This is a genomic window from Afipia sp. GAS231, assembly GCF_900103365.1.
GTDB lineage: Bacteria > Pseudomonadota > Alphaproteobacteria > Rhizobiales > Xanthobacteraceae > Bradyrhizobium.
In genome coordinates this window covers 6,352,385-7,275,130 of the sequence record NZ_LT629703.1, presented here as the reverse complement: position 1 = coordinate 7,275,130, position 922,746 = coordinate 6,352,385, and the positions used below count along the sequence as shown (strand labels likewise).

The 922,746-nt window shown below is 62.8% G+C and carries 846 protein-coding genes, 2 tRNA genes, 9 pseudogenes and 2 riboswitches (2 of these 859 only partly in view); of the genes and pseudogenes, 394 read left to right on the top strand and 463 right to left on the bottom strand.

Translation table 11 applies throughout. The features are described 5' to 3' along the window. From sufC to BLS26_RS34070, 3 genes are all read right to left on the bottom strand, one after another. Positions 1–512: the 5' portion of a Fe-S cluster assembly ATPase SufC gene (sufC, locus tag BLS26_RS34080; RefSeq protein ID WP_092516912.1), read on the bottom strand. 241 nt of this gene lie to the left of the window's left edge; the window shows 512 of its 753 coding nt (coding positions 1–512); its start codon is at positions 510–512; its stop codon lies beyond the left edge, outside the window. Positions 513–573: 61 nt separating this feature from the next. Further along, positions 574–2,055, bottom strand: a complete 1,482-nt coding sequence (gene sufB, locus BLS26_RS34075) for a Fe-S cluster assembly protein SufB (RefSeq protein WP_092516910.1) — start codon at positions 2,053–2,055, stop codon at positions 574–576. Between the two features lie 91 nt (positions 2,056–2,146). Next, entirely contained in the window at positions 2,147–3,304 is a 1,158-nt protein-coding gene (locus BLS26_RS34070; protein WP_092516908.1) for a cysteine desulfurase family protein, read from the bottom strand. 287 nt (positions 3,305–3,591) lie between these two features. Here BLS26_RS34070 and BLS26_RS34065 point away from each other — a divergent pair, with 287 nt between their 5' ends. From BLS26_RS34065 to BLS26_RS34055, 3 genes are all read left to right on the top strand, one after another. Then, a complete protein-coding gene (locus tag BLS26_RS34065; protein WP_074829094.1) occupies positions 3,592–4,239 on the top strand; it encodes an alpha/beta hydrolase in 648 nt (215 codons plus the stop codon). A 15-nt stretch (positions 4,240–4,254) separates the two neighbouring features. After that, complete coding sequence (locus tag BLS26_RS34060) at positions 4,255–4,767, top strand: DUF1697 domain-containing protein (protein WP_092516906.1); 513 nt, start codon at positions 4,255–4,257, stop codon at positions 4,765–4,767. A 105-nt stretch (positions 4,768–4,872) separates the two neighbouring features. Continuing rightward, positions 4,873–5,532 (top strand): oxidoreductase, encoded by a 660-nt coding sequence (locus BLS26_RS34055; protein WP_092516904.1) that lies wholly within the window; start codon positions 4,873–4,875, stop codon positions 5,530–5,532. 99 nt (positions 5,533–5,631) lie between these two features. On the opposite strand, the gene BLS26_RS34050 is transcribed toward BLS26_RS34055, so the two are convergent. Further along, positions 5,632–6,309, bottom strand: coding sequence for a glutathione S-transferase family protein (locus BLS26_RS34050; RefSeq protein WP_092516902.1), 678 nt, complete (start codon positions 6,307–6,309; stop codon positions 5,632–5,634). Between the two features lie 80 nt (positions 6,310–6,389). Next, positions 6,390–7,490, bottom strand: coding sequence for an anhydro-N-acetylmuramic acid kinase (locus BLS26_RS34045; protein ID WP_092516900.1), 1,101 nt, complete (start codon positions 7,488–7,490; stop codon positions 6,390–6,392). 175 nt (positions 7,491–7,665) lie between these two features. On the opposite strand from BLS26_RS34045, the gene tyrS reads away from it, so the two are divergent. The 3 genes from tyrS to BLS26_RS34030 all read left to right on the top strand — a co-directional run bounded on the left by tyrS (position 7,666) and on the right by BLS26_RS34030 (position 12,109). Continuing rightward, entirely contained in the window at positions 7,666–8,919 is a 1,254-nt protein-coding gene (tyrS, locus tag BLS26_RS34040; protein ID WP_092516898.1) for a tyrosine--tRNA ligase, read from the top strand. Between the two features lie 113 nt (positions 8,920–9,032). Beyond that, positions 9,033–10,280: an MFS transporter gene (locus BLS26_RS34035; RefSeq protein WP_092516897.1), complete on the top strand. Its 1,248-nt coding sequence runs from the start codon at positions 9,033–9,035 to the stop codon at positions 10,278–10,280. 134 nt (positions 10,281–10,414) lie between these two features. Continuing rightward, entirely contained in the window at positions 10,415–12,109 is a 1,695-nt protein-coding gene (locus tag BLS26_RS34030; protein ID WP_092516896.1) for a methyl-accepting chemotaxis protein, read from the top strand. 171 nt (positions 12,110–12,280) lie between these two features. On the opposite strand, the gene BLS26_RS34025 is transcribed toward BLS26_RS34030, so the two are convergent. Both BLS26_RS34025 and BLS26_RS34020 read right to left on the bottom strand, forming a co-directional pair. Then, positions 12,281–12,700, bottom strand: a complete 420-nt coding sequence (locus tag BLS26_RS34025; RefSeq protein ID WP_157676665.1) for a DUF3617 family protein — start codon at positions 12,698–12,700, stop codon at positions 12,281–12,283. 205 nt (positions 12,701–12,905) lie between these two features. Continuing rightward, positions 12,906–16,592 carry a DUF3971 domain-containing protein gene (locus tag BLS26_RS34020; protein WP_092516894.1) on the bottom strand — a complete coding sequence of 1,229 codons (3,687 nt, stop codon included), beginning with the start codon at positions 16,590–16,592 and terminating at the stop codon, positions 12,906–12,908. Positions 16,593–16,808: 216 nt separating this feature from the next. On the opposite strand from BLS26_RS34020, the gene BLS26_RS34015 reads away from it, so the two are divergent. Both BLS26_RS34015 and BLS26_RS34010 read left to right on the top strand, forming a co-directional pair. Continuing rightward, a complete protein-coding gene (locus BLS26_RS34015) occupies positions 16,809–17,615 on the top strand; it encodes a peroxiredoxin (protein ID WP_092516893.1) in 807 nt (268 codons plus the stop codon). Between the two features lie 110 nt (positions 17,616–17,725). Continuing rightward, on the top strand, positions 17,726–19,087 hold the full coding sequence (locus BLS26_RS34010; protein WP_092516891.1) for a M23 family metallopeptidase: 1,362 nt from the start codon (positions 17,726–17,728) through the stop codon (positions 19,085–19,087). A 102-nt stretch (positions 19,088–19,189) separates the two neighbouring features. Here the strand turns inward: BLS26_RS34010 and BLS26_RS34005 are convergent, their stop codons facing one another. Then, entirely contained in the window at positions 19,190–19,660 is a 471-nt protein-coding gene (locus BLS26_RS34005; RefSeq protein WP_092516890.1) for a GNAT family N-acetyltransferase, read from the bottom strand. A 37-nt stretch (positions 19,661–19,697) separates the two neighbouring features. Next, positions 19,698–20,933, bottom strand: a complete 1,236-nt coding sequence (locus tag BLS26_RS34000; RefSeq protein WP_092518950.1) for an ABC transporter substrate-binding protein — start codon at positions 20,931–20,933, stop codon at positions 19,698–19,700. Between the two features lie 192 nt (positions 20,934–21,125). Between BLS26_RS34000 and BLS26_RS33995 the strand changes: the two genes are divergently transcribed. The 3 genes from BLS26_RS33995 (at position 21,126) to BLS26_RS33985 (ending at position 25,602) form a co-directional block, all read left to right on the top strand. Further along, a complete protein-coding gene (locus BLS26_RS33995; protein WP_244541780.1) occupies positions 21,126–23,279 on the top strand; it encodes a carbamoyltransferase C-terminal domain-containing protein in 2,154 nt (717 codons plus the stop codon). Positions 23,280–23,613: 334 nt separating this feature from the next. Next, complete coding sequence (locus tag BLS26_RS33990; protein WP_157676664.1) at positions 23,614–24,906, top strand: hypothetical protein; 1,293 nt, start codon at positions 23,614–23,616, stop codon at positions 24,904–24,906. Positions 24,907–24,966: 60 nt separating this feature from the next. Beyond that, a complete protein-coding gene (locus BLS26_RS33985) occupies positions 24,967–25,602 on the top strand; it encodes a hypothetical protein (protein WP_157676663.1) in 636 nt (211 codons plus the stop codon). A gap of 528 nt (positions 25,603–26,130) precedes the next feature. On the opposite strand, the gene BLS26_RS33980 is transcribed toward BLS26_RS33985, so the two are convergent. The 7 genes from BLS26_RS33980 to BLS26_RS33950 form a co-directional block, all read right to left on the bottom strand. Further along, positions 26,131–26,622 carry a hypothetical protein gene (locus BLS26_RS33980; RefSeq protein ID WP_244541779.1) on the bottom strand — a complete coding sequence of 164 codons (492 nt, stop codon included), beginning with the start codon at positions 26,620–26,622 and terminating at the stop codon, positions 26,131–26,133. Positions 26,623–26,898: 276 nt separating this feature from the next. After that, positions 26,899–27,804, bottom strand: coding sequence for a DMT family transporter (locus BLS26_RS33975; RefSeq protein ID WP_092516887.1), 906 nt, complete (start codon positions 27,802–27,804; stop codon positions 26,899–26,901). A gap of 85 nt (positions 27,805–27,889) precedes the next feature. Then, a complete protein-coding gene (locus BLS26_RS33970) occupies positions 27,890–28,846 on the bottom strand; it encodes an NAD(P)-dependent oxidoreductase (protein ID WP_244541778.1) in 957 nt (318 codons plus the stop codon). A gap of 59 nt (positions 28,847–28,905) precedes the next feature. Next, a protein-coding gene (gene prfB / locus BLS26_RS33965; protein WP_157676662.1) for a peptide chain release factor 2 occupies positions 28,906–30,037 on the bottom strand; the annotation gives its coding sequence in 2 pieces (ribosomal slippage) (positions 28,906–29,967 and positions 29,969–30,037; 1,131 coding nt in all). 78 nt (positions 30,038–30,115) lie between these two features. Then, positions 30,116–32,608 (bottom strand): penicillin-binding protein 1A, encoded by a 2,493-nt coding sequence (locus BLS26_RS33960; protein WP_092516883.1) that lies wholly within the window; start codon positions 32,606–32,608, stop codon positions 30,116–30,118. Between the two features lie 84 nt (positions 32,609–32,692). After that, a complete protein-coding gene (locus BLS26_RS33955; RefSeq protein WP_092516882.1) occupies positions 32,693–35,194 on the bottom strand; it encodes a penicillin-binding protein 1A in 2,502 nt (833 codons plus the stop codon). Positions 35,195–35,430: 236 nt separating this feature from the next. After that, positions 35,431–36,750, bottom strand: a complete 1,320-nt coding sequence (locus BLS26_RS33950; RefSeq protein ID WP_092516881.1) for an N-acetylmuramoyl-L-alanine amidase — start codon at positions 36,748–36,750, stop codon at positions 35,431–35,433. Between the two features lie 717 nt (positions 36,751–37,467). On the opposite strand from BLS26_RS33950, the gene BLS26_RS33945 reads away from it, so the two are divergent. Further along, complete coding sequence (locus BLS26_RS33945) at positions 37,468–40,680, top strand: ribonuclease E/G (RefSeq protein ID WP_092518944.1); 3,213 nt, start codon at positions 37,468–37,470, stop codon at positions 40,678–40,680. Positions 40,681–40,754: 74 nt separating this feature from the next. Here the strand turns inward: BLS26_RS33945 and BLS26_RS33940 are convergent, their stop codons facing one another. From BLS26_RS33940 to BLS26_RS33920, 5 genes are all read right to left on the bottom strand, one after another. Then, on the bottom strand, positions 40,755–41,774 hold the full coding sequence (locus tag BLS26_RS33940) for an amidohydrolase family protein (protein ID WP_092518942.1): 1,020 nt from the start codon (positions 41,772–41,774) through the stop codon (positions 40,755–40,757). Between the two features lie 212 nt (positions 41,775–41,986). Continuing rightward, positions 41,987–42,655, bottom strand: coding sequence for an RraA family protein (locus tag BLS26_RS33935; RefSeq protein WP_092516880.1), 669 nt, complete (start codon positions 42,653–42,655; stop codon positions 41,987–41,989). Positions 42,656–42,732: 77 nt separating this feature from the next. After that, positions 42,733–44,061 carry a dicarboxylate/amino acid:cation symporter gene (locus BLS26_RS33930; protein ID WP_092516879.1) on the bottom strand — a complete coding sequence of 443 codons (1,329 nt, stop codon included), beginning with the start codon at positions 44,059–44,061 and terminating at the stop codon, positions 42,733–42,735. A gap of 161 nt (positions 44,062–44,222) precedes the next feature. Continuing rightward, positions 44,223–44,783: a biotin transporter BioY gene (locus BLS26_RS33925; RefSeq protein ID WP_371361054.1), complete on the bottom strand. Its 561-nt coding sequence runs from the start codon at positions 44,781–44,783 to the stop codon at positions 44,223–44,225. 116 nt (positions 44,784–44,899) lie between these two features. Continuing rightward, complete coding sequence (locus tag BLS26_RS33920) at positions 44,900–46,087, bottom strand: pyridoxal phosphate-dependent aminotransferase (RefSeq protein ID WP_092516878.1); 1,188 nt, start codon at positions 46,085–46,087, stop codon at positions 44,900–44,902. 196 nt (positions 46,088–46,283) lie between these two features. Between BLS26_RS33920 and BLS26_RS33915 the strand changes: the two genes are divergently transcribed. The 9 genes from BLS26_RS33915 (at position 46,284) to BLS26_RS33875 (ending at position 55,521) form a co-directional block, all read left to right on the top strand. Further along, on the top strand, positions 46,284–47,687 hold the full coding sequence (locus BLS26_RS33915; protein WP_092516877.1) for a M48 family metalloprotease: 1,404 nt from the start codon (positions 46,284–46,286) through the stop codon (positions 47,685–47,687). Between the two features lie 109 nt (positions 47,688–47,796). Next, entirely contained in the window at positions 47,797–48,564 is a 768-nt protein-coding gene (locus tag BLS26_RS33910; RefSeq protein WP_092516875.1) for a DsbA family protein, read from the top strand. A 266-nt stretch (positions 48,565–48,830) separates the two neighbouring features. Continuing rightward, positions 48,831–49,625 carry a DUF1236 domain-containing protein gene (locus BLS26_RS33905; protein ID WP_092516874.1) on the top strand — a complete coding sequence of 265 codons (795 nt, stop codon included), beginning with the start codon at positions 48,831–48,833 and terminating at the stop codon, positions 49,623–49,625. Positions 49,626–49,884: 259 nt separating this feature from the next. After that, on the top strand, positions 49,885–50,367 hold the full coding sequence (gene aroQ / locus BLS26_RS33900) for a type II 3-dehydroquinate dehydratase (protein ID WP_092516873.1): 483 nt from the start codon (positions 49,885–49,887) through the stop codon (positions 50,365–50,367). Positions 50,368–50,464: 97 nt separating this feature from the next. Beyond that, positions 50,465–50,962 (top strand): acetyl-CoA carboxylase biotin carboxyl carrier protein, encoded by a 498-nt coding sequence (gene accB / locus BLS26_RS33895; RefSeq protein ID WP_092516872.1) that lies wholly within the window; start codon positions 50,465–50,467, stop codon positions 50,960–50,962. A gap of 25 nt (positions 50,963–50,987) precedes the next feature. After that, positions 50,988–52,349, top strand: coding sequence for an acetyl-CoA carboxylase biotin carboxylase subunit (gene accC, locus BLS26_RS33890; protein WP_092516870.1), 1,362 nt, complete (start codon positions 50,988–50,990; stop codon positions 52,347–52,349). Positions 52,350–52,463: 114 nt separating this feature from the next. Next, a complete protein-coding gene (locus BLS26_RS33885) occupies positions 52,464–53,993 on the top strand; it encodes a CHASE3 domain-containing protein (protein ID WP_371360719.1) in 1,530 nt (509 codons plus the stop codon). Continuing rightward, positions 53,990–54,430 carry a response regulator gene (locus tag BLS26_RS33880; RefSeq protein ID WP_092516868.1) on the top strand — a complete coding sequence of 147 codons (441 nt, stop codon included), beginning with the start codon at positions 53,990–53,992 and terminating at the stop codon, positions 54,428–54,430. Before BLS26_RS33885 ends, BLS26_RS33880 begins: the two co-directional genes overlap by 4 nt. Continuing rightward, entirely contained in the window at positions 54,427–55,521 is a 1,095-nt protein-coding gene (locus BLS26_RS33875; protein ID WP_092516867.1) for a sensor histidine kinase, read from the top strand. The genes BLS26_RS33880 and BLS26_RS33875 overlap by 4 nt, the downstream gene beginning before the upstream one ends. Positions 55,522–55,542: 21 nt before the next feature. Here BLS26_RS33875 and BLS26_RS36985 read toward each other — a convergent pair whose 3' ends face one another. Both BLS26_RS36985 and BLS26_RS33865 read right to left on the bottom strand, forming a co-directional pair. Then, positions 55,543–60,135 carry an autotransporter domain-containing protein gene (locus BLS26_RS36985; RefSeq protein WP_244541777.1) on the bottom strand — a complete coding sequence of 1,531 codons (4,593 nt, stop codon included), beginning with the start codon at positions 60,133–60,135 and terminating at the stop codon, positions 55,543–55,545. Positions 60,136–60,360: 225 nt separating this feature from the next. Next, positions 60,361–61,806: a DASS family sodium-coupled anion symporter gene (locus BLS26_RS33865; RefSeq protein WP_244541776.1), complete on the bottom strand. Its 1,446-nt coding sequence runs from the start codon at positions 61,804–61,806 to the stop codon at positions 60,361–60,363. A gap of 113 nt (positions 61,807–61,919) precedes the next feature. Between BLS26_RS33865 and aat the strand changes: the two genes are divergently transcribed. Continuing rightward, positions 61,920–62,594, top strand: coding sequence for a leucyl/phenylalanyl-tRNA--protein transferase (gene aat, locus BLS26_RS33860; protein ID WP_092516865.1), 675 nt, complete (start codon positions 61,920–61,922; stop codon positions 62,592–62,594). 135 nt (positions 62,595–62,729) lie between these two features. On the opposite strand, the gene BLS26_RS33855 is transcribed toward aat, so the two are convergent. Then, the gene (locus BLS26_RS33855) at positions 62,730–63,746 is read right to left on the bottom strand and encodes a DUF2155 domain-containing protein (RefSeq protein ID WP_092516864.1); all 1,017 of its coding nucleotides are present in this window, start codon (positions 63,744–63,746) and stop codon (positions 62,730–62,732) included. A 263-nt stretch (positions 63,747–64,009) separates the two neighbouring features. Here BLS26_RS33855 and BLS26_RS33850 point away from each other — a divergent pair, with 263 nt between their 5' ends. From BLS26_RS33850 to BLS26_RS33840, 3 genes are all read left to right on the top strand, one after another. After that, entirely contained in the window at positions 64,010–64,789 is a 780-nt protein-coding gene (locus BLS26_RS33850) for an SDR family NAD(P)-dependent oxidoreductase (RefSeq protein WP_092516863.1), read from the top strand. Positions 64,790–64,895: 106 nt separating this feature from the next. Then, positions 64,896–65,843, top strand: a complete 948-nt coding sequence (locus BLS26_RS33845) for an alpha/beta hydrolase (RefSeq protein ID WP_092516861.1) — start codon at positions 64,896–64,898, stop codon at positions 65,841–65,843. Positions 65,844–65,879: 36 nt separating this feature from the next. Then, entirely contained in the window at positions 65,880–67,118 is a 1,239-nt protein-coding gene (locus tag BLS26_RS33840; RefSeq protein ID WP_092516859.1) for a sodium:proton antiporter, read from the top strand. On the opposite strand, the gene BLS26_RS33835 is transcribed toward BLS26_RS33840, so the two are convergent. Further along, positions 67,115–68,053: a GlxA family transcriptional regulator gene (locus BLS26_RS33835; RefSeq protein WP_092516857.1), complete on the bottom strand. Its 939-nt coding sequence runs from the start codon at positions 68,051–68,053 to the stop codon at positions 67,115–67,117. The genes BLS26_RS33840 and BLS26_RS33835 overlap by 4 nt on opposite strands. 112 nt (positions 68,054–68,165) lie before the next feature. Here BLS26_RS33835 and BLS26_RS33830 point away from each other — a divergent pair, with 112 nt between their 5' ends. The 4 genes from BLS26_RS33830 to BLS26_RS36145 all read left to right on the top strand — a co-directional run bounded on the left by BLS26_RS33830 (position 68,166) and on the right by BLS26_RS36145 (position 72,022). Next, on the top strand, positions 68,166–68,852 hold the full coding sequence (locus BLS26_RS33830) for a DJ-1/PfpI family protein (protein ID WP_092516854.1): 687 nt from the start codon (positions 68,166–68,168) through the stop codon (positions 68,850–68,852). 622 nt (positions 68,853–69,474) lie between these two features. After that, complete coding sequence (locus BLS26_RS36150; RefSeq protein ID WP_157676661.1) at positions 69,475–69,717, top strand: hypothetical protein; 243 nt, start codon at positions 69,475–69,477, stop codon at positions 69,715–69,717. 1,713 nt (positions 69,718–71,430) lie between these two features. After that, on the top strand, positions 71,431–71,820 hold the full coding sequence (locus BLS26_RS33815) for a hypothetical protein (RefSeq protein WP_092516848.1): 390 nt from the start codon (positions 71,431–71,433) through the stop codon (positions 71,818–71,820). Positions 71,821–71,845: 25 nt separating this feature from the next. Then, on the top strand, positions 71,846–72,022 hold the full coding sequence (locus BLS26_RS36145; RefSeq protein ID WP_154070753.1) for a hypothetical protein: 177 nt from the start codon (positions 71,846–71,848) through the stop codon (positions 72,020–72,022). Here BLS26_RS36145 and BLS26_RS36140 read toward each other — a convergent pair. Beyond that, a complete protein-coding gene (locus BLS26_RS36140; protein WP_157676660.1) occupies positions 72,019–72,156 on the bottom strand; it encodes a hypothetical protein in 138 nt (45 codons plus the stop codon). The two genes, BLS26_RS36145 and BLS26_RS36140, sit on opposite strands and share 4 nt — an antisense overlap. A gap of 452 nt (positions 72,157–72,608) precedes the next feature. Here BLS26_RS36140 and BLS26_RS33810 point away from each other — a divergent pair, with 452 nt between their 5' ends. The 3 genes from BLS26_RS33810 (at position 72,609) to BLS26_RS33800 (ending at position 75,890) form a co-directional block, all read left to right on the top strand. Then, complete coding sequence (locus tag BLS26_RS33810; protein ID WP_092516846.1) at positions 72,609–72,911, top strand: hypothetical protein; 303 nt, start codon at positions 72,609–72,611, stop codon at positions 72,909–72,911. 293 nt (positions 72,912–73,204) lie between these two features. Next, positions 73,205–73,624, top strand: a complete 420-nt coding sequence (locus BLS26_RS33805) for a hypothetical protein (RefSeq protein WP_092516844.1) — start codon at positions 73,205–73,207, stop codon at positions 73,622–73,624. 559 nt (positions 73,625–74,183) lie between these two features. Continuing rightward, positions 74,184–75,890: an adenylate/guanylate cyclase domain-containing protein gene (locus BLS26_RS33800; RefSeq protein WP_092516842.1), complete on the top strand. Its 1,707-nt coding sequence runs from the start codon at positions 74,184–74,186 to the stop codon at positions 75,888–75,890. A gap of 410 nt (positions 75,891–76,300) precedes the next feature. On the opposite strand, the gene BLS26_RS33795 is transcribed toward BLS26_RS33800, so the two are convergent. Beyond that, a complete protein-coding gene (locus BLS26_RS33795) occupies positions 76,301–76,711 on the bottom strand; it encodes an NADH:ubiquinone oxidoreductase subunit NDUFA12 (protein ID WP_092516840.1) in 411 nt (136 codons plus the stop codon). A gap of 291 nt (positions 76,712–77,002) precedes the next feature. On the opposite strand from BLS26_RS33795, the gene BLS26_RS33790 reads away from it, so the two are divergent. Further along, positions 77,003–77,566 carry a BA14K family protein gene (locus tag BLS26_RS33790; RefSeq protein WP_092518936.1) on the top strand — a complete coding sequence of 188 codons (564 nt, stop codon included), beginning with the start codon at positions 77,003–77,005 and terminating at the stop codon, positions 77,564–77,566. Between the two features lie 82 nt (positions 77,567–77,648). Here the strand turns inward: BLS26_RS33790 and BLS26_RS33785 are convergent, their stop codons facing one another. From BLS26_RS33785 to BLS26_RS33770, 4 genes are all read right to left on the bottom strand, one after another. Further along, entirely contained in the window at positions 77,649–78,086 is a 438-nt protein-coding gene (locus BLS26_RS33785) for a hypothetical protein (RefSeq protein WP_092516838.1), read from the bottom strand. 12 nt (positions 78,087–78,098) lie between these two features. Further along, positions 78,099–78,371 carry a hypothetical protein gene (locus BLS26_RS33780; protein ID WP_157676659.1) on the bottom strand — a complete coding sequence of 91 codons (273 nt, stop codon included), beginning with the start codon at positions 78,369–78,371 and terminating at the stop codon, positions 78,099–78,101. Then, positions 78,368–78,748, bottom strand: coding sequence for a DUF2089 domain-containing protein (locus BLS26_RS33775; RefSeq protein WP_197681297.1), 381 nt, complete (start codon positions 78,746–78,748; stop codon positions 78,368–78,370). Before BLS26_RS33775 ends, BLS26_RS33780 begins: the two co-directional genes overlap by 4 nt. A gap of 322 nt (positions 78,749–79,070) precedes the next feature. Continuing rightward, entirely contained in the window at positions 79,071–79,967 is an 897-nt protein-coding gene (locus BLS26_RS33770; protein WP_092516832.1) for a DMT family transporter, read from the bottom strand. A 178-nt stretch (positions 79,968–80,145) separates the two neighbouring features. On the opposite strand from BLS26_RS33770, the gene BLS26_RS33765 reads away from it, so the two are divergent. Then, a complete protein-coding gene (locus BLS26_RS33765) occupies positions 80,146–80,550 on the top strand; it encodes a response regulator (RefSeq protein WP_092516829.1) in 405 nt (134 codons plus the stop codon). Between the two features lie 16 nt (positions 80,551–80,566). After that, the gene (locus tag BLS26_RS33760; RefSeq protein WP_092516828.1) at positions 80,567–82,807 is read left to right on the top strand and encodes a CHASE3 domain-containing protein; all 2,241 of its coding nucleotides are present in this window, start codon (positions 80,567–80,569) and stop codon (positions 82,805–82,807) included. Between the two features lie 33 nt (positions 82,808–82,840). Here the strand turns inward: BLS26_RS33760 and BLS26_RS33755 are convergent, their stop codons facing one another. Further along, positions 82,841–83,737: a DMT family transporter gene (locus tag BLS26_RS33755; RefSeq protein WP_092516827.1), complete on the bottom strand. Its 897-nt coding sequence runs from the start codon at positions 83,735–83,737 to the stop codon at positions 82,841–82,843. 718 nt (positions 83,738–84,455) lie between these two features. Here BLS26_RS33755 and BLS26_RS33750 point away from each other — a divergent pair. Beyond that, complete coding sequence (locus BLS26_RS33750) at positions 84,456–88,199, top strand: vitamin B12-dependent ribonucleotide reductase (RefSeq protein WP_092516826.1); 3,744 nt, start codon at positions 84,456–84,458, stop codon at positions 88,197–88,199. 151 nt (positions 88,200–88,350) lie between these two features. Next, on the top strand, positions 88,351–89,958 hold the full coding sequence (locus BLS26_RS33745; protein WP_092516825.1) for an AAA family ATPase: 1,608 nt from the start codon (positions 88,351–88,353) through the stop codon (positions 89,956–89,958). A 114-nt stretch (positions 89,959–90,072) separates the two neighbouring features. On the opposite strand, the gene BLS26_RS33740 is transcribed toward BLS26_RS33745, so the two are convergent. Then, positions 90,073–90,327, bottom strand: a complete 255-nt coding sequence (locus BLS26_RS33740) for an ArsR family transcriptional regulator (RefSeq protein WP_371361053.1) — start codon at positions 90,325–90,327, stop codon at positions 90,073–90,075. Beyond that, complete coding sequence (locus BLS26_RS33735; RefSeq protein WP_092516824.1) at positions 90,291–90,647, bottom strand: hypothetical protein; 357 nt, start codon at positions 90,645–90,647, stop codon at positions 90,291–90,293. The genes BLS26_RS33740 and BLS26_RS33735 overlap by 37 nt, the downstream gene beginning before the upstream one ends. Before the next feature lie 157 nt (positions 90,648–90,804). Here BLS26_RS33735 and BLS26_RS33730 point away from each other — a divergent pair, with 157 nt between their 5' ends. Continuing rightward, a complete protein-coding gene (locus BLS26_RS33730; RefSeq protein ID WP_092516823.1) occupies positions 90,805–91,725 on the top strand; it encodes a PaaI family thioesterase in 921 nt (306 codons plus the stop codon). A gap of 260 nt (positions 91,726–91,985) precedes the next feature. Here the strand turns inward: BLS26_RS33730 and BLS26_RS33725 are convergent, their stop codons facing one another. After that, positions 91,986–92,303 (bottom strand): helix-turn-helix transcriptional regulator, encoded by a 318-nt coding sequence (locus BLS26_RS33725; RefSeq protein ID WP_092516822.1) that lies wholly within the window; start codon positions 92,301–92,303, stop codon positions 91,986–91,988. A gap of 96 nt (positions 92,304–92,399) precedes the next feature. On the opposite strand from BLS26_RS33725, the gene BLS26_RS33720 reads away from it, so the two are divergent. Continuing rightward, complete coding sequence (locus tag BLS26_RS33720) at positions 92,400–93,152, top strand: SDR family NAD(P)-dependent oxidoreductase (RefSeq protein WP_092518934.1); 753 nt, start codon at positions 92,400–92,402, stop codon at positions 93,150–93,152. 410 nt (positions 93,153–93,562) lie between these two features. On the opposite strand, the gene BLS26_RS33715 is transcribed toward BLS26_RS33720, so the two are convergent. Next, positions 93,563–93,964, bottom strand: coding sequence for a cupin domain-containing protein (locus BLS26_RS33715; protein ID WP_157676658.1), 402 nt, complete (start codon positions 93,962–93,964; stop codon positions 93,563–93,565). A 387-nt stretch (positions 93,965–94,351) separates the two neighbouring features. Here BLS26_RS33715 and BLS26_RS33710 point away from each other — a divergent pair, with 387 nt between their 5' ends. Then, positions 94,352–95,299 carry an IS110 family transposase gene (locus BLS26_RS33710; RefSeq protein WP_092515913.1) on the top strand — a complete coding sequence of 316 codons (948 nt, stop codon included), beginning with the start codon at positions 94,352–94,354 and terminating at the stop codon, positions 95,297–95,299. A gap of 33 nt (positions 95,300–95,332) precedes the next feature. Here the strand turns inward: BLS26_RS33710 and BLS26_RS33705 are convergent, their stop codons facing one another. Both BLS26_RS33705 and BLS26_RS33700 read right to left on the bottom strand, forming a co-directional pair. Continuing rightward, positions 95,333–95,575, bottom strand: a complete 243-nt coding sequence (locus BLS26_RS33705; protein ID WP_092516819.1) for a hypothetical protein — start codon at positions 95,573–95,575, stop codon at positions 95,333–95,335. A 400-nt stretch (positions 95,576–95,975) separates the two neighbouring features. Further along, entirely contained in the window at positions 95,976–96,245 is a 270-nt protein-coding gene (locus BLS26_RS33700) for a DUF2312 domain-containing protein (protein ID WP_092516818.1), read from the bottom strand. A 108-nt stretch (positions 96,246–96,353) separates the two neighbouring features. Between BLS26_RS33700 and pdxY the strand changes: the two genes are divergently transcribed. After that, entirely contained in the window at positions 96,354–97,208 is an 855-nt protein-coding gene (pdxY, locus tag BLS26_RS33695) for a pyridoxal kinase PdxY (protein ID WP_092516817.1), read from the top strand. 974 nt (positions 97,209–98,182) lie between these two features. Beyond that, positions 98,183–98,413, top strand: coding sequence for a hypothetical protein (locus tag BLS26_RS33690; protein WP_074828927.1), 231 nt, complete (start codon positions 98,183–98,185; stop codon positions 98,411–98,413). 71 nt (positions 98,414–98,484) lie between these two features. Here BLS26_RS33690 and BLS26_RS33685 read toward each other — a convergent pair whose 3' ends face one another. The 4 genes from BLS26_RS33685 to BLS26_RS36135 all read right to left on the bottom strand — a co-directional run bounded on the left by BLS26_RS33685 (position 98,485) and on the right by BLS26_RS36135 (position 100,383). Then, on the bottom strand, positions 98,485–98,664 hold the full coding sequence (locus BLS26_RS33685) for a hypothetical protein (protein WP_092516816.1): 180 nt from the start codon (positions 98,662–98,664) through the stop codon (positions 98,485–98,487). Between the two features lie 136 nt (positions 98,665–98,800). Then, on the bottom strand, positions 98,801–99,385 hold the full coding sequence (locus BLS26_RS33680) for a septal ring lytic transglycosylase RlpA family protein (protein ID WP_092516814.1): 585 nt from the start codon (positions 99,383–99,385) through the stop codon (positions 98,801–98,803). 214 nt (positions 99,386–99,599) lie between these two features. After that, on the bottom strand, positions 99,600–100,193 hold the full coding sequence (locus BLS26_RS33675; protein ID WP_092516807.1) for an NADPH-dependent FMN reductase: 594 nt from the start codon (positions 100,191–100,193) through the stop codon (positions 99,600–99,602). 46 nt (positions 100,194–100,239) lie between these two features. Next, a complete protein-coding gene (locus tag BLS26_RS36135) occupies positions 100,240–100,383 on the bottom strand; it encodes a hypothetical protein (RefSeq protein ID WP_157676657.1) in 144 nt (47 codons plus the stop codon). Between the two features lie 219 nt (positions 100,384–100,602). On the opposite strand from BLS26_RS36135, the gene BLS26_RS33670 reads away from it, so the two are divergent. After that, a complete protein-coding gene (locus tag BLS26_RS33670; protein ID WP_092516801.1) occupies positions 100,603–101,580 on the top strand; it encodes a hypothetical protein in 978 nt (325 codons plus the stop codon). A gap of 77 nt (positions 101,581–101,657) precedes the next feature. Here BLS26_RS33670 and BLS26_RS33665 read toward each other — a convergent pair whose 3' ends face one another. Next, positions 101,658–101,843 (bottom strand): hypothetical protein, encoded by a 186-nt coding sequence (locus BLS26_RS33665; RefSeq protein ID WP_172804751.1) that lies wholly within the window; start codon positions 101,841–101,843, stop codon positions 101,658–101,660. A gap of 122 nt (positions 101,844–101,965) precedes the next feature. Next, entirely contained in the window at positions 101,966–102,754 is a 789-nt protein-coding gene (locus BLS26_RS33660) for an SDR family NAD(P)-dependent oxidoreductase (RefSeq protein ID WP_172804750.1), read from the bottom strand. Positions 102,755–102,964: 210 nt separating this feature from the next. Here BLS26_RS33660 and BLS26_RS33655 point away from each other — a divergent pair, with 210 nt between their 5' ends. From BLS26_RS33655 to BLS26_RS33645, 3 genes are all read left to right on the top strand, one after another. Continuing rightward, positions 102,965–103,396: a hypothetical protein gene (locus BLS26_RS33655; protein WP_092516797.1), complete on the top strand. Its 432-nt coding sequence runs from the start codon at positions 102,965–102,967 to the stop codon at positions 103,394–103,396. Positions 103,397–103,525: 129 nt separating this feature from the next. Beyond that, the gene (locus BLS26_RS33650; protein WP_092516794.1) at positions 103,526–103,768 is read left to right on the top strand and encodes a hypothetical protein; all 243 of its coding nucleotides are present in this window, start codon (positions 103,526–103,528) and stop codon (positions 103,766–103,768) included. 167 nt (positions 103,769–103,935) lie between these two features. Beyond that, complete coding sequence (locus tag BLS26_RS33645; RefSeq protein ID WP_092516792.1) at positions 103,936–106,020, top strand: methyl-accepting chemotaxis protein; 2,085 nt, start codon at positions 103,936–103,938, stop codon at positions 106,018–106,020. A gap of 32 nt (positions 106,021–106,052) precedes the next feature. On the opposite strand, the gene BLS26_RS33640 is transcribed toward BLS26_RS33645, so the two are convergent. The 4 genes from BLS26_RS33640 to BLS26_RS33625 form a co-directional block, all read right to left on the bottom strand. After that, positions 106,053–107,213 carry an acyl-CoA dehydrogenase family protein gene (locus BLS26_RS33640; RefSeq protein WP_092516789.1) on the bottom strand — a complete coding sequence of 387 codons (1,161 nt, stop codon included), beginning with the start codon at positions 107,211–107,213 and terminating at the stop codon, positions 106,053–106,055. A gap of 12 nt (positions 107,214–107,225) precedes the next feature. Next, positions 107,226–107,903 (bottom strand): nitroreductase, encoded by a 678-nt coding sequence (locus tag BLS26_RS33635; protein WP_092516787.1) that lies wholly within the window; start codon positions 107,901–107,903, stop codon positions 107,226–107,228. Positions 107,904–107,959: 56 nt separating this feature from the next. Then, positions 107,960–109,594 (bottom strand): GMC family oxidoreductase, encoded by a 1,635-nt coding sequence (locus BLS26_RS33630; protein ID WP_092516785.1) that lies wholly within the window; start codon positions 109,592–109,594, stop codon positions 107,960–107,962. Between the two features lie 85 nt (positions 109,595–109,679). Beyond that, a complete protein-coding gene (locus BLS26_RS33625; RefSeq protein WP_092516783.1) occupies positions 109,680–110,555 on the bottom strand; it encodes an MBL fold metallo-hydrolase in 876 nt (291 codons plus the stop codon). 138 nt (positions 110,556–110,693) lie between these two features. Here BLS26_RS33625 and BLS26_RS33620 point away from each other — a divergent pair, with 138 nt between their 5' ends. Next, positions 110,694–110,894 carry a hypothetical protein gene (locus tag BLS26_RS33620; protein ID WP_092516776.1) on the top strand — a complete coding sequence of 67 codons (201 nt, stop codon included), beginning with the start codon at positions 110,694–110,696 and terminating at the stop codon, positions 110,892–110,894. After that, positions 110,891–111,145: pseudogene (locus tag BLS26_RS36975) on the top strand (hypothetical protein). The gene BLS26_RS33620 and the pseudogene BLS26_RS36975 overlap by 4 nt, the downstream one beginning before the upstream one ends. Here the strand turns inward: BLS26_RS36975 and BLS26_RS33610 are convergent. Continuing rightward, entirely contained in the window at positions 111,142–112,764 is a 1,623-nt protein-coding gene (locus tag BLS26_RS33610; RefSeq protein ID WP_092516770.1) for an ABC-F family ATP-binding cassette domain-containing protein, read from the bottom strand. The pseudogene BLS26_RS36975 and the gene BLS26_RS33610 overlap by 4 nt on opposite strands. Before the next feature lie 188 nt (positions 112,765–112,952). On the opposite strand from BLS26_RS33610, the gene BLS26_RS33605 reads away from it, so the two are divergent. Beyond that, positions 112,953–113,408, top strand: coding sequence for a hypothetical protein (locus tag BLS26_RS33605; RefSeq protein ID WP_092516767.1), 456 nt, complete (start codon positions 112,953–112,955; stop codon positions 113,406–113,408). 134 nt (positions 113,409–113,542) lie between these two features. Here BLS26_RS33605 and BLS26_RS33600 read toward each other — a convergent pair whose 3' ends face one another. The 4 genes and pseudogenes from BLS26_RS33600 to BLS26_RS33585 all read right to left on the bottom strand — a co-directional run bounded on the left by BLS26_RS33600 (position 113,543) and on the right by BLS26_RS33585 (position 117,064). Beyond that, complete coding sequence (locus BLS26_RS33600) at positions 113,543–114,373, bottom strand: tetratricopeptide repeat protein (RefSeq protein WP_092516765.1); 831 nt, start codon at positions 114,371–114,373, stop codon at positions 113,543–113,545. 46 nt (positions 114,374–114,419) lie between these two features. Continuing rightward, positions 114,420–115,105: pseudogene (locus BLS26_RS33595) on the bottom strand (substrate-binding domain-containing protein). Positions 115,106–115,111: 6 nt separating this feature from the next. Then, positions 115,112–115,816: a GrlR family regulatory protein gene (locus tag BLS26_RS33590; protein ID WP_092516763.1), complete on the bottom strand. Its 705-nt coding sequence runs from the start codon at positions 115,814–115,816 to the stop codon at positions 115,112–115,114. A gap of 210 nt (positions 115,817–116,026) precedes the next feature. After that, positions 116,027–117,064: a glutamine synthetase beta-grasp domain-containing protein gene (locus BLS26_RS33585; RefSeq protein WP_092516760.1), complete on the bottom strand. Its 1,038-nt coding sequence runs from the start codon at positions 117,062–117,064 to the stop codon at positions 116,027–116,029. A gap of 543 nt (positions 117,065–117,607) precedes the next feature. Between BLS26_RS33585 and BLS26_RS33580 the strand changes: the two genes are divergently transcribed. Continuing rightward, positions 117,608–117,814 (top strand): DUF2735 domain-containing protein, encoded by a 207-nt coding sequence (locus BLS26_RS33580; protein WP_092516758.1) that lies wholly within the window; start codon positions 117,608–117,610, stop codon positions 117,812–117,814. A 101-nt stretch (positions 117,815–117,915) separates the two neighbouring features. On the opposite strand, the gene BLS26_RS33575 is transcribed toward BLS26_RS33580, so the two are convergent. Then, positions 117,916–118,233 carry an MliC family protein gene (locus tag BLS26_RS33575; protein WP_092516755.1) on the bottom strand — a complete coding sequence of 106 codons (318 nt, stop codon included), beginning with the start codon at positions 118,231–118,233 and terminating at the stop codon, positions 117,916–117,918. A 100-nt stretch (positions 118,234–118,333) separates the two neighbouring features. Here BLS26_RS33575 and BLS26_RS33570 point away from each other — a divergent pair, with 100 nt between their 5' ends. After that, positions 118,334–119,080, top strand: a complete 747-nt coding sequence (locus BLS26_RS33570; RefSeq protein WP_092516753.1) for a tyrosine-protein phosphatase — start codon at positions 118,334–118,336, stop codon at positions 119,078–119,080. A 13-nt stretch (positions 119,081–119,093) separates the two neighbouring features. On the opposite strand, the gene BLS26_RS33565 is transcribed toward BLS26_RS33570, so the two are convergent. The 3 genes from BLS26_RS33565 to BLS26_RS33555 all read right to left on the bottom strand — a co-directional run bounded on the left by BLS26_RS33565 (position 119,094) and on the right by BLS26_RS33555 (position 120,749). Then, positions 119,094–119,717: a hypothetical protein gene (locus BLS26_RS33565; RefSeq protein ID WP_092516750.1), complete on the bottom strand. Its 624-nt coding sequence runs from the start codon at positions 119,715–119,717 to the stop codon at positions 119,094–119,096. 139 nt (positions 119,718–119,856) lie between these two features. Next, positions 119,857–120,060, bottom strand: coding sequence for a hypothetical protein (locus BLS26_RS33560; protein ID WP_092516748.1), 204 nt, complete (start codon positions 120,058–120,060; stop codon positions 119,857–119,859). Between the two features lie 104 nt (positions 120,061–120,164). Further along, entirely contained in the window at positions 120,165–120,749 is a 585-nt protein-coding gene (locus BLS26_RS33555; RefSeq protein WP_371361052.1) for an SGNH/GDSL hydrolase family protein, read from the bottom strand. A 262-nt stretch (positions 120,750–121,011) separates the two neighbouring features. Between BLS26_RS33555 and fabG (BLS26_RS33550) the strand changes: the two genes are divergently transcribed. Then, the gene (gene fabG, locus BLS26_RS33550) at positions 121,012–121,692 is read left to right on the top strand and encodes a 3-oxoacyl-ACP reductase FabG (RefSeq protein ID WP_092516744.1); all 681 of its coding nucleotides are present in this window, start codon (positions 121,012–121,014) and stop codon (positions 121,690–121,692) included. Positions 121,693–121,757: 65 nt separating this feature from the next. Here the strand turns inward: fabG (BLS26_RS33550) and BLS26_RS33545 are convergent, their stop codons facing one another. Continuing rightward, positions 121,758–122,465: a hypothetical protein gene (locus BLS26_RS33545; RefSeq protein ID WP_092516742.1), complete on the bottom strand. Its 708-nt coding sequence runs from the start codon at positions 122,463–122,465 to the stop codon at positions 121,758–121,760. Positions 122,466–122,657: 192 nt separating this feature from the next. On the opposite strand from BLS26_RS33545, the gene BLS26_RS33540 reads away from it, so the two are divergent. From BLS26_RS33540 to BLS26_RS33530, 3 genes are all read left to right on the top strand, one after another. Continuing rightward, positions 122,658–123,344, top strand: a complete 687-nt coding sequence (locus BLS26_RS33540) for a DUF2161 domain-containing phosphodiesterase (RefSeq protein ID WP_092518925.1) — start codon at positions 122,658–122,660, stop codon at positions 123,342–123,344. Positions 123,345–123,375: 31 nt separating this feature from the next. Beyond that, positions 123,376–123,675 (top strand): putative quinol monooxygenase, encoded by a 300-nt coding sequence (locus tag BLS26_RS33535; protein ID WP_092516740.1) that lies wholly within the window; start codon positions 123,376–123,378, stop codon positions 123,673–123,675. A gap of 86 nt (positions 123,676–123,761) precedes the next feature. Beyond that, complete coding sequence (locus BLS26_RS33530) at positions 123,762–124,064, top strand: hypothetical protein (RefSeq protein WP_092516738.1); 303 nt, start codon at positions 123,762–123,764, stop codon at positions 124,062–124,064. Between the two features lie 228 nt (positions 124,065–124,292). Here BLS26_RS33530 and BLS26_RS33525 read toward each other — a convergent pair whose 3' ends face one another. Together BLS26_RS33525 and BLS26_RS33520 are read right to left on the bottom strand one after the other, a co-directional pair. Beyond that, positions 124,293–124,904 carry a GNAT family N-acetyltransferase gene (locus BLS26_RS33525; RefSeq protein WP_092516736.1) on the bottom strand — a complete coding sequence of 204 codons (612 nt, stop codon included), beginning with the start codon at positions 124,902–124,904 and terminating at the stop codon, positions 124,293–124,295. A 146-nt stretch (positions 124,905–125,050) separates the two neighbouring features. After that, positions 125,051–125,449: a PaaI family thioesterase gene (locus BLS26_RS33520; RefSeq protein ID WP_092516734.1), complete on the bottom strand. Its 399-nt coding sequence runs from the start codon at positions 125,447–125,449 to the stop codon at positions 125,051–125,053. 129 nt (positions 125,450–125,578) lie between these two features. Here BLS26_RS33520 and BLS26_RS33515 point away from each other — a divergent pair, with 129 nt between their 5' ends. Continuing rightward, positions 125,579–126,361, top strand: a complete 783-nt coding sequence (locus BLS26_RS33515; protein ID WP_092518923.1) for a cobalamin-binding protein — start codon at positions 125,579–125,581, stop codon at positions 126,359–126,361. A 27-nt stretch (positions 126,362–126,388) separates the two neighbouring features. On the opposite strand, the gene BLS26_RS33510 is transcribed toward BLS26_RS33515, so the two are convergent. Next, positions 126,389–127,264, bottom strand: a complete 876-nt coding sequence (locus tag BLS26_RS33510; protein WP_092516732.1) for an ABC transporter substrate-binding protein — start codon at positions 127,262–127,264, stop codon at positions 126,389–126,391. A 97-nt stretch (positions 127,265–127,361) separates the two neighbouring features. Here BLS26_RS33510 and BLS26_RS33505 point away from each other — a divergent pair, with 97 nt between their 5' ends. Then, positions 127,362–128,318: a LysR family transcriptional regulator gene (locus BLS26_RS33505; RefSeq protein WP_092516730.1), complete on the top strand. Its 957-nt coding sequence runs from the start codon at positions 127,362–127,364 to the stop codon at positions 128,316–128,318. A 121-nt stretch (positions 128,319–128,439) separates the two neighbouring features. On the opposite strand, the gene BLS26_RS33495 is transcribed toward BLS26_RS33505, so the two are convergent. Further along, on the bottom strand, positions 128,440–129,726 hold the full coding sequence (locus tag BLS26_RS33495) for an ArgE/DapE family deacylase (protein WP_092516726.1): 1,287 nt from the start codon (positions 129,724–129,726) through the stop codon (positions 128,440–128,442). 140 nt (positions 129,727–129,866) lie between these two features. Between BLS26_RS33495 and BLS26_RS36435 the strand changes: the two genes are divergently transcribed. Together BLS26_RS36435 and BLS26_RS33490 are read left to right on the top strand one after the other, a co-directional pair. Continuing rightward, positions 129,867–130,019 carry a hypothetical protein gene (locus tag BLS26_RS36435; RefSeq protein ID WP_172804749.1) on the top strand — a complete coding sequence of 51 codons (153 nt, stop codon included), beginning with the start codon at positions 129,867–129,869 and terminating at the stop codon, positions 130,017–130,019. A 20-nt stretch (positions 130,020–130,039) separates the two neighbouring features. Beyond that, complete coding sequence (locus BLS26_RS33490) at positions 130,040–130,282, top strand: DUF6719 family protein (RefSeq protein ID WP_371361051.1); 243 nt, start codon at positions 130,040–130,042, stop codon at positions 130,280–130,282. A 24-nt stretch (positions 130,283–130,306) separates the two neighbouring features. Here the strand turns inward: BLS26_RS33490 and BLS26_RS33485 are convergent, their stop codons facing one another. The 5 genes from BLS26_RS33485 to BLS26_RS36425 form a co-directional block, all read right to left on the bottom strand. Then, positions 130,307–130,756 carry an ester cyclase gene (locus BLS26_RS33485; protein WP_092516722.1) on the bottom strand — a complete coding sequence of 150 codons (450 nt, stop codon included), beginning with the start codon at positions 130,754–130,756 and terminating at the stop codon, positions 130,307–130,309. Between the two features lie 34 nt (positions 130,757–130,790). Next, positions 130,791–132,017, bottom strand: coding sequence for a serine hydrolase (locus tag BLS26_RS33480; protein WP_092516720.1), 1,227 nt, complete (start codon positions 132,015–132,017; stop codon positions 130,791–130,793). A 131-nt stretch (positions 132,018–132,148) separates the two neighbouring features. Then, a complete protein-coding gene (locus BLS26_RS33475; protein WP_092516718.1) occupies positions 132,149–132,571 on the bottom strand; it encodes a hypothetical protein in 423 nt (140 codons plus the stop codon). Positions 132,572–132,628: 57 nt separating this feature from the next. Then, on the bottom strand, positions 132,629–132,790 hold the full coding sequence (locus BLS26_RS36430) for a hypothetical protein (RefSeq protein ID WP_172804748.1): 162 nt from the start codon (positions 132,788–132,790) through the stop codon (positions 132,629–132,631). A 219-nt stretch (positions 132,791–133,009) separates the two neighbouring features. Next, the gene (locus BLS26_RS36425) at positions 133,010–133,171 is read right to left on the bottom strand and encodes a hypothetical protein (RefSeq protein WP_172804747.1); all 162 of its coding nucleotides are present in this window, start codon (positions 133,169–133,171) and stop codon (positions 133,010–133,012) included. Positions 133,172–133,396: 225 nt separating this feature from the next. Here BLS26_RS36425 and BLS26_RS33470 point away from each other — a divergent pair, with 225 nt between their 5' ends. Continuing rightward, on the top strand, positions 133,397–133,672 hold the full coding sequence (locus BLS26_RS33470) for a hypothetical protein (RefSeq protein WP_092516716.1): 276 nt from the start codon (positions 133,397–133,399) through the stop codon (positions 133,670–133,672). A gap of 56 nt (positions 133,673–133,728) precedes the next feature. Here BLS26_RS33470 and BLS26_RS33465 read toward each other — a convergent pair whose 3' ends face one another. After that, on the bottom strand, positions 133,729–134,277 hold the full coding sequence (locus BLS26_RS33465; protein ID WP_092516714.1) for a CreA family protein: 549 nt from the start codon (positions 134,275–134,277) through the stop codon (positions 133,729–133,731). 239 nt (positions 134,278–134,516) lie between these two features. Here BLS26_RS33465 and BLS26_RS33460 point away from each other — a divergent pair, with 239 nt between their 5' ends. The 4 genes from BLS26_RS33460 (at position 134,517) to BLS26_RS33445 (ending at position 138,875) form a co-directional block, all read left to right on the top strand. Next, complete coding sequence (locus tag BLS26_RS33460) at positions 134,517–136,451, top strand: L,D-transpeptidase family protein (protein WP_092516712.1); 1,935 nt, start codon at positions 134,517–134,519, stop codon at positions 136,449–136,451. 79 nt (positions 136,452–136,530) lie between these two features. After that, on the top strand, positions 136,531–137,124 hold the full coding sequence (locus BLS26_RS33455) for a glutathione peroxidase (protein ID WP_092516710.1): 594 nt from the start codon (positions 136,531–136,533) through the stop codon (positions 137,122–137,124). A 195-nt stretch (positions 137,125–137,319) separates the two neighbouring features. Further along, positions 137,320–138,300, top strand: coding sequence for a polysaccharide deacetylase family protein (locus BLS26_RS33450; RefSeq protein ID WP_092516708.1), 981 nt, complete (start codon positions 137,320–137,322; stop codon positions 138,298–138,300). Between the two features lie 65 nt (positions 138,301–138,365). Further along, positions 138,366–138,875, top strand: a complete 510-nt coding sequence (locus tag BLS26_RS33445) for a dihydrofolate reductase (protein WP_092518921.1) — start codon at positions 138,366–138,368, stop codon at positions 138,873–138,875. Here BLS26_RS33445 and BLS26_RS33440 read toward each other — a convergent pair whose 3' ends face one another. The 3 genes from BLS26_RS33440 to aspS form a co-directional block, all read right to left on the bottom strand. Then, complete coding sequence (locus BLS26_RS33440; protein ID WP_092516706.1) at positions 138,876–139,328, bottom strand: DoxX family protein; 453 nt, start codon at positions 139,326–139,328, stop codon at positions 138,876–138,878. Positions 139,329–139,454: 126 nt separating this feature from the next. Further along, on the bottom strand, positions 139,455–141,764 hold the full coding sequence (locus BLS26_RS33435; RefSeq protein ID WP_092516704.1) for an NADP-dependent malic enzyme: 2,310 nt from the start codon (positions 141,762–141,764) through the stop codon (positions 139,455–139,457). Positions 141,765–141,837: 73 nt separating this feature from the next. Further along, positions 141,838–143,610 (bottom strand): aspartate--tRNA ligase, encoded by a 1,773-nt coding sequence (gene aspS, locus BLS26_RS33430; RefSeq protein ID WP_092516702.1) that lies wholly within the window; start codon positions 143,608–143,610, stop codon positions 141,838–141,840. Positions 143,611–143,802: 192 nt separating this feature from the next. On the opposite strand from aspS, the gene BLS26_RS33425 reads away from it, so the two are divergent. Together BLS26_RS33425 and rnd are read left to right on the top strand one after the other, a co-directional pair. After that, positions 143,803–145,278, top strand: coding sequence for a YdiU family protein (locus BLS26_RS33425; protein ID WP_092516700.1), 1,476 nt, complete (start codon positions 143,803–143,805; stop codon positions 145,276–145,278). 666 nt (positions 145,279–145,944) lie between these two features. Further along, positions 145,945–147,096 (top strand): ribonuclease D, encoded by a 1,152-nt coding sequence (rnd, locus tag BLS26_RS33420; protein WP_092516698.1) that lies wholly within the window; start codon positions 145,945–145,947, stop codon positions 147,094–147,096. A 161-nt stretch (positions 147,097–147,257) separates the two neighbouring features. Here the strand turns inward: rnd and BLS26_RS33415 are convergent, their stop codons facing one another. The 3 genes from BLS26_RS33415 to purM form a co-directional block, all read right to left on the bottom strand. After that, positions 147,258–148,409, bottom strand: a complete 1,152-nt coding sequence (locus BLS26_RS33415; protein ID WP_092516696.1) for an autotransporter outer membrane beta-barrel domain-containing protein — start codon at positions 148,407–148,409, stop codon at positions 147,258–147,260. 164 nt (positions 148,410–148,573) lie between these two features. Further along, entirely contained in the window at positions 148,574–149,224 is a 651-nt protein-coding gene (gene purN, locus BLS26_RS33410) for a phosphoribosylglycinamide formyltransferase (protein WP_172804746.1), read from the bottom strand. Between the two features lie 4 nt (positions 149,225–149,228). Further along, a complete protein-coding gene (gene purM / locus BLS26_RS33405; RefSeq protein WP_092516693.1) occupies positions 149,229–150,302 on the bottom strand; it encodes a phosphoribosylformylglycinamidine cyclo-ligase in 1,074 nt (357 codons plus the stop codon). A 152-nt stretch (positions 150,303–150,454) separates the two neighbouring features. Here purM and BLS26_RS33400 point away from each other — a divergent pair, with 152 nt between their 5' ends. The 4 genes from BLS26_RS33400 (at position 150,455) to ppx (ending at position 155,600) form a co-directional block, all read left to right on the top strand. Continuing rightward, entirely contained in the window at positions 150,455–150,997 is a 543-nt protein-coding gene (locus tag BLS26_RS33400) for a CDP-alcohol phosphatidyltransferase family protein (protein ID WP_092516691.1), read from the top strand. Between the two features lie 73 nt (positions 150,998–151,070). Continuing rightward, positions 151,071–151,748, top strand: coding sequence for a chromosomal replication initiator DnaA (locus BLS26_RS33395; protein ID WP_092516689.1), 678 nt, complete (start codon positions 151,071–151,073; stop codon positions 151,746–151,748). Positions 151,749–151,886: 138 nt separating this feature from the next. Beyond that, a complete protein-coding gene (locus BLS26_RS33390) occupies positions 151,887–154,085 on the top strand; it encodes an RNA degradosome polyphosphate kinase (protein WP_092516687.1) in 2,199 nt (732 codons plus the stop codon). 12 nt (positions 154,086–154,097) lie between these two features. Then, positions 154,098–155,600 carry an exopolyphosphatase gene (gene ppx, locus BLS26_RS33385; RefSeq protein ID WP_092516685.1) on the top strand — a complete coding sequence of 501 codons (1,503 nt, stop codon included), beginning with the start codon at positions 154,098–154,100 and terminating at the stop codon, positions 155,598–155,600. A gap of 33 nt (positions 155,601–155,633) precedes the next feature. Here the strand turns inward: ppx and BLS26_RS33380 are convergent, their stop codons facing one another. Together BLS26_RS33380 and BLS26_RS33375 are read right to left on the bottom strand one after the other, a co-directional pair. Beyond that, complete coding sequence (locus BLS26_RS33380; protein ID WP_092516683.1) at positions 155,634–155,843, bottom strand: hypothetical protein; 210 nt, start codon at positions 155,841–155,843, stop codon at positions 155,634–155,636. A gap of 144 nt (positions 155,844–155,987) precedes the next feature. Next, the gene (locus tag BLS26_RS33375; protein WP_197681296.1) at positions 155,988–157,205 is read right to left on the bottom strand and encodes a DSD1 family PLP-dependent enzyme; all 1,218 of its coding nucleotides are present in this window, start codon (positions 157,203–157,205) and stop codon (positions 155,988–155,990) included. 176 nt (positions 157,206–157,381) lie between these two features. Here BLS26_RS33375 and BLS26_RS33370 point away from each other — a divergent pair, with 176 nt between their 5' ends. After that, complete coding sequence (locus BLS26_RS33370) at positions 157,382–157,972, top strand: TetR/AcrR family transcriptional regulator (RefSeq protein ID WP_092516679.1); 591 nt, start codon at positions 157,382–157,384, stop codon at positions 157,970–157,972. Positions 157,973–158,084: 112 nt separating this feature from the next. Here the strand turns inward: BLS26_RS33370 and BLS26_RS33365 are convergent, their stop codons facing one another. Together BLS26_RS33365 and ndk are read right to left on the bottom strand one after the other, a co-directional pair. Then, positions 158,085–158,927, bottom strand: a complete 843-nt coding sequence (locus tag BLS26_RS33365) for a TerC family protein (protein WP_092516677.1) — start codon at positions 158,925–158,927, stop codon at positions 158,085–158,087. 108 nt (positions 158,928–159,035) lie between these two features. After that, entirely contained in the window at positions 159,036–159,458 is a 423-nt protein-coding gene (gene ndk, locus BLS26_RS33360) for a nucleoside-diphosphate kinase (protein WP_074828784.1), read from the bottom strand. A gap of 372 nt (positions 159,459–159,830) precedes the next feature. On the opposite strand from ndk, the gene BLS26_RS33355 reads away from it, so the two are divergent. The 3 genes from BLS26_RS33355 (at position 159,831) to BLS26_RS33345 (ending at position 162,462) form a co-directional block, all read left to right on the top strand. After that, positions 159,831–160,121: a sulfur globule protein precursor gene (locus BLS26_RS33355; protein WP_092516675.1), complete on the top strand. Its 291-nt coding sequence runs from the start codon at positions 159,831–159,833 to the stop codon at positions 160,119–160,121. A gap of 111 nt (positions 160,122–160,232) precedes the next feature. After that, positions 160,233–160,511 (top strand): hypothetical protein, encoded by a 279-nt coding sequence (locus tag BLS26_RS33350; protein ID WP_092516672.1) that lies wholly within the window; start codon positions 160,233–160,235, stop codon positions 160,509–160,511. Positions 160,512–160,581: 70 nt separating this feature from the next. After that, positions 160,582–162,462: an ABC-F family ATP-binding cassette domain-containing protein gene (locus tag BLS26_RS33345; protein ID WP_092516670.1), complete on the top strand. Its 1,881-nt coding sequence runs from the start codon at positions 160,582–160,584 to the stop codon at positions 162,460–162,462. Positions 162,463–162,488: 26 nt separating this feature from the next. On the opposite strand, the gene BLS26_RS33340 is transcribed toward BLS26_RS33345, so the two are convergent. The 3 genes from BLS26_RS33340 to BLS26_RS33330 all read right to left on the bottom strand — a co-directional run bounded on the left by BLS26_RS33340 (position 162,489) and on the right by BLS26_RS33330 (position 165,181). Beyond that, positions 162,489–162,992, bottom strand: coding sequence for a hypothetical protein (locus BLS26_RS33340; RefSeq protein WP_172804827.1), 504 nt, complete (start codon positions 162,990–162,992; stop codon positions 162,489–162,491). A 176-nt stretch (positions 162,993–163,168) separates the two neighbouring features. After that, the gene (locus BLS26_RS33335) at positions 163,169–163,621 is read right to left on the bottom strand and encodes a DNA polymerase III subunit chi (protein WP_092516668.1); all 453 of its coding nucleotides are present in this window, start codon (positions 163,619–163,621) and stop codon (positions 163,169–163,171) included. 60 nt (positions 163,622–163,681) lie between these two features. Further along, positions 163,682–165,181, bottom strand: a complete 1,500-nt coding sequence (locus BLS26_RS33330) for a leucyl aminopeptidase (RefSeq protein ID WP_092516666.1) — start codon at positions 165,179–165,181, stop codon at positions 163,682–163,684. 359 nt (positions 165,182–165,540) lie between these two features. Between BLS26_RS33330 and lptF the strand changes: the two genes are divergently transcribed. The 11 genes from lptF to BLS26_RS33275 all read left to right on the top strand — a co-directional run bounded on the left by lptF (position 165,541) and on the right by BLS26_RS33275 (position 178,758). Beyond that, positions 165,541–166,710, top strand: a complete 1,170-nt coding sequence (gene lptF / locus BLS26_RS33325) for an LPS export ABC transporter permease LptF (protein WP_092516665.1) — start codon at positions 165,541–165,543, stop codon at positions 166,708–166,710. Further along, positions 166,707–167,804, top strand: coding sequence for an LPS export ABC transporter permease LptG (lptG, locus tag BLS26_RS33320; protein ID WP_092516664.1), 1,098 nt, complete (start codon positions 166,707–166,709; stop codon positions 167,802–167,804). Before lptF ends, lptG begins: the two co-directional genes overlap by 4 nt. A gap of 98 nt (positions 167,805–167,902) precedes the next feature. Next, positions 167,903–170,299: an LPS-assembly protein LptD gene (locus BLS26_RS33315; RefSeq protein ID WP_244542050.1), complete on the top strand. Its 2,397-nt coding sequence runs from the start codon at positions 167,903–167,905 to the stop codon at positions 170,297–170,299. Between the two features lie 75 nt (positions 170,300–170,374). Then, positions 170,375–171,316 (top strand): SurA N-terminal domain-containing protein, encoded by a 942-nt coding sequence (locus tag BLS26_RS33310; RefSeq protein ID WP_092518915.1) that lies wholly within the window; start codon positions 170,375–170,377, stop codon positions 171,314–171,316. Then, positions 171,316–172,320, top strand: a complete 1,005-nt coding sequence (gene pdxA / locus BLS26_RS33305; protein WP_371360718.1) for a 4-hydroxythreonine-4-phosphate dehydrogenase PdxA — start codon at positions 171,316–171,318, stop codon at positions 172,318–172,320. Before BLS26_RS33310 ends, pdxA begins: the two co-directional genes overlap by 1 nt. After that, positions 172,317–173,183 (top strand): 16S rRNA (adenine(1518)-N(6)/adenine(1519)-N(6))-dimethyltransferase RsmA, encoded by an 867-nt coding sequence (gene rsmA, locus BLS26_RS33300; RefSeq protein WP_092516662.1) that lies wholly within the window; start codon positions 172,317–172,319, stop codon positions 173,181–173,183. Before pdxA ends, rsmA begins: the two co-directional genes overlap by 4 nt. 40 nt (positions 173,184–173,223) lie before the next feature. After that, entirely contained in the window at positions 173,224–174,282 is a 1,059-nt protein-coding gene (locus tag BLS26_RS33295) for an alcohol dehydrogenase (protein WP_092516661.1), read from the top strand. Positions 174,283–174,415: 133 nt separating this feature from the next. Continuing rightward, positions 174,416–175,630: an ABC transporter substrate-binding protein gene (locus BLS26_RS33290; protein WP_092516660.1), complete on the top strand. Its 1,215-nt coding sequence runs from the start codon at positions 174,416–174,418 to the stop codon at positions 175,628–175,630. A 106-nt stretch (positions 175,631–175,736) separates the two neighbouring features. Next, complete coding sequence (locus BLS26_RS33285; protein ID WP_092516659.1) at positions 175,737–177,098, top strand: caspase family protein; 1,362 nt, start codon at positions 175,737–175,739, stop codon at positions 177,096–177,098. A gap of 26 nt (positions 177,099–177,124) precedes the next feature. Further along, positions 177,125–177,658 carry a hypothetical protein gene (locus BLS26_RS33280; RefSeq protein ID WP_092516658.1) on the top strand — a complete coding sequence of 178 codons (534 nt, stop codon included), beginning with the start codon at positions 177,125–177,127 and terminating at the stop codon, positions 177,656–177,658. 155 nt (positions 177,659–177,813) lie between these two features. Beyond that, positions 177,814–178,758: a hypothetical protein gene (locus tag BLS26_RS33275; protein WP_092516657.1), complete on the top strand. Its 945-nt coding sequence runs from the start codon at positions 177,814–177,816 to the stop codon at positions 178,756–178,758. 15 nt (positions 178,759–178,773) lie between these two features. Here the strand turns inward: BLS26_RS33275 and gmk are convergent, their stop codons facing one another. From gmk to BLS26_RS33230, 9 genes are all read right to left on the bottom strand, one after another. Then, positions 178,774–179,427 carry a guanylate kinase gene (gmk, locus tag BLS26_RS33270; protein ID WP_092516656.1) on the bottom strand — a complete coding sequence of 218 codons (654 nt, stop codon included), beginning with the start codon at positions 179,425–179,427 and terminating at the stop codon, positions 178,774–178,776. A gap of 3 nt (positions 179,428–179,430) precedes the next feature. Then, positions 179,431–180,318 carry a YicC/YloC family endoribonuclease gene (locus BLS26_RS33265; RefSeq protein ID WP_092516655.1) on the bottom strand — a complete coding sequence of 296 codons (888 nt, stop codon included), beginning with the start codon at positions 180,316–180,318 and terminating at the stop codon, positions 179,431–179,433. A 120-nt stretch (positions 180,319–180,438) separates the two neighbouring features. Next, complete coding sequence (gene mltG, locus BLS26_RS33260; RefSeq protein ID WP_092516654.1) at positions 180,439–181,719, bottom strand: endolytic transglycosylase MltG; 1,281 nt, start codon at positions 181,717–181,719, stop codon at positions 180,439–180,441. A gap of 124 nt (positions 181,720–181,843) precedes the next feature. Then, positions 181,844–183,109, bottom strand: a complete 1,266-nt coding sequence (fabF, locus tag BLS26_RS33255; protein ID WP_092516653.1) for a beta-ketoacyl-ACP synthase II — start codon at positions 183,107–183,109, stop codon at positions 181,844–181,846. A 97-nt stretch (positions 183,110–183,206) separates the two neighbouring features. Then, a complete protein-coding gene (locus BLS26_RS33250) occupies positions 183,207–183,446 on the bottom strand; it encodes an acyl carrier protein (protein ID WP_027536714.1) in 240 nt (79 codons plus the stop codon). A 303-nt stretch (positions 183,447–183,749) separates the two neighbouring features. Beyond that, positions 183,750–184,487, bottom strand: coding sequence for a 3-oxoacyl-[acyl-carrier-protein] reductase (fabG, locus tag BLS26_RS33245; protein WP_092518911.1), 738 nt, complete (start codon positions 184,485–184,487; stop codon positions 183,750–183,752). A 21-nt stretch (positions 184,488–184,508) separates the two neighbouring features. Then, on the bottom strand, positions 184,509–185,462 hold the full coding sequence (gene fabD / locus BLS26_RS33240) for an ACP S-malonyltransferase (RefSeq protein ID WP_092516652.1): 954 nt from the start codon (positions 185,460–185,462) through the stop codon (positions 184,509–184,511). 103 nt (positions 185,463–185,565) lie between these two features. Further along, positions 185,566–186,591: a fatty acid desaturase family protein gene (locus tag BLS26_RS33235; RefSeq protein WP_092516651.1), complete on the bottom strand. Its 1,026-nt coding sequence runs from the start codon at positions 186,589–186,591 to the stop codon at positions 185,566–185,568. Then, positions 186,588–187,313 (bottom strand): TetR/AcrR family transcriptional regulator C-terminal domain-containing protein, encoded by a 726-nt coding sequence (locus BLS26_RS33230; protein ID WP_092516650.1) that lies wholly within the window; start codon positions 187,311–187,313, stop codon positions 186,588–186,590. Before BLS26_RS33230 ends, BLS26_RS33235 begins: the two co-directional genes overlap by 4 nt. A 348-nt stretch (positions 187,314–187,661) precedes the next feature. Between BLS26_RS33230 and rpsF the strand changes: the two genes are divergently transcribed. The 4 genes from rpsF to rplI all read left to right on the top strand — a co-directional run bounded on the left by rpsF (position 187,662) and on the right by rplI (position 190,147). Then, the gene (rpsF, locus tag BLS26_RS33225) at positions 187,662–188,159 is read left to right on the top strand and encodes a 30S ribosomal protein S6 (protein WP_092516649.1); all 498 of its coding nucleotides are present in this window, start codon (positions 187,662–187,664) and stop codon (positions 188,157–188,159) included. A 5-nt stretch (positions 188,160–188,164) separates the two neighbouring features. Next, positions 188,165–188,404: a 30S ribosomal protein S18 gene (gene rpsR, locus BLS26_RS33220; protein ID WP_002711478.1), complete on the top strand. Its 240-nt coding sequence runs from the start codon at positions 188,165–188,167 to the stop codon at positions 188,402–188,404. A 121-nt stretch (positions 188,405–188,525) separates the two neighbouring features. Then, the gene (locus tag BLS26_RS33215) at positions 188,526–189,500 is read left to right on the top strand and encodes a DUF2232 domain-containing protein (protein WP_092516648.1); all 975 of its coding nucleotides are present in this window, start codon (positions 188,526–188,528) and stop codon (positions 189,498–189,500) included. A 53-nt stretch (positions 189,501–189,553) separates the two neighbouring features. Continuing rightward, a complete protein-coding gene (gene rplI / locus BLS26_RS33210; RefSeq protein ID WP_092516647.1) occupies positions 189,554–190,147 on the top strand; it encodes a 50S ribosomal protein L9 in 594 nt (197 codons plus the stop codon). 69 nt (positions 190,148–190,216) lie between these two features. Here the strand turns inward: rplI and BLS26_RS33205 are convergent, their stop codons facing one another. The 3 genes from BLS26_RS33205 to BLS26_RS33195 form a co-directional block, all read right to left on the bottom strand. Then, positions 190,217–190,675 (bottom strand): PaaI family thioesterase, encoded by a 459-nt coding sequence (locus BLS26_RS33205; protein WP_092516646.1) that lies wholly within the window; start codon positions 190,673–190,675, stop codon positions 190,217–190,219. Further along, positions 190,675–191,277 carry a TetR/AcrR family transcriptional regulator gene (locus BLS26_RS33200; RefSeq protein WP_092516645.1) on the bottom strand — a complete coding sequence of 201 codons (603 nt, stop codon included), beginning with the start codon at positions 191,275–191,277 and terminating at the stop codon, positions 190,675–190,677. The genes BLS26_RS33205 and BLS26_RS33200 overlap by 1 nt, the downstream gene beginning before the upstream one ends. A gap of 129 nt (positions 191,278–191,406) precedes the next feature. Further along, positions 191,407–192,540: a hypothetical protein gene (locus BLS26_RS33195; protein ID WP_092516644.1), complete on the bottom strand. Its 1,134-nt coding sequence runs from the start codon at positions 192,538–192,540 to the stop codon at positions 191,407–191,409. 258 nt (positions 192,541–192,798) lie between these two features. Between BLS26_RS33195 and BLS26_RS33190 the strand changes: the two genes are divergently transcribed. Next, entirely contained in the window at positions 192,799–194,049 is a 1,251-nt protein-coding gene (locus BLS26_RS33190) for a cyclopropane-fatty-acyl-phospholipid synthase family protein (protein ID WP_092516643.1), read from the top strand. Between the two features lie 19 nt (positions 194,050–194,068). Here BLS26_RS33190 and BLS26_RS36130 read toward each other — a convergent pair whose 3' ends face one another. Further along, entirely contained in the window at positions 194,069–194,275 is a 207-nt protein-coding gene (locus tag BLS26_RS36130; RefSeq protein ID WP_157676655.1) for a transcriptional regulator, read from the bottom strand. A gap of 603 nt (positions 194,276–194,878) precedes the next feature. Here BLS26_RS36130 and BLS26_RS33185 point away from each other — a divergent pair. Further along, positions 194,879–196,381 (top strand): replicative DNA helicase, encoded by a 1,503-nt coding sequence (locus BLS26_RS33185; RefSeq protein WP_092516642.1) that lies wholly within the window; start codon positions 194,879–194,881, stop codon positions 196,379–196,381. Between the two features lie 47 nt (positions 196,382–196,428). Next, the gene (gene alr, locus BLS26_RS33180) at positions 196,429–197,673 is read left to right on the top strand and encodes an alanine racemase (protein ID WP_092516641.1); all 1,245 of its coding nucleotides are present in this window, start codon (positions 196,429–196,431) and stop codon (positions 197,671–197,673) included. Positions 197,674–197,708: 35 nt separating this feature from the next. Here alr and BLS26_RS33175 read toward each other — a convergent pair. Further along, positions 197,709–198,005 (bottom strand): annotated as a pseudogene (locus tag BLS26_RS33175) (transposase); the annotation flags it as partial. Between the two features lie 383 nt (positions 198,006–198,388). Between BLS26_RS33175 and BLS26_RS33170 the strand changes: the two are divergent. Continuing rightward, positions 198,389–198,754, top strand: coding sequence for a RidA family protein (locus BLS26_RS33170; protein WP_157676654.1), 366 nt, complete (start codon positions 198,389–198,391; stop codon positions 198,752–198,754). Here the strand turns inward: BLS26_RS33170 and BLS26_RS36420 are convergent. Then, positions 198,755–198,913 (bottom strand): annotated as a pseudogene (locus tag BLS26_RS36420) (transposase); the annotation flags it as partial. It lies immediately after the preceding gene. 194 nt (positions 198,914–199,107) lie between these two features. Between BLS26_RS36420 and BLS26_RS33160 the strand changes: the two are divergent. Both BLS26_RS33160 and BLS26_RS33155 read left to right on the top strand, forming a co-directional pair. After that, positions 199,108–200,238, top strand: coding sequence for a hypothetical protein (locus tag BLS26_RS33160; protein ID WP_092516639.1), 1,131 nt, complete (start codon positions 199,108–199,110; stop codon positions 200,236–200,238). A gap of 1,425 nt (positions 200,239–201,663) precedes the next feature. After that, positions 201,664–202,434, top strand: coding sequence for an exodeoxyribonuclease III (locus tag BLS26_RS33155; protein WP_092516638.1), 771 nt, complete (start codon positions 201,664–201,666; stop codon positions 202,432–202,434). Between the two features lie 2 nt (positions 202,435–202,436). Here BLS26_RS33155 and BLS26_RS33150 read toward each other — a convergent pair whose 3' ends face one another. Then, entirely contained in the window at positions 202,437–203,420 is a 984-nt protein-coding gene (locus BLS26_RS33150; protein ID WP_157676653.1) for a tripartite tricarboxylate transporter substrate binding protein, read from the bottom strand. 169 nt (positions 203,421–203,589) lie between these two features. Between BLS26_RS33150 and BLS26_RS33145 the strand changes: the two genes are divergently transcribed. Next, a complete protein-coding gene (locus tag BLS26_RS33145) occupies positions 203,590–204,561 on the top strand; it encodes a tripartite tricarboxylate transporter substrate binding protein (RefSeq protein WP_157676652.1) in 972 nt (323 codons plus the stop codon). A gap of 20 nt (positions 204,562–204,581) precedes the next feature. Here BLS26_RS33145 and BLS26_RS33140 read toward each other — a convergent pair whose 3' ends face one another. Together BLS26_RS33140 and BLS26_RS33135 are read right to left on the bottom strand one after the other, a co-directional pair. Continuing rightward, entirely contained in the window at positions 204,582–205,028 is a 447-nt protein-coding gene (locus BLS26_RS33140) for a cupin domain-containing protein (protein WP_092516636.1), read from the bottom strand. Positions 205,029–205,131: 103 nt separating this feature from the next. After that, positions 205,132–205,500, bottom strand: a complete 369-nt coding sequence (locus BLS26_RS33135; protein WP_172804744.1) for a GFA family protein — start codon at positions 205,498–205,500, stop codon at positions 205,132–205,134. Positions 205,501–205,829: 329 nt separating this feature from the next. Between BLS26_RS33135 and BLS26_RS33130 the strand changes: the two genes are divergently transcribed. Both BLS26_RS33130 and BLS26_RS36125 read left to right on the top strand, forming a co-directional pair. Further along, a complete protein-coding gene (locus BLS26_RS33130) occupies positions 205,830–206,714 on the top strand; it encodes a prohibitin family protein (protein ID WP_092516634.1) in 885 nt (294 codons plus the stop codon). A gap of 1,078 nt (positions 206,715–207,792) precedes the next feature. Next, positions 207,793–208,029, top strand: coding sequence for a hypothetical protein (locus BLS26_RS36125; protein WP_157676651.1), 237 nt, complete (start codon positions 207,793–207,795; stop codon positions 208,027–208,029). A 20-nt stretch (positions 208,030–208,049) separates the two neighbouring features. Here BLS26_RS36125 and BLS26_RS36120 read toward each other — a convergent pair whose 3' ends face one another. Further along, a complete protein-coding gene (locus tag BLS26_RS36120) occupies positions 208,050–208,199 on the bottom strand; it encodes a hypothetical protein (RefSeq protein ID WP_157676650.1) in 150 nt (49 codons plus the stop codon). 455 nt (positions 208,200–208,654) lie between these two features. Here BLS26_RS36120 and radA point away from each other — a divergent pair, with 455 nt between their 5' ends. From radA to BLS26_RS33105, 4 genes are all read left to right on the top strand, one after another. After that, the gene (radA, locus tag BLS26_RS33120) at positions 208,655–210,118 is read left to right on the top strand and encodes a DNA repair protein RadA (RefSeq protein WP_092516632.1); all 1,464 of its coding nucleotides are present in this window, start codon (positions 208,655–208,657) and stop codon (positions 210,116–210,118) included. 164 nt (positions 210,119–210,282) lie between these two features. Next, positions 210,283–210,912, top strand: coding sequence for a CvpA family protein (locus BLS26_RS33115; RefSeq protein WP_074828671.1), 630 nt, complete (start codon positions 210,283–210,285; stop codon positions 210,910–210,912). A gap of 31 nt (positions 210,913–210,943) precedes the next feature. Beyond that, on the top strand, positions 210,944–212,461 hold the full coding sequence (gene purF, locus BLS26_RS33110; RefSeq protein ID WP_092518907.1) for an amidophosphoribosyltransferase: 1,518 nt from the start codon (positions 210,944–210,946) through the stop codon (positions 212,459–212,461). Positions 212,462–212,639: 178 nt separating this feature from the next. Beyond that, positions 212,640–213,380 carry an SDR family NAD(P)-dependent oxidoreductase gene (locus tag BLS26_RS33105; protein ID WP_092516631.1) on the top strand — a complete coding sequence of 247 codons (741 nt, stop codon included), beginning with the start codon at positions 212,640–212,642 and terminating at the stop codon, positions 213,378–213,380. A gap of 118 nt (positions 213,381–213,498) precedes the next feature. Here the strand turns inward: BLS26_RS33105 and BLS26_RS33100 are convergent, their stop codons facing one another. Both BLS26_RS33100 and BLS26_RS36115 read right to left on the bottom strand, forming a co-directional pair. After that, the gene (locus BLS26_RS33100) at positions 213,499–214,491 is read right to left on the bottom strand and encodes an IS110 family transposase (RefSeq protein WP_244541773.1); all 993 of its coding nucleotides are present in this window, start codon (positions 214,489–214,491) and stop codon (positions 213,499–213,501) included. A gap of 157 nt (positions 214,492–214,648) precedes the next feature. Further along, a complete protein-coding gene (locus tag BLS26_RS36115; protein WP_157676649.1) occupies positions 214,649–214,921 on the bottom strand; it encodes a hypothetical protein in 273 nt (90 codons plus the stop codon). Positions 214,922–214,939: 18 nt separating this feature from the next. Between BLS26_RS36115 and BLS26_RS33095 the strand changes: the two genes are divergently transcribed. Continuing rightward, a complete protein-coding gene (locus tag BLS26_RS33095) occupies positions 214,940–215,887 on the top strand; it encodes an IS110 family transposase (protein ID WP_092517642.1) in 948 nt (315 codons plus the stop codon). A gap of 41 nt (positions 215,888–215,928) precedes the next feature. Here BLS26_RS33095 and BLS26_RS33090 read toward each other — a convergent pair whose 3' ends face one another. After that, complete coding sequence (locus BLS26_RS33090) at positions 215,929–216,489, bottom strand: TetR/AcrR family transcriptional regulator (protein WP_172804743.1); 561 nt, start codon at positions 216,487–216,489, stop codon at positions 215,929–215,931. A gap of 251 nt (positions 216,490–216,740) precedes the next feature. On the opposite strand from BLS26_RS33090, the gene BLS26_RS33085 reads away from it, so the two are divergent. Next, positions 216,741–217,091 carry a DUF962 domain-containing protein gene (locus BLS26_RS33085; protein WP_092516628.1) on the top strand — a complete coding sequence of 117 codons (351 nt, stop codon included), beginning with the start codon at positions 216,741–216,743 and terminating at the stop codon, positions 217,089–217,091. A gap of 442 nt (positions 217,092–217,533) precedes the next feature. On the opposite strand, the gene BLS26_RS33080 is transcribed toward BLS26_RS33085, so the two are convergent. Then, on the bottom strand, positions 217,534–218,496 hold the full coding sequence (locus BLS26_RS33080) for an IS110 family transposase (protein WP_091976312.1): 963 nt from the start codon (positions 218,494–218,496) through the stop codon (positions 217,534–217,536). Positions 218,497–219,385: 889 nt separating this feature from the next. Between BLS26_RS33080 and BLS26_RS33075 the strand changes: the two genes are divergently transcribed. The 3 genes from BLS26_RS33075 (at position 219,386) to BLS26_RS33065 (ending at position 222,339) form a co-directional block, all read left to right on the top strand. Further along, positions 219,386–220,435 carry a hypothetical protein gene (locus BLS26_RS33075; protein ID WP_244542049.1) on the top strand — a complete coding sequence of 350 codons (1,050 nt, stop codon included), beginning with the start codon at positions 219,386–219,388 and terminating at the stop codon, positions 220,433–220,435. Positions 220,436–220,537: 102 nt separating this feature from the next. Beyond that, on the top strand, positions 220,538–221,764 hold the full coding sequence (locus tag BLS26_RS33070; RefSeq protein WP_092516627.1) for an ABC transporter substrate-binding protein: 1,227 nt from the start codon (positions 220,538–220,540) through the stop codon (positions 221,762–221,764). A 179-nt stretch (positions 221,765–221,943) separates the two neighbouring features. Continuing rightward, positions 221,944–222,339, top strand: a complete 396-nt coding sequence (locus tag BLS26_RS33065) for a nuclear transport factor 2 family protein (protein ID WP_197681295.1) — start codon at positions 221,944–221,946, stop codon at positions 222,337–222,339. On the opposite strand, the gene BLS26_RS33060 is transcribed toward BLS26_RS33065, so the two are convergent. Genes BLS26_RS33060 through BLS26_RS33045 form a run of 4 tightly spaced genes read right to left on the bottom strand, consistent with a single transcriptional unit; the run spans position 222,340 to position 226,243 of the window. Beyond that, positions 222,340–223,590: a TCR/Tet family MFS transporter gene (locus BLS26_RS33060; protein ID WP_092516626.1), complete on the bottom strand. Its 1,251-nt coding sequence runs from the start codon at positions 223,588–223,590 to the stop codon at positions 222,340–222,342. Then, the gene (der, locus tag BLS26_RS33055) at positions 223,587–224,969 is read right to left on the bottom strand and encodes a ribosome biogenesis GTPase Der (RefSeq protein ID WP_092516625.1); all 1,383 of its coding nucleotides are present in this window, start codon (positions 224,967–224,969) and stop codon (positions 223,587–223,589) included. Before der ends, BLS26_RS33060 begins: the two co-directional genes overlap by 4 nt. A 55-nt stretch (positions 224,970–225,024) precedes the next feature. Then, positions 225,025–225,567 (bottom strand): hypothetical protein, encoded by a 543-nt coding sequence (locus BLS26_RS33050; RefSeq protein ID WP_092516624.1) that lies wholly within the window; start codon positions 225,565–225,567, stop codon positions 225,025–225,027. Between the two features lie 22 nt (positions 225,568–225,589). After that, positions 225,590–226,243 carry a tetratricopeptide repeat protein gene (locus BLS26_RS33045; protein ID WP_092516623.1) on the bottom strand — a complete coding sequence of 218 codons (654 nt, stop codon included), beginning with the start codon at positions 226,241–226,243 and terminating at the stop codon, positions 225,590–225,592. A 262-nt stretch (positions 226,244–226,505) separates the two neighbouring features. On the opposite strand from BLS26_RS33045, the gene BLS26_RS33040 reads away from it, so the two are divergent. Then, positions 226,506–227,366, top strand: coding sequence for a hypothetical protein (locus tag BLS26_RS33040; RefSeq protein ID WP_092516622.1), 861 nt, complete (start codon positions 226,506–226,508; stop codon positions 227,364–227,366). 134 nt (positions 227,367–227,500) lie between these two features. On the opposite strand, the gene BLS26_RS36110 is transcribed toward BLS26_RS33040, so the two are convergent. From BLS26_RS36110 to BLS26_RS33000, 8 genes are all read right to left on the bottom strand, one after another. Then, the gene (locus tag BLS26_RS36110) at positions 227,501–227,752 is read right to left on the bottom strand and encodes a hypothetical protein (protein ID WP_157676648.1); all 252 of its coding nucleotides are present in this window, start codon (positions 227,750–227,752) and stop codon (positions 227,501–227,503) included. A gap of 227 nt (positions 227,753–227,979) precedes the next feature. Then, positions 227,980–229,578, bottom strand: coding sequence for a class I adenylate-forming enzyme family protein (locus BLS26_RS33030; RefSeq protein ID WP_092516620.1), 1,599 nt, complete (start codon positions 229,576–229,578; stop codon positions 227,980–227,982). Between the two features lie 11 nt (positions 229,579–229,589). Beyond that, positions 229,590–230,411 carry a 3-methyl-2-oxobutanoate hydroxymethyltransferase gene (gene panB / locus BLS26_RS33025; RefSeq protein ID WP_092516619.1) on the bottom strand — a complete coding sequence of 274 codons (822 nt, stop codon included), beginning with the start codon at positions 230,409–230,411 and terminating at the stop codon, positions 229,590–229,592. A 1-nt stretch (position 230,412) separates the two neighbouring features. After that, on the bottom strand, positions 230,413–230,997 hold the full coding sequence (locus tag BLS26_RS33020; protein ID WP_092518893.1) for an NnrU family protein: 585 nt from the start codon (positions 230,995–230,997) through the stop codon (positions 230,413–230,415). A gap of 156 nt (positions 230,998–231,153) precedes the next feature. Next, the gene (locus BLS26_RS33015; RefSeq protein ID WP_092516618.1) at positions 231,154–231,753 is read right to left on the bottom strand and encodes a hypothetical protein; all 600 of its coding nucleotides are present in this window, start codon (positions 231,751–231,753) and stop codon (positions 231,154–231,156) included. A gap of 111 nt (positions 231,754–231,864) precedes the next feature. Then, positions 231,865–232,422, bottom strand: coding sequence for a TetR/AcrR family transcriptional regulator (locus BLS26_RS33010; protein ID WP_092516617.1), 558 nt, complete (start codon positions 232,420–232,422; stop codon positions 231,865–231,867). 57 nt (positions 232,423–232,479) lie between these two features. Continuing rightward, entirely contained in the window at positions 232,480–233,205 is a 726-nt protein-coding gene (locus BLS26_RS33005) for a crotonase/enoyl-CoA hydratase family protein (RefSeq protein WP_092516616.1), read from the bottom strand. Positions 233,206–233,464: 259 nt separating this feature from the next. Further along, the gene (locus tag BLS26_RS33000; RefSeq protein ID WP_092516615.1) at positions 233,465–235,084 is read right to left on the bottom strand and encodes a peptide chain release factor 3; all 1,620 of its coding nucleotides are present in this window, start codon (positions 235,082–235,084) and stop codon (positions 233,465–233,467) included. Between the two features lie 154 nt (positions 235,085–235,238). On the opposite strand from BLS26_RS33000, the gene sugE reads away from it, so the two are divergent. Continuing rightward, positions 235,239–235,553, top strand: coding sequence for a quaternary ammonium compound efflux SMR transporter SugE (gene sugE, locus BLS26_RS32995; protein WP_092516614.1), 315 nt, complete (start codon positions 235,239–235,241; stop codon positions 235,551–235,553). On the opposite strand, the gene BLS26_RS32990 is transcribed toward sugE, so the two are convergent. From BLS26_RS32990 to BLS26_RS32960, 7 genes are all read right to left on the bottom strand, one after another. Then, a complete protein-coding gene (locus tag BLS26_RS32990) occupies positions 235,554–236,558 on the bottom strand; it encodes an inorganic phosphate transporter (protein ID WP_092516613.1) in 1,005 nt (334 codons plus the stop codon). A gap of 14 nt (positions 236,559–236,572) precedes the next feature. Further along, positions 236,573–237,217 carry a DUF47 domain-containing protein gene (locus BLS26_RS32985; RefSeq protein WP_092518891.1) on the bottom strand — a complete coding sequence of 215 codons (645 nt, stop codon included), beginning with the start codon at positions 237,215–237,217 and terminating at the stop codon, positions 236,573–236,575. Positions 237,218–237,371: 154 nt separating this feature from the next. Further along, positions 237,372–238,340, bottom strand: coding sequence for a branched-chain amino acid ABC transporter permease (locus BLS26_RS32980; RefSeq protein WP_092516612.1), 969 nt, complete (start codon positions 238,338–238,340; stop codon positions 237,372–237,374). A gap of 1 nt (position 238,341) precedes the next feature. Continuing rightward, entirely contained in the window at positions 238,342–239,205 is an 864-nt protein-coding gene (locus BLS26_RS32975) for a branched-chain amino acid ABC transporter permease (RefSeq protein WP_092516611.1), read from the bottom strand. Positions 239,206–239,276: 71 nt separating this feature from the next. Further along, positions 239,277–240,497 carry an ABC transporter substrate-binding protein gene (locus tag BLS26_RS32970; protein ID WP_092516610.1) on the bottom strand — a complete coding sequence of 407 codons (1,221 nt, stop codon included), beginning with the start codon at positions 240,495–240,497 and terminating at the stop codon, positions 239,277–239,279. 39 nt (positions 240,498–240,536) lie between these two features. Further along, positions 240,537–241,280 carry an ABC transporter ATP-binding protein gene (locus tag BLS26_RS32965; RefSeq protein ID WP_092516609.1) on the bottom strand — a complete coding sequence of 248 codons (744 nt, stop codon included), beginning with the start codon at positions 241,278–241,280 and terminating at the stop codon, positions 240,537–240,539. Continuing rightward, positions 241,273–242,028 (bottom strand): ABC transporter ATP-binding protein, encoded by a 756-nt coding sequence (locus BLS26_RS32960; RefSeq protein WP_092516608.1) that lies wholly within the window; start codon positions 242,026–242,028, stop codon positions 241,273–241,275. Before BLS26_RS32960 ends, BLS26_RS32965 begins: the two co-directional genes overlap by 8 nt. A 372-nt stretch (positions 242,029–242,400) precedes the next feature. Here BLS26_RS32960 and BLS26_RS32955 point away from each other — a divergent pair, with 372 nt between their 5' ends. Both BLS26_RS32955 and BLS26_RS32950 read left to right on the top strand, forming a co-directional pair. Further along, on the top strand, positions 242,401–243,003 hold the full coding sequence (locus BLS26_RS32955; RefSeq protein ID WP_092516607.1) for a PAS domain-containing protein: 603 nt from the start codon (positions 242,401–242,403) through the stop codon (positions 243,001–243,003). A 5-nt stretch (positions 243,004–243,008) separates the two neighbouring features. After that, positions 243,009–243,632 (top strand): PAS domain-containing protein, encoded by a 624-nt coding sequence (locus BLS26_RS32950; RefSeq protein ID WP_092518889.1) that lies wholly within the window; start codon positions 243,009–243,011, stop codon positions 243,630–243,632. 79 nt (positions 243,633–243,711) lie between these two features. Here the strand turns inward: BLS26_RS32950 and BLS26_RS32945 are convergent, their stop codons facing one another. Next, a complete protein-coding gene (locus tag BLS26_RS32945; RefSeq protein ID WP_092516606.1) occupies positions 243,712–244,083 on the bottom strand; it encodes an ArsC family reductase in 372 nt (123 codons plus the stop codon). Positions 244,084–244,316: 233 nt separating this feature from the next. On the opposite strand from BLS26_RS32945, the gene BLS26_RS32940 reads away from it, so the two are divergent. Beyond that, the gene (locus BLS26_RS32940) at positions 244,317–245,840 is read left to right on the top strand and encodes an alkaline phosphatase family protein (protein ID WP_092516605.1); all 1,524 of its coding nucleotides are present in this window, start codon (positions 244,317–244,319) and stop codon (positions 245,838–245,840) included. A 49-nt stretch (positions 245,841–245,889) separates the two neighbouring features. Here BLS26_RS32940 and BLS26_RS32935 read toward each other — a convergent pair whose 3' ends face one another. Beyond that, a complete protein-coding gene (locus BLS26_RS32935; protein ID WP_092516604.1) occupies positions 245,890–247,209 on the bottom strand; it encodes a dicarboxylate/amino acid:cation symporter in 1,320 nt (439 codons plus the stop codon). A gap of 129 nt (positions 247,210–247,338) precedes the next feature. On the opposite strand from BLS26_RS32935, the gene BLS26_RS36415 reads away from it, so the two are divergent. Both BLS26_RS36415 and BLS26_RS32930 read left to right on the top strand, forming a co-directional pair. Continuing rightward, positions 247,339–247,497: a DUF5993 family protein gene (locus tag BLS26_RS36415; protein ID WP_172804742.1), complete on the top strand. Its 159-nt coding sequence runs from the start codon at positions 247,339–247,341 to the stop codon at positions 247,495–247,497. Positions 247,498–247,504: 7 nt separating this feature from the next. Next, positions 247,505–247,954 (top strand): disulfide bond formation protein B, encoded by a 450-nt coding sequence (locus BLS26_RS32930; RefSeq protein ID WP_092516603.1) that lies wholly within the window; start codon positions 247,505–247,507, stop codon positions 247,952–247,954. Between the two features lie 93 nt (positions 247,955–248,047). Here the strand turns inward: BLS26_RS32930 and BLS26_RS32925 are convergent, their stop codons facing one another. Next, positions 248,048–248,752, bottom strand: coding sequence for a glutathione S-transferase family protein (locus tag BLS26_RS32925; protein WP_092516602.1), 705 nt, complete (start codon positions 248,750–248,752; stop codon positions 248,048–248,050). A gap of 80 nt (positions 248,753–248,832) precedes the next feature. Here BLS26_RS32925 and BLS26_RS32920 point away from each other — a divergent pair, with 80 nt between their 5' ends. After that, complete coding sequence (locus tag BLS26_RS32920; protein ID WP_092516601.1) at positions 248,833–249,702, top strand: SDR family oxidoreductase; 870 nt, start codon at positions 248,833–248,835, stop codon at positions 249,700–249,702. A 15-nt stretch (positions 249,703–249,717) separates the two neighbouring features. After that, positions 249,718–250,392, top strand: a complete 675-nt coding sequence (locus BLS26_RS32915) for an HAD hydrolase-like protein (RefSeq protein WP_092516600.1) — start codon at positions 249,718–249,720, stop codon at positions 250,390–250,392. Here BLS26_RS32915 and BLS26_RS32910 read toward each other — a convergent pair. From BLS26_RS32910 to BLS26_RS32885, 6 genes are all read right to left on the bottom strand, one after another. Beyond that, complete coding sequence (locus BLS26_RS32910; RefSeq protein ID WP_092516599.1) at positions 250,325–250,879, bottom strand: 2'-5' RNA ligase family protein; 555 nt, start codon at positions 250,877–250,879, stop codon at positions 250,325–250,327. The two genes, BLS26_RS32915 and BLS26_RS32910, sit on opposite strands and share 68 nt — an antisense overlap. Positions 250,880–250,953: 74 nt before the next feature. After that, complete coding sequence (locus tag BLS26_RS32905; protein WP_092516598.1) at positions 250,954–251,634, bottom strand: GNAT family N-acetyltransferase; 681 nt, start codon at positions 251,632–251,634, stop codon at positions 250,954–250,956. A 22-nt stretch (positions 251,635–251,656) separates the two neighbouring features. Further along, the gene (locus BLS26_RS32900) at positions 251,657–253,375 is read right to left on the bottom strand and encodes a dihydroxy-acid dehydratase (RefSeq protein ID WP_092516597.1); all 1,719 of its coding nucleotides are present in this window, start codon (positions 253,373–253,375) and stop codon (positions 251,657–251,659) included. 91 nt (positions 253,376–253,466) lie between these two features. Beyond that, positions 253,467–253,811 carry a Lin0512 family protein gene (locus BLS26_RS32895; RefSeq protein WP_092516596.1) on the bottom strand — a complete coding sequence of 115 codons (345 nt, stop codon included), beginning with the start codon at positions 253,809–253,811 and terminating at the stop codon, positions 253,467–253,469. 1,301 nt (positions 253,812–255,112) lie between these two features. Further along, a complete protein-coding gene (locus BLS26_RS32890; RefSeq protein ID WP_092516595.1) occupies positions 255,113–256,669 on the bottom strand; it encodes a L,D-transpeptidase in 1,557 nt (518 codons plus the stop codon). A 137-nt stretch (positions 256,670–256,806) separates the two neighbouring features. Then, positions 256,807–257,253, bottom strand: a complete 447-nt coding sequence (locus BLS26_RS32885; protein WP_092516594.1) for a DUF2214 family protein — start codon at positions 257,251–257,253, stop codon at positions 256,807–256,809. Between the two features lie 169 nt (positions 257,254–257,422). On the opposite strand from BLS26_RS32885, the gene BLS26_RS32880 reads away from it, so the two are divergent. Together BLS26_RS32880 and BLS26_RS32875 are read left to right on the top strand one after the other, a co-directional pair. Next, complete coding sequence (locus BLS26_RS32880; RefSeq protein WP_092516593.1) at positions 257,423–259,378, top strand: alpha/beta hydrolase domain-containing protein; 1,956 nt, start codon at positions 257,423–257,425, stop codon at positions 259,376–259,378. A 260-nt stretch (positions 259,379–259,638) separates the two neighbouring features. Then, positions 259,639–259,887 (top strand): hypothetical protein, encoded by a 249-nt coding sequence (locus BLS26_RS32875; protein ID WP_092516592.1) that lies wholly within the window; start codon positions 259,639–259,641, stop codon positions 259,885–259,887. A 142-nt stretch (positions 259,888–260,029) separates the two neighbouring features. On the opposite strand, the gene BLS26_RS32870 is transcribed toward BLS26_RS32875, so the two are convergent. Continuing rightward, entirely contained in the window at positions 260,030–261,562 is a 1,533-nt protein-coding gene (locus BLS26_RS32870) for an acyl-CoA carboxylase subunit beta (RefSeq protein ID WP_092516591.1), read from the bottom strand. Between the two features lie 135 nt (positions 261,563–261,697). On the opposite strand from BLS26_RS32870, the gene BLS26_RS32865 reads away from it, so the two are divergent. Next, the gene (locus BLS26_RS32865; protein ID WP_092516590.1) at positions 261,698–262,165 is read left to right on the top strand and encodes a DUF4260 domain-containing protein; all 468 of its coding nucleotides are present in this window, start codon (positions 261,698–261,700) and stop codon (positions 262,163–262,165) included. 74 nt (positions 262,166–262,239) lie between these two features. After that, on the top strand, positions 262,240–263,241 hold the full coding sequence (locus BLS26_RS32860) for a dienelactone hydrolase family protein (RefSeq protein ID WP_092516589.1): 1,002 nt from the start codon (positions 262,240–262,242) through the stop codon (positions 263,239–263,241). Between the two features lie 120 nt (positions 263,242–263,361). On the opposite strand, the gene BLS26_RS32855 is transcribed toward BLS26_RS32860, so the two are convergent. The 5 genes from BLS26_RS32855 to BLS26_RS32835 all read right to left on the bottom strand — a co-directional run bounded on the left by BLS26_RS32855 (position 263,362) and on the right by BLS26_RS32835 (position 267,938). Beyond that, on the bottom strand, positions 263,362–264,018 hold the full coding sequence (locus tag BLS26_RS32855) for a carboxymuconolactone decarboxylase family protein (RefSeq protein ID WP_092516588.1): 657 nt from the start codon (positions 264,016–264,018) through the stop codon (positions 263,362–263,364). A 251-nt stretch (positions 264,019–264,269) separates the two neighbouring features. After that, positions 264,270–265,088 (bottom strand): penicillin-binding transpeptidase domain-containing protein, encoded by an 819-nt coding sequence (locus BLS26_RS32850; protein WP_092516587.1) that lies wholly within the window; start codon positions 265,086–265,088, stop codon positions 264,270–264,272. A gap of 92 nt (positions 265,089–265,180) precedes the next feature. Continuing rightward, on the bottom strand, positions 265,181–265,447 hold the full coding sequence (locus BLS26_RS32845; protein WP_092516586.1) for an EscU/YscU/HrcU family type III secretion system export apparatus switch protein: 267 nt from the start codon (positions 265,445–265,447) through the stop codon (positions 265,181–265,183). Continuing rightward, on the bottom strand, positions 265,444–267,066 hold the full coding sequence (locus tag BLS26_RS32840) for a flagellar hook-length control protein FliK (RefSeq protein WP_092516585.1): 1,623 nt from the start codon (positions 267,064–267,066) through the stop codon (positions 265,444–265,446). Before BLS26_RS32840 ends, BLS26_RS32845 begins: the two co-directional genes overlap by 4 nt. 98 nt (positions 267,067–267,164) lie before the next feature. After that, the gene (locus BLS26_RS32835; RefSeq protein WP_092516584.1) at positions 267,165–267,938 is read right to left on the bottom strand and encodes an ATP12 family chaperone protein; all 774 of its coding nucleotides are present in this window, start codon (positions 267,936–267,938) and stop codon (positions 267,165–267,167) included. 74 nt (positions 267,939–268,012) lie between these two features. Between BLS26_RS32835 and BLS26_RS32830 the strand changes: the two genes are divergently transcribed. Next, entirely contained in the window at positions 268,013–268,477 is a 465-nt protein-coding gene (locus BLS26_RS32830) for a hypothetical protein (protein WP_244541772.1), read from the top strand. Between the two features lie 154 nt (positions 268,478–268,631). Here BLS26_RS32830 and BLS26_RS32825 read toward each other — a convergent pair whose 3' ends face one another. Together BLS26_RS32825 and BLS26_RS32820 are read right to left on the bottom strand one after the other, a co-directional pair. Further along, the gene (locus BLS26_RS32825; protein ID WP_092516583.1) at positions 268,632–269,846 is read right to left on the bottom strand and encodes an amidohydrolase family protein; all 1,215 of its coding nucleotides are present in this window, start codon (positions 269,844–269,846) and stop codon (positions 268,632–268,634) included. 219 nt (positions 269,847–270,065) lie between these two features. Continuing rightward, on the bottom strand, positions 270,066–271,259 hold the full coding sequence (locus BLS26_RS32820; protein ID WP_092516582.1) for an RluA family pseudouridine synthase: 1,194 nt from the start codon (positions 271,257–271,259) through the stop codon (positions 270,066–270,068). Between the two features lie 193 nt (positions 271,260–271,452). Between BLS26_RS32820 and BLS26_RS32815 the strand changes: the two genes are divergently transcribed. Together BLS26_RS32815 and BLS26_RS36105 are read left to right on the top strand one after the other, a co-directional pair. After that, complete coding sequence (locus BLS26_RS32815) at positions 271,453–272,391, top strand: alpha/beta hydrolase (RefSeq protein WP_092516581.1); 939 nt, start codon at positions 271,453–271,455, stop codon at positions 272,389–272,391. A 158-nt stretch (positions 272,392–272,549) separates the two neighbouring features. Then, entirely contained in the window at positions 272,550–272,966 is a 417-nt protein-coding gene (locus BLS26_RS36105) for a hypothetical protein (RefSeq protein WP_157676647.1), read from the top strand. Positions 272,967–272,990: 24 nt separating this feature from the next. On the opposite strand, the gene BLS26_RS32810 is transcribed toward BLS26_RS36105, so the two are convergent. The 3 genes from BLS26_RS32810 to BLS26_RS32800 all read right to left on the bottom strand — a co-directional run bounded on the left by BLS26_RS32810 (position 272,991) and on the right by BLS26_RS32800 (position 276,271). Then, positions 272,991–274,325: a replication-associated recombination protein A gene (locus BLS26_RS32810; protein WP_092516580.1), complete on the bottom strand. Its 1,335-nt coding sequence runs from the start codon at positions 274,323–274,325 to the stop codon at positions 272,991–272,993. Further along, positions 274,322–275,716: a DegQ family serine endoprotease gene (locus BLS26_RS32805; protein ID WP_092516579.1), complete on the bottom strand. Its 1,395-nt coding sequence runs from the start codon at positions 275,714–275,716 to the stop codon at positions 274,322–274,324. Before BLS26_RS32805 ends, BLS26_RS32810 begins: the two co-directional genes overlap by 4 nt. A 177-nt stretch (positions 275,717–275,893) precedes the next feature. Beyond that, on the bottom strand, positions 275,894–276,271 hold the full coding sequence (locus BLS26_RS32800) for a helix-turn-helix domain-containing protein (protein ID WP_092516578.1): 378 nt from the start codon (positions 276,269–276,271) through the stop codon (positions 275,894–275,896). A 119-nt stretch (positions 276,272–276,390) separates the two neighbouring features. Between BLS26_RS32800 and BLS26_RS32795 the strand changes: the two genes are divergently transcribed. Next, entirely contained in the window at positions 276,391–277,404 is a 1,014-nt protein-coding gene (locus BLS26_RS32795) for a zinc-binding alcohol dehydrogenase family protein (RefSeq protein WP_092516577.1), read from the top strand. A 112-nt stretch (positions 277,405–277,516) separates the two neighbouring features. Here BLS26_RS32795 and BLS26_RS32790 read toward each other — a convergent pair whose 3' ends face one another. From BLS26_RS32790 to rpsL, 33 genes are all read right to left on the bottom strand, one after another. Next, entirely contained in the window at positions 277,517–277,813 is a 297-nt protein-coding gene (locus BLS26_RS32790; protein ID WP_092518885.1) for a DUF1330 domain-containing protein, read from the bottom strand. 8 nt (positions 277,814–277,821) lie between these two features. Continuing rightward, the gene (locus BLS26_RS32785) at positions 277,822–278,616 is read right to left on the bottom strand and encodes an SDR family NAD(P)-dependent oxidoreductase (RefSeq protein ID WP_092516576.1); all 795 of its coding nucleotides are present in this window, start codon (positions 278,614–278,616) and stop codon (positions 277,822–277,824) included. 301 nt (positions 278,617–278,917) lie between these two features. After that, positions 278,918–279,334 carry a 50S ribosomal protein L17 gene (gene rplQ / locus BLS26_RS32780; RefSeq protein WP_092516575.1) on the bottom strand — a complete coding sequence of 139 codons (417 nt, stop codon included), beginning with the start codon at positions 279,332–279,334 and terminating at the stop codon, positions 278,918–278,920. 162 nt (positions 279,335–279,496) lie between these two features. After that, positions 279,497–280,528 carry a DNA-directed RNA polymerase subunit alpha gene (locus BLS26_RS32775; RefSeq protein ID WP_092518883.1) on the bottom strand — a complete coding sequence of 344 codons (1,032 nt, stop codon included), beginning with the start codon at positions 280,526–280,528 and terminating at the stop codon, positions 279,497–279,499. A 113-nt stretch (positions 280,529–280,641) separates the two neighbouring features. Continuing rightward, positions 280,642–281,031, bottom strand: coding sequence for a 30S ribosomal protein S11 (gene rpsK, locus BLS26_RS32770; protein ID WP_027536798.1), 390 nt, complete (start codon positions 281,029–281,031; stop codon positions 280,642–280,644). A 124-nt stretch (positions 281,032–281,155) separates the two neighbouring features. Further along, entirely contained in the window at positions 281,156–281,524 is a 369-nt protein-coding gene (gene rpsM, locus BLS26_RS32765) for a 30S ribosomal protein S13 (protein WP_092516574.1), read from the bottom strand. A gap of 186 nt (positions 281,525–281,710) precedes the next feature. After that, positions 281,711–282,559, bottom strand: coding sequence for an adenylate kinase (locus BLS26_RS32760; RefSeq protein WP_092516573.1), 849 nt, complete (start codon positions 282,557–282,559; stop codon positions 281,711–281,713). 91 nt (positions 282,560–282,650) lie between these two features. Next, positions 282,651–283,982, bottom strand: coding sequence for a preprotein translocase subunit SecY (gene secY / locus BLS26_RS32755; RefSeq protein ID WP_092516572.1), 1,332 nt, complete (start codon positions 283,980–283,982; stop codon positions 282,651–282,653). Between the two features lie 145 nt (positions 283,983–284,127). Next, positions 284,128–284,616, bottom strand: a complete 489-nt coding sequence (rplO, locus tag BLS26_RS32750) for a 50S ribosomal protein L15 (protein WP_092516571.1) — start codon at positions 284,614–284,616, stop codon at positions 284,128–284,130. A 74-nt stretch (positions 284,617–284,690) separates the two neighbouring features. Then, positions 284,691–284,885: a 50S ribosomal protein L30 gene (gene rpmD, locus BLS26_RS32745; RefSeq protein WP_074832141.1), complete on the bottom strand. Its 195-nt coding sequence runs from the start codon at positions 284,883–284,885 to the stop codon at positions 284,691–284,693. Positions 284,886–284,920: 35 nt separating this feature from the next. Further along, positions 284,921–285,496 (bottom strand): 30S ribosomal protein S5, encoded by a 576-nt coding sequence (gene rpsE, locus BLS26_RS32740; protein WP_092516570.1) that lies wholly within the window; start codon positions 285,494–285,496, stop codon positions 284,921–284,923. Between the two features lie 62 nt (positions 285,497–285,558). Continuing rightward, on the bottom strand, positions 285,559–285,918 hold the full coding sequence (gene rplR / locus BLS26_RS32735) for a 50S ribosomal protein L18 (protein WP_092516569.1): 360 nt from the start codon (positions 285,916–285,918) through the stop codon (positions 285,559–285,561). Positions 285,919–285,929: 11 nt separating this feature from the next. Continuing rightward, positions 285,930–286,463: a 50S ribosomal protein L6 gene (rplF, locus tag BLS26_RS32730; RefSeq protein WP_027536806.1), complete on the bottom strand. Its 534-nt coding sequence runs from the start codon at positions 286,461–286,463 to the stop codon at positions 285,930–285,932. 15 nt (positions 286,464–286,478) lie between these two features. Next, entirely contained in the window at positions 286,479–286,877 is a 399-nt protein-coding gene (gene rpsH, locus BLS26_RS32725) for a 30S ribosomal protein S8 (protein ID WP_074276048.1), read from the bottom strand. A gap of 14 nt (positions 286,878–286,891) precedes the next feature. Beyond that, positions 286,892–287,197 carry a 30S ribosomal protein S14 gene (gene rpsN, locus BLS26_RS32720; RefSeq protein WP_074828504.1) on the bottom strand — a complete coding sequence of 102 codons (306 nt, stop codon included), beginning with the start codon at positions 287,195–287,197 and terminating at the stop codon, positions 286,892–286,894. Positions 287,198–287,241: 44 nt separating this feature from the next. Then, entirely contained in the window at positions 287,242–287,802 is a 561-nt protein-coding gene (gene rplE / locus BLS26_RS32715; protein WP_092516568.1) for a 50S ribosomal protein L5, read from the bottom strand. Further along, entirely contained in the window at positions 287,795–288,109 is a 315-nt protein-coding gene (gene rplX, locus BLS26_RS32710) for a 50S ribosomal protein L24 (RefSeq protein ID WP_074828498.1), read from the bottom strand. The genes rplE and rplX overlap by 8 nt, the downstream gene beginning before the upstream one ends. Continuing rightward, positions 288,109–288,477: a 50S ribosomal protein L14 gene (gene rplN, locus BLS26_RS32705; RefSeq protein ID WP_011473865.1), complete on the bottom strand. Its 369-nt coding sequence runs from the start codon at positions 288,475–288,477 to the stop codon at positions 288,109–288,111. The genes rplX and rplN overlap by 1 nt, the downstream gene beginning before the upstream one ends. Positions 288,478–288,559: 82 nt before the next feature. Beyond that, entirely contained in the window at positions 288,560–288,808 is a 249-nt protein-coding gene (gene rpsQ, locus BLS26_RS32700) for a 30S ribosomal protein S17 (RefSeq protein ID WP_009797129.1), read from the bottom strand. A 10-nt stretch (positions 288,809–288,818) separates the two neighbouring features. Beyond that, a complete protein-coding gene (gene rpmC, locus BLS26_RS32695; RefSeq protein WP_027536811.1) occupies positions 288,819–289,025 on the bottom strand; it encodes a 50S ribosomal protein L29 in 207 nt (68 codons plus the stop codon). A gap of 5 nt (positions 289,026–289,030) precedes the next feature. Next, entirely contained in the window at positions 289,031–289,444 is a 414-nt protein-coding gene (rplP, locus tag BLS26_RS32690) for a 50S ribosomal protein L16 (RefSeq protein WP_027536812.1), read from the bottom strand. Positions 289,445–289,473: 29 nt separating this feature from the next. Continuing rightward, a complete protein-coding gene (gene rpsC / locus BLS26_RS32685) occupies positions 289,474–290,172 on the bottom strand; it encodes a 30S ribosomal protein S3 (RefSeq protein ID WP_074828492.1) in 699 nt (232 codons plus the stop codon). Between the two features lie 17 nt (positions 290,173–290,189). Next, positions 290,190–290,576: a 50S ribosomal protein L22 gene (gene rplV, locus BLS26_RS32680; RefSeq protein ID WP_092516567.1), complete on the bottom strand. Its 387-nt coding sequence runs from the start codon at positions 290,574–290,576 to the stop codon at positions 290,190–290,192. Between the two features lie 10 nt (positions 290,577–290,586). Continuing rightward, a complete protein-coding gene (gene rpsS, locus BLS26_RS32675) occupies positions 290,587–290,865 on the bottom strand; it encodes a 30S ribosomal protein S19 (RefSeq protein WP_027536815.1) in 279 nt (92 codons plus the stop codon). A gap of 12 nt (positions 290,866–290,877) precedes the next feature. Beyond that, positions 290,878–291,711, bottom strand: coding sequence for a 50S ribosomal protein L2 (gene rplB, locus BLS26_RS32670; protein ID WP_092516566.1), 834 nt, complete (start codon positions 291,709–291,711; stop codon positions 290,878–290,880). A gap of 12 nt (positions 291,712–291,723) precedes the next feature. Beyond that, positions 291,724–292,023: a 50S ribosomal protein L23 gene (locus BLS26_RS32665; RefSeq protein ID WP_027536817.1), complete on the bottom strand. Its 300-nt coding sequence runs from the start codon at positions 292,021–292,023 to the stop codon at positions 291,724–291,726. After that, entirely contained in the window at positions 292,020–292,640 is a 621-nt protein-coding gene (rplD, locus tag BLS26_RS32660) for a 50S ribosomal protein L4 (protein WP_092516565.1), read from the bottom strand. The genes BLS26_RS32665 and rplD overlap by 4 nt, the downstream gene beginning before the upstream one ends. Before the next feature lies 1 nt (position 292,641). Beyond that, a complete protein-coding gene (gene rplC / locus BLS26_RS32655; RefSeq protein WP_074828480.1) occupies positions 292,642–293,361 on the bottom strand; it encodes a 50S ribosomal protein L3 in 720 nt (239 codons plus the stop codon). A 50-nt stretch (positions 293,362–293,411) separates the two neighbouring features. Then, positions 293,412–293,720: a 30S ribosomal protein S10 gene (gene rpsJ, locus BLS26_RS32650; protein ID WP_002712302.1), complete on the bottom strand. Its 309-nt coding sequence runs from the start codon at positions 293,718–293,720 to the stop codon at positions 293,412–293,414. 83 nt (positions 293,721–293,803) lie between these two features. After that, positions 293,804–294,994: an elongation factor Tu gene (gene tuf / locus BLS26_RS32645; RefSeq protein ID WP_092516564.1), complete on the bottom strand. Its 1,191-nt coding sequence runs from the start codon at positions 294,992–294,994 to the stop codon at positions 293,804–293,806. Positions 294,995–295,034: 40 nt separating this feature from the next. Then, a complete protein-coding gene (gene fusA / locus BLS26_RS32640) occupies positions 295,035–297,107 on the bottom strand; it encodes an elongation factor G (protein ID WP_092516563.1) in 2,073 nt (690 codons plus the stop codon). Positions 297,108–297,137: 30 nt separating this feature from the next. Then, positions 297,138–297,608, bottom strand: coding sequence for a 30S ribosomal protein S7 (gene rpsG, locus BLS26_RS32635; protein ID WP_092516562.1), 471 nt, complete (start codon positions 297,606–297,608; stop codon positions 297,138–297,140). A 15-nt stretch (positions 297,609–297,623) separates the two neighbouring features. Next, positions 297,624–297,995, bottom strand: a complete 372-nt coding sequence (gene rpsL / locus BLS26_RS32630; RefSeq protein WP_029584567.1) for a 30S ribosomal protein S12 — start codon at positions 297,993–297,995, stop codon at positions 297,624–297,626. Between the two features lie 685 nt (positions 297,996–298,680). Here rpsL and BLS26_RS32625 point away from each other — a divergent pair. Further along, a complete protein-coding gene (locus BLS26_RS32625) occupies positions 298,681–299,886 on the top strand; it encodes an NAD(P)/FAD-dependent oxidoreductase (protein WP_092516561.1) in 1,206 nt (401 codons plus the stop codon). A 6-nt stretch (positions 299,887–299,892) separates the two neighbouring features. Here the strand turns inward: BLS26_RS32625 and BLS26_RS32620 are convergent, their stop codons facing one another. Then, positions 299,893–301,023, bottom strand: coding sequence for a GNAT family N-acetyltransferase (locus BLS26_RS32620; protein WP_092516560.1), 1,131 nt, complete (start codon positions 301,021–301,023; stop codon positions 299,893–299,895). Positions 301,024–301,201: 178 nt separating this feature from the next. Between BLS26_RS32620 and BLS26_RS32615 the strand changes: the two genes are divergently transcribed. After that, on the top strand, positions 301,202–302,407 hold the full coding sequence (locus BLS26_RS32615) for an FAD-dependent monooxygenase (RefSeq protein WP_092516559.1): 1,206 nt from the start codon (positions 301,202–301,204) through the stop codon (positions 302,405–302,407). 46 nt (positions 302,408–302,453) lie between these two features. Here BLS26_RS32615 and BLS26_RS32610 read toward each other — a convergent pair whose 3' ends face one another. The 6 genes from BLS26_RS32610 to rplJ form a co-directional block, all read right to left on the bottom strand. Next, positions 302,454–304,505: an ABC transporter ATP-binding protein gene (locus BLS26_RS32610; RefSeq protein ID WP_092516558.1), complete on the bottom strand. Its 2,052-nt coding sequence runs from the start codon at positions 304,503–304,505 to the stop codon at positions 302,454–302,456. 162 nt (positions 304,506–304,667) lie between these two features. Beyond that, on the bottom strand, positions 304,668–306,722 hold the full coding sequence (locus BLS26_RS32605; protein ID WP_092516557.1) for an FAD-dependent oxidoreductase: 2,055 nt from the start codon (positions 306,720–306,722) through the stop codon (positions 304,668–304,670). A gap of 184 nt (positions 306,723–306,906) precedes the next feature. Continuing rightward, positions 306,907–311,106, bottom strand: coding sequence for a DNA-directed RNA polymerase subunit beta' (gene rpoC / locus BLS26_RS32600; protein WP_092516556.1), 4,200 nt, complete (start codon positions 311,104–311,106; stop codon positions 306,907–306,909). Positions 311,107–311,256: 150 nt separating this feature from the next. Beyond that, entirely contained in the window at positions 311,257–315,375 is a 4,119-nt protein-coding gene (gene rpoB / locus BLS26_RS32595; RefSeq protein WP_074828453.1) for a DNA-directed RNA polymerase subunit beta, read from the bottom strand. A gap of 477 nt (positions 315,376–315,852) precedes the next feature. After that, on the bottom strand, positions 315,853–316,230 hold the full coding sequence (gene rplL, locus BLS26_RS32590; RefSeq protein ID WP_092516555.1) for a 50S ribosomal protein L7/L12: 378 nt from the start codon (positions 316,228–316,230) through the stop codon (positions 315,853–315,855). A gap of 52 nt (positions 316,231–316,282) precedes the next feature. Then, positions 316,283–316,801, bottom strand: coding sequence for a 50S ribosomal protein L10 (rplJ, locus tag BLS26_RS32585; protein ID WP_092516554.1), 519 nt, complete (start codon positions 316,799–316,801; stop codon positions 316,283–316,285). Between the two features lie 680 nt (positions 316,802–317,481). Here rplJ and BLS26_RS32580 point away from each other — a divergent pair. Genes BLS26_RS32580 through BLS26_RS32570 form a run of 3 tightly spaced genes read left to right on the top strand, consistent with a single transcriptional unit; the run spans position 317,482 to position 319,262 of the window. Beyond that, positions 317,482–317,859, top strand: a complete 378-nt coding sequence (locus BLS26_RS32580) for a hypothetical protein (protein WP_092516553.1) — start codon at positions 317,482–317,484, stop codon at positions 317,857–317,859. Next, a complete protein-coding gene (locus BLS26_RS32575) occupies positions 317,852–318,397 on the top strand; it encodes a hypothetical protein (RefSeq protein ID WP_092516552.1) in 546 nt (181 codons plus the stop codon). The genes BLS26_RS32580 and BLS26_RS32575 overlap by 8 nt, the downstream gene beginning before the upstream one ends. Then, positions 318,369–319,262 carry a sigma-70 family RNA polymerase sigma factor gene (locus tag BLS26_RS32570; RefSeq protein WP_371360717.1) on the top strand — a complete coding sequence of 298 codons (894 nt, stop codon included), beginning with the start codon at positions 318,369–318,371 and terminating at the stop codon, positions 319,260–319,262. The genes BLS26_RS32575 and BLS26_RS32570 overlap by 29 nt, the downstream gene beginning before the upstream one ends. Here the strand turns inward: BLS26_RS32570 and BLS26_RS32565 are convergent. The 5 genes from BLS26_RS32565 to secE form a co-directional block, all read right to left on the bottom strand. After that, complete coding sequence (locus tag BLS26_RS32565) at positions 319,241–320,194, bottom strand: 2-hydroxyacid dehydrogenase (protein ID WP_092516550.1); 954 nt, start codon at positions 320,192–320,194, stop codon at positions 319,241–319,243. The genes BLS26_RS32570 and BLS26_RS32565 overlap by 22 nt on opposite strands. A 141-nt stretch (positions 320,195–320,335) precedes the next feature. Next, positions 320,336–321,028, bottom strand: a complete 693-nt coding sequence (gene rplA, locus BLS26_RS32560; protein WP_092516549.1) for a 50S ribosomal protein L1 — start codon at positions 321,026–321,028, stop codon at positions 320,336–320,338. 6 nt (positions 321,029–321,034) lie between these two features. Continuing rightward, the gene (rplK, locus tag BLS26_RS32555) at positions 321,035–321,463 is read right to left on the bottom strand and encodes a 50S ribosomal protein L11 (RefSeq protein WP_007602986.1); all 429 of its coding nucleotides are present in this window, start codon (positions 321,461–321,463) and stop codon (positions 321,035–321,037) included. A 156-nt stretch (positions 321,464–321,619) separates the two neighbouring features. Then, positions 321,620–322,150 carry a transcription termination/antitermination protein NusG gene (nusG, locus tag BLS26_RS32550; RefSeq protein WP_074828441.1) on the bottom strand — a complete coding sequence of 177 codons (531 nt, stop codon included), beginning with the start codon at positions 322,148–322,150 and terminating at the stop codon, positions 321,620–321,622. A 20-nt stretch (positions 322,151–322,170) separates the two neighbouring features. Beyond that, positions 322,171–322,362, bottom strand: a complete 192-nt coding sequence (gene secE, locus BLS26_RS32545) for a preprotein translocase subunit SecE (protein ID WP_092516548.1) — start codon at positions 322,360–322,362, stop codon at positions 322,171–322,173. A 376-nt stretch (positions 322,363–322,738) separates the two neighbouring features. Here secE and BLS26_RS32540 point away from each other — a divergent pair, with 376 nt between their 5' ends. The 3 genes from BLS26_RS32540 (at position 322,739) to BLS26_RS32530 (ending at position 324,801) form a co-directional block, all read left to right on the top strand. Further along, the gene (locus BLS26_RS32540) at positions 322,739–323,950 is read left to right on the top strand and encodes an ABC transporter substrate-binding protein (protein ID WP_244541771.1); all 1,212 of its coding nucleotides are present in this window, start codon (positions 322,739–322,741) and stop codon (positions 323,948–323,950) included. Between the two features lie 164 nt (positions 323,951–324,114). Then, complete coding sequence (locus BLS26_RS32535) at positions 324,115–324,441, top strand: hypothetical protein (RefSeq protein ID WP_244541770.1); 327 nt, start codon at positions 324,115–324,117, stop codon at positions 324,439–324,441. A 168-nt stretch (positions 324,442–324,609) separates the two neighbouring features. Then, positions 324,610–324,801 carry a hypothetical protein gene (locus BLS26_RS32530; RefSeq protein WP_092516547.1) on the top strand — a complete coding sequence of 64 codons (192 nt, stop codon included), beginning with the start codon at positions 324,610–324,612 and terminating at the stop codon, positions 324,799–324,801. 68 nt (positions 324,802–324,869) lie between these two features. Here BLS26_RS32530 and BLS26_RS32525 read toward each other — a convergent pair. After that, positions 324,870–324,945 (bottom strand) — tRNA-Trp (locus tag BLS26_RS32525). 162 nt (positions 324,946–325,107) lie between these two features. On the opposite strand from BLS26_RS32525, the gene BLS26_RS32520 reads away from it, so the two are divergent. Continuing rightward, positions 325,108–326,331, top strand: a complete 1,224-nt coding sequence (locus tag BLS26_RS32520) for a serine hydrolase (protein ID WP_092516546.1) — start codon at positions 325,108–325,110, stop codon at positions 326,329–326,331. Between the two features lie 149 nt (positions 326,332–326,480). On the opposite strand, the gene BLS26_RS32515 is transcribed toward BLS26_RS32520, so the two are convergent. Further along, a complete protein-coding gene (locus tag BLS26_RS32515; protein ID WP_092516545.1) occupies positions 326,481–327,248 on the bottom strand; it encodes an SDR family NAD(P)-dependent oxidoreductase in 768 nt (255 codons plus the stop codon). Positions 327,249–327,361: 113 nt separating this feature from the next. Next, positions 327,362–328,084: a histidine phosphatase family protein gene (locus BLS26_RS32510; protein WP_092516544.1), complete on the bottom strand. Its 723-nt coding sequence runs from the start codon at positions 328,082–328,084 to the stop codon at positions 327,362–327,364. Positions 328,085–328,221: 137 nt separating this feature from the next. Between BLS26_RS32510 and BLS26_RS32505 the strand changes: the two genes are divergently transcribed. From BLS26_RS32505 to BLS26_RS32495, 3 genes are all read left to right on the top strand, one after another. Next, entirely contained in the window at positions 328,222–329,007 is a 786-nt protein-coding gene (locus BLS26_RS32505) for an SDR family NAD(P)-dependent oxidoreductase (RefSeq protein ID WP_092516543.1), read from the top strand. Between the two features lie 845 nt (positions 329,008–329,852). Further along, positions 329,853–330,815, top strand: a complete 963-nt coding sequence (locus tag BLS26_RS32500; RefSeq protein ID WP_092509475.1) for an IS110 family transposase — start codon at positions 329,853–329,855, stop codon at positions 330,813–330,815. Positions 330,816–331,341: 526 nt separating this feature from the next. Continuing rightward, positions 331,342–333,543, top strand: coding sequence for a lytic transglycosylase domain-containing protein (locus BLS26_RS32495; RefSeq protein WP_092516542.1), 2,202 nt, complete (start codon positions 331,342–331,344; stop codon positions 333,541–333,543). A gap of 145 nt (positions 333,544–333,688) precedes the next feature. Here the strand turns inward: BLS26_RS32495 and BLS26_RS32490 are convergent, their stop codons facing one another. The 4 genes from BLS26_RS32490 to BLS26_RS32475 form a co-directional block, all read right to left on the bottom strand. Then, entirely contained in the window at positions 333,689–334,234 is a 546-nt protein-coding gene (locus BLS26_RS32490; protein ID WP_092516541.1) for a cupin domain-containing protein, read from the bottom strand. Positions 334,235–334,497: 263 nt separating this feature from the next. Next, positions 334,498–335,373, bottom strand: a complete 876-nt coding sequence (locus BLS26_RS32485; RefSeq protein ID WP_244541769.1) for a DMT family transporter — start codon at positions 335,371–335,373, stop codon at positions 334,498–334,500. A 199-nt stretch (positions 335,374–335,572) separates the two neighbouring features. Further along, positions 335,573–336,631: a phosphotransferase family protein gene (locus BLS26_RS32480; protein WP_092516539.1), complete on the bottom strand. Its 1,059-nt coding sequence runs from the start codon at positions 336,629–336,631 to the stop codon at positions 335,573–335,575. A gap of 152 nt (positions 336,632–336,783) precedes the next feature. Next, entirely contained in the window at positions 336,784–338,007 is a 1,224-nt protein-coding gene (locus tag BLS26_RS32475; RefSeq protein WP_092516538.1) for an acyl-CoA dehydrogenase family protein, read from the bottom strand. A 215-nt stretch (positions 338,008–338,222) separates the two neighbouring features. On the opposite strand from BLS26_RS32475, the gene BLS26_RS32470 reads away from it, so the two are divergent. Continuing rightward, the gene (locus tag BLS26_RS32470; protein ID WP_092516537.1) at positions 338,223–338,888 is read left to right on the top strand and encodes a TetR/AcrR family transcriptional regulator; all 666 of its coding nucleotides are present in this window, start codon (positions 338,223–338,225) and stop codon (positions 338,886–338,888) included. A gap of 97 nt (positions 338,889–338,985) precedes the next feature. Here the strand turns inward: BLS26_RS32470 and BLS26_RS32465 are convergent, their stop codons facing one another. The 5 genes from BLS26_RS32465 to BLS26_RS32445 all read right to left on the bottom strand — a co-directional run bounded on the left by BLS26_RS32465 (position 338,986) and on the right by BLS26_RS32445 (position 341,357). Then, entirely contained in the window at positions 338,986–339,405 is a 420-nt protein-coding gene (locus BLS26_RS32465; RefSeq protein ID WP_092516536.1) for a GFA family protein, read from the bottom strand. Then, positions 339,398–339,685: a hypothetical protein gene (locus BLS26_RS32460; RefSeq protein WP_197681294.1), complete on the bottom strand. Its 288-nt coding sequence runs from the start codon at positions 339,683–339,685 to the stop codon at positions 339,398–339,400. Before BLS26_RS32460 ends, BLS26_RS32465 begins: the two co-directional genes overlap by 8 nt. Positions 339,686–339,700: 15 nt before the next feature. Further along, positions 339,701–340,435, bottom strand: coding sequence for a DUF899 domain-containing protein (locus tag BLS26_RS32455; RefSeq protein ID WP_092516535.1), 735 nt, complete (start codon positions 340,433–340,435; stop codon positions 339,701–339,703). A 113-nt stretch (positions 340,436–340,548) separates the two neighbouring features. Beyond that, positions 340,549–341,031, bottom strand: a complete 483-nt coding sequence (locus BLS26_RS32450) for an SRPBCC domain-containing protein (RefSeq protein WP_092516534.1) — start codon at positions 341,029–341,031, stop codon at positions 340,549–340,551. Further along, positions 341,028–341,357, bottom strand: coding sequence for a helix-turn-helix transcriptional regulator (locus BLS26_RS32445; RefSeq protein ID WP_092516533.1), 330 nt, complete (start codon positions 341,355–341,357; stop codon positions 341,028–341,030). Before BLS26_RS32445 ends, BLS26_RS32450 begins: the two co-directional genes overlap by 4 nt. Positions 341,358–341,579: 222 nt before the next feature. Between BLS26_RS32445 and BLS26_RS32440 the strand changes: the two genes are divergently transcribed. Both BLS26_RS32440 and BLS26_RS32435 read left to right on the top strand, forming a co-directional pair. Beyond that, positions 341,580–342,239 (top strand): VOC family protein, encoded by a 660-nt coding sequence (locus BLS26_RS32440; RefSeq protein WP_092516532.1) that lies wholly within the window; start codon positions 341,580–341,582, stop codon positions 342,237–342,239. Positions 342,240–342,296: 57 nt separating this feature from the next. Then, positions 342,297–342,698 carry a cupin domain-containing protein gene (locus tag BLS26_RS32435; RefSeq protein WP_172804825.1) on the top strand — a complete coding sequence of 134 codons (402 nt, stop codon included), beginning with the start codon at positions 342,297–342,299 and terminating at the stop codon, positions 342,696–342,698. Positions 342,699–342,703: 5 nt separating this feature from the next. On the opposite strand, the gene BLS26_RS32430 is transcribed toward BLS26_RS32435, so the two are convergent. Both BLS26_RS32430 and BLS26_RS32425 read right to left on the bottom strand, forming a co-directional pair. Continuing rightward, positions 342,704–343,921 (bottom strand): MFS transporter, encoded by a 1,218-nt coding sequence (locus tag BLS26_RS32430; RefSeq protein ID WP_092516530.1) that lies wholly within the window; start codon positions 343,919–343,921, stop codon positions 342,704–342,706. A 166-nt stretch (positions 343,922–344,087) separates the two neighbouring features. Then, the gene (locus BLS26_RS32425; RefSeq protein ID WP_244541768.1) at positions 344,088–345,062 is read right to left on the bottom strand and encodes an alpha/beta fold hydrolase; all 975 of its coding nucleotides are present in this window, start codon (positions 345,060–345,062) and stop codon (positions 344,088–344,090) included. Between the two features lie 127 nt (positions 345,063–345,189). Here BLS26_RS32425 and BLS26_RS32420 point away from each other — a divergent pair, with 127 nt between their 5' ends. The 3 genes from BLS26_RS32420 to BLS26_RS32410 all read left to right on the top strand — a co-directional run bounded on the left by BLS26_RS32420 (position 345,190) and on the right by BLS26_RS32410 (position 346,944). Next, positions 345,190–345,813 carry a TetR/AcrR family transcriptional regulator gene (locus tag BLS26_RS32420; protein ID WP_092516529.1) on the top strand — a complete coding sequence of 208 codons (624 nt, stop codon included), beginning with the start codon at positions 345,190–345,192 and terminating at the stop codon, positions 345,811–345,813. Positions 345,814–345,844: 31 nt separating this feature from the next. Then, entirely contained in the window at positions 345,845–346,342 is a 498-nt protein-coding gene (locus BLS26_RS32415; RefSeq protein WP_092516528.1) for a peptide deformylase, read from the top strand. Positions 346,343–346,464: 122 nt separating this feature from the next. Beyond that, positions 346,465–346,944: a VOC family protein gene (locus BLS26_RS32410; protein ID WP_092516527.1), complete on the top strand. Its 480-nt coding sequence runs from the start codon at positions 346,465–346,467 to the stop codon at positions 346,942–346,944. A 107-nt stretch (positions 346,945–347,051) separates the two neighbouring features. On the opposite strand, the gene BLS26_RS32405 is transcribed toward BLS26_RS32410, so the two are convergent. The 3 genes from BLS26_RS32405 to guaA all read right to left on the bottom strand — a co-directional run bounded on the left by BLS26_RS32405 (position 347,052) and on the right by guaA (position 350,423). Then, positions 347,052–347,822, bottom strand: coding sequence for an alpha/beta fold hydrolase (locus tag BLS26_RS32405; RefSeq protein WP_092518876.1), 771 nt, complete (start codon positions 347,820–347,822; stop codon positions 347,052–347,054). A gap of 246 nt (positions 347,823–348,068) precedes the next feature. Next, positions 348,069–348,608: a GFA family protein gene (locus BLS26_RS32400; protein WP_092516526.1), complete on the bottom strand. Its 540-nt coding sequence runs from the start codon at positions 348,606–348,608 to the stop codon at positions 348,069–348,071. 219 nt (positions 348,609–348,827) lie between these two features. Further along, complete coding sequence (guaA, locus tag BLS26_RS32395; protein ID WP_092516525.1) at positions 348,828–350,423, bottom strand: glutamine-hydrolyzing GMP synthase; 1,596 nt, start codon at positions 350,421–350,423, stop codon at positions 348,828–348,830. Between the two features lie 139 nt (positions 350,424–350,562). Here guaA and BLS26_RS32390 point away from each other — a divergent pair, with 139 nt between their 5' ends. Then, complete coding sequence (locus tag BLS26_RS32390) at positions 350,563–350,937, top strand: nuclear transport factor 2 family protein (RefSeq protein WP_092516524.1); 375 nt, start codon at positions 350,563–350,565, stop codon at positions 350,935–350,937. Between the two features lie 243 nt (positions 350,938–351,180). Here BLS26_RS32390 and BLS26_RS32385 read toward each other — a convergent pair whose 3' ends face one another. Both BLS26_RS32385 and BLS26_RS32380 read right to left on the bottom strand, forming a co-directional pair. Next, positions 351,181–352,479, bottom strand: coding sequence for an RsmB/NOP family class I SAM-dependent RNA methyltransferase (locus tag BLS26_RS32385; RefSeq protein WP_092516523.1), 1,299 nt, complete (start codon positions 352,477–352,479; stop codon positions 351,181–351,183). 9 nt (positions 352,480–352,488) lie between these two features. Next, the gene (locus BLS26_RS32380; protein ID WP_092516522.1) at positions 352,489–352,911 is read right to left on the bottom strand and encodes an MAPEG family protein; all 423 of its coding nucleotides are present in this window, start codon (positions 352,909–352,911) and stop codon (positions 352,489–352,491) included. Positions 352,912–353,085: 174 nt separating this feature from the next. Here BLS26_RS32380 and BLS26_RS32375 point away from each other — a divergent pair, with 174 nt between their 5' ends. The 3 genes from BLS26_RS32375 (at position 353,086) to BLS26_RS32365 (ending at position 355,863) form a co-directional block, all read left to right on the top strand. Next, the gene (locus tag BLS26_RS32375; RefSeq protein WP_244541767.1) at positions 353,086–353,790 is read left to right on the top strand and encodes an acriflavin resistance protein; all 705 of its coding nucleotides are present in this window, start codon (positions 353,086–353,088) and stop codon (positions 353,788–353,790) included. A gap of 107 nt (positions 353,791–353,897) precedes the next feature. Beyond that, complete coding sequence (locus BLS26_RS32370; RefSeq protein WP_157676646.1) at positions 353,898–354,866, top strand: dienelactone hydrolase family protein; 969 nt, start codon at positions 353,898–353,900, stop codon at positions 354,864–354,866. A 160-nt stretch (positions 354,867–355,026) separates the two neighbouring features. Then, positions 355,027–355,863 carry a metallophosphoesterase gene (locus BLS26_RS32365; RefSeq protein ID WP_092516520.1) on the top strand — a complete coding sequence of 279 codons (837 nt, stop codon included), beginning with the start codon at positions 355,027–355,029 and terminating at the stop codon, positions 355,861–355,863. Positions 355,864–355,948: 85 nt separating this feature from the next. Here BLS26_RS32365 and BLS26_RS32360 read toward each other — a convergent pair whose 3' ends face one another. The 6 genes from BLS26_RS32360 to BLS26_RS32335 form a co-directional block, all read right to left on the bottom strand. Further along, the gene (locus BLS26_RS32360) at positions 355,949–357,160 is read right to left on the bottom strand and encodes an EAL domain-containing protein (protein WP_092516519.1); all 1,212 of its coding nucleotides are present in this window, start codon (positions 357,158–357,160) and stop codon (positions 355,949–355,951) included. Between the two features lie 94 nt (positions 357,161–357,254). Then, entirely contained in the window at positions 357,255–357,524 is a 270-nt protein-coding gene (locus BLS26_RS32355) for a hypothetical protein (protein WP_092516518.1), read from the bottom strand. Positions 357,525–357,611: 87 nt separating this feature from the next. Further along, complete coding sequence (locus tag BLS26_RS32350) at positions 357,612–358,382, bottom strand: SDR family NAD(P)-dependent oxidoreductase (RefSeq protein ID WP_092516517.1); 771 nt, start codon at positions 358,380–358,382, stop codon at positions 357,612–357,614. Between the two features lie 31 nt (positions 358,383–358,413). Next, positions 358,414–359,436 (bottom strand): NADP-dependent oxidoreductase, encoded by a 1,023-nt coding sequence (locus BLS26_RS32345; protein WP_092516516.1) that lies wholly within the window; start codon positions 359,434–359,436, stop codon positions 358,414–358,416. Positions 359,437–359,603: 167 nt separating this feature from the next. Next, positions 359,604–361,094, bottom strand: coding sequence for an IMP dehydrogenase (gene guaB / locus BLS26_RS32340; RefSeq protein WP_172804740.1), 1,491 nt, complete (start codon positions 361,092–361,094; stop codon positions 359,604–359,606). A gap of 311 nt (positions 361,095–361,405) precedes the next feature. After that, the gene (locus tag BLS26_RS32335) at positions 361,406–361,654 is read right to left on the bottom strand and encodes a hypothetical protein (protein ID WP_092516514.1); all 249 of its coding nucleotides are present in this window, start codon (positions 361,652–361,654) and stop codon (positions 361,406–361,408) included. A gap of 111 nt (positions 361,655–361,765) precedes the next feature. On the opposite strand from BLS26_RS32335, the gene BLS26_RS32330 reads away from it, so the two are divergent. Continuing rightward, positions 361,766–363,241, top strand: coding sequence for a DHA2 family efflux MFS transporter permease subunit (locus BLS26_RS32330; RefSeq protein WP_092516513.1), 1,476 nt, complete (start codon positions 361,766–361,768; stop codon positions 363,239–363,241). A 278-nt stretch (positions 363,242–363,519) separates the two neighbouring features. Here BLS26_RS32330 and BLS26_RS32325 read toward each other — a convergent pair whose 3' ends face one another. From BLS26_RS32325 to BLS26_RS32310, 4 genes are all read right to left on the bottom strand, one after another. After that, on the bottom strand, positions 363,520–363,996 hold the full coding sequence (locus BLS26_RS32325; RefSeq protein WP_157676645.1) for an SgcJ/EcaC family oxidoreductase: 477 nt from the start codon (positions 363,994–363,996) through the stop codon (positions 363,520–363,522). Positions 363,997–364,028: 32 nt separating this feature from the next. Then, complete coding sequence (locus tag BLS26_RS32320; protein ID WP_157676644.1) at positions 364,029–364,838, bottom strand: AraC family transcriptional regulator; 810 nt, start codon at positions 364,836–364,838, stop codon at positions 364,029–364,031. Between the two features lie 72 nt (positions 364,839–364,910). Beyond that, positions 364,911–365,600 (bottom strand): RlmE family RNA methyltransferase, encoded by a 690-nt coding sequence (locus tag BLS26_RS32315; protein ID WP_092516510.1) that lies wholly within the window; start codon positions 365,598–365,600, stop codon positions 364,911–364,913. 98 nt (positions 365,601–365,698) lie between these two features. Next, on the bottom strand, positions 365,699–366,736 hold the full coding sequence (locus BLS26_RS32310; RefSeq protein WP_092516509.1) for a Ppx/GppA phosphatase family protein: 1,038 nt from the start codon (positions 366,734–366,736) through the stop codon (positions 365,699–365,701). A gap of 200 nt (positions 366,737–366,936) precedes the next feature. Here BLS26_RS32310 and BLS26_RS32305 point away from each other — a divergent pair, with 200 nt between their 5' ends. Beyond that, complete coding sequence (locus BLS26_RS32305; RefSeq protein WP_092516508.1) at positions 366,937–369,312, top strand: xanthine dehydrogenase family protein molybdopterin-binding subunit; 2,376 nt, start codon at positions 366,937–366,939, stop codon at positions 369,310–369,312. Between the two features lie 208 nt (positions 369,313–369,520). Here the strand turns inward: BLS26_RS32305 and BLS26_RS32300 are convergent, their stop codons facing one another. Both BLS26_RS32300 and BLS26_RS32295 read right to left on the bottom strand, forming a co-directional pair. Continuing rightward, the gene (locus tag BLS26_RS32300; protein ID WP_092516507.1) at positions 369,521–370,129 is read right to left on the bottom strand and encodes a 2-hydroxychromene-2-carboxylate isomerase; all 609 of its coding nucleotides are present in this window, start codon (positions 370,127–370,129) and stop codon (positions 369,521–369,523) included. Positions 370,130–370,133: 4 nt separating this feature from the next. Then, positions 370,134–370,922, bottom strand: coding sequence for a hypothetical protein (locus tag BLS26_RS32295; protein ID WP_092516506.1), 789 nt, complete (start codon positions 370,920–370,922; stop codon positions 370,134–370,136). 156 nt (positions 370,923–371,078) lie between these two features. Here BLS26_RS32295 and BLS26_RS32290 point away from each other — a divergent pair, with 156 nt between their 5' ends. From BLS26_RS32290 to BLS26_RS32280, 3 genes are all read left to right on the top strand, one after another. Then, positions 371,079–371,576: a YaiI/YqxD family protein gene (locus tag BLS26_RS32290; RefSeq protein ID WP_092516505.1), complete on the top strand. Its 498-nt coding sequence runs from the start codon at positions 371,079–371,081 to the stop codon at positions 371,574–371,576. A gap of 9 nt (positions 371,577–371,585) precedes the next feature. Next, a complete protein-coding gene (locus BLS26_RS32285; RefSeq protein WP_092516504.1) occupies positions 371,586–373,397 on the top strand; it encodes an ABC-F family ATP-binding cassette domain-containing protein in 1,812 nt (603 codons plus the stop codon). 63 nt (positions 373,398–373,460) lie between these two features. Next, on the top strand, positions 373,461–374,543 hold the full coding sequence (locus BLS26_RS32280) for a D-TA family PLP-dependent enzyme (RefSeq protein WP_092516503.1): 1,083 nt from the start codon (positions 373,461–373,463) through the stop codon (positions 374,541–374,543). A 92-nt stretch (positions 374,544–374,635) separates the two neighbouring features. Here the strand turns inward: BLS26_RS32280 and BLS26_RS32275 are convergent, their stop codons facing one another. From BLS26_RS32275 to BLS26_RS32240, 8 genes are all read right to left on the bottom strand, one after another. Beyond that, the gene (locus BLS26_RS32275; protein ID WP_092516502.1) at positions 374,636–375,871 is read right to left on the bottom strand and encodes a TIGR03862 family flavoprotein; all 1,236 of its coding nucleotides are present in this window, start codon (positions 375,869–375,871) and stop codon (positions 374,636–374,638) included. A 101-nt stretch (positions 375,872–375,972) separates the two neighbouring features. Next, complete coding sequence (locus tag BLS26_RS32270) at positions 375,973–376,890, bottom strand: SDR family NAD(P)-dependent oxidoreductase (RefSeq protein ID WP_092516501.1); 918 nt, start codon at positions 376,888–376,890, stop codon at positions 375,973–375,975. Between the two features lie 114 nt (positions 376,891–377,004). Then, positions 377,005–377,484: a MaoC family dehydratase gene (locus BLS26_RS32265; protein ID WP_092516500.1), complete on the bottom strand. Its 480-nt coding sequence runs from the start codon at positions 377,482–377,484 to the stop codon at positions 377,005–377,007. Positions 377,485–377,499: 15 nt separating this feature from the next. After that, positions 377,500–379,233, bottom strand: coding sequence for an AMP-binding protein (locus tag BLS26_RS32260; RefSeq protein ID WP_092516499.1), 1,734 nt, complete (start codon positions 379,231–379,233; stop codon positions 377,500–377,502). 17 nt (positions 379,234–379,250) lie between these two features. Continuing rightward, positions 379,251–380,138, bottom strand: a complete 888-nt coding sequence (gene mmsB / locus BLS26_RS32255) for a 3-hydroxyisobutyrate dehydrogenase (protein ID WP_092516498.1) — start codon at positions 380,136–380,138, stop codon at positions 379,251–379,253. A 34-nt stretch (positions 380,139–380,172) separates the two neighbouring features. Then, on the bottom strand, positions 380,173–381,255 hold the full coding sequence (locus tag BLS26_RS32250; protein WP_092516497.1) for an enoyl-CoA hydratase/isomerase family protein: 1,083 nt from the start codon (positions 381,253–381,255) through the stop codon (positions 380,173–380,175). Beyond that, complete coding sequence (locus BLS26_RS32245; protein WP_092516496.1) at positions 381,252–382,397, bottom strand: isobutyryl-CoA dehydrogenase; 1,146 nt, start codon at positions 382,395–382,397, stop codon at positions 381,252–381,254. Before BLS26_RS32245 ends, BLS26_RS32250 begins: the two co-directional genes overlap by 4 nt. Positions 382,398–382,419: 22 nt before the next feature. Continuing rightward, a complete protein-coding gene (locus BLS26_RS32240; RefSeq protein WP_092516495.1) occupies positions 382,420–383,916 on the bottom strand; it encodes a CoA-acylating methylmalonate-semialdehyde dehydrogenase in 1,497 nt (498 codons plus the stop codon). 100 nt (positions 383,917–384,016) lie between these two features. Between BLS26_RS32240 and BLS26_RS32235 the strand changes: the two genes are divergently transcribed. Next, complete coding sequence (locus BLS26_RS32235; RefSeq protein ID WP_092516494.1) at positions 384,017–384,946, top strand: LysR family transcriptional regulator; 930 nt, start codon at positions 384,017–384,019, stop codon at positions 384,944–384,946. A gap of 111 nt (positions 384,947–385,057) precedes the next feature. Here the strand turns inward: BLS26_RS32235 and BLS26_RS32230 are convergent, their stop codons facing one another. Together BLS26_RS32230 and BLS26_RS32225 are read right to left on the bottom strand one after the other, a co-directional pair. Next, entirely contained in the window at positions 385,058–385,675 is a 618-nt protein-coding gene (locus BLS26_RS32230; RefSeq protein WP_092516493.1) for a TetR/AcrR family transcriptional regulator, read from the bottom strand. A 61-nt stretch (positions 385,676–385,736) separates the two neighbouring features. Next, the gene (locus tag BLS26_RS32225; protein ID WP_092516492.1) at positions 385,737–386,273 is read right to left on the bottom strand and encodes a PaaI family thioesterase; all 537 of its coding nucleotides are present in this window, start codon (positions 386,271–386,273) and stop codon (positions 385,737–385,739) included. 140 nt (positions 386,274–386,413) lie between these two features. Between BLS26_RS32225 and BLS26_RS32220 the strand changes: the two genes are divergently transcribed. The 4 genes from BLS26_RS32220 (at position 386,414) to BLS26_RS32205 (ending at position 390,529) form a co-directional block, all read left to right on the top strand. Beyond that, complete coding sequence (locus tag BLS26_RS32220) at positions 386,414–387,184, top strand: enoyl-CoA hydratase (RefSeq protein ID WP_092516491.1); 771 nt, start codon at positions 386,414–386,416, stop codon at positions 387,182–387,184. A 160-nt stretch (positions 387,185–387,344) separates the two neighbouring features. Next, positions 387,345–388,541, top strand: a complete 1,197-nt coding sequence (locus BLS26_RS32215; protein ID WP_092516490.1) for an acetyl-CoA C-acyltransferase — start codon at positions 387,345–387,347, stop codon at positions 388,539–388,541. A gap of 199 nt (positions 388,542–388,740) precedes the next feature. Next, complete coding sequence (locus tag BLS26_RS32210) at positions 388,741–390,033, top strand: MFS transporter (RefSeq protein ID WP_092516489.1); 1,293 nt, start codon at positions 388,741–388,743, stop codon at positions 390,031–390,033. A 61-nt stretch (positions 390,034–390,094) separates the two neighbouring features. Beyond that, the gene (locus tag BLS26_RS32205) at positions 390,095–390,529 is read left to right on the top strand and encodes a GNAT family N-acetyltransferase (RefSeq protein WP_092516488.1); all 435 of its coding nucleotides are present in this window, start codon (positions 390,095–390,097) and stop codon (positions 390,527–390,529) included. Positions 390,530–390,666: 137 nt separating this feature from the next. Here the strand turns inward: BLS26_RS32205 and BLS26_RS32200 are convergent, their stop codons facing one another. Both BLS26_RS32200 and BLS26_RS32195 read right to left on the bottom strand, forming a co-directional pair. After that, on the bottom strand, positions 390,667–392,226 hold the full coding sequence (locus tag BLS26_RS32200; RefSeq protein ID WP_092516487.1) for an acyl-CoA carboxylase subunit beta: 1,560 nt from the start codon (positions 392,224–392,226) through the stop codon (positions 390,667–390,669). After that, positions 392,156–393,142, bottom strand: a complete 987-nt coding sequence (locus tag BLS26_RS32195) for an IclR family transcriptional regulator (RefSeq protein WP_092516486.1) — start codon at positions 393,140–393,142, stop codon at positions 392,156–392,158. Before BLS26_RS32195 ends, BLS26_RS32200 begins: the two co-directional genes overlap by 71 nt. Positions 393,143–393,273: 131 nt before the next feature. Between BLS26_RS32195 and BLS26_RS32190 the strand changes: the two genes are divergently transcribed. Together BLS26_RS32190 and glsA are read left to right on the top strand one after the other, a co-directional pair. After that, positions 393,274–393,495, top strand: coding sequence for an acetyl-CoA carboxylase biotin carboxyl carrier protein subunit (locus tag BLS26_RS32190; RefSeq protein ID WP_092516485.1), 222 nt, complete (start codon positions 393,274–393,276; stop codon positions 393,493–393,495). A 236-nt stretch (positions 393,496–393,731) separates the two neighbouring features. Further along, positions 393,732–395,579 (top strand): glutaminase A, encoded by a 1,848-nt coding sequence (gene glsA, locus BLS26_RS32185; RefSeq protein ID WP_092516484.1) that lies wholly within the window; start codon positions 393,732–393,734, stop codon positions 395,577–395,579. A 101-nt stretch (positions 395,580–395,680) separates the two neighbouring features. Here glsA and BLS26_RS32180 read toward each other — a convergent pair whose 3' ends face one another. Next, positions 395,681–398,023, bottom strand: coding sequence for a Tex family protein (locus BLS26_RS32180; RefSeq protein WP_244541766.1), 2,343 nt, complete (start codon positions 398,021–398,023; stop codon positions 395,681–395,683). Between BLS26_RS32180 and BLS26_RS36410 the strand changes: the two genes are divergently transcribed. Then, positions 398,017–398,184, top strand: coding sequence for a hypothetical protein (locus tag BLS26_RS36410; protein ID WP_172804511.1), 168 nt, complete (start codon positions 398,017–398,019; stop codon positions 398,182–398,184). The two genes, BLS26_RS32180 and BLS26_RS36410, sit on opposite strands and share 7 nt — an antisense overlap. 66 nt (positions 398,185–398,250) lie before the next feature. Beyond that, the gene (locus BLS26_RS32175; protein WP_092516482.1) at positions 398,251–399,507 is read left to right on the top strand and encodes an Hsp70 family protein; all 1,257 of its coding nucleotides are present in this window, start codon (positions 398,251–398,253) and stop codon (positions 399,505–399,507) included. Between the two features lie 8 nt (positions 399,508–399,515). Here BLS26_RS32175 and BLS26_RS32170 read toward each other — a convergent pair whose 3' ends face one another. The 3 genes from BLS26_RS32170 to BLS26_RS32160 are packed head-to-tail and all read right to left on the bottom strand — an operon-like array spanning position 399,516 to position 401,177. After that, the gene (locus tag BLS26_RS32170; RefSeq protein ID WP_092516481.1) at positions 399,516–400,235 is read right to left on the bottom strand and encodes a class I SAM-dependent methyltransferase; all 720 of its coding nucleotides are present in this window, start codon (positions 400,233–400,235) and stop codon (positions 399,516–399,518) included. A gap of 38 nt (positions 400,236–400,273) precedes the next feature. Beyond that, complete coding sequence (locus BLS26_RS32165) at positions 400,274–400,717, bottom strand: nuclear transport factor 2 family protein (RefSeq protein ID WP_092516480.1); 444 nt, start codon at positions 400,715–400,717, stop codon at positions 400,274–400,276. Between the two features lie 22 nt (positions 400,718–400,739). After that, on the bottom strand, positions 400,740–401,177 hold the full coding sequence (locus BLS26_RS32160) for a carboxymuconolactone decarboxylase family protein (RefSeq protein ID WP_244541765.1): 438 nt from the start codon (positions 401,175–401,177) through the stop codon (positions 400,740–400,742). Between the two features lie 283 nt (positions 401,178–401,460). Between BLS26_RS32160 and BLS26_RS32155 the strand changes: the two genes are divergently transcribed. Beyond that, positions 401,461–403,194, top strand: a complete 1,734-nt coding sequence (locus BLS26_RS32155) for a DUF255 domain-containing protein (protein ID WP_172804739.1) — start codon at positions 401,461–401,463, stop codon at positions 403,192–403,194. Between the two features lie 412 nt (positions 403,195–403,606). On the opposite strand, the gene BLS26_RS32150 is transcribed toward BLS26_RS32155, so the two are convergent. The 6 genes from BLS26_RS32150 to BLS26_RS32125 all read right to left on the bottom strand — a co-directional run bounded on the left by BLS26_RS32150 (position 403,607) and on the right by BLS26_RS32125 (position 409,186). Continuing rightward, the gene (locus tag BLS26_RS32150; protein ID WP_092516478.1) at positions 403,607–403,966 is read right to left on the bottom strand and encodes a Zn-ribbon domain-containing OB-fold protein; all 360 of its coding nucleotides are present in this window, start codon (positions 403,964–403,966) and stop codon (positions 403,607–403,609) included. Continuing rightward, positions 403,963–405,099: a thiolase family protein gene (locus BLS26_RS32145; protein WP_092516477.1), complete on the bottom strand. Its 1,137-nt coding sequence runs from the start codon at positions 405,097–405,099 to the stop codon at positions 403,963–403,965. The genes BLS26_RS32150 and BLS26_RS32145 overlap by 4 nt, the downstream gene beginning before the upstream one ends. A gap of 142 nt (positions 405,100–405,241) precedes the next feature. After that, the gene (locus BLS26_RS32140) at positions 405,242–406,408 is read right to left on the bottom strand and encodes an acyl-CoA dehydrogenase family protein (protein WP_092516476.1); all 1,167 of its coding nucleotides are present in this window, start codon (positions 406,406–406,408) and stop codon (positions 405,242–405,244) included. A 10-nt stretch (positions 406,409–406,418) separates the two neighbouring features. Beyond that, the gene (locus BLS26_RS32135) at positions 406,419–407,621 is read right to left on the bottom strand and encodes a CaiB/BaiF CoA-transferase family protein (protein WP_092516475.1); all 1,203 of its coding nucleotides are present in this window, start codon (positions 407,619–407,621) and stop codon (positions 406,419–406,421) included. A 119-nt stretch (positions 407,622–407,740) separates the two neighbouring features. Next, the gene (locus BLS26_RS32130) at positions 407,741–407,938 is read right to left on the bottom strand and encodes a hypothetical protein (protein WP_092516474.1); all 198 of its coding nucleotides are present in this window, start codon (positions 407,936–407,938) and stop codon (positions 407,741–407,743) included. 78 nt (positions 407,939–408,016) lie between these two features. Beyond that, entirely contained in the window at positions 408,017–409,186 is a 1,170-nt protein-coding gene (locus tag BLS26_RS32125; protein ID WP_092516473.1) for an acetyl-CoA acetyltransferase, read from the bottom strand. A 347-nt stretch (positions 409,187–409,533) separates the two neighbouring features. On the opposite strand from BLS26_RS32125, the gene BLS26_RS32120 reads away from it, so the two are divergent. After that, a complete protein-coding gene (locus BLS26_RS32120; RefSeq protein WP_157676643.1) occupies positions 409,534–411,600 on the top strand; it encodes a hypothetical protein in 2,067 nt (688 codons plus the stop codon). Between the two features lie 32 nt (positions 411,601–411,632). On the opposite strand, the gene eda is transcribed toward BLS26_RS32120, so the two are convergent. The 7 genes from eda to BLS26_RS32085 form a co-directional block, all read right to left on the bottom strand. Further along, on the bottom strand, positions 411,633–412,283 hold the full coding sequence (gene eda, locus BLS26_RS32115; RefSeq protein ID WP_092516471.1) for a bifunctional 4-hydroxy-2-oxoglutarate aldolase/2-dehydro-3-deoxy-phosphogluconate aldolase: 651 nt from the start codon (positions 412,281–412,283) through the stop codon (positions 411,633–411,635). Then, a complete protein-coding gene (locus tag BLS26_RS32110; protein ID WP_092516470.1) occupies positions 412,280–413,215 on the bottom strand; it encodes a sugar kinase in 936 nt (311 codons plus the stop codon). The genes eda and BLS26_RS32110 overlap by 4 nt, the downstream gene beginning before the upstream one ends. A 33-nt stretch (positions 413,216–413,248) precedes the next feature. Beyond that, positions 413,249–414,235: a D-erythronate dehydrogenase gene (denD, locus tag BLS26_RS32105; protein ID WP_092516469.1), complete on the bottom strand. Its 987-nt coding sequence runs from the start codon at positions 414,233–414,235 to the stop codon at positions 413,249–413,251. A gap of 57 nt (positions 414,236–414,292) precedes the next feature. Beyond that, positions 414,293–415,222: a carbohydrate ABC transporter permease gene (locus BLS26_RS32100; RefSeq protein WP_092516468.1), complete on the bottom strand. Its 930-nt coding sequence runs from the start codon at positions 415,220–415,222 to the stop codon at positions 414,293–414,295. Next, positions 415,215–416,174 carry a carbohydrate ABC transporter permease gene (locus BLS26_RS32095; RefSeq protein WP_092516467.1) on the bottom strand — a complete coding sequence of 320 codons (960 nt, stop codon included), beginning with the start codon at positions 416,172–416,174 and terminating at the stop codon, positions 415,215–415,217. The genes BLS26_RS32100 and BLS26_RS32095 overlap by 8 nt, the downstream gene beginning before the upstream one ends. 66 nt (positions 416,175–416,240) lie before the next feature. Continuing rightward, positions 416,241–417,560: an ABC transporter substrate-binding protein gene (locus BLS26_RS32090; protein ID WP_092516466.1), complete on the bottom strand. Its 1,320-nt coding sequence runs from the start codon at positions 417,558–417,560 to the stop codon at positions 416,241–416,243. Positions 417,561–417,610: 50 nt separating this feature from the next. After that, on the bottom strand, positions 417,611–418,678 hold the full coding sequence (locus BLS26_RS32085; RefSeq protein ID WP_092516465.1) for an ABC transporter ATP-binding protein: 1,068 nt from the start codon (positions 418,676–418,678) through the stop codon (positions 417,611–417,613). A 191-nt stretch (positions 418,679–418,869) separates the two neighbouring features. Here BLS26_RS32085 and BLS26_RS32080 point away from each other — a divergent pair, with 191 nt between their 5' ends. The 5 genes from BLS26_RS32080 (at position 418,870) to BLS26_RS32060 (ending at position 423,899) form a co-directional block, all read left to right on the top strand. Next, entirely contained in the window at positions 418,870–419,901 is a 1,032-nt protein-coding gene (locus tag BLS26_RS32080; RefSeq protein WP_092516464.1) for a LacI family DNA-binding transcriptional regulator, read from the top strand. Between the two features lie 172 nt (positions 419,902–420,073). Next, entirely contained in the window at positions 420,074–421,888 is a 1,815-nt protein-coding gene (locus tag BLS26_RS32075) for an IlvD/Edd family dehydratase (protein WP_092516463.1), read from the top strand. A gap of 111 nt (positions 421,889–421,999) precedes the next feature. Next, a complete protein-coding gene (locus BLS26_RS32070) occupies positions 422,000–422,734 on the top strand; it encodes an SDR family oxidoreductase (RefSeq protein ID WP_092516462.1) in 735 nt (244 codons plus the stop codon). 18 nt (positions 422,735–422,752) lie between these two features. Next, positions 422,753–423,499, top strand: coding sequence for an SDR family NAD(P)-dependent oxidoreductase (locus tag BLS26_RS32065; RefSeq protein ID WP_092516461.1), 747 nt, complete (start codon positions 422,753–422,755; stop codon positions 423,497–423,499). A 4-nt stretch (positions 423,500–423,503) separates the two neighbouring features. Next, positions 423,504–423,899 carry a GFA family protein gene (locus BLS26_RS32060; RefSeq protein ID WP_092516460.1) on the top strand — a complete coding sequence of 132 codons (396 nt, stop codon included), beginning with the start codon at positions 423,504–423,506 and terminating at the stop codon, positions 423,897–423,899. A gap of 19 nt (positions 423,900–423,918) precedes the next feature. On the opposite strand, the gene BLS26_RS32055 is transcribed toward BLS26_RS32060, so the two are convergent. Beyond that, the gene (locus BLS26_RS32055) at positions 423,919–425,256 is read right to left on the bottom strand and encodes a hypothetical protein (protein WP_092516459.1); all 1,338 of its coding nucleotides are present in this window, start codon (positions 425,254–425,256) and stop codon (positions 423,919–423,921) included. A gap of 238 nt (positions 425,257–425,494) precedes the next feature. Between BLS26_RS32055 and BLS26_RS32050 the strand changes: the two genes are divergently transcribed. The 3 genes from BLS26_RS32050 (at position 425,495) to BLS26_RS32040 (ending at position 428,324) form a co-directional block, all read left to right on the top strand. Then, positions 425,495–426,175, top strand: coding sequence for a site-2 protease family protein (locus BLS26_RS32050; protein WP_092516458.1), 681 nt, complete (start codon positions 425,495–425,497; stop codon positions 426,173–426,175). A 45-nt stretch (positions 426,176–426,220) separates the two neighbouring features. Continuing rightward, the gene (locus tag BLS26_RS32045; protein WP_244541764.1) at positions 426,221–426,652 is read left to right on the top strand and encodes a hypothetical protein; all 432 of its coding nucleotides are present in this window, start codon (positions 426,221–426,223) and stop codon (positions 426,650–426,652) included. A gap of 451 nt (positions 426,653–427,103) precedes the next feature. Beyond that, positions 427,104–428,324, top strand: coding sequence for an ABC transporter substrate-binding protein (locus BLS26_RS32040; RefSeq protein WP_092516457.1), 1,221 nt, complete (start codon positions 427,104–427,106; stop codon positions 428,322–428,324). Between the two features lie 185 nt (positions 428,325–428,509). Here the strand turns inward: BLS26_RS32040 and BLS26_RS32035 are convergent, their stop codons facing one another. The 5 genes from BLS26_RS32035 to BLS26_RS32015 all read right to left on the bottom strand — a co-directional run bounded on the left by BLS26_RS32035 (position 428,510) and on the right by BLS26_RS32015 (position 434,146). Continuing rightward, a complete protein-coding gene (locus BLS26_RS32035) occupies positions 428,510–429,304 on the bottom strand; it encodes an energy transducer TonB (protein WP_092516456.1) in 795 nt (264 codons plus the stop codon). Next, the gene (gene exbD, locus BLS26_RS32030; protein ID WP_092516455.1) at positions 429,301–429,768 is read right to left on the bottom strand and encodes a TonB system transport protein ExbD; all 468 of its coding nucleotides are present in this window, start codon (positions 429,766–429,768) and stop codon (positions 429,301–429,303) included. The genes BLS26_RS32035 and exbD overlap by 4 nt, the downstream gene beginning before the upstream one ends. A 3-nt stretch (positions 429,769–429,771) precedes the next feature. Further along, positions 429,772–430,719 carry a tonB-system energizer ExbB gene (gene exbB / locus BLS26_RS32025; protein ID WP_092516454.1) on the bottom strand — a complete coding sequence of 316 codons (948 nt, stop codon included), beginning with the start codon at positions 430,717–430,719 and terminating at the stop codon, positions 429,772–429,774. 226 nt (positions 430,720–430,945) lie between these two features. Next, entirely contained in the window at positions 430,946–433,303 is a 2,358-nt protein-coding gene (locus BLS26_RS32020) for a TonB-dependent siderophore receptor (protein WP_244541763.1), read from the bottom strand. Between the two features lie 381 nt (positions 433,304–433,684). Continuing rightward, positions 433,685–434,146, bottom strand: a complete 462-nt coding sequence (locus tag BLS26_RS32015) for a MarR family winged helix-turn-helix transcriptional regulator (RefSeq protein ID WP_092516453.1) — start codon at positions 434,144–434,146, stop codon at positions 433,685–433,687. Positions 434,147–434,312: 166 nt separating this feature from the next. On the opposite strand from BLS26_RS32015, the gene BLS26_RS32010 reads away from it, so the two are divergent. Together BLS26_RS32010 and BLS26_RS32005 are read left to right on the top strand one after the other, a co-directional pair. After that, positions 434,313–435,485 carry an efflux RND transporter periplasmic adaptor subunit gene (locus BLS26_RS32010; protein WP_092516452.1) on the top strand — a complete coding sequence of 391 codons (1,173 nt, stop codon included), beginning with the start codon at positions 434,313–434,315 and terminating at the stop codon, positions 435,483–435,485. Further along, positions 435,482–438,628 carry a multidrug efflux RND transporter permease subunit gene (locus BLS26_RS32005; RefSeq protein ID WP_092516451.1) on the top strand — a complete coding sequence of 1,049 codons (3,147 nt, stop codon included), beginning with the start codon at positions 435,482–435,484 and terminating at the stop codon, positions 438,626–438,628. Before BLS26_RS32010 ends, BLS26_RS32005 begins: the two co-directional genes overlap by 4 nt. Here the strand turns inward: BLS26_RS32005 and BLS26_RS32000 are convergent. Further along, positions 438,609–440,105: an FAD-dependent oxidoreductase gene (locus tag BLS26_RS32000; RefSeq protein WP_244541762.1), complete on the bottom strand. Its 1,497-nt coding sequence runs from the start codon at positions 440,103–440,105 to the stop codon at positions 438,609–438,611. The two genes, BLS26_RS32005 and BLS26_RS32000, sit on opposite strands and share 20 nt — an antisense overlap. Before the next feature lie 213 nt (positions 440,106–440,318). On the opposite strand from BLS26_RS32000, the gene BLS26_RS31995 reads away from it, so the two are divergent. Beyond that, positions 440,319–440,846 carry an invasion associated locus B family protein gene (locus tag BLS26_RS31995; RefSeq protein ID WP_092518872.1) on the top strand — a complete coding sequence of 176 codons (528 nt, stop codon included), beginning with the start codon at positions 440,319–440,321 and terminating at the stop codon, positions 440,844–440,846. A gap of 111 nt (positions 440,847–440,957) precedes the next feature. Here the strand turns inward: BLS26_RS31995 and BLS26_RS31990 are convergent, their stop codons facing one another. Next, positions 440,958–443,246 carry an arylsulfatase gene (locus tag BLS26_RS31990; RefSeq protein WP_092516449.1) on the bottom strand — a complete coding sequence of 763 codons (2,289 nt, stop codon included), beginning with the start codon at positions 443,244–443,246 and terminating at the stop codon, positions 440,958–440,960. 154 nt (positions 443,247–443,400) lie between these two features. Here BLS26_RS31990 and BLS26_RS31985 point away from each other — a divergent pair, with 154 nt between their 5' ends. After that, the gene (locus tag BLS26_RS31985; RefSeq protein WP_092516448.1) at positions 443,401–444,051 is read left to right on the top strand and encodes a TetR/AcrR family transcriptional regulator; all 651 of its coding nucleotides are present in this window, start codon (positions 443,401–443,403) and stop codon (positions 444,049–444,051) included. Between the two features lie 78 nt (positions 444,052–444,129). On the opposite strand, the gene BLS26_RS31980 is transcribed toward BLS26_RS31985, so the two are convergent. The 6 genes from BLS26_RS31980 to BLS26_RS31955 all read right to left on the bottom strand — a co-directional run bounded on the left by BLS26_RS31980 (position 444,130) and on the right by BLS26_RS31955 (position 449,685). Beyond that, on the bottom strand, positions 444,130–444,846 hold the full coding sequence (locus BLS26_RS31980) for an ABC transporter ATP-binding protein (protein WP_092516447.1): 717 nt from the start codon (positions 444,844–444,846) through the stop codon (positions 444,130–444,132). Then, positions 444,843–445,610 carry an ABC transporter ATP-binding protein gene (locus BLS26_RS31975; RefSeq protein ID WP_092516446.1) on the bottom strand — a complete coding sequence of 256 codons (768 nt, stop codon included), beginning with the start codon at positions 445,608–445,610 and terminating at the stop codon, positions 444,843–444,845. Before BLS26_RS31975 ends, BLS26_RS31980 begins: the two co-directional genes overlap by 4 nt. Further along, positions 445,600–446,589: a branched-chain amino acid ABC transporter permease gene (locus tag BLS26_RS31970; protein WP_092516445.1), complete on the bottom strand. Its 990-nt coding sequence runs from the start codon at positions 446,587–446,589 to the stop codon at positions 445,600–445,602. Before BLS26_RS31970 ends, BLS26_RS31975 begins: the two co-directional genes overlap by 11 nt. Beyond that, a complete protein-coding gene (locus BLS26_RS31965) occupies positions 446,589–447,452 on the bottom strand; it encodes a branched-chain amino acid ABC transporter permease (protein WP_092516444.1) in 864 nt (287 codons plus the stop codon). Before BLS26_RS31965 ends, BLS26_RS31970 begins: the two co-directional genes overlap by 1 nt. Positions 447,453–447,535: 83 nt before the next feature. Next, positions 447,536–448,792 carry an ABC transporter substrate-binding protein gene (locus tag BLS26_RS31960; RefSeq protein WP_092516443.1) on the bottom strand — a complete coding sequence of 419 codons (1,257 nt, stop codon included), beginning with the start codon at positions 448,790–448,792 and terminating at the stop codon, positions 447,536–447,538. A gap of 176 nt (positions 448,793–448,968) precedes the next feature. After that, positions 448,969–449,685 (bottom strand): spermidine synthase, encoded by a 717-nt coding sequence (locus tag BLS26_RS31955; RefSeq protein WP_092516442.1) that lies wholly within the window; start codon positions 449,683–449,685, stop codon positions 448,969–448,971. A gap of 202 nt (positions 449,686–449,887) precedes the next feature. Between BLS26_RS31955 and BLS26_RS31950 the strand changes: the two genes are divergently transcribed. Then, positions 449,888–449,961 (top strand) — tRNA-Gln (locus BLS26_RS31950). A 104-nt stretch (positions 449,962–450,065) separates the two neighbouring features. Here the strand turns inward: BLS26_RS31950 and BLS26_RS31945 are convergent. From BLS26_RS31945 to BLS26_RS31935, 3 genes are all read right to left on the bottom strand, one after another. Then, positions 450,066–450,476, bottom strand: coding sequence for a tautomerase (locus tag BLS26_RS31945; protein ID WP_092516441.1), 411 nt, complete (start codon positions 450,474–450,476; stop codon positions 450,066–450,068). Positions 450,477–450,553: 77 nt separating this feature from the next. After that, entirely contained in the window at positions 450,554–451,369 is an 816-nt protein-coding gene (locus tag BLS26_RS31940) for a type 1 glutamine amidotransferase domain-containing protein (protein ID WP_244541761.1), read from the bottom strand. A 69-nt stretch (positions 451,370–451,438) separates the two neighbouring features. Continuing rightward, a complete protein-coding gene (locus BLS26_RS31935) occupies positions 451,439–452,254 on the bottom strand; it encodes an SDR family oxidoreductase (RefSeq protein ID WP_092516439.1) in 816 nt (271 codons plus the stop codon). A 123-nt stretch (positions 452,255–452,377) separates the two neighbouring features. Here BLS26_RS31935 and BLS26_RS31930 point away from each other — a divergent pair, with 123 nt between their 5' ends. After that, positions 452,378–453,325 carry a GlxA family transcriptional regulator gene (locus BLS26_RS31930; protein WP_092516438.1) on the top strand — a complete coding sequence of 316 codons (948 nt, stop codon included), beginning with the start codon at positions 452,378–452,380 and terminating at the stop codon, positions 453,323–453,325. A 339-nt stretch (positions 453,326–453,664) separates the two neighbouring features. Here BLS26_RS31930 and BLS26_RS31925 read toward each other — a convergent pair whose 3' ends face one another. Together BLS26_RS31925 and BLS26_RS31920 are read right to left on the bottom strand one after the other, a co-directional pair. After that, positions 453,665–454,810: an efflux RND transporter periplasmic adaptor subunit gene (locus BLS26_RS31925; RefSeq protein ID WP_092516437.1), complete on the bottom strand. Its 1,146-nt coding sequence runs from the start codon at positions 454,808–454,810 to the stop codon at positions 453,665–453,667. A 25-nt stretch (positions 454,811–454,835) separates the two neighbouring features. Further along, positions 454,836–457,985: an efflux RND transporter permease subunit gene (locus tag BLS26_RS31920; protein WP_092516436.1), complete on the bottom strand. Its 3,150-nt coding sequence runs from the start codon at positions 457,983–457,985 to the stop codon at positions 454,836–454,838. 123 nt (positions 457,986–458,108) lie between these two features. Between BLS26_RS31920 and BLS26_RS31915 the strand changes: the two genes are divergently transcribed. After that, positions 458,109–458,714 carry a TetR/AcrR family transcriptional regulator gene (locus BLS26_RS31915; RefSeq protein ID WP_092516435.1) on the top strand — a complete coding sequence of 202 codons (606 nt, stop codon included), beginning with the start codon at positions 458,109–458,111 and terminating at the stop codon, positions 458,712–458,714. Positions 458,715–458,743: 29 nt separating this feature from the next. Here the strand turns inward: BLS26_RS31915 and BLS26_RS31910 are convergent, their stop codons facing one another. From BLS26_RS31910 to dctP, 6 genes are all read right to left on the bottom strand, one after another. Continuing rightward, positions 458,744–460,240: an amino acid permease gene (locus BLS26_RS31910; protein WP_092516434.1), complete on the bottom strand. Its 1,497-nt coding sequence runs from the start codon at positions 460,238–460,240 to the stop codon at positions 458,744–458,746. Positions 460,241–460,767: 527 nt separating this feature from the next. Then, the gene (locus BLS26_RS31905; RefSeq protein ID WP_092516433.1) at positions 460,768–462,270 is read right to left on the bottom strand and encodes a malonyl-CoA synthase; all 1,503 of its coding nucleotides are present in this window, start codon (positions 462,268–462,270) and stop codon (positions 460,768–460,770) included. 47 nt (positions 462,271–462,317) lie between these two features. After that, positions 462,318–463,697: a malonyl-CoA decarboxylase gene (locus BLS26_RS31900; RefSeq protein ID WP_092516432.1), complete on the bottom strand. Its 1,380-nt coding sequence runs from the start codon at positions 463,695–463,697 to the stop codon at positions 462,318–462,320. A gap of 34 nt (positions 463,698–463,731) precedes the next feature. Further along, positions 463,732–465,090: a TRAP transporter large permease gene (locus tag BLS26_RS31895; protein ID WP_092516431.1), complete on the bottom strand. Its 1,359-nt coding sequence runs from the start codon at positions 465,088–465,090 to the stop codon at positions 463,732–463,734. Continuing rightward, complete coding sequence (locus BLS26_RS31890; RefSeq protein ID WP_092516430.1) at positions 465,087–465,641, bottom strand: TRAP transporter small permease; 555 nt, start codon at positions 465,639–465,641, stop codon at positions 465,087–465,089. The genes BLS26_RS31895 and BLS26_RS31890 overlap by 4 nt, the downstream gene beginning before the upstream one ends. Continuing rightward, complete coding sequence (dctP, locus tag BLS26_RS31885) at positions 465,638–466,657, bottom strand: TRAP transporter substrate-binding protein DctP (RefSeq protein ID WP_092516429.1); 1,020 nt, start codon at positions 466,655–466,657, stop codon at positions 465,638–465,640. Before dctP ends, BLS26_RS31890 begins: the two co-directional genes overlap by 4 nt. Positions 466,658–466,784: 127 nt before the next feature. Here dctP and BLS26_RS31880 point away from each other — a divergent pair, with 127 nt between their 5' ends. Further along, complete coding sequence (locus BLS26_RS31880) at positions 466,785–467,486, top strand: GntR family transcriptional regulator (RefSeq protein ID WP_092518871.1); 702 nt, start codon at positions 466,785–466,787, stop codon at positions 467,484–467,486. Positions 467,487–467,497: 11 nt separating this feature from the next. On the opposite strand, the pseudogene BLS26_RS31875 reads toward BLS26_RS31880, so the two are convergent. Next, positions 467,498–467,653: pseudogene (locus tag BLS26_RS31875) on the bottom strand (catechol 2,3-dioxygenase); the annotation flags it as partial. A 46-nt stretch (positions 467,654–467,699) separates the two neighbouring features. After that, a complete protein-coding gene (locus BLS26_RS31870; protein WP_172804738.1) occupies positions 467,700–471,515 on the bottom strand; it encodes a VCBS domain-containing protein in 3,816 nt (1,271 codons plus the stop codon). A 384-nt stretch (positions 471,516–471,899) separates the two neighbouring features. Between BLS26_RS31870 and BLS26_RS31865 the strand changes: the two genes are divergently transcribed. Together BLS26_RS31865 and BLS26_RS31860 are read left to right on the top strand one after the other, a co-directional pair. Continuing rightward, a complete protein-coding gene (locus tag BLS26_RS31865) occupies positions 471,900–472,556 on the top strand; it encodes a FecR domain-containing protein (RefSeq protein ID WP_092516426.1) in 657 nt (218 codons plus the stop codon). A gap of 107 nt (positions 472,557–472,663) precedes the next feature. Further along, positions 472,664–473,530, top strand: a complete 867-nt coding sequence (locus BLS26_RS31860) for a tetratricopeptide repeat protein (RefSeq protein WP_092516425.1) — start codon at positions 472,664–472,666, stop codon at positions 473,528–473,530. Between the two features lie 124 nt (positions 473,531–473,654). Here BLS26_RS31860 and BLS26_RS31855 read toward each other — a convergent pair whose 3' ends face one another. The 6 genes from BLS26_RS31855 to BLS26_RS31830 form a co-directional block, all read right to left on the bottom strand. Further along, positions 473,655–474,605 (bottom strand): catechol 2,3-dioxygenase, encoded by a 951-nt coding sequence (locus tag BLS26_RS31855; protein ID WP_092516424.1) that lies wholly within the window; start codon positions 474,603–474,605, stop codon positions 473,655–473,657. Between the two features lie 79 nt (positions 474,606–474,684). Beyond that, complete coding sequence (locus tag BLS26_RS31850; RefSeq protein WP_244541760.1) at positions 474,685–475,548, bottom strand: hypothetical protein; 864 nt, start codon at positions 475,546–475,548, stop codon at positions 474,685–474,687. Beyond that, positions 475,548–476,264, bottom strand: coding sequence for a PIG-L deacetylase family protein (locus BLS26_RS31845; RefSeq protein ID WP_092516422.1), 717 nt, complete (start codon positions 476,262–476,264; stop codon positions 475,548–475,550). Before BLS26_RS31845 ends, BLS26_RS31850 begins: the two co-directional genes overlap by 1 nt. A 12-nt stretch (positions 476,265–476,276) precedes the next feature. Further along, complete coding sequence (locus BLS26_RS31840; protein WP_244541759.1) at positions 476,277–477,254, bottom strand: tripartite tricarboxylate transporter substrate binding protein; 978 nt, start codon at positions 477,252–477,254, stop codon at positions 476,277–476,279. A gap of 16 nt (positions 477,255–477,270) precedes the next feature. Next, positions 477,271–478,143 carry an amidohydrolase gene (locus BLS26_RS31835; RefSeq protein WP_092516420.1) on the bottom strand — a complete coding sequence of 291 codons (873 nt, stop codon included), beginning with the start codon at positions 478,141–478,143 and terminating at the stop codon, positions 477,271–477,273. Positions 478,144–478,160: 17 nt separating this feature from the next. Further along, complete coding sequence (locus BLS26_RS31830; protein ID WP_244541758.1) at positions 478,161–478,877, bottom strand: TetR/AcrR family transcriptional regulator; 717 nt, start codon at positions 478,875–478,877, stop codon at positions 478,161–478,163. 128 nt (positions 478,878–479,005) lie between these two features. On the opposite strand from BLS26_RS31830, the gene BLS26_RS31825 reads away from it, so the two are divergent. The 5 genes from BLS26_RS31825 to BLS26_RS31805 all read left to right on the top strand — a co-directional run bounded on the left by BLS26_RS31825 (position 479,006) and on the right by BLS26_RS31805 (position 484,901). Further along, complete coding sequence (locus tag BLS26_RS31825) at positions 479,006–479,806, top strand: transporter substrate-binding domain-containing protein (RefSeq protein ID WP_092516418.1); 801 nt, start codon at positions 479,006–479,008, stop codon at positions 479,804–479,806. 77 nt (positions 479,807–479,883) lie between these two features. Continuing rightward, positions 479,884–480,861, top strand: a complete 978-nt coding sequence (locus tag BLS26_RS31820) for a tripartite tricarboxylate transporter substrate binding protein (protein ID WP_092516417.1) — start codon at positions 479,884–479,886, stop codon at positions 480,859–480,861. A gap of 238 nt (positions 480,862–481,099) precedes the next feature. Then, positions 481,100–482,332 (top strand): hypothetical protein, encoded by a 1,233-nt coding sequence (locus BLS26_RS31815; protein ID WP_244541757.1) that lies wholly within the window; start codon positions 481,100–481,102, stop codon positions 482,330–482,332. Continuing rightward, positions 482,332–483,453 (top strand): hypothetical protein, encoded by a 1,122-nt coding sequence (locus BLS26_RS31810; RefSeq protein ID WP_092516415.1) that lies wholly within the window; start codon positions 482,332–482,334, stop codon positions 483,451–483,453. Before BLS26_RS31815 ends, BLS26_RS31810 begins: the two co-directional genes overlap by 1 nt. A gap of 11 nt (positions 483,454–483,464) precedes the next feature. Next, positions 483,465–484,901 (top strand): triacylglycerol lipase, encoded by a 1,437-nt coding sequence (locus tag BLS26_RS31805; RefSeq protein WP_244541756.1) that lies wholly within the window; start codon positions 483,465–483,467, stop codon positions 484,899–484,901. Here BLS26_RS31805 and BLS26_RS31800 read toward each other — a convergent pair. Continuing rightward, on the bottom strand, positions 484,894–485,562 hold the full coding sequence (locus BLS26_RS31800; protein ID WP_244541755.1) for an ABC transporter ATP-binding protein: 669 nt from the start codon (positions 485,560–485,562) through the stop codon (positions 484,894–484,896). The genes BLS26_RS31805 and BLS26_RS31800 overlap by 8 nt on opposite strands. A gap of 36 nt (positions 485,563–485,598) precedes the next feature. Then, a pseudogene (locus BLS26_RS31795) lies at positions 485,599–487,419 on the bottom strand (putative bifunctional diguanylate cyclase/phosphodiesterase); the annotation flags it as partial. A gap of 571 nt (positions 487,420–487,990) precedes the next feature. Here BLS26_RS31795 and BLS26_RS31790 point away from each other — a divergent pair. After that, a complete protein-coding gene (locus tag BLS26_RS31790; RefSeq protein WP_092516412.1) occupies positions 487,991–489,730 on the top strand; it encodes an ATP-binding protein in 1,740 nt (579 codons plus the stop codon). A 123-nt stretch (positions 489,731–489,853) separates the two neighbouring features. Beyond that, the gene (locus tag BLS26_RS31785; RefSeq protein ID WP_092518869.1) at positions 489,854–490,432 is read left to right on the top strand and encodes a peroxidase-related enzyme; all 579 of its coding nucleotides are present in this window, start codon (positions 489,854–489,856) and stop codon (positions 490,430–490,432) included. A gap of 9 nt (positions 490,433–490,441) precedes the next feature. Here the strand turns inward: BLS26_RS31785 and BLS26_RS31780 are convergent, their stop codons facing one another. From BLS26_RS31780 to BLS26_RS31770, 3 genes are read right to left on the bottom strand one after another with little or no spacing between them, the layout of a single operon-like run. Next, positions 490,442–491,164 (bottom strand): 3-keto-5-aminohexanoate cleavage protein, encoded by a 723-nt coding sequence (locus BLS26_RS31780; protein ID WP_092516411.1) that lies wholly within the window; start codon positions 491,162–491,164, stop codon positions 490,442–490,444. Positions 491,165–491,185: 21 nt separating this feature from the next. Then, entirely contained in the window at positions 491,186–491,689 is a 504-nt protein-coding gene (locus BLS26_RS31775; protein ID WP_157676642.1) for a hypothetical protein, read from the bottom strand. Between the two features lie 36 nt (positions 491,690–491,725). Next, positions 491,726–492,352, bottom strand: a complete 627-nt coding sequence (locus BLS26_RS31770) for a ParB-like protein (protein WP_092516409.1) — start codon at positions 492,350–492,352, stop codon at positions 491,726–491,728. A gap of 111 nt (positions 492,353–492,463) precedes the next feature. Here BLS26_RS31770 and BLS26_RS31765 point away from each other — a divergent pair, with 111 nt between their 5' ends. From BLS26_RS31765 to BLS26_RS31735, 7 genes are all read left to right on the top strand, one after another. Next, positions 492,464–493,348, top strand: a complete 885-nt coding sequence (locus BLS26_RS31765; RefSeq protein WP_092516408.1) for an ion channel — start codon at positions 492,464–492,466, stop codon at positions 493,346–493,348. A 121-nt stretch (positions 493,349–493,469) separates the two neighbouring features. Continuing rightward, positions 493,470–493,808 carry a hypothetical protein gene (locus tag BLS26_RS31760; protein ID WP_092518868.1) on the top strand — a complete coding sequence of 113 codons (339 nt, stop codon included), beginning with the start codon at positions 493,470–493,472 and terminating at the stop codon, positions 493,806–493,808. Positions 493,809–493,991: 183 nt separating this feature from the next. Continuing rightward, positions 493,992–494,285, top strand: a complete 294-nt coding sequence (locus tag BLS26_RS31755) for an acyl carrier protein (protein ID WP_074832091.1) — start codon at positions 493,992–493,994, stop codon at positions 494,283–494,285. A gap of 9 nt (positions 494,286–494,294) precedes the next feature. After that, positions 494,295–494,768, top strand: coding sequence for a 3-hydroxyacyl-ACP dehydratase FabZ family protein (locus BLS26_RS31750; protein WP_092516407.1), 474 nt, complete (start codon positions 494,295–494,297; stop codon positions 494,766–494,768). Further along, complete coding sequence (locus BLS26_RS31745; RefSeq protein WP_092516406.1) at positions 494,761–495,963, top strand: beta-ketoacyl-ACP synthase; 1,203 nt, start codon at positions 494,761–494,763, stop codon at positions 495,961–495,963. The genes BLS26_RS31750 and BLS26_RS31745 overlap by 8 nt, the downstream gene beginning before the upstream one ends. 92 nt (positions 495,964–496,055) lie before the next feature. After that, positions 496,056–497,333, top strand: a complete 1,278-nt coding sequence (locus BLS26_RS31740) for a beta-ketoacyl-ACP synthase (RefSeq protein WP_092516405.1) — start codon at positions 496,056–496,058, stop codon at positions 497,331–497,333. Positions 497,334–497,352: 19 nt separating this feature from the next. Continuing rightward, entirely contained in the window at positions 497,353–498,288 is a 936-nt protein-coding gene (locus BLS26_RS31735) for a lipid A biosynthesis lauroyl acyltransferase (RefSeq protein WP_092516404.1), read from the top strand. A 117-nt stretch (positions 498,289–498,405) separates the two neighbouring features. On the opposite strand, the gene BLS26_RS31730 is transcribed toward BLS26_RS31735, so the two are convergent. From BLS26_RS31730 to BLS26_RS31670, 13 genes are all read right to left on the bottom strand, one after another. Beyond that, positions 498,406–499,512 carry a polyamine ABC transporter substrate-binding protein gene (locus BLS26_RS31730; RefSeq protein WP_092516403.1) on the bottom strand — a complete coding sequence of 369 codons (1,107 nt, stop codon included), beginning with the start codon at positions 499,510–499,512 and terminating at the stop codon, positions 498,406–498,408. A gap of 4 nt (positions 499,513–499,516) precedes the next feature. Then, on the bottom strand, positions 499,517–500,686 hold the full coding sequence (locus BLS26_RS31725) for an aminotransferase (RefSeq protein WP_092516402.1): 1,170 nt from the start codon (positions 500,684–500,686) through the stop codon (positions 499,517–499,519). 18 nt (positions 500,687–500,704) lie between these two features. Next, positions 500,705–501,034 carry a rhodanese-like domain-containing protein gene (locus BLS26_RS31720; protein ID WP_092516401.1) on the bottom strand — a complete coding sequence of 110 codons (330 nt, stop codon included), beginning with the start codon at positions 501,032–501,034 and terminating at the stop codon, positions 500,705–500,707. A 130-nt stretch (positions 501,035–501,164) separates the two neighbouring features. Continuing rightward, complete coding sequence (locus BLS26_RS31715; RefSeq protein ID WP_092516400.1) at positions 501,165–501,611, bottom strand: GNAT family N-acetyltransferase; 447 nt, start codon at positions 501,609–501,611, stop codon at positions 501,165–501,167. Positions 501,612–501,662: 51 nt separating this feature from the next. Beyond that, a complete protein-coding gene (locus tag BLS26_RS31710) occupies positions 501,663–503,588 on the bottom strand; it encodes a potassium transporter Kup (protein ID WP_092516399.1) in 1,926 nt (641 codons plus the stop codon). A 153-nt stretch (positions 503,589–503,741) separates the two neighbouring features. Next, positions 503,742–505,640 (bottom strand): potassium transporter Kup, encoded by a 1,899-nt coding sequence (locus tag BLS26_RS31705; protein WP_092516398.1) that lies wholly within the window; start codon positions 505,638–505,640, stop codon positions 503,742–503,744. A gap of 158 nt (positions 505,641–505,798) precedes the next feature. Further along, positions 505,799–506,629: a flagellar motor protein MotB gene (locus tag BLS26_RS31700; protein ID WP_092516397.1), complete on the bottom strand. Its 831-nt coding sequence runs from the start codon at positions 506,627–506,629 to the stop codon at positions 505,799–505,801. Between the two features lie 30 nt (positions 506,630–506,659). Continuing rightward, positions 506,660–507,433 carry a motility protein A gene (locus BLS26_RS31695; protein ID WP_092516396.1) on the bottom strand — a complete coding sequence of 258 codons (774 nt, stop codon included), beginning with the start codon at positions 507,431–507,433 and terminating at the stop codon, positions 506,660–506,662. A 75-nt stretch (positions 507,434–507,508) separates the two neighbouring features. Further along, a complete protein-coding gene (locus BLS26_RS31690) occupies positions 507,509–507,814 on the bottom strand; it encodes a hypothetical protein (protein ID WP_157676641.1) in 306 nt (101 codons plus the stop codon). A 31-nt stretch (positions 507,815–507,845) separates the two neighbouring features. Next, positions 507,846–508,565, bottom strand: coding sequence for an RraA family protein (locus BLS26_RS31685; protein WP_092516394.1), 720 nt, complete (start codon positions 508,563–508,565; stop codon positions 507,846–507,848). Between the two features lie 124 nt (positions 508,566–508,689). Further along, positions 508,690–509,580, bottom strand: coding sequence for a phosphatidylcholine/phosphatidylserine synthase (locus BLS26_RS31680; RefSeq protein ID WP_092516393.1), 891 nt, complete (start codon positions 509,578–509,580; stop codon positions 508,690–508,692). A gap of 66 nt (positions 509,581–509,646) precedes the next feature. Then, positions 509,647–510,345 carry a phosphatidylserine decarboxylase gene (locus tag BLS26_RS31675; protein WP_092516392.1) on the bottom strand — a complete coding sequence of 233 codons (699 nt, stop codon included), beginning with the start codon at positions 510,343–510,345 and terminating at the stop codon, positions 509,647–509,649. A 57-nt stretch (positions 510,346–510,402) separates the two neighbouring features. Continuing rightward, complete coding sequence (locus BLS26_RS31670; RefSeq protein WP_092516391.1) at positions 510,403–512,382, bottom strand: ABC transporter ATP-binding protein/permease; 1,980 nt, start codon at positions 512,380–512,382, stop codon at positions 510,403–510,405. Positions 512,383–512,594: 212 nt separating this feature from the next. Here BLS26_RS31670 and BLS26_RS31665 point away from each other — a divergent pair, with 212 nt between their 5' ends. Beyond that, positions 512,595–513,194: a TIGR00730 family Rossman fold protein gene (locus tag BLS26_RS31665; protein ID WP_172804737.1), complete on the top strand. Its 600-nt coding sequence runs from the start codon at positions 512,595–512,597 to the stop codon at positions 513,192–513,194. A gap of 12 nt (positions 513,195–513,206) precedes the next feature. Here BLS26_RS31665 and BLS26_RS31660 read toward each other — a convergent pair whose 3' ends face one another. After that, a complete protein-coding gene (locus tag BLS26_RS31660; protein WP_092516389.1) occupies positions 513,207–513,584 on the bottom strand; it encodes a VOC family protein in 378 nt (125 codons plus the stop codon). Between the two features lie 56 nt (positions 513,585–513,640). Further along, positions 513,641–514,477, bottom strand: a complete 837-nt coding sequence (locus BLS26_RS31655; protein ID WP_244541754.1) for an SMP-30/gluconolactonase/LRE family protein — start codon at positions 514,475–514,477, stop codon at positions 513,641–513,643. A gap of 337 nt (positions 514,478–514,814) precedes the next feature. Here BLS26_RS31655 and BLS26_RS31650 point away from each other — a divergent pair, with 337 nt between their 5' ends. Beyond that, entirely contained in the window at positions 514,815–516,488 is a 1,674-nt protein-coding gene (locus BLS26_RS31650) for a carboxypeptidase regulatory-like domain-containing protein (RefSeq protein WP_157676640.1), read from the top strand. Between the two features lie 142 nt (positions 516,489–516,630). Here the strand turns inward: BLS26_RS31650 and cimA are convergent, their stop codons facing one another. The 3 genes from cimA to cysS are packed head-to-tail and all read right to left on the bottom strand — an operon-like array spanning position 516,631 to position 520,144. Continuing rightward, positions 516,631–518,229, bottom strand: a complete 1,599-nt coding sequence (cimA, locus tag BLS26_RS31645; protein ID WP_092516386.1) for a citramalate synthase — start codon at positions 518,227–518,229, stop codon at positions 516,631–516,633. Continuing rightward, on the bottom strand, positions 518,226–518,738 hold the full coding sequence (locus BLS26_RS31640; RefSeq protein WP_092516385.1) for a GNAT family N-acetyltransferase: 513 nt from the start codon (positions 518,736–518,738) through the stop codon (positions 518,226–518,228). Before BLS26_RS31640 ends, cimA begins: the two co-directional genes overlap by 4 nt. Further along, positions 518,738–520,144, bottom strand: coding sequence for a cysteine--tRNA ligase (gene cysS / locus BLS26_RS31635; RefSeq protein WP_092516384.1), 1,407 nt, complete (start codon positions 520,142–520,144; stop codon positions 518,738–518,740). The genes BLS26_RS31640 and cysS overlap by 1 nt, the downstream gene beginning before the upstream one ends. A gap of 304 nt (positions 520,145–520,448) precedes the next feature. Here cysS and BLS26_RS31630 point away from each other — a divergent pair, with 304 nt between their 5' ends. Both BLS26_RS31630 and BLS26_RS31625 read left to right on the top strand, forming a co-directional pair. Further along, positions 520,449–520,772: a hypothetical protein gene (locus tag BLS26_RS31630; RefSeq protein ID WP_092516383.1), complete on the top strand. Its 324-nt coding sequence runs from the start codon at positions 520,449–520,451 to the stop codon at positions 520,770–520,772. A gap of 167 nt (positions 520,773–520,939) precedes the next feature. Then, entirely contained in the window at positions 520,940–522,109 is a 1,170-nt protein-coding gene (locus tag BLS26_RS31625) for a DUF2865 domain-containing protein (RefSeq protein WP_092516382.1), read from the top strand. A 10-nt stretch (positions 522,110–522,119) separates the two neighbouring features. Here BLS26_RS31625 and BLS26_RS31620 read toward each other — a convergent pair whose 3' ends face one another. From BLS26_RS31620 to BLS26_RS31610, 3 genes are read right to left on the bottom strand one after another with little or no spacing between them, the layout of a single operon-like run. After that, positions 522,120–523,871 (bottom strand): NAD+ synthase, encoded by a 1,752-nt coding sequence (locus BLS26_RS31620; RefSeq protein WP_092516381.1) that lies wholly within the window; start codon positions 523,869–523,871, stop codon positions 522,120–522,122. A 45-nt stretch (positions 523,872–523,916) separates the two neighbouring features. Continuing rightward, positions 523,917–524,270, bottom strand: a complete 354-nt coding sequence (locus tag BLS26_RS31615; protein WP_092516380.1) for a diacylglycerol kinase — start codon at positions 524,268–524,270, stop codon at positions 523,917–523,919. A 1-nt stretch (position 524,271) separates the two neighbouring features. Further along, positions 524,272–525,660, bottom strand: coding sequence for a class II 3-deoxy-7-phosphoheptulonate synthase (locus BLS26_RS31610; protein ID WP_092516379.1), 1,389 nt, complete (start codon positions 525,658–525,660; stop codon positions 524,272–524,274). A gap of 176 nt (positions 525,661–525,836) precedes the next feature. Between BLS26_RS31610 and BLS26_RS31605 the strand changes: the two genes are divergently transcribed. Beyond that, the gene (locus tag BLS26_RS31605; RefSeq protein WP_092516378.1) at positions 525,837–526,739 is read left to right on the top strand and encodes an alpha/beta fold hydrolase; all 903 of its coding nucleotides are present in this window, start codon (positions 525,837–525,839) and stop codon (positions 526,737–526,739) included. Between the two features lie 866 nt (positions 526,740–527,605). Here BLS26_RS31605 and BLS26_RS31595 read toward each other — a convergent pair. Next, positions 527,606–528,529 carry a 2-dehydropantoate 2-reductase gene (locus BLS26_RS31595; protein ID WP_092516376.1) on the bottom strand — a complete coding sequence of 308 codons (924 nt, stop codon included), beginning with the start codon at positions 528,527–528,529 and terminating at the stop codon, positions 527,606–527,608. A 109-nt stretch (positions 528,530–528,638) separates the two neighbouring features. Beyond that, the gene (locus tag BLS26_RS31590) at positions 528,639–529,490 is read right to left on the bottom strand and encodes a 3-hydroxybutyryl-CoA dehydrogenase (RefSeq protein ID WP_092516375.1); all 852 of its coding nucleotides are present in this window, start codon (positions 529,488–529,490) and stop codon (positions 528,639–528,641) included. A 1,291-nt stretch (positions 529,491–530,781) separates the two neighbouring features. Between BLS26_RS31590 and BLS26_RS36550 the strand changes: the two genes are divergently transcribed. Together BLS26_RS36550 and BLS26_RS31575 are read left to right on the top strand one after the other, a co-directional pair. Further along, a complete protein-coding gene (locus BLS26_RS36550) occupies positions 530,782–531,435 on the top strand; it encodes an AAA family ATPase (protein ID WP_197681293.1) in 654 nt (217 codons plus the stop codon). 97 nt (positions 531,436–531,532) lie between these two features. After that, the gene (locus BLS26_RS31575) at positions 531,533–533,911 is read left to right on the top strand and encodes a S8 family peptidase (RefSeq protein WP_157676639.1); all 2,379 of its coding nucleotides are present in this window, start codon (positions 531,533–531,535) and stop codon (positions 533,909–533,911) included. Between the two features lie 60 nt (positions 533,912–533,971). Here the strand turns inward: BLS26_RS31575 and gor are convergent, their stop codons facing one another. From gor to BLS26_RS31555, 4 genes are all read right to left on the bottom strand, one after another. Continuing rightward, positions 533,972–535,360, bottom strand: a complete 1,389-nt coding sequence (gene gor, locus BLS26_RS31570; RefSeq protein ID WP_092516372.1) for a glutathione-disulfide reductase — start codon at positions 535,358–535,360, stop codon at positions 533,972–533,974. 85 nt (positions 535,361–535,445) lie between these two features. Then, entirely contained in the window at positions 535,446–535,985 is a 540-nt protein-coding gene (locus tag BLS26_RS31565) for a DUF2059 domain-containing protein (protein WP_092516371.1), read from the bottom strand. A 33-nt stretch (positions 535,986–536,018) separates the two neighbouring features. Beyond that, positions 536,019–536,726: a ribose-5-phosphate isomerase RpiA gene (gene rpiA / locus BLS26_RS31560; RefSeq protein ID WP_092516370.1), complete on the bottom strand. Its 708-nt coding sequence runs from the start codon at positions 536,724–536,726 to the stop codon at positions 536,019–536,021. A 126-nt stretch (positions 536,727–536,852) separates the two neighbouring features. Next, the gene (locus tag BLS26_RS31555; protein ID WP_092516369.1) at positions 536,853–537,689 is read right to left on the bottom strand and encodes an SDR family NAD(P)-dependent oxidoreductase; all 837 of its coding nucleotides are present in this window, start codon (positions 537,687–537,689) and stop codon (positions 536,853–536,855) included. Positions 537,690–537,756: 67 nt separating this feature from the next. On the opposite strand from BLS26_RS31555, the gene BLS26_RS31550 reads away from it, so the two are divergent. The 5 genes from BLS26_RS31550 (at position 537,757) to BLS26_RS31530 (ending at position 542,757) form a co-directional block, all read left to right on the top strand. Further along, a complete protein-coding gene (locus tag BLS26_RS31550) occupies positions 537,757–538,443 on the top strand; it encodes an HAD hydrolase-like protein (RefSeq protein ID WP_092516368.1) in 687 nt (228 codons plus the stop codon). A gap of 151 nt (positions 538,444–538,594) precedes the next feature. Then, a complete protein-coding gene (locus BLS26_RS31545; RefSeq protein WP_092516367.1) occupies positions 538,595–539,041 on the top strand; it encodes a hypothetical protein in 447 nt (148 codons plus the stop codon). A gap of 175 nt (positions 539,042–539,216) precedes the next feature. Beyond that, the gene (gene moaA / locus BLS26_RS31540) at positions 539,217–540,245 is read left to right on the top strand and encodes a GTP 3',8-cyclase MoaA (RefSeq protein WP_092516366.1); all 1,029 of its coding nucleotides are present in this window, start codon (positions 539,217–539,219) and stop codon (positions 540,243–540,245) included. 374 nt (positions 540,246–540,619) lie between these two features. Further along, on the top strand, positions 540,620–541,159 hold the full coding sequence (locus BLS26_RS31535) for a TRAP transporter small permease subunit (RefSeq protein WP_092518851.1): 540 nt from the start codon (positions 540,620–540,622) through the stop codon (positions 541,157–541,159). Next, the gene (locus tag BLS26_RS31530) at positions 541,156–542,757 is read left to right on the top strand and encodes a TRAP transporter large permease subunit (RefSeq protein WP_092516365.1); all 1,602 of its coding nucleotides are present in this window, start codon (positions 541,156–541,158) and stop codon (positions 542,755–542,757) included. Before BLS26_RS31535 ends, BLS26_RS31530 begins: the two co-directional genes overlap by 4 nt. A gap of 50 nt (positions 542,758–542,807) precedes the next feature. Here the strand turns inward: BLS26_RS31530 and BLS26_RS31525 are convergent, their stop codons facing one another. From BLS26_RS31525 to BLS26_RS31515, 3 genes are all read right to left on the bottom strand, one after another. Then, a complete protein-coding gene (locus tag BLS26_RS31525; protein WP_092516364.1) occupies positions 542,808–543,254 on the bottom strand; it encodes a DMT family transporter in 447 nt (148 codons plus the stop codon). 37 nt (positions 543,255–543,291) lie between these two features. Next, entirely contained in the window at positions 543,292–543,921 is a 630-nt protein-coding gene (locus tag BLS26_RS31520) for an FMN-binding negative transcriptional regulator (RefSeq protein ID WP_092516363.1), read from the bottom strand. An 84-nt stretch (positions 543,922–544,005) separates the two neighbouring features. Continuing rightward, positions 544,006–545,490, bottom strand: coding sequence for a PLP-dependent aminotransferase family protein (locus BLS26_RS31515; RefSeq protein ID WP_092516362.1), 1,485 nt, complete (start codon positions 545,488–545,490; stop codon positions 544,006–544,008). Positions 545,491–545,548: 58 nt separating this feature from the next. Here BLS26_RS31515 and BLS26_RS36090 point away from each other — a divergent pair. Continuing rightward, a pseudogene (locus tag BLS26_RS36090) lies at positions 545,549–545,750 on the top strand (C4-dicarboxylate ABC transporter); the annotation flags it as partial. 4 nt (positions 545,751–545,754) lie between these two features. Here BLS26_RS36090 and BLS26_RS31510 read toward each other — a convergent pair. Then, positions 545,755–547,086: a HAMP domain-containing sensor histidine kinase gene (locus tag BLS26_RS31510; protein ID WP_244541752.1), complete on the bottom strand. Its 1,332-nt coding sequence runs from the start codon at positions 547,084–547,086 to the stop codon at positions 545,755–545,757. Position 547,087: 1 nt separating this feature from the next. After that, a complete protein-coding gene (locus tag BLS26_RS31505; RefSeq protein WP_092516361.1) occupies positions 547,088–547,762 on the bottom strand; it encodes a response regulator transcription factor in 675 nt (224 codons plus the stop codon). A gap of 402 nt (positions 547,763–548,164) precedes the next feature. Between BLS26_RS31505 and BLS26_RS31500 the strand changes: the two genes are divergently transcribed. The 3 genes from BLS26_RS31500 (at position 548,165) to BLS26_RS31490 (ending at position 554,343) form a co-directional block, all read left to right on the top strand. Next, positions 548,165–549,385, top strand: a complete 1,221-nt coding sequence (locus BLS26_RS31500; RefSeq protein WP_244541751.1) for an efflux RND transporter periplasmic adaptor subunit — start codon at positions 548,165–548,167, stop codon at positions 549,383–549,385. Between the two features lie 112 nt (positions 549,386–549,497). Further along, positions 549,498–552,746 carry an efflux RND transporter permease subunit gene (locus BLS26_RS31495; protein WP_092516360.1) on the top strand — a complete coding sequence of 1,083 codons (3,249 nt, stop codon included), beginning with the start codon at positions 549,498–549,500 and terminating at the stop codon, positions 552,744–552,746. A 31-nt stretch (positions 552,747–552,777) separates the two neighbouring features. Then, a complete protein-coding gene (locus tag BLS26_RS31490) occupies positions 552,778–554,343 on the top strand; it encodes an efflux transporter outer membrane subunit (RefSeq protein ID WP_092518848.1) in 1,566 nt (521 codons plus the stop codon). Positions 554,344–554,395: 52 nt separating this feature from the next. Here the strand turns inward: BLS26_RS31490 and BLS26_RS31485 are convergent, their stop codons facing one another. From BLS26_RS31485 to BLS26_RS31475, 3 genes are all read right to left on the bottom strand, one after another. Then, the gene (locus BLS26_RS31485; protein ID WP_092516359.1) at positions 554,396–554,668 is read right to left on the bottom strand and encodes a hypothetical protein; all 273 of its coding nucleotides are present in this window, start codon (positions 554,666–554,668) and stop codon (positions 554,396–554,398) included. 147 nt (positions 554,669–554,815) lie between these two features. Further along, positions 554,816–555,904 (bottom strand): TRAP transporter substrate-binding protein, encoded by a 1,089-nt coding sequence (locus tag BLS26_RS31480; RefSeq protein ID WP_092518847.1) that lies wholly within the window; start codon positions 555,902–555,904, stop codon positions 554,816–554,818. A 252-nt stretch (positions 555,905–556,156) separates the two neighbouring features. Further along, positions 556,157–557,245, bottom strand: coding sequence for a TRAP transporter substrate-binding protein (locus BLS26_RS31475; protein WP_092516358.1), 1,089 nt, complete (start codon positions 557,243–557,245; stop codon positions 556,157–556,159). Positions 557,246–557,526: 281 nt separating this feature from the next. On the opposite strand from BLS26_RS31475, the gene BLS26_RS31470 reads away from it, so the two are divergent. After that, complete coding sequence (locus BLS26_RS31470) at positions 557,527–558,180, top strand: hypothetical protein (protein ID WP_157676638.1); 654 nt, start codon at positions 557,527–557,529, stop codon at positions 558,178–558,180. 131 nt (positions 558,181–558,311) lie between these two features. Here the strand turns inward: BLS26_RS31470 and BLS26_RS31465 are convergent, their stop codons facing one another. From BLS26_RS31465 to BLS26_RS31455, 3 genes are all read right to left on the bottom strand, one after another. Then, a complete protein-coding gene (locus BLS26_RS31465) occupies positions 558,312–559,907 on the bottom strand; it encodes an alkaline phosphatase family protein (protein ID WP_092516356.1) in 1,596 nt (531 codons plus the stop codon). Between the two features lie 327 nt (positions 559,908–560,234). Beyond that, entirely contained in the window at positions 560,235–561,398 is a 1,164-nt protein-coding gene (locus BLS26_RS31460) for an Mrp/NBP35 family ATP-binding protein (protein WP_092516355.1), read from the bottom strand. Positions 561,399–561,456: 58 nt separating this feature from the next. Next, positions 561,457–561,894 carry a VOC family protein gene (locus tag BLS26_RS31455; protein WP_092516354.1) on the bottom strand — a complete coding sequence of 146 codons (438 nt, stop codon included), beginning with the start codon at positions 561,892–561,894 and terminating at the stop codon, positions 561,457–561,459. 232 nt (positions 561,895–562,126) lie between these two features. Here BLS26_RS31455 and BLS26_RS31450 point away from each other — a divergent pair, with 232 nt between their 5' ends. The 4 genes from BLS26_RS31450 (at position 562,127) to BLS26_RS31435 (ending at position 565,765) form a co-directional block, all read left to right on the top strand. Further along, positions 562,127–562,996 carry an NAD(P)-dependent oxidoreductase gene (locus BLS26_RS31450; protein WP_092516353.1) on the top strand — a complete coding sequence of 290 codons (870 nt, stop codon included), beginning with the start codon at positions 562,127–562,129 and terminating at the stop codon, positions 562,994–562,996. A 311-nt stretch (positions 562,997–563,307) separates the two neighbouring features. Further along, positions 563,308–564,909, top strand: coding sequence for a HAMP domain-containing sensor histidine kinase (locus BLS26_RS31445; RefSeq protein WP_092516352.1), 1,602 nt, complete (start codon positions 563,308–563,310; stop codon positions 564,907–564,909). Between the two features lie 36 nt (positions 564,910–564,945). Further along, positions 564,946–565,149 carry a DUF1289 domain-containing protein gene (locus tag BLS26_RS31440; protein ID WP_092516351.1) on the top strand — a complete coding sequence of 68 codons (204 nt, stop codon included), beginning with the start codon at positions 564,946–564,948 and terminating at the stop codon, positions 565,147–565,149. 28 nt (positions 565,150–565,177) lie between these two features. After that, the gene (locus tag BLS26_RS31435; RefSeq protein ID WP_092516350.1) at positions 565,178–565,765 is read left to right on the top strand and encodes a TIGR02281 family clan AA aspartic protease; all 588 of its coding nucleotides are present in this window, start codon (positions 565,178–565,180) and stop codon (positions 565,763–565,765) included. On the opposite strand, the gene dusA is transcribed toward BLS26_RS31435, so the two are convergent. The 9 genes from dusA to BLS26_RS31390 all read right to left on the bottom strand — a co-directional run bounded on the left by dusA (position 565,727) and on the right by BLS26_RS31390 (position 576,472). Continuing rightward, the gene (gene dusA / locus BLS26_RS31430) at positions 565,727–566,686 is read right to left on the bottom strand and encodes a tRNA dihydrouridine(20/20a) synthase DusA (RefSeq protein ID WP_244542048.1); all 960 of its coding nucleotides are present in this window, start codon (positions 566,684–566,686) and stop codon (positions 565,727–565,729) included. The two genes, BLS26_RS31435 and dusA, sit on opposite strands and share 39 nt — an antisense overlap. A 432-nt stretch (positions 566,687–567,118) precedes the next feature. Beyond that, positions 567,119–567,502, bottom strand: a complete 384-nt coding sequence (locus BLS26_RS31425; protein ID WP_092516348.1) for a cytochrome c family protein — start codon at positions 567,500–567,502, stop codon at positions 567,119–567,121. Positions 567,503–567,605: 103 nt separating this feature from the next. After that, the gene (locus tag BLS26_RS31420) at positions 567,606–568,604 is read right to left on the bottom strand and encodes an FAD:protein FMN transferase (protein WP_092516347.1); all 999 of its coding nucleotides are present in this window, start codon (positions 568,602–568,604) and stop codon (positions 567,606–567,608) included. 13 nt (positions 568,605–568,617) lie between these two features. Then, positions 568,618–569,160 carry a nitrous oxide reductase accessory protein NosL gene (locus BLS26_RS31415; RefSeq protein WP_092516346.1) on the bottom strand — a complete coding sequence of 181 codons (543 nt, stop codon included), beginning with the start codon at positions 569,158–569,160 and terminating at the stop codon, positions 568,618–568,620. Beyond that, a complete protein-coding gene (locus BLS26_RS31410; protein ID WP_092516345.1) occupies positions 569,157–569,984 on the bottom strand; it encodes an ABC transporter permease subunit in 828 nt (275 codons plus the stop codon). Before BLS26_RS31410 ends, BLS26_RS31415 begins: the two co-directional genes overlap by 4 nt. Further along, positions 569,981–570,886, bottom strand: a complete 906-nt coding sequence (locus BLS26_RS31405; RefSeq protein ID WP_092516344.1) for an ABC transporter ATP-binding protein — start codon at positions 570,884–570,886, stop codon at positions 569,981–569,983. Before BLS26_RS31405 ends, BLS26_RS31410 begins: the two co-directional genes overlap by 4 nt. Further along, a complete protein-coding gene (locus BLS26_RS31400) occupies positions 570,883–572,244 on the bottom strand; it encodes a nitrous oxide reductase family maturation protein NosD (RefSeq protein ID WP_092516343.1) in 1,362 nt (453 codons plus the stop codon). Before BLS26_RS31400 ends, BLS26_RS31405 begins: the two co-directional genes overlap by 4 nt. A gap of 14 nt (positions 572,245–572,258) precedes the next feature. Then, positions 572,259–574,214: a TAT-dependent nitrous-oxide reductase gene (gene nosZ / locus BLS26_RS31395; RefSeq protein WP_092516342.1), complete on the bottom strand. Its 1,956-nt coding sequence runs from the start codon at positions 574,212–574,214 to the stop codon at positions 572,259–572,261. Between the two features lie 17 nt (positions 574,215–574,231). Further along, positions 574,232–576,472 (bottom strand): NosR/NirI family protein, encoded by a 2,241-nt coding sequence (locus BLS26_RS31390; RefSeq protein ID WP_244542047.1) that lies wholly within the window; start codon positions 576,470–576,472, stop codon positions 574,232–574,234. A gap of 203 nt (positions 576,473–576,675) precedes the next feature. Between BLS26_RS31390 and BLS26_RS31385 the strand changes: the two genes are divergently transcribed. Beyond that, positions 576,676–577,569, top strand: coding sequence for a hypothetical protein (locus BLS26_RS31385; protein ID WP_092516341.1), 894 nt, complete (start codon positions 576,676–576,678; stop codon positions 577,567–577,569). A gap of 157 nt (positions 577,570–577,726) precedes the next feature. On the opposite strand, the gene BLS26_RS36085 is transcribed toward BLS26_RS31385, so the two are convergent. Both BLS26_RS36085 and BLS26_RS31380 read right to left on the bottom strand, forming a co-directional pair. Next, positions 577,727–577,867 carry a hypothetical protein gene (locus BLS26_RS36085; protein WP_157676637.1) on the bottom strand — a complete coding sequence of 47 codons (141 nt, stop codon included), beginning with the start codon at positions 577,865–577,867 and terminating at the stop codon, positions 577,727–577,729. An 87-nt stretch (positions 577,868–577,954) separates the two neighbouring features. Further along, positions 577,955–578,675, bottom strand: a pseudogene (locus BLS26_RS31380) (Crp/Fnr family transcriptional regulator). Positions 578,676–578,872: 197 nt separating this feature from the next. Here BLS26_RS31380 and BLS26_RS31375 point away from each other — a divergent pair. After that, entirely contained in the window at positions 578,873–579,190 is a 318-nt protein-coding gene (locus BLS26_RS31375; protein ID WP_092516340.1) for a cytochrome c, read from the top strand. Between the two features lie 100 nt (positions 579,191–579,290). Here the strand turns inward: BLS26_RS31375 and BLS26_RS31370 are convergent, their stop codons facing one another. Further along, complete coding sequence (locus BLS26_RS31370) at positions 579,291–579,677, bottom strand: hypothetical protein (RefSeq protein WP_092516339.1); 387 nt, start codon at positions 579,675–579,677, stop codon at positions 579,291–579,293. A gap of 247 nt (positions 579,678–579,924) precedes the next feature. Between BLS26_RS31370 and BLS26_RS31365 the strand changes: the two genes are divergently transcribed. Continuing rightward, positions 579,925–580,653, top strand: a complete 729-nt coding sequence (locus tag BLS26_RS31365) for a CBS domain-containing protein (protein ID WP_092516338.1) — start codon at positions 579,925–579,927, stop codon at positions 580,651–580,653. Positions 580,654–580,780: 127 nt separating this feature from the next. On the opposite strand, the gene BLS26_RS31360 is transcribed toward BLS26_RS31365, so the two are convergent. After that, positions 580,781–581,209, bottom strand: coding sequence for an HPP family protein (locus BLS26_RS31360; protein ID WP_092516337.1), 429 nt, complete (start codon positions 581,207–581,209; stop codon positions 580,781–580,783). Between the two features lie 347 nt (positions 581,210–581,556). Between BLS26_RS31360 and fixL the strand changes: the two genes are divergently transcribed. The 7 genes from fixL to BLS26_RS37335 all read left to right on the top strand — a co-directional run bounded on the left by fixL (position 581,557) and on the right by BLS26_RS37335 (position 587,141). Then, positions 581,557–583,098: a sensor protein FixL gene (gene fixL / locus BLS26_RS31355; RefSeq protein ID WP_092516336.1), complete on the top strand. Its 1,542-nt coding sequence runs from the start codon at positions 581,557–581,559 to the stop codon at positions 583,096–583,098. Next, entirely contained in the window at positions 583,082–583,705 is a 624-nt protein-coding gene (gene fixJ / locus BLS26_RS31350; protein ID WP_092516335.1) for a response regulator FixJ, read from the top strand. Before fixL ends, fixJ begins: the two co-directional genes overlap by 17 nt. A gap of 43 nt (positions 583,706–583,748) precedes the next feature. Next, positions 583,749–584,183 carry a response regulator transcription factor gene (locus BLS26_RS31345; protein ID WP_092516334.1) on the top strand — a complete coding sequence of 145 codons (435 nt, stop codon included), beginning with the start codon at positions 583,749–583,751 and terminating at the stop codon, positions 584,181–584,183. A 121-nt stretch (positions 584,184–584,304) separates the two neighbouring features. Further along, the gene (locus BLS26_RS31340; protein WP_092516333.1) at positions 584,305–585,000 is read left to right on the top strand and encodes a helix-turn-helix domain-containing protein; all 696 of its coding nucleotides are present in this window, start codon (positions 584,305–584,307) and stop codon (positions 584,998–585,000) included. A 74-nt stretch (positions 585,001–585,074) separates the two neighbouring features. Then, complete coding sequence (locus BLS26_RS31335; RefSeq protein WP_092516332.1) at positions 585,075–585,332, top strand: hypothetical protein; 258 nt, start codon at positions 585,075–585,077, stop codon at positions 585,330–585,332. A gap of 424 nt (positions 585,333–585,756) precedes the next feature. Beyond that, a complete protein-coding gene (locus tag BLS26_RS31325) occupies positions 585,757–586,164 on the top strand; it encodes a hypothetical protein (RefSeq protein ID WP_092516330.1) in 408 nt (135 codons plus the stop codon). Positions 586,165–586,292: 128 nt separating this feature from the next. Then, on the top strand, positions 586,293–587,141 hold the full coding sequence (locus BLS26_RS37335; protein ID WP_092516329.1) for a copper chaperone PCu(A)C: 849 nt from the start codon (positions 586,293–586,295) through the stop codon (positions 587,139–587,141). A gap of 2 nt (positions 587,142–587,143) precedes the next feature. Here BLS26_RS37335 and BLS26_RS31315 read toward each other — a convergent pair whose 3' ends face one another. The 5 genes from BLS26_RS31315 to BLS26_RS31295 all read right to left on the bottom strand — a co-directional run bounded on the left by BLS26_RS31315 (position 587,144) and on the right by BLS26_RS31295 (position 592,290). After that, positions 587,144–588,403, bottom strand: a complete 1,260-nt coding sequence (locus BLS26_RS31315; protein WP_371360716.1) for an NnrS family protein — start codon at positions 588,401–588,403, stop codon at positions 587,144–587,146. A gap of 495 nt (positions 588,404–588,898) precedes the next feature. Then, positions 588,899–589,447: a helix-turn-helix domain-containing protein gene (locus BLS26_RS31310; protein WP_244541748.1), complete on the bottom strand. Its 549-nt coding sequence runs from the start codon at positions 589,445–589,447 to the stop codon at positions 588,899–588,901. 113 nt (positions 589,448–589,560) lie between these two features. Then, on the bottom strand, positions 589,561–590,826 hold the full coding sequence (locus BLS26_RS31305) for a CaiB/BaiF CoA-transferase family protein (protein ID WP_092516327.1): 1,266 nt from the start codon (positions 590,824–590,826) through the stop codon (positions 589,561–589,563). Between the two features lies 1 nt (position 590,827). Continuing rightward, complete coding sequence (locus BLS26_RS31300) at positions 590,828–591,625, bottom strand: enoyl-CoA hydratase/isomerase family protein (protein WP_244541747.1); 798 nt, start codon at positions 591,623–591,625, stop codon at positions 590,828–590,830. Positions 591,626–591,798: 173 nt separating this feature from the next. Further along, entirely contained in the window at positions 591,799–592,290 is a 492-nt protein-coding gene (locus tag BLS26_RS31295) for a helix-turn-helix domain-containing protein (RefSeq protein WP_092516325.1), read from the bottom strand. A gap of 123 nt (positions 592,291–592,413) precedes the next feature. On the opposite strand from BLS26_RS31295, the gene BLS26_RS31290 reads away from it, so the two are divergent. From BLS26_RS31290 to BLS26_RS31275, 4 genes are read left to right on the top strand one after another with little or no spacing between them, the layout of a single operon-like run. After that, positions 592,414–593,133, top strand: coding sequence for a hypothetical protein (locus BLS26_RS31290; protein WP_092516324.1), 720 nt, complete (start codon positions 592,414–592,416; stop codon positions 593,131–593,133). Positions 593,134–593,157: 24 nt separating this feature from the next. Then, the gene (locus BLS26_RS31285) at positions 593,158–593,655 is read left to right on the top strand and encodes a (2Fe-2S)-binding protein (RefSeq protein WP_092516323.1); all 498 of its coding nucleotides are present in this window, start codon (positions 593,158–593,160) and stop codon (positions 593,653–593,655) included. Next, the gene (locus tag BLS26_RS31280) at positions 593,648–596,020 is read left to right on the top strand and encodes a xanthine dehydrogenase family protein molybdopterin-binding subunit (RefSeq protein ID WP_092516322.1); all 2,373 of its coding nucleotides are present in this window, start codon (positions 593,648–593,650) and stop codon (positions 596,018–596,020) included. The genes BLS26_RS31285 and BLS26_RS31280 overlap by 8 nt, the downstream gene beginning before the upstream one ends. Beyond that, positions 596,017–596,871 (top strand): xanthine dehydrogenase family protein subunit M, encoded by an 855-nt coding sequence (locus BLS26_RS31275; RefSeq protein WP_092516321.1) that lies wholly within the window; start codon positions 596,017–596,019, stop codon positions 596,869–596,871. The genes BLS26_RS31280 and BLS26_RS31275 overlap by 4 nt, the downstream gene beginning before the upstream one ends. Before the next feature lie 38 nt (positions 596,872–596,909). Here the strand turns inward: BLS26_RS31275 and BLS26_RS31270 are convergent. The 3 genes and pseudogenes from BLS26_RS31270 to BLS26_RS31255 form a co-directional block, all read right to left on the bottom strand. Then, positions 596,910–597,065, bottom strand: a pseudogene (locus tag BLS26_RS31270) (enoyl-CoA hydratase); the annotation flags it as partial. Positions 597,066–597,526: 461 nt separating this feature from the next. Next, positions 597,527–601,135, bottom strand: coding sequence for a bifunctional proline dehydrogenase/L-glutamate gamma-semialdehyde dehydrogenase PutA (gene putA, locus BLS26_RS31260; protein WP_092516319.1), 3,609 nt, complete (start codon positions 601,133–601,135; stop codon positions 597,527–597,529). A 115-nt stretch (positions 601,136–601,250) separates the two neighbouring features. Further along, complete coding sequence (locus tag BLS26_RS31255) at positions 601,251–602,255, bottom strand: dipeptidase (RefSeq protein WP_092516318.1); 1,005 nt, start codon at positions 602,253–602,255, stop codon at positions 601,251–601,253. Positions 602,256–602,471: 216 nt separating this feature from the next. Between BLS26_RS31255 and BLS26_RS31250 the strand changes: the two genes are divergently transcribed. Continuing rightward, positions 602,472–602,933, top strand: coding sequence for an Lrp/AsnC family transcriptional regulator (locus tag BLS26_RS31250; protein WP_092516317.1), 462 nt, complete (start codon positions 602,472–602,474; stop codon positions 602,931–602,933). A 131-nt stretch (positions 602,934–603,064) separates the two neighbouring features. On the opposite strand, the gene opgC is transcribed toward BLS26_RS31250, so the two are convergent. Then, positions 603,065–604,354, bottom strand: a complete 1,290-nt coding sequence (gene opgC / locus BLS26_RS31245; RefSeq protein WP_172804736.1) for an OpgC domain-containing protein — start codon at positions 604,352–604,354, stop codon at positions 603,065–603,067. A 555-nt stretch (positions 604,355–604,909) separates the two neighbouring features. Here opgC and BLS26_RS31240 point away from each other — a divergent pair. Continuing rightward, positions 604,910–605,572, top strand: a complete 663-nt coding sequence (locus tag BLS26_RS31240; RefSeq protein ID WP_092516316.1) for a response regulator transcription factor — start codon at positions 604,910–604,912, stop codon at positions 605,570–605,572. Here the strand turns inward: BLS26_RS31240 and BLS26_RS31235 are convergent. After that, positions 605,567–607,687, bottom strand: a complete 2,121-nt coding sequence (locus BLS26_RS31235) for an MASE1 domain-containing protein (RefSeq protein WP_244541746.1) — start codon at positions 607,685–607,687, stop codon at positions 605,567–605,569. The two genes, BLS26_RS31240 and BLS26_RS31235, sit on opposite strands and share 6 nt — an antisense overlap. A gap of 548 nt (positions 607,688–608,235) precedes the next feature. On the opposite strand from BLS26_RS31235, the gene BLS26_RS37330 reads away from it, so the two are divergent. After that, on the top strand, positions 608,236–608,598 hold the full coding sequence (locus BLS26_RS37330) for a hypothetical protein (RefSeq protein WP_092516314.1): 363 nt from the start codon (positions 608,236–608,238) through the stop codon (positions 608,596–608,598). Here the strand turns inward: BLS26_RS37330 and BLS26_RS31225 are convergent. From BLS26_RS31225 to BLS26_RS31165, 13 genes are all read right to left on the bottom strand, one after another. Continuing rightward, positions 608,571–609,221: a TetR/AcrR family transcriptional regulator gene (locus BLS26_RS31225; RefSeq protein WP_092516313.1), complete on the bottom strand. Its 651-nt coding sequence runs from the start codon at positions 609,219–609,221 to the stop codon at positions 608,571–608,573. The two genes, BLS26_RS37330 and BLS26_RS31225, sit on opposite strands and share 28 nt — an antisense overlap. Positions 609,222–609,246: 25 nt before the next feature. Next, on the bottom strand, positions 609,247–609,951 hold the full coding sequence (locus BLS26_RS31220; protein ID WP_092518844.1) for an SDR family NAD(P)-dependent oxidoreductase: 705 nt from the start codon (positions 609,949–609,951) through the stop codon (positions 609,247–609,249). Positions 609,952–610,095: 144 nt separating this feature from the next. Beyond that, positions 610,096–610,923, bottom strand: coding sequence for an enoyl-CoA hydratase-related protein (locus tag BLS26_RS31215; protein ID WP_092516312.1), 828 nt, complete (start codon positions 610,921–610,923; stop codon positions 610,096–610,098). Between the two features lie 49 nt (positions 610,924–610,972). Next, the gene (locus BLS26_RS31210; RefSeq protein WP_092516311.1) at positions 610,973–612,799 is read right to left on the bottom strand and encodes an AMP-binding protein; all 1,827 of its coding nucleotides are present in this window, start codon (positions 612,797–612,799) and stop codon (positions 610,973–610,975) included. 49 nt (positions 612,800–612,848) lie between these two features. Next, the gene (locus BLS26_RS31205) at positions 612,849–613,985 is read right to left on the bottom strand and encodes an iron-containing alcohol dehydrogenase (protein ID WP_244541744.1); all 1,137 of its coding nucleotides are present in this window, start codon (positions 613,983–613,985) and stop codon (positions 612,849–612,851) included. 108 nt (positions 613,986–614,093) lie between these two features. Then, positions 614,094–615,299 carry an ABC transporter substrate-binding protein gene (locus BLS26_RS31200; RefSeq protein WP_092516309.1) on the bottom strand — a complete coding sequence of 402 codons (1,206 nt, stop codon included), beginning with the start codon at positions 615,297–615,299 and terminating at the stop codon, positions 614,094–614,096. A gap of 73 nt (positions 615,300–615,372) precedes the next feature. After that, the gene (locus BLS26_RS31195) at positions 615,373–616,380 is read right to left on the bottom strand and encodes a nitronate monooxygenase family protein (protein WP_092516308.1); all 1,008 of its coding nucleotides are present in this window, start codon (positions 616,378–616,380) and stop codon (positions 615,373–615,375) included. 20 nt (positions 616,381–616,400) lie between these two features. Then, positions 616,401–617,588, bottom strand: a complete 1,188-nt coding sequence (locus BLS26_RS31190; protein ID WP_092516307.1) for an acetyl-CoA C-acyltransferase — start codon at positions 617,586–617,588, stop codon at positions 616,401–616,403. Between the two features lie 14 nt (positions 617,589–617,602). Next, on the bottom strand, positions 617,603–618,733 hold the full coding sequence (locus BLS26_RS31185) for an acyl-CoA dehydrogenase family protein (protein WP_092516306.1): 1,131 nt from the start codon (positions 618,731–618,733) through the stop codon (positions 617,603–617,605). A gap of 82 nt (positions 618,734–618,815) precedes the next feature. Continuing rightward, a complete protein-coding gene (locus BLS26_RS31180) occupies positions 618,816–619,997 on the bottom strand; it encodes an acyl-CoA dehydrogenase family protein (RefSeq protein WP_092516305.1) in 1,182 nt (393 codons plus the stop codon). 12 nt (positions 619,998–620,009) lie between these two features. Continuing rightward, on the bottom strand, positions 620,010–620,747 hold the full coding sequence (locus tag BLS26_RS31175; protein ID WP_092516304.1) for an SDR family oxidoreductase: 738 nt from the start codon (positions 620,745–620,747) through the stop codon (positions 620,010–620,012). Between the two features lie 44 nt (positions 620,748–620,791). After that, positions 620,792–622,336, bottom strand: a complete 1,545-nt coding sequence (locus BLS26_RS31170) for a class I adenylate-forming enzyme family protein (protein WP_371360715.1) — start codon at positions 622,334–622,336, stop codon at positions 620,792–620,794. 60 nt (positions 622,337–622,396) lie between these two features. Further along, positions 622,397–623,035 carry a 2-hydroxychromene-2-carboxylate isomerase gene (locus BLS26_RS31165; protein WP_092516303.1) on the bottom strand — a complete coding sequence of 213 codons (639 nt, stop codon included), beginning with the start codon at positions 623,033–623,035 and terminating at the stop codon, positions 622,397–622,399. Between the two features lie 206 nt (positions 623,036–623,241). Between BLS26_RS31165 and BLS26_RS31160 the strand changes: the two genes are divergently transcribed. Further along, on the top strand, positions 623,242–623,745 hold the full coding sequence (locus tag BLS26_RS31160) for a helix-turn-helix domain-containing protein (protein ID WP_092518831.1): 504 nt from the start codon (positions 623,242–623,244) through the stop codon (positions 623,743–623,745). A gap of 124 nt (positions 623,746–623,869) precedes the next feature. Here BLS26_RS31160 and BLS26_RS31155 read toward each other — a convergent pair whose 3' ends face one another. The 6 genes from BLS26_RS31155 to BLS26_RS31130 form a co-directional block, all read right to left on the bottom strand. Further along, a complete protein-coding gene (locus BLS26_RS31155) occupies positions 623,870–624,310 on the bottom strand; it encodes a Zn-ribbon domain-containing OB-fold protein (RefSeq protein WP_092516302.1) in 441 nt (146 codons plus the stop codon). Further along, complete coding sequence (locus BLS26_RS31150) at positions 624,307–625,509, bottom strand: acetyl-CoA acetyltransferase (RefSeq protein WP_092516301.1); 1,203 nt, start codon at positions 625,507–625,509, stop codon at positions 624,307–624,309. Before BLS26_RS31150 ends, BLS26_RS31155 begins: the two co-directional genes overlap by 4 nt. A 27-nt stretch (positions 625,510–625,536) precedes the next feature. Continuing rightward, on the bottom strand, positions 625,537–626,736 hold the full coding sequence (locus BLS26_RS31145; RefSeq protein WP_092516300.1) for an ABC transporter substrate-binding protein: 1,200 nt from the start codon (positions 626,734–626,736) through the stop codon (positions 625,537–625,539). 298 nt (positions 626,737–627,034) lie between these two features. Further along, complete coding sequence (locus tag BLS26_RS31140) at positions 627,035–629,434, bottom strand: arylsulfatase (protein WP_197681291.1); 2,400 nt, start codon at positions 629,432–629,434, stop codon at positions 627,035–627,037. A gap of 88 nt (positions 629,435–629,522) precedes the next feature. Next, the gene (locus tag BLS26_RS31135) at positions 629,523–630,215 is read right to left on the bottom strand and encodes a DUF2270 domain-containing protein (RefSeq protein ID WP_092516299.1); all 693 of its coding nucleotides are present in this window, start codon (positions 630,213–630,215) and stop codon (positions 629,523–629,525) included. Between the two features lie 63 nt (positions 630,216–630,278). Further along, a complete protein-coding gene (locus BLS26_RS31130) occupies positions 630,279–631,523 on the bottom strand; it encodes an anaerobic sulfatase maturase (RefSeq protein WP_092516298.1) in 1,245 nt (414 codons plus the stop codon). 217 nt (positions 631,524–631,740) lie between these two features. On the opposite strand from BLS26_RS31130, the gene BLS26_RS31125 reads away from it, so the two are divergent. The 8 genes from BLS26_RS31125 (at position 631,741) to BLS26_RS31090 (ending at position 639,155) form a co-directional block, all read left to right on the top strand. After that, positions 631,741–633,420, top strand: coding sequence for a GMC family oxidoreductase (locus BLS26_RS31125; RefSeq protein WP_197681290.1), 1,680 nt, complete (start codon positions 631,741–631,743; stop codon positions 633,418–633,420). A 34-nt stretch (positions 633,421–633,454) separates the two neighbouring features. Next, positions 633,455–634,651 carry a CaiB/BaiF CoA-transferase family protein gene (locus BLS26_RS31120; RefSeq protein WP_092516297.1) on the top strand — a complete coding sequence of 399 codons (1,197 nt, stop codon included), beginning with the start codon at positions 633,455–633,457 and terminating at the stop codon, positions 634,649–634,651. Continuing rightward, positions 634,648–635,352, top strand: a complete 705-nt coding sequence (locus BLS26_RS31115) for a nitroreductase (RefSeq protein ID WP_092516296.1) — start codon at positions 634,648–634,650, stop codon at positions 635,350–635,352. Before BLS26_RS31120 ends, BLS26_RS31115 begins: the two co-directional genes overlap by 4 nt. A gap of 165 nt (positions 635,353–635,517) precedes the next feature. After that, positions 635,518–636,348, top strand: coding sequence for a FadR/GntR family transcriptional regulator (locus tag BLS26_RS31110; protein ID WP_244541743.1), 831 nt, complete (start codon positions 635,518–635,520; stop codon positions 636,346–636,348). Between the two features lie 42 nt (positions 636,349–636,390). Beyond that, a complete protein-coding gene (locus BLS26_RS31105; RefSeq protein WP_092516295.1) occupies positions 636,391–636,891 on the top strand; it encodes a MarR family winged helix-turn-helix transcriptional regulator in 501 nt (166 codons plus the stop codon). Positions 636,892–637,156: 265 nt separating this feature from the next. Further along, entirely contained in the window at positions 637,157–637,498 is a 342-nt protein-coding gene (locus BLS26_RS31100; protein ID WP_197681289.1) for a hypothetical protein, read from the top strand. Between the two features lie 33 nt (positions 637,499–637,531). Further along, the gene (locus BLS26_RS31095; RefSeq protein WP_092516294.1) at positions 637,532–638,851 is read left to right on the top strand and encodes a Rieske 2Fe-2S domain-containing protein; all 1,320 of its coding nucleotides are present in this window, start codon (positions 637,532–637,534) and stop codon (positions 638,849–638,851) included. Further along, positions 638,841–639,155, top strand: coding sequence for a 2Fe-2S iron-sulfur cluster binding domain-containing protein (locus BLS26_RS31090; RefSeq protein WP_092516293.1), 315 nt, complete (start codon positions 638,841–638,843; stop codon positions 639,153–639,155). The genes BLS26_RS31095 and BLS26_RS31090 overlap by 11 nt, the downstream gene beginning before the upstream one ends. Positions 639,156–639,426: 271 nt before the next feature. On the opposite strand, the gene BLS26_RS31085 is transcribed toward BLS26_RS31090, so the two are convergent. From BLS26_RS31085 to BLS26_RS31070, 4 genes are all read right to left on the bottom strand, one after another. After that, the gene (locus BLS26_RS31085; RefSeq protein ID WP_092516292.1) at positions 639,427–641,568 is read right to left on the bottom strand and encodes an acetate--CoA ligase family protein; all 2,142 of its coding nucleotides are present in this window, start codon (positions 641,566–641,568) and stop codon (positions 639,427–639,429) included. Positions 641,569–641,632: 64 nt separating this feature from the next. Then, positions 641,633–643,867 carry an acyl-CoA dehydrogenase gene (locus BLS26_RS31080; protein ID WP_092516291.1) on the bottom strand — a complete coding sequence of 745 codons (2,235 nt, stop codon included), beginning with the start codon at positions 643,865–643,867 and terminating at the stop codon, positions 641,633–641,635. Positions 643,868–643,956: 89 nt separating this feature from the next. Next, the gene (locus tag BLS26_RS31075; RefSeq protein WP_244541742.1) at positions 643,957–644,760 is read right to left on the bottom strand and encodes an enoyl-CoA hydratase/isomerase family protein; all 804 of its coding nucleotides are present in this window, start codon (positions 644,758–644,760) and stop codon (positions 643,957–643,959) included. A gap of 84 nt (positions 644,761–644,844) precedes the next feature. Then, on the bottom strand, positions 644,845–645,600 hold the full coding sequence (locus tag BLS26_RS31070; protein ID WP_172804735.1) for a FadR/GntR family transcriptional regulator: 756 nt from the start codon (positions 645,598–645,600) through the stop codon (positions 644,845–644,847). A 170-nt stretch (positions 645,601–645,770) separates the two neighbouring features. Between BLS26_RS31070 and BLS26_RS31065 the strand changes: the two genes are divergently transcribed. From BLS26_RS31065 to BLS26_RS31050, 4 genes are all read left to right on the top strand, one after another. After that, positions 645,771–646,910 (top strand): acyl-CoA dehydrogenase family protein, encoded by a 1,140-nt coding sequence (locus BLS26_RS31065; protein WP_092516288.1) that lies wholly within the window; start codon positions 645,771–645,773, stop codon positions 646,908–646,910. 98 nt (positions 646,911–647,008) lie between these two features. Next, complete coding sequence (locus BLS26_RS31060; protein WP_092518823.1) at positions 647,009–648,172, top strand: ABC transporter substrate-binding protein; 1,164 nt, start codon at positions 647,009–647,011, stop codon at positions 648,170–648,172. A gap of 48 nt (positions 648,173–648,220) precedes the next feature. Further along, complete coding sequence (locus tag BLS26_RS31055) at positions 648,221–648,817, top strand: YbhB/YbcL family Raf kinase inhibitor-like protein (protein WP_157676635.1); 597 nt, start codon at positions 648,221–648,223, stop codon at positions 648,815–648,817. 63 nt (positions 648,818–648,880) lie between these two features. After that, entirely contained in the window at positions 648,881–649,606 is a 726-nt protein-coding gene (locus BLS26_RS31050; protein ID WP_157676634.1) for a YbhB/YbcL family Raf kinase inhibitor-like protein, read from the top strand. Between the two features lie 81 nt (positions 649,607–649,687). On the opposite strand, the gene BLS26_RS31045 is transcribed toward BLS26_RS31050, so the two are convergent. After that, positions 649,688–649,981, bottom strand: a complete 294-nt coding sequence (locus BLS26_RS31045) for a GYD domain-containing protein (RefSeq protein WP_092516285.1) — start codon at positions 649,979–649,981, stop codon at positions 649,688–649,690. Positions 649,982–650,072: 91 nt separating this feature from the next. After that, positions 650,073–651,308: an ornithine--oxo-acid transaminase gene (gene rocD, locus BLS26_RS31040; RefSeq protein ID WP_172804734.1), complete on the bottom strand. Its 1,236-nt coding sequence runs from the start codon at positions 651,306–651,308 to the stop codon at positions 650,073–650,075. Positions 651,309–651,696: 388 nt separating this feature from the next. Between rocD and BLS26_RS31035 the strand changes: the two genes are divergently transcribed. Further along, positions 651,697–652,167, top strand: coding sequence for an aminoacyl-tRNA deacylase (locus BLS26_RS31035; protein WP_092516283.1), 471 nt, complete (start codon positions 651,697–651,699; stop codon positions 652,165–652,167). A gap of 115 nt (positions 652,168–652,282) precedes the next feature. Further along, entirely contained in the window at positions 652,283–652,702 is a 420-nt protein-coding gene (locus BLS26_RS31030) for a CBS domain-containing protein (RefSeq protein WP_092516282.1), read from the top strand. A gap of 123 nt (positions 652,703–652,825) precedes the next feature. Here BLS26_RS31030 and BLS26_RS31025 read toward each other — a convergent pair whose 3' ends face one another. Next, complete coding sequence (locus BLS26_RS31025) at positions 652,826–653,626, bottom strand: AMP nucleosidase (RefSeq protein WP_092516281.1); 801 nt, start codon at positions 653,624–653,626, stop codon at positions 652,826–652,828. A gap of 163 nt (positions 653,627–653,789) precedes the next feature. Next, entirely contained in the window at positions 653,790–656,573 is a 2,784-nt protein-coding gene (locus BLS26_RS31020; protein ID WP_092516280.1) for a UPF0182 family protein, read from the bottom strand. A gap of 248 nt (positions 656,574–656,821) precedes the next feature. Between BLS26_RS31020 and BLS26_RS31015 the strand changes: the two genes are divergently transcribed. Beyond that, positions 656,822–657,568: a class I SAM-dependent methyltransferase gene (locus tag BLS26_RS31015; protein ID WP_244541741.1), complete on the top strand. Its 747-nt coding sequence runs from the start codon at positions 656,822–656,824 to the stop codon at positions 657,566–657,568. Positions 657,569–658,180: 612 nt separating this feature from the next. Here BLS26_RS31015 and BLS26_RS31010 read toward each other — a convergent pair. From BLS26_RS31010 to BLS26_RS31000, 3 genes are all read right to left on the bottom strand, one after another. Further along, positions 658,181–659,557: a UDP-glucose/GDP-mannose dehydrogenase family protein gene (locus BLS26_RS31010; protein ID WP_092516279.1), complete on the bottom strand. Its 1,377-nt coding sequence runs from the start codon at positions 659,555–659,557 to the stop codon at positions 658,181–658,183. Between the two features lie 112 nt (positions 659,558–659,669). Next, positions 659,670–661,496 (bottom strand): glutamine--fructose-6-phosphate transaminase (isomerizing), encoded by a 1,827-nt coding sequence (gene glmS / locus BLS26_RS31005; protein WP_092516278.1) that lies wholly within the window; start codon positions 661,494–661,496, stop codon positions 659,670–659,672. Between the two features lie 494 nt (positions 661,497–661,990). Beyond that, the gene (locus tag BLS26_RS31000; protein WP_244541740.1) at positions 661,991–662,653 is read right to left on the bottom strand and encodes a response regulator transcription factor; all 663 of its coding nucleotides are present in this window, start codon (positions 662,651–662,653) and stop codon (positions 661,991–661,993) included. Between the two features lie 583 nt (positions 662,654–663,236). On the opposite strand from BLS26_RS31000, the gene BLS26_RS30995 reads away from it, so the two are divergent. From BLS26_RS30995 to BLS26_RS30940, 13 genes are all read left to right on the top strand, one after another. Next, positions 663,237–664,160, top strand: coding sequence for a response regulator transcription factor (locus tag BLS26_RS30995; protein WP_092516276.1), 924 nt, complete (start codon positions 663,237–663,239; stop codon positions 664,158–664,160). Between the two features lie 643 nt (positions 664,161–664,803). Then, positions 664,804–665,523 carry a sugar phosphate nucleotidyltransferase gene (locus BLS26_RS30990; protein WP_092516275.1) on the top strand — a complete coding sequence of 240 codons (720 nt, stop codon included), beginning with the start codon at positions 664,804–664,806 and terminating at the stop codon, positions 665,521–665,523. Between the two features lie 72 nt (positions 665,524–665,595). Then, positions 665,596–666,732 carry a DegT/DnrJ/EryC1/StrS aminotransferase family protein gene (locus BLS26_RS30985; RefSeq protein WP_092516274.1) on the top strand — a complete coding sequence of 379 codons (1,137 nt, stop codon included), beginning with the start codon at positions 665,596–665,598 and terminating at the stop codon, positions 666,730–666,732. Continuing rightward, positions 666,729–667,427, top strand: coding sequence for a sugar transferase (locus tag BLS26_RS30980; RefSeq protein WP_244541739.1), 699 nt, complete (start codon positions 666,729–666,731; stop codon positions 667,425–667,427). The genes BLS26_RS30985 and BLS26_RS30980 overlap by 4 nt, the downstream gene beginning before the upstream one ends. Positions 667,428–667,442: 15 nt before the next feature. Beyond that, complete coding sequence (locus BLS26_RS30975) at positions 667,443–668,450, top strand: SDR family NAD(P)-dependent oxidoreductase (protein ID WP_092516273.1); 1,008 nt, start codon at positions 667,443–667,445, stop codon at positions 668,448–668,450. After that, on the top strand, positions 668,447–669,739 hold the full coding sequence (locus BLS26_RS36080; RefSeq protein ID WP_157676633.1) for a hypothetical protein: 1,293 nt from the start codon (positions 668,447–668,449) through the stop codon (positions 669,737–669,739). The genes BLS26_RS30975 and BLS26_RS36080 overlap by 4 nt, the downstream gene beginning before the upstream one ends. Beyond that, on the top strand, positions 669,717–670,979 hold the full coding sequence (locus tag BLS26_RS30970; RefSeq protein WP_157676632.1) for a polysaccharide biosynthesis/export family protein: 1,263 nt from the start codon (positions 669,717–669,719) through the stop codon (positions 670,977–670,979). Before BLS26_RS36080 ends, BLS26_RS30970 begins: the two co-directional genes overlap by 23 nt. Before the next feature lie 294 nt (positions 670,980–671,273). After that, positions 671,274–671,939, top strand: coding sequence for a helix-turn-helix transcriptional regulator (locus BLS26_RS30965; RefSeq protein ID WP_092516271.1), 666 nt, complete (start codon positions 671,274–671,276; stop codon positions 671,937–671,939). 269 nt (positions 671,940–672,208) lie between these two features. Continuing rightward, positions 672,209–673,429, top strand: a complete 1,221-nt coding sequence (locus BLS26_RS30960) for a glycosyltransferase (RefSeq protein ID WP_092516270.1) — start codon at positions 672,209–672,211, stop codon at positions 673,427–673,429. Continuing rightward, entirely contained in the window at positions 673,426–674,691 is a 1,266-nt protein-coding gene (locus BLS26_RS30955; RefSeq protein ID WP_092516269.1) for an O-antigen ligase, read from the top strand. Before BLS26_RS30960 ends, BLS26_RS30955 begins: the two co-directional genes overlap by 4 nt. After that, complete coding sequence (gene asnB / locus BLS26_RS30950; RefSeq protein ID WP_092516268.1) at positions 674,679–676,667, top strand: asparagine synthase (glutamine-hydrolyzing); 1,989 nt, start codon at positions 674,679–674,681, stop codon at positions 676,665–676,667. Before BLS26_RS30955 ends, asnB begins: the two co-directional genes overlap by 13 nt. Positions 676,668–676,672: 5 nt before the next feature. Further along, complete coding sequence (locus BLS26_RS30945; RefSeq protein WP_092516267.1) at positions 676,673–678,628, top strand: tyrosine-protein kinase domain-containing protein; 1,956 nt, start codon at positions 676,673–676,675, stop codon at positions 678,626–678,628. A gap of 7 nt (positions 678,629–678,635) precedes the next feature. Beyond that, positions 678,636–680,768 carry a polysaccharide biosynthesis C-terminal domain-containing protein gene (locus tag BLS26_RS30940; RefSeq protein WP_092516266.1) on the top strand — a complete coding sequence of 711 codons (2,133 nt, stop codon included), beginning with the start codon at positions 678,636–678,638 and terminating at the stop codon, positions 680,766–680,768. A gap of 312 nt (positions 680,769–681,080) precedes the next feature. Here the strand turns inward: BLS26_RS30940 and BLS26_RS30935 are convergent, their stop codons facing one another. Continuing rightward, on the bottom strand, positions 681,081–682,265 hold the full coding sequence (locus BLS26_RS30935) for an acyltransferase (protein ID WP_092516265.1): 1,185 nt from the start codon (positions 682,263–682,265) through the stop codon (positions 681,081–681,083). Positions 682,266–682,322: 57 nt separating this feature from the next. After that, complete coding sequence (locus BLS26_RS30930; protein ID WP_092516264.1) at positions 682,323–682,853, bottom strand: DsrE family protein; 531 nt, start codon at positions 682,851–682,853, stop codon at positions 682,323–682,325. A 515-nt stretch (positions 682,854–683,368) separates the two neighbouring features. Here BLS26_RS30930 and BLS26_RS30925 point away from each other — a divergent pair. From BLS26_RS30925 to BLS26_RS30915, 3 genes are read left to right on the top strand one after another with little or no spacing between them, the layout of a single operon-like run. Next, positions 683,369–685,462, top strand: coding sequence for a hypothetical protein (locus BLS26_RS30925; RefSeq protein WP_157676631.1), 2,094 nt, complete (start codon positions 683,369–683,371; stop codon positions 685,460–685,462). Between the two features lie 56 nt (positions 685,463–685,518). Further along, on the top strand, positions 685,519–686,544 hold the full coding sequence (locus BLS26_RS30920; protein WP_092516262.1) for a TAXI family TRAP transporter solute-binding subunit: 1,026 nt from the start codon (positions 685,519–685,521) through the stop codon (positions 686,542–686,544). Then, on the top strand, positions 686,541–687,155 hold the full coding sequence (locus tag BLS26_RS30915) for a type VI secretion system-associated protein TagO (protein ID WP_157676630.1): 615 nt from the start codon (positions 686,541–686,543) through the stop codon (positions 687,153–687,155). Before BLS26_RS30920 ends, BLS26_RS30915 begins: the two co-directional genes overlap by 4 nt. A gap of 40 nt (positions 687,156–687,195) precedes the next feature. Here the strand turns inward: BLS26_RS30915 and BLS26_RS30910 are convergent, their stop codons facing one another. Beyond that, positions 687,196–687,675 carry an HlyD family efflux transporter periplasmic adaptor subunit gene (locus tag BLS26_RS30910; protein ID WP_244541738.1) on the bottom strand — a complete coding sequence of 160 codons (480 nt, stop codon included), beginning with the start codon at positions 687,673–687,675 and terminating at the stop codon, positions 687,196–687,198. Between the two features lie 368 nt (positions 687,676–688,043). On the opposite strand from BLS26_RS30910, the gene BLS26_RS30905 reads away from it, so the two are divergent. After that, positions 688,044–689,384 (top strand): MFS transporter, encoded by a 1,341-nt coding sequence (locus tag BLS26_RS30905; protein ID WP_371361050.1) that lies wholly within the window; start codon positions 688,044–688,046, stop codon positions 689,382–689,384. A 117-nt stretch (positions 689,385–689,501) separates the two neighbouring features. On the opposite strand, the gene BLS26_RS30900 is transcribed toward BLS26_RS30905, so the two are convergent. From BLS26_RS30900 to BLS26_RS30875, 6 genes are all read right to left on the bottom strand, one after another. Beyond that, the gene (locus BLS26_RS30900; RefSeq protein WP_092516259.1) at positions 689,502–690,278 is read right to left on the bottom strand and encodes an SDR family oxidoreductase; all 777 of its coding nucleotides are present in this window, start codon (positions 690,276–690,278) and stop codon (positions 689,502–689,504) included. A 38-nt stretch (positions 690,279–690,316) separates the two neighbouring features. Beyond that, positions 690,317–691,519 (bottom strand): CaiB/BaiF CoA-transferase family protein, encoded by a 1,203-nt coding sequence (locus BLS26_RS30895; RefSeq protein WP_092516258.1) that lies wholly within the window; start codon positions 691,517–691,519, stop codon positions 690,317–690,319. Positions 691,520–691,578: 59 nt separating this feature from the next. After that, positions 691,579–692,541 (bottom strand): 3-hydroxyacyl-CoA dehydrogenase NAD-binding domain-containing protein, encoded by a 963-nt coding sequence (locus BLS26_RS30890; protein WP_092516257.1) that lies wholly within the window; start codon positions 692,539–692,541, stop codon positions 691,579–691,581. Between the two features lie 9 nt (positions 692,542–692,550). Continuing rightward, positions 692,551–693,315, bottom strand: a complete 765-nt coding sequence (locus tag BLS26_RS30885) for an acetoacetate decarboxylase (RefSeq protein ID WP_092518802.1) — start codon at positions 693,313–693,315, stop codon at positions 692,551–692,553. A 227-nt stretch (positions 693,316–693,542) separates the two neighbouring features. Continuing rightward, positions 693,543–693,965 (bottom strand): phasin family protein, encoded by a 423-nt coding sequence (locus BLS26_RS30880; protein ID WP_092516256.1) that lies wholly within the window; start codon positions 693,963–693,965, stop codon positions 693,543–693,545. Between the two features lie 138 nt (positions 693,966–694,103). Further along, positions 694,104–695,750, bottom strand: a complete 1,647-nt coding sequence (locus BLS26_RS30875) for a fatty acid--CoA ligase (RefSeq protein WP_092516255.1) — start codon at positions 695,748–695,750, stop codon at positions 694,104–694,106. A gap of 497 nt (positions 695,751–696,247) precedes the next feature. Between BLS26_RS30875 and BLS26_RS30870 the strand changes: the two genes are divergently transcribed. After that, positions 696,248–696,826, top strand: a complete 579-nt coding sequence (locus tag BLS26_RS30870) for a TetR/AcrR family transcriptional regulator (RefSeq protein WP_157676629.1) — start codon at positions 696,248–696,250, stop codon at positions 696,824–696,826. Between the two features lie 159 nt (positions 696,827–696,985). Here BLS26_RS30870 and BLS26_RS30865 read toward each other — a convergent pair whose 3' ends face one another. Both BLS26_RS30865 and BLS26_RS30860 read right to left on the bottom strand, forming a co-directional pair. Beyond that, on the bottom strand, positions 696,986–697,363 hold the full coding sequence (locus BLS26_RS30865) for a carboxymuconolactone decarboxylase family protein (RefSeq protein ID WP_027538924.1): 378 nt from the start codon (positions 697,361–697,363) through the stop codon (positions 696,986–696,988). Positions 697,364–697,405: 42 nt separating this feature from the next. Beyond that, the gene (locus tag BLS26_RS30860) at positions 697,406–698,749 is read right to left on the bottom strand and encodes an MmgE/PrpD family protein (protein ID WP_092516253.1); all 1,344 of its coding nucleotides are present in this window, start codon (positions 698,747–698,749) and stop codon (positions 697,406–697,408) included. A 176-nt stretch (positions 698,750–698,925) separates the two neighbouring features. Here BLS26_RS30860 and BLS26_RS30855 point away from each other — a divergent pair, with 176 nt between their 5' ends. From BLS26_RS30855 to BLS26_RS30805, 11 genes are all read left to right on the top strand, one after another. Beyond that, positions 698,926–699,819, top strand: coding sequence for an NAD(P)-dependent oxidoreductase (locus BLS26_RS30855; protein WP_244541737.1), 894 nt, complete (start codon positions 698,926–698,928; stop codon positions 699,817–699,819). Positions 699,820–699,854: 35 nt separating this feature from the next. Beyond that, positions 699,855–701,252: an MmgE/PrpD family protein gene (locus tag BLS26_RS30850; RefSeq protein ID WP_092516251.1), complete on the top strand. Its 1,398-nt coding sequence runs from the start codon at positions 699,855–699,857 to the stop codon at positions 701,250–701,252. A gap of 55 nt (positions 701,253–701,307) precedes the next feature. Continuing rightward, positions 701,308–702,258 carry a branched-chain amino acid ABC transporter permease gene (locus tag BLS26_RS30845; protein ID WP_244541736.1) on the top strand — a complete coding sequence of 317 codons (951 nt, stop codon included), beginning with the start codon at positions 701,308–701,310 and terminating at the stop codon, positions 702,256–702,258. Positions 702,259–702,260: 2 nt separating this feature from the next. Further along, positions 702,261–704,042 (top strand): ATP-binding cassette domain-containing protein, encoded by a 1,782-nt coding sequence (locus tag BLS26_RS30840; protein ID WP_092516250.1) that lies wholly within the window; start codon positions 702,261–702,263, stop codon positions 704,040–704,042. After that, positions 704,029–704,736 carry an ABC transporter ATP-binding protein gene (locus BLS26_RS30835; RefSeq protein WP_092516249.1) on the top strand — a complete coding sequence of 236 codons (708 nt, stop codon included), beginning with the start codon at positions 704,029–704,031 and terminating at the stop codon, positions 704,734–704,736. Before BLS26_RS30840 ends, BLS26_RS30835 begins: the two co-directional genes overlap by 14 nt. Positions 704,737–704,772: 36 nt before the next feature. Beyond that, positions 704,773–706,020: an ABC transporter substrate-binding protein gene (locus BLS26_RS30830; protein WP_092516248.1), complete on the top strand. Its 1,248-nt coding sequence runs from the start codon at positions 704,773–704,775 to the stop codon at positions 706,018–706,020. Between the two features lie 38 nt (positions 706,021–706,058). Further along, positions 706,059–707,294 (top strand): ABC transporter substrate-binding protein, encoded by a 1,236-nt coding sequence (locus BLS26_RS30825; RefSeq protein WP_092516247.1) that lies wholly within the window; start codon positions 706,059–706,061, stop codon positions 707,292–707,294. Between the two features lie 20 nt (positions 707,295–707,314). After that, a complete protein-coding gene (pcaC, locus tag BLS26_RS30820; protein ID WP_074827215.1) occupies positions 707,315–707,695 on the top strand; it encodes a 4-carboxymuconolactone decarboxylase in 381 nt (126 codons plus the stop codon). Between the two features lie 16 nt (positions 707,696–707,711). Beyond that, on the top strand, positions 707,712–708,485 hold the full coding sequence (locus BLS26_RS30815) for an SDR family oxidoreductase (RefSeq protein ID WP_092516246.1): 774 nt from the start codon (positions 707,712–707,714) through the stop codon (positions 708,483–708,485). A 141-nt stretch (positions 708,486–708,626) separates the two neighbouring features. Beyond that, entirely contained in the window at positions 708,627–709,343 is a 717-nt protein-coding gene (locus BLS26_RS30810) for a GntR family transcriptional regulator (protein ID WP_092516245.1), read from the top strand. A 51-nt stretch (positions 709,344–709,394) separates the two neighbouring features. Further along, the gene (locus BLS26_RS30805) at positions 709,395–710,366 is read left to right on the top strand and encodes a tripartite tricarboxylate transporter substrate-binding protein (RefSeq protein ID WP_092516244.1); all 972 of its coding nucleotides are present in this window, start codon (positions 709,395–709,397) and stop codon (positions 710,364–710,366) included. Positions 710,367–710,370: 4 nt separating this feature from the next. On the opposite strand, the gene serA is transcribed toward BLS26_RS30805, so the two are convergent. From serA to BLS26_RS30785, 4 genes are all read right to left on the bottom strand, one after another. Beyond that, positions 710,371–711,642 (bottom strand): phosphoglycerate dehydrogenase, encoded by a 1,272-nt coding sequence (serA, locus tag BLS26_RS30800; protein WP_371361049.1) that lies wholly within the window; start codon positions 711,640–711,642, stop codon positions 710,371–710,373. A gap of 224 nt (positions 711,643–711,866) precedes the next feature. Beyond that, positions 711,867–712,373: a bifunctional adenosylcobinamide kinase/adenosylcobinamide-phosphate guanylyltransferase gene (gene cobU / locus BLS26_RS30795; protein ID WP_092516243.1), complete on the bottom strand. Its 507-nt coding sequence runs from the start codon at positions 712,371–712,373 to the stop codon at positions 711,867–711,869. Positions 712,374–712,446: 73 nt separating this feature from the next. After that, positions 712,447–713,910, bottom strand: coding sequence for a PepSY domain-containing protein (locus BLS26_RS30790; RefSeq protein WP_092516242.1), 1,464 nt, complete (start codon positions 713,908–713,910; stop codon positions 712,447–712,449). 2 nt (positions 713,911–713,912) lie between these two features. Further along, positions 713,913–716,183 (bottom strand): TonB-dependent siderophore receptor, encoded by a 2,271-nt coding sequence (locus tag BLS26_RS30785; protein ID WP_092516241.1) that lies wholly within the window; start codon positions 716,181–716,183, stop codon positions 713,913–713,915. A gap of 110 nt (positions 716,184–716,293) precedes the next feature. Beyond that, a riboswitch (cobalamin riboswitch) is annotated at positions 716,294–716,500 on the bottom strand. Positions 716,501–716,641: 141 nt separating this feature from the next. On the opposite strand from BLS26_RS30785, the gene cbiB reads away from it, so the two are divergent. From cbiB to bluB, 3 genes are read left to right on the top strand one after another with little or no spacing between them, the layout of a single operon-like run. After that, positions 716,642–717,583, top strand: a complete 942-nt coding sequence (gene cbiB / locus BLS26_RS30780) for an adenosylcobinamide-phosphate synthase CbiB (protein ID WP_092516240.1) — start codon at positions 716,642–716,644, stop codon at positions 717,581–717,583. 24 nt (positions 717,584–717,607) lie between these two features. Then, positions 717,608–718,567, top strand: coding sequence for a threonine-phosphate decarboxylase CobD (gene cobD / locus BLS26_RS30775; protein WP_092516239.1), 960 nt, complete (start codon positions 717,608–717,610; stop codon positions 718,565–718,567). Between the two features lie 4 nt (positions 718,568–718,571). Then, the gene (gene bluB, locus BLS26_RS30770) at positions 718,572–719,195 is read left to right on the top strand and encodes a 5,6-dimethylbenzimidazole synthase (protein WP_092516238.1); all 624 of its coding nucleotides are present in this window, start codon (positions 718,572–718,574) and stop codon (positions 719,193–719,195) included. On the opposite strand, the gene BLS26_RS30765 is transcribed toward bluB, so the two are convergent. Both BLS26_RS30765 and cobO read right to left on the bottom strand, forming a co-directional pair. Beyond that, positions 719,192–720,637, bottom strand: a complete 1,446-nt coding sequence (locus BLS26_RS30765; RefSeq protein ID WP_092516237.1) for a cobyric acid synthase — start codon at positions 720,635–720,637, stop codon at positions 719,192–719,194. The two genes, bluB and BLS26_RS30765, sit on opposite strands and share 4 nt — an antisense overlap. 4 nt (positions 720,638–720,641) lie before the next feature. Next, complete coding sequence (cobO, locus tag BLS26_RS30760) at positions 720,642–721,265, bottom strand: cob(I)yrinic acid a,c-diamide adenosyltransferase (protein WP_092516236.1); 624 nt, start codon at positions 721,263–721,265, stop codon at positions 720,642–720,644. 37 nt (positions 721,266–721,302) lie between these two features. Further along, positions 721,303–721,506, top strand: a riboswitch (cobalamin riboswitch). A 100-nt stretch (positions 721,507–721,606) separates the two neighbouring features. Between cobO and BLS26_RS30755 the strand changes: the two genes are divergently transcribed. The 7 genes from BLS26_RS30755 to cobJ are packed head-to-tail and all read left to right on the top strand — an operon-like array spanning position 721,607 to position 729,494. After that, a complete protein-coding gene (locus BLS26_RS30755) occupies positions 721,607–721,966 on the top strand; it encodes a DUF1636 domain-containing protein (protein ID WP_092518797.1) in 360 nt (119 codons plus the stop codon). Further along, positions 721,963–722,997 carry a cobalamin biosynthesis protein CobW gene (cobW, locus tag BLS26_RS30750; RefSeq protein WP_092516235.1) on the top strand — a complete coding sequence of 345 codons (1,035 nt, stop codon included), beginning with the start codon at positions 721,963–721,965 and terminating at the stop codon, positions 722,995–722,997. The genes BLS26_RS30755 and cobW overlap by 4 nt, the downstream gene beginning before the upstream one ends. Before the next feature lie 6 nt (positions 722,998–723,003). Beyond that, positions 723,004–726,243, top strand: a complete 3,240-nt coding sequence (gene cobN / locus BLS26_RS30745; protein ID WP_092516234.1) for a cobaltochelatase subunit CobN — start codon at positions 723,004–723,006, stop codon at positions 726,241–726,243. Beyond that, on the top strand, positions 726,236–727,399 hold the full coding sequence (cobG, locus tag BLS26_RS30740) for a precorrin-3B synthase (protein WP_092516233.1): 1,164 nt from the start codon (positions 726,236–726,238) through the stop codon (positions 727,397–727,399). Before cobN ends, cobG begins: the two co-directional genes overlap by 8 nt. Further along, positions 727,399–728,028 carry a precorrin-8X methylmutase gene (locus BLS26_RS30735; RefSeq protein WP_092516232.1) on the top strand — a complete coding sequence of 210 codons (630 nt, stop codon included), beginning with the start codon at positions 727,399–727,401 and terminating at the stop codon, positions 728,026–728,028. Before cobG ends, BLS26_RS30735 begins: the two co-directional genes overlap by 1 nt. A 3-nt stretch (positions 728,029–728,031) precedes the next feature. After that, positions 728,032–728,763: a precorrin-2 C(20)-methyltransferase gene (locus tag BLS26_RS30730; RefSeq protein WP_172804733.1), complete on the top strand. Its 732-nt coding sequence runs from the start codon at positions 728,032–728,034 to the stop codon at positions 728,761–728,763. Further along, positions 728,760–729,494, top strand: coding sequence for a precorrin-3B C(17)-methyltransferase (cobJ, locus tag BLS26_RS30725; protein ID WP_092516230.1), 735 nt, complete (start codon positions 728,760–728,762; stop codon positions 729,492–729,494). Before BLS26_RS30730 ends, cobJ begins: the two co-directional genes overlap by 4 nt. Here the strand turns inward: cobJ and BLS26_RS30720 are convergent. Then, positions 729,470–730,228 (bottom strand): cobalt-precorrin-6A reductase, encoded by a 759-nt coding sequence (locus tag BLS26_RS30720; protein WP_371360714.1) that lies wholly within the window; start codon positions 730,226–730,228, stop codon positions 729,470–729,472. The two genes, cobJ and BLS26_RS30720, sit on opposite strands and share 25 nt — an antisense overlap. Between BLS26_RS30720 and cbiE the strand changes: the two genes are divergently transcribed. The 9 genes from cbiE (at position 730,227) to BLS26_RS30675 (ending at position 740,077) form a co-directional block, all read left to right on the top strand. After that, positions 730,227–731,432: a precorrin-6y C5,15-methyltransferase (decarboxylating) subunit CbiE gene (cbiE, locus tag BLS26_RS30715; protein WP_092516229.1), complete on the top strand. Its 1,206-nt coding sequence runs from the start codon at positions 730,227–730,229 to the stop codon at positions 731,430–731,432. The two genes, BLS26_RS30720 and cbiE, sit on opposite strands and share 2 nt — an antisense overlap. Continuing rightward, positions 731,429–731,797: a cobalamin biosynthesis protein gene (locus BLS26_RS30710; protein WP_092516228.1), complete on the top strand. Its 369-nt coding sequence runs from the start codon at positions 731,429–731,431 to the stop codon at positions 731,795–731,797. Before cbiE ends, BLS26_RS30710 begins: the two co-directional genes overlap by 4 nt. Next, positions 731,794–732,576, top strand: coding sequence for a precorrin-4 C(11)-methyltransferase (cobM, locus tag BLS26_RS30705; RefSeq protein WP_092516227.1), 783 nt, complete (start codon positions 731,794–731,796; stop codon positions 732,574–732,576). Before BLS26_RS30710 ends, cobM begins: the two co-directional genes overlap by 4 nt. Next, on the top strand, positions 732,576–733,898 hold the full coding sequence (locus BLS26_RS30700; RefSeq protein ID WP_197681369.1) for a cobyrinate a,c-diamide synthase: 1,323 nt from the start codon (positions 732,576–732,578) through the stop codon (positions 733,896–733,898). The genes cobM and BLS26_RS30700 overlap by 1 nt, the downstream gene beginning before the upstream one ends. Continuing rightward, positions 733,895–734,620, top strand: a complete 726-nt coding sequence (cobA, locus tag BLS26_RS30695) for a uroporphyrinogen-III C-methyltransferase (protein WP_092516225.1) — start codon at positions 733,895–733,897, stop codon at positions 734,618–734,620. Before BLS26_RS30700 ends, cobA begins: the two co-directional genes overlap by 4 nt. 87 nt (positions 734,621–734,707) lie before the next feature. Next, positions 734,708–735,385 (top strand): energy-coupling factor ABC transporter permease, encoded by a 678-nt coding sequence (locus BLS26_RS30690; protein WP_092518793.1) that lies wholly within the window; start codon positions 734,708–734,710, stop codon positions 735,383–735,385. 61 nt (positions 735,386–735,446) lie between these two features. Further along, the gene (gene cobF / locus BLS26_RS30685; protein ID WP_092516224.1) at positions 735,447–736,214 is read left to right on the top strand and encodes a precorrin-6A synthase (deacetylating); all 768 of its coding nucleotides are present in this window, start codon (positions 735,447–735,449) and stop codon (positions 736,212–736,214) included. A gap of 102 nt (positions 736,215–736,316) precedes the next feature. After that, positions 736,317–737,360 carry an ABC transporter substrate-binding protein gene (locus BLS26_RS30680; RefSeq protein WP_092516223.1) on the top strand — a complete coding sequence of 348 codons (1,044 nt, stop codon included), beginning with the start codon at positions 736,317–736,319 and terminating at the stop codon, positions 737,358–737,360. Next, the gene (locus BLS26_RS30675; RefSeq protein WP_092516222.1) at positions 737,357–740,077 is read left to right on the top strand and encodes a hybrid sensor histidine kinase/response regulator; all 2,721 of its coding nucleotides are present in this window, start codon (positions 737,357–737,359) and stop codon (positions 740,075–740,077) included. Before BLS26_RS30680 ends, BLS26_RS30675 begins: the two co-directional genes overlap by 4 nt. 1 nt (position 740,078) lies before the next feature. Here BLS26_RS30675 and BLS26_RS30670 read toward each other — a convergent pair whose 3' ends face one another. Together BLS26_RS30670 and BLS26_RS30665 are read right to left on the bottom strand one after the other, a co-directional pair. After that, positions 740,079–741,263: a lipid-transfer protein gene (locus BLS26_RS30670; protein ID WP_092516221.1), complete on the bottom strand. Its 1,185-nt coding sequence runs from the start codon at positions 741,261–741,263 to the stop codon at positions 740,079–740,081. Between the two features lie 83 nt (positions 741,264–741,346). Then, positions 741,347–742,000, bottom strand: a complete 654-nt coding sequence (locus BLS26_RS30665; RefSeq protein WP_092518791.1) for a winged helix-turn-helix domain-containing protein — start codon at positions 741,998–742,000, stop codon at positions 741,347–741,349. A 232-nt stretch (positions 742,001–742,232) separates the two neighbouring features. Between BLS26_RS30665 and BLS26_RS36075 the strand changes: the two genes are divergently transcribed. Beyond that, complete coding sequence (locus BLS26_RS36075; protein WP_157676628.1) at positions 742,233–742,700, top strand: hypothetical protein; 468 nt, start codon at positions 742,233–742,235, stop codon at positions 742,698–742,700. Here BLS26_RS36075 and BLS26_RS30660 read toward each other — a convergent pair. The 5 genes from BLS26_RS30660 to BLS26_RS30640 form a co-directional block, all read right to left on the bottom strand. After that, positions 742,687–743,523, bottom strand: coding sequence for an SDR family NAD(P)-dependent oxidoreductase (locus BLS26_RS30660; RefSeq protein ID WP_092516220.1), 837 nt, complete (start codon positions 743,521–743,523; stop codon positions 742,687–742,689). The two genes, BLS26_RS36075 and BLS26_RS30660, sit on opposite strands and share 14 nt — an antisense overlap. Before the next feature lie 64 nt (positions 743,524–743,587). Beyond that, a complete protein-coding gene (locus BLS26_RS30655) occupies positions 743,588–744,448 on the bottom strand; it encodes an alpha/beta fold hydrolase (protein WP_092516219.1) in 861 nt (286 codons plus the stop codon). Between the two features lie 13 nt (positions 744,449–744,461). Further along, positions 744,462–745,511 (bottom strand): hydroxyacid dehydrogenase, encoded by a 1,050-nt coding sequence (locus BLS26_RS30650; RefSeq protein WP_092516218.1) that lies wholly within the window; start codon positions 745,509–745,511, stop codon positions 744,462–744,464. Positions 745,512–745,537: 26 nt separating this feature from the next. Next, positions 745,538–746,434 (bottom strand): amidohydrolase, encoded by an 897-nt coding sequence (locus BLS26_RS30645; RefSeq protein WP_244541734.1) that lies wholly within the window; start codon positions 746,432–746,434, stop codon positions 745,538–745,540. Between the two features lie 4 nt (positions 746,435–746,438). Beyond that, positions 746,439–747,407, bottom strand: coding sequence for a tripartite tricarboxylate transporter substrate binding protein (locus tag BLS26_RS30640; RefSeq protein ID WP_092516217.1), 969 nt, complete (start codon positions 747,405–747,407; stop codon positions 746,439–746,441). A gap of 174 nt (positions 747,408–747,581) precedes the next feature. On the opposite strand from BLS26_RS30640, the gene BLS26_RS30635 reads away from it, so the two are divergent. The 3 genes from BLS26_RS30635 to BLS26_RS30625 all read left to right on the top strand — a co-directional run bounded on the left by BLS26_RS30635 (position 747,582) and on the right by BLS26_RS30625 (position 749,236). After that, positions 747,582–748,139 carry a thiamine pyrophosphate-binding protein gene (locus BLS26_RS30635; protein WP_092516216.1) on the top strand — a complete coding sequence of 186 codons (558 nt, stop codon included), beginning with the start codon at positions 747,582–747,584 and terminating at the stop codon, positions 748,137–748,139. An 8-nt stretch (positions 748,140–748,147) separates the two neighbouring features. Further along, positions 748,148–748,762, top strand: coding sequence for a thiamine pyrophosphate-dependent enzyme (locus BLS26_RS30630; protein ID WP_092516215.1), 615 nt, complete (start codon positions 748,148–748,150; stop codon positions 748,760–748,762). Positions 748,763–748,873: 111 nt separating this feature from the next. Next, the gene (locus tag BLS26_RS30625) at positions 748,874–749,236 is read left to right on the top strand and encodes a VanZ family protein (protein ID WP_092516214.1); all 363 of its coding nucleotides are present in this window, start codon (positions 748,874–748,876) and stop codon (positions 749,234–749,236) included. A gap of 97 nt (positions 749,237–749,333) precedes the next feature. Here the strand turns inward: BLS26_RS30625 and BLS26_RS30620 are convergent, their stop codons facing one another. Then, positions 749,334–749,723, bottom strand: coding sequence for a DUF1236 domain-containing protein (locus tag BLS26_RS30620; protein WP_092518789.1), 390 nt, complete (start codon positions 749,721–749,723; stop codon positions 749,334–749,336). A gap of 170 nt (positions 749,724–749,893) precedes the next feature. Beyond that, a complete protein-coding gene (locus BLS26_RS30615) occupies positions 749,894–752,023 on the bottom strand; it encodes an acetate--CoA ligase family protein (RefSeq protein ID WP_092516213.1) in 2,130 nt (709 codons plus the stop codon). Between the two features lie 217 nt (positions 752,024–752,240). Here BLS26_RS30615 and BLS26_RS30610 point away from each other — a divergent pair, with 217 nt between their 5' ends. The 20 genes from BLS26_RS30610 (at position 752,241) to BLS26_RS30530 (ending at position 769,014) form a co-directional block, all read left to right on the top strand. Beyond that, complete coding sequence (locus tag BLS26_RS30610; RefSeq protein WP_172804824.1) at positions 752,241–752,936, top strand: GntR family transcriptional regulator; 696 nt, start codon at positions 752,241–752,243, stop codon at positions 752,934–752,936. 61 nt (positions 752,937–752,997) lie between these two features. Further along, positions 752,998–754,728, top strand: coding sequence for an oxalyl-CoA decarboxylase (gene oxc, locus BLS26_RS30605; protein ID WP_092516211.1), 1,731 nt, complete (start codon positions 752,998–753,000; stop codon positions 754,726–754,728). Between the two features lie 60 nt (positions 754,729–754,788). Beyond that, on the top strand, positions 754,789–756,066 hold the full coding sequence (gene frc / locus BLS26_RS30600) for a formyl-CoA transferase (protein ID WP_092516210.1): 1,278 nt from the start codon (positions 754,789–754,791) through the stop codon (positions 756,064–756,066). 212 nt (positions 756,067–756,278) lie between these two features. After that, complete coding sequence (locus BLS26_RS36405) at positions 756,279–756,416, top strand: hypothetical protein (protein ID WP_172804732.1); 138 nt, start codon at positions 756,279–756,281, stop codon at positions 756,414–756,416. A gap of 266 nt (positions 756,417–756,682) precedes the next feature. Further along, positions 756,683–757,975, top strand: a complete 1,293-nt coding sequence (gene oxlT / locus BLS26_RS30595; protein WP_092516209.1) for an oxalate/formate MFS antiporter — start codon at positions 756,683–756,685, stop codon at positions 757,973–757,975. A 273-nt stretch (positions 757,976–758,248) separates the two neighbouring features. Next, a complete protein-coding gene (locus BLS26_RS30590) occupies positions 758,249–758,680 on the top strand; it encodes a CBS domain-containing protein (protein WP_092516208.1) in 432 nt (143 codons plus the stop codon). A 212-nt stretch (positions 758,681–758,892) separates the two neighbouring features. Then, positions 758,893–759,888, top strand: coding sequence for a nitronate monooxygenase family protein (locus BLS26_RS30585; RefSeq protein ID WP_092516207.1), 996 nt, complete (start codon positions 758,893–758,895; stop codon positions 759,886–759,888). A gap of 199 nt (positions 759,889–760,087) precedes the next feature. After that, positions 760,088–761,062: a zinc-binding dehydrogenase gene (locus tag BLS26_RS30580; protein WP_092516206.1), complete on the top strand. Its 975-nt coding sequence runs from the start codon at positions 760,088–760,090 to the stop codon at positions 761,060–761,062. Between the two features lie 42 nt (positions 761,063–761,104). Then, positions 761,105–762,193: a TRAP transporter substrate-binding protein gene (locus BLS26_RS30575; RefSeq protein ID WP_092516205.1), complete on the top strand. Its 1,089-nt coding sequence runs from the start codon at positions 761,105–761,107 to the stop codon at positions 762,191–762,193. A 155-nt stretch (positions 762,194–762,348) separates the two neighbouring features. Beyond that, positions 762,349–763,176 (top strand): PhzF family phenazine biosynthesis protein, encoded by an 828-nt coding sequence (locus BLS26_RS30570; RefSeq protein WP_092516204.1) that lies wholly within the window; start codon positions 762,349–762,351, stop codon positions 763,174–763,176. A 221-nt stretch (positions 763,177–763,397) separates the two neighbouring features. Continuing rightward, entirely contained in the window at positions 763,398–763,802 is a 405-nt protein-coding gene (locus BLS26_RS30565) for an ACT domain-containing protein (protein ID WP_092516203.1), read from the top strand. Positions 763,803–763,995: 193 nt separating this feature from the next. Further along, entirely contained in the window at positions 763,996–764,232 is a 237-nt protein-coding gene (locus tag BLS26_RS30560; RefSeq protein ID WP_092516202.1) for a hypothetical protein, read from the top strand. A gap of 8 nt (positions 764,233–764,240) precedes the next feature. Then, complete coding sequence (locus BLS26_RS36070) at positions 764,241–764,381, top strand: hypothetical protein (RefSeq protein WP_157676627.1); 141 nt, start codon at positions 764,241–764,243, stop codon at positions 764,379–764,381. Between the two features lie 113 nt (positions 764,382–764,494). Further along, positions 764,495–764,698 (top strand): hypothetical protein, encoded by a 204-nt coding sequence (locus BLS26_RS30555; RefSeq protein ID WP_092516201.1) that lies wholly within the window; start codon positions 764,495–764,497, stop codon positions 764,696–764,698. 89 nt (positions 764,699–764,787) lie between these two features. After that, the gene (locus tag BLS26_RS36065; protein ID WP_157676626.1) at positions 764,788–765,015 is read left to right on the top strand and encodes a hypothetical protein; all 228 of its coding nucleotides are present in this window, start codon (positions 764,788–764,790) and stop codon (positions 765,013–765,015) included. A 169-nt stretch (positions 765,016–765,184) separates the two neighbouring features. Then, positions 765,185–765,637 carry a MarR family winged helix-turn-helix transcriptional regulator gene (locus BLS26_RS30550; RefSeq protein WP_092516200.1) on the top strand — a complete coding sequence of 151 codons (453 nt, stop codon included), beginning with the start codon at positions 765,185–765,187 and terminating at the stop codon, positions 765,635–765,637. Positions 765,638–765,685: 48 nt separating this feature from the next. Beyond that, complete coding sequence (locus BLS26_RS30545) at positions 765,686–766,252, top strand: isochorismatase family protein (protein ID WP_092516199.1); 567 nt, start codon at positions 765,686–765,688, stop codon at positions 766,250–766,252. Positions 766,253–766,264: 12 nt separating this feature from the next. Next, positions 766,265–766,594: a hypothetical protein gene (locus BLS26_RS30540; RefSeq protein WP_092516198.1), complete on the top strand. Its 330-nt coding sequence runs from the start codon at positions 766,265–766,267 to the stop codon at positions 766,592–766,594. Then, entirely contained in the window at positions 766,591–767,799 is a 1,209-nt protein-coding gene (locus BLS26_RS30535; RefSeq protein WP_092516197.1) for an MFS transporter, read from the top strand. The genes BLS26_RS30540 and BLS26_RS30535 overlap by 4 nt, the downstream gene beginning before the upstream one ends. 303 nt (positions 767,800–768,102) lie before the next feature. Then, a complete protein-coding gene (locus BLS26_RS30530; RefSeq protein ID WP_092516196.1) occupies positions 768,103–769,014 on the top strand; it encodes a Ku protein in 912 nt (303 codons plus the stop codon). A 77-nt stretch (positions 769,015–769,091) separates the two neighbouring features. Here the strand turns inward: BLS26_RS30530 and BLS26_RS30525 are convergent, their stop codons facing one another. Beyond that, positions 769,092–771,914, bottom strand: a complete 2,823-nt coding sequence (locus BLS26_RS30525; protein WP_157676625.1) for a hypothetical protein — start codon at positions 771,912–771,914, stop codon at positions 769,092–769,094. Continuing rightward, entirely contained in the window at positions 771,904–772,908 is a 1,005-nt protein-coding gene (locus BLS26_RS30520) for an SIR2 family protein (protein WP_092516194.1), read from the bottom strand. The genes BLS26_RS30525 and BLS26_RS30520 overlap by 11 nt, the downstream gene beginning before the upstream one ends. A gap of 1,072 nt (positions 772,909–773,980) precedes the next feature. On the opposite strand from BLS26_RS30520, the gene BLS26_RS30515 reads away from it, so the two are divergent. Then, positions 773,981–775,357, top strand: a complete 1,377-nt coding sequence (locus BLS26_RS30515) for a cation-efflux pump (RefSeq protein WP_092516193.1) — start codon at positions 773,981–773,983, stop codon at positions 775,355–775,357. 262 nt (positions 775,358–775,619) lie between these two features. Further along, positions 775,620–777,914 carry a PAS domain-containing sensor histidine kinase gene (locus tag BLS26_RS30510; protein WP_092516192.1) on the top strand — a complete coding sequence of 765 codons (2,295 nt, stop codon included), beginning with the start codon at positions 775,620–775,622 and terminating at the stop codon, positions 777,912–777,914. Positions 777,915–777,926: 12 nt separating this feature from the next. Here the strand turns inward: BLS26_RS30510 and BLS26_RS30505 are convergent, their stop codons facing one another. Continuing rightward, positions 777,927–778,817 carry a LysR family transcriptional regulator gene (locus tag BLS26_RS30505; RefSeq protein ID WP_092516191.1) on the bottom strand — a complete coding sequence of 297 codons (891 nt, stop codon included), beginning with the start codon at positions 778,815–778,817 and terminating at the stop codon, positions 777,927–777,929. A gap of 241 nt (positions 778,818–779,058) precedes the next feature. Between BLS26_RS30505 and BLS26_RS30500 the strand changes: the two genes are divergently transcribed. Genes BLS26_RS30500 through BLS26_RS30480 form a run of 5 tightly spaced genes read left to right on the top strand, consistent with a single transcriptional unit; the run spans position 779,059 to position 785,064 of the window. Continuing rightward, positions 779,059–779,535, top strand: a complete 477-nt coding sequence (locus tag BLS26_RS30500; protein ID WP_092516190.1) for a formate dehydrogenase subunit gamma — start codon at positions 779,059–779,061, stop codon at positions 779,533–779,535. Next, positions 779,532–781,088, top strand: a complete 1,557-nt coding sequence (locus BLS26_RS30495; RefSeq protein WP_092516189.1) for an NADH-quinone oxidoreductase subunit NuoF — start codon at positions 779,532–779,534, stop codon at positions 781,086–781,088. The genes BLS26_RS30500 and BLS26_RS30495 overlap by 4 nt, the downstream gene beginning before the upstream one ends. A 9-nt stretch (positions 781,089–781,097) precedes the next feature. Beyond that, on the top strand, positions 781,098–783,986 hold the full coding sequence (gene fdhF, locus BLS26_RS30490; RefSeq protein ID WP_092516188.1) for a formate dehydrogenase subunit alpha: 2,889 nt from the start codon (positions 781,098–781,100) through the stop codon (positions 783,984–783,986). A gap of 3 nt (positions 783,987–783,989) precedes the next feature. Continuing rightward, the gene (fdhD, locus tag BLS26_RS30485) at positions 783,990–784,862 is read left to right on the top strand and encodes a formate dehydrogenase accessory sulfurtransferase FdhD (RefSeq protein ID WP_092516187.1); all 873 of its coding nucleotides are present in this window, start codon (positions 783,990–783,992) and stop codon (positions 784,860–784,862) included. Then, positions 784,849–785,064 (top strand): formate dehydrogenase subunit delta, encoded by a 216-nt coding sequence (locus BLS26_RS30480; protein ID WP_092516186.1) that lies wholly within the window; start codon positions 784,849–784,851, stop codon positions 785,062–785,064. The genes fdhD and BLS26_RS30480 overlap by 14 nt, the downstream gene beginning before the upstream one ends. 203 nt (positions 785,065–785,267) lie before the next feature. Here the strand turns inward: BLS26_RS30480 and BLS26_RS30475 are convergent, their stop codons facing one another. From BLS26_RS30475 to BLS26_RS36400, 14 genes are all read right to left on the bottom strand, one after another. Further along, complete coding sequence (locus BLS26_RS30475) at positions 785,268–788,222, bottom strand: bifunctional [glutamine synthetase] adenylyltransferase/[glutamine synthetase]-adenylyl-L-tyrosine phosphorylase (protein WP_092516185.1); 2,955 nt, start codon at positions 788,220–788,222, stop codon at positions 785,268–785,270. After that, the gene (locus BLS26_RS30470; RefSeq protein ID WP_092516184.1) at positions 788,219–789,685 is read right to left on the bottom strand and encodes an ATP-binding protein; all 1,467 of its coding nucleotides are present in this window, start codon (positions 789,683–789,685) and stop codon (positions 788,219–788,221) included. Before BLS26_RS30470 ends, BLS26_RS30475 begins: the two co-directional genes overlap by 4 nt. Continuing rightward, positions 789,669–790,349 (bottom strand): response regulator transcription factor, encoded by a 681-nt coding sequence (locus BLS26_RS30465; RefSeq protein WP_092516183.1) that lies wholly within the window; start codon positions 790,347–790,349, stop codon positions 789,669–789,671. The genes BLS26_RS30470 and BLS26_RS30465 overlap by 17 nt, the downstream gene beginning before the upstream one ends. A 287-nt stretch (positions 790,350–790,636) precedes the next feature. Beyond that, positions 790,637–792,241 (bottom strand): Do family serine endopeptidase, encoded by a 1,605-nt coding sequence (locus tag BLS26_RS30460; protein WP_092516182.1) that lies wholly within the window; start codon positions 792,239–792,241, stop codon positions 790,637–790,639. Between the two features lie 403 nt (positions 792,242–792,644). Further along, the gene (locus tag BLS26_RS30455; RefSeq protein ID WP_092516181.1) at positions 792,645–793,169 is read right to left on the bottom strand and encodes a DUF1993 family protein; all 525 of its coding nucleotides are present in this window, start codon (positions 793,167–793,169) and stop codon (positions 792,645–792,647) included. Positions 793,170–793,323: 154 nt separating this feature from the next. Then, positions 793,324–793,824, bottom strand: a complete 501-nt coding sequence (locus BLS26_RS30450) for a cytochrome c-type biogenesis protein (RefSeq protein ID WP_172804731.1) — start codon at positions 793,822–793,824, stop codon at positions 793,324–793,326. 4 nt (positions 793,825–793,828) lie between these two features. Beyond that, positions 793,829–795,811 (bottom strand): heme lyase CcmF/NrfE family subunit, encoded by a 1,983-nt coding sequence (locus tag BLS26_RS30445; RefSeq protein ID WP_092516180.1) that lies wholly within the window; start codon positions 795,809–795,811, stop codon positions 793,829–793,831. Then, positions 795,808–796,317, bottom strand: coding sequence for a cytochrome c maturation protein CcmE (gene ccmE / locus BLS26_RS30440; RefSeq protein WP_092516179.1), 510 nt, complete (start codon positions 796,315–796,317; stop codon positions 795,808–795,810). Before ccmE ends, BLS26_RS30445 begins: the two co-directional genes overlap by 4 nt. A gap of 33 nt (positions 796,318–796,350) precedes the next feature. Then, complete coding sequence (gene ccmI, locus BLS26_RS30435) at positions 796,351–797,454, bottom strand: c-type cytochrome biogenesis protein CcmI (protein ID WP_092516178.1); 1,104 nt, start codon at positions 797,452–797,454, stop codon at positions 796,351–796,353. Between the two features lie 140 nt (positions 797,455–797,594). Then, positions 797,595–799,001 (bottom strand): hypothetical protein, encoded by a 1,407-nt coding sequence (locus BLS26_RS30430; protein WP_092516177.1) that lies wholly within the window; start codon positions 798,999–799,001, stop codon positions 797,595–797,597. Between the two features lie 282 nt (positions 799,002–799,283). Beyond that, positions 799,284–800,660 carry a sensor histidine kinase gene (locus BLS26_RS30425; RefSeq protein WP_092516176.1) on the bottom strand — a complete coding sequence of 459 codons (1,377 nt, stop codon included), beginning with the start codon at positions 800,658–800,660 and terminating at the stop codon, positions 799,284–799,286. A gap of 93 nt (positions 800,661–800,753) precedes the next feature. Beyond that, the gene (locus tag BLS26_RS30420; protein ID WP_074831883.1) at positions 800,754–801,425 is read right to left on the bottom strand and encodes a response regulator transcription factor; all 672 of its coding nucleotides are present in this window, start codon (positions 801,423–801,425) and stop codon (positions 800,754–800,756) included. Positions 801,426–801,584: 159 nt separating this feature from the next. Beyond that, positions 801,585–802,283, bottom strand: a complete 699-nt coding sequence (locus BLS26_RS30415; protein ID WP_092516175.1) for a metallophosphoesterase — start codon at positions 802,281–802,283, stop codon at positions 801,585–801,587. A gap of 125 nt (positions 802,284–802,408) precedes the next feature. Then, positions 802,409–802,561: a hypothetical protein gene (locus BLS26_RS36400; protein ID WP_172804730.1), complete on the bottom strand. Its 153-nt coding sequence runs from the start codon at positions 802,559–802,561 to the stop codon at positions 802,409–802,411. 280 nt (positions 802,562–802,841) lie between these two features. Between BLS26_RS36400 and BLS26_RS30410 the strand changes: the two genes are divergently transcribed. Both BLS26_RS30410 and BLS26_RS30405 read left to right on the top strand, forming a co-directional pair. Further along, positions 802,842–803,822 carry a Ku protein gene (locus BLS26_RS30410; protein WP_092516174.1) on the top strand — a complete coding sequence of 327 codons (981 nt, stop codon included), beginning with the start codon at positions 802,842–802,844 and terminating at the stop codon, positions 803,820–803,822. A gap of 39 nt (positions 803,823–803,861) precedes the next feature. Then, positions 803,862–804,395, top strand: a complete 534-nt coding sequence (locus BLS26_RS30405; protein WP_092516173.1) for a hypothetical protein — start codon at positions 803,862–803,864, stop codon at positions 804,393–804,395. Positions 804,396–804,414: 19 nt separating this feature from the next. On the opposite strand, the gene BLS26_RS30400 is transcribed toward BLS26_RS30405, so the two are convergent. Together BLS26_RS30400 and BLS26_RS30395 are read right to left on the bottom strand one after the other, a co-directional pair. After that, positions 804,415–804,612, bottom strand: coding sequence for a hypothetical protein (locus BLS26_RS30400; protein ID WP_157676624.1), 198 nt, complete (start codon positions 804,610–804,612; stop codon positions 804,415–804,417). Positions 804,613–804,647: 35 nt separating this feature from the next. Then, on the bottom strand, positions 804,648–804,812 hold the full coding sequence (locus BLS26_RS30395; protein ID WP_092516171.1) for a Flp family type IVb pilin: 165 nt from the start codon (positions 804,810–804,812) through the stop codon (positions 804,648–804,650). Positions 804,813–805,030: 218 nt separating this feature from the next. Here BLS26_RS30395 and BLS26_RS36060 point away from each other — a divergent pair, with 218 nt between their 5' ends. From BLS26_RS36060 to BLS26_RS30385, 3 genes are all read left to right on the top strand, one after another. Next, complete coding sequence (locus BLS26_RS36060; protein WP_157676623.1) at positions 805,031–805,195, top strand: hypothetical protein; 165 nt, start codon at positions 805,031–805,033, stop codon at positions 805,193–805,195. A gap of 198 nt (positions 805,196–805,393) precedes the next feature. Beyond that, a complete protein-coding gene (locus BLS26_RS30390) occupies positions 805,394–807,028 on the top strand; it encodes a thiamine pyrophosphate-requiring protein (protein ID WP_092516170.1) in 1,635 nt (544 codons plus the stop codon). 50 nt (positions 807,029–807,078) lie between these two features. Further along, positions 807,079–807,675, top strand: coding sequence for a hypothetical protein (locus BLS26_RS30385; RefSeq protein ID WP_210186251.1), 597 nt, complete (start codon positions 807,079–807,081; stop codon positions 807,673–807,675). A 51-nt stretch (positions 807,676–807,726) separates the two neighbouring features. Here BLS26_RS30385 and BLS26_RS30380 read toward each other — a convergent pair whose 3' ends face one another. Together BLS26_RS30380 and BLS26_RS30375 are read right to left on the bottom strand one after the other, a co-directional pair. Beyond that, on the bottom strand, positions 807,727–809,301 hold the full coding sequence (locus BLS26_RS30380; protein ID WP_092516168.1) for an MDR family MFS transporter: 1,575 nt from the start codon (positions 809,299–809,301) through the stop codon (positions 807,727–807,729). Between the two features lie 198 nt (positions 809,302–809,499). Then, positions 809,500–810,015, bottom strand: a complete 516-nt coding sequence (locus tag BLS26_RS30375; RefSeq protein ID WP_092516167.1) for a YcgN family cysteine cluster protein — start codon at positions 810,013–810,015, stop codon at positions 809,500–809,502. A gap of 284 nt (positions 810,016–810,299) precedes the next feature. On the opposite strand from BLS26_RS30375, the gene BLS26_RS30370 reads away from it, so the two are divergent. The 3 genes from BLS26_RS30370 to BLS26_RS30360 all read left to right on the top strand — a co-directional run bounded on the left by BLS26_RS30370 (position 810,300) and on the right by BLS26_RS30360 (position 813,899). Further along, positions 810,300–812,585: a transglycosylase domain-containing protein gene (locus BLS26_RS30370; protein ID WP_092516166.1), complete on the top strand. Its 2,286-nt coding sequence runs from the start codon at positions 810,300–810,302 to the stop codon at positions 812,583–812,585. Between the two features lie 118 nt (positions 812,586–812,703). Then, positions 812,704–813,282 (top strand): DUF1214 domain-containing protein, encoded by a 579-nt coding sequence (locus BLS26_RS30365; RefSeq protein ID WP_092516165.1) that lies wholly within the window; start codon positions 812,704–812,706, stop codon positions 813,280–813,282. Next, positions 813,279–813,899 carry a DUF1254 domain-containing protein gene (locus BLS26_RS30360; protein WP_092516164.1) on the top strand — a complete coding sequence of 207 codons (621 nt, stop codon included), beginning with the start codon at positions 813,279–813,281 and terminating at the stop codon, positions 813,897–813,899. The genes BLS26_RS30365 and BLS26_RS30360 overlap by 4 nt, the downstream gene beginning before the upstream one ends. On the opposite strand, the gene BLS26_RS30355 is transcribed toward BLS26_RS30360, so the two are convergent. Next, on the bottom strand, positions 813,896–814,726 hold the full coding sequence (locus BLS26_RS30355) for an MBL fold metallo-hydrolase (RefSeq protein ID WP_092516163.1): 831 nt from the start codon (positions 814,724–814,726) through the stop codon (positions 813,896–813,898). The genes BLS26_RS30360 and BLS26_RS30355 overlap by 4 nt on opposite strands. 91 nt (positions 814,727–814,817) lie before the next feature. Between BLS26_RS30355 and BLS26_RS30350 the strand changes: the two genes are divergently transcribed. Beyond that, positions 814,818–815,678 carry a LysR family transcriptional regulator gene (locus BLS26_RS30350; protein WP_092516162.1) on the top strand — a complete coding sequence of 287 codons (861 nt, stop codon included), beginning with the start codon at positions 814,818–814,820 and terminating at the stop codon, positions 815,676–815,678. Here BLS26_RS30350 and BLS26_RS30345 read toward each other — a convergent pair. Together BLS26_RS30345 and BLS26_RS30340 are read right to left on the bottom strand one after the other, a co-directional pair. Further along, positions 815,675–816,403, bottom strand: coding sequence for a hypothetical protein (locus BLS26_RS30345; RefSeq protein WP_371360713.1), 729 nt, complete (start codon positions 816,401–816,403; stop codon positions 815,675–815,677). The two genes, BLS26_RS30350 and BLS26_RS30345, sit on opposite strands and share 4 nt — an antisense overlap. A gap of 72 nt (positions 816,404–816,475) precedes the next feature. Further along, a complete protein-coding gene (locus tag BLS26_RS30340) occupies positions 816,476–816,676 on the bottom strand; it encodes a hypothetical protein (protein WP_092516161.1) in 201 nt (66 codons plus the stop codon). 241 nt (positions 816,677–816,917) lie between these two features. On the opposite strand from BLS26_RS30340, the gene BLS26_RS30335 reads away from it, so the two are divergent. Continuing rightward, a complete protein-coding gene (locus BLS26_RS30335) occupies positions 816,918–817,892 on the top strand; it encodes a DUF2336 domain-containing protein (protein WP_092516160.1) in 975 nt (324 codons plus the stop codon). Positions 817,893–818,083: 191 nt separating this feature from the next. Here the strand turns inward: BLS26_RS30335 and BLS26_RS30330 are convergent, their stop codons facing one another. Beyond that, entirely contained in the window at positions 818,084–818,428 is a 345-nt protein-coding gene (locus tag BLS26_RS30330; RefSeq protein ID WP_092516159.1) for a DUF1491 family protein, read from the bottom strand. Positions 818,429–818,511: 83 nt separating this feature from the next. Further along, positions 818,512–819,207, bottom strand: coding sequence for a DJ-1/PfpI family protein (locus BLS26_RS30325; protein WP_092516158.1), 696 nt, complete (start codon positions 819,205–819,207; stop codon positions 818,512–818,514). A 104-nt stretch (positions 819,208–819,311) separates the two neighbouring features. Here BLS26_RS30325 and BLS26_RS30320 point away from each other — a divergent pair, with 104 nt between their 5' ends. Then, entirely contained in the window at positions 819,312–820,319 is a 1,008-nt protein-coding gene (locus tag BLS26_RS30320) for a GlxA family transcriptional regulator (protein WP_092516157.1), read from the top strand. Here BLS26_RS30320 and BLS26_RS30315 read toward each other — a convergent pair. Continuing rightward, a complete protein-coding gene (locus BLS26_RS30315; protein ID WP_172804728.1) occupies positions 820,288–820,977 on the bottom strand; it encodes a peptidoglycan-binding domain-containing protein in 690 nt (229 codons plus the stop codon). The genes BLS26_RS30320 and BLS26_RS30315 overlap by 32 nt on opposite strands. Continuing rightward, positions 820,970–822,775 (bottom strand): ATP-binding protein, encoded by a 1,806-nt coding sequence (locus BLS26_RS30310; RefSeq protein ID WP_092516156.1) that lies wholly within the window; start codon positions 822,773–822,775, stop codon positions 820,970–820,972. The genes BLS26_RS30315 and BLS26_RS30310 overlap by 8 nt, the downstream gene beginning before the upstream one ends. A 423-nt stretch (positions 822,776–823,198) precedes the next feature. Here BLS26_RS30310 and BLS26_RS30305 point away from each other — a divergent pair, with 423 nt between their 5' ends. Together BLS26_RS30305 and BLS26_RS30300 are read left to right on the top strand one after the other, a co-directional pair. Further along, positions 823,199–823,609, top strand: coding sequence for a DUF5330 domain-containing protein (locus tag BLS26_RS30305; RefSeq protein WP_092516155.1), 411 nt, complete (start codon positions 823,199–823,201; stop codon positions 823,607–823,609). Positions 823,610–823,700: 91 nt separating this feature from the next. After that, the gene (locus BLS26_RS30300; protein ID WP_092516154.1) at positions 823,701–824,132 is read left to right on the top strand and encodes a SufE family protein; all 432 of its coding nucleotides are present in this window, start codon (positions 823,701–823,703) and stop codon (positions 824,130–824,132) included. On the opposite strand, the gene BLS26_RS30295 is transcribed toward BLS26_RS30300, so the two are convergent. Both BLS26_RS30295 and BLS26_RS30290 read right to left on the bottom strand, forming a co-directional pair. Beyond that, positions 824,133–824,549: a MucR family transcriptional regulator gene (locus tag BLS26_RS30295; RefSeq protein ID WP_092516153.1), complete on the bottom strand. Its 417-nt coding sequence runs from the start codon at positions 824,547–824,549 to the stop codon at positions 824,133–824,135. Between the two features lie 183 nt (positions 824,550–824,732). Further along, positions 824,733–825,599, bottom strand: a complete 867-nt coding sequence (locus tag BLS26_RS30290) for a hypothetical protein (RefSeq protein WP_092518785.1) — start codon at positions 825,597–825,599, stop codon at positions 824,733–824,735. A gap of 356 nt (positions 825,600–825,955) precedes the next feature. On the opposite strand from BLS26_RS30290, the gene BLS26_RS30285 reads away from it, so the two are divergent. From BLS26_RS30285 to BLS26_RS30275, 3 genes are all read left to right on the top strand, one after another. Further along, entirely contained in the window at positions 825,956–827,605 is a 1,650-nt protein-coding gene (locus tag BLS26_RS30285; RefSeq protein ID WP_092516152.1) for a glycosyltransferase family 39 protein, read from the top strand. A gap of 108 nt (positions 827,606–827,713) precedes the next feature. Further along, positions 827,714–828,493, top strand: a complete 780-nt coding sequence (locus BLS26_RS30280; RefSeq protein ID WP_092516151.1) for a class II aldolase/adducin family protein — start codon at positions 827,714–827,716, stop codon at positions 828,491–828,493. 935 nt (positions 828,494–829,428) lie between these two features. Further along, positions 829,429–830,391 (top strand): IS110 family transposase, encoded by a 963-nt coding sequence (locus BLS26_RS30275; protein WP_092509475.1) that lies wholly within the window; start codon positions 829,429–829,431, stop codon positions 830,389–830,391. A 662-nt stretch (positions 830,392–831,053) separates the two neighbouring features. Here BLS26_RS30275 and BLS26_RS30270 read toward each other — a convergent pair. Together BLS26_RS30270 and BLS26_RS30265 are read right to left on the bottom strand one after the other, a co-directional pair. Further along, on the bottom strand, positions 831,054–832,085 hold the full coding sequence (locus BLS26_RS30270; RefSeq protein WP_092516150.1) for an IS110 family transposase: 1,032 nt from the start codon (positions 832,083–832,085) through the stop codon (positions 831,054–831,056). 286 nt (positions 832,086–832,371) lie between these two features. After that, positions 832,372–833,505, bottom strand: a complete 1,134-nt coding sequence (locus tag BLS26_RS30265) for an ABC transporter substrate-binding protein (RefSeq protein WP_371360712.1) — start codon at positions 833,503–833,505, stop codon at positions 832,372–832,374. Positions 833,506–834,168: 663 nt separating this feature from the next. Between BLS26_RS30265 and BLS26_RS30260 the strand changes: the two genes are divergently transcribed. Continuing rightward, entirely contained in the window at positions 834,169–834,921 is a 753-nt protein-coding gene (locus BLS26_RS30260; RefSeq protein ID WP_092516148.1) for an outer membrane protein, read from the top strand. Between the two features lie 246 nt (positions 834,922–835,167). On the opposite strand, the gene BLS26_RS30255 is transcribed toward BLS26_RS30260, so the two are convergent. After that, a complete protein-coding gene (locus tag BLS26_RS30255; RefSeq protein WP_371361048.1) occupies positions 835,168–835,764 on the bottom strand; it encodes a L,D-transpeptidase in 597 nt (198 codons plus the stop codon). A 478-nt stretch (positions 835,765–836,242) separates the two neighbouring features. Between BLS26_RS30255 and BLS26_RS30250 the strand changes: the two genes are divergently transcribed. Then, entirely contained in the window at positions 836,243–837,481 is a 1,239-nt protein-coding gene (locus tag BLS26_RS30250; protein WP_244541733.1) for an MFS transporter, read from the top strand. Between the two features lie 115 nt (positions 837,482–837,596). After that, positions 837,597–838,049 carry an energy transducer TonB gene (locus tag BLS26_RS30245; RefSeq protein WP_157676622.1) on the top strand — a complete coding sequence of 151 codons (453 nt, stop codon included), beginning with the start codon at positions 837,597–837,599 and terminating at the stop codon, positions 838,047–838,049. A gap of 51 nt (positions 838,050–838,100) precedes the next feature. Here BLS26_RS30245 and BLS26_RS36055 read toward each other — a convergent pair whose 3' ends face one another. After that, a complete protein-coding gene (locus tag BLS26_RS36055; protein ID WP_157676621.1) occupies positions 838,101–838,292 on the bottom strand; it encodes a hypothetical protein in 192 nt (63 codons plus the stop codon). A 238-nt stretch (positions 838,293–838,530) separates the two neighbouring features. On the opposite strand from BLS26_RS36055, the gene BLS26_RS30240 reads away from it, so the two are divergent. The 4 genes from BLS26_RS30240 (at position 838,531) to BLS26_RS30220 (ending at position 842,335) form a co-directional block, all read left to right on the top strand. After that, positions 838,531–838,773: a hypothetical protein gene (locus BLS26_RS30240; RefSeq protein ID WP_092516144.1), complete on the top strand. Its 243-nt coding sequence runs from the start codon at positions 838,531–838,533 to the stop codon at positions 838,771–838,773. A 342-nt stretch (positions 838,774–839,115) separates the two neighbouring features. Then, positions 839,116–839,316 (top strand): hypothetical protein, encoded by a 201-nt coding sequence (locus BLS26_RS30235; RefSeq protein ID WP_092516143.1) that lies wholly within the window; start codon positions 839,116–839,118, stop codon positions 839,314–839,316. A gap of 479 nt (positions 839,317–839,795) precedes the next feature. After that, positions 839,796–840,287, top strand: a complete 492-nt coding sequence (locus BLS26_RS30225; protein ID WP_244542045.1) for a hypothetical protein — start codon at positions 839,796–839,798, stop codon at positions 840,285–840,287. 56 nt (positions 840,288–840,343) lie between these two features. Continuing rightward, positions 840,344–842,335 carry an AI-2E family transporter gene (locus BLS26_RS30220; protein WP_244541732.1) on the top strand — a complete coding sequence of 664 codons (1,992 nt, stop codon included), beginning with the start codon at positions 840,344–840,346 and terminating at the stop codon, positions 842,333–842,335. A 341-nt stretch (positions 842,336–842,676) separates the two neighbouring features. Here the strand turns inward: BLS26_RS30220 and BLS26_RS30210 are convergent, their stop codons facing one another. From BLS26_RS30210 to BLS26_RS30200, 3 genes are all read right to left on the bottom strand, one after another. After that, positions 842,677–844,080, bottom strand: a complete 1,404-nt coding sequence (locus tag BLS26_RS30210; protein ID WP_092516140.1) for a M20/M25/M40 family metallo-hydrolase — start codon at positions 844,078–844,080, stop codon at positions 842,677–842,679. 48 nt (positions 844,081–844,128) lie between these two features. Continuing rightward, positions 844,129–845,463 carry a glycosyltransferase family 87 protein gene (locus BLS26_RS30205; RefSeq protein WP_092516139.1) on the bottom strand — a complete coding sequence of 445 codons (1,335 nt, stop codon included), beginning with the start codon at positions 845,461–845,463 and terminating at the stop codon, positions 844,129–844,131. Positions 845,464–845,530: 67 nt separating this feature from the next. Further along, positions 845,531–847,153, bottom strand: a complete 1,623-nt coding sequence (locus BLS26_RS30200; RefSeq protein ID WP_092516138.1) for a helicase HerA-like domain-containing protein — start codon at positions 847,151–847,153, stop codon at positions 845,531–845,533. Between the two features lie 346 nt (positions 847,154–847,499). Here BLS26_RS30200 and BLS26_RS30195 point away from each other — a divergent pair, with 346 nt between their 5' ends. From BLS26_RS30195 to BLS26_RS30140, 12 genes are all read left to right on the top strand, one after another. Next, positions 847,500–847,865 (top strand): hypothetical protein, encoded by a 366-nt coding sequence (locus BLS26_RS30195; RefSeq protein WP_092516137.1) that lies wholly within the window; start codon positions 847,500–847,502, stop codon positions 847,863–847,865. A gap of 55 nt (positions 847,866–847,920) precedes the next feature. Next, positions 847,921–848,328: a DUF4332 domain-containing protein gene (locus BLS26_RS30190; protein ID WP_092516136.1), complete on the top strand. Its 408-nt coding sequence runs from the start codon at positions 847,921–847,923 to the stop codon at positions 848,326–848,328. Between the two features lie 72 nt (positions 848,329–848,400). Then, a complete protein-coding gene (folP, locus tag BLS26_RS30185) occupies positions 848,401–849,279 on the top strand; it encodes a dihydropteroate synthase (RefSeq protein ID WP_092516135.1) in 879 nt (292 codons plus the stop codon). After that, positions 849,276–849,647, top strand: coding sequence for a dihydroneopterin aldolase (folB, locus tag BLS26_RS30180; RefSeq protein ID WP_092516134.1), 372 nt, complete (start codon positions 849,276–849,278; stop codon positions 849,645–849,647). Before folP ends, folB begins: the two co-directional genes overlap by 4 nt. 1 nt (position 849,648) lies before the next feature. Then, entirely contained in the window at positions 849,649–850,140 is a 492-nt protein-coding gene (gene folK, locus BLS26_RS30175; protein ID WP_092516133.1) for a 2-amino-4-hydroxy-6-hydroxymethyldihydropteridine diphosphokinase, read from the top strand. A 96-nt stretch (positions 850,141–850,236) separates the two neighbouring features. After that, positions 850,237–852,099 carry a methylmalonyl-CoA mutase subunit beta gene (locus BLS26_RS30170; protein WP_092516132.1) on the top strand — a complete coding sequence of 621 codons (1,863 nt, stop codon included), beginning with the start codon at positions 850,237–850,239 and terminating at the stop codon, positions 852,097–852,099. Between the two features lie 2 nt (positions 852,100–852,101). Further along, entirely contained in the window at positions 852,102–852,566 is a 465-nt protein-coding gene (locus BLS26_RS30165; protein ID WP_092516131.1) for a GFA family protein, read from the top strand. 137 nt (positions 852,567–852,703) lie between these two features. Next, positions 852,704–854,860, top strand: coding sequence for a methylmalonyl-CoA mutase (scpA, locus tag BLS26_RS30160; protein WP_092518782.1), 2,157 nt, complete (start codon positions 852,704–852,706; stop codon positions 854,858–854,860). Positions 854,861–854,975: 115 nt separating this feature from the next. Further along, positions 854,976–855,755 (top strand): RsiV family protein, encoded by a 780-nt coding sequence (locus BLS26_RS30155; protein WP_092516130.1) that lies wholly within the window; start codon positions 854,976–854,978, stop codon positions 855,753–855,755. 75 nt (positions 855,756–855,830) lie between these two features. Further along, complete coding sequence (gene meaB, locus BLS26_RS30150; RefSeq protein WP_092516129.1) at positions 855,831–856,817, top strand: methylmalonyl Co-A mutase-associated GTPase MeaB; 987 nt, start codon at positions 855,831–855,833, stop codon at positions 856,815–856,817. Positions 856,818–856,965: 148 nt separating this feature from the next. After that, complete coding sequence (locus tag BLS26_RS30145) at positions 856,966–857,610, top strand: pyroglutamyl-peptidase I (RefSeq protein ID WP_092516128.1); 645 nt, start codon at positions 856,966–856,968, stop codon at positions 857,608–857,610. A gap of 116 nt (positions 857,611–857,726) precedes the next feature. Further along, positions 857,727–859,097, top strand: coding sequence for a TIGR03808 family TAT-translocated repetitive protein (locus tag BLS26_RS30140; RefSeq protein WP_092516127.1), 1,371 nt, complete (start codon positions 857,727–857,729; stop codon positions 859,095–859,097). A gap of 107 nt (positions 859,098–859,204) precedes the next feature. Here the strand turns inward: BLS26_RS30140 and BLS26_RS30135 are convergent, their stop codons facing one another. The 4 genes from BLS26_RS30135 to BLS26_RS30120 form a co-directional block, all read right to left on the bottom strand. Then, complete coding sequence (locus tag BLS26_RS30135; protein ID WP_092516126.1) at positions 859,205–859,705, bottom strand: TIGR03809 family protein; 501 nt, start codon at positions 859,703–859,705, stop codon at positions 859,205–859,207. Between the two features lie 496 nt (positions 859,706–860,201). Continuing rightward, on the bottom strand, positions 860,202–861,935 hold the full coding sequence (locus BLS26_RS30130; protein WP_092516125.1) for a S8 family serine peptidase: 1,734 nt from the start codon (positions 861,933–861,935) through the stop codon (positions 860,202–860,204). A 42-nt stretch (positions 861,936–861,977) separates the two neighbouring features. Further along, positions 861,978–862,694 (bottom strand): hypothetical protein, encoded by a 717-nt coding sequence (locus tag BLS26_RS30125; RefSeq protein ID WP_092516124.1) that lies wholly within the window; start codon positions 862,692–862,694, stop codon positions 861,978–861,980. Further along, entirely contained in the window at positions 862,691–863,260 is a 570-nt protein-coding gene (locus tag BLS26_RS30120) for a sigma-70 family RNA polymerase sigma factor (protein ID WP_092516123.1), read from the bottom strand. The genes BLS26_RS30125 and BLS26_RS30120 overlap by 4 nt, the downstream gene beginning before the upstream one ends. Positions 863,261–863,700: 440 nt before the next feature. Between BLS26_RS30120 and BLS26_RS30115 the strand changes: the two genes are divergently transcribed. Both BLS26_RS30115 and BLS26_RS30110 read left to right on the top strand, forming a co-directional pair. After that, the gene (locus BLS26_RS30115; RefSeq protein WP_092516122.1) at positions 863,701–864,843 is read left to right on the top strand and encodes a GGDEF domain-containing protein; all 1,143 of its coding nucleotides are present in this window, start codon (positions 863,701–863,703) and stop codon (positions 864,841–864,843) included. A 63-nt stretch (positions 864,844–864,906) separates the two neighbouring features. Further along, positions 864,907–866,013 (top strand): DUF2336 domain-containing protein, encoded by a 1,107-nt coding sequence (locus BLS26_RS30110; RefSeq protein WP_092516121.1) that lies wholly within the window; start codon positions 864,907–864,909, stop codon positions 866,011–866,013. Positions 866,014–866,232: 219 nt separating this feature from the next. Here BLS26_RS30110 and BLS26_RS30105 read toward each other — a convergent pair whose 3' ends face one another. Both BLS26_RS30105 and BLS26_RS30100 read right to left on the bottom strand, forming a co-directional pair. Next, complete coding sequence (locus BLS26_RS30105; RefSeq protein ID WP_092516120.1) at positions 866,233–866,871, bottom strand: NrsF family protein; 639 nt, start codon at positions 866,869–866,871, stop codon at positions 866,233–866,235. 2 nt (positions 866,872–866,873) lie between these two features. Continuing rightward, positions 866,874–867,419: a sigma-70 family RNA polymerase sigma factor gene (locus BLS26_RS30100; RefSeq protein WP_092516119.1), complete on the bottom strand. Its 546-nt coding sequence runs from the start codon at positions 867,417–867,419 to the stop codon at positions 866,874–866,876. Positions 867,420–867,841: 422 nt separating this feature from the next. On the opposite strand from BLS26_RS30100, the gene BLS26_RS30095 reads away from it, so the two are divergent. Both BLS26_RS30095 and BLS26_RS30090 read left to right on the top strand, forming a co-directional pair. Further along, positions 867,842–868,489, top strand: a complete 648-nt coding sequence (locus BLS26_RS30095) for a hypothetical protein (protein ID WP_244541731.1) — start codon at positions 867,842–867,844, stop codon at positions 868,487–868,489. Between the two features lie 112 nt (positions 868,490–868,601). After that, complete coding sequence (locus tag BLS26_RS30090; protein WP_092516118.1) at positions 868,602–869,381, top strand: enoyl-CoA hydratase; 780 nt, start codon at positions 868,602–868,604, stop codon at positions 869,379–869,381. A gap of 128 nt (positions 869,382–869,509) precedes the next feature. On the opposite strand, the gene BLS26_RS30085 is transcribed toward BLS26_RS30090, so the two are convergent. Both BLS26_RS30085 and BLS26_RS30080 read right to left on the bottom strand, forming a co-directional pair. Further along, positions 869,510–871,372 (bottom strand): acetyl-CoA hydrolase/transferase C-terminal domain-containing protein, encoded by a 1,863-nt coding sequence (locus BLS26_RS30085; RefSeq protein ID WP_092516117.1) that lies wholly within the window; start codon positions 871,370–871,372, stop codon positions 869,510–869,512. Between the two features lie 98 nt (positions 871,373–871,470). Next, complete coding sequence (locus BLS26_RS30080) at positions 871,471–872,322, bottom strand: LysR substrate-binding domain-containing protein (RefSeq protein WP_092516116.1); 852 nt, start codon at positions 872,320–872,322, stop codon at positions 871,471–871,473. Between the two features lie 144 nt (positions 872,323–872,466). Here BLS26_RS30080 and BLS26_RS30075 point away from each other — a divergent pair, with 144 nt between their 5' ends. From BLS26_RS30075 to BLS26_RS30045, 7 genes are all read left to right on the top strand, one after another. Further along, the gene (locus BLS26_RS30075; RefSeq protein ID WP_092516115.1) at positions 872,467–872,754 is read left to right on the top strand and encodes a DUF1330 domain-containing protein; all 288 of its coding nucleotides are present in this window, start codon (positions 872,467–872,469) and stop codon (positions 872,752–872,754) included. Between the two features lie 36 nt (positions 872,755–872,790). Next, positions 872,791–873,411: a glutathione S-transferase family protein gene (locus tag BLS26_RS30070; protein ID WP_092516114.1), complete on the top strand. Its 621-nt coding sequence runs from the start codon at positions 872,791–872,793 to the stop codon at positions 873,409–873,411. A 366-nt stretch (positions 873,412–873,777) separates the two neighbouring features. Continuing rightward, positions 873,778–875,196, top strand: coding sequence for a TolC family outer membrane protein (locus BLS26_RS30065; protein WP_092516113.1), 1,419 nt, complete (start codon positions 873,778–873,780; stop codon positions 875,194–875,196). A gap of 130 nt (positions 875,197–875,326) precedes the next feature. Beyond that, on the top strand, positions 875,327–876,298 hold the full coding sequence (locus BLS26_RS30060) for an alpha/beta fold hydrolase (RefSeq protein WP_157676620.1): 972 nt from the start codon (positions 875,327–875,329) through the stop codon (positions 876,296–876,298). Between the two features lie 34 nt (positions 876,299–876,332). Then, positions 876,333–876,755, top strand: a complete 423-nt coding sequence (locus BLS26_RS30055; RefSeq protein ID WP_092516111.1) for a hypothetical protein — start codon at positions 876,333–876,335, stop codon at positions 876,753–876,755. After that, complete coding sequence (locus BLS26_RS30050) at positions 876,748–877,848, top strand: hypothetical protein (RefSeq protein WP_092516110.1); 1,101 nt, start codon at positions 876,748–876,750, stop codon at positions 877,846–877,848. The genes BLS26_RS30055 and BLS26_RS30050 overlap by 8 nt, the downstream gene beginning before the upstream one ends. Positions 877,849–877,876: 28 nt before the next feature. Continuing rightward, complete coding sequence (locus BLS26_RS30045; protein ID WP_092516109.1) at positions 877,877–878,212, top strand: hypothetical protein; 336 nt, start codon at positions 877,877–877,879, stop codon at positions 878,210–878,212. 92 nt (positions 878,213–878,304) lie between these two features. On the opposite strand, the gene BLS26_RS30040 is transcribed toward BLS26_RS30045, so the two are convergent. After that, positions 878,305–879,903, bottom strand: coding sequence for an FAD-binding oxidoreductase (locus tag BLS26_RS30040; RefSeq protein WP_092516108.1), 1,599 nt, complete (start codon positions 879,901–879,903; stop codon positions 878,305–878,307). A 131-nt stretch (positions 879,904–880,034) separates the two neighbouring features. On the opposite strand from BLS26_RS30040, the gene BLS26_RS30035 reads away from it, so the two are divergent. After that, a complete protein-coding gene (locus tag BLS26_RS30035) occupies positions 880,035–880,598 on the top strand; it encodes a hypothetical protein (protein WP_092516107.1) in 564 nt (187 codons plus the stop codon). A gap of 148 nt (positions 880,599–880,746) precedes the next feature. Then, entirely contained in the window at positions 880,747–881,715 is a 969-nt protein-coding gene (locus tag BLS26_RS30030) for an amidohydrolase family protein (protein WP_092516106.1), read from the top strand. Positions 881,716–881,720: 5 nt separating this feature from the next. Here the strand turns inward: BLS26_RS30030 and BLS26_RS30025 are convergent, their stop codons facing one another. The 3 genes from BLS26_RS30025 to BLS26_RS30015 all read right to left on the bottom strand — a co-directional run bounded on the left by BLS26_RS30025 (position 881,721) and on the right by BLS26_RS30015 (position 887,710). After that, positions 881,721–884,843 (bottom strand): efflux RND transporter permease subunit, encoded by a 3,123-nt coding sequence (locus tag BLS26_RS30025; RefSeq protein WP_092516105.1) that lies wholly within the window; start codon positions 884,841–884,843, stop codon positions 881,721–881,723. A gap of 30 nt (positions 884,844–884,873) precedes the next feature. Next, positions 884,874–886,118, bottom strand: a complete 1,245-nt coding sequence (locus BLS26_RS30020; protein ID WP_092516104.1) for an efflux RND transporter periplasmic adaptor subunit — start codon at positions 886,116–886,118, stop codon at positions 884,874–884,876. A 206-nt stretch (positions 886,119–886,324) separates the two neighbouring features. Next, positions 886,325–887,710 (bottom strand): CoA transferase, encoded by a 1,386-nt coding sequence (locus BLS26_RS30015; protein ID WP_092516103.1) that lies wholly within the window; start codon positions 887,708–887,710, stop codon positions 886,325–886,327. A 141-nt stretch (positions 887,711–887,851) separates the two neighbouring features. Here BLS26_RS30015 and BLS26_RS30010 point away from each other — a divergent pair, with 141 nt between their 5' ends. From BLS26_RS30010 to BLS26_RS29990, 5 genes are all read left to right on the top strand, one after another. Next, complete coding sequence (locus BLS26_RS30010; protein ID WP_074826823.1) at positions 887,852–888,139, top strand: hypothetical protein; 288 nt, start codon at positions 887,852–887,854, stop codon at positions 888,137–888,139. A gap of 244 nt (positions 888,140–888,383) precedes the next feature. Next, positions 888,384–889,154: an SDR family NAD(P)-dependent oxidoreductase gene (locus BLS26_RS30005; RefSeq protein WP_092516102.1), complete on the top strand. Its 771-nt coding sequence runs from the start codon at positions 888,384–888,386 to the stop codon at positions 889,152–889,154. A 216-nt stretch (positions 889,155–889,370) separates the two neighbouring features. Then, complete coding sequence (locus BLS26_RS30000) at positions 889,371–889,652, top strand: hypothetical protein (RefSeq protein WP_157676619.1); 282 nt, start codon at positions 889,371–889,373, stop codon at positions 889,650–889,652. A gap of 125 nt (positions 889,653–889,777) precedes the next feature. After that, positions 889,778–890,281: a helix-turn-helix transcriptional regulator gene (locus tag BLS26_RS29995; RefSeq protein WP_092516101.1), complete on the top strand. Its 504-nt coding sequence runs from the start codon at positions 889,778–889,780 to the stop codon at positions 890,279–890,281. A gap of 253 nt (positions 890,282–890,534) precedes the next feature. Beyond that, positions 890,535–890,807, top strand: a complete 273-nt coding sequence (locus BLS26_RS29990) for a PilZ domain-containing protein (protein WP_092516100.1) — start codon at positions 890,535–890,537, stop codon at positions 890,805–890,807. Positions 890,808–891,106: 299 nt separating this feature from the next. On the opposite strand, the gene BLS26_RS29985 is transcribed toward BLS26_RS29990, so the two are convergent. From BLS26_RS29985 to BLS26_RS29975, 3 genes are read right to left on the bottom strand one after another with little or no spacing between them, the layout of a single operon-like run. Beyond that, entirely contained in the window at positions 891,107–894,616 is a 3,510-nt protein-coding gene (locus BLS26_RS29985; protein WP_092516099.1) for an error-prone DNA polymerase, read from the bottom strand. Then, positions 894,613–896,427, bottom strand: coding sequence for a DNA polymerase Y family protein (locus BLS26_RS29980; protein ID WP_371361047.1), 1,815 nt, complete (start codon positions 896,425–896,427; stop codon positions 894,613–894,615). The genes BLS26_RS29985 and BLS26_RS29980 overlap by 4 nt, the downstream gene beginning before the upstream one ends. After that, positions 896,375–897,238, bottom strand: a complete 864-nt coding sequence (locus BLS26_RS29975; protein ID WP_092516098.1) for an ImuA family protein — start codon at positions 897,236–897,238, stop codon at positions 896,375–896,377. The genes BLS26_RS29980 and BLS26_RS29975 overlap by 53 nt, the downstream gene beginning before the upstream one ends. Positions 897,239–897,399: 161 nt before the next feature. Here BLS26_RS29975 and BLS26_RS29970 point away from each other — a divergent pair, with 161 nt between their 5' ends. From BLS26_RS29970 to BLS26_RS36050, 4 genes are all read left to right on the top strand, one after another. Next, complete coding sequence (locus BLS26_RS29970) at positions 897,400–898,638, top strand: putative DNA modification/repair radical SAM protein (protein WP_092516097.1); 1,239 nt, start codon at positions 897,400–897,402, stop codon at positions 898,636–898,638. 130 nt (positions 898,639–898,768) lie between these two features. Continuing rightward, complete coding sequence (locus tag BLS26_RS29965) at positions 898,769–900,205, top strand: UdgX family uracil-DNA binding protein (protein ID WP_092516096.1); 1,437 nt, start codon at positions 898,769–898,771, stop codon at positions 900,203–900,205. A 502-nt stretch (positions 900,206–900,707) separates the two neighbouring features. After that, on the top strand, positions 900,708–902,336 hold the full coding sequence (locus BLS26_RS29960; protein WP_092516095.1) for an inorganic phosphate transporter: 1,629 nt from the start codon (positions 900,708–900,710) through the stop codon (positions 902,334–902,336). A gap of 223 nt (positions 902,337–902,559) precedes the next feature. Next, complete coding sequence (locus BLS26_RS36050) at positions 902,560–903,216, top strand: hypothetical protein (protein ID WP_157676618.1); 657 nt, start codon at positions 902,560–902,562, stop codon at positions 903,214–903,216. A gap of 91 nt (positions 903,217–903,307) precedes the next feature. Here the strand turns inward: BLS26_RS36050 and BLS26_RS29950 are convergent, their stop codons facing one another. Beyond that, on the bottom strand, positions 903,308–904,480 hold the full coding sequence (locus tag BLS26_RS29950) for a M20 aminoacylase family protein (RefSeq protein WP_092516093.1): 1,173 nt from the start codon (positions 904,478–904,480) through the stop codon (positions 903,308–903,310). A gap of 253 nt (positions 904,481–904,733) precedes the next feature. Between BLS26_RS29950 and BLS26_RS29945 the strand changes: the two genes are divergently transcribed. Both BLS26_RS29945 and BLS26_RS29940 read left to right on the top strand, forming a co-directional pair. Then, positions 904,734–906,353, top strand: coding sequence for a GMC family oxidoreductase (locus BLS26_RS29945; protein WP_092516092.1), 1,620 nt, complete (start codon positions 904,734–904,736; stop codon positions 906,351–906,353). Positions 906,354–906,365: 12 nt separating this feature from the next. Further along, positions 906,366–907,283 carry an alpha/beta fold hydrolase gene (locus tag BLS26_RS29940; protein WP_092516091.1) on the top strand — a complete coding sequence of 306 codons (918 nt, stop codon included), beginning with the start codon at positions 906,366–906,368 and terminating at the stop codon, positions 907,281–907,283. 75 nt (positions 907,284–907,358) lie between these two features. Here the strand turns inward: BLS26_RS29940 and BLS26_RS29935 are convergent, their stop codons facing one another. Continuing rightward, on the bottom strand, positions 907,359–908,480 hold the full coding sequence (locus tag BLS26_RS29935; protein ID WP_092516090.1) for a hypothetical protein: 1,122 nt from the start codon (positions 908,478–908,480) through the stop codon (positions 907,359–907,361). Positions 908,481–908,800: 320 nt separating this feature from the next. Between BLS26_RS29935 and BLS26_RS36045 the strand changes: the two genes are divergently transcribed. The 5 genes from BLS26_RS36045 to BLS26_RS29910 all read left to right on the top strand — a co-directional run bounded on the left by BLS26_RS36045 (position 908,801) and on the right by BLS26_RS29910 (position 911,966). Further along, positions 908,801–909,037, top strand: a complete 237-nt coding sequence (locus BLS26_RS36045) for a hypothetical protein (protein ID WP_157676617.1) — start codon at positions 908,801–908,803, stop codon at positions 909,035–909,037. A 211-nt stretch (positions 909,038–909,248) separates the two neighbouring features. Continuing rightward, positions 909,249–910,199: a metallophosphoesterase gene (locus BLS26_RS29925; protein ID WP_092516088.1), complete on the top strand. Its 951-nt coding sequence runs from the start codon at positions 909,249–909,251 to the stop codon at positions 910,197–910,199. 15 nt (positions 910,200–910,214) lie between these two features. Continuing rightward, positions 910,215–910,553 (top strand): cupredoxin family copper-binding protein, encoded by a 339-nt coding sequence (locus BLS26_RS29920; protein WP_092516087.1) that lies wholly within the window; start codon positions 910,215–910,217, stop codon positions 910,551–910,553. Between the two features lie 91 nt (positions 910,554–910,644). Then, on the top strand, positions 910,645–911,205 hold the full coding sequence (locus BLS26_RS29915; RefSeq protein ID WP_092518772.1) for a sigma-70 family RNA polymerase sigma factor: 561 nt from the start codon (positions 910,645–910,647) through the stop codon (positions 911,203–911,205). Beyond that, complete coding sequence (locus tag BLS26_RS29910) at positions 911,202–911,966, top strand: anti-sigma factor (RefSeq protein WP_092516086.1); 765 nt, start codon at positions 911,202–911,204, stop codon at positions 911,964–911,966. The genes BLS26_RS29915 and BLS26_RS29910 overlap by 4 nt, the downstream gene beginning before the upstream one ends. 152 nt (positions 911,967–912,118) lie before the next feature. Here the strand turns inward: BLS26_RS29910 and hpnO are convergent, their stop codons facing one another. Further along, positions 912,119–913,510, bottom strand: coding sequence for an aminobacteriohopanetriol synthase HpnO (hpnO, locus tag BLS26_RS29905; RefSeq protein ID WP_092516085.1), 1,392 nt, complete (start codon positions 913,508–913,510; stop codon positions 912,119–912,121). Positions 913,511–913,613: 103 nt separating this feature from the next. Between hpnO and BLS26_RS29900 the strand changes: the two genes are divergently transcribed. Beyond that, a complete protein-coding gene (locus tag BLS26_RS29900; RefSeq protein ID WP_092516084.1) occupies positions 913,614–914,300 on the top strand; it encodes a DUF2147 domain-containing protein in 687 nt (228 codons plus the stop codon). Here the strand turns inward: BLS26_RS29900 and BLS26_RS29895 are convergent. Then, positions 914,268–916,856: an MMPL family transporter gene (locus tag BLS26_RS29895; protein WP_092516083.1), complete on the bottom strand. Its 2,589-nt coding sequence runs from the start codon at positions 916,854–916,856 to the stop codon at positions 914,268–914,270. The two genes, BLS26_RS29900 and BLS26_RS29895, sit on opposite strands and share 33 nt — an antisense overlap. A gap of 432 nt (positions 916,857–917,288) precedes the next feature. On the opposite strand from BLS26_RS29895, the gene ispH reads away from it, so the two are divergent. Continuing rightward, positions 917,289–918,218 (top strand): 4-hydroxy-3-methylbut-2-enyl diphosphate reductase, encoded by a 930-nt coding sequence (gene ispH, locus BLS26_RS29890; protein WP_092516082.1) that lies wholly within the window; start codon positions 917,289–917,291, stop codon positions 918,216–918,218. A 40-nt stretch (positions 918,219–918,258) separates the two neighbouring features. Next, the gene (hpnH, locus tag BLS26_RS29885; protein ID WP_092516081.1) at positions 918,259–919,419 is read left to right on the top strand and encodes an adenosyl-hopene transferase HpnH; all 1,161 of its coding nucleotides are present in this window, start codon (positions 918,259–918,261) and stop codon (positions 919,417–919,419) included. Between the two features lie 79 nt (positions 919,420–919,498). Here the strand turns inward: hpnH and BLS26_RS29880 are convergent, their stop codons facing one another. The 3 genes in view from BLS26_RS29880 to hpnE are tightly spaced (at most 59 nt apart) and all read right to left on the bottom strand, a layout consistent with a single transcriptional unit that may run on beyond the window. After that, positions 919,499–920,248, bottom strand: a complete 750-nt coding sequence (locus tag BLS26_RS29880) for a phosphorylase (protein ID WP_371360711.1) — start codon at positions 920,246–920,248, stop codon at positions 919,499–919,501. Further along, positions 920,245–922,206: a squalene--hopene cyclase gene (shc, locus tag BLS26_RS29875; protein WP_092516080.1), complete on the bottom strand. Its 1,962-nt coding sequence runs from the start codon at positions 922,204–922,206 to the stop codon at positions 920,245–920,247. Before shc ends, BLS26_RS29880 begins: the two co-directional genes overlap by 4 nt. A gap of 59 nt (positions 922,207–922,265) precedes the next feature. Beyond that, positions 922,266–922,746: the end of a hydroxysqualene dehydroxylase HpnE gene (gene hpnE / locus BLS26_RS29870; protein WP_092516079.1), read on the bottom strand. Its footprint extends 779 nt past the window's final position; only the last 481 of its 1,260 coding nucleotides appear in the window; its start codon lies off the right edge, out of view; it ends in the stop codon at positions 922,266–922,268.

Sequence of the window (922,746 nt, the reverse complement as noted above, 5' to 3'; positions counted from 1 at the left end):
AGGATGCACAGGCTGGGCTGGAACAGCGCCATCTGCAGTATTTCGTTGCGCTTCTTCTCGCCGCCGGAGAAGCCGACATTGACGCCACGCCGAAGCATGTCCTGCGGAATATTGAGGGAAGCCGCGACCTCGCGCACCTTCTTCAAGAAGTCCGGCGTCGAGAACTCGCTCTCGCCGCGCGCCTTGCGCTGCGCGTTGAGCGCCGTGCGCAGGAAATTCATGGTGGCGACACCGGGGATTTCGACCGGGTACTGGAACGCCAGGAACACGCCCTTGGCGGCGCGCACGTCCGGCGCCATTTCCAGGAGGTCTTCGCCCTTGAACAGGATTTCGCCGCCGGTCACTTCATAGCCCGGCTTGCCGGCAATGACGTGGGAGAGCGTCGACTTGCCGGAGCCGTTCGGCCCCATGATCGCGTGCACCTCGCTTGGATTTACGGTCAGCGACAGCCCGTGGAGAATCTCACGCTCCTCGACACGAACCTGCAGATTTTTGACTTCGAGTAGTGACATTATTTCATCCGTTCATTCTCGCCCGAGCAGCGCCGTAGGCGCGGCTCACAGGGCGATGGGTTTATCCAACCGAACCTTCGAGGCTGATCGAAATCAGCTTCTGCGCCTCAACTGCGAATTCCATCGGCAGTTGCTGCAGCACGTCTTTCACGAAACCATTGACCACGAGACCGACGGCTTCTTCCTGGCTCAAGCCCCGCTGCACACAGTAGAACAGCACGTCTTCTGAAATCTTCGACGTGGTGGCTTCGTGCTCGAACAGCGCCGAGGAATTCTTCGCTTCGACGTATGGCACCGTATGCGCGCCGCACTTGTCGCCGATCAACAATGAGTCGCAGGCGGTGAAGTTGCGGGCGCCGGTGGCCTTGCGGTGCGCCGTGACGAGGCCGCGATAGGTGTTCTGCGACACGCCGGCGGCGATGCCCTTGGAGATGATCCGGCTGGTGGTGTTCTTGCCGAGATGGATCATCTTGGTGCCAGAGTCGACCTGCTGATGACCGTTCGAGATCGCGATCGAATAGAATTCGCCGCGCGAATTGTCGCCGCGCAGGATGCAGCTCGGATATTTCCAGGTGATCGCCGATCCGGTCTCGACCTGAGTCCAGGAGATCTTCGAATTCCTGCCGCGGCAGTCGCCACGCTTGGTGACGAAATTGTAGATGCCGCCCTTGCCTTCGGAATTGCCGGGGTACCAGTTCTGCACCGTCGAATACTTGATCTCGGCGTCGTCGTGTGTGACGAGTTCGACCACGGCAGCGTGCAACTGGTTCTCGTCGCGCTGCGGCGCGGTGCAGCCTTCGAGGTAGCTGACGTAGGCGCCCTTGTCGGCGATGATCAGCGTGCGCTCGAACTGGCCGGTGTTGCGCTCGTTGATGCGGAAATAGGTCGACAATTCCATCGGGCAGCGCACGCCGGGCGGCACGTAGACGAACGAGCCGTCGGAGAACACAGCCGAGTTCAGCGTCGCGAAATAGTTGTCCGTGGTCGGCACGACAGTGCCGAGATACTTCTGCACCAGTTCGGGATGCTCGCGGATCGCTTCCGAGATCGGCATGAAGATCACGCCGGCCGCCTTCAGTTCCTTCTGGAAGGTGGTCGCGACCGAAACCGAGTCGAACACCGCGTCGACAGCGATTCGCCGCTCGCCTTCGGGGCGCACGACGCCTTCCAGCACCTCGACCTCACGAAGGGGAATGCCGAGCTTCTCGTAGGTTTTCAGGATTTCAGGGTCGATCTCGTCGAGCGAGCCGATCTGCTTCTTCGGCTTCGGCGCCGAATAGTAATAGAGATCCTGATAGTCGATCTTGGGGTAGTCGACGCGGGCCCAGGTCGGCTCGGTCATGGTCAGCCAGCGGCGATAGGCTTCCAGCCGCCATTCCAGCATCCAGGCCGGCTCGTTCTTCTTGGCGGAGATGAAGCGGACAGTGTCTTCCGACAGCCCCTTGGGCGCCTTGTCGGACTCGATATCGGTCTCAAACCCATATCGATACTGATCGACGTCGATGCGCCTGACGCGCTCGACTGTCTCTTGGACGGCTGGCATTCTTATCCTCCGCTCGCGGTTTCAAGGACCGCGGTGGATCAATCGCAAAAGTCGAATTCGAAGTTTTGCGACGAAACCGGCTTAGAACGGTTCAAGCTGTGTTTCGTCGCTGTCCTCTAAGTAAGCCATCGGCGAGCTTTCGCCAAGCCTCCAGGGTCATATCAATGTCTGCCTCGGAGGTAGACCAGCCCAGACTGAGCCGCACCGCTCCCTGTGCCAGGTCCTTGGGGAACCCCATCGCGTCAAGGACATGGGAAGGTTGGACCTTGCCGGAAGAGCAGGCGGAACCCGATGATACCGCAATTCCGGCGAGATCGAAGCCGATTACGGCCGTTTCGGCCTTAAGCCCGGGAACCGTGAACAGCGTGGTATTCGGCAGCCGTGGCGCGGCCTCCGAAAACACGATCATTCCCGGCGTCTGCTTCAGACCCCGCTCGAGGCGTTCCCTCAGCGCGCCTAGCCGGGTCGCATCCCCAGGCAGAGCGGCGATGGCTGCTTTGGTCGCGGCGCCGAAGGCCGCAATCCCAGCGACGTTCTCGGTGCCGGCCCGGCGCCCCAGTTCCTGGCCGCCGCCGCGCAACAGCGGCTCCAGGCCGTGCGCGCCCTCGGCCAGCACCACCGCGCCGGCGCCCTTCGGGCCGCCGATCTTGTGTGCAGAAAGCGTCAGCAGATCAGCCTTCAACAGATTGATATCAATAGATATTTTTCCCAATGCCTGGATCGCATCGACATGCAGCAGGCCACCTGCTTCATGCACCACATCAGCGACCTCAGAGACCGGCTGAACGGCCCCGGTCTCGTTGTTGGCGAGCATCACCGACACCAGCGCCGGAGACCCTGCGGCCAGCAAGGTGCGCAGGTGGTTGAGGTCGACCAGCCCCGAGCCGGTAACCTTGATCGTACCGATCGATGCAGCCGGAAATCGCCCGCCTGCCAGTACCGAGGTGTGCTCGATGGCCGAGACCAGCAACCGTTGCACGCCTTGCCCCGTCCCACGGCGCAGCCCCGGCGTCAGCGCCAGCGCGTTGGCTTCGGTGCCGCCTGAGCAAAACACCACGTCGTGCGACCGGGCCGCGACCGCCGCCGCAATGGCAGCCCGGGCATCCTCGACCAGCCGGCGCGCCTGGCGACCCTCGGCATGGACCGAGGACGGGTTACCGCTGATCTCCCATGCGGCCGTCATCGCCCGCTTCGCCTCAGGGCGCAGCGGCGTGGTCGCATTCCAGTCGAGATAGACTCGCTCAGACATCCCTACAATATTACCTTCATTCGTATGCCGACACATGGTGCACCTGCCGCATCGCTGCCAGCAGCCTTATGGCAATTGGGGATCGCCGCGTCTTCTGCAAACCGGGGCCAGCAAGTTCTTGGCTAACGCCTTGAACACACTTCGGGATGTTCAAGATGCTTGCTTTTTGCCCCTCGCCTCATGCTAGAACGCCGCCACCAATTCACCGGAAGCGCCGTTCGCGCATCTCCCAACGACGCCTGATCGTATCACCCCGCCAGATCACGTCCGTTGCCTAGGGATCATCAATGCCTGAAGTTATTTTCACCGGCCCCGCAGGCCGCCTCGAAGGCCGTTACCATCCGGCCAAGCAGAAGAACGCGCCGATCGCGATGATCCTGCATCCGCATCCGCAGTTTCACGGCACGATGAATCACCAGATCGTCTACCAGTGCTATTACGCGTTCGCGCATCGCGGCTTTTCGGTGCTGCGTTTCAATTTCCGCGGCGTCGGCCGCAGCCAGGGTTCGTTCGATCACGGCACCGGCGAATTGTCGGATGCGGCCTCCGCGCTCGACTGGGCGCAGACCATCAACCCGGAAGCGCGCGCCTGCTGGGTCGCGGGCTTTTCGTTCGGCGCCTGGATCGGCATGCAGCTTTTGATGCGCCGGCCCGAGGTCGAGGGTTTCATCTCGATCGCGCCGCCCGCCAACCTCTATGACTTCTCCTTCCTCGCGCCCTGCCCGTCGTCCGGCCTGATCGTGCACGGCGAAAAGGATGCGGTGGTGCCGCCAAAGGACGTCAACACGCTGGTCGAAAAACTGAAGACCCAAAAGGGCATCGTGATCGATCAGCAGATCATCCCCGGCGCCAACCATTTCTTCGACGGCAAGCTGCAGCCGCTGATGGAAACCGTGACCGGCTATCTCGACATGCGGCTCGCCAACGTCCGCTAAGCCATAGAGTTCGCCGTGGCCGCCTTCATTGCCTTGCTTCGTGCGGTGAATGTCGGCGGCACCGGCAAGCTGCCGATGACCGAATTAAAGGCGATGTGCGAGGCGCTGGGATTTGCCGGCGTCCGCACCTACATCGCCAGCGGCAATGTGGTGTTCACCAGCCGTAAATCCGAATCCGCCGTGAAGAAGGCGCTGGAAGCAGCGCTTGAAAGCTACGCCGGCAAACCGGTCGGCGTCATGGTGCGCACGCTCGCCGAGATGCAGGCCGTGCTATCAGACAATCCATTTCCGAAAGCGCCGGCCAACCGCACCATGGCGGTATTTCTCGATGCCCCGCCACCCGGCGATACGCTCAAAGCCGTCAAGGGCCGCAAGGATGAAGCGATCAAGCTCGGCCGACGCGAGATCTACATTCACTACGGCGATGGCATGGGGCAGTCGAAGCTGGTCGTGCCGGCGGCAAAGACCGGCACGGCGCGCAACATGAACACGGTCGCCGCGCTCGCCAAGATGGCGGCGGAATTGTAGCTGTGGTGGGTTAGGCGAAGCCGTAACCCACCACAACACGCGCAAGAAAAAGGTGGTGGGTTACGCTTCGCTAACCCATACAGCTCACTGCGAGACCAGCCCGACATGAAAAAGGCAATTGTCTTCGGCGCGACCGGATTTATCGGCTCGCATCTCCTGCGCGCACTGCTGGGCAACCCGGATTACGAACGGGTCATCGCCGTGGTGCGAAAGCCGCTGGCGCTCAGTCACGCCAAGCTGACTACGCTGATTGGCGACCTCGCCTTGCTGCCCGCACTGAAACCGCAACTGGTGGCGGACGAGGTCTTCATCGCGCTGGGCACGACGCGCAAACATACGCCCGATGAGGCGGAGTACTATAAAATCGATCACGATTATCCGGTGCTGGCCGCCGAGATCGCCAAGGCGAACGGCGCCAGGTCGGTGTTCCTGGTCACGGCCGTTGGCGCCAACGCCGGATCAAGCCTGTTCTATGTCCGCACCAAGGGTGAAGTGGAGCGCGATGTTCTCGCGCTGGATTTCGATCATACGCATATCTTTCGTCCGTCGATGATTATGGGACAGCGCGACGAGGAGCGGCCGGGGGAACGAATGATCATCGCCGTGTGGAACGTGATCAATCCGCTGCTCGTGGGACCGGTCGATCGGTATCGCGGACTGGACGGCGAGGAGATCGCGCGGGCGATCGCCAAAGCCGCGCAACATCAGACGGAGAAGGTGCGCATCTATCACTGGAACGAGATGGCCGCACTGCTGCGGGCGTGACGGTGCTTCGTAGGGTGGGTTAGGCAAAGCCGTAACCCACCGACAGAGCCAACCGCGTCTCGAGACCGCGGTGGGTTACGCTTCGCTAACCACCCTACGTCACGCCGCCAGCTTCAGCATATGCGCGTCGTGGCGGACCAGGAACGCATGCAGCAATTGCGGATAGTCCGCGCCGACGGCCGACCGCACGCTCGGGCGCTTGGCCAACTGCTCGCGCCACGCTCGCACCTTCGGCGTATCGGCAAACACCGAGAGATCGATCAACCGATCGAACACATCGAAGTAACGGAAGATCGGCGCGAACACCGCGTCCACCAAGGAGAACCGTTCGCCGGCAAAGAAAGGTCCCGCGCCGAGCGTACGCTCGACCTGCGCGAACTTGGCCGCGACCGCCTTGCGCTTGCTTTCGAACACCGCCGGATCGCCGGTGGTCTCCAGACCCCATAATTCGCCCAGGATCGTCGAGCCGAATTCCATCCAGGCCCGGTGCTGCGCCCGCTGCAGCGGGTCCTGCGGATGCAGTTTGGCGCCGCCTTGGGTGTCCTCGATGTACTCGCAGATCACGTTGCTCTCGAACAACGCCACCTCGCCGTCGTCGCTCGCAACCCGTAGCACCGGCACCTTGCCGAGCGGCGATATTTTCAGGAACCAGTCCGGCTTGTTGGCGAGGTCGATGTCGATGCGCTCGAACGGCACGCCCTTTTCGGTCAGCGCGATCACGGCGCGCTGCACGTAGGGACAAAGGGTGTGGCTGATCAAGGTCAATTTCGGCGTCATGACGATCTCGCTCCATGCATCTGCATCGAAACTAGATGCATCTGCATGTAGCCGTCAAGATCGATCCACGGGCCTCACCTTCACGGTCGCGCGATGACCCCGCCGGTCATGGGGATCGGCACCCCAGTGGTAGTGGGATAGCTGAGCGGAAAGCCTTTCAGACCGCGCGCGGCGAGGAAGCCGAAGGCCTGCGCCTCGATTGCATCGGAAGCCCAGCCAAGCGCGTCGGCCGCCTGTACGACTGCCGGCTGCAGCCGCTCGCGCAGCATCCGCATCATGGTCAGGTTGCGGGCGCCGCCGCCGGCCACGATCCAGCTTTTGGGCTCCTTCGGCAGCAGCGGCACCACCCGGGCGATCGCCTCGGCCGTGAACGCAGTCAGGGTCGCCGCGCCATCCAAGGGGTCCTTATCGCCGAGCTTGAGGGAAGCAAAGTCGTTGCGATCGAGCGATTTAGGCGGCGGCAGCGTAAAGAACGGCAGTTTCAGCGCGCGGTTGATCCAGCCCACATCGACCGTGCCCTGGGCGGCGGTACGCCCTTCGTTGTCAAAACGCTGATTGAGGAACTTGGACATGTAGTCGTCGAGCAGCGCGTTGCCGGGCCCGGTGTCGCAGGCGATCAGGGTGTCGCCGTCGATATAGGTGATGTTGGAGACCCCGCCGATATTAACCACGATGATCGGGCCCTCGCGCTCCAGCGACTGCGCCAGCGCCCGGTGATAGACCGGCACGAACGGCGCGCCCTGCCCGCCGGCCTCGACGTCGGCGGCGCGGAAATCATGCATGACCGGGATATGGATCGCCTTGGCCAGCGTGGCGGCGTCGCCGATCTGCACGGTCAGCCGGCGCTCGGGCCGGTGCAGCACGGTCTGGCCATGAAAGCCGACAATATCGATGTCCGAATAGGCCATGCGGTGCTGCGCGACAAAAGCGGCCACCGCCTCGGCATGGGCCGCGGTAACGGCCCGCTCGGCCTCGCGCAGGCAGCCGGGCCGGGCATCGCGCTGCGGCAGGTCGACCGCCTCATACAGCGCCTGACGCAGCAGATTGCGCTCGGATTCGGTATAAGGCCGGTATCCGGACGGCCCGAAGGCGCTCACCCGGCGGCCGTCGGTTTCGATCAAGGCGACGTCCACCCCGTCGAGCGAGGTGCCGCTCATCAGACCTAACGCCGTCAACATCATTGTCGTCGTGCCTTCGCAACGCCCTGCTCGATCCGTCCCGCCGACGACGACCAGCTTGTGCCAAACACACACATCTTATAATGCCACATCGGCGCGATTGCGGCAGCCTGTTCCGCTATGGTTCCCCGGATTGCTACAATTACCGTGAAAATAGAATGATCAGAGCTGCAGACCAATGACCGCATTTAAATCGGATTTCCTTAACATCCTGAGCGAACGCGGGTTCATCCATCAATGTTCCGACTTCGACGGCCTCGACGCGCTGGCCGCCAAGGGCGAGGCGACAGCCTATGTCGGCTATGACTGCACCGCGCCGTCGCTGCACATCGGCAACTACCTCACCATGATGATGCTGCACTGGCTGCAGGAGAGCGGCAACAAGCCGATCACGCTGATGGGCGGCGGCACCACCATGGTCGGCGACCCCTCCGGCAAGGATGAATCGCGCGCGATCCGCAGCGTGGCGGAAATCGAGGCCAACAAGGCCTCGATCCGCGGCGTGTTTTCAAAGGTGCTGCGCTACGGGTCCGGCCACAGCGACGCGATCATGCTCGATAACGCCGAGTGGCTGACCAGGCTGAACTGGATCGAGATGCTGCGCGACATCGGCCGGCATTTCTCCGTCAACCGCATGCTGACGATGGACTCGGTACGCCTGCGCCTCGAACGCGAGCAGGAAATGAGCTTCATCGAATTCAACTACATGGTCTGCCAGGCCTACGACTTCGTCGAGCTGTCGCGGCGCACCGGCTGCCGCCTGCAGATGGGCGGCTCCGATCAATGGGGCAACATCGTCAACGGCGTCGATCTCGGCCGCCGCATGGGCACGCCGCAACTGTTCGCGCTGACGACGCCGCTGTTGACCACCGCCTCCGGCGCCAAGATGGGCAAGACCGCGCAAGGCGCGGTCTGGCTCAACGCCGACCAGTTCTCGCCCTATGATTTCTGGCAGTACTGGCGCAACGTCGAGGACGCCGACGTCGTGAAGTTTCTAAAACTGTTCACGATCCTGCCGATAAGCGAGATCGCCAAACTCGCGGCGTTGCAAGGCGGAGAGATCAACGAAGCCAAGAAGATCCTGGCTACCGAAGCGACCGCGTTGCTGCACGGCCGCGACGCCGCCAATGAGGCAGCGGAGACCGCGCAGAAGACGTTCGAGCAAGGCGCGATCGCCGAGAACCTGCCGACCGTGGATATTCCGCGTGGCGAACTCGAAACCGGGATCGGCGTGCTCGCGGCCTTCGTCAAGGCCGGCCTGGTCGCGTCAAACGGCGAGGCACGCCGCCAGATCAAGGGCGGCGGCCTGCGCGTCAACGACGCCGCCGTTACCGACGAGAAGATGACGCTGGCGCCGTCGCACCTGACGCCCGAAGGCGTCATCAAGCTGTCGATGGGCAGGAAGAAGCACATCCTGCTCAAGCCTGCATAGGCGTATTCGTTTTTGAGCCTTGCCGGGGCACGCGGAAATGCGCTCCCTACAAGCGCGATCAGCAAAAGTGGCCTTCCGGTTTTGCGTCCGATCGCGCTTGGAAAAGTAAGGCGATGGATAAAGCGACGCCAGGGGGAGACACGACGGCGAAGCCGCTCAAGCCGGGGCGCGTGGCGCTCAACGTGCTGGCGCTGTGCTTTACGCTGTCCGTGCTCGGCCGCGGCCTCGGCGAGAGCTTTACGGTGTTCCTCAAGCCGATCTCGGAAGATTTCGGCTGGGACCGCGCCCAGGTGGTCTCGGTCTACTCGCTGACCTGGCTGGCCGGCGGCCTGATGGCGCCGCTGGTCGGCCGGCTGTTCGATCGCTCCGGCCCCCGCACCGTCTACGCGCTGGGCCTGGCGCTGCTCGGCGGATCCTTCCTGGTTGCGTCCCACGCGCAAACGCTCTGGCAGTTCCAGCTCAGCGTCGGCCTCTGTGTCGGCCTCGGCATTGCCTTTATCGGCAACGTCCCGAATTCGATCCTGCTCGGCCGCTGGTTCGGCCCGCGGCTGCCGACCGCGATGGCGATCCTCTATTCCGCGACCGGCGCCGGCATCCTGGTGCTGCTGCCGGCGTCGCAGGTACTGATCGACCGGATCGGCTGGCGCGACGCCTATCACCTGTTCGGCGTCGTGACGTTGTGCCTGTTGGTGCCGCTGCTCCTGATGCCATGGCGGCTGTTTGCCAGCGGCTCGCCGCACATCGCCAAGAAAGCCGATCCAGATTTCGTCGACTCCGGCTGGACGCTGGTCAGCGCGATCCGCCACCACGCGTTTTGGGCGCTGTTTGCGACGTTCTTCTTCACGGCGGTCGCGATGTACGCGATCACGGCACAGATCGTCGCCTACCTGATCGATGCCGGATTTCCGCCGTTGCAGGCCGCGACCGCCTGGGGCTTTTCAGGCATCGTACTGCTGTTCGGCATGCTCGGCATCTCCACGCTCGATGGCCTGATCGGCCGCCGGCCGTCGGTGCTGTTCAGCTACGGCGTCTCGATCCTCGGGATCGGCCTGCTCTGGCTGCTGCAATACTTCCCGAACTACTGGCTATTGACCGGCTTCGTGGTCTGCTTCGGCAGCATGATCGGCTCGCGCGGTCCGCTGATCACGGCGACCGCGCTCAACATCTTTCGCGGCGAGCGGGTAGGAACCATCTACGGCACCATCTCGATCGGCAGCGGCCTCGGATCGGGTCTGGGCTCGTGGAGCGGCGGCCTGATCCACGACTGGACCCACAGCTACAACGCGCTGTTCGCGTTCGCGCTGGTCAACGTGGTGCTGGGATTGATTCCCTTCCTGGTTGTTCCCGCGCTGCGGCGCTAGCCGATCCCGCGAAAATCCTTCGGTAGAACTACGCATCCTTGACGTGTCCAGGGACGCTTTCGCCCACTTTCACGATTGTTAATCTGATTCATGTTATCCGCCGCTGAACAGTTACTTTCCAGAAGAGGTCGCAAATGATCCCGCTCAGCCGATTGAAGATCCGCACCAAACTCGCCAGCATGGTCCTGCTGGCTGCGGTGACCATCTGCACGGTGATCGCGGTGTCGGCCTCGCTCAGCCGCAGCCGGATGCTCGACGACCGCGTCACGCAGATGCACGCGGCGGTCGATCTGCTGCTCGGCATGGCGCAATCGCTGCAGGACGAAGTTACTGCCGGGAAGATGACACTGGCGGAGGCGCAGGCCCAGTTCCGCGCACGCGGCCGCAAGATGTCCTTCAACAAGGGCCAGGGCTATCCCGTCACCTACAACGCCGACACCTCGATACTCCTCAACGGCGCCAATCCGCAGCTCGAAGGCAAGATCACCGGTGCGAAAGATTCGAACGGCGTCGTGATCGCCGATGCTCAGGTCGCCGCCGCCCAGAAGTCGCCCGAAGGCGGTACCACGTCGTATCTCTATCCGCGCCCCGGACAGACCGAGGCGGTTCGCAAGATGGTCTATGTCCGCAGCTTCGCGCCGTGGAACGTGGTGATGAGCTACGGTCTCTATGTCGACGACGTCGATGCCGACGTCAGCGCGCTGCTGATGCGGTTGGGTGCGATCGGCGCCGGCCTGCTGGTGCTGATGGGGTTGCTGTCGTGGCTGATCGCCCGTGACATTCTCGGCGCACTCGACCGCCAGAAGTCCCGGATGCAGCGCATTGCCGAGGGTCATCTCGACAACCCCGTCGAGGAGACCGGACGCGGCGACGAGATCGGTCGCATGGCCGAAACGCTGGAAGTGCTGCGCCAGACCGCAATGACAGCGCGTTCGCTGGAAGCGGAACAGGTCGCCTCGAAACAAAGGTCCGAGAACGAGAAGCGGCAGGCGATCATGGCGCTCGCCGACCGGTTTGACGCTTCCGTCGGCCAACTGGTCGGACGGATGGCATCGGGCTCGAGCGAACTGGAAACCACCGCCAAATCCATGACCGGCACGGCCGAGCGCACCAACCAGCGCGCCGCGCTGGTCGGCTCGGCCGCCAGCGAGGCTTCCACCCGCGTTCAGACGGTGGCCGCCGCCGCCGAAGAGCTGTCGTCGTCGATCACCGAGATCAGCCGTCAGATGGCGCAATCCGCCGCCATCACCGGCCGGGCCGTCGAGACGGCCCGCCGCACCGACGTCACCGTGCGGGCGCTGGCCGAAGGCGCCGAGCAGATCGAGCACGTCGCCGAACTGATTTCGAGCATCGCCAGCCAGACCAACCTTTTGGCGCTCAATGCGACCATCGAGGCCGCGCGCGCCGGCGAAGCCGGCCGCGGCTTTGCCGTGGTCGCGGTCGAGGTCAAGAGCCTCGCCAGCCAGACCGCCGAAGCGACCAAAGAGATCGGCACCCGCATCGCGCAGATTCAGGCCGCGACCAAGGAGGCCGTGGAGGCCATTCAGGGCATCACCGCCACCATCGAGGAAGTCTCCACCATCGCGACATCGATCGGCTCCGCGATCGAGGAACAGGGTGCTGCGACCGCCGAGATCGCGCGCAACGTCACGCAGACGGCGGAGGCGACCAAGGAAGTCACCAGCAATATCGGGGGCGTCAGCGCCGCCGCGAATGAAACCGGCGGCGCGGCCGGCCTGTTGCTGACGGCGGCGTCCGACCTCTCCAAGCAGGCCGAACAACTCTCCGGCGAAGTCAATGTGTTTCTGGCCGGCGTGCGCGCGGCCTGAGATCCTGGCTGGGCTAATTCGTACTATTCGTCATGGCCGGGCACAGCCGTCCGAAGGACGGCGTCGCTACCGCTCGCCTATGCCCGGCCACCACGTCTTAGTGGCTGCTGGCCAAAAATAACGTGGATGCCCGGGACAAGCCCGGGCATGACGAACTGAGCGCGGTCAGTGTCACTGGCATTCGCCGACACGCTCGCCTTCGATCTCTGTCTTCACATCGCTGATCAACTGCCCGGCCATCCGACCCTTGCTGATGACCGTGGCGGTGTAGTGGGACGGACTATCGAAGTTGAAGCTGCCCAGGACGTCAAGATCCAACTGTCCCCTGCATTGCAGATGCCACTTCAGAGTTCTGCCGGCCACTTCGGATTCCGCGGGTTCACACGTCGAATTGACGGTGCCGCTCACGGGGCCAAAGGTTTTGGCGACGTCGCCGGCCTGTTCGGGCGTGAGGCAACGCGCCTTCACCCCCGGCGGCGAGGTCGCGCCGTTCATCACTGTCGTTGACGTGACTTTCCATTGCCCGGGTTCGATCGCTAACTCGGATGCTCCGGCTGAAACGATCAGCACCAGCGAGCACAGCAACGTCATTCCGAGCTTATTCATTTGCATGTCTTTCGAGCGGCTGCCCGCGTCACGCCGGCTAATGCGCGGGTGTCTCCGCCGTCATTGCCTGCAACAAACGCGAAGCGTTTGTGCAAGGGAGCGAAGCGACGAAGCAATCCATTCTTCCTTGATGCGGCAAAGATGGATTGCTTCGCTCGCAATGACGTTGATGAGCTGGACTGCGACTGCTTCAATTATTCGGCGGGAATTCGATCTGGTTGTTCTGCTTGCCGGTATTGAACTCGAAAATCTTGCGCAGCAAGCCCGGCGCCATCGCCGAGATCGGATTGACGCGCATCACCGGTTGGGCCGGCGTGCCCACGACTTCATAGGTGACGCCGATCAGGCCTTCGTTGTTGCCGTTGCCGAGGAAAAGTCCGAGCACCGGAATCTGGCCGAACATGTTGTTCAGCCCGTACATCGGCACGAAGGTGCCGCTCATCCGGACCTGGTTGGTGACGCTGTCGATGCTGCCTTCGATGGTCGCGCCGATGGCCGGGCCTTTGACGACGCCGTCCCGGATGGTGAGCTGGCCGCTCTGGCGGGTGAATCCAGCGCGCAGCGCCGAAAACGACACGCTGCCCTGGCTGCCGGGCGCGCCGCCTGCGGCCACGCGCTCGAGCGAAGCCTCTCCCTTGATGGCGAAGTTATGAACGTTGATCACACCCTCTTTGGGGTTGTTTTCCGGCGTCGGCGGCTCCAGCGCCAACTGGAGCTGGCCGCCGACGATCTTGGAATAGAAGTCGTTGAAGCGGAAGAACGCGCCGGCGTCGTCGGTCTGCAGCACGATCACGTCGCGGCCTTGCCCTTGCCCTTGCGCGCGGGAGCGCAAATCCGCCGTCAGCGGCGTATCGCGCCCGACCTTGCCGGTGATCGCAAACGCCTTGATGTATCCGCTGCGCCGCGAGAATTTGGCATCGACGCTGCGCAGGGCCTCGCCGTTGAAACCCGCGACCGCGCCGAGCTTGAGATCGACATCGAAATCGATGTTCTTGATCTTGCTCTTGGCGTCGGCCTCCTTGCCGGAAATCGCCGATTTGAGGAAGCCGCGGCCATCGAACACGTCGCCGCGCATCGTGACCTTGACGACGCCGTCGGCGCCGCGTTCCGCCCTTAGCGTGGCCTTGTCACCTTCCGACGGCGCGTAGGTCGGGAAGTTCGCATTCAACAGGTCGCCGTTCGCATCGACTTCCAGCGATCCCTTGATCGAGACGCCGCCGCCATCGACGACGATGTCCTGGAACAGGGTCGACTGCTCCTTCTTGACCACCGTGAAGGTCGCCCTGCCGGATTTGCCCGGTACCTTGACCCAGCCGGGCAGGATGTTGTCGAGCTTCAACGACGTCAGATCGGCCTCGATGCCGACCTTGCTGTCGCGATCGCCGATCTTGCCGATCAGCTTGATCGGGATGGCGCCGGAGACAGCGGGTCCAAGGTCGAGCCCGAGGCGTGCGCGACTGGCGTCATCGAGCGTCGCCTGCAGCTTGATGTCGGCGTCGCCTTCGGCAGGCTTGCGATAATCCAGCGAGGCCGGCTGACCGTTGATCTTGACGTCACCCTTGACCTGATAGCCGGCGTTGTTGGCCACCACCTTCAGCGTGGTGGCTTCCAGCTTCTGGTTCATCACCAGTTTGTCGGCGGCAAATCCGCCGAGGTCGGCGGTTACGCTGTAAACGGTGTCGGCCTTGGTCAGCGCGCCAACGACCGGCAGCGCCAGCGAGAACGTGGCGGTCACCGTCCCCTTGCTGTTGTTCGGATCGATCAGGGTGCCGGAAACGTCGCTGATGCGATCAGAGGCGAGAATCTCGGCGGCGGCCGGCACCGGACAATCGACCCTGAACTTGACCCGCGAGGACACTGGCTTCGGCGCCATATCCGGCACCTCGAAGCTGAAATCCGAAATATTGATCTTGCGCCCGCCCGGCGTGTCGGCGACGCCTTGCCCGATAGTCACCGTCGCGGTTCGCCCGGTAACCCGCGCCTTCAAATCGGCATCGCGAACCGATGGCATGTTGTCCACCGGATGCACGGTGACGCCTGACGCGACGATGTTGACGGACAGCCCGTCATCCGGAATCGGCGGCCCCTTGCGCGACAGGTTGCGCACCGGCGAATTGACGCCGACTTCGATGCGCTGGAGCGTGCCGCGCTCGATCCGCTCGATCACCCATTCGCGCACTTCCGGCACGATCAGGATCGGCCAGATCCGTTTCAGGGCCGAGGCCGACATCGGCGTTCCCGCAAAGCCGAGCTGAAGGCGCGCTTCGCCCGCATAGTCGATGCTGCCCGTGCCGGCGATGCCGATCTCGCCATTGCTGATATCGGCCTGGGTCAGCAGCACGCGCTTCTTGTCGGTATCGAACCGCATGCCGATCGCGATGCGGTTGAAAATCAGCGGCTGGTCGTTGTCGTTGCCGGCCAGCACGATGGTGCCGCCGCTCAGGCCCGCCTGCCAGTCCGTGATATTGCCGTTCGGCGGTTCGAGATGGGCCAGCAACGTGACCCGGTTGGCGCCGGAAACGATCTTGAAGGGAGCGACCAGCACGCGCCGGCCGGAATCCCATTCGACGTTCATCTCGGCCGAATCGATCGCCATCGGATAATCCGGCGTATCGCTGTCGATGATGTGGCCGGCGCCGGCGAGGACCTTGCCGCGGAAATAGGTCGGCAGTCCGTCGCGGCCGAGTTCGCCCTTCAGTTCGCCCGATAGCGGCAGGTCGGCGCTGTAGGTGAGATCCTTGACCCGCATCGCCAGCAGAATATTGGCGGTCGGCACCTTGTCGGCGCGAAGATCGACCGATCGAACGCCGTTCTGCTGCGGACCGACCAGGACCCGAAGCGACCACGGGCGGGCGCCCTCTTCGCCCAAGCTCAGCGCCACCCCGCCGCCGCTCGGACGGCGCATGCTGAGGCTGATGTTCTCGAACGTCCATTTGTTGCCGCGCTGCTGGTCGTCGACCACCAGATTGCCGTTCTTCAAACCGATCTCGTTGAGGTTCTGTCCGTCGAGACCAGTCAGGCTCAGGCTGTCGAGCCAGTCGAGCCCGGCCAGCAATCCGTTCGGCGTATTCTCGGGGGTCGTTGCGCCGGCGGATGGCGCGCCCTGGCGGGGGAATGTGGGGGCAATGCCGGCGTCGCGCTTCGAGGTAACGCCGGTAGCGAGTGGCTTGGCGGTGTCACCGGCCGACACCGAGACCTGGCCGTCCGGGGTAATGCGTACCGCGAGTTCGGCATCGACCAAATTGAGGCTCTCGGCGCGGAGCCGGCCCATCAGGAGCGCGGTGCCGGACAGTCTCACCTCGGCCTTCGGCGCCGTGGCGACGATGGCGTGGTCACGATCGCGCACCACGATGTCGCGGATTCGCACCGCGATCCGGATCCGGCCGGCGCGCTCGATCTGGGTGCCGCCGACCTCGACCGTATTGCCGTTGCCGATATTGTCCTCGATCGCGGCCGCAAGCCACGGCGTCGCCATGTCGAGATTGATGGGCCCGGCACCGAGCCGCCACCACAGCCCGCCGAAACAGCTGGCGAAGATGACCGCCAGCACCGCAACGACGATCGCGATGCGCTTGACCCAGCGCCCGCCCGTAACCCACCGATTGATGGCTGTGAAATTATCGCCGATCCGGTGAAAGCCGGAATCGGAACGGGACAGCAATCGCCGCGCGCGGTGCCCCGCCGCCTCGTCGTTCTCCGGATCCCAGCCGGACTCATCATCCCATTGCGAGATTTGAGCCTCAGCACGCGGATTCGACCCTCCAGCAGATCCTTGGGGCGAAATATTCCTAGCCATTGCCTCTCGGTGCAGGCGCTGAGGTTGATCGCCGCCAAGGGCGCGCCCATCGATGGGTATCGAGCGCTCCTGTGCCGGCATCGCTGCCAATCCTCGATTAATACTGTTACTCGTGATCGGGCCCAAGGACTCTTTGGGATGCCGCTTCACGGGGCGGACGGGTGGTTCGTCGAATTCCTTGTAACCATACTCCGAGGCCATCAAACTTGCCCAGCAGCCGGAGCGAATCCGACGGTTCGGGACGTGACCCGCAATACCCTATTGATTGAGCCGCGGAAAGCGACGAAAGGAAGGCGTATGTCCAAGAAAACGCGCAAGAAATCCTCCACGACGTCGAGCAAGACATCCGCTGGAAAGCCCGCCGCGGCGAAGCCTGTCCGCACCACCGCCAAGGTACCCGCCAAAGCCCCGGCCAAAACAAAGGCCAAAGCCGGCAAGGCGGTCGCCAAGAAATCCGCCAAGTCGGCCAAAACGGCCGCAGCCAAAGTCAAACCGGCCGTAGCCAAAGAATCGCATAAGCCCGCCTCGAAACCGTTAAAGTCCACTCCATCCACTCAAAAGGTTGCCACTCAAAAGGTTGCCACTCAAAAGGTTGCCGCTCAAAAGCCCGCCGCCCCAAAGCCGGAACTGACGGCGACCGGGACCGAAGGCGGCAAGGCTCCGGGCTTCCGGCTGCCCCGCGACGGCGGCGACAGCATCTCGCTGGCCGACTATGCCGGGCAGAAGCTCGTGCTGTTTTTCTACCCCCGCGCCGACACCCCCGGCTGTACCCGGGAGGCGATCGACTTTACCCGCCTCCAGGGCGACTTCGCCGAATCGGGAACCGCCGTGCTCGGCGTCTCGGCCGACACGGTGAAGGCCCAGGAATCCTTCCGAGACAAGCATGAGCTTGCCGTTCCTCTGATCTCGGATGAGCGCCATGAGATGCTGGAGGCCTATGGCGCCTGGGGCGAGAAATCCATGTATGGCAGGAGCTTCATGGGGATCATTCGGACCACGGTTCTGATCGGCGCCGACGGCCGGATCGCCAAAATCTGGCGCAATGTCCGCGTCGATGGCCATGCCGACGAGGTCCTCGCCGCCGCCCGCGAGCTGACCAGCTAGTACTGCGCTTTAGAGGTTCCCATTTCCCAAATATTAACCATGAGAGGGTCAAATCGGCCGCACAAATGAGGCCGTCCCGGAATTCCTCTCCGATCGGCACGGGAGTGCCGATGTCGTACCGTACTGGTCATCATTCCGACCACCAGCACCATGATCAAAACCGGTTCCCGCCTCGCCGCGCAGCGGGCGCGCAAGCCGCGGTCGCAAACCCGGCTGCGGTGGCAAATGATGGCTATGCCATCGTCCATGCCGGCAAGCAGGTCCGGTTCGGGCCGGTGGTGTTCTGGATCGTCGTCGGCACGGTCGTCGTACTCGGGATGTGGTCGGCCGCAACCGCCACCTATTTCGCGTTTCGCGACGACGTCCTGACCCGGCTGATCGCCCGCCAGGCCGAGATGCAATACGCCTATGAAGACCGCATCGCCGAATTGCGGGCCAAGGTCGACCGCACCACCAGCCGGCAGTTGCTGGATCAGGAGCAGTTCGACCAGAAGCTCGATCAGATCATGCGGCGCCAGACCGCACTGGAATCCCGTGCCACCGCGCTCGGCGCGATCCCGGATACCGCAGCCACCGGCTCGATTCGGCCGCAGGCCCGTACCGGCACGGCAGATCAGCAGCCCGCCTCCGGCACGCCAAAGCCCTCCCCGATCAGCGACACCGTGATTTTCGTGGCGCCGCCGGATCGCGAAGCCCGCCTCGAATCGCGCGCGCCCGTTGCCGCCAAGGTGCAACCGAACCAGTTCGCCAAAGTTCAAGGCTTCGACAACGTTTTGGTTCGGCTTCAGACCTCGCTCGATTCGGTCGAGCGGCGTCAGATGGCCGCGCTCAGCGCGGTCGAGGACGGCATGGAATCACGCGTTCGCCGGATGCGCGGCGTGTTCACCGATCTCGGCCTCGACATGGCGCAACTGGAAGGCGCGACACCGCGCTCCGGCGTCGGCGGTCCGTTCGTGCCGGTGAAGCTCGGGGCCGACGCCGGCCCGTTCGAACGCCAGCTCTACCGCATCAACACCACCCGCGCCCAGGTCGAGCGTCTCAACCGGACGCTGGCGCTGGTGCCGTATCGCAAGCCCGTCATCGGCGAGGTCGAGTTCACCTCGGGCTTCGGCGTCCGCAGCGACCCCTTCCTCGGCCGCCCGGCCATGCACACCGGCCTCGATTTCCGCGCGCAAATGGGCGATCCCGTGCGCGCGACGGCGAATGGCAAGGTGGCGTCATCTGGATGGGCCGGCGGCTACGGCCGGATGGTCGAGATCGACCACGGCAACGGGCTCTCGACCCGCTACGGCCATCTGTCGGAAATCAACGTCAAGGTCGGCGATGTCATCAAGATCGGGCAAGTGATCGGCGCGGTCGGTTCGACCGGCCGCTCAACCGGACCGCATCTGCATTATGAAACGCGGATCGACGGTGACGCGGTCGATCCGCAGAAGTTTCTGCGCGCCGGCGTGCGGCTCAGCGCCGGCTGAAGACCTGCCGCTGGCAGGGCTGACACAAAATCGCGAAAACAACCCCATGCAAAGTAGAATGGGGCGCGAAAAAGGCCCAACCGGACCTTCGACGTTCTGCTCTCACGCCCCGATCGGGCGTTCCATGAGGGTGAGCGGCTGGCCGTTGTGAACCGTCCGGTCGAACGTCTTCCAACCCAGGCGCGCGTAGAGCGATTCGTTGTGCGGCGTGAACAGATAGAGCGTCTTGAATCCGAGACGGGCCGCTTCATCGACCGCGCGCAGCGACAACGCAGATGCGATGCTTCGGCCACGCATTTCTGGCGGCACGAATACGGACGACAGCCAGGGTGTCAGATGTTGGTGGGTCAACGTGGCAGCTAGAAGGCTTGCCGACCCGACAAGCTCCCCCTCCTCCGAAACCGCGATCAGCGCCATTGGAACACGATCCCTGTGCAAGGCGTCGCGCAGCCTGCTGACACGCTGCTCGAGCGTGCCGGCAGGATTCAGATAGCCGAACTGCGCGTGCTGCCACTGGGCGACTTGCGGAAGATGCATCTCCTGATCCGCAAGATATTCAGTCCTGATCGTCATGACGCAGGCTTCCGGTAAAGGGGCCAGCCGGGCTGACCTAGCGGGTCATCTCGTGACCGACCTCGCCCGTGATCACGTCACCGAACAGTTCCCAGGCCTCGCCGTTGAATTTCATCAACTGCATCTGCTCGATCGGAAAGTAATCGTCGGCTGACGTATTGACCATGATGCCCGGCAGCATCAGATCCGAGTGGAAGTTCTTCAGGCTGGCCGCCTGCTTCATGACGTTGTCGCGCGTCAGGTTGTCGCCGCATTGCTTGAGAACCTGCATCATCGCCTCGGCCTGGACATAGCCATAGAGGTTGTTGGCGTTGGTTTTGTCGCCATCAGGATAATACTTGTCCATGAAGGCGCGCCAGTTCACCACGGCCGGGTCCTTGTCCCAGGTCGGATCGGTCGGGTCCTTCAGATAGGCCGTCGAGATGATCCCCTTGGAATATTCGAGACCGGCCGGCTTCAGCACCGAGGCCACCGAGGTCGCGGTATTGGCGAGGAAGAATTTCGGCTTCCAGTTGAGTTCGCCGACCTTGCGGATCGCCTGCGCCGATCCCTTCGGCGCGGCCCAGGAGAAGAAGATGTCGGCACCGGAATCGTGCAGCGCCACGATCTGCGAATCGATCGAGGGATCGCTGACCTCATAGGACTTGTCTGATATGATCATGTTGACCTTGTCGCCGAGGCCGTCCTTCAGGCCCTTGAACTGGTCCTTGCCGGCGTCGTCGTTCTGCCAGAACACCGCGATCTTGCTGTTGGGGAAATTGTCGCGAATGTACTTTGCGTAAATCCGCCCCTCGCTCTGGTAGTTGGGCTGAAAGCCCATGGTCCACGGAAAATTCTTGGGATCGCCGAACTTGGTGCCGCCCGAGGCCACGAAGAGCTGCGGCACCTTCTTGGCGTTCATGTATTTCATGATCGCCGAATTCGAGGGCGTGCCGAGCGGCTGGAAAATCAGGAGCACCTCGTCGCTCTCGACCAGCTTGCGCGCCTGCTCGATCGCCTTGGGCGGGCTGTAGGCATCGTCGTAGGAGATGAAATCGATCTTGCGGCCGCCGATGCCGCCCTTGTCGTTGACCATCTTGAAGAACGCGGCTTCGGTCTTGCCGATCACGCCATACGACGACGCCGGGCCGCTATAGGGCATGATGTTGCCGATCTTGATTTCGCTATCGGTGGCGCCGGCATCGTATTTCTTCTGCGCACTGGCCGAAGTTGCAACGACAGCGGCGACGGCAAACGCCGTCAGGGCCAACAGGTTTTTTGAACGAACCGGCATCGTCTTCTCCCGCATGTATTATTTTGCCCAAGGCTTTTTTGCCCCAGCCTTTATTTGCTCAAGTGTCGCAAGTAGCACGCCCGCTGGCAAGCATGTGGTTATTCCGCCCAATGAAACGGCATTGTTGCCTGACGTGAATTGTGATTGATGCAGGATCGCGCCGTCACCTCCTTTTGATTGCAAGGCCCGCGGTTGGAACTGAACCCACGAATTGGTCCGCGACATCCAAAGCTCGCTGCCGCCGGATTCCGCGCCGCGCGCTGGCTGGCGGCGAAGACGATGGGGGCTGCGGGCTTTCATCAACTCGGCTCGGAATTCGCCGATGCGCGCATTGCCGCCATCCGCGAAAAACTTTCGCGCGGCGATACCGTCTATCTCGCGGGCCTCGGCGCGCCCGGCACGCACAATTCCGGCGTGGCGCTGGTCGAGGTGACCCGCGCGCGCGGACCACGCCTGATCGTCAACAACGAGGAAGAGCGCTTTTCCGGCAACAAGCACACGACAGAATATCCGCGCGCCTCGATCGACGCGATGGTCTCAGCGCTGCGCGGCATCGGCCGCGACATCGGCGACATCGACGCCTGGCTGACGAGCTGGGATTATCCGACGCTGGCGGGCACGCTGGCGCGCTCGGTGCTCGAGGAATTGCCGCAGAGCCTGAAACTGCTCCGCACCACGGAAGCCGCCGGCTTCGAGAGCCGCCGCCTCGAGCAGATGACCCGGACGCCGAAAATTCTGGCGCGCCAGCTTGGTCTATCGGAACGCGTGCCGCTGATCTGCCTGCCACACCACGACAACCACGCCTGGTTTTCCTATGCCGCCTCGCCGTTCACTGAGAACGGCGAACCGGTCGCGGTCGCCGTGCTCGACGGCACCGGCGACCAGGGCTCGATTTCGCTCTACGTCGTTGAAAACGGCGCGATGCGAAAACTCTATTGCAACGACAGCATGTTCGATTCACTCGGCGCGTTCTACAGCGTGATCTCGTCGACGCAGGGCGGTTGGACCTGGCTGTCCAGCGAAGGCCGCTATATGGGCGCCGCCGCCTGGGGCGACATGAACCGCGCCAGCAATCCGTACTATGCGCGGCTACGAAATGTCCTGCAGTTCGGCGACGGCGGCGAAGTGCGGATCAACCGCGCGATGGCCAACTGGTATTGCGATCCCTTCGATCACCCCTACAAGCCGGCTCTGACCGCCATCCTCGGCGAACCGCTCCGGCCCGACCAGCTCTGGAATCCGGATGCGGTGTTGCGGGTCGAGGACATCCATCATCGCCCCGACACCAGGGATCGCCTCGACAAGGCGGCGGCGACGCAACTGGTGTTCGAGGATGCGATGATCCATGTCACCGACCATCTGTTGCGCGTCACCGGTGCCAGCCGCCTGGTGCTGACCGGCGGCGTGGCGCTGAACGCAATCGGCAATATGCGGCTGCTCGAACATTTCGACGAGGGCTGGTTCGCCCAAGCGCAGCAGCGCAAGGCCCGCCTGCATCTATGGGTGCCGCCGGTGCCCGGCGATCCCGGCGTCACCATCGGCGCCGCCTGGCTGTTCGCGCATCTGGCAAGCGCGCCGCGCGGCGCGCCGATGACGCATGCGTTTCATTGCGGCCTGCCGCCATCGGCCGACGACATCACGTCCGCCCTCAAGGCCGATGACATTGCCTCGGAGCGCATTGGCGACGTCTCGACCCCGCAAGGCCGCGATGCTATCGCCGATCTGATGGCGTTCATGGTTGCCCAAGGCGGCGTGATCGCGCTGCATCAGGGTGCGGCCGAAACCGGCCCGCGCGCGCTCGGCCACCGCTCGATCCTCGCCAATCCCTGCGACGCTGAGGTGCGCGAGCGCCTCAACGAGCGCGTCAAATACCGCGAGGCCATACGTCCGCTGGCGCCGATGGCGACATTGGAAGCGGCACAGGAGTATTTCGATCTGCTGCCGGGCGCGTCGGACGCCGACTACAACGCCTACAATTACATGGTGCTGACGGCGCAATCGAAGCCGCAGGCGCGCGACAAGATTCCGGCGGTGATTCACGCTGACGGCACCGGCCGCATCCAGATCGTGCGCGAAGACGACGATCCCCTCACCTACGCCTACCTGAAGGCGCTCGGCCGTCACATCGGTGTGGAGGTATCGGTCAATACATCCTTCAACGTCGCAGGCCCGATCGCCCAGACGCCGCAGCAGGCGATCGAGACCCTGCGGCGCTCGAAAGGCCTCGACGTCGTGCTGCTGGTCGCCGGCGACGGCGCGGTATTTGCGGCGTGGCACGGCGGCGAGCGCGACAGCGGGCGGTTCACCGGGTGGCATCCAGCGTGGAAATCCGGCCGCCCCAACTAGGCCGTTTACCCATAGGCTTGGTGGCGGGACGCGACATTGTCCGCTTCGCTCACAAATTGACCGAGACCATGCGGCGACACGGCATGTCGTGAAGTGCCACCAAAAGTCATTACGGTATCCCGCGTGTTCATTGCGAAGATCGGCTGTCAGAGCCGACGCTCGAAATATAGAAAATGCGGCGGCGAGTACGGCGGACTGCACCAATTTTCCGGACTGTTAGCTGGCTCACAGTCGAGAATAGCCGATGGGCGTAGGCTTGTTCGATAGGAAATTCCGCTGGCGGATCGGCGAAGTCCCGGCACGGACCTAGCAACAGAGCAGTGAGGCTATCGCCATGTCACAAGTGATAATGATTCCCTATGACGGACAGGAAATCGGCCAAGGCTACAACACCGAAACCCGCGAAAGCATCGGCACTGCGCTGGACGTCACCAACATCGCCGAAGACCCGGCCGCAAACGGCCAGCAGGTGACGACGATTTTCGAAAGCGTCACCTCGCAGGAAAGCCTGATGGAGTCGCTCGGGATTTCCGCGTCGATGGACGTGCGCTATGGCCTGTTTTCTGGGGGCGCAAAGTTTGATTTCGCTCAGCAGCATGCGGTCAACTCATTTTCATCGTTCATCGCGGGCCGCTGCAATGTGCAGAATGCGATTCGACATGGCCACGGCTTCAAGCTGAACGACGACGCATCAGCCTTGGTAAGAGCGCAACGCATGGACGATTTCAAGACCGCGTTCGGCGACATGTTCGTACGCTCGCTGAAGACGGGCGGTGAATTCGATGTGGTGGCACGGATCACTTCGGTGAGCGAGGAACACCAGAGTAGCCTGAGCGCGAGCCTGCATGCTGAATACAACGGGCTGGTGGCCAGCGGCTCGTTCCAAGCGTCGTTCAATCAGGCGATGCGGGACACGAACAACCGCACCGAAGTTACGGTCTTCATGAGCCAAGCGGGTGGCATCGGCGGTCAGGCCTCGTTCACGGGCCCCGACGCAACCAAAATCCTCCAGCGGCTGAGCGATTTTCCGGCCTCCGTCCACGACCATCCGGTCGGCTTCGAAGTGGAGATCGCAAGCTACGACATCATTCCGATTCCGATACCCACGGCGGAAGAGCGTGAAGATCGCCAGCTGGTGCTGCAGGACTGCTTCAATCAGAAGATGGGTTTTCTCAAAGCCTTATCGGACCTCGATTTCCTGCTCAGCGAGAACGCGGACTTGTTTTTCGAGAACCTGCCGCCACAGACGGATCTGCTGAAATTCCAGGGTCAATATCGAGGCGCACTGAATGGCTTGATGGCGCACGCCATCAAGGTGTCGACCGGAAAGATGGACCCACCGCAGATGTTCGTCGCCAACCCGGCACCGCCACCCCTGAACTTCAGAAAGAAGCCCTTCAACACCGCGCCAGTGACGATTCCGAATTGGAGCGGGATGCGCGATGCCGAAGAGGGGCCAGATTCTGCGCCTGCGCTGGGGCTCAGTTTGATCGAGGTATTCTCGCTCATTGGCCATGGCAGTATGGGCGATGTGATGGGCATCAGCCCTCCGCCGGGCAGCTTAGTGCCCAGGGGCTCGTCCGTCACCGTCACCATTCAAAGAAACCCGGGCCCGCACGACACCTAGCCATTGGCCGGCGGTCTACCTTGTCATGCGCCTTTCTCGACGCCGCACCAGGAGGCACCCATGCTTGAGAATCCGTTTCTGCTCCCACCACAAGTGGAAAGCCCGCAATCGCGAAGTTGGGGGCGCGGGTTCGCCTTTGGCTTCCAAGGCCCGCCGGCCTCGCTACCGACGCCCGGCGATGTCGAGGACACCGACGCCTTTCAACAGGGCGTTGCAGCCGGGCAGGACGCGGCAACCAACGGCTTGGACGTCTTTCCGGATGCCTGCGTCGATCTCAATGCCGAGCGCCCCCCGGGGCTCGACCTGACCCCAGCGGGATTTGAGGCTATCACGATCGGCAGGGAGTTGTTTCACAAGGCGTTCGGCGGCGCGATCTTCAGTGCCGTGCTGCTCATCATCGATTTGTCGATCGGATTTCAAACCCATTTCGATGATCCCGCCGCGGCCATGCAAGCCGCAACCGGCGCACTGCAGCAGCTGCTAGCCAACATGGGAATCAGCGATTCGATGGAGCTATTCATTGGCGGCGGGGTCGACACCAATGTCGCGCATTGTGAACTCAAGCTCACGCCAGTGTTTCGATCTGAAAGTGCTGCTCGATCTGCGGCGCAGGCGCTCGGCAGGCCGAAGTTCCTGGTGGTGAGCTGGCGTACCGATCAATCCGGCGGAATGACTCTGGTTGACAGCAACTTTTGATCCTCTCTGTCGACGTAGTCGATCGGCGTCGGCCACGCCCCGTTTATCGTCTACCATGATGAGGTGAATTTCTGATCGCGGCAAGACTTGCCCGGGTCATTCACGACCGTGGCGCCTTTACCGGCGAGCGCGACAGCGGGCGATTCACCGGCTGGTATGCGGCGTGGAAATCGAGCCGCGCCAGCTAGGGCGTGTACTCATCAATCGAGGTTAGTGCGCGAACTCGATTCATGTCCGCTATCCCTGGTATTGCGGACTCACATCGGACATCGCCTCAGGTCCGAAAAGGGGCCATGAACGGAAGTGCCCGGTCACTCGATTACCTTGCCGCGCGCAGTAATTGTCCCTCTCATGACCAGAAAAAACCCCCGCCGAAGCGGGGGCAAGACGTCGAGCGACTTGGGTATTGAATAGAACAAACCACATTTAGGCGCGGGGATGGCGCAACACCGTTCACCTCAGATTAGCCCCACGATCACAGCAATAACTACGGGCCGCTGATCACAAGCTGCGGCCATAGCCGAAATATCACTGGGTCAATGTCTCGGCCGCGATCTTCTTCTTGAGATTTTCGCAGGTGTTCCGAACTTCTGTTGTCATCAACGAAACGGCCTCGATCTGCAGGAAGTAACGCTTGCCCTGGTCGCGATACCCTGCAGCGATCTCCTTGATTTCGGCGACCACGTTATGGACGCCTGCCACCATTGCCTCGCATTTGTTGGCGGCGTCCTGCAGTTCCGTTCCGAGGGCCTCGATCTCATTCACCGCCGCTTCGTATTCGCGCACCACGGCCTCGGCCGACAGCTTGCCAACCTCGTTGACGCCGTTCCGGTGCGCGACGTAGTCCGGCATCGGCGAGAGCGGCCGAACCGCGCCGCGCGGCCGATATGGACCCACCGTGCCTTTGATTTCGCGCTCCAATTGATCCAACTCAAATGGGGTACGGGTTAGGACGTCTGTACTAACACTCATACGAACACTCCATAAGTTGTTACAACAAATGAAGTTTAGCAAAATCAACGGATTTGTCTCGCTTTTCCACAGCTTTGAACAATGGAATTGTGCACCGCACAAGTGCACTTTCCATAAGCCGCACAAATGCACCATCCACAATATGTCAGACTTGGTTGCCGGGCCTGCCAACACCCCAGCTCATCATGCCCACCAACCTCATCACGTTGGGCCGCAATGCTGTCTTCTGCAAAGCAAGCGTGACGGCTGAAGACCCGCCACCGGGAACCGGTGGGCTTTGCCCAGTTCCGAATGGGAACTGCGCGGCGTATGCCTTGTCCACGCCTAACCCTGAAAGAATTTCAGAACCCGTCCATCGATCAACAACAGCGCGCTGCCGATCACCAGCGCGCCGGCAATCTCCTGCGCGGATATCTTTTCGCCCAGCACGAGATAGCCGAGCAGGATCGCGGTCACCGGGATCAGGAGCGTCACCAGCATGACGTTGGTGGCGCCGGAACGTCGCAGGATCTGAAAGAATACGATGTAGGCGAGCGCGGTCGACAGGGCCGCGAGACCGATCACCGCGAGCCAGGTCACGGCGGACGGCATCGGCAATTGCCAGGGACGTTCGATCAGTCCGGCGACAACAGTCATCATCACGGCCGAGGCCAGCATCTGGAATGTCGCGGTGCCAAGCGGCGGCGAGTTCGCAAGCCACCGCCGTGCCACCAGCGCCGACAATCCGTAGCTGAGGGCCGCCGCAAGACAGAGCAGGATGCCAAAACCCTGCCCGCTCTCGAACCCGAGGCCGTTGCCATGCAGAATGGCTACGCCGATCAGGCCCGCGACGACGCCCGCAATCCGGTGCGACTTCAACTTCTCCTCGCCGGGCACGGCCATCACCATGACGGTGAACAACGGCGTCGTGGCATTGAGAATCGAAGCCAGCCCGCTTGGGATATAGGTCTGCCCGAATACGATCAGCGAGAACGGCAGCACGTTGTTGAGAAGCCCGATCGCGAAAAACGGCTTCCAGCCGGACACGCCCTTGGGAAAGCGGATCCGGTAGAGCCACAGCAGCGGCAACAGCATGACGGTTGCGAGCGCCACGCGCAGGAAAACCAGCGTCAGCGGCGGCAATTCTCGCAGCACCACGCCGTTGAAAAAGAACGAGCCGCCCCACAGCACCGACAGCAGGCCGAGCAGTGACCAGTCGCGGGCGTCTATCGACGTGTTATCAGCGATCATCACGATTCTTATCTGCAATGACGCCGGTTTATTCCGCTGCGGCTGATATGCCCACCCGATTCCCGGACACGCGTTCGCGACGCGGCTATTTCGGCTGTGAGACGATCGCGATCATGCTGCCCTCGTCCTCGTCGGGCGCGTGGGCTTTCGCTTTCTCATAGGCGGCAAGCGCGGCGCGGCTGACCGGCACGCCGGGCAGCAGGCTCTCGGCCAGCGCCACCGCATAGGCCGCATCCTTGTGACGCAGCGCGGAGGTGAAAGAAGCGCCGGAGAAATCGCGCGCGATCATGCGTTTGGAGTGACGGATCACCTGCGGGCTCGCCACAGCACCCGTCGCCAGCGCTTCGCCCACCAGCTTCATGTCGAGGCCGGCCTGTTCGGCGATCGCAACGCCCTCGGCGAGGCTTGCGATCTGCACCGCCCCGATCAGGTTGTTGATCAGCTTGAACACGGTGCCGCTGCCGACCGCACCGAAATGGCGCACGGTCGTACTGAGCGGCAACAGATATGGCGCCGCCCGTTCCAGATCGGCCGCGTCGGCGCCGACCAAGAGCGTCAGCTTGCCGGCGGCGGCCGCTTCCGGCAGGCCGGTCACGGGGCAATCGATGTAGACGAGACCACGTCCGCGCAGTTCGCGCGCCATGTCGAGCGCATGCTGATGCGACACGGTCGAGCATTCGATCGCGAGGCTGCCCGGTTTCATGTTCGAAGCGGCACCGTCCTTGCCGAGCCAGACGCTGCGCGACGCGCCGTCGTCCGCCACCATCGTCACCACGGCATCGGCGCCGTCGGCGGCATCTGCCGGCGTTGATGCCCAGCGTGCGCCGCGCGCGATCAGGTCTTCGGCTTTCGCTCTGCTGCGATTCCATACGGCGACGTCGAAGCCGGCTTCGAGATAGCGGCCGGCCATGCCATGGCCCATGTTGCCAAGACCGATGAACGCGACTTTGGTCATGATCAGACTCTTTGTTTTGACGCGACTTCGCTCGAAAACGCTCTTAGTTTGTTTGACGCGTTTTCTACCGCAGATAAGTCTACGCAATCTGCGTAAACTTGATTGCTATGCGAACCGGTACCCACTTCGCTCGAAAACGCTATCGGTTAGTCCATATCCTCGACCGCGCCGGGCGAGGTGCCGAACGCGCGTTGCGCCAGCGTCGCCGCCATGAATTCATCGAGATCGCCGTCGAGCACGCCCGACGTATCCGACGTCTGCACGCCGGTGCGCAGGTCCTTCACCATCTGATAGGGCTGCAGCACGTAGGAGCGGATCTGGTGGCCCCAGCCGATATCGGTCTTGGCGGCCTGATCGGCGGCGGCCTGCTCTTCGCGCTTCTTCAACTCGATTTCATAGAGGCGCGCGCGCAGCATGTCCCAGGCCTGCGCCTTGTTCTTGTGCTGCGAGCGGCCGGCCTGACAGACCACCGCGACGCCGGTCGGAATATGCGTGAGCCGGACGGCCGATTCGGTCTTGTTGACGTGCTGGCCGCCGGCGCCGCCCGACCGCATGGTATCGGTGCGAACGTCTGACTCGGCGATGTCGATCTTGATGGAGTTGTCGACGACCGGAAAAATCGCCACCGACGAGAACGAGGTGTGCCGGCGCGCGTTGGAATCGAACGGCGATATCCGCACCAGCCGGTGCACGCCACCTTCGGTCTTCAGCCAGCCATAGGCGTTGTGCCCTGAGATCTGGATGGTGGCGGACTTGATGCCGGCTTCTTCGCCCGGGGTCTCTTCGAGATATTCGATCTTGAAGCCGTGCTTCTCGGCCCAGCGCGTGTACATGCGCAGCAGCATCGAGGCCCAGTCCTGGCTTTCGGTGCCGCCGGCGCCGGCATGGACTTCGAGATAGGAATCGAACTTGTCGGCCTCGCCGGACAGCAGCGCTTCCAGCTCGCGGCGGGCGACTTCCTTCTTCAGCGCCTTCAGCGCGTTCTCGGCCTCGGTGACCACGCCTTCATCGCTCTCGGCTTCGCCGAGCGCGATCATTTCAACGTTGTCAGAGAGCTCGCGCTCGACCTTGCCGATGCCTTCGAGCGCATCGACCAGCGAGGTGCGCTCCTGCATCAGCTTCTGGGCCTTCTGCGGATCGTTCCAGAGATTGGGATCTTCGGCGAGCTTGTTCAGCTCCGCGAGGCGTGCCGTGGATGCATCGACGTCAAAGATGCCTCCTCAGCAGCCCGACTGACTGCTCGATCTCTTCAACAAGGCGTTCGACTTCGGCGCGCATGGTCTCTCTGATCTGCGGTTGGACCGCCACTGGATGGTTGCGACGGATGTAGCGGCGTATGCCGCAAAGCGCAACGCTCTAGTAAAGGCTGCCGGTTCCGGGTCTCATGATGTCGCTGCCGACGTCGCCCGGCGTCCCCATCGGGAGCAGCCTGCCATCGTCGGCGCCGACGCCCATGACGGCGTAACTATCCGTCGGCGCGGTACCCGGCTTGAACGCCTCCAGGATGGTTTTGGTGCCGTCGCCGGGCCTGGCGCGCGCGCCGGTCTTGGGATCGACCTGCACCAGCCTCATGCCGGCGGGAATCTTGAAAGGGGTTGGCGGCTTGTCGGCAAGCGCGAGCTTCATGAAATCCTTGGCGATGGGCGCCGCGGTATGACCGCCCTGCGCCGCTCTTCCCAGGCTGCGGGGCTTGTCATAGCCGAGATAGAGACCAACGACGAGGTCCGGCGAAAAGCCGACGAACCAGACATCCTTTCCGTCGCTGGTGGTACCGGTCTTGCCGGCGATCGGCTTGCCCACTTCCCGCATCACCGACGCGGTGCCGCCCTGCACCACGCCTTCCATCATCGACGTGATCTGATAGGCCGTCAGCGTATCGAGCACCTGCTCGCGGCGATCGACCAGTTGCGGCTCGGGCTGGTTCTTCCAGCCCTCGGGCGCGTCGCAACCACGGCATTCCCGCGCGTCGTGCTTGAAGATCGTATGGCCGTAGCGGTCCTGGATGCGGTCGATCAGGGTCGCCTTCACGCGGCGGCCGCCATTGGCGAAGATCGAATAGGCCGTGACCATCCGCATCACCGTGGTTTCGCCGGCGCCGAGCGCATAGGAGAGATAGTTCGGCAATTCGTCATAGACGCCGAAGCGTTTGGCATATTCGCCGATCAAGGGCATGCCGATGTCCTGCGCCAGCCGCACGGTCACGGTGTTGATCGACCACTTGAGAGCCTCGCGAAGGGTGATGGGCCCGCGATATTTGCCGACCGAAAAGTTTTCCGGACGCCAGACGCCGGCCTGTCCCTGATCGATCTCGATCGGCCCGTCGACCATGATGCTCGAGGGCGTATAGCCATTGTCGATGGCCGATGAATAGACCAGCGGCTTGAACGTCGATCCGGGCTGCCGATAGGCCTGCGTCGCGCGGTTGAACTGGCTCTGGTCGAACGAGAAGCCGCCGACCATCGCCAGCACGCGGCCGGTCCACGGATCCATCGCGACCATGGCGCCGGACACTTCCGGCAGTTGCCGCAAGCGATATTGGCCTTCGACGACGTTGCCGTCCTTGCCGAACAGCGGATCGGCATAGATCACGTCACCCGGCGACAGAATTTGCGCCACCGAGGCCTGCGTCTTGCCGCGTGCCGCACCCACCGGCTTCGCCCATTTGACCCCGTCCAGTGGGATGAGGCCGGTTTGCCGGTCCCTGCTGACCGCGCCACCCAGTTCGTGGCCCGGCTGAAAACCGATCCGCGCAGACTGGTCGCTGGTTTCCAGCACCACGGCCATCCGCCATGGCGAGATGTCGGCCAGCGATTTGATGTCGGCGAGTTTCACGCCCCAATCGCCGGATATATCGAGCTTGCTCATCGCACCGCGCCAACCCTGCGCCTCGTCAAAGTTGACGAGGCCGGCGGCCATGGTCTTGCGCGCCATCACCTGCAGCTTCGGATCGAGCGTGGTGCGGACCGAGAGACCACCCTCGTAGAGTTTCTTTTCGCCGTAGCGCTCGAAGATGTCGCGGCGGACTTCCTCGGCAAAATACTCGCCGGCGAAAGTACGCGCGCTGTTGGACCGGTTGGTGACGACCAGCGGGTCCTTGCGGGCTTTCTCGGCTTCGGCCTGCTTGATCCAGCCGTTTTCCAAGAGGCGGTCGATCACGTAGTTGCGGCGTTCGATGGCGCGCTCGCGGTTGCGCACCGGATGCAGCGCGCCCGGCGCCTTCGGCATCGCCGCGAGATAAGCCGCTTCAGCGACCGTGAGTTCGTTCACCGACTTGTCGAAATAGACCAGCGACGCCGCGCCGATTCCGTAGGCGCCGAGCCCGAGGTAGATTTCATTGAGGTACAGTTCGAGGATGCGGTCCTTGGAATAGGCGCGCTCGATGCGCATCGCCAGCAACGCTTCCTTGATCTTGCGGGCGAACGACACCTCATTGGTGAGAAGGAAGTTCTTCGCGACCTGCTGGGTGATCGTCGAGGCACCCTGCGGACGCCTGTTCGAGCCGAAATTCTGCGCATACAGCACCACGGCGCGGGCCATGCCGGAGAAATCGATGCCGCCATGCTCGTAGAAGTTCTTGTCTTCGGCGGCGAGGAACGCGTTGATGACGAGCTTTGGAACGGCCTGGATCGGAAGATAGAGCCGGCGCTCCTTGGCGTATTCGCCGAGCAGCGCGCCGTCGGAGGCGTGCACGCGGGTCATCACCGGCGGCTCGTAATCCTGAAGCTGCGAATAGTCCGGCAGGTCCTTGGAGAAATGCCAGATCGCGCCGGCTGCGCCGGCAACGCCGACCAGAAACACCACCGTTCCCGCAGCGAACAGGAAACCAAAAAACCGCACCAGCAAGCGCATTACCGAAATTCCGTTCCAACTCTTGCAGTGCAACCTTCAGCGCCTGTCCTGGTGCGAACGCTCCAGACAAGCAGGCGATTGGGCCTAGTACAGCCCGCCGGTTCCCGGCCGCATGATGTTGCCGGCGTCAGGTGCGGTGCCCTGCGGGATGATCGTGCGCTGCCCGTCGGCATCGGCCACGCCGATGACGGAGTAGTTATCCGGCGGCGCCGTGCCCGGCTTGAACGCTTCCAGGATAGTGCGGCCGCCGTCGCCGGGACCGGCGCGCATGCCGGACTTGGCATCGACGCGAACCAGCTTGATGCCGGCCGGCACCTTGAACGGAATCGGCGGCTTGTCGGCCAGCGCGAGTTTCAGGAAGTCGCGGGCGATCGGCGCGGCCAGATGACCGCCGGTGGCGCCACGGCCGAGGTTGCGCGGCTTGTCGTAGCCGACATAGATGCCGACCACGAGGTCCGGCGAGAAGCCGACGAACCAGGCGTCCTTTTCATCGTTGGTGGTACCGGTCTTGCCGGCGATCGGCTTGCCGACTTCCTTCACGGCCATCGCCGTACCGGCCTGCACCACGCCTTCCATCATCGACGTGATCTGGTAGGCCGTCATCGGATCCAGCACCTGCTCGCGGCGATCGACCAGTTGCGGCTCGGGCTGGTTTTTCCAGCCGGCGGGCGCGTCGCAGCCGCGGCATTCGCGGGCGTCGTGCTTGAAGATGGTGTGCCCGTAACGGTCCTGGATGCGATCGATCAAGGTCGGCTTCACGCGACGGCCGCCATTGGCGAACATCGAATACGCCGTGACCATCCGCATGACCGTGGTTTCGCCGGCGCCCAGCGCATAGGACAGGAAATTCGGAAGTTCGTCGTAGACACCGAAACGCCGGGCATATTCGCCGATCAGGGGCATGCCGATGTCCTGCGCCAGCCGCACCGTCACCGTGTTCAGCGACTGCCGCAGCGCGTTACGCAGCGTCACCGGCCCCTGGTATTTGCCGGACGAGTAGTTTTCCGGGCGCCAGACGCCGGCGCCCTGCCCCTGGTCGATTTCGATGGGGGCGTCGACCACGACGGTTGATGGCGTGTAGCCGTTGTCCATCGCCGCCGAATAGACCAGCGGCTTGAACGACGAGCCGGGCTGCCGATAGGCTTGCGTCGCGCGGTTGAACTGGCTCTGGTCGAACGAGAAGCCGCCGACCATCGCCAGCACGCGGCCGGTCCAGGGATCCATCGCGACCATCGCGCCGGACACTTCGGGCAACTGACGCAGCCGGTACTGACCTTCGACGGGGTTGCCGTCCTTGCCGAACAGCGGATCGGCATAGATCACGTCGCCCGCCGCCACCACCTGCGCCACCGAGGTCGGCGTCTTGCCCTTTTGGGGTCCCGACGCGGCCTTGGCCCATTTCACGCCGTCGATCGCAATGATGCCGGTCTGCCGCTGCTTACTGACCGCACCACCGAGTTCGCGGGCCGGCTGAAAACCGATCCGTGCCGACTGGTCGGACGTCTCCAGCACCACGGCCATGCGCCAGGGCGAGATGTCGCTCAGCGATTTGATGTCGGCGAGTTTCACGCCCCAATCACCGGAGATGTCCAGCTTCGAAGGCGCACCACGCCAGCCGGTCGCCTCGTCGAAATTGACGAGGCCGGCCACCATGGTCTTGCGCGCCATCACCTGAATCTTCGGATCAAGCGTGGCGCGGACCGACAGTCCGCCTTCGTAGAGTTTCTTTTCGCCGTAACGCTCGAAGATGTCGCGACGGACTTCCTCGGCAAAATATTCGCCGGCGAAGATATGCGCGCCGTTGCTGCGGTTGGTGACGATCAGCGGATCCTTGCGGGCCTTGTCGGCGTCGGCCTGCTTGATCCAGCCGTTTTCCAGCAGGCGATCGATCACGTAGTTGCGGCGCTCGACGGCGCGGTCGCGGTTGCGCACGGGATGCAGCGCGCCCGGCGCCTTCGGCATCGCCGCGAGATAAGCCGCTTCAGCCACCGTGAGTTCGTTCACCGACTTGTCGAAATAGACCAGCGAGGCCGCGGCAATGCCGTAGGCGCCAAGCCCGAGGTAGATTTCGTTGAGGTACAGTTCGAGGATGCGGTCCTTCGAATAGGCGCGCTCGATGCGCATCGCCAGCAAGGCTTCCTTGATCTTGCGGGCGAACGAAACCTCGTTGGTCAAAAGGAAGTTCTTGGCGACCTGCTGGGTGATGGTCGAGGCGCCCTGCGGCCGGCGATTGGAGCCGTAGTTCTGGGCGTACACCACAGCGGCGCGGGCCATGCCGGAGAAGTCGATGCCGCCGTGCTCGTAGAAGTTCTTATCCTCGGCGGCGAGGAAGGCGTTGATGACGAGCTTTGGAACCGCCTGGATCGGCAGATAGAGCCGGCGCTCCTTGGAGTATTCGCCGAGCAGCGCGCCATCGGAGGCGTGCACGCGCGTCATGACCGGCGGCTCGTAATCCTGAAGCTGCGAATAATCCGGCAGGTCCTTGGAGAAATGCCAGATCGCCCCTGCAACGCCGGCGACGCCCACCAGGAACACGACGGTTCCGGCGGCGAACAGGAAGCCCAGAAATCGCACCAGCAAGCGCATTCGAAGTTCCGTTCCAACCTTGCGCCGTGATCAGCGGCCAGCAGCTAAAAATCTACACCAACGGTCAGCCGTTGTGCGGTCTATCAATCAACCGGGCCCACAATACAAATACTCCGGCACAATACTGGCCGATTCCGAAGACCCTGCGGTGGTTTTTTATACCTTTGCCGCTGTGGCCAAACTAGGGCTTGGACCAAACGAAGGCACGCTTTTCATTCGACTTTTAATTCGCCTTTTCATTTGGCGGCTCCGGCAGTTGCCAGCCGTTTGGCGAAAAATGCATCAATCGCCTGCGCCATCGATCCGACGGTCTTGGTGCGCCAGTTGTCCGACACCAGATGTTCGAGATCGCCCTTGTTGGAGACGTAGCCGAGTTCGACCAGAACCGACGGCACGTCGGGGGCTTTCAGGACCCGGAAGCCGGCCGATTTCAAAGGATGCTTGTGCATCCGCGCCGTGTTCTTCATCTCGCCCATCAACAGGCGAGCGAACCGGTTTGAAAACGTTCGCGTCTCGCGCTGCGCCAGGTCGATCAGGATGTCGGCGACTTCGGTCGGTTCGTCGGTGAGGTTCACCCCGCCGATCGCGTCGGACTTGTTTTCGTTCTCGGCCAGCCGCTCGGCCTCGGCGTCGGAGGCCTTGTCGGACAGCGTGTAGATCGTAGCGCCCTGGGCATCGCCCTCATGACGCGGCAGGGCGTCGGCATGGATCGAGACGAACAGCGCCGCCGACTGGGAGCGCGCCACCTTCACCCGGTCATTCAGCGGAATGAACGTGTCGTCGGTTCGGGTCATAACCACGCGGTACTTGCCTGATTTCTCTATTCTGTCGCGCAGCGCCAGGCCAAATCCCAGCACCAGGTTCTTTTCCATGACGTCGCCGCCGCCGGCCTGGGTGCCGTTGTCGATGCCGCCATGGCCGGGGTCGATCACGATCAGTGGCCTGGTGTCGTTCACTTGAACGGGCTTGGCCGTAGCCGACCCATCGGCCCGCGCCACAGCGGCATTGGCATCCGCAATCGCCGGCCGCAGTTCGGGGCGATTCTCCGGCGCCAGCAACTGAACGAAGGCGGTGCGGTCGACCTCCTCGAACTCGATGACCAGCCGGGGCGGCTGTTCGTTGGCAGCTTCCAGCACGTAGGATTTGGCGATTTTCGCCGGTCCCGTCAGATCGAACACGATTCGCGAACCGCCGGGCATGACGAGGCCGTAGCGGAACGCCTTGATCAGCCCCCGCCCCGCGGCCCCGGTTCCGGCCGCAAGCTTGAAGTTGACCTGGGGAATATCGAGAATCACCCGGTAGGGGTCGGCGAGCGCGAAGGCGCGAAACGAGATGGTCCGGTCGAGATCGAGGATGAAACGGGTCTGCTTGGCATCCCCGGCCAAGCGGGCGTCCGAGGCAATCGGGAAGCCCGCGGCGGGAACCGGTAAAGTCATCGCGGAACCCGTGGCGGGCCCCTCAGCCGCGCTTGGGCCGGCCGTTTCGGCGCACAGAAATGCTGCGGCGCACAACAGGCCGTATCCCAGCAAAACACGGTGATTTGCGCGGTTGGCCAACGATTCGGTGCCTCCGGAGACCCCTCAATACCGCATTAGAACCACAGGGTTAATCGGACCTTAAGCCCGTTGCCGCGAAAAGGGTTGAGTGTTGCCGTGCAGCGACGCTTAGCGGATGCTTCCCTTGCACGGAAGCCCCGATCCACGTATGTACGAGGTGCTGAAGGCTAATACTCCCGGTTGTGTCGCGTTCAGCCTCCCGGTGCAGCGCCGGATCCTTCGAAGTTGAAGTGTCCAGCGTCTTTCCCGATCCCTCCACGGCCAGCGCCGCGCGCGGCTGACACGGAGTGGCGGTTTCGAGCCCGAGCGGCGTCCGGTCCCAGGTATCTTTCTGCTCCAGGGACGGTTTGAGACATGGCAGAACCGATTATCCGGACCCAAAACGGTCCGATATGCGATGGCTGGCGGGCGCTTTGGCGCCGCGCCGGGGCTTTCAGCGAAGAGACAAGGCGGTATCTTTTTGCCGCCAACATGTTCAGACGGGCCGACGCTTGATGCGCCAGACTGTGTTGCCGACCAAGATCCACGGAACGATCGCGCCGACGCGAAGCGAAAGCTTCGCGCGTCGTCTCGCCCCGGTGGGACCCCGTTCGGTGCGGCGCCAAGGTTTGCGTTTTGGCCTTCCCCTCACCCCCGAATCAGGTGGACCGTCGCGTCACCGGGCCGCGCAATTTGCGCGCGTCCTGCTCCGCGCCCGCCGCCGTCAAGAGCTCCAAAATGCCCAACAAGATGTTGATCGATGCTACCCACCCGGAAGAGACCCGGGTTGTCGTGGTCCGCGGCAATCGCGTCGAAGAATTTGATTTCGAGACCGCCCAGCGCAAACAACTGCGCGGCAATATCTATCTCGCCAAAGTCACGCGCGTAGAGCCGTCGCTGCAGGCCGCCTTCATCGAGTATGGCGGCAACCGCCACGGCTTCCTGGCCTTCAGCGAAATCCACCCCGACTACTACCAGATCCCGGTCGCCGACCGTCAGGCGCTGATCGAAGCCGACGAACGCGCCCATCGCGAGGCCGAGGAAGAGAGCGAGAACCGCTCCAGCCACCGCCGCAGCGGCGGCCGCTCCCGTCATCGCAACGCCCGCCGGCGCGGCCATGGCGACCGCGTCCAGAGCGACGTCGTCGAGAACGCCGGCGTCGACCCTTCGCAGCCTCAGCAGCCCTATCCGGGGCAGGAGCATGCGCCGGAACATCCGCAAGAACATTCAGAAGGCCTCCACGCCGGCGAAGCCCACGGCGAGCATTCGCACACCGACGCGGAACATCACGATCACGCGCATGACCATGAAGGACATGAGCACGCGCACGATCATTCGCATGACCACGATCATGGCCATGATCACGATCACCAGCATGAAGATCACCATGCGCATGGTGACGACCATCACCATGAGCCTGTTGCAGCCGAAGCGCCGGCCGCTGAATCGAGCACCGCGACCCACGAGGCGCCGGCCGTTGCGATCGCGCATGAACTACCCGGCGCTGAAGCGCATGAGCATGCGCATGTCGATCACGCGCACGAACATGCCGAGGAGCACGCGCTCGAAAACGCCGCCCATGCCGACGACGCGCCGCATGGCGAGCACGCCGGCGAAGGGCACGAAGCCCACGCGCATGATGAGCATGCCGCCGCCCATGGTGACGGAAATCATGGCGACGAACATCATGACGATGAAGAAGACGATGGCGACGACGCCGAGGAAGAAGTCGTCGAATCCGTCGGCGGCGACGACGTTCTGGAAGAAGTTCCGGAGCGCGCCTTCCGTCCGCGTCGCCAGTACAAGATCCAGGAAGTCATCAAGCGCCGCCAGGTGATGCTGGTTCAGGTCGTCAAGGAAGAGCGCGGCAACAAGGGCGCTGCGCTGACCACCTATCTGTCGCTGGCCGGCCGCTATGCCGTATTGATGCCCAATACCGCCCGTGGCGGCGGCATCAGCCGCAAGATCACCTCGGCTCAGGACCGTTCGCGGCTCAAGGAAGTGGTGCAGGATCTCGACGTGCCGGAGGGCATGGGCATCATCCTGCGTACCGCCGGCGCCTCACGAACCAAGCCCGAGATCAAGCGCGACTTCGAATATCTGATCCGGATGTGGGAAACCGTGCGCGACATGACGCTGAAGTCGCAGGCCCCCACCCTCGTCTACGAGGAAGGCTCGCTGATCAAGCGCTCGCTGCGCGACCTCTACAACAAGGAAATCGACGAAATCCAGGTCGCCGGCGAAGCCGGCTACCAGGAAGCGCGCGACTTCATGAAGATGCTGATGCCCTCCAATGTGCGGGCGGTGCGCAAGTATGGCGACGGCCAGCCGCTGTTCTCGCGGATGGGAGTCGAGAGCCAGTTGGACGCGATGTTCTCGCCCACGGTGCAACTGCGCTCCGGCGGTTATATCGTCATCAACCAGACCGAGGCGCTGGTCTCGATCGACGTCAACTCCGGCCGCTCGACCCGCGAACACCACATCGAGGATACCGCGCTCAAGACCAACCTGGAGGCGTCAGAGGAAGTCGCCCGCCAGCTTCGATTGCGCGACCTCGCCGGCCTGATCGTCATCGATTTCATCGACATGGACGAGAAGCGCAACAACCGCGCGGTCGAGCGCAAGCTCAGTGACTGCCTGCGGCAGGATCGCGCCCGCATCCAGGTCGGACGCATCTCGCATTTCGGCCTCCTCGAAATGTCGCGCCAGCGTATTCGCGCCAGCGTGCTGGAAAGCTCGACCGAGCCCTGCGCGCAGTGCGGCGGCAGCGGTCACGTTCGCTCGGTATCGTCAGTGGCGCTGCAACTGCTGCGCGGCATCGAAGAGATCCTGATGAAGGGCGCCACCCACAATCTGGTGGTGCGGACCCGGACCGACGTCGCGCTCTATGTCCTCAACCACAAGCGCGGCCATCTGCGCGATCTCGAAAATTCCTTCAAGGTCTCGCTCGCCATCGTTGCCGATCCGACCGTGAGCGGCCAGCAGTCGTTCATCATCGACCGCGGCGAACAGGTGCATACGCTGGAAGCCGCCAAGGCGTTGCTGGCAGCGCAGGCCGCCGCCTCCCCGCCGCAGGTCGACGAGCCCTATGACGACGAGGAAGGGTTCGATCTCGAGACCGAAGGCGAAGTCGAAACCGAAGAGACCGAGGGTCTGGTGGAAGACGCCGTCGGCGGCGAAGAAGCCGGCGGCGAAACCGACGCGGACGGTCACCGTCGCAAGCGGCGCCGGCGCCGGCGCGGCCGCGGCGAACCCCGCGAGGGCGGCGCGCCCCGCGAGGACAATGGTGCCCCCCGCGAAGAAAACGATGCCATGCGTGTCGTGGCCGAAGCCATGGAAAGCCCCGGCACCGGCGACGACAGCGAATCCGACGAGGACGAAGGCGACGACCAGCCCGGCGTGGTTCGCGGCGATCAGCCGGCGAATGGCGAGCGCCGTCCGCGCCGCCGCGGTCGCCGTGGCGGACGCCGTCGGCGCGGCAACGGGCCGGAAGACGGTCTGGCCGGATCGATCGCGGACGAACTCGGGCCGACATCGGCTCCGGAAGCCGCCAACGCGGTGGCCGACTTCGACGGCGGCTCGTACGAGCCCGCCCCAACGCTGATCCAGCCCGAGCCGGCCTGGCAACCGGCGCAGCATGAACCCGCATCAGCGGCCTATGCTCCGCCTGAGCCGGTCGCGAGTGCGCCCACGGTTAGCGCCCCAGTGGTTGAAGAAACCACGCAGGAAGCCGACCGGGCCGCCGCGCGGCGCCGTTCGACCGTGCGCGAAAAGGTCAGCTTCGCGACCAGCAGCACCGTTCCTGCCGATCCGGCGCCTGTCATCAGCCACAGCGCGCCGGAGCCGGTCTCGGCTCCGGCACCTGCAGAACCCGCACCGGCCGAGAGCGGCGAAGCTGCCGCGCCGCGCAAGGCCGGCTGGTGGTCACGGCGCTTCGGCAACGGCGAGTAACGCCAACATTCAAAAAAAGAAAAACCGCCCGGCAAAACCGGGCGGTTTTGTTTTGTCCGTGCCTGGACGCGGCCTCAGCCGTCGAGCCTCGCGGACAGCCGCCCGTAGACGGCCCGCGCATTGGTTTCGAAGATCGCGCGCCGCTCAGCGGCGCCGAGCGCGGGCGACTGCTCGATGTAGCGCTTGGTGTCGTCGAAGGGATATCCGGTTTCCGGATCGATCCCCCTGACCGCGCCGACCATCTCTGAGGCGAACAGGATGTTCTTCGCCGGGATCACCTTCGTCAGCAGATCAATACCGGCCTGATGATAGACGCAGGTATCGAAGAACACGTTGTTCAGCAGCAGTTCCGACAGCGGCGGACGCTTCATGTCCTGTGCCAGCCCGCGATAGCGGCCCCAGTGATAGGGCACCGCGCCGCCGCCATGCGGGATGATGAACTTCAGCGTCGGGAAGTCGCGGAACAGGTCCGAGGTCAGGAACTGCATGAACGCGGTGGTGTCGCCATTGATGTAGTGCGCGCCGGTGGCGTGGAAGACGGAATTGGCGGAGGCGCTGACATGGACCATCGCCGGAACGTTCAGCTCGACCATCTTCTCGTAGAGCGGATACCACCATTCGTCTGATAGTGGCGGCTCCTTCCAGAATCCGCCTGACGGATCCGGGTTGAGGTTGCAGCCGACAAAGCCGAGTTCGTTGACGCAGCGTTCGAGTTCGGCAATGCAGTTTTTGGGCGCGACACCGGTCGACTGCGGCAACTGGCAGACGCCGGTAAAATTCTTCGGATAGAGTTTTGTGAGCCGGAAGATCAGGTCGTTCGAGACCCGCGACCACGCGGCGGAGATCGAGGCGTCGCCGACATGGTGGCCCATGCCGGAGGCGCGTGGCGAGAAGATCGTCAGCGACGTGCCGCGCTCGCGTTGCAGCCGCAACTGTGCGCCCTCGACGCTCTCGCGCAACTGGTCGTCGCAGATCTCTAACTCGTCGATACGAGGCGCCCGGGATGGATCGCCGATCGCATCAATTTGACGTTTGCGCCAATCGAACGGGGCCTTCGGCTCGGTGGTGTAATGCCCGTGGCAATCGATCACCAGGCTACTCGCCGCCGCGCCTGCGGACTTCGACCTGGCTCCCGCTGCCGCCTCGACATTGACCGGCGAAGCGGCGGCATCGGGGGATACCTCGTTGACCGCCATCGCCGCCAGCATGCCGGCCGGCGGCGCATAGCAGCCACAAGCGAGCCGTCGCGGCATGGCGTGACGGCCCGGCATTGCCATTCCGTTCGGCATGATCCGCTCCCTCTCGCTTAAGCGATGACGCCGAGCTTCTTCAGGCTGGCGTCGACCCAGCTACGGTCGCTCTTGCCGGCTTTGATCGCGGCGAGCTGCTTGGTTTCCGCCTCGTGCTTCGCGGTCGTGGCCTTCAGCACCTCCGCGGTGCTTCCAAAGGGAACGCAGACGATCCCGTCACCGTCGCCGACGATGAGGTCGCCGGGCTCGATCACCATGCCGTCGATCGCGATCGGGACGTTGATCTCGCCGGGGCCGTCCTTGTAGGGGCCGCGGTGGGTGACGCCGGCGGCGAAGATCGGAAATTTACCGGCATGGATCGTGTCGTAGTCGCGGATCGAACCGTAGATCACCATGCCGGCGATGCCGCGATGCTCGGCATGCGCGGACATCATTTCGCCGATCAGCGAATTGGTCAGGTCGCCGCCGCCGTCGACCACGATGACGTCGCCGGGTTCGGCGGTATCGATCGCCTTGTGCAGCATCAGGTTGTCACCCGGCCGCGTCTTGACCGTGAACGCAGGTCCGGCGAGCACGCCGCCGGCATGCATCGGGCGCAGCGCCGCGCCGCCCGCCGTCATCCGCGACATCGAATCGCTGATATTGGCGACCGGCAGCGCGCTGAACTTCGCCACCGTATCGGCGTCGACCTTGCGGGTTCGCTGCAGAATTCGAAATCCGATCAATTTCTCTCTCCCGTTTTTTATTGGCGCCGGCAGATTAGCCTGCCGGCGCCTTTTGAGCCGCAAAGGTCTTTAACGCGCTAATCGGTCGTGACTGCGGTCTCCATGTCGGTCGGATCGATCTGCCTGGTGAGGCTGACACGCAGCTTGTCCTGATCGAGCTCACCCTCCCACCACGACACCACCACGCAGGCGACGCCGTTGCCGCACAGGTTGGTCAGCGCGCGGCACTCGCTCATGAACTTGTCGATGCCGAGCACGATCGCCATGCCCGGCACCAACCGCGGATCGACCACCGCCAGCGTCGCCGCCAGCGTGATGAAGCCGGCGCCGGTGATGCCGGATGCCCCCTTCGAGGTCAGCATCGCGACCAGCAGAATGGTGATCTGCTGTCCGAGCGTCAGGTCGAAGCCGAGCGCCTGCGCAATGAACAAGGTCGCCAGCGTCATGTAGATGTTGGTGCCGTCGAGATTGAACGAGTAACCGGTCGGCACCACGAGACCGACGACCGACTTGGAACAGCCGAGCCGCTCGAGCTTTTCCATCAAGGACGGCAGCGCGCTTTCCGAGGACGACGTGCCGAGCACGATCAACAGTTCGTCCTTGATGTAGGCCAGGAACCTGAAGATCGAGAAGCCGACGATGCGCGCGATGACGCCGAGCACGACGAACACGAACAGCGCGGCGGTGAGATAGAACGTCGCGATCAGCCCCATCAGGTTCAGGATCGCACCGGTGCCGAACTTGCCGATCGTGAACGCCATGGCGCCGAACGCGCCGATCGGTGCAGCCTTCATCACGATCGAAATGACGCCGAACACCGCATGCGCGGCATCGTCGATGAAGGATCGAATGGTATGGCCGCGCTCGCCGAGCCCCATGATCGCGAAGCCGAACAGGATCGAGAACAGTAGTACCTGGAGGATTTCACCCTGCGCGAAGGCGCCGACCACGGTGTCGGGAATGATGTGCAGGAAGAAATCGACGCTCTTCTGCGCCTCGGCCTGCTTGGCGAAACCGGCGACGGCTTGCGCGTTCGCGCCCGCCCCGCCGAACCCCGAGCCGGGCCTGACGACGTTGCCGACGATCAGCCCGATCAGCAACGCGAAGGTCGAGACGATTTCGAAATAGACCAGCGCCTTGACGCCGATGCGGCCGACCTTCTTGGCGTCCTGGATATGCGAGATGCCAGATACCACGGTGCAGAAGATGATCGGCGCGATCACCATCTTGATCAGCTTGATGAAGCCGTCGCCGAGCGCCTTGATCCAGTCGTTGGTCGCGTAGGCGGGCTCAAGCCAGCCGAAAAGCGCACCGAGCACAATGGCAATCAGCACCTGAACATAGAGAACCCGGTACCAGGGCTTTGCCGCCTTCGCCGGTGCGTCCACCGCAATCGTTGCTGCCATGATGTTTACTCCCCCCTCAGAAAGTTTTTCCGGAGTTACGCGCATCGCGCGCGCTTCCGCTGATTTACAGCCAAATCAAATGGGCCAGCGAAGTCAATGCCATTACGCCGCGCGCCACTGATTCCAGACGGTATCGTTCTAGGCGCGCGGACGATATCGTTCTAGGCGCGCGGCGCGAACAGCCGCCGGATCGCCGGCACCAGCGTGGCGCCGAGCGCGTTCTTGACCAGCGATGCCGCGATAAACGGCGCGATGCCGACCAGCCACGCCTTGCCTGTGCCGAGCTTCATGCCGAACGCGAGCCAGGCGAAGCCTGTGCCGAGAATGAGGACGTGCCCAATTCCCATTGCGACGAACAGCCACAGCACCGACCGGTCCCAGCCGCGCTGGCTCAGCCAGCCCGTGGCGAACGCCGCCAGCACGAAACCGTAGAGATATCCCGCGGTCGGACCGACCAGCGGCGCGAGACCGCCGACGGGACCGGCGAATACCGGCAGACCGATCGCACCCTCGGCCAGATAGGCGATCACGGTAAGGCTGCCGAGCCGCCAGCCATAGGCGGCGCCGATCATCAGCACGACCAGCGTCTGCAGCGTCATCGGCACATAGGGCAGCGGCAGATTGACCTTGGCCGACAGCGTCAGCAGCGCGGTTCCGAGCGCAATCAGGATGGCGCCGCGCAAAACACGGAACGACCGGTCTTCGCGGCGCGGCCACAGCAGCTCGGCAAGCGGAAAATGCCTGACGGCGGCGGGATCGGACAGGGTTCTGGCGGACAAGGACAGTACTCCGGTTTTGAGGTCGCATGAAGGAAGGATGGATCGATGACGGCCGGACGCTAGCCGAGCCAGCGCGAGATGCGCGCTACCGCTTCGCGCATCTCGTCGGCCGAGCGCGCGTAGGAGAAGCGCACGAAGGCCCGGCCATGGATCGGATCGAAGTCGACGCCCGGCGTGGCCGCGACATGGGCCTTTTCCAGCATCCGGCTGGCGAATTCGAAACTGTCCGATGTGAAGTTGGAAACATCCGCATAGAGGTAGAACGCGCCATCGGCCGGCAGGAATTTTGTCAGTCCGGCCTTCGGCAGGCCTTCGATCAGGATGCGGCGGTTCGCCTCGTAGCCGTGCTTGATCGCCTCCATCTCCTCGCGCCCTTCGAAGGCGGCTTCGGCAGCGATCTGCGACAGCGTCGGCACCGAGATCGACAGGTTCTGCTGCAGCCGTTCGATCGGCCGCACCAGCGGCTCCGGCACCACCATCCAGCCGACCCGCCAGCCGGTCATGCAGAAGTATTTCGAGAACGAGTTGATCACCAGCGCCTGCGGTGAGAGCTCCGCGGCGGTGACGGCCGGAAACGCGTAATCGAGGCCGTGATAGATTTCGTCGGAAATGAAACGGATGCCGGCCCCCTCGGCCGCCGCGATCAGGCCGGTGAGCGCCTCGCGCGACATCATCGTTCCCGTCGGATTGGCGGGGCTGCCGACCAGCACGCCCTTCAGCGGCGCCTTGCGATGCGCCGCCAGCAACGCTTCCCCGGTCAGCGCATGGCGCGTCTCGTTCGTCGTCTCGATCAGCACCGGCTCGCAGCCGAGCGCCGTGAGGATATGGCGGTAAGGCGGGTAACCGGGCACGGTCACCGCAACCCGGTCGCCGGGTTCGAACATCGACAGAAACGCCAGGATGAACCCGCCGGACGAGCCGGTGGTGACCACGATCCGGTCAGGATCGACCGAACAGCCGTAAGTATCGCGGTAGTGCCTGGCGATGCGCGCCCGTAGCGAGGGAATGCCGAGCGCCGAGGTGTAGTCGATCCTGATCTCGTCGAGCGCCGCATGGGCCGCTGCGATCGCGACCTTCGGGGCGGAGGCCGCCGGTTGGCCGACTTCCATGTGAATGACATGCCCGCCCGCCGCTTCGATCCTTGCTGCGGCCGCCATCACGTCCATCACCATGAACGGCGGAACATCGCTCCGCGCCGACGGGGTCAGCAGGGTTTTCACGCGGTCTCTAAGTGTCGCTTCGTGCATCGATTTCTGCTATTTGGGAGGCTATCGCCGATATTGGGTTCCCGAACCGGTTACCGCCCCAGACTGGCCGCATTCGGTGGCTTGTTATAGCGTTTTCCGGCGAAGTGATACCGGTTCGCGACAAGAATTAGAACCGAACGGATCACGGCCAATCCGGACGCGCCCCATCTCCTACCGCCCCGACAAAAGACCGCTCATGCTGCTTCGTATCGCCTTTGCCAAGAAAAAGCTGAAGCTGACCGCCCTGACGGTGGCGGCGGCGCTCACCGTCGCGCCGATGGCAGCACTTGCGCAGGAGGGCAAGGGTCCGTCGTTCCTGCGGGACACCGAGTCCGAGCAGTTGCTGCGCGAATATACAAGGCCGATCCTGCGCGCCGCCGGTCTGGAAAAACAGAACATCCAGATGGTGATCATCAACGACAGCCAGTTCAACGCGTTCGTCGCCGACGGCCGCCGCATCTTCGTGAACTACGGCGCGATGATGCAGTCGGAAACGCCGAACCAGATCATCGGCGTGCTGGCCCACGAAACCGGCCATCTGGCCGGCGGCCATCTCGCCAAGATGCGCGAGCAGCTCGCGCAGGCACAAACCCAGATGATCATCGCCATGCTGCTCGGCGCCGGCGCGATGGTGGCCGGCGCGCGCGGCGGCGCCGGTAGCGGCCTGACCAATGCCGGCGCGGCCGCGTTTTCCGCACCGGGCGAAATGATCAAGCGCAACCTGCTGTCTTACGTGCGCCAGCAGGAAGAAAACGCCGACAAGGCCGGCGTGAAGTTTCTGACCGCGACCGGTCAATCGCCCAGGGGCATGTGGGAAACCTTCAAGCGGTTTTCCGACGAGAGCCTGTTCGCGGCGCGCGGCGCTGACCCCTACCTGCAGTCGCATCCGATGCCGGCCGAGCGCGTCCGCGCGCTGGAGGAACTGGCGCGCTCCAGCCCGTATTGGGACAAGAAGGACGACCCCGCTTTGCAGATGCGCCACGACATGGTGCGGGCCAAGATCTCGGCTTTCATGGAGCGGCAGGAAACCGTGTACCGGCGCTATCCGATGTCCAACACCAGCCTGCCCGCCCGCTATGCGCATGCCATCACCACCTACCTGCATGGCGATCTGCGCAGCGCGATCGCCCAGATCGACGGCCTGATCGCGTTGCAGCCCGGCAACCCCTATTTCTATGAGGTGCGCGGCCAGGCGCTGCTGGAGGGCGGCAAGCCGGCGGAAGCCATCGCGCCGCTCCGCAAGGCGGTGCAGCTCTCCAATAACGCCCCGCTCATGGAGATGTTACTTGGGCAGGCACTGGTAGCGGCTAATAATACCGCCAACACGGATGAGGCGATCACGATTCTTCGCGCGGCGGTGGCGCGCGAGACCGAAGCGCCGTTAGGTTTCTCGCAGCTTGCCATGGCCTATGGCCGCAAGGGGGACTACGCGCAGGCCGATCTCGCATCGGCACAGGCGGCCTACCTCCGCGGTGACAACAAGACCGCGCGCGACCTCGCTTCAAGGGCAAAGACCCGTTTTGCGATCGGGACGCCGGGATGGGTCAAGGCTGACGACATTGTGAGCGCCAAGCCGCTGCCGGGGCAGAGAAGCAACTAGAAATAAACCGGGTTAAGATAGATCAAGCTAGAACCGAACCGAAATTGAAACGTATTCCAAGAGCCGGCTTCACGACACCGCCGGGAACTCGCCGTAAAAGGATTTGCTGATGGCCTCGTTCCGTTTCCTCGCTCCCGCACTGCTGGCGCTCGCGCTCGGCGGCGTCCCGCTGCCCGCCTCGGCACAGAGCTTCAACGATACCCAGCGCGGCGATATCGAGAGCATCGTCCGGAATTATCTGATTGCGCATCCGGAAGTGCTCGAAGAGGCGATGACCGAACTGTCGAAGCGCCAGTCGGCGGCGGAAGCCGAAAAGCACGAGGCCGGCGTCTCCAAGAACGCCGATGCGATCTTCAACTCGCCGCGCGGCGTCATGCTCGGCAACAAGGACGGCGACGTCACCTTCGTCGAGTTCTTCGACTACAATTGCGGCTACTGCAAACGCGCGATGGCCGACATGATGGAACTGATGAAGGCCGATCCGAAGCTGAAGGTCGTGCTCAAGGAATTTCCGGTGCTGAGCGCCGGCTCGGTCGAAGCCGCCCAGGTCGCGGTTGCCGTGCGCATGCAGGATCCGACCGGCAAGAAGTATCTCGACTTCCACCAGAAGCTGCTCGGCGGCCGGGGTGCTGCCGACAAGGCGCGCGCGATGGCCGTTGCCAAGGAGGTCGGCCTCGACATGGGCAAACTGGAGAAGGATCTGGCGAGCTCCGAGGTGAAGAACACGATCGAGGAAAACTTCAAGCTGGCCGAAGCCATGGGCATGAACGGCACCCCGAGCTACGTGATCGGCAAGCAGGTCGTGATCGGCGCGGTCGGCGTCGACAGCCTGAAGGAAAAGATCGGCATCGCCCGCTGCGGCAAGGCGACCTGCTGACGCCTCGCCGATCCGGCGAACATCGATCCAGCGAAACGTCGAAAAGGCCGGCTTACAAGCCGGCCTTTTTGTTTGCGGCAATCTTCGGCAAAACCGTTCATCACCTATTCATCAAAAGCACCTGCATCAAGCGAACTTGCGTCAAACGCGCTCGAACAAAACCAGCTTGCACAAAACAAAATCGAGGGAACCGCAAATAGCAGGGAACATCGACCACCTCCCCCCGTTGTCGGTCGGGCAATGCATACACGTGAGGAGAACTACCTATGACTAATCGCTTTTTGATTTCGGTCGCTGCGGCGGCGCTGATCGCCGGAACCGGTTTTGCCAATGCGCAGGGCATGAACCGTGAAGGCAGCGGCGCTGCTGGTGGTGCCGCAACTCAGCAGACCGCGCCTTCGTCGGAGCGCGCCGCTCCGTCCGGCGCCATGAACCACGACTCGGCCGGCACAAAGGGTGCGGAATCCTCCGGCACCAAGGGCTCTGAAAAATCCGGCATGAAGGCGGAGTCCAACGAGAAGATGCCGGCTGCGAAGAGCGCCCAGGATACCAGGCCAGACACTAAGGGCGAGAAGTCGAAGAGCATCAGCTCCGAGAACGACTCGGCCAAGGGCGGCAAGGACATGAAGGCGGAAGGCCGCGACAGCAAGTCCGGCACGACGGCTGCCGAGGGCCGCGACAGCAAGTCCGGCACCACGAACGCTGCTGAAGGTTCCAAGACCAACGGCAACATGAACGCTCAGACCAAGACCGGAGCGGACACGAAGGCGCAGACCACGACGGGCAACGCCGCCACGTCGGCGACCGCGGCGCCGCCGGCCGAGAAGCGCACCCAGATCGTTTCCGCCATCAAGTCGGAGAAGATCGAAGAGACCACCAACGTCAACTTCAACATTTCGGTTGGCGCCACTGTCCCCGGCACGGTGCGTTTCCATCCGCTGCCGGCCCGGATCGTCGAGATCTATCCGGAGTGGCGTGGCTATGACGTGATCTTCGTGCACGGCCGGTACATCATCGTCCGCCCGCAGACGCATGAGATCGTCTACATCATCGAAGGCTAACGGCTTTCGCGCAGGCGAGGCTTAGCAGCCAACGCTTTGGGGGGTGGGCAGAGATGCCCACCCCTTTTGCGTGCCGGCCTGCGTGGTTGCCAAGCCATCTCCAAATATTGGTTAATCAATGATTTCCATAGGTTCCACAGGGCTTTTTACCAACCGGATGAGGCCGTTGGCAGGTCTTCCAGAGGCCCACAAGGCTTCCCCTTGGCCCCGTTGTTACCTATAACCCCGCGACCAACCCGCCCCCATTCAACGGAATCCGATGGCCCAAGCCTCCGCCGCAAGAGCCTCCGCCGCGACGATCTACGTGCTCAACGGCCCGAACCTCAATCTGCTGGGGACGCGCGAGCCGGAAACCTACGGCCACGCGACGCTCGCCGATGTCGAGAAGCTGTGCGCGGAAACCGCCGCGCAGTTCGGCCTCAAGGCTGATTGCCGGCAGTCGAACCGTGAAGGCGAGTTGATCGATTTCATCCACGAGGCGCGTGAGACAAAGGCGGCCGGCATCATCATCAACGCCGGCGGTTATTCGCACACCTCGATCGCGCTGCACGACGCCATCGTCGGGGTGAAAATTCCGACGGTTGAAGTACACGTCAGCAACATTCACGCCCGCGAGGATTTTCGGCATCATTCCTTCACCGCCAGGGCCGCCTTCGCGTCGCTATGCGGCTTCGGGATCGATGGCTACCGGCTCGCCATCAACGGCCTTGCCGCCAAAATCGGCGCCAAGGCCAAGACCTGATAGCCAAGCCCTGACTTCGAAGACCTGAGATCAGACGACCGACACCAAAGCCTGACGCTTCAGCCGTCACCCACATCGAGAATTCCGGATCAAGAGCATGGCGCGCCAGCCCGAGAACAAAGCCGCGGACAAGTCCTCCGCAAACTCCATCAGCAACGACAGTGCGCTCATTCGCGAGCTCGCGCTGCTGCTGGACGAGACCAGCCTCACCGAAATCGAGATCGAGCGCGCCGGCCTGCGGGTGCGGGTGGCGCGCACCATCACGATGACGGCCTCGATGCCGGCGAATTATCAGGCCCCGGCTTCCGTTGGCGCCGGCGCGTCCGTGACGCCTGCCGCCGTTGCCGATCTGGCAAAACACCCGGGCGTGGTGCCCTCGCCGATGGTCGGTACGGCCTATTGGTCGCCCGAGCCCGGCGCCAAGCCGTTCATCGAGGTCGGCAGCAAGGTATCGGCCGGCCAGACGCTGCTGATCATCGAAGCGATGAAGACCATGAACCAGATTCCCTCGCCGCGCGCGGGCACCGTGACGCAGATTCTCATCGAAGACGGCCAGCCGGTCGAATTCGGCGAACCCCTCGTCATCATTGAATAACGTTCGGCAACCTTCAGGCGCTGCGATGTTCGATAAAATCCTGATAGCCAATCGCGGCGAAATCGCCCTGCGCGTCTTGCGCGCGTGCAAGGAACTCGGCATCTCCACGGTTGCCGTGCATTCCACGGCGGACGCCGATGCGATGCATGTGCGCCTCGCTGACGAGAGCGTCTGCATCGGACCGCCGCCGTCGAAGGACAGCTATCTCAACATCCCGGCGCTGCTGGCAGCCTGCGAGATCACCGGCGCCGACGCCGTGCATCCCGGCTATGGCTTCCTGTCCGAAAACGCCCGGTTTGCCGAAATCCTCGGCGAGCACAATCTGCATTTCATCGGCCCGAAGGCCGAACACATCCGCCTGATGGGCGACAAGATCGAAGCCAAGAAGACCGCCAAGCGGCTCGGCATTCCCGTGGTGCCCGGCTCCGACGGCGGCGTCGGTCCCGAAGACGACGCGATGGCGATCGCGAAGGCGATCGGCTTTCCCGTGCTGGTGAAGGCTGCCGCCGGCGGCGGCGGACGCGGCATGAAGGTCGCACACACCGCCGACGAATTGATGATGGCGCTCTCGACCGCCTCCAACGAGGCCAAGTCGGCGTTCGGCGACGCCTCGGTCTATCTCGAGAAATACCTGCAGAAGCCGCGTCACATCGAAATCCAGGTGCTCGGCGACGGCCGTGGCGGCGCCATCCATCTCGGCGAGCGCGACTGCTCGCTGCAGCGCCGGCACCAGAAGGTGTGGGAAGAAGGCCCCTCGCCGGTTCTGTCGGCCGCTGCACGCGCCAAGATCGGCGCGACCTGCGCCAAGGCGATGCAGGACATGAAATATCTCGGTGTCGGCACCATCGAGTTCCTGTACGAGGACGGCGAGTTCTATTTCATCGAAATGAACACCCGCATCCAGGTCGAACATCCCGTCACCGAGATGATCACCGACATCGACCTCGTGCTGGAGCAGATCCGCATCGCCGCCGGCGGCGACCTGCCCGCGACGCAGGCTGAGATCGCCATCATCGGTCACGCCATCGAATGTCGCGTCAATGCGGAAAACCCGCAGACCTTCCGCCCCTCACCCGGCAAGATCACCCAGTTTCACCCGCCCGGCGGTCTCGGCGTGCGGATCGATTCCGCCGTCTACCAGGGCTACGTCATCCCGCCCTATTACGATTCCCTCGTCGGCAAGCTGATCGTCCACGGCAAGACCCGCGCCGAATGCCTGATGCGGCTGCGCCGGGCGCTTGACGAGATGGTGGTCGACGGCATCGAGACCACCCTGCCGCTGTTCCGCGCCCTGGTCCGCGAGCCCGGCATCATCGACGGCGACTATCATATCCACTGGCTGGAGCAGTACCTCGCCGGCCAGGCCGCGGACGGCAAAACTTCCTGAAAGAATACCACGGCACATGGAACCCATCGCCGCTCCCCGGCGTTGGGGCTGCATTGGGGTCCATTCTGCCAGGGGCATCTTGTTCCATTTTTTTCATGACGCGAGGCCATTGTGATGGCTGATGCCCAGCGCCGGCGCGCCATGGGACAAATCCTGCTGCTTGCGGCGGCATTATTGGTGCTGATTGCGATCAGCGCGTCCTCGGTCCTGCTGGTCAACAAATCACGGGAAGACAATGGCTGGGTCGTGCACACAGTCGAGGCGGAAAACCAGCTCTCCACCCTGCTGCTGCAGATCCGCCGGGCCGAGAGCGCCGCGCGCGGCTATCTGCTGACCTCCGAGCCGCGTTTTCTGGCGGAGCACGAAGCAGTGGCTGCGACCATCCTTCCCGATGTCGACAAGCTGATGCAACTGACCGGCGACAATTCGGTTCAGGGCGACAACGTCAAACGGCTGCGGCCGCCGGTCGAGGCGCGGCTGGCCGAATTCGCCCGAGCGGTCGATTTCGTCAAACGCAACGATATCGCCGGCGGCATCGCCATGCTCCGCGAGGCTGGCGCCAGCGATTCCGTCCAGAAAATCGGCGAAGTCGCGGACGCCATGCGCGCCGAAGAAAACCGCTTGTTCGCGATGCGCACGGCGACCGCCGACCGTACCCAGCAACTGGCCTCGATCGTGACCGTGGCCGGTTCGGGCCTCGTCATCGCGCTGGCCGGCATTTCGATCCTGCTGGTGCGACGCTCGGCGCGCGCCCGTGACGAAGCGGAAGTGCAATTGCGCGACAACAATCTCAACCTCGAGAGCACGGTCGACGAGCGCACCGCCGACCTGCGCGAAGCCAATGATGAGATTCAGCGCTTCGCCTATATCGTCAGCCACGATCTGCGCTCGCCGTTGGTGAACATCATGGGCTTCACCAGCGAGCTGGAGGAATTGCGCGGCGATATCTTCAGGCGGATCGCGGCGCTCGCCCGCACGCAATCCGCAGCCCCTCTGACCGCCGATAACGCTACCGACACCGCCGAACCCGTGCTTGAAGGCGCCGACAAGCAGCTCTCGGAGGATTTCACCGAGGCGCTGGGCTTCATCAAGTCGTCGATCGGCAAGATGGACCGGCTGATATCGGCGATCCTCAACCTGACCCGCGAAGGGCGACGCGAGTTCAAGCCGGAGCGGATCGATACCCGTGAACTGATGGAAGGCATCGTTTCGACGGTCGCGCATCAGGCCGCGGAAGCCGAAGCGCAGATCCGGATCGAACCGCTGCCCAATATCGTCAGCGACCGGCTGGCACTGGAACAGATATTCTCCAATCTGATCGACAATGCGCTGAAGTATCGGAGGAGCGGCGTCCCGGGCGACATCCATATCCGCGGCCGCACCAAGCTCGGCTTTGCGATCTTCGACGTCTCCGACAACGGCCGCGGCATCGACCCCAAGGACCACCAGCGCATCTTCGATCTGTTTCGCCGCGCCGGAACCCAGGACAGACCCGGCCAGGGCATCGGCCTCGCCCATGTCCGCGCGCTGGTGCGGCGGCTCGGCGGCACCATGTCGGTCGCATCGGAACTTCATCAGGGCAGCACGTTTACGGTCACGCTGCCGATCAAATGGAACAACACCAACCGGAACCGAGAGACATGAGCAATCCTGTCACCATCATCATGATCGAGGACGACGAGGGCCACGCCCGGCTGATCGAGCGGAATATCCGCCGATCCGGCGTCAACAATGAGATCGTGCCGTTCACGTCAGGTACAGACGCGCTGAACTACCTGTTCGGCAAGGACGGGACCGGCCTTGAGCACAAGGGCAACGCGCTGCTGATCCTGCTCGATCTCAATCTGCCCGATACCAGCGGCATCGATATTCTCAAACGGGTCAAGGAAAACAAATACCTGAAGGCGACGCCCGTCGTGGTGCTGACAACCACCGACGATTCCCAGGAAATCAAGCGTTGCTACGAACTCGGTTGTAACGTCTACATCACCAAGCCCGTGAACTACGAAAGCTTCGCCAACGCCATTCGCCAGCTCGGGCTGTTCTTTTCCGTTATTCAGGTACCGCCAGCCGCCACATGACCCCAGCGACGCCGACACTGCTGTATATCGACGACGACGCCGGCTTGGCGCGGCTGGTCGACCGCGGCCTGACGCGTGCCGGCTTCAAGGTCGTGCATGCGGAAGGCGGCGAGCAAGGACTGGCGCGGCTGGCGCAAGGCGGCATCGACGCCGTCGCGCTCGACCAGTACATGCCCGGTCTCGACGGCCTGGAGACGCTGGAGCGGATTCTCGCGATACCCGGCGCACCTCCGGTGGTGTTCGTCACGGCCTCGCAGGATTCGGCGATTGCGGTCACCGCGCTGAAGGCCGGCGCGGCCGACTATCTGGTCAAGGACGCGCAGGGCGAATTCATTCCGCTGCTGCAGGTCGCCGTCAACGGCGCGCTCAGGCAGGCCGCGATGCAGCGGGCCCGCGACGAGGCCGAAGCCGAGGTCCACGCTTCCCGCGACCGTTACGCGGCGCTGGCGGCCGAGCGCGAGGTGCTGCTGCGCGAGGTCAATCACCGCGTCGGCAACAGCCTGCAGATCATCGCGTCGCTGTTGCATTTGCAGGCCAATTCCGCGACCCAGGACGACGTCAAGGCGGCGCTGACCAACGCAATGGGACGCGTCGCCGCGGTGGCGCAGGTGCACCGCCGGCTCTACACCTCGCACGACCTGAAGAGCGTGTTGCTGAATCAATATCTCGAAGCGTTGCTGGAAGACCTCCGACGCTCCGCCGAAGGCAACAAGATGTCGCGGCTGACGCTCACCGCCGAACCGATCGAGATCGACCCGGATCGCGCGGTTGCCATCGGCATCATCGTCAACGAACTGGTGATGAACGCCGTGAAATATGCCTATCCCGACGGCGCCGGCCCGATCCATGTCGAGCTCACATCTGACGGTGACGACATCGTTCTGGCGATCGCCGACGACGGCGTCGGCCTCAACGTCAAGGTCGACCCGCGTTCGACCGGCATGGGCCAACGTATCGTCAGCGCCATGGCCTCCAAGCTGGAAGCCGATGTCGAACGCGATCCGGCCCATAGCGGCACTAGGATCGTGCTGCATTTCCGCCGCGTCCAGAAGCCGCCGGCGTCGAAATCGGCCAGCGCCGCGGCGAGCTGACCGCAACACCTTGATGCGACCTTACCACACGTACCTTACCGTCCCCCTGCCCGTGTAACTGGCGGTGACGTTGGAGAACTCGCCCTCGAAGGTCGCTGAGGCCGACCAGCCGCTCCGCCATATCAGCTCGGCGGAAGCACCCGCCAGCGCCGCATCGCTTGCCTGCGCCGCACCGTTCACGACAAAGGACGCGCCCGGCAGGGTCTGGAAGGTGGCGGCAACGGCGCGGCCGGGATTGTAGTCATGCGCCCAAGCCACCCGGCTGCGTAGTGTGAGTAGTCCTGTCGTCAACGCAAAGGATCGATCCGTGCGGAAGCCAAGCTCGGTGCGCGCATCCGTCACCGTCTGCGCGCCATACGCCAGCGCAAAATTGTTGGCGCCGAAGATCGCGGTTTCCGCATAGGCCGGCAGGAAGAAGCTCGTGAACTGCCCCGCTGCATAAGGCGCAATGCCGAACCACCGGGTGGCGAAGCGATAGCCGCCCTCGACGCGCCCTGACAGCGCGTTGGCGTTGAACTCGGCATGGAGCTTGTCGGCGATGACCAGGCGGTCGGCGGTGACGTCCTGCCAGCCATAGGCGAGCGCGGCCGAGACATAGGCCGCACCGGACGTATGCCGCACGAAGGCGCCGGCCTGGAACAGGTCGGAGCGGCCGGTGCCGCCATTGGCAACGCTGAAACTGGTACCGCCGCCGGCGAGAGCGAAGCCCGCAATGGTGTGCGGCGAGAGCAGATAGTCCGCGCCCGCGGCCATGCCGAAGATGCGGCTGGTGGTTCCGTTCGATCCCGTCACGGCATTGCCGTCGGTCGTCTGCGAGCCGCCGAGCGCGGAGGCCCATACGCTCCAGTGCGGGTCATAGAACTGGCGCAGCGGCGCCTTGGTGAAGACGGCGGCATAGGCGGCGCGCTCGTTTGCCGACAACCTTTGACCGCGCGCAGCATTGGCGCTGGCGCTATCGTCTTCGGCGTAACCCGTCGCGGGCGGCGGCGCCGGCGCGCGCTCACGTCCGCCGATGAAGGGATCGAGCAGCATCGTGACGAACTGCGTCATCGCCTGGAACGTCGTCTGCTGCGAGCCGGTCGCGCTCTCGCCCGCGACCTGCGACAGCGCCGATGACGTCAGCGTCGCAAAGCTGACGGGAATGCTGCCATTGGCGTTGAAGAAGCGGGACAGCACGTTGGCGACGTTCTGCTGGTTGGTGTTGAGGCTGCCGAGCGCGTTGTAGTTCAGCGACAGATTGAGAAGGACATTGTTCGCATCGTAGCTCAGCGTGCCCGGCAGCGTCGCCGGCAGATTGTTGATGCCCGCGAAGGTCCCCGTGATGCCGCCGGTTGCATTGAGGATCGTGTACCGCTTCGACACGGTCGTCCCGACCAGCACCGCATAGACCGTGCCCGCGAGCGCGGCGCTGCCCGTGACGTTGACGCGATCCGCCAGGTTGTTGCTGATCTCGACGAGGTAGGCGCCGGCGGTCGCGAACGCGAGGTTGCCCTGCACGGTAAGCGGCGCGCCGGGATTGGACGGCGCCAGCAGGCCACCGGGATTGATCGTGGTCGAGCCGACCGTGCCGCTGCCCGCGAGCACGCCGCCGGAATTGACTGATACCGCCGAGGCGATCGAGCCGGTCACCGAGAGTGTTCCGGCATCGACGCTGGTCGGGCCGGTGTAGGTGCTCTGGCCGCTCAGTACGGTGGTGCCCGGCCCTTCCTGTTTCAATTGGCCGGCGCCCGTGATGCTGCCGGCAAACGTGTAGATGTCGGATCGGTTGAACATGAGGAACTTGTTGGTCGAGGCGTTGCAATAGACATCGCTCGTGTCTGCGCAGAACGCGATATTGCCGCGTACGCTGCCGCTCGCACCACCATTACCGAGCACGAGCGCGCCATCCTTGATCGTGGTGCCGCCGGTATAGCTCGCATCGCCCGCGATCGTCAGCGTGCCGGTGCCGTATTTGATCAACGGACGCACGCCGACACTGCCGTCGGTGAGATACGACGCGTCCGGCCGGGAATCGTTGTTGGCAAGGCCGAATTGCAGCGTGGTGGCCTGCTGGAAGTAGCTGGTGACGTCATAGAGCACATAAGCGCCGGCGCCGATCGAGGACACCGCGAGCACATCGACCGCCGGGTTATAGGCCATCTGATAGACCAGCGCGTTAGGCAGGCCCTGGCCGAACGCACGCCAGTTCGACGGCGTCCCGTTGATATCGGCATCGGCGACCGTGATCGGGCTCTGCGTCGGCTGGATGATGCAGCCGTTCTGCACTCCGAGCGTGCAGGAAAGCGTCGTGTTCAGACCGCCGACGAGCAACGCATTGACGCCGTTATTGGCGATGAATTCGACCGAGGTCGGACGGGTGAAGCCCGCCGGCAACAGGCTCGACGCCACCTGGTTGAAGGTCGCGGCCGCACTTGTGTTGCTGGTCGTGTAATAGATGTTGGTGGCATCGGCCACATACAGGTGCGCGGAGCTCCGATTGTCGAACACGATACCGGTCGGGGTATCCCCGTTGTAGCCAGTGAGCTGGGCCAGCGAGTTGGTCGCGCCGGTGGCGCTGAACCAGACCGACCCGTTTGCGAAATTGTTGTTGGGATTCCCGGAAGCGCCGACGACGATGGCCTGCGTGTTGTCGTTTGCGCCATAGCTGATGACGCTCGGCGTACCGATTCCCACGGCTCCAAGATCGGTCAGAAACAGATTGACCGTGGTCGCGGTGGGGCCGTTGGCGCCGGACAGCGTGTCCTGCGTCGTGAAGACATTGGTGGCGCCGCTGATGGCAATCAGGCTGGGATCGACCCGGTTCAGGAGGAACAGCGCCGAGAAGGCCGGCCCCGCGTGCACGACGTCCACGCAGAACGTATAGGTCGGGCTGGCGGCGTCCGCGCATCTGATCGGAACGCCGCCGGGATGCAGCACGGAATCGTACGGCTGGGGATCCGCCACCGATCCATCCGCGTTGACAATCAGGCGGGACGGAAGCCCGAAATTCGCCGTGGTCGAGTAGATCGCGCTCTGTCTCGACGCCAGCGGCGTGGTCGGAGAATTGAGCGTGCGGTCGTTGATGGCAACATTGGTGCCGTCGCCGCCGTTGATGATATCGAACTGTCCGCTGCCCGCGAGGTGCTGCAACGCCGAGCCGTTGTCCTGCAGGGCGATCGCAACGCGCTTGCTGTTGGCGTCGTAGGCGACGGTATAGCCCTCGAACACGTTGAGGTTACCGTTCAAGCCCTGCCAGGTCCCGGTACCGCCCTGCCAGGTGCCGTCGCCTTGCGGATTGGTGCGCAGATAGATGCCGCCGTCGGTCGCCACGATCATGTTGCCGGCCGGGTCGAATGTGATCGCGCGCGAGTCGGAGTGGAGCGTGCTGGCGTTCTGGCCGGTGCCGGTACCTTCGAAGGTGAGGCTGGCGAGCGTCGTGACGTTGCTGAGCGGATCGTACTTCAGACGCTCGGCGACGCCCGAGGCCGAACTGTTGCCGTCACCCGTGAGATAGACGATGTTCTGGTTACCGGGATCGATGGCGATATGAAGATTCACCGGCGTCTGACCGAGGCCGGCGACGACGTTGGGTACATGGGTTAATTTATTCCAGCCGCCGGAGCTTGATGACAGGAACACTCCGGCGAGCGATTTCGTCGTGAGGTCGCTGACGGCGATCGCGACCGAATGGTCAGGACCCGCGGCAAGCGTGATCGTCGTTGGGTCACCGCCGGATACGATCAGGCGGTGGCTGTCGGTTTTTGTGAAGATCGACGTCCAGGTCTCGCCCATGTCGTGGCTGACATAGACGGCGGTCGCGCCAATGTTGCTGGAGTTCTTTACCGCGGCGTAGAAAGTGGTGGGATCGCTGGGATCGGCGACCAGCGAGGTCACGGCGCCGGCCGGCAACCTGCTGCTGGCAACGGTCGCCATATTTGTGAAGCTGACCCCGCCGTCGGTGCTGCGAAAAAGGCCATAGCCCGTGGTGCTGCCGTTGGGCGCCTGCACTTCGTATGTTGCAGCCAGGATCGTACTGCCGCGCACCATCGCGCTGACCACACTCTCGGGGGACCCAACACCCAGCGACAGCGCACTCCAGCTCGCACCGCCGTTGGTGGTATAGAGCAGTCCGGTCAGGGCGCCGCTGGCGCCATGGGCAAGGTTGAACTGGCTGTACTCGCCGTTGTCGGTCATGCCGATGCCCGCGATGATCGTCTTGCCTTTGGGGTCCATCGGATCGAGGCTGAGACTCGAGATCGACAGCGATGCCTGGTTGCTGGTGAGCGCCGTCCAGTTGGCACCGCCGTTGCTGCTCATCCAGATTCCGCCGTTGGGCGAGCCGGCAAATATCGTTCCCGCGCCAAGCGCCGGGTCGAGCAGCACCGCCTGCACGGCGCCGGCTGCGGTGCCGTTCGGCGTCAGGTCGGCGGCTCCGATCCAGTTGTAGTTGCCGAATTCAGCCGCCGGTCCTTGCGATACGAAGGTTTGATTGACCTGGACCTGGGCCTGCGGCTGAGCCTGAGCCGGGGTCTGCGCGGTAGCGGGATGCGTTGCTGCGACGGCGATCAGCAACGTCAGCGCAACCGTTACCGACGCCAAAGCCGCCTTTTCGAAGCGGCACGCCACCCACCCCATTGCACGCCCCAGAACGCGGGTCAGCCCATGCCCGGCCGCTTGTACCGACGTCCAACGCTAGTTCCGCGATTGGGAACCAGCAATGACATCTGCGGCAGGATGACGCGGTTTGGTCGAGGTTGTGTCATTTGCACCACGCCGAAGGATGGTGCTGCACGGCGATTCAGGGGATCGCCAGAGCGGCTATTCCCGTCGTGTTCGCCGTGCTGCCACGGGTCTTTTCGTCTACCCGATCACCTGCAGCCACGGCATCACGATCAGCAGCAGGCCGGCGAAATAGATCACGCCGAAGATCAGGCCGAACTTCCAGAAGTCACCCTTCCCGATGTAGCCGCTGCCGTAATACATCGGCGCGGGTCCGGTGGCATAGGGCGAGATCACCCCCATCAGGCCCAGCGAATAGACGCAGAGTAGCGTCAACGTCGGTATCGACAGGCCGGGAATGCTGGTGCCGACGGCGAGTACGACCGGCAATACCGCTGCCGTATGCGAGGTGATGCTGGAAAAGAAGTAGTGCACCCAGAAGAAGAACGAGACCAGCAGGATCATGCCGGTCAACGGGCTCATCGTTGCGAGCGGTTTTGCAAATCCCTCCGCCACCCATTTGATGAAGCCGATTTCGTTCAGGCCCGACGATAGCGTCAGCAGCGAGGTGAAATAGAAGAACACCTCCCACGCGGCCTTTTCGCGGACGATGTCGTCGAAGTCGATGACGCCGGTCAACAGCATCAGCGAGATCACGACGAACACGACCATGGTCGGGTTGATGAAATTCGATCCCAGCACCGGCAGGCTGATGGTCGGGTTGGAGCCGCAGATCCACAGGAACATCGCCAGCAGCACCAGGGCTGCCATGATCCGTTCACTGCGCGACATCGGTCCCATGGTCTTGAGTTCGCCCGCACTCCATTCGACGATCTCGGGGCTTTCCTTCACCTCCGGCCGGCACACCAAATAGCTCAGCAGCGGCACCAGGATCAGCAGCAGGATGCCAAGCGGCGCGAAGCCCGCGAACCATTGCGACCAGCCGACATCGACATTGACGATCTTCTTGGCGATCGAGAGCGCGGCCGCATTGGGCGCCAGCGCGGTGAGGAACAGCGAGCTCGTCACCGCGGTGGTCGCAAACGCCGTCCACATCACATAGGTGCCGATCTTGCCGGCGGTTGGCCCGGGTTCCGAGCCGTAGATCCTGGGAATGTTGCTGACGATCGGATAGACCGTGCCGCCGCTGCGCGCGGTGTTGGACGGTGTCGCCGGCGCCAGCACCAGATCGGAAAATGCCACGGCATAACCGAGCCCGATGGTGCTGCGGCCGAGCTTGTGGACCAGCAATAGCGCCAGCCGGCGGCCGAGGCCGCTCTTGCGGTAGCCGATCGAGAACACGAAGGCGCCGACGATCAGCCACACCGTGCTTTCGGCGAATCCGCCCAGCATCCAGCGCAACGACTTGTTGGGATCGTGTTCGACATAGCCCATGACGCCGGCCGCCGTCAGGCCGATGATGCCGACCGCGCCGACCGGCATCGATTCCAGGATCAGCCCGGTGATCACGGCCGCGAATATCGCAAAATAATGCCATTGATCGGCGTTGAGGCCGGCCGGCACCGGCACCAGATAGAGCGCAAGCCAGACGGCCAGCGGCGCGATGGTCTTCCAGGTAATTTTCACGAATGCCCCTCTTGTTTCCCCTGACGGCGTTCGCGCTGTCCCGATGTTCCGGACGCGCCGCCGTTTTCTTTGGAACGTAGCATAGGCCCGCTGCGTCCTGCTATCCTCAGCCCATGACATCGCGCGACTCTGCCGCTTCCGAAATCACGCCCGAGGTGCTGCTGCGGGCCTATGCCTGCGGCATCTTCCCGATGGCCGAAAGCGCCGACGATCCAACGCTGTTCTGGGTCGAGCCGGAACTGCGCGGGCTGATCCCGCTCGACGGCTTCCGCATCGCCTCGCGGCTGGCCCGCACCGTGCGTTCCGAAGCGTTTACCGTCACCGTCGACACCGCGTTCAAGGCGGTGATTGCCGGCTGCGCGGCGCCGCAGCCCGGGCGCGACGACACCTGGATCAACAAGCGCATCCGCGATCTCTATGTCGGGCTTTTCGAAATTGGGCACTGCCACAGCGTCGAGGTGTGGCAGAATGACGCGCTGGTCGGCGGGCTCTATGGCGTCAGCCTCGGCCGCGCTTTCTTCGGCGAGAGCATGTTTCACCACGCCCGCGACGCGTCCAAGGTGGCACTGGTGCATTTGGTGGCGCGGCTCAACGCCGGTGGTTTCGAATTGCTCGATACCCAATATGTCACCGAGCATCTGCGCAGTTTTGGCGCGGTCGAAATCCCCCGGCGGCGCTATCGCGCAATGCTGGACAGAGCGATATCAGGCGAGCCCGCGGATTTCATGCGATTGCCGGCCAGCATCAGCGGCGCGCAAGCACTCGCGATCATTGCCGAACGTGGCTAGCTTAGCGCGTGTCCCGGACGCGGTGCAGCGCCCTTGCGGTGCGCCGCAGAGCCGGGACCTAGAAGTTCACGAGAATGTCTGGATCCCGGGTCTGCAGCGCATCACTTCGTGCTGCGCAGCGCCCGGGACACGCGACTAGTTATTCCCGAACAGGCCGCCGAACAGCCCGCCCGGACGCTGTTGTTGCGGGGGCGGCGGCGGAGGCTGCTGCTGGAATTGCGGTTGCGGCGGCGGACCTGATGGGCGCGGCGCAGCCTGCTTCGGCGGCGCGGGCGGACGCTTCTGTGCGGGCGGCGGCGGTGGCGGTTTTGGCGGATCGGGCTGCGCAGAGACGATGGTCTGGTCGGGGACTTTGCAGTCGGTCAGCCAGATATCGTAAATCGGATGCTCGACGCCATGCAGGCCGGGGCTCGCGGCATACATCCAGCCGGAGAAAATCCGCTTCACCTCGCCCTGCAGCGTGATCTCGTCGACCTCGACAAAGGCGTCGGTGTTGGCGGCTTCCGTGGACGGGCGGGTGTAGCAGGCATCGGTCTTCACGCGCAGCGCACCGAACTGCACGGTCTCGCCGATATCCTCGTCGAAATTGATGATGCGGCCGGTGATCTTGTCGAGACCGGAGAAGCTCGCCTTCTTGTTGGTGATCTTGGTCGCCGGCGGCTCGGACACGACTTCGTCGCCCGGCTGCAGGGTCGCCGGTGCGCCCGGCACGCTCTTGGGCTGTTTCTGTCCGGGCGGCAATCCCGGCAACGGATTGGCGCCTGGCGGCGCATTGGCCGCGGCCGGCGCGCCGGGACCGCCCGGCTGGGGAGGCGCGACCGCAATGCCCGGCGGTGTGTTCTGCGGAATCACGGTGGTACCGGGCGGCGGCGCCAGCGGCTGCGATTGCACGCTTCCGGGCGCGGGAACGCCTTGGCCCGGCGGCGGCCGGTTCGGGGTCGGCAGCAGCCGGCCGCGCGGCAACTCCGGCACTTCCTCGTCGTCATCAGGGGCTTGCTGCGGCGGCTGATTGCCGCGCGGAATGGCGCCGGGCGGGCGCAGCGGCTGATCCGAAAAGATATTGCCGATCTGCGCTTGCGCCACAGGCGCAAACGAGATGGTCGAGGCGGCCACCAGGGCCGCAAAACCGGTCAGGGCAATGGTTCGAAACATTCTCGCGCGGCTTTAAAGGCGAATCGGGCTCGCGACATAGTACAGACAATATCCGCCGCTCGCGTACCCACCGGTTAACACGCCGAATACGGCGGGGAAAGGGCGGTTTCCCCACCCTTCCTGGCCCGCCGCCAGCCCCGCTGGTCAGGCTCACTAGTCAGGCTTGGCCACAAATGAAATAGTTGCGGCCGTTCGCGCCTGTTCCCCCGCGCGAAAACCACCAAAATCCGGGATAACCGGACGAGCCAGAGGAAACCCCTGACATGACCGATCGAATTCGCCTCGATGGCCGGGTCGCCGTCGTCACCGGTGCGGCCGGCGTCATCGGAACCGCCACCCTCCGCCTGCTGGCCGAGCGTGGCGCCCGCATCGTCGCCGTCGACCGCAAGGCGCAGGATCTGGCGGACGCCATCAAGGGCCTGCCGGCCTCCGCCGAGGCGCTGGCAATCACCGCCGACGTCACCAGGGAAGACGAGGTCGCCGACTATGTCCGATCAGCGGTCGACAAGTTCGGCACCATCGACGCCTTCTACAACAACGCCGGCATCGAGGGCGACATCAAGCCGATCCCGGAATATTCGCTGGAGAGTTTTCGCCGCGTGCTCGACGTCAATGTGGTCGGCGTCTTCCTCGGCATGAAGCATGTGCTGCCTGTCATGCTGAAGCAGAACAAGGGCAGCATCATCAACACCGCCTCCATCGCCGGCCTGATGGGCTCGCCGATGATCGCGGTCTACTCAGCCAGCAAGCACGCGGTGATCGGCCTCACCAAGAGCGCGGCGTGGGAATGCACCGGCACCGGCGTGCGGGTCAATTGCGTCTGCCCCGGCCTGATCGACAGCCGGATGCTCTCTACAATCTTGCAGGGCCGCAGTCCCGGCAACGAGCCGCCGCCGAACGAAAAGATCGTCGACCGCATTCCGGCGCGCCGGCTCGGACAGGCTTCCGAAGTCGCGTCCATCGTGGCGTTCCTGGCTTCCGACGAGGCCAGCTACGTCTCAGGTTCTGCTTACACGGTAGATGGCGGAAGGACCGCGGCTTGATGTTGTCGTTCCGGGGCGATGCGAAGCATCGAACCCGGAAGTTCGAACTTCCGGGTCTGGTCCTTCGGACCATCCCGGAATGACAGTTCTAAATGAGAGGTCTTCAATGCCCGTCGTTCTCGATCCCGATGCCGCCGCTGTATTCGCGGCTTTCCAGGCCGCCAACCGTCCGCCCTATGAATCGGTATCGCCAACCGTGGCGCGCGAGTTCTATCTGGCCGGCCGGCCCGTCTCCAACCCCGAACCGCCGGAACTGGAATCCGCCAAACCGCTGTCGATCCCTGCCCCGCTTGGCGCGATCCCGGCGCGCATCTACGCGCCGAAGACGCTGCGCAAGAGCAATGGCCTCGCGCCCTGCCTGGTGTTCTTCCACGGCGGCGGCTGGGTGATCGGCGATCTCGACTCGCATGACGTGGTTTGCCGCAAGCTCGCGCATGAAGGCGAGTTGATCGTCATCTCGGTCGACTACCGTCTCGCCCCCGAGCACAAATTCCCCGCCGCCGCCGATGATGCGATCGCGGCGACCAAATGGATCGCCGCCAACGCGACAACGCTCGGCATCGACGCGGCTCAACTCATCGTCGGTGGCGACAGCGCCGGCGGCAATCTCGCCGCCGTGGTAGCGCTGGCCGCGCGCGACGGCGACGGCCCAAAAATCGCCGGCCAGGTGCTGATCTATCCCGCCACCGATTTTGCGATGTCGCATCCCTCGCACCGCGAGCCCGAGACCAGCATTCTCCTGACCCATTCCGTGATCAAGTGGTTCTGCAACCACTATCTCACCGGCACCGCCGATATCGACAACTGGAAGGCCTCGCCCGCGCGCGCCAAGTCGCTCGCCGGATTGCCGCCGTCCTATGTCATGACCGCGGGCGCCGATCCCCTGCGCGATGAAGGCGACGAGTATGCCGCGCGGCTGAAGCAGGCCGGCGTGCCCGTGGCCTACCGGCATTTCCCCGGCCAGTTCCACGGCTTCTTCACCATGGGCAAGCTGCTGCCGCAGGCCAACGTCGCGCTGACCGAAATCGCAGGCTGGCTCAAGGCGCTGAAGTAACGCTAAGCTGGCCGCGTCAGGTCGAAGGGAATCGTTTTGGAAGCCTCCGCCTCCATCGAGGTCGCCAAGCACACGTTGCTGTCGTGCGGGCTGATCCTCGCGATCGGCACCATCGCCGGCTTCGTCGCGCAGAAGATCAGGATCCCCGACGTCGCGGTATTCCTGGTCACGGGGATTGCGATCGGCCCGCAGGCGCTCGGGCTGGTCGACATTTCAGCGGACTCAGCGTTGAACCAGATCATCCTGCTGTTCGGCGCGAGCTACATCCTGTTCGACGGCGGCGCGTCGCTGCGGCTCGAGGTGCTGAAACGAGTCTGGATCACTATTCTCGTCATCGCCACCGTCGGCGTGCTGATCACGGCGGTTATCACCGGCATTGCCGCGCACTACATCCTCGGCATTCCCCTGGTCACGGCGCTGTTGCTGGCGTCGACGCTGGCCTCGACCGATCCGGCGACGCTGGTGCCGATCTTTCGCCAGGTGCGGATCAGGGACCGTGTTGCGCAAACCGTAATGAGCGAGTCCGCGTTCAACGACGCCATGGGCGCAATTATCACCTTCGGCGTGCTGGCGGTGGCGACCGGCAGCGGCGAGTTCTCCTTCGTTGGGTCGCTGTTCAACCCCGCCAAGGAATCCGTCATCGGCATCGTCGCCGGCATCGGGCTCGGCTATCTCGCGGCCCTACTGATCGCGCATGAAAAGCTCGACTTCCTCGCCGAATACGCGCCCGTCGTAACGCTGGTCGCGGTCATCGGCGCCTACTTCGCCGCCGACGGCCTGCATGCGTCCGGCTTCATGGCGGTGTTCGTGTTCGGCATCGTGCTCGGCAACAAGGAAGTTTTCGGTTTCCGGATGGAAGCCGGCGAGACCCAACGGCTCGACGAGTTCGTGCAGACGACCGCGTTCATCATGCGTCTGTTCATCTTTATTCTGCTCGGCGCGCAGGTCGATTTCGCGCTGATGCAACAATACTGGCTCGGTGGTGCTGCCGTGGTCGCGGTGCTGATGCTGGTGGCGCGACCGGCGACCGTGTTCCTGTGCGCAGGGCCCGACCGCCGCGCGCGCTGGAGCGTTGCCGAACTGCTGTTCATGTGCTGGACCCGCGAAACCGGCGTCATCCCCGCCGCCCTCGCCGGCCTGCTGCTCGGCATGAAGGCGCCGGGCGCGCAAATGATCGCGTCCGTCACCTTCATCGCAATCCTGATGACGATCCTGATCCAGGCACCGACCACCGAATGGCTCGGGCGCCGGCTGGGGCTCCTGGAGAAACCTTAACCCGCCCGCGCCGCCCTTCTCAGCGATTGCGGCGGCTGGCCGAAGGCGCGGATGAAGGCGCGGCGCATCCGCTCCGGATCGCGAAACCCGGTGGTCTCGGCGACGCGTTCGATCGCCTCGCTGGAAGACTGCACACGCTGCCGCGCCACCTCGATCCGCAACCGCTCCACCGCCTTCGACGGCGTGGTGCCGGTCTCCGCGATGAAGGCGCGGGTGAAATGCCGCGAGCTCATGTTGGCCTGCTCGGCCAGATCCTCGACCGTGAGCGGCGCATCGAGATGTTCGCGTGCCCACGCCAATAGCGGCCCGAACCGGCCATTCGGCGCCTTCAATTCCAAGAGCGAGGAGAATTGCGACTGGCCGCCGCTGCGCCGGTGATAGAGCACGAGTTGCTTGGCGGTCTTCTGCGCGATCTCGTCGCCGAAATCCTCCGTCACCATCGCCAGCGCCAGATCGATGCCGGCGGTGATGCCGGCTGACGTCCAGATATTGCCGTCGCGGGTGAAAATCTGGTCGGCCTCCAGCTTCACCTTCGGATAGAGCTTGAGAAAATGCCGCGTCCGTTGCCAATGCGTGGTGGCGCGGCGGCCGTCGAGCAGCCCGGCTTCCGCAAGCACAATGGCGCCGGAGCAGACGCTGGCGATGCGAACGCCGCGTTTGGCCACGCCGCGCACGAAGGCAAGCGTCCGCGGACATCGCGCCGCCGCCTCGACGCCCTCGCCGCCCGCGATGACCAAGGTGGTGATCGCACTGGCCGACCTCATGCCCCGCGCCAGCATCTCGACGCCGGACGTGCTGCGCACCGGCCCCGGCGTCGCCGCCACGACCCTGATCGACGGCTTGCCGGTGGCATAGCGCGCCGCGATTTCGAACACCGAAATCGGCCCGGCTGCGTCGAGCAACTGGAAATCGGGAAAGACGAGAATGCCGATCATGGATCGCCATGTCCTTTAAAAGACAGATGTCCTGAAATGAGGGAAATATGGCATTTCGGACAACAGACGACCATGACAGGATGCCGACGTCAAGCCGACAAGGAGGATTTCGATGTCCGCACCGCTTCAGATTGGTCTCGTGCTGTTTCCGAAGGTGACCCAGCTCGACTTCACCGGACCGTTGCAGGTGTTTGCCAGCCTGCCCGGCGCCAAGGTGCATCTGATCTGGAAGCGGATCGAGCCGGTCGCCACCGACTCCGTGTTGATGCTGACGCCGACCATCACCTTCGCGGACTGCCCGCAACTCGACGTGATCTGCGTGCCCGGCGGCGTCGGCACCGACGACATGGTCAATGACGAGGAGATGCTGGCCTTCCTGCGAAAGCAGGCCGACGGCGCCAAATACGTCACCTCGGTCTGCACGGGATCGCTTGTGCTCGGCGCTGCCGGTCTTCTGAAGGGTTATCGCGCGGCGACGCACTGGACCGCGATGGATTTCCTCCCCGCCTTCGGGGCCGTCCCGACCAAAACGCGCGTCTGCGTCGACCGCAACCGCGTCACCGGCGGCGGCGTCACCGCGGGGATCGATTTCGCGCTGACCCTGGTCTCGCTGCTGCATGACCGCCGCACCGCGGAAGCGATCCAGCTCCGGCTCGAATACAACCCGGCGCCGCCGTTCAATTCCGGTTCGCCCGATACCGCGCCGCCGGAAGTGCTCGCCTTCATGAAGGACCGGATTGCCCAGGCGCAAATCCGCCGCGGTGAGATGATCGACCGCGCCGCGGCGAGGCTGGTGTAAGGCACACAGGCGCGTCCGGGACGAGCTATCCGCCACAACGCAAAGAAAAAGGCCGCCTGGTTTCCCAGACGGCCTTTCCTGTCCTACGGCGGCCACACATTAGCGGGCGATCTCAGAACCTCTGCACCGGGGGCCTATCTCCCGGCCGTATCCTGATCGGTGGCCGCTGCAAATCGGGGCAGTCGCGAACTGGAGCCCGACACCGACGCGATGGTCTCCCATCTCCGTAAGATGTCGTATTGAACCGCGACCACACGGAATGCTCAAGACTGCAGCGATAGATGTCCCCGCTGATCCCGTTGTTCACAGGGGGGATGAGGTCGGAGATCGTTGGCGCACGCACACGCCGACGACGTCACCGATGACACTCACCGCTCCTCGTCCGGATGCACCCAAACGTAAGGCCTGATGGCGCGGGTGGCGTGCGTGCCCAACGCCAGCGCCTACCTGAGACCAGCAGCCGACAAAACTTTAGGCTGGTTGCGTCTTAGGCGGGTGGAACGAATCCTCTCAGGCTAGTTTGAGTCGATAACTCAGGGACCGCGCTCCGTGAAGCCGCCCGGCTGTTACAGCCCCGTGTCATCCAGCCGGGAAATGCTTTCAGGCAAAGAAAGATGTTGCGATGACCGGCAAATACGCTCCGCCGGCAGTTACGATCCGGAGTTATCCGGATTCTCCGATCTGCGACGTCGTGGTTGTCGTTCGGGACCAGGAAATGATTCTCCACTGCCGTGACTATCGCCAGGCGACGCAATGGGCGCGCCTGGAACGTAAGACATACAAAATTCCCGAACCTGATACGGGCTTTCCAGCCAATGAAGAAGCCGACGACCTGCCACTTTTTTTGCGTTCAGATAGAAATTGACCACCTTCCCGCCCGGGATGAATGCCCGGATTGCAAGGGCAGCGGTCATTTTGAGCATCAATCCCCGTCGCTACATTTGGTACTAGCCTGCTCCGACCCTCAGTGGCCTAATTTGACTTTTGCAGTGGCCAAATTTGAATGCTCACTTCGGAACCGACCGCCGGGCAGCGGCATATTAGGATCGGCAGTGCTCTTAACCCTACGGTCAGGACCCGTAAGCCCGAGGTTGTGTCATGCAGCGTCGCCGATCCGCCCCTCACACATTTGAAGAAAACATCGCAGCCGAGAAATCCAAGCTGGAAGCCCAAGTCGCCAAGCTCAAGCCCGGTCCTCAGATGGACGGGCTCCTCAAAAAGATCAGAGCTAGAGACCGCATCTCACATGAGCGAGTGGCTTTCATCGCCCGGCTTGCAACCCCCGACTTAGCAGTAAGGCCGCCTCAGCTGGCGGCCTCTTTCGTTCTTCGTGGTGTTCGTGCGCTGCAGTTTTGCAACACCTGCCGTGTTCCTCTGGCTGGAACCACGGTTTTGACTCCCCGCTCATAAAAATTTGGCTCAGTCTTTGAGGACCGGGGCTGAACGGCGGATCAACCATTTTGTAAAACCAAATTATTTTGAGCCCGGTAGGTCGCAGCGCGAAAATGCCTGCGGCCTTTTAAGTTCGTGCGGGCCGTTGTGGTGCCGGTCGATCGGCACCGGCGCATGGACGACTCCGCCTGTCAAAAGAAACGGCCCCAGCGTAAGGGGGGCAAGGCTGAGGCCGTTCCGGATCAGTTAGCGCCGCGGCGGTGGGCGCACCCGACTATTCCAAGATTTTTCTTCGGCCAATGGTTCCAAGGACTCTTTCTTAATTCGTCAGAGCGAGGGTCCAAGTTCGCCTTGGTGCATTATCCGGCTGCCATGTCCGATGATTATGCAGCCAGGTTTCGCAAGCAGGCCGAGGAATGCCGAGAGGAGGCCGCCAAGGTGGTCAGTCCTATCGATAAGGAGGCGTGGCACCGGCTCGCCGAGGAATGGCTTAAGATGGCGCCCTCAGTCGATGCCTCAGTTGTGGAGGCTGCCTGCTCACTAACTTTTCGCGAATGAGCAAAATTGAACAGCGGCGGAACCGCGGTGGTTCCATCATAGTTCCATCACCGATCCGCTCCGGCCTCTACCGGTGACTGAGAGTGTTGCACTTCCGCCGGATCAAGGGATGCGTCACATGCCCTAGCTCATATTCGGCAAGACCCCTCGCTTCTCCCGACCGAGCGACCGCGCTGCCCAAAGTGTCAGGGCGGGCGCATGATGCTGGCCCGTATCGAACCCGGCCCCGCGGGGTCCGATCTGCGGACGTTTGAGTGCCCCAAGTGCGAGCACGTCCACAAGGTGCTGGCTCAGGATCCGTTCCAATCGGCCAATACTGGCTGGAGCCAAAGCGGATTAAGTCCACCCAAGTAAGGCCGCGTCAGTTGGGCCTCTCGCCGAGGCCCGCGACCGGAGCCGCGTGGTGCGGCCGGCAGCACAAAAACCGCCCGGGGATGAGCCGGGCGGCAGGTCGTTTCAGCGCGATCGGCGCCGGCGCTTCACGAAGCGCCCCTCTTCTCACCGTACCATGCCGCTTCATAGTGCGCCTTGAGTGCCGTGATTTCCGCTGTGTGCTTAACCGCAAACACCAGTTCCCGGTCCGTGGTTCCAGCTTCCCCTCGACTTGCTTTAGTGGTAACCATAATTCATGACCAAGTCAATTCGGGTTACCACTAAAAAGAAAAGGGGAAGGCCGGCCACGACCGGGCGCGGTACGCAAGTGGGCGAGCGCTGGCACCCCACTGAGCTCGCGGCGATCGATGCCTGGATCGCATCATCACCCGACAAGAACATTACCCGAGCGCACGCCATTCGCCGCCTGGTCGCGCTCGGGCTCAGGGTCAAGACGCCCGCGCAGCCCATCGGCAAGCCCGGCCGGAGATTGCGCGCTCAGGAGCTCGCCACAAAGGCCATCGAAAAGATTATCGATCCTGCCGCACCGCCGGAAGAACGCGCCCAGCGCCGGCGCAGGCTTACCAAGGGACCACCGGAGTTTCGCGAAGATCGGGTCGACCAGACCAAGGCGAAGGGGAAATGAGTTTCGAAAGCACAACGAGGTTGCCATGATTTCAGCCTTAATAGGAGTTTTGATTATCGTCGTCGTCGGCGCAATCTGCTTTTGGGCCATCGACAAGTTTGCCACCGATGGTCGACTAGCAAACCTGCTCAAGTTGCTCGTGGTGCTCATTTGCCTCGGCGCGATTTTGCAACGAGTACTGCCGCTGACGGGAACATATTAATCGACGGCATCCGCCCGCTTGGTCCAGCTCAGGCTGAAGACGAGGCCAAAGTCCTGATTGGAACGTTTTGGCCCGTAGCAAATAGTAGCAATGGCAATCGATTCCAGTTTCGCTTTTGGATCGAGCATGGACAAAGCGGCCGCCTATGCGATCTCAGCCTTAATCGTCGGCTTCGGTGTTTGGATCCTTATTGCCGGCCCAAGCTCCAGCGCGCCGGCTTTATGGATTTGCGTCGCTCTCGTCCCCATAGCGATCGGCCTCTGGAGCGCTTTCTGTGACACTTAAAAATCCATCCCCGTTTGGGGAATTCCTTGCGCGCACCCAGAACGCTCCCCATGTCCGGCGGGCTTCCAAGCCCCGGCCATAAAAGCTTTACGATCTTAAAGGTGCGAGCATTTATAAGTTGAATGGCGACCTACTTGGTCATTTGTCGGATGCGCGCAGCAAGGAGAAGCGTTTGGACAAAACGACCGACAAGCTGTTCCCGGAAGGTTAGGCGCGGTCTGCTGATTTGCTGATTTGACAATTCCCCACCGGGAGCTTTGTGCATTTGCGCGGGCGTCGGCCATTGGCAGTGGAGAGTGCGATGCACAAGACTACGGCCTTCGAACACGGCGGCAAGGTCTACGAAGTTCGCGCGATCCCGACGTTAAGCGGCTGGAAGGTTCGCATTTTCGTCGAGGGCATCCCGGCAAATGGCGTTACTTATTCGGTCGACTCCGAAGTCTATCAAGACGCCGCTCTCGACCGAGTGCCAGAAGATTTGGTGGCCGGGCTGATGGAAACAGCGGAGCGCGATTTTCGGCGCGGGCTTGCGCAGGAACTGATCACCGCTGAAAAGGCTACCGACGACGATATCGCGGCGGAAATCGATAAATTCAAACCATGAGACCGCCCCGGTACACGATCGTTGGCGCTGTTGCGAGATCCAGAAGCACAAGCTGGCGCGTTTCCCGTCTCGAAGGCTGTCCGACCACCGGCCAGCGCGGAAAGCGATTCAGACGGCCGGCGGGGTGGCAAGGATTGGATGCCTCCTCAAACGTATTTGTGATGAGGGCGGTCGCCCGAGGGCCGTACAATCGCCCACAATGAAGCAAAAGCTCACAGCCCACTGTCCACTCTGATAGAGGCCTGCGCCTCCGAGGGGGCGCGGGTTGGCTATCTCGAACGAGGAGCAACCCGATGTGTGACTATAGTCTGCACGCTGTAGCAACGCGCCCCGCCCAAGTTGGAGAGACGCTGATCACCACGACGTTCCGCGGGACTTCGACTCGCGGTTTCGCATCAGAAAGTGAGCCCGCCGTAGCGGTCTGCATGCTTCCGGGGACCGAACTGGCGTTCGCCGACGATGTCAAATACGACAACGGATGGAGGACAAAGGCAACCAATTTCCGAGTAGGGAAATTCGGCGCGATAGACCCAGCTGTTCCGCATCGTTACCATGATGCGATCGAATTTCCAGATGGAAGTAATGTACTCGTCACGCATCTCTCTGAAGGGCAGCGAGTGACCGTGCTGCAATTGCCCGTGGTTCATCAGGTTACGGAGCACGCGCAATCCGCTGCCGATACAAATGCGGCGGTACCGGTATCAGCTGGTTGAAAATGCCATGGGACACCCGCCGGCGTGAACCGGCGGGCGCTTAGTGACGATGGCGAGATGTTTTATCAGAGTTCGACGCCGACACTAGACTAGCGGGCGATTTCAGAACCTCTGCACCAGGGGCCTATTTCCCGGCCGTGTCCTACTCGGTGACCGCTGCAAATCGGGGCAGTCGCGAACTGGAGCCCGACACCGACGCGATGGTCTCCCATCTCCGTAAGATGTCGCATTGAACCGCGACGACGCCGAACGCTCAAGACCGCGGCGATAGATGTCCCCGCTGATCCCGTTGTTCACAGGCTGCCTGTGCGCGGCCCGCGCCAGCGGCTCGCCAGCGTCCGCTACGCCCCGATAGCCCCGGTCCTTGATTGCCTTGGCGATCAATGCCGTTGCTGCGCAGCAGCGAAACGACGCGATGTGCCAAAACCGGGCCTGCTTGCGCATCGCAGGCGTTGGGCGCCGGTGTTTGCTGAAGTCCGGTGGAACTGCTTAAATCCTGTCTCCGACTGAGGGCTAGCTCAATTCGAACGCGTCTTTCGATGTCGCGGGGGGCCGTCCAATGACGATCCGCAAGAAAATTTTTCTTCTTGCCGGCATCCTGCTGGCGCTGTTTGGCGCTGTGGTCGGCGTCCTCGCCATTGTTCAAAAGCTGGACAGCGATCAAATCAGCAACATCGCCGAATACGAACTGCCGCTGACGCGGCTGGTCGCAGAGCTCGATGTCGATACCGACAGGTACGAACTCGGTATTTTGCGTGCGCTGCGGCTCGATCCCCTGAATCCTCCAGAACTGGCGGCGGCAATTGCCGCAAAAAAGCAGGTCGGCGACGAATTGCGCGTCGATGCTGACGCGGCAACGGCATTGATCGCCAAGGCAATCAAGGACCGGGGCTACGGGACTTCGGAGCGCGTCGAACTGGCGCGCATCGAGGGAGCGTTCAAGTATCTAATCCGCAGCCTGGAGGGGTTTCTCGCTACTGGCGAGCAGGTAATGGCTGCCCTTGTCGATGGCCGGCGTGAGGATGCCCGGACGGCTTCGCTTGGCTTCGCCAAATATGCCCAGGCTTTCGGACCGGACCTTTCCGAGGTCCGCCTTAACCTCGCCGGTCTCACGGATCGCGCAACCCGCGATGTACTCGCCCGACAACGGCTTAACACTTACTTGAGCTTTGGCTTGTTCCTGCTCGCCTGCGGCATTGGCCTCGGCGTCAGCGCGGTGGGATCGGCGCGTGTCGTCGGAGGTCTTCGCCAGTTGGTCGTCGGCACCCGCGCCATCGAGGCCGGCTCGGTTTCGGAGCCGTTGTCGATCCTCACGCGTGACGAGGTCGGCGAACTCGCGCTGTCGTTTAATCGGATGGTCGAGGAGCTTCGCACGCGGGAGCGTATCAAGGATACCTTCGGCAAATTCGTCGACCCACGCATCGTCAGCCGTTTAATCGGCAGCGGCGCCGAACAGGCTGAGCGCCGTACGCTCACGATCTTTTTTTCCGACATCAAGGACTTCAGCGGCATCAGCGAGCAACTGACCGCGAGCGCCGTCGTCAACCTGCTGAACAGCTATTTCGGAACGGTCGCCGAGGTCATTCATGCCCATCGCGGCTTCATCGACAAATATATCGGTGACGCCGTCATGGCCTTTTGGGTCTCACCCTTCTCTGCCGGCGACGACCACGCCAGCGATGCCTGCCTCGCGGCGTTGGCACAACAGGAAGCGGTCATCCAGCTTCGCGCACAGTTGCCCGAGATCACCGGGATGCGACGCAATCCGCCCGAACTTGCCATCCGTATGGGCATCGCTACCGGCGAAGCCGTGGTCGGGACCATCGGCTCGGATTCGTCACGGTCCTATACCGTGATCGGCGACACGGTGAATCTCGCCTCGCGTCTGGAGAGTATCAACAAACTCTATGGCACCTCGCTCATCCTCAGCGAAGAGACCTATCGAACGGCCCAGCACGTCATTGAGGCACGCGAGCTTGATCTCATCACGGTCGCCGGCAAAACCGAGCCGGTCCGCATCTATGAAGCAATGGGCCGCGCAGGCGAGATCGCGCCGGAGCAGATTCAGCTTCGCGAGATGTACGCGAACGGCTTGGCCGCCTATCGCCGGCAGGACTGGGAAGAGGCGCAGCGGTGCTTCGAAAGCTGCCAGCTCGGCGACGCCCAAGATGGACCGTCCCGCCTGTTTATCGAACGTATCAGCCTGTTGCGCAGCAGTCCGCCGCCGGCCGATTGGGACGGGGTTTGGCATTTTAAGGAGAAATGACCGGAGACCGACATCCTGATTCAGCAAGGATGCGCCCAGTCAACCTTCTCGAAATAGCCCGGCTTGGAAGCACCACCGCGTCGTACGGCTCAGTTCCGTTCGGGTCCATTCGCCACCGCGTCGAATTGGCAGCATGTCCGGCCATGTCCGTTATCGCGCCGAAAGCGGCAGTAATCTTGCCTGTGCGTCCGCCACGCACGTGCTCGACAGTTTCTATGACAGGTCGATTTCCGCGCAATGCGCCACGGCTGTACTGCGTCTAAAAATGCGAGAGGCCGGCTCAACGTCGTGCCCCCGCTTCAACATCTATGCGGGGACATCCAGATCAAGCGGTCCTCTTCGCGTAGAGCCCAATGCGGTATTCCGTCGGGCACAACAGCGTTGCGCGCCGTGACGCCATGAACACGATTTTAGTTACCCGGCGTCCAGGCCTGGTAGTCGCCGGTGGCCTTGGGCCGGCGGCCGCTGGCGAGCGTCGAGCCGGACGGGCGATAGGCCTGCGGCGTGCCGGTCAGGTTCGGGATATGCGGCTTTTCCCATTCGCGCGGCGTGTAGCTCTCTTCGGTCGGCGCGACGTCGACGGTGTGATGCATCCAGCCGTGCCACTCCGGCGGGATCTTGGTCGCTTCGGCATAGCCGTTGTAGACGACCCAGCGCCGCTGGAAACCAAGCGTCGGGTCGATCTTGCCGCCCTTGGTGCGATAGTAGGTGTTGCCCTGCGCGTCCTGGCCGACCAGTTCGCCGAACCGCCACGTCCACAATTGCGTGCCAAAGGTCTGGCCGCTCCACCATGTGAAAAACTTGAGCAGAAACTGCTTCATAGGGACTCGGCCGGTTGGAGAGTACGTGCCGTTCTGATGCCATCGGCGGGCCGAATTGTCCAGACGGGGCGACGGTATCCCTGCCCTGTTCGAACCGGCGATTTCGGCGTCCCTGATGGCTGTTTGGAGGCCCCGCGCGTCAGCGGCGCATTGTCGCGGAACCGGCGCAATCTGTTCATCACGCATACAGTTCCTATCTGACAGGGTGAGCGGTGCGCACGATCGGTGCGCGGGCTCGGGAACGTCCACCCCCTGAAAGGGTTGGGCTATATCCCGCAGATGGAGCCAGGAATGATCAATCTTAAGGTTTTGAGTACCGCCGCCATATTGGCGCTGGTGTTGCCCGTGGTGTTGCCGAGCGCGAGCTTCGCCCAGGCTGTCCCCGGCTACAAGGGCGGCGGCGGTGGTGGCGCGAGAGCCCCCGGCGGCGGTGGCGGCGGCTTCAAGGGCGGCGGCGTTCCGCAAGCCGGTGGTGGCGGTGTTCCGCGCTTTAATGGCGGCGGCGGCGCGCCCGGCCCGCGCTTCAGTGGCGGTGGTGGCGGCGGTTATTACCGCGGCGGCGGCGGAGGCGGTTACTATCGCGGTGGCGGTGGCGGCGGCTTCATTCCCGGCGCAGTCGCAGGTGCTGTGATCGGCGGCGCCATTGCCTCGGGCGGCTATTATGGCGGCTATGGCGGCCCGGCCTACGCGTCCGGATATTATGATGACGGATCTTATGACGATGGTGCGGTGGCGGTGGCTCCGGCGCCCGCTGACGACGATTCCGTCGGCTATTGCATGCAGCGCTATCGTTCCTACGATCCGAACTCAGGCACCTATCTTGGCAATGACGGCTACCGGCATCCTTGCCCGTAACTCTTGCCCGTAACGGCATGGCTTCTTGAATTGGAAAGGCGGCGCATTCCTTGCGCCGCCTTCTTTTGTGCCACGAACGACCCTATTCGCAGAAAATCCGCACCTTGGTGCGTTCCTGATCGACATCGACCGTGAGGTCATTGAGCTGTTCGACTAATTCCTCAAGGTTTTCCGGCTTCAGCGCGTTGATATCGAACGGCACGCCGTTTTCGGCCATCGCAGCGTTCACCTTATCGCGGGCGTGCGGCGGGATGATGCTGGCGAGCCTCACGCCGGCGCGCAGCAATTGCATGGGGACGCGGACGTTGACCTTGGTCGGGCCGCCCTCATCCTCGTCGGTGTCGACGATGACGCGCAGATATTTCGACGGCGCCCGGTCATAGCCTGCGGGGGGCCGATTTGAGCTTTGCGGGGCATCGGCGTGTCCGCGCTCCAAGGCGGCGATCAGACGATCGGCTTCGTCGAGCGTGATCTTGCTTTCGGACAGCATCTGCAGAATGGAGCGACGATCTTCGATCATGGGGCATTCTCCTTAGAAGATATTGATGAGGATGGAGGCGTCCGGACTTTGGACTTCGACGCGGGTACCGTGGAGCGCCAGCAAGGTGCGGACGCCCTCGATCACGATGTGCGTGGGGTTCACCCCAAGGGGGTACGGCAGGAAAGCCGCGATGACGATCGCCAGCAGCAGGAGCGGCGACAGCAATATCAGCAGCGGCGTGAGCGGCAGCCACAGGCGAAAGCGTTTCGGCGCGGCAAACGCCTTCGAACGCCGGGCGCTGCTGGGTTCGGGCAACTGCATCATTTTCGTCCCTCCAGGACTTCGATCGCCTCGTCGGCCGTAATCTCGCCGCGCTTCAGACGCTCGATCACTTCGGCGCGCGGCGGTTTAGGATCGAGATCGACGAATTCGAGCCCACCCGCGATGCGGTTAAGGCGCGCCTTCACGGTCGGATAGCTGACGCCGAACACCTGCTCCATTTCCTTGATCGAGCCATGGCTGCGCAGGAAGGCTGCCACGAAGACCTGATCTTCCGCCGACAGCCGGGCAAGCTGCGGCAGTTCGAACGCGCCTTCGATCGCGATGCAGGAATCGATCAGGCGAACCCGTTCGACCACGAAAGATCGTCCTTGGGTGAGTTCAGTGAGGGCTTGCCAGTCGTCTGGTTTTATCTGCTTCAAGGGACAGCCTCTAATTGACCTTTTCAAGAGATACATTGAGTATTTTAATATTTCAAGCGGAATTTATAATAAAATTACTTTTTGCTGGCCTTCGATGTTGAAAAATGAATTTTTATCGAACGAATGCTAGCACACGGACGTTGCGCCGCCTGCCGGTACGGTGATCGGCGGCGCAATCGTTTCGCAGAGTTTCGGCTATTGCGACGGTCGGGGTTATCTCGGCGACGACGGCTACCGGCACCCCTGCCCGTCACGGCATCAGTGGCTCGGGAGTTCGAGGGGCGCCCATTCCGGTGCGCCGCCCTCTTCATTGCCAATTACCTTACGAACGCAGCGCCATGGCGACGCCGCCGAGCGTGACCACGAGCGCTCCGACCTCGCGCAGGCCCAGCGGCTCGTGCAGCATCGCCGCCGCCGCGAGCACGCCGACCACCGGCACCAGCAGCGTGCCGATCGACGCCGTCGCCGCCGGCAGCCGCTCCAATGCCGCGAACCAGCAGACGTAGCTCAGGCAGAACTGGATGACCGTCATATAGAGCATCGACGCCCAGCCGGTGGTCGAGAGATCAGCAAGCTGCGGATGCTCGACAGCAAGGCCGATGATCGCGATCGGCAGGCAGCCAAGGCCGATCTGCCACGCCGCCAGCGACAATGGCGGCATCGCCAACGGAAAATGCTTGGTCAACACGGTGCCGAGCGCGACGCACACCGCGCCCGCCAGCGCACACAGGATGCCCGGCAGCTTTTCAACGTTGGCCTCGAGGCCGCTGCCGCCGATCAGCACGACGATGCCGGCGAGCGCGACGGTCAGCGAGATCGCACGCAGCGGCGACAGCCGTTCGCCGAGAACAGGCCACGCCAGCAACGCGACCCAGACCGGGATCGAAATTCCGAGCACCGCGGCCTCGCTGGCGCTGAGCCAAAGCAGTGCTAATCCCATGAACGCGGTCCAGCTGCCGATTTGCAGCGTCGAGACCAGCAACAGGCGCAGCCACATCCGCCGCGGCACGCGCAGTTGTTGCTGCCGTGCGACCGCAATCAATGCGAGTGCCGCGGCGCCGACGATGCCGCACAGGCCGCGCGAGGACAGCGGCGGCCACTCGGTCAAGAGATGTTTCATGATCGGGAAGTTGAGCCCCCACCCCACCGATGCGACGGCGAGAAAGGCGAGCCCGAGCGGCGACGTTCGGGCGCGACCCGCTTGGCGAATGACGGACATGGTGAAACTGGATCTCGGCGGGAAGGCGTTGTTCTCGTTCTGACACAGCGCAGAGGAATTTGCGCCACGCCAATGCTATATGCACCATATCATACAGACGTTTTGTCGTGGTTCCGACTTAATCTCGGCATGGGCCATGCGAGTCGCCGGACCGCAGCCCGCTGGAGAAGGAATCATCGTGCCGCGCGTTCTCGTGGTGGATGACGACCCGATGGTGTGTGTCGCCATCGAGCTCTGTCTGACGCGCCAAGGTTTCGAGGTCACCGTCGCCGACGGTGGTGAGGCGGGAATGCGCGCCCTCGACTCATCCAGCTTCGACGTCATGCTGATCGACGTCTTCATGCCGCATATGCGCGGCTTCGAATCGATCCGGATGTTTCACGAGCGCTTGCCTGAAGTGCCGATCGTCGCGATGTCGGGCTACGCCTTCGCCAATACCGAGCGCGCGCCGGATTTCCTGCGCATGACCATCGAACTCGGCGCGGCATGCTGCCTGCGCAAGCCGTTCACGCCGAACGCGCTGTTGACCACGATAAACGAATGTCTCAACAAACCGACAGCTTCCGCGCGTTTCTCGAAATAGTGAAATAAAGCCGTCAATGCCGTCGCAGCGTATCATTCTTGGAATCGGCCTCGCGATTCTCCTGGCTATCAGCGCTGCCTCAATCGGCCTCGACCTTAAGTCACAGTACGACGCGGCGACCGTCAGTCGCGCGCTCGGGGTGTTGAAGAAGATCCCGGATATCGAGTTGCTGCTTCGGCGTGCCGAAAGTGCCGCCCGTGGTTTTGCGCTCAGCAAAGACCCGTATTTCCTCGGAGAACATCGCAATGCGAGCGAAGGAGTTCCGGCGGCCTTCGACCAGCTGATTGAGGAGATCAAGGACAATCCGGCAGAGAAGCAACTGCTCGAAGAGACCAAAGCCCTCGCAGTTCGCCGTGTCGAGATCTCCAGCGAGATGATCCGGCTTCAAACGGCGGGCGATACCGCGGGGGGATTGGCGCTGATGGCCCAAGCCGAAGGCCGCACGACGATGGAAAAGATCGGCGTGAACCTCGACAAGGCCATGGCCCAGGTAAGGACGCGCCTCGCGGATCGCTACACCGCTTCCCGCACCACGCGGCGCTTCCTGCTGGCCATCGATCTTGCCGGCACGGTCCTCATTCTCATCCTCGCCACCGTACTGATCCGGGCGTCCGGCCGATCGAGCCGCGAGCTGCAGAATTCACTGAGCGCGACGCAGGCTGCCAACGAATCGCTGGAGGCTGCGGTGGCCGAACGCACCGAGCATCTGGTCGCCGCCCACGAGGAGCTGCGCCATTCGACCGCGGTGCTGCAAAACACGTTCAACAGCGTGGCGGAAGCGGTGATCGTCCTCGACGCCAGGGGCGAGATCATCCTCGCCAACGAGGCGGCCAAGAAATTGTTGCAATACGAGCCGGGCATGAACGTCCGGGAATTGCGACGGCTGAGCGTCGCCTATCACGCCGACGGGGTTACGCGCCTGACGGCCCATGAAATGCCTTCCGAGCAGGTGCTGCGCGGCGAGCCGTTCGACGAGCAGGAAATCGTCATCCGCCCCGCCGATGGCCGCGATCCGCTCGATCTGGTGGTCAGCGGCCGGCCGCTGCGCGACGCCTCGGGGTCGATCAGCGGCGCCGCGCTGGTCTATCACGACGTCTCGCAGTGGCGCGAGACCGAGCGCAAGCTGCAGCAGTCGCAAAAGCTGGACGCCATCGGCAAGCTGACCGGCGGCGTCGCCCACGACTTCAACAACATGCTGACCGTCATCACCGGCACCACGGAAACGCTGGTTGCGAGTCTTAAGGACATGCCGACGCTGCAGAAGACCGCAGCGATGATCGACCAGGCGGCGGAGCGCTGCAGCGAGCTGATCCAGCACCTGCTCGCCTTCGCCCGCCGGCAGCCGCTGCATCCGCGCAATATCGACGTCAACGGCACCGTGCTCGATATCGCCAAACTGCTGCGCCCGACGCTCGGCGAGCAGATCGAGATCGACTCGATCCTCGATCAAGAAGTAGCCACCTCGCATATCGACGCCTCGCAGCTCGCCAACGCGCTGCTCAACATGGCGATCAACGCCCGCGATGCGATGCCGAACGGCGGCAAGCTGTTGCTGGAGACCCGCAACGTCGTGCTCGACGAGGCCTACGTCCAGGACAATCCGGACGCGCGGCCCGGCGCCTACGTGATGCTCGCCGTCAGCGATACCGGCACCGGCATGTCCCGGAAGGTGCAGGACAAGGTGTTCGAGCCGTTCTTCACCACCAAGGAGGTCGGCAAGGGCACCGGGCTCGGGCTCTCCATGGTCTACGGCTTCGTCAAGCAGTCGGGCGGCCACATCAAGATCTACAGCGAGCTCGGCCACGGCACCACGATCAAGCTGTATCTGCCGCCGGCCCGCGGCCAGACCGAGGCGCCGGCCATCGCGGCGGCGCCGCCGTTGCATGGCAACGAGACCATTTTCGTCGTCGAGGACGACGCTTTGGTGCGCAACTTCGTCGCCACGCAATTGCAGGCGCTCGGCTACCAGACGGTCGCAGCCGCCGACGGCGCGGCCGCGCTCGCCATCGTCGACCAAGGCGAACCGTTCGACCTGCTGTTCACCGACGTCATCCTGCCGGGCGGCATGACCGGCCGGCAACTGGCCGATGAAGTGGCGCTGCGCCGCCCCGGCATGAAGGTGCTCTATACGTCGGGTTACACCGACAACGCGATCGTGCATCAGGGCAAGCTCGACCCCGGCGTGCTGCTGCTGAGCAAGCCCTATCGCAAGTCGCAACTGGCCAACATGATCCGCCGCGCGCTAAAGGGCGCGTAGCGTAGTTTTTTTGTTTGATGCGTTTTCTTAATGTTACGAGCGCGTCGCCAGCACCACGCCGGCGAGCGTAAAGACCAGCGCCGCGATTTGCGTCAGCCCCAGTGGTTCGTGCAGCGCCATCGCCGACGCCACTACGCCGATCACGGGTACCGCCATGGTGCCGATCGCGGCCACCGAGGCCGGCAGGCGCGCCAGCGCCGCAAACCAGCTGACATAGGCGATGCAGAACTGGATCAGTATCGAATAGGACAACAGCCACCAGCCGAGCTGGCTGACTTTTTCGATATGCGTGGTCTCGATCAGAAGGCCGGCCACCGCGACCGGCAGGCAGCCGAGCCCGATCTGCCAGGCCGCCGCCGGGATCGGCGGCAGTTGCAGCGGCAGTTTCTTGGCGAGCACCGTACCGAGCGCGAAACCAACCGCACCGGTCAGCGCCATCAGGATGCCCGGCAGTTTGGCGGCGCTGGCCGAAAAGCCGTTGCCGCCCATGATGACCGCCAGCCCCGCAAACGCCATCACCAGCGCAAAGCTACGCAGCAAGGTCGGCCGTTCGCCGAGCACCGGCCAGGCCAGCAGCGAGGCCCAGACCGGCATGGTGTAGGCGATCAGGGCGGCTTCGCTGGCCGGCAGCCATAACAGCGCCAGCCCCATCAAGACCATCCAGCCGGTGACGTTGAGGACTGCCGCCAGCATCAGCCGCGGCCACAGATGTCGCTCGACCCGGAGACTCTGCCCCATCGCCAGCGCGAAAGCCGCCAGCAGCGCCGCGCCGATCACGCCGGTGGCCCCTCGCATGGTCAGCACCGGCAGCTCGCTCACGAGGTATTTGGTCACCGGCCAATTGAAGCCCCAGCCGACCGAGGTAATGGCGAGGAACATCAGGCCCGCGGGTGCGAGTCGCGCGGGCGCGTTTGGTGGCGGGTTGGTCATGAGGGGTACCGGGCCAAGAATCAGGGGGCCACCCTGCCGTCTATTTGGGCCCGCGACTATCGGGCGCCACGCATGTCAGGGCGGAACCTTCCGTAGGCCTACGTGAGTCTCGCCAGCGCAATCCTTTGGCTCGAATAAATACTTGCCCTGTGAACAGCGGGAGCAGTCAGATTTTGAGCCCGCCAAACAATTTTTTGCGCTTGGGAATCTGTGAGGACTCACTGATACTTGGACCCATCACAGGCGCGGCATTGACCCCTGTTATCCCCCTCTGTCCACCATATTTAGTATTTGATTCAGGAACTCGTACTAGTCCTTGACGGGCGAGACGGAGTTGGCCTAGTTTTCAGTCCGTTCGGCGCGAGTGTGTTTTGGGTCCCCGCCGGTCATCCCAAAAGGGTTCCGAAACGATCACTCCCGACGGCCGGTTGAGGCAGCGGGTGGAGGGCTTGTCTGCCTTCATTCGGGGTTCTTCGGGGCGCGAGAAACGGGCCGGAATAGGCCCAGCGTGAAGTGTTTGGGGCGTTGAATTGGAGCGGGTTCACGAAGGTGCGCAACGGCACCTGCGTGAGCTGAGAAACTGGACCGGATCCACCGGTTGAGCTGCGGATGGCGCGATCAGGGTTGTTGATGACAGCCATGGTCAGGGAGTCCGCTCAAGGAATAACATCCGGTTCCGCGGAAAGCGGTCCGGTCAAAGAAGAGACGGGGCACGACCATGCGAATCGAACGGCGCAACACCACTTCCGGCCAGTCACCCTATGCAGGGATTGATTTCAGGCTGACGACATCCGAGATCCGCAATCCCGACGGTTCGATCGTGTTCCGCCTGGAAAACGTCGAAGTGCCCCAGTTCTGGTCGCAGGTCGCCTCCGACGTCCTGGCCCAGAAGTACTTTCGCAAGGCCGGCGTCGCCGCACGCCTGAAGAAGGTCGAGGAAGAGACCGTGCCGTCGTGGCTGTGGCGCTCAGTGCCCGACACCGAGGCGCTGGCCGCCCTCCCCGAGAACGAGCGCTTCGTCAGCGAGCTCTCGGCCAAGCAGGTGTTCGACCGCCTCGCCGGCTGCTGGACCTATTGGGGCTGGAAGGGCAATTACTTCTCCTCGGAAGAAGACGCGAGCGCGTTCTTCGACGAGCTGCGCTTCATGCTGGCCAAGCAGATGGTCGCGCCGAACTCCCCGCAGTGGTTCAACACCGGACTGCATTGGGCCTACGGCGTCGATGGCCCCGGCCAGGGCCACTACTACGTCGATCCGTTCACCGGCAAACTGACCAAGTCCAAGTCGGCCTACGAGCATCCGCAGCCGCACGCCTGCTTCATCCAGGGCGTCGGTGACGACCTCGTCAACGAGGGCGGCATCATGGACCTCTGGGTCCGCGAGGCCCGCCTGTTCAAGTACGGCTCCGGCACCGGCTCCAACTTCTCGCGCCTGCGCGGCGAAGGCGAAAAGCTGTCCGGCGGCGGCCGCTCGTCCGGCCTGATGAGCTTCCTCAAGATCGGCGACCGTGCCGCGGGCGCGATCAAGTCCGGCGGCACCACCCGTCGCGCGGCCAAGATGGTCGTGGTCGACGCCGACCATCCGGATATCGAGACCTATATCGACTGGAAGGTGAAGGAGGAGCAGAAGGTCGCCGCTCTCGTCACCGGCTCCAAGATCAACCAGAAGCACCTCAAGGCCGTGCTGAAGGCCTGCGTCAACTGCGAAGGTTCGGGCGACGACTGCTTCGATCCCGAGAAGAACCCGGCGCTCCGCCGCGAAATCAAGCTCGCGCGCCGCAGCCTCGTGTCCGACAACGTCATCAAGCGGGTGATCCAGTTCGCCAAGCAGGGCTACAAGGACATCGACTTCCCGACCTACGACACCGACTGGGATTCGGAAGCCTACCTCACGGTATCCGGCCAGAACTCCAACAACTCGGTGTCGCTGAAGGACGATTTCCTCCGCGCCGTCGAAACCGACGGCGACTGGAACCTGATCGGCCGCACCAACAAGAAGGTGACGAAGACTCTTAAAGCCAGAGACCTCTGGGAGAAGATCGGTCACGCCGCCTGGGCCTCGGCCGATCCCGGCCTGCACTTCAACACCACCATGAACGACTGGCACACCTGCAAGGCGTCCGGCGATATCCGCGCGTCGAACCCGTGCTCGGAATACATGTTCCTGGACGACACGGCGTGCAACCTCGCCTCCGCCAACCTGATCACGTTCTATTCGACCACGACCAAGCGGTTCGACGTCGAATCCTACGAGCATCTGTGCCGGCTCTGGACCGTGGTGCTGGAAATCTCCGTGATGATGGCGCAGTTCCCGTCGCGCGCGATCGCCGAACTCTCCTACGAGTTCCGCACGCTCGGCCTCGGCTTTGCCAACATCGGCGGTCTGCTGATGACCATGGGCCTGTCGTATGACTCGAAGGAAGGCCGCGCGCTGTGCGGCGCCCTGACCGCCGTTATGACCGGCATCTCCTACAAGACATCGGCCGAAATGGCCGGCGAGCTCGGCACCTTCCCCGGCTACAAGAAGAACGCCCAGCACATGCTGCGCGTGATCCGCAACCACCGCCGCGCCGCGCATGGCGAATCCCGCGGCTATGAGGCGCTGGCCGTCAGCCCGGTGCCGCTCGACCACGCCTCGTGCCCGCAGACCGACATCGTCACCCATGCGATTGCGGCGTGGGACGACGCGCTGGCGCTCGGCGAGAAGCACGGCTACCGCAACGCCCAGACCACCGTGGTGGCGCCGACCGGCACCATCGGTCTCGTCATGGATTGCGACACCACCGGCATCGAGCCTGATTTCGCGCTGGTGAAATTCAAGAAGCTCGCCGGCGGCGGCTACTGGAAGATCATCAACCAGGCCGTCCCGGTCGCGCTGCGCACGCTCGGCTATTCCGAGGCTGATATTGCCGAGATCGAAGCCTACGCCGTCGGCCACGGCTCGCTCTCCAACGCACCCGGCATCAACGTCTCCACCCTGAAGGCCAAAGGCTTCACCGACGAAGCGCTGGCCAAGGTTGAAAAGGCGCTGCCGACCGCGTTCGACATCAAGTTCGCCTTCAACAAGTGGACCTTTGGCGAAGATTTCCTGCGCGACGTGCTGAAGCTCGCGCCGGAAGCGATTGCCGCCCCCGGCTTCGACCTGCTCGCCGCCGTCGGCTTCACCAAGCGCGAGATCGAGGCCGCCAACGTCCACATCTGCGGTGCGATGACCGTGGAAGGCGCGCCGCATCTGAAGGCCGAGCACTATCCCGTGTTCGATTGCGCCAACCCCTGCGGCAAGATCGGCAAGCGCTATCTGTCGGTCGAGAGCCACATCCGGATGATGGCGGCGTCGCAGCCGTTCATCTCGGGCGCGATCTCGAAAACCATCAACATGCCGAACGACGCCACCGTCGAGGATTGCAAGTCCGCGTATCTGCTGTCCTGGAAACTGGCGCTGAAGGCCAACGCGCTCTATCGCGACGGCTCGAAACTGTCGCAGCCGCTGAACTCGCAGCTCATCTCGGATGATGACGACGAGGAGGATACGACCGACGCCTATTACGACAAGCCGATGGCGGCGCGTACCGCCCAGGTCTCGGAAAAGATCGTCGAGAAGCTGGTCGAGCGCATCATCGTGATGCGCGAACGCGAGAAGATGCCGGATCGCCGCAAGGGCTACACCCAGAAGGCGGTCGTCGGCGGCCACAAGGTTTATCTCCGCACCGGCGAATATGACGACGGCCGGATCGGCGAGATCTTCATCGACATGCACAAGGAAGGCGCGGCGCTCCGCTCCTTCATCAACAACTTCGCCATCGCGGTGTCGCTGGGCCTGCAATACGGCGTGCCGCTGGAGGAATATGTCGACGCCTTCACCTTCACCCGCTTCGAGCCGGCGGGCCCCGTGCAGGGCAACGACAGCATCAAGTACGCGACCTCGATTCTCGACTATGTGTTCCGCGAACTCGCGGTCAGCTACATGTCGCGCTTCGATCTCGCCCATGTCGATCCCAGCGAGTCGAATTTCGACGCGCTCGGCAAGGGCGTCGAGGAAGGCAAGGAGCCGGATCCGTCGCACTCGACCCGTTATGTGTCGAAGGGCCTGACCCGCTCGCGCACCGACAACCTCGTCGTCATGCGCCAGGCCCCCAGCGACACCGACGCCCGCGGCTCGGGCAATGTCACCGCGATCGCCGGCCACGGCCCCTCTGCCCGCGTCTCCGACACCCTGGAAGGCGCGGTCGCGCTGAAGCAGGAAGTCCAGCACGATCTCTCTCCCACGGAGAAGCTCGAAGCGTTGCAGTGGAGCAAGACCGGCGCCGCGCAAGCCGCCCAGCCCTCCAAGGCCGAGCGTCGCGCCGAAGCCAAAGCCAAAGGCTACGAAGGCGAAATGTGCGGCGAATGCGGCCACTTCTCGCTGGTGCGCAACGGCACCTGCATGAAGTGCGATACATGTGGCTCGACGACGGGGTGTTCGTGATCTTGCGCTGAACGAACGTCATGCCCGGGCTTGACCCGGGCATCTACAAAAAAGGCCGCTCGAGAGAGCGGCCTTTTTCCGATCGATGAAACTGCAATGCTTCTTTCTGTCGAATTTGCGAAAATCCCATTTCCCAGATTGGGGCGTCCACATGACCTTCAAGTTTTCAATACCCACCCCGACCGGGCCGCTCAATTTCGAAGTGGAGACCGGAACATCACTCTTGTTTGTGGGGGCAAATGGAGGTGGCAAGACAAGACTCGCCACTAAAATTGAAGAGTTACTTGGAGAGACTGCCCATCGCATTTCTGCACATAGGGCTCTCGTTCTCAATCCTACAATTCCTAAGATAGCCGAGCAGGACGCCCTTTTAGGGCTCAGATTGGGTTATCACGGCGAAGGAGCGAGCATCATTCATCGACTAGGGCAGCGTTGGAAGGGGAAGGCCGCGACTCTCATATTGAACGACTACGACTACATACTGCAGTCACTTTTTGCCGAACAAGCGAACACCGCTTTGGATACACACAGGAACGCACGCGCGGGCGCTGGAAAGACTGCAACTGCCACAAAATTTGAGAAGCTCATTGAAATTTGGGATCGCATCCTTCCTCATCGAAAGCTCGATATCACAGGAGACGACATACAAACTTTTGTCGCAGATTCCGGTGTAAAATACAGCGCCGCCGAAATGAGCGACGGAGAGCGGGCAATTTTCTATCTTATCGGTCAAACGCTCGTAGCTGCACGCGATAGCCTCATCATCTTCGATGAACCAGAATTGCACATACACCGCTCTATCATGTCGCGACTCTGGGATGAACTTGAAGCGGCACGCCCCGATTGCGCCATGGTTTTTATCTCCCACGACCTAGAATTCGTGGCCTCGCGCGAGGGTCAAAAATACGTCCTACGTGACTATGATCCGGTTAACGGCTGGACTATCGAGGCTGTTCCAGACGATACGGGCTTTAGCGAAGAAATTACGACACTCATCCTCGGTAGCCGCAAACCAGTACTATTTGTTGAAGGCCGAGGCGACAGCCTCGATCAGGCCATTTACCGCGCATGTTATCCCAATTGGACTATAATCCCTCGCGGCGCCTGCGAGGAAGTTATTCATGCCGTGATCACCATGCGCGCGAACTCAAATCTAACGCGCGCAGCCTGTGCAGGTATAGTAGATGCCGACGCCTATGACGCCACGGAGATCGAATTCTTCAGGAAGAAGGGCATAGCTATTCTGCCCGTGTCAGAAATCGAGAACCTCTTTCTTCTACCGAGCGTGGTCGAAGCGATAGCTAAGAGCGAAGGTTATTTGCTCGAAGCTCTTCAAGCCAAGGTTTCTTCCGTCCTAGAAGAGCTCTTCGTACAGGCCGCTATTCCTGAGAATCAGACTCCTATAGTGATGCGGTACTGTCGAAGGCGGATTGATCGTACTCTCAAGAAAATCGACTTTGGTGACGCCGAAGACGTAGCGATGCTTGCCGCAGACTATGTCGCGCAAACTAGCGGAATTGACATTTCGGCTCTTGCGAAGATGGCATCGGAGAGTATTCAAGAATCTATCGCGGAGAAGAACGCTCCGGAACTTCTAAAATGGTATGATAACAAGGGTGTTTTGGGAATTGCCTGCAAAGCAAAGGGCACGACTAAGAATTTGTTCGAGCAATGGGTCGTCCGAGCATTGCGAAACAATATAGCACCTGAACTTTCGGATGCGATCAGAAGAGTTCTCCCGACTGTCGCTCCTAGCTGACCGAACGCCAACATGTATTTTTGGGTTGAACCCTCGCGAAGCTTATCACTCTCGAAAGCTACCAATACGCTGATGGCGTCTCGCTTCGCTCAATCCATCCTACGCTACTGAGTGCTACCCCTGCTCCGAAAATCCCAGAATCGTCTTCAGCAACTTCGGAAAGCGCGCGTTGATATCCGCTTCGCGGACGATGTTGCGGTGTTCGACGCCTTTTTTCGAGGTCTGGATCAATCCGGCTTCGCACAGAACGCGAAAATGGTTCGACAGGGTTGATTTGACCATGTCGGGGCACGGCGCTGCGGCCGTGCAGGACATGCAATCGTGCCTACGCCCTACCGCGTCGGCACCGGCGCCGGCGGACGCAGCGATGACCGTGACGACCCGGCGGCGGCTTTCGGCTTCGCCGCAGCGCGCGATGGGCCGCGCTTCGCCTCGTCGACGGATTCCAGATAGCTCGTCAGCGCCCAGGCCGAGCTGGAATTGCTGGCGTAGTGATCCTGCAGGAACAGATAGAGCGTGAGGCGGAACCGGCCCTTCGCGAGCCCGCGCGCGCTGCGATGGCAGGTCGCGCAGCTCTCGGCGAATATTTTTGGCGCCGGCTTGCTCTGATCGAGATTCTGCGCGACGGCTGGCGAACCGCCCAACGCGGCCGTGACGGCAACAACAAGAAGACTGCAGCCCGTTTTCATTGACGACATCGATTTGGCCGGTGGCTGAGCGGATGAGGGACCTGCCGCTTTCATGAGCGACAGCAGAGGCGAAACGCAATCTGGCGCCCGCCAGTGGCGAAATGTGGGCTGCCGCACCACCTTTGCCTGCCCGGCCTGCGTGGGCTAGAACCCCGGCATGTCCAGCCCTTCCACGCCCTCCACGCCCCTCCCGTTCGATCAACTTCTCCATGCCGTCGGCAGCCGCCGCTCGTCTTACGGCTACATCAGCGGGCTGGCGCTCGACCGCGCCGCGCCCGGCGAGGTCTGGACCAGCCTCAAGTACCGGCCGGTGTTCGTCGGCGACACCGAGACCGGCGTGATCCATGGCGGCGTGGTCACGGCGATGCTGGACGAGACCTGCGGTATGGCGGTGCAGCTCGCACTCGACGGCACCCGCTCGATCGCGACCCTGGACCTGCGGATCGACTACCAGAAGCCGGCGACGCCGGGGCTCGACATCCGCGCGCATTCGGTCTGCTACCGCGTCACCCGCTCGATCGCGTTCGTGCGCGCCACCGCCTACCAGGAGACCGAGGACGAACCGGTCGCCACCGCGACCGCCTGCTTCATGGTCGGCGCCAACCGCACCAACATGCTGACGCGACCGACCGAACATGAATTCGGCACGCCGCCGAAGCTGGAGGCGCCGGCCGATACCACCGGGCTGTTCGGCAACAGCCCGTTCGCGCGCTGGCTCGGCATTCGCGACCATGATGACGGCACGCTGGTGATGCCGTTCTCGCCACAGATCATCGGCAATCCGATCCTGCCCGCCATCCATGGCGGCATGACCGGCGCGTTCCTCGAAACCACCGCGATCGTCGGCGTCACGCGCGAACTCGGCGCGTCCGCAACGCCGAAGCCGATCGGCCTCACGGTGAATTATCTCCGCTCCGGACGGGCGCTCGATAGCTATGCCAGCGTCTCGATCGTCAAGCAGGGCATGCGCATCGTCGCCTTCGAGGCCCAGGCGTGGCAGGACGACCGCGCCAAACCGATCGCCACGGCGTTCGGGCACTTCATGCTGCGGCGGACGGCGGATACGGACGAGGAATAGCGCCTCGTCGTCATGCCCGGGCAAAAGCGCGAAGCGCGTCTTCGCGCTAGATGTCCCGGGCATCCACGCCTTTCTGTTATCAGCCGCAAGTAAGACGTGGATGGCCGGGACAAGCCCGGCCATGACGCTTTTCTTTTGTAGCCGGATGAGCCAACGGGTCGCGCGAATGCGCGCCCGATGACAGGCTCCACGATATCCGGGGCCGCTCTCACACCATCCCGGATATCGCTTCGCTCATCCGGGCTACGCGCTCATGCAGGCTATGCCTGCTCCGAAAATCCCAAAATCGTCTTCAGCAATTTCGGAAAGCGCGCATTGATATCCGCCGCGCGGACGACATTGCGGTGCTCGACGCCTTTTTTCGAGGTCTGGATCAGTCCGGCTTCGCGCAGAATGCGAAAATGGTTCGACAGCGTCGATTTGGCCATGTCGGGGCACGGCGCTGCGGCCGTGCAGGACATGCAATCCTTCTCTTCCATCAGGCTTTTGACGATGCGCAGCCGCATCGGGTCCGCGAGCGCTGCCAGCACGCCGGCCAATGTGATGTCCTCGCGCTGCGGATGAACGAATTGCACCATGCCTAAATATATAGCGCACCCCTTGAACACATTCAATAGTTCACTATTACTGAACTATTGAATAAACCACGCACCCGCGTGGATGAGGAGAGCAAGATGACCAAGAGACTTGAAGGTAAAGTGGCGCTGGTAACCGGCGCATCGAAGGGTATCGGCGCCGAAATCGCGGTTCGCCTCGCCGCCGAGGGTGCGGCGGTCGCGGTCAACTACAGCGCCAGCAAGCAGGCGGCCGAGCGCGTGGTCGCGGCCATCACCGCCAAGGGCGGCAAAGCCGTTGCCGTGCACGGCAATCTCACCGACGCCGGCCAGGTGAAATCGGCGGTGGCCGAGACCGTGAAGGCATTGGGCCCGATCGACATCCTCGTCAACAATGCCGGGCTCTACGAGTTCGCGCCGCTGGACGGCATTACGCCTGAGCACTTCCACAGGCATTTCGATCTCAACGTGCTCGGCCTGCTGCTGGTCTCGCAGGAAGCCGCAAGACACTTCAACGAGGCGGGCGGCAGCATCGTCAACATCAGTTCCGGCGTATCGACGTTGGCACCGCCGAACACCGCCGTCTACACCGCGACCAAGGCTTCGGTGGACGCCATCTCCTCGGTACTGTCCAAGGAACTGGCACCGCGGAAGATCCGCGTCAACACCGTCAACCCCGGCATGATCGCCACCGAAGGCGTGGTTTCCGCAGGGTTGCACGAAGGCGACATGCGCAAGTGGATCGAATCCGCCACGCCGCAGGGCCGGATCGGCAAGGTCGAGGAGATCGCGGCGGCGGTGGCGTTCTTTGCGTCGGATGATGCTTCGTACATCACCGGTGAAACCTTGCACGTGACGGGCGGCTTGCACTAGCAGCTCGCAACCCCTGCTCGTCATGGCCGGGCAAAAGCGCGGAGCGCGTCTTCGCGTAGACGTCCCGGCCATCGACGTCTTGCCTGCTACTGCTGAAGGAAGGCGTGGATGCCCGGGTCAAGCCCGGGCATGACAGGCACTGGCGCAAGTCGCAACTTGTTCTCGATCTGATTCAATTATGTTCGCAAAGAACGAATCGGAGTCGCAAAAATCGGCGCGGGCCAATTCTTAACAACACGTTCGCTTCGCGTTTGCGCGCGCCCTTTCCGTCATGGCCGGGCAAAAGCGCGAAGCGCGTCTTCGCGCTAGATGTCCGGGCCATCCACGTCTTTCTTGTTCGCGGGTAAAAAAAGACGTGGATGCCCGGCACAAGGCCGGGCATGACGAACTCTAGCATCTCGCGCGTTCAGTCAGTTTTCGCCTGCCGCCGTAAAAAACTTGGTGCCGTCGAAGAATCTGTTCGGACGGTTGAACACGGACAGGAACGTCGCTCCATTGGGCGCATGCGCGACGTGGATATTGCCGCCCGGCCGCCACACGAAGTCGCCCGGCCCGCAGCTTCCCTCGGCGTCTTCCAGCGAGCCTTCGAGCATGAAGGTCTGTTCGAGCGCGGTGTGCTCGTGCAGCGGCACCACGGCGCCGGGCGCCATCTTGAACAGGATGGTGGAGCGCCCCTCGTCATCGCTGTAGAGAATCTTCATCTCGATGCCGGCGAACTGCGTCGGCTGCCAGGGCATGCTTGAGGCGGCGACGATGGTCGAGCGAAGGTTTGGCGGATTGACAGGCGTTGAGGTTTTTTCGGGCTTGTTCATGGCTCTCGCTCCCTCGGTGCGGCTCATCTCCGTGAGCCGGCGGGAACGATGCTAGCACAAACGCGCCCGCCACGACAAAAGCCCGCGACGGATCGCGGGCTTTGTAGGATGGGTGGAGCGTAGCGATACCCATCATTTCACGGGTAGTATTGATGGGTATCGCTTCGCTCCACCCATCCTTGTAATAGCGCAATCGGTTATCGTCGGCCTGTTCCGAAAGGAATGGCCTGCCGTGGACGGCCATCCACGGCAGGCCGCTGGCGATCGGATCGAACCCATCCTGAGCAGTTTGTGGCTGCCCCGTAGCGTGATCGCGCCAGCACCTTCATCGGACCCGGATGGTTGCCGGAACAACTTGGTTCGCTTCACAAGGCGGGGTCGACGAAGATGACACAGACTATCATAACGACGGCTGGAATCGATACATCCAAGGCCAAACTGGACGTTGCTGTTCATGATCGGTCCGAGCGCTGGCGGGTTGCCAATGCTTTACCTGGCTGGCGCGCCTTGGCGGCCAACCTGTCCAAAGCCGGCGTGACGCGCGTCGGGATCGAGGCGACGGGCGGCTATGAACGCGGTGTGGTGGAGTATTTGCGCAAGGCGGGCTTCACCGTGCTGGTGCTGCAGCCGACCCAGGTCAAGGCTTTTGGCCGGGTCCATCTGCGTCGCGCCAAGAACGATGCGCTCGATGCGTTCTTGATCGCGGCTTGCACAGCGACACTCGATCAGCCGAAGACTGCGCCAGATCCTCGACTGGCACAACTGGCTGGATATCTGACCTTTCTCGAACAGATCGAGGAAGACATCGCGCGTCACAAGACCCGGCTCGAACATATCGACGAACCTGGCCTGCGGCGCATTGTTAACAGCGACATCGTCCGGCTGAAGGCACGACGGGCCGCGCAGATACGCGACATTGCCAAGCGACTTCGCGCCAGTGACGATCTTGCCATGCGACTCAATCTGGTGCTGAGCATTCCCGGCATCGGAGAACGCACGGCGCTGGCGCTTCTGATCCGCATGCCCGAGCTTGGGCAAGTCAGCCGCGAGGAAGCTGCAGCCTTGGCCGGCCTGGCTCCCTTCGACGACGACAGCGGAAAACATAAAGGCCTACGTCGCATAGCTGGCGGGCGAAGTCGCCTACGCCGCTCCCTGTTCGCGGCTGCCCTCCCAGCGGCCTTCCGCTGGAACAAGGCACTCGTCGCGCTCTATGCCCGCCTGACGGCCGCTGGAAAGGCCCACACCGCAGCGCTCATCGCTTGCGCCCGAAAGCTCCTGATCTACGCCAACACCGTGGTCCAGCGCGGTACGCCGTGGACCGAAAAAGCCGCCTAGCTCTTAATGGTTGCTACGTAATACGCACTACCGTCAGTGAATGGCCGCGGTCTTGGTCTTGTGCCGCGGCGTCAGCACGCTGAGCTGAACCGGCGAAGCCGACAGTGCAACCGGCGGCGCTTCGCTGACGCCTTCGGCGCCCATCACCTGAAGCTGCACGGTGGAAACCGGCAGGCCGGCCTTTTCGTAAGACGGCAACTCGGCCGCGACAGCGCCGGTCACAGCCGTCATCGCGAGGACAGCGGCGGCAGCGACGGACAGGGAAATCTTCTTCACGTCAGTTCTCCTTAATGGCTTGAAATACAGACTTATACGTCGCTTGTTGCATTGCAATAGTTCGTTGTTGCGATGCACAATATTGTGATGATAAGGTTGATTTACAGGTAACCGAATGCGGAACCGGTGGTTGGTCGCACGACCGGTTGTGAAGGTTCGGTGAAAATTTTGCAGGCGCCGCGGGCGGCGGATCGCGATCGGTGCGTCGTGCGCGCGTGAATGCGTTCGCTTGTGCTGAAAGCGATGTCGGCGACATGCACTTTGTAGCAACCACCAACTCCTCATGGTGAGGAGGCGCGCAGTTCGTCGGGCGGATTAGCGATAGCGTAATCCGCCAATGCGCGAAGATGGTGGGTTACGGCTTACGCCTAACCCACCCTACTTCATCGGATTGATCGGCTCAGGCCGCCTTCGCGGCCTTTTCCGGCGGCGCCGTATCCATCGCGCGCATGTAGAGATCGAGCAGGCCTTCGCGCTCGTCGCGTTCGTCCTTGTCCTGCTTCCGCAGCTTGATGATCTCCTTGAGGATTTTCACGTCAAACCCCTCGCCCTTGGCCTCCGCAAAGATTTCCTTCTTCTGCTCGTTCAGCTCCTGCAACTCGGCGTCGATGTTCTCGACCCGTTCGACGAAGGAACGAATTTTGCCGCCGGGAATGGTGATGTCTGACATGATGCCTCCGGGTTGATGAGGTCGTGAAAATGCCCGCAAACAAATAACCAATGTGTTAACCTCTCGGGCGCCCTCTCCAGGAACCTGGTCGTCTCCCAACTTGTCCCCATGAATGTGATTTCGATTCAGTCGCAGGTCGCCTTCGGCCATGTCGGCAACAGCGCTGCCGTGTTTCCGATGCAGATGCACGGCATCGATGTAACCGCGGTGCCGACCACGCTGTTGAGCAACCGGCCGGGCTACCCGACCCTCCGCGGCCGGGTGCTGGACGCCCAACTGGTTTCAGATTTGCTGCTCGGCATCGAGGAGCGCGGCGCGGTCGATGCGTGCAGCATGATCCTGTCGGGCTATCTCGGCTCGGCCGACATCGCAGCCGTAGTCGCAGACTTCGTCGCGCGCGCCAAGGCGCGCAACCCCGCGCTGCTCTATTGCTGCGATCCCGTGCTCGGCGATCGCGACCGCGGCCTGTTCGTGCAAACAGACATTCCGCCTGTCGTGCGCGACCGGCTCTGTCCGCTCGCCGATATCATCACGCCCAATCATTTCGAGTTCGAAGTTCTCGCAGGTGCCGCGGCCACGACAACCGCAGAGGTCATCGCGCAGGCGCAAACACTGCTGGCGCGCGGCCCGTCGACGGTCGTCATCACCAGCGCCGAATTGTCGGACACGCCGGACGGAGAGATCGAGACCCTCGCCGTCGAGGAAGCGCAAAGCTGGCGCGTGCGCACGCCAAAGCTTGCGATCAGCCCGTCCGGCACCGGCGATCTCTTTGCCTCGCTGTTCGCTGCCGCGCGCGTTCGGGGCAACACCACGCCGCAAGCGCTCGGCCACGCCGCTTCCGCGATCTTTGCCGTGCTGGAGCGCACCGCGGCTGCAGGCACCGAGGAAATGCGCATCGTCGCGAGCGCCGAACAGCTCGTTCACCCGAAACGGCGGTTTGATGCCGTGGCGATTGGAGCGTAGGCACCTTGCCCGCCCCGTCATTCCGGGGCGATGCGAAGCATCGAACCCGGAATCTCGAGATTCCGGGTTCGCTTCGCGCCCCGGAATGACAGCGGCGGATATTGCGAGTCGCCTTCGTTCGCAATGACGAATTGGCGATAACGGGTGCGACAAAGTAGCCCGACGGGCAAATCACCAAAAACCTGTCCAGCCCTTCGGACAAAAATATTTCCGTTGAGCCGTCGGGCAAATCAGGAGTTTAACTCCGCCCGTCTCGCGGCAACAAGAGGGGCGATCGCGATCGTCACGAACGTGCGGTGAGATGCGGTGGACGCGAGGCTGCGACTGACGAGCGCTGCCATTGCGTACGGTGAAATCGTTTGGGTCCGACGCCCCGGTGCTGGCGTCAAGTTGGCGGAAGCGAAAGCAGACCGCTGGCGATGGTGGCAAGAAAGCCGGTCACCAGGACGATCTCGTATAAGCCGTAAAGCCATTGCGTGGGGGAGGCCGGTGTGCTCACCGCTGAACCTGTATGCTCGTGGGCAGCATATCTCTTTGCAACACGCCTGCGAGACCGCGGGTGCAGCGCGCACCCGGTCTTCCCCGCGCCCTCTTCTCTTTCGGAGGGCCAACGAATTGCAAAACCTCGGGCGATCAGCGCCGCGAGAAGGATCTTTGCTGTCATCGCCCGCCTTCTGTTCATTCATGTCTCCGAACACCTGTCAGTGATCTCCGGAATAAACATCAAGCCGGGCGATCCAGTATTCCAGAGACGCCGATGATTGAAACGACAGGCCTCGGCGTACTGAATACCCGCATGCGCGGGCATGACAGTCGCCATCGGTCGGCTTTGAAATTCAAATACGAACTGAACGCGCGCAGCATGGCGTTGAGCTTCTCTCCCGTTCCGTGTGAGCTAGATCACGCACGCTCGGAACCTGATTTGGCCAACCTGCGACCAACAAGGCAGAACGCCGGCATCAGGAGATGCGAACATGACCCAGGTCTATTTTCACTGCTCGAACTCCCGCGAAGTCCGGATCGATCGATCCGGCGAAGCGGTCAGCGATCTCGCCGAAGCGCGCGACCGCGCGGTCGGCATCGTGCGATCGCTCATCATGCAGCGCGACCAGGAAGACTGGCGCGACTGGACCGTGCATGTCAGCGACTCCGACGACGAGATCTTCGTGCTCCCCTTCGCCTTCGTCCTCGGCAAGCCGCACTAGAGCATGATCCGGAAAACCGGCATCGCGCCGCGCCAGACGCCGGCAGACCTGATCGTCCCGACGCCGGCCGCTTACGCGGCCGTCCGCTTCTCGATGACCTTGCGAAAGTCGGTTGCGAGGCTGGCGTAATAGGCCGCCAGCACCTCGTAGAAGCTCTGCCCGGCCTTGTCCCTTGCTTCCCGCGCCTGCTCTTCGCACCAGGAGGCCCTGGCCTCGTACTTCTCCACCTTGGTCTGAAGCTCGGTCTCCATCACCACTACTCCACGCAACGAACACACCCCCTAATCGTATGTCGACAAAGGTCGAAAAGATGTCCGCGGCGAGGAAATTTCGTAGCGTTGGCGTGAGCAAGCCGTGACGGCGAGCAAGCCGGCAGGTCGCGCGGCTTTACCGCACCACATCGAGTCTTACGTTTGCGACACCCTTTCCGATCATTCCAAGTTCAGCCGCCGCCGAATGAGAGACGTCGACGATACGCCCGGGCACATACGGTCCGCGATCATTGACGCGCACCGTCACCGAACGACCGGACTTGACGTCGGTCACACGCAACATGGTGCCGAACGGCAGGGTCGGATGCGCCGCGGTCAGTTCGCGCGCGTCGAATTTTTCTCCGCTCGCGGTCTTCGTCCCCTCGCTGTAGAAACTCGCCAGCCCCTGCGACGCAGCTTTGGTTCCGGCGGCATCGTTGCGAGAAGCGAACGGCGTATGCTTCCGCGTGGCCACCACGCGCGTCTTCATCAGGGATGGCGTTCGATCGCGTTCCAGCGATGCCTGGCGGCTGGTGCGGAAGTCAGACCTTTGGCTGACGACAGAGGACTGGGCGCAGGCTGCGAGCGAAGCTGCCGCAAGAGCTACTGCCATCAGCCTGACGATTTTCCCGGCGCTGATGGGTGAGACCACACCGGCATCACGCTGTACGCGGCCTGCGACGTCGACGAACGAATGACCTGCAGCGTCGATGGACGACATGTTGCATCCCCAACTCGCGCCCCAGCCCAAGCCGAAATCCAACGGGTCCAAGGATCCCGACCCAATCCGGGCAGAAGCGAGGCGGCGTGCGATCAAAGGCGGCAGGATTCGCGCAATTTCACCGGCTGTGGTGATCAGGCCACAGCTATTGCCGTCTTTGGCCGTCTTTGGCCGTCTTTGCGCGATGCAGTGAAGACACGGAGTCCGCGTGGCACTAATACGGCGGCGGCTTCCTCGCCCGCTGCATCTTCGCCGCCTCCATCCACCACGACAGATCTTCCGCAAACCGCGGAAACGCGTGCGCCAATCCCTTGCCGCCGCCCTCGGCAGTCGGCTTGCCTTCTTCGGTCAGCGTCTGCGCAATCGGCCCGACCGCAAGGCTGCTCGAAATCACCACCATGCCCATCTCGGAGAGCGTGCCGTGCCAGGCCAGCGCCGCGCGGGCGCCGGAAAAACGCCCGGCCGAATAGCTCGCAATCGCCGCGGGGCGCCAGAACCATTCTTCGAGAAAATGATCGGTGAGGTTTTTCAACCCGGGCTGAATGCCCCAGTTGTATTCGCCGGTGACGAACACAAAACCGTCGGCGCCGCGGATCTTTCCGGCGAGTGTTTCCAGCCGCTCGGGCGCCTGCCCCTTCGGATGTTCCTTGTACATCCGGTCCAGCATCGGCAGATCGACCGCCTTGGCGTCGATCAATTCGACATCGTCGCCGCGGGCGCGAAACCCGTCGACGACGAAGTGCGCGAGCCGGATACCCATGCGGTCGGAACGGTAGGAGCCGTAGAAAACGAGAATGCGGTTGCCCATGGCGCGAGGCTAGCACGGCTAGCTCGGGCGGGAGAACTTCACCTGCTCAGTTGCTGGTCCAGTGTTCGCCCCTGCCCTGCACGCGAGTCTCGTTGGGCGGCAGCGACAGACCCCTGACGAAGCCGATCAGGCAAACCGCCACGAAGCCGAAGGCCCCGACCACGCCGATCCAGTGAAAAATGCTGTCCATGCCGCTACCTCTGACGGTTGGTCGCGGGGGATGGCCGAGGGGTTCACCCGGCCGCCCGGGCCCCCGGTTCCCGGCCCCCGGATGGCCGCAACCTCTCCACCTCAGCGCCTTGCTTTGGTCAAACCCGGCTGGCCGTCTGGAGCGGCCCTCGCGGCTTTCACCGCCACGATTCCGCGCGGGCCTTTCTGTTGATGACATTGGACTAAGTGAGGGACACCAATGCAATCCACGCCAAATCTGCGCGATACCGATCCGCACGATGTGTTCGTGATCGAACCGGACGCCTCGCTTGCCGCACGCGCCGACAAGGCGCCGCTCGATCTGCTGTACGACGTGCTGAGCGGTCCCGCGGCGCCGCGGCCGTCGGATTCCACTCCAGCACACGTCAGGCCGGACGCGGAGCTTCGCATCGCGCCCGATTTTTCCGCGAGCCCCGCCGCTCCCGCGTTGGAAACGGCCGTTCGCGCCGACGCCGTCGAGGATGACATCCGGCTCGGCGAGACCGAGATCAGCGCGCACCAGCCGAGGACGAGCAAGTTTGCAAGAGGCGCCGTGATGAGCCTGTTCGCGCTGGTGAGCGCCACCGGCGCCGCGGCCTGGCAGCACTATGGCGATGACGCCAAGGCCATGATGGCGAACTGGACGCCGCCGTTCGCGCTGGCGTCCCTGGCTTCAACGGCAAAACCTGCCACGACCGAGGCCGCGCCCGCCGTGCAGGCCGCCTCGGCTGATCAGGTTACGGCTCCGGCACAGCCTGCCGCGAGCGCTCCCGCGACAGCGGCCACCGCCGCGCCCGAGGCGACGCAGCAGTTGCAAGCGATGGCGCGCGATCTGGCCGCGATGGGCCAGCAGATCAGCGACCTCAAGGCGACCATCGAGCAGCTCAAAGCGAGCCAGGCCCAGATGACGCAAGCCCCGATATCACAAAGCCAGGTGGTGAGCCCGCCCGCACGAACCACCGAGGCGCGGCTCACGGAGCCCACAGCGCCGATAACCCGTCCCAAGATTGTGCCGCCGCCGCCGCAGCCGGCACATTCGACGGTATCAACCCTGGCGCGCCGGCCGAAGCAGGTGTTCCCCTACGCGCCGATCGCGCCCGCACCGCCGCCGCCGCAAACGGCCGCGGCTCCGGTACAGATCGCCCCGCAGGCCGAAGATGGCGGCCCCGTCGTGCGGCCACCGATGCCGCTGCATTAGGCGGCGGGCTTGTCACGCCGTAGCTCGGCTTGTCTCGCCGTAGCTCGAAGAGCGAAGGCGGAATGAGCGGAGGCCGGCTAGCTCTGATGCGGGCCGCGCATCATCTTGATGGCGTCCTCGACGTGGCGCCACTCCTTGGCCTCCTCGGCCTCGCCCTTGCGCTCGCAGGACTGCGCGTTCTGTGCCGCCTGGGCGATCGCGGTTTGGCCGTGCCGCTCGAACATCTGGCGCGCGATGCTGTGAATTTGCGTCTGGGACATCATATCGCTCTCCCTGATGTATTCGCGCGCGGCAATGGCCGCAGCGCTTCCACCCCTGAAAACGCCGGAAGCCGAGCGCGCGTTCCCGGAAGATAAGTTCACGATTCGACACCGGTTCCCGCGCCCTACAAATCTCCCAGCTCCGGCGGTTCGAACCAGTTCGTCAGCGACAGCCCGCCGTCGACCACGATCGCGGCCCCGGTGACGTAGGCCGAGACCTTGTTGGACAGCACCGCCAGCGCCATCGGCGCGAGGTCTTCGGCCGCCCCGAGACGGCCGAGTGGAATGTGCTTTGCGAGTTTGGGATCGGCAACAAAACCGCCAGCCGCGATGGCGCCGGGCACCAGCGCGTTGACGCGGATATTGTAGCGGCCAAAGGTCTTGGCCAGCTCCCGCACCAGCATCGCAAGGCCGGCCTTCGCGGTGGAATAATGCGGCAGATTGCGCGGCGTCCCGGCATGCAGCGAGGTCAGCAGCAGGAACGATCCGCCCACCTTGGCCGTGATCAGCTTCCGCGCCAGCGCCCGCGCGAGGTGAAAGCCCGCCTCGAGATTGACCGCATGCATCTGCGCCCAGGTCTCTGATGTGACCGCCAGCGCATGGTCGGTCTCCCGCCGCGGCGGCGAGGCTGAGTGCACGAAATGCGTCACCCGTCCGACGGCCGCTTCGGCATGCGCCAGCAGGGCATCGCGGGCGGTGGGATTAGCAAGGTCGCCGGTCCACGCCGATGCCAGCTCCGGCCGGGCTGAGGATTTCACCGCTGCCGTCACCGTGTCCGTGTTGACGTCGGCGAATACGGTTCGCACGCCCTCACCGACCAGCGCCTGCGCGATCGCGCGCCCGATGCCGTTGCCGGCGCCGGTGACCAGCGCCGCCTCGCGCGCGGGGTCGAATGGCGTGTCGAAAAGGCTCATGTCGGTGGCTCCCTGGGCATCCCACGTCTGACCTGCGAGCAAGCAAGACGTGGATGGCCGGGTCATCTAGCGCGAAGACGCGCTTCGCGCTACTGCCCGGCCATAACGAGAATGCCGGTTCAATTCGACACATCGCCCGCATCGACAGGTTGCTTTCGCCCGACCGGAAATCGGCCTATTGTCTCGGCCAGCAACCGGCGGGACCATCCGATGCGAACCCGCGTTCGAAAGTTTGCCCACGTTCTGGAACGCCTTGGCCTTGCCATGGCCGGCGCGGCGAGCGGGTTGTTCGTGGCGGCGCTGGTCGGAACGAGCGTCGCAGCCCTGACCAACCAGGCCTTCCTGCTGCTGATGATGCTCGGCGGCGCGGTCGGATTCTATCTCGGGATCGACACCCCGCCTCTGCCCTTCAAGGTCATCAGCGGCCAGCCCTCGGCCGGCGATTGGGTCGGCAAGATCGATACCCCGGAATTCCTCAGCGCGGTCGGCACCTTCCTCGCGGCGTTCTCGGCGTTTGCCTCCGTCGGTGTGATCGTGCTGCGCCACGATCCGCATATCGCCTGGACCTGGATGATCATGGCTGGATGGTGCGTCGGCGTCACCATGCAGACCGTCGCCGGCACCATCGCGCGCCGGCGATAGGGCCAGGCTGGAACCGGCGCGCGTTGGCGGATCGTTAAGCAAACGTCCGTGCGACACTCATGCCATCAAACAAATTCCACAATCTTTTCTAGGAAGAGAACTACCCATCATCCAAGACGGAGAACTTCGATGCGGTTCGGTCACGCCCTCTTCATCGCCTCAACGGCTGGCCTTCTCGCGCTGGCGGCTCCGACACTCGCCCGGAATGCCGATGGGCAAAAAGCCGGCGAGCAGCCGGCTGCGTCTTCCTGCCACGCCTACCAGATGGCCGCCGATGGATCGTGGACCGAATTGCCGTGTCAGGAGACCGGTTCCACGGGACAGCCGCAGCGCAAATCAGCACCGAAAAGCACTGACGACGAGACACACTGAAACGCGGGAAACGCTGTCGTAGCAGCGATGCCGCTGCGAACGCCGAATTGTTCGGCCGCATGCGGCAGTGTCACGCCGCCCCCGCCGCAAACGTAAACCCCGGATTAATTCACACCACCTATGATGGCTGTTCGCGCTCCCTCTCCATCGCAAATGGCTCAATTCCCATGAAAATCGGCACCCTTCTCACCGCCGCCATCGTTTCGCTGTCCGCCGTCGGCGGCGGCCTCGCCGTCTACGTGGCGGTGACCAAATACCAGACGATGGACAAGGTCTCGGTTGCGCAGAGCCGGCTTGCGGTGGTGCGGGCGGTCGGCGAGATCCCGCGCTACATGAACCCGGAGCGCGGCTTTGCCACCAACCTGCTGCTCGGACCGGCGTCGATCGATCCAAAACTGCGCACCGAGCTGAACGAAAAATACCGCAGGGATACCGACGGCGCACTGGCCAAAATGAACCAGATCCGCAATGCCCTGCCCGGCTCGCTCGAAGACGGCGCGGCCGTCGGCAGCGGGATCGAGGCGCTGAACGCCCAGTTCGCGGCGCTGCGCGTCAGCATCGACAAGGCCCTCGACGGCCCGGCCGAGCCGCGCAAGGACGCCGCCAAAAAGATCGTCGCCGACAACGCCGTCTTCAACACCGCCGTGACCAAGCTGCTCGACGAGCAGGTCCGCAAGATCGCCCAGCTCGACGGCGACGCCTACCGGCAGGCGAGCTATGCCAACATCGCCTGGACCCTGCGCGACGTCGGCGGCTACAATGCCAGCCTGCACAAGAACCTCGTCGGCGCCAAGCGCGCGGCGACAGACGTCGAAAAGCTGGATCTGAGCCGGTCACAGGGCCGCAACGACCAGATCCTGATGTCGTTGCAGGACCTGCGCAACAACCCTGCCACCCCGGCCAATATTTCTGCGGCGCTCGCCAAGATGAACGACGTCTATGTCGACAGTTTCGGCAAGGAGCTGAAGTTCGCGAAGGAAGGTGCTGTAACCGGCAAGTACGAACACGACCTCGACACCTACTTCGTGGAATCGCAGCGCGGTCTCGGCGCGATCATCACCGTGCGCGACGCCTTCTACGACAACGCCGAACATATTCTCGGCGACGCATATTCCTCCGCACGATTCAGTTTCATCGTGGCGCTGGCAGGCCTGATCGCCGTCGTCGCGGCAAGCGCCGGCATGATCGTGATGGTGCGCCGCCGCGTCTGCAAGCCGATCGTCGACCTCACCGCCACCATGTCGCGGCTCGCCAGCGGCGACATGACCGATGAGGTTTCCGGCGCCGCGCGTGGCGACGAGATCGGCGCGATGGCGGCTGCGGTCCGCGTCTTCAAGGACAACATGATCGAGGCCGAACGTCTCGCCGCCGAGAAGGCCGTCGAGAGCGACGGCAAGATGCGGCGCGCGCAGGTGCTCGACGAACTGACCCGCGCGTTCGAAGCCAAGGTAATCGAACTGGTCGGCGGGCTGTCGGCGGCCTCCTCCGTGATGGAGGACACCGCGCAGTCGATGTCCTCGACCGCGACCGCCACCAACCGCCAGGCCGCCGTCGTCGCCGCGGCCTCGACCCAGACCTCGACCAACGTCCAGACAGTGGCAAGCGCCACTGAGGAACTCACCTCTTCGATCTCGGAGATCGGCCGTCAGGTCGCGCAGTCCACCGAGATCGCGGCGCGTGCGGTCGAGAACGCCCGCCGCACCGGCGATACCGCGCGTTCGCTGGCGGAAGGCGCCCAGAAGATCGGCGACGTCGTGACGCTGATCCAGAGCATCGCGGCGCAGACCAACCTGCTGGCGCTGAATGCGACCATCGAGGCCGCGCGCGCCGGCGATGCCGGACGCGGCTTTGCGGTTGTGGCTTCCGAAGTCAAATCGCTGGCCGGCCAGACCGCGAAGGCGACCACCGAAATCTCCGAGCAGATCGCTGCCATCCAGTCGGCGAGCGACGAGACGGTGACGGCGATTCAAAACGTCGCCAACGTGATCGGCGAGATCGACCAGATCGGCACCGCGATCGCGGCTGCGATCGAGGAACAGGGTTCGGCGACCAGGGAAATTTCCCGCAGCGTCCAGGAAGCCGCGCGCGGCACCAGCGAGGTCAATTCCAACATCTCGGGTGTGCAGAAGGCGGCCGACGAGACCGGCTCCGCCGCGCAGCAGGTGCTGGGCGCGGCCGAGCAATTGTCGTCGCAGTCCAAGGATTTGGCCGGACAGGTCAACCGGTTCCTGTCGGAAGTCCGCGCCGCCTGAGGAGGCCGGGCTGACCCGAAGCCCGGGCCGCGCTATCCGCGCAGCCCCAGCACGCGCCGGGCGATCGCCTGACGATGGACCTCGCTCGGCCCCTCGTACATCCGCATCACCCGCGCCTTCTGCCAGAGCGCTTGAAGCGGAATTTCCAGGGTCATGCCGAGCGCGCCGAGCGTTTGCATGGCGTGATCGCAGGCTTCATAGGCCATCTCGGTCGCGAACACCTTGATCATCGACGCCTCCTGCTTGACGTCCTCGCCGCGGTCGGTCTTGTCGGCCGCGTCCTGCACCATCAGCCGGCATGCATGGATGCGGGTGGAAATATCAGATACCCACCACTGGACCGCCTGGCGCTCGGCGAGTTTGACGCCAAAGGTCTCGCGCTGCTTCGCATGTTCGCACAGCATGTCGCGGGCGCGCCGGGCAATGCCGATGCAGGTCGATCCCATTTCAAGCCGCCGCGTGCGCAGCCGCAACTGCATCGGCGCATAGCCCTTGCCGATTTCGCCAAGCACGGCCCCTTCGGGGATACGGCAGTCCTCGAACACGACCTCAAAGGTCGTGTGGCCGCCGATCATCGGGATTTCGCGTTCAACGATAAAGCCGGGCGTGCCTTTCTCGACGATGAAGGAGGTGATGCCGCCCTGCCGCGCGTCGTTGCCGACGCGGGCCATGACGATGACGAAATCGGCGGCGCGGGCGTTGCTGATCCAGATCTTGCGTCCGTTCAGTACCCATTGGTCGCCGTCCTTTACCGCGCGCGTCTTCATCGCAGCCGGATCGCCGCCGGCGCCCGGTTCGGAGATCGCAATCGCCGACACCATCCGCCCTTCGATGTAGGGCTGCATGTAACTCTTCTTCTGCGCCTCGGTGCCGACCGCTTGCAGCATCCGCAGGTTCGGCGAGTCCGGCGGCAGCACGAATGGCACGCAGCTGCGCCCCAGTTCCTCGTGTACCGCCGCCATGGTTCGCGCCGGCAGGTCGTGGCCGCCGAGATCTTCAGGCGCGTCGAGGCCCCACAATCCCAAGTCCTTGGAGACCGTGCGCAGCCGCTGCCAATGCGCATCCGTCAGTCCGTCGTGGCCGCCGCCGGGCAGTTTGGACTTCAGGTAATGCGGTTCGAGCGGAATCAGCTCGCGATCGACGAAACGCGCGACGGTGTCGCGGATCATCGCGGTCTCTTCAGAAGTCGTCATAGGAAGTGCCTCTCAGTCCTCAAAGCCGACATAGCGTACGAAATCGCCGTTCGGCTCGCGATCGGAGCGGACGGAATTGGCCGGAAAACTGTCGTCGGGATATCCCATCGCGACGCAGGTCATGATGACCTCTTCCTCGGGGATCGCTGCGACCTCGCGCACGATATCCGAGCGGGTGATGCCTTGCCCGTTGATGACACTGCCGAGCCCGCGGTCCCACGCGGCCAGCACCAGGCCGTAGCAGAGGGCGCCGAGATCGAAGTGACACACCGCGCCGGGATCCAGAATACGGTCGTAGGTCAGCACCAGCGAGACCGGCGCATCGAACTGGCGGAAGCCGCGCAGCACCCAATCCTGCCGCATCGGCTTGTCGTCACGCGCGATCCCCATCACCGCGAACAGTTTCTTGGCAACATCGACCTGCCGGCCGCGATGGACCCCCTGGTATTCCCCGTGGCTGACAATGTCGCGCTTCGGCTTGGCGCCGGCCATCATCTCTTCCATGTTGCGGCGGCGGACCTCCTCAAGCGGCTCGCCGGTCAGCACGTGGATATGCCAGGGCTGGGTGTTCATCGACGACGGCGCACGCTTGGCGACCTCGATAATGTCCTCAATGACCGCACGAGCCACCGCCTGCTTCTTGAAGCCGCGCACGCTCTTGCGCGTCTGCACCAGCGTTTCGAAATCCATTCGTTGCATCTGCGAGGCGTCCTGCAATCCCAAGTCTCTCTCCCATCGCTGCGTTGTTACGCCGCCGCCTTGCGGCTTGCTGCTTGCGCCAGCACCATCTCGGCGCATTTTTCGCCGATCATGATGGCCGGCGCGTTGGTGTTGCCGCTGGTCAATGTCGGCATGATCGACGCATCCGCCACGCACAGGCCCTCGATCCCGTGCACCCGCAATTCGCTGTTGACCACCGCCATCGCGTCCGAGCCCATTTTGCAGGTGCCGACGGGATGATAGGTGGTCTCGGCGTTGTTGCGAACCCAGTCAAGCAGTTCGTCGTCGCTCTGCAGCTTGACGCCGGGCGCGATCTCCTCACCGGTGACCTCCTTCAGCGGCGACGTTGCCATCAGCTCGCGGCCCTTGCGGATCACGGCGACGATGCCGGCGCGGTCATGCTCGGTGGAGAGGAAATTGAAGCGGATCGCCGGCGGCTCGGCGGGATCAGCCGATTTGATGTGGATGGAGCCGGTGCTTTCCGAGCGCAGCACGTTGGCGTTCATGGTGATGCCCTGGCGCTTCGCAACGCGCCGCTGGCGGCCGATCATCTCGTACAGGAACGGCAGGATCGAAATCGTCGCATCCGGAGTCTCCAGTCCCTCCCGGGTGCGGAAATAGATCCGGATCGGGACCGCGGTCCAGGCCAGAAATCCGGTACCGAACAGCGCGTATTTCAGCGCCTCGCGCGCCAGCCGCCAGCCGCGTGCATTGTCGTTGAAGGTGAGGTTACGCTCTTTGATCGCAAACTTGATCCGCGGCGAATAATGATCGCGCAAATTCTCGCCGACACCCGGCAGCTCGTGAACCGGTTTGATCCCGCGCGCACGCAGCAATTCGCCTCGGCCGATGCCGGACAACTCCAGCAACTTCGGCGAGTTGATCGCACCGCCGGAGACGATCACTTCGCGCGTCGCAAGCGCCTCGCGACGAACACCCTGGACCGAATAGCGCACGCCGACGCAGCGCTTGCCTTCCAGGATCAGCGCTTCCGCCATCGCGCCTTGCTCGATGACCAAGTTCGGCCGTCCGCGCACCGGATCGAGATAGCAGACCGCGGTGCTCTGGCGCTTGCCGCCTGATATCGTGACCTGCGACATGCCGACGCCTTCCTGGGTCTCACCATTCAGGTCCGGATTGAACGGCAGGCCGATGCGGCCGGCGGCCTCGATGATCTTTTCCAGCAGCGGCACTTTATTCCGCGGCGTATCGGTCACCCGCAGCAGCCCGTTGCGGCCGCGAAACTTGTCCGAGCCGCCCTCGTAACGTTCCATCTTGCGGAAAATCGGCAGCACGTCCTGATAACTCCAGCCGCGGTTGCCGAGCTGGGCCCAGTGGTCGTAGTCCTGCGCCTGGCCGCGCATATAGACCATGCCGTTGATTGAACTCGATCCGCCCATCATCTTGCCGCGCGGCACGTCGATGCGGCGTCCGCCCGAACCTTCATCGGGTTCGGACTTGTAGCACCAGTTCACCGCGGGATCGTCGATCATCTTGGAGGTGCCGACCGGCACCCGCGCCCAGAAGTGGCTCGATCCCTTGGTGCCGGCTTCCAGCAGCAGCACGCGATAGGCGCCGCTTTCACTCAGCCGGCTCGCCACCACCGCGCCGGCCGAACCCGCGCCGACCACGATGTAGTCAAAGGCGGCGTTGTCAGGCATGGCACGGTATCCTCTTCGGCGGGATTTCGATCACGGCAGGAAACCAGCGCGCGGACGCGATGGCAAGGGGTGCATGCCTCGCCTGCTAGTCGCGCTTGAACCGGTAGTCGAACCGATCGCCGTCCGCGGTGATGAGACCGACCGTCGGCGCTGGAAAATGAACCGGCAGGATCAGCGTGTCGGTACCGGCCACCGAGGCAAAGAACTTCCGGCGCGAAACCGCCGATTGCTTCGGATCCCAGTCGGGCTTCGCCGACCAGTCCGGCTCGCGGCACTGGATTGCGTGATGCATGAGGTCGCCGGCCACCACCGCGCGCTTGCCCTTCGAGAAGATGTTAACGCAGCAATGGCAGGGCGAATGCCCCGGCGTCGGCGTCAGCGTGACGGTATCGTCGAGCGCATAGTCGTCGTCGACCAGTACCGCTTGCCCCGCTTCCACGATCGGCAGGCAGTTGTCGCGAAACACCGTGCCGGGCGGGTTCGCACCCTTGGCATGCTCCGCCTCCCACGCGGCATATTCCCGCTTGTGGAATATGTACTTCGCGTTGGGAAATGTCGGCACCCAGCGCCCGTCGCGCAGCGTCGTGTTCCATCCGGTATGGTCGATATGCAGGTGGGTGCAGAAGACGTAGTCGACCTGCTCGAAGCTGACGCCGAGCGCGAACAATTCGTTGCGCCAACGCTCCTTGCCGGGAAAATCGAACGGCGCCGGATGACCCTTGTCCTCGCCGGTGCAGGTATCGACCAGGATGGTGTAGCGCGGCGTGCGAACCACGAAGGTCTGGTAGGTGATGAAGATCTTGCCGGAGGCGATGTCGAACATCTCCGGCTCCATGCCGGCGAGGTGATGCTTGAAAACCGCGTCGTCATAGGCCGGGAAGAAATCCTGCGGCCGCCGCCACGGCCCCTCGCGCTCGATCACCGCGTCGATGGTGATGTCGCCGATCCTGAGCTGCTTCATTCTTGTTCCCACATTTTTGCAGGGAGCGTATCGGGCGGCATCCGGTGGTTCAAGCCGGGCAGCCAGACAGGCTTCCCGGCACCACGAGCGGGAAATGACCGCCTTTTCCCGGCTCACGGCAAATGCTATTGTTCCGGCATGACAACCGCCGAAGATATTGAGAAGGCCGTAGAGAAGCTTGCTCCCCCCGAGCTTGCGCGCTTCCGCGCCTGGTTCGAGGCATTCGATGCCCAGCAATTCGATGCCGCTATCGAGCGTGACGCTCGCTCCGGCAAACTCGACGCGCTCGCGGATGAGGCATTGGCTGCGCACCGCGGCGGACGCTCGCGCGACCTGTGAGGCACTTTGCTTCAGAGAAATTCTGGGCAGCCTACGAGGCTTTACCGCTCGCGGTTCGCAAGCTAGCCGACGCAAACTATGCACTTCTGAAGGACGATCCGCGCCATCCGTCGCTGCAATTCAAGCAAGTCGGACGCTAGTGGTCCGTTCGTGTCGGTCTGCGCTACCGCGCACTCGCCGTTGAGGTCGATGACGGCTACCTCTGGTTCTGGATCGGCTCACATGCCGACTACGACAGATTGATCGGTTAGCTCCTCAACCCCGGCGCTTCCTGGCCGGTGCGCGCGACGTATTCCGAATAGCCGCCGCCAAACTGGTGAATGCCTTCGGGCGTCAGCTCCAGCACGCGGTTGGAGAGGGCCGCCAGAAAATGCCGGTCATGCGAAACGAACAGCATGGTGCCTTCGAACTCGGCGAGCGCGTTGATCAGCATTTCCTTGGTCGCGAGATCCAGATGGTTGGTCGGCTCGTCCAGCACCAGGAAATTCGGCGGGTCGAACAGCATGTGGGCCATCACCAGCCGCGCCTTCTCGCCGCCCGACAGCACCCGGCATTTCTTCTCGACGTCGTCACCGGAAAAGCCGAAGCAGCCGGCCAGCGCGCGTAAGCTACCCTGGCCCGCTTGAGGAAACGAATCTTCCAGCCACTGGAACACGGTGCGCTCGCCGTCGAGCAGGTCCATTGCGTGCTGGGCGAAGTAGCCCATCTTGACGCTGCCGCCGATCGCTACCGTGCCGTCGTCGGGTTCGGTCGAGCCCGCCACCAGCTTCAGCAGCGTCGACTTGCCGGCGCCGTTGATGCCCATCACGCACCACCGCTCGCGGCGGCGGATCATGAAGTCGAGGCCCTCATAGATGCTGCGGCTGCCATAACCCTTGTGCACGTTCTTCAGGCTGACGACATCCTCGCCCGAGCGCGGCGCCGGCAGGAATTCGAAGGCGACCGTCTGGCGGCGCTTCGGCGGCTCGACCCTCTCGATCTTGTCGAGCTTCTTGACCCGGCTCTGCACCTGCGCCGCATGCGACGCGCGCGCCTTGAAGCGCTCGATGAACTTGATCTCCTTGGCGAGCATCGCCTGCTGGCGCTCGAACTGGGCCTGCTGCTGCTTCTCGTTCAGCGCGCGCTGCTGCTCGTAGAATTCATAATTGCCGGAAAACGTCGTTAGCGTGCCGCCGTCGATCTCAACGACCTTGTTGATGATGCGGTTGATGAACTCGCGGTCGTGCGAGGTCATCAGCAACGCGCCTTCATATCCCTTCAGAAACTGCTCGAGCCAGATCAGGCTCTCCAGATCGAGATGGTTGCTCGGTTCGTCGAGCAGCATGACGTCGGGACGCATCAGCAGAATCCGCGCCAGCGCGACGCGCATCTTCCAGCCGCCCGACAGCGCGCCGACATCGCCCTCCATCATTTCCTGGCTGAAGCCGAGGCCCGACAAGGCCTCGCGCGCCCGGCCGTCGAGCGCGTAGCCGTCGAGCTCCTCGAAGCGGCCCTGCACTTCGCCATAGCGCGCGATGATCTCGTCCATCTCGTCGGCGCGATCGGGATCGGCCATCGCGGTCTCGAGCTCCTTCAGCTCGGCCGCCACGATACTGACCGGGCCGGCGCCGTCCATGACCTCGGCCACGGCGCTGCGGCCCGACATCTCGCCGACGTCCTGGCTGAAATAGCCGATGGTGATGCCGCGATCGAGCGACACCTGGCCTTCGTCTGGTGGTTCCTGGCCCGAAATCATCCGGAACAGCGTGGTCTTGCCGGCCCCGTTGGGGCCGACCAGGCCGATCTTCTCGCCCTTCTGGAGCGCCGCGGAGGCTTCGATGAAGAGAATCTGGTGACCGACTTGCTTGCTGACGTTATCGAGACGGATCATGGGGGCCTGAAAAGAGGAATTCGTTTGGCCGCTCTTATTCCATGTGGCGCGCAGGTGGAAGCCAATTCCGGCCTGTGCGGGAATAGGGCCGATATTGGCCCGATCCAGCTTCCGAACGGCCTATTTTTCAGCCCATGAGAGCCTGATGCCTGCGCGAACCTCGCGCCGTATCAGGCCGACCAACCCGCATGACAGTCCAAGACATCAGCGCAGAGATCGCGGCGATCATTGCCGAAGCTGCCCTGCTGCCGCTGCAGGACGCGGCGTACGCTGTGTGGCGACGGCGGTACCGGCTGGATACGCTGGAGGGGCGACCGACATCTGAACAGGTGCGGGCCTTTCGCGCCATGTCCCCGTCGGAACAGGCCGCCAACATGCGCCACGATCGCGATTTCGCTCACGAGGGCCCGGCCTTCATTCATCTGAAATCAGCCCAGCCCCGCGCCAGCGACGCAGACATCAAACAAGCCATCATCGCAGCCGTGCGGTTCGAGGACGCCTGCTTCAAATATTTCGTCGTCGACAGCACCGATTACTGGGACCGCTGCGTGCGGGCGGTGGCGCGGGCGGCCAAGGAAAGCCCGCTCTATCTCGAAAGCACCTATCAGCAGGCCCGCAACGACGTCGCCTATTACAACAAATGACGGGGGTTCTTCCCCTTGTCATACGCGGGCTTGACCCGCGTATCCATCAAACGTCGAAAGACTCTAGCGAAGAAAAAGATTCTAGCGAAGAAGATGGATGGCCGGGTCAAGCCCGGCCATGACCAGCCTTGCCGTCACCAGCACAAATTCGTCACCACGTTGCCGCGCTTGTCCTTGATCACATAGGGACATCGCGCCCGCTCCAGCGCCTTCTTGGCGTCTTCGTCCCCGAGCGCTGCGGCGCGCTGGTAATAGGCCTTGGCGGCGTCGGAATCTTTCGGTCCGCCGCGGCCCTCCTGCGCAAACGCCCCCATGCGCTCCAGCGCACCGGGATGATTTTGTGCCGCGGCCTTCTCGAACAGCGCGCGGGCCGCCACGTCGTCCTTGTCGCCGCCATTGCCCTCCGCCAGCATCATCCCGAGCTGGTACTGCGCTTCGGCATTGGTCTCCGCGCCCTTCGACAGCAACTCGCGCGCCCGCGCCGGGTTGGCCGCGGCCGCGCCGCCACCACCGAGTGCTGCGAGGTTGCTGACACCGCGCGGATTGCCGGCTTCGGCGGCGCGCTCGAACAGTTTTCGCGCCTGCGCCTCGTCGCGCGCGACACCGGCGCCCGTCCCATAGACGACGCCGAGTTCGACCATCGCCGAGGTGGAGCCTTTATCAGAGGCCTTACGCCAGGCTGCGATCGCTTCCGGCGTCTGCCGGTTGGCGGCATAGGCGCGTCCGAGCTGGTACATCGCCCGCCGCGAACCATTGGCGGCGACCTTGCAATATTTGATGGCGGTGGCGATGTCAGACGCCGCGACCTCAGGTACGCCCTTCACGTCGGCCGGCTTGTCGGGATCGGCAGGATCGGCGGCGACGCGATCGCACAGCACGAGATCGGCCGACTGCGCGTGCGCCAAGCCCGGCGTCGCAACGGCGACGACCGCAATGACTGCAAAGCTGAGAAACCTGATCTTCATAGGCAGCAAGTTGCGTCGGAGGCACGTCGAATTCAAGACCACAAATTCAGGGCTCGAGCCCGCTCGCGCGCAGCGCCGGTGCGACCTCCGGCGAGGCCAGATAGCGTAACAACTGGTCCGCCTGGGCAGTCCTGGGCGATGCCGCCATGCGCCCGGCGGAAAACACCGCAGGCGTCTGCAACTGATGCGGTATCGGCCCGATCACCTCGACGCCGGCAACCTGCTTCAATTCGCTGATCTGCTGAACGGCGAGGTCGGCCTCGCCGGCGACGAGCCGCTCGGCGGTAAAGCCCTGCGGGATGATGACCGCATGCGCGTTGATCTCGGACGCGATGCCCATGCGCTCGATCAGTTTGGCGAACAGGATGCCGCTGGCGCCGAGCCTGGAATACGCGACCGCACGGGCACCCAGCAGCGCCGCGCGAAGCGCAGGTTCGGTTGCGATGTCCGGATGTGGCTCGCCTGCCCTCACCGCAAGGCCGACATAGGACGCGCCAGGTCGACGCAGCTCGCTGACGCCACGCGTCCCTCGCGGACGACCTCATCGAGCCCCTCACGGGTCAGGATGACGACATCGGCGGCCTCGCCGGCGCGCAGGCGTTCCAGCAGCGCCAAGGTCGGCGCAAAATCAGCCTCGATGCGCGCGCCGCCCGACGCCGCGTATTGTCCGGCCAGACTGGAAACGGCGCCCTTCAGGGCCAGTGTCGAGAGCACGCGCACGAATTCGCTCATCGGGTGCTACAGCCGCCGCATCAGTTTCAGAACCGCGCTCAATCGCAGACTGCGCTTGCCGGCGAGCGCGGTGGCGTCGAGCAGCGCGCCCTCGCCGTCGCAGGTGCCGGAAAAACCGATGCCGACCTCGTGGCCACCGAACACGGGGTTCTCGCCCTTGGCCGGGGTGTGCTCCTGGTTGAGGATCTGGCCCTTCCAGCGGCCATTCTCCGAAGTGTAGCTGCCGATGTAGTAGAACGAGGCGTCGCCGCCGAGGATGCGCCCCTCGTTGAGCAGCATCACGCCGGTGAGGCCGCCCTCAACCCCGTCGAGCATGCGCAAATGAATGGAATAGAGGCCGTTGATGATCCCGTCTTCGCCGACGCCGCCGGCGATCGGGCTCGCCTCGTCCTCGATCGGCGTCATGACCGACTGGAACTTGACGCCCGGCAATTCCTTCAGCCCGCCTTCGAAGCGGTAGAGTGCACCGTCGGCCGCGCCTCGCGCCAGCAAGGTCGCATCGTCGGTTCCCGCCATCGCGCGGTAAGCCGGGTCCGGGTTGTGGCGGACGGTTTTGACCTCGATGGCGACACCGTCGTCGCTCTTCACATAGGAGCCGATATGGGCAAACGCCGAATTGCCGCCCAGCATCTTGCCGTCGCCCACATACATCACGCTGCGGCCGACCGCCTCGCCAAGCTGAAACCTGACCTTGTAAAAACCTTCAAACAATAGCCGCGTCCCCGCAAGCGCACGGCCCGTTGTCTAGCGCGGTTCATAACGCAGGGGAACGGCTTTGAGCCGGTACATTTGAATCAATGTCAGGGAATGATACCTCGTCCCAACAAGATGTCATCCAAACGCAATGATCCGCCAAAGCGGTTTCGCTTTGACGGATCAGAGTGGCAACCCGGGCGCCCCCACCCGGGTACGCTGTGTCGCTTAGGCTGCGGCCGACTTCTTGGCCGCCGGAACTTCGGCGATCGTCTTCAGGATCTGCGAAGCGATGGCGTAGGGGTCGCCCTGCGAGTTCGGGCGGCGGTCTTCGAGATAGCCCTTGTAGTCGTTCTTGATGAACGAGTGCGGCACGCGGATCGAGGCACCGCGGTCGGCCACGCCGTAGCTGAACTTGTTCCAGGGAGCCGTCTCGTGCTTGCCGGTCAGGCGCTTGTCGTTGTCCGGGCCGTAGACTGCGATGTGGTCCATGAGATTCTTCTCAAAGGCCGCCATCAGCGCCTCGAAGTAAGCCTTGCCACCGGTCTCGCGCAGATAGGTCGTCGAGAAGTTGGCGTGCATGCCCGAGCCGTTCCAGTCGGTGTCGCCGAGCGGCTTGCAGTGATACTCGATGTCGATCTCGTAGGTTTCGGTCAGCCGCTGCAGCAGGTAGCGGGCCATCCACATTTCGTCGGCGGCCTTTTTGGAGCCCTTGCCGAAGATCTGGAATTCCCACTGGCCCTTCGCCACTTCGGCGTTGATGCCTTCGTGGTTGATGCCGGCGAACAGGCACAGTTCGAGATGCTTTTCGACGATCTCACGTGCAACCGGACCGACATTGCTGTAGCCGACGCCGGTGTAATACGGGCCCTGCGGCGCCGGATAACCTGATGTCGGGAAGCCGAGCGGACGGCCGTCCTTGTACATGAAGTATTCCTGCTCGAAGCCGAACCACGCGCCTTCGTCGTCCAGGATCGTCGCGCGCCGGTTGGTCGCGTGCGGGGTGACGCCATCGGGCATCATGACTTCGCACATCACCAGAGCGCCGTTGGTGCGCGCACCGTCGGGATAAACCGCGACCGGCTTGAGCACGCAGTCCGAGCTCCGGCCTTCGGCCTGGTTGGTCGACGAGCCGTCAAAACCCCACAGCGGAAGCTGCTCCAGCGTCGGGAAGGACGCGAATTCCTTGATCTGTGTCTTGCCGCGCAGATTCGGTGTCGGCGTATACCCGTCGAGCCAGATGTACTCGAGCTTGTATTTGGTCATTGAGCCTCTCTTGAGTTTAATGCTGTTAAATGCAGGCAACTGAAGCCTTGGAGCTACCCGCAGACGTACCCGGCCACGTCAGGCCGGTTCCTACCAAGCAATTAAGGTGCCAGTCGCTGCAGCGCAGCACCCGTCATCCCCAGGAATGTCCAGCTCCTTTAGCGTGTTTCTTGATGCGACATAGGAGCGCGGCTGACATGCGCCCCGAGCGGCCAAATTGCAACTCCGGGGCCGGTTAGAGCCCGATTCTCCGGCAGTTCCCAAGCCCGCTCCCCCTGCCGATTAAAGCTGCGGCAGCTCCCCGGTGCATTCGTCGAGAAGTTCGGCAAGTGCCGGCAACCTTCGTGGCGGCTCAAGCGTTAGTCATCTGCCCACTGCCTCACGCGAAGCAAAACCAGAACTGCCTACGAAATATACATTCCCTGACTTTTTTTGATCAATTTGCATTCCCTGAGGGCAAGAACGATATCGCGGTGACGGTAACCACAAGAGAACGAGTCGGGCGCACCATCATGGTTCGTTCGATCTCAAGGAGAGACTGAGATGCTGACTACACGGGTAAATGAGGGGTCTGCCAAGATCTATCAATTCCCTGCCGGGGGCCGCGCGGCTCTCGGGGGACGTCGCTATGGCGACACCAGGACTGCCGCTTCCGAGTTTCCCGACCCGACGGTCAACCTCGCTGACTGCAGCGGCAGCTGGTACCACGCAGAGGCCATCCAGGAAACCAAGCCTGGGCGTGACCACTGATGCCTGCCAAATGTCTGACAAGGACGGCCCCAAGAGTTAGGGCGCCGTCGGAGAAGTAGAAAAGGGTCGGAACGAAATCGTTTCGGCCCTTTTTCATGTCCTCACGTCAGCTCGCAGGCCGTGGCCGGCCGTCTGACGTTCTTCAGCGTGGTTGCACCGGCCTTGGTCATCTTGAGGGTGACCCCGCTGCCGGTATAGCGCGATCCCGACAGCGCCAGCCGCTTGGCCAGCGTCACCGACCGGCCGTCGAGTTGCAGATGGGCGCGCGAATCGTACTGGAAGAACCCGACGATGAATTGCGTTCCATCAGCACAGCGATAGTTCTGAAAGCTGGTCTGCGCAAAAACCTGCGATGGCGCGGCGGCAACCCAAGCGGCGAACAAGGCCGCACCGAAAACCGCGATCTTCCGACAATTCATGTTTCGCCCCCTGACGGGTTCAGTATAGACGAGATGAGGGCGAACGACATGCCCCTGCCAGTCATTTCCCTGTCGTACCGGATTGCGAAAAGTCATCCCGATGTCAGAAGCCCCTGCCCGCCATCTCAGTCTTGCCGGCGCCAGCAATTTCCGCGATCTCGGCGGCTATCCCGCGCGCAACGGCCGGATCGTGCGCTGGCGGCAGATTTTCCGCTCCAACCATCTCGGCCACCTTACCGATGAGGATATCGCGGTCGTGCGCGGACTGGGCGTCAAAAGCGCATTCGATTTTCGCGGCACCGAAGAGCGCCAGGCCGCGCTGTGCCTGATGAACGATGTCACGGTGCATTCGCTGCCGGTCGAGCCCACGGTGGTCGCGGCGCTGCGCGCCATCGTAGCCAGCGGCACGCAACTGTCGACCGACCATGCCGTCGAGGTGATGCGCGGCTCCTACCGCAACTACGTGCAGGACAATACACCGCGCTTCCGCGCGCTGTTTGCCCATCTGCTGGAAGATAGCGCGCCGCTGGTGGTCCACTGCACCGCCGGCAAGGACCGCACCGGCTTTGCCTGCGCGCTGATCCTGCATACGCTCGGCGTGTCCGACGACGTGATCGCGGAAGACTATCTCTTGACCAACCGCTACTACCGCCGCGATCCGAACAACGGCAGCGAATTGCCCGACGACGTCAAGAATGTGCTGGGGACGGTGCGGGCGTCGTTTCTCGGCGCTGCGTTCGAGGCCATCGACGCCGACTATGGCGATCTCGAAACCTATCTTCGTGACGGCCTCGGTTTGGGCCGGCCCGAGCGCGCCAGCCTCGAGGCGCGCTACCTGCAGAGCTGAACAACAAGCCCGACTAATACGCTTTTGTGCGCTGTATCGACACGATCCGCCCCGAGAGTTTGCCCCCCTTCGCGACAACATCGACCTGCACATTGTAGTCCAGGCTGTCCTCGTCGCTCTTGGGCACATAAATTTCGGAAATGAGGCGGATACGTCCGCGGGCGTCGAGCGTGGCCGGCCGATAGTCGGGGATGCGGAAGGCATATTTGTCGCGCTTTTGCGCCGGCACCCTCGCCTTCGCCAATGTCGCTGACTTGACCAACTCGCGCAGGTCCAGCTTCGCTACGGTGGCGCCATCAATCCGGTAATAGGCAAGGGAATCGTTGTCCCAGCGGCTGTTCGCGACCTCAACGACGGCCCGGTTGTCGGGCGACCACGCCGCGGCGAGATCGTAACGGTTCTCCCGCATCTGGCCGATCATCCAATAGGTGCCGCCGAGCTTGGACAACACGACACCATCGGTGATGCGGACCAGGACGTTTTCGACATCGTAGTCGGGAATATCGTCGCCCTGCGGCTGGCCCTTCGCGGTGCGCCAGGCGAATGCGTAGGTTTTCGAGGGCGACGTGGTCGCGGCGAAGAGACGCAGCGCGTCCTTGCCGGTCCCGCAGATAAGATCGCCGGACTGATCGGCCACACAGGCATCCGCCCGCGCGGTCGTCGTTTGCGAAACGGACCATGCGACGAGAAGGGCTACGAATGTGAGGGCGTGGCGCACGGGCCCGAACCTAACCGCCCGCTGCCTGTCTCGTAAAGCCGCAGGATTGATCGGCCGGTCAGGCCGCCGCTTCCATTTCCTGTTCGGCATCGAGATCGGCGATGACCTCCTCGAAGGCCAAAATCGCGGTCTGAATCGCTGCGATCTGCATCAATTCCCAGCTACCGACCGGACCGCTGCGATTTTGCAGCGCAACGATCAAATCCCGCCGCTGCTCCTTAAGCTGAACAAGCGGTAAACCGTGATCCGGAAGACTTCTCATCGCAACCCCCCTGCCTCGACTGGAGTCCGCTTGTAGCGGAAGGGTTCTGCAATCGACTTACGCAAGTTGCGCAAATTTTATCGATCCGGCGTCATCCCGTAGTCTTACGTAGTTTTGTCGGCGGCCGCGACCATCAGCTTGATCTGATCGAACAGCACCTGGGTCACGTTTTGCGTTGCCCAGTCGCTCAGATGCAATTGCGGGCCGTCATTTGGATCGACCAACTCCCGCATCGCGACGTGCCAGGGCTGCATCAGCGTCCAGCGGCGGAACACATCGACTCCGGCGGCTTCAGCCAGTTCGGATATGCGCTTCACCATCTTGTCGGAGAGCGGCCTCTTCTCGTCCGTTACCACGGCGGTGGTGTATTGCGAATCCATCAGAATGACATCGGTCGGGATCGTGGACAGCAGCTTCAGGCCGTCGGCGATCGCCTTCACGACCGCTTCGAAGTCGAATTCGTTGCTGCGAAAGACGGCATTGGTGCCTACCTGCCAGATCACCAGCGCCGGCGCCTCCGCGATCACGTCGGACTGGATGCGCAGCATCTCCGTCGTCGCTTCTTCACCACCTGTCCCCCGGTTGATCACGTTGATCATCCGTTTGCCGAAACCGTCCATGAACTGGGTGCCAAACTCGTTCCTCAACATCAGCTCGAGCCGGGCGGGATAAGGCACCACCTGGAGCATGCCCGACGTCGACGAGGAGCCAAAAGCGACAATCTTTGTGTTTCGCTGCTTCAGGCTTCGTGCCAGATGCGGAAGCGGGTGCTTGAAGCCAACAATATCCTGCAGCGTATCGCCAGGCGCGGAGGTTTCTGCCATATGCCTGCCCTGTTGTGGGAGCGACTATCGGTGAGAATTGTTGGAAGCGAGAACTATTGGAAGCAATTTTTCCGAGCAAGGCAACCGGTATTCATCCGAACATTGAGGCCTGCCGGGGGGACAAATCATGGACGGTAAAGTCATTGTCGTGACCGGCGGGCTGGGCGCGCTCGGCCGGATCGTCGTGGACGAGGCGCTGGTTCGCGGCGCCCGGGTTGCGAGCGTCGACCACGCGCCCACGCAAGTCCCGGCGACGCCGGACCAGCTTGAACTCGGCGGCATCGACCTCACTGACGCGGCACAGGCCAAAAAGGCGATTGACGCCGCCGCGTCCCATTTCGGCAAGCTCGACGCGCTGATCAATATCGCCGGCGGCTTCGCATTCGAGGCGGTTGCCGACGGCGACCCCAAGACCTGGCAGCGCATGTACGCGCTCAACGTCACGACGGCGCTCAACGCCTCGCGCGCGGCGATCCCGCATCTTTCCAGATCCGCCGCGGGTCGGATCGTCAATGTCGGCGCAATGGGCGCGTTGCAGGCCGGCGCCGGCATGGGCGCCTACGCCGCCTCCAAGGCCGGCGTGCACCGTCTCACCGAAGCGCTGGCCGCCGAACAGAAGGGCAGGATCACGGTCAACGCGGTGCTGCCGTCGATCATCGACACCGCAGCCAACCGCGCCAGCATGCCGAAGGCCGATTTCACCAAATGGGTGAGCCCGAAGGAACTGGCCGACGTGATCCTGTTTCTCGCCAGCGACGCCGCCAGCGCGGTGACCGGAGCGCTGATTCCGGTCAGCGGTCGGGTTTAGTCTTGTCTTTTATTTTTGACGCGTTTTCTTGACGTGAACCGGTATCCACTTCACTCGAAAACGCTTTAAAGCGCCACCAGCTTCCTCAACACCGCCTTGAAGCGGATGCTGCGCTTGCCGGCGAGCGCGGTGGCTTCGCCTTCCGCGCCTTCGCCGTCGTAGGTGCCGGAAAAGCCGATGCCGACTTCATAGCCGCCGAACAGCGGGCGCTCGCCACAGCTCAAGGTGTGTTCGCGGTTGACGATCTCGCCTTTCCAGCGGCCGTTCGCTGCGGTGTAAGCGCCGATGTAATCGAAGAACGCGTCGCCGCCCCGGATGTTGCCATTCTGCAGCAGCATCACGCCGGTGTTGCCGCCATCGATGCCGTCGAGCATTTTGATGTGGATCGAGTAAAGCCCGTTGCCGATACCGGCAGGCCCGACCTTGCCGGCCGGCGGCGCGTCGGCGTCGTTGATCGGGGTCATGACCGCCTTCAGAACGACGCCCGGGAGCGCTGGCGCGCTGCCTTCGGAGTGCAACTCGTCGCCGCGAAACACGCCGTTGAACGTCATGGCGATGTTGTCGATCGGGTAGTTCGCGACATAATTCGGATCGTGGTTGTGACGCGTCATCATCAATTCGGACGAATAGACGCCGTCTTTCTCGGTGTAGCTGCCGACGAGAGACGAACCGGAGTTGCCGCCGTAAAGCTTGCCACCGGGCGTCGCGAACATCACGCCGCCGCCGCTGCCGCGCGGCGTCTCAAACCAGAATTTATACAGCCCCTGCAGCACCGTTGCATCGCTCCGGATCGGAAAAAGCCTGACCGCCTGGCGAATCGACGACCCGCAGGTTCCCGTAACTGGCGTTTGTCTTGTCCCGTCGGGAGCTTAGCCGCTCCGGCGCTGCCGGATCAAACGCTTTGCCGAAATTCCGCTAGAGTCCAGACAGTGAGTCGCGGTCGCTTTCCGCCGCCGGAGCCCATCTTGGAAACCGCGCTTTATCTGCCCGTTAAACGCTTCCTCGAAAAGCTCGGCTTCACCGTCAAGGGCGAGGTCGGCGGCTGCGACCTCGTGGCGCTCAGCGACGGCGATCCGCCGATCGTGGTGATCGGCGAACTGAAATTGACCTTCAACCTGGAACTGATCCTGCAGGCGGTCGACCGCGCCGCCGCCGCCGACGAAGTCTGGCTCGCGGCGAAATTATCCGCCCGCGGCAAGGGCCGCGAGAGCGACGCGCGCTATCGCAACCTCTGCCGCCGGCTCGGCTTCGGCATGCTGGCCGTCACCAATACCGGCGACGTCGAGGTGATCGTCAAACCGCCTGACACCGCCCCTCGCCGCAACCCCAAAAAGCGTTCGCGGCTGGTCGCGGAGCACCGGCGGCGCAAGGGCGATCCGGCAATGGGCGGTTCCACCCGCGCACCGATCATGACCGCCTATCGGCAACGGGCGCTGGCCTGCGCATCCGCGCTCTCGGGCGGGCCGCGGCGCGTAAAGGATCTGCGGCCGGAAATTCCCGACGCCGGCAAAATTCTGCTGCACAATGTCTACGGCTGGTTCGATCGCGCCGAACGCGGCGTGTACGTGCTGACCGATGCCGGGCGTGCCGCGCTGAAACGCTGGCCGCAGCAACCGATGGATTTGGGCGCCGCGAGCAATTCGGCGCCCTGACGACTGCAACGAAGAAAACGGGGGAAATCGCATGATCGTGGTTACCGGCAGCGTCACCGCACGGGCGGACAGCTTTGACGAAGTCCGCAAACTGAGCCTCGAACACGTCCATCGTTCGCGCACCGAGCCCGGCTGCATCTCGCATGCCGTAAATGTCGATTGCGAAAACCCGCTGCGGCTGGTGTTTTTCGAGCAATGGGCTGATCGCGCTGCGCTGCTGGCGCATTTCGCGGTCCCCGCCTCCAGAGATTTCGTCAAGTCGCTGCAGTCGCTGGCGGCGGCCGCCACCACGATCGAACTGTACGACGCTACCAGGCTGGAGAAATTGTAGATGCATGGCTGTATTGCCATGCAAATTTCATATTGCAATGCAACATAAGGGCACCTAGGTATCTCCGTAGCAGATGCGAGGCCCCGATGAGCGAAGACTGGAACACGAAATACGGCACACGGCGCGTGCGGCGCGATCCGCCGACGCTGGAGGAAGCCATCTTCGCCGCTGTCGGCATTACCGAAGATCCGCAGCAGCAGGCCGAAATCGCCGCTTCGCTGATGGGGCTGCCGTATGAAGACGTGCTGGCCGAAGTGAAAAAGACCGGACGCGCGATGGCGCGATCGGCCACCCGTGTCATCGCCGGCGAGCAAGGCGCGCAGCGCTCCATCGTCGTCGAACGCAAAGTTGTCCGCCGATTCGGCAACGACAAGCGTACCGGCACCTGAAAATCAGCTTGGGCTTAAAGCAATTCGCGGGTCTCTGACCCGCGAATTTGCGTTTGAGGCGCCTAGAGCCCGATTCTGATTGAATCAGAACCGGGCTCTAGCTTTTTGTTTTGACGCGTTTCTACCGCAGATAAAGTCTACGCAATCTGCGTAAACTTGATTGCTATGAGAACCGGTGTCCACCCACGGATCAAGTCCGAGGGCATGCTTCGCTCGGAAACGCTATTGTCAGGCGGCCCGGCCCCAGCCGGTCATGTTCATCAACATCTTCCAGTAGGCCCGATTGAAGTTCACGACGGCATCGACCGCGGTCGTGACCGCGGGCGGCGCCAGCGCCGTGTCATCCTGCTGGGTCAGGTCGATCGTGCCGGTGGATTCGCCGTGCCGGAAGACCAGATGCGCGCCGAACTTGCTGGCGAGCGCCCGCATCGCGTCGTTCTGCGCACCGGTGGTGATCCGCAGACTCTGGTAGCCCTTGGCACGCGCCTCCGCGATCAGCTTGCGGAAAAGGATGCTGCCGACGCCGCGCCGGCGTACCGACGTTTCGACGCTGAACGCGATTTCCGGCAGCGAATCCGGCGACTGATCCGGCGGATGCAGCTCCGCCGCACCGCGAACCACGCCGTTTTCAAAGAACGCAATCACGATCGTGCCGTCATTGGCGCACTTTTCGGCGTAGCGCTCGATGAAGCTATCGTCCATGAAGCCATGGAATCGGTCATGCCGGCTGTTGCGGTCGAGCCGCAGCAGATGGTCGCGCAACAGCGGCAATTCTTCCTGCTGGCTCAGTTTCCGAACGCTGCTGTCGGCAAGCGCTGCGGCGATAACGGTCAGGTACATAGTCTATCTCCTCTAAGAAAGCCCTCGAGGAGGCGTCGAATCCCTAGACCACCTATATTGTGCATCGCAACATTAATTTCAAGCCCTTGGAATGCCTCATCTAAAGTCAAATTCTGTTAACTAATTGTTAGGCAGCCCCGACTGTATCAGAGCACCAGTTGGGTCTGCATCACCACCGCAACCAGCTTGCCGTCCTCGGTTTCCAGCCGCGTCTGCCAGACCTGGGTACGCCGTCCCCGATGCACCGGGGTGGTGGTGGCGGTCACGGTCGAGCCCTCCTTGGCACCGCCGATGAAATTGGTCTTGCTCTCGAGTGTGGTGGTGCCCTTGGCATCCTCCGGCAGGTTGATGATGGTCGCCGCCGCGCCGACCGAGTCCGCGAACGCCATGATCGCGCCGCCGTGAATCGTATTGTGCAGCGTGCAGAGCTCCGGCCGAACCACCATCTGCGCCACCACGCGGTCCTTGTCGGCCGCGACGAAGGTCACGCCCTTCAATTCCGCGAACGGCATTTTCATCGACTGGATTTTTTCAAGCGGCGTCATTGGTCCTCCCGTTTTTGTTTGCTCGTCATACGCGGGCTTGACCCGCGTATCCATCTTCCAAATGAACGTTTTTCGAGATGATGGATTGCCGGGGCAAGCCCGGCAATGACGTCTGTGGTAATGGCAAGCATGCGCCAGTTCCCGCCCCGCCGGATCGTCTGCCTCACGGAAGAAACCGTCGAGACGCTGTATCTGCTCGGCGAGCAGGACCGCATCGTCGGCGTGTCCGGCTATGCGGTGCGGCCGCCACAGGTCCGGCGCGAAAAGACCCGGGTCTCGGCCTTCATCTCCGCGGACATTCCGAAAATTCTGGCGCTCGAGCCCGACCTCGTGCTCGCCTTTTCCGACCTGCAGGCCGACATCGCCGCCAGTCTCGTGCGCGCGGGCGTCGCCATCCATGTCTTCAACCAGCGCGACGTCGCCGGCATTCTGGCCATGATCCGTACCCTCGGCACACTGGTCGGTGCGGCCGCGCGCGCCGATCAACTCGCAGCGGGCTTCGAGCAACGCCTGGCGCGGATCGCTTCGACACCGCGGCCCTCGCCGAAGCCAAGAGTCTATTTCGAGGAGTGGGACGATCCGCTGATCAGCGGGATCGGCTGGGTGTCCGAGCTGATCGAAATCGCCGGTGGCGAAGACGTGCTGCCGAAACTGCGGCTTCAGCAGGCCGCCAAGGACCGGATCATCGCACCCGACGTGGTACGCGACGCCGCGCCCGATGTGATCCTCGCCTCCTGGTGCGGCAAGAAGGTCGTGCCTGATCGCATCCGGCAACGCCCGGGCTGGGGCGATATCCCGGCGGTGCGTGATAATCGCATCGTCGAGATCAAATCGCCGCTGATCCTGCAACCCGGCCCGGCGGCACTGACCGACGGGCTCGATGCGATCGTCGCGGCGCTGTGGCCGGCGTGACGCCCGCGCCGGAAGTCTTTCGGGGTGTTACTCTGCAGCAAACGAGATGGTGGATCGGTCGTATTCGCCCGCTCCCATCCGCCCCTCGGCAAAAATTCCGTGCTCCGCAATCCAGTCGAACGACTGTTCGTATACTTCCTTCGAATAGGTCTCGAACACGATCCGTTCGCCGGGCCCCCAGCTGCGCGTGTCCATGACGGCGTGGAACTGCTCTGGAAATTCGTTCTTGTAGTAGTGCGTGTAGAGCTCGGGCCGCAGATCGATATCGCGCTGGGCCGCCCGCAAGGCGCGGAAATAACGCCTGACATCTTCGGGCTCGACCGTGCCCTTGATCATGGCGGCGATCATGAAGGAAGTGTCGATCACCTTGCGGAATCCCAATTGCTCCGCGAGGTAATACGGCCCGTTGAACAGTGCGGCCGCGGGGCTCTTGCCCTCGATCAACTGCGACATCCGATGAAACAGCATGCCGTCCTCGAACGTCAGGTTGATCTCGCTTCGCGCCATGAACTGTTCGAGCGCCTGGATGGTCGAGTAATGGCTGCCGGACTGGAATCCGACCGAAATCGGAACGCCCGCGAGGTCGCGGGGGGTGCGTATCGGCGAATCCGCAGGCACGAAAATTCCTGAAGGCGCCACCGAATAGACGTCGGCATACAGCTTGGCATGGCCGTTGGAGGCCGCCACGTTCACGGTCCAGTGGCAGGCGCAACTGACATTGGCCTCGCGCCCCTTCTCGATGCTCTGGAAGGCGCCCTGATTGGCCTTGTTGTGATGCTGTCCCGCCGTCGAACGGATCAGTTCGCGAAATTCATAATCGAGGCCTTCGGCGCGGAAATAGCCCTTCTCGTCGGCAACCCATTCCTGCAGGCGAAAGTGCGGCTCGATGATGAATTTGCTCATGGCTTGCTCCCTGAATCGCATCATTTGACGTTTTCTGATTGACAGCAGGCTAGCTGATCAGCGTCACTCCCGCCATGTCAAAGCAGGAATAGATGATATGGCCGACCATGCATCATCCGAACTGAACCTGAAGGAGCTGCGAATTCTCAGCGCCCTGCTGCACGAGCGCAGCATCACCCGCACGGCGGAGTTGCTGACCACGACGCAGCCCGCCATCAGCAAGGTGCTGCGGCGTCTTCGCGCGCAATTTGCCGATCCGCTGTTCGTCCGTAACGGCCATGCCATGCAGCCGACCGCCAAGGCGCTGGAGATATCAGATCAATTGCGCATGCTGCTCGGCGCCGCCGACGGTCTGCGCGCATCCGCTGCGGCCTTCGATCCCGCGCAATCCGACCGCACCTTCAGCCTGCTGCTGACCGACGTCGGGATGATCCGCTTCCTGCCTCCCCTGATCGGCCATGTCGCTGACATCGCACCACGGATCAATATCCGGGCGATGCCGCTGGATTCGCGCCAGTTCGAACTCAAGCTGGAAGCGGGCGAAGCCGACCTGGCGCTCGGCGCCTTTGCGAAGGCTCCGCGTCATTTGCGGCGCCAGCGATTATACTACGACGGCTTTGTCACCGTGGTCCGCAACGGGCACCCCAGGATTACGGCGGCACGCTCGCGTGCCGGCTTTCTCGCGCAACGCCATATCCTGGTGACCGCGTCGGAGACCGGTCACGCCGCGCACGGCACGGCGCAGCGGGTGCTCACCGCGCAAATACCGCCATCGAATATCATGCTGCGGGTTCCGAGCTTCATCGCCGGCGCCATTGTTGCCGCCGAAACCGACGGTCTCGCCACCTTGCCGGCCAACCTGGCCAAACGGCTCGCGGCACCGCTTGGGCTGGTCGCGTTCGAAACACCGATCAACCTGCCCCGCATCGAAATCACGCAATACTGGCACGAGCGCTATCATCGCGACGCCGCGCACCGCTGGTTCAGGTCGGTCACCTCAGAGCTGTTTGGCACGGCCGCAAACACGCGTGGACGGAGCGCAGCATCCAGTTGATGCCGGTCCCGCGCGCGAACCAGAGCGTTTTCAAGCGAAGTGGACACCGGTTCGCGTGAAGAAAACGCGTCAAAGCAAGAATCTGGAGCCCCGTTCCGATTCAATCGGAACGGAAAAGGCTCTAGATCGCCTCCACTCCGCACCATTCCGCGATGAACAGCGCGGTCGCCTTGGTCGATTTGCGCAGCGACTCCAGGTCGACATATTCGTTGAAGCCGTGCATCGCCTCGCCGCTGGCGCCAAAACAAAGACTCGGGATGTTGTAGTTCAGGCCGTAGAACCGCGTGTCGGTCAGTGCGGTGAAGGCCTGCTCCGGCACCGCGCCGCCGCCGCCATAGACGGCCGCGAACGCCTTGCCGAAGGCGGCTTCCGGCGCCGCGGAATCCTTCAGCTCATAGCCTTCCGACAGAAAGCCTGACCACTCCACCTGCGGCGGATTGTTGGACAGGAAGCGATGGTCGCGCGCCGCAGCCGAAACGCAGGCCATGATTTCGGACTGCGCGTCGGCGACCGACCAGCCCGGCAGAATCGCAATGCGGCAATCGACGTCGCACCAGGCCGGCACGCTGGAAGCCCAGTCGCCGCCCTTGATGATGCCTGGATTGAAGTTGATGGGATGATTGACCGTGCCGAAATGATGATCCCGCTTGGCGCGCTCGTTCCACTCGGCTTCCAGTTTCTGCAGCGAATGGATCAGATGATAGGCGGCCATGATCGCGTTGGCGCCGGAGCCGGCCTCGTAGACATGGACGGGAAAACCGCGCACCTTCAGGCGAAACCAGATCACGCCGACCTGCGAACGTATCATCTTGCCGAAGGTCGGTTCGGGGATGAAGCAGGCATCGGCGCGATAGCCGCGCTGCAGGGTCGAGAGCGCACCGACGCCGGTGCTCTCCTCCTCGATCACCGACTGGAAATGAATCCGCGCCGTCGGACGCAGCCCCGCCGCCTTGATCGCATCCAACGCGTAGAGCGCACCGATGGTGCCGGACTTCATGTCGCAGGCGCCACGGCCATACATCCTGCCGTCCTTGATAACGGGCGAGAACGGCGGGTTCTCCCACATGTCGAGCGGGCCGACCGGAACCACGTCGCAGTGCCCCTGCAGGATCAGCGATTTGCCGGCATTGTTTTGCGGGCGGTAGGTGCCGACCACGGTGCGGGCCCTGGAAAAATCATGCTCGATCGGCCCGAAGCCGCGCAAATCCTTCAGATCCTCGACGTCGATATGCCAGTCATCGACCTCGTAGCCGCGCTGGCGCAGGAGATCGCCGATCATGTCCTGGCACGGTCCCTCGGCGCCGCGGGTCGAAGGGATCGCGACGAAATCCCTGGTGGTCGCGAGTTGCGCATCGAAGGCAGCATCGACGGCGTCGAGAATTTTTTGTTTGTTTTCGGTGGCGTTCATTACGTCAGTGTTCCCTGCTCGGTCGCTTGAGCCCCAATCAAAGCATAATCTGGAAGGAACTCCAGCACCTTGGATCGCTTTCAGAATCGGCACGCCGCCCGTACAGTCGCGGCTGCCCCATAGCCCCACGGAGACACCGGATGCCCGGAAATCGCAACGTCCTGTATCTCATCATCGGCGCGCTGATCGTCGGCGTCGGCGTGCTCGGCTACAATCTCTACCAGACCAAAAAACAGCCGGAGGGCGTGCAAATCAATCTTGGGCCCAACGGGCTGAAAATCGAGAGCAAGTGAGGAACATCGATTTGACGACCGTGAGGATTGCAACGGCCGCCCTGTCCTTGGGGCTCGTTCTGCTGCTCGGCACACCCGTGCTCGCGCAGCAGGTCTCGCGCGAGCAGGATATCGTCGATTTGCGGCTCGGCCAGCGCATCATGGTCGACGACGGATCGTGCCCGGCCGGGCAGATCAAGGAAGTCTCGGGCGCGAAGATGACGCCGACGGGTGTGGTGCGCTCCGCCAAATGCATTCCGCGGCTGGGACCCAAGAAACGGTAAGTCGCGCTGCGCGGGCCCTGCTCCCTAGAACATGCTGTTGCTGTTGGCAGGCTTCTCCGGAATCTCCTGCGCAACGTCCCAATGCTCGACGATCTTGCCGTTTTCAAGCCTGAAAATATCGACGATGGCGCGCCCTCGCGTACCCTTCTCGCGCACGCTGTGGACGTGCAGGATCACAAAATCGCCCTCGGCGAAGGCGCGCTTGATCTCGCTGTGTGAGTCCGGAAATTTCTCACGCAGGAAAGCGAGGAAAGCCTTGAATCCCTCGATGCCATCAGGCGCGGTCGGATTGTGCTGGACATAACGCGGCCCGAAGAATTTCGCGGCGGCGTCGAAGTCCTTCTGGTTGAGTCCGGTCTCGTAGAATTCGAGGACGGTCTTTTTGTTGGCCTCCTGTGTCGCCGCATCCGCCGCGAACGCCGAGGGCACCGCAAGCGTCAACAGGCCGACGAGACCGATCAGGATGGATCGCATGACAGTTCCTCCGTGCAACGAAACCGGCCGAAAGCTACCAGCTTCCGTATTGGCCGACGATACCGCGCCAGAGCGCGTCGCGCTCGCGGGCGAATGGTTCCTTGCCGACGCTGGCGTTCTTTGCCGCCGCCGTAATCACCAGCACCAGCTTCAGTTCGGGGTCGACAAAGATCGACTGGCCGTAGACGCCGAGCAGTGCGAACCGCCGCTTTTCGCCGGGAAACAGCCAGAACTGGTAGCCATAGCCGAAATACGGCGTCGCCTTGTTCGGCTTGAACGCATCGGGCTGGCGGTGCCAGTCGGTCGCATCGAGCAGATAGTCCTTCGGCACAATCTGCCTGTCCCCGACGGCGCCGTCATTGGCGAGCAGGATTCCAAGCCGGCCAAAGTCGCGCAGGATGGCGTTGAAATTTCCCGAGCCGGTCTCGGTGCCATCCCGGGTCTTGATCCAGGTCGCGTCGGCCTCCGCGCCCATCGGCTGCCACAGCCGCGGGGTCAGATAGTCGCTTAAGCTGGTGCCGGTCACCGCGCGCAGCAACAGCGTCAGCACCACCGTCTGGTTGGACGCGTAGTGGAATTGTGTGCCCTGCTCCACCTCGCGCGTCGGGAACGCGCGCAGCGCCGTGATGGAGTCGCGTGTCAGCCGGATCCGGTTGAACTTCGAACTGTCGTCGTTGCCGTCATAGACCTCGTTGAACGGCACGCCGGACGCCATCCGCAGGATGTTGCGGATCGCGGTTTCGCCATAGGGATTGCCGGCGAGATCCCGGACATATTTGGCGACGGTATCGTCGAGCGAGGCGATCTTGTTCTCGGTCAGCGCCATTCCGATGGCGAGGCTGACGATCGACTTCGCCATCGAGTGCGACACGAAGCGATCCGCTGCCGTCCGGTCGTATTGATAGCGTTCGGCCAGGAGCTGGCCGTCCTTGATCACGAGCAGGCCGGTCACGCGCTGGTGCGCCAGAAAATCGTCGAGCGAATAGGTCTGCTTTTCGAAGCGATAGGTGAGCTTCGGCTCGCTTGCGGCTTTGGGAAGCGTCAGCGGCGCGGCCGCCTTCCGCAAGATATAATGCGGCAGGAAACTGTCGAGACGGCTGAACGACCCGACCCGTACGCCTTCGTCGAAGAACCAGTTGGCAGCTTTGCCGATCGGGTAGCCCGCCGCCTTGCCGAGCAAATCCTCGTCAGGCGCCGCGCCGGCCGGAAGGGTCAGCGCGACAAGCACCGCGCATGAAAGCAGGATTCGCCCCGGCTGCATTGGATGACTCACGCAAAGGGATCGTCGACGGTCCACTGCTTACATTGGCAGCGACTGGCATGTCGAGCCCGCAAGCGGCTCGCCGCAGGGTCAGATCAGAGTGGTGGGGATGTTGGGTCCGAAGCGCGCGCTTACTGGTTCGTCGACGGTTCGAACATGCATTGCAGCGTTGGCTTGGCGATCTTGGTGAAGGTCGGTCCGATCTCGGATTGCTTCGACAGCGGCACCCAATCGGTCTCGATGGTCGGCACGCCGGTCTCGCTGATGCCGCGCAGCAGGGCTTCGCGGAGGTCGGTATCTTCCACAGTCGCGGCGGCATAGTCGTGCAGACAGCCGCAGACGGTTTCGGGATGCGCCCAGCGCCCGACCATATGAGGCGCGCACAGCCGCACGAACTCGCCACGCGGATCGGGGACCCGGAACAGGGAACGCAGGGGCATCGGCTGAAGCTGGGCCTGTACCTGGCCTTTGACTTGCGCTTGCGCCGAGCCGCCGACCAGAACGGAGGCGAAAACAAAGGCCGCGATCGCGGCAGAGCAAATACGAACAAACATTCAGAGCCTTTACCGGCGAATTTCTTGAGGCAATTTCGTGGAGATTGTCCGCTGCACTTACTTGGCCGCGACCAGCATCAGCTGGGGTGCCGAGGTGACTGCCGGGGAACCGTTGTAGGAGAAGGTACCGATGCCCGGCAGGCCGCTCTCGGACGAACCCGCCATTGAGGGACCAGCCAGGATGAAGGCGAAGGCGAGGATGAAGCTGATGGTCCGCATCTGACTGTCTCCGGTTTCGGTGCGGCGGTCCCCGCCGTTTCGTTGGGAGCTTGATAACCGTGAGCTGTTTCCGGATATCTGCGCCAAAAGGGGAAAATGGTTTCGTCGCGGCCGCGATTTGTTTCGTCAGTCGGGCGGGACGAAACATTGGCGATAAAAAATTAATGATTTCAGCGGAGTGACACGCTCCCCGATCGCAATTGGCAGGAGTTGGCCTGGTTACTGGCTAACCGCTGCCATAATCGCCGGCGCCGGCGTCACCACCGGAGACCCGCAATAGGCGAACGTTCCGACACCCGGCATGTCGCGATCGGCACTGCCTGCCATTGACGGACCGGTCAGGAAGAAAACCAGGGCGAACATGTAGCTGAGAACTCGCATCTGACATCTCCAACCATTTCGAGTACCATCTGGAGGTGAGACGCCCGCCGAACCAGGCGGGTTCGAGCCGACGAGGCGAGTTCTTAAGGTTTTTCTGTAACAGAAGCCGCTCGCAAACCGGGCCGGTCGTGAACCGAAGCTTCGGCAAAAACGACTCAGTCGGACGATGTGCAACTTTCCGAGTGAAGGCGCGTTGTAACCCCTCCTCAACAAAGGATAGCAGTCGTGGGCAATGGCAACATTGAAGTTGGCAAGCAAAGCCCGACCCGCAAACCCGGCCAGCCGGCGGTTGAACTGTCAGGGCGTAACGGCTCTTCCGAACAGCGGATCGACAGTTCCCTGAAGACGGAGCCGCTTTGTGGCGCGATGTCGCAACAAGGTGGTGAATTCCGCGGCAATCTATCGGCGCCGCAGAAATTCGTTCATCTGGTCGGATGCCGCGAGCCCAAGGCCGTCAGGGGCTCCGAGGTTCGCCAATATTCCAATCCGGCCAAGCGATAAGCCCCGGCTTATCAAGCAGTAAGCCCGAGCGGCTCGCCCGGGACCCGAACTAAAAATCACTGAACGAACTCACCGCACTTCTGGACCGCGGCATCGGCTGCCCCCCACGGCATGATCGGTACCGAGGAGGTCGAGTTTTTGGGTGAACCTTCGATCAGTTTATCCGAATAGACCATGTAGACCAGAACGTTACGCTTGGCGTCGCAGCCGCGTACGATCTGCATCTTCTTGAAGAACAGCGAGCGGCGCTGGCGGAACATGTCGTCACCCTGCCCCATCTTGTCCTTGAAGCGGATCGGCCCGATCTGGCGGCAGGCCAGCGAAATGTCCGAGACCTCCTCGGCGAGGCCCAGCCAGCCCTTGAAGCCGCCCTTCTCCGGTATCGTGAAGTGGCAGGCGACGCCCTCGACCTCGGGGTCGTCGACGCCATAGGTCGCCAGCTTGTCGTTCGGGCTAACCCACTTGAACACGGTCGAGCGGCGGAAGATCAGATCTGGCTCGTCGGCGGCCGAAACCGGGCTGGCCTGCCAAAATGTCAGCGCCAGCACCGCCAAGGCCACAATTCTCCACTTCCCGTCACACTTTACGATGGCCTTGGATGCCATTGATATCTCCACTGCAAAAGCCGCGAAACGCCTCGTTGGCTATGTAATGGCGGAATGCCCCACAGGAAGGCCGCCGGGCTCCAGCGGGTCTGCACGTTTAACGGAATGTGAGGCTTTTTTGCTACGCTCAGGGCGAAAAGCATCGGCCTTGGAAGGCTTACGCTGGTGAACGCTTTTCGCGTCTGCGACAACAAATGAATATTGGGCCACTGGATTCGAAGTTCTGGAATTCGAGGATTATGCGCGTGACCGAGTATCGGATTTTGAGTGCCTGTAGTGCGCACGTGAAGGTTGCGGACCAGCGGTCCAGAAGCGTCGGGTTTTGGCAGATTGCGGTGTTGACGGCGGCAGGCACCTTTGGCGCCGCCTCGCAGGCAGATGCGGCGCTGTTCTACTATCAGGACTCCGATTCCGGCTATTCCCGGCCAATGCCGTCGGCGCAGCCGCGGCGCCAGCGGAACACGCGAAAGAATTCAGCCGGCAAGCATCCGGCGGCGGAAAAGGAAACCGGCGCCAAGCCGCAGGGACCGCTGATCATTGCGGTCTCGATCGACAAGCAAAGAGTCCGAATCTACGACTCCAACGGGCTGTTCGCTGAAAGTCCGGTGTCCACCGGCATGAAGGGTCACTCGACCCCGATGGGCGTCTTCAGCATCATCCAGAAGCACAAGTTCCACCATTCCAACATCTATAGCGGCGCGCCGATGCCCTATATGCAACGCATCACCTGGTCGGGTGTGGCGATGCATGCCGGCGTGCTGCCGGGCTATCCGGCATCGCACGGCTGCATCCGCATGCCGATGGCGTTTGCCGTGAAGATGTGGAACTGGACCAGGATGGGCGCCCGCGTGGTCGTGACGCCTGGCGAGATGACGCCTGCCAGTTTCTCGCATCCGCTGCTGGTGGCCCAGAAGATCGCGCCGCAGCCAGTCGTTGCCGATGAGCCCAAAAGCGATTTGCCCAAGGCAGACATGCCGGCGGTGAAGAGCGACAAGGGCGCGGACGCCGGCTCGGCCATCAAGTCCGAGAATTCCAAGTCTGCGAATTCCAAGTCTGCGAATTTGGAGGGGAGCCTCGAACTCCGCTCGACCGTAGGTCACGCCTCTCCGCTCCGCACCGCGGATGCCAGCGGCGCGATGCCGGCCACGAATGTCGCCGTCACGATGTCAGATGCCACGGGTGGCAAGCCGGCTTCCAGCGAAGCCGTGAGTGCTGAAGCGAAAACCGAAGCGCCGAAATCAGAATCGAAGGCAGACGCGCAATCCACTCCTGCCAAGAGCGCCGATACAGTTTCGTCCGACAACAAGTCGGCGGAAGCATCGGTAGCCGACGCAAAATCCGACGAGACCGGGTCGGTCGAAAACAAGACCGACGAGGCGCCCGCGCAAGCCGCCATCACCGCCGCAGGCGAAGTGACGGCCAGCACGAAGATCGAAGACAAGCCGGTTGAGCCGAAGGTTCAAGCCAAGTCTGTTGACGCCAAGTCTGTTGAAGCCAAGTCGACTGAAAAGTCAGACGAAGTGAAGACCGAAGCGGCCAAGACGGAAGTGACCAGCGCCGTCGAACCGAAGGCTGTGGAAACCAAGGCCACCGAGACCACGGCTGTCGAAAAGCCGGCGGAGCCGGCCAAGGCGACTGCCGACGCGCCGGCGGCTGATGCGAAGAAAGATACGGCTCGCCTGCCCGGCGTCGAGAAGGCCGCGAAAGTCGAACCCAAGCGTACCGGCCAGATCGCGGTGTTCGTGAGCCGCAAGGACTCCAAGCTCTACGTTCGCCAGAATTTTTCTCCGCTGTTCGATGTGCCCGTGACCATCGCGCCGAGCGACCGGCCGCTGGGCACGCATGTCTTCACCGCGGAAGCCGACAAGAGCGACCCGAACCTGTTGCGCTGGTCGGTGGTGACGCTGCCGGTGACCGCCCGCAACGCAGCCCGCAATGACGATGACGATCGTTCGGCACGCCGTCGCAAGAGCGCGGCATCGCCTGCCGAGGCGAAGCCCCTGCCCACGCCGGATACCCCCGCCGAGGCGCTGGACCGCATCACGATCCCGCAGGATGCGATGGCGCGCATCACCGAGGCACTGACCACCGGTGGTTCGATCATCGTATCCGACCAGGGCATCAACCAGGGCGAAACCGGCGAAGGCACCGATTTCATCGTCTCGCTACGGTAATTCATAACGGCTTGTTGAGCGGCGACCCTTGCCGCTTTGCGCTATGCTTGCGGCTGTCGAACCGTAGCCCGGGCCATCCATGATCGACCGCAGAACCATGATGACGGCGGCGCTCGCGGCATTCGCTGGCGGGCCGGCGGGCAGACAAGCCTTCGCGCAAGCCGGCATGAGCCGGATCACCGCCTACGCATTCTCGTTTCCGGGATTGGCCGGCGGCGACATCCGGCTCGCCGATTATGCTGGCCACCCGATCCTGATCGTCAACACCGCCTCGCTCTGTGGCTTCACGCCGCAATATGGCGGCCTGCAGGAATTGTGGAGCGAGTTCCACGACCGTGGCTTGATGATCGTGGGCGTGCCCTCCAATGATTTCGGCAGCCAGGAACCGGGCGGCGCGACCGAGATCGCCGAGACCGCGCAACACCAATACGGGGTTACTTTCCCGATGGCCGCGAAAGCCGTCGTGAAGGGACCGAACGCGCATCCATTCTACAAATGGGCGGCCGAGGCGCGGCCGAAGGATGTTCCACACTGGAACTTCCACAAGTATCTGATCGGCGGCGACGGCTATATCGCCGACGTATTCCCGGAGTCCATTGAACCCGCCGATACCCGCGTGAAGACGGCAATTGCCCGGGCGCTGAGCCACAACGTCACCGAACGCAGCGGTTAGGCTGACGAGCGCCTTGGGGCAGCGAACCTGTCCCCTGAATTAACCGGTTGAACGACAAATCCGCAGGCGCGCATGACAGCCGTTGCCTTGGCGGGGCGGCTGCAACTAGGGTACGATGGGTTGGGGCAGGAAGCCGCCCGGACAACGGCACAAATGCCGATACCGGGAGCGGGATTCGAATTTAGGGAAAACAAGATGCGTATCGCGGCAGGCTTGATCTTTGCGAGCACGGTTTCGTTGCTGGCCTCGGGTTCGGTGTGGGCGCAAACGCCCCCGGCCAAGGGGGCCGCTTCTCCTCCCGCGGCGGCTCCTGCCGCGCAGGCGGCCCCCGCTCCGGCCGCAGCAGCAGCGCCCGCTTCCGCTCAACCCGCGCAGCCCGCGAGAGCCGCGTGCAACATCCCCGGCGCCCTCGGCGTCGGACGTACCGTCGAGATCGATACCACCGGCGGGCCCGGCTTCGGCTTCGAGCACTTCAAGCAGCTCGATTTCCTGCGCGACAAGGAAGTCGTGCTGACCTTCGACGACGGCCCGTGGCCGCTGAATACGCCCGCCGTGCTGAAGGCGCTCGCCGACGAATGCACCACCGGCATCTTCTTCTCGATCGGCAAGCACGCCACTTATTATCCGGAAATCATCAAGCAGGTTTACGCCTCCGGCCACACCGTCGGCACCCACACCTGGTCGCATGCGACGCTGACCAACAAGAAGCTGACCGAAGACCAGCGCAAGGAAGAGATCGAGAAGGGTTTCAGCGCGGTGAAATGGGCGCTGGGCGGCGTCTCGCCGTCGCCGTTCTTCCGTTTCCCGGCCCTGCAGCACCCGCCGGAAATGGTCACCTATCTCGGCGACCGCAACATCGCGATGTTCTCCTGCGACCTCGACTCGTTCGACTTCAAGGCGCGCAACGCGCAGGCCGTCATCGACGTCACGATGAAGAAGCTCGACAAGCTCGGCAAGGGCATCATCCTGATGCATGACTTCCACAAGCACACCGCCGAAGCCCTGCCCGACCTCTTGAAGAAGCTGAAGGCCGGCGGCTACAAAGTCGTGGCGATGAAGGCCAAGGCCCCGGTGCAGACCATCGCCAAGTACGACGAAGATGTCATCAAGGACGCCAAGTTGCCGACCGTGAGTTCGCGGCCGGTTTCCAGCGTCGTGCAGACGATTTCGGAATAATCGGCGGCGACAAGGCCGTGCCGGCGCTTAGCATCGAAGGTTACGTCATCGTGTCCGGCGACGGCATGCTGGCGAACGCCGATCGGGTGATGCCGGAGGGACTTAAGTTCGAGGGCGACAAGAAGTTCTTCACCGACGCGCTGGACCGTGCCGACCTGATCGTGCACGGGCGCAATTCGTTCGAGGACCAGCCGAATTCGCCGAAGCGTCAACGGGTCGTTCTGACCCGCAACGTCGATGCGATCGCACCCGATCCGTCCAATCCGAAATCCACGCTGTGGAATCCCGCCGGCGCTTCGTTCGAGGCTGCCTGCGAACGCGCGGGCGTAAGTTCCGGCACGGTCGCCATCATCGGCGGCCCCTACGTGTTCGGCATGTTCATGGACCGCTACGACACGTTCTGGCTGTCAATGGCGCCGCACGTGCGCCTGCCGGGCGGCGAGCCCTGCTTCCCGGGGGTGCCCGATCGTTCGCCGCAGCAGGTCCTCGCCGCGCACGGGCTGCGCGCCGGCGAGCCCCAAATGCTGGATGCGACCTATGACGTCAGCGTCACGCCGTGGCGGCGCAGCGCCTGATTAGACGTCGCCGTAAGCCGGTTCCGAGTTTCGCGGCCCGCGGCCGTAGCCCGCGATCATGAACAGCGCGCCGATGATCGACAGATTCTTCAAGGCCTCGATCAAGGTCTTGGCGTTGTCGGGCGGCGACTGGTTCCAGAAATCATGGAAGTAGAAGGTGGTGGCGAGCACGAAGAAGATCAGCAGGATCGCGAAAAACCGCGCCAGGAAATTCAGCGCGATCATCAGCCCCGCCAGGATCTCAAAGCCGCCGACGCTCATCGCCAGCAATTGCGGCAGCGGCATGCCGGTCAGCGTCTCCAGCTGCGACGTATAGGGCGCCAGCAGCGAGGGGATCGTCACCTTGGATGCGATGAAGTCCGCCGTTGCCGGAATGGCGAACAGCTTGGTCGCCCCGGTGTAGATAAAGAGCACCGCGAACAAAACGCGCCCGAAAGTAAATAACGCTGGCATGGGTCGGCCTCACTGAATTGGCAAAGCAAAATTGCAGGCGGAGCGAAACGATTATGGGCGTTTCGCTTCCGCTTTTCAAACGAACAAAATCGAAACCTTCCGCGCAGGAACCCGCGCGGAATAGAATTATCCAAACAGGGTCGGCTGCGTGCGGGTAGCGCGCTCCTGGGCTTCGACGGCGGCGACCGCCGTCATGTTCAGAATGCCGCGCGCCGTGACCGAGGGGGTCAGGATGTGCGCCGGACGCGCCGGCCCGATCAGGATCGGCCCCACCGGAAGCGCATCCGCCAGCACCTTGATCATCTGGTAGGCAACGTTGGCGGTATCGAGGCTCGGCATGATCAGGATGTTGGCCTCACCTTCCAGTTTGGAATGCGGCAGCACCAGTTTCCGCGCGGTCTTTGACAGCGCGGAATCGCCCTGCATCTCGCCGTCGGCCTCGATCTCGGGATGCCGCTCCTTCAGCAGCGCCGTGGCCTGGCGCATCTTGCGGGAGGACTCGGTATCGTAGCTGCCAAAATCCGAATGTGACACGAAGGCGACGCGCGGCTTCATGTTGAAGCGCTGGACGTGGATCGCGGCCAGTGCCGCCACTTCCGCAAGCTCTTCCGCGCTCGGATTCGGCCGCACCTGGGTGTCGGCGATGAAATGGGCACCCTTGCTGGTGATCATCATCGCCAGCGCGGCAAAGTCCTTGATCCCGGGCAGGAAACCGACGATCTCGCGGACATGGCGCAGATGGCTCATGTAGCGGCCCTCGACGCCACAGATCATGGCGTCGGCCTCGCCGCGGACCACCGCCAGTGCGGCGATCACGGTGTTGTTGGTGCGAACCACGGTGCGCGCAGCATCGGGCGTCACGCCATGCCGGCCCGCGACGCTGATATAGGTTTGCACGTAGGACCGGTAGCGCGGGTCGTCCTCGGGATTGACGAGGTCGAAATCCTGCCCGGCCTTGATCGAAAGCCCGAACCGCTTGATCCGGGCCTCGACCACCGACGGACGCCCGACCAGGATCGGCCGCGCCAGTTTTTCCTCGAGCACGACCTGGGTCGCGCGCAGCACGCGCTCGTCCTCGCCCTCGGCGTAGATCACCCGCACCGGCTGGGTCTTGGCCTTGGCGAACACCGGCTTCATGACAAGGCCGGAGCGGAACGCGAAGCGCTCCAGCAGCGTGCAATACTCGTCGAAATTCTTGATCGGCCGCGTCGCCACGCCGGACTCCATCGCCGCCTTGGCGACCGCCGGCGCAATCCGCAGAATCAGCCGCGGATCGAACGGACTTGGGATCAGCGAGCCCGGTCCAAAGCCCTGGGTCTCGCCGCTGTCAAAGCCGTGCGCTACCGCATCCGACGGCGGATCGCGCGCGAGCTGCGCGATGGCGTCCACCGCGGCGTGCTTCATTTCCTCGTTGATCGCGGTGGCGCCGACATCGAGCGCGCCGCGGAAGATGAACGGAAAGCACAGGACGTTGTTGACCTGGTTCGGGAAGTCGGACCGCCCGGTGCAGATCATGGCGTCGGGCCGGGCCTTGCGCGCCTCGTCCGGCATGATCTCCGGCGTCGGATTAGCCAGCGCCAGCACCAGCGGATGGTCGGCCATCGCCTTGACCATGTCGGGCTTCAGCACGCCGGGCGCGGAGACGCCGAGGAAAATATCGGCGCCGCCGATGACGTCGCCGAGCACGCGCGCGTTGGTCTTCTGCGCATAGACTGCCTTCCAGCGGTCCATCAGTGTGTTGCGGCCCTCATGCACGACGCCGTCGATGTCGCAGACCCAGATGTTCTTGCGCTGCGCGCCGAGCGAGACCAGCAGGTTGAGGCACGCAATCGCGGCGGCGCCTGCACCGGAGCAGACGATCTTGACGTCGGGCAGTTTCTTGCCGTTCAGCAGCAGCGCATTGGTGATGGCGGCGCCGACGATGATGGCGGTGCCATGCTGGTCGTCGTGGAACACCGGGATCTTCATGCGCTCCTTGAGCTGCGCCTCGATCTCGAAGCACTCCGGCCCCTTGATGTCCTCGAGATTGATGCCGCCGAAGGTCGGCTCCAGCGCCGCGACCACCTCGACCACGCGCTCGATGGTATCGGCGGCGATTTCGATGTCGAACACGTCGATCCCGGCAAACTTCTTGAACAGGACCGCCTTGCCCTCCATGACCGGCTTCGACGCCAGTGGGCCGATATTGCCGAGCCCGAGCACCGCGGTACCGTTGGAGACCACGGCGACCAGATTGGCGCGGGACGTCAGCGAAGCCGCTTCCGCGGGGTTATTGGCGATTTCGGTGCAGGCCGCCGCCACGCCCGGCGAATAGGCCAGCGCCAGGTCGCGCTGGTTGGCGAGCGGCTTGGTCGCCTGGATCTCGAGCTTACCCGGCCGCGGCAGCCGGTGATACGCCAGCGCCGCATCACGAAGATCATCAGAATAGGACGACATGCATTTCCCCCACGGGATTACCCGGCCCCGAATTTACCTTCGATGGCCGGTCTTCGTTCGGGCTATCTCGGCTCTAGCTTTGCGGCAGATTGAGACGGATGTGAAGCTCGCGCAACTGCTTCACTGCTACTTCCGACGGCGCGCCCATGAGTAAATCTTCGGCACGCTGGTTCATCGGGAATAGCGAGATTTCGCGCAGGTTGGTGGTGCCGCAGAGCAGCATCACGATGCGGTCGACACCGGCGGCCATGCCGCCATGCGGCGGGGCGCCGTACTGGAACGCACGATACATGCCGCCGAAGCGTTCGACGACGTCCTTTTCGCCGTAACCGGCGATCTCGAACGCCTTCACCATCGCCTCGGGCCGGTGGTTGCGGATACCGCCGGAGGCGATCTCGTAGCCGTTGCAGGTGATGTCGTACTGGAACGCCTTGATGGTCAGCGGGTCCTGCCCGTTGAGCGCATCGAGGCCGCCTTGCGGCATCGAGAACGGGTTGTGCGAGAAGTCGACCTTCTTGTCTTCCTCGTTGTACTCGTACATCGGGAAATCGACGATCCAGGCGAGCTCGAACCGCTCCTTGTCGATCAGGTTCAACTCCTCGCCGAGACGCGTACGTGCCAGGCCTGAGAATTTCCAGAACTTGTCGGGGTCGCCGGCAACGAAGAACGCCGCGTCGCCCTCTTTCAGGCCGAGCTGACCGCGAATGGCCGCAGTCCGTTCCGCGCCGATGTTGTTGGCGAGCGGGCCCGCGCCCTCGCCGCCCTCGCGCCACATGATGTAGCCCAATCCGGGCTGGCCCTCGCCCTGCGCCCACGAGTTCATGCGGTCGCAGAACGCGCGGCTGCCGCCGGTAGGTCCCGGGATCGCCCAGACCTGGTTCTTCGGGTCTTCCAGCATCCGCGCGAACACCTTGAAGCCGGAGCCGCGGAAGTGTTCGGAGACGTCCTGCATGATCAGCGGGTTGCGCAGGTCCGGCTTGTCGCTGCCGTATTTCTTCAAGGCTTCGGCAAACGGAATCCGAGGCCAGACCTTGGTGACCGGCTTGCCCTTGGCGAACTCCTCGAACACGCCCGTGATGACCGGCTCGACGGCCGCAAACACGTCGTTCTGCTCGACGAAGCTCATTTCGAGGTCGAGCTGGTAGAACTCGCCCGGCAGACGGTCGGCGCGCGGGTCCTCGTCGCGGAAACACGGCGCGATCTGGAAGTAGCGGTCGAAGCCCGACATCATCAGGAGCTGCTTGTATTGCTGCGGCGCCTGCGGCAGCGCGTAGAACTTGCCGGGATGAATTCTGGACGGCACCAGAAAGTCCCTCGCCCCTTCGGGCGAGGACGCCGTCAGGATCGGGGTCTGGAATTCGAAAAAGCCCTGCTCCTTCATCCGCTTGCGCATGGAGTCGACGATGGCGCCGCGGGTCATGATGTTCTGGTGCAGCCGCTCGCGACGGAGGTCGAGGAAACGGAACTTAAGCCTTATGTCCTCAGGATATTCCTGTTCGCCCGCCACCGGCAGCGGCAGTTCGGCGGCCGGACCCAGCACCTCGACCGCGCTGACATAGATCTCGATCTTTCCGGTCGGCAGTTCGGCATTGACGGTGCCCTCGGGACGATGGCGCACCTTGCCGTCGATCCGCACCACCCACTCCGAGCGGAACTTCTCGACGTCCGCAAAGGCCGGCGAATCCTTGTCGGCCACGCATTGGGTGATGCCGTAATGGTCGCGCAGGTCGATGAACAGCACGCCGCCGTGGTCGCGGATGACGTGGCACCAGCCTGAAAGACGGACGGTTTGGCCGATGTCGCTGTCGCGGAGCGCGCCGCATGTATGTGACCGGTAGCGATGCATGGAATTCCCAAAAATCGGATGTCGGAGGACAGGAATCGGGGGCCAAAGCCCGCGCGAAGTGCGGCAGGGTTTACCCGAGCCCGCGCGGGGCGGCAACCAAGGCCGGGGCTGTTTTGGGCGCAAAAACGGCCATTTCGCGGATAGTAAGCCCGAACCGTTTGCCAATTCCGGCACGGCGCCTATCTTTGGCTCATGACCGTCCATTTCCCGTTCCAGAACACCTATTCGGCGCTGCCTGCGAACTTTTTCGCCCGCGTGGCGCCGACCCCTGTGGCCGCCCCGCGGCTGATCAAGCTGAACCGGCCGCTGGCGCTGCAGCTCGGGCTCGATCCCGACCTGCTGGAGAGCCCGGAAGGCGCCGAAATCCTCGCCGGCAAGCGCCTGCCCGACGGTGCCGACCCGATCGCGATGGCCTATGCCGGCCACCAGTTCGGTCATTTCGTGCCCCAGCTCGGCGATGGCCGCGCCATCCTGCTCGGCGAAGTGATCGACGCCGACGGCATCCGGCGCGACATCCAGCTCAAGGGAAGCGGCCCGACGCCGTTTTCGCGCCGGGGCGACGGCCGGGCGGCCCTGGGCCCGGTGCTCCGGGAATACATCGTCAGCGAGGCGATGTTCGCGCTCGGTATTCCGACCACGCGATCGCTCGCGGCCGTGATTACCGGCGAGCGGGTCCAGCGCGAGACCATGCTGCCCGGCGCGGTGCTGACCCGGGTGGCGGCAAGCCATATCCGCGTCGGCACCTTCCAGTTCTTTGCCGCCCGCGGCGACACCGATGGCGTGCGGCAGCTCGCCGACCATGTGATCGCCAGGCACTATCCCGAGATCGCCAATGCCGAGCGCCCCTATCACGCTTTGCTCGCGGGCGTCGTCGCACGGCAGGCCGAACTGGTGGCGCGCTGGCTGCTGGTCGGTTTCATTCATGGCGTCATGAACACCGACAACTCCTCGATCTCGGGCGAGACCATCGATTATGGCCCGTGCGCATTCATGGACGCCTACAATCCCGCCACCGTGTTCTCCTCGATCGACGAACAGGGCCGCTACGCCTATGCCAACCAACCGCGCATCGCGCTGTGGAATTTGACGCGGCTGGCGGAATGCCTGTTGCCGCTGTTCACCGAGGACAAGGACCAGGCCATCGAACAGGCGCAGGCGATCCTCGGCGAATTCCCGGAAAAATTCACGACCGCCTATCAGGCCGGGCTGCGCCAGAAGGTCGGGTTGTTCACGGCGCGCGACGGTGACGAGGCACTGGTGCAGGACCTGCTCGACGCGATGGCGAAGAACGAGGCCGACTTCACGCTGACCTTCCGCGGCCTCGGCGATGTCGCGCTCGATGCCGGCAATGACAGCGTGCGGCGGCTGTTCGCCGATCCCGCAGCCTTCGACGAATGGGCGGCGCGCTGGCGCTTGCGCATCGCCGACGAGCCGCAGACGCCAGCCGAACGGCAATCCTTGATGCGCTCGGTCAATCCGGCCTTCATCCCGCGCAACCACCGCGTCGAAGCCGTGATCCAGGCCGCGATGAACAACGACGATTTCGCGCCGTTCGAGCAACTGATCGCGGTGCTGGCGAAGCCTTATGAGGATCAGCCTGATTTTGCCGAGTACGCCGATCCACCGCAGCCGGAACAACGCGTGTTGCAGACGTTCTGCGGGACGTGAGACGTCATGAGTTCCACACGGTAACTGTCATCCCCGCGTATGCGGGGATCCAGTACGCCGTGGCCTATCGGTTCGATCACTGCTGTCTCTGGAATACTGGATCACCCGCCTTCGCGGGTGATGACAGCTAGTGGCCTGTTAGGTCGCTCCCGTTAACCTCACTCCTTAAGCGCCCGTCCACCATTGCCCGCGCGGTTCCCGCCTTAACCACATCGCTTAACAACCCCTCAACACCCTCCCGACAAATCTAACGATCGGTTGGGGGAGAATTGCCGTGGACGCGTTTGCATTTGAATTCATGGGACTGGCGATGATCGCGCTGTGCCTCGTCGTGCTGGCCCTGCCGTCGGGCCGGCGCCCGTCGCGCAACATCCGCTACGAATAGGTTCCATCAGGCTAGAGCCGTTCCCGTTCCGATAGAATCGGAACGGGAACGGCTCTAGATTTTGATTTGACGCGTTTTCTTGACGCGAACCGGTTTCCACTTCGCTGGAAAACGCTCTGACCTGATCGCGGACGGATAAGACTGCGCCCGAACGCCGGCGCCAGGCAGAAAGCCGTGCCAAGCCCGAAATAAGCGGAAAATGCAGGCCTCAAATTTCCCCAAGACCCTTGACATATCAGCGCTTTCGGCAGAACGCCTAAGTCGAGCGCATTGGATTGTTCATGGATCTGATTACCACCACTGCCGACCTCGCGGTCGCTTGCACCCGACTGGCCCAGCATAAGGTCATCACCGTCGACACCGAGTTCCTGCGGGAGACGACCTACTACCCCCTGCTCTGCGTCGTGCAGATGGCGAGCGCGGACGAAGCCGTCGTGGTCGACACGCTGGCGGCGGACATCGACCTCAAGCCGTTCTTCGAGCTGATGGGCAACGAAGCGGTGCTGAAGGTGTTTCATGCCGCCCGCCAGGACATCGAGATCGTCTGGCACCAGTCCGGTACCATCCCGCACCCGATCTTCGATACGCAAGTGGCCGCGATGGTGCTGGGTTATGGCGACAGCATCGCCTACGACCAGCTGGTCGAACGCATCACCGGCCACCGGCCGGACAAGACCCATCGCTTCACGGACTGGTCGCGCCGGCCGCTGACCGACGATCAGATGCACTACGCGATCTCCGACGTTACCCATCTGCGCGACGTGTTCGCGGCGCTGGATGCCGACCTCAAGAAGCGCGGCCGCAGCGACTGGGTCAGCGAGGAGATGGAAGTCCTCACGTCGCCGAAAACCTATGATTTCCATCCCGAACGGGCCTGGGAACGGCTGAAGACGCGCGTGCGCAAGCCGAAAGAACTCGCGGTGCTGATGGAAGTCGCGGCCTGGCGCGAACAGGAAGCGCAAAGCCGCGACGTGCCGCGCTCACGGGTGCTGAAGGACGACGCGGTCGGCGACATCGCCACCCACGCGCCGACCAGCCTCGAGCGCCTCGCCAGCCTGCGTTCGCTGCCGAAGGGCTTTGATCGTTCCAAATGGGGCAGCGATATCGTCGCTGCCGTGCAGCGCGGGCTGGCCCGCGATCCGCACACGCTGCCGAAGATCGAAAAGCCGCGCGGCAATTCGAACGGGGCGGCGACCGTCGAACTCTTGAAGGTGCTGCTGCGGATGACGTCGGAGCGCCACGCCGTCGCCAGCAAGGTGATCGCCACCGTCGACGACCTCGACCAGATCGCCGCCGACGACAACGCCGATGTCGCCGCCCTGCACGGCTGGCGCCGCGAATTATTCGGCGAAGCCGCGATCGCGCTGAAACACGGCCGGCTGGCGCTGGCGATGGAAAAAGGCCGCGTCGTCAAGGTCGATCGGGGCGAATAGCGCCTACGCTAGCACGGCCTGATGGTTCGAGACGCGCGGCGTTGCCGCGCTCCTCACCATGAGGGTCAAAGATTCTCATCCTCGGCAAACTCAGACCTCATCCTGAGGAGCATCGCGAAGCGATGCGTCTCGAAGGATGAAGCCACCAAAGCGCCGGCTCATCACCACTTCAGCTCCAGCCCGACCGTGCCTTGGTGCGACTGCATCGCGGCGCGGAATTTTCCGTCGTAGTTGACGTAGACGCGGGCGGTGTTGGTCAGGCTCAGCGAGGCCGAGGCGCCGGCGTCCGCGCCGTAGCGGCTTTCGCCGATGCCCTGGAACGTGACGCTCTGGGTGCCGAGGCTGACGGTGACGTCGGAGAAATTCTGCACGAGGTTGTCGACGAACTTGCCGTAGGCCGACACGTCGAAAATCTTCTGGTCCAGGATCCAGTAGTGCCCGACCTCGGCGCCGACCAGCACGCGCATGCGGTCGACGGTCGCGGCCGTCGCCGTCACCGGATCGAGGCCGCCGAATTCCTGCAGCGACCCGGTTCTGGCGTGGACGTATTCCAACGCGCCCTTCGGCACGATGCGGTATTGGTCCTTCGACCAGTAATAGCTGATCTCGCTCAGCACGCCGTCGAGCCGCGCGTTGTAGCCCGCGGTCGCAGAGCCGAGACCGGTGTCGCGGCGCGAATTGATGTTGCCAAAGCCGTGCACTGCCGCGGTCGCCCAGGTCCACGGGCCAGAATCGACGGAAGCGGTAAAGCCGAGCTGGGTCAGGTCGATCGTCGCCGATTGCAGCGCCAGCGGCACGTCGATCGAGGTGCGGCTCTGGTCGACGGAGAAGCCTACATTGAAGCCGGGCACGACGCGCGCGCCGATCCCGGCCACGCCGCCCCAGGTCTTGCGGTTGTCACCGGCAAACAGGCCGAGCGGGCCGTTATTGGCCGAAATGCCGTAGCCTTCGAACCAGGTCCGGTAGCGCGGCGTGTCCGCGGCTTCCGAGGCGCCGCCGCCGCCCGGGTTGGTTCGCAGCATGCGGCTAAAACCGTTGGTCGACTGGTTGTTGAGCCGCTCCAGGAAATTGCTGCCGAGGTTGGTCACCGTCGCCCCCGATGCCACGGTCTCATCGACCATCAGCGGCGTCGGGGTCGGCGCCGGAGGTGCAGGAGGCACGACCGGCGGAGGGGCTACCGCCGCGGCATGGGCCGGAAATGCGGCAACGAATCCAAGCATCGGACCAAGCGCGAGGCAAAACAAAACCGTCCGAGCCAGGCGCAAGCCGTTGCGGGTTTTGCCTGCTCGCGAAGGCCGCGATAAGCCGTGCATGAAGCGAAATTCCCGGAAAAATCCGCCCGCTCGAAAATACGAAAAAACCGGTCAGCAGGCTCCCGATTTGCCCTCGTTTGGTCTGCAGCGTCAATCGGTTGGGAGGGAGTCGGCAGGTTGAATAAGCCGCATTGTGCTTCGCCGGCCACAGGCTGTGGCGGGAGCTATTTTGCGGCCGGCGAGATCAGCGTGCCCGATGCGGTACTGTCGGTGACCTTGCAGATATCGCCATCGAGACGAACCTTTCCCTCGGCGAGCAGCCGCAGCGCCTCCGGATAGATGCGGTGCTCGACGCCGAGAATGCGTTGCGACAGCGTCTCCGCGGTGTCGTCGTCGGCCACTCCCACCGCACCCTGCATCACGATCGGCCCGGCATCGGTCTCGGGGATCACGAAATGCACGGTCGCGCCGGAGATCTTGACGCCGGTCTTGAGCGCCTGACCATGGGGATCGAGCCCGGGAAAGGACGGCAGCAGCGACGGGTGGATGTTGAGCATCTTCCCGTACCAGCGCTGGACGAATTCGGCGGTGAACAGCCGCATGAAACCGCCAAGACAAATCAGCTCGACCTTGTGCGCATCGAGCTTGTCCTGCAGCACGGCTTCAAAACCAGCGCGATCCCGCCCGAACGGCTTGCTCTCGATCACCTCAGTCGGGATGCCGCTCGCTCGGGCTTTTTCCAGCCCGCCGGCATTGGCCCGGTTGGAAATCACGGCGACGATCTCGGCCGGGAAATCCGCAGCCTTGGCCGCGTCGATCAAGGCGACCATGTTGGAGCCGCGGCCGGAAATCAGAATGGCGACGCGGCGCTTCATGATGTCACTGCGAAAGGTCGAGATGACCGTTATAGACCACGCGGTGCTCACCCTCAGCCGGGATCACTTCGCCGAGCAGAGCCACGGTCTCGCCGGCTTGCGTGAAAATCTCGGTGACCGCTTCGATGGCGTCCGGCTTGACGATGGCGATCATGCCGATGCCGCAGTTGAAGGTGCGCAGCAATTCGAGTTCGGCGATGCCGCCCTGGGCCGCCAGCCACTTGAACACCGGCAAGACCGGCAGCCGCGCCAGATCGATGCCTACGCCGAGATGTTTCGGCAGCACGCGCGGAATGTTGTCGGTGAAGCCGCCGCCGGTGATGTGGGCGAGCCCCTTGACCGCACCGGTCTCGCGGATCGCGCGCAGGCATGATTTCACGTAGAGGCGGGTCGGCGCCAGCAGCGCGCCACCCAGCGTCATGACCGGCGAGAACGGCGCCGGCGCATCGAAGCCGAGACCGGAGATTTCCACGATCTTGCGTACCAGCGAGAAGCCGTTGGAATGAATGCCCGACGAGGCGAGGCCAATCACCGCATCGCCCGCGGCGATATCCGATGCCGGCAACAGCGTGCCGCGTTCGGCGGCGCCGACCGCAAAGCCGCCGAGATCGTAATCGCCGTCCTTGTAGAGCCCGGGCATTTCCGCGGTCTCGCCGCCGATCAGGGCGCAGCCGGATTCGCGACAGCCTTCGGCAATGCCAGCCACGATCGACGCCGTCGCTTCCGGATCGAGCTTGCCGCAGGCAAAATAGTCGAGGAAGAACAGCGGCTCGGCGCCCTGCACCACCAGGTCGTTGACCGACATCGCGACCAGGTCGACGCCGATGCCGCCATGCAGGCCGGTCTCGATGGCGATCTTGACCTTGGTGCCCACGCCATCGGTCGCGGCCACCAGGATCGGGTCCTTGAAGCCGGCGGCCTTGAGGTCGAACAGCCCGCCAAAGCCGCCGATTTCGGCGTCCGCGCCGGCACGCGCGGTGGCGCGCACCATCGGCTTGATCAGATCGACCAGGCGGTTGCCGGCATCGATATCGACGCCCGAATCCGCGTAAGTGAGGCCATTTTTGCGGTCGTTCATGCCCAAATTCCAGTAAGATGACGGCTGGTTACGAGGAATTCCGCGTTCCTGCAATGGCTCGCAAGCCCTGCCCGCATATACTATGTAGATAACAGCCGGACGGCCCCGCCAAGGGCCGGACCGGACAGTCCGGGAGCCGGGAAGCGACCGAGTTGAGTATTCCGAATATCATCACGCTGGGACGTATCATCCTGGTGCCAATCATCGTCTGGGCGATCGTCTCCAGTCAGATGGAAATTGCGTTCGCGATCTTTGTCATCGCCGGCGTCAGCGATGCCGTCGACGGCTTCCTCGCCAAGCGGTTCAACATGGCGAGCGAGCTCGGCGCCCTGCTCGATCCCCTGGCCGACAAGGCGCTCCTCGTATCGATCTTTGTCGCGCTCGGAATCTGGGGCGCGGTGCCGCGCTGGATCGTGATCCTGGTGGTGTCGCGCGACATCATGATCGTCACCGCCGTGATCGTGTCGTGGCTGTTCGACAAGCCGGTGCCGATGAAGCCCTCGATGGTGTCGAAGCTCAACACGGTGGCACAGGTAGCGTTCGCAGCATTGGTGCTGGCCTCGCTCGGCTTCAACTTCAAGCCGGCGCCGTACGACTGGATCCTGATGGGCTTCGTGACGGTCTTTACTTTGGTTTCGGTCTCGCTCTATCTCGTCGAGTGGGTACGGCACATGAGCACGATCGAAGCGAGATAGACGCGCTTTCTTAACGCGAACCAGTGCCCACTTCGTTCGAAAAACGCTATAGGTAGGCTTCCCGGAGACTTGCGTGGCAGTTCGCGTTCAACCCCGTCAGCTTGCTTTTGCTTTGCCGCATGCAGAGAGCCTGACCCGCGACAATTTTCTGGAAGGGCCGGCCAATGAGGCGGGCCTCGCGCTGATCGACAGCTGGCCGGACTGGCCGAACCGCGTCATGCTGCTGGTCGGACCTGAAGGTTCCGGCAAAAGCCATCTCGCCGCGATCTGGGCCGAAGAGGCCGGCGCACGCTCGACCTCGGCGCATGCGCTCAACGCCGCCGCTGTTCCCGGTGCGCTCGCCACCGGCGCGCTGGTGGTGGAAGATTTGCGGCCACAGGATTTCGACGAACGCGCGATGTTCCATCTGTTGAATCTCGCGCGCGAGGACGAGGTTTCGGTGCTGATCACCGCGCGCCTTCCGCCCATTGCGTTTGAGGTCGAACTGCGCGATCTCCGCTCCCGGCTGCGCGCGATTCCGATGGTGTCGCTGCTGCCGCCCGACGATCTCCTGTTTCGCGGCCTGATCGTCAAGTTCTGCGCCGACCGCCAGATGAGCATCGACGAGACCGTCGTGAGCTATCTGACCACGCGGCTGGAGCGGTCCTATGCCGCGGTCCGCCAGGCCATCGACCTCCTGGATACCGAAGCGCTGCGGCTGGGCCGGCCGGTAACCCGGGCGCTGGCTGCCGAATTATTGCGCAATGCCTGATCCGGCGGCGGCTACCGCCTTGACGGCGGAAGCTGGCGGAACATCAATGTCATTGAAACGTCATTCGCGTATCACATGGTTCGCGCTGACCCCGCGCTAAAGCCTTTTGCGCCCTCGGCTGAGATGGATCGAAGCTTCATGGAATCGGCACAAGTTATTGAAATAAAAGAAAAAGAGGCCAGCGCCGAGGCTCCTCCTGCGATCGCGACCAGCCCCGAGCGATTCATTAACCGCGAACTGTCCTGGCTGCATTTCAACCGCCGGGTGCTCGAGGAAGCCGTCAATCCAGGCCACCCCGTGCTGGAGCGGGTCCGGTTCCTGTCGATTTCCGCCAATAACCTTGATGAGTTCTTCATGGTTCGCGTCGCCGGCATCAAGGCGCAGGTCCGCGAAGGCATCGCCGAACGCAGCCCCGACGGGCTCACGCCGTCCGAACAGCTCGTCGCCATCAACAAGACCGTTTCCGAACTCGCCTCCGATCAGCAGGCGATCTGGAGCAACCTGCGCCCCACACTGTCCGAGCATGGCATCGTGCTCGTTGACGGCCACGACGTCACCAAGACGGAACGGAGCTGGATCGAGGATCACTTTCTCCGCAACATCTTCCCGCTGCTGACGCCGCTGGCGATCGATCCGGCGCACCCCTTCCCGTTCATCCCGAGCCTCGGCTTCACCATTGCGCTGCATCTGGCGCGGGTCTCTGACGGCAAGCCGATGAACGCGCTGATCCGCATGCCCGGCAAGATCGATCGCTTCATCCGCATGCCCGCGGGCAAGGACGGCGCGGTGCGGCTGATCACGCTGGAACAGGCTACCGGCCTGTTCATCGGCCGCCTGTTCCCCGGCTACACCGTCAAGGGCCAGGGCGCGTTCCGTGTCATCCGCGATTCCGAACTGGAAATCGAGGAAGAGGCCGAGGATCTGGTCCGCCTGTTCGAGACCGCGCTGAAGCGCCGCCGCCGCGGATCGGTGATCCGGCTCGAGATCGAGGCCAAGATGCCGGAAGAGCTGCGCGCCTTCGTGCAGCGCGCGCTGTCCACCGCCGACGACGAGATCTTCCTGGTCGACGGCGTGCTGGCGATGAACGAGCTGTCGCAATTGACCCGCATCGACCGCCCGGATCTCGAATTCGTGCCCTACGTGCCGCGCCACCCCGAACGCGTCCGCGATCATGGCGGCGACATCTTTGCAGCAATCCGGCAGAAGGACCTGATCGTCCATCACCCCTACGAATCCTTCGACGTCGTCGTCCAGTTCCTGCAGCAGGCCGCGCGCGACCCCGATGTCGTCGCCATCAAGCAGACGCTGTACCGCACGTCCAACAATTCGCCGATCGTGCGCGCGCTGGCGGAGGCCGCCGAGGCCGGCAAGTCGGTGACCGCGCTGATCGAGCTCAAGGCCCGCTTCGACGAGGAAGCCAATATCCGCTGGGCGCGCGACCTCGAACGCGCCGGCGTGCAGGTGGTGTACGGCTTCATCGAACTGAAGACCCACGCCAAGCTGTCGATGGTGGTGCGCCGCGAGGGCGGCAATCTCGCCACCTATGTCCACACCGGCACCGGCAACTATCACCCGGTGACGGCGCGCATCTATACCGATCTGTCCTACTTCACCTCAGACCCCACGATCGGCCGCGATGCGGCGCGGGTGTTCAACTACATCACCGGCTACGCCGAACCGAGCGACATCGAGAAGATGGCGGTGTCGCCGCTGACGCTGCGCAAGCGGATCATCGAGCACATCAAGGGCGAGACCAATCACGCCAAGCACGGCAAGCCCGCCGCGATCTGGATGAAGATGAACTCGCTGGTCGACCCCGATGTCATCGACGCGCTGTACGAGGCCTCGCAGGGTGGCGTGTCGATCGAACTGGTGGTGCGCGGCATCTGCTGCCTGCGGCCGGGCATTGCCGGACTGTCCGACAACATCCGGGTCAAATCGATCATCGGCCGCTTTCTCGAACACGGCCGAATCTACTGCTTTGGTATGGGTCAGGGCCTGCCGAGCACCAAAGCGGCTGTGTATATCTCGTCGGCCGACATGATGCCGCGCAACCTCGACCGCCGCGTCGAAATCCTCTGTCCGCTGCAAAATCCCACGGTGCATCAGCAGGTTCTCGAACAGATCATGGTCGCTAACCTGAAGGATACCGAGCAGAGCTGGCAATTGTTGCCCGATGGGTCTTCAACGCGTATGAAGGCCGCGAAAGGCGAAGAGCCGTTCAATCTGCACAATTACTTCATGACCAATCCGAGTCTGTCAGGCCGTGGAAAGTCTCTCAAGGAATCTTCGCCGCGCCGCCTCACCCGTCGGAACGAGCGTCAGCAATCGACATAACGGAGCGCGGCTGTGAAGCGGCCGCGCAAACGCACCTCCAGCGTCGCTGTCATCGACATCGGTTCGAACTCGGTTCGTCTCGTTGTCTATGAGCGGATGGCGCGCAGCCTTGTCACGATCTTCAACGAGAAGGCGCTGTGCGGGCTCGGCCGCGAGGTCCAGAGCACCGGCCTGCTGGCGGCAGACGCCGTCGCCAAGGCGCTGACGGCGCTGCGGCGATTTCGGGCGCTGTGCCGGATACAGCAGGTCGGCCGCGTCTACGCGATCGCCACCGCGGCTTGCCGCGACGCCGAGAACGGTGCCGACTTCATCGCCAAGGCCGAACGGATCTGCGGCGCGAAGATCGAGATTCTGTCCGGCCCGCGCGAAGCCAAGCTGTCCGCGCTCGGCGTCATCTCCGGCATTCACAATCCCGACGGCATCGTCGGCGACCTCGGCGGCGGCTCGCTGGAGCTGATCGACGTCCGCGGCAACCGCGTCCGCAGCGGCGTGACCTTGCCGCTCGGAAGCCTCGCGCTGCAGGATCTCGCCGACAAATCACTCAAGCGCGCCGAGCGCATCGTCAGGACTGAGCTCACCGACGTGGCGCAGCTCAAAGCCGGTCGCGGACGCACCTTCTATGCGGTCGGCGGCACCTGGCGCGCGCTGGCGCGTATCCACATCCTCCAGAGCGGCTATCCGCTGCGGGTGATGCACGGCTATTCGATTTCCGCAGCGGAAGCGCTGGATTTCGCGCGGCGCCTGCGCCGGCTCGCGGCGGCCAACATGCTGGCCAACATCGAAATCATCGCCGACGCCAGACGGCCGCTTTTGACCTATGCGGCGCTGGTGCTGGAATACATCATCCGCGTCGCCAAGCCGAAGACGATCGTGTTCTCGACCTTCGGCGTACGCGAGGGCCTGCTCTACGAGATGCTGCCGCAGCAGGAGCGCGACAAGGACGGATTCATCTGCGCCGCGCAGACCCTGAACGGATTGTTGTCGCGGTCCGCGCGCCATGCCGAGGAACTGGTCGGCTGGACCGACCGGCTGGTCCGGGTGGTGAAGCTGCGCGAGACCGAGGAAGACCGCCGGCTGCGCCATGCCGCCTGCTTGCTGTCGGATGTCGGCTGGCGGGTGCATCCCGACCACCGCGGCGAGGAAACGCTGAGCCTGATCACCAACGGCAATTTCGGCTCGATCAGCCACCAGGGCCGCGCCTTCGTCGCGCTATCGGTGTTCTATCGTTACGCCGGCCTGAGCGAGGAAAACGAGCCGCCGGCGCAGATCCGTGAACTGCTGCCGCCGGCGATGGTCGAACGCGCCCGGGTTCTCGGCGCCGCGTTCCGCGTCGCGCATCTGATCTCCGCCGCACGCACCGGCGTGCTGCCGGCGACGCATTTCCGCACCCGCGGCCGCAAGCTGATGCTGGTGTTCGAACACCGAATGGTCGATCTCGTCGCCGATCGCGTCGGCAGCCGCTTCAAGCAACTGGCGCGGCTGGTCGGGCGATCCGGATCGATCGTACGAAAGTAAGACTGAGCGAAGCACCATCGAAGTAGCGGCGCCTCAGACGCTGGGTCTGGCCAGTCCGCCTTCCAGTTCGGCCTTCGCGATATCAAAACCGCGCTGGCGACCCTCCGCAAAACTTTGGGCAACGGTTCGCGCAACGATCTCGGCATCGTCGGCCGAGAGTCCCTTGAGCGGTGCCAATGCGCATACGACCTTGCGTGCGCGCAAGAGGTCCATCTCTGTGACGAAGGGCGGTTTGAACGGCATTCGGCACCTCGGCCACCGCAGAAGGCGTCGATGCTAACATGGCCTGCAGCGCTCAGGTATGCGATCCAGTCGCCGAAGGCGGCATTTGGGCCGGGCTGATTGCATTGCTCGCTTGCACCTGCCGCCCTCGCATTGGACGGTATCTCAACCGGTTTGCGAATACGCCGGCCAGTAGTCCTGGATTTTTCCGCCGCGCACCGTGATCAAGTCGCCGAATTGCAGCAATAGGCCTTCCGTGATGGCCGGCCGCAGGAATACGTGGTCATCCACCTGCAACCCTACCGCAGAAGAGCCGTTGAGGTTTTCCTGATTGGCACTGTGACCGAGCGGTTTGTTGAACCGGAGGCCTTTAGGCGACGCGTATTCGGCAAGCCAGTAGCCTCCGTAAATGTAAAAGGTCTCGCGCTGGTTGACGTCCCACCACGAGAAGATCTTCGAATTGCCATCGAGCGCCGGGATCATCACGGGTCCGGTAGCTTTGAGCACCGGAGTGGCGATGAATGCAGCGGGCACGTGGCTGGCGAGTGTTTCCAGATCGTAGTGCGTGGGCTTGAGCAACGCGGTCCCGACCGAGACCTCGGTACTGATTTTTTCGGCTTCGTGCAGCTTGTAACTCGGACTGCCACCGGTGTTGAGCGTGAGGCCATCGTGCCAGAGCTTGGGATATTGGCTGCGCGTGTAGTCGACGAAGCCTCGATAGATCGCCATAACCTTGGTAAACAGCTCCTCGGCCGTCCCCAAAATATGAGGCACGCCCAAGCCGACATGTCCGTCATAGCCCATAAAGCCGGCAAACTCGAGTTGCTGCGGGTTGGCGCTGATGATGTCGAGCATCTGGCCCAGGGTCGCATTGCTGTCGACCCCGCCGCGATGCAGCCCGACATCGATCTCGATGTTGGCGCGCAGCCGGGTGCCGAGACTCTGGGCCAGCTGCAGGTATTGCTGCAGGCGCGCGGGCGTATCGATTAGCCATTGCAGTTGACGAGATGGGTCGAACGGGCCCCTCAGCTGCCGGTAGAAAAGCGACGCGGAGTGAACCGGCAGCGGTTTGCCCATCAGGATGTCGAAGTCGGGAAACACTTCAGCGTCGATATTGAGGAAGGGCTGATGAAAGGACATCAGCCGCCTGGCGCCGGAACGCTCGGCGACGTAGCGAATCAGCGAGCGGTTCGGCAGCGATTTCTCGACGATGCGGTAGTGCTTGGCGCCGCGGTGCAGCGTTTGTGTGACGAGGTCGAGGTTGCGGTCCATGCGGTCGAGATCGATGACCATGCAGGGCCGCATCGGGCCATTTTTCTTGAGCTCCTCGTTCAACGACCTGAAGTATTCGTCATACGGCGCGCCATCGTCGGTCGGGCGCAAGGCAAAGGCTCCCGCGCTGCCTAGCCCGAGCGTCCCAAGCGTGCCGAGAAGGAAGTTACGTCGTAACATGCGGCGCTCCGGTGTTTCGGGCTAACTTTACTGTACCGTCCAGACGGTATAGTAAATACGCGTCGGAAAGACAAGGGCGATCGCAAGCTCACGAACTGGCGGGTCAAATGCGCGAATCGAAGGCAACGAACAGCAGGCGGGGACGTCCCAGTGCCCGCGACAAAATTCTGGACGCCACGCTTGAGTTGATTGGAGATATCGGGGTGCCTGCCGTCACACTCGATGGCGTCGCGGCCCGGGCGGGTGTCAGCAAGGGTGGCTTGCTCTACCATTTTCGGTTCAAGGAACAACTCCTCGCCGCCGCCAACGAGCATCTTGTGCATCGACGCATGGCAGCGCGGGAGACCGAGGCAACACGTCTGCCCAAGGGCAGAGGCCGCCAGCTCAAGGCCTATGTCCTGGCGTCGGCAAATAACAGCCATGGAGACGACCAGATCAGCACGAAGCTGCTGGTGGCGGGGTCCATGACGGCAGAGGCTGCCGAGCCAATTCGTCGCTACTTCAAAGAGCGTTTCCCGCCCTTTGCCGATGACGTCGGCTTCGAGCGCGCCGCCCTGGTGCACGCCGCCACAGAGGGTCTGTGGTTCATGGACGTACTTGGCCTATCGCCGTTCTCGGCCAAACAACGGGCGCAACTTGTCAAAACGATTTTGTCCATTGCCGACGGCGCAACGCTGACGGCCGTCGATCCCAAATGATTGGCCGACAGCGGAACGAAAGCCGCTGCGACGACCGACAGCAACCGAGCCGGCGCGCCACGAAGGCGGCAAAGCTTCGACCACGCCCTAACTACCGGTTTCGCTCTAACCGCTACGCCGCAGTGGCGGATTGCGCGGCGTGCTTTTGCAGCGCGCGCTTGCGCCAGATCGCGCCGACGGCCAGCACCACGATGACGCCGAGCACGGCGCAAACCAGTTCGCCGCCGTTGCCGTGATTGGCAAAATGGGGTGCTGCGCCAAGCGACGCCAGCATCGAATCGAGCTTGGCGCCGAACGGACCCGCGAACAGCGCATCGAGTTTCGGATGAATGGCCGGGTCGGTGGCAATGACATCGCCGGCGATCCAGCCGAGCAGCGCGGCGCCGGCCCAGACCAGGATCGGCAGCCGCGACAGCAGCGCCATGATCAGGGCCGCGCCGGCGACGATCAGGGGAACGCTGATCGCAAGGCCCAGCACCAATAGCGGCACGCTGCCATTGGCGGCAGCCGCCACCGCGATCACGTTGTCGAGGCTCATGACGATATCGGCGACGACGACGATCTGCACCGCCGCCCACAGATGGGAAGCGGATTCGACGCCCTCCTCGTCTTCCTGCTCGGGCACCAGCAGCTTCGCTGCGATGACGACCAGCGCCAATCCGCCGACCAGCTTGAGGTACGGCAGTTCCATCAGGGTCGCGACGATGCCGGTGAAGATGATGCGCAGGATCACCGCGGCGCCGGCGCCGAGGATCATGCCCCACAGCCGATGCCGCGGCTCAAGCCCGCGGCAGGCCAGCGCGATCACCAGCGCGTTGTCGCCGGACAGCAGCACGTTGATCCAGATAATCTTGCCGACCGCGACCCAGAACGCCGGCTGGGTCATTTCAGTTTGAAACTGGGTGACGAACGCTCCGATGTTCGCCGGATCGAAGATCTGCCACAGCCAGTTCACGGCGCACCCTTCTTCGGCCTCGCGGGCCGCTTTGTTTGCGGCCTTGCGGCCATCTTCAGTTGGGCCTCGCGGCCGGTTTGGGCGGCGATTGCGCGCCGCCCATGATGTTTAGCCGACGATTTCGTTGCCGGAGAAAAACTGCGCGATTTCGATCGCGGCGGTCTCGGTCGCATCCGAACCATGCACCGAGTTTTCGCCGATCGACTTGGCGTGAACCTTGCGGATGGTGCCGTCGGCCGCCTTCGACGGATCGGTGGCGCCCATCACGTCGCGGTACTTGAGCACGGCGCCCTCGCCCTGCAGCACCTGAACCACGACCGGACCCGAGGTCATGAAGTCGACCAGCTCGCCGAAGAACGGACGCGCCTTGTGCACGGCATAGAAGGTTTCGGCCTGTTCGCGGGTCATGCGAATCCGCTTCTGGGCCACAATCCGCAAGCCCGCCTTCTCGATGATCGCATTGACCGCGCCGGTCAGATTACGCTCGGTCGCGTCGGGCTTGATAATCGAGAAAGTACGTTCAATCGCCATGTTTTCGTCCTTGCAAAACGCCGGGTGGGAGTTGCGGGGCTTATATCGGCGCCACCCCACGACGGCAAGCGACCCGATGACGCGTTAACCCATGGGTATTGCCTCGGGTTTTGCCATGTTTTCATGACGCGAACCGCGGCCCCCAAACCCCGCCACCCCAAAGCGCCAAGCGGCGGCAAATTACAACAATTTCACTTAGGTGAACCCTCTCTGAAGCCGCCGTCCCGGCATCGTTCAGCTTCGCCGGCCTAGGATCATCCACGATCGGACGCCTCCTTCAGCCCTTGTTCAACCCTTGGGCTGGCCAGAGGCGCCACGGGAGGCGATTTCACCGATGGCGCCTGGCAGCGCCGAAACCCTGAGGAGACGATCATGTTTCGCAAACTCGCGCTTGTTGCAGTAGCCGCGGCTTCGCTGGGCGTAGCCGCGTTGGCGCCGACCTCCGCCTCGGCCTGGGGTGGATGGCACGGCGGTGGCGGTTGGCACGGTGGTGGCTGGCATGGTGGCGGTTGGCACCGCGGCTGGGGCTGGGGCGGACCCCGCTTCTACGTCGGTGGCCCGGCCTATTACGGCGGCTACGGCTATGGCGGCGGCTGCTATGTGCGCCAGTTGGTCGGAACCCCCTGGGGCCCGCGCTGGAGGCTGGTGAACCGCTGCTACTGATCTGATTTGAGCTCCCCTGACTGAACGCCCCGGCCATCGCGCCGGGGCTTTTTTTGGTTTCGACGGAACCAATCGTTCGGAGGCCGCCCGGCCATCGGCACGCGAATGCATATGGCCATGCAACACGGAAACAAATTGGTCATCTGCGACTTGACCCAGCGAAAGATCATTGATCCCAGCGAAAAAAGGCGGGGTGGAACACGCAAGAGACCAATCATGAATGCTCAAAACAGTAGCGATTACGAATCAATCGACCACAAGACATCCCGCTCGATCTGCGATGCCGTCGGCGAACGGCTGCAGCAGCGCCTGCGCCCGGAAGCCGAGCTTCCGCAGCCGTTACGGCAGCTTCTCGATCAACTGAGCCGACGCGACGGCGAGCTGCATTAAGCGTCGTTCAGAGGGTCGATTTCACCGATAAATGGGTTGCGTTTAGCGGCGGCAGCGGTGACAAGGCCGCATGCTTTCAATCACTGATATTTCCATCCGGATCGCCGGACGGCTCCTGATCGACGACAGTTCGGCGCAGATCGTGCCGGGCGCGCGCGTCGGCTTTGTCGGCCGCAACGGCGTCGGCAAATCGACGCTATTTCACGCGATTCGCGGCGACCTGCCGCTCGAATCCGGAAGCATCTCGCTGCCGCCCCGCTGGCGTATCGGCAGCCTCGCGCAGGAAGCCCCCGACGGCCCGGAAAGCCTCGTCAACGTGGTGCTGAAGGCCGATCTGGAACGCGACGCGCTGCTGCAGGAGGCGGAAACCGCCCACGATCCGCACCGGATCGCCGAAATCCAGACCCGGCTGGTCGACATCGACGCCCACTCCGCGCCGGCGCGCGCCGCCGCGATCCTGAGCGGGCTCGGATTTTCGACCGCAGATCAGGCGCGGCCCTGTTCGGAGTTCTCCGGCGGCTGGCGCATGCGCGTGGCGCTTGCAGCTACGCTGTTCTCGGCGCCGGATCTGTTGCTGCTCGACGAGCCCACCAACTATCTCGACCTCGAAGGCACGCTCTGGCTGGAAGATCATCTGGCGAATTATCCGCGCACGGTCATCGTCATCAGCCATGACCGCGACCTGCTCGACACCTCCGTCGACCAGATCCTGCATCTCGATCGCGGCAAGCTGACGCTCTACAAGGGCACCTATTCCTCGTTCGAGGAACAGCGCGCCACCCGCGAGATGCTGGATGCCAAGCACGCCAAGCGCCAGGCCGACGAGCGCAAGCGGCTGCAGGCTTTCGTCGACCGCTTCAAGGCCAAGGCCTCCAAGGCCCGTCAGGCCCAGTCGCGCGTCAAGATGCTGGAACGGATGAAGCCGGTCACCGCGCTGGTGACGCAGGACGTGCGCGAGATTTCATTCCCAGTGCCGGAAAAAATGCTGTCGCCGCCGATCATCGCGGTCGATGAGGTCTCGGTCGGCTACGATCCGAAGAAGCCGGTGCTCAACCGCGTTACCTTGCGCATCGACACCGACGACCGCATCGCCTTGCTCGGCTCGAACGGCAACGGCAAGTCGACGCTGGTCAAGCTTCTGGCGGGCAAGCTGCCGCCGTTCTCCGGCCGGGTCACGCGCGCAGAAAAACTGTCGGTAGGCTATTTCGCGCAGCACCAGGTCGATGAGCTCAACCTGGACGGCTCGCCCTACGATCACGTCCGCAAGCTGATGCCCGACACGCCCGAGAGCAAGGTGCGCGCACGGGTCGGCGCGATCGGCTTCTCCGGCAAGGCCGGCGACACCTTGGTCAAGAGCTTGTCCGGTGGCGAGAAAGCGCGGCTGCTGCTCGGCCTTGCCACCTTCGCCGCCCCCAACATGATCATCCTCGACGAGCCGACCAACCATCTCGATATCGACAGCCGCGCGGCGCTGGCCGAAGCGATCAACGATTATCCTGGCGCCGTCATCATGGTCTCGCATGACCGCTATCTGATCGAAGCCTGCGCCGATCAATTGTGGGTCGTCGCCGATCAGAAGGTGACGACCTATGACGGCGACCTCGACGACTACCGGCGCATGGTGCTGTCGGCGCGCGGCATGCGCACCAATTCACGCGATCGCGGCAACGAGCGGGAAAATGGCCGGGAGACCTTGAAGCCCGAACGCGGAAAGAGTGAAAAGCGGACTCCGCTGAAGCAGAAGATCGCCGAGGCCGAGGCCGAGATCGAACGCATCAACGGCATCATCGCCAAGATCGACACCGCGCTGGCGCTGCCGGATCTGTTCAGCCGCGATCCCAAGCAGGCCGCCCAGCTCAGCAAGGCCCGCGCCGGCGCCGCAAGCGCGTTGCAGCGCGCCGAAGAGGTCTGGCTCGAGGCGAGTTCGCAATTCGACCAGGCGGCGGGATAACGCGCCTTCAGGCTTCGCGTGAAGACTTACGTCGCGGCGGGCTTCTTCTTTGCCTTCGGCTTGGCGACCTTGGGCTGCGGCGCCGGCTCGGCGCCGCGTTCGATCGACGTCAGGCGTCCGGCGGTAAAGGTGTAGATGCCGGCGCGCTGGCCGCGCGAATAGTTGACGACAGCGACGCGATCGCCGCGCGCATTGTTGGAAAGATTGACGTTGTCGGGCGCGCCGATGCCGCGGACCACGTCGCATTCGGTGTGCCCGAGCGCCACTGTTCCCCTCGACGACGGCGGCGGGCTACCTGCAGCACCATCAGCCAGCGCGTTGGCGTCTTGCCCGGGGGCCGCCATTCCCGGACACGCACCGTCGGCACTGACGAGTTCGTCCGGCGTGACCGCCCTGTCCGGCGACAACGGCGGCGTCTCGATCGAAACGTTGCGGATGAACACGCGGCCGGAACGCGAGAACCAGTCGGCATCCTTGCTCAGCCAATCGGGCGTGCCCGAGCAGCCCACCAGGACCGGCCCGAGCAACATCAACGTCAGCAGTGGTTTTCGACCGATGGTTCCGTGTCGCACGCTAGACCCTGGCTCCCGCCCTACTCTAACCCCGTACTGTAACTATTTGTCCCAACACCACTTTGCGGCATGACCATGGCTGCACGCAAGGTCCGGGGCAGAAACCGCAAATTATCATTAATTGCCTTATATCGCTATTGCCGCCGCTGCCAACGGCCGCGGTCGTCGGTCTGCCAGTAAGTTACCTCAAATCCGCGGGCCTTGCAGTCGGTCCAGGCACCGCGGGCCGCACCGAGCGCCTCGGTGTCGTCGCCGTTGAAAACCAGCACCAGCCGCTCGTAGCTGTCGGCGTCGGCCGGCAGCGTCGCATTGTCGATCAGGAACCTGACATTGGCGCGGTTCGGATTGCCCTCCTCGACCGAGAGGATGACGGGATGATCTGAAGCATCGCCAGCGCGCCAGGTGGCATGTGGCAGGAAGGAATCGTCGCTGTAGGTCCACAAATGAGCGTCGAGCGCCTCGGTGCGCTCCGGCGAGGTCGATTGCACCACCACACGCCAACCGCGCTCCAGCGATTTTTCCAGCAGCGGCGGCAACACGCTTTCCAGCGACATGTTCTGCAGATGGTAGAACAGGACTTCCGTCATCCGACCTCGGTCATATCTTCACGCGATTGCGCGAACTGCTTTTCGAGCGACTTCTAAGAGCTATTTCTTGGCTTCGTAATATTCCGAAACCAGCCGATCCAGCAGGCGAACGCCGTAGCCCGAACCCCAACTGTGATTAATTTCGGTTTTCGGCGCCCCCATCGCGGTGCCGGCAATGTCGAGATGCGCCCACGGCGTGTTGTCGACGAACCGCTGCAGGAATTGGGCTGCGGTGATCGAACCGCCATTGCGCACGCCGGCGTTCTTCACGTCGGCGAATTGCGAGTCGATCATCTTGTCGTAATCGGGACCGAGCGGCATGCGCCAGACGCGTTCGTCGGTATCGAGGCCGATCTTGGTCAGCCGTTCCGCCAGCTCGTCGTTGTTGGAAAACAGCCCGGCATGCTGGGTGCCGAGCGCGACCATGATGGCGCCGGTGAGGGTCGCGAGATCGATCATGAATTTGGGTTTGAACTTCTTCGCCACGTACCAGAGCACGTCGGCCAGCACCAGGCGGCCCTCGGCGTCGGTGTTGATGATCTCGATCGTCTGGCCGGACATCGAAGTGACGATGTCGCCCGGACGCTGGGCGTTGCCGTCGGGCATGTTCTCGACCAGGCCGATGGCGCCGACCGCGTTGACCTTGGCTTTACGCGCCGCCAGCGCGTGCATCAGCCCGACCACGCAGGCCGCCCCGCCCATGTCGCCCTTCATGTCCTCCATGCTGGCGGCGCCCTTGATGGAAATGCCGCCGGTGTCGAAGCAGACGCCCTTGCCGACGAAAGCAACGGGCTGATCGCCCTTCTTGCCGCCGTTCCAGCGCATGATCACCATACGGCCGGGCTGCGTGGAGCCCTGGGCCACGCCGAGCAATGCACCCATGCCGAGTTTCGTCATCGCCTTGACGTCGAGCACCTCGATATCGACGCCCAACTTCTTGAGCTGGCTGGCGCGGCGCGCGAATTCGACCGGATAAAGCACGTTCGGCGGCTCGTTGACGAGTTCGCGCGCCATGATCACGCCGTCGACGACATGCGCCGCCGGCGCAAACGCCTTGCGTGCCGCGGCGACGTCACCGACCGCAATCGAAACGTCGGCGCGCAAGGCTTCGTTCTCGTCTTTCTTCTTTGTCTTGTAGCGATCGAATTTATAGGCGCGCAGCCTCATGCCCGAGGCGATGGCGGCCGCGGCATCGGCACCCATCGCGCCGTCAGGCAGTTCGGCGATGACGGTGACGGTCTCGCTGGCAGCATTGAGCTTGCCGGCCGTGACGCCGCCGAACTTGAGGTAATCCTTCTCCTTGATCTCTGCCGGCTTGCCGGCACCGACGACGATCAGGCGGTCAGCCTTGATTCCCTCTGGCGCCGGAATATCAAGCGTCGATCCGCTCTTGCCCTTGAATCGGCTCGCCGCCGACGCGCGTTTGATGGAGTTGGCCGCCGTTCCCAGCGCCTTCTGCGTTGCCGCCCCGAATTTAAGCGCGTCGTCGCAAAACACCACGAGAACACCGCGCGGTGCTGTGGAAAACGGAACGAAGCCGACCTTGACGGCGTCGGACATAGGCAATCCTCCAGAAGGGCTGTGTGCAGAGCAGGAATCGCCCGGGCGCGGCCCGGGATATTTTTGGTTTTTATATCGGCCACGGCCTCAAAATCGCATCAAGACCGCCGGTTTCCAGCACTATGGCCTGTGAGGCGGTACACTGCCAAGCGCCGGCGTGGCCGGAAGGTCACATCCGGCGAATTATTAACCATATCCTAAGGGTGCCACGGCCCGGCCATTTTGTTGACGGATCAAAGGGATGGTAGTGAGAAACTAGAGGACTTGACGGCGGGCGGCGCGACCAAAGGGGACCCTCTAATAAGGGTTGGTCGAAAGCCGCTCTATGGGCGCGCAAACGGTGGGACCGTACGGTAGCGATGGGGTCGATCGACAAGTACATTTTCCGCACGACGCTTGCGTCGTTTGCGCTGGTCCTGGTCAGCCTCACCGGCGTGATCTGGATTACGCAGGCGTTGCGCGGCATCGACCTGATGACGAGCCAGGGCCAGACCATCATTACCTTTCTCGGCATCACCAGCCTGGTGATTCCCGCGCTGGTGCTGATCATCGCGCCGATCGCGCTGATGATCGCGATCTCGCACACGCTAAACAAGCTCGCGACCGATTCCGAAATCATCGTGATGAATGCCGCCGGCTTCTCGCCGTTCCGGCTGTTCCGTCCGTTCTTCTACGCTACCTGCGTAGTGGCTCTGGTCGTGGCTTTTATCGGCGCCTACCTCGCCCCCGACGGCATGCGCCGAATCAAGCAATGGGATGCCGAAATCACCGCCGACATCCTGACCAACATCCTGCAGCCCGGACGCTTCGCCCAGCTCGACCAGAACCTGACGATTCGCATCCGCGAACGTGTGCCCGGCGGCGTGCTCTCCGGCATCTTCGTCGACGACCGCAGAGATCCCAAGGAGCGCGTCACCATCATCGCCGACCACGGCACCGTGCTGAAGAACGAGAGCGGCTCCTATCTGGTGCTGGAAGACGGCAATCTCGAACGTTTCGAGGCCGGAAAACGCGATCCCGCGCTGGTGGCGTTCGGCCGCTATGCCTTCGACATGTCGAAATTCTCCAATCAAGGCCGCGACGTCACGCTCGGAATTCGCGAACGCTATCTCTGGGAGCTGTTTTCGCCTCCGGACAACGATCCCGTCTTCAAGCAATTGAGCGGGCAGTTCAACGCCGAGCTGCATGACCGGTTGCTCTCGCCGGTCTATCCCTTTGCATTCGCTATCCTGACCTTTGCGTTTCTGGGCACGCCGCGCACCACGCGCCAGAGTCGCAATTTTTCGATCGGCGGATCGATTTTCGCGGTGTTCGGCCTGCGCATGGCGGGATTCGCCTGTTCGGTCATGACGGTGAAGACGCCTGCCGCCGCCCTGTTCCAGTATTCGATGCTGATCGCCGCCATCGCCGTCGGGCTGTGGATGATCATCGGCGGCATCGTGGTGGAACCGCCGGCGGCGCTGATCGAGGCCATCAACAGATCGAACGCGCGCATCGCGCGGTTGTTCGGACGGCCGGTCGCCGCATGAGCATGATGACCAATACGCTTGGGCGCTATTTCGCCGGCCGCTTCCTGGTCTCGGCGGTGGGCGTGTTCGCGAGCATTTTCGTATTGCTTGTGCTGGTCGACTACATCGAGATGGTCCGCAAGACTTCAGGGCTGGTGTCGGCTTCCGCAGTCACGGTGGCGGAGACGTCGCTGTTCCGGGTGCCGCAACTGCTCGAAAAGCTGATGCCGTTCTGCGTTCTGGTCGGCGCCATGACCTGCTATCTGGCGCTGTCGCGACGGCTCGAACTGGTGGTCGCGCGCGCCGCCGGCGTTTCGGCCTGGCAGTTCATTGCGCCGGCGCTCGGCAGCGCGATCCTGCTCGGGATCATCGCGACCACCGCCTATAATCCGATGTCGGCGAACCTGCGCGAACTCTCCAAGCGGATGGAGGCCGAACTGTTCGGCTCGGCGCCGGGCGGCGGCATCCAGGATGCCGCGGGCTTCTGGCTCAACCAGATCAACAGCGACGGCCAGTCGATCATCAATGCCGCCCGTAGCGAACAGCAGGGCGTCCGGCTGACCGGTCTGACCGTGTTCCGGTTCGATACCGACCTCCAGTTCAAGGAGCGAATCGAAGCCCGCGAAGCCTCCCTCGAGGAAGGCCGCTGGGCGTTCAAATCGGTACGCAGATTCTCCCTCGACAAGCCGCCGATTGACCAGGACACCTACTATCTTACCACTGCTCTGACACCGGCCCAGGTCCGCAACAGCTTCTCGACCCCCGAGACCGTGTCCTTTTGGCAACTACCGACCTACATCCGTTCGTCCGAGAGCTCGGGCTTCGCGACCGCGGGGTACCGTCTGCAGTACCATAAGCTCATCGCACAGCCGTTTTTGCTGGCTGCAATGGTCATGTTGGCGGCTTCCGTCAGCTTGCGCTTCTTCCGGATGGGCGGCGTGCAAAAGATGGTTTTGAGTGGCGTGGGTGCAGGCTTTCTGCTCTACGTTTTGTCGAAAGTTACCGAGGATTTGAGCAAGGCTGAGTTGATGCATCCGATCGCTGCGGCGTGGTTGCCCGTCTGTGTGGGTGGCCTCACCGGCTTTTTGGCCTTGCTGTACCAGGAGGACGGGTAGTGGCCGTTGTCGCCGCCCTCCAGTTGAGGTCGCCCGCGTTCGGGCGGCGCACCTTGCTGCGCCGCAAACGAACCCGCGTGGCTGCCGTCAGCGCCCCCGTGATCGCCCTGCTCGCTGGTCTGGTTTTCGCCGGAGCGATCGAGCTTGCCCTGACGGTGCCGGCTCAAGCGCAGTCCTTTACCTACAATCCGCGGCCGCCCAAGCCGCCGCCACGGCCTGCCAAGAACGACGGGCAGATGCTCGTGCAGGCGACCGAGGTGGACTACGACTACAATAACCAGCGCGTGTCGGCGGTCGGCAACGTGCAGATGTTCTACAACGGCACCAGCATCGAGGCCGACAAGGTCATCTACGACCAGAAGACCAAGCGCCTGCACGCCGAGGGCAACATTCGCCTGACCGACGCCGAGGGCAAGGTCACCTACGCCAACATCATGGATCTCAGCGACGACTACCGTGACGGTTTCGTCGACTCGCTGCGCGTCGACACCGCCGACGCGACGCGGATGGCGGCGACCCGCGCCGACCGTTCCAGCGGCAATTACACCGTGTTCGAAAACGGCGTCTATACCGCCTGCGCGCCCTGCAAGGACGATCCGAAGAAACCGCCATTGTGGCAGGTCAAGGGTGCACGCATCATCCACGACCAGACCGACAAGATGCTGTACTTCGAAAACGCGCAGCTCGAGTTCTTCGGCGTGCCGATGGCCTATCTGCCGTATTTCTCGACGCCCGATCCGACCGTGAAGCGCAAGACCGGCTTCCTGATGCCCGGTTTCAGCACCGTTACGGCCTACGGCGTCGGTATCGAAACTCCGTTCTACTGGGCAATCGCGCCGGACTATGACGCGACCTTCAGCCCGCGCATCACCTCCAGGCAAGGCGTGCTGTTCCAGGGCGAGTTCCGCCAGCGCCTGATCGACGGCGCCTACCAGATCCGCGCCTATGGCATCGACCAGCTCAACCCGTCGGCCTATGCCGGTCTGCCCGGTGACCGCCAGTTCCGTGGCGGCATCGATACCAAGGGTCAGTTCGCACTGAACGACAAATGGACCTGGGGCTGGGAAGGCGTGGCGCTTTCCGACTACGCCTTCATGACCGACTACCGGCTGGCGCAGTATCGCGATCCACTGCAATCGTTCCTCACTCTGCCGACCGAAGCGATCTCGCAGCTTTATCTGACCGGCGTCGGCAGTCGCAGCTTCTTCGACGCCCGCACGATCTACTATTTGAGCTACTCCGGTAACCAGAGCTACGTCCCGGTCGTTCATCCCGTGGTCGACTACAGCAACGTGCTCAACAGCCCGATCTTCGGCGGCGAATTCAGCTACAAGACCAATTTCACCAGCCTGACGCGCTCGACCGCGGCGTTCGATCCGATCACGACGCTGGCCAACACCAATGGTCTGTGCCTGACGGCGTCGGCCGATCCGATGGCCCGGATACCCTCGCAATGCCTGCTGCGCGGCATGCCCGGCACCTACACGCGGTTCACGGCTGAAGCACAGTGGCGGCGGTCGTTCACCGATTCCGCGGGCGAAATCTGGACGCCGTTTGCGATCCTGCGCGCCGACGCCATCAACGCCTCGATCTCCAACCAGCCCGGCGTCTCGAACTTCCTGCCCGTAGGCGATACCAACGCGCTGCGCCTGATGCCGACCGTCGGCCTCGAATATCGCTATCCCTTCATCAACGTTCAGCCGTGGGGCTCCACCACGATCGAACCGATCGCGCAGATCATCATCCGTCCCAATGAAACCTACGCCGGCAAGCTCCCCAACGAAGACGCGCAGAGCATGGTGTTCGACGCCAGCAACCTGTTCTCGGTCGACAAGTTCTCGGGCTATGACCGTGTCGAAGGCGGCGGCCGCGCCAATGTCGGCGTGCAGGCGACCACGCAGTTCGATCGCGGCGGCAGCATCAACGTGTTGTTCGGACAGTCCTACCAGTTGTTCGGCTTGAACTCGTTTGCGGTCGCGGATGCGACCAATACCGGTGTCGACTCCGGGCTGCAGAACGCGCGATCCGACTACGTCGCCCGCGTCAATTACTCGCCGAACCGGACTTATACGTTCAGCGTGCGCACGCGTATGGATGAAGGCACGCTCAACATCAACCGCTTCGAGGCCGAGGGCCGCGCGGCGTTCGACCGTTGGTCGGTCGGCCTGATGTACGGCAATTATGCCGCGCAACCGGAACTCGGATACTTGACCCGGCGCGAGGGCCTGCTCGGCTCAGCGTCGGTCAAGGTGGCGGCGAACTGGGTGGTGTCAGGCTCGGCGCGCTGGGACCTTGAGGCCAACAAGATCAACCAGTACATCGTCGGCGCCGGCTACGTGGACGACTGCTTCGTGTTGGCCGCCAACTACGTGACGTCCTACAACTATTCCACCGGCGTTACCGCCCCTGTGCTCTCTCACGCGTTCATGTTCCAGATTGGCCTGCGAACCATTGCGACATCGACTTCAACGGCCGCCGGCGGCGGAGTTCAATAGCGCGTGGCCGGGACCGTGCGGGAGAAACCCCGTCGCATCGCTGGAATCAAACTGGTTGATACGGCTGACATGACCATGACGACCTCAAAGCCCTCCCATCATCGCCTGTGGTCGCTGATCGCCGGTTGCGCGATCGTGCTCGGGCTCCTGACATCGGGCGCCTCGCCGCTCGCAGCCCAGACCGTCGCCGTGATGGTCAACGGCGAACCCATCACCAACTACGATATCGACCAGCGCACCAAGCTGAATTTCCTGACGACCCACCAGCAGTCGCAGCGACAGGACGTGATCAACGAACTGATCAATGAGAAGGTCAAGATCAAGGAAGCCAAGAAGTTCGGCGTTGACCCCTCTTCGAGCGACGTCGATGAGCTCTTTACGGGAATGGCTTCGCGGATGCGGATTTCGGGCGACCAACTGTCGAAAACGCTGGAGGCCCAGGGCATCCGGCCCGAGACCCTGAAGGCCCGCCTCAAGGCCGAAATGGTTTGGACCAGCCTGGTGCGCGGCCGCTACAAGGAAAGCCTGCAGGTCGGCGAGAAGGACGTCGCCGCCGTGGCCCAGGAAGGTGGCGAGGCGGTCCAGACCGAGGCGTTCGAATACAAGATGCAGCCGATCGTCCTGATCGTGCCGCGCGGTTCGGCGCCAACGGCGATCGAATTGCGAAAGAAGGAAGCGGAGAACCTGCGCGAACGCGTCACGACCTGCGAACAGGCCAATGCCTACTTCAAGTCGATGCAGAATGCCGCAATCCGCGACTCCGTCACCAAAACCTCCGCTGACCTTCCGGTTCCGCTTCGCGAACTACTCGACAAGACACCGATCGGCCATCTGACCCCGCCCGAGGTTACCAAGCAGGGCGTGGAGATGGTGGCGCTGTGCGACAGGAAGGCGACCAAGATCGATTCGCCGAAGAAGCGCGAAATCCGCGACAAGATGTACCAGCAGAAATACGAGAAGAAGTCGAAGGACTATCTCGACGAAGTCCGCAGGGCCGCGATGATCGAATACCGCTGATGCCAAAGCCTCTTGCGCTGACATCAGGCGAGCCCGCGGGCATCGGCCCCGATATCGCCCTCGAAGCCTGGCTGCGGCGCCGCGAACTGGACCTCCCGCCATTCTACCTGCTCGGCGATCGCGGCTTCTTCGCCGAGCGCGCAAAGATCCTCGGACTGAAGGTCGAACTCGCCGATGTCGGCCCTGAGGACGCGCGCGTAACCTTTGCCAACGCGCTCCCGGTGGTCGCCACCGGCGAAAGCGCGACGGCGGGGCCCGGGCTGCCGGACACGACCAGCGCCAACGCCGCGCTCGCCTCTATCAGGCACGCGGTCGACCATGTCCGGGCCGGACAAGCGAGCGCGGTCGTGACCAACCCGATCGCCAAGAGCGTGCTCTACCGCGCCGGCTTCCGTCATCCCGGCCACACCGAATTCCTCGCCGAGCTTGCGGCCAACGGCGGCGCTGCCCCGCAGCCGGTGATGATGCTGTGGTCGCCGACGCTCGCCGTCATCCCGGTAACGATCCATGTCTCGCTGCGCGACGCGCTCGCCGATCTCACGACCGAGTTGATCGTGTCGACCGCGCGCATTGCGGTAGCAGACCTCAAGGCGCGCTTTGGCTTGGCTTCGCCGCGGCTGGCCGTCTCCGGCCTCAACCCGCATGCCGGCGAAGACGGCTCGCTCGGCACCGAGGACATCACCATCGTTACGCCGGCGATCGAGATCCTGCGCCGCGACGGCATCGACGCGCGGGGACCGCTGCCGGCGGACACCATGTTCCACGCCGCCGCGCGAAAAACCTATGACTGCGCGATCTGCATGTACCACGATCAGGCACTGATCCCGATCAAGACGATTGCGTTCGAGGACGCCGTCAACGTCACGCTGGGGTTGCCGTTCATCCGCACCTCGCCGGACCATGGCACGGCGTTCGACATTGCCGGCACCGGCAAGGCCAACCCGTCGAGCCTCGTCGCGGCGCTGCGGCTCGCCGCGCGCATGGCCACCACCGGATCGGCATGAGCGCGATCGACGATCTGCCGCCGCTGCGCGACGTCATCCGCGAACACTCCCTTTCGGCGCGCAAGTCGCTGGGCCAGAACTTCCTGCTCGACCTCAACCTCACGGCACGGATCGCGCGCGCCGCCGGTCCGCTGGAAGGCGCCACCGTGATCGAGATCGGCCCCGGTCCCGGCGGGCTGACGCGGGCGCTGCTGGCGCTCGGGGCCAAACGCGTCATCGCGGTCGAGCGCGACGAGCGGGCGCTGGCGCCGCTCGACTATATCGCCAAACGCTATCCCGGCCGGCTCGAGATCGTGCACGCCGACGCGCAGCATTTCGATCCGCGTCCGATGCTCGGCGGCGAGCGGGCCAAGATCGTCGCCAACCTGCCCTACAATATCGCCACCGCTTTGCTGGTGGACTGGCTCTCGATCGATCCGTGGCCGCCCTGGTATGACATCATGGTGCTGATGTTCCAGCGCGAGGTCGCCGAGCGGATCGTCGCCCACGAAAACGACGAGGCCTATGGCCGGCTCGCGGTGCTCGCCAACTGGCGCGCGGAAACCAAGATCCTGTTCGACATTTCGCCTGCCGCCTTCGTGCCGCAGCCCAAGGTCACCTCCTCGGTGGTGCGGCTGGTGCCGCGCGCGGTACCAGAGCCGTGCGACCGCCGCGCGCTCGAGCAGGTGGCGGCTGCGGCCTTCGGCCAGCGCCGGAAAATGCTGCGGCAGAGCCTCAAATCGCTTTCGGTCGATCCGGCACTGCTGGCGGCCGCCGCAGGGGTCGAAGCCACCCGCCGCGCCGAGACGATCGCGGTCTCCGGCTTTGTTGCCATGGCCCGCGAATTGACCAATATACGCAAGACAAAACCGCAACCTTCCTGAACATCCGCCTTCCAAAAAGCCATCCCCAAGGAGAAATGCCATGGCGCTGATGCGTCGCCAGTCGCTGGTCAAATTCGACGCGCCTTTGTGCGAAACCATTGTCGACACGCCGAAACCGCAAGGACGCGAAGTTCTCGTCCGCATCGAGCGCTGCGGCCTCTGTCACTCCGACCTGCACATCCAGGACGGCTATGCTGATCTGGGTGGCGGCAAGAAGCTCGATACCACGCGCGGCATGACGCTGCCGTTCACGCTCGGTCACGAGATCGCCGGTGTCGTTGAGGAAGTCGGCCCCGACGCCCCGAAGGACCTGATCGGAAAGAAGCAGGCCGTGTTTCCCTGGATCGGCTGCGGCCAGTGCCGCGACTGCGCCAGCGGCGACGAAAACCTTTGCGTCAAGCAGCGCTTCCTCGGCGTCTCCATCGACGGTGGCTTCGCCAGCCACGTGCTGGTGCCGGACGCCAAATATCTGCTCGACTACGATCCGCTGCCGGTCAACCAGGCGGCGACCCTGATGTGCTCCGGCGTCACCGCCTATGGCGCGCTGAAGCGGCTGGTCGATCGTCCGCGGCAGCGCAATCTGCTACTGATCGGCCTCGGCGGCGTCGGCATGATGGGGCTTTCGTTCGCGCAGGCGATGTTCAAGCAGAAGATCGCGGTGGCGGATCTCAGTCCCGCCGCGCGCGAGTCCGCGCTCGCGAACGGTGCGGCCGTGGCCTACGATCCCAGCGAGCCCGATGTCGTCAAGCGGATGATCAAGGAGACCGAAGGCGGCTTTGACGAGATCGTCGACTTTGCCGGCAACGAGAAATCGATGGCCTTTGCGGTGTCGGTGGTGGCGCGCGGCGGCAAGATCGTGGTCTCCGGCCTGATGGGCGGCAATTTCAGCCTGCCGATGGTGCAATGGGTCTACAAGCGCATGACCATCGAGGGCTTCATGGTCGGAACGCTCGAAGAGGCCAAGGAGTTGATGTCGCTGGCACGCGCCGGTAAGATCAAACCGACGCCGATGAAGGAAGAGCCGATGGCCGACGTCCAGAAATGGATCGAAGAGCTGCGGGCCGGCAAAGTAGTTGGACGTATCGTGTTGAAGAACTGACGCGGAGCCCTCCGAACACGACATTCTCGAAAATTTCGAGAAAGGAAAAGCTTCAAAAGAATAGAGCACCCGGCTTCGGCACGACCGGAGCCGGGAAAGCTCAACGCTTCGCGATTGACAGAGGGAGACGCTGATGGCTTCCGGAACTGTTTCGAAGCTTGTCGCTGGCGCGGCACTGGTGCTCGCCCTGCTGACCGCGCCCGCGCTGGCGCAGAAGCGCTACGGCCCCGGCGTTACCGATACCGAAATCAAGATCGGCACCACGACGCCCTATAGCGGCCCCGCCTCCGCCTATGCGGCAGGTGCAATCTCCGCCACCGCCTATTTCGAAATGATCAACGAACAAGGCGGCGTCAACGGCCGCAAGATCAATTACATCAGCCTCGACGACGCCTACAGCCCGCCCAAGACGGTGGAGCAAATCCGCAGGCTGATCGAAAGCGACGAAGTATCGTTCCTCGTCAATCCCGTCGGCACCGCGACCAACATGGCGGTGTACAAATACATCAACCAGAAGGGCGTGCCGCATCTCTTCATCGGCACCGGCGCCACCGTCTTCAACGATCCCGAGCATTTTCCGTGGACGATGAGCTGGACGCCGCATTATGCGTCCGAAGGCGAGATCTACGCCCACTACATTCTGTCGAACATGCCCAATGCGAAGATCGGCATCCTGTCGCAGAACGACGATCTCGGCCGCGACTACCTGTTGGGATTCAAGCGCGGGCTCGGCGACAAGGCGTCGACGATGATCGTGTCGTCGCAGACCTACAATACCAGCGACCCTACCGTCGATTCCCAGGTGGTCACGCTGAAGGCTTCCGGCGCGGACGTCTTCTTCATCGTCTCGGTGCCGAAATTCTCCGCCCAAGCCATACGCAAGGCCTATGATATTGACTGGCATCCGCAGGAATTCGTTTCCAGCGTCGGCTCCTCGATCGCGGGCGCGATCAAGCCGGCCGGCTTCGAGGCGGCCAAGGGCATCATCTCGGCGGCCTATCAGAAAGACCCGGCCGATCCGCAATGGGCCAACGATCCCGCGATGAAGGCCTGGAACGTGTGGATGGACAAGTACAATCCGCGCATCAACAAGAGCGACTACTACGCGCCCTATGGCTACAATATCGGTTTCGCGGTGGTCGCACTGCTCAAGCAGTGCGGCGACAATCTGACGCGCGAGAACATCATGAAGCAGGCGTCCCATCTCGACATGGAACTGCCATTGCTGCTGCCGGGCATTCGGCTCAAGACCACGCCGACCGACCTGCGGCCGATCAAGCAGATGCGGCTGGTCCGATTCAACGGCGAGCGCTACGTGCTGTTCAGCGACGTGCTCGAGAGCAACTAGCGTGCTCGGAAGCGACTAGGTCGCAGCCCGAACGCCCTGCCGGCGCTTTTCGGACCGGCCGGGTGCTGATAGTCTGCCGCCATCGCATGACGAGGATGCATCAGGGATGCGCGGAGCTCTCGGCGGTAAGATCTTCGGGTTTTGGGCGCCGGCGCTGTTGTTGTCGCTGGCGCTCGCCTCACCCGCTGCGGCCGAAAAGCGCGTCGCGTTGGTCATCGGCAATTCCGCCTATCAAAACGTGACCCGGCTGGACAATCCCCGCAGCGACGCTGTGCTGATGGCCGAAACACTGGCAGGCCTCGGCTTCACCCTGATCGGCGGCCGTGCCCAGCTCGATCTCGACAAGCCGGCCATGGATACCGCCGTGCAGAATTTCGGCCGGCAGGTTCAGGGCGCCGACGTCGCGCTGTTCTATTATGCCGGCCACGGCGTTCAGGTCTCCGGCTCCAATTATCTCGTGCCGGTCAGTGCCAATCCGACGCGCGAGGCGGATGTCGATTTTCAGATGGTCGACGTCAACCTCGTGCTGCGCCAGATGCAGGGTTCGGGCACCCGGCTCAACATGGTTATCCTTGACGCCTGCCGGAACAATCCGTTCGGCGCGCGCGGATTGCGCGCCTCCGACGGCGGCCTTGCCCAGATGCGCGCGCCGGAAGGCACGCTGATCTCCTACGCAACGCAGCCCGGCAATGTGGCGCAGGACGGCAGCGACGGCCACAGCCCCTACACCAAGGCGCTGGCATCGACGATCAGGCAGGCCGGGCTCGATATCTTCCAGACCTTCAATCAGGTCGGCCTCGCGGTGAAGCGCGAGACCGGCGGCTCGCAGCAGCCGTGGGTGTCCTCCTCGCCGATCGACGGCACCTTCTATTTCGTGGCGCCGGCAGCCGCGCCCGCATCGCCGCAGGTCGCGGTCACGCCGCCGCCCGAACCGAACCTCGCCTCCTCGTTGCGTCCGGATCCGGACCGGATTTCGATCAGGGATACCGTGCTGTTACGCGAATTGAGCGACCGGCTTTACGAGCACAATTTCGATCCGGAACCGCTCGACAGCAAGAACGGCATGCGGCTTGCGATCAGCAAGTTTCAGGAGAAAAGCAGCATGACGCCGACCGGTGAAGCGACCGAAGGCGTGCTGACGCGGCTGCGAAAACTGGATGATCTGAAACCGTGGGCGTCGATCGTCTACAACCCCGACGGCGACAAGTGGGGAATGTCGTGGAATCACACGTCGCGTCGGGCCGCAGTCGATGATGCGCAAAACAGTTGTGGCGCCAGCAAATGTCCGAAAGAATTGAGCTTCTACGGCAAGCGGTGCGGCGCTTTCGCGATTTCCGGCAAATCCTGGTCGCTGGTCCAGCGCGAAACCGTCGACCGCGCCAGGGAGGCCGCGCTTGACGAGTGCGGCAAGACTGGCAAATCTTGCCGCGTGATTGGTGCGGTCTGTGCCGACGGGTCCGGCCGCTAGATTTTTTTCAAGAAATTGGAAGCACCATGCAAAATACCGCTCAACGTTCGATCAGGATTAGCCTGCTCTCTTTGTTGATTTCAGTCGCGTTCGGAACCGGCTTTGCCTGCGCGCAATCCGGCAGCACGGGCGGCAGCATCGGCAACGACGAAAAATCGCTGTCCGGCTCACGTCAGACCCCGCGCGCGGTGGAGAGCGAAAAACCTGCACGAAAGAGTAAATCCGAGCCGGAAGAGCCGCGCCGCGCATCGCGGAAGAGCGGAGGAGGTGGCAGTGGAAGTGGAGGTGGAGGCGGAGGCGGCAATTTCGACGGCGCCTGGATTGCCGTTGCCGTGGGCACACCCTGCGGCAGTAGCACCGATCGATTTGTCATCTCCGGCAGCAATCTTTCGGGCGAATTGAGTTCGGGTCAGGTCAGCTCCAATGGCTCAACGCGGACCAGCGGATCCGCCTCAGGTTTGAGCTGGACCAGCACCGGCCGCTTCTCAGGGAAAACTGGCTCAGGTTCCTTCGTGCGATCCGATGGATGTACCGGACGCTGGACCGCGTCCAAACAGTGATTTTCAGCACTATTCCTGTGGCAGCGGCCTGCCCCATGTGAGGCGGCGCGCAGGCCCTAATTATACCCCATCTGCTCCGGAATTGCGGCTCATTGCCACCCAAGTCTTTAACGAGATTTGCGGCGTCAAGCGTCGCGTCATTACCGGGGATATCGATGTCAAACCGCTCAGCGAAATTCGTCGCGGCTCTGTTCGCCAGCATTCTGACAGCAGCCAGTTTCACCTCTGTGACGAATGTCCGCGCACAAGCCGCCGCAGACAACTGCCTGACGGCTCCGAAAGACAAGACACCCGCGGGCAGCCATTGGTACTATCGGCTTGAACGCGGCACCAAGCGCCAGTGCTGGTATCTACGCGACGAGAACGACAAGAGCGCACGCGCCGCGCCGCAGGACTCCACCGACGAAGCGGCGGCGGATCCGGCCCCTCCTCCGGCGCGCCCGGCGGTGCGAAAATCGGTCGCGAACGCGCATGCCGAACTGACCTCCGCGCAACAGCGCGTCGAACAGGAACCGGCCGCCGTTGCCGAACCGCGGACCGTCGGCATGGCGCCCGCGCCTGCGTTTCAGAATAGCCCGTTCCAAAACAGCCCGGCCGCCATCGCCCCCGATACAACGATGTCGTCGTCGACGGTCGCGACGCGCTGGCCGGATTCCTCCGGGATGAGTTCGTCCAACACTTTGCGTACCGCTGCCGCCGAACCCGAGGCCGCACCGCCGGACAACAGTCAGGCGGCACCTCCGCCCGCACCGGCGCCGGTCGCACTTGCCGCAGCCGACTCATCGATGGCCAAGCAGCCGGCGTCGATGCAGATGCTGTTTCTGGTGATGGCCGGCGCGCTGGCGCTGGCGGGCATCACCGCGAGCCTGGTCTACCGGTTCGGCCGCGCGCGGGCACGGGCGCGCCATCGTGAGATTCGCCGCGAGCGCCGCGCGATCTGGGATTCGATTCACCATGAACGTCCTTCGCCGTCGATGCTGCCTGATGAGGACGTTCCGATGTGGCGCCGTGACGAACCCCACGATCCACGCGCGCCGGACGATCCGCAGCGACGCGTCACGGAAATGCTGTCGCGGCTGGCGCGAAGCGCGCAGAACTGACGTGAGAGAAAGCAGTTACTTTTCCAGCTGGCGCTGCAGGCCGCGAACGAACTCGGTCAGGCCGGTGCGGCGGACACGCTTGAGCCGCTCGGCCTTGAGGATCGACTGCACTTCGGCAAAAGCCTCGTCGACGCTCTGATTGACGATGATGTAATCGTATTCGGCCCAATGGCTGAGCTCGTGGCTGGCGCGATCCATGCGCCCGCGAATGACCTCGTCCGAGTCCTGGGCCCGGGTATGCAGCCGCTTCTCGAGATCGGCGGCCGACGGCGGCAGGATGAACACGCTGACGACGTCGGTGGAGGCCTTTTCCCGCAGTTGCTGCGTGCCCTGCCAGTCGATATCGAACAGCACGTCCTGCCCGGCCGTCAGCGCGCTCTCGACCGGCGCGCGCGGCGTGCCGTAGCGATTGTCGAACACGGTGGCCCATTCGAGCAGTTCGCCCTTGTCGGCCATCGCCTCGAATTTGGGTTTGTCGACGAAGAAATAATCGCGGCCGTCGACCTCACCCGGCCGCATCGGCCGCGTGGTCGCCGAGACCGACATCTTCAGGCCCGGCGAGCGCTCGATCAACATGCGCGACAGCGTGGTCTTGCCCGCGCCTGACGGCGACGACAGCACGAACATCAGTCCACGGCGTTCCACCCCGTCGAAGCCAACAGCCGTCATCGGTCACTCCAGATTCTGGACCTGTTCGCGAAACTGCTCGACCACGTTTTTCATCTCGAGCCCGGTCTGGGTCAATTCCAGATCGTTCGATTTGGAGCAACAGGTGTTGACCTCGCGGTTGAATTCCTGCGCGAGGAAATCGAGCCGCCGCCCGACCGGTCCGCCCTTGCGGATCATTTCGCGCGCCTGGGCGACATGCGAGGCGATGCGGTCGAGCTCCTCGCGGATGTCGGCCTTGGTCGCGATCATGATCGCTTCCTGATTGAGCCGATCCTGATCAAAACGATCGGAGGTCTCCAGCAGCGCCGCGATCTGCTCGGCCAGGCGCGCCTTGATCGCCTCGGGCTTGCGGCCCGGTGCGGCCTCGGCCTTCTTCGCCAGCTTCTCGATCTCGTCCATGCGCTGGGCCAGAATTTGCCCGAGCGTCGCACCCTCGCGTCGGCGCATCTCGACCAGGTTGGAGAGCGCCTGCTCGAATGCCAGAGCCGCGGCTTCCTTTGCCGCCTTCTCTTCGGTCTCGTCGCTCTCGGGTTCAACGACCTCGATGACACCCTTGAGGCCCAGCAGACCGTCGATGCTCGGCGCCACCGCATCGATCTTGCCGGCGAGCACGCCGGCCACCTTCACGATCGAGGCCAGCACGTCCTCGTTGATGCGCACCGTCGAGACCGCATTGGCGCGCTTGACGTTGAGGTTGGCGTACACCGTGCCACGCGAGAGCACCTCGCCGGCGCGCTTCTTGGCCAGGGCCTCGAGTTCGTCCCATCCCGGCGGCAGCCGCAGCCGCAGGTCAAAGCCCTTGGCATTGACCGACTTCAATTCCCATTCGAACGTGTAGGGACCGCTGGCGCCGTGGCTCCGGGCAAAACCGGTCATGCTCGATAGCGCCATTGCGTCAATCTCTCCGAAAGGCGGGGTGCGGGACTCGCTGGGCGGGACTCGCCAAGAACCTGGCGAGCTTAAAACGATTTCCGCCAAAGTGGAATTAGGTTCCAATCCGCGGCGAGGGTATCAACGCTGAACCACCGGCGGCGTTGTGGTCGATTGCGCCGCGCCCTGACGGGCCGGTGCAGCGGCGGGCGCCGCAGGACGCGCGGGCTTCTTCGGCGCGGCAGGCTTTGGCGTCGCCGCGGTCGGATTGGTATCGGCGGCCGCCCCCGCTGCGGCCGCCGGCGGCGGCGCGTCGTCGGCGGGTTCGACGGTGTCGTTCTGGATCTGCTTTTCGAGCGCCCTGAGCTTGGCGACGTTCTTCTGATGCTGGTCGTAGGTTTCGGTGAAGCTATGACCGCCGGTGCCGTCGGCAACGAAGAACAGGTCGCGCGTGCGCGCCGGGTTGGCGGCCGCTTCCAGCGAGGCGCGGCCGGGATTGGCGATCGGGCCCGGCGGCAGACCGTCGATCACATAGGTGTTGTAGGGCGACGGCTGCGTGATCTCCGAGCGCTTGATCGGCCGGCCCAGCGTACCCTTGCCGCCGACCAGGCCGTAGATGATGGTCGGATCGGACTGCAGCTTCATCTTCTGGCGCAGCCGGTTGACGTATACCGCGGCAACGCGGCTGCGTTCGTCGGCCTTGCCGGTTTCCTTTTCGATGATCGAAGCCAGCGTGACCAGCGCTTCCGGCGACTTGACGGGAACGTCCGGATTGCGGCGTTCCCAGATCTCCGCAAGCACCCGCTTCTGGGTCTGCTGCATCCGCTGGATCACCTGATCGCGCGTGGTGCCGCGCGGGAACTTGTAGGTCTCGGGCAGCAGCGTGCCCTCACGCGGCAGCTCGCGCACGCTGCCTGCGAAGATGTCGTTGTCGGTGAGCCGCGCCACGATCTGTTCCGAGGTCAGGCCTTCGGGAATGGTGACGGCGTGCTGCACCACCTTGCCTTCGACCATGGTGGCAATGACGTCGCGCAGGCTGGCGTTCTTCCTGAACTCATATTCGCCGGGCTTGAGATCGGAACTCGCCTTCAGCGCAAACACGCCGCCGATGAACGCCCACGGATTGACGTTGATCACGCCCTCGCGCTGCAGGGCGTCCGCGATGTCGCGCTTGCCGGCACGCGCGGGAATGTTGACGACCTTGTCTTCCCCGAGCGGGCCCGGCGTTTCCAGGAGCTGCCGTCCGTAATAATACGCAGTTCCCGCACCGATCATCAGGATGATCAGGATGGTGATGATGGCATTGCCTATCACCACGAAGGGATTGCGGGCGCGCTCCGACCGCTTCGGCGGCGGCGGCACCTGCTCGGGCTCCAGCGCAGCGCGCGGGCTCCGTGGTGAAATGGGCGGCCTCTCACTCATCGATGCAACCTGAATCCTGCCGGTTCAATCGTGGCCTGACAAATCTGCCCAGCCAATAGCATACGCCCGCACTTAGAAGTCATCGCCGAATACGGCAAAACGGTGGAGTCGATCTAAACACTTGCTAGTCAATCACGCGCCGCACGATCACGGAGGCGTTGGTACCCCCGAAACCGAAGGAATTGGACAGCGCGACGTCGATCTCGCGCTTGCGCGCCGTCAGCGGCACCAGATCGATCGCGGTTTCCACCGACGGATTTTCCAGATTGATGGTGGGCGGAACGATGTTGTCGCGAATCGCAAGGATGCTGAAGATCGCCTCGATGGCGCCGGCAGCGCCCAGCAGATGCCCGGTCGAAGATTTGGTCGACGACATCGCCACCTTCGAGGCGGCGTTGCCGAGCAGCCGTTCCACCGCGCCGAGCTCGATCTCGTCGCCGATCTGCGTCGACGTGCCGTGCGCGTTGATATAGTCGATATCCGACGCAGCGATGCCGGCGCGCTTCAGCGCCGCGCTCATGCTGCGGAAAGCGCCGTCGCCATCCGGCGCCGGCGACGTGATGTGATAGGCGTCGCCCGACAGGCCGTAGCCGACCACTTCGGCGTAGATCTTCGCGCCACGGTTTTTCGCGTGCTCGTATTCCTCGAGCACCACGATGCCGGCGCCCTCGCCCATCACGAAGCCGTCGCGATCCTTGTCATAGGGGCGCGAAGCCCTTTCCGGCGTCTCGTTGAAGCCGGTCGAGAGCGCGCGCGCGGCGCAAAAGCCCGCCATCGCCAGCCGGCAGATCGGCGATTCGGTTCCACCTGCGACCATGACGTCGGCGTCGCCGAGCACAATCAGCCGGGAGGCGTCGCCGATCGCGTGCGCGCCGGTCGAACAGGCCGTCACCACGGAATGATTGGGTCCCTTGAGGCCGTGCTCGATCGAGACATAGCCGGAAGCAAGATTGATCAGCCGGCCTGGAATGAAGAACGGCGAGACCTTGCGCGGGCCGCGTTCCTTCAAGAGCAGCGCGGTGTCGGCAATGCCGGACAGGCCGCCGATGCCGGAACCGATCAGGGTGCCGGTCGCGCATTTGTCCGCCTCGGACTCCGGATGCCAGCCGGCATCGTCGAGCGCCTGGCGCGCGGCCGCCATCGCAAAGATGATGAAGTCGTCGACCTTGCGCTGGTCCTTTGGCTCCATCCACTGGTCGGGATTGAACGTACCGTCGGAGCCGTCGCCACGCGGAATCACACAGGCGATCTGGCTGGAGAGATCGGCGACTTCAAACGTCTCGATCTTCCTGGCGCCGCTGTCGCCGTTGAGAATACGCGCCCACGTTGTGTCAACGCCGCAGCCGAGCGGCGTAACCATGCCCAGCCCCGTGACGACAACCCGTCTCATGTCAAAAACTCCAGCCCGAAACTGGCGGCCCAAAACAAGAAACCGGGGGACCGTTCAACAACGGTCCGTCCGGCTCTATTGCACCGCGCCCGGGACGTCAGCTTTTCGCGTTCTTTTCGAGAAACTTGGTCGCGTCGCCGACGGTCAAAATCGTCTCGGCGGCGTCATCGGGAATTTCGCAACCGAACTCTTCTTCAAATGCCATCACAAGCTCGACCGTGTCGAGGCTGTCGGCGCCGAGGTCGTCGATGAAACTTGCAGCGTCGACCACCTTGTCCGGCTCAACACCGAGATGTTCGACAACAATCTTCTTAACCCGCTCGCCAATCTCACTCATCGTTCAACCTCGTGCTTGTTCCAATGGACCCGACCCAAGACGCTACAGAGACGCTACGAGCCATCGTGGTCGTTAAACTTCCTTCGCTATCGCGCATAGTCTTGATTCGGCCCGGTGGTAGCCGACAAAGCCCGGCGAACGGCAGGCGTCGCCACGCCAATATACAGGGTTTCAATATCCTGCAATGGCCTTCTTTGCCCATCCGTCGGGGGTTCGGTTATCATACTTCCCTCACCTTGACTACAAACCTCGCCCAACCGCCCGAAACGGCCTTTCGCCGCATCGGCCGGGCCGGTAAATCGCTCAAATCATGGCCATTCCGCCGTTGACGTGAATCGTCTGGCCGGTGACGTAAGCGGCCTCGTTCGAAGCCAGATAGACCGCGGCTGCAGCAATGTCCTCCGGCGTCCCCAGCCGTGCGGCAGGAACCTTGGCCAGGATGGCCTCACGCTGCTTGTCGTTGAGCGCGTCGGTCATCGGCGTCTTGATGAATCCCGGCGCGATGCAATTGGCGGTGACGTTGCGCTTGGCATATTCCGCGCCCAGCGTCTTGATCAGACCGATGATTCCGGCCTTCGAGGCGGTGTAGTTGGCCTGGCCGGGGTTGCCGGTGACGCCTACGATCGAGGTGATCGCGATGATGCGGCCGAAGCGTTTGCGCATCATCAATTTGGTTGCGGCGCGGGCCAATCGGAACGTCGCGGTCAGGTTGACCTTGATGACGTCGTCCCAGTCCTCGTCGCGCAACTGCACAAATAAATTGTCACGCGTGATGCCGGCGTTGGCGATCAGGATGTCAACCTGCCCTAACGCTGCTTCCGCCGCGGGCACCAGCGCCTCGACCTCGGCACTGTCGGAAAGGTTGCATGGCAGCACATGGACGCGCTCGCCCAGTTGGCCGGCGAAAGAATCCAGCACTTCGCGCCGGGTTCCGGAAATCGCAACCGTGGCGCCCTGCTTGTGCAGGGCCAGCGCGATCGCCCCGCCGATGCCGCCGGTCGCGCCGGTCACCAGTGCCGTCCTGCCCGTCAAATCGAACATCATAATCTCCTTAACCGCACTTTACGCCGATGCAGCCAATGCGTCCTTGGCGGCGGCAATGTCGCCCGGCCCGCTTATGGACACGCCGACCGCCCCATCGGCGATGCGCTTGACCAGCCCGCTCAACACCTTGCCGGCGCCGATCTCGAAGAACCTGGTGACGCCGTGGGCCGCCATGTAGGCGACCGACTCGCGCCAGCGCACGGTGCCGGTGACCTGTTCGACCAGCCGGCGGCGGATCTCGTCGGGATCGGTGATCGCTGACGCCAGCACGTTCGACACCAGCGGCGAGGCCGGCGCCTTGATCGTCACGTCCGCCAATGCCTTTGCCATCGCGTCGGCGGCCGGCTGCATCAGCTTGCAATGGAACGGCGCCGACACCGGCAGCAGCATCGCCCGCTTGGCGCCCTTGGTCTTGGCGATCTCGAGCGCGCGCTCCACCGCAGCCTTGTCGCCGGACACCACCACCTGCCCGCCGCCATTGTCGTTGGCGGCCTGGCAGACCTGTCCCTCCGCGGCTTCGGCGGCAACCGCCACGGCGGCCTCGTAGTCGAGCCCGAGTAGTGCTGCCATCGCACCGGCGCCGACCGGTACTGCCTTCTGCATGGCCAACCCACGGATGCGCAGCAGGCGCGCGGTGTCGCTGATGCTGAGGCTGCCGGCGGCGGCCAGCGCCGAATATTCGCCAAGCGAATGGCCCGCGACATAAGCGGCATCCCGCCCGACCGAAAAGCCCGCTTCGGTCTCCAGCACGCGCAATGTCGCGAGCGAGACCGCCATCAGGGCCGGTTGGGCGTTTTCGGTGAGCTGGAGGGTTTCGGCCGGGCCTTCCCAGATGATCGCCGTCAGCTTCTCGCCGAGCGCCGCATCGACCTCGTCGAATACTGCCCGTGCGGCCGGAAAGGCCTCCGCCAGGGCCTTGCCCATGCCGACCGCCTGGGATCCCTGCCCCGGAAATGTAAATGCAGCCGTCATCGGCGCTCCCTCATCAAGAAGAGGCCGTAAGACACTGACGGGGGCCGGGATGTCAAGCGGTGCTGCGGGATGACTGGGCCGGTCCAGGCCACCGGCTGAGCAACTAGAAGCCGCCCGCCGCCTGGTCGCTGCCGACCTCTGCGCCGGCCCGCGCGCGGCGTGCGCTGCTCGCCAACTGCCCGGGGCGATCCTCGAGATTCGGCTTCGCCGTCGCCAGCCGCAGCACGGTGGCGTAATTCGGCTGCACTTCCATGCGCTCCGCATGCCGGCTCTGGCTCAGGATGCGGTGCACCAGCGGCAGGTTGTAGCAGGGCACATAGAACAGCAGATGATGCTCGAGGTGATAGTTGACGTAATACGGCGCGATAAACAGCCGCTCGAGGAAATTGGCCTGGGTGGTGCGGGTATTGCGCAAGGGATCGGCGCTGTCGGGCACCACCGCGTGCTCGGCGATGTTGCGGATGCGGGTGATCACCATCTGCCAGGTGACGAGCGGCAACAGCCATAGCAGCGGATAGGCCCACCAGACGCCGGCGGCGGCGAGACCCGCGAACAGCACAGCGTTGACGGCACATTGCGGGCCGAGCTTCTCCCAGAAATGCGCGGCGCGCTGCGCCAGCGGCCACTCTTTCGGTCCGAGCGCATTGAGCCATTGCGCCTTGCGCTGCTGATAACCGGTCTGTCCGGTGATATCGCGCAGGAATTTGCGGCGGTAGCTCATCCCGGTGATCGGGAACGGCGCCGACAGGACGAGATCAGGGTCGTCTTCCTGCTGCGTCTTCGCATGATGCTGCAGATGATAGCGACGATAGGCCCGCGTCTCGGCGAAAACCGGATAGGCGCAGAACCACTGGCTCAGCGTCAGATTGACCTTCTCGTCCGCCGACAGACAGCCATGCGCGCCGTCATGCATCAGGATCGCCAATCCAAGTTGGCGCGAACCGATGATGCCGACCGCCAGAACGAACGTCAGCGGATTCGGCCACCACGCCACCAGTGCGATCGAGCCCAATATCAGCACCCAGACGTGCGCGATCATCGCCACGCCTTTCCACGTCGAACGCTCGCGCACGGCGATCAGTTGATCCTCGGTCAGAAAATCGCGGGCCCGCATGCGAAGCGCGGTCATGATGAAGTCTCCCCGCCGGGTGGCGCTGAAACGGATGCATTGTTGTCATCGACGACGCGCAGGCGCGCGCGGTCGCCGGCCTTGCTTGTCGTCGCCTGCTCGCCCAGCACGCGCAGCATCTCGGCGCAAAGCTCCTCGGCCGAGCGGCCCATCGCATAGCCCTCGACCATCACACCGATCGCGATCGCCCAGAACCGCCGCGAAGTCGCGTCAGGATCGCGCAAGGTGCTCCAACCGTGCCGTTCGATCTGGTTCGAATAGGCGCGCAGCCCCTCGCCGTGCAACCGCTCGATGGTGCGCTCGACCAGCGGCGCGAGATCCTGGCGGCGGCGCGTCAGGGTCAGCGCCTCGGCGAAGAATGCCACCGAATCGGTCGCCGTCACGCTCTCGACCAGCGCGCGGGTGTAATCCCGCGGCGTATGCACCTGCAGCGCCGCCTGCTCCGCCGCGCGCGCCACATACAGCATGTCGCGGCAGGCGGCTTCGACGAACAGCGCTTCCTTGGTGCGGAAGTAATAGGTGATCTGGCTCGGGAAAGCGTCGGCAGCGGCTGCGATATCCGAGATCGAGGTGCCGGCGAGCCCCTGCTCCCTGAACAGCCGGCTGGCGCCGTCGAGCAGGCGCGAGCGCATCTCGCGCCCGGCAGAACGGGTGGCGCGGGCAGCATGCTTGGGATCGCTGCTGGACGCTTCGGGAGCGGATTGGACGGATTTGGGAGCCATTTTGCCCTCTCGATCTTTATTTGTATGATATACAAACAAATATGTCAATCGAGGGCCTGTGCTATCCCCTGCGCTGTCCCGGCGGGGCAGCCATCCGGCCAGAAACCCCGCCAAGTCAGGCATCAACGCTTGCCAGCGAGCCCAAAATCCTTATAACCCGCGCATCCGTGGATCCCGGCCGGGAGCTGAACGGACGGTCTCAGCAATCTCACCTTTCGGCGATGTTGATGTGGCAGGGCCAGTCGGCCCGTCGTCCCGTGCTTCCGCCTTCTGAGCATTATCGAGTCCTTTCCGGAGGTCTCGAAGGGCTTGCCGCCTGGAACCGCGCTAACACAGGAAAGGACACCCATGCCTCTTTATGAGCATGTTTTTCTCGCGCGTCAGGATGCGAGCACCCAGCAGGTCGAAGAACTGACCACCCAGATGACCGGCATCGTCGAAGGTCTCGGCGGCAAGGTCGTGAAGATGGAAAACTGGGGCGTGCGTTCGCTCACCTATCGCATGAACAAGAATCGCAAGGCGCATTTCGTTCTGATGAACATCGATGCTCCCTCTTCCGCGGTCACCGAGATCGAGCGGCAGGAGCGGATCAGCGAAGACGTGATCCGTTATCTCACCGTCCGCGTCGAAGAGCACGAGGAAGGTCCCTCGGCGATGATGCGCAAGGCCGATCGCGATCGCGAACGTGACGATCGTGGCGGCGGCTTCCGCGGCGACCGTGAAGGCGGCTTCCGTGGCGATCGCGAAGGCGGTTTCCGGGGTGGCGAAGGTGGCGGCTTCCGCGGCGACCGTGGCCCGCGTCGGCCGCGTGACGACGAAGCAACCACCGCAGCGGTTGAGGAGTAAGAATCATGGCTGAAGCTGGTGCACGCCGTCCGTTTTTCCGTCGCCGCAAGACCTGCCCGTTCACGGGTCCGAATGCGCCGAAGATCGACTACAAGGATTCCAAGCTGCTGATGCGTTACGTCTCCGAGCGCGGCAAGATCGTGCCGAGCCGCATCACCGCCGTCTCCGCCAAGAAGCAGCGTGAACTCGCCCGCGCCATCAAGCGCTCGCGGTTCCTCGGCCTGCTGCCCTACGTTATTCGCTAAACTACTTTGGTCCGCGGCGCTTACGCCGCGGACCGCATTCTTCAAGAGGCTTCCGGGTCGTCCGGTCGCCGATGGTTGGGGTCGAACGACCTCTAACCGCTCGAAAGGAGCGGGACAGCTGATGATCGCAGTTATCCTCATTGCGCTTGCGGCCGGCTCTGCGTCGGCGCTGATGTTCGCCTCGATCATTTCGGGCGCACTGATCTCGCTCGTGCTGTTCTATCTGTCGCCGCTGCCGCTGATGGTGACGGCGCTCGGATGGGGACCGCTCGCGGCCACGCTCGGCGGCATTGCCGCCGCCTCCGGTCTCGGCGCGATGTTCGGCCTGCCCTACTGCGCAGCCTTTGCCCTCACCGTCGCACTGCCGGCCTGGTGGCTCGGCCATCTCGCGCTGCTCGGCCGGCCGATCGCCAACGCCGCGCCCGCGATCGGCGCCGCGCCGGCTGCCCCCGCGCTCGAATGGTATCCGGTTGGCCGCATCCTGCTCTGGATCGCAGCCTTTGCCGCGCTGACGACCATGGCGGCGTTGCTGACACTCGGCACCGATGCGGAAGCCATCACCGGCACACTGCGCCGCGGGCTGTTGCGGATTCTCGGCCCCCGCGATGCCGCCTCTTCGGGCGATGTCGAACGTTGGGTGGCAGCGATCGCTCTCATCGCGCCGCCGGCGGCGGCGATCGTCTCGATGATGACGCTATCTCTCAACCTCTGGCTTGCCGGCAAGATCGCGGCGACCTCAGGCCGGCTGCACCGGCCCTGGCCGGATCTTCGAACCGCCCAACTGCCGCCGATGACGCTGGTGGTGCTGTCGGTCGCGCTGGCTTTCTGTTTCATCGGCGGACTTGCCGCCCTGTTTGCGCAGATCGCGACCACGGCACTGATGATGGCCTACGCCTTTACCGGTTTTGCCGTCCTGCACACGCTGACGCTGGCGCTGAAGAGCCGCGCGATCTGGCTGTCCTGCACCTACGCCATCGTCGTGGTGTTCGGCTGGCCGGTGCTGGCGATGGTTGCACTCGGCCTTGCCGACGCCGTGTTCGGATTTCGTGAACGCTATCTGCGCAGCAAGCAGCCACCACCCTTGCCCGCTTCCTGAGAATTCCACCATCCACTGAAACCAAACATCGATCACATCAAAGGAGAACGAAAATGGAAGTCATTTTGCTGGAACGCGTCGCCAAGCTCGGCCAGATGGGCGAAGTCGTCCGCGTCAAGGACGGGTTTGCCCGTAACTTTCTGCTCAAGCGCGGCAAGGCGCTGCGCGCCACCGCCGACAACCGCTCCAAGTTCGACGGCATGAAGGCCGAACTCGAGGCCAACAACATCAAGGCCAAGGGCGAAGCGACCAAGGTCGCGGAGAAGATCAACGGCCGCAACGTCGTCGTGCTGCGTCAGGCCTCCGAAACCGGCCAGTTGTTCGGTTCGGTCAGCGTGCGCGACATCATCGCCTCGTTCGAGGCCGATGGCGTCACCATCAGCCGCAGCCAGGTGCTGCTCGACGCGCCGGTCAAGACCATCGGCAAGCACACGATCTCGATCGCCGTGCATCCCGAAGTCGAGGTCAGCGTCAGCGTCACCGTGGCGCGCAGCGCCGATGAAGCCGAGCGCATCAACCGCGGCGAAGACATCTCGACCCGCCAGGAAGACCAGGACGCCGCCGCCGAGGCGCTCGCCGCCGCCGGCGAGTTCTTCGATCCGGAAGCCCAGCACGACGATGCGGCACCGGCGGCCGAGACCGAGTAAAAGCATTCTATGCTGTAACGCTTCGTGACGACCCTCAAGCCCGGCCCCTCAGGCCGGGCTTGAAATTTTTCAGCCTGCGATCCTGGCGGCCGCCTTCTCGTCGAGCATCGCGATCGACGCCAGTGCGGTCGCGGTGTGTTTCTCGACGCCATCAGTGATGCAGAACACGTCGGCCGCGACGACGGCGACCTGACGCCCCGGCTTGATCACGCGCGCCCGGCAGATCAGGCGTTCGCCGGCCGCCGGCGACAACAGATTCAATTTGAATTCCGCCGTCAGCGCCGACTGCCCGCGCGACGTCGCCGCCGCGATCGTCGTGGCATTGTCGACCAGGAAAGCGGTGACGCCGCCGTGGAACAGCCCGTGTTGCTGCAACAGCTCCGGCCGGCGGTCGACCTCGAGCGTGCACGAGCCGCGCGTCAATTCGGACAGTTCCGCGCCGATATGGCGCATAAAGCCCTGCCGGCCGACATTGTCGCGAATGCGGGTTTCGATCGGAGTGAAATCAGGGTCGGTCGTTGACGTCATTATTTTTCTCCCGGCTCGTTGCCTGCATCCGGCACGACCACCGCACGGATGGCGCAGGCGATCAGGGTGTCGATCTGGTCTCTTGGATCGGCGCGGTCGCGGCCCGACAGCCACGCGCGGCAGAAAATCTGCGCCGGCCCGATGATCTGGCTGAAGAACAGCGTTGCCGTCATCGGCAGCAATTCGCCGCGCGCAAGCAGCGGCGCCCGCCATCGCTCGACGGCTTCCGCCAGCCGCGAATTCTGCTCACGTTGCGCACCGCGGACCTCTTCGGTCCATTCGCTGCGGGAAATCTCAAATAGATACCGCGCTTCCCGCCTGTTGTTCACGACCCAGTCGAGATGCGCATGGATCAGCCGCCGCACCCCCTCCTGCGCGCCGCAGGTTTCGCCGATCGCCGCAAGGACGGAGGCGTGATAGCGGCCGAGGATTTCCAGAAACAGGGTGCCGGCCAATTCCTTCTTCGATCCGAAGAAGTGAAAGAAGCTGCCGTTGGAAGCCCGCGCACGGGTTCGGATCGCGGCAACCGTCGCGCCCTCAAAGCCGTCGCGGTCGAACACCGCCAATCCCGCCGCCAGCAAATCCTCGCGCGCCGTGGTCACCGCATCCGTCCCTGAATCCGCACCGGATCATCGCTATCAGCTAGAGCAATACTCTACTCAGCATCTTACTAGAGTATCACTCTAGTCGCAGTCAAGCGAAGCCGACGACCGTCGGCCCCGTCACGAAATTTATTGGGAGATCGGCGGCGCGGGCGGACCCGCGGGGGCTGCCGGCGGGGGCGGAGCTGACGCCGTCACGGCCACAGGTGCAGGCGGTGGGACTGCGGCCGGGGCTGGCGCAGACGGACTCACCGCAGGCTCAGGCGTGCCGCCGGCAGTGGTCGAGGATCCTCCCGCGGGCGCAGGTGTGACCGCCGGAACCGGATCAGGCCGCAGCGACTTCGGCTCACCGCCGCTTTCCTTTGATGCGTCGATCTTCGCGGTTTCAGATTTGGCCGTCTCGGACTTGCCTTCACTGGCAGGTTTGGCTGCCTCTTTGCCTGAATCGGGCTTGTCCTCGCCCTTGCCTGCATCGCTGCCGGTTTCAGCCTTGCCGGTTTCAGTCTTGCCGGTTTCAGTCTTGCCGGTTTCAGTCTTGCCAGACTCGGTTTTGGCGGTCTCGGTCTTGCCGGCATCGTCCTTGGCGGCGTTGCCTTTGGCCTCGTCCGTCTTCGGCTCTTCGGCGCCGGGCCTGCCGCGCTTGCCCAGCCTCTGCTTGCCGCCCGACTTGCCGTCGCTCGCTGCCTGCGCCGGTGTCTGACCATCCTCGGGCTTGGCCCCTTCGGGTGTCTGTCCCGGACGCGCCAGTCGCTTGGCGTCGCGGCCGGGTCTTCCGCCCTCGCCTTGCGGCGCCAGTCCATCAGCGTCAGGTTTTGCGGCACCAGGTTTCGAGGCCTCTTGCGCCGGCGCGGATGGATGCAGCCTGCGGCCAAAGCGGTCGAGTTGCTCCGGCTTGGTTTCGGGCCTTCCGTCCTGCTTCGCTTCCTGCCTGCCGTCCGGCTTCTTGGACGGATCCTGCTTCGGGGCATCCTTGGCCTGGTAGCGGGTATCGGTGGCGCCATTCGAAACCAGGAAGGAAGCCAACACCGAGGCCATGTCGCTGGAGGTCGTATAATGCTGGCGCAGGAACCCCGGCAGCGACGACGCCGGCACCGACTTCAGGAGGCCGCGCGGGCTCTTGTGGCAGGCATTGCAGGTACCGGCGAAAATCTGGGAGGGGCTCTTGCCGGCTTCGAGGTTGGTCGCCTGTGCGTGCGCAGATCCCGCCGCAAAACAGCCGATCAGAAGCGTCACCGTCGCTAAACTGAGCGCTCGGCTCAACATTCCCTGCTTCTCCAGAATTGGAATCGCGGCCAGCGTCACACAGCGCGGCCGGCGGCGGTCACCTTTTAGCCGATTATCGCGCGAATGGAAGCGCACTTATGACGCATATGCGTGATCGCGCGAATTGGGAATATCTGCTTTGAGGACAATGCACTAACCCACCAAAATAATCACAATTATGATCTTGTTGATGTACATTGGAACCATACTTTCCACAGTGCGTCAGGTGTAATGACAGGTCGTTCCATTGGTGCTTCCATGGATCGTTTGTTGCGTTATTTCCTGGGTCAGTTCATTCGCCGCGGCTCGATGACGTTCACGGCCGCGAGCGGGGCCCGCTTTACCTGCGGCGACGGCACCGGCCGGCCGGTCGAGGCCAGGTTCCTGAGCGAACGGACCCAGCGCCGGATCCTGCTCAATCCGGAACTGGCGCTCGGCGAAGCCTATATGGACGGCACGTTTGTGGTCGAGAACGGCTCGATCGCGGATGCGCTCGAAATCCTGCTCGATCAGCCCGACATGGTGCCGCGCTGGGCCGGGCTACAGTGGTGGCTGCGCTATTTCGGCCGGCATATCGGGCAATTCAACTGGCGCGGCCGCGCGCGAGACAATGTCGCTCATCATTATGATCTGGACGGGCGGCTCTATTCGCTCTTTCTCGACGCCGACCGGCAATATAGCTGCGCCTATTTTGATGCGCCGGATACCACGCTCGACGATGCCCAACTCGCCAAGAAGCGCCACCTTGCCGCCAAGCTGCTGATGGGGCCCGGCAACCGCGTCCTCGATATCGGCTCCGGCTGGGGCGGCCTGGGCCTCTATCTCGCCGAAATGACCGGCGCCGACGTTACCGGCATCACGCTCTCGACCGAACAGTTGCAGGCTGCGAATGCCCGCGCCGAGGAGAAGCGCCTGACTGGATCGGCTCGATTTCTCCTCAGCGACTACCGCGATATTCCTGGCCAATTCGACCGGATCGTGTCAGTGGGCATGTTCGAGCATGTCGGCGTCGGTTTCTACGAAAAATTCTTTCGGCGATGCGCCGAGCTTCTCAGCGACGACGGCGTGATGGTGCTGCATTCGATCGGCCGCTCGACCGGCCCCGACGTGACCAGCCCCTGGATCACCAAGTATATTTTTCCGGGCGGTTATATTCCCGCCGTCTCCGAGGTCCTTCCCGCGATCGAGCGCGCCGGCCTGCTGGTATGCGACATCGAGATCCTCAGGCTGCATTATGCGGAAACGCTGAAGGCCTGGCGCGAACGCTTCATGGCGCGGCGGGAAGAGGCCGTGCGGCTATACGACGAGCGCTTTGCGCGCATGTGGGAGTTTTATCTGGCGGGTTCGGAAATGTCGTTCCGCAAGCAAAATCTGATGAATTTCCAGATCCAGCTCACCAAGCGCCAGGGCGTTGTGCCGATCACCCGCGACTACATCGCGCGTGAAGAAGCCAAGCTGCGCGGAATCGAGAGCCGCAAGCAACCACGGCTGCAATTGGCAGGCGAATGAGTTGATAAAGGCGGATGTTTCAGTGCCGCAGGCCGTAGGGCGAGCCGTACGGCCCGTAGACACCTGCCGGACAAGCAAGCTGCGCGCGCAGGGCGGCAAGCACATGGCTGTCGCAGGGAACAGTCCGCAGTTCAGGGCGCGACACCTCCTCAAAGGTATCGATCAGCAACGACAGCCATGCGCGCTGTTCGCTTCCCGACCGCCACGTTTGGAGTGCCTGACCCATGGTGTCTCCTGACCGTCCAAGTCCGTCGCCGTTACCAACCCAACAACCGCCGGTCCGTTCCCGATTTCCGCCCGGTTCCCTGGTGCACCACCGTGCCCCGAAGAAATACGGACTGATGTGATCCAGTTCACAGAGCCCCCTGGCGGTCTGGCGTAGACCTCCCGGCATGCCCGAGAAAACCTACCCATCGGTCGATCCGAAAGCCGACCTCAGGACCGACTACGCCTTGATCGCAACTGGCGTAGCTGCTGCCCTGATCGCCTTGATCTATCTCATTCTGATTTGATCAACGCTTAAGATCGCGGCCCGGACACACCTGCGCCCTTGGATTAAGTCCATCCTTGTGGCGATTAGGTTCAGGCGCCCCCAAGATTTTATATGGCATTTTATCGAATGCGCTTCGGCTGCGACTCCCGACGCCGGCTGGTTCCGGCCAATCCCCGTCAAGCGGAATGCGCAAGCGCGGTCGCGATTCACAAATCGCATTGTGTGAATCGGGCATAAGGCCTACTCGGACTTTCGGATTGCACAGAGGGAGCGCCTTATCGCCGCCCCGTACGAGAATCCTGACAAAAGCCAAAAATCCGAAGAACATCACACACTATGGCCATGACTGATTCGAACGTCCTCAAGCTTGCTCCCGACGCGGGAACTCCGGCCTATCGGAGCGCACCGCACAATATCGAAGCGGAACAGAGCCTGCTGGGCGCCATCCTGGTCAATAACGACGCGTTCTACCGGGTTTCGGACTTCCTGGAGCCGAAGCATTTCTTCGAGCCGCTGCATCAGACCATTTATGAAACCGCCGGCAGCCTGATCCGGATGGGCAAGGTCGCCACCCCCGTCACGCTGAAGACGTTCCTGCCGGCCGATACCGATATCGGCGGCATGACGGTCGGCCAGTACCTCGCCCGCGTCGCGGCCGAGGCGACCACGATCATCAACGCGCAGGACTACGGCCGGACGATCTACGACATGGCGCTGCGCCGCGACCTGATCCGGATCGGCGAGGACATGGTCAATGTCGCCTTCGATGCACCGGTTGATTTTGCGCCGCGTGCGCAGATCGAGGATGCCGAGCGCCAGCTTTATGAACTGGCGGAATCCGGCCGGTATGACGGCGGCTTCCAGCGCTTTTCGCAGGCGCTCACGGTGGCCGTCGACATGGCGGCCAAGGCGTTCCAGCGCGACGGCAGCCTGTCCGGTATCGCCACCGGCCTGCGCGACCTCGACACCAAGATGGGCGGGCTGCAGGCATCCGACTTGATCATAGTCGCCGGCCGCCCCGGCATGGGCAAGACCGCACTGGCGACCAATATCGCCTATAACATCGCCAAGGCGCATCGCGCCGAGGTGCAGCCCGACGGCACCATGAAATCGGTCAACGGCGGCATCGTCGGGTTCTTCTCCTGCGAAATGTCGGCCGAACAGCTCGCCACGCGTATTCTCGCCGAGCAGACCAGCATCGCCTCCAGCATGATCCGCCGCGGCGGCATCACCGAATCCGACTTCGAGAAGATCCGCGACTATTCGATCGAGCTGCAATCGCTGCCGCTCTATGTCGACGAAACCGGCGGCCTGTCGATCTCCCAGCTGACCGCGCGTGCGCGCCGGCTGAAGCGGCAGAAGGGTCTCGACATGATCGTGATCGACTACATCCAGCTGCTGTCGGGATCGGGCAAGCGTTCCGACAACCGCGTGCAGGAAGTCACCGAGATCACCACCAACCTCAAGGCGCTGGCGAAGGAGCTGAACGTCCCGATCATCGCGCTGTCGCAGCTCTCGCGTCAGGTCGAAAACCGCGACGACAAGCGCCCGCAACTGGCCGACCTGCGTGAATCCGGCTCGATCGAACAGGACGCCGACGTCGTCATCTTCGTGTATCGCGAGGAATATTACCTCGCCAACAAGGAGCCCCGGATCGGGACCCCCGAATACGAAAAGTGGCAGCTCGATATGTCGCTGGTGCACGGCAAGGCCGAAATCATCATCGGCAAGCAGCGCCACGGCCCCACCGGCACGGTGGAAGTCCAGTTCGAGGGCCAGTTCACGCGATTCAGCGACCTGGCGCATGACGGCAATTTGCCGGACCGCAACCTCTATTGAGGCGGCTACGCGGTTGAACCGCCGCAGGGGCCCGCGTAAAATGCGGCATGAACATCGCCTCTGACCCCAAATCCATCCCGCCGAGCACCCTGCTCTCGCCCGAGGCCAACCAGGCCGCAGCGCTCGCCAGCGCGATCGGTGTGCTGACGGTCGACCTCGACGCCATCGTCGCCAACTGGCGCAAGCTCGAGAAGACGGCGGTTCCCGCCGAATGTGCCGGCGTGGTGAAGGCCGACGCCTATGGCTGCGGCGCCGACCAGGTCGCGCGCGCGCTTGCCAATGCCGGCTGCAAGACATTTTTCACAGCCACCCTCGACGAAGCGCGCGTGGTCCGATCAGCGGTGCCGGCGGCCGCGATCTATACGCTCGACGGCTTCTTCCAGAACACCGGCGACAGCTACGCCGCGATCGACTGCAAACCCGTCATCGGCGACCTCAACGAACTCGCGGAATGGGACGTATTCTGCCGCCGCTCCGGCTGGTCGGGCGGCGCTGCCATTCACATCGACACCGGTATGAACCGGCTCGGCCTCACGGTTGCCGAGGCGCAGGGCATTATCCCCCGCATCAATGCCGGCGACCACGGCATCACGCTCGTGATGAGCCACCTCGCCTCCGCCGAACTGCTCAACAATCCGCTCAATGCCAGGCAGCTCACGACCTTCCGCGAAATCGCCAGCCTGTTCTCGGGCGTGCCGGCATCGCTGTCGAATTCTTCCGGCGTGTTCTTGGGCGCCCAGTTCCAGTTCGATCTGGTGCGGCCGGGGGCGGCGCTCTATGGCATCAACCCCACACCCGAGTCCGACAATCCGATGCAGCCGGTCGTCGAGCTGAAGGCCCGTATCGTCCAGGTGCGCAATGTCGAGCGCGGCGAAACCGTCGGCTATGGCGGCACCTGGACCGCGCGGCGGCCGACCCGGATCGCGCTGGTGTCGGCCGGCTATGCCGACGGCTATTTCCGCGCCGCCAGCGCCAATGACGGCACCCGCGGCGCCGAGGTCGTGGTAGCCGGCAAGCGCTGCCCGATCGCGGGACGGGTTTCGATGGACCTGATCGCGGTCGATATCACCGATATCGAGAAGAACGCGGCGCGCCGCGGTCATATGGTGACGCTGATCGGCGAAGGCATCACGGTCGACGAACTCGCCCATCACTTCGGCACCATCGGCTACGAGGTGCTGACCAGTCTCGGCAAGCGCTATGCGCGGATCTACAAAGGCGGCGAGGTACCGGCGAAGGAGCCCGCCGCTGCGGTGCCTGCTCCGGCAGATCCTGCCTCTCCATCGAACTAGCACTACTTTGGCAGATTTACCCACGCCACTGTTTTTCACGGCTTCGTCTTCGGCAGTGTGGGCATTGCTGAGATAGTGGTCGAAGAATGAGATCGACGATGGCGTGGCGTACGGCCGGCAGGCTAGGCTGAGGCGGCGGTCCGTTGATTCTTTTTTCGCCCCACTTGTGTGAGGTGACGATGTTGCAGGAAGGCGTAGGCGATCATGGTCATCAATGCGTGACGATGAAGACCTTGCCAGGATCGTCCCTCGAAGTGATCAAGTCCGAGTTTTTCTTTCAACTGCTGATGCGCCTGTTCGCAAATCCATCGTGCCTTGATGGTGACGGCTAGTCCGGCGCGCTTCATCCGACGAAAGCTTGCCAACGCCGAAACTGTAGCGCTGCGCGTCGTCGCGGCAATAAAGCCACGCCAAGGTTACGCACGTTGGTGTCCTTGACGACGTAGCACTCCGAATTTTCCCGGACCAACGTGCAGGGAGGTCGAAAACGGCGGCTTGATTCTGTAAGAACATGACCCGTCGACGGTCAATCTGGAATAGCGCATGTCCCCGGTCTCTCAGACGAACGAATGGGACGATGAAAAATGTCAAGTGCGGTTCAAGAATGTCTCGACTTGTCTACTGAGCCTACCCTAGGTAATTCGTTAGTCTGCGGGGATGCGATCAGCCAAACATGGCCGGCGGGCGCCCTTTTGTGTGCAAACAGGAGCGTGCAGTGGCGGTACGAAAGCTCGATCCGGAGGGTGTCAGGCGCTTCGCACACTTCAGTCAAGCGGTCTTGGTTGAGGTTCCCGGTCCCACACTCTACGTCGCCGGTCAGGGCGACGTGACCGGAGACTTCGAAATCCAGGCGCGGAAGGCCTGGACGCAAATCGAGGTCCTGCTCAATGAGGCCGGAATGACGTTGACCGACGTGGTTAAGGTCACCGGTTATGTTGTCGATCGAAATTACGTTTCCGCGTATCGCGCCGTTTTCCTGGAAGTGATGGGCGAGGTACGCCCAGCGTCCACGCTCGTCATTTGCGATTTGGTGCACCCGGCGATGCTGGTAGAGATCGAAATTGTAGCTACGAAGAACTAGCTAGGATGCGGACTCATTAAGGCGCAGCCATAGCCTGATTGACGCGAGTTGAACGAAGGCAAGGTAGTTGGCAGCAAGCCTGTCATAGCGCGTCGCTATCCGACGACATTGTTTGATCCTGTTGAAGAACCGCTCGACCCGGTTGCGAGCGCGGTAGAGATAGGGGCTGAAGCAGATCGGATTGCTGCGGTTGCTTTTCGGCGGGATGTTGGCCCACGCGCCGTTCTTCATGGCAAGCTCCCTGATCCGGGTCCACTCCGTGCTTTTGGTTGAGCCAGAGCGTTCACAACCGGTTCATGTCGCCGCATCTATTTCTCGACTACGAAGGAGAATGCGAACATGGGGCCGGCCGAATGAAAAGCTTCAGCGGCGGAATTGTTGCCTTCGCATCCGTTCTTTATGCGTTTCTCGGATTCCATCCGTTATTGGCCCAGGCGACCGACGCGGTTGTCGGCGTGAACGCGTCGGTGGGTTCACTGAGCGTCGACCAGCAGAATGCAATCCTCGCGCAATTGCACGCAGCCAACGTTCATTTTATCCGGTCGGGCATTACGCCCGATGAGAAGGGAATAGATTTTGCCCGGCGCGCCCAAGCGCAGGGGATCCAGATCGAATGGCTGGTCCAACTACAATACCGGCCGGGTGCACCCAGCCGACCATGGCCCAATGCCTTCGGCGTATGGGGCGGACCTCCGTTGTCCGCTGCAGATCCGGATCAGTTCCGCAAGTACTTCGAACCGCTGCTCGAAAAACTCGAGGCCGCCGGCGTTAAGCTCGCGGGGTTCGAATTGGGAAATGAAATCAATTCCGCCATGTTCAACGCAGATTTCAGCTTGCCGGCTGAGAACCCGACCCGATCTAGAGAGTTCACCCTCGAGAACCTTTCGCGTGATCCGGAGGCACAACAGGTCGCCAAGGGTTATCTGCAATATCTTAAGCTGCTCAAGGTGATCAAGGAAGTTCGCGCCCGGTCGAAGCTGAACCAACATGCGCCGATCGTCAGCGCAGGCCTGGTGTTCAACGAAGCTCCGGAGGCACCGCGAACGGCGCGGCTGGACGCTGTCGGTGCTGTCGCAACGCTGGACTTCATGCGCGCGAACGGTCTCGATGAACTCGTCGACGTTTACGGCGTTCATACCTACCCTTGGACGAATGACCCGGGAAATCCGACTGCCGTCGCGGGACGCCGCAATCGATTACAGAAGTACGTTCTCGCGGAGTGCCGGCCGTCAGATAGCCGAGGTGGCAAGCCTTGCTGGATCACTGAGTGGGGTATCCCCAATCACGATACGTCCTGTCCTCCTCATGAGACCAATCAGATCGCTCTGGTCAACGAAACGCGGGCTAATTTTCGGCCCTATGTCGCCAACAGACGAGTCCTCGGCCTGTTCTACTATGCGTGGCTCGACAGCCGCGAAGGCTTTGCCATCTACCGTTGCGATCATTTGACAAACACCGGACGTTTGGCGCTGACGCTGTTTTGATGGATGGCATATCCGCTTCTGGCCCATCGCGACATTTGCTGCGGTTGCACAAAGGTGGTTGGTGTCGGGGCGAGCCGGACATCGACGAAGATTTTTGAGTACGCGCCCTAAGATCAAATATTTTGCCGCGAGTTTATCCTATCGGGTCGCGACACTCCGACCTTGATGTTGATAAGCAGCCGTTCGATCGGGTTGCGCGCGCGATAGAGAATCGATCTGGCTGGCCGCAGGACCGCTAGGGCCCTGCATTTACTTCCGCTCTCGGCGCGATAGCGGACATGGCCGGACTTGCTGCCAATCCGACTCGGTAGCGAATGACCCAAGGGAGACATTCGCGCTTCACGACGACTTGGCGACCTTCAATCAGGTTGGCCAATTCCGACGTCTCCCTAGCCGCCCCACTCGGAGGCGCTCCTTCCGTTCCACATCAATCCGCCCGCGGACACGCTGGTTGGACCGTTTGGTTTGCCGTAATTCGGGTGCGAAGAACCTGATCTGACCAGCGGTATATCCCTATGCAAGTGGTAGGTCCTGACGCTCGGCTTATGACGAACCGTGTTTGCAAGCGCGAACGTACTCGAGAGCGCGACGGCAGAGGCTAATGCTATTGTCGTGAGTTTCATGTTTTCGTCCTCGTGTGGCTCCACGCGCGGGTCAATGTCAGAATGCATTCTTAAATTGCGCGAGGTAGTCGGGGCTCCCATAGACCCACATGGGCTCGTCACATTGTTGTGGGCCTTGGTCGTTCATGCAGGCGAAGCTCCAGGGAGGAGCTACGATCTCGCGGCCTTCGATCCTGTATCCCTGCAACCGACTGCCAACTGCCGGTCGAGTGCCGACATGCGCTCGATTGCTGCTTTTGTCGGTTCGCACAGGAGTCGTGGCTTGGGTCGCGAAAGATGGCACAAGCAATAGCGCCGCCAGAAGGTATGTGATCTTCATCGTTCACTTCCTTGATTGAGCCTCGCGCTAGCGGAGGCATGTCCGCTTCTGAAAGGAAGATCGAGATTGGAGTCTGGATATTTCCCGATCACGCAAATGTTTGGCGGTTTTGCCATCTGTCTCGATGAGGCAGACATTGCATGGGTTCACGGCAAGGCAGGGCCACTTCTGTACCGGCGAGCCATGTCGTGATTGGAGAGGCGCATATGGGAGGGTTGAGATTGCGGCGGTTAGCAGCAGCGGCAATCGCGTTTTCTTGATCACGGGTCGGCTGAGATACAGAAGTCGATGCGGGAAAAACCTCACGTGCAGGGTCGCAAGATGTGGCACTGCTGACGTCCGCCTATGGCACACCGCGACGTTTCGCTGCGATGCAGAACTTGGTCCGCTATCGGGGCACTGCGGACCGGGGCGGGCCTTCCGCCGGCAGATTTATGGGTTCACGGCCTAGCGGGATAACGAGATCTGCGGTCACATGCGCGCATGAAGATCGCTACCTTCAACATCAACAACGTCAACCGGCGCCTGCCGAACCTGCTGGCCTGGCTGCGCACGGCGAAGCCGGACGCAGTAAGCTTGCAGGAGCTGAAATCGACCGACGCCGACTTTCCCGCCGCGGCGTTCGAAAAAGCCGGTTACGGCGCGGTGTGGCAGGGCCAGAAGACCTGGAACGGCGTCGCCATTCTGGCGCGCAACGCCGAGCCGGTGTTGACCCGCACCGCCCTGCCCGGCGACCGCGACGATCACGAGGCCCGCTATATCGAAGCCGCCGTCAACGGCCTGATCCTCACCAGCATCTATCTACCGAACGGCAACCCGCAGCCGGGGCCGAAATTCGACTACAAACTCGACTGGTTCAAGCGGCTGCGCGCGCACGCCGCCAAGCTGTTGAAGCAGGATGTCCCCGTGGTGCTGGCGGGCGACTACAATGTCGCGCCGACCGAGTTGGATATCTATCCGACGAAGTCATGGGACAAGGATGCGCTGATCCAGCCGAAGAGCCGCGCCGCGTTCAAGACGCTGGTGGACCAAGGTTGGACTGATGCGATCCGCGCCCTGCATCCGACCAAGCCGATGTTCACGTTCTGGGACTACAAGCGCAACCGCTGGCCACGCGATGCCGGATTGCGGCTCGATCATCTCTTGCTGAGCCCGGCCGTCGCGCCGCGCCTGCTCAAGGCCGGCGTCGACCGCCAGGTCCGCGGCGAAGAAGGCGCCAGCGATCACGCGCCGGCGTGGATCGTGTTGAAGTGAAGTTATTGCGGCACAATGCCCGCCGCCTTGATGAGCGGCAGCAAACGCGCTTCTTCGCTGGCGCGGAATGCGATCAGTTCTGCGGGCGATGTCGGCCATGCGGTGGCGCCGAGTTCTTCGAAGCGTCGCTTCAGATCCGGATCGCCTAGCGCCTTCAGCGTCTGTCCGTTGATCTGCGCGATCATGTCCGCCGGCACCCCGGCCGGACCGCACAACGCGGCCCATGACGTCATCTCGTAGCCCGGCAGCAGTTCGGCCATCGCCGGCGTATCAGGGAGAGCCGGGCTCCGCGTCCGCCCGGTCACGGCGATCGGCTTGACCGAGCCTTCGCGCACAGCGGACAGCGAGCCCGGCAGATTGTCGAACAGCATGTTCACCCGCCCGGCCAACAGGTCCATCAGCGCGGGATTGCCGCCCTTGTAGGGAATATGCTGCACATCGACGCCGGCCATGCTCTTCATCATCTCGCCGGAGAGATGCAGCGTGGTGCCGATGCCGGCCGAGGCGTAATTGTACTTGCCCGGATTTTGCTTGAGCAATGCGAGCAGATCCTTGGCGTTCGATGCGGGAAAGTCTTTGGCGGCCACCAGGATGTTCGGCAACTGCCACAGGCCGCTGATGAAGGTGAAATCATCAGCCGGCCGGTAAGGCAGTTTCGCATAGGTGCCGATCGCGATCACGTTGTTGGCGATGCCGCCCATGCCGACGGTGTAACCGTCCGGGGTGGATTTGGCGACGGCATCGTTGGCGATCACGCCGCCGGCGCCGACACGATTCTCGACGACGAATTGCTGGCCGGTCAGCGCGCTCATCTTCTGGCAGAACACGCGTGACAGACTGTCGGTGGCGCCGCCCGCGGCGAAGCCGAGCACATAACGCACCGAGCGCGCCGGCCAACTCTGTTGCGCCCATGCGAGGCGGGGAAACAAAGGTGCTGCGCCAAGCAAAGCGAGCGCGCGACGACGGTCGATCCTGTCCCCTGGCATGGTCGATCTCCCTGCAAATCTATCGGCGACTTCAATCGCTCTCGCGCAAAATGAAGCACGGCATGAAACTTCCTGCACGCGCAAAATGCCGCAGCATGAGCGGGTTTGTTTCGCCATGCGAACCAACGTCTGCTATGAAACTGCAAAACACGTCGGGGGAGGAATGCGCGTGAAATTCTTCAGAACGATCGCTGCGGTCGCAGCCCTGTTTTCTGCCGTTGCGAGTGTGGGCGCCCGCGCCGACGAGGACTACCCTTCCCGCGCCATTACGCTGACGCATGGATTTGGCGCCGGCGGCAACGCGGATACGATCGCCCGGATCGTGGCGGATGGCCTGTCCCGGCGGCTCGGCAAGCCCGTCATCGTCGAGGGCCGTCCCGGCGCCGGCGGCAACATCGCGTCCGACCGCGTCGCCAAGGCCGCACCCGATGGCTATACCTTGATCATGCTGACCGGCGCCCATGCGGTATCGGGGGCGATGTACAAGACGCTGCCGTTCGATCCGGTCGACGATTTTCAGATGATCTCGACCACGGTGTTCTTTCCGCTCGTCGTCGCGGTCAAGACGGGCTCGCGGTTTCAGACGCTGGCGGATGTGATCAAGGAAGCAAAAGCCAAGCCGGATACGCTGACCTACAGCTCGGTCGGCGTCGGATCGACCCAGCATCTGGCCGGTGAGCTGCTGTCGTCGATGGCCGGCATCAAGATGATCCATGTGCCCTACAAAGGTGGTGGCGGCCCGATCAACGACCTCCTGGGCGGCCAGATCGATATCATGATCGACACGCTGACGATATCAGCCCCGCAGCTTGCGGCCGGCACGATCCATGGCCTCGGCGTCACCAGCGCAAAACCCTGGTTCTCGATCCCCGCCGTGCCGCCGGTCGCCGCGACCGTCAGGGATTACGAGGTCCGGTCATGGCTCGGCATTGCCACCAGCAAAGGCGTGCCTGCACCTGTGGTCGAGAGGCTCAACCGCGAAGTGCGGGCCGTGCTCGAGTTGCCGGAAGTCAAAGGCAAATTGGAAGCCATGGGCAACGAAGTCCGCGGCACCTCGCGCGAGGAGATGCGGACCATGATCGCCTCCGAGATCACGCGCTGGAAACAGGTGATCGGCGCGGCAAAGATTCCGCAACAATGATCGGGGGCAAATCCGAAAAATCAGCCCTTGCCGGTGTGACCCCAGGCGGCGTCCCAATCCTCGCCCGCGGCGTCGATGACCCGCCCGTCGGCCTCGAAGAACTTGTTCGGGACCTGGAAGATCGCGAGCATCAGCCCACCCTGCGGACACCAGGCGACATGGCGGCTGCCTTCCTCGCGCCAGATGAATTCGCCGGCCTTGCATTCGATACCCTGGGCCGGCCCTTCCTTGTCGACCAGCGAGCCTTCGAGCACATAGGTCTGCTCGATGTTGACGTGCTCGTGGTCGGGCAGTACCGCACCCGGCGCAAAACGCATCAGCGCGGTCATCAGCCCGGTCTTCTTATCGAACAGCAGCGTCTTGGCTTCGCAGCCGGGAAAGCGGGTCTTCTGCCATTCCATGCCGTCGGGGCGAACCAGATGGGAATGGGTGTCTGCGGTCGCGCGCTGCGGCGTCACGGCGTCCATGGCAATCCTCCCGGTGTTATTTTGCGGCGATCATAACAGCTTTCGCCGCAGCCGTCAGCCGGTACCCGGCCATGACCGCGTTGCAGCGAAGATGACCGCATCATCACCACAGGTTCTTGCCGTCGATGACGGTTACCGGCACCGCATCGAGATCGAATTCGTCGAACAGCCGCGCATTGATGCCGACCTTCGGATTGTCGAAGTCCGGCTTGCCGGTCGACCAGTCCGGCGATTCCGAATAGGTGCCGCAGCCGCAACTGGCGCAGAAATGATGTTTGACGGTACGGCTGCCCCAGCGATAGGTCGCGACGTTTTCAGGCGGCGACGTCAGGCGAAATTGCGCCGGCGTGTAGTAGGCCCACAGCGCGCCGCGCTTGGCGCACAGCGAACAGGTGCAACGGGTCACGCCGGCCGGCGCCTCGCTCACCTCGAATTGCGTCTGGCCGCAATGGCAGCTTCCCTTGATTGGCACGATTGGCTCCTCGCCGGTTGATCCCGATGCAAGCTGATAACCGGGGCCTGCTGCCAGCATGCTGTCAGCAGTGACCGTTCGGTAGTCGCTGACCTAACGCCCCGCGGCGCGCGCGTCGCACTGCCGGTGCGTCCCGGGACTTGCGACAGCCGGTCTGTCCTTGCTGTGGTCCGTAGCATTTTCATAAAATTTCCCTGAACCCATCCGATCGATCTGAACCAATCGTGGCGAAAGCCCGACGAAGTGACGCGAGTCACATCATTTCGGTTAGTGACCACAGATATTGGCTGGTGAGGTATTTCAACCGCCCCAAGCCTGGAGAGACCAAGATGAACCGGGGAATTATTGGCGCCATCGTCGCCGTCGCTATTGCCGTGATCATTGCCGCGGGTAGCTGGTACACCGTCGATCAGACCGAGCGCGGCGTGCTGCTGCGCTATGGCGCGGTGGTCGGCACCGCCCAGCCGGGCCTCGGCTTCAAGGTCCCGCTGATGGACACCGTCGAGAAGGTCAGCGTCAAGACCACGACCTTTACCTGGGACAAGATGAACTCCTACTCGTTCGACCAGCAGCCGGCCGACCTGAAGATCAGCGTCACCCTGCGTGCGGCGCCGGAAAAAGTCTCGGACCTCTACGCGAGGTTCGGCGCACTGCAGACCGCGGTCAACCAGGTCGTCAGCCCGGTCGTCAACCAGCAGGTCAAGGTCGTGTTCGGCCGCTACACCGCCGTGAGAGCCATCCAGGAGCGCGGTCAGCTGAACAGCGCGATCAAGGACGCCATCACCGCGACGCTGAACAACGATCCGATGATCATCATCGAGAGCGTCCAGCTCGAGAACATCGAGTTCAGCCAGACCTACCTGCATTCGATCGAGCAGCGCATGCTGGCGGAAGTTGAAGTGCAGAAACTGCAGCAGAACGCCGAGCGCGAAAAAGTCCAGGCCCAGATCACGGTGACGCAGGCCACGGCGAAAGCCAACGCGGTCCGCGCCGAGGCGCAGGCCAACGCCGAAGCCACCCGCCTGAACGGCGAAGCCAAGGCCTCCAACATCAAGATCACGGGCGAAGCCGAAGCCGCCGCCATCGAGGCACGCGGCAAGGCGCTCGGCAACAACCCGAACCTGGTGACGCTGGTCCAGGCCGAACGCTGGAACGGCGTGCTGCCGACCACGATGGTGCCGGGCTCTTCGGTGCCGTTCGTGTCGATCAAGTAGAGCTGAGATTCATCTGCAAGCGACAATGCCCGGGATTGCGATCCCGGGCATTGTCGTTTTCTGATCAGCTCGCGCGCTTTACGCGATTGCGCTTTTGTTTGACGCGAAGCGACGAACGTCCCTCCAGAGGCAGTGCCATCGGCTTACGACGGCAAGGCCATCTCCTCGCAATTTGCTGCGAGCATCAAATTCAAGGGGTTGATCCGATTGAAGTGCTTGTTGAAAGAGGCCGCCAACTGCGGCGCCCTTTCTGTCAGGCAGGTTGACGGTATTGCCCCGGATAGACGGCTACCAGGCATTGCCTCAAAATTTCACTTTCTTCTCAACAGAGTATACTTGCGTTCGGCCCGGCATAGTTGCCGGGTCTTCGCTTTCCGTGCGGAGCAGCCAACTGAGGCGGCCTTTGTCGTAAGACTTTCAAATCGGTTTGCTTGTGTTTCGTGGGCTGGCTATGGCCACTGCCAATGGGGCAGGACGATTGATATGGCTGGCAGGGGCCGTCTGAATTTTAGAGCAAGGCGGGCGGCCCCACTTGGGGTCAAATACGGACAGCACCCGACCTTACTTCGGCGTCTTTCGATCTTGCGAGGCCGCACCATCGTCAACCCGGGGCGCGAGGTCTTCGACCCGCTTCAGTATCCCGAGATGGAAAAGGGCGATTATTGCAATGCTCGGGATCAATACGGTTGCAGTTACCAACGCTACTAGTTCCCACCACATGATGGCACCCAGTCGTGGTTGCGTTGCTGGTCAACGAGAATGGCGCGGCCCGGGTTCCAAAATTCAAACCAGGCCACCGCCAAAATCAAACTGGGCCACTAGGGGTTAAAACAGGCCAGTACCAAGCATCACGGAAAATTTGGGCGCAAGAAAACTTGTGTCGCGCTGTTACGAGATCATTGGCATGAGCAAAACGTGCTCAACGATCAAGGAACTACGAGATAGAGTGGCATTGCACTATGGGTAAGAGCCGGTGCAATTGACTCTGTATCTTGCCAAAACAAAGAGGCCGCCAACTGAGGCGGCCTTACTCCGGAACAATCTTGGTTATGGGGGCTTGGCAATCCGGAGGTTGCCCATGCCCAGATACTTTTTTGTTGTGAAGGACGGCCACCGGCTTTTTGATTCAATAGGCTTTGTTTGTGACGACGATACTGATGCAATCATTCGGGCAATGGTATTGGCCGTCGGTGTTTCCCTCGATAAGCCAGAGGATGATCCAGAGCGCCGCGTCGCAATAATCAACGATGCGGGACGGGAGATTGGTACCGTACCCGTCTATTCCAAGCCTTCATACGAGAACCCGGCCGGATAGAATGGGCCGTCTGAGAGGCCCTACTTCATCTGGCGGTTACGGTCCCATGCGTCCTTGATCTCGAAGACGACAATCGTCACGATTGTCGTCACCACGATAGGTCCGGCCAATATCGCCACCAGCGTAAGCATTTTCAGCGGGGCGGCTGCAGGCCGGGTGATCGCAGCCATTCGCTCATGTGCGATCCGGTCTCGGCCTGTCGGGCCTTGCGGATTGTCGCTTCGCGAACCGCACCAAGTGGAAGCAATTTGGCCTGCTCACGCAGGCGGTGTGCCTCCTCTGCAAGGCGCTGTTCCAGAGGCTGAGATAGCTTGAGATGGCGTCGCTGCTGCATAGCACTGCTCCGTTCCTTGTAGGAAGGCGGGAGCGCGGCTTGGCGTTCTCATCACCGATGGATGCCAATGGCTGGGGCGGTGACGGAGACAGTCTGACACGTCCGGAGGACGGCATCTGGTCAATACAGCTCACCCCTGCTGAATCATTAACAATTCAAATGAGGCCACTGCGATTTTCGAATGAGGCCGAAACAGCACAGCACCCAAACGGTGACAAAGAACAAATTAGGAACATTTTGAGAGTTTCTATGCTATCAGGGTTTTACCGGTAAAGAGCGACTCACCCCTCCATGGCCAAATCCACCCTTTCTTTTGTCTGCCAGAACTGCGGCGCGGCGTATAACCGCTGGCAGGGCAAGTGCGAGTCCTGCGGCGAGTGGAACACGCTCTCCGAAGAGGATACGACCGGCGCCACCTCGATGCCGGTGTCGATCCGCAGCAAGCGCAAGGGGCGGACCTTTGCGCTCGAAAGCCTCACCGGCAAGAGCACCGACGCTCCGCGCCTCTCGTCCGGCATGGGCGAGCTCGATCGCGTCACCGGCGGCGGCTTTGTCCGCGGCTCGGTGCTCTTGGTCGGCGGCGATCCCGGCATCGGCAAATCGACCTTGCTCACGCAGGCTACCAGCCTGATGGCCCGCGCCGGCCATCGCGTGGTTTACATTTCCGGCGAAGAGGCCGTGGCGCAGGTTCGTTTGCGCGCCGAGCGGCTGGGGCTCGCCGACGCGCCGGTGCAACTGGCCGCCGAAACCTCGGTCGAGGACATCGTCTCGACCCTGTCGGAAGGCGCGGTGCCGCGCCTGATCGTGATCGATTCGATCCAGACCATGTGGACCGATACGGTGGAATCAGCGCCGGGCACGGTGACGCAGGTTCGCGCCTCGGCGCAGGCGCTCATTCGTTTCGCCAAGAAATCAGGTGCCGCGATCATTCTGGTCGGCCACGTCACCAAGGATGGCCAGATCGCCGGTCCCCGCGTCGTCGAACACATGGTCGACGCCGTGCTGTCATTCGAGGGCGAAGGTTCGCAGCATTTTCGTATCCTGCGCGCGATGAAGAACCGGTTCGGCCCGACCGACGAGATCGGCGTGTTCGAAATGACCGGCCTCGGCCTGCGCGAGGTCTCCAACCCCTCCGAGCTGTTCCTGTCCGAGCGCGATCTCGGCAGCCCGGGTACCGCGGTATTCGCCGGCATCGAGGGCACCCGCCCGGTGCTGGTCGAATTGCAGGCCTTGGTGGCGCCGACCACGCTCGGCACCCCCCGCCGCGCCGTGGTGGGCTGGGACACCAGCCGGCTGGCCATGGTGTTGGCGGTGCTGGAAGCCCATTGCGGGGTGAAACTGTCAGGCTATGACGTCTACCTGAACGTGGCCGGTGGCCTGCGGATCCAGGAGCCTGCGGCCGATCTTGCCGCCGCCGCGGCCCTGGTGTCCTCGCTGGTGAATGCGCCGCTGCCGACGGACGCGGTCTATTTCGGCGAGATTTCGCTGTCGGGTGCGGTCCGGCCGGTGGCGCAAACCTCGGCCCGGCTGAAAGAAGCCGCCAAACTCGGTTTTGGCCGCGCCGTGCTGCCCGAATCGACGCGCGGCGACGTCGGCGGCGATGCCGGTCTGGTGCTGAACACCGTCGGCGGGCTGACCAGCCTGGTCGCTGATATCGCGGCCCGCGGAACACCCAGAGCGAATAAGGAGGCCAACCGCGAGGGGGCTGCTGAGAAAAATGCCACACCGGCGCGATTCCGGCGCGAGAACGGCTAAAGCGGCGTGACGCGCCCCGCCCTCGCCGCTATACAACGCGCGCGAAGGGCGAGCGGGATGGCGCGATATCCGGCCTTGCGGGATATACCTTATGCCCGTCACCTAGGACGTCCTGAACATGCCGATTCGCTGCTTGAGAACCTACGAGCGGACCTGACCAGCCGATGCCGATAACGATACTCGATCTCGTCCTGCTTGGAGTGATGCTGATTTCGGGGCTGCTTGCCCTGGTGCGCGGCTTCATGCGCGAAATCCTGTCGATCGCGGCCTGGGGCGCTGCGGCGCTGGTCACGCTTTACGCCTTCGCCAAGCTGCTGCCGACCGCAAAAACCTATTTCAACAACGACACCGTCGCCTCCGTCGTGGTGGTGGCCGGCACCTTCATCGGTACCCTGATCGTGGTGTCGATCATCACGGTGCGGATTTCGGACATGATCCTGGATTCCCGGATCGGTGCGCTGGACCGCACGCTCGGGTTCCTGTTCGGGCTCGGCCGCGGCCTTCTGATCGTGGTGGTGGCCTACCAGTTCTTCGTCTGGCTGGTTCCGGACAAGCAGCGGCCCGACTGGATTACCGGGGCCAAGTCCCGGGTGGTGCTGCAGGGAACCGGCGATTGGTTAATGTCGCTCTTGCCTGATGACCCCGAGAACACCATCTTAAAGAGATTCAAGAAGAATAAACCTGAAGACGATCAAACTGACACCGACCAGGCAGCCCCTGCGTCCGGTGATGGCTACAGTAAACCTGCCCGTGACAGCCTTAAAAAGCTGATCGAGAAACCCGCGGGCAAATAATTCTGGCCAGAAGAGAGGCGCGATGGACGAGATGCAGAACCCTTCCGATCCCGCCCACCAGTCTGACTCTAAACCTGATCTGAATCTCGGCATCGAACTACAGGACGACCTCGAAGGCGACACGCTCCGCGAGGAGTGCGGCGTGTTCGGCATTTACGGCCACCCGGAAGCTGCCGCGATCACCGCACTCGGCCTCCACGCCCTCCAGCACCGCGGCCAGGAAGCCGCCGGCATCGTCACCTTCGACGGCGCCCGCTTCCATTCGGAACGCCGCCTCGGCCTGGTCGGCGACACCTTCTCCCGCCGCGAAGTGATCGAGCGTCTGCCCGGTAACGCCGCCGTCGGCCATGTCCGCTACTCCACGACAGGCGCCACCATCCTGCGCAACGTGCAGCCGCTGTTCGCCGAGCTCAATGCCGGCGGCTTCGCGGTCGGCCATAACGGCAATCTCACCAACGGCCTGACCTTGCGCCGCGAACTGGTGAAGAACGGCGCCATGATGCAGTCGACCACCGACACCGAGGTGATCCTGCACCTGGTGGCGCAGTCCAAGCGCAGCCGCTTCATCGACCGCTTCATCGAATCGCTGCGCGCCATCGAGGGCGCCTACGCGCTGGTGTCGCTGACCAACAAGAAGCTGATCGGCGCCCGCGACCCGCTCGGCATCCGCCCGCTGGTGCTCGGCGACCTCGACGGCCGCCCGATCCTGACTTCGGAAACCTGCGCGCTCGACATGATCGGCGCCAAATATGTCCGCGATGTCGAACCCGGCGAGATCGTCGTGTTCGACGAACACGGCGCCAGCACCCACAAGCCGTTCCCGCCAAAACCGCCGCGGCCCTGCATCTTCGAATACATCTACTTCTCGCGGCCGGATTCGATCGTCGGCGGCCGCTCGGTCTACGATGTCCGCAAGGCCTTCGGCGCACAGTTGGCGCGTGAAAGCCATGTCGATATCGACGTCGTGGTGCCGGTGCCGGATTCCGGCGTGCCCGCCGCCCTCGGCTACAGCCAGCATTCCGGTGTGCCGTTCGAACTCGGCATCATCCGCAACCACTATGTTGGCCGCACCTTCATTCAGCCGACCCAGAGCGTGCGCGAACTCGGCGTGCGCATGAAGCATTCGGCCAACCGCGCTGCGATCGAAGGCAAGCGCATCATGCTGATCGACGACTCCCTGGTGCGCGGCACCACGTCGAAGAAGATCGTCCGCATGATGCGCGATGCCGGCGCGCGCGAAGTGCACTTCCGCCTCGCCTCGCCGCCGATCCTGTATCCCGACTATTACGGCATCGACCTGCCGGACCGTGGCGGACTGCTGGCCGCGACCCATTCGCTGGAGGAAATGCGCGAGATCATCGGCGCGGATTCGCTGGCGTTCCTGTCGATCGACGGCATGTACCGCGCCATGGGTGAACCCGGCCGCGATCCCGCCAGTCCGAAATTCTCGGATCACTGCTTTACGGGCGCCTATCCGACCCACCTCACCGACCAGACCCAGGTTGAACCGCAGCCCCGGCAATTGTCGCTGCTGGCGGAGGCGAGCTAGCTGTCGTCCCTGCCTAGTGCGCAATTGCGCACGGGCGCAGGGACCCATAGCCACCGGCTCAGATCAATAATTTCACGTCATGGCCGGGCTTGTCCCGGCCATCCACGTCTGTAATACCCCGCCGCAAAGAACGTGGATGCCCGGGACAAGCCCGGGCATGACGGAGCAAGCTGTTACCATGACCAAACCCTTCGCTTCCCGCATCGCCGTCGTCACCGGCGCCTCACGCGGCATCGGCCGTGCCACCGCCGTGGCACTCGCCAAAGCCGGCGCGCATGTCGTTGCCGTGGCGCGCACGCAAGGCGGCCTGGAAGAACTCGACGACGAGATCCGCAAAGACGGCGGCAGCGCCACGCTGGTGCCGCTCAACCTCACTGACTATGACGGCATCGCGCGGCTCGGCGCCGCGCTGCACGAGCGCCACGGCAAGATCGACATTCTCGTCGGCAACGCCGGCGTCGCCGGCCCCTCCTCGCCGCTCGGCCATATCGAGGTGAAGCCGTGGAATGACGTCATGGCCGTCAACGTGACCGCCAATTTTCAGTTGGTCCGCTGTATGGAGCCGTTGCTGAAACAGTCCGACGCCGGCCGCGCCGTGTTCGTCACCTCAGGCGCCGCCAACAAAGCCCCCGCCTATATCGGCCCCTACGCCGCCTCGAAGGCCGCCCTCGAAGCCCTGGTGCGGGTCTGGGCGGAAGAAACCGCGAGCACCAGGATGCGCGTCAACCTGTTCAACCCCGGCCCGATCCGCACCCGCATGCGCGCCACGATGTTTCCCGGCGAAGATCCGGCGACCCTGGACACGCCGGAGCAGGCCGCCGAATTCATCGTGCCGATGTGCGCGCCTAGCTGGGACTCGACCGGCAAGTTCTACGACTTCAAGACGCGGACGTTGATGAGTTTCCGCGCGCCGGCGTAGGCGTTCGCCGTCATTGCGAGGAGCGAAGCGACGAAGCAATCCAGTTCTTCGCTGCTGAAGCATGGATTGCTTCGCTTCCCTCGCAATGACGACGGCATTTCGTAGCAACCATTAAGAGCTAGGCGGCTTTTTCGGTCCACGGCGTACCGCGCTGGACCACGGTGTTGGCGTAGATCAGGAGCTTTCGGGCGCAAGCGATGAGCGCTGCGGTGTGGGCCTTTCCAGCGGCCGTCAGGCGGGCATAGAGCGCGACGAGTGCCTTGTTCCAGCGGAAGGCCGCTGGGAGGGCAGCCGCGAACAGGGAGCGGCGTAGGCGACTTCGCCCGCCAGCTATGCGACGTAGGCCTTTATGTTTTCCGCTGTCGTCGTCGAAGGGAGCCAGGCCGGCCAAGGCTGCAGCTTCCTCGCGGCTGACTTGCCCAAGCTCGGGCATGCGGATCAGAAGCGCCAGCGCCGTGCGTTCTCCGATGCCGGGAATGCTCAGCACCAGATTGAGTCGCATGGCAAGATCGTCACTGGCGCGAAGTCGCTTGGCAATGTCGCGTATCTGCGCGGCCCGTCGTGCCTTCAGCCGGACGATGTCGCTGTTAACAATGCGCCGCAGGCCAGGTTCGTCGATATGTTCGAGCCGGGTCTTGTGACGCGCGATGTCTTCCTCGATCTGTTCGAGAAAGGTCAGATATCCAGCCAGTTGTGCCAGTCGAGGATCTGGCGCAGTCTTCGGCTGATCGAGTGTCGCTGTGCAAGCCGCGATCAAGAACGCATCGAGCGCATCGTTCTTGGCGCGACGCAGATGGACCCGGCCAAAAGCCTTGACCTGGGTCGGCTGCAGCACCAGCACGGTGAAGCCCGCCTTGCGCAAATACTCCACCACACCGCGTTCATAGCCGCCCGTCGCCTCGATCCCGACGCGCGTCACGCCGGCTTTGGACAGGTTGGCCGCCAAGGCGCGCCAGCCAGGTAAAGCATTGGCAACCTGCCAGCGCTCGGACCGATCATGAACAGCAACGTCCAGTTTGGCCTTGGATGTATCGATTCCAGCCGTCGTTATGATAGTCTGTGTCATCTTCGTCGACCCCGCCTTGTGAAGCGAACCAAGTTGTTCCGGCAACCATCCGGGTCCGATGAAGGTGCTGGCGCGATCACGCTACGGGGCAGCCACAAACTGCTCAGGATGGGTTCGATCCGATCGCCAGCGGCCTGCCGTGGATGGCCGTCCACGGCAGGCCATTCCTTTCGGAACAGGCCGACGATAACCGATTGCGCTATTACAAGGATGGGTTGAGCGCAGCGAAACCCATCATTTCGGTCGATGCAAGAATGATGGGTTTCGCGAGGCTCAACCCATCCTTGTAATAGCAAAATCGATTATTGTCGGTGTGTTCCGAAAGGAATGGCCTGCCACGGACGGCAATCCGCGGCAGGCCGCTGGCGATCGGATCGTACCCATCCAGAGCCACTTTTGGCTGCTCCGTAGCGAGATCGTCGTCAGCACCTTCATCGGACCCGGATGGTTGCCGGAACAACTTGGTTCGCTTCACAAGGCAGGGTCGACGAAGATGACACAGATTATCATAACGACGGCTGGAATCGATACGTCCAAGTCCAAACTGGACATCGCAGTTCACGATCGTGCCGAGCGTTGGCAGGTCGCAAACGTCTTGCCTGGCTGGCGAGCCCTTGCCGGTTACCTAGCCAAGGCCGGCGTGACGCGCGTCGGCATCGAGGCGACCGGCGGGTATGAACGTGGTGTGGTGGAGCATTTACGCGAGGCAGGCTTTACCGTGCTGGTGCTGCAGCCGATCCAGGTCAAGGCGTTTGGCCGGGTGCATCTGTGCCGCGCCAAGAACGATGCGCTCGACGCGGTCTTGATCGCGGCTTGCACAGCAACGCTCGATCCGCCGAAGACTACGCCAGATTCACGTCTGGCTGAATTGGCTGAAAATCTGACTTTCCTCGATCAAATCGATGAGGATCTCAGGCGCTTCAAGACCCGGCTGGAACATATCCACGAGCCTCGGTTGCGGCGAATGGTTCTTGGCGAAATTGCTCGATGGAACGCGCGACGGCTCGCCCAGGTTCGTTACATTGCCAAGCAATTACGCTCTCACCCCGATCTCGCCGCTCGCTTTGATCTGGTGCTCAGTATTCCTGGAATCGGTGAGCGGACTGCACTGGCAATCATTATCCGTATGCCCGAGCTTGGTCGCGTGAGCCGGGAGGAAGCCGCAGCCCTCGCCGGACTTGCTCCCTTCGACAACGACAGCGGGCAGCAAAAAGGGCAACGCCACATCGCCGGCGGCCGAGCTCGCTTGCGGCGCTCCCTGTTCGCGGCAGCCCTCCCAGCAGTGTTCCGGTGGAACAAGGCCCTCACCATGCTCTACGCACGCCTAATAGCATCCGGAAAGCATCATAACGCCGCACTCATCGCCTGCGCCCGCAAGCTCCTGATCTACGCCAACACCGTCGTTCAACGCGGTACCCCGTGGATCGAAAAAGATGCTTAGCTTTAATGGTTGCTACGAGCTGTCACCCTAACCGGACGGAGTTACGTTCCAGAAAGAAGCCGTTCGAGTACAGTCGGCAATATTTCGGGATCGGTCGCCCGGGGATCGGTGGCCCATTCCATGGCCAATCCGTTCGACAGGGCGAAGACGATCGTCGCCAATGCGTCGGCGCTCAAGTCAGCTTTGCCTCGCGAGCGCGGTGATTTGGCGAAGCCCTCGGAGACGGCGTTTCGCAGCTGATTGCGTACATCCGCCAGCGCCTGCCTCAGTCCCGGCTCACGAAGCGCATGGATCCAGAATTCCATCAGCAGAGGCGTCCAGTGCGGGTCTTTCTTCGCAAGGAGCGTCAGCGCCTCGCCAAGCGCCCGCGGTTTCGCCGCAACGTCGGTTTCACGTGCAACCGCGGTCGCAACAATGGCGGCACGCTGTTTTACTCGGACCCTGAATAGCTCAAGAAATATCTCATCCTTGTTGGCGAAGCTGGAATATACCGCACCTTTCGTAAAACCGGCTCGTTCTGCGATCAGCTCGATCGTTGCGCGATGAAAGCCAAATTCGACAAAGACGGCCTCCGCGGCAAGCAGGACGGTCGCTCTCGTCATATCGCGTGTTGGCCGTTGTCTCGGTCTTCTGGTTGCGCTTGGCGACACGCTGCGACCTCCGGTCATTAATACTAACTCATAGCGTCTGTGTCGGCGCGCGACAACTACGATACGCACCGTATTGACTTTCCGATAATTCGATACTATACGTATCGTGTTTGTTGGTGCCTTCCATTTTCGCTCCTGCTCGAACTCCCCTCTGCGAGGATGTGCGCGAGAAGAGGACGGTTATAACGCTCCAAGGAGAGTCCATGACCAATTCAAAATCAGGCAGCGGCTTTCTCAATTTTTACGAATCTGCGCATCGCGATTCAGCAAACCGGCGCATTCATCACGTCGCGCATACGATCGCGGCGATCGGCATCATCAGTCTTTTCTGGCGTCCTCTGATCGGAGGAGGACTTATCGTGATTGCCTTCCTCCTGTCTTGGATTGGACATCTCGTATTTGAAAAAAACACACCCGCTTTTTTCGATCCAGCCGATGACCGAACCTTCCTTGGCGGTGGAATCAAGAAAATGGAAGTCGCTCTTGGCGGGCTCGTATGGTCGGGCGCATGCTTCTTACGCCTCTTCGGTCTTGGGCCACTTACCAATCAGTGACGGTGCACTTGATTATCCTTGGCGAGCGCAGCCCGGATGAACGAAGCAACATCCGGTATCGTAATTGAATAACCGGCCCCCCCGCATATCGCTTCGCTCATGCGGGCTACGATCCCGCAAACTGCTTCACCACCGGCGCAAGCGAAATCTTGCGGCAGCACCTGCGACAAAGTAGCCCGACGGGCAAATCACCAAAAGTCTGTCCAGCCCTTCGCGCAAAAATATTTCTGTTGAGCCGTCGGGCAAATCAGTTGTCTAACTCCGCCCGTCTCCCGCGATGAGAGCAACTGTGCTGAAGTAGACCGGTGATCGGCTGGCCTCAAGGCTGGCGCGAGGCGCGCCCCCGCCTTCGGCGGCTTACGGCCTTGACGCCGTCCGCTCCCCCGGTCTGTTGGCTAGGCATGCGCTCGGTCGAGGACCGAGCGCGGTGAAGTGCGCTCGCTCAATTCAGTGCGTAACGGCTGGGATCCCATTTCTGCCGGCGTGCGATCATTGTGTTGAGGATGATGATCAGCTTTCGCATGCAGGCGACGAGCGCAACCTTCGGCTCCTTCCCCTTGGCAAGTAGCCGTTGATAGTAGGCCTTGAAGACAGGATTGTTCTGTGTGGCCGCGCCGAGGCACGGCATGTAGAGGGCGTTTCGGACCCAACGGCGGCCGCCCTTGATGTGGCGTTCGCCGCGGCGCTTTCCGCTATCATCGTCATAAGGGGCAACGCCTAACAACGCCGCGGCGATCTCGTCGCTCACTTGCCCAAGCTCCGGCATTCCAGCAATGAGGTTCGCTGAGCTCGTTTCGGCAAAGCCCGGCACGCTCTCGACGATCTCGGCGCGTTCGGCAAGATGAGGTGTGGCCCTGACCTGGGCCGAGATCGCGACTTCGAGCTTGGCAATTTCCTCGAGCAAGCTCTTCAAGATACGGGTCCGCGCTTTCCGAGCCTGTCCTGGTGCAGCATGCTCGTTTTGAGCTTCCAGTCGTATCTTGAGATCGACCAGATTGAGACGAGCTTTCACCAGCGCCTGCAGCTCTTCGCGCGCGGCATCGTGCACTTGGCCCGGCGCCTCGCTGAACGTCTCTGCGAACCAAGCGATCATCTCTGCATCAATCGTATCGTTCTTGGCCAGGCGTCCGGCCGACTGCGCAAAGCTGCGGACTCGCTTGGGGTCGACGATCCGTACGGCGATGCCGGCCAGGCGGAGCACCTTCCCCCAATCGCGCTCATAGCCGCCGCTGGCCTCCATCACCGCCCTGTTCACCTTGTGCTTGCGAAGCCAGGCAACCAGCTTGCGATGACCCTGGGCAGTGCTCGGATACGTCTGCCGCAGCGCCAACTCGCGAATGCACGCATCGACCTTGTCCTTTGCTACATCGATGCCGACGACAACGAGACCATTTTGTGCCATCATCCACTCCCTTCCTTGCTCGGTACGGGCTCAACGGCCCTTGCAACTGTTCGGGTTGAGGAAGACACCGGAGCTGTCCCTCGCTCTCATACAGGCTCTGCCGCTTTGGGGCGTAACGGGCTCAGTTCCAGCAACGGGCGGTTCTGATTCAACCGCCCGTTCGCACATTCTGCCAGTTTTTGCCGACACAAGGGGCGCTCGCGATCGTCACGACGTGCGGAGAGATGCGGTGGACGCGAGGCTACGACTGACGAGCGTGGCATTTGCGTACGGTGAAATCGTTTGGGTCCGACGCCCCGATGCAGGCGTCAAGTTCGAAGGCGGCCAACGCTGCCCGAGAGCGATGGTGTCACAAAAAGCAGGGTCACCAGGACGATCTCGTATAAGCCGTAAAGCCATTGCGCAGGGAAGGCCGGATGCCTCCGCCAAACCTGTATGCTTGCGTGCGCCATTTTGTTGCAACTATCGCACGCAAGACCGCGGGTGCGGCGCGCACCCGGTCTTCCCTGCGCCCTCTATGTTTCGGAGGGCAGATGAAATGGAAAAACTCGGGCAAAGCATGCTGCGAGACAGTGAAGTCGTATCTATCCGCCGTCATTCCGGGGCGCCGCAACGCGGCGAACCCGGAATCTCGAACTTCCGGGTTCGATGCTTCGCATCGCCCCGGAATGACAGCGGTTACGTCGCAATGACGGCAAACGGGCAAACCGTTGACTTGCGCCCCTCCCCACGATTGACTGCACGCCAAGCGGGAAAAAACCCGTCAGAAAAATCAAGGGAGCAACCCATGCCGATGCAACATCGCGCGCGCTCGATACCCGCCATCCAGCATTTCACCAAAACCATCGCCGCCTGTGCCGCCGCTGTCGTGCTGATCGGCGCGCCGCTGTCGATGCGCAGCGCGCAGGCCGGCGACGTCCCGACCTTCGCCGTTGACGCATCCTGGCCGAAGGCGCTGCCGAACAACTGGATCATGGGACAGGTCGGCGGCATCACATCAGACGCGGAGGGACACATCTGGGTGTTTCAGCGTCCGCGCTCGCTGACCGACGACGAGAAGGCCGCGGCGCTCACCCCGACGCGCACCAAATGCTGCGTCCCGGCGCCACCGGTGCTGGAGTTCGATGCCGACGGCAATCTGCTGCGTTCGTGGGGCGGCCCCGGCGAAGGCTATCAGTGGTTCGGCAACGAACACGGCATCGAAGTCAGCGGCGGATTTGTCTGGCTGACCGGCAACGCCAACGACGACAGCCAGATCCTCAAGTTCACGCCCGACGGCAAGTTCGTGCTGCAGATCGGCAAGATCGCACCCGCCAAGGGAAGCAACGACACCACCCAGCTCGGCAGGCCCGCCGAGGTCACCGTCGACAAGGACGCCAACGAAGTCTACGTCGCCGACGGTTACGGCAACCGGCGCGTCATCGTGTTCGATGCCACCACCGGCGCCTACAAGCGGTACTGGGGCGCCTATGGCAAGCCGCCTGTTGACGACAAGCAGCCGCCTTACGATCCGAAGGCGCCGGTGGCGCAGCAGTTCGGCAATCCCGTGCATTGCGTGAAGGTTGCCAATGACGGACTGGTCTATGTCTGCGACCGCACCAACAACCGTATCCAGGTCTTCAAGAAGGACGGCACCTTCGTCAAAGAGTGGTTCTACGAGAAGAATACGCTCGCCAACGGCGCAGTCTGGGACGTCGTGATCTGGCCCGATCCGAAGCAGACCTGGCTGTTGAGCGCCGACGGCGCCAACAACGAAATCCGGGTGCTGAAGCGCGAGGACGGCAGCGTGGCCGGCCATTTCGGCAGCAACGGCCGCAGCGCCGGTCAATTCCACTGGGTCCACACCATGGCGGTGGATGCCAAGGGCAGCCTCTATACCGGCGAGGTCGATACCGGCAAGCGCATCCAGAAGTTCAAGCTGACGTCAGACGCGCTACGATAGGCGGATTGCCGGGGGCGCCGGGATTCACTAGACAGCCCCCAGTTCAACGCCGGGACGGCTCCGCCAAGAGAGCCGCCCGGCTACCCCTGATGGAGGAAATCGATGAATACAATTAATGCGCGGCGCCTTGCCGCGTTGCTCACTGTCGCCGGCGTCGGCCTCGCCGCCCCGGCTTACGCCCAGGACAAGACCGCCAAGATCGGCGTGCTCACCGACATGTCGAGCCTCTATGCCGACATCAACGGTCCGGGTGCCGTGACCGCAATCAACATGGCCGTCGAGGATTCCGGCCTGCGCGCCAAGGGCTGGAAAATCGACGTGTTGAGCGGCGATCACCAGAACAAGCCTGATGTCGGCGTCAACATCGCGCGGCAATGGATCGACACCGAGAAGGTGGATGTCGTCTCGGATACGCCGAACTCCGGCGTGGCGCTCGCTGTCAGCAATCTCGTCAAGGAAAAGAACGCAATCCTGCTCAACTCGGGCGCGGCCAGCGCCGATCTGACCGGCAAGGCCTGCACACCGAACACCGTCTCCTACACCTACGATACCTACATGCTGGCCACCGGCACCGGCAAGGCGCTGACCAAGGCCGGCGGCGACAGCTGGTTCTTCCTGACCGCCGATTACGCGTTCGGTGCGGCACTGGAGCGCGACACCACCGCGGTCGTCACCGCCAACGGCGGCAAGGTGCTGGGCGGCGTCAAGCATCCGCTCAACACCTCGGATTTCTCGTCCTTCCTGCTGCAAGCGCAATCGTCGAAGGCCAAGATCATCGGCCTCGCGAACGCCGGCGGCGACACCACCAACGCGATCAAGCAGGCCGCCGAGTTCGGCATCGTCGCCGGCGGCCAGAAGCTCGCCGCGCTGCTGCTGTTCATCAATGACGTGCACTCGCTCGGCTTGAAAACCGCGCAGGGCCTGACCTTCACCGAATCCTTCTACTGGGATCTGAACGATCAGACTCGTGCGTGGTCAGCGCGTTTTCAGGAAAAGGCGGCCAATCATGCCAAGCCGTCGATGACTCAAGCTGGCAACTACGCGGCCATTTTGCACTACCTCAAAGCGCTGGAAGCGCTCGGCGGCAATCCGCATGACGGCGCCAAGGTCGTGGCCAAGATGAAGGAGCTGCCGACCGACGATCCGCTGTTTGGCAAAGGTCCGCTCCGCGCCGACGGCCGCCGCATCATCCCGGCCTATCTGTTCGAAGTGAAGAAGCCGGAAGAATCGAAAGGCCCGTGGGATTATTACAAGCTGATCGCCACGATCTCACCGGAGGACGCCGCCAAGCCGCTTGAGGCCAGCGAGTGTCCGCTGGTGAAGAAGTAATGGTGTAGCCCGAACATCGGGTGGGCAAAAGCGCGTCAGCGTATGCCCACCCTTCCATCCAGGTTGCCACCCTGTCGCCTCCGCGACCTGCGGCCCGAAAAAATCTGCTCCGCGTGTCGGATCGGCGTTCGTCCATTCGTCCTGGGGATGCCAATCAGCAGACATTCGGAGCGAGCGCCATGATGCAGCAGAGCCAGGCGGCTGAAATTCAAATCAAGGCGCTTGTCGAAGCGTGGGCGGACGCGGTCCGCCGCCACGATCTCCCCGGCATTCTTGCCCACCACGACCGCGACATCGTGATGTTCGACGTTCCGCCGCCGTTCCAGTCACGCGGACTGGATGAGTACAAGAAAACGTGGGATCTGTTCTTCAGTTGCCGCACATCGGGGCAAGCCTTCGACATCGAGGAACTCACGATCACGGCCGGCGACGAAGTCGCCTTCGCCGTCGCTACCATGCGGTGCGTGTCCAACACCGATAGCGGGCTCCTGTTCAGGCTGACTATCGGACTGCGCAAGGTCGACGGCGACTGGCGCGTCACGCACGAACATCATTCGGTGCCCGCGACAGACTAGCTAGCGGGCCTTCGCGATCGAAAGCGTGCGCCACGCGATCAGCAGCGCCAGCAGCAGCAGGGCCGCCGCCAGCAGGAACGGTGCGCCCGGCAATTTCAGCGGCGCGCTGCCGCTGATGAAATAAGCGAAGGTCAGCGTGAACAGAAACGGCCCGACAAGCTGGGCGATGCTGTTCACGCTATTCGTAGCGCCCTGCAACTGGCCCTGCTGGTCCGGCGCCACCATTTGCGTGGTCAGCGCCTGGATCGCCGCACCGGCGACGCCCCAGAGCGACATCACGGGGATGCCGACCCAGAACAACTCCCCGGTCGGGGCCGCCCCATAGATGAAAAACCCGAGCGCTCCGGCAGCCAGCCCAACCAACAGCGTACGTCGCTCGCCGAAGCGTTTGACGATCGGGCCGACGCCTGCGCCCTGCACCACCATGGAGCAGACGCCGACCAGCGCCAGCGTCAGCCCAACGGTGGCCGTGCCCCAGCCATATCGATAGGTGGCGTAGAGCACGAAGGTCGAGGGCAGCACCACATGGGCGACCTGGCCAAAAAAATTCGCCAGCGACAGTCCGGCGAGAATCCGGTTGGAGCGCAGCAGATGCAATGCCCCAAGCGGATTGGCGCTCTTCCAGCGAAACGGCGAACGCCGCTCCGCGGGCAGCGATTCCGGCAGGATCAGCCAGCCGTACAGCGTGTTGGTAAAACTCAGGCCTGCGGCGATCCAGAACGGCAGCCGCGGATCCATACCGCCGAGCAGACCGCCGAGCGCCGGCCCCAGGATGAACCCGGCGCCGAATGCCGCGCCGATCTTGCCGAACACTGCGGCGCGCCGCTCCGGCGGCGTCACGTCGGCGATGTAGGCGAAAGCGGTCGAGATGCTGGCCGAGGTGATGCCTGAGATTACCCGGCCGATGAACAGCCAGGTCAGCGACGGCGCCAGCGCCATCAGCACGTAGTCCAGCGCCAGCCCGAAATTCGACAGCAGCACCACCGGCCTGCGGCCGAACCGGTCCGACAGCGCACCGAGGATCGGCGAGAACAGGAACTGCATCAGCGCCCACGCGGTGCCGAACAGTCCGAAGATCCGCGCCGCACTCGCGGTATCGTTGTCGACAAAGCTCTCCACCAGCTTCGGCAGCACCGGAATGATCAGGCCCAGCGCCAGCATGTCGAGCAGGATGGTGACGAAAATGAAGGCGGCCGCGGCGTTGCGCACCGGCGGCATGTCGGCGGCGGGCGCGGACGCCTGTTCGCTCATGACGGCCGCTTGCGCTTGTGGGCGAACGGATTGGCCTTCTCACGCAGCGAAATCCGCACCGGCGTTCCCGGCAGCTCGAACGCCTCGCGCATGCTGTTGGTGAGGTAGCGCAGGTAGGATGTCGGCACCGCATCGGCGCGCGAGCAGAACAGGATGAAGCTCGGCGGCCGCGCCTTGGCCTGGGTGATGTAGTTCAGCTTCAGCCGGCGGCCCGACACCGCGGGCGGCGGATTGGCGTCGACCGCCTGCTCGAACCAGCGATTGAGGGTGGCCGTCGGCACGCGCTTGTTCCACACCGCATAGGCCTGTTCGATCGCGGTCATCAGCCGATCGATGCCCTCGCCCATCAGGCCCGAAACGGCGACGACGGGCGCGCCCTTCACCTGCGGCAACAAATGATCGGTATCGATGCGAAGCGCCGAAATCAGGCTGCCTTTCTTCTCCATCAAATCCCATTTGTTGACCGCCAGCACCAGCGCGCGGCCCTCGCGCTCGATCAGGTCGGCGATCCGCAGGTCCTGCTCCTCGAACCGGTTCTGCGAGTCCATCATCAGCACGACGACTTCGGCAAAGCGCACCGCGCGCAGCGCATCGGCAACCGAAAGCTTTTCCAGCTTCTCCTCGATCCGCGAACGACGCCGCAATCCGGCGGTGTCGAACACGCGGAATTCACGGCCCTGCCAGGTAATCTCCACGGAAATGGAATCGCGCGTGGTGCCGGCCTCGGGGCTGGTCAGGAGCCGTTCCTCGCCGAGCAGATGATTGATCAGCGTCGACTTGCCGGCATTGGGCCGGCCGACGATGGCGACGCGGATCGGACGTTGCGCGATTTCCTCATCGGTTTCGATGATGTCGTCGTCGTCGAACTCCTCCGCTTCGACCGGCTCGGGCATCAAGACCCGCAGCGCGTCGTAGAGATCGCTCAGGCCTTCGCCATGCTCGGCCGAAATCTGGATCGGATCGCCCAGGCCCAGCGCGTAGGATTCCATGGCGCCGAGTTCGCCGTGCTTGCCCTCGCTCTTGTTGGCGACCAGCACCACCGGCTTGTTGGCGCGGCGGGCGAAATCGGCGAAGGCGCGATCGTTCGGCGTCAGGCCGGCGCGGGCGTCGAACACGAACATCAGCGCGTCGGCCAGGCCAATCGCGACTTCGGTTTGCTCCTGCATCCGCGCGGTCAGCGAGCCCTTGGCGCCCTCGTCGAGGCCTGCGGTGTCGATCAACGTGAATTCGAGATCGCCGAGACGCCCCTCGCCCTCGCGGCGGTCGCGGGTCACGCCGGGTTCGTTATCGACCAGCGCGAGCTTCTGCCCGACCAGCCGATTGAACAGCGTCGATTTTCCGACATTGGGCCGGCCGATGATGGCAATCGTGAACGACATAAATGATCCTAACGCCCTTTTCTGAAGGGCGTGTCAATCGATGAAAAAATGAAACTCAGCGCGTGAACGTGCCGCTCGGCACCGGAGCCGGGAACGGGGCGGCGGATTGTTGCGCGGCAGGCGCGGTCGACTGCGCGGCGGGGGTATCCGACGGCGGCGCGGTGGTGCGCTTGCGCACGATCTTCTTGGGCTTGGGCGCCGGCGGCGCGGCGGCGGTGCTGCCCTCTTCCTCGGGGTCGGCAGCCGCGGCGGGCTCAGCAGCCGGCGCGGGGCTAACAGCGGTCGGCTTGCCCTTCGATTTGGCGCCCCGCTTCGACTTCGGCTCTTCCGGCGGCGGCGCGGCCGGAGCGGTAGCCACCTGCGGATTCTGATCGTCGATCTGGCGGGAGCCCTTGTAGAGATCCTTCGGCACACCCTGCTCGAGGCCCGGCACACCCTCGGGGAAAACCGGCTTGCGGTCGCCCGGCAGCTTCTTCTTGGTGTCGAGGAAGTCGAGCAAATCGGACGGATCGAAATTGCCCATGCTGCCGCAGCCCGCCAGCGCGCTGGAAAGCGCGACGAGGACGGTGGCTGCGATCAAACGTTGCGGACGGCGCATGGGCGGTTCTCGTTCAGTCTCGTCAGCTTTTGGCGACCGGCGGCAGCAGGGCCTGCAGCGCCTCGGCACGCGAGCGCAGGCTTGGCGGCGTCTCGCCGTCATTGGCAATCAGATCAAGCCATTGCCGCGCCGCCGCGGCGTCGTTGGCACGCCAGGCCGACAGCGCCAGCAGCTCGCGCGCGGTATGGCGGAACGTCGCGCCCGGTGCTGCGGCAGCCTCGAGGCGCGCTTTCATGTTGGGATAGGTCGTGGTTTCCAGCAGCAACTGGGCCGCGCGAATCCGCGCCAGGTCCTGCTCGGCAGCGCCGACGCTGCGGTCGGCGGTAATCTCGTCGAACATCTTTGCGGCCGCCGCCGGATCGCGGTTGGCAACTTCAGCCGCCATGCGTAGCCGGGCCAGCACGCGGTATCCAGCCGGCCCCTTGGCGACCAGTTCGGCGAAGCCCGCTTCGGCCTCGGTGTGCTTGTTGGCCTCAGAGAGCTCCACAGCCTTGTCGAAGGCAGCGCCAGCCTCGGCGGCCCTCTTGGCTTCCACGTACTGGTAGCCACGCCAGCCGCCCACAGACGCGACAATCAACAGCGCGCCCGCGATGATATAAATCGAGTATTGCTCCCACAGCTTCTTGAGCTGGTCGCGGCGGACATCCTCGTCTACTTCGTCAAATAATTCAGACACTTAAGGCTATCCCATCCCCTGGGGAAACGCGATCATGTGAGCTACGCCACGCGCCCAATCCCCGCATGGCGGCGGCGTTACCCTAACGATATGGCGGTGGCAAGGCAAAGCGAGCCGGATCAAAGCGTTAACGGTCCGGCTTAAGGGCCGGTGTCACGCCGTCCCCTGCAGAATGTTCTGAGAATGTTGACATCGCCGTTCAAAACTTGACGTAATCGCGCCCTATTATTCCTTGGTTTCATTTTGTTTTCTGGGGTGGTTCATGCTTCGCCGTGCCCTGTTTCTCATTTTCGCCATGGGGCCGGCCGCCCTGCCCGCGGCATCGCTGGCCTCCGACGCCAAACCAAAATCACCCGAGACCGCGTTCACCGGGAAACTGCGGCCCGACATCCTGGGCGTCTCCACGGACGCGACGGCTGAATCCGCGCGCGCCGCCTTCGAGACGCGTTTCAAGGGGCATGCCGACGCCAAGGTCGACGTCCAGCAACAGAAACTCGGCGACGCCGGCGCCAGCTTCGTCGCCGCTGTGAATTTCAATCTCCCCGCTGGCCCCAAGCAGACCGGCGAGTTGCTGTCGGGCAGCTTTTCCGCACCAGCGAGCGGCAATCGCGCCTATTTCATCGCCCGCAACCTGACCTTCGCGCCGGACCAGCAGCCGGCAAAAGCCGACATGATCAAGGAGATCATGGGCAAATACGGCGCGCCCACCATCGTCGGCGATCAGCACCTCTATTACATCTACCGCTCGGGCTCGGTGATTTCCTCCGGCACCAAATACAAGGAAGCGGCCGCGATCGACGCCATCGACAAGCCGCTCGATCCGCGCGCCGCGGTCAAGCTCAACGGCGAGACCGTCCGCGGCAGTTGCGTGGCCGTCGTCAAGCGCGCACAGGCCAAGGCGAAGACGCTGAGCGCCATGTTTGACGAGGCCAAGGGCGCCAATTGCGACGGCGTATTGAGCGTACAACTGATACCGGGCACCCCGCCGGACCGGGTCGGGATCGCGCAATTCACGCTGCTCGATACCAAACTCGTCGTCAGCGCCACCGCGATCGACAACGAGGCCATCGCGGCCGACCACAACGATAAGACGGCGCCCAAGGGCAGCGCGCCGAAGCTCTGACGCCTTCCCGAGAGGCGTAGCGCGGCGGATGTCACTGCGGGCCGCAACCGTTGAAATGTCATCGCGCCCGGGAACTTTCGCGCCGCCATTCGCTTGAATCCGCATTCGCTGGAGTAGAGGCAATGCACGGATTTCTACCCAATGTCCCCTTCGGGGCCGATCAAACCATCTATGTTGTTGTAGAAGCGCCCAGACCACATGCACCAGATGATATCGCTGGGAACGTTGAGCGGACGGACATCGAGACTGTCATTTCCGACCTTCTTGCGGGACAATTCTGTGACCCAATCGAGGTATTGGCTTTCAATACGATCGAACACTGGAGCGACGACCTCTCGAAATTTGTGGCGCAGGAAATTTGCTGTCGCTGCGACATCGAAGGACACGATGTACCTGCTTACCTGCAGGAGTTCGTCAGCAGGGCGTCAAGCGTAACCAAAGCAGGCCACCAGGGTGGGACCCAAGCATGGTCATGAACTGGGTTTACTGGGATACATTTTGGGCGCTGGCTGGAAGCCTCGTCTGGTTCATGACGATCGTGTCCCATCCCGATGCAGTGGTGATCGATCGACATTCCCGAGGAATTTGATGCGCATCGGCCGGTGGCGATCCTCTACGCCCGCGCCGCCCACGCGTCCCGCAACTGCCGCTTCATCACCTTGCCGTTGGCATTGCGCGGCAGCGGATCTGACGTGAGATCGATGGTCTCCGGCACCTTGTAATCCGACAGCCGCTCGGCGCACCACGCGCGCAGCACATCGACGCCGACGGGATTGCGAGTCACCACGACGGCATGCACCCGCTCGCCCAGCACCGGGCATGGTTTGGCGATGATCGCACTCTCGACCACCGCGGGATGGCCTGAAAGCACCGACTCGACCTCGGCGGAGTAAATCTTCAGGCCGCCGCGGTTGATCATGTCCTTCTGGCGGTCGAACACGCGAACGAAATTCTCGGCATCCACCGAACCGAGATCGCCCGAATGCCAGAAGCCGGCCGTAAAACTCTCCGCCGTCGCCTTCGGATTGTTCCAGTAGCCTTTGATGACCGACGCGCTGCGAATCCAGAGCTCGCCGATTTCGCCTGATGGCAACTGATGCCCGTCCGCACTCATGGCGATGATTTCCGTACCCGGACAGGGCAATCCGACGCTGTCGATATGGCTTGCGGTCAATTCGCCGGGCATCATGGTCGAGGGCGACGTGGTCTCGGTCGCGCCGTAGCAATTGATCAGCTTGAGGCCGGGAATTCTGGCGTCCAGCCGTTCGATCGTCGCGACCGGCATCGGCGCGCCGCCGAAACCGCCGATCCGCCAGCTCGACAGGTCGTAGCTGTCGAAATCGGGCTGCAGCAGGCAGAGATTGTACATCGCCGGCACCATCACGGTGTAGGTGACACGCTCGCGCGCGGCGACCTTCAGATACTCCGCGGCCTTGAACTCCGGCATGATGATCAGCGCACCGGCACAGCGCAGCATGGTCGTGATGTTGGCAACGACGCCGGTGACATGTCCGAGCGGCACGGCGGCGATCGAGCGATCGGTCGCGGTCAGCTTGAGACACGACACGAACACCATCGAGGAATGAATGATGGTGCAATGCGCCAGCATCGCGCCCTTGGGCTTACCTGTCGTGCCCGAGGTGTAGAGGATCATCGCGGTATCTTCTTCGCCGACCTCGACCGGCGTCGCCGCCGGTGCGTGATCGGCGAGTTCGGAAAAGCGCGAGGCTTTTGGATCGTCGTCGACGGCGATACGAAACGCCAGATCGGGAACGTCGCGCGCATCGGGCACGCGCCCGGCCAGTGCGGCCTCGTGGATCAGGAGCTTTGCGCCGCAATCGGTCAAGACATAAGCGATCTCGGGCTTTTGCTGCCGGGTGGAAAGTAGCACGGTCACCAGACCGGCATGGGCCGCGGCGAACATCGTCAGCACGAATTCGATGCGGTTGCCGAGCAGCACCGCGACCCGGTCGCCGCGCTGCAGTCCGAGTTTGCCGAATCCGGCCGCGATCGCCTGGGATCGCTGCGCGACCTCCTGCCAGTTCATCCGCCTGCCACCGCAGACCAGCGCCTCGCCGTCGGGATTGCCGGCTGCGGCATCGGCCACCATTCCCCAGATGCTTTTCGGCCGCTCGCAAAACGCTGGGACCATGCGATCGCCGAAGCGCGCCTCGAGCCGCATCAAGGGAATGGAGTGCTGCGACCAGTCCATGGCGGCCCTCTTCAGCTCTTCTTCATCTCGTAGACATGCTCCGGCCCCGGGAAAGCCCGCGAGCGGACGTCGGTGGCGTAACCTTCGATGGCCGCTTCGATCGCGGGTCCGAGATTGCCGTAACGGCGGACGAATTTCGGGGTCCGCGGCGACAGCCCCAGCATGTCTTCCAGCACCAGCACCTGGCCGTCACAGGCGGCACTGGCGCCGATACCGATGGTGGGGATGGCGATCGTTTCGGTGATCTTGCGCGCCAGCGGCTCGGCGACCGCCTCGATCACGACCGAAAACGCGCCGGCTTCCGAGATCGCGCGCGCGTCGTTCAGGATCGGCTCCCAGCTCGCTTCGTCGCGGCCCTGCGCGCGAAACGAGCCCAGCGTGTTGATCGATTGCGGCGTCAGTCCGATATGGCCCATCACGGGGACGCCACGCTCGGACAGGAACGCGATGGTCTCCGCCATCCGCGCCCCGCCTTCCAGCTTCACCGCGCCGCAATGGGTCTCCTTCAGGATCCGCACCGCGGAATGGAACGCCTGCTCTTTCGACGCCTCGTAGGAGCCGAACGGCATGTCGACCACCACAAGCGCATGCAGCGAGCCGCGCATGACGGCACGGCCCTGCAGGATCATCATCTCGAGCGTCACCGGCACCGTGGTCTCAAAGCCGTGCATGACATTGCCGAGGGAATCGCCGACCAGGATGACGTCGCAATAGCGATCGACCAGCGACGCAGTATGGGCGTGGTAGGAGGTCAGCATCACGATCGGCTCGCCGTTCTTGCGCGCACGAATATCCGGCGCAGTTTTGCGCTTGATGGCCGACTGAACCGACATGTCAGACTCCGAACACGGGGACGCCGATCACGACCGGGTGGAACGCGAAGGCGAGCGCCAGATAGGCCACGACGCCGACCGCGATCGCGATCAGGTCGTTGGCGGGACCGCCGACCGGAATCGGCGGGGCGCCGGCGTCGGGGCGATGTTTGAGCGAGATGCGGTCGAACACCGCCCACGCCAGGAACGAGCCGAACAGAATGATCGAGCCGAGATCGCCATTGGCGAGCAGATGCGCCGCCGCCCACAACTTGACGCCCGCCAGCATCGGATGTTTCAGCGTCGTATAGATGCGGCCACGGAGATAGGAGGCGACCACCAGAATGACCGCCGGCAGCATCAGCGCGACAGTGATATGCTTGAACGCCTTCGGCGGATTCCAGACATCGATCCAGCCGGTTGCGCGATACTCGGCAAAACCCCAGGCGATCAGCGCCAAGCCGGCGAGCGAAACCAGCGCGTAGAAAATCTTGTAGCCGCCCTCGCCCATCGAGGTGACAAACCGCGCGCGCAGATCGCGCTGCGTGGTGAGCGTATGGACGCCCAAAAACAGGATCAGGCCCAGGATCATCACCAGCAGTCCCATGACGTCCATCCCCGTGTGCAGCCCGTTTCCGGCTAACCGCGTATCACTTTAGGGGCTCGGCCCGCAATGCGCGAAAATGCACGTTACCCCATTGCCGTCCTCTAGGGAGGGCTTACGTAACGCGCCGCGAAACGGTGGTGGATTAAGCCGCAGGGATCAGGGGGTGCCGGACTGTTTGCCCAGCTCGCGATTGTCGACATAGCGGATCGCGATCGGCCGCCCGGCCAGCGCGCCGCCGAGGCCGCCGGTGAATTTCAGGGGCATGCAGCCGTCCAGCGAGGCGTTGATGGCCTTGAGGTAAGTGGCGCGGGTATCCGCGGAAACCCCGGCGGTGGAATAGGTCAGGCGCGGCGCGGCGATGATCTCGCCCGATCGCCGGAAGCTGAACCGCACTGACATCTGCATGCCCTCGCGCGCACTATCGGCCGCCGGCGGCGTCCAGCAGGAACGCAGTGCTGCAAACAGGTCGCCGATGGTGTCGAGATCGTGGTCGGGCTTTTGATATTTCGCGGCCTGATCCTGCGGCGGCACGGCCTCGATCGTCAGTTGCAGGTTTTCGCCATAGGGATAATCGATCTCGGGAATGCACGGCCCGTGGTTGAACACGCTGCAAAACGACGGCGTGCATGGCCGGTTATCGAGCACGCTGCAGGGTGCAGGCGAAAACGGCGTGGCATCGATATGGCGCGGCCGGGCAGCGGCCGGACCCACTCCGACATACAGGGCGATCAGGCAGATGATGGCGCGCCAGAACATGCGATGGTCCCTTGCTGGTGGGTCCAGGCCTTATCGGTGCTGAACTTGATCCGTGCGTTGGTCGGCATCAAGGCTGATGGCGTTCACATCCTCGCGTTCATATGACCGGGTTCATGGCCGGGCGTTCATGGCGGAGAGTTCCGCGATCAGCGCCTTCTCGCTCGGTTGGTCGAGCACCCCGGTGGCGTAGAGCGAAATGCCGCCATACAGGGTGATATAGACCTTCATCACGGCGCGGCGCCGCTCGGCCGGGGTCTTGATGTCCTGGCAGAAGATCCGCATCGCCTCGGTAATGACCTTGTGGACGGCCTGCTGCAGCGGCGGATTGTGCTTCATGGTGGCATGCGGGCGGCTCGTCATCAGCGCATAGAGCGCGCGGTTGGCCAGCGCGAACCGGACATATTTCGCGGTGTAATCGTCAGGGGTCTTCGCCTTGACCAGGATCGCCGCGAGCCTGGTGTAGGCATCGGCCGCGACCGCATCGAGCAGCGCCTCGCGGTCGGCGAAATGATTGTACAGCGAGCGATGCGCGACGCCGACGGCATCCGCGACCTCGCGCAAGCTCAGCCGTTCATGGCCTGATGTGGCCACCAGGCGGGTGGCGGCCTTCAGGGCTTCGGACTTCAGGTTGCCATGGCGGTAGGTCGCCCGGCGCGGTTTTGCGGTCATATCCCTTCATACAAAGCTAGCCGCCGTAACGCCACCGGGCGATGACGCCTTCCTCACTCAGGCCGAAGCCCGGCTGGCAACGCGATCATTGCCGTACTGCGGCGTAATATCCTCGTCGATCATGGCGCGGATCATCTTGATGACCGCGCCGCGCGCCCGCGCCTTGGTGGCGGCATGGCCCGCCATGTTGAGCGTGGCAAGCGCCTGGGCTGCCTCCTCGGCACTTCGATCCAACGCCTCCGCCGGCACCACCCGGTCGAAGAACCCGGCGGTGACGGCCTCCACCGGGCCGAACATTTCCGCCGTCATCACCACCCTGGAGAAATAGGCCGGCGTCAGCCGCTGCCGCGCGATCTCGATCGCAAACCGCGGCACGGTCAGCCCGATCGCAACCTCGTTCATGCCGATCCGGTAATTGCCTTCGGTGGCAATACGGTGATCGCTGGACATGATCAGGAAGGCGCCCATCGGGAACGCATTGCCCTGGCAGGCGGCCACAACAGGCGTCGGAAACGACAGGATACGCAGCGCCAGTTCGGCGCCCGCCTTCATCATCCGATATTGATCCTCGGCGCTGCCCTTGGCGAAAACGCCGAGATCGAACCCGCCGGAAAAGTGCTTTCCCCGCGCTTTCAGGATCACGACGGTCTTGTCTCTTTCGGCCTGGTCGAACGCCGCATGCAGCGCGTTCAGCATCGCAACCGACATCACATTCGCCTTGCCGTCATCCATCAAGATGGTGCTGACGGGGCCGGAACGGGAATAAGTCGCAAGATCAGTCATGGGTGCCTCCCTTTTTGTTAAAGCATCCAGTGGATATTTTAGGATGACACGGAGCCGCGCAAGAGGCTTGATTCGGCGGGCTGCGCATGGAGGCATCCACTGGATGCATGAGTGGGATGAGGCTGGCCCAACCCACAACTGTCATCGCCCGCCTTGTGCGCAATTGCGCACTGGGCGGGCGACCCAGTATTCCAGAGACATCAGTGATTTATGGAGAGGCCGCGGCGTACTGGAATTGGGGCGGGCAGTGTGCCCTCGCCTACGCCTTTTTCTTCACGTCCTTGACGTTCGAAAAATTGATGCCCTCGGCGCGCTCGCGGGTGTAGCCGAGATAGAATTCGTTCTTGGCCATGAAGACCGGGTCGCCGTCGACGTCGTCGGCGATGCCGGAATTGTTGGCGGCAACGAAGGCGTCGAGCTTCTTGCGGTCGTCGGAGGAAATCCAGCGCGCCAGCTGGAATTCCGAAACTTCGAATTCCACCGGCAGCGAATATTCCGCGTCGAGCCGGGCCTTGAGCACGTCGAGCTGCAGCGGGCCGACGACGCCGACCAGCGCCGGCGCGCCGTCGCGCGGCCGGAACACCTGCACCACGCCCTCTTCCGACATCTGCTGCAGCGCTTCTTTCAGCTTCTTGGCCTTCATCGCATCGGTTAGGCGGACGCGGCGAACGATTTCCGGCGCAAAGGAGGGAACGCCGACGAAGGTGATGTCCTCGCCCTCGGTCAGCGTATCGCCGATCCGCAAGGTGCCGTGGTTGGGAATGCCGACGACGTCGCCGGCAAACGCCTCGTCCGCCACCGAGCGATCCTGGGCGAAGAAGAATTGCGGCGACGACAGCGACATGTTCTTGCCGGTGCGCACCAGCTTCGCCTTCATGCCGCGAACGAGCTTGCCCGAGCACAGCCGCGCGAATGCGATGCGGTCGCGGTGGTTCGGATCCATGTTGGCCTGGATCTTGAACACGAAGGCGCTCATGCGCGGCTCGGCGGCCTCGACCTTGCGCAGGTTGGAATCCTGCGCACGCGGCGGCGGCGCGAACTTGCCGAGACCTTCCAGCAAATCGCCGACGCCGAAATTGCGCAGCGCGCTGCCGAAATAGACCGGCGTCAGATGGCCTTCGCGAAATGCCGCGAGGTCAAACGGCTTGCAGGCTTCCGACACCAGCGCCAGCTCGTCCTTGATCTCGGCGACGTCGAGATTGGCGTTGCGGCCGGCGAGTTCGGCGATGTCGATCTGTTGCGCAGCACCAGTCTTGGCGCCGCCGCCTTCCAGCAGCCGCACGCCGCCATTGATGACGTCATAGGTGCCGAGGAAGTCGCGGCCGCGGCCGACCGGCCAGGTCATCGGCGTGGTGTCGAGCGCCAGCGTCTTTTCGATCTCGTCCAAGAGATCGAAGGTATCGCGGCTCTCGCGGTCCATCTTGTTGATGAAGGTAATGATCGGGATGTCGCGCAACCGGCACACCTCGAACAGTTTTCGGGTGCGCGCCTCGATGCCCTTGGCGGCGTCGATCACCATGACCGCGGAGTCGACCGCAGTCAGCGTCCGGTAAGTATCTTCCGAAAAGTCCTCATGGCCCGGTGTGTCCAGGAGGTTGAAGACGAGGTCCTGGAATTCGAACGTCATCACCGAGGTCACGACCGAGATGCCGCGCTCGCGCTCGATCTTCATCCAGTCGGAGCGGGTATTGCGCCGTTCGCCCTTGGCCTTGACCTGGCCGGCCAGGTTGATGGCGCCGCCGAACAGCAGCAGCTTTTCAGTCAGCGTGGTCTTGCCGGCGTCAGGATGCGAAATGATGGCAAAGGTCCGCCGCCGCGCCACTTCGTCTGAAAGCGGCGACCGGGACGGCGATTCGATGGGAACAGCGATGTCGGACATGAAGCGAGCGTTTGGCAGGGAAAACCGGCGCAATCAAGGGTGATTTGGCAATTGCGCCATGCCGGTGCAAGCCCCATATCCGGGGCGGAAGGACGGCCTTCCGATCAGCACATCATCCGCGGGGACGACCCTGCCTGTAAATGAAGGGTTCGTCATGGCGTGGGCTGTGTTGTTTGCCGCTGGTCTGCTGGAAATCTGCTGGGCCGTCGGCCTGAAATACACCGAAGGCTTTACGCGGCTGACCCCGTCGGTCCTGACGCTCGCGGCCATGGCCGGAAGCGTGCTCCTGCTCGGATTGGCGCTGAAAACATTGTCGATCGGAACCGCCTATGCGGTATGGACCGGGATCGGCGCTGTGGGAACGGCGATACTCGGCATCTTCCTGTTCGGCGAACCGGCTTCCGGGCTTCGCCTGGCGAGCATCGGTCTGATCGTTGCCGGCATCGTGGGGCTCAAGCTGGTCACCTGATCAGCGCAGAAAGGTCACCGCCCAATAGGCCGCTGCGGCCACCATAGCAGAGGCTGGAATGGTGATCACCCAGGCATAGACGATCGAACTCGCCACGTTCCAGCGCACCGCGGAGACCCGCCGCGCCGCGCCGACGCCGACGATGGCGCCGGTAATGGTGTGGGTGGTGGATACGGGAACCCCGAGATAGGTGGCCATGAACAGGGTCGCGGCACCGCCGGTTTCCGCGCAAAAGCCCTGCATCGGCGTCAGCTTGGTGATCCGCAGCCCCATAGTACGCACGATCCGCCAGCCGCCCATCAGGGTGCCCAGCGCCATCGCGGTCTGGCACGCCATCACCACCCAGAACGGAATTTCGAAATGGTCGCCAAGATGGCCCTGCGAATACAACAGCACGGCGATGATGCCCATGGTCTTTTGCGCGTCGTTGCCACCATGGCCCAGCGAATAGAGCGAGGCCGAGACGAATTGCAGGATGCGAAAGGCGCGGTCGACTGCGAACGGCGTCGAACGCACCGACAGCCAGGACACGATCGCCACCAGCACCAGCGCCAGCAGGAAACCGACCAGCGGCGACAGCACGATCGCCAGCAGCGTCTTGGTGAGCCCGCTCCAGACCGCAGCCGAGAAACCCGCCTTCGCCATGCCGGCGCCGACCAGGCCGCCGATCAGGGCATGCGAACTGCTCGAGGGAATGCCGAGCGCCCAGGTGATCAGGTTCCAAACGATGGCGCCGACCAGCGCGCCGAAGATCACCTGCGCATCGACGATGCTGGGCTCGATGATCCCGGTACCGATGGTGTTGGCGACGTGGAGCCCGAACACCGCAAACGCGACGAAATTGAAGAACGCCGCCCAGACCACCGCATATTGCGGACGCAATACCCGCGTCGACACGATCGTCGCAATCGAATTGGCGGCGTCGTGCAACCCGTTGAGGAAGTCGAACAGCAACGCGACCGCAATTAATCCGGTCAGAATCGGAAGACCAAGCGTGGCGTCCACTGCGCGGCCCTGCCCTATACCTGTTCGATGACGATACTGTTGATCTCGTTGGCGACGTCGTCGAACCGGTCCGCAACCTTTTCGAGGTGCTTGTAGATTTCGGCGCCGACCACGAAATCCATGGCGTTGGCATTGCGATGCTTGAGGAACAGCTCCTTCAGCCCGATATCGTGGAGGTCGTCGACGCGGCCTTCCAGCTTGCCGAGTTCTTCGGTGATCGCGGTCAGCATCGCGACGTTTTCGCCGATCGACTGCATCAGCGGCAACGCGCGGCCGACCAGGTTGGCGCATTCGACCAGCAAGGTTCCGATCTCGCGCATCGGCGGCTCGAAGGTGCGGACCTCGAACAGCACCACCGCCTTTGCGGTCTGCTGCATCTGGTCGATGGCATCATCCATCGAGGTGATCAGGTTCTTGATGTCGACGCGGTCGAATGGGGTGATGAAGGTGCGGCGGACGGCGGTCAGCACTTCGCGGGTGATGCCGTCGGCCTCGTTCTCGAACTGGTTGACGCGCTGGCAGAACACCGGCGTCTCGTCGCCGCCGCGCAGCATGTCCTGCAATGCCGTTGCGCCCTGCACGACGGTCTGGGCATGGCGGTCAAACAGCTCGAAAAACCGCTCTTCCTTGGGCAGGAAGGCACGAAACCAGCGCATCAGCATCGGCAACAATCCATCGTTCTGGCAGGGCCGCCGGGCGACCCGTCACAAAACTGTCATAGACCATTCGAGAGCAAAGCGCGCCACGGCAGGTCCCGGGAACCCGGTCATCCACCGCTTTGTGGGGCCGAAAAAGCCGCCAAAACCGGTTGGTTTAGAGCGATCGTCGGAAAAAATGCGCGATCTCGCCGATCACGCCGCGGCGGAACATCAGCACGCAGGCCACGAAGATCCCGCCTTGGATCACCGTCACCCACTGGCCGAAACCTGCCAGATATTGCTGCATGGCGATGATGACGAAGGCGCCGACCACCGGACCAAACACGGTCCCCAAGCCGCCGACCAGGGTCATCAGCACGATTTCACCGGACATCGACCAGTGCACGTCGGTGAGCGAGGCGTTCTGCGCCACGAACACTTTTAGCGAACCGGCAAAACCCGCGATGGTTCCGGACAGGATATAGGCCACCAGCTTGTACTGGTCGGTCTTGTAACCCAGCGAGACCGCGCGCGGCTCGTTCTCGCGGATCGCTTTCAGCACCTCGCCGAACGGCGAGTTGATTGTGCGATAGATCAGCAGGAATCCGCCGAGGAAGCCGGCCAGCACCACGTAATAGAGCACGATCGGCTTGGAGAGGTCGAAAATCCCGAACAAGTGGCCCTGCGGGATGCCCTGAATGCCGTCTTCGCCGTGGGTGAACGGGGTCTGCAGATAGATGAAATACAAAAGCTGCGACAGCGCCAGCGTGATCATCGAGAAGTAGATGCCCTGGCGGCGGATCGCGACCAGTCCGGTGATGACGCCGAGCGCCGCCGCACCCGCGGTGCCGGCCAGGATGCCGAGTTCGGGGGACAGTCCCCAGACCTTCAGCGCATGCGCGCAGACATAGCCCGCGGTGCCGAGAAACATCGCATGGCCGAATGAAAGCAGACCGCCATAGCCGATCAGCAAATTGAATGCGCAGGCCAGCAGCGCAAAGCACAACGCCTGCATCACGAAGAACGGATAGATGCCGGTCCAGGGCACGACACCCAGCAGCACCGCCATCAAGGCGAACACGATCATCTCGTCGCGCAGCGCGCGCGGCGTTACCGGGAGTGTGTCGTCAGTCAATGCGCTCATGTCAGGCCGCCCGTCCGGTCAGTCCCGTTGGCTTCACCAGCAACACCAGCACCATCAGGACGAAGACCACGGTGTTGGAAGCCTCGGGATAAAAGTATTTGGTCAGTCCCTCGATCACGCCGAGCGCAAAGCCCGTGATGATCGAGCCCATGATCGACCCCATGCCGCCGATCACCACCACCGCGAACACCACAATGATCAGATCGGCGCCCATCAGCGGCCGGACCTGGTTGATCGGTGCGGACAACACGCCGGCCAGCGCCGCGAGACCGACGCCGAGCCCGTAGGTCAGCGTGATCATCCGCGGCACGTTGACGCCGAACGCGCGCACCAAAGTCGGGTTTTCCGTCGCGGCGCGCAAGTAAGCGCCAAGCCGGGTCCGCTCGATCAGGTACCAGGTGGCAATGCAGACGATCAGCGAGAAGATCACGACCCAGCCGCGGTAGATCGGCAGGAACATGAAGCCGAGATTCATGCCGCCCTTCAGTTCATCGGGGATCGCGTAAGGCAGACCCGACGAGCCGAAGTAATTCTGGAACACGCCCTGAATGATCAGCGCCATGCCGAAGGTCAGCAGCAGGCCATAGAGGTGGTCGAGACCCGACAGCCACTGCAGCATGGTTCGTTCCAGGATCATGCCGAAGATGCCGACCACGATGGGCGCGATGATCAGCGCCCACCAGTAGCCGAGGCCGCCCAGGCTCAGAAGGAAATACGCGACGAACGCGCCCATCATGTAGACGGCGCCATGGGCGAAATTGATGATGTTGAGCATGCCGAAGATCACGGCGAGCCCGAGACTGAGCAGCGCGTAGAACGATCCGTTGATCAGTCCCACCAAAAGCTGTGCGTAAAGAGCTTGCATGAATTTATCTCACATCGTCCATTCGCTTGACCGGCGACATCCGGCGGCACACCACCGACGGGGCTTCGCCACTACTTCTTCAGAAGCGGACACGCACTTTCCGAAAGCGGCCTGAACGCCTGGTCCGCCGGGGTGGTTCCGATCAGCTTGTAATAGTCCCACGGCCCCTTGGATTCGGACGGCTTCTTGACCTCGAACAGGTAGGCCGGATGAAGCGCCCGGCCGTTCGGCTGAATGCTGCCCTTGCCGAACAGCGCATCGTCGGTCGGAAGCTCCTTCATCTTCGCGACCTCCTTGGCACCGTCATGCGGATTGCCGCCGAGGGCGTCGAGCGCCTTGAAATAATGCAGCAGCCCGGAATAGACGCCCGCCTGCACCATTGTCGGCATCGCCTTGGTCTTCATGCGATCGGCGAAGCGCTTGGAGAACGCCCGGGTCTGATCGTTCATGTCCCAATAGAACGTCGAACTCAGGTTGAGGCCCTGCGCGACGTTCAGACCAAGCGAGTGCACGTCACTGATGAACAGCAGCAATCCCGCGAGCTTCTGCCCACCCGAGACGATGCCGAATTCGGCAGCCTGCTTGATCGTGTTGGTGGTGTCGCCGCCGGCGTTGGCCATGCCGATGATCTTGGCCTTCGACGCCTGGGCCTGCAGCAGGAAGGACGAGAAGTCCGATGAATTGAGCGGATGTTTCACGCTACCGACCACCTTGCCGCCGGAGGCGAGGACGACGGCCGTGGTGTCGCGCTCAAGCGCCGCGCCGAAGGCGTAATCGGCCGTGAGGAAGTACCAGGTGTCGCCACCGGCCTTGACCAGCGCCGCACCGGTGCTGTGGGCCAGCATGTAGGTATCGTAGGTCCAGTGAACCGTATTCGGCGTGCACTGGGCGTTGGTGAGATCGGAACTCGCGGCGCCCGAGTTGATCATCACACTGTTTTTTTCCTTCACGACGTTATTGACCGCAAGGGCAACGCCGGAATTGAGCACGTCCATCAGGACGTCGACCTTCTCGACGTCGATCCATTGGCGCGCGATGGTGGTGGCGATGTCCGGCTTGTTCTGATGGTCGGCCGAAATCAGGTCGATCTTCCAGCCTTTGGCTGCCATCCCGGAGTCTTCGATCGCCATCTGCGCCGCCAGCGTCGAGCCGGCGCCGCCGAGATCGGAATAAAGCCCGGAATTGTCGGTGAGGACGCCGACCTTGATGGCCTTGTCCTGCGCCAGAGCGCCGCCATTCGCGGCCAATGCCAGGGCGGTGCCGAGGATAAGGGTTGAAATACGATGTTTCATACTTTTCTCCGTAAAAACTGCTTGCGGGCGTTGTGCGGATCAGACGCCGAGATAGGTGTGGAGCTTGTCCATGTTGGACGACAGCTCGGAATTGGCAAATCCGTCGATCACCTTGCCGTGCTCGACGATGTAGTAGCGATCAGCGACCGTCGAGGCGAAGCGGAAATTCTGCTCGACCAGGAGGATCGTGAAACCTTCCGACTTCAGCCGCGCGATGGTGTGGCCGATCTGCTGGATGATGACGGGCGCCAGCCCCTCGGTCGGCTCGTCCAGCATCAGGAAGCGCGCGCCGGTGCGCAGGATCCTGGCGATCGCCAGCATCTGCTGTTCGCCGCCCGAAAGTTTTGTGCCTTGGCTGTTCAGGCGCTCCTTGAGGTTCGGGAAAAGATCAAAAATCTGGTCGAGCGACAGCCCGCCGGAGCGCACGATCGGCGGCAGCAACAGGTTTTCGCGCACGTCGAGGCTGGCGAAAATACCGCGCTCCTCCGGACAGAAGGCAATCCCCATCCGCGCAATCCTGTCGGACGAGGTGCGGATGATGTCCTGGTTGTCGAAGCGGATCGAGCCGGTGCGCTTGCCGATGATCCCCATGATCGATTTCAGCGTCGTGGTCTTGCCGGCGCCGTTGCGGCCGAGCAACGTGACCACTTCGCCGGCGTTCACATTGAAATTGACGCCGTGAAGAATGTGGGATTCGCCGTACCAGGCTTGCAGATCCTGAACCGAAAGAACCTGTGTGCCCGCGGGTTTGGTTGCGGCCTCGGCCATTTTCAAATCAGTCATGACCGGCCCCCAGATAGGCTTCCTTGACGCGTTCGTCCTTGGACAGTTCGGCGTAATTGCCTTCCGCCAGCACCTGGCCGCGCGTCAATACCGTGATGGTGTCGGAGAGGTTGGCCACCACGTTCAGATTATGCTCGACCATCAGGATGGTGTACTTCGCCGAAATTCGCTTGATCAGCGCCGCGACCTTGTCGATGTCCTCGTGACCCATGCCGGCCATCGGCTCGTCGAGCAGCATCATTTCCGGGTCGAGCGCCAGCGTCGTCGCAATTTCAAGCGCGCGCTTGCGCCCATAGGGCATCTCGACGGCCGGCGTGTTGGAAAATTCGCTCAGGCCCACGTCGTTCAGCAGCTCATGAGCGCGGCCGTTGAAACGGTCGAGCACGGTCTTGGAGCGCCAGAAGTCGAACGAAGAGCCGTGCTGGCGCTGCAATGCGACCCGTACGTTCTCCAGCGCCGTCAGGTGCGGAAACACCGCCGAGATCTGGAACGAACGCACCAGGCCGAGGCGGGCCACATCCGCCGGCGCCATCGCGGTGATGTCCTTGCCCTTGTACAGGATCTGGCCTGCCGAGGGCTTCAGGAACTTGGTCAGAAGATTGAAGCACGTCGTCTTGCCGGCGCCGTTGGGCCCGATCAACGCATGAATGCTGCCGCGGCGCACCTTGAGGGCAACGTCGCGAACGGCAAAGAAACCCGCGAATTCCTTGGTCAATCCGTGGGTTTCGAGAATGAACTCATCAGCCAAACAAATTTCCCCCATCGGCCCAGCCGCGAAGTCCCCTCGCGCGTGGCCAATTTTTCCCTGTCGCGCAGGCTCTCCTGGACGTTCTTGGAAACTGTCCCGAGCCTGCCGCCTCCGGGCCGGAATATGCCGTCAACGGCGGGGATTAGGCAAGGTGGAAAGCAGGGCACGGGCGGGGGTACGCCCCGGTTCCGAGCCCGCCAAAAGTCGAATTGCGCCACCGGCCGGTTTGGTCGATCCGCCAGCGGCTTTCGGCTAACCGGTCCGCGCCGGAAAGTCATCGTTAACGGTGTTTTGCTGAGATCCGCCGCTTTCATAGAATATTTCCGCCTCGGGCGGATGATCACGCGATTTACATGGGCAAGGATTGCGGCCTTGGAATTTGAAAGCGCCCAACCGTCGGTCGTCAAATCGATCAAGCAGCGCGACCTGCTGAACACCTGGCTGCGGCTTTATGCCCGCAACCAGTCGCTGCCGCACATCGATGAATATCAACCGGAGCGAATCGAGGAAGAACAACCCGACCTCGTCTACTGCACCGTCGATGCGCGCCAACAGCCACCGCGCCTGACGATCCAGAGTGACGGCACCCGAATGTCGAGCGCCTATGGCAGCTCCGGCAAGGGCCGCTACCTCGACGAGTATCTCGGCGCCAGGCTCGCGCCGATCGTGATGCCGGTCTACTACGAATGCATCGCGCGCCGCCTGCCCGCCTATACCATCGCCAATATCGATGACGTCTACGGGCGAATCGTTGCGTATGAGCGGCTGCTTTTGCCGTTCTCGGAAAGCGACGGCGTCACCCACATCATCGCATCGCTGAAGACCATCAGCGAGGATGGCGGCTTCGAGATCAGGAACCTGATGCGCGGAAGCGACCAACTGCCGATACCCAAGCTTCGCACCATCATCGACCGCGAGCTCTTCCATCGCGTCCCCGGCCGCATTCCGTCGGGCGACGTGCTCGAATTCGGTTGAAGGCGATGGCATTTGCCGGTTCCGACCCCTCGGTGGTCCGATCGATCCGGCAGCGCTATCTGCTGAACACGTGGCTGCGCGCCGCGGCCAGGCATCGCCCGTTGCCCCTGCTCCATGATTTCCAGCCGGACCGCGTCGCCGACGAACTCGCCGACATGATGGGATTCGACGTCGTCGGCCAGGGCGACGAGGCGCGCTTCCGGATCACCCAGGAAGGCGCAAGGCTGACCGCCATTTACGGCAACGAGCACGTCGAGCCGTCGAAGCGAACCAACCGCTTTCTCGACGAAGCCATCGGGCCGGCGCGATATGCCAATGTGATGACGCTGTACCGCACCTGCCTGGCGCACAAGCGGCCGGCCTACTCGATCTCGATGGTGCAGGACGAGGACGGCAAGGACGTATCCTATGAGCGGCTGTTGCTGCCGTTCGGCGGCGGCGAGGCTGTCGAGCAGATCGTCGGCTCCTACAAGAGCATCAGCATCGAGGGCGGCTTCAAGATCAACAACCTGATGGGCCTGCAGCCCAAGGCGCTGCCGGTGACCCTGGTCAGCGCGGTCATCGATCGCGACGCCGCCTCGGCCCGGGCAAACCCGAGCGCCTCCGATGAAGTCGTCGAACTCGACTAGAGCCTTATCGGTTCTGATTGAATCAGACCCGGGCTCTGGTTTCTTGCTTTGACGCGTTTTCTCTTCGCTCGAAAACGCTCTAGGCTTTGCGGCTGCCCGACTTCGACGGCACTTCCTTTGCATAAATCTCCGGCTTGAATCCGGCCAGCAATTTTCCGCCGACGTCGAGCACCGGACGCTTGATCATCGACGGTTGCGCCGCCATCAGCGCCAGCGCCTTGCGCTCGTTGAGACCTTCCTTGTCGCTATCGGGCAGCTTGCGAAAGGTGGTGCCGGCGCGGTTGAGCAATGTTTCCCAGCCAAGTTCGTCGGACCACTGCTTGAGCTTGTCCTTGGCAATGCCTGCGGTCTTGTAGTCGTGAAAGTCGTAGGCGATGCCGTGGCCATCGAGCCAGGCACGGGCCTTCTTCATGGTGTCACAGTTCTTGATACCGTAGATCGTGATCGTCATCGCGCGCCCGCCCCCCATCGAGAGATTTGATTGTTGCTGATTATTTCGCCGACTCCGGCCACCGGGGACGAACCCCGTACTTGAATGACGTGGCCTTCGGATGTATCTTCCTTCTTTTCAACCTTTGATAGTTCACTCAGAAAGTATTTGCCGGCCTCGATATCACATCGATCCCCGCTGCGCAGCCCGCGGCCCTGATCCTGCAACCGCTGCCCTGGCATTTGGAGGCTTTCATGACCAAACTGCTCTTCGACCACTTTGTCGTGCTGATGCTGGAAAATCGATCCTTTGACCACCTGTTCGGATACCTCGGGATTGGCGACGGACTCTCGAAAAAAGGCGGCGTCAATTATCTGAAGCCCGGCGACACCAGCAGCGGGACATTCAAATCCAGCAAGGGCGGTGACTACACCGCCATCGGGCAAGGCCCGTCGCACAGCCTCAAGCAGACCAACGAGCAACTGTTCGGCGTCACCAAGCCGAGCGCAGCCGTTGCAGCCGCGACGCCGCCACTGAACGGCTTCGTTGCGTCCTTCAAAACCTCCCTCGCCTACGACCTGAAACGCGAGCCGACGACGAGCGAATTGCAGCAGGTGATGAACGCCTTCGATCCGGTGCAGCTCCCCGTACTGTCCACTTTGGCAAAGAACTTCGTGCTGTGCGACCGCTGGTTCGCCGACGTGCCGGGCCCGACCATGCCCAACCGCGCTTACGTGCATGCGGCAACCTCGCAGGGCTATACCTATAACGCCGACTGGAAGCCGAAATTCAACTGCAAGACGCTCTATGATCGCATCAATGCCGATCCGTCGCGGTCGTGGCGCAGTTACTATCACGACCAGGACGACATCCTCGAACTGTACCCCTACCTCCAGAAGAACGAGACCAATCACGTCCCGTTCGAAGGCAACTTCGTCAGCGACGTCGCCGGCGACAAGCTCGCGACCTACTCGTTCATTACGCCGGCCTTTATCAACTCGCCGCAGCATCCCACCAACAGCATGCATGCCCCTGCCGACGTGCGGCCGGCCGAAAAGCTGGTGGCCGACGTTTATGGAGCCCTGCGCTCGCAGCCCGCCGTCTGGAAGAAGACCCTGCTGATCATCGTGTTCGACGAACATGGCGGTTATTTCGACCATGTGCCGCCGCCGGCGACGGTGTCACCCGACGGCATCGACGGCACCGCGGACCCGTCGTTTCTCGTTCCGTTCGACTTCAAACGGCTCGGGTTGCGCGTCCCCGCAATATTGATCTCGCCCTGGTTCAAGCCCGGCGTCGATTCGACGGTCTATAGCCACTCGACCATCCCCGGCTCGATCATTGACGCCCTGCAATTGCCCGGCGGCTTCCTGACCAAGCGCGATGCCAACGCCGCCAAGCTGACGGCCAAATATCTCGTCGATGATGGCACGCACACCTGGCGAACCACTACGCCCGACGTCGCAGCTCCAGTCCAGCCGCAGCCGCTGGATCCGATGGCCCGGGAAGTTCTCAACGGAACCGTGCACCTCGACCCGCACCCAGAACAACGCAATCCGCTACGCACCCAGGACATCCAGGATCCGGCGCAGGCCAAGCAGTTCATGAAGACGCAGATCGCAAAGCATCTCGAACATTACTTTGCCTCGAAGGGCAGACCGAAGACCGCCGCCCAGCAATCCACCCAGAACCAGTACGCGTCGACCTCCGTCAGCCCGTCGCGTATCGCGGAACTGAAGGCCTCGAGCGGGCCGAGGAAACGGGAGGAGCACCCGTAGCGCACTCCGGGCAACGAGCGCAAACCGCGAGACGGCGTCTCGGCGCCGTCTACGCCGCACCCGGCTCGAGGGCTTCGCCCAATTCGATCGGATGCGCCATGGCTTCGTGCAGCATGTCCTTGTCCAGTTCGCCCTCCGAGCGGCTGATGACAATGCAGGCAACGCCGTTGCCGATCAGATTGGTCAGCGCGCGGCATTCGCTCATGAACTTGTCGATGCCGACCAGAATGGCGATCGACTGGATCGGTATGTCAGGCACGATCGAGAGCGTCGCCGCCAGCGTGATGAAGCCCGCGCCGGTGACGCCGGAAGCGCCTTTCGAGGTGATGATGGCGATGCCGAGAATGCCGAGTTCCTGCCAGATCGTCAGATGGGTATTGGTCGCCTGCGCCAGGAACAGCGTCGCCAGCGTCATGTAGATGTTGGTGCCGTCGAGATTGAAACTGTAGCCGGTAGGAATGACGAGACCGACCACCGGCCGCGACGCGCCGAGATGCTCCATTTTCTGGATCATCTGTGGCAGCACGGTTTCCGAGGACGAGGTTCCGAGCACGATCAGCAGCTCATCCTTGATGTAGAGGATGAAGCGAATGATCGAGAATCCCGAAAGCCGCGCAATCGAACCCAGCACGATCAACACGAACAGAATGCTGGTGAGATAGAAGGTCGCGATCAGCGCGATCAGGTTCCACAGCGAATTGAGGCCATAGGCGCCGACGGTGAACGCCATCGCGCCGAAAGCGCCCAACGGCGCCAGGCGAACGATCATGCGGATGATGCGGAAGAACATCTTGGCGGCCTGGTCGACGGCATGGGAAATCGGCTCGCCGGCCTTGCCAAGGAACGCCACGGCAAAGCCCGAGAGGATCGACACCAGCAGGACCTGCAGCAGGTCGCCGCGGGCGAGCGCGCCGAAGTAGCTGTCGGGAATGATCCCGAGCAAATGAGCGACGATGCCTTCTTCCTTGGCCTTGGTGACATAGGTCGCCACCGATTTGGGGTCGATCGTCGCCGGATCGATGTTGAAGCCGTGACCGGGCTGCAGCACTTCGCCGACGATCAGGCCGATGGCAAGCGCCACCGTCGAGACCGCCTCGAAATAGATCAGGGCCTTTAGTCCGACCCGGCCGACCCGCTTCAGATCGCCCATCGACGAGATGCCATGCACGACGGTGCAGAAGATCACCGGCGCAATCATCATCTTGATCAAGGCGATGAACCCGTCGCCGAGCGGCTTCAGCTCCTTGCCCAGATCCGGATAGAACCGGCCGATCAGAACGCCGAGCCCGATCGCGATCAGGACCTGAATGTAAAGAATCTTGTACCACGGCTGATGACGGACGGCGGGGCGGATCGTTTCTGCTGTCATGGGACACCCCGACCGGATCTTTGAATTTCGCCTATCATGGAATAGCGAGACGCGTGCGGACAATCAAATTCGTGTGGCTGCGCGTCGAATCTATCATAGACTGAGGCATCATTCGCTGCCGGACCGGATATGGAATTCACCCTGTTGTTTCTCGCCGTCGCCGTCGTGATGCTGGCCGCCTGGCGCGGTCCGCGGCCGTGGGCGCTTGGCCTGTTCGCCGCCGTCCTGATCGCGTGCGTTGCAACCTATCTGCACCACGCTACCGATACGCTGAAGCTGTCGTTCTGAGGAATCCATGACCCAGACGCGCGCCGTCACGCTCAATGCCCTCAGCCTCTACGCGGTCGCGCTGGTGCTGGCGGCGGCCTTTGCGGCGCAGTTCATGCTGCACGAACTGCCCTGCCCGCTGTGTCTATTGCAGCGCATCCTGTTTGCGACGCTCGCCGTCGGGCCGATCCTCAACATCCGCTTCGGCCCGCGCCCCAGCCATTATGCGATATCGCTGCTGGCGGCGGTGGCCGGCGCGGTCGCATCGACACGGCAGGTGCTGCTGCACATCCTGCCCGGCGACACCGGCTACGGTTCGGCGCTGCTGGGTTATCATTACTATAGCTGGGCGCTGATCGGCTTTGTCGCCGCCATCGCGCTGACGGCGGCCAACGTGGCGACGACGCTGCTGGAATGCGGCCTCAGTGCCTGCGCCGATAACCCTGTTGTCTACGAACTGCTCAGGCACGCGTCCTAGAACCCGGTTCTGATGAAATCAGAACCGGGTTCTATTCTTTTGTTTGACGCGTTTTCTTAACGCGAACCGGGGGCCACTTCGCTTGAAAACGCTCTAGGGACGCTTGGGAATATCGAGCCCACGCTGCACCGCCGGCCTCGCCAGGCCGCGCTCCAGCCATACAGGGACGTGCTTGAGCGTATCGAACGCGACCAATTCGCGCGCGCCGTAGAAGCCGATCAGATTGCGTACCCAGCCCAGCATCGAAATGTCGGCGATGCTGTATTCGTCGTCCATGATCCACTGCCGCCCGGCAAGCCAGGTCTCCAGCACGCCGAGCAAGCGCTTCGACTCCGCGACATAGCGCTCCAGCGGCCGCTTGTCGTCATAGTCCTTGCCGGCGAATTTGTGGAAGAAGCCGACCTGACCGAACATCGGCCCGATGCCGCCCATCTGAAAGTGCAGCCACTGGATGGCCTGGTACCGCCGCGCGGGATCCGCCGGCAACAGCTTGCCGGTCTTCTCGGCGAGATATTGCAGAATCGCCCCGGACTCGAACAGCCCCAACGGCTTGCCGCCCGGTCCATCCGGATCGACGATTGCGGGGATCTTGCCGTTCGGGTTCAACGACAGAAATTCCGGCGTCTTCTGGTCGTCCTTATTGAAGTCGACCAGGTGCACCTCGTAAGGCAGCCCGATCTCTTCCAGCATGATCGAGACCTTGACGCCGTTCGGAGTCGGCAACGAATAGAGCTGAAGGCGGTCGGGATGTTTGGCGGGCCAGCGTTTGGTGATCGGGAAAGCGGAGAGATCGGACATTCAAACTCGTTCTTTGCTTGGTTTCTGTGTCGCGGTTAATGTACGGCTGATGCCGCACATAACAAGGGTTGACCCTGTCCATGACTGATGATCCAGCGGCTGCGAAACTCGGCCTGACCGACGCGGAGCTCGCGGTTCATCCGACGGTTTTCGCAAGCGATGCGCTGAAGGACCGGGTGGTCGTCATATCCGGCGGCGCCGGCGGCATCGGACGGGCGATTGCCTGGCTGTTCGCACGCTTGGGCGCGCATGTCGCCGTCGTCGGGCGCAATCAAGCCAGGCTCGACGCGCTGGTCACTGAAATGGCCGGCCGCGATTTCAAGGCGTCCGCCTACCTCGCTGATATCCGCGAACCCGACGCAGTCAACGCGCTGTTCGACGCCGTCTGGGCCGCGCATGGGCGCATCGACCACCTGATCAACAGCGCCGGCGGGCAATTTCCGCAGGCCGCGATCGACTTTTCGGTGAAGGGCTGGAACGCCGTCATCAACACCAATCTGAACGGCACCTGGTACATGATGCAGGCGGCGGCGCAGCGCTGGCGCGACCACAAGCACCCCGGCAGCATCGTCAACATCGTGGTCGTCACCACGCATGGGCTCTATGGCATCGCGCACACCATCGCGGCGCGCAGCGGCGTGATCGGCCTGTCGCGCGCGGTCGCCGTCGAATGGGCGCCGCTCGGCATCCGGGTGAACTGCGTGGCGCCCGGGGTGATCGAGACCGAGGGCTGGAACGTCTATTCGCCGGAAGCCCGCGCCGCCTACCCCCGCTCCAACCCGATGATGCGGACCGGAACGACGTTCGACGTGGCCGAGGCCTGCGTCTATTTCGCCGCCCCGTCTGGCAAATTCGTCACCGGTGAAATGCTGACGGTGGATGGCGGCGGGCAACTGTGGGGCGAGACCTGGACCACCGGCAAGCCGGCCTATTTCGGCGACGACACGTAGAGCCGCCGATTTCAAATGCCCCGCTATCGCCTCGCGATTTTCGACTTCGACGGCACACTGGCGAACTCGCTGCCGTGGTTGCGCGCCTCCTTTCAGGACATGATCGCGCGGTTCGCTCTGGCGCCGGTTGGCGCTGACGAGATCGAGGGACTGCGCATGATGTCCGCCCGGCAGATCATGACGCGGCTCAATGTGCCGATGTGGCGGCTGCCGGCGATCGTCAGCGACATGCGAAAGCGCAAGCTCGCCGCGGCCGGCGAGATATCGCTGTTCGATGGCGTTGCGACATTGCTCGCCGACCTGCAGCGCCTCGGCATCCAGACCGCCATCGTCAGCTCCGATAGCGAGGAATCCGTCCGTCGCGTACTCGGCCTCACCGCAGGCCTGATCTCCCGCTTCGACTGCGGCGCCACGATCTTCGGCAAGCACAGCAAATTCCGGCGCGTGGCACGCCACTTCGGAACCAGACCCGCGGACACCATCTGCATCGGCGACGAGATCCGCGACATCGAAGCCGCGCGCGCCGCCGGCATGGCCTCGGGTGCGGTCGGCTGGGGTTATGCCTTTCCTGCCGCGTTGCAGGCGGCGGAGCCGACGCACTTCTTCAGCTCGATGGCGGAGATCACGCAACAGCTCGCGCCTCCAGCGGCCACCGCGCCAGATAATCATGGCCGCTCAGGCTTTGAATGAGCACAAACTCGTTCACGGTCCAGGAGATCGGCTCGATCGGATACTCTTCCACGCTACGGGCGTCATAGAGCAGCGTGACATGAGGTGTGAAATTGGTGTTCGTCACCCACCTCAGACCTCTTCGCAGCATCGCATCGCCGAGCATTCGACGAAATGACGTCAGCGGCTGAAGACCCTTATCTCCGACCAACACAAACGGGCGACTGCCACGCTTGCCGCGAAAGCTCGCGGTGCGGTCGAACGAAACCTCGAACGGTTTGATCCGCACGTCCGCAGCAGCTGCGCATGCCTCCCGGATTTCCTGCTGCGGCAAACCGCTTAGAAAGAACAACGAAACGTGCAGGCGCTCGGGTTCGATCGGTTTGCCGCTGAATCGGTGAGCGCCCTTGAGAACGCCGGCCAACTGGTGGATTCGAGCCGCGGTGGCCGCGTCGGGAATGGCTGCGAGAAACAACCGGGCATCATTGCTGCTTGAATACGCGTCCATAGATAGAACATATCATGAACGAATAATTGCGACAAGTATGGGTTGTAATTTTCTCTGATATAACGCCCGTCCAATCACACCTGCTTCTGCAACACCGTCACATGAAACCGACGTCGGATTTCCATGCTCTGGCGGCGATAGAGCGCGATGGCTGAGGCGTTGCTGGTGAAGACATGCAGGAACGGGATTTCGCCGCGCGCCGTAATCTGACGGGAAATCGCAGACAGCAGGATTTGCCCGTAGCCGTGGCCGCGGTGCGCCGGATGGACACAGACCGCCGTCATCTCGGTGTAATCGGCGGGCTTCATGCGCTCGCCAGCCATCGCAACCAGTTCGCCGCCGACGCGGATGCCGAGGAAGGTCCCGAGTTCGTGCGTGCGCGCGCTGAACGGACCGGGTTTTGTCAGCGCGGTCAACGCCATCATGTCGGGAACGTCGGCAACGCCGAGCGTGAGAATGTCGACATCGCCTGCCGGAACGTCGGCCGGCGTCCCGATCATCTGCTCGCCTGGCTCGGCCAGCAGCATCTTGAATTCGGCCGGCACCGTCACGGGGTCGGGCGTGAACAGCACCGCGATCTCGGAGCCCAGCATCATCGCGCCGAGGCTTGCAAACCCGCGCGGCGATAGTTCCGGCATGTCCGCGAACGGCGTGATCGCGGTGGGATAGCGCCGTGCCTCGTCGCCGCCTTCGGCCAGCGCCTGTTGCCGGGTCGTCAACGCGGTCCAGATCGGATGATCGAGCGGATGCGGCATGGAAAACTCTACGCCCGCCCCGTCACAGCACGCAGCCGTAATGCGCCGACGACACTAGCCGGATGTATTTGTCGTGCACCGATCCCCTGCGCACCTGCTTGACGGAATTCGGCTCGCGCCAATCGGCCATGCGCCGGGCAATTTCTTCCGCTGGCACTTCGAGGTTCACGGTGCGGGCGCCGGGATCGATCACGATGACGTCGCCGTCGCGCACCGCCGCGATCGGACCGCCCCGCGCCGCTTCCGGCGAGACATGGCCGATCAGAATGCCGTGCGAGACGCCGGAAAAGCGGCCGTCGGTGATCAGCGCGACATCCTCGCCGAGGCCCCGCCCCTGCAACTGAATCGTCAGCATCACCATTTCGGGCATGCCGGGCCCGCCGACCGGGCCGACATTGCGGACCACGATGACATTGCCCGGCTTGATGTCGCCGGCGCGGATCGCCGCCATGGTCCCGGCCTCGGATTCGAACACGCGCGCGGTGCCGCGGAACTGGCCCTTTTCGAGCACCTTGCCCGACAGTTTCAGCAGGCAACTCTCCGGCGCCAGATTGCCCTTCAGAACGCTGATGTGATTGTTGGGCGGCGCGATCGGCTTTTCCACCGGGAGCACGATCTGCTGGGGTGCCATCTGGTCCAGCGTCGGAACCGCGGCGAGATTTTCCGCCAGCGTCTTGCCGGTCACCGTCATGACGTCGCCATGCAGCAGGCCGGCGCGCAGCAGTTCCTTCATCACGACCGGCACGCCGCCGATCGCATGCAGGCTGCCCATCGCGAACGGGCCGTGCGGTTGCAGATTGGCCAGTAGCGGCACCCGCTCGCCGATTTGCTGGATGCGCTCGATTCCGATCGGCACCTGCGCCTCGCGGGCGACCGCCAGCAGATGCAGGTACATGTTGGTCGAGCCGCCCATTGCGTAGACGGTCGTGATCGCATTCTCGAAAGCGCGTTCGGTCATGATGTCGCGCGGCCGGATACCGGCTTCCATCAATCGATAGAGCGCATCGACCGAGGCGCGCGCCTGGGCGCGGACGTCGGCATGGATATCGCTGCGGGCGTTGTAGTCGGCGGGATGCGAGGCGCCGCGCGGCAACATCATGCCGATCGCTTCCGCAATCGTGCTCATGGTGTTGGCCGTGAACATTGCCCCGCAGGTGCCGCTGCCCGGCATCACGTTGCGCTCGACTTCGAGCAATTCCGCCTCGGGAATGCGGCCGGACTCGTTGGCGGCGCGCGCCTCAGCATAATCCATGATCGTGAGATTATTACCCTTGCTGGCCCAGGCGCCGAAGGAGACGCTCCCCGGCGAACTGGTGCCGGGATAGAGCACGAGCCCGAAGGCATTGGTCCGCGCCAGCGGCATCAGCGCCGCGGCGCCGGTCTTGTCGCAGCCGGAAATCACGATCATGGCGTCGCCATGGTGGGCGTAGTGGCCGATCTCGAAACAGTCGGCGACGACGTCGCGGGACGCGAGACTGTAGCCCGCCGTCGGCGTGCCCTGGGTCAACGCATCAGACACCGCGGGTGCGCCGACGACCAGGCCCTGCCCGCCGCGCTCGGCCAGAATTTCTATGAGCAGATCGCTGATGGTGCGGACGCGGTTGTTGCAGCGATGGGCGTTGGTCCAGGCGCTGGCGATCGTCACCACCGCGCTGGTCTGCGCGGCGCGGTCGGGATCGAAGCCGGCGGCGCGCAGTTCGACCCGCGATCGCTTCCAATAGGCACTGCTGTCTTCTGTCATGATGGGCTCACGATCTCGTTGTGATGGACGGCTAGTTTATTTTGAGCATGATCTTTTTCGGAAAACCGGTGTCCACTTTTCCGGATCATGCTTACCTGCCGTCGTCGAGGCTGACGATGACGGCGGCGTTGGCAATGACGACGGAGTCACCGCCGGTTTCGGCGGGAATTTCCAGCCCGCCCTTCACGGCCGTGACGGTGATGGTGCCGTAGGGCAGTTCCTTGGCGACCGCAGCGGTATCGACCAGGCTCGGATCGGGCACGGCGATGGTGACGTCGACGAACATGTCCTTGGCGGTCTTGCCCAGCATGCGGAAGAAACCGAGGCTGGAATGTCTGATAGCGTCGGAGACGGCGCGCTTGGCGGCCTTGGTGGCGTCCTTGCCGTGAACATCGACGCCCATGCCCATTTCAGTGATGCAGCGCACGCGTGCCATGGAGTTTCCTCTTGTTGTTTTTGGAGCGGTATCAGTGCGGAACTCTTGATATCACGAACTTCATACGGGAACTTACGGAGATATGTGGCCTGCAAACCACAATCGTCAACGACATTAAGGCAATCGTAACCGCACGATTGCCGCGGAATCGCCGAATCATTTAGACCGCTGAGCGGGGTAGGAAGCGGAGAGTGTCATGAGAGTAGCTTCCTTAGAGAGTGTGTTGACGGCGGCCACGCTGGTATCGGCCATCGTCGTGGTGCTGTGGGGAATCAAGATTTTCCAGGGCATCTGACAAGGCATCTGAACGGACGGGACGCTTCCGCGGCGGCGGAGGCCCTCTGTTCCCAGTTGCATACGGCCGTATCGCCGGACGCTCGCGTGTCCCGACACGCAGTGAATTTGGTTGGCGTCCTTGGCGCAAGGTCGGCGCAGGTCGCGAAATTATTTGGTTTCAAGCCCTTCATGCATTTCAGCTTTTATTTGATGATCGCAGCCCTGGTTCTGGTCGGCTTCGAAGTCGCCTATGCGCTTTATCAATTGACGATGTTCGTTCTCTAACGACGTCGTGGCCGCCGTCAGATGACCGGGCACCAAAATCTCCCCGTCATTGCGAGCGAAGCGAAGCAATCCAGTCTTTCTTTGTGCGGCGAAATGGATTGCCGCGTCGCTTCGCTCCTCGCAATGACGTTGATAGCTCTGAATACGGCTTCGCGATCTCGCGGCGCATAGCGCCCGGAGTTTTGCTAGAAACCTTGGCCCTCGAAAATAGAGGGCGCAGGGAAGACCGGATGCGCGCTGCACCCGCGGTCTCGCGTGCCATGTTAGTAAGAATGCTGCACACGAGCATACAGGTTCAGCGGAGAGCCTCCGGCCTTCCCTGCGCAATGGCTTTACGGCTTATACGAGTTCGTCCTGGTGACCGGCTTTCTTGCCACCATCATCGACCTCAGCTTTCGCTTCCACCGACTTGACGCCAGCACCGGGGCGTCGGACCCAAACGATTTCGCCGTACGCGAAAGCCACGCTCGTCAGTCGTGACCCTGCGTCCACCGCATCTCACCGCACGTCGTGACGATCGCGAGCGCCCCTCTCGTCGCGGGAGACAAGCGGAGTTAAACGACTGATTTGCCCGACGGCTCAACAGAAATATTTTTATCCGAAGGGCTGGACAGACTTTTGGTGATTTGCCCGTCGCGCCATTTTGTCGCAGCGCGCGACATGAATTTTTGATTGCGCGCGCAGGCGACTCGTCCGCCGTAGCTCAACGAGCGAAGGCGGAAGTAGTCTCCGACGATGTGCTACCAGCCCGGCTGCCATTGCCGCTGATAGTACGGCTGCGGTTGCACCTGACGATAGTATTGCTGGCCGCCCCGCTGCCGCGGATTCACAGGCTGCGGTTCCGGACTGCGCCCGAAAAAGAAGCCCCAGCCGTCGTTGCTGCCGTCGTCCGCAACGAGGACGTTGGCCGTGGGCTTGCGCGTGATGAAGCCGCCCTGGGGCTGGTTGCTCAGGACTGCGACGAACTCGGTGCGATAGTTGGTCTCGCTGCTCAGCGGCTCGTCCGAAATCACGATCGAGGATCGTGGCACGGCCGTAGGCGCGATGCGGTCGAGGATCTCCTGCGGCATGGTGATGCGGTCGAGCGCGTCCTTGGCTTCGTCGCCGTGGTCGATGGTGACGACGCTCCAGCGCAGGCCGGCGTCGTTCTTCGCCATCGCGGTAAAGATGTGCGTGCCGATCGGCTTGTTGGGGTCGCGGATCGTGATGGGAAGCTCGATGGTGGTATCGAACACCTCGCCGCCGCCGTCCGGCGCCGGCTTGTGGGTGTTACGCCGCACGTAAAGTTTTTGCGTCGAGCGGCTGACGTAGACCGATACCGGCTCCATCGCGAGCCTGGCGTCGAGCGCCGCCTTGGCAGTCTCGGCCTTCTTGGCCTGGGTCGTCTTGACCGCATCCTTGGCTGCAGCGAGAGCATCGAGCTTCGCCTTTGAATCGTTCCTGGCCGTGTCGAGCTGTGTCCCCGCCTCGGTAGCCTTGGCCTCTGCCTTCTCCTTGAACTCCTCGGCCTTTGCCTTCGCCTGGTCGGTCTTGGCGGCGGCGAGTGCCTTGTCGGCATAGGCGGCCTCGGCATCAGCGCGCTTCTTGAGCCCTTCCAGCTTCTTCAACGACGCGGTCAGCGTGGCGGTCTCGCGCGTCGCCGTCGCGGCCGCTTTCTTCGCCTCGTCGGCCGCCTTGGCAGCCTCCGCCGCCTCGCGCGGCAGCGCCTCGGCCTTGGCAGGAGCTGCCGCGATCACGTCCGGCTTCGGCACGAACAGCGACGGATGCGAGAACTCGACCGGCTCGGCGTCCTCAGGTGAAATGATCACCCGCATGCCGATATGGGTCTTGTCGAACAGTTTTTCCGCAAAGCCGAACGGCATCCGCACGCAACCGTGCGAGGCCGCATAGCCGGGCAGCGGACCGCCGTGCAACGCGACACCGTTCCAGGTGATGCGCTGCATGTTCGGCATCCAGGCATCGTCATAGAGGCTCGAATGGTGGTCCTTGTCCTTCTCGATCAGGGCGAAGACGCCGGCCGGCGTCTCCCGTCCGGTGGTGCCGGTCGAGACCGGCGCGCGCAGGATCCAGCCGTCGGCGTCGTAGAATGTCACCTTCTGGCTCTTGATCGAGACGATCGCCATGATCGGCTCACCGGCCTCGCGTGGCGCGGTGGCCTCGACGGGGGCCGCCGGGCGCGGCGGTTTCGCTTGAGCGACGGCGGTCAGCGCAGCTGAAGTCCCGAGCATCACAATCGCGAGAGGAACCCAACGCCGCATCGCCACCGTGGATCGCACCGTCGTCAATCGAATTGCCATGCCATCTCCGGTTGAATACCAAGCGTCAGGTCGCGATTTTGGACCAAACCACCGTCAAGTTGAGCAATTCTCTCATATACGACCGCCCGCGCAGGCGGAAGGGTGACGCGGGGCTGAAATTGGCACCCGGCAACGCCTCACACCCAGCCGCCCCGCGCCATGATCGCGGCGCAGAGCAGGATGAGGGCGATCGCGAACAGCTCGCCATGAATGATCACGGTCACCAGCCGTAGCTGCTTGGCGCTGACCTTAGGCACCTGCCCATCCCGCAGCGGCTTGTTCCATGACAGAAATTCGACGGTCGGGATCACAGACAACAGCCCGACCACGATGAAGATCGAGAATTTCGCAAGGAAAGCATGGCTGTGGAAATAATAGTCGGAGCCCTTCTCGAAGAAGAACACCCGGCAAAGACCTACGATCAACAGGAAGCCGGCGGCGATGCCGAGCACCATGTCCGTGACCTGCAGCCGCCGCGCCGAGGCCAGCGTCAGTTCCTGCCGGATCAGCGTGAACTCCACCGCCAGCGCCGCTACCAGCGTAAAGGCCGCGAGGTGATGCAGGAAGGCGAACAGGGTAGACATGGCGCAAGCTCCCCTTGCTGAGAAATTCGGGTGACACAGCTGCCCTGCGTCCGGCGCGACGCGCGGCCTGATCGACAATAACGGCAATGCTGCCTAAAATCGGGCAGAGACGAAACTAACGCACAAGGAGGGGCAAACCTTCCGGCGTCACCCGGGAGGAAGCAGGCCCATGCGCAAGATCGTGGCTTTCGTCATCGCCGCAGCCTGCACTTTCCCAACCGCGCTAGCGGCGCAGGTCGTCAAGTTCGATGTACTCGAACGCGTGCCGGCCTTCGCGGGCCGCAGTTTTGGCGAGGTCGGGCCTTACGAGCGGATCACCGCACGGGCCACCATCGCGCTCGATCCGGCCGACGACCGCAACGCCGTCATCGCCGATATTGCCCTGGCGCGGCGCAACGCGGACGGGCGGGTCGAAGCCACCGCCGACGTCGTGATCCTGCGCCCGGCCGACCCCACCCATGGCAACGGCACGCTGCTGCTCGAAGTGCCGAACCGCGGCCGGAAACTCGCGCCGCAGCTATTCGACGACTCCGCTCAGCCCGGCGCCAACCGCGCCGAGGCCGCCGACGATGCCGGCATCGGCTTCCTGCACCGCCAGGGTTTTACGATGGTCTGGGTCGGCTGGCAGGCCGACATTCCGTCCAAGCCGGGGCAGATGGCGCTGGCCGCACCGGTGCTGAAAGGCGTCACCGGACCGGTTCGCGAAGAATTCGTGTTCGACAACACCACCAGCCCGGCGCGCGCCACGCTGACCTGGCCGGCGGCGGATCCGGCCAACCTTGCCGTCACCGTCCGCGCCGCCTGGGCGGATCCGCGGCGGACGCCGGCAAAACTTGCGGTGCGGCTGGTCGATCCGACCACGGTCGAGATCACGCGGCCGGAGGGTTTCGATGCCGGCGCGCTCTATGAAGTCACGTATACGGCGCGCGATCCGGCGCTGCTGGGCCTATCGTTCGCAGCCGTGCGCGACGTCGCAAGTTTCCTGCGGCACGACCGCAGTTCCGCCAATCCTCTGCTCGCAGGGCTGAACCCGCAGGTCAACCGCGCGATCGGCTTCGGCGTCTCGCAGTCCGGGCGATTCCTGCGCGACTTCCTCTATCTCGGTTTCAACGAAGACACCGAAGGCCGCGTCGTGTTCGACGGGCTGATGCCGCATATCGCGGGCACACGGCGAATGGCGACCAACCTGCGGTTCGGCCAGCCCGGCCGCAACCCGCGCCACCCACAGGACCCGGCCTGGCAGGCCGACCTGTTCCCGTTCACCTATGCGAGCTTGAGCGATCCCCTCACCGGCCGCACCGACGGTCTGCTGCGCCGCTGTTCGCTGAACGCCACCTGCCCGAAGGTGATGCAGACCGACAGCGAGCACGAATGGTGGGCCTCGCATGCCTCGCTACTGGTGACCGACTTGCAGGGCAATCACCTCGACCTCCCCGACAATGTCCGCGCCTACATGATCGCGGGCACGCCGCATTTCGCCGGACCCAACGACCGCATGCACGCCGTGCCCGCGATGGCGCTGCCGCAGAACCCGATGCATTCGGGTGCGCCGATGCGGGCGCTGCTGTCCGATCTCGACAGTTGGATCCGCGACGGCGTCACCCCGCCCGCCAGCCGCGTACCGATGCGCGCCCAGGGCACGCTGGTGCCGGCCGAAGGCGCGGTGCCCTCGAACATCCCCGGCCTGCCCTATGCCGCGAGATACACGACGGCTGAATTCTCCGACCAGAGCGTGCTGCCACCCAAGGAGATCGGCGGCTACCCCGTGTTCGTGCCGCGCGCGGACACCGACGGCATGGCGATCGCAGGCGTGCACCTGCTGGCGCTGGCGGTTCCGCGAGCGACCTATACCGGCTGGAATCCCCGCGCCGCAGGTTACGGCCCCACCGCGTTCTATCCATTGCAAGGCGCGGTGTTGCCGTTCGCGCCGACGGAAGCCGCAAGGAAAGACGCCAACGACCCACGGCCGTCGATCGAGGCGCGCTATGCGGATGATGCGGCGTATGTCGCGGCGGTGAAGCGCGAGGCCGCGCGTGCCGTCGCGGAACGATTGCTGTTGGAAGAGGATGCAGCACGCTCGATCGAAGCGGCCAAGCTGGGGACGCTGGCGAAGCTGGGGCAGTGAACGCTTCGTAGGGTGGGTCAGCCGACTTGTCCGCCGTAGCTCGTAGAGCGAAGGCGGAAGGCGTAACCCACCAAAGTCACGATCTGCGATTGGTCCCGATGAGTTCCATGCAGGAACTTTTTCAGCGACTCTTCGATTGGCGCGCCGTTACACCAATTCCTGGTGACAGCTCGTTCTGCGCGTCAGTTTAATTTGCGGATCAGAACGAACTCTGATTCTCTGCCTCCGGGGTAATTCACATCGATACTAACGGGGGCACCATGCTGTTGCGTGGAATTGGCGCTGTTGCGCTGACGTTATCTCTTTCACCACCATCCGAAGCGCTTGCCGAACGAGGCGTCGTGCAGCGCATGTCCTGCGCGATGGTCCGGGTTTACGTGGCAAAGTATTCGGCTTCGGCAGCAGAAATGTGGGCGCGAAGTCACGGCGCAACCGATGCGCAGATCGAGGCCGCGCGCGAATGTTTGAAAGGCACGACGGAGCGGACCGCGCAGGCTACGCGCTGGTGATCTCGATCATTGCCGGCTTTGCAGCTTCGTAGGGTGGGTTAGCCGAAGGCGTAACCCACCGGCTGAGCCGTCCGCGCGGCAAGACTTCGGTGGGTTACGGCTTCGCCTAACCCACCCTACGAAGCTGGCGCGTCGCAGAATCTCACAACGGCAAATTGTCGTGCTTCTTCATCGGGATCTCGACATGCTTGTCTTTCAGCATCGCCAGCGCGCGGGCGATGCGCTTGCGGGTCGAGTGCGGCATGATGACGTCGTCGAGATAGCCGCGTTCGGCGGCGATGAACGGTGACAGGAAACGGTCCTCGTATTCCTTGGTGCGCGCGGCGATCGCATCGGAGTCGCCGATGTCGCTGCGGAAGATGATCTCCACCGCGCCCTTCGCGCCCATCACGGCGATCTGCGCGGTCGGCCAGGCGTAGTTCATGTCGGCGCCGATTTCCTTTGACGCCATCACGTCGAACGCGCCGCCATAGGCCTTGCGGGTGATGACGGTGACGAGCGGCACCGTGCACTGCGAATAGGCGAACAGCAGTTTGGCGCCGTGCTTGATCAGGCCGCCGTATTCCTGCGCGGTGCCCGGCAGGAAGCCCGGCACGTCCACAAACGTCACGATCGGAATGTTGAAGGCGTCGCAGAAACGCACGAAGCGCGCCGCCTTGCGCGAGGCATCGCTATCGAGCACGCCCGCCAGCACCATCGGCTGGTTGGCGACGAAGCCGACGGTGCGGCCGGCGATGCGGCCGAAACCGGTGACGATGTTCCTGGCAAAGGTCTCCGAAATCTCGAAGAAGTCGCCCTCGTCCACGACTTTCAGGATCAGCTCCTTCATGTCGTAGGGCTTGTTCGGATTGTCGGGGATCAGCGTATCCAGCGACATGTCGACGCGTTCGATGTCGTCGAAGCTCGGCCATTCCGGCACGCCGTCGGTGTTGTTGGACGGCAGGAAATCGATCAGCCGGCGCATCTGCAACAGCGTCTCGACGTCGTTCTCGAAGGCGCCGTCGGCGATCGAGGAGCGCGTCGCGTGCACCGAGGCGCCGCCGAGTTCTTCGGCGGTCACGACTTCGTTGGTGACGGTCTTGACCACGTCGGGGCCGGTGACGAACATGTAGCTCGTGTTCTTCACCATGAAGATGAAGTCGGTCATGGCAGGCGAATAGACGTCGCCGCCGGCGCAGGGACCCATGATGACGGAGATCTGCGGGATCACGCCGGATGCAATGACGTTGCGGCGGAACACATAGGAATAGCCCGCCAGCGCGGCGACACCTTCCTGGATGCGCGCGCCGCCGGCGTCATAGAGCCCGATGATCGGCGCCCGCGCCTTCATCGCCATGTCCTGCAGTTTGGTGATCTTCAGCGCGTGGGTCTCGGACAGCGAGCCGCCGAACACGGTAAAATCCTTGGCGAACACAAAAGTCTTGCGGCCGTTGACGGTGCCCCAGCCGGTGACGACGCCGTCGCCGGGGATCTTGTTCTTCTCCATGCCGAATTCGGTGGAGCGGTGCTCGACGAACATGTCGAATTCCTCGAACGAGCCCTTGTCGAGCAAGAGCTCGATGCGCTCCCGCGCGGTCAGCTTGCCGCGGGCGTGCTGCGCCTCGATGCGCTTTTCGCCGCCGCCGAGCTTGGCGCCGGCGCGCCGTTCTTCGAGGGTGTCCAAAATATCTTTCATCTGCTTCCGCCCGTCTTGGCTACCGATTTGAGGGCCTTCTAACACGGCCTTTTCCGAACCGGAAACACCCCTCCCGGCATCTGGTACCGCCGCCCCGCGGCCCTTATATCCGCTGCCTGACCTGAAGGGGACTTCATGACCGATACTGCAAACGCCGACACGACGGGCACTGTCGGCCCGGGCACTATCGGCCCGGGCACCGAAGGCCGGGCCACCGAAGGCCCGGGCGCCGCCTCCGGCGGCGTGCGAACGCTGCTCCGGCTGGAGGGGCTGGCGCTGTTTGCGGGGATGACGCTGCTGTACGGGGTCTGGGACGGATCGTGGTGGATCTATGCCATCCTGTTCCTCGCGCCCGACCTCAGCTTTGCAGCCTATCTCGCCGGACCCAAGTTCGGCGCCATGATCTACAATGCCGCCCACAGCTACCTGGCGCCGATGGCGATGATGACGTTCGGATTTGCCGCCTCTTCGCCGCTGGTGCTCTCGATCGCGATGATCTGGCTGGCCCATATCGGCTTCGACCGCATGCTCGGCTATGGTTTGAAATACGCCGCCGGTTTCGGGTTTACCCATCTAGGGCGGATCGGGAAGCAGCCGAATTGACAGCCGATTGGCTGCTTGCTGTACTCTCTCCAAAGGCTGACGGGATTCAATAACAGCCGCTTTTGGGGGAAACGATGCAGGCAGACTGGCGCGTCGCCGTCACGGCGGCGATCTTTTGCACCGGCGTTTGGCTCACCTGCATCGAGACCAACGCGCAATCGATTCCCAAGGAGATGGCCGCCCGCGTCGAGATCTACGCGATCCCGTCGCTGACCATCTCCGACCAGCAGTTCCTGTCCGGCGACGCCAACGGCAAGCCGGTCACCGTCGCCGGCGAATTCCGCGTCGCGCAGGGCACCGGCAAGCTGCCGGTGGTGGTGCTGATGCACGGCTCGAGCGGCGTCAGTTCGACCATTGAAGCCTGGGTGCATCAGTTCAACGCGATGGGGATTTCGACCTTCGTGATCGACGGTTTTTCCGGCCGCGGGCTGACGGTGGTCGGCCCCAACCAGGCCCTGCTCGGCCGGCTCAACCTGATCGTCGACATCTACCGCTCGCTGGAAATCCTGGCGAAGCATCCGCGGGTCGATCCCGACCGCATCGTGCTGATGGGATTCTCCCGCGGCGGCCAGGCCGCGCTCTATGCCAGCCTCGACCGCTTCCACAAGCTCTGGAACAAGTCGGGCGCAACATTCGCCGGCTACATCCCGTTCTATCCGGACTGTTCGACCACCTACGCGTCAGACACCGAGGTCGCCGCCGCACCGATCCGGATCTTTCACGGCACGCCCGACGATTACAATCCCGTCGCAAGCTGCAAGGCCTATCTGGCGCGGCTGCAGGACGCCAAGCGCGACGTGACGCTGACCGAATATCCGGACTCGCCGCATGGCTTCGATTCCGGCCTGCTCGGCACCAACACCACGTCGGTATCGTCAGGCGCGCAGACCGCGCGCAATTGTCATTTGAAAGAAGGCGAAGGCGGCGTCCTGATGAACGCCGATACGCAAGCGCCGTTCAGCTACAAGGATGCCTGCATCGAACTCGGCCCGCATGTCGGCGGCAATCCGGCCACTGCGATGGAAGCGCGCAAGGCCGTGAGCGAGTTTTTGCAGGCGCTGTTCAAGCTGGGATGAGGCAACCCCATCTCGTCATGGCCGGGCTTGACCCGGCCATCCACGACTTACTTCTGGCGATCGAAGAACGTGGATGCCCGGGTCAAGCCCGGGCATGACGACTTGGAGAATTCCGAGCCCCTACTTCTCCCCGACCTTGAACGGCGGCTCCTTGCCGGGAGGGACAGTCTCTTCCGCCATCGCCAGCAGCATCGCTACCATGACGTAGTTACCGGCGACCGCGGTGAGATCGACGATCTGCTGATCGTTGAACACCTTCTTGGCCCTCGCATAGGTTTCGTCGGAGACCTTTTGCGTGGTCGTCAGTTCAGTGACGAAATCGTAAACCAGCGCCTCGTCCTCGGCCATGCCGGACGGACGCTTGCCGGCCTTGAGGTCAGCGATGATGTCGGCCGACAGCCCGGCCTTGGCCGCCAGCGGCGCATGCGCAAACCATTCGACCTGCGAGCGCCATTGCCGGCCGATCACCAGGATCGCGAACTCGTTGAGCTTGGTCGGCACCGAGGTCTGCCAGCGCAGGTAATAGAACAGATCGTACAGCCGCTGGCCCAGCACCGGGCTGCGGATCATCGGATTATACGGCCCGCCGAGGCCGACGCTGGAGACCTTCATGATCTGCTCGCCGAGCGGCTTCTGCTTCTCGTCGAGCTGATCCATGGTGAGCTGCGGGAAGCGCGGCTCCTTGCTGGTGGCGGGAGCCGCAAACATCGTGGCGGCAAACCAGCCGCCGGCGGCCGCGACCACGAGAGACGACATCCAGAGCGACGATGCGGGCATGATTTCCTCCGTTTGTTCTTGTGAGGAAATGCTAGTTCAGCTCGCTCCCGCGCGCCAGCTAGGCAATCGCATATGAGATCCAAGATGCGGCGACATCGGCACTGCGCTCCCTCTCCCGCTTGCGGGGGAGGGTTGGGGTGGGGGTGCCTCCGCATCGAGATTCCCTCCGTGGAGAGAGCCCCCACCCGCCTCGCTCTTCGAGCGCGTCGGCCTCCCCCGCAAGCGGGAGAGGCGAAGTGCAGGTCAGCCCGTCAGATCGCCACGATATCGGTGAGGCACTGCTGCGTCACCGTCATGCGCGCCGGGATCTGGCTGGGATCGCGCACATCCATGTTCATCGCGAACACGGTCTGCTGGCTGCCCTTCTCGGCCCAACCGACCATCCAGCCGAGCGAAGGCTTGCCGACCTCCGCGCCCAAGAGACCGCTCTTGGCGCGGATGGTGGCGTCGCCGACTTTCGTCACCGGCAAAATGTCCCCCACCAGATCCTGGCTGCGCTTGGAAACCGGCAGCACGCCGCGCCGCAGGCGATCGACAAAATCGACCTGCTGGATCGGGTCGATGCGCATATTGCCGGTCAGCCAGAACTGGTCGATGCCGCCGCCGATGTCGCGGTTGCCGTAGTCAAGCAGGTCGACATATTTCTGCATCCGCTCGGCGCCAATGCGGCGGGCGATCTCCTGATAGACCGGCACCGCGGAGACCGCGATCGCCGAGCGCAAGGTGTGGTCCTTGTTCCAGGCTTCGATGCTGCGGGTCACGCCGTCCCACTTGAAAACGTCCTTGTCGGGATCGGCGACCACGCCGGTTTCCAGCGCAATGATCGAATTCGGAATCTTGAAGGTCGAGGCCGGCAGCTTGGCCTCGCCCGAGCGCACCTTGTCGCTGGCGATGATCAGGTAGTCGTCGACCTTGTAGCCGACGAAGGTGCCCTCGGTGCCGAGATCGAAAAACCGCTTGGCGAGATCCTCGCGAAATTCGCTGCGCTGGTAGGAGACGTTGGCAAAGCTACGCGACGGCAACAGGCTGGCGGCGGCAAACAGACCGAGCGCATGGCGACGATGGATCACGGGTTGGTATCCGGGCTGGTTGAATGGCGTGGGAACGATGTGGACGGCATCGTGGTAATACGATGACAGCGAGGGCTGGATTGGACGGGTTTCTAGCGGATTTTGCCCGACAGCCGAAGCACGAAAATCAGGACTTCGGCCACCGCCTTGTACAGGTCCGCCGGGATTTCATCGCCGAGTTCGACATTGGACAAGGCGCCCGCCAGCACCTCGTTCTCTTCGATCGGGATGTCGTGCTGTTTGGCGATTTCGATGATCTTGGCGCCGATGACGCCCTTGCCCTTGGCGGTGACCCGCGGCGCACCGGTCTTGTCATAATGCAGCGCGACCGCGAGCTGATTCCTGACATCGACGCTCATAGCGCGCGGTCCAGAAAATGCCCGGCGCGTGCGGGGGCTGCCTGGGGCGGGTTACCGTCGCGGATCACGATGTCGCCGGGTTGAAGTTCGGCGCGGCTGAGCTGCTTGCTCAGTTGCGGGGCACCGGCGCGCAGCTGTGCCGCGGTCGCGGGCCGTTCCGCCCACATCCGCACCGAGGTCTTGTCACCGACCAGCGAAATCTGCGCATGGATCGGGCCTGACGGTTCGACGTCGATCGAGAAGCGCGCCCGCCACACCCGCTTGGCGGCCTCGACGCCTTCGCCGCCGCCGTCGCGGGAAATCTCGAACTGCGCCATCGCCGTGCCCTGCGGCGTCACGAACGGAATCTCGAAATTCCAGTTTGGCGCCGTGGTGTCGATGCGCGGCCCCGCGGCGTCGATACGGTCTGGCAGCGAGGCGACCTGCAGCAGGGTTTGCCGCGCGATCGCGGCATCGGTGTTGTCGAGCAGATGGTGCGCAGTGGTCGAGAGCGGCGCATCAGGCGCAATCGAGGGTGAAGCGATCGGCTGCGGTGTCGGTGCCGAGCCGCGGAACGGCGGCGGCGGCGTATTGGTATGGATGGTGACGTCGCCGTCACGGATGTCCTTCAGCGTGGCGGCAAGCCGCGCCGGATTGCCGAGTTCCTGCAGCGCTTCCTGCAACAGGTTCAAGGTCGCGCCTGCGGTCGGTCCGGCGTGCAGGGCCGCCGCCAGCGCGCTGCGGCCGCCGACAGCGGTTTGCACGAGATCCTCAGCTACAGCCAGGCGCGCCTGCGGCAGCAGTATTTCCTGGACATCGAGTTCGAGTGAAGACGGCGCAAGACCTGACGACGTAACACTTGACGGCGCAACACTCGGCGCCGCCGAAGCGGTTTGCGTCGCCGCCTGCGCCGCAACCGACGCCGTCGGCGCTGTGACCGCAGCACTGGTGCCGAGCGCCGTTTGCAGCGTCTGACGCAGCACGATCAGCGCGGCCTTCAGGTCGGGCGCGCCTGATGGCGGAACCGAACCGGACGCCAGCGAAGCCTCCAGCAAGATGCCTGATTTCTGAAACGCCGTTTTGATGTCGCCGCCGTCGAGGTTTTGATCGAGGCTGGTCTGCTGCGCCAGCACCTGCGCAATCGCCTGCTGCAGTTTCGGCGGCAGATTGCCTGAGGATGCCGCGGCGCCGAGATTGGCAAACAACGGCGCGAGACTGTTCTGTTCGGTGGCCGCGCTCTGCGCCGCCGCCGACACCGCCGCGCGCTCGACCGGCGTCAGCACGCTCTTTGGCGCGACGATGGTCGGACGATTGGCGGCATCGACCTGCACATCAGGTGACAGCGTCACGGCATCCGGCGAGGCACCGGCCGCATCGCCGCCCTGCCCGACCAGCGCGAGGCGGATGCCGTCGCTGGTGTTCGAGACCGCCAGTTGCAGCGCCTGTCCCTGCTGCAGCGGAATTTGCGTACCGACGTCGATCGTGAGGTTGGCGATCGCGATCCGCACCAGATCGGCGGAGAGAATCTGCAGGACCTGGGCGTTGACCACGCTGCCCGGCTGCAACACGAGCTCCGGCGCCACGCCGCCAACCTGTTGGGCGGCAGTCACGGGATTCACGGGATTGATCGAAATCGCCATGTCTCGAGGTCTCGGCCAGATCCGGAATCTGAAGTCCAGAACTTGAAGCCCGAAACCTACCCCGGCGGCGTAAACCTCTCGTTAACCCAGCAAGCTAATCAGCCCTTCAGCGCCTTCAGGATGGTCGCCGCGGCCCTGAAATCGACCAGACGCGCGGCGCGGCGGGCCGCGACTTCCTCGTCGAGGCCCCATTTTTCGATGTTCCAGTCTTCGTCGACATAAGCGGCGGCCCAGACCTGCTCCTGGTCCAGCACCCCGTGCAGCAGCGCCAGCGCCAGCAGCGCCGAACCGGTCAGGGTCGTCACCACATGGAGGGCTGCGACCTGCCAGGGGTCGGCCGGAAACATCGCCCGCGCCGCCTTGATCGCCTGCTTCGGCTGGGTGACATGCACGATGCCCTCGGAGAGAATGAAATGGGCCCCGAGCTCGTTCGCCGCCCAGGACAGCACCGGGTCCCAATGCGCGGCCTCCCTGGCCACCAGCGCTTCGGGATGGCCGGCGCGGTAGAACAAGAGGTCGGTGCCGAGATATTTCGCGGCGTCGTCGGCCACCGCATCGGTGCGGTCGCCGACTTCGGCAACGCTGTTGGCAAAGCGCGTCAACGGCATGGTCAGGGGATCGATGGTCTCGACCTGCGCCTCCCATTCCGCGGCGATCGCCTCGGCGATCCCGCGGTGAGGTGCGACGACGTGGCGGCCGGAAGGCGTGCGGATCGGCTTGCCGTCGAGGGTGACGGCAAAGCCGCCCTCCGCCTCGGCAAAGCCGGCGGCCTTGTAAAAGCGCTTGCGCTGCGGCGTGCGCGTGGCGCGCCGGACCGCCTCCTCCGGATCGAACGGAGATTGGCCGGCGACTTCATCGAATAGTTCACGCATGCGGTTTTCGGCTTCCGGAAGATAGTGATAATCTAGGTGTTACAATACGATATCGGTGGGTGCAAAGAAAGCCGATGAAGCCGTTGAAGCGTCTTCTGATTCTCGCTTTCGCGGCCTGTCTTGGGGGCTGTCTTGGGGTCACGCCGGCCAAGGCCGGGTTCCGCTCGCCGGAATCGCTGATCCGCAACGTCTATGCCTACTACGGCAATGGCGCCGCCGAGCTCTCCAGGGGGCTGCCGCGCGACGGCGAGACCGCGCGCCAGTTCTTCGATCCAGGCCTGCGCAACGCCTGGACCGCCCCGCGGGATCAGCCCTACGACTTTCTGGTGCAAAGCCCGACCTGGAAGCTGGGCCCGGTTTCGACCGCGATCCTGCGCAAGCAGTTCGACAAGACCTATGTCGCCGTCAGCTTCGCCAACCATGGCCGGGCCATCACCCTGAATTTTATCGTCGTCAATGCGCCCGACGGCTGGGTGATTTCGGACGTCGAAAGCCCGCACGACTCGTTGCGGATGTTTCTGGACCAGTTCCGGCGCTGAGAGTCTTGCCTGTCATGGCCGGGCATAGCCGTCTGAAGGACGGCGTCGCTTCCGCTCGCCTATGTCCCGGCCATCCACGTCTTGCTTGGCCAGCGTAGTGAAGACGTGGATGCCCGGGACAAGCCCGGGCATGACGGAGAGCAAGAGTTGCCCGTCAGGGCTTCTGGTAGATCACCTGCCCCGCACGGATGGTGTAGGCGACCTTGGCGAGGTTATGGACGTCGGCGATGGGATCGCCATCGAGTACCGCGAGATCGGCGTCGAACCCCCTCTCGACCCTGCCCTTCTTCGCCGCCTTGAAATAGGTGGCCGGGTTGGTGGTCAGCGAGGCCAGCACCTGCCTCTCCGACAGCGCGCGGTGCATCAGCTCATATTCGGTCGAGGTGTCGTAGAGCTTGATGAAACCGATGTCGGTGCCAAACAGCACGACCCCTCCATTGTCCGAAAACTGCTTGAGCTGGCCGACCGCGGCCGCGACGATACGCGCGGTCACGCCGGGGTCGAGGACCACGGTGGTGAATAGCGAGAGCGTCGGAACCAGCGCGGTATTCTGCGATTTGAAGCGCGCGAGTTGCTCCGGCGTGTAGCCGGATTGACTGGGCGCGGTGTGGGCGAGCACATCGACGCCGGCCTCGATCACGGTGTCCACGCCGGCCTTGTTTTGCGGATGGGCGAATACCGGCTTGCCCTGGCCATGCGCGACGTCGACCGCAGCCTTCGCCACCGCGGGCTCCATGTTGACGACGGGTTTGTCACCCATGAAGGCGCCGGTGAACAGCTTGATGCCATCGAGGCCCATGGCGAGGTAGCCGCGCGACAGTTTCGCCGCCTCCTCGGGGGTCGAGACTTCCGGCAGCGGGACCTCGCGCGGGATGTAGACGGGATGACCGCCTTTCGGGAACATGTTGCCGGCAAAGAAGATGTTCGGGCCCGGCACTTCGCCTGAATTGACGCGGCGGCGCAGCGGCAAGCCGTCATCCGGGTCGGAGCCGAGGTCCCATACGCTGGTAAAACCCCAACGTGTCAGCATTTCCTGCATGTGCGCTTCGAGCGCAGCCGCCGGCGCGCTACCGGCATTTCTCCACACGGCTTCCGTGAAGTGGACATGGCTGTTCCAGAAGCCGGCGACGATGGTCTTGCCGGTGCAATCGATGACACGGGCGTCCGCGGGGATCTGGACCTCGCTGCGGCTGCCGATCGCGGTGATGACGCCCTTGGAAACAACAACGACCGCATCGGCGATCGGTGCAGCCTCCGGCGAGGCGTAGATGCTGCCGCCGGTCAGCGCGACCGTTTGCGCGTTGGCGGTGGCGCACGTCTGACCGATCAGGAACAGAAAGAGCGCGGCGCGCAGAAGATGACGGATCATTCGCAAAGCCCTCGAATTTCACCCGATGATCGGGTCAAAAAACCTTGGGCCAAGCGATAGCCGATGATGGCGTACCGGGTTTGACAGTTATTGCGCTTCTTCCCCCTCGTCATGGCCGGGCTTGTCCCGGCCATCCACGTCTTTGTTTGCCTGCGAACCTGCAAAGACGTGGATGCCCGGCACAAGGCCGGGCATGACGAAAAACGATCTGACGACCCGCTATTCCTCCGGCGCGTTCTCGATCGGATCGAACCGGTCGGCTTCGAGCCCAAGCAGGTTCCAGGACTGCAGCATGTGCGGCGGCAGCGGCGCGGACGCGTCGATAAAGCCGCCGCGGGGATGCGGGATCACGATCCGGCGCGCCAACAGATGCAGGCGGTTCTGCAGGCCGCCCGGCAAATCCCAGTTCTCCTTGTTGAAATATTTGGGATCGCCGATGATGGCGTGATCGATATGCGCCATATGCGCGCGCAACTGATGGGTTCGCCCGGTCACCGGCTTCAGCGACACCCAGGCGAGCTTTTGGGCGGAGGTTTCGACCACGGCGTAGTACGTGACCGCGTGGCTCGCGCCCTCGTCGCCGTGCTTGGCGATCCGCATGATGGTGTCGTCTTCGCTCTCTTCCTTCGCAAGATACGTCGAGATGCGGCCCTGCTTCGGCTTCGGCACGCCCGCCACCAGCGCCCAGTAGATCTTGCGCGCCGAGCGATGGCGGAACGAACCGGTCATCGCGGTCGCCGCGAAGCGGGTCTTGGCAATCAGCAGGCAGCCTGCGGTTTCCTTGTCGAGCCGGTGCACCAGCCGCGGTTTTTGCCCCTTGGCGTCGCGCATCACTTCCAGCATGTCGTCGACGTTGCGGGTAATGCCGGAGCCGCCCTGCACCGCCAGGCCTGCGGGCTTGTTCAGCACCATGACGTCGGCGTCCTCGAACAGGATCATGTCCTTGAGCGCCTGCAGCGTCTTGGCGCCGGCTTCCGAGAGCTGGCCCGCGGCCTTCGGCGTATCGAGTTTCAGCGGCGGAATCCGAATGCTCTGCCCCTCCTCGATCCGGTCCTTGCTGTCGGCGCGCTTGCCGTTGACGCGCAGTTCGCCCTTCCGGACGATGCGCTGGATATGGGAGAACGACAGCCCGGGAAAACGCGCCTCGAGAAAGCGATCGACCCGCATGTTGTTCTCGTCCGCCGTCACCACCACGGTCTGGACTTTTGTCGGCAACGGCGGCGGCTCGACGACGACCTTCTCGGGCTCCGCCACAAAGGGCTTTGGCGCACGGGGGGCGGCGACCGGATGGCGCGGCGGCGCCTTGCCACCGGTCCGGTGCGGCGGCCGCTCGGCCTGCGAGCCCCGATACGGACGCGCGCCCTTGGGGCGATCACCCGCCGGGCGGAGAGGTTTTTTGACGCGACGGCTCATGATGGGTGCGGCTCCGGCAAAAGCGTTTTCGAGCGAAATGCGTAGCGGTTCGCGGGAAGAAAACGCATCAAAACTAAAGGATCTAAGCCGTTGGGTAGCCCAAATGCCGCGAATCGTCACGGTGAAATCAGTACCTTTTGGCCCTGACATCGGTCATCCTGGCCCAAACAGACAGAAAACATGGAGGCGAGGGATGGCGCTGGCGAAAACAGTCCTGGCGGTGGTGGCGGCGCTGACGGCAAGCACGGCCTTTGCAGAGACCCCGATGCCGGAGGATCTGGCCTGGAAAATCCTCGAAATCGGCCGCGTCATCGACCCGCCAAAAACCGCGGCGCTTTACGCCCCGATGCAGCAGAAGGAGCCGTATACGGGCGTCAAGACCGAGCGCGACGTCAAATACGGCCCGGCTGAGCGGCACCTGCTCGACGTCTTCACGCCGGAGACGACTTCGGCCGCGCGGCCGGTGCTGATCTACATCCATGGCGGCGGCTTCGTCGCCGGCAACAAGCGCAATCCCGGCACCCCGTTCTACGACAACATCATGCTGTGGGCGGTGAAGAGCGGCTTTGTCGGCGTCAACGCCACCTACCGGCTGGCGCCGCAGTCACCCTACCCGGCAGGCGCCGAGGATCTCGGCGCCGTGGTGCAATGGGTATCCGACAAGATCGGCGAGCGCGGTGGCGATCCCGGCCGCATCTACCTCGTCGGGCAATCCGCCGGCGCGGTTCACGTCGCCAATTACGTCTCGCATCCCGAATTTCACAATGTGAAAGGCGGCGGTCTGGCCGGCGCCGTCATGGTGTCAGGCATTTACGACCTGACGGCCTCGCCGGTCGGCGATGCCGAGATCACCTATTTCGGCTCCGATCCCTCGCGCTATGCCGAGCGATCCTCGCTGCAGGGCCTGCTGGCGACAAAGATCCCGCTGATGATCACATCAGCCGAACTCGACCCGCCCCGCTTCGTCGAACAGTACGAACTGTTGAAGCAGGCAAGCTGCAAGCGCGCGATCGGCTGCGCCCATGCGTTCATGCTGCCGCAGCACAGCCACATCTCGGAAGTGTATTCGATCAATACCGCCGATACGCGGCTGACGCATGAGATTTTGGAGTTTGTGAAGACGGGGAAGTAGTGGCGCGTTAGCGCAGCGATATATTTGCGAAGACGAACTATTCTCGCATGTGGCCGCCCACACCACACCACAGTCTGGTTGCTTGACTTTCGCGTGACACATTTTTAGATTGTATTTTTATTCTACTATACTCAGCAGCCTCCGCAGGAGCTGAATGTATGATTTTAAGCCGACGGGCCAAGCTACTGCATTTGATCGTCGCTGCGATTTTTTGCATCCCAACTGTGGTTTACGCTGAAGAAATAGAGCTCTGGCACGGCTGGTTGAACCTTGTGCCTTGTTCAGAAGTGGAATGGAACAATGACGGAATCTTCGGCACTCCGAGTCCCACCGTCCGGACAGGACCGCAAGAATTCCACGGTTATATAAAAGCCGACATCGATACCGATATCGAAGATATGGTCAGGAATTGCGCAATTACGGCTGCAGCAACAACTACCGCTGTCCTAATTCTCACTGAAGGAGCGGGAGGGTGGGAAACCTTTCAGGCGAGCTTCTATGCATGCATGGGCGAACGCGCGGCGAACGTTGCAGATTTTCAACTTGAGACCAATACGGTTTGCAATTGGGACTAGCGAAATTCCCACCACTCATATCCGCTACTTCTGCGTCCGCTCTTTCCGCAGCTTCGCCCAGTAATCCAGCCTTCTTCGGATTTCGCGCTCAAAACCGCGGTCGGGCGGATCGTAAAACGTCTGCCGCCCCAGCGCTTCCGGGAAGTAATCCTGGCCGGAGAACGCATCCGGCGCATCGTGGTCGTATTCGTAGCCGCCGCCATAGCCTTCCTGCTTCATCAGCTTGGTCGGCGAGTTCAGAATGTGTTTTGGCGGCAGCAGCGAACCGCCCTCCTTGGCCGCGCGCATCGCCGCCCCAAACGCCTTGTAGGCGGCGTTGGATTTCGGCGCGGTGGCGAGGTAGATCACCGCCTGCGCGATCGCCAGTTCGCCTTCGGGATGGCCGAGAAAATCATAGGCGTCCTTGGCGGCGTTGCAGATCACCAGCGCCTGCGGATCGGCAAGGCCAATGTCCTCGACTGCCATCCGCACCACGCGACGGGCGAGAAACAGCGGGTCCTCGCCGGCATCCATCATGCGCGCGAGGTAATACAGCGCCGCATCGGGATCGGAGCCGCGCACCGATTTATGCAGCGCCGAAATCAGGTTGTAATGGCCGTCGGCGGATTTGTCGTAGATCGGCGCCCGGCGCTGCAGGATGTCCTGCAACTGCTCGGCGTTGAACACTTCGTCCTTGCGCGCGGCGCGCCAGACTTCTTCGGCCAAGGTCAACGCGGCACGGCCGTCGCCGTCGGCCATCCGCACCAGCACGGCGCGCGCTTCCGCATCGAGTGGCAGCTTTTTGCCCTGGACCTTTTCGGCATGGGCGTAGAGTTTTTCGACTGCGAGCGGATCGAGCGAATGAAACACCAGCACCCGCGCCCGCGACAGCAAAGCGGCGTTGAGCTCGAACGACGGATTCTCGGTGGTGGCACCGACCAGCACCACGGTGCCGTCTTCCATCACAGGCAGAAACGAGTCCTGCTGCGCCCGGTTGAAACGATGCACCTCGTCGACGAACAGCAACGTGCCCTTGCCCATCTCGCGGCGGGCACGCGCGGCGTCAAACACCTTTTTCAGGTCGGCGACGCCGGAAAACACCGCCGAGATCTGCTCGAAATGCAGTTCGGTGGCATCCGCCAGCAGCCGCGCCACCGTGGTCTTGCCGGTGCCGGGCGGTCCCCAGAACACCAGCGAACCCAGCGTGCGCGTCGCCAGCATCCGCGTCAGCGCGCCGTCGGGGCCGAGAATGTGATCCTGGCCGACGACATCGGACAGCGCCTGCGGGCGCAGCCGGTCCGGCAACGGCCGCGGCGCGTCCTGCTCCATCCCCGCCGCGGCGAAGAGGTTGGCCGCTTCGCGGGGCTGTTTCGGGCTCATCCGCCCAGCGTCACGTTGATCTGCTGGCCGCCGCGCACCACGGTGATGCGCCAGAGCCTCGACGCCACTTTCGACGCCTTGTCGAGATCGCTGGTCTTGGCGATCTTGGTGTTGTTGACCGCCAGAATGATATCGCCTTTCTGGAATCCGACGCTGGCGGCGGTGCCGCCATCTTCGAGATCAATAACCACGACGCCCTCGGTCTGGGAATCCAGATGCAGCTCGTCGGCGACCGCCGGCGAAATATTGGCGACCTTGGCGCCCTGGAACGGCGAGCGCGCGGAGAGCGTGATTTCGTCGCGGTTGGTATCGGGCGCGGTTTCCAGCGGTACCGTCAGCTTCACGGTCTTGCCGCCGCGCTGCACGTCGATCTGGGCGTTGCCGCCCAGCGGACGCGTGGCGAAGCGATAGTCGAACGCGTTGGGATCGTCGATCGCCTGCCCCTCGATCGCGACGATCAGGTCGGACAGTTTCAGGCCGGCACGCGCCGCTGGACTGTTCGGCGCGACATTGGCGACGAGAGCCCCGTTCGGCAGCTTCAGCCCCAGCGTCTCGGCGATTTCAGGCGTCACTGCCTGCAGCCGCGCGCCCAGCCACGGCCGCTTCACTGCCTTGCCGCCGCCCTTGGCGGAGGCCACGACGACGCGCACCATGTTGGCCGGAATGGCAAAGCCGATGCCCTGCGAACCGCCGGAGCGCGAGAAGATCGCGGTGTTGATGCCGGCGAGCTTGCCGGTCATGTCGACCAGCGCACCGCCGGAATTGCCGGGATTGATCGCGGCATCGGTCTGAATAAAGAACTGGTAGTCGGTGATCCCGACCTGCGTGCGCGCCAGCGCCGAGATGATGCCGTGGGTCACAGTCTGGCCGACGCCGAACGGGTTGCCGATCGCGAGCACGACGTCGCCGACCAGCAATTCATCCGAATTGGCGAAGTCGAGCGTCGCGAACTTGTCTTTGGTGTCCTTGAGGCGCAACACCGCGAGATCGGTGCGGCTGTCCTTCAGCACGATCTCGGCCTCGAATTCGCGCTTGTCGGCGAGCGATACTTTCACCTGGTCGGCGCCTTCGATGACGTGGTTGTTGGTGACGACGAGGCCGGAGGCGTCGACCATCACGCCGGATCCGAGCGAGCGCTGCATCTGCTCGGGCTGCTGGCCGGGCACGCCGAAGAAGCGGCGGAAGATCGGATCGTCCAGCAGCGGGTTGCGGTTCTGCACCGTCTTGGCGGCGTAGACGTTGACCACCGCCGGCTGCACGCGCTGCACGATCGGCGCGTAGGACAGCCGCAGCTCGGCGCCCGAGGATGGAACGCGACGGTCCTGCGCCAACGCCGGCGTTACAACGACGGCGGCGACCAGCAGCAGGGCGAACGAGCGAATCAAATTCATGCGAAAATCCTGGAATTGATGGCCCCAGATATAAATGCGGGGCCGCAACGAGAGAAGACAAAGTGAAACACGATCGCGAATGAGATGCCTTTGTCTTCGAATAGGCATCCCATTCTATCCTTTTTTTGGCGCATGATCTTATTCGGAAAACCGGCACCCACTTTTCCGGATCATGCTCTAAGCGGCGCGATCGGCCGCGCTGATGACGTCGGGCGCCGGCGCACAGGATAGCCTTTCCTGATGGCCCTCGCCCCAGGCCCGCAGCGTGTCGATCACGGGACGCAGGCTCTCGCCGATGTCCGATAGCGTATATTCGACCCGCGGCGGCACCTCGGCATAGACCTTGCGGATCACGAGTTTGTCCTCCTCGAGCGCGCGAAGCTGCTTGGTCAGCATGCGCTGGGTAATCCCTGGCATCCGCCGCCGCAACTCCCCAAACCGCTGGGTACCGGCCTGCAGGTGAAACAGGATCACGCCCTTCCACTTGCCATCGATCAGATCGAGCGTAGCCTCGACCGCGCAGCCGGGCCGATGGGCAAAATTCTTCCGTTTCATGGGCATTTTCCCAATAGTATCCAAACAGGGACTAGTTCCCCAAATTTACAGTACTTGCCAATCTAGCACCAGCAGGACAGTTAAGCAGCCAACGTTTTGAGAAGGCAGGAGACACAGGCATGAAAGCTGTCGGATACAAAAAATCGCTCCCAGTTGAGGATGCGGATTCGCTGATCGATTTCGAGACCGCCAAACCGGAGCCGAAGGGGCGCGACATCCGCGTCGCCGTGAAGGCGATCTCGGCCAACCCGGTCGACTACAAGGTCCGCAAGCGCGCCGCCCCGCCCGAGGGCGAAACCAAGATCCTCGGTTACGACGCCGCCGGCGTGGTCGATGCGGTCGGACCCGACGTCACGCTGTTCAAGCCGGGCGACGAAGTGTTCTACGCCGGCTCGATCCTGCGCCAGGGCACCAATTCGGAATTCCATCTGGTCGACGAGCGCATCACAGGCCGCAAGCCGAAGTCGCTGTCGTTTGCGCAGGCCGCAGCTTTGCCGCTGACCTCGATCACCGCGTGGGAACTGCTGTTCGATCGGCTCGGCGCCGTGCCCGGCAAAAGCGTCGATCCGCGCACGCTTCTGGTCACCGGCGGCGCCGGTGGCGTCGGCTCGATCCTGATCCAGCTTGCACGCCGCCTCACCGGGCTCACCGTGGTCGCGACAGCGACGCGGCCGGACTCGCAAAAATGGTGCCTCGACCTCGGGGCGCATGCGGTGATCGATCACGGCAAGCCGATGAAGGAGCAGATCGAGAAACTGAAACTGCCGCCAGTGGCGCTGGTCGCCAGCCTCACCTTCACCGACCAGCATTACAAGGCGATCGCGGATTTCATGGCGCCGCAGGGCAAATTCGGCCTGATCGACGATCCGCCAGAGTTCACCATGAGCGCCTTCAAGGGCAAGGCGATCTCGGTGCACTGGGAATCGATGTTCACGCGCTCGTCGTTCCAGACGCCGGACATGATCGCGCAGCATAACCTGCTCAACGACGTCGCCGACCTCATCGACAAGGGCGTGCTGCGCACCACGCTCGACCAGACATTCGGGACCATCAATGCCGCCAACCTGAAGCGCGCCCATGCGCTGTTGGAGAGCGGCAAGTCGCGCGGCAAGATCGTGCTGGAGGGGTGGTAACGGATCGTAGGGTGGGCAAAGGCGCGCATGCGCCGTGCCCACCATCTATCCCGATGGCGGCTTGAATGGTGGGCACGCTAACGCTTTGCCCACCCTACGAAACTGACAAGACTCAAGCCGGCAATACGCCCTCAACAAAGATCAAGCGGCGGTCCAGCGCGGTGCGCCGGTGCTTCAGTGCCTCGGCGTATTCCGGCGAGGCATACCACTCGCGCAATTTCTCCATCGACGGAAATTCGAGCACGATGATGTTCTTCGGCGATGGCCCGCCCTCGGCCGCGTTCGCAGCACCGCCACGGACGAGATAGCGTCCGCCATACTGCGCAATCGCTTTCGCGGCGATGGTGCGATAGGCCTCGAAGCCCGCCGCATCCTTCACGTCAACTTCGGAAATCACATAGGCCGACATCGCCAACCTCACGCAATCGTCTGAATGATGCCGCCTTCGGCACGAAGTGCGGCGCCATTGGTGGCGGAAGCTTGCTTCGAGCTGACGTAAACGACCATGCTCGCGATCTCCTCGACGCTGGCAAAACGCTGCAGCAGCGAGCTCGGACGGTGCTGCTTGACGAAATTCGCAGCCGCCTCCTCCACCGACTGGCCGTTCTGTCTGGCGAGATCCTTGACGAAGGTTTCGACGCCCTCCGACATCGTAGGCCCCGGTAGTACCGAGTTGACCGTCACCGCGGTGCCGCGGGTCATCTCGGCGAGGCCACGCGCGACGGCCAGTTGCGCGGTCTTGGTCATGCCGTAATGAATCATCTCCTTCGGGATGTTCAGCGCCGATTCCGAAGAGATGAAGACGATGCGGCCCCAGTTGCGCTTGAGCATCCCGGGCAGATAAGCGCGCGCCAGCCGCACTCCCGACATCACATTGACCTCGAAGAAGCGGCTCCAGTCTTCATCTGGAATATCGAGGAATCCCTTGGGCTCGAATATCCCGGCATTGTTGATGAGGATATCGACTTCCGGCAGCGCCGCCAGCAACGCCTGGCATCCGGCGGCGGTCGAGACGTCGGCCGCGACCCCGCGAACCTTGCCATCCGGCACCTCCTTGGCGAGCGCAGCCACGGCCGCATCCACCTTGGCTTTGGTCCGCCCGTTGAGCACGACATCGGCCCCCGTCGCGGCCAGGCCTTTGGCGATCGCATGGCCGATACCGGCGGTGGATCCGGTTACCAGCGCGGTCTTTCCGGAAAGATCGATATTCATAAAGTTCTCCTTCAATGCTGAGGGAGATATCGTGAGCGCCTGCCGCGATGGCAATCGTCAGTCTCGCAATCGTACCTCACTCCGAGGTGATCGCCTATGACGCGGCCTGCGGCAGCACGGGGCGGAACTCGATGCCGTGCAGGTTGATGGTCGGGCCGATCATTCTTGGGCTCTTTATTTTTGACGCGTTTTCTTCACGCGAACCGGTACCCGCTTCGCTTGAAAACGCTATGGGCTTCGTCGCAAACAAAAAAGCGGCGCCCGGAGGCGCCGCTTTTGAAATTCAAACCTTGCGAAAGGCTTACGCCGCTTCCGAGGCCTTTTCCTGCACCGGGCCGGAATCGAGGCCCTTGGCATCGACGTCGCGGTCGACGAATTCGATCACCGCCATCGGGGCGTTGTCGCCGTAGCGGAAGCCGGCCTTGATGATGCGGGTATAGCCGCCCTGGCGGTCCTTGTAGCGGGTCGCCAGCACGTCGAACAGCTTGCGAACCTGGTCGAGGTCGCGCATCTCGCTGATCGCCTGGCGGCGCATGGCGAGACCGCCCTTCTTGCCGAGGGTCACCAGCTTCTCGACGATCGGGCGCAATTCCTTGGCCTTCGGCAGCGTGGTGACGATCTGCTCGTGCTTGATCAGCGCGGCGCACATGTTGGCGAACATCGCCTTGCGATGTTCCGCGGTGCGGTTGAGCTTGCGATGAACCTTGCCGTGACGCATTGGATTAATCCTTGATTACTTCGTCGCGACGGTTCGTCGGACATGTTGCTCAGGTGGGCTGCCTGCGTTCGCCCCAGTCATTCCGGGATGGTCCGCAGGACCAGACCCGGAAGTTCGAGATTCCGGGTTCGATGCTCGCGCATCGCCCCGGAATGACAAAACTCAGTAGTGGTCTTCGAAGCGCTTGGCCAACTCGTCGATGTTCTCCGGCGGCCAACCGGGCACTTCCATGCCGAGATGCAGACCCATCTGGGCCAGCACTTCCTTGATCTCGTTCAGCGACTTGCGGCCGAAGTTCGGGGTACGGAGCATTTCCGCTTCCGACTTCTGCACGAGATCGCCGATGTAGACGATGTTGTCGTTCTTCAGGCAGTTTGCCGAACGCACCGACAGTTCGAGCTCGTCGACCTTCTTGAGGAACGCCGGGTTGAACGCGAGATCGGGAATGATCTCCTGCGCCACTTCCTTGCGCGGCTCTTCGAAGTTCACGAACACGTTGAGCTGGTCCTGCAGGATGCGGGCGGCATAGGCCACCGAGTCTTCCGGCGTGATCGCGCCGTTGGTCTCGATCGTCATGGTCAGCTTGTCGTAGTCGAGGATCTGGCCCTCGCGGGTGTTCTCGACCTTGTAGGAGACCTTGCGCACGGGCGAGAACAGGCTGTCGACCGGGATCAGGCCGATCGGCGCGTCCTCAGGACGGTTACGCTCGGCGGCGACATAACCCTTGCCGGAAGCAACGGTGAATTCCATGCGGATTTCCGCGCCCTCGTCGAGGGTGCAGATCTGCAGGTCGGGATTGAGCACCACGACGTCGCCGACGGTCTGGATGTCACCGGCGGTGACGACGCCCGGACCGGACTTCTTGACGACCATGCGCTTGGGGCCTTCGCCCTGCATCTTGATCGAGATGTCCTTGATGTTGAGCACGATGTCGGTGACGTCCTCACGAACGCCCGCGATCGAGGAGAACTCGTGCAGCACGCCGTCGATGTGCACCGACTGCACCGCTGCACCTTGCAGCGACGAGAGAAGAATGCGGCGCAGCGCGTTGCCGAGCGTCTGGCCGAAGCCGCGCTCGAGCGGCTCGGCGACGACGGTTGCAAAACGGGCCGCGTCGGTGCCCGGCGTGACCTGCAGCTTGTTCGGTCGAATCAGTTCTTGCCAATTTTTCTGGATCGTCACTTTGTCACCCATGGGCCAGTCGATCTGCGTCCAGATCACTGGCGTTGGAGATCGCGGATCAGTCCGCGGCAGTCAAAATTCCAAAACCGATCGGCGGGCGGAACGTCCCCGCCCGCGATCGAATATCAAACGCGCCGACGCTTGCGCGGACGGCAGCCATTGTGCGGGATCGTCGTCACGTCACGGATCGATGTGACGGTGAAGCCCGCCGCCTGCAGCGCGCGAAGCGCCGACTCACGGCCCGAACCGGGGCCGGCAACTTCCACTTCCAGCGTGCGCATGCCGTGTTCCTGCGCCTTCTTGGAAACGTCTTCGGCCGCAACCTGCGCGGCATAAGGGGTCGACTTGCGCGAGCCCTTGAAACCCATCGTGCCGGCCGACGACCAGGCAATGGTGTTGCCCTGCGCGTCGGTGATGGTGATGGTCGTGTTGTTGAACGACGAATTCACGTGCGCGATGCCGGAGGCGATGTTCTTGCGTTCGCGGCGGCGAATGCGGGTGGCGTCCTTGCCCATTCCAAAACCTTTCCTGTGATCTCAAACGCCGCCGTAATGCCAGCGGCTACACCTAATCGGCGAATGGTTAGTGGCGAATAGCGAATAGTTCTATTCGCTACTCCCCATTCGCTATTCGCTGAATTTACTTCTTCTTGCCGGCGATCGACTTGGCCGGGCCCTTGCGCGTACGCGCGTTGGTGTGGGTACGCTGACCACGCACCGGCAGACCGCGGCGATGACGCAGGCCGCGATAGCAGCCGAGGTCCATCAGACGCTTGATGTTGATGCCGACTTCACGGCGAAGGTCGCCCTCGACCAGATAGTCGCGGTCGATCACTTCGCGGATCTGCAGGACTTCCTGGTCGCTCAGCTGGCTGACGCGACGATCCAGCGGGATCTTCACCTTCTCGACGATCTCGGCAGCATTCTTCTGGCCGATACCATGGATGTACTGGAGCGCGATCAGAACGCGCTTGTTGGTCGGGATATTCACGCCGGCAATACGGGCCACGGACTTCTCTCCTGTCGCCGATCCCTCGCGGACCGGACTATGTTCTGTGCTAACTCGGGCAGGTATCCGCAAACGCGAACACGACGCCCTTCCCCTCATCTTCTTCGGGGCCCGGCATCGTCAAATAACTATCCGACTTGGATGCGGGGCTTATTAAAGGATTCAAGACGGTTTCGTCAACCGTCCCTAGCGTTTAGCTCGCTTTTTCGTGACCTTTTTCGCTGGCCGCCGAACGGCCCTTTTGGCCGTCTTTTTTGCTGCTTTTTTGGCCTTCTTGGCGGCCTTGGACCTGGCGGCGGGGGCGGCCTTCTTGGCTGCCTTTTTGGTGACCCTGGAGGCCGCTTTCCCGGCCTTTGGGGCCGCTTTGGCGGACTTCTTGGCGGTTTTGGCTACCTTTTTGGCCGCCGGCCTGGCGGCCTTCGCCGGGGCCGCCACCTTGGGTTCCACCGCCCCGATCGCGGAAAGGATCCGGTTGATCTCGCGGGTGACGTGCTCGATGGTCATCATGCCGTCGACCGTCAACAGCTTCCGCCGCTCCGAATAATAGTGAATCAGCGGCTCGGTCAGCGTCCGGTAGCTCGCCAAGCGCTTGGACAGCACTTCCGGCGTGTCATCGATTCGCACTTCCTCGCCGCGGGCGCGCATCTCGGCGACGCGGGTCTCGACGCGGTTGAGCAGCGCGCTCTCGTTGACGCGCAGCTCGACCACGGCGTCGAGCTTCATGTGCTTCCTCCTCAGGAGGTCATCGAGGGCGGCCGCCTGCGGCACCGTGCGCGGAAAGCCGTCGAGGATGAAGCCGTTCTTCATGTCGGGCTGGTCGAGGCGATCGGAAATGATGCCGACCACGATCTCGTCCGGCACCAGCGCGCCGCTGGCCATGATGTCCTTGGCCTGCAGGCCGATTGGCGTCTCGGCTGCAACCGCAGCGCGCAACATTTCGCCGGTCGAAAGCTGGACAATGTTGTACTTCTGGACCAGCCGTTGCGCCTGGGTCCCCTTGCCCGCACCGGGCGGTCCCAACAGGATCAATCTCATGACGTTTCGCCCCCCGGCTTGGTGAGCGTAAACCCGCACACCCCTGTTTGAATTTCAGACCGATCTTAAGGCCGGTCCCGGACGCCGCCGATCAGCGGCGGCGGCCCCTGAGCTTGGACTTCCTGATCAGCCCTTCATACTGATGGGCGAGGAGATAGCCCTGCACCTGCGCCACCGTATCCATCGTCACGCTGACGACGATCAGAAGCGAGGTCCCGCCAAAGTAGAACGGCACCGAGGCGTAGGAAATCAGAATTTCGGGAATCAGACAGACGATCGCCAGATAGATCGCACCCAATACCGTCACACGCGACAGCACGTAGTCGATATATTCGGCGGTGCGCTCGCCCGGGCGGATGCCGGGAATGAAGCCGCCGTGCTTCTTCAGGTTGTCAGCGGTCTCGGTCGGGTTGAACACGATCGCGGTGTAGAAGAACGCGAAGAACACGATCAACGCCAGGTAGAGGAACAGGAACAGCGGACGGCCGTGGCCGAGCTGGGTCGTGATCCACTGGAACCATTCCGGGCCCTTGCCGGCGTTGAAGTTGGCGACGGTGGTCGGCAGCAGCAACAGCGACGAGGCGAAGATCGGCGGGATCACGCCCGAGGTGTTGAGCTTGAGCGGCAGATGCGAGGACTGGCCCTCGAACATTTTGTTGCCGACCTGGCGCTTCGGATACTGGATCAAAAGCCGGCGCTGGGCGCGTTCCATGAACACGATGAAGGCGATCACGGCGACCGCCATCACGATCACGATCAGGATGAGCCCGGTCGACAGCGCGCCCTGGCGGCCCAGTTCGAGCATGTTGGCGAGCGCCGAAGGCAGTTCGGCGACGATGCCGGAGAGAATGATCAGCGAGATGCCGTTGCCGATGCCGCGCGAGGTGATCTGCTCGCCGAGCCACATCAGGAACATTGTGCCGCCGGTCAGCGTGACCGCGGTCGAGATGCGGAAGAACAGGCCGGGGTCGCTGACGACGTTGCCGGCGCCTTCGAGGCCGACGGCGATACCGTAGGACTGGAACGCGGCGAGAATCACCGTGAGGTAGCGGGTGTACTGGTTCAGCGTCTTGCGGCCGGACTCGCCTTCCTTCTTCAGCGCCTCGAGCTGCGGCGACACCGTGGTCAAGAGCTGGATGATGATCGATGCCGAGATGTACGGCATGATGTTCAGCGCAAAGATCGCCATGCGGTGGATGCCGCCGCCGGCGAACATGTTGAACATGCCGAGGATGCCGCCGGCCTGCGAGCGGAACACCTGTTCCCAGATCGCCGGATCGATGCCGGGCAGCGGAATGTAGGTGCCGAGCCGATAAACAAGCAGCGCACCCAGTGTGAACCAGATGCGCTTCTTCAGTTCGTCGGCCTTGCCGAGCGCAGAGAAATTGAGGTTTGCTGCAAGCTGTTCTGCTGCTGAGACCATGTTCAGACTTTCTCCCGCCGCCCCTCAACGCCGCTGCCCCCGCGGGGCAATCGGCAGACGCCGGACATTATTTGGTGCTCGGCTTCGATAAGTCCATTGTTCTCTTGGACATATCGCCCGCGGGAAGCGGGCGATGACGCAGATGTTACGCCGCCTCGCCGTCTTGCTTCTTGGCGGGCGCCAGGATCTTCACCGATCCGCCGGCCTTCTCGACCGCCGCGATCGCGGGCTTCGAGGCGCCATGGGCTTCGATGGTGAGCTTGGACTTGAGCTCGCCACGGCCGAGCAGCCGCAGGCCGTCCTTGGGGCGGCGCACCACGCCGGCCTTGACCAGCGATTCGATGGTCACGGTGTCCTTGGCGTCGACCAGCTTGGCGTCGACGGCTTCCTGCAGCCGGTCGAGATTGATCTCGGCGAAGTCCTGCCGGGAGATGTTGTTGAAGCCACGCTTCGGCAGACGACGATGCAGCGGCATCTGGCCGCCCTCGAAGCCCTTGATGCGCACGCCCGAACGCGCGGTCTGGCCCTTGCCGCCACGGCCCGCAGTCTTGCCCTTGCCTGAACCGATGCCACGGCCGACGCGCATACGCTTTTTGCGCGAGCCGGCGTTGTCGGCGATATCGCTGAGCTTCATCGTTTCGTTCCTTTATCCTTGGAGCATGATCTTGACCGAAAACCGGTCCCCATTTTCGGGATCATGCGCCCAGCTTATTTCTCGTCGACGACGCGAACGAGATGTTGAACCTTGGCGATCATGCCGCGAATCGCAGGGGTGTCCTGCAACTCGGTCACACGACCGATCTTGTTGAGCTTGAGGCCGATCAGCGTCGCACGCTGCGAGTGATGGCGGCGGATTGCGCTGCCGGTCTGCTCGACCTTGATCATCTTTGCGGCCTTGGCCATCGTCATAACTCCGAAAGCGCTGTTCGCGCGTGCTGTTATTCCGCCACCACTTCGGCATCGCCGCCGATGCGGCGCGACTGCAGCGTGGACACCTTGATGTTGCGGCGTGCCGCCACCGAACGCGGCGAATCCTGATGCTTCAGCGCGTCGAAGGTGGCGCGAACCATGTTGTAGGGGTTCGACGAGCCGATCGACTTCGCCACCACGTCCTGGATACCGAGCGTTTCGAACACCGCGCGCATCGGGCCGCCGGCGATGATGCCGGTACCGGCCGGCGCTGCACGCAGATAGACGCGCCCCGCACCGTGGCGGCCGGCGATATCGTGATGCAGCGTGCGGCCTTCGCGCAAAGCGACGCGCGTCAGGTTGCGCTTGGCCGACTCGGTCGCCTTGCGGATCGCCTCGGGAACTTCGCGCGCCTTGCCGTGGCCGAAACCGACCCGACCCTTCTGGTCGCCGATCACGACCAGTGCTGCAAAGCCGAAGCGCTTGCCGCCCTTGACGACCTTCGCCACACGATTGATGTGGACGAGCTTGTCGACGAACTCGCTGTCGCGCTCTTCCCGACCGCCCCTGTGGCCGCCGCCGCCGCGTTCGCGTTCACCTGCCATGGTGTTTTCCAATCCTTGAAAGACTTGCGTCTTTGTCGTTGTGTCCGTTCAATTCCAAAACCTTAGAAGCTCAATCCGCTCTCGCGGGCAGCATCCGCAAGCGCCTTGACGCGCCCGTGATAGAGATAGTTGCCGCGGTCGAAAACCACTTCCTTGACGCCGTTCTTGACGGCGCGTTCCGCCAGCAGCTTGCCGACGGCCTTGGCCGCATCGATGTTGGCGCCGGTGTTGCCGGTCTCGCGCATCGCCTTTTCCAGCGACGACGCGGAAGCCAGCGTCTCGCCCTTCAGGTCGTCGATGACCTGGGCGTAGATGTGCTTCGACGAACGGAATACCGACAGACGCGGGCGTCCGTTGGCGGACCGGCGCAGCGAGTTGCGGACTCGCTGCTTGCGCCGGGCATTCGTTACCTTGAGTGACATGACCGGCTCCGTTACTTCTTCTTGCCTTCCTTGCGGAAGATGAATTCGTTGGCGTACTTCACGCCCTTGCCCTTGTAGGGCTCCGGCGGACGGTACGAGCGGATCTCGGCCGCGACCTGACCGACACGCTGCGAGTCGGTGCCCGTGATCGTGATTTCGGTCGGCTTCGGCACCACGATGGTGATGCCTTCCGGGATCGCGTAGACGACATCATGGCTGTAGCCGAGCGCGAGCTGCAGGTTCTTGCCCTGCAGCGCGGCGCGGTAACCGACGCCGGTGATCTCGAGCTTCTTCTCGAAACCCTTGGTGACGCCTTCGACCAGGTTGGCGACCTGCGCGCGCGCGGTGCCGTACATGGCCTGGGCGCGGTTGGTCTTCAGCCGCGGCGCGACCTTGACCGCGCCGTCCTCGAACTTCACTTCAACGTCGTCATGCACGACGAACTGAAGCTGGCCCTTCGGCCCCTTCATCTTGACGGTCTGCCCTTCGACGTTCGCCGTCACACCGGACGGGATCGCCACAGGCCGTTTGCCAACACGTGACATGGCTTATTTCCTTCCTCAGAACACCGTGAAGAGAATTTCGCCGCCCACGTTCGCGTCGCGCGCTTCGTGGTCAGCCATGATTCCCTTTGGTGTCGACAAAACCGAAATACCGAGACCGTTGTTGACGCGCGGCAGGTTCTTCACCGAGGCGTAAACCCGACGGCCCGGCTTGGAGACGCGCTCGATCTCGCGAATGACGGGCTCGCCGTCGAAATACTTCAGCTCGATCTCGAGCTCGCTGCGGCCGGACGAATGCTCGACGCTGGCGTAGCCACGGATGTAGCCTTCGCTCTTCAGCACTTCGAGCACGCTGGCGCGCATCTTCGAGCCCGGGGTCGAGACCTTGGACTTGGAACGCATCTGCGCGTTGCGGATGCGGGTGATGAGATCGCTGATCGGATCGTGCGTTGACATCTGACGACCCTCCCTTACCAGCTCGACTTCACGAGCCCGGGAACCAGGCCCTTGGAGCCGAGTTCACGCAGCGCGATGCGGCTGAGCTTGTTCTTGCGATAGACCGAACGCGGACGACCGGTCAGTTCGCAACGGTTGCGAATCCGGGTGGCCGACGAATTACGCGGCATCTCGGACAGCTTCAGGGTCGCGGCGAACCGCTCTTCCATCGGCTTGGTCTTGTCGGCGATGATCGCCTTCAGCCGCGCGCGCGCCGGAGCGGCATTCTTGGTCATCCGCTTGCGCCGGTTGTTCTTCTCGATCGAACTTTTCTTTGCCATGCTTGGCTCCTGGGTTTCCGCGTTTGAGAGGCTTTAACTGCGTCTCACTGCCGGAACGGGAAATTGAAAGCGGTCAACAAGGCACGCGCCTCGTCGTCGGTCGTCGCCGTGGTGCAAACGGTGATGTCCATGCCCCACGCTTCGCCCGCGACCTTGTCGAAGTCGATTTCGGGGAAAATGATGTGCTCCTTGATGCCGAGCGAATAGTTGCCGCGGCCGTCGAAGCTCTTCGGGTTGAGGCCGCGGAAGTCGCGGACGCGCGGCAGAGCCACGTTCACCAGGCGATCGATGAACTCGTACATCTTGGCCTTGCGCAGCGTGACCTTGCAGCCGATCGGCTGGTTTTCACGCAGCTTGAAGGTCGCGATCGCAACCCGCGAATAGGTCACGATGGCCTTCTGGCCGGCGATCAGCGCCAGGTCATTGGCGGCGGTCTCGGCCTTTTTGCGGTCGTTGACGGCCTCGCCGACGCCCATGTTGAGCACGACTTTGTCCAGGCGCGGCACCTGCATGACGTTGGCATAGCCGAACTGTTCGGTCAGCTTGCCGCGAATGCTCTGGTCGTACTCCGCGCGCAGGCGCGGCACGTAAGCGGTATCAGCCATCGATCTCTGCTCCCGAGCTCTTGGCAATGCGAACCTTCTTGCCATCAGCCTGAATCTTGAAGCCCACGCGGGTCGGTTTGCCGTCCTTGCCGACATACGCGATGTTGGACAGGTGGATCGGCGCCTCCTTGGAGACGATGCCGCCTTCCTGGGCCTGGGTCTGCTTCTGGTGACGCTTCACCAGGTTGACGCCACGCACCAGCGCCTTGTTGTCGGCGGGGCGGACCTCGAATACTTCGCCGGTGCGGCCCTTGTCGCGGCCGTTCAGCACGATGACCTTGTCACCTTTCCGGATCTTGGCAGCCATCACAGCACCTCCGGCGCAAGCGAAATGATTTTCATGTGGTTCTTGGCGCGAAGCTCGCGCGGCACCGGCCCGAAGATACGGGTGCCGACCGGCTCCGACTGATTGTTGATCAGCACGGCGGCGTTGCGGTCGAAGCGGATGACCGAACCGTCGGCGCGGCGGATGTCCTTGCGGACTCGCACCACGACGGCCTTCATCACGTCGCCCTTCTTCACCTTGCCGCGCGGAATCGCTTCCTTGATCGACACGACAATAACGTCACCCACGGTGGCATAGCGGCGCTTGGAGCCCCCGAGCACCTTGATGCACATGACACGGCGTGCGCCTGAATTATCGGCCACGTCGAGGTTGGTCTGCATCTGAATCATTGATGCACCTCGTCCTCTTTCTGATGCGCTAGATCGCGCCTAAAATTTTCCCGAAATTCGCTTCGACAGAGTCGAAGGAGTCTCAGGCCGTTTTCTTCTGCTCGCCCCGGACAACCGTCCAGCGCTTCAACTTCGAGATCGGCTTGCTTTCCTCGATCCACACCATGTCGCCCGGCTTGAACTCGTTGTTCTCGTCGTGCGCGTGATAGTTCTTGGAGCGACGGATCGTCTTCTTGTAGATCGGATGGGTGAAGCGGCGGTCGACCCGCACCACCACTGTCTTGGCTTGCTTGTCGCTCACGACCACGCCCTGAAGGGTTCGTTTCGGCATATCAGGCCTCTTACTTCTTCTTCGCGCGCGTTTGCGCGGCGATGGTCTTGATGCGGGCGATATCGCGACGGGCTTCACGCAGCCGCGAGGTGTTTTCCAGCTGCCCGGTGGCGCGCTGGAAGCGCAGGTTGAAACGCTCTTTCTTCAGATTGAGGACGGCGTCGTCCCTCTGATCGTCGCTCATCGCGCGAATGTCGGCGGTTTTCATCTCGGCCATGTCAATCACTCCGCAATGCGCGCGACGAAGCGCGTCTTGATCGGCAGCTTGGCGGCGGCGAGCGAGAGCGCTTCCTTCGCGGTCTGCACCGTGACGCCGTCGATCTCGAAAATCACGCGGCCGGGCTTGACCCGCGCCACCCACAATTCCGGCGTACCCTTGCCGGAACCCATGCGGACTTCGGCGGGCTTCTTCGACACCGGCAGGTCCGGGAAGATCCGGATCCAGACGCGGCCGGCGCGCTTCATGTGACGGGTGAGCGCGCGGCGTGCGGCTTCGATCTGACGGGCGGTGATGCGCTCTGGCGCCATCGCCTTCAGGCCGAACTGACCGAACGACAGCGTCGCGCCCGAAGTCGCAACGCCGTGGATACGGCCCTTATGCGCCTTCCGGAACTTCGTTTTCTTTGGTTGCATCATGGCTTACGCCCTCAAACCTTTTCTGTGTCTCACGCCGCGTCGCGGCGCGGCCGGGTATTGTCGCCTTCGGCCATCTTCTTGTCCTGGGCCATCGGATCGTGCTCGAGGATTTCGCCCTTGAAGATCCAGACCTTGACGCCGCAGGTGCCGAACGTGGTGAACGCGGTCGCCACGCCATAGTCGATGTCGGCGCGCAGCGTGTGCAACGGCACGCGACCTTCGCGATACCATTCCATGCGCGCGATTTCGGCGCCGCCGAGACGGCCCGAGCAGTTGATACGAATGCCTTCGGCGCCAAGACGCATCGCCGACTGCACCGCCCGCTTCATCGCGCGGCGGAACGCGACGCGGCGCTCGAGCTGCTGCGCGATCGATTCGGCGACCAGGGTGGCGTCGAGTTCGGGCTTGCGGATTTCGACGATGTTGATGACGACGTCGGAAGCCGTGATATCGGCAACCCGCTTGCGCAGCTTGTCGATGTCGGCGCCCTTCTTGCCGATCACGACACCCGGACGCGCCGAGTGGATCGTCACGCGGCACTTCTTGTGCGGACGCTCGATCACGATGCGGGCAACAGCCGCCTGCTTGAGCTCCTTGTGCAGGATCTCGCGGATCTTGACGTCTTCATGCAGCAACTTGCCGTATTCGTTCTTGCCGGCGAACCAACGGGAATCCCACGTACGGTTGATGCCGAGACGCAGTCCGATTGGATTGATTTTTTGACCCATCGTCTTCTCCCGCGCCCTTAAGCGCCAGCCTCGGCCTCGACCTGACGAACCACGATGGTCAGGTGCGAGAACGGTTTATACACACGGCCCGAACGGCCACGGCCGCGCGGTGCAAAACGCTTCATCACGATACCGTTGCCGACATGGGCCTCGGCGACGACGAGATCGTCGACTTCGAGGTCGTGGTTGTTCTCGGCGTTGGCGATCGCCGATTCCAGGCACTTCTTGACGTCGACAGCGATCCGCTTGCGCGAGAACTGCAAGTCGGCAAGCGCTGCCGAAGCCTTCCGGCCGCGGATCAACTGCGCGACAAGATTGAGCTTCTGCGGGCTGACGCGCAGCATCCGGGCAACCGCCTTGGCCTCGTTTTCCGCGAGGCTACGTTCGCGCTTTGGTTTGCTCATCGTCTATTCCTCAAGCCTTCTTGGCTTTCTTGTCGCCAGAATGGCCATGGAAGGTACGGGTCGGCGAGAACTCGCCGAACTTGTGACCCACCATTTCCTCGTTGACCGATACCGGCACATGCTTCTGGCCGTTGTAGACACCGAAGACCAGGCCGACGAACTGCGGCAGGATGGTCGAGCGGCGGCTCCAGATCTTGATGACGTCGTGGCGACCGGACGCGCGGGCGGCATCTGCCTTCTTGAGCAGAGAACCCTCGACGAACGGGCCTTTCCAGACTGAACGAACCATGTCCGGCGTTCCTTACTTCTTCCGCTTGTGGCGGCTGAGGAGAATGAATCTGTTGGTCGACTTATTCGAACGGGTCTTCTTGCCCTTGGTCGGCTTGCCCCACGGTGTAACCGGGTGGCGGCCGCCCGAGGTGCGGCCTTCGCCGCCGCCGTGCGGATGGTCGATCGGGTTCATGACGACGCCGCGGTTATGCGGACGCCAGCCGAGCCAGCGAGTACGGCCGGCCTTGCCGATCGAGATGTTCATGTGATCGGGGTTCGACACCGCACCGATGGTGCCGCGGCAACGGCCGTGCACCAGACGCTGCTCGCCCGAGTTCAGGCGCATGATGACGTAGTCCTGGTCGCGGCCGACGATCTGGGCGTAGGTGCCCGCCGAGCGCGCGATCTGGCCACCCTTGCCGATCTTCATCTCGATGTTGTGGACGATGGTGCCGACCGGCATGTTGCCGAGCGGCATGACATTGCCCGGCTTCACGTCGACGTAGTTGCCGGCAACGATCGAGTCGCCAACGGCCAGGCGCTGCGGCGCCAGGATATAGGCTTGCTCGCCGTCCTGATACTTGATCAGGGCGATGAACGCGGTGCGGTTCGGATCGTATTCCAGCCGCTCGACCACGGCAGGCACGTCGACCTTGTTCCGCTTGAAGTCGACCATGCGGTACGCCTTCTTGTGGCCACCGCCGCGGAAGCGAACCGTGATACGGCCGGTATTGTTACGGCCGCCATTGCTGATCTTGCCTTCGGTCAACGACTTGACCGGCTTGCCCTTGTAGAGCGCCGAACGGTCAACCATCACCAGCTGTCGCTGGCCCGGCGTCGTCGGATTAAATTTTTTCAATGCCATCGCTATATCGCCTTATAGCCCGGTCGTGACGTCGATGCGGTGGCCCTCTTCGAGGGTCACGATCGCTCGCTTCACGTCCGACTGCGAACCGAAATTGCCGCGGAACACCTTGGTCTTGCCCTTGCGCACCAGCGTGTTCACGCTCTTCACCTTGACGTCGAACAGCTTCTCGACGGCTTCCTTGATTTGCGGCTTGGTCGCCTTGGCGGCGACCCTGAACACGACCTTGTTGTGCTCGGACGCAACCGTCGCCTTTTCGGTGACGACGGGTGCCACGATCACGTCGTAATGGCGCGGATCGATATTCTTCATTTGAAGCGCGCCTCCAGCGCATCGACGGCCGACTTGGTCAGCACCAGCTTGTGACGGCGCAGGATGTCATAGACGTTGATGCCCTGGATCGGCAGCACGTCGATGTTCGGAATGTTGCGCGCAGCGGTCGCGAAACCGGCGTGCAGCTCGGCGCCGTCGATGATCAGCGCATTGGTCAGGCCGAGACCCGAGAAATGCCCCATCAGCGCCTTGGTCTTGGCAGCTTCCAGCGTCGCGGAGTCGATCACGATCAGGCCGCCGTCCTTGGCTTTCGCCGAGAGCGCATGGCGCAGCGCGAGTGCACGGACCTTCTTCGGCAGCGCGAACGCATGCGAACGCACGACCGGGCCGAACGCACGACCACCGCCGCGGAACTGCGGCACGCGGGCCGAACCGTGACGAGCACCGCCGGTGCCCTTCTGCTTGTACATCTTCTTGCCAGTGCGCCAGACATCCGCACGGCCCTGCGTCTTATGGGTGCCGGCCTGACGCTTGGCGAGCTGCCAGTTGACGCAGCGCTGGATGATGTCCTTGCGCGGCTCGAGACCGAAAATGGCGTCGGAAAGCTGGACGGAGCCGGCTTCCTTGCCTTCAAGGGTGGTGACTTTCAGTTCCATCTCACGCGCCCTCCTGCTCGGCCGGCGCCTGGGCCTGCTCACCACCGACAACCCTGAACTTGCCGGGCTTCGGCGCTTCCTTCGGCAGCGGCTTCTTGACGGCGTCGCGCACCGCAATCCATCCGCCCTTGGAGCCGGGAACGGCGCCTTCGACGAGGATCAGGCCGCGCTCGACGTCGGTCTGCACAACACGCAGATTGAGCGTGGTGATGCGATCGACACCCATGTGACCGGGCATCTTCTTGTTCTTGAAGGTCTTGCCGGGATCCTGACGTCCGCCGGTCGAACCGATCGAACGATGCGACACCGACACGCCGTGGGTGGCGCGCAGACCGCCGAAATTCCAGCGCTTCATGCCGCCGGCAAAACCCTTACCGACCGAGGTGCCGGTGACGTCGACGAACTGGCCGACGACGAAATGGTCTGCCTGGATCTCGGCGCCAACCGGGATCAGCGCGTCCTGCGACACGCGGAACTCGGTGACCTTCCGCTTGGGCTCGACCTTGGACACCGCGAACTGGCCGCGCTCTGCCTTCGGCAGATAGACGGTCTTGCGGGTGCCGGAGCCGAGCTGCAGCGCAACGTAACCGTTCTTCTCGGTCGTGCGGTGGCCCAGAACCTGGCAATTGCCCAGCTTCAGCACGGTCACAGGGATATGTTCGCCGGTCTCCGTAAAGACCCGCGTCATCCCGACCTTTTGTGCGATCACTCCGGAGCGCATCGGCGTGCTTCCTGTTCTTTCTGTCCGCTAACTTCGGACGATCTGAAAATTTAGAGCTTGATCTCGACGTCGACACCGGCGGCCAGGTCGAGCTTCATCAAAGCGTCGACGGTCTGCGGGGTCGGGTCGACAATATCGAGAAGGCGCTTGTGGGTGCGCATCTCGAATTGCTCACGGCTCTTCTTGTCCACGTGCGGCGAACGGTTGACGGTGAACTTCTCGATGCGGGTCGGCAGCGGAATGGGTCCGCGAACCTGGGCACCGGTACGTTTCGCCGTGTTCACGATCTCGCGGGTCGACGTATCGAGAATTCGATGGTCGAACGCCTTGAGACGGATGCGAATATTTTGGCCGTTCATGCCGTTTGTCTTTCTTAGTGAGTGGCGAGTAGCGAATAGCGAATGGATCAGTCCACTCGCCACTCGCCATTCCTATTCGCTTGTTACTCGATGATGCTGGAGACGACGCCCGAACCAACGGTGCGGCCGCCTTCGCGGATCGCGAAACGCAGCTTTTCTTCCATCGCGATCGGCACGATCAGGTGCACTTCCATCGCGATGTTGTCGCCCGGCATCACCATTTCGGTGCCTTCGGGCAGATGCACGACACCGGTCACGTCGGTGGTGCGGAAGTAGAACTGGGGCCGATAGTTGGTGAAGAACGGGGTGTGACGACCGCCCTCTTCCTTGGTCAGAATGTAGGCCTCAGCCTTGAACTTGGTGTGCGGCTTGACCGAACCCGGCTTGCACAGCACCTGGCCACGCTCGACTTCCTCGCGCTTGGTACCACGGAGCAGCGCACCGATGTTGTCGCCGGCCTGGCCCTGATCGAGCAGCTTGCGGAACATTTCGACGCCGGTGACGATGGTCTTCTGGGTATCGCGCAGACCGACGATTTCGATTTCCTCGCCGACCTTGACGATGCCGCGTTCGACACGGCCGGTGACGACGGTGCCGCGACCCGAGATCGAGAACACGTCTTCGACCGGCATCAGGAACGGCTGGTCGATCGGGCGAGCCGGCTGCGGAATGCTTTCATCCACGGCCTTCATCAGCGCCAGCACGGCATCGTGGCCGAGCGTCTTGTTGCTGTCGTCGAGAGCGGCGAGCGCCGAACCCTTGATGATCGGAATGGTGTCGCCCGGGAAGTCGTACTTCGAGAGCAGTTCGCGGACTTCCATCTCGACCAGTTCGAGCAGTTCCGGATCATCGACCATGTCGCACTTGTTCAGGAACACGACCAGCGCGGGAACACCGACCTGACGGGCAAGCAGGATGTGCTCGCGGGTCTGCGGCATCGGGCCGTCGGCGGCCGACACCACCAGAATGCCGCCGTCCATCTGCGCGGCGCCGGTGATCATGTTCTTCACGTAGTCGGCGTGGCCCGGGCAATCGACGTGGGCATAGTGCCGGTTGGCAGTTTCGTACTCGACGTGGGCGGTCGAGATCGTGATGCCGCGCGCCTTTTCTTCGGGCGCCTTGTCGATCTGGTCGTACGCCGTGAACGTCGCACCGCCGGTTTCAGCCAGCACCTTGGTAATCGCTGCGGTCAGCGATGTCTTGCCATGGTCGACGTGACCGATGGTTCCGATGTTGCAGTGCGGTTTATTACGTTCAAACTTTGCTTTAGCCATTTGACTCTCCGTTCAGTCGTTAGTTTCGAACCAACGACAATCAGGCAAACTTCTTTTGGACTTCAGCCGACACGTTAGCCGGCGCTTCAGCGTAGTGGTCGAATTGCATCGTAAAGGTCGCGCGTCCCTGGCTCATCGAGCGCAGGTTATTCACGTAACCGAACATGTTCATGAGCGGCACCATCGCGTTGATGACGTTGGCGTTGCCGCGCATGTCCTGGCCCTGGATCTGGCCGCGCCGCGAATTCAGATCGCCGATGACGGAACCGGTATAGTCTTCCGGGGTCACCACTTCGACCTTCATGATCGGCTCGAGCAGAACAGACTTGCCCTTCTGCAGCGCTTCGCGGAATGCCGCGCGCGATGCGATTTCGAAGGCCAGCGCCGACGAGTCGACGTCGTGATACTTGCCGTCGACCAGCTGCACCTTGACGTCCACCACCGGGAAGCCGGCGACGACGCCGGAGCCCATGACGCTGTTGAGACCTTTTTCGACGCCGGGGATGTATTCCTTCGGCACCGCGCCGCCGACGATCTTGGATTCGAACTCGTAGCCCTTGCCGGGCTCGTTCGGCTCCACGATGATCGACACTTCGGCGAACTGACCGGTACCACCGGTCTGCTTCTTGTGCGTGTACTTGACTTCGGCGCGCTTGGTGACGCGCTCACGGAACGCCACTTGCGGCGCGCCGATGTTGGCATCGACCTTGTAGGTGCGGCGAAGAATGTCGACCTTGATGTCGAGATGGAGTTCGCCCATGCCCTTGAGAATGGTCTGGCCGGACTCCTGGTCGGTCGACACCCGGAACGACGGATCTTCCGCAGCGAGCTTCGCCAATGCGACGCCGAGCTTTTCCTGGTCGGCCTTCGACTTCGGCTCGATCGCGATTTCGATCACGGGCTCCGGGAATTCCATCTTTTCCAGGATCACCGGCTTGTCGGGATCGCACAGCGTGTCACCGGTGCGCGCTTCCTTCAGGCCAGCCAGCGCCACGATGTCGCCGGCATAGGCTTCCTTGATGTCTTCGCGGTTGTTCGCATGCATCAGCAGCATGCGGCCGATGCGCTCCTTGCGGTCGCGCGTCGAATTGATGACGCCGGTGCCCGACAAAAGCGTGCCGGAATAAATACGGCAGAAGGTGATGGTGCCGACGAACGGGTCGTCCATGATCTTGAACGCCAACAGAGCCAGCGGCTCCTTGTCGTTCGGAAGACGAACGACTTCGTTGCCGTCTTCATCGACGCCCTTGATGGCGGGCACGTCGACCGGCGACGGCAGATAGTCAACGACCGCGTCGAGCAGCGGCTGCACGCCCTTGTTCTTGAACGCCGAGCCGCACAGCACCGGGAAGAATGCGCCGGTCAGCACAGCCTTGCGGATCATGCGCTTCAACGTCGCTTCATCGGGCTCCTTGCCGTCGAGGTAAGCGGAAAGCACTTCGTCATCGAGTTCGACGGCGGCTTCCAGCAGCTTCTCGCGGTATTCCTTGGCCTTCTCGACCATATCGGCAGGGATATCGATGTCGACGAACTTGGCGTCGAGCTTCTCTTCTTCCCAGACCACGCCCTTCATGCGGACGAGATCGACCAGGCCCTTGAAGTTATTCTCGGAGCCGATCGGAAGCTGGATCGCAATCGGCTTGGCGCCGAGGCGGTCGACGATATCCTGCATGCACTTGTAGAAGTCGGCGCCGGTCTTATCCATCTTGTTGGCGAAGACGATGCGCGGAACCTTGTACTTGTCGCCCTGACGCCAGACGGTCTCGGTCTGCGGCTCAACGCCCTGGTTGGAATCGAGCACGCACACGGCGCCGTCGAGCACGCGCAGCGAACGCTCGACTTCGATGGTGAAGTCGACGTGGCCGGGAGTGTCGATGATGTTGAGACGCTTGCCTTCCCAGAACGCGGTCGTCGCAGCCGACGTGATGGTGATGCCGCGCTCCTGCTCCTGCTCCATCCAATCCATCGTCGCGGCACCTTCGTGCACTTCGCCGATTTTGTGGCTCTTGCCGGTGTAATAGAGGATGCGCTCGGTGGTCGTGGTCTTGCCGGCATCGATATGCGCCATGATACCGAAATTGCGGTAGTTCTCTATGGCATGAACGCGGGGCATGGGCTGTTCCTTAAAATCCGTGTTTCGCCGTTACCAGCGATAGTGCGAGAAGGCGCGGTTGGCTTCCGCCATCCGATGCACATCTTCACGCTTCTTGACGGCGTTACCCCGGCCATTCGACGCATCAAGCAGCTCGGCAGAGAGCCGCTCCGTCATCGTCTTTTCGTTGCGATCGCGAGCTGCGGTGATGATCCAGCGAATGCCCAGCGCCTGACGGCGAACCGAACGCACTTCAACCGGCACCTGGTAGGTCGCACCACCGACGCGGCGCGAACGCACTTCGATGGTCGGCATGACGTTTTCCAGCGCCTGCTCGAACACCGTCAGCGGGCCCTGCTTGGTCTTGGCTTCGATCATCGACAGCGCGCCGTAGACGATGGTTTCGGCGGCGGACTTCTTGCCGTCGTACATGATCGAATTCATGAACTTCGTAATGATGATGTTCCCGAACTTCGGATCCGGGTTCACTTCACGCTTTTCAGCAGAATGGCGACGAGACATCTGATCTGTTCCCGCTTACTTCGGACGCTTCGCGCCGTACTTCGAACGACGCTGCTTACGGTTCTTGACGCCCTGGGTATCGAGGACGCCGCGGAGGATGTGGTAGCGCACGCCGGGCAAATCCTTGACGCGGCCGCCGCGGATCATCACCACCGAGTGCTCCTGAAGGTTATGGCCTTCACCCGGGATGTAGCCGATCACTTCGAAGCCGTTGGTCAGGCGCACCTTGGCGACCTTACGAAGCGCCGAGTTCGGCTTCTTCGGGGTCGTGGTGTAGACGCGCGTGCAAACGCCGCGCTTCTGCGGCGACTGTTGCAGCGCCGGCACCTTCTTGCGCGACTTCTGCACCGTACGCGGACTTGCGATCAGTTGGTTGATCGTCGGCATGTCAGCCTTCACCCTTTAGTTCGCGCGAAACCCTGAATGGCTTCGCAAATTCTTCTCGGAACTAGCCGTCCCGTTCGGCCGCTCGACGTGAGAAAAAGACCCACGCAAAACGAAATCACGCCAACCACCCATTGCTGAGCGGAAAGCGCTTCGACGCCACAGAGGACCGCGAATGAAGACCGATCAGCGTTCGCTGTTCGGTCCGCTACCGAGGTCATGCATCCGATTAACTCTCAAGAGCACGGGCTCGAGAGAACTAAAATCGCACTGGCATTGCCTAGCTATATAATCGACAGCGTTTGAGCGGCATTCGTCGAGGTTGGTGCCCGTATCAGTCCGCAAGGATTTGAAAGGGTGTTCCGTTCCGACGCTGGCGACGCTCACCGCCTGTCGTGAAGTGGGGGTCTTCTATAAGCGGAGCATGGCTAAGTCAAGCGAAACGACACCGCGAGAAATGCCTATGGCGTCTGCAGTTTCGACGTTTCGTGCGAGCCGGCGAAGCCGCCAAATCGCAAGACGCGGCCTGTCGGCCATGCGATCGGCTCGCCCGATTCTTGGCTAATTATATCCGGGTAATATATAAAAATTGCCCTTCTCCGGGCTCCCGGATCGGCTCCCACCCCCGGGCTAAGCCTTTTTTACCCTTTCCGGGCGCAAAGATGGCGGTTTCAGATCGGGATTTTCGATGAAGTACACCGACGTTGCGATCATCGGCGGCGGCCTGGCGGGTTCGACCGCAGCCGCCATGCTGGGACGCGCCGGGATTGCGACGGTGCTGATCGATCCGCACGAGGTCTATCCGTTCGACTTCCGCGTCGAAAAATTGAGCGGCGATGCGCAGCTTGAGCGTTTTTTCAGGACCGGCATCGCCGATTCGGTGCTCCGCTCGACAACCCATGACGGCGAAAACTGGATCGCCCGATTCGGCTATCTCCTCGACAAGCGGCCGAGCCGCCAATTCGGCATCAGCTACGAGAATCTCGTCAAGGCGATCCGGGCTGAAATCCCGCATCCTGCCGAACGGGTTTACGCCAAGGTCACGGATATCGCGGCAAGCCGCGAGCGTCAGACGCTCACGCTTTCGAACGGCGAGACCATTTCGGTCAGGCTAGCTGTGCTTGCCAACGGATTGAATGTCGGGCTGCGCCGCGGCCTCGGCATCGAACGCCAGATCACGAGCGCCTGCCATTCGATCTCGATCGGCTTCGACCTGGTCCCGGTCGGACGGCCCGCGTTCGATTTTCCGGCGATGACCTACTTTTCCGAGCGGACCAGCGACCGCATCCCCTATCTGACGCTGTTTCCGGTCGGCAACGCCATGCGCGCCAACCTCTTCACCTATCGCGAGGCCGACGATCCCTGGCTGCGCGAGATGCGCCACAAGCCGGTCGAGACCATGAATGCCGCTTTGCCGAGGCTGCGCCGGATCACCGGCGAGTACGGCGTTGCCGGCGACGTCAGGATCCGGCCGGTCGATCTCTATGTCTCCACGGGATATCGCAAGGCCGGCATCGTTCTGGTCGGAGACGCCTTCGCAGCCACCTGCCCCGTGACCGGCACCGGGACCGACAAGGTGCTGACCGACGTCACCCAGCTCTGCAACGTCCACATCCCCCGCTGGCTTGCCACGGAGGGCATGGGCGAAGACAAGCTCGCGTCGTTCTACGACGATCCGGTCAAGCAGGCCTGCGACGCCTGGTCGTTGGCGCAGTCGTTCAGTTTCCGCAAGGTGACGATGGACAACGGCCCCTACTGGCAGGCCGAGCGCTGGGCCCGTTTCCTGGTATGGCTCAGCCAGGGCACGTTGCGGCGGGTGCGCAACCGCCTCCGCGGCGCATCGAAACCCCGCCCCAGCGCGGCGGCCGCATCTTCAATGTCCCCGTCGGCTTGACCGCGATCACGACGCGGTCAATGCAGCCTTTGGGCGCGGCGGCGAGAGCCGTTGCCGCAAGCGATTGCGCAGCTTTCGCAGGCGTTCGTAGCCGAGCAACCGGCCGGCTTCGATCCGGTAGCCCAGCGATTTGCGCGGCCCGATATCGAAGAGCATGTCGACCATGCCGCGGCGTCCGGCCCACAGCTGGCCCATAAAGCTGTCTTCCGCCGCGCAGGAATTGATCGCCTGGATGTCCGGGCCGGCAAACAGCTCTTCCGTTACACGATCCACCAGCAGCGCCCCCGGCGAGTATTTGCTGAACTTGGCGTCGTAGGCGGTCTTCCAGGTATAGGCCGTCGACCCGCAATACATCAGCACCTGCGCAGCAATGGCGGCGCCGTCGACCCGCAGCAGCGCCACCGACGCATCGCGCCGCGCCGCCAGATTGTGCAGCAAACGCCTGACGAAAGCGGCATCATGGGAGTCGGACAGCAACGCGGTGCCCTGCTCGCCCTTCCAGCTTGCTTTCTCCATGGCCAGGAAAGTTTCAAACGCTTGCTCGACGTCTGCAGGAGTGCGGCTGTTCATGACGTCGACGACGCCGAGCGAGGACAATCTGTTCCAGTCCTGGCGCAGTTTCTTGCGCGTCGATCCCGATCGCTTGACGCCGAACTCGCGCGTCACGAACGGCCGCGCCGTTTCGGACACCATCAGCGGTTCGATGCCGCGCAGCGAAAACACCTTCAGCATCGCGGCATGGCTTGGATACTCGGCGTCGAATGATTTCAGGCTGACGACGTTCGGCAACTCCGCGCTGCTTTCGATCGCGGCGAAAAACGCCGGGATCACCTCGTCGGCAAACGCGGGATCGACGACTGGACTGGAAAGGAAAGCATAGTTGTAAGGCAGCGCTTCCAGCACCGCCGGCAGCAGCGGCGCGGTCTTGCGCAATTGCAGCGCCCAGAGGCCGACGAGCTTGCGCGGCTCGGCGCCCTGCTCCCAGGCCAGCATCATCAGGATCGTGGCGAAGCCGGTGTCAGAGACCGCCTTCAACGCGGCCGGATTCATGAAGACGTTCGATGACGCACGTCGAACCAGGTCGTCCCAGCGCGGGCCGACGTCCAGGCCTGGTGGATCGATCGTCACAGAAATCATTAGAAACAAATGCCTCGACCGGCGCCGCGAGGTGGCGATGGTGGTCGCTCCCGCTTGCTTTTCGGTTAAGCGCGACCCTAGCTGACTCGATGGCAATAAGCCCGATCCTGACAGGTTTTTTCAGGATTTCTTTGCCATTGGGGGTCATTGATAGGGGTTCACGATCCAGGGCAAAGCCATGCGGTATACGGACGTTGCCATCGTCGGCGGAGGTCTGGCCGGCTCGACCGCCGCAGCCATGCTGGGGCGTGCCGGCGTATCGGCGCTGCTGATCGATCCTCATCCGGCCTATCCGCCGGAACTGCGCTGCGAGAAGCTCGGCGGCGACCAGCTCGATCTGCTGCGCAAGACCGGGCTTGCCGAGCCGACGCTGCGGGCAACCACGCTCGACGGCGAAGTCTGGGAAGCCCGCTTCGGCTATGTGGTCGCCAAGAAGCCCAGCGACCAGCACGGCATCATGTACGACACGCTGGTCAACACCATGCGCGCGCAGATTCCGCCCAGCGTGGAAACCATCTTCACCAAGGTGTCAGGCATTTCCAACAGCGACGAACGGCAGCAGGTTACGCTGTCGAACGGCGAACAGATTTCGGCGCGGCTGGTCGTGCTCGCCAACGGGCTCAATATCGGTCTGCGCACCATGCTCGGCATCGAGCGCCAGGTCATCAGTTCCTGCCATTCGATCACGCTCGGCTTCGATGTCGAGCCGGTCGGCTGCGCGGCTTTCGACTTTCCGGCGCTGACCTATTGGCCGAGACGCGCGGGTGCGCGCATGGCCTACCTCTCCGTCTTCCCGATTGGCGGCAAGATGCGGGCGAATTTCATGGTCTATCGCGACATGACCGACCCCTGGTTGCCGCAGTTTCGTAAGGCGCCCGAGGCCGCGATGCGCGCTTTGATGCCGCGACTTCAGCGAATGATGGGTGACTTCAAGGTGAGCGGGCCGATCAAGATCCGCCCGGCGGACCTTTGTACCAACAGCGGCTATCTGCAGCCCGGCATCGTGCTGGTCGGCGATGCCTTCTCCACTTCCTGCCCCGCCGCCGGAACCGGCACGACAAAAGTGTTCACCGACGTCGGACGTCTATGCAACGTCTACATCCCGCAATGGCTCAGGAGCGAAGGCATGGACGCGCAAAAGATCGCCCAGTTCTACGACGATCCCGAGAAACAGGCCTGCGAGGACCGGAGCCGGGCGAAGGCCTACCACCTTCGCTCGTTGTCGACCGACAACGGACTGTCCTGGCGCGCCCAACGCTGGGCCCGTTTCCTGGTAAGGCTCGCTCAAGGTACGCTGCGGACCGTCCGAAAGGGATTTTCGGCGGGATCGGCGGAACGCCACACCGTGCTGAGCGGACAGCCGAGGCACGGCCGGCTGGCGTGAGGCTGCAAGTCGAACAAGAGGCTTTCAGCCGTAGCGAAGCCCGCGCTCACTTCTTCTCGTCTTCCTCATCCTCATCGTCGTCTTCTTCATCCTCGTCCTCGTCGTCATCATCGGCGAGAGCGGCCGCATTGTGCGGCGTATGACCCTGGTCGTCCCAGAGCTTGCGGTAGACGCCATTGGCGGCGAGCAGTTTTGCATGCGAGCCGCGCTCGATCGCCTTGCCGCCTGAAATCACGATGATCTCGTCCATCTCGACCACCGACGTCAGGCGGTGGGTCGACCAGATCATGGTGCGTCCTTCCGCCACCTTCAGCAGCGTACGGTTGATCGCGGCTTCCGTGGTCTGGTCGAGCGCGGATGTGGCCTCGTCGAGCAGCAGAACCGACGGATTACGGATGATCGCGCGCGCGATCGCAATGCGCTGGCGCTGGCCGCCCGACAGTGTGTCGCCGCGCTCGCCGACCGGGGTGTCGTATTTCTGCGGCAGGCTCATGATGTAGCGGTGGATCTCGGCCTTGCGCGCGGCTTCGGTGACCTCTTCGTCGCTGGCGCCTTCCTTGCCGAGCCGGATGTTTTCGCGGATCGACATGTTGAACAGCATGTTCTCCTGGAACACGACCGCCATGCCCCGGCGCAGCGATTCGCGCGTCACCCGGCGAATGTCGACGCCGTCGATGGTGACGCGACCCTCATCGGGCACGTAGAGCCGCAGGATCAGGTTGAGCAACGTGCTCTTGCCAGAGCCCGAAGGGCCGACGATCGCGATACGCTTGCCGGCGTTGAGCTTGAGGGTGAGATTATCGAGCACCGGCGTCTGGCTGCCATCGTAGGCGAAGGTCACACGCTCGAAGCTGATGTCGTTGGTGATCCGCGGCAGGTCCGGCGCGCCCGGACGGTCGGCGCCGCGGGTCGGCTCGTCGAGCAGTTCCTGGATATGACGCACCGCCGCCGCCGACTGGATCGACACCGGAATGAAATGCATCAGATGGGCGATGTTGTAGGACACCTCCCAGAATGCGCTCTCGAAGGTGACGAAGGTGCCGATGGTGATCTGGCCCTTGGTGGCCAGATAGGCGCCGATCGCGAGCACCACGAGGTGCAGCAACAATACCGAGATGGTGACGGTGCGCTCCACCATGGTCGACAGGAATACGGCGGAGGCGGTCTTGATGCGCACATCCTGGTTGCGCATGGTGAACCAGCCGAGCGTGCGGCGCTGCAGGCTGAACGCCTTGACCACCGCCTGCGCCGCCACGTTTTCCTGCACCATGCCGAGCAGCGCCGACTCGTTCAGCTTCTGCTCGTAGTTCGCCTGCACCGCCTTCGGCGTCAGGATCCGCGGGCCGATCAGGGTAATCGGAAACACCAACAGCGCCACCGCCGCGAGCTGCCAGTTCAGGAACAGCATCAGGACGATGCCGGCGATCAACTCGAAGAGCGGCAGCGCCGCGCTGTTGGCAAAACTCTTGATCGAGCCTTCGAAGGCCGACAGGTCGATCGAGAACCGCGACAGGATCTCGCCGCGCTTGGTGCGGGCAAAATACGCCGACGGCAGGTTCTGGACGTGCTCGAACAGCCGCGATCGCACGTCCGCAATCACGCTGGCCGCCAGCCGCGCGTCCCAGCGCTCGTACCAGACCGCGACGATCGAGGTGACGATACCGGCGACCGCCAGCACGCCGAGGATCTTGTACAGCGCCTGAAAGTCTTCCTCGCCGAGCGCGTCGTCGATCAGGAACTTCAGGCTCAACGGCATGAAGACGTTGAACAGCGTCTCGACCAGAACGCCGAAACCGACGAAGGCCAGGAGCTTCTTGTAGTTGATCAGGATCGGCTTGACGAAGGCGTAGATCGTCGAGAGCGCGCCGGCGGCTTCCTTGGCGGTAAAGACGACGAGGTCCTCGTCGTCTTCATCGTCGTCGAGCTCCAGCTCGTCGTCCTCATCACCTTCGTCGTCATCGTCCGGCGGCGCAGCGGCAGCCTTGCCGCCGGCAACCGGGCTTGCCGCACCGGGCTCGGCCGCGAGCTTCTTCTCGAGCTCAGGATCGTCCGCCGACGCGGGATTCCGGTCATCCGGAGAAGGAGGCTTTGGCGCCATGAAACCAACCGATGCTGCACGGCCGGCTTGACCGCAAATCGAACGCGATAGCGTTGGACACTTTCCTGGACGCTACCGCGGCGATCCTATGCGATCGGGACCCATTCGGCAAAACAATTGGCAAGGCAATTGGAGCCGCCGACCGGGCCGATTGCCGGCCGGTCAGTCGTCCGATTTCACCTTGTCGAAGAACGAGTAGCGCAGACTGTCGGCGTCGGCGTACCACTGGCCCGGCCCCTTGTGCGCCGCCAGCGTCGCGGCCCACAGCGCATCGGTGCAATCGCGGCGATGCATCGAGAGGTCGAACCCGTTACTGAAGAACAATTCCGACCATTCCCACCAGGTGCCGAGCTTCTTTACCCCGCGCAGGAGGTCGTAACGATCGATCACGCCCGGCGCCATGTCCGAAGTCACCGATCCGAACACGAGGCCCCTCTTCACCACGCGGTTCAGTTCGCGGATCGCCTGCAGCACCTGCTTATCCGCCAGATGACACAGGCTGGTCTCGAACACGAAGTCGAATTCGCCGTCCTTGAACGGCATATCCGTGATCGAGCCGAGCTTGTTGAAGTTCTTCAGCGCCTTCGGCGTGCTGGCATGGATCGCGCGGTTGTTTTCGATACCCCAGGCATCGATCCCGCGCTCGCGCAGCGCGCCGACCAGTTCGCCGCTGGCCGAGCCCGCCACCAGGAGCTTGTAGCCCTTGGCCCTATTCCAGACGATCTTGACCATATCCGCCAGGTAAGCGGGGTCGGTAAACTGGCTCCAGACCTCGCTGTAGGGTCCGACGCCGCGGTAGTTCTCGAAATAGCCGCGGTCGATCTTGTCGGACAACGCCGTGTCCTGCTGCGCCCGGGCGCGGCGCAACCGCATCATCTCGGTGAGAACGATATCGGTGGCGGCATCGGAGGAGTCGAGCAGACCGTTCAGCGTGGAATCGAACAGGTAGTCGCCGACCACGACTATCCCCGGATGCTCCTTCGGCTCGGGGCGGTGATTGGTCATGACGTCCCGCACCGGCATGCCACCCGGCAGCGCATTCACCGACGACAGCCAGCGGTGGATCTTGCCTTCCATGAAATGGCCGCGGGCGTTGCCGAACGTGGTCGGCAGCGACTTCAGCGCGGCGTCGATCAGTTCCTGATCGCTGAGATTAGCAAAAGCCAATGCGTCGGAGCCGGCGATCAGCCAGTTCAGGACGCCGTGCTTGCCGACGTCGTGACGCGCGCCTTCGTTGTAGACGCAGCAACCGCCGAAGGCTTCCGACATGAACCAGGCGCCGGGGATCTGCTCGCCCCAGAACGGCTCGTCGAACAGGATCGAGACGCGCAGGTAATGCGCCGGCCGGTCGAAATAGGCGACGTGCTTGACCATCGACTTGCGCAGCTCTTCACCGTCCCAGCGCATCGTCGCCAACCACGAGTGCGGCAGGCACACCAGCACCAGGTCGAAGTCGCGCGTCTCCGGCCCCTTGCCGTTCATCATGTTGAGCTGGTAGCGGCCGGCCGTGGTCTTGCCGACCTTGAGCACCCGGTGGTTGAGCTGGATATCGGCTTCGACCTCGGAGCGCAGGCCTTCGATCAACTGCTCGTTGCCGTTCTGGATCGAGTACAGGCCGATATAGCCGTCGACGTCCATCACGAAGTTCTTCAGCGCGTTGAGCCCGTTGGTGTTGTGGCTCTCGGTGGCGATATCCGAGCGCGCCATCACCTTGAAGAAACGCTTGGCGGTGGGATCGGTGACTTCCTTGTCGAGCACCTGCTCGCAGGTCAGGTAGGCCCAGGGATGCTCGTTGTCATGGGCGCCGACGCCTTCATAATATTCGATCGGCGACACCATGTCGGCGCAGCGTTTGCGGAACGTCTCGATCGCGGCCGCGGTTTTCGCGCCGTATTTGCGGCGCATGCCGGGGACGTCTTCGAGGAGTACGCCGTCGAGTTGCACCTGCTCGGCGTCCATCGGAATCGTCTGCAGGCCGAAATGCTGGATCAGCTCGCGCAGCGGATCGGGACCGGTCATCGAGTAATCGTAGATCTCGGCGACGCCGGCCTCGTACATCGCCGGCGCGGAATCAAACTTGCGCGTCACGATCTTGCCGCCGACGCGGTTCGACGCCTCGTAGATCGTGATGCGGCAGAGGTCGCCAAGCTTCTTCTTCAGGTACCAGGCGCTCATCAGCCCCCCGGGGCCGCCGCCAACGATTGCAAGGTCGAGCATATGTGTTCCGTAAGTCGTTCGGCCGCGCCGCGAAGCGCCCGGTCTAAGTCACCTTAGCAAAAGCGCTTTTCACTCTGAAGGGAAGATGAACAAAGCAGGTCCCTGCATCGCAGCAATGAAACAAAGCAGCAAAAAGGCCGGCTTTCGCCGGCCTTTTTCTTTTCAAAGCATATATTCGCGATGCCTATTCGGCAGGCGGCAGCGCCAGCGGTTCGGCTTCCGGAGCGGTCGGCACGATCGTCGCTTGCTTCTCGCGTTCGTCGAGAATCAGCTTGTCGCGCTTGACCGCGACTTCGCGGATCTTCGCCATCGAGGCACCGGTTCCCGCCGGGATCAGCCGGCCGACAATGACGTTCTCCTTGAGGCCTTCCAGCGGGTCCACCTTGCCGTTGACGGCGGCTTCGGTGAGCACGCGGGTGGTCTCCTGGAACGAGGCCGCCGAGAAGAACGAGCGGGTCTGCAGGCTCGCCTTGGTGATGCCGAGCAGAACCGGCGTTCCCGTGGCGGGCTTCTTGCCCTCTTCCTTGGCCTTCGCGTTGATCACGTCGAACTCGATCTTGTCGACCTGCTCGCCCGAGATCATGTCGGTCTCGCCCTGGTCGGTGACTTCGACCTTCTGCAGCATCTGACGGACAATCACCTCGATGTGCTTGTCGTTGATGAGCACGCCCTGCAGCCGATAGACCTCCTGGATTTCGTTGACCAGATAGGCAGCGAGTTCCTCGATGCCCTTGATCGCCAGAATGTCGTGCGGCGCCGGATTGCCTTCGACGATGAAATCGCCCTTTTCGACGATGTCGCCGTCCTGCAGATGGATGTGCTTGCCCTTCGGGATCAGGTACTCCCTGGTCTCCTCGGTCTTGTCCAGCGGCTCGATCGAGATGCGGCGCTTGTTCTTGTAGTCGCGGCCGAAGCGGATGGTGCCGGCGATTTCCGCGATGATCGCCGCGTCCTTTGGCTTGCGGGCCTCGAACAGTTCGGCAACACGCGGCAGACCGCCGGTGATGTCGCGGGTCTTGGCGCTCTCGGTGGAGATACGCGCCAGGATGTCGCCGGACTTCACCTTCGCGCCGGTATCAACCGACAGAATGGCGTCGACCGACAGCATGTACCGGGCATCGCCGCCACGGGCGAGCTTCAGCACCTTGCCATCCTTGCCCTTGATCACGATCGCGGGACGCAGGTCCCCGCCACCGCGCGACGCGCGCCAGTCGATGACGACGCGCTTGGCGATGCCGGTGGATTCGTCGAGCGTTTCCGAGATCGACTGCCCTTCGACCAGGTCCTCGAACCCGATGACGCCTTCGACTTCGGTCAGCACCGGACGGCTGTACGGATCCCATTCCGCGATACGCTGGCCGCGCTTGACCATATCGCCTTCGTCGACGTGCATGCGCGCGCCGTACTGAATGCGGTGGGTCGCACGCTCGGTGCCGTCCGCATCGCTGATCGCAATCACCATGTTGCGGACCATCGCGACCATGTGGCCTTCGCTGTTCTTGGCGATGGCCTTGTTGCGGATGATCACCTTGCCGTCGAAGTTCGACTCGATGAACGACTGCTCGTTGATCTGCGCCGCGCCACCGATGTGGAACGTGCGCATCGTCAGCTGCGTGCCGGGCTCACCGATCGACTGGGCGGCGATGACGCCGACCGCTTCACCGTGGTTGACCGGGGTGCCGCGGGCCAGATCGCGGCCGTAGCACTTGCCGCAGATGCCGTTGACCAGTTCGCAGGTCAGGGCCGAACGGATCTTCACTTCCTGGATGCCGGCCTGCTGGATGGCGTCGACATGCGTCTCTTCCATCAGCGTGCCGCGCTTGACCACGACCTTGTTGGTCACCGGATCGCGCAGGTCCTCGCCGTTGGTACGGCCGAGAATACGCGACGCCAGCGACGCAACCACCGTGCCGGCATCGATGATGGCGCGCATCTTGATGCCGAGCTTGGTGCCGCAATCGTCCTGCGTGATGATGCAGTCCTGCGCCACGTCGACCAGACGGCGGGTCAGGTAGCCCGAGTTCGCGGTCTTCAACGCGGTGTCCGCGAGGCCCTTGCGGGCGCCGTGGGTCGAGTTGAAGTATTCGAGCACCGACAGACCTTCCTTGAAGTTGGAAATGATCGGCGTTTCGATGATCTCACCCGACGGCTTGGCCATCAGGCCGCGCATGCCGGCGAGCTGGCGCATCTGCGCCGGCGAACCGCGCGCACCGGAATGCGCCATCATGTAGATCGAGTTGATGTCGGCGTCGGCGCCCTTCGGCGTCTTCTTGGTCGAGGAGATTTCCTTCATCATCTCCTTGGCGATTTCTTCCGTCGCCTTCGACCAGGCGTCGACCACCTTGTTGTACTTCTCGCCATGGGTGATCAGACCGTCGTTGTACTGCTGCTCGAAATCCTTCGCCAGCGTACGGGTAGTGTCGACGATCTTCCACTTCGAGTGCGGCACGACCATGTCGTCCTTGCCGAACGAGATGCCGGCCTTGAACGCGTTGTAGAAGCCGAGCGCCATGATGCGGTCGCAGAAGATCACCGTCTCCTTCTGACCGCAGTGACGGTAGACCTGGTCGATCACGCCGGAGATTTCGCGCTTGGTCATCAGCTTGTTGATGATGTCGTACGAAATCTTGGTCGAGCTCGGCAGCAGGTTGCCGAGCATGACGCGGCCCGCGGTGGTTTCGATCCAGCGGCGCGAGATCTTGCCGGTCTCGTCCATGCCGTTCCAACGGTACTTGATCTTGGTGTGGAGGTGGATGACCTTCGAATGCAGGGCATGCTCGAGTTCGGCCATCTCGCCGAAGATCTTGCCCTCGCCGGGCAGGCCTTCGCGCATGATCGACACGTAATAGAGGCCGAGCACGATGTCCTGCGACGGCACGATGATCGGCTGACCGTTCGCGGGATGCAGGATGTTGTTGGTCGACATCATCAGAACGCGCGCTTCCAGCTGCGCTTCCAGCGACAGCGGAACGTGCACGGCCATCTGGTCGCCGTCGAAGTCGGCGTTGAACGCGGCGCAAACCAGCGGATGCAGCTGGATCGCCTTGCCTTCGATAAGCACTGGCTCGAACGCCTGAATGCCGAGGCGATGCAGCGTCGGCGCGCGATTCAGCAGCACGGGATGCTCGCGGATCACCTCGTCGAGAATGTCCCAGACCTCGGGACGTTCTTTTTCAACGAGCTTCTTCGCCTGCTTCACCGTGGTCGACAGACCCTTGGCGTCGAGCCGCGAATAGATGAACGGCTTGAACAGTTCGAGCGCCATCTTCTTCGGCAGGCCGCACTGATGCAGCCGCAGTTCGGGACCGACCACGATCACCGAACGGCCCGAATAGTCGACGCGCTTGCCGAGCAGGTTCTGCCGGAAGCGGCCCTGCTTGCCCTTGAGCATGTCGGCCAGCGACTTCAGCGGACGCTTGTTGGCGCCGGTGATGACGCGGCCGCGGCGGCCGTTGTCGAACAGTGCGTCGACGGCCTCCTGCAGCATGCGCTTTTCGTTGCGGATGATGATGTCCGGCGCGCGCAGCTCCATCAGCCGCTTCAGGCGGTTGTTGCGGTTGATGACGCGGCGGTAGAGGTCGTTGAGGTCGGAGGTCGCAAAGCGGCCGCCGTCGAGCGGCACCAGCGGACGCAGGTCCGGCGGAATCACCGGCACCACGGTCAGGATCATCCACTCCGGCTTGTTGCCGGAATAGCGGAACGCTTCGACGATCTTCAGGCGCTTGGCGAGCTTCTTGTGCTTGATGTCGGACTCGGTCTCCTGCATCTCGACGCGCAGCGACGCCTCGAGCTTTTCGAGCTCCAGTCCCTTCAACAGCTCGCGGATCGCCTCGGCGCCGATCATGGCGGTGAAGCTGTCCTGGCCGTATTCGTCCTGCGCCTTCAGATACTCGTCTTCCGACAGGAGCTGACGGTCCTTCAGCGCGGTCAGACCCGGCTCCAGCACGACGTAGTATTCAAAATAGAGAATCCGCTCGAGATCCTTCAGCGTCATGTCGAGCAAGAGGCCGATGCGCGACGGCAGCGACTTCAGGAACCAGATGTGCGCGACCGGCGCGGCCAGTTCGATATGGCCCATGCGCTCGCGACGAACGCGCGACAGCGTCACTTCGACCGAGCACTTTTCGCAGATGATGCCCTTGTACTTCATCCGCTTGTACTTGCCGCACAGGCACTCGTAGTCCTTGATCGGCCCGAAGATGCGGGCGCAGAACAGGCCGTCGCGCTCCGGCTTGAAGGTGCGGTAGTTGATGGTCTCCGGCTTCTTGATCTCGCCGTAGGACCAGGACAGAATCTTTTCCGGGGACGCAATCGAGATCCGGATCTGGTCGAAGACCTGGGCCGGCGTCGTCGGATTGAAGAGATTCATAATTTCTTGGTTCATCGTCTTCTCCTCGCGTGCCGATCGTCACCGGCAGCAAATTCGAAATTCTTGGGTCGCGCGCGCTTTTCTCAACGTCCGGGAGAAGCGCGAATGTCCGGCACAAACTCGCGAAAGAATTCGCGCTTTGCGCCGGACAGGAATCTTTAGGCGTTACTCGGCAGCCTCTGACGTCGGGGTCGGGCCGACCTTGGAATTGTGCAGGTCGACGTTGAGGCCGAGCGAGCGCATTTCCTTGACCAGCACGTTGAACGATTCCGGGATACCGGCCTCGAACGTGTCGTCGCCGCGAACGATCGCCTCGTACACCTTGGTACGGCCGGCGACGTCGTCCGACTTCACGGTCAGCATTTCCTGCAGCGTGTAGGCCGCGCCGTAAGCTTCCAGCGCCCACACCTCCATTTCGCCGAAACGCTGTCCACCGAACTGCGCCTTGCCGCCCAGCGGCTGCTGGGTAACGAGCGAGTACGGACCGATCGAACGCGCATGGATCTTGTCGTCGACCAGATGGTGCAGCTTCAGCATGTAGATGTAGCCCACCGTCACCTTGCGGTCGAAGGTGTCGCCGGTGCGGCCGTCAAAGACGGTCGACTGGCCGGAGGCGTCGAAGCCCGCGAGCTTCAGCATCTCCTCGATGTCGGCTTCCTTGGCGCCGTCGAACACCGGCGTCGCGATCGGCACGCCGTGGCTCAGGTTGCGGCCAAGCTCCATCAACTCGCTGTCGTTCATCGTCTTGATGGTTTCATCGTCGCCGTAGATCTTCTTCAGGGTCTCGCGCAACGGCTTGAGATCCTGCCTCTGATAGTAGGCGTCGATGGTCTGGCCGATCTTCTTGCCCATGCCTGCGCAGGCCCAGCCAAGATGCGTTTCCAGAATCTGTCCGACGTTCATGCGCGAAGGCACGCCGAGCGGATTGAGCACGATGTCGGCATGGGTGCCGTCCTCGAGGAACGGCATGTCCTCGATCGGAACGATCTTGGACACGACGCCCTTGTTGCCGTGACGGCCGGCCATCTTGTCGCCGGGCTGGATCTTGCGCTTCACCGCGACGAAGACCTTGACCATCTTCATCACGCCGGGCGGAAGTTCGTCGCCACGCTGCAGCTTTTCGACCTTGTCGAGGAAGCGCTGTTCAAGGCCCTTCTTCGATTCGTCGTACTGCTTCCGCATCGCCTCGATTTCGGTCATCAGCTTGTCGTTGGGGGATGCAAACATCCACCACTGCGACCGCGGATGCTCGTCGAGCACGGCGCGCGTGATCTTGGTGTCCTTCTTGAAGCCCTTGGGACCCGCGACGCCCTGGCGGTTTTCCAAGAGCTCCGCGAGACGGCCGTAGACGTTACGATCCAGGATGGCCTGTTCGTCGTCACGGTCCTTGGCCAGACGCTCGATCTCTTCCCGCTCGATCGCCAACGCACGCTCGTCCTTGTCGACGCCGTGCCGGTTGAACACGCGCACTTCCACGATCGTGCCCTGCACGCCGGGGGGCACGCGGAGCGAGGTATCGCGGACGTCGGAAGCCTTTTCGCCGAAGATGGCGCGCAAGAGCTTTTCTTCCGGCGTCATCGGGCTTTCGCCCTTTGGCGTGATCTTGCCGACCAGGATGTCGCCGGCGCGGACTTCGGCGCCGATGTAGACGATGCCGGCTTCGTCGAGGTTCTTCAGCGCTTCTTCCGAAACGTTCGGAATGTCGCGGGTGATTTCCTCAGGGCCGAGCTTGGTGTCGCGGGCCATCACCTCGAACTCCTCGATGTGGATCGAGGTGAAGACGTCGTCCTTCACGATCCGCTCGGAGAGCAGGATCGAGTCTTCGAAGTTGTAGCCGTTCCACGGCATGAACGCGACCAGCACGTTGCGGCCGAGCGCGAGTTCGCCGAGATCGGTCGAGGGACCGTCGGCGATGATGTCGCCCTTCTTGACGACGTCGCCGACCTTCACCAGCGGACGCTGGTTGATGCAGGTCGACTGGTTGGAACGCTGGTACTTCATCAGCCGGTAGATATCGACGCCCGACTTGGTGGGATCGAGATCTTCGGTGGCGCGGATGACGACGCGGGTGGCGTCGATCTGGTCGATCACGCCGGAACGGCGCGCCGCGATCGCGGCACCCGAGTCACGGGCAACCACGCCTTCCATGCCGGTACCGACGAACGGCGCCTCGGCGCGAACCAGCGGCACCGCCTGGCGCTGCATGTTCGAGCCCATCAGCGCGCGGTTGGCGTCGTCGTTCTCGAGGAACGGGATCAGCGCCGCGGCGACCGAAACCAGCTGCTTCGGCGACACGTCCATGTAGTCGACCTTGTCCGGCGTGATCGGCAGCACTTCGCCGGCGTGACGGCAGACGATCAGGTCTTCGGTGAAGCGGCCCTTGGCATCGAGCGGCACGTTGGCCTGCGCGACGCGATACCGGCCCTCTTCCATCGCCGAGAGGTACACGACCTCGTCGGTGACGCGGCCATCCTTGATCTTGCGATAGGGCGTTTCGACGAAGCCGTACTTGTTGACGCGCGCGAACGTCGCCAGCGAGTTGATCAGGCCGATGTTCGGGCCTTCCGGCGTTTCGATGGGGCAGATACGGCCGTAATGCGTCGGATGCACGTCGCGCACCTCGAAGCCGGCGCGCTCGCGGGTCAGACCGCCCGGTCCAAGCGCCGAGAGACGGCGCTTGTGGGTGATTTCCGACAGCGGGTTGGTCTGGTCCATGAACTGCGACAGCTGCGACGAGCCGAAGAACTCGCGCACCGCGGCGGCCGCCGGCTTGGCGTTGATCAGGTCCTGCGGCATCACGGTGTCGATATCGACACTGGACATCCGCTCCTTGATCGCGCGCTCCATGCGCAAGAGGCCGATGCGGTACTGGTTTTCCATCAGTTCGCCGACCGAACGCACCCGGCGGTTGCCGAGATGGTCGATGTCGTCGATCTCGCCCTTGCCGTCGCGCAGGTCGACCAGCGTCTTGATGACGGCCAGGATGTCTTCCTTGCGCAGCGTGCGATGGGTGTCGGGCGCGTCGAGTTCGAGGCGCATGTTCATCTTGACGCGGCCGACCGCGGACAGGTCGTAGCGCTCACTGTCGAAGAACAGCGACTGGAACATGGTCTGGGCCGAGTCGATGGTCGGCGGCTCGCCGGGACGCATCACGCGGTAGATGTCGAACAGCGCGTCTTCACGCGTCATGTTCTTGTCGGCATGCAGCGTGTTGCGGATATAGGCGCCGACATTGACGTGGTCGATGTCGAGCAGCGGCAGTTCCTTGTAGCCCTGCTCGTTGAGCGCCTTCAGCGACTTCTCGGTGAGCTCCTCGCCGGCCTCGGCGTAGATTTCACCGGTCTTCGGGTTGACGAGGTCCTCGGCCAGGTAGTTGCCGACCAACTCTTCGTCGGTCATGCGCAGCGCCTTGAGGCCCTTTTCCTGCATCTGACGCGCACCGCGCACGGTGAGCTTCTTGCCGGCCTCGAGCACGACCTTGCCGGTATCGGCGTCGATCAGGTCGTTGACGGTCGAGTAGCCGCGGAAACGGTTGGCGTCGAACGGCACGCGCCAGCCTTCCTTGCCGCGCTTGTAGGAGATCTTCTTGTAGAAGGTGGACAGGATCGTCTCGCCGTCGAGACCGAGCGCGTACATCAGCGAGGTCACGGGAATCTTGCGGCGGCGATCGATGCGCGCGAACACGATGTCCTTGGCGTCGAACTCGATGTCGAGCCAGGAACCGCGATACGGAATCACGCGCGCGGCAAACAACAGCTTGCCGGACGAATGGGTCTTGCCCTTGTCGTGGTCGAAGAACACGCCCGGCGAACGGTGCATCTGCGAAACGATGACGCGCTCGGTGCCGTTGACGACGAAGGTGCCGTTCATGGTCATGAGCGGGATATCGCCCATGTAGACGTCCTGCTCCTTGATGTCCTTGACGGACTTGGCGCCGGTTTCCTCGTCGATATCGAACACGATCAGGCGCAGCGTCACCTTCAGCGGCGCAGCATAGGTCATGCCGCGCTGGCGGCACTCGTCGACGTCATACTTCGGCGGCTCGAATTCGTAGCGGACAAATTCCAGCATCGAGGTGCCCGAGAAATCCGAAATCGGGAACACCGAGCGGAACACCGCCTGCAGGCCCTCGTCCAGCCGCCCGCCCGGGGGTTCGTCAACCATCAGGAACTGGTCGTAGGACGCCTTCTGAACCTCGATGAGGTTCGGCATCTCGGCGACTTCCTTGATGTGTCCGAAGAACTTGCGAATGCGTTTGCGACCGGTGAATGTCTGCTGCGCCATCGTGGCCTCTCATTTTCGCCGCCCTGATGGGCGAACCATCCGAAGCGCGACTGCCGCCGCCCCCGGGTTGAATTTCGAATCGCTCAAAAGGAACAAAGCCCAATTTCAGGAATTAACTCCTGAATCCGTTCTCTAGACCTTCAAAACGCAAAACGACGCGCGGGGCGCATGCCTGCACCCGCCCGTCACAACTTGCCGCTTCACGGACTGAAAAAGCCCGAAATTTGACTGTCTCCCAACGGCTTACGCCAAGGACCCTGCCGTCCCCAACGCCTACCGTGTTTTCCTGCTGCCGCCCCGATATGGGGCGGGATTCGTGGAGATTCGAGGGGCTAACCCCGCGAATCCCCACACTTTTTTGTGTACGCTGTGCGCTGGGTTACCCCATCGCACTGAGTCTGGACAGAGAGATCCCGGGTCTCGCTACGCTCGCCAAATCTGACAAGCAAGACCCGGATTTCGCCGAAGTAACTTGCGTTACTTCAGCTCAACCTTGGCGCCGGCCTTTTCGAGCTGGGCCTTGAGCTTCTCGGCTTCGTCCTTGTTCACGCCTTCCTTGACAGCCTTGGGCGCGCCTTCGACGAGGTCCTTGGCTTCCTTGAGGCCCAGGCCGGTGATGGCGCGGACTTCCTTAATGACTTCGATCTTCTTGTCGCCGGCCGCAGCCAGCATGACCGTGAATTCGGTCTTTTCTTCAACTGCAGCGGCGGCAGCGCCACCACCGGCCGGACCGGCAACCGCAACGGCGGCAGCGGCGGACACGCCCCACTTTTCTTCAAGGAGCTTTGCGAGCTCGGCAGCTTCGAGCACGGTCAGGCTCGAGAGGTCGTCGACGATTTTCTGTAAGTCAGCCATTGATCTGTTTCCTTAAACGTATTGGTTCGAACCAGGTTTGAATTGCGAAGGGTCAGGCCGCTTCGCTCTTTGAGGCATAGGCCTGAATGACGCGCGCGAGCTTGGCCGCGGGCGCTGTCGAGAGCTGAGCGATCTTGGTCGCCGGCGCCACCAGGAGGCCGACAATCTTCGCGCGCAGTTCATCGAGTGACGGCAGCGAGGCAAGTGCCTTCACACCGTTCACATCCAGGACGGTTTTACCCATCGAGCCGCCGAGAATGACGAACTGTTCGTTCGTCTTGGCGAATTCGACGGCAACCTTCGGCGCCGCTACCGGATCGTCAGAAGTGGCGATCACGGTCGGTCCCTTCAGCAGGGAACCGATGGCAACGACATCCGTGCCTTCAAGAGCAATTTTGGCGAGACGGTTCTTCGAGACCTTCACCGACGCGCCCGCCTGCTTCATCTGCATGCGCAGCTTCTGCATCTGGACCACGGTGAGGCCGGAATAGTGGGCGACGACTGCGACGCTCGTGGCCTTAAAGACCCCGTTCAACGCCTCAACCGCGTCCTTTTTTGCCGCTCTTTCCACAGCAAGCTCTCTCCGGTTGGCGGCCTTCGCGAGAGCGAGACCGCCGGGTTGCACCCATCGTCTCACCCAAAACCTGACCTCTGGACACCGTCCACGGACACGTCGGGCAAGACGACATTTGAAAAGCCTGCCCTCCCGAACCAGATGGCGCGGGGTGTCGAGGTTCGAACCAAATCAACCAACGCCGCAGCAAGCAGCGCAAAGCGAAATTCGGTCTTCACCCGTCTATGCAGGCCATGCGATTAAGCCGTTGAAAAACTTTCGTTTCGCGCGGGCGCCTGCAGTCTCGGACAGGATCGAGGCGATCCGCGAACGGAAAGCCCCTGCTCTCATTCCACCGGGACGACGGATCCCCTTCCTTTCGAGCAATCCAAAGCGGATGTCTTGAAAGGAATGATCTCCTACCGTATCGGGTTTTCGGAATGCGAGCACAGACGTGCCAGCAACGGCCAGCACGCCCGGAAGCGGTTATCTACCGAGTCTTGACCGGCTTGCCAAGTCCTATCCGGCTTGAAAAGCAAAATTCAGGCCGCGGCGGACACGGGAACAAAGAGGGTTGGAAACAAAGACGGCTTGGGAACAAAGACCGCTGGGAACAAAGGGGGTTCAAACTTTTTCGGTCCGGGCTGTCACACCGGGACCGCCTCGCTCGTCTGGGGCTGCAGGAGGTTCCCATTCCCATGCAGCGCTTGATAGCAGCCATTCTCGCCATCCCCACCCTCTTCAATGGGCTGACGATGCTCGTCGCCGGTCCGTTCTGGTACGCCAGCGTTCCCGGCGTCTCCGAAACCGGGCCGTTCAACCCGCATTTCGTCCAGGACATTGGCGTAGCGTTCCTGGTCGCCGGCCTCGCCCTCGCCGCGCGGGCCTGGCGGCCGCGATACTGGCCCGCCGCGGTCGCAGGCGCCGGCTTCCTCGCCGCCCACGCCCTGATTCATCTGGTCGCGATCATCGGCGGACACGACCACCAGGCGGGGTTCGACCTTGTCGCAATCGTCCTGCCGTCGGCCCTCGCGCTTTATTCCGCTTTCCCAACTCAAGGAGAATCCCATGCGTAGTTGGATCGCGCGCCGCATGCTGCGCGCAACGGCCAAACGTTACGGTTACGACACCAGCTATCTGGAGATGATGCTGAGCGAGTCGCCGGCCGCATTCTTCAAATTCGCGTCCCTGATGAAGGCGTCGAGCCATCGCGAAGTGGTTCCGGTCGAAGCCAGCTTCGCGGCCAAGATCGTCGGCGCCCTGGCGGAGGACTGCGGACCCTGCGCGCAGTTGTGCGTCGACATGGCGCTGGAAGCCGGCATGTCGAAGGACCAGATCGAGGCGGTCCTGCGCCGTGATCCGCGCGCGATGCACGACACCACCCGCCTCGCCTTCAGGTTTGCCAACGCTGTGGTGCGCCGGTCGGCCGAGGACGGGGAATTTTGTGATGCCGTTCGCGCCCAATGGGGCCCAAAAGGCGTTATCGATTTGACGATGGCGCTGCAGATGGGCCGGATGTTCCCGATGGTGAAGGCGGGGCTCGGCTATGCCAAGGAGTGTCGCAGGGTCACCGTGGACGGACACCATGTCGATGTCATCAAACAGGCCGCCTGACGCCGATCCGTTGGCGCCCCATCGCGGGCGCCTGCTCGGGCTCGCCTATCGCATGCTCGGCAGCCGCAGCGACGCCGAAGACATCGTGCAGGATGCCTATCTGCGCTTCGCCGGCGCGGAAGGCGTTCAGAACCCTGAGGCCTTTCTAGTCACCATCGTGACCCGGCTTTGCCTCGACCGGCTGAAGAGCGCCAGGACCCAGCGCGAAGTCTATGTCGGGCCGTGGCTGCCGGAGCCGGTCTGCGACGCCGAAGGTCTTTCGGCCGACGCGGCGACGGAGCTGGCCGACGACCTTTCGTTTGCCTTGCTATTGGCGCTCGACCGGCTGTCGCCGATGGAGCGTGCCGCGTTCCTGCTGCACGACGTCTTCGACACGCCGTTTTCCGAGGTCGCGTCCATGCTCGACCGCTCCGAGGCGGCTTGCCGGCAACTGGCGACCCGGGCCCGCCGCGCGGTGCGCGACGAACGCCCAACGCCCGCGGCGACGCCGGACAATCACGCCCGCCTACTTATGGCTTTCAGCGAAGCGGCGACCAGCGGCAATGTGGCGCGTCTGGCCGAATTGCTGTGCGAGGATGCGGTTGCGATCACCGACGGCGGCGGCCGCAAGACGGCTGCACTCAACCCGATCATGGGCGCCGACAAGATCGCCCGCTTCTTCATCGGCGTGACCGCCAAGAATGCCGGGCACGATATCCGCATCGAACCGGCGATAATCAACGGGGCCTTCGGCGCCCTGCTCTATCTCGACGGCGAGCTCGACCACGCCGTCAGCATGGCGATCGACGGCGAGCGGATCGCCGCCATCTATATCGTGCGCAATCCCGACAAGCTCCGGCACCTTCAGCCTGACGTCACCGCATAAGGCAGCGGTTTGCCGACAAAAAACGCCTCAATGTTAGCGATCACGCAGTCCTGCATCGCCACGTGCGATTCCAGCGTATGGCCGCCGAGATGCGGGCTCAGCACCACATTCGGCAACGCCGTCAGCGCGCCCGGCGCGTGCGGCTCCTTGGCGAAGACGTCGAGACCGGCGCCGGCGATGGTCCCATCGGTCAACGCCGCGATCAGCGCAGGCTCGTCAATGACCGAACCGCGGGCGATATTGACGACGTAACCGTCCTTGCCGAGCTTTTGCAGGATATTCGCGTTGACGACGTGCTCGGTATCCGCCCCTGCCCGCACCGCGATGACAAGCACGCTGCACCATTCGGCCAGCGCTTCCAGCGTCGGAAAATACTGGTATGGCACGTTGTGCTTGCTGCGGCTGTGATATCCGACTTCGGTTTCAAAGGCGGCGACGCGCGCGGCAATCTTGCGGCCGATTTCACCCATGCCGTAGACGCCGATCTTGCGGCCGGGCATGCCGGCTTGCGGCCGCATTGCCGGCGAAGGTTTGGCGCCGGACCAGCTTCCGCTCCGCACATAGTCGTCGGCAACCAGTAAGCGCCGGGTGACCGCCAGCATCAGGATCATGGCGATGTCGGCAACGGAGGCCGCATTCGCCCCTGGGCTATTGCCTACGGCGATGCCGCGTTTGGCGGCCGCCGCCAGATCGATGCCGTCATAACCGGTGCCGTAGCAGACGATGGCGCCGAGCTTCGGCAGCAGGTCCATGGTCTCCGCGCTGAAGGGTGATCCGCCTGCGGTGAGAACCGCGCGAATACCGGAGAGTTGCTCGGCGGTGAAAACGTCATTCAACCGCTTGCCCGCGGCGTCTATCAGTTCGAAGCGCTCGCCGAACCGCACCATCTGGGCTTTGGGGAACCGCGAATAGACCAGCACCTTATCGGGCATTGTTGTTCTTTCTTGCTAACTCCGGCACCGCGACGATTACGCAAAGCGCGCGCCAAACGCAAAGGGCGGAACCGGTCTCCCGGTTCCGCCCTTTATATTCATTGGTAACGCGAGGACGTTAGCCGAAGATCGGCAACGGCCTTAGCCGAGGATCGTACCCGGCTCGACCTTGACGCCCGGACCCATGGTGGAGGAGACCGCCACGCGCTGGATGTAGGTGCCCTTGGAACCGGCCGGCTTCGCCTTGGAGACCGCATCCGCGAGCGCCTTGACGTTCTGGACCAGCTTCTCTTCGGTGAACGAGGCCTTGCCGATGCCGGCCTGCACGATGCCGGCCTTCTCGACGCGAAACTCGACCGAGCCGCCCTTGGCGCCCTTCACGGCGGTGGCGACGTCCATCGTCACGGTGCCGATCTTCGGGTTCGGCATCATGCCGCGCGGGCCGAGCACCTTACCGAGGCGGCCGACCAGCGGCATCATGTCGGGGGTTGCGATACAACGATCGAAGTCGATCGCACCGCCCTGCACCTTCTCGACCAGGTCTTCGGCGCCGACGACGTCAGCACCGGCAGCGCGGGCTTCGTCAGCCTTGGCGCCACGGGCGAACACGCCGACGCGCAGCGTGCGGCCGGTGCCGTTCGGCAGATTGACGACGCCACGAACCATCTGGTCGGCGTGACGCGGATCGACGCCGAGATTGATCGAGATCTCGATCGTCTCGTCGAACTTCGACTTGGCGCGTTCCTTGACCATCTTGATGGCTTCCGCGAGCGGATAAAGGTGCTCGCGATCGACGCCCTCGCGGGCCTTGCTCAAACGTTTTCCGATTGCCATGACCCGTTACCCCGCCACTTCCAGACCCATCGAACGGGCAGAGCCCTCGACCATCTTCATGGCCGACTCGATCGAGTCGCAATTGAGATCCTTCATCTTCTTCTCGGCGATTTCGCGCACCTGCGCCTTGGTCACCGCGCCGGCCTTGTCGCGGCCCGGGGCTTTCGAACCGGACTGGATCTTGGCGGCCTGCTTGAGGAAGAACGACATCGGGGGGGTCTTCATCTCGAAGGTGAACGAACGATCGGCGTAGATCGTGATCACCACCGGAATCGGGGTGTTCTTCTCTTCCTTCTGCGTCTGGGCATTGAACGCCTTGCAGAATTCCATGATGTTGAGACCGCGCTGACCAAGCGCGGGACCGATCGGGGGCGAAGGATTCGCCGCACCGGCCGGCACCTGCAATTTCAGGTATCCGGTCACTTTCTTTGCCATTTAATCACTCCTGTTGTGCCGGCCGCAGCCGGCGGTTTCAGGTTTCGTGGTTCGGATCGAGAGCGGTTGGCGACCACCCTCTTCCTCCCACGTCCTAGTTTACGCGAAGACGTGCTTCGCGCTTTCGCCACACGGAGACGCGCTCCGCGCTTTCGTTCAGACCTTCTCGACCTGACCGAATTCCAGTTCGACCGGGGTCGCACGGCCGAAGATCGACACCGCGACCTTCACGCGCGAACGCGCCTCGTCAATTTCCTCAACCACGCCGGAGAACGACGCGAACGGACCATCGGCCACGCGGACGTTCTCGCCGATTTCGAACGACACCGACGCCTTCGGACGCTCAACGCCTTCCTGCACCTGGTGCAGGATCCGCATCGCTTCGGCTTCGGAGATCGGCATCGGCTTGTTTTCGGCGCCGAGGAAACCCGTCACCTTCGGGGTGTTCTTGATCAGATGAAACGCCTCGTCGGTCAGCTTCATCTTCACCAGCACGTAGCCCGGGAAGAATTTTCGCTCGGCGTCGATCTTGCGGCCGCGGCGCACCTCGGTGACCTTTTCGGTCGGCACCAGCACCTGCTCGAACAGGTCCTCAAGCCCGCGCTGCTTGGCCTGCTCGCGGATCGACTCCGAAACCTTCTTTTCGAAGTTCGAATAGGCGTGAACGATATACCAGCGCTTGTCCATGGTTTGGGTCCCGGTGCTCATCAGTGGACGCCCAGCAGCAAGGTGACGAGATAACGAATGATCTGATCCGATGCGAAGAAGAAGATCGAAGCCAGCGCCACCATCACGAACACCATGATGGTGGTGATCGTGGTTTCGCGGCGCGTCGGCCAGGTGACCTTGGCGGTCTCCGAGCGTACTTCCTGCAGGAATTTGAACGGGCTGAAAGCCATCGTTTGGTAATCCGCGTCTCAACGAGACGATGTTTGATTTACGTGAATCCGAACAGCCCTCTAGCGCCCAGCCCTCTCTCGAAGGATGAGCCGCCAAGCGGGCTCGATTGTTCGGGGGAATTTAAAGCCGCGCCGGATATCCGTTTTAACGGGCCGGCAGCAGGTGGCGGGTATCTACTGCCAGTCGGGCAAAAGGTCAAGGTCCGCGGGCAATTGAAGGCCTTCGCTTCGTAACGTCGCCCCAAGGGATATCAACGTCTTAGAGCGGAAGCCGAACCCGGCACTGTGGCTTCATGTGGCAGCTTCGGCCCACTTGCAGCGGCTACCTCGCGCGGTCATGCTCCCCGAATAACCACAAAAACACTCGGGAGCGACCATGAATATCGCCAAGAAACTGGCAACTTTTGCGGCCATCGGCCTCACCACCGCCCTGGCCGGGCCGGCCACGGCCCAGCAACCCGCCCCGCTCAAGATCGGCCTGCTCGGCGATTTCTCCTCGGTTTATGCGGATATCGGCGGCCCGGGCAATGTCGAAGCCACCAAAATGGCGATCGAGGAGTTCGGCGGCACCATGTTCGGCAAGCCGATCGAGCTGATCACGGCCGACCCGCAGAACAAGGCCGATGTCGCAGCCTCCCTGGCCCGCAAATGGTACGAGAACGAAGCCGTCGACATGATCATCGACATGCCGACGTCAGCGACGGCGCTCGCCGGCATGGAGATGTCGAAGCAGTTCGAAAAGATCATGATCGTCACCGATGCGGCCAGTTCCGACATCACCGGAAAATCCTGCTCGCCTTATACCGCGCACTGGACCTACGACACCTACGCCAATGCCCACACGGTCGGCAGCGCCATCGTCAAGAACGGCGGCGATAGCTGGTTCTTCATCACCGCCGACTATCTGTTCGGCCATTCGATCGAACGCGACACCGGCGACGTGGTCCGCGCCGCCGGCGGCAAGGTGCTCGGCAGCGCCCGCGCCCCGCTCAACAACGCGGATTTCTCGTCGTTCCTGCTGCAGGCGCAGGCCTCGAAGGCGAAAATCATCGGCCTTGCCAATGGCGGCGCCGACACCATCAACACCATCAAGCAGGCGTCGGAATTCGGCATCGTCGCCGGCGGCCAGAACCTCGCCGGGATCGTGATGTTCATCTCGGACATTCACAGCCTCGGGCTGAAGCTGGCGCAGGGCCTGATCATCACCGAGGCCTATTATTGGGATCTCAACGACCGCACCCGCGCCTTCGGCAAACGCTTCTTCGAACGCATGAAGCGGATGCCGACGATGAACCAGGCCGCCACCTACAGCGCCACGCTGCACTATCTCAACGCCGTCAAGGCGGCCGGCACAAGGGACACCAAGCCGGTGCTGGAGAAGATGCGGTCAACGCCGGTTCGCGACGCCTTCACCGACAACGGTTTCCTGCGCGAGGACGGTCGCATGGTCCACAGCATGTTCCTGCTCGAGGTCAAGAAACCGGAAGAGTCCAAGGCGCCGTGGGATTATTACAAGGTGCTGGCGGAAGTGCCCGGCGATCAGGCTTTTCGGCCAATGAAGGACGGCGGCTGCCCGCTGGTTAAATAGCATCATCGCGTCTCCGTGATCGGTCCGGACGGTTGCAGCCTAATTTGGAGGCAACCGTCCAGGCGATATTTGCAGGTCCCAGGGCAGTGGAACCGCCAATTTGTTGACGCAGATTTATCGCCTGATCCGCGGCCGGGGATCCCCGCAACGGGCAGGAAATAATAATGGCGTCGTCTCGCATTTGCTGCGGTCTTGCCGCAGCGACATTTTTCCTCGTGATCCCGATTTCCTCTTTCGCTCAAAGCAATCAGGGAACTCCCGAACAGCGTGAAGCCTGCACGCCGGACGCGATGCGGCTCTGCGGCGCCTACTTGCTCGACCCAACAAGCGTCGAGGCCTGCCTTCGCGCCAGCGGGCCACGGTTGAGTCCGCCCTGTTACGATGTGTTCTTTCCGCCGCAGGAAGCCGCGCCGCCGCCGCCACCGCCGCCACCGCCGAGGGGCTCGCGCAAGCGCCTGCCACCGCCACCGCCACAGGACGACGAGGATTAGGAACGTCACCCGGGCCCCGCGAACCCAACTGGTTAACGCCAGTTAACGCGGTGTCTCAAATCCGAGTGAGCGCGCACGCGCGTTCTTAAAAATTTGTGGGCAGGCTCGGGGTTCCAACGAAGGCGCGAAGCGCGTCTTCGCTCAATATTGACGGGACATGAGACGACCATGGCGCTCAGCCAAGCCCAACCTGTTCAGGAAGCATCTCCGGCCGATACCGTCTGGACTGTTCTCGACGCGGCGAACGACCTAGGCGACACCCTCACGGTCGATGCGTGCCGGCGGGTGATCGACGCGACCCTGCGTGGCCACGAGGCTGCGGCCTCTGACATGGCGGTGGTCGCGGCGTTCTTCAGCTAGTGTCGTAATCGACTTAAGGATCGGGTCCGAAAATCAGGCCAAGCCTCTGATTAACCCGGAGATTTGATTGGCAGGGGCGGCAGGGCTCGAACCTGCGACAACCGGTTTTGGAGACCGGTACTCTACCAACTGAGCTACACCCCTACAGAGACTTGGAATCTATCCCAAGTTCGCGCCGTTTCAAGCATAGGCCATGCCCCGATTGCAAGGGTGAAGCGCTGTCACCGGCATCAAGACCCCCTATCCAAGCCCCGGCTTCTGCGTCAATTTCCTCCCTCATAAGCAACAAGAGCAACGGGAGAGACCATGAACGCCCAGACCGCCGCCCGGCCAACAACCGCTCCGCAGACCCCCTCCCTGCCCCACGCCAAGCCGGAAGCGCTCGGGCTCTCGGCCATCCGCCTGCAGCGGATGTCGGATGCCTTCAAGCGCGAGGTCGACAAGGGAACCCTGCCCGGTGCGACGGTGATGGTGGCCCGCCGCGGCCAGATCGGCTGGTTCGATGCGATCGGCCGGCAGAGCCCGGCGGCTTCGGCGCCGATGACGCACGACAGCCTGTTCCGCATCTTCTCGATGACCAAGCCGATCGTCTCGATCGGCATCATGATGCTGGTCGAGGACGGCCACTTCATCCTCAATGATCCCGTCGCCAAGTTCATTCCGGAATTTGCCGACCAGAAGGTCGGCATCGAGAACAACGGCAAGCTCGAGCTCGTCCCGGTGAAACGGCAGGCAACGATCCAGGACCTGCTGCGCCACACCTCGGGCCTGACCTACGACCACACCGGCAACGGTCTCGTCCAGCAGATCTACAAGGAGTCGCGGCTGCGCAGCCGCAAGATCAGCAATGCCGAACACGCCACGATCATCGCCGGCATGCCGCTGGTCTGCCAGCCCGGCGAGGCCTGGAACTACAGCCGCTCGACCGACGTGCTCGGCCGCCTCATCGAGGTCGTCTCCGGCAAGTCGCTCGGCGCGTTCCTGACCGAGCGCATCCTGACGCCGCTGCAGATGTCCGAGACCGCGTTCCACACCCCCGAGGCCAACGCCGCCCGCCTCGCCGAACCGTTCCCGACCGATCCCTGGACCGGCGAGAAGGTGCAGCTCTTCAACATGCTGGAAAAGCCGGTGATGGAATCCGGCGGCGGCGGACTGGTCTCGACCACGATGGACTATGCGCGCTTCAGCCAGATGCTGCTCAACGGCGGCTCGCTCGACGGCACCAGGATCGTCGGCCGCAAGACGCTGCAACTGATGGCGTCCGACCACCTCGGGCCCCACGTCAAGGTCGACTCGCCCCTGATGCCGGCCGGTCATGGTTTTGGTTTGGGCTTCGCGGTCCGAACCCACGACGGCATGGCGCCGTTCTCGGGTTCGCGCGGTCAGTTCTTCTGGAGCGGAATGGCCGGAACGTTCTTCTTCATCGATCCCACTGAGGAGCTGTTTTGCGTGTTCATGATGCAGGGCCCCGGCCAGCGCGAATATCTTCGCGCGGTGCTGCGGGATCTGGTGTACGCGGCGGTGGAGTGAGGCGAAGCGTTTCACCGCCCAGCACTGTCATGCCCCGCGAAGGCGGGGCATCCAGTACGCCGTGACATCAATCATGATCGAGACGCTGGTGTTTACTGGATCACCCGCCTTCGCGGGTGATGACACCGAAGTCGCGGCTGCGCTGCGCCTCAGCTAATCGTAGCCCCGCCATCGATCACGATGGTCTGCCCGGTCATGAAGTCGCCGGCCGCGGATCCCATGAACACCGCAGCGCCCGCGATCTCGTCGGGGATGCCGATGCGCAGCAGCGGCGAGCGCGCCGTCGACGCCTTCAGCGTATCCGGATTGTCCCAAAGCGCCTTGGCGAAATCGGTCTTGATCAGGCCGGGCGCGATGCAGTTCACGCGGATGTTGTCCTTGCCGTATTCGCAGGCGAGGTTGCGGGCGAGCTGCATGTCGGCCGCTTTCGAAATCGCGTAGGCGCCGAGCACGGTCGAACCCTTGAGGCCGCCGATCGAGGACACAATCACGATCGAGCCGTCCTTGCGCTCGATCATGTCAGGCACCACCATGCTGATCAGCCAGTTGTTGGCGACGATGTTGTTGTCGAGAATCTTGCGGAACTGATCGTCCGAAATGCCACCGAGCGGACCATAGTAAGGATTCGACGCGGCGTTGCAGACCAGCACGTCGATCTTGCCGAAGGCGCGCTTGGATTCGTTGACGAGGTTCTGCAGGTTTTCCTTGCTGGAAATATTGGCCGCGATCGCGACCGCCGTTCCCTTGCCGAACTTTTCGTTGATCTCCTTGGTGACCTGGTCGCAGACGTCCTGCTTGCGCGAGGAGACCACCACCTTGGCGCCGTGCTCGGCCATGCGTTCGGCGATGGCGCGGCCGATACCGCGCGTCGAGCCGGTGATGACGGCAACTTTTCCCGACATATCGAACAAGGTCATGTCTCTCTCCCGATGTTGATCCAGCTCCGCGCCGGTTTTGGTTTTTCGCTTTTTAAATAAGCAGTCTTTGCGAACTAAGCAGCCTTTGCAGCCTTCGACAACCGCGGCCAAACTCAAGCGAGCTTGGAAGGCGCAATCTCCGGTCCCGCCGGCTGATGCATGGCGTTGTGCGAAGCATCCGCGATCCACGGCTGCTGGTTGACCATCGGCAGCCGCCAGCCAGAGTGTCCGTCGCTGGCGATATGATCGAGCCGCGTCACCGAGCAATTGTCGATGTCGAACACCAGCCCCCTTTCCGGCTGGCCGCCGAGCGCCAGACCGACGGCGGCCTTGATCGTGCCGCCGTGTGCTACGACGATCACGTCCCTGCCCGCCTGCTCGGCGTTGATGCGCACGATCGCGCCGCAGGTGCGGTTATAGAGATCCATGAAACTCTCGCCGCCGGGTGCGGCTTCGTCGATCGCGGCAAACCAGTGGCTGCCGGCCGGACGGCTGGCGAGGAACGCGGCCCGGTTCATGCCCTGCCACTCCCCGAGATGTTGTTCCGCGAAATCTTTCACATGCGGCATCGACGCCGGCTTGGGGAAACCGGCGGCCCAGATCGCGTCGGCGGTCTGATGCGTGCGCTTCAGCGTGCTTGCATACCAGGAAGCGTTGCGCGGCAGGATTTTCCCGACCGCGTCGAACACCACGCGGTCGCTGGTATCGCAGCCGAGATCCTTTTGGCCGTAGATGCAGCCGTTGTCCTCGCGGACCGGCGCGTGGCGCACCCACCACCACCGCGTCGTGACCACACCCGCTTTCGGAGCCGCAACTGATTTGTCGGTATTGGACATCGTCAAGGCCCTTCAATACTGTTCGCTGTCGCTGTACGTCAGAGCACGCGACGTCTCAAGTGACTTCATCGTTTGAAATCTTGTTTGAATTCCGCATGGCGGAAGCTCCGACAACATACGCTTAAAGGGAGAGATTCATGGGCCGCCTCGAAGGCAAATCCGTCATCATCACCGGCGCCGGCAGCGGTATCGGGCGCGCCGCGTCGGTGTTGTTCGCCAGGGAAGGCGCCAAACTTGTTATCGTCGATCGTGCCGAAGGCGTGAAGGAAACCGCCAAGCTGGTCAGCGATGCCGGCGGCACGGTCGAGGCCGTAATGGCGGATGCCGGTTCGGAAGCCGACGTCAAAGCCTTCATCGACAAGGCGGTGTCCAAATATGGCAGGCTCGATGCGATCTGGGCCAACGCCGGCGTCTCCGGCGGGCTGGTGCCGATCCCCGACCAGACTGTCGAGCATTGGCAGGAAGTGCTGCGCATCAACCTGATCGGGCCGTTCCTCGCGATCAAGCATTCGATGCCGCACATGATCAAGCAGAAGTCCGGCTCGATTGTCTGCACGGCGTCGGTCGCGGGACTCAAGGCCGGCGCCAGTGGACATCCCTACGGCGCCAGCAAGGCCGGCGTCATCAGCCTGGTGCAGACCACCGCCTACTCGCTGTCCGGCACCGGCGTCCGCATCAATGCGGTCTGCCCCGGCCTGATCGAGACCGGCATGACCAAGCCGGTGTTCGACCGCGCCAAGGAACGCGGCACCCAGGACAAGATCGGCCAGCTCAATCCGTTGAAGCGCCCCGGCCAGCCGCACGAACTCGCGGCGATGGGATTGTTTCTGGCGAGCGACGACGCGTCCTATGTCAACGGCCAGGCGATCCCGGTCGATGGCGGGTTGACGGCGTCGATGCCGTATGCGGGAAAGCCGATTTAGGCCGGTCGTCATTGCCTGCAACAAACGCAAAGCGTTTGTGCAAGGGGCGAAGCGCCGAAGCAATCCAGTCTTTCTTTTCGCGACAAGCTGGATTGCTTCGCTTCGCTCGCAATGACGAATGAGATAGCGGCGCCACCCTCACCCGTCATCCCCCGCGCATGCGGGGGATCCAGTACGCCGCGGCCTCTCGATTCAATCAAGAGCGTCTCTGGAATACTGGATCGTCCGCCCCAGTGCGCAATTGCGCACAAGGCGGACGATGACAGCGAAAATTATTCTCGCGGCATCATCTGCCCGGAGTTTTGCAAGAAAACCTTGCCCTCGAAATCAGAGGGCGCAGGGAAGACCAGATGCGCGCTGCACCCGCGGTCTCATGTGCGATGTTGCACAAGAATATGCTGCACATGAGCATACAGGTTCAGCGGAGAGCCTCCGGCCTTCCCTGCGCAATGGCTTTACGGCTTATACGTAGTCGTCCTGGTGACCCTGCTTTTCGTGACACCATCGCTCTCGGGCAGCGTTGGCCGCCTCCGAACTTGACGCCTGCATCGGGGCGTCGGACCCAAACGATTTCACCGTACGCAAGAACCGCGCTCGTCAGTCGCGATCTCACGTCCATCGCTCCCTGCCCCTCGTTTGCGACGATCGCCAACGCCCCTTGTGTCCAAAAAATTTGGCAGAATGAGCGAACGGGCGGTTGCGGACCAACCGCCCGTTGCTGGAACTGAGCCCGTACGCCCCAAAGGCGACAGAGCCTGTACCAGAGCGAGGGACAGCTCCGGCGTCTTCCTCAACCCGAACAGTTGCAAGGGCTTCGAGCCCGTACCGAGCAAGGAAGGGAGTGGATGATGGCACAAGATGATCGCATTGTCGTGGGCATCGATGTGGCAAAGGACAAGGTGGATGCGTGCATTCGCTCGCTGTCATTGCGTCAGGTCTGTCCGAACACGGGACAAGGCCACCGCAAGCTGGTGGCCTGGCTTCGCAAGTACAAGGCAACCAGGGCTGTGATGGAGGCGAGCGGCGGTTACGAGCGTGACTGGGCCAAGCTACTGCGCCAGGCCGGTGTCGAGGTGCGGATCGTCGACCCCAAACGCGTCCGCAGCTTCGCGCTATCGGCCGGCCGGCTGGCAAAGAACGATGTGATCGACGCGGAGATGATCGCCTGGTTCGCCGAGATATTTACCGAGGCGCCGAGCCAGACCCACGATGCCGCACGCGAGGAGTTGCTGGCGCTGGTGAAAGCGCGCATCGGTCTGGGTGATCTCAAGACGCGCTTGCAAAGCCAAAACGAGCATGCTGCACCAGGACTGGTTCAGAAAACGCATGCCCGCGTCTTGAAGAATCTGGTCAGTGAAATTGCCAAGCTCGAGGCGGCAATTGCGGCCAAGATCAAGGCCTCGCCACACCTTGCCGAGCGTGCCGAGATCATCGAGAGCGTGCCGGGCCTCGCCGAAACGACCTCCGCCAACCTCATTGCGGGGATGCCGGAGCTTGGGCAGGTGAGCAACAAGATCGCCGGTGCGTTATTAGGCGCCGCCCCGTACGACGACGATAGCGGCCATCGGCGCGGTGAGCGTCATATCAAGGGTGGCCGCCGCTGGGTCCGCAACGCCATCTACATGCCCTGCCTCGGCGCAGCCACGCAGAACAACCCGGTGCTCAAGGCCTTCTACGACCGCCTGATTGCCAAGGGAAAGAAGCCGAAAGTGGTGCTTGTCGCCTGCATGCGCAAGCTCATCGTCATCCTCAACATCATGATCGCACGACGGCAGAAATGGGATCCCAGCCGTTACGCACTGAACTGAGCGAGCGCACCTCACCGCGCTCGGTCGATGACCGAGCGCATGCCAAGCCAACAGACCGGAGAGCGGACGGGGTCAAGGCCGTAAGCCGCCGAAGGCGGGGCGCGCCCCGCACCAGCCTTGAGACCCGGCCGATCGCCGGTTTACTTCAGCACAGTTGCTCTGGTGGGACAGGATGGCGGAAGTTATGGAGTTGATTTGCCCGACGGCTCAACGGAAATATTTTTGCGCGAAGGGCTGGACAGGTTTTGGTGATTTGCCCGTCGGGTTACTTTGTCGCAGGCAGCGCGCGACGATTTCGCTTGCCCGTCGGGCAAATCAACCCGCGCTCACACTCAGCCATCTCGCGGCAACGATCTCGTAGGGTGGGTCGCCGAACACGAAATAGCCAAGATTCGCCGCAGGTTTCACGCGCGGTGTTGCCACAATGCGACAATTGCTTGATCGGAGGCGTGCTAGCTTTTGGGCGGCTCATGCCGCACGCATGGCGTGCGATCATCTGAAAAGTGATTCGCAAGAGGACCAAGCAATGAAGCCTTGCTTCCGTTCGCTGTCCTGTCTCTTCGCTGTCACCGCGCTGGCCCTCCTATCGACGGAGGCGGCGGCGCGAACCGATGCCACGCAGCCGCCCGGCAGGAAGACGCACGAGGCGAAGAAGACACCAGAACCCAAGGAGGCTCGCCCTCAACGCAGCGCTGCTGTCGAAAAACGCCGGCACGCGAAGCATGCCGATGCCGAACGCAAATCGAAGCGATCGAAAGATGAGCCTGCCCGCAAAGAGCCGACGCTGACCGGCGACCTGGCGCTGGTCAAGGAAGCGATCGATCTCGCGCGCAAGGCCAAAACCGACGAGGCGACCGCCACGCGGGACAGGATCGCGGACCCGGCGGCGCAGAAACTCGTCGAATGGTTCATCCTGCGCCACTCGGAGACCACGGCGGGTTTCAGCCGCTATGCCGCGTTCATCGCCGCCAACCCGGAATGGCCGAGTGCGGCATTGCTGCGGCGACGGGCTGAGGCCCGCCTGTGGCAGGAACGCAGCGACGCCGCCAGGGTTCGCGGCTTCACGGGCGACCAGCCGATCAGCGCCCGGGGCAAACTGGCGCTCGCACGCATCCTGCTTGGCGAGGGCGATCGCGATCGTGCGCGCCGGCTGGTGCGCGATGCGTGGCGGTCGGAGGAATTATCCGATCGCGTTGAGGCCGAGGCGCTGGAAATGTTCCGCGACCTCCTCACCAATGAAGACCACCGGGCGCGCATGGACAGGCGGATCGGCGCCAAGGACAGCGCGGGCGCCATGCGCGCCGCCAAGCTGCTCGGCGGCGACGCACCCGCGATCGTGAAGGCCTGCGCCGCGGTCCGGGGCAAGTCGGACAAGGCGCTGGATATGCTCGACGCCGTCGCGACCGAGGCGCGCGGGGATCTCGGCTACACCCTGTGCCGCATCCAGTGGATGCTCGCCCAGAACAAGATCGACGACGCAGCCCGCGTGATGCTGGCCGCGGCGCCCGACACCATGGCGCAGCAGGACACCGATCAATGGTGGCGCGAGCGGCGCTCGCTGGCGCGCAAGCTGATGGACCAGGGCAAGTTCCTGACGGCCTATCAGGTCATCCGCCCGGCCGCGGCGCCGGACAACGAATACTATCGGGCCGACGTCCATTTCATGTGCGGCTGGATCGCGCTGCGCTACCTCGACGAACCCGCCACTGCGCGGGAGCATTTCGCCCATATCGACGAGGGTGCTGCCAATCCGATCGTGCTGGCGCGGGCGAATTACTGGCGCGGGCGCGCCGCCGAAGCGCTTGGCGACACGGATGCGATGAAGGCCGGCTATGAAACGGCCGCACGCTATCCGACCGCCTATTACGGGCAGCTTGCGCGCGCCAGGCTCGGGCGTGACCAAATCGAATTGCGAGCCCCCTCGCCCACGCTCGCCTCCGCCGACGGTGCCGCGCTGGTGGATGAACGGGTGCGCGCCGCGGAGATGCTTTACGAGATCGGCGAGCGCGACGTTGTGCTGTATTTCGTCGCCGACCTCGGCGAACAGAGCGCCGACGTGGCCGTGCTCGAAGCACTCGGCGAACTCACCGGCCGCCGCAACGACGCCCGCGCGATGCTGCAAGTCGGCAAGCCGGCGCTCGGCCGCGGGCTGGCGCTTGACCATTACGCGTTCCCGATCATCGGAATTCCGCAACATACCCAGATCGCCCCGGCCATCGAGCGTAGCGTCATCTATTCGGTGGCGCGTACCGAGAGCGCCTTCGACCAGCGCGACCGGTCGTCGGCCAATGCGGTCGGCCTGATGCAGATCACCCCGGAAGCAGGCCGCGACACCGCCAAACGTTTCAAGGTCAGCTACGACTGGGACCGGATGGTTTCCGATCCGGTCTACAACACGCAAATGGGCGCCGGCGAGCTCTCCGCACTGCTATCGGAATACAAGGGCAACCACATCATGACCTTTGCCGGCTACAACGCCGGCCGGGGCCGCGTCCGGGAGTGGCTCGCGGCGTTCGGCGATCCCAGGGATCCCAAGGTCGATCCGGTCGACTGGGTCGAGCGCATCCCGCTCTCCGAAACGCGCAACTATGTCCAGCGGGTGATGGAGAATTTGCCGGTCTACCGCGTACGCTTTGGCGGCGAAACCGCGGTGGCGGCGAAGAGCGAGCAGCGCGTGGTGACGCAGGAGACCAACGCGGCGCCGACAGCCCCACCGGATGCGCGGTGAGCGGGCGCGCCAGAGCCCGCTTTTGCCCCGGAGCGACCGACTTCCGCGGCGCAGCGATTTGACGTGATGTGCCAGAAGCGGAACATCTGACTCGATTAAGCGACGGTCCTCTTGCATTCATCGCCTTCAATCAGTCGGGCGCGCCTCACATCTTTACCATCTCGGTGCGATATTTCGGCAGCAGGGCCGCGATCAATTTTCCCTTCTCGGCGATCTCTTCCGGGGTCGGCTTCGGCGGTGGTGATGTACGGCTTTCGACGGGAAATCCGACCGCCAGAAAGAATTCATCCTGTCCCGCTGGTGTACACATGCAGAGCATGCGGGCCGCCTTGCCGGACACGTTCTTGAACGCGTGCGGGGCGTTGGCCGGAACGTTGACGGTCGATCCCGCTCGTACGGTGTGCGACTTTCCGCGAAAAGTGAACTCGAGTTCGCCTTCGAGCAGCGAAAACATTTCCTCGAAGTCGTGACGATGCGGCGGGGGTCCACCGCCCGCGGGCACCAGCATGTCGACGAGGCAATAGCGTCCCGCGGTCTGCGCGCCAGACACTAGGATTGTGTACGTGCCGCCGGCTACCGAGATATGCGGCACACCGGCCCCGTCGGGATCGGCTACCGTTAGGACGCGGCCCGGATCGTCGGCGGGGATCGAGGAAGCAGACGGGGAATTTTCAGAAGGAGCGTCAGTCATCTCGGACCTCAGTGTCCATGGTTTGAGAATAAGGGGTCCTTATCGTGACAAGAGGTGCCTTTTTCGAGGCCGGATGTCCGTTCAGGGTCGAAAGCTTCCGCCGTGACCCGGCGGCAAGTCTTGCGATGTCCGTTGGGCCACCAAAAGCGGGAGTAAATTCGAGCGCGCATCCTTCCTCGTTACCGGTTGCCGCACTTGACGGTATCACCGTTGTGCCCTTCCAGCCCGATCCATCCCTGACAACAACAGCGCGCGGATGCGGTTCACAACCCGTCGGGCGGCAGGCCGGAGGCACTCGCCGCCACTTCGCGGTGGCGGATGCGTTCGCGGTAGAAGGCGTAGAGGCCGGAGGCGACGATGATCGAGGCGCCCGTTACCATCATGGTGTCGGGCACGTCGCCGAACACGAGATAGCCAAGCAGCAAGGCCCATAGCAGCGCGGTGTAGCGAAACGGCGCGATCGCGGAGATATCGCCGGATCGCAGCGCCATGATGACGCATTGATAGCCGATCAGCACCAGCACCGCGGCGAGTGCCAGCAAACCGACCGCGTGCGCCGAGGGCTGCGTCCAGCCGCCGAGCGGAATGAGAATGACGGCGCCCGCCGTCGTCACCGTGATGGTCGTCAACAGCGTGATGAACAGCGAGGGGATGTGCGAAGGAATTCGCTTGGTGGCGAGATCGCGCAGGCTGCAGAACAGCACCGACACCAGCGCCAGCAGCGTGAACTGGTTGAAGCCGGCGACGCCCGGCCGGACGATGATGAGCACGCCGATGAAGCCGGCCACGATCGCCGACCAGCGCCGCCAGCCGACCGGCTCGCGAAGCGTCAGCGCAGCACCGAGCGTAATCGCCAGCGGCAACGACTGCATGATGGCGGAAGTATTGGCGAGCGGCAAATGCGAGATCGCCGCCAGGAACGACACGGTGCCGCAGACCTCACCGACGATGCGCAACGCGACCGGTTTGACGAACAGCGTCTGCAGCGGACGTATCGCGCGCTGATGGACCGCGAGCGCGCCGATCAGCACGATCGCGAACAGGCCGCGCACCAGCATCACCTCGCCGAAGTTCATCTGCGACGACATCAGCTTGGTGATGGAGTCGTTCATCGTGAAGCCGGCCATGGCAACGGCCATCAACAGGCTTCCGCACAGATTCGGAGACAGCGGCAATTCAGCTTCCGGTGGATCGTAGGGTGGGCAAAGCGAAAGCGTGCCCACCATTGACAGCAACGATCGGGAGAGATGGTGGGCACGGCGCGAAGAGCGCCTTTGCCCACCTTACGATCGTGGCGCGCGGCGCGCGCCGTATCGCGTGCGAGACACGCGTTTGGGCTCAGGTCGCGCCGGCTTTTTGGGCGTATTCCCATGACGCCTTCGACAGCGGCACGGTGCGCGCCGCCGACTCCAGCGCCTTGGCGTTGGCCGCGGTGCCATCGCGAACGCGGCCCGCAATGCCCTGGGTGATGCCGGCGAGACGGAACAGGTTATAGGCAAAGTACCAGTTCAGGTCGGGCACGGCGCTGCCGGTGACGTTGCAGTAGATCTGGGCGGCCTCTTCCAGGCTTGGGATGCCGAGCGCCTTGATATCGACATTGGCGAGACCCGGCATGGTCCACTGCATCAAGAGATAGGTGAAGTCGGCCATGGGATCGCCCAGCGTCGACAATTCCCAGTCCAGCACCGCCTGCACGCGCGGTTCCGTGGCGTGGAAAATCATGTTGTCGAGCCGGTAGTCGCCGTGGACCACCGAGGCGCGCGCCTGCGCCGGCACGGTCTTCGGCAGCCACTCCGCGAGTTTTTCGAATTCCGGAATGTGCTGGGTTTCGGAGGCGCGATACTGCTTGGTCCAGCGATCGACCTGGCGCGCGAAATAATTGCCGGGCTTGCCGAAATCGCCGAGCCCGATTTTCTCGGGATCGTAGACGTGGAGTTTGGCCAGCGTCTCGATCTTGCTGGTAAAAATCTTGCGGCGGTGTTCCGGCGTCTGGCTCGGCAGCGACGGATCCCAGAACACCCGGCCCTCTTCCATCGACATGATGTAGAACGCTGAACCGATCACGCCGTCGTCGGTGCACAGCGCATAGGCTTTCGCGACCGGAAAACCCTGCTTGCCCAGCGCTGCGATGACGCGGAACTCGCGGTCGACCGCGTGCGCCGACGGCAGCAGTTTGCCGAACGGCTTGCGGCGCATCACGTAGGACCGGCCGGGCGTTTCGATCTTGTAGGTCGGGTTGGACTGGCCGCCCTTGAACTGCAGGACGGTCGGCGGCCCCTGATAGCCTTCGACATTTTCCTTCATCCAGGCGTCGAGGTGCGTTTCATCGATGCGATGACGCTCCTCGACTTCCTTGGTGCCTGAAAACTCTTCGTCTTTCCTGACGCCGTCGGCCACGATGACGCTCCCTTACATCTTTTTATTCCGTCATTCCGGGATGGTCCGAAGGACCAGACCCGGAAGTTCGAGATTCCGGGTTCGATGCTGTCGCATCGCCCCGGAATGACGGCCGGGAGCAGGCATCGCTGCTCCCGTTCGTTTGAGTGACGTCAGTTTGCATACTTCCGAAGTTCAAGTCTGGCAATGGCGCGATTGTGCACCTCGTCCGGACCATCCGCCAACCGCAGCGTGCGGATATGGGCATAGTCCTTGGCCAGGCCGGCCTCGTCGGAAACGCCGGCGCCGCCATAGGCCTGGATGGCGTTGTCGATGATCTTCAGCGCCATGTTGGGGGCCGTGACCTTGATCATCGCGATCTCGGCCTGCGCGGTCTTGTTGCCGACCTTGTCCATCATGTCGGCGGCCTTGAGGCACAAGAGGCGATTCATCTCGATATCGGCGCGCGCTTCGCCGATGCGCTGTTCCCAGATCGAATGCTCGATGATCTTCTTGCCGAAGGCGGTACGCGACGACAACCGGCGCACCATCTTCTCCAGTGCCTCTTCGGCCTTGCCGATGGTGCGCATGCAGTGATGGATCCGGCCCGGGCCGAGACGGCCCTGTGCGATCTCGAAGCCACGGCCCTCGCCGAGCAGGATATTCTCCTTCGGCACCCGGACGTTCTCGAGCAGCACCTGAGCATGGCCGTGCGGCGCATCGTCGTAGCCGAACACCGGCAGCATCTTCTCCACCTTGATGCCGGGGGTATCGAGCGGCACCAGGATCTGCGACTGCGCCTGGTGCTTGGCGGCCTTCGGATCGGTCTTGCCCATCAGAATCGCGATCTTGCAGCGGGGATCGCCGACACCGGACGACCACCATTTGCGGCCGTTGATGACGTAATGGTCGCCATCCTTCTCGATGCGGGTTTCGATATTGGTCGCATCAGACGATGCCACGGCAGGTTCCGTCATCAGGAAGGCGGAGCGGATTTCGCCGTCCATCAGCGGACGCAGCCACTTCCTCTTCTGCTCCTTGGAGCCGTAGCGGATGAACACCTCCATGTTGCCGGTATCGGGTGCGGAACAGTTGAAGACTTCCGAGGCCCAGGAAATACGACCCATCTCTTCCGACAGCATCGCATATTCGAGGTTGGTCAATCCCGCGCCGCGGAATTCGTCATCTTCATGCGAATTCGGCGGCATGAACATGTTCCAGAGGCCTTCGGCCTTCGCCTTCTTTTTCAGGTCTTCGAGGATCGGGATCACCTTCCAGCGCGGTCCCTCCGCATCCTGCTTGTCGTAAATCGGCACCGCGGGACGGACATGCGCCTTCATGAACGCCTGCACACGCTCGAGCCATTCTTTCTGGCGGTCTGACATATCGAAGTTCATGGGACGCTCCTCGTCTCTCGCTTCTGGAATTGTTGGATCGCACTGTCCGCCCGCCGCGCAGGCCCCGCAAGATGTTTTGCGGTTCGCGGCTGACGGACATGACGGGTTGAGCCGGAAACGCCGCACGCTCGCAAACGTGCATTGACTTTTCCGGCCCTTCAAACGATAGTTTCATACACACGTTTGAAATGCAACTCCCCAAATGGGGGCTGGACATGCCGAGCGATCAGACCCGATCCGCGATCCTCGCCGCCGCCGAACGGCTTTACGCCGACCGCGGCTTCGGCGACGTGACGCTGCGCGACATCGTTGCCGAGGCCAACGTCAACCTCGCGGCGGTGAATTATCATTTCGGCTCCAAGGACGAACTGATCGCCGAACTGTTCGTCACCCGCAGCCTTGCCACCAACCGCGAGCGCCTCAACGAGTTGAAGGCCGCCGAGGAGAACGGCGGCGGCCGCGCGCCGATCGAGCAGATCTTCCGCGCGCTGGTGGGGCCAACTCTACGCGGCTGCCTCGGCCCCAGCAGCGAAGGCTCGACCGCTGCGCGGTTCATGATCCGCGCCTCGATCGAATCGGTGCCGCCGATCCGCCGCATCAAGAACCGCGAGGTCGACCACTTGCGAAAATTCATCGCCGCGATGCGTCGCGCGATGCCCGGCCGTGACGACGTCGATCTTTACTGGGGCCTGAATTTCGCGCTGGCGATGTCGCACCACACCATCCGCGAGAAGGAGCGGCTGACCAAGCTGTCGGAGGGGCAATGCGACCTCAACGACGTCCAGGGGATTATCGACCGCGTGGTTTCGGTTTCGGTGATGGCGCTGGCGGGAAGCGAGACACCGGCGAAGAAGACGCCAGGCAAGGTGGCGGCGCGGTAATCAATTGCAGGATGGGTTGAGCGCAGCGAAACCCATCAATACCGCGCGCAAGCGATGGGTATCGCTTCGCTCCACCCATCCTACGATTCCCGCCGCATCACCCCGCCGGCGGCATCTTGTCGAACTTCGGCACGGCTGGATCGAGATGATCCCAGGTGTGGCCACGCACGGCGTACGTCACCGCCTGCGGCCGGAAACGGGCGGGATCATCGAGGCTTGCGGCCGTCACGGTGAAAAGGTCGGGCATCGCCGCAAACGTCAGGCAGACCGGCGCGCCGCAGGTCGGGCAGAAGCCTGATGTCTTGACGTTGCCGCTGTCGGCGACGATGTCCCGCTGTTTGGCGTCTCCGCTGAGTTTGACGTCGCCGCGCCCGGCGAAGGTCAGAAAGGATCCGTGCCCGGCGCCGCTGTTGCGCTGGCAGTCGCGGCACTGACAGTGATTCATGAAAACAGGTTCGGAAGAAATGGAATAGCGGATCGCGCCGCAGGTGCAGCCGCCGGTATAGGCTTTACTCATGTATCGTTTCCTTCGACAAATTTCGCCAGGTGTTTGCGATCAATCTCAACCACGGCGCCGAATGAAAGGCGCTCATCAAGAGATACATCGGGATCATGCCGCCGAGCGGGGACGCGCCTGCGCTCGAACAGAATTCCTCGAGTGCCCCGCCTCCGGGAATGGCCGACAGCAGCGCCATGACGGCGAAGGTCGGCGCGGCCGCCAGCGACAGCCAGCGGTCCACGCCTGCTTCGAGCCATAGCCGGCGCGGCCGTGCGACGGGGCCCTGCTGAAGGCTCATGGCCGCGCCTGCCCGTCAGCTCGCCTGTTTCCGCATGGCGACTTCGCCGGCATCGGAGACTTCGACCCAGCGCTGGTCGGGCGCAGCACCGGGGACGTAGCTGTCGTGCCAATTCCACCATTTGTACGGAGGAGTCTGCGGATAACCCGCGGGCGATTCTTCCCACGCCTCCTGGCGGCCGAGCGCGGTCATGTCGAGATAGCTCCAGGTGCTTCCCAGCGCTTCGTCGCCGCGGCTCTTGATGAAATAGGTGCGGAAGACACGGTCGCCGTCGCGGATGAACGCGTTGGTGCCGTGCCACTCGCCGACGCCGAAGTCGGCATCAAAACTGTCGGTGACGGTGTACCACGGCATCTCCCAGCCCATCCGCGCCTTGAGGCTGATGATGTCGGCCTGCGGCGCGCGCGAGACAAATACCAGCGTGGTGTCGCGCGCGTTCAGATGCGCGAGGTGGGCGACCTGGTCGGCGACCATGGAGCAGCCGCGGCAGGCCTGCTCGGGCCAGCCGTGCACGCCGGGCTCGAAGAAGGCGCGATAGACGATCAACTGGCGGCGGCCTTCGAACAGATCCCGCAGGCTCGCTTTGCCCTGCGGACCCTCGAACACGTAGTTCTTTTCCACGTCCATCCACGGCATCCGCCGGCGCTCGGCGGCCATGGCGTCGCGGGCGCGCGTGAGCGCCTTTTCCTTCACCAGCAGTTCCTGGCGTGCAGCTTCCCATTCGTTGGCAGATACGACGTTCAACTTCATGACTGACCTCTTGGTTGCTTGGTCGATTGCAGACATGGCTCGGCATCTGCCGAACCGGCATCACGTGCTGGGCCCCTGCCCCTTGGAAATTTGCGTTCGTATTGAGAGCGGCGTCAGCCCTGTTCGCCGGCGATCTCGCCGACGCGCGGGACGACCTTCTTCCAGCCGCCGCTCATGTTCTTGTAGGCGCTGTCGTTCTTCGGCAGCACGAAGCCGGAATGCTCCATGCGAAGCCGCGTCCCGCGTTCGATCCGTTGCAGCGTCCAGGTCACGACGGTGTCGAGCAGCGAGCCGTAACCGATGTTGGACTCGTGCCCGCCCTTCCAGGAATAGACCAAGCGTTGATGCGGAACGGCTTCGAGCACCTCGCAACGGATGACGCCATCCCAGGCCCCGGCCGCTGTGGTTTGATAGGTGAACTGCTTGCCCTTCACTGCCTCAAAGCCGGTCGGCTGCATCTGCAGCCAGCGGGCAATCAGCTCGCCTGTCGTCAGCGCCTTCCAGATCGCCTCCGGCGCGTGCGGGAGGTTGGCCTCGACCACGATGTCTTGCGTGGCGGACTCCTGGGTGTCGGACTGTAACGCGGCGTCACTCATGGATCGATCTCCTTCAGAAGCGTGCGCAGGTTGGCGAAGCGGTCGTTCCAGAACAGCGCGTAGTGGCTCATCCAGTCGAACAACGGGGCGAGCCCCTCCGGCGCGGCACGGTAATAAACGTTTCGGCCCTCAGGTCGTTCGGCGACGAGGCCGGCCTGCTTCAACGATTTGAGGTGCTGCGAGATGGCGCCCTGCGTCACCCCGCTGCCTTTTGTCAGCTCCGCCACCGTGATTTCATGCGCGCCGACGACGCGCTCGAACAGCGCCCGCCGGGTCGGATCGGCAAGTGCGCGCATGACGGCATTAATGGGGGCGGCTTCGATCATGGAGAACCATTAGCTCGAGCTAATTCATTAGTCAACGCTAATTCATATCACGACTTCGTGGTTGCGCTCCCTTGCCGGTGCATTCGCTCGCGGAGCGAAAGAGTGTCTGACGAAGGACAGATATTCGCCCGGAGATCGCAGCAATCTAGGTTTGCGGCATTCCATCTGGCCTGCGCGGCGCCTGAAGTCGCCGTCCCCGGCACAGACATCAAGGAGAGACCCATGAGTGATCTCAAGAAGACGGCGAGGATCGATATGAAACTCGAGATCGTCGTCATCCCCGTCTCCGACGTCGATCGCGCCAAGGCGTTCTACCAAAAACTCGGCTGGCGGCTGGATGCCGACTTTGCTTCCGCTGACGGCTGGCGCGTGATTCAGTTCACGCCACCGGGCTCCAATGCCTCCGTCATCTTCGGCAACAACGTCACGTCGGCGGCGCCCGGCTCGGCGCGGGGCCTTTACCTGATCGTGTCCGATATCGAGGCCGCCCGCGCTGCACTGGTTGCGCGCGGGGTCGATGTGAGCGAGGTGTTTCATGGCGCCGGCGAGGTGCACGCCGGCACCGACGAGCCCTATATTTCCGGGCGGGTTCGGGTCCGCGGCGCCGATCCGGAACACGGCAGCTACCGTTCGTTCGCCTCGTTCAGCGATCCCGACGGCAATGGCTGGCTGTTGCAGGAAATCACGGCGCGATTGGCCGGCCGCGTTGAGGCGGACACGAATTTTGGTTCGCCGACCGATCTTGCCGCTGCGCTCCGCCGTGCCGCCGCCGCGCATGGCGAACACGAGAAGCGCACTGGTGGCGCGCACGACACGAACTGGCCGGACTGGTACGCCGACTATATCGTCAAGGAGCAGGCCGGCGAGGCACTGCCGCAGTGAGCGGCGGCACAACGTGAGGCGCGGAAACCGAAGGGAGCAGACATGAGCGATATGTTGATGAGGACCGCGCGTGCTTTGGCGATCGCGGTGCTGATGTTGGGAGGGGCTTCGGCGTTCCACGTCGCGCGGGCCCAGCCGGCGGGCATCACGCGAACCGATCTGCAGCGGCATGATCTCGGCATTCCCGGCCACGAGGCGTTCCAGGTGCGCGTTGACTTTGCGCCGGGTGCAGCCTTCGGCCGCCACACCCATCCGGGCGAAGAGATCATCTACGTCCTCGAAGGCACGCTGGAATACGAGATCGAGGGCAAGCCGCCGGCCACGCTGAAAGCCGGCGACGTTCTCTTCATCCCCGCCGGAACGATCCATGCGGCCAAGAACGTCGGCAGCGTCAAGGCGAGCGAGCTTGCGACCTATGTCCTCGAGAAAGGCAAGCCCGCGCTGACCCTGGTGAAGTGACGGCATCACGCCGGCACCGGCGCCGGCGCCGGCAGCAGCTTCGGCACCGGGCGGAATGTCATGGCGATGAAGAACGCGCCGAGGCCCATGATCCAGGAGCCGACATAGAGCCACGTGTAGCTCGCAAACGTATCGTAGATCAGGCCGCCGGCGAGCGGACCGGTCGCCATGCCGAGGCTGCCCGCCATCGCGGTGCCGCCGATCACGGTGCCCATCATCCGCAGCGGAAAGTTTTCGCGGGCGAGCGCCGCATAGAGCGGCATGGTGCCGGCATAGATGAAGCCGAACAGTGCGGCGACCGCGTAGAACGCGGCGAGCTCGCGCACGAAGACATAACCGAGCGCGCCGAACGCCTGCGCCAGCAAACCGAGCACCAGCACGCGCTTGGCGCCGAAGCGATCGCCTAACAGGCCGAAGGCGATGCGCCCGCCCAGCCCGGCAAAACCCTCAAGGCTGTAGATGGTGACGGCGGCGACCAGCGGAATGCCGCAACTGATGGCGTAGCTGACGGTGTGAATGATCGGCCCCGAATGGGTGGCGCAGCAGAAGAAGTTGGTCAGCAGCAGGATGACGAATTGCGGCGAGCGCAGCGCCTGTCCGAGTGTCATCTCCGCCTGCGCCGGATCGTCCGACGGCACGGACGCCGGATTCGCAAGCGCCGGCGCGCGGCGCACCAACAGCGAGACCGGGATCATGATGAGTGCGACGACCAGCGCCACCAGCTGCATCGAGGTGCGCCAGTGATGCTGCGACACCAGCCAGGCGGCGAACGGCGCCATCGTCATCGGCGCTATGCCCATGCCGGCCGAGACCAGCGATACCGCCAGACTGCGATGGGTGTCGAACCAGCCGGTGACGGTCGCCATCATCGGCGCAAAGATCGCTGCACAGGAGGCGCCGACCATCAGTCCGAAGATGAACTGGAACGCGACCAGCGAGGTTGCGAGGCTTGCAAGCCCGAGGCTCGTCGCCAGCATGACCGAGCCTGATAGCACCACCGGCAGCGGCCCGAACCGGTCCGACAGCGTGCCCCAGATCATGCTGGTGAAGGCCATCGCCAGAAAGCCGATCGTCATGGCGCTGGATACGCCTGTCACGGACCAGCCGGTATCCCGCGCGATCGGCTGCAAAAACACCGGCAGCGAGAACATGCCGCCGATCGCGACACAGCCGAGCAAGCCGCCGGCCGCGACGATCACCCAGCGATAGCGAGAATTTTCCATTCCTGGTCTCCCATGCATCGTTCTGGATGCAAGACGAACGGGATCGGGCGGAACCGACAGGTTGGAGCGCCCTTCTCGGAATATTTTTCGCAACCCGGTCCGGTCCGACCCATGTTAGCGCATTTTTCCGGTCAGACGCGATTAGCGGGGCCTCGTGTGACAACGATCACGTCGGTGCCTTGGCAACGGCGCGCAGGATGATCGCCCGCGCCTGCCGGCCTTCGGGCGTCGGCATTCCCGCATAATTGTGCGGCTGGCCCCGTCGCAGATGAAGCTCGACCGGCACACCCGCCGCGCGCGCCTTGGCGGCCAGCTCGACGCTGTCGGGATAGAGAAGGTCGAGCGTGCCGGAGAACACGATCATCGGCGCCAGCCCGTGGAAATCGCCATGCAACGGACTGACATAGGGATGCTCGATATCCAGCTTGCCGGCATAGAGACGTCCCGCTTCGATGATACCCGGAATGTCCTGGATCGGATCACGTGCGGCAATCGCGACCTGCTCCGGCCGGTTCACCGCCGCATTCACCCCGGGCGAGATCAGCACCAGCCGGTTCGGTTGCGGATATCCGGAGTCGCGCAACCATTGGGCCGCCGCCAGCCCCAATCCGGCGCCCGCCGAATTGCCGATCACCGTGACATCAGCCGACCCTGCATCTTCCAGAACCTTCCGCAACAACTCGCCCGTGGCCGGCACGAGATCCTTGGCGGTAGCGCCGGGAGCCAGCGGATAGATCGGAACGACGCAACGGACGCCGGCGTGGCGGGTCAAATAAGCCACGAAGCGCCAATGGGCGCGAACGATCTCGTTGATAAATCCGCCGCCGTGCAGAAACACGACGGTGTTGCCGGCGCCGGGATTGCCGGACCGCGCCGTAGTGTAGACCGGCCATCCCGCCACATTTTTCAAAGTCACCTCGACGCCGCGGCCGAGACCCGTCGGTTTGTAAGAGGCCGGCCGCAATGCCAATTTGCGCACGTGCTCCTGCGCGGCCGCGGCGGATGCCAGCTCCTTCTTGATCGGAAGCAGCCGTAGCACCGCATTGATGCAGCGGCTCTGCCAGCTCGGCCCGGCATCGCCCGGCCGCACGCCTTCATCCGCTTGAAGCTGCGGTATCGACGACATCTTCCCAACGCTCATGGTCATATCCTGCCTGGTGCGAGTCTCTGTCAGCCCGGCGCGCAATGGCATCTGTCCATTCGCCGACGCCTGCGATATAATATGAGTGATAGCTCATATTCCATACTCGCATTCGGGAACGCAGGACATGGCGCGGAAGCCGCGTACGAAACCCAGGAAGCACGCCTCTCAGGAGCGCTCGCGCGCGACGGTCGACGCGCTGGTCGAAGCGACCGCTCGCATTCTGGTGAGGGAAGGTTTCGACAAGGCCAGCACCAACCGGATCGCCGAAGTGGCGGGCGTGAGCGTCGGCTCGCTGTACCAGTATTACCCTGGCAAGGAAGCGCTGGTTGCCGCCGTGATCGAGCGTCACAATCAGGAAATCATGCAGGTCGTCGGCGGCACACTGGCGGAGATCGGCACGCTGCCGATCGAGCAAGCGATACGCAGCCTCGTGACCGTGGCGATCGCGGCGCATTGCATCGACCCCAAGCTGCATCGCGTCCTTGCAGAACAAATTCCGCGCACCGGACGCCTCGAAAATGTGGAGGCCTTCAACCGCCAGACCTATGCCCTGTTCAGGGCCTATCTCGAGAGCCGCAGCAATGAACTTCGCGCGCTCGATCCGGGATTTGCGACCTTTGTCTGCGTCACATCGATCGAGGCGCTGGCCCATACGGCGGTCTTGCACCACGCCGACATGCTCTCAGATGAAACGGTCGGAACGCTGGTCGACGAGGCCACCCGCCTCGTGGTCGGATATTTGCAATAATCACCGGAGCCACCCCCCTGCGACAGAGATCATGACCATCCGCCCCATCGTCAGATATCCCGACCCCCGGCTCACGCTCCCGGCGCAGCCCGTGACCGCGTTCGACGGCGCGCTGCGCGAACTCGCGGCCGACCTGCTCGAGACCCTGCACGCCGCGCCCGGTATCGGCATCACCGCGCCGCATATCGGCATCTCGCTTCGGGTCGTGGTGCTCGACCTCGATCCCGTCAACGGCGCGCGGACCTATGTCAATCCGGAGATCGCCTGGGCTTCGCCTGACATGATCCTGCACCAGGAAGGCAGCGTCTCGATGCCCGGCGTCAATGACGACATCCAGCGTCACGCGAAAATCCGGATCAGCTATCAGGACATTGACGGCAACGCGCATACCGAGGAATCGCAAGGCCTGCGCGCGGTGTGTCACCAGCACGAGATCGACCAGCTCAACGGCCTGTTCTGGATCAAGCGGCTGTCGCGCCTGAAACGCGAGCGGCTGATCAAGCGGTTCGAGAAAGTGTCGCGGGGGTGAAACCAATTTTCCTGCCGTGACCATGTCGGATCCGCCACGGCACGTTCGTCCTGTGAGGGCCCGAGCCGAGCACCGGCGCCGACGGGGGGCGCCAAAGTCGGCACAAATGAAGGAGAACAAGGATGAGCAAGACCACGATCTGCCTGTGGTACAACCACGACGCCGAAGAAGCCGCGCGCTTTTATGCCAAAACCTTTCCCGACAGCGCGGTCAAGGCGGTGCATCGCTCACCGTCGGACTATCCCGGCGGCAAGGAAGGCGATCCGCTGATGGTCGAGTTCACCGTGTGCGGCACGCCGTGTCTCGGACTGAACGGCGGGGACATCTTCAAGCATAGCGAAGCCTTTTCCTTCGTGATCTCCACCGAGACCCAGGAAGAGACCGACCGCTACTGGAACGCCATCGTCGGCAACGGCGGCACCGAGAGCTCCTGCGGCTGGTGCAAGGACAAGTGGGGCCTGTCGTGGCAGATCACCCCGCGCGTCCTGACCGACGCGATGGCCAAAGGCGGCGACGTGGCCAAGCGCGCATTCGCGGCGATGATGCCGATGCGCAAGATCGACGTTGCCAAGATCGAGGCCGCGGTGCGCGGCGGAGCGTGATGTTTGCGAATTCGTAGGGTGGGTTAGGCGAAGCCGTAACCCACCGCGGTACTAGCCGTGCCGCACGAAGTTGGTGGGTTACGCTGCGCTAACCCACCCCACAAGCGCTACCCCTGCCCGGCTGCCTTGAGGATCAGACCAGCGATCGCATCCGGCTGCGAGATCAGCGCGAGATGGCTCGCCTTCACCTCGATGGTGGTCGCGCCCATGCGCTTGGCCATGAAGCGTTCGAGATCCGGATTGATGGTGCGGTCCTCGGAGGAGACGGCATACCAGCTCGGCTTCGATCGCCAGGCCGCTTGCGTGGTCTTGCCGGTGAGAAGCGCTTTCTGAAACGGCTGCTGGACCGCATACAGAACCTTCGCTTTTGCTTCCGGCAAGTCGCCGGCGAAATCGCGCAGGAACGCGGCCTCGCTCAGGCGTCCTTCATCTCCGTCGAACACGATGCCCGCCGACGCCGGCGGCGTCGGATAGGTCTTGGCCAACGCCGTGTAATCCTCGCCGGCATCCGGCGCCCGCGCAGCCACATAGACCAGCGCCGAGACGTTCGGATGCATGCCGGCTTCGGTGACGATCATGCCGGAAAAGGAATGCCCGACCAGCACGGTCGGCCCGTCCTGCCGCGCCAGCACCTTCTCCGCCGATGCCACCGCCTCCGGCAACGTCGTCAGCGGGTTTTGCACGGCGGTGACGTTGAGCCCCTTGGCCTGCAGGCGCGGGATCACCTCGGACCAGCATGATCCGTCGGCAAACAGCCCGTGGACGAGCACGACGTTTTTTGCCTTCGGCAGCGGTTGGGCAATGGCACTGCGCGGGAGAAGCGTGCTTGCGGCTGCTGCGGCTGCGATGCCTACGAATGCGCGCCGGTTCATCTGCATCGAGCGAAGATCGTTATCCATGACGTATTCCTCTTGCGTACACCTACTTCCTCGTGGACGTTCGCTTTCCCCTCTTTGTTACACATTACGCATAATTAATACTGCGCGTCGTCACCCGCCCGCCGTCAAATCCTTCGCTGGCGCCATGTAGCCCGTAGGGCGGATTAGCGAAGCGTAACCCGCCGCCACCAAATTCTGAAGCAAAGCGGTGGATTACGCCTTCGGCTAATCCACCCTACGAGCTGCTTAGTCATCGATCTCTCCCTTCACGAATGTAATCTTCGGAACGCTGAAACCCATTGCGGGCCAGGCAGACAGCAGCTTGACGAAGAAAGAGAAGGTATGACGTTTGGGGTTTGGAATATCGTTGGAGAGGTTCACTCCTGGAAGCGCGTCACTCGTCATTGTGCGCATTTCAATACGAGGTCGCGTTTCTGGAGACCAAAGATATCCATAAAGACTTAGCCAATGCCCTTTCGTGAACTCCAGGAAAATCGGTGTATTGCAACAGATGGCGACCACACGGCGGGTTGCAGATTGCGGTGTGAGCCGATGCTCTCTCAGCAGTTCGGCGCCCTTGTCAAAATGGACGCGATCCTTGCGATAGAGAATCAATTGAGTCGAGCCATTTGGCTCCACGATTTTCGGTGCGCCGGGCAAGGCTTCCAGCCTGCCGCCTGCAGTCCGGCAACTTGTGCAACAGCATTCGGCGGCAAGGATGGGCGTTCCCTCGACGGCAAGGCGAGTTTGTCCGCAGATACATGAAAGGTGAGTGGTTTGCGTCATGCCGATATGCTTTCCGAGATGGCTTTCCCGAACACCATAACCCGCATCGTTGTCTCCCTGTCTGAGCCGGCCCTTTTGGCGTCTCATCTGGACAACGAGCGAGCTTGTCGGAAATCGACATCGTCCTGGAAATTTTCTTGCTCGACATTCAGAGCGCGCGGCGGGAACAGCCGCTTTTCGGGTCAGGGATCCCCGATGGCGCGATGGCCGCCTAGCCCCCTACTCCCACTCAATCGTCCCCGGCGGCTTCGACGTCACGTCGTACACCACCCGGTTCACGCCCTTGACCTCGTTGATGATCCGCGTTGCGGTCTCGCCGAGGAATTTCATGTCGAAGGCGTAGAAGTCGGCGGTCATGCCGTCGGTGGAGGTGACGGCGCGGAGACCTACGACGTATTCGTAGGTGCGGCCGTCGCCCATGACGCCGACGGTTTTCACCGGCAGCAGCACGGCGAAGGCCTGCCAGATCTGGTCGTAGAGGCCGGCTTTTCGGATTTGATCGATATAAACCGCGTCGGCGTTGCGGAGGATGTCGAGCTTTTCCTTTGTGATGTCGCCGGGGCAGCGGATGGCGAGGCCCGGGCCGGGGAACGGATGGCGGCCGACGAAAATCTCGGGCAGGCCGAGTTCGCGCCCGAGCACGCGGACTTCGTCCTTGAACAGTTCGCGCAACGGTTCGACCAGCTTCATGTTCATGCGATCAGGAAGGCCGCCGACATTGTGGTGCGACTTGATGGTCACCGACGGGCCGCCGGTGAAGGAGACGCTCTCGATCACATCGGGATAGAGCGTGCCCTGCGCCAGGAAATCCGCGCCGCCGATTTTCTTCGCTTCCGCGTCGAACACGTCGATGAACAGGCGGCCGATGGTCTTGCGCTTCACTTCGGGGTCGGTGACCCCAGCGAGCTCGCCGAGGAACTGCTTCGAGGCGTCCACATGCACCAGCGGAATATTGTAGTGGTGCCGGAACAGGTCGACGACGGTCTTGGCCTCGTCGAGCCGCAGCATGCCGTGATCGACGAACACGCAGGTGAGCTGGTCGCCGACGGCTTCATGGATCAGCACCGCGGCAACCGCGGAATCGACGCCGCCGGAGAGGCCGCAGATCACCCTGCCCGAGCCTACCTGGGCGCGGATTTTTTCGATCGCCTCTTCACGAAACGCGCGCATGGTCCAGTCGCCGGTGAGGCCGGCGACCTTGCGGACGAAATTGCGGATCAGTTTGGCGCCGTCGGGCGTGTGCACCACTTCGGGGTGGAACATCAGGCCGTAATATCTGCGCTTCTCGTCCTGGATCACCGCGAACGGCGCATTCGGCGAAACGCCCGCCACCGTGAAGCCCGGCGGCATCTTGGTGATGCGATCGCCATGGCTCATCCACACCGGATGCTTTTCGCCGATGCCCCAGGTGGACTCGAACAGGTTGCTGGCCGCCTTGACCTCGACATCGGCGCGGCCGAATTCGCGGTGGTGGCCGCCCTCGACTTCGCCGCCGAGCTGGGCGGCCATGGTCATCTGGCCGTAGCAGATGCCGAGCACAGGCACGCCGGAATCGAAGATCGCCTGCGGCGCGCGCGGCGAGCCGGCCTCGTGCACCGACTCCGGTCCGCCGGAGAGGATCACGGCTTTCGGCTTCATTTCCTTGAAGGCTTGCTCCGCCTTCTGGAACGGCACGATTTCCGAATAGACGCCCTCCTCGCGCACCCGGCGCGCGATCAGTTGCGTCACCTGACTGCCGAAATCGACGATCAGAATCTTGTCATGCGCCGAGGCCAGTGTTGGCGTCGACTTAGCTGAGGGCTGTGCTGCTGTCATGGAGAGGAATTACGCGACGGGACGCCCTCTCGCAACCGCGGCAAACGGGCGGCCCACATTCTTCTGCAGGGGATGGACAGACGCAATTAGGTCAGTATTATTGACCTAATTTGTCCCAGAGGCAGAATGGAGGAAACCAATGCCGTCGTCGCATCACGAACCAACGCATCTCGCCGCGCTCGGGCGGGACTGGATCGCCGCCTGGAACTCGCACGATCTGGAGCGGATGCTGGCGCTCTATTCCGACGACTTCGAGATGACATCGGACAAGATCCCCGCACTCGGCTTCGACGCCTCAGGGACGCTGCGCGGCAAGGAGAATGTCCGCGCCTACTGGAGCAAGGCGTTGTCGATGATTGCGAACCTGCGGTTTGAGCTGATCGATACGTATGTGAGCCCGGACAGCATCGTGGTGTTTTACCAGAACGAGCGCGGGGCGAAGATTTGCGAGTATCTGCGGCTCGATGCGGCGGGGAAGATCAAGCAGGGGTCGGCGAACCATCTGGCGGGATGAGATGCCCAACGCCGTCATTGCGAGCGAAGCGAAGCAATCCATCTTTGCGGCACGAAGAAAGCTGGATTGCTTCGTCGCTGCGCTCCTCGCAATGACGGGGAAAATTTTGCACCGTCGTTCCGGGGCGATGCAAAGCATCGAACTACGATGCGCAATTGCGCATCGGAGAAGTTCGAGATTCTCAGGTGCGCAATTGCGCACCGTAGTTCGCGTCTTCGACGCGCCCCGGAATGACGGCGTTCCTTAAGCCTTCTTCAACACGCTGACGAAAAACCCGTCCGTCCCCGTCCTGCGCGGCGTCATCAGCCAGCCTTCCGCGGACTGCAGCGCTGCTTTCGCAAAATCCTCGGCCTTATCCCACAGCACGCTCGCCGTCTGCTCCGGCGGCACCACAGAAAATTCGGGATGCCGCGCCATGAACGCCCGGATCTGCTCGCCATTTTCGGCCGGGAGTACCGAGCACGTCACGTAAGCGATGCGGCCGCCCGGCTTCACCAGCGCGCTCGCGCGATCAAGCACTTCGGCCTGGTCCTTCAAGCGCACTTCCAGCGCGCCGGGGCGCATCCGCCATTTGGCGTCGGGGTTGCGGCGCCAGGTGCCGGTGCCGGTACAGGGCGCGTCGATCAGCACCAGATCGGCGGAGGCCCTGATGTCGGCGAGCGGATCGGCGTCGCCCTTCGGGGCGCGGACATCGGCATTATGGATGCCGGCGCGCGACAGCCGCTCGTAGATCGGGGCGAGCTGGCGCTTGTCGTGATCGGTCGCAATAAGCCGGCCCTTGCCCTGCATCATCGCCGCCAATGCCAGCGTCTTGCCGCCGGCGCCGGCGCAGAGATCGATCACCTGCTCGCCGGGTTTGGCGCCGGACAGCAAGGCTGCCAACTGCGAACCCTCGTCCTGGACCTCGATCGCGCCTTTAATAAAGTCTTCCTCGGCATGGATGCCGGGGTTGCGGGCGTCGGCGCCGAGTTCGATGCGCAGGCCGATCGGCGACCACGGCGTCGGCTCGGTGCCGAGATGCGAAAGCCGCGGCAACACCTTGTCGCGATTGGACTTCAGCGTGTTGACACGGAGGTCGAGCGGCGCCCGGCTCGCCATCGCGGTGGCTTCCGCCACGCGATCGTCGCCGAAGACGTTGGCCAGATGCGGGTCCAGCCATTCCGGATAGTCGCCGGCGATGTGCGGCGGCGCCTCATCCAGCGTCCGCGAGGTCAGCGCGGCGCGTTCGCCGGCGCTCAGCGGCTCCGGGGCAAAGCGGTCGCCATGGCAAAGATTTGAGATTGCGTCGGCATCCATGCCGCGCTCGAGCTTGAGCATGCCGAGCACGCGCGCGCGCGGCGTATCGGCATCCATGATCCACGCGCTCGAGGCGCGCCGGCGCAGCACGTCCCAGATCAGGCCGGCGATGGCGGCGCGGTCGCCGGATCCGGCAAAGCGGTGCGCGGTGCCCCACTCCTTCAGCACCTTCGCCGCGGGAACGCGCTGGGCGTCGATGGTCTCGATCAGTTCGATGGCTGCGGACAGCCGGGCGGCGGGAGTCATTCAGGGCTTTCAGATCAACAGCAGGATTTTCAGCGCGAAGTAGATCCACATCGCCAGCAGCACCAGCACGCCGGCAAACCAAACCATGCCGCGCTGCTGGACGTTGTTGGAGGTGACGAATATCCCGGCGTGGATGAACCGCAGCACCACGAACACCCAGGACATCAGCACGATGAAGAGGTCGGCGTGGCGCAACGGCAGCGCCAGCGCGATCAGGATGTAGAACAGGACCGGTATTTCGAACTGGTTGGAGAAGCAATCGCCGATTTGCGCCGTCCGTGCCGGCCATTTCGCCTGCCCCTGTGCGACGTCCCTGGGGTTGGTCTCTCCGCCCTTCAGCGCCCGGCCACGGCCGGCGGCCATTCCCAACAGCAAAAAGAAGGCAAGCCCGACCAGAACGAATACCGGCAGCAAAACCATTTGAACCGACATGAGAATCCCCCCTAAGGCCGCGCCAGAACAAGCTCTTAGCCGTCAGGCCGCCCGCTGACAAATCAGCCTTGATGCGGGTCATGAACCACAATCCGGCCTCAAGTGACCAATTATCGAGAGTTCCAGAGGTTCCGGCCGCAAACCGGCTCCAAGACGCCCCCGCGAGATGGCTCGATGAACATCACCTCCCCGATCCTGGCAAGTGCCGCCCGTGTCGCCGAACTGCCCGCCGATTCCGTCGCCTCATTGCTGAAAATCCTAGGCACCGGGACCGGCCTGTTCGACGACAGCCCGGACGGCGGGCTCGGCATGATCATGTCGGCGCTATCCGGCGTGGCCGCGGCGCTGGCGGTTGCGATCGGGTTGTCGATCTATTTCCGCAGCGGCTACCGCAGCCGGCGCGATCTCGTGAAGCACGGCCTCGCCGCCTCCGCCGTGCTGGTGCTGCTCGCCTTCGTGATTTCGGACATGCGGAACGCGGCGCTGGCCTATCTTGGCATCAATCCGACCAAGCCTGCGGTCGAGTTCGAAATCCGGCTACCGAAGGCCGCGCTCTCGGCAGTTAGCGATACGCAGGTGGAACTGCAAACCGACCGGAATCAAAAACTCGCGCAAGTCGACGACACACTGGTTCCGACCGCCGACGGCCGCAATATCCTGAAGGGCACCGTGACGCTCGACTACCGCACCGCTGAACGCTTCGTGGTGCTCAACCTCTCCGGCGACAGCCAGTGCCGGTTCAAGCTGCGGCTGCCGGCCAGCCCGACGCGCTCCGACCGCTACGGCCCGTGGCATCTCGCCGACGGCGTGACGGCTGCGAAAGGCGACGCCACGCCCGCGATCCATGACGCCTTCGCGATCCGCTATCGCGTGCTCTGAAATCTTTTAAGCAAGCATCGCGGCTGGACGCCGAACGCGGCGCGTTGCAGATTATCCCCGACATCAATCGCCGCATTCAAGCGGCCGCCATGACAGGGGATAACGCCTTGCGGTTTCGCGATCAGGACATTGTCTTTGCGCATGGCAGCAAGGGACAGAATCTCGACATTCCCTCCGCCAATCCGCTCAACTACTTCGACGTCGTCAGCAACGCCGCCGGCCTCTCCAAATTGACCATCGACGGCAAGCTCTTCCTGCCATCCGTTGACAAGCGTCAACGCGGCGGAAAATTGCCGCTGGTCCTGGTGGTGCCGGGTAGCCTCGGCGTCGCCCCATCGCATCTCGCCCATGCCGAGACACTGACGGATGACGGCTTCGCCACCTTCGTGCTCGACAGCTTTGGCGCGCGCGATGTTACTTCCACCGTCGCCAACCAGACCCAGTTTTCATTCGCATCCAGCGCCTATGACGTGCTGGCGGCGTGGAAGATTTTGGCCGGCCATCCGCAGATCGATGCCAACAGGATCGGCGCACAGGGCCACAGCCGCGGCGGATCCGCCGTGATGACAGCCGCCGCGCGCCGCTTCGCCGATGCCGTGCTGGGCGAAGGCGCCGGGCTCAAGGCGGTGCTCGCCGCCTATCCCTGGAGCGGTCACCAGTTTCTCGATCCGCGGGTTGGCGAAACCCAGATTCGCGTTGTCATGGGCGATGCCGACGAATGGTGCTCACCGATGCAGGTGCAGGGCCATTGCCAGGCGATCCGTCTTGCCGGCGGCTCGATCGCGATGCGGCTGATCGGCGGCGCGCAGCACAGCTTTGATCGCGGCACCGACATCGTCAACGTCGCGGAAGCCTCGGTCTCCCCCGCTGCGCCGACGGTGTACCTCGATGATAGCGGCGCCTTCATCCATCCGCTGCGCGATGTCGCCGACAGCAAGCTCAGTGATCGCGACCTGATGGTCTACGCGCTGACGGCCGGTTACGGCCGCAAGGGCGCCAAGATCGGCAGCCGCGCCGGCGAGAGCGAATTGTTTCGCGCGGATATGCTGGCGTTCTGGCAACGGACGTTGGGTTGATTGTCAACGAGGCGAGTTGTCATCACCCGCCTCGTGCGCAATTGCGTACAAGGCGGGGATGATAACTAAGTATGAAACTAAGTATGATGTGACACGATTTTCAATTTCGTCATCGTTTCGATTTCAAATTTTGATAGCAGGAGACCAAAAGGAATATTGCATGACCCAGTTCCGCCTGACGCAAATTTCGGATACCCACCTCGCCCGCCGTCTGCAACTGCTGACCGACAATTTCGATCACGTCCGCGCGCATATCGACGCGACGCGGCCGGACATCGTGGTCAACAGCGGCGATCTCTCGTTCGACGGCCCGACCAGCCGGAAGGATCTCGAATTCGCCAAGTCGCTGCATGAGGCGCTGCCGGTGCCCTGCCGCTATCTTCCCGGCAATCACGACCTCGGCGACAACCCGACCGCGATCGGCCCGGTGCCGCCACATCCGGCGACCGAGCCGCTGCGGCAGAATTTCATCGACGTGATCGGCGAGGACCGCTGGCGCTTCGAGGAGGCCGGCTGGTGCTTCATCGGACTGAACTCGCTGATCATGAACACCGGGATCGAAAGCGAGGCCGAGCAATTCGACTGGCTCGCGTCAGAACTCGGACGTGTGAACGGCAAGCCGGTGGCGCTGTTCATCCACAAGCCGCTGTTTCTCAACACGCCCGGCGATCCCGAGCTTGAGTCTTCCGCGATCCGCTACGTGCCGCAGCCCCGGCGCCAGCAACTGATCGAGATGTTGGGCAAGGTCAACCTGCGGCTGATCGCGTCAGGCCACGTTCACCAGCGCCGCGACTTCACGTTTGGCCACACCCGCCACGTCTGGGCGCCGTCGGCCGCCTTCAAGATTTCGGAAGCGCGGCAGGAGCTGATCGGCATCAAGGAATGCGGGCTGGTCGAGTATCGGTTTGCGTCCGACAGTTTTGAGGTTCGTCACGTCAAGGCACAGGGCCAGATCGATATCGATCTCGACGACGTGCTCAAGGCGTCGAAAAGCTGAGGGTCGGAGCTACCTCCACGTCGGACGGCCGACAGATCGCCCTAGCCGACGTCCTGACCGCCGACAACGGCAACCATGCCCCGCTCTAATTTTGCGTGATCAGTGAAGAGCGCGTGAGGGCCGCCCGCGCGAATTTCCTGGCGCTCAACGGCTTGCCGAACAGGAACCCCTGGACCTGGTCAAAACCCATATCGTGGATTGCGCAGAAATCAGCACGGGTTTCGACACCCTTCGCGACTGTCCGCACACCATGGTAATCTGCGAGATCGAGGATTCCACGACACACGATTTGTTTCAGCCGGTCATCCGCGCAGCCGTTGATGAATTGCCGATCAACCTTGAGTTCAATGAAGGGAAAGATATCGAACGCCGCCAGGGCCGGCCAGTCGGCGCCAACGTCGTCAATCGAGATCGCGATGTTTCGAAACCTCAGTCGTTGAGCAATTTCCAGCACCATATCACGATGACGCAAGACATCTTCGCAGCCAATTTCGATGAGCAATCCGCCGAACGCCGGATGCTTCGGCATTTTCAGGCACATCTCTGCGACCGCCGATTGATCCCCAAGAAAGGCGACCGGCAAGTTAATCGAGATTCCGATCGGGCCTTGCTGCCCGAGGAAATAGTGCCAATCTTCCAGGGCGCGGTTGATCACCAGCTCCGAAAATCCGCGGAAGCTCGGATCCCTGCAATCGGGGATGAAATCTGCGGGCGAAACAATTCCCCAGGTGGGATGGCGCATGCGGACAAGTGCCTCGGCGCCGCGCGGAGCGAGCGAATGGGCGTCGATTTTGTGCTGATACCACAATTCGAACCAGTCCAGCTTTAGCGCTTCTGCTACGTCGACGACCGGGCGGGGTCTTGCTCCCTGAGGAAGAAACATGGAGAGGCTGTCGCGCAGCGCTTCGGCGCTGAAGGGCGTCGGCAACGTCGGCAGCATTGCAATGCCCAGCTCATTGCCAAGTTGCCGCACAGCGGTGAGAAGGGTCGAGTCCCGCGGGCCGATGGAAAGCACCCACCCGCCGAACTCGTTTGCAGCAAGAATCCCTAAAATTTTGTCGAGCTCGATGCCATCACCCGACATTCCGAGAACGATAATATCCGGCGCAGCGTCAAGTACGGCAGTCAGCTCAGCGGAACTCGCGCATTCGCTGGAAATGAAGCCCAGTTCCTCGAGAATCTCGATGAGAAAGGTGCGATTGTGATTCTTTCCATCGACAACCAAAACGCGAGGCGCGATTTTTCGTTGCCCAAATATGGGGCGTTTGGTTCCTGGTTCCGAATGCTGAGTGTTCATGCGCGACGTTGAGGGTTCGAGCGGCGGTTATCCTGATCGAGGTATTTTAGGTTGGTCGGTTGGCGCAGCAATAAGCCGGACGCCGTCTTTCGATTTAAAGATTCGTCGATGCCGAAGTGCAACATCGATCGCCAACAATATGCCGCGGCATCCCGACAATCGTCGGCATGTCGCGCATGTTCATGATCGTCTTTATCCCGAAGCATCGAAGCTGATGCTCTCTCCCGTTTTGGTACAGCAACAGATCAGCCGTGCGCCACCTCGCGGCGGCAAACAGCCGCGACATCCCATGCAATAAGGCATCGGGCGTCATCAGATCGGAAGTGAGGCTTTGATCGGGCGTTTTTGCGTCGAAAGCAGTCATCGATGAGCGCGCTGAGGCTCACGCCTTGTCGGCCCGACCCGCACCAGTTGCTTGCCGAATTTCGCGCCCTTCAACAGGATCGCCGCCTCAGGCGGCGTAGTAGCCGCCGTCGATCGCATGTGCGGCACCGGTCATGAACGAGGCCTTGTCGGAACACATCCAGGCCACGGCTTCCGCGATTTCGGTCGGCACGCCCATCCGCCGCATCGGCACCTTGGCGAGAATTTCATCGCCGCGCTCTTCGACGGTCTCCCTGGTCATTGGCGTGGTGATGTAGCCGGGATTGACGCAGTTCACGCGGATGCCGTCGAGGGCGTATTCGAGCGCCGCACTCTTGGTCAGTCCGACCACGCCGTGCTTGGCCGCGACGTAATGCGACGAGGTGGCAAGCCCAACCAGGCCGGCGATCGAGGCGGTGTTGACGATCGCGCCGCCCTTGCCCTGCGACAGCATCTGGGTGACTTCGTGCTTGAGACACAGAAACACGCCAGTCAGGTTGACGGCGAGCATACGATCGAACGATTCCTGGCTGAGCTCGTGAATGCGCTGGCCGGCGGGACCGACGGCGCGTGGCGCAATGCCGGCATTGTTGAACGCGCAATCGATCCGCCCGAAGGCTGCGACCGTGCGCGCCACCATCGCGGCGACATCGGCTTCGCGCGTGACGTCGCCGCCGATCGCAATCGCCTGCCCGCCGGCGGCATTGATCAGCGCCACCGTCGCCGCGGCATCCGCCTCGGCGCGGTCGGTGACCGCGACAACGGCGCCCTCGCGCGCCATCACCACAGCGGTCGCCTGCCCAATCCCCGACGCGCCGCCGGTGACGAGCGCGACCTTGCCTTCAAGAATCCCTGCCATGGCTCATCTTCTCCGAGATGTTTTCTGGGCTCTACGCATTGTCCGGCCCGACCCGCACCAGTTGCTTGCCGAAGTTGGCGCCCTTCAACAGGCCCATGAACGCCGCGGGCGCGCTGTCGAGCCCTTCGGTGACGAACTCCTTGTGCTTGACCTTGCCCTCGCGGACCCAGCCCGACATGTCGCGCAGGAAGTCAGCATAACGCGCGGCGAAGTCAGAGACGATAAAGCCGCGGATGGTGAGGCGCTTGGTCAGCACGCTGCGCATCATCGCGCCGGCCCATTTCGGACTGGTTTCGCCGAAGTTATTGTATTCCGCGATCAGGCCGCACACCGGAATGCGCGCGAACGCATTCAGCAACGGGAATACCGCCTCGAACACCGCGCCGCCGACATTTTCAAAATAGACGTCGATGCCTTTCGGGCAGGCCTCTTTCAGTTTCGCCGCGAGCTGAGGATCGCGGTGATCGAGGCAATCGTCGAACCCGAGCTCCTTCTTCACGTAGTCGCACTTGTCCTTGCCGCCGGCGATGCCGACCGCCCGCGCGCCCTTGATCCGCGCGATCTGGCCGACCGCCGAACCGACAGCGCCGGAGGCCGCGGCGACGACGACGGTCTCGCCGGACTTGGGTTGGCCGATATCGAGCAGGCCCGTGTAGGCCGTCATGCCGGGCATGCCGAGTACGCCGACCGCGGTCGAGACCGGCGCGATCTTGGGATCGATCTTCGTCAGTCCCTTGCCGTCCGAAATCGCATGCGTCTGCCAGCCGGCACGCGACAGCACCACATCGCCCTTGGCAAAGGCAGGATTGTTCGACGCGATCACTTCGCTGACGGTGCCGCCTTCCATTACGCCGTCGACCGGCACCGGTGCGGCATAGGATGGCCCGTCGCTCATGCGGCCGCGCATGTAGGGATCGAGCGACAGCCAGATGGTCCGCAGCAGGACTTCGCCGGCGCCGGGTGTCGGCACCGGGCAATCCTCGAGGCGGAAATCGGACAGCTTCGGCTCGCCCTTGGGACGAGCGGCGAGAACAATGCGTTTGCCTTGAGACATGGCTGTTTCCTCTGGTTTTTATATTATTTCGTCACTGCGAGCGTAGCGAAGCAATCCATGCCTCCGCAAGCCGCGGAATGGATTGCTTCGTCGCTTTGCTCCCTTGCACAACGCTTCGCGTTTGTTGCAGGCAATGACGGCAGTGAATTCCGCGCCGTGGAAGCGACTTACACCCCGCCCGGGTAATTCGGGCTTTCGCGGGTGATCGTCACGTCGTGGACGTGGCTTTCGCGCAAGCCCGCGCCGGTGATGCGGACGAACTGGGCCTTCTCGTGGAATTCGGCGAGGTTGCGAGCGCCGACATAGCCCATCGCGGCGCGGAGACCGCCCGCAAGCTGATGCATGACATTGCCGACCGGGCCTTTGTACGGCACCTGGCCCTCGATGCCTTCAGGCACCAGCTTCAGCGTGTCCTTGATGTCCTGCTGGAAGTAGCGGTCGGCCGAGCCGCGCGCCATCGCGCCGACCGAGCCCATGCCGCGATAGGCCTTGTAGGAGCGGCCCTGCCACAGAAACACTTCGCCGGGCGTTTCGTCGGTGCCGGCCAGGAGCGAGCCGACCATGGCGATGTCGGCGCCGGCGGCGAGCGCCTTGGCGAGATCGCCTGAATATTTGATGCCGCCATCCGCAATCACGGGAATGTCCGACTTCTTCGCGGCCTCGACCGCGTCCATGATCGCGGTGAGCTGCGGCACGCCGACACCGGCGACGATGCGGGTGGTGCAGATCGAGCCCGGGCCGATGCCGACCTTGATCGCATCCGCGCCCGCATCGATCAGCGCCTGCGCGCCTTCTTTCGTTGCGATATTTCCGGCGATCACCTGCACGGCGTTGGAGAGCCGCTTGATGCGATTGACCGCTTCCAGCACATGCGACGAATGGCCGTGCGAGGTATCGACGACAACCAGATCGACACCGGCATCGATCAGCAGTTCGGTGCGTTCAAAGCCGCCGTCGCCGACGGTTGTCGCCGCCGCGACGCGCAAGCGGCCCTGCGCATCCTTGCAGGCCAAGGGATGCGCGACCGCCTTTTCCATGTCCTTGACGGTGATCAGGCCGACGCAGCGATACTGGTCGTCGACGACGAGCAACTTTTCGATGCGGTGCTGGTGCAGCATCCGCTTGGCCTCGTCCTGGCTGACGCCTTCGCGCACCGTGACGAGGTTTTCATGCGTCATCAGCTCCGAGATTTTCTGCTTGGGATCGGTGGCGAAGCGCACGTCGCGGTTAGTGAGAATGCCGACCAGCTTGCCGGGGACGCCCTTGCTGCCTCCGGTCACCACCGGAATGCCGGAAAATCCATGGTCATGCATCAACGCCGTCGCGTCAGAAAGCATGGCATCCGGACTGATGGTCAGCGGGTTCACCACCATGCCGGATTCGTATTTCTTGACCTGCCGCACCTGCGCCGCCTGGCCTTCAGGATCGAAATTGCGGTGGATGACGCCGACGCCGCCGGCCTGCGCCATCGCGATTGCCATGCGCGCTTCGGTGACGGTGTCCATCGCGGATGCGATGATCGGAATGTTGAGCGGAATCTCGCGGGTGGCGCGGGAGCGGATATCGACCTGACCTGGCAGAACGTCCGAGGGACCTGGCTTCAGCAGCACGTCGTCAAACGTGTACGCTTCGCGGATATCCTGAAGTCCCTGCGCCATTGCCAACTCCTTTCGGCGGCCTTCCGCCGCGATATTATCTTGGGATGAACGCCGCCTTCGGCGATGCTACCGGCATCGCCGTCGAATCGAAGCCCATCGGTGGGGTTGACGGTGGTCGATAGCATGGCAATTCGCCGAATCAAAGCGTTTGCCAGCCATGCACAGGCTTTTCGCGAAAAGCCTGTTTTCTGGAGCCTTTTCGGTTCTGATTAGAAATCAGAACCGGGCTCTAGCCTCTTGTTTTGACGCGTTTTCTTCACGCGAACCGGCACCCACTTCGCTCGAAAACGCGATGAAAGCCAGTGCAGGGTTTAGCGCTGATACCCCGGCGGCGGCCCGTGCTGGCGGATCGCCTCCACCACCTCCCGGTGCCGGCGATCTTCCCGCCTCATGTGAACGGCGATGAGCGCATGCGCCGACGGCACCAGCAGCAGGACGTGGAAAATCAGGCCGAAAACCAGGCAAAACACGATCAGAATCACGTTGAAAATCGCCGAAAACGGCTGCCCGTTCAGGAGCAGGCCGAGCGGCGGCAGCAAGGCAGCGAGGACATAGATCATGGCGCGGTCTCCGGCGGCGTCGCTCAGGATTTAGGTGGTATGTCCGGTTCCGCAATAGCTTGCGCGACACGGGGGTGATACAGCGCCTCACCCGCCTCCTTGCGAATCCCGATGGACAAACAACGCCTGATCCCGCTGATCGTCGCGACCGCCCTGTTCATGGAGAACATGGACTCGACAGTCATTGCGACCTCGTTGCCGGCGATCGCGGCGGATATCGGCACCAGCCCGCTGACGCTCAAGCTCGCGATCACCTCCTATCTGCTGTCGCTGGCCGTGTTCATTCCCGCCAGCGGCTGGACCGCCGACCGGTTCGGCGCGCGCATGGTGTTTGCGATCGCCATCGCGGTGTTCATGGTGGGATCGATCGGCTGCGCGCTGTCGCAATCGGTCACCCATTTCGTGATCGCCCGCATCCTGCAGGGCATGGGCGGGGCGATGATGACGCCGGTCGGCCGGCTGGTGCTGCTGCGCTCGATCGACAAGAGCGCGCTCGTCAATGCCATGACCTGGGTGACGGTGCCGGCGCTGATCGGACCCGTGATCGGTCCGCCGCTCGGCGGTTTCATCACCACCTATTTCTCATGGCACTGGATTTTCCTGATCAACATTCCGATCGGCCTGCTCGGCATCTTCCTGGCGATGAAGTATATCGATCCGATCCGCAGCGAAGATCCGGAGCGGTTCGATCTCTACGGGCTGTTGCTGGCGGGCGTTGGCCTCGCCGGCCTTGCCTTCGGCCTTTCGGTCGCCGGGCTCAATCTGTTGCCGTGGTCGATCATTGCAGGCCTGGTCGCCGTCGGATCGATCTCGATGACACTGTATGTCATGCATGCGCGGCGAACGGGATCGCCGGTGCTGGATTTTTCGCTGCTGCGGCTGTCGACGATGCGGGCCGCCATCATCGGCGGCTTTCTGTTCCGGCTCGGTATCGGCGCGCTGCCGTTCCTGCTGCCGTTGTTGATGCAGGTCGGCTTCGGCCTGTCGCCGTTCCAGTCCGGCCTGGTGACGTTCTCTTCCGCCGTCGGCGCGATGGGGATGAAGACGCTGGCCGCGCGCATCATCCGCACCTTCGGCTTCCGCAACCTGATGACGATCAACGCCGTGGTCAGTTCGGTGTTTCTCGCGGCCTGCGCCTTGTTCACGGTGACGACGCCGCTGATGCTGATTTTCATCATCCTCGTGGTCGGCGGCTTCTTCCGCTCGCTGCAATTCACCGCGATCACCACCGTCGCCTATGCCGAGGTCGAACCGGCCCAGATGAGCCGCGCCACCACGCTGGTCAGCGTCAACCAGCAACTGGCGATTTCCGCCGGCGTCGCGGTGGGCGCCTTCTCGGTGGAATCGACCATGCTGTACCATCACGTCACCGAACTCGACGCCAGCATGTTTGCGCCGGCGTTCCTCGTGGTCTCGATCATCTCGGCCACATCGGCCTATTTCTTCTGGCAAATGCCCGACGATGCCGGCCACGAGATTTCGGGCCGCAAGGCGGTCGAGATTTCCAGCCGCAAGGGTGCCGCCAAGGCGGCAGCGATCGCCGCCGGCGAAGGCACCGAGGATGCGCGCGATCAGCGGCTGGGGTAAATCGGAACCTGCGGCTATTTGCGCAGACATATCACCTGACATTACAGCCAGGTCGGCCAAATCCTGCTGACACTTTTGTTAATAGGCGCTAAAGAATCGAAGCGGTCACGCTGTCGTGACGGCTCTCTACCTTTATGGAGAGAGTAAGCCCGCGGTGACGTCGGCTGCCAGTGTGACCGCGCCTTCAAGGGCCAGCAGCGAAAGTACCGACGACACCCGCGATCAGCTGCTGATGACGCGGGCATCAAGCGCCGGCTCGGTCCTGTGCATTGGCTGACTTAATGCTTGATTGGGTCAAACTGCGCCGCGGCCGGATCGATCGTAATGTTTGCGACGTGCGCGATGGCAAGGCCGTCACCGCGCGGTACCATGACCAGCGACATCCGGTCTTTGCCGGGCGGCCTCATGACCCCGTCGGGCTGTCGGAACCCTCCCATCGACCAACGGACCACAGCGACAACCGCGCCTCCGGGCAGCGCCTCGACACTCTCGACCTCGTCGAGCTTGGCTGACCGCCCTTTGAACATCAGGTCGAAATAGGCCTGAAACGCAGCCTTGACTTCCGCCTTACCGCGCCAATGCATCCCGACGATATTGATCCAATGAACATCATCGATCGCAAGCCGCCACATGGCCGTCATGTCGGCCGCATTCCAGGTCGCTTCCCAACTATCCAGTACGGCTCGAACTTTCGAGCCCGTCGCATCGTCAACCGAAACCATCGCCATCCCTAATCGCTGCATCGAAGCGATCATGCGTGGAGTGCTCGGACAGGCGCTTGTATATTTCAGACTTCCGCCGGGAAAAAAATGTTGTCCCAGTCGCCGACGAACGCGCTTGGCGGCAGGCCGGCCAGAGCGTGACATTCCCGCACGAAATGCGCCTGGTCGAAGTAGCCGACTTCGTGGACGATGTCGGTCCACGGCCGTTGCGGAGCTTTGCGGCGGGCGACCAGCGCACGGTCAAACCGGATGGTCCGCGCATAGAGCTTGGGCGTCAGCCCTACCTGGGTCGCGAAACGGCGCTGAAACTGACGCGCTCCGAGATCAGATCGCTCGACGAGATCGTCAATGCGGACGCGACCTCGTGTTGCGATCAACAGTCGCGATGCATAGCCGATCGCCTCTTCTGGCCCGCGCTCCTGCATCGCGATGCCGATCCATCGTTCGGCCGCGGCCACGCGCGACTGGAAGTCCGCTGCGCGGCGTATCGCGCTATCGAGCACCGACGCGCCCGCGCCGAGAATCTCGGAAGCCGATGGATCCTGGTTGACCAGTGCAGTCATGTCGATACCGACCAGCCGGTTAAGGCCGGCGGGCTGAAACAGGATCATGAAGACGTGAATCTCGCCGGACAGATAGAGCTGGGCGCGGCGATAGGTCTGCGGCCCTACGACGATCGTATCCGACACGGTTTTCGCCGGACCGCCATCGAGCCGCACCCGATACGGATCGGCCAGGTGGACATCGAGGATTTGGTGAGGGCGTGCAGCTACCGGCCAGCTGAGCACGGCCGACCCGAGGCTTGCCCGCCGTTCTTCGAATGCGCGCACGACACCACGAAGCGTGGCGTGGGGTATCGCTCGGCTGATCTCCAAGCATGGCCTCCCGAGACCGCAGAGCCCTCGGAAGCAACACAATACTCCCCGACGGCCACGATGACGATAGCCCTACACGGCCTTTTGCGCGCCGCGAAATCCCGACGCCAGCACGTAACGTTCCGACGAGTCTGCCCGGCTCGAAGCCGGCTTGACGTGGCGAACGGTTGCGAAATCGCGCTTCAATTGCGCCAGCAACTCGCCTTCGGCGCCGCTTTGAAACACCTTTGCCAGAAACGTTCCGCCGGGATTGAGCACGTCGCAGGCAAAGGCAGCCGCGCTCTCGACCAGGCCGATGATGCGGAGCTGGTCGGTCTTGCGGTGGCCGGTGGTGTTGGCGGCCATGTCGGACATCACGACGTCGGCGCGGGTGCCCATCATCGCGATCAGTTTTTCCGGCGCGGCGTCAGCCAGAAAGTCGAGCTGCGCAAACTCGACGCCGGGTACTTCCGGCATTTCCAACAGATCGATCGCGACGATCTTGCCCTTGCCGTTAGGCCTACCGATACGCTTGGCCGCGACCTGGCTCCAGCCGCCGGGCGCGGCGCCGAGGTCGACCACCGAAATGCCCTGCTTGAGGAAGTGATACTTGTCGTCGATCTCGATCAGCTTGTAGGCCGCGCGCGAGCGCCAGCCGTCCTTCTTGGCTTGCGCCACATAGGGGTCGTTGAGCTGGCGCTCCAGCCAGAGCTTTGACGACAGCTTGCGCTTGCCGCCGCTCTTGACCGTAACGTGCAGCCGTCCGGTGGTGTCTTTTGCCATCTTGGTCCCAGTTGTCGTTCCGGGGCGATGCGGAGCATCGAACCCGGAACCTCGAGATTCCGGGTTCGCTTCGCGCCCCGGAATGACTCAGCAGTCGCTTAGCACGCCCTGAGCGCGCCGTCCTCGCGCATCATCTCGACCAGCATGCCCTCGCGCAGGCCGCGGTCGGCGACGCGCAGCCGCGGCAGCGGAAAGGCATCGCGGATGGCGTCGAGAATGGCGCAGCCGGCCAGCACCAGATCGGCGCGCTCGATGCTGATGCAACTGTTGTCGGCGCGCTCCTGGTAGCTCATGCCGAGCAGCCGCGTGATCACAGCCGTGACGTCCGAATTGTTCATCCAGACGCCGTCGATCCGCCTGCGGTCGTAGCGCATCAGGTTGAGATGGACGCCGGCCAGCGTCGTCACCGTGCCCGAGGTGCCCAGCATGTGCATGTCGCTGATATCACGGGCGTGCTCGGCCGCGAACGGCGCGACATATTGAGCGACCTCGGCCACCATGCGCGCATAGGAATCCGCGCTGACGTCCCGGCCGCCAAAATGCTCGGCCAGCGTGACGACGCCGAGCGGGATCGACATCCATGCCTTGATCCGCGGCGGCGCATTCGCCTCAGGGTCGCGCTCGATCCGCACCAGTTCGGTCGAGCCGCCACCGATGTCGAAAAGGATGGCGCCGCGCCCTCTGGGGTCAAGCAGCGGCGAGCAGCCGATGACAGCCAGCGTCGCCTCGGTCTCGCGATTGATCACCTCCAGCTTGATGCCGGTCTCACTCGCCACCCTCGCCCGGAAGCTTTCGGCATTGTCGGCGGCGCGGCAGGCTTCGGTCGCGATCAGCCGCAGGCGTTTGGCCTTGCGGTAGCGGATCTTGTCGCTGCAGATAGAGAGCGCCGCGATGGCGCGGTCGATCGCCGCTTCGCTGATGGAACCGGTCGCGGCGATGCCCTCGCCCAGCCGGATGATGCGCGAGAACGAGTCGACGACGCGAAACCCGTCGCCCGCGGGACTGGCGATCAGGAGCCGGCAATTGTTGGTGCCAAGGTCGAGTGCGGCGTAAACGCCGTTTGCGACGTCCACCGCAGCCGACCCTGGCGGGCTTCGGGCCGAAAGGCCTTCGCGAAGCCGCGGATCCTCGTTCATCAAAATTGTCTTTCCACGGCCGTTTAGACCAGCCGCCGAAGAATTACCGTTCACGGAAACTTTAGCAGCGCCAAGGGGGTAAGCAACAAGCCATCACATAGGACTATGCCTAATCAGGCGTTGTCGCTGGGGACGCGGTGCGTTATTTGAGCGGGAGCCCGCGATATCAGCGAAAATCCAAGCATTTCAGGTGTTTTTCGATGCAAGATCATACCTCACCGTCATCTCTCGAAAACGCTATTGCACTGCAAAAATATGGCGTCGGCCAGCCGGTGCGCCGCAAGGAAGACGACACGCTGGTCCGCGGCAAGGGCAAATACACCGACGATTTCTCCCTTCCCGGCCAGGCCTACTGCTGGATGGTCCGCTCCAGCCATGCCCACGGCATTATCAAGGGCATCGACACGACGGCCGCGAAAGCAATGCCCGGCGTGCTCGGCGCCTGGACCGGCGCCGACCTCGCGGCCGCGGGCTATAACCCCTTCACTTGCGGCCTGCCGCTGAAGAGCCGCGACGGCTCGCCGCTGCTGCAGACCAACCGTCCGGCGCTGGCGACCGACAAGGTGCGCTTCGTCGGCGATCCCGTTGCCTTTGTCGTCGCCGAGACGCTGGCGCAGGCGCGCGACGCCGCCGAAGCCGTCGAACTCGACATCGAGCCGCTTCCCGCCGTCACCGATGCTGCGGAAGCCGCCAAGCCGGGCGCGCCGCAGCTTTACGACCACATCCCCAACAACGTCGCGCTCGACTATCACTATGGCGACAGCGCGAAAATCGATGCCGCCTTCGCAACCGCCGCGCATGTGACAAAACTCGATATCGTCAACACCCGCGTCGCCGTGGTCTCGATGGAGCCGCGCGTCGCACTTGCCGCCTATGACAAGGCCAGCGAGCGCTTCACGGTCCAGGTGCCGACCCAGGGCGTTGCCGGCAACAAGGCCGGCTTTGCCAAAATCCTGAACGTGCCCACCGACAAGGTACGCATTCTCACCGCCAATGTCGGTGGCTCCTTTGGCATGAAGAACATGCACTATCCCGAATACGCCTGCATCGCGCACGCCGCGCGGGCGCTGGACCGTCCGGTGAAGTGGACCGACGAGCGGTCGACCAGTTTTCTGTCCGACAGCCAGGGCCGCGCGCAGTTGATCCACGCCGAGCTCGCGCTCGATGCCGAAGGCAAGTTCCTGGCGGTGCGCCTCGAAGGTTACGGCAATCTTGGCGCCTACATCACCGGCGTGGCGCCGGGCCCGCTGTCGCTCAACACCGGCAAGAACCTCGCCAGCGTCTACCGCACGCCGTTGCTCGGCGTCGATATCAAGACCGTGCTGACCAACACCACGCTGATGGGCGCCTATCGCGGCGCCGGCCGGCCGGAAGCCAATTACTACATGGAGCGGCTGATCGACCGCGCCGCCGACGAGATGGGCATCAACCGCCTCACCTTGCGCAAGCGCAACTTCATCAAGCCGGCGCAATTGCCGTTCGCGGCCGCCTCCGGCGTCACCTATGACAGCGGCGACTTCGCCGGGGTGTTCAACAAGGCGCTGGAGATATCCGACCACGCCAATTTTGCCAGGCGCAAGAAGGAAAGCAAAAAGAACGGCAAGCTGCGCGGCATCGCAGTCGGCTCCTATCTGGAAGTCACCGCTCCCCCGAGCGGCGAACTCGGCAAGATCACGTTCGAGCCGGATGGTTCGGTGAAGCTGACCACCGGTACGCTGGATTACGGCCAGGGCCACGCCACGCCGTTCGCGCAGGTGCTGTCGGCGCAGCTCGGCGTGCCCTTCGAGAAGATCACGCTCGAACAGGGTGACAGCGACCTCGTGCGCTTCGGCAACGGCACCGGCGGCTCGCGCTCGATCACCGCCACGGGACAGGCGATCGTCGAATCCTCCGCGCTGGTGGTCGCAAAGGGCAAGCAGGCGGCAGCTCATCTGATGGAGGCTTCCGAGGGCGACATCGAATTCGCCGGCGGCCGCTTCACCATCGCCGGCACCGACCGCTCGATCGGCATCATGGAACTGGCGCAGCGCCTGCGTGACGGCAAGATGCCGGAAGGCACGCCGTCCTCGCTCGACGTCGACCATGCTACCAAGGATACGCCGTCGACGTTCCCGAACGGCTGCCATGTCGCGGAAGTCGAGATCGATCCTGAAACCGGCGTGACCCGGATCGTGCGCTACTTCGCGGTCAACGATTTCGGCACCGTCGTCAACCCGATGATCGTCGCCGGCCAATTGCATGGCGGCGTCGCGCAAGGCATCGGCCAGGCGCTGATGGAGGAAGTCAGCTACGACGAGAGCGGCCAGCCGATCACCGGCTCGTTCATGGACTACGCGATGCCGCGCGCCGAGGACATTCCGCTGATGGAAGTCGGCGACCACCCCTCGCCCGCCAAAACCAATCCGCTGGGCACCAAGGGCTGCGGCGAAGCCGGCTGCGCCGGCAGCCTGGTCTGCATCGTCAATGCGGTTCTCGATGCGCTGTCGGAGTACGGCATCAAGCAGATCGAGATGCCGCTGACGCCGGAACGGGTCTGGCGTGCGATCCAGGACGCGAAGAAGACGAAGGCGGCGTGAGCTTCACTAGACGCCACAAATACAGCTGTCATCGCCCGGCTTGACCGGGCGACCCAGTATTCCAGAGACGCTCATTGTAGAACCGATAGGCCGCGGCGTACTGGATACCCGCCTTCGCGGGTATGACGGGTTGGAGATGGATTGCCGGGTCACAGGCGAGCGGAAGCGACGCCGTCCTTCAGACGGCTATGCCCGGCAATAACAAGGTTCACGCCGCCATCTTCAACGCCCGGTCCAACAGCTCCAGCCGGTCCTGGCCCCAAAAAATTTCACCCGACGGCAGCACATAGCTCGGCGCGCCGAACACGCCGGCTTTCACGGCTTCCTGGGTGTATTGATCGAGCAGCGCGTCGAGCTCTGCATCCGATGGACCGGCGGCGCGCAAGGCCGCGGCGTCGAGGCCGGCGCGCTCGGCCGCCGAGGCGATGGTGGCGGGATCGCCAAGCTTCTCCTCGCGCTCCCATAGCGCGCGGCCGAACTCCAGCGACAGAAGGTGGGCGTCCTTGCCCTGCAGCTTGGCCGCGATGACAAGCCGCGTCGCGGGGATGTCGTCGCAGGGGAAATGCCTGGGCTCGAGATTGAGCGGCCGTTCCCTTACCTCGCGCCAGCGCTTCAAATCCATCAGGCGGTAGGCCTGCCGCTGCGGCGAACGCTTCGGCAGCGGCAGCCCGCCGGTCTGTTCGAAGATCGGCCCGAACTTGGCCGGCTTGACGTTGACGGTCGCGCCATGACGCCGCGCGATCTCGGCGAACGGTGCGCTGCCGAGATAAGTCCAGGGCGAGTTGAGGCTGACGTAATAATCGATGGTGATGGGCATGAGCTTACGCCGCGGCCTGTTCGCGCGGCTGGTAGATCGCGATGTGGTGGCAATGCGCCAGCGGCGTCTTGCCGTTAGCCACAACCAGCGCGTCGAGTTCGACGAAGCGATGGCCCTTCTTGTCGTAATTGCCGGTCACTTTCGCGCGCGCCGTGATGACGTCGCCGGCGTTGGCGGCCGAGAGCAACTGCATCTTGCTGCCGACGTGAATCCACGGCCCCAGGATGGCGTTGTCGACCAGCACCTTGTTCATCACCCGCTGCAGCAGGCCGGGATGGCCGAGGCCTTCGCGCGCGTAGATCGGATCGGTTTCCCGGATATCGGCGAGATATTCGCGTGCCGCATCGCCGGCCCAGTCGCGCGGCAGCGTGCCAAGCCATTTGCCGACTTCGTACGAGCCGGCATTGACCGGATGGCGCTCGGCGACCGGTGCGACTTCGGTGAAATCTGCAAGAGAGAAGCCGGGCGCGGACGACGGAAACGACGCCGTGCCGGTGGCGCAGAGCCCGTCGCGGCTATGGACCTCGATCGAGAGGATGCCGCCGCTTTCGCTGCCGGTGAGTTCGGCGACTTCGCCATCATAGACCGGCTTGACGAAGCGCGCGTCCATCAGCCCGCGCTCGAGGAAGGCGCGGCCCCATTTTTCGACCGGCAGATGGGTCATGTAGGCGAAAACGTCGACGCCGGGGACGAGGCCGCCCGAGAAGCCGAACCGGCGCGCCACGGCATCGTCGTGGATCTTGTTTTCGGATAATTTCGAGGTGTTGTAGGCGGTGACGCGGTAGCTGGTCATGTCCTCAGGTTTCCTCTGATTTTGTTGTTATTTCCTAAGGTTATCGTACGCGAAGAATGTGCCATGGCAAGCATGTTCCCGCCGCTGTTTCCCTCGCAATTCCCGACCCGATAGAGTACCACCCGCGAAACGGAATTTGGACCGAATCCACCCCTCATGCCGCCTGACGCTAACCTGACCCGCATCTATGTCGATGCCGACGCCTGCCCGGTGAAAGACGAGATCTATCGCGTCGCGATCCGGCACGGCCTGCCGGTCAGCGTGGTTGCGGGCAATTTCATCCGCGTGCCGCAGGATCCGCTGATCGAGCGTATCGCCGCCGGTTCCGGCATGGATGCCGCCGACGACTGGATCGCGGAGCGCGCGCACAAGGGCGACATCGTCATCACCTCGGATATCCCGCTCGCCAGCCGCTGCGTGAAATCAGGTGCAGAAGTGATCGCGCCGAACGGCAAGCCGTTCACGGAACAATCGATCGGCATGACCTTGGCGGTGCGCAACCTGATGACGGATTTGCGCTCCTCCGGCGAAGTTACCGGTGGCCCGAAGTCCTACTCGCCCCGCGACCGTTCGGCGTTTCTGTCGACGCTCGACCAGACCATTCGCCGGATCCAGCGCCAGCGCGCCGAACAGCCCGCGCCGAACCAGAATTGAAGTGAGAGCATGGCGCCGCCGCTGATCCAGTTGAAAGATATCCGCCTGACGTTTGGCGGCACGCCGCTGTTGTCCGGCGTCGAATTATCCGTGTCCTCGGGCGAGCGGGTCTGCCTGATCGGTCGCAACGGCTCCGGCAAATCGACGCTGCTGAAGATCGCGGCGGGCCTCGTCGAGCCCGACGGCGGCAGCCGCTTCGTGCAGCCTGGCGCCACCATCCGCTATCTGCCGCAGGAGCCGGATTTCGGCGAGCATAAGACGACACTGGCCTATGTCGAGGCCGGGCTCGGCCCCGGCGACGACCATTACCAGGCGCGCTATCTGGTCGAGCAATTGGGCCTGACCGGCAACGAGGACCCCGCGCATGTCTCCGGCGGCGAGGCCCGCCGCGCCGCGCTGGCGCGGGTGCTGGCACCCTCGCCCGACATTCTGCTGCTGGACGAGCCGACCAACCATCTGGATCTACCGACCATCGAATGGCTGGAAGGCGAACTGGAAAGCCGCCGCTGTGCGCTGGTGATCATCAGCCATGACCGCCGCTTTCTTTCCAACCTGTCGCGCCAGACCGCCTGGCTCGATCGCGGCCAGATCCGCCAGATCGATCGCGGATTTAGCGCGTTCGAGTCCTGGCGCGACGAGGTGCTGGCTGAGGAAGAGCGCGACCAGCACAAGCTCGACCGCAAGATCGTCAACGAGGAACACTGGCTGCGTTACGGCGTCTCCGGCCGCCGCAAGCGCAACGTCAAACGGCTCGGCAACCTGCATGAATTGCGCGACCAGCGCCGCACCTATCGCGGCGCCACCGGCAATGCCAGCCTCGCCGCCGCCGAAGCCGACAAATCCGGCAAGCTGGTGATCGAGGCCAAGAACATCAGCAAGGCCTATGGCGAGCGCAAGATCGTCGATAATTTCTCGATCCGGGTTCAGCGCGGCGACCGCATCGGCATCGTCGGCCCCAACGGCGCCGGCAAGACCACGCTGATCGAGATGCTGACCGGCGGCAGCGAGCCTGACTCAGGTACCATCCGGTTAGGGGCCAATATCGAAATGGCGACGCTGGACCAGCACCGCGAAAGCCTCGATCCCAAATCGACCCTCGCGGAAGCCCTGACCGGCGGCCGTGGCGACCATGTCATGGTCGGCGGCAAGCCCAAGCACGTCGTCAGCTACATGAAGGACTTTCTGTTCGCGCAGGAACAGATGCGGACGCCGCTGGAAGTGCTGTCCGGCGGCGAGCGCGGCCGGGTGATGCTGGCCCGCTCGCTGGCAAAGCCTTCGAACCTCCTGGTGCTGGACGAACCGACCAACGACCTCGATCTCGAAACCCTCGACGTGCTTGAGGAAATGCTCGGAGATTACGAGGGCACGGTGATGCTGATCAGCCATGACCGCGACTTCCTCGACCGCGTGGTGACATCCGTGATCGTGCCCGAGGGCCAAGGGCGCTGGATCGAATATGCCGGCGGCTACACCGACATGCTGGCGCAGCGCCGCGCCGACCTGAAGCGCGAGACCGTGCTCGCGGCATCGGCCGAGGATGCTAAGAAGCCGAAAGGCACCCCGTCATCAGGCACTTCCAGGCGCCGCCTCAACTTCAACGAGAAGCACGCGCTGGAAACGCTACCGAAGACCATCGCCAAGCTGCAGGCCGAAATCGCCAAGCTGCAGCGCTTTCTTGACGATCCAAATCTTTACGCCAAGGATCGCAAGAAGTTCGACGCGACTTCGGCCGCGATCGGCAAGGCCCAGAAAGACATGGAAGAAGCCGAAAACCGCTGGCTGGAACTTGAAGTGCTGCGTGAAGAGATCGAGCAGGCATAGCGCGTGTTCCGCAGTGGGCACCGGTTTTGCGATCAGAACACGCGCAAGAAATAGGACTTCCCGATGACCACATCCCTCGCCGCCAAAATCGCCCGAGAATACGGCACGCCGGCCGCCGTGATCGACATGGACCGGGTCGAGCGCAACATCGCCCGCATCCAGGCGGCCTGCGATGCCGCCGGGGTCGCCAACCGGCCGCATATCAAGACCCACAAGAGCCCACTGCTGGCGCAGATGCAGATTGCGGCCGGCGCCAAAGGCATCACCTGCCAGAAGCTCGGCGAAGCCGAGATCATGGCAGATGCCGGGATCGACGACATCCTGATCAGCTACAACCTGATCGGCGAGGAAAAGATGGCCCGGCTCGGCGCGTTGCAGGGCAAGGCCAACATGACCGTCGCTGCCGATAATTCGACGGTCATCGCAGGTCTGCCCCAGGCAGCTGCGGTCTCAGGCCGACCTTTGTCTGTGGTGGTCGAATGCGACACCGGGCGCAAGCGCGCCGGCGTCGAAACACCCACTGAGGCCATCGCGCTGGCGCGCGAGATCGCGGCGTCCAAGGGATTGGTCTTCGCGGGCTTCATGCTGTACCCGACCGAGACCGGTTGGGCCGACGCACAGAAGTTCTTCGACGAGGCGTTGGCCGGCGTCCGCGCCCACGGCCTCGACGCCACCATCGTCTCGACCGGCGGCACGCCGAACCTGAAAAACGTCGGCAAGCTGAAGGGGGCCACCGAGCACCGGCCCGGCACTTACATCTACAACGACCGCATGCAGGTCGCGGCCGGCGTCGCCGACTGGGATGATTGCGCGCTGAACATCTATTCTACCGTGGTCAGCCGCGCTGGCCCCGACCGCGGCATTCTCGATGCAGGCTCCAAGACGCTGACCTCGGACACCGGCGGCGGCCTCGACGGCCACGGACTCATTCTGGAACATCCCGAGGCCAAGATCGCGCGTTTCGCCGAGGAGCACGGTTTTCTCGACCTCGCCCGCAGCAATACGCGGCCCGTCGTCGGCGACGTCGTGCGGATCGTGCCCAACCACGTCTGCGTCGTCGTCAACATGATGGACGAAGTGCTGATGGTGCGCGGTGACGAGATCGTGGGCGTGCTTCCGGTCGCAGCGCGGGGGAAGTTGCGCTAGGTCTCACAGCCGTCATTGCGAGCGTAGCGAAGCAATCCATTCTTTCTTTTTGCGGCGCGATGGATTGCTTCGCTACGCTCGCAATGACGGGGTTAGGTTTCGTGACTCAACCATTTGAGAGCCCCCCGCCCCGCCGCCGCACCTGTCGCGAACGAGGCCTGCAGCAGATAACCGCCGGTCGGCGCTTCCCAATCGAGCATCTCGCCGGCCACGAACACGCCGGGCAAGCGGCGAAGCATGTAATCGGGATCGAGCTCGTCGAACACGATCCCGCCCGCGGTCGAGATCGCGCGCGCGATCGGGGCTGTGCCGGTGAGTTCGATCGGGACGGCGTTGATCAGCCGCGCAAGATCCGCGGGAGACAGCAACGATAGCGACACGCCGGCAGCCTTCGCCGCTTCCTGCAGCAATCCGATGGCAACCGGCGACAGGCCTGCGGCCTTGCGCAGGAAGTTGGAGAGCGATTGTTTTCCCTTCGGCGCTGAAAGCTTCGCGATCAAGTCGTTCGCCTCAAGATCGGGCCGCAGGGCGATGTGCAGGGTTGCCGCCCCCGAACTGTCGATCGCCTCGCGCAAATCGGCCGACAGCGCATAGATCGCTCCACCTTCGATGCCGGTGCGGGTAACGATGGCCTCGCCGCGCACGGTGTTCAGGCCTGATGTCAGCGCCACACCCTTGAGCGGCTGCCCTTCGAAGCGGTCGCGAAAGATCTCCGACCAGGCGACGGTGAAGCCGGAATTGGCCGGCCGGAGCCGGGATATCTTGAAACCTTTCGCCGCGAGCGTTTCCGCCCACGACCCATCCGATCCCAACCGCGGCCAGCTCGCGCCGCCGAGCGCCAGCACGGTGGCGTCGGCCTCGGCGGTGCGCGGTCCGTCCGGCGTTTGAAAGCGGAGATGGCCGTTTTCGCCCCAGCCGGTCCAGCGGTGACGCAGCGCCAATTTTACGCCCATCGAATCCAGCCGCCGCAGCCATGCGCGCAGCAAGGGCGATGCCTTGAACGCTTTTGGAAACACGCGTCCGCTGGAACCGACGAAGGTCTCCTGCCCCAGCGCTTCGCTCCAGTCGCGCAAGGCATTCGGCGGGAATGCGTCGACCGCAGCCTGAAGATGCGGCGCGGCCTCGCGGTACCGTGCAAGGAATTGCGGCAACGGCTCGCTATGGGTCAGGTTCAGCCCGCCTCGTCCCGCCATCAGGAACTTGCGGCCGACGGATGGCATCGCGTCGTAGACGGTGACGGCGGCACCGCCCCGCGCGAGCACCTCGGCGGCCATCAGGCCGGCGGGGCCTGCGCCAAGGATGGCGATGGTTTTGGGAGGTGGTGACATGGGCACCGGTTTACGTCATTCCGGGGCACGCGTCTTCGCGTGAACCCGGAATCTCGAACTTCCGGGTTCGATGCTTCGCATCGCCCGGAATGACGGCTCCCTTAAAGCTTGATCCCCGCCCTTGCTGCGGCCTGCGCCACATACTTCTGCGTCTGCTCGAACGCGCCCTGCAACGCTTTCGCCTTGGACATGTCGCTGATCTCGGCGAAATGCGCGGCGATCGCATCCGGCGTCCAGTCGGATTGGGCCAGATTGACACCCTCGGTCTCGATGATCTTGATCACCGCGAACGAGCCGGCGCCCGCGCCCATGATGGTGCGGGTCGGCGCGTCTTCGCTGAGCAGAAATTCTACCGCAGGCGTGATCGCCTCCGGGCGCATCAAGGCCAGCGCCTGCGGCGGCAGCAATTCCTCGGTCATGCGGGTTGCCGCCGTCGGCGAGATGGTGTTGACGCGGATGTTGTTCTTGCGACCTTCCTCGGCCAGCACGTTCATCAGACCGACCATGCCGGCCTTGGCCGCGCCGTAGTTGGCCTGGCCGAAATTGCCGAACAGGCCCGATGACGACGTCGTCAGTACGATACGGCCGTAATTGCGCTCGCGCATGCCGTCCCAAACCGCCTTACAACAGTAGAACGTGCCGACGAGATGGACATCGAGCACCTTGGCAAAGTCGGCGACATCCATTTTCGCAAACGACTTGTCGCGCAGGATGCCGGCATTGGCGCACAACATATCGACGCTGCCCCACTCCTTGGTGGCGCGCTCGACCATCGCGGTGACTTGTGCGAACTTCGAGACGTCGGCGCCGTCGGCCATCGCGGTGCCGCCGGCTTTGCGGATCTCCTCGACCACGGCCTCGGCCGGCGACAGCGATCCGCCGGTGCCGTCGCGGGCGCCGCCGAAATCGTTGACGACTACCTTGGCGCCGCGGCTGGCCAGCCCCAGCGCATGCGCCCGTCCCAGACCATTGCCCGCGCCGGTAACGATAGCGACGCGTCCGTCAAACCTGATTGCCATGATTATTTCCCGGATACTTGTCATGCCCGGGCTTGACCCGGGCATCCGTCAAAACAGGGAAGCTTTTGAACAAGGATGGATGGCCGGGTCAAGCCCGGCCATGACGAGCAAAGCTTAGTCGAAATAAATCAACCCGATCCAGTCGGCGACCAAAGCCGGCTTGTCCTCGCCCTCGATCTCGACGGTGACGTTGGTGCGGGACTGCAGTTCCTTCGGCTTGCGCAGTTTTGCCTCTGCCAGCGTAAAGCGACCACGGACGCGCGAGCCGGCGCGCACCGGCGAGAGGAAGCGCAGCTTGTCAAAGCCGTAGTTCACGCCCATCGCGGTGCCTTCGATGACCGGCATCACCTCGTAGGACATGATCGACATCAGCGACATCGTCAGAAAGCCGTGCGCGATGGTGTTGCCGAACGCGGTTTCCCGCTTGGCCCGCTCCGGATCGACATGGATGAACTGATGATCCTCGATCACGTCGGCATAGACGTTGATCCGGTTCTGATCGAGCAAATGCCATGACGACACGCCGATCTCCTTGCCGACCATGGCCTGATAGGCCTCCAGCGAGACCGGCGGCTTCTTCCAGACTTCATTCATTGATTAGTTCTCTCTTCAACTCTCGGACCCGGCCGTCCGCACCTTCTGCAGCTCCGGGAATTCTTCTTCGCGGAACTCCTGTCCGCGCAACGCATCGTCTCTGACATTATCATGTTCCAGCCGGCGCAGCTGCACGCGGCGGATTTTTCCCGAAATCGTCTTCGGCAGTTCCGTCACCAGCTCGATCCGGCGGATGCGCTTGAACGGCGCCAGCCTCGTGTGCAGGTGCTGGAAGATCGATAGCGCCGTTTCCGGCGAACGCGCCACCTCCGCCACCAGCAGCACATAGGCCTTCGGGACCGCGAGCCTGATCGGATCCGGGCTCGGCACGACGGCGGCTTCCGCAACCGCTTCGTGTTCGAGCAGCACGCTTTCCAGTTCGAACGGGCTGATGCGATAGTCGGACGACTTGAACACGTCGTCGGAGCGGCCGACGAAGGTCAGGTAGCCCTCGTCGTCGGCAAACACCACATCGCCGCTGCGGTAGAGATCGCCGTCGGCGCCGCTGAGTTTGCCGTCGTCGCCCTGATAGCCCTGCATCAGGCCCGCCGGGCGGTCGGCGCCGAGCACCAGCGTGACCTCGCCCTCCTTGGTGATGTGGCCGTCATTGTCGGTGATCTGAACGCGGTAGCCTGGCAGCGGCCGGCCCATCGAACCGACCTTGACCTTCTGGCCCGGCGAATTGCCGGCAAGTGCTGTGGTTTCGGTCTGGCCGTAGCCGTCGCGGATCGTCAATCCCCACGCGGCCTTCACCTGATCGATCACTTCCGGATTGAGCGGTTCACCGGCGCCGCAGACTTCGCGCAAGCTCACCTTGAAATCCGCCAGCCGCTCCTGGATGAACAGTCGCCACACCGTCGGCGGCGCGCACAGCGTGGTGACGCCGCAGCGGCCGACGGTCGCGAGCAGCGCCTTGGCGTCGAAGCGCGGCTGGTTGACCACGAACACGGCAGCACCTGCATTCCACGGCGCGAAAAAACAGCTCCAGGCGTGCTTGGCCCAGCCCGGCGATGAAATGTTCAGGTGCACGTCGCCGGGCTGCAAGCCCAGCCAGAACATCGTCGACAGTCCGCCGACGGGATAACTGCGCTGGCTGTGCAGCACCAGCTTTGGTTTCGCCGTCGTGCCCGAGGTGAAATAGAGCAGCATCGGATCGTCGGCGTTGGTCGGCCCATCGGCTGCGAAGGCTTCGGACGCGCTTGAGGCGTCCTCGAACGGCAGCCAACCGTCATGCTTCGACGACGCACCCACCACGATGCGAATGAGTTTGTCGCCACCAAGGCTCGTGAATTTCGCGACCTGGTCCTGCGAGGCCACCACCACCTTGGCCCGGCCGCGATCGAGCCGGTCGCGCAGTTCATCGGGCGTCAGAAGCGTGGTCGCGGGGATCACGACGACGCCGAGCTTGATCGCCGCCAGCATGGTCTCCCACAACGGCACGACATTGCCGAGCAGCAACAGCAGATGATCGCCGCGCTTCAGTCCCTGCGCGCGCAGGAAGTTTGCCACCTGGTTGGAGCGGCGGGACAACGTCGCGAATGACAGCTTGGTCTGCTTGTCGCTGGCTGCATCGACAATCCACAGCGCCGTACGGTCTTTGCTTTCGGCATTGCTGGCCAGTTCGGCATCGAACCAGTCCAGCGCCCAGTTGAACGGAACCGGATCGGGCCAGCGAAACCCCTTCACGGCCGCATCATAGTCGGTACGGTGCTTGAGCAGAAACGCGCGCGCTTCCTGGAAGGTCGTCATCAAGTCTCCGTCGCCTATTATTTCCCGGCCAGACTCCGAACGTGCTGGATAATCCCGGAAAAATCCACCCCGCCATGGCCGGCAGCGTCGAACGCCTTATAGATTTCCTGGGCGTGCTTGCCCAGCGGGGTCGCGGCACCCGCGGCCTTGGCCGCATCCTGCGCCAGGGTCAGGTCTTTCACCATGAGATTGGAGGCGAAGCCGGGTTTATAGCCGTTATTGGCCGGAGACGCCGGCACCGGGCCCGGGACCGGGCAATAGGAGGTCAGCGCCCAGCACTGGCCCGACGAGGTCGAAGCGACGTCGAATAGCGCCTGATGCGACAGGCCGAGCTTTTCAGCGAGCGCAAACGCCTCGCCAACGCCGATCATGGAGATTCCCAAGATCATGTTGTTGCAGATCTTGGCCGCCTGCCCGGCACCGGCGCCGCCGCAATGCACGATCTTCTTGCCCATGTTCTCCAGCACCGGCTTCGCCGCCGCAAAGGCCTTGTCGTCGCCGCCGCACATGAAGGTCAGCGTCGCGCCCTTGGCGCCGCCGGTTCCGCCCGAAACCGGCGCGTCGACCGAGAGCATGCCGTGCTTGGCCGCCAGCACATGCGCCTGCTTGGCGCTTTCGACGTCGATGGTCGAGCAATCGATGATCAGCGTGCCCTTGCTCATCGCCGGGATCACCTCGCCCCAGACCGACAGCACATGCTTGCCGGCCGGCAACATCGTGACGACGACATCGGCGCCCTTGACTGAACCGACCGCGCTTTCGCCGATCGCAGCGCCATCGGTCTTGGCCTGATCCCGCGAGGCGGCGACCAGATCGAACGCCGTCACCTTGTGGCCGGCCTTGACCAGGTTGGCCGCCATCGGCCCGCCCATGTTGCCGAGGCCAATGAATGCGATATGTGCCATCTCGAATCCTCCGCTAGGAACGTTTTTGATTTGATCAGCTGAATTTCAACTCGTCGGCGCCGATGTCGGCGAAATACGGTGCCACCATCTCAGGCGTGACGTCTTCGATGCGCGGCGGCGACCAGGTCGGATTGCGGTCCTTGTCGATCACGGCGGCGCGCACGCCCTCGCGGAAATCGTCGCTGGCAAACACTTCCAGCGCGGCGCGATATTCGCGCACCAGGCATTCCTCGAGCGTGCGCGCGGTGCGCGCCAGCCGCAGCAGCTTTAGCGTCACCACCATGCCGCGCGGCGATTTCTCGTTCAGCGTCTTCAGCGTTGCCTGCGCCAGTTCCGAGCCATCGCTGTGAAGCGCTGTGACGATGTCCTGCATCCGGTCATGCGCGAACCAGCCGTCGATCTTTGCCTGCATCGCTGCCACAGGACCCGCGGTGGCGCCGGTCGCAAAGCCATCGATCAAGGCGGTGACTTCTGCTGCCGTGACCCCGGCACGAACCTTGGTCAGCGCGTCGCGTAACTCGGGCAGTTTGGCCGCCGGCACCACCGCATCGGCAAAGCGGGCATGGATCGCATCGGGACCGTTCATGGTCTGGCCGGTCAATCCGAAATAAGTGCCAATCTCTCCGGGCGAACGCGACAGCAAGAAGGTGCCGCCGACATCTGGAAAGAAGCCGAGACCGACTTCGGGCATTGCGAGCTTGGTCTTTTCGGTCACGATACGATGGCTCGAGTGAGCGGACAGACCGACGCCGCCGCCCATCACGATGCCGTCCATGAACGACACGTAGGGTTTGGCGAATTTCTTGATGCGGGCGTTGAGGATGTATTCCTCGCGCCACAGGATCTTGCCGAGATCACCCTTGACCTTCGAGCTCTCCCAGAGCGCGCGGATGTCGCCGCCAGCGCACAGCCCGCGTTCGCCGGCGCCTTCCAGCAGGATCACGCTCACCGCGGGATCGACCTCGAATGCATCGAGCGCCTTGTCGATGTCGCGAAACATCTCCAGTGTCACGGCATTGATCGCCTTGGGCCGGTTGAGGCGGATGACACCGCAGGCGCCTTCGCGCCGCGCGATCAGATCGCCCTCGGTATCCGCAACGGTGGCGGTCGCCGTCATCGTGCGCCCTCGATCAACTTTCGCGAAACGATCAGCCGCATGATTTCGTTGGTTCCTTCCAGGATCTGGTGCACGCGCAGGTCCCGCACGATTTTTTCGATGCCGTATTCGCTGAGATAGCCGTAACCGCCGTGAAGCTGCAGCGCCTGGTTGGCGACCTCAAAGCCGACGTCGGTGCCAAAGCGTTTGGCCATGGCGCACAGCATGGTCGCGTCCGCATCCTTGCGGTCGAGCGCGGCCGCCGCGCGCCACACAAAGGTTCGCGCCGCTTCGAGCTCGGTTGCCATGTCGGCGAGACGGAACTGCAGCGCCTGGAATTCGTCGAGCCGCTTGCCGAACGCCTTGCGCTCCTTCATGTAAGCCAGCGATTTTTCCAGCGCGCATTGCGCGCCGCCGAGCGAGCATGCCGCGATGTTGATGCGGCCGCCGTCGAGGCCGGCCATCGCGATCTTGAAACCGATACCCTCGTCGCCGAGGCGATTTTCAACGGGCACGCGGGCGTTCTCGAAAATCACGGCGCGGGTCGGCTGCGCGTTCCAGCCCATCTTGCGCTCGTTGGCGCCGAACGAAACGCCGGGCGTGTCGGCGGGGACTACCAGCGCCGAGATGCCGCCGGGGCCGTCGGCGCCGGTCCGCACCATCACGACATAGAGATCGCCCCCGCCGGCGCCGGAGATGAACTGCTTCTGGCCGTTGAGCACATAATGATCGCCGTCGCGCACCGCGCGGCTGCGCAGCGCCGCCGCGTCAGATCCCGAGCCCGGCTCGGTCAGGCAATAGCTCGCCAGATACTCCATGGTGCAGAGCTTTGGCAGCCACTTCTGGCGCTGGGCGCCGTTGCCGAAGCCGTCGATCATCCACGACGCCATGTTGTGGATCGAGATGAACGCCGACACCGTCGGGCAGCCCCGCGCCAGCGCCTCGAAGATCAGCGCGGCGTCGAACCGCGTCATCGCCGAGCCGCCGACGTCGTCCTTGATGTAAATGCCGCCCATGCCGAGCTTGGCGGCCTCCCGCATCACATCGACGGGAAAGTGCTTCTCCTCGTCCCAGCGCAGCGCATGCGGCGCGATTTTTTCCGCGGCGAATTCCCGCGCCATATCGCGAACCGCAACCTGGTCCTCGTTGAGAGCGAACTGCATGTCGGCGCCCGGCTATGACGCGCTAGTTCATCGTCGGTATCGAGAACTCTGCGCCTTCCTTTACACCCGACGGCCAGCGCGAGGTGATGGTCTTGGTCTTGGTGTAGAAGCGGATCGAATCCGGGCCGTGCTGGTTGAGATCGCCAAAGCCGGACTTCTTCCAGCCGCCAAAGGTGTAGTACGCGATCGGCACCGGGATCGGCACGTTGATGCCGACCATGCCGACATTGACCTTGGCGGCGAAATCGCGCGCGGCATCGCCGTCGCGGGTGAAGATCGCAACACCGTTGCCGTAGTCGTGGTCCGACGGCAGTGCCAGCGCTTCCTTGTAGTCGTGGGCGCGCACCACCGAGAGCACCGGCCCAAAGATCTCTTCCTTGTAGATGCGCATGTCCTTGGTGACGTTGTCGAACAGGCAGCCGCCCATGTAGAAGCCGTTCTCATAGCCCTGCATTTTGAAGCCGCGGCCGTCGACCGCGAGCGTGGCGCCTTCCTTGATGCCGATGTCGACGTAATTCCTGACGCGGTTGAGCGCCTCTTTTGTCACCAGCGGGCCGTAATCGGCCGACGGGTCGATCGAGGTGCCGATCTTCAAGGACTCGACGCGCGGAATCAGCTTTTCCATCAGCCGGTCGGCGGTGGTCTTGCCGACGGGCACTGCGACCGATATCGCCATGCAGCGCTCGCCGGCCGAGCCGTAGCCAGCGCCGATCAGTGCGTCGACGGTCTGGTCCATGTCGGCATCCGGCATAATGACGGCGTGGTTCTTGGCGCCGCCAAAACACTGCGCGCGCTTGCCGGTCGCCGCGGCGCGCTCGTAGATATATTGCGCGATCGGCGAGGAGCCGACGAAACCGACCGCCTTGATATCGGGATCGTCGAGGATGGCGTCGACTGCTTCCTTGTCGCCGTTGACGACGTTGAGGATGCCGGGCGGCAGGCCGGCCTCGATCATCAAAGCGGCCAGCATCATCGGCACGCCAGGATCACGCTCCGAGGGCTTCAGGATAAACGCGTTGCCGCAGGCAATCGCAGGCGCGAACTTCCACATCGGGATCATCGCCGGGAAATTGAACGGGGTGATGCCGGCGACGACGCCGAGCGGTTGCCGCATCGAATAGATGTCGATGCCGGGGCCGGCGCCTTCGGTGTATTCGCCCTTCATCAGATGCGGGATGCCGCAGGCGAATTCGACCACCTCCAGGCCGCGCTGGATGTCGCCCTTGGCGTCGGGCACGGTCTTGCCGTGCTCCCGCGCCAGCACGTCGGCGAGCTTGTCGTAGTCGCGCTGCGCCAGTTCGAGGAACTTCATCATGACGCGGGCGCGGCGCTGCGGATTGGTATTGGCCCACTCGACCTGCGCGTCCCTGGCGTTCTCCACGGCGGCACGAAGCTCGGCCTTGGACGCCAGCGCCACCTTGGCCTGAACGTCGCCGGTCATCGGCTCGAAAACGTCGGCGGTGCGGCCCGACGTGCCCTTGACCTCTTTGCCGCCGATGAAATGCCCGATGGAACGCATGCGTATTCTCCCTAAATCCGGCTCGGATTGCTTTGGAGCCCTTTTTGACCCGCATTTCTTAGGATACAAGTCCGATAAATTGCACCATAGATGTGCGGAAATGCTGGATCAAGGCGGCAAGACCCAAGGCGGCGATACCCTCGACTGGGACGACTTCCGTTTCGTGCTCGCCATCGTGCGCGGCGGATCGGTCTCGGCTGCCGCAAAACAGCTCGGGGTCGATCATGCCACAGTGATCCGGCGTGTCGACCGGCTGGAACGGCATCTCTCGGCAAAACTGTTTGATCGGCGCAAGACCGGCTATCTCCTGACCGAAGCGGGCCAGCGCGTCGCCGACAGCGCGGAGGCGATGGAATCCACGATTGTCGCCAACCAGGAGGCGGTCGGCGGCTCGCGTGCGCATCTGACCGGTACGGTCCGGATCGGCGCGCCCGACGGTTTTGGCAGCCACTTCCTGGCCTCGCGGCTGCTGAAATTCACCGAACGGTATCCCGATCTCGATCTTCAACTGGTCGCGACCGCACGGCTGTTCAGCCTCTCGAAGCGCGAGGCCGATATTGCGATCAGCCTGACCATGCCGAAGGAAGGCCGGATCGTCGGGCGCAAGCTGCTCGATTACAGCCTCGGGCTCTATGCCGCGCCCGCCTATCTCGATCGCGCGCCCGCGATCACAGGCCGTAGCGACCTGCCCGGGCACCGCTTCGTCGGCTATATCGAGGAGCTGCTGTTCACGCCGGAACTGGATTACCTGCCGCAGGTCTCGCCGAAGATTTCCGCCAAGTTCCGCAGCGCCAACCTGATCGCACAGCTCAACGCCACCATCGCCGGCTTCGGCATCGCGGTGCTGCCGCACTTCATGGCGACGGCGCATCCCGAATTGCGGCCGGTGCTGCCGGACGAAGTGACGATCTCGCGGACGTTCTGGCTGTTGATGCACGCCGACAGCAAGGATCTGGCGCGAATAAGGGCGGTCGCGGATTACATCTATGAGACGGTGGAAGGCGAGCGGGCGTTGTTCAGCGGGCGGTGAATGGGCCCTCCCGTCATTGCGAGCGAAGCGAAGCAATCCAGTCTTCCTATGCGGCAAGATGGATTGCTTCGTCGCTTTGCTCCTCGCAATGACGGAAGATAGAGCTTGCCCTCAATTCACCTTCGCGCGGGCCTTCTTCGCGACCGGCTTCACCGCCGGCCGCTCCAGCACCGCTTCCCGCCCCGACGTCAAGATCTCGTCGGAGAATTCCCCGGTCCCGGCAATGCGCGACATCACCAGCGTGCCCATCATGGTGGCGAGCGTCGCCATCGCCTGCTTGCGCGCGGTCTTGCGCGGCACGTCGAGGATCTGATCGGCCATCATGTCGATCATCTGTTCCAGCTTGCCGGCAAAGGCCTTGCGCGTCTTGAGGCTTTCGCGGGCGATCTCGGCGCCCAAGGTCGGCACCGCGCAGCCGTGGCCGGGGTCGTCGCGGTGAACGGTCGTCAGATAGCTCTCGACGATGGTGGCGAGACGTTTTTCCGGCGGCGTCTGCTCGGCGACCTTGCGCCAGCGCTCGTTGGCGCGGTCCATCGCATAGGCAAAGGCCTCGATCACCAGCGCCTCGCGCGAGTCGAAATGCGCGTAGAAGCCGCCATGGGTCAGGCCGGCCTCCTTCATCAGGTCGGCGACGCCGATGCCATGCGCGCCCTTTTCGCGAAGCCGCACCGAGGCCTTCTTCACGATCCGGGTGTGGGTCTCCTGCTTGTGCTCTTTCGAATAGCGCATCGGCCGTCCTATTGGATGTTTCCAGTCATATAATAGCAGTTGTGCGCCGAAAAAGCTGCATCTATTTCGCCGCCGCCTCGCCGATCATGGAAAAGGTCGCGGTTGCATGCACCGCAAGATTCCCGGAATCGTCGTGGACAAAGCCCTCGGTGTAGCTGGTCTGGCGGCCGAGTTTTATCAGTTTGCCTTCGGCCATGATGATGCCCGACCGCACCGACAGCGGCCGCAGATAGGTCAGCTTGAGGTCGAGCGTGACCGCGCCCTGTCCGGCCGGCAGCATGGTCGAGATCGCACAACCCATGGCGGTATCCAGCAGCGCCGCTGCAGTCGCGCCGTGCAGCAGCCCGATGGTATTTTCCAGGCTCTCATGCGGCTGAAGTTCCATCACGATCCGGCCCGGTTCGGCGATGCGAAGCCGGAAGTCGATCAGCCGGGCCATCGGCGGCTCCGGCAGCAGGCCGTCGCGGATCGCGCGCATCGCCTGCAGACCCGACATCCCGGCCGCGGCTTTTGCTGCCGGTCCCGGCGCCTGCCAGTCGACCACGCGCTCCCGGCGCTTGTCGGATGAGAACAGGTCGACGGCTTCGGTAACGGTCATGACAGCTCCTTTTAAATGACGGTCAGAATATTACACATGCGTTGGCCGCCTCGCAACCGGCAGCTCACCCACCCTTGACAAGCCGGCGCAATGTCCGGGAAGTGGGGTCAACCGTCCCCAACAAGCCCTGAGAAAATCAGATGGAAATGCTCAATCCCCATTGCAGCGTCGACCGCGACGCCAGAGGCGTCGTTCGCCTGACGATCTGCAATGCCGGCTCGCTCAACATTCTCTCCTCCGCGGTCATCAATGGCGTGCGCGAAGGGTTCGAGAAGCTCGCCGCGGATCCCGACATCCGTGCCGTGATCCTGGCCGGCCAGAGCGAAAAGAGCATGATCGGCGGCGCCGACATCAAGGAAATGGCAAAACTCGACCAGAAGTCCGCGGAGGCCTTCATCACCCGGCTGCGCGACCTCTGCGAAGCGGTACGGCAATTTCCGGCGCCCGTGATCGCGCGACTGCCCGGCTGGTGCCTCGGCGGCGGGCTGGAAGTCGCCGCCGCCTGCGATTTCCGGATCGCGGCGCACGACGCCATGTTCGGCATGCCGGAGGTCCGCGTCGGTATCCCCTCGGTGATCCACGCCGCGCTCTTGCCGCGCCTGATCGGCTGGGGTCGCGCCCGCTGGCTGGTGATGACGGCCGAGAATATCGACGCGCCGACGGCGCTCGCCTGGGGCCTCATCGACAAGGTCGCGCCGCAAGGCGGCCTCGATGCCGCGGTCGAGCACACGGTCAAGGCGCTGCTCGAATGCGGTCCGCAAGCGCTGCGCTCGCAGAAAGCGCTGCTGCGGCAATGGGAAGAGCTGCCGCTGACGGAATCCGTCAATCTGAGCGTCGGCGTGTTCGGGCAATCCTTCCTGACCGGCGAGCCGCAGCGGCTGATGCAGGGATTTTTGGACCGCAAGCGGTAATTCACCGCCTGCTCGAGGTCGGATCAATTCAGCTCATCCGAACGCGAACTTTTCTCATGGAGTGATTCTCTCTTTTTGATGGGATGGTCCCGTTGCAATTTTTGCAGCGCATTATATGATGATCATAATCCAACTCTCATGCCCATCCGGGAGATTCACCATGACCGCCACTTCCGATCCCGTCGTCATCGTCTCCGCCGCCCGCACGCCCCTCGGCCGCTTCATGGGCGCTCTTTCGCCGCTTGCCGCCCACAAGCTCGGCTCCCACGTCATCGGCGCCGCATTGGAGCGGGCCAAACTGGCGCCGGAGCGGATCGACGAGGTGTTCATGGGCAACGTGCTGCCGGCCGGACAGGGTCAGGCGCCGGCCCGCCAGGCGGCGCGCGGCGCCAAATTGCCGGATGCCACCGGCGCCACCACGATCAACAAGGTCTGCGGCTCCGGCATGAAGGCGACGATGCTGGCCCACGACATCATCAACGCGGGCTCCGCCAATATCGTGCTGTCCGGCGGCATGGAGAGCATGTCGAACGCGCCGTATCTCTTGGCGAAGGCCCGCTCCGGCTATCGCGCCGGTCATGACCGCATCATCGACCACATGATGATGGACGGACTGGAAGACGCCTATGAAACCGGCCGCTCGATGGGCGATTTCGGCGAGGCCACCGCGGAGGCCTACCAGTTCACCCGTGCGGACCAGGACGCCTATGCGATGGAAACGCTGACCCGGGCGCGCCAGGCGGTCGAAGGCGGCGCGTTCCGGGCCGAGATCGCGCCGATCACGCTGACCGAGAAAGCCGGGCCGCGCATTATCGCCAATGACGAGCATCCGCTGAAGGTCGATCCCGCCAAAATTCCCGGATTGAAGGCGGCGTTCCGCGCCAACGGCACGATTACGCCGGCCGCCTCCTCCGCCAACGCCGACGGCGCTGCGGCGCTGATCCTAGCCAAGCGCTCGCTGGTCGATCGCGAGGGCCTGCCGGCCCTGGCCGAGATCAAGGGCCACGCCACCCACAGCCAGGAACCGCAGTGGTTCACGACCGCGCCGATCCCGGCGATTCGCAAGCTCTTGGACAAGGTCGGCTGGAACGTCGGCGACGTCGATCTGTTCGAGATCAACGAGGCCTTTGCCGTGGTGGCGATGGCGGCGCAGAAGGACCTCGGAATTCCCCGGGACAAGCTTAACGTCCATGGTGGCGCCTGCGCACTCGGCCACCCCATCGGCGCTACCGGCGCGCGTCTGATCGTGACGCTGCTGCATGCGCTGGAAGCAAAGAACCTGAAGCGCGGCGTCGCCGCGCTCTGCATCGGCGGCGGCGAGGCCACGGCGATCGCCGTGGAGCGAATCGTGCACTGACTTCAAAATGTCCTGAAATGAGGGAAGTACGGCATTTCAGCCGTACTTCCCTTGCGCCATAATGTGCCGGTCAGGCCAAATCAGCAAGAATTCCCAAGAAAATCCCAAGCAACTCTCGAAGATGCAATCCCGGAAAGCTGCCAAGAAACCGCCAAGACAACTTCCGGATAGAACTTCCTGCGAACCCCACTGAGGCTCAATGATCTCGAACTGGCTGTCAGCCGCCCTCGCCCGCCGCAATATCCACTACGGTTGGGCGATGGTCGCCGTGACCTTCCTCACCGCCCTGATCACCGCGGGCACCGTCGGTGCGCCCGGCGTGTTCATCGTGCCGCTGCAGAAGGAATTCGGCTGGACCTCCGCGGAGATTTCCTCCGCGCTGTCGATCCGCTTCATCCTGTTCGGACTGATGGCCCCGTTCGCCGCCGCTTTGCTGAACCGCTACGGCCTGCGCAACGTCACGCTGTCGGCTTTGCTGGTCGTGGTATCCGGCCTCGTCGCGTCACTGGCGATGACAAAAGTCTGGCACCTGATGCTGCTGTGGGGCGTCGTGATCGGCATCGGTACCGGCATGACCGCTTTGGTGCTGGGCGCCACCATCGCCGCGCGCTGGTTCGTGGCGCGGCGTGGCCTTGTGGTCGGCATTCTCACCGCCAGCGTCGCGACCGGGCAACTGGCGTTCCTGCCGCTACTGGCGACACTGACCGATCATTATGGCTGGCGAATTGCGCTGGGACTGGTCTGCGTGATGCTCGGCGTGGCGGCCTTCGCCGTGCTCATGATCATGCGCGACCGGCCGAGCGATCTCGGTCTGCGGCCGTTCGGCGATGAAGGCACAGAGCCGCTGCCGGCGCCGCCGCCGAATAACGCGCCGATCGTGGCAGCTGCTCTCGGCACGCTGCGCGATGCTTCGAAGTCGAGCGTGTTCTGGGTGCTGTTTGCGACCTTCTTCATCTGCGGCGCCAGCACCAACGGCCTGATCCAGGTGCACCTGATTCCGATGTGCCTCGACTACGGCATTCCGCAGGTGCAGGCGGCAAGCCTGCTCGCCGCGATGGGCATCTTCGATTTCTTCGGCACCATCATCTCCGGCTGGCTGTCGGACCGCTATGACAACCGCTATCTGTTGTCCTGGTACTACGGCCTGCGCGGACTGTCGCTGCTGTTCCTCCCCTTCACCGACTTCTCGTTCTATGGGCTGTCGGTATTCGCCATGTTCTACGGGCTCGACTGGATCGCCACGGTGCCGCCGACGGTGCGGCTCACGGCGCAGCGGTTCGGACCCGAACGCGCCAACATGGTGTTCGGCTGGATTTTTGCCGGCCATCAGTTGGGCGCGGGCACCGCAGCCTTCGGCGCCGGGCTGTCGCGAACACTGCTTGCGAGCTACGTGCCGGCGTTCTTTGTTGCCGGCGCGCTCTGCATCGTCGCATCTCTGCTCGTGATTACGGTCTCCCGGCCGGCACCAAAACCGGCTGTCGCGCCCGCCTAGGGCGCGACCCAGGCGGATAGATCGGCTCGTCGCCCGAAAGCGCTGGTGTTATCCTCCCCGCATGGCAAGGCAGATCATCCTTCGGCAGGCAGAGGCAGAACATTACGATTTTGCTTTGCGCCTCTACCTGCTGACGATGCAGCCCTATGTGCAGGAACTCGTCACGTGGGACGAGCAAGAACAGAGGGCAACCTTCGCGGCACAATGGAAGCTCGACGAAGTATCAATCATTTCAGTTGAAGGGAACGATGTCGGCTGGCTCCAGGTCGCTGAATTGCCGGCCGAGATACGACTGCAGAAGTTTTACGTTTCGCCTCAATATCAGGGATCAGGCATCGGATCAGAGGTGCTCGGCAACCTGCTTGTCGCCTGGAGATCGACGGACAAGAAGATCGTGCTCAGAGTCCTCAAGAACAATCCTGCGCGCCGACTCTATGAGCGCCTTGGTTTTGCTGCGATCGCTGACAACGGCATCACATTCAGAATGAGGGGCTGACAGCGAGAACGAGCCGGCGTGAGGCACGGTCCCGCCGCCGTCATTGCGAGCGGAGCGAAGTAATCCATGCCGCGGCTTGCGGAGAGATGGATTGCTTCGTCGCTGCGCTCCTCGCAATGACGGGTGCGTGCGTGTGCTTACGGCCGTATCGACATATTCGTCGCCGGCCCCGGCGTGCGCACCGGCTCCGCCAGCCGCGCGAATTCGCACAGCAGCGAACGGGTCTTGCGGGGATCGATCACTTCCTCGACCCAGAACTTTTCGGCCGAGCGGAAAGGCGAGCGCAGCTTGCTGAGGCGGTCCTCGATCTCTTTCAGCTTTGCTGCCGGATCGTCCGAGCCGTCGATGTCGGCGCGGTAGGCAGCCTCGATGCCGCCTTCCAGCGGCAGCGACCCCCAATAGGCCGACGGCCACGCATAGCGCATCGAGTAGCGGTTCGCCGGCTGGTGCACGACACCAGCAACACCAAAAGCATTGCGCACGATAATCGTGCACCAGGGCACGGTGCTCTGGTTGACGGCGGCCATCGCGCGCACGCCGTGGCGGATGGTCGCCGACTTCTCGGCTTCAAGCCCGATCATGAAACCCGGGCAATCCATCAGATAGACCACCGGCAGATGGAAGGTCTCGGCGAAGTCGACCCAGCGTATCACCTTGTCGCAGGCGTCCGCCGTCCACGAGCCGCCATAATGGAAGGGATCGCTGGCGAGCAACATCACTGCGCGGCCTTCCAGGCGCGCCAGCCCGGTGATCATCGGGCGGCCGAAATTGGCATTCACTTCGAAGAACGAACCCTTGTCGACGACGGCGTCGATGATCGGGCGCATCTTGTAGACCTGGCGGCGGTTGCGCGGCACCGCCTTCATCAACGATTCCTCCGCACGTTCCGGATCGTCGTTGCAGGGCGTGGTCGGCGGCAGGTCGAACACCGAGGACGGCAGGTAGGACAGGAAGCGTCGCGCGCGCGCGAACGCCTCCTCTTCGGTGTCGACGGCATCGTCGACGCCGCCGGCGCGGGTCTGGATGTCGGCGCCGCCGAGTTCCTGCTTGGTCAGATCCTGACCGAGCCGCTTCACCACCGGCGGGCCGGCAACGAACATCGCCGAGCTTCTGGTCATGATCGAATAATGACTTGCCGCCAGCCGCGCGGCGCCCAGGCCCGCGACCGAACCGAGGCCAAGACCGACCACCGGCACCCGCGCCATGTTCCCTGTCGTGAACCAGTATGCCCGCGTGCCGCCGACGCCGCCCGGCAGATTGGCTGCCCCCCGGGTTTCGATGGTCTTGACCGAACCGCCGCCGCCGGAGCCTTCGATCACGCGGATGATCGGCAGGCGGAAATCATGCGCCATCTCCTCGGCCATCAGCGGCTTGGTCGAAATCGAGGCATCGGCCGAGCCGCCGCGCACGGTGAAATCGTCGCCGACCACCACCACGGTGCGGTCGTCGATCTTGCCGCGGCCGAACACGCAGTTCGCCGGCGTCAGGTGCTTGAGTTCGTTGTTTTCGTCGTATTCGCCGATGCCGGAGACCGCACCGACCTCGTGAAAGCTTTTTTGATCGACCAGTTTGTCGATGCGTTCGCGAACGGTGAGCCGGCCCTGGTCATGCTGACGCTTGACCTTGTCAACGCCTCCCATCTCGCGCGCGAACGCTTCGCGCCGGGCGAGGTCGTCGAGTTCCGGCTTCCAGTTCATTCGTCTCCTCCGTTCGGATGATTTTATTGTTATTGATTTTGTTCGGGGTCGAGACCGCAAGTGGCTTGCGTTCCAGCCGGCTAGAGAAGATATCGCCGTCAGCGCCTTCAAGCAGGCCGCCGATCGCAGCCGCCAGTTCGCGCATCGGCGGCGCCACTTCGCGGTGCAGCCGCTTCTCGTCGAACATCACGGACAGCAATCCGATCGTCGCCACCACATAGGTCTGATATTGCGGCGACCACACCGGGACCGCGAGCCCGTTGATGTGCGGGCTCCACAGCCCGCAGGCCACGACATAGCCGTGTTCGCGCAGATGACGGCGGTTGCCCTCGATGCGCGGCTTCAACAGCTTGGCGCTTTCCGGGATCTCGCGCTCCATTTCCGCGATCAAGGCATCGCCCACGTCGACATCGAGCGCCGCGGTATAGGCATGGCCCGCCGCCGTGCTCGCCATCGCTATGCGGCTGCCGGTGGTCTCGTGCAGGCCGAGCGCGTTCGCCGCGCGCGCGAATTCGAGATAGACCAAGTGAAAGCGATCAGGGATGACGAAGCCGACGGTGCCCGGCAGTTGCTCGGCGACATCCTGCAGCCGCAGCCGGATCAGGTTGCGAAGCTGCAACCCCTTCATCATCGACGTGCTCATCGCCACCGCACTCGGGCCGATGCGGTATTTCTGATCGCGTGGCAGATAGACCAGTTGTCCCATCCGCGTCAGCGTGTGCGTCAGCCGCGACACCGTCGACCGCGGCAGCCCGCAGCGATTGGAAATTTCGAGATTGCCGAGCCGGGCTTCATGACCCTCGAAGCAGCGCAGGACATCGAAGGCCCGCGACACCACCTGAATCACATCGCCATCGCCTGCCAGATCGCTGGCGAGCATTCCCTGTTTGCTGAGCCGTTCCGAGCGTCTTCCCATGCGTTGGCCTCATTCCGTCATGCGGAATAAAATTCCACTTGCAGATCAAGCTACCTCAGGCAATCTGCCGCCACAAACAAAAAGCCGTTGGCGATGAAAATTTGTCCGTCAGACGGTCCCGGGAGATTGGAATGCCAGATATCAAGATCGTCACCGAAGTGGCCGGCCGCGTCTGCGCGCTTGCGGTCGAGAACGGCGCCAGCGTCGATGACGGCGACGAGATTGCCTTCGTCGAAGCGATGAAGATGGAAATCCCGGTCACCTCGACGACCGCGGGGAAAATCAAGGCAATTCTGGTCAAACTCGACGACGTCATCGCCGAAGGACAGGTCGTCGCGATCGTCGACGCCTAGAACTTCACCACCCACCTTCTGACGCGCGACAATCTGTCCGGTAGCGGATCGGCCGCATTTGCGGCTTTGAAACGGTGCGGACGTTGTCATCGCCATGGCGCGATGACATGATCCCGGCCATCAAAAGTTTCGTCTGACGAAACATTGGGCGTTCGGCTGATGAACTTCGTGTCCGCCGCCAGACGCTGGTCGCGAGCCAGTTGCGCGTTCCCTGATTGCGTTGCAAAACGGTGGCGATGAAAGTATCGCCCACCGGCGCCCCGGCCTGGACCAGCTCGAAACCGCCTTTGCTGCGGTTCCTGAACGCGTGCCACACGGACTTCCTGCAGGAGACCGGCGGCACCGTCGCCGACTACATCCCTGAACTCGGCAAGGCCGACCCTGCCCATTTTGGCATCAGCCTCGCTACCCTCGACGGTCACGTCTACGAGGTCGGCGACACCCAGATTCCCTTCACGATCCAGTCCATGTCAAAGCCGTTCGTGTTCGCGCTGGCGTTGGACACGCTGGGTGCCGCAAGGGTGGAAAGCGCCATCGGCGTCGAGCCGTCGGGTGACCCCTTCAATTCGATCCGCCTCAACGCCGAGAACCACCCCTTCAACGCCATGGTCAATGCCGGCGCCATCGCCTGCACCGGGCTGATCCACGAGGCCAAGGGTGACGGCGCGTTCGAATATATCCGGCAGGCACTGGGACGCTTTGCCGGACGTGACCTCGACGTCGATGACGCCGTCTACGCCTCCGAGAGCGCCACCGGAGACCGCAACCGGGCGATCGGCTATCTCCTGCGCACCAACGCCGTGATCAAGGACAACGTCACCTCGGTGCTGGAAGCCTATTTCCGGCAATGCGCGGTGCTGGTCACCGCGCGTGACATCGCCGTGATGGCGGCGACGCTGGCCAACCGCGGCGTCAATCCGGTGACCGGCGAACAGGTGATGACGCCCTATGCGATTTCGCGGACGCTATCGGTGATGACGTCGTCGGGCATGTACGACTATGCCGGCGAATGGATCTACCGCGTCGGCATTCCCGCCAAGAGCGGCGTCGGCGGCGGCATTTTGGCGGCATTACCGGCCCGGCTCGGGCTCGGCAGCTATTCGCCGAAACTCGACAAGCACGGCAACAGCGTGCGCGGCATCAAGGTCTGCGAGGCGCTGTCGTCGCATTACACGCTGCACATGCTCAACCGCAGCGACGACGCCCGCAACAGCATCATTGCCGACTACAACATGGGCAAGAGCCCGTCGCGGCGCAGCCGCCGTCCGCACGAGCAGAACATCCTCGCCGCGCATCATCAGGACGTGCTGGTCTATGAACTGGTCGGCGCGCTGTCGCTGTCCAGCGTCGACTATGTCTCGCGCGCGCTGGCGGACAAGCCGCGTCCGCAATTCGTGATTTTCGACCTGCGCCGTGTCGCCTCCGTCACCCCCGCCGGCGCGCGGCTGTTCGCCGAGGAATTCCGTGAACTCGCGGCCTATCATGTCACCGTAATCCTGTCCGGCATCAAGCGCGCCTCACCGGAATGGAAGATGATCGCGGAATGGACCGAGGGTCTTAGCAACATCCGCAACTACTTCCTGCTCGACGCCGCGATCGAATGGGCGGAAGACCAGGTGGTCTACCGCCACGGCGGCGCGATCGATTTCCTCGAAGCCACCGAACTGTCGGAGCAGTTGCTGCTGGACGGACTGACCGACGAGGAACTGACTGACCTCTCCTCACTCGCGTCGATCAGACACTATCAAGCCTCCGAGAAAATCATCGCGACCGGCGATGAGGCCAACTCGCTGTTCTTTCTCCGAAGCGGCGTGGTGCATGTCACCCTGCCCGACGGCATCCGGCTGGCGACGCTGACGGCCGGAATGCCGTTCGGCGAGATGGCGCTTCTGGAGCCGCGCCGGTCCGCCGACGTGGTTGCCGACATGACGGCAACCGCCTACGAAATCCCGCTGCGCGATTTCGAACGTTTCCGAAAACAGCACCCGCGCGCCGGCGAGCGGATCATGCGCAATCTCGCACAACTGCTGGCCGACCGCCTGATCCTCGCCAACGCCAAGGTGAACCTGCTGACGTCGAGCTAAAGCGTGGGGCCAGACACAAAATCGCGAAAACAACCCCATGCAAAGTAGAATGCGGCGCAAAAAAAGGCCCGGCGTCGCCGCCAACCTGATCTCATCCCGCCTTAGCGCGTGCCCCGCCCGTTCTTCTCGGCGGCGCGGCGCAGCGCCTCGGCGAGCGCGCCGCCGGGCTGTTCCTGCGGCTTGCGCGGCGCCTGCGACGTCATCGACGCCTTGGAAAACTCGCGCTGCCGGTCTGCCGCCGCAGGCTTGGCGCCCTTGGCGCCGATCTCGTCATCCAGCCGCAGCGTCAGTGCGATGCGCTTGCGGGCGACCTCGATCTCCAAAACCTTGACCTTGACGATGTCGCCCGGCTTCACCACCTCGCGCGGATCCTTGATGAAGGTTTTTGACATCGCCGAGACGTGCACCAGCCCGTCCTGATGCACCCCGATATCCACGAAGGCGCCGAACGCCGCGACGTTGGTAACCGTGCCTTCGAGGATCATGCCGCGCTTGAGATCCTTGATCTCCTCGACGCCTTCCTTGAACACCGCGGCTTTGAAGGCCGGGCGCGGGTCACGGCCGGGCTTTTCCAGTTCGCGCAGGATGTCGGTCACGGTCGGCAGGCCGAAGGTGTCGTCGACGAAGGTCTGCGGCTTCAACTGGCGCACGATCTCGGCATTGCCGATCAGCGCCTTGATGTCGCTCTTGGTCGCCTCGAGAATCCGTCGCACCACCGGATAGGCTTCCGGGTGCACGCCGGAGGTATCGAGCGGGTCCTCGCCATCGTTGATGCGCAGGAAGCCCGCGCACTGCTCGAACGCCTTCGGCCCGAGCCGCGGCACTTCCTTCAGCGCCTTGCGTGATTTGAACGGCCCGTTGGCGTCGCGGTGCTGCACGATGCTCTGCGCCAGCCCGAGACCGATGCCCGACACCCGCGCCAGCAGCGGCGCGGACGCCGTATTGGCGTCGACGCCGACCGCGTTGACGCAGTCCTCGACCACGGCATCCAGCGAGCGCGCCAGCTTGGTCTCGCCGAGGTCGTGCTGATATTGCCCGACGCCGATCGCCTTCGGATCGATCTTGACCAGTTCGGCCAGCGGATCCTGCAGACGCCGCGCGATCGACACCGCGCCGCGCAGGGTGACGTCGAGTTCGGGCAATTCCTCCGACGCGAAGGCCGAGGCTGAATAAACCGACGCGCCGGCTTCCGACACCACGATCTTCGACATTTTCAGGTCGGGCAGCAGCTTGACCAATTCTGTCGCCAGCTTGTCGGTCTCGCGCGACGCCGTGCCGTTGCCGATCGCGATCAGGTCGACCTTGTGGGCGACCGCGAGCTTGCCCAGCGTCGCCAGCGCTTCGTCCCACCTCTTTTGTGGTTCATGCGGATAGATCGCCGTGGTCGCCACCACCTTGCCGGTCGCATCGACCACCGCGACCTTGACGCCGGAGCGATAGCCGGGATCGAGCCCCATGGTGACGCGGGCGCCGGCGGGAGCCGCCAGCAGCAGGTCGCGCAGGTTGGAGGCAAACACGCGAACGCCTTCGGTCTCCGCTGATGTCCATAGCCGCATCCGCAGGTCGATGTTGAGATGCACCTGGATCTTGGTGCGCCACGCCCAGCGCGCGGTGTCGATCAGCCAGCGGTCGCCTGGACGGCCCTGATCGGTAATGGCAAAGCGCTGCATGATCTTGAGCTCATACGAGCTCGGCGGACTGGCGCCGGTCGACGGCGGCTGCGCATCCGGCATAATCTGCAGTTCGAGGACTTCTTCCTTCTCGCCGCGGAACATCGCGAGGATACGGTGCGACGGCAATTTGCTCAGCGACTGCGAGAATTCGAAATAGTCCTTGAACTTCTCGCCCTCGGTTTTCTTGCCCTTGCGCACCGTCGCGGCCATCAGTCCGTCCGACCACATCTGCTCGCGCAAGCGCCCGATCAAATCGGCGTCTTCTGCAAAGCGCTCCACCAGGATGGCGCGCGCGCCTTCGAGCGCTGCAGCGACATCCGCCACCTGCTTTTCGGCGTCGACGAACCCGGCGGCCACCACTTGCGGATCGTTCTGCGGCTGGGTCAGCAGCAGTTCGGACAACGGTTCGAGGCCGGCCTCCCTGGCGATCTCGGCCTTGGTGCGGCGCTTCGGCTTGAACGGCAGATAGATGTCTTCCAAACGCCCCTTGCTGTCGGCGGCCATGATCGCGGCTTCCAACGCGGCGTCGAGCTTGCCTTGTTCGCGCACCGAATTGAGGATCGCAACGCGGCGCTCTTCGAGTTCGCGCAAATAGGTCAGCCGCTCTTCCAGCGTGCGCAGTTGCGCGTCATCGAGACCGCCGGTGATTTCCTTGCGATAGCGCGCCACGAACGGAACGGTGGCGCCGCCGTCGAGCAGTTCCACCGTCGCGTTGATCTGCTGCTCGCGGACGCCGAGTTCTTCTGCGATCTGTCGATTGATATTTGCCACGCAAACTCTTTCCTGAACCGTTGCGGCCGGTGAATCGCCTGCCGCCGGACGCCGCTTATGGACCATCGCCGATTATTTCATCAAGCCGTCACGCCAAACAAATTGATCTGTGGATGGACATCGGTGGCAATTTGGCAGGCAATAACAACGCCCTGCCATGACATAACGAGATAAAGGTGGATCGATGGCACCGTAATGTGTAAACGGACGCTCCTCCTGGAGCTCCCATGTCCATCTGCGGCCTAGATTTCGGAACGTCGAACACGACGCTCGGCACCATCGAAGACCATGCGCCGGTCCTGGTGGCGCTGGAGGACGGCGAGAGCACGATTCCCAGCGCGATCTTCTACGAGGTGGACGGCGCCGTGCTGATCGGCCGCAGGGCCGTGGATGCCTATGTCGAGGGGGCTCCCGGCCGGCTGATGCGGAGCCTCAAATCAGTGCTCGGCACCTCGCTGATCGACGAAACCACCCGGCTGGGCCGCGAACGGGTCAGCTTCCGGGATGTGATCGCCTATTACCTCGGCGCGGTGAAACGCCGCGCCGAACAGACGATGGGCAGCGAACTCCGCGACGTCGTCCACGGCCGTCCGGTGCACTTCGTCGACAATGCGCCGGACTCCGACCGCAAGGCGGAAGAAACCCTGCGCGTGATCGCCCGCGGCATCGGCTTCGATCAGGTCACCTTCCAGTTCGAACCGATCGCAGCCGCACTCGAATACGAGCGCCAGATCGGATCGGAAGAAGTGGCGCTGATCGCCGATATCGGCGGCGGCACGTCGGATTTTTCGATCGTTCGCTTGGGCCCGGAGCGCCATGGCAAGGCGGACCGCGTCGCCGACATTCTTGCCAACGACGGCGTGCGCATCGGCGGCACCGATTTCGACCGTCAGCTCAGCCTCGGTGCTGTCATGCCGCTGTTCGGTTTCGGCAGCGCCATGAAGCGCGCCGGGCTCGACGTGCCCTCGAGCTATTTCCACGACCTCGCGACCTGGTCGAACATCAACCGCATGTACGAGCCGCGCGTGATTGCCGATATCCGTCAGGTCCGGCACGAGGCCACTGAGCCCGAGCTGCTCGATCGGCTGATCCGCGTGGTCCACGAACAGCGCGGCCATACGCTGGCGATGGAAGTCGAGGACGCCAAGATCGCGCTGTCCGAAAAGCGCCAGGCCGATATCCCGCTGGAGTGGGTGGCGCCGGGCCTGGGTGCCGCCATCGGCCGCCCCGACCTTGTCAGCCATACCAAACAACTAGCCGACCGCATTGCAGCCCGCATCAAGAACTGCCTCACCCAGGCGCGGCTCGCCGCCGGTGACATCGACGCCGTGTTCCTGACCGGCGGCTCGGTGAAGCTCGCCCATGTCCGCAAGGCGATCACCAAGGCGGTGCCATCAGCGCGCATCGTCGAGGGCGACATCTTTGGTGCGGTCGGCAAAGGACTGACGCTGGAAGCGCTGCGGCGATACGGGCCCGGCCGCTAAATTTCGCATCAAACAATGGCTGGGCGTTGCCATTCCATCACGACGAACCATGGCACGCGCCGAAAGCGCTCTCTATGCGCCTGGTCGCCGGACACCGAGTCCGGCTCCGAGAAGAACGTGAGCTGCAGGCCGCACTTCAGGAACGTTTCCATGTAGGCCGCCAGCGGTCGATGCCAGTTTTCAATGCGTATCCCGGCCCATTGAAACCAGAACGCCGCTTCTTCCAGATAATTGTCGACCGGGAAATGCAGCGGCCGGCCGTCTGTATCCCTCACCCAGCCCTGCGCGGCGCCGGCCGAGGCAAAACCGGTGAGATTGGCGATCAAAAGCGAACCGCCTGGCTTCAACACCCTCGTCATTTCACTGACCGCGGTCCTGAAATCGGCGATATCGAGCAGCGTGAGATAGCTGACCACCAGATCGAAGCTGGCGGATTCGAATTCGAGCCGCTCGGCGCGGCCGGATCGATAATCGCCGGCAGGATCGCGCCGGCTGGCGGTCTCGAGCAGTTGCGGGGTCGGCTCGATTCCGACCACGTTCACGCCGGTGGACTTCAGCATTCTGCAGAAGCGACCCTCACCGCAGCCAACATCGAGCGCGTTGGAGAACCGGCCAGTCCCGATGCGCTCGAGCATGACCGGATCGAGCACGTGCTCGCGTGCCCAATCGCCCCGCTCGCCGATGGAATCGATCCACGCCTGCGCCGACTGTTCCCATCCGTTGCTCATGACCCAACGCAGCTCCCGCTAACGCCACCGCCCCGCATTCATTTCGCAAGTCTGGTCGACGGCTGGTATTGCGATTCCAGCCGGTTGCCGTGGCGGTGAAGCAGACGCCATTCGCCGTTCTCTTTACGAAAAATATGCGTCACCCGGTTGGACCAGCCGGTGATGCCTTCGGTTTCGGCGACGCGCTGGTTCTCGAAGGTCTCGATGTCGGTCACATAGAACAGTTCAGGTGTGATCACCGTAGAGACGTTCTCGTGACGGACCGTGCCGCCCTTGAACTGGGCGCCGGCCCAGTCCCAGCGCTGCGAAACCGCCTGCCATCCCTTCTCATAGCCGCCCCAGCCGTAGAAACTGGTTGCGTCGTCGCTGTGTGAATAGAGCGCCTTGATCTCGGAGACGTCACCGTTCGCGACCTTGGCCATTGCCGCATGTAAGCGCGCGATGGCCGCACGCACGGAAGCCTCAAAGTCCTCGTTGCTCATCTCTCACCCGACCGCTGACCGTCTATGAAATCACTTCCGTCACCGGCTGCAGGTCGATGGCAAAGGTTTCCAGGAACTTTGACGTCATGATGTAAAAGCCGACCGAGAGCTGAAGCTCGACCAGCGCGCCCGGCGTCAACCTGGACGCAATCGCGTTGAAGGTCGCGTCCGTCGGCTTGGGCAGCTTGACGATCTCGTCGGCAAAGGCGAGCGCCGCGCGCTGCACCTCGTCGAAGCATTTTGCCGACTGCCAGTTCTCCAGCGCCGCGTTCTGCTCGTCGGTGACGCCGACATTCTTGCCGATCCGCTTGTGGGCAACGATCTCATACGGCGCCTCGCACAGGATGCCGGTGCGGGTGATCGCAAGCTCGCGCACGACCGGATCCAGCTCACCCTTGTTGCGGATCGCCCCGCCCAACCGGCAATATTGTTCGAAATAGCTCGGCGAATGCGCCATCATCCGGAAGATGTTGGCGTTGCGGTTCTTGCGAGAATTTCGCGGGTGCGGTCGCTGGCTTTCGCGGGATCGCTGTAGTCGATACGGGCCATTCATCACCTTGGGTGTTTGTCGAGGTTTTCTTTGGTTTTTATGATTTTTAGCGGCCGGATCATGCCCCGCGGCAAGGGGCGGATCAACCCATTGTGTGGAACCGGTGGGCTACCGGAATAACTCACGGCCCCGTGTGTTTTAGATGGTCTATCGACCTGCAATATTCCGCGTCACGAACACCTTGGGAAACGCCATGATTCGTATCCTCGCGCTGATCCTCACACTGTCGCTCGCCGGTGTTGCCCGTGCGGCGCCGATCGACAACGCCGACGGTTTCTGGAGCGAGTGGAGCGACGCGACCTTTGCCAGGGCCGCGCGCGAGAAGAAATTCGTAATCATGTCGCTGCAGGCCTGGTGGTGCCGCTGGTGCCACGTGATGAATCAGGAGACCTGGTCGAACGCCGAGACGCGCGGGATCCTCAAGGACAAGTTCATCCCTGTCTATGTCGACCAGGACAGCCGGCCGGATATTTCGCAGCGCTACGAACGGTGGGGCTGGCCCGCCACCATCATCTTCGCGCCCGACGGCACCGAAATCGTCAAGCTGCGCGGTTTCTACTCGCCGCAGTTCTTCAACCCGATCCTCACTGCCACGATCGAGGACCCCTCGCCCGTGGTCTATCCCGACGCCGGCGGGGCCGAACGCGAGCGCACGCTGGCCACGGGTTTGACCGAAGCGCAGCGCAACGAGATTCTGGCCTTCATCGATCAGGCCTGGGACGAACAAAACGGCGGCTGGAGCAAATCCAAATTTGTCGACGGGCCGATGCTGACATGGGCGCTGCAGCGTGCACGCCAGGGCGACACGAAGAACGAGGCGCGGATCAAGCGCGTGCTGACACTGATGGCCTCGACCATGGTCGACAACGCCACCGGCGCCATGAACCAGGTCAACCTGAAGCCCGACTGGTCGGAGCCTGCCCGCGAATTTCCGATGTTTGCGCAGGAGGCCGGGCTTTCGGCGTTCGCACGCGCATCGATCATGTACGGCGATCCGGCCTATCGGCAGGCCGCCGATCGCATCTATGGCTTTCTCAAGAACACGATGGCCGCGACCGGCGGCGGCTTCTACGCATCGTACGGCATGAGCGAGGGTGAGCCCGGTGTGGACCGGCGGCAATATGCACGCGAGACCGCGCAGGCGATTGCCGCGTTGCTCGCTTATTACGACGCGACCGGCATCACCGAGGCGCGCGATCTCGCGGTCAGCGGCGCGCGCTGGGCGCTGGCCAACCGCGCCATGCCTGATGGAGGCTTCCGGCATGCCGAGCAGGACAAAGGCGGGCCTTATCTCGCCGACAATATCGAAATGGCGAAGGCGCTGCTGGCGCTGCACCGCTCGACCGGCGAGCGCGAATGGCTGGTCCAGGCACAGGCGACCGCCGACTTCATCGCCAAAACGTTCATCGATCCCACCACCGGCGGCTTTGTGGCCTCCGCCTCCCCGGAGGCCAAGCAGATCACAAAGCCGATCAAACAGCGCGAGGACAATGTCACGGCGGTGCGGATGTTCAGCCTGCTCTCATCCTACACCGGCGAAGCCAAATACCGGGAGACCGCCGAGGCCGGCATGGGCTATCTGACGTCGCCGCCGATCCTCGATGCGTTCGGCTTCCTGCCCGACGTGCTGCTCGCCGAGGATGAGCTGCGCAACGAACCCGTTCACATCACCATCGTCGGCGCCAAGGACGATCCCCGCTCCGCCGCCTTGTTCAAGGCAGCGCTCGCCTACCCCCTGGTCAACAAGCGCGCGGAATGGTGGGACAAGCGCGAGGGCAAGCTCGCCAATATCGACGTCGACTATCCGGATTTCCCCGACGGACCCGCGGCATTCGCCTGCACGGCGACGTTCTGTTCCTATCCGGTGACGGATCCCGCCGCGATCCCGGCGCAGCTCGACGGCCTCAAACGGGCGCGCAAGCTCTAAACGATTGTTTCCAGAAAACTCCTTCCCGCGTGCACAAACCGGCTGCGCGCGGGCCAAATTGCCGCCTTATTGCTGGTCGATTTTGAGACGGTCGATATTCGCTGAGTGGGGACTCATCAAAGCGGATACTCGTCGCGGGGTGTTCCGAGTAAAAATCACTGGCCGTTTGTCTGCGCGCGTTTCGCGCAGCGATGAGCCATGCCCAGGTCTAGGGAGTTGGACATGAAGGAAGCCACCAAAAGGGCAGCCTCGGAAGCGCTCGCGCAGACGCTGGCGGTGACGGCAATGCTCGTCATCGCCAGCTTCGTCTTCTACGTTCGGTGATATCAGTTGTCGCAAATCTAAACGCGACGAAGCAATCCAGACCTTTTGTTCCGCGTAGTTCTGGATCGCTGCGTTGCTTCGCAAGCCGTTACTTCGCCTTCGCGAAGTACGGCACCAGCCTGCCCGCGAACGGTTGATATCGCGCGATGACGGCATCGCCGATGGCGAGGTCGTTGTCGCCATGGGCCATCATGCGAAAGCCTTCGGCGGTGTCGACCAGCACGATGTTGTAGGGAACGTGCGCCCGGGTTTCCGGCGTCGCGGCACGGCAGACCAGCGAGGTCGCATAGACCGTCCCTGCCCCGCTGGCGCGCTTTTCGGCCGGCTCCGGCGCACCGCAGGCGGCGCAGAAGCTGCGGCGGAAATACTGCACCTTGCCGCAGGCGCCGCAGGATTGATAGACGATCGCTTCGACGCCCTTGGTCCAGTCCGCGAGTCTGTCGCTCATCGCACGCGCTCCAGGAACATGCTGACATGGGACGACAGCACGCCACCGTCGCCGTGCAACAGCGCGATCGAGGCGTCGCGGACCTGGCGATTGCCGGCTCGATCCGTCATCTGCAAATGCGTCTCGACCAGATGCGCCATCGCGCCGCCGACGCCGCAATGGCCGTAGCTCAGAAGTCCGCCATGGGTATTGAGCGGCATCGCGCCGTCGCGGCCGAAATGACCTGATCTTACCTTTGCTGCGGCCTCGCCGCGTCCGGCTAGCCCTAAGTCTTCCAGCAGCATCGCCAGCGTAATGGTAAAGCTGTCGTAGACCGCGGCGTAGCGAACATCCGAAATCGCGAGACCGGAGATAGCCTTGGCCTTGGCGATCGCGATCTCGGCGCCGAGCTCGCTCAAGGCGGGCGCCGCCGTGACATGCTGATGCGTATGCGCCTGCGCACAGCCGCGCACCTGAACGCCGGCCTCTCCGGTTCGCTCGCGGCTGATCACGAACGCCGCACCGCCGTCCGACACCGGGCAGCAATCCAGCAGCTTCAGCGGCATCGCCACCGGCTTTGAAGCCATGACGTCGGCGACGGTAATCGCCTCGCGGAATTGCGCGCCGGGATGGGTCAAGGCGTGGGACCGCATCAGCACCGCGAATTCGGCGAGGTCTTCTTGCGTCACGCCATATTCATGCATGTAGCGGGATGCGACGAGGCCGTAATAGGCCGGGATCGTCGGCCCCAGTGTCACCTCGTAATCGGGATGGCCGACCTGCGCCAGCGCCTGGATCGAGGCGTCGCGGCTCTGGCCCGTGAGGCGGTTCTCGCCACCGACCACCAGCACGTGCCTGACCACGCCGGCCTCGACCAGATGATGCGCCAGCATGGTCATCGCCAGACCCGTAGCGCCGCCGACCTGCACCGCATGCGCGTAGGACGGCTGGATTCCAAAGTGCTCGGCGAACACGGTTGCCAGCATGATATGCGGCGACACCGTCGAATAGCCGCACAAGATGCCGTCGATCTCGGATCGCTTCAGCCCGGCATCTGATACCGCAAGCTCGGCCGCCTTGCTCATGAGATCGAGCGAGGACGAGCCTTCGTGCTTGCCATAGGACGTCAGCCCGACGCCGGTGATGAAGCTCATGGTGTTACCGCTCCCGTCGTCATTCCGGGATGGTCCGAAGGACCAGACCTCAGGGGTGCAATTGCACCCCGAGGAATCTCGAGATTCCGGGTTCGATGCTTCGCATCGCCCCGGAATGACAGCTGGCAAGTTCTGCCCATCCTCAATACGACTTCGGCAGACCCAGCACCCGCTCGGCAATGAAGCTGAGAATGAGCTGGGGGCTGATCGGGGCGATGCGCGGGATCAGGGATTCGCGCAGGTAACGCTCGACGTGATATTCCTTGGCGTAACCAAAACCGCCATGGGTCATGATGGCCTGTTCGCAGGCGTGGAAGCCGGCCTCCGCCGCAAGATATTTCGCGGCATTGGCCGCCGGCCCGCAGGGCATACCGTTGTCGTATTGCCAGCCGGCCGAGAGCACCATCAGCCAGGCGGCTTCCAGCTCCATCCAGTTTTTCGCCAGCGGATGCTGGATGGCCTGGTTCATGCCGATCGGCCGGTTGAACACGATGCGGTTCTTGGCATAGGCGGACGCCTTGGACAGCGCGATCTGGCCGAGGCCCACGGCTTCCGCTGCGATCAGGATGCGCTCCGGATTCATGCCGTGCAGGATATATTCGAAACCGCGGCCTTCCTCGCCGAGGCGATCCTCGACCGGGATCTCGAAGTTCTCGAAGAACAGTTCGTTGGAGTCGACGGGCTTGCGGCCCATCTTCTCGATCTCGTGCACGGTGACGCGCTTCTTGTCGAAGTCGGTGTAGAACAGGCTCAAGCCCTGCGTCGGGGTCTTGACCTCTTCCAGCGGCGTGGTGCGCGCCAGCAGCAGAATCTTGTTGGCGACCTGGGCGGTGGAAATCCAGACCTTCTGGCCGTTGACGACGTATTTGTCGCCCTGGCGCACGGCGCGAGTTTTCAGCTGCGTGGTGTTGAGCCCGGTATTGGGCTCGGTGACCGCGAAGCAGGACTTGTCGCGGCCGTCGACGATCGGCGGCAGCATGCGCGTGCACTGTTCCTTGGTGCCGAACACGACCACCGGATTGAGCCCGAACACATTCATGTGCACGGCGGAAGCACCCGACATGCCGGCGCCGGATTGCGCGATCGTCCGCATCATGATCGCGGCGTCGGTGATACCGAGGCCGGAGCCGCCGTACTCTTCCGGAATGCAGATGCCGAGCCAGCCGGCATCGGCCAGCGCGCGGTGGAAGTCGGCGGGATAGCCGCCTTCCTTGTCCTTCTTCAGCCAATAGGCGTCGTCGAAGCGCGAACAGATTTTGCCAACCGCATCGCGGATCGATTCCTGGTTGGCCGAGAGCGCGAAATCCATCTGATCCGTCCTATGTGTTAGGTATCGCTTTGGTCACGCCGTCACGAACCAGTGCCGCGATTTCCTCAGGCGTGAAGCCGGCTTCCCCAAGGATTTCTGCGCTGTTCTCGCTGAGGCGCGGCGCCAGCCTGTTTGTTTCCACCGGCGTTTCCGAAAACCTCGCCGAAGGCCTCATGTTGCGAATGCGCCCCTCGGTCGGATGATCGATCACGGGAAAGAAATCGGTGGCGACGATGTGCGGATCTTGCAGCAGGCTTTCGAGATCGTGCATCGGCATGACAGGTACATCCGCCTTCTCGAGGATGTCGCTCCATTCGGCCGTGGTCTTGGTTTCCAGAATGCGCGCCAGTTCGGCATAGACGACATCGATATTGACGGCGCGGCCGGCAAAGGTCGCAAATTTCGGATTGGTGCGCAGGTCTTCGCGGCCCGTCGCAGCGAAGAAATTCTGCCACTGCTTGTCGTTGTAGACGATCACGCAGATGTAGCCGTCGGAGGTCTTGTAGGGCCGCCGGTCCGGCGACAGATGCCGCGCATAGCCGCCCTTGTCGAGCGGCGGCTCATAGGTCAGCCCGCCCATGTGGTCGCCCATCACGAAACCGGCCATGGTTTCGAACATCGGGATGTCGACCCGCTGGCCGCGCCCGGTGCTGTTACGATCGACCAGACTGGCGCAGATCGCGCCAACCGCGGTGAGGCCGACGATGCGGTCGACCAAAGCGTTTGGAACATAGCGCGGCACGCCATCGGAAGTCTGCGCCATCAGCGCCGGCAGCGCGGTGGCGCCCTGGATCAGGTCGTCGTAAGCGGGTTTTGCGGCATAGGGCCCGTCCTGGCCGAAACCGAACACGCCGGCATAGATCAGCCGCGGATTGATATCAGACACCACGTCGTAGCCGAGTTGCAGCCGCGCCATCGCTTGCGGGCGCACATTGTAGACCAGCACGTCGGCGGTCTCGATCAGCCGCAGCACGGCGTCGCGCCCGGCCGGCTTTTTCAGATCGAGGCAGATCGAGCGCTTGCTGCGGTTGGTGTTGAGGAACACCGGTCCCATGCCGGGATGGCGGGTCGGCCCGATCTGCCGCGTCACGTCGCCATCGAGCGATTCCACCTTGACGACGTCGGCGCCGTAATCGCCGAGCATCTGGGTGGCATAGGGCCCCATCAGCACGGTCGTCATGTCGATGACCTTGACGCCCCTTAGCGGTCCCATGGCCGTTTTAGCTCCCGGATGTTGTCGTTCCGGTCTAGTAACGGGAGGTTTTCGGGAAGATCAAGGGCATCAGGCGTATGCGTCGGGCCGTCGTCCGGTCTTCGCCGGGACGCCAACGACTACTTCGACCTGCTATCGCGCTCTTTGATCAGCCGCTCGAGTTCTTCATTCTGCGCGCTGAGGCGGTCAGCGACACGCTCTTCGTTTCGTTCACCGGAGGCCCCGGCGCCCTGTTCGACAAGCTGCCTGATGTTGCCCTGAAGGATGGCAATCCGGTCGTTGAGTTCGGGCAATGACAGCGAGCTTTCGTTGCTCATGAAGCGTCCTCCAGGAACTTGCCGGACCATACGGTGGCACGGCGCAAGCGTGCCGTCGCCACCCTATCCAACCCCCGGTTACTTCGCCGGTTCCAACACCGAGACGTAATTCGCTACCGCGGCGCCGCCCATGTTGAAGATGCCGGCGAGTTTGGCGTTCTTGAGCTGCATGCCCTCGGGCGCCTGGCCGACGAGCTGCATCGCGCTCATCACGTGCATGGAGACGCCGGTGGCGCCGATCGGATGACCCTTGGCCTTCAACCCGCCGGACGGATTGACCGGCAGCTTGCCGTCCTTCTGGGTCCAGCCTTCCTTGATGGCGCGTGCGCCCTGCCCGCGCGGCGTCAGGCCCATCGCTTCATATTCGATCAGTTCGGCGACGGTGAAGCAGTCGTGGGTTTCGACGAAGGAGAGATCGGACAGCGTCACTCCGGCCTGCGCCAGCGCCCGCTGCCAGGCCACCGTGCAGCCTTCGAACTGCAGGATGTCGCGCTTCGACATCGGCAGGAAATCCTGCGCATGCGCGGTGGCGCGGACGTTCACCGCCTTGCCCATCGTCTTGGCGGTCTCCGAATCCGTCAGCACCAGCGCCGCCGCGCCGTCCGACACCAGCGAGCAATCGGTGCGCTTCAAGGGACCGGCAACGAACGGGTTCTTCTCGCTTTCGGTGCGGCAGAACTCGTAGCCGAAATCCTTGCGCATCTGCGCATAGGGGTTGGCGACGCCGTTCTTGTGGTTCTTGGCTGCAATCATCGCCAGCGCATCCGACTGGTCGCCGTATTTCTGGAAATAGTTCTGCGCGATCTTGCCGAACACGCCAGCAAAACCGCCGACGGTGTCGCCGTCTTCAGGCAGATAGGACGCCTTCAACAGGTTGCGGCCGATCTCGGCTGCCGGCGTCCGTGTCATCTGTTCGACGCCGACCACCAGCACGATCTTGGCGGCACCGGCCGCGATCGCCCGGATGCCCTGATGCACCGCGGCCGAACCGGTGGCGCAGGCATTCTCGACCCGCGTCGTCGGCTTGAAGCGCAGGGCCGGATCGGCCTGCAATACCAGCGAGGCGGTAAAATCCTGCGGCGAGAAGCCGGCGTTGAAATGCCCGAGCACGATTTCGTCGACATCGCCTGCGGAGATGCCGGCGTCCGCCAGTGCTTCGGTCGCAACCTTCACCACCAGGCTTTCAACGGTTTCCGCGTCGAACTTGCCGAATGGCGTATGCGCCCATCCCACGATGCTGGCCGTCATGATCGTTCTCCCTGATCTGGTTTCGATCGGCTTTGTAGCCTATCGGCGGGCGGAATTCACGCCGATTTCACAGCCCACTCACACATGGCGGTTATGCCGGTCGGGCCGTTTATCCTATATTCGCAGCCGGCGGGACTCGAGACCCACTGACAGCAAGCAGCCGAATGCTTGCCCGCGCAAATATTCTACTTATGATTGTTCCACTAAGGATTTGATCGACCACGTCGCAATTGTTCGCTCAGACGTTCTTTCGTTTCATCGTTTTGAGGCGCGGACCAAATCACGCCAATTTCGGGCCGTCGCCCGGATCACGTCAACGTCCTCGTCACAGGTTTTTGGGGACCGACATGCACGCACGTTTCTTGGCATTGGCTGGAGCGCTGGTCGTTGTTGCTTGTTCAGCTTCCGGCATTCGCAGCGAGGACCTGGCCAATGATATTCCCACGATCGAGCAATTGCTTTCGCTCGTACCCGAGAACGCCAACTGGCAAGACCTCCCCCCAGATTTGCAGGCGAATTTTCAGAAGCGCGCATCCGCAATTCTTTCCGTGGATCGCCAGTCCTGGGGACTATCGAGACTGCAGCAGAAAGCAGATATCCTGTTCTCCGCGCCGACGCCGGCGATGACCGAGAATATCGACCGCGTCCTCAGCATCACCTTTGCTTCGGAACTGCCGGTCGGGTTCGCGATGTCGCGTGACGTCACGAATGCCGATCTCAAGCGCATGCTGATCCGGCTTTATGTGACGATCACCGATGATCGTGGATTCATGCTGCAAAATCATCCCGAATTCAAAGCATGGGATGGCATGCCGGTGAAGGAATTGCAGATCACCGATCACGAGCACTTCAAGTCCATGACCGTGTGGTCGCAACAGACAGAGGATGGCTTGCGGAAAATTCCGGACCAGAACCTCACTTCGCTGGAAACGAAACTGCGCGCCAAATCCTATTTCACCACGAGGGCCGGAAAGTATTTTGACAAGCCCGCTGTCGGGCTAAGCGGCGAGATCGGCTATAGCAGCCTGTATGCCCTTCCAGCCGAGCTTCGCCCGTTCCCGAGCGACACGGCTTTCCTTGAAGCGCATAACGCGTCGATGTTCACCGAATTCAGGGAGGTGAATGTCGGCACGCTGGACGCGTTCGAGTTTGACTACGAAAGCGAATTCAACCGGACGTGGCTTGCCAAGCAGGGAATGTCGGATGCTCTGACCACCAACGTTCTCAAACTGGGCAGCCTCTATAGGACACGCACGCTGGTCCTGCCCGAGAAAAGCAAACGCTGCACGATCTTCTCACCTGTCCAGCGCGCCGCCTATTGGGATGCATTCACGGCGGGCCAAATTTCGAACGCTGATGGTTCAGAAACCATGCAGTCCTACGCAAAACTGTTTGAGGGCAGCATCGCACAACGGCTCGTGACCACGCGGCAAGTCGGGATCCTCACTCTGGAACGGCTGTTCCCCGACGGCTCCGCCGATCTGACCGCTGCGCAACGGGCACAGGTCGCCGACAAGCTGCGGCGTGAAACGCGGCCCGCAAAGATGATGGATACGCTGCTTGCCACCCTGGATGAGGTCACAGGGACGACTGCGGCGTCAAAAAAGGTCAACGATACGATTGCAAGGCAACCTACCGTCGGCGGCGGCTATTCCCCCGGCCAAACGGTAAGGGACGCTGACAAGGCGCAACTCCTCGATATGTGGAACAAGATACGCGGTTTCATCAAGCGCGAATACGGTGGCTATCGTGTCGACATCGCCGCGCTTATTCCGGCCGAACCGGTTATCCAGCCGACGGGGGACAGCCAATTTACCGTCACCGGCCGGGTCAATCTTTCGCTCGGGACCGCCTGGAATCTCGCCAGCCTCACGTCGACCATCATGCACGAGATAAAGCATGCGATCGATCAAAACTCACACGCCGCCGTGGAAGGAGCCGCCTGGGACGGAGCCGCCACGTCCATCGAACGTCAGGTTTGGCCGATCTTCATCGAGGAAGCGATGGCCGAACAGGCCGCGCTTCTGCCGGTCGCAAGGTTGAAAACAGAGATCGACAATGTTCGCTTCACCGCCACCACCGATGCGACTTTGAAAATCTTCCTGCGTGAAAGTTGCGCGAGCGACGAACCAGACACGATCGCGTTCGCCGAGGGAATCGTCCGGAATTACGGTTATGACGACTCGGACATCCTGCGGCTTCGGTCACGCCGGGCGCATCGCAGTTCGCAATATCTGCAATACGACTACGGCCTCGCTATGTACGCTGACCTGCTCTCCTATCTCCAGAACGGGGTTGGTTCGACGCCGCGCGTGGATGCCTACCTTCTGCAAGCCTGCGGTATGCCCAGTCCAAAAAAGGACCAAGCCACCACCGACGATTTGAAGGCCTGTATTCGTGATCGAAAACCTTAAGCTCGTCGCACCGGGCTACATCCGCGCACGCGCTACGCCGGTTTCAGCAATTTCATGGCCCGCGCGCACATGGCTGAAATGCCGGCCCAGTTGCCGGCGCGGATATCCGCCGGCGGGCACAGCCAGGAACCGCCGACCGCCAGCACATTCGGCTCGGCCAGCCAGGCCGCCGCATTGGCCTCGCCGATGCCGCCGGTCGGGCAGACCCGGATGTTCGGAAACGGCCCTGCCAGCGCCCGCAGTGCCTTGATACCGCCGGACTGCTCGGCCGGGAAGAATTTGACGATGTCAAAGCCGTGCGCCAGCGCCTGCATCAGTTCGGACGCGGTCGCGATCCCCGGCGCGAACGGCAGGTCTTCTCCGGCCGCGGCCCTCAACAGCTCCGGCGTACCGCCCGGGCTGATGCCGAAGACGGCGCCGAGCGCTTTCGCCCGCGCGAGATCGTCGGCGTTGAGGATGGTGCCGATACCGACGATGGCGTCCGGCACCTCCGCAATCATGGCCTTGGCCGCCTCGATCGCGACCGGCGTTCGCAAGGTGACTTCGAGGACGCGGACGCCGCCGGCGACCAGCGCCTTGGCCAGCGGCACCGCGTCTTCCCGCCGCTCGATGGTGAGCACCGGGATCACGGTCGCCGCCTTGAAGAGGTCGGCGAGTTTTTGCTGCCTGGATGCTGCGGTCATGGGGAAGCCCTGGTGAATCCTGAAATCAATTTTGCCGGCATCGCCGCTTTCGGGATGATGGCGCCGGGATGGCATACCACAACACCAGCCAGATGGTGGCCGGCGCGTGCGGCCTCCATCGGCTCGGCTCCGGCCAGCCGCGCAGCCACATACGCCGCGGCAAAGCTATCACCCGCCGCCGTGGTATCGACCACGGGCGCTGCGACGGGCTCGGCCTTGATCCGGTACGAAGTCACCGCAATCCGCAGGATGCTGGCGGGTTCGGACAGCTTCAGCACCACCTCGCCGCCGGGAATGCGCGCCAGCAGCGCTTCATGGCTTTCGCCGGGATAGAGCGGCAGCAGATCCTCGGTCGAGGCCAGCACGATGTCGGCGATCTCAAAAGCACGCTGAAAGACGCGGCGCGCGACGTCGAGATCGGGCCAGCCGCGGGCGCGGAAATTGGTATCGAAGGCAAAACGCGCCCCGCTCTCGCGCGCGCGTTTCAGCGCCGTAAACAGCCGCTCACGCCCCTTGTCGCCGTACAGCGACAGCGTGATCGCCGAGAGATAGACGACGTCATAGCTCGCCAGCGAATTCAGGATCGCATCGGTCTCCGGCAAATCCATCAGGCTGCGCGCCGCGGCGCTGTCGCGCCAGTGGAAGAACCGCCGCTCGCCGCTCGCATCGGTCTCGATCAGATAGAGGCCCGGCAGCTTGCCGCGCAGCCGCAACACCTGTCCGGTGCCGACGCCTTCCGCTGCCCAGCCGGTGATCATCTCGTCGCTGAGCGGATCGTCGCCGAGCGCAGTGATGTAGTCGACGCCGGCGCCAAGCCGGGCCAGATAGACGGCGGTATTGAGCGTGTCGCCGCCATAACCGCGCGAAAACAGGCCGCTGCCGGCCTGTTTCAACTCGATCATGCATTCGCCGATGCATGCAACTTTGGTCATGACTGCATCCGCGAAAACGAGCGTGACGTCACCTCAGGCCGCGAACTTGCCGCCGAGTTCATCCTCGATGTGAATCCGGATGATGTCGTCGAAGGTCTTTTCGGCCGTGGTGAAGCCGAGCTTGAGCGCGCGGTCGGTGACGAAATCGCGCGGCCAGCCGCCGACGATACCGATGATGGTCGGATCCGGCACCCGCTTGATGCGCGCGGTGACGTTCTTGCCGGCGACGCGATCAAGGGCTGCGATCTGCTCGCCGACGGTCACCGACATCCCGGGCATGCTGAGATTGCGCCGCGCGCCCATGGTGTCGAGGTCCATGGTGCCGGCGTGAACCAGAAAGCCGACCGCCGATTTCGGCGAGGCGTGCCAGTGCCGTACGTCGTCGGAGACCGGCAGCACCGCCTCCTCGCCGGCCAGCGGCTCGCGCATGATGTTGGAGAAGAAGCCCGACGCCGCCTTGTTCGGTTTGCCCGGCCGCACGCAGATCGTCGGCAGGCGGATGCTGATGCCGTCGAGCAGGCGCTTGCGGGTATAATCGTTGATCAGCAGCTCGCAGATCGACTTCTGCGTGCCATAGCTCGTCAGCGGCGTATGGAAGAACTCGTCGCCGATCTTTTCCGGGAACGGTGCGCCGAACACCGCGATCGAGGACGTAAACACCAGCCGGGGCTTGTAGCCGCCGCCAACGGCGCGGATGGCATCGATCAGATATCGCGTGCCGTCGAGATTGATCCGGTAGCCCTTGTCGAATTCGGCTTCGGCTTCGCCCGAGACGATCGCGGCGAGATGGAAGATCACGTCAGGCCGGTGGGCGATCAGCGGCGCCGCCGCACCGGCATCGGCAAAGTCGGAAGCCACCACCGTGATCGGAATCGACGCATTGGCGGGCTTGGTCGGCGCCACCACGTCCTGCAGGGTCATGCGGGAGATGTCGTGCTTGCCCAAGCGCCCGTCGCGCAGCAGCCGTTCGGTCAGTTTGCGACCAACCATGCCGGCGGCGCCCAGAATCAGAATGTGCAAGACCCGTCTCCTTTTTGAACGTTCTTATTAGACTTGGTTAGACCTGGGCCCAGGCGCTCACTCCTTCACGGCTCCCGTCATCGCCGACACATAATGCTCAACGAAGAAGGCGTAAAGGATAACCAGCGGCAGCGAACCGGCCAGCGCGCCGGCCATCAGCGAACCCCAGCGATAGACGTCGCCGTCGACGAACTCGTTGACGATCGCGACCGGCACCGTCTTGTTCGAGGTCGATTGCAGGAACGTCAGCGCATAGATGAACTCGTTCCAGCACAGCGTGAAGCAGAAGATGAAGGCCGAGATCAGGCCCGGGATCGCCAGCGGCAGCACGATCTTGATCAGGATCTGCCAGCGGCTGGCGCCGTCGATCAGCGCGCATTCCTCCAGCTCGAACGGGATGGTCTTGAAGTAGCCCATCAACAGCCAGGTCGAGAACGGAATCAGGATGGTCGGATAGGTGAGGATCAAGGCCATCGGCGAGTCGAACAGGCCGTACTGGAACACGACGGTGGCCAGCGGAATGAACAGGATCGAGGGCGGCACCAGATAGGACAGGAAGATCAGACCGCCGACCCACTGCGCGCCCTTGTAGCGCAGCCGAACAATCGCATAGGCGGCCAGCACGGAGGCTGCGATCGACAGGATGGTGGCGCAGACCGCGACGTACATCGTGTTCCAGAGCCAGTGCGGATAGTAGCTCTCGAACAGCAGCTTGTGGATGTGCTTGAACGTCGGATTCCAGGTCCAGAACGGGCTGAACGTTTCGAGATCGATCAACTGCTCGTCCGGTTTGATCGCCGTCAGTCCCATCCAGTAGAACGGGAACAGCAGGACGAACACGATGATCGACAGCGGCAGATAGAGTGTTACCAGCCGGCGCGGCAGCGACTGCAGATAGCTCATGCCCTCGCTGTTATCGATCCGCGACGGCGTCGACAGGATGGCCTTGAGATCGACCGGCTTCTGGGTCGCAGGAAGATCAGTCATTGTTTTCACCCTGCTGCCACTTCCTACGCTGCAAACCGAACCACGACACCATGATCGCGGCCAAAAGGAACGGAATCATCGCACTGGAAATTGCGGCGCCCTCGCCCAATTGTCCCGCGATGATCGCGCGCTGATACGACAGGGTCGCCATCAGATGCGTGGCATTGACAGGACCGCCCCGCGTCATCGCCCAGATCAACTGGAAATCGGTGAAGGTGAACAGCACCGAGAACGTCATCACGACCGCGATGATCGGCGTCAGCAGCGGATAGGTGATATAGCGGAACAACTCCCACCGGCTCGCACCGTCCAGCGTCGCCGCCTCATAGAGCGAGGGCTGCACCGTCTGCAGGCCGGCCAGCAGGGTAATCGCGACGAACGGAACACCGCGCCAGATGTTGGCGAAGATCACGCAGGCCCGGGCCCATGTCCTGTCGCCAAGGAAATTGATGTTGTAGTCGATCAGCCCCATGTGCTTGAGCGACCAGGAGATGATCGAGAACTGGGAATCGAAGATCCACCAGAAGGCCAGCGCCGACAGCACGGTCGGCACGATGAAGGGAATCAGCACCAGCGCCCGCAGCATCGCCTTGAACGGCATGTTCTCGTTCAACAGCAGCGCAAGATAGAGACCGATCGCAAACTTGATCGCACTCGCGATGAACGTATAGAGCAGCGTGTTGAACACCGAGAGCCAGAAGATCGAGTCATCCCAGAGCCACTCGTAGTTCTCGACACCGATGAACTGGCCGGGCCGCCCGATCTTGGCGTCCGTGAACGAAATCCAGATGCCCAGTCCCAGCGGATAGGCCAGGAAGAAGATCAGGAACCCCATCGCCGGCACCATGAACCAGAAACCGAGCCAGTTGCGGTTGGTCTTGATCAGGTCCCACCTGGTGGCCTCGCGGATCTGCGGCTTGGCTATCCGTGGTTGGAGCGCGATGTCGGCCATGAGCGGTGTCCCGATTGAAAATGCGAAGGAGCGGACGGCGGTCACCCGCCGTCCGCTCCGGTTTTATCAGCGATAGATGCGCTTCAGTTGCCGTTCGGCTTCCGACATCGCCGTCTTGGCATCCTTCGATCCGGTGCAGTAGTTGGCGAACATGTCGACCACGATGAAGTCGGCGATCGCGGTCGCCGCCTTCTCGCCGGGCGTGCCGATGCCGGAAGCCGGCAGGGCGCGCTTGCTGGCCTGGCTGAACACCTGGTTCTTCGGATCGGCGGTCCACACCGGAGCCGAGTCGTAGGCGTTGAGCGTATGGGTCAGATAGCCCCGCGCGCCCGACAGCCACTTCTCGTAGTTCTCCTTCTCCAGCATGAAGGCGGCAAACGCCTTCGCCGCATTGGGATACTTGGTGAAGTTGAAGGCAAGGATCGGAACCGCAAGCTGCAATTCGGTCGGCTTTCCGATCGGCCCAACCGGATACAGCGCGTGGTAGGTGTCCTCGGCGAGATCCTTCATCTTCGGATCGTCCTTGGCCGCGACATAGATCGAGATGCCGTTGGAGGTGCAGAACAGTTCGCCGGCCAAAAACGCCTTGTTGTTCGAACCGTCGTTCCAGGAAGCCACGCCGGGAATGAAGGCATCCGAAAGCTGCTTGCAATATTCCAGCGCCTTGGCGGTTTCCGGCGAATTGATGATGACCTTGTCGTCCTTGTCGACGGTCCAGGCGTTGTGACCCCACAGGATCCAGTGCAGCCAGCCATTGGCGTCGCCGGTGGCGTGACCGAGTGCAAAACCCGCCGGGGTGTTGTTGGCCTTCAGCGCCTTGCACATCGCAAGAAAGCCCGGGAAGTCCGCCGGGAATTCCTTGAAGCCGGCCTTGTCGAGCGCCGACTTGCGGTAGGTCATGTAGCCGCCGATGGTGGCGACGGGGATGCCGAGCCAGTCGTCGCCAAGCTTGCAGGTCTTGGCGGCAGCTTCGGTCCAGCCGCCGTATTTCTTGCCGAGGTAGTCGGCAACGTCGTTCATCTTCAGCACTTTGGTCGGGAACAGCTGCGGCAGCGTGTGCAGGCCCCACGCCATATCGATGCCGGAGCCGGTGTTGGCGGCCACGGAGGCCTTCGGCTGCACGTCCTCGAACGACTCCGAGAACACGTTCATGTCGGTGCCGGTCGCAGCTTTAAACGCCGCGACCATCGCGTTGAACGCGTCGTCTTCCGCCGGCACGAATCGCTTCCAGCGCATCACGGTCAGCTTGGCGCCCGCCTCCGCCTTCCAGGGCGAGGTCTGCGCCCAGGCTTTGGCGAATTCGAGCAGCGCCGGCCCGGTCAATGCGCCCGCGGCTGCGAGCGCAGTGCCACCCTGAAGCAGAGAGCGGCGAGTAAACTCATTCATGGTCCATCCTCCGGTTGATTATTTTTTGGAATTATTTTTTGATTTATTGCTCAGGCATTCAGTCGCTTGCCCGTTGCCTCGTCGAACAGATGCACGAGCGACGGATCCGGCTTGAGCCGGACCTTGTCGCCCGGACTGAATTGATGCCGCTCGCGGAACACGGCGACCACCTGCTCGCCGCCGAGCTTGGCGAAGACCTGGGTTTCCGAACCGGTCGGCTCGACCACAACGATCTCGGCTTCGGCGCCGTCATCGGCGATGGTGAAATGCTCGGGACGCACGCCGTAGACGGCCGGATGGCCGTCGGAATTGGCGGGCGCAGACGCCAGCGGCAGCTTGACGCCGTTCGGACCTTCGAAGAACGCGCTGCCGTTGACCTTCACTTTGCCTTTCAGGAAGTTCATCGCCGGCGAACCGATGAAGCCCGCCACGAACTGGTTGGCGGGCGTATCGTAGAGCTCAAGCGGCGAGCCCATCTGCTCGACAATGCCGTCATGCATCACCACGATCTTGTCGGCCATGGTCATGGCCTCGATCTGGTCGTGGGTGACGTAGACCGTCGTCGTCCGCAGCCGCTGGTGCAGTTCCTTGATCTCGGTGCGCATCGCGACGCGCAGCTTGGCATCGAGATTGGACAGCGGCTCGTCGAACAAAAACACCTGCGGATCGCGCACGATGGCGCGGCCCATGGCGACGCGCTGGCGTTGACCGCCCGACAATTGGCGGGGATAGCGCTCGAGCAGCGGCGTCAGCGCCAGGATTTCCGCCGCGCGGCTGACGCCCTTGGAGATTTCGTCGGTGCTGGCGCCACGCAGCTTGAGCGAGAAGCCCATGTTGTCGGCGACGGTCATGTGCGGATAGAGCGCGTAGTTCTGGAACACCATCGCAATGTCGCGCTCTTTGGGCTGGACATTGTTGACGACGCGTTCGCCGATCGAAATCGTGCCCGAAGTGATGTTTTCCAGGCCGGCGAGCATCCGCAGCAAGGTCGACTTGCCGCAGCCGGAGGGGCCGACCAGCACGACGAACTCGCCGTCCTCGATCGGAATCGACACGCCGTGCAATACTTCAAAATTGCCGAACGACTTTCGCACGTCGCGAATCTGTACCGACGACATCGGAATCCACTCCCCTCATTTTATGTTTTCTGGCGCATGCACCGAAGGTGACGCCATGCTGTCTTTTCGACTTCTAGCGACCGGTCGAATTCAACGGCGCTATCATCAGCAGTTTGAGGGTTTTTAGCAATCCGATGGTAGCGCTGTCAATAATTGTTCAATCGTCTAATGCATTGTGATAAGAGCGATGCATGGGACGGAAATCGACGAAGTCTGGCAAAATACGCCTTACCGAGGTCGCCAAGCTTGCTGGCGTCAGTCCGATCACGGCATCGCGGTTTTTCAGAAATCCCGAAGCGTTGTCGGTAGCCAAGCGCGAGCGGGTCGACAGCGCGGTGAAGGAACTCGGTTACGTGCCCAATCTGGCGGCACGCGCGCTGGCCTCGCACCGCACCGAAGTGATCGGCGTCGTCATCCCCTCGCTCACCAACAACGTCTTCGCCGACGTGTTGCGCGGGATTTATGATTCCCTCGAAGGCAGCCGTTACAGCATTCAGCTCGCCAACACCCGCTACAGCATCCTGCAGGAAGAGAAGCTGTTGCAGCTGTTTCGCGCCCAGAAGCCGGCGGGATTGATCGTGACCGGTATCAACCAGACCGCAGATTCCCGCGCCATCCTGGAGTCGATGAATTGCCCGGTCACGCAGATCATGGAAATCGGCGACGAGCCGGTCGACATGATGGTCGGCTTCTCGCACTATGACGCGAGTTCTGCGGCGATTTCACATATCCTCGCGCAAGGCCGCCGGCGGATCGGATTTCTCGGCGCGCGCATGGACCCGCGCGTGCAGCGGCGGTTCGAAGGCTATCGCGACGCCATGAAGGCGGCCTCGCTGTTCGACCCTAATCTGGTCGTCACCACGTCGGTGCCAACCACGGTCACGCTCGGTGGCACGCTGTTCGCCGACCTTGTTGCGCAAACACCTGATATCGACGCCGTGTTCTGCGTCAACGACGACCTCGCGCTCGGTGTACTCTTCGAATGCCAGCGCCGCCGGATTTCGGTTCCGCGAGATCTCGCCATTGTCGGCTTCAACGATCTCGAATTCATGGCATCCGCCGTCCCGTCGCTGACCAGCGTGCGCACCAACCGGTATGAAATGGGCCGGCACGCCGTCACCATGGTGATCGACGCCATCGAGGGACGCCGCCCCGAAGTGCCGGTGCTCGACCTCGGTTTTCAACTCATGGTGCGCGAAAGTTCGACCGCGCAGGACATTTGATGGTGCGGGACGCGGCGCCGGGATAGATGACGATCAGAAAATGGTAGCGCTACCTTTTCGGTCGAACTAAGATTGCGGCGAGCCTTGCATTTGCAGCGGCCGAAATTCTAAGCATGCTGCGAACCGCCGCAGGGATCTGAGCTCTCTTCAGTTTGCAGTGCGGGAGGAACCAATGAAAAAAACCGATAACAAGACCAACGGCAAAGGCCGAAAACTTCGCTCGCTGGAGTGGTTCAATAATCCGCATAACCCGGGAATGACCGCACTCTATCTCGAGCGCTACCTCAATTACGGCCTGACCCGCGAGGAATTGCAGTCCGGCAAGCCCATCATCGGCATCGCGCAGACCGGCAACGACTTGTCACCGTGCAACCGCCACCATCTGGAACTGGCGCATCGGGTGCGCGAAGGCATTCGTGCCGCCGGCGGCATCGCGATGGAATTCCCGACCCACCCGATCCAGGAGACCGGCAAGCGCCCGACCGCGGCGCTTGACCGCAATCTCGCTTATCTCGGCCTGGTCGAAATCCTGTTCGGCTATCCCCTCGATGGCGTGGTGCTGACCACTGGCTGCGACAAGACGACGCCGGCCTGCCTGATGGCGGCGGCGACCGTCAACATGCCGGCGATCGTGCTCTCGGGCGGGCCGATGCTGAACGGCTGGTTCAATGGCGAGCGCACGGGTTCCGGCACGGTGGTGTGGAAGGCCCGCGAGCGGCTGGCCGCCGGCGAGATCGACTACAACCAGTTCATCGACATCGTGGCCTCCTCTGCCCCGTCGGTCGGCCACTGCAACACCATGGGCACCGCCTCGACGATGAATTCCCTGGCCGAGGCGCTCGGGATGTCTTTGCCGGGATGTGCGGCGATCCCCGCGCCCTATCGTGAGCGCGGCCAGATCGCCTACGAGACCGGCCTGCGCATCGTCGACATGGTCTGGGAGGACTTGAAGCCTTCCGATATCCTGACCCGCAAGGCGTTCGAGAACTGCATCGTCGTCAATTCGGCGATCGGCGGTTCGACCAACGCACCGATCCATATCAACGCGCTGGCCCGGCATATTGGCGTGGAGTTGTCGATCGACGACTGGCAGAAGCACGGCCACGAGATTCCGCTGCTGGTGAACATGCAGCCGGCGGGATTCTATCTCGGCGAGGAATATCACCGTGCCGGCGGCGTACCGGCGGTGGTGCGCGAATTGATGGCGCACAAACTGATCCATGAAGACGCCCTGACGGTCAACGGCCACACCATGGGCGACAATTGCCGCGAGGCGCCGAAGCCCGACGGCGACGTGATCTGGAGCTACGACAAGCCGCTGGTGAAGGACGCCGGCTTCCTCGTCTTGCGCGGCAATCTGTTCGATTCCGCGATCATGAAGACCAGCGTGATCTCCAAGGAGTTCCGCGACCGCTACCTCATCAACCCCAAGGACCCGAACGCGTTCGAGGGCCGCGCCATCGTGTTCGAGGGGCCGGAGGATTATCACCACCGGATCGACGATCCCGCGCTCAATATCGACGAGCACTGCATCCTGTTCGTCCGCGGCACCGGGCCGATCGGCTATCCCGGTGGCGCCGAGGTCGTCAACATGCAGCCGCCGACGGCTTTGATCAAACGCGGCATCCTCTCGCTGCCCTGCATCGGCGACGGCCGGCAGTCCGGCACCTCGGGCTCGCCCTCGATCCTCAATGCCTCGCCGGAGGCCGCCGCCGACGGTGGGCTGGCGATCCTCAAGACCGGCGACAAGGTCCGCATCGACCTCAACAAGGGTTCGGCCAACATCCTCATTTCGGATGCGGAGGTTGCGAAACGTCACGCCGATCTGAAGGCCAAGGGTGGTTTCGGCTATCCCGCGCACCAAACGCCATGGCAGGAGCTTTATCGTTCGACGGTCGGACAACAGTCCACCGGCGCCTGCATGGAGCTGGCGACGCGCTACCAGGACATCGCAGGCCGCGTCGGTGTGGCTCGCGATAATCATTAGGTAACCCCCGTCATTGCGAGCGGAGCGAAGCAATCCAGAGTCTAGCCAAGGACTGGATTGCTTCGTCGCTTCGCTCCTCGCAATGACGAAAGAAAAAACAAGGAGAAGACCATGTCAGACCGCCTGAAGGGCAAGCGTGCGTTCGTCACCGCTGCCGCCGTTGGAATTGGCCGCGCCTGCGCGGTGGCGTTTGCACGCGAGGGCGCCACCGTATTCGCTACCGACATCGACGAGAGCAAGCTTGCGGCGCTAAAGAGCGAGGGCATTGCCGAAGTGGCAAAACTCGATGCCCGCGACAGCGCGGCGGTGGCCGCGATGGCCAAGCGCGCCGGCAAGACCGACATCCTGCTCAACGCCGCCGGCTTCGTGCACCATGGCACCGTGCTGGAATGCTCGGACGAGGACTGGGATTTTTCGTTCGACCTCAACGTCAAGTCGATGCACCGCACGATCCGCTCGTTCCTGCCGGGCATGTTGGAAAACGGCGGCGGTTCGATCGTCAACATCTCCTCAGCCGCCGGCGTGTTCAAGGCGGCGCCCAACCGCTACGTCTACGGCGCCACCAAGGCCGCGGTCGCGGCGCTGACCCGCGCGGTCGCCGCCGACTTCATCACCAAGGGCGTGCGCTGCAACTGCATCTGCCCCGGCACCATCGAGACGCCGTCGATGCTGGACCGCGCCGCGGCCGCGGGCCCCAGCGGCCGCGAGATGTTCATCGCGCGGCAGCCGATGGGACGCCTCGGTACCGCCGAGGAAATCGCGATGCTCGCGGTCTATCTCGCCAGCAACGAAAGCGCGTTCACCACCGGCGTTGCCCACATCATCGACGGCGGCTGGACGCTGTAAGCTCAAGGAAATCATCACATGAACAAGATCGATCTGAACGGCCGCTGCGCCGTCGTCACCGGTGGCGCCCAGGGTTTTGGCCGCGCCATCACCGAACGCTTCGTCGCCTCCGGCGCCAAGGTCGCGATTTGGGATCACGACCTGCCGTTCGCGGAAAGGACCGCCAAGGAGATCGGACCCAACGTTTCCGCCTACAAGGTCGACGTCTCCGACCTCGCCGCAGTTCAGCAGACCACTGACGCGACGCTGAAGGCGCTCGGCAAGATCGACATCCTCGTCAACAATGCCGGCATCGCCGGCATCAACAAGACGGTGTGGGAAACCGACCTTGCCGAATGGCGCAAGGTGATGAGCATCAATCTCGACGGCCCGTTCATCTGCTGCAAGGCGGTGGTGCCGGCGATGCTGAAACAGAAATACGGCCGCATCGTCAATATCGCTTCCATCGCCGGCAAGGAGGGCAACCCCAACGCCGCGCATTATTCGGCCTCGAAAGCCGGCGTGATCGCGCTGACCAAATCGCTCGGCAAGGAGCTCGCGCAGCACGACATCCTCGTCAACGCGGTGACCCCCGCGGCCGCGAAGACCGCGATCTTCGACCAACTGACGCAAACCCATATCGACTTCATGCTGTCGAAGATCCCGAAGGCGCGCTTCGTGCTGGTCGAAGAGCTCGCGGCGATGGTGGCCTGGCTGGCGTCGGAAGATTGCGCGTTCTCGACCGGCGCGGTGTTCGACATTTCCGGCGGCCGCGCGACGTATTGACGACATGGGGACCGTCCGGGAAGGTGGATGCCTGTGCGGCGCGGTGCGGTTCAGGACCGACGGCGAGCCGGTCAATGTCCGCATCTGCCATTGCCGCACGTGCCAGAAGGCGATGGGCTCGCCGTTCTACGCCCGCGCGCTGTTTGAGCCGCGCGCGCTGACGATCGAGGGCGAGACCGCGTTCTATCCGTCGTCAGCCGCGGTAGAGCGCGTGTTCTGCAAGGCCTGTGGTACCCGGCTGTTTTCGAGACGCACCAACGGCACCGCCGTCGGCGTCGCGCTCGCCACCTTTGACGACCGCAACGCCTTTGCGCCGACCGAGCACATCTGGGTTTCGGAAAAGATCGCGTGGGTGCGGATTGACGATGGCCTGCGGCAATATCAAGAGACGGCTCTGTAGCGGTAGCGATGCTATCAAGTTACTTTTTGGCTTGCGCCGATGTCGACCGGAGCGGATCGAGCAACACGACCGACAATGCGTAATAGTCGGAGTTGGTCGCAAGCGTTTCGTGACTGACGTCGTCTACAATTTTCCCGTTGTTCAGCCGATAGGCTGCAAGCCGATCGACCCAATGCCTTTCATCGAAAAAGACCGCGACCACGCGCCACGCTTCCGGCGTCAAGCCTGAAGGTTTCCCCGCATGGTCTAGCGGATAGAGTTGAACCTGACCGAAGCCGAGAGGATACGTCGCGATGGGCTCGCCCAATATGGCCGTGACTTCCTCACGGCTTGTTCCCAACGGAATCCGCCTCAGCTTCTCGCGCAGGATCGTCGTTGGCTTGTCCGCCATCGAGTCGATCGCGGGCTGACCTTGCACCGCCACCTGCCATCTCTTGCGTATGGCGTCGTAGACCTCGGTGTAGTCGACAGTCAGGCCATCGATTTCGCAGTCTTGGGTTCGCGTCACATCTCCGAACGCCGTATGGCTGACCGCATATTCGACCCGCGCATACTGCCGACCACGGCTGCCGGAACGCAAGCTCACGCTGGTTACGTCGAACCAAAGCAATTTCCATCTGCAAGAGAGCGTTACATCCTCCAGAACGATTCGGGGCTGCGGATTGTAGAAATTTTCCGCGACCTCGATCGCTGGGATCAGCGCAAGAACGGCAAGCACCAAGACGGCAGCCGTCGCTCTGACACGGCAGGTCTTGGCCTTCCTCATACCGGCGATAGCGCCCAACAACAGCAGACCGAAAATACCGGCGTTTAGCAGGCCCCCTGAAATATCGGGATAGAAGTCGACCGTCGTGCTATCGGCCGCGATCGTGGCGACGCGCAGATCGTAGAGATGCAGCACCAGGGCGATCAAACCGCTGAGAGCCAGCAGCACATACGCTGCCCGGTAGAGAGGTTTACGGCCGGACGGATCTGCTGCAGGGGCGCGGTCCAGTCCGGCGAGCAGTGGCACAATCATCGAGCGCCGAGCCAGCCACGCGATCAGTCCAGCCAGCACGAGAGCAGCCGGAAAGGCCGCGCAGGCAAGGAGCGGATGACTGCTTGAAAAATAGTAATAGATGCAGGTGACCGCCAGAAGCAGCCCGTATGTATAGGGTGCGAATGGTTTGGAAATATCCTCAAAGCGCTGGTCGGCGGCGCGGATCGCCCGTTCGCGCGCGGCCTCGGTTACGATGTAGCCGCTGTACGCCGCGCCGTAAGGATAGTAGATCGTGCGGCCTGCGGCATCGGTGAACCATCGCTTGGAGGCAGTGGCGGAACGGTCGCCGTCCGTGGAGATCGATCCATCCAGATTCATCGCCGTTCCCAGGGCTCTTGGCCGGTCGTGCTCGCCGGCAACCAATATTTGCCCGCAAGCCATCTAAAACAACCTTAACGAGAGCATTCGGAGTCGACACAATCCCGTAACCGGGCGGTATCGACCCAGCCATCGAGGATTTGCCGCGCTGGACTAAACCGCCATTCGACCGTCAACTCCCACTCAGCCAATTCGTGCTAGCCTTGCCCCAATCCTTTGAACCGAGCGGACCCAGCAATTGAACATCTCATTATATGACGTCTCGGTCTGGGTGCTCCCGCTCGTCATTGCCATCACCTTTCACGAGGCCGCCCACGGCTTCGTCGCCCACCGCCTTGGCGACAACACGGCCTTTCAACTTGGCCGGGTCAGCTTCAACCCGCTCAGGCACATCGATCCCTTTGGTACCCTGATCCTGCCGGGCATTCTGCTGCTGTCGCATTCGCCGTTCCTGTTCGGCTATGCGAAACCGGTTCCGGTGAATTTCCGTAATCTGAACCACCCCCGGCTCGACATGGTCTGGGTGGCGCTGGCCGGCCCCGTCACCAACATCATCCTGGCGCTGGCAGCAGCGTTTGCGTTCCATGCCCTGCCCTTCGTCCCCGCCGAAGCCGCGAAATGGACCGCGGACAACCTCAAAAACGCGTTCCTGATCAATATCGTGCTGGCGATCTTCAACATGCTGCCGATCCCGCCGCTGGACGGCGGACGGGTGGCGGTCGGACTGCTGCCAAGGTTTTTGGCTTACCCGCTATCCCGGCTGGAACCCTATGGGATGCTGATCCTGATCGGCCTGTTGATCCTGCTGCCGATGGCGGGAACGCAGCTCGGCCTAAATCTTGATGTTATTTCGGCGATACTGCGGACACTTACCGGCTATGTGATCGGCGCGCTTCTCTTCCTCACCGGCAACGCCTAATAAACCGGAGATAGAAACCGTACGGGAAGGAATCGGCTCGGGGCCATGGCGATAAAAGCTGCCGACATGTTGATCGCACGACGCGCGGATACCCGTGCCAGGGCGGACTTTGCGACCTGGAAAATGCTGGCCAAGCTCAATGGCGCCTCCGCTCTGCCCGCTGAAGCGCAGAATTTTCTGGTCGACTACAAGCAGATGCTCGGCAAGATGACGGACGCCGACGCTTCCGAGGCCACCATCCAGGTCATGTACCGGAGTTACTACGCCGAGATGGGCGGCACCGGTGCTGCTCCCGAGATCCCCGCGCGTGCGAGCGAGGCGGCTCCCGAACCCGGCAACGTCACCGCCTTCCGCCGGCCGGCGCCGAAACCAAAGCCCGCCGCCTCCGGCCAAGCGTCGAAGCCGCGACTGCCGGTGGCGCTGATCTTCGCCTGCCTGTGCGTGGTGTATGTCGGGATCCGCTTTTACTGGCGCTAGCCGAGGGACCGGCCCTCACCCGCCTCCTGATTCCCGTCATTGCGAGCGGAGCGAAGCAATCCATCTTGCGGCGTAAAGAAAGAATGGATTGCTTCGTCGCTTCGCTCCTCGCAATGACGGCCGATGGATACGACTTCGCATTCTCGCGGCGCGAGCCCGAAGTTTTGCATTTCGTTTGCCCTCAAAACATAGAGGGCGGGGAAGACCGGGTGCGCGCTGCACCCGCGGTCTCGCAGGGATGATGCATAACAAGATGCGCCCACGAGCATACGGGTTCAGCGGTGAGCACACCGGCCGCCCTCCCTCCCCGTACCGGCCCGTCCTGCCAAATTCCCCCACAGCGGAATATCCGCCCCTGGGCCATTGGTCGCAACGGCTAGGCGGCAGGCTGAATGCCGGGCATAATGACCGCTTAAATTCAGCGAAATACTCAAAAATCCTTGGAGGGGAAATGAAGCGATCACTCGCAGCCTTGATCATGACGACGAGCCTGGTGTTATCAGGCAACGCGCTTGCTCAAACCATGGACAAGGTCGTCAAGGTCGGAAGCCTGGGCGACCAGTCGGGCCTTTACCAGGACATCGGCGGCCCCGGCTCGACGGTTGCCGCCCAGATGGCGATCGAGGATTCCGGGCTGCTCGCCAAGGGCTGGAAGATCGACCTGATCCAGGCCGATCACCAGAACAAGCCCGACGTCGGCACCAATATCGGCAAGCAGTGGATCGATGTCGAGAAGGTCGACGTGTTCGTCGATCTCGCCTCTTCCGGCGTCGGCCTCGCCATTGCCAACCTTGCGAAAGAGAAAAACGTCGTCAACCTGAACTCCGGCTCGGCTTCGTCCGACCTCACCGGCGCGCAGTGTTCGCCCAACACCGTGCACTGGGTCTACGACACCTGGATGCTCGCCAACGGCACCGGCAAGGCGCTGGTGAAATCCGGCGGCGATAGCTGGTTCTTCCTGACTGCGGACTACGCCTTCGGTCATGCGCTGGAGCGCGATACCGCAGCCGTCGTCACCGCCAATGGCGGCAAGGTGGTCGGCGGCGTCAAGCATCCGCTCAACAATGCCGACTTCTCCTCGTTCCTGCTGCAGGCGCAAAGCTCCAAGGCCAAGATCATCGGCCTTGCCAATGCCGGCGGCGACACCACCAACGCGATCAAGCAGGCGGCGGAGTTCGGCATCGTGGCCGGCGGCCAGAAGCTCGCGGGCATGCTGCTGTTCATCACCGACGTGCACTCGCTCGGATTGAAGGTGTCCCAGGGCCTGAACTTCACCGAGACCTTCTACTGGGACATGAACGACGGCACCCGCGCCTTCACCAAGCGCTTCAACGAGAAGTTCAAGAAGCAGCCCCCGACCATGGTCCAGGCCGGCGTCTATTCCTCGCTGATCCATTACTTCAAGGCGCTGGAAGCGCTCGGCGGCAATCCGCATGACGGCCGCGCCGTGGTCGCCAAGATGAAGGAAATGCCGACCGACGATCCCTTGTTCGGCAAGGGCTCGATCCGCGCCGACGGCCGCAAGATCCACCCGGCCTATCTGTTCGAGGTGAAGAAGCCCGAAGAATCGAAGTATCCCTGGGATTACTACAAGCTCATCGCCACCATCCCGGCCGAGGAAGCTTTCATCCCACTCGACAAGAGCGTCTGCCCGCTGTTGAAGAAGAGCTGAGGTTTACAAGGCGCAATCAAGCAAAATGCCGGCGAGCGATCGCCGGCATTTTTTATTTTGAACAACGCCGTAAAGCATCAGCCGTCATGGCCGGGCTTGTCCCGGCCATCCACGTCTTCGCTGGCTGCAAAAGAAAGACGTGGATGCCCGGGACAAGCCCGGGCATGACAAAGGATATGGAATCCTCACCCCTTGCCGCCCTTGACGCGGAAGATCACCGGCACGGTAAAACTCAAGCCGTCGTCCGCGATCAACGGTGGCGGCGCCGGCACCGGATCGGATCGCCGCACCATCGCGAGCGCCGCTTCATCGAACACGGCATCGCCTGAACTCCTCTCGATCGACGTCGCCAGCACATGGCCGAGCCGGTCGAGCGTGAAGCGGACGTAAATTTCGGCGGCTTTCTGCTGGCGTTCCGACGGGTAGCGCTTGTGCTTGTCGAGATGCGCCACCAGTTCCTTTTGCCAGGTCGCGCGCACACGTTGCGCGGATTCCCCGGCCCCGATCGCGGGAGCGACCGAACGCGTGCCTTCCGGGATGGCGTCCGAGCTTGGCGTGGCCGTGGCTTCGGCCGCGACGGATTCGGTAGAGGCCTGTGTCTGGACCGCGGCGATTTTCGGGTCGTCTTCCCTGGGCTTCTTCGACTCGTTCGGCGTCACCACCCGATCCGCTTCGTCGGTTTCGGTCGGCTTGTCCTGCGGCAGCTCGGTGTCCTTGACCTCGGCCTTCTGCTCGGCAAGTTGCGGCGACGCGGCCGAAGCATCGGTGTCCGGCCCCGGCGGCAGGTCGGTCGCCTCGCGACGCACCGACGCCAGTTCGAGCCCCACTTCGATCGCATTGGCGCCGAGGGAATCCTCGGGTTCATCGGTTTGCAGATGCGCGATGGCCAATGCCGCGCCGCCGGCATGCAGCACGAGCGCGGTGACAGCGGCAAAGACCCAGAGCCGCCGCGGGGGCTTCTGTTCGTCGAGCCCGCTCACGGCTTGGCCGGCGCCGCTTGCGCCGCCGCCGCATCCGGAACGCCTTCGAGCGCCACCAGCTTGATCTTGGAATAGCCGCCGGCGCGCAGGATCTCGAGCACGTCCATCAGTTCGCCATAGGGCACGGCGCGGTCGGCGCGCAGGAAGACCGGGCGATCCTTGCTGACGTCGGCCATCGCATCGAGCGATCGCACCAGATCGACCCGCTTGACCAGGTTCTCCCCGATCGCAACCGCGAGGTCCGGCTTGATGCTGACATAGGTCGGCTTGTCCGGCTTCTTCTGCGGGCTCGCGGTCGATGTCGGCAGGTCGATCGGCAGGTCGACGGTCGACAGCGGCGCCGCCACCATGAAGATGATCAGCAGGACGAGAATGACGTCGATGAACGGCGTGACATTGATCTCGTGCGATTCCGCAAAATCGTCGTCGTCATCGAGATCAGTGTCGGCGAGCGACGCACCCATCGGCTACTCCGCCGCTGCGCGGGAATGCGAACCGCCGACCGAGCTGACATGGGTGCGGTCGAGATCGCGCGACAGCAACCGGCCCGCGGCGCCGGAGGCGCGGCCGACCTGCTCCATGTAGCCTTTGGTGAGGCGTGCGAAGTGATTGTAGAAGATCACGGCCGGGATCGCCGCAACGAGGCCGATCGCGGTGGCGAGCAGCGCCTCGGCGATACCGGGCGCCACCACGGCCAGGTTCGTGGTCTGCGATTTCGAAATGCCTATAAAACTGTTCATGATGCCCCAGACGGTGCCGAACAGTCCGACGAAAGGCGACGTCGCGCCGATGGTCGCCAGCAATCCCATGCCGAGCCGAATCCGTCGCGCCTCGGCGCGCACGATTTCGCCAAAACTCGACGCGGCGCGTTCCTTGATGCCGGTGTCGCTGGAAATTCCGGCCGACATCCGCGCTTCGCGCATCGCCGCTGCCAGCAACGAAAACAGCACGCTACCCTTCGAGCCCAGCGCGAATTGCGCTTCCGCCAGCGACCGGGCGTCGGCGATCTTGCCGAGCGCCGCGCGCAGGTTGCGCTGCACGACCGACAGTTCGATCATCTTCGCAATAAAGATCGTCCAGGTGACCAGCGACGCAAAGGCAAGGCCGACCATGACCGCCTTGACCACCACATCCGCCGACAGGAACATCGACCACGGCGAGAATTCGCGCAGCTCAACCGCGGCCGCTTTCAACAGCCTGCCTTCCCGCTCGGGCGGCCGCGCCGCGGCGTCCGGGGCTGCGGCGGCTGGCGCCTGCGCGGGAGCGACGGCCGGCGACGGCGCCGCTACGGCCGGCTGACTGATCGTCGCCGGTGCCGGTGGTGAGGGAACAGTGGCGCGCTGTTGAGCGACGGCGGCGGAGGCAGCGACGAGGATCGCCGCGCCAGCCAGCAATTTAAGAACCATTCTAAACATTGCCGCACTCTTCCTTCGCCTCGGTAGCTGCCGCTCGGCGGATCATCGCCAGGTCAATTCGCCGAACAAGCCCAAACCATAGCCCAATCCGACGTCCAAGCCTCAGTCAGATCGCGGGAGCGCCATGCCGTAACACGCTCCGGCGCTCGAAAAAAGGCGCAAATACCCCCGCTCACGGCATCGGCATCATCAGTTTCAGGTGGCCTCCTCCGCCTGTTCCGAACCGTTAGAATTTCGCGATCGCGGTCAGGCGGAACGTCCGCGGCTGGCCGGGCGAGATGTTGTTGTTGCTGTCGGCCGTCGCCCAGTAGCCCTTGTTGAAGAGGTTCTCGACGTTGAGCTGCACCCGCCACATTTCGTCGATCTTGGCATAGACCGCGGCATCGACGCGGACGAACCCGGGCAGCCGCACCGTGTCGTCGGACGAAGCGAAGGAATCCGAGAAATAGATCACGCCGAGCGACGCTGCCCAGGTCGGATTGAACTGGTACTTGTTCCACAGCGAGAACTGGTTGTAGGGCACGAGCTGCACGCGATTGCCGGCAACGATGGTCGTCGACGTGTCGCTGGTGACGCGCGCATCGGTGTAGGCATAGCCGAACGAGGACTGCCATTCGGGCGTCACGTAGCCGGTCAGGGCCGTTTCAAACCCGCGGATCTTGTGCGCGCCGCTCGGGAAGAAAGTTCCGTCGCCGTTTGGATTGGCGATCGGCACGTTGGTGCGAATGAGTTCGTAGGCCGCGGCCGTGAACAGCAGCTTGGGATTAATGTTCCACTTCGCCCCGATTTCGGTGTTATCGAACTTCTGCGGCTGCAGGATCAGGGTGCCGGTGCTCAGCGTGCTGAACTGGTCGCCGGATGCCGGCAGGTAGGAAGTGCTCCATGCCGTGTACAGCGACAGGCTGTCGATCGGCTTCACGATCACCGCCGCGCGCGGCGAAATCTTTTCGTCGACCCGGTTGCGCTGGATGTTGGCGTTGAGGTCGAGGGCGGTCATATCGAAACTGTCGTAACGGGCGCCGACCAGGAACTGCAGCCAGCGTGTCAGCTCGATCTGGTCCTGGACATAGCCCGAGGCGATATTGAGCCGGTATTTGCTGTTGGCGTCGGTTGAGATGTGATTGAAGTTGACCGGGCCGAGATAGGCCGCGTCGAACGGATTGACGATCACGAACGACTTGTTGCCGTTGTCCGGAAAGAAGCCGGAATCGCGCTGCGACAGGCCGGTCTGGCGGCCAAACTCGGTGCCGAAGGCTACGGTGTGGCGGATCGGACCCGTGACGGTCTTGTAGGTGAAATCGGTCTGATTGAATGCGTTCTCACGCGGCGTGTAGTTCTGATACGCGTTCAGCGCCAGCTGGGTCTGGTCCGGCGTCACCGCGCCGCCCCCGGCCGAGGCCGGGGCGCCGGTGCCGCCCGGATAGACGTTGCGGTATCCGCGGTTGTAGTCGGAATAGATCGACCCGTTCCTGACGGTCAGCCCGTTGCCGAAATCATGCTCGATGACGGCCATGCCGGTCTGCACCTCGACCTTGGCGCTGTTGTAGAGCGGACTGCCGAAGAACTTGGTGAGGTCACCGTTCGGCGCGAACGGCGTGGTCGGATTGAACCGGGTCGCGCCGCCGACGATCCCCTGGGAGGGATTGCCGCGATCTTCCAGACGGAAGTCGTGAAAGAATTCGTAGCTCAGCTTGACCTTGGTGTCGTCGCTCGGCTTCAGCGTCACCGTCGGATTGATGCCATAGCGCTCCAGATGGCCGTAGTCGCGGAACGTATCGCTGCCTTCGTAAAAAGCATTAAGGCGCACAGCGACGTTTTCATTGACCGCCTGTCCGGCATCGAGCGAAACGCGGCGGTCGCCATACGATCCGGTCTGCATGGTGGCTTCGTAAACCCGCGTGCCGTCGGCTTCCTTCAGCGTGCGATTGACCAGCCCGCCGCCGGCACCGCGCCCGAAGATCAGCGCGCTCGGCCCCTTCAGGATCTCGAGGCTCTGGGTGTTGTAGAGGTCGCGGAAATACTGCACGTCGTCGCGAAAGCCGTTGACGAAGAAATTGGCGCTGGAATCGACGCCACGAATGACGAGCTCGTCGCGATTGCCTTCGCCCTGGTGTATCGCGACACCCGGCACGTAGCGCGTCACGTCGGTGACGCTCTGAAAACTCTGGTCGCGGATGAAGTCCTTGGTCACGACGGCGACCGACTGCGGGATGTTGACCAATGGCGTGTTGGTCTTGGTCGCGCTCGAGGTGCTGTTGGCATACACGCCGACGGTGCCGGTGCGCGCGTCCTGCGAAACTCCAAAGGTCTTCGGCGCGGCCTGCGGTTCGGGCGCACGCGCAGCCTGAGCTCGGCGTTGCGCACCGCGGCTGGCGCGCTGCGCCGTGGGAACGCCGGCGGTGCGCCGTTTGGCCTGCTGTGGCGACAACACTTCGATCGCCGGAAGTTGTTTTTGATTATCGGAGGACTGCGCGCGGACCGGGGCAATGTCGCTCAACAGGCCTAGCGCCGTGCAACTGACGGAAAGCAATGCCGCCCTGGCGAACAGGTTGATTCGATTCTTCTGTGCGTTTCTTTTTGTCACTGCGTGCCCCAAACCAAAATTCGATCGCGTGTCATTTTGATGCGCGACGAGTTAGCCCGATGGCTTGGTAATGAGCGTGCAAAGAGCGGTCAACGCGAATACGGCGCGGAGATTCTTGAATTCATCCAGATCAAAACGATTCTAATCTGTAGTTTCAAAGCGTTCTAAACAGCCCCGGGAAATACCGTTAAATCGGGCGTTACCTGCATCAGGCGATTTTAGCAGCCCGTCGATCGCCGCGCCGCGGCTTCGTCCGCAAACGCAGTTGATCGACGTTGGATTGCGCGATGCGGTTGACGCGATCGGTGGTCCATGCCGGCGATGCTGGCACTCGTCAGGCGCGAGCGCGCCGCTCCGCGCAACGTCTTTCGTGAGAGCCGCTTACTTGACGGCGATATGATCGGGAGACTCGCCGAGACTCTTGATGCGTTCCTTGACCTCGACCAGCGTATCGAGGCTGGTCCGGATCGCCTCGCCGGGAATGTCGCGCAAAACATCCGAAGCAATCGCGTCGCGCAGGCTGTCGAGATCGTCAACCAGCCGGCGGCCGGCACCGGTCAGGAATAACCGGTTGGCGCGGCGATCCTTCGGATCGGGTCGGCGCTCCAGCAGTCCGTGTTCGACCAGACGATCGAGCAGCCGCACCAGCGAGATCGGCTGCAACTCGAGAACTTCGGCAAGATCGACCTGCGACAGGCCTTCCTGCTGGCGCAGCCGAAACAGCACGATCCACTGCGCCCGCGTCGTGCCGCGCGATTTGGCGCGGTTATCGATATAGTTGCGCAGCAGGCGCGAACTTTCGACAAGTTGTGCGATGAACTGGCGTTTGAGATCGAGCGACATATCAGGGTCAAAGCGGTCCGCTGGCGAGGGTCCCAAACCTTTCCAATTGTTTAGGAATCCTCAAGCTATAGTGTGTTTACACATTAAGTGCACGCATATTATATCCGGACCAAGTGGGGAACCGTTTTGAGGACCCATTTGTTATTTCTGGAACTTATGAGCCTTCATGTCCAAGTCGCGAACGATAAGCTGGGTGCTAATGGCCGCGGCCGTCGCCGGGCTGGGTTATTTTGGTTGGCAAAAATATTACGGTCAGGAGGCGTCGGCGCAGGCTGACGCCCAGAAGCGCGCCCCGGTCCGCACCGCTGTCCCCGTCAAGATCGCTCCGGTCGAAAAGGCGGACTTTCCGGTCTTCCTGACCGGCCTCGGCACCGTGCAGGGTTTCAACACCGTGGTGGTCCGCACCCGCGTCGACGGCCAGATCAACAAGATCGCCTTCCAGGAAGGCCAGTTCGTCAAGGAAGGCGACACGCTGGTCGAGATCGATCCGCGGCCGTTCCAGGCAGCGCTGGACCAGGCCACAGCCAAGAAGGCGCAGGACGAAGCCAATCTCGCCAACGCCAATCTCGACCTGCAGCGCTATACCAAGCTCGGCGAATTCGCGACCCGGCAGCAGACCGACACCCAGCGCTCCACCGTCGCCCAGTTGACGGCGCAGATTCAGGCCGACGCAGCCGCGATTTACAACGCGCAAACCCAGCTCGACTACGCCACCGTCAAGGCGCCGATCTCCGGCGTCGTCGGCCTCCGCCAGGTCGACATCGGCAATATCGTCAACGCCGCGACCCAGACCGGCATCGTGTCCATTGCCCAGATCGAGCCGATCGCCGTGATCTTTACCGCCCCCGAAGACCAGTTGCCGGACATCAAGGCAGCGCTGGCCGCCTCCCCGCCGAAGACCATCGCGCTCTCCACCGACGGCAAGCGTGTGCTGTCGACGGGAACGCTGTCGCTGATCAACAACCAGGTCGATACGACCAGCGGGACTATTCGGCTCAAGGCGGTGTTTGACAACAAGGACCATGCGCTGTGGCCGGGACAGTCGGTTTCGACTCGGCTCCTGATCACAACCTTGAAGGATGCCACCGTGGTGCCCGACGATGCCATCCAACATGGTACCGACGGCCTTTATGCTTTTGCGGTCACGCCCGAGAACAAGGCCGAACTGCGCAAGATCAAGTCGACGCGGTCGATCGACGGACGTTCGGTGGTCGATGAGGGACTGTCGCCCGGCGAGCAGGTGATCACGGCCGGCCAGTACAAGGTGCAGCCCGGCACGCTGGTCTCCACCGCGGTCGCGAGTTCAGATCCGGCCCAGGCCAAGGTCACACAGGAATGAGCGAGGGAATCTCCGCACCCTTCATTCGCTATCCGATCGGCACCTCGCTGATGATGGCGGGGATTCTGTTCGTCGGCCTCGTCGCCTATCCGCTGCTGCCGGTGGCGCCGCTGCCGCAGGTCGACTTCCCGACCATCCAGGTCGCGGCCTCGCTGCCGGGCGGCAGCCCGGAAACCATGGCCTCGTCGGTGGCGCAGCCGCTGGAACGTCAGCTCGCCCAGATTCCCGGCGTCGCGCAGATGACCTCCACCAGCTACCTCGGCACCGCCGCGGTCACGATCCAGTTCGATCTCAACCGCTCGATCGATGCCGCCGCCAACGACGTCCAGGCCGCGATTAACGCCGCCGGCGGCCAGTTGCCGAAAAACCTCCCCTCGCCGCCGACCTATCGCAAGGTCAATCCGGCGGATTCGCCGATCCTGCTGCTGTCGGCAACGTCGGACACATTGCCGCTGACCACCGTCAGCGATGCCGTCGACGCCCAGCTTGCGCAGCAGATCAGCCAGATCTCCGGCGTCGCCCAGGTCATCATCGGCGGCCAGCAGAAACCCGCGATCCGGGTCCAGATCGATCCGGCCAAGCTCGTCGCCAAGGGCCTGTCGCTGGAAGACGTGCGCGCCGCGATCGCGATCACGACCGTCGACAGCCCGAAGGGCAATATCGACGGCGATACCCGCGCCTATACCATCTACGCCAACGACCAGTTGCTCGACTCGAAGGACTGGAACGACGTCATCATCGCCTATCGCAACGGCGGCCCGCTCCGGATCAAGGATATCGGCCAGGCCGTCACCGGTCCGGAAGACGCCAAGCAGGCGGCATGGGCCAACGGCAAGCGCGGCGTGTTCCTCGTGGTGTTCAAGCAACCGGGCGCCAACGTCATCGACACCGTCGACAAGATCAAGGCGACGCTGCCGCGGCTGGTGGCGGCGATCCCGCCGGCCATCAAGATCGAGCTCATCAGCGACCGCACCCAGACCATCCGCGCCGCCGTCGAGGACGTGCAATTCACCCTGCTTCTGACCATCGCGCTGGTGGTGATGGTAATCTTCGTCTTCCTGCGCAGTTTCTGGGCCACCGTCATCCCGACCGTCACGGTGCCGCTGGCGCTGCTCGGCGCCTGCGCGCTGATGTGGGTGTTCGGCTATACGCTCGACAATCTGTCGCTGATGGCGCTGACCATCGCCGTCGGCTTCGTGGTCGACGACGCCATCGTGATGCTGGAAAACATTACCCGCTATATCGAGGAAGGCGAGAAGCCGATGGCCGCCGCCTTCAAGGGCGCCCAGGAAATCGGCTTTACCATCGTCTCGATCAGCGTCTCGCTGGTCGCGGTGCTGATCCCGCTGCTGCTGATGGGCGGCATCATCGGACGGCTGTTCCGCGAATTCGCGGTCACGCTGGCGATGACGATTTTCGTATCGATGATCGTGGCGCTGACGCTGACGCCGATGATGGCCTCACGTTTCCTGCGCGCGCATGGCGAGACCAAACACGGCCGGTTCTACCAGTGGAGCGAAAGCGCGTTCGACGCGATGCTACGCGGCTATGAGCGCGGGCTCGACCTCGCGCTGCGCTGGAAGTTCACGACGCTGATGATCTTCTTCGCCACGCTCGGGCTGTCGGTCTATCTGTTCGTGGTCATTCCCAAGGGCTTCTTCCCGCAGCAGGACAACGGCCTCATCACCGCTACCTCGGAAGCCAACCAGGACATCTCCTTCGCCGACATGAAGCGGCACCAGGAAGAGCTCGGCAAGATCGTGCAGGCCGATCCCGACGTCGCCACCGTCGCGATGGCGATCGGCGGCAGCGGCCGCGCCGGCAACAACGGCAACCTGTTCATTACGCTGAAGCCGCGCAACGAGCGCAAGGCGAGTGCGCAGCAGATCATCGCCCGGCTGCGTCCCAAGCTCGAAAAGGTCGAAGGCGCCCGGCTCTATATGCAGGCCGCCCAGGACGTCCGGCTCGGCGGCCGGCCGACGCGAACCCAGTTCGAGTTCACGCTGCAGGACGCCGATCTTGGCGAACTGAATACGTGGGCGCCGAAGATCCTGACCAAGATGCAGACGCTGCCGGAGCTTCGCGACGTCGCCACCGACCAGCAGACCAAGGGCACCACGCTCGAGCTGAAGATCAACCGCGACACCGCCTCGCGCTACGGCATCCAGCCGCAACTGATCGACGACACGCTGTATGACGCGTTCGGCCAGCGTCAGGTGACGCAGTACTTCACGCAGCTCAACAGCTATCACGTCATCCTCGAAGTGCTGCCGGAATTGCAGGGCAGTCTCGACACGCTGAACAAGATCTATGTGAAGTCGCCGACCACGGGCGATCAGGTGCCGTTGTCGACCTTCGCGACCTGGACCAGCGTCCCGGTACGGCCGCTGTCGATCAGCCATCAGGGCCAGTTCCCGGCCATCACCATCAGCTTCAACCTCGGACAGGGCGTGGCGCTCGGCCAGGCAACCAACGCCGTGCAGAAGGCGATGGTCGAACTTGGCGCGCCGACGACGCTCAATTCGAGCTTCCAGGGCACCGCGCAGGCGTTCCAGCAGTCGCTCGGCACCGTGCCGCTGCTGATTCTCGCGGCGCTGGTGGTCGTGTACCTGATCCTCGGCATTCTCTACGAGAGCTACATCCACCCGATCACGATCCTGTCGACGCTGCCATCGGCCGGCGTCGGCGCGCTGGCGATCCTGATGCTGTTCGGATTCGATTTCAGCCTGATCGCGCTGATCGGCATCGTGCTTCTGATCGGCATCGTGAAGAAGAACGGCATCATGATGGTCGACTTCGCGATCTCGGCCGAACGCGACGAACGCCTGGCGCCCGAGGCCGCGATCCGCAAGGCGGCGCTGCTGCGATTCCGCCCGATCATGATGACGACGATGGCAGCCCTGCTCGGCGGCGTGCCGTTGATGCTCGGCACCGGTACCGGTTCGGAAATCCGCCAGCCGCTGGGTTATGCCATGGTCGGCGGCCTGATCGTCAGCCAGGCGCTGACGCTGTTCACGACGCCCGTCGTGTACCTCTATCTCGACCGGCTTTCGAGCGCGTTTGCGGGTTGGGGCCGGTCGTCGCCACCAGGCGACGACGACCACGCCGACGCGCACGGCGCCGTCAAGCAGGCGGCCGAGTAAGCAGATCTGCCGGTCTGGCTAACCCGCCGAACCAGGTTCCGAGCGCATCAAGAAGGCCTTTGGAGCCTCCGTCTCCAACCCACGCCACGTGGCCATCGGGCCGGATCAGGACGGCGGCAGGCGTCTCGACCACGCCGATCACGGGAAGCTCAAATCCGCCTTCAAACCTGGCGTCGACCAGCTTGACGCGATCGCTCCATCCGTCGATCGCGAGCGAGCCTGATTTCCCGAGGTTGAGCAGCACCGGCCGCGCTTCATGCAGCAGCGTGAAGACACGCGCCGGCCTGCCGGCAGTGACAATGTCCAGATCGGGCATGCGGCGGCCGAGCAGCGGGTGACCTTCGCCAGCACTGTAGCGGATATCCAGGCCGGACATCATCGCGACAAAGCGCTTGCGGGGTTCCTGCATCGCAAGCAGTTCGGAGACGAATTCGCCCAGGATCGCCGTGCGCTCGCCGGGATAGCGCAGGACGCCCTGCGCCATGGTGGTGCGAAGGACGCGCGCCGCGACCGGGTGGCGCTCGGCCTGATACGTATCAAGCAGCGACGGGGGTGACGTCCGCTTCGCGACCTGCGCCAGCTTCCATCCGAGATTGACCGCGTCCTGGATCCCGAGATTGAGCCCCTGTCCGCCCATCGGCGAGTGGATGTGCGCGGCGTCTCCCGCCAGCAGGACACGTCCGTTGCGATAGGCGGCCGCCTGGCGCGCCGCGTCGCTGAAGCGCGACATCCAGGTGGGCGCGTGCACGCCAAAATCAGTCCCGTAGATCGCCTTCAGCGCACCGGCCAGGTCATGCAGCGACGGCACACACGTGGCGCGCGGATCTTGCCCGGCAATGACCACCCCCACCGTCTCGCCGTCCTCCCGCAAGGCCATGGCGTGACGGCCCGACGAATCCTCCCGGAAACCAAGTTCCGGCTTCTCCGTCATTTTGACGTCGGCGATCAGCCAGCTCGTCGAAGCCTCCCAGCCCGGAAAAGCGATGCCTGCCGATTTGCGGACCGTGCTGCGTCCGCCGTCGCAACCCACCAGCCATCCGGCCCGCAAGTTTACGCCCTGTGTCATCGCAGCATCGACCCCGTCATCGTCGTGAACGATGCCCAGCACGTCGCTGCCGCGATGGATCGGCACGTTCAACTCTTCGACCCAATCCGCGAGCAGCCGTTCGATGCGTTCCTGGCGCAGCGCAAGCAGGTAGTTGTGCCGTGTCGGAAAGTCGCTGATATCGAGCGAAACGTGAAAGCCGACCTTGGGGTAGGTCTGCCCCTCGGCGAGAAACCGCTCCACGATCCCCCGCTGGTCGAGCACTTCGAGCGAGCGCGCATGCAATCCGCCGGCGCGTGAACCGGCGAGGGCCTTGGTTGGCCGCCGCTCGATGACGGCGACATCGACGCCCGCCAGTGCCAGCTCGCCTGCCAGCATCAGACCGGTTGGACCGCCTCCGACTATGACAATCTCATGTTCGCGCACCCGCATCTGCCACCTCGCAGCATCACCAAGGGGCTGTCTTGTACGGCGCAAGCGTGGCCTTGATGCAAGAGGCTTGCGCACCATATCTATGTCATGGAAGGCAGCGTCCTGACCTTCAAACGCTTGACTTTGACCGGCTGACGGCACATCCGAAGGTGTGCCAATTTTGGAGCCGGTTCAGTGAAAATCACCGTTAGATTCGCCGTCGCTTTCGCCCTGATGTCCGCCCTGCCCGGCATGGGCCACGCCCAGGCGCCCAAGGCCAAGAACCCGCCTGCCGCGCCGGCGGCACCGGCGCCCGCTGCCGCTCAAGGCGACGCCGCGGCAAACACGCCGCCCGCTCCCGGCTGGGTCGCACGATGCGCCAGCGTCAGCCGCGATGCGCCGCTGGAATGCGTCGCCGAGCAAACCGCCGTGCTGACCAAGACCGGCCAGTTGATCGTGCTGATCAACATCCGTGTGCCCGGCGACACCCATCAGCCGATCGCCATCATTCAACTGCCGCTCGGTCTCAACCTGCCGGCCGGCGCCAAGCTGCAGGTCGACGATGGCAAGACCACGGACCTGCAGATCCAGACCTGCGAGCAACGCGGCTGCTACACCAACGCACCGATTTCGCCTGACATGCTGGCGGCGATGAAATCCGGCAAACAGCTCAAGGTCTCGTTCCAGAACCTCGCCAAGGAAGTCATCGCGATCCCGATGCCGCTGGCGGACTTCGCCGCGGCGTATGACAAGATCAAGTAGGCGGACGCCAGCACTATCACCGTCATTGCGAGCGCAGCGAAGCAATCCATTTCGCGGCATAACGGATAGATGGATTGCTTCGTCGCTTCGCTCCTCGCAATGACGGCAGCGTCACTGCCGCGCCATTTCCGCGGCCCCGACGCCGTCACCGTCGAGCTTCTGGTCCTCATGCATGTCGACCGTCACCTTCAGCAACTTGCCGGTGAATTCGAACGGCGCGGTGTAGTGCGAGACCGGGCTGGAGCGGTCGCGGCCGATGTCGAGGCCGGACCAGGAGATGAAATTGTTGAATCCAAGCTGGGTCTGGATTTCGCCCGCGGGTTCGCCGTCGATCAATAGCGTATAGGCGGTGACCCCGGTCCGCGCGCCCTTGGCCGGGGCCTCCTTGCGCACCAGCCGTTCGACATGCACGCCGAGGCGACGCGCGCCCGCCGGCACCTTGCGGGTGGAGGTCACGATCTCATGGCCGCCGCCGATGTTGAGGTCATGCACCAGCATGCCGTCCTTGATGTAGAGGCTGTAGCCGGTCGTCATATCGCCGTGCGCGATCAGCACGCCCTCGGCGCCGGTTTCACCGATCTCGACATGGGCTTCGATGGTGTAGCTGCGGCTGCGGACGTCGGGCGCGACGTCGGTCGGCACATGGCCCATCCCGGCATGAAACGTGAATTTATTTCGCGCACCCTGAAACCGCGCTGCGTTTTCCGCAAAGCGGGCCGCGAAACGGTCGTCGAGCGGCAGCACGTTGTGCTTCTCGGCTTCGTTCCACCACAGCTTGATCATCGCCTCGAGGCGTTCCGGCTCCGCCGAGGCAAGGTCGTTGGTTTCGGAGAAATCCTGGTCGAGATGAAACAGTTCCCACTTGTCGTTCTCGAACGGCGTTCCCGACGGATGGAAGGAGACCGCCTTCCAGCCGTTCTGCCAGACCCCGCGGTGGCCGAACATTTCGAAATATTGCGCCGAGGATTTTGACGGCGCGGATGGATCCGACACCGAACGCGCGAAACTCTCCCCCTCCATCGGCATCTGAGCCACGCCTGCGATTTCCGCCGGCGGTGTGATGCCGATCAGGTCGAGCAACGTCGGCGTCAGGTCGCAGGCATGCACGAACTGATGGCGCAATTCGCCTTTGGCCGCGATTTTGTTGGGCCAGTTCATGATGAAGGGATCGCGGATGCCACCGCCATGGGTATTCTGCTTGTAGCGCCGCAGCGGCGTGTTCGACGCCATCGCCCAGCCGTGCGGGAAATTGCTGTGCGAGTCCGGCCCGCCGATATCGTCGATCCGCCGTATTTTCTCGGCGATCGGCTCGGGACGGAAATTGTACGGCCCCATCGCATTGACGAAGCCGAGCGGTCCGCCCTCCTGGCTGGCGCCGTTGTCCGACAGCACCAGGATCAACGTGTTGTCGCGGATCCCGGCGGTGTCGAGAAACCCGATCAGCCGCGCCAAATGCTGGTCAGCGTGATCGAGCATGCCGGCAAACGCCGACTGCAGCCGCGTGAACAGGCGCTGCTCGTCGGCGCTGTAACTGTCCCAGGCCCTGACGCCGTCATTGCGCTCGGGCATCCGGGTGTCCTGCGGCACGATCCCCATCGCCTTCTGGCGTGCCATGCGCTGCTCGCGCTCGATGCCCCAGCCATGCGCGAACTTGGCATCGTAACTCTTGATGAGGTCCGCCGGCGCTTGATGCGGCGCATGACAGGCCGCCGGCGCCAGCCAGGTCAGCCAGGGAATGTCCGGCCGGTCGGCGGTGTGGTCGGCGATGAAGCGAATGGCCTGATCGACCAGATCCGATGTCAGGTGATAGCCGTCGGCAAACGTGCCGGGCGGATCGATATGGGTGTTGTCGGAAACCAGTTCGGGTGCGAACTGATCCGTTTCGGCATCGAGAAAACCGTAGAAACGGTCGAAGCCGCGCCCCAGCGGCCAGCCGTCGAACGGCCCGGTGGCGCCGCTCTCGGTCAGCGGCGTGACGTGCCATTTGCCGACCATGTAGTTGCGATAGCCGTGCGGCCGCAGCATCTCCGCCAAGGTGCCCGCTTCGCGCGCGATCTTGCCGCGGTAACCGGGATAGCCGCTATCGAAATTGGCGAGGCAGCCGACGCCGACCGAATGATGGTTACGTCCGGTCAAAAGCGCCGCGCGCGTGGTCGAGCACATCGCGGTGGTATGGAAACCTGAATAGCGCAGGCCTTCGGCCGCGAGCCTGTCGATGGTCGGCGTCCTGATCGGCGAGCCGTAGCAGCCGAAATCGGAAAAGCCGACATCGTCGAACAGCACGACCAGGATGTTGGGCGCGCCCTGCGGCGGCTTTGCCGCGTCCGGCCACCAGGGCTTTGAGCCGGCCACGGTCTTGTCGATGACACCGCCGAATGGTTTTGCGCTGCCTGCTGCCATGCCTTGCTCCCGTTGCATCCGCGACCGCGGTTGATCCCGCCGGTTTCCGCCTTGAGGTCACGCCATGCCGCCTGCGAACATATCCCGGCGACTTGCCATAAATCATAATCCGAATTATCATTATGGATATTTCGCGCGGAGATGCAACATCCCGATGCCGTCCCGATCGGCCGAACTGGACCTGCCCGGCGTCACCCCGTCGCGCCAGAAGCGCAGCCGCGAGACCACGGCGGCGCTTCTCGAGGCCGGCGCGGAGATGCTCTGCCGCCACAGCCTCGCGGAATTGTCGATCGAAGCGCTGTGCCGGCAGGTCGGCGCCACCGTCGGGGCCTTCTACAGCCGGTTCGAGAGCAAGGATGCCTACTTCAACGCGTTGATGGCGCTGGCCGCGCGCGATGGCGAGCGGCGGGTGTCGGAAATGGCCGTTGCCGCGCCTGATGACGCCGGCCTCGCAGCCCTTTGCCGCCAGGTGGTTGGCGGCATCATCGGCTGGATGCGCGCGCATGAGGGCGTGCTGCGCGCAGCGTTGCAACATGACGACAACCGGCCGGACAGTTGGAGCCCGTTCAAGGCGCTGGCACGCGCCAACACCGAACGCGCGATCCCTCTCCTGCTGCCGGCCATGGGCAAGGGTCGCCGCGCCGCCAAGAGCAGCGCCATCGCTTTCGGTTTTCAGGTCGTGCTCGGCACGCTGGTCAACGCCATCCTCAACGATCCCGGACCGTTGTCGCTGCGGGATGCGGAGTTGAAGGAGCGGTTGAGCGGATGTTTGTTGCTGCTGCTTGAAGCCGAGATGAAATCGTAGGGTGGGTTAGGCGAAACCGTAACCCACCAATTTTGTCGCAACGGCGGATTACGCTTCGCTAATCCGCCCTACGCAGCGTCACGCGCCCAAATACGCCTTCTGCACCTGCGGATCTTGCGCCAGCGCGGCTGCCGTGCCGGACAGCACGCTCTTGCCGACTTGCAGCACGGTGGCGAAATCCGAGACTTCCAGCGCCAGTTCGATCGACTGTTCGGCAAGCAGGATGGTCAGCCCTTCCCGGTGCAGCCGCTGAAATGTGTCGTACATCGATTCCACGACGGCCGGCGCCAGGCCCAGCGACGGCTCGTCCAGCATCAGCAGTTTTGGATCGCTCATCAGGGCGCGGCCGACCGCCAGCATCTGGCGCTCGCCGCCGGACATGGTGCCGGCGCGCTGGTTGCGGCGCTCTTTCAGTTTCGGAAATACTTCGTAGACGCGTTCCAGCAGCACAGCCTTGCGCGCCTTGTCGCGTAGCGGAGTCGCGCCGAGCAGCAGATTGTTCTCGACGCTCTGCTGCACGAACAGCCGCCAGCCCTCCGGCGACAGCGCCAGCCGCTTGCGCACGATCGCAAACGCCGTCTGCCCGCCGATCTCCTCGCCGCCAAAGCGGATCGACCCGGCATGGACAGGAATCAGTCCGGCGATGGCGTTGAGCACCGTGGTTTTGCCGCCGCCATTGGAGCCGAGCAGTGCCACCACGCTGCCCTCGGGCACGTCGAGCGACACATCGGAGACGCCGATCAGGTCGCCGTAGCGGACTTCGAGATGCTGGATGGAAAGCAGCGGCCCGGTCATGTCGCCGGTCCGCCCATCAGCTCGACCGGCGTATGACCGGCAGCGGCCTTGGCGGCGCGGGTGCCGAGATAGGCCGCGATCACGGCCGGATTGGCGGTGACCTCGCGCGGGCTGCCGCGGGCGATTTCCTTGCCCTGGTGGAACACCACGACGCGGCTCGCCAGCGACATGATCACTTCCATGATGTGTTCGACGATCACCAGCGTGATGCCGGAGCGGTGGATGTCGCGCACCAGGTCGATCGCAAGCCGCACCTCGCTCTGGGTCAGGCCGGCCATGGCTTCGTCGAGCAGCAGAACTTTTGGTTCGGTGGCGAGCGCGCGCGCGATCTCCAGCCGCTTGCGGCCGGGCGTGCCGAGCGAACGGGCCGGCGCATCCGCTAATTTGACCATGCCGACGCGCTCCAGCACGGCGCGCGCCTTCCTCTCCGCTTCCGCGCGATGCGGCGTGCGCAGGAACGCGCCGATCATCACGTTCTCCAGCACCGTCATGCCTTCAAACGTCTGCGGCACCTGGAAGGTGCGCGCCAGCCCGAGCTGCGCCCGCGCTTCCGGCGTCATCGTGGTGATGTCGTGGCCCTCGAACAGCACGCGACCCGAGGTCGAAACCAGATCGCCGGTCAGGCAGTTGAACAAGGTCGACTTGCCGGCGCCGTTGGGACCGATCAGGCCGAGAATATCGCCCTGCTCCAGCGTGACGCTGGCGGCGTCGACCGCCTTGAAACTGCCGAAGGCTTTGGTGATGTCTCGGGCTTCAAGAAGCATGGGGTGCTCCCTGCACGACCGGCTTCTCGGCAGGCTTGCGTTTGGCCCAGAGACGGTTGATCAGCGCCAGAATGCCGCCGGGCTGGAACCGGGCGATGATCACGATGATGGCGCCGTAGACCACGAAGGTGAGGCCTGCGCCCTTGCCGCCGAGCAGATTGTTGGAGATTTCCTCCAGCGGCACCAGGATCGCGGCGCCGACCAGCGGACCGAACAGCAGACCGGCGCCGCCAAGCGCCGCCATGATCAGCATCTTCACCGAGATCAGAATGCCGAGGCCGGACTCCGGATCGACGAAGCCGAACATCATCGAATAGAGCGCACCGGCCACGCTGGTGAGCCCCGCGCTCAGCATATAGGCGTAAAGCTTGGTCCGGCTCGCCGGCGCACCGAGCGAACGCGCCGCGCGTTCGGAGTCCTTGATCGCGCGCAGGTAAAATCCCATCCGGCTGTTGGTCATCCACCAGGTGATGCCGAGCGTGATCAGGAGAACCGACAGGAACAGGTAGTAATAAGGCAACGCCGAGATGAAGGAGAGATCCAACACCGTGCGCGGCACGGTCGGACCGCTGAGGCCGACGGCGGCGCCGAGATAATCGGTGTTGGTCACGATCAGGCGCGCGAGCTCGGCGACCGCGATCGTCGCCATGCTGAAATAATGGCCGGACAGCCGCAGCGTCGGAACACCGACCACGGCGGCAATCGCCACGCTGAAGATGATGCCGGCGGGGATGCCGACCAGCGGCGGTAATCCGAAATGCGAATACGCCGCCATCGAGGCGTAGGCGCCGCAGCCAAAGAACACGACATGGCCGACCGATACCTGCCCGGCGTAACCGCCGATGATGTTCCAGGCCGAGGCCGCGATCGCATAGAGCAGGATCAGCGCGCCGAGCCGCTGCTGGAACGGCGTCGTGAACACCAGCGGATAGAGGATGACGAGCGCGAGCGCGACCGAGGGCCAGAAGAAGCGCCGCATCACATCTTGCCCATCAAGCCTTGCGGCCTGAACCAGAGGAAACACAGGAACAGCGAATACACCACGATGTCCTTGTAGATCCCGCCGATCAAATAGGCCGACACGGATTCGATGACGCCGATCAGCAGCCCCGCGACCAACGCGCCCGGCACGCTGCCGAAACCGCCGAGCGACACCGTGACGAAGGCGACGATGCCAAGCGTCTCGCCGACGGTCGGCGCAATATAGAAGAAGGTCGCGATCAGCGCGCCAGCCAGGCCCGTTGCGCCGGCCGCGATCGCCCAGGCGATCGCCTGCATGCTGTCAGGGCGAATGCCCATCAGTTGCGCCGCGGTGGCATCCTCGGAAACCGCGAGCATCTTCGATCCCAACGAGGTGCGCGTCAGCAAGAGATGCAGTCCAAGCGTCACCAGCAACGCGACGACGCCGGCCAGAAGACGCGAAGCCTGCAACTTGATGCCGAGCACGTCATAGGTGCCGCCGACCAGATCTCCCGGCAAAGTGAGGAAGTTGGCGCCGAACGCCCAGAACACCGAATAGCGCAGCAACAGCGCCAGCCCGAAGGTGACGAGAATCTGGGCCAGCATCGGCCCCTTCATCACGCTGCGGATCAGCCCGAAATAGACCACGATCCCGACCGTCGCCAGCACCAGGGCTGCGATCGGCACGCCGGCCAGCGGCCCGACGCCGAGCAGCGTCCAGACCACGAAGGCCGTGTACATTCCGAGCATGACGAAATCGCCATGCGCGAAATTGACGATGTTCATCATGCCCCAGATCAGCGTGAGGCCGGATGAAAACAGCGCGTAGACCGCGCCGAGCAACAGGCCACCGACGATCACCTGAACGAGAATGGAGGACATGTCAGCGGCTTGCCGGTTGGACTCTGGCGATCACGGCGCAACGGGATAGACAAGGCCGGCGCTGAGGTGCCGGCCTCATGACCTTACCAACCCTTGAACGGAAAAACCGGAGCGGTCTTGGCCAGTTGGTTCGGCCAGACCGGCGTGTAGTTCTCGCCGTCCTGCAGCTGGATCACCAGGCCCGCGGCCAGCACGTTCTGGCCCTTGTCGTCGAACTTCACGCCCTTGTAGCCCATGATCAATTGATCGGGCTTGAGGTCGGTGGCCTTCAGCGCCGCCTGGATCTTGGCGGGCTCGGTCGAACCGGCGCGGTCGATCGCCTCGACCAGCACGAAGAAGCCCTGCATCTCGCGCGCCGCGGTGTCGTCGAGATCGTCACCGCCGCTCTTCTTCTTGTACAGCTCGTTGATCAGGTAGGTCGGCGTTCCCGGCGCCCCGATCGCGAACGACGACCGATTGAACAGTCCCTGCGTCAACTTTCCGGCGGTCTTGATGAACGACGGATCGGAGAAGCCGGAATTGTCGGCGATGATCATCGGCGGCTTGTAGTCCAGCGCCTGCATGGTCTTGGCGTACAGGATCGCATCCGATGTGTAGCTGACCATGATCACCACATCCGGCTTCTTGTCCTTGAGCTGCAACACCTGGCTCTGCACGTCGGTGGTGTTGGCGGCATAGGGAATATCCAGCGCGATGGCGAGGCCGTTGTCCTTGAAGACCGAGGAGATGACGCTCGCGACCGAAGTGCCGTACTCGGTATTCTCGTGGACGATCGCGACATTGTCGGTCTTGATGCCGCCGGCCTTCATGTCCTTGAGAAATTCAAGATAGATCTTGGCGAAATCCGACGCCACCGGCGTCACGCGGAAGAACCATTTGAAGCCGCGCTCGGTCAGGTTGGCAGCAACCGACTCGCCGTTGACGAAGGGAATGCCGTATTTCTCGGCGATCGCACTTGCGGTCAGCGTGATGCCGGACTGATAGGCGCCAGCCAGTGCAACCACTTTTTCTTCGGTGATCAGACGAAGCGCCTGATTCTGGCCGACGGCGGGGCTGCCCTGATTGTCGGCGAACACGACCTCGACCTTGGCGCCGCCGAGGCCCTTGAGGCCTGCATTGTTGGTGAGCGGCAGATTGCCGAGACCGGCACCGCCGGTGTTGATGATCTCGACCGCGGTTTCGATCGCGGCCTTGCCATGCGTGCCGGCGCTGGCGGCGTTGCCGCTGAGGGGGAGGATCATGCCGATCTTGACGGTCTTGTCCTGCGCCGAAGCCGCGCCTGCCAGCGCGACCGAGATGGCGGCAGCCGAAATCAATCCAGCGATATGTTTGAATGCCATTTTGAGAATCTCCTGGAGGTACCGCCCGGTGTGTGGCTCTTGAGAGCTCTGGATAAGCTTGGGGCACGACGGCCCATCGCTTTCCCTGTTTTTCAGCGCGGTCAGCATCGCATGGCCTGATAGCATGGGCAAGTTGCGGCGGCGTCCTCGCACGCGGCAATTAGTCGGATGGCCCTTCAGGCTTTTTGGGCAACATAGACCGTGTTGGTGGCGATGTGTTCCCCCGCCAGATCGTCGAACGTCACGACGTGTGCAACCGTGGTTGCGAAGACGTCCTTCAGCACGCGTTCGAACGCTTCATCCGGTGGATCGTTCGACCACAGCGCAAACACGCCGCCGGGATGCAGATGTTCGGCCAGCCGCGAGAGCCCCTCCCTCGCGTACAGCGCGGCGTGGCGCGGGTGCAGCAGCTTTGTCGGCGAGTGGTCGATATCAACCAGCAGCGCATCGAAGCGGCGGCGCGGCGTTTGGGGATCGTAACCGTCGGTGGACTGCGTCATCGCGAAGAAGTCGCCATGAACGAGACGACAGCGCGGGTCGCCGGTCAGTTGCCTGCCGAGCGGCAGCAGGCCCTGCTCATGCCATTCGATCACTTCGGGCAGCGCATCGACCACGACCAGCGACCGCACGCTGGAATGTTCGAGCACGGCTTGCGCGGTATAGCCGAGCCCGAGGCCGCCGACGACGACATCGAGGTCGGCGCGCGTCAATGCCGCCAGCCCCAGCCGCGCCAATTCGATCTCGGCGGCGGTGAACTGGCTCGACATCAGGTATTCGTCGCCGAGCTTGATTTCGTAGACGTCGATGCCCGACGAAGGCGACCGGCGCCGCCGCAGGCTGAGCGCGCCCATCGGCGTCGGGCGGAAATCCAGCTCTTCGAACGAACGGCTCATCTTCCCAGCCCTGACGGTCGCCCGGCCGCGCGACGAAAAACGGCGGATTTGCCGGGCCCCCTTGCACCAAGCCCATCCCTGCGCGCTTGCCAAGAGCGGGAGGTAGCGGGTAGAAGGGCGCCAGTTCGCTGGCTAGGCCTGATCCGGCCGCGGACCATTGCCCGAACGACTTCCTAACTTGTTGATATCGTTGAGCAATTATTGGGGAATGGTGTAACGGTAGCACAACAGACTCTGACTCTGTTTGTCTAGGTTCGAATCCTAGTTCCCCAGCCAACAGCCTCCATGCGGCCAGCGGCCCCGCGATCCGGAGCACAGAACGAGTGCGCCAGCCCCGGTTCGATGACACGCAGTGCCAACCGCCTTTCTGAGTGGTCGCCTTACTCGGCCTTTCCGGACACCTCGTCCGGCCGCCACTCCGGGCTGTAGCCGCCTAAGGTCGGGTGATACATCTCGTCGCCGCTGTGCTGTGTGAACTCGACGTTGAGCCTGTCTTCGCGCAGCCCCAGAATTTCGATGACATGGGCGCAAAGCGCTTTCGCTACGGCCATGCGCAACTCGGCTGGACGGCCTTGCCGAATGTCCAGCATCATGACGGATACCGGCACGGGCTCGGTCCCGGCCTCGATGATGCGCCAGACGCCGCCGTCCCCTAATTCGCGGACAGCGACGCTGATCCGTCGAATATCGACCGACATCATCTCCGCATAGGTCTCGCTCATTTTGGTCGCGAGACGGCGCTTGTCGTCAGACGAATAGTGTCCGTTAACATCGAGTTGCAGATAGGGCATGGGAATATCCGATCAGTGGTGTTTGGGTTGAAGGCCTGGGACTGCCGAAGCAGCCCCAGGCCTCTTCACGGCCGGCGTCATTTGCCAGCTTTTTCCAGTTGAGCGATCAAGGCGTCGGCGAAAGCCGTGTCCGAGAAGGGCTGCTGACCTGTAATCACTTCGCGGTCGACAACAGCGTTCGGCTTCCACGACTCCGCATTCTGGATTTGCGCCCCTGCGGCTTTCAGCGCCTCGTCGTTATAGTAAGGTGCGCGGCCACCAAGCTGCGGATGTTCGATTTGCAATTCTTCGGCTTTCGAGAACACGGCAATCTTGTAACCCGCATAGGGCCAACCTTGCGCCAAGGCCGGAAGAGAAGCCATGTCACCGGCATTCAAGGCTTTGTCGAACGTTTCCGTCTGGGGAAGCGTGGACAACAGCGCCATCGGCCCGTGGCAGATCAGCGCCGTCGGACGCCTGGTTTCATGGAAGCTCAGCAAGATCTTGCCGAGGTCCTTGTCTTTGACGAGGTCAACCATCGGCGCATGACCGCCGGGTACGAAGACCGCTGCATAACTCTGCGTCTGACCTGCGACATCCGAGAGTTTCAGGGGATGACGCAGCCCTTCAAAGCTATCGATAAATCGGAGCGTTTCCATACGCTTCGCATTGTCGTTGCCAAAGAATTTGGCATCGTTCGAGCTCGCGTCCATTGTCGGTGCATCCCCGTTAGGACTCGCGAACACAGGCGTGTAACCGGCCTTGATCAGAGCGCGCAACGGCGTCGCGAGTTCATTGAGGTAGTAGCCGGTGGCATAGACCTTATTGTCCGGCATTTCGAGCAGATGTGCCCCCGACATCACAACGAGGACTTTTCCTTTGGAAAAAGTCTGGTTTGAAGTGACAGCGTTCATTGGAAGTCTCCTTTTGGGTTGTGTGAAAAAAATCGGCGCTGGGCGTAATGCCCGACCGCCGATCATGCGTCAGGCAATTTTGGCTTCGGCCAGCCGATAGCGGGGAGAAGGTGTGGTGCCGCGAAGATGTGAAAACATGTCGCGACGCGCCGCCTCGTAGCGGTCCCAGACAGCGCTATCCTGCAGAACAGGGATGGTGACGGTTTCGCCTTGATCCAACCCGACAAGCGCGGCATCGACCAGATTTTCTGCAGTCATGACGATCTCCTGCGGAAGCTGGCTGACATGCCGGCCCGCCAATTCCCAGAAGTCCGTAGCGGTCGCGGCGGGAAGAACGGCCTGGATACGCAGTCCCTTAGGTGCCAATTCATGCTGCAGGGATTGGCTGAACGCCGTGACGAAAGACTTGCTGGCCCCGTACACGCCGTTCAAAAATTCCGGCGCGATACCAACAACCGAAGAGATGTTGACGATCGTTCCGGTTCCACGAGCCACGAAGGCCGGTGCGGCTGCATACGTGAGGCGAGCCAACGCCGTAACGTTCAGTTCGATCAGCTCGTCCAACTTGCTCACGTCGGTATCTAGCAAAGGCTTGATCGCGCCGACGCCGGCATTGTTCACCAGCATGGTGATGCTGGCGTCCTCGCGCAGAATCTTTTCGACCCGTGCGAGGTCGCCCTTCCTGGTGAGATCGGCCGCAACGACTTCGATGCTGCGACCAGTTTCGGTCGTCAGCTTCTTTGCGAGGGCGTTGAGCTTGTCTTCGTTGCGGGCAACAAGAATGAGGTCGTAACCGCGTCGCGCCAGCCGGTCCGCGTAGATGGCGCCAATGCCCGTCGAAGCACCGGTAATGAGTACGGCGCCGTTATTTCTGGTGCTAAGCATCTGTTTTCCTTTCGTTTTGGTTCGCCCGAAGGCTGATGCCAGAAACGTAAGGCAACTAGCTTTTGTCCGAAATGACGTATATGTTACGTTTTTAGGACGTCCCGTTTTGACCGGAGAATTTGGATGCAGCGCATCGGTTTTGTCGTTTTCGACGGCTTTCAGTCGATGAGTTTCGCGGCGCTTTCAGTGTTTGAGTACGCCAACGTCATGCTCGGCAAACCGGTTTACGAGATGCATTTCATCTCGGAACACGGCGGCCCTGTGCGCTCATCGACGGGGATGGTGATTGACTCAAAGCGCTTCGGCCAAACGACCTACGACACGGTGATCGTGGGCGGCGGGGCGTCGATCATTGAGCGCGCCCCTGCTGGCCTGCTCGCCTTTATCCGCAAGGCATCAAAGATGTCGCGCCGTATCGCGTCGATTTGCACAGGTAGTTTCATCCTCGCGGAAGCAGGCCTTCTGGCTGGAAAACGCGCGACGACACACTGGCTTTATGCGCGTGACCTTCAAGCGCGGTTTCCCAACGTTAAGATGGAAGAAGATCGTATCTTCATCATCGACGGGAACGTGTGGACATCGGCCGGCATGACGGCCGGCATCGATCTTGCGCTGGCGATGGCTGAAAAGGACCTCGGCGCTGACGCCGCGCACGCGATCGCTCAAAAGCTCGTCGTGTTTCATCGCCGTGCCGGCGGACAGTCGCAGCACTCCGCCCTTCTCGAACTGGAGGCGAAGTCCGACCGCATCCAGAATGTGTTAGCTTATGCGAAGAAGAATCTTCATACCCCCTTGTCGGTGGAGCGACTGGCGGACGCAGCGCACTTAAGTCCGCGCCAGTTCAGCCGGGCATTCCGCGCTGAAACGGGGCAATCGCCGGCGAAAGCGATTGAAAATCTTCGGCTCGAAGCGGCACGAATGATGATGGAGCAGACGCGCCATCCAATCGATGTGGTGGCAAGAGACACAGGGTTCGGAGATCGGAGGCGCTTGCGGCAGGCGTTCCTGCGCACCTTCGGTCAACCGCCGCAAACCATTCGACGAAATGCCCGAGCCGAAACTGCCGCGTAGTCGAATGAGGAGCTATCCGGAGTTGCCGTCCGTTCCCATTTCTTCCGTTTGGGTCCAGGTTCGAAAGCAATATCAGCGCGTTTCCCTACTTCTTCACGCGCGGGTCTTTCGAACTGGCTACACCTCGTGCCGGATGATCGCGTCGCACGCCGGTTCTGGAACACGCCGCATGCTCACTCAGCCTTCTCGCCAGCGTCTTGAGGTCGGCCGCGCGTCCGCTGCGGAGCAGGTCCGTGAACTCCTTTGTGTCGATCGATGAAATCGCGCGCGTTTCGGATGGCGGTGTCGACCAACGCCGCCAGGCCCGTCGCATCCAACGAAAAAATACGCGCGGTTTCCTCATTTGACGTCCGACGCAGAAGCCTCCTTCTGGCCGATCGGCGACACCGGCGAACCGGGGCCGATTTTCTGCAGATTGCCTGTGATCACCCGATCCGTTTCGACGAGGCCTTTCACGCTCACGGCGTCGCCATCCGTTGGCCCGAGAGTCACGATCTTCTGCTCGGCCTTGTTGCCCTCACCGACGACATACACGTATTTTCCAAGCTGGCTCGATCCGAGAGCGACCTGCGGCACCATGAGAGCATCGGGCTCATCGCGCACATGCAGGCGGACGCGGACGTATTGCCCGGGAAGCAGCGTGAATTTCGGGTTCGGCACGGTTGCTCTCGCCGTGATCGTTCCCGTCGTGCGATCGACCCCGTTGTCGACGAAAGTGAGTTCTCCGGAATAATCCGCCGAGGCATCATCGGGCAGCGAAACCTTGGTAGCCACCTTGCTGGCAAGGCGCGCCGTCTGGATGACGCCGATATCCCGCTCGCTCGGATTGAAGGTCACATAGAGCGGATCGAGCTGGACCAGCGTGTTGAGCGTGAAGCCGGATCCGCCGACCAGCGTGCCGACGGGAGCGCGGTTGCGGCCGAGGCGTCCCGAAAACGGCGCGCGAATTTCGGTGTAGGCCAGATTGATCTCCGCCGAACGGACCCCGGCATTATCCATCGCGACCGACGCCTCGCTTTGGCCGAGCGTGCTGGCACGCTGATCGTAATTGTCCTTGGCCAGAAATCCGGTCTTCACCAGTTCGTCGCCGCGGTTGAAGTTCGAGCGCGCATAACCGAGCGCGGCGACATTTCGCTGCGCCTGTGCCTTGGCCTGATCGAGGGTCGCCCGATAGTCGCGGTCGTCAATCTTGTACAGCAGTTCATCGCCTTTCACGTCGGCGCCATCGACCGTCGGCTGCGACTGGATGTAGCCCGCGACTTTGGCCTGCAGCGAGACCTCGCGAATGGATTCCGTGCGTGCAGAATATTCGAGATAGACCGGGATCGTTCGTTTGATGACGGCCGTAACGGGAACAGGCATGGCCGGCGGACCCGATGGCCCCGCCGCGGCGGCCACCGGCCCGGCACGGAGCGAGTAGGAGGCAATGGCTGCGCCGACACAGACGACAGCGGCGCTGCCGAGCAAGATTTTCCAGGCTTTCATGAGATTTCCTTGGGATTTCCTGATTTCATTCGGCCGGTACGTGGCCGGGCTGGGGAGCATGTGATTCTTCGGATGAATGGCCGCGCTCACGGAAAGTTTCGATCGCGGCATAGAACACGGGCACGAACAGCAGGGTCAGGATTGTCGCCGCCAGCATGCCGCCGAAAACGGTCGTTCCGATGGATTGCCGGCTGGCAGCACCCGCCCCGCTCGCGATCATCAGCGGAACGACGCCGAGGATGAACGCGAATGCCGTCATCAGGATCGGCCGAAGCCGCAGACGCGCGGCTTCCATCGCAGCGTCCACAATGCTCAAGCCTTCCTGCCGCCGGCGCTTGGCGAACTCCACGATCAGAATGGCATTCTTGGCGGAAAGTCCGATCAGCATCACGAAGCCGATCTGTGAATAGACGTCGGTCTGCAGGCCCCGCACGAACAGCGCCAGGAAGGCGCCGAACAGCGCCAGAGGCACCGCGAACAGCACCATGAACGGCATCGACCAGCTCTCATACTGAGCCGCCAGAATCAGGAACACGAACACGATCGCCAGCACGAACACGACCGTGGCGATCGATCCTGCTTTCAGTTCCTGGTAGGTGATGCCGGTCCACTCGAACGCGAAGTCGCGCGGCAGTGCCACGGCCGCCGCCCGCTCCATCGCCGTAACCGCCTGCCCCGAGCTGTAGCCCGGCGCGGCGCCGCCGTTGACCAGCGCGGACGCGTAGTTGTTGTAGTGCGGAACGGTCTCCGGGCCGACGATCGGCTTGAGCAGGCCCAGTGTGCTCAACGGGACCATGCTGCCACCGGAGTTGCGGACGTAGAGCCGGTTAAGATCCGTCGCCGCCGCTCGCGAGTCCTTGTCGGCCTGCAGTGTCACGCGGAAGGTGCGCCCAAACAGGTTGAAGTCGTTCACGTACAGCGAGCCCAAAAATATCTGCAAGGTGTTGAAGACGTCGGGAACATTGAGCCCGAGCAATTTTGCCTTGGTACGATCGAGGTCGTATTTGAACTGCGGGGTCGAGGTCGAGAACGAACTGAAAAGCTGCATCGGATTCAGTTCGGGCTGCTTGCGGGCTTCCGCAATCAGCGCCTGTGTGGCCTCGTTCAGCGCAAAACTGCCCCTGCCCGTCAGGTCTTCGACCTGGAACTCAAAACCACCTGTCGCACCAAGGCCCGGAATCGATGGCGGGTCGAAGCTGAGGACGAAGGCTTCTGGAACCATCAACAGCTTCATCCGAACGTCGGCCACGATGCGTGAGGCCGTCTGCGAAGCCGGCCGCTCGTCCCAAGGCTTGAGAATTCCGAACTCCACCGCCGAATTCGATTGGGCCGCGTTGGTGAGGAAGTTGAGGCCGCTGATCGAGCCGACGATGTCGACCCCCGGCGTGCCTTCCAGTATTCCCCTCACCTTTTCAGCAACCGCGTCGGTGCGTTGCAGCGAAGCGCCGTCTGGAAGCTGGATCACGACGAAGAAATAGCCCTGATCCTCGACCGGCAGGAAGCTCGATGGAATGCGCTGTGAGAGAAAATAGGTTGCCCCCAGAACGCCAACGAATACTGCCAAGACAGCCCATCGCCAGCCGATCAGCACCCGCACCAGTTTTGCGTAACCGTGCGAGAGACGATCGAACCCGGCATTGAACCAGCGGAACGGCGCGAAATTGCCCGGGGGCCGGTGCCGCAGAAACGCGGCGCTCAGGGCCGGACTAAGCGTCAGCGAATTGAACGCGGAGATGCCGACCGAAATCGCGACCGTCAGCGCGAACTGATTGTAGAGACGTCCGGTCACGCCAGGGATGAACGCCACCGGCACGAAGACGGCCATCAGCACGGCGGTCGTCGCGATGATCGGCCCTGTCACTTCGGCCATGGCGGCCTGCGCCGCCTTCAGCGGCGGCAGACCGTTTTCGAGTTGCCGTTCGACGTTCTCCACCACCACGATGGCGTCGTCCACGACCAACCCGATCGCGAGCACCATGCCGAGCAGGCTCAGCATGTTGAGAGAGAAGCCCATCACCTGCATGACGGCCAACGTTGCAATCAACGAGACCGGAATAGCGATGGTGGGGATGAGCGTGGTGCGCCAGTTTTGCAGAAAGATAAAGACGACGAGGATGACGAGGGCCAACGCCTCGCTCAGCGTGATGATGACGTCGCGCTTGGCTGCCTTGACGAACCGTGTGGTGTCGTAATGCAGGCCGTATTCGATCCCCTTCGGGAAGCGCTTCGAAAGCTCCTCCATCTTGTCCTTGACGTGCTGCTGCAGGTCCAGCGCGTTCGAACCCGGCATCTGGTACACCGCCAGCACGACGGTCGGATCCTTGCCGAACACGGCGGTCGAGGAATATTGCAGCGCGCCGAGTTCGATGCGGGCAATATCTTTCATCCTGACGATCGCCCCGCTGGCGGGATCCGAGCGCACCACGATGTCGCCGAACTGCTCGGGGTCACTGAGCCGGCCGGTCGCATTCACCTGCATTTCGAACGGCGTGCCTTCAGGCGCCGGGGATTGCCCGATCTTGCCGGCGGCAACCTGAACGTTCTGTTCGGCGACCGCCTGCTGCACGTCGACCGCGGTGATACCGAGCTTGGCGAGCTTGTCGGGATCGAGCCAGATGCGCATCGAATAGCGCCGCTCACCGAAGATCTGGACGTCGCCGACCCCCGGAACCCGTTTCAGCGGGTCCACCACCTGAAGATAAGCGTAGTTGCTGAGCGCCACCGGATCGACCGAGCCGTCCGGCGAAACCAGGTTCACGATCAGCACGAAATTCGGGTTCTGTTTCTTGATGATGACGCCGCCCTGATTGACGATGGGAGGCAGCGAGGCGGCGGCCTGCGCCACGCGGTTCTGGACGTCGACCGCAGCGATGCTCAGGGGATATCCGACGTCGAACGTGACCGTGATTGTCGACGAGCCGTCGTTGGAACTCGAGGACGACATGTAGGTCATCCCCTGCACGCCGTTGATCTGCTGTTCGAGCGGCGTCGTCACGGTGTCGGCGACGACCTGGGCGCTCGCGCCCGGATAGGCCGCGCTGACCACGACCTGGGGCGGCGTGATGTCGGGAAATTGCGAGACCGGCAGCAGGAAATAGCAGATGGCCCCGGCCAGGACCATGATGACCGCGATCGACGACGCGAAGATTGGACGATGAATAAAGAAGCTAACCATGAAACGGCCCGATCTTGACCCGAACTGCGGAAAGATGTTACTGGTCGGTAACGGCGGACATTACCGACCGGTAACACCTTGGTCAAGCGGGGCGGCACAATCAATATTCCTTGAGGGAACCAGATGCCCGAAGCCCATTCCGACACCCTGCGGCCACGCGAACGAATCCTGTTGGCGGCCAGGGATTTGTTCCATCGGCACGGTATCCGCGGCGTAGGGGTCGAGACGATCGCCGAGGCCGCCGGCACCAACAAGATGACCCTCTATCGCCACTTCGATTCGAAGGACGATCTCATTGTCGCCTATCTGCAGAGCGTTGCCGTCGAGGTCGACGAGATGTGGCAGGATTTCGAGCGCGACCATCCGGGCGATATGCAGGCGCAGTTGAAGGCCTGGCTGGTTTGCGCGGAGGAGTGCGTGACATCCGACGAGCGCGGCTGCGAGCTTGCCAATGCCGCCATCGAACTGACCGCGGACAATCATCCGGGACGCCGGATCATCGAGGAATTGAAGACCAGTCACCGTAACCGCCTCGCTTCTCTCTGCCGCCGCGCAGGTATCTCGCAGCCCGAAGTGCTGGCCGACACGCTGACGCTGCTGCTCGAGGGCGCCCGCGTCAGCCGTCAGGCGGCCGGTAGCAAAGGTCCCAGTGCCAAGTTTACCGCGACGGCGGAGGCCGTGATCGCGACGTTCAAAGCAAAGTCAAAACCCGCCCGCAGGTCGCGCTAGGGTACCAGCCGGGGCCAAGCTGGCTGAATTCAGGATTCGCTGCGCATCTCCCCGCCCCGCAGCCGGCTGTGCCTCGCGCCATACACAAAATAGATCGCAAGCCCGACCAACAGCCAAACCGCGAGCCTGATCCAGGTGTCGCCGGGCAGACCCAGCATCAGAAACAGCGACGTGGCCGCGCCGGCGGGTGCGATCAGCCAGATCGCCGGCGCCCGGAACGGGCGCGGCAGTTCGGGCTCGATGATCCGCAGCGCGAGCGTGCCGATCGAGACCACGGCAAACGCAAACAACGTTCCGATGCTGACGAGTTCGCCGACCAGGCCGATCGGCAGCAGGCCGGCGAGCACGGCGACGACAATGCCGCCGCCGATGGTCGAGATGTACGGCGTTCGAAAGCGCGGATGGATTTTGGCGAATGCCGGCGGCAGCAATCCGTCATGGGCCATGGCGCGAAAAATCCGCGGCTGCCCGAGCAGCGTGACCAGAATGACCGAGGTCAGCCCCAACACGATCCCGAGCTTGATCAGCGGCGACAGCCAGCCGATGCCGATTTTGTCGATGCCGACCGCCATCGGATCGGGAACGTTCAGTTTGTCGAACGGCACGATACCGGTCAGGACAAAGGCCACCGCGATATAGAGCACGGCGCAAACGGCGAGCGAGCCGAGGATGCCGATCGGCATGTCGCGCTCCGGCTTTTTGGCTTCCTGCGCCGCGGTCGAGACTGCATCGAAACCGACATAGGCAAAGAACACCATCGCCGCGCCGCGGACCACACCGAACCAGCCGAACACGCCGGTGGCCTGGCCCGGCGGAATGAAGGCGCCATCGGGATTGCCCGATGTCACCCAGTTCGCCGTCGTCACCGAGGAAACCGCGCAGGCGATGAACAGCAGGATCACCATCAACTTCACCGCGACGATGATATCGTTGAACCGCGCGGTCTCGCGGATGCCGACCACCAGCAAGGCGGTAACCGTCACGATGACGAACATCGCCGGCAGGTTGAAGATCGCCCCGGTCGACGACCAGACCCCGGCATTGGCGTCATAGGCGAACGGCGCAGACACCAGCCGCTGCGGCAATTCGATGCCGAAATCTTTGGCGAAGCTGACGACATAAGCGGACCATCCGACCGCCACCGCGACCGCTGCCACCGCGTATTCGAGAATCAGATCCCAGCCGATGATCCAGGCGATCAACTCGCCGAGCGTGGCATAGGCGTAGGTATACGCGCTGCCGCTGATCGGTACGCTCGCGGCCATTTCGGCGTAACAAAGACCTGCAAACGCGCAGGCCACGGCGCCGAGCAGAAACGACAACGTCACCGCCGGCCCCGCATTGGTGGCGGCCGCCTGCCCGGTGAGGATGAAGATGCCCGCCCCGATCACGCCGCCGATGCCGAGCATCACGAGATTGAACGCGGACAGCGAACGCTTGAAGGAATGGTTTTCGGGGTCGCCGGCCGCCTGTGCCGCTTCCTGCGTCAGAACGGCGGTAGATTTTCGCGCCCAGATATCTGGCAAAACCGGCTCCGTGCTTCATGGCTTGGGCCATCGGCGATGGCGCGATCTTGACGCCGTTTGGTTCATGCCGCAACCGCCCGGAATACAGTGCGTGTGAAACGATCGATCGTCTTCCCCCACGCCTACGCGGTCTCGCGGCGCGCTGCGCCCGAGGTTTTGAAAATTTCAGCCTCGAAAAGAGAGGGCGTAGGGAATGCCGGGCGCACGCTGCACCCGCGGTCCCGTGCGCAAATGGAATTGTAGATGCGCGCACGAGCATACAGGTTCAGCGGAAACACTCCCGCATCCGCCACGCAATGGCTTTACGGCTTATGCCGTGCTCGCCCCGGCGACGATTTCCCTTTTTGTCACCGTCGCTGACGGATTAAGGCTGATCGAAACCCGGTCGGGTCGACTTCGCCTCCGCCAGCTTGACATCAGCCACGGATGGCAGGCCCACACGGTTTTGCCGTACGCTCAAACGTCGTTCGTCTTGCGCACCAGTTGTCGCAGGGCGACGGGCAAAGGGGACCGGTGGTCCCGCATCCCTACATTGAGAACCGATCACGAAGTAATTTCTTCTCGACCTTGCCCATGGTATTTCGAGGCAACTCGTTGACGAAATGCACCCGCTTCGGTCGCTTATAGTTCGCAAGTCTGTCCTTTAGAACACGCAGAACCATCTCTTCATTCGGGGGACTGGACGAGTCAGCGACGACCACGGCAGTGACGGCTTCTCCGAAATCAGGATCCGCAATCCCGATCACTGCGGATTCGGCTATTCCTGGTATCGCATCGATCTCTGTCTCAATTTCTTTCGGATAGACGTTGAAGCCGCCCGAAATGATCAAATCCTTTCCGCGCCCAACGATATGGAGATATTTGCTGTCGTCGAATTTCCCGAGGTCTCCTGTGACGAAGAAACCGTCGGCGCGGAATTCGGCCGCGGTTTTCTCCGGCATCCGCCAATAGCCCTTGAAGACGTTCGGGCCGCGCACCTCGATCATGCCGATCTCCCCCCTCGGCAGTTCGGAGCCGGTATCGGGATTGGTCACACGCACGGAGACGCCCGGGAGCGGCAGACCGACCGAGCCCGGGACTCGCGTTCCCATGTAAGGGTTGGACGTGATCATGTTGGTTTCGGTCATGCCATACCGTTCCAGGATCGCATGGCCAGTCCGCGCCATCCATTCCCGGTGCGTTTCGGCCAGCAGGGGCGCGGAACCCGACACGAACAACCTGATGTGACGGGTGATCTCCTGACTGAGATGCAGATGCTGCAGCAAGCGCACGTAAAACGTCGGCACGCCCATCAGGACCGTCGCACGGGACATCAGGCCGACGATCTGGTCGGCGTCGAACTTCGGCAGCAGCAGCAAGGTCCCGCCGGATATCAATGTGACGTTACTCGCCACGAACAGTCCGTGAGTGTGATAGATCGGCAATGCATGGATCAGCCGATCTTCCGACGTGAAGCACCATTGGTCCCTCAGCGTCATGGCATTCGAAAGCAAATTGCTGTGGGTCAACATGGCGCCCTTCGACCTCCCCGTCGTGCCTGATGTGTACAGGATGGCGGCAAGATCGTCGGACTCTCGCTGCACCGAGGCGAAGTAAGGCGATGCATCTGACGCGGCGTCGGTCAGGCTGCCCTTGCCGCTTCCATCCAGCGTTTCGACCTTCGCCGCAATTCCAGCCGCAATGATCCCGACCTCCCGCGCCTCACGCGGATCGCACACGATGAGCGACGGCGCGGCATCGCCCAGGAAGTAAGCTGTCTCGGCGACAGTATAGGCAACATTGAGGGGCAGGTAGATCGCACCGGCACGAAGGGTTGCGAGATAGAGCACCAGGGCCGCGAAGGACTTCTCGACCTTGGCAGCCACCCGATCGCCGGGCTTCACGCCCCTGTCGACGAGAACGTTGGCGGTCCGCGCCGACAACGAGACCAGATCCAGATAGGAATAGCACTCGCCATCCGGCATTTCGATGGCTGTACGCCCGGCGTGATCAACCGAGCCGACGAGCCGTTCATAGAGGTTTGCGTTCATCCTGCTGCACCATTTTGAGTGACGTAAAAATGTCGGTGAAGTTGGGCCTAGCGCGCCGGCACGAGGTCGCTGGACGCCAGGTCGGCGCGCAGCGTCCGCCGCACCTCAGCGGAAGCCACGACCTGACCACTTTCGGCGAAGGCTTCGTGGTTCTTCTCGATTTCGCCGATCGAATACAAATAGTTCACCATCAGGCCATGCGACTGCTTCTGGCCATTTGACGAGGTGTCGCCGAGAAAGTTCAATCGCTCCAGCCGCGCGCCGTTGCCGAGATGGAAGCGCGCAACCGGATCCACCGGCCGACCGGTCGGCGTCTTGGCCTTTAGAAAATAGAAGGCGCCGGCGGCCAGCAGCACGTCGCGCAACGCGCCCGCCGTTTCAGCGGATTTGTGCCAATCCGGTGTGTCGAGGAGCTGGAGCGTTTCCTTGGCCGTACCGTCGAGCGCGCGCGACTGCTCCGCCTTGCGTTCGCGCGCCAGCCACGCCGCAAACCCCGGCACCGGCGAGAGTGTGACGAAAGTCTTGAGGCCCGCGAGCTCGCGGGTGAGATCCTGCACCACCTGCTTGATCAGGAAATTGCCGAACGAAACGCCGCCCAACCCCTTCTGCGTATTCGAGATCGAATAGAAGACAGCCGTTGTCGCCTCGGCGGCTGCGATCGGCTGACGAGACAGGTCCAGCAACGGTGCGATGGAAGTGGGAATTTCCTTGGTCAGGGCAACCTCGACGAAGATCAACGGTTCATCGACAAGCTGAGGGTGGAAGAAACCGTAGCAACGGCGGTCGCCGGGCTCCAGGCGGTTTCGAAGATCGTTCCAGTCGCGAATGGCGTGAACGGCCTCGTAACGGATGATCTTTTCGAGGATATTCGCAGGCGTCGTCCAGTCGATCGGCCGCAGCACGAGAAATCCCCGATTGAACCACGACGTGAAGAGGTGAACGAAGTCGGCGTCGATCGCCTGCAGTTCCTGATGCTCCCTGAGATAACCAAGCAAGTGTTCGCGCATCTGAACCAGGGCGGTCGTTCCGCCCGGCGCCAGATTGAGCCGCCGTATCAATTCCTGACGGCGCGGCTCCGCGGCGCTGTGCAGATTGTCGAGCGCCTGCCGCCCTTCATCGGCGCGCAGCGCCTCGATTGCGAGTTCAACCTTGCGGCGATCCGGTCCAAATCGATCGACCAGCGATTTCAGAAAGGCCACGCGCTCGGAAACGCTCGCCGCCTCAAAGCCGGCCAGCAGACTTTGCGCAAGCGCGACCCCGGAGGCCTCGCCCCGGCGGGACAGCAGCATCTCTCCCATCGCAGCCAGCTCCTGCCGCGCCGGTTCAGGGGGCGATCCGTTCCGCCGCAATAACGCCCTTCCCCGCTCGGTCAGGGTCTCGATCAATCCATTCAGGAATTCGGGTGCGCCGCCGAGGCTGCGGGTCATCGGACTTGTCTTGGTCAATTCACATCTCCCACGATCAGCGAGCAGTTGCCGTTCCCATGACCACGTCGGGCAACCCGGTTGAAATTCCAGGCACCAAACACAGCAGCAGAACGGCCAAAGCCATCAGGATCACGAACGGAACGGTCCCCCAGATCACGTCAGCCAGCGGGATGTCGGGTGCAATGTTCCGGATGACGAAGATGTTAAGGCCCACAGGAGGATGAATCAGGCCCATCTCCATTACGATCGTCATCACGACGCCGAACCAGATGAGATCGAATCCAGCGTCCTTGAGCGGCGGCAGGATGATCGGGGCCATCATCAGGATGATGGACACCGGCGGCAGGAAGAAGCCGAGGACGATGACGAGGGCAAGAATGGCAGCCAGCAATACCCATTTCGAAAGCTGCATGGCGACGATGGCCTGTGCGGCCGACTGGCTGATGTGAAGATAGCTCATCACATAGGAGTAGAGCAGCGACATGCCGATAATGAGCATCAGCATCGTCGACTCGCGAAGCGTGGACGCTAGAATTGGAGCGAGATCGGATGGCCGCCATGCCTGATAGATGACGGCAATCAGGATGAGCGCAAGAATCCCGCCAAGGCCCGCAGTCTCCGAAGGTGTCGCGTAGCCGCCATAGAGCGCGAACATCACGCCGCTCAGCAGTACGACAAAAGGCAGGACGCGGGGCAGCGCACTGAATTTTTGCGCAACTGTAAAATCCTCGCTGCGCAGAATCGCGTGTTCTGTGCCGCTGGCCGCATAGGCCAGTTTCGCAGCATCCAGCTCCCGCCTGAAGTTGAGCACGGCATACCCGGCGAAGAGAGCGACCAGCAGCAGGCCCGGACCGATGCCCGCCAGAAACAATCTGCCGAGCGACTGTTCGGAAGCCACGGCATAGAGGATCATCGTGATCGATGGCGGCAGAAGAATCCCGAGCGTGCCTCCCGCAGCAATGATTCCCGCAGCGAATCCGCCCGAATAGCCGCGCTTTCGCATTTCCGGAATGCCGGCCGAACCGATCGCCGAGCACGTCGCCGGCGACGAGCCGGCCATTGCCGCAAATAGCGCGCATGCAAATACGTTGGCGATACCGAGCCCGCCCGGGATGCGGTTCATCCAGACATGCAGCGCCGAATAGAGATCCTGTCCGGCCTTGGATTTTCCGATCGCAGCGCCCTTCAGGATGAAGAGCGGGATGGCGAGCAGCGTGATCGAAGCCATCTCTTCATAGACATTCTGCGTGACCGTATCCAACGACGCGGCCGGCATGAAGAAATACATGAAGGCAACGGCCACCGCGCCGAGCGCGAGTGCGATCGGCATGCCGGAAGCCATCACCGTCAGCGTGGCGCCACCATAGAGGAGGCCAACCGTGAGCGTGTTCATTTGGATCTCCCGCCGTCGAGCGCGATCGCGATCTGCAGAAAAATCTGAACCGACATCAAGCTCATCCCGAGTGCCATGAAGGAATACGGGATCCACTGCGGTGGCGCCCATGTCGACGATGAAACCTGTCCGTCCACCCAGGCCTCGTGGAATAGCGTCCAGGATTTCCACGCAAAGAACGTGCAGAACAGAAAACCCACCACGTCCACCACGATGGACCGAATTCGATTGACGCGTGGCGGCAGCAGGCCGACGATCGCCTCGATACCGATATGGCCGCGTTTCGACTGCACATAAGCCGCCGACATGAAGGTACTTCCGACCAGCAGGAACACCGCGGCCTCGTCCTGCCAGTACGTTGCGGCATTGAAGAAATAGCGCGCCGCCACGCTGTAGCTCAGCACCAGCCCTGCAAACAGCAGCGCGACCGAGGCGGCGACCATGATGATGGCGTTGAGCAGCAGCATTGCCCTTTCCGCCAGACCGATCAGGGATTGGGATCCCGCGCCGGTTTCACGCACTTCCCGGATTCCAATTTCCTGGGCTGTCATGCGCCGGAATCCATCGCCAGCTTCATCAGGCGCGCGCAGTTCTCGCTCTTGTTGGCGTAATCCTTCCAGGCCGTATCGCGGGCGATCGCGCGCCACTCGCGAATGGCCGATGAATCGAGGTCGTAGACCTTGGCGCCGGCCTTTTCGTAGACTTCGGCGACCCTGATGTCGTCCACGACGGCAGCCGCCCTGCCGAACTCCTCGAGTTCGGCGCCGACCGCCATGATGATGTCCCGATGTTCGCTCGAAAGCTGGTCGAACACCGCCTTCGACATCAGCAACGGTTCGAACATGAACCAGTAGCTCTTGGCCCGCCCGGTCGTCAGGTGCTTTGCCAGTTCCTCGAGGCGGAAGGAAATCAGGCTGGTCGACGACGTCAGCGCCGCATCGCAGGCGCCGGTCTGCATCGCCGCATACAATTCGTTGGATGGCAGCGAGAGAACGGCCGCACCGGCGGCCTGCAGCACGAGATCCATTTCCCTGGATCCGCCCCGCACTTTCAAGCCCTTGGCATCGCCGGGCTCGACCAGTGGTCGTGTACGACTGGCGACGCCGCCCGCCTGCCAGATCCAGGTGACGATGATGATGCCCTTCTCGCCCAGGAGTTTCGTGAGCTCCTGGCCGATCGGCTTTGCTTTCCAGCCCAGCCCGTCGGCGTAGGTGGGAACCAGCCCCGGCATCAGACCGATGTTCAACTCCGGCAGATCGCCGCCGGCATAGGAGAGCGGGATCAGGCTGAAATCCAGCGCGCCCTTTCGCAGGGCGGAAACCTGCGAGTTGGTCTTCATCAGCGACGAACCCGGATAGACCTGCGCCGTGAGTTGCCCACCGCTCCGTTGCGCAATGGTCTCGGCGAACTTGCGGCAAAGCTTGTCCCTGAAATCGCCCTGCACCGCGCTGCCGTCCGGAAACTGGTGCGAGATTTTCAATGCCGGCGCCGCGGCGGCGGATCCGTATTTCAGGACCAGCGGCGCCGCGACCGCACCGCTCAAAATGGCTCGTCGCGAGATTTTCATTGGCTTCCTTTCCCTGGTTTGCAAGCTGGATTGCATTTCCAATCTCTTATATTGCATACAATACTAGCCATTAAGTATATTGCATTATCTGTCAAGCTTTTTGTATAATTTGGCATCGGAGGAGATTGTGAGCCAGGCTTTCAAGCTCAAGCAGGCGATAGAAGACGCTGTTATTGCAGGGGAATTCGTCCCGGGTGATCACCTCGACGAGCTCTCGCTGGCGGCACGATTCGGAGTATCCCGCACCCCAATCCGGGAAGCGCTGCTGCAACTGGGCGCCGAGGGCTTCATCGAGATGCGGCCCCGCCGGGGGGCGATGGTCAGCGTCCTCTCGGCACAGCGGCTGGTCGAGATGTTCGAGACGATGGCCGAACTTGAGGCCGCGTGTGGGACGCTGGCGGCGCGCAGGTTAACTCCCGAGGACGACCGACTGATCGAAGCCGCCCATCTTGCATGCGTCGACGCCGCGGCCACCGGCGATCCCGAAATCTATTACGGCGTGAACCGCGGTTTTCACGAAGCCATCTATCGGGCGAGCCGCAACGCATTCCTTTCCGAGCAGGCGTTGACGTTGCACAAACGGCTCAGCGCCTATCGCCGCGTTCAGCTAAGGGCGCGCAACCGCCTTGGCCAATCGCTCGCCGAACACGCCGGCATCGTGGAAGCCATCCGCGAAGGCAACGAAGAGCTGGCCGCGAGACGGCTGCGCGACCACGTCCTGGTTCAGGGCGAACGCTTCTCCGACATGATGTTGAACTTTGCGGCGGCGGCCGAAAGCAGATCGCACGCGTCGCAACGTTCGGTCGCTGTAGAAATAAAGCGGTCCTAATCGATCAGATCTCACACCGGCAGCGTGCCGTGGGTGTGAAACGACTCGATCGTCTTCAGTCCCCAGGCCTGGCCCTTCTTGCGCTCTTCCTCGGTCCAGACGATCGGCTTCCAATCCGGCGCCAAAATGAGACGCGCGCCGGCGTTGGCGACTTCGACGCGGTTGCCGTGTACGTGAAACCGCCGAGCAATCTCGCCCAATCCGGCAAGTCAGTCACACGATCAGATCGTGCAGCCCATGGCTAACGACAACGCTCCCGGCATGGTGCGGATCGATACTGAAATGGTCAGCTGAATGCTGCCCAGACGGAGACAGCTCGATTGTTTGCGCCTCTGAAATCTCCAGCAGCCCGTGATGTCCAGCGGAATTTTCGTGATGACCGATCGATGTCGGGGTGTGGTCCTCATGCCCCCGGTCGATGACGTCTGGAGCTTTATGACCGGGAAGCTCGTCCCTGAATTTGAATGAGTCTCCCATCACGAGCTTGCCGGCTGTCTCCGAGCGATGCATGTGAGTCTCCGCAGCATCAGCCGGGCCGGTGTCTGTCACGGCCAATTCCGAATGCTCTTTCAAATCGGAATGATCTTTTGATGCCGAATGGTCCTCAAATCTGGAATGATCGTTCGAATGCACTTTATGGCTTGCCGTGGCGACGTCGTTCGTTTCAGAAGCTATATTTTCATCACTGTGAGATTGTGGGCCTCCGCCCTCCGGCTTCGCGCCATTTTCGACATGCGACGGCTCGGCGGGCGTCTTCAGCGCGGTGACATCCGTATTATTGATCGTGCCACTCGGAGGTGTCACGGCTCCGTTGCCGTCGTGCACCGGCGTTTTATCGAACGTGACGTCATTTTTCATCGGCTCCGTGGCGAGGCCGCGCAGCGGTCCGATTGAGTGTCCGCTTAGAATAGCGACCGCGTCATCGGTGTGTTCGGTCGCGGGCGTCCGGCCTTCGTCGAAGCTGCTAATGATGAGCTTCTCCTCGGTCGTATGCCACGTCCAGTGGCTGACGGCGAGGTGCGCGTCATCACTGATGGTCGTGCCGGACGAAACAAGGGCGGTGGCCATCGTGGCGATCGCTGCGTCGTTTGCCACCGTCGCGGCCGACTCGTGACCGACCGGTTCACCGGCCATCGCGACGGCCGCCACCGTCGGCTCGGGGGCGAAATCCGACGCCTGAATGGTCGCAACCCCCTGTACATGGATCTCCAGGAGGCTGGAAGCGCCGATGCGCAGGGTCTGGTCCGTCGGATTGACGTACACAATGGTTTCATTGTTCGCGCTGTCGTAGAGCCAGGCAATGGTATGCGCCGGCACAGACGTGCTCGCAGGGGGCAGTGCCAAAATGACGAAGTCCAGTGCGCCGAGAGCCGATAAATCCATCCTGCCGAACCCCGATCTAAAATCGGAGATGGTGTCGAACCGGACCGCCCGGGACTCCGCTGCGGACGAAAAAACGAAGCGGTCGTTTCCATTGCCGCCTGTAAGGGGGTCCGGCCCGTGTCCGCCGAGGTGGGTACCGTTACCGCTATTGGTGTCGATCGTATCGATTTCCGAGCCTCCGCTGATCGTGCCGGCCCGGTTGATCGTGTCATTGCCGGAGCCTGCACTGAGAAGGTCCGCTTTGCCGCTGCCGCTGGCGGTGCCGCCCGCATCAATGATTTGGCCTTCGGTACCTCCTACCGCGATGCTGTCGTGTTGAGGGATCCCATCGGCGAACGGCGGATCGGCTACGACGTGCGTCCCCGTGACCAGGTGGTCGAAATCGTCGCGGTCATCGTCGCTGGCGCCGTGGATGGTGATGGTCACCACCTGTGCAGTGCCGTCTATCGTGTGCACCGTGAAGGTGTCGGTCAGCTTGTCGTCGGCGTCGAGCGCCCGCACCGCGTAGTTCGTGTCGTCGAGCGTGTAGGTCCACACGCCAGCCGCCGTCATAGTGAAGGTGCCGTAGCCGCCATCGCCCTTCGTCGGCGAACTCACCGGCATAAAGGTGTTGGGCGGATTGTCGACGTCGGTGTCGGTGAGCCTGCCCGTCGCTCTCGGCATGCCGGGCGCATCATCGTCATCATCGCCAACCGCGGTCACTGAGCCCGTTGTCTTGCCGGATATGATGGCGGCGTCATTGGTTCCGTTGATGGTGATCGTCACCACCTGTGGGGTACCGTCGATCGTGGTCACCGTGAAAGTGTCGGTCAGCTTCTCGCCAACGTTGAGCGCCTGCACCGCGCCGTTGTCGTTGTCGAGCTTATAGGTCCAGACGCCAGCCGTCGTCATCGTGAAAGTGCCGTAGCCACCCGCGCTCGCCGTTGGCGAGGTGACCGCCGCGAAGGTGTTGGGTGGATTGTCAACGTCGGTATCAGTGAGCGTGCCCGTCGCGGTCGGCGTGTCGGGCCTATGACAGCTAGCCTCGATCACTGAGCCCGTTGTGGCACCGGAAATGATAGCGGCGTCGTTGGCGCCGTGGATGACGATCGTCACCACCTGTGGGGTGCCGTCGATCGTGGTCACCGTGAAGCTGTCGGTCAGCGCGTCGCCGACATTGAGCGCCTGCACCGCGCCGTTGGCTTCGTTGATCGTGTAGGTCCACACGCCGGCCGCCGTCATCGTGAAGGTACCATAGCCACCCGCGCTTGCCGTTGGCGAAGTGACCGCGGTGAAAGTGTTGGGCGGATTGTCGACGTCGGTGTCGGTGAGCGTGCCCGTCGCGGTCGGTGTGTGGGCCGTGGCATTCGCGACGCCCCCAGCCTCGACCGCCGAGCCGGTAGTGGTGCCGGAAATGATGGCCGCATCGTTGACGCCGTTGATGTTGATCGTGAAGGCCTGACTGGCTGAGAGCGTGCCGTCCGACACCGTGATCGTGAAGGTTTCGGTCGTCGGCGCCTGCAGCGCATTGATCGCGTCGCTGTTCGGGGCGAAAGTGTAGGCGCCGGTCGTGCTGTCAACGTAAAGCGTGCCGAACGGGCCGGTGCTCGATACATCGTATGTCACCCCGCCCAGTACCGTATTGCCGGCAGTGCCCCCGCTGATACCGAAGGTCAGTGCGGCGCCACCGTTGGCACTGCTGGCAGAGAAAATTCCACTAGTGGTCGTGAAACTATCAAACACTACCGTGTCGATTTCGGTCGGCCCCGTCGACGCATTCAGGGTTGGCGGGAGACGCACGATATTGCTCTCAGGAACCGTGAAGATCATCGGCTCTATCGGTGGGAGCAAATTTTGCGGGTGGAGGGCATCAGTCTGAATGAAATTAATCGGCTCCACCGGCAGCGGATTGACGAACGGAGGGGTGCTGGAGCCGGTTGGTCCCAGCCCTTTCGCAAAGTTGGCGAGCACGTCCTGTTGGGCCGCCCGCAACTCCTGCATTCGAGTGAGGGAATTCGCGACCTCGTTCACACTGACCGAGGACCCACTTCTGCTCAAGACGACCGTCTCTCCGGGATCCTCAACAATGATGTGTCGCGGGATCGCCTCCTTGGTTATGAGCTCAAATACGCCATGCTCGAGGTCCTTGTAGGTGATGGTGTCGTCATCCAAGAACGTGACGTTCGAGTCCGCGGCCTGGACCTCCTTCATAGCCGAGAAGATCAGTGCCGCCGACGACAGCATGCCGATACCACCGCCCTGGGTCAGGCTGCGAATGCTACCGACAGACGTGTCCACCGTCAGGGAGCCGGCCATTGCCAGCCGGCCGGCAATGAAGGCGAAGGTGCCTCTGGTTACGGCCAACAGCGCCGACCGCAAGGTGCCGTTGGAGTCCCGCGCGAATTCGCTTAGCACCACGCGCGTGTCGGGGGACAAGTTGAACACCGTGCCGTCGACAAAGCGAATTTCGATCCGCCCGTCGGCTTCGGTCTCGATCACGTCATCCTGGCAAACAGGATCGCCAACCATGACTTGAACAGCTACGCCACCCGGACGCTTAATGGTGCCGCAACCGATTGCGGTCTGAATGTTGCCAATCACTTGGGGAAGCTGGCCCGCAGCGGCCGTGCACGCGTCGCCGAACTCCACGCCGGAAGCAACTAACATTGGCTTCGACCTCGCCTGCGGAGTGGCTCAGGCCCGGAGTAGTGCCGACGTTTTCTTGCCTTGGCTTGGCTTGGCCAGCGCCACGCGGTCAAAATGTCTTGGTGCGCAGCTCCAGCCTAGCCCGCCGAAAACGACCTGATCCAGTTTCAATTGCAACAGCAAGGAAACGCGTTCCGCACGACGACATGGCAGGATTGCTGTCGTTCTGCCGCGATATGCGCCCCCACGAAAATATACTATTGTCGGTGTCCGAGTTTTCTACGTCTCAATGACAGCACGCCAGTCTCCAGAAGAGGTACTCCGCTTGAGGTATTGCGGCCTTGCTCGGCGGTTAGCAACCATCGGCCTGTCGCACAACAAGATCATCGCGAGCAGGAGGGGACCATGCGAACGCATATGTTTGGCGTATTTGCGGCAAGTTTCGTTTTCACGCTAGCCGGTCTTTTGCCTTGTCGAGGGCAAGCGCAAATCGATTCTGGCCGACCCGCCGTTCAGGATTCTGTTTCAAAGCCGATTGGGAAAGTTGTGACCGCTATGGGTTCGATCACGATCGAACATGCGAGTGCTGTGGTCATTCAGGCAAATGTCGCCGGTCAAGCCGTTCAGACCAAGATTGGGGATCTTGTCTATTTGGGCGACGTGGTCCAGACCGGCGCCGATGGCCGGATCGGGATCAACTTTGCTGATGGCACCTCGTTCAATCTATCGAGCAACGCCCACATGACTTTGACCGAATTCGTGTACGACCCCAACGGGAAGTCGAATTCGAGCTTGCTCAGCCTAACGAAGGGAACATTCACTTTTGTGGCCGGCAGCATTGCGAAGACCGGCGATATGAAGGTCGATACCCCTGTCGCAACGATGGGGATTCGAGGGACCACGCCGCGCATCGAAATATCGGATGATGGGACCGTCAAATTTGCCACTCTTATTGAAGAGGGCAAGAGCAAGCTTACGAAACGGAAAGCTGCATCCACGGCACAGCAACCCGAGCAAAGGACCGATCACAAGTTCAATCTCAACATCTGTCGAGGGTGCTAGCATCATCTCTGGAGCGCAAGCCGTTCTCGACGCAAGCAGGGATCCGGCGCAGAACAGCGACTTGCAGAAATCGGCGACAGCCCATTCCCAAAATCGGGAAGCCTGACATGGAAATGAGTGCAAATGCCCGCACCACCACCGGCGGCGTAGCGCCGATTCTCGTCTTGCTGCTCCTCGGGTCACCCGCTCTGGCGCAGAACCCGAAGCCAAAGGATAACTATCTCAAGAATATTGAATTGTGTAGCGGCTCAGGTCGCACGTCGCCTGAAGCTCGAATTGATGGTTGCACGGCGCTCATCGATGCGGGTGAAGGCAAGACGACTACCCTGGCTGTCGCCTATAATAATCGTGGCAACGCCTATACCGCCAAGGAGGATTACGACCGCGCCATTCAGGATTTCGATCGATCGATCAGGCTCAATCGAACTTACACCAAGCCCTTCAACAACCGCGGCGTGGCTTACCTGAGGAAAGGCGAATACGACCTCGCGATTAACGCTTTCGATGAGGCGATCAAGCTCAATCCAAACTACGGCGGAGCCTTCGCCAATCGTGCCGGAGCCTACCTGAAAAAGCATGAGTACGATCGCGCGGCGCGGGATTATGACGAGGCAATCCGTCTTGATCCCAATTTGGGAGTCGTGTGGAACGGGCGCTGTTGGACCCGAGCCATCCTCGGCGCGTTGCAGGCGGCGCTGGAGGATTGCAATAAGGCGCTTCAGTCGGGGTCGAACGACGCCGCGACGTATGACTCGCGTGGACTTATCTACCTGAAGATGGGTCAATTCGGCGCGGCTATCGATGACTATAACTCTGCACTGCGCTTCGACCCGAAGCTGGCGAGCGCGCTCTATGGACGCGGGCTTGCCAAGCTCAAGCAGGGTGACAAGGCTGGCAGCGATTCCGACATCTCAGCGGCAAAGACAATCCAGGCCGAGATCGGTGACGACTTCACGTGCTATGGCGCGTGGTAGAGGCCAATCAACGCAGAGCATCGGATTACAGCCACATCCGGATGCGGAACCTGGTCCGCTGTCGGAGCATAGCGGACTCCCGCAAGCTATCCGCCATTCAGGCACATCAGTCACTGCCCGCCCCTCACACCGGCGGCGTGCCGTGGGTGTGAAACGACTCGATCGTCTTCAGTCCCCAGGCCTGACCCTTCTTGCGCTCTTCCTCGGTCCACACGATCGGCTTCCAGTCCGGCGCCAGGATCAGGCGCGCGCCGGCGTTGGCGACTTCGACGCGGTTGCCGCCGGGCTCGTAGACGTAAAGGAAAAACGTCTGCTGGATCGCGTGCTTGTGCGGGCCGGTCTCAATGTGGACGCCGTTCTCGAGAAAGATATCGGCGGCGCGCAGAATCTCCTCGCGGCTGTCGAGCGCGTAGGTAACGTGGTGGAAACGGCCCTTCTTGCCGTAATGGTCGCGGGTGTAGGCGAAGTCGTAGCTCTTGTTCGACATCGTCATCCACATCGCGGCTTCCGAGCCGTCGTTGAGCACGATCTGCTCGGTGGTGCGCAAGCCGAGGTAATCCTCGAAGAAGAGACGGTTGGCCTTGATGTCGACCGCGAGGCAGTTGAGGTGGTCGAGCCGGCGCACATTGACGCCGCGCGCCGGAAACCGTTGCGCCTGGTTCTTCAGCGCCGGCTTGAGTTCGGGCGGCGCCTGGTACCATTCGGTCTCGTAATAAAGCTCGACGATGTGTCCATCGGGGTCGCGGCAGCGGAAGGTCGGCCCCTGCCCCATGTCGCCGTCGATCCAGCCGATGTCGAAGCCGGAGCCTTTCAGCGCAGCCACACGACGCTCCAGCGCCTGCGGGCTGCGCGCGCGCAGCGCCATGTGCTCCATGCCCGAGGTGTTCGACGCGGTCAGTTTTAGCGAATAGCGCTCGTAGTCGTCCCAGCCGCGCAGATAGACCGACTCGCCCTTGCGGCCACTGACCGTCATGCCCATAACGTCGACGAAGAATTTCAGGCTCTCGTCCGGCTTCGGCGTCAGCATTTCCATGTGGCCGAGATGGGCGAGATCGAAGATCGGCTCCGGGGTCATTGGCGTTCCTCTTTCGTAGGGCGGATCGGCGAAGCGTAATCCGCCATTTTCTTTGCGCCGCGGTGGGTTACGGCTACGCCTAACCCACCCTACGGACTACAGCGCGGGTGACGTCGTCGAACAATTCGTCGACGGCGAACGCGCGCGGAATCAGCTTTTGCTGCGTGCAATAGTGAATGATCAATTGCAGCGAACGCCGCATCTCCTCGGTATTGAAACGGGGTGCTGCCGGCACAGCCGCGGCCGACGCGTCAAGCAGCCGGTGGACTTCGCGCACGGCGTCGGGATTGGTGTCGGACAACTTTTGGCTCACCACCACCATATGGTTGATCGGCGCGACTTTGTGTTTCGCGAACCAGGCTTTTTCCTCGGCCGCAGTATCCGCAAACAGCGGCTTCAGGTCGGGATGCTCGACCTTCTCGCCGAGCACGGCATCGAGCTCGCCGTCGATCAGCATTTGCACCACCTGCTTGCCGGCCGGCGCGCGCTTGGTGGTGTCCTCGAATTCGGCGACATGGGCGTCCTCGAAGGTGACCCAATCGATCGAGTCGAGATCGACGCCATAGTCATTGGCAAGGATGCCGCGCAACCAGGCGCCGGTCGTGGTGGTAAAGGAGCGGATGCCGACGCGCTTGCCGTTGAGGTCGGCGGGCTTCAGCGTGCGGTGCTTGGCGTTGTACAGCGCGTAGCCGTGTTGGGACCGCGCCACCACCACGTCAGGCAATAGCACCATCGGCTTGCCAAAGCTCTTCGCCATCAGATAGGTCACGATGGCCAGTTCCGAGACGTCGAACGCCGCCTCGCGCACCATCGGCTTGAAGCCCTTGTGGGCCGGCGAATAGTCGACGAAATCGAACGCCACTGAATCGGACTTGATCGCGCCGCTCTTCAGCGCTGCCGTTCCCGGATGATCGCCGAGCAAGGTGCGCAAGCGCGTCGTCATCACGACAACTCCTCCACCGCCATCGGGAACAGCCGCTGATAGGCCTCGCCATAGGTCATGGCCTTGCCCGAGTTTCGGCCGCCCTGCACGCCGCGGTTCAGCGCGACGCGCTCATAATAGGCCCATAGGTGCTTTTGCGCCGCGAGAATCTCGAACGACTTGCGCTTGATGTCCCAGACCTCGTCGATGTTGAGGATCACCTGCGGCTTGAAATTGCACTGCTCGGGCTGGTGCGGCTCGAACAGGAATACCGGCGGCGCGGCATAAGTGTATTTGGCGCCGGGCTTGTGGCCCATTGCCTGCGCCACCACCCGGGTCTCCTGGGCGAAATGCGCGGCGTTGGGGTGGTCGAAATTATAGGGATCCTCCAGTGCATGGGTCAGCACAAAGGATGGATTGAGTTCGCGGTAGATGTCGACCATGCGGTCGAAATGCGCTTCCGTCAGCCGCAGCGGGTAATCGCCGGCATCGAAGAATTCGATTTCCGCACCCAGCATCTCCGCCGCGCGCTGCGCCTCGTCGCGCCGGCCGGCCTTGACCTTCTCCAGTGTCGCGCCCGCCTCCTTCCAGGCGAACTGGCTCTCGCCGCGCTCGCCGAACGACAGGCAGGCGATCTTGATGCGATAGCCCTTCTTGACGTGCAGCGCGATTGCGCCACCCGCGCGCCAGACGAAATCACCGGGATGCGCCGTCACCACAAGGCCGGTCTTGCTCATGAATTCCTCCTGTTACTGCTTCGCTATTCCCGCGCGGTCGATCACGTCGGCCCATTTGCCGATATCGTCCTTCAGCCGCCCCAAAATTTCTTCGGGCGAACTGGCCTTGGCTTCGATGCCGAGTTCGAGCGCGCGCTGTTTCAGCGTGGGATCATCGAGCACCTCGCGTAGCGCAGCGTTGAGCGTCTTGATGATTTCAGGTGGCGTGCCCTTTGGCGCGAAGATCGCGTTCCAGGACCGCGCCTCGAAGTCACCCCCGCCGGCTTCCTTCACCGTCGGCACATCGGGCATGAAGCCGGTACGAACCGGCCCCGAGGATGCGACCGCGGCCACCGCGTGATCGGCAATGTGCGACTGCACGGACGTAAAGTTCTCGATCGCGATCTGGATATCGCCGCGCAGCAGCGCGATCAGGACATCGGGCGAGCTGCGAAACGGCACGATGGTGACGTCGACGCCGGCGGTCGACTTGAACAGTTGCGCGGCAAGGTTCTGGGTCGAGCCGACATTGATGGTGCCAACATTGAGCGTGCCCGGTTTTGCCTTCGCCGCCTTGATGAAGTCCGCCAGCGTGCCGTAAGGCGAGCCGGATTTGGTGACGAAGATGAAATCGAAAGTGCCCATGCTCGATATGGGCGCGAAATCGGTCACCGGATTGAAGTTCAGGCTCTTGAACAGCGACACTGAAATCGCGGTGCCGTTGCTCAACAGCGCCAGCGTGTAGCCGTCCGGAGGCGACGACAGCACGGCACGGGCAGCGGTGATGCCGCCGGCGCCCGGCATGTTCTCGATGATGAAGCGCTGACCGAGTTTTTCGCCGAGTTTTTCCGTCACGATCCGCGCCGTGACGTCGGCGACGCCGCCCGGGCCGAACGGCAGGATCAGCCGTATCGGCCGGGTCGGATAGTTTTGGGCGCAGGCGAGTTGCGGCATCAGGAGTGCGGCGGCCACTGCCACCAACCCGGCGAGCGATGCGTGGCGTCTGGTCATGGGAACCCTCGTCATCTCAAAACTCGAACAGACGCGCGGGATTGTCGACCAGGATCTTCTGCTGCAGCTCCGGCTCCGGCGCGAACAGCGGAATCAAATCGACCAGATCGCCGTCGTTCGGCATCGCCTTGACGTTGGGATGCGGCCAGTCGGTTCCCCAGATCACCCGGTCCGGCGCGGTCTCGATGATGCGGCGCGCGAACGGCACGGCGTCGTGGAACGGCGGACCGCCGGACGATACCCGCTCACAGCCGCAGACCTTGACCCAGCATTTCTCGTCGCGCGTCATCAGGTCGATCAGCGTCCGGAACGGCAACTGATCGAGGCCGTCGGAGGCCTTGACCCGCCCCATGTGATCGATGGTGTAACGCACCGGCAGTCGTTGCAGCATTTCGGCATACTCGGGCAGATCGATCGCATCGAAATGCAGGTCGATGTGCCAGCCCAGGGGCGCCACCATCGCGACGATGCGGTGGAACACCGCCATGTCGGGCACGCCGCCGAGATGGCGCACGAAATTGAATCGGCAACCGCGAAAGCCGCCCTCGTGCAGCTCGCGCAGGCCGCGTTCGGTGATGGTATCGTCGATATTGGCGACGGCGCGAAAGGTGCCCTTGCTGACGGCGATCGCGTCCAGCGCCACCCGGTTGTCGGTGCCGTGCACGCTGGCATTGACGATGACGGCGCGGCCGATGCGAAGCTTCTTGTGCAGGGCCTGAAAATCTTCCAGCGGCGCATCGGGCGGCGTGTAGGGCCGCCCCGGTGCGTACGGGTATTTGTCGCCGGGGCCGAAGATGTGCGTGTGCGCGTCACAGGCCAGCGGCGGCAGTTCGAATTTCGGAATCCGGGTATCGGGATCGGGACCGGGAATGGTGGGCTTCTGCGTCATGTTGTCCGCTGATCGCTTTATTTCGCGCTCGAAGGCGTCCGGGTGTTCTTGCGGCTGACAGCTTTCGCAGGCGCTGCCGCAGCGTTCGCCGGCTTCGAAACAGCTGCCGGAAAGTGATTGACGTCAGGCGCCTGCAACGACGCCACCGTCGCCGTCACCAGTTGCTCGATCGCCTCCGCCATATCGGCGCCGTCGGCTTCGCCGCGCGACAGCCGCGTGACCCGCTCCGGATTGACCAGGGTGTAATACAGCGCGCCGAGCAGGAACTGCGATCGCCAGACGATCGCGGTGCGCGGCAGATGCGGCAGGCTGTGCCCGATCGCCTCGATGAAGGCGTTGGTGGTGTCGTCAAAAATCTCGGCGATGATGCGGCCGACCACCGCGTTGCCCTCCGCCGACATCACGGCCCGTAGCCGGGTGAACCGCGCGCCACCGCCGGCAAGATCGCTGCTGGAGGAAAATGCCGGCTGCACGTAGGCGCGCACGATCGCTTCCAGCCGGTCCTGCACGTCGCGCACCCGCGTGGCGGCGACGAGTAACTCGATGCGGCGCTTGTTCATGGGCCCGCAATGCCGCTTGTAGATTTCCAGCAGCAGGCCGTCCTTGCTCTTGAAGTGATAGGTGATGCTGCCGGGGTTGGCGCCCGCCTCCAGCGCGATGTCGCGGATCGACACCGCGTTAAAGCCGCGGGTCGAGAACAGCAGTTCCGCCGCACTCAAGATCGCTTCTCGCATGTTGGGATTTCGCGTCATTGGATTGCTTTTGGGCTTTGCTTTGGGATTTGCTTTCCGCGCGCTGGTTTTGTACGTTTGTACAAATTATAAGGTCCGGTCAACAAATATCTGGACACGGGAGCTGGCCGATGCGCGGTACCATCGTTGCGTTTCTGATCGTCGCGGCATCGCTGGCCGGACGCGGTGCGCCCGCACTCGCGGCCGATCCGGAACCGCGCGCAGTCCTGGCGCCGACGGGTGTGTTGCGGACCGCGCTCTATACGGGCACCCCGACTTCGATCCTGCCGGATCCGGCGTCAGGTGGTCCGCGTGGCGTCGGTTACGATCTCGGCAAGGAACTCGCGAAACGGCTCGGTGTCGCCTATGCGCCGGTGGTGTTTTCCAAGAACGCCGATGTCCTCGCCGCGATCAAGGACGGCACCGCCGACGTCGCCTTCACCAACAGTTCGTCGGCGGCGCGGGCCAAGGACATGGATTTCGGTCCGCCGTTCATGGACGTCGAACTCGGCTATCTCGTCCCGAAGGGGTCGGCGCTGGCAACGGTCGCCGATGTGGACGCAGCGGGACTCCGGGTCGGCGTCACGGCGGGAAGCTCCTCGGAGGCGACCCTGACCCGCGCGTTCAAGAAGGCCGAAGTGGTTCGCTTGACCAATTTCGATGCCGGCATCGAAATGATGACAGCCGGCACGCTCGACGCCTACGCCACCAACAAGGCCTCGCTGTTCGAGATGGCCGAAAAGCTGCCGGGATCGAAAGTGCTCGACGGTCGCTGGGGTGTCGAGCACTTCGCCGTCGCCGTTCCCAAGGGACGCGACCAGGGCATGCCGTTCCTGCGGCAGTTCACACTTGAAGTGAAGTCGGAAGGACTGGTCGGCGCGGCGATCGCGCGGGCCGGTCTGCGCGGCGCCGTGACGTCCGCGGCGGAGTAGCAAAACGAATATCGGCGCGCTCAATGCGACGCCTGAACTGACTGAATCATCGTACTGACACAGAAGGACTTTTTCGTATGCGCCATCACGGCAAAATCATCCGCAACCTGCTTGCGGCAACGATCGTTTCGCTCGCCGCCGCCGGCGCCCACGCGGAGACCTTTCCGACCAAGCCGGTGCGCATCCTGGTGCCCTATGCGGCCGGCGGCGCCGTCGACGTGCTGGCGCGCACCATCGGGCAGTCGCTGTCGAAAACCTGGGGCCAGCAGCCGGTGATCGAGAACCGCCCCGGCGCCGGCGGCATCATTGCTTCGCAAGCCCTGACGCAGTCGCCGCCCGACGGCTACACCCTGATCCTGGTCGCCAGCGGTCATCCATTGAACCAGTTCTTCTATCCAAAACTGCCCTACGACACCTTCAAGGACTTTACCGCGATCAGCGAAGTCGCCGCCTCGCCGCTCGCGATCGTGGTGTCGAAGACCAATCCGGTCAAAAACCTCGGCGAACTGCTGGCGACCGCGCGCGAAAAACCTGAGGCGCTGTCCTACGGCATGTCCGGCAACGGCACCTCGGCGCATCTCGCCGGCGAGCTGCTCAACTACATGGCCAAGACCAAAATTCTGGCCATTCCTTACAAGGGCGGCGCACCGGCCCTCACCGCCGTGATATCGGGTGAAATTCCGATGAGCGTCAATCCGCTGCCCGAAGTCGTCGGCCAGCTCGACGGCGGCGCGGTGCGGGCACTGGCCGTGACCACCGCCGCACGCGCGAAGGCGCTGCCGGATGTGCCGACGGTAGCGGAATCCGGCCTGCCCGGTTACGACGCGTCGGTCTGGTGGGGATTTTTGGGGCCCGCCGGCATGGCGCCTGATCTGGTCGCCAGGATCAATGCCGACCTGGCAACCGCCCTGAAGGACCCGCTCGTGCTCACCGCCCTGGAGAAGATGGGCGCCACCCCGGTCGGCAACTCGCCGGCGGAGTTCGACGCCTTCATGCGCGCCGAAGCCATGAAGTGGGAGCCGGTGCTCAAGGAAGCCAACATCAAGGTGCAGTAAGCCAGGTCGCCGCCCGCGTCAGGACGTTTGCCGACCACATGATCGAGACGCTCGGCAGGTCGGCCGTTTACGAGCCGACCGGATAGCTGCGACGTTTTGCGTGCAAAATTCGACCGCAAATACCTTTGCGTGACGTAAGTTTTTTGCTACAGATCAGAAACTACTTTAACGTGCATTATTTTTTACGACATTTTTTGGGGCACGAGCCCCCGTAATATCCCAAACGGGAGCCATTTGGATGGCGCAAAAACCTGTCCGGAAGCCTGCAAAGAAAGCGGCGACGCCGCCACCGCCCGGATCCGGGAACGCCGGCCCGGCTGCCCGTCGCCCGTTGGTCACGATCCGCGCGCACGAGGGCGGCGAAGAGCCGCTCACGCACGTCGTGATGAGCAGCGCGGGCCCGGCCATCCTGAACATCGCGAGACGCTGGCCCTACATTCTGCGCGTCCGGTCACGCTGGGCGGGCGACCCCGACATGCGCGATTATTTCGCGGAACAGGCCAGCAACGATCTCACGAAACTGGGCGTCAGCGCCGCCGACATGCCGAAATTTGCGCTCGCCGGTCATATTGAAGTCGAGTTGCATGATCCGAAGGCCGACGTGGCCGAGGCGGCCCGGCTGATGGAAGCGGCATCGGAAATCCCCTGGGAATATCTGCTCACCTCAGCCACGCGAAATGCCGGCCGCTTCAATCCGCTGCTGGTGACGCGTTGTTTTTCCAACGGCGTCGACGTCAACTCGACCCCGCCGCGGCAAGTACTGTTCGTCGAGAGCGCACCGGGGCGGATCGATCAAGAGTACGAATTCGACGACGAGGAAACACGCATTCGCGCCGCCGTGAACAACAAGATGGAGATCGCGCCGACGCTGCCGCTGAGCAAATTGAAGGCGATGGTGGCCGCCAAAAACTGGGAAGCGATCCACGTTACCGGCGTCGATACGCATCAGGCGGCATGGCTCATCGACGGATTCTATGATGTCTTCGAGAAAACCAAGCCCGATGAAAAATCCAAGACCGATGTCATCGACGAATCCGACATCCTGCACGACGGAATGATCCTGCGTGGCGACACTGAAAGTGAATTTCCGATCCGTTACGACCACCTGCCGGCGATCCTGCTGGGCTCAAAGAAGAAGAAGCCGCAGGTCATCACGCTGAACCTGTATTATTCTGGGGCGCGGACCGCGCGTGAGCTGGTCCGCGAAGGCGCGCACGCCGCCATCGGGTTTCTGGACGAGATCGACGACGAATTTGCCGAGCAATTCTTCCAGGCTTTCTATTGGGCCTGGTGCCACGGCGGCAACCCTATCCAGGGCGCTTTTCTCGAGGCGTGGAAGGGCATGGACGGCGACCGCATGCACGGCACCGGCATCGTGATCTGGCTGGGAAGCAGCATGATCGGATTTGAGGCCCGAAAAAAGAACACCGCAAAGCCGGCATCGAAGAAAAAGCGAACTGGAGCACGATGATGGTCAGCCAAGCGATCAGCGACCGTCTCCATGTCGACTTCAACGTCGAGGCGGAGGTGAATTACTCGTTGCTGCACAATAACCGGGAATTGCTCAGCAAGCTCACGCTCACGAAGCTGGTTGACAGGCAGCTCACCAACATCGCCGTGCTAGTCGAGCTGTGCGTCGGGGCCGAGAGTTACCCTTACCGGTACACCCATCTCGTGCTCGATGAGGTGCAACTTGCGCTGGCGCCTCTGGTCAAAATTCCGCTGACCGCAAACCTTCCCCGCTCGCTGCGCGAACGCGTACAATCGGCGGTCTATGTCAAGGTCACCTGCGACGGACAGACGGCCTTCGAGGATACGCAACGCGTCACCCTGATTCCGGTGGACGAATGGCTCGACGATACCGAGAAAAACCCGTGGCTGCCGTCCTTCGTGTTGCCGAGAGATCCAGCCATCCTCAAGATCATCAACTCGTCGCGGCGATACCTGGTCGGTATCATCGACGATCCGGCGGCAGGTTTTGACGGGTATCAGGAAGAAGCTGCGGGCGTGGACAGCCAGATCCAGGCGATCTGGACCGCGCTCGTCAACGAATACCGGATTCAGTACATCAACCCGCCGCCTGCCTACTCCCGGACGACCCAGCGGCTGCGCACACCGACCGATATCCTGTCCTCGAACACGGGCACCTGCATCGACCTTGCCCTGCTGCTGGCCTCCTGCTTCGAGTATATCGGCGTCTACCCGGTCGTGGTCCTGCTCACGGATCATGCGTTCGTCGGTTATTGGCGGTCCGAAGGCGCCCACGACAATTTCGTTTCCGTCAGATCCATACCGCAAGCGCTCCCCGGCATCGGTAGTCGCGCCGCGCGCGAGACCGCAATGCCCTATGTCGACCAGTATGGCTGGCGCCTCACCAAGCTGAATTACGCCGAGGTCATGCACTACGTGACCACGAACCATCTGGTCATGCTCGAGGCGACCTACCTCACCGCGGCGAAAAGCTTCGCTGACGCCCAAACCGAGGGCCGCGCCAACCTGCGCAGCCGGGCGGAATTCGACAGCATGCTCGACATCCAGGCCGCCCGTACGGCCGATCCGGCGGTGACCCCCCTTCCAATCATCAACGAATGACGGGACCAGACATGCCGCAAGATGCAGGCGACGACCCCGGGCGCTTCCAGTCCCATGCCGACCTCTGGGACAAGCATGACGACATTTTCAAAGGCCTCTATGAGGATTACGACGAGGAAAAGACCTCGGTCTCCGGCTTGCGGCGGCGGCGCCGGCGCGCTTCAAATACACCAGATAATCCCATCAAGACGGTTTCGTTGGTCGAAACGGACGGGATACTTTCCTGGCACGACGACATTCCGCAAGGTCCGCCTCCTGCCGTTGACATCGGGCTTCGCCGCCGCCGCATGCGACGGCGCGCGGGACTGCCGCCGCCCCTGCTCCCGACTTCGGACGCCGGACCGGCGGAAAGCCCGGTGATATTGACCAGGACTTTTCCAGTCCTGAAGCCCAACAAGGTCGGTGCGGCCATCGGCGCCATCGACCAGACCCTCAATCCCGCTCTCGATGAATTACTGCGTTCGCAACTGAGGCCCCTACGCAGGATCAACGCCAACACCTTCCAGCTCGATAAGCCCGCTACGATGCCGGTGCTGGAAGGCCCCACGCTATTGTTCGTGCACGGGACCTTTTCCAACGCCACTAACATGCTGGGGGAGTTCACAAGCACCGCGAAAGGGCTTGATTTCCTCAACCGGGCCACGACCGGCGCGAAATCCTACAAGAATGTCGTCTTCTTCGAGCACGCGACGCTGGCGGTAAGCCCAATCGTCAACGCCCTCGAACTCGGACGGTTCTTTGCAAACGCAAGCGGACAGATCGACGTCATTGCGCATAGCCGCGGCGGACTGGTGGTGCGGTGGTGGCTTGAGGGGTTTGGCAAATCGCTGAGCATCCTGCCGGCCACTCCGGTCCGTGCCGTCCTGGTGGGATCACCCCTCAGAGGAACGTCGCTCGCAGCTCCCGACAAACTCAAGAACGTGCTGGACCTGATTACAAATATCGGAAGCTTCGCCGAGAAAACGCTGACACTCGCCGGCACAGCCAACCCGTTCCTCTGGGTCGGCGGCAAACTGGTCCAGGTCGTCGTGTCGGTGACGGGTGCGCTCGCCAATACGCCGCTGGTGGATGGCCTGGTCTCCCTGATTCCTGGCCTGTCGGGGCAATCCGCCGTCAGCAACAACCACGAGATCGATCGACTCCGGCTCGGGCCGTGCGCCGTCGATCCCTTCTACTATGCGGTGCAATCCAATTTCGAGACAGCCGACCCCGGCTGGCGATTCTGGCGATACTTCCGCAAGGAGGTCGCCGCGGACAAGGCTACCAACGCTGTCTTTGGCGGCGAAAACGATCTGGTGGTCGATACGGCGTCGATGACGGACCTGGGCGTGCCTCACCTCAATCTCGCCGCGCCGCCCCACGACTTCGGAACCAGCGATGTCGTCTGGCACTGCAATTATTTCCGGCAGCCGCAAACGATCGACTACATCTCGGCGAAGTTTACCTGAATGTGGGGATCGATAGCCCTTTGGAATGTAGTTTGAACAGCGCACGCAGCCGTCGGCGCAGGGGCTCCAGCGGCCGCGACACGGCGCCCAGTTCGCCTGAAGGCGCCACGATATAGGCCTGCACCTCGTCCGGAACGACGTGCCTGGCGTAGCCGGCCTCGACGAGCTTCTTTTCGAGCGCGGAGGTGTCGTAGCCACGCATGGCCTCGTGCACGGCTTCCCGATAGGCGGCATCGGTAAAGAACAGCGCGTGCGCGAGTTCGTGGGTCAAACTGCCTTTCCTGCCGCTTTCATAAATGCCGATGACGTAAAACCGTCCGCGCAGGTTCCGAAACAGCCCAAGCAGCCGCTTTTCCTTCTCGGTCAGCGGATCGAATTTTCCGTCGAAGAACGGCTGGAAAGCCGTCGAAGGCACGTTAAAGCCCGACCAGTCCTCAAAATAGCTGAAGCTGCCGTACTGCGCGGCATACCAGTCCATGAATTGTTCGAGCGTGAAGATCCGCCCGTGAAACCGCGGCGACTCGTAATATTCCTGCACGCGGAGGAAGGTCGACGTCAGTTCGTACTGGGTCTTGAAGCGAAGCAGGTAAATGCCGTCGGCGACCTTGTGCTTGCTGATCCTTGCCGACACGGTTTTTCGATGCAGCGGGGGTTTCGCCATGGCTGGGATCGTGGATAGCAAGCCGCACCCGGCGGTTCAAGCCGCCGATACCGCCTTGCCACGGTGCGACAGCAATAGCCGCCTGACCTCCACCGCCGGTATCGCCGGGCTGAACAGAAAGCCCTGCATTTCGGTACAGCCGAGGATGTACAAGAGATTGCGCTGCTGCTCGGTTTCGACGCCCTCGGCGGTCGTCATCATGTCGCTGGCGGCGGCAATGTTGACGACGGCCTGGACGATCGACGACGAGGCTCCACCGCCGGCGAGATCCCGGATGAAAGAGCGATCGATCTTGATCTTGTCGAACGGAAAACGCTGCAGATAGCTGAGCGAGGAATAGCCGGTGCCGAAGTCGTCGAGCGCGATGCGGACGCCGAGCTTTCGCAACTGGTGCAGAACCTCGAGGGCGGCCTCGTCATCGCGGATCAGGACGGCCTCGGTGATCTCGAGTTCGAGCCGGTCGGCGGAAAGGCCCGAGGCCGCCAGTGCCGCGGCGACGTTGAGCGCCAGCGTCTGGCTTCTGAACTGAATCGGCGAGACGTTGACCGCCACGCGGACCTCGTCCGGCCAGTTGACCGCCTCGGCGCAGGCGGTGTTGAGCACCCAGTGGCCGAGCTGATTGATCAGGCCGGTCTCTTCGGCGACCGGGATGAATTCCGCGGGCGAGATCATGCCGCGTTCGGGATGCCGCCACCGCAACAGCGCCTCGCAGGAGGAAACCCTGTTGGTCTCCAGATTGAGCACCGGTTGATACCAGGCCTCGAGGCTGCCGTCGCTGATGGCCTGACGCAGTTCGAGTTCCAGGCTTCGCCGCGCCTTGGCGCGCGCATCCATGCCGGCCTCGAAGAAACGGTAGGTCCGCCGTCCGTCGCCCTTGGCTCCGTACAAAGCAAGGTCCGCGTTCCTCAGCAACTGGTCGAGGTCGAGACCGTCGCCGGCAGCGAGCGCGATGCCGATACTGGCATCGGTGGTGATCAGATTCCCCGCGCACTCGAACGGACGTCTGATCGCCGAATGAATTTCGTCAACGAGTTCTGTGGTTTCCGACTGGCTCTTGATAGCGGTCTGAATCACGGCGAATTCGTCGCCGCCGAGGCGGGCCGCGATGTCGGACTCCTTGAGGCAGCTCCGCAGCCGATCCGCCACGCCGATCAGAAGCTCATCGCCGACGGGATGGCCGAGCGCATCGTTGACGCTCTTGAACTCGTCGATGTCGATATACAGCACGGCGAGTTGCTCGCCCGGCCGCACCGCCTTCATCGCCTGTTCGAGCCGTTCGCGGAACAGCAGCCGGTTCGGCAGATCGGTCAAGGCGTCGTAATGCGCCAGATGCGCGATCTTCTCGTCGGCGCGGGTGCGCTCGGTAATGTCCTCGATCGTGGCGACCCAGCCGCCGGCCTTCAGCGGCCGGTTGATGATCTCGATCGCCCGGCCGCCCGGCGCTTCGGTGAGCTGACGGGTGGCTTTGCCGAGCGCGACCTTGTGAATGATGGCATTGCAGAACGCATCGACGTCGCCGTCAAAGGATCCGGTCTCCTTCCGGTGACCGATCAGCCGCTGCATGGTGCAGCCGGGCTTGACCACCTCCGGCGACAGCCCGAACATCTCGATATAGGGCTGGTTGCAGATGATGATCCGCGCCGATGCGTCATAGAGAACAAGGCCTTGCGGGATGTTGTTGACGGCGATTGCAAGGTGGCGCCGCTCCGCAGCCAGCCGCTGCTCGGTCAACCGATGGCGCAGCAGCAAGAGACCGACCATGACCGCGAGAACGGCGACAAGCGCGGACAGGATATGTTCGCGCAGGCTCCATGCCGACATCGCAACGCCGGCCGAAACCACTGCCGCGAGCAGCATGCAGCAAAGCGCGGCTCGCCTGACGATCCCGGCTCTGAGAGCGGGACTGGCAGGACCTTCCGGCAATTGATGGCCGTCGTCGATGGTCACCCGGATATTCCCTGGCACGCGAATGATCCGCCGTGGCGGCCAACCGTCTGGAACCCAACCAGACACGCAACCGCCATGCCCGGCGTCGGTCGCGCTCTGCATCATTCCTACGCAGGACAGATGGAAAGCCCGTTACAACTTGCGGTTAGCAGTCGGTTACCGCAGCCGGTGTCCGGGCCGGATCCGCGCGACGTGGCCGGAAGTTACCGGCGCGCGGCGGCACCGCCCTCGCTCTCCTTTGAAATGGTAAATGAATGATTAAATCGCGCTGGCGTCGCGCGCAGGCGCAAATGCCGGAAAGCGCTGATTTCTCGGCCTTACCGACCGCTGATGCCCCGAACCGATGCGGTTGCAAAACGGTTCCTGACCAAGATGCCGCGGATTTAGCGGATGCGGAACCCCGCCAGTTTAACCGTTTCGCTAGCCCGGCTGTTCATAATGAGGGCCAGAACCCAATTAATGACATGCCAGGTCAAAACCCGTGACATCTTTCGGACGTGTAATTTCGGTGCGCGGCTCCCTCGCCCGGGTCGGGCTTCTGGCGGAACGTCAGATGCCGGTTTCGGAGGTGCGCGCCACCGTCGGCCGCTTCATCAGCATTCGCTGCGCCTCTTCCACGATCGTTGCCATGATCACCGAAGTAAGCTGCGAGAGCCTGCCCGTCTCTGACGAGTACATCGCGACCGCCTCGGTCGACCTGCTCGGCGAAATTCTCGGCGATGACCGTCCCAAGTTCCAGCGCGGCGTCACCAACTATCCGACCATCGGTGACAATGTCGACCTGATCACCAACCAGGACCTTCGTACGGTTTATGCGCCAAGCGGCGCGGACCAGATCAATATCGGCAACCTGCAGCAGGACCGCTCCGTCATCGCCTATGTCGACGTCGAGGAAATGCTATCGAAGCACTTCGCGATCCTGGGTTCGACCGGCGTCGGTAAATCGACCAGCGTCTCGCTGCTGCTGAACGAAATCCTGCGGGCGCGGCCGAACCTGCGCATCTTCCTGCTCGACGTCCACAACGAATATGGCCGCTGCTTCGGCGACCGCTCGCTGGTGCTCAACCCGCGCAACCTGAAACTGCCGTTCTGGCTGTTCAATTTCGAGGAAATCGTCGACGTGCTGTTCGCCGGGCGTCCCGGCGTACCGGAGGAACTCGATATTCTCGCCGAGGTCATTCCGATGGCCAAGGGCCTCTATACCCAGTACCAGAATTCAGACCGGCTCGGGCTGAAGCGCGTCGACCCCAAATCGGTCGGCTACACCGTCGATACTCCGGTGCCCTACCGCCTGGTCGACCTGATTTCGCTGATCGACGAGCGCATGGGCAAGCTGGAGAACCGCTCGTCGCGCATCATCTATCACAAGCTGATCTCGCGCATCGAGACCGTCCGCAACGACCCGCGCTACACCTTCATGTTCGACAACGCCAATGTCGGCGGCGACACCATGGCCGAAGTCATCAGCCATCTGTTCCGCCTGCCCGCCAACGGCCGGCCGATGACCATCATGCAGCTCGCCGGCTTCCCGGCCGAGGTGGTCGATTCCGTGGTGTCGGTGCTGTGCCGGATGGCGTTCGATTTCGGCCTCTGGAGCGACGGTGTGTCGCCTTTGTTGTTCGTCTGCGAAGAAGCCCACCGTTACGCCGCCGCCGACCGCAACATCGGCTTTGGCCCGACGCGCAAGGCGGTCTCCCGCATCGCCAAGGAAGGCCGTAAATACGGCGTCTATCTCGGCCTCGTCACCCAGCGTCCGGCCGAACTCGACGCCACCATCATCTCCCAGTGCAACACGCTGTTTGCGATGCGGCTGGCCAACGATCGCGACCAGGCGCTGCTGCGCTCGGCGGTGTCGGACGCCGCGGCAAACCTGCTGTCGTTCGTGCCCTCGCTCGGCACCCGCGAAGTGCTGGCGTTCGGCGAAGGCGTGGCGCTGCCGACGCGGCTGCGCTTCAAGGAAGTTCCGGTGCATCAGTTGCCGCGCAGCGAGGCCACCATTGCCACGGTGCCGTCGGTTGCCGCCGGCCATGACCAGCATTTCGTTGCCGCCGTACTGGAACGCTGGCGCGGCGCCACCTCGCATCGCGACGTCCCCAACGATCCCTCCATCAGCGATCGTCCGGCCGCACGGATCATGACGCCGGTCGAAGCGCCGATGCTGCAGCCGTCGATGGGACTCGATCCCGATCGCTTCTCGCTGCTGAAGAAGCCGCTGCGCTGAACCCGGGGTATCAGCTGCGCTGAACCCGGGGTATCAGCTGCGCTGAACCCGGGTATCCACACCGTCCAAAATCGCGATATGGTTCAGCATCGCCGCCTCCCGCGGCCCAGCCGGAACCACTTCATGACGCAGCCCGCCGCCAAACGATTCCCGACGCCCGCCATCGACACACTGCCGGACGATATCCGCACCCGCATTCTGGCGGTGCAGGAAAAGTCCGGATTCGTGCCGAACGTGTTCCTGTCGCTGGCCTATCGTCCCGACGAGTTTCGCGCCTTCTTTGCCTATCACGATGCGCTGATGGAAAAGGACGGCGGCCTGACCAAGGCCGAGCGCGAGATGATCGTGGTGGCGACCTCGAGCGCCAACCAGTGCCATTACTGCGTGATCGCCCATGGCGCGATCCTGCGCATCCGCGCCAAGAATCCTGAGATCGCCGACCAGATCGCGGTCAACTACCGCAAGGCCGACATCACGCCGCGGCAGCGCGCCATGCTCGATTTCGCCATGAAGGTCAGCCAGGAGGCCAACAAGGTCTCGGAAGCGGACTTTGCCGAGGTCGCCGGCCACGGTTTCTCCGACGACGACATCTGGGACATCACCGCGATCGCGGCGTTCTTTGCGCTGTCGAACCGGATGGCCAACGTCACCTCGATGCGCCCGAACGACGAGTTCTACCTGATGGGGCGGCTGCCTAAATAAGGGCGGCGCCTAGTGTTGTGCCAGCCGAAACATCTTGAGGGCATCTGATACAAGGTCGGCGTTGCCGCCGGCTATTTCACCATTCGCGAGACGACACCCATCTTCCAGTCCAACGCGTGTGGACCAGCGCTGTCGGCGTGCGCGCTCGACGCAATGCCAAACGGTCGTGTCGAACCCGTGCAGGAGAATCTGTCGTCTCAGCTGCGCACGCTCCAGGACCCGCGCGATCCCATCCGCGATCTCGTCGGCCTTTTCGAACGCCTGTTCCTCGATTTCAATGAGGATACGGAACGCCCGACGGCAATTCGGGATCGCGACAAATCGCTCCGCATCGGCGACCGTCGCCAGCCCTGCTTCGACGCCGACGCCGATGCCGTCCAGCAACGCGATGATGGCCGGAGCATCTGCCTCGGACAGATTAACGGAGGCGTAGTCGGGCAACTCCCGCCAGGCCGCGATGCAGTCTCGCGTCCGCTTTTCATCGCCTTCGATCCACGCGCCCGTCGAAACCCCGACAAGCGTTCCCGGGCATCTCGCCCGCACGGCGCGTATCGTCTCGTCGACCGCCGCCAAATTCTCGCGTCCGTCGAACCCACGCGGGTGGATGTGGAGTTCGGCGGCGCCGGCGGCGATACAGCCAGCGCCGTCGAGGGCCATGGCTTCGGCCGTGACCGGCAGCTTCGGGTGATAGTCGTTTGGACGGGCGCCGTTAAGGCAGGCCTGGACGATCATGCACCGTCACCGTAGCTCTTCCTACCGGCAGGCCCGGTAGCCGAAGCGCCTGATGATTTGGCTACCTGGAATCGGATGAAAGGCGAACGTATCCATGAGATGGTTGTCGGTGACATACTGGCGCAAGGCAGCGTTATAAGTGCTGAGCATTTGCTGCGTGGTGGCCGGGTTGATAATGCCCTTTCGCATGGACCCGCCGGCGTGAAACAACAGCGTTGCACCCGGCGTGACGCAGACATTGCGTATCGAAAGGAACATGGTGCAGGCAGATTGACAGTGGCCGTCGATGCGAAAGCGTTCGCCCGACGCGTTATACTGCTGAACGACGTTCAGGAACCTCGCAAACGCGGCTGCGTCGATCGCGCCGTAGCCCATGCCCAGGGATGATACGGAGCCATCGGCGTAAGCCGACTGCGTCCCGAGGCCGCAGAAAGCGTAAAGAAATCCAATCGCGCCCAACGCGCGCGCCAATCGCTGCAACTTATGCAAAACGCCCTCCCAAATCGGCAGGATTCTGATCAGCACTTTCGTCCCGGCAGGACGCGGGCGGCGTCACGTCCGTCAATCGTCCGTCGCCGGTCCGCACCAGCCGGGCAGATAGATCGCGTCCTTGCTCTTGACGTAGGCAAGACCTTTTTCGATCGACTTCGCGAAGTTCTCGTCCACGCTCTTGCGCGACAGCTTGCGGCGCAGGAAATCCGCCCACAGGAATTCGCTGAACGGGGTGGTGTCCTTGGCGAATCCGCCGGCGCGGCGCAGTTCGCCGGCGAGGCTGCGGAACGGATCGTCCTTGAGGTCGGCTACCGATTTCGGAATCTGCTTGAAATGGCAGCGTTCGCCCTTGGCATCGTAGGGATAGACCCATCGCTTGTTGTCCATCACGCCCCAGAACGCCTCGCGATCGACCATGGTGAGGTCGCCGATCACGGTCACCAGGATATCCTGGACACCTTCGTCGTGCAGCGCGCGCGCCAGATGATGGTGATCAACCACATAATAGTGGTCGTCGGGCCCGTGCACGACCGGGATCATGTGCGTGCCGAGCATCTTGGCCTGCTTCTTGGCCGACCCTTTCTCGCGCCAGCGCTTGCGCTTTTCCTTCACCTCGCGCATTCCGACCGTCATCTGGGTCGGGCGCAGCGACAGGATCGGGATCGGCTTGAGGAGGGGCTCGCGCGTATTGGCCATGACTTGAACCTTCTATGTGGGACCGGCAAAAACCGCTCTGAAACGGGTTCCACTATGCCATGATGGCGCGGCCGGTAAAATGGCTACCCATGACTGCGAGAGACCTGAACGATGGCCAAAAGCCAACATGAACGAACGGCAAACGCCCGGGTGGTGCGGCTTGGCGGCCGCGAGGTCATTACCGAAGGTTTGAATCTGAATTTCTGGGCCGACATCAGCCACCGCTGCATGACGGCCTCCTGGCCGGCCTTTATCGCCGGCGCCGCGACGGTATTCGTCGCCTTCAACGCCTTCTTCGCGTTCTTCTACTGGATCGGCGATCAGCCGATCTCCAACGTCCCCGGCGGCGCCTACATCGACTATCTCTATTTCAGCATCGAAACGCTCTCGACCGCCGGCTATGGCGACATGCATCCGCAAACCCATTACGGCCATTTCGTCGCCACCGTCGAACTGTTTACGGGCATCTTCTCGATGTCGGTCATGACCGGGCTGGTGTTTGCCCGCTTCTCGCGGCCGAGCGCCCGGCTGCTGTTCGCCGAGAATCCGGTGATATCGGATCATGAGGGCGAGCGGACGCTGATGATCCGCCTCGCCAACGAGCGCCACAACATCATCAGCAACGCCACCGCCAGGCTCTGGCTGTTCAAGAATATCGTCAGCAAGGAAGGCCAGTCGCTTCGCCGGTTCTACGAACTGCCGCTATCGCGCAACGAAAGCCCGGCGCTGGCGCTGAGCTGGACCCTGTTTCACGTCATCGACGAGGCCAGCCCGCTATATGGCTTCAGTGCCGAGGATCTCGAAGCCAACAACATCGCACTGGTGGTAGTGGTGTCCGGATACGACGTGGTTGCAGCGCAAACCGTTCATGCCCGCAAAACCTATGACTATCCCGACATCCGCATCGGGCACCGCTATGCGGAAATCCTCGACACCGCGGAGGACGGCCGGCTGCGGGTCGATTACGGCCGGTTCCACGAGACTTTGCCGGACTAGGCATTGGCAGGGCTTGGCGTTGCAAGGCCGGCGCGACAGTCATGCACGCCAAGATTTGATCTTGGAAGCAGCGCAGGCGGTGCTAAAAAGGACATCGATTTGTCGCGGACCGACGATGATAGTGAAAACCCAGCGGCCGATACCAGGGGATGACGAGCACGTCGTGCTCAAATTCCGGCCGCGCACCTCGGCCCATCCGCCCGGCCGCCAAGAGTCCGCCCCGCCCCGCGCCCTGCCGGCTGCGAACGACCTGTCCCGTTACGAGCGTCCCCGCGAAGAGCCTGATGACTTCCGCCATCGCATGCTCGCCAATGTCGCGGCCCTGGCGTTCACGATCGCGCTGACCGCGATCGGCATCTGGCTCGCCATGAGCATCGCCGACCTGCGCCGAACCCAGGACTGCGTCCTGATGGGCCGGCGCGACTGCGCCCGCATTTCCGAGATGCCGAGCGGCCGCTAACCACGGAAACGGCCATTTTTCCAGCAAATCCGTTGCCACCAGGCCCGGCCGCCTCCATTGAACTCAGCGCCCCGCTCCGATATACGGGCTCTCGACTCCGGCCGGGAAAACAGCGCATTCCGGGGCGTGCGCCCGCCTCCTCCTGCCAATCCGGATTATCTCCAATATATCAAAGGCTTAATGATGTCCTCTACATACGATCAGATCGCCAACATTATCGCCGAGACCTGCGACATTCCCCGCGACACGATCAAGCCCGAGAGCCACGCGATCGACGATCTCGGGATCGACAGCCTCGACTTCCTGGACATCGCCTTTGCGATCGACAAGGCGTTCGGCATCAAGATGCCGCTCGAAAAGTGGACTCAGGAAGTCAACGACGGCAAGGCCACGACTGAACAGTATTTCGTGCTGCAGAATCTCGCGGACCGCATCGACGAACTGGTCGCCGCCAAGAACGCAGGAACGGGCGCGTAATCGCCTTCCATGGACCTCGATTATTTCAAGCTGATCGACCGTATCGTCGACCTCAACCTCGACGCGAAGACGATTACGGTCGAGGCACAGGTTCCGGAGAAGCACACCATCTTCGAGGGGCACTTCCCGGGCTACCCGATCATGCCCGGCGTGCTGCTGACGGAGGCGATGGCGCAGACGTCCGGCTGGCTGCTGATTGCCCTGACGAAGTTCGAGCGCATGCCGTTTCTTGCTTCGATCAAGGAAGCCAAGATGCGCGGCTTCGTCAGCCCCGGCGATCTCCTGAACATCGAGGCCAGCCTCGTCCACGACGGCTCGGGCTATGCCATCACCTCCGCCAAGGTGCGCGTCGGCGGCAAATTGAGGTCCGAGGCCACGATCACGTTCGGTGTCGTCGCCTTCCCGCATCCTGACCTGCGCGTGCACATGGACGCGATGGCCACCAAGATCGGCTTTCCCCTGCAGGCGATAATGCATGACTGAGTTCAATTCCCCGTCGCCTAAGGAAGTCTGGATCACCGGCATCGGCATCGTGTCCTCGCTCGGCGAAGGGCTCGACGCGCATTGGGATGCGCTGAACCAGAAGCGGATCAATACCGAAGCGAAGCGCTTCGCGCCCTACATCGTGCATCCGCTCGCTCCGGTTTCGTTCGACGCCCAGATTCCGAAAAAGGGCGATCAGCGCCAGATGGAAGCCTGGCAGCGCATCGGCACCTATGCCGCGGGGCTGGCGCTGGATTCGGCGGGGATCAAGGGCAACACGGAAATCCTCGGCCGCACCGACATGATCGTCGCCGCCGGCGGCGGCGAACGCGACCTCGCGGTCGATATCGCAATCATGAATGCCGACGCCAACGGCAATTCCGGGCCCGGCTTTCTCAACGAGCGGCTGATGAACGATCTGCGGCCGACGCTGTTCCTGGCCCAGCTCTCCAACCTGCTCGCCGGCAACATCGCCATCGTCCATGGCGTCTGCGGCACGTCGCGGACCTTCATGGGCGAGGAAGCCTCCTCGATCGACGCGGCGCGGATTGCGCTCGCCAGAATAGAATCCGGCCAGAGCGACATCGCGCTGGTCGGCGCCGCGCATAATGGCGAGCGTTCCGATCTGCTGGTGCTTTACGAATTCGGCGACTTCAACCTGACCGGAGACTTCGCGCCGGTATGGGCACGCGAGAACAACAGCGGCTTCGCGCTCGGTTCCGCCGGCTGTTTCCTGGTGCTGGAATCTCGTGAGCACGCGGAAGCGCGTGGCGCCAGGCCTTATGCCAAGTTGACGAAGGTGGTCGCCGACCTCGCGCAGCGCAAGCAGCCGGGCGCGGTGACCCAATCGCTGGAAGCGATGTGGCCGAAGCTCGGCGTGCTCACCGACAACGGCAACCTGATCACCGGAGCCACCGGCGCGGAACCGGTGACCTCGGAAGAAAAGGCGTTCCTGGCGAAGCGTCCGGGATTTGCGGTGCGCGCGACCGGGACAATGTTCGGCCACACGCTGGAAGCCCAGTTTCCGCTTGGGCTCGCACTGGCCGCACTTTCGATTTCGCGCGGCGCCCTGTTTCCGCCCAACGACCCGACCGGCCTCGAGGTTGAAAAGTCGGATGCGCCGACCCAGATTGTTGTGATGGGGACCGGTCACTGGCAGGGCGAAGGCATGGCGCTGGTGGAAGCGATCACATAAGCGAGCGCAGACGCACTCTTGAAAATACGGCGCGCAAGCGCGCTGTTGGAAATTCGGCGCGCAGGCGCCGACGCAACATCGACGGGGAAACCATGTCAGCACCACGCGATAAACTCGGCAGGCCGATCGTCGTCGTTACCGGCATGGGCGTGGTGACGTCGCTCGGCGCCGGCAAGCAGGACAACTGGACCCGGCTGACCGCGGGCGAGTCCGGGATCCGCACCGTGACGCGGTTTCCGGTCGATGGGCTGAAGACCACCATGGCCGGCACCGTCGATTTCATCACCGTCGATCCCGCCACTTCAACCGGTCTCACCGAGCGCCTCGCCGAGATCGCGACCGAGGAAGCGCTCGAACAGGCTGCCATCGGATCAAAAGCGGATTTTCCCGGGCCGCTGTTTCTTGCGGTCGCCCCGGTCGAGGTCGAATGGCCGCAGCGGCTCGAGATCGGGCGTGCGACCGGAATGACTAAATTCGATTTTGGCGACGTTCTGCGCATCAGCGGCGGCGGCGAGTTCGGCCAATATCACCGCCGCTTCATGTTCGGTTCGATAGCCAGTCACCTCGCCGAGACCTTCGGCACCAAGGGCTCGCCGATCTCGCTGTCGACCGCCTGCGCTTCCGGCGCCACCGCGATCCAGCTCGGTGTCGAGGCGATCCGCCGCGGCGAGGCCGACGCCGCGCTGTGCGTCGGCACCGACGGTTCGGTCAATCCGGAAGCCTTGGTGCGCTTCTCGCTGTTGTCGGCGCTGTCGACGCAGAACGCCCCGCCGCAGGCCGCCTCAAAGCCGTTCTCGAAGAATCGCGACGGTTTCGTCATGGCCGAGGGCGCCGGCGCGATGGTGCTCGAGAGCTATGAATCCGCGATGGCGCGCGGCGCCACCATTCTCGGCGTCGTCGCCGGCTGCGGCGAGCTGACCGACTCGTTCCACCGCACCCGCTCCAGCCCGGACGGCAAGCCGATCATCGGCTGCATGCGCAAGACGCTGGCCGATGCCGGCCTCGAGCCGGAGCAGATCGACCACATCAACGCGCACGGCACCGCGACACCCGAAAACGACAAGATGGAGTACAACACGACAGCGGTCGTGTTCGGCGAGCACCTGAAGAAGATTCCGGTGTCGTCGAACAAGTCGATGGTCGGGCATACGATCTCGGCCGCCGGTGCGGTCGAGGCGGTATTCTCGCTATTGACGCTGGAGCATCAGCGGATTCCGCCGACCATCAATTACGAAGTGCCGGATCCGGCGATCCTGTTTGACGTCGTCGGCAACAAGGCGCGCGACGCACGCGTCACCGCCGTGATGTCGAACTCGTTCGGCTTCGGCGGGCAAAATGCCTCGCTGATCCTGACGCGCGAACCCGTCTAGCACGTAGCCGCTTTAGATCATGAACCGTCTGCTCCTCCGCACCAAGGCGCGCCTGCGCGATGCCGCCAAGCCGTTGTCGGAGGCAGCCGTCGGCGCACTGACGATCGGCCTGTTGCGCACGACGCGCTATTTCGACCCGGACAAGACCGCGAACTTCTTTGGCCGCGTCGCGCATTTCATTGGCCGCAGGTTGCGCGAAGACCGGATCGGCCGCGAGAATCTGACGGCGGCCTTTCCCGAAAAGTCGCCCGAGGAGATCGAGAAAATTCTGGCCGGCGTCTGGGACAATCTCGGCCGCATCGGGGCCGAGTTTGCCCATCTCGACCACATCTGGGACTACGATCGCGATCATCCCGAAAAACCCAGCCGGATCGAACTTCCTCCGCGCACCATAGAATTGTTCGATGCGCTGCGCGATGACGGCAAGCCCGCGATCATTTTTGCGAGCCACCTCGGCAACTGGGAAATCCCAGCGCTCGGCGCCGTCGCTCACGGGCTCGATTGCGCGATCCTGTTCCGGCGTCCGAACAGCGAAGCCGCCGACCGCGCCATCGAACGCATCCGCGCGGTCAAGATGGGCACGCTGGTGCCGGCCGGCCGCGATGCGCCGCTGAAACTCGCCGAAGCGCTGCAACGCAACCAGCACGTCGCGATGCTGGTCGATCAGTACATGGGCAACGGCGTCGAGGTGACGTTCTTCGGCCGCAAGACCAAGGCCAACCCGACACTTGCAAGATTGCTGCGGCAGGTCGAATGCCCGGTGCACGGCGTGCGCATCATCCGGCTGCCGGACCACCGCTTCCGCGCCGAACTGTCCGAAGAGGTCAAGCCCGCGCGCGACGCGGCGGGGCAGATCGATATTCAGGGCACGATGCAGGCGGTTACGTCAGTGATCGAAGGCTGGGTGCGCGAATATCCGGACCAGTGGCTGTGGCTGCACCGCCGGTGGCGGTGAGATAATCTGAAGCTCTCAATTCCGTCATTGCGAGCGAAGCGAAGCAATCCATCTGGCTGCGCAAAGAAAGAATGGATTGCTTCGTCGCTACGCTCCTCGCAATGACGACGGGGAGCCTTACTTCCCCGTCTTCACTTTGGTCCACAGCCGGTTGATGATCCGCTGGGTGGCGGCGTCGCGGGCCTGGATCACGAACAGTTTCTTCTGCATCGCTTCGTCCGGGTAGATATTCTTGTCGTTGAGGATTTTCGGGTCGACCAGTTTCTGGCTCGCCAGATTGCCGTTGGCGTAGGACAGGAAATCGGAATTCTTCGCCGCGACCTCAGGGCGGTAGAGATAGTTGATCAGCTCATAGGCTTCCGCCACGTTCTTGGCATCCGACGGAATTGCCAGATTGTCGAAGAACATCTGCGCGCCCTCCTTGGGGATGGTGTAGCCGACCTCGATGCCGTTCTTGGACTCCGCCGCACGGCTGCGCGCCTGCATGATGTCGCCCGACCAGCCCACCACGAAGCAGATCTCGCCGGACGCCAGCGCGCCCAAATATTCGGACGAGTGAAACTTGCGAACATAGGGCCTGATCTTGAGGACGAGATCGGCGGCCTTTTCGAGATCGGCCTGCTTGGTCGAATTCGGATCGATCCCGAGATAGCTTAGCGCGGCCGGGAGAATATCGTCGGCGGAATCCAGCATGTGGATGCCGCAATCCCTAAACTTGGCGAGGTTCTCCGGCTTGAACACCATGTCCCAGCTGTCGATCTTGGCACCGGGCCCGAGGATCTTCTCCGCCATCTTGACGTTGTAGCCGATGCCGGTGGTGCCCCACATGTAGTTGGCGCCGTAGTTGTTGCCGGGATCGTAGATCGCCAGCTGCTGCGTCACCACCGGCCAGGCGTTGGCCAGATTCGGCAGCTTCGACTTGTCGAGCTTGAGGAAAACCTTTGCGGTGATCTGGCGCTGCAGGAAATAGCCGGTCGGCACAACGACGTCGTAGCCGGACTTTCCGGCCAACAGCCGCGTCTCCAGCGTCTCGTTGGCGTCGAAGGTGTCGTAGACCACCTTGATGCCGGTTTCCTTGGTAAAATTCTCCAGGACATCCGGCGCCATGTAGTTCGACCAGTTGTAGAAATTGACCGTGCGCTCTTCGGCGCTGGCGGGCGCGGCGAGCAGAATGGCAGCCAACACGCCAATCAAACGAAATTTGTTGCTGGTCCGATCACGCATCTCTCTACCTCTTGCGGCGATGGACCGCGTCCGACAGACGCTCCAGCGCGGTATCCAGCGTGGCATCCTTCTTGGAGAAGCAGAACCGCACCACCGACGTCACCGCATCCTGCTCGTAGAACGCCGACACCGGGATCGCGGCGACCTTGTAGTCGCTGACGATGCGCTGGCAGAATGCCACATCGGTTTCGTTCAATCCAAGCGGCGACAGATCGACCGTGAGGAAATAGGTGCCCTGCGATTTCAGCACCGGGAAGCCGATGCTCTCCAATCCCTTGGTGAGGCGATCCCGGCTCCGTGCCAGATCCTTGCGCATATCGTAAAAGTATTCCGCCGGCTTGTTGAGGCCGTAGGCGACCGCGGCCTGCAGGTTAGGCGCTGTCGTGAAGGTGAGAAACTGGTGCACCTTGGCGGCGACCCGCAGCAGCGGAGGTGCTGCGCAGACAAAGCCGATCTTCCAGCCGGTCAGCGCGAATATCTTGCCGGCGCTGCCGACCTTGATGGTGCGGTCGCGCATGCCCGGCATCGTGATCAGCGGAATATGCTCGCGGCCGTCGAACACGACGTGCTCCCAGACCTCATCACAAATCGCAATCGTGTCGAACTCCTGACAGAACCGCGCCAGCAATTCGAGGTCCTCGCGCGGATAGACCACAGCGGCCGGATTGAGCGGATTGTTGAACAACACCGCCTTGGTCTTGTGGTTGAAGACGCTGCGCAGCATTTCCTCGCTCAACCGCCACTCCGGCGGCTCCAGCCGCAGCAGGCGCGGAATGCCGCCGGCCTGGCGGATGATCGGCAGATAGCTGTCATAGACCGGCTGAAACACAACGACTTCGTCGCCGGGCTCGACCACGGCGAGGATCGACGCGGTCAGCGCCTCGGTACCGCCCGACGTCACCATCACCTCGGTCATCGGATCGAGCGTGAGCTTGTGCCAGCGCCCGTAGTGATCTGCTATCGCGGTGCGCAGTTCCGGAATGCCCATCATCGACGGGTATTGGTTGTAGCCGTTGATCGAGGCGTCCGCGGCGGCGCGGCGGATGTCCTCCGGGCCGGGATCGTCGGGAAAGCCCTGGCCGAGATTGATCGCGTTGTTGTCGCGCGCCGCCTGCGACATCGCCTCGAAGACGGTGACGGGAAGGTCGGCGAAGACCTTGTTCATGGAAGTCATGGTGCAAAGAAGCCCTGATCAGCCGCCGGTCCTGGTCGGCAGTCCCGCCGCCTTCCAGCCCAAAATGCCGCCGGCCAGATGGTGGTCATAGGCAAGGCCCGCTGCTTGGGCCGCCAACGAGGCCGTCACCGAGCGCTTGCCGGAGCGGCAGGCGAACACCACGGTCTTGCCTTTGGGGTCGGGAATGGCCGATGGATCGAAGGTCTGCAGCGGAACCACCACGGCATCTGGATAGGCCTCCACCGCGACCTCATTGGGCTCGCGGACATCGACCAGAAGATAGCGTCCCTCCGCGATCCCCTTCGACACTTCCTCCGGCGTTAAATCGTGCACCTGATGATCCGCCACGCAAACCTCCCGACCTCTGAGGGGCCATCCGGCCCGCTATTCGGGGCGCAAAGTCGCCTCTGGCGCGCCGAAAATCAAGCGCTGCGAACGGTTTAAACCGACGCCTGAAAGCTGCTCGGCAAGCCCCCCGCTACCGGAGCTGCTTCGTGATCGGCCAGGCTCCTTTGGTGGTTTGAGGACCGGACATCAAATAGCCCCGCCGAAGATAGAACGCGCGGGCGTTAGAACTCGCCTCCGCGCGGATCGTATCGGCGCCGCTTGCAAGCATCCGCCGCTCGAGCATCTCGAGCAGCGCCGTGCCCACGCCCCGGCCGGCAAATTCCGGGGCCGTATACAGCCCCTCCAGCGTATCGCCGTGAACGGCGCCCCATCCAGCCGCGACGCCGTCACGCTCGGCAACCCAGATCTCGAATTCGCAAAGTTTTTGCGCCATCCCGGCCAGCGTCAGTTGCGCCGCCCACGTTTGGGCCTCACCGGCCGGCATTCCCTTCGGCGCCAATTCGAGGATCGCCTTGCGCCTGATCTCGAAGAGATCGGTCGCATCCTCAGGCTTAGCCAGACGGTGAACAGCGCCCATGTCGACCTGCCATCCAGCGGAGGCTGGAAGGAATTCGTATCAGACCGCTGGCTAGATCGTCACCTGCGTGCCGACTTCCACCACGCGGCCGGTCGGGATCTGAAAATAGTCGGTGGCGTCGTTGGCGGAGCGGCTGAGGCGGATGAACAGCAGGTCCTGCCAGCGCGGCATGCCGGAATGCGCGGCCGGCTTCAGCGCGCGGCGCGACAGGAAGAACGACGTCGACATGATGTCGAACTGCCAGCCGAGCTTGCGGGCGATCGCCAGCGTTTTCGGCACGTTGGGCGATTCCATGAAACCGAACTTCAAGGTCACCTTGGAGAAGGTGGCGCTGAGCTGCTCCATCCGCACCCGCTCGGACGGGTCGATGCGCGGCGTCGGCGCAGTCTCGATGGTGAGAATAACGTTCTTCTCGTGCAGCACCTTGTAATGCTTCAGGCTGTGCATCAGCGCGGTCGGCGCGCTGTCGGGATCGGAGGTCAGGAACACGGCGGTGCCGGAGACGCGCTGCGGCGGGCGCTTTTCCAGCATCGCCACCAGGTCGGCCAGCGGGAATTCCAGCTTGCGCGACTTCTCGAACAACAGCCGGCTGCCGCGACGCCAGGTGTACATCAGCAGCATCACGATGCCGCCGAGCGCCAGCGGCACCCAGCCGCCCTCGAGCACCTTCAACAGGTTGGCCGCAAGGAACGTGAGATCGAGAAACAGGAACGGCGCGATCAGGGCTGCGGCGGCGATCGGCGACCATCTCCAGACCCGCCAGATCACGACAAAGCCCATCATCGCCGTGACCACCATGGTGCCCGTCACCGAGATTCCGTAGGCCGAGGCCAGCGCACTCGACGACCGGAACAGCAGCACCAGCAGTATGACCGCGATGAACAGCAGCATGTTGATGCGGGGAATGTAGATCTGGCCGGAATGCGATTCCGACGTGTGGCGGATTTCGAACCGCGGCATCAGGCCGAGCTGGATCGCCTGCCGCGTCAGCGAATAGGCGCCGGTGATGACGGCCTGGCTCGCAATCACGGTCGCCAGCGTCGCCAGCGCCACCATCGGGATCAGCGCCCAGTCCGGGAACATCAGGAAGAACGGATTTTCGATCGCCTTGGGATCGGCGATGACGAGCGCGCCCTGCCCGAGATAATTCAGCGCCAGCGACGGCAGCACGATGAAAAGCCAGGCGGTCTGGATCGGCCGCTTGCCGAAATGACCCAAATCAGCATAGAGCGCCTCGGCGCCGGTGACGGCCAGAAACACCGCGCCGAGCGTCACGAAACCGATCATGCCGTGATGGAGCATGAAGGAAACGGCATAGAGCGGATTGAGCGCCAGCATCACTTCGGGATGCCGCATGATCTGCGGCACGGCGGCGACCGCAATCACCGCGAACCAGACGCACATCACCGGGCCGAAGAAGGCTGCGACGCTGGCGGTGCCGCGCGACTGAACGGCGAACAGCACCACCAGAATGATGATGGTGAGCGGCACGACATAGGGATCGAACGTCGCGGTGACGAGCTTGATGCCTTCGATCGCCGACAGCACCGACAACGCCGGCGTGATGACCGCGTCGCCGTAAAACAGCGCACCGGAAATGATGCCAAGCAGCACGATCGCGCCGGCGCCCTTGGTCACGGCGCGCTGTGCCAGCGCCATCAGCGCCAGCGTCCCGCCTTCGCCGTGGTTGTCGGCGCGCAGCAGGATCAGCACGTATTTCAGCGTCACCACGACGAACAGCGCCCACAGGATCAGGCTGAGCACGCCGAGCACGGCCTGCGGCGCGGCATCGGCCGAGGCGCTGCTTGCAGCCACCACGGCTTCGCGCAACGCATAGAGTGGCGAGGTGCCGATGTCGCCATAGACCACACCGATGCTGCCGAGCATCAGGGCCTTGAAGCCTGCGGTGGAATGCGCTTCCCCATGTCCGTTGGCCGCGGGTGTTTCCACCGCGGTGACCGCGCTTTCGGATGACATGGGGATGGGCCTCAGCCGTTTCTCGCACTGCACAATGCAGGAGCGCAGTCGTATACTCCCGGCGCAAATGCATAGGTTAGCCTGAAATCAGGCCTCAGACATGCAATATACGCATGGATCAGGGGCATTTGCTAGACGAATCCTCTCAGACAATCAAATAGTTACCTGTGTACCGACCTCGACCACGCGCCCGGTCGGGATCTGGAAGTAGTCGGTGGCATCGTTGGCCGACCGGCTCATCGCAATGAACAGGTGGTCCTGCCATTGCGGCATGCCTGACTGCGCCGACGGCTTCAGCGACCGCCGCGACACGAAGAACGACGTCGCCATGATGTCGAACTGCCAGCCGAGTTTTCGCGCGATCACCAGCGCCTTGGGCACGTTCGGCGATTCCATGAAACCGAACCGCAACCGCACGGTCGCGAACTTGTCGCTGATGGATTCCATCCTGACCCGTTCGGCCGGATCGACGCGCGGCGTCTGTGCGGTTTCGATGGTCAGGATGACGTTGTGCTCGTGCAGCACCTTGTTGTGCTTGAGATTGTGCATCAGCGCGGTCGGCACGAAGCTCGGATCCGAGGTCAGAAACACCGCGGTGCCCTTGACGATGTGGGGCGGACGCTTTTCGAGGCTGCGGATCAAATCGGTCAGCGGCACCTCGATGCGCCGCGTCTTGGCGATCAGGATCGCCGCGCCACGGCGCCAGGTCCAGATCATCACGGCCACCGCCGCGCCGAACAACAGCGGCACCCAGGCGCCTTCGAGCAGCTTCAGAAGATTGGCGCTGAAGAAGGCCATATCGACGACGACGAAAGGCAGGATCAGCGCCGCGGCAGTCGCCCCGCGCCAGTTCCACAATTTCCAGACCACGACAAAGCCCATGATGCCGTCGGCGACCATGGTGGTGGAGACTGCGATGCCATAGGCCGAAGCGAGGCCGCTGGAGGTACGGAACAACAGCACCAGCAGCAGCACGCCGAGCAACAGCATCCGGTTGACCCGCGGCAGGTAGATCTGGCCGGCGTGGGTCTCCGAGGTGTAACGAACCTCGAAGCGCGGCAACAGGCCGAGCTGCACGGCCTGCCGGATCAGTGAAAACGCGCCTGTTATTACGGCCTGGCTCGCGATTACGGTCGCTGCCGTCGCCAGCACCACCAGCGGCAGCAGCAGGGCATCCGGAACCATGCGGTAGAACGAGTTCTCGATCGCCGACGGATCGGACAGCACCAGCGCGCCCTGCCCGAAATAATTGATCAGCAGCGAGGGCAGCACGAAATAGAGCCAGCCGGCCTGGATCGGCTTGCGCCCGAAATGACCGAGGTCGGCATAAAGCGCCTCGCCGCCGGTCACCGCCAGGAATACCAGGCCCAACGTCACCAGACCGATGGTGCCATGCGACAGCACGAACTGGATCGCGTAGTAAGGATTGATCGCCGCCAGTACGGTGGGATCGTCCTTGATGTGCATCAGGCCCATCACCGCCAGCGCCGTGAACCAGACCACCATGACCGGCCCGAACGCCGAGGCGACGCGCGCGGTGCCGCTGCTCTGCACCGAGAACAGCAGCACCAGAATGAAGATCGTCAGCGGCACGACGTAATGTTCGAGCCCCGGCGTGACCAGCTTGAGGCCTTCGACCGCCGACAGCACCGAGATCGCCGGCGTGATCATGGAATCGCCGATGAACATCGAGGCGCCGACGACGCCGAGCGCCAGCAGCGGCAGGCTCCGGCGGCCGAGTGCCCGCTGCCCCAGCGCCATCAGCGACAGCGTGCCGCCCTCGCCGTTGTTGTCGGCGCGCAGCAGCAGCAGCACGTATTTGGCGGTCACGACGATGAAGAGCGCCCACAGGATCAGACTGAGCACACCGAGCACGATCACGCGCGATATCGGCTCGCCGTGGGCGGCATGCGCGACGGCCTCGCGAAAAGCATAGAGCGGCGAAGTACCGATATCGCCGAACACCACGCCGATACCGCCCAGCGTCAGGGCCCAAAAGCCGGAGTGGGCCGGCGCCTCATGGGCTTCGGTGGAAGTCACGCTGACAGTCATGACGCGGGAAAAACGCTCTTGCGGTTGAATTGATCCGGGCGGCTATCGACGCTTCCGCGTTGCCTGTCAATCGAGCATAGCACCGCGGGCTGCGCGGAGCTCACCCAAAGCAGGTGCTCACCACAATGCAATGGAAGGTAATATAGTAGTTAGGTATTTTACGGCTTCAGGTCAGGCGGCAGCGGCGGCGCTTCGCGCATCAATGTGATGGTCACGCGTCGGTTGGCCGGCAGCGTGGGATCGTCGGGAAACAGCGGCTGGCCGTCGGCCTTGCCGGCGACCGCGAAGATGTGGGACGGCGGCAGCCCTTCCCGCTCGAGGATCTGGCGCACGACGTTGGCGCGGTCGGCGGAAAGATCGAACGCGCCGTAATCGCCGCGCGCCGGTACGAAGCCTGCCGAGGTGTGGCCGGCGATGTTGACCCGCAGCGGCGTCGCCTTGAGCGGACCGGCGAGCTTCTGGATCAGACGGCGGGTTCGGTCGTACGGCACCTTGGAGCCATCGGCGAACATCGAGCGGCCGTCCTGGTCGACGATTTCGAGATTGAGGCCCTCTTTGGTCTCCTCGAACATGATGTGCTTGGAGATTTCGGTCAGTTCCGGCATGTCCTGCAGCGCCTGGCGCAGCGAGGCCGAGGCCAGCGAAAATTCACGGTCGATCGCCAGTTTGGCCCCGTTCGATTTGGATTTGTCCTGGTCATCCGGGGTCGGGGTGGCCGACGAATCCTCCGGGGAAACATGATCGACGTTCTTCAGCTTCGGCCGGGTCGGCAGACCGTCGGATTCGACGATACCGGAATAGCGCACCTGGGTCTGCACACCGAACGCGTCGCGCATCGAGCCGGCGACGACCTTCAGCTTGTTGTTGTCCATGGTGGAGAAGGCGACGAGCATCACGAAGAAGCTCATCATCAGGCCCATCAGGTCGGCAAAGGTCACGAACCAGCCGTGACCTCCGCCGTGTGCGTCGCCGCGTTTTTTCTTGGCCATGCCTTAGCTCCGGACTGCCGTACCCGCGCCTCAGGCCGGAACCGGTTCGCCCTCTTCGTGGCGATGCTTCTCAGGCAGATAGGCCAGCAACATTTCCCGGACCAGCGCCGGGCTCTTGGAGTCGCGGATCATCAAAATGCCGTCGATGATCAGCGTGCGGTTGGTTTCCTCGTCCAGAAGCTTGCCGTGCAGCTTGTCGGCGATCGGAAGACAGAACAGGTTAGCCACCAGCGCGCCGTACAGCGTCGCCAGCAGCGCGGTCGCCATGAACGGGCCGAGTTTCGACGGGTCGGTCATGTTGGCGAACATCTGCACCATGCCGATCAGCGTTCCGATCATGCCGAACGCCGGGGCGCAGTCGCCGATGGCGCGGTAGATCTTGCTGCCCTCGTCGAGATGCATCAGAAAATTGTCGCGGTCACGCTCGAGATTGTCGCGGATGAATTCGAGGTCGTAGCCGTCGGCGACATAGCGGATTCCCTTGGCGAGGAACGGCTCGTTGGTCTCGACCTTTTCAAGACCGACCGGTCCCTGCTTGCGGGCGATCTCGGCGATGCGGGCGAGTTCGTCGACCAGGTCGCGGGCGGAGAGCCGGCTCATGGTGAAGGCGAATTTGGCGCCGAGCGGCAGGCCGTGCAGCATCACGCCGAGCGGAAAGCGGATCATGGTGGCGGCGATCGAACCGCCGAAGATGATGATCACGGCATGTTCGGAGACGAACATGTGCAGGTCGCCGCCCATGAGCACCATCACCGTGATAACGGCAATGCCGGAGATGAGCCCGACGCTCGTCATGATATCCATGGGAAGCTCCAACGCTACGCGACACCCGCCTATCCTGGACGGTGCGCGGCCCAATTCAGGCCACGTAGCGCAACCCTACGGCCCTGCCATTAAAGACGCGTAAAGGTTAAGTGCGGCAATTGCGGCGGCCGGTGCTTTGCAAAGGATCGGAGGCAATCTCAACCTTTTGCTAACCATGATGCGCGCGGCCGGCAGCCTCTGGCGCCGCGCACCGATGCCGCCGTCCCGATGCTGCGTGTACCCGTCACAGATCTGAGCTAGTTCAAGTTGACCTTCGGAACGCTCGTCCGCGTCCGCAGCGACAACAACGGTCGCGGCGACAGCTATCGCCAGTGCATTGAAGCGCCAGACGAGCCTGAGGAACGCATTCTCGCGCTGCATAGCGGCATCCATTGCGACTCGGGCGCTTTGTTCAGTGAATCTCCGCCGACTTCTTCAGCGCCGCCTTCAGCTTCTCAAGCGTGAAGTCGGGGCTGCGCGCGATCTCCAGGATCGGCGTTTCGCGGCGGGCGCAGAGTTCGCAGGCATCGGGAATTTTCGCGGCGATATCGTGCGGGATCACGATCGCGCCATGGCTGTCGGCGTGAATGAGATCGTCGGAGCGCACCGTCATGCCGGCGACGCGGACTTCGCCGCCGAAATTTTCGGCATGCACCCAGGCGTGCGACGGTCCGATCGAGCCGGCCAGCGCCTGAAAGCCCGGTGCCCACTGCGGGATGTCACGGATCGATCCGTCGGTGATGACGCCGAGGCAGCCGAGCGCCTTGTGGACGTTGCTCTGCACTTCGCCCCAGAACGCGCCGTAGCCGACGTCTTCGCCGTCGATGTCCTGGATCACGGTGATGCGCGGGCCAAAACCAGTGCCGACATATTCGTAATATTCGATGCGGCGCTTGGCCTGCTCGTCGGCCGGCAGGCCCGACTTCAGCACCGAACGGATCGTCACGGTGCGGGCATAGCCGACCATCGGCGGCAGATCGGGAAACGGGCAGACCAAGGGCTTGGTGGTGTAGCCGATCAGCCGGCGCTCAGGCGCGACGATTTCCATCGCATTGCAGATCGTCGGCGTATCGTAGCGGCCGAGCGCTTCGAGTACGGACGCGGGCAAGGGAGCGGTAACAGCTTTGTTCACGGCGTTTCTCCTGATTTTGGGACCGGTTCTTTCGGACCGTATGTCGCCAAGCCGTATAGCCGAGATTGGGCATAAACCCAACTCGGCAGCGCTCATGGCAGATATCGGAAGTTGGGTACGAGCTTCAGTTCAGCCGCGTCGGCCGTTCGTCCTCGGTATCGCTTGGAACAGGCGCAAACGCTGAAGCCACCGCCGTCGGTGCGGCCGCACCGGCCGTCGTCGCCGTGGCGGCTGCGGCTGCGGCCGCTTGGCGCTCGTGATCGCGATACGACTTCCATCCCAGCGGCAGGCTCGCGAGATAGAGCACCGAGCAGGTTGAAAGGATGTGCCAGGGATAACCGATCAACAGCGCGATGAAGAACACCACCGAGACGAATACCGGCAACACCATCTCGGGCGGCACCCGCATCTTCACCGACTTGCCCGAAAATACCGGCAGCCGCGACACCATCAGGAATGCGATCAACAGCGTGTAGGCCGCGGTCAGCACCGCCGGCGCCTTCGGAATGCCGAGGAAGGCGAGATAGACCGGCAGCAATGCGAGGATCGCACCGCCGGGCGCCGGCACGCCGGTGAAATAATTCGCCGCAAAAGCGGGCTTGTCGGGATCGTCGATCGATGCGTTGAAGCGCGCCAGACGCAAGCCGCCCGAGATCGCAAACACCATCGCCGCGATCCAGCCGCCATTGTTGAGTTCGTGCAACTGCCAGAAGTACAGGATCAGGCCGGGCGCGACGCCGAAATTGACGAAGTCGGCGAGGCTATCGAGTTCGGCCCCGAACTTCGACTGCCCCTTGATCATGCGCGCCACGCGGCCGTCGACGCCGTCGAGCACCGCCGCGAACACGATGGCGTAGACCGCGAGATCCATCCGTCCTTCGGTCGAGAGCCTTATGGCAGTCAGCCCGGCGCAGATCGCCAGCAAGGTGATGAAATTCGGCACCAGCATGCGCACCGGGATCGGGCGAAACCGGCGGCGGCGCAGTTGCGGATATTGGGGGTCAAAGGGCGTCATGGCTTGCCATTATATAGCAAGCCGGCGCGCGGTCCGCCATCGGCTGGTTCCGGCCCGCGCCGATGGTTAATCGGCCCGGAAGGTCCGCCCCTGCTCGCTTGAGCCGAAATCGGCCAAAATGGTCTCGCCCGCAATCGCGGTCTGGCCTTCGGAAACCAGCGATTTCATGCCTTCCGGCAGATAGACGTCGAGGCGCGACCCGAACCGGATCAAGCCGAACCGCTCGCCGGCGCCGATCGACTGCCCTTCGCGCACGAATGAGACGATCCGCCGCGCCACCAGGCCGGCGATCTGGACCACGCCGATCCGCCCGTTGGCGGTGGAGATCACCAGCGAGTTGCGTTCGTTGTCTTCGCTGGCCTTGTCGAGTTCGGCATTGATAAACGCGCCCGGACGGTAGGCGATGCGGTCGATCCGGCCGGCAACCGGGCTGCGGTTCACATGGCAATTGAACACGCTCATGAAGATCGAGATCCGCGGCAGTGGCCGGTCGCCGAGACCGAGTTCGGCCGGCGGCAGCACCTGCACGACCATCGAGACGCGGCCATCGGCCGGCGACACCACGATGCCTTCGCGCACGGGGGTCACGCGAACCGGATCGCGGAAGAACAGCGCGCACCACACCGTCAGCAGGGTTCCAATCCACCCAAGCGGGGTCCAGATCCAGAACAGGATCAGGCTGGCCAGCGCAAACCCGCCGATGAAGGGATAGCCCTCGGGATGAATCGGCGGGATCTGCGCGCGGATCGAATTCGCAATCGACATGATGGCTCGCTGTTGTCTGTCGCACTCCCGTTGGCGAGAGGCGACGCTTCCTTACGATTATTCCGCGGCGGTCGCTATCGGATCTTTCGCCGGCCCTTTCACGGGAGCATCGAGCTGATCATCGACTTTTGGCGGGGCGCGGTTCGGCGCCTCGTTGTCGTCGTCGATCTGCGCGAGTTTCTCCCGCGCCTCCTCGGCCTCACGCTGCCTGTTCCACATACTGGCATAAAGCCCGTCGGAAGCCAAAAGCCTGCCGTGGGTGCCGCGTTCGGCGATCCGGCCCTGATCGAGCACGATGATTTCATCGGCGCCGACGATGGTCGAGAGCCGGTGCGCGATCACCAGCGAGGTGCGGCCGCGCGAGACGCGCTCCAGCGATTCCTGGATCTCGTGCTCGGTGTGGCTGTCGAGTGCCGAGGTCGCTTCGTCGAGCACCAGGATCGGCGGCGCCTTGAGCACCGTGCGCGCGATCGCAACCCGCTGCTTCTCGCCGCCCGACAGTTTCAGCCCGCGCTCGCCAACCTGGGTCTCATAGCCCTTCGGCGACATCTTGATGAAACTGTCGATCTGCGCCAGTTGCGCCGCCTTCTCCACTTCGGCATCGCTGGCGTCCCAGCGGCCGTAACGGATGTTGTAGCGGATGGTGTCGTTGAACAGCACGGTGTCCTGCGGCACCATGCCGATCGACGCGCGCAAGGAGTCCTGCGTAACATCACGGATATCCTGGCCGTCGATCAAAATCCTGCCGCCGGAGACGTCGTAGAGACGAAACAGCAGCCGTGAGATCGTCGACTTGCCGGCGCCGGAGGGACCGACGATCGCCACCGTCTTGCCGGCGGGTACCTCGAAGCTGAGGCCTTTCAGGATCGGCCGCTCGGGATCATAAGAAAACCGCACGTCGTCGAAGCGCACGTTGCCCGAACTCACGACCAGCGGCACGGCGCCATCGATATCCTTGACCTCAGGATTGCGCGACAGCACCTCGAACATCTTCTCGATGTCGATGATGGCCTGCTTGATCTCGCGATAGACCATGCCCATGAAATTCAGCGGCTGATACAACTGGATCATCATGGCGTTGATCATGACGAAATCGCCGACCGTGTGCGTCCCGTTGCGGATGCCGGAGATGCACATCAGCATGGTCGCGGTGAGGCCGGCGGTGAAAATCACCGCCTGGCCGGTATTGAGCAGCGCCAGCGAGGTGTAGGTCTTGACGCTGGCTTTTTCGAAGCGTTCCATCGAGCGGTCGTAGCGCGTTGCCTCGCGTTCTTCGGCGCTGAAATACTTCACCGTCTCGTAGTTCAGCAGCGAGTCGATCGCCTTGGTATTCGCCTCGGTATCGGAATCGTTCATCTTGCGGCGGATTTCGATCCGCCACTCGGTCGCGAGATAGGTGAAATACATGAAGACCACGACCGTGGTCAGGACGGCGGCGACGTAGCGCCAGTCGAACTGCCACAGCAGCACGCCGGCCAGCAGCGCGACCTCGACGACGGTCGGGATCAGTTGCAGGATCACCATCCGCACGATGACTTCGATGCCGGCGCGACCGCGCTCCAGCACGCGCGTCAATCCGCCGGTCTTGCGCTCGAGATGGAAGCGCAGCGACAATTCGTGCATGTGAACGAAGGTGATGTAGGCGAGCTTGCGCACCGCATGCATCGCGACCCGCGCGAAGATGCCGTCGCGCCACTGCGTCAGAATCGCCATCAGCACGCGCAGGCCGCCGTAACTCAGCGTCATCAAGAGCGGCGACGCAATCAGCCACAGCGTCCAGTTCGACGGCTGCACCGGCGCGCTGCCCATGCCGCCCAGCGCATCGATCGCCCATTTGAAGGTGAACGGCACCGCCAAGGTCGCGACCTTTGCGATCAGCAGCAGCACCACCGACCAGGCCACGCGCATCTTCAGGTCGGCACGATCGCCGGGCCAGATAAACGGCCACAAATGTACCAGCGTCCCGATCAGGGTGGCCTTGTCGGCGGGACTGGCTGATGCCGGGGCGTTCTGGGCCTGTGGGTGCGAATCGGCCATCAGTTCGGCGCCCGCAGCAGGAGGGCGCACCGGTTCGCGATCGGATGATTTTCAAGGGCTTGCATATGCCCGTCATATAGAGCGTTTGAATGCTCCGTACAGCCTTGAAAGATAAAACTTTCCCGTTTTAGGGGGCATTTCCGGGTCAATTCCGCTGCGGCCCCTCCATCGCCAGACTTGAGCTTTTTTCGCTGCAGTGCCACATAAATAAGATGAACCAAATCAAAACCGTCTGCGTCTATTGCGGCTCCGGCTCCGGGACCAATCCACGCTTTGTTGAAGCCGCGGTCGCGCTGGGCAAGGTGTTCGCCGAGAACAATATCCGCCTCGTCTATGGCGGCGGCTCGGTCGGCCTGATGGGCGCGGTCGCCAGATCCGCCCTCGATCACGGCGGCTCCGTCACCGGGATCATTCCGGAGTTTCTCAGGGCCAAGGAAAACGCGTTGGCCCGCGTGCAGGAGATGGTCATCACGCCCGACATGCATGAGCGCAAGCGGCTGATGTTCGAACGCTCGGACGCATTCGTTGCCCTGCCCGGCGGAATCGGCACGCTGGAGGAGCTGGTCGAGCAGATGACCTGGCAGCAACTCGGCCGCCACAACAAGCCGATCCTGCTTGCCAATATCGACAATTTCTGGGAACCGCTGCTGTCGCTGCTCTCGCATATGCGCGTCACCGAGTTCATTCGCCCGGGGCTAAGTATCGACATTCTCAAGGCTGAACGGGTCGAGGACATCCTGCCGCGGCTGCGCGCCGCCGCAGCCCGCGCCCCCGTCCAGGAAATGGCGCCGGAAGTGGCAAGAAGGCTGTAGGCGCGCGCGGCATCACTCGCCCGGAAATGTCACGGCCTCGATGCGGTTGCTATCGGGGTCGGTCACGAACGCCGCGTAGTACCGGACACGATCATGCGGGCGCAGCCCGGGTGCGCCGTCGGAACGACCGCCGCTGACCAGTGCTGCGGCGTGAAACGCATCGACGTCGCCGGTGGATCTGGCGCGAAGGCAGATATGGGTGCCGCTCTCCGGCGAGACTGGCATCATGCCGACGCGAAGGTTGATCCAGAACTCCGGATAGTTTTTGCCGAAACCGATGGTCGCGGGACGCGTCACCAGACGCAAGAGGCCGAGCGGCGCCAGCGTGGCTTCATAGAAGCGCGCCGAGCGTTCGAGGTCGCTGACGCCGACGGAAATGTGGTCGATCATGTGAAATGCATCCTGTGAATCTCGTCAGCGGTGGCGAGAAATGTGGCCGCGACGGCTCAGGGGTAACCTGCGCCGGCAACCTCGACGTCGATGACATCGACGCGGGCAGACGATTTGCGCTGCCGCATCTCTTCGTGCGAGGTCGCAGCACTCAGACAAAACAGCGTCCGCCGCACAGGCCCTCCGAGCGCGCAGGCAATCGCGCGCCGACCGGGTACCTCGATCCGCTGCAGCTCCCGCCCCTCGCGGTCGACCCGGATGAAGGCGTCCTCGTCGTACGATGCGATCCAGACGGCCTGGTCCTGGTCCAGGCAGATGCCGTCCGGCGCTTGCACGGTTGCGAACCGGCCATGGAAGCGCAGTCCGCCATCCGTCCCGATTTCATAGTCGGCCAGGCCGCCGCCATCCATTTCGGCCACCACGAGGCGGCGGTTGTCGGCAGATACCGCAATGCCATTGGGAAAGTTCAGTCCGTCAGCCACGACACGCGTTTCGCCGCTCGGCATGACCAGGATGATGCGGCCGACCGCGCCCCGGCCGGCCGGCGGCGGCAAGTTGAAGCCGAGATCGCCGACATAGCAGCGGCCGAGCCCGTCGACGATCATGTCGTCAATGGTGCCGGCAGCAATCTGCGAAAGGTCGGCATAAACAGACAATTGGCCGTCGGCATATCTGAACAGTTGCTTCCGGAACATCGTCAAGACGATGACGCTGCCATCCGGCAAAATGCCGAGGCCGCACGGCGTGTCGTCCGCAAACGTTGCATGCTGCTGGCGGTCCCCGGCCGGACCCACGCTCAGCAGCGTCCGGTCGAAACAATCCACGAACCAGAGCCGGCCAGCATGCCAGCGCGGGCCTTCAAAATAGCGGCCGCCATCAAGCAGAACTTTCAACTTGCTCGCTGTCGACGCATCCCCGGGCATACGTCATACCTCTCGCCGATAATTGCGCAGACCAAAGGTTCGTATCGCGAACGTCGGTCCCAGCTTGGCATGGACGGTAGACATTAGGAATGCTCATTCGGTCAACCTGCGGTCGACCTCTCGAAATCTTGTTTTCGGGCGCATCGCGGCATTTCGCTGCGCAGCGAAAGATCGCTACCGGGCACCCGGCGCGATCTGCGGAAGATGAAGCCTTCGCGAACTGAGGATCGGCGGATTGCAGACTTGCTGAGGGCAAGCGCCACAGCCTATGCTGGCGCAAATACAAGAAACCGCCTGGGAGAGAACCATGCGTTATCCGCTTCTCGCCGCCTTCAGCGTGGCTGTGGTCGCAGCGTTTCTGTCCACCGCTTCGGCACAAGCGCCAGTCGCGGCGCTGACCGGGCTGGTCGGCTCGGCCGAGGAAGCAGCGATGGAAGGCGTGCTGGTCAGCGCCACCAAAACAGGCTCCAACATCACGGTCACGGTCGTGTCAGGCGCGGATGGCCGCTACAGCTTTCCGGCGAGCCGGCTCGGACCCGGTCGATATACAATTGGCGTGCGCGCTGTCGGCTACGAACTCGATCAGCCCGAGAGCATCGAAATTGGGACCACCGGAGCCCCGGATCTGAAAGCCGCAACGAAAGATCTCAGGCTCGGCAAGGCCAAGGACCTCGCCGCGCAATTGTCGAACAGCGAATGGCTTTCAAGTATTCCCGGTACCGACAAGCAGAAGGATCAACTGCTCAACTGCGTCGGTTGCCACCGGGTCGAACGCATCATGCGCTCGAAATATGACTCCAACGACTTCCTGACCCAGATCCTGCCGCGCATGCAGAGCTATGTGCAGCAGAGCCTGCCGATCCATCCGCAATTGCGCCCCGCAGAACGCTTGATGGAAGAGCGCGGCGAAGATCGGATCGAGGTCTATCGCGCCGTGGCGGACTATCTGAGCACGATCAATCTCAGCAAGAGCGAACCATGGAAATATGCGCTGAAGCCGATGCCGCGCCCGAAGGGCCGCGCGACGCAAGTGGTCTACACGGAATATGACTTGCCGCGCGAGGAAATGGCGCCGCATGATGTGATGGTGGACAAGGCCGGGATCGTCTGGTTCTCAGGCTTCGGGGAGCAAAAGCTCGGCCGGCTCGATCCCACAAGCGGCAAGGTCACCGAATTCCCCTACCCCATGCACAGGGAGAATGCTCCGACCGGCAGCCTTGGCCTGCGCGCCGATGCAGCGGGTAATCTGTGGCTCGGCAACATGTATCAGGCGACGATCGTCAAGTTCGATCCGGCAAGCGAAAAATTCCAGTTCTGGACGCTGCCAGCGGAACGCAACATCGACGCCGCGCAGATCAATATGGTCAGTCCACAGCGATCCAATGTCGACGGCAAGGTCTGGACCCAGAACAACGGCGTGCACCGCCTCGACCTCGCCACCGGCAAGATCGAGACTTGGGAACCGTTCAAGGGTTCTCCGAAAGGCGAACTGCATAATATCTACGACGTCATTCCCGACTCCGGCAACAACGCCTACTTCACCGATTTTCGCCAGGGGCAGATCGGGCGCATCGACGCCAAGACTGGCGAGGTCTCGCTGTTCCAGACGCCGACGCCGCGCTCCGCGCCGCGCCGCGGCAACATGGATGCGCAGGACCGGCTGTGGTTCGGCGAATACCGCGGCGACCGGATCGGAATGTTCGACACCAAGACCCGCGCCTTCAAGGAATGGAAGCTCAATACCCGCTGGGCAGCGCCTTATGATGTCGTGCTCGACAAGAACGGGGATGCATGGACCGGATCGATGGTGACCGACCAGGTGACCCGGCTGAACACCAGCACCGGCGAAATGGTCGACTACCTGCTGCCACGTTCAACCAATATCCGCCGCGTCTTCGTCGACAACAGCACGACGCCGGTGAGCTTCTGGGTCGGCAGCAACGACGGCGCCTCCATCGTCAAGGTCGAACCGCTGGAGTGACGGACTGCGGTTGGGCGGAAAGTTCGACGATGCAGACGCGCATCTATCCCTATCCTCGTCATTCCGGGATGGTGCGTTAGCACCAGACCCGGAATCTCGAGATTCCGGGTTCGCTTCGCGCCCCGGAATGACAATCCTCATCTCACGCCGGTGCGCCTGACTTCACCAGCTTGTAGATCACCGAATCCATCAGCGCCTGGAACGAGGCGTCGATGATGTTGGGGGAGACGCCGACCGTGGTCCAGCTTTCGCCCTGCTCGTCCTCGCTCTCGATCAGCACCCGCGTCACCGCTTCGGTGCCGCCATTGAGGATACGCACGCGGTAGTCGATCAGCTTCAGACCCTCGATGTATTTCTGGTACTTGCCGAGGTCTTTTCGCAAGGCGACGTCGAGCGCGTTGACGGGGCCGTTGCCTTCCGCCGCCGAGATCAGGTGCTCGCCGGCAACATCGACCTTCACGACTGCCAGCGCCACCGTGACGCGCTGGCCGTTGGCGTTGTAGCGCTGCTCGACATTGACGTCGAACTGCTCGACCCGGAAATATTCCGGCACCCGGCCGAGCGTGCGTCGCGCCAGCAGATCGAACGAGGCGTTGGCGGACTCATAGGCGAACCCTGCCGTCTCGCGCTCCTTCAGCTCCTCGACCAGCCGCGCCAGTTTCGGATCGCTCTTTTCATAGGGGATGCCGGCACGATCGAGCTCGGCCATCACATTGGATCGGCCGGCCTGGTCTGACACCAGCACCTTGCGATGGTTGCCGACCAGTTCAGGCAGCACATGCTCGTAGGTGTGCGGGTCCTTCATCACGGCGGAAGCATGAATGCCGGTCTTGGTCACGAACGCGCTTTCGCCGACATAGGCCGCGTGGCGGTTCGGCGCGCGGTTGAGCATGTCGTCGAGCGTGCGCGACACCGTCATCAGCGTCGCCATCTTCTCCGGCGTCACCCCGATCTCGAAGGCGTCGGAGAATTCGTTCTTCAGGCGCAGCGTCGGGATCAGCGAACAGAGGTTGGCGTTGCCGCAGCGCTCGCCGAGCCCGTTCAACGTGCCTTGAATCTGCCGCGCGCCGGCGCGCACCGCGGCCAGCGAATTGGCCACCGCCTGCTCGGTGTCATTATGGGCGTGGATGCCGACATTGCCACCGGGGATGTTTTTCACGACATCGCCGACGATGGTCTCGACCTCGTGCGGCATGGTGCCGCCATTGGTGTCGCACAGCACCACCCAGCGTGCGCCGGATTCATAGGCGGCCTTGGCGCAGGCCAATGCGAATTCACGATTTTCCTTGTAGCCATCGAAGAAGTGCTCGCAATCGACCATCACCTCGCGGCCGGCGGCTTTCGCAGCAGCCACACTGTCGCGGATCGAGGCGATGTTTTCCTCGTTGGTGGTCTCGAGCGCGACGCGCACCTGGTAGGCGGAGGCTTTGGCGACAAAACAGATCGCATCCGCCTTGGCTTCCAGAATGCCGGCGAGCCCGGGATCGTTGGAGGCCGAGCGGCCCGGCCGTCGGGTCATGCCGAACGCGGTGAACTTGGCGTGGTCGAGCTTCGGCTTGGTGGCGAAAAATTCAGTGTCGGTCGGGTTGGCGCCGGGATAGCCGCCCTCGACATAGTCGATGCCGAGTTCGTCGAGCATGCCGGCGATGATCTGCTTGTCATGCAGGGTGAAATCGACGCCGTTGGTCTGCGCGCCGTCGCGCAGCGTGGTGTCGAACAGATAGAGGCGTTCGCGGCTCATGATGGCGCTCCCGGCGCGGCGTTTTCGGCCAGCGTCTTCTGCATCGTGGTGTTGGCGAGCCATTCGCCGTTGATGGTGACGGTGTTGCGCTGCATGGCGACATAACCGCGCTTTTTGAAAAACGGTTCCGCATTGTCGCTGGCATCGACCGTAAGGATTTTTGCGCCGCGTGCGCCGGCGAGCTTTTCCAGCGCGTCGACCAGCATCGTGGCAACGCCCTGCCCCACCGCGCCCGGATGCACATAGAGCAGATCGATATGGTCGGGTCCCTTCAACGAGACGAAACCGACCGGCGAATTCTGCAAGGTCGCGATCAGCGTCAACTGGCCGGCGAGACGTTTGCCGAACGTCGCTTCATCCTCGGCGACCGCCGCCCACGCTTCCTGCTGCGCCTCGCTGTAGTCGTCGCCGGTCAACTCCTGAATCGCCGCAACGAAGATCGCCGCCAGGATCGACGTATCCGCCGGCAAAAACGGCCGCAAGCCAGGTTTGGGCAAGGTCTGCCCCATCACGCGATCTCCCAGGTGGTCACGGGCTTTCCGTCGCCATCCTTGCCGTCCTTGATGGCAACGCCCATGGCGGCGAGTTCGTCGCGAATACGGTCGGACTCCTTGAAGTCCTTTCGCGCTCGCGCGGCGGCACGCTCCGCGATCAGCCGATCGACCTGCGTCGCATCGACGCCGCTCGCCTGCTGCTTTCGGCTCTTCCATGCGGCGGCACTCTCGGAGAGGAAGCCGAGAAGGCGCAAGGAAGCAGCAAACTGATCGCGATCTCCATCGTTTCCGGAAGCAGCACTATTCCGCAAACCGTGCAGCGACGCGACCATCTGCGGCGTGTTCAGGTCGTCCGACAGCGCCGCGATGACGGCATCGGAAGGCCGTCCGCTCTTGATGTCGGCGGCGACCCAATACCAGTCGTCGAGCGTTTTTGCGCTTTCTTCCAATCCCTTCAACGTCCAGTCCATCGGCGAGCGGTAATGCGCCTTCAACATATTGAGGCGAAGCACTTCGCCCGGCCAATCGGCCAGCAGTTCCCGGATCGTGACGAAGTTGCCGAGCGACTTCGACATCTTGGTGTCTTCGATCTGCACGAATTCATTGTGCATCCAGTAATTCGCCATCGCGGGTGTGCCATGCGCGCAACGCGATTGCGCGATTTCGTTCTCGTGATGCGGAAAGATCAAATCCAGGCCGCCGCCGTGGATGTCGAACACGTCGCCGAGATAGGCTGCACTCATGGCCGAGCATTCGATGTGCCATCCCGGGCGGCCCCTGCCCCACGGGCTTTCCCATCCCGGCTCGTCGCCGGACGATTGCTTCCACAACACAAAATCGCCCGGATTTTTCTTGTGCGCATCGACAGCGACGCGCGCACCCGGTCGCTGCTCCTCCAGCTTGCGGCCCGAAAGCGCGCCATAGTCCGGCATCGACGCCGTATCGAACAGAACTTCGCCGCCCGCTTCATAAGCGTGACCACTCGCGATCAACTGCTTGATGAGCGTCACCATATCCGTCTTGCCGTCCGCGCGCGGCAGTACGAAGTCAGTCGCGCGGGGTTCGAACGTCGGTGGCAGTGAGCCCAATGCCACAGCGTCGGCGTAAAACTGGTTAGCGGTCACTTCGGTAACCTTGCGGATCGCCTCGTTCAGCGGCAGACCCGGAAAATCCCGCACCGCTCGCGCGTTGATCTTGTCGTCGACGTCGGTGATGTTGCGGACATAGGTGACGTGCTCGGCGCCGTAGAGGTGCCGCAGCAGCCGGAACAGCACATCGAACACGATGACCGGGCGCGCATTGCCGATATGGGCGAAGTCGTAGACCGTTGGTCCGCAGACATACATCCGCACGTTTTTCGGATCGAGCGGCGTGAACGGCCGCTTCTCCTTGGTCAACGTATCGTAGAGGCGTAATGACATGGATATCCGTCCGTTGCGGCCGGGCGTCCAGTGATCTCATTTTTGAGAAAAGACGGCCTCAGCCAGCGAATCGCTAGCTAATAATCTCGCGGCAAATGCTGCAGATGGCGAGGAGACCGTTCATGGTTCCACCATGTCCCAGCCCGGGGCACGGCGTCAAGACCTTGCTTGCGCCTGATTTGGGGTGAAATTGGCCGCTCCGCCCGCCTTCTGACATGCCGTCGGGCGATCATGGTTAATCATTATTAACACTTTGGGCTTATTCCTGAGGGGCGGTCCTTAATCCCCCTCACCGGTGTTGCCCATGCGAATTTCGTCAGCATTCATTTTCAATGCAGTCCTGGTCTGCGGACTTCTGTTCGCCGTCTCGGCCGCGCATGCGGACAGCCGCGTTTTCATCGTCGCCAATCAGGCCGATGGTTACGGTGTCGATCAGTGCCTGGCCAAGGGCGACAAATGCGGCGCGCATGCCGCCCGCTCCTATTGCCAGTCACGGGAATTTGCTCAGGCCACCGCCTATCGCCGCGTCGACCCCGACGAGATTACCGGCTCGGTTCCCAAGGTCGGGAATGAGAAATGCACCGGCAGCGGCTGCAACGAATACGTCGCCATCACCTGCCAGCGCTGAACGGGTATTTCCGCGCCGAATCAAGGGGCGGTTTGCCACACCCGTGCCCCGGAAACGACGTGACGCTGCCCCGAGAAGCAGGTATGTGATGCGGCCTTGGCCGCACCATGCCGCCATGGCCGCGCCCCCTGGCTTTCGAGCCGCGCGGAACCCCTCGATGGCCGGATATGCTCGAAATACCCAATGCCTTCTTCTCCCGCCGGATCCTGACTGGCGCCATGCTGCTCGGCTTCGTCGCCGTGAGCGCGCCTGCGTTGGCGCAGATGAGCCAGGGCGCCCCGCCACCAGCTCCGCAGGGCGCGCCGCAGGCCAACCCCGCGCAAAGCAATCCGATGTGCGTCCGGCTCGAAGGCCAGTTGGCGACCATCGACCGCGGTGCCGGAAGTGGCGATCCGGCCAAGGACGAGCAGATCCGCCGCTATCAGGACGCCGCTGCCAAGCAGCAGGCCGAACTCGATCGCGTCACGATGCAGGCCAAGCGGATGGGTTGCGAAAGTTCGGGCTTCTTCTCGTTGTTCAACGGCCAGTCGGAGAAATGCGGTCCGGTCAACAACCAGATCCAGCAGATGCGCGGCAACCTCGATCAGATCACCACCAGCCTTGAGCGTCTGCGCAGCGGCGGCATCGGTGGCGCCGACCGCGAAAACCAGCGCCGCTCGGTGCTGACGGCGCTGGCGCAGAACAATTGCGGTCCGCAATACGCCGCGGCCGCGCGCAGCGGCGGCAACTTCATGGACAACCTGTTCGGCAACAACGGCAACCAGATCCCGCCGCCGGCTGCCGAATTCGGTCCGCAGTCCGGCACCTTCCGCACCGTCTGCGTCCGCACCTGCGACGGCGCCTATTTCCCGGTCTCGTTCGCGACCGTGCAGGCGCGGTTTCCCGACGACGAGAAGACCTGCAAAGCGCTGTGCCCGGCGACGGAAGCGTCGTTGTTCACCTACCGCAACCCCGGCGAAGACATCAACCAGGCGGTCTCGATCAGCGGCCAGACCTACTCGTCACTGCCGAACGCGTTCAAGTTCCGCAGCGAGTTCAACCCCTCCTGCGCCTGCAAGGCCGCGGGCCAGACCTGGTCCGACGCGCTGAAATCGGTCGAGGACAAGGCCGCTGCCGAACAGCAGGGCGACATCATCGTCACCGAAGAGAGCGCGCGGAAAATGCAGCAGCGCGCGCAGCCGGGAGTGAAAACGACGCCCGCCAAGAAGGGCGCGGCGCCCGCCGCCACCACGGCCACCGCCCCGGCGCCGGCGACCGCGCCTGAGCCAGCCGCGGCGACCGACGAGAAGAAGTCGATCCGCACCGTCGGCCCGACGTTTATCCAGCCGAAGCAGTAGCGTTCGTAGCCTAGTCTTCGAACGCCTCCGCCGACGCGCGGCCGGCGCGGGCGACAAGCTTGTCGTCGGGCTCGGGCAACGGCTTGCCGTTATCGCGAAAGCGGTTGGTGATGGGATAGCGGCGATCCCTGCCGAAATTTTTCTCCGTCACCTTGACGCCCGGTGCTGCCTGGCGGCGCTTGTATTCGGCGACATTGAGCAGCCGGTCGATCCGCGTCACGACGTCGGCCGGGAAACCGGCGGCGATGATCGCGGCCAGCGGCTCCTCGCGCTCGACCAGACGTTCGAGGATGCCGTCGAGCATGTCGTAGGGCGGCAGCGAATCCTGGTCGGTCTGGTTCTCGCGCAGCTCCGCCGTCGGCGGCCGGACGATGATGTTGACCGGGATGACCTCGCCCGACGGACCGAGCGCGCCGTCCGGCTTCCATTCGTTGCGCAGGCTCGAGAGCCGGAACACTTCGGTCTTGTAGATATCCTTGATCGGATTGAAGCCGCCGTTCATGTCGCCATAGATGGTGGCGTAGCCGACCGACATTTCCGACTTGTTGCCGGTCGTGACCACCATCGCGCCGGTCTTGTTCGAAATCGCCATCAGCAGCGTGCCGCGGGTACGCGCCTGCAGATTTTCCTCGGTGATGTCGCGTGGCAGGCCTGCGAACGGCACCGACAGAATCTTCTCGAAGCCGTTGACGGCGTCGGCAATCGGCAGCACCTCGTAGGGAAAGCCGAGCGCCTTGGCGAGTTTCGCCGCATCGTCGAGCGACACCTGCGCGGTGAAGCGGAACGGCAGCATTACGCCGCGGACTTTTTCCGCACCGAGCGCATCGACCGCGATCGCCGCGCACAATGCTGAATCGATGCCGCCGGAGACGCCGAGCAATACGCCGGGAAATCCGTTCTTGCGGACATAATCGCGCAGGCCGAGCACGCAGGCCGCGTAATCGCCCTTGTCGCCGTCGAGCTGCGGCACGACCGGGCCTTTGCAGCGCCAGCCGTCCGCGCCCTTGGTCCAGCGCAGCGTGGTGATGTTTTCCTCGAACGCCGGCAATTGGGCGGCAATCGACAGATCGGCATTCAGCGCGAACGACGCGCCGTCGAACACCAGTTCGTCCTGGCCGCCGATCTGGTTGAGGTAAACCAGCGGCAATCCGCTTTCGGTGACGCGGGCGACCGCGACCGACAGCCGCAGATCGTTCTTGTCGCGCGCATAGGGCGAGCCGTTCGGCACGACAAGGATTTCCGCGCCGGTCTCGGCGAGACATTCGACGACGTTTTCGTATTCCTCCGACTCTTCGAGCCAGATGTCCTCGCAGATGGGCACGCCGACGCGGACGCCGCCGACGGTGACCGGACCCGCGGCGGGACCGCGCGCGAACAGGCGCTTTTCGTCGAACACGCCGTAGTTCGGCAGGTTGGCCTTGAAGCGAAGGGCGGCGATACGGCCCTGATCGAGCAGCGCGCAGGCATTATAGAGCTTGCCGTCCTCGACCCAGGGCGTGCCGATCAGCACCGCCGGACCACCGCCTGCGGTCTCGCGCGCCAGTTCCTCGATCGCCACACGGCAGGCGGCCTGGAAGGCGGGCTTCAGCACCAGATCTTCCGGCGGGTAGCCGGTGATGAACAATTCCGGCAGCACCAAAAGGTCGGCGCCGTCGGCCTTGGCCTGGTCGCGCGCGGCGCGCGCCTTGGCGGCGTTGCCGGCGACGTCGCCGACCGTCGGGTTCAACTGCGCCAGCGTGATCGTGAATGTCGTTTCGGTCATGGGCCCGATGGTGCCTTGCACAAGAGCAAACTGCAAATGCTCGCTTTAGATCGCGCCCATGCGTTCGGCGAGGGCGAACAGCCAGAACCCGCCGGCTATCAGCAGCGCGACGCCGACGGCGGCCGATCCCATGTCCTTGACCCGGCCGATCTGCGGGTCGTGGTCGGTGGTCAGGCGGTCGGACAGTTTTTCGATCGCGGTGTTGAGCAGTTCGACCACCAGCACGAACGCCACCGCCGCGACCAGTTCGAACCGGCGCATCGCGCTGGCGCCGACCAGCCAGGCCAGCGGCAGCGACAAGGCCAGCGCGAAAATTTCCTCGCGGACAGCCTGCTCCGACCGGATTGCAAAGACTAATCCGTTACGCGTGTTGACCGTGGCCCGCCAGATTCGCAGCAAATCAGAGTCCCGCTGCGGCCGGCATCGGCTTTTCCTTACCGGCGCGTTCCTGCTTCAGCAGTTCGGCGATCAGGAAAGCCATGTCGATGGATTGTTCGGCGTTGAGACGGGGATCGCAGACCGTGTGATAGCGGTCGTTGAGATCCTCGTCGGTGATGGCGCGCGCGCCGCCGATGCATTCGGTGACGTCCTGACCGGTCATCTCCAGATGCACGCCGCCGGCATGGGTGCCTTCGGCGGCATGGATCGAGAAGAACGACTTTACTTCCGACAGCACCCGGTCGAACGGGCGGGTCTTGTAGCCGGATGTCGAGGTGATGGTGTTGCCGTGCATCGGATCGCATGACCAGACCACGACGCGCCCTTCCCGCTGCACGGCGCGGATCAGCGGCGCCAGGTGATCGCCGACCTTGTCGGAGCCGAAGCGGTTGATCAGCGTCAGCCGTCCCGGTTCGTTGTCGGGGTTGAGGATGTCGATCAGCTTCAGCAACTCGTCCGGCTTCAGCGACGGGCCGCATTTCAGGCCGATCGGGTTCTTGATGCCGCGGAAATATTCGACATGGCCGTGGTCGAGCTGGCGGGTGCGGTCGCCGATCCAGATCATGTGGCCCGAGGTCGCGTACCAGTCGCCCGTTGTCGAGTCGACCCGGGTGAAGGCCTGCTCGTAGCCGAGCAGCAGCGCTTCGTGGCTGGTGTAGAATTCGGTGGCGCGCAGTTCGGGATGGCTTTCGAGATCGAGGCCGCAGGCGCGCATGAAATTCAGCGCGTCCGAGATGCGATCGGCCAGTTCCTTGTAACGGCGGGACTGCGGCGAATCCTTCAGGAAGCCGAGCATCCACTGGTGCACGCTGCCGAGATTGGCAAAGCCGCCGGTCGCGAACGCGCGCAGCAGGTTCAGCGTCGCCGCCGACTGCCGGTAAGCGTTCAACTGCCGCTGCGGATCCGGAACGCGCGCTTCCTTGGTGAAGGCGATGTCGTTGATGATGTCGCCGCGATAGCTCGGCAGCTCGACGCCGTCGATCTTTTCGGTGTTCGACGAGCGCGGCTTGGCGAACTGGCCGGCGATGCGGCCGACCTTCACCACCGGCAGCGCGCCGGCATAGGTCAGGACCACCGCCATCTGCAGCAGCACGCGGAAAAAATCGCGGATGTTGTTGGCGCCGTGCTCGGCAAAGCTCTCGGCGCAATCGCCGCCCTGCAGCAGGAAGGCCTCGCCGGCTGCGACGCGCCCCAGCGACTTCTTCAGATTCCGGGCCTCGCCAGCGAACACCAGCGGCGGAAACGTGGCCAACTGGGCCTCGACATCCGCCAATGCCTTGGCATCGGGATAATCGGGCACTTGCAGCACCGGCTTGGTGCGCCAACTGTCGGGTGTCCACCGCTCGGACATGGGGTTAACTCCTGAGCAAAAACCGCTACTTACCGGAAAGTCGCGAACGGCCGCGTTATACACAGGCGTTCCTCCCACCGCCAGCCAGATTTCCGGCTGTTTCGTCAAGCCCTTGCGGGGAAAGCCGAATTCGCATTTGCTGTGGCGCTCGCAAGAAGCCTCAAGGAGGGGACGCGGTGGCCGCGCCGGCTCAGGACGACGTCTTTGTCGACGATATCACGCTGCCGGCAGCCGATGGCTATCCGCTGGCGGCGACGCTGTTTCTGCCGCGCGGCGCCAAGCGCAACGCCGTCCTGATCAATTCGGCCACGGCGGTCCATCGCAAGCTCTATCGCGGCTTTGCCGGCTATCTCGCCAAGCGCGGCTGCGCGGTGCTGACCTACGACTATCGCGGCACGGGCGACTCCCGGCAGCAGGCGCTGACCGGCTACAACCAGCCGAAGTCGCTGGTCGGCTTCAAGGCCTCGATGTCGGACTGGGCGGCGCAGGATATCACCGCCGCCGTCGCCTGGATGCGCCAACGCTATCACGGCATGCCGTTCGCCTATGTCGGGCACTCCTTCGGCGGCCAGGCGCTCGGGCTGTTGCCGAACAACAGCGAGATTTCGCGCGCGCTCCTGATCGCGGCACAGGCCGGCTACTGGAAGCTGATGGCCGTGCCGGAACGCTATCGCGTCTACGCGCTGCTGAATTTCGTCGGCCTCCCCCTCACCCGCGCGCTCGGTTACATGCCGGGCAAGGCCGGGCTCGGCATGGACCTGCCGAAGGATGCGTTCCTGCAATGGGTCTCCTGGGTGATGAGCCCGCGCTATCTCTTCGATTCCAAGCTCGAGGCGTTGCAGAATTTTCCGAAGTACAAGGGCGCGTTGCGCGCGCTGTGCCTGTCCGACGATCCCTGGGCGACGCGGCCGGCGGTCGAACTGTTGTGCGCAGGCTTCACCTCGATCAAGCCCGAGATCATCACCGTGACCCCCGCCGACACCGGCGTCACCTCGATCGGCCACATGGGCTTCTTCCGCGCCGAGCACCGCGACACGCTGTGGCGTGGGGCGGCGGAGTGGATCCAGGCGGGGGAATAGGTCTCTCCGCGTGTCGCCCCGGCCTTGCTGGCGCCTGTGCCGCGCTGCGGCCCATCCACGTCATTGCGAGCGAAGCGAAGCAATCCATCGCGCGGCATAACGGATAGATGGATTGCTTCGTCGCTTCGCTCCTCGCAATGACGTGGAGATGCCGTCGTTCGCATTTCAAACATGCGCTAGCCTTCTCGCGGCGCGATGCGCCCGAAGTTTTGCAATCAACCACCCTCGAAAGATAGAGGGCGTGGGGAAGACCGGGTGCGCGCTGCACCCGCGGTCTCGCAGGCGTGTTGCAAAAGGATATGCTGCCCACGAGCATACAGGTTCAGCGGTGAGCACACCGGCCTCCCCCACGCAATGGCTTTACGGCTTATACGTAGTCGTCCTGGTGACCGGCTTTCTTGCCACCATCATCCGCTTCAGCTTTCGCTTCCACCGACTTGACGCCAGCACCGGGGCGTCGGACCCAAACGATTTCACCGTACGCAACCGTGCGCTCGTCTTTCGCACCATCGCGTCCACCGCATCTCACCGCACGTTCGTGACGATCGCGAGCGCCCCTCTCATCGCGGGAGACGGGCGCAGTTAAACTTCCGATTTGCCCGACGTTGCAACGGAAATATTTTTATCCGAGGGGCTGGACAGATTTTTGGTGATTTGCCCGTCGGGCTATTTTGTCGCACCGCGCGGCTTCAATTCGCCGTTGCGCGGCGACCCGACTCGGTATCCGCGCGCGCCGTGACGACGCAACCACGCTGTCATCGCCCGGCTTGACCGGGCGATCCAGTACGCCGCGGCCTTTCGATTCAATCATTGGCGTCTCTGGAATACTGGATCACCCGCCTTCGCGGGTGATGACAGCAAAACGCTTACGCCGGCGTGCCCATGATGTAAGGCTTCAGCATCGCGTACAGCATGCCGTGCGTCGGCGTCGGGACGCCGAGTTCGCGCCCTAAGGCTACGACCTTGCCGCTGAGCCAGGGCAGTTCGAGACGATTGCCGCGGTCGAGATCGAGCGCCATCGACGCCTTCATCGCCGGCGGCGCGTGGCCGACAAAGCCGAGCACCTTGTCGAGCGCATCCGATGGCAACTTGATGCCCTTGGCGCGGGCGACATCGATGGTTTCCTGGAACGACGCCAGCATGATCGGGCGCACATCGGGATCGTCGCGCAGCTTGCCGAGCGGCTGGCGCGTCGCCGCGGTCATGCCGGAATTGCTGGCGAGCAGCACGAACTTCATCCAGAGTTCGGTGACGATCTGATCGCTGAGCGTCGCGTCGAAGCCGGCCTTCTGGCACAGCGCGAGAAAATCCTCGCCGCGCTTGGTGATCTTGCCGTCGAGCTCACCGAAGATCATGCGCATGAAGGTGCCGACCTGGGTGATGACGCCGGGCGCAGTGATCGAGGCGCTGATCTGCGCGACGCCGCCCATGACAGCCTTGGACCCGAGGATCGGCAACAGACGCTCGGGCGCATCGATGCCATTCTGCAACGGGATGACGGCGGTGTTCGGCCCGACCAGCGGCTTGATCGCCTCGCCCGCGCTCTCGACGTCCCACAGCTTGACGCAGAACAGCACCACATCGACCATGCCGATGCTGTTGGGATCGTCGGTCGCCTGCGTCGGCACCACATGGGTTTCGCCGCGGCCGCCGACGACCTTCAGGCCCTGGCTCTTCATGGCCGCTAGATGCGCGCCGCGCGCGATGAAGGTGACATCAGCGCCCGCTTTCGCCAGCGCCGCACCAAATCCGCCTCCGACGCCGCCGGCGCCGACAACCGCAATACGCATGACGTTTCCTTGTTTTTGATTTGTAGGATGGGTGGAGCGCAGCGATACCCATCGATACCGGCGCGCATGTCAGTGATGGGTATCGCTTCGCTCCACCCATCCTACGAAGTTACTTCCCGTAACTGTAAAACCCCTGCCCGGTCTTGCGGCCGAGATGGCCGGCGGCGACCATTTCCTTCAGCAGCGGCGCGGGCCGGTATTTCGGATCGTTGAAGCCCTCGTAAAACACTTCCATCACCGACAGCATGGTGTCGAGCCCGATCATGTCGGCCAACGCCAGCGGCCCGATCGGGTGGTTGCAGCCGAGCTTCATGCCGGCGTCGAGATCCTCGGCGGTGGCGATGCCTTCGGCCAGCGCGAAGATCGCCTCGTTGATCATCGGGCACAGGATGCGGTTGACCGCAAAGCCCGGGCTGTTCTTTGCGGTCACCGCGACTTTGCCGATGCGCTTGGCAAATTCGGCGGCCTTGGCGTGAGTGTCGTCGGAGGTCTGAAAACCCCGGATCAATTCCAGCAGCGCCATCAGCGGCACCGGATTGAAGAAGTGCATGCCGATGAAGCGATCCGGCCGGTCGGTGGCGGCGGCGAGTTTGGTGATCGAGATCGAAGAGGTGTTGGTCGCGAGCAGCGCGGAGGGCCGCAGCTTGGTGCAGAGATCCTTCAGAATCTTGATCTTCAGATCCTCGTTCTCGGTCGCGGCCTCGATCACCAGATCGCAATTGGCGAGTTTGGCGCTGTCGGTCGTGGTGGCGATGCGCGCCAGCGCCGCCTGCCGGTCGGCGTCGGTCATCTTCTGCTTGTTGACCAGCCGCTCCAGGCTGCCGGTCACGACCGACATGCCCCGCGTCAGCGCGGCATCGGAAATATCGGTCATGGTCACCGACAACCCCGCCGCCGCGCAGACTTGCGCGATCCCGTTGCCCATCGTGCCCGCGCCGACGATACCGATCTGCTCAATCATGGGTCACCTAACTCCGTTATCCCTGTGCTGGCGGATAGCGTTAGCAGAGGGCGGCGGGGAGAGGTAGTCTGTTGGAAGCCCCCCTCGTCCGCCCGCGAAAATCGCCGCGGACCGAATCGCAATGCCGGTATCGGACGGCGCATTGACCGAGCCGTGGTGTGGCCAGCGCGTTCCCGCCCGCCAATCCTAGTGGCGTAGCACCGCTGTAATGCCCTCATGAGCACGAGATCGCGCGAGGTCATCTGGGGCGGCCAGATCATGGGCGCGCGCATCCGCGCCGAGGCCGCGCGCGCGGAAGCCAAACAGGATCCGCAAAGCCGACCATGAGGAGGCTTTGCCTGGTCGATCCGGATGGGAGGCTATGGCGGCCCGGCGCAGCCCTCACCCACCATCCGGCAATGCTCAACGGCGGACTCGGCCTTCTGGAAGTGGAGTGCAACTGCCGCAAGGGCCGCTACGCGCCGCCGATGCACATCATCAAGCTGACCGGGACGCAGCAAATTACGCCGTACAAGTGGGTGCGTCCGGAGCGAGGAGCGGTGATTGGGCAGGACCAATGGTTGCCCAATGATGCTTTCGAACGTTCACGCTCGCGAATACGTTGAAGTAAAAGCAAACCGCGAGAGGAACGGCGACGCACGAAAAATATGTGAGATTTATCAAGGCCTAAGGCGTCAACGAGTGGCCCTCGCCAAAACTGGACCTCGGTCACTTGCCGTATGATTTGTCGGTGCCGGTCCTTTGCGGTCATAGGCGAGCCATTCCAAGTCCGCCCCTTCGCGCTGCTGTCCACAGGGAGCTCGAATGGGCGCTAAGTCTGCGAGCGCGCAAGTGTCCTTTCGCCAATCGACATGTTATCGATCTGTGGGCCCTGCAAACGATCAGGGGTAGAGGCGACGCGGTAATGGCTCGATCTGATCTTTTGATTTCGCTTGTTCGGGCAGCTACGACCGGTGACCGGACGATGCTCCGAACGACCGTTGAAACCATTGCGGCGGAGGAGCGTGCTCAACAGCATGACGCACTTGCGGACAAACTAACACGCGCTCTCAACTCGCAAATCAGCTCAACCCAACTCCCGGGTGCGCCGAGGCCCATTTCCGGGCGCGAACTGATCCTAGAGACAAAGCCAACGAAGAGACTTTCCGACTTATTTCTAGCTTCTGAAGTTGAGCAGCAGTGCCGAGAACTAATTGAAGAACAATTTCGCGGTGACCTACTGCGTAGCCACGGACTACAACCACGACATAGAGTGCTCCTGTCTGGTCCTCCGGGAAATGGAAAGACCGCCTTGGCTGAAGCGATGGCAGAAGCTCTCGCCCTCCCATTTTTTTCTGTTCGCTATGAGGCTTTGATCGGAAGCTATCTCGGAGAAACTGCACAGCGGCTCGGGCGGCTTTTTGATTTCCTCAGAACCATTCCCTGTGTGGTCCTCTTTGATGAGTTCGACGCGATTGGCAAAGAGCGGGGAGACGAACACGAAACCGGAGAAATCAAGCGAGTTGTCGCTAATTTTCTATTGCAAGTTGATGCACTTCCTAGTTACGTGGTGATTATCGGGGCAACCAATCACCCTGAACTCCTCGATCGGGCTGCATGGCGACGATTTCAGTTGCGACTTGCCATGCCAGCCCCCTCATTCGATCAACTTGCCGAATTCTTCTCTCAAGCATTTAAAGCTGCTGACATCCCAGCCAATCCAAAGAAGCTCGTCCAAAAAATTGGCCTGCTAAGTTATGCAGAAGCCACCGAGTTTATTTTTGACGTTCAGAGAAAAAACGTCCTCGCACTGGGCCAACGTTCGCCTGCGAGCTTGATTGACGAGCAAATGATACTTTGGTCAAAGCGGTTGGGGGCCGTGCCACATGCCAAGAGACCAAGACAAGCCAATACTAAAGTTCGATCCGCCCGGAAACGCCAAAAGAGCAAGCGGCGCGCCAAGTAGAATCCCTCAACCGGCTGCATATCAGAGAACACGACAAACTCGTCAGCTCGGCCCGATCTTTGATCGACTTCGCCAAGTAGTTGAGCAGGGCGAAGATATGCTTACTCTGAGAGATGAGCCAAATGCTCTTGCGCCCGAGACGTTGGTCGTTTTTGAGACGAAGGGACCACTTATTATATTTGCGGAAGCATGCGAGGACATTGGGCTTCGAATACTTGCTGATGACGAAGTCGAGTTTGACGACGACGACGTTCTGACCAAAGGCCACTACTACCTGACTATGCCCGACCAGCGGGCTATCGAAGAGTTGCTGCGGCTTTGGAAACTCTGGAGTGACGAAGACGATTTAGGCCAACACGCGAAGTGGGCCAAGGTCTTCGGGTGTCTTCACAGTTTAAGGAGGTGGGGGCCGAAGGATCGAGTGACTGATGAAGACGCCGCGGCGATTATAGAGGATGCGGCGACCTACCCTCAATCCAACGTGCGTTTAGAAATTGAACTTGCCTTCGAACCAAACGAAGACACTGCAACTTCGCATCGTACGGAAGTAATTCGGTCGGTTGAGGAGGCGGGCGGCAGAGTTACTAGCATCTCCCGAATTTCCGAAATCGCGTACGATGCGTTATTGGTCGACTTGGAAAACGAGGCGGCGGTAGCCATTGCACAACGAGCTGACGATAGCTTGGCGAGATTGGTCGATGTTTTTTCTATTAGACCACAAAGCGTGTTGAATGTTTCTACGGAGGTTGACACTGAGCCTGCGGAACTCTCATCTGAAGCTTCGGCACTTGGCCCGCCCATCGCGGCCATCCTTGACGCTGTTCCGCAACAAAATCACGTCCTGATTGGAGCGCGCGTCACAGTCGAAGATTTTTTAGGACTTGAGGGAATTACTGTTGGGCCCAGAATGCACGGGACCGCTATGGCATCTCTGGTGATCCACGGCGACTTGGCAAAGAACGAACCGGCCCTCTCTAGGCGATTAGTATTCCTGCCGATCATGTATTCGGCGGTGAATGATCCGAATTTTGTGGACGAAGCGCCGCCTGCCAACCGACTGATAGTGGACATTCTGGTTCAAGCAATCCGGCGACTGAAAGTCGGCGACGCTGGCTCTCCGCCTGTGGCACCAGACGTTCTCATCGTGAACCTGTCGATTGGTGACGCAAAACGTCCGTTTGGCAGCAGGATTTCCGCGTTTGCGCGTGCAATTGATTGGCTCGCCGCATCGTACGGCATTCTTTTTCTCGTAAGCGCAGGCAACTGCAGAAGTCTTCTCATTCCTAATATGGACATGGCGACGTTCGCGAATAGTCGTGGCGAGCAGCGTACTCGAGCCACCCTAGCCGGTCTAAATTGGGGAATGCACAGTCGCCGATTGTTGCCTCCATCGGAGGCCATGAACTGTTTAGCGATTGGAGCGCTGCACGACGACGAGATAGCGGCGGCACCAGACATGGGGCAATCCAGGGATCCTCTTCCAGTCGGCATATTTGCAACTCCTGTCTCTCGTATGGGCCTCGGCTATCGAAGCTCCATAAAGCCCGACCTTCTTTTCCCCGGGGGACGTTTGCGTGCGCTGTTGCAACAGACCGATCCGACTGTGGCCCGTCTTGTTTTCGACGGCGGCAACAGGTTCGGCGGAGTGAGGGCTGCTGGGCCCGGCGTCAACGCAGCGGGTGTCGCCTCGCAGATGCAGCATTCAGGTTCTACGAGCGCAGCCACGGCCCTCGCTACACGGGCATGTCATCTCATCCATGATGCTCTTGAAACTGCATATGGAGAGGATTTCATGCAGCTGCCGGCGGATGCCCGTGCCGTAATTATCAAGGCTCTTCTTGTACATCGTGCATCCGTTCCTGAGGAAAGCCGTTTGCTGATAAACGACGTATTTGGTCCTCCAGGTGCAAGTGAGGGAGGCAAGCGGAAGGCAAATGTACAACGCATTTTCGGTTTCGGCGTTCCAGACGTCGAGGAAGTACTCGGCTGCATAAGTTCACGAGCCACGCTCTGGGGAGAAGGTGTGATAGGGGAGAACGAAGCAAAGGTATTCAGCCTTCCTCTCCCCATATCGCTGTCCGGTGTGCGGGGACCGCGGAAATTGAGCGTAACGTTGGCTTGGTTTACGCCGGTCCAATCTGGTCGTCGCGCCTACCGCGGCGTTCGTTTGAAGGTTGAAGAACCTCAGTATAAGGCGATATGCACGCGGGCGCTGGACGGACAACCAGATAGGAAACCGCGAGGAACCATCTATCACCGCTTTTGGGAGGGCATGGCCGCTCGCAATTTCGTTGCTGGCGACGCGGTCGAACTTCGCGTTGCTCGAGACCCAGATCAAGGCGACCAACTGCCAGACCTTGTTCGGTTTGGGCTGGTAGCCACGCTGGAGACCGACGATGAAACCCTGCCGATTTACGAAGAGGTACGAGCGCCTTTGGCGTTAAAACCGCGCGCACCAGTTCGGGTCGGTCCCTAGGGAGCGCTAAATATTTGGACGCGTCATCACAACGGTGCGCCGTCCTGGGTTGACGCCCCCCTACTCCGCCGCCGCTTCCCTGACATACCTTGCCGTCGGCGTCCGCATCGTCACCAGTTCTTCGGACGCGGTCGGATGCAGCGCGATGGTCGCGTCGAAATCGGCTTTCGTCGCCTTCAGCTTCACCGCGATCGCGACGGCTTGGGTGATTTCGGCGGCGGCGTCGCCGACGATGTGGCAGCCGAGCACGCGGTCGCTTGCGCCGTCGACCACGAGCTTCATCAGGATGCGGGTGTCGCGGCCGGACATCGTCGCCTTGATCGGGCGGAAATCGGTCTTGTAGATATCGACATGGGAGAACTGCGCGCGGGCCTCCTGCTCCGTCAGGCCGACGGTGCCGACTTCGGGCTGCGAGAACACCGCGGTCGGGATGGTGGCATGATCGACCTGCACGGGGCGTTTGCCGAACACGGTGTCGGCGAAGGCATGGCCCTCGCGGATCGCGACCGGGGTCAGGTTGTGGCGGTGGGTGACGTCACCGATCGCATAGATGTTGTCGACGGAGGATTTCGACCAGCCGTCGACGGCGACGCCGCCGTTGTTCGGGTTGATGGCGACGCCAGCCGTTTCCAGTCCGAGACCCCCGACGTTCGGATGCCGGCCGATCGCGAACATCACCTGGTCCGAGGCGATGCTCGACCCGTTCGACAGGTGCGTGGTAAATTCGTGGCCGTGCCTGTCGACCTTGTTGACGGTGCAGCCGGTGAGAATGGTGATGCCTTGTTTCTCCATCTCGGTCCGCACGTGGCTGCGGACGTCCTCGTCAAAGCCGCGCAAGATGTTGTCGCCGCGATAGATCACCGTGACGTCGGAGCCGTAGCCGTTGAAGATGCCGGCGAATTCCAGCGCGATATAGCCGCCGCCCTGGATCACGATGCGCTTCGGCAGTTCCTTCAGGTGAAACGCCTCGTTGGAGGAGATCACGTGCTCGATGCCGGGAAATGCCGGGCCGTGGTTGGGCGCGCCGCCGGTCGCGATCAGGATGTATTTTGCGGTGACCTTTTCGCCGGTCATCAGCCGAACGGTGTGGGCGTCTTCCAGCACCGCGCGCGTCTTCACGACCCTGGCGCCGCTCTTTTCCACATTGGTGGTGTAGATGGACTCTAACCGCGCGATTTCCTTGTCCTTGTTGGCGACCAGCGTCGGCCAGTCGAAGGCAACGTCGCCGACGGTCCAGCCAAAACCCGCGGCGTCCTCGATCTCGTGCTTGATATGGGAGCCGATCACGAACAGCTTCTTCGGCACGCAACCGCGGATCACGCAGGTGCCGCCCATCCGGTATTCCTCGGCGACCATGACTTTGGCGCCGTGGTTGGCCGCGATCCGCGCGGCGCGCACGCCGCCCGAGCCGCCCCCGATGACGAACAGATCGACGTCGAACTCAGCCATAGTCCTGTCCTCAAGAAATTGAAGCCCGATCCTAAGGACCGGGCTCCAGTTAATATAGTATCGTTTGGATCACGCGATAGCTCGATCAGATCGGCTTGCCGCGCTTCTTCATCTCGGCACGGAACGCGCTGTCGACGGTGGCCGCGAATTGCTGCCCCCACTGGTTCATGTAGGACATGCTGAACTGGATAGCGCGGGGCTCGGTGGCGAGCAGCTTGGCGCCCAGCGGCGACTTGTAGAACGTCACCAGGTCCTTCAGTTCCTGCTCGGTGAACTCGTTGGCGTAGATCTGCGCCATGGCGTCGCCGACTTCCTTTTCGCGGCCGGCCAGTTGCTTGGCGACGATCACCGCGACCTCGTCGAGATCCTTCTGGTAGTTGAGGTTGTTCTGGATCAGGCCGTTCTTGGTCTGCGCGACCAGGTTGGGAACGGCGTTGGCGTACATCGCGGCCGCGTTCTTCATGGTCAGGATGTCCTTGGCCGCCGCAAGGGCTGCCGGCGACGCCGGCTTCAGCGGCGTTGCTGCTGGCGGCGCGTCCTTCTGCTGCGCGCTGGCCGGGGCGGCTGCCAGCGCCAGTCCCAATGCGAGGGCGGCAGCCGACGCTACTCGTGAAAAGCTCTTCATTCCAATTCTCCTCGATGTGCGGCGTTGCCGCCTTCAGCTACGCGAATTTCCTGTAACGACGCGAATTCCCTGGGCGCCCGCCAGCACGGTCGTGGTGGCGAGGCCGATGAACAGGCCGTGTTCGACGACGCCCGGGATCGGGTTCAGCAGCCCGGCCAGGCGCGGCGCATCGGCGATCCGTCCGAGATGGGCGTCGATAATCCAGTGGCCGCCATCGGTGACAAAAACGTGGCCGTCCTTGCCCTTGCGGAGCACCATTTGCCCGGAAACGCCGCTTTCGGCAAAGGCTTTCGCCATCGCCCGCTGCGTCGCCGCCAACCCGAACGGGATCACTTCGATTGGCAGGGGAAAACGGCCGAGGACATCGACCCATTTGGTCTCGTCGGCGATCACGATCATGCGATCCGAGGCCGCGGCCACGATCTTTTCCCGCAGCAGTGCGCCGCCGCCGCCCTTGATCAGGTTGAGCGCGCCGTCGACCTCGTCGGCGCCGTCGACGGTCAGGTCGAGCCGGTCGATCGCGTCCAGCGTGGTCAGCGGAATTCTGCATTGCTCGGCCTGGATGCGGGTCGCTTCCGAGGTCGGTACCCCCACCACCCTCATGCCGGCGGCGACCTTTTCGCCCAAGAGATCGACGAAGTGTTTCGCGGTCGAGCCGGTGCCGAGCCCGAGCTGCATGCCGTCGCGGACATGCTCCAGCGCTGTTGCCGCCGCCTGCCGTTTCAGTGCGTCCATATCCACGTGAAAACAGTGCCTTTCAGGAACCGGCCCGGAAACCGGACGCTCGCGGGGAACCCCGCCGGTGACGCTTCTCTAGCGTCGTTTTGGCCCCGGGAACAGCCGCTAATGACCCTTGCAGGGGTGGTTTTATGGGGCCGTGACCGCGTCCATGGCGGCCAGGATCGCCGCAAACCGGTCCTCGACCTCGGCGCGCATGCCGGGATGGGTGAAGATATAGAGCCGGTCGTCGCGGATAGCCGCGATCACGCGCGCGGCGACGTCGGCGGGGTCGAGTCCGGCCTGCAGATTTTTCGCGATTTCGGCGACCATCGCGGCCGCCGGGCTGGCCGGATCGAGCGGCTGCGACGCGCCGTAGCGCTCCGGGCGGTTGCGGCCGCTCTCGCCGATTTTGGTTCGGACATAGCTCGGACACAGCACGCTGACGCCGATGCCGTGCGGCCGGAGCTGGGCATGCAGCCCCTCCGACATGCTGACCACCGCGAACTTGCTGGCGCCGTAGGGGCTGAAGCCGAGGCCGCCCTGCATCCCCGCCATCGAGGCGGTATTGACGATGTGGCCGCCTTGGCCGTGCGCGCGGATGTGCGGCAGAAAGCTCCGGATGCCGTACAGCACGCCCATCAGGTTGACGTCGATCACCCAGCGCCAGTTGTCGAGCGAGATATGGTCGATGCCGCCGCCGGCGGCGACGCCGGCATTGTTGCAGACCACATGGACGTTGCCGAACCTGTCGAACGTCGCCTGCGCCGCGCGCTCGACGCTTTCGGCCTCGGTGACGTCGCAGCGGGCGCCTTCGATGTCGGGCGTGATCCGGCGCAGGCTTTCGACCGCGGTGCCAAGCGCATCAGCCTCGATATCGGCGATCATCACCTTCATGCCGGCTTCCGCGAACGCCTGCGCCATCGAAAGCCCGATTCCACCGGCCCCGCCGGTGACAAAGGCCGTCTTGCCGGCAAGCTCACGCATGACAATTCCTCCCGCGATTTGAACTTCCCTACTTGCATGAAGCCGCCGCCACGGATAGCGAATTTGGATGACCCTTCCCCGCACCCTCGTATTCGATCTCGACGGCACCCTCGTCGACACCGCGCCCGACCTGATCGCCGCGCTCAATTTCGTGCTCGACCGCGAGGGCCTGCCGCCGGTCCCTTTGCACAAGGCGCGCAACATGATCGGCGCCGGCGCCCGCAAGCTGCTCGAACGCGGGCTCGAGGTCGACGGCCGCGCCATCAGCCCCGGCGACCTCGACCGGCTGACCAAGGACTTCATCGACTATTACGCCGACCATATCGCCGATGCCTCACGCCCGTTCGAGGGGCTGGAAGCCGCGCTCGATGAGCTGCAGGGCCAGGGATTCCAGTTCGCGGTGTGCACCAACAAGCTGGAATGGCTGTCGAAGCGCCTGCTCGACCAGCTCGGCATGAGCGCGCGTTTTGCGGCGATCTGCGGCGCCGATACGTTCGGCGTCGCCAAACCCGACCCCGTGATCCTGCAGCAGACGCTGGCGCAAGCGGGCGGCCAGTTGTCGTCGGCCATCATGGTCGGCGACGCCGGCCCCGACGTCGGCGTGGCCCGGCGGGCCGGGATTCCCGTGATCGGGGTCGAATTCGGCTACACGGATGTGCCGATCGCCGAATTGAAGCCGGACCGGCTGATCGGGCACTTTCGCGATCTGCCCGAGGCCGTCCATAGCCTGATCGGGGCGGCGTCCCACCCGTAACCTGCTGAACCAGCGGGCAGATACGGAAGCGCCCGGGTTCCGCGTTAACCATCCTTTAACGATTTTGGCGCGCGCGGTTGCAGCTCTGTTCGGGCACTCCTATGGTCCCAAAAGGGGATTGTGGCGGTTTGCCACAGTAGAGTGACCGATCATGCGTCGTGCCATCGCGATTGCCGTTACCGGGATCAGCCTCGCCGGCTGCTCCTCGTTTTCCCTCGATTCCTTCAAGCCGACGCCGCCACCGGTCCAGGTCCAGATCGATTCGGTGCCTCCGGGCGCCGATGCCACCACCTCGCTCGGACCCGGCTGCAAGACGCCCTGCACGGTCACCGTGCCGGCGCCCGATGCCGGCTTCGCCGTCACCTTTGCGTTGCCCAGGTTCCAGCCGGTCACGGTTCCCGTGCAGGTGATCCGGAACCCCGGCGATTTCGCCAACCCCGCCACCACCGTCATCGAGCCGAGCCCGGTATTTGCCGAGCTGAAGCCCGCCGGGCCGCCGCCGAAGGTGCGCAAGCCGATGCGGCCGAAGCCAAAGGCGGCCGGCGCCCCGGCTGACGCCGGGTCACCGTTGCCGGCCACCGCGCCCGCGACGCGCTGATCGGTTTTCCAAATCGCCCGATGCGCCGCATCGCACCAAAAAAGCCGTGCCCGGTGAGCGGCTTGTTGGTGCAGCCTTGTTGTAGCTGCCTTGCAACGTGCCTAGATTGTGCTAGCGGGAGCATCGACATCGCGGCCCCCGCGCCAAACACGGCACGCCAGCAAAGCACCCATTGATGAGCGTATTGAGTTCTCCCGATCTGTTGTTCCGTCCGATGGTCGACCCGTTCGGGCGCACCATCCGGTACCTGCGCGTGTCCGTCACCGATCGCTGCGACCTGCGCTGCTTCTACTGCATGTCCGAGGACATGACGTTCCTGCCGAAAGCCGATCTGCTGACGCTGGAAGAACTCGACCGGCTGTGCTCGGCCTTCGTCGCCAAAGGCGTGCGCAAGATCCGCCTCACCGGCGGCGAACCGCTGGTCCGGCGCAACGTGATGACGCTGGTGCGCTCGCTGTCGCGGCATCTCGGAAGCGGCGCGCTCGACGAACTGACGCTGACCACCAACGGCTCGCAACTGGCGCGCTTCGCCGGCGAACTGCGCGACAGCGGCGTGCGCCGGATCAACGTCTCGCTGGATACGCTGGACGCCGCGAAATTCCGCGCCATCACCCGCTGGGGCGATCTCGACAAGGTGCTTGATGGCATCGAGGCCGCGCGCGCCGCGGGCCTTGCGGTGAAGATCAACGCGGTGGCGCTGAAGAACATGAACGAGGAGGAAATCCCCTCGCTGATGCAGTGGGCGCACGGCAAGGGCATGGCGCTGACCCTGATCGAAGTGATGCCGATGGGCGATATCGGCGAAGGCCGCATCGACCAGTACGTGCCGCTGTCGCTGCTGCGCGCCCGCCTCGCCAAGCAGTATACGCTGACCGACCTCGACGACGACACCGGCGGCCCTGCCCGCTATGTCCGGGTCGCCGAGACCGGCGGCAAGCTCGGCTTCATCACGCCGATGACGCATAATTTCTGCGAGTCCTGTAACCGGGTACGGATCACCTGCACCGGAACCCTGCACACCTGCCTCGGACACGAGGACGCCTCCGATTTGCGCAAGCCGTTGCGGGCCTCGGCCGACAACGACCTGCTCTCGGCTGCGATCGATCGCGCCATCGGCCTGAAGCCGAAGGGCCACGACTTCATCATCGACCGCCGGCATAACCGCCCGAGCGTCAGCCGCCACATGAGCGTGACCGGCGGCTAATTGCCGGTAACGGATTTATTCCCGCGCCCAATGAATTGGCGCTGCGTCAATTTGCCGATTTTCCAATTGACGGCGCCACACGGCGCTGAAATGGTGCCCCGGCTTTCACGCCAGCACGGCCGGAACAGGCCGCTGCGCCCCGTCTCCTCTGGATGACGACAGGCGCAGCCAAGACGGCGGAAGCACCAGGATTGGGGGAGGACAACAGTTGCAATCGCTCCTGCGAATGAGCCAGGACCTTGCGCGCTTTGCGCGCGGGATCGGTTTTGTGCGCCCGGCGCCGGGTATTCGCCCCGCACGCTTCGCGCGTGGTGGCGTTGCGACATCGGCTGAAACATCCGGCGCGCTGCGATGACGTGTCCGAGGAGAACGTGATGCGCCCAATGCTGGCAATCAGCGAAAGTATCGACTGGCTCAATCAGAGACTGGGCGACGTCTGCAATTTCCTCGTGCTGGCGGCCTGCGTGGTCAGCGCCGGTAACGCGATGATCCGCTACGCGTTCGGCTACAGCTCCAATAGCTGGCTCGAACTGCAGTGGTACATGTTCGCCGTCTTCGTGATGTTCGGCGCCTCCTACACCTTCAAGCGCAACGAGCATGTCCGCGTCGAAATCCTCTATCTGATGCTGTCGGAACGCGGCCAGCTCTGGCTCGACATGATCGGAACGCTGTTCTTCCTGATCCCGTCCTGTCTGCTGCTCAGCTACCTGTCGTGGCCGTTCTTCATGCAGGCCTACAACGTCGGCGAAATTTCGAGCAACGCCGGCGGACTGGTGCGCTGGCCGATCAAGATCGTGGTCCCGGTCGGCTTCGTGCTGCTGGCGCTGCAAGGTGTCTCCGAGGTGATCAAGCGCATCGCTGCACTGAAGGGTTATGTCGTGATCGATGCGAAATACGAGAGGCCGACGCAATGATCACGCTGGATATGATGCCGCCGCTGATGTTCGGCGGCCTGGTTCTGGCCATGCTGATCGGCTTCCCGGTGGCGTTTACGCTGGCCGCGCTTGGCCTCGCATTCGGATTCCTTTCGATCCATCTCGGCTTCTTCGACCTCAACTTCCTGCAGGCAATCCCCGGCCGCATCTTCGGCAGCGTGTTGTCCAACGAGCTGCTGCTGGCGATCCCGTTCTTCACCTTCATGGGTGCTATTCTGGAACGATGCGGCCTTGCCGAGGACATGCTGGACTCGATGGGCCAGTTGTTCGGCCCGATCCGCGGCGGCCTCGGCTATTCCGTCATCATCGTCGGCTTCATTCTCGGCGCCATCACCGGCACGGTGGCGGCGCAGGTCATCGCCATGGCGCTGATCTCGATGCCGGTGATGATCCGCTACGGTTACAACATGCGCTACATCACCGGCGTGCTGGCGGCCTCGGGCACCATCACGCAGCTGGTGCCGCCCTCGCTGGTGCTGATCGTGCTCGCCGACCAGCTCGGCAAATCGGTCGGCGACATGTATCTCGGCGCCTGGGGACCGTCGGTGTTCCAGATCTTTCTGTTCGCCGGCTACACTTTCCTGCTCAGCATCATCAAGCCGGACCACGTGCCGGCGGTGCCGAAGACGGCGCTGACGCTGACCGGGTGGCCGCTGTGGAAAAAGTGTCTGCTCGGCATCATTCCCTCCGCCGTGCTGATCTTCGTGGTGCTGGGCACCATGATGCTGGGCCTGGCGACGCCGACGGAAGCCGGCGCCATGGGCGCCATCGGCGCCATCGTGCTCGCCGCGATCCACCACAAGGATCTCTCCTCGACCGGCCACAAGATGGTCATCATCGGCATCGTCGCCACCGGCATCGGTGCCATCATCGGCATGCTGATCGGCGACGGAACGATCTTCAAGCTGATCTTCGCGGTGGTCTACATCGCCGTGGTCTGGATCTGCCTCGAAGCCGTCCGCATTCCCGACCTGCGCGACCTGATCAAGCAGGGCTACGAGACCACCATGCGCATCTCCACCATGGTGGTGTTCATCCTGATCGGCTCGACCTGCTTCTCGGTGGTGTTCCTCGGCGTCTCCGGTGGCGTCTGGCTCGAGCACATGCTGACCTCGATCCCCGGCGGCGTCTGGGGTTTCCTGATCTTCATCAACCTGTTCATCTTCTTCCTGGCGTTCTTCCTCGACTTCTTCGAGATCGCCTTCATCATCCTGCCGATGATCGCGCCGATCGCGCAGAAGGTGCTGGCGCCGGTGGTCGGGCCCGATGCCGCGCTGATCTGGTTCGGCGTCATGCTCTGCGTCAACATGCAGACCTCGTTCCTGCATCCGCCGTTCGGCTTCGCACTGTTCTACCTGCGCGGCGTCGCGCCGAAGGAAGTGAAGAGCTCCGACATCTACTGGGGCGCGCTGCCCTGGATCGGCCTGCAGTTGATCATGGTGGCGATCGTGATCGCCTTCCCGATCGTGGTCACCGGCCTGCTCGACAAGCCGCTCGACGTCGATCTCTCCAAGGTCAAGATCGAGGTGCCGCAGATCGAATTGCCACCGCTCGACTTCGGCCAGCCGAAGAATTAGCGGCCAACCTGCCGACTTGAACAACCCCGGAGCTTTCGCTCCGGGGTTTCCTATATGCGTATCAGCACGACCCCGCCGACGAGCATGGCGGCACCAACAACGCGGACAGCGCTGATGGGGTGAACGGGAACGCCCAGCAGTCCGAAGTGGTCGAATGCGATCGAACCGAGCATCTGGCCGGCGATGAGGAGTGCGAAGAAGGTCGCTGCGCCGAGCTGGGGGACTAGGAATATCCCAAGGCTGATGAAGATCGCGCCAAACAGACCGCCGCTCCAGGCGAACCAGGGTATGCGGGCGGCGGTCACCGCCGAGGGAATCGGATCCTGCAACAGCAGCGCGAGCGCCGCCATGCAGATGACACCGATGAAATAGCTCATGAAGCCCGACCAGGCCGCCGAACTCAGCGCCGCACGCAGGTTCGCGTTGAGCGCCTGCTGCACCACCAGGCTGATCCCGGCCGCAGCGGCCAGGATCATCGGGAACGCCAGCTTCAACATCGCATGTCTCCAAGTTCTCCGGCTGGAGAAGCGTGCTTCACCCCGGAACCGGGATGAGAGGCGCGACCTCCCGGTCCTGCGGGTTTTCGCTGGCCGCCAGCCCACCCGCGACGCCGACGCGATCGGCTTCCGGACGGTTCTGGCTCATCTTGCGTTTGCCCTCGAAGCGTACGACGGGAATGCGTATACCTACAATTCCCCGCAACTGCGACGCGATGAAATCGGCGGGAGCATCAGTAACGGCCCAGGGGTTCGCACGCGCTGCTTCGTGCTTGTTCGTCAGGCGCGTCACCACATCGAGCAGACGATCGGGCTCCTGGAAGAACTCGACAGGGCCGTAAGCGTGCACCGCGACGTAATTCCAGGTCGGTACGACCTTTCCGGTCTCCTGCTTCGTCGCGTACCAGGACGGCGATACGTAGGCCTCCGGACCTGCGAAGATCGCCAGCGCCTCGCCGATCGGAAGCAGGCGCCACTGCGGGTTGGCCCTCGCGAGGTGCCCGTACAGCGTTCCGCGCTCTCCTTCGGTCTCGTCGAGGAAGAGCGGCAGCGGCGTCGCCACCGGGCCCTCGGCCGTAGCCGTTACCAGAGTGGCCAGCCGGGCGCTGCGGATGGTCGCCCGGATGCTCTCGACGTCATCGTCCTTGAAGGCTGGGGGTACGTACATCGCGTCTCTCCGTTTCCCGGTTCGGAGATAGCCGAAATCTGGTACATACGAAACTGCCAGTTTTCGGAGTTTTTACTGGTCCAGTTAGCGGATCCGCCGGTGGCCGACTTCGTCGACGGCTTGGGCGAGGAGCTTGCAGCCCCGCTCGATCTGCCCCGCCTCCAAGGCCGCGAAACCCATCACGAGACCGACGACCTCCGGACGAGGACGCCGGCCCTGCCGGCGTCGATCGAACAGGACAGAAACGGGATAGACGCCAACGCCCTTCGATCGCGCCAACCGGATCAACGCCTCTTCGCACCCCTGCGGCAGATCGTCGAACCAAACCACGACGTGCAAGCCAGCATCCGCACCGTCGATCCGGACCTTGCCGCCGAACCTGCGGCGCAAGGCATCGAGCAAGGCCTGCCGGCGTTCGGCGTTGCGCCGACGGACGCGGCGGACATGGCGCTCGTAAGCGCCGCTCTCCAGAATCGTGGCGAGCGCCTCCTGCCCGACCTGAGGCGAATGCCTGTCCATGATCTGCTTTGCCGCGCCGAATGCGGATTGCATTCCGGGGGGCACCACCAAATAGCCGATCCTCAATGTCGGAGACAGCGTCTTGGATATGGTGCCGAGATAGACGACGTTCCCACTACCTTCCAGCGCATGAAGAGGCGGCACCGGTTTCGTGTCGTATCGGTACTCGCTGTCGTAGTCGTCTTCAATCACATAGGCGTCGAACCGTCTCGCCCAAGCGAGCAACTGATGCCGGCGTCCTATCGGCAAGACCCCGCCCAGCGGATATTGATGTGACGGCGTAACGTAGGCGAGCCGGGCTTCGATCGTCGCGAGTTGCTCCGTCTCCAGACCGTCGCGATCGACGGCAACTGGCACCGCGACGGCGCCGGTTGCCGAGAAAGCGTGCTTCGCCATCAGGTAACCCGGATCCTCCATGACGAACCGATCGCCGGCGTCGAGCAGCATCCGCGCGCAGATGTCGAGCCCCTGCTGCGATCCGTTCACGACGACAATCTGGTCGACGTCGCAACGCACGCTCCTCGAACGCCAGAGATAGCCCTGAAGCGCCGTTCGCAGCCGCAGGGAACCACAGGGATCGTCGTAGGCCAATCTCACGGGCCGCCGGCTCAGCGTCGCGACCACAGCCTTCTTCCAGGCAAGCACCGGAAAGTCCGACGGCGAGAGGTCGCCATACCTGAAGTTTGCGACGAGGTCGCCCGGCGGCTCGGTCCAGCGAGGCGGGTTCCGTCGCAGTCGCTCGCCGAAGTTCGAAAGTCTCCTGTTGCGTGCCGAGGGCTTGGATACGCCGCGGGGGCGCCCTCTCTCGACGACGGTGCGGGCAACGCGCGGCCGAGCCCCATGTCGAGTTTCGATAAAACCTTCCGCCGCGAGCTGTTCGTAAGCGACCGTCACGGTGGTGCGCGAGACGCCCAGCTCGCCGGCGAGTGCGCGGGATGACGGCAGCAGGCCGTCAACGCCGTATACCTGCTCCACGATCTGATCCCTGAGTGTTTCGTAGATCTGGCGCGCCCCCATTCGCGCGGCGCGTTTCCCCGAAACCGTATTCATCTGGACCACTCGATAACCGACGAATTTTCTGATTCTCCTGTGCCAGTGTGCGCTCGTGCAAGTCAAGAGCTCCGACATCTACTGGGGCGCACACTACCCTGGATCGCCTGCAGCTGATCATGGTGGCGATCGTGATCGCCTTCCCGGTCGTGGTCACCGGCCTGCTCGACAAGCCGCTCGACGTCGACCTCTCCAAGGTCAGAATCGAGGTGCCGCAGATCGAATTGCCACCGCTCGATTTCGGCCAGCCGAAACAATAGCGCGCTAGGACTGCACTTCCGCTAACCGGAAGTTCAGCGTGAACTGGGCTCCGCCGGTCGAGAGGTTCTCGACCGCAATGGTTGCAGCGTGATCGTCGATCACCCCGCGAACGATGGAGAGTCCCAGTCCCGCACCGTCGGTACGTCGTCGGTCGCCTCGCCAGAAGCGCTGGAAGATAAGCCCATGCTCAGCGGCAGCAATGCCCGGGCCGCGGTCGCGAACGCGCACCGAGCCGTCGTTGCGCACTTCGATATCTACCGAGGTGTCCGGAGCGGTGTATTTGATTGCATTCTCCGCAAGATTGAAGATCGCGCGCTGCAGCATCTCCGCATTGCCTCTAATGCGGACGGGATCGTCGGTGCCCTTGAGCGCGATATCCTTGCGCCCGGCCAGCGCGTAAGGCGCGATCGAACCGACCACCTCCGCGCAGACGGCGCGCAAATCGGCGGTCTCTGACGGATCGAGCACGAGTGTATCCAGTTCTGCGATATCGAGCAATTGACCGACGATTCGGCTCATGCCTTCGATATCCGCGTGCAGCTCCTGCGTTCCGGCGCGTTCCCCCAGGGTCTCAAGGCGCGTCCGGAGGATCGCCAGCGGCGTCCGCAACTGATGCGCCGCATCAGCAGTGAACTGGCGCTGCACGCGAAAGCCATCCTCGAGCCTGTCGAACGCCTGGTTGACGGCGGTAACAAGCGGCAGGATTTCGCTCGGGATCTGCCTGGTCGGCAACCGGACATCGGTCCGCGCGGGACCGATATTTTTAGCCTCCTCGGAAGCGCGAAGCAGCGGAGCAACTGCGCGACGAAAGATAACGATATCTATGGCGAGCAGTGCGAACAGTATCGGAATGGTGATCCATCCCACACGCCGGAAGAAATTCGCGACGATGTCGTCGATGATGACATCCCGATGCGCAAGATCTTCGGCAACCTGAATGCGCACGGTCTGCCCGCCGATTGCCTTGACGATGCCTGCTCCGGAAATCGTGCCAGGCGAAGACCGGTCCGAGCCAGGCATTGGTGCGGCGTTTTTCCAAGAGGAAAACAACACCCGGCCCGCAGTATCGAGAACTTCGTATCGATAACGACCATAAGCCTCGGAATAAAGATCCTTCAGGCTCTCGGGCAGACTGAGGGTCATTGCCCCGTCAGGACCGACGGCCAGCCCCTGCGCCAGCGCCTCGGCCTGGTCCCGCATCGCGTCGCGATGCAGATGGTCAATCTCCGAGTTCAACAGCCAAAGCAGCACCATGGGCAAGAAGATCGCCGCCACCGCTACGGCCACGATATGCAGAAATACAATGCGTGACGTCAGTGACGTGAAGTGAAACACGCTATTTCTCCTCGGCCATCAAGTAGCCTACGCCGCGGATGGTATGGATCTGGATCCTTGCACCATACTCGCCGAGCTGCTTGCGAAGGCGCGAGACATAAACCTCGACGGCGTTGGAAGCCACATCGCCTGAGAGTCCGAATATGTGATCTTCGACGTTCTTTTTCGGTACCACGCGTCCGTGCCTTCTCAGCAATATCTCCAGCACGAAGGTTTCCCGCGACGAAAATGCCCTTGGCACACTGTCGATGAATACCTGTCGGCTCTCGGTGTCGTAAACAAGGTTGGCGAGATTTAGGGATCTGCCCAGCAACTGGCCCGGGCGGCGCAGGATCGCCTCCAACCTTGCCATCAGTTCTTCCAAAGCGAACGGCTTGGCCAGGTAATCATCCGCCCCGCTGCGCAGACCGTTGACACGATCCTGCAAGCCATTGCGCGCGGTCAACACCAGCACTGGCAGCGGATCCATCCTGCGGCGAAGCTCGATCAACACCGAAAGACCGTCCCCGTCCGGCAGTCCGAGGTCCAGAATCATGGCGGCGTAGCTGATCCTGCCGACCGCGTCGCGCGCATCGCCCGCGCTGTTCACGACGTCGGTTTGGTAGCCCGCCGCCGCAAGACCATTGGCGACAAGCCGCGAGAGCTCAATGTTATCCTCGACGATAAGAAGACGCATCCATTCAACCTGCCATCACAGGACACCGGGCCGTTTTTCGACCGCGCCGTGTAACGCCGATAGCGTATTCCCCATTGCGCAAATCCAATCAAAAAAATTCAAACCGACCGACTCTTGGGCAGCTGCACTATGCAAACGATCTACATTTAATCAGACTCATTCAGTCGAGCAAATCGCGCTATCTTTTTTATACTAATGAAACAGCGTTTCCTATAAATGCACCGCGCCGGCCGACAAAAATTGCTTTTCATTCCTGCTATTCGCAACCCACTTGTAAGGTTGATGTAAGCTAGCCTTGATAACACGTTCCCGTTGCCGGCAGGCGTATCGCCGTGGGCAAAATGCAACGGATTTCATTTCGTGCGCGGCAGCGCCTGAAGCGAACAAGAACGGACAAGATCAGTGGCGTCATTTCGTCCCAAACATGCAGGCTATGCAGCATCCGCGATCGCGGCAGCCGGCCTGCTGACCGGTGCATGGATGATGCCTCATGCCACCAATACTTCGACTGCCAAGGCTGCCCAGACGATGGCTGCCCAGACGATCTCGAAATCGGATGTCAGCGCCGAGCAGCACTATGTCGACATTAGCGAAAAACAGGCCGCGGCCTTCAAGGTCAGGCCGGTCGAGCCGCGCGCTTTCAACGTTCTCAAGAACGCGGTGGGCTCGATCGACTTCAACCAGAACATGCTGGTGCAGGCGTTCACGACCAACCCGGGCAGGATCGTCGATACGCCCTTCAACGTTGGTGACGAGGTCAACAAGGGAGACACCCTGTTCACCATCGACAGTCCCGATCTGTTGCAGGCGGAATCTTCGCTGCTCGCTTCTGCGGGCGTGCTCGAGCTGCAGACGCGGACGCTGGCCCGCGTGAAGCAACTGCTCAGAACCGGCGGAGGCGCTCAGAAGGATGTCGATCAAGCCACCTCCGACCAGCAGACGGCGGAAGGCAACTTCAAAGCCGCGCGCGACGCGGTACGGATCTTCGGAAAGACCGACGTCGAGATCGACCGCATCGTGGCAGAACGCAAGCTCGATTCGACCCTTATCGTGCCGAGCCCGATCTCGGGCCAGATCATAGCCCGGAACGCTGCCCCGGGGCTCTACGTTCAACCCGGCAACGCTCCCGCCCCGTATACGCTGGCCGACTTGTCCACCATGTGGATGGTCGCCAATGTGATCGAAACCGACGCGCCCGCCTACAGGCTGGGGCAACCGGTGGAAGTGAGGGTACCGGCCTATCCCGAAATTGCGTTCCGCGGATATGTCACGACGATTGGCATGAACATCGACCCGAGTTCTCACCGTCAGTTGGTGCGCTCGGTGGTCCAGGACCCCCAGCATAAGCTTCGTGCCGGTATGCTGGCAAACTTCAGCATTGAAACGGAGCCTCCCAAAGTGACCGTTGCGGTGCCCGCAGAGGCGATCGTGCGCGAGGGCGACGGAACAATGACCGCGTGGGTCACGACCGACCAGCGGCGTTTCGAGCGGCGCACGGTGAAGACCGGCCTCGAGCAGGATGGATGGATCCAGATTCTGGCTGGCCTCGACCTCGGAGAGCAGGTTGCTTCGACGGGCGCGATCTTTCTCAGCAACAAATTTGCCAACGCGATCACAGGGTAGCGGGTGGCGAGCATACCGCAAGACGCGCCTCACCGAGGAAAATGCGCGCTTGCGATTGGCCGAAACCGGCGGTTAGCGGTGCCGGCCGCAGTTCGAAAGCAAGTGTGCAGTTTTGGTCAAGAGCATCATTCAATTCGGTCTGACCCGCAGCGCCATCATCGTGCTTGGCCTGGTGGTTTTCTGCGCCGCCGGCATCGCCGCCTTCACCAAACTGAACATCGAGGCCTATCCGAATCCGGCACCGGTAATCCTTGAGATCACCGCCCAGGCACCGGGTCTGTCCGCGGAGGAGATGGAGAAATACTACACGATCCCGATGGAGGTCGGGCTGTATCCCACGCCGGGCGTCGTCAACATCCGCTCGACGTCGTTTTACGGCCTGTCCTTTGTGCGCGTCACCTTCCGATACGGCGTCGACTACTATTTCGCGCTGACGCAAGCCGCCAACAGCATCCAGCAGAATATCCAGTTGCCCGGCAATCTCGTTCCGACCATTCAGCAGTCGAGCCTGGTGGGCGAGATCTACCGCTATCAGCTGGTCGGTCCGCCCAATTTCGGTCTGACCAATTTGAGGACGCTGCAGGACTATGTGGTGACCCGCCGCCTCATGACCATTCCCGGCGTGGTGCAGATCAATTCATGGGGCGGCACCACAAAGCAGTTCCAGGTCGATGCCGACCTGCAAAAGCTGGAAGGCTACAATATCACTGTGCCGCAGCTGGTCTCGGCGCTCGGAAACGCCAACGTCAATGTTGGCGGCCGCGAGATCGCCATCGGTCAGCAGTCGGTCAACATTCGGGGCATCGGCCTGATCGACTCCGGCGGCGCCGACGACGTCACCAAGGGATACAAGGTCGAAGATATCCAGAACATCGTGCTCAGCCAGTCAGGCGGGCTTCCGATCCAGATCAAGGACGTTGCCAAGGTCTCGGTCGGCTATGTGCCGAGGCTTGGAATCGCCGGCAAGGACAAGGATGACGACGTCGCCGCTGCGATCGTGGTCATGGGCCGCACCCAGCACACCAACGACATCATCCCCAAGGTGCAGGAAGAGGTCGCCAAGATCAACAGCGACGGCACCCTGCCACCAGGCGTGAAGATCGTATCCTACTATGACCGCAGTTCACTGGTGGGTGTCACCACCCACACCGTCATGCACAACCTGGTGTTCGGCTGCATTCTCGTATTCCTGATCCAGTGGATCTTCCTCGGCGATCTGCGCAGCGCCCTGATTGTGAGCGTCAATATTCCGTTCGCGCTGTTCTTCGCCATCATCATCCTGGTTCTGCAGGGCGAAGATGCCAACCTGTTGTCGCTCGGCGCGGTGGATTTCGGCATCATCGTCGATTCTGCCGTCATCATGATGGAAAACATCTTTCGCAATTTCCAATCGAATGCGGAAAATCGCCAGCGGGTCCTGCAACATCTATCGGAAGGCTACTGGGGTGCCGATCCGACCGCCTCGACCCACGGCCAACCGTCCGCGGCGCGCTGGAGCGACCGACTGCGGATGATCTTCGTCAGCGCGCTCCAGGTCGACAAGGCCGTTTTCTTCACCGCCGCCATCACGGTTACGGCTTTCGTGCCGCTGTTCACGATGCAGGGCGTCGAGGGCCAGATCTTCGGGCCGATGGCGCGTACCTACGGGTACGCCCTCGCCGGCGCACTGCTTGCGACCTTCACGGTGACGCCGGTGTTGGCCTCCCTGCTGCTGCCGAAACATATCGCGGAAGCGGAGACGTTCATCGTGCGCGGGTTGCGCAAGGCCTACACGCCGGTGCTGCGCTGGTCGCTCGCCAACGTGAAGGTTGCCGTCATTGCCGGAGTCATCTTCCTTGGCATCAGCACCCTGGCGGCAAGCCGGCTCGGCAGCGAATTCCTGCCGGCGCTGGAGGAAGGAAATTTCTGGATCCGCGCCACGATGCCGCCGACCATCGCGCTCGACGCCGGCACCGAACCGACGCGCAGGATGCGCGAAATCCTGCTACGCCATCCGGAGATCATCACGGTCGTTTCGCAGCATGGCCGCCCCGATAACGGCAGCGACGCTTCGGCGTTTTCCAACGTTGAACTGTTCGCGCCGATCAAGCCATTCGACGAGTGGCCGCCCGGCTTGACCAAGGAAAAGCTTACCGAGCAGCTGCAGAAGGAGTTTGACGAGGAGTTGCCCGGCGTCACGCTTAACTTCTCCCAGTACATCCAGGACAATATCGAGGAAGCCCTCTCCGGAGTGAAAGGCGCGAACTCGGTGAAGGTCATTGGACCCAATCTCGACGTGCTCGAACAGCTCGCCGGCAAGGTGGCCGAGGAAATGGCCAAGGTCCGCGGCGTCGCCGACCTCGGCGTCTTCCATCTGGTCGGACAACCCAACCTCAATATCAGGGTCAACCGGGAAAAGGCCGCCCGCTACGGCCTCAACACTGGCGACGTCACCACCGTGGTGCAGGCGGCGCTGGGGGGCACCATCGCAACGACCGTGCTGGAGGGCGACCGCTCCTTCGGAGTCGCGGTTCGCCTTGACGCCAGGTTCCGGCGAAGCATCGACGCGGTGCGCGAGATCAAGGTTGCCTACCAGACCCCCTCCGGCAGCAACGCTTACATTTCTCTCAGCGAACTTGCCGATATTTCCCTCGACACCGGTGCGCTGTTTATCTACCGCGAGCGCAGCCAGCGTTATATCCCGATCAAATTCAGCGTCCGTGGCCGCGATCTCGGCAGTACGGTGGCGGAGGCGCAGCAGCGCGTCGCACAGGCCGTCCAGCTTCCAACCGGCTATCGCATCATCTGGTCCGGCGAGTTCGACAACCTCGAGGCGGCGAAAGCCCGCCTCCTGATCGTCGTACCGATCACGCTGCTGCTCATCTTCGTGCTGCTCTACAGCCTGTTCAATTCGCTGCGCGACAGCTTGCTGGCGCTTGCCGGCATTCCATTTGCCATCGGCGGAGGGCTGATCGCGCTCTACCTCGCCGATCTCGACTTCAGCATTTCGGCGGCGATCGGCTTCATCTCGCTGTTCGGTGTCGCCGTCATGGACGGCATTCTCAACATCACCTACTTCCGCGAGTTACGGGCCTCGGGAATGAGCATCACCGACGCCGTCTTCAACGGGTCGGAACAGCGCATGCGCCCTATGCTGATGACCGCGCTGTCGGCCGGCGTCGGCTTGTTTCCGGCGGCGCTGTCACATGGCATCGGAAGCCAGGTGCAGAGGCCGCTCGCGACCGTTGTCGTCGGCGGCATGTTCATCGGTCCGTTGCTGCTGCTTGTCGTGGCGCCTGCCCTACGCAAGATTTTTCTGTCCAGGGAGACACCTGTCGCCGATCAAGAAGCCCCCGCCACCCCGCCGGAAACGGCAAGTTGAGAGGATGCCGTTGACCCGCAACGTCCTCACGATGATTTCTGTCGTTGCTTGTTGCAGGCGCCGCGCCGCGTGGCCGCGCGCGCTGGCCGCCGCAGCCGGCAGCCTCCTGCTGGCAAGCTGTGCGGTCGGTCCAAACTTTGTTCCACCGCCGGCCCCGGAGGTGACGGGCTACACCCCGGAGCCGTTGAAGTCACCGAGCGCTGAAGCGGGTGGCCCAGGCGTGGCGGCGCAACATTTCGTCAGCGGCGCGGATATCTCCACGCGCTGGTGGTCGGCGTTTCGATCAGCGCCGCTCAATCAGCTGATCCGGCTGTCGGTCGAGCACAATCCGTCGCTGCAATCGGCCGAAGCCGCGATCCGGGTGGCAAATTTCAATGCGCTCGCGCAGCGCGGGCTGTTCTTTCCGCAGGTCGGCGCCAACTACACCGCGGCCGACCAGCAATTCTCCAACATGGCGACCCAGAACGGCCCCGCCGATCCGTCGCAGACGCGCTACACCCTGCACACCGCCCAGCTCAACATCAGCTTCGTGCCTGATATCTGGGGCCAGAACATTCGCGCGGTCGAAAGCCTGGACGCCGTCACCGAGCAGGCCCAGTTCCAGCTTGAGGCGGCGTATCTGGCGCTGACCGCCAATGTCGTCACCGCTGCGATCCAGGAGGCCTCGCTGCGGGGCCAGATCGCCGCCGCCGAGCGCATCGTCAAGATCGAGCGCGACATCCTGGGGATCCTCAAGAGCCAGTTCGCCGCCGGTTCGGCGGCGCAGGTCGACGTGCTGACCCAGGAAACGGCGCTGGCCCAGGTCGAGCAGATCCTGCCGCCGTTGCAGAAACAGCTCGCCATCCAGCGCGACCTTCTGACCGCCCTTGCCGGGCAATTCTCGGCCGACGAGATCCTGCAGAAGTTCGATCTGCAACACCTCGCGCTACCGACGAATTTGCCGGTGAGCCTGCCGAGCACGCTGGTGGCGCAGCGCCCGGACGTCAGGGCCGCCGAGGCCAACCTGCACTCGGCAGGCGCCCTGGTCGGTGTTGCGATAGCTGCACGGCTGCCCAACCTCGCGATAACAGGCAATCCGGGCACCAGCGCCTTCAAGCTCGCCCAGCTGTTCACGCCGGGGACACTGTTCTATACGGTCGCCGGAAGCGCATCGCAGACGGTGTTTGACGGCTTCACGCTGTACCATCGGCAGAAGGCTGCCGAGGCCACGCTGGACCAGGCGGGCGCGCTTTACCGTCAGGCTGTTATCACCGCGCTGCAAAACGTCGCCGACGCCTTACGCAGCCTGCAAGCGGATGCGCGCGCCGTGCAAGCCGCCATCAAGGCCGAAAATGCCGCCAAAGCCTCCCTCGAAATCGTGCAAAAACAGCTCGTGCTGGGACAAATCAACCAGGTCACCGTGCTGAACGCCCAGCAGGCTTATCTGAACGCTTCGATCGCTCGCGTGCAGGCCCAGGCCACGCGGCTGTCGGACACAGCGGCGCTCTTCATGGCGCTCGGCGGCGGCTGGCCTGCAGAGTGCACAACACCGGTCTGGCGCGAATGCGTCACGGGAGACAAGCATCTTGCAGCCGTGCAGGTGACCGACGCCAAATAGTTGCCCGCCTCCACCCGGGGCGCGGCCTCCCGGCATGATCCAGCGCCGGCGGCTACCAGATGACCACGGCGCAAAGCAGCGCAAGGGGCACCGCGGCTAGTCCGATGACGACCCAGTTGCGCATGTCTGCCGGGTCCCTGGAATAGCGAAAAATCTGGACAGCGAGGAAGACGCACACCGCCGCGCCCAGGACGATGCGAAATAAATCGGCAGGCGTATCGTATGCCGACCAAAGTTTTTCGGTTTGCGGACTTGCGACACGGGCCGTGACCACCAACACAATGACGAGAAATGTCGTCCGAAGGAAGAGGCCGAGGATCCGCATCTGGTGCCACCGTTTCCACCCTGCGAAGGATAGCACCCGTCCGACAGAACGGTAGTATTTTTTGCAACCCGCAAGCATCTGCTGCAGGCAAACTCGCAAACGAGCTCCCCGGAGCAGTCGCTCCGGGGGTTAACCTGCGCGCGTCGATCAGCTCTGCGAGTGACGCGCCATGAAATTGTCGTAGCCGACTTCGGCGACCTGGAACCACTGGTAGCCGTTGTTGGAGAAGCTGGTCAGCGACTCCAGGAGCTTCTTGAAGTTGGGATTGGTCGCGGCCACTTCGCTGTGCAGCTCCCTTGCCGCCTTGAGGGAGGCTTCCATCACCGCGGGCGGAAATGCGTGCAGCTTGGTACCGGCGGCGAGCAGCTTCTTCAGCGCCATCGGGTTGGCCTGGTCGTATCGGGCCATCATCCAGTTGTTGGCGAGATGGCCGGCCTGTTCGAGCACGCTCTGATAATATTTCGGCAGCGCGTTCCACTTGTCGAGGTTGACGATCGCCAGCAGCATCGGGCCGCCTTCCCACCAGCCGGGATAGTAGTAGTGCGGCGCGACCTTGAAGAAGCCGAGCTTCTCGTCGTCATAGGGGCCGACCCACTCGGCGCCGTCGATCGTGCCCTTCTCCAGCGCCGGATAGATGTCGCCGCCCGCAAGCTGCTGCGGGACGCAACCGAGCTTCTGCAGCACGCGGCCGGCGAAGCCGCCGATGCGGAATTTCAGCCCCTTGAGGTCGTCGACGGTGTTGATCTCCTTGCGGAACCAACCGCCCATCTGGCAGCCGGTGTTGCCGGCCAAAAGCGAGGTGACGTTGTAGCTCTTGTAGAACTCGTTCAGGAGGTCCTTGCCGCCGCCCAGCATGTACCAGGCCTGGTTGATGCGCGAGTTCGGCCCGAACGGCACCGACGAGCCGAACGTGAAGGCCGGGTCCTTGCCGAAATAATAGTAGGAGGCGGTGTGGCCCATTTCGACGGTGCCGTTCTGCACCGCGTCGAGCACCTGCAGGCCCGGAACGATCTCGCCTGCCGCAAAAGTCTGGATCTGGAATTTGTTGTCGGTGGCTTCGCCGACCACCTTGGCCATCATCTCGGCGCCGCCATGCAGCGTATCGAGCGATTTCGGCCAGCTCGTCGTCATGCGCCACTTGATCTCCGGCATCGACTGCGCGATCGCCGGCGCCGCCAAGGTCGCCGCGCCCGCGGCACCGAGGCCGGTGACCTTGATAAAGTCTCTTCGCTTCATGGAATCCATCCCTATCGGTTGTGTCATTCAGCCTTCGTGTCGAGGCCTGCGGCCAGCATGGAACATCCGGTTGGCGATATCCATCCCGAACAGGTCCAAAAAACGCAAAAAAGCCCGATCTCTCAACGAGACCGGGCTGGTTCTTGCGACTTTGGATTTAGAGCCTGGTCCGCAGGACCAGGCTCTAACTTTTCTTTTTGACGCGTTTTCCTGACGCGAACCGGGACCCGCTTCGCTCGAAAACGCTACGTATCAGCCGCGCGTGCGCGAGCGGATCATGAAGGTGTCGAAGGTGTATTCGGCGACCTGCCACCACAGATACTGGTCGGAACGGTAGGCCTGCATCGCGTCGATCGATTTCTTGAAGTCGGCGTTCTTGGCGGAGAGTTCGCCCCACAGTTCGTTGGTCGCCTTCAGGCAGGCTTCCAGCACTTCGTTGGTGAACGGACGAAGCTGGGTGCCGCCGGCCACCAGACGCTTCAACGCCGTCGGGTTCTGCATGTCGTAGCGCGCAGCCATCCAGCTGTTGGCGTTGGCCATCGCATTGGTGAGGATGGCCTGGTAGTTCTTCGGCAGCGAATTCCACTTTTCCAGGTTGGTGAAGGCGTGAACCGTCGGCCCGCCTTCCCAGAAGCCCGGGTAGTAGTAGTATTTCGCGACCTTGGCGAAGCCGAGCTTCTCGTCGTCGTACGGACCGACCCACTCGGCCGCATCGATGGTGCCCTTTTCCAGCGCCGGGTAGATGTCGCCGCCGGCGAGCTGCTGCGGCACGACGCCGACCTTCTGCAGCACTTGTCCGGCGATGCCGCCGATACGCATCTTGAGGCCCGACAGATCGGCGGTGGTCTTGATCTCCTTGCGGAACCAGCCGCCCATCTGGGTGCCGGTGTTGCCGCAGGGCGCGCCGATCACACCGAACTTCTTGAAGAACTCGTTGCCGAGCTCCATGCCGCCGCCCTGGTACCACCAGGAGTTCTGCTGGCGCGCGTTGAGGCCGAACGGAACCGAGGCGTAGATCGCGAATGTCGGGTCCTTGCCGACATAGTAGTAGGAAACCGTGTGGCACATCTCGACGGTGCCGTTGGAGGTGGCGTCCAGCGCCTGCAGGCCGGGAACGATTTCGCCGGCTGCGAACACCTGGATCTGGAACTTGTTGTCGGTCATTTCAGCGACGTATTTCGAGACCTGCTCGGCGCCGCCGAAGATGGTGTCGAGCGATTTCGGGAAGCTCGACGTCATACGCCACTTGATCTCAGGCGACGATTGCGCGATGGCCGGCGAGGCAACGGCCGTCGCGGCGGCACCGGCCGCAGAAACCTTCAAAAAATCACGACGCTTCATTCAATCTCTCCTTGAGACGGGGCGTTTCCCATAATGCTCAAGCGTTCCTCCGGAGGGGCGAATTCCACGTGTTCCGGGGCGCTCTGGCGGGGCTTTAACACGGAAGTCGGCCGTTCGAATACGCGACAAAGGCATGACTGCACTGATTAAACGAAAGTCGTAGGCCGCGATTCGGGCCCGACCTGGCGGGGTTAGCAATCTTGCCCTGCGCGGAAACGCGCACCTTCTGCGATTTCGCACTGTTGTCATGGTTCGGTTCAATAACTGACTGCGGGAGGCACATGATGCTGAGATTGGCGATGGGTATCGTGGTGCTGGCGCTACCCCCGCATGGTACCTCGGCGCTGACCTCCGCCATCGCGGATGCGCTGTCCGATGATGCCCGATTGCTCGGATCACCGGCGACACCGGCCGTCTGGGAAAAATCTGTCGCACCCGAGGACGTCGTTAGAGCTCCAGCCGTGGCCGTGCCAATGCAGGACCGAACGCTGAGTGGCAACCCGCTGTGGGCGATCCCGCTCATCGTATTGTCCGGCACACGCGAACGGCCAATCTTCTCGCCATCGCGGCGACCGCCCGCGGCCAAGCCGAACCCGATCCATAAACCGGTCGCAAGTGCACCAAAGCCGCAAGAGCCCGAACATCCGCAGCTCTCTTTGGTCGGCACCATTGCAACCAGCTACGAGAGTTTCGGGATATTCTTGAATCCGTCAACCAAGGCAGCTCTTCGGCTAAAGACCGGTGACTATTACCAGGGTTGGAAGCTGGGTTCGGTTCAAGCCCGCCAAGCCACCCTGGAAAAGGATCAACAGACCGTCACCCTCACTTTGCCGCAGCCTGGATCCGGGCAGCCGGCCAACGATGTCCCGTCGCTTTCGGGCTCCGGCAGATTGCTGTCGGCGTTGTCGCCTGCCCGGCGCGAGAGGTCCCACTAGCAGTTTGTGGAAAAACGGTTTTCGAAGGTGTCCATGAGCGACATGGGTTCAAGAACCGAGCCCAATTGGGAGAAAAGAAAAGCCGAGGGGCACCGGACCCCTCGGCTTTAGCGGTTCGTTGATCTCAGCACTCAGCGGTCCCAATGGCCTTCCTGGCGCTTGTCCCATAGGCCGGGCAGTACCGATGTGCGCTCGACGCGCACGGAATTGAGCGCTTCGGGTTCGATTTGGAGCGCTTGCAAGATCGTCGGCGCAACCTGCGAGGTGGCGACGGGAGTTTTGAGGGTAACGCTGGGAAAGCGGGGATTGGAAACAATCAGCCCGACGTTGGTGTCGCCGAAGCTGAAGCCGCCATGCTCGGCGTTCTTCTTGCTCGACGAGGTATAGACGGTGCCGTAGACGGGCTGGACGATTATATCGGGTGTGCGGCTGTCGTGCGCCGGATCGTTGAACTTGAGCTTCAGGTCGTCACCGCCGAGCACCTCCTCAATGAACAAGGCCTTGGCATTGGCGTTCAGATAGTCGATCGCCGCCGGGGTCTTGGTTTGATCCTGCAGCCAGATCAGCGCGATGTCGTCATCCTGCACGAAACCGCACGCACCGGTCGAGCAGGCATTGGCGCTGGCGATGGCCTGTGCACCCGGATTCGTTCCGGCGTCCGGCAGCGCGGCAACGAGGTCGGCGAAATGACCCGGCTTGTTGACCTTGGCCGGGTTGATCGGCGACTGGCCGTGCTTGGCACTGACAATGAACAGCGTGGACTCGTACAGGCCGCGGCTCTTGAGAGCCTGGATCATGCTGCCCAAGGCTTCGTCGGTCTTCTGCAGACCGAAGGCCAGCACCGCGGTCGGCGTCCCGGCGCCGTCGATGTAGCCGCCGGGCTGGCCCGCGTGGGTGCTCTGACCGCAACTGCCGTCCTGGTTATCCTTGGCCAGCTTTTGCCCGACGCTCACCGCCTGGAAGTTCATTCCGAACAGCTTCGGCGCGCCACCGGCAGGCAAGCCATCGTGGGTGAGGCCGCCGATTTCCTTGATGATGGCGGCGACCTTCAGCTGGTCGTTCGCAACCGTGCAATCGACGCTGACCGTAGCGTCGAGACCGTTCACGTTGGTGATTTCCGGCGTGTAGAGATCGTCCACGCCCTTGCCCGACGGGCCGTTGACGAGATCATAGGCGGGGTGCTTGTCCGCCCATGCGGTACGACCGCCCTTGCTCTTGACGACTTCGAAGATCGTATTGGTACGGATGGCATTGTGGGGATAGACCGCGACGCACTGGCCGAACTCGTTGCGTCCGCGCGGCAGCATCTTCGGATCGATCACATTCTGGGAGACATTGTTGCTGTTGTACTTGTCGATGCTTTCATCGAACACCATCATGTTGCCGGCTGGGCCCTGGCAGGTCAGGTTGCCAGGATCAAACAGGGTGCGGTCATAGCTTACGTCATAGAACAGACCATGGCTGATTGGCGAGCCGCCGGTCACCAGCGCCAGCAGCCCGGGAAACGAATCGGAGTTGGCAGGCGTGCGGGCGTTGCTGTAGGTGATGCCGTGGCGGGATAGTTCGGCCAGGGCGGAGTTCGGATGCCCTTCAACGTAGCGCGCTACGTCGAGAGCGTGCAGTCCGTCCACGCTGATGAGCAGGACGCGATCGATGTCGGCGGCCTGTGCGGTCGCGCTGAAGGCAACGCCGGCCAGCAGCCCCAGGGTCATCTTCCCAAAAATCATTATCAGCCTCCGGAATACTCATTGTCGGGACTCCAAGTGTCGCAGCGACATATTTCACGCTGATGACCGAACATTCGAAGCAGCGAACGTGAAAGAGAATCCCGACTTGAACGAGAATCCCGCCGGGAATCCCGAGCGTGCTGAGGCAGGAGATCGATGTCCGCTTTGGCGACCGGCCCGCGGGGGACGCCAGTGCTTCACCCGCTCGTCTCTCGATCGCGGACATCCGGCGCGCGCTGGCGGCGCGCTTGTTCGCGGACCGGAAGCCACAACGCCATCCAGGTCCGAGGCAGGCTTTCGCTTGAAAGCGCTTTGGAAAACGCCGCGTCAGGCCGCGGCGATGGCGCCCTTGAGCTGGTCGCGAACCTGGACGCCGATGGCGCGATAAATCGCCGCGTGCGGCCCGTCGGGCTCGCTGGCGACCACCGGATTACCGGCATCCGAACTCGTCCGAATCGACATGTGCAGCGGGATCTCGCCGAGGAACGGCACGCCCAGCCGCTCCGCCTCGTGCCGCGCGCCGCCGTGGCCGAAAATGTCGGATCGCGTGCCGCACTCCGGGCACTGGAAATAGCTCATGTTCTCGACGATGCCGAGCACGGGCACGTTGACCTTCCTGAACATCGCGAGCCCGCGCCGCGCGTCGATCAGGGAAAGGTCCTGCGGGGTCGAGATGATGACCGCGCCCTTCAGCGGCACGTTCTGCGCCAGCGTCAGTTGCGCGTCGCCGGTGCCGGGCGGCATATCGACGACGAGAATATCGAGCGTGCCCCACGCCACGTCGCGCAGCATCTGGGTGATTGCCGACATCACCATCGGACCGCGCCAGATCATCGCGGTATCTTCCTCGACCAGAAAACCGATCGACATGATCGACAACCCGAAGCGCTGGATCGGGATCATCTTGCGGTTGTCGTCGAGTACAGGTTTTTCGTGAATGCCGGTCAGCCGCGGCACCGAAGGGCCGTAGATGTCGGCGTCGAGCAGGCCGACGCGCAGGCCGAGATCACGCAGGCCCAGCGCCAGGTTGAGCGCGGTGGTCGATTTGCCGACACCGCCCTTGCCCGATGCGACCGCGATGACGGCGGCGACGCCCGGAATTTCCGATTGCTTGGACATCGGCGACGCCGGGCTTTGTGGCGGCTTGTGGGCCGCGACCGGCTGCACGCCGGGCCTCGGCGCAGCCGCATGAGAATGCGGATGAGAATGCGGCGCGGGCCGAGATGCTGGCGCCGGCGATCCCGCCTTGCGCTCGGCGGTCAGCGCGATCATGGCGACGGTGACGCCGGGGATGGCGCGCACCGCGGCCTCGGCCTGCGCGCGCACGCTTTCCCAGGCGCGGGCTTCCGCCGCGTCGACATTGATCGAAAAGAACACCTTGCCATCGGTCACCGTGATCGCCGACAGCACGTTGGCGTTGCTCAAGGCGACGCCGCGCGGCGACGCCACCTTGGCGAGGGCATCGATAACCTGTTGCTGCGTAACGCTCACCCGCGCATCTCCTGGATAATAGCTCGATGCGACAGATAGGACGTTACCGCCCAAAAGGCTACCTCGTCCCGATATCTTCCCGGGTCTCGGCGGGCGCCGCGACGCCGCCTTCCTTGGCAGCCTCGTAGTTCAGTTCGATCATGACGCCATTGGGGTCATCGACGAAGATCTGCCAGAGATCGCCGCCCGGAACCTGCCGGCTATCATAGGCCATACCCTTGGACTCCAGCCGCTTCTTCATGCCGTCGAAGCCGGAGCTGGCAAACGCGACGTGGTGGACCACGCCGGAATCCGGCTTCTGCGGCTCGTCGGTCTTGGAAATATCGACCAGATGCACCACCGCCTTGCCCTCGCTGTACATCCAGGCGCCCGGGAAGGCGAAGTTGGGCCGGGGGCCCTTTTCCAGCCCCATGACGTCCTCATAGAACCGGACCGTGTCGGCAAGCTTCCGGGTCCGGATATTGAAATGGTCAAGCACGCCCACGCTGACGCCCATGCGATGTCACTCCCTTTTTTGTGAAGTCTTAAACGCGCGCCCGACCCTAGCACAAAACCGGCCCCTGCAGCCAAACGAAGGCGGTTGCCCTTCATGGCGCAGGGTTTATGGTGCGGCTCCCGCCTCCCGAGCCCCCTCTCCGGCTCTCGAAAACGCAGAGAACACCGTCCGGCCAGTTCAATGTCCGGTCAAAACCCACAAGAAAACCCCAAGGTAAGACAAGGTAGCACACATGGCTAAAGTCGCTTTTCTCGGTCTCGGCGTCATGGGTTTCCCGATGGCAGGACATCTGGTGAAAAAAGGCGGCCACGAGGTGACCGTGTACAACCGCACCGCGGCCAAGGCGAAGGAATGGGCCGACAAGTTCGGCAGCAAGACCGCGGCAACACCGAAAGCCGCCGCCGAAGGCCAGGATTTCGTGATGTGCTGCGTCGGCAACGACAATGATTTGCGCGCGGTCACCATCGGCGCCGACGGCGCCTTTGCCGGCATGAAGAAGGGCGCGACCTTCGTCGACCACACCACCGCTTCCGCCGAGGTCGCCCGGGAACTCGATGCCGCCGCCACCAAGGCTGGTTTCAGCTTCATCGACGCGCCGGTGTCCGGCGGACAGGCCGGCGCCGAAAACGGCGTGCTGACCGTGATGTGCGGCGGCAAGGACGACGCCTATGCCGGCGCCGAGCCTGTGATCGCGGCCTATGCGCGGATGTGCAAGCTGCTCGGACCCGCGGGTTCCGGCCAGCTCACCAAAATGGTCAACCAGATCTGCATCGCCGGCCTCGTTCAGGGCCTCTCGGAGGGCATTCACTTCGCCAAGAAATCCGGCCTCGACGTTGCGGCCGTGATCGAGACCATCTCGAAGGGTGCCGCGCAATCCTGGCAGATGGAAAACCGCTACAAGACCATGAACGACGGCAAATTCGACTTCGGCTTCGCGGTCGAATGGATGCGCAAGGACCTCTCGATCTGCATCGCCGAATCCCGCCGCAACGGCGCCAACCTGCCGGTGACCGCGCTGGTCGATCAATTCTACTCGGAAGTCGAGAAGATGGGCGGCAAGCGCTGGGATACGTCGAGCCTGCTGGCACGGTTGCAGCGGTAAGGAAAATCGACGGGCGTCACCTTCGCTGTCATTGCGAGCCAACGGGTCGGGCGAACGCCCGCCCGATGACAGGCTCCGCGAAGCAATCCATTCTCTCCGCGACAAAAGAGTGGATTGCTTCGTCGCTTACGCTCCTCGCAATGACGGCTGGAGCCTGCACGCTGCCTCTGCGTTGAGCTTGTCCCTAAAAGTTAATTTAACCTCCCGTTAACGAGATTCTTTAGCCCTTTAAGGTAAGGGTTAATGATTTCGCGCCACAGATAGACAATGCAAAAGCTCGCGCCGTTCGCGGGCAGGATTTGTGTTGTTTGATGAGTAATCCCGCAGAAAAGCCCGAAGTTGTCCAGCTTCCGGCCGAAACGCCTGCAGCTGTGCCGGTCAACAGCCGGCGCGTCGCGGCGCAGCGGGTTCGCGAGGCGCGCGATCGGTTAACGTCGACGTCGGGAACCCGCCCGGCTTTCGACACCGAACTGCTCCGGCAATACGCCCAGACCCGGATGTCGGCCTCCTATGTCGTGATGTTGCTGGTGGTTGCCACCGGCGTGCTATTCGGCCTCTGGATGCAACCGCTCTGGTCGGCGGCCTGGACCGTCGGCATGCTCTGCATCCACGCCGCGATCATCCGCAACTGCGGAAAGTTCCTTGCCGAAAAACCTTCGCTCGCCGCGACGAGGAAATGGCGCACCCGCTTCGTACTGCTCGACCTGCTCTACGGACTGTGCTGGACAGCAATCCTGATCCATCCGGCGGGGCTCGACGTCGTCTCCAACACGATGATGATGTTCCTGATGCTGCTGGTGATCGCGGTATCGAGCATGCTGGCCGCGAGCCTGCCGATCGCAGCACTGGCGGCAACCGCGCCGGTGACGGCCGCGATCGCGCTCAACTTCGTGCTGGCCGGTACGTTCGACAACTACGTGCTGGCGCTGCTGGCGCTCGCCGCCGAGGGCTATTTCGCGCTGCTGGCGCACCGCCTGCACTCGACGACGCTGGCGACGCTGGAAGCGCGCGCCGAAAAGGACGCGCTGATCGGCGAGCTCGAACAGGCCAAAGCGATTTCCGACGAAGCGCGGCACCGCGCCGAATCCGCCAACGTCGCCAAATCGCGGTTCCTGGCGCAGATGAGCCACGAATTGCGCACGCCGCTGAATGCGATTCTCGGTTTCTCCGAGGTGATGAAGAGCGAGATTTTCGGCCCGCATACCGTGCCGGTCTACAAGGAATATTCCGCCGACATTCACAATTCCGGCGTCCATCTGCTCAACCTGATCAACGAGATTCTCGATTTGTCGCGGATCGAGGCCGGCCGCTACGAGCTCAACGAGGAAGCGGTGTCGCTGGTGCACGTCGTCGCCGACTGCCATCATCTGCTGAAACTGCGCGCGACCAGCCGCGGCATCACCATCCACGAAGTGTTCGAGCAGGGCATGCCGCGAATCTGGGGCGACGAACGTGCCTCCCGCCAGATCGTGCTCAACCTGCTGTCGAACTCGATCAAGTTCACCCCGCAAGGCGGCGAGATCTGGCTGAAGGTCGGCTGGACCGCGTCGGGCGGCCAGTATCTGAGCGTCAAGGACACCGGCTCCGGCATCGCCGAGGACGAAATCCCGATCGTGCTGGCGTCGTTCGGCCAGGGCTCCAACTCGATCAAGTCGGCCGAGCAAGGCGCGGGCCTGGGCCTGCCGATCGCGAAAAGCCTGATCGACATGCACGGTGGCACTTTTACGCTGAAATCGAAGCTGCGGATCGGCACCGAAGTCATCGTCACCTTCCCGCCGGAGCGGGTGATGTCGGCCTTGGCGCCGATGGCCGAGGAAGCCCCGCCGTTGCAGCCGGAAAACGCGACCGCTCCCGTCGAAGAAAAGGGCCGGGCGCGCAACAAACCGATCATGAGTGCCGGAACCGGACTGTAGCTTGCACAAGCGGGCGAACCATTTCACACTTCCACAATGAGCAAAGAAACGCCGTGTATCGCAGTCTGCATGATGGATCCCAGGACCAAGCTCTGCTTCGGCTGCGGACGAACGCTTCCGGAGATCGCGCGCTGGCACAAGATGGAGCGCGCGGAGCGGCTGGCCGTGATGGAGGGGCTGGCGGCGCGCATGGCGGAGGCCGGCCTCGCGCCGATGACGCCGCAGCCGGAACGCGGTTGATCGGACGAGCCATCGATGGAGGCGCGCCATGAGCCGCTTCCTACTCGTTGTCCTGATGCTCGCCGCTACCGCCGGCGCCGTGATCGCCTATGGCGACCCCGATCAGATCGCGCGCGCCAGCGAACAGATGTCGCACATGCTGGGCCGGAGCGTCGTGAAACCGGCACCTGCGGTCGAGATTGCGCGCAGCCAGGCCGGCGAATTCGCGCTCAACGTCAAGATCAACGGCGTCAGGGCGCCGATGGTGATCGACACCGGCGCGACCTCGGTGGTGCTGACCTGGGAAACCGCAAAGGCGATCGGACTGCCGCTCGAGATGCTGGAATACAATGTCGACGTCGAAACCGCCGGCGGTCATACCAAGGCGGCGCGGCTGACGCTGGATCGTCTCGCGGTCGGTCATCTCGTCGAGAAGTCAATTCCGGCACTGGTGGTGCCGCGCGGGCAGATGAAGACCAACTTGCTCGGCATGAGTTTTCTCGACCGGCTGGAGAGCTGGGGCGTGCAGGCCGACAGGTTGAAGCTGCACGGCTATCCCGACGTCACCGGCAGCATCAATACGGGAAGCATCAACGGCTCAGGCAGCCATCGCCGCGGCCGCAGCGTCGTCAACTAGCGCCATCGCATCGACCAGCACGTTGACGCCGGCCCCTGCCCTGACGCCGTTTTCGGCGAGATGGCGGCGGAACGCCCGCGCACCCTTGACGCCGTGGAACGCGCCGACGAAATGCCGCGTCATCGAATGCAGCCGCGTGCCCTGCGCGAGTTGCTCCTCGATATAGGGCAGCATCGCCGCGAACACGTCCTTCATCGTCGCATACGGTGCCGCCTCGCCGAACAGCTCGGGATCGACGTTGAGCAGCCGCCACGGCTCCTGATAGGCTGCCCGCCCCAGCATCACACCGTCGACGTGATCGAGGTGTTGCCTTGCTTGCGCGATGCTGTCGATGCCGCCGTTGATGATGATGGGCACATCGGGCAATGCGACCTTCAGCCGATAGACCCTGTCGTAATCGAGCGGCGGGATGTCGCGGTTTTCCTTCGGCGACAATCCGTTGAGCCAGGCTCTGCGCGCATGCACGATCAGCGCGTCGCTGCCGGCTGCGATCACGCCGCGCGCCAGCACGTCGAGCGCAACTTCCGGATCCTGATCGTCGATGCCGATCCGGCATTTGACGGTGACGGGAATTTTCACCGCGCGCTTCATCGCGGCCACGCCTTCGGCAACGAGCGCAGGCTCCGCCATCAGGCAGGCGCCGAACCGGCCGTCTTTCACCCGGTCGGACGGACAGCCGACATTGAGATTGATTTCGTCGTAGCCGAAATCCTCGCCGATCTTTGCCGCCGTCGCGAGCGCAGCGGAATCGGAACCGCCAAGCTGCAACGCCACCGGATGCTCGCTGGCATCAAACCCGAGCAGCCGCTGGCGATCGCCATGAATGATGGCGCCGGTCGTCAGCATCTCCGTGTAAAGCCGCCCACGCCGCGTCATCAGACGGTGGAAGACGCGGCAATGCCGGTCGGTCCAGTCCATCATCGGGGCCACGGAAAAACGATGGTCTAAGTCATTCATTTCGTTAGGCTTTTTTGTCACCAGTCGATCCTATAAGGGATTGGACCGACTGGCAAATCTGGCGCGCGTGAGCCTATTTACTCCGGTTTCTCCAGGATCACATCCGCTCCGATCGGAAGCCAAATCATGCCATTTCGCATTCTCAGTGCACACATGGTGTACACGAAAGCCCGAATGCACACGCGCCGCGGAACCGATCAAGCCGCGATCCGGTGCAAGCGTATGCAACACCTAAAATCGGCATGATGCGTTCAACCGCACCTTCGGGCGAAGCTGCTCGAACTTTGAGGCGGGTTCAAAATTCGGAGGGAAGCGCGCTCAAAAACGGTGGCTGTCTGAGTCAAAGATCATGCGGCCGTCATCGCTCGCACACCGACCGCGCGGCTCCAGTCGGCCCTATTTCTTTTTCCCGTCGGCATCGAACTGCTTGAGAAATGCGACGAGGTCGTTGGTCTTCTGCTCGTCCTTCAAGCCGGCATAAATCATTTTGGTGCCCGGTACCTTCGCTTTCGGGTCCTTGATATATTCGCGGAAATTAGCCTCGTCCCAGGTGATCCCGGAGTCCTTGTTCGCGGCCGAATATGAATAGCCGGCAATGCTGCCCGCCTTGCGGCCGATCAGCCCGTTGAGGACCGGTCCAACGGCATTCTTCGCGGTCTCGCCGATCTGGTGACAGGTCTTGCACACACCGAACACCTTCTCGCCGGCCGCGGCATCCTGGGCTCTCACTTCGCCAGCGCCCGCGATGGTCAAAAGTGCAACGAAAATAAATCCTCGCATCTTGATCTCCTGTTTTTGTTAGCCCTTGCGGGGCCGGAAATTCTTGTGTTGTCGGGGGAAGCGCCGATCTGACCGTGCAGATCACCGGCATGCTGGCCCTCTCTCAAGCGCCATACACGGTCAAAGTTCCACCGGGATCGGTGATCCGAGCCTGCACGTTCGCTCTCACGGTCACGACGTCCTGAATTCCTGACAACGGCATCAGACTGAATGCGGTGGAAAGCGCGTCCGCTTCGGTAGCGGTCGGCGCCACAACACTTACCGTGCTGTAGCGCGACGGGCTGCGACCAGTCGCCGGATCGAACAGATGGGTAAACCGGCCCGAAGTGTCGAAGCGAAATCCGGCACCCGCCGATGTCGCGACAGCACGATCGACAAGGTCGATGGTTTCGGTGAGAACGCCCGGCCGCTCGGGATCAGCGAGGCCGACGCGCCACGGCGTGCCCTCCGGCCTTGCGCCGATCGCCCGTATCTCACCCATATTCACCAGAGTCGTCGACAGGCCCGCTTTACGCAGCCGCTCGACGACGCGGTCGGTAGCGTAGCCCTGCGCGATGCCGTTCAGCGTGATGGCCGCGCCATGTCGAGTAAGTGCGATGCGGTCTTCGCTGACGCGCAGCCCGGCATAACCAACCTTCGCCAAGATTTCGGCCAATTTCTGCGGCGAAGGCCCGTCGCTGTCCGGCTTGTCGGACGTAAAATGATCCGCATAAAGCTGCCACAGCGGCTGCACCGTCGGATCAAATGCGCCGCCGGTGATCCTGGCAAATTGCAGCGATGCCTTGAGCAGCGCCACCATGTCAGCGTCGGGAGCAACAAGAATGCCGGTGCGGTTGAGGGTCGAGATCGCAGAACTGGCGCTGTAGAGGCTGAACTGTTGTTCCAACCGCCGCACGTCCACCACACAGCGCTCGACCAGCCGTCCGGCCTCGGCCCGGTCCGGATGATAGATTTCGATCGACACCTGCGCGCCAAGCGCCGAGCCGTGCCACCGCACGGCTTCGCCGGCCTGCGCCATTCGACCACCGGCCAGAAATGCCGACCCGGCCGCGGTCGCGGCAATGACAATCAAGCGACGGCGGGTGAGATTTTGGTTGAGCATCGGCTGATCCTCGTCAGTTGAGACGCACGTCGGAGTGTTCGGTCTGGTCACCGGCAGTGTCACTGCCCAGCACGTAGGCACTGGGAATTTCCACAAACGTCACAACGCGACCGCCATTGGCCGCGGCAAACGTGCCGGCGGCCTCGCGATTCCCGAAAGGCACGGCCTCGGCCGCGCCCATTCCGCCCTGCTTGCGGCTTTCGATCACAAAGAACGCCTTGCGCGCGTCGATCCAGTTCGCGGCGCCCGGATCTTCCCAGCTTGTCGCGCGCGCCATGTCCGAGACATAGATCGCCCGGATGTCGCGGGGCTGGTCGGGCATCAACGTGAAGGCCACGGTGTCGCGGACCGAGGTAAACCAGAACGGGTCAAGCCTGCCCGCGGTGATGATCTGGCCCTTCGGACCGGGATGCTCCGCTAGACTCATGCCGCAGAATACGGCCATCGCGTCGCTGTTGAGCGCAACCGGAGGCGGAACGACCGAATTGGCTGCGTCCTGATTGCATCCGGCGAGGAAGACGGCGCCGAGAACAGCGCAGAGGATTCGCAGGGTCATAATTCCCTCCGCGCAAAGAATACGGTCGCAAGCCCGAGCGGTGCTGCGATCCAGACCAGCAGGCCCAGCAACAGCGCGCTAATGCCGACACTCGCGGTCCCCGCAAGCCCGGCCATCCCCGAAAACTGGCTGACATTGAATCCGGTCAGATTGGTCAGGCGGTAAAGGTCGGTCGGATTGAGAAAAAGCAGTCCTTCGAGGACAGGCGCCGAGATGATGCGCCCCTGATCGATCACGAGAATGCCGAGCAGCGCCATGTCGAATACCAGCACCATCAGCAGCCAGATACCCACCGAAAGTCCCGCCGCGGTGCCGCGATCGCGGACCAGGCTGGAGATCAGATATCCGATCGCGACAAAGACCGCGCCGAGCAGGATCGAGGTGCCGAGCATGGATGCGAACGCATACCAGCTTGCCGCCAGCACCGAGGCGCCGGTGATCGCGAGCGCGGCCGCCGCTGCGCCATAGCCGATGATGGTGGCAAACGCCAGGATCAGGACATGCCCGCAGAATTTCCCGAGAATCACCTGATACCGGCCAACGGGATAGCTGAGCAGCAGGATCATGGTGCCGCGCTCCATCTCGCCGACCACCGCATCATGCGAAATCAAGAGCGCGATCAGCGGCAGCAAAAAAATCGTGAGACTGGACAGGCTGACCACAACGACATCTAGCGCACCGGCGCCGACATTGCCGGTCGGCGCACTGCCGAGGAATGTCAGGGAGAGCGAAAGTGCGGCCAGCAGCAGCGTGGTCGCCAGGACCCAACGGTTGCGCAACCCTTCCTTGATTTCCTTGGCCGCGATGATGGCGATGTTCCTCACGCGGCATTCTCCCGGAGAAAATGGGCATAGAGATCGTCAAGCGTCGGCGCCGCAATCTCGATATTGCGGACGCAGGGATCGCCGGCCGCAACGCGAAGCAAATCCATCTTGCGGGCCTCATCGGCCACCAGCATCACGCGGCCTTGCGGGGTCACGACGGACTCGCCGGTCATCCACGCCGGCGGCGCGCCATTGCCGCCGGGCGCGAGGTCCAGCGAGACCCGGATCGGCAGTTGCGAGATCGAGCGCAGTTGCGCCAGCGTGCCCTGCGCGACCAGAAGCCCGCGGTTCATGATCAGGACATGCTCGGCGCGATCCTCGAGCTCGTTGAGCGCGTGCGATGAGATCAGGACCGTGGCGCCGTCGTCCCGCAATTCGCCCAGGATTTCGTAGAAGGTCTGGCGCAGCGCGGGATCGAGTCCGGTTGTAGGTTCGTCCAGCAGCAACACCCGCGGCCGCCCCAGCAGGGCCTGGGCCAGTCCCAGACGTTGCCGCATCCCCTTGGAATAGGTTCCGACCCTGCGATCGGCGGCATCCATCAGGCCGACGCGGTCGAGCAGCGGCCATGCCGAGGCGGGCTTGATCCGCTTCAGCCGTGCGTAGAATGCCAGCGTTTCTCGTCCGGTCAGAGCAGCGTTGAACGCTACGTTCTCCGGCAGATAACCGAGCAGCCGGCGCGCCGAGAATTCGCCGGCCGCCGGATTCTCGTCCAAAACGCGGACCGCGCCGCGGTCGGCGTGAATGAGACCGAGCATCAATTTGATCAGCGTGGTCTTGCCGGCGCCGTTGTGGCCGACCAGAGCACTGAGCCGTCCCGGAACGAGGTCGAACGAGACGTTGCGCAGCGCCTTGACCACGCCGAAGCTCTTTTCCACGCCATTCACGGCGACGGTAACATTCATCTCAGGCTCCGACTGGCTGATGGTTTCGGCGGCGGTGCGATTAGGGGGTGCGTATCGACGACGCCACCGGGATAGAGTGCCGGAAACTGCGCCTGCGCCCAGCGCAACACCTGCACCGCTGGACTGTTGATCAGCACCTTCGCCGCCGGCGCGGTCCACAACACGCGGTCGACCAGATCGTTGGGGCGGTAGGCGGTGTCGGCAATGCCGTCGCCATTGAGATCGAATGCGGGATTATCGCTCCAGTAATTGCCGCGGCCGTCCTTCGACCAGTCGAGGTCGCGGGTGCCGACATATTTCACCTGGTTTCGGTTGCCGACAAAAGCGTTGCCGGTGATCTCGTTGCCCTCGGAGCCAGCGGTGAAATGCACGCCGATACCGCAGCGTTCGAACCAGTTGTTGCGGAACTTGTTATGGTTGGTGTTGTAGATGAAGACGCATTTTTCCGGTCCGCTGCGGAGGCCCTGTGCGGGCTTTGTCTCCGGCACCATGCTGTGCTCATCATCTGGACCTTCGTCCCGGCTGCTTGCGATATTATCGAGCGAGCCGCCGGCCACCCAATTGCCGTCGATCTCAGCGTAATTGGCATAGTTGAACAGCATGCCGTAATCGCGGTCGCGATCCGAGATGTTGTTGCGGATGACCAACCGGTTCGAATACATGATGGCGTAGCCGACGTGATTGCCGACCGACACATTGCCGCTTACTTCGCTGTCGTTGGTGTACATGTAATGCACCGCGAACCTTACCTGCTCGAAGCGATTGTCGATGAAACGGTCCTTGCGGCTGGAAATCGTGAAGATGCCGTCGCGCCCGTAGCGGAAGGTGTTCTCGGCGATCGTGACATCGGGCGCATTCCACAGCGACACGCCGTTGCCGGCCTCGTTGAGGCGTCCGCCCTGCACGCCGTCGACGACGTTGCGCAGCACGCGCGATCCTGTCGCGCCGTGGACATAGATGCCGAACAGGTTGCCTTCGAAACGATTATTTTCGACCAGCGCCCGTTCCGCGGTCTTCTCGAGAAATACGCCGGAATCCATGGTCTGCAGATCGTGGCCCGATCCCCGGATGGTCACGCCGCGGACGGTGACGTCCGGTACCGTCACGGTGACGACATTGCCGACACCGCCGCCGTCGAGCACCGCACCCGGCCGTCCGCTCAATACGACGCGCCGGTCGATCCTGATCGCGCCTTTGTAATCGCCCGGCGCAAGTTCGATGACATCGCCATCCTGCGCCCCGTCCAGCACAGCCTGTAGCGCCTGCTCCGGCGCAGCCTTGAACGTCTCCGCAACCGCGGAGCCCGGGACTCCGGCGGCGAAGATCGCCGCCGGGAGGATGCGCAAAAGGGCGTGCACGTGTCGTTCCCGTCTCAAGCCGTCGGCTTGGGCTCGACCAACATACGGCCCTTCATCTCCATGTGCATCGCGTGGCAGAACCACGAACAATAATACCAGTAGACGCCGGCTCGATCCGCCGAGAACGACACCGAGGCCGTCGCCATTGGCGCGACTTCCATATTGATGCCGTAATTTGTAATCGCGAAGCCGTGGGTCAGGTCCTCTACCGCGTCGATATTGGTGATGTAGACGGTGACATGGTCACCCTGCTTGACCTGGAACTGCTCCAGACCGAACGCCGGCGCAGTCGAGGTCATGTAGACGCGCACCTTGTTGCCGTCCCTGATAACCTTGGAATCGGCTTCGAGATCGATTCCATCGGCCTTGGCCTGCTTGACCGCATCCGCAAACATCGGATCGGCACGATCCCAGATCGAAATCGGGTTGATCTTGGAACGGTGAACGATGGTAGCGTCATGCGGCTCGGCAAAGCTCGGGCCGTCATGAATAAGAACCATCTTGTCGCCGGAGATATCGATCAGCTGGTCGTTCTCGGGCTTCAGCGGACCGACGTTGAGAAACCGGTCCTTGGAGAACTTGTTCAGCGAGATCAGCCACTTTCCGTCCGCTTCCTTGGTCTGTCCCATCGAAGAGTGATTGTGACCCGGCTGATAATGCACATCGAGCTTCTGGATGATCGGATCGACTTTCTCGCCCTTGAAGGCGCGCTTGGCGAGATCGATATTCCACTTACAGATCTGGCTGTCGAGGAAGAGCGTCGTAAACGCATTCCCCTTGCCATCATAGGCCGTATGCAGGGGTCCAAGACCAAGTTCGGGCTCCGCAACCACGACGTCACGTGGCTTGATCTTGTCGTCGAACAATTGATCGAACAGCCGGACGTCCATCACCGTCACTGTCGGCGAGAGTTTTCCGGCCACGACGACGTGAATGCCGTCGGGCGCGGTGTTGATGCCGTGCGGATTGTTGGAAATCGGGACATAGCGGGTATATCGCGATCCGTGACGTCCATCGATCACGGGCACGCCGTTCATTTCCTTGAAGTCGCCCTTCTTCACCGCCTCTTCAATCCGCTTGAGATTGAAAATGACGGCCCAATCCTGCTCGCTGGCGGTCATCTCGGCTAGCGTGACGCCTCCTTCCGAATTGTAACAGGTGGCGAAGGCGTATTTGCCCTGATAGTCGGCATCGACGTTGTCGAGGTTGCCATCGACCATCACCTGCCAGGCGACTTTCATGGTATCGCCGTCAATTGCGCTGAAGATCGCGTGATACTGCTTGGGATCATCGAGGACCTTGCCATCGTTCGGCAAAGGCACGCCATCCTCGCCGTTTGCGAACACGTAGCCAGTGCGTGGATATTTCTGCACGCGCAAGCCGTGCACCGAGTGCTGGTTCGGAAGCTGAATAATCTTGTCGCATTTCATGACGTCAAGGCGCACCCGCGCGACGCGGGTATTGGCCTTGTCGTTCATGAACGCGTAGCGGCCGTCATAGGTGCCATCGGTGAAGGACAGATGCGGGTGATGCAGGTCTCCGTTCGTGTAGGAGCCCCCACGGGTCTTGAGGAATTCGCGGGTTTCCGGCAACAGCCCCTCGGTCAGCACCTTCAGGCTTTCGTTGGTCAAGCCCCAGCCGGTGGCGCTGCAGCGGTTGAACACGGGCACGCGCATCAATTCGCGCATCGACGGAAGGCCGACGATACGCATTTCGCCGGACTGACCGCTGGAGAAGAAGGTGTAATATTCGTCGAGTTCGCCCGGGGCCACTTCATTCTTCAGGACCGCGGGCCGCGCCGCAGGCGCCTTCGGCGCCGCGGTCTTGGTCTGCGCATCGGCAGCCGTGATGAAGCCCAGGCCATCGGTGCCGAGCGCAACCCCGCTCGCAATACCCACGCCTGCGGCTGCCGCGGTTGTTCCAAGCAAGGTGCGGCGGCTTACGCCTTTTCCGTTTTCGTTGTCGTTCATAGTAGCCTCCTGGGCTTTCAAGTTACAGGTGGGGTGATGGCATCGACGGTCGGCAGCTTGATGGGCTTGCCGCCGGCGGTGATGATGGTGTTCGGACCCTTGCCGCCGCTGCGCATCGAGGGCGACGACAGCGCATCGCGCTTCTCGCGCTTCAGCCGCACCTGAATCATGTGCGGGCAGCGGTGGTCGTCGAAATACAGTTCCTGGCAATGCATGCAGTAGATGCACTCATTGACGTTGATGTGCCCCTCGGGGTGAATCGCCTGCACCGGGCATTCCTTGGCGCAGCGCTGGCAGGGCGTGCCGCATTCGGGCCAGCGGCGCAGCCATTCAAACATCCGGATCCGGCCGGGAATAGCGAGCGCGGCGCCAAGCGGGCACATGTAGCGGCAGAAGAATCGCTCGACGAACAGTCCGGCGGAAAGCATGGTCAAGGCGTAAATGACGTATGGCCATTCGCGCGCGAACTTCAGGACAATCGCGGTCTTGAAGGGCTCCACCTCGGCCAATTGTTCTGCAAAGGCGGTCGAGTACAGCGACATGCCGAACAGGCCGAGAAAGATGATGTATTTGATCGGCCACAGCCGCTCGTGCAGGCCCCATGGCAGCCTGTATTGCGGGATCTTCACCGCCTGGGCGATGTTGTTGAGCAATTCCTGCAGCGCCCCGAACGGACAGAGCCAACCGCAGAATGGCCCGCGCCCCCAGAACAGAAGTCCGGCGGCAATCGAGGCCCAAAGCAGGAAAATCAGCGGAGCTGACAGGAAGTATTCCCAACTGAAGCCGGTCAGCAGCGAGTTGGCGAAAGTCAGGACGTTGACCACCGAGAGCTGGGCGTTCGCATACCAGCCGAGCCAGACCAAAATGAAAAGCAGATAGCCTCGGCGGACCCACACATAGACCTTGGGACGCCGGACCAGCGTATTCTGGAAAAAGAAAATCAGAGTGAGCGCGCCAAGTGCTGCGATCGTCGTGCTGATCTTGACGACGTTACCGCGCCAGATCTTCATCCACAGCGGTTCGTCTTCAACGGCGAACGGTGCCGCGGTGTCGCGCGATGCGGCCGCTGGCGCTGCCGACGGCATCGCCGAAGACGCGGCTACTTGCTGCCGCACCGGCGGTGCTGGCGTACTCTTCATGTAGCCATCGGGTAGCGTGTAGCCGAGATCGAAGGTGAGCCAGGCTTTTTCTTTGGTGCCGACGACGCGCTGGACCAGCAATTGCAACACCCACGGTTCGGTCGGATCGAACGTGAATTCCGCTGGCAGCACGAACAGCGCAATTTCGGGAAAGTCCGGCGCACCTTCGGCGCCAAGGCTTCCCAGCCGCGTGTGGTCGCGGTCGCGGAAGCGGATGCTGTTAGTGTCCTGGATCAATTCGATGCGGTCGAATATCCCGCCGCGGACGTAGGCAGCCCCCTTGAAGGAGTAACGCCCCGATCCCGCGACGACGAGCGCCTGCTGGCCGGGCTTGAGCCGGCCTGCGAGGCGGTCGAATCCGTCATCGCCGAGCAGGCTGCGGCCGATAGTCGGCACCGCGACGTCAGCGACATAGAGGTCAATGAAGGTGTCGCCCGGATCGCCCTCTTCCGGGTGCGCCGCCGCTGCGGTGTCGCGCGATTTCTCGAAGGCCTTGTTCACGTCATCAATGGAAAGGATCAAGCGCCGAACCGAGCCGTCACCAACAAGGCTCTGCCAGTCGCGGACTTCGCTCTTCCCGGCATCGATCGCCTTCGACGCCTGCTGCGCTGCGCCGGCGGCTAAATTTCCCTGACTGCCGAGCCGGCCGCTCTTGATGAGCTTCGTCGCCGAACGAACGATGCTGTCGCCTATCACCAGGACCGTGACCGTCGCGCCACTGACGATATCGACCTGTGGGGCGGGTGCTGCGCCGCGCGCGACGCGATCCATGTCGGCACCGATCAGCTTGTTGACGGCTTCCAGAATGCGTTTTTCCGGAATGCCCAAGAGAACGATGGGCTCCTTGTGCTCGACGAGCTTGAGGCCAGTCAGCACACCCTTGGGATCGATACCGACCAGGATCTGGATCGGCTTTCCGGAGTAGCCCGTGGCGTTGGCAAAATCGGAGTTCAGGTAAACGAAGCCGAGAAGTTGATCGTCCTTGTAGGCCGTCACAAGCGCGGGATCGCCCTGCGGCGGTCCAAAACGATTGGCGCCCGCAACCATTTCGGACGGCTCGGCCTTGCCGAGGTAATCGCTCAGCCGGCCTGCCGCGCAGACCTCTCCAAGCGTGGCGATCCAGCCGAGAACGGCGAGAAATCCCCAAAGGACATAGATGTTGACGGGTTTTCGCAAATGCTTCTTCCAGATTTCAGCAGAACGCCGTTGTTCTGGATCACAAGCTCGGGCATTGGTAGATCACCGAAGAGGATCGTCAGTTGCGCTAGATCAAACTGCCAGCATCCTGATTGGTTCAAACTTATCGCGTGAGAGAACCGGACATGCGCAAAGAACCACTTCTGACCGCAGTGCCGCCAGTTCCGGTGCGAAGCCTAAACGAGCTTTATGCAATTGCGTTTGACCAAGCGCAAAAGGCCGCACAGCAATACGGCGCGCTCGCCAAGCAGACGGATGAGCGCCTGCTGCCGGTGCGTCCCGTATTCGAGGTCCTCGCAACACGCGAGCGCAATCGCTGCGACATCCTTTCCGCCGCCTGCGGCAAACGTCCCAATGCGTCCGATCTGCGCTGGGCGCCGATCGATCTCGTTCCCGCCGCGGAAATCGCCGACATCAGGAATTCCAGCCTGTCGACGCCTTACGCCGCATGGGCGCTTGCGGCCCGCCACCGCCAGCGCGCCTTCGTATTCTGGACTTATGTCATCGCGCTTGCCGAAGATCCTTTGGTGCGCCGGACCGCCGAGCAACTCGCGCATGAAGCATTATCCGACGGCAATCTGTTGCGCCGCGAGCGGCGGCTTGCCTGGCGCACCGAACGAAAGATCGATGGCAACGATGCAGCGAAGAACGACGAGGGGATCGACGAAGCTGGCTCGGCGGCGCTGCTGGAGAGTCTTCTGCTCAGGGACATGATGGCCTGGTCGCAACGGCTGGACCCGGTCCGGCGCGAACAGCTGTTGACCCTCGATCCAGTTCCCCTGCCCCCGCCTTTCCTGACGCCGACCGACGGAAACGACACCGGCACGAAATTTGAGGAGATCGAACAGGTCAAGCGCCGCGCGCTGCGCCGCGCAGAACAATTGTCCAACATCTATCTCAACGATGCCGACCGCGCGGCGGACCAGAGCAGCATGGAATTCGCGCAGAAACTTGCCGCGCAATCCATCGTGCGGCTCGCGGGGCTGCGCCATCTCGCCTCCACATCGGGATTGCAGTGATCCGCAGGCCCAACTGGTGGAACTTATAGCTCGCGCCGCATCCGATGGCTGAGCAATTTTGCTCATAGCGGGCGATGTTCGGCTAATTCCTGTCGCTCCACTGACGCTCACGGAACGAGCTTTTCCAGAACGGGCCTATCGCCCGCAATTTCGGGGATCAGGAAGCCCTGCGCCGGGCGTTGGACTGTTGAGCCAATTGCTTCGGACGCGTCTGCAGATCGCCCCACATCAACACCGCGCCAAAGGCGACGAACATCACGACTACGCTTACGGCAACGAGCATCGAATCGACTGGCATAACTAACCTCCTGTGAAGTGATGCCTGCCCCGCGTCCGTCAGGCTTTGACCTGAATCAATTCAACAAACGCCAAGGCGCACAATCCTTCACGCCGCTGCCATGGCTTCGGCCCGGGTCGCGTCCAACAGCCGCACACCGCCGGTGACAATGATGAGCATCTTATCGCGCTCGAAACCGGGTCATTGTCCGGCTCACCGTTTCAATCGTCAGCCCCAGATAATCCGCGATATCCTGCCGGCTCATCGGCAGCGGAATGGTTTGCCGCTCGTCACCGATATGGGCCAAGCGCGCCCGCCAGCCGATGAGAAAGGCCGCGACTTTCTCTTCGGCCGTGCGCCGGCCGAGCAAAAGCATTTGCTCCTGCGCCAGCATCAGTTCACGCGCCGCAAATTCGTTGATCCGGAGCAGGAAATGCGGCCTTTGCCCAATGAAGTGCGTAAAGGCGTCCGCAGGGAAGCGGCACACCGAAACAGCTTCGATCGCATCCGCCGAGAAGCTGTAGCGATCCGACGGCATGAGGCCGAGAAAATCTCCCGGCAACGCAAAGCCGATCACCTGCCGCCGCCTGTCGGGCCACAGCTTGTACAGGCGCGCAACACCCGCAGTCAAATTATGGACCGAAGCAGCGGCCTGGTCCGCGGTGAAAAGTGCCTCATTGGGAGTCAAATGAACGTGACGGGCGATCCGCTCAAACTCCACAAGGTCAGCCTGGTCGAGCGCGCTGCAAATACTGAGCGATCGGACGGCGCAGGCCGAGCAGCGGCCGAAATTGCCACGACTTGGATTTGGAGCGGTGGTCCGTATCATTGCCTCTGCCCGTTCGACCGATGATCGGCCAGTCATCCCCGGTCGCGGCAAACCGCTGCTCAAGGGCTCGCCGAGACCAGTTGCATTTTAAGGGACCCACGACCAACCGATTGATCCAGATCAAGTGCGAGGGCGATTTGACCTTCATTGTGCGATTTATATCTGGAAATCCGCATTCTCCTGGAGTTGATGCCGCAATGATCGGACGAATTCTGGCGCCCCTGGCACTGATACTCATCACGTTGACGCCGGCCGTGGCGGCTTCACCTGACGAGCAGCGTGGCCGGACCTTCGCGCTGAATAATTGCGCGCGATGTCATGCCGTCGATCGGGTGAGCCAAAGCTCGCTCAAGATCGCGCCGCCGTTCCGGATACTGCACAAGCGCTATCCGATAGAAACCCTGGCTGAGTCGCTTGCCGAAGGTATCCAGACCGGCCATCCGACCATGCCGACGTTCCAGCTCGATCCCGATCAGATTCACGACCTGCTAACGTATCTGAAGACTCTCGAATAGCTTCGCCTACAGCGCCTCTATTATCCACGCGATCATGTTCTTCGCAATCCGGCTGAACGCAGCGACGGCCGCCGGCGGCGCGACCTGCGCATCAACAGCCTTAGCGCACTGGCTCGCCGAGACGGAAGTGTCGGCGCCCCAACGCGATGATCTCGCGGTCAGTCGGGTGATCGCAGGCCTCGGCGTGGAGGACTCGCGCCTTCTGCGACCGCAGGCCTTCCTTGAGATGCTTCAGCAGTAGCGTTTTCTCGTTTCCGGGTCCGACAATCAGGACATTTTCGCTATTTTGCAGGGCCTGATCGATCCGCGGAAAGAAGGTCAGATCGTCGTGGACCTTGCCGGAGCCGATGGTATTGGCCTTGTGATGCAGATGGGCGGTCGGAAGATCGGCAAGAATCGTCTGCTCATCAACGGCATCCAGCCCCAGATAAAAGACCTTGGCGAGGCGATGATCGATCCAGACGACGACGTGATTGTGAACGGTCATGATTTTCTCTCTCTGCAGCGCCCCAGGTGCGCTCAGGAAAGTAACCGACAGCTGCTCAGTCGAAGTTGATGCACATCAAACCCGACATAGCCACATGGCGTGCTTGTATCCGCAGTTCGTACAGCGAACGTTTGATCCTAATCAATGGGTCTCGATTCCTGCGCCGCTAGTATGGCCTATATCCAGTCGCGCTGCGCCAGCCCGCAGCACGCCGTCATTCCCGGGGAATGAAACAGGAGATCCTCACATGCGCGCCCATCAGATCATGACCCGTTCCGTCATTTCTGTGACCCCGGATGCCACCATTCTCGAAGCCGCGAATGTCATGCTGCGGTGGCATGTCAGCGGACTTCCGGTGGTCGATGCAACCGGCAAGCTCGTCGGCATCGTCTCGGAAGGCGATTTCCTTCGCCGCAGCGAAATCGGCACGCAGCGCAAACGCGGCCGGTGGCTCAAATTCTTGCTCGGCGCCGGCGAAACGGCGACCAATTTCGTTCACGAAAATGGCCGCAAAATATCCGAGGTCATGACCAGAGATCCGCGCACCATCACCGAGGACACGCCACTCGAGGAAATCGTGATGTCGATGGAAAACAACGCCGTCAAGCGCCTGCCGGTGATGCGCGGCGAAAAGCTCGTCGGGATCGTGTCGCGTGCCAATCTGCTGCAGGCGGTCGCAGGCCTCGCCCGCGAAATTCCCGACCCGACCGCCGACGATGATCACATTCGCAACCGCATCATCGATGCTCTGGAAAGGAAAGACTGGTGTCCGTTTGGCCTCAATGTCATGGTGCGCGACGGGATCGTCCACCTCAGCGGCGTCATCACCGAGGAGCGTTCACGGCAGGCAGCGGTCGTCGGCGCGGAGAACGTCGCCGGCGTGAAGAAGGTTCACGATCATCTGTGCTGGGTCGACACCATGTCCGGGATGTATCTGGAATCCCCGGAAGACGCCGATTTGGCAAAGGCCAGTTAGGGCATTACGGACCGGTTTTCCCCTCGCGACAAACGCGAAGCGCTTGCGCGGAGATCATGCCCAGACGAAAAATGCACAAGCAGGATGACGTTTCGAAGAAAAGTCATCCTGCCTCATCCGCCAGCCACTAGCTGTGCGCGGTGCTCGCCGCCAGTGCCCGCATGACGTCTTCGCGGGCGATGATCCCCGCTAGCCGTTGTTCGGCATCCAGCACGGGAATGCTCTTCATCCGATGGTCCACCATCAGCTGCAATACCCGTGTCAGCTTGGTCGCGGGATCGACATAGATGAATTCCGGCGTCATCACGTCGGCGACCGTCCGTGACAGCAGATCATCATAGGCCGGAACCATGCGACCGGGATGGAAAGCGAAACACTTCAGAAAGTCGAATTTGGTCACCAAGCCGACGACCTCGCCGCTTTCGCGAACCGGAAAAGCGTTGAAATCGCCGTCGTCGAACATGTTCTTGAGTTCGCGCATCGTCGTATCGCGCGCCACGGTCTTCACCGCACGCGTCATATACTGTCCGGCGGTCGCCTCGAGGAACTTATGCACGGCGCTTCCTTGTCAACATGAATTCCCTAGGGACAGAAAGGCACAACGGCGGGGCTCGATCGCAAGATGACGGGTGACGCCGCTTCGAAACGCCATATCGGCGCCCTGCCCATAAAGCTGCATCCTAGGCGGCGATTCCGGATCGAACCTGACCTAGATCAAGCCGGCGCGCTTTCTCCGATGGCAGCGATCGGGACTTTTTCGGGACGAGGCGGGGTGCGAAACACGCTGACATTGTCTTTCATTTCAATGAGGTACGCGCTACTGATAATCTCGCTACGCGGCGCGTCCACATCGGTTGTCGGGATGCGATATCCGGCGCGCACGGAGTGCCGAAAAGGCTGAACATGATCGACGTCGACCGACGGTTTCGCAGTCAAGATCCGTTCGATCAAAACGTGCGCAGCGGCATCGAAGGATCCGGCGTTGGCACCTGGGATCTTGAATTTTCGACCCTTGAATTGACCTGGTCCAATACCACACGGAAGCTGTTCGGCGTCGCACCGGAAAAACCCGTCGACTACGACCTGTTTCTTTCCCTGCTGGATCCACAGGATCGCGATCGCACCGCGAAGGCGGTGCAGCAGTCGATCGATACCGGGTGCAATTTCGACGTGCAGTACCGCATACACCGGCACTCGGATGCTGGTCACTGGGTGCGTGCGCTCGGCGCTATCGTCAGCGGCGCCGATGGCCGACCGGCGCGGCTGAGCGGCATCATGATCGACATCGATCATGAGAAGCGCCTCGAGGATGACCTAAGGACACGTGAGAGGCACTTTCGTTCTATTTTGGACACGGTCCCCGATGCGATGATCGTGATTGACAAGCATGGCGTCATGCAGTTTTTCAGTAGCGCTGCCGAACGGCAATTTGGCTACACCGAACCCGAAGCAATCGGGAACAATATCAGCACGCTGATGCCGGAGCCGGATCGTAGCCGCCATGACGGTTACCTCGCCCGCTACCTGAAGACAGGCGAACGGCACATCATCGGCATCGGCCGCATCGTGACCGGGATGCGCAAGGACGGCACCACCTTTCCAATGCACCTCACCATCGGTGAGATGCACTCGGGCGGAGAGCCTCACTTTACGGGTTTCGTGCGCGACCTCACCGAGCAGCAACAGACACAGGCGAGGCTGCAGGAACTGCAATCCGAACTCGTTCACGTATCGCGCCTCAGCGCGATGGGCGAGATGGCGTCCGCACTTGCCCACGAACTCAATCAGCCGCTTTCGGCCATCAGCAATTACATGAAGGGATCACGCCGCCTGCTGGCGGGCAGCACCGACGTCAACGCGCCGAAGATCGAGGCCGCGCTCGACCGTGCCGCGGAGCAGGCGATCCGCGCGGGCGACATCATCCGTCGATTGCGCAACTTCGTCGCGCGCGAGGCATCGGAGAAACGCGTAGAGAGTCTGTCGAAGCTGATCGAGGAGGCCGGTGCGCTTGGGCTCACCGGGGCTCGCGAACAAGGAGTACTCCTGCGCTTCAAGCTCGACCCGACATGCGACCAGGTGCTCGCCGACAGGGTCCAGATTCAGCAGGTTCTGGTCAATCTTTTCCGCAACGCGCTGGAAGCGATGGCCGGTTCGACGCACCGCGAGCTGATCGCCTCCAACTCCAAGGCCGCCGATGATATGGTTGAAATTGCCGTGTCGGATACCGGACACGGATTCGGCGGTGATACCCATGTCAACCTGTTTCAACCGTTCTTTACGACCAAGGAAACCGGCATGGGCGTCGGCCTTTCGATCAGCCGGACCATCATCGAAACCCATGGCGGCCGGATGTGGGCGGAGACAAATGGCGCAGGTGGCGCGACCTTTCGATTCACCCTGCCCACTGGATCTGCCAAGGAAGTGAACGATGTCGCAGGGCGGTAAGGTCTATGTCATCGATGATGATCCGGCGATGCGCGACTCGCTGGATTTCCTGCTCGGCTCGGCCGGTTTCAGCGTGCGCCTGTTCGATTCGGCGCAGGTTTTTCTGAACGAACTTCCGAGGCTGGAGGCCGGCTGCGTGGTGACGGATATCCGGATGCCGGGCATCGACGGCATGGAATTGCTGCGTCAGCTGAATCCCGCCTTCGGCGCCCGAAAGCTTCCAGTCATCATCATGACCGGCCACGGCGACGTTCCCCTGGCCGTTGAGGCCATGAAGCTTGGCGCGCTCGACTTTCTCGAAAAGCCGTTCGAGGATGACCGGCTGATCGGCATGATCGAGACCGCCCTCTCGCGGAACGAAAGCGGCTCGAAAGGCGAAGCGCTCACGGCCGACATGGCCGCAAGGGTCGCCTCGCTCACTCAGCGGGAACGTCAAGTGATGCAGGGTCTGGTGGCCGGTCAATCGAACAAGGTGATCGCCAAGGAATACGACATCAGTCCCCGCACGGTGGAGGTCTATCGGGCCAACGTCATGACCAAGATGCAGGCGAGTAACCTTTCGGAATTGGTCAGATTTGCGGTCCGGGCCGGGATCATCGAGGATTGAGCCAAGTCAATTTGGGCGGGTGAAAACTGGCTATCCTGAGGCCATGATAGATGCCCGCCACAAACCATCCGACCATACCGGGCTCGGCTCACCGCCCAGGAAATCCCTGATTTACGTCGTCGACGATGACTACGACGTGCTGACGTCGTTGCGATTTCTTCTGGAGACGGAGGGTTTTGACGTCCGCACATTCAGCACCGGTTCGGCGTTGCTGGGGTCGTCGACCCGGCACGGCGCAGATTGCCTCGTGGTCGACTACAAGATGGCGGGGATCGACGGGCTGGAGTTGGCCCACAGGCTGCGGGATCTCGACGTCAACACGCCGATCGTTCTGATTACGGGTTATCCGGACGAAAACATAACGACGAAAGCAAGTTCCGCCGGGGTGCGTCAGGTCCTGCTCAAGCCCAATCTCGAGGACAGCCTGGTCGAATGCGTTCGAAATGCCATCAATCCGGGCTGTGCAGGCTCTGCGTGACTCATCTGGCAGATCGCCTCCGTAAAACCCCTTAGGGCGCTTCCCCTAGGATATCGACCGAAATATTCAGAAAGACATATCCTCGGTAGACCAAGCCATCCCGCATCGAGGAGATGGCGACATGCATACCCAGACAATCACCGCCCCGGCAGCCAAGATTCTCAACGCTCCGCGCACCCTGCTTCCGCCGTCGGGCGACCAGTTCAGCGTCATCGCGAGCTGTTCGGGCGTGATCGCGACCGAATTTTCCTTTGGGAAGGACGAGGAAATCTACGGCGAGGGCGAGCCCGCAGAGTACGTCTATCAAGTAATCCGTGGTGCGGTTCGTACCTACAAACTATTGAACGATGGGCGACGCCAGATCGGCGCGTTCCATTTGGCTGGCGACGTCTTCGGCCTCGATCCCGGTTCCGTCCATCGCCTGACTGCCGAAGCCATCACCGATACCACCGTCCGCCTGGTGAAACGGCGCAGCCTCGAGGCGGCCGCCGGATCGAATGTCAGGGTCGCCCACAATCTCTGGACCATGACCGCAGGTGATCTGCGGCATGCCGAAGATCATATGTTGCTGCTCGGCTGCAAAACCGCGATGGAAAAAGTCGCCACGTTCCTGCTGGAAATGGACCGTCGGCTCGCCAAAGCCGGCATGTTGGCGCTGCCGATGTGTCGCCGCGATATCGGAGATTATCTCGGCCTTACCCTGGAAACCGTGTCGCGGGCGCTTTCGCAACTCAACGACCAGGGTGTGCTGGTGTTTTCGAGCGCCCGCCAGATCGTGCTGCGCAACCGCCAGCGGCTTGCAGACATGGACGCTTGAGGCAGGCAACCAGCCAGCCAAGGGCGGTGCGACAACAGCAGTGCGATGGCATTGCAGAAAGATGGGAGTTCAAAATGAACAGCTATCGCGTTTCCTTCTACAAGGATCTGCTGAATTCGGACGGCCATAGGTTCAAGTGCCTGCAGCGCGAGGTCGATGTCGAATCGGATGGCCCATCGCAGGCGTTGGTGTTTGCCGAGCGGCAGGTCGACAATGAACGCTTGAACGCCGACTGCGTCGAGGTGATGCACCTGACCGGCCATCATCAGTTCGAACACCCTTCAAACCAATCGTCCGCCCCCTGCAAACACACCTGGAGCCGCGCCTCGTGACGCGCGCGCCATGAGCCCGGCTAACAGCGCTATTGTGCGAACATTGACAGAGATCAACACGCGTCTGTTGCGGCTTTTACATATGGGTCGGCATGTCGCAGACCCATCCTTCGCCCCACCAGTGGCTCCCGATATCCATCGCGCCCGAAGATTGCGACCTCCAGCTCGGAGTGATCGACAAGGGCGGCGTGCGCCCCTGGGCATTTCCCTGCCGAAGGCGCCAGGCCATGTGGTTCAATGTCTGGGCCGATCAGCCCGTGTTGATTCATCCGACGCATTGGCGCGTGTGGCGTCAGTAAGGAAATGAGATGACCCGCTGAAAGCAGGCGAACGCTCAGACGAGCACGCCGTTTGATCTACCGCAACGACGCGACGCGCTCACACGTCCATACTCGGCCAGTTTAGCCATCCGAGGGAACAGGCCATGACAAGCCGGACCAAGACATATCCGATCGTCGAAAGCGCCATCAATCTATTCGGCGACTGGCTCAAGCATCGGCAGGAGATGCGTGAGCTTCGCGATATGAACAGCCGCGATTACGCACGCATCGCGCAGGACCTTTGCATCACCCCTGCCGAACTCGATGCAGTCGTCCGCCGTGGACCGCATGCGAGCGATGAATTACCGAGACTCCTGAAAGTCCTAGGCATCGACGAAGCGACGCTCTCGCGGACGCAACCTGTCCTGCAACGTGACATGGTGCGCGTCTGCGCGACATGCCAGCAGAAGGCCCTGTGCAACCACGATCTCGACTCCGGCACTCTCGCCCAACGGTATGACGAGTACTGTCCGAATTCGCCGGCAATCGACGAGTTGGGTCAAAGATCCTGATAATTCGTCGGCTTCGGCCCGTAAGCAATCGGCCGAAGCTGATTGCGAAACGGCCCTGAGGCGAGATAGCAACGATCCATCCTGCGATAGTTTTACTGCTGCGCCAATGACGCACAGGAGAGAGCATCATGAGAAATGTCGCATTCGGACTTGCCAGTGGAATTGCCTGCTGGGCGCTGCTTGCGCCCGCCGCCGCCGGCGAAGTCAGTGTTGGCAATCTCGTGATCACCCAGGCTTGGAGCCGCGCCACGCCGGGTGGCGCGTCAGTTGCGGGCGGCTATCTCACCATCGAGAACAAAGGGTTGCTGCCCGATCGTCTGTTGTCGGGCGCAAGCGACGCCGCCAGGAAAGTCGAAATTCACGAGATGGCCCAGGACAAGGGCATCATGACCATGCGCCCGATCGAAGGGGGTTTGTTCATCGAAGCCGGCAAGACGGTGAAGTTCGAGCCCGGCGGCCGGCACCTGATGTTCATCGGACTTGCCGCCCCGTTCAGGGAAGGCGAGCAGGTACCGGTTTCGCTGGCGTTTGAGGCGGCCGGCAAGGTCACGGTGCCGTTTGCGGTCCAGGGAATTGGCGCCCGCGCGCCGGATCCCCTGACCAAGGTGGAGTTACAGCGGCCCGCGCTACCAGCGGCGGCCGATGATCCCGACGAGGCCTTCTTCACGCATTTCTGCGACCCGAAGGCGATGGCCAATATCACGGTGTCCCCGGGCCGCGCCGGTCCGGTCGAGATCGCAATCCAGCTCGAGGACGGTGACGAGCAACCGCTCACCACGGCCCAAGGCGTATCGGTGACGCTCGCCAATCCGGACAAGGGCATCGCACCGGTGACTGTCATCGCCGAGCATGTCGGCGGTGACAAATGGGTGGCGCGGATGGATGCGCCGCAATCGGGCCGCTGGTCGCTTGATCTCGGCATCAAACTATCGGCGACCGACGGGGTCCAAATCGCGGCCCCGATCCTGATCAGATAGACTCAGGGCCGCCGCGGTAACCAGAACGCCGCCGAATAAGCCGCAGCAAATCCGAGAAACGCCACGGCCCAGGCGATGCCGGCAACTACCAACAGAACACCGGCGTGGTCCGTTTCCAGCACGGCGCAGACCCGCGCGAGGGCTGCAATAATCACGGCAGCATAGATCAGTTGCGTCGCAGGCGACGCCTCAAGCCGCTGCCCCGCATGACCGAGCGTGGCCCGGCTCATGACAGCGAGCGTCATGGTGCCGATCGCCCCACCCGTCCATGCGTGGATTCCGGCACCGGGCGCCACGAGATCGAAGGCGCTGAGCGCCGAGAGGATGAAGCCCACCGGAATGAACGCATAGGCGATGTGCAGGATCAGCACCAGTCGATCGGAAAATGTCCGGTATCCGCTCCAGCGCACGAGGCGGATAAGGTGCATGCCGCCGCATAGCAGCAACAATCCGCCAGTGGTCCGATCCAGTGGTCGCACAACCCAAAACAAGAGCACGAACGCGCTCAAGCCGATGGTCGCAGCATCGAAGCGGCCGAATGGCGCCGGCATTTGGCCTGGACTTCGTTTTGCCAGCCAGTTGCGGGTAAAGCTTGGGATTATCCGCCCACCGATCAGCGCAATGAGGCTGATCACCACAGCGATGCCGCCACGGGTGGTGTATTCCGCCAACCCTGAGAAGTGCGCCTCCAGGTGAAACGCCAGATTGCCGGCGGCGAGCAGGCTGATGATGGCGACGATCATGAGATTGCCCCACTTCTTGCCCGCAATGATCTCGCGCGCGGCGGAAGCCGCCAGCAGAATGAGAAACACCGAATCGATCGCCGCGGCCGGAGCCCAGCCAATCCAGGCCGAAATGCTGACCGCAATGCGGCCCGCTACCCAGGTCGAGAACAGCAGGATCAAAGGCCTGCCCTGCAGCGGCAGCCTGCCTGTCCAGTTCGGCACCGCCGTCAGCAGAAAACCGGCGACGACGGCCGCGATATATCCAAACAGCATCTCATGGACATGCCAGTCCCGCGGCGCGAACGCAGTACTGAGCTTCAGTTGACCGTAAAACACCGGCAGCCACACCAGGATGATGGCGCCGGCATAGACGGACCCAAAAAAGAAGAACGGCCGGAAGCCATACGAAAATAAGGCGGGGCCGCGATAATCTCTCAAGCGCGATACTGACATGATTTGGACCTTACTTCGGCTGTTCTCAGCTAAATCGCGGCCAACGCAACGCGCGGCTCTTTGTCGAACCGCAAACAGCGCCACGGTTGCTCGCTCCGGATGGTATGACTTCTTCGGTGATCCCATTTGCGCAAGCGCAAAGACGACGGCCCTGCCCCGGCGTATTCGCAAAACCGTTCAGCAAAATCGAGATAGACGATGCGAGTCTTTGAGCGGCTGCGGATGAGTTTCGGACTGTTGCCAATCCAGCTTCAGAACGATTCGGGTTACTTCGATACTTTGGCGGCCGCATCCGGCTTGCGAGCGAGATCAACCGTTCGGGCAGACATCCGCCGCGGACGCCAGTGAGCGTTTTGAACGCCGCTTACTTTGGTCGTCGCTAGATTTTCTTTGATCTCTCGGTGCACACATCGTGCACACGCCGCCTTCTAACCTATTGAAACAATTGGGATCGATCTCGGTCCAATCCATCGTGGGCAAGTTTGAACTAACCCCAACAAATAACATCCAAGATGGTCAAATCTGCAATCGTCTGTGAGCGCGCTTCAGTGAGTACCGCGGACGGGAGCGGACCTTACCTTATTTGTCCTTGTCGGATACGGATTTGCGCGGAACTCGACCCGCCCGATCTGGCTTGACCTTTGCGAGCGGGCGCTGAGCGCCAAAACGCTTTCGGTTGAAAGGCACGGCGCCAGAGCCCGCAACAATTTCGATGTCTTCGAGCTCCAAGGGCTTGCCGCGCGCCGACAGCGGGGTGGGGTATTCGATTTGCCGCCCACTGCTGCGATCCCTGAACACGACCTGTGGCCCCGCCGGCTCGGCAAGCCAGTCATCGCCCCACTTCTTGAGAGCCAGATAAGTCGGAAAAAAATCGCGGCCCTTTTTGGTCAAGACATAATCGTAACGCCCACCATGCTGCGGCAACGGCACGCGCGTCATCATGCCGAGATCAACGAACTTCTTCAACCGCGCGCTGAGAATGTTCGGCGCAACGCCAAGATAGTACTGAAACTCGTCGAACCGCCTGATGCCGTAATAGGCTTCCCGCAGCAGCAGGATCGACCAGCGGTCGCCAACGACCTCCATGGCACGGGCGACGGAGCATTCCTTATTGAAAGAACGCTTCACGTGGTGTCTCGCAGTCTGTTACCTCGGTGATTCCCGTTCACTTATAGCAGGGGATCCGTACTTTCCGCCTGCCCTTTTCGATCGTGAAATCGCTCACCGAGGACACCAGCCTGTCAAGCCGCCTGCCCGGCAGGCTCCCGTGGTTTAACCGCAGCTTCGGGTTCAAGCGCACGACGGTGCGTAACGAGCACCCCGGTCTCGGAGAGCCGCTGCAATTCCGCCTCGCTCACACCCAGCTCGCGAAACACCTCTCTGTTGTGTTCGCCCTGGAAAGCCGGAGTGCCGATCGGCGTCAGTTGATCGCTGGAAAAGCGCCAAGGGCGGCCCGGCAGCTTGTATTCTCCGCCACTGCGATCCGGAACGAGCTGCACCGCACCCCAGTAGTCGCTCCAATCCGACTTCGTCAGCTCCTTGATCGAGCGGATTTCGCCCATCGCGATCTTGGCCTCGTCGAACTGTGCGTCGAGCGTCGCCATGTCCGGGAATGTCAGCATCCAGGATTGGATGATCTGGTGCAACGCGCCGAAATTCAGCCGCCGGGCCGTGGCGGTCGAAAACCGCGGATCGTCCATCAAATCGACGCGCCGCATCGCCCGCAGCCAGGACGGAAACGTCCGGCTGCCGATAATGCTGGTGGCGACGGTGAAATGCTCCCCTTGCGGACCTGTAAAGAAAGAGCAATCGGTGGCGCCGAGCACGGCAGGCTCTGCACCGATGTCCTCATCCGACAGATCGACATGCGCGCGTTCATTGACCGCAAGCAAGGTCGCTGCCATCGCCACGTCAATATACTGGCCCTGGCCGGTCGCCTGCCGACTGTGGAGCGCTGCGAGGATGGCGATCACCGCCTGCAATCCAGCATAGACGTCGGCATGCGACAGACTGTCGGTGCGCGGCTCTGTCAAGGCCTCACCATAGTGCCGAACGCTGTTCTCGGTAAAGCCGGCCTCGGCCTGCACCGTCGGAGCATAAGCCATCCGGCTGCGCCAGGGGCCACCTTGGCCGTAACCGGTGATAGACGCGTAGACCAACCGCGGATTTCGTTTCGACAGGGTCGCATAGTCAAGGCCGAAGAAGCCAAGCGTTCCCGCACGAAAATTTTCCACCACGATATCGGCGCTATCGCAGAGCTTTAGCGCCAGATCATAGGCGCCGGGTGCGTTCAGATTGATGCTGACGTTGCGTTTACCTGCGTTCTGCTGCGCATAATACCCAGACATTCCGTCGGTGGATGGAAATGCAAACCGCGATACGTCCGGGCTTGGCGGTTCGATCTTGATGACCTCGGCGCCGAGATCCTGCAACGTCCGCGCGCACAGTGGACCGGCGAGCACGCGGGAGAAATCTACGACACGGATTCCGTTGAGAGGTCCGCTCATGTTAGCGCCCCGCGAATTTGGCGAGACCGGGACCGTTCTTGCGGAACGAGGCAAGGCCGGCCTTCAGATCTTCCGACGCCCAGATCGGCGCCTGTACCCTTGCCATCGCCTCGTCGGCGGCGGCCACCCCGTCATTAACGGCGATGTAGGCCAATTCCTTGGTCGCGGCATGCGCAAGCGTCGGGCCTTGCGCGAATTCCTCGGCGATCGCCATGGTCGCCTTCTCCAGCGATTCCTCCGGAACCGTGAGATTGATCAGGCCCCATTTTTCCAGCGTCGGCGCATCATAGCGACGCGCCAGCATCGACATCTCCTTGGCCCGCAGCGCGCCGATGCGCTGCACCTGACGCTGGATGCCGCCGAGCAGCGGATGCAGCCCAAGCGTCGCCTCGACCGAGCCGATCTTGGCCGACGATGCTGCAATGATGTAGTCGCACGACAAAGCTAGTTCGAGACCGCCGCCAAGGCAAACGCCATGGATACTCGCGACCAACGGGATCGGCAGCAACTCCATGAAGCGGAGAAACTCGACGCCGTTCAGACGGCGGTTTTCACCGCCGGTATCGCCGCTGCCCTGCTCCACGCGCTTGTCGAAAATATCGAGATCGGCGCCGGCGGAAAAATGCCGCAGCCCGCTGCGAAGGACGATCGCCCGGCTACCGGCCTTCTGCGCCTCTTCGATCTGTCCGACGATGGCATTGATGAGCTTCGGCCCCAGCAAATTGTAGGGCCGATAAACCATGGTCAACACGGAGATATTGCCGCGCTGCTCGCGCGTAACCAAAGCATCCTCGGACACCACGCACCTCCCTGTTCGACGCGACGCGTCGGTCTGTTCGTTGATCGTCAGCCTACACCATGACTTTCATTTTGCAAGTCATGGTAATCGCGATTCGGCAAATTAGATGATTATCGTCATTTCATAAGCAAAAGCCGCGGCTTGCTTCTCCCGCAAGCTGGATTCCCGGCATCCTATTTTGGAAAATGCGTCAATCGCCAATGGATCAGTTCATCGGCGCCCGGCCCTGCTTGCGGCTGCAGGTCCCTCGCCTTGACGCGCTCCCCGGTCTCGTCGTCGACCATCGCGAGCTTCACCGCGTGGCCTGTTTTCCGATCGACGAATTTGAGCGGAGGCCCGGCCTTGCCGGAAATTGCCCACTTGTCACCGACCTGCAGCAGCGCCTGCGTCACCAGGATCAGATCCCGGCCCCTCACCGTCAGAACATATTCGTATCGTTCGGGATTGGTCTGGTAGCGGCGACGCTCGACCAGTCCATGATCCTCGAGGTGTTTCAGCCGGTCGGACAAGGTCGCATTGGTCACGCCCGTCGAGTAGCGCAAATCCTCGTACCGCTTCAGCCCGAGCGACAGGTCGCGCAGGATAAGCACCGCCCAGCGGTCGCCGATCGCCTCCAGCACGCCGGCGATCGAGCACGCCATTCCGTCAAAGCTCTTGGACTTCATAAAACGCTTGCCTCCTAGTACCTCTTATCATTAGAGTTACTATCTGTCGAGCGACATATCCGCTGTGACTGACATCACCGCGGCATGACTGAACCAGCAATTTCGAACAACGGGACCATCTGCATGAGCGAGCTTCGCGACCTTGTCATCGATGCCCATGGCGGCATCGCGCGCTGGAATAAAGTGAAAACCATCGAAGGCGACATGTCCATCACCGGCGGCCTTTGGGCGCGGAAGGGATGGCCTGATGTTCTCAAGAACGTCCACGTCACCGTCGCCACCGGCAATCAATGGATCAGCTACCGGCCGTTCATCAGCGAGACCATGCGCAGTTCGTGCAAGCCCGAGCATACCGTCATCGAAACGCTCGACGGAAAGCCGGTTAAGGATCGCAGCAATCCCCGCACCGCCTTTGACGGTCATACCGTCGAAACGCCGTGGGACGATCTGAACCTCGCCTATTTCAGCGGCTATGCGATGTGGAATTACCTCACGACGCCCTTCATCTTCGCGCTGCCCGGCTTCCAGACCGAGGAGATTGAGCCCTGGGACGAGAACGGCGAAAAGCGGCGGCGGCTCAAGGTTACGTTTCCGGATCACATTGCAACGCACTGCGCCGAGCAGGTCTTCCATATCAACGGCGAAGGCCTGATTTGCCGCATGGACTACAGCGCGCCCGTCGCCGGCGGCGCACCGACGGCGCATTATCTGTCCGACCACCAGGATTTCGACGGGTTCAAGGTCGCCACCAAGCGGCAGGCGCTGCGCAGGAAGACCGACGGCACCGCCCTTCCCGATCCGGTTTTCGTCGCCATCGATATCGCCAGGCTCAACTTCGCATGACTGTTGCCCAGCTCGGAGGAAAGCATGACTGATACCGATGAGAAGCGTCATATTGTGACGATCGACGTCAACGGTGCGCGCCATACCGCCTCCGTGGAGGCGCGCAAGCTGCTGGTTCATCTGCTGCGAGACGATTTTGGCCTCACCGGCACCCATGTCGGCTGCGACACCTCGCAGTGCGGCGCCTGCACTGTCGCCATTGATGGACAGGCGGTCAAATCCTGTACGGTTCTCGCCGTGATGGCCGACGGCGCGTCGATCCTGACGATCGAGGGGCTCGCGCCCGCCGGTGGCGCGTTGCATCCGATACAGGCGGCCTTCCATGAGCACCACGCCCTGCAATGCGGCTTCTGCACACCGGGCATGATCATGGCTGCCCGGCAGTTGCTCGCGCAAAACCCTGACCCTACCGAGAGCGAGGTCCGCCATGGCCTCACCGGCAATATCTGCCGCTGCACCGGCTACACCAACATCGTCCGCGCAGTTCAATCCCTCGCCTCGGAGGCGCATCGCCATGACTGAAGCAACCGCGATCAAATATGTCGGCCAGCCGCTGCGGCGCCGTGAAGATTTCAAGTTCGTCACCGGCAAGGGTCGCTATACCGACGACATCAAGGCGCCGGGCATGCTGCATATGGCAGTGCTGCGGTCGCCTCACGCGCATGCCATCATCAAGCAAGTCGATCTCTCGGTGGCACAGACGGCGCCAGGCGTCCGTTTGGCTTTGTCGGGCGCCGACCTCGCGGGCAAGATCGGCGCGATCGTTCCCAACTGGATCATACCGGGGACCAAGGTGCCGGACAGACCAGTCGTCGCCATCGACCGCGTTCGTTTCGTTGGCGAATGCGTCGCACTGGTGATCGCCGAAACCCAGGCCTTGGCGCATGACGCCGTCGGACTGATCGACGTCGATTACGAAACCCTTCCTGCCGTGGTCGACGAGGAAGCCGCGATCCGCGACGGTGCCCCGCAACTGCACGACAACGTGCCCAACAATATCACCACAGTCTACAAGATTGGTGGTGGCGACTACAAGAAGGCCGCGCGGGAGGCCGATCAGGTCATCCATCTTCGCGTTGCCAACAATCGCCTGATCCCGACCTGCATGGAGACGCGCTCCATTCTGGCCGAGCCAGACATCAACGGCACCCTGACGATTTACCTGCAGAGCCAGGTGCCGCACATGCATCGGCGGTGGATCGCGGATGCGGTCGGCATTTCCGAACATCAGTTGAGGATCGTAGCGCCGGACATTGGCGGCGGGTTCGGCGCGAAGATGCATCTCTACCCCGAAGAATTGCTCTGCCCGTATCTGGCGCGCCACCTCGGTGTTCCCGTCAAGTGGTGGGAATCGCGCTCCGAAAGCCATCAATCCACCAACCATGGCCGAGCCCATACCGAGACGATCGAGATCGCGATCCGCAACGACGGCAGGATACTCGGCCTGAAAGTCGATACGCTGGGAAATGTCGGTGCCTATTTGTCGAATATGGCCAGCGGCGGCCCGACCGTGAACACGATCAATTTCGGCACCGGGGCGTACAAGATCGACCACTACGAAGCGCGCTCCAGGGTGATCGTGACGAATACCGTACCGGTTGACGCCTATCGCGGCTACGGCAGGCCCGAGGGTGCCTACATCGCCGAGCGGGCGATCGACGCGGTCGCACGGCACCTCGACATCGATCAGGTTGAGGTACGCCGACGGAATTTCATTCAGCGCGCCGATTTTCCCTATAAGCCCTACAACGGCCCCGCCGTGATTTACGATAGCGGCAACTATGAGGGCTGCCTGGCAAAGGCGATGGAAGCCTTCGACTATGCGGCACGCAGCCGCGAACGCGATCAGCTGCGCGCCAAGGGCCGCTATCGCGGCATCGGTGTAGCTGCGTATACTCATATGTGCGGCATGGCTCCGTCACGCCGGCTGGCGCTGATGGGCTTCAACCGCGGCGGCTGGGAAAGCGCGCGGGTCAGCGTGGACTCGAGCGGCCGGGTCGTCATTTTTTCCGGATCCATGAGTCAGGGCCACGGCCATGTCACGTCGCTGGCGCAGGTTGCCGCCGACGTCCTGCAGGTTCCGATCGAACATATCGATGTGGTGCAGGGCGACACCCGACAGGTCCAGGCCGGCCACGGCACCTTCAACTCCCGCTCCATGGCGGTGGGGGGATCCGGCGTTCACGTCTCCTCCACCCGTATTGTCGCAAAGGCGAAGAAAATCGCGGCAAGCATGCTCGAAGTGGACGAAGGCGATGTCTCATATCGGGCGGGCAAGTTCAGCGTCCCGGGGACCGACATTGCGCCTTTGGAATTCGGCACGGTGGCACGCATGGCCTATGTCGGTCACAAGCTTCCGGACGGGATGGAGCCGGGTCTCGACGAGACGGTATTTTACGATCCCAAGGGCATGGGCGCGCCTTCGGGGATCCACATGGCCTATGTCGACGTCGACCCAGAGACAGGCATCGTGGATATTCTCGATTATGTCGCCGTGGACGACGCCGGCACGATCATTAATCCGCTGCTTGCCGCCGGCCAGATCCATGGCGGCGTCGTGCAGGGCATCGCGCAAGCGCTCTATGAAGAAGTCAGCTACGACGGCGATACCGGGCAATTGATGACTGGCTCGCTGCTCGACTACGCGGTGCCGCGCGCCGAACATGTCCCGAGCATACGGTCGCTGTTTCAGGAGACGCCCTCCCCCACCAATCCCATCGGCGTAAAGGGTATCGGCGAAAGCGGATCGATCGCAGCGCCGCCATGCATGGTTCACGCCGTACTCGATGCGCTTTCGCCGTTCGGGATAAAGCATCTCGACATGCCGATGACGCCGCCGCGCGTCTGGTCGTCGATCCAGAAGGCACGCGCCGGAGCAGACCGATGATCCCGGCCTCATTCGACTATGTCCGCGCAACGTCCCTCACCCACGCCATCGGCCTGCTGCAAGACGACCCCGACGGCAACAAGCTCGTGGCCGGCGGCCATACGCTGATCCCGACGTTGAAATTGCGGTTGGCATCGCCCGCGCTGCTGATCGATATCAGCGGCATCGATGAGTTAAAGGGGATCGAAGTTGCCGACCGTATCAGGATCGGCGCCCTGACCACGCATGCCGAACTGCTGGCTTCAAAACCTCTGCGAGAGGTGCTGCCGATCTTCCATCAAGCCGCCGACATGATCGCCGACCCGCAAGTGCGCAATCGCGGCACCATTGGCGGCTCACTGGCAAACGCCGACCCTGCGGCCGACTGGCCGGCGGTCGTTGTAGCACTGAAGGGAGAACTGGAGATCGCTGGACCGACCGGCCGCAGGCATGTTGCGGCAAAGGACTTCTTCGTCGGTATCATGACAACCGCACTAGGTCCTGACGAAGTGCTCGTGGCCATCCACATCCCCTACCCCAACCCCGGCGTGCAGTTCCGATATCGCAAGATCCGCCATCCGGCGAGCGGCTACGCCGTGGTCGGTGTTGCTGTCGCGCTACGTCTGCAAGACGGGGTGGTTTCGGACGCCACGATCAGCATCACCGGCGCGACCGGCCGGGCCTACGCGGCGGATTCCGCAAGCGCACACCTGAACGGCAAACCACTATCGAGCCAAAATATCGCAAGCGCCGCCTTGCTCGCCAGCGAGCAGGCCGAGTGCCTGTCGGATGGCTACGCGTCGGCGGATTATCGCAAGCATCTGGTCAAGACCGAGATCATCAGGGCGTTGACGTCACTGGCTGATGCCTAATCGGCAAGCGCATTTTCCAGCTCGGCGAACGATCGCAATTATCCCGCGACCTTCGAAAAGTCGGGCTTGCGGCGCTCGGCAAACGCCGCGAATGCCTCACGGGCTTCGCCGGTCTGCAGGCGCTCGCGAAACAACGCGCCTTCCCGGCTGATTTGAGCCGAGATCCTGCCCATGTCGCGCATCAACGTCTTGGTCTGGTTAGGTGCAGGGATCATGATGGGTCTGATACAGCCCACGGCGGGTGAGGTTCGCCTTCAAGGTCGCAGGATCGGCGATACTGCTCGAGCAGGGCGATTGCGTTTATTTGGACAGCACCATGGGCCATCTTTGCCTTGCCTACGGCGTCGAGGACGCGGAGGTGTTCTGGGTGTGCTCCAGTTCCGACGCGATTAGTGTCGTTGAGAACCAGAGCGGCCTCGCTGCCGCCAGCATGAACGACAAGCCCGGAGCCAGTTCTCGCCAAGCACCCGCGCGACCGCCAGCTCGGAAGAACCGTGCTCGTGCATGAGTGAGAGACCAGTTCGTGCACCTGTTCGGGCTATAGCTGTAGTCTAATACGCTTCGTGCGGCGCGGCAGCTAAGTGCAGCCCCTACAAAAACTCGATGCGGCAAAAACGAACGGGGACTCGTCCGGCCAGACGGCTGCACGCACGGATCATGCGATAGCCATAAGAGAAGCGTTCCCGCCCGATGCAGCGGTGTTCGTCGATACGGACACCTCATGAACCAGCCAGTCGAGGCGGTAGTCATCCGCACCCTCGCCGTCCACAGACCTGCTTTGCACCGGGACCAATGGGCCCGGTCGAGATGCGATCTGCTTCATCGTGTGCATCAGCGAAGGTCGATCAGACTCAACAAGAACGGCCGCGATGGCCGGCCCTTCCGTGCAGATACGCGAGGCCACGCTGGAGGGCAGCCCATGGAGGTCCTTCAGCCAGCTTGCCTCAACGACGGCCGTATTGCCGGTTGCCAACACGGCCGAAAGCTGCCGCAGCAGGCCGGTCCGCGTGCAAGGCTTGAGTAGAATCGCTCCGCGGCCACAAATTCGATAGGCATTTTCCTCGCCCACCGGGCCGGCCAGTAGCAGCTTTAAGCCAAAGGGGGTTCGTTGCGCGTGATTTGCAGCGATTTCCGAAGTCGCGATCTCGCCGCGATCCAACAGCCAGGCCCGGAAATCGGCGAGCGCAGCATCTTCCGTGCCCTGACCAATGTCGAGCGACCGACCGTTTACCAACCGACCGAGATAGAGAGGCCCGCCGGCCTTTGGTCCGGTGCCGGACAGCCCGTGGCCACCGAACGGTTGCACGCCAACCACGGCGCCCACCATGTTGCGATTGACGTAAATATTCCCAGCGTCAATGCGACCTGTAACAGCCTCGATCGTCTCGTCCAATCGCGTATGGAGTCCGAAAGTCAGAGCGTAGCCGGTCGCGTTGATCTGATCGAGCAGAGTATCAAGATCGTCACGGCGATAGCGTAGAATATGCAGGACCGGACCGAAGACTTCGCGCTCCAGAACATCAAGCCCCTTGATTTCAATAATCGTCGGCGGAACAAATGTCCCGTTGCCTGCCTCTGAAGCAACGGTCGCCCGCTCGATACGGCAGCCAAGCGCTCGCATGCGCTCTACGTGACGCTCGATCGTGTCGCGTGCCTCTGCACTGATGATCGGACCTACGTCGGCACTCAAGCGATTGGTAGGCCGGATCGAGAGCTCCGCCACGGCCCCCATCAACATCTCGAGCGTTCGCTCAGCAACCTCCTCCTGAACGCACAGGATACGCAGCGCAGAGCATCGCTGACCGGCGTTATCGAACGCCGAAGCAAGGACGTCCACCACCACCTGCTCGGTCAGCGCGGAGGAGTCGACAATCATTACGTTCTGGCCCCCCGTCTCGGCGATGAGCGGGATCGGCGCACCATCCTTTGACAAGCGACCAGCGAGCGTCAGCTGGATTATGCGAGCCACCTCAGTGGATCCTGTAAATATTACAGCGGCGATCTCGGACGCAGCGACCAGCGCTGCACCTATCGTGCCATCCCCAGGTACCAATTGCAGGGCATCCGGGTGCACGCCTGCCTCATGGAGGATGGCCACAGCCTGAGCAGCAATAAGTGGTGTCTCCTCCGCCGGCTTCGCGATGACTGGGTTACCCGCCATTAGCGCAGCGGCAACCTGCCCCGTGAAGATTGCGAGCGGGAAATTCCAGGGACTAATAGCAGCTACCGGCCCCACCGGGCGATGCTGACTTGTATTCAGAGTGACGCGCCCCTGCCCCGCATAGTAGCGCAGGAAATCGACCGCCTCCCGCACCTCGCCAACGGCATTGGCCAGAGACTTACCTGCCTCGCGCATGATGAGGCCGAGCAGTTCTTCCATTCGGCTTTCGAGGAGGTCCGCAGCCCGGCCTAGCACGTCGGCACGCTCGGCAACCGGCACACCTGACCAGCGGGACTTGACGGCCCGGGCGACTGCCGCTTCCGCATCCGCTTCCGAGGCCTCGAACACGATCCCGACCTCGTCACGGTGATCGGCAGGATTAAGGATGATGCGGGATTGTCCCGTAGCTGAACCGGCAATCCATTTTCGCGTAGCACTGTGCGCCAGCACCTTCGACACCGCCGCCAGAGTAGCCTCATCGGTAAGGTCCAGTCCGCGAGAGTTTTTACGGCCGGGATAGAGGCGCTCCGGCAAGGCAATCGCATCGTGCATCGCCCCAATAATCGGCATCGAACTCGCGACCTTGACCGGATCCGCAATGAGCTGATCGACCGAAATCGCGGGATCTGCAACCTGATTCACAAACGAAGAATTTGCGCCATTTTCCAGCAATCGCCGAACGAGATAAGCAAGCAGCGTCGCGTGCGTACCGACAGGTGCATAAATTCGGCAAGGTCGGGCCAAGGCATTGTCTGGTACGACGGCTGAATAAAGCGGCTCGCCCATGCCATGCAGGCACTGGAATTCATAGTCGCCGGCAGCGTAGCCTTGACCCGCCATGTGATAGAGAGTTGCCACCGTCTGCGCGTTGTGAGTTGCGAACTGAGGATAGACATGTTCGCGGGCAGCCAGCAGCTTGCGCGCACAAGCGATATACGCAACGTCAGTGTGGATCTTTCTGGTGTACACCGGGAAATCAGCCAACCCCTCGACCTGGGCACGCTTGATTTCAGCATCCCAATATGCCCCTTTGACGAGACGCACCATGATGCGTCGCCCCGCACGTCGCGCCAGATCGACAATCCAATCAATCACAAAGGGGCAGCGCTTGCCGTAGGCCTGGACCACAAAGCCCAATCCATCCCAATCGCGAAGTTCGGGATCGAGTGCCAGCGCTTCCAGCAGGTCCAGCGACAGCTCCAGCCGATCGGCCTCCTCTGCATCGATATTCAGCCCGATGCCGTAAGACCTTGCGAGCACGGTCAATTGACGGACGCGCGGCAGCAACTCTTTCATGACGCGCTGGGCCTGCGATCGTACGTAGCGAGGATGCAGCGCCGACAGCTTGATCGAGATTCCGGGACTCGCTAAGACGCTGCGGCCGGCTGCCGCCTTGCCGATGGCATGAATCGCCCGCTCATAGTCGTAGAAGTAGCGATCCGCGTCAGCCGATGTCATCGCCGCCTCGCCGAGCATGTCGTACGAATAGGTGAATCCTTCCAGCTCCCGCTGCCGGGCGTTCGCCAGCGCCTCGTCTATGGTTTGCCCAAGGACGAACTGCTCGCCCATTGTTCGCATCGCGATTTCCACGCTCTTGCGGATCACGGGCTCGCCGCAGCGCTGCACGACCCGCGTCAGGGCGCCGGCCAGGCTGTTCGGCTCAACCGGACTGGTCAATTTTCCCGTCACAACCAGTCCCCAGACGGCAGCATTGACGAACAATGAGCGCTCGCCACCGATATGAGCTTTCCAGTTGCCCGGTGCGACTTTGTCGCGAATTATCGCGTCGCGCGTGTCGGCGTCAGGAATCCGCAACAGCGCCTCCGCGAGACACATCAGCGCGACTCCCTCTCGGCTTGAGAGGGAAAATTCATGAACCAAAGCGGCCACGCCTCGGGGCTGAGACGTCGACCGAAGCGCCTCGATCAGGGAGCGCGCCGTCGCCGCGGCTGCATCGCGAACTTCAGCGGGAAGCGCCGCAGCCTCAATCAGCGGCGGCACGCACTCGATTTCAGGCAAACGATAGGCGCGAGTGATGCGCTGACGAAGCGGCGTCGAAGTCAATGGGGGTGCGAATCCCTCGAATGAGAATGTATTTGCCATCCGCTGTATGTTTCCGCTCAAGAGGATATCGACTTTATTGGTGCAGGCTGCTTCACAGTTGAAGACGGCTTCTCCGGCCTCGTATGTCGGAGCGCTGGTGTTGCGCTCGAAGATGTCAGCCCCAAACGGCCTCGAAAACGCGCAGCCAGTTACCGCCCAAAATTTTCTTCACTTCGTCCTCATGAAAGCCGCGGTTCAGCAGACCGGCCGTTAGGTTCGGCAGCGTGTCTGGCGTTTCGATGCCTTCGGGATAGGTATAAGGAGGTGGCGGATAGGCGGCCGGGCTCCAATAGCCCGTTTTGATCAGAAAATTGAACATGGCCTGTGCATGCTCAAGCGACATGATGCGGTCCTGACCAGGGAAGTAGTCGATTCCCAATCCGACGTGACCAATACCCACGAGGTCGGCGATATACGAAATATGGTCAATCAGGTCGCTTAGGCTTGGCTTGGGCTTGCTGGAAACAAAGGCCGGATAGCCCGCAATGCCTATTACGCCGCCGGTTGCTGCGGCTGCCTTGATCTGGTCGTCCTTGATGTTCCGCGGGGAAGGATGAACGGCATAGGAATTAGCATGTGAAAAGATAACCGGCGCTTTGGAGGCTTCTATCGCCTCCATGGTGGTGCGATAGCCGGTATGGGAGCAGTCAACAACGACGCGCGCTTGGTTCATCCTGGCGATGGCATCCCGACCGAAGCGGGTTAGACCTTCATCTGTCTCCACCTCGCATCCATCGCCCAGCCGAGTCCTCTCATTATAGGTGAGTTGGATCACGCCGACGCCAAGCGCCTTGTAGGCGTCGATCAAATCGACATCGGTCTCGATTGCGTCGGCCCCCTGGAAGGCAAGCAAAATGCCAAGGCGCCTCGTTTCCTTTGCCTTCCTAATATCAGCCGCGGTGCGGATCTGAAGCAGGTCCGGGCGCGATTGGAGCAGGCGCTGCCAGAATCCCAACTTCTTGAGCGCTGAAAATGCAGTGTCCTTGCCGAGGGCCACAGTCGGGCTCACGACCGTTACGCCGCCGTTGCGGTAGAGTTCGAGATGTTGCCCTTCGCTGGCGAGCGGACAAACCGAGTCGATGACGATGGCAGATTCGTGGACACGGTGACTGTCTGTCATAAGTCCTCCTGGGATAGCCGGCCGATTCAAAAATACGATCGAGTCGAAACCGATGCAGATCGACGACAACAGACCGGTCTCCGAGCAGTCGGTCAGAGAGTGCGTTGGCCCTCTGCTATTTATCTAACACTCAGAAGGCATATCGCCTTTATTATTGAGATCGGTAGCGCTATTGGGCTAAGTTACTGCGAGATAGAAGTGTAAAAGGCTACAAATATGCCAATAGCTAGTGAATTGGATGACTTCGACCGCCGCATCGTCGCTTGCCTACTGGAAGACGGCCGGATGACGGTGACAGAACTTGCGACGCGGATTGGCCTTTCGAAGACGCCGGCTCAAATGCGATTGCGGCGCTTAATCGATACTGGCGTCATCAAAGGTTTCCGCGCGGTCGTCGATCCCGTGCGACTGGGGCGAGAGCACGTAGCTTTCACCGAAGTCAAGCTGACCGACACCCGTGAGAAGGCGCTGAGCGCGTTTAACGCCGCTGTGCGCAAGGTACCGGAGATCGAGGAGTGCTACATGATTGCGAGCAGCTTCGACTATCTGCTCAAGGTTCGGACCAGCGATATCCAGGACTATCGCCGCGTCCTTGGCGAGCGCATCTCAGCCCTGCCCTACGTGGCGAGCACTTCTACCTACGTAGCCATGGAGACGGTGCGCGACGACGCTCATTGACGTGTCGCCACGATGACACTTCTCCTGAGCATCCGAGGCGCCAATCGAAGGCCTTCCGTCCCCGGATGGGCGGCGAGCTCCCGGAATTTTTGGTCATCCCCACGGCGAAGTATCGCCGTGTATCCCGCAGCTCAAACGTGCCAGTTCCGGACGCGCGCACCGGAGCAAACAGCATCTCTATCGATCACCTCGTCGGCACGGGCGAGCAGCGCGGGCGGAATGTCAACGCCGAGCGCCTTGGCTGTCTTGAGATTCATGACCAACTCAGACCTGGTTGGCTGCTCGATGGGCTTCGCGTGCGGCTGCGGCCTGGGTTTGATCTTGATCAAGTTCAGCAGCATCGCCCCCACGATCATCACCAGGACGCCGCCACCACTGAGCGCGATCTGCATCGTCAGCCCCTCGGAGATGTCGAGCAGCGCCAGGTGGCTGGCGAGCGCCAGCAGAACACCGAGGCAGTAGATCGGCAGCGAGTTTTGGCCACAGAGAATGGCGCCGCGCATCACCGGCGTCGTTAGCCCTCGCCAATTGCGAGGCACGAACCACACCACCAAAACCGCAAGGGCCAAAAAATGCAGCAGTCGCAATGGATCGAGATTCGATTTGTCCAACATGACCTGTGGGACCAGCGCTTCCAGCGGCTTGATGCGCCAGCTCAATGCGATGATGAGGCTGAACACCAGATAGAGAAGAGCAACCACAAGCACGGTGCGTGAGGTCACCCACGGCCGGAATCTCTTGCCCTCGATGATCCACCACGCGCCAAGCACAAACGGCAGCTGCCAGGCCAGCGGATTGAAGTACCAGTGGTTGCTCGGCCATGCCGGGATGGTCCAGCCGAAGACGTGCACCAGTGCGTAAAGCAACAGCGACGCGCCGAGCGTTGCGTTCGGCGCTCGCAGCAGAAACCACAGCAGCGGCGCGAACAAAAGGTGAAAAAGAACGAAGAGCGGCAAGACGTCGGTGTTGACCGGGCGGTATTGCAGGATCACCGCATGCGCGAGCGTCACGCCCGGCTGCTCCAACAGAATGCTCGTATTGCTCTTGTCGGCAAGATAGTTGCTGCCTGCGAGGTGAACCATGATGGCACAGGCGAGCGTGAGCAGCAGAAATGCGACATAAATTTCCCAGCTTCGCCACAGTGTCCGGCTGATCAAGCCGGTCCAGCCTCCGCACCACCAGGCCTTGCCGTAGGCTAGCGCGCAGGTCACACCCGAGACGAACATGAACACTTCCCCGGCGTCGCTGAAGCCGTAGTTTCGCAGCGTCAACCAGCTCCCGATGTTGTTGGGGACATGGTCAAGAAAGATGCACCAGAGCGCGATGCCGCGGCACGCATCAATGCGCAGATCGCGGCCGTCGCCTTCCCGCTCCGGCGGCGCACCTACCAATAGCTTCGGGGTGGCAGTTCGATCATGCATCTGATTCCCCGTCCGGCATGCGAGCACGCTTCAAAAGGGACCGAATTTAACAAAAGCGCAGCCGCCCTGCCGGATCGTAACAGCGCTGCCGTCCAGAGTGGCTTCACGCTAAACCCAGCCACGAAAGCTATGGCGATAACGATCATATGGCCGCGCTTGGTGGAACCTCCGAGCGTATGAGGCTGGCCGTTGACGATCATCGTTCAACGGCACGGCGCGTAAATCAGCCGGAGGTCCACAGTGAGAGGTTCCTAGGTCCTATGATCAAGGTACCGTACAGATCTCGGCATCAATCACCATTGGGCATAACGAAGGAGACTCTGAATCCCACAACTCGCGTGGTCCGTACTCGCCTTTTGGGTGTCCTGCCGTGAGGTCATTACACGGCATTCGGCTCCTCCTTTGAGTGCCTGACGGCGAACCGTTGGTCAGGCCAAGCATTGAGGGCGGTTTCGGGAGCCAGTTTTCCGCCACCTTCTTCCTCGCCAGGGACCCGAAGGTGGGTGTATGATTTTTCAATTAAATCTCCGTGCAACGGGATGACGGAGAGCGCTTATGAAAGTTCTTATTGTCGACGATCATGCATTAATTCGCGACGCCCTGCACGCTGTCCTGAAACAACTGAAGCGAGAAGCCGCCATATTTGAAGCTTCGAACGGCGGTCAGGCAATGCGCATAGTCGAGGAACATCCCGACATCAGCCTCATTTTGCTTGATATCAATTTACCTGATCGAGATGGCTTCTCTGTCCTCCGCGAACTGCGTGACCGCTATGCGACCATTGCCATCATCATTCTCTCGTCCTCGGATGATCAAGATACAGTCAGGCTCGCTTTCAAACTCGGCGCTCTGGGTTTCATCCCGAAAACTACCGAACGTGAGGTCATGCTCAACGCCATTGAGTTAGTGTTCTCCGGCGGTATTTACATTCCCTCGGAGATCCTTGAGGAAACAACGTCTCCACGGCTTACAAACAAGCTGGTGACGCGCGGCTCTCCCAAGGGTCTCGGGTTGACCGATCGGCAGATTGAAGTGCTTGCGCTCCTGATGAAGGGAAAAAGCAACAAGACCATTGCCAAGACCCTCAATGTGGCGGTGCCGACAGTGAAGAACCACATCACGGTCGTTCTCAAGGCGCTCAGCGTAACGAGCCGCACCGAGGCAGTAATAAAGGCAGGAAAAATGGGCTGGGATTTGTCGCCGAAATCCCAGTCATAAAGCCGCCCCGGTGTCTCTCCTATCGTCACGATCCCTAAAGAACTCGTGCATGACAGCGCGGAGCCGCATTGGGTCGACGGGCTTGTGCAGCAAGATGTATCCTCTATCCTTGGCGTCACGTAACGGTTCAGGTGCCGTATCGCCGCTGATGAGAATGGCTGGAATTGATGAGCCAAACGCCGCATTAATTTGTTCAATAGCTCTGATCCCGGTCTTTCCGTTCGCAAGATGATAATCCGAGATTATAAGATCGGGACGTTGTGGGCGCTCTGCAGGGCGGATAAGTGCAGCTTCGTCGGATCCGGCGGTAACGACGGAATATCCCCAATTGCCGAGCAATCCGCCCGTTACCTCCAGCACAATTGGAGTATCGGCAATAACAAGAATTACCTTGCCTTCGACTGCAAAGGCTTCAGGGCCAGGTGAGTTGACAGGCTCGCTGGACGTGACGCATTCATCGGCCATCGGAACCAGGATTGCGAATCGCGAACCTCGGCCCACCGTCGAAGCCACATCGATTTGATGGTTGAGAAGTACGCGAAGCCTGTCGACAATAGCCAAGCCGAGCCCCAGACCGCCATGCCGGTTCCGTTCCGGGGCGGAAAGTTGAAAGAACTCGCCAAATATATTCTGCTTCTGATCCTCGGGAATACCGGGACCGGTATCCCATACTTCAATACGCAACATTTCACCGCGCTGACGACATCCGACGATGATCCCGCCCCGCAATGTATAGCGCACAGCATTGGATACCAGATTGAGCAGTATGCGTTCGAGCAGCATGGCGTCGCTCCGCACCCAGGCGTCACTTCGCCTGACGTGCAGACGCAAGCCTTTTTCGCGCGTTGTCTGATCAAACGCTGTCTCAATTTTTTGCAACAGGCGCGCGATCGGGAATTCAGCAATTTTGGGTGTAAGGATTCCAGCATCGAGCCTGGAAATATCCAGGAGCGAATTGAACATTTCATCCATTTCTTTGCGCGTTGCATCGATCTGCTCGATCGTCTTTGTCCTTTCCCCCGATTTGAGCGGCGTGCGCAGCTGTGCAACGAACAGGCCTAGTGCATGCAGTGGTTGCCGCAAATCATGGCTTGCCATAGCCAAAAAGCGCGATTTTGCTGCATTGGCGAGCTCCAGCTGTTGCGTACGCTCTGCAACCTTCCGTTCGAGCTCGATCTGCGCGCGGCGCAGACGTTCCTCCGCCTTCTTGCGCACCTCGACGTCGGCGCTCAGTAACAAGCTTGGAACGGTAATGCTGATCAAGAACATCAACACCAGCAGGAATGAAACGTTGATATCCGCGGTCGTGAAGGGACCGCCGCCCGTGAACGTCCCCCAAATCGTGATGGCGGCAAGCACCAGCGCAACCGTTGCGGTGTCACGTGGACCGCGGCGCAGCGCCGCCCACAACATTGGCAGGATCGCAAGAAATCCCAGCGGATCCCGGCTCGGCGTTTGCTCGAACAGAGGGCTGAAAGCAATGAGTCCAACAATCGCCGCTGTTACGATAACGCCGACCGTCTCCAAAAATTCATTGAGGTTGAAGGCATGGGAGTGGCTTGACGCCCAAAGCACGATAACGGGGGCAATGACCAGCGCGCCGGTCACATCTCCCAGCCACCATGTGACCCAGGCGTCCGTGAAATTCGCTCGTTCGATGTACCCTGCGGTTGCCAGGCTGGTCAGTCCAATGCTGGCGCTGATCGGTGCCGCAATGACGAAGCAAATCAGAGCAAACTTCGCGACAGAATTTGGCCTCGAGAACGTATGACATCCGTTCGACCATCGATTGATCAGGTAAGCGCCAACAACCGCTTCAAGAGAGTTGCCGGTCGCAATCGCAATTGCGGTGGCAACCGAGCCGGCGGTCGTCGCATTGGCGATCGCCGCCGCCGTGAAAATAGCGGGCCAAGCCCGATATCCCCACAACAGCACCGCGGCCAGTGCGACACCCGTTGGTGGCCAAATTGGCGTTGCACTGGGATGAATAGAGGCGAGAGCAAGTCCGCCTTTTGCCAAGGCGAAATAGATCACTCCAATTGTGACCAGACCCCCGGCATAGCTAATGCCTCGGCGGAACTCTATCTCCGGCGCTAGTGATCGTGGATCGGACATCGTCGACGCCTGGACTAGGCAGTTGGATCGTCCACCATGACTGACCTTTTGATCTCCCTGATAAAGATCAAAGATCGCTACTTTCCCGTTTATCAAACGGTTGATCGCCCACCCCTACGTTCGACCGGTGCGACAATGCAGGACTCTGCAAGATGCACTCAGATCGAATTGATCACCGCAGTCTGCTGACGGACGAAGAGATAGTGCGTGCGATGAGCCTCAGGCAGCGTTGCTGTTCCGTCTTCGTCTCCACGAACCGCATGTTTGGCCGGACAACGGCCCTGCAGACCGCCTCAGCTCCGTGGCACGGAGCGCACCGTCATTGCGCCCCGAGGAATTCGCGCCGCCTTATGTTCACCCCGAATTTTCAGGAGGAAGCATCGTACGACGAAGACAGGCCCACGGAAAGGTCGGATTTTTCGCCGACGTCAGTCGACGTGCATGAAATCTGCTGACGGATTGAGACGATACGCGCTGACGCGAACCTGAAGCTGATTCACACGTCCCTTTGTCCAAACAATTGATGCGGCGATGCGTCTACCCCGAAGGTGGTACTACTTCTTCCCCCATTTACTGGAGAGAACCCCATCGAGATCGGAAACGTTCTGCAAGGGCATGCAGCCGTGCTCGACTGTATCGTGGTAGCGCGCCAGACGAAAAAATGGGGCGAAGCGGTCACGGCCGTCGTTCAACTTAAACCAGGCAAAACCGTCGAGGCGGAGGTCCTGATTGCCTTGTGCAAGGAACGCCTGGGCAGCGCCAAGGCGCCGCAATCAGTTGAATTCCGAGCCGAATTGCTGCGCGGCGCCGTCGGGAAATTGCTCGGGGAACGTCGAAGACCAAAACAGGTCATGAGCCGGCGTCGATCTCGGCTTTCACATGTTCAGTCATGGTCGCTTGTCTCCTTGTAATTTCTGTTCGGTCGCCGAACACCCGATGCTGTCAGCGATTTTCGTCTCGCGGATTGACCGCGGAAGGCCTGCCGACCGGCTCCAAGAATCTCGTTCGACAGCATGTCGTCGCCGACCGCACGCGCGAGAGCGATCGAGCCCATCATGGTTGCAAGCGCGGCGGTCACGATCTGGCGCGCCTGCTCCGGTGGTTTTCCCGGGAAGAACCCCGCCACCACGTCGATCATTTCGTCGAGCTTCCGTGCAAATATACGCCGCGCCTTCTGGCTTGAACGAGCGATGTCGGTACCGAGCGCCGGCAGCACGCAACCATGTGCCCGATCATCCCGATGCTTCGGGCTCAGATAGGCGTCAACGAAGACCTCCAGTCGTTGCTCGATCGGCGTTGCTTTCGTAAGGCTCATCCATTGAGCGACCGTTCGGTCCATGGCCAGGGTAAATGCGTCGATGACCAACGCTTCGCGTGATTCAAAATGAGAATAGAAACCGCCATGCGTGAGACCCGCGAGCTTCATCAAATCGGCCACGCTCATGCCGTCGGCACCGCTTTGCCGAAGCGCACGGGAAGCACTTTCGACGATCCGCCTCCGGGTCTGCAGGCCATGGCCTTTCACGTAGCGCATGGCGGGCTCTCACGTATGCTCATGCTCACCATTTTTCCCCGAATGGGCGAATCTCGCTGAGGAAGGACCATGCCGAGCGGTCCTGCTTGTAGAGATGCCACAGTTCGTCGGCGATTGCGGACGGCTTGATGAAGAAATGGTCCGGCGCGTCCGGCAGACGTTCGCGCATGCGCGGCACGTCGATCACGGCATCGATCAGGACATACGCGACGTGGATACCGCGCGGTCCGAGATCGCGCGCGATCGATTCCGATAGAATGCGCTGCGCTGCCTTGGTCGGGGCAAAGCCGGCAAAATTCGCCTTGCCGCGAATGGCGGAGGTGTTGCCGGTGACGAGGATGGCGCCGTTGCCCGCCTTGATCATGTCCGGCGCCACTTCGCGCGCCAGGTACAACAGGCCCATTACGTTCACCTGAAAATTCCGATCGAGCATTTTCGGCTCGATTTCGAGAAACGTTCCCCACCCGCCTCCCACCGCGTTGTGGATGAGGACACTCGGTGCGCCGTATGATTTGCGGATGTTGGCCACGGTATCTGCGACCTGGCTCTCGCTGGAGACATCGCAGATCATCGCGTGGGTATCGGGAAGCTCCCGTTCCAGCGCGCGGATGCGATCCGGCGAGCGCGCCAGCGCAATCACGCGAAAGCCTTCCGCGGCAAAGCGCCGGACAATCGCGGAACCGGTGCCGGGACCGACACCTGTGACGATGGCAATCGGCTTGTCAGGCATCGGCGCCTCCAAAGGGCTTGCATCGCTGTGACAGGATTCCGAACAGCATTGGGCACCTAACGCGCGGTTTTGATTTCGCTATATTAGATGATATGCATAATATAACACAATGAAATTCGATGTGAGCTAACGGTCCAGACGGGTCTAATGCCCTGCGAATGCGGGTTTGCGCTTGTCGATGAAGGCGCGCACCGCCTCCTTGTGATCGACCGTGCGCGACGATCGGACCATGTTTTCCGCTTCCTGATCCATTGAATCGAGAAAATCCGACTTCAGGGCATGGTCGAGGTTCTCCTTGATGTGGGCCAGCGCGATCGACGGCCCCTCCGCCAGCGATTTCGCGAGCGCAAACGCGGCCTCGCGAAGCTCGGTATCGGGCACCACGCGATTGACGAGGCCGAGCGTCTCGCAGCGGCGGGCGTCGATCCTTTCCGACAGGAACATCAGCTCCCGCGCCCGCGAGGTTCCGACCAACCGGGTCAGCAGCCACGCGATGCCGAAATCCCCGGTCAGCCCGATGCGGGCGTATCCAGTGGACATGATCGCGGATTCCCCGGCAACGCGAATATCGCAGGCGAGCGCAAGCGCCATCCCGGCGCCGGCAGCGGGTCCCGGAAGCGCTGCGATCGTCGGCTTCCTCACCGCCACCAGCGCACCGGTCAAGGTGCGTTGCTTGGTCCGCAGATCGTCAACACGGTCTTCAAACGCCATTTCGGCCTTGTTTGAATTGCCACCCATGCCCTTGACGTCACCGCCCGCGCAAAAGGCCGTGCCCGCGCCCGTGATCAGCAGCGCACCGACGGCAGGATCATCGCCGCATTGCTTGATCATCCGCCGCAGGGCCGGTGTCAGATGGTCGGAGAGCGCGTTGCGCGCCTCGGGGCGGTTAAGCGTGATGAGCGCGACGCGGTCGCGGATTTCACACAACAGCTCGCCGGTTCCGGTGTCGATTTCGATCCGATCATTTGCCATTTCAACCGCTCCTGTTTCGACTGCCGAAGCCGGGATCTCTCGTTGTCTCCTAAATGACCACCACCTGGCCACACGGCTCGGACGAATAGACAAGCTCCATCTGCGCCGCCCGGTTGATCAGGACGGCGCGTTGATTGACGTAGGCCTTGTCGGTGATCTCGCCGGCCGCCAGCGAAGGCGGCTCCTCGAGCAGGGTCATCGCGCAGATGCGCTCGCTGCTTCCGACACCGGCATTGTAAAGCCGCAGACTCTGCTGGAGAACTGCGATCACGCCCGGGTCGCAGTTGAGATTGCCATCGGGATTGGCAGCGTGCTTCCTGGCCATGACCGGGTTCAACCAGCCCAGCACGGCGCATGAGTGGCGATTTTCGCCGGCAATGACGATGTCCTGCAACACCCCGTGCGTCGCCGCCAGCACTGCGGCCCGCAGATTACCGACTGCCACCCATGTCCCGTTCGCGAGCTTGAAATTTTCCGAAACCCGGCCGGTGAAACGCAGGCCGCGCCCCGGATCGGCGGGATCGATAAAGGATATGGTATCGCCGACCCGGTAGAAACCTTCATCGTCAAACGCCGCCGACGTCAAATCCGGCCGGCCAAGATAGCCTGGCGTCACATTGGGGCCGCGCACGCGAGCCTCATAGGTGTCGCCGGCGGGGATGAGTTTCAATTCCACCCCCGGAGCCGGAAGTCCCAACTCGCCCGGCGTGTCGGTTGCCCAGTGCGTGGTGGCGATCGTCGGAGCCGTTTCGGTCGCACCGTACCCGGACATCACCGGAATCGACCTGCCTGTTGCGGCCTTTGCCAGCTTATACAGTTTGTCGAGCGTGGTCGGCGATATCGCAGCACCGGCGTAGCTCATCCGGTCTAGTTGCAGGAAAAAGCTGGTACGCAAATCCTGATCGGTTTCCAGGGCTTCGCACAACAGGGTGTATCCCGCCGGCACGTTGAACATGGCGGTCGGAGATACGTCCTTCAAATTGGCAATCGTCTTGTGAAACAATTGCGGGACTGGACGCCCCTCGTCGATATAGAGCGTACCGCCATGCTTCAGAATGCCGTGCAGGATGACGTTGCTTCCCATCGTGTGATGCCACGGAAGCCACTCGACCTGCACCGGTGCCTCGCGAGGCGATACCAGCAACGTCCCCATCTGCAGCGCGCTTGCCATCATCTTGTGCGTATTGATCACGCCCTTCGGCAGCCCCGTCGAACCCGAGGTGAACAGGATTTTTGCCGCGGCCTCCTTGTCGATCGAACGAAAGGCCTGCTCGAATTCCGCGCCGGGACGCGTCAGGTAGAGCGACTGAAGCGAGACGATCCCGGGCCCTTGATCCGCCGCAATCCAGATCGCGGACACAAGCTCCGGAATCTTGCGTGCGCCGGAAAAGACCTCGCTGTCCTGCACGAAGACCAACGAAGGCTTCAGCAGTGTTGCGATGTCCTGCAAGCGAGCCAGTCCGCCCGGCATCAGCGAATAGTTCGGCGATATCGAAGCGGCGACGACCCCGACTGACATCGCCGCGAACATCACGATCGCATGCTCGATCGAATTGCCGGAGAGGATCGCCAATCTGTCGCCGCGCCTGGCGCCGAGATCGATCATGGCCTGCCCGACCGACTGCACCCGTTGCCATAGTTCAGCGTAGGTGAGCTTCTGCCACTCATCGTCGCGGCCGCGCTGGGCAAGGAATACCCGTTGCGGCGCCTTCTCCGCCCATTCCGGAATGAAATCCAGGATCGACCATTGCGGGTCCTCGAACGCGATCGGAGATCGCAGCACCAGCGCCCCGTCGGGGCGTTTCTCGATCCGGACTTCACGTGGCGCGAATTTGGGGCCTTCAGAGAGGGCATCTGGAGATTGGTGAAGGGTCATGCGGCCGTTGCTCCTGTCTGACGATCGATGCTTCGCGCTGAATGCGCCTCTAAGCAGCAAGCCTGAGAATCTCGACGATATCTTCCGGACCCTTGATGGTCCTCGGGTTCGCTCGGGTGAATACCGAAAGCATCGCGTTGCGGCCGATCAGTTCAAACTTGTCCTGGGTCACGCCGACCTCCGAAAGATGGCCGGGCAGTTCCAGTCGACCGATGAACCGGGCGAAGGTATCGCTGGCCCTGGCGTCCGGCGCGCGCCATGCCTCGGCGATTCGCTTTTGCGCTTCGTCCGTTACCGGTTGATTGTATTTCAGCACGCTCGGCATCATGACGGCTGTACAAAGATAGTGCGGAACATCGCAAGTGCCGCCCAGCACGTGTCCGATCGCATGGCTTGCTCCCATCGGAACGCGGCATTGCAAGCCGAAGGCGGACATCCAGGAGCCAAGCTGGCAAAATTGCCGGGCTTCCAGATCGTCCGGGTTTTCCTTCGTGGCCAGCAGGCCGTCATACAGGTACCGCAGACCTCGCAGACACACGCTTTCCACCAGCGGGTTGCCTCTCGGCGAGCAAACCGCTTCGATCCCGTGGTCCATCGCGCGCGTGCCGGATCCGAGCCACAGCGTCTGCGGGGTATGCCGCGTGATCAGGGGATCCAGGATGATCGACAGCGGCATCATCATGGGATGGCTGAATATCTGCTTCAGCTTCCTGCGCGAGTCCGTCACCAGCGTTCCGGAGTTATACTCTCCCCCCGAGAGCGTGCTGGGGATCGCGATCATCCTCACTTTCGGCGCGCGGAATGGACCGGGCCGCGGCCCCTCCGGCGTCGAGACCAGCTCGAATCCATCGAGGCCGGATTCGTCGGTGATATCGTGTTCAAGGCACATCAGGACGATCTTGGCCGCATCGACGACGGATCCGCCTCCCACGGCAACGATCAAGTCCGCTTTCGCTGCTGCGGCCGCAGCCGTCGCCGTGACTGCCGATGCACGCGTCGTATGCTGCGGAACGCCATCAAAGGTACCGGCATATCTGTCGCCCAGCGCATTGCGGATCTTCTCGATCTCGTCGGTCGTCGTGTTCAGCGTTTTGCTGACGATCAGGAACACCCGCTTGGCATCGCGCCGCTCGGCCTCCTCGCGCAGGGCCTGGCCGGCGGGCTTTCCGAAGATCACCTGATCCATCGGCGGATATTGATGGAATCCGATTTTAGTCATGCTGGTCCTCCATTTGTGCCAGTAACCGCGCGATGGGGCTGGACCGTACTTCGCGGCACCCCATCCTCTCCTGCATCACTCGGAACTTGCGTCCAAAATTCCGCCGAACGGTTCCCAGCTGCTGCCGCTCCACCGCTGCAGCTGCATCTGGCTCCAGATCATGTTGCTGGTTTCGCTGGTGTTCACTTCGATTCCCGGAAACGCGGTCGGAAGCACGACGTGACTGAGCGATTTGGCCTGCTTGACGATGTTCTTTCGGGAGAGGTCATCGCCGCACTGCCGGAGTACCGTTTCAAGGATCATGCCCTGCATGTAGCCGGTGAGATAACTGGTGTTCTCGAAATCCGCGCCCGGCAGGTACTTGGCAAAGAATGCCTTGTAAGCCTGGATGCCTTCGTCGCCGCTCCACTTCGCATCGGTGGGATCCTTGTTGATGGTACCGACGATGACGCCGGTGGAATTCTCAAGGCCGGCCGGCTTCAACGTGCCGCCGATCGAACTCGACGGAAAGTTGACGATGACCTTGGCCTTCCAGCCGATCTCGGCAACCTTGCGGATCGCCTGCGCGGCGAATTTCGGTGTCCCGGCAATGAACAGCGCCTCGGCGCCCGAGCTCTTGAGATTGACGACCTGGGAGTCCACGGTCGGCTCGGTCACCTCATAGGCTGCGGTGACGACGCGCTTGTCGAACTCTCCCTTCAGGAACGATTTGAAGGCGCTGACATAGTCCTTGCCGAGGTCGTCGTTCTGGAAAAGAATCGCATATTTTGCACCGGGCAACGCCTTGTCGAGAAATTTGGCGTAAATTCTTCCCTCGGTCTGGTAGCTGACGAGGCCGGTCGTGGTCAGCGGGTAATCGGCGATCTCGGTGAACTTGCTGGAGCCACTGACGATCGCGATCGAGGGAACGCCCTTGCCCTTGAGATATTTCGCCGTCGCCGAATTGCCGGGCGTGCCGAGTTGCCCGAAGATGAACGATACCTCGTCGCTTTCGACCAGCTTGCGGGCATGCTCTACCGCTTTCGGCGGACTATAGGCATCGTCCATCGCGATGTAATTGATCTTGCGGCCGTTGATGCCACCCCGATCGTTGATCAACTGCACATACGCCACCACGCCCTTGCCGACCAGGCCGATCGAAGACGCCGGACCGCTGAACGGGAATATCCCGCCGATCTTGATTTCCGTCGCGGTGACGCCGGGCTCGTCGGCGGCCAGAGCTGAAGACGCGAGCAGCGAAGCGGCCACGCATGCGGCCGCAAAACCTAGTCTGATACTCATGTCTCTCTCCCTTTTCGCCGGTTCGAGCCGTACGCGTTGTTTCTCAGGCCGTCAGGTTCGATCGCGGCTCACGTCATGCGACCTTCATCGCCTTTGCCGGCTCAACACCGTCGAGGAACCCGATCAGACGTTGGCGTATGATCTGCTCAGCCTCGGCCATGATGCGATCGATCAATTCCTTCACCGTCGGGATGTCACGGATCAGCCCGACCACCATGCCGCAGCTCCAGGCGCCCGCATCCATTTCGCCATCGAGCATCACCTTGGGATAAACGCCCGCGACCTGCTCGTGGATATCAGCGATCTTCAGGCTCGCGCCTTTTTCGCGTTCGATCTCGAGCAGATGATCGACACCCCTGTTCTTCAGCACGCGCTCGGTGTTGCGCAGCGCGCGCATCACCAGCACGGTGTCGAGCTCGCTGGCCTCGACCAGCGCCTTCTTCACGTTAGGGTGGACAGGTGCTTCCTTGGTCGCGATGAAGCGCGTGCCCATGTTCATGCCGGCGGCGCCCATCGACAACGCGGCGACCAGGCTGCGGGCATCCGCCATGCCGCCCGAGGCGACGAACGGGATCGTCAGTTCATCCGCGGCGCGCGGCAACAGGATCATGTTCGGAATGTCATCCTCGCCGGGATGCCCGCCGCATTCGAAGCCATCGACGCTGACGGCATCGCAGCCGATCTTCTCGGCCTTCAGCGAGTGCCGCACCGAGGTGCATTTGTGGATCACCTTGATGCCGGCCGCCTTCAATGCCGGCATGTATTGCTCGGGACTGCGACCGGCGGTTTCCACCGCCCTGACTCCACCTTCCTTGATCGCGGCGATATATTCCGGATAGGGCGGCGCGGTGAAGCTCGGCAGGAAGGTCAGATTGACGCCGAACGGCTTGTCGGTCATGTCGCGGCAGCGCGCGATTTCCTTGGCCAGCAGCTCCGGCGTCTTCTGGGTCAGACCGGTGATAATACCAAGGCCGCCGGCATTCGACACTGCGGCTGCGAGTTCGGCAAAGCCGACATAATGCATGCCGCCCTGGATGATCGGATGCTGGATACCGAACAGGTCAGTGATTGCTGTCTTCACGTGAAAGCTCCATTTTCCGATCAGTGGACGATTTCGAACAGACCCGCCGCGCCCATGCCGCCACCAATGCACATGGTCACCACGCCGTATTTCGCCTTGCGCCGCCGGCCCTCGATCAGGAGGTGGCCGGTCAGCCGCGCGCCGGTCATGCCATAGGGATGACCGATCGCGATCGAACCGCCATTGACATTGAGCTTGTCTGGATCGATGCCGAGCTTGTCGCGGCAATAGATCACCTGCACCGCATAGGCCTCGTTGAGCTCCCAGAGGTCGATATCGTCGATCTTCAGGCCGTGCCGTTTCAAAAGCCGCGGGATCGCGGCCACCGGGCCGACACCCATCTCATCCGGCTCGACGCCGGCGGCGACAAAACCGCGGAAGATGCCGAGCGGCTTCAGGCCCTTTTGCGCCGCGATCTTGTCGCTCATGATCACGCACGCCGAGGCGCCGTCGGAGAGTTGGCTGGCATTGCCGGCGCTGATGGTCTTGCCCTCGAACACCGGCTTGATCTTCGAAAGACCTTCCGCCGTCGTATCAGGCCGCGGACCTTCGTCCTTTGCCATCGTCACCTGCTGATAGGTAACCTCCTTGGTGTCCTTGTTGACGACGGCCATTTTGGTCGTGATCGGCACGATCTCATCCTTGAAGCGGCCGCCCTGCAGCGCCGCGCCGACCCGGCGCTGGCATTCGAGCGAATATTCGTCCTGCTGATCGCGGCCGATCTTGTAACGCTCGGCGACGATTTCGGCGGTCTCCAGCATCGACATGTACATTTCGGGCTTTATCGCCATCAACTCGTCGTCGACGGCGTGGAAGCGGTTCATATGCTCGTTCTGCACCAGGCTGATCGACTCGATGCCGCCACCGATCGCGATCTCAACGCCATCATGCATCACCGAGCGCGCGGCGACCGCGATCGCCTGCAGGCCGGAAGCGCACTGGCGGTCGATGGTGGTGCCGGCGACCGTGACCGGAAGGCCGGCGCGGATCGCGCCCTTGCGGGCGACGTTCATCACCATGGTGCCCTGCTGCATGGCGCAGCCCATCACCACGTCCTCGACCTCGCCGGGAGCGATGCCGGCGCGCTTCACGGCTTCGGCGATCACATGGCCGGCCAGGGTCGGGCCTTCAGTGTTGTTGAGTGCGCCGCGATAGGCCTTGCCGACGCCGGTGCGGGCGGTGGAAACGATAACTGCTTCTGTGGTCATGCTTGCCTCTCTGCTTAGGCGGCCGCATCGAGCTGCGCGTAGCGCAACACATGGAACGCGGGGTCGCCGAACTGGATGTTGATGGAAGAAATCCGCTTGAAGTAATGGCCGACATTCAATTCGTCGGTCATGCCCATACCGCCATGGAGCTGCACCGCCTGGTCGGCAACGAACCTGCCGGCATAACCGATCTTCGACTTGGCACCGGAAGCGAGCCGCGAGATACCGGCCTCGCCGGCGTTCAGGCTGAGACTGAGATGCTGCATCAGCGAAAGCGCTTCCTGATGCGCGATGAACATGTCGACCATCCGGTGCTGCAACACCTGGAAAGAACCGATCGTCGCGCCGAACTGTTTTCGGGTCTTGGCGTATTCCAGCGTCGCGGCGTTCAGCTCGGCGATCGCGCCGACCGCTTCCGCACAGAGCGCGCCGATGGCGCGGTCACGGCAGGATTCCAGCGCGGCCACGCCCTCGCCTTCGCTGCCGAGCAACTCTCCCCTGACGTCGCGCAGGCTGATTTCGGCGGCGCGGCGGCCGTCGATGGTCTTGAAGCTCTGCAGGTCGAGATTGGCGGCACGGCGATCGACCACGAACAGGCTGACGCCGCCGCGATCGTGGCGATGGCCGGAGGTGCGGGCGGAGACGATCAAATAGTCCGCCCAGGGCGCGGCGATGACGGCGGTCTTTTCGCCGCTCAGCACGTAGTCCTTGCCGTCGCGGCGCGCCGAGGTCGCGACATTGGCGAGGTCGAAGCGCGAACCCTTTTCGGTCCAGGCCAGCGCCCAGATCTTCTCGCCCGCGATGATGTCGGAGATGAAACCCTGCTTCTGGTCCTTCGAGCCGAGCTGTTCGATCAGGCCACCCGCAAGCACGACCGTTTCGACAAACGGCTCGATCACGAGGTGACGGCCGAACTCCTGCATGATGATCATGGTCGATAGCGGCCCGCCGCCAAGACCGCCGGCGTCTTCGGAGAACGATGCAGCGAACAGGCCGAGTTCGGCAAATGCCTGCCATTGCTTGCGGCTAAAGCCCTCTTCGCTCGCGACGATCTTGCGGCGTGCGTCGAAATCATACTGGTCGCGCAACAGCCGCTGGACGCTGGATCGCAGCAGTTCCTGCTCTTCCGTGAACTGGATATCCATCCGATTCCCCTGTTTGCCGGTCTATCTTTTGTTCGCGCATGATCTTTTCGGAAAACCGGTACCCACTTTTCCGGATCATCCTCTAGAGGCCGAGCACCGCTTTGGCGATGATGTTGCGTTGAATCTCGTTGGATCCGCCGTAAATGCTAAGCTTGCGTGAGTTCAGGTATTTCTCGGACGCGGTATGTCCGTAATCCGGTCCCGGCATGAAACGGTTGGCGCTGACCGGATGCTCGCGGATCGCCAGGCCGTAATTGCCGATCGCCCGGTGGGTCAGTTCGGTGATATTCTGGAAGATCTCGGTGCCGCGGATCTTGAACAGCGAAGCCGCCGGTCCCGGATCGATACCGCGCGCCATCTGCGCCACGACGCGCAGCTCGGTCGCCTCCAGCGCCAGCACATCGACTTCGACGCGGGCGATTTCCTTGACGAATTCGAGATGCGCGGGGTCGTCGGCCGGAATCTCAGCCTTCACGATCTTCTTCAGTCTGTCGATGTAGCGGGTCGAACGGCCAATGCCGGCCATGCTGGTGCGTTCGTTACCGAGCAGGAATTTGGCGTAGGTCCAGCCCTTGTTCTCCTCACCGATCAGGTTCGCGACGGGAACCCGGACATCTTCCAGGAACACGTCATTGACCTCGTGCGAGCCGTCGATGGTGATGATCGGGCGCACGGTGACGCCCGGCGACTTCATGTCGATCAGGAGGAACGAAATGCCGGATTGCGGTTTTGCGGTCGGATCGGTCCGGACCAGGCAAAAGATCCAGTCGGCGTGCTGCGCCAGCGTGGTCCAGGTCTTGTGACCGCTGACGATATAGTGGTCGCCGTCACGCACCGCCTTGGTGCGGACGGTGGCGAGGTCGGAGCCCGATCCCGGCTCGGAATAGCCCTGGCACCACCAATCCTCGCCCGACAGAATGCGGGGCAGAAACTTCATCTTCTGCGCCTCATTGCCGAACGTATAGATGACCGGGCCGACCATGGTGACGCTGAAGGCCAATGGCGGCATCGTGCCGGCGCGCGTCGTCTCCTGTTCGAAGATGAAACGCCTGGTTATCGGCCAGCCGGGTCCGCCATATTCCTTCGGCCAGAGCGGCGCGATCCAGCCTTTCCCGTGCAGGATGCGATGCCACAGCAGCATCTGCTCCTTGCTCAAATCGGTCTCTGGATTGGCAACGCGCATCTCCGCCGGATAATTGTCCGCGATGAAGGCACGGACCTCGTCGCGGAATGCGGCATCTTCAGGCGAAAGCGCGAGCTCCATGGCAGATGCTCCCTACCACTTCTCGCCGAATGGGCGGATTTCCAGCTCGAACGTCCAGGCGCTTTTCGGCTGCTGGTAGAGCTGCCAGTAGGATGTCGCGACCGACGACGGCGGCATCAGCAGGTCCGGATTGTCCAGCGCATTGGGGCCGAGCGCCTCGATGCGACGCTGCCGAACCCATTCGGTGTCGACGCCGGAATCAATGATGAGGTGCGCGACATGGATGTTTTTCGGACCCAATTCACGTGCCATCGCCTGCGCCACGGCGCGCAGGCCGAACTTGGCGCTGGCAAAGGCGGCATAGCCGCTCCCGCCGCGCAAGGACGCGGTGGCGCCGGTGAAGAAGATCTTGCCGGCCTCGCGCGGCAGCATCAGCCGCGCCGCCTCGCGACCCGCCAGGAAGCCGGAGTAGCACGCCATCTCCCAGACCTTTCGAAACACGCGCTCGGTGGTGTCGAGGATTGGATAATTGACGTTGGCGCCGATGTTGAAGATGCAGACCTCCATCGGTGCATGCTTATCGGCATCGTTGAGAAAGGAGATAATCTCCTCTTCCTTGCGTGCGTCGAGCGAACGGGCATGGATCTCGCCGCCGGCGGCCTCGATATCCTTGACGAGCGGTGCGAGCTTGTCGCCGTTACGGCGACCGGCGAACACCGTAAAGCCTTCGGAGGCGAACTTCTTGGCAATCTCGCCGCCGATAAAATCGCCAGCGCCGATTACCGCGACTGTTCTGTTTCTCTTCTGCAAGGATCTTCTCCGCATTTGCTAAGGGTGAAGCGATCTCGCCCGCTTCATGTGCGCAGCGACTCCGCCAATTTGTGTTTCAGGAGCTTGCCCGTCGATGTAGCGGGCAGCGCGTCCATCAGGATGATCTCGGATGGCCGCTTGTAGGAAGTGAGCTGCGGCGCGACATGAGCCATCAGGTCCTGCGCGGTAGCTCCGGTGCCTTTCAGCAGCTGAACGAAGGCCACGATCTCTTCATTGCCCTCGACCGGCCGTCCGACCACGGCGCATTGCACCACGTCGGAATGGGTGCTCAGCACCGCCTCGATCTCGGCCGGATAGACGTTGAAGCCGGAACGGATGATCATCTCTTTGGTGCGGCCGGCGATGAACAGCGCATCGCCTTCGAAGCGTGCGAGATCGCCGGTGTTGAACCAGCCGTCGGAATCGATCGCTTTCGCCGTGAGATCGGGCGCGCGGTAATAGCCACGCATCACGTTGGGCCCGCGGACATGCAATTCGCCGATCTCGCCGTTCGCCACCACAGCGCCGTCAAGCCCGACGATTCTGGCCTCGATGCCCGAAATCAGGGGACCGACCGAATTGTCGCTCCGCGGCGCCTCCGGCCGAACGCTGGAAATCCCGGGCGAGCATTCGGTGATCCCGAACGCGTTGAACAGGGGAAGTCCGAGCTCTTTTTCCACCCGCGCCTTGAGTTCGAGATCGAGCGGCGCTCCCGCGACGCCCATCAGCCGCAGCGCGCCACGCTCCAGTTTGGGCAATCCCGCCGTCTGCTTGTGTTCCAGCAGGCGCTGATAGGTGGCGGGCACGCCGTTGAGGATCGTGATGCCTTCCTCGGCCAGCGCCTTGGCGAGCCCGGCCGGGCTATATTTGCTGACCAGCCGGGTGACCGCGCCGACCATCAGCGTCATCGTCAGCAGCGAGATGCCGACGATGTGCGAGACCGGCAGCACGCAATACTGCACGTCCTCCGCCGTCATGCTGCGCAAGCTCGCGGTACTCCTGGCCGAGAACAGCAGGTTCCGGTGCGTGAGCATGACGCCCTTGGGCGTTCCGGTGGTGCCGGAGGTGTAGATCAGGACCGCTACCTGGCGTGCGCCATCGGCTTCGACCGGCTCGGGCTGCGTCGCCTTGTTCAGCGCGGAAACGCCGATGCCGCGGAGCGCCCCGACATCCTGCACTGGCGCGTCGTAGCGCGCTGCGTGCGCCGCCGCCTCTTCCGAAACATCAACCGTAAAGAGCATACGCCTGGCGCCGCTGTGATCCCTGATCTGATCGAGTTCGCGCGGCGACAGCCGCGGATTGGCGACAATCGCCCAGACATCGAGGCGGCTGGCGGCGAACAGCAGACAGGCGAGCGGAATCGAATTCTCGCTGACGAGCATCAGGCGATCGCCGGCGCGGATGCTGAGCGCGCGCAAGGCATCCACCGTGCTTCCCACCGTCCGATCAAGTTCGCGATAGGTCAGGCTGGCCTTGTCGTCGATCAGCGCCGTCCGATCAGGTGAAGCAACGACATGGGAGTCCATCACCTCGTGGATACGGTGCGGCAGGGTATTCACGATCTCGGCTGCGGCCTGCTGCCAACTCACCAACGACACCTCCCGTTGCCAAGGCCCTTTCCGGGCCCGGTTCGCTCAGGATCTCAAGCTTCACGCGGTCTTGCGCTGCGTCGTGCCCAACTGTGCCAGAATTTCTTCCTCGACCTCGCGCAGACTGTCCTTGCCGAAATAGATCTCGTCGCCGACGAAGAAGGTCGGCGAGCCGAACGTGCCCCGCGCCACCGCGCTGTTGGTATTCTCGATCAGCTTCTTCTTGACGTCGTCCTGCTGGGCACGGGCGACGATGCGGTCGATGTCGAGCCCGGAAGCCAGGAACGCTTCGCGAAACACCTGGGGATCGTCCATCTTCTTGGGCTCGACCCACATGTGGTGATAGGCGGCGCGGAAATAGGGTTCAAACAGCCCCTCGAACTGGGCTGCGACGACGCCGCGCATCAGCGCGAGCGTGTTCACCGGAAAGAACGGGTTCGACTTGAACTTCGTGATGTTGTGACGGCGCAGAAAACGCTCGGTTTCAAGCGCATTGTATTCAGGCTTGTTCTTGATCCCGCGCAGCGACTCGGCGGGCGACATGTTGCCGGTCGCCTTGTAGACGCCGCCGAGCAACACCGGGACGTAGTCGAACTTGACGCCGGTACGCTGCTCGATCGCCGGCAGCGCCAGTTCGGCGAGATAGGCGTTGGGACTGCCGAAATCGAAGTGAAACTCGACCTTGAGCGGAGCAGCCATGGAACGCCCTTCCCTTCGATGGGCGAAGATTGCTCGCCGCCCGGTTGACCTTGTCGCCACCGATAGAGTTCTATTTTAGAACTGTCAATATGATGTTTATCATCCAATCTTCGTTGATCGGCCGGTAATGCGATATCCCATTGAAATGGCGCGAGTTCTAATTTAGAATTTATTTGCTTGCCGCTGCAGATTTGCTGGAGACGTCGATGAAATGGGATGCCCTCGAAGAGGAGCCGTGCTCACTGGCGCGCACCGTGGCGGTGATCGGTGACCGCTGGAGCCTGCTCATCCTGCGCGAATGTTTTCTTCGGATCCGCAGGTTCGACGGGTTTCAGTCGTCGCTCGGGATAACCCGGCACCTGCTCGCCGACCGGCTGAAAAAGCTCGTCCGTTTTGGCGTACTTCGCAAAATCCCCTATCAGGAAGCGCCCAAGCGCTACGAGTATATCCTGACGCAGAAGGGCCTCGACCTCTATCCGATCATCATGTCGATCGTGCACTGGGGCAACATCCACATGGTCGACTCGCGCGGTCGGCCGCTGCTGCACGAACACAAGAGCTGCAAGAAGATGTTCGATCCCGTCATGGTCTGCTCGGAATGCGGTGAGCCGCTGACGGCCAAAGCCGTCCATGTGCATCCGGGTCCCGGTGCGCGGCGATCCTTACGGGAGCCCGCCAAGGCTCAGGGCCACAAAAAGACGACGGCTTGAGCCTGGATCTTGATCAACATCGCGCTTTGCTGACCGCGCATGGGGCTCCAGAAGTCTCGGTCGCGGCGGGCTCATCACACGAAACGGCTGGATGGGGTCGCTTCTTCGAGCCGGGCGAAAGACGTCACGGCACCCGCCACTGGAGCAGGCTGAACGGTGGCTCCGATGCCGTGTGATGCTCGAATTCCCCGGCAACTTCGGCGCCGATCGAAACCGGCTGACGCGGATCCCCAAGAAGATTGCCGATCAATCTGACCGTCTTCGGCTCCCGGAGTTCAACCAGCAGCACCAGATATGGGACCGCGGTTTTCAGAGCCGGATGAACCGGGTGCCAAACGCGTTCCCAACTATAGATGCGGCCCTCTGCCCTTACCTCTTCCCATGTGAGATCGAAGCCATGGCAGGAATGGCAAATCCATTCCGGACCCCACTGCCAGACTCTGCAACCGGAACAGCGCTGGATCATCAATCGTCCGGCCTTGAGGCCCTCCCAATAGGGCCTGCTGAGCCCGTCCTGCTCGGGACCAGGGACCGGAAGCCCTGTGGGAAGGTAATGCTCTGTCATCGTGTCGCCTCCGAACCAAGAATGAGGCTGCTGACCGGGGTCACCATCGGGCCTGCGATCATCATGGCGACGTCGACATCCTCGACCTGATTTGAGGATTGTCCCCAGATCTGCCTGACGCTTTCGATGATGAGGTTCATGCCGTGCATATAGCACTCGGCCAGATGACCGCCGCTTGTGTTCAGCGGAAGCCTGCCATCGGGGGCAGAGAGGTTTTCAAGAGTAAGCGCATCGTTCGCCTCTTCGGGTCGAAAGAATCCGTGCTCGGCAAGGCTGAGCAGCACGCCGCCGGTGAAGTTCTCGTAAGCCTGCACCACGTCGACGTCGGATGGTTCGACACGCGCCATCTCGTAAAGCCGTCGCGCGACGGTACGAAAATCGGCCGTCGCATAATTTGGCGCGGTGTGCGAGGAAGCGGCGTGACGGTAGTCAGCGCCGGCCGCCGCGCCGAGCAGATAGGCCGGCGGATGGGGAAAATCCCTGGCGCGCTCGGCCGAGACCAGAACAATGGCCGCGGCACCGTCGTTTTCCATGCAGCAATCGAACAGCCGAAACGGCTCTACGATCCATCGCGAGGCATCATATTGTTCTTCACTGAGCGGCCGACCGTGCATCAGCGCACGAGGATTGGCCTGCGCGTGATGATAGGACGCGAGCGCGATCGCGCGCAGCGCAGCCTGCTCCACTCGGTGCTCTTCCATGAAGCGCCGCACCTTCATGGCAAAGCGTTGCGCCGGCGATATCGCGCCGTAGGGCACGGGAAACGCCATCTCGCCGCTAATTGCAGGCGTCGCGCTGCCATAGCCGAACGCCATGCCGCCCTGCCCGTACCGTGTGAACTGCCCTTGAGCCAGCGCGCGAAATACCACGACGCAATCCGCAAGCCCGCCGGCAATCGCCGCAGCGGCATGGGCGACGGCTGCCGCCGTACCACCGCCGCCGCCACCCCATTGCATGCTCGAATGCCGCAGTTCCGGAATGCCCAGAGCGGTTGCGAGCCGCACGGCATCGTTGCGATCGTCGCTGTAGGAAGCAAAACCGTCGATCGCGTGCGGCGAGATGCCGGCGCTGGCGCAGGCGGCGAGAATCGCTTTCAGGGCCAGCTTGAACTCGGGGTCGGGCGACTGACCATGCTTGAAATATTGCGTTTCGCCGACGCCGACGATGGCAACCTTGTGACGGAGGGTTCTATCGTTCATATCCGCGTACCACGCAGCGCGCTGGCGTCACTTTTTCGGCTTGTCGTCCTCGATCGTGACAATATCGCCAAACGGCTCCCAGTTGGTGCCATTGAACCGCGCCATCTTTGCCTTGCGCCAGGGGGTCCGGTCGGTTGGCGAGATGCTGAGGGTGACACCGTCGATAAAGAGCGACGGGTGAAATCCGTCCAGACTGGTGACCTGCTTCTGGAGATTTTCCCGTGTCAGATCGTCACCGCATTTCCTCAGCACTTCGGCCAACGTCTGCGCCCACGAATAACCCGTGGCGGACAGGAACAGGTCTCCGGCTTCGCCCGGCGCCCATTGCTTCATGAATGCATGGAACTCGATCATGCTCTTGTCACTTGCCCAGGTTGGATCGTTCGGAACCTTCTGAAACAGCGAGGTCACCAGCCCGGTTGCCGCTTGAAAACCAGCGGGCTTCAAGGTCGCTTCGGTTTGACTCGATGCCGTGATGACGATCTGCAGAGGTTTCCAGCCGATCTCGTGCGCCTTTCGAATCGCTTGAGCCGTGAACTTGGGGGAAGACGCGTAAAAGATCGTGTCGGCACCTGATGTCGCAAGCCTGACCAACTCGGAATCGATGGTCGGATAGGTGATGTCGTAGCTGGCTTCCGCGACCACCATCGCCGCCTTGTCGCCAAGGCCGGCCTTGAAGGCCATGAGATAGCCTTTGCCGTAATCGTCATTCTGGTAGAGAACGGCGATCTTCGCATCAGGTTTGGCCTTGAGAACATATTGCGCGTAAATCTGGCCCTCGACGGTTTGGGACGCATACCACGTCGTCGTCCACGGCAGGTGCTCAGGGTCGTTAAGCTTGGGAGAGCCGGACATTCCCATCAGTTGCGGCACGCCCCTGCCGTTCAGGTATTTCGCGATCGTCATGTTGCCGGGTGTACCGAGCGTTCCCGCAATTGCCAGGACCTCCTCGCCTTCGACGAGTTTGCGGGTCTGCTCCATCGTCTTCGGCGGGCTGTAGGCGTCGTCGAGCGAGATCAGATTGATTTTGCGCCCGTTAATGCCCCCGTCGGAATTGATCATCTTGAAATAGGCAACGATCGCACGTGACGTCGCGCCAAACGAGGACGCCGGACCGCTGTACGGCGTGGTCTGACCGATCTTGATCTCGGTGTCGGATACGCCCGGGTCATACTTCTTCTCGGCTGCGGCCGGCTGCGCGCCCAGCAGAACGACCGCACTGACCATCAAGCCGGCTGTCCATCCTGACCAAACAGCACGCGAGATCAGCGAGTGGCCTCTGCACGGTCTGTTCATGAATCCCTCCTCCCGTTTCCGGCAACAGCGTGAATGCTGCCGCGCTTCGCGTTTGGGCCGCTTTACGCGTTTGGCCTCTTTCGCCTGCCTCGCCCTTCCCTTGCAGAGCCGAACTGAAGACAGTCGTTACGTACACGCAATATCATCGCGAAAAACAGACATCAAGTTATTTGGTATATTGGTTCTACCAATTGATGAGCCCTGCCGGATGCCGTCCTGCGTCGACGCCTCAGTCGAACCGTTCCGCCAGCTTTCGCAGTTGTTCCAGCCGCTCCGGGCCGAGGCCGGGCGCAGGAGGTCCCGGCCGGTAGGTCACGGACCTGAGCTTGCCGGTGAACGCGAATGTCCCGTCAGAGGAAAAACGTTCCCACGAGACCGGCGACCGGCGATCGATGCCAACGTCGATTCCCTGAAACAGGGCCTGCCCGATTAACATCGCAAGTCCGCGTTTCTCACCGCGTCGCTCTCCGTCTACCAGGATGGCGATGTCGATCTCGGTGGCAGATTTGGCGGTCGCTGCAATCACGATGTGCCGGTGACCGGCCGGGATCGCACCGCCATTGATGTCCGTCGTGTCGCCATAGCCGTTGTGGAGGTAGTGCACCTCGTCCTTGTCGATGTAAATGCTGTAGCCGCCGCCCTGCTGTCCATGCGCGACCAGCGTCCCGCGATCGCCGGGCTGGAAGTCCAGATCGATTTCGATCTCGAACGAGCGCTGGTCGACCAGCTTGAGCGATCTGTATCGGGCAAGCGTCGCCGTACCCGGCACCAGGCGAACCGGCGCTTCGTACCTCAACTCATAGTCGGAGCGCTGAAATTTCCTGATGCCGCTGCCTTCGTCGAGCGGAAACACCTGGTTGTCCCATGCCGCCCGTTCCCAGGCGCGCGCCAGCCGATTGACGCGGTCCGGCTCTGCCTTGGCGAGGTTAGTGGTCTCGGTCGGATCGACAGCCAGGTTGTAGAGTTCGAATTCATCGTCGGTGAACTTCGTCATCGGCGTGTGCCGGCTGACGATCTCCCAACCCTCTTCGTAATAGCCGCGATGACCCGAGAGTTCATAATATTGCGAGATATGCGCGTGGGCCGCTTCGCCACTGAAGACGGTGGCTCCGAAGCTGACCCCGGACAACGCCCGGACAGGGTTGCCATGACGTGCCTGCAAATCATTTGCGCCCGTCAGGTCCAGCAAAGTGGGATAGAGGTCGGTGACGTGGACATATTGCTCGCGCATCTCGCCCGCGACGTCGCGCAAGCGAGCAGGCCACGATATCACCATCGGCACCCGGTGACCGCCGGCGTGGGTGTTGCCTTTGTAGAGACGAAACGGCGTGTTGGAGGCCATCCCCCAGCCACGCGGATAGTGCGGCATGCTGGTGGGCCCGCCGATGACGTCCAGAGCGGCAATATCCCGATCGATCGAGTCGGTCGTCTTCTTGTCGTAGAACATGCGCAGCGCATCGAAATACTGTGTCGTCCCGAGCACCTGTCCCTCACGCGAGGCGCCATTGTCCGACGTCAGGATTACCAGCGTATTGTCCCACTCGCCGAGTTCCTCGAACGTCTGGCGGATCCGCCCGACGCTCTCGTCGATCGTTCCGACCATCGCCGCGTAGACCTCCATGTAGCGGGCAAACAGGCGCTTCTCGTCCGCCGTCAATTCGTCCCACGGCTTGACGTCGTCGCCGGGCTCGCTGTTGCGCGGCGGAAGCCTGGTGTCGGCCGCAACGACGCCGAGTTCGATCTGCTTCTGGAACCGCGCGGTGCGAACCGCATCCCAGCCCCGTTCATAGCTGCCACGATGCCGCTCGATATCTTCGGGCTTGGCATGCAGCGGCGCGTGGACGGCCGGATGCGCAAAATAGAGGAAGACCGGCTTCGAGGAATCCGACGCTTTCGACGATCGGATCATCGACACCGCGCGGTCCGTGAGATCGTCCGTCAGATAATAGCCGTCCGGGTAGCGTTCGGGTGCGACCTCGGAATTGTCGACCATCAACGTTGGCGGATGATGATAGTTGGAGAAGGCCTCGAGGAACCCGTAGAACCTATCGAAGCCGCGCTGCACCGGCCAGGAAGCGCGCGACGCGGTCTCGGTATGGTCAAAATCCTTGCACAGGTGCCATTTGCCGACCATGTAGGTCGCATAGCCCTGCGCGCGCAGCGTTTCCGGGATCGTCGTGACGTCCTCCGGCAGTTCCATCGCATAGCCCGGGAAGCCCGGGTCGGCGTGGGCTACCCAGCCAACGCCGGCGGCGTGCGAATTTCTGCCCGTCAGCAGTGCTGCCCGCGTCGGCGAGCACATCGGCATCACGTGGAAATTGGTGTAGCGCAGCCCCTGTTCCGCCAGGCGATCGATGTTCGGCGTCGGGATCTCGGACCCGAAGCATCCAAAATCCGAATAGCCGACGTCGTCGCAGAGAATGACGACGATGTTGGGCGCGCCGGCGGGTGCCTCCGGACGGGACGGCCAGTCCGGTTTCGACTGCACCATCGTGCGACCGATCTTGCCCGCGAAACTGCGATAGGCATGGGTTTCCGCGCTGACGTTCTCTGGAATTCCGCGCTCGTCCTTCTGCGTATCGTTCTGCGCCTGCGCCGACAAACCGGACTTGCCTTTAGTCTGCTCCACCGAATTCTCCCCTGCTGCTGCCTGGCCGTTCCCAGGCTGTCGGTTGTTGAAGTCCCATCACCGGGACCGAAAAGCATTCCCGGATGCCTCACACATGGGCATCGCCATGCGCGAGTTCGCCCTGATGGCGGTGCGTTCTAAATGCGGCAACGACGATCCAGCCGTAAAAGCCAACAATGATCGCCGATATGATCCAGCCGGAAACCGGACCTACGCCGGCGTTCCTGACCCAATCCTGGAAAGAGAGGGCAGCCGGAATCTCACCGCTAAAGGAGGGAAAGGTCACTTTGAGCGCCCATGCGCCCAGCAAGATCAGGAATATCCAGATGTAGTTGCGTCGCAACCTTCGCGACACGGCCTCCGCCATCGACATCACGAATGTCGGCGTCTGCAGATCGGCAGCCATGGTACGAAGCCAGTCCCGTTCCGCCTCGAGGCCCGGATCGAACAGTTTTGCGTAGTAGTTGCGCTCCAACCGGCGGACGCGAGACCGATAGACGTCAAAGAAACGATAGCGCCGGGACTCAATCATCAACAGGAAGAATGCCAGCACCATCGCGAACATCAGCACGCTGTGATGGGCGTTCGATGTCGAAAGCGAGACCGAGAGCATCGCGGCGACGAGCGTAATCGCCCAATTGGTGGTTCGGTCGATGCGATCCCGCCACCCGGCCATGCGTGCAATTTCGGCTCGGTGGAAGTGGGCGAACAGCGTTATGAATTCGCCGGGAGACGATGGAAAATAGACGCGACCGATTTCGCTTGCTGCCGGTTCCTGCATTTTCTCCTCCCTGTTTCACGAATTGATAGCAACGATTGACCGCCAACAACGGCCGCCAGTGCATCAAGCCGGCGCGCCGGCTTCGGACGTCATGATCTCATCTGCGTACCGGCCGCGCTTGAGCAGATCCGCCATGCCGCGCATGGGCCTGTCGATGTGGTTGAAGAACATCCTGTACCCGGCGCACAGATAGTTCAGGCCAGCTTCGCCGTCCGGCGTTTCGGTGAAGCGGTTGCGTGGGCACTCGCCATAACAGGCGAACAGCACCTCGCAGTCCCGGCAATATTTCGGCAGCGTATCGAACTTGTCGCGGCCGAACTTGCGTTGTCTCGGAGAAGCTACCAGCTCCGCCAGCGGCGTTTCACCGATATTGCCGAGCAGGTAGTCCGGCTCCACATAGTGGTCGCAGGCGTAAAGATCGCCATTGTGTTCGATCGCCAGCGCATTGCCGCACGTCGGGGAAAAAATGCAGGCGCTGGGATGTCCGATCCAGTTGGCAAGCGCGGCATCGAATGATTGTACAAAGATCTGCCCGACATCACGCTTGATCCACTCGTCAAAGATCTCGATCAGAAAGCGGCCGTATTGATCCGGCCGTACGGAACGTTCGGTTACGAGCTGGCCCTGCTGAATGTATAGCGGCCGTTCGCCCCCTGGCCGCTCGCTCCATCCCAGATTGGCCTGATCGATGGTTTCTTCCGACGCCCGCTCGACGATCGGAATGAACTGCAGATATCTTGCCTGCAATTGGTCGCGGAAGAACCGGTAAACTTCCAGAGCGTGATTTTCGTTCGCCGCGTGGACGGTGCAGAGAATATTGACGTCGACCTCGTTCCTTACGAGACATTCCCACGCGCGCATCACCTGATCGAACGTGCCGCGTCCACCCTTCGCGACGCGGTAGGCGTCGTGCATGTCCTTCGGACCGTCGATGCTCAGGCCGACCAGGAAACCATGCGCCTTGAAGAAGCGCGCCCATTCGTCGTTGAGAAGAACCCCGTTGGTCTGGATCGTGTGCGTGATCTTCTGACCCGCCCTCTTGTACTTCGCCACCAGATCAATGGCGCGTTTGTAGAACGCCAGCCCCATCAAGGTAGGCTCGCCGCCCTGCCATGCGACATTCACCTCCGAGTTCGGTTGTGCCGCAAGCAGTTGCCGTATGTAGGCCTCGAGCACGTCGTCGGCCATCCGCAAGGCGCCTCCTCCGTAGAGCCGGTCCTTGCTCAGGAAGAAGCAGTATTTGCAGTCGAGATTGCAGCCGGCGCCGGTCGGCTTGGCCAGCAGATGAAACGCCATCGGTTGTTGCATCCTGTCCTCCACGGCAGCCGCGCACGGCGCAGCCAACGCCGGCGCTTGGCGCGCCCGCGAAGTCGCGGCAGGGCGGGATCATATGATGGACACTGCGGAATTGCAATGGTACTACCATTGATATAGACACGTCCACAGCTTGCGCCGGGGCCTGCCGCGTCCGGTCCCGGCGGGAGCTTCTGCGGAGCGAAAGCGAAATGACCAGGGAGCAGATGCCGTGATTGCCGAGAGGAAGGACTTTGATTTCATCGTGATCGGGGCCGGCGCTGCCGGCTGTCTGCTGGCAAACCGTCTTTCGAACGATCCGGCCGTACGCGTGGCACTGATCGAGGCCGGCCCTTCCGACCAGCATTTCCCGATCAACGTGAAAACCACGCTGCCGATCGGCAACGTTTTCCTGCTGCCGCACGCCCGTTACAACTGGCAGCACGTCTATAGCGGCGGCCCGGAGGTCAACGGGCGCCAGATCCCCTGCCCGCGCGGCAAGCTGTTCGGAGGCTGCACCTCCGTCAACGGCACGGTCTACATGCGCGGCCACGCGGCGGACTATGACGAATGGAGCGCGCTCGGAAACGAGGATTGGGATTATCAGAGTGTCCTCGCCCACTACAAGCAGCACGAGAATTACGTCGGCGAAGCTTCGAACTTCCACGGTGCCGGCGGCGAGCTCGACGTACAGAAGCCCCGTGAAAACAACCCGCTCGCGCATGCCCTTATTGAGGCCGCCGTCGAGGCCGGCCATCAGCGCAACGACGATTTCAACGGCGCACAACAGGACGGCTTTGGAATTTTTGACCTCAACCAGCGCGGTGGCGTCAGGCTGAGCAGTTCGCGGGCGTTTCTACATCCCGCACTTGGCCGAAACAACCTGCGTGTCTTTGCCGATACGCTGGTCGAACGCATCAACCTGCAGGGATCCCGGGCCACAGGCATCACCATCCGGCGCGAAGGCGAAAAGCAGGTACTCACGGCATCGACGGAGATCATCCTCGCGGCCGGTACCGTCAACTCGCCGCAGCTGCTGATGCTGTCCGGTATCGGGCCGGCCGATATGCTGCGCCGTCAAGGCATTGCCGTCGTGCAGGATCTGCCCGGCGTTGGCGCCAATCTCCAGGACCATCCGACGGTCTCGGTGGCCATGAGCAATCCCGGCGCGGAATCATACGCGCTCTCCTGGCGGACGGCACCGCGCGCCGCGCTTGCTCCGCTGCGCTATCTCTTCGCGCGCAGCGGCATGCTCGCCTCCAACGCTGCGGAAGCAGGCGGCTTTTTGCATAGCCGGGCCGGCCTCGCCCGGCCCGATCTGCAAATGACGTTCATGGTCGGACTGAAGGACAATCCGCGGACCCTGCCGCGGCGGCACGGCTTCGTGTTGCACGTTGCAGTGCTCCGGCCGGCTACGCGCGGCCGGCTCGAGCTTGCTTCCGCCGATCCGGCGGCGCGGCCGGTGATGTATCCGCACTTCCTTGAGGATCGCGCCGACGTCGAGGCCCTGATCTCCGGGTTGAAGCAAGCGCGGCATATCATCTCGAAGCCGGCGCTGGCGCGCTACGCGGGAGCCGAACTCAGTCCGGGTCCTGCGGTGAAGAGCGATGCCGAGCTGGAGGCTTTTATTCGCGCCAACGTCGCCACGACCTATCACCCTGTAGGCACCTGCAAGATGGGACCGCAACGTGACCCGATGGCGGTCGTCGATTCCCGCTTGCGCGTCCACGGCATTACGGGCCTGCGGGTCGCCGATGCCTCGATCATGCCCAATATCACCGGCGGCAATACCAGCGCGCCGGCCATGATGATCGGCGAGCGCGCCGCCGAGTTCGTCATGCAGGACAGCCGATCGGACACCGCAAATTCCAATCCGAAACTGCGCAGCGTGGACGGTGGCGCCTACGCCTAGGCCGGATGCTTCCCAAAAATAGAAAGTGTGTTCAATGACCGCCTCCAGTAATGTCAGCGCTGCCCTCGAGGGAATCCGCGTTCTCGACTTCTCGATCATGCTCGCCGGTCCCTACTGCGCCCGGATGCTTGCGGACGTTGGAGCCGAGGTCATCAAGATCGAGCCTCCAGAAGGCGATGACATGCGCCTGCGCGCGCCGTTGCGCGGCGGCCACAGCGCCTATTTCGGACAGCTCAACGCCGGCAAACGCAGCATCACGCTGGACCTGAAGACTTCCGAGGCGATCGCCATCGTTCACGGCCTGGTCGCCAAAGCCGACGTGGTCGTGGAGAACTTCCGGCCCGGCGTGATGGAGCGGTTGGGACTTGGCGAAAAGACGCTGCGGCAGATCAATCCACGGCTGGTCTATTGCTCGATCTCCGGCTATGGCCAGACAGGACCAGCAGCCGCGCGCCCGGCCTACGCGATGATGGTGCACGCCGCCAGCGGATTTGACCGCACGCTGATGCACTATGCCGGCGACCGTGATCGCCCGGCCCCCGGCGCCGTGTTCGTTGCCGACGTGCTGGGCGCCATCTTCGGCTTTTCCGCGATCCAGACCGCGCTGGTCCAGCGCGGCCGGACCGGCGTCGGCCAATACATCGACGTCGCGTTGATGGATTGCATGTCGAATCTTCTGGTCTACGAGCTGCAGGAAGCTCAGTTCCCTGTCGCCACCCCGCGTCCGGTATACGCCCCGGTCAAGGCAAGGGATGGCGACCTCCTGATCACGCCGATCACCGAGCGCAATTTCAGCGCGCTGTGCGAGGCAACAGGGCTGGCTGCGCTTCGCAATGACGAACGGTTCGCCACCCTTCCGTCGCGCAGCAGGAATTGGCTGGCGATGATGGACGTCGTCGAAGACTGGACCCGCGAACGCTCGGTGGCCGAATGCGTGCAAGCGCTCGACCACGCCGGCGTTCCCTGCTCTGCCTATGCCGATCCGGGCGACACGTTGGCCGATCCCCATCTGATCAAGCGCGGGCTGTTTCAGCAGGTCTCCGATGGCGCCGGTCAGTTTACCGGCATCAACCCGCCCTGGCGGATGTCAGGGACGCGATCCGAATTGGGCGAACGCGTTCCCGCGGTCGGCGAGCATACCCAAGGCATCCTGGACAAAATCCTGGGAATGGCACCCGCCGAACAAGCGCGCGCGCGAGCCGCCGGTGCGTTCGGAGCGGCGAAGCCATGAGGGCGCAGTTGAACAGCAACTACAATCCGAAATACTCGGAAGTTCTCGCCGATCTGCTGCAGGAACGCTACAGCTGCCGGGGTTTTTTGCCCTATGGCGTTTCCCGCGTGACCATCGAGACGATCCTCGGGATCGCGCAACGCACCGCGTCCTGGTGCAACTCCCAACCCTGGCAGATCGCGATTGCGAGCGCAGAGGCAACGCAGCGGCTGCGCGAAGCGCTGTTGCAATATGTGCAGGTCAACCGCACCCAACCCGACTTCCCCTGGCCTTCGGAATACCACGGCGTGTACAGGGAACGGCGTCGCGAATGCGGGCTGCAATTATATCAATCCGTCGGCGTTGCCGCGGGAGATCGACGGGCAGGTGAGCTGCAGCGGCTCGAAAATTTCCGGTTTTTCGGCGCGCCCCATGTCGCCATTGTCAGTACGGATCGAAAGCTCGGCACCTACGGCGCGATCGATTGCGGCGCCTACGTTGCGAACTTCGCGCTTGCTGCACACTCGGTCGGAATAGCCTCGATTGCGCAGGCTGCCCTGGCGGCGTATCCGGACTTCTGGCGCGAGCATCTCGAACTCGGCGAGGACCGGCGCATCGTTTGCGGAATCTCGTTCGGCTACGAAGATCCCGACCATCCCGCCAACGGGTTCCAGACCTCGCGCGCCGACATCGCGCAGGTGGTGAGCTGGGTAGATCGCTGAGGCGACGCCGGCATGCAGCCGGCGCGTTTCCGGAGGACGGGCAAGGCCATGGCCTCGGTAAATCAGGTGAGCCCTCAATGGAAGGACCTTTGCGCGCCAAACCGAGTCAGGTATCTGTGAGACGGCCCGGCGCCGAGGCTGCGATCGGGCAACATAGGGCTTAAGGTGATCCGGACAGCGACAAAGAAGGCGAGCAGGACCGAGCCGGCTGAGGCTACGCGGAAGCCGGCGTCGCGCAAGCCGGATTCGGAAACCGCCTTTCGCCGGGTGCAGGTCGCGCGCGCGTTCGAGGACATCGCCCGCCAGATTCGGGAGGAGCTGTCGCAAGGTCGGCTGCGGCCGGGCGATCGCCTGCCGGCGGAGCGTGAGCTCGCCGTCCAGTTCGGGGTGTCCCGAAATACGCTCCGGGAGGCGCTGCGATCGCTCGAGATCGCGGGCCTGATAACCCTGCGCAAGGGCGCTGCGGGCGGCGCGTTCATCAACGACACCAACGGCGATACGGTTATTACCAGCATCAAGGACATGTTCTCGCTCGGCGCCGTGACCACCGAGCAGATCACGCAAGCCCGGATTTCGGTTGAATCCGCCATCATCCGCGCAGCGTGCGAGGTGCATACCGCCGCCGATATCAAGAAACTCCGCGAAAACCTCGAACTCGCGGCGGAGGCAACAAAGAGGAACGACTTCTTTGCGCGCGCCAACGCCCATCTCGAATTTCACCTGATCCTGGCAAGATCGACCCGCAACCCGATCCTGATCGTCGTCATGGAGGCCTTGATCGGCGTGATGCGGCAATTCCTCCATACGATCGGCTCACAGCAGATCGCCGACTATGTGCTTCCCTCGCGCAAACGCTTCATGCAGTATTTCGAGGCGCGAGACGCCGACGCCGCCGTCAAGGAGATGGAACAGCACCTGAAGCGCGTTAACCGCAACTATCTTGCGCTGCTTGGCGAGCGATCGAAGTCGAACGAAATTATTGCCGGTCGACGTTAGAGCCTCCGGTCAACCCTGCGCTCAATCACCGCTGCCTTTTCGATGGCCCCTCGATCCAAACCACCAAAGCCCCTTGCAGTCGACAAAGGCAAGCCCGCGCCGGAAATCGCGCGCAGCCTAAAACTCGACCACGGGCTGGGATTCCTTAACCGCCTGCTCGAAACGCGCGCCGCCGCCCTTTACGAACAACTGACCGGGCAAGAAGAGATCACCCCGCGCCAATTCGGCGCCATGCTGACGCTGCATCAACGCGGCACCCTGACGCTGACGGAGCTCGCAACGCACATCCGTGTCGATCGCAGCACGCTCGGCGAGATGATCAAGCGCATGGCGGACCGGGGCCTGATCAGGAAGGAAAGCAACGACGCCGACCGTCGGTCTGCGACGGTGACGCTGGCCAAGCCAGGCGAGCAGGCGCTGCTGCGGCTGGTTTCCGGTGCCGCCCAATTGCAGGAGGAGCTGCTGGCGCCGCTGCCTTCAGAGGACCGGGCCTTCTTCATGCGGTGCATGAAGCTGGTGGCGGAACCTCCCGCCAAGCCATAGCCGCACCAACGGTCTCGGGCGTAGCGCCCCCGCCCAGAGACAAAATCGCGAAAACAACCCCATGCAAAGTAGAAATGGGGCCACGGCTCGCTACACGTGTGCCATTTGCGTCCGGGGGAAAACGGTCCGCCGTCACGGCCCAACCGGGTCTCATCCCACCCCCTCCCTCATTCACTACCAGCCATGCCCGCCTTGCAACCAAATCGGCATTGCCGGATCGGGCCCTAGATGTTACGTATACGTAACAACTCGACGGGAGGGAGATTTGCGCCTGATCGACTATCTCTGCGTGCCCTATCGCCTGGAAGCGGCCACGACCGAACTCGCCGACGGCAGTTGGGTCCGGCGCGTCGCCTATCCGGAGCTGCCGGAATGCACGGCGGAATCGACCGTCGTTGAAGACGCGCTTTGTCAGCTCGAGCGGCGGCGGGTCGAGATGATCGTGCGCATGGTTGGTGACGGCTGCGCCCCACCCGTCCCGCGCCCGCCGCTGCGTGATTGCGATCCCGCATGGGTCGCCAGACAGGTCGGTGTTTCACCTGATCTGATCGCGTTGATCGATCGCTGCGACGCGACGACCGTGCCCGAACAGGAAACGAATTTCTAAATACTGCGCTGATCAAAGCCCGAGGAAACAAACATGCTTTCACACCAGGACAATGAGACATTGGTTCGCGTCGGCGCCGGAACGCCGATGGGATCGCTTTTCCGGCTGTACTGGATTCCGTTCATGTTCGCGAAGGATCTGACGCCGGACGGACAGCCGAAACGCGTGATGCTGCTGGGCGAAGATCTCGTGGCGTTCCGCGATACCGAGGGACGTGTCGGCCTGATCGCCAACGCCTGCGCGCACCGCGGTGCGCCGATGATGTTCAGCCGCAACGAGGATTGCGGCCTGCGCTGCGTCTATCATGGCTGGAAATACGACGTGACCGGCTCCGTCGTGGATACCCCGGCCGAGCCAACGCGGAGCCGGCTCAAGGACAAGGTCAAGATCACGGCCTATCCCTGCCAGGAACGTAACGGCATCGTCTGGACCTATATGGGGCCGGAAACGGCCGAGCTGCCGCCTCTGCCGAATGTCGAGTGGAACATGGTCCCGGAAGCGAACGTGCACATTTCGATCCGCGTGCAGGAATGCAACTGGCTGCAGGCGCTGGAGGGCGAAATCGACTCCGCCCATGCGCCAATTCTCCACAGCCGGATCGATTCCAAGGGCCAGGTCAACGACTGGCTCGCCAAACGCGACCTGCGGCCGGTGTTCGAATGCGTGCGCCAGGACTTTGGCATGAGCATCGCGGCGAAGCGACAGCTCGGCGACCAGAAGCTCTATTGGCGCGTCAACCAGTTCGTGATGCCGTTCTATTCATTGGTGCCGCCGCAATCGAAATTTCCCGATCTCAGCGGCCATGCCTGGGTGCCGATCGACGATAACCATACGCTTTGCATTTTCTTCTCCTATCATCCATCCGAACCATTGCCCGAGCGGACCAAGGAATTGTTCGAGGAAGGCCATCACGGCCGCGAAACCGGCCACCCGAGCCGGCACGCCTATGTGAAACGCCCGGCCACCGTTCCGTTCTGCGACTACTGGACCCGCTTCACGCGGGAGACGGCATTCGAATTCGACCATGAAAGCCAGGTCAGCACCTGGTTCTCGGGATTGCCTGGCCTGTGGGTGCAAGACGGCGCGTGCCAGAGCGGAATCCAGCCGATCTTCGATCGCACCAAGGAAAATCTCGGCTCCAGCGACGCCGGTATCGCCATGACACGGCGGCTGCTGCTGGAGGCCGTCAGCGCCTATCGCGACCGCAGCATCAAGCCTGTTGGGGTCACCGACCCCGACATCTTCATGGTCCGCGCGGTCTCGCTGACGCTGCCGGAGAGCACGTCGTGGGTCGATTACGGCCGGCCTCACATGGCAGCCAAGCTCGGCGCGGGATTCGAATATGCACTCTGACCTCGAATCCGCGGTGAAGGAGGCGCCTGCAATGGACGACGCGTTCGAGGTTCGCCTTAACCGCAGCGGTCGCACGGTTACTATTCCCAAGGGCGAAACGATCCTGGAAACCCTGATCGAGGAAGGCGTCGACGTCGTCTATTCCTGCATGGCAGGGCATTGCGGAACCTGCGAGACGCGGGTGATCGAAGGCACGCCGGACCATCGCGACAGCTTCCTCCGCGACGAGGAAAGGAGCGACAACAAGGTGATGATGATCTGCTGCTCGAGATCGAGGACACCGGTTCTGGTGCTCGATCTCTAGAGCGCGTTGCCAGTCGATTGGATCGGTCTCGCCGCGAAGTCAGTGCACCTCTCCCGCTTGCGGGGTCGAGACGAGCGAAGCTCGCTCTTAGGTCGCTGCGCTCGAAGAGCGCGGCGGGTTGAGAGCTCGCTCCTCTCGGGCAATCCGACTCGCGGAGGCACCCCCTCCCCAACCCTCCCCCGCCAGCGGGAGAGGGGGCGCAGCTCCATCGTGGATACAGCTCGATCTAATCTCATTACGCTCTCGTCTGGCGGCCGTGCGCGACCCGTCCTCACCGGCACACGATCAATGCATCCGCGGCGACAACGCCGGTTGTTGAGGCAATAACCGGATTGACGTCGATCTGGTCGATGACATCCTGCAGGTCGTGCGCAAGTTCCGACAGCCGACAGATGGTGTCGACCAGCCGGTCAATGTCCACGCCCGGCTTGCCGCGAAACCCCTTCAGCAGCGGATAACCCTTCAGCGACGCCAGCATCGCTCGCGCGGTCGGTTCGCCGATTGGCGCGAGCCGCACCGCCGTATCAGCAATCAATTCGACCAGAATCCCGCCCAGCCCCGCCGCGACCAGCGGACCGAACTGACGATCATTCTTGACGCCGAGTACGATTTCGACGCCCGGAGGCACCATCTGCTGCACGCTGATGCCGTCGATCCGCGCCTGCGGGGCATAGCGCAGGCAGGACTCCAGTATCTGCGCCGCAGCCGTGCGTGCCTGCTCCGGTGTCGACACATCAAGTTTGACGCCGCCGGCTTCGGTCTTGTGAAGGATGTCGGGCGAAACGATCTTGATCGCCGTCGGTCCCGCGATCTGGCTCACCGCAAGCGCAGCGCCTTCCGGGTCGTGCACCAACATTCCCTTTGGCGTCGCGATCCCATAGCAGGCAAGAACCTGCTTCGAATCGGTCTCCGACAAGGCCGTGCCGGCGGACTTTCCGGCGATGATCTTCCGGGCAGCCTGCCCGGCCGACGGATCGGAGCGTCGGGACGCGCCGGCGGCCTCACTCCACTTGTGCCAGTCGAACCATGCGCGCAAGGCGGCAAAGCATCGATCGGCCGAACGGAACACGCAGACCCTCGGATCGGCGTCGAGAAGTTCGCTGCCCGGCCCCTGGTACCATTCGTTCATCCAGACCACCGCGAGCGGGCGGTCGGAGCGGGCCGCAGCCTCGACGATAGTCGGCGCGCGGGCGCCACTCGACGAGGCGTGCGCAAAGATCATCGGCAGCACCAGCGCGCTGAAGCCGGAATCATTGAGAAATGCGTCGAGGCAAAATCCGAATTTCTCCGACGTTTTCAGCACTTCGGCGGTGAGGTCCGACGGATTGCCGACCGAACCGAAATCCGGGACAACCTCGCGCAGGGCGCTGTCTGTTTTCGCCTCCAGTGCGGGCAACGCGACGCCCCAGACTTCCGCCTTGTCGGCGCAGATCACGGCCGCTCCACCGGACGTCGAGAGAATGCCAACACCCGCCCCTCCCGACGGAGCTCTCGATTTCGCCATGAAGGCTGCGGTCTCCAGCACCGCCTCCAGACTATCAACCGCGATCGCGCCCGCTTCTTCAATCGCGGTTTGATAGGCGACCACCGAGCCGACCATGGTGCCGGTATGCGACATCGCCGCCTTGCTGGAGGTTTCGCTGTTGCCGGTCTTGTAGACGATCAGCGCCTTTCCGGCGGCGCGCGCCTTGCGCGCTGCGCTGAGAAAGCGGCTGCCGTCCTTGACGCCTTCGAGCAGGCAAATGATCGATCGCGTGTCGTCGTCTTCGGCAAGATAGGAAATGAAATCGCACACGTCGACGTCGCAGGAATTTCCGGCGGCGAGGTAGTGCGAGAATCCGACTCCGCGCTGCATACCCTGCAAAACCGTATAACCGAGCGCGCCGCTTTGCGAGACGATCCCGATCGGCCCGCGCCGATGTCCCATGGCGGCGTAGCCGGGCATGAAATTCAGCCCGGCGCCCGAACGCGTATTGGCCAGCCCAACGCAATTCGGCCCGACGACACGCACGCCGGTCCGCTCCGCCAGCTGCACCAGGCGTTGTTGCGCATCGATCCGGTCCGGCTTTGCCGTCTCGGCAAAACCCGAGGCATAGACGACCACGCCGCCGGCTGAGACGGCAGCGGCTTGCCCGATCATCTCTTCGACCATCGGCCGTGCGACACACAGCACGACGCAGTCCGGCCGCTCCGGAAGCGCCGACAGCGAGGGCACGCAGGGGCGGCCGAGCAGGCTCTGATACTTCGGGTTGATGGCGTACACCTTGCCGGAAAAATCGGCCATGTTGGACAGCGTGCGTTCGCCAAACGACCCTGATGTCTCCGAAGCTCCGACGACCGCGACAATTTTTGGATTGATCAAGCGGTGGAGATCGTCGTGGTGATATACCGCCCGCGTGGTGGCAGGAGTCATACGCTGGTCCTTCTTTGTTGAGGCCTTCCGAACACGCCGTCCGCCTCGCGCTTTGGTGTCGGTGTCATCTCGGCAACCCAAGCCCCCGCTGCGCGATCAGATTGCGCTGAATTTCATTGGTTCCGATGCTGATGACCCACATCAGGGAATGGCGCAGGTTCTGCTCGAACCGGCCATTGTCGAGGGCATCAGGCATCTGCTCGGAAATCGCGGCGCGCATGCCGAGAATGTCGAGGGCGGCCTCGCCGAAGCGTTCCATCAGCTCGCCGGAAAACACCTTGCTCATCGCGCCGTATTCCGGCGGCGTGATCCCATCGGCCGCAAGTTCCGCGCAGTGCATCATCAACTGACGGCCGACCTCGATTTCGGACGCGAGCACAGCCATTCGATCCCGGACGATCGGGTCATCAGAAAGCGACGGTCCATCGCCTTCCTTCGCGATGACGTGCCGGCGCAATTGTTCAAAGGCGTGCGCGACCTTGAGAACGATACCGCCGCCGACCAGGCCGCGCTCGAAGGCGAGCGCGCCGGTCAGCACCTTCCATCCGCCATTGAGTTCGCCGACCATGTTCTGCAGCGGAATGCGCACGTCGTCATAGAAGATGTTGGCAAAGGACCCGTCGTACATGGTGACCGCCGGCCGGATCGTGATGCCCGGCGAATCCATCGGGACGATAAACATGCTGATTCCGGCATGCGGCGGCTTTGCGACCGGGTCGGTCCGGGCCGCGAGGAACATGTATTTTCCCCACCAGGTCGTGGTCCAGATCTTCTGTCCGTTGATGATCCACACGTCACCCTGGCGCACCGCGCTGGTCCGCAGCGCCGCGAGATCGGACCCGGCCTCCGGCTCGCTGTAACCCATGCCGTGCATGGCTTCGCCGCGAAGGATTTCGGGCAGGTATTGTCGCCGCTGTTCCGGCGTGCCTGATATCATCAGCGCGTTGGCCTGGATCGCCGCGCCGATCCGCGGCGCCTCGCCGCGCTCCATGGTTTCCATGAAGGCGATTTGCTCGAGCGGGGAGCGCGCCTGGCCACCGAATTCCTTTGCCCACCCCAATCCGATCCAGCCGGTCTTGCCGATATCGCGCGCAAATTCGGCATCGAACTCGCGCTTCGAGAACGGCTTCGCGTCGAAGCCTGCCTTGCGTTCGCCCGACCAGTTTTTCTCCAGCCACGCCCGCGCCTGCTCGCGCAGGTCATTGCCGGCGCAGCCGAGATCATATTGCGGCAGTCCGGAGCCGCCATCATCGAGCAGAAACGAGGCGATCCGCCGCCGCGCGTGCGGCGCGCCGCCGAGCGCGATGGTATCGAGATGCACGCGCTTGAAGTGCCGCGGCGCCTCGTGCTCCTCCGCATATCCGATCGCGCCGAAGGTGTGCTGGATTTCAAGCGAGACCCGCCGCAGCGCGTCGCCGGCGAAGGCAATGGCCGAATTGGCAAAATAGTGCCAGTTGCTGTCATTGCGGTCGTGCAGATGCGCCGCATGATCAAGCGTCAGCCGCACGCCTTCAAGCGCGGTCAGGCCATCGGCGAGCTTGTGCTGGATCGCCTGGAACTTGCCGATCGCCTGCCCGAACTGCTTGCGCTCCTTGGCATAGTCGACCGAGAGTTCGAAGGCACGCCGCGCCGCGCCATATGCCCGCGCCATCAACGCAAGCTTTGCCTCGATCAAAAGGCCGTCCGGCACCGAATGCGCCGGCGCAACGAGGGACGCCGGCGCCGAATTCAAACGAACCTCATGGAAACCCCAGGCGCCCAATGCCCTGATAGCCTCGATAGTGACACCGGGCCCGCCCAGTTCGACCACTGCGAGCGTCGATTTATCGACGGCCACGAGAAGGTGCGTGCAGCTGTCCGCGACCTCGATGAAGCGAAGGAGTCCGCTCGCGCGTCCGTTATCGAGCCGAACCGCGCCCGCGTTGCGGTCGGGATCGAGCCCACCAAAGGAAAACGCGACGCGCGCGTCGCCGGCATGCAACTTCCCAAGCAGATCAACTGCGGCATCGGCCTGGAGCCCCGACAGCACCAGATTTGCCAGAGCGGCCGACCACATCGGCGCCGGACACGCGGCGCGGCCGAGTTCGGCCATCACCACCAAAATTTCGCGAAGCCCCCCCTCGGTGAAGTCGCAGCCGAGGGCGGCCACACCCTGCCCGACGAGCCCGGTCCAGATCGCCGAAACTTGATCGGGTGTCGCCTGCTTGCCGTCCGCGCGCCATTGCTCGCCGAGAAACCCGCGCAGGGAATCCCGCAGCATCTGCCTGATTTCTTCATTTGGCAGCTCGATCGAATCCATACCCAACGCCTTCGATATCCTGTTCCCGCGGGCACGGCCGCGACGCCCCGAGAAACCATCGGTGCAATCGCGCCGCGGACGTACTTTGCCTAACCGAATTTCGGCTTGCGCTTTTCCTTGAACGAGGTGGTCGCCTCCTTGTGATCGGCGGTGGCGAACGTCACCTGCTCCAGCGCCATCGACGCTTCGAGCATCAGATTGACCCGCTCCTTGACGATCTGGTTGATCGACAATTTCGTCCAGCGAATGGCCCAGGTCGGACCGTTGGCGAGTTCGATGGCGATTTCGCGAGCCTTCGCCATGACCTCCGCGCGGGGCACGACGTGATTGACGAGCCCGATCCGTTCGGCCTCCTTGCCCTTCAAGAGCGTACCCCGCATCAGGAATTCCTTGGCCTTGTTGATGCCGATCAGCAGCGGCCAGATCACGGTACCGCCATCGCCGGCGACCAGGCCGACGCGTGAGACATGGGTGTCGCCAATCCGCGCATCCTCGGCCATGATCGTGATGTCGCAAAGCAGCGCATGGGTCGCCGCAAGGCCGATGGCGTCGCCGTTGATGGCGGCAATGATCGGCTTGTCGAGTTCGAGCTGGCGGGTGACGCCGCGCCGGCTGATCATCGGGTCGTGGACCTCACCCTCTTCGAGCACATCGCCACCCGGCCGCTCCGACATCGCCTTCACATCACCCCCGACACTGAAAAAGTCGCCGGATCCCGTCAGCACGACGACATTGACCGCGTGATCGTCGGCGAGGTCGTCCCAGATCGTCCGCAATTCCCGGATCAGTTGCTGATTGATGGCGTTGCGCGACTGCGGGCGATTGAGGGTGACGGTCGCCACCTTCTCCGCGACCTCGATCTTCAGGCACTCGTAGTTTGCATATCTCGACACGTTTTCCTCCATTGTAAGTCAGAGCTTGCTGCTCATCCCGATTTCGTAAGTTAGTCCTGTTCGTAAGCTAGTCCTGTTCGTAAGCTAGTCTTGCCCTATTCGACGGTGCGCACGCGGCTGCATGTCCGCCAGAGCCACCTGAAGCGACATCGCGCCTGGATCCGATTCGAGCATCCGTTGAACGGATTCCAGATGAACCCGCATCAGGCCGGTGGCCGCAGCGACGTCTCGCAGACGCAATGCCGCGAGAAACTGCCGACGCTTTTCCACCAGCCGCGGCATCGAGACGCCGCTTGATGCCACCTTGGCGTAGACGAAGCGCATATGAATTTCGGTGACCGACTCCATGATCATGGCCATGACCTTGTTCCCGGTTGCCGCCGCCAACAGCTTGTAGAACGCGCGCGAGCATTCGACCCGGTCGAGCAGCCGGCCCTCGCGCGTGGCGAGGTCCGAGCGCTCGATATTGGCTTCCAGTGCCTGGAAGTCGGCTTGCTGCGCACACGCGCAAGCCAGGCGGACGACGAGATCGAGGATGTGAATTCGACCCTCGGAGAGCTCGCGCACCGAGATTGCCCCAAGACTCAACATGTCGCGCACGACGTCGTTCATGCGGCCCACGTCGCCCTCCCGGATAAACGCGCCTCCCTTGACACCTTTCTGCAGGCGCAGAAGTCCCGCCATTTCGAGACTGCGCAGCGCCTCCCTCAAGACGTGGCGGCTGACGCCGAGTTGCTCGGCAAGATCGCGCTCGCGAGGCAGCTTGTCTCCCGGCTTGAGCACGCCGAGCGCGAGCTGTTCGCGTATGCGCTCGCAGATTTCTTCAAATGTGCGCCGCACGTGGACCGGCTGAAATTTCAGCGGGGCCCGGACAGCAGCCGCCTGCTGAGCGGGCGCCCGATCGCGCCGCCTGGGGTCCGGGGACCTATGAGCACTTGACTTGTTCGTCATTGGCGTGATTATTAAATGGTTCTACCATTGAATGGAAGCTCTTTTTCAGGCCATACCCCATGAACTTCACCGAAGAACACCTGGCGTTCCGCGACACCATCAGAAAGATGGTGGCCAAGCACGTGGCGCCGATCGCCGCCGAAATCGACGAGACCGACCGGTTTCCCCTCGATATCGTCAAGCTGTTCGGCGAAATGGGGCTGATGCAGCTCTGGGTGCCCGAACAATATGGCGGTCCGAACGGCAACCTGACGATGGTGTGCATCGCGCGTGAGGAAATCGCCAGAGTCTCGCCGGCCTGCTCGTCGATCGCCGGCCTCAACTCGATGTTCATCATGCCGCTGCTTCACTTCGGCTCCGAGGAGCAGCGCAAGAAATTCCTGCCCATTATCGCCAAGGGCGGCGTGGTGACGGCGATCGCGATTTCCGAACCGCAGGCGGGCTCCGACGTCACGGCGATCACCACCCGCGCAAAAAAGGACGGCGAGTGCTATGTCCTCAACGGCCGGAAACAATGGTGCAGCTACGGCGTGGCGGCCGACTACATCGTCGTGATGGCGCGGACCGGAGACGGACCGGGTGCGGACGGCATCAGCGCTTTCATCGTCGAGCCGAAGTCGATGCCGGGCATCACGTTCGGACGTCACGAGCGGAAGATGGGCTTTCGTGGCGCGCCGAACACGCCGATCTTCTTCGACAATGTCCGGGTGCCTGCCGAAAATCTCGTCGGCGAAGAGGGCAAGGGGTTCCGGGCGTCGATGCGCGCGCTCGATCTCAACCGCCCCACGATCGGCGCCCAGTCCGTCGGACTGGCGCAGGGCGCGCTCGACGTCTCGATCGCCTACGCGAAGGAGCGCCGGCAGTTCAAAAAAGCCATCTCGGAATTCCAGGGCGTGCAGTTCATGCTGGCGGACATGGCAATCCAGATCGAGGCGGCGCGCGCCCTGGTCTACGAATGCGCGCGCGCCGGCGACGAAAGCGACTGGAAGCGCCTGAACGTCCTCGCCAGCATGGCCAAATGTTTCGCCAGCGACATGGCGATGAAGGTCACGACCGACGCCGTCCAGATCTTCGGCGGCTACGGCTACACGATGGACTACCCGGTCGAGCGCATGATGCGCGACGCCAAGCTGACGCAGATCTTCGAAGGCACCAACCAGATCCAGCGGGTGGTCATCGCCCGCGAGCTGCTGAAATAACCGAGATTCCAGAATAACAAGTCAAAAACGATCGGGAGGAAACATTGTTGAGCCCTGCTATCAATCGCGTCTGGGGCGCATTGGCCGTGTCCTGGCTCATGGCCGCGCCCTCCGCTCACGCGCAACCGACCTACAGCCCCGGCGCCAGCGATACCGAGATCAAGCTCGGTCAATCGACGCCGCTGAGCGGCCCGGCCTCGGCTTTTGGCGCCGGTGCCGGACGGGCCGTCGTCGGCTATTTCGAGATGCTGAATGAGCAGGGAGGACTGAACGGGCGCAAGATAAACTTCACGCAACTGGACAACGCCTACAGCGCCCCAAAGGCCGTCGAGCAATCGCGCAGGCTGGTTGAGGATATCGGCGTACTCGCCGAGGTCGGCACCATCGGAACGGTGCCAAACGTCGCCATCCAGAAGTATTTGAACTCGAAACAGGTGCCGCAGCTGTTCATCACGGCGGGAGGGCGACGCTTCAACGACCCGAAGACTTTTCCGTGGACCGTTCCGCTCTATCCTGATTTCGAGACGGAAGGGCGAGTGATCGCCAAGTACATCCTGAAAACCAAGCCCGACGCGAAGATTGGGGTGTTGTATCAGAACGACGACTTCGGAAGGGATTATCTCAAGGGGTTGCGCGCCGGCCTTGGCGCGAAGGCGTCGCTCATCGTCGCCGAAGCATCGTATGAACTCGCCGACCCGACCATCGACTCGCAGATCGTTCAGCTGAAGGCCGCCGGCGTCGACACCATGATCGAGCAGTCTTCAGCGAAGGCAACGGCACAGTCGATCCGCAAGGTCCACGAACTCGACTGGCATCCGCTCCATGTCATCGGCGGTTCGACGGCGTCGGTCGAAACCGTACTCAAGCCGGCCGGCCTCGAAGCTTCGAAAGGGGTGGTCACGACGCAATTTCTCAAGCAGCCTGGCGACCCGGCGTGGGCCGACGACCAGGAAATGACCGCGTACAAGGCGTTTCTGAAGAAATATGCGGCATCGGCCAATCCGGACGACTACTCCGTGCTGGTGGCTTACGTAAACGTAAATGCGGTTGCGCTTGTCTTGAGGAAATGCGGAGACCAGTTGACGCGGGAGAATCTCGTGCGCCAGGCCACGTCATTCCACGGCGAGCGACTGCCGTTGATGCTGCCTGGCATCTCGATAAGCACGAAGCCGGACGACTACGCGCCGTTCAAGACCCTCCGGATCGCGGTTTTCGACGGAACGAGCTGGACGTTGTCCGGCGACCCGATGTCGGCTGACTAGGATCTGATGCGGGGAGCGGACATGCGGCATGCTCGAGGAAACACGCAAATGAAAGCCGGTCTGCTGCGATCCCTGGTGCTGACGATCGGTTTCGGCGCCTGCGGCGGCGCGATGGCCGCGGACAGCACGGCAACACCGCAAATGACCCTGTCCTCGCCGGCGTTCAAGGATATGGAGCCGCTGCCGCTGAAGTATACGCAAACCGGGACGCGGCCCAGCATCGTCGTGTCGCCGGGAATGAACAACGGTGCGGTCAATCCGCCTGTCGAGTGGAGCAACGTTCCGCCGGGGACCAACGCCTTTGTGTTGATGATGTACGATCATATCGACACGCTGATGTGGTCTGTCGTCAATATTCCCGGTGATGTCCGGTCGCTGCCGGAGGCAATCCCGAACGGCAACCAATCCTCAAAGCTGCCGGCGGGCGCCTTTCACCGCAGCTTCCGGAGCAACGGCTGGATCGGACCTGCGGCGAGGCAGAACCCGGAGGGGCGCTGGACGTATTATTGGAAGCTTTATCCCCTGGACAGGAAATTGAATGTTCCCGAAGACGCGAGCCGCGAGGACATCCTGACCGCGATGGAGGGGCATCTCACCGGCAACAAGGCCGTCATGATCACCCCGTGTTGCGACGGGTCGAAGTAGCGAATGCGCCCGCGGGGTGGATACCACGCCGCGTTACGGTATGACGATCGGAGACAAACGACGATGAGCATGATGCGACGGCTTGCGATAGCTGCGATTTCACTTGGCAGTGTCAGCTTTGGCAGTCTCAGCTTTAGCAGTCTCGGCGTCGCCGTAGCTCAGGACGTTGGAAGCGCGCCGCAGACCGGCCCGAAGATCATCATCCCAAATCCGAGTTCTGTCGCCGAGCCGGTCAGTGGAGGCGGTCCGGCGCCGGACGTTGCCGGAGGCCCCGGATATCCGCGACAGCCGACGATCATATCGTCGGCCTTCCCGGATTACGGTTGGCTGCCGCTGAAGTACGCGTCCAATGCCGCAAAGATGGAAACCTTCGATGCCATCTCCCCGCCGCTGGCCTGGACCGCGCCGCCCGCCGGCACGGTTTCCGTCACCCTGATCATGATCGACATGGAAACCAGTTCCGGCGGCAATCCGCAGGATGGTTTGCTCTGGGCGGTCATCAACCTGCCGCCCAGCACCCGCCTTCTGGCGGAGAATACCACCAGAGGCCGCACGGCGATGTTGCCGGCCGGCGCGTTCCAGCTCAGCTTCCTGACCAATGGCTATATCGGGCCCCTGCCCGGCGCGCGTATCCAGGCGCATCATTATCTCTTCGAACTCTACACCCTGGACAGGATGCTCGACGTGCCGCGCGACGTAACCCTCGACCAGCTCAAGGCCGCGATCAAAGGCCACCAGACCGGTCAACGAGGCGTGCTCGTCGTCAAATGCTGCGCCGATTCGAAATGAGTCCAAACGAACTCCCTCGTGAGGACCTCCGCGCCGCTAGCACCAATGCGTGTTTAGAAGGCCGCGTCCAGCGCTGGCCGACTAGCCCAGCGAGTTGATGATTTCCCGATAGGCTGCTTCCGGGAACGCTTTCAGGGTGTGCGTTCGGACGTTTCCGAGCATACCAACCTGCAGGCTGAAACGCGCCGCTACAGCGTCGTCAGGAGCCTCGTAGATCGCGACGACGTCATAGTCGCCCATGGTGAGGAAAAAATGTTTGAACTCGCCGCTCATGTCTTTGAGAGCTCTCTTCGCCGCGTCCAGGCGACGTGGCGAGTCCTTCACTTTCAGCGCTCCCTGGTCGGTCCAGTTTGCAAGCATGACGTATGTGGTCATGGCCGTTCTCCTTCTGGTACGAGGCAATGGCATCTGCGTGGCGCAAGCTCGTTCCGCCGCCGCCGTGTTTTCCGCTTCCGGGCCAGGCTCTCTAGCTGTGAGCTCCTTGTTCCTGATGCGCCTCAACAGGCGATGAAGCGACCTCCTCCAGTACTTCAGCAAACCTGTCCACGGCCCAGTCGATTTGCGACTCGCTGATGATCAGCGGCGGCGCAAAGCGTATGGTGTTGCGATGAGTGTCCTTGGTCAGCACGCCGGCTCGAATCAGGCGCCTGACCAACGCGCCGGCATCCGCCATGTCCCGGTGCAGTTCGACGCCGGCAAACAGGCCCCGCCCGCGCACCTCGCGAATGACGGGATTGTCGATCGAGGCGAGTCTGCGCAGCAGATGCGCGCCGACGGTCGCGGCATGTTCGACCAACCGCTCGTCGATCAACGTGTCGAGCGCGGCCAACCCGACGGCCGCAGCGATCGGATTGCCTCCGAACGTGCTGCCGTGATCGCCTGGCGTAAAGACATCCATGACGTCCCGGCGGGCCAGAAACAACGACACCGGCAGCAGCCCGCCACCAAGCGCCTTGCCGAGCATCAATCCGTCCGGTTGCACGCCGTCGTGCTGACATGCCAGCAACCGGCCGGTGCGTCCGAGACCGCTCTGTACCTCGTCGCATAGCAGCAGCACATTGTTGGCCCGACAGATGCGCGCGACTTCGGACAGATAACCCGGAGGCGGCACGTTGATGCCGCCCTCGCCCTGAATGGGCTCGATCAGGAACGCGGCGGTTTCGGCTGTTATCGCGCCGGCCAGCGCGGCCGCGTCGCCAAACGGCACGAGCCGGAAGCCCGCCGGAAATGGCCCGAAACCATCGCGGTATTGGGCGACGGAAGAAAAACCGACGATCGAGATGGTACGGCCGTGGAAGTTGCCTTCCGCGGCGATGATTTGCGCCCGATCGGTTGGCACGCCCTTGACCTTGTAGGCCCATTTACGTGCCGCCTTGAGCGCAGTCTCCACGGCCTCCGCGCCGCTATTCATCGGCAAGGCCGCATCCATGCCGGTAAGGGCGCAGGCCCGGGCCAGGAAAGGTCCCAGCCGGTCGCTGAAATAGGCCCGCGAAATCGTGTCGAGGCGCTGGGCCTGCTCGGTCAGCGCCTTGACGAGACGCGGATGACAATGGCCGAAACTGACCGCGGAATAGGCTCCCATCATATCGATGTAACGACGGCCGCTCTCGTCCCAGACGTAAACCCCTTCCCCGCGGACGAGGGTGACCGGTAACGGCGCATAGTTTCCAGCCCCGAAGCGAGCTTCAAGGCCGGCCTTCATCGCGCGATCACCACCCATGGCGCCTCCTCCCTGTCAGGGCGCCCCCAAATGCTCATGTCGCTGCCGTTCCCTGACATGTAGGACGACCGGCACAAAAAACGAGGCAGGATCGCAAAACCACACGAGAATCATAAGTTCCCGGAATCCGAAGCGCGCTCGGAAGGCTGCCGACCCGATGCGGCGGTCTGCAGCGCACGCGCCCGGCAGCGTCGACAGCGAGCGCATCCCGCGCTGTCTCACGATCGAGCTCGTCACCGATGATAAATTGCACCCGGAGGATGGAAGGTTTATGCTGGGTTTCTAACCACGCAGCCGCCCATCGTACGGCGAGGGTCTGCAGGGACGACCTCACGGTGGATGGTTCGCATTTCGCACCGGAGGTAATGTCATGTTCATTGCTCCCACACTCCAAAAATACCTGGCTGCCGAGAACATCCAATACGAGCTGATCCCGCACGAACTCAGCATGACGTCCACGCGTACCGCTGAGGCATGCCATATCCCGGGCGATCGCCTCGCCAAGGGCATCGTTTTGCGGCGCGACGACGAATATATGCTGGCCGTCTTGCCGGCATCGCACCACGTCCGCCTGTCGGAACTGAGGAGACAGCTCGGTGACAACGTCCACATGGCCGATGAAACCGAAGTCAATCAGCTATTCTGCGACTGCATACACGGTGCGGTTCCGGCCGTCGGCAAATGCTACGGGCTGGATATCATCGTCGATGTCAGCATCGAGGCACAGCCGGACATCTATATGGAAGCTGGCGATCACGAGACGCTGCTTCACATGGGTCACGCGCAGTTTTCGCGGCTGACGGCCAATGCACCGCACGGGCGCTTTAGCGCGCACGACTGAGGATTTGTCGACCGCATCCGGGGCTGGGCATATTGTGGAGCGAGCATCCGGGAACCCGGTTGGGCTCAACGGCATTGCATCAAGCGTACCTGAAACCCAAAAACGGAGGTCCACCATGAAAGTCAAAGACGTGATGCACAAGGGCGTCGACTGGGTCAGTCCCAACACCCCCGTGAGCGAACTCGCGAAGCTGATGCGAGAGCATGACATCGGCTGCATTCCGATCGGGGAGGACGACCGGCTGATCGGGATGGTGACCGACCGCGATATCGTCTGCAAAGGGCTTGCGAGCAAAGACTTCGATCCGCGCCGCACGATGGCAAGCGATGTGATGACCGATGGCATCCATTGCTGCCGGGAGGACGACGATCTCGCAAAGGCGGTGCATCACATGGAGAAGCTGCAGCTCCGCAGGCTACCGGTGATCAACAAGAGCAAGCGGATGGTGGGCATCGTCAGTCTGGGTGACATCAGCCATCACGCACCCGGTGATTTGGTGTCCGAATGCGTCAAGAGCGTTTCGGCCCATCACTGAACCGCGACCGGTGCCGCTCTCGCGATAGCCGCCAAGCCGCGCGGCCTGGCGGCGTCGGGCTTGGCGCGCCATCTTCGATGCGGCCCCTCGCCTCGCCCTTTCATGCGGCGGCGCGACGCCGCCTCATGTCTCATGCCCTCGGTCGAAATCGTCTTCGAAGCGCAAATGCTTGACGCTGCGGCCACGGCGGCGCACGAGCTTCAGGGCCTCTATCCCGATTCTGATGTGCATTTCGACATAGTTCTCGGTCACCATCCGATCCGACATTTCAGTCTTCACGCCCTCGGGAATCATGGGCTGGTCGGACACAAGAAGCAGCGCGCCGGTCGAAATGTGGTTGGCGAATCCTGCCGCGAAGATTGTTGCGGTCTCCATGTCGATCGCCATGCTTCGGGTATGACGCAACATGTCCCTAAAGCGATCATCGTGTTCCCAGACGCGGCGATTGGTCGTGTACACAGTACCCGTCCAATAATCGTGACCGAGGTCCCGGATCATCGTTGATACCGCGCGCTGCAACTGGAACGCGGGCAGCGCGGGGACCTCCGGCGGCAGGTAGTCATTCGAGGTGCCCTCGCCCCGAATGGCTGCGATCGGCAGAATCAAGTCGCCAATCTGATTTTTGCGTTTCAATCCGCCACATTTTCCAAGAAACAACACGGCTTTCGGCGCGATGGCGCTCAGCAGATCCATCACGGTCGCGGCATTCGGGCTTCCCATGCCGAAGTTGATCAGAGTAATACCTTCGGCGGTCGCGTTGGGCATCGGTCGATCTATGCCCTTTACCAACCCGCCGTGTGCCGTGGCGAACCATTCGACATAGTTGTCGAAGTTGGTCAGGAGGACATATTCCCCGAATTCAGAAAGCGGCGTGCCGGTATATCGCGGCAGCCAGTTTTCCACGATGTCCTTCTTGTCTTTCATTGCCTTTGGACCCATTTTCGAGGCGCGCTACAACATCGCCTGTCAGGCTAACGGATAGAGCCGCTCCCTGTCCAATGTGACACATCTGGTCGAAATGCCGGCATCGTTAAAGTGATGTAGGGTATTTGGCCGGAGGCGGCGCCAGACCCGCACGTTCGGGGCATTAGCGCTCGATGGATTGTCGGTTCATTTTCTCCAAAACGTCGCGCATGGCGTCGAACTCCGCGCCGAAGCCTTTCCAATCCCCGGACTTCAATCGATCCACTGCTTGATTGTAGCGATCGAGTGCCTCCTGCGCCTGGCTTGCCGGCGGGCCTGTGACAGGTATCCTCTCTCTCGGGCTTGAGACTGCCGGCGCCGCACCAGGCTCGATGAACAGCGCTGACAAGGCCTCGGCAAGTGTCTCCTTCATCACCACGCGCTCACCATAAGCCGCGATCACGCGTTTTAGCTCCGGCAAATGCCCCTGCTCCGCGCGCAGATAGAGCGGCGACACATAGAGGATCGAATTCTCGATCGGGATCACGAGCAGGTTCGCACCGCGGATCACCCGCGAGCCCATCTGGTTCCACAGCGTAATTTGTTGGGATATCTCGGTACTCTGATTGATCCGCGCTTCGATCTGGAACGGGCCGTAGACGAGTTTCTCCTTGGGAAACTCGTAGACAATCATCTTGCCGTAGTCGGGCCCGTCGCAGCGCGCCGCGAGCCACGCAATCATGTTGTCGCGGCGGCTGGGCACCATCGGGAGCATCAGGAAGAACTCGGCATGCGGCTCCCCAGGCAGCCGCATGATGATGTAATAGGGCGCCATCACCGCGGAGCCACCGCCGCCCGGTTGGCGCGGGAATTGCCAGAGATCCTCGCGATTGTAGAAAACCTCGGCCGCCTCCATGTGGTAGGCCTGATACAGCCGCGCCTGAATCAGGAACAGGTCCTCCGGATAGCGGATGTGCTTCTGCAGGTCTGAGGGCATGGCCGTGAACGGTTTGAACAGGCTGGGAAAGATACGCTGGTAGGTCCCGGCAACCGGATCGCTGCCGTCAATCAGATAGAAGTCGACGGTCCCGTTATATGCATCGACAATAACCTTCACCGAATTGCGAATGTAGTTGAGGTCGACGCCTGGCGCAGGCTGCGCAGAGGGGAAATAGGCGCTCGTCGTGTAGGCGTCCTGCATCCAGAACATCCGCCCGTCACTGATAACGAGGTATGGATCATGATCGAGCCTGAGGAATGGTGCGATCGTGTGCACCCGCTCCTGGATATCACGCCGGATCATGATCCGGCTGTCGGTCGTGATGTAGCTCGACAGAAGCAGATTCGGGTCGCTGAAGTAGTATGCGAACAGCATTCTGCTCGCCATCGCTCCGATCGGGACACCGCCGGCACCGTCGTAGCTTGCATAGACGTTGTCTTTCCCCTTCGGATAATCGAACTCCGGTACGCTTCCCTTGACGATGACGTAGCTGTCGCTCTCTTCGCTGTAGTAAATGCGCGGCTCGCGGATCTTGGGTCCTCCGTCAGCAACGGGTGGAATATCCCGCAAATAGAAGAACGGCAGCCCTTCGGTGCTCTTGCGGGTGACCGGGCTCATCACCGCGCCGTTGCCATGAGTAAACAGTACGTGGCGGTTGACCCATGTCTGGGCGTTCGGCGGCAGCAGGGACGGCCGCAATTCGCGGGCCGAGAGCATCACGCTTTGGTAGGCTCCATCGAGCCAGTAGCGATCAACGTCAAGATCGTGGAATTTGTAATAGGTGCGGATCTCCTGCAGCTGCGCGTACGTATCCGACAGGGGCAACCAGTCCCACAGCCTGATATTTTCAATTGTCGCCTTGTTGGCCTCCAGTGTTTCGAGAGAAAGCTTTTGCTCGGCCGCGAACGGCTTTGCCGAGATCTGATCGAGATTGTATGCCTTCCGGGTGAGCGCGATATTGCGTTCGATGTAGAGCTTCTCGAGCTGCAGCTCGCTCGGCTTGACGAGAAACTGCCGGAACAGCACAGGGGCTGCACCGGACAGCACGAAAGAGCCGATGGCGACCAGCATGAATGCGGCGGTAGGAAGCCAGTAGGTACGCAACCAGAGATTCGCCCACGCAGCGAACGCCGCAATAATCGACAGCCCGAACAGCAGCCACAGACCCGGTATCCCCACATGAATGTCGGCGTAGCTCGCGCCGACGACTACACCATTGTCGGCATAGAGCAGCAGATAGCGATCGAGAACACAGGACCAGGCCCTCACCGCGAGGGCAAGACCGAGCAGTGCTGAACCATGGGCGATCACGGTCGGCGACACCGATCGATGGTGACCGTCGTATTCGATGTCGCCGTGCACCCAGTAGACCGCTCCGGCGAATAGCGCGCCCAGAACGAGCGTCAGCAACATCCAGTTCTTGATGAGGATATAGACGGGTAGCGAGAAGAGATAGAAGCCGATGTCCTTGTTGTAGAGCGGATCGTCGGCGCCGAACGGAACTTGATAGATAAATTGCAGGAAGAGGCTCCAGTTGCCGACCTCCGACGCGGCGACAAACAGCGCGAGCAACCCGCCAGCGCCTGCAATGACCCAGGACCAGGGCAGTCGATCGCGCATCAGCGCAAGCAGCGCGGGCGGCGGCGTCCCCGCAGCTTTCCACGCCGCGGCAGAGGCCACTTGGGTCGACTGCCGTTGGGCAAAGCGCACTGCGAGCCATCCATTCAGCCAAAGCAGGACGGCGGTTGCCGCAAGAACGACGAAAAAGACAACGGCCTTCGCGCCGATGCTGGTCACAAAAATCTGCAGATAGCCGATCGAGAAAAACCACAGCCAATCGACCAGAAGGTCGCTCGCAAGGCCGAGCAAGCTCAGGCTGATCCCGATGGCGACGGCCACAATGATGAGCTTGACCACGGCGCTCTGCCCTGGTGCCTTCTGTCCGGGTCCGGCGATCCCGATCGTCATGCCCCAATGATACCAGAACCGACGGATGGTTGCCGCCCTATTCGCGACGGGAGGACGCCCCGTGACCAGGGCCGCGGGTGCTAGAAGCCGTACCGCCCCAATGAGGCCGGTCTTGACTTGCCCGGCCGCCGACGAGGATCGGAGGCGTGGCGGACGTTGCCGCGCTTCCGGCATCCTGCGAATGAAGGAAGACATCGCCCGGGATGCTGCTAGCGTTCTGCGGTTTCGGCGGCCACAGGGGGGGTTCCTTGCTCAACAGAGACATGCCTCCGTGCTCCGGCTATCGCCTGAGCCACCAAGCGGCAGGCGCTGGCTGCCACTACGACAAGACATTTGAAGCGGGCTACAGCGCGGCGCTCTGGCAAAAAATTGAAAGACCCCTGATCGAGGGCCAACTGCGTTCACTCGGTGGGCGCGACCGGGCCGTCCTGGATTTTGCCTGCGGAACCGGACGCATCACCAGGCTTGCGGCCATGTTCTTCGGCACAGTCGTCGGCGTCGACGTGTCGGAAACCATGCTCATGTATGCTTCGGTTCCCGAAAACGTGACGTTGTACTGCATCGATATCACCAAGCTCTCGCTCGCGGAGACATTCGACGTCGTCACCGCGTTCCGGTTTTTCCTGAATGCGGAGGACAGTCTCAGACGGGAGGCGCTGCGGGCGATCCATCGACATCTCCACGCACAGGGGGTGCTGGTCTGCAACATCCACTTGAACGCAACGTCGCCGATTGGCGTGATCAGTCGCGTGCTCGACTGGGCGCGCCCGAGCACGCCTCGAAACACGCTTACGCTGGGCCAGTTCTCGAAAGTCCTGAACGAGGAGGGATTTGAGATCCTGAGTACGAGATCGTACGGCTACCTTCCGCGACCGGGCCGGTTCTTTCCACGTCTCTGCCAGCTTCTGGTCGAGCCATTCGAAACGGTGTGCCGGACGCTCAAGGTCCCGGGCTGGCTCGCGGAGAACTTTATTGTCGTATCACGAAAGCGATAGCGTCCCCCGCTCCAGGCACACCCGGACAGCGATATTTTCGCGAGATGCCGAAGCGTCGCTACAGCGCCGCGCCGACCGCGATCCAGATCGCAAGGCCAATGCACCAGACGATCGCTGTATATGACAGAGCAATACGCATGTGCTCACCTGTTCGAAAGACGTGACGCCACGGCGGATGCCCAACCGCGTCGGTCTTCGTCTACCCGATTCAGGCACGCGCGCGAATACCCCAAAAGAGGTACTACGGCTGCGCCGCATCCAGCCGAACGAGATGATGTGTTAGAATAACACTGCTATTGAATCGATTGCCACCTGGACTGGCCCGATGAAGTCCGAACTTTCCATTGGCGTTCGCGTTCGAATGAGCAAGCTTGGCGCGCTACGCTGTGCACGCCTTGCCGAAAAGACCGGGACAATCGTCGGAGGGAGCGTCTACGTTAACAGTGTCAGCGTCCTGTTCGATGGAAATCGAACTCCGAGCACGATTCATCGTGAATATGTTGAAGTGATATCACCGGACCTGGACACGACGCGAGACAGCCCGGCGACACCGTAAGAATTCCGCTACGGCGTTTGCAGAACAGCGACGTCAGACCCGATCGCCGGCATCTCCTATTTGCTCCTCGCCTTGACCTTTTGCTCGGCAGGACTGCGGCTGGACTCCACAATGTTGAACTGGCTCGTCCGTCGCCGCCCGACGCTCTCGTAAATGAAGCCGAGCCCAGCCATCTCGTCAGGTCGATAGATATTGCGCAGATCGACCACGACGGGCCGCGCCATTTCGCGCTTCAGACGCGCCAGATCGAGTGCGCGGAACTGCGCCCATTCCGTCACGATCACCAGCGCGTCCGCGCCCCGCGCGCAGGCATAGGGATCGTCGCAGTATTCGATGTCCGGCAGCTCCTTGCGGGCCTGCTCCATGGCGACAGGGTCATGCGCGCGCACCCTCGCGCCCATGTCAAGCAGGCCCGTTATCAGCGGAATTGACGGCGCCTCGCGCATGTCGTCGGTGTCGGGCTTGAAGGTGAGACCAAGCACGGCGACGATCTTGCCGCGCAGGCTGCCGCCGACCGTGTTGGAGACCTTGCGCGCCATCGCGCATTTGCGGTTGTCATTGACGGCGAGCACGGCTTCCACGATCCGCAACTGCACGTCATGATCCAGCGCGATCTTGACCAGCGCGCGGGTATCCTTTGGAAAGCAGGAGCCGCCGAAACCCGGCCCGGCATGCAGGAATTTGGGGCCGATGCGGTTGTCGAGCCCGATGCCGCGCGCGACCTCCTGCACATCCGCCCCGACCTTCTCGGCCAGATCCGCCATCTCGTTGATGAAAGTAATCTTGGTGGCAAGGAAGGCGTTGGCGGCATACTTGATCAGCTCGGCGGTGCGCCGCGCCGTGAACATCAGCGGCGCCTTGTTGAGCGACAGCGGCCGGTAGATATCACCGAGCACTTTGCGCGCGCGGTCGTCCGAGGTCCCGACCACGACCCGATCGGGATACTTGAAATCGCGGATCGCGGCACCTTCCCGCAAAAACTCCGGATTGGATGCGACCACCACGTCGGCCCGCGGATTGGTCTCGTGGATCAACCGTTCGACCTCGTCGCCAGTGCCAACTGGCACGGTCGATTTGGTGACGACCACCGTAAAGCCGGACAACGCGGCGGCGATTTCGCGCGCGGCGGCGTAGACATAGGTCAGATCGGCGTGGCCATCGCCGCGCCGTGATGGCGTGCCGACGGCGATGAAAACCGCATCGGCTTCGGCAACCGGCGCAGCGAGATCCTTGGTGAAACTCAGCCGCCCGGACCTCACATTCGAGGCCACCAGATCGTCGAGCCCGGGCTCGAAAATGGGGATTTCGCCGCGGCAAAGCGCGGCAATTTTGTCGCTGTCCTTGTCGACGCAGGTGACCTGGTGACCGAAATCCGCAAAGCAGACGCCGGATACCAACCCCACATAGCCCGTGCCGATCATCGCGATGCGCATGTGAATACCAGCCCATGACAGTTGACTATGGTCGCTTCGCCAACAAGTCCCATCGATCAGCTCTCCGATAGCAATCCAAACGCAGGCGCCGTGGCCGCGGCGGATCGCCGGACTATTCGACAGTCACCGACTTGGCGAGATTGCGCGGTTGGTCGACGTCGGTTCCTCGGACGAGCGCCGTATGATACGCAATCAGCTGTAGCGGCAAGGCGAAGACGAGCGGTGCGACCAGGGCCGGCATGTCCGGAAGGACAAGCGTCACCCAGCTCCCCGGCGACGCAAGGGATGCCCCCTTGCGATCCGTAATGAGGATCGTGCGGCCCTCGCGAGCGATCAACTCGTGCATGTTTGACATGGTTTTTTCGAACATCATGTCGCCCGGCGCAATCACGAAGACAGGAATATCCTTGTCGATGAGCGCGATCGGCCCGTGCTTGAGTTCTCCGGCGGCATAACCCTCGGCGTGAATGTAGGTGATTTCCTTGAGCTTGAGCGCGCCCTCCAGGGCAAGCGGATAGTTCGTTCCACGGCCAATGAACAGCGCGTTGCGAGACGACGCCAACTTGCGGGCAAGCTGGCCGATCTTCGGTTCCAACTCAAGCGCGCGCGTCATGTAACCCGGAACTTCGACCAACGCTCGCACCAGCGCCGCCTCGTCGTCAGCCGAGAGCACACCCCGGGCTCGCCCTGCTGCTATCGCAAGGCAGGCAAGCGTCGCCAACTGGCAAGTGAACGCCTTGGTTGAAGCGACGCCGACCTCCGGACCTGCGAGCGTCGGCAATACGATCTGGCTCGCGCGCGCCATCGTTGAGCTGGCCACGTTAACAACCGAAAGAACCCGTTGCCCACGCGCCTTGGCAAATTCCAGCGAGGCGAGCGTATCGGCGGTCTCTCCCGATTGCGATACGAAGACCGCCAGATTTCCGGGATCGAACGGAATGTTTCGATAGCGAAATTCCGACGCGACATCGATCTCCACCGGGAGCCCTGCGTACCGTTCGAACCAGTACCGGGCAATCAGCCCGGCGTAGAAGGCCGTCCCACAGGCTGTAATCGACACTCGATTGATATCGCGAAATCCCAATTCCGCGTCGTTCGGGATTTTGATCGTGCCGCTGGCGACATCAATGTATTGGGCGAGCGTCTGGCCAACCACGCTCGGTTGTTCGTGAATTTCCTTGACCATAAAGTGCCGGTGCTCGCCTTTCTGAGCGAGAACCGTCGCGCCGGCGATCTTGGCTGGCGAGCGCCGAAGGCGTTCGCCTTGCGCATTGAAAAACGCGATACCCTGCCGCGTGATGACCGTAACATCACCGTCGTCCAGGTAATTGATCATGTCGGTGAGCGGCGCAAGAGCGATGGCGTCGGACCCAAGGTACATTTCGCCTCGGCCATATCCGACCGCGAGCGGCGACCCCTTGCGGGCGCCGATTATCAGATTTTCGTAACCTTCAAACAGGAACGCCAGCGCAAACGCACCTTCCAGGCGCGGCAACGCGGCGCGTACCGCGTCAATCGGTACGCGTCCTTTCTTCAGCTGTTGGCTGACCAGATGAGCGATCACCTCGGTGTCCGTGTCTGTGGCGAAACACGCACCGGCCGATTTGAGCTCCTTGCGCAACTCCCGATGATTTTCGATGATGCCGTTGTGAACGACCGCAACGCCACCAACGGCGTGCGGGTGGGCGTTGTCTTCGCTTGGACGACCATGGGTTGCCCAGCGCGTGTGCCCGATGCCTATCCGGCCAACAAGCGGCTCGCAGTTGAGCATGCTCTCCAGGTTCTTGAGTTTCCCCACGGCGCGTCGCCGCGTGAGCAGACCATGTTCAAGCGTGGCAATTCCGGCGGAATCATAACCTCGATATTCCAGCCGTCTCAGAGCATCCAGAATAGGCGCGGCGGCTGGCCCTCGACCCACGAAACCGACGATTCCACACATCTGCCCTCTCCGATCGTTCGATCAACCGCTGCAGGAACATGCGTACGCTACGCCGGGAAGGTGATGGATCGGGCCACCCCCGTCGCCTCTGTCACCGCGCCCGAAGCCGGTTGGCGCAGCGGCGTTGGCCGCGAAGAATCAACAAGCGCTGTTTGCTGGCTGTCCATTCGAGGGCCTCCCTGGCAATTCTTGGCGGTGATTTTGGAAATCGCTGAAGTCGGGGTGAACGTCGGTCGGCTGCAAGATCCAAATATCTATCGAGAACAAGCCTAGCAGGACCCGCCGGATATTCGATCGCCATGATGGAGTAGGCCGAAAGAGCGCGTCACCGATACTCAGGGGTTATCGTCTCATTCGAACGACCAGCCGCGCCGACGATGTGTCCGGGTCGGCTTCTTCGTCGGTCCGATGATCTGGTATTTCCAGGGTCGGACTCTACCCCGCATCAAAACCGGTGCCGGCGTTCCACGGCGCCGGTCCGTTCCACCCTGCACCTAATCCGACCAGATCGGCTGCTCCGGCTTATCCTCAGAGGGACTCGCGCGATCGTTCAGCGAAATCGCGAGCGCCGCGAGCACTGTCCGGTTGGTGATTTCGAGCTTCTGAAAGATGTGATGAAGATGTACCTTGATGGTGCCGTCGGTAATATTCAGCCGTCGCCCGATTTCCTTGTTCGACAACCCTACGGACACCAAACGCATGATCTGCTGCTCGCGGTCGGTCAGCGCCGCCAGCGCATTCTCTGCGATCGTACTTTGCTCACGAGATGCTGCCTGCTGTGATGAAGGCAGCGCCAACAGCCGCTGACCGGCCGCGACTTCGCGCAAAGACCGCACCAGAACTTCGGGCGTCACATCCTTCAGAATAACGCTGTAGCCGTCGGCCGCACCTGCCAGCAGAGGTCCGAGCTCCTGATCGGACGCGGTGAAAACGATCAGTCGCGTGGGAAGATTTTCGGAATTGACGACGGAGAGGATGTCCAGAAAGGACACGTCGGGCATTGAGACGTCGAGGATGGCGATATCCGGCGCAAAATTCCGGAGCGCTTCGATACAACTCGCACCGTCACTGCAACAAGCAACAATGTTGAAGTCGGGGTGATCCCCGAGCACGCTGCTCAAGCCACGCAGAACGACGGGATGCCGGTCTGCGATCAAGACGCTGGTACTACGCATCGGGCGGCCCTCAGCCTATCGCCCCCAATAAGTTAAACCCCGCGCGCCACCGATTCCTTCATGTCTACTTTAAACCGGTTCGAACTATTTTTCCACCAATACGCAGCCTGTTTTTGCCGCGACGCACAAACAGTTAACGAGCATTCGCCCTTTTTGGAACTCCTCGTGACAGCGTCTGCACTGAAAACAGTCAACCTTCCAAAAATCTTCAACGCTCGATTGGCATCGCGCTCTGCGCTCGCGCTTGGGGTGCGGAAAATCGACGTTTGAGATGATAGACGACCTCCCTTCCGCGCGTAGGATCCTATACCTAAAGGTATATAGGGATACACGAAATTCGAATCTAACATTCACAAAAGCGTCACGAATGCGGAGTTCGCGCGATCTAACCAACACGACATCCTTCGAACGAAGGAAAGCAGGCTTCATAAACACGAGATTCCTCGAGATCCGCCAACGAAAACCCTGTGAACGAAGGAGCGCAGACCTACTGAAGAAGCCAAATTGCCAATTGTAAAAGTTAATTGCGTTAAACCGGGGATGTAATCAGGGCCGGGAGAGTAAAATGTCGAGGCACCAGTCTTTTGCGACGGTTCTCATTGGAAAAAGAATTTTAGTCAGGGAAGGAATTGCCAGAATACTGCGTGCGGCAAATTTTCGCACCTCCGCTTCGGTATCGTGTGCTGATGATTTGCCGCCGGGCAAGCTCCTACCCCGCCAATTGCTGTTTCTCATTGTCCACGCCGGCGACGATATCGACGTCGCTCTTGACCAAATCGAACTGTTGCGGGACACCCATCCGGGTGGACGCATTGCAATCGTGGCGGATCACTATCGACTGGACGACGTGGCGTCGGCATTTCGTGCAGGCGTCAACGGCTATTTCGTCGACATCATGACGTGCGACCTATTCACCAAGTCGGTTGAACTGGTGGCGATGGGCGAGACAATCTTTCCGCCAGCATTTCTGACATTCGCTCTCGCTCCCGAACGCCTTCTCGTCGCTGAAGCGGTCCGGCGAAACGAAAGTACGCTGGCGATACTCTCCAGGGCCACGGACACGATCGCGCCGCAGCTTTCTCCGCGGGAACAATCGATTTTGCAATGCCTGACCGAGGGCTACTCCAACAAGTGCATCGCGCGAAAGATCGATATCGCCGAGGCGACGGTGAAGGTTCACGTCAAAGCCATCCTGCGCAAGATCCGGGTGCAGAACCGGACACAGGCAGCGGTATGGGGGATGAACAACGGGTCCTCGTCGAGTCCGGCAAGCAGCAGTGCCGTGCCTTCAACTGTGGATGCGGTCCCGCGGAATCCAACGGCCATCGAGGCGATCTCTGCGTTCGTGCCAATAGCACCACCGGCTTCGCCAGGTGTGATCAACTCCGACGCTAATCACGTTGAAGTACCTCGTCTTGATCACCTGACCCGCAAGAGCATCAACCGACGAACCAACGGGACCAATGGAATGGCACGGCTGCAAAAATAGCCGGCGGTCTGCGCGTTCCGCGTCTGTTTTTGCCGGCGGCGGAAGTGACGGCAAGCAAGCCATGGCGATTGTTTGATCACCGAATGGCTGTGCGTTGTGCCCGCGCTCTTTGCCGGGCACGCGGGCCGGCACAGCCCCGTGCGACGTCGGAAACGCGACGGATCGCCGCAGCGCCAATCGGTCCAATTCGCCGTTTCCACCCGTCACCGATACGGCATTCCGGACGCCGTCACCCCCGACACACCAAAACACCGGCGTGGTCAGGTGCTGTGCAAGCCGGGTTCGGTCGAGCCGCACAGGTGCTGACCAACCCTTCCCCTGCAAACCGTTTTGGCGCGCGCACTGTTCTTTCACTATCGTTGCCATCCCGGCCGCATCGGCGCGCGATTCATTTCTGCGCTGCGCGAACCGGATAATTGCACGGCATTCATTCGCAACATCCATCTGACCGGACGCCACGCCGGACTGAAATTGTCCGCGTCACGCCCCGTCAAATCATCTCATGCGAATGCACGAAGACGCCTCGAGCGTTTACGCCTAACGTTCCCAACGCGGCATCAGTCCGGACGCCGAAGTCGGACTGTCGCAATCAAGATGAGATAGCTGAACGATTGCTGGCTCCAGCAACAACACGGAGGATAAAATGAAGGCAGTCATTCAATGCGGCGGGAAAGGAACGCGCTTGCGCCCGCATACATCCATCCTGCCAAAGCCGCTGATGCCAATCGGAGCGCGCCCCGTACTTGAGCTGGTGCTCAAATGGCTCAGGCGAAACGGGATCAGGGAGGTTTTCGTCACTACGGGATATCTCGGCCACCTCATTCGCAGCGTTTGCGGCGATGGAAATCAATGGAACATGCGGATCACCTACACCCAGGAGGTGGAACCGCTTGGAACGATCGGGCCGCTGTCACTGCTGCGCGAGCAGCTCGACGCGCCATTCCTGGTTCTTAACGGCGACGTACTTACCGATCTTAACCTCAATCAGTTCATTAGCGACCATCGCCGAACTCATGCATCTCTTACCATCGCCACCGCCAACCGCCCGACCAAGATGGATTTCGGCGTGATCGACGAGACCAACGGGCATGTCACGGGCTTTCGCGAGAAACCTGAACTATCGCATCTCGTGAGCATGGGCATTTACTGCATGGATCCAGCAATACTCGAACGCATCCCCTCGGGTGTTCCATTCGGCTTCGACGATTTGATGTTCCAGATGCTGCAGGAAGAAGTACCGGTGAACATATTCAAACATGATGGCATGTGGCTCGACATCGGACGGGTGGACGACTTCCTCAAAGCTCAGGACGTCGCATGGGACGAGCAGTCGCCCGCATTCGCAACAACGGTCGCCGCCTGAGGCAATCCCAAAATGGGGTGACAGCGCAGGCCAATTGGCCGGCTCGCCCAATCCGAAATTGGAGACCAGAACATGCTATTGGTATCGGCGCCAGTCCTGGGAGAGGAAGAGAAAGCCGCCTTGGCCGCTGTCATCGACGACGGCTGGGTGACGATGGGAGATCGAGTCCGAGAGTTTGAGCATACGTTCGCTCGCATGCATGAAGCCGAGGATTCGATCGCCGTCGGATCCTGCACCGCAGCCCTTCACCTGATCCTGCATTCGCTCGGCATTGGACCGGGCGATGAAGTTCTCGTTCCATCGCTGACGTTCGTCGCCACCGCCAATGCCGTCCTCTATGTGGGAGCTCGGCCGGTCTTCGTCGATGTCGAATCGGCGTCGGTTCCCTTGATGTCACTGGACGACGCCGAGGCCAAGTGCACCTCCAGAACCGCGGCGGTGGTTCTGGTACATTTTGCCGGCTATCTCGCGTATCGTGACGCCTGGCAATCCTTTGCCCGTCGCAAGGGCCTGCTTCTGATCGAGGATGCGGCCCATGCGCCGGGGCTGCCGGCGGTCGGGACCTATGGTGAGGCGGCCGCCTTCAGCTTCTATGGCAACAAGAACATGACCACCGCCGAGGGCGGCGCAGTCATCGCCCACAGCCGCTCTCTGAGGGAAACCATCAGGCGAGCACGGTCTCATGGAATGACAAGCAACACGCGGCAGCGCCTCACCAGTCGTCGTCCCGATTACGATGTGACAATGCTCGGATTCAACTACCGTATGGACGAGTTGCGTGCCGCCGTTGGCCTCGCACAGTTAAGGAAACTGCCGGAATGGAATGCCATCCGGCAACGTCTATCGCTGAGCTATCGCCAGCTCATTGCAGAGCATTGTCCGTTGGTATTGGTGCCCTTCGAGGCGCTGTGGCCGTCGACCCATCATCTGATACCGGTCGTGCTGCCGACGTCTACCAGACGGCAACATATCATCGATCGGCTCCGCAAGCGTGGAATCCAGACCACGGTTCATTATCCACCCGTACATCGGCTGACGTTCTACCGCGATCTCTACCCCGATACGTCCTTGCCGCTGACCGAACAATTTGCCCAACGGGAGCTCACACTACCGCTCCATCCCCGAATGACGCAGTCCGACGTCGAGATGGTGGTGAGTACCCTCGCGGCCGCAATTGGCGATGAATTTCCGGTAGGGGCAGTCGCATGACCATGCGCGAGACGGCCCATCAGCTTGTCGCGCCATCTTCCACTCCGCACGCGAACTTGCGGCGCGTCCTCGATGTTCTGTGCGTCGGCATGGCGGCGTCCGTCCTCCTGCCGGTCTTCCTCATCACGGCGTTCGCCATATGGATCGAGGGCGGCAGTCCGGTTCTGTTCTCGCAGCTCCGTCTTGGACAGAACGGACGGCCATTCCGCATCTACAAGTTTCGCAAATTCAGACCGACTTGTGACCGCCACGGCTATCCACTCACCATGGATGGAGATGGTCGCATGACGCCGGTCGGCCGCATCCTCGCCGCAACCAAACTGGACGAGTTGCCGCAACTCTGGAACGTCATGCGGGGAGATATGTCCCTGGTGGGGCCGCGGCCTGAATCGCTTGATTTCGCCGACTGCTTCCGCAACGGCTTCGAGAGACTTCTCGAATACAAACCCGGCCTTTTCGGTCCGTGCCAGGTCCTGTTCCGCCATGAGAGCAGGCTTTACCCGGCCGATGCCTCCGCGACGGATTTCTATCGACAAGTTCTGTTTCCGGCCAAGGCAAAAATCGATCTCGCCTATTTCTCGCACCGAACGCTTGCTTCCGATCTCGGCTGGATTCTTCGTGCAGCCGGGGCGATCACAGTGGCGTCCTGGACCGCATTGACGCGGCGCGATCGATCGAACGATTCTAGGCAATGAGATGGACGCACCACAATGAGCTACCACGGTACCAGGACTCTCGTAACAGGAGCCGATGGTTTCATTGGTTCGCACCTGACCGAAGCGCTCGTTTCGGCAGGAGCCGACGTTACCGCTCTGGCCCAGTACAATTCCTTCGATAGCCATGGCTGGCTGGACGACCTGCCGGAACCGACCCGACGGAAAATCAATCTCGTCCGCGGTGACATTCGCGATGCAGCTTTCGTCAGCCGCCTCGTACATGGCCACGAAATCGTGTTTCATCTGGCTGCATTGATCGCGATACCCTATTCCTATCTCGCGGCGCAGTCCTATGTCGACACCAACGTGATCGGCACGCTGAACGTGCTCGAAGCCGGGCGACAACATGGCACCGAGCGGATCGTGCACACGTCGACCAGCGAGGTCTACGGCACCGCGATAACGATGCCGATCGGTGAGTCGCATCCGCTACAGGGGCAATCGCCCTACTCGGCCTCCAAAATTGCCGGCGACATGATGGCCGAGGCTTTCGCGAGATCGTTCGGGGTACCGGTCGTGACCCTCAGACCGTTCAATGCGTTTGGGCCGAGACAAAGCGAAAGAGCGATCGTCGCCGCCACGATACGACAGGCGCTTGATCCTTCCTGCCCGGCGATCATGGTCGGTGACCCGACGACCGTACGCGATCTCACCTTCGTTACGGATACGGCGGCGGCATTCATGGCCGCCGGAATCGCGGATGGCGTTGAGTACGGCCAGGCCTACAACGCCGGCAGTCAGCGGGCGATCATGATCGGCGATCTGATCGACATCATTCTCGGGCTTACCTCCTGCGAGAAGCCTGTTCTTCAGGATGAGAAGCGCTTACGGCCGGCCAATTCCGAAGTGAGAGCGCTTCTCGCCGATTCCACTCGCTTCATAGGCGCGACCGGGTGGTCGCCGCAAGTAACGCTCGAGGAGGGACTGAAACGGACGGTCAACTGGTGGCGTGCCCGCCTTTCGACGCGGCAGGTCCGGCGGGAGAGGGACTTCATCACATGATGATTTCGCGCGGCTGGCTCCGGGTTGCCTTGTGGTGCGGCGTCGCCGTCGCACTCCTTCCTTCCAAGCCAGTCCTGCCTGAACCGCTCTCGAACGCTCAAGTCATTCCTGCACCGCGCATGGACTTGCCTGATTACCTCGTGCCGTCCGTCGATTCATCCCTCGGCATAACCCTGGTCCGCGTCACCATCCCCGACAGTGCGATGGGAAACGGTTTGGCCTGCAAGCGCTCCTATTGCACTCATCGATATTCGAGCGCCCAGGCCTGGAATGCCGACCAAAGCCTGCTTTTGATCGTCAACGGTTGCAACGGCTGGTGCTTCCTTGACGGGCAGAGCTATGCTCCCCTGTTCCGGCGACAGCGGGCGGGAGAATGCGAATGGCATCCGCAGGATCCGGAGATCATGATTTGCGTTGCAGGCCAACGTATTTCGCGGTGGGCACCGCGGCGCAACACCGAAGAGCCGGTCTTTGACACCGAGGCGTATCACCAGCTTCAATTCGGCCCCTACAAGGGCAACCCCTCATGGGACGGAAACCGCATCGTCGTGCGGGCAACGAGCCAAACCGGCGCGCTCGTCGCATTTGCATTTGATCTCTCAAGTCGTCAGAAATTTCCCGATATTGATCTGGCGCGGCTTCCCGGCCGGAACAGTTATTGCGGGATCTCGCCGCTGGGCAGCTACGTATTGTGCCAGCAATCTCTCATCGACTTCACAGATCAGGCATTCGTCTTCACTATCGAAGCCAATCTAATCCAGAGCTGGACCGAACATCATCGCCCCGCTCATGGCGACATGACCGTCGATGGCGGCGGGCATGAAGTTTATGTCGGTATCAGCAAATCCAATCCAGACAAATATCAGGTCATCAAGCGAAGGCTTCAGGACGGCGTGGTCACCGCGCTTGCTCCATCCGGCGAGGCCCAGCATGCTTCAATGCGAGCAATACACCGTCCCGACTGGGTCTTCCTGAGTTATGCCGGCAATCCGCTGGCACTGACCGGCCGCCTGCAGGCGGCCCCCTTCGCTCAGGAGGTCATTGCGCTGAAGATCGATGGCAGCGGCGAGTTTCGACGTGTCGCGCATACGCTCAACGCATCGTACGACTACTGGAGCGAAACGCATGCATCACCCTCTCCCGATGGATCGCAAGTCATTTGGTCGAGCAACTGGGAGCAGCGCGGTGGACCGGTATTTGATTTCGTTTCCCGCCTCGACTGGGCCGATCGGGATAGCGGGCAAGCCTTCATACAAGGAGATCGCCATGAACGGCAACCGTCCCAGTAGCGCTTTCGGCTGTATCTGCGCAATCGTGGCTGTGTTGGCGAGCAGCGGAAATTGCCTCGGAGCTCAATATAAGCTCGCTGCAGGCGATACGGTCGAGGTGTCAGTCGGCGGCATGCCGGAACAGCGCAAAAGAATGCAGATCCAGATCGACGGCACCATCGTTCTTCCCGGAGTGGGCACTGTAGACGTCGCGGGTCTGACCTCGGCGGAATTGCAGACCCGCATGGAGACGTTGCTGCAGTCCAGGGTCCTGCGTCAGCGCTCACCGGATGGCCGCGAGCAGGCTCTCGTCGTCAAGCCCAGGGACGTCATGACGAGCGTCGTGGAATACCGGCCGATCTACGTCACTGGCGACGTCCTCACGCCCGGGCAACAGGTTTATCGAGCATCCGTGACTGTGCGCCAGGCGGTCGCGGTTGCCGGTGGCTTTAGCCTGCTGCGCTCTCGCGCGCAGGCCGGCGCCATCGATCCGGCGGACCTCGTACGCGACTATCAGTCGTTCGCCACGGAATACGTCAAAGAGTACTTCCACGTCGTCCGCACCAATGCCGAGCTTCGTGGCGATGACAAATTTGATCAGACCGCGCCCAGCGAGATATCCCTACCCGCGTCCGCCATCGACCCAATCCTCCAATCCGAGGCGCAGTCGCTGAAGACCGCCCAAGTCGACTTTCGCAAGGAGCGAAGCTTTCTGGAGGATGCAGTGAAGCAATCGGACGCACAGCTCGTCACCCTCAAAAAGCAGCAGGACGCCGAGGAAAAAGGCGTACAGGCCGATGAAGAGGAACTCGACCGAGTTGTCAAACTTTTTAGCTCGGGGTCATTGACAAGCCCTCGCGTGACGGAGAGCCGCCGCGCCCTCTTGTTGTCGTCGACCCGCCGCCTGCAGACCACCGTCGAACTGATGCGGTCGCAACGTCAGCGCGAGGATTTCCTGCGGCAGATCGAGCGGCTGGCGAGCCAGCGAACCCTCAATCTGCTGCGCGAGCTCAAGGATTCGAACGTTCACATGGCGGACTTGCGGGTCAAAATGAAGGCCCTGAGCCAAAAACTGCAGCCTTTGGGCGGCGCGGGAGTGGTGCCGATCGAGACAAGCGATCTTCGGCCGGAGGTCACCATCGTCCGGAAGATTGGCCAACAATGGGAGCGGATCGCCGCATCGGTTGATTTCGATGTCGAGCCGGGGGATGTCGTCGACGTCGCGTTGCGCGCCCCGCGAGCGGCCGAGGCTTCGAACTGATACTATTGGGGGTACCCACAATGGGTAGCTTCCCGGCTACTTCGGGCGCCCCGTTTCAAGAAAAACGATAGCCTGGGGCGCGTGAGCGACGTTTCGCCGCTTCCTCCAGGCCATTCGACGAACAGGCAGCCCCCGCCGGCGCAAATTGCTCCAGCCGGATAGGCGGTTGGGTTACCCCCGATTTGAATTTTACAACGTTTGCCGAAATTGAAATGCTTTTGGACAATCAGTCCTCCATTGATTGAGAGGTCAGCCCTTCATTCGAACGAGGCGGCAGGCAAAGGGAATAGTAAAATGTTGAGTTTGAACCAGAGTGCCATTTCGCCCGGAACTATTGCATCGCTGCATCAGTGCAGGGAGTCGATCTTCAACATCTCGAACCGGGCCCCGGTCTGGCCTGAAGCCAATCCCGGCGAAACGCCCAACGAGCTACACGCCGCTCTGGCGCGCATTGGCTGGGGCCAGGTCTTGCTCATGCGCAACCGCGTGATCGAAGCAAGCGCGACCGCCCGCGCGATATTGGAACGCGAATACCGCCATGACGCCGGTCGCGAAACGCTCCACGGCGCCTTAAGACAACTTTTTAATCGCGCCGGGGCGCAAATTCCCGTTGGCTCGACCTCATGGCTGGCGACTTCAGCCAGGGAAGGCATCACCAGTCTCGTCAATCAGATCATCAATGCCCGATCGGATGAAACGAGCACCGTCATCCTGCTCGATCTCGACGCTCATCCGGAACCGACACCGCGGACGCTCCAGCGTCTGTTCGGCTTCACGGCTGCGGAGACGCAGCTTGCGGTCGAATTGGTGCGCGGCCGCAATTTGCTTGATATAGCCCGCTCCCGTCGACTTAGTCGTACGACAATACGCTCGCATCTGGCCGCCTTGTTCATCAAGACACAGACGCGGCGGCAGGTGGAGTTGGTGGCACTACTGGGCCGGGTCGCCGTCTTGCCCTGAAGGCTACGTGAACAGCCGGTAGCGAGCGGATTCACATCCATAACTGACGCTGACAAGCTCCAAAACAATTCTCGGCAGCGACGGGGCGAGCTATCGGCTCGCGGTCGCCAGGAACATTCAACTCGTTCTCATTCGAACGAATGGAGACACGTTCTGATCGTCCCGTAAATTATCTTTCCGTTCGCGTTTAGTCGGGAAAGACGCAAGCCAGTTGTACCCGATTTCGCGGCCCGGCGGTGTTGCATAGTGGACTGGCCGAAGGGGCTAACATGACATTACACGTGCTCTGCGTGGGGGGTGAGGATCATGCGCTGCGGATCCCGTTCCTGTCAGCTCTGCGGAGCCGCGGAATACGGGTGAGTGCTGCCGGCACAGGTACTGCGTCTCCATTTTCGGCAAGTGGCATAGAGTACCATGCTTACGAATTCGATCGATTTGGCGCCCGGATTTCCGATCGCCTGGCCATCGGCCAACTGTCGAATCTTGTGCAGGACATTCGACCCGACATTGTTCAGACGTTCGATACCAAACCAAACCTGTTTGCGCCGCTTGCCATCCGAGGTGCCGTTCCCGTTGTGCGCACCATCAACGGGATGGGTTGGGTATTTTCCTCCGCGCACCTGAAAGCGCTGACGCTGAGGCCGGTCTACCTGGCGTTGCAGCGGCTGGCTGCCTGCTGGACGACTGCGACCGTATTTCAGAACAAAGCCGATAGCCGCTTCTTCCACCGCTACCACCTGCTCGGCAACAGCCAGGCCGTACTGATCGGAAGCTCGGGAATCGATGTCGGTGCCTTCGAAGTCGCACAGCTCCGGGCGCTGCCCATTGCGAAACTTCGAGCCGAACTCGGCCTCGGCGATAGCGAAGTCGTGCTCACAGTGAGCCGCCTGACCGTGCAGAAGGGCATACCCGCACTTCTCGAAGCGGCCGCGATCGTCCATGCCGCCCGGCCTGGCGTTCGCTTCCTGCTGGTCGGTCCAAGGGAGAGCGAGGGTCCCTTTGCCGTGGATCGGGCCTTGATTGATCGACACGCACCCTACGTGATCGCGCTCGGCGCGCGAAGCGACGTTCCCGCGCTGCTCGGCCTCGCGGATGTCTTTGCCTGCCCTACTGAATATCGCGAAGGCATTCCCCGCGTCTTGCTGGAAGCAGGTCTAGCCGGCGTGCCCATTGTCGCGACGCGCGTGCCGGGCTGCGACGACGTCGTGATAGAGAACTGGAATGGACATCTCGTGCCTCAACGCGACCCGCCCGCGCTTGCCGCGGCCATTCTTGATCTGCTCCAGGATCCTGACCGCGCGAGAGCGATGGGAAGCCGTTCCATCGAGTTCGTCGGCCGTGAGTTCGACTTGAATGTCGTGACCGAGCGTTACGTCGATCTTTACCGGCAACTGCTTTCCGGCGGGAACTCTTGCGGCGAGCGGACCGGGTCGTCCCACCACGACCGTCAGCACCGAGCGGCCAGTTTGCACAGCAGAAACGCATCATGATTGGCAACGCGCTCTTCGCCTTTGGCATCGTGCTTACCACAGCTTCGCAGCTGCGGCTCCCGGCTGTGCCGCTGGGCGTTGGCGAGGTCTGCCTCGTCTTGTGGCTCGCCCTCGCCTCGTTGCGCCTCGTCGTTTCCGGCCGCATCTGCAACCCGAGAGCCATGCTCCAGATCATCGCATTCTGGGCATGCTTTGCCTTCGCCTTGAGCGTCGGAACCTGCCTCGCCTTTCTGCAGCGGGAGCTCGACCTCGACTCGATGTTGCATGACGCATTTGCCTACCTATTGATGGCAGCCATCACTTTTCTCATCGCCGCGACCATGCGAGCCGACGGCTCCCTACGCCAGACCGAGTGGTTTCTGCTTGCGTTCTGGAACATCGCCTTGGCGCTTCAGCTCGCCATGGGTTGGGGCTTCATCAGCCTGCCGTCGGTTGACCCATGGTTCTGGGATCGATTTCGGGGCTGGGCAGAGAATCCCAATCAAGTGGCACTCTACTGCGCCGTTTTTACGCCGCTGTCGCTCGGTCTGGCTCTCTCGGCCAGGGGATTTGGCCGCATCGCCGGATCCTTCAGTTGCCTACTTTCCTTCTTCGTCGGTCGACTGACCAAGAGCGATACATTTCTTGTTGCGATGGTGACCGCCTTCGCGCTCTTTCTTGTGCTGCGTATTCGGACCTGGTTGACCTCGTCCGAACACAGATCCGGTCTGCGATTTGCGGTGGCTGTCTTCGTTGTCATCGCCGCCGTTCCTCTGTCGCTCTCGTTGGCGCCGTACATTTTGGCGACCGCCGACGACGTTGAAAGTCTGGCCATCAGCTTGACCAAGGATCGCGGCGGCGAAGGGACTCAGCGCACCGCTTCCCTACGACTGCAGCTCTGGCAAGATGCGCTGCATCGCGGGCTGGAATCCGGATCGCTCGGCCTCGGGCCAGGCCCACACCTCGAGAAGCCGAATGTCGTCAATCATAGGGCGCTTCCAGCTCCTTTCGAAGCCCATAGCACGCTGCTTGACACTTTTACGCAAGGCGGTCTCCTCGCAGTGATTGCCGTTTGCGGTCTTCTCGCCGGCATTTTCATCCTCGCGCTACGAGCGAAGCTCGACGCCCAGGCCGCATTGATGGCTGCGCTCGCCATTTTCAGCATAAGCCATTTTGTCTTGCGTCACCCAATCGTCTGGTTCGCGCTGGCTGTTGGCCTGATCCTCGGCTCGTCGCGCCAACCCTCACCGCACGCATCGGAGTCTGAACCATGTGCGGGATAGCCGGGATACTTCAGGCGCCGAACACGTCTCGGTCCGTGGACCTGGATTCGATCCGGGAGATGACGGCACGCTTGCGTCATCGCGGCCCCGATGGTGAAGGTCTCTGGTGGGATCGCGACGCCGGGATCGCGCTCGGGCATCGCCGGCTCGCTATTGTCGATCTCACGGATGCGGGCCGGCAGCCGATGCTTTCCGAAAGCGGCCGGTTCGTCATCACATTCAATGGCGAGATCTACAACCATTTGTCGCTCCGCAGGGAGCTTGAGAGCCTCGGCCAACGCTTCACCGGCAGCAGCGACACCGAGGTGCTGCTGGCCATGATTGAGAGATGGGGGCTTGATGCAGCCTTGAGCCGCAGCAACGGAATGTTTGCGATTGGTCTGTGGGACCGCAAGAGCCGTATGCTCCATCTCGCCCGCGATCGTATGGGAAAGAAGCCGCTTTACGTTGCCATAACGCGAAATGCGGCGGTCTTTGCTTCGGAGCTAAAGGCGATCGCCGCTTTCCCTGATTTCCAGCCCGAAATCAATTCGCGCGCAATCGCGGAATTTCTCGCTCAGGGCTGGTTATCGGATCAGCATTGCATCTGGCGAAACGTGTTCAAGCTTCCACCCGGCACCACGCTGTCGTTCGGCGCCGGCGAACTTTTCCTTCTACGGGATACCGCCCATCTGCGGGCAAGAACACATGTCTGGTGGTCGCTGACCAACGTCGCCAGGAATGGCCGAAAGGCGCCTGCTTCAGCCGACGAGTCCGAACTCGTGTCACAACTTGACGATTTGCTCCGCCGGGCCGTGGGCGAGCGCATGGTCGCCGACGTGCCGGTCGGGTTGTTCCTGTCGGGTGGGCTCGACAGTTCAACTGTCGTCGCCCTGATGCAATCGCAATCCGCGCGGCCGGTTCGCACGTTCACCATCGGGTTCGGCGAACCAACCTACGACGAAGCAGCCAACGCCGCAGGCGTGGCCCGTCACCTCGGCACCGACCACACCGAACTCCGGCTCACTCCCGCCGACGCCAGAGCAGTCATTCCCGACCTGCCTTGCGTTTGGGACGAGCCGTTTGCCGACGAATCGCAGATTCCGACGTTGTTGCTCTCTCGTCTCGCACGCCGCGATGTTACGGTGGCTCTTTCCGGCGACGGCGGCGACGAATGCTTCGGCGGCTACTCCAGGCATCTCCTGACCAGCCGTCTTGCCCCCCTCCTCAATTCCAGTGGACCAATTCGGCGAACGGCGGCAACGGGCCTTGGGTTGCTCGCGCGCGGTTTGCGGGAGGACATCGCCAGCGCCCTTCCCCTTCCAAACCACCTGCGGCGGATGATCCAGGGCGACCGGATCAACCGCCTGGCGCAGTTCTTGAGAGGCAACGACGCCGACGAAATGTATCGGAAAACCATGCTGCTTTCCGAACTGCAGTTGACACCGGAGCAGACGGTCACTGACTCCAGCACGGTTCCGCCGCTGAACGATCTTCTCTCCGACTTCATTGTTCGCGACATGATCGGCTACCTTCCGGGCGACATTCTGGTGAAGCTCGATCGCGCCAGCATGTCGACGGGCCTGGAAGCGCGCTGCCCAATTCTCGATCATCGTGTCGTGGAGTTCTCCTGGCGGCTGCCGAACAGCGTGAAGGTGCGTCGCGGCCAGGGAAAATGGATCTTGCGGCAGGTTCTCGGCCGCTATTTGCCAGCCCGTCTGATCGATCGACCGAAACAGGGTTTCGACGTGCCTATCGGCTCGTGGTTGAAAGGCCCCCTGCGCTCGTGGGCCGCAGACCTTCTCTCCGAACCGCGTCTTCGCCGCCAGGGTCTGCTGGATGCAGCGAGAGTCCAGAGTTGTTGGCTGGATCATCTGGACGGTCGACGCGATCATTCGCGAACCTTATGGGCGGTCCTGATGTTGCAGTCCTGGCTCGATGCAACGGATGAACAGAGATCGGCTCGATCGGCGGACGTATTCGAGCCCGCGCAGTAAAGGGAATGACGATCATGGAAGCGTTGGCAGGCAAACGAATTCGACCGCTGACCGCTCTTTCGCCGGACCTGGCACAGAACGAACAGGGGCTGCGCCTGACCGAACAATCTCTGGCATCACACGACAGCTTGCAGACGTGGAAGCAGATGCTGGATAGCGTGCGGAAATACCGGCAATTCATCGTCAGGACAACTGTCGTTGGCGCCGCGCTCGCCGGCCTGGCGGGCCTGCTCATGCAACCGTCCTACATGGCGACGGCACAGCTAACGGTAGACGTCCGGCAATTGGGCGCAGCCGATGCTTCCGGCGCCGCCAGCACGACCGCCGCACCTTCACCCGGCGCGGAAGAGTCCGTTATCGATACGCACGTCACAGTACTGCTGTCCGACGCCTACCTACGACGGCTTCTCCCGGCGCTTCGCGCGCTCGACGATGCGCGGCCCGCCGCCAGAGCGGGATCGCGATCCTGGACGCAAGGTCTGCGCGCGGGTCTTGGCAACACTTGGTCCGCGACCAAGAGGTTGATGATCGGCGAACCAGATCCCGGTGAGGCACTGGCCTCGCTAAAGCGCGGTCTGAAGGTTGGCCAGGAACGTCGCTCCAAGATCATCAGCGTTACCTTTGTGGCACCCGATCCGCAGCGGGCGGCGGATGTCGCCAATATCGTTGCAAAATCGTATGTCGACGAGCTCGTCCGCCAAAGACAGGGAGATACGGAGCAAGTCCTGAATTCGCTTGCGACGCAATCTGCGAGGATTCAGCAGGACCTGGCAACGGCGGAAGAGCAATTGAACGCCTCCCGTATTAGCCCGGCGTCCGCGTCGCGAGACTCCGCGCTGGAATGGCGGGTGACGACCCTGGCGCAGCAATTCGAAACGCTGCTGCGACGGCAGGAGCAAACCGCGAAGAGCATGATCGTGCAACCAGACGTCAGTCTTCTCGCCGCGGCTTCGCCGCCCGACGGATCTGCCTCGTTGCACCCGTTGCTTATCGTTCCGCCGGCCGCGATCGCCTTGGCTCTGTTGGCATGTTTCCTCGCAGTCGTGTTCAATCGTTTCGATCGAACCCTGCACACGGAAATTGAGGCCGCTGACGTTCTGCACATTCCGTGCGCCGGATTGCTTCCCGCGATTCCTCCGGGACCGACTGAACCGCCTCAATATGTTCTGGAACAACCCGCGAGCCCCTATTCGAGAACGATCCGCTCGATCCTCGTGTCCATACTGGCCTCTGACTCGGTCCTTTCGCGATCACAGCGAATTGTACTTGTGAGCTCCAGTGTCGGCGGAGAGGGAAAGACTACACTTGCGTGGAGCCTGGGTTTGTACGCCGCGCGACTCGGATGGCGCACGCTACTCCTGGACTTCGGTCAAATTCGCCGCCGCCCCGGAGACAAGAGCGCCGATCTGCTCAGCGTGCTGTCGCACGGCCGCCCACTTGCGGACGCGGTCCAACATATCCAGGAATCCGGGATTGACTACCTCCCGGCAGTTTCATCCGACGGAAGCCAGTTGCTACTCCTCGCAAATTCCAAGGTTTCTCCGTTACTCCGCCAGTTGAGCGAAATCTATGACTTTGTGATCATCGATGGACCCTCGCTGCAAGAAAGTCCGGAAGCAAGACTTCTGACCGGCTGGGCCGACCACGTTCTGTTCGCGGTTCATTGCGGAAGCACCAGTCGGGAGATGGCGCAGGCCGCACTGCATCAGCTCGCGCAGACGGAGCATTTCAATCCCGGCCGGACGACACGGTTCTCGTCAGTCTTGACCCGTGCAGAGCCGTCACAACCCGCCGGTCCGGGCTGGCACATCAAGCTGCTGCTCATTCCCCAGCTTCTGGCCACGCTCTACCAGCGCTCAAGAGCAGCGATCACCTGGTGGACGCAGCCCAGAGCCGCAAACGACAGGATCCGCGCCGCACAGGTCAAACCGGCACGCCGCAGTTGGTTCGCGCGCCATTGAGGATCGCATGATTATCGAGTCATTCGGGCCGCCGGGCGCAGGTAAAACGACATTCAGTCGAGCGCTCGCTCAGCGTCTGCGTGACCGTGGATATACAGTCGATCTCGTACTTACGCTACCGCATCCTGACAGCAATTTGCTCAACAGCGGCGGATTCGTTTCAGCGCTGCTGCGCATAGCCCACGCGGCCTTCCTCACCGTGGGGATCTTGTGCCGCCCCTTCGCAAATGCCCGCGCGCTGCGCCTTGCACGGGACCTGCTCCGGCTGATGCCGCCCAAGAATCCAATTTGGTGGATCAGACTGAGCCAGTACATCATGCGGCTTTCCTGTGTATGGCAGGATTCGCACAAGCGAGATCACATCGTCCTCTTCGACCAGGGTTTCGTACAAGCCATTTGCACTTTGGCACTTTTCAGCCGGGCAGACGAGAAAGCGATCGCGCACGCAATGGGCATGAGGAACCAACCGGACCTGCTGATCCGATTTGATGCTCCAAAAGAGCTGCTGGAACAGCGCCTCCACGAGCGAATACACGCGAAGCCTTTCGCGGAGAAATGGTTCGAACCGGATGTACCTACATTTCTCAGGGCGAAGCCAATTACGGATTACGTCGGTTCGCTGCTGGCGGCCGAAGACAAGCAGATGATCTGCGTCAATTCGCTTGATCCGGGCCTTATGCTCAAGGCTCTCGACCTTGTCGAAGCGGAAGTCTCCACCAGGTTCAGCGGCTGCGGAAGGAGCCGCCCGACCTCCACCGAGTTCACGCAAGCTCCGGCAGCGCCCGAAACAAGCAGAACTGCCACTACTCAACCCCAATCTGAGCTGACCGAGCGCCTCGCCAGCGCCAGCCTGTGGTCTTTCCTTGTCTACGTTGCCGGTGCCGGGCTGACATGCCTGGCCCAACTCATAATTGCCCGCACGATTGGAGCGGCGAACTATGGTATCTACTCGTACGTTTTGGCTTGGATAACGCTTCTCGGCTATGTCGCTACACTTGGATTCAACACCGTTCTGCTGCGATTCGTACCGGCCTATAGTGCGAAGGAACAATGGTCGTTGATGCGCGGGGTCATCCAATACGCGTTCGGTCGATCGCTACTGGTCGGGATCGCAATTACCCTCTTCGGAATCACGATCGTATCGTCGCTGGCGTCACATTTTCAGCACGAGATGACGGTCAGCCTGTCGATAGGCATGGCAACCATCCCGTTGATCGTGCTGTACGTGCTGGGCTCCGCCACGCTGCGCGCGCTTGGCGGGATCATTTCGGCAATTGCTCCCGAGCGCCTCGTTCGCGACAGCGTTACCATCGCGCTTGTCCTGCTCGCCGCGACGCTCAGCACCACGTCGATCGGCGCCACGACGGTACTGATGGCCCTGATGGCAGGTTCTGCTGTCACGGCCGGCATGGTCGGGCTGAGCTTGCGTAACCTTTGGCCGCCGCAACTGCAGTCCGCTGAACCAGCCTACGCTCCCGAGCAATGGTGGCACCTCGCTGTCCCGGTCATGGTAATGATAGGGGTTGAAGTCCTCATGAGCCGCGCCGGCGTATTGCTCCTGGGTTGGATCGGCGACACCCAAGCCGCCGGCATTTTCGCCTTGGGTTTGAATTTGGCCCTCGTTCTCGTTCTCCCCCGGATGGCAGTGGGAACGTTCTTTTCGCCGAATGTCTCCAGGCTCCACGCGCACCAGAATGGCGCAGCGCTTCAAAGTCTGTTTGCTCGAGCAACGGTCCTGTCGCTGGCTGGAACGATCGCGCTTGCCCTGCCGCTCCTGTTGCTGACGGAGCCGTTGCTGCGGATTTTTGGAGAGGAGTTCGTTGCAACCGTTCCAATTGCCCAGATTCTCGTCGTCGGACAGATCTTCGCCGCCGCAACTGGTCCGCAACAGAACCTCTTGACGATGACGGGACACGAACGGGCAGCAGCAACGATCATGGTGATCGGAGCGACCATCAACATCGCCGGATGCGCGATCGGCATTGCCGTTTTCGGAGCAATAGGCGCGGCCGTGGCGACGGCCGCGACGAACGTGATTTGGAACACGGCAATGGCAATCTACATCTACAAGCGCGTAAACGTGACTGCCGGCCTGCTCTTTGCGGTTGTGGAATTCCGTAGGCCCGCAGCCGTCAAATAGGCCGGGAATGAGGCGCGACCCAATCCCCGCTTGCCAATCACTGGAACCTTGTTCCTTTGCAATCGGCGCGGGTTGCCAGCACATCTTGGGTGGGACTCGCTGTTTTCGCAGCTGGACGTCATTCCGATTGCCGGCGGCCATTTTGATCTCGTTGTCGACCCGCACCTGTCCGTCACCTGCCGGTCATCGAGCGCGCCATCGTGTCGTCGTGTTCGTGCGTTTGACAACTGCCTGCGCTATCGAACTTGGGCTATCTCGCGATAACTATTGTTCTGCGGGTGTTGGTTCAATCGGATTTGCTTCGGCTTTTCTCTAACGGTCAGCTCCACCACGTGCCGAGTGAGCGGCGGCGGATGCAGCCACAAAGGCGGGACGTACTGGAGGGCTGTCCTCTCCACCGCCGCCTAGAAGGCGTCGCGTATAACGCGTCAACGGCTTTTCAAAGCAGCGGTAACTAATGAGGCCTACGCCGAGGGAGGCCACCAGCGCCACCACGACAAAGGCCAATGGACCAAGATGCTCCGACAATCCGGTTTGCCAGAAGAATACTCGCGTCGCTCGGATTACAAACGGATGAAGCAGATAAAGGGCGAAGGACGCATCGCCGGCTGCGACGCCCCACTTCGCGAGCAGGCTAACTCGCCCCGACCCGCTTGAGGTGAGCGCCGCCGCCCCGACAATGAGGGCAGCGGGAAGACCGAAGATGAGCAGGCGCGGGAGTTCCCCGGCGCCTTTTGGAAACGCTGCAACGAGCAACAGCGCGGCAAGGCCTGTCGCCGCGAGCCCCGCTCGGGCCAAGCTACCGAGCCGTATGCCAGAAACGCACATGAGCCCGATCATGATGCCGAAGCCGAACTCGAGAAGGATCGGATTGGTCCAGAATGCGAAAGGCTCGGGTAGAGGCGCCGCAAGCTGACCAACGATCACCAATGCCGCCAAAACCGCAAGCAAGGCAGCCGACGCCCAGCGCAAAGGCAGCACGATTGCTGCCGCAAACAGTACATAGAAGAGCATTTCATAGTTGAGGGTCCAGCCGAGTTCATAAACGGGTTGGACGACGCCATTGGGCCGAGCAGCCGGAACGAACAAGTAGGACGCGGCGACAAACCAGGGCTCCATGTAGCTCTGATTGAGGAGGCTCGGCGCGAGAAGTCCCATTCCGACGTAGACTGTGATCGTCGCCCAGTAGAGCGGCACAATTCTAGCGATCCGGCGGGTGAGAAAGAGCCGGGCGCCGCCCGGTTTCGCGAACAACCGCTGCGACGCGTGCACCATGATCAGACCCGAGATAACGAAGAAGATATCGACTCCCGCGCTCCATGGAATGGGGTTCCAGGCCTGGAACGAATGGCCGTTCCGCAATTGCAAGGTTTCGGCGTCCCACTGGGCGTGGTGTAACGCAATGGCCCCGGCGGCGAGCGCGCGCAGAACCTGGACTTGCACCAACGTGGCAGGCTGCGGCGGCTGGTTACGCGCGGTTCCGAACATCGACGCCATCGTTGGCTCCGTTTTTTCGCCTAGCGGTACGTCCTGCCAGGCTATGCGCCCGATGGATCACGGTCGCAGGTAGCTCCAGCCTCGCTCCTGCAGCTCCATGAGCCGGACTACGCCGGATTTGGTGAGATTCGCCTGCGAGATGAGCGGAATCTCTTTCGCCTCAACCTTTGTCATATTCTCGCGGGTATTCCCGCATGCTGAAAAGGTGAGCTCCGGCATGGTTTCGCTCATGGACTGGATACGCGCTTTGACGGGAGACGTGTCGTCGCGCAGCATGTGCAATCCGGGTCCAAACGCGACCACTTCGATCTCAACCTTTTGGCCCATCTCGCGGTAATGCTGAGCGGTGTTGGCCACGTTATTGAGCGCGAGATTCATGATTGCGGGGTCATTGACGTCAACCTGCACCGCAAGCCGATGTGGGTGCGTGCGGGGAACGCCGGCGGTCATCTTGGCATTGGCATTGATTTTGGAAGCATTGATTTTGGAATTTGCCCCGATTTGCGCGGAACCGCTGGTTTCGGCGCTCAGCACCAACGTGAACCCTACGGCGGCGGCGCCTGCAAAGACGACGAGTGATCTGTTCATGTTGTTTCCTTGAATCTGCGGGGACGTGGCGGCTCAAGTATGCGCCACAGCGTAGTCATGCGCGAATATTCGGGTCAAGAATGGTTCAACAAAAGCGGGCGCGATCTACTTAATTGCCGGGATCGGCGCATCTACCTCGTTGTGACTACCTCCATTGCGATATCGACAAACGGCCGACGACGGCTGTGTCATGAACAATCATGCATAAACGCTGGTCTGAGATTTCATGATGGAGCCACAAGCAATTGAGACCGCATCGTAGGAACAGAGACCTTGTCCCACCGACCGCTACCCGTTGGGTAACGCGGCAAGGCGCTCCGTTTCAAAGCGAGAGCTCCTCGAATAGTCGTTCCTCAACAGATCGGCGGGCGCGGCCACACGCTGTTGATGGGGCAGGCGTGACCGGCAAAGCCGCCGCGCGCTCATCTGCCGCCGTGGGAGCCTGCATTCTATGGTTCTTCGCTGGAACCGTGAAGGATGGACTATGCGGTGAAAGCACAGTCCGGACGCAGGCCTTGGCTGCACCGACTGAAACGGGACTCAAACTTGCTGCGCCCTACGCCATCCAAAACGAATTCCCGCTGGCCTTGCGGGTCGCCGAGACAATCGCCCTCGATCGGCAGATTTTGGAACGCGGCGGTGAGACGATCGACAGTCTCGCTGGTCGGCTTACCCTCATTCAACGCTCGGATGCAGCGCAAGACACCCCTGTGCACGCCGCTCCGGCCCCGGAGCGAAAACAGGCCCTGGCACGGCAGGCGGAACGAGACAAAGCGGACGCCGTTGCACGTACGCTTGCCTCGACCCTCCGGGCTCAGCTCGACGCGGTGCCGTCAAGCGTCGAAACGGTGAGGATCAAGCAAGCCCAGGCGCTTGCCCCAGAGCGCGGTCGGACAGACCCCCTTGCGCGCGAAGTTGCGGCCCTCCGGGCGGAACTCGACACGGCGCGAATGGTCGGCAAGGAAGCCGTCCAGGCTATCGAGGTCGGGATCAGGCAGACACATGCGCTCGAACAGGAGCGAGACAAATCGAGCAACCTTGCGCATGAACTCGCCCTCGTCCGGGCGGAACTCAACGTGGCGCTGCTTTCGGTTTCGAAAGCCATTCAAGCCCCCGACGAGGAGATTAAACAAGCGCAGGCGATCGAACGGGAGCGCGGCAGGGCCGAGACACTCGCGCGTGAACTTGCGGCTGTTCGAGCGGAACTGGATACGGCCCGAGCCGCAGCTTCGGACTCGGTGCACCGCCCCTCCGCGGCAGAGGACGAGCAAAAGCAGATGCTCGAAAGCGAACGCGACAAGGCAGCGACGCTCGCGCGTGAACTTGCGGCTCTCCGGGCCGAACTCGATACGGCCCGAGCTGCAGCTTCGGACTCCGCGCACCGCCCCTCTGCGGCAGAGGTCGAGCAAAAGCAGATGCTCGACCGCGAGCGCGACAAGACAGCGACGCTCGCGCGTGAACTTGCGGCTCTCCGGGCGGAACTCGATACGGCCCGAGCTGCAGCTTCGGAATCCTTGCACCGTCCCTCTGCGGCAGAGGTCGAGCAAAAGCAGATGCTCGACCGCGAGCGCGACAAGACAGCGACGCTCGCGCGTGAACTTGCGGCTCTCCGGGCGGAACTCGATACGGCGCGCAACGCAGCCGCAGACGCCGCGAAAACCGCCGCGGCGGGCGCCAAGCAGAAGCTCGCACTCGAACAGGAGCTCAAACAGCAGCGCGACGGAGCAGAAGCCCTTGCGCGCCAACTAACCTCCCTACGGGCAGAACTCGACACCAACCGCGCGGCGCTGTCCGAGGCCACGCGGATCGCTGAGGCCGCGAAGATCGAACAAGCGCCGGTATCTACTAAGGTCAGCGAGCTTGCCTCGGCCCGGAAGCAGGCCGAGGAGTGCTCCACACGTCTCGCCGCCGCGTACGCGGAGATCTTGCAGGCGACGGAGACAGGCCGGGTCATCGCAGCGGAGCAGAAACAGGCTCTCGTCAAAGAAAGCGATCGGGCTGCCGCCCTTACCCACGAGCTGGCCGCCGTCAGGACTGAACTCGAGGCGCGAGACCGGCAATTCGCCGCCCTGAATGCGCCCCGAGCGTCCCTCTCACACGAGCCAACCGTCGGGTACGCTCGCGGAGCCACGTCCACTTCGCAGACGACCGAGGGAATCAGCCGCTTGCCGCAATGGGCTTCTGTCCAAGCCACGACTTTCCACTCGGGAAGCTCGTCCACACCGGATTTTTCGGCCCCCGACGCGCGGTCGAGCTCTCGTGCATCCGCGCGAGATCCGAATCCGAAGGTCACTCCGGAGTCAGAGAAGCCTGCGCAGGGGACCGGCGCTTCCCACTCACTTGTAGACGAACAGAGGTTGCTTGCCCGCGCAAACGCGCTGCTTCGGCAAGCCGACATTAGCGGCGCTCGCCAGTTGCTCGAGCTTGCCCTTCAGCGCGGCAGCGCACGAGCCGCCCTTATGCTTGCCGAGACCTACGACACCCGCGTGCTGCAGTCGTGGGGCGCACGCGGAATCCCCGGTGATCTTACGAGGGCGCGCGAACTGTATGAGAGGGCTCAGGCGGGCGGCATCGAAGACGCGAAGGAGCGGATCAACGCGCTGAAATAGCCATCAGCCCGACGGCACGCTAACCGAAACCAGTCAGCCAGGGAATGGAGACACGGATGTCGCACGTAAAGCTCCTATATACCATAGCATTGGCGCTACTCGGCGTTCAGCTCAGCGCCAACGCTCAATCTGCCCCGCGACACCCGACGCCAGCGGCGGCGGCGACGGCGAGACCGGCCGACACGGCTGCGAAAGAACGCATCAATGCATGGACTGTCGGTCTCGCCGGCGGGTTCATCGAAGGCGCTCCGCTGCGTCTCGCGGCAGAGATTGCCCGCGTCGTCAATGAAGAGGACAAGCTCCACGTCATCCCGATCGTGACGCAGGGCGCAACCGAAAATGTCAATTCCCTGCTCTATCTCAAGGGTGTTGATGCAGCGATCATCAACACGGATGCTCTCGAAGAGTACAAGGCTCAGGTCCCGCTTATCGAACGGCGCATTGTCTATATTATGAGCCTCTTTCCGTCCGAACTGCACATCTTCGTTCGCCCGGAGATCAAGACGCTTGACGACCTGAGGGGCAAAAAGGTCAATTTCAATACGCAAGGTACGGCAGCCGCCTATTCCGGTCCGCTGATCTTCAGCCGGCTGGGCCTGGATGTGGAAAAGATGTTCATTCCGCACCAGGTCGCCTTGGAACAAATGAAGCGCGGAGACGTTTCGGCCGTCGTGTTCGTGACGTCGAAGCCGGTGGACGCCTTTCTGAAAGGACGCTGGGATCCCGGATTCAAGTTCCTTCCCGTCGAATACAGCGCCAAATTCGAGGACTATTACCTTCCGTCATCCATCGAACCGAAGGACTATCCGAGCCTGGTAAAAACGGGCGAGCGGGTTGCGACGATCGCGGTTCCCACCATCCTTGCGGCGTATAATTGGCCGCAGGAGTCCGACCGGTATCGGCGCGTCGCGCGCCTCGTAGATCACCTGTTCAGTCGCCTTGACCGACTGCAGTCCCCCGGATTCGATCCGAAGTGGAAGGAGGTAAACCTGCGCGCCAACGTGCCTGGTCTCGGCCGGTTCCAGCCAGCGCAGGAATGGCTCGATCGCCCGCAAGGCGGAACAGCGGGGCTGTCACGATGAAGGCCATGGGCGCTCTCGCTGCGGCCCTGCTCTCAAGCCAGGCGATGTGCGCTCAAGCCGGCGACACCGTCGATCGCCTGAAGGGATGCGCGCAGTTTGAAGGCATGGACCGATTGAAATGCGTCGATGAGCTCCTGGGAGAGATGGCCGAGCCACTCGATTCCTCACCGTCCCAAGGTCCGAACTGGATCATCAGCGAGACGACGTCGCCGGTAGACTATCGGCCGCAGATCGCGGCGCAGACAACAGCACGCACGTCGTCGCAAGATGCCCCCTCCTCGTTCGCCATCCATTGTCGCGCCTCTCGCACGGAGCTGATAATTTCGACAACGGGCTCCTGGAAGCAGATCCCGGATGGTGAGGTGAAAGTGGTCTACCGGATCAACGAGGATCCGCCTGTTGAACAGCGCTGGAGAACCGCAGAAGCGGGGAGAAGCCTTGTCTTTCCGGGCGATGTTGTTCGCTTGCTGCGTTCGATGCCGGATAGCGGCCGGATTCTCGTAAAAGTATACGCTGGCAACGGTCAGCCGTACGAAAGTACGTTTCAACTGGCCGGGCTGGATTCCGTCCGGCGGAGGATCGCGACGGCGTGCAACTGGCCCCGACCCTGACCGACGCGTATGACGCCGCCTCGCCGCTCCCGTTAGGGACTTAATCTTCCCGCATGCCGCGCCGTATCGCATCCGTCATCGGCTGGGTCAGATACGCAAGAACGGTGCGTTCGCCGGTCGCGATCAGGACGTCGGCCACCATTCCCGGCTTGAGCTTTTCCCGCATTTTTTCCGGAAATTTCGTCACTTGCACCGAAACCTTGACTTCATAATAGGGCTGATGCGTGGCCTCATCGCGCTGCGCGTCCGCCGCGATCGAAAGAACCTCGCCGACCGCGATCGGTGTGGTGCGCGCCTTGAACGAGGGCAGCCGCACTTCCGTGGGCAGGCCGACTTGTATGTGGTTGATGTCAAGCGAGGAAACTTTTGCCGCGACCACGAGGACGTCGTTGTCCGGCACGATCTCCATCAAGACGTCGCCCGGTCTGATGACGGCACCGACCGTATGAACTTTCAGATTTACGATCCGTCCGGAGCGAGGTGCGCGCACCTCCATTCGGCCGAGAACGTCGACGGCCACGCGCAGCTCCACCGCGCGTGTTGCTAAACAATCAAGCGACTGATAGATTAGTCATGGTCTTTTGAAGCTGGCATGGCCGTTTGGCCTTGGTTCTTGCCCGAAAGTCGATCACGATGCCGACGGCGTGCCCGAGGGTACTCAAAGGATCCGGAGCCGTGCGCACGGCGCGACCGGCCACGATCCCGAACGGCCCTCGTCCAACATTTCAGATTTTTATTATGCGCAATGTCAGCCGCCACGGTTGTCGCGGCGCACCCGGCGTCAAGGAGTAAGACAGCACACACGTTCCAACTCGGAGCAAAAAGACTCCGTGGGAATCACATGAGGGGAGTAAACAAATGGCTATCCATGCAACCAGCGTCGGTACAATTCCTTCCGCTGAAAAGGAGCCGATCGCCGTCACCAAGCTGTTCTCAAAGATCAGCTGGCGGATTCTTCCTTTCCTGATGCTTTGCTACGTCATCGCGTTTCTCGATCGCATCAACATCGGCTATGCCCAGCTTCAGATGAAGCAGACGCTGACCTTCAGCGATGCGACCTACGGCTTCGGCGCCGGGATATTCTTCATCGGTTACTTCCTGTTCGAAGTTCCAAGCAACCTGCTGCTCGAGCGCATCGGGGTTCGCAAGACCCTGCTGCGAATCATGTTTACCTGGGGAATTGTCGCGACCGCGATGGCGTTTGTGCAGACGCCGGTGCAATTTTATGTCGCACGGTTCCTGCTTGGCGTGCTTGAAGCCGGCTTCTTCCCCGGCATCATCCTTTATCTGACGTACTGGTATCCTTCGGCCCGCCGAGGGCAGATCATCGCGATGTTCCTGGCTGCGACGGCAATCGCGAGTGTCATCGCCGGTCCCCTTTCCGGAGCAACGCTGAAGTACCTGAACGGGTTCGAAGGCTTTCATGGCTGGCAATGGCTTTTCATCTCCCAGGGGATCCCCGCGACGATCCTCGGCGTTCTCGCGTATCTGTATCTCGAGGACAAACCTGAAGATGCCCGCTGGCTGACTGCCGAGGAGAAATCCGCCCTGCGTTTCCAGCTCGACCACGACCACAAAGATGTCGAATCCGCCCACCACAGCGGCTTCGTCCAGATGCTGGGAGATCCGAAGGTCTACGGACTGGCGTTCACCTATTTCCTGCTGCTCGGCGCGACATACACGATGGTGTTCTGGATCCCCTCCTTGATCAAAAGCTGGGGCGTCGCCGACCTGTTCCACGTCGGCCTGCTTGCCGCTTTGCCGCAGATAGCGGGCATCATCGCCACGATTCTGATAGGTCGGCATTCGGACAAGCACAGGGAGCGGCGCTGGCACTACGCCACATGCGTGGGAATTGCCGCGCTGGGTCTTTTGCTGACGACATTCTCGCAGGGCGAGTTGGTCCTCTCCATCGCAGGCCTGACGCTCGCCGGCGTCGGCATCGTTTCAGCGACGCCGCTGTTCTTCACAACGATCACCGAGTATCTCTCCAAGGCAAGCGCCGCCGGCGGCATCGCGCTCATCAGCAGCCTGGGCAATCTCGGACCGGCGGCGGCTCCCTCCGTCACCGGGCTTATCACCGCGAACACGGGAAGCCCGCTCTACAGCACCTATCTTGTGGTGGGTGCCTATCTGCTGTCCGGCCTGCTGTTGCTCCTGATCGTGCATCCGGCAAACCCGAACGAGGTCCTGAACGAACCCGCCGTCGAGACCGGATTGGCGTCTTAAGGCAGACATCTGACGGTTCAAGGCCCAAAAGACGGCGCCGCATCATGCGGCGTCGGTTTTTTTGGAGGAGGGTCTTGAAGTCCGTACTCGCTCAAGTGCCGCCTTGCGGCAGGAGCCTCAGGCCGTCGTGGCCAAACCACCGTCGACTGGAATGACCGCACCGCAGACGAAGCCACTGGCCTTCGAGGCAAGGTAGATGGCGATGCCCGCGAGATCGTCCGCATGTCCCATGCGCTTCATGGGAGCGTCATCGACGACCTCCTTCGCGCCATGCTCATCGATCGCATCCGTCATTTTAGACGGGAAGTAACCCGGCGCGATCGCATTGACCGCAATGTGCTTTGGCGCGAGGAACTTTGCCATGATGCGCGTCAGGTGGTTCACGCCTGCTTTCGACGCGGCATACGAGTAGGCCTCGAGGTGCGACGTCCTGATGCCCTCAATCGAGCCGATATTGATCACCCGCGAATAGGAATTCGCCGATCCCGCCGCTTCCAGCAGGTCAAGCAGACTCTGGGTCAGGAAGAACACCGACTTCACGTTGAGGTCCATGACCTTGTCCCACCCGTTTTCGGGGAACTCGGCGAAGGTCGCGCCCCAGCTCGCGCCGGCATTATTGACCAGAATGTCGAGCTTCTTCTCTCGCTTGTGAAGCTCGCTGGACAGCCGCGCGATCTCTTCCATCCGAGACAGGTCCGCCGGGATCGCGATACATTCACCAATCTGCGACAGCTCCTTTGCAAGCGCCTCGCAGGCATCGGCGCGCCGCGCGGTGATATAGACCTTGGCGCCGTTTTCGACGTAGGCGCGGGCGATCATTTCGCCGAGGCCTCGACTTCCACCGGTGACCAGGGCGACTTTCCCTCGCACCGAGAACAGCTCTTCGATTTTCATGCGTCGCTCCTGATGAACCGAAAGTACGTTGTCGTTACTCAGCCGATGGCGCCGGCGGCGCGCATTTGGGCGATCGTCGCCGCATCGAAGCCCGCTTCCTTGAGCACCTCATCGCTGTGCTCGCCCACCGAAGGCGGCATCCTTGGTTGCACCTTGTCTGCGCCGCGCAGCGCAATCGGGCTATTGATCGTCCTGGTTTCGCTGCCGGCGAAGGGAATGAGAATGTCGTTATCGAGGAGCTGCTGGTCCGACGGAATATCCTCCGGTGTCGCCACAACGTCGAACACGATCCCCCTTTGCGTCAGGCGCTTGCGCAGTTCAGGGCGATCGAATTTCGCGAATTCCTTGTCGAGCAACGCGATCAATTCGTGAGATCGCGTCAATCGATCCGCCTTCTTGGCAAAGCGCGGGTCATCGATCAGGTCCTCGCGATCGAGACATTTCATGAACTCCGGCCACTGCTTTTCTTCATTCAGAATGGTCAGGATCAGCCAGCGGCCGTCACGGCACTTGTAGTAGTTCGTCAGCGCGTTGAACGCGACCTCGCGTGCCGGACGATCGGTGAACGTCGCACCGCACAATGCTGCCTGCGCGTTGTAGCCGTTGGCCCAGAGCCCGTTCGCCACCAGCGACGACGTGACCTCGGTGCCCTTGCCGGTGGTCTGCCGCTGATAGAGCGCCATCACGATGCCGGAAAAAAGCGTGAACCCCGCCGAGTGATCGCCCATGCCGTTCGCGGGACGCACCGGCACCGATTCAGACGACGCGCGAACAGTATCCATCAGGCCGGACCGCGCCCACCATGCCGTGACATCGAAGCCTGGCTTGGTCGCCTCGGCACCGTTTTCGCCATAGCCGGAGAACGACGCGTAGATGAGCCTATCGTTCAGCGCCGACAGCGCTTCGTAACCGATGCCAAGCTTTTTGCGTACGGCGGCCGGATAGTTGGTGATGAAGACATCGGCTTGCGAGGCGAGACGCTGGACCGCGGTCCTGCCCTCGGGCTTCCCCATATCGACCGCGAGGCTGCGTTTGTTGCGCGAGCCGAGCATCCAGGCATAGTTCTGGTCGCTCTTCGGGTGGCCGGGAAGTTTCGTGAGATGCCGGTAAGGATCCCCTGCCCCCGGCGGCTCGATCTTGACGACATCGGCGCCGAAGTCCGACAGAACCGTGGCTGCCGCCGGCGCCGCGATGAAGCTACCGCAATCGATCACCTTCAAGCCTTCGAACAAAAGTCCCATCTCGCTCCTCCCGTTGGTCGCGCTCTGTTCCGGCCTGGATGATCCGATTGCGACGTCGATTATTTGCCTGCCTTGACCGCCTTGAGCGCACGGATGATCGCCAGTTGCTTGGCGTCGCGTTCACTTTCGAGCTGCTCTGGTGGCTGCGCGGCGAAAGAAGCCTCAGCCTGCGCGATGATCTTGTCCTGCGCGGCCTCATCCAGATTGACCGACGCCATGTTCTTCCAGGCCTCGTTGAGACCCGGGCCGAACTGCTTGAAGAAGGATTTGAAACCACCCGCCCCGCCGCCGAGATGGAACGAGCGGAATGGACCGTCCGCCGCCCAGCGCAAGCCGATCGAACTTGTCACGATATCGTCGAGCTCATCGACTTTGACGACACCCTGAATGACCAGGTAGCAGCATTCCCGGAAGATCGCCCGTTGCAGGCGGTTCGCAACGAAGCCGGGCATTTCCTTGCGCACGACGCGTGGCACCTTGCCGAGCGCCGCGTAGAACGCGACCGCGTCATCCACCGCCTCCGGGCTCGTCTTCTCGCCGGGAACCACCTCAACCAACGGAATCAAATGGGGCGGGTTGAAGGGATGCCCCACCAGCAGCCGCTCGGGCCGGGACATCTTGAGCGCCTGCTCCGTCGCGGTCTTGGCGGAGCTCGACGACAGCATCAGTGCGTGCTCTCCCACGACCCTGCCGATGCGTGCCCATAGATCCTGTTTGAACTCGATCCGCTCCGGTCCGTTTTCCTGAACGAGATCGGCGCCTGTCACCGAGCGTTCGAGATCGGCCTCGAAGCTCAGCCTCTTTTCCAGATTGTCCGTCGGCAGCCCGAGCTCCGCGAGCGTCGACAGATTGTTGCGAATATAGTCGCGGACGATGGTCTCGACGTCCGGGCGCGGATCGTTGACGACTACCGAAAGCCCGTGCGCGAGAAAGAGCGCCGTCCACGACGCGCCGATAACGCCGGCGCCGATCACGGTAACTTTCGAATACCGATTCAGAATATCCTGCTGCGCTGTGGCCATGATATCAGCCTATTTCCTTGCACTGGCCGAAGGCGCGCTGTCGGTGAGATAGTCGTAGATGACAGTCGCCGGCGAAAGCGTGAGGTCCGTCAGGATGTGCGTGGCCGAAATGATCTCGCGGACCGGAAGATCAGCAAGCGGCGCCAGCACATGCTCGAACAGTTGCAGGCGGGCCGGCCCCCGCCATGCGCCCTTCACGGAGATGTTGGTAATCTCGGTGCGGACCAGTTCGCAAATGCGCGGGCGTTTTTCGTAGCTCGGAAGAATTTTAAGCATGAACGTGGGAACGCAGATCTCCTGCCGCGCTTTTTCCAGATCCATCGGCTTGTGCTTGTAGCCCATCGTCGCGCGGGCGACGCTGAGCGTACCGTAATCCAGCGTTCCGACCAAGGTATCGGAATCGACGAACAGTTTTGCCGAACCGAGCTTCTTCGGGAAAGCACTGAGCTCGCGGCCCGCGGCAATTGCCGGCAGGTTGTCGAGATACATCCCGATAATGTATTCGCCGACCTCCTCCTTATGCCGCACGACCGCGGCCTGCCCGCACTCGACATATGAACCATAGCCGGTGGTGTCGGGCATGTTCATCACTTCGAAGCGCACCAGCGGTTCGTCGACCTCAAGCGGCTCGGGCACTTGCTTGACGAGGGCCTCCCGATCCGTCCGGTAGGTGATGTTCAGATATTCGCGCGATGTGAAGCGATGCGGGCCTGGAACAAACGCCGGAGCTCCGGTCGGCGTTGTGTACTGCTTGAGCACATCCTCTTTTTTCATCTTGACGCTCACCCTTGAGTTAGACGTTTCAGCGTTCGATATCGGCGACAGCCTCGCAACATATTCGCGGCCTTCCGCTCCCACCGCCAGTACGGACCTTTGGGCCCGTCACTGCAAGCCGGATCACCGCCAAGGAACTTGCCCCGGGGACGCGCCGCGCCAATATTCTCCCGCGTTGCAGCAGAGCCTGTCGGTGCCGCCTCCCACACAAGGCAAGTGTCCGCGTATCAGGCCTTCATGGACTCGATGGCCGCCCGCGCTTCGGCAAAGCTCTCGCGCATCCGGTCCAGAATGATCTTGGGCGCTTCGCTGCTCGATTTCTGGACCAGTTCGGCGACGTCCCTGGTATTCCTGACTGTCGCTTCGAACATGCGCTTGGCCAATTCAGCCTGCTTAGCCATGACTTCCTGAGGAGAACCGCCCGGCTTGAAGTCGGCGATCATTTGCCGGGCCTCGCGCCCCACCTCAGCCAGGATTTCCTGTTGCTTTGCGAAAACCGCACGGCCTCCCTCCGACAACGTGGCCGCTGACTTCTGCATCGCCTCGATATTGTTGCGGTGGATGTCGAGAAACGGCTGGTAATCGACCTTCGGCAAATTGATCTGCTTTGCCATATCGGCGAACATATCCATCACGGTCTTGTCGGCCATTTCTTCCTCCCTGTTGATTTGTGCGTGGAGCTGCGTGGCGTCGCCCACGTCGTTGTTTGTCTCGCATCATAGTCGGGCCGGCTTCGATTAATCAATCAAACGATCCAACCAGCCGCGAAACGCAATTTATTGCTTCGGCTAACCGTCCCCGTATTTGGCGCGCAACACCTTCTTGTCGATCTTGCCGACGCTCGTCTTGTCGAGCGCGTCGACAAACATGATCCTGTCCGGAATGGCAAAACGCGAGATCACGCCCTTGTCGACATAGGTTTTGACGTGCTTCTGCACGGTGGCATTGTCTACAGTGCCCACCTGCCGGGCGACCAGGATCGCGAGCGGGCGCTCGCCCCATTTGGCATCCGCCACGCCGATGATCGCGGCCTCGCTCAGGTTCGGCATCTGGAGCAGGATGTCCTCCAGCTCGATCGATGAGATCCACTCGCCACCGGTCTTGATCACATCCTTGATCCGGTCGGTGATCTGGACGACGCCCTGCGCGGTCATGGTGCCGATGTCGCCGGTGTGAAGGTAGCCGCCCTCCCAGAGCTTTTCCGAAGACGCCGGATTGTTGAGGTATCCCATCGTCAGCCACGGCGCGCGGACGATGATTTCCCCAGGCGTGCGGCCGTCGTGAGCCACGTCTTTCATCTCGGCATCCACGATGCGGAGATCGACCAGTGGCACCGGTGTTCCGGTCTTGGTGCGAAGCTCGGCCTCTGCGTCAAGGTCACCGGTGAGCTCATGCTCCCTGAGTTGCGCAATCGTCAGGATGGGGCCGGATTCCGACATGCCGTAGCCGGCAAAGATGTCGATGCCGCGCTGCATCGCGGCCTTGGCGAGCGCTTTGGTCAGCGCCGCACCGCCGATCACCATTTTCAGCCTGGAAAGATCTACGTCCTTGCTGTTGGGCGCCGACAGCAGCATTTGCAGGATCGTCGGAACGCAATGGCTAAACGTCACCCCCTCGGTCTTGATCAAGTTCAAGAGAAGTTCGGGTTGATACCGGCCGGGATAGACTTGCTTTACGCCCGCTGCGGTCGCGGCATAGGGCAATCCCCAGCCGTGGACGTGAAACATCGGCGTGATCGGCATGTACACGTCTTCGCGATGAAATCGCCCTTGCCTGCCCGGTGAGCCGAACCCGACCAGATCGATCAGCGTGTGAAGCACAAGCTGACGATGGCTGAAGTAGACACCCTTGGGCGCGCCCGTGGTTCCCGTGGTGTAAAACATCGTCGCGCGCGTGTTCTCGTCGAAATCCTCGAACGTGAAATCGGGTGAACTCTTTGCCAGCATCTCCTCGTAATGACCGGCAGTCTTGATCAGGCTATTCGGAAACACGCCGTCATCGGACATCAGAATGATGCCTTCGACGGATTCAAGTTGCCCCTGCAGTTGCTCGATCAGCGGAAGGAACTCGACGTTCACCAGCAGCAGCTTGGGACGGGCGTGATTGAGCGTGAACAAGACCTGCTCGGGCGACAGTCGTATATTGACGGTTTGAAGCGTGGCGCCGAGCATCGGGATTGCAAAATAGGATTCCAGGTAGCGGTGGCTATCCCAGTCCAGTACGCCCACGACATCGCCGCGGCGGATACCCTTCGAAGTGAGACCGCTCGCAAGGCGCCCGATCCGTTCGCGCAGATCGCGGTAGGTGTAGCGGCCGAGATCGCGGTAGACGATCTCCTGATCGGCCGACTGCGTCATCGGCGCGTGAAGCAGGTGTTTGATCAGCAACGGATACTTGTAGGCCGACGGCGTATGCTCGATCAGGAAATCAGACATTGATTTCTCCCTGGGGCTGGAAGACGTCGGCGCCCTATCTCGGCGGAATAATTTCGCCTGCCTTTGCCTGCTTGGCCGTCTTCTGCCCGACGGCTGTCGAAAGCAGCTAGACCGGTGCAATTTCTTATTCTATCGTTCGCTTGGTTGAATAGAAAGTCAAGCCGAATTCAAGACCGGAAATTGCGGGCTTGCGCCGTCCTGCGCGTATTGATGCACGGCACTGATGCCTGTGAACCGGTGCCAACGCGAAGTTCGGCAAGCTGGCTAAAACGAACGCTTTGCCAATCGGTCGCTTGATCGATTCTCGACAATCCTGTTCTAAAAGTGTAGAGATCGGCGATCCATTGAAATGGTTTCTGCGGACCCCGCCGAGGCGAGCGGAAGCCAGAAGCTTGCCAAGTCTCATGTTGCAGCCGGTTCTTCATCATTGACGGACTGAGAAGAAAATGACGAAGCCCTTGGGGCGCGCGAAGGCTCGAACGAAAAAGCCAAAATCCTTGCGAAAAGGGCCCGACCGCCGCCGGCAGATCCTTGCCGCAGCGTCCGAACTGTTTGCGCGGAACGGATTTGAAGGCACGTCGATCCGCGATATCGCGGCTGCGTCGGGAGTTCTTTCCGGTTCGCTGTACTATCACTTCCCGTCCAAGGAAGACCTGCTCTTCACGGTGCATCAGGAAAGCCTTACGGCGATGCGCCAGGAGGTCGAGACCGCCATTGCCGGAATCAACGAGCCCTGGAGGCGACTCGACGAGGCCATCGTTGCGCACTGCCGGATATTGTTAGGTGGCAGCGTCACTCGCGCGATCCTGACGCCGCCACGCTACTACAATCTCAAGGGTGTCCGAAAACTCGTCCGCCAGCGCGACGAGTACGAGCAGATTTTCGCCAGCCTCATCGATGATTTGCCTCTGCGTGCCGATTGCGACCGGCATGCGTTCCGGCTGTCGATCCTTGGTGCCATGAACTGGACCGTGTTCTGGTACACCGCAGGCGGCCGCTTGAGCGTCGACGATGTCGGCCGGCAGATCGCCCTAATGGTGCGCGGCGCCGCCAACGGCGCCACGACCAAAAAATAGCGGTCGCGTTCGTTCGCAAATCGGTCTCCGGGAATGCTCGCCGCGCGGTGCCGGGTGCGATATCGACGGCGGTGACGTCCGGCAATTTAGCCAATGGCCGGCAAGCCGCCTCGCGATCTGGCCCGGTTGGCTAGGGTAGCAACGCAGCCGCCGGCTGCGTCACTTGCCCTCAACTTCGTTGAAGGCCTCGCGCGCATTCCGGAAGGCATCGATGCCGGACGGGATGCCGCAATAGACGCCGACCTGAAGCAGGATCTCCTTGATCTCGTCCTTGGTGACGCCGTTCTTGAGCGCGCCCTTGACGTGCAGTTTCAATTCATGGGGCCGCCCCAGCGCGCCGAGCATCGCCAGGTTGACGATGCTGCGGGTGCGGCGATCGAGACCCGGGCGGGTCCACAACGCGCCCCAGCAGAACTCGGTCGACCATTCCGCCATGGTGCGGGTGAATTCGTCGGCGCCGGCGATCGACTTGTTGACGTAATCCTCGCCGAGCACTTCCTTGCGGACCTTCAATCCCTTGTCGAACAATTCGCTCATCGCTTTTCCTTTCGTTTGATTGCTGCTTTCAAGAACGCGCGTTCAACCGTGCGCTCCCATCAGGTCCGAGACGTCGGTCAGTGTATCGAGATTCCAGACAGCGTCGATCACGCGTTCGGTATCCCAATCGGTGCCCCCCAGCCGCGCGCCTTCGCGCAGCTTCGCCTCGATATCGCGATCGGTCAGCGGATCGGCGAGACTGCCCTTGGCTGCCATGACGATCTCGTCGAGCGTCTCTCCTGACGCCAGGCGGATGGTGACGCGCGCGGCACCGTCGGGGAGCGATGCGTCATGCACCGCCTTGACCTTCCCACGCAGCGCGACGATGTCGGGTCGGAATACGACCGCTTCCGAAAATTCGATGACGCCGGCGGCGCCCAGCAACAGCGCGCAGGCGACGCAGTGATGAATACTGACCCGTGCGTCGCGTTCGTTGTGAACCGGCCGGTCCCCGCGCGCCAGCAGCAGCGCGGAACCCCGCACCGTGATATCAGCGATATGGTCGATGCGCCGGTCGAGTCTGTTTCGCAATTTGAAGCAGGCGTCGATCACCGAATGGAACACGATGCCCGCCGGATAGGGCTTGTAGGTATTCTTGGCGATCTCCCAGCTCTTGCCGAGACCGCCGGTCAGCTTTCCGAGATCAGGCACGTCGCCCATGGCGCGGGCCCAGCCGAGCGGGCCTTCGATCGCTTGGGGCGATGCCGAATAGCCGTTGGATGCAAGCAGCGCCGCAAACAAGCCGTTGCGGGCGGCATTGCCGACGCTGACATTCTTGGCCGCACTCGGGAGATTTTCGACGATCCCTGCCGACTGGCTCGCCGCAATTCCGATCGCGTTTGAAATCTGCGCCGCCGAAAGCCCGAGCAGTTTCGCGCAGGCTGCCGCCGCGCCGAACACGCCGCAGGTCGAGGTGATGTGCCAGCCGCGCGCATAGTGCCCGGGCGACACCGCGTTGCCGACGCGGCATTCGACCTCGACGCCGAGAATGAAAGCCGTGAGGACCGCCTGCCCCGAAAATCCCCGCGCCTGCGCCAATGCCAGCACCGGCGCGGCCACGGGTGCGGCCGGATGAATGATCGTATCCAGATGGGTATCGTCGAAATCGAGCAGGTTGGCCGAAATCGCGTTGACGAACGCCGCCGCCATCGCATCGAGCCGTTCCGGCCGGCCGATGACCGTCGAGGTCGCGGCGCCGCTGAACGGCAGCAATGTCTTCAACGCGACGACAACCGCCGGGTCGTAGGACGAGCCGAGCGCGGTCGCAAAGAAGTTCAGGATCGAACGTTTCGCTTCGTGTTCCTGTGCGGCGACATCTTCCCACACCGTGCCGGCAACGAAATCGGCAAACGTTGTGGCGGCACCTTGCGCTTCATCTTGCCGCACTGAGCGAGTTCCCCGGTCTCTTGTTTTTCCAATCTTATTCCGGCGCGCCGCGACGTGTCGACAAGAATCTTATGCTTGACAGATTAACTGACAATCTGGACATTTGGTCAAACGCGGCCGGACCCCGGCCCATCACAACAAGACGCCCGGCAGACGGGCGCCACAGGGAGTGGACCATGGCAGGAGAAACAATCGGCTTTGTCGGAACGGGCCGCATGGGCGGACCGATGGCCGGGCGCCTGCTCGATGCCGGCTATTCGCTCTGCATCTACGATGCGCAGCCCGAGGCGACCAAGGCGCTGGTGGCGCGCGGCGCGCGGCTGGCGAAGTCGCCGGCCGAGGTGGCGTCGAGCGCGGATATCGTGCTGGCGAGCCTGCCGACGCCCGACATCGTCAAGGCTGTCGCGCTCGGACCGGATGGAATCGTTGCCGGAAACCGCGCCAGCGTGCTGATCGACCTGTCGACCACTGGCCCCGGCGCCGCCAAATTGATCGCCAAGGGATTCGAGGCGCGGAAGATCACGCTGGTCGATGCGCCCGTCAGCGGCGGCATCAAGGGCGCCGTGAACGGTACGCTTGCGGTGATGGTGTCGTGCCCGAAGGCGACCTACGACAGGGTCGAGCCGATCCTGAAGCATTTCGGCAAGCTGTTTTACACCGGCGACCAACCCGGCACGGCGCAGACCGCCAAACTCGCCAACAACCTGATGGCGGCAGCCGCACTCGTCATCACGTCAGAGGCGGTGGCGATGGGCGTCAAGGGCGGCGTCAACGCCAAGGTCCTGATCGACATCATCAACGCCAGCAGCGGACGCAACAGCGCGTCCGAGGACAAATTTCCCCGCGCCGTGCTGCCCGGCACCTTCGATTTCGGCTTCACCACCGGCCTCTCCTACAAGGACGTGCGGCTCTGTGTCGACGAGGCCGAGGCGATGGGGGTGCCGATGGTCTGCGGCGCGGCGGTCCGGCAGATGCTGGCCATCACCAACGCCAAATTTGGCGCGTCGTCCGACTTCACCTCGATCGCAAAAGTGCTGGAGGAATGGGCCGGCGTCGAAATGCGCGGCTGAGACGCGGGGAGAGACCACAGGGAAGCGCGATTGCCATGACGATCCGGGCCGGCGGAGCAGACGAGATCTCGATGGCGCGAGCGCTGGCCCGCGCCGCGCTTGCCGTCAATCTCGGCCGTTTCGATGCGGATGTCATCGCCAAAGCGAAAATCTGCCTGCTGGATTTTCTCTCCTGCGCCTTCGAGGCGCGAAACCATCCGTGGAGCCGCCAGGCGATCGGCATCGCGGGCGAAGTCAACCACGGTGCAAACATCGTCGGCACGGGCAGACTGGCAACGCCGGGCGACGCGGCCTTCGCCAATGCCACCATGGGCCACGGCCTGGTGCGCGAAGACATGCATGCCGCCAGCATCTGCCATCATGGCGTGGTGATCTGGCCGACCCTGCTCGCTTTGTCGGAGCGGACGACGCTATCAGGCGCGAGGCTCCTTGCCGCCGCGATCATCGGCTATGAAACCGGCGCGCAGATCGGCCGCGCGCTCTTCAATGCTGATCTCGCCCGCCTGTATCGGCCGACCGGGCTGGTGGCACCGCTCGGCGCCGCGCTCGCCGGAAGTTACGCGCTCGGTCTGACTGAGGACGCCGCCACCAGCGCGATCGCCATTGCGGCCAATACCTCGTCTGGCCTGAACGAATGGCCGCGCGCCGGCGGCTCCGAGATGTATTTTCATCCGGGATTCGCCGCACGCAACGCGATTGCCGCAATCGAGCTGGCCGAGGCCGGTGCGCTGGCCTCCGAAACCATCCTCGAAGGCGAAGCCGGACTGTTCGCCGCCTTCCGCCGCCAGCCTGCTCCCGCCGCGGTCCGGTTGTTTGCCGGTGACCGGCCGGAAATCATGGCCGTCTACAACAAGCCGGCGCCCGCCTGCAATTTCGCGCAGACCGCGGCGCAGGCCGCCTTGCGCGTCGCGCGCGAGATCGGGACGTCGGACGACATCGCGACGGTTTCGATCCGTGTCCCCGAAGCCGCGGCCCGCTACCCCGGCTGCGATTCCACGGGGCCGTTTCACAACGCGCTGCAAGCCAAGATGAGCATTCCCTTCAGCGTCGCCGCCGTGCTGGCACGCAGTGCGCTCGAAGAGGACAATTACGCTGATATCGGCGATCGCAAAATTCTCCGCCTCGTCGCAACCACCGACCTGCAAAGCGAGGCAGGACTCACTGCCGCCTTCCCGGCGAACCAGGGCGCCGAGGTTGTCGTCGCCCTGCGCAACGGCAAAACCGTCCGCCAGCACCTCGACAATGTCATTGCCGCGACGCCGGCGGAAATCCGCGCCCGATTCCGGCTCGCCGCCACGGACGCTATCGGCGAACGCCGCGCGCTGCGTCTGGAAGAACTGGTCGAGAGTTGCGCTGGGCTTTCGAACAGCGGCGCCATCGCGACCCAGTGCCGGCTTGAACCGGCCGAACAACGCTTGCGGCCTGCGTCATGAACAAACAGAAAATGGGGAACGTCATGTCCGACCCGAAGACGGCGGGAGGCCGCCGGTGAACCAGGCACTGGAAACCTTCCTGCAGGCGTTGTCCGCCGGCCTCCTGATCGGCGCGGTCTATGGCCTGATGTGCGTCGGCCTCGGGCTGATCTTCGGCGTCATGCGGGTCATCAACTTCGCCCAGGGCGATTTCATGATGCTCGGCATGTATGCGGCATTCTATTTCTTCACCGCACTCGGCGTGCAGGCCACCTTCGGCAACACGTTTGGGCCGTTCATCGCGATCCTGCTGGCCGGACCGGTGCTCGCCGCCTTCGGCTATGCCGTCCACCTCGCCTTGATCTCGCGCGTATCGGGCACGCGCACCTCTTCGCTCGAAGGCGACGGCCATTACGCCCAGCTCATCCTGACGCTGGGGATCGCGCTGATCCTGCAGAACGGCGGCCTGCTGGTGTTCGGTTCGGTATTGGCCTCGATCCGGACGCCGCTGTCGAGTTCGGCATGGGAACTCGGGCCGCTGCTTGGCGATATCAGCGTCTTCGTCAACAAGGCGCGCGGCATCGATGCCGTGGTCTCATTGGTGACGATGTTGCTGCTGACGCTGTTGATCACACGCTCGCAGGTCGGAAAATCGCTGCGCGCCGCCGCCGACAACCCGACCGCGGCCACCTATATGGGCATCGACGTCGACCGCGCCCATCGCATCGCGTTCGCGCTCGGCACCGGCATCACCGCGATCGCGGGCGGCCTGCTCGCCACCAACTATCCGTTCCACCCCTTCGTCGGCGTCGAATATGTCATCGTCATGTATGCCGGTGTCGTGCTCGGCGGCATGGGCAGCATCATCGGCGCGTTCTGGGGCGGCATGACCATTGGCCTGGTGCAGCAGATGTCGACGCTGATCCTGCCGACGCAGTTGCAGAATGCCGCGATCTTCGTCGTCTTCCTCCTGATCATCTTCTTCCGCCCGCAAGGTTTCTTCGGGCGCATGGTCGAGAGGACGTGACGATGCGCGGATGGCGATCGCTGCTTCCCGTCTTTGTCTTCACCGTGCTTTACGCGGCGGTGTCGCTGAGCGTGACCAATTCCTACTATCAACTGGTCATGACGCTGGTCCCGGTCTGGGCGATCTTCGGCCTGTCGTGGAACCTGCTCAGCGGTTACACCGGGCTGATCTCGTTCGGTCACGCCGCCTTCTTCGGCCTCGGCGCCTACGCCGTCGCACTCGGCCAGATCTACTTCGACCTGTCGCCGTGGGTACTGATTCCGATCGCAGCCATCATCGGCGGCATGGCAGGACTTCTGATCGGCTTTCCGACCTTCCGCCTGCAGGGCCACTACTTCGCGCTGGCGATGCTCGCCTACCCGCTCGCCATTCTCTACGTGTTCGAATGGCTCGGTCTGCAAGAGCTAACGCTGCCGATCAAGCGCGACAATCCGATCGCCTACATGCAGTTTGGCGATCATCGCCTCTACACGCTGCTGGCGCTGGCGATGATGCTCGGCACCATCCTGCTGACCCGCGCCGTCGAACGGTCGCGCTTCGGCATGGCGCTGCTCGCGATCAAGCAGAATGAAGCCGCCGCGGAAGCAGCCGGCATCAACACACTGGCCTGGAAGCTCCGCGCCATCACGCTGAGCGGCGCGATCGCCGGTGCGGTCGGCGGATTCTATGCGGTCGTGCTGCTGGTGGTGACGCCGCAGTCGGTCTTCGGCATGCTGGTGTCGGCGCAGGCGCTGACGGTGGCGATGTTCGGCGGCGTCGGCACCGTCTGGGGTCCGGTGATCGGGTCGGTGATTCTGATTCCGCTGGGCGAAACGCTCAATGCCGAAGCCGGCTCGCGCTTCCCCGGCATCCAGGGCGTGATCTTCGGACTTGCGATCGTCTGCGTCATCCTGCTCGCGCCGGAAGGCCTGTTCTGGAAGATCCGCGATCTCTTGCGCAAGCGACCGGCATCGCCGACGGCAGCAATGCCGGCCACGCCCGCCCCCGCGAATGCCAACACCGTCGCAGCCCCCATGCCCGCGCGACCGAAACGAACGCGGGGGACAGGTGACGTCGTCCTCGAAGTGCGCAACCTGTCGCGCGCCTTCGGTGGATTGAAGGCCGTGCAGGATGTCAGCTTCAAGCTGCGACAGAACGAGATTCTTGGGATCATCGGCCCCAACGGCGCCGGCAAGACCACGCTGTTCAACCTGCTCAACGGATTTCTGCGGCCCGGCACCGGCGAAATCCTGCTCGACGGACGCGAGATGTCGGGCCGCAAGCCGCATGAACTGTGCGAGGCCGGCATCGGCCGAACCTTTCAGATCATGCGCCCGTTCCTGCGCATGTCGGTCTCGGACAATGTCGTGGTCGGCGCTTATGTCCGCGCCAGGACAGATGCCGAGGCCAGGCGCTTGGCGGCGGACGCGATTGCCCGCGTCGGTCTGACCGCCACAGCCGACCGCATCGCCGGCGAACTGACAACCAAGGAATTGCGTTTGATGGAGCTGGCCCGCGCGCTGGCCGGACAGCCGCGCATTCTGCTACTCGACGAAACGCTCGCCGGCCTCGGGCATGACGAGGCCGACGAGGTGGTGGCGGTGATTCAGCGGCTCGCCCGCGACGGCATGACGATCGCGATCATCGAACACACCATGCAGGCGATGGTCCGTCTCGTCGACAGTTTCCTGGTGCTCGACCACGGCGCCGTCATCGTCGAAGGCGAACCGGAAGCCGTCACCCGCGACAGCCGCGTCATCGAGGCCTATCTCGGCAAAAAATGGGTGGCCCATGCTTCGCATTGAGGGGCTCACCGCCGGCTATTCCGCGATTCCCGTGCTGAACGGCGTCTCGATCAAGGTCGAACAGGGCCAGTTCGTCGCCATCGTCGGCCCGAACGGCGCCGGCAAGACCACGCTGTTCAAGACCATTTCCGGCATCGTGCGCCCGAGCGCGGGGGCGATCACTTTCGAAGACCACGACCTGCTCTCGATCCGGCCGGCGCAACGCGCGCATCTGGGCATCGCCCATGTTCCCGAAGGTCGCCAGGTGTTTCCGTCGCTGACCGTGATGGAAAATCTCGAAATGGGCGCGGTCACCGCAGCCGGCCGGCGCGACTGGAAACACAACATCGAGCGCATCTTCGAGTGGCTGCCTATTCTCGCCGAGCGCCGCACGCAGTTCGCGGGCACGCTATCCGGTGGACAGCAGCAGATGCTGGCGATCGGTCGCGGCCTCGCCTCCTCGCCAAAACTCTTGATGCTGGACGAACCCTCGATGGGCCTCGCGCCCGCGATCGCGGATTTCATCTTCGAGCGGCTGATCGAAATCCGCAAGCAATCGAACCTGACCATCCTGCTGGTCGAGCAGCGCGTGGCGGAAGCGCTTGAATCCGCCGACCACGGCTACGTGCTCGAAGCCGGCCGCGTCGCGCTTGAAGGCAACAACCAGACCCTGCGGGCCGACGACCGCGTCCGCAAAGCCTACCTCGGCATGTAACCAACAACGATCAACAACATTATCGGGAGGAATAAGATGAGCCAGGGCAAGAAGAACTCGAAGACCTCACTGACGCGTCGAACCGTACTGACAGGCGCGGCCGCGATCGGCCTGTCGTCGGTGGCGCGGGCGCAAACGCCGGCCGAAGTCAAAGTGGGCCTGATCGTGCCGCTGTCCGGCATCTACACGAGGCCGGGCCAGGTGATGAAGATGGGCGCCGAGATGGGCATCGAGCACATCAACGCGCAGGGCGGCATCAAGGCGCTCGGCGGCGCCAAGATGAAGCTTGTCGTGATCGATTGCGGCGACACCACGGAGAAGGCCAAGAACGCCGCCCAGCGCATGGTCGCGCAGGAAACCGATCTCGTGGCTGCCACCGGCGCTTACCTCTCGTCGTTCACGCTGGCGGTAACCGAAGTGACCGAGCGCGCTGAACTGCCCGTCCTCACGCTGTCCTATTCGGACCTGCTGACCGACCGTGGCTTCAAGTTCATCTTCCAGACAGCAGCGCCCGCCAGCGTGCAATCGCAGCTCGGCCTGCCCGAACTGATGAAGCTCGCCGAAAAGGCCGCCGGCAAGCGCCCGAAGACGGTGGCGATGCTGATGGACAACACCGCGACCTCGGTTGCCACCGCCAAGGCGCTCAAGGAAAAACTGCTGGTGCAGGAGGGCCTTCAGCTCGTGGTCGAGGAAGTCTGGACCCCGCCGCTCTCCGACGCCACGCCGCTGATCCAGAAAGTGAGGGCAGCCAAGCCGGATCTGCTGCTGTTCATGCCGAACGCGGTTTCCGACGCCAAGCTCGGCCTCGAGAAGATCAACGAGTTCGGTCTCGGACAGGGCAAGATCCCGACCGTGTCCTTCAGCATCACCGTTGCCGAGCCGGACATGCTGCAAAGCGTCACGCCGGAAGTCGTCCAGGGCATCATGACCATCGTCGCCAACTGGGGCTGCAAAGGACACGAGGACATCATCGCCGAACTCAAGGCCAAGTACAAAGAGCCATGGGCGACGCAAAACGTGATCTCGACCTATGGCGACATGTGGCTGATGAAGGCCGCACTCGAGAAGGCCGGCAAGGCCGACCGCCTCGCCGTCGCCGACGCCTTCCGCACCATGGATGGCGGGCCGGCGAAATACTATCCGGGCGGCCAGTTGAAGTTCGACGAAAAGGGCCGGCGTGTCGGCGCCGGCGTCGTGATCGTGCAGTGGCAGAACGGCGTGCCGGTCACCGTGTACCCGTCCGACCTCGCGCAGTCCTCGCCGTTCTGGCCGAAGAAGGCTTAAGCGTATCGCGTCTCAAAAAATATTGGGGAGGACCGTTCATGACCAAGAATAGCAAAGCCGCATTGACGCGGCGCAGCCTGCTCGCCGGCGCGTCCGCCGGCCTGATCGCTTCTCGCGCGTGGGCCCAGCAACCTTCCGAGGTCAAGGTCGGATTGCTGGTCCCTATTTCCGGGCTGTATGCGCGCCCGGGCACGGTGATGCGCGAGGGCGCCGAGATGGCGGTGGATCACATCAACGCGCAGGGCGGCGTCAAGTCGCTCGGCGGCGCCAAACTTAAATTGGTCGTGCTCGACTCCGGCGACACGACGGAGAAGGCCAAGAACGCCGCGCAACGTATGGTCGCCCAGGAAACCGATCTGGTGGCGGCGAGCGGCGCCTATCTGAGTTCGTTCACGCTCGCTGTGACGGAAGTGACGGAGCGGGCCAATCTTCCCGTGCTGACCCTCTCCTACTCCGACCAGATTACCGATCGCGGCTTCAAATATGTGTTCCAGACCTCGGCCACGGCGGGATCGCAGGCCAGGCAGGCGCTGCCGCAGATCGTCAAGCTGGCGGAAACCGCTTCCGGCAAAAAGCCCAAGACGGTTGCGATCGTCACCGACAACACCGCGGCGTCGGTATCATCCGCCAAGGCGATGCGCGACGACCTGCTCGCCGAGAACGGCTTGCAACTGATCGTGGATGAAACCTTCACCCCACCGCTCGCTGACGCCACCTCGCTGGTGCAGAAGCTGCGATCGGCCAAGCCTGATTTGCTGTTCTTCCTGCCGACCGTGATCTCCGACGCCAAGCTGCTGCTGGAGAAGATGAACGAGTTCGGCCTCGGGCAAGGCAAGCTGCCGACCATCTCGTTCGGGATCGCGATCGCCGAGCCGGACATGCTGCAGACCGTCAGCCCGGAATTGCTGCAGGGCCTCCTCACCTGCGTCGCGAGCTGGGGCGCCAAGGGCCACGAGGCGCTGATCGCCGAACTCAAGACCCGCTACAAGGAGCCGTGGATGACGCAGAATGCGATTTCCACCTATGGCGACATGTGGGTGATCAAGGACGCGCTCGAAAAATCTGGGAAGGCCGACCGCGTCGCGGTCGCCGATGCCCTGCGCTCGATGGATGCCGGCCCCTCCAAGTATTATCCGCTCGGCGAAATCAAGTTCGACGACAAAGGCCGCCGCGTCGGCGCCGGCATGACCATCGTGCAGTGGCAGGCCGGCGTGCCGGTCACGGTATTTCCTCCGCAACTGGCGCTGGCGCAGCCGTCCTGGCCCAAAAACTGAACTGAAGATTGGATTCTCTCATGGACAAGACCACCTACGATCGCGGCCTCCAGATCCGCAAAAGCGTCCTCGGCGACGCGTTCGTCGACAAGGCGATCGCGTCGGCCGACGACTTCAACCGCCCGATGCAGGATCTCACCACCGAGTACTGCTGGGGTTACGTCTGGGGCCGTGACGGCCTCACCCACAAGACCCGCAGCTTTCTCAATCTCGCCATGCTCTGCGCGCTGAACCGGCCGCAGGAACTCAAGACCCACGTCCGCGGCGCCCTGACCAACGGCGCCACGCGCGAGGAAATCCGCGAAGTGTTCATGCAGGTCGCGATCTATTGCGGTGTGCCGGCGGGCGTCGACGCCTTCCGTAACGCCAAGGAAGTGTTCGCCGAACTGGACAAGAAGTAGCTCGGGATCTCGCGCGATGCTGAAGGGCAAATGGGCACTGGTGACGGGAGCTACGGCGGGGCTGGGCCTCGCCGTGGCCGAAAGCCTTGCCGGCGCCGGGGCCAACATCGTCCTGCACGATCTGGCCGAGCCCGCTGCCTCGGGCGATCGTCTTCGCGCGCAATTCGGCGTCGAGGTCGTCAGCATTGCCGCCGATCTGTCGCAGCGTGCTGCGATCGAAGCCATGATGGCCGCCCTGCTCGGCCGCGTCGGTGCGGTCGACATCCTCGTCAACAATGCGGTGGTGCGGCATTTCTCGCCGGTCGAGCACTTTCCGCCGGAACGATGGGACCGGGCGCTCGCCGTCAACGTGTCGGCGCCGTTCCACCTGATCCGCCTCGCGCTGCCCGGCATGAAGGCGCGGCAATGGGGCCGCATCATCAACATGGCGTCGATCTATTCGACCCGCGCCGTGCCTGATCGTATTGACTACGTCACCACCAAGACCGCCATCGTCGGCATGACCCGCGCGGTCGCCATCGAGACCACACGGAGCGGGATCACCTGCAACGCGCTGTGTCCGGGCACGCTGCCGACGCCGGCCATTCAGGAAAAAATTGCGTCGATCGCGGCCAGCGAAGGCCGCTCCATCGACGAGACCACCAGCGACTATCTGGCGACCCGGCAGCCGACCGGGCGGTTCATCGCGCTGGAAGCCGTCGGCGCCATGGCGGCCTTCCTGTGCAGTCCGGCGGCGCAGGATATCACGGGGGCTACGCTTCCGATCGATGGCGGATGGTCCGTCACATGAGCACCATCGGCCAGCCCCGCCAGGAGAGTGCCAATGACGGAGGCTTTGCGCTGGACCAGCCACCCCATGTTCAGATTGCGGAGATACTGATTCTGCCCCTACATCGCTATCGAATCGGAGCCGACACGAAGGCGGTCAACCATGGACAAACGCGCTGAATTGCAATCCACGCTACGGATCGAGGACGTTCCAACCGTCCGCTCGATGGTCGCGCAGAAGCTGCGCGAGGCGATCATGTCCGGAAAGCTGAAACCGGGCCAGCGGCTGATCGAGCGCGAGCTCTGCGAGATGACCGGTGTCAGCCGGCCCTCGATTCGCGAGGCGCTACGGGCGCTGGAAGCCGACGGGCTGGTCAATACCGTCCCGCATCGCGGCCCGGTCGTCAGCACCATCAGCCTCGACGAAGCCAAGCAGCTCTATGCCGCGCGCGCCGTGCTCGAAGGCTTTGCCGGACGCGAATGTGCGCGGCTGCACGATCCCGTCGTTGTACGCCGGATCGGCAACGCGCTCACCAAATTGAAGGCGGCGTTCGCCGCAGGCGATCTGATGACGGCGCTGGAGGCCAAGACAGAATTCTACGCAGCGCTGATCGGAGGCTGCCAGAACTCCTTCATCGAGCGCATGCTCAAGCCGCTGCACGACCGGATTACGCTGTTGCGAATTACCTCGATGTCGCAGCCGAAGCGGATCAACAAGAGCCTGCGCGAAGTCACCGCGATCTGGCGCGCCATTCAGGCCGGCGACCCTGATCTCGCCGAGAAATGTTGCGTCGATCACATCAACGCGGCGGCCGTCGCCGCGCTCAGCATGATCGAGCGAACAGCTGCGTCGAACGAAAAGGCCGCCGCGAACGAATAGCCAACCTATGCCCACTGCTTCAACAACAAGAAAAAGAAAACAGGAAACGCCATGAAGTTTGTAACCCGAGTTCTGCTGGCGCTGTTGCTGTCGCCGGCGCTGCCGCTATGTGCGCAGGATTTCCCGCACCGGCCGATCACGATGATCGTCCCCTTCTCGGCTGGCGGTCCCGGCGACGTGATCGCCCGGCTGCTCGGCAGCTCGATGGGCGGCGTGCTGAAGCAGACGGTGGTGATCGAGAACGTCGTCGGCGCCGGCGGTACGCTGGGCACCAACCGCGTCGCCAAGGCGGAACCGGACGGCTACACGCTGCTGCTGATGCATGTCGGCCAGGCCACCGCGCCTGCGCTCTACGCCAAACTGCCGTTCGATCCGATCGGCGACTTCGCGCCGATCGGGATGGTCACCGACGTGCCGATGATCCTGGTTGCCCGGGCGAACTATCCGGCCAAGAACCTGCAGGAACTGGTGGCCTATGTGCGCACCCAGGGCGACAAGGTCACCTACGGCAATGTCGGCCTCGGCTCAGCCTCGCACCTGTGCGGCCTGATGTTCATGAGCGCGATCGATACCAAGTTGACGCCGATCTACTACAAGGGCGGCGGCCCGGCTCTGAACGACATCATTGCCGGTCACATCGACGTCTATTGCGATCCGGCGACAGGACCAACGCCCTATATCCAGGCCGGGACCATCCCGGGCTTCGCCATCACCAGCAAGAAGCGGGTCCCGACCCTGCCCAACGTGCCGACGGCCACCGAGGCCGGCCTGCCGAAGTTCGACGTCACGACCTGGTACGGACTCTACGCGCCGCGCAACACGCCCAAGCCGGTGGTCGATGCGCTGGTTGATGCCCTGCAAAAGGCGCTGAAGGATCCACCGTTGGTCAACCGCTTCGCCGAACTCAGCATGACCCCGGTCGAACCGGAGCAAGCGACGCCGGCAGCACTTGAGACGCTCCTCAAAAGCGAAACCGTGCGATGGGGCAAGATCATCAAGGACGCCGGCATCACGCCGCAGTAGCGGTTTACGCCTTGTATTCGTAGAGCAGCCGGGCGCGAATCGTGCCTTCCAGCGACCGGATGTCCGCGAGCACGCGCTGACTGTCGGCCGCGGAAGCATCGGCGTCGAGCACGACATAGCCGACGTCGTGGTCGGTCTCGTAATATTGCGCGGCAATGTTGACGGCGTGGCGCGCCAGCACCTCGTTCAGGCGGCCAAGCATGCCCGGCACGTTGCGCTGCACCTGAATGAACCGTGTTCCCGATGGCCGCGGCGGCAACTGGACCTGGGGAAAATTGACCGCGCCCATCGTCGAGCCGGAATCGCTGTAATCGACCAGCTTGCGCGCGACTTCGGCACCGATGCGCTCTTGCGCCTCTTCGGTCGAACCGCCGATGTGCGGCGTCAGGATGACATTTTCCAGACCCTGCAGCGGCGTTACGAACCGCTCCGCATTCGAGCCCGGCTCGACCGGAAAGACGTCGACCGCGGCGCCACGAAGCCTGCCTTCCCGCAGCGCCTCGGCCAGCGCGTCGAGGTCGACCACGGAGCCGCGGCTGTTGTTGATGAAAAAGGCGCCGGGCTTCATCGCCCGGATTTCGTCGCGCCCGATCATCTTGTTGGTCGCAGGCGTCTCCGGCACATGCAGCGTCACGACGTCGCTCTGCGCCAGCAGCTCATGCAGGCTCGCCGTCGGCTCGGTGTTGCCATGACGAAGCCGGTCGGTGTGATCGTAGAATACGACCCGCATGCCGAACGCTTCGGCCAGGTTCGAGAGCTGCGAGCCGATATTGCCGTAGCCGATAATACCGAGCGTCTTGCCCCTCACCTCGTGGCTGTCGTCGGCGGATTTGTCCCAGCGTCCCTGATGGGCGCCGTTGGAACGCGAGACGATCCGGCGCAACAGGAAGACGATCTCCCCGATCACCAGTTCCGCCACGCTTCGGGTGTTGGAAAACGGCGCATTGAACACCGGAATGCCGCTGCGCCGTGCCGCATCGAGATCGACCTGGTTGGTACCGACGCTGAAGCAGCCGATGGCGATCAGACGATCCGCCGCCTCGATCAATTCAGGGGTGATCTGGGTGCGGGAGCGGATGCCCAAGAGATGCACGCCCTTGATGGCTTCGTGCAGCGCATCGCCGTCGAGCGCCTTGGGCAGCCGCGTCAGGTTGGAATAGCCGGCGGACTCGATCAATTGCACGGCGCTGTCGTTGACGCCTTCGAGCAGCAGGACCCGGATCTTGTCCTTGGGCAGCGAGAGTTGCGGTAAAGCGGAACGGTTTGAGTGCACGATCACGGCGTCCTTCAGCGATAGATGAACTAAGCGCGGACTGGGTCGCGCACGCGCCGCTTTCTAGCCGATTCAGCCGGTAAGATGTTCAATCAATCCATCAATCGTCCCACAAGAAATATCTCTCGTAAGATATTGATTCTATTGTTGTTATTTATCTTGAACTGAATTCTTGGGTGAATGGTGCGGCCGGAAAACTCGTCTTTGACCGGCTCACGCCTCTGATTTCACTTCACCTTGAGCGGCAACCCGGCCACCGCCAGGGTCACTTCGTCGGCGACCGCCGCAACCCATTGGTTGAGAGTTCCGGCGGCGTCGCGAAATTCGCGGGCCAGCGCATTGTCAGGGACGATGCCGGCGCCGACCTCGTTGGTGACGAAGATCACCGGATCGGCCTGCGCCGGCAGCGCCGCCACCAGCGTGCGGCCGGCCGCCTGCCAGTCATGGCCGCCGAGCATCAGGTTGGTCAGCCACAGCGTCAGGCAATCGACCAGCCGCGGCCCCTCGCCGTCCGTCGCGGCCAGCGCGCCGGTCAGATCGAGCGGCTCGGCATGGGTGCGCCAGTTGTCGCCACGCCGCGCCTGATGCGCCGCGATCCGCGCGGTCATCTCGGCATCGCGGGCTTCGGCGGTGGCGATGTAGATGGCATGGGGCGCAAGGCTGAGCGCGCGCGCCTCGGCGATCGCGCTTTTGCCCGAACGCGCGCCGCCCGTCACCAGAATGATCCTGCCCATGTCCCCTCTTGTTGGCTGCTCGCAAAGCAGAAACCATCGGCGCGCGAAAGACAACCGTCTAGCGCGTTCGATCCTAGTGCCGCAAACGCCGCCAGCCGATCACGACGCCGCTCACCGAGACGATCAGTCCAAACAGCGACAGCAGCCACACCACAACGTCCCATGCCGGTCGGTATTGAATCAGCAGCGCAAAATCAAAACTGTGCAGCGCATTGAACAGCCAGCGGTAGGTCCGGCGGCTGTCGTCGGTGCGGCCCAATATATCGCCGGTCGTGGGATCGATGTGAAACCAGGTGTGGGCGTCGTCGTCAAACCCTGCCCGCAGCACCGGCATCACGCGTTGCTGGTGATGCGAATACCAGTAGGCGTCGGGCGCTTCCAGACGCTGCCGCATCGTCAGGGCAGCGTTCGGCATCAGCCGGTGCGCGGCCTCGAAGATTCGCTCTTCCGACAACGGTGCTGGGTTGCCCGTTGCCGGGTCGAGCGTCCGGTGTCCACCGTCGCGGCCGGTCAACACCACCAGCGGCTTGCCGCCGAGCCAGACGAAGCGCGCTTCGACGGCCGCAGGACGCGGCTCACCGAACGGCGGTTTCGACAGAAACTCGGCCGGCATATGCGGGCCGTCGCTACCGCCAAAGCGAACCGCCGCCTCCCGTGCCGTTCCACGTCCGGCGAACCAGTCCCCGGGATTGAGCGACAGCCAGCCGCTGAACATCCAGGTCAGCACGAAGACGCCGCCGATCAGTCCCGCGATATGGTGCCAGGCCATCCAGCCGCGATACGGCGTAACCGCGCCGCTGGCGTAGCGACGGCGCAGCCGCATGCGCAAAATGCCGATCCAGAATCCGGTCACGGCCGTCACCATGCAGATGCCGGAAATCCACAGCACCACCAGCCGCCAGGTGGCGCCGTCCTTGCGCAGGACGGTCGGGTAGATCCAGTGCGGGATCGATCCGAGCCAGTTCCAGACCCGCTCGGTCTGCGTGGTGTCGAGCGCGATCTCGCCGTGGCGCGAGGAGATATAGAGCTCGGTCCCATCGGGGTCGCCGAGCGAAACCAGATAAAACGGCCGCAACGGATCGAACCGTGCGGTGACGCTCCATTGGTCGCGCTCCACCGTCGCCTTCAGTTCGGGCCGCACGGCATTGGGATGATGCCGTGCGACCGCAAGCGCCTGTTCGGGTGCGATGTGATCGACGGCGCGGCCGTCGACCGCCGATATGGTCTTGCGTTCGCCATCCCAGCCAAGCAGCCGGTAGACCGGCTCCTCGTTCAGCATCGCGAGCCGCAGGTCACGCGGGTAGCGCGCGAGGCCAGCGGCCGCCATGGCGCGATCCGGGCTCACCTGCACCTTGTCCCACGCAATCGACGGCAACGCCGCCCATCGTTCGGCGTCGGTGAGTTGCGGAAACGCTACGTACATCATGACGACGCCTGACATGAACCACATCGCGAACAGCAAGCAGGTGCCGATGCCGATCCAGCGATGGACCACATAGAGCCATCGGCGCAGCCGCCGTATGATCCGGCGCCGCATCGTCAGAACTTCACGTTGAGTGCGAGTTCGGCGGTGCGCGGCATGCCCAGCAACCACTGCGTGGTGCCGCCGGAGGTCGCGTAGATCTTGTCGAACAGGTTGTAGACCCGCAGCGACAGCGTGGTGTTGGCGTCCGGTTTCCACTGCACTCCGGTATTCACGACGTTATAGGCCGGATGCGCCAGCGTGTTGGCGTTGTCTGCAAAAGTCTTGCCGACGATCTGAACGCCGCCATTGACCGACCAATTCGGCGCAAACGCCCAGGTCAGCCAGACGTTCGATACCTGCTGCGGCACGTTGACCGGAACGTTGCCGGCGAAATTGACCGCAACGCCGTTCACCGACTGGACGAAATCATCGTATTTCGCCCGCAGCCAGGCGGTGTTGGCGTCGATGCGCCAGCCGTGATCCAGCACCAGCCCGATCGACGCCTCGACACCGCGCGACGATTGCTGGCCGATCTGCTGGGTCAACGCCGGATTGTTCGGATCGCGCGCCAACAGATTGTTCTTCACGATCTGATAGCCGGCCAGCGTCCATTCGCCGCGGCCCTGCCAGAACGATTGCTTGATGCCGATCTCGGCCTGCTTGCCGGTGGACAGCTGAAAATCCTTCTGCGTCGTCGCCAGCGTGATCAGATTGCCGACCGGATCGACCGCCGTCGAATATTGCCCGTACAGCGCCAGATCCTTCACCGGGTTGTACACCGTGCCGACGCGCCAGCTCGTCGCCGAGAACGATTTGACGAAGCCGTTGGCCGGCGTGATCAGGTCGGTGCGGTTGATCACCGGCTCATCCTGGCGCACGCCGCCGATCAGCGTCCACTGATCGGTCAGCGACAACCGATCCTCGGCAAACAAAGCGTACTGGTTGGTCACGGTATTGAAGGACGGGACGGTCGGGATCGGGCTGAGAAACACGCCCGGATCGAACGACCACGGATTGACCGACGAGGTGCCGCTAAAGGGCGAGTTGTTGGTGTGGGTGAAATCGATCCGGTTGACGTCGAAGCCGGCAACGAATTCGTTCTTCAGCCCGAGCACATGACCGCGAAAGGTCGCGTCCATGCGGTCGCCGACCTGCTGCTGGTTGTGGAAGATCTCGATATAGGAAGAGCGGTCGATCGTGCCCTTGGCCGGATTCCAGGCGTAGCTCTCGACATCGCGCCAGTGCCGCTGGCTGTTCAGGTAGTACAGCGCATTGTGGATCGTGATGCTGTCGGTAACCTGCCACTCCGTTCGCAACTGATTCCAGCTGTCCTGGTAACGGATGTTGCTGTCGCCGACATTGTAGTTCTTGAACCGCAACGACTCGATGATTCCGCCGTTGATGACGGGGGTGCCGAAGTAGCGCGACGGACTGCGGTCGCCGTAATCCGTGGACAGCGTCCATGACAGCGTGTCGGAGGCCTGCACCCGCACCGCCGCCGAGACCGCTACGTTCGAGGTCTTGTCGCGCTCGACCCAGCCGTCCGACATGTTGCCGATGGCGGTGACGCGATAGGAGACATCCTTGTTGATCGGACCGCCGCTGTCGACCGCGAGCCGTTTGGTCATGTTGCTGTCGAGCGACACCTCCGCCTCGTTGCGCTGAACGGTGAGCGGCATTTTCGAAATCACGTTGATGGCGCCGCCGATCGCGCCCTCGCCGTACATCACCGACGCCGGCCCGCGCAGCACCTCGATGCGTTGCGCCGACCAGGTGTCGAACGGAAATGTCAGCGTGCCGGCGCCGACATAGAGCCGGGTGCCGTCGTAGAGCGTCATGACCGTCGAATTGCCGGTGAAGCCGCGGGTGTTGAACGAGAGGCTGCCGTTGCCGGGCGCGGGGCTCGCGGTGAAGCCGGTCGCGTTCTGGGTGACGGCGTCAATGACGCTGTGCTGCCCGCGTTCGGCGATGGTCTCGGCGTTGATGATTTCGACGCTGGCCGGCGTCTCTAGCCGCGTCAGGTTGAGGCGGCTGCCGCTGCCTGCGGTCTGGTTCAATGTGAGGGTCGGAGCTGCGGGAGTTGTCGGAACCGTTGCCGAAGTCGTCGTTGCCGCAGCCGTGGCCGCACGCTTCTTGCCTCCGCGGGCGGAACGGGAGTCGTTCGTGCTGTTCGACGGGAGCGGGGTGACAGTCGGCGTCGGGTTGGTCACGACAACCGGATCGAGCTTCTGGCTCGTTTGCGTCGAACTCTGCGACCACGCATCGAGCGGCCAGAGCACGGAGGAGAGCGCAACGGAATACAGCAACGACGTGCGTCGCGACGCACGGAAGGAGACGGAGTTCATGGTTCGGCTCGCGGTTAACGTGGCACGTCACCGCGAACGAAGTCTCCCCTTTGGCCCGCTCAAAAGGCCAAGGTTCGGCTACCACCAGGACACCCCGCCCAATGTGCTCGCGTGTGACCACGACTGGCGGCAGGTCTCCTGGCTCGCGGGTCACCGTCTTTCGTCGCCTTCCCGGGCTTGATCCCAGTGGCAATTGACGAAAGACTCGCCGCTTACAGTTGCGGGGGCAGCCGCGGAATCGGGACTTGGATCAAAGAACTGTCCCTCACCGCATTCCCTTTTGATCCCCGAGGGGAACCGTCGCGAAGACACTAAGTGCAGTTTGTCCGCCGAGTCAATCGCACGCGAGCGCGCATCCGATGTGAGACTGCATTGGATGCGTGTTCAACTCGCGGGCTTGTCAGCGGGCTTCGCTTGGCCAATATGCCCGATAGCCGCAACGGAGACGCGTAAAAAAAATGAGCGGAGCCAGCATCATGCTGCTCGCATTGGCCGTTGACGCAGTCCTCGGCTGGCCGCAGACCGTCCACGCCCGGATCGGACATCCCGTGACGTGGATCGGCGCGCTGATCGCTGCGCTCGACCAAAGCTTCAACCGCGAAACGAGCTCCGAAACCACGCGTCGAACGGCGGGAATTTGTGTGGCGATATCAGTCATCGTGCTTGCGGCAGGCATCGGCTGGGCCTGTGCGTCGATGTTACCCGGCGGATGGCCGGGTCTGATTCTCGCCGCGATCTTGGCATGGCCGCTCGTCGCTGCGCGCTCGATGCACGACCACGTCGATGCCGTGGCGCGGCCACTGATCGCAGGCGATCTGCCAAGGGCGCGACAGGCAGTCTCGATGATCGTCGGACGCGATCCGTCGCAGCTCGACACAGCCGGAATCGCGCGCGCGGCTACCGAAAGCCTGGCCGAGAATACGTCCGACGGCATCGTGGCGCCGCTGTTCTGGGGCGTGATCTTCGGCCTGCCGGGGATTGCCGCCTACAAAGCCATCAACACGCTGGACTCCATGATCGGGCATCGCACGCCAAGACACGAAGCTTTCGGCTGGGCGGCGGCGCGCATCGACGATGTCGCCAACCTGATCCCGGCGCGGCTGACGGGCTTGTTGTTCTCTATCGTGTCGGTTCGACCGCGCATCGCGCTGGCGACGATGTGGCGCGATGCGGGCCATCACCGTTCGCCCAACGCCGGCTGGCCGGAAGCCGCAATGGCCGGCGCGCTCGGCATTCGCCTGTCCGGGCCCCGCATTTACGAAGGTCAGCTCTCGCAGGAACCCTGGCTGAACGGCGAAGCCCCCGACCCGACTGCTACGGATTTGAACCGCGCCCTTGCGCTTTATCGCCGCGCCATGCTTCTGCTGGCTGTGGGGCTCGCGCTTCTCGCGCTGCTCTGACGACGCGACCGACAGGAGGACGTTATTCGCGACCACGGCGGCGATATCGACACGGCGCAGGCGCGCTTCGGCGGCACGGACTGGATCGACCTGTCCACCGGAATCAATCGCGCGCCCTATCCGCTGCCGTCGTTGCCGACGGAAGTCTGGACAGCACTGCCCACGTATGCGGCGACGGCGCGCCTGCTAACGGCAGCCGGTGCGGCCTATCAGTCGCAAGCGCCGATCCTCGCGGTCGCCGGCGCGCAGGCGGCGATCCAGTTGATCCCAAAACTCTCCGCGCCGGCACGCGCGCGCATTTTGACCCCGACCTACAACGAGCATGTCGCCGCACTTCGCAGCGCCGGCTGGCAGGTCGACGAAGTGACGACACTCGCAGCACTCGAAGGCGCTGATCTCGCTGTCGTGGTCAATCCCAACAATCCCGATGGCCGAAGTCATGCGCCGGAAGACCTGCTGCGATTGGCCGCGCGGGTCGGAAGGCTGGTGGTCGATGAAAGCTTTGCGGACGCACGGCCCGATCTGTCGCTGGCATCAAAAGCGGCGCAAGGTCGTCTGGTCGTGTTGCGCTCGTTCGGCAAATTCTACGGCCTCGCCGGCATGCGGCTGGGCTTCATCCTCGGTTCGGACGCCGACATCGCAGCGCTTACCGAGATGGCTGGACCGTGGCCGGTTTCCGGCCCCGCCATAGCCATTGGCACAGCCGCACTGTCCGATCGTGCCTGGGCTGAAGCTACCGTTGCGCGGCTGCGCGCTGACGTCGCGCGCCTCGATGGATTGGCGCAATCGGCCCGATGGAAACTTGTCGGCGGCACCGAGTTGTTCCGGCTATACGACACCCAAAGCGCAACAGCCGCGCAGGAAAAGCTGGCGCGGCGCCAGATCTGGACACGCATGTTTCCCTATTCAGATCGCTGGCTCAGACTTGGCCTGCCCGGCCAACCCGCGGAATGGGACCGGCTGGCCGCGGCATTGCAGGACTAGATCGATGGAGTTCACCAAAGCCGACACCGAGACGCTGGCACGGATTTTCCGCTGGCGCCGCGACGTGCGCCATTTCAAGACAACGCCGGTAGCTGAAGACGTACTTGAGCGGCTGCGTCACGCCATGGACAGTGCGCCGTCGGTCGGCAACTCCAGGCCGTGGCGTATCATCCGGGTCAACGATCCCGCGTTGCGCACGAGCGTGCGCGCCAACTTCAATCTCTGCAATGCGGACGCCGCCGGCGACTACAAGGACGAGCAGCACCAGGAATATCTGCGATTGAAACTCGCCGGCCTCGACGCCGCGCCGGTGCAGTTGGCGGTGTTCACGTTGATCGATCCGGCCGAGGGCCATGGCCTCGGCCGCCGCACCCAGCCGGAAACCCTGCGCCAGTCGACGGCAATGGCGATCCACACGCTCTGGCTGGCAGCGCGCGCCGAAAACATCGGCGTCGGCATGGTCTCGATCCTCGATCCGCGCGCGATCGAGCGTCTGCTCGACGTGCCCGAAGGCTGGGAACTATCGGCCTATCTCTGTTTGGGTCATGCCGAGTTCACGGACGACACCCCGCTGCTGCATCGGTCCGGCTGGCAAGAGAATTTTCCGACCGAATGGGACGTGCGCTAGCGCGCAACCGCCAGCAACCCGTCGACATCCAGATGCGCCTCGAGATGCGCGGCAAGCCGATCCAGCGTGTCTTCGACTCCGGCGGCATAGGATGTGGCGGATGGCGCCGCCCCGAGCTGTTTGAGAAACGCCTGGCGAAAGCTGTCGCCGGAGAACATGCCGTGCAGATAGCTTCCCATCACGCGGCCGTCGGCGGAAACGGCCCCCTCCGCCTCGCCGGCCACATGTGCGAATGGCCGCTTTCGCGCCTCGCCTGTCGTCTGGCCGATGTGGATCTCGTATCCCCTGATCGGCGCGCCGGATGCGGCGTGCGTGGCTTCGGTGCGCGTCAGGCGCTTGTCCGCGGTCATGACGGTGTCGACCTTCAGCAGCCCGAGACCTGCGGTTTCGCCCGCCGCGCCTTCGATTCCGTCGGGGTCGCTGATGGTCCGGCCGAGCATCTGGTAGCCGCCGCAGATCCCGAGCACGTGACCGCCGCGCCGGACATGCGCGGCGAGATCGATGTCCCAGCCTTGCGCCCTCAGGAAATCCAGATCGCCACGTGTCGATTTCGATCCGGGCAAAATCACCAGATCGGTATCGCCCGGAATCGCTTCGCCCGCGCGCACCATGGTGAGACTGACGCCCGGCTCCTGCGACAGCGGGTCGAGATCGTCGAAATTGGCAATACGGGAAAATTGCAGCGCGGCGACGCGAAAGCCGCCGGCGCCGCCACCGCGCGGCAGATCGAGTGCGTCCTCGGCCGGAAGCCGCGCCGCGTCGGCAAAGAACGGCAACACACCGAAGCCGCGCCATTTAGTTCGCTCGGCGATGAACGCGTAGCCATCGTCGAACAGGCGCGGATCGCCGCGGAATTTGTTGATCACAAACCCCGCGATCATCGCCGCATCATCGGGATCGATCACCGCTTGCGTTCCCACGATCTGGGCGATCACCCCGCCGCGGTCGATGTCGCCCGCCAGCACCACCGGCACATCGGCCGCACGCGCAAAACCCATATTGGCGATGTCGCGAGGCCGCAGATTGACTTCGGCCGGGCTGCCGGCGCCTTCGACGATCACGAGATCGACGGCACGCTTCAGACGATCAAAACTCTCCAGCACCGGCGCCATCAGTTTCGGCTTCAGCGCCGAATATTCGCGCGCCTTCACCGTCGTTAGCCGGCGGCCCTGCACGATCACCTGTGAGCCCATCTCGCTCTCGGGTTTGAGCAGGATCGGATTCATGTCGGTGTGCGGCTCGATCCCGCAGGCCAGCGCCTGCAGCGCCTGCGCGCGGCCGATCTCGCCGCCATCAGCGGTGACGGCCGCGTTGTTCGACATGTTCTGCGGCTTGAATGGCGCGACCTTGAGACCGCGCAGTTTTGCGGCCCGGCACAGCCCCGCGACCAGCAACGACTTGCCCACATTGGAGCCCGCGCCCTGGATCATCAGCGCGCGCATGGGATCAGAACTCGACGCCCGGCTGGGCCTTGATGCCGGACCGGAACGGATGCTTGACCAGCGTCATTTCGGTGACAAGATCGGCGATCTCGATCAGCTCTTCCTTGGCATTACGGCCGGTCAAAACCACGTGTGTGAGCGGCGGTTTTTCTTCCCTCAAGAAGGTCACGATCTCGGCGACGTCGAGATAGTCGTAGCGCAGCGCGATGTTGATCTCGTCGAGCAGCACCAGCCGGATATCCGGGTTCCGGATCAGTTCCTTGGCCTTCTCCCAGCCGGCCCGGGCCGCGGCAATGTCGCGCGCCTTATCCTGGGTTTCCCAGGTAAAGCCCTCGCCCATGGCGTAGAACTGGCAAAGATCGGCGAAATGGCCCTCGATCAGGCGGCGTTCGCCGGTATCCCAGGCCCCCTTGATGAACTGCACCACGGCGCAGGGCATGCCATGGGCAATACAGCGCAGGATCATGCCGAAACCGGACGATGACTTGCCCTTACCGGCGCCGGTATGGACGATAATGAGGCCCTTTTCGCCCTGCTTGGTGGCCATGATCTTGTCCCGCGCGGCCTTGATCTTGGCCATTTTCGCGGTATGGCGCGCTTCTTCGGTCTGGTCGGCGTCTTGGGTCATTGCACATTCTGTTGCTTGACAAGGAAGCTGATTGTTCCGCATGTGAAGCAGCGTTGGTTCCTGTCTATGACAGGCGAAGAGGGAATGCGATAGGGGGAAACCCCGAAGCGCTGCCGCCCCCGCGACCGTGACCGGATTAGGTCACTCCAGGCCACTGGCGATAAGCTGGGAAGGTGGAGTGACCGTTGGGGAAACCCAGAATCCGCAAGCCGGGAGACCTGCCAGCGCAGAGACTGAACGGGCGGACGGGGTGTTCCGCGGCCGGTTGGATGCGCCACCCGTTCGTTCGGTCGCGCCGCCTCCTGTCCTGCCCTTTCGTATGGAAGCAACAGGACAAGATGATGAGCGTTTCGCTGCATGTCTGTATCACCTGCAAAGCCGGAGAAACCGTGCCCGATGGCGCGGCGTGTCCGGGCACGAAGCTGCATGCCGCGCTGGTCGCGGCAGGTGCGCCTGAGGCGGTGCAGATCGTGCCGGTGGAATGTCTTTCCGCGTGCTCGCAGGGCTGTTCGGTCGCACTCAGCGCGCCCGGCCGCTGGTCCTATGTCTACGGCCGCATGACCGAAAACGACGCCGCCGAAATTCTCTCCGGCGCCGCCGCCTATGCCAGCGCGCCCGACGGCATCGTGCCCTGGCGCGAACGCCCAACCATTTTCCGCAAGCAGAGCCTTGCCCGCATTCCGCCGATGGTATCAGCATGACCGATCTCGCCAAGACACCCGTCACCGTCATCACCGGCTTTCTCGGCTCGGGAAAGACGACGCTGATCCGGCACCTGATGCGCAACCCCGGCGGCAAGCGGCTGGCCATTCTCGTCAACGAGTTCGGCACGCTCGGCGTCGACGGCGATATCCTGAAGTCCTGCGCCGACGAAAATTGCCCGGTCGAGAATATCGTCGAGCTCGCCAATGGCTGCATCTGCTGCACCGTCGCCGACGACTTCATTCCGACCATCGAGGCGCTGATGGCGATGCCGCAGCGGCCCGATCACATCCTGATCGAGACCTCGGGGCTGGCATTGCCAAAGCCGCTGTTGAAGGCGTTCGACTGGCCGGCGATCCGCTCGCGCATCACGGTCGATGGCGTGATCACGCTGGCCGATGCCGAAGCGGTGGCGGCCGGACGATTTGCGCCCGACCTCGATGCGATTGCCGCACAGCGCGCTGCCGACGACAGCATCGATCACGAGACGCCGCTGTCGGAAGTGTTCGAGGACCAGGTGTCCTGCGCCGATATCGTGCTGTTGTCGAAGGCCGATCTCGCCGGCGACGCGGGATTGGCCGCCGCCCGTTCGATCATCTCGGCGGAGTCGCCGCGTTCGGTGCCGATGCTGGCGATGACCGACGGCATCATCGATCCCCGCGTTATCCTCGGTCTCAACAGCGCCGCCGAAGACGATATCGCCGCCCGCCCCTCGCATCACGACGGCGAGGACGATCACGAGCATGACGATTTTGACAGCGTCTCGATCAGCCTGCCGGAGACTCTGGATCCGGAAGTGCTGGCCGAATCCATCCGCCGGCTCGCGCGCGAACAGAATATTTTGCGCGTGAAGGGTTATGTCGCGGTCAAGGGCAAGCCGATGCGGCTATTGGTGCAGGCCGTCGGCGAACGGGTGCGCAGCCAGTTCGATCGTCCGTGGGGCGACAGCCCCCGAACCTCGCAGCTCGTCGTCATTGCCGAACGCCACCACATCGACCGCACCGCCATCGAGGCAACGCTGGGGGTCTGATCGGGCATGCATGGCGGCTACCGCGACAGCTACGCGCTTGACGAGACGGCGACCGCCTACGATCTCGAGCAGGCGCCTGCCGATCTGGTCGCGCTGTCGTTTTCCGACAGCGATCTCGGCGCCTTCGCGGCCGGCTGGCATCGCGCCAATGGCACCTTGCCGACGCTGCGGCTCGCCAATCTGGTGGCGCTGCGCCATCCGATGTCGGTCGACACTTATATTGACGCGACGCTGGCCGACGCCAAGGGAATCCTGATCCGATTGATTGGTGGCGAGAGCTACTGGTCCTACGGCCTGAGCCAAGTGCGCGACCTCGCGCAACGGCGCGGCATCGCGCTGGCCGTACTGCCGGGCGATGGGCGCGAGGATACCCAGCTCGATGCATTCTCGACGCTGCCGGTCTCGACCTTGCGGCGGCTTTCCGTGCTGTGCGACGCCGGCGGCGCGCTGGCGGCGCAGGCAGCTCTCGCGCAGCTCGCGCTCGCGGCCGGACTCTACGCCGGACCGGTTCAGGGCGAAAAGATCGTTCCCGATTACGGCTGGTACGATCCCGTGCGCGGTGTCGTCGCCGAGCCAACGCCAAGCGACCGCCCGTTGATCGTCGTAACATTCTATCGCTCCTACCTCACCGCGGCCGATACCGGGCCGGTCGATGCGTTGATCGACACTTTCCGCTCGCGCGGATTCGAAGCGATCGGGCTGTTCGTACCTTCGCTGAAAGCGCCCGGCGCTACCGATTGGACGCGCGACGGGCTTCGCAAGCTGGCTCCCGCCGCCATCGTCAACGCCACCGCGTTCTCCGCGCGCGACGACGACGGCACCTCGCCGCTCGACGCATCAGGCTGTCCGGTGTTTCAGGTCGCGCTGTCGACCGCGCGCAAGCGAGACTGGGCTGCATCGGAGCGCGGATTGTCGGCGGCCGATCTCGCCATGCATGTCGTGCTGCCGGAACTCGATGGACGCATTTTCGCGGGCGTCACCAGTTTCAAGTCGCCGGGCAGGCGCGATCCCGACCTGCAATATTCCCGCTTCGCCCATCGCGCCGACCAGGCACGCATCGAAGCAGTCGCCGACCGCGTCACGGGCTGGCACCGTCTGGCGACCACCCCTGCGCCGTCGCGCAAGCTCGCGCTGGTGCTCTCGACCTATCCCGGCCGCGCCGACCAGATGGCGCACGCGGTGGGGCTCGATGCGCTGGCATCGGCCGAGGCAATCCTGTCCGATCTGGCCAAGGAAGGTTACGCGATCACCGAAGGCCTGCCGCTTGCACCAGAACTATCGTCGCAAACGCTGGCATGGCCTGTGAGCGAGTATCGCGCCGCCCTCGCCCTTCTGGCCGCGCCATTGCAAACGGCCCTCACCGCGGCCTGGGGTGAGCCGGAAGCCGATCCCGCGGTGCGCGACGGCGCGTTCCATTTCGCCGCGCTTCACCGCGGCCATGCGCTGGTTGCGCTGCAACCCGAGCGTGGCGAGATATCGTCGCGCGATGCCGATTATCATGATCTCGCGCGCACGCCGCGTCATGGCTACGTCGCGTTTTATCTCTGGCTGCGCGCGCAGCAGATCGATGCCCTCGTGCATATCGGCGCACATGGCACGCTGGAATGGCTGCCCGGAAAATCCGTGGCGCTATCGGAAAGCTGCTGGCCGGAAGCGCTGATCGCGGGAATGCCGGTGATCTATCCCTTCATCGTCAACGATCCCGGCGAGTCCGCGCAGGCCAAACGCCGGATCGGCGCGGTGACGCTGGGTCATCTGCCGCCGCCACAAATCGCCAGCGCGATGCCCGCGGGATTATTGCGGCTGGAGCAATTGCTCGACGAATATTCAACCGCCGACGGATTGGACCCGGCGCGCCGCGTCCGGCTGGTCGCGACAATCCGCGCCGAGGCCCAGTCTGCGGGCGTTGAGCAGGATCTTGGCCTCACCGCCACGTCGACGGCTGCCGAAGCGATCACGCGGATCGACCGCTTTGTCTGCGACATCAAGGCCAGCCAGTTCGGCGATGGCCTCCATGTCTACGGGCAAGGCGCAGGCGAACGCGAAGGCCTCTTCACCGCGCTTGCTGGACGGCGGGTCGCGGCCGGTCCTTCCGGTTCGCCCGCGCGCGGCCGTTCCGACGTGCTGCCGACCGGACGCAACATGTTTTCGGTCGATCCGCGCGCGGTGCCGTCGCGCTCGGCGCATGCGCAAGGCGTGAAGATGGCCGAGGAAATACTTCGGCGTCATCTGCAGGATCATGGCGACTGGCCGCGCGCGCTGGTGATCGATCTCTGGGGCTCGGCGACGATGCGCACCGCAGGCGAGGAATTTGCGATGGCGCTGCATCTCGCCGGCCTCGCGCCGCGCTGGGACGCCAACTCCGAACGCATCAACGGCATCGAGGTCGTGCCATCCGCGTTGCTCGGACGTCCCCGCATCGACGTGACGTTGCGGGTCTCCGGGCTCTTTCGCGACGTCTTTCCAAATCTGCCGCAACTGTTCGAGGCCGGCGCCGCGGCGCTGGCCGGCGACGGCGAACCTGACGACAGCAATCCCTATGCGACGCCGGCGCCGCGCGTGTTTGGACCGCGTCCCGGGCTGTACGGTCTGGCGATGGGCGCCGCCCTCGAGGACTACAGCGCCGAGGGTCGCGCCACGCTGGGCGAAGCCTGGCTCGCCGGATCGGAATGGGCGATCGACGCGCAAGGCAACAGCCACCAGGATCGCGCCGCGCTGGAAACCCGCGTGCTCGCCGCCGACGGCTTTGCCCATGTGCAGGATCTGGCCGAGAGCGACCTGTTGCTGGCGTCCGACTACGCGACCCATGAAGGCGGCTTTGCCGCCGCCGTGGCACGGTTGGGTGGCGAGACGCCCCCGCTCTATCATCTCGACACGACGCAGCCCGATGCGCCGCGGTCGCGCACCTTGCCGGAAGAAATCGCCCGCGTGGTTCGCGCCCGCGCCGCCAATCCGGCCTGGGCCAGCGGCATGATGCGCCACGGCTTTCGCGGCGCCGCCGAACTCACCATGACGCTCGATAACCTCGCCGCCTTCGCGCACCTAACGCGCGACGTTCCCGGCCATCTGTTCGACCTCTATTACGACGCGACCTTGGGCCGATCCGATCTGGTGGACTTCATGGCGCGCGAAAACCCGGCGGCGCTCGCAGCCATGCGGGCGCGGTTCGATGCGCTGCGTGAAGCCGGCCTGTGGTCGACCCGGCGCAACTCGATTGCGATGCAACTGGAAGCCGCCAATGGCTGAGCCGGTCATCCAGGGCTGGTGTCCCGGGGCGTTGCGCCCGATGCTGTCGGGTGACGGCTGGGTCATTCGCGTGCGGCCACCCGGCGGACGGCTGACGCCGCAGCAAGCGCGCGAGATCGCGCGGCTCGCGCACGCCCACGGCAACGGCGTCATCGATCTGTCCTCGCGCGCCAACATTCATCTGCGCGGCGTCACCGAGCAGAGCTACGCGCCTTTGATCGAGGGACTCGACGCCCTCGGCCTGATCGACGACAACCCCGAGGCCGAAGAGCGCCGCAACATCGTGGTTTCGCCGTTCTGGTCGAACGGTGACGGCAGCGTCGAACTGGCGGCAGCACTGGCGAAAGCCCTGACCGCGTCCGACGCACCCCGCCTGCCGGCGAAATTCGGCTTCGCCATCGACTGCGGACCGCGGCCGGTTTTGACCAACGTATCCGCCGACATTCGGCTCGAGCGCAGCGCCGATGGCGGATTGATCTGTCGCGCCAATGGCGCTTCGAATGCCGCGAGCGTATCGGCGACAACGGCTGTCAGCACCATGCTGGCGCTTGCCGACTGGTTCATACAATCGGGCGGGATTTCCGGCGAGCGCGGCCGGATGGCGGCGCATCTGGCGCGCGGCGCGGTGTTGCCGGAAATTTTCAACGACGTCCCTGCCCCGTCGATCGCCACGTACTCTCCCGAGCCGGGTCCAGTCGCGGAAGGCGTGTTGGTCGGCTTCGAGTTCGGCCAGGTGCCGGCCGAACTGCTTGGCGAGCTATCAAGCCTTGGCGCGCTGCGCGTGACGCCCTGGCGAATGCTGTTGATCGAAGGCGTGCACGCCATGCCCGACCTGCCCGGCCTGATCACGCGCCCGCAGGATCCGATGCTGCGCGTGATTGCCTGCACCGGCGCGCCAGGATGCCTGCAAGCCGCGCAGCCGACGCGCGCGCTGGCGCGGTCGCTGGCGCCCCATTTGCCCGTCGGCGCTGTTCTCCATGTGTCCGGGTGCAGCAAAGGCTGCGCGCATCCCGGCGCCACGAACTTCACGCTGACAGCGCAAGCCGAAGGGTTTGACCTGATCCGCGATGGCCACGCGCGCGACCTGCCGTTGCGCTGGGGGTTGACGGCCGAATTTATCGCCGATCACCCCTCTATCCTGCGCGAGGCGCTGTGATGCCTCACACTTACGAAACCGACGGCGCCGCGATCTATCGCAAGTCCTTTGCCACGATCCGGGCGGAAGCCGATCTCGGCCGCTTCACGAGGGAAGAAGAAGTCGTGGTGGTTCGCATGATCCATGCCGCGGGGATGGTCGGGCTGGAAGCGCACGTCCGCTTTTCGCCCGGCATGGCACTGGCGGCACGCGCGGCGCTGGAAGCGGGCGCGCCGATCCTGTGCGACGCACGGATGGTCAGCGAGGGCATCACCCGCCCGCGGCTGCCGGCCAACAATGAAGTGATCTGCACGCTGCACAATGCCGGTGTGCCCGAGCTCGCGCTTAAGCTCGGCAATACACGCTCGGCCGCGGCGGTCGAGCTGTGGCGACCGCATCTGAAAGGCGCGGTCGTTGCGATCGGCAATGCGCCAACGGCCTTGTTTCACCTGCTGAACATGCTGGAAGACAGCACCTGTCCGCGCCCGGCTGCTATCATTGGCTGCCCGGTAGGCTTCGTCGGCGCGGCTGAATCGAAGGAAGCGTTGATGTCGGCACCGCCGGTGCCGTCGCTGGTTGTTGCGGGCCGGCTCGGCGGGTCCGCCATCACCGTCGCCGCCGTCAACGCGCTCGCCAGCCGGAAGGAATAGATCTTGGGCAAGATCATCTGCACCGGCCTCGGCCCCGGCGATCCCGACCTGATCAGCGTCCGATCGGACCGGCTGATCCGCGCCGCCGGTCAGGTAGCGTACTTTCGCAAAGCCGGCCGGCCCGGTCAGGCGCGCCGCATCGTCGAGGGCATGCTGGCGCCTGATGTGACGGAATATCCGATGGAATATCCGGTCACGACCGAACTGCCGTTCGGCAGCGCCGAATATAATCGGTTGCTGGCTTTGTTCTATGACGACTGGGCAACGCGGCTTGCGGCTCTCGCCGCAACCAACGACGTCGTCGTGCTCTGTGAAGGCGATCCGCTGTTCTATGGTTCCTTCATGCATCTTCAAACCCGGCTGCAAGGCCGCGCCGAGGTCGAGATCGTGCCGGGCATCAACGGCATGACCGGGTGCTGGAACGCGACCGGCATCCCCATCACCTGGGGCGACGATGTCCTCGCGGTGCTGATGGGCACGCTGCCGGAAGACGATCTGCTGCGTCACATGCAAAGCGCCGACGCGCTGGTGGTGATGAAGACCGGGCGCAATCTGCCGAAAGTGCGCCGCGCGCTCGAACGCGCGGGGCGGCTTGAGGATGCGTGGCTGGTCGAGCGCGGCACCATGCCCGGCCAACGTGTGATGCGGCTCGCCGAAACCGACATCGGCGAATGCCCGTACTTCGCAACCATCCTGGTCCACGGCCAGGGCCGCCGCCCGGAGCTGGAGGAATGACCGGCTCGCTGGTGGTCGCAGGCCTCGGCCCCGGAGATTCGGCGCTGGTGACATCAGAGGTCACCGCCGCGCTGGCGGCTGCGACCGATGTCGTCGGCTATATCCCCTATGTCGCACGCGTCGCCCCGCGCGAAGGCCTGACGCTGCACGCCTCCGACAACCGGGTCGAGTTGCAACGGGCGCGAGAGGCGCTTGAACTCGCCGCCGCCGGCCGGCACGTGGTGATCGTATCGTCGGGCGATCCCGGCGTGTTCGCGATGGCGTCGGCCGTGTTCGAAGCGCTGGAGAATGCGCCCTCGCTGCAAACGCTCGATATTCGCGTGCTCCCCGGCATCACGGCGATGCTGGCGGCGGCGGCTCGCGCGGGCGCGCCACTCGGCCATGATTTTTGCGCGATCAACCTCAGTGACAACCTGAAACCGTGGGCACTGGTGGAGCGGCGGCTTCGGCTCGCCGCGGAAGCCGACTTCGCGATGGCGTTCTACAACCCCCGCTCCGCCGCCCGCCCGCATCAGTTCGCGCGCACCCTCGAAATCCTGCGCGAGGCCTGCGGTCCCGACCGGTTGATCATTTTCGCGCACGCGGTGACGACGCCGGAGGAACGCATCGCGACGGTGACGCTGGCCGAAGCGCGGCCCGAGATGGCCGACATGCGCACCGTCGTACTGGTCGGAAATTCCGCGACCCGCCGGGTCGGGCCCTACGTCTATACGCCGAGGCACGCCGATTGAGTGAGCCAGCGCATGATCTCATTTACGCTCTGCGCCGTCCTGCGCTCCGGCAGGTTGGGTCGGTCAATCATGATGACCGGCAGGCCGAGCGCGCGCGCGGCTTCGAGCTTCGCCTTGGCGCCCTCGCCGCCGGCGTTTCTCGCAACGACATGCGTGATGCGATGATCGCGCAGCAGCGCGAGATCGCCCTCGATCGTGAACGGTCCGCGCGCCAGGACGATCTCGACGTCCGGCAGCGGCAACGGCGTTTGGGGCGCATCAACGAGGCGCAGCAAATAGAAGTGCTGCGGCTGCGCCGCGAACGGGTTGAGATGTTGCCTGCCGATGGCAAGAAAAATCCGCGCCGGCTGATCCGGCAGTGCCGCCGCCGCGTCCTCGACATCAGCAACGTGCCGCCATGTGTCGCCGGGCGCCTCGCTCCAGGGCTCGCGCAGATAGGCGATCAGCGGCGTGGCAGTTTTTGCGCAGGCCTCCACGGCGTTGCGGCTGATCTGGCTCGCGAACGGATGCGTGGCGTCGATCACATGGGTGATGCGTTCAGTCCGCAGATATTCGGCGAGCCCGTCGACGCCGCCAAAACCGCCGACCCGCGTCGGCGAGGGTTGCGCAACCGGCGTCGCGGTGCGACCAGCATAGGAGTAGACTCCCGCCACGCCAGCCGCGGCAAGTTCGCGGCCGATCTGGCTGGCTTCCGTCGTGCCGCCCAAAAGAAGGACCCGAAGGACGCGCATCATGTCTGACTCCCCCTCAGGTTCGGCGACCAATCCCTGGCTCTCGATCATCGGCATCGGCGAAGATGGCCTTACGGGTTTGTCGCAATCAAGTCGAGACGCGCTGGCAAAAGCGGAAATCGTCTTCGGCGGCCCGCGCCATCTGAGGCTTGCCGAGATTGACGCACGAGGTCGGCCGTGGCCGGTGCCGTTTTCGGTCGAACCGGTGCTCGCCCGCCGCGGCCGGCGGGTGGCGGTGCTGGCTTCCGGCGATCCGTTCTGGCACGGCGCTGGCGGCAGCCTCGCCGCACATCTGGCTCCCGACGAGTGGACCGCCTTTCCCGCACCGTCGACCTTTTCGCTGGCCGCGGCACGATTGGGCTGGCGGCTGGAAGAAATCGCCTGTCTTGGTCTCCACGCCGCGCCATTTGAAACCTTGCTGCCGCATCTGGCGCCGGCGCGGCGTGCGATCTGTCTGCTCCGTGATGGCAACGCCTCCGGCGATCTGGCCGCGTGGCTGACCCAGCAAGGTTTCGGCGCGTCGTCTTTATCCGTGATGGAATCCCTCGGCGGCCGGAGTGAGCGGATTCGCACGACGCAAGCCGCGGGCTTTGACCTTGCCGATGTGGCCGCGCCGGTTGCGGTGGCGATCGTGGCGGCGGGCGCTGCAGGGCTACCGCGGACACCGGGATTGCCCGACGAAGCGTTCGTCCATGATGGGCAGATTACCAAACGTCCGATGCGGGCGCTGACGCTGTCGGCGCTGGCGCCGCGGCCCGGCGAACTATTGTGGGACATCGGTGCGGGATCGGGATCGATCTCGGTGGAATGGTGCCTCGCCGGCGGCCGCGCGTTTGCGATCGAGACGAGATCCGATCGCGCCGCGAATATTCGAACCAACGCCGCAGCGTTCGGCATCACGAATGTCCTGACGGTCGTGGAAGGGACGGCACCTGACGTGCTTGCGACACTGCCGCCTCCGAATGCCGTCTTCGTCGGCGGCGGCAACCAACAATCCCTGTTCGATGCGCTGTGGGCCGCGATCCCTGCGGGAACGCGGTTGGTCGCCAACGCGGTGACGCTGGAAACCGAAGCGCTGCTGCTTGCGGAACAGAACAAGCATGGCGGCGAATTGCTGCGGATCGAGCTGGCGCAAGCAGCGCCCCTGGGGGGCATGCGCGGCTGGGTTCCCTCGCGTCCGCTGGTGCAGTGGAGTGTGGTGCGATGAAAATCGCCGGCATCGGTTTTCGCGAAGCCGCCAATATCTCCTCGCTGCGTAGCGCGCTGATATCGGCGGGCGGAACCGATGGCGTGATCGCGTTAGCGACTGCCGCCGAGAAAGCCGAAGCCGTGGCATTGGTGGCGCTGGCCGCGGAATTGCATTTGCCGATCCGGGCCATCACGCCAGACGCGCTGGCCGCAGTTGAAACCAAGACAAGGTCGGAGCGCGTGGTGGCGCGCTTCGGCACCGGCAGTCTTGCCGAGGCAGCGGCGCTCGCAGCCGCTGGACCCACAGCACGGCTGCTCGGACCCCGCGCCGCGTCGGCCGACGGCATGGCAACGGCGGCGATCGCGGAAGGAGACGGCGAATGACGGTGCATTTCATCGGCGCCGGTCCCGGCGCGCCTGACCTCATCACCATTCGTGGCCGCGACCTGATTGCGGCGTCACCGGTATGCCTGTTTGCCGGCTCGCTGGTGCCGACGGCGCTGCTGAACCACTGCCCGGCCGGCGCAAAGATCATCGACACTGCGCCGATGTCGCTCGACATGATCATCGCGGAGATCGCGGCAGCCCATGCCGCGGGGCATGATGTGGCGCGGCTGCATTCCGGCGATCTGTCGGTCTGGTCGGCGATGGGCGAACAACTGCGCCGGTTGCGCGCGCTCAACATTCCCTATGACGTCACGCCCGGCGTGCCATCCTTTGCCGCCGCGGCGGCGGCGCTGGGTGCCGAACTCACCCTGCCCGGCGTGGCGCAATCGGTGGTGCTGACGCGCACCTCGGGCCGCGCCTCGGCGATGCCGGAGAGCGAAAACCTCGCAGCCTTTGCCGCCACCGGCGCGACGCTGGCGATCCATCTGTCCGTGCACGTGCTCGACAAAGTCATTGCGGAGCTCACACCGCATTACGGTGCCGACTGCCCGGTGGCCGTGGTCCGGCGCGCGAGCTGGCCGGACGAGCGCGTTGTCGTGGCGACGCTCGCAACACTCGATGCCGCCGTCGCCGGCGTCATGGAGCGCACCGCGTTGATCTTGGTCGGCCGCGCGATCGGCGCGAAGGAGTTCGACGAGAGCCGGCTTTATGCCGGTGATTACGATCGCCGCTTTCGCCCCGTCGGCATCGATCCCCGTTTTCCGGAGGGCGCGTGATCCCGCCGGGCCTCGTCATTTCCGCGCCCGCCTCGGGCGCCGGCAAAACCACCCTGATGCTGGGTCTGCTGGCGGCGTTTCGCGCGCAGGGACTTATCCTGCAGCCGTACAAGTGCGGACCCGATTATATCGACCCGGCGTTTCACGCCGCGGCGTCCGGGCGCGCCTCGCTCAACCTCGATAGCTGGGCGATGCAGCCGGCGCATCTTGCCGCCTTGATGCAGGCGGCAGACGGCGCCGATCTGGTGCTGGCCGAAGGCTCGATGGGACTGTTCGACGGCGTTGCTGCCATTGGAGAAACGGGAACCGGCGCGAGCGCGGACATCGCAGCGCTCGCCGGCTGGCCCGTGGTGCTGGTGCTCGACGTGTCCGGACAGGCACAATCGGCGGCGGCGACAGCGCTCGGCTTTGCCACGCTGCGCAAGGATGTCGCGCTCGCCGGCGTCGTGCTCAATCGCGTGGCTAGTCCCCGCCACGAGGCGCTGGCGCGCGCCGGCATGGAAGCCGCCGGAATCCGCGTGCTCGGCGCGCTGCCGCGGCGGGAGTCGGTGGCGCTGCCGGAGCGTCATCTCGGCCTGGTGCAGGCCGAGGAACAACCTCGCCTCGCGCAAATCCTGAGCGAGATGGCTGACTTCATCGCCGCGCATGTCGATCTGAAGGCGCTGCGCGCGATTGCAACGCAGACGCAAACCGCCGATGCCGCAGGCGTCAAAATTCCTCCACCGGGCAAGCGGGTGGCGCTGGCGCGCGATGCGGCCTTCTCCTTCATCTATCCGCATTTGCTGGCAGGATGGCGCGCGGCGGGCGCGGAGATCCTGCCGTTCTCGCCGCTGGCCGATGAAGCGCCTGACGCATCGGCCGATGCCTGCTGGCTGCCGGGCGGATATCCGGAGCTGCATGCCGGGCGACTGGCGGCTGCAACCCGATTCCGTGCAGGACTGCGAAGCTTTGCCGAGACCCGTCCGGTGCATGGCGAGTGCGGTGGCTACATGGCGATGGGCGAATGCCTGATCGACGCCTCCGGTACGCGGCATGAGATGGCCGGCTTCTTCAAGCTCACCACGTCGTTCGAGAAGCGGCGCATGCATCTGGGCTATCGCCTTGCGCAGTTGGCGTCGCCGATTCCCGGTTACCGCGAAGGCTCACGACTGCGCGGGCATGAGTTCCACTACGCCAGCATCCTCGAACACAACGAGGCACCGCTCGCGCAGGTCATCGACGCATCCGGCGCCACCGTGCCGGAAACCGGATCGAGCAAGACTTTTGGCGGCGGCGGCCGCGCCACCGGTTCGTTCTTTCATCTGATCGCGGAGGCGACATGACCGGCTTTGTCTCCTTTGTCTCCTCCGGCCCCGGCGATCCCGAACTGCTGACGCTGAAGGCGGTGGCGCGGTTGCAGGCCGCCGACGCCGTGCTGTTCGACGACCTGTCGTCGGGTCCCATTCTCGCGCATGTCCGCACCGGCGCCGATCTGATCAGCGTCGGCAAGCGCGCCGGACGGGTGTCGCCGCGGCAGCAGCATGTCAGCCGTCTGTTGGTCGATTACGCGACGACGCATGCCAAGGTGGTGCGCCTGAAATCCGGCGACGCCGGGATCTTCGGACGGCTGGAAGAAGAAATCGAGGCGCTGTCGGCGGCCGGCATCAGCTACGAAATCATTCCCGGCGTCACCTCGGCCTGTGCCGCGGCGGCCGCCGCCGGCATGCCACTGACCCGGCGGCTCAAATCGCGGCGGGTGCAATTCGTGACCGGTCACGATGTCACCGGCGCACTTCCCGAAGAATTGAATTTTGCGGCGCTGGCCGACCCGTCGGCGACGACAGCCGTCTTTATGGGCAAGCGGACCTTTCCGGAACTGGCGCGGCGGCTGACCGCGGCGGGTTTGCCGGCCGATACGCCGGCCATGCTGGCCGAATCCGTTGGCCATCCCGACCAGCGTCTGACGCACACGACGGTAGCCGAACTGGCCGACCTGATGGCGACCGAAGACAGCACCACCCCGGCTTTGATTCTGTATGGCGCACTGGCGCCGGGCCACTCTTGACTTGGCCGGAGGCCGGTGACAACGCTAGCGAAGACGTTCCCGGCGGCCGAAATGGCCGGCGAAAAGACAAAAGGCACGGAGAATCTCATGCATATCGAACCCGGTCTGGTCGACAGCAGCAAGATCGTACTGAGCTACGGGACCGCCGCCGTGGCAGGCGCCGTGGCGCTCCGAACCGTCGTCCGTTCGATCGGCGAAAAGGGCCCGGTATCTTTGCTCCTGCGTAGCGCGATCGCCACCGTCTGCGTCTTCATTTTCTTCGAGGTCATGCCGCATTTCCCGGTCGGCGTATCCGAGGTGCACTTCATCCTGGGCTCGACCTTGTTCCTGATCCTCGGCGCCGCGCCATCCGCGGTCGGCCTTGCGATGGGCCTGCTGATTCAGGGGCTGTTCTTCTCGCCGATCGACCTGCCGCAATACGGCATGAACGTCACCACGCTGCTGGTTCCGCTGTTCGCGTTGTATGCGCTGGCAGGAAAGGTAATCGCGCCTGGTACCGCCTATGTCGACCTGAAGTACAGCCAGGCGCTGACGCTCTCGACCGCCTATCAGGGTGGCGTTGTCGCCTGGGTGGCGTTCTGGGCGATCTATGGCGCTGGTTTCAGCGCGGCGAACCTGTCGTCGGTCGCAAGCTTCGGCGCCGCCTATATGGCGGTCGTCCTGATCGAGCCGCTGGCCGATCTCGCAATTCTCGCGGCAGCCAAGTCTCTGCACGCACTGCGCGGCTCGCCGCTGGTGACGCAGCGGCTCTATCACGCGGCCTGATCGGCGTCGCAGAAACCGGGACGCGGCCGCATCGTCGGCCGCGTTTTTGTTTAGGAGCCAGATGATCGAACTTCTTCTCGTGGGCATCGGCACCGGCAATCCCGAGCACCTGACGCTGCAAGCGATCCGGGCGCTCAACTCCGCCGATCTGATCCTGATCCCGCGCAAGGGCGCTGATAAGGCCGACCTCGCCGAACTCCGCCGTTCGATCTGCGCTGACGTGGTGACGAATCCCGCCACGAAAATCGTCGAATTCGACCTGCCCCGCCGCGACCAGAGCAACCCCGATTATCGCGGCGGTGTCGATGACTGGCACGACGCCATCGCCGATGTCTGGTCCAACACCATCACGTCCGAACTTCCAGGCAGCGGATCGGTGGCGCTGTTGGTCTGGGGCGATCCTACGCTCTACGACAGCACGCTGCGGATCGCTTCGCGCCTGAACCCCATGCCGCGCGTACGCGTGATCCCGGGCATCACCTCGATCCAGGCGCTGACCGCATCGCATGCGATTCCACTGAATGAAATCGGCGCGCCCTTTCTCGTCACCACCGGCAGACGGCTGCGTGAGGCCGGCTGGCCAACGGGAGCAGATACGCTGGTGGTGATGCTCGACGGCGACTGTGCCTTCCAGCACCTCGATCCCGCCGGCGTGACGATCTGGTGGGGGGCCTATGTCGGCATGCCCCAGCAGATCACGCTTGCCGGTCCGCTCGGGGAAACAGGTCCGCTGATCCTGAAGGCCCGCACCGAGGCGCGCGAGGCCAACGGCTGGATCATGGACGTCTATCTGCTCAGGCGCAAAGGCGCCGATAGGGAACAGCGATAGGGTTGCGAACGGCCGTTCACGTCGGAAAAATTTCTCGGAAATTGTGAATGCCGCGCTTTCGCGGTAAGCAATTTGGCAGGGAACCGTACAGCCAGACGTGAGATGACCGAACACTCCGCCATTACGCCCGTTCCGACGGCCATCGGGCGCCGCGACTTCATTCGCCTCGCCGGCAGCACCGCCGCCGGTTGGCTCGCGCTTGGCGCAACGGCGGAGCGGATGCGTGTCGTCGGCCTGCTCATTGGACTGCCGTTGAGCGATCCACTGGCCAGCAAACAGTCCCCGGACAGCGCGAAGTCCCGCTTTCCGGCGCTGATCAAGGACCTGTACGACCGAGGCTGGGTCGAAGGCGTCAATATCCGGTTCGAGCCTCGTTCGAGCTACGGCGGCCCGGCGAATCAGCAAGCCGCCGTCAAGGAGTTGCTCGAGCTCAATCCGGACGTGGTCCTGACCTCGTCGACGGTCGAAACCGCCTTGATGGCGGCCGCCACCAAGACGATTCCGATCGTGTTTACGACCGCCAGCGATCCGATCGGTAACGGTTTCGTCCAGAGCCTTGCCCGGCCGGGCGGCAACATCACCGGCTTCACCAACAGCGACCCCGAGATGGGTGGCAAATGGCTCCAGTTGCTCAGGGAAATCGACCCCAGGATCGAACGCATCGGCGCCGTCTTTAATCCCCAGACGACATCGCGCGGCGGCAGGTATTTCCTCGACTCGATCGAAAGCGAGGCAGCTTCGACCGGCATCAAGGTCGAGCCCCTGCCGCTACGCGATCCGTCCCAATTCGACCAGGCCGTTCGCAGCTATTCGGGCAGCCCCGCCGGCGGATTGATTGGATTGGTCGACAGCTTCCTCGTCATCAACAGAAATGCCCTTGTCGCGGCGACGACGAAATACCGCGTGCCGATGATCTATCCGTTTCGCTACTTCATCGACGTGGGTGGGCTGATTGCCTACGGCCCCGCGCTTGAAGTGCGAGGCGGCGATTATGTCGACCTGATCCTGCGCGGCACCAAGCCCGGCGACCTGCCCGTGCAATCGCCGCGCAAATATGAGCTGCTGATTAATCGCAAAAGCGCGGACGAGCTTGGACTGAAAATATCGCCGGCGTTGCTGGCGCGCGCCGACGAGATTCGTGAGTGACCGGCGCGGCTGACTCCGCCGATCGGAGTGCGCCGCGCAACCGGCTGTTTCGCAAATATCTCTATTCGTTCGTAGCGCTTGCCTTCGCAACGCTTGCCGTCAACAGCGCGCTCGATGCGTGGTTTTCCTTCGGCGAACAGAAGCTGCTGCTCGCCGCGATTCAGCGTGAACAGGCAGCTTCCGCCGCGACCCAGATCAGCCAGTTCATCAGCCAGATCGAGGTCGAACTCAACTGGCTGTCCCGCCTGCCCGCCGACCCGCAGGCGCGTGACGAACAGCGCCTCAACGCGATCCGCCTGCTGCGGCTGTCGCCGCCTATCTCCGAGGTGACGCAGCTCGACGCCAACGGACGCGAGCAATTGCGCATCTCGCGGCGTGTCGCCGATATCATCGGCAGCAACAGGGATCTGTCGGACACGCCGGCATTTCGCGGCGCGAAAACCGGAGAAGTCTACTACGGACCGGTCTACTTTTTCGGCGAGACCGAACCGTTCATGACCATCGCCGTGCGCGGCGATGGCGCAAATGCCGGCGTCACCGTCGCCGAGGTCAATTTGCGATTCATCTGGGACGTCGTTGCCAGGATCAAGGTCGGCAACACCGGCAAGGCGTTCGTCGTCGACCGTCAAGGCCGGTTGATCGCGCACCCGGACCTGTGGCCGGTGCTGCGCAAGACCGATCTTTCGACGCGTCCCGCGGTGCGGGCCGGCCTCTCGGGCGCAGCGCCCCCAGACACCGGCGACGTCAGCGACGACCTCTCCGGCCAGCGCGTGCTGTCGAGCTACGTCATGGTCCCGAGGCTTGGCTGGCTTGTGTTCGTCGAGTTGCCGCTGAACGAAGCCTATGTACCAATCTACGTCTCGATCGGCCGTTCGGCGCTGCTGCTGCTCGCGCTGCTGGCCTGCTCCGTACTGGCGGCCTTCCTGCTCAGCCGGCGGATGACCGTGCCGATCCGGCTCCTGACACAGGGCGCTGCGCGGATCGGCAGCGGCGATCTCGAACAGCGGCTCGCGATCAACACCGGCGACGAGCTGGAAGCGCTCGGCGAACAGTTCAACCAGATGGCGGCGCATTTGCGCGAATCCTACGCCACGCTCGAACGCAAGGTCATCGAGCGAACCGCCGAGCTCGAAAAGGCCCGCGATCACGCGCTCGCAGCCCACGCCGCGGCCGAGCGCGCGCGCAACGCCGCCGAACAGGCCAATGAAACCAAGTCGCGCTTTCTGGCCGTCGTCAGCCATGAACTGCGTACGCCGCTGAACGGCGTGATGGGCGTGTTGCAACTGCTCGATGACGGCCGCCTCAACGAGGCGCAGCGCAGCTACCTTGCAACTGCCGCCGCATCCGGCGACACGCTGATCGGGCTGATCGACACCATCCTGGAATATGCCCGCCTGGAAGCCAGCGCCGAGGTGCTGGAAAGCCGCGATTTCCGCCTCGACCGGTTGATCGAAACCGCAACCGATCTGCTGCGTCCGCAGGCGCTGGCCAAGGGGCTGGCATTCGACCTGTCATGCGATGCCTCCGCCAGAATGCAGGTGCATGGCGATCCGGTGCGGCTCAACCGCGTGCTGCTCAACGTGATCGGCAACGCCGTCAAGTTCACCTCGGACGGCAGGATCGAGCTGCGCGCCACGATCGCGCGACAACAATCCGGCTATCAGCTCCGGCTCACCGTCGAGGATACCGGCATCGGCATCGCCCCCGAAATGCACGAACGGATCTTCGAGGATTTCGTGCAGGCCGACGACAGCGTGGCGCGACGGTTTGGCGGAACCGGCCTGGGGCTGGCGATCGCGCGGCGGCTCGCGCGCTTGATGGGCGGCGATCTCACGGTCGAGAGCACGCCCGGATCCGGCAGTGCGTTCCATCTCGTGATGCCGCTGAGACCTGCCGAGGACCGCCCAAGCGCCGCAGGCGTAGCGGAATATTCGGTTTCCCGGCCGCTGCGGGTGCTGCTGGTCGATGACGATCCGGTCAATTGCGAGGTCGGCCAAGCCATGCTGCGCCGGCTTGGTCATCAAGCTGTCGTCGCGCGGAACGGAACTTCGGCCATCGAACAGGCCAGCCGCGAAGCGTTCGACGTCATTCTGATGGATTTGCACATGCCCGACATGGATGGCGTCGAAGCGACGGAACGAATCCGAAAACTTCCCTTGCCGCGGTTTCCGCGCATCATTGCATTGACCGCTGATGTCTCGGAGCGCAGCCGGGAGCGCTTCGCGCAAGCCGGCATCCACACCATCATCGGCAAGCCGATCCTGCTGAAGACCCTGCGCGACGCCCTCGCCCACGACGCAGCAAGCGAAAGCCCGCCCGACCTGACGATCATCGCGCGGCCGGCGACGCTCGGGCTTGTCGACGAGGCGTTCCTCGACGACCAGAAGGAATTGCTTGGCGCCCCGCAGATCGCGAAACTACTGCGATTGCTGCAGAAGACGTCGGCGGACCTCGCCGGCGAGATCATCAAAGCGGCCGCCCTGGCCGATCGCGCGCGGCTGTCGCGGGCCGCGCATCAGCTCGGCAGCGCCGCCAGCGCACTCGGCCTCGTCCGTCTGATGCAACGCTGCAGCGAGATAGAGCTCACCGCCGTCACGATGTCCCCGGATCAATGCCGGGCCGCCGGCGACGAATTGACCGCGCTTCAACAACGGTCGCTGGTCGCCTTGAGCAACCTGCTCGGCGCCGACGTGCAGCCCTCGACTTCCCTCAGCTAATCTACGCGCGCTCGTAAAGCGTCACGACGCAGGCGCCGCCAAGACCGAGATTGTGCTGCAGCGCCACTTTCGCGCCCTCGACCTGGGTGGCCGCCGCCGAACCCCGCAACTGGCGCGTCAGTTCATAGCATTGCGCAAGACCGGTGGCGCCGAGCGGATGCCCTTTCGACAACAGACCACCGGACGGATTGGTCACGATCCTGCCGCCATAGGTGTTGTCGCCATCGTCGATGAAACGCTCCGCTCCGCCATCCCCGCACAGGCCGAGGGCTTCATAGGTGATCAGTTCGTTTTGCGCGAAACAGTCATGCAACTCGACCACATCGACATCGTCAGGACCGATGCCGGCGGCTTCATAGACGCTGTTGGCGGCCGCGCGCGCCATGTCGAAACCGACGACCTGCATCATGTCGCCGGCGCCGAAGGTCGACGGAGTGTCGGTCGTCATGGCCTGCGCCGCGATCCGCACGTCCTTGCGCAAGCCGTGCCGGCTGGCGAATTGCTCCGAGACCAGAACGGCCGCAGCCCCCCCGCAGGTCGGCGCACAGGCCATCAGCCGCGTCATCACGCCGGGCCAGATCACCTGGTCGTTCATGACGTCGTCGGCGGTGACCTCCTTGCGGAACAGCGCCAGCGGATTGTTTTTGGCGTGGCGGCTGGCCTTGGCGCGAACCTTGGCAAACGACGTCAGCGGCGTGCCGTATTTCTTCATGTGGCTGAGACCGGCGCCGCCGAAATAGCGCAGCGCCAGCGGCACACCGGGGGCGTCGACGAGTTGGCCGGCGGCCGCATCGAAATCCTCGAAGGCGCTGGGGCGGTCGGTGAAGACGGCGCCGAGCGCGCCTGGCTTCATCTGCTCGAAGCCAAGCGCCAGAACGCAATCGAGCGCGCCCGACGCGATCGCCTGCCGCGCCAGGAACAGCGCCGTCGACCCGGTCGAACAGTTGTTGTTGACGTTGATGATGGGAACGCCGGTCATGCCGACCGGATAGAGCGCCCGTTGGCCGCAGGTCGAGTCGCCATAGACATATCCGACATAGGCCTGCTGGATCTGGTCGTAAGCGAGACCGGCGTCGTCCAACGCCAGTCTGGTCGCCCCCGCGCCCATCACGTGATACGGCGCGTTGGCGCCCGGCTTGACGAACGGGATCATGCCGACGCCAGCGACATACACGGAAGATGTCATACCGCTCTCCATTGATGACCGGACCGACTCTACATCATCGGGAGCGGCTGTCTCCAGCCTCATTCGACGCGGCGGCGCGGCCGTCAGCTTCCGTCGTCGAGCGCAATCCGGTAGCCAACCCCCGTCACCGTCGTGATGACCGGCCGGCCGCTCCGGCTGACGAGCTTGCGGCGCAATCGCGCCACCAGCGCATCGACGGTGCGCAGGTCGACGTCGGACTGCCGGTTGCTGATCACTTCGATCAGATAGCTGCGGCTGAGCGCCTCGCCCTGCGCGTCCACCAGCGCGGCCAGCAGATCGAACTCGGCGCGCGTCAACTGGATTTGCGTATCGTCGAGATCAGTCAGTTCGCGGCGAACCAGATCGATGGTCCAGTCGCGGAAGCGTAGCGGGGAGCCCGCGCGGGGCGCCGGCCGCTCGATCGCGCGCCGTCGCAGCAGCGAACGGGCCCGCGCCAGCAGGTCGCGGAGATCGATCGGCTTGGTCACATAGTGATCGCCCGCGAGCTCAAGTCCGCGAATTCGGTCGGCATCCGCGTCCCGCCGCGTCACGAAGATGATGCCGACCTGGCTGGCCGCGCGAATTTCCTGCGCCAGTTCGATGCCATCGCCATCCGGAAGTTGAATGTCGAGAAACAGCAGATCCGGATCGACGCGCGGCAAGAGCTTCCGGCATCCCGCGCAGTCCCCGGCAACCGTGACGTCGAATTCATGTTCGGCAAAATAGCCGGCGATCATCTCGCTGGTGACCGGATCGTCTTCCAGCACGATCAGTCGCTGGCGGCGTTGCGGCTCGCTATGCGGCACGGGACGCCACGGAGCTGGTTTCGAATCCGGCCGGTACCGCGACCGAAATCGCCCGGCCTCCGCCAAATTCCACAATGATCAATTGAAGCCCCTGCCCTAACCCGATCCGGGGCAGAAACGGCCGCCGGACGGCGCCAATTAAGCACCCGGCGGATTGAAAATCATGTGGTTTATTTCACACTACGTGACGGAAATTATTGAGTTCCAATTCAACCGCTGCCCGCCAGCGGCAGGGCGCAAAGCGAATCTATCGCAGAAGGTGAAGCGTTCGATTTTACTACTCGGCTTTCGCCTGCGGCAATCGAATGAATGCGCTTACGCGCCGACTGACGGCAGGCTGGCTGCCGCGATGGCGACGATCTGGGACAGCCGACGTCCGATCCGGGACGGTGCGCCGCGCAGCAATGAACGAATCTGTTGCATCTCACATCTTCCATCTGCGCCGGTGGAACAATCGTTCCAGCAATGGCGCACCATCGAAAATGGTCTTGCGCGGCAAACTAGTCGAGATGTCTGCGAAAATAGCAATGCGCGCACCGTCCGGACGCCCGCCGGCAGTGGATTTATTGCCCCGATCGAGCCGGCGGCGGGGGAAATCTTCTCCCCGGTTTCCGCCCTTATAATCCGGTGATGCCGCTATCGACTGCCAGCGTCTGCGCGTTGACGTAAACGCTGTCGTCGGACATGAAAAACAGCACGGCGTAGGCGATCTCCCAGCCGGTCGCCATCCGCCCAAACGGTGCTCCCGATGCGCTGCGCGACGGCCGGCCGGCGCTGGTGTAACGGCCGAGCGGCGTATCGACCAGGCCCGGGCAAACGATATTCGCCCGGATGCCACGCCGCGCCCCTTCCTTGGCGACGTTGCGCATCAGGCCGCCAAGCGCTGCCTTCGACGTGTCATAGGCAATCAGCCGCGAGCCGGAGCGAAGGCCAGCGATCGACGAGATGAACACGATCGATGCGCCGGGATCGAGGTGCCGCAGCGCCTTGCGGCAGCAGAGCATCGGCCCGGTGAGATTGACCGCAAACGTGTCATTCCATTCCCCGAGATCGACGCCGTCGAGGCCGAGCGCGCCGATGCCGATGCCGACATTGAGCACCATGCCGTCGAGCCCGCCGAGGCCGTTCATCGCCTCTTCGATCATCCGGTTCACATCGTCCTCGCGGGCGATGTTGGCCTCGATGGAAAAGGCGCGGCCGCCCTCACTTGTGATACGCCCGACGGTGTCGTCGGCGCTGGCGCGGTTCATGTCGGCCACCGCGACATGAGCCCCTTCCCTGGCAAACACCAGCGACATCGCCCGGCCGTTTCCAACCGGATCGGTTTCGGCATCGAAGGTGCGCTGCCCGCCGCCGACCACCAGAATGCGACGGCCCTGAAGCCGCCCGCGGCCCGGTGCTTCACCTCTGGATTCCGCGCTGAGCTCGCGGACGTAACGGATCTTGTCTGACATTTTTTCGTCTCGTGTCGGTTGTGCGCGTGATGCCGCGGGGCTCTGCAGCCGGGTTCTTATATCGTCAAACCGGCACGCCGAGAAACCGCCGCAGCGCCGTCAGCACCTCATCGAGCCGGTCGTGATGCAGCCAGTGCCCGGCACCCGTAATCTTCAGCATCTCGGCATGCTTGAAATGCGCCAGCAGGCCTGCGGCCTCCGGATCGGCCAGAAAACTCTCGCTGCCCCACATCAGCAGCGTCGGGCAAGCGATGCGCGACCACAGGCCGATATAGTCGTCCGGCGACAACCGATACGGCGCCCTCGCCCGCTGATAGTGATCGAACTTCCAGCGGTAGAAACCATCAGCATGCTGCCGGACGCCGTGGCGCGCCAGATGCAGCGCCTGCTCCTGCGTCAGCCGCTTGTTGCGCCCCGAAAGGCGTAGCGCCGCTTCCTCGATCGTCTTGAAAGCCCTGGCTTCGTGCTGCGCGATCCGATCGAGCTGCTTGATCCAGCGCGACATCCGTTCGTCGATCGGCATCGGATTCGCAAATGACAGGAAGGTGCCGTCAAGCACGGCCAGGCGCGACACCCGCTCGGGGAAGGTTCCGGCATAGGCTTGGGCGACCATCCCGCCCATCGAATGACCGATGATGGCGGCGTCCTTCAGCCCCGCGACGGCAATCAGACGCGTGAGGTCGACGACGTTGTCGATCAGTGTGTAGCTGCTTCCCTTGGCCCATTCGGAATCGCCGTGCCCGCGCAGATCCGGCGCCACGATGTGGAAGTGCGGCTGCAGTGCCCGCGCGATCGCATCCCAGTTGCGGCAATGATCGAGCCCGCCATGGATCAGAACCAGCGGCGGCGCGGCCGCGTTGCCCCAATCGGCATAATGCAGCCGCAGTCCCTGCGACTCGTAAAAGCGGGCTTCCGGCTCAGTCATTCCGATCACGATCCTACTTCGGCGCGAACCCGAAGGTCCGCTCGAAACGCCTGGCGTAGGCCGGCCATACTTCGGGATTGATAACGCGCGGCGGGCGCTTGCCGTCGAGCGCGTCGAGAATTTGCTCGGCGGCAATCCGGCCCATGTTCTCGCGCGCTTCCTTGGTAACGCCAGCCGTATGCGGGCTCGCCAGCACGTTGTCGAACTGCAGCAGCGGGTGCTCCGGCGGCGGCGGCTCCTTGTCCCAGACGTCGAGGCCGGCGCCGGCGATGCGTTTGTCGCGCAACGCATCGTACAGCGCCCTCTCGTCGTGAATGAAGCCACGCGCGGTGGTGATGAAGAACGAATGCGGCTGCATCAGCGCGAACTGGCGCGCGCCGATCATGCCGTTATTGTCCTTGTTCAGGGGGCACGAGATCGAGACGAAATCCGAGCGGCGCATCAGGTCGTCGAGTTCGACCTTCTCCGCACCCCGCGCGGCGATTTCCTCAGCACTCAGGAACGGGTCGTAGGCGATCACATTCATGTGCAGGAGGCCCTTGCACAACTCGGCGATACGGCGGCCGACATTGCCGATCCCGACGATGCCGATGGTCTTGCCTTTGGCTTCGTTGCCCATCAGCGCGTTGCGATTGACATTGGCGTCGCGGCGCAGCGCGCGGTCGGCCTCGAGAATGCGCTTGGACAACGTCAGCAGCATGCCGAGCGCATGCTCGGCGACCGAATTGGCGTTGCCGCCGGACTGATTGACGACCAGCACGCCCGCCGCCGTGCAGGCGTCGACGTCGACGGGGTCGAAGCCGGCGCCGTTGGAAGACACAATCAAAAGATTGGGCGCCCGCTGCAGCAGATCCCGATGGACATGAAAATGCGGCGCCAGCTCATCGCGCGCCGCGCCGATCTGATAGGCATGCGCCGCCGCCAGGATTGGCGCCGAGACCGCGTCCGAGCTCTCGTTCTCGAGCCGGTCCAGCCGGACGTCGGGACGGGCCTTGATGATTTCCTCGTAGACCGGGTGGGCGAGATATTTGACGTAGAACACGCGCTTGTTGTTGACGGTCATTGTTCTTGGCTACCTTCTGGCCACTATCAATTCGGGAACCCGTAGAGCTTTGCGGGATTGGCGACGAGGATGCGCTGCTGCGTCGCTCTATCAGGCGTCCACATCTGAAACAATTCGAGCAGGTGCCCGGCATCGGGCATTTCGCCCTCGACGCGCGGATGCGGCCAGTCGCCGCCCCACACCAGCCGCTCCGGATTGGCCCGCACCAGCGCCTCGTGAAACGGCCGCGCGTCGGGATAGTCAGGCGCGTTCTGGCTGAGCCGGTGCGCGCCCGACAATTTGGCCCAGCACCAGCCGTCGCCGACCGCGGAAAGCAGGCTCTGAAAACCTTCCGTTGCGGTGCCGGCGCGTGCATCGGTCCGGCCCATGTGGTCGATCACGACCGGCAGCCGCAGCGCCTTCAGCAGCGGAATCGCCTGCGGCAGGTCCTTGACGTCGATCCAGAGCTGCAGGTGCCAGCCGAGTTCGGCCATGACCGGCGCGAGCGTCTCGGCCACCGACAGCGGTACGCCGCCGCGATAATGCAATTGGCCGTCGCGAAAGAAATGATTGAAGCGCAGGCCGCGAACGCCGAGCCTGTTCCATGCGCGCAATTCATCGGCGGAGATGTCCGCATCCGCGACCGCAACACCGCGCAAGCGGTCAGGTTGACGCGCGAGCGCATCGAGCATCGCCGAATTGTCGCGGCCATGGGCGCTGCCCTGCACCAGCACGCCGCGCGCGAAGCCGATCGCATCGAGCATCGCGAGATACGTTTCCAGCGGCGCATCCGGCGGCGTATAGCTGCGGTCATCGGCATAGGGAAAGCGATCCGCCGGGCCGAACACGTGGGCGTGGGTATCGCAGGCGCCAGGCGGCAGCGGCGTGCGCGGACGGCTGACGTCGCGCGGTGGCAGGCAAGCGGGAATCATCGGAAGCACCACCGCGTCATTCCGCCTTCATTCCGGCGGCCTTGATGATCGGCCCCCATTTGTCGTAGTCGGCATGAATCCGGGCGTCGAATTGCTGCGGCGTGCTGCCGATCGGCACGGCGCCGAGGTTGCCGAGACGCTCTTTCACCGCATCGGTATTCAGGGCGGCGACGAAATCATGCGAAAGTTTTGCCAGCACGTCCGCCGGCATGCCGCCGGGGCCGAGCAGCCCCCACCACACCTCGGTATCGTAACCCGGCACGGTTTCCGACATGCTGGGCACATCGGGCAGGAACGGCGCCCGTGACGCCGTGGTGACCGCAAGCGCGCGAACCGTACCGGCCTGCAACTGGCCGACCGATTCCGGGCCGTTGTTGAACGTCATTGGAATTTGACCGCCGAGGAGATCGTTGATGGCGGGCGCGCCGCCCTTGTAGGGGATGCCGTTGAGATCGATCCTGGCGAGACTCTTCAGCAGTTCACCCGCCATATGGGTCGACGTGCCGCTGCCGGCATGGGCAAAGGACAGGCTGCCCGGCTTCGCCCGCGCCGCCGCAATGACGTCGGCGACCGTCTTGAACGGAGAATCCGCCCGCACCAGCAGGATATTGGGCGACGACGCCAGCAGCGAGACCGGCGTGAAATCCTTGAACGTGTCGTAGGGTATTTTCGGATACAGGAACGGGTTGGTGGCGTGCCCGCTCGCCACCATGATCAGCGTGTAGCCGTCAGGCGCTGATGTCGCGACCGCCTGCGAGGCAATCACGCCACCGGCGCCCGGACGATTTTCGACCAAGACCGACTGGCCCCATTGTTTCGAGACCACCTCGCCGAGCGTGCGTGTCAGGACGTCGACGCCCCCGCCGGCGGCATAGGGCACGAAGATATGAACGGGCTTCGACGGAAACGCCGGCTCGGCCACTGCTCCGGCTGCCATCGTGGCCAGCACAACCGCCAATACAGCCGTCCAGAACCGTCCGGCCATGGCCTCCTCCCGATATCTTGGTCTTGTTATCTCACATCGTCGCATGCCGATGGCAGCGCTGCGAGGCGCAGACCAGCATATGATCGGGACATGTTGACAATCCCATCGATCGCGTCAAGTTGCGGCGCATCGACGGCGCAAACGAAAGATCGTCGCGGGCAAAGGGAGACCGAGATGGCGGTTGCCGAGGCACACACAACGCCGCAGAGCGCGCAGGAGAAAACCTGGCACGGCATCGTGCTGGAGGCGCTCAAGCGCAATGACATCCGGCTGGTGCCCTACGTTCCGGATCGCGTGCTGACCACGCTGATCAAGAACGTTCACGCCGATCCGTTTTTCACCACCTTTCCCACCGCCCGCGAGGAAGAAGCGGTCGGCATCGTTTCCGGCGCCTGGATGGCCGGCATGCGCGGCGCGGTGCTGATGCAGACCTCCGGCTTTGCAACGCTCGCCAATATCCTGGCGTCGCTCGCGATCCCCTACCAGATCCCGCTGATCATGTTCGTGTCCGAACGTGGCACGCTCGGCGAATTCAACTACGGCCAGTCGCTGGTGTGCCGCACCATGCGCCCGGTGCTGGATTCGCTGGCGATGGAGCATCACACCTGCACCCGCCTGGATGAATTCGAGTTCATCGTCGACCGCTCGATCAAGCAGGCCCTCACCACGCAGGCGCCGGTGGCGCTGATCCTCTCGCCGCTGCTGACCGGCGGCAAGACCTTCGACAAGTGAGCGATCTCATGAACACCGCCGCCAACAATCCCGCCCGCAACACCAAGATCATGAACCGATTCGACGTCACGTCGCGGCTGGTTGCAAAGCTGAAGAACGAGGAGGCCGTGATCGGCGGCATCGGCAACACCAATTTCGACCTCTGGGCCGCCGGCCACCGGCCGCAGAACTTCTACATGCTGGGCAGCATGGGGCTGGCGTTTCCGATCGCGCTCGGCGTGGCGCTGGCGCAGCCGAAGCGCCGCGTGTTCGCGCTCGAAGGCGATGGTTCGCTGCTGATGCAGCTCGGTTCGCTGTCGACGATCGCAACATTGGCGCCGAAGAACCTGACCATGGTGGTGATGGACAACGGCGTCTACCAGATCACCGGCGCCCAGCCGACGCCGGCGGCCGCCGTCGCCGACCTCGTCGCCATCGCGGTCGCGAGCGGTTTGACCAACAGCGCCTGGGCCGCGGATGAGGAAGATTTCGAGCGTCTGATCGAGCAATCGATGACATCGGCGGCCCCATCGCTGATCGGCGTACGCATCGACGACAAGCCCGGAACCGGAACCACCCGCCGCGATCCCGTGCAGATCCGCGAGCGCTTCATGCACGGGATGGGCGTGCGGGAACTACTCTGAGCCAAGCGCTCTAAGCCTGGACATTAACCACAGGCGTCGCGCCTTAACCAAAGCGCATGACGGCTTTGCATCTGCGTAAAATCCGATCGCAAGGCATGCTATGCCGTCGCGATGACGATCATCCTTCGCCTCTTTGCCTGGTCTCTTGCGGCCGCCGTCGCCTTCGCGACACTCGGGCCACCCGGATACCGGCCGCATTCCGACCTCGGACAGGACGGCGAGCATGCACTGGCCTTCGTGCTGCTGGGCGTAGCCTTCGGCCTCGCTTACACGCGGAACCGGTGGCTGACGGCTGTCCTTGCGGTCGGCCTAACCGGTGTGCTCGAACTGCTGCAGCTCTGGATGCCCGGACGGCATGCCCGTCTCGAAGACTTTATCGTCGATGCGTTGGCGGCCTGCGTCGGGCTTGCGGTGGCCGCAGCGCTGGACTGGATCTTTCGTCGGACCCGGCAAACCGGCACCAGCCCATCCTGACGCAAAAATCCCCGCGGGAGGAATGTCCCGCGGGGATCGATGTTCAGCGAATGTTCGTTAGTCGGTGATCCCGATCATCAGTCGGTGATCCCGATTATCAGTCGATAATCTTGATGACCTTGCGCGTGCGCGGCTCCACGATCACGCGGCGATCGTTGACGACGGCATAGCGATATTCGGTATGGCTCGGCACCGGCCGCAACTCGACGGCCTCCGGCAGCGGCTCACCGACGACGACGCGCTCGCGCACCGTTACCGACGGCGCGCGTTCGGCTGTTACCGACGTGATCACCGCATTCGGAATTTCCAGGCCCAGGCCGACTGCCGCGCCTACGGTGCCGCCGACGACCTCACCGACCGGACCAGCTACTGAGCCGCCGGCCGCAGCGCCATTGGCTGCCCCCTGCTGCGTGGTGGATTGCGCGAAGGCCGCGCCCGAGGTCAGCAACGAAGCGGCTACAAGCGAAACAGCGAGACGTTTGTTCATCATGTCCTCCGGTGGTTTGACCATGCGTCATAACCAGCGGCGACATCAGATGTTCCGGTTCCTGCTGCCGCTTATGTCGTCACGGCAGCGGTTCCAACGCGGTTCCGGTTCCAAACAAAAATGCCGCCGGAACACCGGCGGCATTTGGGTAGAGATACTTGTCTGGATTGTCAGAGCAGGCCCGCGCCGCGCGCCCACTTGTATTTGGCGCCGAGCACCTCGACCGGCAATTCGGTCGAGTAAGCATAGGACGGGATGCCGTTCTGGTAGAGATATTCGGCGGCCTCCTCGACCTCGACGTCGCCGGCGAGCGAGGCCACGATCGGCTTCACAAAGCCCTTGGCCTCCATCTCCTTCTTCACCTCGACCATGTTGCGCGCGAACACCATCGGCGGCGTCACGATGGTGTGCCAGTAGCCGAGGATCAGCGCATGGATGCGCTCATCCGACAGGCCGAGCTTGACGGTGTTGACATAGGTGATCGGCGGTTCACCGCCGGTGATGTCGACCGGGTTGCCGGCCGCGCCGAACGGCGGGATGAATTTACGGAACGCGGCGTCGAGATCCGGCGGCATCGCCATCAGCGACAGGCCGTTGTCGACCACCGAGTCCGACAGCAACACGCCGGAACCGCCCGCACCCGTGATGATCAGGATGTTCTCGCCCTTCGGCGTCGGCAAAACCGGAACGCCGCGCGCGAATTCGAGCAGTTGCCGAAGCGAGCGGGCGCGGATCACGCCGGACTGCTTGAGCACGTCTTCATAGATCTTGTCGTTGCCGGCGAGCGCGCCCGTATGCGACGCCGCGGCCTTCGCACCCGCCGAGGTGCGGCCGGCCTTGAGCACGATCACCGGCTTCTTCTTGGAGACCCGCTTGGCGGCTTCGGCAAACGCGCGGCCGTCCTTGAGATCCTCGCAGTGCTGGGCGATCAGGTTGGTGTTGGGGTCCTGCTCGAAGAAGGCGAGCAGATCGTCCTCGTCGATGTCGGACTTGTTGCCGAGACCGACGATCGCGGAGACGCCCATCTTGGCCGAGCGCGAGAAGCCGATGATCGCCATGCCGATGCCGCCGGACTGCGACGACAGCGCCGCCGAACCCTTGACGTCGTACGCCGTACAGAACGTGGCGCAGAGGTTGGCCGGCGTATAGTAGAAGCCATAGATGTTCGGGCCCATCAGGCGGACATTGTACTTCTTTCCGATCTCGACGATCTCGGCCTGCAGCTCGGGCGCACCGGCTTCGGCAAAGCCCGACGGAATCAGCACCGCACCTGGAATTTTCTTCTCGCCGCATTCGATCAAGGCGCCGGCGACGAACTTTGCCGGGATCGCGAACACCGCGGTGTCGATCACGCCGGGCACGTCCTTGACGCTCTTGTAGGCCTTGTAGCCCAGGATATCCGCGGCCTTGGGGTGGATCGGGTAGATCTCGCCTTTATAGCCGCCGTTGATCAGGTTCTTCATCACGGAGTTGCCGATCTTGCCGTCCTCGGCGGAGGCGCCGATCACGGCAACACCCTTCGGCTGCATGATGCGGTTCATCGCGGCGACGATTTCTTCGGTCGGGCGCGGTGCCGGGCGCGGCTTGTAGTCGAAATCGACGACGATGCGCACGTCGGCGGCAATCGCGTCCTTCTTGGTGGCGAATACCGGGTTGAGGTCGAGTTCGACGATTTCCGGGAAGTCGCTGACCAGCGTCGAGACCTTGACGATGACGTCGGCCAGCGCGTCGCGGTTGACGGCATCGCCGCCGCGCACGCCCTTCAGCATGTCATGGGCCTGGATGCCGTCCAGCATCGACAGCGCGTCGGCCTTGGTCGCGGGCGCCAGGCGGAAGGTGATGTCCTTCAACACCTCGACCAGCACGCCGCCGAGGCCGAACGCCACCAGCTTGCCGAACGAGCCGTCGGTAATGGAGCCGACGATGACTTCAGTGCCGCCGGCCAGCATCTGCTGGACCTGGATGCCCTCGATCTTGGCATCGGCCTTGTACTTCTTGGCGTTCGCCAGAATGGTGTCGTAGCTCTTTTCCGCCTCAGTCGCGGACTTGACGCCGATGATCACGCCGCCGGCCTCGGTCTTGTGCAGGATATCCGGCGAGACGATCTTCATCACCACCGGGAAGCCCATGTCGCCAGCCAGCTTGGCGGCCTCGGCGGCGGACTTGGCCACCCCCTCCTTCGGAACCGGAATTCCGTAGGCGTCGCAGACCAGTTTGCCCTCGGGCGCCGTCAGGCTGGTGCGCTTGTCCGCTTTGACCGCATCGAGAACCTTGCGGACGGCATCTTTGGGATTCGGCATTGGTTTCCTCCGGGGGGCGCTGTTTTATGGCATTTGGTATGCCAGCGGCGCGATTGTCAAGCCGCATGATCTTGTGGAAACGCTGAAAACACGGGCAACTTGACATTCTGGTATTTGGTATGCCAAAAATTAAGCGGTAATCTTCTGCTACAAGACGTCTCCCAGTGGATGGAGACGAATCGTGCCCGTACGCAAACAACCCAAGGCGTCGCCTGTTATGCCCGAGGCAGATATCTCGATCGTTCGGATCGCGCCGGAGACCAGCTTCAAGAACAAGGCCTATGAGGCCTTGAAGGAAGCTATTCTCAAGATGGACATCTATGCGACGCCCGAGCAGGTGATGCTCGATGAGCGCGCTCTGTCCGAGCGCCTCGGCGTCAGCCGCACCCCCATTCGCGAAGCCATCGCGATGCTGGAGCAGGACGGATTCGTCAAAACCGTGCCACGCCGCGGCATCGTGGTGGTCCGCCGCACCAAGAACGAGATCGTCGACATGATCCGCGCCTGGGCAGCCCTTGAGAGCATGGCCGCGCGCCTGATCACGACCACCGCGCGCAAGAAGGACATCACGGCGCTGCGCGACTTCTTCAAGGATTTCGGCAAGGACCGCCTGCCGCAGGATCACGTCGAGGAATATTCCAGGGCCAATATCGCATTCCATCAGGCGCTGATCTCGCTGTCGGAATCGCCCGTGCTGGTCGACATGACCAACGACATCCTGCTGCACGTGCGCGGCTACCGGCAATTGACCATCGGGCGGACGGAGCGCACCGCGGTTTCCCTGCCCGAGCACCTCGGCATTATCGATGCGCTGGAAGCGCGCGATACCGAACTCGCCGAGAAGCGCGCACGCGACCACACGCTGGGCCTTGCCGCCTATGTCGAGGCGCACGGGCAAGAACTGTTCACTTAAGAGAAGCAACTCGAAGACGATCAAAGTCGTCCGAACGGAAAACGATCAGGGAGAGATACCGATGCTGAATGCTGCTGCCAAGACCGAAGCACCGGGCTCCGAGCAAGAGCTGACCGATGGCTTTCATCTCGTCATCGATGCGCTGAAGCTGAACGGCATCAACACCATCTATGGCGTGCCGGGCATTCCGATCACCGATCTCGGCCGCATGATGCAGGCGTCAGGCATTCGCGTGCTGTCGTTCCGCCACGAGCAGAACGCCGGCTACGCCGCCTCGATCGCCGGCTTTCTGACCAAGAAGCCCGGCGTCTGCCTCACCGTGTCGGCGCCCGGCTTTCTCAACGGCCTGACCGCGCTGGCGCATGCCACCACCAACTGCTTCCCGATGATCCTGATCTCGGGTTCGTCCGAGCGTGAAATCGTCGACCTGCAGCAGGGCGACTATGAAGAGATGGACCAGCTCGCGATCGCCAAGCCGCTCTGCAAGGCGGCGTTCCGCGTGCTGCATGCCGCCGACATCGGCATCGGCCTCGCGCGTGCGATCCGCGCCGCGGTGTCGGGCCGTCCGGGCGGTGTCTATCTCGACCTTCCCGCAAAACTGTTCGGCCAGGTGATGGACGCGGCAGCCGGCGCCAAGTCGCTGGTCAAGGTGATCGATGCCGCCCCGGCGCAGATCCCGGCGCCATCAGCCGTCAAACGCGCGCTCGACGTGCTCAAGAGCGCAAAACGTCCCCTCATCATTCTCGGCAAGGGCGCGGCTTACGCGCAGGCCGATGACGACATCAAAAGCTTCGTCGAAAAGAGCGGCGTGCCGTTCCTGCAGATGAGCATGGCCAAGGGCCTGCTGCCGGACACCCATGCGCAGTCGGCGGGTGCGGCGCGCTCCACCGTGCTGAAGGATGCCGACGTCGTCATGCTGATCGGCGCCCGCCTCAACTGGCTGCTCTCGCACGGCAAGGGCAAGACCTGGGGCGAAGCCCCGAAGAAATTCATCCAGATCGACATCGAGCCGAAGGAAATGGATTCCAACGTCGAGATCGTGGCCCCCGTGGTCGGCGATATCGGCTCCTGCGTCTCGGCATTTCTCGAAGCCATGGGCGGCAACTGGCCGGCCGCGCCCGCCGACTGGATGAGCACCGTCGCCAGGAAGCGCGACGAGAACGTCGCCAAGATGGCGCCGAAGCTCATGAACAACGCCTCGCCGATGGATTATCACGGCGCGCTCGGCGCGCTGCGCACCATCGTCAAGGAACGGCCCGACGCCATCTTCGTCAACGAAGGCGCCAACACGCTCGACCTCGCCCGCGGCGTCATCGACATGTACAAGCCGCGCAAGCGGCTCGACGTCGGCACCTGGGGCGTGATGGGCATCGGCATGGGCTATTCGATTGCCGCGGCGGTCGAGACCGGCAAGCCGGTGCTGGCGGTCGAAGGCGACTCGGCTTTTGGTTTTTCCGGCATGGAGATCGAGACCATCTGCCGCTACAAGCTGCCGATCTGCATCGTCATCTTCAACAATGACGGCATCTATCGCGGCACCGACGTCAACGCGGCGAGCGCCGATCCGGCGACCACCGTGTTCGTCAAGGGCTCGCGCTACGACAAGATGATGGAAGCCTTTGGCGGCGTCGGCGTCAACGCGACTTCGCCGGATGAGTTGAAGCGCGCCGTTAACGAGGCGATGGATTCAGGCAAGCCGACGCTGATCAATGCGGTGATCGATCCGGCGGCCGGCTCCGAGAGCGGCCGCATCGGCAACCTCAATCCGCAAAGCGTGCTGAAGAAGAAATAACCCGATTACATCCTAATCCATCCTGCAGGTTGCAGGGCAGACAGAGTACGGAGCAAGACGATGACAAAGGCGCTCACGGGCGTTCGCATTCTCGATTTCACCCACGTTCAGTCGGGACCGACCTGCACGCAGTTGCTGGCCTGGTTCGGCGCCGACGTGATCAAGGTCGAGCGGCCCGGCGTCGGCGACATCACGCGCGGCCAGTTGCAGGACATCCCCAACGTGGACAGCCTGTATTTCACCATGCTGAACCACAACAAGCGTTCGATCACGCTCGACACCAAGAACCCCAAGGGCAAGGAAGTCCTCACCGCGCTGATCAAGAGCTGCGACGTGCTGGTGGAGAATTTCGGACCCGGCGTGCTCGACCGCATGGGCTTCCCCTGGGAAAAGATCCAGAGCATCAATCCGAAGATGATCGTGGCCTCGATCAAGGGCTTTGGCCCCGGCCCCTACGAAGACTGCAAGGTCTATGAGAACGTCGCCCAATGCACCGGCGGTGCGGCGTCGACCACCGGCTTTCGCGACGGCCTGCCGCTGGTCACCGGCGCGCAGATCGGCGACAGCGGCACCGGGTTGCATCTCGCGCTCGGCATCGTCACCGCGCTCTATCAGCGCACCGTCACCGGCAAGGGCCAGAAGGTCACCGCGGCGATGCAGGACGGCGTGCTCAATCTCGCGCGCGTCAAACTGCGCGACCAGCAGCGCCTCGCCCATGGCCCGCTGAAGGAATACAGCCAGTTCGGCGAAGGCATTCCGTTCGGCGACGCGGTGCCGCGCGCCGGCAACGATTCCGGCGGCGGCCAGCCCGGCCGCATCCTGAAGTGCAAGGGCTGGGAGCAGGATCCCAATGCCTACATCTACTTCATCACCCAGGCGCCGGTCTGGGAGAAGATCTGCGACGTGATCGGTGAGCCCGGCTGGAAGACCCATCCGGATTACGCCAAGCCACCGGCCCGGCTGTCGCGCCTCAACGAGATTTTCGGCCGCATCGAACAGTGGACCATGACCAAGACCAAGTTCGAGGCGATGGACATCCTCAACAAGGACGACATCCCCTGCGGCCCGATCCTGTCGATGAAGGAGATCGCGGAAGACCAGTCGTTGCGCGCCACCGGCACCGTGGTCGAGGTCGACCACCCCACGCGCGGCAAGTACATCTCGGTCGGCAACCCGATCAAGCTGTCGGACTCGCCGAGCGACGTCACCCGCTCGCCGCTGCTCGGCGAGCACACCGACGAAATCCTGCGCCAGGTGCTCGGCTTCTCCGATCATCAGGTCGCCGAGATCCACGACTCCGGCGCGCTGGACCCGCCGCGCAAGCAGGCGGCGGAGTAAGCCTCGCCCCACCCGCCAGATCATCTGTTGAGGCCGCCGGTTTCCGGCGGCCTTTTCATGATCTGGAATGCCAATTGTTTCATTTATGTTGCATTGCAAACTGACGATTGCTGCTATGCAAACAAGCCTGTTGTGACTGGCATCTGGTATACATAGATTGACCCCAGATCACGAAGCGGAACCGCTCCGCACTTCAAGAAAAGGGGACCCAGATGTCCAAGACTGCTTCCATCACCCTCGCACCCTCCAGCTCGCTGTTCGCCCGCGTGATGGCCACCATCGATCGCCTGTTGATGGCCAGCGCCCGCATCTCCAACCGCAACGGCGACCTGCCCCATTTCGGCCTGTAAGGCCTGCAAATACTCGGCTTCTCGGATCAGGATTGGTCCGGCCGACCGCCGCTTCTGCTAATACTTTGGATCAATGGCCCCGGTTTCCGGGGCCATTTTTCGTATGCGCGCACAGAGATAGTCGTTAGATTTGCGCAACATCTGCGACAAATTGGATAAGCCTGCGCAAGAACTGAATAAAAGCTTGCGCTCTGGCATAATACATACCAATATGCCGCAGTCGGTAACGCTCAGTTTACTAACAGAAGCGTGCCTTGGGAGGAGCTATGACGGAAATGGTGCAGGCAACGGCCCCTACAGCCGTACGCGTTAGCGATACCTACCGCTGGACACAATTGGCAATCGGTGTCGCCGCCATGGTGATGATCGCCAACTACCAATATGGCTGGACGTTCTTCGTCCCCGACATCCAGAAGAAATTCGGCTGGGATCGCGCGTCGATCCAGTGGGCTTTCACGCTGTTCGTGCTGTTCGAGACCTGGCTGGTGCCGGTTGAAGGCTGGTTCGTCGACAAATACGGCCCGCGCCTCGTCGTTCTCGTCGGCGGCATCCTCTGCGCCGCCGGATGGGCGATCAACGCCCAAGCCACCACCCTCAATGGCTATTATCTCGGCATGATCATCGCGGGCATCGGCGCCGGCGGCGTCTACGGGACCTGCGTTGGCAACGCGCTGAAATGGTTTCCCGACAAGCGCGGTCTCGCCGCCGGCATCACGGCGGCCGGTTTCGGCGCCGGCTCGGCGCTGACGGTGGCGCCGATCCAGGCGATGATCAAGGATTCCGGCTTCCAGACCACCTTCCTCTATTTCGGCCTTGGACAGGGCATCATCATCGTGATCCTGGCGTTCCTGCTGTTCGCGCCGAAAGCGGGACAGGTCCCCGCCGTCACCCAGAACCTCAACGTGATCCAGAGCCGGCGCAATTATCAGCCGACCGAAGTGATCCGTCAGCCGATCTTCTGGCTGATGTACTTCATGTTCGTGATCGTGGGTGCCGGCGGCCTGATGGTCACCGCCAACCTGAAGCCGATCGCGGTCGACTGGAAGGTCGATGCCATCCCGGTGACCCTGGTCGGCATGACCATGACCGCGGTGACGTTTGCCGCCACCATCGACCGCGTGCTCAACGGCCTGACGCGTCCATTCTTCGGCTGGATCTCCGACATGATCGGCCGCGAGAACACCATGTTCGTCGCCTTCGGCATCGAAGGCGTCGGGATCTGGGCGCTCTATATGCTCGGTCACGATCCCATCTGGTTCGTCATCCTGTCCGGCCTGGTGTTCTTCGCCTGGGGCGAGATCTACTCGCTGTTCCCGTCGACCTGCACCGATACGTTCGGCGCGAAGTTCGCCACCACCAATGCCGGCCTGCTCTATACCGCCAAGGGCACCGCCGCGCTGCTGGTGCCGGTCGCGAACTACATGCAGCAGTCGAGTGGCACCTGGGACCAGGTATTCGTAATCGCAGCCGGCGCCAACATCCTGGCCTCGCTGCTGGCGATCCTGGTGCTCAAGCCGTGGCGCAAGAAGGTGGTCGCGGCGTCTCAGGCCTCCACCTGATCCAGCCCGACCTGTCGCAAGAAAAAGCGCGCGCCCACCCCTCGGGGATGGGCGCGTTTTCTTTGGCCGGGCCGCCCCTCTGGTATACCTGAGTACTTCCGGTACCGCGTGGAGGGAGCCAGCCGGCCTCAGCCGGCTTTCGCTAATACTCAGAAATGTCAGCAATACTGCCTGTTTATTTACGGAGATTGGGAGGATGCTGGGATCGTTCCGAGTTGACAATTGGCATTATGTATACCAGAATACTCATCTGACCCACACCAGGAGGTTGCCATGCAAGTCGGAGATGTCCTGCGCAAGAAGGCCGCCCGCGTCGCCACGGTTCGCATGAACGAGACCGTCGCCATTGCCGCCCAACTGATGCGCTCCAGCAATATCAGCGCGCTGGTGGTCAAGGACGTCGTTCGTACCGAGGGTAACACGGCGGTGGGCATGTTCACCGAGCGCGACGTGGTTCGCGCCATTGCCGAACACGGCGCTGCCGGCGCCAACCTGAAGGTCTCGCAACTGATCTCGGTGCAGCAACTGGTGTCGTGCAACTCGACCGACACGCTCGAGCAGGTTCGCCACGTCATGAACACGAAGCACATCCGCCATTTGCCGGTGATCGACAATTACAGCCTGATCGGCGTCATCAGCATGCGCGACATCTCGCACGCGTTCGACGACGAGGCCCGCGCGAAGCCGGCCGCCAGCGCCGCCTGAGCGCGCCGTTCATCCGCGCGACTTTGGATTGTAACCTGCGCCGATCGCTGGCCCGATAAGGGCCGAACGGCTACCTCTTCCCCGCATTTCAGCATGGGCCCACCTCCCCTGCCCGGTAGACTTTTGCCGGGCCGGACGGCATCCTGTTTCCCGAAAACAATGTGTGCGCGATATTCCGCACCACAGAAACAGCCGGGAAACAGAGGGCCAACATGATCAAGACGCGCTTTACCGAACTCGTCGGCGTCGAACACCCGATCGTCCAGGGTGGCATGCAGTGGGTCGGCCGCGCCGAACTCGTGGCGGCCGTCGCCAATGCCGGCGCGCTTGGCCTGATCACCGCGCTGACCCAACCGACGCCGGAGGACCTGACCAAGGAAATCGCGCGCTGCCGCGACCTGACCGACAAGCCGTTCGGCGTGAACCTCACCATTCTGCCGACCATCAAGCCGCCGCCCTATGCCGAATATCGCCAGGCCATCATCGAGGCCGGCATCAAGGTGGTCGAGACCGCCGGCAACAAGCCGCAGGAACATGTCACCGAATTCAAGAAGCACGGCATCAAGATCGTGCACAAGTGCACCAGCGTTCGTCACGCATTGTCGGCGGAACGCATGGGCGCGGATGCGATCTCGATCGACGGCTTTGAATGCGCCGGCCATCCCGGCGAGGACGATACCCCCGGCCTGATCCTGATCCCGGCCGCCGCCGACAAGGTCAAGATTCCGATAATCGCCTCCGGCGGTTTCGGCGACGGCCGCGGTCTGGTGGCCGCACTGGCGCTCGGCGCCGAGGGCATCAACATGGGCACCCGCTTCATGTGCACGAAAGAGAGCCCGATCCATCAACTGGTGAAGGAAAAGATCGTCGCCAATGACGAGCGCGAGACCGAACTGATCTTCCGCACCATGCGCAACACCTCGCGCGTCGCCAGAAACGCGATCTCGACCAAGGTGGTCGCGATGGAAAAAGAAGGCGCCAAATTCGAGGACGTCCGCGAACTCGTCGCCGGCGCCCGCGGCAAGATGGTTTACGCGTCCGGCGATGCCGATGAGGGCATCTGGTCGGCCGGGCAGGTCCAGGGCCTGATCCACGACATCCCGACCTGCGCCGAACTGGTGTCGCGCATCATGCGCGATGCTGAGGCGATTATCCGCAGCCGGCTCGAAGGCATGATGTCCGGCGCCAGCCGTCAGGCCGCGGAGTAAGAAAAAAATGGGCTCCCTTCCCGCTTGCGGGGGAGGGCTGGGGTGGGGGTGCCTCAGCAAATACCGTACCGAGCGGATAGAACTCCCCCACCCGCCGCGCTCTTCGAGCGCGTCGACCTCCCCCGCAAGCGGGAGAGGTAAAAACAGAACCCACGGGCCGACCAATCCAATCAACAAAGCTCCAACAAAGAGTATTCCCATGAAGGCCTATGTTTACGGCGCCAACGGCGCCGAGATCACTGACGTCGCAAAGCCGTCACCCAAGGGCACGCAGGTGCTGGTGCACGTCCGCGCCAACGGATTGAACCGCGCCGACCTCGGCATGACCAAGGGCCACGCCCATGGCGCGACCGGCGGCGTTGGCACCGTGCTCGGCATGGAATGGTCCGGCGAAGTCGCCGAGATCGGACCGGACGCCAGGGGCGTCAAGGTCGGCGATCGCGTGATGGGATCGGGTGGTGCGGCGTTCGCCGAATACGCGTTGGCCGATCACGGCCGGCTGTTTCATCTGCCGGCGCAGGGCAACATGAGTTTCGAGGAAGCAGCGACCCTGCCCGTCGCGCTCGCGACCATGCACAACGCGGTTGTCACCGCTGGCGCGCTGCAAGAAGGCCAGACGGTGCTGATCCAGGGCGCCAGCTCCGGCGTCGGCCTGATGGCGATGCAGATCGCGAAGTTCAAGGGCGCCAAACTCGTGATCGGTTCCTCGACCGACGAGATGCGCCGCGGCCGGCTGAAGGATTTTGGCGCCGACCTCGCGGTGAACTCCAAGGATCCCGCCTGGGTCGATCAGGTGCTGAAGGCAACGAACGGTGAAGGCGTCGACCTGATCGTCGATCAGGTGTCGGGCGCGATCGCCAACCAGAACCTCAAGGCGACCAAGATCAAGGGCCGCATCGTCAATGTCGGCCGGCTCGGCGGCACCCATGCCGACTTCAACTTCGACCTGCACGCCGCCCGCCGCATCAACTATATCGGCGTCACCTTCCGCACCCGTACCATCGAGGAGGTCCGCGAAATCTTCAACGAAGTCCGCAAGGACATCTGGGGCGCGGTGGAAAGCCGAAAACTGCAACTGCCGATCGACAAGGTCTTTTCCTTCGCCGAGATCGGCAAGGCGTTCGAGCACATGGAAGCCAACAAGCACCTCGGCAAGATCGTGGTGCGGCATTAGGCGCGCAGGTCGACGAACCCTTCATTCAACGGAGCAAGCATCATGAAACGCCGTACATTCCTCACCGCCGTCGCCGTCGCCGGCGCGACCACGCTGGTGGCGGCGCCCGCGATCGCGCAATCGGCCCCCGAGATCAAGTGGCGGCTGACCTCGAGCTTTCCGAAATCGCTCGACACCATCTACGGCACCGCGCAGACCTTTGCGAAATACGTCGCTGACGCCACCGACAACAAGTTCCAGATCCAGACCTTTGCGGCCGGCGAGGTCGTGCCCGGCCTGCAGGCGCTGGATGCCGTCGGCAACGGCACCGTCGAGATGGCGCAGACGCCGCTTTATTTCTACATCGGCAAGGAATCGGCGCTGGCCTATGCGACCGGCGTGCCGTTCGGCATGAACCATCGCCATCAGGCCTCGTGGTGGTCGTTCGGCGGCGGCGATGCGCTGGTCAACGAGGCGCTGAAACCGTTCAAGGCGCACGCCATCCTGTGCGGCAATTCCGGCACGCAGATGGGCGGCTGGTTTCGCAAGGAGATCAAGTCGGTCGAGGATCTCAACGGCCTCAAGTTCCGCATCGCCGGGCTGGGCGGCCATGTGCTCGCCCGGCTCGGCGTGGTGCCGCAGCAGATCGCCGCCGGCGACATCTATCCGGCGCTCGAGAAAGGCACGATCGATGCGGTGGAATTCGTCGGCCCCTATGACGACGAAAAACTCGGCTTCTACAAGGTGGCGAAGTACTACTACTTCCCTGGCTGGTGGGAAGGCGGCGCCATGCTGCACATGGTCGTCAACGACGAGAAGTGGGCCGCACTGCCGAAGCAATACCAGGCGATCGTCAACCAGGCGGCCTCCGCCGCCGGCGCCTGGATGCTGGAGAAATACGACAGCGTCAATCCGGCTGCCCTGAAGCGCCTGATCGCCGGCGGCGCCGAGCTGCGCGCCTTCCCGCAACCGGTCATGGAAGCCAGCTACAAGGCGACGCAGGATCACCTGAACGAGCTGGCCGAGAAGAGCCCGCTGTTCAAGCGGACCAAGGACAGCCACGACGCGTATATGAAAGAACTGATGTTCTACACCCAGATCGCGGAAAACTATTACGACAACTATCTGCTCGGGAAATTTCGCAAGAGCTGATCGGTTCGCAGGTTCGTAGGGCGGATTAGCCCGAAGGGCGTAATCCGCCATCTAAGATGTAACGGCGGATTACGCGGAGTTTATCATCGGGCGCGCGTACGCGCGACCCGTTGGCTAATCCGCCCTACGCACTGATCCTCACTCCGGAGCAACACATGGACGTGCAGCGGATTGCCGCCTTTTCGCAAGGGCCGACCGGCGGCAATCCCGCCGGCGTCGTACTCTGCGAGGCGCTGCCTCCCGCCGACCGAATGCTCGCGATCGCGGCAGAGGTCGGCTATTCGGAGACGGTGTTCGCCGCGCCGAACGCGGACGGATGGCGGGTGCGCTACTTCGCACCGGAGATCGAGGTGCCGTTCTGCGGCCACGCGACGATCGCGCTCGGGGCTGCGCTCGCGCTGGCCCACGGCGACGGCACCTTCGCGCTCCAGCTCAACGACACCAGGATCACGGTCACGGGCTGGCGGAACAATCCGGCGCTGATGGCGGCGCTGCAGTCGCCGCGCACGCAGAGCGCGCCGGCGCCGCGGGAGCTGGTTGAGTCAGCGCTCGACCTGTTCTCGTTGACGTCAGCCGATCTCGATCCACGCCTGCCTCCCGCGATCGCCGAGGCCGGCGCCCGGCATCTCATGCTGGCCCTGACCAGCCGGCAAACGCTGGCCGCGATGCACTATGACCTGGAGCGAGGGCGGCAGTTGATGACGACAGCCGGGCTCGTCACCATCAGCCTCGTGCAGGCGGAAACCGACACGCGCTTCCACGCCCGTAATCCATTCGCAGCGGGAGGCGTCTACGAAGACGCGGCGACGGGAGCCGCGGCGGCGGCGCTGGCAGGATATCTGCGCGACCTTGGATGGCCGCATGGCGGCGTGATTGATATCTTGCAGGGGGAGGACATGGGCGTGCCATCGCGGCTGCGCGCCGAGATCACCCCCGAACCCGGCGCCAGTATCCGGGTATCCGGAGCGGCCCGGGTGATGTAGTTCGTAAGGCGGGCTGACACAACCCAGCAAGATCGTCATTGCGAGCCAACGGGTCGCGCGAATGCGCGCCCGATGACAGGCTCCGCGAAGCAATCCACCTTGCGGCGGAAAGAAAGACTGGATTGCTTCGTCGCGCTGCTCCCTTGCACAAACGCTACGCGTTTGTTGCAGGCAATGACGGATCTGACACCATTGGCCGCATCTCGAAAAGGCACCCAGCCATGACTGGCGGACGCGACCTCGCGGCACTCTTGCAGAATATGAAACCCGAAATGCGGGAAGGCGTTTTCGTGTTCTGCACGATCGCCGAAGACGCGGAAATTCCAGCCGCCATTCGGCCACTGCTCACCTTTCGCGAAACGGAAGGAACCACCCTCGTCATCCGACAGGACGAAGCCGAACGCCTCGGGCTCTCCTGTCAATTCACCGCGCGCCTGATCACGCTGACGGTTCATTCCTCGCTTCAAGCCGTCGGCTTTCTGGCCGCGATCACCGCCCGCCTCGCCGCAGCCGGCATCAGCGTGAATGCGGTGTCGGCGTTTTACCACGATCATCTGTTCGTGCCCGAGCACAGGGCCGATGAGGCGCTGCGCCTGCTGCAAGATATGGCGCGTAGGGCGGATTAGCCCGAAGGGCGTCATCCGCCGTTTCAACTACGGTGGCGGATTACGCTGCGCTAATCCGCCCTACGCGCTGCAAGATATGTCCGCGCGAGAGCCGCCGTAGCTCTTGCGAAAACCATTTCGCGATGTCCGCGGGGTTGCCAAGCGGCCTCCATCGAGGGCAATCTCTTTTCCAATTGCATGGGGGACCGCCGGCATGAGGCTCGTCGTTTCCGGTATCGCCGCCCTCACGGTGTCGATCGCCTCGTTCACGCTGGCAACGGCCGAAAGCTGTGGCGACCGCGCCCGGACCTGCGTCGAGAAGTGGGGCAACCCGAAAGCCGCCTGCTACGAACCGTTCCGGATCGCCGCCTGCGAGAAAACCGGCCGCTATGTGGCCCCCAACGGAAATGTCTGGCCGGCCATTCGCGTCAGTCAAACACGGCAAGACTGACGCGATCCATGAACGACGGTGCCTTGGCGAAACTCGTCGTCACCGTGGTCCTTCTGATCACGCTCGTCGTTTGGCGGTCGTCGGAGCGCGCGCAGCGGCCGGACTGCGGCGTCGACTGCCCGACCGATATTTCGGCGAGCCGCAAGTAGGTCGCGGCAAGCCATCGGCGGTAGCCGCCCTCGCCCTCGTTTTCCGGCAGCCTCCATTAATTGGAACTTGTGCCCGCGTCGGGAGTCTGTCTGCCGGAAGGCAGGTGACCCGAATGGAAGACGACGAAGACCCGCTGGCCCGGTTTGGGCTCGATGCGATCGATCTGCGGTGGACGATGAAGGATATCGCGGGAAAGCGCTGGTCCATCCTGAACCAGGCGCATGTATCCCAGCTCATTGAACTCGGCCTGGTCGAGATGCGGGACGACCGGCCTTTTCTGACCGTCGCCGGGCAGAACACGGTATGGAATGGCTGACCTCAGGACATCGCCGACGGCCGGCAGATGCGCGCATCGCCCCCCGAGGGGCTTTCGTCGCGACCCGGCCTGAAGCGAAGGAGAACGATATGCCGGCGCGGCCCCGTCACATTCCCCATGCCACCGAACGCACCGCGTTACAGCGAATGAGCCTCACCCGCGGCCTTCCGCCCGAACGGCTGCATCCGGCCGGCAAGCAGGTCATCGCCGGCATGCAGTCGAAAGGCTGGATCGAAAAGCAGGCTGACGGCCGGACCTATTGCATCACGCCGGCGGGTGATGAGGCGTTGAAGGCGATTATCCCGGGGAAGCGGTAGAGCGGACGTAGCTGACGTAGGGTGGCTTAGGCGGAGCCGTAACCCACCGTTTGAATCCCAAACAAGGTGGCGGATTACGCTTCGCTAATCCGCCCTACCGCGGAACTCCACAGGTAAACTACAAAGATAATCTTTGTAGTTTACCTTCATATCTGCTAACTCACCTCGCATGAACAATTCGCCAGCCACTGTCGGCGCGGCGCGGACATCTGCGCTCGCCGAAGACCTTCGTTTGCTGATGGGAACGCTGAAGCGCCGGCTTCGCGAGCAGGGTCAGCGGGCGGATCTGCCGCCTTCCCAGGTCGCCGTCCTGCTTCGCCTCGAAAAGGATGGGCCTGCGACCGTGTCCGGCCTGGCGCGATCGGAGGGGATGCGCCCGCAATCGATGGGTGCTGCGATCGCAGCGCTGGAGGCGGCCGGTCTGGTGCGCGGCGCCCCCGATCCCGACGACGGCAGGCAAACCATCATGTCCCTCACCGACGCCTGCCGCGAGCGGCTGCGCACCGGCCGGGCCGCGCGGCAGGACTGGCTGTCGCGCGCCATCGCCGCAAAGCTGTCCGCGCGCGAGCAGCAGGAACTCGCCGCCGCGGTCAAGTTGCTGAAGCGGCTGGTCGAGGATTGATCCCGGCCTCGCCGCACCCGCTCGCGAAAACCATTCGAAAGGACGATCATGGCTCTCACAGCGCTCGATCCGGTCACGGCGCTCATCGTCGTCGATCTGCAACGCGGGCTCATGGGCGCGACGTTCATCCATCCGATCGGCGATATCGTGACGCGCGCCCAAAACCTCATCGCCGCGTTCCGGCGGCATCGTTTGCCGATCGCGCTGGTCAATGTCGATGGCACGGCACCCGGACGAACCGAGCGGCCTCGCCTTGCGCAAAAGCTTCCCGACGGCTGGACCGACCTGCTCCCGGAACTCGGCCGGCAACCGGACGATATCGTGGTCACGAAACGGACATGGGGCGCGTTCGCGAGCACCGATCTGGAGAACCAGCTCAGGCGTCGCGGCGTCACGCAGGTCGTGATGTCAGGCGTCGCCACCGGCACCGGCGTCGAATCGACGGCGCGCCAGGCCTATGAGGCCGGCTTCAACGTCACGCTCGCGATCGACGCCATGACCGATGCGCGGCCGGACGCGCACGACTACAGCATCGCCAACGTGTTCCCGCGGCTCGGCGAAACCGGCGCGACGCAGGCGATCATCGACCTCCTGGATAAGGACGCATACAAATGAAAGGGCTTGCCCATGAACTGGCTTGATCTGGTCGCCTACTTCTTTGGCGGCGCCTTCCTCACCAACGCGATCCCCCATGTCGTTGCCGGCCTGATGGGAGAGCCGTTCCAGTCTCCGTTCGCAAAACCGCCGGGCGAGGGTCTGTCGACTTCGACCGTCAACATCCTCTGGGGCTTCTTCAACCTCGCGGTCGGATATTGGCTGGTCTGCCGCGTCGGCGATTTTGGCTTGCGAGAAACCGCCGATGTTGCAGCGCTCGGTCTCGGTGGATTTCTGATGGGCCTGTTTCTGGCGCGCCGGTTCGGACGGTTTCACGGCGGCAACGAACCCCGGCCGACATGATCCGCACGTTTCGATCGCTTGAGAACCATAACTACCGGATCTGGGCGGCCGGCGCGCTGGTGTCGAACGTCGGCACCTGGATGCAGCGCGCCGCCCAGGACTGGCTGGTGCTGACCCAGCTTACCCATCAAAGTGCATCCGCGGTCGGCATCGTGATGGCGTTGCAGTTCGGCCCGCAATTGCTGCTGATGCCGTGGTCCGGCTATGCCGCCGATCATTTCAACCAGCGCAAGCTGTTGATGGCGACGCAAGCCACGATGGGCGCGCTGTCGCTGATCCTCGGGCTGCTCACCGTCACCGGCCTGGTGCAGCTCTGGCATGTCTATGTGTTCGCCTTCCTGTTCGGCTGCAGCGCCGCCCTCGATGCGCCGGTGCGCCAGACCTTCGTGGCCGAGCTGGTCGGCGAAAGAGACCTGTCGAACGCGATCGGGCTGAACTCCACCTCGTTCAACGCCGCGCGCATGATCGGCCCCGCGGCGGCCGGCCTCCTGATCGCTTCCTTTGGCACCGGCTGGGCGTTTCTGTTCAACGGCGCGTCGTTCATGGCGGTGCTGACGTCGCTGTGCCTGCTGCGCACGTCGGAACTTCGCCCCAACGCACGCGCCATCCGCGCCAAGGGCAGCGTGCTGCAGGGGTTTCACTATGTCTGGTCCCGCCCTGATCTGAGGGCAACGCTGATCATGCTGTTCCTGATCGGCACGTTCGGGCTCAACTTCCCGATCTTCATCTCGACCATGGCCGTCGGCGTCTTCCACACCGATGCGCGCGGCTTTGGCCTGCTGTCCTCGATGATGGCTGTTGGCACCATGTCGGGCGCGCTGTTGGCCGCAAGCCGCGAGCGGCCGAGCTTCACCTCGTTGCTGGCCGGCGCCGCGATCTTCGGCATCGGCTGCACCCTCGCAGCCCTGGCGCCGAATTATTGGCTGTTCGCCGCAGCCCTGGTCGTGATCGGCGTCGCCTCGCTGACCGTGCTCAACACCTCGAACGCCCTGATGCAGCTCTCCACCGAGCCCGCGATGCGCGGCCGCGTCATGGCGCTCCGCCTCGGCGTCGCCCTTGGCGGCACGCCGATCGGCGCCCCGATCGTCGGATGGGTGGCGGATCATCTCGGGCCGCGATGGGCGCTGGGCGTGGGGGCGGCGGCGGGGTTTGCTGCGGCGGCGGTGGCGATCGGCGCGCTCACGCGGTCAGCTCGGAGCCCGTAGGGCGGATTAGCGCCTTGTCCGCCGTAGCTCGGAGAGCGAAGGCGGAAGCGTAATCCGCCAACTTACTTGAGACGCAACGGCGGATTACGCCTTTGGCTAATCCGCCCGACGCGCTGGCTGAGGTGATCGAGGGCCGGCATGTTTCGCCCTGAGAACGTGCAAGCGGACGTAAGAACAAAACAAGGCCAAGAATGCAAGCGCTCCGATCGGGCCGGGTCCAAAAAAACCCGCCACCGATTGTCGGAACCGAGGGTCCTCGTTCGTCTTGAGTCCGAGTTCTCTGTCGTGTCTGGAGTATTTTGCATGGCCCCCCGCGCCAACTGGAAAGGCTTTTTGCGCCTTTCGCTCGTCACCTGCCCGGTCGCTTTATATCCGGCCACCTCCGATTCCGAGAAGGTCAGCTTCAACCAGATCAACCGAAAGACCGGCCACCGCATCAAGTACGCCAAGGTGGATGCCGATACCGGCGAGGAAGTTTCATCCGAAGACATCATGAAGGGCTACAAGGTCGATACCGACACCTACATCGAGGTGTCGAAGGACGAGCTTGAGAACATCGCGCTGGAATCCAACCGCACCATCGACATCAACGAGTTCGTGCCGAAGTCCGAGATCGATCCCCGCTACGCCATCCGGCCCTACTATCTCGTCCCCGATGGCAAAGTCGGACACGACGCCTTTGCGGTGATCCGTGAAACCATCCGCAGCATGAACATGGCGGCGATCGGCCGCGTGGTGCTGACCAACCGGGAGCACATCATCTCGTTGGAGCCCCTGGAAAAGGGATTGATGGGCACCCTTCTCCGCTACCCCTACGAAGTTCGGGACGAGAAGGAATACTTCGACGACATCCAGGACGTGAAAGTCACCAAGGATATGCTCGACCTGGCGAAGCACATCGTCACCCAGAAGACGTCGAGCTTTGACCCGAAGAAGTTCGAGGACCACTATGAAGAGGCGCTGCTCGAACTCATCAACGCCAAGCGCAGCGGCAAGGAGATCAGCGCGAAGGCGCGGCCCAAGGGCGAGAACGTCGTCGACCTCATGGATGCCCTGAAGAAGAGCCTCGCGGGAGTGCCGCAGACCACGGGCAAAAAGCCCCGGAAGGCATCGGTCGGGCAAAAAGAGATGCTGCTGCCGATCGAGGGAAAGAAGCCGGCCGCCAAGAAGGTCGCCAAGCCCGAAAGGGCTACGGGGCGAAGAAAAGCGGGATGATTTTGCCCATCTCTCTTTCTTCGAGGGCTTGAGCTTCGGCTCCAAAGTTCAAAAACGAGTCGTGCTTCGGCCTTGTGTTAACCGGACGCAACAAGTTTCTTGTAGAGATCGAGCATACCAGGAAGTGTGCGTCGTACTTTTTCCGTACATCGAATTGCTTCCGCGCGCAGCCCCAGACTTGCTAGTTTCTCTATCAATGCTTTCAGCTTGTCATCAAGATCAAAGGTTGGCGCGCTTGAATCGAGCATTCGTTCGAGCAGCACAGCGACTCCCGCTGCGTCCGTATCGAGGAGTCTCGTAAGCTCTTCCACCATCTGATCCGTGCCATAGTCGGTGTGGACATAAGGCACCACCGACATCAGAATCGGCATCGTTCGCGCGTTCAACTCTTTTATGTACGGGCTTAGGCGACTCAAGCGCGCCATAAGGTGGTCGGACGTTTCTCCGGAGCCCTTGCTCCATGACAAACTGCGTTCCCAAAACGCAAGGACTTTTTCAACCTGTTCTTCGGTTAACTCATCTCCACGAACTTCCCAAAAGAACTCCGCCAATTTCTCGACATCCTCGACGCCACCTGCAAAGACGGCTTGAACAATTTGCGAGTCAAGCTGCTCATCGTTCCACAAGTAAGCCAGACCGACCCACTCAATCACACGTTCGCGACCATTCTTGTCTTCGAGCTCGGCAGCAAGAGCCTCTGCGAATACGCTTTGGCTAGCGAGAAGCTGATAGATTGGCCGACTCGTGCCCGCATAGGCGAGCCCTCCGATAGCGACCTTGAAATTGTTAGGATAGTCCCGCGCGGGAAAAAGTCGCCCGACGTTTTCTGTTAGCCAAGCTCTGCTTAGATAATCGAGATTCGCGATATAGGACGCCGACAGTGTTGAGAATTCGTAGTTTCCGTTGCAGCACTTAGCGATTTCGGCGTCGAAGGTATCCTTGAGTTCCCCCCACGCAATTTCGTGCGATTGGTTCGACTGATCCGCAAGCCTGCAAACACGTAGCGCGTGATTATACATGGCGCCGATGACGTGGCCCTTGTCAGTATTGAGCGCGTGAGTCATCGGGTCAGTCAAATTCAGCACACCAGCTTCCGCGCGCGCTAGCATCAATTTTATGATGGCCCAACCCTGTGGTAACAATTCTGGCGGATAGGCCGTCTTGTCATCGCGAGTCGCGGCTTCAAGGAAACTTGCGATGAGACCTCTCATCCAATCCCAAGTAGGAACTAAATCGACCCCCTCTTCAGCCCTAATCCAAAAGCTGTCTTGAGTGACGGTTTCACTGAAAAACATCATCAACTTAGGCCAAGCTGACTTCCAATCGAATTCAGGCCTCTTATCGTTTGATGGGTCGAAAAGCTTTTTGTATCCTTGTAACAACGCATGCTGAAACGGCACGTTTGCCGAGTGAAAGTCGGAAAGCAACGAAAGAAACGTGTTTGGTTTCGTCGCGACGGCGGTCTCAAGAGCAGAGACGAGACCACCTAGCGTCGGCCCACGCCAAGAATCTCCCTGCTTGAAACCATTAAGCCGCTCAATCAGCGTTCCATCCTCGGCGAACGCGACGAGCGAATCTGCCTCGAACGGAGCGGGACCGGGCCCCCAACGCGACTCATGGTAGGCTAGGAAATCTGGATGTTCAGTCACCGGACCCAATTCAGGATCCGTTTTCAATTCTGAGAACCAATCTGCTGACTCAGCGTGATCCTTTATCGACGAAAGCCATTCGCGTTGAGTAAATTTCAAGCGCCGTTCTCGATCATCACCACGCGAAGGGATTGGTAAGTTTCGAATTGCTTCAACGACTTTCGACTTGCCCTCCGGAGACAACTCGTGGAACCGCAACGACAGCAACCGATAGAGCTCATGCCTATGTCCAGACAAGAATATTGCCGGAGCGATTAACGGCTCGAAAACCGGCCGCAATAGCTCAAAATGTTCAGTGACGGCATGCAAGGCTACACGGCGGATAATTTCCAAGTCGTCCTTAAGTGCCTGTTCTACATAGATTGCAGCGGCCTCCGGCGCCGTCTCAAGCCATCCGTCGAGGACGTCGCGGAGGCCCTCAACGAAACGATTCTCAGGACCATAAAAGTCGCGGTTTTGGGAATTGCTCTCGATTGCAGGCCGCCAAAGTGAGCTTCCGTAACTCCGCCGCTCATCCGAATAGATCGTTCTTAATCCCCTCTCGAAAATCAGAACCGCCTGTGCGCCCGCCTTCCGGCCCAACTCACGCGCATACGCGCCCAACATTTCCTTGAGCCAATGGTCGTCGACAACGGTAGCTAAGTCCTCAGAACGCTTTCGCCGCTTGGAGGACGATTCAAGCTCAAGGCAAGACTCGATGACTACACACGCCTTTGTCACGCTTTCAGTCGTACCATCGTCGAATAAACGCTTGAGCAAGCCTTTTGTGAGTGCGTGCGGTACTAGGCTACGATCGTATTTTGATACTAGCCAGACGCGCACAAGCCTAGCGTCGTCTAAGGTGATGCACCGAAGCGGAAGCACACCCAAAAATTCGGCGAATTTGAAGTATGTTCGATAATTGTCGCGTGGCTCGCCGCTTTTCTCGTCCTTAAATCGTGTTACCGCGCGAATGATATTTAAGACCTTTTTCGCGAGGCTCTCGTCATTCAACTCAGCCGCTCGCGATGCTACCGCCTCTAGATAATTCAGCGGCGCCCAAACTGGTATATGCACGAATTCCGGATTGGCCGATGGTACCGGGCCCAGGTTATTTGCCGGATCAAAAAAACCATGCTGGTTAAGAGCATCGAAAAATTGCTCCGGCTCGCTCCGTTTGGCTAGAAGATCGAAACCATGCTGAGCAAATTCTTCGCCACGCCGCATCGTCTCGAAAAACGACTCCAATTTTGATGGCAAGCTAGGGCTCAAGATAGCTCTCCATCTCCATTTGGACCTGCAGTGCCAACGGCGTTGTCGCTGGTATCGCCGTTGCGAAGGCCTCAAGAACTTCGGTTAACTGTGCCCAATCGCGCAAGTCGCGACGAAACGGGATAAGCTCGATGTCGCATTGTGCATAGTACTGGGTAAGGCTTCGCATCAATTCATACTCGTGGGCAAAATACCCCTGCAGCATGAAATGACGAGCTTGCGGCCGTTCAGACGACGTTTGCTGGCGTGCTTTCTGGATCACATATTCAAGGATTTCGAGATCCTCTAAGCCATAGCCGACAAACAAAACTGTTTTATTTTGAAAGAGCGATTCAAGGAAAGTGAGCGTTCGATTCTCTTGCGTCGGATCGTCGGCGCCGCGATCATTTGCATAACGTCGAATATAATCGCGGGTCGTCATCACCATGCCGCTTGGGTCTGCCAACGAGCCATGGAGATGAACGACACAGTTTGGCTGGTTGAGATTTGCTGGCGTGAACTCTTCAACGCTAACAATCCGTCGACGGATACGCGGCGGCCCCGCGGTGTCTCGCGTAGGCGGATTTGCGCTTACCGATAGGGGGGCTTCGGAAATTTCGTTGTCCAACCAAGCGTCGTAATTCGTTGTAACAAATGTTTGGCCGAGCTTGCCCAAGCTCCGATAAACTCTCCGGCCAACCTCATTATTTTTATAACCGCCGCGCGGGTTAACGAGCTTGCCGTAATCGATCCTCAAACCATGCTCAGCCTCGACGGCCCGTGCAATTGAAATCTTCATGCGCGGAGTTAGGTGGCGTATTTGATCCATCTGTCCATGTGTGAACTTGTCCGCTGCAATACAAGCCTTTAGCGCTCCGTCGGCAAGCTGTCCCCACGTTGGACACCCCGCAAGCACGGAAGCTCCGGCACCCACAAATGGAATGAGTGTACCACGCTGCGCCGCTTCCCTAAGACCTTGAGGCACGCTCGGGATGAGCGGTATTTCATCGCTCATGTAAGATTGGTTCCGATTTGCAGTGAGCCTTCAACGACTTCTCCGAAGCGAACCGCGCCAACTGGACTTTCCGGTTGCCCGCCAAAGATAAAGTGTTGGAAGGCCTTCTGGCAACCTTACGTCTCTCTGGGTGTTATGGACGGACTCACCGTTTTGCTAAAGCCGCTCCGCCATAATCGCTAGGCCAAAGATGCACCATTCGCCCTGCGCGCCCAACCTAATTTCCTCAATCCGATCAACGTGATTCCACCCGTCCAGTCCCGCCCGAAAAAACATTCCGCTTCTCGCCGACCCCAAATCAACCTTACAACTCGCCCCATCCTGTCCCGCTCAGAGGGGCGTCGGCCGTCGTCACGACGAGGGGCAGGTTGCGGTGGACGCGGCAGCGTCGGGCGCGTGTGGTGGTCGCAGGGCGGGCTTGCCCGTGAGTGGACGCAGCGTGCGGACGACCGGCGTAGGGCCTGGTGGAGTCATTTGACGAAGCCGAGCCGTCGCGTACGGCAAAACCGTGTGGGCCTGGCATCCGTTGCTGATGTCAAGCCGGCGGAGGCGAAGTCGGGCCAACCGGCACGATCAGCCTCAATCCGCCGGCGACGGTGACAAGAACAGAATTCGTCACCGGGGCGAGCTCGGCATAAGCCGTCAAACCATCGCGCAGGGAATGCCGGAGTGTTTCCGCTGAACCTGTATGCTCGTGCGCGCCACTATCTACTTTTCCTGCGTACGAGACCGCGGGGGCAGCGTACGCCCCGGCATTCCCTGCGCCCTCTTCGTTTAGGGCGAAATGAATTTCAACGGCTCGGGCAGAACATGCCGCGAGGGCGAGGAGTCGTATCTATTCCTGTCGTCCCTGCGAACGCAGGGACCCATAGCCACCGGCCGCTCTCGTGCGAAAGGTATTTGCTACCGTGCTTCATCGATGGATCACGCGGTATGGGTCCCTGCGTTCGCAGGGACGACGATGAAGTTTAAACTCGGAACAATTCGCAACACACTGCTTCTGCGAATGAGTAGCGATTGCGTATCCGATCCACGCCTTGATCTTTCACACTCCCCTGCTACACCGCCGCGCATGAGCAGCACCCATTCGACCAAAACCTCCGTCGCCGCGATCTCGATTTTTGCCAGCGCCGGCATGGCCGCCGCAAAATTCGTGGTCGGCATCGCGATCGGCTCGCTGGCGCTGATCTCGGAGGCGCTGCATTCGTCCGTCGACCTGGTCGCGACCATCATCACCTGGATGGTGGTGCGGGTGTCCGACAAGCCCGCCGACGACGAGCACCATTACGGCCATGGCAAGATCGAGAGCCTGTCGGCGCTCGGCGTCATCGCCATGCTCTATGTGCTGGCCGGCGGCATCCTGGTCGCGGCCTATGCGCGGCTGCACGAGGGCACGCCACCGCCGGCGCTCTCAGTGGTTCCGTTCGTGGTGCTGGTCGTGGACATCGCCGTGAATTTCTGGCGGGCGTGGGCGCTACACCGCGCGGCGCGCGCGACAAGAAGCCAGGCGCTCGCCGCCGACGCGCTGCATTTTGCCTCCGACGTGTTCGGCTCGTTCGCCGTCATCATCGGGCTGGCGCTCTCGGGCCTGGGTTACTGGTGGGGCGATGCCGCGGCCGCGATCGGCGTTGCGCTCATCATCTCGCTGCTCGGCCTGCGGCTGGCGCGCTCCACCGTCGAAACCCTGCTCGACCGCGCGCCGGACGGCGCCTCCGAAAAAGCCGCCGCCGCGATCCGCGCGGTACCGGGCGTGGTCGATGTCGAGCGCCTGCGCGTTCGCATGGTCGGCCCGACCCATTTCATCGACGCCATCGCCAAAGTCCCGCGCACCACCCCGATCGACCGCGTCGAGGCGATCAAGCGCGATGCCCAGGCGGCCGTCAGCGAGGCGCTCGGCGACGCCGATCTGACCTTCACCGCCGTGCCGGTCGCGCGCGACAATGAGAGCGTGCGCGAGCGCATCATGGTGATCGCGCGCAATTCCGGCCTCGCCATTCATCATGTCACCGTGCACGACCTCGGCGGCCGGCTGACGGTCTCGATCGACCTCGAGGTCGACGGCGAGATGGAGCTGATGGCCGCGCACGACATCGCCCATGACCTGGAGCGCAGCATCCGCGAGGATTTCGGCGAGGATGTCGAGGTCGACACCCATATCGAGCCGCTGGAGCCGGAACTGCCGCACGGCACCGACGCTCAGCCGGCGCGCGTCGAGGCCGTCAAGGCCGCGCTGACCGGCTTTGCCGCCAATGGCGCCATCCACGACATCCATAATGTGCGGGTGCGCGACACCGATGCCGGCGAGATCGTCAACTTTCACTGCCGCGCCGCGCCACAGATGAGCGTCATCAAGGTGCATGAGGCCGTCGACGAGATCGAACGCGCGCTACGCCGCGCCTTCCCCTCCATCAAGCGCGTCATCAGCCACGCCGAGCCGCCGCGCGGCTAGAGCGTTTTCGAGCGAAGTGGGCACCGGTTCGCGTGAAGAAAACGCGTCAAAACGAAAAGTCTTAACCGTAGTCCTGCGGGGCGTTCCCGTTTCGGACTCAGTTTTGGAATCCCTATTTCGCTTTGGACAAGATTTATTTCAAATTAACGAATCGTTGACTCTCGACAGCCCCGGAAAACTGGATTCAAATCGCTGTGATTCGGAAGCGACGTGGGGTGCTTCCGGACGGCGTGCAGACAAGAAATTGGTGGGGGTCTACAGCATGGCGCGTGCGCATGCGGCGAACGCGTGTGTCCAATCCGATTCGATCAAGGGATTGGCGCAATCGATCGCGAAGCCGGCCTACCATAGACTGCTCACCGCAGAGCCGGCACTGCGCCGCGCCGTGCCCACGCTGATCATTGCCTTCCTGATCACCATCTGTCTCGGCGCCTTCGTGCAGGTGGTGGACCAGAGCCGGCAGAAACGCGCTTCCACCAAGCGCGACATCGCCGCCCTCACCGACCTGCTCGCCGAACGCATCGACCGCCTGGCTTCGGTGCGGCAGGACCGCGCCGCCAACCTCGAGCGGCTGCAGGCGCTGCTGCCCGATCTCGTCCCCGGCTGGGCCGTCGCTGTCGGCCGTCACGTCATCGTCACCGGCGCCGACAACCGCGTGCTGGCCCGCGTCCCCACCGAAGGCCCCGGCGGCAGCGACCGCGTGCTCGATGTGATCAGCACCGCGCAGCTGCTGGCCGCACCCGGCCAGCAGGGCGTCGTCAACGACATGACGCTGCCGAACGGCAACGGCGCGATGGCGATTTCGCTTTTGATCAAGGCGCTGCCCGGCCAGGTCATCGTCATCCAGGAGAAGAACGATCCGCTGTGGGGATCCGACTCCGCGCTCTCGGTCACGCTGTCCGCAACCACGGGGTTCGTGGTGCTGATCCTCGGCTTCGCCTTCCACTGGCAATCGACCCGCGCCCGCGAGGGCGACCTGATCAACGACGCCGTGCGCGGCCGCATCGACACCGCGCTCAACCGCGGCCGCTGCGGCCTGTGGGACTGGGACCTGTCGCGCGGCCGGATATTCTGGTCGCAGTCGATGTTCACCCTGCTCGGCCTCGACTCCCGCAACGACCTGCTGACTTTCGGCGAGGTCAACGCGCTGGTGAAATCCGACGACATCAACCTGTTCGACATCGCCGACCAGTTGATCTCCGGCAAGCTCGACCACATCGACCAGACCTTTCGCATGCAGCACACCGACGGCCACTGGATCTGGCTGCGGGTGCGCTGCGAACTCAGCCAGGCCGCGGCCGATGCCGGCCTGCATCTGATCGGCATCGCCGTCGACATCACCGAACAGAAGAGCCTCGCCGAAAAGACCGTCGAGGCCGACTTGCGGCTGCGCGACGCCATCGAGACCATTCCGGAAGCCTTCGTGCTGTGGGACGCGGAAGACCGGCTGGTACTTTGTAATTCGCACTTCCAGCGCCTGCACAAGCTGCCGGACTCGGCGGTGACGCCGGGCACCTCCTACGAGACCGTGATCGAGGTCGGCAGCATGCCGGAAGTCCGCACCCGGCTGCAGGACGCCGGCATCCACGCACCCGGCGCCCGCACCTTCGAGGCGCAACTCGACGACAGCAGCTGGCTGCACATCTCGGAACGCCGCACCAAGGACGGCGGCTACGTCTCGGTCGGCACCGACATCACCCGGATCAAGGAGCACGAGCAGAAGCTGATCGAGAACGACGGCCGCCTGCGCGCCAACGTGCTCGACCTGAAGAAATCCCAGACCGAGCTGGCCGACCTTGCCGAAAAATACTCGCAGGAGAAGAACCGCGCCGAGGAAGCCAACCAGGCCAAGTCGAAATTCCTCGCCAATATGAGCCACGAACTGCGCACGCCGCTCAACGCCATCATCGGCTTCTCCGAGATCATGGGCTCTGGCATGTTCGGCGTGCTCGGCTCCGACAAGTATCAGGAGTACTGCCACGACATCCTGACTTCGGGAAAATACCTGCTCGAGGTCATCAACGACATCCTCGACATGTCGAAGATCGAGGCCGGCCGCATGAAGCTCGACATGGAGCAGCTCGATCTGTCGAACATCGTGGCGGAGTCGGTGCGGGTGGTCTCCGGCCGCGCCGAGGACAAGCGCCTGACGCTCGACGCCGAACTCGAAAACACCATCGCGCTGGTGGCCGACCGCCGCGCGGTCAAGCAGATCTTCGTCAACCTGCTCTCGAACGCCGTAAAATTCACCCCCGACGACGGCCGCGTCATCGTCCGCAGCCGGGTGCTGACCGATTCCATCGTGCTTGTGATCGCCGACACCGGCATCGGCATCGCCCCGGAATCGCTGCGGCGGCTCGGCAAGCCGTTCGAGCAGGTCGAGAGCCAGCTCACCAAGACCTATCAGGGCTCGGGATTGGGCCTTGCGATCGCGCGGTCGCTGACCCATCTGCACGGCGGCAAGATGCGGCTGCGATCCAAGCTCGGCACCGGCACCGTCGTTCGCATCACCCTGCCGCGCGATCCCACGAAGGCGAAGCTGTCGGTCGCGGCCTGATCCGCTGGCGGCCTACTCCAGCGTCGGCGCCACTTCGCGCGCGACCTGCACCAGCGCAGCGATCAGCGGCGTCATCGGATCGCGCTGCGGGATCACGAGGCCGATGCTGTAGTTAACGACCGGGTCGACGATCGGAATGCTGCGGACGGCATCCGCGAGCCCCAGCGTCTCGGCCAGCTTCGCCGGCATCACGCTGGCCCAGCGCCCGGTCTTGACGTGGGTGTAGAGCACCAGCAGCGAGTTCGACGTCAGCGTCGGAACGGCTTCCGCGCCCACCGATTTGAGCGCGCGGTCGATGATGCGGCGGTTCTGCATGTCCGGCGTCAACAGGCACAGCGGCACCTGCCCGACCTCCTTCCACGTCACCTGCTTGCGGTCGCCGAACATCGCGTCCGGCGCCGTCAACAGCCGGTAGCTTTCGTTGTAGAGCGGAATCGTGCGAACCTTGCCGATCGGCTCGTTCTCGATATAGGTCAGCCCGGCATCGACCTCGAGATTTTCCAACAGCCCCAGCACATCGGCCGAGGTGCAGGAGCGGATTTGAAACTGCACGTCGGGATGTTTGGCGCGGAACGGCGTCGTCAGCGACGCCACCATGCCGAGCACGGTCGGGATCGCGGCAAGCCTGATCTCGCCGGACAGCTTGTCCTTGAGGCCGTTGATCTCCTGCCGCATCGCGCGGGCATCGCCGACGATCCGCCGCGCCCAGTCGAGCGTGCGTTCACCCTCCGGCGTAAAGCCCTGGAAGCGCGAGCCGCGCTGCACCAGCATGACGCCGAGGATTTCCTCGAGCTGCTTGAGGCTGGTTGACATCGTCGGCTGGGTGACGCCGCAGGCCTCGGCGGCCCGGCCGAAGTGCCGCTCCTTGGCCAGCGCCAGCAGAAGTTCAAGCTTGTCGATCAAGAAATGCGCCCCAAAAGTTAACCATGAATCCCACCGTCACAAATAGCACGGCCACAGCTGTGTCCCTATGGCAAAAGCCGCGGCCCAAACGCGCGATTTTGCCGTCATTGCGATTCCATATCGTCCCATTTCAACAGCCTATTGATAGCGTTTCCGTATCGCAGCATGAGACAGCTTTATTGATATCTGGAGCAATTCCAATTCTGATCCGCGGGCCATAACCCTCTGAGTGAGAACGCGGATGACATCGGTCTACGAACCCTGGAACGAGGCGCGCGGCGCCGAGATCATCGCCGAACACGACAAGCTTGAGGGTCCAACGCTGGTGATCCTGCACGCGCTGCAGGAAGCCTTCGGTTACGTCCCCGAGCCCGCGATTCCGATGATCGCGCAGGCGCTCAATTTGTCGCGCGCCGAGATCCACGGCGTATTCACCTTCTATCATGATTTCCGCCACCAGCCCGCCGGCCGCCACGTGCTGAAACTATGTCGCGCCGAGGCGTGTCAGGCTGCAGGTGGTGACGCACTCGCCGCGCGCGCGGAAGCAAAGCTCGGTATTTCACTTGGAAACACCACCGCGGATGCGCGCGTCACGCTGGAGCCGATCTATTGCCTCGGCCTCTGCGCCACTGCGCCGTCGGCCATGCTCGATGGCCGAGTCATCGGACGGCTCGACGAAGTGCGGATCGACGCGCTGGTTGCGGAGGCGCAGCGATGACGATGCGCGTTTTCGTTTCCCGTGATGCCGGCGCGGTTGCCGTCGGCGCCGATGAAGTCGCCCAGGCGCTGGAACAGGCTGCCGGCAAGCGCGGCATCGCCGTCGAGATCGTCCGGACCGGATCACGCGGGCTCTATTGGCTCGAGCCGATGGTCGAGGTCGCAACCTCGGAAGGGCGTGTCGCGTTCGGTCCCGTGACCCCGGCCGAGGCGCTGTCCGTGCTCGACGCCATGGCCGCCGACGGTCCGCACCTGCTGCGACTTGGCGTCGCGGACGAGATTCCCTGGCTCAAGCGCCAGACCCGGCTGACCTTCGCCCGCTGCGGCGTGATCGACCCGCGCTCGGTCGAGGACTACCGCGCCCATGACGGTTACAAGGGCCTCGAACGGGCCTTGACGTTGACCTCGGACGAAATCCTCGCAGATGTCACCGTGTCCGGCCTGCGCGGCCGCGGCGGCGCAGGCTTCCCGACCGGCATCAAGTGGAAAACCGTGGCGCAGACCAGCGCCGACCGCAAATACATCGTCTGCAACGCCGACGAAGGCGACAGCGGCACATTCGCCGACCGCATGATCATGGAAGGCGATCCCTTCGTCGTGATCGAAGGCATGACGATTGCCGGCATCACCGTCGGCGCCACCAAAGGCTACATCTACATCCGCTCGGAATATCCGCATGCCGTAATCGCGATGAACGCCGCGATCGTGGCGGCCAAACGCGCCGGCTATCTCGGCGCGAAGATCGGCGGGTCCTCCCATAGTTTCGATCTCGAAGTCCGGGTCGGCGCCGGCGCCTATGTCTGCGGCGAAGAGACCTCGCTGCTGGAAAGCCTCGAGGGCCGCCGCGGCATCGTTCGCGCCAAGCCGCCGCTGCCCGCCCACAAGGGCCTGTTCGGCCGGCCGACCGTGATCAACAACGTGCTGTCGTTCGCGGCGATCCCCTTCATCCTCGCCGGCGGCGCCCAAGCCTATGCGGATTTCGGCATGGGCCGTTCCCGCGGCACCATGCCGATCCAGCTCGCCGGCAACATCCGATATGGCGGCCTGTTCGAGACCGCCTTCGGCATCACGCTTGGCGAACTCATCGACGATGTCGGCGGCGGCACCTTTACCGGTCGCGAAGTCCGCGCAGTTCAAGTCGGCGGTCCCTTGGGCGCCTATTTCCCCCGTGCGCTGTTCGACACGCCGTTCGACTACGAGGCGTTTGCTGCGCGTGACGGGCTGATCGGACATGGCGGCATCGTCGTGTTTGACGACAGCGTCGACATGGCCAAACAAGCCCGCTTCGCGATGGAATTCTGCGCCGTCGAATCCTGCGGCAAGTGCACGCCGTGCCGGATCGGTTCGACCCGCGGCGTCGAGACCATCGACAAGATCCGCCGCGGCGAACGCGTGGCCGAGAACATCGCCGTGGTCGAAGACCTCTGCAACACCATGAAATTCGGCTCGCTCTGCGCGCTCGGCGGCTTCACGCCCTACCCCGTCTCGAGCGCGCTGAAACACTTCCGGGAAGATTTCGGTCCCGTACCCACCAAACTTCAGGCCGCGGAATAGGAGATCGCCATGTCGCTGATCCAGGAAACCGATTTCGGAACCCCGCGCTCCAAATCCGAGACGATGGTGACGCTCACCATCGACGGCCGGAGCATCACTGTGCCCGAGGGCACCTCGATCATGCGCGCGGCGATGGAAGCCGGGACGCAGATTCCAAAACTCTGCGCCACCGACATGGTCGATGCGTTCGGCTCCTGCCGGTTGTGCCTGATCGAGATCGAAGGCCGCGCCGGCACACCGGCCTCCTGCACCACGCCCGCCATGAACGGCCTCGTGGTCCATACCCAGACCGACCGGCTGAAGAAAATCCGAAAAGGCGTGATGGAGTTGTACATCTCCAACCATCCGCTGGATTGCTTGACCTGCGCCGCCAACGGCGACTGCGAATTGCAGGACATGGCGGGTGCGGTCGGCCTGCGCGACGTCCGTTACGGTTACGAGGGCGAGAACCATGTCTTCGCCAAGACCTTCGATAACAAGGCCGACGGCTGCAGCAATGACAACTGGATGCCGAAGGACGAGTCCAACCCCTACTTCACCTACGATCCCTCGAAATGCATCGTCTGCTCGCGCTGCGTCCGCGCCTGCGAGGAAGTGCAAGGCACCTTCGCGCTGACCATTTCCGGCCGCGGGTTCGACAGCCGCGTCTCGCCCGGCATGAGCGAGAGTTTTCTCGGCTCCGAATGCGTTTCCTGCGGCGCCTGCGTGCAGGCCTGCCCGACCGCGACCTTGACCGAAAAATCCGTCATCGAGATCGGCCAGCCCGAACATTCGGTGGTGACCACCTGCGCCTATTGCGGCGTCGGCTGCACGTTCAAAGCGGAAATGCGCGGCGAGGAAGTCGTGCGCATGGTGCCGTACAAGGACGGCAAGGCCAATCGCGGCCACTCCTGCGTCAAGGGCCGCTTCGCATGGGGCTACACCACCCACAAGGAACGCATTCTCAAGCCGATGATCCGCGAAAACATTGCCGATCCCTGGCGTGAGGTGTCGTGGGACGAAGCGTTCAATTTCGCTGCCGCCAAGTTCAGGGGCATTCAGGCCAAGTATGGCCGTGACGCCATCGGCGGCATCACGTCATCCCGCTGCACCAATGAAGATGTATACGTGGTGCAGAAGCTGATCCGCGGCGGCTTCGGCAACAACAACGTCGATACCTGCGCCCGTGTCTGCCATTCGCCGACCGGCTACGGCCTGTCGACGACGTTCGGCACCTCGGCCGGCACGCAGGATTTCGACTCGGTCGAGCATACCGACGTCGTCATGATCATCGGCGCCAACCCGGCATCGGCCCATCCGGTGTTCGCCTCGCGATTGAAGAAGCGGCTACGTCAGGGCGCCAAGCTGATCGTGGTCGATCCACGCCGCACCGAGATGGTGGAATCGCCGCACGTCAAGGCGCTGCACCTGCCGCTGATGCCCGGCACCAACGTCGCCGTGCTGACCGCGCTGGCGCATGTCATCGTGACCGAAGGTTTGGTGGACGAAGCCTTCGTGCGCGAGCGCTGCGACTGGAGCGAGTTCGAGGAATGGGCGGCCTTCGTCGCCCAGAACAACAACAGCCCCGAAGCCACCGCGATCATGACCGGCGTCGACCCGAAGGATCTTCGGGCAGCCGCACGGCAATTTGCCACCGGCGGCAACGGCGCGATCTATTACGGGCTCGGCGTCACCGAACACAGCCAGGGCTCGACCACGGTGATTGCGATCGCCAACCTCGCGATGGCGACCGGCAATATCGGCCGCCCCGGCGTCGGCGTGAACCCGCTGCGCGGCCAGAACAACGTCCAGGGTTCCTGCGACATGGGCTCGTTCCCGCATGAGCTGCCCGGCTATCGCCACATCTCCGGCGACGCGGTCCGCGACCAGTTCGAGGCGATGTGGAACGTCAAGCTCAACCCGGAGCCGGGCCTGCGCATTCCCAACATGTTCGACGCCGCGATCGAAGGCACTTTTATGGGCCTCTACGTGCAGGGCGAAGACATCCTGCAGTCCGATCCCAACACCAAGCATGTGGTGGCGGCGCTGTCGTCGATGGAATGCGTCATCGTCCACGACCTCTTCCTCAACGAGACCGCGAACTACGCCCACGTCTTCCTGCCGGGTTCGACCTTCCTGGAGAAGGACGGCACCTTCACCAATGCCGAGCGCCGCATCCAGCGCGTCCGCAAGGTGATGAGCCCGCGCAACGGCATGGCCGACTGGGAAGTAACCATCGGCCTCGCCAAGGCGATGGGCTACGACATGCACTACGATCACCCTTCGCAGATCATGGACGAGATCGCCGCACTGACGCCGACCTTCGCCGGCGTCTCCTACGCCAAGCTGGAAGAACTCGGCTCGGTGCAGTGGCCCTGCAACGAGACGGCGCCGGAAGGCACGCCGGTGATGCATATCGGCGGCTTCGTCCGCGGCAAGGGCAAGTTCGTCATCACCGAATACATCCCGACCGACGAACGCACTGGACCGCGCTATCCCCTGTTGCTGACGACGGGGCGCATTCTCAGCCAGTACAATGTCGGCGCGCAGACCCGCCGCACCGAGAACGTGGTCTGGCATGCCGAGGACCGGCTCGAAATCCATCCCCACGACGCTGAGCAGCGCGGGGTGCGCGACGGCGACTGGGTGCGGCTCAAGAGCCGCGCCGGCGAGACCACCTTGCGCGCGGAAATCACCGACCGCGTCGCGCCGGGCGTGGTCTACACCACGTTCCACCACCCGGACACGCAAGCCAACGTCATCACCACGGAGTATTCCGACTGGGCCACCAACTGTCCGGAATACAAGGTGACCGCGGTGGAGATTTCGCCCTCCAACGGCCCGTCCGACTGGCAGAAGGCCTATGACGAGCAGGCCCGTCACTCCCGCCGGATCGCGCCGGCGGAAGCTGCGGAGTAACGGATGCCCGGACCTATCCATACCGCCGATCGAACCGTTTGGCGCCAAGGCAGCCTTGATCAAGGTAGCTTTGGCGACGGCACGCGCCAGATCCCGGAGGAGACCGCGCTGGCGCTGACCTACAATGGCGGCACCTATGCCGTGATGATGGGAACGCCGCAGAACCTGCGGGATTTTGCGATCGGCTTCAGCCTCAGCGAGGGCATCGTGCAGTCCGCCGACGAGATCGACTCCGTCGATATCGTCGAACTCGACGACGGCATCGAGTTGCGGATGTGGCTGGCGTCGTCGAAAGCAGAGCATCTCAGCGAACGACGCCGCCATATCGCCGGCCCGACCGGCTGCGGCATCTGCGGCATCGATTCCATCGCCGAGGCGGTTCGGCCTGCGGCGGTGGTTACCGGTGGTCGTTCGTTTTCGCCGCGGGAGATCATGACCGCGATGGCCGGCATTGCGCCGCTGCAGGCGATCAACATCGAAACCCGCGCGGTGCATGCCGCCGCGTTCTGGACACCGGCGCGCGGCATCGTCGCCTTGCGCGAGGACGTCGGCCGCCACAATGCGCTCGACAAGCTCGCCGGCGCGCTGGCGCAGGACAAGGTCGTGGCCGGCGACGGCATGGTGCTGTTGACCAGCCGGGTCTCGGTCGAGATGGTGCAAAAGACGGCTGCCATCGGCGCCCCGCTGATGGTCGCGGTATCGGCGCCGACCGCCCTCGCGGTCCGGATGGCGGATGCCGCCGGCATCACGCTCGCGGCCATCGCACGGTCGGATGGATTTGAAATCTTCACGCACCCGGAGCGGATCACGGGAAACGAAGAAAAAGCGCCCAAACTCAAGACCGGCGCCAGCGGAGCCATTCATGTCGTCGCCTGACCGATTGATCTACATGGCCAACCAGATCGGCTGGTTCTTCCGGAGCCAGGGCCATGACAAGGCGGTGCCGGGTATCGCCGAGCACATCAAAAAGTTCTGGGACCCCCGGATGCGCAAGCAGATCTTCGCGCATCTCGACAGCGGCGGCGCCGGCCTCGATCCCAACGTGCGCGATGCGCTGCAAACGCTGAAGCAGGCGTAGCGGACGAGTAACCGTCTCTCCGCCGTCATTGCGAGCGAAGCGAAGCAATCCATTTCGCGGCACGAAGAAAGAATGGATTGCTTCGTCGCTACGCTCCTCGCAATGACGTTGAGAGGTTGTAGGGCGGATTAGCGATAGCGTAATCCGCCGCAACCTGGATGGTGGGTTACGCTTCGCTAACCCACCCTACGAAGTCCACGCACTCATCCAACAATTTCCAGAAACACCCGCCGCACCTCGGCCTGGGTTTCCCGTATGCGCGCTTCCAGCGTCGAGAAATCGGGCGTGTCGCCGGCGCGCGCCATGACGCGCTGCAGGTTTTCGCCCGCGGTTTCCGGATTGAATTTCCCGGTGACGCACAGCCGCAGGATCTGCGTCAGGTCGTGATAGAGCCTTGTTGCCGAGCGCAGGATCTCGACCTCGGATTGCGGCAGCACGCCGAGGCGTGCGGCGTTATCGAGCACCTGCAACGTCGAGACGCTGAGGATTTCCGGTTTGGCCGCGGCATGAACCAGCTGCAAATATTGCGCGATGAAATCGATATCGACGAGGCCGCCGGCGGCCAGCTTCAAATCCCAGACGTCGTCCTCGCCCTTCTCCAGCGCGATCGCCCGGCGCATGTCGGCGACGTCGCCGGCGGTGCTGGCGGCATCGCGCGGTCGCGTCAGCACGCCGCGAATGACGTCCTCGATCTTCCTGCGAAACGCCGGCGAAGACGAGATCACCCGTGCCCGCGTCAGCGCCATGTGCTCCCAGGTCCAGGCCTCGCGATCCTGATAGTCGGCAAAGGAATCGATCCGTGAGGCCACCGGCCCGGCACGGCCCGACGGCCGCAACCGCATGTCGACGTCATAGAGCACGCCGTAATTGGTCCGCGTCGTGAAGGCCGAGATCAGGCGCTGGGTGAAGCGGGCGAAATATTGCGCGCCGTGCAGCGAACGTTCGCCGTCGGAATCCGGATTCTCCTCGTCGAAATCATAGAGCAGGATCAGATCGAGATCGGAGGAGGCCGTCATCTCGCGGCTGCCGAGCCGGCCCATCGCCAGGATCGCTGTCTCCTGCCCCTTGATCCGGCCGTGCTGGGCCGCGAAGCGGTCGCTGACCAGGCCATGCACGGTGTGGACGATGCCTTCCGCGACATCGGCAAAGGCGACGCTGGCCTGCTGCGCGGACACGGTGCCGGAAAGAATGCGCGTGCCGATCAGGAACAGGCTCTCCTGCCCGAACAGCCGCAAGCGATCGAGAAAGTCTTCGTAGGAATCCGCGTCCTTCAGGGTCATCGCCAGCCGCGCCGACAATTCCTTCTGGTCCGGCATCGCGCCGAAAAAACGCGGATCGATCAACCCGTCCATGATCTGCGGCTGGCGCGCCAGCATGTCGCCGAGTCGCGGCGCCGCGCCGAGGATCAGCGCCACCAGCGCCACCAGATCGCGGTTCTGGCTCAGAAGCGAAATCAGCCGTCCGCCGCGTTGCAGCGCTCCGAGGAAACGGTCGAACGCCGTCACGGCGTCATCGGGGTCTTCGGCATGCGCGAGGCCGTCGATCAGGCCGGGAACGAATTCGATGAACGCGTTCCTGGTGACCTCACCGCGGAGCACGCGATAATCGCCCGCCATCCATCGCTGCACGGTCTTCGCCACCATGACGGGCTTCTTGAAGCCGAGCGTGGCCAGATGCGCGAGCAGCCGCGGATCATCGGGGCCGCCGCTGTAGTCGACGTCGGGCAATTTCGCCGTACCGGTCGGATCGCCCTCGAACAGCTTGCTGTAATGGCCCTGCACTGTCTTGAGGTGACCGAGCAGGTCCTTCGCAAAGGAAGCGCGGCTGTCATAGCCGAAGAAGTTCGCAAAGCGCTCCACGGCCCCGGGCTCGTCGGGCAAGGCATGGGTCTGCTCGTCGGCGATCATCTGCAGCCGGTGCTCGACCCGGCGCAGGAACTCGTAAGCCGCGGTCAGTTCGTGGCAGGCATCGAAGGTGATCCAGTTGCTGTTCGCCAGCACGTTCAACGCCAACAGCGTCGGCCGCACCCGCAATTCCGGATGGCGACCGCCGGCGATCAATTGCTGGGTCTGCGCAAAAAACTCGATCTCGCGGATGCCGCCGCGGCCAACCTTGACGTTGTGGCCTTCGACCGCGATCTCGCTCTGGCCGCGATAGGTCTGCATCTGCCGCTTCATGTCGTGGACGTCGGCGAGCGCCGCGAAATCCAGATGCTTGCGCCAGACGAACGGGGAAAGTTCCGAGACCAGTGCCTCGCCGGCTCTGGCGTCGCCGGCGCAGGGCCGCGCCTTGATCATCGCCGCGCGTTCCCAGGTCCGCCCTTCCCGCTCGTAGTAATGCAGCGCCGCGTCGATCGACATCGCCACCTGCGTCGAGGCCGGATCGGGCCGCAGGCGCAAATCGACGCGGAACACATAGCCGTCGCCCGAGCGTTGTTGCAGCAGCCGTGCCAGCGCCTGCGTCACCCGGACGAAGAACGGCGCCGGCTCGATGTCCGGGACCAGCGACGTGGCGGCGGGATCGAAAAACACGATCAGGTCGATGTCGCTGGAATAGTTCAGTTCGCCCGCGCCCATCTTGCCCATCGCAAGCACGATCAGCCCAGAACCTTCCTCGGGCCGGTCGAGATTCGCCGCCGTCATCCGGCCGCGCCCGACCTCCTGGCGCAGCAGGAAGCGCAGCGCCGTCTGTACTGAGGCCACCGCCAGATCGGTCAGCGCCGCGGTCACCCGCATCACCGGCCAGACCCCGCCGATGTCGCACAGCGCGATCATCAAGGCGGCTTCCGCCTTCATCCGGCGAAGCAGATGCATGACGTCGGTCTCGCCGCTGGCGGCGAGCACGTCCCGCGAGGCGTTCTCGATCAGGGATGCGAGGTGCGACTCCGGGTCGCATGCCAGCACGCGGATCAGGCGCGCGGCGTCAGCGCGGATCAGGTCGAACAGATAAGGCGAGAATTCCGCGATCCCGAGCAGGATGCGCTTCGCGTGCGGGTGGTCCAGCCACGCATCGATCGCAGCCGATTGCTCCGGCTCGATTTCGGCGAGCCAGTCTTTCAGGCGTTGTTCGGCATTGTGTGAGGCGGAGACATGCGGCGCGGCCGCGAATCGCGCGGCCAACCGATGCTCTTCCGCGTTTCCCGGCGCGGGTGAGTTCATGCCACCTTCTGTGACACATCCTGCGTTTGAGCCGCAAGCCTCTCACTGGAAACGGAAAGTGCCGGAATCACCAGCGTCGCGGTCAGGCCGGGATGCGAATCGCCGAGCCTGAGTTCACCGCCGTGCAGCGTCGCCACGGCCGACGCCAGGCTCAGGCCAAGGCCGGAGCCCGGCAGCGTCCGGCTGGTTTCCAGCCGGACAAATCGTTCCACCGCATGCTTGCGATCGCCTTCCGGAATCCCGGGGCCGTGGTCGCTGACGCTGAGCAGAACGGAATCGCCCTCGCGCCGCGCCTCGATCAGGATCTCCCGGCTGCGTGCGGCAGCCGCAGCGTCGAGCGGCTGCACCACCGGCGACGGCTTGCCGTATTTGATCGCGTTCTCGACCAGGTTGGCCAGCGCCTGGCTGATCAGCTCACGGTTGCCGTGCAGCCGCACCGGCGCGGTCTTGACGTGCAAGGTCATGCCATCGTCTTCGGCCAGCGGCTCGTAGAGTTCGTGGATGCCGTTGGCGACGTCGGCGGCGTCGAAATCGTCCATATTGCCCCGCGCCTGTCCGGACTCGGCCCGCGCAATCATCAACAGCGCGTTGAAGGTACGAATGAGCCCGTCGGATTCCTCGATGGTCCGCTCCAGCGCCGCGCGGTACTCGGCCTCGCTACCCGAACTCGCCAACGCCTCCTCGGCGCGGTTGCGCAGCCGCGTCAGCGGCGTCTTCAGATCGTGGGCGATGTTGTCGGAAACTTCCTTGAGGCCGATCATCAAGGCCTCGATGCGCTCCAGCATGGCGTTGAGGTTTTCGGCAAGGCGATCGAGCTCGTCACCGCTGCGCCCGACCGGCAGACGACCGGAGAGATCGCCGGCCATGATGCGCTGGGTGGTGCCGGTCATGGCATCGATCCGCTGCAGCACCCGCCGCGCCACGAAGATGCCGCCGCCGATGCCGAGCACAATGACGACCAGCAGCGACCATTGCGCGGCATGAGCGACGATCCCGAACAACCGCCGCCGCTCCTCGAGATCGCGCCCGACCAGCAGCCGAAAACCGTTGTCCAACTGGGTAACGTAGACCAGTGCGCGGTGGTCGCCGGTGTCCTGGTCGTCGAGCCTTCGATAGGCGGTCTCGGACCAGCCGGTCGAGCCCATCACACCCGGGGCCAATGAGGCGACATTGCCGCCGAGCGCGGTCCCGGTCGGTGTGGTGATAAGATAGAGGTTGGCGCCGGGCCGCAGCGAGCGGTTGCGGATGGTGCCGTCAAGGCCGCGCAGACCGCGGCGGTTGTAGATGTTGTTGATCTCGGCGATTTCGCCGTTCACCGTGGTGGTGATCTGCTCGGTGATCAGCCGCCGCGTATTCCAGGCGAAATAGCCCAGCAGCGACGCGGCAAACAGCGCAAACAGGAACAGATAGACCAGCGTCAGCCGGAACGCCGTGGTGCGGATCAGTTTACCGAAGGCCGTCACGGATCATGTATCCGGCGCCACGGATCGTATGCAGCAAGGGCCGTTCAAAGCCCTTGTCGATCTTGGAACGCAACCGTGAGATATGGACGTCGATGACGTTGGTCTGCGGATCGAAGTGATAGTCCCAGACGTTTTCCAGCAGCATGGTGCGGGTCACCACCTGGCCGGCGTGCTTCATCAGATATTCGAGCAGGCGGAATTCGCGGGGCTGCAGCGTCAGTTCGTCCTTGCCGCGCGCGACACGATGGGAGAGCCGATCGAGTTCGAGATCGCCGACCCGGTAGGTGGTCTCTTCGGCCGGACCGCCATGGCGGCGCGACAGCACTTCGACGCGGGCCAGAAGTTCGGCGAATGAATAGGGTTTTGGCAGATAATCGTCGCCACCGGCGCGCAGGCCCTTGATGCGGTCGTCGACCTGGCCGAGCGCCGAGAGAATCAGCACCGGGGTGCGGTTGCCCTTGTCGCGCAGCGTGCCGATGACGGACAGGCCGTCGCGCTTGGGCAGCATGCGGTCGACCACCAGCACGTCGTAATCGCCGCCATCGGCCATCGACAGGCCTTCCTCGCCGTCGCTGGCGAGATCGGCGACATGCCCGACCTCACGGAACGCCTTGACCAGATAGTCGGCGGACTCGCGGTCGTCTTCGATGATCAACAGGCGCATTTCGGGGGCAGTTGCGGTCACAGGAATGGACTTTCTCTCACCATGGCGCGGGCAGCCCAGCGATGCAAGGCGACCCGGTGCACTCTCGATTAAGTGAAAAAAATGCAGGAAAAAGGCGGGCGAAAAAGCGGGCGGCGGAGCTGGGGGACTCCGCCGCCCCTAGACCCTTCCGACGGAGGGGGGCGTATTCCATCGAAAGGGAGCCAGTGGGAGCGAGCTTTTGACCCGCTCCCCGGAAGGAGCCGTCGGCGGGGGCGACAATGCCGGCGAAACCTTCCATCTCGTATTTAACCCTTGGCCAGCGGCACTGCCACGAACCGCGACGAACCGCCGCTCTTCACGCGCATCAGCACGCTGTTCTTGTTGTCGGCGCGCGCGGCGTTGATCGCCTCGCGGACGTCACCGGCATTGGTGACGCTCTTGCCGGCGACTTCCAGAATCACGTCGCCTTCCTTGAAGCCGCGTTCGGCGGCCGCGCTCTTCGGGTCGACCTCGGTGACCACGACGCCATCCTTGCCGGCGCCGGCAACGCTATTGGCCGGAGCCACCGTCATGCCGAGCTTCGGCACGTCGGCACCCTTGATCGCGCTGCCGCCATCGTCCTTGCCGATGTCGGCCTTGGCCTCGATCGTGTTCGGCAACTGGCCGAGCGTCAGGTTGATGACCTTGTCCTGGCCCTTGTGCACGACGTTGAGCTTGACGGCATTGCCGGGCGCGAGGCCACCGATGGTGCGGGCGAGTTCGCGGGCATCCTTGACCGGCTCGCCGTTGACGCTGGTGATGACGTCACCGGATTCGATGCCGGCCTTGGCCGCCGGACCGTTGGCTTGCGGTTCCGCCACGAGCGCGCCTTCCGCCTTCTTCAGGCCGAGGCTGTCGGCGATATCAGCGGTCACCGGCTGGATCTGGACGCCGATCCAGCCGCGGCTGACCGTACCCTTGTCCTTGAGCTGGGCAATCACGCTCTTCACCGTCGAAGCGGGAATCGAGAACGCGATGCCGACGCTGCCGCCGGACGGCGAATAGATCGCGGTGTTGACGCCCATCACCTCGCCCGACACGTCGAACGCCGGACCACCCGAGTTGCCCTTGTTCACGGGCGCGTCGATCTGGATGAAGTCGTCATAGGGACCGTTGCCGATGTCGCGGCCGGATGCCGAGACGATGCCAGCCGTCACCGTGCCGCCGAGGCCGAACGGGTTGCCGACCGCGAGCACCCAGTCGCCGATTCGCGGCTTGGTGTCGGAAAGTTTGGCGAACGGGAAGTCGGTGCGACCCTCGACCTTGATCAGCGCGACGTCGGTGCGGGGATCGGTGCCGATCACCTTCGCGGTATAGGTCTTGCCTTCGTCGGTCGTGACCTCGACCTTGTCGGCGCCATCGACCACGTGATTGTTGGTCACCGCATAGCCGTCAGCCGAGATGAAGAAGCCGGAACCCTGGCCGGTCACGGCGCCACGAGGGCCACCGCCGCGCGGTCCACCGCGCATACCGGGCGGCAGCCCATCCGGACCGCCGAAGCGACGGAAGAAGCGCTCCATCGGCGAGCCCGGCTGGAACGGCGAATCTTCGTCCTTGTTGGCGCTGTCGTCCTTGCTCGCGACCTTCTCGTTGATGTTGACCTTGACCGAAATCACCGACGGCTTCACGCGCTCGACGATGTCGGCGAAGCCGACCGGCTGCGCGACCTTGCGCACCTCATTGTTGACCTGCGCGTGGGCTGCGGTGCTGAACACATCAACCGGACCCTGCGACGGCGAGAGGCCGTAAACGGCAACGCCGAGGCCGGCGACAACGGAAGCCATCAGCGCGAACTTGCGCGCCGAAAACAGCGCGCGCCGCGGGGCCTGATAGGACGGAAGCGAGGAAAGATCGATGGGACGTTCGGTCATTGCTTGAAATCTCCAGATCCAGAAATCGACGGTGCGGGGGGCATGGGCACCTGACAGGACTGAAGATGGGGTTTGCCGCCTTACCGCGCGCTGGCTAGGGAGTTAAACTTTCGTAATGAAGGGGGGTTGCGGATGCGGCAGTTTAGCGCAGGCAATCAATGGCTTAGCCCTGGCGGAAAAGCGGCTTTTGGGGGGCAGGAAGCGTCACAGCCGCCCCTCCCTGTCATGGCGGGGCAAAGTGCGCTCCAACTCCCCGTCATGGCCGGGCTTGTCCCGGCCATCCACGTCTTCGGCGCCACAACGAAAGTAAGTCGTGGATGCCCGGGACATAGGCGAGCAGAAGCGACGCCGTCCTTCGGACGGCTATGCCCGGGCATGACGGAGTGAGAGGCTAAACCGCGACTTAACCCTTCTTGAGGTTCAGCCTTCCCATGAAATCCCGCTTGCCGAGGGGAACGCCGTTGGTGCGCAGGATGTCGTAGGCGGTGGTGGCGTGGAAATAGAAATTCGGCAGCGAGAACGACATCAGAAAACCCTCCGCCGTGAAGGGCAATTGGTGTTGGCCGAGATGGAATACGACGTCCTTGCCACCGAGCCCGTTGACCGCCTCCGGCGTCAGCGCCGACAAGGTTTTCTGGGTATCGGCTACCAGCCCCTGCAGCCCAGCGTAATCATACGGCGTCTTGAACGCCGGCGGCTTGAACACGCCCTGCTGCACGCCTTCGATGGCGCCGCGGGAGTGTTGTGCGACCGAGATGATCTGAAACCGGAACGGCAGCATGTCGGGCGCCAGCCGCGCCTCGACGATGGATTCCGGATCGATGTTATTTTCCTGAAAATGCGCGAGGCCACGGTCGAGGACGCCGCTGACTCCGCCCAGGATCTGAAGGTAGTTCGCCACGGTGGCGTCGTAGAGCGAAAAGGCCATTCGAATTCCCCCTGCTGATGTTTTTCTTGATAGCCGAAGTCTTAGCGCATTCAGCTCCGCTTGCCATCCTTTGGCTGACGCGTTCTCGCGACGCGAACCGGTATCCACCCACGGATCAAGTCCGAGGGCATGCTTCGCTAGAGAACGCCATGGATCAGGCCTGGTTTTCCCGCGGCGAGTCAGCGGCGATCAGGCGATCGATCCGGGCTTCTTCCTCGTCGGTCAAATGCAGCAAGGAGGGATCAGCGCTGCCGGCGGATTTCCGGCGACGCCGGTTGTGCAGCCAGAGCGCCAGCCCGCCGCCGGCCAGCGCCAGCGGCGGCACCAGCCACAGCACCAGCGTGTGCTGATTGACGCGCGGCTTCAGCAGCACGAACTCGCCGTAGCGCGCCACCAGGAAATCCATCACCTGGTTGTCGCTGTCGCCCGCCGCGATCCGTTCGCGCACCAGTAGCCTGAGGTCGCGCGCCAGCGGCGCCTCGGAATCGTCGATCGACTGGTTCTGGCACACCATGCAGCGCAGTTCGCGCGACAGGTCCCTCGCCCGCGCTTCCTTGGCCGGATCGCCCATGATCTCGTCCGGCTGCACGGCGAAAGCGGCGGGGCTTGCCATCAACACCGCCGCGACAAATGCCCATGCCAGGAGTTGCTTCAAGGATTCACTCCGCCGGCTGCAATGCGCGCGAGGCTTTCGCGGGTTTTGGCGCGCCGACGCGCAAGCGTCGATCCGACAGCGACAGCATGCCGCCGAACGCCATCAGCACCGGTCCCCACCAGATCAACAGCACCATCGGCTTGTGATAGATCCGTACCGCGATCGCGCCCTCGGCGGTGGTGTCGCCAAGCGAGATGTAGAGCTGGCTGGCGCCGCGGCTCAGCAACGCTGCTTCGGTCGTCGAAGATCCCCGTGTGGTGAAACTGCGTTTTGACGGCGTCATCACGCTGAGCTTCTCACCGTCGAGGTTGACGGTGAACTGCGCGATCATCTCGCGGAAATTCGGCCCCTGGCGCTGCGTCAGACCGTCGAGCTTCAATTCATAGCCGGCGACCTTGGCGACGTCGTCCGGTTTCATGGTGGCGATATATTCGCTGTTCCAGGTGGTTTCGCAGACGATCCCGATCAGCGCCACGCCGACGCCGGCATGGGCGAATGCGGTGCCCCAGGTCGACCGCGGCAGGCCGCGCGCACGCCGCATCGCGGTCCCCGCGACGACACGAAACAATCCCGTCCGCTCGGCGAGATCGCTGAGCGCGCCGGCAATGACCCATACCGCCAACCCGATCGCCAGCGGCGCGAACGTGCTGCCGCCATGGGTCCATGCCAACAGCACGGCGATTGCGATCAGCGCGGCGATGCCGGCAGCCATGAGCCGCTGCGCCGCGCCGATGAGGTCGCCGCGCTTCCACGCCAACAGCGGCCCGAACGGCACCGCGATCATCAGCGGCACGAACAAAGGTGTAAAAGTCAGGTTGAAGAAGGGCGCACCGACCGAAATCTTGTCGCCGGTCAGAACTTCCAGCGCCAGCGGGTAGAGCGTGCCGATGAAGACGGTGGCGCAGGCCGTGGTCAGGAACAGGTTGTTGAGCACCAGCGCACCTTCGCGCGAGATCGGCGCGAACAGCCCGCCCTGCTTCAGGGTCGAGGCGCGCCAGGCATAGAGCGAAAGGCCGCCGCCGATGAACAGGCACAGGATCAACAGGATGAAAACGCCGCGCGCCGGATCGGTCGCAAACGCATGCACCGAGGTAAGCACGCCCGAGCGCACCAGGAAGGTGCCGAGCAGCGACAGCGAGAACGTCAGGATCGACAGCAGGATGGTCCAGACTTTCAGCGCGTTGCGCTTTTCCATCACCACGGCGGAATGCAGCAGCGCGGTGCCGGCGAGCCACGGCATCAGCGAGGCGTTTTCGACCGGATCCCAGAACCACCAGCCGCCCCAGCCGAGTTCGTAATAGGCCCAGTACGACCCCATCGCGATTCCGAGCGTGAGGAAGATCCACGCCACCAGCGTCCACGGCCGTACCCAGCGCGCCCAGGCGGCGTCGATGCGGCCTTCCAGCAGTGCCGCAACCGCGAACGAAAACGAAATCGAAAACCCGACATAGCCGAGATAGAGCATCGGCGGATGCACCGCGAGGCCGATGTCCTGCAGCACCGGATTGAGGTCGCGGCCCTCGATCGGCGGATTGGCGATGCGCAGGAACGGATTCGAGGTGATCAGGATGAACAGATAGAACGCGCTGGCGATCCAGGCCTGCACCGCCAGCACATAGGCGCGCAGCGACAGCGGCAGATTGTTGCCGAAGGCGGCGACGAGGCCGCCGAACAGCGCCAGGATCGACACCCACAGCAGCATCGACCCTTCGTGATTGCCCCAGACGCCGGTGATTTTGTAGATCAGCGGCTTCAACGAATGCGAATTCTCGAACACGTTGGCGACAGAAAAATCCGAAGTGACGTGCAGCCATACCAGCGCCGTGAACGAGGCTGCCGCGAACAGCAGTTGCGCAAGTGCCGCGGAGCGCGCGACGTTCATCAGGGCAGCATCGCCCCAGCGCGCGCCGGCGATCGGCACCGTCGACTGGATCAATGCCAGCGCCAGCGCCAGCACCAGCGCGTAATGTCCGGCTTCGGCGATCACCGCGAGGCTCCCTGGGTCGGCGCAGCCGATCCCTGCTGCATCGGCGCAGCGCCCGCGCCCGGCTTGGTACCGTAATCGTCCTTCCAATGCCCTTGTTTCTTCAAGGCGTCGGCGACGTCCTTGGGCATATAGGTCTCGTCATGTTTTGCCAGAACGGTATCGGCCTTGAATACGCCGGATGCGTCGAGCGCACCTTCGGCGACGACGCCCTGCCCTTCACGGAACAGGTCGGGAAGAATTCCCTTGTACGACACCGGCAGCGTGGCGCCGCCGTCGGCGACGGCAAACGAGATCGCCAGATTATCGCCGCGCACGAGCGACCCCGGCTGCACCAGCCCGCCGAGGCGGAAACGTTTTCCCGGCGGAATATGCTTCTCGGCCGCCATCGTCGGCGTGGAAAAGAACACGATGGAATCGCGCATCGCGTTCAGCACCAGCGCCGCCGCAACTGCGAGCACCGCCAGCGAACCGCCGATCATGGTCAAACGCCGCTGCTTGCGCGTCATCTATTTCCTCTGTCTCGACGGGGGTAAATGATCTCAGCCATCAAGCCCCATATTCTTCAGGCCTTCATTGAGCTGCCGCAAGCGTTCGGCGTCGTTGGCAACCGCCTCACGGGCGTCGGTGAGCGCGCTCATCGCCTTGTCGCGGTCGCCCATCACCATATAGGCCCGCACCAGCCGCAGCCATCCCTCGACGTCGTTGCCATCCTGCTTCAGCCGCGTCGCAAGCCGGTCGACCATGCCACGGATCATGGTGCCGCGGTCGGCGTCGCTCATGTCCTTGGCCGAAGCCATCGTGTCGTTCGACAGCGCGGGCATATTGGGGCCGCCGACCCGCACCAGGGCCGCCTGGACCAGCGGCCGCCACGGCGCCTCGGCCGGCGCTTTCTCAAGCATTGCGCGCCAGATCGCGGCAGCATCGGCCTGGCGGCCCTCCTGCTCGGCGGCGAGCCCGAGGAAATAGTTGGCCTTGGGATCATCGGGCTTTTGCGCCACCGCGCGCTCGAATTCGGCCTTGGCCTCTGTCGTGACGACGCCGCCCGCCGAGCCCATCAGGGCTTCGCCAAGATCGGAGCGGCGTTCGGCGCTGTCGCCATTGTAGGTGATCGAATTGCGATAGGCCCGGATCGCCTCGTCGTAGCGGCCGAGCCGCGACAGTACCGGCGCCAGCACGTTCCAGCCCCGGCCGTCGGTGGGATTTTTCTCCAGGTGCGCTTCCACCTGCGCCACCAGATTGTCGAGCGGCTGGTTGGCATCGGCGGCGCGGCTGCGCTGGCTGAGCGGGAAATCGCCGAGCTGCGGCGACCCGACCGAGAGATAGAACGTCACTGCCGCGATCGGCAGCGCCACCAGCGCCAGGATCGCCGAGACACGGCGCAAACGGAGGTTCGACTGCGACGGCGCCGCGCGCCCGCTATCGACGGCGGCGAGCAGGCGGCGACCGATTTCGACCCGCGCCGCTTCAGCCTCGGGCTTGCCGATCAGGCCTGCGGCGACATCGCGATCGATCTCGGCGAGCTGGTCGGTGTAAACAGCAGCCTCGGTGCCGCCACCGGCGTCCGATGCCCCGCGGCTCAACGGCCAAAGCACGGCAAAGATCGCCGCGACCGTCATCAGCGCGAACACAAACCACAATGTCATCAAGCGGTTCCCGGGCGGAACGGCACTTTCCTGGCAAGCGCCGATGCGCCGCTTTACACCACTGGCGGCAGATGCGGCAATTGACAATTACAGGAGCAAAATCAGGGCAGAAAACCCGCAGATTATGCGAAAAGACGGCCCTACCCCGCGCGCGGGGGCTTGCGCTCGACCACGACGGCATTTTCCGCCGCCCGGCTCATCAGCGACGCGTAATCGTGGCCGAACAGCACCTCGCAGAAGCGGATCGCGGCCTTGACCTGCATCTGCCGGTAGCCGCGCGACTTGGTGTCGCCGCCGCGGAGCGACTGCACCAGGCTTTCGGTGGATCGCTCGACGTAATGCTGCAGGTCTGAATAGGTCCGCAACGTCACCTCGTTGATCGCAAGTTCGCTGGCATAGGTGCGGCACACCGCGACGAAATCGATCAAAGCGGCGGTTTCCTCGACCTCCACGGCATCGACCTTGGGAGCGGAGCCGATGTCCTTGTCGGCGCGCTGACGCAGGATGCGGCGGACCCGGCCGGGGACGCTGTCGATTTCCGACTGCAGCGAGTTGGAGATGTCGGCGCGGATCGACGCCAGCTGGCGGCCCCACGCCGAATCCTGGCGCAGGTCGAGTTCGGTTCGCAGGCCCCGCACGCTGTCGTGCAGCGATTTCAGCTGCTCGCCGACATTGTCGAGCTGGCCGCGCCGGATATCGGTGCGCAGACAGGCCGCGAGGAACGACAGATCGTGCAGCGCGATCGAGACTGCGATGCCGTACGGCGTAGCAGCCACGCGAATTTCATCGTCGGATGCCGCCATCTTGATCGCGAGGCGGATGATCTGCCACGGCGCCACCAGCCGCTGCATGATCAGCGACAGTGCGAACGGCAACAGTTGGGGCGATTGCAAGGATGGCACGTTGAGCGCCGAGGTCATCGATGCAATCTGGGGATCGCCAAAGGAACGGAGCTGGCTGGGGAGCCGGCTGCCAAGCCCATCCAGCGCTTCGCGTGCCCCCAACACCGCCCCGATCGACAGCAAATCCTCGACGACGTTGGGCGGGCCGATGCGCGACAATGCGCGCTGCGTATCCACGCCCGGCACCGGGGTTGATATCTTCGCGATCGCCTCGGCGGCGGCGGCCTGGAACTTGCGGGTTGCGGCTTCGAGACCCGCGTTCGAGCCGCTCTGCCTGATCTCGAAAATCGCCGCTTCGAACGCGCGCGCGGCATCGGCCGCGCCGTCGCGGCCGAGCCATTGCCAGACCGGCTGCAATGACGTGCGACGGATCTGGCCCGGCCGTACCGGAAAATTGCTTTCGACCAGGAACGGTTCGAGCGGCTCATACAATAGCCGCGCCGGATCGTCGGAACGCGGCCGCGCCTCGTCGTCGTCCTCGGCCCCGCGCACCACCTTGCGCAGTTGCTCCAGCACGAAGTTGGCTACCGCTAGGTCTTCGCCCCGCTCGATCGCGCGCTCGAACTCCCGCATCAGCAGCGCCTGCGCCTGTGGCGGGAGCTGGGCGAGATAGTCCCTCAGCCGCTCGGTCGATGTCTGGCTCATGCGCCTGGCGTGATTATGCGTGTGTCATCCCGGACGGCAGAAGGCGTCCAATGGCGATCTTAAAAGTGTGCGCGTTAAGAAGTCGTTTAGGAATGATGAAATCGGCGACAGCATGGCTGGTTTCCGCTTCATCGACGGCATTTTGCCCGGATACCGCGCGCTTTTGGTTGACGCGTTTTCTGCGCAGATAAGTCTACGCAACCTGCGAAGACTTGATTGCTTTGCGAACCGGTGTCCACCCCCGGGTCAAGTCCGAGGCCATGCATCGCTCGAAAACGCTCTCTAAATCCCCGGCAGCACCAGTTCCGCCCGCAAACCGCCGGTCGGGGCGTCGCCAAGGGCAAGACTGCCGCCATAGAGCCCGGCGAGATCGACCACGATCGACAGCCCGAGCCCGGAACCTGGCTTGGACTCGTCGAGCCGCTGGCCCCGCCGGGAGACCTGGGCGCGTTCAGCCGCCGACAGGCCGCGGCCGTCGTCGTCGACAATGATTCGCAGCCGCGGCCCCGCGCCGGGCGCCGCGGGCTGTTCGACCAGAACTTCGATGAAGACCTGCGAGGTCGCCCACTTGCACGCGTTATCGACGAGATTGCCGGCCATCTCCTCGAGATCCTGCCGTTCGCCACGGAACCGGGCCAGGGAATCGGCCTTGACCTCGATCGTGATGCCGCGGTCGCGGTGGATCTTCTCCATGGTCCGGCGCAATGCTTCGAGCGCGGGGGCAACTTCGGTGACGGTGCCGATAATGGTGACGCGCGCGGCGATCCGCGCTCGCTCCAGATGGTGCGCCACTTGATCCCGCATCACATCGGCCTGCTCCAACACCTTGTTGGCAAAGGGATCGATCGGATGCGCGGCGGCCTCGTTGACGATCACCGACAGCGGCGTCTTGATGGCGTGGGCGAGATTGCCGACATGGGTACGCGCGCGCTCGACAATCTCGCGATTGGCATCGATCAGCGCGTTGGTCTCGCGCGCCAGCGGCGCGATCTCGACCGGAAACTCGCCCTCCAGCCGTTCGGCGCGGCCGGACCTGATATCGGCGATCGATTCCGAGATGCGCTTGAGCGGCGCGAGGCCAAACCGGACCTGGAAGATCGTGGTCAGCAGCAGCACGATTCCGAGGGCCGCAAAGGTGCCGCCGAGGTAGTAGTCGAAGCTGCGAGTCTCGTCGAAGATTTCGGTGGCGTCGCCGGCGACGCTGACCAGGAATTTGCCGTCGGCGCCGAGATCGACCGGCCGCTCCACCATGCGCAGACTCTGGCCTTCGGGACCGTCGACATAACCGAGACGGATGCCGGCAGCGGTCAGCTCCGCGCCGTGGTCCTCGAGCTTCGGCAGCTTCTTGTCCCACAGGGAACGCGACGCCCGCGTCTCGCTTTTCTCGGTGTCGGTGCGGACGATCTGCCAGTACCAGCCGGACAGCGGCAGTTCGAACAGGGGTTCGCCGAGCGACTGGAACTGACGGTCGGGCGGTTCGTCCGGGGTCGCGACTTCGGCAATCAAAGTGCGCAGGTAGAGATTGAGACGGCGGTCGAAGGAACGCTCGGCCGCGTTGCGGTACACCGACGACAGCACGATGCCGGTGATGACCAGGATCACCACCACCCAGGCGGTGGCCGACAGAAACAGTCGTGTGGCGAGCGAGCTGCCGCGCATCAGAGCATGATCCCGAAAAGCATGTCCGCAGACCGCGAGCCTGCGGATGGACACCGGTTTTCGGATAAGATCATGCCCGCATAAAAGAGCAAATCAGGTGCCGGGCGACGGCGGCGTCAGCAGGTAGCCGAGCCCGCGCACGGTCTGGATGATGTCGACGTCGAGCTTCTTGCGGATGCGGCCGACGAACACCTCGATGGTGTTGGAATCACGGTCGAAGTCCTGATCGTAGAGATGCTCGACCAGCTCGGTGCGCGACACCACGCGTCCGGTGTGGTGCATCAGATAGGCCAGCAACCGGTATTCGTGCGACGTCATCTTGATCGGATTACCGGATACGCTGACCCGCCCGGTGCGGGTATCCAGCGAAACCGGCCCGCAGGTCAGTTCGGACTGGGCATGGCCGGTGGAGCGACGCAGCAGCGCGCGAATCCGCGCCAGGATTTCCTCGAGGTGGAACGGCTTGGCGACATAGTCATCGGCGCCGGCGTCAAAGCCCTGCACCTTGTCGCTCCAGCGGTCGCGGGCGGTCAGGATCAGGACCGGCATCGCGCGGCCATTGCGGCGCCATGCCTCCAGCACCGAGATGCCGTCCATCTTGGGCAGGCCGATGTCGAGCACGACGGCGTCGTACGGCTCGCTGTCGCCGAGGAAGTGCCCCTCCTCGCCGTCGAACGCGCGATCGACCACATAGCCGGCATCGGTCAGCGCCGTCGTCAACTGACGGTTCAGATCGGGATCATCCTCGACAACAAGCAGGCGCAAGCTGGCCTCCAACAATGAGCTTCACGATAACAGGTCCCATGATGAAGCTCACCGGCGTGAACGGGCTATGAACAGGGTAGACGGTGCAATGTTACTTTTTCGTCATCCGGCTCAACGCCTAACATGCCCCATCGCAGGCCCCAAGAGCCCCCGCGGTGGTCATACCCCTGCCGGCGGTCCCTTTATGACGATCAAGTCGACCGGACCGCCAGGTCTGTCGTCGTCGAAAACCCCAACCGTCAGCCGGCCGGTTCGCCAGGCCAGCGTGTCGAGATTGCTGCGGCCTTCGTACAGCAGCGGTCCATCAGGGTCATTGTCGTGGCCGTGCACGACGTGGCGCGCGCCGAAGCCGGCGCCATCTCCCTTTGGATAGCGCTTCCATAGCAGCGTGGCTTCGTTCTGCTGGTCCAGCGGAAGTTCGGGATCGACACCGGCATGGACGTAGACCCGATGGATATCGACGTGCATCAGCGGCCGTTGGTCGAGCCATGCGATGTGGGCTTCCGGCACCGCGGACGGCTCGCCGCCATACGATGCCAACGCGGTGTCGCCGCCTTTTTCGATCCAGAACGCCAGCTTTGCGGGATCGCGCAAACCTTGCTCGCGCAAGCCTTGACCGCGCAAGCCTTGCACCATCATGGCGTCGTGATTGCCTTTCAGCGCCACCAAATCCCAGCCGGCGATGCCCGAGCGCAGCCGCTCGACGACCTCTCTGCTATGCGGCCCCTTGTCGACATAGTCGCCGATCGCGACGATGATGCCGCCTCGCCCGCCCGAATGTGCCGCGATGTCGGCGAGCGCGCGGCCGAGCAGATCGTCACGGCCGTGAATGTCCGGAATGACATAGGTAAAGCTCATGCGGCAGATGCTGGTCCGGCTGTGATGCGGCAACGGTCCTATTCCAATCGAGTGCGGTCAACAACCGGTCCGGCGGCCTGCCGCGAGCAAGGTGGGATGCACCATCAGGCGTCGAAGCGCCGATCTCAGGTGCGGAAGAATACGAACCAGACGATGCCGAGGATCAGGACTGCGAGCCCGGTGGAAGCCGTCAAGAGCGCCAGCACCGACGGTCCGGGTTCGGCCTGACGTGCCTCGGTGGCGGTTTCGACGATCTGGGCATGTCGTTGCCTTGCCATGGGAGCCTCTTCCGTTAAGTGGCTGTACCGCCAACGAATGCCTCGACACCCGCTGTCGAAAGCAACGCATGATCGAGGATCCTGTTCCGGCGCCTCGGCGGCCCGGATCGGAGGTACAAAAGGTCGCAGCGCCGGCCCGAAACCGCCGGCACAGGGGCACAGGCCAACCCGCTCCGGCGATAGTTAACGCCGTTGGCAGATTCCCGGGCCCGGCATGTTTGAGAAGGGGTCTTCCGGTGGTATTCTTGGCGCTCGTCTATAGCGTCTTTCGGAGTATCCCATGGCCCCCCGCGCCAACTGGAAGGGTTTTCTGCGCCTTTCGCTCGTGACCTGCCCGGTCGCTCTGTATCCAGCGACCTCGGATACCGAAAAGGTCTCCTTCAACCAGATCAACCGCAAGACCGGCCACCGCATCAAATATGCCAAGGTCGATGCCGATACCGGCGAGGAAGTCGCCAACGAAGACATCATGAAGGGCTACAAGATCGACACCGACACCTACATCGAGGTGTCGAAGGACGAGCTTGACGACATCGCGCTGGAATCCACCCGGACCATCGAGATCGACGAATTCGTACCTAGAACCGATATCGACAGCCGCTATGTGATCCGCCCCTATTATCTGGTGCCGGACGGCAAGGTCGGCCATGACGCCTTCGCGGTGATCCGCGAAACCATCCGCACCATGAACAAGGTCGCGATCGGCCGCGTGGTGCTGACCAACCGCGAGCACATCATCGCGCTGGAGCCGCTCGACAACGGCCTGATGGGAACGCTGCTGCGCTACCCCTACGAGGTCCGCAACGAGAAGGAATATTTCGACGACATCCAGGACGTGAAAATCACCAAGGACATGCTGGATCTCGCCAAGCATATCGTCGAGCAGAAATCCGGTACCTTCGAGCCGGACCAGTTCGAGGACCGCTACGAACAGGCCCTGATCGACCTGATCAACCAGAAGCGCAACGGCCTCGGCACGACCGCCAAGGCCGCACCGAAGAGCGGCGGCAACGTCATCAACCTGATGGACGCGCTCAAGCGCAGCCTTGCCGGTGAAAAGCAGGTTTCACCGGCCGCCAAGGGCCAGGTTCAGGAGAAGACGAAGGGCAAGAAGCCGAAGAAGCGCGTCGAAGGCCAGCGCGAAATGCTGCTGCCGATCAGCGGCGGCGGCAAGCGCGCCGCCAAGGAAACGGCCAAGGAAGCTCCGAAGAAGGCCGAGAAGCCGGCACGCACCGCTGCCCGCGCGAAGAAGGCCGGATGATCGCGTATCCGGCGCCGTCAGCCGGTTGATGCCGCGGCGATGGAACCCTGGTTCATAGCCACAAAGCCGTTCGGCCCGGGCAATGGCGACGCCTGGAACAATTATGTCGCGTGGTCCGGCCTGTCGCAGTTGCGCGAAGTCGTTTCACTTGACGAAAACCTGTGCCCGACGGTGCTCCCCGACATCCCCGATCATTACTGGCCGCACATCGTCAACGAAAACTACATGCTGCGGTATTTCCGCGATATCGGGTTTCTGCTGAAAGAGGTGAATAACCTCGCGGCCAGGAATTTGCTGTGCGTGTATCGCGATCCGCCGGCGCATCCATCACCAGCGATGCCGGGTTTTCGGTTTCTCGGATACGATCTGGTCGATTATCAGGGCCGCGTCAGCGCACTGAGCAACTGTGGCGGCTTCCCCACTGTGTTCGCGAACTCGGAACTCTCGGATCAAGCGCTACTGACGAGCCATTCCCGGGCCGTGCGGGTACAAGCCGGCTTGCGCGAACATTACCCGGACGAGCCCCATGCCGACTGTCATTGCTGGGCGATATTCCGGCTGGAACAGCCATAGCTTTTTCAAGCGGCCAGGCTCAATCGCCGCCGCAGTCGCCGTCACCATCGCCGCCGAAATCCAATCCACCGAAATCGTCGCCGCTACCTCGCGACCGCTTCCGGAACATCAAATCCATCAGCAGGACGAGCACCAATATCGCCGCGAAAACACGCCACGGATATTCCCTGACATAGCCGATAATTCGCGGACCCCAGGTCAGCAACAAAGGGCCCAACAGCAGCTCCTGCATGACGCTGCTTCCGATCTACGCTATTTGAGCGACGTGCTGATGTCGGCGAACTTGGTGCTGACCGCACTGCCGAGGTTGTTGACGACGGTCACGATCACAATGGCGATGCCACCGGCAATGATGGCGTATTCGATAGCGGTCGCACCAGATTCATCGTCGAAAAATTTCTTGACTAATTGACGCATCCCAAACTCCAGTCGACGCTTTCCACGGGGTTCTCCCGCGCCGTGCCAGAGCAAAACTCTAGGCCCGGACGGTTGATGAGGCCTTGACGAACAGGATGAACGATCGATTAAGCCGGAAGCGCAAGAACCCGGGTATTCGTACGGGCCGGAAAATTTACTTTGCAGTGCGTCCTGCCCGTCCATGGTCGCCCGATCGGGATCGTCCGGAGTGAGCGCACATGGCCACGCAGAAGCGTGAGGCAGGAAAGAACTACATCGGGCTTTTGAGCGACGAGCTCGAAGCGCCGTACGCGGCCGCTTCGCCGGCTGCCGATCGCCCGATCAGGAAATATGTTCTGGGCCTGATGGCCAATTTTTTCTGCCGCCGCGGCGAAGTGCGGTAATTTTCTGGCCTCGCTTGGGCCTTCTGCTCAGGCGGTTGCCGCCGGCATTCAGAGGGGCAAGCCCTGCGGGCGGCAAAACGCATATCTGCACTTCCTGGGGCAAGCGCCGCCCGCGCTTTACCAAGCGGTCAAATCCTGTTCCAACTGTCGGAAACGGCGCCGGACCAAACCGGCCGCCATATCCAAGGGGAGACCGTCATGAAACTCGGCACCGCCATCGCGGAAATCATGAAACGCGAGGGGATCGAGATCCTCTGCGGCTACCCGGTCAACCATCTGATCGAGTATGCCGCCAATGCCGACATCCGCCCGGTGATGGTGCGTCAGGAACGCATCGGCATCCACATGGCGGACGCGATCTCGCGCGTCACCTCCGGCCATTCGATCGGCGCGTTCTGCATGCAGCACGGGCCCGGCGCCGAAAACGCCATGGGCGGCGTCGCGCAGTGCTACGGCGAATCCGTTCCCGTGCTGGTGCTGCCGATGGGTTACGCGCGCCGGCTCGCCAACATCGACCCCAATTTCAACTCCAGCCAAGCGATGCGGGCGTTCTCGAAATCGTCCGAGCCGATCAACATCGCAGCCGAAGTCTGCAACATCTTCCGCCGCGCCTTCACCAAACTGAAGAACGGCCGCGGCGGGCCTGTGATCGTCGAAATCCCGGCCGACATGTGGAACGAGGACGTGCCGGAGCCGCTGAACTACACGCCGGTGCTGCGCACCCGCTACGGCGCCGACCCGGTGCACGTGAAAGAAGCGGCCGCGATGCTGGTCGGCGCCAAGCGGCCGGTGATCTATGCCGGCCAGGGCGTGCACTACGCCAAGGCCTGGCCGCAGCTCAAACGGCTGGCTGAGCGTCTCGCCATTCCCGTCACCACCAGCCTCGGCGGCAAATCGTCGTTTCCGGAGACGCATCCGCTGTCGCTCGGCTCGGGCGGCCTTGCGGTACCGCGCGCGGTGCCGAAATTCTTGGGTGAAGCCGACGTGATCTTCGGCATCGGCTGCTCGTTTACGGAAACCTCGTTCGGCATCGCGATGCCGAAGGGCAAGACCATCATCCATTCGACGCTCGATCCCAACCACCTCAACAAGGATGTCGAGGCGAAGATCGGCCTGGTCGGCGATGCCGGGCTTGTGCTCGACGCGCTGCTGGAGGAAATCGGCAAGACTGTTACGAAGGATCGCGATGCCAGCGCGGTCGCGGCCGAAATCGCGGCCTCGCACAAGGAGTGGCTGGCGAAGTGGCTGCCGAAACTCACGCATAACGACGCGCCGCTCAATCCCTATCGCGTGCTGTGGGATCTGCAGCACACCGTCGACATCAAGAACACCATCATCACCCACGATGCCGGCAGCCCGCGCGATCAGCTCTCGCCGTTCTGGAAATCGGTCGAGCCGCTGTCCTACATTGGCTGGGGCAAGACCACGCAGCTCGGCTACGGGTTGGGTCTGGCGATGGGCGCCAAATTGGCCAAACCCGATAAGCTCTGCATCAACGTCTGGGGCGATGCCGCCATTGGTTTTACCGGCATGGATTTCGAAACCGCGGTGCGCGAGCGGATTCCGATCATGTCGATCCTGCTGAACAATTTCTCGATGGCGATCGAGCTCAAGGTGATGCCGATCTCGACGGAGAAATACCGTTCGACCGACATTTCCGGCGACTATGCCGCGATGGCGCGCGCCTTCGGCGGCTATGGCGAGCGGGTGACCAAGCCGGAAGACATCATCCCGGCGATCAAGCGCGGCATCGCCAAGACGCAGGAAGGCATCCCGGTGCTGCTGGAGTTCATCACCAGCAAGGAAACCGAGGTCTCCAGACCCGGGACCTGAGCAGCGGCGAGCCGGATTTCGGCGGCGGTCCGGGCAGCAACCCAGCAGCGATGGTCAAGCAGATCATGCCGCTATTGATCGTTCGCTGGCCGTTGGCTACAACCTTCAATAGAGCAAGCGTGGGGTCTTGGGGGCGGGCTTTGATCCGATATGGGAAGATTCTCGTCGTTCTAGCGCTCGTTGCGCCGTGTCTCGCAGCATGCGCGACCCAGCAGGCGATGACGGTTGATAGCGGCACGGTGGTCAATGCAAATCCGAAATACCGGAATGCAATCGCGGTCCGTTCGGTCACCGGCGGCCGCATGATGAACGTACTGACTGTGATGGGTGTCGAGAACGAGCCACTCAAGGCCGCCCTTGAAAGCAGCCTCGCCGCCAACGGCTACCTCGTCAACTCAGGCACGCCAAAATTCTATGTCGATGCTGAAATCGTCAATCTCGATCAACCCTTGATCGGGCTTGATCTGGATGTCACGGCTGACGTCACCTACAAGGTTTCCGGCTCTGGGGTGGCGGCGACCTACCCGATCAAGGCCACAGCCCGCGCGACATTTTCCGATTCGCCGATTGCCGCCGACCGCATGCGGGTCGCAAACGAACGGGCGATACAACAGAACATCAAGCAGTTTCTTCTGGCGCTGCGCTAAAGTCCGCCACGACGTGGAACGCGCTGCCGTGGAAAGCCTGCAGCGCAGCCCCTACTCCGCCATCTCCGCCGGCGGCGTAGCCGGGCCGGCCAGCGGCCGTTCCTCCATCGCGATCATGCAGAACGCACCGAGGGCGAGCAGCGCGGTGGCCGCACCGAATACGTAGCGGAATGCCGTGATCATGTCGGCGACGGGGATCGAACTCACGGGGCCGCGATGTTCGCCGGCGAGCGAGATATCCGCGCCCAGCGCCATCAGCAGGATCGCGGTGAAGGCTGCGACCGTGAACGACGACATCAGCGAGCGAAAGAAATTCATCGCACCGGTCACGGTGCCGATCTGCGCGCGCGCCACCGAGTTCTGCAGCGAGACCACGCTGACCGGGAAAGTCGTGCCGAGGCCGAGCGCGAACAGCGCCAGCACGATCAGAAATCCCCACAGCGGCAGCGTCGTCGCGGTCAGCACGGCGCCGAAAACCACCGCCATCGAAGTTCCGAATACGGCGACGCGCTTGTAGTGCTTGGCGCGCGACATGGTCTTGCCTGCGATCGCCGCGCCGCAAGTCGAGACCGCGGCAATCGGGATCAGCGCCAGACCGGCCTCACTGGCGCTGAGGTGATAGACCACCTCGTAGTAGAGCGGCAGTTGAACGGTAAGGCCGGTAATGGCGCCGAGCGCACAACCGCCCGCCGTCATGGCGTAAGGCGCAATCGGCCCGCGGATCAGCGACAGCGGCAGGAACGGCTCGTCGGCCTTGTTCGCATGCCAGACGAAGGCGAACCCCAGCGCGGCGGAAGCGCCGATCATCGACAGGATCACCGGCGACAGCCACAGATAGCGGTTACCGCCCCAGGTCAGCACCAGCATGATCACGACGGCCGAGCCCATCAGCAGCACGCCGCCGAGCCAGTCGACCTTGCGCTTGCGATGGAACACCGGAATCTTGCCCATCTTCGGCAGCAATAGCGCCAGCGCGCCGAGCGCCAGCGGCACGTTGATCCAGAAGATCATCGACCAGTGCAGATGTTCGGCGAACACGCCGCCCAGCACCGGCCCGAGCAACCCGGCCGCCATCCAGACGCCGGAGAAATAGGCCTGGTACTGGCCGCGCTCGCGCGGTGAGACCACATCGGAGATCACGGTCTGCACGACCGGCATGATGCCGCCGCCGCCGAGCCCCTGCAGGCCGCGCGCCAGAATCAGCACCGGCATGTTGGGTGCCACCGCGCACAGGATCGAGCCCACGGTGAACATGGTAAGCGACACGGTGATCATGACACGGCGGCCGTAGATGTCGCTCAGCGTGCCGAACACCGGCGCCACCGCGGTCGAAGCCAGGAGATAGGCCGTAATCACCCAGGAGAGATTGCTGACATCGTTGAACTGCCGGCCGATGGTCGGCAGCGCGGTCGCGACGATGGTCTGGTCGAGCGCGGCCAGGAACATCGTCAGCAGCAGGCTCATCAGGATGGTGCGGACCTCGTCCTGCGTCAGCGGCGCGCGCGGCGCCAGCGACGGCGCATCAGAGACCTCGATGACCTCGGTCGTGATGTGCGAGAGCTCGCGGGCGAAATCGTCGGGCAATGTCGTCTGGTCGGCAGAGTCCTGCCGTTCGAACTTGTTCATATCGGGCGTAATATTCTTCTGCACGGCCTCAAGCGGCCGGAATGGAATCGCTATTTCCGGCCCTATTTACGGGAGAAAACGCGCGTCGGGCAGCACCCCGGGTGCATGGGTGCGTCCCATCGGGGCATCTTCGCGTTTACGTGATCGATCAGCAGCGCTCAGCGCTTTGCATTCAAGGCTTTAAGCCAAAACCTTCAGTCAGGCCTTGGGCCGCTTCTTCAGCTTGGCCCGCTTCGGCAGCAGCGCCGGCCATTGCACGATGTGGTCCTCGAGGTCTTCATCGGCGATCTCGTTCTCGGTGCCCTGCACCCGGCCGCGGACGGAAACGCCGGCTTCGTGCACGGTGTTGGGATCGCCCGAGATCAGCGGGTGCCACCAGTAGAGATCGCGCCCCTCGGCGACGAGCTTGTAGCCGCAGCTCGGCGGCAGCCAGTTCAGGGTACGGACGTTTTCAGGCGTCAGGCGGACGCAATCCGGAACCTTGGCGGAGCGGTTTGGGTAGTCCTTGCAGGCGCATGACCCCGAATCCAGCAGCTTGCAGGAAACGTGGGTGAAATAGATCTTGCCGGTATCCTCATCCTCGAGCTTTTCCAGGCAACAGCGCGCGCAGCCGTCGCACAGGCTTTCCCATTCGGCGTCGGACATCTCTTCCAACGTCTTGGTTTTCCAGAAGAATCCCTCCTGGCCCGAGGGTGGCTTGGGCGGTATGGTCATGAAACTGGATGGTGTCCGGATCGGTTCGGCTTCAGCCTTCTAGGGGGTAGCCGACCCCGGGCGCAAGCGGAGCCGTCTTTAGCTGCAATAAATCGGGGGGCAGCGTTAGTCCTGACCATCAAAATCGTGAGCGGGAGCATTGGTTTATGGCCCCCCCTCGGATAGAACAGCCGCGAGTCCCCTAAGGACGTAAAAGCGCCTTGGGTTTGCCGCAACATCGAAGCAAGACGTCTCCACAGTGCCCGGCCGGCGCTGGAACGCCTGCGAAATGACCAAGGGTCCCGGTGCGCCAGATCGTACCTCCACACTGGAAGCAGAAGATCCGGAATTTCTTTCTGGATCTGGATGCGCGTATCGACTCGACGCTGTTCTCGTCGGGCAAGGGCCTGCGCGAACTCTATGAGCGCTATTCCACCTTCATGGACCGCTTCTATGTCGGCCGCTGGAAGCGCTGGGTGTTCATCGAGCCGCTGTCGGAAGCCGCCACCATCGGTCTCGGCGGGCTGATCCTGATGCTGGCGCTGGCGATCCCGGCGTTCCGCGAAACCGCCGATGACGACTGGCTGAAGAAGTCCGATCTCGCGGTGACGTTCCTCGACCGCTACGGCACGCCGATCGGCAGCCGCGGCATCAAGCACAACGATTCGATTCCGCTGGAAGACTTTCCGGACAATTTGATCAAGGCGACGCTGGCGACCGAAGACCGCCGCTTCTACGACCATTTCGGCATCGACATCGCCGGCACCGCGCGTGCGCTGGTCACCAACGCGCAGGCCGGCGGCGTGCGACAGGGCGGTTCGTCGATCACCCAGCAGCTGGCGAAGAACCTGTTCCTCAACAACGAGCGCACCATCGAGCGCAAGGTGAAGGAAGCCTTCCTCGCGGTCTGGCTGGAAACCCGCCTGACCAAGAACGAAATCCTCAAACTCTACCTCGACCGCGCCTACATGGGCGGCGGCACCTTCGGCGTCGATGGCGCTGCGCATTTCTACTTCAACAAGTCGGCCCGCGACGTCAATCTGGCGGAATCGGCGATGCTGGCCGGCCTGTTCAAGGCCCCGACCAAATACGCCCCGCACATCAACCTGCCCGCCGCCCGTGCCCGCGCCAACGTGGTGCTCGACAACCTGGTCGATGCCGGCTTCATGACCGAAGGCCAGGTGTTCGGCGCCCGGCGTAATCCCGCCGTCGCCGTCGACCGCCGCGACGAGGCTTCGCCGAACTACTATCTCGATTACGCCTTCGACGAGATGCGCAAGCTGGTCGATACCTTCCCGAAATCGTACACCGAGCGCGTGTTCGTGGTCCGCACCTCGATCGACATGAACGTGCAGCACGCCGCCGAAGAGGCGATCGAAAACCAGTTGCGCCAGTTCGGCCGCGATTATCACGCCACGCAAGCCGCCACCGTGGTCGGCGATCTCGACGGCGGCGTTCGAGCGATGGTCGGCGGCCGCGACTATGGCGCCAGCCAGTTCAACCGCGCCACCGACGCCTACCGGCAGCCGGGCTCGTCGTTCAAGCCGTATGTCTATACGACGGCACTTCTGAACGGCTTCAAGCCGACCTCGATCGTGGTCGACGGCCCGGTCTGCATCGGCAACTGGTGTCCGCAGAACTATGGCCATTCCTATTCCGGCGCGGTGACGCTGACGCAGGCGATCACCCGCTCGATCAACGTCGTCCCGGTGAAACTGTCGATCGCGCTCGGCGGCAAGTCGCCGAACCCGGCCAAGGCCGGCCGCGTCAAGATCGTCGAGGTGGCGCGCCGCTTCGGCCTCACCGCGCCGCTGCCGGATACGCCATCGATGCCGATCGGCTCCGACGAGGTCACCGTGCTCGAACACGCGGTGGCCTATGCGACCTTCCCGAACAAGGGCAAGTCGGTCAAGCCGCACGCCGTGCTCGAAGTCCGCACCGGCGCCGGCGATCTGGTCTGGCGCTTCGACCGCGACGGCAGGAAACCGCTGCAGGCGATCCCGGCTTCCGTCGCCGCCGACATGGCGGGCATGATGAGCCACGTCGTCAGCGAAGGCACCGCGCGTCGCGCCGCGCTCGACGGCATTCCGACCGCCGGCAAGACCGGCACCACCAACGCCTATCGCGACGCCTGGTTCGTCGGTTACACCGGCAACTTCACCTGCGCGGTGTGGTACGGCAACGACGACTATTCGCCGACCAACCGCATGACCGGCGGCTCGCTGCCGGCGCAGACCTGGCACGACATCATGGTGGTCGCGCATCAGGGCGTCGAAGTGAAGGAAATCGCAGGCATCGGCATGGGCACCAAGCTGCCGCCGGCCCCTGTTGCCGCCAACGTCGCCGCCAATGGCGCGCCGCCGCGGGTGCTGGAGACCAAGCCGGGGCCGCCGCCGGTGCTGACGCGGCGCGGCGCCGATATCCTGGTGCGCGTCGAAAAACTGCTCGACGACGCCGGCAAGACCGCGGGCAAGACCTCGGCCAACGAACCGGCGCCGACCAAGCCGGCATCTTCCAGCGCGCTGGCCTTCCCGGAGAACTATGTCGCCGCGGCCGGCGACCAGGCTCCGCCGGCGCAGCGGAAGAACTAGGTCGCATGATCCGGAAAAGTGGAAGCCGGTTTTCCGGCGAGATCATGCGCAAACAAAATAAGCATCAGATTCCGGTTCAACCGGAATCTGATGTGGTGATTCCAGGGAGCACTGGCCTGTGCGGCTGATCTTCATCACCTTGCTGGCACTGATCCTGGCCACCGTCGTCGGCCTCGGCTCGACCTACGTGACGGCAACGCGCGGCACGGATCTCGGCACGCTCACGATCGGTGCCTGGACGGCGCGGCCGAAGAGCGGCACCGCCGACGTCGATCCCTATTCGCGCGCCTCGATCGCGCGCAGCGGCGAATTGCCGATCGGCACCGGCGACGGCATCGCCTTTTCGGCCACCACCGACGACAAGAAGAAGCCGCTCGACGGCCGCTGCGACATCGTCGTCAGCGGCGTGACCCCGGCGGCGCGGTTCTGGACGCTGACGCTGTTCGACCGCAAGGGACATCTGGTCGGCAATTCGCTGCAACGCTACGGCTTCACCAGCCAGGAAATCGTGCGCGGCTCCGACGGCGCGTTCGAAATCCGGGTGGCGGCGCGCTCGCGCGCCGGCAACTGGCTGCCGACCGGCGGCATCGAGCGTTACGCGCTGATGCTGCGGCTGTACGATACGCCGGTTGGCGTTGCGACGCGGACGCAGCGCGACGCCCCGATGCCCTCGATCTCCACGGTGGGCTGCCCATGATCCGCCTGCTGTTCACCATCATCGCAGGCGTGCTGCTCGGCGGCGTGGTGCATCTCGTCAGCGTGCTGGCGCTGCCGCGCATCGCCTCCCAGGACGCCTATTCGCGGCTGACGCCGACGACCAAGCTCAACGCGGTGACGCAGTTGCCGCTCGCCGATCCCGCCAATTCGCCGATGCCGTTCATGGACCCGGCCTTCGCGATGGCGATCTGCCGCTACGATCTGAAAGATGGACCGATCAAACTGACGGTCCCGGTCAGCCAGGCCTATACGTCGGTGTCGTTCTACACCCGCAACGAGGTCGCCTATTACGCCATCAACGATCGCTCGGCCGGCCGCAAGGTGATCGAGCTCGATCTGATGACGGAAGCGCAGCACAATGAACTACCCGAGGACGAGGAAGTCACCGCCGCCGACCGGCTGATCATCGACTCGCCGACCGCGACCGGACTGATCCTGCTGAAGGCGCTGGCGCCCGAGCCCGGCCTGATGCCGCAGGCGCAGACCACGCTCGCGGCATCGAGCTGCGCCGTGCAGGTCGATGCGCCGCCGCCACCCAAGCAGCCGGATCCTGCGCCGGCGCCGCCAGCCGGCCCGGCGCAACGCGGCAAGCGCTAGTGGACTGATCCGCACCGACATCGTTCGTAATCGACGGGGTCGTGGCTGCTAAAGATCGTCACGGCGTCGCCGTGCTTGGCCTTCAGCGCCCTCAGCCGTTCCTGATTTTCGATCCGCATGGCGCGGTCCATGTCGGCGCGGCGCTGAAACAGCCCGAGTACCAGCGGCATCTTCGGCTTGGCGTCGATCTGGCCATGGAAGAAGTAGGCGTCGCCGGCATGCAACAGCCATCTTTCCTTGGTGCGCACCGCGATGCCGCAATGGCCGAGCGTATGCCCGGGCAACGGGACCATCAAAATGTCCGGCTCGCGATCGCCGAGCGCGCGCACGCCCTTGAAGCCGAACCAGTCTTCGCCGCCCTCCCCATAGAACGACCATTGTGGGTGATGCTTCCATTGATCGGTGATGTAGCGGCCCTTCGGCGCGGGGATCCGGGCAGACACCGCCGTGTCATGTTCGCGCTGATGCACGTGCACTTTTGCGTTCGGAAAATCCGGAATGCCGCCGGCATGATCGCGGTCGAGATGCGTCAGCAGCAGATGGCGCACATCTGACGGCGAATAGCCGAGCGCCTTGACCTGCTGAACCGCGGTCTCGGCGGGGTCGAGCCGTGGCGTGGTCTGCCGCACCCATTTCGGTCCAAGCCGCGGCGGGTTGGCGATATCGTCGAGCCCGATGCCGGTGTCGACCAGCGCCAGCCCGTCATTGGTTTCGACCAACAGGCAGTGGCACACCATCCGCGCCCGCTGAAAAATGCTGCCGGTGCCGTTCACCAGCCGTCGGCCGATCGGGCACATGGTGCCGGTGTTGAGATGATGGACGCGCATGACGAACTCCTCTGCAATCAGACGCTCAGCTTGCCATTCGCGCTATCATAGGTAAAATATTGATATCTGATAGTATCGATAGGATTTGACTATGGATATCCGCGAGCTCCGTTATTTCACTGCCGTGTTCAACGAGCGCAACCTGACCGCGGCGGCAAAACGTTGCTTCATTTCGCAGCCTTCGATTTCGGCCGCGATCACCAATCTCGAAGCCGAACTCGGCACCACGCTGTTCGTCCGCCACAAGAAGGGTATGTCGCCGACCGCATCGGCCGAGCAGTTTCATGCCGTCGCCCGCCGCATCATCGACGAGGCGGATGCCGCCAAGAACCTGTTCCGGAAGCCGTCGACGCAGGCCACGCTGAGGCTCGGCCTGATGCGCACGCTCGACATGCCGCGGACGGTCGCCCTGCTGAAGCCGTTGACCGGGAATCCCGATGTCGCGCTCCGCCTCGTCGGCATCAACGAGGCCGCAGACGCGCGGATCATTTCGAAGAACATCCTCAAGCCGGGCGAACACTTCGTTCCGCTTTGGGTCGAGCGCTATGTCGCGGCGCTGCCGCCATCGCATCCGCTGACGCTGAAGGAGCGGCTGCGCGCGTCCGACCTCGCCGGCGCCGCCATGATCGACCGCTGCCATTGCGAGCAGAGCGCCTTCTTCGGCCGCGCCGCGTCGGTGCGGCGCCGGTCCGCGGCGATCGCGGAATCGGAAGACTGGGCGATGGCACTGGTGGCGGCCGGTGTCGGCATCGCGATCGTCCCTGAAGGCGTCGCCCGCGGCCGCGCGGATGTCGCCGTGCGCGAGATCGATATCGACGTGAAGCGCCAGGTCGGCCTCGCCTACAGCGCCGCGCGGCCTTTGCCGCAGGTGCTGCAGAATTTTATCGCGCAGCTAAAGCCGCGGCGGCCCAGAACTATCCGCACCAGGAAGATCGCAAAAAGCAGGCGTTAGCCCTTCACCGTCACGGCGCGCCCGATCACGGGCTCGGCTGCCACCGGCGGATTGGCGGTTTGGGCGGCGAGTTCGCCGATCAGCCGGTCGGCGTCGGCGGCGATATTGTCCGGCGTCTGGATCACCAGCCGCTCCAGCGCCCAGCGATAGGACGAGATCCGCCGTTCCAGGCATTGCTGGACCCATTGCACGATCAGCGTGTTCTCTTCCATGCGGGCGACCGCATCGGCCTGCTCGCGCGGCGACAGTTCCGAGACCATTTTCAGGCTGGCATTGCGCTTGCGGTCGAGTTCGATGACGCTCGCCGCCGTGGCGAAGAACGGCTCGAACCGGGTAATGTCGTTGCGAACGTCCTCGATCAATTGCTGATAGCGCGAGGTATGCGAGCGATGCGGCTCGTCGATCAGCGCGCGCCCGTAGGTGGTACGGTCGAACACCACCTTCTGCCGCCACGGCGAGGGCAGCGGCTGGTAATCGCCGAACACGCTCTTCCAAGCGGGCCGCGAATGCGGCGGCTCGATCAGCGGAAAAGCGAAGTCGCGGAGTTGGCGTTCGTTTTCGGTGAGCTGGAACTGCGACGGCTTCAGGCCGACGCTTCCGGTTGCCTCGGCCCCGAGCCAGCGATGCATGTCGTCGTTGCGGAAATCGCTCCGGGTGCGGCCGAAATCGCCGCCGCTGCAGCCGCCAAGGAGACTACCAAGGGTCACGCTCACCAACAGGAGCATGAGAGCCGGGTGTAACCGAATCCCGGCGGTCCGGGTCGGATGGGGCATCTCCGGCATTTCAAACGTCCGTTGTCAGGGGCGCCGGCGGCGGCGGCGTCCGGGTGCCGTACCTTCTTCCGGCCCGCGTCCGTCGCCGGTCTCGTCGGCGTCACGTTCAATCCGGACAACGGGAAGGATCAGTATGGTTCCGAGGCCATCGCGTGGAGCGCCATCCATGCTTGAGCCCAGCCGCCGCGTCGCCGCCTCTGCCGGCAATTCAATGATGGTACCCATGTTGGTTCTCTCTGGTTGCCGCGCGGACATGATTTGGCCGGCGACATGCCATCATTAAGAACAGGACGTGGTTAACGGCATCTTAATCCCCTGCCCCCGGGCCGCTACGGATCATCAGCTGTGGCCCGGCCGACACCCGCAAAAACCGCCTTGTGCCTTCACAGGTTGTTTTCCTTAACCGGCTCTTAAAGTGCCCCGGTTAGGCTGACCGGAAGGATGACCGAAGTCGCGTACACCTGACATGACCGCAGCTCCACTATTTCCAGGTTTCGACGGGCTGATGACGCTTTCCCGTCGCGAGGGCGTCGATATCCGCCCAACCTTGCTGCGCGTGCTGACCGACCTCTATGTGCAGGCCAGCGCCCATTCCGCCGACGAGGAACGGCAGTTCGTCGAACTGACCTCCCGCCTGATCGACCAGGTCGACGACGCCACGCGTGCGGCAGTACGGGCGCGGCTGTCGGTCTATCCCGCGACGCCTGCCGAAATCATGAGCAAGCTCGGACTGCGGCGGTCACATCCAGCCCAGATCGTGCCGGTCGCACCAGCTATTGCCGCGGCTCCCCTGGAAGCCGTGCCGGTGAAGGCACCGACCGAAGCCCAATTGCGGATGGCTTCCAACCTGTCGATGCGGCCCAACGATGCCGCCGAAATCAGCGACATGTTCTTCGCCGCCAGTGCCAGCGAACGGGCGCTGATCCTGCACAATCTTTCCGACACGCCGCTGAAGGCCTCGGCGCGGATTCCTGCCGCGCGCGCGGTGCGCGCCATTCAGATCCTGGAGATGGCGGCGTACGCACAGGACACCGAAAGTTTTGCGCTCGAGATCGGCGAAGCCCTGATCTTGCCGGCGCGGATCGCAGCTCAGGTGGTCAACGATCCCGGTGGCGAGCCGTTGGCTTGCGCGGCGCGTGCGCTCGACATGCCGAGCGCGGCGTTCCAACGAATATTGTTGTTCCTCAATCCTGAATTCGGCTCGTCCGTGAACAACGTCTACCGGCTGTCGCGGCTTTACGACCGGCTCACCGAACGATCGGCGCTGGTGATGCTGGCGGCGTGGCGTGGCTCGACCATGGCGGTGACCCGCGCCAAATACCGCCCCGCTCTGTACGACGACGAGCGCAACCGCACCCGCACCGCCGCGCCGCAGGCGCGTCCCGCCGTTCAGCCCGGCAGCGTACCGGGCATTCGTACCAAGTCCTCATCCGGAAGCTAGCAATTCTGGTCTGTGTGCCTCATGGTGAGGAGCCCGCCTTTTGGCGGGCGTCTCGAACCATCGGGCACGACGTTGAACACGCGCCCTGCATGCATCCTTCGAGACGGCGCGGAGCCTGTCATCCCTGTGCGAGCGCAATTGCGCTCGTCGCGGGCGCGCCGCGACCCGTTGGCGCCGCTTCAGGATGAAGACTAGGCCTTCGCCAGATCCAGAAAATGCCGCCCCGCCCGATCCTCGGTCTCGACGATCCACACGTCGGGATCGAAGCGGATTTCCTTGGCCAGACGTTCCTCGATGGATTGCTCGGGCACGGGTTGTGGCGACGCCGCAGCAAACAACCGCTCGGTGGGACGGCTCTCGTCATAGACGGTTTGCGGCGCGGGCGCGTACAGCATCGCGTTGCCGTCGAGCGTAGCCACCTTGACGAACACCGCGCCGGCCTCTTCGGAACCGCGCCTGCGCACGGCACCGAAGATTCCCTCGGTCTGGCAACGGCGCAGATAGGCCGCCACCCATATGGATGATTTCAATCGCATAGGGGTGACGGTATAGGCCAGCGCCGAACACGACGCTAGAGCCGGCCTCAGCGCGCGATCGCCGGCGCTATCTATGCTGCGAGCTAGACTGTCGCTCGCGCGAGTTCAAACATGCCCTTGAAGACGGGTTCGTGAACCAGCAGCTTCCTGCCACCTTCGGACTCAAAACGACGGATGCGCTCCTGGATCTCGACCGCGACGTCCTGCGGCCGCGCTTCCGGAAATGGTGGCGCGGGATAATATTCGATGCCGAACTGTACCGTCTTTGCCACCTGCTCGCCTGCGATCAGTGAGGCCAGGAACAGGCCGGTGTCGATGCTGGCGGAAACGCCGGCGCCGGTGACATATTTTCCGTCGCGGTGATAGCGCTCGGCGACGAACTCCGACCCATAGGCGCGCAGCCGGTCCTGATAGAGCCAGTTGGTGGTTGCCTTCAGGCCCTTCAGCACGCCGGCGGCGGCGAGCAGACCGACGCCATTGCAGATGCCGACGGTCCAGGTCGAGGTCTTGTCGAGCCGGCGGATGGTATCGCGGAAGAGCTCGTCCGTCTCGAGCGCGAACGCGCCCGGCCCGCCGGGAACGTAGAGGATGTCGGTCGCGGTTACTTCCGAAAAATCGCGAAATGCGACGAGGCCGAGGCTTCGCGTATCGGCAGCAATGATGCCACGTTTCGCCGCGACGAACTCCGTCTCCATACCGGGGAGCCGCGCCAATATCTCGTAGCCGCCGATGGCATCGAGCGTGGTCAGTCCGTCAAAAATCAGGATCGAAAGCCGCATCTGGTCTTCTCCAAAGTCAGGGAATTGGGGGTAGCAAGCATCGAAGTCACGCTAGCCCGCGGAACGTCTTGTCAGGAATGACAATAAACTGCTATTTTCTGACAATGACGAAATCGCTGACCATGGCCCTGCTCGCCTATGACGGCTTCCAGTTGCTGGACGTGACCGGTCCCGCCGCGGTGTTCGCCGCCGCCAATCGCGAACTCAAACGCAACGTCTACAAGGTCGAGGTGCTGTCACCGCCGGGCGGCGCGGTCACCAGCGACAGCGGCGTCACGTTGCAAACCCGCGCGATGGCGCGGCCGCTTCAAGGGCGCATCGACACATTGCTGATCGCGGGCGCCGAACAGGCCGCGCTGCGCGCTGTGATTGCCAACGAGGCGGTGCGCCGCTGGATCCCGCGCCGCGCTGCGAAAGCCCGGCGCGTCGGCTCGGTCTGTTCGGGCACGTTCGTTCTGGCGTCGCTCGGATTGATCGACGGGCGGCGGGTCGCGACCCATTGGGAGGCGTGTGCGCCGCTGGCGGCGATGTATCCCGGGATTACCGTCGATCCCGAAGCCCTCTACGTGGTCGACGGCAAGGTGTGGACGTCAGCCGGCGTCACCACCGGCATCGACATGGCGCTCGCGATGGTCGAAGCCGATTGCGGCGCCGACATTGCCAATGCGATTGCGCGGCGTCTGGTGCTCTATGCGCGGCGACCGGGCTATCAGTCGCAATTCAGCCCGCTGTTGAATGCCCGCATCGAAGCCGACAGCCCGTTCGCGGATCTGATCGACTGGATGCAGAACAATCTGGATCGACCGCTGGATGTGCCGACGCTTGCGGCGCGCGCCGGCCTCGGCGAGCGGAATTTCTATCGGCGCTTTCTCACCGCCACCGGCAGTTCGCCGGCGCACTTCGTCGAGGCGCTGCGCCTGGAAGCGGCGCGCACGCTGGTTGACGGCGATCTGCCGTTGAAGGGAGTTGCAGCCAGGGTCGGGCTTAGCCCGATCCGGTTGAACCAGGCGTTCGAGCGGCGATTTGGCGTCGCGCCGCGGCTGTTTCGCGATATGCACCGGACCAAGCCGGCGCAGCCGCCTAGTCGATCGGGTGTCCGGTCATCGCGGTGAGTTCGCGCACCAGGCGATCGGACATCTGACCGGTCACCGGCAGCTTGCGCGCGTGCTCGAACTTCGAGATCGCGGCCTGGGTATCGGCGCCGACGGCGCCGGTCGGCTTCAACTGGCCATAGCCATATTGAGTCAGCGCGCGCTGCACCGCTGCGACACGTCGCGCGCCGGCGGATTGCGCAGGCGCCGGAATCGGTGCCGGCGGCCGCATCACATTGGCAGGCGCTGCGGCAGGCGCGCTGGTCGTCGACTTGACCACGAGACTGGTCATGGCATCGGCGTTTTTATCAACCATCTTGGGTTCAGCGGCTTTCACCTCAACCGGCTTCGCTTCCACCGGTTCGGGCTCAACCGGCTTGGCGGCCAGTTCGATCGGCCGCGGACGCGGCAGCGGGCTCGCGACGGCGGGTTGCGGCGTCGGCAGCGTCACCACGTTTCCGCCGAACATCGGCGACGGATGACGGCCGGCCTGCAGGAACAACGCGTTGGTGAAGATGGCGCACACGGCGGCGGCGGCCAACAAGCCCGCGACCAGGTCTTTCGGGCTGTGCAGGAGAACGCGCAGGACGAAGCCGCGCTCCTCCTCCGCCTCGATCGCAACCGCCTTGGCGCGGCGGCGGCGCGGCATGTCTTCATCGTCGTCGATACGTCTAGGCACTTTTCTTCACCTGATGGGCTTGGTCTTGGTGTCCGGATCGCAACGCGGGCTTGAGCGTCGCGATATTGGTTGGTGCTTCCGCCGTGAAGGTCAGCGGCAAGGCCACGGATACCGTGGTACCCTCGCCAATCTTGCTTTGCACGTTCATCTCGCCGTGGTGCAGACCGACCAGGCCTTTCACGATCGACAGGCCGAGGCCGGTGCCTTCGTGCTTGCGCTGATAGGTCTTGCCGGCCTGGAAGAAGGGATCGCCGATCCGCTTGAGGTCATCAGGCGCGATGCCGACCCCGGTGTCGGTGACGCGCAGCATCAGCCGCGGTCCCTCGACCGAAGCCTGGACCGTGACGTTGCCGCCGCGCTCGGTGAACTTGACGGCGTTGGCGACGAGGTTGAGCACGATCTGCTTGAACGCGCGCGGATCGCCGGTCATGACCGGGAGATCTTCCGGCGCGCGGGTGACGAGGTCGACGCCGTTTTCGCGCGCCTTCAGCGCCAGCAGATTGCAGCAATTGACCAGGGCTGCGCGCGGCGCGAACGGCTCCGGTGAAATCTCGAAGTTGCCGGATTCCATCTTCGACATGTCGAGGATGCCGTTGACCACACCCAGCAGATGCTGGCCGGAATCGTTGATCAACTGCGCGTATTCCTTGCGGCGCGCGGCGTCGATCATCAGCACGTCTTCCTGCACGATCATTTCGGAGAAGCCGATGATGGCGTTGAGCGGCGTGCGCAATTCGTGACTCATGGTGGCGAGAAAGCGCGTCTTGGAGGCATCGGCCTGTTCGGCGGCGGTGCGCGCCAGTTCGAGCGCCAGTTCCTGGACCTTGCGGTCGGTGACGTCGCGCATCACGGCGACGACTTCGGCCTCCGCGGTGGCCTGCTCGAACGGCCGGCACCGCATTTCGACCCAGATGAAATCGGCGGAAATATTCTGGCCACGAACCGCATCGCGGCGCAGGCGGAACTCGACGCTGCGCGCCTCGCCGCCGCGCGCAGCATCCGACAGCGCAGTGAGATAGGCCGGGCGGTCGGCAACATGGACGCGATCGAACAGACCGTGTCCGGTGAGCCGCGAGGCCTGTGTGCCGAGCATGGCTTCGGCCGCGGGCGAGATGAACTGCACCGCGCCGTTGCGGCTGTGCCGCGAAATCACGTCGCTCATGTTGCGCGCCAACAGGCGATAGCGGTCTTCCTCGACATACAGCAGCGACACGCTGGTGCGCGCCAGCGATTCGGCGCCGAACGCCAGGCCCGCGGCATAGAGCGTCGCCGAGGCCACGCCCGCTGCCATCAATACGCCGCGCAGGGCTGCATTCGGCTCGGCGGCTGGCAGCAGATCAAAATGCCCGAGCGCGATCAAGAGCGCGGCGCACGACAATGCCAGCGTCGAGGCAAAGGCAACCACGCGGCGCGAGGCCGAGAGCGCGGCTTCCAGGGGAACGACGACCAGCCAGACCGCGGCAAAGGACTCGATGCCGCCGGTGGTCATGGCGACCATCATCACCAGGCCGGCCAGCGCCAGCGAAGACAGGATATGCGCGCCTTCGTAACGGCCGGTGCGCGACAGGAACCAGGACAGCAGGATCGGTGCGATCAGCCAGGCAAAGGCCGCGACCTCGAGCGCCGAGGGCGCACCGCGCATCGCCAGATAGATCGGAAACGCCGCCAGCGCGACCAGACTGCCGAGCAGCCGCGGCGCCATGAACGCGCGATGACGCGCACGCGTCAGCGCGTCATATCGCGCCGAGGGATGCAGTAGCGCATCGAGACAATCGCGGATGATACTCAAAACAGTCACAGCATTTGCGCTTCGGCTTGGTCGTCGAACAGACGCGCCGGAACGCCCCCTTTATCTTTGCGTCACCGTGTCAGAGCGAACTTAAGCGAACGCTAAGGCCCGGCGGCGGAGCGGGAAACACCGTGCATTCGCGGAGCTTTCGCTGCATCCGCGCCCCTCATTTGACGCGGATGGTGAACGACAGGTTTAGAGCGCGATTGATCTATGGTTTCGAAATGGTGGATGCGCCGGGCGGACCAACTTTCGGGAGTTTTTCGCCATCAATCGAATATTTACGCCGAATCAAATCATTCGAATTTTCAGCGAATTTTCGACGCCTTTACCTCAATGCAAACACTTGCGGTTTATCGAGCGCTGTTAGTCAGGGATTTGACCTGCGGAATGCCCGCAACGGAACCAAGAAGAGACGACCGGGATCGCGAGATGTTCTTTCTGCTTCGCATGGCATTCTGGCTCGGGCTTGTGCTCGTGCTGCTGCCCAGGGACAAGACCCCCGAATCGGACAAGCTGCCGCAGATCGGCGCTTCCGAGGCCGTATCGGCTGCGACCGCCGCTGTCTCGGACATGGGCCAGTTCTGCAAGCGCCAGCCGGCAGCCTGCGAGGTCGGCGGCCAGGCCGCGACCGTGATCGGCCAGCGCGCCAAGGACGGCGCGCAGAAGCTGTACAAGATCATCACCGACAAGAAGGCGCCCGATACCGACAAGAAGGCGCCGGATCACACCGGCTCGATCGGCAGCGTCGAAGCGGCGGAAGCCGCCGTCGAGGGATCGCCACGCGACACGCTTACGCCGGACGACATGGCCGTCGAATGGCGGGTTCCGCCGACGCCATGAGCGGCAAATAACGCCACAGAATCGGTTCCATTTTCGTCGCTTTCGATGGCCTCACATCCTATATAGGCGTCTAGGAATAGAGCAGGCCACGATGACGACGATCGACGAAATCAGGGACAATTTTACGCTGCTGGACGAGTGGGACGACCGCTACCGGTACGTCATCGAACTCGGCCGCACGCTCGATCCGATGCCGGAATCCGAGCACTCCGCCGCCAACAAGGTCAACGGCTGCGCCAGCCAGGTCTGGCTCTCCAAGCAGATCGACCGCGGCAGCGGCTCAGAACCGCACCTGAACTATCTCGGCGACAGCGACGCGCATATCGTGCGCGGCCTGATCGCGATCCTGCTGACGCTGTATTCCGGCCGCACGCCGCAGCAGATCCTGGCGACGGACGCGATCAAGGTGTTCGACGAGTTCGGATTTCGCGAGCACCTGACGCCGCAGCGCTCCAACGGCCTGCGGTCGATGGTCGAGCGCATTCGCTCCGACGCGCGCGAAGCACTCGCCGCCGCGTCCTGATTACTTGCTCTTTTTCCGCGCCTGCTGGCCGAGGCCCATCTTCTTGGCGAGTTGCGAGCGCGCCACCGCGTAATTCGGCGCGACCATCGGATAGTCCGGCGGCAGGCCCCATTTGTCGCGGTATTGCTCCGGCGTCATGTTGTACTGCGTGCGCAGATGGCGCTTCAGCGACTTGAAGCGTTTGCCGTCCTCGAGACAGACCAGAAATTCGGGGCTGATCGACTTCTTGACCGACACCGCGGGCTTTGCCGGCTCCAGCGGCGTATCGGTCCGGCCGCTCGAGACCCGCAGCAGCGCTGCATGAACCTGGCTGATCAGGTTCGGAATCTCCGAGGCCTGGGTCGGGTTGTTGCTGAGATAGGCCGATACGATACTGGCGGTCAGTTCGACGGGCGTTTTGCCTGTTACATCGGTCATGGCTCAACCTTCCCTTGCGAATCGCGAGCGCGGTTCGGCGGCGCGCGGGCCGGACAGTATCCGGCCGCGACTATACATCAACCGAATCCGGTACGACTTGGCGAATATGCGCGGATTGCCGGGAATCTGACAAGAACAACGGCGTTTTATTTTCAATACGGATCGGCGTCCAAGTATTGGCGCCTAGGGCCGATGGTCGAGATGCGCGCGCAATTCGTCGATCGAGGCGAAACGCATCATGCCTTCCGGCATTTGGGCCTCGATCGAACCGTCCGAATAGAGCGAATAGGCCATGCCGTCGACGACGCCCGACTTCAGTACCGTCACTGCCGGCTGATCGCCACTCTGCGCCGGGGCACCATTGGCCTCGGGCGCCGGCGGCGGCCTTGCGCTGCGCCGCTGCGGCGGAATGTCGCCCTGCCGCCCGCGATCCGGCTTGGGCCAGGCATCATCGAACGACGCCGGCGGCGGCTCAGCCGGCTCAATCGGCGGGGCTGCGTCTGCCGGGTTCGGGCGAATATCCGCCGACAGCATGTCCGGCGGCAACGGCTCGCTGGTCCGCGCCTGCGCGCGCTCGCGCTCTTTCCGCGAGGTTGAGGAAAACAACAAATTGCGCTTGGCCTTGGGTGCCGGAGGCTCGGCCGGTTCGGGCTCAGGCGCCAACGCCGGCGGGCGATCGCGCGCGGCCTCGTCCTGCCATGGCGGCGGTGGCGGCGGTTCCGCGCTCGCGGCAGCCGGTTCGTCGCGGCTGAACAGCATACCGCCCTCGCCGGGCGCGGCCTCCCGCACAGCGCCCGGAGGCAGCACCGGCCGCACCGTGATTTCCCCGCGCGGCTCAGGCAGTCCGGCGCCGAGCCGCCGCGCGATGTTTTTCAGCTCGCGGACCGCCATCCAGAGGGCGATCATGATCGCACCGGAGCAAACGCCCATGGCGCCGATGAGAATCAGCGTATTGCCGAAACTGAATTCCTTGACCGGGATTCCCAAGCCGATCGCCAGCAGGCCCGCCAAAACAAGGCCTATTCCGGCAACCAACACACCAATCGTCATCGAACCCATCCCCGCGGCTGCGCCCGAAATGCTCGCAGTCCGCTCTTGCCACGATACCGTCATATTGTGCACATCGCCAACCGGCAATTGTGCACAGAGTTCCGCGAAAGGCCGCTTTCGGCTCCGGAAATTCCCGCCTGCCCCGGCACGGCCGGTCTCATCATTCAGCCTGCGTTCAGGCCGGCGGCCGTATTTCTACCTCCTACCAATTACTGCCTCGTTGCTGCATTGCATCAGGGAAATTAGGCCACAATTCCCAATTACTTGCTAAGGGAACTACGCTATATGAATCCCCGGGGAATGAGGCTCAAAAGCGCTAAAGCTGGGCCATAGGGGACACCGGGTTACCAATCGCCATGTCATCCATCACGACTTCTGCCCTCGACACGCCTGCGCGGCGCTCGGTGGAGCGGACCTGCGACGACCTTGCCATGTTGATGTTGGCGGTGGTCGCCTTGATCGCCAGCCTCACGTTCCGTGACTACGGACTGGGCTGGGACGATTACACCCACGCTGAATATGCCGATCTTCTGCTGAAGATGTACGGTTCCGGATTCAAGGATACCGGCGCGCTGTCGTTCGCCAATCTCTACATGTATGGCGGCGGCTTCGACATGGCGGCCGCCCTGCTGCACAAGGTTATCCCGCTCGAACTGTTCGAAACCCGCCGGCTGCTCGGCGCCGTCGTCGGCGTGATCGGGCTTGCGGTGACGTGGCGGCTGTCGCGCCGTGTCGGCGGCCCGCTGGCAGGGCTCGCGACGCTGCTGCTGCTGGTGCTGTGCCCGACGTTCTACGGGCACATGTTCATGAACCCGAAGGACGCGCCGTTCGCGGTGGCCATGGTGATCCTGCTGCTGGGCTTGGTGCGCCTCGCCGAGGAATATCCCGCGCCCTCGCCGCGCACCATCCTGATCGTCGGCTTCGGCGCCGGCCTTTCGATCGGTTGCCGGATTCTCGGCGGGCTGGCGCTGGTCTATGCGGTGGTCGGTTTCGTACCGCTGCTCGTGGCCGAAGCCCGCACCCAAGGGCCGCGCGAGGCCGCGCATCGCTTCGCCCATGTGGTCTACGTGCTGCTGCCCGGTCTCGTGTTCGGCTATCTCGTGATGGGCCTGATCTGGCCGTGGTCGATCATGGAGCCCGGACATCCGTTCGAGGCGCTGACCTATTTCTCGCATTTCTTCGAAAAGCCCTGGAAGGAAATGTTCGACGGCGCACTGGTGTCGGTGCCCGATATGCCCTGGTCGTACCTGCCGACGCTGTTCGCGCTGCAGCTTCCCGAGGTGCTGCTGGCGCTGTTGATCGGAGGCGTCGTCGGCACCCTGATGTCGCTGTCGCGCATCGAGGTGCCGGCCCGCCGCAAGACCATCCTGTTGATGTTGACCCTGGCGGCGACGCTGCCACTGGTCATCGCGATGGTGAAGCGGCCGGCGCTCTACAACGGCATCCGCCATTTCGTGTTCGTGATCCCGCCGATGACGGTGCTGGCCGGCGTCGCGTTCGGCTGGGGCATGAGCTGGCTGAAGCAGCACGCCCGTAGCTGGCAGCCCGCCGCTTTGGCGGTTTTCGCCTTCGGCCTGCTGCTGCCGCTCAGCGAAATGATCCGGCTGCATCCCTACGAATACACCCACTTCAACCATATCGCCGGCACGGTTCGCACCGCCGACAATCTGTTCATGCTGGATTACTGGGGCCTGGCGCTGAAGCAGGCCTCCGACGGCCTGCGCGAAGAACTCACCGAACGTCAGGAAGCCCCGCCGCACGGACGTAAATGGAAGGTCGCGGTCTGCGGCCCGCAGCGTCCGGCGCAGGTGGCGCTCGGCCCCGATTTCACCATCGGCTGGGACAGCCACTCCGCCGACTTCGCGATGACCTTGGGCGAATTCTACTGCAAGGGCCTCACCGCGCCGGTGCTGGTGGAAATCAAGCGCGACGACGTGGTGTTCGCCCGCGTTTACGATATCCGCGGCCGCGCGATATCGACGTTGCTCTCGATCCCGGCGCCGTAGAATATTATTTTGCCGGCATAACAGCCCCCCAATAGCGCTGCCTTGCCGCCGTTCCGGCGCAGGGCTAGGCTCGCCCACGAAAATCAACATTCGCGGGAGAAGCCAGTCATGTCGCCAGCCGAAGCACGCTTGAGAGAAGTCCCGTCCGGCATGCCGGACGCCGAGTGGAACCAGCGCATCAATCTCGCGGCCGCCTACCGTTTGGTGGCGCTGTATGGCTGGGACGATCTCGTCGATACCCACATCTCGGCGCGGGTGCCCGGCCCCGAGCACCACTTCCTGATCAACCCCTACGGGCTGATGTTCGACGAAATCACTGCATCGAGCCTGGTGAAGGTCGATCTCGACGGCAACCAGCTCACCGAGAGCCAGTACAGCATCAACCCGGCCGGCTTCACCATCCATTCGGCGATCCATGAAGTGCGCGAGGACGCCGGCTGCGTGCTCCATCTGCACACGCCTGACGGCACCGCCGTGGCAAGCTGCATGGAAGGCCTGCTGCCGATGAACCAGACCGCGCAGCTCGTCACCCACGACCTTGCCTATCACGACTACGAAGGCATCGCGCTCGATCACGACGAGCGCCCGCGGCTGCAGAAGGACCTCGGCACCAAGAACCACATGCTGCTGCGCAATCACGGCACGTTGACGGTCGGCCGCTCGGTCGCCTCCGCCTTCGAGCGCATGTACCACCTGGAGCGGGCCTGCACGATGCAGGTGCGCACCCGCATGCTCGGACCGACCGCCTATCCGGTCGAACAGGCCGTGGTCGACAAGAACGCCGCTTTGTTCGAGAACCCCGATCGGATGGAATTGCGCTCGACCACCCTGGTGTGGCCGCCGCTGCTGCGCAAGCTGGATCGGCTCGACTCGACTTTCCGCAATTGAGTTTTTGCGATTTTGGTGTAGAATAGCGTTCAACATCCTCTGCACGACCGAATTCAAACGCCGCCCAATTCCGGGCGGCGTTTTGCTTTCTTCCGTCGTCCCTGCGAACGCAGGGACCCATACGCCGCGGCCATGGTTATGGGCAAAATGTCAGCCACCGCCTCTCACCGCTAAATCACGCGGTATGGGCCTGCGTTCGCAGGGACGACAGTGGAAGATGACCGGCTCTCAAGCGCCCCACACGCGTCATCCCCCGCGCATGCGGGGGATCCAGTACGCCATGGCCTCTCGGTTCAATCATCTCTGTCTCTGGAATACTGGATCACCCGCCTTCGCGGGTGATGACAACTGAATACGACTTCGCGATCTCGCGACGCCATGCGCCCGGAGTTTTGCAAGAAAACCTTGGCCCCCAGAAATCAGAGGGCGCAGGGAAGACCGGATGCGCGCCGCACCCGCGGTCTCATGTGCGTGTTGCACAAAAATAGGCTGCACATGAGCATACAGGTTTGGCGGAAGCCTCCGGCCTTCCCTGCGCAATGGCTTTACGGCTTATACGTAATCGTCCTGGTGACCCTGCTTTTTGTGACACCATCGCTCTCGGGCAGCGTTGGCTGCCTTCGAACTTGACGCCTGCATCGGGGCGTCGGACCCAAACGATTTCGCCGTACGCAAGTGCCGCGCTCGTCAGTCGCGACCTTACGTCCACCGCTCCCTGCCCCTCGTTTGCGACGATGGCCGACGCCCCTTGTGTCCAAAAAATTTGGCAGAATGAGCGAACGGGCGGTTGCGGACCAACCGCCCGTTGCTGGAACTGAGCCCGTACGCCCCAAAGGCGACAGAGCCTGTACCAGAGCGAGGGACAGCTCCGGCGTCTTCCTCAACCCGAACAGTTGCAAGGGCTTCGAGCCCGTACCGAGCAAGGAAGGGAGTGGATGATGGCACAAGATGATCGCATTGTCGTGGGCATCGATGTGGCAAAGGACAAGGTGGATGCGTGCATTCGCTCGCTGTCATTGCGTCAGGTCTGTCCGAACACGGGACAAGGCCACCGCAAGCTGGTGGCCTGGCTTCGCAAGTACAAGGCAACCAGGGCTGTGATGGAGGCGAGCGGCGGTTACGAGCGTGACTGGGCCAAGCTACTGCGCCAGGCCGGTGTCGAGGTGCGGATCGTCGACCCCAAACGCGTCCGCAGCTTCGCGCTATCGGCCGGCCGGCTGGCAAAGAACGATGTGATCGACGCGGAGATGATCGCCTGGTTCGCCGAGATATTTACCGAGGCGCCGAGCCAGACCCACGATGCCGCACGCGAGGAGTTGCTGGCGCTGGTGAAAGCGCGCATCGGTCTGGGTGATCTCAAGACGCGCTTGCAAAGCCAAAACGAGCATGCTGCACCAGGACTGGTTCAGAAAACGCATGCCCGCGTCTTGAAGAATCTGGTCAGTGAAATTGCCAAGCTCGAGGCGGCAATTGCGGCCAAGATCAAGGCCTCGCCACACCTTGCCGAGCGTGCCGAGATCATCGAGAGCGTGCCGGGCCTCGCCGAAACGACCTCCGCCAACCTCATTGCGGGGATGCCGGAGCTTGGGCAGGTGAGCAACAAGATCGCCGGTGCGTTATTAGGCGCCGCCCCGTACGACGACGATAGCGGCCATCGGCGCGGTGAGCGTCATATCAAGGGTGGCCGCCGCTGGGTCCGCAACGCCATCTACATGCCCTGCCTCGGCGCAGCCACGCAGAACAACCCGGTGCTCAAGGCCTTCTACGACCGCCTGATTGCCAAGGGAAAGAAGCCGAAAGTGGTGCTTGTCGCCTGCATGCGCAAGCTCATCGTCATCCTCAACATCATGATCGCACGACGGCAGAAATGGGATCCCAGCCGTTACGCACTGAACTGAGCGAGCGCACCTCACCGCGCTCGGTCATCGACCGAGCGCATGCCAAGCCAACAGACCGGAGAGCGGACGGGGTCAAGGCCGTAAGCCGCCGAAGGCGGGGCGCGCCCCGCACCAGCCTTGAGGCCCGGCCGATCGCCGGTTTACTTCAGCACAGTTGCTCTGGTGGGACAGGATGGCGGGAGTCCTAGATCTGATTTGCCCGACGGCTCAACGGAAATATTTTTATCCGAAGGGCTGGACAGACTTTTGCTGATTTGCCCGTCGGGCTACTTTGTCGCAGCCGGGCATGAAGTTTCCGCTTGCACTGGAAGCGACACAGGCCCCGGCGAACCGAATGTGTGCTCAAAAATCCGGCCAAGAATTGGCCTCGTTTCAACCGCTGCCAGATGTCCTCTGTGGATGGCTCCCGCGTTGCAAGGGCTAAATTGACGCAGTGGCATTGGTCGGGTGCAGTCTTCTGTCCGGCCTGTTGATGCAGTCGGTTGAGACTGCTGGCCCTGATGGAGTCCGCGAACAAGGTCCCATTCTGTTGTTCAGGCTATGACGCCTTGGACATCACTTGGGTTGTCCCCGTTCCCGGTCTGACCGGTCTGCCATCACATCGCATCGCGCTCGCAACCTCGTGAAGCTGATCTCCTCTTCAGCTAAATCGTGTATCCTTGTTATGCGGCCAGTGCAGGCCGGTGGCCTGGACGATAGATTTCGCCGCGTGCCATGATCGCCCAGACAATCCGTGCGGTCTTGTTCGCCATCGCGACCGTGGCGACCCTTGTGGGCTTTCGCGCAAGCAGATCTGCCAGCCGTGGATCGCCTTCGGGATTTTGCTTTGCACGGCGCACAAGCGCCGTCATGCCGACAATGAGCAGCTTGCGCAGGTATTTGTCGCCCATCTTGCTGATACGACCGAGCCGCTCTTTGCCACCGCTCGACTTCTGAAGTGGCGTCAATCCCAACCAGGCAGCGAACTGCCGCCCCGAGCGGAACTGATGCGGATCGGTTACCGATGCGGCAAGTGCCGTCGCGCCGACCGGCCCGATGCCGGGGATAGTCATGAGACGACGTGCAACATCGTTGCCACGTAAACAAACGGCCAGATCGCGATCGATCTCGCGGAGCCGGACGTGGATGTCGAGCGCCTGCTGTGACAGCGTAGTGACGATCTTGGCAGCTTCAATCGGTACCTCAGGAGCTTTGCCATCGACGATCTGCCGCGCCATCAGTAGCGCCCGCTCCAGCCCCTTGGGGATGTCGACGCCAAATTCGGCCAGTAGACCGCGGATCATGTTGATCAGCTGCGTGCGCTGCTTAACCAGCAGATCGCGCGTCCGGTGCATCGACAGCGCCGCCTGCTGCTCCGGCGACTTGACCGGCACGAACCGCATCGTAGGCCGTGTCACTGCCTCGCAAACCGCTTCCGCATCGGCAGCGTCGGTCTTCCCGCGCTTCACATACGGTTTTACGTAAGCAGGCGGCATCAGCCGCACCTCATGACCGAGCTTGATTAGCTCGCGCGCCCAGTGATGCGACGTGCCGCACGCCTCGATGCCGACCAGGCAAGGAGGCAACTTGGCAAAAAATGGCAGCATCTGCGCCCGCCGAAGCGACTTGCGAACCACAGCCTGGCCGGCCGCATCGATGCCGTGGACCTGAAAAACGCTCTTGGCCAAGTCGAGGCCGATCGTGGTAATCTGCATAGCGGATGGCTCCCATTTTGCTCGTGAACGCCTGATGGCCTTCACACTTTGGCACCCAGATGCCGTGAGCGGGAGCCATCCACCTCATCTGTTGTCGGGCGCGAAGCGGACCTCAAAGGCGGGGTACGACTGCTTTTGCCGTGAACGGACATGCCGGGCCAATTAAAAGCCAAGGGATTTGGAATGGTATCGCCTTGCAGGGGAACATATGAAACGACCAGGTCGTCGACTTCTGCACGTGACGGTGCACCCTGACGGTCAGCACCAGTTGTTTCCCCGGGCACAGCTACCTGTCGACGTTGGAGAAAGCCGTTTCGAGAACATCGCCGATTGGTTGCCACGTGCGGCCGTCGAATTGAACTAGTCGCAGGTGTTCGATCGGCCGAAAGTTCCGAGGTCCAGTGCTGATTTTGATCCCAGGTAGCAAAACGGAGCCTTGGTATTCTTTGAGGGTCCCGGCCTGCTTCATGACGTTCGCGCGTGACAGGTCATTGCCGCACTGCTTGAGCACTTGTACCAGTGTCTCGGCGGCCGCGTAGCCGAAGACGGCGGCGCCGTCGTCTTTGCCTCCGGCCCGACCATACTTGTCAACAAACGACTGCCAGTCCTTTGTGGCTTTTCCGTCTTTCCAAGCTGGATCATCTGCATCCTTCAAGAAGGCGGCTGTAATCGCGCCCACAGCATTTTCCACGCCAGCAGGCTTTAGCGCGGTCGCAATCGACGAAGCCATATGGCTCAAAATGAACACAGGGTGCCAATTCAACTCCGCCGCTATTCGAATTACTTTGGCTGCGTCTTCAGGCGCTCCTGCAAACACAAAAATCTCGGCTCCTGATTGCTTCAAGATCGATACGTGCGTGTCCAGATGCGCATCTGCGATATCGTACGCGATATCGACCCTGATCATACGGGCGACACTACCGAGCCCGTCTTCCAGCCCCTTGACTATTTCTCGACCGACTTGATCGTTTTGCCAAAGAGCTACAATCCTGCTTCCGGGGTAGAACGCCTGTATGTAGTTGGCGTAGATGCGCCCCTCTTCCCGAAACGAGGGCTGCCAACCCATTGTCCACGGAAACGACGATGGATCGCTCAGATGATCGTCTCCGGAGGCGATAAAAAGTTGAGGAATTTGCCTTTCATTCAAGTAGCTGCGAACGGCAAAGTTGCCCGGAGTTCCGAAAGAGCCGAACATCAACAAGACGTCGTCTTCCTCGATAAGACGGCGCGTAAGCTCTAGGGCGGTCACCGGATTGGATTTGTCATCATATGAGATAAAGCGCACCTTACGGCCGCCAATCCCGCCGTGCTCGTTGATCATCTCAAAATACGCTGCTTCGGCTTTCCCAATCGCCCCGAAGACCTCCAAATTTCCACTATAAGGCATGAGATTGCCGATACGAATTTCAGTGTCGGTCACGCCTGGTTCGCGCACTCGCTCGGAGATCGCGCTCAAAGCAGTGAGCGCCAAGCCAATCGCAACGAGCGTTCGGACCCACGTTTGCATCGGATTAACTCAATTACAAAAGCCCATCGCTTGCTGACGATGGGATGGTCCGGCTCGCACGCGACGAGCGGTGACGCACAGCCGCCTGCACCGCTAAGAAGATGAACTCACGCCGCCGCATGTGCCCCCGAAAGACCACGCTTGTTCAAGGCCTGAAGCCTAGCACTTTGCGGCCGGGCAACGAATGATAAATGGCCACAAACGGAAGTCGTGACCTAGCTGCGGGACATCTGCTCGGTCCCCGATGCCGAACATGCAGGAACTATTCCGGCATCTCCGAAAAGTGCCCACTTCCGGACTCATGCAACGCAGCAAACAAACAACATCCCCAATCGACCATTTCACAAACGCGCACGAGCTATTTTGCGTGGCAGTCGCATGTTCTAGAAGGTCAACAGGCTTGACCTACTAGAGAATGCGGTCAATCCATGACACAACTTGCCGCCTTCCCGCCATTTTAGAAAAACTGAGTGTTGCCTTTCTGGTACGAGGTTTCAAAGTTTAAGCGCCTACAATGCTTCACGACAATGGTCGCTTGCGCATCAGGTCAGAAGCGACAGAGCTGGAGGAAATGCGATGAAGAAGCTCTTGCTGGCTACGGTGGGTTTAGTCGCAATGGGGATGGCCGCTCCCGCGTCGGCGGCCGATCTGGCTGCACGTCCCTACACCAAGGCACCACCCCCGGTGGTCGCGCTGGCTTACGATTGGAGCGGCTTCTACATCGGCGCCAACGGTGGTTGGGGATCGAGCCGCAATTGCTGGGGCATCGTTCCGGTAGCTGGTGCGGTCATCCCTGACGGTTGTCTTAGTCGGTCCGGAGGTCTCGTCGGTGGCCAGGTGGGCTACCGCTGGCAAGCCAGTCAGTTTGTTTTCGGTCTGGAAGCCCAGGGCGATTGGGCGAATCTCCGCGGCTCGCACGTCAGCGTCTTCAATCCAGCGTTCACGACTGGCGTCAACGTCAATGGCTTAGGCCTTTTCACCGGCCAGATTGGTTATGCTTGGAATGCGGCGCTGCTGTATCTGAAGGGCGGCGCGGCGGTGACAAGCAACAGCGCTTTCATAAACACCACACTCGGAGGCGTTGGTATAGCCTCGGCAAGCTCGACCCGCTGGGGTGGTACCGTGGGTGTCGGATTTGAGTACGGCTTCGCTCCGAATTGGTCGGCCGGTATCGAATACGATCACCTCTTCATGGGTAACGCAAACAATTCATTCTCGGTAGTGAACCCCCTGCTTGCTGGTGCGCTCAATCGGATCAGTCAGGACGTGGATATGGTCACCTTACGGGTGAACTACCGTTTTGGCGGCCCGGTCGTCGCCCGTTACTGATTTGCGCTCTAGTCTCCAGCAAACCTGAGCCCCGGAATCGTCCGGGGCTTTTTTGTGTTGGCATGAATACGGGCGCAGATAGTTGTCGAACGCAAGCCAAAGACGTTTGAGATCGCACGCGGGGGAGCGGAGGAGCGGGTCTTTTTTGGGCAGGAATCACTAGCTTCTTGACGAAGCCAACGCGACCCGCGATTTGCTCAGAACGCCTATCTTGGAATTATAGGCGACCCTTCCAGCGAGCTTTGATCAGCTGCGGGGACCTGCGATGGGCCCCATCCATGCTCTCCGACCCGGCGCGAGGACGACGACAGTCGCGCCTGGCCTCACCCGATCAAAGAGATCGATGACATCCTCGTTGGTCATGCGGATGCAGCCGGACGATATAGCCTGGCCGATATATTCCGGTTGGTTGGTGCCGTGGATGCGGTACAGGGTGTCCTTGTTGCCCTCGTAAAGATAGAGCGCCCGCGCGCCCAACGGATTAGCCGGACCTCCGGGAACGCGCGCCGGGTAAGGACCGAGCCGCGCCTGAATCTCCGGCGTCGGGATCCAATCAGGCCATTCAGCCATACGGCCAACCGCAGCGACGCCGGAGAAGGCCATCGCTTCCTCCCCCACTGCCACGCCGTAGCGGATCGCCTTGCCTTGCGGCAGGACGTAATAGAGATAGCGCGCGTCGGTATCGACCAGGATCGTACCCGGCGCCTCTCTGCGCGAATAGTCGACGATATGCCGACGATAGGACTCTGGGATGTCTACCTGCGCATAAGGCGGATGGGCCAGCAACTGCCGGTCCCTTGGAGTCAAACTGGCATCCGTCGAGGGTGCGAGTGTCGCTTGCATGCAACCGCCGAGCGCAAGCCCGAGCAGTCCAATCAGCAACAACGTGAGCCTGGACCTCGGCACCGCCGGTCCTCCAAAGCGTTACGTTGCTCCATTTGCTTCTCGAATAGTGCAGAAATCAAGGCGTCATGGAGACAACCCCGCGATAACAAGGTTGGGCGCAGCTTGGTCTCCAGTTGCAGTGTGGGATCGAAGTCCATTCGGGTCAAACTCGGTCTTCGAGTCGCGACAGAGCTAGTTCTGTTGTTCCCCCAACAGCGGACAAACGGCGATTGCATCCGCACGTCGGTTTCGTGCCACCAAACGGACCTGAGCGTGTAGCCTGACGATGTCTGCTCTTGAGGGCAGCGCGGACACGCACGCAGCGCACATGTCACCTGCTCAGGCGCCATCTTGTGCCTTGCTGTCGTCTGCGCTGTAAGGGACCCTTTCGCGCCGGGCACCGAGCACGCTTTGGCCCTTCAGGAAACCCGATCTCATGACCGAAGCTCCCTCCTCCGCGCCATCGTCCCCGCGATCGTTTGCAGCGATGCGCCACTCAGGCTTCCGGGCGCAGTTCATCACCTATGTGCTCTCGATGATGGCCGACAATATCGAGCATGTGATCAGCTACTGGGTGGTGTTCCAGAAATTCCATTCGCCGGCGCTCGGCGGCTTTGCGGTGCTGTCGCACTGGCTGCCGTTCCTGCTGTTCTCGGTGGCGTCCGGCGCGCTGGCCGAACGCTTCGATCCGCGCCGCGTCATTCAGGTCGGCATGGGCCTGTTCATCCTGGCCTCGCTGGCCTGGGGCTATTTCTTCATCACCGACACGTTGCAGATGTGGCAGGCGATGCTGATCCTGGTGATCCACGGCTGCGCCGGGGTGCTGTGGCAGACGCCCAATCAGATGCTGATCTACGACATTGTCGGCCCGCAGGATCTGGCGAGCGCGGTGCGGCTGAACGCGATGGCGCGCTATACCGGCATCCTGGTCGGCCCCGCCGTCGGCGGCGCGATCCTGCTCGCGCTCGGTCCGGCGCACGGCATCATGCTGAACACGGTGTTCTACCTGCCGCTGGTGCTGTGGCTGATCAAGGCGCCCTACGGCCCGCGCTTTCGCAAGGGCACACCGCCGCCGCGCCGGGCCGTGCGGGGCCTCGCCGACATCGTCAACACCATGCGCGACGTCCGTCAACACACCGTCATTGTCGCGATGACGGTGCTTGCCGGCGCCGCATCCTTCTTCGTCGGCAATGCCTATAGCTCGCAAATGCCGGGCTTCGCCGCCGAACTCGGCCATGGCGATCCCGGCGTGTCCTACAGCATGCTGCTGGCGGCCGACGCCGCCGGCGGCCTGCTGGCCGGCCTTGCGCTGGAGGGGCGCAACATATTGCCGCCGCGGCCGCGCACCGCGATCATCCTCGCGCTGCTGTGGTGTGTGGCGTTGACGGTATTTGCGCTATCGCACAGCTACGCGCTGGCGCTGTGCTTCCTGCTCGTCGCCGGCTTCCTCGAACTGTCGTTCAACGCGATGGCGCAGAGCCTGGTGCAGATCAATGCCCCGCCCGACATGCGCGGCCGTGTCATCGGTCTGTTCAACATGGCAAGCCTCGGCTTGCGCGCCTTCAGCGGCATCTCGGTCGGCCTGCTCGGCAGCCTGATCGGCATCCACTGGTCGCTGGCGCTGTCGGCGATGGCGACCATGATCGTGGCGGGGGGATTGCTGGCGGTGCAGTGAGGAACGCGGTGGTCCGACGGCTCCCTATTGCGCAAAATCGTTCTACGGGTAGTGTGTGATAACAAACCATCTCCACGTGTGACGTCTCTCACTCATGCAAGTAAAAGCTCCTTTGTTGGCCGGCCTGTTCGGACTGCTGTTGGTCTCGACGATCCCCTCATATGCGCAGATGGTCGACGTACAGCCAAACCGGGCTGAAGCCTGGAAGAAGAAGATTCTAATCCAGTTGGCGAGCAAGAAAATGTTTCCGCCTGGAGCGAGTGGCCAAGGTGGCGCGGCCAAGGTCAAGTTTGTCATTGACCGGCAGGGCAAGCTGATTTCCAGAGAACTGGTGGAAAGCAGTGGATCTGAGTTGCTCGATACGGCGGCACTGAGCATGGTTGAGCGTGCTGCGCCATTTCCCGAGCCACCCACCGAGGTGGGGGATGATAGGTTCAACTTTACGGTGCCCGTTATCTTTACCAAGCAAAAGCAAGCGCCTTGGGCCGGCGGACAATGGCCTGCCGACTTTGTCGCGGAGCAGGGCAAGGTGGACGCTAAAATTCGCGGCATCTGCCGTGGCTGCTAGCAGTGAATGAGCCCGGTTGATACGGGCCGGCAGTGTCGTCTTGTCCGATGATCAAAACCGCCGCGCAGTGAGGCGGCCTTGCTCCAGATCGAGAGCCTTAGCCTTGGCCATTCCCTCTACTGTATTTTGTAGAGGCGATTCTATTTGTTGAATTTGCGGTGGATTATCTTTGATCTGTCCTTTGTCGCAGCCGGTCAGCAACAAAATAGTAACGACTGGAATTCTTAACATTGGCATCGCCATTGCTGCATCTTTCTCTATGTCCCCCTTTCTGGACTGCACCCTGCACAATTTCGCCTCTGAAGACTTTCAGAGAGACGCAATTTATCGTCTAGATTTTCTTTAGAGGCGCCTCAAACGTCGGCCTGTGCAGAACCGGGCACCAACAAGTGTCAGCCCTCATATACCGATAGGGTCTGGTTTCCAAGGTACGCAAAACGCATCATTAATGTTTTGCTCGAACATTACGGGTCCATCCCCCATGTTTGATCGTTCGAGCACCATGAAGCAGTCAGAGGCGAAGCGTCTCATCCTTGAAGCATGGGATCGATGGGTGCAAAGACAGGCGCTCGATGCCGATGGAGTCACAGGCAGAGACTCGCTGAAGTTTTTCATCGAGCTTCAGGATTCAAAATCTTCGCTCCTGAACTTCCAGACAAGGGGCCGAGACAAGTGGCTGACGATCCATGCATGGCTGGTGAGCGAAACCCGTCTTCGTTCATGAGCGCGGGAACTCTGCTGTGTCGCACGAGCAACGCTCGCGTGGCTTTCGCTCGCGGAACCGCTTTAAGACTCCCCAATTTTTGCCACACTCTATAGGGTCGACTCATTCGGTCGGCGGGCTGGGGGCGTAGCCTGACTTAATAACTCAAGGCTACAGGAAGACCGCCTTCGGGCGGTCTTTTTGTTTGGACGGAGTCGGTACGACCAGACTCGTCTTCAAGGCAGGTCGGTCCGGGGAAGGCTCCCGTATCCCGCCTACAATTGCACCATCACGATACTGGAACGATACGAAGCAGCAGGCCTTACCTCTTCAGAGATCGAATCCAACTGAAGAGTTAGCCCGATGGAAACCCTCCCCGTTGATCGTGCCCTGAGCATTTACGGCGCCCTGGCCGACCGTTCCGAGATGAAAGGCGCCCGCGAGCGTCTTTCAAGGCACTTGATGCAGCTCTACATCGAGGGTGAAAAGAACCCGCACCGCCTGACGGTGCATGGGCTTTCTTACCTTCGCGAACTGGATCGGGAACGCGACCTCAGAAACTGAGCCAGACGACTGAAGGCTGAAATAGAAGGCTGAAATTGAAGGCTTGGGGCGGCATCATCCCTTTTGGGCCTGCCGCTGCTTGCGCAGCGAATCGCGCCGCATCAGGCGTGCCTTCGCGGCACGGACCGCATCCGTTCTGCTCAACTTCGTCTTCGGCAGCGATGGCCCGGGGCCATCAGCATCGTTCGAACCGGGCATGGGCGGGAGCAGCGGAACCGGCCTCGTCGCGCCGCAATCGACGGGCTGCATGCTCATTGGACCGGCGTGTCGGGGTTCGCGTTTTATCATTTGGGGAAAACGCGGGGATGCCGAATTTGTTCGATTTCATCCGCTGCCTCCCGAGCAGCGTTCGGGGAAGGTCCCGCAGCAAAAGGTTCCATCGTCTTCGTGAATAGACAGCGTGTTAACGGTGCAACCTAAGCGCCCGTCGCGCCTTGTCTTACGGGAGAACGCGCGTGAGCCTCATATTCAAACCATTTGTGTTCATCTTGGCCGCCATCTACTTCCTGGTGGACGCCGCCTTCTGGACGCTCGCCAGGCCGGTCATTCGCTGGCTGGCGGACCACTGGATTTTCGCGAGCTTGCGGACCTGGGTGATGTCGCTGGGCCCCTATCCCACGCTGGCGCTGTTTGTCATCCCGGTTCTCATTCTCGAACCCGCCAAGCCGTTCGCCGCCTACCTGACCGCAACAGGCCACGTGGTCAGCGGACTGATGGTGCTTGGCGTCGCTGAGGTTCTCAAGCTCGCGCTGATTGAACGGCTGTTTTGCATCAGCCGCGACAAGCTGATGTCTATTCCAGCCTTCGTGTGGTGCTATGCGAAGTTTCAGCACGCTCAGAGCTGGATCAAATCGCTTGGTGCATGGCGGCTCGCGCGGCGCGCGGCCCTGATCGCCAAGCGGAGCATTCGCCGATACGTCCTCGCTTACGAGTCACGGGAGCGGGATCAGGTGTCCTGGCAGTGGCGCTGACCGGGCTGCGCTATCGGCCGTCCACCATATCCCTCCCGCGTTCCCAGAAAGCCTCCATGAGCTTGATCACCAGGAAGATCACCAACGGCCGCACGACGGACGAGTTGATGGCTTTGCTGAGCGCCGTCGCCTGCTCGATCCTGGCAGCCCTGTTCATTGGTGCGCTGTATTTCGGCCGCGAGATATTCGTCCCCATCGCGCTCGCGATCCTTCTCAGCTTCGTGCTCGGGCCACCGGTCGGACTGCTGCAGAAAGCCCGCGTTCCCCGTGGCCTGGCGGTGGTGGGCGTGGTCTTCCTGGCGTTCTCGGTCATTTTCGGCCTCGGCACCCTGATCGCAAACCAGTTGAGCCAACTGGCCGGAGACCTGCCGGTCTATCAATCGACGATGCAGGAGAAGATCAAATCGGTACGCGGCGCCACCGCGAGCAGCGGCACGCTGGAACGTGCGGCCGATATGCTGCAGGAGTTGAGCCGGGAGCTCGACCGGCCAAAGGATGACAAGTCGGGCCGCGGCGCGATCTCGCGTCTCGGCGCTCCCAATGCGGCCGGAACGACCCAGCCCATCCCGGTTGAAGTCCGTCAGCCCGACCCGGGCGCGCTGGAAAACCTGCGCAGCCTGATCGCGCCCCTGCTCAATCCGCTGGCGACCACCGGCATCATCATCATCTTCGTGATCTTCATCCTGATCCAGCGCGAGGATCTTCGAAACCGGCTGATACGGCTGGCGGGTTCGCATGATCTGCAACGAACCACCGCCGCATTGGACGATGCCGCGACGCGCCTCAGCCGGCTGTTTCTCGCTCAGTTGATGATCAACGCCACCTTCGGCGTGATCATCGCGGTCGGACTTACTTTCATTGGCGTTCCCAGCGCGATCCTCTGGGGTATTCTGGCGGCGGTGTTGCGGTTCGTTCCCTACATCGGTTCAGCCATCTCGGCGGCATTTCCGCTCGCTTTGGCGGCCGCCGTCGATCCCGGCTGGTCGATGCTGGCATGGACGCTGGCGCTTTTTCTCGGGGTCGGGCCGATCGTAAGCCAAGTCATCGAACCGCTGGCCTACGGTCAGAGCACCGGATTGTCTCCCGTCGCCATCGTCGTCTCGGCGACGTTCTGGACGGCGCTGTGGGGCCCGATCGGACTGGTGCTGGCAACGCCGTTGACGGTCTGCCTCGTCGTGCTGGGACGGCATGTCGAGCGGCTCGAATTCCTCGACGTGATTTTTGGCGACAGGCCCGCGCTATCGCCGCCGGAGATGTTCTACCAGCGGATGCTTGCCGGCGATCCGACCGAGGCTGCAGGAAAGGCGGAGGAATTCCTCAAGGAGAAATCGCTGTCTTCGTATTTTGACGAGGTCGCGCTCAAGGGGCTGCTGCTGGCGCAGGCCGACGCCAAGCGCGGCGCGCTGGACCAGGCGCGCATGACCAAGATTCGCGACGCGGTGACTGAGTTTGCCAGCGACCTTTCCACCCAGAACGATTCGATACCCGAGGTGACCTCACCGACCATGGATGCGGAGGCGGCGGCCGCGGTCGAAACCGTCCCCGACACCGCCATCTCCAGCAATTTGCCGGTGGTGCAGAAAGCCGACCTTCCACTCGACTGGCAGGGAGAACACCCGGTGCTCTGCCTGGCCGGACGCTCCCCGCTCGACGAAGCGGCAGCCGTGCTGTTTGCCCAGCTTGCCAATGCGCACGGCCTCGGTGCGCGGGTTGAGTCCGCGGACGCACTTTCGACGACCAATATCGCAAAACTGGAGACGGCCGGCGTTGCCATCGTCTGCCTGTCCTACCTCGACGCCAGCAGTCCCGCCCATATGTGCTACTCGGTCCGGCGGCTTCGTCGCAAATTTCCGAAGACCACCATCATGCTCGGTTGCTGGGCCGAAAACATCGACAAGGAGGCGCTGGAAGAACTCCGCGAGGTGGCCAAGGCCGATACGGCTGCCGGGAGCCTGCGCGAAGCCATGATGATCTGCCGAACCAGCGCCGGCGTCGAGGAGCACGAAGGACTGCCGAACCACGTGACCGCGGCGGTCAGGGTCGCGTAACGCGATACGCCGGTGACGGATCTATTTCAGGCAGCCCCGTTTGAAGGCGCCCTGTGCAGGCCGTTCTTGGCCTTCTTTGGCTGCACCGTCAGACGAAGTGCCACGTTCGCGGAGCCATCGAATGTCTCGAGCAGATGGTTGCACGTCAGGCACCGAAACTCGCCGAGAGTTCCGGGTTTCGATTGCAACTCGATGCGCCGATAGCCGGCCTGGCACGCGGGGCAAGTGACGTCTGATTTCTTCATGCTCCTCAAATTAGCACCGGGCGCGCGGCTATTCCAGCCTGTTTCGGGCGGCGGCGTTGTTCAGATGACAATAACGTGTCGCAATTATTTGCCCGCTTACTTCCCCGCCTCCGCAAAGGCGTCGAGGATCCGCGCCCAGGAGCGGATGCCCTTGTGAAAACTCTTCAGATCGTACTTCTCGTTCGGCGAATGGATGTTGTCGTCCTCGAGACCGAAGCCGACCAGCACGGTATCGAGGCCGAGCGTGCGCTTGAAATCCGCCACCACCGGGATCGAGGCGCCTGAACCGATCAGCAGCGCTTCCTTGCCCCACTCGTCCGTCAGCGCGCGCCTCGCCGCCGCGAGCGGCTTCATGTTCCAGTCGAGCGCGATCGCCGGCGCGTTGGAATGGTCGGTGAATTCGGCGCTGCAGTCGCCCGGAATGCGCGCCGTGACGTAATCGCGAAACGCCTTGCGGATCCTGTCGGGATTCTGGCCCTCGACCAGCCGGAACGAAACCTTTGCCGAAGCTTCGGCCGGGATCACGGTCTTGGAGCCCTCGCCGGTATAGCCGCCGATGATGCCGTTGATGTCGCAGGTCGGACGCGAGGAGACCTGTTCGATCAGGAGACGATCGTTCTCGCCGGCCGGGATCGACAACCCGATCGGCTTCAGGAACGATTCCGGCGTCAGGTTGAGCTTCTTCCACTGCGCCAGAATATCCGGCGGCAGGTCCTTCACGCCGTCGTAGAAGCCGGGAATGGTGATATGGCCGTTGTCGTCATGCAGGCCGCCCAGAATATTCGTCAGCACCCGGATCGGGTTGCGCGCGCCACCGCCGAAAATGCCGGAATGCAGGTCGCGGTTGGCGGCCTTGATCCTGACCTCGTCATAGACGAGCCCGCGCAGCGAAGTGGTGATCGCCGGCGTGTTCTGGTCCCACATGCCGGTGTCGCAGACCAGCGCGAAGTCGGCCTTGAGGTCTTTCTTGTTGGCTTCGAGGAACGGCACGAAATTCTTCGATCCGATTTCCTCCTCGCCCTCGATGAGGATGGTGATGTCGACCGGCAGCGCCCCCGCGACCTGCTTCCAGGCGCGGCAGGCTTCGACGAAGGTCATCAACTGTCCCTTGTCGTCCTCGGCGCCGCGCGCGACGATGATCTTGCGGCCGTCGGCGTGATCGGTCACGACGGGTTCGAACGGCGGCCGGTGCCACAAATTGAGCGGATCGACCGGCTGCACGTCATAGTGACCGTAGAACAGCACATGCGGCCGGCCGTCGGCGCTGCCATTAGCCTTGGCGACGATGGCGGGATGTCCGGCCGTCGGCCGCACCTCGGTCTTGAAGCCGAGGGTCGCGATGTCCTTGGCGAGATGATCGGCCGCGGCCTTGCAATCTTCCGCAAACGCCGAATCGCCGGATATCGACTTGATCCGCAGCAGCGCGAACAGCCGCTCGAGGCTGTTGTCAAAATCGGCGTCGATGCGGTCGAGAACCGGCTGAAGTTTGGCGCTGGACATGGCGTGTTCCTTGGCTGTTTCCCAGGTTATGGGCGCGATTTTCTGGCGTCAGGTTTTAGCTTGCCCGGTGGCCGGAGGCAAAGCAGAGACATCGTCCGCCAACGGCGGATTCAGGAGGTGCCAGACCAACCCCGCCACCATCACGACGGTGGCAGCGAGATTGTTGCCGTAGGCCTGCAGGTCGTTCGGAAATACCGGCAGCGACAGCAACATCAGCAGGCCGGCCACGGCCAGCAACAGCCATGTGCCGGTCCTGACCCGGGCGCGCGGATCGTAGGCGGCGCGATGGATCAGCACCGTCATCGGGAAAAACAGCCACATGAAATAATACTGGCGCGCCAGCGGGGTGGCTGCCGTCATCAGGCAGAACAATATGCCGATCTCCTCGGCATCCGAGCGTTCGGTTCGCCGCGAGGCGGATGGCATGACAGCGACATAGCCGAGCCCGATCAGAAGCGAGATCGCCACCACCAAAAGGTTCGCGGTCTTGAAATCGAGATTGGCGATGTTCATGGTGCGGGCGGGTTTGGCAGCATTGTCCTGATTGTAGTTGATCGGCCGGGTCAGCCGGTGCGTCATCGCGATGATCGACTGGTTGACCCACGACCAGTTCTGTTCGTCGCGCTGGCCGAACCCCTTCTCCGAACTCGACCCCACCATGCCCTGGTACCAGGTCTTCAATTCATGGGCGTTACGCTCGAAGCCGCGGAACGGCGCCGGCAGCACGAACAGGAACACGCCGATGAAAACCAGCATGCTCGCGGCCGCGGCCCACTGCCTTCTCCAGACCAGATAGGGCAGCACCGCGACCGGAAACACCTTGATGGCGGTGGCGAGCGCGAACATGCTTCCCGCCATCCAGTTGCGGTGGTCGCGCAGCAGCCAGAAGCCGTACAGCATCAGCGCCAGCAGAACCAAATTCGGTTGGCCGAGGTCGAACATGTCGAAGACGAAGGTGACGGTAACAAAACCGGGCAGCGCGAACAGCCATGGGCCGGGCGTCCGCCCCGATCCCGTCATCGCATTGGCAAACTGCGCGGTCATCCACCACGCCACGACATTGAGCAGCGATAGACAGAGATAGAGCGGGATCTTGCCGAAGAAACTCGGTATCGCCAGCAGCACCGCCGACAGCGGCGGATAGATGAAGTCGAAATAGTCGGCAGGGTTGTCCGGATAGAGGTTGTTGCCTTGCAGCACCTGCTGCCCGGCCCAGAACCACAGCGGATAGTCCTTGCTCTTGCCGTGGCCGAAGATTTCCGGGACCAGCACGTCGGCCGTCAGCGCGATACAACAGAGCAGAAACAGCACGTCGATCGGCGCGCGCAGCGACGGCCATCTCAACACGCGCTTGTTCTGGATATCAAGGTTTGCGGCAGACATAGAGTCCAATTTTGGTTTGACGCGTTTTCTTCACGCGAACCGGCTTCCACTTCGCTTGGAAACGCTTTTAGCGCCGCAGCAGCCCGCCGAGCGCGCCGCGCACCAGCGCGCGTCCGACCGAACCGCCGAGCGCACCGCCGACCGACTTGCCGAGATCGGCCACGACGCCGCCGACCACCTTGTTGGTGACGCTGCGGGTGACATTTCTCGCGATGATCTGGCCGGTCGACATCCTGCCGCGCGAAACGTTGGTGCCGAAGATGGTGCCGACGATCGAACCGATCTGGCCGAGAATACCGCCGCCACCGCCGGCCGATCCGTCATCCGGATGCGCCGCCGTCCCGGCGATGCGCTTCTGGATCATCTCGTAAGCGGACTCGGCGTCGATGGCGGTGTCGTATTTGCCCTTCACCGGGCTGTTGTCCATGATCGCCTTGCGCTCCTCGGGCGTGATCGGCCCGATCCGCGCCGAGGGCGGCCGGACCATGATGCGTTCGACCATCGCCGGCGTGCCGCCGCCTTCCAGGAACGACACCAGCGCCTCGCCTTTGCCGAGCTCCATGATGACGCGGGCGGTGTCGAGCTTCGGGTTGGGCCGGAAGGTCTGTGCCGCCGCCTGGACCGCCTTCTGGTCGCGCGGGGTGAAGGCGCGCAGCGCATGCTGGACGCGGTTGCCCATCTGGGAGAGCACTTTGTCGGGCACGTCGATCGGATTCTGCGTGACGAAATAGACGCCGACGCCCTTGGAGCGGATCAGGCGGACCACCTGCTCGATCTTGTCCATCAAAGCCTTCGGCGCGTCGGTGAACAGCAGATGCGCCTCATCGAAAAAGAACACCAGTTTCGGCTTCGGCAGATCGCCGGCCTCCGGCAATTCCTCGAACAGCTCCGACAGCATCCACAACAGGAAGGTGGCGTAGAGCCGCGGGCTCTGCATCAGCTTGTCGGCGACCAGGATATTGACCATGCCGCGGCCGTCGCTGTCGGTTCTCATGAAATCCTTCAGCGTCAGCGCCGGCTCGCCGAAGAATTTCGCGCCGCCCTGGTTTTCCAGCACCAGAAGTTGACGCTGAATGGTGCCGACGGTCGCCTTGGTGACGTTGCCGTAGCCCTGCGCGGCCTTCCGGATCGACGCCAATGGGTCCTCGCCGTCGTCGGGGCCCCTCTTGCTGGTATCGGGCACGATGGCGTCGAGCAGCGCCCGCATATCCTTCATGTCGATCAGCGTCAGGCCGCTTTCGTCCGCGACACGGAATGCGACGTTGAGCACGCCTTCCTGCACGTCGTTGAGATCGAGCATCCGGGACAGCAATAGCGGCCCCATTTCGGTGACGGTGGCGCGGACCGGGTGGCCCTGCTCGCCGAACACGTCCCAGAACACGGTCGAGAACTGATCGGGCTGGAAATTCAGCCCCATCTCGCCGGCCCGCTTCAAGATAAAGTCCTTGGCCTCGCCGACTTCGGAGATCCCGGAGAGGTCGCCCTTGATGTCGGCGGCGAAGACGGGAACGCCGGCACGCGCAAACCCTTCCGCCATCACCTGCAGCGACACCGTCTTGCCGGTTCCGGTCGCGCCGGTGACAAGACCGTGCCGATTGGCGAGCGCGAGCGTCAGCCAGGCGGCTTCCTCGCCCTTGCCGATAAAAATCTTCTCGTCGGTATCGGCCGTCTTGTTATCGGAGGTCGCCATCACATCGCCTCTTCGCGTGTATCAGGGAGGTTTGGTTGCCCAGCGACACAATCATATCGCATCCCTGCCGTCGATTGAAACCGTGGAGCCGAGATCGACGCGTCTCGGCGCCCCTAAGCCCGCGCATCTCATACTTTTCTCCAAGCCCGACCGTGAAAAACGTTCGCGGTGCGACAATAAAGCGTGAAATCCGACGCTCACTCTTGCATTGCTGCAACACTTGCGGCGCGATCTGGAACGAAAGCGGCCTTAGTGTGTGCGGATCGCTTGTATTTCACACCGTGGACGCTCAAGATCAAATAACAAGCAGACGACCCGGTAAAAACCGGCTGAGGGCGGGGGCCATATGGACGAATTAATTGGAACGCTGGCCACCAAGGTCGGCATCGATGACGCTGTCGCGGAAAAAACCATCGGCATCGTTCTGGGTTTCCTCCGCAACGAGGGCCCTTCCGACAAGGTCCAGGCTCTGATCGATCAGATCCCGGGTGCCGAAGCTGCGATCGCGGCCTCGAACAGCAACAGCGGCCTCTCCCGGCTGATGGGCGGCGGCCTGATGGCGCTCGGTACCAAGTTGATGGCGCTCGGCCTCGGCATGAACCAGATTCAGAACGTCGCGCGTGAACTTTTTCGGTTCGGCCGCGACAAAATCGGAGCGGACAAAATGGGCGAGATCATCTCGGGGACGCCGGGCCTTAGCCAGTTCGCTTAAAGCATATCCTTCTGGCGCAGATCCGGCCTCAGCACATTCTATTGCATCGAGTATCATGACATATCCCCTCTCCGCGATCGAAGGCCTGAGTGCCTACTCCGCCTCGAAACTGAAATCGCTAGGCATTCGCACCACCGAAGCGCTGCTGGAAGCCGCCCGCACCGTCAAGGGACGCAAGGCGCTCGCCACCAAGACCGGGATCAGCGAGCAGCAACTGCTCGAATGGGCAAATTTCTCCGACTACATGCGCATTCCCGGGATGGGCAAGGCCAAGGTCGGGTTGGTGCGCGCGGCCGGCGTCACCACCGTGCGTGAACTGGCACTGCGCAACCCTTCGCGGTTGGCTGCGAGCATGAAAGACATCAATACCAAGCGCCGGCTGGTCCGCGTGCTGCCGTCGGAACGATCGGTCGAGCAGCTGGTCGAGCAGGCGCGCAAGCTGGCCCCGAAAATCAGCTACTGAGCCGCTCGGGCTAGCGTCCTCCGCCCCCTCTCCCGCCTTGACTCGACCACGCGGACCGCGCAAAGCGACCGCATGATCGCAACCATTTCCAGACCCGCCAGGGAGCCGAACGCGGCGGCCGGGCCGACCGGAGATTCCGTGCTGTCAGTGCTGCTGTCGAAGCCCTATCCGGCCGTGATGGGCGTCCTGAATGTGACGCCGGATTCCTTTTCCGACGGCGGACAGTTCACGGCCCCCGAGCGCGCGCTGGCACAGGCCCGAAAGATGGTCGCCGAGGGCGCCGACATCATCGACATCGGCGCCGAATCCACCCGGCCCTATGGCTCGGAGCCGATCAGCGCCGAGCAGGAACTTGATCGCCTTCGCGACGTGCTGCCGGAGGTCGTTTCGCTTGGCGTGCCGGTGTCGATCGACAGCATGAAATCATCCGTCGTGGCCCGGGCCCTCGATCAGGGCGCTGTTATTGCCAACGACGTCTGGGGCCTGCAGCGCGATCCTGACATGGCGGGCCTCGTTGCCGCGCGCAGGGTGCCCGTCATCATCATGCACAACCGCGACCGCGCCGATCCCGCCATCGACATCATGAAAGATGTCACGGAGTTCTTCACCCGCTCGCTCGAGATAGCGGCTAAGGCAGGGATTTCGCCTGACAACATCGTGCTCGATCCCGGCATCGGCTTCGGCAAGACGCCGGAGCAGAGCATGACGGTGCTGGCGCGGCTCGATGAACTCGCTTCGTTGAGGCAGCCGCTGCTGGTCGGGGCGTCGCGCAAGCGCTTCATCGCATCCGTCACGCCGTCGGAGCCACAGCAGCGGCTCGGCGGCTCGATTGCCGCGCATCTGCTGGCGGCGCAAAACGGGGCGCGGATCATCCGGGCCCATGACGTCGCGGAAACCGTCCAGGCGCTGCGCGTCGCGGCGGCCATCAAGGAATTCGGAAACCAGAAATGACCGATACGATCTTCATCACCGGCGTCGTGATTCATGCCCGCCATGGCGTAATGGAACATGAGACCGAAGTCGGCCAGCGCTTCGTGATCGATCTCGAGCTTGCCGCCGATCTGTCGGAATCCTCGCACACCGATCGGCTCGCCGACACCGTGTCCTATTCCAACGTGGTGGCGACCGCGACGGCAGCATTCAAGAATACCAACTACAAGCTGCTGGAGCGCGCGGCCGGCGCCGTCGCCGAGGCGGTGCTGGCGGCGTTTCCGCGCGTCAGCGCCGTCAAGGTCACCGTGCACAAGCCGCACGCGCCGATCGCGGCGATCTTCGAGGATGTCGGCGTGGTGCTGACCCGCACCCGGCAAGCGCCCTGACATGGCGGATGTGCTGATCGCGCTCGGCGGCAATGTCGGCGACGTTCGCGCCACGTTCCAGAAGGCGATTTCCAACATCTGCGGCATGACGCAGGCGGCCTTGCTGGCGCGGTCGTCGGATTACTCAACGCCGCCCTGGGGGGACGAGGCGCAGGACCCTTTCGTCAACGCCTGCATCCAGATCGACACCAGCCTCGACCCGCATGCGCTGTTGTTCACGCTGCACAAGATCGAAAAGAAATTCGGCCGCGACCGCGCCCATGAGCGGCACTGGGGGCCGCGCACGCTCGATCTCGATCTGATCGCCTATGACGATGTCAAAATCGAAAAACCCGAGCTGACGCTACCGCATCCACGGCTGTTCGAGCGCGCTTTCGTGCTGGTGCCGCTCGCCGAGATTGTGCCCGACCGTATCATTGCGGGACGTCGCGTGGCCGAGGCCTTGGCCGGGCTTTCGACCGAAGGTATCCAGCGGTTACCTGAGCTCGATTGACCCAAAACAACTGTTTGGCTTGGCGGTCGCGGCGTGGCAATTTCCGGCCCAACACGGGAAGCGCTGCAAGAAACGGGCGAAGGAACGACGGGCCGGATGACCACGACAGATGAGCTGAAATTGGCCGCGGATTTTGCCCCGGCGAGCTACGACGACTGGCGCAAGCTGGTCGACGGGGTGCTGAAGGGCGCGCCATTCGAGAAACTGGTCAGCAAGACCGCCGACGGATTGCCGATCGATCCGATCTATCGCCGCGCGCAAGGCACCGCCCCGGTCGCCGGCCGCGCCGCCGCAGCCCCCTGGCAGATCCTGCAGCGGATCGATCATCCCGACGCCAGGGCGGCCAATGCGCAGGCGCTGCACGATCTGGAGAACGGCGCTACCGGGCTTGCGCTGGTGTTCGCCGGCTCCAACGGCGCCCATGGCTTTGGACTGGAGCCGACGGCGGAGGCCGTCGAAAAAGTCCTCGACGGCGTCTTCCTCGATGCCGGCATCGGCATCGAACTTCAGGTCGGGCCGCAGTCGCGGATGGCGGCGATTCACGTCGCCGAATATATCAAGCGCAGGGGTCTCGACCCCGCGGCCTGCGATATCCGCTTCGGCCTCGATCCGCTCGGAGCTGCCACGGCATGGGGCCGCAGCCCATTCACCTGGGCCGAGATCGCGCCCGCTTTGACCAACGCCGCCCGCGGCCTTGCCGCGATGGGCTTCAGGGGTCCGTTCGTCGCCGCCGATGGGCGGGTGATTCATAATGCCGGCGGATCGGAAGTGCAGGAGCTGGCCTTCGTGCTCGCCTCCGGCGTCGCCTATCTGCGCGCGATCGAAGCCTCCGGCGTGACGCTGGAAAATGCGCAAGGCATGGTCTATGCGCGGCTTGCCGCCGACGCCGATCAATTCCTGACGCTTTCGAAATTCCGCGCACTGCGGCTGCTATGGGCGCGGATCGAAGCGGCCTCTGGCCTCACACCCAAACCGCTGTTCATCGCCGCCGACACCGCATGGCGGATGCTGACGCAGCGCGACCCCTACGTGAACATGCTGCGTGCGACGATGGCGACCTTCTCCGCCGGACTCGGCGGCGCCAACGCTATCACCGTGTTGCCGCACACGCTGGCGCGCGGCCTGCCCGACCCGTTTGCCAGACGTGCGGCACGCAACACCCAACTGGTGCTGCTGGAAGAATCCAACCTCGCCAAAGTGTCAGATCCGGCCGCCGGCTCCGGCGGCATCGAGACGCTGACCAAACAGCTTTGCGAAGCCGCCTGGTCGCTGTTCCAGGAGATCGAGAAAGCCGGCGGAATGTTCGCCTCGCTTGAACAGGGCCTGCTCCAGCGCAAGGTCGCCGCGACGCGGGCGGTACGCGAGACCAATATTGCCAAGCGGCGCGACGTCCTGACCGGCGCCAGCGAATTTCCGAACCTGCACGAGGCCGACGTCGCGGTGCTCGAGGCGCGGCCGGTGGTATTGCCGCCCTATGGCGAGGCCAAGATCAAGTTCGACGGACTGCCGCCGATGCGGCTGGCGGCGCCGTTCGAGGCCTTGCGCGATAAGTCGGATACCCGACTCAAATCCACCGGCGCGCGGCCCAAGATGTTCCTCGCCAATCTCGGAACGGCTGCCGACTTCACCGCGCGCGCCGCCTTTGCCAAGAGCTTCTTTGAAACCGGCGGCATCGAGGCGCTCGACACCGAGGGCTTTGCCGATCCGGCGGCGCTTGCCGCTGATTTCAAGGCCTCCGGTGCAACCACGGCGTGTCTGTGCTCGTCCGACAAGGTCTATGCCGGGCACGCTGTCGCGGCAGCCCAGGCCCTTCAAGCGGCAGGCTGCAAGCATATCTATCTGGCAGGGCGGCCCGGCGAGCAGGAGGCCGCGCTGCGCGGCGCGGGCGTCGGCGATTTCATCTTCGCCGGCGGCGACGCGCTGGCGATGTTGACGAGTGCCTGGCAGCGGATGGAGTGACCATGACAGCGGCTAGCAAAACCGTTCTGACCGGCGGCTGCCAATGCGGCGCGATCCGCTTTGCGGTGACAGCACCACCCGCAAAAATCAGCGTCTGTCATTGCCGGATGTGCCAGAAGGCGTCGGGCGCGCCGTTCGCTTCCTTTGCCGATATCGAACATGCGGATTTTAGCTGGACCCGCGGCCAGCCAGCGGCGTTCAAATCCTCATCGATCGCGATGCGCGATTTCTGCCGGGATTGCGGCACGCCCCTGAGTTTCCGCCGCATCGACGGTCCCCGGATCGAAATCATGACCGGCACCTTCGACCGCCCTGACCGGCTGGTTCCGACCCGGCAATACGGAACCGAATCCCGGCTCGGCTGGGTGGTCGGCATCTCCAACCTGCCGAGCCAGACCACGCTGCAGAACTATGGCCCGGACAAGGTTGGCGGGATCGTCAGCCACCAGCATCCGGACCATGACTAGAGCGTTTTCCAGCGAAGTGGACACCGGTTCGCGTGAAGAAAACGCGTCAAAACAAGAATCTAGAGCCCCGTTCCGATTCAATCGGAACGGAAAAGGCTCTAGAGCTTGCGACCGCCAAATATGCTAGAATGGGTACCATGAGCCGCATACCGAACTTCGCAGAACTCGCCTTCGAACCGGTCGCCCCTCCAGCGCCTGCGGGCCAGGCCGAACCGTGGCTGACGCCGGAGGGAATCCCGGTTAAGCCGAGCTATTCGGAAAGCGATCTCGAAGGCATCGACTTCCTCGATACGTGGCCGGGCACCGCGCCCTATCTGCGCGGCCCTTATCCTTCGATGTACGTCAACCAGCCCTGGACCATCCGGCAATATGCCGGGTTCTCCACGGCGGAAGATTCCAACGCGTTCTACCGCCGCAACCTCGCGGCCGGGCAGAAGGGCCTTTCGGTCGCGTTCGATCTCGCCACCCACCGCGGCTACGACTCGGATCATCCGCGCGTCACCGGCGACGTCGGCATGGCCGGCGTGGCGATCGATTCCATCTACGACATGCGCACGCTGTTCTCGGGCATCCCGCTCGACCAGATGAGCGTGTCGATGACCATGAACGGCGCGGTGCTGCCGATTCTCGCGCTGTTCGTCGCCGCCGCCGAGGAACAGGGCGTTCCGCCGGAGAAATTGTCGGGCACCATTCAGAACGACATTCTGAAAGAGTTCATGGTGCGCAACACCTACATCTATCCGCCGACGCCCTCGATGCGGATCATCTCCGACATTTTTGCGTACACCTCGCAGCGGATGCCGAAGTACAACTCGATTTCGATCTCCGGCTATCACATGCAGGAAGCCGGCGCGACGCAGGACCTCGAGCTCGCCTATACGCTGGCCGATGGCGTCGAATATCTGCGCGCGGGTTTAGCTGCCGGTCTCGACGTCGACCGCTTCGCGCCGCGGCTGTCGTTCTTCTGGGCGATCGGCATGAACTTCTTCATGGAAGTCGCCAAGATGCGCGCCGCCCGCTTGTTGTGGGCCAAGCTTCTGAAGCCTTTCAACCCCAAGGATCCGCGCTCGCTGTCGCTGCGCACGCATTGCCAGACCTCAGGCTGGTCGCTGACCGCGCAGGACGTCTTCAACAACGTAACCCGCACCACCGTCGAGGCGATGGCGGCAACGCAGGGCCATACCCAGTCGCTGCACACCAACGCGCTCGACGAAGCGCTGGCGCTGCCGACCGACTTCTCGGCGCGGATCGCCCGCAACACGCAGTTGTTCCTGCAGCAGGAAAGCGGAACCAACCGCATCATCGATCCCTGGGGCGGTTCTTATTACGTCGAACGGCTGACCCGCGACCTCGCGGCGAAAGCCTGGGGCCACATCCAGGAAGTCGAGGCGCTCGGCGGCATGGCGAAAGCCATCGAGGCCGGCGTGCCCAAGCTGCGGATCGAGGAAGCCTCCGCCAAGACCCAGGCGCGGATCGACGCCGGGCGGCAGGCGGTGATCGGCGTCAACAAGTACAAGCCGGTCAACGAGGCCGCGATCGACGTGCTGAAGGTGGAAAATTCCACCGTGCGGCGGCTGCAGATCGACAAGCTGAAGCGGCTGCGCAGCGAGCGCGACCAGAAGGACGTCGATGTCGCGCTGGCGGCACTGACGCGCAGCGCCGGCGAAGGCAACGGCAACCTGCTGGCGCTCGCGATCGATGCGGCGCGGGCGAAGGCCACCGTCGGCGAAATTTCGGACGCGATGGAAAAGGTGTTCGGGCGTCACCGCGCCGAAATCAAATCCATCACCGGCGTCTACAAGCGGGAGGCGTCCACCATGTCCAACCGGGTCGAAAAGGTGCAGACCCTGATCGATGCGTTCGAGACTGCCGAGGGCCGCCGCCCCCGCATCCTCGTCGCCAAGATCGGCCAGGATGGCCACGACCGCGGCCAGAAGGTGATCGCATCCGCGTTTGCCGATGTCGGCTTCGACGTCGATATCGGGCCGCTGTTTGCCACCGCCGACGAGGCGGCGCGTCAGGCGGTCGAGAACGACGTGCATATTCTCGGCGTGTCGTCGCTGGCCGCCGCGCATCTGACCGCGGTGCCGGAGCTCAAGGCGGCGCTGAAGAAGCACGGCCGCGAGGATATCATGATCATCATCGGCGGCGTGGTGCCGCCGCAGGATTACGACGCGCTCTACAAGGCCGGCGCCGAGGCGATCTTCCCGCCCGGCACCGTGATCTCGGATGCGGCTGAGGAGTTGATACACAAGCTCAACGCTCGGCTCGGGCATAGTGAGGCGGCGGAGTAATTGGGGTGATAGGCTGACGTCTTCGAATGCCTACGGCATTCGTCGAACCTTGCGCGTAACTCATGCGACAAATGATCGAAAGCGCATCTCATCACCTCATTGCGATTATTGCTCCATGAACTTGATACTCCGAACCTGCCTGACGATTTCTCTCGCAAGCTTGGCGTTCGCCGCCCTCGCCGCCGAACCCAAGCCCGACTTCAACCTCAAGACCAAATTGATCGAGGCCAGCGTTTCGCTCGACGCCAAGATCAAGGCCGATGCGGCGCTCGCCGCCGACTGCCTGACCGAAGGCAAGGCGTGGGTGGCGGGGTACAGCGTTGACGCCGACAAGGAGCGCAAGCAGTTTCCGCAGATGTTCCGCAACGGCGCCTGGTCCGTCGATCGCAAGTACGAGACGCGCTCGGTGGTCGACGGGCACTATGTCAGCATCGTCAGGTCCGACTACACGGACACCGGCGGCGCGCACCCGAATTCCGACGTCAACACCATCCTGTGGGATTCCGCCGCCAACAAGCGCATCAGCATCCGCCCGTTCTTCATCGAGACCGCCGACGGTGGCCCCACCATGAAGGCGATGGTCAAGGCCGTGCTGGCTTCGTTGACGGTGGAGAAGAAAAAGCGCGATGCCGGCGAGACCGCGACCGACGAATGGTTCAAAATCGTCGAGCCCAAACTGCTCAAGATCGGCGCGGTGACCTTGGCGCCCTCGACCGCGTCAGGCAAGAGCTCCGGCCTGACCTTCCACTATCCGCCCTATGCGGTCGGGCCCTATGCCGAAGGCGAATACGTCGCCTTCGTGCCCTGGGAAACCTTGAAACCGTATCTGACGCCGGAAGGCGTCAACATCTTCGGCGGCGCGCGGCCCAAGGGCGACGACGACGGGCAGCAGTAAGACAGCATCAAATCGATGGGGATAGCGGTGGTCCGGGCCCCTCGCCTGCGGCCATCAGCCGTTGTAAACCAAGCCATGACCCCGCCGAAGACCCCCGACATCGACAAGCTCGCCCATGACCTCCGCTCCGGTTCCCGCGCGGCGCTGGCGCGCGCAATCACGCTGATCGAGAGCCGCAGGGGCGATCACCAGGCCGCGGCGCGCGACCTGGTGCAGACGCTTTTGCCCGACACGGGTACGGCAATCCGCGTCGGCATTACCGGCTCGCCCGGCGTCGGCAAATCGACCACCATCGATGCGCTCGGCATGTTCCTGATCGAGCGCGGCCACAAGGTCGCGGTGCTCGCGGTCGATCCGTCCTCGGCCCGCACCGGCGGCTCGATCCTCGGCGACAAGACGCGGATGGCGCAGCTTGCGAATTCCGAGAACGCCTTTATCCGTCCCTCGCCAGCGTCCGGCACGCTCGGCGGGGTGGCGGCGAAAACCCGCGAGGCGATGCTGCTGTGCGAAGCCGCCGGCTTTGACGTCGTGCTGGTGGAAACCGTCGGCATCGGCCAGTCCGAAACCGCGGTCTGCGACATGACCGATTTCTTCCTGGCCTTGATGCTGCCGGGCGCCGGCGACGAGCTGCAGGGCATCAAGAAGGGCCTGGTCGAACTCGCCGACATGATCGCGATCAACAAGGCCGACGGCGACAACATCAAGCGCGCCAACCTGGCCGCAGCCGAATATCGCGGCGCGCTGCATATTCTCAGCCCGCGCTCGGAGCACTGGCATCCGCCGGTGCTGACCTATTCGGCGCTGACCGGCACCGGCATGGACGAACTGTGGCAGAAGGTCCTGGATCACCGCACCACTATGATCACCTCCAGCGAGTTCGCGGCACGGCGGCGCGAGCAGCAGGTGAAATGGATGTGGTCGATGCTGGAGCAGCGGATGATGGCCCGCCTGCGCTCCGACGCTGCGATCCGCGCCAAGGTGAAAAAGACCGAGGCCGAGGTCGCCGACGGCCGCATCACGCCGGCGCTCGCCGCCGAACAGATCGCGGAGATGCTGCGGTGAGCGAACGTTTATTATTGCATATGGAGGTGTCATCGTCCGCGAAGGCGGACGATCCAGTAAACGCCGCAGCAAATGGAAACTCGACTGGCCGCTGTGGAATACTGGATGCCCGCCTGCGCGGGCATGACGGCGCGAAGAGTTGCCTGAAGTGAGCGAGAAGCTTCGCATTCTCGTCACCGGCTTCGGACCGTTTCCCGGCGCGCCCTATAACCCGACGCAGCCGCTGGTGGCGCGGCTGACGCGGCTGCGGCGTCCGGCCTTTGCCGAGGTCGAACTCTCCAGTCACATTTTTCCCGTGACCTACAAGGCAGTCGATCGCGAATTGCCGCTGGCGCTGGATCGGCACAAGCCGCACGCGCTGTTGATGTTCGGCCTCGCCTCGCGCACCGGCTATGTCAGGATCGAGACTCGCGCCCGCAACGCCGTCACCATGCTGTGGCCCGACGCGTCGCAGGCCCGCTCGCGCAAGGGCTCGATCGAGGGCGGCGCCGCCGCAAAAATGTTCGGCCCGCATACCCAGAAATTGCTGCGCGCTGCAGATAGCACCGGCCTCGACGCCCGCGCCTCGCGCGACGCCGGCAGCTATCTCTGCAACTATCTGAGCTGGCGCGCGATCGAAGCCGCGGAAGCCGACGACGGCCCGCGCCTGGCCGCCTTCGTTCACATCCCGCCGCTGGCGCGTGACGGCTCGCCGCGCCGCAAGGGTTTTCCGCGCATCACGCTGGAAGAACTGGTCGATGCCGGCGAGGCGATGTTGCTGGAGATGGTGAGATTGGCAAGGCGGGCTTCGTAGCTTCGCACCCGACATTAACCCTACCCCGAACAATCACCCTGTTCCGTCGGCGCATTCACCATGCGCCGCCGCATTTCCGCGATACCTATCGATGGACGAACACAGGGTCATCCATCATGGACGTCAACCGCCGCCATCTCATTGGAGCATCCGCCGTCGGCGTCGCCGGCGCGCTCGCCATGTCGCCCGATGCCGCACGCGCGGCGCCGCTGACGTCGGCGCTCGGGCGCGACGTGACGCAATATGGCGTGCGTCCCGGCAGCCCTGATGACCAGACCAGAAATCTGCAGCGGGCGATCGACGAGGCCGCACGCGCGCAAGTGCCGCTGGCGCTGCCGCCCGGCGTTTACCGCACCGGAATGTTGCGCCTGCAAAGCGGCTCGCAACTGGTCGGCGTGCGCGGCGCGACCAGGTTTTTGTTCAACGGCGGCGCCTCGATGTTTCTGAGCGAAGGCGCCAACAGGATCGGCCTGTCGGGCCTCACGCTCGACGGCGGCGACATTGCGCTGCCGACCCGGCGCGGCCTCGTGCATTGCCTCGGCGGGCGCGACGTCCGCATCACCGATTGCGAGATCACGGCAAGCGGCGGCAACGGCATCTGGTTCGAGCAGGTCTCCGGCGATGTCTCCGGCAACATTTTCAGCAAGATGGCGACCACCGCGGTGGTGTCGTTCGATGCGCTCGGCCTGATCGTCTCGCGCAACACCATTTCAGGCACCAACGACAACGGCATTGAAATCCTGCGCACTTCGATCGGTGACGACGGCACGCTGGTCGCGGACAACCGTATCGAGGACATCAAGGCCGGCCCCGGCGGCTCCGGCCAGTACGGCAATGCCATCAACGCCTTCCGAGCTGGCAACGTCATCGTCCGCGGCAACCGCATCAAAAACTGCGACTATTCCGCGGTGCGCGGCAATTCGGCGTCCAATATCCTGATCACAGGCAACAGCGTCAGCGACGTCCGCGAGGTTGCGCTCTATTCGGAATTTTCGTTCGAGGGCGCAGTGATCGCCAACAACACGGTCGACGGCGCCGCCGTCGGCGTCTCCGTCTGCAATTTCAACGAGGGCGGCCGCATTGCCGTCGTGCAGGGCAACATCATTCGCAACCTGCTGCCGAAGCGCCCCATTGGCACCGCGCCGGACGACGATGCCGGTGTCGGCATCTATATCGAGGCGGATTCGTCCGTGACCGGCAACGTGATCGAGAATGCGCCGTCGTTCGGGATCGTCGCCGGCTGGGGCAAATATCTCCGCGACATCGCCATCACGGGCAATGTGATCCGCAACGCCTTTGTCGGCATCGGCGTATCGGTGGTGCCGGGTGCCGGCACAGCGCTGGTCAACAACAACATGATTTCGGAAACGCCGCGCGGCGCCGTGGTCGGGCTCGATCACGCCCGCGCCGTGACCACCGATCTCTCGGCCGAAGGCGCCCAGCGCTATGCCCAGGTGGTGGTCGGCACCAATGCAGTGCGGCGGTAATTGCTCCGTCATGCCCGGCCTTGTGCCGGGCATCCACGTCTTGGCAGACTCACAGAAGAAAGACGTGGATGGCCGGGACAAGCCCGGCCATGACGACAAAGTGAGTCCTAAAGCGCGTTGCGCAGCAGCGGATAGCGTTGCTGGATGCTGTCGAGATCGAGCGGCGGCAACGCCATGTCGTCGAAATCGGGCGCGTCGGACCCGGATGGAGCCTCCCCCATGTCGAGAAGCTGGCTCTCCAGCGCCGCCAGCACGTCATCGGGAATCTCGCGCAGCGGCTCGACGACGATCGCCGCCGGTTCGGACGGCCGCAAGGCTGCCTGCGCGCTGATCTCGTCGTAACGCGGCGCTGCCGGGCGTTTGCCGCGGTGGCCTGCCAAATCGATCGCCAGATGGTCCGGGGCGGCGGCGCGCGCCATCAGATCGCGCCAGGTTTCGACCGCGGCCTTGGCTTCCTGGATATTTTCGAGGAAGGCCCGCTCGCTGTGAAAGCGGCGCCAGCGCCCGGTCTCGAACAGCTCTGTGAGGTATTCCAGCCGCCGCTCAGCGAGATTGCACCAGCGCGCTACGGTATCGCGGCCGCGCGCCACGTCTCCAAGATGTGTCATGAACCTGCCCGTTGGAAGAAGGACGGACGCAGACGCAACCGAGACGAATCAACCGAATGTGACAGTGTTATTCTGTGGAAAACTACTCGCTTGTCCAGCGCGCGAGCATCGTCAACGCGATTCAACCAACAAAACCCGCAGTCGTACGGGGTTTTTCGCAACTGCCGCGGTCAAGCCGCACAGCAGCATGGCGACGTTGCGTAAGGCCCCGCGGCAACTTCACTGAGCAAGGTAAAGAAAGTGTTAACGCGCAGCGCCGCGGCGGGCGTGGGCCGCTCTTCGCGAACAGCTGGGCTGGAAAGCAAAAGACCCGCCCGGGGGGACAACCGGGCGGGTCAAGCCATAAGGGCGCTTGGGGTGGATGGGCGCTCGCGCACATTATAGCCGATGGGGAGGGATAACCGCTCCCACATTGATTAGTCGCAGCACCCTCTGCAGACGTTCAAAATCGGGGCTGATTTTTTTAAGAGTTTGTTCGGGGTAAGGGGGCCGAAAATCAGCGCGCAGTGGCGCGATTGGCGCTGTTTTCGGCCGATTTATCCGATGAAAGCGACGGCGCGGAATCGTTGGGCGGCTCCGCCAGTGCTCTGCTCACGGAAGCGTTATCGGACGTCGCGGGCGCCGGTGCTTTTTCTCCGGCTGGTTTCGGCGACGCCGCAGCCATCGGAACCGCCGGCGTATCGACGACGGCGGTGACTGCGGCGAAAGCATCGGCCTCGCCCGCCCCGAACAGATCGTCGCGGCCGGGGGCGCCGAGATCGCGCGCGGTTTTCGTCAGTATGGCGCGAACATCGTTCGGCTTCAACGTCGGGTTGCGCTCCATGATCAGCGCCGCAATGCCAGAGACATAGGCGGCGGAAAACGAGGTGCCCGACGTGATCTGGTATTTTTCGTCCGGCGCGGGCAGGAAAATATCAGCGCCGGGCGCTGCGATCGCGATGTAGTTGCCGCGGTTCGACGCCGGCAACAGTCTGTCCTGCGCGTCGGTGCCGCTGACGGCGATCACGTTCGGATTGGCGGCGGGATAGAGCGGCGGCGACTTGGCTCCGGCATTGCCGGCGGCGGCGACCAGCAGAATGCCGCGCGCCGCGGTCGCGGCGACGCCGCGCTCGATCATCGGATCCTTTGGCCCGGCAAAGCTCATATTGACGATCTGCGCGCCATGCTCGACCGCATAGTCGAGGCCCTTGAGGATGACATAGGACGTGCTTTCCGCCGCGCCCGACGTACTGCCGAACGCGCGGATCGCCAGCAGCCGCGCCTCCGGCGCGCTCCCGATCAGCCTGGCATGCGCCACGATCGCGCCGGCGATGCCGGTGCCGTGGACATGCGGACCTTCCTTGCTGCCGAGCGCATCAAAACTGTCGGCGACCGAATTGGCGAGTTCCGGATGTTTGACGTCGATGCCGGAATCGATCACCGCGATGGTGACGTTCATGCCGCGCGCCAGCGTATGCGCCTGCGGCAACCGAAGCTGGGCGACCGCGTATTGCCCGGGATCGCCTTCGGTCGGCGCCTTCTTCTGGTCTTGCAACACATAGCGGAAATTGGGCTGCACCGACTTTACCCTGGTGTCGGCAGCGAACTCCCGCCGCACCGTGTCCGTCGGCCGGCGGTCGATGATCCGGAACAGGCCGACGGTGCCGCCGACCAGCGGGAAATTCTGCGACGCAATCCGCTCCAGCCCATGGCTGCGGGCCAAAGCGTCGGCGTCCGCCAGCGACATTGCGCCGTCGATCTCGGCGACGAATTCGTTCCGCACCGTGCGCAGGTCGATCGCGGCAGCCGCCGGATTATTGCCAGGTCCGCCGCCGCCTTTTTTGGTGTTCCCGACAAGGTTCAACGGGCGATCGAAGCATTCGCCGTCCGGGCCGCGATTGGCATATTCGCAAACCGGATAGAGATTGGGTGAATAGCGCAGATACGGCGTGCTCGAGCCGACGTCGACCGGGCGATTGATCCGCATCACCGACACGCCGGCATTGGGCGGTGTGCGCGCGATCCCAACAGAGTTGGCGCCAACGCTGCCGCGGCCGGCAATGGTGGGACTGACGCGCGGAGCCACCGTCGGATTGATCGTGGGGATCCGGGAGTCGATATGGAGGCTCGGCGTGCGCATGATGCTTTGCGCGCGAGCCACCGGTGCAAGCGCGAGCGGCACTACGGCAGCGGCCAGAAGCAGCGCCGCGCGCCGCGTCATCTTGCGCCAATTCACGCCATCGTCGACCATGGGACCTCGGCTTACTCGGGCGCGGTTTGGGAATTGCCGGCCTTACGGCGTCGCCACCGCAAGACTGACGATCTTCTCGCTCGCCAGCCTGTTCACCAGGCTGGCTGCTTCGTCCTTGCTCATCGCCTTGTTACCGAATTGCAGCCGGAACATGCCGTCCTTCACGCCGTCGACGATCGAGGCCTGGTAGGTGTTGAGCAGCGCGGTGATGTCGGCAATGCGGGCTTCCGGCGCAAACCGCACCAGCGCGCGCGGCGGGGCTGCGACCGAACTGCCGAGATCGCGGGTAATGGGGCCGGAAGACGGTTCGTTCAGGCTGAGCGAAGCGGTCTGGAAAGTGCCGCTCTGGTTCTTCACCAGCACCGCGCCGATCAGGCCGGCCTGCAACAACAAGGCCACCGCGCCGAGCGTGGCCGACCAGGCCAGCGTCCGCGGCGACAGGCTTGCAAAGAATTCGGAAACCCGCGCGGAAAGATTGACCGACAGCGACGGCTTGACCACGGGCTCTCCGTCGATCGCGGCAAACAGCTTCGTCATCGCGCGCGCCGACGGCGCACCGAGGCTTTCGTTGAGGTGAATGGTCTCGGCGTATTCCTCGCGGATCACGGCGTATTGCCGGGCAAGCGCGGGATCGCTGGCCAGCGCTTCGTCGACGCGGCGCGTATCGCGTGCGTTCAAGGTGCCGGCCGCGTGGAACGGCAACAGCAACTCGATTTCGCTGGGTTCTTGATCCAGCATTTTTTTGCTCGCTGCCATCATGGCCAACCTCGCTCTATGCCGGCTGCCTTGAGCAGTTCGGCCAATTTCTTGCGCGCATAAAACAGGCGCGTCTTCACGGTGTTTTCCGGAATTCCGACGATCTCGGCCACCTCTTCCACGGACTTCTCGTGGTAGTAGACGAGATCGACGATCTCCCGGTGCTCTGACGAAAGCGCGGTCATGCACTTGCGCAACGCTTCACTCGTATCTTTCTTCTGCGCGACCACTTCGGGATCGTCGGACGTGTCCTCGATCGCGTTCGCGGTCTCGTCGTCCAGTCCAACGTCCTTGCGGCGCCGCAGCGCCGACAGGGCCTTGAACCGCGTAATCGCCAAGAGCCAGGTGGTAACGGCGGATCGGCCTTCGAACTTGCCAGCCTGACGCCACACATCGAGAAAAACCTCGCTGATGAGGTCTTCCGCAACCTGTTCGTCCCGGACGAGCCGAAGCCCGAAACGGAACACCCTGACATGGTGCCTTCCGTACAGCACCTGCATGGCGAGCCGGTCGCCTTGAGCGATCCGAGCGATCAGAACTTCGTCTGAAGCCGCCTGTGTCGCACTCAATGGCCGTCTCGCAGAATTGGTCGGAGGGGGAAGGCTGGCGGTTCGATGGGGGAAGCAAGATTCTTCACAATACGGCAATGTCCCGATTGCATGTGTGATCTACCCCACATAAGCGGGTTTACCGGCATGGGCGCCGGCATAAACGGTGAAAGTCCCCAAATTGGTACCATAATACGGAAATACTTTCCTAAAGATGGCGCCATCCACGGCGACCTTACCAAGGCTTGGTTTCCAAGGAAGTACCCAAGGCAGCACCCAAGCCAGAATCTGCTTACAGCCAGAGCGTCCGCGCAAGGGTCCGCCAGCTCCTGAACGGCAGATTTCCGTTGCGAAACAGCGCAATGGCAGGTGTTTTAACGGATCAGAATCGGTCCCAAAAGATACCAAACCTAAAGGCTTTCCCACTTAGATTTTTCGCCAGTTCCACCAACGGCGAGACTATGGGCACCGCTGCGTCCTCATTCGTGAATCCAGCCGAATTGGAAGGCGTCGGTTCCCAGCCGACGGCGAAGGCACGGGCGCGCCGCGCCAGGCAGCGCCGCCAGATTCTGGCGATGATCGGCGGCAGCTACGTCATCGATGCCGGGGTGCTGCTGCTGTTCGCGCAGGCCGGCACCATCCCGGTGACGATCGGGCCGGCCTATGCAGCCTGCGGCCTGGTCCTGGTCGCCATCTTCCTGGTGATTTCGGAACTCGGCCTCAACGACCGCTTCAGCGATCACTACCTCGTCGCGCCGCAGGCGACCGCCTGCATGCTGACCGCGCTGGCGTTCACCTACATCGCGCCGGAAGTCGGTGCGACGTTCCTGTGCACGCTGTTCATCGTGTTCAGCTTCTCGTCGCTGCGTTCGACGCCGCGCCAGACCATGATGATCTGGACCGCGATGACGATCGGCCTGGCCGGGCTGTTCCTGCTGACCGACAAGCCGATTTCGATGCCGCACGGCAACTACCTCGAGCGCTTCGGCACCATGCTGGCGCTGGTATTGTCGATCGGGCGCTGCATGTTCCTCGGCATCTTCTCCTCTTCGATGAAGCACTCGCTCTATCAGAGCGGGCTGAAGCTCAGGGAAGCCTACAAGCGGATCGAGGAGCTCGCCGAACTCGACGAACTCACCGGCTCGTACAACCGCCGCTGCATCATGCGGATGCTGGACGAGGAAATCGCGCGGGCGGCCCGCAGCGGAGCGCCCTGCTCGATCGCGCTGATCGACCTCGACTGGTTCAAGCGCATCAACGACGCCTTCGGCCACCCGACCGGCGACGAGGTGCTGCGAACCTTCGCCATTACCATGTTCGCCAACATCCGCGCCAACGACCGCTTCGGCCGCTATGGCGGCGAGGAATTCCTGCTGGTGCTGCCCGACATGGACACATCAGGCGCCGTGCGGGCCCTCGACCGGCTGCGCGCGATTATTTCCGAGCTCGACTGGAGCGCATTCTCGCCCAGCATGAGAGTGACGATTTCCGCCGGCGTCGCGACGCTGAAGCAAAACGAAACGCCCGACACATTCCTCGCGCGCGCCGACAGCGCGCTCTATGCAGCCAAGGCGCGGGGACGCAACCGCATCACCCACGCCTGATTTGATCAATTTCAGATCCGGCGACGGAGAATCCGTCACCGGCCTTTGCTCCAGGATAGAGTCATGAGTTCGAAGTCGGCTATCTCCCCGGTCCATCTGCTCGACGAGCTGCAGACCACGCTCGCGCACGGGACCGTTGCCCGCCGGGTCGAGACCCTGCGCCGGGTGACCGATCTCTTCATCAACGGAGCGGTGGACTATTCGGACGAACAGATCGGACTGTTCGACGACGTCTTCCAGTGCCTGATCGACCATATCGAAACCTCCGCCAAGATGCTGCTGGCCAACCGCCTCGCCCCGATCGACACCGCGCCGCCGCTGACGATCCGGGCGCTGGCCTTCGACGACATAATCGAGGTCGCAGGTCCCGTGCTGTCGCAGTCGGCGCGGCTCGACGACAAGACCCTGATCGAGAACGCGCGCAGCAAGAGCCAGGCGCATCTGATGGCGATCTCGACCCGCAAGGTCCTGAGCAGCGCGGTCACCGACGTGCTGGTCCAGCGCGGCAATGACGAGGTGATCCAGAGCACCGTCAACAATCCCGGCGCCGAATTCACCGAGCGCGGCTTCACCCGGCTGGTCAACCGCGCCGAAGCGGACGACAATCTGGCGACCTGCGTCGGCCTGCGTCCGAGCATTCCGCGCCATCTCTATCTGAAGCTGCTCGCAAAGGCGTCCGACACGGTGCGGCAGCGGCTGGAAGCCGCCAATCCGCAGCAGGCTGCCCAGGTGCCGACCGCGGTCAGGGAGGCGACACGGCGCGCGCGATCGGCGTCTTCCGCGATGACCAAGAACACCGAGATTGCGCACGCGCTGGTCAAGTCGCTCCACGAGGACGGCCGGCTCGACGAATTCCAGGTGGCGACGTTCGCCGACGCCGGCAAGTTCGACGAAGCCAATGCCTCGATCGCAGCCCTCGCCAACGTGCCGGTAGCGGTGGCCGAGAACATGATGATCGAGACCCGGGCTGAAGGCGTCATGATTTTAGCCAGGGTCGCCGGATTGTCGTGGTCGACGGTGCGGACCATCATCAACATGCGCGACGAGCTATCCGGCGGCGAGCCGACCGATATCGCGGCGTGCAAGGATACCTACGAACGGCTGCGGCCATCGACCGCGCAGCAGGTGCTGCGCTTCCACCGCATGCAACAGAACGCGCCGGCGGCGTAGACATCACAGCGTCGTCCCGGCGCAGGCCGGGACCCATACCGCGTGATCTATCGATAAAACTTGGTTGCTGACACCATTCGTACAACAACGGCCGCGGCGTATGGGTCCCGGCTCAAGGCCGGGACGACGGATCTAGAAACCGTAGGGCGGATTAGCGTAGCGTAATCCGCCGTCTTTGCGTCGCATCGGCGGATTACGCCTTCGGCTAATCCGCCCTACTCAATACTTCAGCACCCGCGAACCCACCAGTGCGCCGATCGCCGTCACCAGCGCGGTCGCGATCGTGTACCAGGTCGCCACGAACAGCGGTGAATCGTCGGTGCAGTGCGACGCGTAAAGCGTCGCTGCGAGGCCGGCCGAGACAAGTCCGGCCATAGCGCCGGCAATCGCCGGCCGTGCCGGCGCACCCTGGCGCAGGCTGATCAGCGCGCCGGCCAGCAGCGGCAATGACATCAGCGGAATGGCGGTCATGCAGGCCCGCGAATTATTGCCGACCAGCCGCGTCATCATTGGCATCCGCTGCGGCATCATCATCTCGCCGCCAATTCCCGCGGTCAGAATCCCGGCCGGGATCAGCAACAGCCAGCCAAAGCCCCGCAGCGAGGCTTCCGGGCGCGCCAGATGCAGACTGACCGCGATCGCAGCCGATGCCAGCGCCAGCGTCACCGCGAATTTCAGGTCGAAGAACGGATTGCGCATCGCGGTCATCACGTCGGGCCTGATGCCGAGTTCGGTGAAGAACATCAACAGCGAGACCGGCGCCGCTGCCAGCAGCGCCAGCATCAGTGAAAAGCCGACCGGGCGCGCACGGTGTGCGTTGTCGGCCGCCAGTGTTCGAATGAGCTGATCGGTGTCCATTCTCATTGTTCCCGTAACTTCGCCGTCAGGCTGGTCAGCCCGCGGTGCAGTGCCACCCGCACCGCGCCTTCGCTCATCGAGAATTTCGCCGCGGTATCCTTGATCGAGGCGCCATCGACCGAGATCGATTGCAGCACGTCGCGCTGACGGTCCGGAAGCGATTGCAGTTGCGCTGCGACCTCGCTCGCCGAAGCGGTCTCGACCGGCGTCTCACCCGGAAGCACCTCGGCGAAATCGTCGATATCGACGAAGATGCGCCGGCCGCGGCGGCGCAGCGCATCGATCAACTTGTTGCGGGCGATCGCAAACAGCCATGGGGCAAATGGGGCGCTGGCGTCCCAGGTGTGCCGCTTCAAATGGACCGCCAGCAAAATGTCCTGCACGATGTCCTCGGATTGATCGACCGGTTGTCCTGCACGCGCCAAACCGCGACGCGCCGCCGCGCGGAGCACCGGCGTGACGGCCTTGAGCAGGCGATGATACGCCGCACTGTCGCCTGCGATGGCCGACCGCATCAGGCCGGTCCATTCGTCATCCCGTTCGCGCACGCGCGCTCCTACCCTGCAATTCGGTCGATCTTTCAAATTGTTACACCAGGGATCTGAGATCACGAAGTCGTGATCAAAGTCCCGTATTGAAGACCCAGGACGGCCTGCCCGGAATCGGGATGGCCGCCGCGGAGACCGGCAGGCTCATACCATCGATTGCCCCCGCTCGCACCCGTAGCCGGCGCCCTGGCACACTGTTTCGGGAAAACCCGCCCGGCGAAAAACGCTGCGCGCCCTAACGACATAGCCGTTTTGACGCGTTTTCTTCGCGCGAACCGGAAGGCCACTTCGCTCGAAACGCTGTGGTCGTTGCCCTGCTTTTGCCCGGTGTTGCCCGAAGATTCCCTTTTTCTGCCGCGCTGCGGACACGCGGTGAGGTCTTTTTTCGCCATCGGGAGCGGGCAAATTGGGGAGATTGGCAAATGATGATCAAAGCCAGTGGGCGCTCGGCGTTGATAGTCGCAGCCGGACTTTTTGTGTGCTTCGCGGGCCCGTTGCCGGCGCGGGCCGCCGGCGACGATAGCGCCGCCGCCTCGAAATCCGATAGTGCTGCGTCGGGCAAGTCCGTCAGACATAGCGCGCGCCACTGGAAGCGCTACGCCCAGCGGAAATATACCCGCACCGCCGCCAAATCCACCGAGAGCGGCAAGGCCTCCGAAAAGGTCGCCGACGCCAGTGATAGCAGCCCGGTCGCGATCCCCGAATCTGTCGCCAACGCCAATGCGCAGATGACCTCCACCAATGCCCTCGCCGACAGCGCCAGCGCGATGACGGCCAAGGCCAACACCGTGCTGCTGGCTTCGACGGACAAGCCGGCCGACGCGCAGGCCCCGGCCGATGCCGCGGTGGTCGCTTCCGATCAGCTCAACGACGTCGATCGGGCCCTGCAGGAGACGCCCCCCAAGCAGCAGACCGTCGCGATGGCCTCAGCCGCCAAACCAGCCGCGGCCGCGCTGACCACCGCCAACGACAGCTCCACCTGGGATCAGACCTCGCTGATCGGAAAGATCTTCATTGCCTTCGGCGCCTTGCTGACGATGGCGTCCGCCGCGCGCATGTTCATGGCCTGACCAGCGGTTCGGGACGCGCCTGCGCCGCGTTCGAAACGCGGCGTTGCACCCACTTGATGCCCATCCCGCCAGCGGGCACATTGCCCGCGAAATCGGCTACCCGGGGTGGATCATGGCGACGTTCGAATACATCATTGTCGAGAGCAAGGGCGCGGTCGGCGTCATCACGCTGAATCGGCCGAAAATGCTCAATGCGCTGTCGTTCGGCGTGTTTGGCGAGATCGCGGCGGCCGTCGACGACCTCGAGGCCGACGACAAGATCGGCTGCATCCTGCTGACCGGCAGCGAAAAGGCCTTTGCGGCCGGCGCCGACATCAAGGAAATGCAGCCGAAAACCTTCATCGATATGTTTTCCAGCGATTTCGCCTCGGTTGGCGGCGACCGCGTGGCGAGGTGCCGGAAACCGACGATTGCGGCCGTCAGCGGCTACGCGCTCGGCGGCGGCTGCGAACTGGCGATGATGTGCGACATCATCATTGCCTCCGACACCTCGAAATTCGGCCAGCCCGAAATCACGCTCGGCACCATCCCCGGCATCGGCGGCACCCAGCGGCTGACGCGCGCGATCGGAAAATCCAAGGCGATGGACCTCTGTCTCACCGGCCGCATGATGGACGCCGCCGAGGCCGAACGCTCGGGCCTGGTCAGCCGCGTCGTACCGGCGGACAAGTTGATGGAAGAGGCGCTGGCGGCGGCGGAAAAGATCGCCGCGATGTCGCGCCCTGCGGCTGTCATGGCCAAGGAAGCCATCAACCGCGCCTTCGAGACGCCGCTGTCGGAAGGCATGAGCGTCGAGCGCAACCTGTTCCATTCGACCTTCGCGCTGGAAGACCGCTCCGAAGGCATGGCGGCGTTCATCGAGAAGCGCAAGCCGGTGAACAAGAACAGGTAGTTGCTGTCGTCCCCGCGAACGCGGGGACCCATACGCCGCGGCCGTTGTTACGAAAATGGTTTCAGCCACCACACGTCATCGATAGATCACGCGGTACGGGTCCCTGCGTTCGCAGGGACGACGATAGATTATCGCGCCCCACTCCTCACCAGCGCCGCATTGACCAGCGCGCGATAGGCGCGCTCGGCCAATGTCGTCGGGCGGTCGAGCCCGAGCCGCGCCAGGCATTCGAGGCCGGCGGCATCCGGCGGCTGCGTCATGCCTTGCCAGAGTAATCCCGGCAGCTTCAGCGGCGTGCGCTGCGCCTCCTGCAATAGCTGCAACGCCGGGATCAGCCGCTGCTCGACGTCGGTAAAATCGCTGCCGAACGGAAACGACGGCAGCAGCCCGGTCTCGCGCGCGGGCTTTAGCGCCGCCGCGATCCGGTCCGGAAAATTCTCGCGATGGGCGGCCGGAATTTCAAAAGCCTTCGGCAGCTTGCCGGCATCCTTGGCGATCTTTGCCAGCTCGTTCTGGAAACGGGAATCCGTGACCTCTAACATCGCCGCGATGGTCTCGGCGTCGGACTTTCCCCTGGTGTCGGCGACGCCGTATTCGGTAACGAAGACATCGCGCAGATGCCGCGGAATGGTCTCATGGCCGTAATTCCAGCGGATGTTGGACTGCGTGCCCTCGCCGGCCTGCCGCGTCGCCTCCAGCGCCAGGATCGAGCGCGCGCCCTGCAGCGCGAACGCCTGCGCCACGAAATTGTACTGGCCGCCGACGCCGCTGACGACCTGACCGTCCTCGAGGCCGTCGGAGACCGCAGCCCCCATCAGGGTCGCCATCATCGCGTTGTTGACGAAGCGGGCATCCACGCGCGCGCGTCGCTTGGCATCTTCATCACCGTAAAGTTCATTGGTGAACGACACCGGCATCATCTGGATCCGCGCGATCTGCTCGGGCGGCATTTCGCGCAGCGCGCGATAGAACGATTTCGGCCCGAGGAAAAACGCGCCGTGCAGCATCACGCCATCGACGTCGCGCTTGAGAATGCCGGCCTCGATCAGGCCGAGAAACGCCTCGAACAGCATTTCGCTGACGCCGTAGAGACCTTTCTCGAATGGCCCGGTCTGCAGGCCTGCGAGCTGTTCGGTCCCGGGCGCGAGCCGCTTCATGATGGCGTGGAACTGATTGTTGTCGCGATGACGGACGATCAGTCCCTGCGCCAGCGCGTCGCCGGCCTGGCCGATGCCGATCTGCAGCGTGCCGCCGTCGGGCACCAAACCCGCCGCATGCAGCCCGATGGCGTATTTGGTGTCGCTGATCGGCTCGGCCGGCGGCGCGAACAGCGGAAAATCCGTCGCGGGACTGTCGAGCACCGCGGAAAATTCATCGCCCGGCAGATCGCCCAGGCCCGGCATGAACGGCAGTTCGGAATTGACCTGGCCGATCAGCTTGAACGACGCCTGCCCGTCGCTGCGGGCGCGCAGGATATCGAGCGTGGTGTCGGTGTTGCAGCTCAGGCTGTAACGCGTCGCGCCGTCGACCACGCGCTTGGCGACCAGTTGGGTGACGACATTGAGCCCGCGCGACAACAGGTAGGACGACGCATGGGTATAATTCGCGGAGATATAATGCTGCTGCGCATACGGCACGCGCAGCCACCTGCCCGCCAGGAAGAAAAACTCGATCACCTGGATATTCGGCGGCAGCGCTCCGGCGTGCAGCGCGCCGGCATAGGTCAGGTCCGGATAGCCGCCGAACAGCCGGTCGATGACAGGGCCGATGAAACGCTTCTCGAGCAAGCTACTCGGCTTCGGCTTTTCCAGCGTCAACGCGGAAAAGAATGTCAGGTTGATCGAGCGGTCAGCGACGGCGCGGGCGTAGAGCGCGTTGATGACGTGGTTAGCCTTGCCGAGCCCCAGCGGCAACCCGACCACGAGGTTGGTGCCGACATCACGGATGATGTCCTCCGCGATCGCCTCAGGGTCGGAAAACAGTTTTGGCATTGATGATCCGTCTGGCGCGACGCGCCGAATGGCTGATGGGATCGAGGAATCAAGTACCGCGCTTGAAGTTATGACACATCAAGCGGCGCCGGTTAGCACTAGCGTCGTAAAATCTCCGCCAGCGCCCGCACATTGGCCGAGCCTGCGCCCTTGCGCCAGATCAGAACGGTCTGCGCACAGTTCTCCTTTTTCGCCAGGGTATGAACGCTCAAACGTCTGCGTTCCGGAAATGTCGTCAGCACGCTTTTCGGGATCAGGGATATTCCCATGCCGGCGACGACGCAGCCGAGGATGGCGTGATAGGACGCCAGCTCGATGATGCGCTCGGGCATCTCCTGACGGCTGGCATAAAAATCCTCGAGCCGCTTGCGATGCGGGCAGCCGTGTTCGAACACCAGCACGCTGCGCGGCAGCCTGCCCTTGCGGCCGATCGGCGGATGGTTGGCGGGCGCCACGATCACCATTTCCTCGTCGAAGGCAAAACTCTTCTCGAACGGCAGGTCCGCGATCGGCTCTGCGACCAGCGCGGCGTCGAGTTCGCCGGCCAGGATCGCGCTGCCGAGCACGACGGGATTGCCGGTGCGCAGTTCCAGCACCACGCCGGGATGCCGCTTATGATACTCGCTGAGCAGCCCCGGCAACCGCACCGCCGCCGTGCTCTCCATCGCCCCTAACCGGAACGTGCCGCGCGGCTGTTCGTCATGCACGGCGCCGCGCGCTTCGTCGGCCAGCGCCAGCAGCCGCTCCGCATAGCCCAGCAAGACCTGACCGGCCGGCGCCAGGTGCAGCCGCTTGCCCTCGCGGATGAACAGCGTGACCCGCAGATCCTCCTCGAGCTGGCGGATGCGGGTCGTCACGTTGGACTGGACGCGGTGCAACCGCTCGGCGGCGCGCGTCACGCTGCCTTCGTGAACGACCGCGCTGAAGATCTGGAGATCGGACAGGTCCATTCATCTCTCCAATATTCATCTCTCTGTGAGATCAATAACATCATAATTATTCATTTTATGGGAACGAACATCCCGCGTAAAGACCACGGCATGCCGGCGATGCGCCCTGCCGTCGCGGCCGAGTGACCCCTAGGGAGAATGACCATGTCGAAAGCCTATTGGATCGTGCGCGTCTCGGTGCGCGACGAGCAGCGTTATCCGGAATACCTTGCCGCAGCAGGGCCGGCCTTCCAGAAGTACGGCGCAAAATTCATCGTGCGCGGCGGCGCGTTCGAGGCGATGGAAGGCACTGCAAGGGAACGAAACGTCGTGGTCGAATTCGCCGATCGCGCGACGGCGGACGCCTGCTACCGCAGCCCGGAATACACGAGCGCAAAGGCGATCCGGCAGAAATATGCCGACGCCGACTTCATCATCATCGACGGCGCCTGAGACCAACGCCGCTCTCTACCTCGACGGAACATCGCCATGCTCAAGCTGTATTATGCCGCCGATACCTGCGCGCTGGCGTCGCACATCGCGCTGAACGACGCCGGCGCGGACTACACGATCGCGCGGATCAGTTTTGCCAATGAAGAGCAGCGCAAGCCGGAATATCTGGCCGTTAATCCGAAGGGCCGCGTTCCCGCGCTGGTCACCGACAGGGGTATCCTGACGGAAACGCCGGCCATCCTCGCTTTCATCGCGCAAAGTTATCCGAGCGCCCGTCTGGCGCCGCTGGACGACCCGTTCCGGTTCGCGCAGGTACAAGCCTTCAACCTCTACCTCTGCGCGACCCTTCATGTGGCCCATTCCCACCGCATGCGCGGGGCTCGCTGGGCCGATGACCCCGCCTCGATCGCGGACATGCAGCGCAAGGTGCCGGAAAGCGTCGGTGCCTGCTACCGGCTGATCGAGGACAACCTGCCGGCCGGGCCATGGGTGATGGGCGAGACCTACACGATCTGCGATCCCTACCTGTTCACGATGGCGCAATGGATGGAGGGCGACGGCGTCGACCCGTCCCGGTTTCCGAAGGTCCGCGATCACCGCCGCCGGATGTCGGAGCGGGCGCAGGTTCGCGCCGCCATCGCCGAGGAACTGGCCTGAACATGAACGGCTGACTGGGCGCGGTCGGACCCCGTTACTTTTCGTCCTTGATCGCGCGGCTTTCGGTCGCGTAAGGGTGACGATTCGCCGCCAAATTCGCGGGGCCCAATGCCCGGAAGCCCGGCCGGTAGGTCCTGCAAGCAACACCCCGCCACGAAAGGTTCGAAACCGTGCCGGTTATGCACCGGATGGTTTGCTTGCGGCCACGCCCCCGCCTAAACAGGAGAGGTTGGGTCGTCGGCGGGGGCGGACGGCTTGAGCGTGATCCGGAAAAGTGGATACCGGTTTTCCGGATCACGCTCAAAAAGGAAGGATAGAGCGGGATGGCTTAAGGGCCATCCCGCGCTGGGTTGGTTGCAGGATCAAATGGTTGGGCGTGCCGCTAGGGTTGGCCACGTGGGAGGGCGCGTGCTTCGAGCGGGCATTTGCCTTGGCGTGCTGACGTGCGCCGCATTTGCCGCGGCCCCTGCCCGCAGCGAGGGCCTCCCGGAGGCGCTGGCCAAGGCCTACCAGACCAATCCGCAGCTCAATGCCGAACGGGCGCGCCAGCGCGGCACCGACGAGAACGTGCCGCAGGCGCTGTCGGGTTACCGGCCGCAAATCATCGCCAGCCTCTCCGCCGGCCTGCAGGCGGTCCGCAACCTTCTCCCTGACAACACGATGCAGTCCGCGACCCTGAAGCCCTGGACCATCGGGGTCACCGTGACCCAAACGCTGTTCAACGGCTTCAAGACTGCCAACAGCGTGCGCGTGGCGGAGCTGCAGGTCAGTTCCGGACGCGAGGCGCTGCGCAATGTCGGCCAGGGCGTGCTGCTCGACGCCGTCACCGCCTACACCAATGTGCTGGCCAACCAGGCGCTGGTCGAGGCGCAGCGCGCCAACGTCGCCTTCCTGCGCGAGACGCTCGGCATCACCCAGAGGCGTCTCAACGCCGGCGACGTCACCCCGACCGACACCGCGCAGGCCGAAGCGCGCTTGAACCGTGGCCTCGCCGATCTCAACGCCGCCGAGGTCGCCCTCGCCGTCAGCCAGGCGACCTACACCCAGGTGATCGGTAATCCACCGACCCTGCTGCGTCCGGCCGAAACCGTGGACCGTTTCAACCCGCGCAGCCGCGACGACGCGACGGCCCTGGCGTTCCGGGAGCATCCGGCCGTGGTGGCGGCAGGCTTCGATGTCGACGTTGCCTCGACCTCGATTCATGTGGCCGAGAGTAGCCTGATGCCGACCATTACGCTGCAGGGCAACGCCAGCCGCAGCAAGCAGTCGGATCCCTCGCTGACCACCTTCGGGACCGACCAGGCGTCGATCACCGGCTTGCTGACACAACCGATTTATGACGGCGGTCTCGCCGCCTCGCAGACCAGGCAGGCCAAGGAAGTCGCGGCCCAAAGCCGGCTGGTGCTGGATCAGGTCCGCAATCAGGCCCGCACCGCCGCTGTTGGAGCCTGGGTTGCCAATGAAGGCGCCAAGGTCGCGGTGACCGCCTCCGAATCCGAAGTCCGCGCCGCCACCGTCGCGCTGGCGGGCGTGCAGAAGGAAGCCGCCGGCGGCCAGCGCACCACGGTCGACGTGCTGAATTCGCAGCAGGACCTGATTTTGGCCAAGGCGCGCCTGATCGGCGCCCAGCGCGACCGCATCATCGCCTCCTATACGCTGCTCAGCGCCATCGGCCGGCTCGACGTCAAGACGCTTAGCCTCAATACGCCGGACTACCTGCCCGAGGTGCATTACCATCAGGTGCGCGACGCCTGGCACGGCCTGCGCACGCCGTCGGGACGGTAGGTCGCATCCGTTGGCGGCTATTAACCGGGCGCTGAACATATCCGGCTCTTTCGCGACTAACTACCCGCGTTCACTTAAGTTTGCGCCGGTTGCGCGATCCGAATTTGATCGATCGATTCTGCGAGGTTTTGTGGTTTCAAACATTCTGCGCTGGTCGGTGAGAGGTCTGCTGATCCTGCTGGCGTTGCTCGTCCTGACGATCGCAGCCTTTCGCTTGGCCGCGTCGATCCGCGAAACCGGCACGCGCGCTGACCTCGCGCCGCGTTCCGGCCATCTGGTGCCGACGCGTTCCGGCGGCGTATTCGTGCAGGAAAAGGGACCGGCAGATGGCATTCCCGTCGTGCTGTTCCACGGCACCGCTGCGTGGAGCGAACTGTGGCGGCATACCAGTGACGCGGTGGCCGCGGCCGGCTTCCATGTCATCGCGGTCGATCTGCCGCCGTTCGGCTTCTCCGATCGTCCGGGCACGTACACACGGGCTGACCAGGCGGCGCGCATCAACGACGTACTGATAGCACTCAAGGCCGCACCGGCCATCATCGTCGGCCATTCGTTTGGCGCGGGTGCTGCGACCGAACTCGTGATGCGTTATCCGGACCGCGCCCGCGCCTTGATACTGCTCGATGCGGCGCTCGGGCTGACGGCCGCGCCGTCAGACGCGCCATGGGTGATCCAGCCGAAATGGATTCGTGAGATCCTGGTCTCGCTGAGCATCACCAATCCGGTGGCGACGAAGACGCTGCTCGAAATGCTGATCGCGAAGAAAGAGCGTGCGCTGCCGGAATTTGTCGCCATCCTGCAACGGCCGATCGCGCAACGCGACAGCACCGCCGACATCGCCGACTGGCTGTATTATTTCCTCGGCTCCGATCGCGACGCTCTCAGCGCGGATCGCGGCGCCTATGCGCAGATCAAGGTTCCTGCAGCGATCCTGTGGGGCGACAAAGACAGCGTCACCCCGGTCGAGCAGGCGCTCGACCTGCGAACCTTGCTGCCGCCGCAAACCAGCCTGACGCTGCTGCCGGGGCTCGGTCATATTCCGCAGATCGAAGATCCCGATGCCTTCAACGACGCCCTGCTCAAGACGCTCGGAAAACTCTAAACTCCAGATAGATTCGAACCCGCCCGGAGACATCATGGACATCATCAGATTGTGCGCCTGGGGTTATGCCGCCCTGCTCGGCTTTGTGATCCTGACCGGATACGTTCCGGCCTTCATCGACGCCAACGACATGATCTTCGGCCTGTTCCGCCGCACCTGGTATGCCGACGGGCTGCATCTGGTTTCGGCGCTGTGGGCGGCCACCGCGGCGCTGACCTCGCGCCGGGCCTCGGAATTGTTCTTCCAACTGTTCGGCGTGTTCTACTTCGCCGATGGCGTGCTCGGCCTGTTGACCGGCAGCGGCTATCTCGACTTCGGTATCCTGATCAACGGCATTCGCGACCTGCCGCTGATGACGCGGGTGTTCACCAACGCGCCGCATCTTGGCCTCGGCGGCGTCGCGATCCTGATCGGTTACCTGCTGGCCCCGCGGACGCGAGCCGCCGTCCATGCTTAAATGGCTGCGGCGCATCCTCGTCGTTGTCGCGATCCTGATCGTGCTGCCGGTGCTTGTACCGCTCGCCTATATCGAGGGCGCCTGCCGCCCGGCGTCGGTTGCCGCAGCACCCGGCGCACCGGCCGCGACTTTGCCCGCGATCGATGAGGCGGGCTATCGGCGCAAGGCGAACAATACATTCTTCACCTTTCCGGAATGGTACATCGTCTATTCGTTCGAGGATTTCGGCCGCTTCCTCGACCGCTCCAGCGAAAGTCATTTCAACTATCTCGGCCATATCTTCGGCTTCTGGCGCAGCTTCTGCACCATCAACCGCGCGGTGCCGCCGATGGGAGAGTCGCTCGCTGATGTGAAGACCATGATCTACGTGATCGGCATCAGCTATTCGGCCGAGTACGCCATCAAGGGATTTTACGAAAACACCATCGGCCGCGTGTTCGAATGGATCAGGGGCGAGACGCGCACGCCGCAGGATGAATACGCCCGCGCGGTGCTGCAGGATTATGCGGCGTTCCTCTACACCATCCCGTGGTACAAATATCCGTTCCGCGACAAGCTCGACGGCTTGATGGCGATTACGAAGCCGACGCCAAGCCCATTGCGGACCTGGGAGCGCGACTTCGCGCTCGGCACCGAATATTATCTCAAAACCGGTTACGCCTCGCTGATCCAGAAGGCGCTCGATGCCGGTGGCGACGACGAGCCGCGCGACATCATGTTCGCGGTGGCGACCTTGCCGCCGGATGTATTGGCGAAAGAGCCGCGCCTCAAGCCGATCCGCACCCTGACGCCGCAATGGCAGCTGGTGCAGGCGCCGCGCTACAAGGACCTCACCGAGATCCTGCAGGGCTTGCTCGATCAGGGCTATGGCTTTGCTGAAATCGCCGGGAATCACGAAATCCTGATCACGGTGATCGCGCCGGACGCCGCCAAACTCGATATCACGGATACGACGGAACTGTTCTCGCTGGAACTCGATGCGCGACCCGGCTTCCGCCGGGCCGGCCTCAAAGTCAGAATCGACCGCCTGGTGGACATCAATCGCGACCTCAAGGCCAAAGGCGTGAGCATTGAGCACTTCTATGATTACTGACGGACGCGTTCGAAGCGGGTTGCCGCGCATGCGCCGCATCGCCGGCGCGATCGCGCTCGTCGTGTGCGGCTGGCTTGTCGTCGTCATCGCGTTGACGTTCGGATCGGCGCCCGGAAAATCGATGGCGGTGATCGGTCCGCCGTCGCAGACGCTGGCGGTGATCACGAAAGCGAATGGCCGCATCCTCGCCGCCAGCGACTACGTCACCATCGCACGTTCCGACGAGGCCGGCTTCGTCGCCCGCCTCTACGCCGCCGGCGCGCTGCTGGTGCTGGACGCCGAACAGGCCGGCGGCTGCAGCGGATTGCCGCCCGCTTCGTCATTGCGAGGAGCGCAGCGACGAAGCAATCCATCTATCAGCTAGCCAAGGTCTGGATTGCTTCCGCCTTCGCTCTTCGAGCTTCGGCGGACAAGTCGCTTCGCTCGCAATGACGTGGAGAGGGCTTGCTCCGCCCCTTACGATGCGTACTTTTGATAGAACGTATTGGTGAACAATTCCGCCGGATCGTATTTCTTCTTTGCCGCAAAGAAGTCGTTGATCTGCGGATACGACCGCTGCAACTGGTCGCGCGAATAATAGAGCTGGTAGGGCAGGAAAAACCGGCCCTTGTGCGCGATGGTGAGATCGATCAGTTCCTCCGTCGCCTTCTTCATCCGCCGGTTGCCCTCATCGTCGGTGGTCTGGTTGATGTAGAGCACCAGCGAGAATGCCGGCTCCGGCGAATAGGTCAGGAAATTGTCTTCCTGATGCACGATGCGCACCGACGCATTCAACAGATTGGTGTTGTTGTCGGTCAGCACCTTGCGCATGCCATCGACAAAGGCGACGAACTGGCTGCGCGGGATGAAGTATTCGTGCAGGATATCGGTGTCGTTCGGCAGCGAGTTGCGCAAATACGGCACGGAATCGTGCATCGGATCGTTACGGCTGACCAGGCAGGCTTCCGCCGAGCCGATCGCCTGCGCCCGCGTCACCGTGCAGGTCTCCATCCGGTGCTCGATGTTCTTCTCGGAGAACCATTTCATTTCCTGGAACAACGGGCCCTGCTTGGACAGGTTGACGGTCAGCCGCCGCAGCTTGATGCCGCTGACCTCGCCCAGCGGCTCGCGCTTGAAATCGGTGCCGTCGACCTTGGTGTAGGTGTAGAGCAGCATCTCCTTCAGGAACGAGCTCGGCGCGGTCGAGAGATGGCCATACATCAGGCCGATATTACCGTCCTTCTCGATCTCGCCCGCGAAAAGTGCCGGAAATTCCTTGTAGTCCAGCAGGCGCCGCCCGGTCTGGTAGACCAGGTTGTCGGCGATATCGAGCTCGGCCTCGACGATGACGCCGAACAGGCCATAGCCGCCGACCACGAGGTTGAACAGGTCCGCATTCTCGGTCGCGGACACCGTCTTCTGCGAACCATCCGCCAGCATCACGCGCATCGACTTGATCGACTTGCGAAGCGCGCCGGCCTGATGGTCCATGCCGTGGGCGTTGACCGAGATCGAACCGCCGACGCTGAAAATATCGGTCGACTGCATGGCGCGGACCGCAAACCGCGGATGCAGCACGTTCTGAATCTCGTGCCAGGTCGCGCCCGGCTGCACGGTGACCGATCGTGAACTCTCGTTGAGGACGATCTTGTTGAAGCCGCGCATGTCGAGCACGATGCCGCCCTTGCGGAACGCCTGCCCGCCCATGCTGTGGCGGACGCCGGCCGTCGTGACCGAGAGCTTGTTGTCGCGCGCGAAGGCCAGCGTCTTGGCAATGTCGTCGACGCTGTGCACGTCGACCACGCCGTAGATTTCGGTCTTGTTGAGGCAGCTGGCGTCGTTGATGGCGCCGCCGAGCTGCGACCACTTGACGTCCTTGAGCGGTGCAATCGCCCTGATCCGCTCGATATCGATCTTCGCCTGCTCGCCGCCGCCGACCGCGGGCCCGCAATCCTTTTCGCCGGCGGGATCGGCAGCCAGCGCCTGAAGTTTGCGGTAGCCGTAGATGCTCGACAGCACCACGACCACGGCGGCAACGGAGACGCCGGTTTTGAACTTTTGCGACAATTTTTGCATAATTGATTCCAGATGATGCCGGATATTCCGGGCGGGCGGATCATTAGTCAAATCGGAGCAGCGTCCGGTTCGATAATCCGGCTCGCGTTACCGAACCGATAAGCCAGTGAGCAGAAGGCCTTGGCATTGCGATGAAGAGCTGCCGCATTCACATCATGGGCGCATCAGGCGCAGGCGTCAGCACCCTCGGCCGCGCGCTCGCAGGCGCGCTCGCGCTTCCGCATCACGACACTGACGATTATTTCTGGCAGCCGACCATCCCGCCGTACCGCGCGATGCGTCAGGCGGACGACCGTCTGCGACTGATGCGCGAGGTCTTCCTGCCCCGCGCGGGCTGGATCCTGAGCGGATCGCTCAACGGCTGGGGTGATCCGCTGATCCCGGATTTCGATCTGGTAGTCTTCGTGGTCACGCCGCGCGAGATACGGTTGCAGCGCTTGCGCGCCCGCGAGGCGACACTTTTCGGCGCAGATACGATTGCGCCCGGTGGCTGGCGGCATCAGGAGACCGAGGAGTTCGTCGACTGGGCGGCGCGGTACGACGATGATGTTGGCGTAAGCCGCAATCTGGCGAAACATCAGGCCTGGCTTGCGGCACTGTCCTGCCCGGTGCTGCGGCTGGACGGGGCACAGCCGCTGCCGGAACTGGTCGGCGAGGTCAGCCGCGCGATCGGCGGTCAGGCCGCTTCCGCTTAGCGGCTGCCCTTCCCGCGCCCCGTTTCCCTCTATAGTCTGCCGCGCAAGACCGTGGCGGCGCAACGCCCGGCTTTGGGAGCGCGCTTGAGAGAACGGGCAACACGCCCGGTCAAGACATCAACAATCAACGTATGCCGGGAGAACGCCAATGCTGACGCGACGCAGTATGATGCTTGCCTCCATCGCGGCCGGAGTGACCATGAACAGCAAGACCGCATCGACCAAGGCGGCGCAGCCGGCGACGCCGGTGAATTTCGAAATCCCCGCCGGGGCCTGCGACTGCCACACCCATATCCACGGCGATCCCGCAAAATTTCCGTTCTTCGCCGGCCGGGTCTACACGCCGGAACTGGCCTCGCCCGAGGAAATGTCCGGGCTGCACAAGACGCTGAAGATCGAGCGCGTGGTGATCGTGACGCCGAGCGTCTACGGCCCGGACAATTCATCGACGCTGTACGGAATGATGGCGCGCGGCGCTTCCGCGCGCGGCGTCGCCGTGATCGACGACAAGACGCCGGAGAGCGATCTCGACACGATGCAGAAGCAGGGCTTTCGCGGCATCCGTCTCAATCTTGCAACCGGCGGCGTCAACGATCCGACCGTCGGCCGGCCGCGCTTCTCGGCGGCGGTCGAGCGCGTCAAAGCGCGCGGCTGGCATGTGCAGCTCTTCACCAGTCTCGCGATGATTTCCGCGATCAAGGACCTGGTCGCGGCCTCTCCGGTCCCGGTCGTGTTCGATCATTTCGGCGGCGCGCAGGCAGCGCTTGGGGTCGGCCAGCCGGGCTTTGCTGACCTCGTCGAACTCGTGAAGTCCGGCAAGGCCTATGTTAAAATCTCCGGCGCCTATCGGGCCTCGAAAAACGGGCCGGACTATGCCGACGCCACCCCGCTCGCCCAGGCGCTGATCGCGGCGAATGCCGACCGCATCGTCTGGGGCACCGACTGGCCGCATCCGGATTCAGTCACGCCGGCCGGCAAGCAGATCACCGACGTCACGCCGCTGTTCCAGATCGACGACGGCCGGTTGTTGAACCAGCTCCCGGTGTGGGCGCCGGACGCCGCGATCCGCAAGAAGATTCTGGTCGACAATCCCGCGCGGCTTTACCGGTTCGGCTAAAGAGGCTAGCGCGCGCGGCGCGAGAACACCGAGATCAGCACCGGCAACGTCACCAGGATGACGAGCGGGGCCAGCATCATGCCGGTGACGACCACGATCGCCAGCGGCTTCTGCACCTGCGAGCCGATGCCTTCCGAGATCGCCGCCGGCAACAGCCCGATGCCGGCGACGGCGCAGGTCATCAGCACCGGCCGCAACTGCAACTCGCCGGTGCGAATAACGGCCCGGATCCGCTCGTAGCCTTCGTCGATCAGCTGATTGTACTGCGACAGGATGATGATGCCGTCCATCACGGCGATGCCGAACAGCGCAATGAAGCCGATCGCCGCCGACACGCTGAAAGGAATCCCCGAGATCAACAGCCCGAGCACGCCGCCGAAGATCGCCATTGGGATCACAGTCATGACGAGCAGCGTATCGACCATCGAGCCGAAATTGAAGAACAGCAGCACTGCGATCAGCGCCAGGCTGATCGGGACCACGATCGACAGCCGCTTGATAGCGTCCTGCAGGTTGCCGAATTCGCCGACCCACTCGACCCGCGATCCCGGCGGCAGCTGGACGTTGCTTTCGACCTTGTCCTGCGCTTCCCGGATCGCGCTGCCGAGGTCGCGCTCGCGGACCGAGAACTTGATCGGCAGATAGCGTTCCTGCTGCTCGCGGTAGATATAGGCGGCGCCCGAGATCAGCTTGATCGAGGCCACTTCACTCAGCGGAATCTGCGTAATCGCACCGTTGGCCCCGGCGACGCCGATACGCAGGTTCTGGATCGCCTCGGCACTCTTGCGATATTCCGGCGCGAGACGAATGATGATCGGGAAATGCCGGTCGCTGCCGGGCTCGTAGAGATCGCCGGCGGTGTCGCCACCGACCGCGACTTTGATCGTGGCGTTGATGTCGCCCGGCGCCAGGCCATAGCGCGCCGCGCGCGCGCGATCGATGTCGATCTGGATGGTCGGCTGACCGAGCGAGGTGAATACCGCAAGATCGGTGATGCCCTGCACGGTGGCGAGCTGAGCCTTGATCTTGTTGGCGGTGTCGGTCAGCGCCTGCAGGTCGTTGCCGTACAGCTTGATCGAGTTCTCGCCTTTGACGCCGGAGACCGCTTCCGAGACGTTGTCCTGCAGATATTGCGAGAAGTTGAATTCGACGCCCGGGAACTTGTCCTGCAGTTCCTTCAGCAACTGGCCGGTCAGTTCTTCCTTGTCATGAGTACCCGGCCATTCGCTGGCCGGCTTCAGCGGCGCGAAAAACTCGGCATTGAAGAGACCGGCGGCATCGGTGCCGTCGTCCGGTCGGCCGTGCTGCGACACCACGGCTTCCACCTCGGGCCGTGCGCGGATCACCCTGCGCATCTCATTGACGTAGGTGTTACCCTCCTGCAGCGAGATGGTCGGCGGCAGCGTGGCCCTGATCCACAAATTGCCCTCTTCCAGCTTAGGCAGGAACTCCAGTCCCAACAGCCGCGCGAAGACGACGGTCATCACGACCAGAACCGCGGCGCCGGCCATCACGATATTGCGGTTGGATATCGCCCAGTTCAGCACCGGCACGTAAAGCGCGTCGAGCTTCTTCACGATCCAGGTTTCGGTCTCGTCCAGATGCGAGGGCAGGATGATCGCGCTCAATGCGGGCGTGATCGTAAAGGTCGCCAGCAGGCCGCCGGCCAGGGCATACGCGTACGTACGCGCCATCGGCCCGAAGATGTTGCCCTCGACGCCGCTCAGCGTGAACAGCGGCAGGAACGCGGCAATGATGATCGCGGCGGCAAAGAAGATCGAGCGCGACATATCAGCGGCGGCGGAGAGGATGGCGTGGTTCTTCATCCCCATGGTCGTCTCATAGGAAATATGGCTGCGCTCGGCTTCCGACAGCGCGGTGGTTTGCGACAGCCGCCGGAAGATCGCCTCCACCATGATCACGGTGGCGTCGACGATCAGCCCGAAGTCGATGGCGCCGACCGACAGCAGATTGGCGGACTCGCCGCGCAGCACCAGGATGATGACGGCAAAGAACAGCGCGAACGGTATCGTGGCGCCGACGATCAGCGCGCTGCGGAGATCGCCGAGGAAGATCCATTGCAGCAGCACGATCAGGAGAATGCCGACCACCATGTTGTGCAGCACGGTGTGGGTGGTGAGATCGATCAGGTCCTTGCGGTCGTAGATGCGCTCGATCTTGACGCCGGGCGGCAGGATCGATGACTTGTTGATCTGGGCGACGAGATCCTCGACGCGGGTAATGGTCGGCGAACTCTGCTCGCCGCGCCGCATCAGCACGATGCCCTGGACGATGTCGTCGTCCTGGTCGAGCCCGGCGATGCCGAGCCGCGGCTTCTCGCCGACGGTCACCTGGGCGATGTCCTTGACCAGCACCGGGTTGCCGCCCGATTGCGACACCATGGTGTTGTTGAGATCGTCGATCGAACGGATCAGGCCGACGCCGCGCACCACGGCAGACTGCGCGCCGATGTTGACGGTATTGCCGCCGACATTGATGTTGGCGTTGCTGACGGCCTGCAGCACCTGCGGCAATGTCAGCCCGTTGGCGACCAGCTTGTTGAAGTCGACCTGCAATTCATAGGTCTTGGTCTTGCCGCCCCAGCCGGTGACGTCGATGACGCCGGGCACGGCGCGGAAGCGGCGCTGCAGCACCCAGTCCTGCAGCGTCTTGAGGTCGAGCACGCTGTAGTTCGGCGGCCCCTTCAGCCGGTAGCGATAGATTTCGCCGATCGCGCTGAGCGGTGAAATGCCCGGCAACACGTTGCCCGGCAGCGGCGCCAGCTGCGACAGACGGTTCAGCACCTGCTGCAGCGCCTCGTCATAGGTGTAGTCGAAGGAGAACTGCAGTTTGACGTCGGACAGGCCGTACAGCGAGATGGTGCGGATGGTGCGCAGGTTCTTGATGCCGGCGACCTGGGTCTCGATCGGGATGGTGATGTAGCGCTCGATCTCTTCCGACGACAGGCCGGGGCTTTGCGTCACGATATCGACCATCGGCGGGGTCGGATCGGGATAGGCCTCGATGTTGAGCTGCTTGAATGCGATCAGGCCGCCGACGAAAACCGCGACGAACATGCCGACCATCAGGTAACGGCGGCTGACTGCTAGGGCGACAAGGCGATCCATTCAGACCGGAGCTTTCAGTGAGCGAGGGAATTAGCTGCCGGACGCAGCCCGGTCGATGAAGAGGCTGCCCTTTGTAACGATCTGTTCGCCGGGTTTCAAATTGCCGACCACCTCGACGAGATCGCCGTTGATAAGGCCGGGCTTGATCTGGCGCAGCTCGATCGACTTGTCCTCGTGCGCGACCCAGATCCGGACCTGGTCGCCTTCGTAGATCAGTGCCTGCTTCGGCACACCGACCGCGGGATGATCGATGGCCGATAGCAGCGTGACGTTGGCGAACATCTCCGGCTTCAGGGCGCCGTCCTTGTTGTCGATGGTGGCGCGGACCAAAAGCCGGCGCGTCGCCGGATCGATCGCTGCGGCGACGTAATTGATACGCGCCTTGAGCGCCCGGCCGGGCAGCGCCATCACGCTGAAATTGAGATCCTGCTCCACCGAAACATTGGCGACATCGGTCTCGCGGACAAACGCCGTCAGCCAGACCGTCGAGAGATCGCCGATGATGTAGACGGGATCGCTGGCGCCGGTGGAGACGTATTGGCCGGGGCCCGCCTTGCGCTGAACCACGGTACCGGAGATCGGCGAGAACACCGTGGATTCCGGATTGATCCTGCCTCTTTGCCGGAAGGTAGCGATTTCATCGTCGGTGAAACCCAGAATGCGCAATTTGTTGGTGGAGGCTTCCAGCGCCGTTTGCATGGAACGCAAATCGTTCTGAGCCTGGATCAACGTGGCCTGGCTCTGCTGGTAGTCCTTCAGCGGAACGGCCTTGCCTTCGAACAAGTCCTTGGCGCGCGTATCCTGGATCTTGGCGAGATCCAGCGCCGACTGCGCCTTGTTCATGCCGGTCATTGCGGCGATGTAGTCGTTTTGCGCCTGCACCGTGTCGGCGGCTTCAATGACGAACAGCGGCTGTCCCTTGGTGACGCTGTCGCCGGGCCGCACCAGCAATTTGGTGAGCCGGCCGGTATAGGGCGAGAACACCGGCGTCGAGCGATCCTCATCGATCGCGATCTTGCCCTCGGTGACGTATTCCGCCCGGAACGCCCGTTCGGTGACGGGCTGGATGGTCAGGCTGGCCCATTCGGCCGGGGTCGGCGTATAGCGCTGCAATCCCTTGCGGGACTGGCTGGAGACCTCCGAATGCTTGGGCTTGGTGTCGCCGATTTGGGCGTAGCCGTAGGCGCCCGCGCCGGCAAGGGCCAGCACGGCCACGGTTACGGTCCGTTGCCGTCGGCTAAACATCTGCAATCTCTTAAGAAAATCGGTAAGCATGCGGCCCGGGTCAAGTCAGCGTTGATTCCGGCGGAGACTGCCTCACCGGTGCGCTAATAGTGCCCAATTGATGTTTCAAACAACCTAAAAAACGCCGATAGGCTTAGCGTTTGAGGTTAAAGTTTGTAGATGACGGCCTGAATACGGGCTGAACAACTGGAGCCCGATCGGTTCTGATGCGCCAGAACCGGGACGCTCTGCCCGCGCTACGGCCATTTTGGCGGATGACTGCCGAGCGGCATCGCCGGGCGGGCCCAGAACGCCGGGGTTTTCGACAGAAGCGCCGAATGGCTGACCGACTGCAGCGGACCGAAACCGGACGGCACCTGCTCAATAAAGGGGGTCACGGCGTCTGCCTTGAGATCTGATATCGCCAGGCCGTCGTTGACCCGGCCGAGATTCCACAGCCACCGCCCGGTCCCGGCCAGCGACACCTGGACGTGCCAGCTTCCGCCCTCACGCGCCTGGCGCGCTTTGGCCATCATGGCGCCGAACGCCATAAAGTAACCGGTGGCGTGGTCGAGCATCTGCGCCGGTAATTCTTTTGGCCCGTCGAGGCCGGCTGCCTGCCCTTCGGCATGGTTGAAGCCGGTCGTGGTCTGCACCAGCGAGTCGAAGCCGCGGCGCTCCGCCCACGGCCCGGCATGACCATAGGCCGACAGCGTCACATAGACGATGCCGGGACTGATGTGGGCTGCTTCCTCCGGCGAAAAACCGAGAGCGGCGATCGCGCGCGGCCGGTAGCCTTGCGAGAAAATATCCGCATCCGCGAGCAAATCGCGCAACACACCGCAGCCCTGCGCGCCCTTCAGATCGACAAAACCCGTCAGCTTGCCGCGTCCGGTGTCGATGGTGAGCCAGGGGATCGCCGGCAGATCGGGGCTGGAGATCAACAGCACGTCGGCGCCGTGGGCGGCGAGCGTACGTCCGGCGACCGGCCCCGCGATCACGCGCGACAGATCGAGCACGCGGATATCAGACAGCGGACGATCGCCCGCGGGCCATGGTTTTGGCGCCGCCTCGCCGATTTTCGTGATCGAGATCAGCGGCAATTGCGCCAGCGCCTTCGCGTGCGGCGTCGCCGACCATTGGTCGTGCGAACGCATGAAGGCGACGACGCCGCCGTCGGCATAGGCCGCGGTCTCGAACGCCTCGCCATCCCACTGCATCAGCGCGGCCTGCACCTCGTCGCGCTCGGCCTTGCAGCTCAATACCCGGCAGACGGCGTCGCGGTGATGGGGAAAATTGGTGTGCAGCCGCACGAAGCCGTCGCGCACCTTGTAGACTCCCGCGATCGCATCCCAGGCCGGCGGCGGCGGCTTGCCGTCGACGCGCAGATAACGCTCGCTCCGGCACTCGACCACGGCATGGCGCATGTCGACCGCCACGTCCTGGCTTTGGCCACTGCGCAGTTTCCAGATTTCGGCGGCCGCGAGGCCCGTCGCGGCAACGCTGACCCCTGCTGCGGCGGCGACACGAAACGAAGACGGCAATTGCGCCTCGTCCCCGGTCAACCTGACCGCGGCGAGTGCGGCCGGATCGCCGCCGACCGACGTCCAGACATCGGCGAGGATTTCTGTTGCGCTTTGCATTACCGCTCCTCTTTCCTAAGCTATAGCGTTTTCGAGCGAAGCATGCCCTCGGACTTGATCCGGGGGTGGACACCGGTTCGCGTCAAGAAAACGCGTCAAAACAAAACTGAAAATATTTGCCCGACCATGGAAGGAACTGCAATGGCTGCCATCGATCCCGTGACGGCCGGGGCCGTCCTGCTCGCAACCGCCGCGACGGACGCGGTCTACGTCATGTTCACCTCGGCGGTGGTGGCGCGCAAGCGCGTGCCGGCGGCGACCTGGAGCAGCGTCTGGTATCTGCTGTCGTCCTATGCGGTGATCAGCTACACCGAAAACTGGGTCTATGTCGCCTTCGCCGCTGTCGGCTCATGGCTCGGCGCGTTTGCGTCGATCACCTTTTTGCACCGCCCGCCCGGAGGCCCGCCGGTCGGCGCGGCGCCGGAGTAGACTCGTGCCGTCATTGCCTGCAACAAACGCGAAGCGTTTGTGCAAGGGAGCGAAGCGACGAAGCAATCCCGCCTTGCCACACGAAAAAAGAATGGATTGCTTCGCGGAGCCTGTCATCGGGCGCGCATTCGCGCGACCCGTTGGCTCGCAATGACGGAATCAAATTCGCACAGCGGAATACCGGCGATTTGAGCCGCGCAGCCTTAACCGCTACACTGGCTGCACCTCAACAAAGGAAAATAAAATGGATCTCGGATTGAAGGGACGAAACGCGGTCGTGCTCGGCGGCACGCGTGGCATTGGACGGGCGATTGCCGACACGCTGGCCGGCGAAGGCGCCGGCGTTGCGGTCTGCGCGCGCAACGCCGATCAGGTCGCAAGCACGGTTAGCGAACTGAAAGCCAAGGGCGTGAAGGCCACCGGCGCTTCCGTGGACATCACCGATGGCGCAGCACTGAAATCGTGGATTTCCGCCGCTGCAACGGAGCTCGGCGGCATCGACATGCTGTTCTCCAACGCTGGCGCGATGTCGCAAGGCAGCGACGCCGCGGGCTACGAGCAGAATTTCCGGCTCGACGTGCTCGGCGCCGTTAACGCCTTCGAAGCAGCTCGGCCGTTCCTCGAAGCCAGCGGCGCCAAACACGGCGACGCCGGCGTCATCATCATTTCATCGGTATCGGCAGCGGTCGCCGACAACACCAGTTCATACGGCCCGATCAAGGCGGCGCTGATCCACATGGCCAAGGGACTGGCGCGGCAATACGCGTCCAAGAAAATCCGCGTCAACGTGGTGTCGCCCGGCACGGTCTATTTCAAGGGCGGGGTCTGGCACAAGCGCGAACTGGAAATGCCGAAAGTCTTCCAGGGTGCGCTCGAGCGCAATCCGCTGGGCCGCATGGCGACGCCGCAGGATGTCGCCAACGCCGCGGTATTCCTGGCGAGCCCGGCCTCCTCGTTCACGACCGGTTCGAACCTGATCGTCGACGGCGCGATTTCGAACCGCGTGAACTTCTAGCGACAGTCGGGCAAAGGCGCATTTGCGCCTTGCCCGCTTTGCGGAGCTGCCCGCATACCCGTCTTTTGGCGAAGCCCTGGATGGCTGACGTTTCGCGTTGCCCTGTGTCGGTCTGAAATTATTTCAGAACGCTCTCGAACCCGTTTGCATCCGGCCCCGTCAAACTTCCGTGCGAGCCATTCCGGTATCGCCGAACCACGGGAATGGAGAATTCACATGTCGATAAGAAAGACATTATCCGCGGCCGTGCTGGGCACTGTCGTTGCGATGAGCGCCGCGGCTGCCAATGCCAATACCTTTTCGCCGCATATGTGTGATGGAGCCGTGTCGATGCGCGCGTGCGGGAACCACCTAGCCTATCTGGAAACACTTGTTCGTGCACGCCGCGGCGACACGCAACCGACCGCGCAAACCCTCGATCCCGGCGCGCTTCGCGATGCCGGCGGTGGCGGAGGTGGTGGCGGCGGCGGAGGTGGAGGCGGTGGCGGCGGTCGCTAAGTCAAACTGAATTTCGCTGAACGATCAAAACGCCGCCGGAAAAACCTGGCGGCGTTTCGAGGCATGGTTCACGCTTTTGCGTGGCGCTCTACGTAGCACCGCAAGCGGAATTGCGCGGCTGGGCCATGACGCGGAGCGTCACCTGCCGGTCGACATCCTCGCGCGCGGGGCTCGTCGGCCGCCGTCGCGCCGATTTGTCCGTTGCCTTCCACGCCACCAGCATCATGGCGCGGGCGCCTGCGAGACGCGGGACGCGCGGCCGGAAGGGCTTGAGTGAGCCAGGCGACTCTTCGGCGGGCCGGCTGAACTTCATGAAGGCCGATGTTCTCAGAAATCTGGACAAGAACGATCTGACGATCGAAAGCATCGCCAGGACGAACGCCCTCAGCGCACGACAGGCACAACGCCTGTTCGCTTCCTTGGGCACGACGTTTTCGGAGTTCGTTCTCGAACAGCGGCTGCTGCTGGCGCGCAGGCTCCTGCTGCATGAGCAGAGCCGCCATCGCAAGGTCAGCGATATCGCCTATACGGTCGGCTTCAACGATCTATCGTATTTCCATAAATCGTTTCGGAGGCGGTTCGGCGTTACGCCGGCCGACATGCGGGCGGAGCTCGCCCGCGAGCATTGAAATCGACCGCAGCCTCCCGAAAAGAGCTCGGCAAGCATCTTCCTGGCACAAATCGCTAAATTTGGAAGCAATGCGCTAAGGCGACTTTACGAAATCCCCGTCAATCTGCAGCCTGTTGCTACGGTCGCCCGAGCCAATCGGTTCTTGGAACGGAGTTCCGATGTTTTATTTCGACACGTCTTGCTCGACACAAACCGATATCCATTTCGCTCGAAAACGCCATAGCGATTGGGTCTAACGACGGATAGTCATCATGGCTGTTGATGAACTGCGGACAAAGACACAGCGCGAACCGCGACGCCAGATGAACAAGCGGCCGGCCTGGTTCACGCGCGATGACGGCATAACCCGAATTGAATGCTACGTCCTGGATGTCTCACCGGGCGGCGCCAAGATCATGACCGACGCCGCCATCGATATCAGGGACAACTTCGTGATGGCTGTGATGCCGGAGCGTCCGAAGCGTCAGTCCTGCGAGGTGGTCTGGCGCCGCGGCCGGACCTACGGCGTGAAATTCCTGAGCTGAGACGCCATCTCCCCTTCCTCCTCTCCGCGTCATACCGGCTTTTCGCCGCGCATCGTGATGCGCGCAATTTGCGATAATATTTCGAAAAAGTCGCCTTGCCGCCTTGATGCCTGACGACTTGCCGGAACTTGGCCTGACGAGTGTCAAAGAATCGACACAGCCAAAATCTTCTAATCGACTCCCGTGTTGGTATGCTTTCGGAGTCGATCGCTTGGACAAATTATTCTTCGCCATCATGGCCGGCAGCCTGGTGTTTCTTCTGGCCATGAGCGCCTACATCGTCAGCCTCTAGGGCTGGTTCAATGAAAATCCCGGGATGGCGGCAAGATGCGAACGTTGCGCGGGTGGCGGATTTTCTGCGCGGGCGCATCGGCATGATCGCGCCGGTCGTCGTTGAGGAACCCGTCGTTGAGAAGACCGTCGTTGAGAGATCCGTCGTTGAGCGGCTCGATCAGCGCAGGCCCGGCGGGTACGGCATGCTTGCGGATGAACGCGTCGTCAGCGAGACCGATCAGATCGCCTGAACGGTCGAACATCCGCTGCGCCACCAGATGCGTCACCTGTTCGGGGCTGCTCTGGATATAGCCCTCGACCAGAATGAGCCGCGCGCCCATCACTTCCTTGCGGTATTGCTCCATCACCTTCGGCCACACCACGATATTGGCGATGCCGGTTTCGTCCTCCAGCGTCATGAAGACGACGCCCTTGGCGCTGCCCGGCCGCTGCCGCACCAGCACCACGCCGGCGCAGCGGACCCTGCGACGGTCGTTGCGGTGGTTGATTTCGTGGCAGGTGACGACGCGCTCCTTGGCAAACATCGTCCGCAGGAACTGCATCGGATGACCCTTCAGCGACAGCCGCACCGTCTGATAGTCGGCGACCACCTGCTCCGGCAGCGGCATCTCCGGCAACGGTTTTGCGTTCTCGTCCGGCTGCTCGCGCGCGGTGGCAACCTCGAACAGCGGCAACGGCACATCATCGGGCAGCCGCCGTACCGCCCACAGCGCGGCGCGGCGATCAAGCCCGATGGACCGAAACGCATCGGCATCCGCCAACAAGGTCAGCGCGCGCTTCGGCAGGCCGGTGTCGCGGGCGAAATCCTCCAGCGAGGTGAACGGACGGCGTGTTCGCGCGGCGATGATGCGGTCGGCCCAGTCGTCCTCTCCACTGTCATTCCGGGGCGATGCGGTAGCATCGAACTGAGATGTGCAATTGCACATCTGAGAATCTCGAGGTTCCGGGTTCGTCGCTTTCGCGACGCCCCGGAACGACGCTTGAACTCGCTTCAACCTTTCCTCATCCGGATCGACCCATCTGAACCCATCGATCTGCCGAAACCCAAGCCGCACCGCGCAATACTTCCCGCTCCCCTGCTCCAGCGTGTTCTGCGCAAAGCTAAAGGACACGTCGATCTCGCGCACCTCGACGCCGTTGGTGCGGGCGTCGCCGACGATCTGCGCCGGCGCGTAAAAGCCCATCGGCTGCGAATTGAGCAATCCGCAGCAGAACGCGTCGGGATGATAATGCTTCAGCCATGACGAGATATAGACGAGCTGGGCAAAGCTCGCGGCATGGCTTTCCGGAAAACCGTAGGAGCCGAACCCCTTGATCTGGTTGAAGCAGTTATTGGCGAATTCAGGATCATAGCCGCGTGCAACCATGTTGCCGATCATCTTGTCTTCGAACTTGCCGATGGTGCCGAGATTGCGGAACGTCGCCATCGAACGGCGCAGCCCGTTGGCTTCCTCGGAGGTGAACTTCGCAGCTTCGATCGCGATCCGCATCGCCTGTTCCTGAAACAGGGGAACGCCGAGCGTCTTGTGCAGCACCCGGCGCAGTTCATCCTTGTCGCCATGTTCCGGCGCCGGCGACGGATAGCTGACCTTGTCGATGCCGTTGCGCCGCCGCAGATACGGATGCACCATGTCGCCCTGGATCGGGCCGGGACGCACGATCGCGACCTCGATGACGAGATCGTAGAACGTCCGCGGCTTCAGGCGCGGCAGCATGTTCATCTGCGCGCGGCTTTCGACCTGGAATACGCCGAGCGATTCCCCGCGGCACAGCATGTCGTAGACCGGCTCGTCGTCCTGCGGGACGGTGGCGAGTTCCCAGCGTTGGCCCTTGTGGTCGTCGATCAGGTCAAAGCATTTGCGGATGCAGGTCAGCATGCCCAGCGCCAGCACGTCGACCTTCATCATGTTGAGCGCGTCGACGTCGTCCTTGTCCCATTCGATGAAGGTGCGGTCGTCCATCGCGGCGTTGCCGATCGGCACATAGCTGTCGAGCCGGTCCTGGGTCAGCACGTAGCCGCCGACATGCTGCGACAAATGGCGGGGAAATTCGATCAGCTCGGTAGCGAGTTCGACCGCAAGTTCGACCATCGCATTGGCCGGGTCGAGCCCGGCCTGCCGGACCTGCATCTCGTTGAGGCCCTTGCCCCAGCTTCCCCACACGGTATCGGCGAGCGCGGCGGTGACATCCTCCGTCAGTCCCAGCGCCTTGCCGACATCGCGGATCGCCGAGCGCGGCCGGTAGTGGATGACGGTCGCAATGATCGCGGCGCGGTGGCGGCCGTAGCGGCGGTAGACATACTGCATCACCTCCTCGCGGCGCGAATGCTCGAAATCGACGTCGATGTCGGGCGGCTCCAGCCGCTCCTTGGAAATGAATCGCTCGAACAGCAGATCGACCTTGGTCGGGTCGACCGAGGTGATGCCGAGCACGTAGCAGACGGCAGAGTTGGCCGCGGAGCCCCTGCCCTGGCAGAGGATGTTGACGCTCCGCGCATAGCGGACGATGTCGTGCACGGTGAGAAAATAATGCGCGTATTTGAGCTCGGCGATCAGCGCGAGTTCCTTGCGCAAGGTCGCGCGCAAGGTCGCGCTGATATCGCCGCCGAAATATTTGTCGACGCCGGCCCAGGTCAGATCCTCCAGATGCCCCTGCGCGGTCTTGCCCTTCGGTACCGGCTCGTCCGGATACTGGTATTTGAGCTGGTCCATCGAGAAAGAAATGCGGCCGGCAAAGCGCATGGTTTCCGCGATCGCCTCGGGGAGCTCGCGAAACAGCCGCGCCATTTCATGGGCCGGCTTGAGATGGCGCTCGGCATTGGCCTCCAGCCGCTTTCCGATCGCGTCGATGGTGGTCTTCTCGCGGATACAGGTCAAAATATCCTGCAGCGGGCGGCGCGCGGGATGGTGGTACAGCACCTCGTTGGTGGCCAGCAGCCGCACCCCGGCTTTGGTGGCGATATGATGCAGCCGCGCCAGCCGGCGCCTGTCGTCGCCGCGATAGAGCAGGCTGGCGGCGAGCCACACCCCGTCGGCGCGGCTCGCTTTCAAGCGCTCCAGCACTTTCAACACGTCCGCCATCTCGAAGCGATGCGGCAGCGTCAGCACCAGAAGCTGGCCATCGGCAAACTCCAGGAGATCATCGAACCTCAGATGGCATTCGCCCTTTTCGATTTTCTTGATGTCATCGCCGCGCTTGCCGCGGGTCAGCAACTGGCATAGCCGGCCGTACGCGGCGCGGTCGCGCGGATAAACAAAAATATCCGGCGTGCCGTCGATGAAGACGATCCGCGCGCCGATCAGAAGCTTTGGCTTGTGGGTGACCTCGGGATTGTCGAGTTCCTTGTAAGCACGCACCACCCCAGACAACGTGTTGTGATCGGCAATGCCGATCGCGGCAATGCCGAGCCGGCTCGCCTCGTGCACATAGGCGCGCGGATCGGAACCGCCGCGCAGGAACGAGAAATTGGTGGTGATGCCGATCTCGGCATAGGGGATGTGCAAAGGCCCGTTCATGCGAACAGCCCGTGCACGAACCATTTGGCCTCGACCGGTTCGCCCTCTTTGTCCCTAAGTTCGCTTTCATAGAGCCCGTCGCGAAAGATCCAGAAACGCAAGCCCGCTTCATCCTCGATACGGAAATAATCCCGCGTCAACGCGCGGCCGCTCTGCTTCCACCATTCCATGGCGATGCGTTCGGGTCCCTCCACCCGCGCCACCGTGTGGGTGACGCGGCGCCAGGTGAATTGATGCGGCGGTCCGTCGGGTATGGTCGCAAACGGCACATTGATCGGCTCGGGCCTTTCGAACAGCCGCAACGGCCGCAGCGGCGGCTCGCTTGCGACGCGATCGGGCCACGCCGCCTGAACCGCTGTCGCCAGATGATGCTGTGCGGGCACCGCCAATGCCGCATGTTCCGGAATATGGGTGTCCTGCGGCAGATGCACGACGACGCGTTTGCCCCCGATGCGCGCGGCGATGCGGTCGATCAAAGCGGCGAGTTCGTCATTGTCATGCACGGACGCATCGAGGTCGCGCTGCTGCTGCACCATGATTTCGGTGCGGCTTGCGGACAGGCGAATGAGGTCGAAACCGAAGCCGGGATCGAGGGGATCGTTGAGCGCCTCGAGCCGCTCGCGAAACAGCCGGTCGATCACCTCACGCTTCGTCGCCGGGCGCCCGGTATCGACGGCAATCGTGCGCACCGCGCCGTCGGTGCGGAAAAAACTCGCTTCCAGCCGTCGCGCGCCCTTGCCCTGTTTGTCCATCGCCGCGACCAGCATGGCTGCGAGCGCGGACAAGTTCATCGCGATCACGTTTTCGGTGGCGACCGGTTCGGGAAAGCGTTTCTCGACGATGTAATCCGGCAGCGGTTTGCGCGGACTGATCGGCGCGTCGCCCTGCCCCAGCGCATGCTCCAGGTGCGCGGTGAAACCGGCGCCGAATCTTGCCGCGATCTCGTGGCGCGCGCGCGACGCGACATCGCCGATGGTTTTTAAACCGGCGCGACGCAGGCCACTCGCGATGACCTCTGCCGCACCGAGCGCAGATACCGGCAGCGGCGCGACGGCCTTGGCCTCCTCGCCGTCGACGATGATTTTTCCCGACACATGCCGCGTCAGGGTGCGGGCGCAGACGGAGGTCGAGGCGATCGCCGCGCTGACGGCAAAGCCACGTTGTGTCAGCGCACTGGTGACGGCCTGCAGCAGCGCAGCCTCGCCGCCGAACAGATGGGCGCAGCCGGTGATATCGAGGAACAGCCCATGCGGCGGATCGAGCGCCACCAGCGGCGTGAAGCGGTCGCACCAGTCGGCTATGTCATTGAGCGTCTTGGCGTCGGCGGCCTCGTCGGCATCGAACACCGTCAATTCCGGGCAGATCGCGCGGGCATTGGCGAGCGGCAGGCCAATCGAAAGGCCGGAGCGCTCGGCGAGATCATCGAGCGCGTAAATCACCAGCGCATTGTTTTGCTTGGAGATGACGACGATGGGCGCGTCGCTGGGAACGTCGCTGGCAGTCGCGTTCCCTCCCCCCTTGCGGGGTCCGAGGCGAGCGGAGCTCGCTCTCGAGGTTAGGGAGGGGGGTGGCGGCGAAGACGGTGGTTGTGGCTTACCCCTCTCCCCCGCCCTCCCCCGCAAGGGGGGAGGGAGCGCACCGTTCGTGTCGTAAGAGTTTTGGCCATTCGATTGAACGGTGTGACCCGCGGCGGCACCCCCACCCCAGCCCTCCCCCGCAAGCGGGAGAGGGAGCCGACTGCCCGTGCCGTTAGAGTTCTCATGCGCTACGCTTGAAACCGTGAGCGTAAACTGCCGCTTGATGCGGTCGATGGGCAGGCGTGGCAGCCACAGGCTGAGGATACGTCGACGGTTCTCTCGACGGTTCTCTTGACGGTTCTCTTGATGGTTCTCTTGCCGGTTCGCTGAAAAGGCACTCATCACATTTCCATTCCATGATCCACCGCCCGACCGGGCCATGACGGTTACGAACCAGCTGCGCGTCGAACACCGGCGCGCCCCAGGCACTCCAAGGCGCCGCAGGCATTGAGGGTGATCCCGGCGGCGAATGCGCCGCGCGCACGATCCATCGTGTTTCCGCGGTCGAAGGTTGCGGTGTGGCCGCCACCCGCAGCAGCAAGGCGGTGACGCCGGAGGCTTGCGCGGCCAGTGTGAGTTTGCGGCTGGCAACGAGATCGAGCTGCCGCGCCTCGCCCCAGACTTCCAGCACCACCGCGCCGAGCGCGTCGCAGGCCAGCGCGTCGGCGGCGGTGCGTAGCGCGGCATCGGCGTCGGCAGCACGCACGGTCACCAGCAGGCGCGGATCGAGGCCGAGCTCGCAAAGCCCACTCATCGACAACGCGCCGGATTCCAGTTCTGAAAAATCCTGCCGCACCCAGACCAGCGGCCGGCGCGGCGTCAGCCGCCCGGCGAGGCCGGCGATGAAGCCGGTGGCCGCCGCGCTCTGGTGGCCTTCCGAAAACACCTCATGCACCGCAGCCATGGCGAGACCGCCTTGCAGTGTCGCGTCGGCGCCGGCGTGACCGAGCGCGACCTTGTGATGCGCATGCGCATCGCCCGATGTTTCGATGCGCTCGATGCTGCCGCGCAAGCGCGCAAGCGTGCTGGTGTGTGCGGTGCTCATGCCCCGCTCCTCTGGGAATTTGGGCCTTCAGGTTCTTTCGAATGAACCCGCGGCTGGCTCATTTGTTCATGATATGTTCTAATATAAAGCTAACAGGACGCCGGGAGTCAATCGGGATTGATGCCTGAGCGATTCATGAGCGGAATCAAAGGGATTCAGGGATGGACGTGCAGCGCAAGCTGGAAATCCTGGCGGATGCCGCCAAATACGACGCCTCCTGCGCCTCCAGCGGCACCGAGCAGCGGGATTCCAGCGACGGCAAAGGCCTCGGCTCGACCGCGCCCGGCATGGGCATCTGCCATTCCTACGCGCCGGACGGCCGCTGCATCTCGCTATTGAAAGTGCTGCTCACCAATGCCTGCAATTACGATTGCTTGTATTGCGTCAACCGCGCCTCCAGCAACGTGCCGCGTGCCCGCTTCACCGTCGACGAGGTGGTGAAGCTGACGATCGATTTCTACCGCCGCAATTACATCGAAGGCTTGTTTCTCTCCTCCGGCATCATTCGCAGCGCCGACTACACCATGGAGCAGGTGGTGGGTGTCGCGCGAAAACTGCGCGAAGAACATCACTTCCGCGGCTACATCCATCTCAAGACCATTCCGGAGGCCGACGACGCGCTGATCACGGAGGCCGGCAAATATGCCGACCGTCTTTCCATCAACATCGAAGTGCCCGAGGAAACCAGTCTGGCCAGACTGGCGCCGGAGAAAGACCTCCGCGCGATCCGCCGCACCATGGGCCGGTTGCGGCTGAAACTCGACGAAGCCAAGGATAACAGCAGGACTGCGACCAAGGCCAAGCCACCACGCTTTGCGCCGGCCGGCCAGAGCACGCAGATGATCATCGGTGCGGACGCCGCCAACGACAAAACCATTCTGGACACCAGCGCCAATCTCTACGGCTCCTACCGGCTCAAGCGGGTGTACTATTCGGCATTCAGCCCGATCCCCGATGCCAGCCGCGCGTTGCCGCTAGCCGCACCGCCGCTGATCCGCGAGCACCGGCTCTATCAGGCCGACTGGCTGATGCGGTTCTACGGTTTCGACGCCGGCGAGATCGTCGAAGAGCGCGCCGGCATGCTGCCGCTCGACATCGATCCGAAACTCGCCTGGGCGTTGCGGCATCGCGAACGTTTCCCGCTCGACGTCGCCACCGCCAGCCGCGAAGAGCTGCTGCGCGTGCCGGGCTTCGGCACCAAAGCCGTCGAACGCATCATCGCCACGCGCCGGCTGACGAATATTCGCGTCGAAGATCTGGCGCGGCTCAACATTCCCAAGAACAAGGCGCTGCCGTTCATCGTTCTCGGTAATCACCGGCCGCCAGGACATCTACTCGATGGCGAAGCGCTGGCAGCGCGGTTCAAGCCGAAGGCGGTGCAGATGGGATTTGGATTTTGATTGTCATTCCGGGGCGATGCGAAGCATCGAACCCGGAATCCCGAGATTCCGGGTCTGGTGCTAACGCACCATCCCGGAATGACAGAGCCCTTATCGCTTCGCTCACAATGACGGAAGTGAGGAGTAACCGATGCACTTCATCACCATCGACGGCGAAACCGATTTCAACGGCTGGCGCAACGCCGCCCGCGCGCTGGCGCTGAATGAGGTAAAGCCGTCCAACGTGACCTGGCGGGTGCGCGGCGACGCGCCGGAACTGTTCGAACCGACAACACCGCCACCCGAGCCGCCGCACGGCACCTTCAACGTATCCGGCAAGTTCATCGAACTGGCGCAGACCGCGATCCTTAATCGCAATCCCGAACGGTTCGCCATGTTCTATCGCCTGCTGTGGCGGTTGCGCGGTCATCACGACCTGCTCGATATCGCAACCGACCCTGACGTCGCCGAGATCGCGGGCATGGCCAAGGCGGTGCGCCGCGACGAGCACAAGATGCACGCCTTTGTCCGCTTCCGCGAAGTCGGCCGCGAACAGAAAGCGCATTACGTTGCCTGGTTCGAACCGGAACACCACATCGTCGAACTCGCCGCTCCCTTCTTCGCACGCCGCTTCGCCGACATGCCGTGGTCGATCCTGACGCCCGATGTCTGCGCACATTGGGATGGCCACGCGGTCTCGATCACGCCGGGCGTGGCCAAGACCGAGGCTCCGACGGAAGATCGCCTGGAGGAAACCTGGCGACGCTATTACGCCAGCATCTTCAATCCGGCGCGACTGAAGGTGAAGGCGATGCAGAACGAGATGCCGAAGAAATATTGGCGGAACCTGCCGGAGGCCTCGTTGATTAAGCCTTTGATCGCCGGCGCGGAGCGAAACGCCAGTGCGATGATCGCGAATGCAGCAACCGAACCGCACAAGGCGCAGAAGCGACTGGAACCGGAGATGGCCCGTCAACACACCGGCGACCAACTCGAAACGCTGCGCGAGGAAGCCGCGCAGTGCCGCGCCTGCCCGCTGTGGAAGGACGCCACCCAAACCGTGTTCGGCGAAGGACCGATAACGGCGAAGGTGATGCTGGTCGGCGAACAGCCCGGCGACAAGGAAGACCTCGCCGGACAACCTTTCGTCGGTCCCGCCGGCCAAATGCTCGACCGCGCGCTGGCGGAAGCCGGTATCGATCGCCGCAAGGTTTATGTCACCAACGCCGTCAAGCATTTCAAATTCGTGCCGCGCGGAAAAATCCGTCTGCACCAGAAGCCCAATACGCCTGAGATCAACGCCTGCCGGCCCTGGTATGCGCGCGAACGCGCCGTCATCAGGCCCGATCTCGTGGTAGCGATGGGCGCGACCGCGGCGCAATGCGTGTTCGGCAAGATCACGCCCATCAACAAAAGCCGCGGCCGCCTCTTCGATCTCGACGACGGCAGCAAGGCGCTGGTGACGGTGCATCCATCCTATCTGTTGCGGTTGCCCGACGCCGAAGCCAAGGCGCTGGAATACCAGCGTTTCGTCGAAGACCTGAAAATCGCGGCCGAGTTGCTGCAAAAATCAGCACACGCGGCCTAGACACGCTCTCTTTGCGTGAACCGGTATTCACTCCGCACCGAATGCGGCGCAGGTTTCACTCAAAGACGCCACAAAGTTCCAAAGCCGCCATGTCTCGTGAAATATAACGGTGGGAAATTTGACAAACATATGTACAACCTTTAATTGATAAACGAGAATATCGTGTTCTCGACAGGAATATTCCTGACAGGAATTTGGGACGTCCTGTTCACGCCATGACGCTCCCTTGAGGCCGACGCGCTGCGCGGCGCTACCAGCCCCGGTGCCGTGCAGCGCGCGGTCTACTCTGCTCCCTTCTCCTCACACACTGATCACACTTTCTGATCAAACTGCGCTCGCCCGGCCCCGCGCCGGTTGGCAGCGTTGCGCAAACAAGCCCGTCGAAAAATTGTGCAATGCGGGCCGGGCACAGGAAGCATTCCGCGCTGCAGCGCAACTGTCATCTCACCTTCAAGTCCATCAGTCAAAAAGCGCTCTCAACGTATAATGAGGGGGCGTCAGAATGACCGATATTGCACTCAATTCATCGATAGCCGAGGGAGCACCGATTCAGCCGGCTTCCAGGCCCAATCTCGACAAGGGTTTTAACCCGCTGACGATGATCATTTTCTTCGGCATTCTTGCCGCGGGATTGCTGTTCGTCTCCTACAGCATCTATTCCGACGTCGACGCGACCGGCACCCGGGTCACGTCCTATTTGCCCTATATGCTGCTGTTCGTGGCGCTGCTGATCGCGCTCGGCTTCGAGTTCGTCAACGGCTTCCACGACACCGCCAACGCGGTCGCGACCGTGATCTATACCCACTCGCTGCCGGCCGAAGTCGCCGTGATGTGGTCGGGCCTGTTCAACTTCCTCGGCGTGCTGTTTTCCACCGGCGCCGTCGCCTTCGGCATCGTCTCGCTGCTGCCGGTCGAACTGATCCTTCAGGTCGGAAGCAGTGCCGGCTTTGCGATGGTATTCGCGCTCTTGATCGCTGCCATCCTGTGGAATCTCGGCACCTGGTATTTCGGCCTGCCGGCTTCCTCGTCCCACACCCTGATCGGTTCGATCATCGGCGTCGGCGTCGCCAACGCGCTGATGCGCGGCCGTGACGGCACCTCCGGCGTCGACTGGGGCAAGGCCACCGAGATCGGCTATGCGCTGCTGCTGTCGCCGCTGGTCGGTTTCGTCTGCGCCGCCGTCCTGCTCATGCTGCTGAAGATGATCGTCCGCAATCCGGCGCTGTACGCAGCACCCGAAGGCAACAAGGCGCCGCCGCTCTGGATCCGCGGTCTTTTGATCGCAACCTGCACCGGCGTCAGCTTCGCGCATGGTTCGAACGACGGCCAGAAGGGCATGGGCCTGATCATGCTGATCCTGATCGGCACCGTGCCGACCGCCTACGCGCTGAACCGCGCGCTGCCGGAATCCCAGGTGGCGCAGTTCCAGCAGACCTCGGATGCCGCCTCCAAGGTGGTCGCCGCCAAGGGCGCCGGCCACAGCATCATCGGCAATCCCCGTCCGGCGGTGACGCTGTACGTCGCCGAGCACAAGATCAGCGAAGGCACCTACCCCTCGCTGTCGGTGCTGGTGAAGGATGTCGGCGACCAGGTCGCAAAATACGGCTCGCTCAACAAGGTGCCGGCCGAAGTCGTCGGCAACACCCGTAACGACATGTACCTGACTTCGGAAGCGATCCGCTTCCTGATGAAGGACAAGGAAAACGACCTCAACAAGGAAGAGGTTGCGACCCTGAACGCCTATAAAGGCTCGCTCGACCAGGCCACCAAGTTCATTCCGACCTGGGTCAAGGTCGCGGTGGCGATCGCGCTCGGGCTCGGCACCATGATCGGCTGGAAGCGCATCGTCATCACCGTCGGCGAGAAGATCGGCAAGACGCACCTGACCTACGCCCAGGGTGCCTCCGCCGAGCTCGTTGCCGCCGCGACCATCGGCGCCGCCGACATGTTCGGCCTGCCGGTCTCGACCACGCACGTGCTGTCGTCCGGCGTCGCTGGTGCGATGGCGGCGAACGGCTCGGGGCTGCAGATCGCCACCATCCGCAACATGGTGATGGCGTGGGTCTTGACGCTGCCGGCCGCGATCCTGCTGTCGGGCACGCTCTATGTGATCTTCTCGCGCCTGTTCTGATCGCAACGCCGCGAAGACTGACGCAGCGTTCTCGCTGCGATGCGATAGAAAAGCCCGCGCCAACCGCGCGGGCTTTTTTACGTCACGGCTACTGACCATCCGCACAAATAGCGCTGCGCCCGGTTCCCGTTTGGGTCTAAGCTCACCCGGCAACTTCTAAGAATTGCACAAGAACAATCCGGTTCAACCGTTTCTTGAGTGACTTCCTGGGGGGAGCGTTATCATGACATTTCAGAGAGAGCTTGCGCTCGCCGGCTTGCTGCTGGCGGCACCGTTGACGTGCCTGCCGGCCGAGGCCGAGGACAAGAAAAGCACGAGTTCGGCACCGGTCCGCGCCGCACCCGCACCGGTCGTGCGTGCCGCACCGGCACCTGTCGTCCGCGCACCAGCTCCCGTCGTGCGAGCCGCTCCGGCGCCCGTGGTTCGCGCACCGGCAACCGTCACCGCCATCAGGCCGGCGTCGACGGTGGCAGTGAGACCTGCGGCCACGGTAACGGTCAAACCGGCCGCGACAGTAGCGACCAAGCCCGCCGTGACGACAACGGCGGTCAAGCCCATGGTGACCACGACGGTGACCAAACCCGCGACCACCGTGACCAAGCCAGCATCGACGGCTGCAGTGAAACCGGCGACGACCGCGGCGGGCACCACCTCGAACATCGATCGGGCGCGCAACCGGATTCAGAGCCAACTCCCGGCGGATGGCGCGGTGCGGGGGGATACGCAGAAAAAGCCTAGTATGGTCGGGGTTCAGGCCAGCGAATTCAAGCCGACGGTGCACGTCAAACCTTCGGCCGCGCCGCCGTCCCCGGGACAGCCGAATTTCCCGAAGCGGGCGCCCAATGATCCTGCTCCGACCAATCCGCTGACCACCCGATAATCCGGTTGAAGCAAATTAGGTGAGCCGCAAATAAAGAAGGCCTGCATTGGAGATGCAGGCCTTCCTTCACGTGAGATCGAAATTCAGGCGATCAGGCCGCCAGGGTGTTCTCGACCAGCTTGATCCAGTACGAGGTGCCGTACAGGATCGCCTCGTCGTTGAAATTGTAGGCGGGGTGATGCAGGCCGGCGCTGTCGCCGTTGCCGCAGAAGATGAAGGCGCCCGGGCGCGCCTCCAGCATGTAGGAAAAATCCTCCGCGCCCATCATCGGCGGCGACTCGTGAACGTTCTGCTCGCCGGCGATTTCCTTCGCCACCTGGGTCGCAAACTCGGTTTGCGCGGCATGGTTCATGGTCACGGGATAACCACGCTCGTAGACCAGATCGATCTTGGCGCCGGTGATCTGCGCTATGCCGGCGACCACTTCGCGGACGCGCTTCTCGACCAGTTCGCGGGTTTCTGCCGTCAGCGTGCGGACGGTACCGCGCAGTTCGGCGGTCTGCGGGATCACGTTGCGGGCGTTGCCGGCGTGGAATTCGCAGATCGAGATGACCGCCGATTCCAGCGGATCGACGGTGCGCGAGACGATCGTCTGCAACGCGGTGATGAGCTGCGAGCCGACCAGAACGGAATCGATGCATTTGTGCGGACGCGCGGCGTGTCCGCCGAGCCCTTCGATCTTGATGTCGATCGAGTCAGTCGCGGCCATGATCGGACCGGGACGGATGGCAAAGGAACCCACGGGAAGTCCCGGACCGTTATGCATGCCGTAGACCTGCTCGATGCCGAACCGGTCCATCAGCCCGTCCTTGATCATGGCGGCCGCACCGGCGCCGCCCTCTTCGGCCGGCTGGAAAATCACGACGGCGTCGCCGGCGAAATTGCGGGTTTCGGCGAGATAGCGGGCCGCGCCCAGCAGCATCGCGGTGTGGCCGTCATGGCCGCAGGCATGCATCAGGCCCGGTGTCTTGGACGCATACGGAAGCTTGGTCTCTTCCTCGATCGGCAGCGCATCCATGTCGGCCCGCAGCCCGATCACCCTGATGTCGCCCTTGCCGGCCGGCTTCTTGCCCTTGATGACGCCGACGACGCCGGTACGGCCGAGGCCGGTGGCGACCTCGTCGCAGCCGAATTCGCGCAGCCGATCCGCCACGAATGCCGCAGTGCGGTGCACTTCGTACAGCAATTCGGGGTTTTCATGGATATCGCGGCGCCAGGCCTGGATATCGGGTTGCAGATCGGCGACGCGGTTGACGATGGGCATGGGGATTCTGGACCTCAAATTAGAACGGTTCTGCCTCTGTAGCATGCAAGGGGCGATCCACCCAACAGGCTGCAACGGATCCGCCCTACCCGCTTTGCAGGGTTCCATCCCCCTTGTCATGGCCGGGCTTGTCCCGGCCATCCACGTCTGACTAATAACGGCCCAAACAAGACGTGGATGCCCGGGACGCCTGGCGCGAAGACGCGCTTCGCGCTGTTGCCCGGGCATGACGACGGTCATGAATGGGCGGACAATGCCGAAGCGGCTCGAAGGTGATTTCGACTATATCGTCGTCGGCGCGGGCACCGCCGGCTGCATCATGGCCAACCGGCTGTCAGCCGACCCCAAAAACCGGGTGCTGATCCTGGAGGCCGGCGGCAACGACAACTGGATCTGGTTCCACATCCCGGTCGGCTACCTCTTTGCGATCGGCAATCCCCGCTCCGACTGGATGTTCAAGACCGAACCGGAACCGGGCCTCAACGGCCGGGCGCTGGCCTACCCCCGCGGCAAGGTGATCGGCGGCTCGTCCGCGATCAACGCGATGATCTCGATGCGGGGACAGGCTGCCGATTACGATCACTGGCGGCAACTTGGCCTCACCGGCTGGGGCTATGACGACGTGCTGCCGCTGTTCCGCCGCCTCGAGGATCATTTTCTCGGGGACAGTGAACATCACGGCACCGGCGGCGGCTGGCGGATCGAGGCGCCGCGGCTGTCCTGGGACATTCTCGACGCGGTCGGCGACGCCGCCGAACAGATGGGCATCCGGCGGATTCCGGATTTCAACACCGGCGACAACGAGGGCGTCAGCTATTTCCACGTCAACCAGAAGCGCGGCCGCCGCTGGTCATCGGCGCGAGGCTTTTTGAAGCCGGTCTTGAACCGTCCCAACCTGCGGTTGGAAAAGAACGTGCTGGTCGATCGCCTCATCGTCGAGAACGGCCGCGCCGTCGGCGTGCGCTTCATGCAAGGCAATGAAGTGGTCGAAGCGCGCACCAAGGGCGAGGTCGTTTTGTGTGCGGGATCAATCGGATCGACGCAGGTCTTGCACCGCTCCGGCATCGGCCCGGCCGACTGGCTGTCGCCGCTCGGCATCGACGTCGTGCTCGACCGCCAGGGCGTTGGCCGCAACCTGCAGGACCATCTGCAGCAGCGCGCGATCTACAAAGTCGAGGGCGTCCGCACCCTCAACGAGACCTACTACTCGCTGGTCCGGCGCGGCCTGATGGGGCTCGATTATGCCTTCCGCCGCCGTGGCCCGCTGACAATGGCGCCGTCGCAGCTCGGCATCTTCACCCGCTCCGATCCGCATCGCGCGCGCGCCAATATCCAGTTCCACGTGCAGCCGCTGTCGCTGGATAAATTCGGCGATCCCCTGCATCGGTTCCCCGCGATCACCGTCAGCGCCTGCAATCTGCAGCCGACCTCGCGCGGCACCGTGCGCCTTCGTTCCTCGGTGGCTGATCAGGCACCGATGATCGCGCCGAATTACCTCTCGACCGACGATGACCGCCAGGTCGCGGCCGACGCCATCCGCACCACGCGGCGGCTGATGAAGCAGCAACGGCTGGCCCAGTATCATCCGCAGGAATACCTGCCCGGACCCTCCGTCGGCGACGACGACGCCTCGCTGGCGAAGGCCGCCGGCGACATCGGCACCACGATTTTCCATCCCGTCGGCACCGCCAAGATGGGCACGGCCTCCGATCCCGCAGCCGTCGTCGACGAGCGCCTGCGCTTCTATGGCATTGCGGGACTGCGCGTAGCCGATGCGTCGGTGATGCCGACCATCACCTCGGGCAATACCAACACGCCGACGGCAATGATCGCGGAAAAAGCCGCCGCGATGATCCTGCAGGATGCGCGGTAGCGCATCGCTCTCATGACGAACCCGCATCGCATTTCGGTCGGCCCCGAAGACGAGCGTATCGCGCTGGCGCTATGGGGCGAGGCGAACTCCGGCAAACCGCCCGCGCTGCTGCTGCACGGCACCGGCTTCGTCGCCGAGGTCTGGGACGACGTCGCCCGCGAGTTGGCGTCTCGCTACACCGTCTACGCACTCGACCGCCGCGGCCATGGTGACAGCCACAAGCCGGCGGCCGACCGCTATCATTTTCAGGATTTCGCCGAGGATCTGTGCCAGGTGATCGAGACGCTCGATCTGTCGGATATCTATGGCATCGGGCATTCGGCCGGCGCTACCGACCTGCTGTTAGCAGCAAAACTTCTGCCCCAGCGGTTCTCGCGTCTGTTCGTGATGGAACCGACGGTGATGGACCCGCGCGCGGCGCGCGACGCCCCGTTGAGTGACAGGTCAACGGCCGCCGTGCAGAGCGTACTGCGCCGCCAGCCCGAGTTCGACAGCGCTAATGCCGCGTTCCAACGCTATCGCGCGGCGCCTGCATTCGCGAAGTGGTCCGAGCCCTCGCTCCGGGCCTACATTCAGCATGGCTTTGCCACGCAGCAAGACGGCCGCGTGCGGCTGCGCTGCACGCCGGAGATCGAGTCCGCCGTCACGCTCCCGATCTGCGAAGCGATGGAGCAGGTCTATGCCGGAGACGCGCGCGGCAATCCCTTCGCTTGGCTGTCCGAGATCGGCTGCCCGGTGTGCGTCGCCACCACCGAACAATCCTGGCCGATCTACAAGGTCATGGCATCGCGAGCCGCAGCCCTGATCCCGCACGTGAGCCAATGGACCTTCGACGGCGTCGATCACTGCGTTGCGCAGGAAGCTCCGCACCAGTTGCTCAAAGCCCTCGCGGCGTTCGAGGCCCGGTCGGATCGGGGCGCGTACCCATAGATATGCGATGTCCGCTTTTGGGGCTGAAGCAGGCACGCATTGGTCACTGCGGAATGTTGCGCCCTTTCATTAAGCCTACATTGCATAGCGCAAAATGGCTGCGAGCGATTTGCCGCCTGGAATATCGGCTCTTCGCACGCCAAGAATCCGGCCGCCCGAGCGGATGACACGGCTCGCGATTTCGTCGACGACGCCGTAATTGCTCGCGTCGGCCGATTTTGAGAAGCTGATGGCGCCATTCGTCTCATCGACCGTACCGGGAATGACCTCGTCGATATCAACCAACATCGACTCCACCGCACCATAGGTTGCTGCTCGCGCCGCGGATGCGATGTCGGTCGTGGCTCGACCTTCGTTCTCGCGCACCACGAAGGCCGTCTTCCACTGGGCAATCTCATCCCGATTCAAGCCGTCCAGCAAAGCGCGAGCACGATCCGCGAGTTGGGCATCGGTCAAGTATACGGGACTGCCGTCGATCCCAGACTTGGCCAGATGAGCGTAGGTGTTGACCGACCGATAGATGGAAGCGAGCGGCTCGCTCGCGGCCAGCACCAGCGGGACGTCACTGCCAGTCAACAGCCCGCGCAGCGCCTGATCGACCTTGCGGGCGAATTGGCGCAACAAGACCTTCTGACCTTCCGATCCCTGAAGACGGCCGCTCGGCGAGCGGTCGTTGACGGTGGAGCGCCCGACTGCGCTGGCTGCGTCCTTTGGCACGCCATCGACACTTACGACCGCGGCTGGCAGGTCGGCCGAGACCTGAATGACGCGGACCCCGCCTTCCGCCAGCGCCAGCACGAAGCAAGTATTGGGAAATGCGACGGCGCGCAGCAGCGGCTTGAGATGAAATCGATCGGACACCTCGACGATTGTTACCAGCGTATTGGGCACGCGGAAGGTCCGCGCATTGTCCGGGGTTGCGAGCACGGCGAGGCTGCGCGCCTGGAACCGCCAGAACTCGTCGTCATCAATCAGGTCATCGAGATGCTCCATCAGCGCGGCGACGCGGCGCTTGTCGGCGTTTGCCGTCTCAAGCTGCCGCAAGGCCTGCTTTGCGAGATTCTTCAATTCGATCCGGTCACCCGCCGTTTCCTGGCTCACTGGCGTGGTGGGTAGATAAATCGAGACACAGATGTCGTCTCGGTGGGCCGCCAGCGATTTCAGATCGGCTGGACTCGGGATGTCGACATAAAGCATGACGGTGATACTCCGCTACCTGGATCAGCTGTTCGTTGACGGAGGCCCATGGGCCAGTGACCTGCTTCTGCGCTGTCGATTATGGGCAGAGACTGACCGCAAGTCGAACACGATTGCCGAATATGTGCCGGTCGTCGGGAACTGTCGCTGGTTCCAGGGGTGAAGTCGACATCGCCACGCCGATGAGCAGGAAGACCCCGAACTCCCGATGCGTGCGCTGCAGGCGTTCGAACAAGCGCGCCCGCATAAGAAATGGCCGTCCCCTTGCTGGGACGGCCAAACGCTACGCGCACCAACTCGACGCGTACTAAAGCGTTTTAGTGCTGACCGTGGTGCTCGGCGTGGTGACGGCTCGCCTCGGCGTGATGTTCTTCGGCGTGGCTGGCATGGCCGTGGGCGCTATGCGCGTGGTGCGCCGCCTTTTCGTGATCGCCGGATTCGTGGTGCTTGGCGGCTTCACGGTGATGCTTGGCGGCATGCTCGTGATGTTCGGCGGCTTTGTGGTGATGTTCGACGGCGTGTTCGCTCATGTCTGCGCTCCCGATTCCAGTGGTTAAAGTCCCGCTGATCTACGCACCTCCGCTGACACTTTGCTGACGGCCGCACGACAGGTTTGTTACGGCTAACGCGGCCCCGGAAGCGCCCCCCGCTACCGCTCACGAAAACGTCATCGCCGGCCTGGGTGGGGTCAGCCCTCCCGGGAATAAACCCGCGCGCCCCCCGATCACGTACCCGGAAGCCCAATCAAGGGCTCAGGGAGAGTTTGTCATGAGCAATCACGACCATCACGACGAAGGAAACGGCGTCAGCCGCCGCAAGGTGCTGGAATGCATGACCTGGGCCGGCACCGGCCTGCTCTGGACCGTCACCGGCGGCATTCCGCATACGGTCGGCATGGTCGGTTCCGCCGCCGCCGCCGAAGCCCAAGCCAAGGGAATGACCTTCCTGCAGATCAGCGACAGCCATGTCGGCTTTGACAAGCCGGCCAATCCGAACGCGATCGGCACCCTCGAAGAGGCCATCAACAAGGTCAACGCCATGCCGGTCAAGCCGTCGTTCATGATCCATACCGGCGACATCACGCATCTGTCGAAGGCCGCCGAATTCGACAACGCCGACCGCATCATCTCGCAGTCCAAGCTCGACGTGCACTACGTGCCGGGCGAGCACGATTTCATCGACGAAGAAGTCAAGCTCTACAAGGAGCGCTATGGCAAGGGCACCAAGGGTGCCGGCTGGTATTCCTTCGACGCCGGCGGCGTTCATTTCGTCGGCCTGGTCAACGTCGTCGATCTCAAGGCCGGCGGCCTCGGCAACCTCGGCAACGAACAGCTCGAATGGCTGGAGAACGACCTCAAGGGCCGTTCGAAATCGACCCCCGTCGTGCTGTTCGCCCATATCCCGCTGTGGACGGTCTATCCGCAATGGGGCTGGGGCACCGAGGACGGCGGCCGCGCGCTGGAATACGTCAAGGGCTTTGGCTCGGTCACGGTTCTGAACGGTCACATCCACCAGGTGATGCAGAAGGTCGAAGGCAACGTCACCTTCCACACCGCGCGTTCGACCGCCTTCCCGCAGCCGGCGCCAGGGGCTGCCCCCTCACCCGGACCGATGAAGGTCGAGGATGCGAAACTGCGCACCATGCTCGGCGTTGCCAGCATCAACTTCAAGCAGAACAACCAGCCGCTGGCCATCATCGACACGCCGCTGGTGGGCTAACAGGGAATACTGAACATGACTTCGCTCAATCGTCGCGACTTCGGCATCGCCGCGGTCGCAACCCTGTTCCTGCCCATCGTCGCGGCCGCCGCCGAGGAAGCGGCAGCCGATCCGTTGGCCGTGCATATCGACAACTTCGTCTTCCAGCCGGCCCAGCTGACGGTGAAGGTCGGCCAGACCGTCACCTGGACCAACCGCGACGACATTCCCCACACCGTGGTCTGTGCGGGCAAGTTCCGGTCGAAAACCATGGATACCGACGGCACCTTCGCGTTCACGTTCACCGCGGCCGGCGAATACAAGTACTTTTGTTCGCTGCACCCGCACATGACAGGGATTGTGAAGGTTGAATAACGTGCCCAACCAAGGCATCACAACCATGCCCGGCCGGTGGACTGCCCCCGGCCGGGCCAAAGCGCTTCCTGCTGCAGCCGGACCAAAGGCGATGCCACTTCGAGCATCCGAGGAAAATCCCGAAAAGGCGCGGCGCTTTCGCGAGGCGGCGCTGCCTTATCTGAACGACGCCTACACGCTGGCGCGCTATTTGCTGCGCGATCCCACCGATGCCGAAGATGCGGTGCAGGAATGTTACCTGCGCGCGTTCAAGCATTTCGACAGCTATCGCGGACCGGCGATGAAGCCGTGGCTGTTCGCGATCCTGCGCAACGTCTGCCGCGCCGAATATGCCAGGCGCGCCACGACGCCGACCAGCACGATCGAGGACGTGCCGGAAAGCGCCGATCAGGCACCGCTCTGGCACGAGACCCAGGAAACGCCGGAGGCGCAACTGGTACGAGCCAAGGATTCCGACACCATCCGCCGGATGGTGGCTGCATTGACCGAACCATTCCGGGAGACTTTCGTCCTGCGTGAGATCGAGAATTTGTCCTACAGGGAGATAGCCCAGGTTGCCGAAGTGCCGGTCGGTACCGTGATGTCGCGCCTCGCGCGCGCCCGCGCCATGCTGCGCTCAGCATGGCTTGCGGAACAGGAGCAAGTGAAATGACCTGCGACGAAGCAGAAATCCTCCTTCAAGCCCTGATCGACGGCGAACTCGATGCCGGCCATGCCCGCGACGTCGAAAACCACGTCGAGAGTTGCCCGCGTTGCGCTGCGATGCTGAAGGATTACCGCGAGATGAGTCTGGCGATGGCCGATGCCGGCGTGCGTTACACCGCGCCTGCGGCGCTGCGTGCGCGCATCGAGGCGGCATTGCCGCAACCGCGCCAGCTACAGAGCCGGCGCGGGGTGTTGCGCGGCTTTGCGATGGGATCGGCCGTGTCGGCGCTGGCGGCAACCGGCCTGGTCGCCATCGTGCTGCGTCACGACGACATGGAGCGCATCCAGTCCGAAGTGGTCTCGGCGCATCTGCGCTCGCTGCAGGCCGGCCACCTCACCGACGTCATCTCGACCGACCAGCACACGGTCAAGCCGTGGTTCAACGGCAGGCTCGACGTCTCGCCGCCGGTGATCGATCTCACCACGCAAGGTTTTACGCTGATCGGCGGACGGCTGGATTATGTCGACACCCGCGCCATCGGCGCGGTGGTCTACCGCCGCCGCCAGCACATCATCAACCTGTTCGTGTCGCAGACCGCGAGCACCGAACATCGCACCGCCAGGATCGAGACGATCCAGGGATTCAACATCCGGCACTGGAGCGACCGCGGCCTGAATTACTGGGCGGTCAGCGATCTCGCCAAGGACGAGCTTGCGGATTTCGGCGATAAGTTCGAGAGCGCGATGCGGAGCGGGACGGCGGGGTAAGTATCAACGTCGTCGTCCCGGCCAAGTGCGCAATCGCGCACGCTGCGCCGGGACCCATACTCCGCGGCCTATCGTTTTGGCGATCGGGTAGACGTCTTCGACAACATTGCGAGCGGAGGTTATGGGTCCCTGCGTTCGCAGGGACGACAAATCTACGCCGTCTTGCGCACGGCGTTGTCGACCAGGGTCTTGCCGAGCGACCAGATCGCGCCGGGGACCTTGTGGCTGCCGGCGATGACTTCGTCGAAGGATTTTTCGATCCAGCGGCAGTCGTCGTCTGAGATAACGAGCGGCGGCAGCAGCTTGATGGTGTGGCTGCCGTGGCCGGAGACCTGCGTGAGGATCTTGTGATCCTTGAACAGCGGCACCGTGATGAGCTGGCAGAACAGGCCCTTGTTGGCGGCCTCCAGCACGTTCCAGGAGGCGCGGAGCCGCAGCGATTTCGGCGGCCCGAACTCGATGCCGATCATCAACCCCTTGCCGCGCACTTCCTTCAGCAATTCATAGCCGGGCACCATGCGGGTCAGCGCCAGCCGCAACTCGGCACCGCGCTTGGCGGCCTGCTCGACCAGCTTCTCGGCCTTGATCACCTCGAGCGTGGCGATGCCGGCCGCCATCGCCAGATCGTTTTTCGCAAAGGTCGAGCCGTGCACGACCGCGCGGTCCATTTGATTGAAGATCTTGTCGAAGATGCTTTTTCGCGTCAGCAGCGCGCCGACCGGCACGTGGCCGCCGGACAGCGCCTTCGCCAGCAGCACCATGTCGGGTTCGACATTCCAGTGCTCGACCGCGAGGAATTTTCCGGTGCGGCCGATACCGGTCTGGATCTCGTCGGCGATGAACAGCGTGCCGTATTTGCGGCAGAGCGCGGCCGCCCCCGGCAGGAACTCGTCGGTGGGCATGTTGACGCCCTTGCCCTGAATGGGCTCGACGATGAAGGCGGCCACCTGACGCGACGACAGCGCGTGTTCGAGCGCTGCGAGGTCGTTGAAGGGAATCTGCGTGCAACCCGGCAGCAGCGGCTCGAAACCGGAACGGAAGTTTGGATCGTCCATCAGCGACAACGCGCCGTAGGACAGACCGTGGAAGGAATGGGAACAGGACACGATGCCAGGCCGGCCGGTGGCGCCGCGCGCGAACTTGATCGCGGCCTCGACGGTTTCCGCGCCGGAATTGGCAAAGAACACCTTGTCCAGATATGGCACATGCTCGAGCAGGCGTTCCGCCAGCACGCCGGCCAGCGTGGACACATCCAGTTGCACCAGATTGGGCAGATCGCTGTCGAGGACGCTTTTGAGAGCCTCGCGCAGCGCCGGATGATTGCGACCAATCGCAAAAACGCCAAATCCGCTCAGTAGGTCGAGATAGCGTGCCCCGTCACGATCGAACAGGTATTGGCCTTGACCCTTCTGAAAGCCGACATCGTAGCCGATGGTTTTGAGCACGCGAACGAGTTGCTCGTTCAAATAACGTGCATGCATGGAACTGCGCTGCGCCTGGCGCTCCACAAACATCTCGGAAACGTCTAGATTTGAACTTAGCATTCGTTACATACGTCGGTTGATGGGTATTTCGTCAACTGAAAACGCTCAATGCGGCTTTTTGACCCCCGCCTTGGGATCATCCAGATAAGCATAGGTTCGAACCATGTTGCACTGCCCAAAAACTGTCGCGCGCAAAATAGTTTATTCCGCATTTTTTTTAGCCACAGGTCTTAACGCCGCGTTGGCGGCCGATGTCACCGGCGACTGGAGGGTGGCGGACGGCGTCGCCAACATCCGGGTCGCCCAGTGTAACGGCAGCATGTGGGGGGTGGTTGCCTGGGAGAAAACCCCGGGCGGACGCGATACGCACAATCCGGACGCCTCCAAGCAGAGCCGGCCTACTTTGGGCATGCCGATCCTGATCGACATGAAGAAGAAGGCCGGTGTCGCCGATACCTGGGAAGGCGAAGTCTATAACGCCAAGGACGGGCAGCTCTACAGCTCGACCATCAAACCTGCCGGCACCGACCAGCTCGAGATTCAAGGCTGTGTGCTGGGCTTCCTCTGTGGCGGCGAAACCTGGACCCGCGTAGCGCCGCCGATTCCCTCCAGCCCCGCCAACAGCATGGCCAAGGGCGCGCCGAAGAGCGCCACCGGCGCGGTGCCCAAGAACCCAACGACCAACCCGTCGACCAACCCGTCAACCGCAGCACCGGCACAGGCGGGTCCGCCGAAGACCATCGGCGCGGTGGCCCCGGCGCCGAAGCCTGGTCAGAAGCAGGCGGCCGGCCAGCCCGGTGATATCGGCGATATCTGCCTACTCCCCGACATCGCGCGGTTTACCCATTAGCGCAGGCTGGAACAGCAGCACCGCAGCGAGCGTGGTGAGAAGCGACAGCGCCAGCAATTTACCCATGCTGGCGGTGCCGGGATGACTGGATAGCCAGAGGCTGCCGAACGCCGTGGCCGTGGTCAGCGCCGAGAAAAATATCGCGCGCGTCAGGCTGGTCTGCAGCAGGTTCGTCCTGCCCGACCGCCAGGCCGTCACGTAATAGATCTTGAAAGCCACGCCAATGCCGAGCAGCAGCGGCAGGGCCACGATATTGGCGAAGTTGAGCGGCAGTCCGATCAGCACGCAGATCTCCAGCGTCACCGCGCCCGCCACCAACAACGGCACCAGCGTCAGCAGCACGTCCGTGACCCGCCGCAGCGCCAGCCAGAGCAGGAAGCTGATGACCAGCAGCGCCCAGATGCCGGCATGGACGAACGCCCTGACGACGGTGTCGCCGGATTTGAGGATCGAGACCGGTCCGCCGATCGCGGTCGGCTCGGCGGCCAGGACCGCATCCGCAAACTTGCGGAGATTGTCGTTGTCGTTGGGATCACCCTTCGGCAGCGCTTCGACGCGCATCAGCCCGTCCTTGGCCTTCCAGCCGGCGACCAGTTCCGGCGGCAGCGTGTTCAGGGTGACCGGCGCGGCTTGCAGGGTGTTCTTGAGCTGCTCGAACACGATCTTGAGCGGGCTGACGAAAATGCTCTGCGCCTTGTCGCGCGTCGCCTGATTTGAACCGGCGAGCTTCGACAGCCCGTCCGCCAGCCGCCGCGAGGCGACCGCGCCGGGCCCCTTGCCCTCGCCCGCGGTCTTGCGCAGGCTTTCGACCGTGCCCTTCAACGCTTCCACGTTCTCCTCATCGGAAGGCGCGGCATCGACCTGATCGGGATTGAGCGCGGGCCCTAACAGCCTGGCGGCCTGCGCGATCAGCTTCAGTTTGGCCGGCTGATCCTCCGGCACGAAACTGTCGAGCGACATCACCCGAAGCACTTCCGGCACTTTCTCAAGCTTCGCCTCGATCTTCTTGGCGTCGGCTTCGGAATTCGTCATCACGTTGATGGCGTTGGCGCCGGTGTTGGGATCCTTGCGCAGATCGAGGAAAGTCGCGATCGACTCGGCGTTCTTGTTGCGCAGGTTGATCGGGTTGAAGTCGAACTTCATGAAATAGAGCAGCGGCAGCCCGGCGATGGCGACCAGCAGCGTGCCGGTGATGATGATGACGCGGTGCTTTTCGAGGAAGTGATCGACCGGCGCCAGGAAGGCGTAACCGACCGGTTCACTTTCTCCGGGCGGATTGATCAGGTCCAACAGCGCCGGCAGCGTCGTGATGCTGGTCAGGAACGCGACCAGCATGCCGGCGCCGGCAATCTTGCCGAGTTCGGCAATGCCCTTGTAGTCGGTCGGCAGGAAACAGAGGAACCCGGCAGCCGTTGCCATTGCGGCAAGCGAAAGCGGAACCGCGGCGCGGCGCGCCGCTTCTTCCAGCGCCATCGTCAGGTTGTCGTTCTTGAAGCGCTCGGAGCGGTAGCGAACGCTGAACTGAATGCCGAAGTCGACACCGAGGCCGATGAACAGCACGGCGAAGGCAACCGACAGCAGGTTCAGCGAGCCCACCATCGCGAGGCCGACGGCGGTCGTGATCGAGAGACCGACGAACAAATTGACGAACACCGCAAAAATGATCTTCGCCGAATGCAACGCCAGCCAGAGGATGATCAGCACGATGACGGTGGTAACGATGCCATTGCGGATCGCGCCGTCCTGAACCGTGGCGTATTCCTCGTTCGCCATCGGGACCGGCCCGGTCAGGCGGACGCGCGCACCATAGGTGCCCGCGAAATTGAGCTCGGTCGCCGCCTGCCGGATCGCGTCGGTTGCGGTCTTGCCGGGCTCCAGCGCCTGAAAATCGAGGATCGGCTTGAACTCGATGAAGGTGCGCTTGTCGGCGTCGGTCAGGGGTTTGTCGCTGACCAGTTCGCGCCAGGAAAACGTCGCCGTCCCCTTGGCCAGGATGTTTTCGACCGTCTGCGCGATCAGGTTGAAGGGCCGCTCCGCATTGTCGAGCTTGACCTGCCCGCGCTTGATGCCGGCAAGCCCGGTCTCCAGCGCGCCGGTGAGGCCGCGGATCGACGGATCGCCGGCCATGATTTCAATCAGGGGGGCTGCCGATTCGAGCTGGCCGGTGACCTTGCCGACCTCTTCCACCGGCAGGAACAACAGGCCGTTCTTCTCAAAGAACTCGCCCGAGCCGAGCGGCGTGACCGCCTCGAAGTTCTTCTTGTCGCCGGAAAGCTTTTCCGCGAGCGCCTTGGCTGCGGAACCGGCCAGTTCCGGCGTCGGCGCTTCGACGACGGCCAGAATCAGCGTTTCGCGGTCAAAAGCCTTCTCGAACTGGTTGTCGCGCTTGCGCCAATCCAGGTCGGGCGAAATCAGCGTGTTGATATCGGTGTTGATGGAGAAATTACGGGCGGTATAGAAGCCGGCTCCGATCGCCAGCAGCAGCGACAATACGACGACAGGAATGGCAAAGCGGGTACAGGTTCTGACAATCGCGACGACAATATTGGTCAGCACATCATTTCTTTCTACGTCTCAAGAGTCTGCCGAAAACGCCCGCTGTCTAGCGGAGTTCCATGGGCCGATCTAATGTTGTTTGGTTACTTTCCCGCAGGGTTCAACCACAGCCGCCCAAACCCTCCGGAACGGTGTTGCTGGTGGGTATAGACCGCCGCAGGGGGCGATAAAGTGACGAACAAGTGAGGATAATGTCGGCAGACGGCGATTAACTGTATTATAATACCGTATTGCTGGTAACCAAGTCCGATGCATCTTCTCTTGTCGTTCTTTTTTTGACACAAAGCGCTGTACTTCCATGTGCTTGAGTGGGGCAAACAGCAGGATTGGGTCGTGGTGCGGATATTGCAGTTATCCGGTAGGTCCGGCTGCGCGGAGGTTTTCGAGTGAATTTGCGAAAGAAGTTGGTGCAACTTGCGTAACGAGCAGCCCATGGAAGTATATCTGGCCCAGCCGCGCGGATTTTGCGCCGGCGTCGTGCGTGCGATCGAGATCGTCGAGCGCGCGCTGGAGAAATACGGCCCGCCGGTCTACGTGCGCCACGAGATCGTGCACAACAAATACGTCGTCGAAAGCCTGCAGAACAAGGGCGCGATCTTCGTCGAGGACCTCTCGGAGGTGCCGCCACGCGCGGTGACCGTGTTCAGTGCCCACGGCGTGGCCCGCAGCGTCGAGGAAGAGGCGGCCGCCCGCGGCCTGCCGGTGCTCAACGCCACCTGCCCGCTGGTCACCAAGGTCCATAATCAGGGCAAGCGGTATATGTCGAAGGGCCGGGCCCTGATCCTGATCGGCCATGCCGGCCACCCCGAGGTCGAGGGCACCATGGGCCAGGTTCCAGGGCCGGTTCTGCTGGTCCAGAACGTCGACGACGTGGCGGAACTGACCCTTCCGACCGACACCCCGGTGGCCTATATCACCCAGACCACCCTCAGCGTGGACGATACAAAGGACATTATTGCGGCCCTTCAGGCCCGTTTTACAGATATTCAAGGCCCGGACATCCGGGATATCTGCTATGCGACACAGAACCGCCAATCTGCGGTAAGGGACCTGAGCAAGCTGGTGGACGTCATTTTGGTGGTGGGGGCCGCCAATAGTTCCAACTCAAACAGACTACGCGAAATCGGCACCGAGGTCGGGGTCGCGAGTTATCTCATTGCCGATGGCAGGGAGTTGAACCCTGACTGGCTGAAAGATGCAAAGGCCGTCGGCATTACGGCGGGCGCCTCGGCGCCTGAAGTCCTGGTCGACGACGTGATCGCGGCTTTGAGGCGTATCGGACCCGTCAAGGTCTCGGTGCTTCCGGGCCGGGAAGAAAATATCGAATTCCGGCTACCGGCCGAACTGACTGCTGCGGGCTGATCCACTCACTACTTTTCGAGTCCAGAAAGAAACCTTCTCAATGGCAATACCCTTCTTCAAGGAACTGCGTATCGGCGGTTATCTCATCAAGCAGAAGCTGCTTGGCCGGAAACGCTATCCGCTCGTGCTGATGCTGGAGCCGTTGTTCCGCTGCAACCTCGCCTGTGTCGGCTGCGGCAAGATCGACTATCCCGATGCGATCCTCAATCGCCGTATGTCGGCGCAGGAATGCTGGGACGCGGCCGACGAATGCGGCGCGCCGATGGTGGCGATCCCCGGCGGCGAGCCGCTGATCCACAAGGAGATCGGCGAAATCGTGCGCGGCCTCGTGGCCCGCAAGAAGTTCGTCTCGCTCTGCACCAACGCGCTGCTGTTGGAAAAGAAGCTCGATCTGTTCGAGCCCTCGCCCTATTTGTTCTTCTCCGTGCATCTCGATGGCCTGAAGGAGCATCACGACAAGGCGGTCTCGCAGAAGGGCGTGTTCGATCGCGCGGTTTCCGCGATCAAGGCCGCCAAAGCCCGCGGCTTCACCGTCAACGTCAACGCCACCATCTTCGACGGCCATCCGGCGGAAGAGATCGCCAAGTTCCTCGACTTCACCACCGAACTCGGTGTCGGCGTCTCGATGTCGCCGGGCTACGCCTATGAGCGCGCGCCCGACCAGGAGCACTTCCTCAACCGCACCAAGACCAAGAAGCTGTTCCGTGACGTGTTCGCGCTCGGCAAGGGCAAGAAGTGGAACTTCATGCACTCCGGCCTGTTCCTCGACTTCCTCGCCGGCAACCAGTCCTACGAATGCACCCCGTGGGGTATGCCGGCGCGCAACATCTTCGGCTGGCAGAAGCCCTGCTATCTGCTCGGCGAAGGCTACACCAAGACCTTCAAGGAGTTGATGGAGACGACGGACTGGGAAACCTACGGCACCGGCAAGTACGAAAAGTGCGCCGACTGCATGGCGCATTGCGGCTACGAGCCGACGGCCGCCAACGCCGCCCTGCTCAACCCGCTGAAGGCGATGTGGGTAGCCCTTCGCGGCATCCGGACCACAGGTCCGATGGCGCCCGAGATCAACCTCGATAACCAGCGCCCGGCCCAGTACATCTTCTCGGCGGAAGTGCAAAAGCGCCTCTCGGATATCCGCCGCGACGAAGCGGAAGCCGCCGCCGCCAAGCAGCAGCAGAAGGCCTCCACGGCCGCCTGAGCGAGCAAGACAAAAAAGCCCCGGTTCTGATCGATCAGAACCGGGGCTTTTTTGCTTTAAAGCGGGTCGCTGGCGGCCGTCAGATATCCACCGTGGCGAGGTCCTCGCCGCCAATCAGGAAGCTCCGGCAGCCGCGCAAGCTGCGCAGCGCCCGATTAAAATCGATCCCGGTCGAGACCAGCGCGCGCAGCGTCGTCGGATTGCGCACGAGGCCGCGCAGCACCTTGCGCAGGTCGATATCGCCGTTCGGCTTGATGGCGCTCTTGGCCAGCGCCGGAAGCGAGCGGCTGGCCGGATCCGAAATCACGCGCAGCGCCGCAAAGGGAATGCCGGCCGCAGACGCATAGGCCGCAGCGATATGGCTTTCCATGTCGACCGCGGCGGCCCCAGTCTCGGAATGCAGCGCGGCCTTGCAGGCGGTCGCCGCGATCACCTGTTCCACGCCGGCGAGGCCGCCGCGGACCACGCGCCGGCGCTTCAGCGCGGCGCTGGCGATCATTTCCTCGTTCAGCGCAAGGCCTGCCAGAAAACGGGTATCGCCCGCCAGAACCTCGGTCGCCACCACCACGTCGCCCGACTTCAACGAAGGATCGAGCCCGCCGGCGACGCCGAACGAAATCACGCCCCTGAATGACGATGGGTCAAGCGTCGCAAGCAGCGCGCGCAATTGAGCGGGATCGCTACTGCTGCAAATGACGATCATGCCGGGCCCCGCCGCTATGCGGGCCTCCTGCACCAGACCGGTTACAATCAACACCGGCCGCGGATCAATCGAATTGAAATCAATCGAATTGTCCACGGTCGCGGCGGCCCCCGCCCCCAAAATCACATCCCGACCCCTACCACCCTGCTGTTGGTGCTTCTCAAATTCCGATACCGCGCCAGCGCCCAGAGCGGAAAGAACTTCGAGTAGCCATGATAACGCAAGTAAAACACCCGCGGAAAGCCTGTTGCCGTGTAGCGCGCCTCGTCCCACAGCCCTTTTTCGGTCTGTGTGCTTTTTAGGTACTGAATCCCCCGCAGAACCGCAGGGTGTTCCACCTCGCCCGCCGCCATCAGTCCAAGCAAGGCCCATGCCGTTTGCGAGGAAGTCGAGGGCGCGTGCTCATATCCCTTGTAATCTAACCGGTAGCTGACCGCATCCTCGCCCCAGCCGCCGTCCTTGTTCTGGACCGAAACCAGCCAATCCACCGCTTTTCGCATCACCGGGTCCTGGTGGTCGATACCGGCGGCATTGAGCGCCGACAGCACCGACCAGGTTCCGTAGATGTAGTTCAGCCCCCAGCGACCGTACCATGAGCCTTCGGCGAGCTGGGTGCGGCGTAGATAGGCAACCCCGTCCGCCAGCGGCTTGCTGGTCGCCGCGGTCTCGCCGAGCTGCGCCAGCATCGAGATGCAGCGCGCGGTGACGTCCTCGGTCGGCGGATCGAGCAGCGCGCCGTGGTCCGAGAACGGGATGTTGTTGAGGTAATATTCGAGGTTGTTGACGTCGAACGCGGCCCAGCCGCCGTCCCGGCTCTGCAGGCCCTCGATCCACTCACGGCCGCGCGCGATCGCCGTATCGTATTCCGCACTGCCGGACCCCCGCCGCGCCCGATCCATCGCCATCACCACCACCGCGGTGTCGTCGAGATCGGGATAGTGATCGTTGTTGTACTGGAAGGCCCAGCCGCCCGGACGGACGTCAGGCGCTTTCACCGCCCAGTCGCCCTTGAGGTCGAGCACCTGCCGCGGCTTGAGCCAGTCGAGCCCCTGCTTCATCTTCGCCAGCATGTCTTCGCCGCCGGCTTCCGCCAGCGCGTGGCAGGTCAGCGCCGTGTCCCACACCGGCGAGACGCAGGGCTGGCAATAGGCCTCGTGCTCGCCGATCACCAGGAGCTTGTCGATGCCCTTTCGGGTAACCGCCCGCGGCGGGAAATCCTCACCCTTGCCGAGCGCGTCGTACATCATCACAATATTTGCCATCGGCGGATAGATCGCGCCCATGCCGTCTTCGCCGTTCAGCCGCTCTTCCGTGAAGGCGAGCGCGGCATCGATCGCGCGTTGGCGTAACGATTTCGGGAACAGCGGTTCGATCACCCGCAGGATCTTGTCGAGCGCGCTGAACAGCGTGAACCAGCCCCAGCTTTGATGCGGCGCCTTCGTCGGCGTGCCGACGGACTTCGGATCCTGCAGGAACAATTCGTCGATGCCGACGCCCTTGGGATTCTTCGCCAGCGGCTTCAGCGCCGCCATCACCATCAGCGGCACGATGGTGGTGCGCGCCCAGTAGGAAATCTTGTTGATATGGAACGGCGACCACATCGGCAGCAGCATGATCTCGATCGGCAGCACCGGTACGGCGCGCCAGCCCAGCACGCCATAGAACGCCAGCAAAAACCGGGTGAAAACGTTGACGCCGCTGGCGCCGCCGCGGCTGCGAATCGCCTCGCGCGCCCGCACCATGTGCGGCGCGTCGACGGAATCGCCGATCATCTTCAGGGCGAAATAGGATTTGACGCTGGCGCTCATGTCGAACGGGCCGTCCTGCACCAGCGGCCAGCCGCCATGGGCGCCCTGCGTGCGGCGCAGATAGTTGGCGAGCTTGGCTTCGAGCGCGCTGTCGACGGGCTCGGCAAGATAGTGGCGCAGCAGGACATATTCCGCCGGAATCGTGCTGTCGGCTTCCAGCTCGAACACCCAGTGGCCGTCGGATTGCCGATAGAAGAGCAGCCCCTGCGTCGCCGCGGAGATGCTCTTCTCCAGGGCGTCGGGGTCGACCGCAACGGTGTGATCGTCGGACAGCATTTCGCTAGACATCCTCACTTAGCGACCGACTTCCGTGAAGCCGGTCACGCAACGTCCTGTCAGGCGTGCCGCCGCGACAGGACCAGATCGGCGGCGCGGTCGCCGGACCGCACCGATCCCTCGATGGTTGCCGGCAATCCGGTATCAGTCCAGTCACCGGCGAGAAACAGGTTTTTATAAGCCGTTACCGGGCCCGGCCGCAGTGCATTCTGCTCCGGCGTCGCCTCGAATGTAGCACGGCGTTCGCGCACGATCTGCCAGGGCGGCAATGCCGGTTCCCCCGGCAGGCCGGCGGCCTTGCAGACATCCCGCCAGATCGCCTGCGCCAGCTCCTCACGCGGCATATCGACCAGGCGGTCGCCATTGCTGATGGTGATCGACAGCCGCTGCGGGAACGCAAACAGCCACTCCACCAGGCCGCCGACGACGCCGACGATCGGCGGCGCATCCCGCGGCGGATCGAAACGGAAATGCGCATTGACGATGGCGCGGAATTTCGACGGCGTCTTCAGCCCGGGCAGCAACGAAGCTGCGGGGCGC

Coding starts and splice junctions, on each gene's coding strand:
- sufB (WP_092516910.1), bottom strand. CDS start 2,055: ATGCCAGCCGTCCAAGAGACAGTCGAGCGCGTCAGGCGCATCGACGTC.
- BLS26_RS34070 (WP_092516908.1), bottom strand. CDS start 3,304: ATGTCTGAGCGAGTCTATCTCGACTGGAATGCGACCACGCCGCTGCGC.
- BLS26_RS34065 (WP_074829094.1), top strand. CDS start 3,592: ATGCCTGAAGTTATTTTCACCGGCCCCGCAGGCCGCCTCGAAGGCCGT.
- BLS26_RS34055 (WP_092516904.1), top strand. CDS start 4,873: ATGAAAAAGGCAATTGTCTTCGGCGCGACCGGATTTATCGGCTCGCAT.
- BLS26_RS34050 (WP_092516902.1), bottom strand. CDS start 6,309: ATGACGCCGAAATTGACCTTGATCAGCCACACCCTTTGTCCCTACGTG.
- BLS26_RS34045 (WP_092516900.1), bottom strand. CDS start 7,490: ATGATGTTGACGGCGTTAGGTCTGATGAGCGGCACCTCGCTCGACGGG.
- tyrS (WP_092516898.1), top strand. CDS start 7,666: ATGACCGCATTTAAATCGGATTTCCTTAACATCCTGAGCGAACGCGGG.
- BLS26_RS34035 (WP_092516897.1), top strand. CDS start 9,033: ATGGATAAAGCGACGCCAGGGGGAGACACGACGGCGAAGCCGCTCAAG.
- BLS26_RS34030 (WP_092516896.1), top strand. CDS start 10,415: ATGATCCCGCTCAGCCGATTGAAGATCCGCACCAAACTCGCCAGCATG.
- BLS26_RS34025 (WP_157676665.1), bottom strand. CDS start 12,700: ATGACGTTGCTGTGCTCGCTGGTGCTGATCGTTTCAGCCGGAGCATCC.
- BLS26_RS34020 (WP_092516894.1), bottom strand. CDS start 16,592: ATGCCGGCACAGGAGCGCTCGATACCCATCGATGGGCGCGCCCTTGGC.
- BLS26_RS34015 (WP_092516893.1), top strand. CDS start 16,809: ATGTCCAAGAAAACGCGCAAGAAATCCTCCACGACGTCGAGCAAGACA.
- BLS26_RS34010 (WP_092516891.1), top strand. CDS start 17,726: ATGTCGTACCGTACTGGTCATCATTCCGACCACCAGCACCATGATCAA.
- BLS26_RS34005 (WP_092516890.1), bottom strand. CDS start 19,660: ATGACGATCAGGACTGAATATCTTGCGGATCAGGAGATGCATCTTCCG.
- BLS26_RS34000 (WP_092518950.1), bottom strand. CDS start 20,933: ATGCCGGTTCGTTCAAAAAACCTGTTGGCCCTGACGGCGTTTGCCGTC.
- BLS26_RS33990 (WP_157676664.1), top strand. CDS start 23,614: ATGTCACAAGTGATAATGATTCCCTATGACGGACAGGAAATCGGCCAA.
- BLS26_RS33985 (WP_157676663.1), top strand. CDS start 24,967: ATGCTTGAGAATCCGTTTCTGCTCCCACCACAAGTGGAAAGCCCGCAA.
- BLS26_RS33975 (WP_092516887.1), bottom strand. CDS start 27,804: ATGATCGCTGATAACACGTCGATAGACGCCCGCGACTGGTCACTGCTC.
- BLS26_RS33960 (WP_092516883.1), bottom strand. CDS start 32,608: ATGCGCTTGCTGGTGCGGTTTTTTGGTTTCCTGTTCGCTGCGGGAACG.
- BLS26_RS33955 (WP_092516882.1), bottom strand. CDS start 35,194: ATGCGCTTGCTGGTGCGATTTCTGGGCTTCCTGTTCGCCGCCGGAACC.
- BLS26_RS33945 (WP_092518944.1), top strand. CDS start 37,468: ATGCCCAACAAGATGTTGATCGATGCTACCCACCCGGAAGAGACCCGG.
- BLS26_RS33930 (WP_092516879.1), bottom strand. CDS start 44,061: ATGGCAGCAACGATTGCGGTGGACGCACCGGCGAAGGCGGCAAAGCCC.
- BLS26_RS33920 (WP_092516878.1), bottom strand. CDS start 46,087: ATGCACGAAGCGACACTTAGAGACCGCGTGAAAACCCTGCTGACCCCG.
- BLS26_RS33915 (WP_092516877.1), top strand. CDS start 46,284: ATGCTGCTTCGTATCGCCTTTGCCAAGAAAAAGCTGAAGCTGACCGCC.
- BLS26_RS33910 (WP_092516875.1), top strand. CDS start 47,797: ATGGCCTCGTTCCGTTTCCTCGCTCCCGCACTGCTGGCGCTCGCGCTC.
- BLS26_RS33905 (WP_092516874.1), top strand. CDS start 48,831: ATGACTAATCGCTTTTTGATTTCGGTCGCTGCGGCGGCGCTGATCGCC.
- aroQ (WP_092516873.1), top strand. CDS start 49,885: ATGGCCCAAGCCTCCGCCGCAAGAGCCTCCGCCGCGACGATCTACGTG.
- accB (WP_092516872.1), top strand. CDS start 50,465: ATGGCGCGCCAGCCCGAGAACAAAGCCGCGGACAAGTCCTCCGCAAAC.
- accC (WP_092516870.1), top strand. CDS start 50,988: ATGTTCGATAAAATCCTGATAGCCAATCGCGGCGAAATCGCCCTGCGC.
- BLS26_RS33885 (WP_371360719.1), top strand. CDS start 52,464: ATGGCTGATGCCCAGCGCCGGCGCGCCATGGGACAAATCCTGCTGCTT.
- BLS26_RS33880 (WP_092516868.1), top strand. CDS start 53,990: ATGAGCAATCCTGTCACCATCATCATGATCGAGGACGACGAGGGCCAC.
- BLS26_RS33875 (WP_092516867.1), top strand. CDS start 54,427: ATGACCCCAGCGACGCCGACACTGCTGTATATCGACGACGACGCCGGC.
- BLS26_RS36985 (WP_244541777.1), bottom strand. CDS start 60,135: ATGGGGTGGGTGGCGTGCCGCTTCGAAAAGGCGGCTTTGGCGTCGGTA.
- aat (WP_092516865.1), top strand. CDS start 61,920: ATGACATCGCGCGACTCTGCCGCTTCCGAAATCACGCCCGAGGTGCTG.
- BLS26_RS33855 (WP_092516864.1), bottom strand. CDS start 63,746: ATGTTTCGAACCATTGCCCTGACCGGTTTTGCGGCCCTGGTGGCCGCC.
- BLS26_RS33850 (WP_092516863.1), top strand. CDS start 64,010: ATGACCGATCGAATTCGCCTCGATGGCCGGGTCGCCGTCGTCACCGGT.
- BLS26_RS33845 (WP_092516861.1), top strand. CDS start 64,896: ATGCCCGTCGTTCTCGATCCCGATGCCGCCGCTGTATTCGCGGCTTTC.
- BLS26_RS33835 (WP_092516857.1), bottom strand. CDS start 68,053: ATGATCGGCATTCTCGTCTTTCCCGATTTCCAGTTGCTCGACGCAGCC.
- BLS26_RS33830 (WP_092516854.1), top strand. CDS start 68,166: ATGTCCGCACCGCTTCAGATTGGTCTCGTGCTGTTTCCGAAGGTGACC.
- BLS26_RS36150 (WP_157676661.1), top strand. CDS start 69,475: ATGACCGGCAAATACGCTCCGCCGGCAGTTACGATCCGGAGTTATCCG.
- BLS26_RS33815 (WP_092516848.1), top strand. CDS start 71,431: ATGACCAAGTCAATTCGGGTTACCACTAAAAAGAAAAGGGGAAGGCCG.
- BLS26_RS36145 (WP_154070753.1), top strand. CDS start 71,846: ATGATTTCAGCCTTAATAGGAGTTTTGATTATCGTCGTCGTCGGCGCA.
- BLS26_RS33810 (WP_092516846.1), top strand. CDS start 72,609: ATGCACAAGACTACGGCCTTCGAACACGGCGGCAAGGTCTACGAAGTT.
- BLS26_RS33805 (WP_092516844.1), top strand. CDS start 73,205: ATGTGTGACTATAGTCTGCACGCTGTAGCAACGCGCCCCGCCCAAGTT.
- BLS26_RS33800 (WP_092516842.1), top strand. CDS start 74,184: ATGACGATCCGCAAGAAAATTTTTCTTCTTGCCGGCATCCTGCTGGCG.
- BLS26_RS33795 (WP_092516840.1), bottom strand. CDS start 76,711: ATGAAGCAGTTTCTGCTCAAGTTTTTCACATGGTGGAGCGGCCAGACC.
- BLS26_RS33790 (WP_092518936.1), top strand. CDS start 77,003: ATGATCAATCTTAAGGTTTTGAGTACCGCCGCCATATTGGCGCTGGTG.
- BLS26_RS33785 (WP_092516838.1), bottom strand. CDS start 78,086: ATGATCGAAGATCGTCGCTCCATTCTGCAGATGCTGTCCGAAAGCAAG.
- BLS26_RS33780 (WP_157676659.1), bottom strand. CDS start 78,371: ATGATGCAGTTGCCCGAACCCAGCAGCGCCCGGCGTTCGAAGGCGTTT.
- BLS26_RS33770 (WP_092516832.1), bottom strand. CDS start 79,967: ATGTCCGTCATTCGCCAAGCGGGTCGCGCCCGAACGTCGCCGCTCGGG.
- BLS26_RS33760 (WP_092516828.1), top strand. CDS start 80,567: ATGCCGTCGCAGCGTATCATTCTTGGAATCGGCCTCGCGATTCTCCTG.
- BLS26_RS33755 (WP_092516827.1), bottom strand. CDS start 83,737: ATGACCAACCCGCCACCAAACGCGCCCGCGCGACTCGCACCCGCGGGC.
- BLS26_RS33750 (WP_092516826.1), top strand. CDS start 84,456: ATGCGAATCGAACGGCGCAACACCACTTCCGGCCAGTCACCCTATGCA.
- BLS26_RS33745 (WP_092516825.1), top strand. CDS start 88,351: ATGACCTTCAAGTTTTCAATACCCACCCCGACCGGGCCGCTCAATTTC.
- BLS26_RS33735 (WP_092516824.1), bottom strand. CDS start 90,647: ATGAAAACGGGCTGCAGTCTTCTTGTTGTTGCCGTCACGGCCGCGTTG.
- BLS26_RS33730 (WP_092516823.1), top strand. CDS start 90,805: ATGTCCAGCCCTTCCACGCCCTCCACGCCCCTCCCGTTCGATCAACTT.
- BLS26_RS33725 (WP_092516822.1), bottom strand. CDS start 92,303: ATGGTGCAATTCGTTCATCCGCAGCGCGAGGACATCACATTGGCCGGC.
- BLS26_RS33720 (WP_092518934.1), top strand. CDS start 92,400: ATGACCAAGAGACTTGAAGGTAAAGTGGCGCTGGTAACCGGCGCATCG.
- BLS26_RS33715 (WP_157676658.1), bottom strand. CDS start 93,964: ATGAACAAGCCCGAAAAAACCTCAACGCCTGTCAATCCGCCAAACCTT.
- BLS26_RS33710 (WP_092515913.1), top strand. CDS start 94,352: ATGACACAGACTATCATAACGACGGCTGGAATCGATACATCCAAGGCC.
- BLS26_RS33700 (WP_092516818.1), bottom strand. CDS start 96,245: ATGTCAGACATCACCATTCCCGGCGGCAAAATTCGTTCCTTCGTCGAA.
- pdxY (WP_092516817.1), top strand. CDS start 96,354: ATGAATGTGATTTCGATTCAGTCGCAGGTCGCCTTCGGCCATGTCGGC.
- BLS26_RS33690 (WP_074828927.1), top strand. CDS start 98,183: ATGACCCAGGTCTATTTTCACTGCTCGAACTCCCGCGAAGTCCGGATC.
- BLS26_RS33685 (WP_092516816.1), bottom strand. CDS start 98,664: ATGGAGACCGAGCTTCAGACCAAGGTGGAGAAGTACGAGGCCAGGGCC.
- BLS26_RS33680 (WP_092516814.1), bottom strand. CDS start 99,385: ATGTCGTCCATCGACGCTGCAGGTCATTCGTTCGTCGACGTCGCAGGC.
- BLS26_RS33675 (WP_092516807.1), bottom strand. CDS start 100,193: ATGGGCAACCGCATTCTCGTTTTCTACGGCTCCTACCGTTCCGACCGC.
- BLS26_RS36135 (WP_157676657.1), bottom strand. CDS start 100,383: ATGGACAGCATTTTTCACTGGATCGGCGTGGTCGGGGCCTTCGGCTTC.
- BLS26_RS33670 (WP_092516801.1), top strand. CDS start 100,603: ATGCAATCCACGCCAAATCTGCGCGATACCGATCCGCACGATGTGTTC.
- BLS26_RS33665 (WP_172804751.1), bottom strand. CDS start 101,843: ATGATGTCCCAGACGCAAATTCACAGCATCGCGCGCCAGATGTTCGAG.
- BLS26_RS33660 (WP_172804750.1), bottom strand. CDS start 102,754: ATGAGCCTTTTCGACACGCCATTCGACCCCGCGCGCGAGGCGGCGCTG.
- BLS26_RS33655 (WP_092516797.1), top strand. CDS start 102,965: ATGCGAACCCGCGTTCGAAAGTTTGCCCACGTTCTGGAACGCCTTGGC.
- BLS26_RS33650 (WP_092516794.1), top strand. CDS start 103,526: ATGCGGTTCGGTCACGCCCTCTTCATCGCCTCAACGGCTGGCCTTCTC.
- BLS26_RS33645 (WP_092516792.1), top strand. CDS start 103,936: ATGAAAATCGGCACCCTTCTCACCGCCGCCATCGTTTCGCTGTCCGCC.
- BLS26_RS33640 (WP_092516789.1), bottom strand. CDS start 107,213: ATGACGACTTCTGAAGAGACCGCGATGATCCGCGACACCGTCGCGCGT.
- BLS26_RS33635 (WP_092516787.1), bottom strand. CDS start 107,903: ATGGATTTCGAAACGCTGGTGCAGACGCGCAAGAGCGTGCGCGGCTTC.
- BLS26_RS33630 (WP_092516785.1), bottom strand. CDS start 109,594: ATGCCTGACAACGCCGCCTTTGACTACATCGTGGTCGGCGCGGGTTCG.
- BLS26_RS33625 (WP_092516783.1), bottom strand. CDS start 110,555: ATGAAGCAGCTCAGGATCGGCGACATCACCATCGACGCGGTGATCGAG.
- BLS26_RS33620 (WP_092516776.1), top strand. CDS start 110,694: ATGACAACCGCCGAAGATATTGAGAAGGCCGTAGAGAAGCTTGCTCCC.
- BLS26_RS33610 (WP_092516770.1), bottom strand. CDS start 112,764: ATGATCCGTCTCGATAACGTCAGCAAGCAAGTCGGTCACCAGATTCTC.
- BLS26_RS33605 (WP_092516767.1), top strand. CDS start 112,953: ATGACAGTCCAAGACATCAGCGCAGAGATCGCGGCGATCATTGCCGAA.
- BLS26_RS33600 (WP_092516765.1), bottom strand. CDS start 114,373: ATGAAGATCAGGTTTCTCAGCTTTGCAGTCATTGCGGTCGTCGCCGTT.
- BLS26_RS33585 (WP_092516760.1), bottom strand. CDS start 117,064: ATGACCAAATACAAGCTCGAGTACATCTGGCTCGACGGGTATACGCCG.
- BLS26_RS33580 (WP_092516758.1), top strand. CDS start 117,608: ATGCTGACTACACGGGTAAATGAGGGGTCTGCCAAGATCTATCAATTC.
- BLS26_RS33575 (WP_092516755.1), bottom strand. CDS start 118,233: ATGAATTGTCGGAAGATCGCGGTTTTCGGTGCGGCCTTGTTCGCCGCT.
- BLS26_RS33570 (WP_092516753.1), top strand. CDS start 118,334: ATGTCAGAAGCCCCTGCCCGCCATCTCAGTCTTGCCGGCGCCAGCAAT.
- BLS26_RS33560 (WP_092516748.1), bottom strand. CDS start 120,060: ATGAGAAGTCTTCCGGATCACGGTTTACCGCTTGTTCAGCTTAAGGAG.
- BLS26_RS33555 (WP_371361052.1), bottom strand. CDS start 120,749: ATGCTCCAGGTGGTGCCTTATCCCGCCCGGCTCGAGCTGATGTTGAGG.
- fabG (WP_092516744.1), top strand. CDS start 121,012: ATGGACGGTAAAGTCATTGTCGTGACCGGCGGGCTGGGCGCGCTCGGC.
- BLS26_RS33535 (WP_092516740.1), top strand. CDS start 123,376: ATGATCGTGGTTACCGGCAGCGTCACCGCACGGGCGGACAGCTTTGAC.
- BLS26_RS33530 (WP_092516738.1), top strand. CDS start 123,762: ATGAGCGAAGACTGGAACACGAAATACGGCACACGGCGCGTGCGGCGC.
- BLS26_RS33525 (WP_092516736.1), bottom strand. CDS start 124,904: ATGTACCTGACCGTTATCGCCGCAGCGCTTGCCGACAGCAGCGTTCGG.
- BLS26_RS33520 (WP_092516734.1), bottom strand. CDS start 125,449: ATGACGCCGCTTGAAAAAATCCAGTCGATGAAAATGCCGTTCGCGGAA.
- BLS26_RS33515 (WP_092518923.1), top strand. CDS start 125,579: ATGCGCCAGTTCCCGCCCCGCCGGATCGTCTGCCTCACGGAAGAAACC.
- BLS26_RS33510 (WP_092516732.1), bottom strand. CDS start 127,264: ATGAGCAAATTCATCATCGAGCCGCACTTTCGCCTGCAGGAATGGGTT.
- BLS26_RS33505 (WP_092516730.1), top strand. CDS start 127,362: ATGGCCGACCATGCATCATCCGAACTGAACCTGAAGGAGCTGCGAATT.
- BLS26_RS33495 (WP_092516726.1), bottom strand. CDS start 129,726: ATGAACGCCACCGAAAACAAACAAAAAATTCTCGACGCCGTCGATGCT.
- BLS26_RS36435 (WP_172804749.1), top strand. CDS start 129,867: ATGCCCGGAAATCGCAACGTCCTGTATCTCATCATCGGCGCGCTGATC.
- BLS26_RS33485 (WP_092516722.1), bottom strand. CDS start 130,756: ATGCGATCCATCCTGATCGGTCTCGTCGGCCTGTTGACGCTTGCGGTG.
- BLS26_RS33480 (WP_092516720.1), bottom strand. CDS start 132,017: ATGCAGCCGGGGCGAATCCTGCTTTCATGCGCGGTGCTTGTCGCGCTG.
- BLS26_RS33475 (WP_092516718.1), bottom strand. CDS start 132,571: ATGTTTGTTCGTATTTGCTCTGCCGCGATCGCGGCCTTTGTTTTCGCC.
- BLS26_RS36430 (WP_172804748.1), bottom strand. CDS start 132,790: ATGCGGACCATCAGCTTCATCCTCGCCTTCGCCTTCATCCTGGCTGGT.
- BLS26_RS36425 (WP_172804747.1), bottom strand. CDS start 133,171: ATGCGAGTTCTCAGCTACATGTTCGCCCTGGTTTTCTTCCTGACCGGT.
- BLS26_RS33465 (WP_092516714.1), bottom strand. CDS start 134,277: ATGGCATCCAAGGCCATCGTAAAGTGTGACGGGAAGTGGAGAATTGTG.
- BLS26_RS33460 (WP_092516712.1), top strand. CDS start 134,517: ATGCGCGTGACCGAGTATCGGATTTTGAGTGCCTGTAGTGCGCACGTG.
- BLS26_RS33455 (WP_092516710.1), top strand. CDS start 136,531: ATGATCGACCGCAGAACCATGATGACGGCGGCGCTCGCGGCATTCGCT.
- BLS26_RS33450 (WP_092516708.1), top strand. CDS start 137,320: ATGCGTATCGCGGCAGGCTTGATCTTTGCGAGCACGGTTTCGTTGCTG.
- BLS26_RS33445 (WP_092518921.1), top strand. CDS start 138,366: ATGCTGGCGAACGCCGATCGGGTGATGCCGGAGGGACTTAAGTTCGAG.
- BLS26_RS33440 (WP_092516706.1), bottom strand. CDS start 139,328: ATGCCAGCGTTATTTACTTTCGGGCGCGTTTTGTTCGCGGTGCTCTTT.
- BLS26_RS33435 (WP_092516704.1), bottom strand. CDS start 141,764: ATGTCGTCCTATTCTGATGATCTTCGTGATGCGGCGCTGGCGTATCAC.
- aspS (WP_092516702.1), bottom strand. CDS start 143,610: ATGCATCGCTACCGGTCACATACATGCGGCGCGCTCCGCGACAGCGAC.
- BLS26_RS33425 (WP_092516700.1), top strand. CDS start 143,803: ATGACCGTCCATTTCCCGTTCCAGAACACCTATTCGGCGCTGCCTGCG.
- rnd (WP_092516698.1), top strand. CDS start 145,945: ATGGATCTGATTACCACCACTGCCGACCTCGCGGTCGCTTGCACCCGA.
- BLS26_RS33415 (WP_092516696.1), bottom strand. CDS start 148,409: ATGCACGGCTTATCGCGGCCTTCGCGAGCAGGCAAAACCCGCAACGGC.
- purN (WP_172804746.1), bottom strand. CDS start 149,224: ATGAAGCGCCGCGTCGCCATTCTGATTTCCGGCCGCGGCTCCAACATG.
- purM (WP_092516693.1), bottom strand. CDS start 150,302: ATGAACGACCGCAAAAATGGCCTCACTTACGCGGATTCGGGCGTCGAT.
- BLS26_RS33390 (WP_092516687.1), top strand. CDS start 151,887: ATGGAATCGGCACAAGTTATTGAAATAAAAGAAAAAGAGGCCAGCGCC.
- BLS26_RS33380 (WP_092516683.1), bottom strand. CDS start 155,843: ATGCCGTTCAAACCGCCCTTCGTCACAGAGATGGACCTCTTGCGCGCA.
- BLS26_RS33370 (WP_092516679.1), top strand. CDS start 157,382: ATGCGCGAATCGAAGGCAACGAACAGCAGGCGGGGACGTCCCAGTGCC.
- ndk (WP_074828784.1), bottom strand. CDS start 159,458: ATGGCGATTGAACGTACTTTCTCGATTATCAAGCCCGACGCGACCGAG.
- BLS26_RS33355 (WP_092516675.1), top strand. CDS start 159,831: ATGTTTCGCAAACTCGCGCTTGTTGCAGTAGCCGCGGCTTCGCTGGGC.
- BLS26_RS33350 (WP_092516672.1), top strand. CDS start 160,233: ATGGCCATGCAACACGGAAACAAATTGGTCATCTGCGACTTGACCCAG.
- BLS26_RS33345 (WP_092516670.1), top strand. CDS start 160,582: ATGCTTTCAATCACTGATATTTCCATCCGGATCGCCGGACGGCTCCTG.
- BLS26_RS33340 (WP_172804827.1), bottom strand. CDS start 162,992: ATGTTGCTCGGGCCGGTCCTGGTGGGCTGCTCGGGCACGCCCGATTGG.
- BLS26_RS33335 (WP_092516668.1), bottom strand. CDS start 163,621: ATGACGGAAGTCCTGTTCTACCATCTGCAGAACATGTCGCTGGAAAGC.
- BLS26_RS33330 (WP_092516666.1), bottom strand. CDS start 165,181: ATGTCCGACGCCGTCAAGGTCGGCTTCGTTCCGTTTTCCACAGCACCG.
- lptF (WP_092516665.1), top strand. CDS start 165,541: ATGGGGTCGATCGACAAGTACATTTTCCGCACGACGCTTGCGTCGTTT.
- lptG (WP_092516664.1), top strand. CDS start 166,707: ATGAGCATGATGACCAATACGCTTGGGCGCTATTTCGCCGGCCGCTTC.
- BLS26_RS33310 (WP_092518915.1), top strand. CDS start 170,375: ATGACGACCTCAAAGCCCTCCCATCATCGCCTGTGGTCGCTGATCGCC.
- pdxA (WP_371360718.1), top strand. CDS start 171,316: ATGCCAAAGCCTCTTGCGCTGACATCAGGCGAGCCCGCGGGCATCGGC.
- rsmA (WP_092516662.1), top strand. CDS start 172,317: ATGAGCGCGATCGACGATCTGCCGCCGCTGCGCGACGTCATCCGCGAA.
- BLS26_RS33295 (WP_092516661.1), top strand. CDS start 173,224: ATGGCGCTGATGCGTCGCCAGTCGCTGGTCAAATTCGACGCGCCTTTG.
- BLS26_RS33290 (WP_092516660.1), top strand. CDS start 174,416: ATGGCTTCCGGAACTGTTTCGAAGCTTGTCGCTGGCGCGGCACTGGTG.
- BLS26_RS33285 (WP_092516659.1), top strand. CDS start 175,737: ATGCGCGGAGCTCTCGGCGGTAAGATCTTCGGGTTTTGGGCGCCGGCG.
- BLS26_RS33280 (WP_092516658.1), top strand. CDS start 177,125: ATGCAAAATACCGCTCAACGTTCGATCAGGATTAGCCTGCTCTCTTTG.
- BLS26_RS33275 (WP_092516657.1), top strand. CDS start 177,814: ATGTCAAACCGCTCAGCGAAATTCGTCGCGGCTCTGTTCGCCAGCATT.
- gmk (WP_092516656.1), bottom strand. CDS start 179,427: ATGACGGCTGTTGGCTTCGACGGGGTGGAACGCCGTGGACTGATGTTC.
- BLS26_RS33265 (WP_092516655.1), bottom strand. CDS start 180,318: ATGGCGCTATCGAGCATGACCGGTTTTGCCCGGAGCCACGGCGCCAGC.
- mltG (WP_092516654.1), bottom strand. CDS start 181,719: ATGAGTGAGAGGCCGCCCATTTCACCACGGAGCCCGCGCGCTGCGCTG.
- fabF (WP_092516653.1), bottom strand. CDS start 183,109: ATGAGACGGGTTGTCGTCACGGGGCTGGGCATGGTTACGCCGCTCGGC.
- BLS26_RS33250 (WP_027536714.1), bottom strand. CDS start 183,446: ATGAGTGAGATTGGCGAGCGGGTTAAGAAGATTGTTGTCGAACATCTC.
- fabG (WP_092518911.1), bottom strand. CDS start 184,487: ATGTTCGATTTGACGGGCAGGACGGCACTGGTGACCGGCGCGACCGGC.
- fabD (WP_092516652.1), bottom strand. CDS start 185,462: ATGACGGCTGCATTTACATTTCCGGGGCAGGGATCCCAGGCGGTCGGC.
- BLS26_RS33235 (WP_092516651.1), bottom strand. CDS start 186,591: ATGACCGCGCTTCGCATGCGGGCCCGCGATTTTCTGACCGAGGATCAA.
- BLS26_RS33230 (WP_092516650.1), bottom strand. CDS start 187,313: ATGGCTCCCAAATCCGTCCAATCCGCTCCCGAAGCGTCCAGCAGCGAT.
- rpsF (WP_092516649.1), top strand. CDS start 187,662: ATGCCTCTTTATGAGCATGTTTTTCTCGCGCGTCAGGATGCGAGCACC.
- rpsR (WP_002711478.1), top strand. CDS start 188,165: ATGGCTGAAGCTGGTGCACGCCGTCCGTTTTTCCGTCGCCGCAAGACC.
- BLS26_RS33215 (WP_092516648.1), top strand. CDS start 188,526: ATGATCGCAGTTATCCTCATTGCGCTTGCGGCCGGCTCTGCGTCGGCG.
- rplI (WP_092516647.1), top strand. CDS start 189,554: ATGGAAGTCATTTTGCTGGAACGCGTCGCCAAGCTCGGCCAGATGGGC.
- BLS26_RS33205 (WP_092516646.1), bottom strand. CDS start 190,675: ATGACGTCAACGACCGACCCTGATTTCACTCCGATCGAAACCCGCATT.
- BLS26_RS33195 (WP_092516644.1), bottom strand. CDS start 192,540: ATGTTGAGCCGAGCGCTCAGTTTAGCGACGGTGACGCTTCTGATCGGC.
- BLS26_RS33190 (WP_092516643.1), top strand. CDS start 192,799: ATGGATCGTTTGTTGCGTTATTTCCTGGGTCAGTTCATTCGCCGCGGC.
- BLS26_RS36130 (WP_157676655.1), bottom strand. CDS start 194,275: ATGGGTCAGGCACTCCAAACGTGGCGGTCGGGAAGCGAACAGCGCGCA.
- BLS26_RS33185 (WP_092516642.1), top strand. CDS start 194,879: ATGGCCATGACTGATTCGAACGTCCTCAAGCTTGCTCCCGACGCGGGA.
- alr (WP_092516641.1), top strand. CDS start 196,429: ATGAACATCGCCTCTGACCCCAAATCCATCCCGCCGAGCACCCTGCTC.
- BLS26_RS33160 (WP_092516639.1), top strand. CDS start 199,108: ATGAAAAGCTTCAGCGGCGGAATTGTTGCCTTCGCATCCGTTCTTTAT.
- BLS26_RS33155 (WP_092516638.1), top strand. CDS start 201,664: ATGAAGATCGCTACCTTCAACATCAACAACGTCAACCGGCGCCTGCCG.
- BLS26_RS33150 (WP_157676653.1), bottom strand. CDS start 203,420: ATGCCAGGGGACAGGATCGACCGTCGTCGCGCGCTCGCTTTGCTTGGC.
- BLS26_RS33140 (WP_092516636.1), bottom strand. CDS start 205,028: ATGGACGCCGTGACGCCGCAGCGCGCGACCGCAGACACCCATTCCCAT.
- BLS26_RS33130 (WP_092516634.1), top strand. CDS start 205,830: ATGAACCGGGGAATTATTGGCGCCATCGTCGCCGTCGCTATTGCCGTG.
- BLS26_RS36125 (WP_157676651.1), top strand. CDS start 207,793: ATGCCCAGATACTTTTTTGTTGTGAAGGACGGCCACCGGCTTTTTGAT.
- BLS26_RS36120 (WP_157676650.1), bottom strand. CDS start 208,199: ATGGCTGCGATCACCCGGCCTGCAGCCGCCCCGCTGAAAATGCTTACG.
- radA (WP_092516632.1), top strand. CDS start 208,655: ATGGCCAAATCCACCCTTTCTTTTGTCTGCCAGAACTGCGGCGCGGCG.
- BLS26_RS33115 (WP_074828671.1), top strand. CDS start 210,283: ATGCCGATAACGATACTCGATCTCGTCCTGCTTGGAGTGATGCTGATT.
- purF (WP_092518907.1), top strand. CDS start 210,944: ATGCAGAACCCTTCCGATCCCGCCCACCAGTCTGACTCTAAACCTGAT.
- BLS26_RS33105 (WP_092516631.1), top strand. CDS start 212,640: ATGACCAAACCCTTCGCTTCCCGCATCGCCGTCGTCACCGGCGCCTCA.
- BLS26_RS33095 (WP_092517642.1), top strand. CDS start 214,940: ATGACACAGATTATCATAACGACGGCTGGAATCGATACGTCCAAGTCC.
- BLS26_RS33090 (WP_172804743.1), bottom strand. CDS start 216,489: ATGACGAGAGCGACCGTCCTGCTTGCCGCGGAGGCCGTCTTTGTCGAA.
- BLS26_RS33085 (WP_092516628.1), top strand. CDS start 216,741: ATGACCAATTCAAAATCAGGCAGCGGCTTTCTCAATTTTTACGAATCT.
- BLS26_RS33080 (WP_091976312.1), bottom strand. CDS start 218,496: ATGATGGCACAAAATGGTCTCGTTGTCGTCGGCATCGATGTAGCAAAG.
- BLS26_RS33075 (WP_244542049.1), top strand. CDS start 219,386: ATGCGCAGCGCGCAGGCCGGCGACGTCCCGACCTTCGCCGTTGACGCA.
- BLS26_RS33070 (WP_092516627.1), top strand. CDS start 220,538: ATGAATACAATTAATGCGCGGCGCCTTGCCGCGTTGCTCACTGTCGCC.
- BLS26_RS33065 (WP_197681295.1), top strand. CDS start 221,944: ATGATGCAGCAGAGCCAGGCGGCTGAAATTCAAATCAAGGCGCTTGTC.
- BLS26_RS33060 (WP_092516626.1), bottom strand. CDS start 223,590: ATGAGCGAACAGGCGTCCGCGCCCGCCGCCGACATGCCGCCGGTGCGC.
- der (WP_092516625.1), bottom strand. CDS start 224,969: ATGTCGTTCACGATTGCCATCATCGGCCGGCCCAATGTCGGAAAATCG.
- BLS26_RS33050 (WP_092516624.1), bottom strand. CDS start 225,567: ATGCGCCGTCCGCAACGTTTGATCGCAGCCACCGTCCTCGTCGCGCTT.
- BLS26_RS33040 (WP_092516622.1), top strand. CDS start 226,506: ATGCTTCGCCGTGCCCTGTTTCTCATTTTCGCCATGGGGCCGGCCGCC.
- BLS26_RS33030 (WP_092516620.1), bottom strand. CDS start 229,578: ATGGACTGGTCGCAGCACTCCATTCCCTTGATGCGGCTCGAGGCGCGC.
- panB (WP_092516619.1), bottom strand. CDS start 230,411: ATGTCGGTTCAGTCGGCCATCAAGCGCAAAACTGCGCCGGATATTCGT.
- BLS26_RS33020 (WP_092518893.1), bottom strand. CDS start 230,997: ATGGGACTGCTGGTGATGATCCTGGGCCTGATCCTGTTTTTGGGCGTC.
- BLS26_RS33015 (WP_092516618.1), bottom strand. CDS start 231,753: ATGTTCTGGCGCGCCATCATCTGCCTGATCGCCCTGTATGTCGGAGTG.
- BLS26_RS33010 (WP_092516617.1), bottom strand. CDS start 232,422: ATGACCGCAAAACCGCGCCGGGCGACCTACCGCCATGGCAACCTGAAG.
- BLS26_RS33005 (WP_092516616.1), bottom strand. CDS start 233,205: ATGACTGATCTTGCGACTTATTCCCGTTCCGGCCCCGTCAGCACCATC.
- BLS26_RS33000 (WP_092516615.1), bottom strand. CDS start 235,084: ATGTCCGACATCGCTGTTCCCATCGAATCGCCGTCCCGGTCGCCGCTT.
- sugE (WP_092516614.1), top strand. CDS start 235,239: ATGGCGTGGGCTGTGTTGTTTGCCGCTGGTCTGCTGGAAATCTGCTGG.
- BLS26_RS32980 (WP_092516612.1), bottom strand. CDS start 238,340: ATGAGCGCATTGACTGACGACACACTCCCGGTAACGCCGCGCGCGCTG.
- BLS26_RS32975 (WP_092516611.1), bottom strand. CDS start 239,205: ATGCAAGCTCTTTACGCACAGCTTTTGGTGGGACTGATCAACGGATCG.
- BLS26_RS32970 (WP_092516610.1), bottom strand. CDS start 240,497: ATGAAACATCGTATTTCAACCCTTATCCTCGGCACCGCCCTGGCATTG.
- BLS26_RS32965 (WP_092516609.1), bottom strand. CDS start 241,280: ATGACTGATTTGAAAATGGCCGAGGCCGCAACCAAACCCGCGGGCACA.
- BLS26_RS32950 (WP_092518889.1), top strand. CDS start 243,009: ATGGCATTTGCCGGTTCCGACCCCTCGGTGGTCCGATCGATCCGGCAG.
- BLS26_RS32945 (WP_092516606.1), bottom strand. CDS start 244,083: ATGACGATCACGATCTACGGTATCAAGAACTGTGACACCATGAAGAAG.
- BLS26_RS32940 (WP_092516605.1), top strand. CDS start 244,317: ATGACCAAACTGCTCTTCGACCACTTTGTCGTGCTGATGCTGGAAAAT.
- BLS26_RS32935 (WP_092516604.1), bottom strand. CDS start 247,209: ATGACAGCAGAAACGATCCGCCCCGCCGTCCGTCATCAGCCGTGGTAC.
- BLS26_RS36415 (WP_172804742.1), top strand. CDS start 247,339: ATGGAATTCACCCTGTTGTTTCTCGCCGTCGCCGTCGTGATGCTGGCC.
- BLS26_RS32930 (WP_092516603.1), top strand. CDS start 247,505: ATGACCCAGACGCGCGCCGTCACGCTCAATGCCCTCAGCCTCTACGCG.
- BLS26_RS32925 (WP_092516602.1), bottom strand. CDS start 248,752: ATGTCCGATCTCTCCGCTTTCCCGATCACCAAACGCTGGCCCGCCAAA.
- BLS26_RS32920 (WP_092516601.1), top strand. CDS start 248,833: ATGACTGATGATCCAGCGGCTGCGAAACTCGGCCTGACCGACGCGGAG.
- BLS26_RS32915 (WP_092516600.1), top strand. CDS start 249,718: ATGCCCCGCTATCGCCTCGCGATTTTCGACTTCGACGGCACACTGGCG.
- BLS26_RS32910 (WP_092516599.1), bottom strand. CDS start 250,879: ATGGACGCGTATTCAAGCAGCAATGATGCCCGGTTGTTTCTCGCAGCC.
- BLS26_RS32905 (WP_092516598.1), bottom strand. CDS start 251,634: ATGCCGCATCCGCTCGATCATCCGATCTGGACCGCGTTGACGACCCGG.
- BLS26_RS32900 (WP_092516597.1), bottom strand. CDS start 253,375: ATGACAGAAGACAGCAGTGCCTATTGGAAGCGATCGCGGGTCGAACTG.
- BLS26_RS32895 (WP_092516596.1), bottom strand. CDS start 253,811: ATGGCACGCGTGCGCTGCATCACTGAAATGGGCATGGGCGTCGATGTT.
- BLS26_RS32890 (WP_092516595.1), bottom strand. CDS start 256,669: ATGGCAATTCGATTGACGACGGTGCGATCCACGGTGGCGATGCGGCGT.
- BLS26_RS32885 (WP_092516594.1), bottom strand. CDS start 257,253: ATGTCTACCCTGTTCGCCTTCCTGCATCACCTCGCGGCCTTTACGCTG.
- BLS26_RS32880 (WP_092516593.1), top strand. CDS start 257,423: ATGCGCAAGATCGTGGCTTTCGTCATCGCCGCAGCCTGCACTTTCCCA.
- BLS26_RS32875 (WP_092516592.1), top strand. CDS start 259,639: ATGCTGTTGCGTGGAATTGGCGCTGTTGCGCTGACGTTATCTCTTTCA.
- BLS26_RS32870 (WP_092516591.1), bottom strand. CDS start 261,562: ATGAAAGATATTTTGGACACCCTCGAAGAACGGCGCGCCGGCGCCAAG.
- BLS26_RS32865 (WP_092516590.1), top strand. CDS start 261,698: ATGACCGATACTGCAAACGCCGACACGACGGGCACTGTCGGCCCGGGC.
- BLS26_RS32860 (WP_092516589.1), top strand. CDS start 262,240: ATGCAGGCAGACTGGCGCGTCGCCGTCACGGCGGCGATCTTTTGCACC.
- BLS26_RS32855 (WP_092516588.1), bottom strand. CDS start 264,018: ATGCCCGCATCGTCGCTCTGGATGTCGTCTCTCGTGGTCGCGGCCGCC.
- BLS26_RS32845 (WP_092516586.1), bottom strand. CDS start 265,447: ATGAGCGTCGATGTCAGGAATCAGCTCGCGGTCGCGCTGCATTATGAC.
- BLS26_RS32840 (WP_092516585.1), bottom strand. CDS start 267,066: ATGGCGATTTCGATCAATCCCGTGAATCCCGTGACTGCCGCCCAACAG.
- BLS26_RS32835 (WP_092516584.1), bottom strand. CDS start 267,938: ATGCGTGAACTATTCGATGAAGTCGCCGGCCAATCTCCGTTCGATCCG.
- BLS26_RS32830 (WP_244541772.1), top strand. CDS start 268,013: ATGAAGCCGTTGAAGCGTCTTCTGATTCTCGCTTTCGCGGCCTGTCTT.
- BLS26_RS32825 (WP_092516583.1), bottom strand. CDS start 269,846: ATGATCCGTCATCTTCTGCGCGCCGCGCTCTTTCTGTTCCTGATCGGT.
- BLS26_RS32820 (WP_092516582.1), bottom strand. CDS start 271,259: ATGAGCCGTCGCGTCAAAAAACCTCTCCGCCCGGCGGGTGATCGCCCC.
- BLS26_RS32815 (WP_092516581.1), top strand. CDS start 271,453: ATGGCGCTGGCGAAAACAGTCCTGGCGGTGGTGGCGGCGCTGACGGCA.
- BLS26_RS36105 (WP_157676647.1), top strand. CDS start 272,550: ATGATTTTAAGCCGACGGGCCAAGCTACTGCATTTGATCGTCGCTGCG.
- BLS26_RS32810 (WP_092516580.1), bottom strand. CDS start 274,325: ATGAGCCCGAAACAGCCCCGCGAAGCGGCCAACCTCTTCGCCGCGGCG.
- BLS26_RS32805 (WP_092516579.1), bottom strand. CDS start 275,716: ATGAATTTGATTCGCTCGTTCGCCCTGCTGCTGGTCGCCGCCGTCGTT.
- BLS26_RS32800 (WP_092516578.1), bottom strand. CDS start 276,271: ATGAAACGGAAGAATTTTGCCCATCGGCCCGGCTGCGCGGTCGAGGCT.
- BLS26_RS32795 (WP_092516577.1), top strand. CDS start 276,391: ATGAAAGCTGTCGGATACAAAAAATCGCTCCCAGTTGAGGATGCGGAT.
- BLS26_RS32790 (WP_092518885.1), bottom strand. CDS start 277,813: ATGTCGGCCTATGTGATTTCCGAAGTTGACGTGAAGGATGCGGCGGGC.
- BLS26_RS32785 (WP_092516576.1), bottom strand. CDS start 278,616: ATGAATATCGATCTTTCCGGAAAGACCGCGCTGGTAACCGGATCCACC.
- rplQ (WP_092516575.1), bottom strand. CDS start 279,334: ATGCGTCACGGCAAGGTTCATCGCAAGCTCAACCGCACCGCGGAACAT.
- BLS26_RS32775 (WP_092518883.1), bottom strand. CDS start 280,528: ATGGGTGACAAAGTGACGATCCAGAAAAATTGGCAAGAACTGATTCGA.
- rpsK (WP_027536798.1), bottom strand. CDS start 281,031: ATGGGCAAGGACGCCACCCGCATTCGCCGCCGCGAACGCAAGAACATC.
- BLS26_RS32760 (WP_092516573.1), bottom strand. CDS start 282,559: ATGAGATTGATCCTGTTGGGACCGCCCGGTGCGGGCAAGGGGACCCAG.
- secY (WP_092516572.1), bottom strand. CDS start 283,982: ATGGTCTCAGCAGCAGAACAGCTTGCAGCAAACCTCAATTTCTCTGCG.
- rplO (WP_092516571.1), bottom strand. CDS start 284,616: ATGAAGCTCAGCGATATCGCCGACAACGCCGGCTCGCGCAAAAAGCGT.
- rpmD (WP_074832141.1), bottom strand. CDS start 284,885: ATGGCCAAGGCCGCAAAGATGATCAAGGTCGAGCAGACCGGCAGCGCA.
- rpsE (WP_092516570.1), bottom strand. CDS start 285,496: ATGGCAGGTGAACGCGAACGCGGCGGCGGCGGCCACAGGGGCGGTCGG.
- rplR (WP_092516569.1), bottom strand. CDS start 285,918: ATGTCACTCAAGGTAACGAATGCCCGGCGCAAGCAGCGAGTCCGCAAC.
- rplF (WP_027536806.1), bottom strand. CDS start 286,463: ATGTCACGTGTTGGCAAACGGCCTGTGGCGATCCCGTCCGGTGTGACG.
- rpsH (WP_074276048.1), bottom strand. CDS start 286,877: ATGTCAACGCACGATCCGATCAGCGATCTCATCACCCGCATCCGCAAC.
- rpsN (WP_074828504.1), bottom strand. CDS start 287,197: ATGGCAAAGAAAAGTTCGATCGAGAAGAACAACCGGCGCAAGCGGATG.
- rplE (WP_092516568.1), bottom strand. CDS start 287,802: ATGGCTGATACCGCTTACGTGCCGCGCCTGCGCGCGGAGTACGACCAG.
- rplX (WP_074828498.1), bottom strand. CDS start 288,109: ATGGCTGCCAAGATCCGGAAAGGTGACAAGGTCATCGTGCTGAACGGC.
- rplN (WP_011473865.1), bottom strand. CDS start 288,477: ATGATTCAGATGCAGACCAACCTCGACGTGGCCGATAATTCAGGCGCA.
- rpsQ (WP_009797129.1), bottom strand. CDS start 288,808: ATGCCGAAACGAACCCTTCAGGGCGTGGTCGTGAGCGACAAGCAAGCC.
- rpmC (WP_027536811.1), bottom strand. CDS start 289,025: ATGGCCGAGATGAAAACCGCCGACATTCGCGCGATGAGCGACGATCAG.
- rplP (WP_027536812.1), bottom strand. CDS start 289,444: ATGATGCAACCAAAGAAAACGAAGTTCCGGAAGGCGCATAAGGGCCGT.
- rpsC (WP_074828492.1), bottom strand. CDS start 290,172: ATGGGTCAAAAAATCAATCCAATCGGACTGCGTCTCGGCATCAACCGT.
- rplV (WP_092516567.1), bottom strand. CDS start 290,576: ATGAGCAAACCAAAGCGCGAACGTAGCCTCGCGGAAAACGAGGCCAAG.
- rpsS (WP_027536815.1), bottom strand. CDS start 290,865: ATGGTTCGTTCAGTCTGGAAAGGCCCGTTCGTCGAGGGTTCTCTGCTC.
- rplB (WP_092516566.1), bottom strand. CDS start 291,711: ATGGCATTGAAAAAATTTAATCCGACGACGCCGGGCCAGCGACAGCTG.
- BLS26_RS32665 (WP_027536817.1), bottom strand. CDS start 292,023: ATGAAGAATATCGATCCGCGCCATTACGACGTGATCGTGGCACCCGTC.
- rplD (WP_092516565.1), bottom strand. CDS start 292,640: ATGGAACTGAAAGTCACCACCCTTGAAGGCAAGGAAGCCGGCTCCGTC.
- rplC (WP_074828480.1), bottom strand. CDS start 293,361: ATGCGCTCCGGAGTGATCGCACAAAAGGTCGGGATGACGCGGGTCTTT.
- rpsJ (WP_002712302.1), bottom strand. CDS start 293,720: ATGAACGGCCAAAATATTCGCATCCGTCTCAAGGCGTTCGACCATCGA.
- tuf (WP_092516564.1), bottom strand. CDS start 294,994: ATGGCTAAAGCAAAGTTTGAACGTAATAAACCGCACTGCAACATCGGA.
- fusA (WP_092516563.1), bottom strand. CDS start 297,107: ATGCCCCGCGTTCATGCCATAGAGAACTACCGCAATTTCGGTATCATG.
- rpsG (WP_092516562.1), bottom strand. CDS start 297,608: ATGTCTCGTCGCCATTCTGCTGAAAAGCGTGAAGTGAACCCGGATCCG.
- rpsL (WP_029584567.1), bottom strand. CDS start 297,995: ATGCCGACGATCAACCAACTGATCGCAAGTCCGCGTACGGTGCAGAAG.
- BLS26_RS32625 (WP_092516561.1), top strand. CDS start 298,681: ATGAAGTACACCGACGTTGCGATCATCGGCGGCGGCCTGGCGGGTTCG.
- BLS26_RS32620 (WP_092516560.1), bottom strand. CDS start 301,023: ATGATTTCTGTGACGATCGATCCACCAGGCCTGGACGTCGGCCCGCGC.
- BLS26_RS32615 (WP_092516559.1), top strand. CDS start 301,202: ATGCGGTATACGGACGTTGCCATCGTCGGCGGAGGTCTGGCCGGCTCG.
- BLS26_RS32610 (WP_092516558.1), bottom strand. CDS start 304,505: ATGGCGCCAAAGCCTCCTTCTCCGGATGACCGGAATCCCGCGTCGGCG.
- BLS26_RS32605 (WP_092516557.1), bottom strand. CDS start 306,722: ATGCTCGACCTTGCAATCGTTGGCGGCGGCCCCGGGGGGCTGATGAGC.
- rpoC (WP_092516556.1), bottom strand. CDS start 311,106: ATGAACCAAGAAATTATGAATCTCTTCAATCCGACGACGCCGGCCCAG.
- rpoB (WP_074828453.1), bottom strand. CDS start 315,375: ATGGCGCAGCAGACATTCACCGGTCGCAAACGCATTCGCAAGTTCTTC.
- rplL (WP_092516555.1), bottom strand. CDS start 316,230: ATGGCTGACTTACAGAAAATCGTCGACGACCTCTCGAGCCTGACCGTG.
- BLS26_RS32580 (WP_092516553.1), top strand. CDS start 317,482: ATGCAGCGCTTGATAGCAGCCATTCTCGCCATCCCCACCCTCTTCAAT.
- BLS26_RS32575 (WP_092516552.1), top strand. CDS start 317,852: ATGCGTAGTTGGATCGCGCGCCGCATGCTGCGCGCAACGGCCAAACGT.
- BLS26_RS32570 (WP_371360717.1), top strand. CDS start 318,369: ATGTCGATGTCATCAAACAGGCCGCCTGACGCCGATCCGTTGGCGCCC.
- BLS26_RS32565 (WP_092516550.1), bottom strand. CDS start 320,194: ATGCCCGATAAGGTGCTGGTCTATTCGCGGTTCCCCAAAGCCCAGATG.
- rplA (WP_092516549.1), bottom strand. CDS start 321,028: ATGGCAATCGGAAAACGTTTGAGCAAGGCCCGCGAGGGCGTCGATCGC.
- rplK (WP_007602986.1), bottom strand. CDS start 321,463: ATGGCAAAGAAAGTGACCGGATACCTGAAATTGCAGGTGCCGGCCGGT.
- nusG (WP_074828441.1), bottom strand. CDS start 322,150: ATGGACAAGCGCTGGTATATCGTTCACGCCTATTCGAACTTCGAAAAG.
- secE (WP_092516548.1), bottom strand. CDS start 322,362: ATGGCTTTCAGCCCGTTCAAATTCCTGCAGGAAGTACGCTCGGAGACC.
- BLS26_RS32540 (WP_244541771.1), top strand. CDS start 322,739: ATGAATATCGCCAAGAAACTGGCAACTTTTGCGGCCATCGGCCTCACC.
- BLS26_RS32535 (WP_244541770.1), top strand. CDS start 324,115: ATGGCGTCGTCTCGCATTTGCTGCGGTCTTGCCGCAGCGACATTTTTC.
- BLS26_RS32530 (WP_092516547.1), top strand. CDS start 324,610: ATGGCGCTCAGCCAAGCCCAACCTGTTCAGGAAGCATCTCCGGCCGAT.
- BLS26_RS32520 (WP_092516546.1), top strand. CDS start 325,108: ATGAACGCCCAGACCGCCGCCCGGCCAACAACCGCTCCGCAGACCCCC.
- BLS26_RS32515 (WP_092516545.1), bottom strand. CDS start 327,248: ATGACCTTGTTCGATATGTCGGGAAAAGTTGCCGTCATCACCGGCTCG.
- BLS26_RS32510 (WP_092516544.1), bottom strand. CDS start 328,084: ATGTCCAATACCGACAAATCAGTTGCGGCTCCGAAAGCGGGTGTGGTC.
- BLS26_RS32505 (WP_092516543.1), top strand. CDS start 328,222: ATGGGCCGCCTCGAAGGCAAATCCGTCATCATCACCGGCGCCGGCAGC.
- BLS26_RS32500 (WP_092509475.1), top strand. CDS start 329,853: ATGATGGCACAAGATGATCGCATTGTCGTGGGCATCGATGTGGCAAAG.
- BLS26_RS32495 (WP_092516542.1), top strand. CDS start 331,342: ATGAAGCCTTGCTTCCGTTCGCTGTCCTGTCTCTTCGCTGTCACCGCG.
- BLS26_RS32490 (WP_092516541.1), bottom strand. CDS start 334,234: ATGACTGACGCTCCTTCTGAAAATTCCCCGTCTGCTTCCTCGATCCCC.
- BLS26_RS32485 (WP_244541769.1), bottom strand. CDS start 335,373: ATGGCCGTTGCCATGGCCGGCTTCACGATGAACGACTCCATCACCAAG.
- BLS26_RS32475 (WP_092516538.1), bottom strand. CDS start 338,007: ATGAACTTCGATATGTCAGACCGCCAGAAAGAATGGCTCGAGCGTGTG.
- BLS26_RS32470 (WP_092516537.1), top strand. CDS start 338,223: ATGCCGAGCGATCAGACCCGATCCGCGATCCTCGCCGCCGCCGAACGG.
- BLS26_RS32465 (WP_092516536.1), bottom strand. CDS start 339,405: ATGAGTAAAGCCTATACCGGCGGCTGCACCTGCGGCGCGATCCGCTAT.
- BLS26_RS32460 (WP_197681294.1), bottom strand. CDS start 339,685: ATGAGCCTTCAGCAGGGCCCCGTCGCACGGCCGCGCCGGCTATGGCTC.
- BLS26_RS32455 (WP_092516535.1), bottom strand. CDS start 340,435: ATGAAGTTGAACGTCGTATCTGCCAACGAATGGGAAGCTGCACGCCAG.
- BLS26_RS32450 (WP_092516534.1), bottom strand. CDS start 341,031: ATGAGTGACGCCGCGTTACAGTCCGACACCCAGGAGTCCGCCACGCAA.
- BLS26_RS32445 (WP_092516533.1), bottom strand. CDS start 341,357: ATGATCGAAGCCGCCCCCATTAATGCCGTCATGCGCGCACTTGCCGAT.
- BLS26_RS32440 (WP_092516532.1), top strand. CDS start 341,580: ATGAGTGATCTCAAGAAGACGGCGAGGATCGATATGAAACTCGAGATC.
- BLS26_RS32435 (WP_172804825.1), top strand. CDS start 342,297: ATGAGGACCGCGCGTGCTTTGGCGATCGCGGTGCTGATGTTGGGAGGG.
- BLS26_RS32430 (WP_092516530.1), bottom strand. CDS start 343,921: ATGGAAAATTCTCGCTATCGCTGGGTGATCGTCGCGGCCGGCGGCTTG.
- BLS26_RS32425 (WP_244541768.1), bottom strand. CDS start 345,062: ATGAGCGTTGGGAAGATGTCGTCGATACCGCAGCTTCAAGCGGATGAA.
- BLS26_RS32420 (WP_092516529.1), top strand. CDS start 345,190: ATGGCGCGGAAGCCGCGTACGAAACCCAGGAAGCACGCCTCTCAGGAG.
- BLS26_RS32415 (WP_092516528.1), top strand. CDS start 345,845: ATGACCATCCGCCCCATCGTCAGATATCCCGACCCCCGGCTCACGCTC.
- BLS26_RS32410 (WP_092516527.1), top strand. CDS start 346,465: ATGAGCAAGACCACGATCTGCCTGTGGTACAACCACGACGCCGAAGAA.
- BLS26_RS32405 (WP_092518876.1), bottom strand. CDS start 347,822: ATGCAGATGAACCGGCGCGCATTCGTAGGCATCGCAGCCGCAGCAGCC.
- BLS26_RS32400 (WP_092516526.1), bottom strand. CDS start 348,608: ATGACGCAAACCACTCACCTTTCATGTATCTGCGGACAAACTCGCCTT.
- guaA (WP_092516525.1), bottom strand. CDS start 350,423: ATGACAGCAGCACAGCCCTCAGCTAAGTCGACGCCAACACTGGCCTCG.
- BLS26_RS32390 (WP_092516524.1), top strand. CDS start 350,563: ATGCCGTCGTCGCATCACGAACCAACGCATCTCGCCGCGCTCGGGCGG.
- BLS26_RS32385 (WP_092516523.1), bottom strand. CDS start 352,479: ATGACTCCCGCCGCCCGGCTGTCCGCAGCCATCGAACTGATCGAGACC.
- BLS26_RS32380 (WP_092516522.1), bottom strand. CDS start 352,911: ATGTCGGTTCAAATGGTTTTGCTGCCGGTATTCGTTCTGGTCGGGCTT.
- BLS26_RS32375 (WP_244541767.1), top strand. CDS start 353,086: ATGAACATCACCTCCCCGATCCTGGCAAGTGCCGCCCGTGTCGCCGAA.
- BLS26_RS32365 (WP_092516520.1), top strand. CDS start 355,027: ATGACCCAGTTCCGCCTGACGCAAATTTCGGATACCCACCTCGCCCGC.
- BLS26_RS32360 (WP_092516519.1), bottom strand. CDS start 357,160: ATGAACACTCAGCATTCGGAACCAGGAACCAAACGCCCCATATTTGGG.
- BLS26_RS32355 (WP_092516518.1), bottom strand. CDS start 357,524: ATGACTGCTTTCGACGCAAAAACGCCCGATCAAAGCCTCACTTCCGAT.
- BLS26_RS32350 (WP_092516517.1), bottom strand. CDS start 358,382: ATGGCAGGGATTCTTGAAGGCAAGGTCGCGCTCGTCACCGGCGGCGCG.
- BLS26_RS32345 (WP_092516516.1), bottom strand. CDS start 359,436: ATGTCTCAAGGCAAACGCATTGTTCTCGCCGCTCGTCCCAAGGGCGAG.
- guaB (WP_172804740.1), bottom strand. CDS start 361,094: ATGGCGCAGGGACTTCAGGATATCCGCGAAGCGTACACGTTTGACGAC.
- BLS26_RS32335 (WP_092516514.1), bottom strand. CDS start 361,654: ATGATCTATGTCCTCGCTGCCTTGCTGCCGCCGCTCGGCCTGCTCCTG.
- BLS26_RS32330 (WP_092516513.1), top strand. CDS start 361,766: ATGGACAAACAACGCCTGATCCCGCTGATCGTCGCGACCGCCCTGTTC.
- BLS26_RS32325 (WP_157676645.1), bottom strand. CDS start 363,996: ATGATCGCTTCGATGCAGCGATTAGGGATGGCGATGGTTTCGGTTGAC.
- BLS26_RS32315 (WP_092516510.1), bottom strand. CDS start 365,600: ATGGCAAAAGACACCACCGGACGGCTGCACGTTACGGTCAAGAGCGGC.
- BLS26_RS32310 (WP_092516509.1), bottom strand. CDS start 366,736: ATGAACGAGGATCCGCGGCTTCGCGAAGGCCTTTCGGCCCGAAGCCCG.
- BLS26_RS32305 (WP_092516508.1), top strand. CDS start 366,937: ATGCAAGATCATACCTCACCGTCATCTCTCGAAAACGCTATTGCACTG.
- BLS26_RS32300 (WP_092516507.1), bottom strand. CDS start 370,129: ATGCCCATCACCATCGATTATTACGTCAGCCTCAACTCGCCCTGGACT.
- BLS26_RS32295 (WP_092516506.1), bottom strand. CDS start 370,922: ATGACCAGCTACCGCGTCACCGCCTACAACACCTCGAAATTATCCGAA.
- BLS26_RS32290 (WP_092516505.1), top strand. CDS start 371,079: ATGCCGCCTGACGCTAACCTGACCCGCATCTATGTCGATGCCGACGCC.
- BLS26_RS32285 (WP_092516504.1), top strand. CDS start 371,586: ATGGCGCCGCCGCTGATCCAGTTGAAAGATATCCGCCTGACGTTTGGC.
- BLS26_RS32280 (WP_092516503.1), top strand. CDS start 373,461: ATGACCACATCCCTCGCCGCCAAAATCGCCCGAGAATACGGCACGCCG.
- BLS26_RS32275 (WP_092516502.1), bottom strand. CDS start 375,871: ATGTCACCACCTCCCAAAACCATCGCCATCCTTGGCGCAGGCCCCGCC.
- BLS26_RS32270 (WP_092516501.1), bottom strand. CDS start 376,890: ATGGCAATCAGGTTTGACGGACGCGTCGCTATCGTTACCGGCGCGGGC.
- BLS26_RS32265 (WP_092516500.1), bottom strand. CDS start 377,484: ATGAATGAAGTCTGGAAGAAGCCGCCGGTCTCGCTGGAGGCCTATCAG.
- BLS26_RS32260 (WP_092516499.1), bottom strand. CDS start 379,233: ATGACGACCTTCCAGGAAGCGCGCGCGTTTCTGCTCAAGCACCGTACC.
- mmsB (WP_092516498.1), bottom strand. CDS start 380,138: ATGGCACATATCGCATTCATTGGCCTCGGCAACATGGGCGGGCCGATG.
- BLS26_RS32250 (WP_092516497.1), bottom strand. CDS start 381,255: ATGACGGCGACCGCCACCGTTGCGGATACCGAGGGCGATCTGATCGCG.
- BLS26_RS32245 (WP_092516496.1), bottom strand. CDS start 382,397: ATGCAGTTCGCTCTCAACGAGGACCAGGTTGCGGTTCGCGATATGGCG.
- BLS26_RS32240 (WP_092516495.1), bottom strand. CDS start 383,916: ATGCGTTCCATCGGGCATTTCATCGGCGGCAAAGAGGTCAAGGGCACG.
- BLS26_RS32235 (WP_092516494.1), top strand. CDS start 384,017: ATGCTGGATCAAGGCGGCAAGACCCAAGGCGGCGATACCCTCGACTGG.
- BLS26_RS32230 (WP_092516493.1), bottom strand. CDS start 385,675: ATGCGCTATTCGAAAGAGCACAAGCAGGAGACCCACACCCGGATCGTG.
- BLS26_RS32225 (WP_092516492.1), bottom strand. CDS start 386,273: ATGACCGTTACCGAAGCCGTCGACCTGTTCTCATCCGACAAGCGCCGG.
- BLS26_RS32220 (WP_092516491.1), top strand. CDS start 386,414: ATGGAAATGCTCAATCCCCATTGCAGCGTCGACCGCGACGCCAGAGGC.
- BLS26_RS32215 (WP_092516490.1), top strand. CDS start 387,345: ATGACCGCCACTTCCGATCCCGTCGTCATCGTCTCCGCCGCCCGCACG.
- BLS26_RS32210 (WP_092516489.1), top strand. CDS start 388,741: ATGATCTCGAACTGGCTGTCAGCCGCCCTCGCCCGCCGCAATATCCAC.
- BLS26_RS32205 (WP_092516488.1), top strand. CDS start 390,095: ATGGCAAGGCAGATCATCCTTCGGCAGGCAGAGGCAGAACATTACGAT.
- BLS26_RS32200 (WP_092516487.1), bottom strand. CDS start 392,226: ATGAACTGGAAGCCGGAACTCGACGACCTCGCCCGGCGCGAAGCGTTC.
- BLS26_RS32195 (WP_092516486.1), bottom strand. CDS start 393,142: ATGGGAAGACGCTCGGAACGGCTCAGCAAACAGGGAATGCTCGCCAGC.
- BLS26_RS32190 (WP_092516485.1), top strand. CDS start 393,274: ATGCCAGATATCAAGATCGTCACCGAAGTGGCCGGCCGCGTCTGCGCG.
- glsA (WP_092516484.1), top strand. CDS start 393,732: ATGAAAGTATCGCCCACCGGCGCCCCGGCCTGGACCAGCTCGAAACCG.
- BLS26_RS32175 (WP_092516482.1), top strand. CDS start 398,251: ATGTCCATCTGCGGCCTAGATTTCGGAACGTCGAACACGACGCTCGGC.
- BLS26_RS32170 (WP_092516481.1), bottom strand. CDS start 400,235: ATGAGCAACGGATGGGAACAGTCGGCGCAGGCGTGGATCGATTCCATC.
- BLS26_RS32165 (WP_092516480.1), bottom strand. CDS start 400,717: ATGAGCAACGAGGACTTTGAGGCTTCCGTGCGTGCGGCCATCGCGCGC.
- BLS26_RS32160 (WP_244541765.1), bottom strand. CDS start 401,177: ATGATGGCGCATTCGCCGAGCTATTTCGAACAATATTGCCGGTTGGGC.
- BLS26_RS32155 (WP_172804739.1), top strand. CDS start 401,461: ATGATTCGTATCCTCGCGCTGATCCTCACACTGTCGCTCGCCGGTGTT.
- BLS26_RS32150 (WP_092516478.1), bottom strand. CDS start 403,966: ATGAGCGACAGACTCGCGGACTGGACCAAGGGCGTCGAAGCGATCGTC.
- BLS26_RS32145 (WP_092516477.1), bottom strand. CDS start 405,099: ATGAGCTTCATCACCGGCGTCGGGCTGACGTCCTATGGCAAGCACGAA.
- BLS26_RS32140 (WP_092516476.1), bottom strand. CDS start 406,408: ATGGATTTCGCGCTCTCGGCCAACCAGGAATCGATCCGCGATGCGGTT.
- BLS26_RS32135 (WP_092516475.1), bottom strand. CDS start 407,621: ATGGGACCGCTAAGGGGCGTCAAGGTCATCGACATGACGACCGTGCTG.
- BLS26_RS32130 (WP_092516474.1), bottom strand. CDS start 407,938: ATGAGCAACGAAAGCTCGCTGTCATTGCCCGAACTCAACGACCGGATT.
- BLS26_RS32125 (WP_092516473.1), bottom strand. CDS start 409,186: ATGACGGCCAGCATCGTGGGATGGGCGCATACGCCATTCGGCAAGTTC.
- BLS26_RS32120 (WP_157676643.1), top strand. CDS start 409,534: ATGCACGCACGTTTCTTGGCATTGGCTGGAGCGCTGGTCGTTGTTGCT.
- eda (WP_092516471.1), bottom strand. CDS start 412,283: ATGACCGCAGCATCCAGGCAGCAAAAACTCGCCGACCTCTTCAAGGCG.
- BLS26_RS32110 (WP_092516470.1), bottom strand. CDS start 413,215: ATGACCAAAGTTGCATGCATCGGCGAATGCATGATCGAGTTGAAACAG.
- BLS26_RS32100 (WP_092516468.1), bottom strand. CDS start 415,222: ATGACTGATCTTCCTGCGACCCAGAAGCCGGTCGATCTCAAGGCCATC.
- BLS26_RS32095 (WP_092516467.1), bottom strand. CDS start 416,174: ATGGCCGACATCGCGCTCCAACCACGGATAGCCAAGCCGCAGATCCGC.
- BLS26_RS32090 (WP_092516466.1), bottom strand. CDS start 417,560: ATGAATGAGTTTACTCGCCGCTCTCTGCTTCAGGGTGGCACTGCGCTC.
- BLS26_RS32085 (WP_092516465.1), bottom strand. CDS start 418,678: ATGTCGTCGGTACAGATTCGCGACGTGCGAAAGTCGTTCGGCAATTTT.
- BLS26_RS32080 (WP_092516464.1), top strand. CDS start 418,870: ATGGGACGGAAATCGACGAAGTCTGGCAAAATACGCCTTACCGAGGTC.
- BLS26_RS32075 (WP_092516463.1), top strand. CDS start 420,074: ATGAAAAAAACCGATAACAAGACCAACGGCAAAGGCCGAAAACTTCGC.
- BLS26_RS32070 (WP_092516462.1), top strand. CDS start 422,000: ATGTCAGACCGCCTGAAGGGCAAGCGTGCGTTCGTCACCGCTGCCGCC.
- BLS26_RS32065 (WP_092516461.1), top strand. CDS start 422,753: ATGAACAAGATCGATCTGAACGGCCGCTGCGCCGTCGTCACCGGTGGC.
- BLS26_RS32060 (WP_092516460.1), top strand. CDS start 423,504: ATGGGGACCGTCCGGGAAGGTGGATGCCTGTGCGGCGCGGTGCGGTTC.
- BLS26_RS32055 (WP_092516459.1), bottom strand. CDS start 425,256: ATGAATCTGGATGGATCGATCTCCACGGACGGCGACCGTTCCGCCACT.
- BLS26_RS32045 (WP_244541764.1), top strand. CDS start 426,221: ATGGCGATAAAAGCTGCCGACATGTTGATCGCACGACGCGCGGATACC.
- BLS26_RS32040 (WP_092516457.1), top strand. CDS start 427,104: ATGAAGCGATCACTCGCAGCCTTGATCATGACGACGAGCCTGGTGTTA.
- exbD (WP_092516455.1), bottom strand. CDS start 429,768: ATGGGTGCGTCGCTCGCCGACACTGATCTCGATGACGACGACGATTTT.
- exbB (WP_092516454.1), bottom strand. CDS start 430,719: ATGTTTAGAATGGTTCTTAAATTGCTGGCTGGCGCGGCGATCCTCGTC.
- BLS26_RS32015 (WP_092516453.1), bottom strand. CDS start 434,146: ATGTCGCTCGATCTCAAACGCCAGTTCATCGCACAACTTGTCGAAAGT.
- BLS26_RS32010 (WP_092516452.1), top strand. CDS start 434,313: ATGTCCAAGTCGCGAACGATAAGCTGGGTGCTAATGGCCGCGGCCGTC.
- BLS26_RS32005 (WP_092516451.1), top strand. CDS start 435,482: ATGAGCGAGGGAATCTCCGCACCCTTCATTCGCTATCCGATCGGCACC.
- BLS26_RS32000 (WP_244541762.1), bottom strand. CDS start 440,105: ATGCGGGTGCGCGAACATGAGATTGTCATAGTCGGAGGCGGTCCAACC.
- BLS26_RS31995 (WP_092518872.1), top strand. CDS start 440,319: ATGTCCGCCCTGCCCGGCATGGGCCACGCCCAGGCGCCCAAGGCCAAG.
- BLS26_RS31990 (WP_092516449.1), bottom strand. CDS start 443,246: ATGGCAGCAGGCAGCGCAAAACCATTCGGCGGTGTCATCGACAAGACC.
- BLS26_RS31985 (WP_092516448.1), top strand. CDS start 443,401: ATGCCGTCCCGATCGGCCGAACTGGACCTGCCCGGCGTCACCCCGTCG.
- BLS26_RS31980 (WP_092516447.1), bottom strand. CDS start 444,846: ATGACCGGGCCGCTGCTTTCCATCCAGCATCTCGAAGTCCGCTACGGC.
- BLS26_RS31975 (WP_092516446.1), bottom strand. CDS start 445,610: ATGCTTCTTGAAGCCCGAGACATCACCAAAGCCTTCGGCAGTTTCAAG.
- BLS26_RS31970 (WP_092516445.1), bottom strand. CDS start 446,589: ATGCGGCGCTTCTTCTGGCCCTCGGTCGCGCTCGCGCTCGTCATCCTC.
- BLS26_RS31965 (WP_092516444.1), bottom strand. CDS start 447,452: ATGTCCTCCATTCTCGTTCAGGTGATCGTCGGTGGCCTGTTGCTCGGC.
- BLS26_RS31960 (WP_092516443.1), bottom strand. CDS start 448,792: ATGGCATTCAAACATATCGCTGGATTGATTTCGGCTGCCGCCATCTCG.
- BLS26_RS31955 (WP_092516442.1), bottom strand. CDS start 449,685: ATGAGCCGTTCGTTCGAAGAGCTGGATTTCCGCCCGACGCCGATGGGC.
- BLS26_RS31945 (WP_092516441.1), bottom strand. CDS start 450,476: ATGCCCTATCTGCAACTCGATGTTAACGGACACTATTCGTCTGACGAC.
- BLS26_RS31940 (WP_244541761.1), bottom strand. CDS start 451,369: ATGAACGCTGTCACTTCAAACCAGACTTTTTCCAAAGGAAAAGTCCTC.
- BLS26_RS31935 (WP_092516439.1), bottom strand. CDS start 452,254: ATGCTTAGCACCAGAAATAACGGCGCCGTACTCATTACCGGTGCTTCG.
- BLS26_RS31930 (WP_092516438.1), top strand. CDS start 452,378: ATGCAGCGCATCGGTTTTGTCGTTTTCGACGGCTTTCAGTCGATGAGT.
- BLS26_RS31925 (WP_092516437.1), bottom strand. CDS start 454,810: ATGAAAGCCTGGAAAATCTTGCTCGGCAGCGCCGCTGTCGTCTGTGTC.
- BLS26_RS31920 (WP_092516436.1), bottom strand. CDS start 457,985: ATGGTTAGCTTCTTTATTCATCGTCCAATCTTCGCGTCGTCGATCGCG.
- BLS26_RS31915 (WP_092516435.1), top strand. CDS start 458,109: ATGCCCGAAGCCCATTCCGACACCCTGCGGCCACGCGAACGAATCCTG.
- BLS26_RS31905 (WP_092516433.1), bottom strand. CDS start 462,270: ATGAACGCAAACCTCTATGAACGGCTCGTCGGCTCGGTTGATCACGCC.
- BLS26_RS31900 (WP_092516432.1), bottom strand. CDS start 463,697: ATGACCCGCAGCCTCGGCGGCGCACCCGAATTCCTGAATGGATTGATC.
- BLS26_RS31895 (WP_092516431.1), bottom strand. CDS start 465,090: ATGAACACGCTCACGGTTGGCCTCCTCTATGGTGGCGCCACGCTGACG.
- BLS26_RS31890 (WP_092516430.1), bottom strand. CDS start 465,641: ATGACAGCCCAGGAAATTGGAATCCGGGAAGTGCGTGAAACCGGCGCG.
- dctP (WP_092516429.1), bottom strand. CDS start 466,657: ATGAAAATCTCGCGACGAGCCATTTTGAGCGGTGCGGTCGCGGCGCCG.
- BLS26_RS31870 (WP_172804738.1), bottom strand. CDS start 471,515: ATGTTAGTTGCTTCCGGCGTGGAGTTCGGCGACGCGTGCACGGCCGCT.
- BLS26_RS31865 (WP_092516426.1), top strand. CDS start 471,900: ATGCGAACGCATATGTTTGGCGTATTTGCGGCAAGTTTCGTTTTCACG.
- BLS26_RS31860 (WP_092516425.1), top strand. CDS start 472,664: ATGGAAATGAGTGCAAATGCCCGCACCACCACCGGCGGCGTAGCGCCG.
- BLS26_RS31855 (WP_092516424.1), bottom strand. CDS start 474,605: ATGACCCCGGAGCCGATCTTCGATCTCGCCCATCTCGGCCACATGGAA.
- BLS26_RS31850 (WP_244541760.1), bottom strand. CDS start 475,548: ATGACGACGCGCTTGCGCACCTTGCTCGGCGATCATCCGGGAACGGCA.
- BLS26_RS31845 (WP_092516422.1), bottom strand. CDS start 476,264: ATGAGCAAGACCGGCCTTGTGGTGACGGCGCATCCCGGTGATTTCGTC.
- BLS26_RS31840 (WP_244541759.1), bottom strand. CDS start 477,254: ATGACCAGACGCCACGCATCGCTCGCCGGGTTGGTGGCAGTGGCCGCC.
- BLS26_RS31835 (WP_092516420.1), bottom strand. CDS start 478,143: ATGACGCAGAAGCCCACCATTCCCGGTCCCGATCCCGATACCCGGATT.
- BLS26_RS31830 (WP_244541758.1), bottom strand. CDS start 478,877: ATGCGAGAAGCGATCTTGAGTGCGGCGGAACTGCTGTTCTCGACCCGC.
- BLS26_RS31825 (WP_092516418.1), top strand. CDS start 479,006: ATGCGCGGTACCATCGTTGCGTTTCTGATCGTCGCGGCATCGCTGGCC.
- BLS26_RS31820 (WP_092516417.1), top strand. CDS start 479,884: ATGCGCCATCACGGCAAAATCATCCGCAACCTGCTTGCGGCAACGATC.
- BLS26_RS31815 (WP_244541757.1), top strand. CDS start 481,100: ATGGCGCAAAAACCTGTCCGGAAGCCTGCAAAGAAAGCGGCGACGCCG.
- BLS26_RS31810 (WP_092516415.1), top strand. CDS start 482,332: ATGGTCAGCCAAGCGATCAGCGACCGTCTCCATGTCGACTTCAACGTC.
- BLS26_RS31805 (WP_244541756.1), top strand. CDS start 483,465: ATGCCGCAAGATGCAGGCGACGACCCCGGGCGCTTCCAGTCCCATGCC.
- BLS26_RS31800 (WP_244541755.1), bottom strand. CDS start 485,562: ATGGCGAAACCCCCGCTGCATCGAAAAACCGTGTCGGCAAGGATCAGC.
- BLS26_RS31785 (WP_092518869.1), top strand. CDS start 489,854: ATGACGCAGCCCGCCGCCAAACGATTCCCGACGCCCGCCATCGACACA.
- BLS26_RS31780 (WP_092516411.1), bottom strand. CDS start 491,164: ATGATCGTCCAGGCCTGCCTTAACGGCGCCCGTCCAAACGACTATCAC.
- BLS26_RS31770 (WP_092516409.1), bottom strand. CDS start 492,352: ATGGCCAATACGCGCGAGCCCCTCCTCAAGCCGATCCCGATCCTGTCG.
- BLS26_RS31765 (WP_092516408.1), top strand. CDS start 492,464: ATGGCCAAAAGCCAACATGAACGAACGGCAAACGCCCGGGTGGTGCGG.
- BLS26_RS31755 (WP_074832091.1), top strand. CDS start 493,992: ATGTCCTCTACATACGATCAGATCGCCAACATTATCGCCGAGACCTGC.
- BLS26_RS31750 (WP_092516407.1), top strand. CDS start 494,295: ATGGACCTCGATTATTTCAAGCTGATCGACCGTATCGTCGACCTCAAC.
- BLS26_RS31745 (WP_092516406.1), top strand. CDS start 494,761: ATGACTGAGTTCAATTCCCCGTCGCCTAAGGAAGTCTGGATCACCGGC.
- BLS26_RS31740 (WP_092516405.1), top strand. CDS start 496,056: ATGTCAGCACCACGCGATAAACTCGGCAGGCCGATCGTCGTCGTTACC.
- BLS26_RS31735 (WP_092516404.1), top strand. CDS start 497,353: ATGAACCGTCTGCTCCTCCGCACCAAGGCGCGCCTGCGCGATGCCGCC.
- BLS26_RS31730 (WP_092516403.1), bottom strand. CDS start 499,512: ATGCGTGATCGGACCAGCAACAAATTTCGTTTGATTGGCGTGTTGGCT.
- BLS26_RS31725 (WP_092516402.1), bottom strand. CDS start 500,686: ATGACTTCCATGAACAAGGTCTTCGCCGACCTTCCCGTCACCGTCTTC.
- BLS26_RS31715 (WP_092516400.1), bottom strand. CDS start 501,611: ATGGGCGCTGTTCACCGTCTGGCTAAGCCTGAGGATGCGACCGATCTC.
- BLS26_RS31710 (WP_092516399.1), bottom strand. CDS start 503,588: ATGTCATCCGAAAGCGCGGTCACCGCGGTGGAAACACCCGCGGCCAAC.
- BLS26_RS31705 (WP_092516398.1), bottom strand. CDS start 505,640: ATGACTGTCAGCGTGACTTCCACCGAAGCCCATGAGGCGCCGGCCCAC.
- BLS26_RS31700 (WP_092516397.1), bottom strand. CDS start 506,629: ATGGCCAAGAAAAAACGCGGCGACGCACACGGCGGAGGTCACGGCTGG.
- BLS26_RS31695 (WP_092516396.1), bottom strand. CDS start 507,433: ATGGATATCATGACGAGCGTCGGGCTCATCTCCGGCATTGCCGTTATC.
- BLS26_RS31690 (WP_157676641.1), bottom strand. CDS start 507,814: ATGCAGCGCGAGAATGCGTTCCTCAGGCTCGTCTGGCGCTTCAATGCA.
- BLS26_RS31680 (WP_092516393.1), bottom strand. CDS start 509,580: ATGACGCCCTTTGACCCCCAATATCCGCAACTGCGCCGCCGCCGGTTT.
- BLS26_RS31675 (WP_092516392.1), bottom strand. CDS start 510,345: ATGTCGATTGCGAATTCGATCCGCGCGCAGATCCCGCCGATTCATCCC.
- BLS26_RS31670 (WP_092516391.1), bottom strand. CDS start 512,382: ATGGCCGATTCGCACCCACAGGCCCAGAACGCCCCGGCATCAGCCAGT.
- BLS26_RS31665 (WP_172804737.1), top strand. CDS start 512,595: ATGAACCAAATCAAAACCGTCTGCGTCTATTGCGGCTCCGGCTCCGGG.
- BLS26_RS31660 (WP_092516389.1), bottom strand. CDS start 513,584: ATGATCGACCACATTTCCGTCGGCGTCAGCGACCTCGAACGCTCGGCG.
- BLS26_RS31650 (WP_157676640.1), top strand. CDS start 514,815: ATGCGTTATCCGCTTCTCGCCGCCTTCAGCGTGGCTGTGGTCGCAGCG.
- cimA (WP_092516386.1), bottom strand. CDS start 518,229: ATGAGCCGCGAACGCCTCTATCTGTTCGACACCACGCTGCGCGACGGC.
- BLS26_RS31640 (WP_092516385.1), bottom strand. CDS start 518,738: ATGGGGCAGACCTTGCCCAAACCTGGCTTGCGGCCGTTTTTGCCGGCG.
- cysS (WP_092516384.1), bottom strand. CDS start 520,144: ATGTCATTACGCCTCTACGATACGTTGACCAAGGAGAAGCGGCCGTTC.
- BLS26_RS31630 (WP_092516383.1), top strand. CDS start 520,449: ATGCGAATTTCGTCAGCATTCATTTTCAATGCAGTCCTGGTCTGCGGA.
- BLS26_RS31625 (WP_092516382.1), top strand. CDS start 520,940: ATGCTCGAAATACCCAATGCCTTCTTCTCCCGCCGGATCCTGACTGGC.
- BLS26_RS31620 (WP_092516381.1), bottom strand. CDS start 523,871: ATGACCGAAACGACATTCACGATCACGCTGGCGCAGTTGAACCCGACG.
- BLS26_RS31610 (WP_092516379.1), bottom strand. CDS start 525,660: ATGTCCGAGCGGTGGACACCCGACAGTTGGCGCACCAAGCCGGTGCTG.
- BLS26_RS31595 (WP_092516376.1), bottom strand. CDS start 528,529: ATGCGTATTGCGGTTGTCGGCGCCGGCGGCGTCGGAGGCGGATTTGGT.
- BLS26_RS31590 (WP_092516375.1), bottom strand. CDS start 529,490: ATGATTGAGCAGATCGGTATCGTCGGCGCGGGCACGATGGGCAACGGG.
- BLS26_RS31575 (WP_157676639.1), top strand. CDS start 531,533: ATGCTTACTCTGAGAGATGAGCCAAATGCTCTTGCGCCCGAGACGTTG.
- gor (WP_092516372.1), bottom strand. CDS start 535,360: ATGGCTGAGTTCGACGTCGATCTGTTCGTCATCGGGGGCGGCTCGGGC.
- BLS26_RS31565 (WP_092516371.1), bottom strand. CDS start 535,985: ATGAAGAGCTTTTCACGAGTAGCGTCGGCTGCCGCCCTCGCATTGGGA.
- BLS26_RS31555 (WP_092516369.1), bottom strand. CDS start 537,689: ATGCGTGAGCTTGCCGGCAAGACGGCCTTTGTCACCGGCGGGGCCGGT.
- BLS26_RS31550 (WP_092516368.1), top strand. CDS start 537,757: ATGACCCTTCCCCGCACCCTCGTATTCGATCTCGACGGCACCCTCGTC.
- BLS26_RS31545 (WP_092516367.1), top strand. CDS start 538,595: ATGCGTCGTGCCATCGCGATTGCCGTTACCGGGATCAGCCTCGCCGGC.
- moaA (WP_092516366.1), top strand. CDS start 539,217: ATGAGCGTATTGAGTTCTCCCGATCTGTTGTTCCGTCCGATGGTCGAC.
- BLS26_RS31535 (WP_092518851.1), top strand. CDS start 540,620: ATGCGCCCAATGCTGGCAATCAGCGAAAGTATCGACTGGCTCAATCAG.
- BLS26_RS31530 (WP_092516365.1), top strand. CDS start 541,156: ATGATCACGCTGGATATGATGCCGCCGCTGATGTTCGGCGGCCTGGTT.
- BLS26_RS31525 (WP_092516364.1), bottom strand. CDS start 543,254: ATGTTGAAGCTGGCGTTCCCGATGATCCTGGCCGCTGCGGCCGGGATC.
- BLS26_RS31520 (WP_092516363.1), bottom strand. CDS start 543,921: ATGTACGTACCCCCAGCCTTCAAGGACGATGACGTCGAGAGCATCCGG.
- BLS26_RS31515 (WP_092516362.1), bottom strand. CDS start 545,490: ATGAATACGGTTTCGGGGAAACGCGCCGCGCGAATGGGGGCGCGCCAG.
- BLS26_RS31505 (WP_092516361.1), bottom strand. CDS start 547,762: ATGCGTCTTCTTATCGTCGAGGATAACATTGAGCTCTCGCGGCTTGTC.
- BLS26_RS31490 (WP_092518848.1), top strand. CDS start 552,778: ATGATTTCTGTCGTTGCTTGTTGCAGGCGCCGCGCCGCGTGGCCGCGC.
- BLS26_RS31485 (WP_092516359.1), bottom strand. CDS start 554,668: ATGCGGATCCTCGGCCTCTTCCTTCGGACGACATTTCTCGTCATTGTG.
- BLS26_RS31480 (WP_092518847.1), bottom strand. CDS start 555,904: ATGAAGCGAAGAGACTTTATCAAGGTCACCGGCCTCGGTGCCGCGGGC.
- BLS26_RS31475 (WP_092516358.1), bottom strand. CDS start 557,245: ATGAAGCGTCGTGATTTTTTGAAGGTTTCTGCGGCCGGTGCCGCCGCG.
- BLS26_RS31470 (WP_157676638.1), top strand. CDS start 557,527: ATGATGCTGAGATTGGCGATGGGTATCGTGGTGCTGGCGCTACCCCCG.
- BLS26_RS31465 (WP_092516356.1), bottom strand. CDS start 559,907: ATGATTTTTGGGAAGATGACCCTGGGGCTGCTGGCCGGCGTTGCCTTC.
- BLS26_RS31455 (WP_092516354.1), bottom strand. CDS start 561,894: ATGGGCGTCAGCGTGGGCGTGCTTGACCATTTCAATATCCGGACCCGG.
- BLS26_RS31450 (WP_092516353.1), top strand. CDS start 562,127: ATGGCTAAAGTCGCTTTTCTCGGTCTCGGCGTCATGGGTTTCCCGATG.
- BLS26_RS31445 (WP_092516352.1), top strand. CDS start 563,308: ATGAGTAATCCCGCAGAAAAGCCCGAAGTTGTCCAGCTTCCGGCCGAA.
- BLS26_RS31440 (WP_092516351.1), top strand. CDS start 564,946: ATGAGCAAAGAAACGCCGTGTATCGCAGTCTGCATGATGGATCCCAGG.
- BLS26_RS31435 (WP_092516350.1), top strand. CDS start 565,178: ATGAGCCGCTTCCTACTCGTTGTCCTGATGCTCGCCGCTACCGCCGGC.
- dusA (WP_244542048.1), bottom strand. CDS start 566,686: ATGATGGACTGGACCGACCGGCATTGCCGCGTCTTCCACCGTCTGATG.
- BLS26_RS31425 (WP_092516348.1), bottom strand. CDS start 567,502: ATGCGAGGATTTATTTTCGTTGCACTTTTGACCATCGCGGGCGCTGGC.
- BLS26_RS31420 (WP_092516347.1), bottom strand. CDS start 568,604: ATGCTCAACCAAAATCTCACCCGCCGTCGCTTGATTGTCATTGCCGCG.
- BLS26_RS31415 (WP_092516346.1), bottom strand. CDS start 569,160: ATGACCCTGCGAATCCTCTGCGCTGTTCTCGGCGCCGTCTTCCTCGCC.
- BLS26_RS31405 (WP_092516344.1), bottom strand. CDS start 570,886: ATGAATGTTACCGTCGCCGTGAATGGCGTGGAAAAGAGCTTCGGCGTG.
- nosZ (WP_092516342.1), bottom strand. CDS start 574,214: ATGAACGACAACGAAAACGGAAAAGGCGTAAGCCGCCGCACCTTGCTT.
- BLS26_RS31385 (WP_092516341.1), top strand. CDS start 576,676: ATGCGCAAAGAACCACTTCTGACCGCAGTGCCGCCAGTTCCGGTGCGA.
- BLS26_RS36085 (WP_157676637.1), bottom strand. CDS start 577,867: ATGCCAGTCGATTCGATGCTCGTTGCCGTAAGCGTAGTCGTGATGTTC.
- BLS26_RS31375 (WP_092516340.1), top strand. CDS start 578,873: ATGATCGGACGAATTCTGGCGCCCCTGGCACTGATACTCATCACGTTG.
- BLS26_RS31370 (WP_092516339.1), bottom strand. CDS start 579,677: ATGACCGTTCACAATCACGTCGTCGTCTGGATCGATCATCGCCTCGCC.
- BLS26_RS31365 (WP_092516338.1), top strand. CDS start 579,925: ATGCGCGCCCATCAGATCATGACCCGTTCCGTCATTTCTGTGACCCCG.
- fixL (WP_092516336.1), top strand. CDS start 581,557: ATGATCGACGTCGACCGACGGTTTCGCAGTCAAGATCCGTTCGATCAA.
- fixJ (WP_092516335.1), top strand. CDS start 583,082: ATGTCGCAGGGCGGTAAGGTCTATGTCATCGATGATGATCCGGCGATG.
- BLS26_RS31345 (WP_092516334.1), top strand. CDS start 583,749: ATGATAGATGCCCGCCACAAACCATCCGACCATACCGGGCTCGGCTCA.
- BLS26_RS31340 (WP_092516333.1), top strand. CDS start 584,305: ATGCATACCCAGACAATCACCGCCCCGGCAGCCAAGATTCTCAACGCT.
- BLS26_RS31335 (WP_092516332.1), top strand. CDS start 585,075: ATGAACAGCTATCGCGTTTCCTTCTACAAGGATCTGCTGAATTCGGAC.
- BLS26_RS31325 (WP_092516330.1), top strand. CDS start 585,757: ATGACAAGCCGGACCAAGACATATCCGATCGTCGAAAGCGCCATCAAT.
- BLS26_RS37335 (WP_092516329.1), top strand. CDS start 586,293: ATGAGAAATGTCGCATTCGGACTTGCCAGTGGAATTGCCTGCTGGGCG.
- BLS26_RS31305 (WP_092516327.1), bottom strand. CDS start 590,826: ATGAGCGGACCTCTCAACGGAATCCGTGTCGTAGATTTCTCCCGCGTG.
- BLS26_RS31295 (WP_092516325.1), bottom strand. CDS start 592,290: ATGAAGTCCAAGAGCTTTGACGGAATGGCGTGCTCGATCGCCGGCGTG.
- BLS26_RS31290 (WP_092516324.1), top strand. CDS start 592,414: ATGAGCGAGCTTCGCGACCTTGTCATCGATGCCCATGGCGGCATCGCG.
- BLS26_RS31285 (WP_092516323.1), top strand. CDS start 593,158: ATGACTGATACCGATGAGAAGCGTCATATTGTGACGATCGACGTCAAC.
- BLS26_RS31280 (WP_092516322.1), top strand. CDS start 593,648: ATGACTGAAGCAACCGCGATCAAATATGTCGGCCAGCCGCTGCGGCGC.
- BLS26_RS31275 (WP_092516321.1), top strand. CDS start 596,017: ATGATCCCGGCCTCATTCGACTATGTCCGCGCAACGTCCCTCACCCAC.
- putA (WP_092516319.1), bottom strand. CDS start 601,135: ATGGCAAATACATTCTCATTCGAGGGATTCGCACCCCCATTGACTTCG.
- BLS26_RS31255 (WP_092516318.1), bottom strand. CDS start 602,255: ATGACAGACAGTCACCGTGTCCACGAATCTGCCATCGTCATCGACTCG.
- BLS26_RS31250 (WP_092516317.1), top strand. CDS start 602,472: ATGCCAATAGCTAGTGAATTGGATGACTTCGACCGCCGCATCGTCGCT.
- opgC (WP_172804736.1), bottom strand. CDS start 604,354: ATGCATGATCGAACTGCCACCCCGAAGCTATTGGTAGGTGCGCCGCCG.
- BLS26_RS31240 (WP_092516316.1), top strand. CDS start 604,910: ATGAAAGTTCTTATTGTCGACGATCATGCATTAATTCGCGACGCCCTG.
- BLS26_RS31235 (WP_244541746.1), bottom strand. CDS start 607,687: ATGTCCGATCCACGATCACTAGCGCCGGAGATAGAGTTCCGCCGAGGC.
- BLS26_RS31225 (WP_092516313.1), bottom strand. CDS start 609,221: ATGCGCTACGTGAAAGGCCATGGCCTGCAGACCCGGAGGCGGATCGTC.
- BLS26_RS31220 (WP_092518844.1), bottom strand. CDS start 609,951: ATGCCTGACAAGCCGATTGCCATCGTCACAGGTGTCGGTCCCGGCACC.
- BLS26_RS31215 (WP_092516312.1), bottom strand. CDS start 610,923: ATGGCAAATGATCGGATCGAAATCGACACCGGAACCGGCGAGCTGTTG.
- BLS26_RS31210 (WP_092516311.1), bottom strand. CDS start 612,799: ATGACCCTTCACCAATCTCCAGATGCCCTCTCTGAAGGCCCCAAATTC.
- BLS26_RS31205 (WP_244541744.1), bottom strand. CDS start 613,985: ATGGATCAGGTGATCTTCGGAAAGCCCGCCGGCCAGGCCCTGCGCGAG.
- BLS26_RS31200 (WP_092516309.1), bottom strand. CDS start 615,299: ATGAGTATCAGACTAGGTTTTGCGGCCGCATGCGTGGCCGCTTCGCTG.
- BLS26_RS31190 (WP_092516307.1), bottom strand. CDS start 617,588: ATGACCACAGAAGCAGTTATCGTTTCCACCGCCCGCACCGGCGTCGGC.
- BLS26_RS31185 (WP_092516306.1), bottom strand. CDS start 618,733: ATGGATATCCAGTTCACGGAAGAGCAGGAACTGCTGCGATCCAGCGTC.
- BLS26_RS31180 (WP_092516305.1), bottom strand. CDS start 619,997: ATGGAGCTCGCGCTTTCGCCTGAAGATGCCGCATTCCGCGACGAGGTC.
- BLS26_RS31165 (WP_092516303.1), bottom strand. CDS start 623,035: ATGGCTGCTCCGCTCAAGGTCGAGTTTCACTTCGATTTCGGCAGTCCC.
- BLS26_RS31160 (WP_092518831.1), top strand. CDS start 623,242: ATGAAATGGGATGCCCTCGAAGAGGAGCCGTGCTCACTGGCGCGCACC.
- BLS26_RS31155 (WP_092516302.1), bottom strand. CDS start 624,310: ATGACAGAGCATTACCTTCCCACAGGGCTTCCGGTCCCTGGTCCCGAG.
- BLS26_RS31150 (WP_092516301.1), bottom strand. CDS start 625,509: ATGAACGATAGAACCCTCCGTCACAAGGTTGCCATCGTCGGCGTCGGC.
- BLS26_RS31145 (WP_092516300.1), bottom strand. CDS start 626,736: ATGGTCAGTGCGGTCGTTCTGCTGGGCGCGCAGCCGGCCGCAGCCGAG.
- BLS26_RS31135 (WP_092516299.1), bottom strand. CDS start 630,215: ATGCAGGAACCGGCAGCAAGCGAAATCGGTCGCGTCTATTTTCCATCG.
- BLS26_RS31130 (WP_092516298.1), bottom strand. CDS start 631,523: ATGCAACAACCGATGGCGTTTCATCTGCTGGCCAAGCCGACCGGCGCC.
- BLS26_RS31120 (WP_092516297.1), top strand. CDS start 633,455: ATGACCGCCTCCAGTAATGTCAGCGCTGCCCTCGAGGGAATCCGCGTT.
- BLS26_RS31115 (WP_092516296.1), top strand. CDS start 634,648: ATGAGGGCGCAGTTGAACAGCAACTACAATCCGAAATACTCGGAAGTT.
- BLS26_RS31105 (WP_092516295.1), top strand. CDS start 636,391: ATGGCCCCTCGATCCAAACCACCAAAGCCCCTTGCAGTCGACAAAGGC.
- BLS26_RS31095 (WP_092516294.1), top strand. CDS start 637,532: ATGCTTTCACACCAGGACAATGAGACATTGGTTCGCGTCGGCGCCGGA.
- BLS26_RS31090 (WP_092516293.1), top strand. CDS start 638,841: ATGCACTCTGACCTCGAATCCGCGGTGAAGGAGGCGCCTGCAATGGAC.
- BLS26_RS31085 (WP_092516292.1), bottom strand. CDS start 641,568: ATGACTCCTGCCACCACGCGGGCGGTATATCACCACGACGATCTCCAC.
- BLS26_RS31080 (WP_092516291.1), bottom strand. CDS start 643,867: ATGGATTCGATCGAGCTGCCAAATGAAGAAATCAGGCAGATGCTGCGG.
- BLS26_RS31065 (WP_092516288.1), top strand. CDS start 645,771: ATGAACTTCACCGAAGAACACCTGGCGTTCCGCGACACCATCAGAAAG.
- BLS26_RS31060 (WP_092518823.1), top strand. CDS start 647,009: ATGGCCGCGCCCTCCGCTCACGCGCAACCGACCTACAGCCCCGGCGCC.
- BLS26_RS31055 (WP_157676635.1), top strand. CDS start 648,221: ATGAAAGCCGGTCTGCTGCGATCCCTGGTGCTGACGATCGGTTTCGGC.
- BLS26_RS31050 (WP_157676634.1), top strand. CDS start 648,881: ATGAGCATGATGCGACGGCTTGCGATAGCTGCGATTTCACTTGGCAGT.
- BLS26_RS31045 (WP_092516285.1), bottom strand. CDS start 649,981: ATGACCACATACGTCATGCTTGCAAACTGGACCGACCAGGGAGCGCTG.
- rocD (WP_172804734.1), bottom strand. CDS start 651,308: ATGAAGGCCGGCCTTGAAGCTCGCTTCGGGGCTGGAAACTATGCGCCG.
- BLS26_RS31035 (WP_092516283.1), top strand. CDS start 651,697: ATGTTCATTGCTCCCACACTCCAAAAATACCTGGCTGCCGAGAACATC.
- BLS26_RS31030 (WP_092516282.1), top strand. CDS start 652,283: ATGAAAGTCAAAGACGTGATGCACAAGGGCGTCGACTGGGTCAGTCCC.
- BLS26_RS31025 (WP_092516281.1), bottom strand. CDS start 653,626: ATGAAAGACAAGAAGGACATCGTGGAAAACTGGCTGCCGCGATATACC.
- BLS26_RS31020 (WP_092516280.1), bottom strand. CDS start 656,573: ATGACGATCGGGATCGCCGGACCCGGACAGAAGGCACCAGGGCAGAGC.
- BLS26_RS31010 (WP_092516279.1), bottom strand. CDS start 659,557: ATGCGCATCGCGATGATCGGCACGGGCTATGTGGGGTTGGTATCCGGC.
- glmS (WP_092516278.1), bottom strand. CDS start 661,496: ATGTGTGGAATCGTCGGTTTCGTGGGTCGAGGGCCAGCCGCCGCGCCT.
- BLS26_RS30995 (WP_092516276.1), top strand. CDS start 663,237: ATGTCGAGGCACCAGTCTTTTGCGACGGTTCTCATTGGAAAAAGAATT.
- BLS26_RS30990 (WP_092516275.1), top strand. CDS start 664,804: ATGAAGGCAGTCATTCAATGCGGCGGGAAAGGAACGCGCTTGCGCCCG.
- BLS26_RS30985 (WP_092516274.1), top strand. CDS start 665,596: ATGCTATTGGTATCGGCGCCAGTCCTGGGAGAGGAAGAGAAAGCCGCC.
- BLS26_RS30980 (WP_244541739.1), top strand. CDS start 666,729: ATGACCATGCGCGAGACGGCCCATCAGCTTGTCGCGCCATCTTCCACT.
- BLS26_RS30975 (WP_092516273.1), top strand. CDS start 667,443: ATGAGCTACCACGGTACCAGGACTCTCGTAACAGGAGCCGATGGTTTC.
- BLS26_RS36080 (WP_157676633.1), top strand. CDS start 668,447: ATGATGATTTCGCGCGGCTGGCTCCGGGTTGCCTTGTGGTGCGGCGTC.
- BLS26_RS30970 (WP_157676632.1), top strand. CDS start 669,717: ATGAACGGCAACCGTCCCAGTAGCGCTTTCGGCTGTATCTGCGCAATC.
- BLS26_RS30965 (WP_092516271.1), top strand. CDS start 671,274: ATGTTGAGTTTGAACCAGAGTGCCATTTCGCCCGGAACTATTGCATCG.
- BLS26_RS30960 (WP_092516270.1), top strand. CDS start 672,209: ATGACATTACACGTGCTCTGCGTGGGGGGTGAGGATCATGCGCTGCGG.
- BLS26_RS30955 (WP_092516269.1), top strand. CDS start 673,426: ATGATTGGCAACGCGCTCTTCGCCTTTGGCATCGTGCTTACCACAGCT.
- asnB (WP_092516268.1), top strand. CDS start 674,679: ATGTGCGGGATAGCCGGGATACTTCAGGCGCCGAACACGTCTCGGTCC.
- BLS26_RS30945 (WP_092516267.1), top strand. CDS start 676,673: ATGACGATCATGGAAGCGTTGGCAGGCAAACGAATTCGACCGCTGACC.
- BLS26_RS30940 (WP_092516266.1), top strand. CDS start 678,636: ATGATTATCGAGTCATTCGGGCCGCCGGGCGCAGGTAAAACGACATTC.
- BLS26_RS30935 (WP_092516265.1), bottom strand. CDS start 682,265: ATGGCGTCGATGTTCGGAACCGCGCGTAACCAGCCGCCGCAGCCTGCC.
- BLS26_RS30930 (WP_092516264.1), bottom strand. CDS start 682,853: ATGAACAGATCACTCGTCGTCTTTGCAGGCGCCGCCGCCGTAGGGTTC.
- BLS26_RS30920 (WP_092516262.1), top strand. CDS start 685,519: ATGTCGCACGTAAAGCTCCTATATACCATAGCATTGGCGCTACTCGGC.
- BLS26_RS30915 (WP_157676630.1), top strand. CDS start 686,541: ATGAAGGCCATGGGCGCTCTCGCTGCGGCCCTGCTCTCAAGCCAGGCG.
- BLS26_RS30900 (WP_092516259.1), bottom strand. CDS start 690,278: ATGAAAATCGAAGAGCTGTTCTCGGTGCGAGGGAAAGTCGCCCTGGTC.
- BLS26_RS30895 (WP_092516258.1), bottom strand. CDS start 691,519: ATGGGACTTTTGTTCGAAGGCTTGAAGGTGATCGATTGCGGTAGCTTC.
- BLS26_RS30890 (WP_092516257.1), bottom strand. CDS start 692,541: ATGGCCACAGCGCAGCAGGATATTCTGAATCGGTATTCGAAAGTTACC.
- BLS26_RS30885 (WP_092518802.1), bottom strand. CDS start 693,315: ATGAAAAAAGAGGATGTGCTCAAGCAGTACACAACGCCGACCGGAGCT.
- BLS26_RS30880 (WP_092516256.1), bottom strand. CDS start 693,965: ATGGCCGACAAGACCGTGATGGATATGTTCGCCGATATGGCAAAGCAG.
- BLS26_RS30875 (WP_092516255.1), bottom strand. CDS start 695,750: ATGTCTGATTTCCTGATCGAGCATACGCCGTCGGCCTACAAGTATCCG.
- BLS26_RS30865 (WP_027538924.1), bottom strand. CDS start 697,363: ATGAGCGAATTGTTCGACAAGGGATTGAAGGTCCGCAAGGAAGTGCTC.
- BLS26_RS30855 (WP_244541737.1), top strand. CDS start 698,926: ATGGCAGGAGAAACAATCGGCTTTGTCGGAACGGGCCGCATGGGCGGA.
- BLS26_RS30850 (WP_092516251.1), top strand. CDS start 699,855: ATGACGATCCGGGCCGGCGGAGCAGACGAGATCTCGATGGCGCGAGCG.
- BLS26_RS30840 (WP_092516250.1), top strand. CDS start 702,261: ATGCGCGGATGGCGATCGCTGCTTCCCGTCTTTGTCTTCACCGTGCTT.
- BLS26_RS30835 (WP_092516249.1), top strand. CDS start 704,029: ATGCTTCGCATTGAGGGGCTCACCGCCGGCTATTCCGCGATTCCCGTG.
- BLS26_RS30830 (WP_092516248.1), top strand. CDS start 704,773: ATGAGCCAGGGCAAGAAGAACTCGAAGACCTCACTGACGCGTCGAACC.
- BLS26_RS30825 (WP_092516247.1), top strand. CDS start 706,059: ATGACCAAGAATAGCAAAGCCGCATTGACGCGGCGCAGCCTGCTCGCC.
- pcaC (WP_074827215.1), top strand. CDS start 707,315: ATGGACAAGACCACCTACGATCGCGGCCTCCAGATCCGCAAAAGCGTC.
- BLS26_RS30815 (WP_092516246.1), top strand. CDS start 707,712: ATGCTGAAGGGCAAATGGGCACTGGTGACGGGAGCTACGGCGGGGCTG.
- BLS26_RS30810 (WP_092516245.1), top strand. CDS start 708,627: ATGGACAAACGCGCTGAATTGCAATCCACGCTACGGATCGAGGACGTT.
- BLS26_RS30805 (WP_092516244.1), top strand. CDS start 709,395: ATGAAGTTTGTAACCCGAGTTCTGCTGGCGCTGTTGCTGTCGCCGGCG.
- cobU (WP_092516243.1), bottom strand. CDS start 712,373: ATGGGCAGGATCATTCTGGTGACGGGCGGCGCGCGTTCGGGCAAAAGC.
- BLS26_RS30790 (WP_092516242.1), bottom strand. CDS start 713,910: ATGCGGCGCCGGATCATACGGCGGCTGCGCCGATGGCTCTATGTGGTC.
- BLS26_RS30785 (WP_092516241.1), bottom strand. CDS start 716,183: ATGAACTCCGTCTCCTTCCGTGCGTCGCGACGCACGTCGTTGCTGTAT.
- cbiB (WP_092516240.1), top strand. CDS start 716,642: ATGAGCGGAGCCAGCATCATGCTGCTCGCATTGGCCGTTGACGCAGTC.
- bluB (WP_092516238.1), top strand. CDS start 718,572: ATGGAGTTCACCAAAGCCGACACCGAGACGCTGGCACGGATTTTCCGC.
- BLS26_RS30765 (WP_092516237.1), bottom strand. CDS start 720,637: ATGCGCGCGCTGATGATCCAGGGCGCGGGCTCCAATGTGGGCAAGTCG.
- cobO (WP_092516236.1), bottom strand. CDS start 721,265: ATGACCCAAGACGCCGACCAGACCGAAGAAGCGCGCCATACCGCGAAA.
- BLS26_RS30755 (WP_092518797.1), top strand. CDS start 721,607: ATGAGCGTTTCGCTGCATGTCTGTATCACCTGCAAAGCCGGAGAAACC.
- cobW (WP_092516235.1), top strand. CDS start 721,963: ATGACCGATCTCGCCAAGACACCCGTCACCGTCATCACCGGCTTTCTC.
- cobN (WP_092516234.1), top strand. CDS start 723,004: ATGCATGGCGGCTACCGCGACAGCTACGCGCTTGACGAGACGGCGACC.
- cobG (WP_092516233.1), top strand. CDS start 726,236: ATGGCTGAGCCGGTCATCCAGGGCTGGTGTCCCGGGGCGTTGCGCCCG.
- BLS26_RS30735 (WP_092516232.1), top strand. CDS start 727,399: ATGCCTCACACTTACGAAACCGACGGCGCCGCGATCTATCGCAAGTCC.
- cobJ (WP_092516230.1), top strand. CDS start 728,760: ATGACCGGCTCGCTGGTGGTCGCAGGCCTCGGCCCCGGAGATTCGGCG.
- cbiE (WP_092516229.1), top strand. CDS start 730,227: ATGTCTGACTCCCCCTCAGGTTCGGCGACCAATCCCTGGCTCTCGATC.
- BLS26_RS30720 (WP_371360714.1), bottom strand. CDS start 730,228: ATGATGCGCGTCCTTCGGGTCCTTCTTTTGGGCGGCACGACGGAAGCC.
- BLS26_RS30710 (WP_092516228.1), top strand. CDS start 731,429: ATGAAAATCGCCGGCATCGGTTTTCGCGAAGCCGCCAATATCTCCTCG.
- cobM (WP_092516227.1), top strand. CDS start 731,794: ATGACGGTGCATTTCATCGGCGCCGGTCCCGGCGCGCCTGACCTCATC.
- cobA (WP_092516225.1), top strand. CDS start 733,895: ATGACCGGCTTTGTCTCCTTTGTCTCCTCCGGCCCCGGCGATCCCGAA.
- BLS26_RS30690 (WP_092518793.1), top strand. CDS start 734,708: ATGCATATCGAACCCGGTCTGGTCGACAGCAGCAAGATCGTACTGAGC.
- cobF (WP_092516224.1), top strand. CDS start 735,447: ATGATCGAACTTCTTCTCGTGGGCATCGGCACCGGCAATCCCGAGCAC.
- BLS26_RS30680 (WP_092516223.1), top strand. CDS start 736,317: ATGACCGAACACTCCGCCATTACGCCCGTTCCGACGGCCATCGGGCGC.
- BLS26_RS30670 (WP_092516221.1), bottom strand. CDS start 741,263: ATGACATCTTCCGTGTATGTCGCTGGCGTCGGCATGATCCCGTTCGTC.
- BLS26_RS30665 (WP_092518791.1), bottom strand. CDS start 742,000: ATGATCGCCGGCTATTTTGCCGAACATGAATTCGACGTCACGGTTGCC.
- BLS26_RS36075 (WP_157676628.1), top strand. CDS start 742,233: ATGTGGTTTATTTCACACTACGTGACGGAAATTATTGAGTTCCAATTC.
- BLS26_RS30660 (WP_092516220.1), bottom strand. CDS start 743,523: ATGTCAGACAAGATCCGTTACGTCCGCGAGCTCAGCGCGGAATCCAGA.
- BLS26_RS30655 (WP_092516219.1), bottom strand. CDS start 744,448: ATGACTGAGCCGGAAGCCCGCTTTTACGAGTCGCAGGGACTGCGGCTG.
- BLS26_RS30650 (WP_092516218.1), bottom strand. CDS start 745,511: ATGACCGTCAACAACAAGCGCGTGTTCTACGTCAAATATCTCGCCCAC.
- BLS26_RS30640 (WP_092516217.1), bottom strand. CDS start 747,407: ATGGCCGGACGGTTCTGGACGGCTGTATTGGCGGTTGTGCTGGCCACG.
- BLS26_RS30635 (WP_092516216.1), top strand. CDS start 747,582: ATGGCGGTTGCCGAGGCACACACAACGCCGCAGAGCGCGCAGGAGAAA.
- BLS26_RS30630 (WP_092516215.1), top strand. CDS start 748,148: ATGAACACCGCCGCCAACAATCCCGCCCGCAACACCAAGATCATGAAC.
- BLS26_RS30625 (WP_092516214.1), top strand. CDS start 748,874: ATGACGATCATCCTTCGCCTCTTTGCCTGGTCTCTTGCGGCCGCCGTC.
- BLS26_RS30620 (WP_092518789.1), bottom strand. CDS start 749,723: ATGAACAAACGTCTCGCTGTTTCGCTTGTAGCCGCTTCGTTGCTGACC.
- BLS26_RS30615 (WP_092516213.1), bottom strand. CDS start 752,023: ATGCCGAATCCCAAAGATGCCGTCCGCAAGGTTCTCGATGCGGTCAAA.
- BLS26_RS30610 (WP_172804824.1), top strand. CDS start 752,241: ATGCCCGAGGCAGATATCTCGATCGTTCGGATCGCGCCGGAGACCAGC.
- oxc (WP_092516211.1), top strand. CDS start 752,998: ATGCTGAATGCTGCTGCCAAGACCGAAGCACCGGGCTCCGAGCAAGAG.
- frc (WP_092516210.1), top strand. CDS start 754,789: ATGACAAAGGCGCTCACGGGCGTTCGCATTCTCGATTTCACCCACGTT.
- BLS26_RS36405 (WP_172804732.1), top strand. CDS start 756,279: ATGTCCAAGACTGCTTCCATCACCCTCGCACCCTCCAGCTCGCTGTTC.
- oxlT (WP_092516209.1), top strand. CDS start 756,683: ATGACGGAAATGGTGCAGGCAACGGCCCCTACAGCCGTACGCGTTAGC.
- BLS26_RS30590 (WP_092516208.1), top strand. CDS start 758,249: ATGCAAGTCGGAGATGTCCTGCGCAAGAAGGCCGCCCGCGTCGCCACG.
- BLS26_RS30585 (WP_092516207.1), top strand. CDS start 758,893: ATGATCAAGACGCGCTTTACCGAACTCGTCGGCGTCGAACACCCGATC.
- BLS26_RS30580 (WP_092516206.1), top strand. CDS start 760,088: ATGAAGGCCTATGTTTACGGCGCCAACGGCGCCGAGATCACTGACGTC.
- BLS26_RS30575 (WP_092516205.1), top strand. CDS start 761,105: ATGAAACGCCGTACATTCCTCACCGCCGTCGCCGTCGCCGGCGCGACC.
- BLS26_RS30570 (WP_092516204.1), top strand. CDS start 762,349: ATGGACGTGCAGCGGATTGCCGCCTTTTCGCAAGGGCCGACCGGCGGC.
- BLS26_RS30565 (WP_092516203.1), top strand. CDS start 763,398: ATGACTGGCGGACGCGACCTCGCGGCACTCTTGCAGAATATGAAACCC.
- BLS26_RS30560 (WP_092516202.1), top strand. CDS start 763,996: ATGAGGCTCGTCGTTTCCGGTATCGCCGCCCTCACGGTGTCGATCGCC.
- BLS26_RS36070 (WP_157676627.1), top strand. CDS start 764,241: ATGAACGACGGTGCCTTGGCGAAACTCGTCGTCACCGTGGTCCTTCTG.
- BLS26_RS30555 (WP_092516201.1), top strand. CDS start 764,495: ATGGAAGACGACGAAGACCCGCTGGCCCGGTTTGGGCTCGATGCGATC.
- BLS26_RS36065 (WP_157676626.1), top strand. CDS start 764,788: ATGCCGGCGCGGCCCCGTCACATTCCCCATGCCACCGAACGCACCGCG.
- BLS26_RS30550 (WP_092516200.1), top strand. CDS start 765,185: ATGAACAATTCGCCAGCCACTGTCGGCGCGGCGCGGACATCTGCGCTC.
- BLS26_RS30545 (WP_092516199.1), top strand. CDS start 765,686: ATGGCTCTCACAGCGCTCGATCCGGTCACGGCGCTCATCGTCGTCGAT.
- BLS26_RS30540 (WP_092516198.1), top strand. CDS start 766,265: ATGAACTGGCTTGATCTGGTCGCCTACTTCTTTGGCGGCGCCTTCCTC.
- BLS26_RS30535 (WP_092516197.1), top strand. CDS start 766,591: ATGATCCGCACGTTTCGATCGCTTGAGAACCATAACTACCGGATCTGG.
- BLS26_RS30530 (WP_092516196.1), top strand. CDS start 768,103: ATGGCCCCCCGCGCCAACTGGAAAGGCTTTTTGCGCCTTTCGCTCGTC.
- BLS26_RS30520 (WP_092516194.1), bottom strand. CDS start 772,908: ATGAGCGATGAAATACCGCTCATCCCGAGCGTGCCTCAAGGTCTTAGG.
- BLS26_RS30515 (WP_092516193.1), top strand. CDS start 773,981: ATGAGCAGCACCCATTCGACCAAAACCTCCGTCGCCGCGATCTCGATT.
- BLS26_RS30510 (WP_092516192.1), top strand. CDS start 775,620: ATGGCGCGTGCGCATGCGGCGAACGCGTGTGTCCAATCCGATTCGATC.
- BLS26_RS30500 (WP_092516190.1), top strand. CDS start 779,059: ATGACATCGGTCTACGAACCCTGGAACGAGGCGCGCGGCGCCGAGATC.
- BLS26_RS30495 (WP_092516189.1), top strand. CDS start 779,532: ATGACGATGCGCGTTTTCGTTTCCCGTGATGCCGGCGCGGTTGCCGTC.
- fdhF (WP_092516188.1), top strand. CDS start 781,098: ATGTCGCTGATCCAGGAAACCGATTTCGGAACCCCGCGCTCCAAATCC.
- fdhD (WP_092516187.1), top strand. CDS start 783,990: ATGCCCGGACCTATCCATACCGCCGATCGAACCGTTTGGCGCCAAGGC.
- BLS26_RS30480 (WP_092516186.1), top strand. CDS start 784,849: ATGTCGTCGCCTGACCGATTGATCTACATGGCCAACCAGATCGGCTGG.
- BLS26_RS30475 (WP_092516185.1), bottom strand. CDS start 788,222: ATGAACTCACCCGCGCCGGGAAACGCGGAAGAGCATCGGTTGGCCGCG.
- BLS26_RS30465 (WP_092516183.1), bottom strand. CDS start 790,349: ATGCGCCTGTTGATCATCGAAGACGACCGCGAGTCCGCCGACTATCTG.
- BLS26_RS30460 (WP_092516182.1), bottom strand. CDS start 792,241: ATGACCGAACGTCCCATCGATCTTTCCTCGCTTCCGTCCTATCAGGCC.
- BLS26_RS30455 (WP_092516181.1), bottom strand. CDS start 793,169: ATGGCCTTTTCGCTCTACGACGCCACCGTGGCGAACTACCTTCAGATC.
- ccmE (WP_092516179.1), bottom strand. CDS start 796,317: ATGACGCGCAAGCAGCGGCGTTTGACCATGATCGGCGGTTCGCTGGCG.
- ccmI (WP_092516178.1), bottom strand. CDS start 797,454: ATGACATTGTGGTTTGTGTTCGCGCTGATGACGGTCGCGGCGATCTTT.
- BLS26_RS30430 (WP_092516177.1), bottom strand. CDS start 799,001: ATGAGCCAGACATCGACCGAGCGGCTGAGGGACTATCTCGCCCAGCTC.
- BLS26_RS30425 (WP_092516176.1), bottom strand. CDS start 800,660: ATGCGCGGCAGCTCGCTCGCCACACGACTGTTTCTGTCGGCCACCGCC.
- BLS26_RS30415 (WP_092516175.1), bottom strand. CDS start 802,283: ATGAGCTTTACCTATGTCATTCCGGACATTCACGGCCGTGACGATCTG.
- BLS26_RS36400 (WP_172804730.1), bottom strand. CDS start 802,561: ATGGCAAGGCAACGACATGCCCAGATCGTCGAAACCGCCACCGAGGCA.
- BLS26_RS30410 (WP_092516174.1), top strand. CDS start 802,842: ATGGCCCCCCGCGCCAACTGGAAGGGTTTTCTGCGCCTTTCGCTCGTG.
- BLS26_RS30405 (WP_092516173.1), top strand. CDS start 803,862: ATGGAACCCTGGTTCATAGCCACAAAGCCGTTCGGCCCGGGCAATGGC.
- BLS26_RS30395 (WP_092516171.1), bottom strand. CDS start 804,812: ATGCGTCAATTAGTCAAGAAATTTTTCGACGATGAATCTGGTGCGACC.
- BLS26_RS36060 (WP_157676623.1), top strand. CDS start 805,031: ATGGCCACGCAGAAGCGTGAGGCAGGAAAGAACTACATCGGGCTTTTG.
- BLS26_RS30390 (WP_092516170.1), top strand. CDS start 805,394: ATGAAACTCGGCACCGCCATCGCGGAAATCATGAAACGCGAGGGGATC.
- BLS26_RS30385 (WP_210186251.1), top strand. CDS start 807,079: ATGGTCAAGCAGATCATGCCGCTATTGATCGTTCGCTGGCCGTTGGCT.
- BLS26_RS30380 (WP_092516168.1), bottom strand. CDS start 809,301: ATGAACAAGTTCGAACGGCAGGACTCTGCCGACCAGACGACATTGCCC.
- BLS26_RS30375 (WP_092516167.1), bottom strand. CDS start 810,015: ATGACCATACCGCCCAAGCCACCCTCGGGCCAGGAGGGATTCTTCTGG.
- BLS26_RS30360 (WP_092516164.1), top strand. CDS start 813,279: ATGATCCGCCTGCTGTTCACCATCATCGCAGGCGTGCTGCTCGGCGGC.
- BLS26_RS30355 (WP_092516163.1), bottom strand. CDS start 814,726: ATGCGCGTCCATCATCTCAACACCGGCACCATGTGCCCGATCGGCCGA.
- BLS26_RS30350 (WP_092516162.1), top strand. CDS start 814,818: ATGGATATCCGCGAGCTCCGTTATTTCACTGCCGTGTTCAACGAGCGC.
- BLS26_RS30345 (WP_371360713.1), bottom strand. CDS start 816,403: ATGCTCCTGTTGGTGAGCGTGACCCTTGGTAGTCTCCTTGGCGGCTGC.
- BLS26_RS30340 (WP_092516161.1), bottom strand. CDS start 816,676: ATGGGTACCATCATTGAATTGCCGGCAGAGGCGGCGACGCGGCGGCTG.
- BLS26_RS30335 (WP_092516160.1), top strand. CDS start 816,918: ATGACCGCAGCTCCACTATTTCCAGGTTTCGACGGGCTGATGACGCTT.
- BLS26_RS30330 (WP_092516159.1), bottom strand. CDS start 818,428: ATGCGATTGAAATCATCCATATGGGTGGCGGCCTATCTGCGCCGTTGC.
- BLS26_RS30325 (WP_092516158.1), bottom strand. CDS start 819,207: ATGCGGCTTTCGATCCTGATTTTTGACGGACTGACCACGCTCGATGCC.
- BLS26_RS30320 (WP_092516157.1), top strand. CDS start 819,312: ATGACGAAATCGCTGACCATGGCCCTGCTCGCCTATGACGGCTTCCAG.
- BLS26_RS30305 (WP_092516155.1), top strand. CDS start 823,199: ATGTTCTTTCTGCTTCGCATGGCATTCTGGCTCGGGCTTGTGCTCGTG.
- BLS26_RS30300 (WP_092516154.1), top strand. CDS start 823,701: ATGACGACGATCGACGAAATCAGGGACAATTTTACGCTGCTGGACGAG.
- BLS26_RS30295 (WP_092516153.1), bottom strand. CDS start 824,549: ATGACCGATGTAACAGGCAAAACGCCCGTCGAACTGACCGCCAGTATC.
- BLS26_RS30290 (WP_092518785.1), bottom strand. CDS start 825,599: ATGACGATTGGTGTGTTGGTTGCCGGAATAGGCCTTGTTTTGGCGGGC.
- BLS26_RS30285 (WP_092516152.1), top strand. CDS start 825,956: ATGTCATCCATCACGACTTCTGCCCTCGACACGCCTGCGCGGCGCTCG.
- BLS26_RS30280 (WP_092516151.1), top strand. CDS start 827,714: ATGTCGCCAGCCGAAGCACGCTTGAGAGAAGTCCCGTCCGGCATGCCG.
- BLS26_RS30275 (WP_092509475.1), top strand. CDS start 829,429: ATGATGGCACAAGATGATCGCATTGTCGTGGGCATCGATGTGGCAAAG.
- BLS26_RS30270 (WP_092516150.1), bottom strand. CDS start 832,085: ATGCAGATTACCACGATCGGCCTCGACTTGGCCAAGAGCGTTTTTCAG.
- BLS26_RS30260 (WP_092516148.1), top strand. CDS start 834,169: ATGAAGAAGCTCTTGCTGGCTACGGTGGGTTTAGTCGCAATGGGGATG.
- BLS26_RS30255 (WP_371361048.1), bottom strand. CDS start 835,764: ATGCAAGCGACACTCGCACCCTCGACGGATGCCAGTTTGACTCCAAGG.
- BLS26_RS30250 (WP_244541733.1), top strand. CDS start 836,243: ATGACCGAAGCTCCCTCCTCCGCGCCATCGTCCCCGCGATCGTTTGCA.
- BLS26_RS36055 (WP_157676621.1), bottom strand. CDS start 838,292: ATGGCGATGCCAATGTTAAGAATTCCAGTCGTTACTATTTTGTTGCTG.
- BLS26_RS30240 (WP_092516144.1), top strand. CDS start 838,531: ATGTTTGATCGTTCGAGCACCATGAAGCAGTCAGAGGCGAAGCGTCTC.
- BLS26_RS30235 (WP_092516143.1), top strand. CDS start 839,116: ATGGAAACCCTCCCCGTTGATCGTGCCCTGAGCATTTACGGCGCCCTG.
- BLS26_RS30220 (WP_244541732.1), top strand. CDS start 840,344: ATGAGCTTGATCACCAGGAAGATCACCAACGGCCGCACGACGGACGAG.
- BLS26_RS30210 (WP_092516140.1), bottom strand. CDS start 844,080: ATGTCCAGCGCCAAACTTCAGCCGGTTCTCGACCGCATCGACGCCGAT.
- BLS26_RS30205 (WP_092516139.1), bottom strand. CDS start 845,463: ATGTCTGCCGCAAACCTTGATATCCAGAACAAGCGCGTGTTGAGATGG.
- BLS26_RS30200 (WP_092516138.1), bottom strand. CDS start 847,153: ATGGCGACCTCCGATAACAAGACGGCCGATACCGACGAGAAGATTTTT.
- BLS26_RS30195 (WP_092516137.1), top strand. CDS start 847,500: ATGGACGAATTAATTGGAACGCTGGCCACCAAGGTCGGCATCGATGAC.
- BLS26_RS30190 (WP_092516136.1), top strand. CDS start 847,921: ATGACATATCCCCTCTCCGCGATCGAAGGCCTGAGTGCCTACTCCGCC.
- folP (WP_092516135.1), top strand. CDS start 848,401: ATGATCGCAACCATTTCCAGACCCGCCAGGGAGCCGAACGCGGCGGCC.
- folB (WP_092516134.1), top strand. CDS start 849,276: ATGACCGATACGATCTTCATCACCGGCGTCGTGATTCATGCCCGCCAT.
- folK (WP_092516133.1), top strand. CDS start 849,649: ATGGCGGATGTGCTGATCGCGCTCGGCGGCAATGTCGGCGACGTTCGC.
- BLS26_RS30170 (WP_092516132.1), top strand. CDS start 850,237: ATGACCACGACAGATGAGCTGAAATTGGCCGCGGATTTTGCCCCGGCG.
- BLS26_RS30165 (WP_092516131.1), top strand. CDS start 852,102: ATGACAGCGGCTAGCAAAACCGTTCTGACCGGCGGCTGCCAATGCGGC.
- scpA (WP_092518782.1), top strand. CDS start 852,704: ATGAGCCGCATACCGAACTTCGCAGAACTCGCCTTCGAACCGGTCGCC.
- BLS26_RS30155 (WP_092516130.1), top strand. CDS start 854,976: ATGAACTTGATACTCCGAACCTGCCTGACGATTTCTCTCGCAAGCTTG.
- meaB (WP_092516129.1), top strand. CDS start 855,831: ATGACCCCGCCGAAGACCCCCGACATCGACAAGCTCGCCCATGACCTC.
- BLS26_RS30140 (WP_092516127.1), top strand. CDS start 857,727: ATGGACGTCAACCGCCGCCATCTCATTGGAGCATCCGCCGTCGGCGTC.
- BLS26_RS30135 (WP_092516126.1), bottom strand. CDS start 859,705: ATGACACATCTTGGAGACGTGGCGCGCGGCCGCGATACCGTAGCGCGC.
- BLS26_RS30130 (WP_092516125.1), bottom strand. CDS start 861,935: ATGGTCGACGATGGCGTGAATTGGCGCAAGATGACGCGGCGCGCGGCG.
- BLS26_RS30125 (WP_092516124.1), bottom strand. CDS start 862,694: ATGATGGCAGCGAGCAAAAAAATGCTGGATCAAGAACCCAGCGAAATC.
- BLS26_RS30115 (WP_092516122.1), top strand. CDS start 863,701: ATGGGCACCGCTGCGTCCTCATTCGTGAATCCAGCCGAATTGGAAGGC.
- BLS26_RS30110 (WP_092516121.1), top strand. CDS start 864,907: ATGAGTTCGAAGTCGGCTATCTCCCCGGTCCATCTGCTCGACGAGCTG.
- BLS26_RS30105 (WP_092516120.1), bottom strand. CDS start 866,871: ATGGACACCGATCAGCTCATTCGAACACTGGCGGCCGACAACGCACAC.
- BLS26_RS30095 (WP_244541731.1), top strand. CDS start 867,842: ATGATGATCAAAGCCAGTGGGCGCTCGGCGTTGATAGTCGCAGCCGGA.
- BLS26_RS30090 (WP_092516118.1), top strand. CDS start 868,602: ATGGCGACGTTCGAATACATCATTGTCGAGAGCAAGGGCGCGGTCGGC.
- BLS26_RS30085 (WP_092516117.1), bottom strand. CDS start 871,372: ATGCCAAAACTGTTTTCCGACCCTGAGGCGATCGCGGAGGACATCATC.
- BLS26_RS30080 (WP_092516116.1), bottom strand. CDS start 872,322: ATGGACCTGTCCGATCTCCAGATCTTCAGCGCGGTCGTTCACGAAGGC.
- BLS26_RS30075 (WP_092516115.1), top strand. CDS start 872,467: ATGTCGAAAGCCTATTGGATCGTGCGCGTCTCGGTGCGCGACGAGCAG.
- BLS26_RS30070 (WP_092516114.1), top strand. CDS start 872,791: ATGCTCAAGCTGTATTATGCCGCCGATACCTGCGCGCTGGCGTCGCAC.
- BLS26_RS30065 (WP_092516113.1), top strand. CDS start 873,778: ATGGTTGGGCGTGCCGCTAGGGTTGGCCACGTGGGAGGGCGCGTGCTT.
- BLS26_RS30055 (WP_092516111.1), top strand. CDS start 876,333: ATGGACATCATCAGATTGTGCGCCTGGGGTTATGCCGCCCTGCTCGGC.
- BLS26_RS30050 (WP_092516110.1), top strand. CDS start 876,748: ATGCTTAAATGGCTGCGGCGCATCCTCGTCGTTGTCGCGATCCTGATC.
- BLS26_RS30045 (WP_092516109.1), top strand. CDS start 877,877: ATGCGCCGCATCGCCGGCGCGATCGCGCTCGTCGTGTGCGGCTGGCTT.
- BLS26_RS30040 (WP_092516108.1), bottom strand. CDS start 879,903: ATGCAAAAATTGTCGCAAAAGTTCAAAACCGGCGTCTCCGTTGCCGCC.
- BLS26_RS30035 (WP_092516107.1), top strand. CDS start 880,035: ATGAAGAGCTGCCGCATTCACATCATGGGCGCATCAGGCGCAGGCGTC.
- BLS26_RS30030 (WP_092516106.1), top strand. CDS start 880,747: ATGCTGACGCGACGCAGTATGATGCTTGCCTCCATCGCGGCCGGAGTG.
- BLS26_RS30025 (WP_092516105.1), bottom strand. CDS start 884,843: ATGGATCGCCTTGTCGCCCTAGCAGTCAGCCGCCGTTACCTGATGGTC.
- BLS26_RS30020 (WP_092516104.1), bottom strand. CDS start 886,118: ATGCTTACCGATTTTCTTAAGAGATTGCAGATGTTTAGCCGACGGCAA.
- BLS26_RS30015 (WP_092516103.1), bottom strand. CDS start 887,710: ATGCAAAGCGCAACAGAAATCCTCGCCGATGTCTGGACGTCGGTCGGC.
- BLS26_RS30010 (WP_074826823.1), top strand. CDS start 887,852: ATGGCTGCCATCGATCCCGTGACGGCCGGGGCCGTCCTGCTCGCAACC.
- BLS26_RS30005 (WP_092516102.1), top strand. CDS start 888,384: ATGGATCTCGGATTGAAGGGACGAAACGCGGTCGTGCTCGGCGGCACG.
- BLS26_RS30000 (WP_157676619.1), top strand. CDS start 889,371: ATGTCGATAAGAAAGACATTATCCGCGGCCGTGCTGGGCACTGTCGTT.
- BLS26_RS29995 (WP_092516101.1), top strand. CDS start 889,778: ATGACGCGGAGCGTCACCTGCCGGTCGACATCCTCGCGCGCGGGGCTC.
- BLS26_RS29990 (WP_092516100.1), top strand. CDS start 890,535: ATGGCTGTTGATGAACTGCGGACAAAGACACAGCGCGAACCGCGACGC.
- BLS26_RS29985 (WP_092516099.1), bottom strand. CDS start 894,616: ATGAACGGGCCTTTGCACATCCCCTATGCCGAGATCGGCATCACCACC.
- BLS26_RS29975 (WP_092516098.1), bottom strand. CDS start 897,238: ATGAGCACCGCACACACCAGCACGCTTGCGCGCTTGCGCGGCAGCATC.
- BLS26_RS29970 (WP_092516097.1), top strand. CDS start 897,400: ATGGACGTGCAGCGCAAGCTGGAAATCCTGGCGGATGCCGCCAAATAC.
- BLS26_RS29965 (WP_092516096.1), top strand. CDS start 898,769: ATGCACTTCATCACCATCGACGGCGAAACCGATTTCAACGGCTGGCGC.
- BLS26_RS29960 (WP_092516095.1), top strand. CDS start 900,708: ATGACCGATATTGCACTCAATTCATCGATAGCCGAGGGAGCACCGATT.
- BLS26_RS36050 (WP_157676618.1), top strand. CDS start 902,560: ATGACATTTCAGAGAGAGCTTGCGCTCGCCGGCTTGCTGCTGGCGGCA.
- BLS26_RS29950 (WP_092516093.1), bottom strand. CDS start 904,480: ATGCCCATCGTCAACCGCGTCGCCGATCTGCAACCCGATATCCAGGCC.
- BLS26_RS29945 (WP_092516092.1), top strand. CDS start 904,734: ATGCCGAAGCGGCTCGAAGGTGATTTCGACTATATCGTCGTCGGCGCG.
- BLS26_RS29940 (WP_092516091.1), top strand. CDS start 906,366: ATGACGAACCCGCATCGCATTTCGGTCGGCCCCGAAGACGAGCGTATC.
- BLS26_RS29935 (WP_092516090.1), bottom strand. CDS start 908,480: ATGCTTTATGTCGACATCCCGAGTCCAGCCGATCTGAAATCGCTGGCG.
- BLS26_RS29925 (WP_092516088.1), top strand. CDS start 909,249: ATGAGCAATCACGACCATCACGACGAAGGAAACGGCGTCAGCCGCCGC.
- BLS26_RS29920 (WP_092516087.1), top strand. CDS start 910,215: ATGACTTCGCTCAATCGTCGCGACTTCGGCATCGCCGCGGTCGCAACC.
- BLS26_RS29915 (WP_092518772.1), top strand. CDS start 910,645: ATGCCACTTCGAGCATCCGAGGAAAATCCCGAAAAGGCGCGGCGCTTT.
- BLS26_RS29910 (WP_092516086.1), top strand. CDS start 911,202: ATGACCTGCGACGAAGCAGAAATCCTCCTTCAAGCCCTGATCGACGGC.
- hpnO (WP_092516085.1), bottom strand. CDS start 913,510: ATGCTAAGTTCAAATCTAGACGTTTCCGAGATGTTTGTGGAGCGCCAG.
- BLS26_RS29900 (WP_092516084.1), top strand. CDS start 913,614: ATGTTGCACTGCCCAAAAACTGTCGCGCGCAAAATAGTTTATTCCGCA.
- ispH (WP_092516082.1), top strand. CDS start 917,289: ATGGAAGTATATCTGGCCCAGCCGCGCGGATTTTGCGCCGGCGTCGTG.
- hpnH (WP_092516081.1), top strand. CDS start 918,259: ATGGCAATACCCTTCTTCAAGGAACTGCGTATCGGCGGTTATCTCATC.
- shc (WP_092516080.1), bottom strand. CDS start 922,206: ATGCTGTCCGACGATCACACCGTTGCGGTCGACCCCGACGCCCTGGAG.